This is a genomic window from Caulobacter sp. SRI_014 (assembly GCF_057586315.1).
Genome location: NZ_JBYCZQ010000001.1, coordinates 322,912 through 1,039,180, shown reverse-complemented (window position 1 = coordinate 1,039,180; position 716,269 = coordinate 322,912). Strand labels below are relative to the sequence as shown.

The 716,269-nt window shown below is 68.2% G+C and carries 716 protein-coding genes, 4 tRNA genes, 2 other RNA genes, 9 pseudogenes and 2 riboswitches (1 of these 733 cut by a window edge); of the genes and pseudogenes, 366 read left to right on the top strand and 365 right to left on the bottom strand.

Features of this window, described 5'->3' with window-relative positions; all coding sequences use genetic code 11:
• The 6 genes from AC2YG9_RS05420 to AC2YG9_RS05395 all read right to left on the bottom strand — a co-directional run.
• On the bottom strand, positions 1-341 hold a 341-nt coding region (locus AC2YG9_RS05420; RefSeq protein ID WP_487296898.1), incomplete at its 3' end, for an IF-2-associated domain-containing protein.
• A gap of 95 nt (positions 342-436) precedes the next feature.
• Positions 437-1,084 carry an RNA-binding protein gene (locus tag AC2YG9_RS05415; protein WP_487296897.1) on the bottom strand — a complete coding sequence of 216 codons (648 nt, stop codon included), beginning with the start codon at positions 1,082-1,084 and terminating at the stop codon, positions 437-439.
• An 89-nt stretch (positions 1,085-1,173) separates the two neighbouring features.
• Positions 1,174-2,877: a transcription termination factor NusA gene (gene nusA / locus AC2YG9_RS05410; RefSeq protein ID WP_487296896.1), complete on the bottom strand. Its 1,704-nt coding sequence runs from the start codon at positions 2,875-2,877 to the stop codon at positions 1,174-1,176.
• Positions 2,878-2,903: 26 nt separating this feature from the next.
• Positions 2,904-3,458: a ribosome maturation factor RimP gene (gene rimP / locus AC2YG9_RS05405; RefSeq protein WP_487296895.1), complete on the bottom strand. Its 555-nt coding sequence runs from the start codon at positions 3,456-3,458 to the stop codon at positions 2,904-2,906.
• A gap of 140 nt (positions 3,459-3,598) precedes the next feature.
• Positions 3,599-4,129: a hypothetical protein gene (locus AC2YG9_RS05400; RefSeq protein ID WP_487296894.1), complete on the bottom strand. Its 531-nt coding sequence runs from the start codon at positions 4,127-4,129 to the stop codon at positions 3,599-3,601.
• A 146-nt stretch (positions 4,130-4,275) separates the two neighbouring features.
• Positions 4,276-6,072: an acyclic terpene utilization AtuA family protein gene (locus tag AC2YG9_RS05395; protein WP_487296893.1), complete on the bottom strand. Its 1,797-nt coding sequence runs from the start codon at positions 6,070-6,072 to the stop codon at positions 4,276-4,278.
• A gap of 263 nt (positions 6,073-6,335) precedes the next feature.
• On the opposite strand from AC2YG9_RS05395, the gene AC2YG9_RS05390 reads away from it, so the two are divergent.
• Together AC2YG9_RS05390 and AC2YG9_RS05385 are read left to right on the top strand one after the other, a co-directional pair.
• A complete protein-coding gene (locus AC2YG9_RS05390; protein ID WP_487296892.1) occupies positions 6,336-7,382 on the top strand; it encodes a phosphotransferase family protein in 1,047 nt (348 codons plus the stop codon).
• Entirely contained in the window at positions 7,379-8,416 is a 1,038-nt protein-coding gene (locus AC2YG9_RS05385; protein ID WP_487296891.1) for an alcohol dehydrogenase family protein, read from the top strand. Before AC2YG9_RS05390 ends, AC2YG9_RS05385 begins: the two co-directional genes overlap by 4 nt.
• On the opposite strand, the gene trmB is transcribed toward AC2YG9_RS05385, so the two are convergent.
• From trmB to AC2YG9_RS05295, 18 genes are all read right to left on the bottom strand, one after another.
• The gene (gene trmB, locus AC2YG9_RS05380; RefSeq protein ID WP_487296890.1) at positions 8,413-9,096 is read right to left on the bottom strand and encodes a tRNA (guanosine(46)-N7)-methyltransferase TrmB; all 684 of its coding nucleotides are present in this window, start codon (positions 9,094-9,096) and stop codon (positions 8,413-8,415) included. The two genes, AC2YG9_RS05385 and trmB, sit on opposite strands and share 4 nt — an antisense overlap.
• A gap of 210 nt (positions 9,097-9,306) precedes the next feature.
• Complete coding sequence (gene metK, locus AC2YG9_RS05375) at positions 9,307-10,527, bottom strand: methionine adenosyltransferase (RefSeq protein ID WP_487296889.1); 1,221 nt, start codon at positions 10,525-10,527, stop codon at positions 9,307-9,309.
• A gap of 69 nt (positions 10,528-10,596) precedes the next feature.
• Positions 10,597-11,025: a helix-turn-helix domain-containing protein gene (locus AC2YG9_RS05370; protein WP_487296888.1), complete on the bottom strand. Its 429-nt coding sequence runs from the start codon at positions 11,023-11,025 to the stop codon at positions 10,597-10,599.
• A 36-nt stretch (positions 11,026-11,061) separates the two neighbouring features.
• Entirely contained in the window at positions 11,062-12,672 is a 1,611-nt protein-coding gene (lnt, locus tag AC2YG9_RS05365) for an apolipoprotein N-acyltransferase (RefSeq protein ID WP_487296887.1), read from the bottom strand.
• Positions 12,669-13,472, bottom strand: coding sequence for a hemolysin family protein (locus AC2YG9_RS05360; RefSeq protein ID WP_487296886.1), 804 nt, complete (start codon positions 13,470-13,472; stop codon positions 12,669-12,671). The genes lnt and AC2YG9_RS05360 overlap by 4 nt, the downstream gene beginning before the upstream one ends.
• Before the next feature lie 69 nt (positions 13,473-13,541).
• Positions 13,542-13,877, bottom strand: a complete 336-nt coding sequence (ybeY, locus tag AC2YG9_RS05355) for an rRNA maturation RNase YbeY (protein ID WP_487296885.1) — start codon at positions 13,875-13,877, stop codon at positions 13,542-13,544.
• Between the two features lie 281 nt (positions 13,878-14,158).
• The gene (locus AC2YG9_RS05350; RefSeq protein ID WP_487296884.1) at positions 14,159-15,100 is read right to left on the bottom strand and encodes a PhoH family protein; all 942 of its coding nucleotides are present in this window, start codon (positions 15,098-15,100) and stop codon (positions 14,159-14,161) included.
• Positions 15,097-16,446, bottom strand: coding sequence for a tRNA (N6-isopentenyl adenosine(37)-C2)-methylthiotransferase MiaB (gene miaB, locus AC2YG9_RS05345; RefSeq protein WP_487296883.1), 1,350 nt, complete (start codon positions 16,444-16,446; stop codon positions 15,097-15,099). The genes AC2YG9_RS05350 and miaB overlap by 4 nt, the downstream gene beginning before the upstream one ends.
• A 70-nt stretch (positions 16,447-16,516) precedes the next feature.
• On the bottom strand, positions 16,517-16,942 hold the full coding sequence (locus tag AC2YG9_RS05340) for a Fur family transcriptional regulator (protein ID WP_487296882.1): 426 nt from the start codon (positions 16,940-16,942) through the stop codon (positions 16,517-16,519).
• Between the two features lie 41 nt (positions 16,943-16,983).
• A complete protein-coding gene (locus AC2YG9_RS05335) occupies positions 16,984-17,400 on the bottom strand; it encodes a GNAT family N-acetyltransferase (RefSeq protein ID WP_487296881.1) in 417 nt (138 codons plus the stop codon).
• Complete coding sequence (gene tsaB / locus AC2YG9_RS05330; RefSeq protein WP_487296880.1) at positions 17,393-18,040, bottom strand: tRNA (adenosine(37)-N6)-threonylcarbamoyltransferase complex dimerization subunit type 1 TsaB; 648 nt, start codon at positions 18,038-18,040, stop codon at positions 17,393-17,395. Before tsaB ends, AC2YG9_RS05335 begins: the two co-directional genes overlap by 8 nt.
• Before the next feature lie 39 nt (positions 18,041-18,079).
• The gene (locus tag AC2YG9_RS05325) at positions 18,080-18,691 is read right to left on the bottom strand and encodes a DUF1131 family protein (RefSeq protein WP_487296879.1); all 612 of its coding nucleotides are present in this window, start codon (positions 18,689-18,691) and stop codon (positions 18,080-18,082) included.
• 38 nt (positions 18,692-18,729) lie between these two features.
• Positions 18,730-18,927: a hypothetical protein gene (locus AC2YG9_RS05320; RefSeq protein ID WP_487296878.1), complete on the bottom strand. Its 198-nt coding sequence runs from the start codon at positions 18,925-18,927 to the stop codon at positions 18,730-18,732.
• Positions 18,927-19,106 (bottom strand): hypothetical protein, encoded by a 180-nt coding sequence (locus AC2YG9_RS05315; RefSeq protein ID WP_487296877.1) that lies wholly within the window; start codon positions 19,104-19,106, stop codon positions 18,927-18,929. The genes AC2YG9_RS05320 and AC2YG9_RS05315 overlap by 1 nt, the downstream gene beginning before the upstream one ends.
• Positions 19,103-19,318, bottom strand: a complete 216-nt coding sequence (locus AC2YG9_RS05310) for a hypothetical protein (protein ID WP_487296876.1) — start codon at positions 19,316-19,318, stop codon at positions 19,103-19,105. Before AC2YG9_RS05310 ends, AC2YG9_RS05315 begins: the two co-directional genes overlap by 4 nt.
• The gene (locus AC2YG9_RS05305) at positions 19,315-19,443 is read right to left on the bottom strand and encodes a hypothetical protein (RefSeq protein WP_487296875.1); all 129 of its coding nucleotides are present in this window, start codon (positions 19,441-19,443) and stop codon (positions 19,315-19,317) included. The genes AC2YG9_RS05310 and AC2YG9_RS05305 overlap by 4 nt, the downstream gene beginning before the upstream one ends.
• 87 nt (positions 19,444-19,530) lie before the next feature.
• Positions 19,531-20,283, bottom strand: coding sequence for a HesA/MoeB/ThiF family protein (locus tag AC2YG9_RS05300; RefSeq protein ID WP_487296874.1), 753 nt, complete (start codon positions 20,281-20,283; stop codon positions 19,531-19,533).
• Complete coding sequence (locus AC2YG9_RS05295; protein ID WP_487296873.1) at positions 20,280-20,732, bottom strand: hypothetical protein; 453 nt, start codon at positions 20,730-20,732, stop codon at positions 20,280-20,282. The genes AC2YG9_RS05300 and AC2YG9_RS05295 overlap by 4 nt, the downstream gene beginning before the upstream one ends.
• A 65-nt stretch (positions 20,733-20,797) precedes the next feature.
• Between AC2YG9_RS05295 and hslV the strand changes: the two genes are divergently transcribed.
• Both hslV and AC2YG9_RS05285 read left to right on the top strand, forming a co-directional pair.
• Positions 20,798-21,346: an ATP-dependent protease subunit HslV gene (hslV, locus tag AC2YG9_RS05290; protein WP_487296872.1), complete on the top strand. Its 549-nt coding sequence runs from the start codon at positions 20,798-20,800 to the stop codon at positions 21,344-21,346.
• A gap of 6 nt (positions 21,347-21,352) precedes the next feature.
• Positions 21,353-21,835 carry a GNAT family N-acetyltransferase gene (locus tag AC2YG9_RS05285; RefSeq protein WP_487296871.1) on the top strand — a complete coding sequence of 161 codons (483 nt, stop codon included), beginning with the start codon at positions 21,353-21,355 and terminating at the stop codon, positions 21,833-21,835.
• On the opposite strand, the gene AC2YG9_RS05280 is transcribed toward AC2YG9_RS05285, so the two are convergent.
• The 5 genes from AC2YG9_RS05280 to AC2YG9_RS05260 all read right to left on the bottom strand — a co-directional run bounded on the left by AC2YG9_RS05280 (position 21,832) and on the right by AC2YG9_RS05260 (position 26,064).
• On the bottom strand, positions 21,832-23,259 hold the full coding sequence (locus AC2YG9_RS05280; RefSeq protein WP_487296870.1) for an MFS transporter: 1,428 nt from the start codon (positions 23,257-23,259) through the stop codon (positions 21,832-21,834). The two genes, AC2YG9_RS05285 and AC2YG9_RS05280, sit on opposite strands and share 4 nt — an antisense overlap.
• An 80-nt stretch (positions 23,260-23,339) precedes the next feature.
• Entirely contained in the window at positions 23,340-23,732 is a 393-nt protein-coding gene (locus tag AC2YG9_RS05275; RefSeq protein ID WP_487296869.1) for a DoxX family protein, read from the bottom strand.
• Positions 23,729-24,265, bottom strand: a complete 537-nt coding sequence (gene thpR / locus AC2YG9_RS05270; RefSeq protein ID WP_487296868.1) for an RNA 2',3'-cyclic phosphodiesterase — start codon at positions 24,263-24,265, stop codon at positions 23,729-23,731. The genes AC2YG9_RS05275 and thpR overlap by 4 nt, the downstream gene beginning before the upstream one ends.
• Before the next feature lie 32 nt (positions 24,266-24,297).
• Positions 24,298-25,338: an aldo/keto reductase gene (locus AC2YG9_RS05265; protein ID WP_487296867.1), complete on the bottom strand. Its 1,041-nt coding sequence runs from the start codon at positions 25,336-25,338 to the stop codon at positions 24,298-24,300.
• 87 nt (positions 25,339-25,425) lie between these two features.
• A complete protein-coding gene (locus AC2YG9_RS05260; RefSeq protein WP_487296866.1) occupies positions 25,426-26,064 on the bottom strand; it encodes an arylesterase in 639 nt (212 codons plus the stop codon).
• 74 nt (positions 26,065-26,138) lie between these two features.
• Between AC2YG9_RS05260 and AC2YG9_RS05255 the strand changes: the two genes are divergently transcribed.
• The 3 genes from AC2YG9_RS05255 (at position 26,139) to AC2YG9_RS05245 (ending at position 30,265) form a co-directional block, all read left to right on the top strand.
• Positions 26,139-26,825 (top strand): ABC transporter ATP-binding protein, encoded by a 687-nt coding sequence (locus tag AC2YG9_RS05255; RefSeq protein ID WP_487296865.1) that lies wholly within the window; start codon positions 26,139-26,141, stop codon positions 26,823-26,825.
• Entirely contained in the window at positions 26,822-29,401 is a 2,580-nt protein-coding gene (locus AC2YG9_RS05250; protein WP_487296864.1) for an ABC transporter permease, read from the top strand. Before AC2YG9_RS05255 ends, AC2YG9_RS05250 begins: the two co-directional genes overlap by 4 nt.
• A 111-nt stretch (positions 29,402-29,512) precedes the next feature.
• The gene (locus tag AC2YG9_RS05245) at positions 29,513-30,265 is read left to right on the top strand and encodes a Bax inhibitor-1/YccA family protein (RefSeq protein ID WP_487296863.1); all 753 of its coding nucleotides are present in this window, start codon (positions 29,513-29,515) and stop codon (positions 30,263-30,265) included.
• 56 nt (positions 30,266-30,321) lie between these two features.
• Here AC2YG9_RS05245 and AC2YG9_RS05240 read toward each other — a convergent pair whose 3' ends face one another.
• Positions 30,322-30,657 (bottom strand): DUF2794 domain-containing protein, encoded by a 336-nt coding sequence (locus AC2YG9_RS05240; protein ID WP_487296862.1) that lies wholly within the window; start codon positions 30,655-30,657, stop codon positions 30,322-30,324.
• 331 nt (positions 30,658-30,988) lie between these two features.
• Between AC2YG9_RS05240 and AC2YG9_RS05235 the strand changes: the two genes are divergently transcribed.
• Entirely contained in the window at positions 30,989-31,738 is a 750-nt protein-coding gene (locus AC2YG9_RS05235) for an SDR family NAD(P)-dependent oxidoreductase (protein ID WP_487296861.1), read from the top strand.
• Here the strand turns inward: AC2YG9_RS05235 and AC2YG9_RS05230 are convergent.
• From AC2YG9_RS05230 to acnA, 3 genes are all read right to left on the bottom strand, one after another.
• Positions 31,735-32,040 (bottom strand): hypothetical protein, encoded by a 306-nt coding sequence (locus tag AC2YG9_RS05230; protein WP_487296860.1) that lies wholly within the window; start codon positions 32,038-32,040, stop codon positions 31,735-31,737. The two genes, AC2YG9_RS05235 and AC2YG9_RS05230, sit on opposite strands and share 4 nt — an antisense overlap.
• Positions 32,041-32,096: 56 nt before the next feature.
• Positions 32,097-32,756, bottom strand: a complete 660-nt coding sequence (locus tag AC2YG9_RS05225) for a DUF1223 domain-containing protein (protein WP_487296859.1) — start codon at positions 32,754-32,756, stop codon at positions 32,097-32,099.
• A 179-nt stretch (positions 32,757-32,935) separates the two neighbouring features.
• The gene (gene acnA / locus AC2YG9_RS05220) at positions 32,936-35,632 is read right to left on the bottom strand and encodes an aconitate hydratase AcnA (RefSeq protein WP_487296858.1); all 2,697 of its coding nucleotides are present in this window, start codon (positions 35,630-35,632) and stop codon (positions 32,936-32,938) included.
• Positions 35,633-35,831: 199 nt separating this feature from the next.
• Here acnA and ccmA point away from each other — a divergent pair, with 199 nt between their 5' ends.
• The 7 genes from ccmA to AC2YG9_RS05185 all read left to right on the top strand — a co-directional run bounded on the left by ccmA (position 35,832) and on the right by AC2YG9_RS05185 (position 39,667).
• The gene (gene ccmA / locus AC2YG9_RS05215) at positions 35,832-36,437 is read left to right on the top strand and encodes a heme ABC exporter ATP-binding protein CcmA (protein ID WP_487296857.1); all 606 of its coding nucleotides are present in this window, start codon (positions 35,832-35,834) and stop codon (positions 36,435-36,437) included.
• Positions 36,434-37,099: a heme exporter protein CcmB gene (gene ccmB, locus AC2YG9_RS05210; RefSeq protein WP_487296856.1), complete on the top strand. Its 666-nt coding sequence runs from the start codon at positions 36,434-36,436 to the stop codon at positions 37,097-37,099. Before ccmA ends, ccmB begins: the two co-directional genes overlap by 4 nt.
• A gap of 97 nt (positions 37,100-37,196) precedes the next feature.
• Positions 37,197-37,919, top strand: a complete 723-nt coding sequence (locus AC2YG9_RS05205) for a Spy/CpxP family protein refolding chaperone (protein ID WP_487296855.1) — start codon at positions 37,197-37,199, stop codon at positions 37,917-37,919.
• 49 nt (positions 37,920-37,968) lie between these two features.
• Entirely contained in the window at positions 37,969-38,691 is a 723-nt protein-coding gene (gene ccmC / locus AC2YG9_RS05200) for a heme ABC transporter permease CcmC (RefSeq protein ID WP_487296854.1), read from the top strand.
• 3 nt (positions 38,692-38,694) lie between these two features.
• Complete coding sequence (gene ccmD, locus AC2YG9_RS05195; protein WP_487296853.1) at positions 38,695-38,853, top strand: heme exporter protein CcmD; 159 nt, start codon at positions 38,695-38,697, stop codon at positions 38,851-38,853.
• Positions 38,850-39,377 carry a DsbE family thiol:disulfide interchange protein gene (locus AC2YG9_RS05190; protein WP_487296852.1) on the top strand — a complete coding sequence of 176 codons (528 nt, stop codon included), beginning with the start codon at positions 38,850-38,852 and terminating at the stop codon, positions 39,375-39,377. Before ccmD ends, AC2YG9_RS05190 begins: the two co-directional genes overlap by 4 nt.
• Positions 39,378-39,412: 35 nt before the next feature.
• Positions 39,413-39,667, top strand: a complete 255-nt coding sequence (locus tag AC2YG9_RS05185) for a hypothetical protein (RefSeq protein ID WP_487296851.1) — start codon at positions 39,413-39,415, stop codon at positions 39,665-39,667.
• Between the two features lie 11 nt (positions 39,668-39,678).
• On the opposite strand, the gene AC2YG9_RS05180 is transcribed toward AC2YG9_RS05185, so the two are convergent.
• The 5 genes from AC2YG9_RS05180 to chvI form a co-directional block, all read right to left on the bottom strand.
• A complete protein-coding gene (locus AC2YG9_RS05180) occupies positions 39,679-39,951 on the bottom strand; it encodes an HPr family phosphocarrier protein (RefSeq protein WP_487296850.1) in 273 nt (90 codons plus the stop codon).
• Positions 39,948-40,352 carry a PTS sugar transporter subunit IIA gene (locus AC2YG9_RS05175; RefSeq protein WP_487296849.1) on the bottom strand — a complete coding sequence of 135 codons (405 nt, stop codon included), beginning with the start codon at positions 40,350-40,352 and terminating at the stop codon, positions 39,948-39,950. Before AC2YG9_RS05175 ends, AC2YG9_RS05180 begins: the two co-directional genes overlap by 4 nt.
• Before the next feature lie 74 nt (positions 40,353-40,426).
• On the bottom strand, positions 40,427-40,858 hold the full coding sequence (locus AC2YG9_RS05170) for an HPr kinase/phosphorylase (protein WP_487296848.1): 432 nt from the start codon (positions 40,856-40,858) through the stop codon (positions 40,427-40,429).
• Positions 40,858-42,498: a two-component sensor histidine kinase ChvG gene (gene chvG / locus AC2YG9_RS05165; RefSeq protein WP_487296847.1), complete on the bottom strand. Its 1,641-nt coding sequence runs from the start codon at positions 42,496-42,498 to the stop codon at positions 40,858-40,860. The genes AC2YG9_RS05170 and chvG overlap by 1 nt, the downstream gene beginning before the upstream one ends.
• Positions 42,467-43,177: a two-component response regulator ChvI gene (gene chvI / locus AC2YG9_RS05160; protein WP_487296846.1), complete on the bottom strand. Its 711-nt coding sequence runs from the start codon at positions 43,175-43,177 to the stop codon at positions 42,467-42,469. Before chvI ends, chvG begins: the two co-directional genes overlap by 32 nt.
• Before the next feature lie 204 nt (positions 43,178-43,381).
• Between chvI and AC2YG9_RS05155 the strand changes: the two genes are divergently transcribed.
• Entirely contained in the window at positions 43,382-45,094 is a 1,713-nt protein-coding gene (locus AC2YG9_RS05155) for a hypothetical protein (RefSeq protein WP_487296845.1), read from the top strand.
• A gap of 118 nt (positions 45,095-45,212) precedes the next feature.
• Here AC2YG9_RS05155 and AC2YG9_RS05150 read toward each other — a convergent pair whose 3' ends face one another.
• Both AC2YG9_RS05150 and AC2YG9_RS05145 read right to left on the bottom strand, forming a co-directional pair.
• Positions 45,213-46,415: an OmpA family protein gene (locus AC2YG9_RS05150; protein WP_487296844.1), complete on the bottom strand. Its 1,203-nt coding sequence runs from the start codon at positions 46,413-46,415 to the stop codon at positions 45,213-45,215.
• A 273-nt stretch (positions 46,416-46,688) separates the two neighbouring features.
• Entirely contained in the window at positions 46,689-47,786 is a 1,098-nt protein-coding gene (locus AC2YG9_RS05145) for an NAD(+) synthase (protein ID WP_487296922.1), read from the bottom strand.
• Between the two features lie 127 nt (positions 47,787-47,913).
• Between AC2YG9_RS05145 and AC2YG9_RS05140 the strand changes: the two genes are divergently transcribed.
• Positions 47,914-47,996 (top strand) — tRNA-Glu (locus AC2YG9_RS05140).
• Between the two features lie 78 nt (positions 47,997-48,074).
• Here AC2YG9_RS05140 and AC2YG9_RS05135 read toward each other — a convergent pair.
• From AC2YG9_RS05135 to AC2YG9_RS05125, 3 genes and pseudogenes are all read right to left on the bottom strand, one after another.
• Positions 48,075-48,758: pseudogene (locus tag AC2YG9_RS05135) on the bottom strand (nitrilase-related carbon-nitrogen hydrolase); the annotation flags it as partial.
• A 66-nt stretch (positions 48,759-48,824) separates the two neighbouring features.
• Complete coding sequence (locus AC2YG9_RS05130) at positions 48,825-49,745, bottom strand: division plane positioning ATPase MipZ (protein ID WP_487296843.1); 921 nt, start codon at positions 49,743-49,745, stop codon at positions 48,825-48,827.
• A gap of 140 nt (positions 49,746-49,885) precedes the next feature.
• Complete coding sequence (locus AC2YG9_RS05125; protein ID WP_487296842.1) at positions 49,886-50,017, bottom strand: hypothetical protein; 132 nt, start codon at positions 50,015-50,017, stop codon at positions 49,886-49,888.
• A 231-nt stretch (positions 50,018-50,248) separates the two neighbouring features.
• Between AC2YG9_RS05125 and AC2YG9_RS05120 the strand changes: the two genes are divergently transcribed.
• Positions 50,249-52,075, top strand: a complete 1,827-nt coding sequence (locus tag AC2YG9_RS05120) for an ABC transporter ATP-binding protein (protein ID WP_487296841.1) — start codon at positions 50,249-50,251, stop codon at positions 52,073-52,075.
• 21 nt (positions 52,076-52,096) lie between these two features.
• On the top strand, positions 52,097-54,046 hold the full coding sequence (locus AC2YG9_RS05115) for a S9 family peptidase (protein WP_487296840.1): 1,950 nt from the start codon (positions 52,097-52,099) through the stop codon (positions 54,044-54,046).
• A gap of 3 nt (positions 54,047-54,049) precedes the next feature.
• Here AC2YG9_RS05115 and AC2YG9_RS05110 read toward each other — a convergent pair whose 3' ends face one another.
• The 5 genes from AC2YG9_RS05110 to AC2YG9_RS05090 form a co-directional block, all read right to left on the bottom strand.
• On the bottom strand, positions 54,050-54,829 hold the full coding sequence (locus AC2YG9_RS05110; RefSeq protein WP_487296839.1) for a sulfotransferase family 2 domain-containing protein: 780 nt from the start codon (positions 54,827-54,829) through the stop codon (positions 54,050-54,052).
• A gap of 35 nt (positions 54,830-54,864) precedes the next feature.
• Complete coding sequence (locus tag AC2YG9_RS05105; protein WP_487296838.1) at positions 54,865-55,695, bottom strand: CheR family methyltransferase; 831 nt, start codon at positions 55,693-55,695, stop codon at positions 54,865-54,867.
• Positions 55,692-56,057, bottom strand: a complete 366-nt coding sequence (locus tag AC2YG9_RS05100) for a response regulator (protein ID WP_487296837.1) — start codon at positions 56,055-56,057, stop codon at positions 55,692-55,694. Before AC2YG9_RS05100 ends, AC2YG9_RS05105 begins: the two co-directional genes overlap by 4 nt.
• Before the next feature lie 76 nt (positions 56,058-56,133).
• On the bottom strand, positions 56,134-56,808 hold the full coding sequence (chpT, locus tag AC2YG9_RS05095) for a histidine phosphotransferase ChpT (RefSeq protein WP_487296836.1): 675 nt from the start codon (positions 56,806-56,808) through the stop codon (positions 56,134-56,136).
• A gap of 76 nt (positions 56,809-56,884) precedes the next feature.
• The gene (locus tag AC2YG9_RS05090) at positions 56,885-57,862 is read right to left on the bottom strand and encodes an NAD(P)H-binding protein (protein WP_487296835.1); all 978 of its coding nucleotides are present in this window, start codon (positions 57,860-57,862) and stop codon (positions 56,885-56,887) included.
• Between the two features lie 85 nt (positions 57,863-57,947).
• On the opposite strand from AC2YG9_RS05090, the gene AC2YG9_RS05085 reads away from it, so the two are divergent.
• The 4 genes from AC2YG9_RS05085 to AC2YG9_RS05070 all read left to right on the top strand — a co-directional run bounded on the left by AC2YG9_RS05085 (position 57,948) and on the right by AC2YG9_RS05070 (position 60,495).
• Positions 57,948-58,844, top strand: coding sequence for a LysR family transcriptional regulator (locus AC2YG9_RS05085; RefSeq protein ID WP_487296834.1), 897 nt, complete (start codon positions 57,948-57,950; stop codon positions 58,842-58,844).
• Positions 58,845-58,878: 34 nt separating this feature from the next.
• Positions 58,879-59,070: a DUF3553 domain-containing protein gene (locus AC2YG9_RS05080; RefSeq protein ID WP_487296833.1), complete on the top strand. Its 192-nt coding sequence runs from the start codon at positions 58,879-58,881 to the stop codon at positions 59,068-59,070.
• Entirely contained in the window at positions 59,067-59,837 is a 771-nt protein-coding gene (gene cysQ / locus AC2YG9_RS05075) for a 3'(2'),5'-bisphosphate nucleotidase CysQ (RefSeq protein WP_487296832.1), read from the top strand. Before AC2YG9_RS05080 ends, cysQ begins: the two co-directional genes overlap by 4 nt.
• Positions 59,838-59,928: 91 nt before the next feature.
• Complete coding sequence (locus tag AC2YG9_RS05070) at positions 59,929-60,495, top strand: DUF998 domain-containing protein (protein WP_487296831.1); 567 nt, start codon at positions 59,929-59,931, stop codon at positions 60,493-60,495.
• On the opposite strand, the gene AC2YG9_RS05065 is transcribed toward AC2YG9_RS05070, so the two are convergent.
• The 3 genes from AC2YG9_RS05065 to AC2YG9_RS05055 all read right to left on the bottom strand — a co-directional run bounded on the left by AC2YG9_RS05065 (position 60,482) and on the right by AC2YG9_RS05055 (position 63,090).
• Positions 60,482-60,931: a YciI family protein gene (locus AC2YG9_RS05065; protein ID WP_487296830.1), complete on the bottom strand. Its 450-nt coding sequence runs from the start codon at positions 60,929-60,931 to the stop codon at positions 60,482-60,484. The two genes, AC2YG9_RS05070 and AC2YG9_RS05065, sit on opposite strands and share 14 nt — an antisense overlap.
• A gap of 104 nt (positions 60,932-61,035) precedes the next feature.
• Positions 61,036-61,647, bottom strand: coding sequence for a peptidylprolyl isomerase (locus tag AC2YG9_RS05060; protein WP_487296829.1), 612 nt, complete (start codon positions 61,645-61,647; stop codon positions 61,036-61,038).
• A gap of 48 nt (positions 61,648-61,695) precedes the next feature.
• The gene (locus tag AC2YG9_RS05055) at positions 61,696-63,090 is read right to left on the bottom strand and encodes an aminotransferase class V-fold PLP-dependent enzyme (protein ID WP_487296828.1); all 1,395 of its coding nucleotides are present in this window, start codon (positions 63,088-63,090) and stop codon (positions 61,696-61,698) included.
• A gap of 184 nt (positions 63,091-63,274) precedes the next feature.
• On the opposite strand from AC2YG9_RS05055, the gene AC2YG9_RS05050 reads away from it, so the two are divergent.
• Complete coding sequence (locus tag AC2YG9_RS05050) at positions 63,275-64,558, top strand: cytochrome P450 (protein WP_487296827.1); 1,284 nt, start codon at positions 63,275-63,277, stop codon at positions 64,556-64,558.
• A 59-nt stretch (positions 64,559-64,617) separates the two neighbouring features.
• On the opposite strand, the gene AC2YG9_RS05045 is transcribed toward AC2YG9_RS05050, so the two are convergent.
• Both AC2YG9_RS05045 and AC2YG9_RS05040 read right to left on the bottom strand, forming a co-directional pair.
• Positions 64,618-64,773, bottom strand: coding sequence for an entericidin A/B family lipoprotein (locus tag AC2YG9_RS05045; protein WP_487296826.1), 156 nt, complete (start codon positions 64,771-64,773; stop codon positions 64,618-64,620).
• 88 nt (positions 64,774-64,861) lie between these two features.
• Positions 64,862-65,485 (bottom strand): TetR/AcrR family transcriptional regulator, encoded by a 624-nt coding sequence (locus AC2YG9_RS05040; RefSeq protein WP_487296825.1) that lies wholly within the window; start codon positions 65,483-65,485, stop codon positions 64,862-64,864.
• Positions 65,486-65,562: 77 nt separating this feature from the next.
• Here AC2YG9_RS05040 and AC2YG9_RS05035 point away from each other — a divergent pair, with 77 nt between their 5' ends.
• On the top strand, positions 65,563-66,003 hold the full coding sequence (locus tag AC2YG9_RS05035; RefSeq protein ID WP_487296824.1) for a DUF4345 family protein: 441 nt from the start codon (positions 65,563-65,565) through the stop codon (positions 66,001-66,003).
• Here the strand turns inward: AC2YG9_RS05035 and AC2YG9_RS05030 are convergent.
• From AC2YG9_RS05030 to nepR, 3 genes are read right to left on the bottom strand one after another with little or no spacing between them, the layout of a single operon-like run.
• Positions 66,000-67,772, bottom strand: a complete 1,773-nt coding sequence (locus AC2YG9_RS05030) for a sensor histidine kinase (protein WP_487296823.1) — start codon at positions 67,770-67,772, stop codon at positions 66,000-66,002. The two genes, AC2YG9_RS05035 and AC2YG9_RS05030, sit on opposite strands and share 4 nt — an antisense overlap.
• Entirely contained in the window at positions 67,769-68,377 is a 609-nt protein-coding gene (locus AC2YG9_RS05025) for a sigma-70 family RNA polymerase sigma factor (protein WP_487296822.1), read from the bottom strand. The genes AC2YG9_RS05030 and AC2YG9_RS05025 overlap by 4 nt, the downstream gene beginning before the upstream one ends.
• A gap of 1 nt (position 68,378) precedes the next feature.
• Positions 68,379-68,573 (bottom strand): anti-sigma T factor NepR, encoded by a 195-nt coding sequence (nepR, locus tag AC2YG9_RS05020; protein WP_487296821.1) that lies wholly within the window; start codon positions 68,571-68,573, stop codon positions 68,379-68,381.
• 250 nt (positions 68,574-68,823) lie between these two features.
• Here nepR and phyR point away from each other — a divergent pair, with 250 nt between their 5' ends.
• Positions 68,824-69,621 (top strand): anti-anti sigma factor/receiver protein PhyR, encoded by a 798-nt coding sequence (gene phyR / locus AC2YG9_RS05015; protein ID WP_487296820.1) that lies wholly within the window; start codon positions 68,824-68,826, stop codon positions 69,619-69,621.
• Between the two features lie 138 nt (positions 69,622-69,759).
• Here the strand turns inward: phyR and AC2YG9_RS05010 are convergent, their stop codons facing one another.
• The 3 genes from AC2YG9_RS05010 to AC2YG9_RS05000 form a co-directional block, all read right to left on the bottom strand.
• Positions 69,760-70,029: a hypothetical protein gene (locus AC2YG9_RS05010; RefSeq protein WP_487296819.1), complete on the bottom strand. Its 270-nt coding sequence runs from the start codon at positions 70,027-70,029 to the stop codon at positions 69,760-69,762.
• A 324-nt stretch (positions 70,030-70,353) separates the two neighbouring features.
• A complete protein-coding gene (locus tag AC2YG9_RS05005; protein WP_487296818.1) occupies positions 70,354-70,791 on the bottom strand; it encodes an OmpA family protein in 438 nt (145 codons plus the stop codon).
• A 30-nt stretch (positions 70,792-70,821) separates the two neighbouring features.
• Positions 70,822-71,052 (bottom strand): hypothetical protein, encoded by a 231-nt coding sequence (locus tag AC2YG9_RS05000; RefSeq protein ID WP_487296817.1) that lies wholly within the window; start codon positions 71,050-71,052, stop codon positions 70,822-70,824.
• Positions 71,053-71,211: 159 nt separating this feature from the next.
• Here AC2YG9_RS05000 and AC2YG9_RS04995 point away from each other — a divergent pair, with 159 nt between their 5' ends.
• The 3 genes from AC2YG9_RS04995 to AC2YG9_RS04985 are packed head-to-tail and all read left to right on the top strand — an operon-like array spanning position 71,212 to position 73,442.
• Complete coding sequence (locus AC2YG9_RS04995; RefSeq protein ID WP_487296816.1) at positions 71,212-71,589, top strand: hypothetical protein; 378 nt, start codon at positions 71,212-71,214, stop codon at positions 71,587-71,589.
• Positions 71,590-71,592: 3 nt separating this feature from the next.
• Positions 71,593-72,609: a diacylglycerol/lipid kinase family protein gene (locus AC2YG9_RS04990; RefSeq protein ID WP_487296815.1), complete on the top strand. Its 1,017-nt coding sequence runs from the start codon at positions 71,593-71,595 to the stop codon at positions 72,607-72,609.
• On the top strand, positions 72,606-73,442 hold the full coding sequence (locus AC2YG9_RS04985; protein WP_487296814.1) for a metallophosphoesterase family protein: 837 nt from the start codon (positions 72,606-72,608) through the stop codon (positions 73,440-73,442). Before AC2YG9_RS04990 ends, AC2YG9_RS04985 begins: the two co-directional genes overlap by 4 nt.
• On the opposite strand, the gene AC2YG9_RS04980 is transcribed toward AC2YG9_RS04985, so the two are convergent.
• From AC2YG9_RS04980 to dapB, 3 genes are read right to left on the bottom strand one after another with little or no spacing between them, the layout of a single operon-like run.
• Complete coding sequence (locus AC2YG9_RS04980) at positions 73,386-73,985, bottom strand: FMN-binding negative transcriptional regulator (RefSeq protein ID WP_487296813.1); 600 nt, start codon at positions 73,983-73,985, stop codon at positions 73,386-73,388. The genes AC2YG9_RS04985 and AC2YG9_RS04980 overlap by 57 nt on opposite strands.
• Positions 73,982-76,024 (bottom strand): prolyl oligopeptidase family serine peptidase, encoded by a 2,043-nt coding sequence (locus AC2YG9_RS04975; protein ID WP_487296812.1) that lies wholly within the window; start codon positions 76,022-76,024, stop codon positions 73,982-73,984. Before AC2YG9_RS04975 ends, AC2YG9_RS04980 begins: the two co-directional genes overlap by 4 nt.
• 4 nt (positions 76,025-76,028) lie before the next feature.
• Positions 76,029-76,814: a 4-hydroxy-tetrahydrodipicolinate reductase gene (dapB, locus tag AC2YG9_RS04970; protein WP_487296811.1), complete on the bottom strand. Its 786-nt coding sequence runs from the start codon at positions 76,812-76,814 to the stop codon at positions 76,029-76,031.
• A 161-nt stretch (positions 76,815-76,975) separates the two neighbouring features.
• Between dapB and AC2YG9_RS04965 the strand changes: the two genes are divergently transcribed.
• The 5 genes from AC2YG9_RS04965 (at position 76,976) to AC2YG9_RS04945 (ending at position 83,168) form a co-directional block, all read left to right on the top strand.
• Entirely contained in the window at positions 76,976-77,869 is an 894-nt protein-coding gene (locus AC2YG9_RS04965; RefSeq protein WP_487296810.1) for an alpha/beta fold hydrolase, read from the top strand.
• Positions 77,866-78,075, top strand: coding sequence for a hypothetical protein (locus AC2YG9_RS04960; RefSeq protein WP_487296809.1), 210 nt, complete (start codon positions 77,866-77,868; stop codon positions 78,073-78,075). Before AC2YG9_RS04965 ends, AC2YG9_RS04960 begins: the two co-directional genes overlap by 4 nt.
• A gap of 103 nt (positions 78,076-78,178) precedes the next feature.
• Complete coding sequence (locus tag AC2YG9_RS04955; protein WP_487296808.1) at positions 78,179-80,464, top strand: NADP-dependent malic enzyme; 2,286 nt, start codon at positions 78,179-78,181, stop codon at positions 80,462-80,464.
• A gap of 154 nt (positions 80,465-80,618) precedes the next feature.
• Positions 80,619-81,926 carry an Hsp70 family protein gene (locus AC2YG9_RS04950; RefSeq protein ID WP_487296807.1) on the top strand — a complete coding sequence of 436 codons (1,308 nt, stop codon included), beginning with the start codon at positions 80,619-80,621 and terminating at the stop codon, positions 81,924-81,926.
• 63 nt (positions 81,927-81,989) lie between these two features.
• Positions 81,990-83,168, top strand: coding sequence for a low temperature requirement protein A (locus AC2YG9_RS04945; RefSeq protein ID WP_487296806.1), 1,179 nt, complete (start codon positions 81,990-81,992; stop codon positions 83,166-83,168).
• Here the strand turns inward: AC2YG9_RS04945 and AC2YG9_RS04940 are convergent.
• Positions 83,165-84,265, bottom strand: a complete 1,101-nt coding sequence (locus AC2YG9_RS04940; protein ID WP_487296805.1) for a Rieske 2Fe-2S domain-containing protein — start codon at positions 84,263-84,265, stop codon at positions 83,165-83,167. The two genes, AC2YG9_RS04945 and AC2YG9_RS04940, sit on opposite strands and share 4 nt — an antisense overlap.
• Before the next feature lie 133 nt (positions 84,266-84,398).
• Here AC2YG9_RS04940 and AC2YG9_RS04935 point away from each other — a divergent pair, with 133 nt between their 5' ends.
• From AC2YG9_RS04935 to AC2YG9_RS04925, 3 genes are read left to right on the top strand one after another with little or no spacing between them, the layout of a single operon-like run.
• Positions 84,399-85,022, top strand: coding sequence for a LemA family protein (locus tag AC2YG9_RS04935; protein ID WP_487296804.1), 624 nt, complete (start codon positions 84,399-84,401; stop codon positions 85,020-85,022).
• A gap of 6 nt (positions 85,023-85,028) precedes the next feature.
• Positions 85,029-85,829, top strand: coding sequence for a TPM domain-containing protein (locus tag AC2YG9_RS04930; RefSeq protein WP_487296803.1), 801 nt, complete (start codon positions 85,029-85,031; stop codon positions 85,827-85,829).
• A 1-nt stretch (position 85,830) separates the two neighbouring features.
• Positions 85,831-86,529 carry a TPM domain-containing protein gene (locus AC2YG9_RS04925; protein WP_487296802.1) on the top strand — a complete coding sequence of 233 codons (699 nt, stop codon included), beginning with the start codon at positions 85,831-85,833 and terminating at the stop codon, positions 86,527-86,529.
• Here AC2YG9_RS04925 and AC2YG9_RS04920 read toward each other — a convergent pair.
• Positions 86,526-87,242, bottom strand: a complete 717-nt coding sequence (locus AC2YG9_RS04920) for a GGDEF domain-containing protein (RefSeq protein WP_487296801.1) — start codon at positions 87,240-87,242, stop codon at positions 86,526-86,528. The genes AC2YG9_RS04925 and AC2YG9_RS04920 overlap by 4 nt on opposite strands.
• A gap of 99 nt (positions 87,243-87,341) precedes the next feature.
• Between AC2YG9_RS04920 and purE the strand changes: the two genes are divergently transcribed.
• Complete coding sequence (gene purE / locus AC2YG9_RS04915) at positions 87,342-87,827, top strand: 5-(carboxyamino)imidazole ribonucleotide mutase (protein WP_487296800.1); 486 nt, start codon at positions 87,342-87,344, stop codon at positions 87,825-87,827.
• The gene (locus tag AC2YG9_RS04910) at positions 87,824-88,906 is read left to right on the top strand and encodes a 5-(carboxyamino)imidazole ribonucleotide synthase (RefSeq protein WP_487296921.1); all 1,083 of its coding nucleotides are present in this window, start codon (positions 87,824-87,826) and stop codon (positions 88,904-88,906) included. The genes purE and AC2YG9_RS04910 overlap by 4 nt, the downstream gene beginning before the upstream one ends.
• Before the next feature lie 245 nt (positions 88,907-89,151).
• On the opposite strand, the gene AC2YG9_RS04905 is transcribed toward AC2YG9_RS04910, so the two are convergent.
• Both AC2YG9_RS04905 and AC2YG9_RS04900 read right to left on the bottom strand, forming a co-directional pair.
• Positions 89,152-89,655, bottom strand: coding sequence for a GNAT family N-acetyltransferase (locus tag AC2YG9_RS04905; RefSeq protein ID WP_487296799.1), 504 nt, complete (start codon positions 89,653-89,655; stop codon positions 89,152-89,154).
• Positions 89,652-90,311, bottom strand: a complete 660-nt coding sequence (locus AC2YG9_RS04900) for a COQ9 family protein (protein WP_487296798.1) — start codon at positions 90,309-90,311, stop codon at positions 89,652-89,654. The genes AC2YG9_RS04905 and AC2YG9_RS04900 overlap by 4 nt, the downstream gene beginning before the upstream one ends.
• A 210-nt stretch (positions 90,312-90,521) precedes the next feature.
• Here AC2YG9_RS04900 and rpsU point away from each other — a divergent pair, with 210 nt between their 5' ends.
• Positions 90,522-90,755 (top strand): 30S ribosomal protein S21, encoded by a 234-nt coding sequence (rpsU, locus tag AC2YG9_RS04895; RefSeq protein ID WP_091735317.1) that lies wholly within the window; start codon positions 90,522-90,524, stop codon positions 90,753-90,755.
• 63 nt (positions 90,756-90,818) lie between these two features.
• Here the strand turns inward: rpsU and pbpC are convergent, their stop codons facing one another.
• Together pbpC and AC2YG9_RS04885 are read right to left on the bottom strand one after the other, a co-directional pair.
• Positions 90,819-92,831, bottom strand: coding sequence for a penicillin-binding protein 1C (pbpC, locus tag AC2YG9_RS04890; RefSeq protein WP_487296797.1), 2,013 nt, complete (start codon positions 92,829-92,831; stop codon positions 90,819-90,821).
• Positions 92,832-93,052: 221 nt separating this feature from the next.
• Positions 93,053-98,062: an alpha-2-macroglobulin family protein gene (locus AC2YG9_RS04885; RefSeq protein ID WP_487296920.1), complete on the bottom strand. Its 5,010-nt coding sequence runs from the start codon at positions 98,060-98,062 to the stop codon at positions 93,053-93,055.
• Between the two features lie 390 nt (positions 98,063-98,452).
• On the opposite strand from AC2YG9_RS04885, the gene AC2YG9_RS04880 reads away from it, so the two are divergent.
• The 3 genes from AC2YG9_RS04880 (at position 98,453) to AC2YG9_RS04870 (ending at position 102,140) form a co-directional block, all read left to right on the top strand.
• Entirely contained in the window at positions 98,453-99,682 is a 1,230-nt protein-coding gene (locus tag AC2YG9_RS04880) for a hypothetical protein (protein ID WP_487296796.1), read from the top strand.
• A gap of 1 nt (position 99,683) precedes the next feature.
• Entirely contained in the window at positions 99,684-100,760 is a 1,077-nt protein-coding gene (locus AC2YG9_RS04875) for a hypothetical protein (protein ID WP_487296795.1), read from the top strand.
• Between the two features lie 327 nt (positions 100,761-101,087).
• Positions 101,088-102,140: a hypothetical protein gene (locus tag AC2YG9_RS04870; RefSeq protein WP_487296794.1), complete on the top strand. Its 1,053-nt coding sequence runs from the start codon at positions 101,088-101,090 to the stop codon at positions 102,138-102,140.
• Between the two features lie 1,335 nt (positions 102,141-103,475).
• On the opposite strand, the gene AC2YG9_RS04865 is transcribed toward AC2YG9_RS04870, so the two are convergent.
• Positions 103,476-104,105, bottom strand: a complete 630-nt coding sequence (locus AC2YG9_RS04865) for a glutathione S-transferase family protein (protein WP_487296919.1) — start codon at positions 104,103-104,105, stop codon at positions 103,476-103,478.
• Positions 104,106-104,649: 544 nt separating this feature from the next.
• On the opposite strand from AC2YG9_RS04865, the gene AC2YG9_RS04860 reads away from it, so the two are divergent.
• Both AC2YG9_RS04860 and ald read left to right on the top strand, forming a co-directional pair.
• Complete coding sequence (locus tag AC2YG9_RS04860) at positions 104,650-105,069, top strand: hypothetical protein (protein ID WP_487296793.1); 420 nt, start codon at positions 104,650-104,652, stop codon at positions 105,067-105,069.
• A gap of 75 nt (positions 105,070-105,144) precedes the next feature.
• On the top strand, positions 105,145-106,257 hold the full coding sequence (gene ald, locus AC2YG9_RS04855; protein ID WP_487296792.1) for an alanine dehydrogenase: 1,113 nt from the start codon (positions 105,145-105,147) through the stop codon (positions 106,255-106,257).
• Positions 106,258-106,260: 3 nt separating this feature from the next.
• Here ald and AC2YG9_RS04850 read toward each other — a convergent pair whose 3' ends face one another.
• The 3 genes from AC2YG9_RS04850 to AC2YG9_RS04840 all read right to left on the bottom strand — a co-directional run bounded on the left by AC2YG9_RS04850 (position 106,261) and on the right by AC2YG9_RS04840 (position 108,080).
• Positions 106,261-106,803, bottom strand: a complete 543-nt coding sequence (locus tag AC2YG9_RS04850; RefSeq protein WP_487296791.1) for a GNAT family N-acetyltransferase — start codon at positions 106,801-106,803, stop codon at positions 106,261-106,263.
• 390 nt (positions 106,804-107,193) lie between these two features.
• Positions 107,194-107,613, bottom strand: coding sequence for a PaaI family thioesterase (locus tag AC2YG9_RS04845; protein WP_487296790.1), 420 nt, complete (start codon positions 107,611-107,613; stop codon positions 107,194-107,196).
• A complete protein-coding gene (locus AC2YG9_RS04840; protein WP_487296789.1) occupies positions 107,610-108,080 on the bottom strand; it encodes a PaaI family thioesterase in 471 nt (156 codons plus the stop codon). The genes AC2YG9_RS04845 and AC2YG9_RS04840 overlap by 4 nt, the downstream gene beginning before the upstream one ends.
• Before the next feature lie 77 nt (positions 108,081-108,157).
• Between AC2YG9_RS04840 and AC2YG9_RS04835 the strand changes: the two genes are divergently transcribed.
• Complete coding sequence (locus tag AC2YG9_RS04835) at positions 108,158-109,168, top strand: ligase-associated DNA damage response exonuclease (protein WP_487296788.1); 1,011 nt, start codon at positions 108,158-108,160, stop codon at positions 109,166-109,168.
• Positions 109,169-109,242: 74 nt separating this feature from the next.
• Positions 109,243-109,974 (top strand): hypothetical protein, encoded by a 732-nt coding sequence (locus tag AC2YG9_RS04830; protein WP_487296787.1) that lies wholly within the window; start codon positions 109,243-109,245, stop codon positions 109,972-109,974.
• Here the strand turns inward: AC2YG9_RS04830 and AC2YG9_RS04825 are convergent, their stop codons facing one another.
• Together AC2YG9_RS04825 and AC2YG9_RS04820 are read right to left on the bottom strand one after the other, a co-directional pair.
• Positions 109,975-111,069, bottom strand: coding sequence for a glycosyltransferase family 4 protein (locus AC2YG9_RS04825; protein WP_487296786.1), 1,095 nt, complete (start codon positions 111,067-111,069; stop codon positions 109,975-109,977).
• On the bottom strand, positions 111,069-111,878 hold the full coding sequence (locus AC2YG9_RS04820; RefSeq protein WP_487296785.1) for a UDP-2,3-diacylglucosamine diphosphatase: 810 nt from the start codon (positions 111,876-111,878) through the stop codon (positions 111,069-111,071). The genes AC2YG9_RS04825 and AC2YG9_RS04820 overlap by 1 nt, the downstream gene beginning before the upstream one ends.
• Positions 111,879-112,005: 127 nt before the next feature.
• Between AC2YG9_RS04820 and AC2YG9_RS04815 the strand changes: the two genes are divergently transcribed.
• Entirely contained in the window at positions 112,006-112,635 is a 630-nt protein-coding gene (locus tag AC2YG9_RS04815; protein WP_487296784.1) for a TetR family transcriptional regulator, read from the top strand.
• Positions 112,636-112,675: 40 nt separating this feature from the next.
• Here the strand turns inward: AC2YG9_RS04815 and AC2YG9_RS04810 are convergent, their stop codons facing one another.
• Genes AC2YG9_RS04810 through AC2YG9_RS04800 form a run of 3 tightly spaced genes read right to left on the bottom strand, consistent with a single transcriptional unit; the run spans position 112,676 to position 115,187 of the window.
• Positions 112,676-114,022: an ATP-binding protein gene (locus AC2YG9_RS04810; protein WP_487296783.1), complete on the bottom strand. Its 1,347-nt coding sequence runs from the start codon at positions 114,020-114,022 to the stop codon at positions 112,676-112,678.
• Complete coding sequence (locus AC2YG9_RS04805) at positions 114,022-114,708, bottom strand: response regulator (RefSeq protein ID WP_487296782.1); 687 nt, start codon at positions 114,706-114,708, stop codon at positions 114,022-114,024. Before AC2YG9_RS04805 ends, AC2YG9_RS04810 begins: the two co-directional genes overlap by 1 nt.
• The gene (locus AC2YG9_RS04800; protein ID WP_487296781.1) at positions 114,705-115,187 is read right to left on the bottom strand and encodes a MarR family winged helix-turn-helix transcriptional regulator; all 483 of its coding nucleotides are present in this window, start codon (positions 115,185-115,187) and stop codon (positions 114,705-114,707) included. Before AC2YG9_RS04800 ends, AC2YG9_RS04805 begins: the two co-directional genes overlap by 4 nt.
• Positions 115,188-115,264: 77 nt before the next feature.
• Between AC2YG9_RS04800 and AC2YG9_RS04795 the strand changes: the two genes are divergently transcribed.
• The gene (locus AC2YG9_RS04795; RefSeq protein WP_487296780.1) at positions 115,265-116,161 is read left to right on the top strand and encodes a branched-chain amino acid aminotransferase; all 897 of its coding nucleotides are present in this window, start codon (positions 115,265-115,267) and stop codon (positions 116,159-116,161) included.
• Positions 116,162-116,168: 7 nt separating this feature from the next.
• On the opposite strand, the gene AC2YG9_RS04790 is transcribed toward AC2YG9_RS04795, so the two are convergent.
• From AC2YG9_RS04790 to AC2YG9_RS04770, 5 genes are all read right to left on the bottom strand, one after another.
• The gene (locus AC2YG9_RS04790) at positions 116,169-117,227 is read right to left on the bottom strand and encodes a tetratricopeptide repeat protein (protein WP_487296779.1); all 1,059 of its coding nucleotides are present in this window, start codon (positions 117,225-117,227) and stop codon (positions 116,169-116,171) included.
• A 135-nt stretch (positions 117,228-117,362) separates the two neighbouring features.
• Positions 117,363-117,776: a hypothetical protein gene (locus AC2YG9_RS04785; RefSeq protein WP_487296778.1), complete on the bottom strand. Its 414-nt coding sequence runs from the start codon at positions 117,774-117,776 to the stop codon at positions 117,363-117,365.
• An 86-nt stretch (positions 117,777-117,862) separates the two neighbouring features.
• Positions 117,863-118,378, bottom strand: coding sequence for a hypothetical protein (locus AC2YG9_RS04780; RefSeq protein WP_487296777.1), 516 nt, complete (start codon positions 118,376-118,378; stop codon positions 117,863-117,865).
• 26 nt (positions 118,379-118,404) lie between these two features.
• A complete protein-coding gene (folB, locus tag AC2YG9_RS04775) occupies positions 118,405-118,818 on the bottom strand; it encodes a dihydroneopterin aldolase (RefSeq protein WP_487296776.1) in 414 nt (137 codons plus the stop codon).
• 10 nt (positions 118,819-118,828) lie between these two features.
• Positions 118,829-119,575 (bottom strand): SDR family oxidoreductase, encoded by a 747-nt coding sequence (locus AC2YG9_RS04770; RefSeq protein WP_487296775.1) that lies wholly within the window; start codon positions 119,573-119,575, stop codon positions 118,829-118,831.
• Positions 119,576-119,771: 196 nt separating this feature from the next.
• On the opposite strand from AC2YG9_RS04770, the gene AC2YG9_RS04765 reads away from it, so the two are divergent.
• From AC2YG9_RS04765 to AC2YG9_RS04745, 5 genes are all read left to right on the top strand, one after another.
• The gene (locus tag AC2YG9_RS04765) at positions 119,772-120,242 is read left to right on the top strand and encodes an NUDIX domain-containing protein (protein WP_487296774.1); all 471 of its coding nucleotides are present in this window, start codon (positions 119,772-119,774) and stop codon (positions 120,240-120,242) included.
• A 66-nt stretch (positions 120,243-120,308) separates the two neighbouring features.
• Entirely contained in the window at positions 120,309-121,256 is a 948-nt protein-coding gene (locus AC2YG9_RS04760; RefSeq protein WP_487296773.1) for an SMP-30/gluconolactonase/LRE family protein, read from the top strand.
• Positions 121,257-121,303: 47 nt separating this feature from the next.
• Positions 121,304-121,660, top strand: a complete 357-nt coding sequence (locus AC2YG9_RS04755) for a hypothetical protein (RefSeq protein WP_487296772.1) — start codon at positions 121,304-121,306, stop codon at positions 121,658-121,660.
• Between the two features lie 120 nt (positions 121,661-121,780).
• Positions 121,781-122,467 (top strand): M23 family metallopeptidase, encoded by a 687-nt coding sequence (locus AC2YG9_RS04750; RefSeq protein WP_487296771.1) that lies wholly within the window; start codon positions 121,781-121,783, stop codon positions 122,465-122,467.
• A gap of 36 nt (positions 122,468-122,503) precedes the next feature.
• On the top strand, positions 122,504-124,054 hold the full coding sequence (locus tag AC2YG9_RS04745; RefSeq protein WP_487296770.1) for an MATE family efflux transporter: 1,551 nt from the start codon (positions 122,504-122,506) through the stop codon (positions 124,052-124,054).
• Here AC2YG9_RS04745 and AC2YG9_RS04740 read toward each other — a convergent pair.
• Genes AC2YG9_RS04740 through AC2YG9_RS04730 form a run of 3 tightly spaced genes read right to left on the bottom strand, consistent with a single transcriptional unit; the run spans position 123,984 to position 126,718 of the window.
• Positions 123,984-124,988 (bottom strand): sensor histidine kinase, encoded by a 1,005-nt coding sequence (locus tag AC2YG9_RS04740; RefSeq protein WP_487296769.1) that lies wholly within the window; start codon positions 124,986-124,988, stop codon positions 123,984-123,986. The two genes, AC2YG9_RS04745 and AC2YG9_RS04740, sit on opposite strands and share 71 nt — an antisense overlap.
• Before the next feature lie 30 nt (positions 124,989-125,018).
• A complete protein-coding gene (locus AC2YG9_RS04735) occupies positions 125,019-125,780 on the bottom strand; it encodes an ABC transporter permease (RefSeq protein ID WP_487296768.1) in 762 nt (253 codons plus the stop codon).
• On the bottom strand, positions 125,777-126,718 hold the full coding sequence (locus AC2YG9_RS04730; RefSeq protein WP_487296767.1) for an ABC transporter ATP-binding protein: 942 nt from the start codon (positions 126,716-126,718) through the stop codon (positions 125,777-125,779). Before AC2YG9_RS04730 ends, AC2YG9_RS04735 begins: the two co-directional genes overlap by 4 nt.
• Positions 126,719-126,951: 233 nt before the next feature.
• Here AC2YG9_RS04730 and AC2YG9_RS04725 point away from each other — a divergent pair, with 233 nt between their 5' ends.
• The 8 genes from AC2YG9_RS04725 to AC2YG9_RS04690 all read left to right on the top strand — a co-directional run bounded on the left by AC2YG9_RS04725 (position 126,952) and on the right by AC2YG9_RS04690 (position 138,105).
• Positions 126,952-128,391: an aldehyde dehydrogenase family protein gene (locus tag AC2YG9_RS04725; protein ID WP_487296766.1), complete on the top strand. Its 1,440-nt coding sequence runs from the start codon at positions 126,952-126,954 to the stop codon at positions 128,389-128,391.
• A gap of 296 nt (positions 128,392-128,687) precedes the next feature.
• On the top strand, positions 128,688-130,250 hold the full coding sequence (locus tag AC2YG9_RS04720) for a long-chain-fatty-acid--CoA ligase (RefSeq protein WP_487296765.1): 1,563 nt from the start codon (positions 128,688-128,690) through the stop codon (positions 130,248-130,250).
• A gap of 63 nt (positions 130,251-130,313) precedes the next feature.
• Positions 130,314-131,279, top strand: a complete 966-nt coding sequence (locus AC2YG9_RS04715) for an alpha/beta fold hydrolase (RefSeq protein WP_487296764.1) — start codon at positions 130,314-130,316, stop codon at positions 131,277-131,279.
• Positions 131,280-131,338: 59 nt separating this feature from the next.
• Positions 131,339-133,351 carry a beta-propeller domain-containing protein gene (locus AC2YG9_RS04710; protein WP_487296763.1) on the top strand — a complete coding sequence of 671 codons (2,013 nt, stop codon included), beginning with the start codon at positions 131,339-131,341 and terminating at the stop codon, positions 133,349-133,351.
• 97 nt (positions 133,352-133,448) lie between these two features.
• Entirely contained in the window at positions 133,449-135,311 is a 1,863-nt protein-coding gene (locus AC2YG9_RS04705; RefSeq protein WP_487296762.1) for an AMP-binding protein, read from the top strand.
• Between the two features lie 9 nt (positions 135,312-135,320).
• Positions 135,321-136,253 (top strand): alpha/beta hydrolase, encoded by a 933-nt coding sequence (locus AC2YG9_RS04700; RefSeq protein ID WP_487296761.1) that lies wholly within the window; start codon positions 135,321-135,323, stop codon positions 136,251-136,253.
• A 108-nt stretch (positions 136,254-136,361) separates the two neighbouring features.
• Positions 136,362-136,778, top strand: coding sequence for a DUF2141 domain-containing protein (locus AC2YG9_RS04695; protein ID WP_487296760.1), 417 nt, complete (start codon positions 136,362-136,364; stop codon positions 136,776-136,778).
• Positions 136,779-136,797: 19 nt separating this feature from the next.
• Positions 136,798-138,105 carry an amidohydrolase family protein gene (locus AC2YG9_RS04690; RefSeq protein ID WP_487296759.1) on the top strand — a complete coding sequence of 436 codons (1,308 nt, stop codon included), beginning with the start codon at positions 136,798-136,800 and terminating at the stop codon, positions 138,103-138,105.
• 163 nt (positions 138,106-138,268) lie between these two features.
• Here the strand turns inward: AC2YG9_RS04690 and ggt (AC2YG9_RS04685) are convergent, their stop codons facing one another.
• The gene (gene ggt, locus AC2YG9_RS04685) at positions 138,269-139,972 is read right to left on the bottom strand and encodes a gamma-glutamyltransferase (protein WP_487296758.1); all 1,704 of its coding nucleotides are present in this window, start codon (positions 139,970-139,972) and stop codon (positions 138,269-138,271) included.
• Between the two features lie 94 nt (positions 139,973-140,066).
• Between ggt (AC2YG9_RS04685) and AC2YG9_RS04680 the strand changes: the two genes are divergently transcribed.
• From AC2YG9_RS04680 to AC2YG9_RS04660, 5 genes are all read left to right on the top strand, one after another.
• Entirely contained in the window at positions 140,067-141,089 is a 1,023-nt protein-coding gene (locus AC2YG9_RS04680; RefSeq protein ID WP_487296757.1) for a P1 family peptidase, read from the top strand.
• Positions 141,090-141,178: 89 nt separating this feature from the next.
• Positions 141,179-141,255: transfer RNA gene (locus tag AC2YG9_RS04675), tRNA-Arg, on the top strand.
• Positions 141,256-141,487: 232 nt separating this feature from the next.
• Positions 141,488-143,035 carry a hypothetical protein gene (locus AC2YG9_RS04670; RefSeq protein ID WP_487296756.1) on the top strand — a complete coding sequence of 516 codons (1,548 nt, stop codon included), beginning with the start codon at positions 141,488-141,490 and terminating at the stop codon, positions 143,033-143,035.
• A gap of 2 nt (positions 143,036-143,037) precedes the next feature.
• A complete protein-coding gene (locus AC2YG9_RS04665) occupies positions 143,038-143,862 on the top strand; it encodes a hypothetical protein (protein WP_487296755.1) in 825 nt (274 codons plus the stop codon).
• A gap of 1 nt (position 143,863) precedes the next feature.
• The gene (locus AC2YG9_RS04660) at positions 143,864-144,196 is read left to right on the top strand and encodes a hypothetical protein (protein ID WP_487296754.1); all 333 of its coding nucleotides are present in this window, start codon (positions 143,864-143,866) and stop codon (positions 144,194-144,196) included.
• Positions 144,197-144,202: 6 nt separating this feature from the next.
• Here the strand turns inward: AC2YG9_RS04660 and AC2YG9_RS04655 are convergent, their stop codons facing one another.
• The 5 genes from AC2YG9_RS04655 to AC2YG9_RS04635 all read right to left on the bottom strand — a co-directional run bounded on the left by AC2YG9_RS04655 (position 144,203) and on the right by AC2YG9_RS04635 (position 151,366).
• Positions 144,203-145,207 (bottom strand): Ppx/GppA phosphatase family protein, encoded by a 1,005-nt coding sequence (locus tag AC2YG9_RS04655; protein WP_487296753.1) that lies wholly within the window; start codon positions 145,205-145,207, stop codon positions 144,203-144,205.
• The gene (locus AC2YG9_RS04650) at positions 145,204-148,389 is read right to left on the bottom strand and encodes a hypothetical protein (RefSeq protein WP_487296752.1); all 3,186 of its coding nucleotides are present in this window, start codon (positions 148,387-148,389) and stop codon (positions 145,204-145,206) included. The genes AC2YG9_RS04655 and AC2YG9_RS04650 overlap by 4 nt, the downstream gene beginning before the upstream one ends.
• Positions 148,380-148,943 carry a hypothetical protein gene (locus AC2YG9_RS04645; protein ID WP_487296751.1) on the bottom strand — a complete coding sequence of 188 codons (564 nt, stop codon included), beginning with the start codon at positions 148,941-148,943 and terminating at the stop codon, positions 148,380-148,382. Before AC2YG9_RS04645 ends, AC2YG9_RS04650 begins: the two co-directional genes overlap by 10 nt.
• A 1-nt stretch (position 148,944) precedes the next feature.
• Positions 148,945-149,523, bottom strand: a complete 579-nt coding sequence (locus AC2YG9_RS04640) for an RNA polymerase sigma factor (RefSeq protein ID WP_487296750.1) — start codon at positions 149,521-149,523, stop codon at positions 148,945-148,947.
• Positions 149,524-149,947: 424 nt separating this feature from the next.
• Positions 149,948-151,366 (bottom strand): helix-turn-helix domain-containing protein, encoded by a 1,419-nt coding sequence (locus AC2YG9_RS04635; protein WP_487296749.1) that lies wholly within the window; start codon positions 151,364-151,366, stop codon positions 149,948-149,950.
• A 137-nt stretch (positions 151,367-151,503) separates the two neighbouring features.
• On the opposite strand from AC2YG9_RS04635, the gene AC2YG9_RS04630 reads away from it, so the two are divergent.
• From AC2YG9_RS04630 to aceB, 3 genes are all read left to right on the top strand, one after another.
• Complete coding sequence (locus AC2YG9_RS04630; RefSeq protein ID WP_487296748.1) at positions 151,504-153,120, top strand: isocitrate lyase; 1,617 nt, start codon at positions 151,504-151,506, stop codon at positions 153,118-153,120.
• 24 nt (positions 153,121-153,144) lie between these two features.
• Positions 153,145-153,378 (top strand): hypothetical protein, encoded by a 234-nt coding sequence (locus AC2YG9_RS04625; protein WP_487296747.1) that lies wholly within the window; start codon positions 153,145-153,147, stop codon positions 153,376-153,378.
• Positions 153,379-153,477: 99 nt separating this feature from the next.
• On the top strand, positions 153,478-155,058 hold the full coding sequence (gene aceB / locus AC2YG9_RS04620; RefSeq protein WP_487296746.1) for a malate synthase A: 1,581 nt from the start codon (positions 153,478-153,480) through the stop codon (positions 155,056-155,058).
• A gap of 160 nt (positions 155,059-155,218) precedes the next feature.
• Here aceB and AC2YG9_RS04615 read toward each other — a convergent pair whose 3' ends face one another.
• Genes AC2YG9_RS04615 through AC2YG9_RS04595 form a run of 5 tightly spaced genes read right to left on the bottom strand, consistent with a single transcriptional unit; the run spans position 155,219 to position 156,980 of the window.
• Positions 155,219-155,605 (bottom strand): DUF1801 domain-containing protein, encoded by a 387-nt coding sequence (locus AC2YG9_RS04615; RefSeq protein ID WP_487296745.1) that lies wholly within the window; start codon positions 155,603-155,605, stop codon positions 155,219-155,221.
• A gap of 8 nt (positions 155,606-155,613) precedes the next feature.
• The gene (locus AC2YG9_RS04610) at positions 155,614-156,018 is read right to left on the bottom strand and encodes a DUF1801 domain-containing protein (protein WP_487296744.1); all 405 of its coding nucleotides are present in this window, start codon (positions 156,016-156,018) and stop codon (positions 155,614-155,616) included.
• A complete protein-coding gene (locus tag AC2YG9_RS04605; protein ID WP_487296743.1) occupies positions 156,015-156,221 on the bottom strand; it encodes a hypothetical protein in 207 nt (68 codons plus the stop codon). Before AC2YG9_RS04605 ends, AC2YG9_RS04610 begins: the two co-directional genes overlap by 4 nt.
• 13 nt (positions 156,222-156,234) lie before the next feature.
• Complete coding sequence (locus AC2YG9_RS04600; protein ID WP_487296742.1) at positions 156,235-156,660, bottom strand: SRPBCC family protein; 426 nt, start codon at positions 156,658-156,660, stop codon at positions 156,235-156,237.
• Positions 156,657-156,980: an ArsR/SmtB family transcription factor gene (locus tag AC2YG9_RS04595; protein ID WP_487296741.1), complete on the bottom strand. Its 324-nt coding sequence runs from the start codon at positions 156,978-156,980 to the stop codon at positions 156,657-156,659. The genes AC2YG9_RS04600 and AC2YG9_RS04595 overlap by 4 nt, the downstream gene beginning before the upstream one ends.
• Before the next feature lie 81 nt (positions 156,981-157,061).
• Between AC2YG9_RS04595 and AC2YG9_RS04590 the strand changes: the two genes are divergently transcribed.
• The 6 genes from AC2YG9_RS04590 to AC2YG9_RS04565 all read left to right on the top strand — a co-directional run bounded on the left by AC2YG9_RS04590 (position 157,062) and on the right by AC2YG9_RS04565 (position 161,189).
• On the top strand, positions 157,062-157,484 hold the full coding sequence (locus AC2YG9_RS04590) for a helix-turn-helix transcriptional regulator (RefSeq protein WP_487296740.1): 423 nt from the start codon (positions 157,062-157,064) through the stop codon (positions 157,482-157,484).
• Positions 157,485-157,587: 103 nt separating this feature from the next.
• Positions 157,588-158,130 (top strand): DUF4199 domain-containing protein, encoded by a 543-nt coding sequence (locus AC2YG9_RS04585; protein ID WP_487296739.1) that lies wholly within the window; start codon positions 157,588-157,590, stop codon positions 158,128-158,130.
• Between the two features lie 60 nt (positions 158,131-158,190).
• Positions 158,191-158,784: a peptide-methionine (S)-S-oxide reductase MsrA gene (gene msrA, locus AC2YG9_RS04580; protein WP_487296738.1), complete on the top strand. Its 594-nt coding sequence runs from the start codon at positions 158,191-158,193 to the stop codon at positions 158,782-158,784.
• Between the two features lie 313 nt (positions 158,785-159,097).
• Positions 159,098-159,451, top strand: coding sequence for a hypothetical protein (locus AC2YG9_RS04575; protein ID WP_487296737.1), 354 nt, complete (start codon positions 159,098-159,100; stop codon positions 159,449-159,451).
• Complete coding sequence (locus AC2YG9_RS04570; RefSeq protein WP_487296736.1) at positions 159,441-159,749, top strand: hypothetical protein; 309 nt, start codon at positions 159,441-159,443, stop codon at positions 159,747-159,749. The genes AC2YG9_RS04575 and AC2YG9_RS04570 overlap by 11 nt, the downstream gene beginning before the upstream one ends.
• Positions 159,750-159,758: 9 nt before the next feature.
• The gene (locus AC2YG9_RS04565) at positions 159,759-161,189 is read left to right on the top strand and encodes an MATE family efflux transporter (RefSeq protein ID WP_487296735.1); all 1,431 of its coding nucleotides are present in this window, start codon (positions 159,759-159,761) and stop codon (positions 161,187-161,189) included.
• Here the strand turns inward: AC2YG9_RS04565 and AC2YG9_RS04560 are convergent.
• Genes AC2YG9_RS04560 through AC2YG9_RS04545 form a run of 4 tightly spaced genes read right to left on the bottom strand, consistent with a single transcriptional unit; the run spans position 161,162 to position 166,290 of the window.
• Positions 161,162-161,545, bottom strand: coding sequence for a YybH family protein (locus tag AC2YG9_RS04560; protein ID WP_487296734.1), 384 nt, complete (start codon positions 161,543-161,545; stop codon positions 161,162-161,164). The genes AC2YG9_RS04565 and AC2YG9_RS04560 overlap by 28 nt on opposite strands.
• Before the next feature lie 24 nt (positions 161,546-161,569).
• Positions 161,570-162,349, bottom strand: a complete 780-nt coding sequence (locus AC2YG9_RS04555) for a WecB/TagA/CpsF family glycosyltransferase (protein ID WP_487296733.1) — start codon at positions 162,347-162,349, stop codon at positions 161,570-161,572.
• Positions 162,350-162,409: 60 nt separating this feature from the next.
• Positions 162,410-162,670 carry a SemiSWEET family sugar transporter gene (locus AC2YG9_RS04550; RefSeq protein WP_487296732.1) on the bottom strand — a complete coding sequence of 87 codons (261 nt, stop codon included), beginning with the start codon at positions 162,668-162,670 and terminating at the stop codon, positions 162,410-162,412.
• A gap of 41 nt (positions 162,671-162,711) precedes the next feature.
• Positions 162,712-166,290, bottom strand: a complete 3,579-nt coding sequence (locus tag AC2YG9_RS04545; protein ID WP_487296731.1) for an autotransporter domain-containing protein — start codon at positions 166,288-166,290, stop codon at positions 162,712-162,714.
• 177 nt (positions 166,291-166,467) lie between these two features.
• On the opposite strand from AC2YG9_RS04545, the gene AC2YG9_RS04540 reads away from it, so the two are divergent.
• Both AC2YG9_RS04540 and AC2YG9_RS04535 read left to right on the top strand, forming a co-directional pair.
• A complete protein-coding gene (locus AC2YG9_RS04540; protein ID WP_487296730.1) occupies positions 166,468-167,712 on the top strand; it encodes an ATP-binding protein in 1,245 nt (414 codons plus the stop codon).
• Positions 167,709-168,797, top strand: a complete 1,089-nt coding sequence (locus AC2YG9_RS04535; protein ID WP_487296729.1) for a glycerophosphodiester phosphodiesterase — start codon at positions 167,709-167,711, stop codon at positions 168,795-168,797. Before AC2YG9_RS04540 ends, AC2YG9_RS04535 begins: the two co-directional genes overlap by 4 nt.
• A gap of 1 nt (position 168,798) precedes the next feature.
• Here AC2YG9_RS04535 and AC2YG9_RS04530 read toward each other — a convergent pair whose 3' ends face one another.
• From AC2YG9_RS04530 to AC2YG9_RS04495, 8 genes are all read right to left on the bottom strand, one after another.
• Complete coding sequence (locus AC2YG9_RS04530) at positions 168,799-169,059, bottom strand: hypothetical protein (RefSeq protein WP_487296728.1); 261 nt, start codon at positions 169,057-169,059, stop codon at positions 168,799-168,801.
• A gap of 347 nt (positions 169,060-169,406) precedes the next feature.
• Positions 169,407-170,099 carry a phosphate regulon transcriptional regulator PhoB gene (gene phoB / locus AC2YG9_RS04525; RefSeq protein ID WP_487296727.1) on the bottom strand — a complete coding sequence of 231 codons (693 nt, stop codon included), beginning with the start codon at positions 170,097-170,099 and terminating at the stop codon, positions 169,407-169,409.
• Entirely contained in the window at positions 170,096-170,785 is a 690-nt protein-coding gene (phoU, locus tag AC2YG9_RS04520; RefSeq protein WP_487296726.1) for a phosphate signaling complex protein PhoU, read from the bottom strand. Before phoU ends, phoB begins: the two co-directional genes overlap by 4 nt.
• Before the next feature lie 5 nt (positions 170,786-170,790).
• A complete protein-coding gene (gene pstB / locus AC2YG9_RS04515; protein WP_487296725.1) occupies positions 170,791-171,609 on the bottom strand; it encodes a phosphate ABC transporter ATP-binding protein PstB in 819 nt (272 codons plus the stop codon).
• Positions 171,610-171,633: 24 nt separating this feature from the next.
• Positions 171,634-172,908 (bottom strand): phosphate ABC transporter permease PstA, encoded by a 1,275-nt coding sequence (gene pstA / locus AC2YG9_RS04510; RefSeq protein ID WP_487296724.1) that lies wholly within the window; start codon positions 172,906-172,908, stop codon positions 171,634-171,636.
• Positions 172,901-174,337 carry a phosphate ABC transporter permease subunit PstC gene (gene pstC / locus AC2YG9_RS04505; protein ID WP_487296723.1) on the bottom strand — a complete coding sequence of 479 codons (1,437 nt, stop codon included), beginning with the start codon at positions 174,335-174,337 and terminating at the stop codon, positions 172,901-172,903. The genes pstA and pstC overlap by 8 nt, the downstream gene beginning before the upstream one ends.
• Positions 174,338-174,451: 114 nt before the next feature.
• The gene (locus AC2YG9_RS04500; RefSeq protein ID WP_487296722.1) at positions 174,452-175,030 is read right to left on the bottom strand and encodes a Fic/DOC family protein; all 579 of its coding nucleotides are present in this window, start codon (positions 175,028-175,030) and stop codon (positions 174,452-174,454) included.
• Between the two features lie 2 nt (positions 175,031-175,032).
• Entirely contained in the window at positions 175,033-175,380 is a 348-nt protein-coding gene (locus tag AC2YG9_RS04495; protein ID WP_487296721.1) for a DUF2188 domain-containing protein, read from the bottom strand.
• A gap of 52 nt (positions 175,381-175,432) precedes the next feature.
• Between AC2YG9_RS04495 and AC2YG9_RS04490 the strand changes: the two genes are divergently transcribed.
• From AC2YG9_RS04490 to AC2YG9_RS04480, 3 genes are all read left to right on the top strand, one after another.
• Positions 175,433-175,561 carry a hypothetical protein gene (locus AC2YG9_RS04490; protein ID WP_487296720.1) on the top strand — a complete coding sequence of 43 codons (129 nt, stop codon included), beginning with the start codon at positions 175,433-175,435 and terminating at the stop codon, positions 175,559-175,561.
• A 34-nt stretch (positions 175,562-175,595) separates the two neighbouring features.
• Positions 175,596-176,861, top strand: a complete 1,266-nt coding sequence (purD, locus tag AC2YG9_RS04485; RefSeq protein WP_487296719.1) for a phosphoribosylamine--glycine ligase — start codon at positions 175,596-175,598, stop codon at positions 176,859-176,861.
• 354 nt (positions 176,862-177,215) lie between these two features.
• The gene (locus AC2YG9_RS04480; protein ID WP_487296718.1) at positions 177,216-178,841 is read left to right on the top strand and encodes a phospholipase D-like domain-containing protein; all 1,626 of its coding nucleotides are present in this window, start codon (positions 177,216-177,218) and stop codon (positions 178,839-178,841) included.
• On the opposite strand, the gene AC2YG9_RS04475 is transcribed toward AC2YG9_RS04480, so the two are convergent.
• The 3 genes from AC2YG9_RS04475 to metX all read right to left on the bottom strand — a co-directional run bounded on the left by AC2YG9_RS04475 (position 178,747) and on the right by metX (position 181,530).
• A complete protein-coding gene (locus AC2YG9_RS04475) occupies positions 178,747-179,472 on the bottom strand; it encodes an endonuclease/exonuclease/phosphatase family protein (protein ID WP_487296717.1) in 726 nt (241 codons plus the stop codon). The genes AC2YG9_RS04480 and AC2YG9_RS04475 overlap by 95 nt on opposite strands.
• A gap of 11 nt (positions 179,473-179,483) precedes the next feature.
• Positions 179,484-180,137, bottom strand: a complete 654-nt coding sequence (gene metW / locus AC2YG9_RS04470; protein ID WP_487296716.1) for a methionine biosynthesis protein MetW — start codon at positions 180,135-180,137, stop codon at positions 179,484-179,486.
• 244 nt (positions 180,138-180,381) lie between these two features.
• Positions 180,382-181,530, bottom strand: a complete 1,149-nt coding sequence (metX, locus tag AC2YG9_RS04465) for a homoserine O-acetyltransferase MetX (protein WP_487296715.1) — start codon at positions 181,528-181,530, stop codon at positions 180,382-180,384.
• 63 nt (positions 181,531-181,593) lie between these two features.
• Between metX and AC2YG9_RS04460 the strand changes: the two genes are divergently transcribed.
• The 4 genes from AC2YG9_RS04460 to AC2YG9_RS04445 all read left to right on the top strand — a co-directional run bounded on the left by AC2YG9_RS04460 (position 181,594) and on the right by AC2YG9_RS04445 (position 185,021).
• Positions 181,594-182,103 carry a SixA phosphatase family protein gene (locus tag AC2YG9_RS04460; protein ID WP_487296714.1) on the top strand — a complete coding sequence of 170 codons (510 nt, stop codon included), beginning with the start codon at positions 181,594-181,596 and terminating at the stop codon, positions 182,101-182,103.
• On the top strand, positions 182,100-182,441 hold the full coding sequence (locus AC2YG9_RS04455; protein ID WP_487296713.1) for a DUF952 domain-containing protein: 342 nt from the start codon (positions 182,100-182,102) through the stop codon (positions 182,439-182,441). The genes AC2YG9_RS04460 and AC2YG9_RS04455 overlap by 4 nt, the downstream gene beginning before the upstream one ends.
• Positions 182,438-183,481, top strand: a complete 1,044-nt coding sequence (locus AC2YG9_RS04450; RefSeq protein ID WP_487296918.1) for a quinone-dependent dihydroorotate dehydrogenase — start codon at positions 182,438-182,440, stop codon at positions 183,479-183,481. Before AC2YG9_RS04455 ends, AC2YG9_RS04450 begins: the two co-directional genes overlap by 4 nt.
• 67 nt (positions 183,482-183,548) lie before the next feature.
• Complete coding sequence (locus AC2YG9_RS04445; RefSeq protein WP_487296712.1) at positions 183,549-185,021, top strand: sensor histidine kinase; 1,473 nt, start codon at positions 183,549-183,551, stop codon at positions 185,019-185,021.
• Here the strand turns inward: AC2YG9_RS04445 and AC2YG9_RS04440 are convergent.
• Positions 185,018-186,430: a protein adenylyltransferase SelO gene (locus AC2YG9_RS04440; protein WP_487296711.1), complete on the bottom strand. Its 1,413-nt coding sequence runs from the start codon at positions 186,428-186,430 to the stop codon at positions 185,018-185,020. The genes AC2YG9_RS04445 and AC2YG9_RS04440 overlap by 4 nt on opposite strands.
• Positions 186,431-186,842: 412 nt before the next feature.
• Here AC2YG9_RS04440 and AC2YG9_RS04435 point away from each other — a divergent pair, with 412 nt between their 5' ends.
• Positions 186,843-189,401, top strand: coding sequence for a TonB-dependent receptor (locus tag AC2YG9_RS04435; protein ID WP_487296710.1), 2,559 nt, complete (start codon positions 186,843-186,845; stop codon positions 189,399-189,401).
• 57 nt (positions 189,402-189,458) lie between these two features.
• Here AC2YG9_RS04435 and AC2YG9_RS04430 read toward each other — a convergent pair whose 3' ends face one another.
• From AC2YG9_RS04430 to AC2YG9_RS04420, 3 genes are read right to left on the bottom strand one after another with little or no spacing between them, the layout of a single operon-like run.
• Entirely contained in the window at positions 189,459-190,277 is an 819-nt protein-coding gene (locus AC2YG9_RS04430) for an alpha/beta hydrolase (RefSeq protein WP_487296709.1), read from the bottom strand.
• Positions 190,278-190,282: 5 nt separating this feature from the next.
• On the bottom strand, positions 190,283-190,681 hold the full coding sequence (locus AC2YG9_RS04425) for a DUF4345 family protein (protein WP_487296708.1): 399 nt from the start codon (positions 190,679-190,681) through the stop codon (positions 190,283-190,285).
• A 22-nt stretch (positions 190,682-190,703) separates the two neighbouring features.
• Complete coding sequence (locus AC2YG9_RS04420; RefSeq protein WP_487296707.1) at positions 190,704-191,117, bottom strand: VOC family protein; 414 nt, start codon at positions 191,115-191,117, stop codon at positions 190,704-190,706.
• Between the two features lie 286 nt (positions 191,118-191,403).
• Here AC2YG9_RS04420 and AC2YG9_RS04415 point away from each other — a divergent pair, with 286 nt between their 5' ends.
• Positions 191,404-196,740 carry a Calx-beta domain-containing protein gene (locus AC2YG9_RS04415; RefSeq protein WP_487296706.1) on the top strand — a complete coding sequence of 1,779 codons (5,337 nt, stop codon included), beginning with the start codon at positions 191,404-191,406 and terminating at the stop codon, positions 196,738-196,740.
• A 3-nt stretch (positions 196,741-196,743) separates the two neighbouring features.
• Here the strand turns inward: AC2YG9_RS04415 and AC2YG9_RS04410 are convergent, their stop codons facing one another.
• Both AC2YG9_RS04410 and flgK read right to left on the bottom strand, forming a co-directional pair.
• The gene (locus AC2YG9_RS04410) at positions 196,744-197,670 is read right to left on the bottom strand and encodes a flagellin (RefSeq protein ID WP_487296705.1); all 927 of its coding nucleotides are present in this window, start codon (positions 197,668-197,670) and stop codon (positions 196,744-196,746) included.
• 2 nt (positions 197,671-197,672) lie between these two features.
• Positions 197,673-199,790, bottom strand: coding sequence for a flagellar hook-associated protein FlgK (gene flgK / locus AC2YG9_RS04405; RefSeq protein WP_487296704.1), 2,118 nt, complete (start codon positions 199,788-199,790; stop codon positions 197,673-197,675).
• Between the two features lie 393 nt (positions 199,791-200,183).
• On the opposite strand from flgK, the gene AC2YG9_RS04400 reads away from it, so the two are divergent.
• From AC2YG9_RS04400 to flhA, 10 genes are all read left to right on the top strand, one after another.
• Positions 200,184-201,551 carry a flagellar hook-length control protein FliK gene (locus tag AC2YG9_RS04400; protein WP_487296703.1) on the top strand — a complete coding sequence of 456 codons (1,368 nt, stop codon included), beginning with the start codon at positions 200,184-200,186 and terminating at the stop codon, positions 201,549-201,551.
• A gap of 10 nt (positions 201,552-201,561) precedes the next feature.
• On the top strand, positions 201,562-202,221 hold the full coding sequence (locus AC2YG9_RS04395; protein ID WP_487296702.1) for a flagellar hook assembly protein FlgD: 660 nt from the start codon (positions 201,562-201,564) through the stop codon (positions 202,219-202,221).
• A 107-nt stretch (positions 202,222-202,328) separates the two neighbouring features.
• A complete protein-coding gene (locus AC2YG9_RS04390) occupies positions 202,329-203,732 on the top strand; it encodes a flagellar hook-basal body complex protein (protein WP_487296701.1) in 1,404 nt (467 codons plus the stop codon).
• A 169-nt stretch (positions 203,733-203,901) separates the two neighbouring features.
• Complete coding sequence (sciP, locus tag AC2YG9_RS04385) at positions 203,902-204,189, top strand: CtrA inhibitor SciP (protein ID WP_487296700.1); 288 nt, start codon at positions 203,902-203,904, stop codon at positions 204,187-204,189.
• A 498-nt stretch (positions 204,190-204,687) separates the two neighbouring features.
• Positions 204,688-206,349, top strand: coding sequence for a flagellar basal-body MS-ring/collar protein FliF (fliF, locus tag AC2YG9_RS04380; protein ID WP_487296699.1), 1,662 nt, complete (start codon positions 204,688-204,690; stop codon positions 206,347-206,349).
• Positions 206,346-207,377: a flagellar motor switch protein FliG gene (gene fliG / locus AC2YG9_RS04375; RefSeq protein WP_487296698.1), complete on the top strand. Its 1,032-nt coding sequence runs from the start codon at positions 206,346-206,348 to the stop codon at positions 207,375-207,377. The genes fliF and fliG overlap by 4 nt, the downstream gene beginning before the upstream one ends.
• A complete protein-coding gene (locus AC2YG9_RS04370) occupies positions 207,377-208,045 on the top strand; it encodes a FliH/SctL family protein (protein WP_487296697.1) in 669 nt (222 codons plus the stop codon). Before fliG ends, AC2YG9_RS04370 begins: the two co-directional genes overlap by 1 nt.
• Positions 208,038-208,376 carry a flagellar motor switch protein FliN gene (fliN, locus tag AC2YG9_RS04365; protein ID WP_487296696.1) on the top strand — a complete coding sequence of 113 codons (339 nt, stop codon included), beginning with the start codon at positions 208,038-208,040 and terminating at the stop codon, positions 208,374-208,376. Before AC2YG9_RS04370 ends, fliN begins: the two co-directional genes overlap by 8 nt.
• 28 nt (positions 208,377-208,404) lie before the next feature.
• The gene (gene flbD / locus AC2YG9_RS04360; protein ID WP_487296695.1) at positions 208,405-209,775 is read left to right on the top strand and encodes a sigma-54-dependent transcriptional regulator FlbD; all 1,371 of its coding nucleotides are present in this window, start codon (positions 208,405-208,407) and stop codon (positions 209,773-209,775) included.
• Positions 209,776-209,789: 14 nt separating this feature from the next.
• Complete coding sequence (flhA, locus tag AC2YG9_RS04355) at positions 209,790-211,886, top strand: flagellar biosynthesis protein FlhA (protein WP_487296694.1); 2,097 nt, start codon at positions 209,790-209,792, stop codon at positions 211,884-211,886.
• Here flhA and AC2YG9_RS04350 read toward each other — a convergent pair.
• Together AC2YG9_RS04350 and AC2YG9_RS04345 are read right to left on the bottom strand one after the other, a co-directional pair.
• Positions 211,883-212,683: a protein kinase family protein gene (locus AC2YG9_RS04350; RefSeq protein ID WP_487296693.1), complete on the bottom strand. Its 801-nt coding sequence runs from the start codon at positions 212,681-212,683 to the stop codon at positions 211,883-211,885. The two genes, flhA and AC2YG9_RS04350, sit on opposite strands and share 4 nt — an antisense overlap.
• Positions 212,680-213,765 carry a hypothetical protein gene (locus AC2YG9_RS04345; protein ID WP_487296692.1) on the bottom strand — a complete coding sequence of 362 codons (1,086 nt, stop codon included), beginning with the start codon at positions 213,763-213,765 and terminating at the stop codon, positions 212,680-212,682. Before AC2YG9_RS04345 ends, AC2YG9_RS04350 begins: the two co-directional genes overlap by 4 nt.
• Before the next feature lie 141 nt (positions 213,766-213,906).
• Between AC2YG9_RS04345 and AC2YG9_RS04340 the strand changes: the two genes are divergently transcribed.
• The 4 genes from AC2YG9_RS04340 to AC2YG9_RS04325 all read left to right on the top strand — a co-directional run bounded on the left by AC2YG9_RS04340 (position 213,907) and on the right by AC2YG9_RS04325 (position 216,321).
• Positions 213,907-214,536 carry a hypothetical protein gene (locus AC2YG9_RS04340; protein WP_487296691.1) on the top strand — a complete coding sequence of 210 codons (630 nt, stop codon included), beginning with the start codon at positions 213,907-213,909 and terminating at the stop codon, positions 214,534-214,536.
• A 120-nt stretch (positions 214,537-214,656) separates the two neighbouring features.
• Positions 214,657-215,298 carry a TetR/AcrR family transcriptional regulator gene (locus AC2YG9_RS04335; RefSeq protein ID WP_487296690.1) on the top strand — a complete coding sequence of 214 codons (642 nt, stop codon included), beginning with the start codon at positions 214,657-214,659 and terminating at the stop codon, positions 215,296-215,298.
• Entirely contained in the window at positions 215,295-215,945 is a 651-nt protein-coding gene (locus tag AC2YG9_RS04330; protein WP_487296689.1) for an SRPBCC family protein, read from the top strand. Before AC2YG9_RS04335 ends, AC2YG9_RS04330 begins: the two co-directional genes overlap by 4 nt.
• A 19-nt stretch (positions 215,946-215,964) precedes the next feature.
• Positions 215,965-216,321 (top strand): hypothetical protein, encoded by a 357-nt coding sequence (locus AC2YG9_RS04325; protein ID WP_487296688.1) that lies wholly within the window; start codon positions 215,965-215,967, stop codon positions 216,319-216,321.
• A gap of 3 nt (positions 216,322-216,324) precedes the next feature.
• On the opposite strand, the gene AC2YG9_RS04320 is transcribed toward AC2YG9_RS04325, so the two are convergent.
• Both AC2YG9_RS04320 and trhA read right to left on the bottom strand, forming a co-directional pair.
• Positions 216,325-217,611, bottom strand: a complete 1,287-nt coding sequence (locus tag AC2YG9_RS04320; RefSeq protein ID WP_487296687.1) for an adenylosuccinate synthase — start codon at positions 217,609-217,611, stop codon at positions 216,325-216,327.
• Between the two features lie 113 nt (positions 217,612-217,724).
• Positions 217,725-218,393, bottom strand: coding sequence for a PAQR family membrane homeostasis protein TrhA (trhA, locus tag AC2YG9_RS04315; protein WP_487296686.1), 669 nt, complete (start codon positions 218,391-218,393; stop codon positions 217,725-217,727).
• Positions 218,394-218,524: 131 nt separating this feature from the next.
• Between trhA and AC2YG9_RS04310 the strand changes: the two genes are divergently transcribed.
• Positions 218,525-219,382, top strand: a complete 858-nt coding sequence (locus AC2YG9_RS04310; protein WP_487296685.1) for a hypothetical protein — start codon at positions 218,525-218,527, stop codon at positions 219,380-219,382.
• Here the strand turns inward: AC2YG9_RS04310 and AC2YG9_RS04305 are convergent.
• The 3 genes from AC2YG9_RS04305 to AC2YG9_RS04295 are packed head-to-tail and all read right to left on the bottom strand — an operon-like array spanning position 219,379 to position 221,411.
• Positions 219,379-219,666, bottom strand: a complete 288-nt coding sequence (locus tag AC2YG9_RS04305; RefSeq protein WP_487296684.1) for an EscU/YscU/HrcU family type III secretion system export apparatus switch protein — start codon at positions 219,664-219,666, stop codon at positions 219,379-219,381. The two genes, AC2YG9_RS04310 and AC2YG9_RS04305, sit on opposite strands and share 4 nt — an antisense overlap.
• Positions 219,663-220,685, bottom strand: coding sequence for a flagellar hook-length control protein FliK (fliK, locus tag AC2YG9_RS04300; protein WP_487296683.1), 1,023 nt, complete (start codon positions 220,683-220,685; stop codon positions 219,663-219,665). The genes AC2YG9_RS04305 and fliK overlap by 4 nt, the downstream gene beginning before the upstream one ends.
• Before the next feature lie 57 nt (positions 220,686-220,742).
• Positions 220,743-221,411, bottom strand: coding sequence for a glutathione S-transferase family protein (locus AC2YG9_RS04295; RefSeq protein WP_487296682.1), 669 nt, complete (start codon positions 221,409-221,411; stop codon positions 220,743-220,745).
• A gap of 135 nt (positions 221,412-221,546) precedes the next feature.
• Between AC2YG9_RS04295 and AC2YG9_RS04290 the strand changes: the two genes are divergently transcribed.
• Positions 221,547-222,590 (top strand): ribonucleotide-diphosphate reductase subunit beta, encoded by a 1,044-nt coding sequence (locus AC2YG9_RS04290; RefSeq protein WP_487296681.1) that lies wholly within the window; start codon positions 221,547-221,549, stop codon positions 222,588-222,590.
• An 11-nt stretch (positions 222,591-222,601) separates the two neighbouring features.
• Here AC2YG9_RS04290 and AC2YG9_RS04285 read toward each other — a convergent pair.
• Positions 222,602-222,735: pseudogene (locus AC2YG9_RS04285) on the bottom strand (hypothetical protein); the annotation flags it as partial.
• Positions 222,736-222,758: 23 nt separating this feature from the next.
• Here AC2YG9_RS04285 and AC2YG9_RS04280 point away from each other — a divergent pair.
• The 3 genes from AC2YG9_RS04280 (at position 222,759) to AC2YG9_RS04270 (ending at position 226,582) form a co-directional block, all read left to right on the top strand.
• Entirely contained in the window at positions 222,759-223,547 is a 789-nt protein-coding gene (locus tag AC2YG9_RS04280; RefSeq protein WP_487296680.1) for an enoyl-CoA hydratase-related protein, read from the top strand.
• A gap of 108 nt (positions 223,548-223,655) precedes the next feature.
• Positions 223,656-225,041 (top strand): calcium-binding protein, encoded by a 1,386-nt coding sequence (locus AC2YG9_RS04275; protein ID WP_487296679.1) that lies wholly within the window; start codon positions 223,656-223,658, stop codon positions 225,039-225,041.
• Positions 225,042-225,190: 149 nt separating this feature from the next.
• Positions 225,191-226,582, top strand: coding sequence for a calcium-binding protein (locus AC2YG9_RS04270; protein ID WP_487296678.1), 1,392 nt, complete (start codon positions 225,191-225,193; stop codon positions 226,580-226,582).
• 75 nt (positions 226,583-226,657) lie between these two features.
• Here the strand turns inward: AC2YG9_RS04270 and AC2YG9_RS04265 are convergent, their stop codons facing one another.
• The 7 genes from AC2YG9_RS04265 to putA form a co-directional block, all read right to left on the bottom strand.
• Positions 226,658-229,207 carry an FG-GAP-like repeat-containing protein gene (locus AC2YG9_RS04265; protein WP_487296677.1) on the bottom strand — a complete coding sequence of 850 codons (2,550 nt, stop codon included), beginning with the start codon at positions 229,205-229,207 and terminating at the stop codon, positions 226,658-226,660.
• A gap of 121 nt (positions 229,208-229,328) precedes the next feature.
• Positions 229,329-229,955 carry a TetR/AcrR family transcriptional regulator gene (locus AC2YG9_RS04260; protein WP_487296676.1) on the bottom strand — a complete coding sequence of 209 codons (627 nt, stop codon included), beginning with the start codon at positions 229,953-229,955 and terminating at the stop codon, positions 229,329-229,331.
• A gap of 37 nt (positions 229,956-229,992) precedes the next feature.
• A complete protein-coding gene (locus AC2YG9_RS04255) occupies positions 229,993-231,363 on the bottom strand; it encodes an HlyD family type I secretion periplasmic adaptor subunit (protein ID WP_487296675.1) in 1,371 nt (456 codons plus the stop codon).
• A gap of 2 nt (positions 231,364-231,365) precedes the next feature.
• The gene (locus tag AC2YG9_RS04250) at positions 231,366-233,114 is read right to left on the bottom strand and encodes a type I secretion system permease/ATPase (RefSeq protein WP_487296674.1); all 1,749 of its coding nucleotides are present in this window, start codon (positions 233,112-233,114) and stop codon (positions 231,366-231,368) included.
• A gap of 134 nt (positions 233,115-233,248) precedes the next feature.
• Positions 233,249-234,079, bottom strand: a complete 831-nt coding sequence (locus tag AC2YG9_RS04245; protein WP_487296673.1) for a TauD/TfdA dioxygenase family protein — start codon at positions 234,077-234,079, stop codon at positions 233,249-233,251.
• Between the two features lie 2 nt (positions 234,080-234,081).
• Entirely contained in the window at positions 234,082-235,107 is a 1,026-nt protein-coding gene (locus tag AC2YG9_RS04240; protein WP_487296672.1) for a 2OG-Fe(II) oxygenase, read from the bottom strand.
• Between the two features lie 142 nt (positions 235,108-235,249).
• Complete coding sequence (gene putA / locus AC2YG9_RS04235; protein ID WP_487296917.1) at positions 235,250-238,300, bottom strand: bifunctional proline dehydrogenase/L-glutamate gamma-semialdehyde dehydrogenase PutA; 3,051 nt, start codon at positions 238,298-238,300, stop codon at positions 235,250-235,252.
• A gap of 151 nt (positions 238,301-238,451) precedes the next feature.
• Between putA and AC2YG9_RS04230 the strand changes: the two genes are divergently transcribed.
• From AC2YG9_RS04230 to AC2YG9_RS04200, 7 genes are all read left to right on the top strand, one after another.
• Entirely contained in the window at positions 238,452-239,564 is a 1,113-nt protein-coding gene (locus AC2YG9_RS04230) for a hypothetical protein (protein ID WP_487296671.1), read from the top strand.
• A 10-nt stretch (positions 239,565-239,574) separates the two neighbouring features.
• Entirely contained in the window at positions 239,575-240,801 is a 1,227-nt protein-coding gene (locus tag AC2YG9_RS04225; RefSeq protein ID WP_487296670.1) for a glucuronyl esterase domain-containing protein, read from the top strand.
• The gene (locus AC2YG9_RS04220; RefSeq protein ID WP_487296669.1) at positions 240,798-241,583 is read left to right on the top strand and encodes an LOG family protein; all 786 of its coding nucleotides are present in this window, start codon (positions 240,798-240,800) and stop codon (positions 241,581-241,583) included. Before AC2YG9_RS04225 ends, AC2YG9_RS04220 begins: the two co-directional genes overlap by 4 nt.
• A 50-nt stretch (positions 241,584-241,633) precedes the next feature.
• Positions 241,634-244,039 carry an ATP-binding protein gene (locus tag AC2YG9_RS04215; protein WP_487296668.1) on the top strand — a complete coding sequence of 802 codons (2,406 nt, stop codon included), beginning with the start codon at positions 241,634-241,636 and terminating at the stop codon, positions 244,037-244,039.
• A gap of 281 nt (positions 244,040-244,320) precedes the next feature.
• Positions 244,321-246,330 (top strand): tetratricopeptide repeat-containing sulfotransferase family protein, encoded by a 2,010-nt coding sequence (locus AC2YG9_RS04210; protein WP_487296667.1) that lies wholly within the window; start codon positions 244,321-244,323, stop codon positions 246,328-246,330.
• 125 nt (positions 246,331-246,455) lie between these two features.
• Positions 246,456-248,795: a TonB-dependent receptor gene (locus tag AC2YG9_RS04205; protein ID WP_487296666.1), complete on the top strand. Its 2,340-nt coding sequence runs from the start codon at positions 246,456-246,458 to the stop codon at positions 248,793-248,795.
• A gap of 68 nt (positions 248,796-248,863) precedes the next feature.
• Complete coding sequence (locus AC2YG9_RS04200) at positions 248,864-249,367, top strand: hypothetical protein (protein WP_487296665.1); 504 nt, start codon at positions 248,864-248,866, stop codon at positions 249,365-249,367.
• Positions 249,368-249,376: 9 nt separating this feature from the next.
• On the opposite strand, the gene AC2YG9_RS04195 is transcribed toward AC2YG9_RS04200, so the two are convergent.
• From AC2YG9_RS04195 to AC2YG9_RS04180, 4 genes are read right to left on the bottom strand one after another with little or no spacing between them, the layout of a single operon-like run.
• Positions 249,377-250,813, bottom strand: a complete 1,437-nt coding sequence (locus AC2YG9_RS04195) for an aldehyde dehydrogenase family protein (RefSeq protein WP_487296664.1) — start codon at positions 250,811-250,813, stop codon at positions 249,377-249,379.
• Positions 250,814-250,825: 12 nt separating this feature from the next.
• The gene (locus AC2YG9_RS04190; RefSeq protein WP_487296663.1) at positions 250,826-251,464 is read right to left on the bottom strand and encodes a GNAT family N-acetyltransferase; all 639 of its coding nucleotides are present in this window, start codon (positions 251,462-251,464) and stop codon (positions 250,826-250,828) included.
• 1 nt (position 251,465) lies between these two features.
• The gene (locus AC2YG9_RS04185) at positions 251,466-252,782 is read right to left on the bottom strand and encodes an MFS transporter (RefSeq protein ID WP_487296662.1); all 1,317 of its coding nucleotides are present in this window, start codon (positions 252,780-252,782) and stop codon (positions 251,466-251,468) included.
• Positions 252,779-254,365, bottom strand: a complete 1,587-nt coding sequence (locus AC2YG9_RS04180) for an AMP-binding protein (protein WP_487296661.1) — start codon at positions 254,363-254,365, stop codon at positions 252,779-252,781. The genes AC2YG9_RS04185 and AC2YG9_RS04180 overlap by 4 nt, the downstream gene beginning before the upstream one ends.
• 150 nt (positions 254,366-254,515) lie before the next feature.
• Between AC2YG9_RS04180 and queC the strand changes: the two genes are divergently transcribed.
• A complete protein-coding gene (queC, locus tag AC2YG9_RS04175; RefSeq protein ID WP_487296660.1) occupies positions 254,516-255,208 on the top strand; it encodes a 7-cyano-7-deazaguanine synthase QueC in 693 nt (230 codons plus the stop codon).
• A gap of 135 nt (positions 255,209-255,343) precedes the next feature.
• Here the strand turns inward: queC and AC2YG9_RS04170 are convergent, their stop codons facing one another.
• Complete coding sequence (locus AC2YG9_RS04170) at positions 255,344-256,057, bottom strand: dienelactone hydrolase family protein (protein WP_487296659.1); 714 nt, start codon at positions 256,055-256,057, stop codon at positions 255,344-255,346.
• 113 nt (positions 256,058-256,170) lie between these two features.
• Between AC2YG9_RS04170 and AC2YG9_RS04165 the strand changes: the two genes are divergently transcribed.
• Entirely contained in the window at positions 256,171-257,223 is a 1,053-nt protein-coding gene (locus AC2YG9_RS04165) for an NAD(P)-dependent alcohol dehydrogenase (protein WP_487296658.1), read from the top strand.
• Here AC2YG9_RS04165 and AC2YG9_RS04160 read toward each other — a convergent pair.
• Positions 257,220-257,391, bottom strand: a pseudogene (locus AC2YG9_RS04160) (hypothetical protein). The gene AC2YG9_RS04165 and the pseudogene AC2YG9_RS04160 overlap by 4 nt on opposite strands.
• 3 nt (positions 257,392-257,394) lie before the next feature.
• The gene (locus AC2YG9_RS04155; protein WP_487296657.1) at positions 257,395-258,186 is read right to left on the bottom strand and encodes an enoyl-CoA hydratase/isomerase family protein; all 792 of its coding nucleotides are present in this window, start codon (positions 258,184-258,186) and stop codon (positions 257,395-257,397) included.
• 90 nt (positions 258,187-258,276) lie between these two features.
• Between AC2YG9_RS04155 and AC2YG9_RS04150 the strand changes: the two genes are divergently transcribed.
• From AC2YG9_RS04150 to AC2YG9_RS04120, 7 genes are all read left to right on the top strand, one after another.
• Positions 258,277-259,332 (top strand): phosphotransferase, encoded by a 1,056-nt coding sequence (locus AC2YG9_RS04150; protein WP_487296656.1) that lies wholly within the window; start codon positions 258,277-258,279, stop codon positions 259,330-259,332.
• Between the two features lie 48 nt (positions 259,333-259,380).
• Positions 259,381-259,674 (top strand): hypothetical protein, encoded by a 294-nt coding sequence (locus AC2YG9_RS04145; RefSeq protein WP_487296655.1) that lies wholly within the window; start codon positions 259,381-259,383, stop codon positions 259,672-259,674.
• Positions 259,675-259,772: 98 nt separating this feature from the next.
• Positions 259,773-260,087 (top strand): hypothetical protein, encoded by a 315-nt coding sequence (locus AC2YG9_RS04140; protein WP_487296654.1) that lies wholly within the window; start codon positions 259,773-259,775, stop codon positions 260,085-260,087.
• A 293-nt stretch (positions 260,088-260,380) separates the two neighbouring features.
• Positions 260,381-263,950 carry an autotransporter outer membrane beta-barrel domain-containing protein gene (locus AC2YG9_RS04135; RefSeq protein WP_487296653.1) on the top strand — a complete coding sequence of 1,190 codons (3,570 nt, stop codon included), beginning with the start codon at positions 260,381-260,383 and terminating at the stop codon, positions 263,948-263,950.
• A gap of 368 nt (positions 263,951-264,318) precedes the next feature.
• Positions 264,319-265,005: an EF-hand domain-containing protein gene (locus tag AC2YG9_RS04130; RefSeq protein ID WP_487296652.1), complete on the top strand. Its 687-nt coding sequence runs from the start codon at positions 264,319-264,321 to the stop codon at positions 265,003-265,005.
• A gap of 307 nt (positions 265,006-265,312) precedes the next feature.
• Positions 265,313-266,041, top strand: coding sequence for a response regulator (locus AC2YG9_RS04125; protein ID WP_487296651.1), 729 nt, complete (start codon positions 265,313-265,315; stop codon positions 266,039-266,041).
• Complete coding sequence (locus AC2YG9_RS04120) at positions 266,038-267,507, top strand: HAMP domain-containing sensor histidine kinase (protein WP_487296650.1); 1,470 nt, start codon at positions 266,038-266,040, stop codon at positions 267,505-267,507. Before AC2YG9_RS04125 ends, AC2YG9_RS04120 begins: the two co-directional genes overlap by 4 nt.
• On the opposite strand, the gene gcvA is transcribed toward AC2YG9_RS04120, so the two are convergent.
• The gene (gcvA, locus tag AC2YG9_RS04115; RefSeq protein WP_487296649.1) at positions 267,504-268,406 is read right to left on the bottom strand and encodes a transcriptional regulator GcvA; all 903 of its coding nucleotides are present in this window, start codon (positions 268,404-268,406) and stop codon (positions 267,504-267,506) included. The genes AC2YG9_RS04120 and gcvA overlap by 4 nt on opposite strands.
• A gap of 95 nt (positions 268,407-268,501) precedes the next feature.
• Here gcvA and AC2YG9_RS04110 point away from each other — a divergent pair, with 95 nt between their 5' ends.
• From AC2YG9_RS04110 to AC2YG9_RS04100, 3 genes are all read left to right on the top strand, one after another.
• On the top strand, positions 268,502-268,633 hold the full coding sequence (locus AC2YG9_RS04110) for a hypothetical protein (protein ID WP_487296648.1): 132 nt from the start codon (positions 268,502-268,504) through the stop codon (positions 268,631-268,633).
• A 71-nt stretch (positions 268,634-268,704) separates the two neighbouring features.
• Positions 268,705-269,931, top strand: coding sequence for an acyl-CoA dehydrogenase family protein (locus AC2YG9_RS04105; RefSeq protein ID WP_487296647.1), 1,227 nt, complete (start codon positions 268,705-268,707; stop codon positions 269,929-269,931).
• The gene (locus tag AC2YG9_RS04100; RefSeq protein ID WP_487296646.1) at positions 269,928-270,800 is read left to right on the top strand and encodes an alpha/beta fold hydrolase; all 873 of its coding nucleotides are present in this window, start codon (positions 269,928-269,930) and stop codon (positions 270,798-270,800) included. Before AC2YG9_RS04105 ends, AC2YG9_RS04100 begins: the two co-directional genes overlap by 4 nt.
• Here the strand turns inward: AC2YG9_RS04100 and AC2YG9_RS04095 are convergent.
• Both AC2YG9_RS04095 and AC2YG9_RS04090 read right to left on the bottom strand, forming a co-directional pair.
• Positions 270,769-271,224, bottom strand: a complete 456-nt coding sequence (locus tag AC2YG9_RS04095; protein ID WP_487296645.1) for a tRNA (cytidine(34)-2'-O)-methyltransferase — start codon at positions 271,222-271,224, stop codon at positions 270,769-270,771. The genes AC2YG9_RS04100 and AC2YG9_RS04095 overlap by 32 nt on opposite strands.
• A gap of 135 nt (positions 271,225-271,359) precedes the next feature.
• A complete protein-coding gene (locus AC2YG9_RS04090) occupies positions 271,360-271,923 on the bottom strand; it encodes a TetR/AcrR family transcriptional regulator (protein WP_487296644.1) in 564 nt (187 codons plus the stop codon).
• Between the two features lie 81 nt (positions 271,924-272,004).
• On the opposite strand from AC2YG9_RS04090, the gene AC2YG9_RS04085 reads away from it, so the two are divergent.
• From AC2YG9_RS04085 to AC2YG9_RS04070, 4 genes are read left to right on the top strand one after another with little or no spacing between them, the layout of a single operon-like run.
• On the top strand, positions 272,005-272,871 hold the full coding sequence (locus AC2YG9_RS04085; RefSeq protein WP_487296643.1) for an alpha/beta fold hydrolase: 867 nt from the start codon (positions 272,005-272,007) through the stop codon (positions 272,869-272,871).
• 31 nt (positions 272,872-272,902) lie between these two features.
• On the top strand, positions 272,903-273,331 hold the full coding sequence (locus AC2YG9_RS04080) for a tautomerase family protein (RefSeq protein ID WP_487296642.1): 429 nt from the start codon (positions 272,903-272,905) through the stop codon (positions 273,329-273,331).
• 14 nt (positions 273,332-273,345) lie between these two features.
• Positions 273,346-274,140 carry an SDR family NAD(P)-dependent oxidoreductase gene (locus AC2YG9_RS04075; protein ID WP_487296641.1) on the top strand — a complete coding sequence of 265 codons (795 nt, stop codon included), beginning with the start codon at positions 273,346-273,348 and terminating at the stop codon, positions 274,138-274,140.
• A gap of 19 nt (positions 274,141-274,159) precedes the next feature.
• The gene (locus AC2YG9_RS04070) at positions 274,160-274,513 is read left to right on the top strand and encodes a nuclear transport factor 2 family protein (RefSeq protein ID WP_487296640.1); all 354 of its coding nucleotides are present in this window, start codon (positions 274,160-274,162) and stop codon (positions 274,511-274,513) included.
• Here the strand turns inward: AC2YG9_RS04070 and AC2YG9_RS04065 are convergent.
• A complete protein-coding gene (locus tag AC2YG9_RS04065; protein WP_487296639.1) occupies positions 274,510-276,996 on the bottom strand; it encodes a hypothetical protein in 2,487 nt (828 codons plus the stop codon). The genes AC2YG9_RS04070 and AC2YG9_RS04065 overlap by 4 nt on opposite strands.
• 195 nt (positions 276,997-277,191) lie before the next feature.
• Here AC2YG9_RS04065 and epsC point away from each other — a divergent pair, with 195 nt between their 5' ends.
• The 3 genes from epsC to AC2YG9_RS04050 are packed head-to-tail and all read left to right on the top strand — an operon-like array spanning position 277,192 to position 279,014.
• Positions 277,192-277,971 carry a serine O-acetyltransferase EpsC gene (gene epsC, locus AC2YG9_RS04060; RefSeq protein WP_487296638.1) on the top strand — a complete coding sequence of 260 codons (780 nt, stop codon included), beginning with the start codon at positions 277,192-277,194 and terminating at the stop codon, positions 277,969-277,971.
• The gene (locus AC2YG9_RS04055) at positions 277,968-278,249 is read left to right on the top strand and encodes an antibiotic biosynthesis monooxygenase (protein WP_487296637.1); all 282 of its coding nucleotides are present in this window, start codon (positions 277,968-277,970) and stop codon (positions 278,247-278,249) included. Before epsC ends, AC2YG9_RS04055 begins: the two co-directional genes overlap by 4 nt.
• Positions 278,250-278,252: 3 nt before the next feature.
• Positions 278,253-279,014, top strand: coding sequence for a sulfite exporter TauE/SafE family protein (locus tag AC2YG9_RS04050; protein ID WP_487296636.1), 762 nt, complete (start codon positions 278,253-278,255; stop codon positions 279,012-279,014).
• Here the strand turns inward: AC2YG9_RS04050 and AC2YG9_RS04045 are convergent.
• The 3 genes from AC2YG9_RS04045 to AC2YG9_RS04035 form a co-directional block, all read right to left on the bottom strand.
• On the bottom strand, positions 279,007-279,459 hold the full coding sequence (locus tag AC2YG9_RS04045) for a hypothetical protein (RefSeq protein WP_487296635.1): 453 nt from the start codon (positions 279,457-279,459) through the stop codon (positions 279,007-279,009). The two genes, AC2YG9_RS04050 and AC2YG9_RS04045, sit on opposite strands and share 8 nt — an antisense overlap.
• A 117-nt stretch (positions 279,460-279,576) precedes the next feature.
• The gene (locus AC2YG9_RS04040) at positions 279,577-279,948 is read right to left on the bottom strand and encodes a cupin domain-containing protein (protein WP_487296634.1); all 372 of its coding nucleotides are present in this window, start codon (positions 279,946-279,948) and stop codon (positions 279,577-279,579) included.
• 14 nt (positions 279,949-279,962) lie between these two features.
• Complete coding sequence (locus AC2YG9_RS04035; RefSeq protein WP_487296633.1) at positions 279,963-280,817, bottom strand: PhzF family phenazine biosynthesis protein; 855 nt, start codon at positions 280,815-280,817, stop codon at positions 279,963-279,965.
• A gap of 187 nt (positions 280,818-281,004) precedes the next feature.
• On the opposite strand from AC2YG9_RS04035, the gene AC2YG9_RS04030 reads away from it, so the two are divergent.
• The 3 genes from AC2YG9_RS04030 to AC2YG9_RS04020 are packed head-to-tail and all read left to right on the top strand — an operon-like array spanning position 281,005 to position 283,686.
• Complete coding sequence (locus tag AC2YG9_RS04030) at positions 281,005-281,820, top strand: dienelactone hydrolase family protein (RefSeq protein ID WP_487296632.1); 816 nt, start codon at positions 281,005-281,007, stop codon at positions 281,818-281,820.
• Positions 281,821-281,830: 10 nt separating this feature from the next.
• The gene (locus tag AC2YG9_RS04025) at positions 281,831-282,451 is read left to right on the top strand and encodes a glutathione S-transferase family protein (RefSeq protein WP_487296631.1); all 621 of its coding nucleotides are present in this window, start codon (positions 281,831-281,833) and stop codon (positions 282,449-282,451) included.
• Positions 282,448-283,686, top strand: a complete 1,239-nt coding sequence (locus AC2YG9_RS04020; RefSeq protein ID WP_487296630.1) for an MFS transporter — start codon at positions 282,448-282,450, stop codon at positions 283,684-283,686. Before AC2YG9_RS04025 ends, AC2YG9_RS04020 begins: the two co-directional genes overlap by 4 nt.
• On the opposite strand, the gene AC2YG9_RS04015 is transcribed toward AC2YG9_RS04020, so the two are convergent.
• On the bottom strand, positions 283,683-284,645 hold the full coding sequence (locus tag AC2YG9_RS04015) for a GlxA family transcriptional regulator (protein WP_487296629.1): 963 nt from the start codon (positions 284,643-284,645) through the stop codon (positions 283,683-283,685). The genes AC2YG9_RS04020 and AC2YG9_RS04015 overlap by 4 nt on opposite strands.
• A 129-nt stretch (positions 284,646-284,774) precedes the next feature.
• On the opposite strand from AC2YG9_RS04015, the gene AC2YG9_RS04010 reads away from it, so the two are divergent.
• The 7 genes from AC2YG9_RS04010 (at position 284,775) to AC2YG9_RS03980 (ending at position 290,843) form a co-directional block, all read left to right on the top strand.
• Positions 284,775-285,644 carry a LysR family transcriptional regulator gene (locus AC2YG9_RS04010; RefSeq protein ID WP_487296628.1) on the top strand — a complete coding sequence of 290 codons (870 nt, stop codon included), beginning with the start codon at positions 284,775-284,777 and terminating at the stop codon, positions 285,642-285,644.
• A 109-nt stretch (positions 285,645-285,753) separates the two neighbouring features.
• On the top strand, positions 285,754-286,542 hold the full coding sequence (locus tag AC2YG9_RS04005) for an enoyl-CoA hydratase/isomerase family protein (protein WP_487296627.1): 789 nt from the start codon (positions 285,754-285,756) through the stop codon (positions 286,540-286,542).
• Between the two features lie 10 nt (positions 286,543-286,552).
• Positions 286,553-287,191 (top strand): glutathione S-transferase family protein, encoded by a 639-nt coding sequence (locus AC2YG9_RS04000; RefSeq protein WP_487296626.1) that lies wholly within the window; start codon positions 286,553-286,555, stop codon positions 287,189-287,191.
• A complete protein-coding gene (locus tag AC2YG9_RS03995) occupies positions 287,188-288,078 on the top strand; it encodes a PhzF family phenazine biosynthesis protein (RefSeq protein ID WP_487296625.1) in 891 nt (296 codons plus the stop codon). Before AC2YG9_RS04000 ends, AC2YG9_RS03995 begins: the two co-directional genes overlap by 4 nt.
• On the top strand, positions 288,078-289,913 hold the full coding sequence (locus AC2YG9_RS03990) for a CocE/NonD family hydrolase (RefSeq protein ID WP_487296624.1): 1,836 nt from the start codon (positions 288,078-288,080) through the stop codon (positions 289,911-289,913). Before AC2YG9_RS03995 ends, AC2YG9_RS03990 begins: the two co-directional genes overlap by 1 nt.
• A 7-nt stretch (positions 289,914-289,920) precedes the next feature.
• Positions 289,921-290,322, top strand: a complete 402-nt coding sequence (locus AC2YG9_RS03985) for a VOC family protein (RefSeq protein WP_487296623.1) — start codon at positions 289,921-289,923, stop codon at positions 290,320-290,322.
• Positions 290,319-290,843: a DinB family protein gene (locus AC2YG9_RS03980; RefSeq protein WP_487296622.1), complete on the top strand. Its 525-nt coding sequence runs from the start codon at positions 290,319-290,321 to the stop codon at positions 290,841-290,843. The genes AC2YG9_RS03985 and AC2YG9_RS03980 overlap by 4 nt, the downstream gene beginning before the upstream one ends.
• 53 nt (positions 290,844-290,896) lie before the next feature.
• Here AC2YG9_RS03980 and AC2YG9_RS03975 read toward each other — a convergent pair.
• Positions 290,897-290,986, bottom strand: a tRNA-Ser gene (locus AC2YG9_RS03975).
• A gap of 148 nt (positions 290,987-291,134) precedes the next feature.
• Here AC2YG9_RS03975 and AC2YG9_RS03970 point away from each other — a divergent pair.
• The gene (locus AC2YG9_RS03970) at positions 291,135-292,127 is read left to right on the top strand and encodes a serine hydrolase domain-containing protein (protein WP_487296621.1); all 993 of its coding nucleotides are present in this window, start codon (positions 291,135-291,137) and stop codon (positions 292,125-292,127) included.
• On the opposite strand, the gene AC2YG9_RS03965 is transcribed toward AC2YG9_RS03970, so the two are convergent.
• From AC2YG9_RS03965 to AC2YG9_RS03955, 3 genes are all read right to left on the bottom strand, one after another.
• Positions 292,124-292,567 carry a PaaI family thioesterase gene (locus tag AC2YG9_RS03965; RefSeq protein WP_487296620.1) on the bottom strand — a complete coding sequence of 148 codons (444 nt, stop codon included), beginning with the start codon at positions 292,565-292,567 and terminating at the stop codon, positions 292,124-292,126. The genes AC2YG9_RS03970 and AC2YG9_RS03965 overlap by 4 nt on opposite strands.
• Positions 292,568-293,332, bottom strand: coding sequence for a crotonase/enoyl-CoA hydratase family protein (locus AC2YG9_RS03960; RefSeq protein ID WP_487296619.1), 765 nt, complete (start codon positions 293,330-293,332; stop codon positions 292,568-292,570).
• Between the two features lie 61 nt (positions 293,333-293,393).
• The gene (locus AC2YG9_RS03955; RefSeq protein WP_487296618.1) at positions 293,394-294,665 is read right to left on the bottom strand and encodes a dicarboxylate/amino acid:cation symporter; all 1,272 of its coding nucleotides are present in this window, start codon (positions 294,663-294,665) and stop codon (positions 293,394-293,396) included.
• A 107-nt stretch (positions 294,666-294,772) separates the two neighbouring features.
• Between AC2YG9_RS03955 and AC2YG9_RS03950 the strand changes: the two genes are divergently transcribed.
• The gene (locus tag AC2YG9_RS03950; protein WP_487296617.1) at positions 294,773-295,123 is read left to right on the top strand and encodes a hypothetical protein; all 351 of its coding nucleotides are present in this window, start codon (positions 294,773-294,775) and stop codon (positions 295,121-295,123) included.
• Between the two features lie 283 nt (positions 295,124-295,406).
• On the opposite strand, the gene AC2YG9_RS03945 is transcribed toward AC2YG9_RS03950, so the two are convergent.
• The 6 genes from AC2YG9_RS03945 to AC2YG9_RS03920 are packed head-to-tail and all read right to left on the bottom strand — an operon-like array spanning position 295,407 to position 300,941.
• Positions 295,407-296,720, bottom strand: coding sequence for an acetyl-CoA hydrolase/transferase family protein (locus AC2YG9_RS03945; RefSeq protein WP_487296616.1), 1,314 nt, complete (start codon positions 296,718-296,720; stop codon positions 295,407-295,409).
• Entirely contained in the window at positions 296,717-297,028 is a 312-nt protein-coding gene (locus AC2YG9_RS03940; protein ID WP_487296615.1) for a hypothetical protein, read from the bottom strand. Before AC2YG9_RS03940 ends, AC2YG9_RS03945 begins: the two co-directional genes overlap by 4 nt.
• Positions 297,028-298,005 (bottom strand): D-2-hydroxyacid dehydrogenase, encoded by a 978-nt coding sequence (locus AC2YG9_RS03935; RefSeq protein ID WP_487296614.1) that lies wholly within the window; start codon positions 298,003-298,005, stop codon positions 297,028-297,030. Before AC2YG9_RS03935 ends, AC2YG9_RS03940 begins: the two co-directional genes overlap by 1 nt.
• A gap of 27 nt (positions 298,006-298,032) precedes the next feature.
• Entirely contained in the window at positions 298,033-298,761 is a 729-nt protein-coding gene (locus AC2YG9_RS03930; RefSeq protein WP_487296613.1) for an SDR family NAD(P)-dependent oxidoreductase, read from the bottom strand.
• A 27-nt stretch (positions 298,762-298,788) separates the two neighbouring features.
• Positions 298,789-299,964, bottom strand: coding sequence for a DSD1 family PLP-dependent enzyme (locus AC2YG9_RS03925; RefSeq protein WP_487296612.1), 1,176 nt, complete (start codon positions 299,962-299,964; stop codon positions 298,789-298,791).
• On the bottom strand, positions 299,964-300,941 hold the full coding sequence (locus tag AC2YG9_RS03920; RefSeq protein ID WP_487296611.1) for a threonine ammonia-lyase: 978 nt from the start codon (positions 300,939-300,941) through the stop codon (positions 299,964-299,966). Before AC2YG9_RS03920 ends, AC2YG9_RS03925 begins: the two co-directional genes overlap by 1 nt.
• 103 nt (positions 300,942-301,044) lie before the next feature.
• On the opposite strand from AC2YG9_RS03920, the gene AC2YG9_RS03915 reads away from it, so the two are divergent.
• Positions 301,045-301,584: an acyloxyacyl hydrolase gene (locus tag AC2YG9_RS03915; protein WP_487296610.1), complete on the top strand. Its 540-nt coding sequence runs from the start codon at positions 301,045-301,047 to the stop codon at positions 301,582-301,584.
• Here the strand turns inward: AC2YG9_RS03915 and AC2YG9_RS03910 are convergent.
• Positions 301,581-301,970, bottom strand: coding sequence for an endonuclease domain-containing protein (locus AC2YG9_RS03910; RefSeq protein WP_487296609.1), 390 nt, complete (start codon positions 301,968-301,970; stop codon positions 301,581-301,583). The genes AC2YG9_RS03915 and AC2YG9_RS03910 overlap by 4 nt on opposite strands.
• Positions 301,971-302,178: 208 nt before the next feature.
• Here AC2YG9_RS03910 and AC2YG9_RS03905 point away from each other — a divergent pair, with 208 nt between their 5' ends.
• Positions 302,179-303,399, top strand: coding sequence for a M20 metallopeptidase family protein (locus tag AC2YG9_RS03905; RefSeq protein WP_487296608.1), 1,221 nt, complete (start codon positions 302,179-302,181; stop codon positions 303,397-303,399).
• Positions 303,400-303,415: 16 nt separating this feature from the next.
• Here the strand turns inward: AC2YG9_RS03905 and AC2YG9_RS03900 are convergent, their stop codons facing one another.
• Positions 303,416-304,660: a calcium-binding protein gene (locus AC2YG9_RS03900; RefSeq protein ID WP_487296607.1), complete on the bottom strand. Its 1,245-nt coding sequence runs from the start codon at positions 304,658-304,660 to the stop codon at positions 303,416-303,418.
• A 160-nt stretch (positions 304,661-304,820) separates the two neighbouring features.
• On the opposite strand from AC2YG9_RS03900, the gene AC2YG9_RS03895 reads away from it, so the two are divergent.
• The 3 genes from AC2YG9_RS03895 (at position 304,821) to AC2YG9_RS03885 (ending at position 307,323) form a co-directional block, all read left to right on the top strand.
• On the top strand, positions 304,821-305,390 hold the full coding sequence (locus AC2YG9_RS03895) for a carboxymuconolactone decarboxylase family protein (protein WP_487296606.1): 570 nt from the start codon (positions 304,821-304,823) through the stop codon (positions 305,388-305,390).
• Positions 305,391-305,465: 75 nt separating this feature from the next.
• A complete protein-coding gene (locus AC2YG9_RS03890; RefSeq protein ID WP_487296605.1) occupies positions 305,466-306,560 on the top strand; it encodes a S1C family serine protease in 1,095 nt (364 codons plus the stop codon).
• 100 nt (positions 306,561-306,660) lie between these two features.
• A complete protein-coding gene (locus AC2YG9_RS03885; RefSeq protein ID WP_487296604.1) occupies positions 306,661-307,323 on the top strand; it encodes a peroxiredoxin in 663 nt (220 codons plus the stop codon).
• Positions 307,324-307,326: 3 nt separating this feature from the next.
• Here AC2YG9_RS03885 and AC2YG9_RS03880 read toward each other — a convergent pair whose 3' ends face one another.
• Both AC2YG9_RS03880 and AC2YG9_RS03875 read right to left on the bottom strand, forming a co-directional pair.
• Positions 307,327-308,883 (bottom strand): ATP-binding protein, encoded by a 1,557-nt coding sequence (locus AC2YG9_RS03880; RefSeq protein ID WP_487296603.1) that lies wholly within the window; start codon positions 308,881-308,883, stop codon positions 307,327-307,329.
• Positions 308,884-308,945: 62 nt separating this feature from the next.
• Complete coding sequence (locus AC2YG9_RS03875) at positions 308,946-309,497, bottom strand: TetR/AcrR family transcriptional regulator (RefSeq protein ID WP_487296602.1); 552 nt, start codon at positions 309,495-309,497, stop codon at positions 308,946-308,948.
• 103 nt (positions 309,498-309,600) lie between these two features.
• Here AC2YG9_RS03875 and AC2YG9_RS03870 point away from each other — a divergent pair, with 103 nt between their 5' ends.
• Entirely contained in the window at positions 309,601-310,251 is a 651-nt protein-coding gene (locus tag AC2YG9_RS03870) for a hypothetical protein (RefSeq protein WP_487296601.1), read from the top strand.
• 31 nt (positions 310,252-310,282) lie between these two features.
• Positions 310,283-310,870, top strand: coding sequence for a TetR/AcrR family transcriptional regulator (locus AC2YG9_RS03865; protein WP_487296600.1), 588 nt, complete (start codon positions 310,283-310,285; stop codon positions 310,868-310,870).
• On the opposite strand, the gene AC2YG9_RS03860 is transcribed toward AC2YG9_RS03865, so the two are convergent.
• Positions 310,867-312,126: a cytochrome P450 gene (locus AC2YG9_RS03860; protein ID WP_487296599.1), complete on the bottom strand. Its 1,260-nt coding sequence runs from the start codon at positions 312,124-312,126 to the stop codon at positions 310,867-310,869. The two genes, AC2YG9_RS03865 and AC2YG9_RS03860, sit on opposite strands and share 4 nt — an antisense overlap.
• A gap of 99 nt (positions 312,127-312,225) precedes the next feature.
• Between AC2YG9_RS03860 and AC2YG9_RS03855 the strand changes: the two genes are divergently transcribed.
• The gene (locus tag AC2YG9_RS03855; RefSeq protein WP_487296598.1) at positions 312,226-312,765 is read left to right on the top strand and encodes a VOC family protein; all 540 of its coding nucleotides are present in this window, start codon (positions 312,226-312,228) and stop codon (positions 312,763-312,765) included.
• 95 nt (positions 312,766-312,860) lie between these two features.
• Positions 312,861-314,537 carry a serine hydrolase domain-containing protein gene (locus tag AC2YG9_RS03850; RefSeq protein ID WP_487296597.1) on the top strand — a complete coding sequence of 559 codons (1,677 nt, stop codon included), beginning with the start codon at positions 312,861-312,863 and terminating at the stop codon, positions 314,535-314,537.
• A gap of 110 nt (positions 314,538-314,647) precedes the next feature.
• Here AC2YG9_RS03850 and cytX read toward each other — a convergent pair whose 3' ends face one another.
• On the bottom strand, positions 314,648-315,925 hold the full coding sequence (cytX, locus tag AC2YG9_RS03845; RefSeq protein WP_487296596.1) for a putative hydroxymethylpyrimidine transporter CytX: 1,278 nt from the start codon (positions 315,923-315,925) through the stop codon (positions 314,648-314,650).
• A 102-nt stretch (positions 315,926-316,027) separates the two neighbouring features.
• Here cytX and solA point away from each other — a divergent pair, with 102 nt between their 5' ends.
• From solA to AC2YG9_RS03825, 4 genes are all read left to right on the top strand, one after another.
• Complete coding sequence (solA, locus tag AC2YG9_RS03840; RefSeq protein ID WP_487296595.1) at positions 316,028-317,182, top strand: N-methyl-L-tryptophan oxidase; 1,155 nt, start codon at positions 316,028-316,030, stop codon at positions 317,180-317,182.
• 52 nt (positions 317,183-317,234) lie between these two features.
• Positions 317,235-318,230, top strand: coding sequence for a GlxA family transcriptional regulator (locus AC2YG9_RS03835; protein WP_487296594.1), 996 nt, complete (start codon positions 317,235-317,237; stop codon positions 318,228-318,230).
• 84 nt (positions 318,231-318,314) lie between these two features.
• Positions 318,315-318,446: a hypothetical protein gene (locus tag AC2YG9_RS03830; RefSeq protein ID WP_487296593.1), complete on the top strand. Its 132-nt coding sequence runs from the start codon at positions 318,315-318,317 to the stop codon at positions 318,444-318,446.
• A gap of 79 nt (positions 318,447-318,525) precedes the next feature.
• Positions 318,526-318,924 carry a hypothetical protein gene (locus AC2YG9_RS03825; RefSeq protein ID WP_487296592.1) on the top strand — a complete coding sequence of 133 codons (399 nt, stop codon included), beginning with the start codon at positions 318,526-318,528 and terminating at the stop codon, positions 318,922-318,924.
• A gap of 240 nt (positions 318,925-319,164) precedes the next feature.
• On the opposite strand, the gene AC2YG9_RS03820 is transcribed toward AC2YG9_RS03825, so the two are convergent.
• Both AC2YG9_RS03820 and AC2YG9_RS03815 read right to left on the bottom strand, forming a co-directional pair.
• The gene (locus AC2YG9_RS03820; protein ID WP_487296591.1) at positions 319,165-319,440 is read right to left on the bottom strand and encodes a hypothetical protein; all 276 of its coding nucleotides are present in this window, start codon (positions 319,438-319,440) and stop codon (positions 319,165-319,167) included.
• 108 nt (positions 319,441-319,548) lie between these two features.
• On the bottom strand, positions 319,549-320,844 hold the full coding sequence (locus AC2YG9_RS03815) for a hypothetical protein (protein WP_487296590.1): 1,296 nt from the start codon (positions 320,842-320,844) through the stop codon (positions 319,549-319,551).
• A gap of 289 nt (positions 320,845-321,133) precedes the next feature.
• Here AC2YG9_RS03815 and AC2YG9_RS03810 point away from each other — a divergent pair, with 289 nt between their 5' ends.
• A complete protein-coding gene (locus tag AC2YG9_RS03810; protein WP_487296589.1) occupies positions 321,134-321,373 on the top strand; it encodes a hypothetical protein in 240 nt (79 codons plus the stop codon).
• Positions 321,374-321,483: 110 nt separating this feature from the next.
• Here AC2YG9_RS03810 and AC2YG9_RS03805 read toward each other — a convergent pair whose 3' ends face one another.
• Positions 321,484-322,413 (bottom strand): alpha/beta hydrolase family protein, encoded by a 930-nt coding sequence (locus AC2YG9_RS03805; RefSeq protein ID WP_487296588.1) that lies wholly within the window; start codon positions 322,411-322,413, stop codon positions 321,484-321,486.
• A gap of 151 nt (positions 322,414-322,564) precedes the next feature.
• Here AC2YG9_RS03805 and AC2YG9_RS03800 point away from each other — a divergent pair, with 151 nt between their 5' ends.
• On the top strand, positions 322,565-323,326 hold the full coding sequence (locus tag AC2YG9_RS03800) for a LytTR family DNA-binding domain-containing protein (protein ID WP_487296587.1): 762 nt from the start codon (positions 322,565-322,567) through the stop codon (positions 323,324-323,326).
• Positions 323,327-323,356: 30 nt separating this feature from the next.
• On the opposite strand, the gene AC2YG9_RS03795 is transcribed toward AC2YG9_RS03800, so the two are convergent.
• The 3 genes from AC2YG9_RS03795 to tipF all read right to left on the bottom strand — a co-directional run bounded on the left by AC2YG9_RS03795 (position 323,357) and on the right by tipF (position 327,975).
• Entirely contained in the window at positions 323,357-325,567 is a 2,211-nt protein-coding gene (locus AC2YG9_RS03795) for a TonB-dependent receptor domain-containing protein (protein WP_487296586.1), read from the bottom strand.
• A 171-nt stretch (positions 325,568-325,738) separates the two neighbouring features.
• On the bottom strand, positions 325,739-326,710 hold the full coding sequence (locus AC2YG9_RS03790) for an MBL fold metallo-hydrolase (RefSeq protein ID WP_487296585.1): 972 nt from the start codon (positions 326,708-326,710) through the stop codon (positions 325,739-325,741).
• On the bottom strand, positions 326,710-327,975 hold the full coding sequence (gene tipF, locus AC2YG9_RS03785) for a flagella assembly cyclic-di-GMP phosphodiesterase TipF (RefSeq protein WP_487296584.1): 1,266 nt from the start codon (positions 327,973-327,975) through the stop codon (positions 326,710-326,712). The genes AC2YG9_RS03790 and tipF overlap by 1 nt, the downstream gene beginning before the upstream one ends.
• Positions 327,976-328,140: 165 nt before the next feature.
• On the opposite strand from tipF, the gene AC2YG9_RS03780 reads away from it, so the two are divergent.
• From AC2YG9_RS03780 to AC2YG9_RS03760, 5 genes are all read left to right on the top strand, one after another.
• Positions 328,141-328,446 (top strand): FeoA family protein, encoded by a 306-nt coding sequence (locus tag AC2YG9_RS03780; RefSeq protein ID WP_487296583.1) that lies wholly within the window; start codon positions 328,141-328,143, stop codon positions 328,444-328,446.
• Positions 328,439-330,313, top strand: coding sequence for a ferrous iron transporter B (gene feoB, locus AC2YG9_RS03775; protein WP_487296582.1), 1,875 nt, complete (start codon positions 328,439-328,441; stop codon positions 330,311-330,313). The genes AC2YG9_RS03780 and feoB overlap by 8 nt, the downstream gene beginning before the upstream one ends.
• A gap of 89 nt (positions 330,314-330,402) precedes the next feature.
• Positions 330,403-331,362 carry a thioredoxin domain-containing protein gene (locus AC2YG9_RS03770; protein ID WP_487296581.1) on the top strand — a complete coding sequence of 320 codons (960 nt, stop codon included), beginning with the start codon at positions 330,403-330,405 and terminating at the stop codon, positions 331,360-331,362.
• A 49-nt stretch (positions 331,363-331,411) separates the two neighbouring features.
• Positions 331,412-331,681, top strand: a complete 270-nt coding sequence (locus AC2YG9_RS03765) for a type II toxin-antitoxin system Phd/YefM family antitoxin (protein ID WP_487296580.1) — start codon at positions 331,412-331,414, stop codon at positions 331,679-331,681.
• Positions 331,678-332,058 (top strand): type II toxin-antitoxin system VapC family toxin, encoded by a 381-nt coding sequence (locus AC2YG9_RS03760; RefSeq protein WP_487296579.1) that lies wholly within the window; start codon positions 331,678-331,680, stop codon positions 332,056-332,058. The genes AC2YG9_RS03765 and AC2YG9_RS03760 overlap by 4 nt, the downstream gene beginning before the upstream one ends.
• 3 nt (positions 332,059-332,061) lie before the next feature.
• Here the strand turns inward: AC2YG9_RS03760 and AC2YG9_RS03755 are convergent, their stop codons facing one another.
• The gene (locus AC2YG9_RS03755) at positions 332,062-332,940 is read right to left on the bottom strand and encodes a 3-hydroxybutyryl-CoA dehydrogenase (RefSeq protein ID WP_487296578.1); all 879 of its coding nucleotides are present in this window, start codon (positions 332,938-332,940) and stop codon (positions 332,062-332,064) included.
• A 276-nt stretch (positions 332,941-333,216) separates the two neighbouring features.
• Between AC2YG9_RS03755 and AC2YG9_RS03750 the strand changes: the two genes are divergently transcribed.
• Entirely contained in the window at positions 333,217-333,552 is a 336-nt protein-coding gene (locus tag AC2YG9_RS03750) for a TonB C-terminal domain-containing protein (RefSeq protein ID WP_487296577.1), read from the top strand.
• A 97-nt stretch (positions 333,553-333,649) separates the two neighbouring features.
• Here the strand turns inward: AC2YG9_RS03750 and AC2YG9_RS03745 are convergent, their stop codons facing one another.
• A complete protein-coding gene (locus AC2YG9_RS03745; protein ID WP_487296576.1) occupies positions 333,650-334,531 on the bottom strand; it encodes a LysR substrate-binding domain-containing protein in 882 nt (293 codons plus the stop codon).
• A gap of 123 nt (positions 334,532-334,654) precedes the next feature.
• Between AC2YG9_RS03745 and AC2YG9_RS03740 the strand changes: the two genes are divergently transcribed.
• From AC2YG9_RS03740 to AC2YG9_RS03730, 3 genes are all read left to right on the top strand, one after another.
• Positions 334,655-335,029 carry a TonB family protein gene (locus AC2YG9_RS03740; RefSeq protein ID WP_487296575.1) on the top strand — a complete coding sequence of 125 codons (375 nt, stop codon included), beginning with the start codon at positions 334,655-334,657 and terminating at the stop codon, positions 335,027-335,029.
• A gap of 237 nt (positions 335,030-335,266) precedes the next feature.
• On the top strand, positions 335,267-335,791 hold the full coding sequence (locus tag AC2YG9_RS03735; protein ID WP_487296574.1) for a GbsR/MarR family transcriptional regulator: 525 nt from the start codon (positions 335,267-335,269) through the stop codon (positions 335,789-335,791).
• A 14-nt stretch (positions 335,792-335,805) separates the two neighbouring features.
• Complete coding sequence (locus tag AC2YG9_RS03730; protein ID WP_487296573.1) at positions 335,806-336,459, top strand: DUF4166 domain-containing protein; 654 nt, start codon at positions 335,806-335,808, stop codon at positions 336,457-336,459.
• Here AC2YG9_RS03730 and AC2YG9_RS03725 read toward each other — a convergent pair.
• Together AC2YG9_RS03725 and AC2YG9_RS03720 are read right to left on the bottom strand one after the other, a co-directional pair.
• The gene (locus tag AC2YG9_RS03725) at positions 336,453-337,694 is read right to left on the bottom strand and encodes a pilus assembly protein TadG-related protein (protein WP_487296572.1); all 1,242 of its coding nucleotides are present in this window, start codon (positions 337,692-337,694) and stop codon (positions 336,453-336,455) included. The genes AC2YG9_RS03730 and AC2YG9_RS03725 overlap by 7 nt on opposite strands.
• Positions 337,694-338,311 carry a response regulator gene (locus tag AC2YG9_RS03720; RefSeq protein WP_487296571.1) on the bottom strand — a complete coding sequence of 206 codons (618 nt, stop codon included), beginning with the start codon at positions 338,309-338,311 and terminating at the stop codon, positions 337,694-337,696. The genes AC2YG9_RS03725 and AC2YG9_RS03720 overlap by 1 nt, the downstream gene beginning before the upstream one ends.
• Positions 338,312-338,415: 104 nt before the next feature.
• Between AC2YG9_RS03720 and AC2YG9_RS03715 the strand changes: the two genes are divergently transcribed.
• Positions 338,416-341,898: an EAL domain-containing protein gene (locus AC2YG9_RS03715; protein WP_487296570.1), complete on the top strand. Its 3,483-nt coding sequence runs from the start codon at positions 338,416-338,418 to the stop codon at positions 341,896-341,898.
• A 70-nt stretch (positions 341,899-341,968) separates the two neighbouring features.
• Complete coding sequence (locus AC2YG9_RS03710; RefSeq protein ID WP_487296569.1) at positions 341,969-342,766, top strand: ion transporter; 798 nt, start codon at positions 341,969-341,971, stop codon at positions 342,764-342,766.
• Here the strand turns inward: AC2YG9_RS03710 and AC2YG9_RS03705 are convergent.
• From AC2YG9_RS03705 to AC2YG9_RS03665, 9 genes are all read right to left on the bottom strand, one after another.
• Positions 342,763-343,368, bottom strand: a complete 606-nt coding sequence (locus AC2YG9_RS03705) for an SRPBCC domain-containing protein (protein WP_487296568.1) — start codon at positions 343,366-343,368, stop codon at positions 342,763-342,765. The two genes, AC2YG9_RS03710 and AC2YG9_RS03705, sit on opposite strands and share 4 nt — an antisense overlap.
• Positions 343,365-343,802 carry a GFA family protein gene (locus AC2YG9_RS03700; RefSeq protein ID WP_487296567.1) on the bottom strand — a complete coding sequence of 146 codons (438 nt, stop codon included), beginning with the start codon at positions 343,800-343,802 and terminating at the stop codon, positions 343,365-343,367. The genes AC2YG9_RS03705 and AC2YG9_RS03700 overlap by 4 nt, the downstream gene beginning before the upstream one ends.
• A gap of 2 nt (positions 343,803-343,804) precedes the next feature.
• The gene (locus AC2YG9_RS03695; protein WP_487296566.1) at positions 343,805-344,500 is read right to left on the bottom strand and encodes a response regulator; all 696 of its coding nucleotides are present in this window, start codon (positions 344,498-344,500) and stop codon (positions 343,805-343,807) included.
• Entirely contained in the window at positions 344,497-347,178 is a 2,682-nt protein-coding gene (locus AC2YG9_RS03690) for a DUF4118 domain-containing protein (protein WP_487296565.1), read from the bottom strand. The genes AC2YG9_RS03695 and AC2YG9_RS03690 overlap by 4 nt, the downstream gene beginning before the upstream one ends.
• Positions 347,175-347,759 carry a potassium-transporting ATPase subunit KdpC gene (kdpC, locus tag AC2YG9_RS03685; RefSeq protein WP_487296564.1) on the bottom strand — a complete coding sequence of 195 codons (585 nt, stop codon included), beginning with the start codon at positions 347,757-347,759 and terminating at the stop codon, positions 347,175-347,177. Before kdpC ends, AC2YG9_RS03690 begins: the two co-directional genes overlap by 4 nt.
• Positions 347,760-347,780: 21 nt before the next feature.
• On the bottom strand, positions 347,781-349,835 hold the full coding sequence (gene kdpB / locus AC2YG9_RS03680; RefSeq protein ID WP_487296563.1) for a potassium-transporting ATPase subunit KdpB: 2,055 nt from the start codon (positions 349,833-349,835) through the stop codon (positions 347,781-347,783).
• A 22-nt stretch (positions 349,836-349,857) separates the two neighbouring features.
• Complete coding sequence (kdpA, locus tag AC2YG9_RS03675) at positions 349,858-351,564, bottom strand: potassium-transporting ATPase subunit KdpA (RefSeq protein ID WP_487296562.1); 1,707 nt, start codon at positions 351,562-351,564, stop codon at positions 349,858-349,860.
• A 14-nt stretch (positions 351,565-351,578) separates the two neighbouring features.
• On the bottom strand, positions 351,579-351,665 hold the full coding sequence (kdpF, locus tag AC2YG9_RS03670) for a K(+)-transporting ATPase subunit F (RefSeq protein ID WP_487296916.1): 87 nt from the start codon (positions 351,663-351,665) through the stop codon (positions 351,579-351,581).
• 187 nt (positions 351,666-351,852) lie between these two features.
• Positions 351,853-353,697, bottom strand: coding sequence for a hypothetical protein (locus AC2YG9_RS03665; protein ID WP_487296561.1), 1,845 nt, complete (start codon positions 353,695-353,697; stop codon positions 351,853-351,855).
• Positions 353,698-353,828: 131 nt separating this feature from the next.
• On the opposite strand from AC2YG9_RS03665, the gene AC2YG9_RS03660 reads away from it, so the two are divergent.
• On the top strand, positions 353,829-354,926 hold the full coding sequence (locus AC2YG9_RS03660; RefSeq protein WP_487296560.1) for a helix-turn-helix transcriptional regulator: 1,098 nt from the start codon (positions 353,829-353,831) through the stop codon (positions 354,924-354,926).
• Here the strand turns inward: AC2YG9_RS03660 and AC2YG9_RS03655 are convergent.
• Entirely contained in the window at positions 354,923-355,681 is a 759-nt protein-coding gene (locus AC2YG9_RS03655) for a LytTR family DNA-binding domain-containing protein (protein WP_487296559.1), read from the bottom strand. The genes AC2YG9_RS03660 and AC2YG9_RS03655 overlap by 4 nt on opposite strands.
• Positions 355,682-355,788: 107 nt before the next feature.
• Between AC2YG9_RS03655 and AC2YG9_RS03650 the strand changes: the two genes are divergently transcribed.
• Positions 355,789-356,406 carry a DUF2306 domain-containing protein gene (locus AC2YG9_RS03650; RefSeq protein WP_487296558.1) on the top strand — a complete coding sequence of 206 codons (618 nt, stop codon included), beginning with the start codon at positions 355,789-355,791 and terminating at the stop codon, positions 356,404-356,406.
• Here the strand turns inward: AC2YG9_RS03650 and AC2YG9_RS03645 are convergent.
• From AC2YG9_RS03645 to AC2YG9_RS03625, 5 genes are all read right to left on the bottom strand, one after another.
• On the bottom strand, positions 356,403-358,586 hold the full coding sequence (locus AC2YG9_RS03645) for a histidine kinase dimerization/phosphoacceptor domain -containing protein (protein WP_487296557.1): 2,184 nt from the start codon (positions 358,584-358,586) through the stop codon (positions 356,403-356,405). The genes AC2YG9_RS03650 and AC2YG9_RS03645 overlap by 4 nt on opposite strands.
• The gene (locus AC2YG9_RS03640) at positions 358,583-359,158 is read right to left on the bottom strand and encodes a biliverdin-producing heme oxygenase (RefSeq protein ID WP_487296556.1); all 576 of its coding nucleotides are present in this window, start codon (positions 359,156-359,158) and stop codon (positions 358,583-358,585) included. The genes AC2YG9_RS03645 and AC2YG9_RS03640 overlap by 4 nt, the downstream gene beginning before the upstream one ends.
• 150 nt (positions 359,159-359,308) lie before the next feature.
• Positions 359,309-360,124, bottom strand: a complete 816-nt coding sequence (locus tag AC2YG9_RS03635; RefSeq protein ID WP_487296555.1) for a thioesterase family protein — start codon at positions 360,122-360,124, stop codon at positions 359,309-359,311.
• A gap of 48 nt (positions 360,125-360,172) precedes the next feature.
• Positions 360,173-361,264: an NADH:flavin oxidoreductase gene (locus AC2YG9_RS03630; RefSeq protein WP_487296554.1), complete on the bottom strand. Its 1,092-nt coding sequence runs from the start codon at positions 361,262-361,264 to the stop codon at positions 360,173-360,175.
• Between the two features lie 57 nt (positions 361,265-361,321).
• Positions 361,322-361,876, bottom strand: coding sequence for a DUF1003 domain-containing protein (locus AC2YG9_RS03625; protein WP_487296553.1), 555 nt, complete (start codon positions 361,874-361,876; stop codon positions 361,322-361,324).
• Between the two features lie 404 nt (positions 361,877-362,280).
• Here AC2YG9_RS03625 and AC2YG9_RS03620 point away from each other — a divergent pair, with 404 nt between their 5' ends.
• Both AC2YG9_RS03620 and AC2YG9_RS03615 read left to right on the top strand, forming a co-directional pair.
• Positions 362,281-363,237, top strand: coding sequence for an isopenicillin N synthase family dioxygenase (locus tag AC2YG9_RS03620; RefSeq protein WP_487296552.1), 957 nt, complete (start codon positions 362,281-362,283; stop codon positions 363,235-363,237).
• 81 nt (positions 363,238-363,318) lie between these two features.
• On the top strand, positions 363,319-365,727 hold the full coding sequence (locus AC2YG9_RS03615) for an ATP-binding protein (RefSeq protein WP_487296551.1): 2,409 nt from the start codon (positions 363,319-363,321) through the stop codon (positions 365,725-365,727).
• 197 nt (positions 365,728-365,924) lie between these two features.
• Here AC2YG9_RS03615 and AC2YG9_RS03610 read toward each other — a convergent pair whose 3' ends face one another.
• The 5 genes from AC2YG9_RS03610 to mtgA all read right to left on the bottom strand — a co-directional run bounded on the left by AC2YG9_RS03610 (position 365,925) and on the right by mtgA (position 374,127).
• Positions 365,925-367,475: a TadE/TadG family type IV pilus assembly protein gene (locus AC2YG9_RS03610; protein ID WP_487296550.1), complete on the bottom strand. Its 1,551-nt coding sequence runs from the start codon at positions 367,473-367,475 to the stop codon at positions 365,925-365,927.
• Positions 367,476-367,524: 49 nt separating this feature from the next.
• Complete coding sequence (locus tag AC2YG9_RS03605) at positions 367,525-369,393, bottom strand: pilus assembly protein TadG-related protein (RefSeq protein ID WP_487296549.1); 1,869 nt, start codon at positions 369,391-369,393, stop codon at positions 367,525-367,527.
• Between the two features lie 77 nt (positions 369,394-369,470).
• Complete coding sequence (locus AC2YG9_RS03600; protein WP_487296548.1) at positions 369,471-370,997, bottom strand: TadE/TadG family type IV pilus assembly protein; 1,527 nt, start codon at positions 370,995-370,997, stop codon at positions 369,471-369,473.
• A 262-nt stretch (positions 370,998-371,259) separates the two neighbouring features.
• A complete protein-coding gene (locus tag AC2YG9_RS03595; protein ID WP_487296547.1) occupies positions 371,260-373,101 on the bottom strand; it encodes a M2 family metallopeptidase in 1,842 nt (613 codons plus the stop codon).
• Positions 373,102-373,404: 303 nt separating this feature from the next.
• On the bottom strand, positions 373,405-374,127 hold the full coding sequence (gene mtgA / locus AC2YG9_RS03590) for a monofunctional biosynthetic peptidoglycan transglycosylase (protein WP_487296915.1): 723 nt from the start codon (positions 374,125-374,127) through the stop codon (positions 373,405-373,407).
• A gap of 382 nt (positions 374,128-374,509) precedes the next feature.
• On the opposite strand from mtgA, the gene AC2YG9_RS03585 reads away from it, so the two are divergent.
• Complete coding sequence (locus AC2YG9_RS03585; RefSeq protein WP_487296546.1) at positions 374,510-375,172, top strand: nitroreductase; 663 nt, start codon at positions 374,510-374,512, stop codon at positions 375,170-375,172.
• Here AC2YG9_RS03585 and AC2YG9_RS03580 read toward each other — a convergent pair.
• Complete coding sequence (locus tag AC2YG9_RS03580) at positions 375,169-376,161, bottom strand: WD40 repeat domain-containing protein (protein WP_487296545.1); 993 nt, start codon at positions 376,159-376,161, stop codon at positions 375,169-375,171. The genes AC2YG9_RS03585 and AC2YG9_RS03580 overlap by 4 nt on opposite strands.
• Before the next feature lie 156 nt (positions 376,162-376,317).
• Between AC2YG9_RS03580 and AC2YG9_RS03575 the strand changes: the two genes are divergently transcribed.
• Positions 376,318-376,770, top strand: coding sequence for a biopolymer transporter ExbD (locus tag AC2YG9_RS03575; protein WP_487296544.1), 453 nt, complete (start codon positions 376,318-376,320; stop codon positions 376,768-376,770).
• Between the two features lie 111 nt (positions 376,771-376,881).
• Here AC2YG9_RS03575 and AC2YG9_RS03570 read toward each other — a convergent pair whose 3' ends face one another.
• Both AC2YG9_RS03570 and AC2YG9_RS03565 read right to left on the bottom strand, forming a co-directional pair.
• Positions 376,882-377,952, bottom strand: a complete 1,071-nt coding sequence (locus AC2YG9_RS03570) for a CobW family GTP-binding protein (RefSeq protein ID WP_487296543.1) — start codon at positions 377,950-377,952, stop codon at positions 376,882-376,884.
• A 37-nt stretch (positions 377,953-377,989) separates the two neighbouring features.
• Entirely contained in the window at positions 377,990-378,610 is a 621-nt protein-coding gene (locus AC2YG9_RS03565; protein WP_487296542.1) for a hypothetical protein, read from the bottom strand.
• 131 nt (positions 378,611-378,741) lie between these two features.
• Here AC2YG9_RS03565 and AC2YG9_RS03560 point away from each other — a divergent pair, with 131 nt between their 5' ends.
• Entirely contained in the window at positions 378,742-379,101 is a 360-nt protein-coding gene (locus AC2YG9_RS03560) for a hypothetical protein (protein WP_487296541.1), read from the top strand.
• On the opposite strand, the gene AC2YG9_RS03555 is transcribed toward AC2YG9_RS03560, so the two are convergent.
• The gene (locus AC2YG9_RS03555; RefSeq protein ID WP_487296540.1) at positions 379,098-379,862 is read right to left on the bottom strand and encodes an N-formylglutamate amidohydrolase; all 765 of its coding nucleotides are present in this window, start codon (positions 379,860-379,862) and stop codon (positions 379,098-379,100) included. The genes AC2YG9_RS03560 and AC2YG9_RS03555 overlap by 4 nt on opposite strands.
• A gap of 29 nt (positions 379,863-379,891) precedes the next feature.
• Between AC2YG9_RS03555 and AC2YG9_RS03550 the strand changes: the two genes are divergently transcribed.
• From AC2YG9_RS03550 to AC2YG9_RS03525, 6 genes and pseudogenes are all read left to right on the top strand, one after another.
• Complete coding sequence (locus tag AC2YG9_RS03550; protein ID WP_487296539.1) at positions 379,892-380,824, top strand: transglutaminase family protein; 933 nt, start codon at positions 379,892-379,894, stop codon at positions 380,822-380,824.
• A 37-nt stretch (positions 380,825-380,861) separates the two neighbouring features.
• Positions 380,862-381,665: a transglutaminase-like domain-containing protein gene (locus AC2YG9_RS03545; protein WP_487296538.1), complete on the top strand. Its 804-nt coding sequence runs from the start codon at positions 380,862-380,864 to the stop codon at positions 381,663-381,665.
• A gap of 126 nt (positions 381,666-381,791) precedes the next feature.
• Positions 381,792-382,259: pseudogene (gene rplU / locus AC2YG9_RS03540) on the top strand (50S ribosomal protein L21); the annotation flags it as partial.
• Positions 382,260-382,446: 187 nt separating this feature from the next.
• Entirely contained in the window at positions 382,447-382,719 is a 273-nt protein-coding gene (gene rpmA / locus AC2YG9_RS03535; protein WP_487296537.1) for a 50S ribosomal protein L27, read from the top strand.
• A gap of 131 nt (positions 382,720-382,850) precedes the next feature.
• Positions 382,851-383,384 (top strand): GNAT family N-acetyltransferase, encoded by a 534-nt coding sequence (locus AC2YG9_RS03530; protein WP_487296536.1) that lies wholly within the window; start codon positions 382,851-382,853, stop codon positions 383,382-383,384.
• A gap of 202 nt (positions 383,385-383,586) precedes the next feature.
• Positions 383,587-385,137, top strand: a complete 1,551-nt coding sequence (locus tag AC2YG9_RS03525; RefSeq protein WP_487296535.1) for an alpha-amylase family glycosyl hydrolase — start codon at positions 383,587-383,589, stop codon at positions 385,135-385,137.
• A gap of 10 nt (positions 385,138-385,147) precedes the next feature.
• Here AC2YG9_RS03525 and AC2YG9_RS03520 read toward each other — a convergent pair whose 3' ends face one another.
• Positions 385,148-386,725: an ArnT family glycosyltransferase gene (locus AC2YG9_RS03520; RefSeq protein WP_487296534.1), complete on the bottom strand. Its 1,578-nt coding sequence runs from the start codon at positions 386,723-386,725 to the stop codon at positions 385,148-385,150.
• A gap of 300 nt (positions 386,726-387,025) precedes the next feature.
• Here AC2YG9_RS03520 and AC2YG9_RS03515 point away from each other — a divergent pair, with 300 nt between their 5' ends.
• The 5 genes from AC2YG9_RS03515 to AC2YG9_RS03495 all read left to right on the top strand — a co-directional run bounded on the left by AC2YG9_RS03515 (position 387,026) and on the right by AC2YG9_RS03495 (position 392,613).
• Positions 387,026-389,539, top strand: coding sequence for a TonB-dependent receptor (locus AC2YG9_RS03515; protein ID WP_487296533.1), 2,514 nt, complete (start codon positions 387,026-387,028; stop codon positions 389,537-389,539).
• 113 nt (positions 389,540-389,652) lie between these two features.
• Positions 389,653-390,657, top strand: coding sequence for an agmatine deiminase family protein (locus AC2YG9_RS03510; protein ID WP_487296532.1), 1,005 nt, complete (start codon positions 389,653-389,655; stop codon positions 390,655-390,657).
• Complete coding sequence (gene aguB / locus AC2YG9_RS03505; protein ID WP_487296531.1) at positions 390,657-391,547, top strand: N-carbamoylputrescine amidase; 891 nt, start codon at positions 390,657-390,659, stop codon at positions 391,545-391,547. The genes AC2YG9_RS03510 and aguB overlap by 1 nt, the downstream gene beginning before the upstream one ends.
• A 20-nt stretch (positions 391,548-391,567) precedes the next feature.
• The gene (locus tag AC2YG9_RS03500; RefSeq protein WP_487296530.1) at positions 391,568-392,134 is read left to right on the top strand and encodes a GNAT family N-acetyltransferase; all 567 of its coding nucleotides are present in this window, start codon (positions 391,568-391,570) and stop codon (positions 392,132-392,134) included.
• Positions 392,135-392,160: 26 nt separating this feature from the next.
• A complete protein-coding gene (locus tag AC2YG9_RS03495; RefSeq protein WP_487296529.1) occupies positions 392,161-392,613 on the top strand; it encodes a surface-adhesin E family protein in 453 nt (150 codons plus the stop codon).
• Positions 392,614-392,634: 21 nt separating this feature from the next.
• Here AC2YG9_RS03495 and AC2YG9_RS03490 read toward each other — a convergent pair whose 3' ends face one another.
• A complete protein-coding gene (locus tag AC2YG9_RS03490) occupies positions 392,635-393,423 on the bottom strand; it encodes an acid phosphatase (RefSeq protein ID WP_487296528.1) in 789 nt (262 codons plus the stop codon).
• Between the two features lie 118 nt (positions 393,424-393,541).
• Between AC2YG9_RS03490 and AC2YG9_RS03485 the strand changes: the two genes are divergently transcribed.
• The gene (locus tag AC2YG9_RS03485; protein WP_487296527.1) at positions 393,542-395,638 is read left to right on the top strand and encodes a TonB-dependent receptor; all 2,097 of its coding nucleotides are present in this window, start codon (positions 393,542-393,544) and stop codon (positions 395,636-395,638) included.
• Here the strand turns inward: AC2YG9_RS03485 and AC2YG9_RS03480 are convergent.
• Positions 395,635-396,483, bottom strand: coding sequence for a MaoC/PaaZ C-terminal domain-containing protein (locus AC2YG9_RS03480; protein WP_487296526.1), 849 nt, complete (start codon positions 396,481-396,483; stop codon positions 395,635-395,637). The two genes, AC2YG9_RS03485 and AC2YG9_RS03480, sit on opposite strands and share 4 nt — an antisense overlap.
• Positions 396,484-396,656: 173 nt before the next feature.
• Between AC2YG9_RS03480 and AC2YG9_RS03475 the strand changes: the two genes are divergently transcribed.
• Positions 396,657-397,454 carry a SapC family protein gene (locus tag AC2YG9_RS03475; protein ID WP_487296525.1) on the top strand — a complete coding sequence of 266 codons (798 nt, stop codon included), beginning with the start codon at positions 396,657-396,659 and terminating at the stop codon, positions 397,452-397,454.
• 52 nt (positions 397,455-397,506) lie between these two features.
• Here AC2YG9_RS03475 and AC2YG9_RS03470 read toward each other — a convergent pair whose 3' ends face one another.
• The 3 genes from AC2YG9_RS03470 to AC2YG9_RS03460 are packed head-to-tail and all read right to left on the bottom strand — an operon-like array spanning position 397,507 to position 399,130.
• The gene (locus AC2YG9_RS03470) at positions 397,507-397,707 is read right to left on the bottom strand and encodes a DUF4287 domain-containing protein (RefSeq protein WP_487296524.1); all 201 of its coding nucleotides are present in this window, start codon (positions 397,705-397,707) and stop codon (positions 397,507-397,509) included.
• An 8-nt stretch (positions 397,708-397,715) separates the two neighbouring features.
• Positions 397,716-398,108, bottom strand: coding sequence for a hotdog family protein (locus AC2YG9_RS03465; protein ID WP_487296523.1), 393 nt, complete (start codon positions 398,106-398,108; stop codon positions 397,716-397,718).
• Positions 398,109-398,116: 8 nt separating this feature from the next.
• Complete coding sequence (locus tag AC2YG9_RS03460; RefSeq protein ID WP_487296522.1) at positions 398,117-399,130, bottom strand: NADP-dependent oxidoreductase; 1,014 nt, start codon at positions 399,128-399,130, stop codon at positions 398,117-398,119.
• 93 nt (positions 399,131-399,223) lie between these two features.
• Between AC2YG9_RS03460 and AC2YG9_RS03455 the strand changes: the two genes are divergently transcribed.
• Positions 399,224-401,326 (top strand): protein-disulfide reductase DsbD family protein, encoded by a 2,103-nt coding sequence (locus AC2YG9_RS03455; protein WP_487296521.1) that lies wholly within the window; start codon positions 399,224-399,226, stop codon positions 401,324-401,326.
• Between the two features lie 5 nt (positions 401,327-401,331).
• Positions 401,332-401,937 carry a redoxin domain-containing protein gene (locus tag AC2YG9_RS03450; RefSeq protein WP_487296520.1) on the top strand — a complete coding sequence of 202 codons (606 nt, stop codon included), beginning with the start codon at positions 401,332-401,334 and terminating at the stop codon, positions 401,935-401,937.
• Here the strand turns inward: AC2YG9_RS03450 and AC2YG9_RS03445 are convergent.
• Together AC2YG9_RS03445 and AC2YG9_RS03440 are read right to left on the bottom strand one after the other, a co-directional pair.
• Positions 401,934-402,209, bottom strand: a complete 276-nt coding sequence (locus AC2YG9_RS03445) for a hypothetical protein (protein WP_487296519.1) — start codon at positions 402,207-402,209, stop codon at positions 401,934-401,936. The genes AC2YG9_RS03450 and AC2YG9_RS03445 overlap by 4 nt on opposite strands.
• Positions 402,210-402,215: 6 nt before the next feature.
• On the bottom strand, positions 402,216-402,680 hold the full coding sequence (locus AC2YG9_RS03440; protein WP_487296518.1) for a hypothetical protein: 465 nt from the start codon (positions 402,678-402,680) through the stop codon (positions 402,216-402,218).
• Between the two features lie 88 nt (positions 402,681-402,768).
• Between AC2YG9_RS03440 and pgi the strand changes: the two genes are divergently transcribed.
• The 5 genes from pgi (at position 402,769) to hisG (ending at position 408,994) form a co-directional block, all read left to right on the top strand.
• Positions 402,769-404,331 carry a glucose-6-phosphate isomerase gene (gene pgi, locus AC2YG9_RS03435; RefSeq protein WP_487296517.1) on the top strand — a complete coding sequence of 521 codons (1,563 nt, stop codon included), beginning with the start codon at positions 402,769-402,771 and terminating at the stop codon, positions 404,329-404,331.
• Between the two features lie 367 nt (positions 404,332-404,698).
• Entirely contained in the window at positions 404,699-405,241 is a 543-nt protein-coding gene (locus tag AC2YG9_RS03430) for a hypothetical protein (protein ID WP_487296516.1), read from the top strand.
• A 173-nt stretch (positions 405,242-405,414) separates the two neighbouring features.
• Positions 405,415-406,938: a histidine--tRNA ligase gene (gene hisS / locus AC2YG9_RS03425; RefSeq protein WP_487296515.1), complete on the top strand. Its 1,524-nt coding sequence runs from the start codon at positions 405,415-405,417 to the stop codon at positions 406,936-406,938.
• Positions 406,935-408,047: an ATP phosphoribosyltransferase regulatory subunit gene (locus AC2YG9_RS03420; RefSeq protein ID WP_487296514.1), complete on the top strand. Its 1,113-nt coding sequence runs from the start codon at positions 406,935-406,937 to the stop codon at positions 408,045-408,047. The genes hisS and AC2YG9_RS03420 overlap by 4 nt, the downstream gene beginning before the upstream one ends.
• Positions 408,044-408,994 carry an ATP phosphoribosyltransferase gene (hisG, locus tag AC2YG9_RS03415; protein WP_487296513.1) on the top strand — a complete coding sequence of 317 codons (951 nt, stop codon included), beginning with the start codon at positions 408,044-408,046 and terminating at the stop codon, positions 408,992-408,994. Before AC2YG9_RS03420 ends, hisG begins: the two co-directional genes overlap by 4 nt.
• Positions 408,995-409,585: 591 nt before the next feature.
• On the opposite strand, the gene AC2YG9_RS03410 is transcribed toward hisG, so the two are convergent.
• Together AC2YG9_RS03410 and AC2YG9_RS03405 are read right to left on the bottom strand one after the other, a co-directional pair.
• Entirely contained in the window at positions 409,586-411,703 is a 2,118-nt protein-coding gene (locus AC2YG9_RS03410) for a M13 family metallopeptidase (protein WP_487296512.1), read from the bottom strand.
• A gap of 63 nt (positions 411,704-411,766) precedes the next feature.
• Positions 411,767-412,189 carry a MerR family transcriptional regulator gene (locus AC2YG9_RS03405; protein ID WP_487296511.1) on the bottom strand — a complete coding sequence of 141 codons (423 nt, stop codon included), beginning with the start codon at positions 412,187-412,189 and terminating at the stop codon, positions 411,767-411,769.
• Between the two features lie 71 nt (positions 412,190-412,260).
• On the opposite strand from AC2YG9_RS03405, the gene AC2YG9_RS03400 reads away from it, so the two are divergent.
• Positions 412,261-413,004, top strand: a complete 744-nt coding sequence (locus tag AC2YG9_RS03400) for a MauE/DoxX family redox-associated membrane protein (RefSeq protein WP_487296510.1) — start codon at positions 412,261-412,263, stop codon at positions 413,002-413,004.
• A gap of 58 nt (positions 413,005-413,062) precedes the next feature.
• Here AC2YG9_RS03400 and AC2YG9_RS03395 read toward each other — a convergent pair whose 3' ends face one another.
• Positions 413,063-415,132, bottom strand: a complete 2,070-nt coding sequence (locus tag AC2YG9_RS03395; RefSeq protein ID WP_487296509.1) for a M13 family metallopeptidase — start codon at positions 415,130-415,132, stop codon at positions 413,063-413,065.
• A gap of 168 nt (positions 415,133-415,300) precedes the next feature.
• On the opposite strand from AC2YG9_RS03395, the gene AC2YG9_RS03390 reads away from it, so the two are divergent.
• Positions 415,301-415,669 carry a hypothetical protein gene (locus AC2YG9_RS03390; RefSeq protein ID WP_487296508.1) on the top strand — a complete coding sequence of 123 codons (369 nt, stop codon included), beginning with the start codon at positions 415,301-415,303 and terminating at the stop codon, positions 415,667-415,669.
• Positions 415,670-415,801: 132 nt separating this feature from the next.
• On the top strand, positions 415,802-417,166 hold the full coding sequence (locus tag AC2YG9_RS03385) for a flavin-containing monooxygenase (protein WP_487296507.1): 1,365 nt from the start codon (positions 415,802-415,804) through the stop codon (positions 417,164-417,166).
• Here the strand turns inward: AC2YG9_RS03385 and AC2YG9_RS03380 are convergent.
• On the bottom strand, positions 417,163-417,810 hold the full coding sequence (locus tag AC2YG9_RS03380) for a TetR/AcrR family transcriptional regulator (protein WP_487296506.1): 648 nt from the start codon (positions 417,808-417,810) through the stop codon (positions 417,163-417,165). The two genes, AC2YG9_RS03385 and AC2YG9_RS03380, sit on opposite strands and share 4 nt — an antisense overlap.
• Positions 417,811-417,949: 139 nt before the next feature.
• Between AC2YG9_RS03380 and AC2YG9_RS03375 the strand changes: the two genes are divergently transcribed.
• From AC2YG9_RS03375 to AC2YG9_RS03335, 9 genes are all read left to right on the top strand, one after another.
• Entirely contained in the window at positions 417,950-418,576 is a 627-nt protein-coding gene (locus tag AC2YG9_RS03375) for a TetR/AcrR family transcriptional regulator (protein ID WP_487296505.1), read from the top strand.
• Positions 418,577-418,587: 11 nt separating this feature from the next.
• Positions 418,588-419,634, top strand: a complete 1,047-nt coding sequence (locus tag AC2YG9_RS03370) for an alpha/beta hydrolase (RefSeq protein WP_487296504.1) — start codon at positions 418,588-418,590, stop codon at positions 419,632-419,634.
• Positions 419,635-419,768: 134 nt separating this feature from the next.
• Positions 419,769-421,037 carry a hypothetical protein gene (locus AC2YG9_RS03365; RefSeq protein WP_487296503.1) on the top strand — a complete coding sequence of 423 codons (1,269 nt, stop codon included), beginning with the start codon at positions 419,769-419,771 and terminating at the stop codon, positions 421,035-421,037.
• 42 nt (positions 421,038-421,079) lie between these two features.
• Entirely contained in the window at positions 421,080-422,060 is a 981-nt protein-coding gene (locus AC2YG9_RS03360; RefSeq protein WP_487296502.1) for an NADPH:quinone oxidoreductase family protein, read from the top strand.
• Between the two features lie 97 nt (positions 422,061-422,157).
• Complete coding sequence (gene rpmH, locus AC2YG9_RS03355) at positions 422,158-422,292, top strand: 50S ribosomal protein L34 (protein WP_271067590.1); 135 nt, start codon at positions 422,158-422,160, stop codon at positions 422,290-422,292.
• 61 nt (positions 422,293-422,353) lie between these two features.
• The gene (gene rnpA, locus AC2YG9_RS03350) at positions 422,354-422,737 is read left to right on the top strand and encodes a ribonuclease P protein component (protein WP_487296914.1); all 384 of its coding nucleotides are present in this window, start codon (positions 422,354-422,356) and stop codon (positions 422,735-422,737) included.
• Between the two features lie 9 nt (positions 422,738-422,746).
• A complete protein-coding gene (gene yidC / locus AC2YG9_RS03345) occupies positions 422,747-424,603 on the top strand; it encodes a membrane protein insertase YidC (protein WP_487296501.1) in 1,857 nt (618 codons plus the stop codon).
• Positions 424,600-425,244 carry a ribosome biogenesis GTP-binding protein YihA/YsxC gene (gene yihA / locus AC2YG9_RS03340; protein ID WP_487296500.1) on the top strand — a complete coding sequence of 215 codons (645 nt, stop codon included), beginning with the start codon at positions 424,600-424,602 and terminating at the stop codon, positions 425,242-425,244. The genes yidC and yihA overlap by 4 nt, the downstream gene beginning before the upstream one ends.
• 64 nt (positions 425,245-425,308) lie before the next feature.
• Positions 425,309-426,145, top strand: coding sequence for a hypothetical protein (locus tag AC2YG9_RS03335; RefSeq protein ID WP_487296499.1), 837 nt, complete (start codon positions 425,309-425,311; stop codon positions 426,143-426,145).
• Here the strand turns inward: AC2YG9_RS03335 and AC2YG9_RS03330 are convergent.
• Positions 426,142-427,413: a Xaa-Pro dipeptidase gene (locus AC2YG9_RS03330; RefSeq protein WP_487296498.1), complete on the bottom strand. Its 1,272-nt coding sequence runs from the start codon at positions 427,411-427,413 to the stop codon at positions 426,142-426,144. The two genes, AC2YG9_RS03335 and AC2YG9_RS03330, sit on opposite strands and share 4 nt — an antisense overlap.
• Before the next feature lie 101 nt (positions 427,414-427,514).
• Here AC2YG9_RS03330 and AC2YG9_RS03325 point away from each other — a divergent pair, with 101 nt between their 5' ends.
• Entirely contained in the window at positions 427,515-428,258 is a 744-nt protein-coding gene (locus AC2YG9_RS03325; protein ID WP_487296497.1) for an alpha/beta fold hydrolase, read from the top strand.
• A gap of 1 nt (position 428,259) precedes the next feature.
• Here the strand turns inward: AC2YG9_RS03325 and AC2YG9_RS03320 are convergent, their stop codons facing one another.
• Positions 428,260-429,705, bottom strand: coding sequence for an AMP nucleosidase (locus tag AC2YG9_RS03320; protein ID WP_487296496.1), 1,446 nt, complete (start codon positions 429,703-429,705; stop codon positions 428,260-428,262).
• A 175-nt stretch (positions 429,706-429,880) separates the two neighbouring features.
• Here AC2YG9_RS03320 and htpX point away from each other — a divergent pair, with 175 nt between their 5' ends.
• Both htpX and AC2YG9_RS03310 read left to right on the top strand, forming a co-directional pair.
• A complete protein-coding gene (htpX, locus tag AC2YG9_RS03315; RefSeq protein ID WP_487296495.1) occupies positions 429,881-430,810 on the top strand; it encodes a zinc metalloprotease HtpX in 930 nt (309 codons plus the stop codon).
• 25 nt (positions 430,811-430,835) lie between these two features.
• A riboswitch (yybP-ykoY riboswitch) is annotated at positions 430,836-430,973 on the top strand.
• A gap of 48 nt (positions 430,974-431,021) precedes the next feature.
• Positions 431,022-431,585, top strand: coding sequence for a TMEM165/GDT1 family protein (locus tag AC2YG9_RS03310; protein WP_487296494.1), 564 nt, complete (start codon positions 431,022-431,024; stop codon positions 431,583-431,585).
• A gap of 292 nt (positions 431,586-431,877) precedes the next feature.
• Here AC2YG9_RS03310 and AC2YG9_RS03305 read toward each other — a convergent pair whose 3' ends face one another.
• Positions 431,878-432,942 (bottom strand): OmpA family protein, encoded by a 1,065-nt coding sequence (locus AC2YG9_RS03305; RefSeq protein ID WP_487296493.1) that lies wholly within the window; start codon positions 432,940-432,942, stop codon positions 431,878-431,880.
• 164 nt (positions 432,943-433,106) lie between these two features.
• Complete coding sequence (locus AC2YG9_RS03300) at positions 433,107-434,882, bottom strand: cation:proton antiporter domain-containing protein (RefSeq protein WP_487296492.1); 1,776 nt, start codon at positions 434,880-434,882, stop codon at positions 433,107-433,109.
• Positions 434,883-435,025: 143 nt separating this feature from the next.
• Here AC2YG9_RS03300 and AC2YG9_RS03295 point away from each other — a divergent pair, with 143 nt between their 5' ends.
• The 3 genes from AC2YG9_RS03295 to AC2YG9_RS03285 are packed head-to-tail and all read left to right on the top strand — an operon-like array spanning position 435,026 to position 436,462.
• A complete protein-coding gene (locus AC2YG9_RS03295; protein WP_487296491.1) occupies positions 435,026-435,487 on the top strand; it encodes a copper chaperone PCu(A)C in 462 nt (153 codons plus the stop codon).
• Between the two features lie 41 nt (positions 435,488-435,528).
• A complete protein-coding gene (locus AC2YG9_RS03290) occupies positions 435,529-435,966 on the top strand; it encodes a MarR family winged helix-turn-helix transcriptional regulator (RefSeq protein WP_487296490.1) in 438 nt (145 codons plus the stop codon).
• A gap of 1 nt (position 435,967) precedes the next feature.
• A complete protein-coding gene (locus AC2YG9_RS03285; protein ID WP_487296489.1) occupies positions 435,968-436,462 on the top strand; it encodes an SRPBCC family protein in 495 nt (164 codons plus the stop codon).
• Here AC2YG9_RS03285 and AC2YG9_RS03280 read toward each other — a convergent pair.
• Entirely contained in the window at positions 436,459-436,839 is a 381-nt protein-coding gene (locus AC2YG9_RS03280; protein ID WP_487296488.1) for a RidA family protein, read from the bottom strand. The two genes, AC2YG9_RS03285 and AC2YG9_RS03280, sit on opposite strands and share 4 nt — an antisense overlap.
• A gap of 128 nt (positions 436,840-436,967) precedes the next feature.
• Here AC2YG9_RS03280 and AC2YG9_RS03275 point away from each other — a divergent pair, with 128 nt between their 5' ends.
• Positions 436,968-438,614 carry an AMP-binding protein gene (locus tag AC2YG9_RS03275; protein WP_487296487.1) on the top strand — a complete coding sequence of 549 codons (1,647 nt, stop codon included), beginning with the start codon at positions 436,968-436,970 and terminating at the stop codon, positions 438,612-438,614.
• Here AC2YG9_RS03275 and AC2YG9_RS03270 read toward each other — a convergent pair whose 3' ends face one another.
• The 5 genes from AC2YG9_RS03270 to AC2YG9_RS03250 form a co-directional block, all read right to left on the bottom strand.
• The gene (locus AC2YG9_RS03270) at positions 438,615-439,148 is read right to left on the bottom strand and encodes an NUDIX hydrolase (protein WP_487296486.1); all 534 of its coding nucleotides are present in this window, start codon (positions 439,146-439,148) and stop codon (positions 438,615-438,617) included.
• Positions 439,082-439,984 carry an SDR family oxidoreductase gene (locus AC2YG9_RS03265; protein ID WP_487296485.1) on the bottom strand — a complete coding sequence of 301 codons (903 nt, stop codon included), beginning with the start codon at positions 439,982-439,984 and terminating at the stop codon, positions 439,082-439,084. The genes AC2YG9_RS03270 and AC2YG9_RS03265 overlap by 67 nt, the downstream gene beginning before the upstream one ends.
• 71 nt (positions 439,985-440,055) lie before the next feature.
• A complete protein-coding gene (locus AC2YG9_RS03260; protein WP_487296484.1) occupies positions 440,056-440,646 on the bottom strand; it encodes a DUF1190 domain-containing protein in 591 nt (196 codons plus the stop codon).
• A gap of 15 nt (positions 440,647-440,661) precedes the next feature.
• Complete coding sequence (locus AC2YG9_RS03255; protein ID WP_487296483.1) at positions 440,662-441,078, bottom strand: DUF350 domain-containing protein; 417 nt, start codon at positions 441,076-441,078, stop codon at positions 440,662-440,664.
• A 35-nt stretch (positions 441,079-441,113) separates the two neighbouring features.
• A complete protein-coding gene (locus tag AC2YG9_RS03250; RefSeq protein ID WP_487296482.1) occupies positions 441,114-441,779 on the bottom strand; it encodes a DUF2491 family protein in 666 nt (221 codons plus the stop codon).
• A gap of 379 nt (positions 441,780-442,158) precedes the next feature.
• On the opposite strand from AC2YG9_RS03250, the gene AC2YG9_RS03245 reads away from it, so the two are divergent.
• The 3 genes from AC2YG9_RS03245 to AC2YG9_RS03235 are packed head-to-tail and all read left to right on the top strand — an operon-like array spanning position 442,159 to position 444,547.
• The gene (locus AC2YG9_RS03245; protein ID WP_487296481.1) at positions 442,159-442,605 is read left to right on the top strand and encodes a YjfI family protein; all 447 of its coding nucleotides are present in this window, start codon (positions 442,159-442,161) and stop codon (positions 442,603-442,605) included.
• A 12-nt stretch (positions 442,606-442,617) separates the two neighbouring features.
• On the top strand, positions 442,618-443,382 hold the full coding sequence (locus AC2YG9_RS03240; RefSeq protein ID WP_487296480.1) for a PspA/IM30 family protein: 765 nt from the start codon (positions 442,618-442,620) through the stop codon (positions 443,380-443,382).
• 1 nt (position 443,383) lies between these two features.
• Positions 443,384-444,547 (top strand): glutathionylspermidine synthase family protein, encoded by a 1,164-nt coding sequence (locus AC2YG9_RS03235; RefSeq protein WP_487296479.1) that lies wholly within the window; start codon positions 443,384-443,386, stop codon positions 444,545-444,547.
• On the opposite strand, the gene AC2YG9_RS03230 is transcribed toward AC2YG9_RS03235, so the two are convergent.
• The 7 genes from AC2YG9_RS03230 to AC2YG9_RS03200 all read right to left on the bottom strand — a co-directional run bounded on the left by AC2YG9_RS03230 (position 444,544) and on the right by AC2YG9_RS03200 (position 449,152).
• Positions 444,544-445,290 (bottom strand): tetratricopeptide repeat protein, encoded by a 747-nt coding sequence (locus tag AC2YG9_RS03230; protein ID WP_487296478.1) that lies wholly within the window; start codon positions 445,288-445,290, stop codon positions 444,544-444,546. The genes AC2YG9_RS03235 and AC2YG9_RS03230 overlap by 4 nt on opposite strands.
• Before the next feature lie 55 nt (positions 445,291-445,345).
• Positions 445,346-445,720, bottom strand: a complete 375-nt coding sequence (locus tag AC2YG9_RS03225) for a VOC family protein (protein ID WP_487296477.1) — start codon at positions 445,718-445,720, stop codon at positions 445,346-445,348.
• Between the two features lie 4 nt (positions 445,721-445,724).
• A complete protein-coding gene (locus AC2YG9_RS03220; RefSeq protein ID WP_487296476.1) occupies positions 445,725-446,327 on the bottom strand; it encodes a DsbA family protein in 603 nt (200 codons plus the stop codon).
• Positions 446,328-447,062, bottom strand: coding sequence for an SDR family NAD(P)-dependent oxidoreductase (locus tag AC2YG9_RS03215; RefSeq protein WP_487296475.1), 735 nt, complete (start codon positions 447,060-447,062; stop codon positions 446,328-446,330).
• Between the two features lie 61 nt (positions 447,063-447,123).
• A complete protein-coding gene (locus AC2YG9_RS03210; RefSeq protein WP_487296474.1) occupies positions 447,124-447,534 on the bottom strand; it encodes a hypothetical protein in 411 nt (136 codons plus the stop codon).
• Complete coding sequence (locus AC2YG9_RS03205; protein WP_487296473.1) at positions 447,534-448,397, bottom strand: TIGR02587 family membrane protein; 864 nt, start codon at positions 448,395-448,397, stop codon at positions 447,534-447,536. The genes AC2YG9_RS03210 and AC2YG9_RS03205 overlap by 1 nt, the downstream gene beginning before the upstream one ends.
• A 26-nt stretch (positions 448,398-448,423) precedes the next feature.
• Positions 448,424-449,152: a helix-turn-helix transcriptional regulator gene (locus AC2YG9_RS03200; protein ID WP_487296472.1), complete on the bottom strand. Its 729-nt coding sequence runs from the start codon at positions 449,150-449,152 to the stop codon at positions 448,424-448,426.
• 79 nt (positions 449,153-449,231) lie between these two features.
• Between AC2YG9_RS03200 and AC2YG9_RS03195 the strand changes: the two genes are divergently transcribed.
• Positions 449,232-449,948: a glutathione S-transferase family protein gene (locus AC2YG9_RS03195; RefSeq protein ID WP_487296471.1), complete on the top strand. Its 717-nt coding sequence runs from the start codon at positions 449,232-449,234 to the stop codon at positions 449,946-449,948.
• Between the two features lie 239 nt (positions 449,949-450,187).
• On the opposite strand, the gene AC2YG9_RS03190 is transcribed toward AC2YG9_RS03195, so the two are convergent.
• A complete protein-coding gene (locus AC2YG9_RS03190) occupies positions 450,188-450,490 on the bottom strand; it encodes a DUF6665 family protein (protein WP_487296470.1) in 303 nt (100 codons plus the stop codon).
• A gap of 43 nt (positions 450,491-450,533) precedes the next feature.
• Here AC2YG9_RS03190 and AC2YG9_RS03185 point away from each other — a divergent pair, with 43 nt between their 5' ends.
• The 4 genes from AC2YG9_RS03185 (at position 450,534) to AC2YG9_RS03170 (ending at position 453,314) form a co-directional block, all read left to right on the top strand.
• Positions 450,534-451,439 (top strand): class I SAM-dependent methyltransferase, encoded by a 906-nt coding sequence (locus tag AC2YG9_RS03185; RefSeq protein ID WP_487296469.1) that lies wholly within the window; start codon positions 450,534-450,536, stop codon positions 451,437-451,439.
• On the top strand, positions 451,436-452,164 hold the full coding sequence (locus AC2YG9_RS03180; protein ID WP_487296468.1) for a pseudouridine synthase: 729 nt from the start codon (positions 451,436-451,438) through the stop codon (positions 452,162-452,164). The genes AC2YG9_RS03185 and AC2YG9_RS03180 overlap by 4 nt, the downstream gene beginning before the upstream one ends.
• 67 nt (positions 452,165-452,231) lie before the next feature.
• The gene (locus tag AC2YG9_RS03175; RefSeq protein WP_487296467.1) at positions 452,232-452,669 is read left to right on the top strand and encodes a DUF1036 domain-containing protein; all 438 of its coding nucleotides are present in this window, start codon (positions 452,232-452,234) and stop codon (positions 452,667-452,669) included.
• 216 nt (positions 452,670-452,885) lie between these two features.
• Positions 452,886-453,314, top strand: a complete 429-nt coding sequence (locus AC2YG9_RS03170) for a hypothetical protein (RefSeq protein ID WP_487296466.1) — start codon at positions 452,886-452,888, stop codon at positions 453,312-453,314.
• Here AC2YG9_RS03170 and AC2YG9_RS03165 read toward each other — a convergent pair.
• The 6 genes from AC2YG9_RS03165 to AC2YG9_RS03140 all read right to left on the bottom strand — a co-directional run bounded on the left by AC2YG9_RS03165 (position 453,311) and on the right by AC2YG9_RS03140 (position 459,405).
• Positions 453,311-453,721 carry a hypothetical protein gene (locus tag AC2YG9_RS03165; protein ID WP_487296465.1) on the bottom strand — a complete coding sequence of 137 codons (411 nt, stop codon included), beginning with the start codon at positions 453,719-453,721 and terminating at the stop codon, positions 453,311-453,313. The two genes, AC2YG9_RS03170 and AC2YG9_RS03165, sit on opposite strands and share 4 nt — an antisense overlap.
• Positions 453,722-453,792: 71 nt before the next feature.
• On the bottom strand, positions 453,793-454,590 hold the full coding sequence (locus tag AC2YG9_RS03160) for a DUF72 domain-containing protein (RefSeq protein WP_487296464.1): 798 nt from the start codon (positions 454,588-454,590) through the stop codon (positions 453,793-453,795).
• A gap of 151 nt (positions 454,591-454,741) precedes the next feature.
• Complete coding sequence (locus tag AC2YG9_RS03155; RefSeq protein WP_487296463.1) at positions 454,742-455,383, bottom strand: DUF1275 family protein; 642 nt, start codon at positions 455,381-455,383, stop codon at positions 454,742-454,744.
• Positions 455,384-455,502: 119 nt separating this feature from the next.
• On the bottom strand, positions 455,503-456,564 hold the full coding sequence (locus AC2YG9_RS03150) for a glycine zipper 2TM domain-containing protein (RefSeq protein ID WP_487296462.1): 1,062 nt from the start codon (positions 456,562-456,564) through the stop codon (positions 455,503-455,505).
• A 316-nt stretch (positions 456,565-456,880) separates the two neighbouring features.
• Positions 456,881-457,600, bottom strand: coding sequence for a lysophospholipid acyltransferase family protein (locus tag AC2YG9_RS03145; protein WP_487296461.1), 720 nt, complete (start codon positions 457,598-457,600; stop codon positions 456,881-456,883).
• Positions 457,597-459,405: an ABC transporter ATP-binding protein gene (locus AC2YG9_RS03140; RefSeq protein ID WP_487296460.1), complete on the bottom strand. Its 1,809-nt coding sequence runs from the start codon at positions 459,403-459,405 to the stop codon at positions 457,597-457,599. The genes AC2YG9_RS03145 and AC2YG9_RS03140 overlap by 4 nt, the downstream gene beginning before the upstream one ends.
• 34 nt (positions 459,406-459,439) lie before the next feature.
• On the opposite strand from AC2YG9_RS03140, the gene AC2YG9_RS03135 reads away from it, so the two are divergent.
• Positions 459,440-460,117, top strand: a complete 678-nt coding sequence (locus tag AC2YG9_RS03135; RefSeq protein ID WP_487296459.1) for a fused DSP-PTPase phosphatase/NAD kinase-like protein — start codon at positions 459,440-459,442, stop codon at positions 460,115-460,117.
• Between the two features lie 183 nt (positions 460,118-460,300).
• Here the strand turns inward: AC2YG9_RS03135 and AC2YG9_RS03130 are convergent, their stop codons facing one another.
• The 9 genes from AC2YG9_RS03130 to AC2YG9_RS03090 all read right to left on the bottom strand — a co-directional run bounded on the left by AC2YG9_RS03130 (position 460,301) and on the right by AC2YG9_RS03090 (position 468,123).
• Positions 460,301-460,702 (bottom strand): GFA family protein, encoded by a 402-nt coding sequence (locus AC2YG9_RS03130; protein WP_487296458.1) that lies wholly within the window; start codon positions 460,700-460,702, stop codon positions 460,301-460,303.
• A 208-nt stretch (positions 460,703-460,910) separates the two neighbouring features.
• Entirely contained in the window at positions 460,911-461,150 is a 240-nt protein-coding gene (locus AC2YG9_RS03125; RefSeq protein ID WP_487296457.1) for a DUF4170 domain-containing protein, read from the bottom strand.
• Positions 461,151-461,184: 34 nt separating this feature from the next.
• Positions 461,185-461,970, bottom strand: coding sequence for a 3'(2'),5'-bisphosphate nucleotidase CysQ (locus tag AC2YG9_RS03120; protein WP_487296456.1), 786 nt, complete (start codon positions 461,968-461,970; stop codon positions 461,185-461,187).
• Positions 461,967-463,298, bottom strand: coding sequence for a TldD/PmbA family protein (locus tag AC2YG9_RS03115; protein ID WP_487296455.1), 1,332 nt, complete (start codon positions 463,296-463,298; stop codon positions 461,967-461,969). Before AC2YG9_RS03115 ends, AC2YG9_RS03120 begins: the two co-directional genes overlap by 4 nt.
• A gap of 38 nt (positions 463,299-463,336) precedes the next feature.
• A complete protein-coding gene (locus tag AC2YG9_RS03110) occupies positions 463,337-463,741 on the bottom strand; it encodes an MAPEG family protein (RefSeq protein WP_487296454.1) in 405 nt (134 codons plus the stop codon).
• 91 nt (positions 463,742-463,832) lie between these two features.
• Positions 463,833-465,665 carry a M14 family metallopeptidase gene (locus AC2YG9_RS03105; RefSeq protein ID WP_487296913.1) on the bottom strand — a complete coding sequence of 611 codons (1,833 nt, stop codon included), beginning with the start codon at positions 465,663-465,665 and terminating at the stop codon, positions 463,833-463,835.
• Positions 465,666-465,696: 31 nt separating this feature from the next.
• On the bottom strand, positions 465,697-466,311 hold the full coding sequence (locus tag AC2YG9_RS03100; RefSeq protein ID WP_487296453.1) for a hypothetical protein: 615 nt from the start codon (positions 466,309-466,311) through the stop codon (positions 465,697-465,699).
• Positions 466,312-466,330: 19 nt separating this feature from the next.
• Positions 466,331-466,597, bottom strand: a complete 267-nt coding sequence (locus tag AC2YG9_RS03095; RefSeq protein WP_487296452.1) for a hypothetical protein — start codon at positions 466,595-466,597, stop codon at positions 466,331-466,333.
• Positions 466,597-468,123, bottom strand: coding sequence for a UbiD family decarboxylase (locus AC2YG9_RS03090; RefSeq protein WP_487296451.1), 1,527 nt, complete (start codon positions 468,121-468,123; stop codon positions 466,597-466,599). Before AC2YG9_RS03090 ends, AC2YG9_RS03095 begins: the two co-directional genes overlap by 1 nt.
• 182 nt (positions 468,124-468,305) lie before the next feature.
• On the opposite strand from AC2YG9_RS03090, the gene AC2YG9_RS03085 reads away from it, so the two are divergent.
• From AC2YG9_RS03085 to AC2YG9_RS03075, 3 genes are read left to right on the top strand one after another with little or no spacing between them, the layout of a single operon-like run.
• Entirely contained in the window at positions 468,306-470,459 is a 2,154-nt protein-coding gene (locus AC2YG9_RS03085; protein WP_487296450.1) for a TonB-dependent receptor, read from the top strand.
• A 5-nt stretch (positions 470,460-470,464) separates the two neighbouring features.
• Positions 470,465-471,583 carry a PepSY-associated TM helix domain-containing protein gene (locus AC2YG9_RS03080; RefSeq protein ID WP_487296449.1) on the top strand — a complete coding sequence of 373 codons (1,119 nt, stop codon included), beginning with the start codon at positions 470,465-470,467 and terminating at the stop codon, positions 471,581-471,583.
• Positions 471,580-471,750, top strand: a complete 171-nt coding sequence (locus AC2YG9_RS03075; protein ID WP_487296448.1) for a hypothetical protein — start codon at positions 471,580-471,582, stop codon at positions 471,748-471,750. The genes AC2YG9_RS03080 and AC2YG9_RS03075 overlap by 4 nt, the downstream gene beginning before the upstream one ends.
• On the opposite strand, the gene AC2YG9_RS03070 is transcribed toward AC2YG9_RS03075, so the two are convergent.
• Genes AC2YG9_RS03070 through AC2YG9_RS03050 form a run of 5 tightly spaced genes read right to left on the bottom strand, consistent with a single transcriptional unit; the run spans position 471,747 to position 476,607 of the window.
• On the bottom strand, positions 471,747-473,339 hold the full coding sequence (locus AC2YG9_RS03070) for an esterase/lipase family protein (protein WP_487296447.1): 1,593 nt from the start codon (positions 473,337-473,339) through the stop codon (positions 471,747-471,749). The genes AC2YG9_RS03075 and AC2YG9_RS03070 overlap by 4 nt on opposite strands.
• Before the next feature lie 56 nt (positions 473,340-473,395).
• A complete protein-coding gene (locus AC2YG9_RS03065) occupies positions 473,396-473,740 on the bottom strand; it encodes an MmcQ/YjbR family DNA-binding protein (protein ID WP_487296446.1) in 345 nt (114 codons plus the stop codon).
• Positions 473,741-473,749: 9 nt separating this feature from the next.
• A complete protein-coding gene (gene ggt, locus AC2YG9_RS03060) occupies positions 473,750-475,525 on the bottom strand; it encodes a gamma-glutamyltransferase (RefSeq protein ID WP_487296445.1) in 1,776 nt (591 codons plus the stop codon).
• 42 nt (positions 475,526-475,567) lie between these two features.
• Positions 475,568-475,903 (bottom strand): VOC family protein, encoded by a 336-nt coding sequence (locus AC2YG9_RS03055; protein ID WP_487296444.1) that lies wholly within the window; start codon positions 475,901-475,903, stop codon positions 475,568-475,570.
• Between the two features lie 56 nt (positions 475,904-475,959).
• Positions 475,960-476,607, bottom strand: coding sequence for a class I SAM-dependent methyltransferase (locus AC2YG9_RS03050; protein WP_487296443.1), 648 nt, complete (start codon positions 476,605-476,607; stop codon positions 475,960-475,962).
• A gap of 108 nt (positions 476,608-476,715) precedes the next feature.
• Here AC2YG9_RS03050 and AC2YG9_RS03045 point away from each other — a divergent pair, with 108 nt between their 5' ends.
• Positions 476,716-477,096, top strand: a complete 381-nt coding sequence (locus AC2YG9_RS03045; protein ID WP_487296442.1) for a hypothetical protein — start codon at positions 476,716-476,718, stop codon at positions 477,094-477,096.
• A gap of 67 nt (positions 477,097-477,163) precedes the next feature.
• Here AC2YG9_RS03045 and AC2YG9_RS03040 read toward each other — a convergent pair whose 3' ends face one another.
• Positions 477,164-477,718 carry a 2OG-Fe(II) oxygenase gene (locus AC2YG9_RS03040; RefSeq protein ID WP_487296441.1) on the bottom strand — a complete coding sequence of 185 codons (555 nt, stop codon included), beginning with the start codon at positions 477,716-477,718 and terminating at the stop codon, positions 477,164-477,166.
• A gap of 82 nt (positions 477,719-477,800) precedes the next feature.
• Between AC2YG9_RS03040 and AC2YG9_RS03035 the strand changes: the two genes are divergently transcribed.
• From AC2YG9_RS03035 to AC2YG9_RS03025, 3 genes are read left to right on the top strand one after another with little or no spacing between them, the layout of a single operon-like run.
• Positions 477,801-478,724, top strand: coding sequence for a phytanoyl-CoA dioxygenase family protein (locus AC2YG9_RS03035; RefSeq protein WP_487296440.1), 924 nt, complete (start codon positions 477,801-477,803; stop codon positions 478,722-478,724).
• Complete coding sequence (locus AC2YG9_RS03030) at positions 478,724-479,506, top strand: phytanoyl-CoA dioxygenase family protein (RefSeq protein ID WP_487296439.1); 783 nt, start codon at positions 478,724-478,726, stop codon at positions 479,504-479,506. The genes AC2YG9_RS03035 and AC2YG9_RS03030 overlap by 1 nt, the downstream gene beginning before the upstream one ends.
• Positions 479,503-480,234, top strand: a complete 732-nt coding sequence (locus tag AC2YG9_RS03025) for a TylF/MycF/NovP-related O-methyltransferase (protein ID WP_487296438.1) — start codon at positions 479,503-479,505, stop codon at positions 480,232-480,234. Before AC2YG9_RS03030 ends, AC2YG9_RS03025 begins: the two co-directional genes overlap by 4 nt.
• Here AC2YG9_RS03025 and AC2YG9_RS03020 read toward each other — a convergent pair.
• From AC2YG9_RS03020 to AC2YG9_RS03000, 5 genes are all read right to left on the bottom strand, one after another.
• Positions 480,231-480,650 carry a hypothetical protein gene (locus AC2YG9_RS03020; protein ID WP_487296437.1) on the bottom strand — a complete coding sequence of 140 codons (420 nt, stop codon included), beginning with the start codon at positions 480,648-480,650 and terminating at the stop codon, positions 480,231-480,233. The two genes, AC2YG9_RS03025 and AC2YG9_RS03020, sit on opposite strands and share 4 nt — an antisense overlap.
• A gap of 12 nt (positions 480,651-480,662) precedes the next feature.
• Positions 480,663-481,082 (bottom strand): MotA/TolQ/ExbB proton channel family protein, encoded by a 420-nt coding sequence (locus tag AC2YG9_RS03015; RefSeq protein ID WP_487296436.1) that lies wholly within the window; start codon positions 481,080-481,082, stop codon positions 480,663-480,665.
• Between the two features lie 208 nt (positions 481,083-481,290).
• The gene (locus AC2YG9_RS03010; protein ID WP_487296435.1) at positions 481,291-482,775 is read right to left on the bottom strand and encodes a flavin-containing monooxygenase; all 1,485 of its coding nucleotides are present in this window, start codon (positions 482,773-482,775) and stop codon (positions 481,291-481,293) included.
• Positions 482,776-482,941: 166 nt separating this feature from the next.
• The gene (gene ubiA / locus AC2YG9_RS03005; protein WP_487296434.1) at positions 482,942-483,922 is read right to left on the bottom strand and encodes a 4-hydroxybenzoate octaprenyltransferase; all 981 of its coding nucleotides are present in this window, start codon (positions 483,920-483,922) and stop codon (positions 482,942-482,944) included.
• Between the two features lie 304 nt (positions 483,923-484,226).
• The gene (locus AC2YG9_RS03000) at positions 484,227-484,784 is read right to left on the bottom strand and encodes a TetR/AcrR family transcriptional regulator (protein ID WP_487296433.1); all 558 of its coding nucleotides are present in this window, start codon (positions 484,782-484,784) and stop codon (positions 484,227-484,229) included.
• A gap of 114 nt (positions 484,785-484,898) precedes the next feature.
• Between AC2YG9_RS03000 and AC2YG9_RS02995 the strand changes: the two genes are divergently transcribed.
• Both AC2YG9_RS02995 and AC2YG9_RS02990 read left to right on the top strand, forming a co-directional pair.
• On the top strand, positions 484,899-485,855 hold the full coding sequence (locus AC2YG9_RS02995) for an SDR family NAD(P)-dependent oxidoreductase (protein ID WP_487296432.1): 957 nt from the start codon (positions 484,899-484,901) through the stop codon (positions 485,853-485,855).
• Positions 485,856-486,157: 302 nt separating this feature from the next.
• The gene (locus AC2YG9_RS02990; RefSeq protein WP_487296431.1) at positions 486,158-487,945 is read left to right on the top strand and encodes an ABC transporter ATP-binding protein; all 1,788 of its coding nucleotides are present in this window, start codon (positions 486,158-486,160) and stop codon (positions 487,943-487,945) included.
• Positions 487,946-487,976: 31 nt separating this feature from the next.
• Here the strand turns inward: AC2YG9_RS02990 and AC2YG9_RS02985 are convergent, their stop codons facing one another.
• Positions 487,977-489,176: a winged helix-turn-helix domain-containing protein gene (locus tag AC2YG9_RS02985; protein ID WP_487296430.1), complete on the bottom strand. Its 1,200-nt coding sequence runs from the start codon at positions 489,174-489,176 to the stop codon at positions 487,977-487,979.
• 197 nt (positions 489,177-489,373) lie between these two features.
• Positions 489,374-490,354, bottom strand: coding sequence for an aldo/keto reductase (locus AC2YG9_RS02980; protein ID WP_487296429.1), 981 nt, complete (start codon positions 490,352-490,354; stop codon positions 489,374-489,376).
• Between the two features lie 42 nt (positions 490,355-490,396).
• On the opposite strand from AC2YG9_RS02980, the gene AC2YG9_RS02975 reads away from it, so the two are divergent.
• Entirely contained in the window at positions 490,397-491,215 is an 819-nt protein-coding gene (locus tag AC2YG9_RS02975) for a sulfotransferase domain-containing protein (protein ID WP_487296428.1), read from the top strand.
• On the opposite strand, the gene ppk2 is transcribed toward AC2YG9_RS02975, so the two are convergent.
• A complete protein-coding gene (ppk2, locus tag AC2YG9_RS02970) occupies positions 491,212-491,976 on the bottom strand; it encodes a polyphosphate kinase 2 (protein WP_487296427.1) in 765 nt (254 codons plus the stop codon). The genes AC2YG9_RS02975 and ppk2 overlap by 4 nt on opposite strands.
• A 45-nt stretch (positions 491,977-492,021) precedes the next feature.
• Here ppk2 and AC2YG9_RS02965 point away from each other — a divergent pair, with 45 nt between their 5' ends.
• A complete protein-coding gene (locus tag AC2YG9_RS02965; protein WP_487296426.1) occupies positions 492,022-492,735 on the top strand; it encodes a 16S rRNA (uracil(1498)-N(3))-methyltransferase in 714 nt (237 codons plus the stop codon).
• On the opposite strand, the gene AC2YG9_RS02960 is transcribed toward AC2YG9_RS02965, so the two are convergent.
• Positions 492,732-493,268 (bottom strand): hypothetical protein, encoded by a 537-nt coding sequence (locus AC2YG9_RS02960; protein ID WP_487296425.1) that lies wholly within the window; start codon positions 493,266-493,268, stop codon positions 492,732-492,734. The two genes, AC2YG9_RS02965 and AC2YG9_RS02960, sit on opposite strands and share 4 nt — an antisense overlap.
• A gap of 173 nt (positions 493,269-493,441) precedes the next feature.
• Here AC2YG9_RS02960 and AC2YG9_RS02955 point away from each other — a divergent pair, with 173 nt between their 5' ends.
• Positions 493,442-494,815, top strand: coding sequence for a glutamate--cysteine ligase (locus AC2YG9_RS02955; RefSeq protein WP_487296424.1), 1,374 nt, complete (start codon positions 493,442-493,444; stop codon positions 494,813-494,815).
• Here AC2YG9_RS02955 and AC2YG9_RS02950 read toward each other — a convergent pair.
• On the bottom strand, positions 494,812-495,228 hold the full coding sequence (locus AC2YG9_RS02950; protein ID WP_487296423.1) for a DUF427 domain-containing protein: 417 nt from the start codon (positions 495,226-495,228) through the stop codon (positions 494,812-494,814). The two genes, AC2YG9_RS02955 and AC2YG9_RS02950, sit on opposite strands and share 4 nt — an antisense overlap.
• 197 nt (positions 495,229-495,425) lie before the next feature.
• On the opposite strand from AC2YG9_RS02950, the gene AC2YG9_RS02945 reads away from it, so the two are divergent.
• Positions 495,426-497,357, top strand: a complete 1,932-nt coding sequence (locus tag AC2YG9_RS02945) for a peptide MFS transporter (protein WP_487296422.1) — start codon at positions 495,426-495,428, stop codon at positions 497,355-497,357.
• A 247-nt stretch (positions 497,358-497,604) separates the two neighbouring features.
• Here the strand turns inward: AC2YG9_RS02945 and AC2YG9_RS02940 are convergent, their stop codons facing one another.
• From AC2YG9_RS02940 to AC2YG9_RS02920, 5 genes are all read right to left on the bottom strand, one after another.
• Positions 497,605-499,710, bottom strand: coding sequence for a TonB-dependent receptor plug domain-containing protein (locus AC2YG9_RS02940; protein WP_487296421.1), 2,106 nt, complete (start codon positions 499,708-499,710; stop codon positions 497,605-497,607).
• A gap of 974 nt (positions 499,711-500,684) precedes the next feature.
• Positions 500,685-502,115 carry a metalloprotease TldD gene (gene tldD, locus AC2YG9_RS02935; RefSeq protein ID WP_487296420.1) on the bottom strand — a complete coding sequence of 477 codons (1,431 nt, stop codon included), beginning with the start codon at positions 502,113-502,115 and terminating at the stop codon, positions 500,685-500,687.
• Positions 502,116-502,185: 70 nt separating this feature from the next.
• Positions 502,186-502,968: a GIN domain-containing protein gene (locus tag AC2YG9_RS02930; RefSeq protein ID WP_487296419.1), complete on the bottom strand. Its 783-nt coding sequence runs from the start codon at positions 502,966-502,968 to the stop codon at positions 502,186-502,188.
• A 14-nt stretch (positions 502,969-502,982) separates the two neighbouring features.
• Complete coding sequence (locus AC2YG9_RS02925) at positions 502,983-503,546, bottom strand: DUF1700 domain-containing protein (protein WP_487296418.1); 564 nt, start codon at positions 503,544-503,546, stop codon at positions 502,983-502,985.
• Positions 503,543-503,872, bottom strand: a complete 330-nt coding sequence (locus AC2YG9_RS02920) for a PadR family transcriptional regulator (protein ID WP_487296417.1) — start codon at positions 503,870-503,872, stop codon at positions 503,543-503,545. The genes AC2YG9_RS02925 and AC2YG9_RS02920 overlap by 4 nt, the downstream gene beginning before the upstream one ends.
• A gap of 319 nt (positions 503,873-504,191) precedes the next feature.
• Here AC2YG9_RS02920 and coxB point away from each other — a divergent pair, with 319 nt between their 5' ends.
• The 7 genes from coxB (at position 504,192) to AC2YG9_RS02885 (ending at position 509,935) form a co-directional block, all read left to right on the top strand.
• A complete protein-coding gene (coxB, locus tag AC2YG9_RS02915; RefSeq protein WP_487296416.1) occupies positions 504,192-505,112 on the top strand; it encodes a cytochrome c oxidase subunit II in 921 nt (306 codons plus the stop codon).
• A 17-nt stretch (positions 505,113-505,129) separates the two neighbouring features.
• Positions 505,130-506,779 carry a cytochrome c oxidase subunit I gene (gene ctaD / locus AC2YG9_RS02910; RefSeq protein ID WP_487296415.1) on the top strand — a complete coding sequence of 550 codons (1,650 nt, stop codon included), beginning with the start codon at positions 505,130-505,132 and terminating at the stop codon, positions 506,777-506,779.
• Positions 506,780-506,876: 97 nt separating this feature from the next.
• Positions 506,877-507,845: a heme o synthase gene (gene cyoE / locus AC2YG9_RS02905; protein WP_487296414.1), complete on the top strand. Its 969-nt coding sequence runs from the start codon at positions 506,877-506,879 to the stop codon at positions 507,843-507,845.
• The gene (locus AC2YG9_RS02900; RefSeq protein ID WP_487296413.1) at positions 507,842-508,027 is read left to right on the top strand and encodes a hypothetical protein; all 186 of its coding nucleotides are present in this window, start codon (positions 507,842-507,844) and stop codon (positions 508,025-508,027) included. Before cyoE ends, AC2YG9_RS02900 begins: the two co-directional genes overlap by 4 nt.
• A complete protein-coding gene (locus AC2YG9_RS02895; RefSeq protein WP_487296412.1) occupies positions 508,008-508,628 on the top strand; it encodes a cytochrome c oxidase assembly protein in 621 nt (206 codons plus the stop codon). The genes AC2YG9_RS02900 and AC2YG9_RS02895 overlap by 20 nt, the downstream gene beginning before the upstream one ends.
• 66 nt (positions 508,629-508,694) lie before the next feature.
• Positions 508,695-509,573 carry a cytochrome c oxidase subunit 3 gene (locus AC2YG9_RS02890; RefSeq protein ID WP_487296411.1) on the top strand — a complete coding sequence of 293 codons (879 nt, stop codon included), beginning with the start codon at positions 508,695-508,697 and terminating at the stop codon, positions 509,571-509,573.
• On the top strand, positions 509,573-509,935 hold the full coding sequence (locus AC2YG9_RS02885) for a DUF983 domain-containing protein (protein WP_487296410.1): 363 nt from the start codon (positions 509,573-509,575) through the stop codon (positions 509,933-509,935). The genes AC2YG9_RS02890 and AC2YG9_RS02885 overlap by 1 nt, the downstream gene beginning before the upstream one ends.
• A 20-nt stretch (positions 509,936-509,955) precedes the next feature.
• On the opposite strand, the pseudogene AC2YG9_RS02880 reads toward AC2YG9_RS02885, so the two are convergent.
• Positions 509,956-510,053, bottom strand: a pseudogene (locus AC2YG9_RS02880) (hypothetical protein); the annotation flags it as partial.
• Between the two features lie 23 nt (positions 510,054-510,076).
• Here AC2YG9_RS02880 and AC2YG9_RS02875 point away from each other — a divergent pair.
• The 5 genes from AC2YG9_RS02875 to AC2YG9_RS02855 all read left to right on the top strand — a co-directional run bounded on the left by AC2YG9_RS02875 (position 510,077) and on the right by AC2YG9_RS02855 (position 516,285).
• The gene (locus AC2YG9_RS02875) at positions 510,077-510,805 is read left to right on the top strand and encodes an SURF1 family protein (protein ID WP_487296409.1); all 729 of its coding nucleotides are present in this window, start codon (positions 510,077-510,079) and stop codon (positions 510,803-510,805) included.
• 7 nt (positions 510,806-510,812) lie between these two features.
• Positions 510,813-512,219 carry a threonine synthase gene (gene thrC / locus AC2YG9_RS02870; protein ID WP_487296408.1) on the top strand — a complete coding sequence of 469 codons (1,407 nt, stop codon included), beginning with the start codon at positions 510,813-510,815 and terminating at the stop codon, positions 512,217-512,219.
• Positions 512,220-512,421: 202 nt separating this feature from the next.
• Positions 512,422-513,636 (top strand): M16 family metallopeptidase, encoded by a 1,215-nt coding sequence (locus AC2YG9_RS02865; protein ID WP_487296912.1) that lies wholly within the window; start codon positions 512,422-512,424, stop codon positions 513,634-513,636.
• A gap of 285 nt (positions 513,637-513,921) precedes the next feature.
• Complete coding sequence (locus AC2YG9_RS02860; RefSeq protein ID WP_487296407.1) at positions 513,922-514,518, top strand: GNAT family N-acetyltransferase; 597 nt, start codon at positions 513,922-513,924, stop codon at positions 514,516-514,518.
• A gap of 105 nt (positions 514,519-514,623) precedes the next feature.
• Positions 514,624-516,285 (top strand): putative bifunctional diguanylate cyclase/phosphodiesterase, encoded by a 1,662-nt coding sequence (locus AC2YG9_RS02855; RefSeq protein ID WP_487296406.1) that lies wholly within the window; start codon positions 514,624-514,626, stop codon positions 516,283-516,285.
• A gap of 177 nt (positions 516,286-516,462) precedes the next feature.
• Here the strand turns inward: AC2YG9_RS02855 and AC2YG9_RS02850 are convergent, their stop codons facing one another.
• A complete protein-coding gene (locus AC2YG9_RS02850; RefSeq protein ID WP_487296405.1) occupies positions 516,463-517,059 on the bottom strand; it encodes a YqgE/AlgH family protein in 597 nt (198 codons plus the stop codon).
• 92 nt (positions 517,060-517,151) lie between these two features.
• On the opposite strand from AC2YG9_RS02850, the gene AC2YG9_RS02845 reads away from it, so the two are divergent.
• The gene (locus AC2YG9_RS02845; RefSeq protein ID WP_487296404.1) at positions 517,152-517,637 is read left to right on the top strand and encodes a redoxin family protein; all 486 of its coding nucleotides are present in this window, start codon (positions 517,152-517,154) and stop codon (positions 517,635-517,637) included.
• Positions 517,638-517,669: 32 nt separating this feature from the next.
• Here the strand turns inward: AC2YG9_RS02845 and AC2YG9_RS02840 are convergent, their stop codons facing one another.
• A complete protein-coding gene (locus AC2YG9_RS02840; RefSeq protein ID WP_487296403.1) occupies positions 517,670-519,358 on the bottom strand; it encodes an acyl-CoA dehydrogenase family protein in 1,689 nt (562 codons plus the stop codon).
• Positions 519,359-519,491: 133 nt separating this feature from the next.
• Between AC2YG9_RS02840 and AC2YG9_RS02835 the strand changes: the two genes are divergently transcribed.
• The 16 genes from AC2YG9_RS02835 to AC2YG9_RS02760 all read left to right on the top strand — a co-directional run bounded on the left by AC2YG9_RS02835 (position 519,492) and on the right by AC2YG9_RS02760 (position 530,784).
• Positions 519,492-520,082, top strand: a complete 591-nt coding sequence (locus tag AC2YG9_RS02835; RefSeq protein WP_487296402.1) for a YceI family protein — start codon at positions 519,492-519,494, stop codon at positions 520,080-520,082.
• On the top strand, positions 520,079-520,675 hold the full coding sequence (locus AC2YG9_RS02830; protein ID WP_487296401.1) for a cytochrome b: 597 nt from the start codon (positions 520,079-520,081) through the stop codon (positions 520,673-520,675). Before AC2YG9_RS02835 ends, AC2YG9_RS02830 begins: the two co-directional genes overlap by 4 nt.
• The gene (locus AC2YG9_RS02825; RefSeq protein WP_487296400.1) at positions 520,675-521,235 is read left to right on the top strand and encodes a YceI family protein; all 561 of its coding nucleotides are present in this window, start codon (positions 520,675-520,677) and stop codon (positions 521,233-521,235) included. The genes AC2YG9_RS02830 and AC2YG9_RS02825 overlap by 1 nt, the downstream gene beginning before the upstream one ends.
• Positions 521,169-522,134, top strand: a complete 966-nt coding sequence (locus AC2YG9_RS02820) for an L-threonylcarbamoyladenylate synthase (RefSeq protein ID WP_487296399.1) — start codon at positions 521,169-521,171, stop codon at positions 522,132-522,134. Before AC2YG9_RS02825 ends, AC2YG9_RS02820 begins: the two co-directional genes overlap by 67 nt.
• A 33-nt stretch (positions 522,135-522,167) precedes the next feature.
• A complete protein-coding gene (locus tag AC2YG9_RS02815; protein WP_487296398.1) occupies positions 522,168-523,577 on the top strand; it encodes an FAD-binding oxidoreductase in 1,410 nt (469 codons plus the stop codon).
• Positions 523,578-523,616: 39 nt separating this feature from the next.
• Positions 523,617-524,441: a peroxide stress protein YaaA gene (gene yaaA, locus AC2YG9_RS02810; RefSeq protein ID WP_487296397.1), complete on the top strand. Its 825-nt coding sequence runs from the start codon at positions 523,617-523,619 to the stop codon at positions 524,439-524,441.
• A gap of 66 nt (positions 524,442-524,507) precedes the next feature.
• Positions 524,508-525,299, top strand: coding sequence for a 3-hydroxybutyrate dehydrogenase (locus tag AC2YG9_RS02805; RefSeq protein ID WP_487296396.1), 792 nt, complete (start codon positions 524,508-524,510; stop codon positions 525,297-525,299).
• A gap of 10 nt (positions 525,300-525,309) precedes the next feature.
• Positions 525,310-525,738, top strand: coding sequence for an NUDIX hydrolase (locus AC2YG9_RS02800; protein ID WP_487296395.1), 429 nt, complete (start codon positions 525,310-525,312; stop codon positions 525,736-525,738).
• Positions 525,739-525,807: 69 nt separating this feature from the next.
• A complete protein-coding gene (locus AC2YG9_RS02795) occupies positions 525,808-526,791 on the top strand; it encodes an NAD(P)H-dependent flavin oxidoreductase (RefSeq protein WP_487296394.1) in 984 nt (327 codons plus the stop codon).
• 147 nt (positions 526,792-526,938) lie between these two features.
• Positions 526,939-527,301, top strand: a complete 363-nt coding sequence (locus tag AC2YG9_RS02790; RefSeq protein WP_487296393.1) for an AtpZ/AtpI family protein — start codon at positions 526,939-526,941, stop codon at positions 527,299-527,301.
• Positions 527,302-527,315: 14 nt separating this feature from the next.
• The gene (locus tag AC2YG9_RS02785) at positions 527,316-528,107 is read left to right on the top strand and encodes a F0F1 ATP synthase subunit A (protein WP_487296392.1); all 792 of its coding nucleotides are present in this window, start codon (positions 527,316-527,318) and stop codon (positions 528,105-528,107) included.
• Between the two features lie 57 nt (positions 528,108-528,164).
• Positions 528,165-528,389, top strand: coding sequence for a F0F1 ATP synthase subunit C (locus AC2YG9_RS02780; RefSeq protein WP_487296391.1), 225 nt, complete (start codon positions 528,165-528,167; stop codon positions 528,387-528,389).
• Positions 528,390-528,456: 67 nt separating this feature from the next.
• Positions 528,457-529,041 (top strand): F0F1 ATP synthase subunit B family protein, encoded by a 585-nt coding sequence (locus tag AC2YG9_RS02775; RefSeq protein WP_487296390.1) that lies wholly within the window; start codon positions 528,457-528,459, stop codon positions 529,039-529,041.
• Positions 529,041-529,547 carry a F0F1 ATP synthase subunit B family protein gene (locus AC2YG9_RS02770; RefSeq protein WP_487296389.1) on the top strand — a complete coding sequence of 169 codons (507 nt, stop codon included), beginning with the start codon at positions 529,041-529,043 and terminating at the stop codon, positions 529,545-529,547. Before AC2YG9_RS02775 ends, AC2YG9_RS02770 begins: the two co-directional genes overlap by 1 nt.
• A 75-nt stretch (positions 529,548-529,622) precedes the next feature.
• Positions 529,623-530,132: a hypothetical protein gene (locus AC2YG9_RS02765; RefSeq protein ID WP_487296388.1), complete on the top strand. Its 510-nt coding sequence runs from the start codon at positions 529,623-529,625 to the stop codon at positions 530,130-530,132.
• Between the two features lie 70 nt (positions 530,133-530,202).
• Positions 530,203-530,784 (top strand): hypothetical protein, encoded by a 582-nt coding sequence (locus AC2YG9_RS02760; RefSeq protein WP_487296387.1) that lies wholly within the window; start codon positions 530,203-530,205, stop codon positions 530,782-530,784.
• Here the strand turns inward: AC2YG9_RS02760 and AC2YG9_RS02755 are convergent.
• The 6 genes from AC2YG9_RS02755 to gcvT form a co-directional block, all read right to left on the bottom strand.
• Complete coding sequence (locus AC2YG9_RS02755; protein WP_487296386.1) at positions 530,781-531,179, bottom strand: hypothetical protein; 399 nt, start codon at positions 531,177-531,179, stop codon at positions 530,781-530,783. The two genes, AC2YG9_RS02760 and AC2YG9_RS02755, sit on opposite strands and share 4 nt — an antisense overlap.
• A 306-nt stretch (positions 531,180-531,485) precedes the next feature.
• Positions 531,486-533,057 (bottom strand): aminomethyl-transferring glycine dehydrogenase subunit GcvPB, encoded by a 1,572-nt coding sequence (gene gcvPB / locus AC2YG9_RS02750; protein WP_487296385.1) that lies wholly within the window; start codon positions 533,055-533,057, stop codon positions 531,486-531,488.
• A complete protein-coding gene (gene gcvPA / locus AC2YG9_RS02745) occupies positions 533,054-534,397 on the bottom strand; it encodes an aminomethyl-transferring glycine dehydrogenase subunit GcvPA (protein WP_487296384.1) in 1,344 nt (447 codons plus the stop codon). The genes gcvPB and gcvPA overlap by 4 nt, the downstream gene beginning before the upstream one ends.
• A gap of 3 nt (positions 534,398-534,400) precedes the next feature.
• Entirely contained in the window at positions 534,401-534,967 is a 567-nt protein-coding gene (locus tag AC2YG9_RS02740) for a hypothetical protein (RefSeq protein WP_487296383.1), read from the bottom strand.
• 3 nt (positions 534,968-534,970) lie between these two features.
• Positions 534,971-535,336, bottom strand: coding sequence for a glycine cleavage system protein GcvH (gene gcvH / locus AC2YG9_RS02735; RefSeq protein ID WP_487296382.1), 366 nt, complete (start codon positions 535,334-535,336; stop codon positions 534,971-534,973).
• 13 nt (positions 535,337-535,349) lie between these two features.
• Positions 535,350-536,465 carry a glycine cleavage system aminomethyltransferase GcvT gene (gcvT, locus tag AC2YG9_RS02730; RefSeq protein ID WP_487296381.1) on the bottom strand — a complete coding sequence of 372 codons (1,116 nt, stop codon included), beginning with the start codon at positions 536,463-536,465 and terminating at the stop codon, positions 535,350-535,352.
• Positions 536,466-536,618: 153 nt separating this feature from the next.
• Positions 536,619-536,714, bottom strand: a riboswitch (glycine riboswitch).
• 120 nt (positions 536,715-536,834) lie between these two features.
• On the opposite strand from gcvT, the gene AC2YG9_RS02725 reads away from it, so the two are divergent.
• The 3 genes from AC2YG9_RS02725 to AC2YG9_RS02715 all read left to right on the top strand — a co-directional run bounded on the left by AC2YG9_RS02725 (position 536,835) and on the right by AC2YG9_RS02715 (position 539,105).
• Positions 536,835-538,307: a M20 family peptidase gene (locus AC2YG9_RS02725; RefSeq protein ID WP_487296380.1), complete on the top strand. Its 1,473-nt coding sequence runs from the start codon at positions 536,835-536,837 to the stop codon at positions 538,305-538,307.
• 76 nt (positions 538,308-538,383) lie between these two features.
• Positions 538,384-538,815, top strand: a complete 432-nt coding sequence (locus AC2YG9_RS02720) for a VOC family protein (protein ID WP_487296379.1) — start codon at positions 538,384-538,386, stop codon at positions 538,813-538,815.
• Positions 538,815-539,105 (top strand): DUF6958 family protein, encoded by a 291-nt coding sequence (locus tag AC2YG9_RS02715; protein WP_487296378.1) that lies wholly within the window; start codon positions 538,815-538,817, stop codon positions 539,103-539,105. Before AC2YG9_RS02720 ends, AC2YG9_RS02715 begins: the two co-directional genes overlap by 1 nt.
• A 3-nt stretch (positions 539,106-539,108) precedes the next feature.
• Here AC2YG9_RS02715 and AC2YG9_RS02710 read toward each other — a convergent pair whose 3' ends face one another.
• Positions 539,109-539,783, bottom strand: coding sequence for a Crp/Fnr family transcriptional regulator (locus AC2YG9_RS02710; RefSeq protein ID WP_487296377.1), 675 nt, complete (start codon positions 539,781-539,783; stop codon positions 539,109-539,111).
• A 177-nt stretch (positions 539,784-539,960) separates the two neighbouring features.
• On the opposite strand from AC2YG9_RS02710, the gene AC2YG9_RS02705 reads away from it, so the two are divergent.
• The 4 genes from AC2YG9_RS02705 to AC2YG9_RS02690 all read left to right on the top strand — a co-directional run bounded on the left by AC2YG9_RS02705 (position 539,961) and on the right by AC2YG9_RS02690 (position 545,250).
• On the top strand, positions 539,961-542,162 hold the full coding sequence (locus AC2YG9_RS02705; protein ID WP_487296376.1) for a TonB-dependent receptor: 2,202 nt from the start codon (positions 539,961-539,963) through the stop codon (positions 542,160-542,162).
• 69 nt (positions 542,163-542,231) lie between these two features.
• The gene (locus AC2YG9_RS02700; RefSeq protein WP_487296375.1) at positions 542,232-543,617 is read left to right on the top strand and encodes an acyclic terpene utilization AtuA family protein; all 1,386 of its coding nucleotides are present in this window, start codon (positions 542,232-542,234) and stop codon (positions 543,615-543,617) included.
• Complete coding sequence (locus tag AC2YG9_RS02695; RefSeq protein WP_487296374.1) at positions 543,604-543,909, top strand: DUF4387 domain-containing protein; 306 nt, start codon at positions 543,604-543,606, stop codon at positions 543,907-543,909. The genes AC2YG9_RS02700 and AC2YG9_RS02695 overlap by 14 nt, the downstream gene beginning before the upstream one ends.
• A 12-nt stretch (positions 543,910-543,921) precedes the next feature.
• Entirely contained in the window at positions 543,922-545,250 is a 1,329-nt protein-coding gene (locus AC2YG9_RS02690) for a CitMHS family transporter (protein WP_487296373.1), read from the top strand.
• Positions 545,251-545,332: 82 nt separating this feature from the next.
• On the opposite strand, the gene AC2YG9_RS02685 is transcribed toward AC2YG9_RS02690, so the two are convergent.
• Positions 545,333-545,572, bottom strand: coding sequence for a DUF2188 domain-containing protein (locus tag AC2YG9_RS02685; RefSeq protein ID WP_487296372.1), 240 nt, complete (start codon positions 545,570-545,572; stop codon positions 545,333-545,335).
• Positions 545,573-545,676: 104 nt separating this feature from the next.
• Between AC2YG9_RS02685 and AC2YG9_RS02680 the strand changes: the two genes are divergently transcribed.
• The 3 genes from AC2YG9_RS02680 to AC2YG9_RS02670 are packed head-to-tail and all read left to right on the top strand — an operon-like array spanning position 545,677 to position 547,901.
• Positions 545,677-546,537 (top strand): TIGR01459 family HAD-type hydrolase, encoded by an 861-nt coding sequence (locus tag AC2YG9_RS02680; RefSeq protein ID WP_487296371.1) that lies wholly within the window; start codon positions 545,677-545,679, stop codon positions 546,535-546,537.
• Between the two features lie 12 nt (positions 546,538-546,549).
• Positions 546,550-546,969 carry a MaoC family dehydratase gene (locus AC2YG9_RS02675; protein ID WP_487296370.1) on the top strand — a complete coding sequence of 140 codons (420 nt, stop codon included), beginning with the start codon at positions 546,550-546,552 and terminating at the stop codon, positions 546,967-546,969.
• Positions 546,966-547,901, top strand: coding sequence for a bifunctional riboflavin kinase/FAD synthetase (locus tag AC2YG9_RS02670; RefSeq protein ID WP_487296369.1), 936 nt, complete (start codon positions 546,966-546,968; stop codon positions 547,899-547,901). Before AC2YG9_RS02675 ends, AC2YG9_RS02670 begins: the two co-directional genes overlap by 4 nt.
• A gap of 69 nt (positions 547,902-547,970) precedes the next feature.
• Here the strand turns inward: AC2YG9_RS02670 and AC2YG9_RS02665 are convergent, their stop codons facing one another.
• Complete coding sequence (locus AC2YG9_RS02665) at positions 547,971-548,903, bottom strand: electron transfer flavoprotein subunit alpha/FixB family protein (protein WP_487296368.1); 933 nt, start codon at positions 548,901-548,903, stop codon at positions 547,971-547,973.
• On the bottom strand, positions 548,903-549,652 hold the full coding sequence (locus AC2YG9_RS02660; RefSeq protein WP_487296367.1) for an electron transfer flavoprotein subunit beta/FixA family protein: 750 nt from the start codon (positions 549,650-549,652) through the stop codon (positions 548,903-548,905). The genes AC2YG9_RS02665 and AC2YG9_RS02660 overlap by 1 nt, the downstream gene beginning before the upstream one ends.
• Before the next feature lie 277 nt (positions 549,653-549,929).
• Here AC2YG9_RS02660 and AC2YG9_RS02655 point away from each other — a divergent pair, with 277 nt between their 5' ends.
• Complete coding sequence (locus AC2YG9_RS02655) at positions 549,930-550,283, top strand: hypothetical protein (RefSeq protein ID WP_487296366.1); 354 nt, start codon at positions 549,930-549,932, stop codon at positions 550,281-550,283.
• Here AC2YG9_RS02655 and AC2YG9_RS02650 read toward each other — a convergent pair whose 3' ends face one another.
• On the bottom strand, positions 550,284-550,862 hold the full coding sequence (locus AC2YG9_RS02650) for a cob(I)yrinic acid a,c-diamide adenosyltransferase (protein WP_487296911.1): 579 nt from the start codon (positions 550,860-550,862) through the stop codon (positions 550,284-550,286).
• Positions 550,862-551,062, bottom strand: coding sequence for a twin transmembrane helix small protein (locus AC2YG9_RS02645; RefSeq protein WP_487296365.1), 201 nt, complete (start codon positions 551,060-551,062; stop codon positions 550,862-550,864). The genes AC2YG9_RS02650 and AC2YG9_RS02645 overlap by 1 nt, the downstream gene beginning before the upstream one ends.
• Before the next feature lie 333 nt (positions 551,063-551,395).
• Between AC2YG9_RS02645 and AC2YG9_RS02640 the strand changes: the two genes are divergently transcribed.
• From AC2YG9_RS02640 to AC2YG9_RS02630, 3 genes are all read left to right on the top strand, one after another.
• On the top strand, positions 551,396-551,620 hold the full coding sequence (locus AC2YG9_RS02640) for a hypothetical protein (RefSeq protein ID WP_487296364.1): 225 nt from the start codon (positions 551,396-551,398) through the stop codon (positions 551,618-551,620).
• Positions 551,617-552,267 carry a TetR/AcrR family transcriptional regulator gene (locus AC2YG9_RS02635; RefSeq protein WP_487296363.1) on the top strand — a complete coding sequence of 217 codons (651 nt, stop codon included), beginning with the start codon at positions 551,617-551,619 and terminating at the stop codon, positions 552,265-552,267. Before AC2YG9_RS02640 ends, AC2YG9_RS02635 begins: the two co-directional genes overlap by 4 nt.
• Positions 552,268-552,339: 72 nt before the next feature.
• On the top strand, positions 552,340-552,963 hold the full coding sequence (locus AC2YG9_RS02630) for a TetR/AcrR family transcriptional regulator (protein WP_487296362.1): 624 nt from the start codon (positions 552,340-552,342) through the stop codon (positions 552,961-552,963).
• Here the strand turns inward: AC2YG9_RS02630 and AC2YG9_RS02625 are convergent.
• Positions 552,960-554,648 (bottom strand): acyl-CoA dehydrogenase family protein, encoded by a 1,689-nt coding sequence (locus tag AC2YG9_RS02625; RefSeq protein WP_487296361.1) that lies wholly within the window; start codon positions 554,646-554,648, stop codon positions 552,960-552,962. The two genes, AC2YG9_RS02630 and AC2YG9_RS02625, sit on opposite strands and share 4 nt — an antisense overlap.
• Positions 554,649-554,782: 134 nt before the next feature.
• Between AC2YG9_RS02625 and AC2YG9_RS02620 the strand changes: the two genes are divergently transcribed.
• Complete coding sequence (locus AC2YG9_RS02620) at positions 554,783-555,409, top strand: glutathione S-transferase family protein (RefSeq protein WP_487296360.1); 627 nt, start codon at positions 554,783-554,785, stop codon at positions 555,407-555,409.
• Here the strand turns inward: AC2YG9_RS02620 and AC2YG9_RS02615 are convergent.
• The 4 genes from AC2YG9_RS02615 to folP all read right to left on the bottom strand — a co-directional run bounded on the left by AC2YG9_RS02615 (position 555,391) and on the right by folP (position 557,760).
• Positions 555,391-555,726 carry a hypothetical protein gene (locus tag AC2YG9_RS02615; protein ID WP_487296359.1) on the bottom strand — a complete coding sequence of 112 codons (336 nt, stop codon included), beginning with the start codon at positions 555,724-555,726 and terminating at the stop codon, positions 555,391-555,393. The genes AC2YG9_RS02620 and AC2YG9_RS02615 overlap by 19 nt on opposite strands.
• On the bottom strand, positions 555,723-556,499 hold the full coding sequence (locus tag AC2YG9_RS02610) for an alpha/beta fold hydrolase (RefSeq protein WP_487296358.1): 777 nt from the start codon (positions 556,497-556,499) through the stop codon (positions 555,723-555,725). Before AC2YG9_RS02610 ends, AC2YG9_RS02615 begins: the two co-directional genes overlap by 4 nt.
• A complete protein-coding gene (locus tag AC2YG9_RS02605; protein WP_487296357.1) occupies positions 556,499-556,873 on the bottom strand; it encodes a VOC family protein in 375 nt (124 codons plus the stop codon). Before AC2YG9_RS02605 ends, AC2YG9_RS02610 begins: the two co-directional genes overlap by 1 nt.
• Positions 556,874-556,956: 83 nt before the next feature.
• The gene (gene folP, locus AC2YG9_RS02600) at positions 556,957-557,760 is read right to left on the bottom strand and encodes a dihydropteroate synthase (RefSeq protein ID WP_487296356.1); all 804 of its coding nucleotides are present in this window, start codon (positions 557,758-557,760) and stop codon (positions 556,957-556,959) included.
• Between the two features lie 101 nt (positions 557,761-557,861).
• Between folP and AC2YG9_RS02595 the strand changes: the two genes are divergently transcribed.
• Positions 557,862-558,734 (top strand): DUF4344 domain-containing metallopeptidase, encoded by an 873-nt coding sequence (locus tag AC2YG9_RS02595; RefSeq protein WP_487296355.1) that lies wholly within the window; start codon positions 557,862-557,864, stop codon positions 558,732-558,734.
• Between the two features lie 35 nt (positions 558,735-558,769).
• On the opposite strand, the gene ftsH is transcribed toward AC2YG9_RS02595, so the two are convergent.
• From ftsH to AC2YG9_RS02515, 16 genes are all read right to left on the bottom strand, one after another.
• A complete protein-coding gene (ftsH, locus tag AC2YG9_RS02590) occupies positions 558,770-560,686 on the bottom strand; it encodes an ATP-dependent zinc metalloprotease FtsH (protein WP_487296354.1) in 1,917 nt (638 codons plus the stop codon).
• A 37-nt stretch (positions 560,687-560,723) separates the two neighbouring features.
• Positions 560,724-562,001, bottom strand: a complete 1,278-nt coding sequence (tilS, locus tag AC2YG9_RS02585) for a tRNA lysidine(34) synthetase TilS (protein WP_487296353.1) — start codon at positions 561,999-562,001, stop codon at positions 560,724-560,726.
• Positions 561,989-562,852 carry a tol-pal system protein YbgF gene (gene ybgF, locus AC2YG9_RS02580; protein ID WP_487296352.1) on the bottom strand — a complete coding sequence of 288 codons (864 nt, stop codon included), beginning with the start codon at positions 562,850-562,852 and terminating at the stop codon, positions 561,989-561,991. Before ybgF ends, tilS begins: the two co-directional genes overlap by 13 nt.
• Positions 562,853-562,952: 100 nt before the next feature.
• Entirely contained in the window at positions 562,953-563,504 is a 552-nt protein-coding gene (pal, locus tag AC2YG9_RS02575; RefSeq protein WP_487296351.1) for a peptidoglycan-associated lipoprotein Pal, read from the bottom strand.
• A gap of 149 nt (positions 563,505-563,653) precedes the next feature.
• Positions 563,654-564,952: a Tol-Pal system beta propeller repeat protein TolB gene (gene tolB / locus AC2YG9_RS02570; protein ID WP_487296350.1), complete on the bottom strand. Its 1,299-nt coding sequence runs from the start codon at positions 564,950-564,952 to the stop codon at positions 563,654-563,656.
• Between the two features lie 67 nt (positions 564,953-565,019).
• Positions 565,020-565,802, bottom strand: a complete 783-nt coding sequence (locus AC2YG9_RS02565; RefSeq protein WP_487296349.1) for a TonB C-terminal domain-containing protein — start codon at positions 565,800-565,802, stop codon at positions 565,020-565,022.
• Positions 565,803-565,825: 23 nt separating this feature from the next.
• Positions 565,826-566,314 carry an ExbD/TolR family protein gene (locus tag AC2YG9_RS02560; protein WP_487296348.1) on the bottom strand — a complete coding sequence of 163 codons (489 nt, stop codon included), beginning with the start codon at positions 566,312-566,314 and terminating at the stop codon, positions 565,826-565,828.
• Positions 566,315-566,318: 4 nt separating this feature from the next.
• A complete protein-coding gene (tolQ, locus tag AC2YG9_RS02555) occupies positions 566,319-567,017 on the bottom strand; it encodes a protein TolQ (RefSeq protein ID WP_487296347.1) in 699 nt (232 codons plus the stop codon).
• Between the two features lie 401 nt (positions 567,018-567,418).
• On the bottom strand, positions 567,419-567,883 hold the full coding sequence (ybgC, locus tag AC2YG9_RS02550; protein WP_487296346.1) for a tol-pal system-associated acyl-CoA thioesterase: 465 nt from the start codon (positions 567,881-567,883) through the stop codon (positions 567,419-567,421).
• A 10-nt stretch (positions 567,884-567,893) separates the two neighbouring features.
• Positions 567,894-568,358 (bottom strand): hypothetical protein, encoded by a 465-nt coding sequence (locus tag AC2YG9_RS02545; RefSeq protein ID WP_487296345.1) that lies wholly within the window; start codon positions 568,356-568,358, stop codon positions 567,894-567,896.
• A gap of 141 nt (positions 568,359-568,499) precedes the next feature.
• Positions 568,500-569,000, bottom strand: coding sequence for a hypothetical protein (locus tag AC2YG9_RS02540; RefSeq protein WP_487296344.1), 501 nt, complete (start codon positions 568,998-569,000; stop codon positions 568,500-568,502).
• Positions 569,001-569,002: 2 nt separating this feature from the next.
• Entirely contained in the window at positions 569,003-570,046 is a 1,044-nt protein-coding gene (gene ruvB / locus AC2YG9_RS02535) for a Holliday junction branch migration DNA helicase RuvB (protein WP_487296343.1), read from the bottom strand.
• A 184-nt stretch (positions 570,047-570,230) separates the two neighbouring features.
• Positions 570,231-570,842, bottom strand: a complete 612-nt coding sequence (gene ruvA, locus AC2YG9_RS02530; protein ID WP_487296342.1) for a Holliday junction branch migration protein RuvA — start codon at positions 570,840-570,842, stop codon at positions 570,231-570,233.
• Positions 570,839-571,378, bottom strand: coding sequence for a crossover junction endodeoxyribonuclease RuvC (gene ruvC / locus AC2YG9_RS02525; RefSeq protein ID WP_487296341.1), 540 nt, complete (start codon positions 571,376-571,378; stop codon positions 570,839-570,841). Before ruvC ends, ruvA begins: the two co-directional genes overlap by 4 nt.
• A gap of 220 nt (positions 571,379-571,598) precedes the next feature.
• A complete protein-coding gene (locus tag AC2YG9_RS02520) occupies positions 571,599-572,309 on the bottom strand; it encodes an MgtC/SapB family protein (RefSeq protein ID WP_487296340.1) in 711 nt (236 codons plus the stop codon).
• Positions 572,310-572,389: 80 nt separating this feature from the next.
• Positions 572,390-573,133: a YebC/PmpR family DNA-binding transcriptional regulator gene (locus AC2YG9_RS02515; RefSeq protein WP_487296339.1), complete on the bottom strand. Its 744-nt coding sequence runs from the start codon at positions 573,131-573,133 to the stop codon at positions 572,390-572,392.
• A 115-nt stretch (positions 573,134-573,248) separates the two neighbouring features.
• On the opposite strand from AC2YG9_RS02515, the gene AC2YG9_RS02510 reads away from it, so the two are divergent.
• On the top strand, positions 573,249-574,889 hold the full coding sequence (locus AC2YG9_RS02510; RefSeq protein WP_487296338.1) for an MFS transporter: 1,641 nt from the start codon (positions 573,249-573,251) through the stop codon (positions 574,887-574,889).
• Between the two features lie 156 nt (positions 574,890-575,045).
• Here AC2YG9_RS02510 and AC2YG9_RS02505 read toward each other — a convergent pair whose 3' ends face one another.
• The 7 genes from AC2YG9_RS02505 to AC2YG9_RS02475 all read right to left on the bottom strand — a co-directional run bounded on the left by AC2YG9_RS02505 (position 575,046) and on the right by AC2YG9_RS02475 (position 580,214).
• Positions 575,046-575,792, bottom strand: a complete 747-nt coding sequence (locus AC2YG9_RS02505; protein WP_487296337.1) for a DUF4198 domain-containing protein — start codon at positions 575,790-575,792, stop codon at positions 575,046-575,048.
• 97 nt (positions 575,793-575,889) lie between these two features.
• On the bottom strand, positions 575,890-576,072 hold the full coding sequence (locus tag AC2YG9_RS02500) for a hypothetical protein (protein ID WP_487296336.1): 183 nt from the start codon (positions 576,070-576,072) through the stop codon (positions 575,890-575,892).
• A 168-nt stretch (positions 576,073-576,240) separates the two neighbouring features.
• Positions 576,241-576,870, bottom strand: coding sequence for a hypothetical protein (locus AC2YG9_RS02495; protein ID WP_487296335.1), 630 nt, complete (start codon positions 576,868-576,870; stop codon positions 576,241-576,243).
• Positions 576,871-576,911: 41 nt separating this feature from the next.
• The gene (gene fba / locus AC2YG9_RS02490) at positions 576,912-577,994 is read right to left on the bottom strand and encodes a class II fructose-bisphosphate aldolase (protein ID WP_487296334.1); all 1,083 of its coding nucleotides are present in this window, start codon (positions 577,992-577,994) and stop codon (positions 576,912-576,914) included.
• A gap of 92 nt (positions 577,995-578,086) precedes the next feature.
• Positions 578,087-578,479, bottom strand: a complete 393-nt coding sequence (locus tag AC2YG9_RS02485) for a GFA family protein (RefSeq protein WP_487296333.1) — start codon at positions 578,477-578,479, stop codon at positions 578,087-578,089.
• Between the two features lie 54 nt (positions 578,480-578,533).
• Positions 578,534-578,908: a VOC family protein gene (locus tag AC2YG9_RS02480; protein WP_487296332.1), complete on the bottom strand. Its 375-nt coding sequence runs from the start codon at positions 578,906-578,908 to the stop codon at positions 578,534-578,536.
• 115 nt (positions 578,909-579,023) lie between these two features.
• Positions 579,024-580,214: a phosphoglycerate kinase gene (locus AC2YG9_RS02475; RefSeq protein ID WP_487296331.1), complete on the bottom strand. Its 1,191-nt coding sequence runs from the start codon at positions 580,212-580,214 to the stop codon at positions 579,024-579,026.
• Positions 580,215-580,246: 32 nt separating this feature from the next.
• On the opposite strand from AC2YG9_RS02475, the pseudogene AC2YG9_RS02470 reads away from it, so the two are divergent.
• Positions 580,247-580,363: pseudogene (locus AC2YG9_RS02470) on the top strand (hypothetical protein); the annotation flags it as partial.
• Between the two features lie 3 nt (positions 580,364-580,366).
• Here AC2YG9_RS02470 and gap read toward each other — a convergent pair.
• The 5 genes from gap to tkt all read right to left on the bottom strand — a co-directional run bounded on the left by gap (position 580,367) and on the right by tkt (position 586,860).
• Positions 580,367-581,374 (bottom strand): type I glyceraldehyde-3-phosphate dehydrogenase, encoded by a 1,008-nt coding sequence (gap, locus tag AC2YG9_RS02465; protein ID WP_487296330.1) that lies wholly within the window; start codon positions 581,372-581,374, stop codon positions 580,367-580,369.
• 129 nt (positions 581,375-581,503) lie between these two features.
• Positions 581,504-582,787: a S41 family peptidase gene (locus AC2YG9_RS02460; RefSeq protein ID WP_487296329.1), complete on the bottom strand. Its 1,284-nt coding sequence runs from the start codon at positions 582,785-582,787 to the stop codon at positions 581,504-581,506.
• Positions 582,788-582,889: 102 nt separating this feature from the next.
• Complete coding sequence (gene purT / locus AC2YG9_RS02455; RefSeq protein WP_487296328.1) at positions 582,890-584,089, bottom strand: formate-dependent phosphoribosylglycinamide formyltransferase; 1,200 nt, start codon at positions 584,087-584,089, stop codon at positions 582,890-582,892.
• On the bottom strand, positions 584,086-584,817 hold the full coding sequence (locus AC2YG9_RS02450; RefSeq protein ID WP_487296327.1) for a hypothetical protein: 732 nt from the start codon (positions 584,815-584,817) through the stop codon (positions 584,086-584,088). Before AC2YG9_RS02450 ends, purT begins: the two co-directional genes overlap by 4 nt.
• A 72-nt stretch (positions 584,818-584,889) precedes the next feature.
• Entirely contained in the window at positions 584,890-586,860 is a 1,971-nt protein-coding gene (tkt, locus tag AC2YG9_RS02445; protein WP_487296326.1) for a transketolase, read from the bottom strand.
• Positions 586,861-586,982: 122 nt separating this feature from the next.
• Between tkt and AC2YG9_RS02440 the strand changes: the two genes are divergently transcribed.
• From AC2YG9_RS02440 to AC2YG9_RS02415, 6 genes are all read left to right on the top strand, one after another.
• Complete coding sequence (locus tag AC2YG9_RS02440; RefSeq protein ID WP_487296325.1) at positions 586,983-587,252, top strand: DUF4164 family protein; 270 nt, start codon at positions 586,983-586,985, stop codon at positions 587,250-587,252.
• A complete protein-coding gene (locus tag AC2YG9_RS02435; RefSeq protein ID WP_487296324.1) occupies positions 587,253-587,582 on the top strand; it encodes a cell division protein ZapA in 330 nt (109 codons plus the stop codon). It abuts the gene before it with no gap.
• Positions 587,583-587,789: 207 nt separating this feature from the next.
• Positions 587,790-587,951, top strand: a non-coding RNA gene (gene ssrS / locus AC2YG9_RS02430) — 6S RNA.
• 12 nt (positions 587,952-587,963) lie between these two features.
• On the top strand, positions 587,964-588,566 hold the full coding sequence (locus tag AC2YG9_RS02425) for a 5-formyltetrahydrofolate cyclo-ligase (protein ID WP_487296323.1): 603 nt from the start codon (positions 587,964-587,966) through the stop codon (positions 588,564-588,566).
• Positions 588,566-589,402 (top strand): TIGR00282 family metallophosphoesterase, encoded by an 837-nt coding sequence (locus AC2YG9_RS02420; protein WP_487296322.1) that lies wholly within the window; start codon positions 588,566-588,568, stop codon positions 589,400-589,402. Before AC2YG9_RS02425 ends, AC2YG9_RS02420 begins: the two co-directional genes overlap by 1 nt.
• Before the next feature lie 92 nt (positions 589,403-589,494).
• Positions 589,495-592,749 carry an acetyl-CoA carboxylase family protein gene (locus AC2YG9_RS02415; protein WP_487296321.1) on the top strand — a complete coding sequence of 1,085 codons (3,255 nt, stop codon included), beginning with the start codon at positions 589,495-589,497 and terminating at the stop codon, positions 592,747-592,749.
• Positions 592,750-592,756: 7 nt separating this feature from the next.
• Here the strand turns inward: AC2YG9_RS02415 and AC2YG9_RS02410 are convergent, their stop codons facing one another.
• From AC2YG9_RS02410 to AC2YG9_RS02400, 3 genes are read right to left on the bottom strand one after another with little or no spacing between them, the layout of a single operon-like run.
• Positions 592,757-592,984, bottom strand: a complete 228-nt coding sequence (locus tag AC2YG9_RS02410; protein ID WP_271067777.1) for a YdcH family protein — start codon at positions 592,982-592,984, stop codon at positions 592,757-592,759.
• Between the two features lie 52 nt (positions 592,985-593,036).
• The gene (locus AC2YG9_RS02405) at positions 593,037-593,474 is read right to left on the bottom strand and encodes a TIGR02444 family protein (protein WP_487296320.1); all 438 of its coding nucleotides are present in this window, start codon (positions 593,472-593,474) and stop codon (positions 593,037-593,039) included.
• Positions 593,471-594,064 (bottom strand): UbiX family flavin prenyltransferase, encoded by a 594-nt coding sequence (locus AC2YG9_RS02400; RefSeq protein ID WP_487296319.1) that lies wholly within the window; start codon positions 594,062-594,064, stop codon positions 593,471-593,473. The genes AC2YG9_RS02405 and AC2YG9_RS02400 overlap by 4 nt, the downstream gene beginning before the upstream one ends.
• A gap of 93 nt (positions 594,065-594,157) precedes the next feature.
• On the opposite strand from AC2YG9_RS02400, the gene AC2YG9_RS02395 reads away from it, so the two are divergent.
• Positions 594,158-594,331: a YdcH family protein gene (locus tag AC2YG9_RS02395; RefSeq protein WP_487296318.1), complete on the top strand. Its 174-nt coding sequence runs from the start codon at positions 594,158-594,160 to the stop codon at positions 594,329-594,331.
• Between the two features lie 76 nt (positions 594,332-594,407).
• Here AC2YG9_RS02395 and AC2YG9_RS02390 read toward each other — a convergent pair whose 3' ends face one another.
• Both AC2YG9_RS02390 and AC2YG9_RS02385 read right to left on the bottom strand, forming a co-directional pair.
• The gene (locus tag AC2YG9_RS02390; protein WP_487296317.1) at positions 594,408-595,121 is read right to left on the bottom strand and encodes a DUF1013 domain-containing protein; all 714 of its coding nucleotides are present in this window, start codon (positions 595,119-595,121) and stop codon (positions 594,408-594,410) included.
• Positions 595,122-595,249: 128 nt separating this feature from the next.
• The gene (locus AC2YG9_RS02385; protein WP_487296316.1) at positions 595,250-595,405 is read right to left on the bottom strand and encodes a DUF3309 family protein; all 156 of its coding nucleotides are present in this window, start codon (positions 595,403-595,405) and stop codon (positions 595,250-595,252) included.
• A 40-nt stretch (positions 595,406-595,445) separates the two neighbouring features.
• Between AC2YG9_RS02385 and AC2YG9_RS02380 the strand changes: the two genes are divergently transcribed.
• The gene (locus AC2YG9_RS02380) at positions 595,446-595,814 is read left to right on the top strand and encodes an antibiotic biosynthesis monooxygenase family protein (RefSeq protein ID WP_487296315.1); all 369 of its coding nucleotides are present in this window, start codon (positions 595,446-595,448) and stop codon (positions 595,812-595,814) included.
• Here the strand turns inward: AC2YG9_RS02380 and AC2YG9_RS02375 are convergent.
• From AC2YG9_RS02375 to AC2YG9_RS02360, 4 genes are all read right to left on the bottom strand, one after another.
• Complete coding sequence (locus tag AC2YG9_RS02375; protein ID WP_487296314.1) at positions 595,811-596,188, bottom strand: DUF983 domain-containing protein; 378 nt, start codon at positions 596,186-596,188, stop codon at positions 595,811-595,813. The two genes, AC2YG9_RS02380 and AC2YG9_RS02375, sit on opposite strands and share 4 nt — an antisense overlap.
• A gap of 70 nt (positions 596,189-596,258) precedes the next feature.
• Positions 596,259-597,272, bottom strand: a complete 1,014-nt coding sequence (locus tag AC2YG9_RS02370) for a threonine aldolase family protein (RefSeq protein WP_487296313.1) — start codon at positions 597,270-597,272, stop codon at positions 596,259-596,261.
• A 25-nt stretch (positions 597,273-597,297) separates the two neighbouring features.
• Positions 597,298-598,032, bottom strand: a complete 735-nt coding sequence (locus AC2YG9_RS02365) for an SRPBCC family protein (protein WP_487296312.1) — start codon at positions 598,030-598,032, stop codon at positions 597,298-597,300.
• Positions 598,033-598,650 (bottom strand): helix-turn-helix domain-containing protein, encoded by a 618-nt coding sequence (locus AC2YG9_RS02360; RefSeq protein WP_487296311.1) that lies wholly within the window; start codon positions 598,648-598,650, stop codon positions 598,033-598,035.
• Positions 598,651-598,913: 263 nt separating this feature from the next.
• Here AC2YG9_RS02360 and AC2YG9_RS02355 point away from each other — a divergent pair, with 263 nt between their 5' ends.
• Entirely contained in the window at positions 598,914-599,333 is a 420-nt protein-coding gene (locus AC2YG9_RS02355; protein ID WP_487296310.1) for a hypothetical protein, read from the top strand.
• 479 nt (positions 599,334-599,812) lie between these two features.
• Here AC2YG9_RS02355 and AC2YG9_RS02350 read toward each other — a convergent pair whose 3' ends face one another.
• Positions 599,813-601,507, bottom strand: a complete 1,695-nt coding sequence (locus tag AC2YG9_RS02350; protein WP_487296309.1) for an acyl-CoA dehydrogenase family protein — start codon at positions 601,505-601,507, stop codon at positions 599,813-599,815.
• A 68-nt stretch (positions 601,508-601,575) separates the two neighbouring features.
• Positions 601,576-602,178 carry a TetR/AcrR family transcriptional regulator gene (locus AC2YG9_RS02345; RefSeq protein WP_487296308.1) on the bottom strand — a complete coding sequence of 201 codons (603 nt, stop codon included), beginning with the start codon at positions 602,176-602,178 and terminating at the stop codon, positions 601,576-601,578.
• Between the two features lie 365 nt (positions 602,179-602,543).
• On the opposite strand from AC2YG9_RS02345, the pseudogene AC2YG9_RS02340 reads away from it, so the two are divergent.
• Positions 602,544-603,105: pseudogene (locus AC2YG9_RS02340) on the top strand (tyrosine-type recombinase/integrase).
• Between the two features lie 60 nt (positions 603,106-603,165).
• Here AC2YG9_RS02340 and AC2YG9_RS02335 read toward each other — a convergent pair.
• The 4 genes and pseudogenes from AC2YG9_RS02335 to AC2YG9_RS02320 form a co-directional block, all read right to left on the bottom strand.
• Positions 603,166-604,311, bottom strand: coding sequence for an epoxide hydrolase family protein (locus AC2YG9_RS02335; RefSeq protein ID WP_487296307.1), 1,146 nt, complete (start codon positions 604,309-604,311; stop codon positions 603,166-603,168).
• 283 nt (positions 604,312-604,594) lie between these two features.
• Positions 604,595-605,557 carry a quinone oxidoreductase family protein gene (locus tag AC2YG9_RS02330; protein WP_487296306.1) on the bottom strand — a complete coding sequence of 321 codons (963 nt, stop codon included), beginning with the start codon at positions 605,555-605,557 and terminating at the stop codon, positions 604,595-604,597.
• Positions 605,554-605,737: pseudogene (locus tag AC2YG9_RS02325) on the bottom strand (hypothetical protein); the annotation flags it as partial. The gene AC2YG9_RS02330 and the pseudogene AC2YG9_RS02325, both read right to left, overlap by 4 nt.
• Before the next feature lie 6 nt (positions 605,738-605,743).
• Positions 605,744-606,685, bottom strand: a complete 942-nt coding sequence (locus AC2YG9_RS02320; protein WP_487296305.1) for a hypothetical protein — start codon at positions 606,683-606,685, stop codon at positions 605,744-605,746.
• A 178-nt stretch (positions 606,686-606,863) separates the two neighbouring features.
• Here AC2YG9_RS02320 and prfA point away from each other — a divergent pair, with 178 nt between their 5' ends.
• On the top strand, positions 606,864-607,934 hold the full coding sequence (gene prfA / locus AC2YG9_RS02315) for a peptide chain release factor 1 (protein WP_487296304.1): 1,071 nt from the start codon (positions 606,864-606,866) through the stop codon (positions 607,932-607,934).
• A gap of 32 nt (positions 607,935-607,966) precedes the next feature.
• On the opposite strand, the gene AC2YG9_RS02310 is transcribed toward prfA, so the two are convergent.
• On the bottom strand, positions 607,967-609,253 hold the full coding sequence (locus AC2YG9_RS02310) for a YihY/virulence factor BrkB family protein (protein WP_487296303.1): 1,287 nt from the start codon (positions 609,251-609,253) through the stop codon (positions 607,967-607,969).
• A gap of 121 nt (positions 609,254-609,374) precedes the next feature.
• Here AC2YG9_RS02310 and AC2YG9_RS02305 point away from each other — a divergent pair, with 121 nt between their 5' ends.
• From AC2YG9_RS02305 to AC2YG9_RS02290, 4 genes are all read left to right on the top strand, one after another.
• Positions 609,375-610,169, top strand: coding sequence for an MOSC domain-containing protein (locus tag AC2YG9_RS02305; RefSeq protein WP_487296302.1), 795 nt, complete (start codon positions 609,375-609,377; stop codon positions 610,167-610,169).
• The gene (gene prmC / locus AC2YG9_RS02300) at positions 610,166-611,032 is read left to right on the top strand and encodes a peptide chain release factor N(5)-glutamine methyltransferase (protein WP_487296301.1); all 867 of its coding nucleotides are present in this window, start codon (positions 610,166-610,168) and stop codon (positions 611,030-611,032) included. The genes AC2YG9_RS02305 and prmC overlap by 4 nt, the downstream gene beginning before the upstream one ends.
• Positions 611,033-611,238: 206 nt before the next feature.
• On the top strand, positions 611,239-612,348 hold the full coding sequence (locus AC2YG9_RS02295) for a DUF4167 domain-containing protein (RefSeq protein ID WP_487296300.1): 1,110 nt from the start codon (positions 611,239-611,241) through the stop codon (positions 612,346-612,348).
• Positions 612,349-612,434: 86 nt separating this feature from the next.
• Positions 612,435-612,968: a hypothetical protein gene (locus AC2YG9_RS02290; protein WP_487296299.1), complete on the top strand. Its 534-nt coding sequence runs from the start codon at positions 612,435-612,437 to the stop codon at positions 612,966-612,968.
• Positions 612,969-612,987: 19 nt separating this feature from the next.
• On the opposite strand, the gene AC2YG9_RS02285 is transcribed toward AC2YG9_RS02290, so the two are convergent.
• From AC2YG9_RS02285 to AC2YG9_RS02270, 4 genes are read right to left on the bottom strand one after another with little or no spacing between them, the layout of a single operon-like run.
• The gene (locus AC2YG9_RS02285) at positions 612,988-614,418 is read right to left on the bottom strand and encodes an amidase (RefSeq protein WP_487296298.1); all 1,431 of its coding nucleotides are present in this window, start codon (positions 614,416-614,418) and stop codon (positions 612,988-612,990) included.
• Between the two features lie 40 nt (positions 614,419-614,458).
• Entirely contained in the window at positions 614,459-615,724 is a 1,266-nt protein-coding gene (locus AC2YG9_RS02280; protein ID WP_487296297.1) for an aminotransferase class III-fold pyridoxal phosphate-dependent enzyme, read from the bottom strand.
• Between the two features lie 52 nt (positions 615,725-615,776).
• Positions 615,777-616,199, bottom strand: a complete 423-nt coding sequence (locus AC2YG9_RS02275) for a type III secretion system chaperone family protein (RefSeq protein ID WP_487296296.1) — start codon at positions 616,197-616,199, stop codon at positions 615,777-615,779.
• 47 nt (positions 616,200-616,246) lie between these two features.
• A complete protein-coding gene (locus AC2YG9_RS02270) occupies positions 616,247-616,501 on the bottom strand; it encodes a GNAT family N-acetyltransferase (protein ID WP_487296295.1) in 255 nt (84 codons plus the stop codon).
• Between the two features lie 77 nt (positions 616,502-616,578).
• On the opposite strand from AC2YG9_RS02270, the gene AC2YG9_RS02265 reads away from it, so the two are divergent.
• Positions 616,579-617,157 (top strand): DUF3617 domain-containing protein, encoded by a 579-nt coding sequence (locus AC2YG9_RS02265; RefSeq protein ID WP_487296294.1) that lies wholly within the window; start codon positions 616,579-616,581, stop codon positions 617,155-617,157.
• A gap of 16 nt (positions 617,158-617,173) precedes the next feature.
• On the opposite strand, the gene AC2YG9_RS02260 is transcribed toward AC2YG9_RS02265, so the two are convergent.
• Positions 617,174-618,358: an acetyl-CoA C-acyltransferase gene (locus AC2YG9_RS02260; protein ID WP_487296293.1), complete on the bottom strand. Its 1,185-nt coding sequence runs from the start codon at positions 618,356-618,358 to the stop codon at positions 617,174-617,176.
• A 136-nt stretch (positions 618,359-618,494) separates the two neighbouring features.
• On the opposite strand from AC2YG9_RS02260, the gene AC2YG9_RS02255 reads away from it, so the two are divergent.
• From AC2YG9_RS02255 to AC2YG9_RS02245, 3 genes are all read left to right on the top strand, one after another.
• A complete protein-coding gene (locus tag AC2YG9_RS02255) occupies positions 618,495-619,802 on the top strand; it encodes a hypothetical protein (RefSeq protein WP_487296292.1) in 1,308 nt (435 codons plus the stop codon).
• Positions 619,803-619,902: 100 nt separating this feature from the next.
• Positions 619,903-620,388 (top strand): winged helix-turn-helix transcriptional regulator, encoded by a 486-nt coding sequence (locus tag AC2YG9_RS02250; protein WP_487296291.1) that lies wholly within the window; start codon positions 619,903-619,905, stop codon positions 620,386-620,388.
• A 95-nt stretch (positions 620,389-620,483) separates the two neighbouring features.
• Complete coding sequence (locus AC2YG9_RS02245) at positions 620,484-621,167, top strand: hypothetical protein (protein ID WP_487296290.1); 684 nt, start codon at positions 620,484-620,486, stop codon at positions 621,165-621,167.
• Here the strand turns inward: AC2YG9_RS02245 and AC2YG9_RS02240 are convergent.
• Positions 621,164-623,650, bottom strand: a complete 2,487-nt coding sequence (locus tag AC2YG9_RS02240) for a hybrid sensor histidine kinase/response regulator (RefSeq protein WP_487296289.1) — start codon at positions 623,648-623,650, stop codon at positions 621,164-621,166. The genes AC2YG9_RS02245 and AC2YG9_RS02240 overlap by 4 nt on opposite strands.
• A 138-nt stretch (positions 623,651-623,788) precedes the next feature.
• Between AC2YG9_RS02240 and uxaC the strand changes: the two genes are divergently transcribed.
• The 3 genes from uxaC to AC2YG9_RS02225 are packed head-to-tail and all read left to right on the top strand — an operon-like array spanning position 623,789 to position 628,175.
• Complete coding sequence (gene uxaC / locus AC2YG9_RS02235; RefSeq protein ID WP_487296288.1) at positions 623,789-625,204, top strand: glucuronate isomerase; 1,416 nt, start codon at positions 623,789-623,791, stop codon at positions 625,202-625,204.
• The gene (locus AC2YG9_RS02230) at positions 625,201-626,679 is read left to right on the top strand and encodes a mannitol dehydrogenase family protein (protein WP_487296287.1); all 1,479 of its coding nucleotides are present in this window, start codon (positions 625,201-625,203) and stop codon (positions 626,677-626,679) included. Before uxaC ends, AC2YG9_RS02230 begins: the two co-directional genes overlap by 4 nt.
• Positions 626,676-628,175, top strand: coding sequence for a UxaA family hydrolase (locus AC2YG9_RS02225; protein ID WP_487296286.1), 1,500 nt, complete (start codon positions 626,676-626,678; stop codon positions 628,173-628,175). Before AC2YG9_RS02230 ends, AC2YG9_RS02225 begins: the two co-directional genes overlap by 4 nt.
• 58 nt (positions 628,176-628,233) lie before the next feature.
• On the opposite strand, the gene AC2YG9_RS02220 is transcribed toward AC2YG9_RS02225, so the two are convergent.
• The 3 genes from AC2YG9_RS02220 to petA are packed head-to-tail and all read right to left on the bottom strand — an operon-like array spanning position 628,234 to position 630,929.
• A complete protein-coding gene (locus AC2YG9_RS02220; protein WP_487296285.1) occupies positions 628,234-629,082 on the bottom strand; it encodes a cytochrome c1 in 849 nt (282 codons plus the stop codon).
• 6 nt (positions 629,083-629,088) lie between these two features.
• A complete protein-coding gene (locus AC2YG9_RS02215) occupies positions 629,089-630,384 on the bottom strand; it encodes a cytochrome b (RefSeq protein ID WP_487296284.1) in 1,296 nt (431 codons plus the stop codon).
• Positions 630,385-630,386: 2 nt separating this feature from the next.
• Positions 630,387-630,929 carry a ubiquinol-cytochrome c reductase iron-sulfur subunit gene (gene petA, locus AC2YG9_RS02210; protein ID WP_487296283.1) on the bottom strand — a complete coding sequence of 181 codons (543 nt, stop codon included), beginning with the start codon at positions 630,927-630,929 and terminating at the stop codon, positions 630,387-630,389.
• A gap of 240 nt (positions 630,930-631,169) precedes the next feature.
• Here petA and hemF point away from each other — a divergent pair, with 240 nt between their 5' ends.
• The gene (gene hemF / locus AC2YG9_RS02205) at positions 631,170-632,042 is read left to right on the top strand and encodes an oxygen-dependent coproporphyrinogen oxidase (protein WP_487296282.1); all 873 of its coding nucleotides are present in this window, start codon (positions 631,170-631,172) and stop codon (positions 632,040-632,042) included.
• Positions 632,043-632,203: 161 nt separating this feature from the next.
• Here hemF and AC2YG9_RS02200 read toward each other — a convergent pair whose 3' ends face one another.
• The 9 genes from AC2YG9_RS02200 to AC2YG9_RS02160 form a co-directional block, all read right to left on the bottom strand.
• Positions 632,204-632,866 carry an Isoquinoline 1-oxidoreductase subunit gene (locus AC2YG9_RS02200; RefSeq protein ID WP_487296281.1) on the bottom strand — a complete coding sequence of 221 codons (663 nt, stop codon included), beginning with the start codon at positions 632,864-632,866 and terminating at the stop codon, positions 632,204-632,206.
• Between the two features lie 37 nt (positions 632,867-632,903).
• Complete coding sequence (locus tag AC2YG9_RS02195; protein ID WP_487296280.1) at positions 632,904-634,163, bottom strand: CCA tRNA nucleotidyltransferase; 1,260 nt, start codon at positions 634,161-634,163, stop codon at positions 632,904-632,906.
• Positions 634,164-634,406: 243 nt separating this feature from the next.
• On the bottom strand, positions 634,407-634,586 hold the full coding sequence (locus AC2YG9_RS02190; protein WP_487296279.1) for a hypothetical protein: 180 nt from the start codon (positions 634,584-634,586) through the stop codon (positions 634,407-634,409).
• Between the two features lie 42 nt (positions 634,587-634,628).
• Positions 634,629-635,261, bottom strand: coding sequence for a CoA pyrophosphatase (locus AC2YG9_RS02185; RefSeq protein WP_487296278.1), 633 nt, complete (start codon positions 635,259-635,261; stop codon positions 634,629-634,631).
• On the bottom strand, positions 635,258-635,824 hold the full coding sequence (locus AC2YG9_RS02180) for a DUF1285 domain-containing protein (RefSeq protein ID WP_487296277.1): 567 nt from the start codon (positions 635,822-635,824) through the stop codon (positions 635,258-635,260). Before AC2YG9_RS02180 ends, AC2YG9_RS02185 begins: the two co-directional genes overlap by 4 nt.
• A gap of 45 nt (positions 635,825-635,869) precedes the next feature.
• Positions 635,870-636,154: a putative quinol monooxygenase gene (locus tag AC2YG9_RS02175; RefSeq protein WP_487296276.1), complete on the bottom strand. Its 285-nt coding sequence runs from the start codon at positions 636,152-636,154 to the stop codon at positions 635,870-635,872.
• 24 nt (positions 636,155-636,178) lie between these two features.
• Positions 636,179-636,472, bottom strand: a complete 294-nt coding sequence (locus AC2YG9_RS02170) for a putative quinol monooxygenase (RefSeq protein ID WP_487296275.1) — start codon at positions 636,470-636,472, stop codon at positions 636,179-636,181.
• Positions 636,472-638,037: a class I adenylate-forming enzyme family protein gene (locus AC2YG9_RS02165; protein WP_487296910.1), complete on the bottom strand. Its 1,566-nt coding sequence runs from the start codon at positions 638,035-638,037 to the stop codon at positions 636,472-636,474. The genes AC2YG9_RS02170 and AC2YG9_RS02165 overlap by 1 nt, the downstream gene beginning before the upstream one ends.
• Positions 638,038-638,227: 190 nt before the next feature.
• Positions 638,228-640,294 carry a 3-hydroxyacyl-CoA dehydrogenase NAD-binding domain-containing protein gene (locus AC2YG9_RS02160; RefSeq protein WP_487296274.1) on the bottom strand — a complete coding sequence of 689 codons (2,067 nt, stop codon included), beginning with the start codon at positions 640,292-640,294 and terminating at the stop codon, positions 638,228-638,230.
• A gap of 95 nt (positions 640,295-640,389) precedes the next feature.
• Between AC2YG9_RS02160 and AC2YG9_RS02155 the strand changes: the two genes are divergently transcribed.
• The 11 genes and pseudogenes from AC2YG9_RS02155 (at position 640,390) to AC2YG9_RS02105 (ending at position 649,055) form a co-directional block, all read left to right on the top strand.
• Positions 640,390-641,601: an acyl-CoA dehydrogenase family protein gene (locus tag AC2YG9_RS02155; RefSeq protein WP_487296273.1), complete on the top strand. Its 1,212-nt coding sequence runs from the start codon at positions 640,390-640,392 to the stop codon at positions 641,599-641,601.
• Between the two features lie 100 nt (positions 641,602-641,701).
• A pseudogene (locus AC2YG9_RS02150) lies at positions 641,702-641,890 on the top strand (response regulator transcription factor); the annotation flags it as partial.
• Between the two features lie 133 nt (positions 641,891-642,023).
• Positions 642,024-642,272 (top strand): hypothetical protein, encoded by a 249-nt coding sequence (locus AC2YG9_RS02145; protein WP_487296924.1) that lies wholly within the window; start codon positions 642,024-642,026, stop codon positions 642,270-642,272.
• Positions 642,273-642,490: 218 nt separating this feature from the next.
• Positions 642,491-642,865: a hypothetical protein gene (locus AC2YG9_RS02140; RefSeq protein ID WP_487296272.1), complete on the top strand. Its 375-nt coding sequence runs from the start codon at positions 642,491-642,493 to the stop codon at positions 642,863-642,865.
• A gap of 80 nt (positions 642,866-642,945) precedes the next feature.
• A complete protein-coding gene (locus tag AC2YG9_RS02135) occupies positions 642,946-643,353 on the top strand; it encodes a hypothetical protein (protein WP_487296271.1) in 408 nt (135 codons plus the stop codon).
• A gap of 63 nt (positions 643,354-643,416) precedes the next feature.
• Positions 643,417-643,812 (top strand): helix-turn-helix domain-containing protein, encoded by a 396-nt coding sequence (locus tag AC2YG9_RS02130; protein WP_487296270.1) that lies wholly within the window; start codon positions 643,417-643,419, stop codon positions 643,810-643,812.
• Positions 643,813-643,925: 113 nt separating this feature from the next.
• Positions 643,926-644,963, top strand: a complete 1,038-nt coding sequence (locus tag AC2YG9_RS02125; protein WP_487296269.1) for an NADP-dependent oxidoreductase — start codon at positions 643,926-643,928, stop codon at positions 644,961-644,963.
• Positions 644,960-645,760 (top strand): enoyl-CoA hydratase/isomerase family protein, encoded by an 801-nt coding sequence (locus AC2YG9_RS02120; protein ID WP_487296268.1) that lies wholly within the window; start codon positions 644,960-644,962, stop codon positions 645,758-645,760. The genes AC2YG9_RS02125 and AC2YG9_RS02120 overlap by 4 nt, the downstream gene beginning before the upstream one ends.
• Entirely contained in the window at positions 645,757-646,911 is a 1,155-nt protein-coding gene (locus AC2YG9_RS02115) for an acyl-CoA dehydrogenase family protein (protein ID WP_487296267.1), read from the top strand. Before AC2YG9_RS02120 ends, AC2YG9_RS02115 begins: the two co-directional genes overlap by 4 nt.
• 2 nt (positions 646,912-646,913) lie before the next feature.
• Complete coding sequence (locus tag AC2YG9_RS02110) at positions 646,914-648,059, top strand: acyl-CoA dehydrogenase family protein (RefSeq protein WP_487296266.1); 1,146 nt, start codon at positions 646,914-646,916, stop codon at positions 648,057-648,059.
• Positions 648,060-648,218: 159 nt separating this feature from the next.
• The gene (locus tag AC2YG9_RS02105) at positions 648,219-649,055 is read left to right on the top strand and encodes a glycine zipper 2TM domain-containing protein (protein ID WP_487296265.1); all 837 of its coding nucleotides are present in this window, start codon (positions 648,219-648,221) and stop codon (positions 649,053-649,055) included.
• A gap of 51 nt (positions 649,056-649,106) precedes the next feature.
• Here the strand turns inward: AC2YG9_RS02105 and AC2YG9_RS02100 are convergent, their stop codons facing one another.
• Positions 649,107-650,135 (bottom strand): adenosine deaminase, encoded by a 1,029-nt coding sequence (locus AC2YG9_RS02100; RefSeq protein WP_487296909.1) that lies wholly within the window; start codon positions 650,133-650,135, stop codon positions 649,107-649,109.
• 251 nt (positions 650,136-650,386) lie between these two features.
• On the opposite strand from AC2YG9_RS02100, the gene AC2YG9_RS02095 reads away from it, so the two are divergent.
• The 4 genes from AC2YG9_RS02095 to upp all read left to right on the top strand — a co-directional run bounded on the left by AC2YG9_RS02095 (position 650,387) and on the right by upp (position 653,982).
• Entirely contained in the window at positions 650,387-650,530 is a 144-nt protein-coding gene (locus AC2YG9_RS02095) for a hypothetical protein (RefSeq protein WP_487296264.1), read from the top strand.
• Positions 650,531-650,668: 138 nt separating this feature from the next.
• Positions 650,669-651,925 carry a GTP cyclohydrolase II gene (locus tag AC2YG9_RS02090; protein WP_487296263.1) on the top strand — a complete coding sequence of 419 codons (1,257 nt, stop codon included), beginning with the start codon at positions 650,669-650,671 and terminating at the stop codon, positions 651,923-651,925.
• Positions 651,926-652,119: 194 nt separating this feature from the next.
• Positions 652,120-653,343, top strand: a complete 1,224-nt coding sequence (locus tag AC2YG9_RS02085; RefSeq protein WP_487296262.1) for a DUF1688 family protein — start codon at positions 652,120-652,122, stop codon at positions 653,341-653,343.
• 9 nt (positions 653,344-653,352) lie between these two features.
• Positions 653,353-653,982 carry a uracil phosphoribosyltransferase gene (gene upp / locus AC2YG9_RS02080; protein ID WP_487296261.1) on the top strand — a complete coding sequence of 210 codons (630 nt, stop codon included), beginning with the start codon at positions 653,353-653,355 and terminating at the stop codon, positions 653,980-653,982.
• On the opposite strand, the gene AC2YG9_RS02075 is transcribed toward upp, so the two are convergent.
• On the bottom strand, positions 653,979-655,067 hold the full coding sequence (locus AC2YG9_RS02075; protein WP_487296260.1) for a hypothetical protein: 1,089 nt from the start codon (positions 655,065-655,067) through the stop codon (positions 653,979-653,981). The genes upp and AC2YG9_RS02075 overlap by 4 nt on opposite strands.
• Before the next feature lie 148 nt (positions 655,068-655,215).
• On the opposite strand from AC2YG9_RS02075, the gene AC2YG9_RS02070 reads away from it, so the two are divergent.
• From AC2YG9_RS02070 to AC2YG9_RS02045, 6 genes are all read left to right on the top strand, one after another.
• Positions 655,216-656,646, top strand: a complete 1,431-nt coding sequence (locus tag AC2YG9_RS02070) for a L,D-transpeptidase family protein (RefSeq protein ID WP_487296259.1) — start codon at positions 655,216-655,218, stop codon at positions 656,644-656,646.
• A 20-nt stretch (positions 656,647-656,666) separates the two neighbouring features.
• Positions 656,667-657,302 (top strand): peptidoglycan L,D-endopeptidase MepK, encoded by a 636-nt coding sequence (locus tag AC2YG9_RS02065; RefSeq protein ID WP_487296258.1) that lies wholly within the window; start codon positions 656,667-656,669, stop codon positions 657,300-657,302.
• 2 nt (positions 657,303-657,304) lie between these two features.
• Positions 657,305-657,637: a hypothetical protein gene (locus tag AC2YG9_RS02060; protein WP_487296257.1), complete on the top strand. Its 333-nt coding sequence runs from the start codon at positions 657,305-657,307 to the stop codon at positions 657,635-657,637.
• A 221-nt stretch (positions 657,638-657,858) separates the two neighbouring features.
• The gene (locus tag AC2YG9_RS02055; protein WP_487296908.1) at positions 657,859-659,592 is read left to right on the top strand and encodes an FAD-dependent oxidoreductase; all 1,734 of its coding nucleotides are present in this window, start codon (positions 657,859-657,861) and stop codon (positions 659,590-659,592) included.
• Positions 659,592-661,421 carry a 2-oxoacid:acceptor oxidoreductase subunit alpha gene (locus AC2YG9_RS02050; protein ID WP_487296256.1) on the top strand — a complete coding sequence of 610 codons (1,830 nt, stop codon included), beginning with the start codon at positions 659,592-659,594 and terminating at the stop codon, positions 661,419-661,421. The genes AC2YG9_RS02055 and AC2YG9_RS02050 overlap by 1 nt, the downstream gene beginning before the upstream one ends.
• Positions 661,418-662,473 (top strand): 2-oxoacid:ferredoxin oxidoreductase subunit beta, encoded by a 1,056-nt coding sequence (locus tag AC2YG9_RS02045; protein ID WP_487296255.1) that lies wholly within the window; start codon positions 661,418-661,420, stop codon positions 662,471-662,473. Before AC2YG9_RS02050 ends, AC2YG9_RS02045 begins: the two co-directional genes overlap by 4 nt.
• Before the next feature lie 185 nt (positions 662,474-662,658).
• Here the strand turns inward: AC2YG9_RS02045 and AC2YG9_RS02040 are convergent, their stop codons facing one another.
• Positions 662,659-663,198, bottom strand: coding sequence for a DUF1697 domain-containing protein (locus AC2YG9_RS02040; protein ID WP_487296254.1), 540 nt, complete (start codon positions 663,196-663,198; stop codon positions 662,659-662,661).
• A gap of 129 nt (positions 663,199-663,327) precedes the next feature.
• On the opposite strand from AC2YG9_RS02040, the gene AC2YG9_RS02035 reads away from it, so the two are divergent.
• The gene (locus tag AC2YG9_RS02035) at positions 663,328-665,244 is read left to right on the top strand and encodes a flavin-containing monooxygenase (protein ID WP_487296253.1); all 1,917 of its coding nucleotides are present in this window, start codon (positions 663,328-663,330) and stop codon (positions 665,242-665,244) included.
• Between the two features lie 221 nt (positions 665,245-665,465).
• A complete protein-coding gene (locus AC2YG9_RS02030; protein ID WP_487296252.1) occupies positions 665,466-665,909 on the top strand; it encodes an MAPEG family protein in 444 nt (147 codons plus the stop codon).
• Between the two features lie 12 nt (positions 665,910-665,921).
• Here AC2YG9_RS02030 and nudC read toward each other — a convergent pair whose 3' ends face one another.
• Entirely contained in the window at positions 665,922-666,848 is a 927-nt protein-coding gene (nudC, locus tag AC2YG9_RS02025; RefSeq protein ID WP_487296251.1) for an NAD(+) diphosphatase, read from the bottom strand.
• Positions 666,849-666,996: 148 nt separating this feature from the next.
• Here nudC and AC2YG9_RS02020 point away from each other — a divergent pair, with 148 nt between their 5' ends.
• The 6 genes from AC2YG9_RS02020 to recR all read left to right on the top strand — a co-directional run bounded on the left by AC2YG9_RS02020 (position 666,997) and on the right by recR (position 671,346).
• Positions 666,997-667,275 carry a hypothetical protein gene (locus AC2YG9_RS02020; RefSeq protein WP_487296250.1) on the top strand — a complete coding sequence of 93 codons (279 nt, stop codon included), beginning with the start codon at positions 666,997-666,999 and terminating at the stop codon, positions 667,273-667,275.
• Between the two features lie 56 nt (positions 667,276-667,331).
• Positions 667,332-667,430, top strand: an RNA gene (gene ffs, locus AC2YG9_RS02015) — signal recognition particle sRNA small type.
• Between the two features lie 116 nt (positions 667,431-667,546).
• The gene (locus AC2YG9_RS02010) at positions 667,547-669,382 is read left to right on the top strand and encodes a DNA polymerase III subunit gamma/tau (protein ID WP_487296249.1); all 1,836 of its coding nucleotides are present in this window, start codon (positions 667,547-667,549) and stop codon (positions 669,380-669,382) included.
• A 26-nt stretch (positions 669,383-669,408) separates the two neighbouring features.
• Positions 669,409-670,212 carry an SDR family oxidoreductase gene (locus AC2YG9_RS02005; RefSeq protein ID WP_487296248.1) on the top strand — a complete coding sequence of 268 codons (804 nt, stop codon included), beginning with the start codon at positions 669,409-669,411 and terminating at the stop codon, positions 670,210-670,212.
• Positions 670,209-670,532, top strand: coding sequence for a YbaB/EbfC family nucleoid-associated protein (locus tag AC2YG9_RS02000; protein ID WP_487296247.1), 324 nt, complete (start codon positions 670,209-670,211; stop codon positions 670,530-670,532). The genes AC2YG9_RS02005 and AC2YG9_RS02000 overlap by 4 nt, the downstream gene beginning before the upstream one ends.
• 211 nt (positions 670,533-670,743) lie before the next feature.
• Positions 670,744-671,346, top strand: coding sequence for a recombination mediator RecR (gene recR / locus AC2YG9_RS01995; RefSeq protein ID WP_487296246.1), 603 nt, complete (start codon positions 670,744-670,746; stop codon positions 671,344-671,346).
• On the opposite strand, the gene AC2YG9_RS01990 is transcribed toward recR, so the two are convergent.
• Positions 671,343-671,624, bottom strand: a complete 282-nt coding sequence (locus AC2YG9_RS01990) for a hypothetical protein (protein WP_487296245.1) — start codon at positions 671,622-671,624, stop codon at positions 671,343-671,345. The two genes, recR and AC2YG9_RS01990, sit on opposite strands and share 4 nt — an antisense overlap.
• Before the next feature lie 88 nt (positions 671,625-671,712).
• On the opposite strand from AC2YG9_RS01990, the gene rmuC reads away from it, so the two are divergent.
• The 7 genes from rmuC to msrQ all read left to right on the top strand — a co-directional run bounded on the left by rmuC (position 671,713) and on the right by msrQ (position 677,111).
• The gene (gene rmuC / locus AC2YG9_RS01985; protein WP_487296244.1) at positions 671,713-672,984 is read left to right on the top strand and encodes a DNA recombination protein RmuC; all 1,272 of its coding nucleotides are present in this window, start codon (positions 671,713-671,715) and stop codon (positions 672,982-672,984) included.
• Between the two features lie 53 nt (positions 672,985-673,037).
• On the top strand, positions 673,038-673,559 hold the full coding sequence (gene def, locus AC2YG9_RS01980) for a peptide deformylase (protein WP_487296243.1): 522 nt from the start codon (positions 673,038-673,040) through the stop codon (positions 673,557-673,559).
• A 265-nt stretch (positions 673,560-673,824) separates the two neighbouring features.
• Positions 673,825-674,172: an ArsR/SmtB family transcription factor gene (locus tag AC2YG9_RS01975; protein ID WP_487296242.1), complete on the top strand. Its 348-nt coding sequence runs from the start codon at positions 673,825-673,827 to the stop codon at positions 674,170-674,172.
• 12 nt (positions 674,173-674,184) lie between these two features.
• Positions 674,185-674,682: an SRPBCC family protein gene (locus AC2YG9_RS01970; RefSeq protein WP_487296241.1), complete on the top strand. Its 498-nt coding sequence runs from the start codon at positions 674,185-674,187 to the stop codon at positions 674,680-674,682.
• The gene (locus AC2YG9_RS01965) at positions 674,679-675,284 is read left to right on the top strand and encodes a glutathione S-transferase family protein (RefSeq protein WP_487296240.1); all 606 of its coding nucleotides are present in this window, start codon (positions 674,679-674,681) and stop codon (positions 675,282-675,284) included. The genes AC2YG9_RS01970 and AC2YG9_RS01965 overlap by 4 nt, the downstream gene beginning before the upstream one ends.
• A gap of 271 nt (positions 675,285-675,555) precedes the next feature.
• The gene (gene msrP, locus AC2YG9_RS01960) at positions 675,556-676,488 is read left to right on the top strand and encodes a protein-methionine-sulfoxide reductase catalytic subunit MsrP (protein WP_487296239.1); all 933 of its coding nucleotides are present in this window, start codon (positions 675,556-675,558) and stop codon (positions 676,486-676,488) included.
• Positions 676,488-677,111, top strand: a complete 624-nt coding sequence (gene msrQ / locus AC2YG9_RS01955; protein WP_487296238.1) for a protein-methionine-sulfoxide reductase heme-binding subunit MsrQ — start codon at positions 676,488-676,490, stop codon at positions 677,109-677,111. Before msrP ends, msrQ begins: the two co-directional genes overlap by 1 nt.
• A 104-nt stretch (positions 677,112-677,215) precedes the next feature.
• Here msrQ and AC2YG9_RS01950 read toward each other — a convergent pair whose 3' ends face one another.
• Positions 677,216-677,515, bottom strand: a complete 300-nt coding sequence (locus AC2YG9_RS01950) for a cell surface protein (protein WP_487296237.1) — start codon at positions 677,513-677,515, stop codon at positions 677,216-677,218.
• Between the two features lie 92 nt (positions 677,516-677,607).
• Between AC2YG9_RS01950 and fmt the strand changes: the two genes are divergently transcribed.
• Positions 677,608-678,534: a methionyl-tRNA formyltransferase gene (gene fmt / locus AC2YG9_RS01945; protein WP_487296907.1), complete on the top strand. Its 927-nt coding sequence runs from the start codon at positions 677,608-677,610 to the stop codon at positions 678,532-678,534.
• Complete coding sequence (gene truA, locus AC2YG9_RS01940) at positions 678,534-679,271, top strand: tRNA pseudouridine(38-40) synthase TruA (RefSeq protein ID WP_487296236.1); 738 nt, start codon at positions 678,534-678,536, stop codon at positions 679,269-679,271. Before fmt ends, truA begins: the two co-directional genes overlap by 1 nt.
• Here the strand turns inward: truA and AC2YG9_RS01935 are convergent.
• From AC2YG9_RS01935 to argB, 7 genes are all read right to left on the bottom strand, one after another.
• Complete coding sequence (locus AC2YG9_RS01935; RefSeq protein WP_487296235.1) at positions 679,265-679,594, bottom strand: hypothetical protein; 330 nt, start codon at positions 679,592-679,594, stop codon at positions 679,265-679,267. The genes truA and AC2YG9_RS01935 overlap by 7 nt on opposite strands.
• Positions 679,595-679,631: 37 nt before the next feature.
• Positions 679,632-680,009: a DUF3597 domain-containing protein gene (locus AC2YG9_RS01930; RefSeq protein WP_487296234.1), complete on the bottom strand. Its 378-nt coding sequence runs from the start codon at positions 680,007-680,009 to the stop codon at positions 679,632-679,634.
• 306 nt (positions 680,010-680,315) lie between these two features.
• Positions 680,316-680,753 carry an EamA family transporter gene (locus tag AC2YG9_RS01925; protein WP_487296233.1) on the bottom strand — a complete coding sequence of 146 codons (438 nt, stop codon included), beginning with the start codon at positions 680,751-680,753 and terminating at the stop codon, positions 680,316-680,318.
• The gene (gene dapE / locus AC2YG9_RS01920) at positions 680,750-681,907 is read right to left on the bottom strand and encodes a succinyl-diaminopimelate desuccinylase (RefSeq protein ID WP_487296232.1); all 1,158 of its coding nucleotides are present in this window, start codon (positions 681,905-681,907) and stop codon (positions 680,750-680,752) included. Before dapE ends, AC2YG9_RS01925 begins: the two co-directional genes overlap by 4 nt.
• A gap of 98 nt (positions 681,908-682,005) precedes the next feature.
• Complete coding sequence (dapD, locus tag AC2YG9_RS01915; protein ID WP_487296231.1) at positions 682,006-682,854, bottom strand: 2,3,4,5-tetrahydropyridine-2,6-dicarboxylate N-succinyltransferase; 849 nt, start codon at positions 682,852-682,854, stop codon at positions 682,006-682,008.
• Positions 682,851-683,516, bottom strand: a complete 666-nt coding sequence (locus AC2YG9_RS01910) for a pyrimidine 5'-nucleotidase (protein ID WP_487296230.1) — start codon at positions 683,514-683,516, stop codon at positions 682,851-682,853. The genes dapD and AC2YG9_RS01910 overlap by 4 nt, the downstream gene beginning before the upstream one ends.
• Positions 683,513-684,427 (bottom strand): acetylglutamate kinase, encoded by a 915-nt coding sequence (argB, locus tag AC2YG9_RS01905; RefSeq protein WP_487296229.1) that lies wholly within the window; start codon positions 684,425-684,427, stop codon positions 683,513-683,515. Before argB ends, AC2YG9_RS01910 begins: the two co-directional genes overlap by 4 nt.
• 408 nt (positions 684,428-684,835) lie before the next feature.
• Between argB and AC2YG9_RS01900 the strand changes: the two genes are divergently transcribed.
• The 6 genes from AC2YG9_RS01900 (at position 684,836) to rplA (ending at position 688,073) form a co-directional block, all read left to right on the top strand.
• A tRNA-Trp gene (locus AC2YG9_RS01900) sits at positions 684,836-684,911 on the top strand.
• Positions 684,912-684,975: 64 nt separating this feature from the next.
• Positions 684,976-685,287 carry a preprotein translocase subunit SecE gene (secE, locus tag AC2YG9_RS01895; protein ID WP_487296228.1) on the top strand — a complete coding sequence of 104 codons (312 nt, stop codon included), beginning with the start codon at positions 684,976-684,978 and terminating at the stop codon, positions 685,285-685,287.
• On the top strand, positions 685,284-685,850 hold the full coding sequence (gene nusG, locus AC2YG9_RS01890) for a transcription termination/antitermination protein NusG (protein ID WP_487296227.1): 567 nt from the start codon (positions 685,284-685,286) through the stop codon (positions 685,848-685,850). Before secE ends, nusG begins: the two co-directional genes overlap by 4 nt.
• Before the next feature lie 297 nt (positions 685,851-686,147).
• A complete protein-coding gene (locus tag AC2YG9_RS01885; protein WP_487296226.1) occupies positions 686,148-686,789 on the top strand; it encodes a glutathione S-transferase family protein in 642 nt (213 codons plus the stop codon).
• A gap of 158 nt (positions 686,790-686,947) precedes the next feature.
• Positions 686,948-687,379 carry a 50S ribosomal protein L11 gene (gene rplK / locus AC2YG9_RS01880; RefSeq protein WP_487296225.1) on the top strand — a complete coding sequence of 144 codons (432 nt, stop codon included), beginning with the start codon at positions 686,948-686,950 and terminating at the stop codon, positions 687,377-687,379.
• 4 nt (positions 687,380-687,383) lie between these two features.
• A complete protein-coding gene (gene rplA / locus AC2YG9_RS01875; RefSeq protein WP_487296224.1) occupies positions 687,384-688,073 on the top strand; it encodes a 50S ribosomal protein L1 in 690 nt (229 codons plus the stop codon).
• 73 nt (positions 688,074-688,146) lie between these two features.
• On the opposite strand, the gene AC2YG9_RS01870 is transcribed toward rplA, so the two are convergent.
• Positions 688,147-688,419, bottom strand: a complete 273-nt coding sequence (locus tag AC2YG9_RS01870; RefSeq protein WP_487296223.1) for a hypothetical protein — start codon at positions 688,417-688,419, stop codon at positions 688,147-688,149.
• Between the two features lie 195 nt (positions 688,420-688,614).
• Positions 688,615-689,529 (bottom strand): oxygenase MpaB family protein, encoded by a 915-nt coding sequence (locus AC2YG9_RS01865; RefSeq protein WP_487296906.1) that lies wholly within the window; start codon positions 689,527-689,529, stop codon positions 688,615-688,617.
• A 100-nt stretch (positions 689,530-689,629) separates the two neighbouring features.
• On the opposite strand from AC2YG9_RS01865, the gene AC2YG9_RS01860 reads away from it, so the two are divergent.
• The 3 genes from AC2YG9_RS01860 (at position 689,630) to rplL (ending at position 691,590) form a co-directional block, all read left to right on the top strand.
• Positions 689,630-690,298 carry a CerR family C-terminal domain-containing protein gene (locus tag AC2YG9_RS01860; protein WP_487296222.1) on the top strand — a complete coding sequence of 223 codons (669 nt, stop codon included), beginning with the start codon at positions 689,630-689,632 and terminating at the stop codon, positions 690,296-690,298.
• Positions 690,299-690,628: 330 nt separating this feature from the next.
• On the top strand, positions 690,629-691,144 hold the full coding sequence (gene rplJ / locus AC2YG9_RS01855; RefSeq protein ID WP_487296221.1) for a 50S ribosomal protein L10: 516 nt from the start codon (positions 690,629-690,631) through the stop codon (positions 691,142-691,144).
• Between the two features lie 62 nt (positions 691,145-691,206).
• The gene (gene rplL, locus AC2YG9_RS01850; protein ID WP_487296220.1) at positions 691,207-691,590 is read left to right on the top strand and encodes a 50S ribosomal protein L7/L12; all 384 of its coding nucleotides are present in this window, start codon (positions 691,207-691,209) and stop codon (positions 691,588-691,590) included.
• Between the two features lie 65 nt (positions 691,591-691,655).
• Here rplL and AC2YG9_RS01845 read toward each other — a convergent pair whose 3' ends face one another.
• Positions 691,656-693,575 carry a M61 family metallopeptidase gene (locus AC2YG9_RS01845; RefSeq protein WP_487296219.1) on the bottom strand — a complete coding sequence of 640 codons (1,920 nt, stop codon included), beginning with the start codon at positions 693,573-693,575 and terminating at the stop codon, positions 691,656-691,658.
• 167 nt (positions 693,576-693,742) lie between these two features.
• Between AC2YG9_RS01845 and AC2YG9_RS01840 the strand changes: the two genes are divergently transcribed.
• Entirely contained in the window at positions 693,743-694,783 is a 1,041-nt protein-coding gene (locus tag AC2YG9_RS01840) for a hypothetical protein (protein ID WP_487296218.1), read from the top strand.
• 6 nt (positions 694,784-694,789) lie between these two features.
• On the opposite strand, the gene AC2YG9_RS01835 is transcribed toward AC2YG9_RS01840, so the two are convergent.
• The 3 genes from AC2YG9_RS01835 to AC2YG9_RS01825 are packed head-to-tail and all read right to left on the bottom strand — an operon-like array spanning position 694,790 to position 697,907.
• Entirely contained in the window at positions 694,790-695,773 is a 984-nt protein-coding gene (locus AC2YG9_RS01835; RefSeq protein WP_487296217.1) for a hypothetical protein, read from the bottom strand.
• Positions 695,767-696,858, bottom strand: coding sequence for a hypothetical protein (locus AC2YG9_RS01830; RefSeq protein ID WP_487296216.1), 1,092 nt, complete (start codon positions 696,856-696,858; stop codon positions 695,767-695,769). Before AC2YG9_RS01830 ends, AC2YG9_RS01835 begins: the two co-directional genes overlap by 7 nt.
• Positions 696,855-697,907 (bottom strand): hypothetical protein, encoded by a 1,053-nt coding sequence (locus tag AC2YG9_RS01825; protein WP_487296215.1) that lies wholly within the window; start codon positions 697,905-697,907, stop codon positions 696,855-696,857. The genes AC2YG9_RS01830 and AC2YG9_RS01825 overlap by 4 nt, the downstream gene beginning before the upstream one ends.
• Positions 697,908-698,252: 345 nt before the next feature.
• On the opposite strand from AC2YG9_RS01825, the gene rpoB reads away from it, so the two are divergent.
• From rpoB to AC2YG9_RS01810, 3 genes are all read left to right on the top strand, one after another.
• Positions 698,253-702,332 carry a DNA-directed RNA polymerase subunit beta gene (gene rpoB / locus AC2YG9_RS01820; protein ID WP_487296214.1) on the top strand — a complete coding sequence of 1,360 codons (4,080 nt, stop codon included), beginning with the start codon at positions 698,253-698,255 and terminating at the stop codon, positions 702,330-702,332.
• An 88-nt stretch (positions 702,333-702,420) separates the two neighbouring features.
• Positions 702,421-706,599: a DNA-directed RNA polymerase subunit beta' gene (gene rpoC / locus AC2YG9_RS01815; protein ID WP_487296213.1), complete on the top strand. Its 4,179-nt coding sequence runs from the start codon at positions 702,421-702,423 to the stop codon at positions 706,597-706,599.
• A 164-nt stretch (positions 706,600-706,763) separates the two neighbouring features.
• Positions 706,764-707,168, top strand: coding sequence for a hypothetical protein (locus AC2YG9_RS01810; protein WP_487296212.1), 405 nt, complete (start codon positions 706,764-706,766; stop codon positions 707,166-707,168).
• On the opposite strand, the gene AC2YG9_RS01805 is transcribed toward AC2YG9_RS01810, so the two are convergent.
• Positions 707,165-707,827, bottom strand: a complete 663-nt coding sequence (locus AC2YG9_RS01805) for a hypothetical protein (RefSeq protein ID WP_487296211.1) — start codon at positions 707,825-707,827, stop codon at positions 707,165-707,167. The genes AC2YG9_RS01810 and AC2YG9_RS01805 overlap by 4 nt on opposite strands.
• Before the next feature lie 160 nt (positions 707,828-707,987).
• On the opposite strand from AC2YG9_RS01805, the gene AC2YG9_RS01800 reads away from it, so the two are divergent.
• The 7 genes from AC2YG9_RS01800 to tuf all read left to right on the top strand — a co-directional run.
• Positions 707,988-708,320 carry a TFIIB-type zinc ribbon-containing protein gene (locus AC2YG9_RS01800; protein WP_487296210.1) on the top strand — a complete coding sequence of 111 codons (333 nt, stop codon included), beginning with the start codon at positions 707,988-707,990 and terminating at the stop codon, positions 708,318-708,320.
• 89 nt (positions 708,321-708,409) lie between these two features.
• Positions 708,410-710,401, top strand: a complete 1,992-nt coding sequence (locus AC2YG9_RS01795) for an alpha/beta hydrolase family protein (RefSeq protein ID WP_487296209.1) — start codon at positions 708,410-708,412, stop codon at positions 710,399-710,401.
• A 9-nt stretch (positions 710,402-710,410) separates the two neighbouring features.
• Positions 710,411-712,417 (top strand): alpha/beta hydrolase family protein, encoded by a 2,007-nt coding sequence (locus tag AC2YG9_RS01790; protein ID WP_487296208.1) that lies wholly within the window; start codon positions 710,411-710,413, stop codon positions 712,415-712,417.
• A 250-nt stretch (positions 712,418-712,667) separates the two neighbouring features.
• Entirely contained in the window at positions 712,668-713,039 is a 372-nt protein-coding gene (gene rpsL, locus AC2YG9_RS01785; protein ID WP_166573533.1) for a 30S ribosomal protein S12, read from the top strand.
• 12 nt (positions 713,040-713,051) lie between these two features.
• Positions 713,052-713,525 (top strand): 30S ribosomal protein S7, encoded by a 474-nt coding sequence (gene rpsG / locus AC2YG9_RS01780; RefSeq protein WP_271067894.1) that lies wholly within the window; start codon positions 713,052-713,054, stop codon positions 713,523-713,525.
• Between the two features lie 85 nt (positions 713,526-713,610).
• Complete coding sequence (gene fusA, locus AC2YG9_RS01775; RefSeq protein ID WP_487296207.1) at positions 713,611-715,689, top strand: elongation factor G; 2,079 nt, start codon at positions 713,611-713,613, stop codon at positions 715,687-715,689.
• A 50-nt stretch (positions 715,690-715,739) separates the two neighbouring features.
• Positions 715,740-716,269: the 5' portion of an elongation factor Tu gene (gene tuf, locus AC2YG9_RS01770; RefSeq protein WP_487296206.1), read on the top strand. It continues 661 nt past the right edge of the window; only the first 530 of its 1,191 coding nucleotides appear in the window; its start codon is at positions 715,740-715,742; the stop codon falls past the right edge of the window.

Sequence of the window (716,269 nt, the reverse complement as noted above, 5' to 3'; positions counted from 1 at the left end):
TCGGCGCGGGCGGCGGCCTGGATCTGCGCCTGACGCTGGGCGCTTTCGATCGCGGCCTGGCGGGCGCGCATCTCGTCGGCGCTGAGGCCGCCGGCGCCCTGCGGCGAGGCGGGACGCGGCTGCGGAGCTCCACCCGGGGCCGGGCGGCGCTCGGCGTTCGAAGGACCGGCGAGATTCGCCGGCGGCGCGCTGTGGGTGCGCTGCCGCTTGGTTTCCACCACCACCGTCTTGGTCCGACCGTGGCTGAAGCTCTGCTTCACCACCCCGGCGCTGACGGACCCCGTGCGGGGCTTCAGCGTCATGGGCGGGCGGCCCGGGCGGTTGTCGTTCTCGTCGCTCATGCGTCTCGCTTAACTCACGGCCGGAGGTTCCGACCGCATTCCCATCAATCCAAACTCATAAAGGGCCCGGTCGCGGTTTCCCGCGGGCCCTTCTCTCACCGTTCCTCGCGCCAGTCCTCCGGGAGAAGCGGGCGAAATCCAGCCAGACGTTCGACGTCCTGCGTCCAACTCTTGACCGACCGTCCGCCGAGGAAGGCGGTGTGTATCACATTCTCGGCCCCCAAGGCCAAACCCAATTCGGCGGAATCGAAAACGCCGATAACCCGAGGCTGCGGGGTCATATGCCGGGCCAGGTTGAGAATCTTCGAACGGCCGTCGGCCGCGCCGTCGCTGGCCTCGATCAGCCAGGCGGCCTTGCCGCTACGGACCGCCGCCATGACTTTTTCGAAGCCGGAAATAAGGTCTCCCGACCGCCGCGCAAGGCCCAGGGCGTCCAGCACCCGTTTGGTCAGCAGTTTCTCGACCGTGTCGGCGAGGTCGGCGGGGGCCGAAAGCCTGGTCTTGGCCGAGCGGGAGAAGGCGTTCTTCTTGACCGCCGCCTCGATGCTGGCCCGGTCGGCCGCGACCCACATGCCCCGGCCCGGCAGCTTGCGCGCCACGTCCGGGAAGACCACGCCATCGGGCCCGGCGACGAAGCGGACGAGCTTCTCCTCCGCCATCACCTCTCCCGAGACGATGTCGCGCCGTTCCCTGGCGGCGGCCGCCAGGGTCTTGTGAGCGGCAATGTCGGTCTCAGCCTGCATGGGCTGGTCGCGTTCCTTGTCCACGACCGGCCCGGGCTGGGCCGATCAGTTCATCGAAGACGGAAGTCCGAGGGTTTGGCCGAGGACGCTCACGCGTCCCGAGCCTCGCCTTCGGCCTCGGCCAGGGCGACCTCTTCCGAGGCTTCCGGCTGCTCGCCTTCCACTTCGGCTTCGGCGTACTCGCCCTCTTCCTCGTAGTACTCTTCTTCGTATTCCGGTTCCGGCGGGGCCTCGACCCAGCCCATCACCACGCGGGCGCGCATGATCAGGGTCTCGGCGTCTTCCGGGGTCAGGTTGAAGGCTTCCAGGGCGCCGGCTTCGCGCACGCGCTCGCCGTCCTTGGTCTCGTACCAGCCGCGCAGGTCGTCGGGGACCAGGCCGGCCAGGTCTTCAACCGTCTTCACATCGCCTTCGCCAAGCGCGACGGCCATCGGCAGGGTGATGCCTTCGATCTCCAGAACGCCGTCCTCGACGCCCAGTTCGGTGCGCTTGGCGTCCAGCTCGGCGGCGGCCTTGTCGAGGAATTCGCGGGCCCGGGCCTGCAGTTCCTCGGCGGTGTCCTCGTCGAAGCCTTCGATCTCGGCGATCTCATGCGGCTCGACGAAGGCGACGTCCTCGACGGACACGAAGCCTTCGGTGGCCAGCAGCTGGGCGATGACCTCGTCGACGTCCAGGGCGTCCTGGAACAGCTGGGTGGTCTCGGCGAACTGCTTCTGGCGGCGCTCCGACTCCTGGGACTCGGTCAGGATGTCGATCTGCCAGCCGGTCAGCTGGCTGGCCAGGCGCACGTTCTGGCCGCGGCGGCCGATGGCCAGGCTCAGTTGTTCGTCGGGGACCACGACTTCGACGCGCTCGTCGTCCTCGTCCATGACCACCTTGGAGACTTCGGCGGGGGCAAGGGCGTTGACGATGAAGGTCGCCTCGTCCGGGCTCCACTGAATGATGTCGATCTTTTCGCCCTGCAGCTCGGCGACCACCGCCTGGACGCGCGAACCGCGCATACCGACGCAGGCGCCGACCGGGTCGATGCTGGAATCGTTGGAGACAACGCCCATCTTGGCGCGGCTGCCGGGATCCCGGGCCACGGCGCGGATCTCGATGACGCCGTCGTAGACTTCCGGCACTTCCTGCGCGAACAGCTTGGCCATGAAGCCGCCGTGGGCGCGGGACAGCATGATCTGCGGGCCCTTGGTCTCGCTGCGGACGTCGTAGATGTAGCAGCGGATGCGGTCGCCGAGGTTGAAGTTCTCGCGCGGGATCGACTGGTCGCGGCGCATGACGCCTTCGCCACGGCCCAGATCGACGATGACGTTGCCGTACTCGACGCGCTTGACCACGCCGTTGACGATCTCGCCGACGCGATCCTTGTATTCTTCGAACTGACGCTCGCGCTCGGCCTCGCGGACCTTGCCGAACACGACCTGGCGGGCCATCTGGGTCTGCACCCGGCCGAATTCGAACGGCGGCAGCTCTTCGTCGAAGACCTGGCTGACTTCGGTGTCCTTGCCGTAGAAGGCTTTCGCATCCGCCAGGCGCATCTTGCCGACGTCGCCTTCCTCGAACTCGACGTCGTCTTCCACCACGGTCACGTAGCGCTTGATCGAGGTCTCGCCGGTCTTGGCGTCAATGGCCACGCGGATGTCGTGCTCGGCGCCGTAGCGGCTGCGGGCGGCCTTCTGGATCGCTTCCTCGATGGAGGCGATGACGATCTCCTTGTCGATCCCCTTTTCACGGGCGACCGCGTCGGCGATCTGGAGCAGTTCGAGGCGGTTGGCGGAAATGCCGGTGGCCATGGTCGTGTCCTTAAATCTCTAAGGTGTCAGTCGTTGTCGTTGCCGACGGAGTTGATGTCGTCCTGGGCGATGCGGGCGGCGCGCTGTTCGGCGCCGACCTTCATCAGCTGGTCGTTGAGGACCAGCTTGGCCTCGAGGATCCAGTCGAACGGGATGTAGAGGGTGGTCTCAGAGTCGCCTTCGACGTTGATCCCGACCTGGCCATCTTCCACGCCCGCCAGCTCGCCCTTGAACCGCTTGCGGCCCTCGGCGATGCGGTCGAGTTCGATGCGGGCCTCGTAACCTTCCCAGGTCTCGAAGTCCTTCAGGCGGGTCAGCGGCCGGTCGATGCCGGGCGACGAAACTTCCAGGGTATATTCGCCGGTGATCGGGTCGGCGGCGTCCATGATCTCGGAAATGGCGCGGCTCAGCCGGGCGCAGTCCTCGACCACCATGTCGCCGGCCGGGGTCTCGGCCATGATCTGCAGGCGCCGGGTCTGTCCGCCCATCAGGCGCAGCCGCACGATCTCATACCCGGCCGCTTCCGCGACGGGGTCGAGCAGTTCGAGCAGACTGCGATCCTCACTGGTGCGTGCGCGCAAGCGCTATCTCCGGTCAAAACAAAAGCGGCGCCCCGGAGGACGCCGCTCGAATGCGCTATCCAGCGCGTTCAAACGATGTGGAGGCTCATATAGACCCTCCCTCGCTGGTTGTCAGCCCCCCAACAACGCGGGGGCCGGGGCTAGCCGAAATTGACCGGCGGCAGGCGGCCCTTGCGCCGCGCCGCCTTGGCCGCCCCGGCTACGGCGTCGTAGACCCCGCCACCGATGGCGCCGGCGATCAGCGGCGTCAGGGTATGCACGGCCAACCAGGCGTAGACAGCCCCGTCGGCCTTGGCGATGTCCATCAGCTGGGCCCAGTAGGCCTCGATGGGGAACAGGCCGAAGAGGGTGGCGACCAGCGGTGAGCCGCCGCCGAACTTCCAGGCCAGGCCGCTGGCCAGCAGGAACAGCAGGCCGCCGAAGCCGCCCGCGCCCACCGGCGCCGTGCCGCGGCCCATCAGGCCGAACAGCAGCAGGCCAAGCCCAAGGAACAGCAGGGCTCCGGGCGCCGCCGCGGGCACGCCGGTCAGGCCCACCTGGCCCATGTCGATCAGATTGGCGACGCTTAGATCGGCGCGGCCTTCCCAGACCACCAGCACCAGCGAAAGCACCAAAGCCCAGACGAGCGCGCCGAGGACCCACCCCAGCGCCATCCGAATACCCCGAACCATGTCCACCCTCCTTCGCCCACGTCGCGGGGCGATTTCGTTCACCATGACCCGGTTTTCGGCACGGTCAATGCACAGACACGCGCAGGGCGAGGCGCTCGCCTCACGGGGGTTTGTTGATCATCGCGCGGAATTGAGCGGCCGAACCGTCAGATCAGCGAGGCCGGAACCTTGATCGGCATGTCGAGCAGCTGCTGGGCCTTGCCCTTGGCCAGGGCGTCGAGGCGCAAGCTGGCGAACTGGCCGCCGCCCAGGGCCTGGATGCAGTGCAGGTTGATGGCGTCCATGCCCGGCAGGTCGTAGCGGATGACCTGCGGCGCGGCGGCGCCCTCGAACTCATGGGCGAACCAGGCCTTCACCGCTGTCTCCGACAGGCCGGCGCGGATCCACGGCAGGTAGGCCGGCTTGCGGGCGATGACCCCGACGTTGAAGGCGTCGCCCTTGTCTCCCGAGCGGGCCCAGGCCAGGTCGATCAGCGGGACTTCGATCAGGTCGCCAGACGCCGGCGGCTCAGGCAGCGGGACGGGCCGCGTGACCATCTCCGGCGAAAAGGGGGTGGCCGGCGGCGGGGCCTCGACGGTGATCACTTCGCCACCCAGATCAACCTTGGCCGGAACCTGCCGGCGCGGGACCAGAACCGAGAACACGCGCGACACCGGGCTGATGCTCGGCGCCCCGCCGAACCAGCCGGTGGTGCCGACGCTCATCGAGGTGGTCGGCGACTGCCATTCGCGGGTCAGCAGGCGCAGGGCCCGCTCGTCCTCATGCTCGGCCCCGACCCGGCTGACCACCTCACGCACGGCCTGCGCCGCCGCGCTGGCGTTTGCGCCGTAGCTGGCTTCGGCCCCGAGGATTTCGATACGGGTCTCGCGGAAGGGGGCGAGGTTCCTGTCGCGCAGCATGTCGCCGACCCGTTCCAGCACCGCCTCGGCCTGGCGTCTGGCTTTCGCGGCGGCTTCGCGCCCGACGATCGGCATGGCCCCGATGAACCGCCAGCCGTCGGCCCAGGTGACGCAGACCTTGTACGACCCCGAGGCCGGATAGCCCTTCGCCCCGGTGACCTTCACCCGGTGCTCGCCGACCTGCTCGACTTTCACCTGGGTAAAATCGCAGACCACGTCGGGGAGGGCGTACCCTTGTGGATCGCCGACCTCATAGAGGATCTGTTCGGCTACGGCGGCGGGCGAGACGAGGCCGCCCGTGCCCTCCGGCTTGGTGACGATGAACGATCCGTCGGCGTGGCACTCGATGATCGGGTAGCCGATGTGGCCCCAGTCCGGGACATCCCGCCAGTCGGTGAAGAGGCCGCCCGTCGCCTGCGCCCCGCACTCGATGACATGGCCGGCCAGCGACCCGGCCGACAGCCTGTCGTGGTCTTCGTCGCTCCAGCCGAACTCATGCATCAGGGGGCCGAGCGCCAGGGCGCTGTCGACCACCCGGCCGGTGATGACCATGTCGGCCCCCGCCGCCAGCGCCGCGGCGATGGGACGGCCGCCGAAGTAGGCGTTGGCGGTGAACAGCTTCTCCGTCGGCGGGAACGGCGCCCCGGTGTAGAGCTCGGTCATGCCGGCCAGGGCGTCGATGCTGTCCATCAGGTCGTCGCCCTCGACGATGGCGATCTTGAAGCTCAGTCCGGCGGCGGCGGCCAGCTCCTCCATCCGCGCCCGGCAGGCGTGGGGGTTGAGGCCGCCGGCGTTGGTGATGACCTTCACCCCCTGGGCCTTGAATTCGGCGAGGTTGTCCTTCCAGACCCATTCGGTGAAGTCGCGCGCGAAGCCCTCGCCCGGCCGCTCGCGCTTGATCTGGCCCAAAATCGACATCGTCGCCTCGGCCAGATAGTCGAGGATCATGTAGTCGAGGTTGCCGCCCTTCAGCAGCTGCGGCGCGGCCACCGAACTGTCGCCCAGGAACCCGCCGGCTCCACCGATCCGAATGACCTTGGCCATGACTACGCTCCTCTGAATGAACAGTATTCTGAGCCCTTGCCCCAGCGTCCGCCCACCCCCTCAATCCGCTCATCCCGACGAAAGTCGGGACCCAGTGTCCACCGCCCTTAAGGGGTTCGCTCTGATCAGCGCCGGCCTGTCCTCTGGTTTGCCAGCTGGGCCCCGACTTTCGTCGGGGTGAGCGGATGAGGGGGTTTGCCTGCCCTCAGGACAACCGCGTAGCTTTGCCTTCAAGGGCCGCGAAACGACGGCCGGGAGGAGCGATGCCCAGCGACAACACCGTCCCCGAAGGCGTCGATCTCGCCGTCCTGACGGCCTTCATGGACGCGAAGGGCCTGGGCGCCGGCCCGCTTGAAGGGCTCACCGTCCTGACCGGCGGCACCCAGAACATCCTGCTGAAGTTCACCCGCGCGGGCCGGGACTACGTCCTGCGCCGGCCGCCGCCGAAGCGCCGGGCCAACTCCAACGAGACCATGCGCCGCGAGGCGCGGGTTCTGGCCGCCCTGGCCGGGTCGGACGTGCCGCATCCGGGCCTGATCGCCGCCAGCCCGGATGAGACCATGGACGGGGCCGCATTCTACCTGATGGAGCCCATCGACGGCTTCAACCCCACCGAGGGCCTGAAGCCCCTGCACGCGGGCGATGCGGCGGTGCGCAACCGCATGGGCTTTGCCCTGGCCGACGGCATCATCGCCCTTGGCCGCATCGACATCGCCAGGGTCGGGCTGGAGACCCTGGGCAAGACCGAGGGCTGGCTGGAGCGGCAGGTTCCGCGCTGGCGAGCCCAGTTTGAGAGCTACCGCGAGTTCCCGACCTGGACCGACGAGATCCCCGGCGTCGATACGGTCGGCGCCTGGCTCGACGCCCACCGGCCGCCGAGCTTCCGCCCCGGCCTGATCCACGGCGACTACCACCTGGCCAATGTCATGTACCGCCATGACAGCGGCGAGCTGGCCGCCATCGTCGACTGGGAGCTGGCCAGCACCGGCGATCCCCTGCTCGATCTCGGCTGGCTGATGGCCATGTGGCCCGAGCCGGGCCAGGCGGCGCTGACACCCGTCACCCCTTGGGACGGTTTCCCGACCATCGGCGAGGTCATCGACCACTACGGCCGCAACAGCGACCGGGACCTCAGCCACATCCGCTGGTACGGCGTCCTGGCCTGCTACAAGCTCGGCATCATCCTCGAGGGCAGCCATGCCCGGGCCGGCGCGGGCCTGGCGCCCAAGGCCATCGGCGACCGCCTGCACGCCTCGACCATCAACCTCTTCCAGCGCGCCCTGCGCTGGATCGACGGAGCCGCCCCATGAAGGCCCTGCGTTTCCACGGAACCCGCGACATCCGCTACGAGAGCATGGACGACCCCGTGCCGCAGGACGACCGCGACATCATCGTCCGGGTTACCGGCTGTTCGATCTGCGGCAGCGACCTGCACATCTATCACGGCGAGGGATTCAGCGAGGACCTCGGCTTCTGCGTCGGCCATGAGGCGGTCGGCGAGGTGGTCGAGATCGGCCGGGGCGTGCGGCGGCTGAAGAGCGGCGACAAGGTGATGATCTCCGGCGCCGTCGGCTGCGGCGCCTGCCCCAGCTGCCTGCGCGGCGATGTCATCCGCTGCGAGACCGGCCAGGGCAGCTGTTATGGCCTGTCGTCGAAACTGCAGGGCTCGCAGGCCGAGGCCGTCCGCGTCCCGGCCGGCGACTTCAACGCCGCGAAAATCCCCGACGGGGTCAGCGAGGACCAGGCCCTGTTGATGACAGACGGCATGGCCACCGCCTGGTACGGCGCCCGCAACGCCGAGATCAGTTCGGGCAAGACCGCCGCCGTGGTCGGTCTTGGCCCCATCGGGCTGATGGCCGTCGAACAGGCCTTCGTGCTGGGCGCCGCGCGGGTTTTCGCGATCGATCCGGTGGCCGAGCGCCGCGCCATCGCCGAAGGGCTGGGGGCCATCGCCCTGCATCCCGACGATGCCGTCGAGACGATGCGCGAACTCACCAAAGGCCGCATGGCCGACAGCATCGTCGAGGCGGTCGGCCATGCCCGGACTATCGAACTGGCGCTGAACCTCGCCGCGCGCCGGGGCGTGGTGTCGGTGATCGGGGTCAACCAGGACCGCAGGTTCGATTTCCCCATGGCCCGGGCCTTCATGATGGGCCTGACCTTCCGGATCGGAACCTGCAGTGTTCAGGAAACCTGGCCCGAGCTGATCCCCCTGGTCCAGGCGGGCCGGCTGAAGCCCGAACGGGTCATCAGCCATCGCCTGCCGCTCAGCCAGGGCGAGGAGGCCTACCGCATGTTCGACGCCCGCCAGGACGGGGCCCTGAAGATGGTTCTGACGCCCTAGGCGCGCACGAAGTCCAGCCACACCGGCGGGATGTCGCCCAGCTTCTTTTCTTCGTAGCGGGTGGTCAGGTGGTCTTCCGGCGGCACGCGCCAGTCGTCGGCCTTGTCGGCGGGCCAGGTGAACAGGCCGCTGCTCAGAACGCGCTCAAGCGTCCAGTCGGCATAGTCGGCCCAGTCGGTGGCGAAGCGGAAGCGGCCGCCGGGTTTCAGCAGCCGATGCGCCTGGCTGAGAAACTCGGGGTTCACCAGCCGGCGCTTGTTGTGCCGCGCCTTCTGCCAGGGGTCGGGGAAGAGGACGAACAATCGGTCGACGCTGCCGCCCGGCAGGTTGGCCAGGACTTCGCGTCCGTCGCCCGGATGGATGCGGGCGTTGGTCGCCCCGGCTTCTTCCAGATGCCGCAGCGCGCTGGCCACCCCGTTCTGGAATGGCTCGGCCCCGATGATCAGCACGTCGGGGTTCTTCGCCGCCTGCCCGGCCAGATGCTCGCCGCCGCCAAAGCCGATCTCCACCCAGACCGCTTTCGCGTCGGGTTTCAGGCTCAACGGATCGAACGGCGTCTCCGGCACGGCGATGGACGGCAACAGGCTGTCGAACAGCGCCGCCTGCCGCGCCTTGATCGGGCGCGACTTGATGCGCCCGAAAGAGCGCAGGGGACCGTGGGGTTGCTGAGGGTTGGGCATGGGAGGCCCTATACGGTCCGGCGCGCGGACAAGAAAGGTCGGCTGCGGAAGTTCCTCCCCCTCTCGGGGGAGGTGGCAGCGGCGCAGCCGCTGACGGAGGGGGTCACCGCTGGCGTTTGCCGCCGCGATGACCCGACCGACGGTGGGGACCCCCTCCACCATTTGCTGCGCAAATGGTCCCCCTCCCCCGATGGGGGAGGAACTTGGGTTCTAGAACGCCTTCTGCAGGTCGGCGACCAGGTCGGTCTTTTCCCAGCTGAAGCCGCCCTCGTTGTCCGGCTGGCGGCCAAAGTGGCCGTAGGCCGTGGTGCGGGCGTAGATCGGCTTGTTGAGCTGCAGGGTCTTGCGGATACCGGCCGGGGTGCCGCCGCCGATGAAGTCGGGCAGCAGTTTTTCCAGCTGGGCCGGATCGACCTCACCGGTGCCGTGGGTGTCGACGTAGAAGCTCAGCGGCCGGGCGACGCCGATCGCGTAGCTGATCTGGATGGTGCACTTCTTGGCCAGGCCGGCGGCCACGACATTCTTGGCGAGGTAGCGGCAGGCGTAGGCGGCCGAACGGTCAACCTTGGTCGGATCCTTGCCGGAGAAGGCGCCGCCGCCGTGCGGGGCCGCGCCGCCGTAGGTGTCGACGATGATCTTGCGCCCGGTCAGGCCGCAGTCGCCGTCCGGCCCGCCGATCAGGAACTTGCCGGTCGGGTTGATGTGCCACTTGGTCTTCTTGGTGATCAGGCCATCGGCGAACAGGGGCAGGATGTAGGGCCGCAGGGCGCCCAGCAGGCGCTTGGAGGTCGGGGCCCCGCCGTCCATCTTCTTGCCGTGCTGGTGGGAGACGACGATCTCCTCGACATGCACCGGCCGGTCGTTCTCGTAGCGCAGGGTGACCTGGCTCTTGGCGTCCGGCTCCAGGAAGGGCAGCTCGCCCGAATGGCGCAGCTCGGCCAGGCGGCGCAGGATGTTGTGGCTGTACTGCAGGGTGGCCGGCATGAACTCCGGCGTATCGTCGGTGGCGTAACCGAACATGATGCCCTGGTCGCCGGCCCCCTCGTCCTTGTTCTCGCCGGCGTCGACGCCTTGCGCGATGTGGTCGGACTGGGCGTGCAGGAAGCACTGGTACTTGGCTTTTTCCCAGTGGAAGCCCTTCTGGGCGTAGCCGATGTCCTTCACCGCCGCGCGGACCTTGGGCTCAAGCGAGGCGATGATCGCCTTGTTGCGCTCCTTGTTCTCGGCCTTGGAGGCGCCCGGCTTGGCGGCGCGGATCTCGCCGGCCAGCACGATGCGGTTGGTGGTCACCAGGGTCTCGCAGGCCACCCGGGCTTCGGGCTCCTCGGCCAGGAAGGCGTCGACGACAGTGTCGCTGATGCGGTCGGCGACCTTGTCAGGGTGTCCCTCGGACACGCTTTCACTGGTGAAGATGTAGTTCTGACGGCTCACGGAGGACTCCCGGCTTCAACGCCGGGGGACCATATAAAGATATCTTTATACCCGCAAGTGCGGAGGGCGCTACGCTTCCTCGTCGGTGTCCTCGACCATGCTGCGGACCAGTTCGACGATCCGCTTGCGCAGGCGCGGGCTCTTCAGCTGCGAGAACAGCTCGGCCAGCTCCAGACCTTCGGCGCTCATCAGGAAGGCGTTGACGAACTTTTCCGAGGCCGGCTCGGCCTCGCCGCCGCCGGTCTTCAGCTGGGAGGGGTCGGCCAGGCCCTCGAAGAAGTATTCGGTGCCGGTCTGCAGGGCGACGGCGATCTCATAGAGCTTGGAGGCCGACACCCGGTTGGCGCCCCGCTCGTACTTCTGCACCTGCTGGAAGGTCAGGCCCAGGTCGTCGGCCAGGCGCTCCTGCGTCACCCCCATGGCCTTGCGCCGCTGGCGGACCCTCCGGCCGACGTGGACGTCGATCGGATTGGGCGAACGGCTCGCGTCGTCAGTCATTCAGAAACCGCCCCGATAAGAAACACACACCCGCGCCTAATCGGCGCGAGGCATTCTGAGGCGGTTTTTCAGACGTCGCCAGTGAAAGACCGATGTTACGGTCAGGCCTGCAATTAGGAATATTAAAAACGGCAGGTCACCCAACCTGCGGTAGGGGGTTTCGACGACTCTGGGTGGCAGGACGACATCTACTACAGCTTCTAATCTTTGTTCGATGCGGCTGGAGGGAATCACCCGACCGTAAGCGTCAACCATCGCCGACACGCCGGTCGGGGTGGCGCGGGCCATCGGCACGCCCTCCTCGATAGCCCGATAGCTGGCCAGATTGAGGTGCTGCAGCGGCCCGCTGGTGGCGCCGAACCAGGCGTCGTTGGAGACGTTGACGATCAGGTCCGGCGCCTTGCCCGACGACCGCGCGCCCTCCCGGGTGAAGCCGGGGTAGAGGCTCTCGTAGCAGATCAGCGGCTGGATGACCGGCAGGCCTGCAATGGCCAGCGGGGCCGGCCGTTTGCCGGGCGTGAAGCCGTCGCCGATCTTCACCAGGTTCTTGATCCCGAGCGGCGACAGCAGGCCATCGAGCGGCAGGTACTCGCCGAACGGCACCAGTCTGAACTTGTCGTAGCGGCCCAGCTGGACGAGGTCGCTTTCCGTGCGGCGCAGGACCAGCAGGCTATTGAAATAGCGCGGGCCCTCCGGAGTCTGCTCGGCCCGGGCAACGCCGACCAGCAGGGTCTGGCCCGGTTTCAGGGCGTCGATGATCGCCGCCCGCGTCCAGGTCCCCTGGGCCAGGTAGTCGTCGGCCAGGGCGGGAATGGCGCCCTCCGGCCAGATGACGATGTCGGGGGCTCGAACCTCCTGGTTCGGCTCGCGGGTCAGCCGCAGGTACTGGGCGAAGATGCGGTTGAAGGACTCCGGATCGTACTTGGCCTCCTGCGGCACGTTGGGCTGGACGATACGCACCACGGGCGTCGACGGCGGGTCAGCGACCGGCGTGCCTGGGAACGGCAGCCGCAACAGGCCAAACAGCATCATCGCCACCAGCAGCGCCGTGGCCGCGCCACAGGCGATGACGGCCGGTCGGCGCGGGGCCTTCCAGAACAGGGCCGGCGCCGCGGCCATGCAGATGGTCAGCACCGTCATGCCGTAGGCCCCGACCAGGGCAGCGTTCTGCGAAACCAGCGAGCCTGCTCGCCAGGTTTCGCCCGGCAGGTTCCAGGGAAAGCCGGTCAGGACATGGCCGCGCATCCATTCCGCCAGCCCGAAGGCGGCCGCGAAGACGATCACCCGCCAGGGCCCGCTGACCCGCGCCAGCCGGTAGAGCACCGCCGCCAGCCCCCAGAACAGGGCGATGCCGCCGGCCATGAAAGTCACCGCGAAGGGGGCCATCCAGCCGTGGGCGGCGATATCGACGAGAAAGGCTTCGGCCACCCACCAGGTGCCGATGGCGAAATAGGCGACGCCCGCCAGCCAGCCGCGCAGGAAGGCCGAGCGCAGCGGCCGGGCCGCATCGGCCGTATCGACCAGCAGCATGATGACGCCGTAGCCGAACAGCCCGAACAGCAGGCCGAACGGCGGATGGGCCAGCGCCGCTCCCGCTCCCGCGATCAGGGCGACCAGCCGCGCCTTCCAGGCGGCGGAAATCTTCACACCGCTTCCTGGCGCCGTTCGGCGCGGCGCACCCGCACCCGCTTCACCCGGCGGATGTCGGCGTCGACGATGTCGAAGCACCAGCCGTCCGGATGGTGGATGGTCTCGCCGGGCTCGGGCACCCGGCCGGCCAGGGCGGTGACCAGGCCGGCGACCGTGTCGATGTCTTCTTCCAGCTCCTCGGGGGCCAGCCGGCCGACCTCCAGGGCCGCCTCCAGGTCCTCGAGGTCAGCGCGGGCGTCGACGTCGTAGACGCCGCCGGGCTTGGCGACGATGCCGCTGACCTGGGCCTCGTCATGCTCGTCGTCGATCTCGCCGACCACGGCTTCCAGCAGGTCCTCGAGGGTGGCCAGGCCGCTGACCCCGCCATGCTCGTCAACGACCAGGGCCAGGTGCACGCGCTGGGCCTGCATCTTTTCCAGAAGGGTGGTGGCCGGCATGGCCTCGGGGACGTACAGCACCTCGCGCTTGAGCTTGCGCAGCAGCGCCCCGGTCTTGGCCTTTCGGCCGTCGGCCAGCAGGCGGAAGATGTCCTTGATGTGGATGACGCCGACCGGATCGTCGAGCGTCTCGCGATAGACCGGCAGGCGGCTGTGCTCGGTCTCGATGAAGCGGGCCACCACCTCATCGAACGGGGTGTCGATCTCGATGGCCTGGATGTCGGCCCGGGGGGTCATGACGTCGCCGACATCGAGCTGGGCGAACTCGCGGGCGTGCTGGGCCAGCTCGTTGGCGCCGGGCGCGTCGGGCGAGCCGGGTTCGTCGCTCTCGCCAAAGGCCTTCAGAATCTGGCGCAGCATGCCTCCAAGCCCCCCGCGACTTCGCTGGGGAGGTTCGGCCGGAGGCGGGTCTTGATCGCTGTCTGTCATCTAGGTCCGGTCGGCGGCGTAGGGGTCGGAAACGCCCAGAGAGGCCAGCACGCGCCGCTCCAGATCCTCCATCGCTTCCGCCTCATCATCGGTCTGGTGGTCGTATCCCGCAAGATGCAGCACGCCATGCACCGTCAGGTGGCTCAGATGATCGGCCAGGGACTTGCCCTGCTCTGCCGCTTCCCGGGCGCACACGCCATAGGCCAGGGCGAGGTCGCCCAGCAGGTTCTCGGGGTTTTCCGGGGCCGGAAAGGACAGGACGTTGGTCGGCCCGGCCTTGTGGCGGAACTGTTCGTTCAGGTCGGCGACCGCTCCATCCGAGGCCAGCAGGACCACAACAGCCCTCCCCCTCGAGGGGGGAGGGTTGGGAGGGGGTGTATGCGCCGCTGTGTCGGGCTGATCGAAAGAGGGCGCCGGCGCCCCATCGCGCCCGTCCGGACGCCCGGTGGACACACCCCCAACCCCGACCCTTCCCCCCTCGAGGGGGAAGGGAGGCTGAGACTCATCGTCCAGCACCGCGAAGGCCGCCAGCGCCGCGCGCGTCACGACCGCCTCGACGTCCGGAACCGCGTTCCACGCCGGGTCTTCGACCTCGATCTCTATCTCGGGATCGCTCATCAGCCGCGCTTGGCCGCGTCTTCGTCGTAGGCCTTGACGATGCGGGCCACCATCGGGTGGCGGACCACGTCAGCGGCGGTGAAGCGGGTCACGGCCACACCCTCGATGCCCTCGAGGATCGCCACGGCATGGCCCAGGCCGGAGTCGCGCGGGTTGACCAGGTCGATCTGGCTGGGGTCGCCGGTCACCGCCATGCGGCTGCCTTCGCCCATCCGGGTCAGGACCATCTTCATCTGCAGGCGCGAGGTGTTCTGGGCCTCGTCGACGATGATGAAGGCATGCGCCAGGGTGCGGCCGCGCATGAAGGCGATGGGGGCGACCTCGATCTCACCCTTCTCGCGGCGCTTGCGCAGCTGTTCGGCCCCCATGATCTGGATCAGGCTTTCCCAGACCGGGGCCATGTAGGGATCGACCTTCTCGGTCAGGTCGCCGGGCAGGTAGCCGAGCTTCTCGCCGGCCTCGACGGCGGGCCGGGTGACGATCAGCCGGTCGATCTCGCCGCGCATCAGCATGCCGGCGCCATGGGCCACGGCCAGGAAGGTCTTGCCGGTGCCGGCGGGACCGAGGCCGAAGACCACGTCGTGGCGGCCCAGCATGTCCATGTACTGCGCCTGGGTCGCCGTCTTGGGCGACACCGGACCGCGCCGGGCGCCGCCGGGGGCGACCGGGCCGGACTCGCCCGAGCGGGCATGGCCGACGGCCACGCGCACGTCGGCCTCGGTGACCACGGCCCCGGAATCGGCCTGGGCGGCCAGGGATGCGATGGCCTTCTTGGCGAGGCCGCGCGCGCGGGCGTCACCGTCCACCGAGACACCACCGCCGGGGGTCTCGACGAGCACCTTGAAGGCGTCCTCGATCAGGGCGGCATGGCGGCTGCCGGGACCGGCGACCGCGCGGGAGGCGGCGTCGGACAGGGGCAGGAATTCAGGCGGTCTACTCAAGCGGGTTCCATGGCCGTGACGAGCTCACCCGTCAGGCTTCCTTTGTGGCCGGTGACGATCCTCACCGGAACGATCTGGCCGACCAACTGGTTCGGGCCATCCAGGTGGACCGGCTGCAGATAGGGGCTGCGACCGCCCAGCTGGCCTTCCTTGCGGCCCGGCTTCTCGATCAGCACGGGCAGGACCTTGCCGGCCTGGCTCTCGTTGAAGGCCTGCTGTTGCTGTCCCAGCAGAGCGTTCAACCGCTGCAGCCGCTCGTCCATCACCTCTTCGGCGATTTGGCCGGGCATGGCCGAGGCCGGGGTGCCGGGGCGGCGGCTGTATTTGAAGGAGAAGGCGCTGGCGTAGTTCACCTCGGTCACCAGATCGAGGGTCGCCTGAAAGTCCTTCTCCCGCTCGCCGGGGAAGCCGACGATGAAGTCACAGCTCATGGCGATGTCCGGCCGCGCGGCGCGGATGCGCTCGACCAGGCGGATGTAGCTCTCGGCCGTGTGGTCGCGGTTCATGGCCTTGAGGATCTTGTCCGATCCGGCCTGCACCGGCAGGTGCAGATAGGGCATCAGCTCGGGTAGATCGCCATGGGCGGCGATCAGGGCCTCGTCCATGTCGCGCGGGTGGCTGGTGGTGTAACGGATGCGGTCGAGGCCATCGACCTTCGCCAGCTGGCGGACCAGCGCCGCCAGGCCGCCTTCAGCGCCGTCATAGGCGTTGACGTTCTGGCCCAGCAGGGTGACCTCGCGCACCCCCTTCTCGGCCAGGCCGCGGGCCTCGGCCAGGATGGCCTCGGCCGGGCGCGACCATTCGGCGCCGCGCGTATATGGCACCACGCAGAAGGTGCAGAACTTGTCGCAACCTTCCTGAACGGTGAGGAAGGCGGTGACGCCGCTGACGTGCCGCGTGTCCGGCAGGGCGTCGAACTTTTCCTCCGGGGAAAACTCGGCCGCCAGACCTTCGCCCTTCGCTCTATGGGCGCGGGCGATCAGTTCGGGCATCTGATGATAGGCCTGCGGACCGACGACCAGATCGACCGCCGGCTGGCGGCGCATGATTTCGGCGCCTTCGGCCTGGGCGACACAGCCGGCCACGGCGATGGTCATCTGACCGCCGCTCTCGGCCTTGCGGGCCTTCATCCGCTTGATCTGGCCCAGCTCCGAATAGACCTTCTCGGTGGCTTTCTCGCGGATGTGGCAGGTGTTCAGCACCACCAGGTCGGCGCCTTCCGGATCGTCGGTCATGCCATAGCCCAGCGGGCGCAGGACATCGGCCATGCGCTCGCTGTCATAGACATTCATCTGACAGCCGTAGGTCTTGATGTAGAGGCGCTTTACCGGCGCGGAACTCGTCATGGCCGGGGTTATGGGGTTCAGGCCCCCGAGGCGCAAGTTTACCGGCGCCACACCCCCGTGATGAACCGCCCTACTGGGTGGTCTTTTCCGACTCTTCCAGCGGCATTCCGTAGAGTTCCAGCCGGTGATCGACCAGGCGATAGCCCAGCTTGCGGGCGATGGCCTGCTGCAGCCGCTCGATCTCCTCATCGACGAACTCGACGACCTGGCCGGTCTTCATGTCGATCAGGTGGTCGTGGTGGTGGTCGGGGGCCTCTTCGTAGCGAGAGCGGCCGTCGCGGAAGTCGTGGCGCTCGATGATGCCGGCCTCTTCGAACAGCCGCACCGTGCGATAGACGGTGGCGATCGAGATGTGCGGGTCGACGTCATGGGCGCGGCGGTACAGCTCTTCGACGTCCGGATGGTCCTGGGCGCCCGACAGCACGCGGGCGATGACCCGGCGCTGGTCCGTCATGCGCATGCCTTTTTCGATGCAGAGCTTTTCAAGACGGTCCATGGGGCCTCCAGCGAGTCAGCGGCAAGATAGTCACCCGCGCGCTAGCTGTTAAGGGCGAGCCGCATCACGAGGGCGTCGACCGGCGGATCGCCGTTTCCACGGGCATAGTAGCCCCGCCGCCGGCCCACCACTTCGAAGCCCAGGCGGCGATAGAGGGCCAGGGCCGGCACGTTGTCGTCGGCCACCTCGAGGAACAGGCTTTCGGCCCCCAGGGCCAGGGCCCGGACCACCGCCGCCTCGACCAGCCGCCGGGCCATCCCCCGCCGCCGCGCCGCCGGGGCGACGGCCAGGGTGATGATCTCCGCCTCCCCGGCGATGGCGCGGGCGAGGATGAAGCCCTGCGCCTCGGCGACCACGAAGGTCCCCGGCGTCTCAAGCAGGGAGGTGATTTCGGCGACGCTCCAGCCGTGATCGAAAGCCTGGGCGTGCAGGTCCGAGAGGACTTGGGGATCAGGCATAGGGATCGATGCCGCCCGGCAGCTTGGCGTCCGGGGTGCGTAGGTAGAGCGGCCGCGCGGTCGGGATCGGCTCACGCACCGCCGCCGCCAGCCGCGCCACCCAGGCCGGGTCCGGCCCGCCGGGCGTCTCGATGGTTGCTCCGGGGATCAGCCCGGCCAGCAGGGGCGCGCCCGAGCCGACCAGGGTCACCGGTCCGTCGCCGGCCAGCTCGGCCAGCCGGGCGCTTGCCGTTTCGACCGCCAGGGCGTCGGGGGCCATCAGCGGGGCCCCGTCGCGGAAGGCCTGGAGATAAATCTGGCTCCTGCGCGCATCGACGGCCGCGCAGACGAAGCCGCTCCGCCCCGCCGCCAGCGCCGGCAGCGACCCGACCCCGACCAGCGGGACCGACAGCGCGGAGCTCAAACCCTTGGCGAAGGCGAGGCCCACCCGCAGGCCCGTGAAGCTGCCCGGCCCCACGGTCGAAGCGATGCGGTCCAGCCCTGCAAACCCGAACGGCGCCATCATCTCGCGCACCATCGGGGCCAGCCGTTCCTGATGCCCCCGGCTCATCGGCTCGGAAGCGGCGGCCAGCACCTCGTCCCCGTCCAGCAGGGCGGCGGAACAGGCATCCAGGCAGGTGTCGACGGCGAGCAGGCGCATGATGGGCCGTTCCTAGCCGCAGACGGGGAGCGGGGGAACCTAGGGCCGATTCCAGACCAGGCCAGTGATGACGCCGTTGATCTTGAGGAAGCCGTCCGACGGCACGTCGTTGTCGGACTTTCCCGCCTCCAGGGCATTGCCGGTCTCATAGACATAGGCCACGCCCGGCTGGCCGGGCCGGCGACAGAAGAGCTTGCCGGTTTCATTCTCATAGCCCGGTTTGCAGTCGGTGGTTTTGAAACCGCCCTTGCTCCAGCTGTCGCCGATGCGTTCGCCGCGCGGGCCGGCCACCGGGCCGCCGCGCGCCCATACGCTCAGGACCTTGCCCTTCTCGCCGGTGGTCCGCAGGTCGAGGCCGTCATCGCCCTTCACATCGAGGACCGGATACTCCTCGTCTTCCCAGTTGTCCGTCGCGGGTTCGACCCGCGCCTCCGGGAACAGCTTCGCCAGGGCGGCGAGGTCCCAGGGCGTGCTCGCGTTGATTGGTCCGAACCCGGCCTCCGAGACCGTGTAGGCCGGCTGGGCCGCGACGGCGTCGACGGGAATATTGGCCTCGGTGGCGGCGGCGACCGGCGCGGTCGGCGTCGGCTCGGCGGGCTTGCCGCAGGCGGCCAGGGCAAGGAAGGACAGGAGGGCGAGGTGGCGCATCATGCCGCCACCCTACGCGCTTCCGGGACGCCGTAAACGGCTCAGTCGCCGGTGTTTTCCGGGGCGGTCAGCAGGGCCTCGCCCTCGCTGGTGATCTCCCAGCCCTCGCGGCTGCGGATTGCCAGGCCGAGCTCGGTCAGGGCCCGGGCGTCGGCGATGTTGATGAAGTCGACCGGTTTGCCGGAACGCTTGAGGGACAGGTTACGCAGGGCGGTCATCTGCCCTTCGGACAGGGGCATCACTGGCCTCCGGAAAGCGGGTCGGGACGGGCGGCGGCGCGGCGGGCCATGGTGGTGTCGAGGATCTGCCGCAGCCGGGTGACCTCGGCGCCGAGGTCGGTGACATCGCCCTCCAGCTGGGCGATGCGCGCCTTCAGATAGCTGTTCTCACGCTGCAGCCGGGGAAGCTCGTCGCTCACCCCCGGGCCGCCAGCGCCAGCTGGTTCTTGACCACCGCCTTCAACAGGGCCGTGCGGTGCGGGCTGTGACCGCCGGCCGCCAGCTCGGCGCGGGCCCCTTCCAGCACCTCGCCGCGGTGCCGTCCGCCCAGCGCCCAGGCTTCGGCCCGGATCTCGGCCGTGCCGACGGCGCCTTCACCGACCGAGTTGAGATAGCTCCAGAAGCCGCTCATTTGGGCGATCGCGTCGAGCGCGGATCGCTGAGGCCCGAGCCGTTCATCGGTTTGGGAACCCGCACGGCGCCGCTCGAGCGGCTGTCGGTCAGGAAGTGGCGGGTCTTGGGGGGATTGCCGGACATAACGTCCTTTCGCGCCGAAGGATTGGCGCGGCGCGCCGCAACCCTCAACCCTTTCGATATAGGGCTTCGGGCCGGACAAAGCTTGTTTTATCGCGCGCAGACCGGACAGGCGGGGTCCGGCCCGACCCGGACCGTCCGGCTGTCCGCGTTGAGGCCGTCGTAGATCAGGAGGCGGCCGCCCAGCGCCTCGCCGGCCCCGGTGATCAGTTTCACCGCCTCCAGCGCCATCATCGAACCGATCACCCCGGCCAGGGCCCCGACCACGCCGACCGCGACACAGGTCTCCGCATCCGGCGGAACCTCCGGCACCAGGCAGCGGTAGCAGGGCTGGCCCGCGAACACCCCGACCTGGCCGGTCCAGCGCCCGATGGCCCCACTGACCAGCGGCACGCCCGCCGCCACGCAGGCGTCGCCGACCAGCAGCCGGGTCTCGAAATTGTCCGTGCCGTCCAGCACCAGGTCGTGGCCTGCGACCAGCCCGGCGACATTGGCCGCCGTCACCGCCGGCGCCCCGGCCACCTCGGCATGCGGATTGAGCGCCGCCAGCCGTTCCGCCCCCGCCGCCGTCTTGGCCCGCCCGACATCCGCCGTCGCGAACAGCACCTGCCGCTGCAGGTTCGACAGCGAAACCACGTCATCGTCGCTCAGGGTGATCGCACCCACGCCCGCCGCCGCCAGGTACAGCGCCGCCGGCGCGCCCAGCCCGCCGGCCCCGACGATCAGCACCCTGGTGGCCTTCAGCTTCTGCTGCCCCGGCCCGCCGACCTCGCGCAGCACCAGATGGCGGGCGTACCGTTCGACTTCCTGTGGCCCGAACGGCGCGGATTGAGGCTTGATCATAGCCAGCCTTGCGCCAGCTGGATCACGCACAACACGGTCCAGCCGGTCCAGAAGAAGCTCACGACATACATGAGGAGGACCATCAGCCGTGGAATCGGGGTTCTCCGGACGCCGCCGACATTCTGATGCAGGGTCTTGAAGCCGAGCCGTTTTGACAGCTCGTCCTTTCGGTCGACACCGACCAGCCGGTCCTGGTGGATGTTGCTCATATGCCCCCACAACAGCCAGAGTGTGACGCAGACAAAGGCCTGGATGACGACCTTCGTGATCGAGCTGCTGTCGGAGGACAGGTAGTTGGCGAGGAGCCCTATCCCGGCCATCGAAATGCTAAACTCCTGAATCATCAAGACATCTCGATAGCGAACCTCGTGGCCAACCTCCCGATATTCCTCGAGCAGCAGCTTCTTCTCGTCCTCGGACAGCGGTGTCGGCTCTGTGCTGTTGCCCATGGGTCCCCCGTTTAGGCCGCCGCATCATTCTTGACGCGCACCAGGCTGATGGCCACATCGAAGCCATGCAAAACAGCAACAGCTTCCCCGACTGGCACGGCACCACCATCCTCGCCGTCAGCAAGGACGGCAAGACCGTCATCGCCGGTGACGGTCAGGTGTCGATGGGCGCGACCGTGGTCAAGGGTTCGGCGAAGAAGGTGAGAAGGTTGGCCGGCGGCAAGGTCATCGCCGGCTTCGCGGGCGCGACCGCCGACGCCTTCACCCTGCTCGAACGCCTCGAGGCCAAGCTCGAGCAGTATCCCGACCAGCTGGCCCGGGCCTGCGTCGACCTGGCCAAGGACTGGCGCACCGACCGCTACCTGCGGCGGCTGGAAGCCATGCTGCTCGTCGCCGACAAGACCAGCATCTACACCGTGACCGGCGTCGGCGATGTGCTGGAGCCGGATTTTGGCGTCGCCGCCATCGGCTCGGGCGGATCCTATGCGCTGGCCGCCGCCCGCGCCCTGATCGACACCGACCAGGACGCCGAAGCCATCGCCCGCAAGGCCATGGCCATCGCCGCCGACATCTGTGTCTACACCAACGGCTCGCTGACGGTCGAAACGGTCTAGGCGGGCATGGCCTACGACTTCGCCCCGGTCACGAAGGACGATCTGCCGCTGCTCACCCGCTGGCTGGAATCGCCGCACGTGCGCGAATGGTGGGACGACGACGACGGTCCCGAGGAGGCGGAGGAGGCCCTGCACGACGCCCATACCTGGAGCTTCATCGTCCATCTGGACGGCCGACGCATCGGCTACATCCAGGCCTATGACCCCCACGCCTGGCCCGGCCACCATTTCGAGCACCAGCCTCCGGGTACGCGCGGCATCGACCAGTACATCGGCGAAGCCGACCTGTTGAACCAGGGCCATGGCCCGGCCTTCGTCCGTCAGTTCTGCGACCAGCTGATCGCCGCCGGCGCTCCAGTGGTCGTCACCGACCCCCACCCGGAAAACGCCCGCGCCATCCGCGCCTATGAGAAGGCCGGCTTCAGCCTTTACGGCGGGCCGATCGACAGCAACTGGGGCCGCTGCCTGCTGATGGCTCGCCGGGCCTAGCGGCCGCGCAGTTTCAGCGAAATCTGGTCATGGACCTGGCGGGTGATGCCGTAGGGCCAGATCATCGTCACCCCGATACAGCTGATCACCGCGGCCAGCGGCCCATGCACCAGGACCAGGCGGATCAGGGCGTCCGGATCGACCGCCACCAGCGGATCGGCCTTCTCCGGCATGCCCATCAGGTCCAGGCCGATGCCGGCCAACAGCACCCCGACCCCGCTGGCCGCCTTGGCCGCGAAGGTGATGCCCGAGAAGTACAGCCCCTCGCGCCGATGGCCGAAGTTCAGCTCATGCTCGTCGGCGGCGTCGGCCATCATCGCCGGGAAGGCGACCAGCACCAGGCCGATGCCGATTCCGGCCGAGACCATCATCGCCATCAGCGGCGGGATCGCCGCCTCGCCCGAGGGTCGGTAGAGGCCGGCGACCCACAGCAGCGGAACGATCAGCCAAACCAGGTTCAGCATGGTCACCCCGATCATCACCACCGACCGTTTCTCGAACCAGCGGGCCAGGGCCGAGGCCGAGGCCACCCCGATCACCGTTCCGACCAGCAGCACGAAGGTCAGGGTCTGGATCTGCCTGGTGTCGATCTTCCAGACGTAGGTGTTGTGGTGCGCCCCCGTCGTGCCGTTGACGCCGATGGCCACCATGATCAGCAGGCAGGAGAAGAACAGGATGCGGAAGGACTTGTTGGAGAAGATTTCCGCCACCTCGCCGGGCAGCCGACTGATCATTGACCGCTCGGTGGTCTGCGGCTGCGGCAGGCCGATGGCGTAACGGCCGACCCCGGCGCAGCAGAGGATCATGCAGACCGTCAGCAGTCCCGCCACGGACCAGCCGAGGACCGGATAGGCGGCCAGCTTGAACAGCCCCGCCGGTGGCGTCAGGAAGACGCTGTAGGTCAGATAGATGACGACCAGGGCCGACAGCAGACCGATCATCGTCCGCCAGACGACGATCCGCGCGCGCTCCAGATAGCCGTCCGACAGCTCGGCCCCCAGCGCGATGAAGGGCACGTTGAACAGCGAGGTGGCGCCGCGCGCGACCAGCGAGGCCCCCAGCAGCCAGGCGAACAGCAGGCCCTCGCTCAGGCCCTTGGGCGGGGCGAAGATCAACCCGAAACCCAGCGCCACCAGCGGGATGCTGAGCAGCATCAAGGGCAGCCGCCGCCCCAGCTTGGATTTGATGTTGTCAGAGATCGACCCGACCAGGGGGTCGAGGATGGCGTCGGCGCACAGGCTGAGGCCCACCGCGACGCCGGTCAGGATGCCGGAAAGCCCCAGCACCTGGGTGTAGTAGAAGAAGGTCAGCGGCAGGGCGACATCGAAGCCTCCGCTCTGAACGGACTGGCCGAGACCGTAGGCGAATTTCACATGCCAGGGCGGCCTGAACGCCGGGACGACAACAGCTTCCGCAGAGCTCACGCGCTTCCCCTCGACCCGCCATTTGTCGTTGTGGCCAAGGGTGCGCCGCTATCGAGGCCGGGCGCAAGGATCACCCGACGTCAAGACTTGCTCGGATTTGCCGGCAGCCAGCCGCCGGCCCACAGGGCCAGGGCCACCAGCACCGGCTGCATCGCCAGCCGGGGCCCGTGGTACCACCAGCTGTCGGGCAGGCCCGGCACATGCACCCCGTCAAAGGCGTGGTGCAGATTGGCCGGGAACACCGCCACGGCGTAGAGGGCCAGCCCCAGGCCCGCCCACCGGCGAAGGCGCGGGATGAGCAGGCCGAGGCCTCCGGCGATCTCCGCCAGGCCGGTCAGCTGTACGACCAGGGCGGGATAGGGGACCCAACCGGGCATGATCGGCAGGAAGCTGTTCACGGCCATCAGATGCAGAACCCCGAACGCCGCGTAGAGGGGCCCCAGGATCCAGCAGGCGATCAACCGGCCCTTCATCGCAGGGGGTAGTCCCCCTCCAGCCGATAGGCCGAGCCGTCTCGGGTGTTGTGGCTGGAGTAGAGGCCGAACCGCTTCACGGTGAAGACGGGGCTGTGCAGCAGGTTGTTGGCCGCCTCCCAGTCCATCACCGCCCCCGGATCGGGCCGCTTGAGATAGGCAAGCGTGACATGGGGCCTGTAGGCCCGGGTATCGGCCTCCAGCCCGGCCCGCCGGGCGGCGCTCTCGCAACGTTTTTGCAGCCGGATGAGGGCCGGGTTCTCGGCCACCCCGGCCCAGATGGCGTGGATGTCCGCCACCTCGCCAAAATGGCCGACCCCGGCCAGCTCCAGGTCGAAGGGCTCCTGGGCGATGGCCGCCAGCTCGGCGTCTAGGTCGTCGGCCTTTGGTTCAGCCGTATTGCCGATGAACCTGAGCGTGATGTGCAGCTGCTCGGCCGTGCGCCAGTGAGCGCCGTTCAGGCCTGTCTGGTGCTCAGCCAGGCCCTGGGCGATGTCCCAGGGCACGGCGATGGCGGCGAAGAGTCGAAGCATGGGTGTTGCCGGTCTGTCCGGCTGACGCGCCCTCAAGGGCAGGGATTGGGACGCTCCACGTGCAGCGCATCGACCGCCTTGTCCAGTTCCGCGGTCCATTCGTAGTCGAAGGCGTCGATGTCCGTCGTCAGCTGCGCCATCGAGGTCGCGCCGATGATGGTCGAGGTGACGAACGGCCGGGTGTCGCAGAACTTCAGGGCCAGGGTGGCCGGATCGATGCCGTACTGGGCGGCCAGGGCGACATAGGACCGGATGGCCTCCTGTGAGCCCGGGCCATCGTAGCGCTGCATGCGGTTGTACAGGGTCTTGCGGGCCCCGGCCGGCAGGGCGCCGTCCAGGTATTTGCCGGTCAGCGCCCCCTGGGCCAGCGGCGAATAGGGCAGCAGCCCGACGTCTTCCTGCACCCCGATCTCGGCCAGGCCGTACTCATAGACCCGGTTGACCAGGCTGTAGGCGTTCTGGATCGAGGCGATGCGCGGCAGTCCCAGCCGGTCGGCGGCCTCGAGAAACTTCATCACCCCGTATGGCGTCTCGTTGCTGACCCCGATGGCCCGGATGCGTCCGGCTTTCACATGGGCGTCGAGGGCGGTGAGGATGGCCTCGAACCCTTCATGCTCGGGCCCGTAGGCCTGGAAGGTCATGCCGCCGAAGATGCGCACGGCCCGGTCCGGCCAGTGCAACTGGTAGAGGTCGATGTAGTCGGTCTGCAGACGCTTCAGCGAGGCCTCGACCGCTTCATCGATCTGGGCCCTGGTCTGGGTTGTCGGCGAGCCGTCGGCCCGCAGCCAGGTCATCGGCGAGCGCCCGGCTACCTTGCTGGCCAGCACCACCTTGTCGCGCCTTCCCGACTTGGCGAACCAGCTCCCGATGTGCCGCTCGGTGGAGCCTTGCGTCTCCGGGGTCGGCGGCGAGGCGTACATCTCGGCCGTGTCCCAGAAGTTCACCCCGCGCTCGAGCGCGTAGTCCATCTGCTCATGGGCCTCGGCTTCGCTGTTCTGCGAGCCCCAGGTCATGGTGCCGAGGCAGCAGCGCGACACCGAAATGCCCGTGCGGCCAAGTTGTGAGTACTGCATCTGCCCCTCTATCCCCTGTTTTTCAGACCATGGCCGGACTGCCCTGAGGGAAGTCAGGGCCCAGGCCTTGGAATATTTGAAAAGTCTCTAGCCCAGAGCCCGCGCCACCACCGGCGCCAGGCCCTTGACGATGATCCGCACGCCCTCGGCGGTCGGGTGGATGCCATCCCGCTGGTTCAGCCGCGGCACACCGCCGACCCCGGCCAGCAGGTTGGGATAGATGGCGATCCCGTGTTTCTTCGCGAGGGTCGGAAAGATGGCCGCGAAATCGCGCGCATAGCTGCGGCCCAGCGCCGGCGGCGGGGCCATGCCGGCCAGCACAACCTTGATGCGCCGCGCCTTCAGCCTGGTGATGATCCGGTCGAGGTTGGCGCTGGTCTTCTTCGGGTCCAGCCCCTGCAAGAGGTCGTTGCCGCCGAAGGCCACGACACAGAGGCTGGTGTCGCTCTGGACGCTGAAGTCGACCCGCGCCAGCCCGGCCGCCGAGGTGTCGCCCGACACCCCGGCGCCCCGCACCTTCACGGTCTTGCCGAGCTTCTTCAGTTCGGTCTCCAGCACGGCCGGCAGAGCCAGGTTTCGCGACAGGCCAAGACCGGCCGTGATGCTGTCGCCCAGCACCGTGACAATGCGGGGTCTGGCTTGCGCCAGCGCCGGCGCGGCCGGCAGCAGGGCCAGACCCGCGAGCGCTGCTCGCCGCGTGAAAGATCGTTCAGGTGTGTTCGCCATCTCAGCGCCCTATGTAGGTGAGGTCTTCGCTTTGCAAAACGCTTCCTCCCCGTTTCGACAGGCCAATCCGCCCAATGTTTGACGCCCAGACGACGACCTCGCCGCTGTCGCTTTCAGCGGTCACCCTGACCCTGCCCTCGGCGGCCGGGCCGGTGGAAATTCTCAAGGGCGTCGATCTCGACGTCAGCCCGGGCGAGCGGGTGGCCGTGGTCGGCCCCTCGGGCTCGGGCAAGTCGAGCCTGATCGCCGTGGCGGCGGGGCTGGAGCGGCCGACCAGCGGATCGGTCGCCTTGTTCGGACAGGACATGGGCAAGTTGTCCGAGGACGGCCGGGCGAAACTGCGGCGGGCGCAGGTCAGCCTGGTGTTCCAGAGCTTCCACCTGCTGCCCAACATGACCGCGCTGGAAAACGTCGCCGCCCCGCTGGAGATCGCCGGCCGCAAGGGGGCTGACCAGACGGCCCGCGACTGGCTGGCCCGCGTCGGACTGGCTGAACGCCTGACCCATTATCCGCACCAGCTCAGCGGCGGCGAGCAACAGCGCGTCGCCCTGGCCCGCGCCCTGGCCGTCGAACCCAAGCTGCTGTTCGCCGATGAGCCGACCGGCAACCTCGACGGAGTCAACGCCCACACGGTGGCCGACATGATGTTCGACCTGGTGGCCCAGACCGGCGCCGCCCTGGTCCTGGTCACCCACGACGCCGAGCTGGCGGCCCGCGCCGACCGCACCGTCACCATGGGCGATGGACGGATCGTCGGGTGAGCCTGCCGCTTTCATTCCGCTTCGCCGCCCGTGAACTGCGCTCCGGCGTTGCCGGATTCCGCATCTTCCTGGCCTGTCTGGCGCTCGGCGTCGCCGCCATCGCCGCTGCCGGCTCCACGGCCGAGGCCTTCCGCCAGGGCCTGGCCACCCAGGGCCGCGAGATCCTCGGGGGCGACCTGCGGGTCAGTGTCGAGAATCGCCGCTTCACGGGCGCGGAGCGCGCCAGGTTCCAGGCCATGGGCCAGACGGTGTTCGCCGCCGGCCAGGCCGCCATGGCCGAATCCCCCAACGGCGAACGCCGCCTCGTTGAACTGCGCGGCGTCTCCCCGGGCTATCCCCTGGTCGGCAAGGTCGAGCTGACCGGCGCCCCCAATCTGGACGCCGCCTTCGCCCCCGACGGCGACGCCACCGGCGCCGCCATCGAACAGGCCCTGTTCGACCGGCTGGGCCTCAAGCTCGGCGATCACTTCCTGATCGGCGAGGCGAAGTTCGTCGCCCGCGCCGTGCTCGTCTCCGAACCCGACCGCCTGGGCCGGGGTTTCGCCATGGCTCCCCGCGTCCTGACCAGCCTGAAGGCCGTCGAGGACGGCGGCTTCCTGGCCGAGGGCCTGCCCGACCGGGGCGAGACCGCCCGCATCGCCCTGCCCCGGAACGCAGACGCCAATGCCGCCGCCCGCCTTCTCGACCCGCAACGGCCCAGGGAGGGGCTGGGCCAACGCCGCCGCGGCGAGCGACAGGCCAGGCCGCCCGGCCAGGGCGGCGACCTGCAGGTCCGCACCCGCGATGAGGCCGCCAACGGCGTCAAACGGCTGATCGACCAGCTGGAATACTTCCTCGGCTTCATCGGCCTGGCCTCTCTCGTGGCCGGAGGGCTCGGCGTCGCCGGCGCGGTCGGCGCTTATCTCGAGGCCCGCAAGCCCTCCATCGCCACCCTCAAGGCCCTCGGCGCCGAAGGGGTCCTGATCCGCAACCTCTATCTCATCCAGGTCGCCGTTCTCGCCCTGCTCGGCGTCGGCATCGGTCTGGCCATCGGGGCCAGCGCCCCGCTGATCCTTGGTGAACTGGCCAGGGACAAGCTGCCGATCCCGGCTCTGTTCGCCGTCTACCCGATGCCGCTGCTCAAGGCCGCCGCCTTTGGCCTGCTGGCCGCCGCCGCCTTCAGCCTCGTGCCCCTGGCCCGCGCCCGCACGACGCCGCCGTCCGCCCTGTTCCGCCGCGACCTGGTCGGCCGGATCGGCTGGGGCCTGGAGCTATGGGTGACGGTCCTGGCCGGGCTCGGCCTCGCGGGCCTCGCCGTCATCACAGCCCCGACGCCGTTGTCGGCCATCGTCATGATCGTCGGGGTCGCCGTCGCCTTCGGCCTGCTGGCCCTGCTTGGTCGCGCCGCCGCCTGGCTGGCCGGGCGGCTGCGCCGCTTCGCCAGCGGGCCCTGGCGCATTGGCCTGGCCAACCTGTCGGGGCCCCGCTCGGCTGCCCGCACGGCCTCGCCGGCCATTGGCCTGGGCGTCGCCCTGCTGGCCTCGGTGGTGCTTATCCAGTCCAGCCTGCTGGCCCAGGTCAGCGAGGTGGCCCCCAAAACCGCCCCCTCGATGGTCTTCCTCGACGTTCCCGGCGAGCGTATCGACGCCTTCGACGCTACCGTCGAGAAAGCCTTCGGCGCCCCCCTGACCAAGAAGAGCTTCCTGCAATTTCCCTTCGTCACAGGCCGCATCGTCGGGGTGAAGGGCCAGCCGGTCGACCTTTCCAAGGTCAAGGACAGTGAACGCTGGGCCTATGACAACGACCTGCAGATGAGCGCCATGGCCACCCAGCCCGACGACGCCGGCGTTCAGGAGGGCCAATGGTGGAAGGCCGATGAGGCCACCCCCCAGGTCGCCATGGAGATCGACGCCGCCAAGGGTGCGGGCCTGAAGGTCGGGGACAGCATCACCGTCAATGTTCTGGGCCGCGATATCGAGGCCCGCGTGGCCGTGCTGCGCAAGGTCGAGTGGGGCGGCTTCAACCCGGCCTTCACCGTCATCATCAACCCCCAGGCGCTCGAAGGGGCCGGCATGCGCTGGATCGCCATCGCCAAGGCCACCGCCGCCCAGGAACAGGCCGCGACCCGGGCGCTGGGGGCAGAGTTCGCCGAGGTCAATGTCATCAGCGTCCGCGAGGGCCTGGCCCAGGCCGTCGAGATGTTCGACCGCCTCAGCCTGGCGGTGCGCGGCGCGGCGGCCGTCGCCGCCCTGGCCGGTCTGCTGGTGCTGGCCGGCGCCATTGCCGCAGGCGCCAGAGCCCGGGCCCGCGAGGCCGCGACGCTGAAGGTGCTGGGCGGCTCGCGCGGCCAGATCCTGCTGGCCTACGGGGTCGAGTACGGCGCCGTCGGCCTGATCGCCGGGGTGTTCGGGGTGGCCCTCGGCTACGCCGCCGCCTGGCCGGTGGTGGTTCTCATCTTTGAAGCGACCTGGAGCGTCGACTGGAACGGCGTGGCCGCCCTGGTTGGCGGGGCGGCGGCTCTGGCGGGGGTCGGGGGCCTGTTGGCGGCGGCGCAGGCGCTGTCGCGCCGGCCGGCCCCGGTTTTACGTACAGAGTAAGAAAAACCCTGAAATGACAACTGGTTCAAAGGGGGCCTTGCGTCAAACCGCCACAGCCCCGATATTTCCGTGAACGGCTCCATTCCGGAGCCCGTGTAAAGGGTAGTTTTCATGAGCGACTTCGAACGCACTACGGCGCGCTCGATCCCGCACACCGCCGACATGTCGGTGGACGCCGGTCTTCGCGCCTTCATGCTGGGCGTCTACAACAAGATGGCCCTGGGCCTGGTTGTTTCGGCCGCCTTGGCCTTCGGCGTGGCCAATTTCGCGCCCGTCCGGAACCTTCTCTATACGGTCAACGCCAACGGCGCCCTGTCGGGCTACACCATCCTGGGCGTCGTCCTGGCCTTCGCGCCTCTGGTGCTGGTCATCGGCGCCGGCTTCATGATGCGCAATCCGACGGCCAAGAGCTCCGGCGCCCTGTACTGGACCATCGTCTCGGTGATCGGCGCCTCCGGCGCGGTCTGGGTGCTGCGCTACACCGGCGCCTCCATCGCCACGACCTTCCTGATCACGGCCACGGCTTTCGGGGCCCTCAGCCTCTTCGGCTACACGACCAAGAAGGACCTGTCGGGCTTCGGCACCTTCCTGATCATGGGCGTCTGGGGCCTGATCATCGCTTCGGCTGTGAACTGGTTCCTGGGCAGCAGCGTGATGCAGCTGATCATCAGCGTCGTCGGCGTGCTGATCTTCGCGGGCCTCACCGCCTACGACACCCAGCGCCTGAAGATGACCTACTACCAGCTCGGCGGTGACCAGCAGTCGCTGGCCGTGGCCACCAACTTCGGGGCGCTGAGCCTGTACCTGGACTTCATCAACATGTTCCAGTTCCTGCTCGCCCTGTTCGGCGGCCGTCGCGAATAGCGGCTCAAGGCAGCTGAAAGCGATCAAGGCCCTGGTGGAAACGCCGGGGCCTTTTTCTATTCCACCACCTGGAACTTGCGGCTGTCGAACAGCCGCAGCACCTGGGCCAGTTCATGCCCGCGCCGCAGGGTCATGCCGCCCTGGCCGATCACGGACCAGGCCCCCTGTTTGCGGGCCAGCTCGGGATGTTTCTCGATTCGGTATAGCGGCTGCTCCGACGCCCGGCGGAAGACGCAGAAGACGGCGCGGTCGGAGAGGCCGGCGATGGCGTAGTCGCGCCACTCGCCGGCGGCCACCATCCGCCCGTACAGGCGCATGATGAGGTCCAGTTCCCGGCGCTCGAAGAAGACCTGGGCGCCGGGCGGGGACTGGTATGTCGGATCAAGGCTCATCGACCCCGTCAGCCTACCCCCTTTTTGCCGTTTGGCGAGAGGCGTTAGGGATTGTGCGATCGGTGAAATATGGGGCCGCGTAATGACCTCATTTGCGACCAACCCCCGCCCGCTTCCGGATCGATAAAGTCAGTGTCGGCTGATCGAAGCGCCCACGGCTTCGGTACCTGAACAGCCCCCCCAGCCCCCACCGGGGTCGTGATCGCCAAACGCGGTCAGCCGACAACTAGAATAGAGAGCCCGCGTCGCACCCCTCCCCCCTGGCGACGCGGGCTTTTTCTTTGCCTGCCGCTAGGGCGACCTGCTTCTCTTGCGGAAAAGGGAGAGAACCATGGCCAATTTTGATGGGGGCAGACTCGCGGGCCGCCGCGCCATCGTCACCGGGGCCGCCAGCGGCATCGGCCGCGCCGCCGCCGAACTCTTCGCCGCCGAGGGGGCGCAGGTCCTGGCCGTTGACCGGCCGGACGCCAACCTCGCCTTCGACCACGCCGCCATCGTCCCGCTGGGCCAGGACATCGGGACCGACGACGCCCCCGAGACCATCGTCGGCAGGGCCGTCGCCGAATTCGGTGGCCTCGACATCCTCTACAGCAACGCCGGCATCAGCCACGGGGCGCCGGTCACCGAGACCACCGACGAGGCCTTCGACCGCCAGATCGCCATAAACCTGCGGGCCGGCTTCCGCCTGTCGCGCGCCGCCGCGCCGCATCTGGTCACCAGCGGTCACGGCCGGCTGATCTACACCGCCTCGATCATGGCCCGGCACACCGACAACGGCTTGGTCGCCTATTCCGCGGCCAAGGCCGGGGTGGTGGGCATGATGCGGACCTTCGCCCTTGAGCTCGGCCGCCACGCGGTCACCGCCAACGCCATCCTGCCCGGCGCCATCGCCACCGGCATGACCGCCGCCAGCTTCCAGCGCGAGGACATCGCGGCGATCTGGGCTAAAAAGGCCGCCCTCAAGCGGCTGGGCCAACCGATCGACATCGCCCGCGCCGCACTGTTCCTGGCCAGCGACGACGGCGGGTTCGTAACGGGTCAGGCGCTGGGGGTCGACGGCGGGCTGATGCTGCGGGTCTAGGCCGGCGGCCGGCACTCCAGCGTTTCGACCAACGCTATCGGCGAATCCTTGTCGGTACGGTCACTGATGAGAGCGACGACCACTTGGCCCGAAGGCCGGATCCGGTAGGTCACCTTGCAGACCGATCCGGGTGTGGGCACGGGTTTGCCGTGGTATTGGCCGCCCGAGGCGCACGACAGGACCAGGTCCATCTTGATCAGACCGTTCTTGTCGCCAACGCGCACCGCCCGGCCAAAGTGAAATATGCCGCACTCGCCGATCGCGTCGTCGCCGTAGAACTGGACGACGACCTCGTCGGTCATCAGCGGACCGGGGTCCATGGGCGAGGCCGCAAGCGCTACCGCAAGAAGCGCCGCGATCAGGACGCCTTCTCCGTCAGCACGCCGAGGATGCGACCACCCTTGGCCGCCTGGACGATGACCACGGTCTTCAGGCCATCCTCGGTCGGCTTCGGCGGCCGGAAGGAGGTCGGCCGGCCGTACCAGGTCCCCAGGCGGGCGACCTGGCGGACGACGTTCTTGTGGACCATGGCCTCGCCGCGATTGTCGCCCTTCTTCGGCGTGATCTCGACGGCGCGCGGGTCGTAGCGGATCAGCCAGACGTCGGCCCCGCCGCGCGGGACGGGCCCCGAGCCGACGGCCACACGACCGTTCAGCATGAACAGCATGTCGGGCGGATTGTGCGGACTCTTGGCGGCCTGGGCGACCAGGGCGTCGACCTTGTCGGCGCGCACGCCGCCGGTCTGGTAGCGGCCGTCGATGACCACCTGCGGGGTGTAGACCTCGCGCACCGCCAGCTTGCGGGCATAGGCCTTCTGGCGCTCGGCGAAGGCCGGTTGGGCGAAGGTGTCGCGCCAGCCGAGGTAGTCCCAGTAGTCGACCGCGAAGGTCAGGGCGAGCACGCCGGGATCATCGGCCAGATCGGCCAGATGGGTGTTGGCGGCGCGGCAGGACGAACAGCCCTGAGCCGTGAACAGCTCGACCACCACGGGCGGCTTCGGCGCGGCCATGGCTGACATGGGGACGAGCGCCAGCAATGCCCAGACGGGGGCGAGAAGGGGGAGGAAACGCCTCATAGCTTCCACTTAACCGGAAGCATGGCGGAATTGGGTTTCACGAGGCCGTGAGACTCTCTCGCAAACAAAAACCCTCCCCGTTTCCGGGAAGGGTTTGAGCAGAACTGACCTGAATTGGTCGCTTACGCCGCCGGCTTGGCCAGGTTGCGCAGGACGTAGTTCAGGACGCCGCCGTTCTTGAAGTAGTCGAGCTCGGTCGGGGTATCGATGCGGCAACGGACCGGGAAGCGGGCGATGCGGCCGTCCGACGGACGGTACAGCTCGACGATCAGCTGCTTGCGGGGCGCGAGGTCCTGCAGGCCGCGGATCGAGACGATCTCCTCGCCGGTCAGGCCGAGGCGCTGCCAGCCGTCGTTGAGGAACTGCAGCGGCAGCACGCCCATGCCGACCAGGTTCGAGCGGTGGATCCGCTCGAAGGTCTCGGCGATGACGGCGCGGACGCCGAGCAGCTTGGCGCCCTTGGCCGCCCAATCGCGGCTGGAGCCGGTGCCGTATTCCTTGCCGGCGAAGACGACCGCCGGACGGCCTTCTTCCTGGTAGCGCATGGCCGCGTCGTAGATCGGCATGACCTGGCCGGACGGGAAGTGCTTGGTCACACCGCCTTCGATGTCCGGGGTGATCTTGTTGCGGATGCGGATGTTGGCGAAGGTGCCGCGCATCATCACCTCGTGGTTGCCCCGACGGCTGCCATAGCCGTTGAAGTCCTCGAAGCGGACCTGGTGGTTCAGGAGGTACTCACCGGCCGGGCTGGCCTTCTTGATCGAACCGGCCGGGCTGATGTGGTCGGTGGTGATGCTGTCGCCGAACACGCCCAGGATCCGGGCCTCGACGATGTCGGTGACCGGGGTCGGCTGCATTTCCATGCCGGTGAAGTAGGGCGGGTTCTGCACGTAGGTCGAACCCATGTCCCAGGCGTAGGTCTGGCCGCCGGTGACCTTGATGGCCTGCCAGTTCTTGTCGCCGGTGAAGACGTCGCCATAGCGTTCGGCGAACATCTTGCTGGTCACCGACTTCTTCTGCAGGGCGGCGATGTCGGCGTTGGTCGGCCAGATGTCCTTCAGGAAGACGTCCTTGCCCTTCTTGTCCTGGCCGATCGGCTGGGTCAGCAGGTCGATGTTCATCGAGCCGGCCAGGGCGTAGGCGACGACCAGCGGCGGGCTGGCCAGGTAGTTGGCGCGAACGTCGGGGTTCACCCGGCCTTCGAAGTTGCGGTTGCCCGACAGCACGCTGGCGGCGACCAGGTCACCCTCGGCAATGGCGGCCGAGACCGCTTCCGGCAGCGGACCGGAGTTGCCGATGCAGGTGGTGCAACCGTAGCCGACCAGGTTGAAGCCCAGGGCGTCGAGGTGCTTCTGCAGGCCGGCCTTGGCCAGGTAGTCGGTGACCACCTGCGAGCCGGGGGCCAGCGAGGTCTTCACCCAGGGCTTCACCGACAGGCCCTTGGCGATCGCGTTCTTGGCCAGCAGGCCGGCGGCGATCAGCACCGAGGGGTTGGAGGTGTTAGTGCAGCTGGTGATGGCGGCGATGACCACGTCGCCGTGGCCGACGTCAAACTTCTCGCCCTTCACCGGAACGCGCACATCGGCGCCTTCCTTTTTGCCGAACTCACCGGCCAGAGCTTCGGCGAAGGCCGAGGCGGCGTTGGAGAGCAGCACCTTGTCCTGCGGACGCTTGGGACCGGCCAGCGACGGCAGCACGTCGTCCAGGGCCAGTTCGAGGATGTCGGTGAATTCGGGCTCCGGGGCTTCCGGATCGAACCACATGCCCTGCGCCTTGGCGTAGGCCTCGACCAGGTTGACGCGGGCCGGATCGCGGCCGGTGGCCTTCAGGTAGTCGACGGTGGCTTGCGACACCGGGAAGAAGCCGCAGGTGGCGCCGTATTCGGGGGCCATGTTGGCGATGGTCGCCTGGTCCTCGATGGTGAGGTTGGCGAGGCCGTTGCCGAAGAACTCGACGAACTTGCCGACCACGCCCTTCTTGCGCAGCATCTGGGTGACGGTCAGCACCAGGTCGGTGGCCGTCGCGCCTTCCGGCAGGGCGCCGGTCAGGCGGAAGCCGATCACTTCCGGGATCAGCATCGGGATGGCCTGGCCGAGCATGGCCGCCTCGGCCTCGATGCCGCCGACGCCCCAGCCCAGAACGGCCAGGCCGTTGACCATGGTGGTGTGGCTGTCGGTGCCGACGACGGTGTCGGGGTAGGCCACTTCATCGTCGTGGCCGGCGTCCTTGGCGGTCCAGACGGTCTGAGCCAGGTATTCCAGGTTCACCTGGTGGCAGATGCCGGTGCCGGGGGGCACGACGCGGAAGTTGTTGAAGGCCGAGCTGCCCCAGCGCAGGAAGTTGTAGCGCTCGAGGTTGCGTTGGTACTCGATGGCGACGTTGTCGCCGAAGGCCTTGGCGTTGCCGAAGTGGTCGACCATCACCGAGTGGTCGATGACCAGGTCGACGGGGATCAGCGGGTTGATCTTGGTCGGGTCGCCGCCCAGGGCGGTCATGGCGTCGCGCATGGCGGCCAGGTCGACGACGGCGGGCACGCCGGTGAAGTCCTGCATCAGCACCCGGGCCGGGCGGAAGGCGATCTCGTGCTGCACGGCGCCCTTGTTCTGGACCCAGGCGGCCATGGCCTGGAAGTCGGCGCCGTCGGTCTCGATACCGTCTTCGTTACGCAGCAGGTTCTCGAGGAGCACCTTCATCGAGACGGGCAGACGCGAAATGCCGGAAAGACCAGCCTCTTCCGCAACGGGCAGGCTGTAGTAGACGTAGGTCTTGCCGCCGACGCTGAGCGTACGGCGGACTTGCAGGCTGTCGATGGACGCCATTGGTGGGAGTACCTTTCCTGTTCAGGACCGCCCGAAAACCGCTTCCGGGATCGCGCGCACCTCGTAGGGGACGCACAGGGTCCCAAACGGCGCCGCGTACACCCCCGCGTGCGCGCGGGGGGTCGGTCGGGGGCTGTCTACTCCCGGTTTTCGCAAACGTCCATGCCGGCGCCATGGTCTTGTTGTGGCGACGGGCCGCATGATCTCCGCCCTGTCCGTCAAAGGCCTGTCTGTACAGCGCGGCGAGCGAATTCTGTTCCGCGATCTGGCCTTCGATCTTGCGGCCGGAGAGGCCATCGCCCTGACCGGCGCCAACGGCTCGGGCAAGACCAGCCTGCTCCGCGCCATCGCCGGCCTGCTGCGCCCTGCGGCGGGGGAAATCGTCTTCCAGGGCGCGGCCGAGGCCGACATCGCGCGGCATGAGGCGGTGCACCTGCTCGGCCATGCCGATGGCCTCAAGGGCGGCCGCACGGCGCTGGAAGAACTGTCGTTTCAATCCAACTGGCTGGGCGGCGATGACGAGGGGGTGGCCCGGGCCATCGACCAGCTGTCCCTGACGCCCCTGCTTGATCTCGAGGTCCGCCGGCTGTCGGCCGGACAGCGCCGGCGCCTGGCCCTGGCCCGGCTGATTGCCGCGCCGCGGCCGCTGTGGCTGCTCGACGAGCCGATGGCGCCGCTCGACGCCGCCCGACGCGCTTTGCTGGCGAGGATGATGGAGGCGCATCTGGCCGGTGGCGGGCTGATCCTGGCGGCGGTGCATGACCCCCTGCCGATTCCCGCCCGGGTGCTGGAGATCGGTGCATGAGACCGCTCGTCACCCTGCTGAGCCGTGAGCTGGCGCTCGGCTGGGGCCGTGGCGGCGGACCGTTGCCGGCGCTCGCCTTCTACGCCGCCATCACCGTGCTGCTGCCGCTGGCGGCGGGACCGGACACCAGCCGACTGGCCCCCGTCGCCACGGGGGTGGCCTGGATGGCCTTGGCGCTGGCCAGCCTGCTGTCGCTGGAACGCCTGTTCGAGCGCGATTTCGAGGACGGCGGACTCGATCTCCTGATGACCGGGCCGATGGCCCTGGAGCTGGTCTGCGCCGTCAAATGCCTGGCCCAGTGGATCACCACCGCCGGACCCCTGGCCCTGGCCGCCCCCGTGGCGGCGGTCATGCTGGGAGCGCCGCTCAGCGCCGCCCCGATGATCCTCGCCTGCGCCCTGGCCGGAGGCCTCGCCTTCGTCTTCGTCGGCGGCATCGGCGCCGCCCTGGCGCTCGGCGCCCGGCGTGGCGGCCTGCTGGTGGCGGCGATCGTCCTGCCGCTGTTCAGCCCGCCGGTGATCTTCGGCGGCGCGGCCCTCTACGCCGATCAGCTGGGCTCGGGGGCGGGCGGCGGCCTGTTATTGCTGCTCGGCTGGACGGCCGGCGCGGTGGCGCTGTCGCCCCTGGCCATGGCGGCGGCTTGCCGAAACGCTGTTCAGTGAAAGCTACAAGCCGGCAACAAATCTGATCAAACCAGACATTCGCCTGCCACATCGTCCATTCAACCTTGCGCTCATCGACATCGGGGAGACCTTCCAAATGAAACAGATTCTTCGTCACGCCGGCCTGCTGGCCAGCGCCGCCTTCGTCCTGACCGCCGGGGGCTCGGCCCTTGCCGGCGAGCCCGCCAGGAAGGACGGCGAGGCCAAGGTCGAGCGCAAGGTCGTCGTCATCAAGGACGGCCAGGTCATCTCCGGCGACCACGCCGGCGGGCCGATGCGGATGCACAGGGACCCGGCGGCCCACGCCGACCATCTGCGCACCCTCCTGCAGCTGCGCCCCGAACAGGAGCCGGCCCTCCAGGCCTTCCTGGCGGCGACCAAGCCGATGATTCACAAGGTCGAGATGAAGCACGACAAGGACGGCAAGCCGCCTGAACATAAGATGCTGACCACCCCCGAGCGCCTCGACATGCAGGCCAAGCGGATGGCCGAGCATCAGGCCGCCTTCCAGAAGCGCGCCGCCGCCACCCGCGCCTTCTACGGCCAGCTCAGCCCCAGCCAGCAGAAGGTGTTCGACACCCTGCACGCCCGCCACGGCGGCGGCCGCCATATGAAGATGATCCGCCGCGGCGGTCATGGCGGTCCGGGCGGTGATCACCGCATCATCATGCGCGGCGGTCCCGAACACGGCGCCCCGATGCCCGGCGGCATGGCCTGGAGCAGCGAGGACGGCGAGGACTTCGCCCTGCTCGAAGGCGGCGACATGGACGTCCAGGTCTTCATCGACGGCGAAGAGATCGACGGCGGCGACGAAGACTAGGTAGTTGCCGAACCTTGCCCGCCGTCTCACACCTCTTTAGACGGCGGGTATGGTCTCTTTCCTGACCAATCCCAGGTCGTTCATGGCCTTTTCGCGGATCGCCGCGCCCGTGCTGGGCGTGGCGACCGCCTGCGCCTTCGCGCTCGGCCTCTACCGCACCTTCACGGTCCCTGAGGACGCCCTGCACGGCGACACTGTGCGGATGATGTTCATCCATGTGCCGGCCGCCTGGCTGGCCATGTTCGCCTATGCCTGCCTGGGCGTCGCCAGCCTGCTGAACCTGGTGTTCAAACAGGCCCTGGCCGATCTCGCCGCCCGCAGCTGCGCCCCGCTGGGCGCCGCCTTCACGGCCCTCGCCCTCGTCACTGGCTCCCTGTGGGGCCGGCCGACCTGGGGCACCTACTGGGAATGGGACGGGCGGATGACCTCGGTGCTGGTCCTGTTCCTGCTGTGGCTGGCCTATATCGCCCTGCGCGCCGCCATCGATGACGAGGCCCGCGCCGCCCGGGCCGGGGCCATCCTGGCCCTGGTCGGGGTCATCAACCTGCCGATCATCCACTTCTCGGTCTACTGGTGGAACAGCCTGCACCAGGGCAGCTCGACCCTCGGCGCCGACAAGGGCGACGCCCTGCCGCCGGTCTATGGCGCCACCCTGGGCATCATGGGCCTGGCCTACCTCGGCCTGTTCGGGGCTCTGTGGCTGACCCGGATCCGCACCGAGGTGCGCCTGCGGCGCCTGCGCGCCGCCGCCCTGCGCGCGGCGGAGGACTAGAGCATGTTCGATTTCACTTTCGGGTCCTACGCGCCCTACATCTGGAGCGCGTTCGGCATTACCGCCGTGGTGCTGATCTGGATGGTTGCCGACAGCCTGCTGGCCGCCCGCCGCGCCGCCGCGCAAGCTCGCGCCAAGGGGCTGGAGGACGATTGGGCGTGAAGCGTCTCGCTGCCCTGCTGCCGCTCGCCGTTCTCGTGATCCTGGCGGCGGTGTTCGCCTTCAAGTCGTTGGGCCGCGATCCGCAGGTGACGACCCAGGCGATGGTCGGCAAGCCGGCCCCCGCGCTCAAGTTGGAGATGCTCTTCGACCGGGCCGTCGGCGGCTACGTCTACCCGAAGGGCCAGGAGCCGAAGCCGGAACCCTACCTCGTCAACTTCTACGCCAGCTGGTGCGCGCCCTGCATCGTCGAAGCGCCGATGCTGATGAAGCTGAAGGGCGAAGGCGTGCGCATCGTCGGCGTCGCCTACAAGGACGATCGGGCCAGGACCATCGCGTTCCTCGCCCGGCATGGCGACCCCTTCGATTATGTCCTGCTGGACCCCGACGGCCGCGCGGGGATGGAGTACGGGGTCACCGGGCCGCCCGAGACCTATCTGGTCGGATCGGACGGCCTGATCATCGCAAAACATGTCGGCGCCCTCGACGAGAAGGCCGCTCGAACCCTGCTCAGCCAGGCGCGTTAAGGTTTCGCTAACCATAACCGCCGAAGCCTGTTCCCATGGCCGATATCCGTCCGACCAACTGGCAGCCCGCCGCCCAAGGAAGCAGTGGGACCACCGCGCCCGCCCGCACGGCGGCCCAGCGCGCCTTCTTCGACGCCGCCATGGGCCGCGCCAACGCCCCGGCTGCGCCGGTCGCGGCGCCCGAGCCTGTGGCGGCCCCGATCCAGCGGCCGTTGCAGGCATCCACCCTGTCGGAAGAGCCGCCGAAGAAAATTCTTCGGCCGGGCTCGCTGGTCGATATCCGCGTCTAGCCCCCTGGGGCTTACCGCTCTTCGTCGAATTTGTTGGCGACCAGTTCGCACAGGGCGTCGAGCGCCGCTGTCGCCTCTGGCCCCTCGGCGCTGATCTCGACGCTCGAGCCGATTCCCGCCGCCAGCATCATCAGCCCCATGATCGAGCGGGCGTCGACGCTCTGACCCTCGCGGGCAACCTGGATCTCGGCGTCGAAGGTCCCGGCCAGCTTGACGAACTTGGCCGAGGCGCGCGCGTGCAGCCCCCGCTCATTCACAATTTCGACCGTGCGGGATTCGTTCACTTATCGGTCGCCAGCATGTAGGAGGCCACGGCGATGTATTTTCGACCGGCGTCCTGGGCGTGATGCACGCAGGCCTCCAGGCTTTCGCGGGTGCGCAGGGACGCCAGCTTGATCAGCATCGGCAGGTTGAGGCCGGCGATGACCTCGGCGCGGGTCTGTTCCATGACGCTGATGGCCAGGTTGGACGGCGTGCCGCCGAACATGTCGGTCAGCAGGATGACGCCTTCACCGGTGTCCACGCGGCCGCAGGCCGCCAGGATGTCCTTGCGGCGCTTTTCCATGTCGTCTTCGGGTCCGATGCAGATGGGCACGACCTGCTCCTGCGGGCCGACCACATGCTCCATGGCGAAGACAAACTCTTCGGCCAGCCGTCCGTGGGTGACAATCACCAGGCCGATCATACCTGCAGTCTCACAGAACCTTCCCCTTGCCCGGGCTCATCAAGGCCGCGCGGGAGGCCTTGATACGCCCGTCGTCAGCGAAACCCAACCCGTTCAAGCGCGGCGATCAGTTTCAGCGGCGCGGCGGGTTCGAATGGCCACAGGCGACGCAAGGGAAGTACGACCCCGAGCCGCTCCGCCGTCTCCGGTTCGGGCATGCGTTCGACCGCTCCAGGGTCCGTTTCGCAAGCGATGATGAGGTCGATGCCGGCATAGGGCAGGGCTTCGACCGGGGCGATGCCGAGGCCGCGCATCTCCAGCAGACCCGACAGGGTTTCGGGCGCACGGCCGAACAGCCGGCCCTCGCTGGTCCAGGCCAGCACCCGGTCGTCGGCCACCAACCGTCCGCCGAGGCTGAGCGTGCGCAAGGCCAGGTCGCTCTTGCCCGCCCCCGACGGCCCCTCGATCAGCACACCCCGCCAGAGGCCCGCCAGGCGCAGGGCGACGAGGCCGGCGTGCAGGATCATCAGCGGGCCGCGCTGGTCAGCGGCAGGCTGACCTCGAACCGCGCCCCGACCACCTTGCCGGCCGCGTCGGTCCGGTTGTGGGCATGGACCGCCCCGCCATGGGCCAGGGTGATCTGGCGGGCGATGCTGAGGCCGAGCCCCGAGTTCCCGCCAAAGGCGGCGCCCTTTGGGCGGCTGGTGTAGAAGCGCTCGAAGACGGTCTCGAGGTTGTCGGGCGGGATGCCCGGCCCGTCGTCCTCGACCTCGATCAGCACCCGGCCTTTTTCGGCAATGACGCTGACCCGCACCTCGCCGTCCTTCGGGCTGAAGGAGCGGGCGTTGTCGATCAGATTGCGGAACACCTGGCCGAGCGGGCCTTCCTGGCCGGCAATGATGGTTTCGCCCTCGGGGGCGGTCAGGGTGACGCGCGCCTCGCCCGGTTTGCGGGCGGCGTCATAGATCGACAGGATGTCGGTCAGGAGCCGGGTGACATCGAAGCGGCGGAAAGATTCCCGGCTCAGCTCGGCGTCCAGCCGCGAGGCGTTGGAGATGTCGCCGATCAGCCGGTCGAGCCGGCCGACGTCCTGCTTGAGGATGCCCAGCAGCTTTGCCCGGCCCGGGCCATCTGGCACGATCTCAAGGGTTTCGACAGCCGAGCGAATGGACGTCAGCGGATTGCGGATTTCGTGCGCAACATCGGCGGCGAAGCGTTCAATGGCGTCCATGCGGCTCGACAGGGTGTCGGTCATCTCTTCCAGCGAGCGCGAGAGGTCGCCGATCTCATCCTGGCGGCGGGCGAGATCGGGAAGGCTGATGGCCCGCGAGCGGTTCAGCCGCACCCGGTCAGCGGCCTCGGCCAGGCGCAGCATGGGCCGCGCGACCAGAGCGTAGAGCAGCACCGAGCTCAACAGGGTGACGGCGATGGCGATCAGAGCGAAGGGGATCAGGGCCCGGCGCTCGGCGGCGATGATCTCGTCGACGTCGCTGGCCTCGATGGTCAGAACGCCGAGCACCGCCTTCACCCGCTGGATGGGGATGGAGATGCTGACCACGGTGTCGCCGTTCTCGGCGATGCGGGTGTTGCGCACCCGCTCGCCCAGCATGGCCTGGCGCCATTCGTCGGCCAGGGCCCGGCGGGCCTTGTCGACGACCTTGGGATCGGCGTCGGCGTCCTGCAGCCGGAAGCTGGGGCCGTTTTCGCCGCGCTTGCGGGCCGGGGGCAGCACCCGCCACTCGACCCGGTCGTCGACGACATAGCTGTCGGCCAACAGCCGGCCCTGGGTGTCGTAGAGGCGCACCCGTTGCGACCGCGACAGCTGGAGCAACTGCAACAGCTGGGCGGCGCGGTCGGCCTGCAGGTAGGGGACCGGTTCGCCTTGGGTGGCGGCCTCGGCCATGATCTGGCCGATCAGGTCGCCTTCCAGGCTGAGGCTGTCGAGGCGGGCCTCGACCAGGCCGCGGCGGATCTCGTTGAGCACCAGCGAGCCCGAAATCAGCACCGCCAGGCCGATCAGGTTCAGGCCGACGATCAGCCGGCCGAGCTTTGATCCACGCGACCAGAAGCGCCAGCGCGAGACGCGCCTGACCGCTTCAGGCGCACCCGCTGCGGGACCCTCAGGATCCTGGGGATCAGGACTCGCGGTAGCGGTAGCCGACGCCATACAGGGTCTCGATCGCGTCGAACTCGTTGTCCACCTGGCGGAACTTCTTGCGCATCCGCTTGATGTGGCTGTCGATGGTGCGGTCGTCGACATAGACCTGATCGTCGTAGGCGGCGTCCATCAGGTTGTCGCGGCTCTTCACGAAGCCGGGGCGCTGGGCCAGCGACTGCAGCAGCAGGAACTCGGTGACGGTCAGCCGCACCGGCTTGCCTTCCCACAGGCTCTCGTGGCGCTCGGGATCGAGGGTCAGCTTGCCCCGGCGCATCATCTTGGCGCTGGCGGCCTCCTTGGCCTCGGCCGAAACGCCGCTGTCCTCGGGCGCGGCGCGGCGCAGCACGGCCTTGACCCGCTCCAGCAGCAGCCGCTGGCTGAACGGCTTGTGCATATAGTCGTCGGCGCCGAGGTTGAAGCCGAGGATCTCGTCGATCTCGTCGTCCTTGCTGGTCAGCATGATGACCGGCAGCTCCGAGGTCTGGCGCAGGCGGCGCAGCAGCTCCATGCCGTCCATGCGCGGCATCTTCACATCGAGGATGGCCAGATCCGGCGGATCGTTCTGCAGGGCTTCCAAGCCCGACGCGCCGTCGTAATAGGCCTTTACGCTATGGCCGTGGCTTTCCAGCGCCAGGGAGACGGAAGCAACGATGTTCTCGTCGTCGTCCACGAGGGTGATGTTCGCCATGGTGTCCTTTTCGCCTTTGCCGGGCGGGAGTGAATATCTGAGGAAACTAACGCCCGTGCCGCCCAATACAACGCATGGCTTGCGTTCATGGCGCCATTCGGCGCCACAATTGGGCGAGGGCGCGGCGGCGCGTTGCCGTTCGGTGAACCTAAACCCGGCTTTAAGGCGTTGGAATTAAGGTAAATCCCCAAACGGGGACCCCGCATGGACCGCGGCCAGATTCACTACGAGCTCTTCGTCCGCCGGAACCCGGGTTCCGGCTGGGTGCTCGATCTCGCCACCGAAGACCGCTCCCGCGCCGTCGAAACCGCCGAAGCCCTGCTCGAAGCTGGCCACGTGGCCGCCGTGCGGGTCAGCAAGGAAGTGCTCGACCCGGAGACCCGCGAGTTCCGGTCGGTCACCATTCTCAACAAGGGCGCCCCTGAGCGCGGCAAGCAGAAGAAGCCGGTCGAGAACCGCGAACCCCTCTGCGTCAGCCCCCAGGACCTCTACACCATCCACGCCCGCGAGCGGATCGGCCGGCTGCTCGACAACTGGCTGCTCCGCCAGCGGGCGACGCCGTTCGAGCTGCTGCACCGCGCCGACCTGGTCGAGAAGCTCGACGCCTCGGGCGTCGAGCTGCAGCACGCGGTGCAGAAGGTGGCGGTGCCCGAGGCCCAGGCGCGCGGCGTCGGGGTGCATGAAATCATCCGCACCTTCCAGACCCTGATCGAACGGGCCATCGCGCGGCTGATCAAGGACCAGCGCCGCGGCGCCTTCCCCGATTTCAACAAGGAATCCTTCGCCTCGGCCATTGAGCGTCTGTGGAACGAGCCCGAGCGCGGCTACCTGATCGGGGCCGGGGTCGCCAGCTACCTGGCCGGCTCGAAGACCTGGGACGAGAAGATCAGCCGCCTGCTGGACCTGGCCGAAAAGGCGCCGATGGAAAACGGCGGCCGCGTCGTCGCCATGGCCGCCCTCGAGCAACCCCTGGCCGAAATCGTCGGCGGCAAGGCGGGCCTGGGCGAACTGCTCGGCGCCGATCTTGATCTTGGCGATACGCTGGCCGCCATCACCCGCCTGGCCGGGGCCCGGGCCGTCGAGGCTCTGATCCAGATGGAGCCGACGGTCGCAAGGGTCATGCCCCAGCTGTCGCCGGCCGCGGCCCGCCTCGCCACCTGGCTGGACGGCGGACAATTCGACAGCGTCCGGGCGGCGCTGGCCCAGCGCGTGCTGCGCGAACTGGTCGGACCACGGCGCCTCAAGCCCGGCGATCCGGAGGCCGAGATCGCCTGTCTCCGTGCGCTGGCCATGGCCCTGACCGCCGCCGATGGCCGCATCCTGCAGCTGGAAGACGTTCACACCGCCTTCTCGACCCGTTCGGCGACACTCGTGGCCAGCGACTTCGTCGAGGCCCTGCTCGGCAAGGACCGCAGCGCCCGTGAGGAGGTCGAGATCCTCGCCCGGCTGGCCGAGAACGTCACCGGCGCGTCCAACAAGCGCCAGGCGGCGCGTTGGCTGGGAGCCAACATCTCGGCCCTGAAGTTCGAGAAGGAAATGCGCTACGGCCCCGACACCCCGCCGGCCAAGCTGGCGGCCCTGGCCGGCCTGCAGCGCGGGCTCGACCGCCTGGGCCTGCCGGACGAGGACCGCGATGTCCTCAAAGGGCGGCTCGGCGAGATCGGCGGCCATGTCGAGGCGGACGCCAGGCTGGTCACCCTGCTGACCCGGGCCGAGGCGCCGGTGGTCCACAAGCTGAACCTGCTGCTGCGCCTGGCGATCGGGGAGGCGGCCCCGCTCGGGCCGGCGGCCGACCGGGCCCGACACGAGGCTCTGAAACTGACCCGGGCGCCCGAGCTGCGCCAGGAGATCGCGCGCAGCCCGCAGGCGGCCGACAAGGTGCGCGACCTGCTGCGCACGGCGGGGTTGGCGGCTTAGGCGGTGCTGCGCCCTTCCTCCCCATAAGGGGGAGGGATGAGCGCGCTCCAACCTCGCCCCCATAGCAAAAGGGCCCGGAGTTTCCTCCGGGCCCTTCGCTTTAGTGCTTCCGCTCAGATCAGAAGTTGATCTGGATCGTCGAGCGGCGGTTCAGGGGTTCCTTCACCCCGTCGCCGGTGGCGACGGCGGGCTCGGATTCACCCTTCCAGTCCACGGCCAGCTTGCCGCTGTCGACGCCGAGGCCGACGAGGGCGTCAGCGACGGCCTTCGAACGACGCTGCGACAGACCGACGTTGTACTTCGCCGAACCGGACGTGTCGGCGTGACCGACGACGACGATCTGGGTGGCGTTACCCGACTGGGCGTACTGGGCGGCTTCCGAGACCACGGCCTGGGCTTCCGGCGTCAGGATCGATTGATCGAACGGGAAGTAGACGATGAACTCCTTGGCGACCGGCGCCGGAGCTTCCGGAGGCGGCGGCGGCGGGGGTTCAGGCGGCGGCGGGGGCGGCGGCGGGGCCGGCGGCTCCGGCGGAGGCGGCGGCGGCGGGGCGGCTTGCGCGAAGCTGTAGCGCAGACCGAAGGTCAGCGACTGGTCTTCGTACTGGCCCTCGATGTCGCCCACGGTCGGGATGATCAGCGGGTTCAGCACCGACTGCTTCGTGGAGAAGCGCAGGTCGTTGCCGTCCAGGTAACGGTAGGTGATGTCGCCGGTCAGACGGTCGGTGATGTCGAAGGCGAGACCACCGAGGAACTGCCAGGCGAAAGCCGTGTCGTTGTCGTCAACGGCCAGCGACCCGTAGAGCGGGTCGTCGTTGAAGCGACCGACCCAATCCATCTCCACCCAGTTGACGCCGATACCGGCGCCGATGAACGGGCGGAAGCTGGAGTTCGGGAAGAAGTCGTAGATCACGTTCGCCATGGCGGTGACCGACTTCACGTTGCCGTCCGGACGGTCGCAGGGGACCAGCGGCAGGGTGACCGAGCAGATCTGGTCGGGGACCAGGGTGCGGCCCGGATCCTGGCGGATGCTGTCCACGTCGCCCTTGCGGGCGCCGAGTTCGAACTCGACGCGCCAGTTCGGCGCCACCTGGTAACCGAGGCGGGCGAAGCCAGCCAGGTCGTCTTCCTGCTGGATTTCGTATTGGTAGCGGGCGCCGTCGGCGGCCACGCCTTCCGATGACGTGTCGATCGATTCCGGCGAGTGATAGCCGAGGTCGAACGCCCCGTACCAACCGCGCTCTTGAGCCATGGCCTGGGGAGCCAGCGCCAAGGCGGCGATCGCACCCACACCGCTCAGCAACAGTGTTTTCGTCTTCAAGGTGAGCCCCTCGCTCTATCGTTATGCCAACGCGCCATCGCTCGGCAGGATCAATAACGCACGGTTTCGGCTGGACCCCGTTCCCTGCCCGCTTCCGGACACGAAAAAGACCCCTCCTGACCGCGATCGACTGCTCAACACCCTCGGGAGCCTAAGGTTCCCAAAAAAATGTCGGGTCGCCGACCTGCTGCGCAGACCATGCGCGATGCCCGCGACCTTACGCCACGGGTTTTGGAATTTCCAGCCTTCCGTTGCGGTGCAACCAGCCGCCGCTCAGGCCTCGTTCGGGGTGTTGGCGTCCAGTTCGGCGATCCAGGCGTCGACCCGGGCGTCGGACGGCATCCGCCAGTCGCCGCGCGGCGACAGCGCCCCGCCCGAGGAAATCTTCGGGCCATTAGGGATAGCCGAGCGCTTGAACTGATTGGCGAAAAACCGGGTCAGGAACAGGCGCAGCCAGCTCTTGATGGCTCGTAGATCATGGGTTTTTCGATCTTTTTGCGGGATTTCCGCTGGCCAGGCGCGTGTGCTGTGCGGGCCCCAGGCCTCGAAGGACAGATAGGCGATCCGCGACGGCGGGAAACCATAACGGGCCAGGTAGTGGAGGTTGAAATCCTGCAGCGCGTAGGGGCCCACGGAGGCCTCCGTGGACTGGGTTTCCCCGCTGTGGCTTGCCGGTATCAGTTCGGGAGAAATTTCCGAAGCGAGCACGTCGCGCAGCACGTCGGCGGTCTTCTGGTCGACCTCGCCCGAGCCGGCGACGAAACGGATCAAGTGCTGGATGAGCGTCTTGGAGACCGATCCGTTGGGGTTGTAGTGGCTCATATGGTCGCCGACGCCATAGGTGCACCAGCCGAGCGCCAGCTCCGACAGGTCGCCGGTGCCGACCACCAGCCCGCCATTCTGGTTGGCCAGCCGGAACAGATAGTCGGTGCGCAGGCCGGCCTGGACGTTCTCGAAGGTGATGTCGTGGACCGGCTCGCCACGGGCAAACGGGTGGCCCATGGCCTCGAGCATGGTCATGGCGGTCGGGCGGATGTCGAGCTCGGCGGCGGTGACGCCAAGCGCATTCATCAGCCGCCAGGCATTGGCCTTGGTGCCCTCGGAGGTGGCGAACCCAGGCAGGGTCCAGGCCATGACGTTGGTGCGTGGCAGGCCCAGAGCATCCATCACCTTGGCGGCGACCAGCAGGGCCTGGGTGGAATCGAGCCCGCCGGAGACACCGATGATCAGCTTCTTCAGGCCGGTCGATTTGAGACGTTGGGCCAGCCCCTGGACCTGGATGTTGTAGGCCTCGTGGCATTCCTCGGCCAGGCGGGCGCTGTCGCTCGGCACGAAGGGAAAGCGCTCCAGCGGCCGGGCCAGGTCGAGCACGCCGTCGGGAGGGGCGATTTCGACGCCGATGCGGCGGAAGGGCGTGCGCGGCCGGCTGACGGCCGCGTCGCCGAAGGTGACGGTGCGCCGCCGCTCCTGGCGCAGGCGCAGGACGTCGACATCCGCGACGGCCAGGGTCGAGGCGGTCGGGAACCGCTGGCTCTCGACCAGCTGGGCGCCCAGTTCGAACACCGCCGCCTGGCCGTCCCAGGCGTTGTCGGTCGTCGATTCTCCCGGCCCGGCCGCGGAATAGACATAGGCGGCCTGGCAACGCAGCGACTGACTTGCACAGAGAAGTTGGCGCTCGCGGGCCTTGCCGATGACGATGTTGCTGGCCGACAGGTTGAGCAGGATCTCGGCCCCGGCCACGGCGGCGCTGGTCGAGGGCGGCTCGGGCGTCCAGACATCCTCGCAGATCTCCACCGCGAAGGTCGCCGCCGCCTTGCCCAGCATCTCGATATCGAACAGCAGGTCGGTCCCGAACGGCGCGGCGTGGCCGGCGACCTTCAGGGTGCGCCCGACGACGCCGAGCCCCGAGGCGAACCAGCGCCGCTCATAGTATTCGCGGTAGTTGGGCAGGTAGGTCTTGGGCACGACGCCGAGGATGGTCCCGCCCTGGATGACCACGGCGCAGTTGTAGAGCCGGCTCTCGCCCCGCAGAGGCGCCCCGACCACGAAGGCCGGACGAAGTCTCTTGCTGGCCTCGACCAGGGTGGCAAGCCCGGCCTCGACCGCGTCGAGCAGGGCCTCCTGATGAAACAGGTCGTCGATCGAATAGGCCGATAGCCCCAGTTCCGGGAAGGTCATCAGCGCCACGCCCTCGGCATGGCCCCGCTCGAGCAGCGCGATCGTCTCGGCGGCGTTGCGCGCAGGGTCGGCGACGGCGGTCAGCGGCACGCAGCCGGCGACGCGGACAAAGCCGTGCCTGTAGGGCGAGCGGAAGGGCAGGTCGGTCGGCGAGCGCTTGGCCATGAGGGTTATATAGCGACCCAAATGGTGACTGTCCCCCGGCGCCGCCGGATGACGGACGCCACAGGGTCAGCCCATGTGGTGCAGCACCGCCCCGCGGTCGTCGCGGGACGTATGGTCGGCCTCGCCCGGCGCGGCCTCGCGGATCAGGCGCAGGGAGACCAGCAGGTCGCGCAGCTCTTCGCGGGCCGCAAGTCGGGGCGAGCTGACGCCCCCCGGCCGCACCCCGGGGGCGAGGTCGGCGATGGTCAGGCCGAAGGGGAACATCTCGCGATAGGCCACCCGCTCGCGCAGGGACGGGCCCATGCGGAATCCGACTTCATCGGCCAGGGCCTCCAGGCCATGGGTCAGGCGCTCGCGGTTGCGGCCGTCGTTGGCCCCCATGCGGTTGCGCAGCACCACCCAGTCGAGGCGGCGGTTGTGATAGGCGCGGGCCTCGCGGGCCTCCAGCACCACCTGGGTGTAGAGGCTGGGGCGCAGCAGCTTGAGGGTCAGGGGATCGAGCTGGCCCAGCACGTCGAAGTCGACAAAGCTGTCGTTCATCGGAGTGACCACCAGATCGGCCTGCAGATGGGCGCAGCGGGAGACGGCGGTGTCGGCCCCGGGGGTGTCGATGACGACCAGGTCGGAGTCGGCCATCGCCATGCTGACGGCGCTCTCGAAGCGGGCCACGGCCTCTTCCGGATCGGCTTGGGCCAGGCGGCTGGGATCGTCGTGCAGCTTGTATTCCAGCGGCACCGGGGCTTCGACGCCGGCGGCGGGCAGCCAGCTGCGGCGGTTGGCCAGGAAGCGGCTGAGGCTCTGCTGGCGCAGGTCGGCGTCGATCACCGCCACGCGGCTGCCGCGATAGAGCATCGAGGTGGCGATCAGTGCGGCCAGGGTCGATTTGCCGGCCCCGCCCTTCTCGTTGCCGACGACGATCACGCGCGCGCCCGGCCCGCGATAATGATCATTGCGGGCCTCGCCCCGCCACCAGATCGGCTTGTCCATGCCCCAGTCCCCGTCCCCGTTCGATACGCCTGGCGCGTACCAAGCCGGAGGCCTGCAACCCGCAGGCCAGGGGCTTTTACCATGATGTACTCAGTTTGAGCGAATCATGGTCGGTGAAACCTTGATGGCGGCAGGTCTGCCTAGCGAACCAGCAGGGCGACGGCGACCACGGCCACCAGGGCCCAGGGGGCGGCGGCGATGGCCAGCTGAGCGGGCGACGCCGGCTCGCCCGCGGCCAGAGGAGACAGACGGAACAGATTGAACAGCCGCATGGCCGTGACATCCCCGAACAACGCCGAACTTACGCTGCAAAACTTACGCCTGTCTTTCTGTCCTACGAATGCGGCATGCGCGCGCTGTGGAAACTTGTCGCATGCCCAATGCGAGGTCGTTCGCGCCTCGCGGGAACAAGGGTTACGCGCCGTTCATTTGCGCGTCAGGCGCTGATCGCTATCGTGCCGCCCGACAGGCTCGCACACCGGCGGGCCATGGAGTTTTCCCGCTTGTCCAGTTTGCGCAAACCCGTCCTCTCCATCCGTGACCTGAAGGTTCGCTTCGACACCCCCGACGGCGTCGTCGAGGCGGTGCGCGGCGTCTCCCTCGACGTCGGCCAGGGCGAATGCCTCGGCGTGGTCGGCGAAAGCGGCTCAGGGAAAAGCCAGACCTTCATGACCGTCATGGGCCTGCTGGCCCAGAACGGTACGGCCACCGGCTCGGCGACTTTCGAGGGCCAGGAGCTGCTGGGCCTCAAGACCCGCGAACTGAACCGCATCCGTGGCTCGAAGATGACCATGATCTTCCAGGACCCGCTGACGGCCCTGACGCCACATGTGAAGATCGGCGAACAGATCGCCGAACCCCTGCGGCTGCATCTGGGCGTCTCCGACAAGGAGGCGAAAGCCAGGGCCCGCCAGTGGCTGGACCATGTGCGCATCCCCGAGGCCGCCCGGCGTATGAACCAGTATCCGCACGAGCTTTCCGGCGGCATGCGCCAGCGGGTGATGATCGCCGGGGCCATGGCCTGCGATCCGGCCCTGCTGATCGCCGACGAGCCGACCACGGCGCTGGATGTCACCGTGCAGGCCGAAATCCTCGACCTGATGGCCGAACTGCAGCGGGAAACCCGCACCGCCCTGGTGCTGATCACCCACGACATGGGCGTCATCGCTCGCCTGGCCGACCGCGTCTGCGTGATGAAGGACGGCGCCTATGTCGAGGAGGGCACGGCTGCCGACCTCTTCTCCAACCCCCAGACGGCCTATACCCGCAGCTTGTTGGAGGCCATTCCGCGCCTCGACCGCGAGGACCGCGGCGGCCGCCCGACCCTCGATCCGGTGAAACCCGACGCCCCGATCATCGTCCAGGGCGACGATGTGAAGGTCTGGTTCCCGGTCCGTCAGGGCATTCTCGGCAAGAAACTCATGCTGCGCGCCGTCGACGGCGTCGACTTCTCCATCCGCCAGGGCGAAACCCTCGGCGTGGTCGGCGAAAGTGGTTGCGGCAAGTCGACCCTCAGCCGGGCTGTGTTGCGTCTCCTGCCCAAGGGCAGCGGCGAGCTGGACGGCGCCATCACCGTCATGGGCCGCGACATCACACGGGCCGACGAAGAGACCATGCGCAAGGCCCGCAAGGACCTGCAGATCGTCTTCCAGGACCCGCTGGCCAGCCTCGACCCGCGCTCGACGGTCGGCGATTCCATCGCCGAGCCGCTGCGCGTCTTCCGTCCCGGGCTCAACCGCCGTGAGCGCGAGTTCGAGGCCGCCGCCATGATGGAGCGGGCGGGCCTGTCGCCGACCCTGATCAACCGCTATCCGCACGAGCTCAGCGGCGGCCAGAATCAGCGGGTCGGCATCGCCCGGGCTATGATCCTGAAACCCAAACTGGTCATCTGCGACGAGGCGGTCAGCGCGCTCGACGTCTCGATCCGGGCCCAGATCATCGACCTGTTGATCAATCTCCAGAAGGAGATGGGCATGGCGATGATGTTCATCAGCCACGACCTGGCGGTGGTCCGCGAGATCAGCCACCGGGTGATGGTGCTCTACCTCGGCCGGGTCATGGAACTGGCGACGCGCGAGCGCATCTACGCCCATCCCCAGCACCCCTATACGAAGGCGCTTCTATCGGCCGCGCCAATCCCCGATCCAGCCATCGAGCGGTCCCGCAAGCGCGTCCGGCTGACCGGCGAGCCGCCCTCGCCGCTCGATCCGCGCTCGGCCTTGCGTTTCCTGCCCTCGCGCCTCACCGTCGATCCGACCGCCCCGGTCTACATTCCGCAGTTGAAAGAGGTGGAACCGGGGCACCTGGTCAGCGAATACGATCCGGCCTGACTTTTCGTCTGGGGGCTTAAGATGATGATCCGCCGTGGTTTCCTGCTGTCGGGGGCGGCGCTCGCCCTGCTGACGCCTCTGGCCGGCGCCTTCGCCGCCACCGTCCAGCCGGTGGAGAAGCGCCAGGTCGGGACCCTGACCCTGGAGAACGTCCCCCAGACGCCGCCGGCCGTGCGCGAGGCCCTGCGCCGCTACCAGAACGCCCGCTCGGCCAGCTTCGCCAGTTGGCTGGACGATGGCTCGATGCTGATCGCCACCCGCTTTGGCCAGACGGCCCAGCTGCACCGTGTCGCCCGCCCGGGCGGCGACCGCACCCAGCTGACCTTCTTCGACGAGCCGGTCGGCGGGGCCGAGGGCGTGCCTGGATCGAAGGACCGGTTCATCTTCACCAAGGACACCGGCGGCGACGAGTATTTCCAGGGCTATATGATGGGCCTGGAGGGGCCTGAGGTTCAGTTCACCGAGCCCGGCTCCCGCAACCAGTCGATGACCTTCAGCAAGGACGGCAAGACCCTGGTCTGGGCCCGGGTCGGCAAGGGCGATCCCGACTACGACATCGTCACCATGACCGTCGGCGATCCTTCGAGCCGCAAGAAGGTCTTCGACGCCACCGGCGCCACGGCCCCTCTGGCCATCTCGCCGGACGGGAGCAGCGTCCTCCTCGGTCGCTACGTTTCGGCGGTGTCGAGCAAGCTATACCTGCTGGACCTGGCCAGCGGGAAGGTGACCGAACTCAATCCCTCCAAGACCGACATCGCCTACGACAATGGCGTCTTCGCCCCGGACGGCAAGTCGGTGCTGGTGCTCAGCGACGAGGGCAGTGAGTTCAAGCGGCTGGTCAGCATGGATCTGGCCACTGGCAAGTCGGTCCCGATCTCGCCGCCCGACCTGAAGTGGGACATCGAGGAGTTCGACCTCTCGGCAGACGGCCGCCTGCTGGCCTACAGCGTCAACGAAGGCGGCCGCAGCCGCGTCGTCGTCCAGGGCTTCCGCACCAAACAGGCCGTGCCGCAGCCCAACCTGCCGGTCGGGGTGCTGGGGTCCCTGAAGTTCTCGCCCGACAGCAAGAGCCTGGCCATCGGCCTCAACGCCGCCACCTCGCCGGCCGACGTCTATGTCTTCGATCCCGGCAACGGTGTGCTGCAGCGCTGGACGTACAGCGAGGCCGGCGGCCTCGACCTGACGGCCCTGCGCGAGCCCGAACTGGTCAGCTTCAAGTCCTTCGACGGCCTGACCGTCCCGGCCTGGGTCTACAAGCCGGCGAAGATCAGCGGCAAGGCCCCGGTGATCATCGACATCCACGGCGGTCCCGAAGGCCAGGACCGGCCGGGCTTCAGCACCCGGCGCCAGTACTGGGCGGCCGAACTCGGCGCGGTGACCATCGCCCCCAACGTTCGCGGCTCCGACGGCTACGGCAAGCGCTACATCCAGCTCGACAACGGCCCCCTGCGCCAGAACAGCGTCAAGGACATCGGCGCCTTGCTCGACTGGATCGCCACCCAGCCGGACCTCGATAAGGACCGGGTCGTGGTCTACGGCGGCTCCTACGGCGGCTTCATGGTGCTGGCCTCGCTGGCCGCCTATTCGGACCGCCTGGCCGGGGCCATCGACATCGTCGGCATCTCCAACTTCAAGACCTTCCTGGCCAACACCGAAGGTTACCGCCGGGATCTCCGCCGCGCCGAATACGGCGATGAGCGCGATCCGAAGATGGCTGCAGTCTTCGACCAGATCTCGCCGCTGAACCTGACCTCGCGGATGACCAAGCCGCTGTTCGTCATCCAGGGCCGCAACGACCCGCGCGTCCCCTGGACCGAGGCCGAACAGATGGTCGCCGCCCTGCGCGGCCAGGGCGGCGATGTCTGGTACATGCTGGCCGGCGACGAAGGCCACGGCTTCCGCAAGAAGCAGAACATCGACGCCCAGCGCGAGGCCGAGACCCTGTTCCTCGGCAAGGTCTTCGCCAAGTAGGGCTCAGGCCGGGCGATTGTCCGCCCGGCAGCGTTCATAGAGTTCGTAGTCGCGGGGACAGAGCCGTTCGATCTTGCGCCTGTCCTCAGTGGCGACCTTCGCCCGGCCGACCGCTTCCGACTGGTTGTGACGGCCGAACAGGGCCGGTCGGTTCAGGCGTTCGGCGATGCGCGCCGCCAGCTTCTCCGCCGTCTCCAGCGTGGCCCAGTCCCAGAGGTTCTCGGCCAGGAAGGCGTCCAGCGGCCCCTCCCGCCAGCCGAGGAACGCCGCGGCCGGGTTGGCGAACACCGCCTCATGCTCCAGCTGGAAATCGAGGAAGCCGGTGAAGCCCCGCGTGCCCGCGACCTGGGCCAGCAGATGGGCGTCGAACCGCTGCCAGAGCTTCTTCTTCAGATAGCCTGCCCTGGCGTAGTGATAGTCGCTGACCGCCCGCTCGACCGGGTCGCGCAGCAGGGTGACGAAGCGCACCGGGCGGCTCAGCCGTGAGCGGACAAAGGCCTGATCGCTATGGCCGCCGGCGATCAGGTCGCCCGGCCGCCCCTCGGCCTCGATCTTCGCGAAGGCGGCCGCCAGGCTGACCGTGCCCAGCTTCTCCATCAGGTTCTGCCGCTGCGAGCGCCACAGCCGAACCCGCTGCCAACGCGACAGGGCCGTCTCCGGCCGCAGGGTGTCGGGCAGGTAGAAGACCCTACGCCCCGCAAAGGCCTCGCCCAGCATCAGCAGCAGGCTCTTGGACCCGCTCTTGGGCACCCGAACGCAGTGGATGAGGGCGTCGTCGGTCACCCCGCTCCGCTACCAGACATACCCTTGATTGGAAATCAGGCGGCGGCGGCCCGGTAGGCGGGATTGCGCACGAACAGGCCCGGACGGCCGGTCACGGGACGGAAGGCTTCGGTGGCGCCTTCGGTGCTCTCGCCCTCGCCCAGGATCAGCAGGCCGTCGACCGGCAGCAGGGACGCCAGGCTTTCGAGGACACGACGACGATAGGGCCCGTCCATCATGCTCAGCACGTTGCGGCAGAAGATGACGTCGAACCGGCCCATGACGGTCAGGTCGGCGATCAGGTTGACCCGCCGCCAGCGCACCCGCTGGCGGATGCGCGGGGTCAGACGCCAATTGTCCTCGACCTTCTCGAAATGCTGCAGCAGCTTTCGGATCGGCAGGCCGCGCTGGACTTCGAACTGGGTGTAGAGGCCCGACTGGGCCTTCTCGAGCGAGCGTTCCGACAGGTCGGAACCATAGATCTCGACTTTGGTCCCGGGCGGCAGGCTCTCGGCCTCTTCGGCGATCATCGCCAGGCTGTAGGCTTCCTGACCCGAGCCGCAGGCACAGCTCCACACCCGGACCGGCTCATTGCCGCGCAGGCGGGCCAGGGTTGGCAGGAGTTCCTTGGAGAAGGCGGCGTAGGGCGCGCGATCGCGGAAGAAGCCGGTCTCTCCCTGGGCCAGGGCCTCGACCACGGCCCAGATCAGCTTTTCCTCCCGCAAGGACCGCAGGGCGGCGGCCATCTCCGGAATGCCGGGGAAGTTCTCGCGCCGGGCCAGGGGACCCAGGCGGCTCTCGATCAGGTAGGTCTTGGCCGGATCGATCTTCAGGCCGGCGCGGGCGCGGGCCAGGGCAACGAACAGCTCGATATCCTGCGGGCTCATACCAGGCCCGCCTCGGCGAACTTCGCCTCGATGATGTCGCCGTCGAAGGGCTTCATGATGTATTCGGCGGCGCCGGCCTCCAGCGCCTCACGGATGCGTTCCGGCTCGGTCTCGACACTGCAGAAGACGACCTTGGGGGCCGCCCCACCGGGCTCCTGGCGCAGCAGACGCAGGAAGTCGATGCCGTTCATCACCGGCATGTTCCAGTCCAGCAGGATGGCGTCGGGCATGGCCGCGCGGCACCAGGCGAGCGCCTCCATCCCGTCGGCGGCCTCGGCGATCTCAAAGCCAAGGTCCTCCAGGATGCGGCGGGCCACCTTGCGGATCACCCGGCTGTCATCGACGACGAGACAGGTCTTCACGGCTGTCGGAACGCTCCTCTTGAACGCTCTGTTGTGGGCCGCGTCGGTTAAGAGAGGGTGGAGGCCGTTAAGAATTCTAGGCCGGAACCCAGGCCGCCAGGGTCAGCTTCTCTTCGCCCGCTTCCACCGCCACCTGGCCGCCGGCCTGGGTGACCAGGCTGTGGACGTAGAAGGCCTGGATCCAGGCGCCGCCCATGGCCTCGCCCTTGGGCTTGCCGAGCAGGCCGCCGGCGACCTCGGGCTTCAGGCGGATGCGCGGGCCGGTTCCCTCGACGCTCAGGGCGATGCGTCCGCCGGCCTCGACCACCCGGGCGGTGACCGCGCCGCCGGTCGGCAGGGCTGTGCCGGCGATCTGGCAGAGGTTCAACAGTGTGCGGGCGGCCGGCTTGTTGAGGCTGGCGGGGGCGACGTCCCAGGCCAGGGTCGCCTTCATATGGCCGAAGACGTTCTGGGCCAGGGTCTCCAGGTCGCGGGCGTCGAACACCTCGACCGTCGAGGCCGAGCCGAAGGCGGCGCGGCAGAAGGCCAGCAGGTCGGCCAGCTTGCGCGCGCTCTGCGCAATGAGCGCCATGGCGTCCTCGCGCATGTCCTGGGCGGTCGGGTCGTCCAGCAGGTCGAGGCCCGAGACGATGGCGCTGGCCGGGCTGATGAAGTCGTGACAGAGCCGCGCGGCCAGCTGGGCGGCCAGGTCGACCGGATCGGCGATCAGGGCGGCGTCATCGTCGGGCAGGATTTCGGCGGCGTCGGTCATGCCGCGGAGTCTAGCGGTGATTTGGCCGCCGAGCCAACGGCCCAACCCTCCACAAGAATGCGGCCCCATCCGGGGATCAGGCCGCCTTGCTTGTGGACGCTTGCGGCAGGCATTCCAGCCCGATCAGGGTTTCCCGCACCGCCGTCTCGAGCGGGGTGTGCGGCTCGGCGCCCAGGAAGTGGCTCAGGCGGGCGTTGTCCAGCCGCACCGGGGCGGTCCAGAAGCCGCGCATCTCGACCAGTTCGCGCATCGTCTCGTTGAACGGCGCGGCCAGCGGCAGCACCGACCAGGGCAGGGTGCGGACCGGGATGGCCGGGTTGCCGACGACGCGGCGGATGGCGTCGGTGACCTCCGTCCCCGTCGCGTCCCAGTGGCCGGCGAAATGGAAGCGGGCGAAGGGGCCAAGCTCGCCTTCACGGTCCGCCAGCCGGGCGAAGGTCTCGGCCACATCCGGCAGATAGGCCCAGGCGTGGCCGACGCCGGCCTGGCCCGGGGTCATGATGGCGGTCACCGGCTTGCCGGGCGTCACCAGACCCTGATTGAACCAGCCGTTGCCCGGTCGAGGTCCGAAATAGTCGCCGGCCCGCAGGATCAGAGATCGCACCCCGTCCAGCGCCGCCGCCTCCAGCCGCGCCTCCATGGCCTTGCGGATCGCGCCCTTGCGGGTGGCGGGGTTCTGCGGCGCTTCTTCATGCAGCACAGGGAAGGCGTCCGGGCCGTAGTTATAGATGGTCCCCGGCAGCAGCAGCCGGGCGCCGCTGGCGCGTGCGGCGGCGATGCTGCTTTCCAGCATCGGCAGGACCAGCCGCTTCCAGCCTTTGTAGCCGGGCGGGTTGACCGCATGGACGATCACGTCGACGCCGCGCGCCGCCTCGCCGACGGCCTTGGCGTCGAGGGCGTCGCCGCGCCGCCAGTCGAACTCGGGCCGGCCGGCGGCCCCGGCGGCGGGGTTGCGGGCCAGGGCCCGGATGGTCCAGCCGTGGCGGGCCAGGGCGTCGGCGGTCTCGCCGCCGATCCCACCGGTGGCGCCGAGGATGAGGGCTGTTCTGGTCATGTACGGTCTCCTTGTCCGCCCAACATGCCGGCTCTCCGCCCTGAAAAGAATTGTCCAAGACTGACGATCAGCTAGTCTGAAATGTATGAGCCCGATTGACCCTGACTGGGAAGGTCAGCGCGCCTTCCTGGCCGTGCTGGAGACCGGCAGCCTGTCGGCCGCCGCCCGGCGTCTCGGTCTCGCCCAGCCCACCGTGCGCCGTCGCATCGAGGCGCTGGAGGCCCAGGTCGGGGCCGCCCTCTTCACCCGCACCCCGGCGGGGCTGGCCCCCACAACCGCCGCCGGGCCGCTGGGCGAGCACGCCCGGGCCATGGCCGCCGCCGCCGAGGCCTTCACCCGCACCGCCAGCGCCGACGCCCAGGCCGAGGCCGGCACGGTGCGCATCACCGCCAGCGAGATCGTCGCCGTCGAGGTCCTGCCCGCCATCCTCGCCGATCTGCAGGCGCGTCACCCGCGACTGGAGATCGAGCTGGGGGCCAGCAACCGCAACGAGGACCTGCTTCGCCGAGAGGCCGACATCGCCGTGCGCATGTCGCCGCCGAGGCAGGAAACGCTGCTGGTCCGCCGCATCGGCGAGATCCCGCTCGGCCTCTTCGCCCACCAGCGGCTGATCCAGCGCCACGGCCTGCCGCGCAGCCTGGCCGACCTCAAGGCGATGCCCTTTGTCGGCTTCGAGCATCCGCCGCCCTATCTTGAACGTATGGTCGAGGGCGGCTTCCAGATCGGCATGGTCGATTTCGCCTTCCGCTCGGACAACGACCTGGCCCAGCTGGCCGCCATCCGGGCCGGTCTCGGGGCCGGCGCCTGCCAGATCCAGCTCGGCCGCCGCTGCCCCGATCTCGTCCCCATGCTGGTCGAGGGCTTCCGTTATCCGCTCGAGACCTGGGTGGTGATGCACGAGGACCTGCGCGGCCTGCGCCGCATGCGGCTGGTCTTCGACGCCCTGGTCGAAGGCATGACCGCCTACTGCCGCGAAGCCTGACAAACCGCACGCGACCCGCTAAGGCCTTCTCCCCATGGCGCTCAGCGACCCCTTTCTCGAGCCCGGCGCGCTGGTGCGAAACCCGGCCCGCCCGGACTGGGGCCTGGGCCAGGTGCAGTCCTGCATCGGCCATCGGGTGACGGTGGATTTCGAGAATGCCGGCAAGCAGGCCCTCGATACCCGGGCCGTGCGGCTGGACGTGATGGATGATGGAGAGACCGAGTGAGCAGTGATCCGGACAACATCGGGGCCGTCCTCGCCGACATCGTCGAGGAAGCCGGCCGGCTGATCCTGCCCCTGTGGCGCACGGCGCTGACCGTCGACGCCAAGGCCGACGACAGCCCGGTCACCGAGGCCGACCGCCAGGGCGAGATCCTGATCACCCGCCTGCTCAAGGAACACTTCCCGGACATCCCGGTGATCGGCGAGGAGCATGCCTCGGAGTACGGCACCCCGGACGAGATCGGCCCGCGCTTCTTCCTCGTCGACCCGGTCGACGGCACCAAGGCCTTCGTGCGCGGCGACCCCAGCTGGACGGTCAACATCGGCCTGATCCAGGACCGCCACCCCGTCGCCGGCGCGGTCTGCAGCCCGCCCAGCGGCGAGACCTGGTACACCTCGGCCTCGGGCGCTCTGAAGCGCGTCAACGGCGCTCCGGCCCAGGCCTGCCGCGTCCGCCCCTGGCCCCAGGGCCAGGCCGTGGCCCTGATCAGCCACACCATGAAGGAAGAGACCACCCGCAAGCTGGCCGACACCTACCGGTTCGACACCACGCTGGCGATGGACAGCTCGGTGAAGCTCTGCCGCATCGCCGAGGGCACGGCGGACATCTACCCCCGCCACGGCCCGACCAGCGAATGGGACATCGCCGCCGCGCAAGCCGTGCTGGAGGCCTCAGGCGGCACGGTGCTGACGCCCGACGGCGAACCCTTCCTATATGGCAAGGCCGACGAGCAGTTCCGCAACGGCTGGTTCGTGGCGCGAGGGGGGTAGGTCCTCCTCCCTCCCCATTCGGGGGGAGCTTGCGCCCTTCTACCGCCCCAAAGACCAGTCCACCCTGAGCCTCTGTCGGGGAGGACGGATCATGATCCAGCGGATGCTGCTGTGGTACGGCGTCGCCATGCCGGTGGTTTATTTCGCCGGCATCTTCGGGACGGCCCTGGCCTGGCCGGGGTTCGACCACGCCACGCAAATGCCCAGCGAACTGGGGATGGCCACCGCGCCCATGGCCGGCGTGTTCAATACCGGACTGCTGCTCAGCGGCGCGCTCGGCCTGGCCGGCGCCGTGGGGCTGCAACGGGCCTGGCGAACCCTGGCCGCAACCCTGTTGGCCAGCGCCGTCGCCCTGCCGGCCCTGTCCCTGGTCGTGGCGGCGCTGTTCCCGCTGCCCAGCCCGCACCACCTGGCCTTCAACATCGTGGTGGCCGGACTGCTGATCCCGCCGTTGGCCGGCTGGACGCTGTGGCGCGGCGACCGGCGTTGGGCGCGCATCCTGGCGGCAGTCACCCTGATCGAGGTCGCCGCCATCGCCGCGGGACTGGGCGGCGGCCTGATGACCGCCGCCAACGCCGGATGGTGGATCAGAGCGCTCGGCCTGATCCTGTTCGGATCGGCGGCGCTCGCCTGCTGGCGGAGCCTCAGGAAGGCTTAGGCGCCTTGGCCAGCTGGTCCTCGCGCCAGCCCTTCTCCTGCTCGATCAGCTCTTCGGAGGCGATGCCGGCGAAGTCTTCCGGCTCGAAAAAGCGGCGCAGCTCGATCGAGCATTCGACATCGCCGTCCCGGAAGTCGGGGCGCGGAACCTTGCTGAGCCACATCAGGGCTTCGTCCCAGTCCTTGACGTTGAGCACCCAGTAGCCGGCGATCAGCTCCTTGGTTTCGGTGAAGGGCCCGTCGGTGATCACCCGCTTGCCGTTCTTGAAGCCCAGCCGCGCGCCCTTGCTGGACGGATGCAGGCCGGCCCCATCGACCATCACCCCGGCGGCGATCAGTTCATTGTTGAAAACGCCCATCTCCTCGACCTGCTCGGTCGTGGGCATGATGCCGGCTTCACTGTCGGCGTTGGCCTTGACGATCATCAGAACACGCATGGTCACATCTCCCGTTGAGGCTGCCGCGCAGCCGTTCGCCCCTCAGGACGAACACCGCCCGCCGCAGCCGACATTTTTCTTCTGAAGTTTTTTGGCGACGTTTTTCAGGCTCGTTTGACCGACAGGATCTTGATGTAGGTCTCCAACATCTGGCCGACCATGGCCGGGTTGTCGGCCTTTTGCGACTTGGGCATGACCAGGATGCGTTTGACGATGTCCATGCCCTCGACCACCCGGCCGAAGGCGGCGAAGCCCGCCTTGTCGCCGGTCGCCGCCGGATTGGCGTCCAGATAGCCGGCGTCGCCGACACAGATGAAGAAGTCGCTGGTCCCCGTACCCGGCGCGTAGCGGGCCAGGCTGACCGTGCCGTCGACATGTTTCAGGCCCGTCTGGGTGGTCGGCTCATGCGGCACCGGCGGGATCGGCTTGCCCGGTTTGGCGCCGCCCTGGACCAGGCCCATCAGCGGATTGGAGGACACGGCCATCCCGCGATAGATCTCGCCGCCATTGTAGCGGCCGGCGTCGACGTACTTCAGGAAGTTGGCCACCGTCAGCGGGGCTTTCTCGGCATTGAGCTCCAGCACCAGCGGACCCTCGCCCGTGGTCATGGTCAGGCGCACGACGCCCGGCGTGGGAGTCGGGGCGGGCGCCGTCTGGGCAAGAACCGGCGTAGCGGAGGCGGCGGCGAGGCCGGTCAGGACGGTGCGGCGGTGCATGGCGGGTCTCCTCGGGGTCCGAACCTAGCCCGAGGTTCGCCCGCCTGACTACTTCCGGATGTTGGCCAGAATTTGCGCCGCGAAATCGACGTCGGCCTCGGTATTGCGGAAGCTGGGGGTCAGCCGCACATGCCGCGTCGAATAGGGCGCCGCCGAGCCGATGACCTTTGAGCCGCGCAGCCGCCGCACCACCGCATCGGCCGACAGGCCCGGCAGGTCGAAGCTGACGATGCCGGCGCTCAAGGCCGGGTCCATCGGCGTGCGCACCACCACATGCGGCATCTGGCTGAGCGCCAGTTTCAGCCGGCTGGCCAGATTGTGGGTCCGGGCCTGGATCGCCGCCTTGCCGACCATGCCGTGGAAGGCGAAGGCCTCGTTCAGGGCCCAGACATGCTCGAAGGCCTTGAACCCGCCCGGCGTCATTCGTGCGCCCGTCGTGGCCCCGGGATCATAGCCGCCCAGCCAGGCCCCGTAGGCGTTGGGGGCCAGGAAGCTGGGGATGGTCGGCTCGAAGCGATGCAGGCTGTCGGGCCGGAAGAAGACCACGCCGGTGCCGCGCGGACCGAACAGCCACTTGTGACAGCCGGCCGCCAGCACGTCGGCGCCCAGCTGGTCGAAGGTGACGTTCTCGACCCCGAAGCCATGCACGCCATCGACGATCAGCAGCACCTTGCGGGTTGCATCGCGTCCGGCGTTGACGGCCTTCAGGGCCTGGGCGATCTCGGGGATCGGCATCTTCAGCCCGGTCGAACTGTGCACCCAGGTCAGGGCCAGGGCCCGCGTCCGATCCGTGATCGCCCCCATCAGCCGGCCGACGATCTGGGCCTTGCTGGCGGTCCGCGCCTGGTCGAACAGGCTGATCTTGCGGATCGTGGCCCCGCTGCGCCGCGCGGCCAGCCGCAGGCTCTCGTGGGTGACATAGTAGTCGTGGGTGGTGGTCAGGATCTCCTCGCCATAGCCGACGAGCAGGCCGTTGTAGACCAGGCCGATGCCGCTGGTGGTGCTCTCGGTCAGGGCGATGGCCTCGGGGTTGGCCCCGAAATAGAGGCCGGCGGCCCGGCGGGCGGCGTTTTGCAGGGGCCGGTTGTTGGCCTCCAGATAGGTCACCGGATTGGCGTCCAGGGCGTCACGATGACGGGCGATGGCGTTGCGCACGATCCGGGGGTTGGAGGCGAACAGCATCGCTGACAGGTTCACCCAGCTCCAGTCCAGCGCCCACTGGCCCCGCACCCAGTTCCAGTCGACGGTGCTCGGCGCCGGCTCCATGGGCGGGGGCGTGTCGTGATGCTCGGGTCCGCCGAAGTCGGGATCGCTGTCCGGTGGCGGCTCATTCGGATCAGACGCGGTGAGCGGCGCTTCCTGGGCGTGAGCGATCGCCCCGGCGGCCAGCGCCAGTCCGGTCCCGGCCAACAGCCCTCGCCGGCTCAGATTGTCCTGCCCCATACCGTCCCCTCAATTTCCCCGACAAGACTGTGTCAGGCCCCGCAACCCTTTTCGAGCCTAGACATGTGTCGCGAGAGTCCGCGTGATCCTGCTCACGCATCGCCGCTCTTCCCTTCCCCGGCGTCAGAGAGTCATCCTGCCCCAAAAGAGGTTGCTGGAAGGCGGCCAGACTAGGGAGAGCACAGTGACCGACGCGCTTCGCATACCGGACGAGGTTGCCTTCAAGGCCATCGATCCCAAGGCCTACGCCGACGGATCGGTGCACGACGCCTTCCGCTGGCTGCGCGCCAACCAGCCGCTCGGCCGGGCCGAGCTGGAGGGGGTCGAGCCCTTCTGGCTGGTGACCCGCCACGCCGACATTCTTGAGATCAGCCGCCAGAACGACCTGTTCCACAGCGGCGACCGCCCGACCACCTTCACCACCAAGGAGGCCGAGGCCGCCGTGCGCCAGATGACCGGCGGCAGCCCGCATTTGGTCCGCACCCTGGTGCAGATGGACGCCCCCGATCACCCCAAATACCGGGTGATGACCCAGTCCTGGTTCCTGCCGCAGAACATCCGCAAGCTGGAAGACCGCATCCGCCAGATCGCCCGCGAGCACGTCGACCACATGGCGTCTCTGGGTGGCGAATGCGACTTCGTCAACGAGATCGCCCTGTTCTATCCGCTGAGGGTGATCATGGAGATCCTCGGCGTGCCGCCGGAAGACGAGCCGCGCATGCTGAAGCTGACCCAGGAGCTGTTCGGGGCCCAGGACCCGGAGCTGAACCGCGAGCGCAAGGAGACCCTCGACGTCGCGGGCGCCATGGAGATGATGCAGGGCGTCATCGCCGACTTCTTCATGTACTTCAAAGGCATCACCGACGACCGGAAAGCCGAGCCGAAGGGCGATGTGGCCAGCGTTATCGCCAACGCCCAGATCGACGGCGTGCCGATCAACGACTTCGAGGCGATGAGCTATTATGTGATCGTCGCCACCGCCGGCCACGACACCACCTCCTCCTCGACCGCCGCCGCCATCTGGGGCCTGGCGGCGAACCCGGAGGAATTCGCCAAGGTCAAGGCCGACCCCTCGCTGATCCCCGGCCTGGTCGACGAGTCGATCCGCTGGATGACCCCGGTTAAGCACTTCATGCGCTCGGCCACCGACGACGCCGAGATCGGCGGCCAGAAGATCGCCAAGGGCGACTGGCTGTGGCTGGCCTATCCGTCCGGCAACCGCGACGAGGCCGTGTTCAGCGACGCCGACGCCTTCAAGGTAGACCGCAAGGAAGGCAAGCACCTGGCCTTCGGCTACGGCGCCCACCTGTGCCTGGGCCAGCATCTGGCGAAGATGGAAATGCGCATCCTGTTCGAAGAGATGCTGCCGCGTCTGAAGAGCCTGTCGCTCAACGGCGAACCCAGGCTGGCCCAGGCCAACTTCGTCGGCGGGCCAAAGACTCTGCCGATCAAGTACGAGATGACCTGAGATACGAAAAACGGCCCCGGATCGCTCCGGGGCCGTCTTCATTCAGGTTTTCAGCCTGCTCAGTTCGGCTTCGCCTTCTCGGCGGTGTCGGACACGGCGTCACCGGCGGCCGAGACGTCTTCGCCGGCGCCCTTGACGGTGTTGCAGGCGGTGGTGGTCATGGCGGTGGCAGCCATCGCCGCGGTCATCGCGGCCAGAACGATCAGCTTACGCATTACGGACATCTCCTTTTGAAGCGCCCGGAATGCGGGCGCGGAACTAGCCCGTGAACAACGCCAAGTCGCGACCGGGGTTCCCGGCCGGTCAGCCCACCCCGGGTGATGGCGCCAATGCCGACGCCAGCAGCTCGGCCAGCCGCTCCCCCCGCACCCAGTTATAGCCCTGTACGGTCACCAGATTGTGGGCGATGCCCTGCAGGCCACAGACCAAGGTCTCGAACAGCGCCTTGCGCGCCGCCTCGTCAGTCTCGAACGGCGCCAGTGCGACGTCGAACAGCCGGAACTGGTCGAGGATCCCGCCCGACACGAAGCGCTCGACTTCGCCTGGCGTCACCCCCTCGGCCATGAAGGCGATCCGGTAGCGGTCCGGATGGTCCAGCCAGTAGCGGACATAGCCCCGGGAGATTTCCAACAGTCGGGCGCGGGGCTCCGCTATCCCCGCCGCCCGGGCCGCGAGGTCGTCAAACAGCTCGTCGAAGAAGCCGCTCCAGAGTCGCTGCAGGATGGCCGGCTTGCCGTCGAAGTAGGCGTACAGGGTCATCGGCGCACATCCGGCCGCCTGGGCCAGGCGCCGCATGGAGACCCCGGCCACCCCTTCACGACGGAAAAGATCCTCGGCCACCTGGGCGATGCGGTCGCGGCCGGCCGCCAGGTCGGCCGCGCTCAGGGTCGGGCGGCCACGGCCACGGGGGGAATCGGAAGCGGGCATGGGGGCAGCTAAGGCGGCTTGACGCGGCGAGGCAAGTTAAATAAATAGTACGCGTGCTAAACAAAAGGAGCAAGGCGATGATTCAGGTGACGGCCGGCGGCCGACCGACGATCAGTGGCTTGGCGTTGCGTGGGGTGTTGTTGCTGGCCGGGGCGCTGATCGCGCTGACCGGGGTCAATGTCGGGTTGGGGGGCATCGAGACGCTGGGCCTGCAGGGCGCCCACGGCTTCTTCACTGTCACCGATCAGGCGATGTTCCAGGCCCAGGACAGCCATGTTCGGTTCCTCGGCGGCCTGTGGCTGGGCGTGGCGCTGGTGTTCGTGGCCGCCGCTGTCCGGCTGAAGCGGTTTCGCGGGGCGTTGCTGGCCTGTATCGGCCTGATCGTGGTCGGCGGGCTGGCCCGGTTCAGCGTCTTCGATCCGGCCGTGGTCTTCGGCCCGACGGTGGTCGGCTCCCTGGCAGCCGAGCTGATAGTCATGCCGCTGCTGGCGCTGTGGGTCTGGAAGGCTCGCGCCTAGTCCACCGATTCCGGGGTCGGGAAGACCAGGGTGACGGTCAGGCCGCCGGCCGGGTTTATCGCCATTTCGGTGCGGCCGCGCAGCTGGCGCGAGAAGGCGGTCATCAGGGTGCGGCCGACCCCCTTGGCCTCCAGCGTGTCGAGCGGCGGGCGCAGGCCGCCGCCATCGTCGGCGATGCTCAGGGTGGCGTCCGGCCCATCGACCTTGAAGTCGACGGTCAGCACGCCGCCGTGGTCGGCCAGGCCGTGCTTCTGGGCATTGGTGATGGCCTCGACCGCGAACAGGGCGATCGGCGCCAGCTTGTCGGGATCGATGATCAAGGTATCGGCCCGCACCTCCAGCCGCACCGTGCCGTTGGCGGTCTCGCTCATCATCAGCTGGGCGGTCAGCTCTTCCAGGAAGGGCCGCAGGTCCGCATGGCGCAGGTCGGCGCCCTGGTAGAGGGCGCGGTAGATCAGGGCCAGGGCGGTAATCCGCTGGCGGGTGTCATTGATCGCCTGGCGGGCGCCCGGGTCGGTCAGGGCCCGCTCCTGCATCGACAGCAGGGAAGAGATGACCTGCAGGTTGTTCTTCACCCGGTGATGGATTTCCCGCAGCAGGTCGTCCTTCTGGGTAAGATTCTCCTGCAGTGTGGTGTCCCGCGCGACGATGGCGGCGGCCATTTCATCGAGGGTCTCGGCCAGCTGGCGGATTTCCGGCGGCGCGCCCTGCGCCTGCAGGGGCCGGACGGTGAAGCGGCCGCGGGCGTAGATGTCGGCGATCCGCTGCAGATAGACGATCCAGCGCACCACCGACTGATCGGCGGCCCAGAACACCGCCAGCAGCGCCACGCTGAAGGCCAGCAACGGGAAGACCAGCCCCGACAGCGGGTCCAGCCAGGAACTGGAAAGGATACCCTTTGACGGCGCCGACAGCACCACGAACAGATCGCCGTACAGCGGGGCGATGGAATAGACCCGCTCGCCGTCGGCGGCCCCGCCGGCGGTGATCAGGGCCCCGTCCGGATTGCGCGCCCGATCGATCCAGGCCTTGGGAATACTGGGGAAGGCCTTGGCCTGGGATGCCGACAGGATGATCCCCCGGGCATCGACAACGGCCACTTCCGACCTTGGCGGCAGAGCGCGGCCCTCGGTCTCGGGTCTCAGGCTGCTCAGGGGGATGACCGCGGTCAGCACGCCGACCGGCCTTCCGTCGCCGCCCCGCGCCCCGGCCGGCACCGAGGCCAGCAGCACCGGCTCCCGGGCCAAGGTCCGGCTGGTATCGACGACGGTGGTGGCGGTGGCCTTGCCGCTGACGAGGTCGGCGAACCAGGGCTTGTAGCGCCGCTGCGGATCGGCCGGTACGCCGGCGGCGGAACAGGATACCCGCCCGGTCGCCTCAAAGCCGATCAGGTTGGCGTAGCCGCCCAGCCGCTCGGTGATGTCATGCAGCCGGTTGGCGCAATCGAGGCCGATCACGGCCGGAGCGAGGGTCTCCAGAAGGACGCGGCTCGCCTCCATGCGCGACGTGGCGCTGGCGACGCTGCGCTGGGCGGCTCCCTGCAGTTCGCGCCGCTGCTCGGCGGCCTCACGACGAAAGGAGAGGGCGGACTGAACCGCCCCCAGCAGCAGCACGGGAATCAGGGCCAGGGCCAGGGCGCCGGCCAGCCGCGCGCGGATGGTCCGCGCATCGCCAGATGGCGCTTGAGCGGAGGGCGCCGGAACGGCAGCGGAGGCGACCGCCTCCTCGGGCCCCTCTGGCCCGGAGCCGCCGCGCAGGAACCGCCTCACCGAGAGGCGGCGCTCAGGCGTTCGGCTTCACCCAGAATGGAACCCATGGCTTCACCGGCCGCGCGCCCATCGCGGCCATAGGCGCCGGCTTCGAGAATGCCCTGCACGGCCTTGCGGGCCCGGCTGACCCGGCTCTTCACCGTGCCGACCGCGCAGCCGCAGATCTCGGCCGCCTCTTCGTAGGCAAAGCCGCCGGCCCCGACGAGGATCAGCGCTTCGCGCTGTTCGGGCGGCAGGATGTTCATCGCCTGGCGCAGCTCATCCAGGGCGACGGGCGATTCCGGATCGTCCACCGCCATCAGGGTGCGCTCGGCCGCTTCCTGGTCCAGCTGCGTCGAACGCCAGGACCGGCGCTTGTCGCTGTAGAACTGGTTGCGCAGGATCATGAAGGTCCAGGCCTTCATATTGGTGCCCAGCTGGAAGGACGCACGGGCGTCCCAGGCCTTGATAAGGGCGTCCTGGGCCAGGTCGTCGGCCTGGGTCGCGTCCCCGGTCAGGGTGCGGGCAAAGGCGCGCAGATGGGGGATCAATGCCACCAGACCTTTCTGGAAGACATTGTCGCGGGCGGCCCCGGTCAGGCCGCTGACGTCATCGACGGCGGTCAATTCAACGATCCCCCGACTGGGAGCCGCTGTCGGCGCGCCGCAGAATTTCGAGGAATTCGTCGGGCACCGGTTCGTTGACCACTTCATCGAACATCTGGCGCAGTTTCACGCCGATTGCGCGCTGACGCAGGCGGGCCTCATCAAGGCCCTCGGAGGCAGCCCGGCGACCGGGCGGGTTCTGTTGCTGATCGATCATGCCGTCGGCGTCCGAAGACGCAGCTTCCCCGTACTTGCTGGTTCTGTCCCGCTTCAACGCAGTCCGCCCCCTCGGGTTCCATCAATCGGCTTCGAGAAGTTTCCGAAGGGTATGATGAACCAAAGTTCCAGGTCGTGGAACCATCGTTGCGTTCTGTCCGTTGAGAGCCCAGGTTCATTGCGTACGCGTCTTGGCGCGTCCTGCTTTGCGCCTACGTTTTTGTCGAAGACCAATATGAGACGGAGGGGTCATGAGTCTTCTCGCCCGACTGGCGCCGCATCTTCCCTATGTTCGCCGCTACGCCCGCGCCCTTACCGGCAGCCAGCAGACCGGCGACCAGTACGTGCGGGTCGCGCTTGAGGCGCTCGCCGCCGGCGAGCAGACGCTGCCCGAGCAGCTGTCGCCGCGCGTCGCCCTCTATCATGTGTTCCATGCCATCTGGGGCACCTCCGGGGCCCAGCTGGAGGACCGCAATCCCGACCAGGAGACCGGCGGCGCCCCCGCCGACCGCCTGATGCGGATCGCGCCGCGCTCGCGCCAGGCCTTCCTGCTGACGGCCCTGGAGGGCTTCACCCCCAGTGAGGCGGCCCAGATTCTCGATACCGGCTATCCGGAAGTCGAGCGCCTGATCGCCCAGGCCCAGGCCGACATCGACGCCGAACTGGCCACCGACGTGCTGATCATCGAGGACGAACCGGTCATCGCCGCCGACATCGAGGCGCTGGTGCGCGAGCTTGGCCACAACGTGGTCGACATCGCCGCTACCCGCACCGAGGCCCTGGAAGCCATCGCCAAGAAGCAGCCGGGCCTGGTCTTGGCCGACATCCAGCTGGCCGACGGGAGCTCGGGCATCGACGCGGTCAAGGACATCCTCGGCCAGTTCAACGTGCCGGTGATCTTCATCACCGCCTTCCCCGAGCGCCTGCTGACCGGCGAGCGCCCGGAACCGACCTTCCTGATCACCAAGCCCTTCCAGCCGGAAACGGTGAAGGCGGCGATCGGCCAGGCGCTGTTCTTCCATCCGGGGCGCCAGAAGATCGCCGCCTAGGCGATCTTCAGTCGTCAGAGTGCAGATCGCCGCCTAGGCGATCTTCAATCGTCGGAATTCAGATCGCCGCCTGAAGGCGGCAACAGACATGAAGTAGGGGCCGCCCTCGCGGGCGGCCCCTTTTTCATGCGTTCGCCCTTACGACGCCGGAATGCTCGACGGGCCCGGGTCGGCGGCCGGCGGGGTCGCCTGGCCCTGGATGTTTTCACGGGTCGGCGGCACCTGGGTCTTCTGCGCTTCGGCCAGATCGCCCGAGCGCATGCCCCATGCGGCGAACAGCGCGATGGCCGCCAGCAGGGTCGAGGCCAGCAGCACCCAGAGCACATGCCGGCCCCAGCGGCCCTGACGGACCTCGGTGACGGGGATATGGACGTGATCGCCCTCGGCGTCGTGGATCACTTCGGCCATGCTCGGCTCCTTTTCGCGGGAAATTCGCGCCGGCCTGACGGCGCCTTCACCGGAGAAAACGCCTGCAAAACAACGACGTTCCGCCGAGCCACAGGCTCCGTCGGGCCGCCGACAAAAAAACTTCGAAAAAATGCGCCTGGGACGGGAACGCAGTTTCGGGTTTTGTGTTTCCTCTTTGCGGAGGCGGCGACGCCCCCCCCGACTTGAGGCTCACCACAGTGAGCCAGCCGTCTCCGCACCCCAATTCTCGATGATGCAAAACTTGAAAAGGGCGGATCCAGAAACGGATCCGCCCTTTTTTCATGCCGCGCCGGGCGGGACCTTTCAGGTCCCCGGCGTCGACAGACGAAGAATGACCTCCGCCCTGCGGCGCAGCGGCGCCGCTGCGCCGGTCGGGGTCAGGGCGCCGACGTCTCCGCCGGCGGTAACGCGGACATCCTTCATCCCATAGCCCATCAGCGTCTTGGTCACCGCCGTGGCCCGCTTTTCGGCCAGCTTCATGTTGGCTTCCGGAGAGCCGACCGCGTCGGCCAGGCCGTTCACATCGACCCGGTCAACGGCGCAGCCCTTGGCCTGGGTGGCGGCCCCGCGCAGCACCGCCTTGCCCTCCTTGCCGATCACCGCCGAGGCGGGCTCGAAATAGATGGCGACATTGACGTCCTCACAGGGCGTGAAGCGGGCGACCTCGGTCTTCGGTGTCGTCTTGCAGGCGGTCAGCGCCAGGGCGGCGACGCCCAGGATCAACAGGTTGCGATGCATCATCTACCCCTCCATGCCCCTGGGGGCGGTTGCTCAAGAACGCGGCTGGCCGTTTTCCCAGAAATAGGCTCCGCGCTTCTGGTCGAAATAATAGTACCGGCCGCGCTTCTCATCGAAGTACTGGCGCCGGTTGACGCCGCCGGCCGGTCGGGCCGGCGCGGCCATCCGTTCACCCGCGGGCGGCGGGGGCGGAGCCGGCACACTGGCGCAGGCGGCCAGGCCCAGAAGGCTGACGCTGACGACCAGAATAGAGGACAGGCGCAAGAAAACCTCTCGGGCAAGCGCCGGGGATCGCCCCATGGCGCACCGCGTTTGTCATCCAACGCCGTTACGGGGGCAAGGGTTCCATCGCCGGAACCCATCGGAACTTCCCACCTCCGGCTTCCGTTCTGCTCCGGAAACCCCCATCGTGCGGAGAACGCCATGACCCTGTTCAAAAGCAAGACCGCCCCGGCCCATGACGCGGCCCCCAACCATGCCCACGCCCAGGGTCACAGCGACGCCGAGCTGCGCGCCGCCTATGAGCGCGGCCGCAAGGAGGAACGCGCCCGTCACCGCCGCTCGCCCTTCCTGGTGCTGGGCCTCGTCGCCGCGGCCCTGGTGGGCGCCGCCTCTCTGGGCCTGGCCGTTGTGAACGGCTCGTTCCGCGAGGGTGGCGCGGTGATGGACGCCGGCATGACCACCGCCGCCCGCGAAGCCGTGCCGACGATCAAGAAGGGCGCCGCCGCCGTCCAGGACACCCTGTCGAGTGACGCCAAGGCCGGCGACGCGCAGACCACCAGCAACAAGCCGGCGGGCTGACGGGTGGCGGGGGGCAAGACGCCGGTCCGGCGCAAACCAGCAGCGAAAAAGCCAGGGGCCCAGACGTCCGAGGCCCAGACCTCCGAGGCCCAGACCTCCGAGGCTCAGACAGCCGACGTCCAGCCGCCGGCCAAACGCCCGGCGATCGACGGCGTCCGCAAGGTCGAGGTGATCGCAAATCCGCTGTCGGGCAGCGTCGGTCCCAACGCCTGCGAGGAGGCCGCCGCCCTGCTGGAGGCCTGGGACCTCGAGGTCAACGTCCAGCGTTGCGAGGCGGGCAAGCTCGGTGAGATCATCGCCAACGCCCTGGCCGCCAAGCCGGACCTGATCATCGTCATCGCCGGCGACGGCACCGCCCGCGCGGTCGCCGAAGCCGCCGGCCCCAACGGCCCGCTGGTCGCCCCGTTGCCGGGCGGGACCATGAACATGCTGCCCTTCGCCATCTACGGCCAGACGACCTGGCCCGAGGCGCTGGAGGCCATCCTGACCAGCGGCGTCGAGAAGCGCATCTCCGGCGGTACGGTCGAGAAGCACAGCTTCTACGTCGCCGCCATCCTCGGCTCCCCCGCCCTCTGGGCCCGGGCGCGCGAGGCGGCCCGCCACGGCAAGGTCTGGCTGGCCATCCAGCGCGCCCGCCGGGCCGCCGAACAGGCCTTCAGCGGCCGCCTGCGCTTCACCCTCGACGGCGCCGCCCGCCAGAAGTCCGAAGCCCTGACCTTCATGTGCCCGCTGGTCTCAAAGGCCCTCGACAACGACGCCAACGGCCTGGAGGCCGCCGCCCTCGACCCGACCGGGGCCCTGGATGTCTTCCGCCTGGCCGTGGCGGCCGCCGCCGGCCAGTGGCGGGCCGATCCGGCCGTTCAGGTGACGCTGGCCAAGCAGGCCTACGCCTGGGCCGGCGGTCCGATCCCGGCCATCCTCGACGGCGAGTCCGTGCGGCTGGGCCGCACCGCCCTGGTCCGCTTCAAGCCCAATGCCTTCCGCGCCCTTGTCCCGCGGGGTCAGGGGGCCGACGCGTGAGTCCCCTGCGCCTATTCCACGCCTCCGACATCCACTTCGGCGGCGAGAACCAGGCCGCCGTGGCCGGCGCCGCGCAATGGATCGCCGATCATCCGGTAGACCTGGCCATCCTGTCGGGCGACCTGACCCGCGAAGGTCAGCCGAAGGAGTTCGAGGCGGCCCGCGCCTGGATCGACGCCCTGGCCTGTAGGGTGGTGGTCACCGCGGGCAACCACGACGTCCCCTATTTCAACATCCCCTACCGGGCCTTGATGCCCTGGAAGCGCTTCGACCGCTGGATGGGCGACCTGAAGGCGCCTCCGCCCATCGAGGGCCTCTCCTACGCTGGCGTCAACACCGCCCGCGGCGTCCAGCCCAGGGCCAACTGGTCCAAGGGCCAGATCAGCATGGCCCAGGTCCGAAAGGCCATCGGCCGGGTGCGGTCCGGCGCCGCCGGCGCCTTGAAGTTGGTAACCTGCCATCACCCCCTGATGGAGGTGGTCGGCGGCCCGATGACCGGCAATGTCTGGGGCGGCCGGACGGCGGCCGAGGCCTTCACCGCCTCGGGGGTGGATATCGTCCTGACGGGCCACATCCACACCCCCTTCGTGAACCCCTACCCCTTCGGCGACGGCCACACCTACGCGGTCGGGGCCGGCACCCTGTCGATCCGCGAACGCGGCGTGGCGCCCAGCTTCAACTGCCTGGAGGTCGAGGCCGAGGGTGTCACCATCACCGCCATGGCCTGGCAGGGGACGCGGTTCGAGCCGTTCCGCACCTGGCGGGTGGACCGGCGGTCAGAGGCCGCGCATCAACCCGCTGATCTCGTGCTCCCCGAGGTCCTCAAGGGCTGAGGCCACGGCCACCCGCGCTTCGGGCCGCTTGTTCTGGCCAAGCTTGGTGATGCCCTCGAAGCGTTCGACCGTCACCTCGTAGGCGACGATCATCCGCAACAGGCTGTCGAACCGCCCCGGGCTCATCTTGTCCCGCTTCCACATCGGCTTGGGCAGCAGGTCGCGTTCGAAGCGGTCGGAGAGGTCATCCAGCAGGGCTGCCGCCTCGTCCGGCCCCAGCACCCGCGCCGGACCTTCCATCTGGGCCGACAGATAGTTCCAGGTGCCGACCTGATCGTCCTGACCGTACCAGTCGGGGCTGATGTAGGCGTGTGGCCCGGTCACGACCGCCAGAACCCGGTCGCCAGCGCCAAGGCGCCGGGCGATCGGGTTGTTGGCCGACAGGTGGAAGCGCAGCCGTCGACCTTCCAGCAGAACCGGCGCATGGACCGCGAGGGGACCCTCGTCGCCGCTGATGCAGATGACGGCGAAGGGCGCGGCGTTGACCCGCGCCTCCAGCACCGTCTCGTCTGTTTCGTGGTAGATCGGGGGCGGATAGGTCATTTCACCCGGTACTTCTCGAACCAGGCGATGATCGCCCCGGCCTTGGCCCCCGATTGCGAGGGCCGGGCGGCGATGCCGCCATGGCTGGCGCCCGGCACGATGACAAAGGCGGATGGCACCTTCCGCAGCTGCAGGGCCTGGTAGTACTGGGCCGCTTCGGAGGCCGGGGTGCGGTGGTCATTCTCGCCGACCACGACCAGGGTCGGGGTCTTCACATTGCCAACCAGGCTGAGCGGCGAGCGCTCCCAGTAAGACTTCTGGTCCTCCCACGGCATCTTGGCGAACCAGTACCCGGCGGTGACCAGGGGGATGTCGCTGGTCAGCGCCTCTGTCGTCCAGTTGATCACCGGCTTCTGGGTCGCCGCCGCCCTGAAGCGGTCGGTCTTGCCGATGATCCAGGCGGTCAGCACCCCGCCGCCCGAGCCGCCGGTGACGAACAGGTTGCGGTCATCGACATTGCCCTTGGCGATGGCGGCGTCGACGGCGCTGATCAGGTCGTCGTAGTCGGGACCCGGGTACTTCTTGTCGATCAGGTTGGCGAACTCTTCCCCGTAGGAGGTCGAGCCGCGCGGATTGGTGTAGAGCACGATGTAGCCGGCCGCCGCGTATAGCTGCATGTCGGTGGCGAAGTAGGGGCCGTAGCTGGTGTTGGGCCCGCCGTGGATCTCGAGGATCAGCGGGTACTTTTTGGCCGGGTCATAGTTGGGCGGGTAGACCAGCCAGGCGCCCACGGGCTTGCCGTCGATGCTCGATTTCACATCCAGCGCCTCGACCTTGCCCAGCGTCTTGGCCCCCAGCAGGTCCTCGTTCAACCGCGTCGCCTGCACCGTCTTGCCGGCCGCCTGGATGACCAGGTCGGCCGGCCGGTCGACGGTCGAGCGGGTGTAGGCGATGACGCCCGAATTCATGTCGAAGCCACCGCCGCTGTAGGGGCGGTCCAGCCCGCCGCCGCCGAGGGTCGCGGCGATCGGCGCGACCTTGTCGGCCAGGTCGACCCGCGCCAGCCGGGTGACGGCCTGATCGACGTACTGGAAGGTGATGCTCTTGCCGTCGGGCGCCCAGCGGAAGTCGTCCACCGACCGGTCCAGCCCACTGGCCAGCCGGCGCGGATTGCTGCCGTCGGCGTTGGCCACATAGAGGTGGGTGTCGTGATAGGCGGTCTTCCTGTCGTCAAAGCCGAGGTAGGCGATCAGCTTGCCGTCCGGCGACAGGGCCGGGGCAAAGTCCGGTCCGACGCGGGTGGTCAGCCGCTTCACCGCCCCGGTGGCGACGGTCAGCTCATAGAGGTCCTGCAGGGCGGGGTCGTGTTCCCAGCCCGGCTCGCGGGCGCTGGAGAACAGGATTTTTGACCCATCGCGGCTCCAGGTCAGCGGGCCCTGGTTGTCGGAGGCGCCGCTGGTCAGCTGGCGCGGGGCGCCGCCGTCGGCCGAGACGACATAGACCTGCCCGGCGCCGGGCCGCAGGAAGCCCTCGGCGTCGGTCTTGTAGCGCAGGCCCTCGATGATCCGCAGCGGCTCGGCCCAGGTTGCGCCCTCGGGCTTCTTCGGCGCCGCGCCGCTGCTCAGGGACAGGCCGTTGCCGCCGGTGAACATCAGGAAGGCGATGGACCTGCCGTCCGGCGACCAGGCGATGCTGTCGGGCCCTTCCGGCAGGGTGGCGATCTTCGCCGTCGCCCCGGTGTCCATCCAGCGCACATAGAGCTGGGCCGAGCCCTCGGAGGTCGAGATGTAGGCCAGCCGCTTGCCGTCCGGCGACCAGCGCGGGGCCATATTGCTGCCGGTCCCGGCGACCAGGGGCTGCTGCGCCCCGGTATCAACGTCGACGATCCAGATCGAACGCTTGGTGCGGTCGGAATTGATGTCGTTGCTGGCCCGGACATAGGCCACCTGCTTGCCGCCCGGCCGCACCTGCGGGTCGGTGGCCTGTTCCAGGCTGAACAGGTCCTGGGCGGTAAAGGTGCGCGAGCCCGGGATCTGGGCCGACACAGGCATGGCGATCAGGCAGGCCGAGGCGGCCAGCAGCAAGGTCAGTTTCTTCAACGGTTCACTCCCCAGCAGGGCTCTTCAAGCCCAACACGTCCTGCATGTCGTAAAGTCCGGGCGGCTGGCGGGCGACCCAGGTCGCCGCCGCGATGGCCCCGCGGGCGAACAGGCCCCGGTCGCTGGCGCTGTGGGAGAGGGTCAGCACCTCCTCCTCGCCGGCGAAGATGACGCTGTGATCGCCGATGATGCCGCCGCCGCGCACGACGGAAAAGCCGATGCCGCCCGCCTTGCGCGGACCCGTGATGCCGTCATGCGGCGGCAGTCGCGCCTCACTCAGGGCCACCCCACGCCCTTTGGCGGCGGCTTCGCCCAGCATCAGGGCGGTGCCCGAGGGGGCGTCGACCTTGCGCCGGTGGTGGGCTTCGAAGACCTCGATGTCGAAGTCGTCCGGCAGCGCCCTCGCCGCCTGGGCCACCAGCCCCAGCAGCATGTTGACCCCGAGGCTGTAGTTGCCCGAGCGAACGATGGGGATGCGCCTGGCCGCCTCATCGATACGGCGGATCTGGTCCGGCGACAGGCCAGTCGAGCCGATGACCAGGGCCACCCCGCCCCGGCCGGCCGCCGCCTCGGCGAGGGCGACGCTGGCCTCCGGCACGGTAAAGTCGATGACGACGTCGGCCTGCGCCAGGGCCAGGGCCTGGCTGACCAGGCCTTCGCGCTCCGTCCCCGGACGATCAAAGCGGGCGCTCACCGCCACGTCCTCGCGGCCCTGCGCGGTGCGCTCCACGGCCTGCCCCATACGGCCCAGCGCCCCGGCGATGGCGAGACGGACGGGGGGTGCGGTCACGGGCGGCTCCTTGAAACGGGATGGGAACAAAGCACAGGCGGGCGGGAAATCAATGCAAACCCCGACCAGGACCGGGGAAATCGCACCCGCGGCGGTGGACAGAATTGACGGCGGCGTACCCGGCATTCGAAACTGGCGGCAACGAGATCACGAGGAAACCCATGGCCCAGCTTTCCGCCAACGGCATCACCATCGAGTACGACGAGCGCGGCGCGGGCGAGCCCCTGCTGCTGATCATGGGCCTGGGCGCCCAGATGACCCGCTGGCCAGAGGGCTTCTGCGACGCCCTGGCGGCCAAGGGCTTCCGGGTTATCCGCTTCGACAACCGCGACATCGGCCTGTCCAGCAAGATGGACGAGGCCGGCCTGCCCGACATGGCCGCCGTCTTCACCGCCTTCGCCAGCGGCCAGACCCCGCCGGTCGCCTACACCCTCAGGGAAATGAGCGAGGACGCCGTCGGCGTCCTCGACGCCCTTGGGATCAAGAAGGCCCACATCGTCGGCGCCTCGATGGGCGGCATGATCGCCCAGCTGGTCGCCGCCGACTTCCCGGGCCACACCCTCAGCCTGACCTCGATCATGTCGACCACCGGCAACCGCGAGCTGCCGACCGGCACGCCCGAGGCCATGGCCGCCTTGAGCACTCCAGCTCCGAACCCCAACGACGATCTGGAAGGCTTCCTCGCCGCCGGGGTGAAGACCGCCCGCATCATCGGCTCGCCCGACCACATCGACGAGGCCGCCCTGCGCGAGCGGATGGCCGCCGACGCCCAGCGCAGCTACTACCCGGCCGGCTTCATGCGCCAGTACGCCGCCGTCCTCGCCTCGCCCGACCGCCGGCCCAAGCTGAAGGGGATCACCGCCCCGACCATGGTCATCCACGGCGAGGCCGACGCCCTGGTCAATGTCGCCGGGGCCCACGACACCGTCGCCAACATCCCCGGCGCCGAGCTGCTGGTCATCCCGGGCATGGGCCACGACGTGCCGCCGGTCTTCTGGGACCAGATCGTCGACGCCATCGCCGGCGTGGCCGCCAGGGCCAAGGCGGAGGCGTGATCCTCCGCCCGACCCGCAACGTCGGCCTGCTGGCCTTGGTCGCCCTGCTGCTGATCCTCGTCGGCGCGGCGGTCTGGCTGCGCGCCGGGGTGCCGGACGCCAGGAGCTGCGTCGGCAAGGCGATCGAAGACGTCCGCCAGACCGGCAAGGTGGACAAGCTCATTCCGAGCGACTGCAAGCGGGCGGGGAACCACGGCAACCGCTGACGTTTCGTCAGCGGTTGTTCCGAAGGGCCTCGGTCGTTAGGTTGCGCGCCTTTCCACTTGACGAGGCGCCCAGCCGCGCGCGCCCGCGACCCGCAAGGCGATCATGAACGAGTCCGAGAAGAAGACCTTCACCGACGAGGAAGCGCTGGCCTTCCACCAGTTCCCGACGCCGGGGAAGATCGCCATCGCCGCGACCAAACCGATGGCCACCCAGCGGGACCTGTCGCTCGCCTATTCGCCCGGCGTCGCCGTGCCGGTGCTGGCCATCGCCGAGAACCCGGAGCTGGCCTACGACTACACCTCCAAGGGCAACCTGGTGGCGGTGATCTCCAACGGCACGGCCATCCTCGGCCTCGGCAACCTCGGCGCCCTGGCGTCCAAGCCGGTGATGGAAGGCAAGGGCGTCCTCTTCAAACGCTTCGCCGACGTCGACGCCATCGACATCGAGGTCTCCACCGAGGACCCCGACGAGATCATCACCGTCGTCAAGAACATCGGCGTCACCTTCGGCGGCATCAATCTGGAGGACATCAAGTCCCCCGAATGCTTCCGCATCGAGACCGAGCTGCAGGAGCTGCTCGACATCCCGGTCTTCCACGATGACCAGCACGGCACGGCCATCATCACCTGCGCCGGCCTGATCAACGCCTGCGAGATCAGCGGCCGCCAGCTGAAGGACGTCAAGGTCGTCCTCAACGGTCCCGGCGCCGCCGGCATCGCGACGCTCGAACTGATGAAGGCGATGGGGGTCACCCCGTCCAATGTCATCGCCGTCGATCGCAAGGGCGTCCTCTACCGGGGCCGCACGGAGGACATGAACCAGTGGAAGAGCGCCCACGCCACCGACACGCCGCACCGCACGCTGGCTGAGGCCATGGTCGGCGCTGATGTCTTCATCGGCCTTTCCGCCAAGGGCGCGGTGACCAAGGAGATGGTCGCCTCGATGGCGCCCAACCCGCTGATCTTCGCCATGGCCAACCCCGACCCGGAGATCACCCCGGAAGAGGTGGCGCAGGTCCGCGGCGACGCCATCGTCGGCACCGGCCGGAGTGACTACGCCAACCAGGTCAACAACGTCCTGGGCTTCCCCTACATCTTCCGCGGCGCCCTCGATGTGCGCGCCCGGCGGGTGAACATGGAAATGAAGATCGCCTGCGCCAACGCGCTGGCGATGCTGGCCCGCGAGGACGTGCCGGACGAGGTCGCCGCCGCCTATCACGGTCGCCACCTGCGTTTCGGCCCCGACTACATCATTCCGACGCCGTTCGATCCGCGCCTGATCTGGTACATCCCGCCCTTCGTCGCCCAGGCGGCGATGGACACCGGGGTCGCCCGCAAGCCGATCGACGACATGGACGCCTACCGCGCCCGCCTGGCCCGCCGCCTCGACCCCACCGCCGGCTTCCTGCAGAAGGTCTCGGGCGGGGTGCAGTCGCAGACCCCCAAGCGCATCGTCTTCGCCGAAGGCGAGGAGCCGAGCGTCATCCGCGCCGCCTACGCCTTCGAGCAGCAGGGTCTGGGCAAGGCCATCCTCTGCGGCCGCGAAGAACTGGTCCGCGAGAATATGGTCCTGGCCGGTCTCGACCCGGCCGAGGTCAACATCGAGATCGTCAACGCCCGCCTGTCGGACCGCAATCCCGACTACGTCGACTACCTCTATGCCCGGCTGCAGCGCGACGGCTACCTCAAGCGCGACGTCCAGCGCCTGATCAACCAGGACCGCAACAGCTTTGCCGCCTCGATGCTGGCGGCCGGCGACGCCGACGGCATGGTCACCGGCGTCACCCGCAGCTTCGACCAGGTGCTGGAAGAGGTGACCCGGGTCATCGACCCCGCGCCCGGCGGCCGGGTGATGGGCATGTCGATCCTGCTGGCCAAGGGCTCGCCCATCTTCATCGCCGACACCAACGTCACCGAGATGCCCGACGCCGAGGACCTGGTGGAAATCGCCGTCGAGGCCGCCTCGGCGGTCAAGCGGCTGGGCTACGTCCCGCGCGTCGCCTTCATGAGCTACTCGGCCTTCGGCAATCCGATGGGTGAGCGGAGCGAAAAGGTGCGCGACGCCGTCGCCATGCTCGACCACATGGACGGCATCGACTTCGAGTACGAGGGGGAGATGCCGCCCGAGCTGGCGCTCGACCCCGAGCTGCGCGGCAACTACCCCTTCATGCGCCTGACCGGCCCGGCCAACATCCTGGTCATGCCGGCTATCCACTCGGCCTCGATCTCGACCAAGCTGGTCCAGAGCCTGGGCGGCGCAACGGTGATCGGCCCGGTGCTGCTGGGCCTCTCCAGATCCGTGCAGATCTGTCCGCTGTCGGCCTCGGTCTCGCGCATCCTCAACATGGCGATGATGGCGGCCTACGAGCAGCCCGCGCAGGAAGGATGAGGGTTATGGTTTCATGATCATGGACACCTTGCGCCAGGCCTGAAGCCGCGACTCGCGTCGCGGCCCAACGCCCGTGACGCGCACCGCAACCCCGAAACCTAGACATGACCCCCGTGCCTGACCGGCCGGGGGCGCATCTGCGTTGGAAAACACCATGACCACTCCGCACGAGCCCGTTCTCGGCATCGACTTCGGAACGACCAACACCGTCGTCTCGATTACCACCCCGGGCGGGGACGCCCGCCTGATCCACTTCCCCAGGGACGACGCCGATATCGTCGCCTTCCGGTCGGCCCTGAGCTTCCACGCGCCCAATCACGATCCCAATGGCCGTGAGGTCGAGGCCGGCCCCTGGGCCATCGACACCTATCTGGAAGAGCCGCTGGAAACCCGCTTCATCCAGTCGTTCAAGTCCTATGCCGCCAGCCCCCTGTTCACCGACACCGAAATCCTGCGCAAACGCTTCGCCTTCCAGGACCTGCTCAGCGCCTTCCTCGGCAAGGTCCGCGATCACGCCGGGGCCGAACTCGCCGAGCTCCCGAAACGGGTCATCGTCGGCCGTCCGGTCAACTTCGCCGGCCTGCGTCCCGACCCCCAGCTGGCCCTGACCCGCTATCAGGACGCCTTCCGCTGGATGGGCTTCGAGGACATCCGCTACGCCTACGAACCGGTCGCCGCCGCCTTCTTTTTCGCCCGGCAGCTTAAACAGGACGCCACTGTCCTGGTCGCCGACTTCGGCGGCGGCACCAGCGACTTCTCCCTCGTCCGCTTCGAGCGCCAGGGCGGGACCATCCGCTCCCAGGGCCTGGCCAACAGCGGGGTCGGGGTGGCCGGCGACGCCTTCGACTACCGGATCATCGACCACCTGGTCTCGCCGCGCCTCGGCAAGGGCAGCAGCTACCGCGCCTTCGACAACATCCTGCCTATCCCCAACCGCTACTTCTCCGCCTTCGCCCGCTGGGAACAGCTGGCCATCCTGCGGGCCAGCCGCGACATGCGCGACATCCGGGGCCTGGTCCGCTCCGCCCTGGAGCCGGAGAAGATCGAACGCCTGGTCGAGATGCTCGACGACAACCACGGCTACCGCCTCTACCAGTCGGTCTCGCGGCTCAAGGAGGCCCTGTCGGTCCAGGAGGAGGCCGAGTTCCTGTTCGAGGAAGGCTCGATCCGCATGCAGCAGACGGTCCAGCGCAGCGACTTCGACGCCTGGATCGCCCCTGAACTGAAGGCCATCGAAGGCGCCGTCGACGAGGCCCTGGCCCGCGCCGGCCTCGACGAGACCGGCGTCGACCGCGTCTTCCTCACCGGCGGTTCCAGCTTCGTCCCCGCTGTGCGGGGCATCTTCGCCCGCCGCTTCGGCTCCGAAAAGCTGGAGTCCGGCGCCGAACTCGTCTCCATTGCCACCGGCCTCGCCCTCATCGGCGCCGAACCCGACGCCGACCTGTGGAGCCAGCGGGCCTGACCTCCCTCACCGAATGGGGAGGGACGACGTTGACGCCGCCACCCCCCGCGTTAGCCTCCCCCCATGCCCGACAACCACGCAAACCACGCCCTGCTGCGCACCCGCACCGGCAAGCACGCCCCCGTCGGAAACGTCGAACTCTTCTTCGACCTGATCTTCGTCTTCGCCGTCACCCAGCTCAGCCACAGCCTGATCGCGCACCCGACGCCCGAGGGCCTGCTCCACACCGCCATTCTGCTCGGCGCCGTCTGGTGGGGCTGGATCGACACCGCCTGGGCGACCAACTGGCTGGACGTCGACAAGCCCCTCGTCCGCGGCCTGCTGTTTACGATGATGGGCGCCGGCGTGGTGATGTCCGCCGCCCTGCCGGAGGCGTTCGGCAAGCATGGCGCGGCCTTCGGGGTCGCCTTCGCCTTCTTCCAGATCCTGCGCACCGGCTTCGTCCTCTGGGCCGTGCGCGGCGACAAGGTGCTGCACGAAAACTTCCAGCGGATTCTCGTCTGGCACGGCGGCGCGGCCCTGCTCTGGGCCGCCGGCGGCTTCGCGTCTGAAGAGGCCCGCCTGTGGTTCTGGCTGGCGGCGCTCGGCGTCGACAGCATCGGCCCGGCCCTCAGCTTCGTGGTTCCGGGCCTTGGCCGCTCCCACACCGGCGACTGGACGGTCGAGGGCCATCACCTGTCCGAACGGCTCGGCCTGTTCACGATCATCGCGCTCGGCGAATCCATCCTGGTCATGGGGGCCACGGCCGCCGGACTCGACTGGACCTGGGAGAACGCCGTCGCCCTGGGTGTCTCCTTCCTCGGCAGCGTCGCCATGTGGTGGATCTACTTCTCGGCCGCCGCCGGCGCCGCCACCGAGACCATCGCCAGATCCAGCGATCCTGGCCGCATCGCCCGGCTGGCCTACACCTATGTCCACGTCGTCCCCATCGCCGGCATCATCGTCACGGCGGTCGGCGATGAGTGGGTGCTGCACCATCCCCTCGGCCACACCGAGCCGAAGATCGCGCTCGCTGTCCTCGGCGGCCCGGCCCTCTACCTACTCGGCGTCGGCCTGTTCAAACTGGCGGTGTTCGGCAAGGTCTCGCCCAGCCGCCTGACCGGCATCGCCCTGCTGGCCGCCGTCGCCCCCTTCAGCCTGATGCTGCCGCCCCTGGCCCTCGGGGCCATCGCCACCGGGGTGCTGATCTTCGTCGGCGCCTGGGAGACCATCGCCCTCAAGCGCGGCGCGGCGTCAGCCTAACTCCGCCACTTCAGCGTCACGGCCTTGACCGGGTTCTCGAAGGCCCGATCGGCGGCCCGCGAGGCCGTCCATTCCTTCTTCAGCTGCTGGTACCACTTGGCCTGGGTGTCGGCGTCGTCGACCCACAGCAGGGAGGGATCGTACTTCAGCCCCTCGTTCTGCAGGTTCACCATGGCCGCGTCCTGGCGCAGGAAGGCCCGCGCCCCGGCCGCCACGAACGGCTTGAGGAAGAAGAAGGCCGGGTGGTCCGACCACAGGATCTGGGTGATCCGCGTGGCTGTGTCATGGATCGGCGTCAGGCAGGTCAGCGACAGCACCTGCTTACGCCCGATGGTGATGTGCTCCCAGCGCAGCCCCGGCAGCCGGAAGGTGATCTCGGTCAGCGGCTCGCCGCCGAGGATGGCGTAGGCGCGCGAATTCTTCGACGGCTCGTGGCGGATCATCGAGAACCCGGCCTCGCGCGGCTCGAATTTCTTGGCCTTGTCGTGCTGGCTGCCTTTCGACCGCCACCACCACTGCTGGTGTACGTAAGGCCCGTGGGCCGGGTCCATCAGCCCGACCACCGCATGGTCGATATGGCTGTCGAAAACCATACGGTCGATGATCTTCGGCCCGCCCCCGACCACGCCCGGAAACTGCGCCGGCGGCTCGGCCGGGTCGCCATCGAAGCGGGGATCGGACGCCATCCACACCCAGACCATCCCCTGGCTCTCGGCCACCGGATAGCGCTTCACCCGGATGCGGCTGACATCCATCGGCTGGTCGGCGGTCAGCGACGGCACCGCCTTGCACTCGCCCGACCGCCCGAACCGCCAGCCGTGATAGGGGCATTCGACGGACGTCTGGCCATCGGCCTCGCTGGTGATCCGCCCGGCCGACAGCGGCGCCGCCCGGTGGGGACAAACATCGCGCAAGGCAAACAGCGCACCCTTGCGGTCGCGCCCGATCAGCACCGGCTCGCCCAGCATCTCGTGCCGCGCCATGGCCCCGGCCTTCACGTCGCCGCTCAGGGCCGCGAAGTACCAGATGTCGCGCAGGAAGCCGGTCCCGAACCGCGTCGCGGGGGTTTTTGCTTTGGGGGTTTCGCCGTCGGCCATGGGTCGCTTCATACCGCCTGCAAAGCGTGACGTCCAAGTCCGCACATTGATGCAGCGCAAGCGGGCGGCGTGCGTTGGTGCTAGGCTGCGATCCGCGCCGGCGATGCCGCGTTCCATGGGAGGCTCTTTCGCGATGACCCGTACGACCTCGATCTTCCGCGTCCTGCCCGCCCTGCTGCTGGCGGCCGCCCTGGCCGGTTGCGGCATCAACACCATCCCGACGAAGGATGAGGCCGTGAAGGCCGCCTGGGGCAACGTCCAAAATCAGTACCAGCGTCGCGCCGACCTGATTCCGAATCTCGTGGCCACGGTGAAGGGCTACGCCGCCCAGGAAAAGGACGTGCTGGTCGCGGTGACAGAGGCGCGGGCCAGCGCCACCCAGGTCAAGGTCGACGCCTCGACCATCACCGATCCGCAGAAGTTCGCCGAATACCAGGCCGCGCAGGACAACCTGACCGGCGTCCTTGGCCGCTTGATGGTCATCCAGGAGCAGTATCCGGACCTCAAGTCCAACGCCAACTTCCTGGCCCTGCAGAGCCAGCTGGAAGGCACCGAGAATCGCATCGGCGTCGCCCGCACCGACTACAATGAGGCCGTCCAAAGCTACAACACGTCGCTGCGTACGCTCCCGACCTCGATCTGGGCCGCCACCTTCTACCGCAGCCAGAAGCCGGCCCTGCCGTTCCAGGCCGCCGCCGCCGCCCAGACCGCGCCGAACGTTTCCTTCGACACCCCGCCGCCGCCGAAGGTCCAGTAGCCGCCGATGGTTCGCGTCTTCAGAGGTTGGCTGATCGGCCTGGCGCTGCTGCTGATCGCAGCGCCTGCTCTCGCCGCGCCGCCGACCTTCCCGCCCCTGACCGGACGGGTGGTCGACAACGCCAACCTGCTCGACGCTGCCGCCGAGGCCGATCTGACGCGCAAGCTGGAGAGCCTGGAAACGACCACCGGCCGCCAGCTGGTCGTGGTCACCCTGCCGGACCTCGGCGGGTTGGAGATCGAGGACTACGGCTACCGCCTCGGGCGAACCTGGGGCCTCGGCGAAGCCAAGGCCGACAACGGCGCCCTGCTGATCGTCGCCCCCAACCAGCGGGCGGTGCGCATCGAGGTCGGCTACGACCTCGAACCTTTCCTGACCGACGCCCTGTCCAGCGTCATCATCCAGAGCGTCATCCTGCCGAAGTTCAAGGCCGGCGACATGCAGGGCGGCATCGTCGCCGGGACCAACAGCCTGATCGACCAGCTGACCCTGCCGGTCGGCGAAGCCCGCGCCAACGTCAAGGCGGCCGAAGCCCCGGCCCGCGAGCGCGGCGGCGGCTTTCCGCTCATCCTGATCCCGATCATCTTTTTCGTCGTCATCATCCTGCTCAGCCGCCTCGGCGGTCGGGGACGGCGCCGCTCCGGCCTCGGCGCGGCCCTGCCCTGGATCCTGCTCAACGCCGCCAGCAGCAGCGGCGGCTGGAGCAGCCGGGGCGGTGGCGGCGGCTGGTCGAGCGGCGGCGGCGGGGGCGGCTTTTCCGGCGGCGGCGGTTCGTTCGGGGGCGGCGGCGCCTCGGGAAACTGGTGACATGCAACTGACCTCCGCCGACCAGATCCGCATCGCCGCCGCCGTGGCCGCCGCCGAAACCCGCACGGCCGGCGAGATCTATTGCGTCGTCGCCCCCCGCGCCTCGGCCTACCGAGAGGTCCCTGTCGTCTGGGCTGCGTTGCTGGCCCTGGCGCTGCCACCGGTGGCCCTGCTGGCCGGTCTGCGGCCCCGGGCGCTTGAGACCCTGCTGGGCGGCTGGACGGTCGGTCACGAGCTGTCGGTCGGCCACACGGTGCTGGCCTCCCTGGCCGCCTACATCGGTCTGCAGCTGGCGGTATTCCTGTTGGTGCTGGCGGCCATGATGATCCCGGCGGTCCGCCGTTTCGCCACCCCCGGCCCCCTGAAGACCGATCGCGTCCGTCGCGCCACCCTCGACCAGTTCCTCAGCCACGGCCTGCACCTGACCAAGGACCGCACCGGCGTCCTGATCTTCGCCGCGCTGGAGGAGCGTCGCGCCGAGGTCATCGCAGACGAAACCATCTATCTCGCCGCCCCGCCCGCCGTCTGGGAAGAGGTCGTCGCCCTGCTGGTCGCCGGCCTGCGCTCGGGCGACCTCGCGGGGGGCTACATCGCCGCTATCGAAAAGTCGGGCGACATCCTGGCCGCCCATGTCCCACCGCGCGCCGACAATCCCAACGAACTGTCGAACCGCATCGTGATCCTGGACGAGCGGGCCTAGTCCGCCGGCCGGTCGCGCTTGCGCACGTACATGGTGGCGTCAGCCTCGGCCAAGGCGGTTTCCGGATCGGCGCCGGGCTCGATCTGGCGCACCCCGGCGGTGATGTGCAGCGGCGCCGACCAGTCGCCGAAGGTCACCGGCGCACCCTCGATCACCTTGACCAGGCTTTCGGCCTTGGCCTTTGCTGTCGCCAGATCGGCCTGCACAAGAATGACCGCGAACTCGTCGCCGCCGAGGCGTCCGACGATGTCACTGTCCCGGACATTGGCCACCAGCCGTTCGGCCACGGCCTTGAGCGCCGCATCACCGGCCGCATGGCCGAACCGGTCGTTGACGCTCTTGAAGCCGTCGAGGTCGAAATAGACCAGGGACGCGTCGGCCCCGTAGCGCTGGGCAAATGTCGAAATCCGCCCCAGTTCCCGCATGAAGGCCCGCCGGTTCAACACCGGGGTCAGCACATCGCGGTCGGCCAGGCCTTCCATTTCGGACAGCTGGCCCTTCAGCCGCGAAACCTCGCCGCGCAGGTCGTCGATCTCGCCCAGCAGCGTCTTCAGCGCGCCCTGCACGCTGGGGGTCAGCTCGGCTTCGGTCAGGCCCAGGAACCCGGCCTTGTCGGCCTCCGACGCCTGGCCGGTGACCTGCGCCCCGGCTGCGGTGAGGGCACGCCGACGGATGGCCGAAAAGGCTTCCGCTCTCGCACCGCCGATCTTCATCGCAGAATCATCCTTCGCCCGCCCTCGATGATTCTGTTCCATCGGTTGCGGCGCAACAAGGCCTGCTATACAGCGCCCCTTTCCTTCTGAGGATGTGACATGAGCGCAGCGCCGGTGGCGATCATCATGGGCAGCCGGTCCGACTGGCCGACCATGAAGCATGCGGCCGACAGCCTCGACGCGCTCGGCGTGGCCTATGAGGCCAAGGTCGTCTCCGCCCACCGCACCCCAGACAGGCTCTACGCCTTCGCCAAGGGCGCCAAGGCCGCGGGCGTCAAGGTGATCATCGCCGGGGCCGGCGGCGCCGCCCACCTGCCGGGCATGACCGCCTCGATGACCGACCTGCCGGTGCTCGGCGTGCCGGTCGAGAGCAAGCTGCAGAATGGTTTGGATAGCTTGCTGTCCATCGTCCAGATGCCCGGCGGCATCCCGGTCGCGACCCTGGCCGTCGGGGTGGCGGGGGCCAAGAACGCCGGCCTGCTGGCCGCCCAGATCCTCGCCCTCTCCGATGAGGCGCTCAGTGGCCGCCTGGCCGACTTCCGCGCCCGCCAGACTGAGGCGGTCGCCGAAACGGTCGAAGACTGATGAGCTTTCCCCTCGCCCCCGGATCCACCATCGGCGTCCTCGGCGGGGGACAGCTGGGCCGCATGTTGGCCCTGGCCGCCGCCCGGCTTGGCCTCGACGTGGTCATCTATACCCCTGACGAGGACAGCCCGGCCTCCCGCGTGGTGCGCGAGACGATCGTCGCCCCCTATGACGAGCCGGTCAGTCTCGCCGCCTTCGCCCGCCTCTGCGATGTCATCACCTATGAGTTCGAGAACGTCCCGGCCGCCACGGTCGACGCCCTGATCGATCTGGGGGCCCGTGTCGCGCCTGGACCGATGGCCCTTGCCGTCGCCCAGGACCGGGTCAGCGAAAAGACCTACCTCAACGCGGTCGGCGCCCCGACCGTCGCCTTCGCCGCCATCGACGGCCCGGCCGACATCCCGGCCGCCGCCCAGGCGCTGGGTCACCCCTGCCTCTTGAAGACCCGCCGCGAGGGCTATGACGGCAAGGGGCAGACCTGGATCGAAAAGCTGGCCGACGAGGCCGCCGCCTTTGACCTGATCGGCGGCAAGCCCGCCATCCTCGAAGCCCGCGCCGATTTCGTGCGCGAGCTGTCGGTCATCGCCGCCCGGGGCCGCGACGGCGAGACCGCCGTCTATCCGCTCGGCGAAAATCACCACGAGGGCGGCGTCCTGCGCCGCACGGTGGCGCCGGCCGCCGCCGACCAGGCCCTGCTCGACCAGGCCGAACGCATCGCCCTGCAGATCATGGACGGCCTCGACTACGTCGGGGTCATGGGCGTCGAGCTGTTCCAACTCGCCGACGGCCAGCTGCTGGTCAACGAGATCGCCCCGCGCGTCCACAACACCGGCCACTGGACCCAGGACGGCTGCGCCGTCGACCAGTTCGAACAGCACATCCGCGCCGTCGCCGGCTGGCCGCTGGGCTCGACGGCGGCGTTGGCCCGCGTCGAGATGCTCAACCTCCTCGGCGATGAGGTCGACACCTGGCCCAAACTCGCCGCCGACCCCGACGCGAGGGTCCACCTCTACGGCAAACGCGAAACCGTCCCTGGCAGGAAGATGGCCCACGTGAACCGCATGCGGGGGCCGCTGTAGAGCGACGGCCAATGAGTTCTCGCTCTCCGCCCTTGGGGCGGAGGACCGTTTTGGAGCGCGAGCGACAAAACAGGAGACGGGACTTCCACCGGCGGTCGTGCGCTGCCAACACCGACGCCGGCGCGTAACGGAACAGCGCGAAATCCCCACCGCCGGTGGGCCCGCCTCCTGCTTTCTCGCTCGAGGCTCGAAAGCGGTCCTCCCCCCACTTCGCGGGGGGAGAGCTTGGGAGGGCGCTGCCTCCGCTAGATCCGAAAGCTCCAGATCGGCCCCGTCCAGTGAACGCCGTCGCCCTCGTGCTGCGCCACATCCCGCCCGCCGCAACTGCGGAGCGCCTGCGCCCAGAACCCCTTCGCCGCCGCATTGCGCTCGACCACAGCCACTTCCCACACCCCGGGATGCAGCCCGAACACCTGCCGCAGCGCCTCTGTCCCCACCCCGCCCTTGCGGAATTTCCGGGCCACGAAGAACTCGCCCATGTGCCGGTCGTTGACCGCCCCGCGATGGCTCTGCTGGTTGACCAGGGCGAAACCCGCCGCCTTGCCGTCAACCTCGATCACAAGCGGCCAGTACCCCTCGTCCCGCCAATAGGGGTCGAGCGGATAGGCCTCGAACCGCCCGTCCGCATCGACATCGAACCGGTCCGACCCCTTCGGCTCCAGCTCTGAAAAGTCATAGACGTAGAACTGCATCAGGCCTTCGATCAGCGCCCGGTCCGCCGGCGCCGCCGGCCGCACGACAACGCTCACGGCCGCCCGTAGCGGATCGAAGCCAACGCCCCGGCGACCTCGCGGGCGAGATCAGCGGGGTTCAGTCCCGCCTTCCACTTCTCGAAGTCCATGACGTTCTGGATTCGGGCGTCGAGGTAGCTCAGCGCCGCCTCCCGCCCCGACGCCAGGTCGATCGCCGTGGTCGACACCAGGATGGCCGAGAGAATCGCCCGCTTCGAATAGTGGTTCTCGTCGGTCGCCGTATCCCCGGCCCAGCGCCACAGCCCATCGGCGCTCTCCCACACCAGCCGCAGGGCCAGCGGCAGGTTGAGCGGCAGGCTCAGATACCCCGCCCAGCGCCGCAACGCCTCGCGGTCGCCGCTGGCGGCTTCCAGCCGCGCCTCGACGGCGGCCCGGATGCGCTGGCGAATCTTCAGGCCCGCCGGATCGGGCAGGGCGGTCAGGGCCATCGCGTCATGGCGGCGCGAGAGCAGGGCGGCCAGGTCGCGCGGCCCATGCGGCAACAACAGATCGGTCTCGCCGGCGGTCAGCCCCGCCTTGCGTCCGGCGGCCAGGGTCATCGGCCGGGTCCAGCCCATGTGGACGCACAGCGGCAGGGCCTCGTCGAGGATGCGGCCCTCGGTTTCGGAAGCCCAGTCCTGGCCCTTGACGGTCGTTTCAGCAGCGGCGGTCATGGCGTCCATTCTATACGCGGCTGTGGCGGCGTGGCGACAAGCCGTTGATCCGACTCATTGATTGGCGCCGCACCGTGGACAAGGCCGCCTGCCTCTGCTATCCCGCGCGCCTTGCTCCGACAGGGACTTTCTCTGTGGGGGTCCGCAGATATTTGTTTTCGACCGCCCTGCCGCTCAGGCGTGCGGCGGGCAGCCGAAGGAGAGATACCCCTGGTTCAGATTTTCGTCCGCGACAACAATGTCGACCAGGCGCTTAAGGCCCTGAAGAAGAAGATGCAGCGCGAAGGCTCGTTCCGCGAGATGAAGCGCCACGTCCATTACGAAAAGCCGTCGGAAAAGCGCGCCCGTCAAAAGGCCGAAGCCGTCCGTCGCGCCCGCAAGCTGGCCCGCAAGCGCGCCCAGCGTGAAGGCCTGATCGCGGCCCCGAAGAAGCCCGCCCGGTAGGCGACGCTTCTGCTTGAAGTTCGAAAGGGCCGTCGGGAAACCGGCGGCCCTTTTGCTTGAGCCCTATCCCCCCTTGATCCGCACCCGCGCCTTGGCCTCGCGCCCGGCGCTGTCGATCACCTTCACGGCATAGAATCCCGGCGCCGCCGGCCGCCAGATCGGCTTGCCGCTGATCGGCTCCACGGGAATCGGCGCCCCGTCGATGTACCAGCTCAGGCCCTCGCCGCCGGCCGCCAGCGCCAGGCCGCGTGATCCAGGGCCGAAGCTGTCGACCTGCACCGTCGCCCGGTCCGGCGGGAAGATCAGGCGCGGGCCGGCATCGGCCTTCTCCAGGCGCTGCAGGGCTTGTGGCGCCGCCTTGGGTGCAATCGGCGGCGGGGCGCTTCTCTGGCCCCCGACCAGATCCGCCACATCGAACAGCAGCGGCAGCGACGCCTCGCGCCCCGTCAAACCCCCGCGCGCGCCGCCGTCGGCGCGCCCGGTCCAGACGATGATCACATAGCCGCCGGCCACCCCCGCCGCCACGGCGTCGCGGAAGCCGTAGGAGGTGCCGGTCTTGAAGGCCAGGCCCGGGCCGCCCCGCGTCAGCGCGCTGGGGATCCGCCCCTTGGGCCCCGGCGCGTCGCGCAGGATGTCGAGCACCTGGTCCGCAGCCTTGGCGCCGACCAGCCTCCGTCCGCCGGACCGCCCGTTCCGCCGCGCGTCCTCCTCGGTGAAGGCCAGCGGCTTGGCCAGCCCCTCGTCGCCGAGCGCGCAATAGAGCACCGCCAGGTCGCGCAGGGTGATGCCCTCGCCGCCCAGCGCAATCGCCAGCCCCGGGTCCGGCCGGCCGGTGTCGGGGCGCTTGAGCTCGACGCCGACATTCTCCAGCCGCCCCAGGAAACTGCGCGGCCCGATCTTCTCCATCATCGCCACGGCCGGGACGTTCAGCGAATGGGCCAGGGCCTCCGACGCCGTCACCTCACCCCGGAACACCCGGTCGAAGTTCTCCGGTTGATAGTCCTTGAACCGCGTGGCCACGTCCTGGATGCGGGTGTCCGGCGCCGCCTTGCCGTCATCGAAGGCCATCGCATAGATGAAGGGCTTCAGCGCCGAGCCCGGCGAGCGCACCGCCCGGGTCATGTCGATCCAGCCGCCCGGCCGGTCCAGCCCTGCCGACCCGACCACGGCCCGCACCGCCCGCCCCTCGATCTCGACCACCAGGATGGCCGCCGTCGCCTCCGGCCCCTGCGCCCGCGCGTAACTGGCCGCCAGCGGCTCCAGCCGCGCCTGCAGGCCTGCATCGATGGTCGAATGCACGCTCGGCGTCCGCCAGTCCGCCGCCCGCGCCAGCTGTCCGGAGATGTGCCAGGCGTTGGACGGGAAGGCCGCGCGCCGGGGCAGGGCTTCCGTCTCCGCCTCATGCCCGGCGGCCTCGCTGATCATCCCCGAGCGGATCATCCGGCTCAGCACCGTGTCCCGCGCCCGCCGCGCGGCGTCGGGGAAGCGGTCCGGCCGCCGGCCCTCCGGCGCCTGGGGCAGGGCGATCAGCAGGGCCTGTTCGCCGTTGGTCAGGCTCTCGGGCTCATGGCCGAAATAGCTGAGCGAGGCGGCCCGCACCCCCTCCAGATTGCCGCCGTAGGGCGCCAGGGTCAGGTAGAGGGCGAGGATCTCCTTCTTCGACATCCGCGCCTCGAGCTGCAGCGCCCGCACCATCTCGATCAGCTTGGACCCGACGTTGCGCGGCCGGGGTTCGAGCAGCCGCGCCGTCTGCATGGTCAGGGTCGAGGCCCCGCTGGTCACCCGGCCCCGGATCGCCGCGCTGCCGACGGCCCGGACCAGGGAGAGGGGATCGACCCCTGGATGAACCCAGAACCGCTGGTCCTCGATGCGGATCACCCGCCGCTGGAAGGTCTTGTCGGTGCGGGAAAGGTCGGCCCGGATGCGCCAGCGGCCGTTTTCGACGGGCAGGGCGCGCAGCCAGGCGCCGTTGCGGTCAAGCGCGACGGGGGAGGACCGCTCCGCCCGGCCCATGTCCGGTGGGAAGGCGAGGTCGAGGGCGATGAGGACGGTCTGGACGGCGACGAGGAGGATCAACAGCCGGACGATCAGGGGAATGAAGCGCTCAGGCGGCGGCCAAGCCCTCCCCCTCGAGGGGGGAGGGTTGGGAGGGGGTGTGTCCCCGCTGATGACGGAGGGGCTCACCTGGGCGCCGGCGCCTTGGCGAGCGCTCCCACATGGACCGGTGCGAACACCCCATCCCCGACCCTTCCCCCTCGAGGGGAAGGGAGACGCTCAAACTCACGCACGACGTTTGCTCACCGCCCGACGATCACCACCCGGCTCGCTCCACCGCGCCCGTTCACCGCCGGACGGTACATGTCCTGCGCCTGCGGGCCCGGGTAGAAGAAGTCGCCGGGGGTCACCGCCCTTGCCACATAGGCCAGGGCGAACGGCTTGTTCCCCTCCAGGTCCAATGCCGCGATGTAGCGGTCATCCCGCGACTCCTGGACATCCGCCCCGGTCAGTTCGCCGAGGAACTTGAACGGACCGTCCTTGGCGTCTTCCGGCGACAGCACGGTCTCGATCTCGAACCCGGCCGGCAGCGGATCGTCGACGACCAGGGCAATCGTGCGTCCCTGGCTCGACCGTCCGGTCAGCAGCACGATGATCCGGTCGCCCTGGGTCACGCCGCCGAGGTTCACGCCGCCGCCCTGCATGGTGAAGAGCTGCTTGCCGACGCTGACCCCGCTGGCTCCGGCGCCGGGCGCCACCAGGGGCGTCCCCCGCACCGTCACCGTCCGCCACAACGTCCCGCCCTTGTTGGTGAACCGCGCGTCCTGCAGCTTGCCGACCGCCCAGCGCGGCACGCCGCCGGCCGGTTCCAGGGCCGTGGCGCCGACCGCCTCGATGTTGATCGGCCCGCTGGCCTTCATCATCGCCGCGGCCGCCTGCAGCAGGCGCGCCTGCTCCTGCGTATTCAGCGAGTCCGGATCGCGCACCACGCCGTCCAGCCGGTCGACCAGCGGCCGCACGATGGCGGGCTCGCCGGCCTCATAGCCGTAGGCGATGACGGCGGCGATGTCGCGCAGGGGGCTCTGGTACCAGTCCTGCTCGTCACGGTAGCCCAGCTTGGCCACCGCCCCCTTCAGCGCCGACCGCGCCCGGGCCTTGTCGCCCATCAGGGCCAGGCCGGCGGCGACCTGCGCCCGGGCCACCGGGTTGTCGTCCTTCTTCATCTGCACATCGTGCCACCAGCGCAGCCGCGCCAGATCGCCCTGACCCCCCTTGGCCAGCACATAGAGGGCGTAGGCCGAGGCTCTGCTCCGCATCCGTTCGGTGGCCAGCTTGGACTCCGCCTCGCTGCGCGCCCACCAGGCCGGATACTCGGTGCGGTAACCGACCGAGACCCAGCCGTCCGGCCGGCTGATGGCCCGCATCGCCGACATGGCCCGCTGCAGGGCGCTGTCCGGAACCGGCGCGCCGCGCGACTTGGCCTCGACCAGGAAGTCGGTCGCATAGGCGCCCAGCCAGGCGTCCGCCTCGCCGTCGCCCACCCGCCAGAGCCCGAAGGCCCCGTCCAGCGTCTGCCGGTCGAGCAGCTTGCCGACCGCCTCGTTCAAGGCCGCGCTCGACTTGCGGTCCTTCGGATCGGGCGCCACCTGCCGCGCATAGAGCAGCGGATAGGCCACCGACACCGTCTGTTCCGTGCACCCGTACGGGTACCGCGACAGGGCCGCCGCGATCGCCGCCGGGTCGAAGCCCTTGAACGGCGAGTAGCTGACCTGCAGCGTCACATCGCCCGCCGCCATGCCCGACAGCAGGGCCGCGTCCGGCGTCCAGGTCGCGCCGCCCGCCTGTTGCTCGGTGGTGGCGCGGGTCACCGCGCCCCAGCCCAGCCGGCTCTGGATCGGATAGCTCTTGGCGGTCGAGAAGTCAGGCCCGGCCACCTTGAAGCTGACCTCGCCGATGCCGATCCGGTCCGGCGCCAGGAAGGGGATCTTCTCGGCGATCCGCTGGCCCAGGATCAGCCGCACCACCTTCTTGAACTGCATGACGATGCCATTGGTGGCGCTGGTCTCGACCGTGTAGTCGCCGGCCTTGCCCTCGACATTGTGCAGCTCCAGCGTCGCTGTCGGCTTGTCGCCGGGGCTGAGGAACCGGGGCAGGTTCAGGTCCGCCACCACCGGCTCGCGCACCGTCATCGGCTTCGCAGCCGAGCCGACCGCCTCATCCGTCCAGGCCACGGCCATGACCCGCAGCTCGCCGTTGAAGTCGGCCGCCGGCAGCCTGACCGTCGCCTTGCCGAACATGTCGGTCTCGACGATGCCGCTCCACAGCGCCACCGACTTGATCGGCGTCACCGTCAGCCCCTCGCCGCCCAGCTGGTCGCCGCCGAAGTTGACGTTCGCCGGCGCCCCGAGGTTGGCGTCCAGCAGCCGCCCGTAGTCGTCCATGTAGTCGATGGTCAGGGCTCGCTTGCCGAAATACCACTTGGCCGGATCGGGACTGGCGAACTTGGTCAGCCTGAGGATCCCCTCGTCCACCGCCGCGACGGTGACCTTGGCCCGCTGGCCGACGCCCAGACCCTTGACCGTCACAGGCACGACCACATCGGCCTTGGCGCCCAGCTTCTCAGGGGTGCCCAGCTCGACGGTCAGCTTCCGCCCCTTCGGGTCCAGCGGCACATAGATCAGCCCCAGCGCCCGGCGCGGCTTCGGCGTCGCCACCGGATCGCGCGGCTGCACCACGCTGACCAGGACATAGGCCCCGCCGCCCCAGGCCGCGCTGGTCTTCAGCTTCAGCGTCGTGCCCCCCGCCGGCACGGCGAAGGTCTTGAACTCGATCACCCGGTCGGTGGCCACCGCCACCTGGGCCTCGCCGGCGTACGGCGACTTGATGGTCAGGTCGATGGTGTCGCCCTGGCCCGGGTTCTTGCTGGTCAGGCCGATGCGCACGAAGTCGGGCGCCTCTCCGTCCTGGGCCGCGCTGCCCCAGCCCGAGGAGAAGCGGATCAGGGTCTTGGCCCCGTTCGGCCCCTCGATCTCCAGCCGGTAGTCGCCCCATTCCAGACGCCGCCCGATCTTGGCCGGCGCCCCGGCGCCGACGGTGATCGTCTGCTTGGTGATCACCGCGTCACGGCTGGTCCGCCGCCATTGCCAGCGCCCGTCCTGCTGGAACCAGTCATAGTCCCAGTTCTCGCTGATCAGGGTGTAGGTCGTCCCCGGCGCCGCAACCCGCGCCCCCGCCGCATTGACGGCAATGACGTCGATGCCGACCGTCGGGTTCGACCCGCCGCCCTCACCCTCGTCGATCTTGACGCCGAAGTAGAGCGGCTTGGTCCGAACCTTCAGGAACAGGCTCTCGCGCACCGGCCGACCGCCCGGCTCGAACACGCTAGCCGTGACCGACACCTTCAGCGGAACCGCCGTCTCGCCGGCCTCGCCGCTATCGATGGCCAGGATGGCCTTGCCCTCGCCGTCGGTGACCGAGCTGCCCAGCTCCAGGAACTTCTCCTGGAAACTGTCCTTCTCGTCGCCCCAGCGGAAATCCTTATAGGCCGGGAAGGGGTTCGGATCGGCGCTCAACCGCGCCTCGCCCTGGGTCTGCAGTCCCGCGCCCACCGCCCCGTAGAGGAACCGCGCCGTGACCGCGACATTGCGCGTCTCGCCGGCGGTGACCGGAACCTTGGCGTTGCCCTCGGTATCGACGGCCAGCCGCTGCGGCGCGAAATCCTCGACCGAGAACGACAGACTGCCCGCCTCGCCCTCCAGCCCCTCGATGGTCAGGGTCGCCGTCCATCGCCCGCGCGGCGCGCTCTTGGGCAGGGCGACGTCATAGCTGACCGCCCCCTTGGGCGCCCCGTCAAAGGCGAACTTCTTGAACTCGACCCCCGAAGGCCGCTTCACCGTGATCACGCCCTTGCGGTTCTTCACCGCCCTGGACTGCAGATCGCGGATCATGGCGGTCAGGTGCACTGTCTCGCCCGGCCGATAGATGCCCCGGTCGCCATACAGGAACCCATCGACATCGGCCCCGGCGATCCGCCCGCCCGTCTCGTCTTCATCGGGCGCCGGCCCACTCCGACCGCCTACGCCCTGTTTCGACAGATCGACCGGCGACCGGTCCAGGTCCAGCACCGCCAGATCGCCCTGCGGCCCATAGGCCATGACCATCTTGGGCTTCAGCCCATTCTCGCCCTTCAGCAGCGGCCGCAGGAACCGCACCCGCCCGCTGCCGTCGCTCTTGGCCTCGGCCAGGTCCTCGCCATTGCGCGCCACCAGGGCGACCCGCACCCCGGCCATGGTCTTCGCCGACTTCAGCGACCGCACCACCACGTCCAGGCTCTCGGCCCCGTCGTACCCGGCCAGCGCCATGTCGGTGAACATGATCCAGCGCCGCGCCTGGGCCGGATTGGTGCCCTCGCCCTCGCCGTCCTGCTTGACCCCGGCCGAGGCGTCCCGCGCCTTGATCACATAGCCGCCGGCCTTCATCTCCTTCAGCACCGCGCCCAGCGGGAAGACGGTGGTCACCCGCTCGCCCTGGCCGCCGCGCACCGCCACGTCGCCCTTCCAGACCACCCGGCCCTCGTCGTCGGGGCTGTCGTCGCCATAGTCCCCGGCCCAGTCGCCCTCGCCGGTCGGATCGGGCGAACTGATCGACTTGCGCACCAGGTTGCGGTCCGACACCCGCCAGACCTCGATGGCCAGCCGCGAGACATTGACCGTCTCGATCCCCACCCCGTCGCTGTCCTCGCGCGGCAGGATCACCCCGTTGCCGGCGAAGCCGACGTAGGGCGGCTTCTCGCCAAAGGTGAAGTCGACGTCGGCATTGGCCGACAGCTTGTCATTGCCCTTGCCGGGCAGCCCTTTCAGCAGCGTCACCCGCCGGTCATCGAACCCCATGCCGGCGATGCACAGCTCGGTCTTCTTCTTCGGATTGACGCTGACCGCCGGCGTCCCGCCCAGGTCCGGCGAAACCAGCACATAGTCCCCATAGGCCTTGGCCTCATCCAGCTCCCGGGACATCTCGACACAGGCCTTCGGCTCGGCCGCGCTGGTATCCAGCCGCGTGCGCCAAACCGCGAACCCATCGGGCTTCGGAATCCCCCGCCGAGGCGCGTTCGCCCCCCGAGGCTTGCCGAACAGATTCCAGGCCAGCGCCCCGGGCGACCGCCCGTTCTTCTCCACTGTCGCCACCGACCCGCCGGGCCCGCCCTGCCCGCCGGTGAACACCCCGGTCGTGGCCGCCACATACCCCCCGCCAAACCCCAGCGCCAACATCGCCGCCGCCACCACCGCGACGGTGGGCGACAGGCCCCTGGGCATGCTGAAATTCCCCCCGCCGAAGCGGGATTTCCGGGCGGGCTCGCTGGCCGGCTCGGCGCCGTGATCGCCGGTGTTGTCGTCGCTCGGCGCCATGGCCGCATCCCCTGAGAAAGGCGTGTTTTCCGGAGGATGAGGCCAAGGTCGAACGCCGGTCAATGAGCCGGTTCAAACTTCGTGCGGGAGGGGAAAATTGGGGGTAGCGGGGCGGGCCAGCCGGTACCTGAAACAGGCAGGTTTCCAGCGCGACCCTAGGAGTAACCCTCCCTAATCGCTCTTTCCCAACGCCGTTCCCCCTTCGCTTTCCGTCGGCACGAAGACCGCTTCGATTCCAGTTGGAGATCCCAATGGCAATACGTCGGCGAGAGAAGAGTCGGCCTTCCTGCATCCAATTTGATCGGCTACCGTCCGGACGAAGAGGACCAAGTGGCAGATACTCCGCAAACAGCAAAGCTCCGCGACTATCGCGTCGACTGCTGGTCAGTCATGACCGGCATGACCGTCAACGACTACCTTGCGTTGGTCGAGGGCGCGTACCGCAAGCGCGGGGGCCTGAAGGGTCAACGCGAACCGCTCAAGACAACAACCGGGCGCCGCATCCGGGGGCGGATGGTTGAGGACATCAAGCGGGGGGCCATTCTTCCCCCGGTGGTAATCGGCGTCGTTATTGCCGACGATCTAGATTCCATCGAAGCGATGAGCCCGGATGAGGTCATTGCACGGGTGACCAAGGAGTGGATTGAGTCGATCTCGATCATCGATGGCATGCAGCGCACCACGGCCCTTCTCGATGCCGTCGAATCCGACCCGAAAGTTGGTGAGCAGACTGTCCGAGTTGAATGCTGGCTAGCTCAGAGCACCGACAGCCTAATCTACCGCATGCTTGTGCTGAACACGGGCCAAGTGCCGTGGAACATCAAGCGCCAGTTGCTGGTGATCTACGCGCCTTTGGTCGAGCAGATGAAGGCTAAGATTCACTTCGAGCGGCTCCTCAGCCTCGAAAAGGCAGAGCGAAGGTACAAGGGCGGCGAGTTCAGTGCCGACAGCATGGTGGAAGCCTATCTAGCGTTTGGCATTCGTCGGACTGAGATCGACACTCAGGAGACTTTGGCCGACGAGTTCTCGCGCCTCGATATCGCCGAGGCAATCGCGTCCAAGAAGTACGACCACTATTTTTATCCGATTATCCAAATTCTTGTGGACGTGGACAAAGCGTTCTCCAGGCTTGAAGCTGCCGATACCGAGGGTGCGGATGAGACAGTCAGTTCGAAGTTCACTATCGGTCGCAATATCTTCGACAGCCAGCCGGCGCGCATTGGTTTCATCGTCGCTTGCGCCTTGGCGGTCCTCGGGCGTTTGGGGATGGACCGGGCCGACGCCGATAGCCAAGCGGCGTTAGACTCGCTTCAAGGTGCCGCATCCGGCCTCGTGCAAAAGCTGGCGCAGATGTCGCCGGAGGACTTGACTGCCTTTCTGTCGCTCGACGTGCTGCGTGAAAAGCTCGGGGGGCAAAAGCGGTCCGCCGTGGGCCGCCACGAACGGGCGTTCTTTGAGACGGCCTTCAAGGTTCTGATCGAGGAGAGTTTCGCCGTCCCGTCCATGGGGGTGTGCTGGAGAGCCTGATGTGGCCCGCAAGCGCATTGACATGAGCAACGCCCTCTTCGGTCGCCTCGTAGATTTTGCTGCCCAACTGGATGATCCGGTCGTCAACCCGGAGGCTGGACGGTGGATCAAGAACGGCGACCCGGCGGACTTGGCGCTGATGTCCAAGGCCGAGGTCGATGTACGCATCGTGACGCGCCAGATTCGCTTCGCGCGCGTCGAACACGATGGCGTATTATACTTCTGCACGTTCGGGTTGCCCGAAGCCGATGAGGTTCCTCCAGACCTTGAAGCGGTTGATCCCACCCCCGGACTTTTTGCATTGGCGGTGTTGGAAGCTCAGGTTCGGCCGCCAGCAAGAGTTACGGCGGCCTCAGTTAAACAGGTTCTGGACGAACAATTCGTCGGCAATGGTGCCGGCTACGACGGCCATGACCTCATGGAAATCGAACCGTTGTTCCCTTCGCTTCGTGTATATCGGGCGACGGCAGCGGCGGACTACCACGCACTGACGGACAGGGTGCTCGGATCGGTTCTCGTTCGCACTTATTTTGACGGGCCGATCTCTCTGGAACCGGAGACGGTGAAAATCCTGGCACGGGTGTTCGAGGCGGACTCTCCGCTCATCCCATTCCGCAATCTGGTCCAAGGCGTGCTTTCGATCTCTTGGGAAAACTTATTCCTTGAGACTTACCGCTGCATAGAACAGCTCTACGGCATGAAGCGGTTCGGGGTGCTGAAGGCGCAGCTCAAGTTTGCCGCTTCACCTCGCGAATTGGCTAAGGTCATCGAAGACCACCTGTCCTGGCGGCCGAAGGAATCTGAAGCCTTCGTGGGGCTAGCCTCTCTGTGCGGTGAAGCATTGATCTCGACAGTTTGCGCCGGTCTTGCCGTGCAGGCGGACACGCATGACAAGCGATACACGCGCATGGCTGAAGAACTTTACGGCCTTAGAAACATGATCGTGCACTACCGCCCAGCGCACGAAGCGGTCCAAAAGAGTGACGCTGACTGGAACATCATAGTGCGCGGGATGCTGGATATCGTGGCGCACCTCTACAACAATCACGCCGTCGAGTTTTTCGGTCAGCCCAACTGACGAGCGCGAGAATATGAAATCGGGGTCATAGGTGCTCCGGTCACCTTGGTCCGGTCCGTCTGTATTCTGCTTGGTGCAGCGCCGCCAACTCAGAAGTAGACATCTGTACAGGTGAATCGTCCACCGAAGGCCGTCGGACTCATAGGCGGCGTGAAAGAAGCGTAGGAACACACGCCGCTTCCGGTGACGACGCGTCGGTAGTGAAGAGCGGCGTGCCCCACTCATGAACGCGCCCATGCCGGAGCAATAAATCAAAACTTACCTGACATTGACGAAAACTCGCGCGCAAGTTAGGCAGCTTCTCCAAAACTTACTTAGAGGCGATGCGTGGCGGAGAAGGCGGGGCCGACAGGCGCAATCAACCGAGCCAATTTTCTCAACAAGCTCTGTTTTGTTAGATTTGGGTTGGGGCTGGGCGATCGACAGGACCAGCTTCGAGTTGAGCTCATAGCTCACTTGGAGTCTCTATCTGATCGCCCAATTTCGAAGCAGTCGATCATAAATTGGTTTGACCGCTCAAGCGCGCCTGCGCGATCGACTGCCTTCGTCTTCTTGCAAAGTTATATAGATGGCAGAATTGAATACTCATCATTGGATGATGCGAGGAAGCAGGTATTCGCCCAGATCGGTCGGTATGTGAAGAAATCTTCGCCCGTTGGAGAGCGGGAGAGGGTCCACCTCTCTGTCAATGGTAGCATCGTCATTGAAACAGACGGCCACTTTGATCGCCTGCCGCTTCTCTCGGCCGCGATGGAGGGGGTCTATGAATGTTACAAGATGCGATTCTCTGAGGAGCGCTCGAAGCCGATCGCGAGAGAAATTCTGAGGATATACAGAAAGCAGCGTGAGCTTAGGTTCGAGCAATGGTTCCTTCGCCAAGGCGGCTCGATCGACAAGTTCGATGGCGTTGTTGTCTCGTTGAACAACCTGATCTGGTTGATTGGGTCGGCGAGGTCGGAACCTGATAGATTGAGAATCACCTGCTTCCGAAAAATGGAAGAACTCGATTCCAACGCCGAACAATATCGCTGGGGCATCGCCGTCAGCGAAATCCCCTACTCTGCGTCCAAGGAGCCTTCGGCCGCTAGAGTGGTCATGCTGCCGATACAAAGTCCGCTAGAGATTGCAAAATTCGCCCAGGAGCATGTTGCCCACCTAGCTATCGATGGCGTGGAATCTTCCGTGCGTTCAGTAGTGGCGCGGCTGATTGACAACCATCTGTCGGCCTTTTCTACGCCTGGCAGCATCGAGCCGGCAGTGGGGGGCGACGGCCTGCCAATCCGAGATTTGGTTCTGAAAGTGGATCAGAGAACGATGGACGCCGCGATCAGTGTTCTCACCAACCTCCAAGACGACTCGGAATCAAGCGCCGCCCTTTGAGCGGGCGTCGGATCGACCGGTTACGCCGATCCGGGAAGACAAAGATATCGGTCAAGGACGAGACGTACGCCTGCTCTAGTTGGGGATGTGACGTCGGCACTCTGTTTGCGTAGTTCCTGAATCGCGGCCTCCATGCCATCGAGAACGCTCAGCGCCGCGCTAGGTCCAGCACGTTCTCCCTCCGAATAGAACCTTGAAACCAGCAACAAGAGCGCCGAGGGCACTCCGAGAGCTCGGGCGTAAGCCTCCAGATAGGCGTAGTGAAAGGGGGCCTTGCCGGCCTCCGCAGCATCAAAGATTGATCGGGTGAAAGCAGATTTTCCGAGCCGGCCTTCCGGCCAAGCGGCATTGACTAGATCTTGGAAGGCGGACTGGTTCAAGCCGCCCGAACCATCGTGAGTCTCGCGTGCGGCCGCCAAAACGAAGCGGAGTGTGTCGGGACAAAACTTCTCGCGGTCAGATCGCCGAACGAACCGATATCCAGTCCTAACACCGTGACGGCGCCCTTTGTCTGCGCGCTCTTTCCTCGGCACGTTAAAGTCCCCAATCAAATTCCGTGCCAAGATCGCATCTGCACTCGACAAACGTTGAAATGTGGCGCAGCGTTGCCGTGCCGCTAGGCTGGGCTTTCAAAAAAGGCCGCCCCTCGGGGCGGCCTTTTCCTGTGAATCGGTGCTCGTAACACCGACCGCAGAGGCGAGCTGAGTCGTTAGCGTGAACCCTTGGGAGGTAAACCCCATGACGACTCTGGTCGCCGTGGCGGTTGCCGGATGGTTCTGCGTGATGTTCACGCAGGCCCTGTCCGGCAGAAACCGCTGATACGGCTGTAATACCCATCGGCCCATAGCTGCCGAGGTCGAATTTAACTGCCCGCAAGCCCAACGAAAGTTTGTGCTTGCGGGCAAATTTTTATTTGCGTGGGCAACTTAGACTTAGTTTTTTCGGCTGTCTAGCCACCTCTTGACTCGAATCAGCATGCCGAGAATGCGCCATAATTGCGTATTCGCAACCTATATGTGGTGCGAAACCCGGTGAGAAAGCCCACATTTAGGTTCTCTTGCCTCCTCTAAGGCGGGAGCTTTATCCACAGGCTCCGGAAAACTTGGGGGCAAATTCTGCACAGTCCCCCCAACTTGCAGCGTGAAACTCATAATTTGCTCGCTCATGGCGACGAGGCCTTGGATCGGCCGAGGGGGCTCAAAACCCCGGGGAACGGGCTCTGCGCCATTCTGTCATCTGGGCTTTGATCCAGCTGTCGCGGACAGACAAGTCAATACGAAGCCTGGAAATTCGGGGACACTATATAGATTTCTCCCAAGAAACCGGCCGGCCCCGTCAGCCTCCCCGCTCCGGCAGTCCCGGCGCGCTCCCCACCATCGACGGCCGCGCCGCGGCCCGCCCCCACCACCCGGACAAACGCGGAAACTCCGCCAGCAGGGCGCCGCCCTCCGGGGCCGGGGCGAAATAGGCCATCATCGGGGCCAGGTGGATATCGGCCAGGGTCAGCTGTCCGCCCAGCAGCCAGGGGCGGTCGCTTAGCAGATCTTCGAGGGCCCGCAGGACGGTGGCCGAGGCCTGCAAGCCCCGGCGCACCGCGTCTTCATCGGCCGCCTGGCCCAGACGCGGCCTGAACACCCGGTGCGAGAAGACCTGGCGCACCATGGGCCAGTAGCCATAGCTGTCGATGATGCCGACGATCTGCTGCATCCGCGCCCGCGAGGCCGCCGTCACCGGCTGCAGCGCCGGCCCGTCGAAGGCCTCGTCGATGTAGCGGGTGATGGCGGCGGTCTCGTAGAGGACGAACTCGCCGTGGACCAGCGTCGGCACGCGCCGGAACGGGTTCATGGCCAGGTAGGCCCCGGGCGCGGCCCCCGCGAACGGATCGACCTCGACATGGCGGTGCGTCCGCTGATGCTTTCGGACGACGAGGTCGAGGCGCCGCCGCCGCCGCGCTGGGTGTGGCAGCGGGCGGACGGGTCGCCCGGGCGGACATCGAGAGCGGAATAATATTCCAATAAAATCAACAGGTTAAAGAATATGTCTAGACATATTCACCGCAAAATTCGCCTGCGGCGCCCGGTTCACCGCTCAACGCCGGCCGCCGTAGGCGCCGGGCGCCTCTCCGACACCTACAATCACAGCGTCCCTGAGACGCCCATGCCTACGCTTTCACCCACATTCCCCGCGCCCCTGCCCACAGGAAAGCCACGCCGGCGGGCGTTTTGGCCTCCGACAGCGGAATCGCGCCTTGTCATGTTGCTGCGCGGCGGCGTGGTATAATGCTCAGCCGCTTCGACAGCGGTCCCTGGCCTCCGGCTCCGCCGGCCCTGGGGGTTATTCCAGCCTTGCGGTCTGGGACCCGGCCAAACCCTGCTATACTGGCCGAACGCCTCGACGTGGGTTCTGCTCCGTGGTGGGACGCCCCCCCTTTAAAGGGGCGCGGCGGGGCGCCAAAAAGACGTTTAGTGCGGCCAGATCATCGGATTGGGCCCTTTCGATTGGGAAACTGATGATCAAGGCGAAGATGGCGGTTCTGGCCGCCGTGGGGATCGCGCTGGCGGGGCTGGGCGGATCGGTGATCAGCCCGGCTCCCGCCTCGGCCGCCTCCAAGCTCGAGAAGCTGACCGCCAAGCGGCTGGGGCAGTGCATGAAGGTGCTCGAACCGGCCACCGAACACGCCGAGGCGGCCCTCGCCGCCGGCCAGGGGATGGATCTGCCCGGGGCCGACTACAAGGCCTTTTGCGCGGCCATGACCACCCATGACGCCATCCTGCAGGACGACGGGCGCAACCTGGCGGTCTGTGAAGGCATTCCTCTGGAGGGTCAGGACGAAGCCACCGTGCTCGGCCTGCTCAGCGAACTGAAATACGACCGCGAGGCCATCGCCGAGTCCCGCCAGGTGGTCTGTCAGGCCGCGAATCCGGGCTGAAGCGAAAGACTGTCCTTGACCTTGCGGCAATGAGGGGCCAAACGCCCCGCAAAGAGGCCCCAAGGAGGAAAGCCCATGCGCGTAGGCGTGCCCAAGGAGATCAAACCTGGCGAACATCGCGTGGGCCTGCCGCCCACGGCGGTCCGCGAATACGTCGCGCGGGGCCATCAGGTTCTGATCGAGACCTCCGCGGGCGCCGGCGCCGGCTATGCCGACGAGGCCTACGTCAAGGCGGGCGCGACCATCGCCCCCGACGCCGCCAGCGTCTTCGCCGGCAGCGACATGATCGTGAAGGTCAAGGAACCCCAGAAGGTCGAGTGGGAGCGCCTCGAGCCGCGCCACATCCTGTTCACCTACCTGCACCTGGCCCCCGATCCGGCCCAGACCGAAGGCCTGATCGCCTCGGGCTGCGCCGCCATCGCCTATGAGACCGTCACCGACGCCAAGGGCGGCCTGCCGTTGCTGGCCCCGATGAGCGAAGTGGCCGGCCGCATCGCCGTCTTCTCGGCGGCCGAGACCCTGCTCAAGCACAACGGCGGCATGGGCCTGCTGCTCTGCGGCGTCCCCGGCGTGCCCCCGGCCCGCGTGGCCGTGCTCGGCGGCGGCGTGGTCGGCATGAACGCCGCCCGCATGGCCATGGGCCTCAACGCCGAAGTGGTGGTGCTGGAACGCTCCATCCCCCGGATGCGCGAGCTGGACGACATCTTCATGGGCCGCGTGCTGACCCGCTACTCGACCCTCGACGCCATCGAGGAAGAGATCCTGAAAGCCGACGTCGTCATCGGCGCCGTGCTGACCGCCGGGGCCGCCGCGCCCAAGCTGATCAAGCGCGCCGACCTGGTGCGGATGAAGCCCGGCAGCGTGCTGGTCGACGTCTCCATCGACCAGGGCGGCTGTTTCGAAACCAGCCACCCGACCACCCACGCCGAGCCGACCTATACCGTCGATGGCGTCGTCCACTACTGCGTCGCCAACATGCCCGGCGCCGCCCCGCGCACCAGTTCCGAAGCGCTGGTCCACGCGACCCTGCCCTTCGGCCTGGCCCTGGCCGACCATGGCCTGGACGCGCTGAAGCGGGACAAGCACCTGGCCAAGGGCCTCAACGTCCTGGGCGGCCAGCTGACCCACCCGGCGGTTGCCGAGGCGCTCGGCAAGCCGTTCGTCGATCCCTACGGGGCCTGGGCCTAGGCTCTAGCGGACCCGCGCGCGCCACTGCTCGCGGGTCTGCCCCCAGGCGTCGACCGGCTTGTCCTCGAAGGGCGGCGGCAGCCTGCTCGGCCCCCAGTTGGTTGAGCCCAGCCGTTTGGCCACCACCTGGCTGGCGGTGTTGGCGGGGTCGATGGTGTGGATGACCTCGGTCCAGCCCAGCGTGTCGAAGGCCCAGTCGATGGTCGCCTCGGCCGCCTCGACCGAATAGCCCTTGCCCCAGGCCTTCTTCAGCAGGGCCCAGCCCACTTCCGTCCCCGGCCAGCCCTCCGGAACCCAGGGTCCGATCCGCCCCAGCCACTCACCCGTTTCCTTGTCGAGCACGCTGAACATCGCATAGCCCTCCAGCGCCCAGGCGCCGGCCATGCTCATCATCCCGCGCCAGGCGGCCGGGCGTTCCTGCGGCCCGCCGATGAAGCCGCTGTTCTCCTCGTCGGCCATCAGTTCGGCCCAGCCGTCGAAGTCCTCACGCGCCGTCGGGCGCAGGATCAGGCGGGCGGTGGTCAGGGTGGGGCCGGGTGCGATCATGGCCTTACGGTACAACGAAAAAGGCGCCCGTGAAGGGCGCCTTTGTCTTCCGCTGATGGGGGCTCCACCGGGTCTGAGCAGGGGGGAGGTGTCAGACCCGGTGGAGGTCGGCGCGGCGGCGCATCAAGCGCCGAAGGCCCGCGCGGCGGCTTCCATCTGGGCGATGCCCACGATGGCGATGACGGGGATCGAAGCCAGGATCAGGCTGGCGAGATTGGAGATGCGAACGGTCATTTCAAGTAGTCCCTCTGTTTCGTTTGAGCAGCGCGTCCCTGCGCCGCCGGTGATTGGAGGTATACTGAAGGGACCCTGAAAAGGCTTGTTAAGCTTGCGTCATGACGTCGATGTAAGAGAATGACGGCGCTGTAAGTAATTACAGGGCTGTAATCCTCAGTCTTCCGGCTGCACCAGCAGGAAGTGGGCCCGCAGCGCCGCGATGGGTTGGGCCCGCTGTTCCTGCCAGGCCTCGACGTGGACGTTGGCGATGCGGCGGCCGACCTTCTTGATCTCGGCCCGGGCAAAAGTGGTCAGGGGGCGGCCAGAACGCAGGTACTCGATCGACACGTCGATGACCCGCGGCTGTTTCTCCTGGCCTTCCTTGACCTGCAGCTGGGCCAGGGCGGTCATTTCCATGAAGCTGCCCAGCACCCCGCCGTGGATGGCCGGCAGCATGGGGTTGCCGACGATGTGGTTGCCGAACGGCAGGATCATCGTCATTTCGTCCCCGGCCAGATCGGCCCGCACGCCCAGGAACCGGGCGTAGGGGATGCGTTCGAGCATGGCGCTCAGGCGGTCGGCGGCGTCGCTCACGACGTCACCGCCTTGCCCGCGCGGGGGTGGCGGCCCTTGCTGCTGTCGAGCATGAAGGCGGCGGATGCCGCGGCGACCGGATCGTCCGGCGACTCGTCGTAGGCCACCGCCCGGACAAAGGCGACCGAGCGGGTCACCTTGTAGCATTCGGCCTTGGCGAAGATCGGCTTGTGGGGCTTGGCGGCCCGCATGTAGTCGATGCGCAGATCGAGGGTGGCGATGATCTTGAACTCCTTCATCGCCAGATGCACCGCCGAGCCGCAGGCGTGGTCCAGCAACCCGGTGACCACCCCGCCGGCGATGACGCCGGTGTCGGGGTCGCCGACCATGATGTCCTTGTACTCGGCCTTCATGATGGCCGCGCCATTGTCCATGCTGACGAGCTCGAAGCCCATCTCGCGGGCATAGGGGCTGCCCTGGCTCATGCCCTGGGCCATGTTGTGCCGGATGGCTTCCTGATCGCTCATCCTACGGGTTTAGGACGAGCGGCGCCCTATATCCAGTGTTGGCGGAGCCTTCCGCCGTGCGGAGCGTATGTCTGCCTATGCTGAAGCCCGAACAGCTGCTCTGCCCGACGCCGAAGGGCCTCTACTGCCCGCCCGGCGACTTCTACGTCGATCCGGTGGTCCCGGTGGCGCGGGCGGTGGTCACTCACGGCCACGCCGACCACGCCCGCTCGGGCCACGACAGTGTGCTGGCAACCCCCGCCACGCTCGACATCATGGCCACCCGCTACGGTGAGGATTTCGCCGTGACCCGGCACCTTTCGCCCTACGGCCAGACGACCGAGCACGATGGCGTCGAGATAACCCTTGTCCCGGCCGGCCATGTGCTGGGCTCGGCCCAGGCGGTGGTGCGCCACAAGGGCCTGACCATGGTGGTCAGCGGCGACTACAAGCGCCGCCGCGATCCAACCTGCGAGGCCTTCGAGCCGGTCCCCTGCGACGTCTTCATCACCGAGGCCACCTTCGGCCTGCCGGTGTTCAAGCACCCCGACGACGCCGGCGAGGTCGGCAAGGTGATCGCCAGCGTCGGCCAGTTCCCGGGCCGGGCCCATCTGTTGGGGGCCTATGCGCTGGGCAAGGCGCAGCGGGTGATCAAGCTGCTGCGCGAGGGCGGCTGGGACCGGACCATCTATGTCCACGGGGCCATGGAGCGGCTCAACCGTCTCTACGAGGACCATGGCGTCGATCTCGGCCCGCTCGAACCGGCTACCGAGGAAAAGGGCCGCGACTTCGCCGGCGAGATCATCGTCTGCCCGCCCTCGGCCATGGCCGACCGCTGGAGCCGCCGGTTCGCCGACCCGGTCAGCGCCTTCTGCTCGGGCTGGATGAGCGTCCGCGCCCGGGCCCGCCAGCGGGCGGTCGAACTGCCGTTGATCATCAGCGACCACGCCGACTGGGACGAACTGACCGCCACGATTGCCGAGCTGTCGCCGGGCGAGGTGTGGATCACCCACGGCCGCGAAGAGGGTCTGCTGCGCTGGTGCGAACTGCGTGGCCAGCCGGCCCGGGCCCTGGCCCTGGTGGGCTATGAGGACGAGGAGGAGACCTGAGCGCCTGCTGCGCGATTCCCCTTGTCACACCGGGGCGGCAGGGATCAGGCTCAGGTCAACGTCGAGGGGGACCAATGACCAAGGGAGCGGCCCAGAGCTATCGCCGGCTTGACGGCGAGATGGTCGCGGCGACGGCGGTAAAGCTGGCCGACCGGGTGGCCGAGCGCTTTCCGGCCTCCGGCCTGGCCGGGGTCGCCGACGAACTGGCCCAAAGCGCCCGTCTGGCCGGCAGGCAGGCGCGCGGCCTGACCCGGCCCTACTACGGCCTGCGGACCCTGGTGGTGCTGATCGTGGGCGGGGGTCTTGCGGCACTCGTCTGGGGCGGGCTGTTCCTCGTCGACTGGAGCAATGTCACGGGGGCCGGGGACCTGGTGGTTCTGACCCCGGTGATGGAGTCGGCGGTCAACCTGATCCTCATCGTCGGGGCCGGCGCCTGGTTCCTGCTGACCCTCGAGGAGCGGTTGCGGCGCTCGCGGGTGCAGGCCTGGCTGCACAGGCTGCGAGCCTTCGCCCATGTCGTCGACATGCACCAGCTGACCAAGGACCCGACGGTGGTGCTCAACCCCGGCCCGCGCACGCCGTCCTCGCCGGACCGGGCCATGACAAGGTTCGAACTGGCCCGCTATCTGGAATACTGCGCCGAGATGCTGGCCCTGACGGGCAAGCTGGCGGCGGTGATGGCCGGCGAGAGCAGCGACCACGTGATCATCGCCGGGGCCAGCGACGTGGAAAACCTCTGCACCGACCTGGGCCGCAAGGTCTGGCAGAAGATCATGATCCTCGGGGAGTTGGACGAGCGGCGGTAGTCAGGCCGCCGGCTTTTCCTTGCGCCGCAGCCGGGCCAGGCGCCGCAGACGCCGCCAGAAGCGGGTCTTTTCCGGTTCCGGGTAGGGCTGCAGGTTCTTGAGGAACTCTTCGGCGCAGGAGCGCCAGCTGAACTTCTCGGCGAAGGTGCGCACCACTGTCCGGTCGAGATCGAGGCAGGCGAGGCAGGCTTCCTTCAGCCCTTCGGTCTTGCCGGGGGCCAGGGCGCCGGCGTTGCTGCCGGGGATGATGTCGATGGGTCCGGGCGCGCTGAAGGCGGCGACCGGGGTGCCGGCGGCCATGGCTTCGAGGATGACCAGGCCGAAGGTGTCGGTCAGCGAGGGGAAGACGAAGACGTCGGCGCAGGCGAAGTAGGCGGCCAGCTCGTCGCCGAACTTGGCACCGGCGAAGACCACTTCCGGGTATTTCTGGGCCAGCTCGTCGCGCTGCGGCCCGTCGCCGACCACCACCTTTGTTCCCGGCAGGTCGAGGCAGGCGAAGGCCTCGATGTTCTTCTCGACGGCCACCCGGCCAACGTTGAGGAAGATCGGCCGCTTCAGGTCCTTGAAGATGTCCGGCTCGCGCTTGTCCGGATGGAAGGTGTCGGTATCGACGCCGCGCGACCAGGGCGAGATGTTGCGGAAGCCATGGGCCTCCAGCTCGTCGCGCATGGTCGGGGTGGCCACCATCAGCCGGCCCGACGGCTTGTGGAACCACTTCATGTAGGCGTAGCCGGCCGCCAGCGGCAGCGGCAGGCGGGCGCTGACGTATTCCGGGAAGCGCGTGTGGTAGCTGGTCGTGAACGGCAGCTTCCATTCCAGGCACACCCGCCGGGCGGCGAGGCCCAGGGTGCCCTCGGTGGCGATATGGATGGCTTCGGGCTCGAAGGCCTTGAAGCGTTCGCGCACCGCCTCGTCGGCGCCGATGGCCAGGCGGATTTCCGAATAGGTCGGCAGCGGAATGGTCTTGAACTGGTCGGGGCTGATGACCTCGACCTCGTGGCCCATGGCCCGCAGTTCACTGATCACCCGGGTCAGGGTGCGGACAACGCCGTTGACCTGGGGCTCCCAGGCGTCGGTGGCCAAAAGAATACGCATCAGGCGACGGCGGGCTCTGCTGAATCGGAAGTCGAGCGCGCAATCATGGACCAGGAACGCTCCTTCGCCCAATCGATGATTTTCAGCGAACCGTCGAAATCCTCGGCGACGGCGGTGCAGCTTTCCACCCAGTCGCCGTCGTTGATGTAGAGAATCCCCTGGATGTCGCGCATTTCCGCCTTGTGGATATGGCCGCAGATCACCCCGTCGGCGCCGCGCCGGCGGGCCTCCTCGGCGAGAGCGTCCTCGAACTTCTCGATGAACTGCAAAGCGTTCTTCACCTTGACCTTCAGAAAAGCCGAGAGGCTCCAGTAGCCCAGACCCATCCGGCGCCGGGCGCGGTTGAGCAGGGTGTTCAGCATCAGGAGCGTCCTATAGGACCAATCGCCGAGGAAGGCGAGCCAGCGGGCGTGCTGGACGACGCCATCGAACTCGTCGCCATGTGTCACCAGGAAGCGGCGACCGTCGGCGGTTTCGTGCAGGCAGTCGCGGGCCACCACCACCCCGCCGAAGTGGATGCCGCAGAAATCCCGCGCGAACTCGTCGTGATTGCCCGGGACATAGGTCACCACCGTGCCCTTGCGGGCCATGCGGAGGATCTTCTGGACCACGTCGTTGTGGGCCTGGGGCCAGAACCAGCCGCCTTTCAGTTTCCAGCCGTCGACGATGTCGCCGACCAGATAGAGCTGGTCGCATTCCACATGACGGATGAAGTCGAGCAGCAGCTCGGCCTGGCAGCCGGCGGTGCCCAGGTGGATGTCGGAAATGAAGATGCTGCGGTAGCGCTGAACCGCGTCCGGACTGCTCATTTTTAGGTCGCCGCAATGCCCCTGAAATGCCCGGGCGCTAGGCTGATTTCATGTCACTGCAATGAAACCGATGGCAGATCAGAATTTGTGCATTGCGAGATGATCAACGGTTACCTAGATCGAGCCTATGGAAGTGCAGCGTAAGGAACGGGACACGCCCAAGTCGCGTCGGACCCGGGCCCGAATCCTCGATGAAGCCGTCAAGGTGATCGCGACGAACGGCTATGCCGCGGCGACCAACGCCGCCGTGGCCGAGGCGGCGGGCATCACCCGCGGGGCCATGCTCTACCATTTCCCGACCCGCGAGGACCTGCTGGAGGGGGTGATCGGCTACCTGCAGCTGGAGCGGGCCGAGCTGTTCCGTCTGGCCGCCGAAGACCTGCCGCCCGGCGCCGACGTCACCGAACACGCCATCGACAGCTACTGGGACCTGCTGCGCCACCCGGCCTTCACTGCCTTCATGGAGCTGGAGATGGCGGCGAGGACCGACCCGGTGGTGGCTGCGCTGATCGCCCCGGCCCGGGCTGAATTCGACCGCGCCCAGATCGGCGACCACTTCCTGAAGATGCTCCACGCCGGCGCCGGACCGCGTTTCCAGGCCAGTCGGGATCTGGCGCGGTTCATGCTCGAAGGCCTGGCGCGGGCGGACCTCAGCTACGACGAGGAAGCCCGGGTCGAGCGCCTTCTGACGGTGATCAAGCGCGCGACCCACATGCTCAACCGCAAGGGTGGCGTGACGGAGCTGTGGCCGGAGTGAGTTCGCTCCTTCCTCCCCCGTAAGCGGGGGAGGATGTGGACTACCCCGGCAGCCGGATGGTTGCCTTCAGGCCGCCAAGCGCCGACTTCGCCAACGTCACGTCCCCGCCATGGCTGCGGGCCACGTCGCGGGCGATGGCCAGGCCCAGCCCCACCCCCTTGCGGTTCTGGTTGCGGCTCTCGTCCAGTCGGCTGAACGGCTTGAAGGCTTCCTCGTAGCGGTCCTCGGGAATGCCCGGGCCGTCGTCCTCGACGACGATCTCGACCCCGCCGGTGGCCGTGGCCTCGGCGGTGACCTGCACGGTCTTGCCGTGGCTGACGGCGTTGGACACCAGGTTGTCCAGCGCCCGCTTCAGGGCGTTGGGCCGCACCAGCGCCGTCAGCCCGGCCGGGGCCAGCAGCGCCACGCTCGCCCCGGTCCGCCGGGCGTCGTCGCAATACTGGGTCAACAGGGCCCCAAGGTCGGTGGTCTCGACGGCCTCGGCCCCTTCGCCACGGGCGAAGTCGAGGTACTCGTCGATCATGTGCTCCATCTCGGAGAGGTCGCGCTTCATGGCCTCACCGGAGGCCGAGGGCTCGGCCAGGGCCAGTTCCAGCTTCAGCCGGGTGAGGGGCGTGCGCAGGTCGTGGCTGACCGATGCCAGCAGCACGGTGCGCTGTTCCAGATGCCGCTGGATGCGGGCCTTCATCGACAGGAAGGCCTGGGCCGCCTGGCGCACCTCGCGGGCCCCGTAGGGCTTGAAGGGTTCGGGCCCCTCGACGCCCTTGCCGAACGCCTCGGCCGCCTCGGCCAGCCGCTCGATGGCGCGCACCTGGTTGCGGATGAACAGGATGGCGATGGCGGTCAGCAGCAGGGTGGCGCTGGCCATCCACAGAATGAAGATCCAGCCCGAGGCGGCGAAGGCCCGCTCGCGCGGAGCGTAGATGCGCAGCACCCCGCCATCCACCGGCACCTCGATGCCGACCCAGCTGTTGTAGCTGCGGTTGTTGAACCAGAAGGGCCGGTCCAGCTTGCGCTCCAGCGCCGCCTCGAGGGCCCGGTCCTCAGGCGCGAAATAGGCCTGCTTGCGGCCGCTGGGCAGGGTGTCGCCGGGCTTGAAGGCCACCGACAGGGACAGGGTCCGCTCGGCCCGCTCGGCGAGGCTGGGCAGGTTGGAGGGGGCGGCCTCGTAGGTCTCGGTGATCCAGACCACATCGCCGGCCAGGCTGTCGGTGAGGCCGGAACTGACCGCCTGCCAGTGCAGGTCGAAGAACAGATAGGTGATCAGCCCCTGCATGATCGCCACCGGCAGGACGATGATCAGCAGGGTGCGCGCGAACAGGCTCTGCGGCAGCCATCGCTTGATAGCGCGCGGAATGAAAATGCGAAGGGCCCGGATCTTGACCATCAGTCGGGGGCGAGGAGGTAACCCACCCCCCGCACCGTCTGCAGGTAGCGCGGGGTCTTGGGGTCGTCCTCGATCTTTCGGCGAAGGCGGGTGACCTGGACGTCCACGGCCCTGCCTGCGGCGTCGGCGTCGTCGCGGGCCAGGGTGTAGCGGTCGATCGGGGCGTGGGGCGCCTTGGCCAGGGTGCGGAGGAGGTCGATCTCGGCCTCGGTCAGCCGCACCAGGGTCCCGTCGCGGGTCAGCTCGCCGCGCACCGGATCGAACTGGCAGCGGCCGAGCGACACCGGCTGGTCATCGCTCGGGCGCGGTCCGGCCCGGCGCAGGATGGCCTCGATGCGCAGCAAGAGTTCCTGCGGCTCGAACGGTTTGGCCAGATAGTCATCGACCCCGGCGGTCAGGCCCTCGATGCGGTCGGCAGTCTCGGAGCGGGCGGTCAGCATCAGGATCGGCGCCTTGGAGGCCGGCCCCGGTGTGGAGCGCAGTCGCTTGGCGAAGCTCATGCCATCCTCGCCCGGCATCATGACGTCGAGAATCACCAGATCGAAGTCCAAGGTGTCGAGCAGACGGCCCGCCGCACCGGCCTCGGCCGCCACGGTGACCCGGAAGCCTGCGCGGGTCAGGAACTGGCGCAGCAGGTCGCGGATGCGGTCGTCGTCATCCACCACCAGCAGGTGTCTGTCGCTCATGGTTCCTCCCGACGGGCGGTGAGGCGGGGACCCGCCAGGGAGGCGAGAATGCGCCGCCCCGCCGCCACTCCGTCAAGGCCCCCGTCGCGATAGGCCATGGCGATCAGGCCGCGAAGTTTCTCGCCCACACGCGCCTCGAAGGCCAGACCCGCCACCGTCAGCCGGGCGGGACGGCGCCGCGCATCCAGCTCTCCGGGGACTTTTTCGGCCAGGCCATGGGCCTCCAGGTCCGACAGGGTGCGGCTGGCGGCCTGTTTGGTCAGGGCGGTCAGCCGGGCGATCTCCTTCACACCGACACCGGGTCTCCTTCGAATGAGGAAGGCCGCGCGCCAGTGGCTGCGGCCCAGGCCCGTCGGCTCGGCCTCCATGGCGGCGTCAACGGCGTTCCAGATTGCCGTTTCGGCGAGCAGAACCAGCTCCAGACCCAGGTCCAGCTCCGATTCGCTGAGGATCAGGCGGGGATCGGCAAAGGTATTCATGCTATGCCGCACACCGCTTTGGCTTGGACCTGTGGGCAGGGTCTGGCATAATTGCCTGCGTAGGAGAAATTATCCCGATGTCCCTGGTTCCTTTCGACGATCGTGACGGCTGGATTTGGCTGGATGGGCAATTTGTGCCCTGGCGCGACGCGAAAGTGCACGTACTGACCCATGGGCTCCATTACGCCTCCTCGGTGTTCGAGGGTGAGCGGATGTACAACGGCGAGATTTTCGAACTGCGCGCCCACACCGAGCGGCTGTTCAAATCGGCCGAGATCCTGGACTTCAAGATCCCCTTCACGGTGGAGGAGATCGACGAGGCCTGCAAGCAGACCTGCGCCAGGAATGGCCTGACCGACTGCTACATCCGTCCGATCGCCTGGCGCGGCAGCGAGATGATCGGCGTCTCGGCCCAGCAGACGAAGATCCATGTGGCCATCGCGGTCTGGGACTGGCCCAGTTACTTCGACCCCGAAGAGAAGAAGAAGGGCATCCGCCTGGCGCACGCCCTCTATCGCCGCCCGGACCCGGCGACGGCGCCGACGGATGCGAAGGCCGCCGGCCTCTACATGATCTGCACCATCTCCAAGCATGCGGCCGAGCGCGACGGCTACGCCGACGCCCTGATGCAGGACTACCGCGGCTACATCGCCGAGGCGACGGGTGCGAACGCATTCTTCGTGCGCGACGGCGTCATCCACACCCCGACCCCCGACGCCTTCCTGAACGGCATCACCCGCCAGACGGTGATGAAGCTGGCCAAGGCCCGCGGCTACCAGATCATCGAGCGCCACATCCCGTTCGAGGAACTGGGCACGTTCAGCGAGCTGTTCATCACCGGCACCGCCGCCGAGGTGACGCCGGTGGCCTCGGTCGGTGAGACGATCTTCACGCCCGGGACCATCTCGCTCACCCTGATGGACGACTACGCCAGGCTGGTGCGCGGCGAAGCCCTGGCGACGGTGGCGGCGTAGTTCGCGGCTAGACCGAGAGGCGCGCTTCCAGCTCGGCCAGCCGGTTCCGCGAGCCCTGCAGTTCCGCTCCGTAGCGTTGCGGGTCCTCGGCGGCGAGGGCGCCGGCCAGTTCGACGCTCTCGCGGTAGAGGTCCAGGGCCCGCACGCGATGGCCGCGGTCCTCGCGGGCGTCGGCCAGCCGTTCCAGGGCGATGCTCAGGGCCCGGCGGTCGAGGCGGCGGGCGCCGTGGTTGGCGATCAGCTTGCGGCGCAGGGCGACCGCGTCCTCATAGGCCCCCAGGGCGGCGTCGAGGCGGCCCTCGTCGGTGGCCATATCGCCGACATTGATCAGCGCCCCGGCCAGGTCGGAGGCGGCGACCGGGTCGGCCGGCTCGATCTCATGCAGCAGCCGGGCGTAGGACAGGGCGTGGCCATAGGCCTCGGCGGCGTCGTCGACACGGCCTTGGCCGCGGGCGAAGTCACCCAGGTCCTGGGCGGCGACCATGCGGTCGTGATGGGTAAGAGCCAGGCTCGGCAGGCGCTTGAGCATCTCCGCCGCCTCGCCCCATTTTTCCTCGCGCACCTTGATCTTCATCGCCGCGCGGAGCTGGCCGAAGGTTTCCTGCGGCGGGCCGCTGGGGTCGGGGCCGGGGGCGACCGGAGGCAGGTCGCGGCGCACCGGCTGGGCCAGGACGGCGACATCGACCGGCCTGGCCCGCACCGGCTCGGGGGCCGGCGGCGGCGCGGCGGTCGGCGCCATCGGGGCAAGGTTCAGCTTCAGGTCCGGGATTGGTTCCGGGTTGCGCACGGCCACACCGACCGGCGGGTCGTCGGAAAAGGTGATCGGCCGCTCCATGCCCGACGGCAGCGGACGGCGCCGCTTGCGGGCAGGCCACAGGTTGACGATCACGGCCAGACCGCCAAGGCCCAGCGCGCCCCAGCCGATCAGGGGCCTCAGGGATTCGAAATCGGCAAGCTCCAGCCCCGGCACGGCCGGTCCGAGGTTTCCGACCAGCGGCCGAACCAGCATCCAGCCGGCGGCGGCGATCAGCAGCCCCAGCACAAGTCCGATGAGCCTTGCGGCCATGGTCGACACTCCCCGTCCCCTAAAGAGACGGGAAATGGGGTCTGCAATCAAGGCGGCGTCAAAACCCCACAACTGAGCGGGGAAATTCGTGAACGGCCGCGACCGCCCGGCGGGCGCCGGGCGGTCAAACTGCCTCTAAAACAGCCAGCTCATGGGTCGGGGGTAGGCTTCGTCCCGCGCCAGATAGCTCGCGCCCAGCACCAGCCGGATGTACTTCCAGACCAGCAGGACAGGGCCGGCGACGCCCAGGATGAGCAGACCCAGCGCCAGCGGCGCGATGCCGACCAGCACCGGCAGCAGGATGATCCCGACCACCACCAGGCCCACCGCCACCAGGGTCCAGCCGATGGCCAGCCAGAAGGTGCGGATCAGCATGGTGTAGTGGGTTTCCATACGGGGCCCCGCTCCGCCGCGCTGGGCATAGGCGATGATCAGCCCGATGAAGGTGGCCAGAAAGGCGGTGAACGGCCCGATGAAATACAGGCCGTAGATCACCAGGGGGATGACGCGGTCTTCGTGCGGTCGGGCAACGCTGACAGTGTCAGTCATCGTGGGGTTTCGTGCTCCATCGCGCCGGAGGTGGCGCATGGCCTTAATGTTGGGACCCCAAGCCCGTTCCGCAAATTAATACGGTGTCACCCGAGCAGGCCCGGGGGAATGGCCAGAGGATCGAACCGTCCCGCCTGCCGGTCCAGCCAGGGGACCAGGGCCAGGGCCAGGATGGCCACGAAGGCCATGCGCGAGCCCAGGGCCAGGCCGATGTCCAGCTGTCCGGCCATGGCCGCGAACAGGCCGATGGCCAGGGCGCCGCCGCCCAGCAGGATGGCCGCCCCGATCACCGTGCCCATCGTGGCCATGGCCGGAACCGTGAAGCGGGCGGTCGGGCTGGCCTGGGCCACCGCCCTGGCCAGCGCCGCCACAAAGGGAGCGAAGGTCTCGGGGGCCGGGGCGGCCTTGAGCGACAGGGCCTGGCCGGAATAGACGCCCAGCTGGCCGCGCGGCAGGGCCAGGATGGCCCCCGCCGCCAGCCGTCCCCGCGCGGGGGTCAGGTGCAGGCGGCGCACGGTGTTCAAGGCGATCCGCCGCTCGCGCTTGCCGCGCTGTTCGATCAGGACGCCGTCTTCCAGCCGCCAGGTGGTCAGCGGCTGCATCGGACCAAGCCTGGCCGAATGGGCGATCAGGCCCGCACCACGGTGATCTCGACCCCGGCGCCGGCGGCGCGGGGGGCCAGGGCCTCGGGCTTGTCGACGCGGATGCGGGCGCGGGTGACGCGCGGGTCTTCCAGGCAACGGCCGGCCAGATGCTCGGCGAAGATCTCGACCAGTTCGATATGGCCCTCGTCGGCCACGGCCTGGGCGGCGGCGACGATGGTCTCGTAGTTGACCGTGTCGGCCAGCCGGTCGGCGCCGGCCCAGGCGACGTCCAGCTCGACGTCGACCAGCAGCGGCTGGGTGCGGCCCCGCTCATGCGGATAGACCCCGACCTCGGCCTCGATACGGATGCCGTGGACAAAGATCTTGCTGACCACGACCTTGTTGTTGAGGACCAGCGGCGTGTCGGAATTCGAATAAGTGGCGGGCGTTACGGCCATTACGGCCCCTCTAGCCGGAGACAATGTCGGGCGTGCGCCAGCCCAGGTGCTGACCGGCGTCCACGGCGATCATCTGGCCGGTCACTGACGGGGCGTCAATCAGATAGCGCAGGGCGGCGGCGATCTCTTCCGGATCGATGGCCCTGCCCAGCGGGGTGCCGGCCGCCTCGGCCTCGAACTCGCCGGGCACCTGGTGCACCGACGCCAGGGTCGGGCCCGGCCCGATGCCGTTGACCCGCACATGCGGCGCCAGGGCCTGGGCCATGGTTTTGGTCGCGGCCCAGAGGGCGGCCTTGCTCAGGGAATAGGTGAAGAACTGCGGATTGGGCCGCAGCACCCGCTGGTCGAGGATGTTGACGATCAGGCCGCCGACTCCGGCCGGCAGGCGCTTGGCGAAGGCTTGGCTGAGCAGCACCGGGGCTGTCAGGTTGACCGCCAGATGGGCCTGCAGATTGTCGGCGTCGAAACTGCCGAAGCTGTCGTCCTCGAACAGCGAGGCGTTGTTGACCAGCAGGGTGACCGGCCCCAGCCGGCCGGCCGCGTCGAGCAGGCTGGCCGGCGTCTCGGGCGCCGTCAGGTCTCCGGTCAGGGTCAGGCAGTTGGCGCCCAGGACAGCCGCTTCCTGCGCCAGGCTGTCGGCGTCATCGGGATGACTGCGGTGATGGATGGCCAGGTCATAGCCGGCGCCCGCCGCGGCGAGCGCGAGGCTGCGGCCGATGCGCCGCGCGGCGCCGGTAACGAGGGCGACGCCCCGCACGGCCGGACGCTTAGTCGAAACGGCCGAACTCGTAGAGGTTCAGGGCGCCGAGGGCGGCGACGAACAGGACGATGACGCCGATGGCGATGTAGCCGGTCATGGTTTGACTCCGAAACTTCGTTGCGGCGGTCCTAGCGCCGCCGTGGCGGACGGGCAAGCGATTGCGCAGCCTCGCGGCCTGGCCCAAGCTGGCGTCATGCTCTGGCGCCGCGCCGTCGAACCCTTCGCCCGCCCCTTCGTCTTCGCCTGGTTCAAGCTGGCGCGCGGCCTGACCCTGGGGGTGCGGGGCATCGTGCTCGACGCCGACGGCCGGGTTCTGCTGATCGAGCACACCTATGTCGACGGCTGGCACCTGCCCGGCGGCGGGGTGGAAAAGGCCGAGACGGCCGAGACGGCGTTGGAGCGAGAGCTGGTCGAGGAAGCCGGGGTGCGGCTGACCGGCCCGCCGAAGCTGGTGTCGATCCATTCGAACCACGCGCACCACCCGAACGATCACGTACTGACCTTTCTGTGTCCGGACTGGGAGCCTTGCCGCGCCACCTCCCATGGCGAGATCGTCCAGATCGGCTGGTTCCATCCCGAGGCGCTGCCGGAAGGCTTGCGCCCCGGACACCGGCGCCGGATCGAGGAGGCTTTGCTCGGAGCCCAACCCTCTGCCCTCTGGTAGGGAAGGGCGGTTGGGGGAATAGTCACACACCGCTCACCAGAAGCGGGCCAGCAAGGGAGTAACGCCATGTCCTGGATCGCAACCTCGGCCTTTTCCAAGATCGCGGTCGGCATCGACCGGCCCGAGGACGTGGTGGTCGGCAAGGACGGGCGCATCTTCGCCTCCGACCACCAGTGCGCGGTGGCGGAGATTAACGCCGACGGCAGCTTCACCCGCATGGGCCCGGCCGGCGGCGCGCCGAACGGCATCAATATGGACCCCCAGGGCCGCATCCTGATCGCCAACTTCGGCATCTACGACCGCGTCGAAGGTCCTCTGCAACGCTTCGACCCGGCCACCGGAACCCACGAAACTCTGTTGGCCGAGGTGGGCGGCAAGCGGCTGACCAGCGCCAACTATCCGGTCATGGACCGGGCCGGGAACATCTGGTGCGCCAACTCCACCCACGCCGAGACCTGGCCCCAGGCGCTCGACGGCCGCACCGACGGCTTCATCTTCGTGCTTAGGCCGGACGGCAGTTCCGACATCGTCGCCGAAGGGCTGAAGTTTCCCAACGGCATGGCGCTCAGCGCCGACGACGGCGTCCTCTACTGCGCGCAGACCAGCGGAGCCGACGTCATGGCGTTCGATATCCAGCCAGGCGGCAAGCTGGGACCAGGCCGCCGCTATGGCCCGATCCTCGGCCGCCTGATGGGCCCCAATGACGATGTGGTGGCCGCCGCGGCCGCCGCCCAGCACCACGACGATCTGGGCTACACCGACGGCGTCGGCCTCGACGCCGAGGGCAACCTCTGGGTCTGTTTGCCGGCCGCCAACAAGGTGGTGGCCATCAGCCCCTCCGGCCATGTCGAGACCGTCTGCCACGATCCGTCGGGCGCCCTGATCAACCACCCGACCAATGTCACCTTCGGCGGCCCCGACCTGCGCGACCTCTATATCGGCTCGATCCGCGCCGACTATGTGCTCAAGGCCCGCTCGCCGGTGCCAGGCCTGGCGATGATCCACCAACGGTGAGGGCGCCTCTGTTCCTGGCATTGCTTCTGGCGGGTTGCTCGGAGGCGATGCCCTGCGAAAACACCGAAGTGGCGCGGATGACCTCGCCGGACGGGCGCCATGACGCCGTTCTGTTCGAGCGCAGCTGCGGGGCGACCACGGACTTCAGCAGCCAGGTTTCCATCGTCGCGCGGGGCGCGAAGGCCGAGGGCGGCGGCAATGTCCTGATCGCAGACAGCGATCACGGCAAGGCGCCGACAGGGTCCTGGGGCGGGCCCGATATCGATATGGGCTGGACCAGCGCCGACCAGCTGGTCGTCCGCCATCACCCCTCGGCCCGACTGTTCCAGGCCCACGCCCAGGTGGCCGGCGTCGCGGTCATGCACGTCGGCGACCTTGAGGACCGTTCCTCGAGGGACGACTAACCCTCTGACAACATTCAAAAAGCGTCGATACGCCGCAACAATGTGGCCCGGCGGGCGCCTCATTTTGAGGTTATAACCCGCCTCGCATCATCCTCCCCTCCCCAGAGAATTGGTCAAACAGTGCAGCGTAAAACTTTGAAGGGCTGGCGCTCGGCGCTCGCCCAGACGGTCGGTCTCGTGCTCGTGTTCACCCCGGTCGCCGCCCTTGCCGTGGCCGGCAAGAATCCCCAGGGCCCCGGCGCCCACAGCCCGATGGCCCGCCTGATCAAGGCGGTGAACCCCAGGGCCAACCTGCCCGCGCCGATGGTCAGCAAGATCGTCTGGAACGGCCTCGACATCGATGGTGACGGAGCCGGCGACTTCGTCAACCCGACCGGCCAGGCTCCGCGCCTGCACGACGCCTTCGGCAATGGCGAGTTCGGCGCCTCGCGCGACGGCGGTTCGCGCCACCATGAGGGCGTCGACTACACGGCCGACGCCGACCAGACGGTGGCGGCCCCAATCAGCGGCCTGATCACCAAGATCGGCTACGCCTACGGCGGCGACAATTCCCTGCGCTTCGTCGAGATCACCAACCCGGCCCTCGGCTATGTCGCGCGCACCTTCTACGTCGACCCCGACGTGGCCGTCGGCCAGATGGTCCGGCTGGGCGAAAGCATCGGCACCGTGGCCAGCCTGCAGTCCCACTACCCGGGCATCACCGACCATGTGCACCTGGAAGTCATGAAGGCCGGCGAGCGGCTGAACGCCGAGACGCTGATCGTGGCGAAGACGATCAAGGTGAAGGCGACCTCGGCGAACGGCTAGCATACCAATCCTTCGACGATGCGTTAGGCTGGGACCATGGAAGAGTCCCCGCCCTCCTCAGGCCCGGGCCAGGGCCGCACGCGGGACCTGACCCAGGGGCCGATCGCCGGCACCCTGGCGTCCTTCGCCCTGCCGGTGCTCGGCACCAGCGTGCTGCAGTCGCTGAACGCCTCGATAAATTCGGTCTGGGTCGGCCGCTTCCTCGGCGAGGCGGCGCTGGCCGCGACCTCCAACGCCAACCTTGTTCTATTCCTGCTGATCGGCACGGTCTTCGGGGTCGGGATGGCGGCGACCATCGTCGTCGGCCAGTCGATGGGCCGCAAGGATCTGGACACCGCCAAGCGGGCCGTGGGGACCTCGGTCGCCTTCTTCAGCCTGATGTCGGTGGTCTTCGCCATCGGCGGCTGGCTCGGGACCGACGCCATCCTGCAGGCGCTGGGCACGCCGCCTGACGCCCTGCCGTTGGCCGGCGCCTATCTGCGGGTCATCTTCCTGGCCCTGCCGCTGATGAACTTCTCGACCCTGGTCATGACCCTGCTACGCGGGGCGGGCGACAGCCGCACGCCGTTCCAGTTCAGCCTGCTGGCCGTCACCCTCGACATGGCCTTCAACCCGGTGCTGATCCTCGGCCTTGGCCCCTTCCCGAAGATGGGGATCGCCGGCGCCGCCATGGCCACCCTGATCAGCCAGGGGATCAGCCTGGTCGCCCTGATCGTGCTGATCTACGCCCGGAAGCACCCGCTGCGCCTGGTCGGGCCTGACCTCGCCTACCTGAAGTTCGACGGCGCCCTGATCCGTACTCTGGTGGCCAAGGGCCTGCCGATGGGTCTGCAGATGATCGTCATCTCGGCCTCGGCCCTGATCGTCATGAGCCTGGTCAACAGCTTCGGCTCGCGCACCGCGGCCGCCTACGGGGTCGCCGCCCAGCTGTGGACCTATGTCCAGATGCCGGCCCTGTCGATCGGGGCGGCGGTGTCGTCGATGGCCGCCCAGAACGTCGGCGCCGGGCTGTGGGACCGGGTGGCCCGGGTGACCCGGGCCGGCATCGCCTTCAACATCATCCTGACCGGGGCGATGGTGGCGGTGCTCTATGTCGCTGCCCCGCTGGTGCTGGGCCTGTTCCTGCCGACCGACCATGCCGCCGTCGATATCGCCATCCACATCAACCAGCTGGTGGTCTGGACCTTCATCCCCTTCGGCGTGACCATCGTGCTGTTCGCCACCGTGCGGGCGACGGGCGATGTCTGGCCGCCGCTGATCATTCTGACCCTGTCCATCGTCCTGGTCCGCATCCCCTTCGCCTATCTGCTGGAGCCGGTCTGGGGCCCGGACGCCGTCTGGTGGAGCTTCGCCTTCGGGTCGGGCGTCGCCCTGGCCCTGTCGGGCGCCTACTACAGGGCCGGCCGCTGGAAGAAGGCCCATATGCTGGACGACCACCGCCCGGCCATGGGCGAGCCGCCGGACACCGGCCACGGATTGCCGCGCGAGCGGGCCCAGATTCCCGTGGGGGAGCCCGTCAGCCTTTCGGAGCCGGGATCGCCAGATGCACCACCAGCCCCGAAGCCTCCCAGGTCTGAGACAGTCTAGCCGCCATCTGCCGCGACAGCTGGGTCATCAGCCGTGAGCCGAAGCCGGGTTTGCTCGGCGCCGTGACCGCCGGCCCGCCGCTTTCGCGCCAGGTCAGGTCAATGCTTCCCTGCTCGCAGAGGGTCCAGGCGATGGCCACCCGGCCCTTCGGCGTCGACAGCCCGCCGTACTTGCTGGCGTTGGTGGCCAGCTCATGGATCAGCATGCTGACCGGCTGGGTCTGTTCGGGGCTGAGCCGGACAGCCGGGCCCTCCAGGCTGTAGCGGTCCGGGGTCGCCAGGGCGGTCATCGCCTCATCGACCAGTTCCTGCAGCGGCGCCCCTTCCCAGCGACGGTCCGCCAGCGCCCCCTGGGCCCGCGCCAACGCATTGACCCGCCCGAACACCGCCTCCTTGTAGGTCTCCAGGTCCGGCCCCTCGGTCAGCCGCACGATGGCCTGGACCACGGCCAGGGCGTTGCGGCTGCGGTGATCGACCTCCCGGGCCAGCAGCTCACGCGCCTGCTCGGCCTTTCGCCGCTCGGTGATGTCGTGCAGCGAGACGCCGATGCCCCCGTCGATCATCGGGGTTATACGGATCTCGACCCAGCGGTCCGGCCGCCAGCGGGACGGGCTCTCAAAGGCTGCGCCCTTGCGCCCGTCCATGGCCCGTTTGCAGACGGTTTCGAACGGGGTGCCGATGCCTTGCGGGAAAACTTCCCACATGTTCTTGCCCAGCACCTGGTCTCGGGTGACGCCGAAGTACTGCTCGGCGGCGCCGTTGAAGATGACGTAGGTCCATTCCGGCGAGACGGCATAGAAGGCGTCGGAGATCGACTCCAGCACGGCCTCGAGACGCGGGTCTGGCGGGGGAATGGACAGGGGTACGCTCCGGACTTGCTGGACCCTACCGAGAATGCGCAGAGGCGTCACCGGTTTGCTGAGGCGGATCAGCAAGTTCCCCTCCCCCCATCGGGGAAGGAACGGTCATGCCCGGAGGCGATACCCAGTCTTGAAGATCCACCAGATGGCCGCGAGACACACCGCCATGAAGCCCAGCGTCGCGGCGACGCTGATCCCGACCCCGACGTCCGACACGCCGTAGAAGCTCCAGCGGAAGCCGCTGACCAGGTAGACCACCGGGTTGAACAGGGTGATCTTCTGCCAGATCGGGGGGAGCATGCTGATCGAATAGAAGCTGCCCCCCAGGAAGGTCAGAGGGGTCACGACCAGCATGGGAATGATCTGCAGCTTCTCGAAGCCGTCGGCCCAGACGCCGATGACGAAGCCGAACAGGCTGAAGGTGAAGGCGGTCAGCACCAGGAAGGCGAACATGAAGACCGGGTGCTCGATCTCGTAGGGCACGAAGAACCGGGCCGTGATCAGGATGATCAGCCCCAGCAGGATCGACTTGCTGGCCGCCGCCCCGACATAGCCGCAGACCACCTCGAACCAGCTGATCGGGGCCGACAGCACCTCATAGATCGTGCCGCTCCACTTGGGCATGTAGATGCCGAAGCTGGCGTTGGAGATGCTCTCGGTCAGCAGGCTGAGCATCAACAGGCCCGGGATGATGTAGGCGCCGTAGGGCACCCCGTCGATCTGGCCCATGCGCCCGCCGATCGCCGAGCCGAAGACCACGAAATAGAGGCTGGTCGACAGAACCGGGCTGGCTATCGACTGCATCAGCGTCCGGAAGGTCCGGTGCATCTCGAAGAGATAGATCGAGCGGATGGCGTGGATGTTCATTGCGCCGTCTCCTTCTTGTCGCTGTGGACGAGGGAGACGAAGATTTCCTCGAGGCTCGACTGATGGGTCTTGAGGTCCTTGAAGTCGATGCCGAGTCCGCTCAGCCGCCGGATCAAGGCCGCGATGCCGGTTTCGTCGGCCTGGGCGTCGAAGGTGTAGATGATGTCCTGGCCGTCCTCGCTGAGCTCCAGCGGCTCGCCGGCCAGCTCGGCCGGCAGGGCCTTGAGCGGCGCCTGCAGATGCAGGGTCAGCTGCTTCTTGCCGAGCTTGCGCATCAGGGTGGTCTTGTCTTCGACCAGAACGATGCGGCCCTTGCTGATCACCCCGACCCGGTCGGCCATCTCCTCGGCCTCCTCGATGTAGTGGGTGGTGAGGATGATGGTCACGCCGGTCGCCCGCAGGCCCCGGACCATCTCCCACATGTCGCGGCGCAGCTCGACATCGACCCCGGCGGTCGGCTCGTCGAGGAACAGGATGCGCGGTTCGTGGCTCAGGGCCTTGGCGATCATCACCCGGCGCTTCATGCCGCCGCTGAGGGTCATGATCTTGTCGTTGCGCTTGTCCCACAGGGAGAGGTCGCGAAGGATCTTCTCGATGTAGGCCGGGTTCGGCGGCTTGCCGAACAGGCCGCGGCTGAACTTCACCGTGTCGATCACCGCCTCGAAGGCGTCGGTGCTGATCTCCTGCGGGACCAGGCCGATCTTGGTGCGGGCGGCGCGATAGTCTTTCGCGATGTCGTGGCCGTCGGCGACGATGGTCCCCTCGGTCGGCCGGGCGATGCCGCAGATCAGGCTGATCAGGGTGGTCTTGCCGGCCCCGTTCGGACCCAGCAGGGCGAACAGCTCGCCCGGCCGGATGTCGAGGTTCACATCGCTCAGCGCCTCATGCCCGGTGGCATAGCGCTTGGTCAGGCCCTTGATGGATATGATCGGTTGCAAACAGCTTCCCCGGCGCGGCGTCGGTCACAGGTAAGGAGCCGGGCGCGACTTGGCTAGCGGCGCGTCCAACTGATTGCCACTCTAGCCGATGGCGGTCCCAGGACTGGCAGCAGGATTCGCGCCTTCGTCGGAAGGACTCGGGTTGTCTGGGTGAACCCCGATAACTAAACTATCGTTTGAACGCGGCCCGACAGAGTGGCCGCACGCCTTTCAAAAGGTCCAGGGAGCGAGCCATGCGCGACTATCTGAAATTTTACATCGACGGCAAATGGGTGGACCCGGTTACGCCCAAGACCCTGGATGTCATCAACCCGGCCAACGAAGAGGTCGCCGGCCGGATTTCGATGGGCTCCGAAGCTGATGTCGACGCCGCGGTGAAGGCTGCGCAGAAGGCCTTCGAGACCTTCAGCCTGACGACCCGCGAAGAGCGCATCGAGCTGCTCGAGCGCATCATTGTCGAGTACCAGAAGCGCTACGAGGACATGGCCAAGGCCATCACCGAGGAAATGGGCGCCCCCAGCTGGCTGTCGCAACGCGCCCAGGCCGCCATGGGCATCGGCCACGTCCAGACGGCCGTGGAAGTGCTCAAGACCTACAAGTTCGAGGAAGACCGCGGCACCACCCGCCTAGTGAAGGAGCCGATCGGCGTCTGCGGTTTCATCACCCCCTGGAACTGGCCGGTCAACCAGATCGCCTGCAAGGTGGCCCCGGCCATCGCCACCGGCTGCACCATGGTGCTGAAGCCGTCGGAAGTGGCGCCGTTCAGCGGCTACATCTGGACCGAGATCCTGCATGCCGCCGGCGTTCCGGCTGGTGTCTACAACATGGTCAACGGTGACGGTCCGACCGTCGGCGCCGCCATCTCCAGCCATCCGGGCGTCGACATGGTCAGCTTCACCGGCTCGACCCGCGCCGGCATCGAGGTGGCCAAGAACGCCGCCCCGACCGTCAAGCGCGTGCACCAGGAACTGGGCGGCAAGTCGCCGAACATCATCCTTGAGGACGCTGACTTCGCGAAGGCCGTGGCCGGCGGCGTCGGCTCGGTGATGATGAACTCGGGCCAGAGCTGCAACGCCCCCACCCGCATGCTGGTCCCGGCCAAGAAGATGGACGAGGTCATCGCCATCGCCAAGGCCACCGCCGAAGCCCACACCGTCGGCGACCCCAACGGCAATTCCAAGATGGGCCCGGTCGTCTCCGAGGTGCAGTGGAAGAAGATCCAGACCCTGATCCAGAAGGGCATCGACGAAGGCGCGACCCTGGTGTCGGGCGGCGTCGGCCTGCCGGACGGCCTGGAGAAGGGCTACTATGTGAAGCCCACCGTCTTCGCCAACGTCACCAACGAGATGTCGATCGCCAAGGAAGAGATCTTCGGCCCGGTCGTGTCGATCCTCGGCTACGACACGGTCGATGAGGCGGTCCGCGTCGGCAACGACACCGAGTATGGCCTCGCCGCCTACATCAGCGGCACCGACCCGGAAGCGATCAAGGCCGTGGCCAGGAAGCTCCGCGCCGGCCAGGTCAACATCAACAGCGCCGCCCCCGACATGATGGCCCCCTTCGGCGGCTACAAGATGAGCGGCAACGGCCGCGAATGGGGCGACCACGCGTTTGGTGAGTTCCTCGAGACGAAGGCCGTGCTGGGCTACTCGGCGCCGCAAGCGGCGGAGTAGGGCTCAGGCCTTGAAGTGATTGAGGGCCGTCCGGAGCAATCCGGGCGGCCCTTTTCTTGTTCCTCCCCCATCGGGGGTGAGGCGTATACGCCGAACGACCATCGCGCAGCGATGGTGGAGGGGGTCACCGTCCTAGCCTGCGGGTACACCTGTTCGAAGGTGAACCGCCGATGGGGACCCCTCCACCACGCGCGTTCCCCCTCCCCCGATGGGGGAGGAACTAGAGCCTCGACTCCAGCCGCCCCACTTGCTGAATTGTGCGCAACACGCCCGCCAGAGGCATCCCGAGGAAACCCATGACGACCCTGACCAACGTCGCCGACATCCCGCGCATCCAGGCCGCCGAACGTCCGGACGCCGTCGCCCTCTGGTTCGAAGGCCGCGAGACCACCTTCGCCCTGCTCAACGAGATGTCGAACCGCTGCGCCCAGGCCCTGCTGGCCCAGGGGCTCAAACCCGGTGACCGGGTCGGCGTTCTGGCCAAGAACAACGACGACTTCTTCGCCCTCTGGCTGGGCTGCATCAAGGCGCGGGTCTGCCTGGCGCCGGTCAACTGGCGCCTGGCCCCGCCGGAGATCGGCTTCATCCTCAAGGACGCCGGAGCCAAGCTGCTGATCGTCGGCGAGGACTTCGGCGGCGTCGTCGACATGATCATCTCCGACATCCCCAGCGTGAAGGGGTTAGTGCAGTTCGAGCCCGGCCACCCCCGCTGGCCGGCCTTCCGCGACTGGATCGGCGGCCACTATCCGGACGACCCGAAGCTGACCGCCCGCGACGACGACGACGTCATCCAGCTCTACACCAGCGGCACCACCGGCCTGCCCAAGGGGGTGCAGCTGACCCAGGCCAACTTCCTGGCCCTGTTCGCCCTGGCGCTCGAGGCCGGCTGGGCCCGCTATGACGCCGGCAAGACCAATCTCGTCCTGATGCCGCTGTTCCACGTGGCCGGCACCAACTGTGGCCTGCTCGGCCTGCTGCAGGGGGTGCGCGAGATCATCCTGCGCGAGGTCAACCCGGCCGAGATCGTCCGCATCATCCCCGAGCAGAGCGTCGCCTACGCCTTCCTCGCCCCGACCATCATCAACATGGTGCTGCAGACTCCGGGCGTCGAAGAAGCCGACTTCTCGAAGCTGGAGCGCATCTTCTACGGCGCCTCGCCGATCTCCGAGGCGGTGCTGCGCCGGGCCCAGGCGGTGTTCGGCTGCGATTTCACCCAGCTCTACGGCCTGACCGAGACCATCGGGGGGGCTACCTACCTGCCGCCCGAGGACCATGCCGAACACCGCGACAAGCTGCGCAGCTGCGGCAAGCCCTGGCCCGGGTTTGAGGTGAGGGTGAAGAAGCCGGACGGATCCATCGGCGCCGCCCGGGACGTCGGCGAGGTCCAGATCCGCGCCAAGGGGGTGATGAAGGGCTACTGGAACCGCCCTGACGCCACGAAGGACGCGGTCTGTCCGCAGGGCTGGTTCAGCTCCGGCGACGCCGGTTATTTCGATGAGGAGGGCTACCTCTACATCTATGACCGGGTGAAGGACATGATCGTCTCCGGCGGCGAGAACGTCTATCCGGCCGAGGTCGAGAACGCCCTGTTCAGCCACCCGGCCGTCGCCGACGCCGCCGTCGTCGGGGTGCCGGACGAGCGCTGGGGCGAGGCGGTGAAGGGCATCGTCGTCTTCCGGCCCGGCCAGTCGGCCACCGAGGCAGAGCTGATCGCCCACTGCAAGGGCCTGATCGCCGGCTACAAATGCCCCAAGTCGGTCGACGTCATCGACATCCTGCCGCGCAATCCGTCGGGCAAGGTCCTGCGCCGCGAACTGCGCGCCCCCTTCTGGGAAGGCCGCGAGCGGATGGTGGGCTAGGCGGCCCCCTCTAGGCAGACTTAGGGGAAGCTGTGCTGGCCTGCGGAAAACAAGGAAACACCCATGCCTGACTTCCGCATCATCGAGACCAACGGCATCAAGCTGCGGGCCGCCGTCCAGGGGGCCGGTCCGCTGGTGGTCATGGTCCACGGCTTTCCGGAGAGCTGGTACAGCTGGCGCCATCAGATCGGCCCCATCGCCGACGCCGGCTTCACCGCCTGCGCCATCGACGTGCGCGGCTACGGCGGCTCGGACAAGCCCAGGGAGGTCGCCGACTATTCCCTGGAGAAAATCACCGCCGACGTCGCCGGCGTCATCGAGGCCCTCTCAGACGACGGCACGGGCGTCCTGATCGGTCACGACTGGGGCGCGCCCATCGTCTGGAACACGGCCTTGACCCGGCCCGACCGTGTTTCCGCCGTCGCCGGCCTGTCTGTGCCCTACACCGGCGTGCCGGCCGCCAACTTCCTCGACATCGTCAAGGCGGTGTTCACCGACAAGGGCCGCTTTTTCTACCAGGTCTATTTCCAGGACGTCGGCGTCGCTGAGGCCGAGCTGGAGGCCGATCCCGCCGCCACCATCCGCCAGTTCTACTACGCCATCAGCGGCGACGCGCCCGACGGGACCTGGCCCGTCGACAAGGTCCACGGCGACAGCCTGCTGCATCGCCTGCCCGACCCCAAGCCCTTCCCGGCCTGGCTGACCGACGAGGACATCGCCTACTACGCCGCCGAATTCGCCCAGTCCGGCTTCTTCGGACCGCTGAGCCGCTACCGCAACCACGGCCGCGACTTCGAATGGCTTCAGGGCTTCAAGGACCGCAGGATCGAGCAGCCCAGCCTGTTCATCGGCGGCTCCCGCGACCTGGTGCTGAAGATGATCCCGGGCGTGAACCCGGTGGATATCATGAAGCCGCACCTGCCCGGCCTGCGCGGCGCCCATGTGCTGGAGGGCTGCGGCCACTGGACCCAGCAGGAGCAGCCTGAAGCGGTGACTAAGCTGTTGGTCGACTGGCTGAAGGGCCTCTGATCCGCCCTTGATTTTTACAATTGTACACGCACTATGGGCCGGCAACGGAGTGCGCGGCTATGGACGGCGTGTCGAAACGGACCCTGGCGGTCCTGCTCAGCCTGGCGGCGACCTTCGGCGTCATCGCCGCCATCGGCCTCCTGACCCCGCGCCAGGTCCAGGCCGGGGCGACCATGACCGCCTTCGGGTCCGACGCTGCCCTGACCCGCTTCTTCGCCGAGCGGCGCAAGGCCGAAGAGGCCCTCTACGCCGACGAGAAATACGACTCGCTGACCCTGTCGCAGACCACCTCCGCTTCGGGAAGCGACGTCGCCACCGAGGCGGCGGCCGCCCCCGCGGCCGACGCTGCCGCCGCGCCTGTGCTTGAAAGTCCCCCTGCCCCCGGCAAGGCGATCTCCGCCCGGCAGGCCGGCGACAAGATCACCAACACCCAGGAAGCCGACATCGACGAGGGCGGGATCGTCAAGGCCAAGGGCGATCTGTTGATCATCCTGCGCCGGGGGCGGCTGTTCACCGTTTCGACGGCCGGCGGCGGCATGCGCCCGGTTGGCCGTATCGACGCCTTCCCGCCGGGCGCGACAGGCGACGCCTGGTATGACGAGATGCTGGTGGCCGGGGACCGGGTGGCCGTGGTCGGCTACAGCTACGCGCGCGGCGGGACCGAGATCAACCGCTTCCGCCTGTCGCCCGAAGGACAGCTCAGCTTCATCGACTCCCACGCCCTGCGCTCGAGCGACTACTATTCGAGCCGCAACTACGCCTCGCGCCTCGTCGGCGACAAGCTGATCTTCTACACGGCCTCGCCGGTCGGCTTCCGGGGCGATGTGCTGGCCGACCTGCCGGCCCTGCGTAGATGGACTCCAGGGGGGACCCCGGATGACAAGCAGGCCGAGTTCCGCCGCATCACCTCCGCCCGCCGGGTCTATGCTCCGCCACAGATGCGGGCCAGCGTCGAGGCGGCGAGCACGATCCACAGCGTCACGACCTGCGACCTGGCCGCCGAGGCTTTCGACTGCCAGGCCACGGCGATGCTCGGGCCGCCGGCCCGGACCTTCTACGTCGCCAGGGGCGGGGTCTATCTGTGGGTCCACGACGAGACCTGGTCGCGGCGCAAGGCGACGCCCGACATGCTCTACCGCCTGCCGCTCGACGGCGGCCCGCCCTCGGCCATCCAGGTCAAGGGGGCGCCCGTCGATCAGTTCTCGTTCCGCGAGGACCCGGACGGCGGGCGGCTGCATGTCCTGGTCGCCAGCGATGGCGAAGGCGACGCCATGTGGAGCGCCGAGCGGGAGAGGTCCCGGTCGGTCGCCCTTCTGACGCTGCTGCTGGACCGGTTCGACGACGGCCATGCAGTGGCCCCGGTGACAAACTACCGATCGCTGCCAGCGCCCGGCTTCGGCGCCGGCTGGGCGCTGCATAACCGCTTCGTCGGCGATCATCTGCTCTATGGCCTCGGCGCCGACTGGGACGAGCGCGACGACGGCAAGGGCCTGCTGCTGGCCGCGCCGCTCGACGGCGGACCGGTGGCCAGGGTCAACCTGCCCCACGGCGTCGACCGCATCGAGGTCATGGGCCCCGACGCCGTTGTCGTCGGCAGCGGCGCCGACGCCGTCTGGTTTTCGACCATATTGCTGCGCGGCGGCGTCCAGGCCGGCGACCGCTATCGCCTCGGCGGCGCCTCGGAGGCCGAGAGCCGCAGCCACGGCTTCTTCTACCGCGCCGACAATGACGAGGGCACGGAGGGCGTGCTCGGCCTGCCCATCGCCCAGGCGGCCCGGCCCGCCTTCCACCAGCTGTTCGAGACCTCGGCCGCCATGCTGTTCCTGCGCCGGGCCGAGATGCGGTTCCAGCCGCTGGGCCAGTTGGCGGCCCGCGACACCGGCATCGCCGACGACGGCTGCCAGGCGTCTTGCGTCGACTGGTACGGCAATGCCCGGCCTATCTTCCTGCGCGGCCGGGTGTTCGCCCTCCTGGGCTATGAGTTGGTCGAGGGCGATGTCAGCGGCCCGGCGATCCGCGAGGTTCGGCGGGTCAGTTTCGCGCCGCCCCCTGGTCCGTCGCGCCCCTGGTAGAAGAGCCCCCTACGGCTCTGAACGGCCGTTTGACTCCCCTTGCGGCAAGCATAGTCTTTCGGCGGACAACGATAACAAGCACCCGAGGAAACCGCCCATGACCCCCGCCGATGGCGTGGCGGCTCCGGCCGTTCTGTCTGACGTTCCGTTCGCGGACCTGCCCATGAAGGGGCCGGACGTGTCGGTCGAGCGCCGGGCCGACGGCTCGATCCTCATCCGCTCGAACCACACCCCGGGCGAAGGTCCCCGCTCCATTGCCCACCTCCTCAAGGAGAAGGCGGAGAAGCATCCCGACCGTCCGTGGATGAAGCAGCGCGAGCCCGGCCATGGCCCCTGGCGGACGCTGACCTACGGCGAGGCCCTGCGCAAAGCCGAGGGCATCGCCCAGTGGCTGCTCGACGCCGGCCTCACCGCCGAGGACTCGGTGATGGTGCTGTCTTCCAACAGCCTCGAGCACGCCCTGATCAAGGTCGGCTGCTACACCGCCGGCGTGCCGGTCTCGCCGATCAGTCCGGCCTACAGCCTGATCTCCAGCGACCACGCCAAGCTCAAGCATTGCGTCAGCGTCGTGAAGCCCAAGGTCATCTTCGCCCAGTCCGGCGAGATGTACGCCCGCGCCTTCGAGACGCTCAAAGGCCTCGGCCTGACCTTCGTCACCGCTGACGGCACGGGGGAGGGCGCCGTGCCGCTCTCGACCCTGACCGACACGAAAGTCGGTCCCGCTGTCGAGGCCGCCCGCGAGACCCTGACCCACGACACCGTCGCCAAATACCTCTTCACCTCAGGCTCCACCGGCATGCCAAAGGCGGCGCCGCAGACCTTCGGCATGATGGCCGGGGTCATCGCCGGCCAGGACGGCCTGCGGTCCGAGGAGCCCGATCCGGATCAGGTGTCCGAGAGCCTCGAATGGATGCCCTGGAGCCATATCAGCGCCGGCAATATCAGCTTCAACGGCGTCCTCTGGGCCGGCGGCACGGTCTATCTCGATGAGGGCAAACCGCTGCCCGGCATGTTCGAGACGACGATTCTGAACCTCTATGAGGTCTCGCCGGTCGTGTTCGGCTCCGCCCCCATCGCCTTCGGCATGCTGGCCGACGCCATGGAAAAGGACCCAGTGCTCCGCAAGTCGTTCTTCAAGAACATGCGCTACATGGGCTATGGCGGAGCCACGCTCAGCAACGACGTCAATGAGCGGCTGCAGGCCCTGGCCATCGCCGAGACCGGCAAGCGCATGCCGCTGACCACCATGTACGGCGCCACCGAGACGCAAGGCATCACCGTCACCCACTGGGCCACCGAACAGGTCGGGCTGGTCGGGCTGCCGCTGCCCGGCATCACGCTGAAGCTGGTGCCGAACGGCACGAAGCTGGAGGTGCGGGTCAAGGGTCCGACGGTGACCCGTGGATACGTCGGCGACGCCGAGAAGACCGCCGCCGCCTTCGATGAGGAAGGTTTCTACAAGCTGGGCGACGCCGCCAAATTCATCGACGACAACGATCCGGCCAAGGGCCTGATGTTCGACGGACGGGTGACCGAGGACTTCAAGCTCGACAGCGGCACCTGGGTCTCGGTCGGCACCCTGCGGCCCGAGATCGTCGGGGCCTGCAGCCCGTGGATCCTCGACGCGGTGATCGCCGGCCAGGACAAGCCGTTCATCGGCGCTCTTGTGTGGCCGTCGATGGCCGGGATGCAGACGCTGATGGCCGACGAAGGCCCCGGCACGCCGATCGAGAAGCTGACCGCCATCCTCACCGACAAGCTGGCCGCCTTCAACGCCACCGCCGGTGGGCTTTCCCGCCGGGTGGGCCGCTTCATCATCATGACCGAGCCGCCGTCCATCGACGCCGGCGAGATCACCGACAAGGGCTATGTGAACCAGCGCGCGACGCTGGAGCGCCGCGCCGACCTCGTCAAAGCCCTGTATGGCGACGGCTCCGCGCCGGGCGTCGTCTCCCTCTAAGGAAAAGCCATGAGCCTCGATCCCCACTTCCGCGCCATGCTCGACGCCGCCGCGGCCATCGAGATGCCGCCGCTGGCCACCCTGCCGCCCGAGATGATCCGCATGGGCTATGTCGCCCAGCGGGCCGGTCTCGACGCCGGGGCGCCCAAGGACCTCACGGTCAGCGACATCCAGGTCGCCGGCGGCGACGGCCCGCTGAAGGCCCGGCTATATGTCCCCAAGGACGCCCCGGCGACGACCGGCGGCCTCGTCTACTTCCACGGGGGCGGGTTCGTGATCGGGGATCTGGAGACCCACGACGACTTCATGCGCCGGCTGTGCGCCGCCTCGGGCGTGCGGGTGATCGCCGTCGACTACCGCCTGGCCCCGGAGCATCCCTTCCCGGCCGCCCACGACGACGCCCTGGCCGCCACGCGCTGGGTCATCGACAACGCCGCCAGCCTGGGCATCGACCCGGCCCGCGTCGCCGTCGGCGGCTGCAGCGCCGGAGGCAACCTGGCCGCCTGCATGGCGCTGGAATTCCGCGACGATCCTGCGCGCAAGCTGGCCTTCCAGCTGCTGCTGTACCCGGCCACGGCCATGGAGCAGGACACCCAGTCCCGCAAGGATCTGGCCACCGGCTATGTCCTGACCGCGGAGGTGATGACCTGGTTCGCCGGCCACTTTGCCGCCATCGGCCATCCCGACGCCCGCCGCGCCGAACCGGCCCATGTCTCCGACCTGTCGGGCCTGCCGCCCGCCCTGACCGTCACCGCCGGCTTCGATCCGCTGAAGGACGAGGGCAAGCTCTACGCCGAACGCATGGCGGCGGCCGGGGTGAAGTCCGAGCACATCGAGTACCCGAGCTTCGTCCATGACTTCTACATCATGGCCAGCGTCTCCCCGCCCGTCGTGGACGCCATCAACGATACGGCGGCGAAGCTGAAGGCGGCGCTGGCCTGACCCATCGAAGATGACAGGAGATTCACAAATCCCCTCTTGACGGCAATGCACTCTATAATGCAAAGTACATTGCATAAGGCGGGTTGGTCCCGCCACGGGAGCGAACCAATGACCTTCAAGACCCTGATGACCGTCGGCGCCCTGAGCGTCTCTCTCTTTGCCGGTTCGGCCTTCGCGGCCGACGTCGCCGTCACCCTGACCGGGGTCAAGGCCGAGGGCGGCACGATGCTGGTGTCCCTGCAGAACAAGGACCAGTTCATGAAGCCCATGGGCGCTGCCGGCGCCATGGGCCCGGCCACGGCAGGCGCCATGACCCTGACCGTCGAGGACGTCCCTCCCGGCGAGTACGCCGTCATGGTCATGCACGACGCCGACAGCAACTGGAACCTGACCATGAAGGACGGCAAGCCGGCCGAGGGGCTGGGCCATTCGGGCGCCGCCGGCGCCAGGACCTTCGAGGCCATGAAGATCACCGTGCCGGACGCCGGGACCTCGATCACCGTCCCCCTCGACTATCCGCAGTAGGCGTCAGGAGCGCAGGGGCATGAAACGGGCAGTGTGGACGGCGATGGCCGTCGTGGCGGGACTGGCGCTTGTCGGCCCGGCCACCGCCAAGGGCGAGGAAACCCTGCGCTTCACCGGCGCGATGTGGTGGACGCCGGACGGCTTTGTCGGCGGCGACCACTATGTGCGCGGCGGCGTCTTCGTGAAGCCGACGGCGAAAGCCCGGGCGGTCGAGCTGAACGGCGCCTACGTCGTCCCGGCCTTCGGCGAGGCCCACAACCACAACATCGATGCGCCCCAGATGGCGAGGATGGTCAGCGACCAGTACCTGGCCAACGGCGTCTTCTATGTGAAGAACCCCAACAGCCGCGCCGCCTACACGGCCGAGACCCGCGCCCTGATGAACCGCCAGGACACGGTCGACGCCAGGTTCTCCATGGGCGGACTGACAGCGGAGGGCGGGCACCCGATCCGGCTCTACGGCTTCCTGTCGCGCTTCACCGGCAAGGAACAGCCCGGCGAGGCCTTCGAGGGCGACGCCTTCCACACGGTCCGCACCGCCGCCGACATCGAGCCGGCGCTGGCTAGGCTCCAGGCGCAGGGCTCGGAGTTCATCAAGACCTACCTGCTGCACTCGGAGGCCTACGAGGCGCGCAAGGCCGACAAGGCCCACTACGGCCTGCGCGGCCTCGATCCGAAGCTCTATCCGCTGATCGTCAAGGCAGCCCACCGGCGCGGCCTGAAGGTCAGCGTCCATATCGAGACCGCCGCCGACTTCCGTCTGGCCGTGGCCAGCGGCGTCGACGAGATCAACCACCTGCCCGGCTACATGTGGGAGGCCGGCGAGAGCGGCGACGCCTACCGCCTGACCGCCACCGACGCCCGCGAGGCGGCCCGGCGCGGCGTGGTGGTGGTGACCACCACCGTCGTGACCAACGGCCTCAATATGCCCCGCGCCCGCAAGGCCCAGGTCAAGGCCGTGCAGGTCGCCAACCTGCGTCTGTTGAAGGCGGCCGGGGTCAAGCTGGCCATCGGCTCGGACAACTACATGCAAACCTCGCGGTCGGAGATCGAGAACCTCGACGCCATGAAGGTGTTCGACGCCCCGACCCTGCTGCGGCTGTGGATCGAGACGCCGAAGGTCTCGATCTTCCCGGGCCGGCGCCTGTCGTGCCTGAATGTCGGCTGCGAGGCCGATTTCCTGGCCCTGGCCGCCGATCCCAATCAGGACCTGGCCGCCACCAAGGCCATCACCGCCGCCTGGAAGGACGGCCGGCCTCTTTCCCTGGCGCCGATCAAGAGTTCGGTGATGCCGGGCAGCCCGACCGGCGGCGGCCACCTGGACTGAAGTTCCTCCCCCATCGGGGGAGGGGGACCGCGGCCGCAGGCCGTGGTGGAGGGGGTCCCCACCGGCCGTTCAGCGGCGCCAGGGGTACCCGCCAACGTATGCGTTGACCCCCTCCGTCAGCGGCTGCGCCGCTGCCACCTCCCCTGAGAGGGGGGAGGAACCTCTAAAGCCCCCTGGCCACGCCCTCGCGGCGCGGGTCGGCCCCGCCTTCGAGGCGGCCGCCCTCGCGGACGATGACGCCGTGCAGGCCGCTGTTCTCGCCGCCGTTGGACTTGATGATCAGGCCCTTCTCGGCCAGGGCGGCGACGACGCCCGGCGCAAAGCGGTCGGCCTCGCCGCTGACGCTGGACCCCCGGGCGATGACATTGGGCAGGTCGATGGCCTGCTGCATGGTCAGTCCCCAATCCAGGACCCCGACCAGGGCCTTGAGGTTGTAGGACAGGATGGCGGTGCCGCCCGGACTGCCCAGGGCGGCGACGAAGCGGCCGTCCTTGTCGAGCACGATGACCGGCGACATCGACGAGCGCGGCCGCTTGCCGGGGGCCACGGCGTTGGCGGCCGGGACGCCTTCCGCGTCGACCGGCGCGAAGTTGAAGTCGGTCATCTGGTTGTTGAGGAAGAAGCCGCCCACCATCCGGCCCGAGCCGAAGATGCTCTCGACCGTGGTGGTCATCGAGACCACATCGCCCCGGGCGTCGACGATGACCATGTGGCTGGTGCCGCCCGGCTCGTTGGTCCTGTCCTCGCCGCGCCTGGGCGCGCCCGGCGGAACCCCGAACGACGGCGGCGGACCCCAGGTCTCGCCGATCAGCCTGGCCCGCTCATCGGCGTACCCGCCATTCAACAGGCCCTTCACCGGCACCGAGGTGAAGTCGGGATCGCCGACATAGCGGTCGCGGTCGGCGTACATCAGCCGCTCCGCCTGGGCGATCTGCATCCAGGCCACCGGGTCGGTCGGACCGCGCCTGTCGATGTCGGTGCGCTCGAGCAGCTCCAGGGCTTCAAGCAGCACCACGCCGCTCGAGGCCGGCTGGGCGGTGCAGATCTGGTAGACGCGGTAGGTGGTGCACAGCGCCTTCTTCTTGAGCGGCTTGTAGCCGGCCAGGTCGGCGGTGGTCAGGGTTCCCGGGACCGGCCCCTCGGCCACCTTGGCGACGATGGCCTGACCCACCGGCCCCTTCAGCAGTCCGTCCGGACCCTCCGCGGCGATGCGGCGCAGGCTCTCGGCGTAGGCCGGGTTCTTCAAGGTGTCGCCGGCGACATAACGCTTGCCATCGGGTTTGGTGAAATAGGCCGTGGCGTCCGGCGTCTTCGACTGCGGATAGATGGAGGTGATCATCCCGGCCAGGCGCGGGCTGACCGTGAAGCCCTCGGACGCCAGCCGCTCGGCGTCGCCGAACAGGCTGTTCCAGGGCAGGGTCCCGTGTTCCTTGTGGGCGTAGTGCAGCATGGCGACGGCCCCGGGCGAACCGGTCGAGCGGCCGCTGAGCACCGCCTGGATGAAGCTCATCGGCTTGCCGTCTTCGCCCAGGAACATCTTCGCGTCGGCCCCGGCCGGCGCCATCTCGCGGCCGTCGTAGGCGGTGACCTGTTTGGTCTCGGCGTCGTAGTGGACCAGGAAGGCGCCGCCGCCCAGGCCGCTCGACTGCGGCTCGACCAGGCCCAGCACCGCCTGCACCGCCACCGCCGCATCAACGGCGCTGCCGCCGCGCCGCAGAACGTTGAGCCCGGCCTCGACTGCCAGCGGATTGGCGGCGGCGACCATCACCGGACCGTTCGTGGTCGGGGCTTCAGGCTTCGCCGCGAAGGTCGAACAGCCCGACAGCATCAGGGACAGGGCCGTAATGGCGGCGATCAGGGGACGCATGACTTCTCCAGCAACGGATGCTCACCATAACGGCGCCGCCATGGACAACAACGGTCCGGCAGGCGATTAAACCGCTCCAGCTTCCGGAGTTCCGATGCCCGCTCGTCCCGGTCCGCGCAACAGCCTCACCGATGTTCCCGGCCTCAAGGTCGGCCAGGCGCAGGACGAGCGCGTCCGCACCGGCGTCACCGTCGTCCTGCCCGACGAGCGCTGTGTCTGCGCCGTCGACGTGCGCGGCGGCGGACCCGGCACGCGGGAGACAGACGCCCTCGATCCGGAGAACCTGATCGGCGCCAGCATCGACGCCGTGGTCCTCTCCGGCGGATCGATGTACGGCCTCGCAGCCGGCGATGGCGTCGCCGCCTGGCTGGGCGCCAATGGCCGGGGCTATCCGGTCTCCCAGAACCCGGAGGTTCCGCGCGCTCCCATCGTGCCGGCCGCCATCCTGTTCGACATGGCCAACGGCGGCGACAAGGCATGGGGCCTGGAGCCGCCCTACCGTCGCCTCGGCATCGAGGCGGTCAGCAACGCCGGCCTGGACATCGCGCTCGGCACCGCCGGCTGCGCCTACGGCGCCAAGGCGGGCGGCTGGCGCGGCGGCACGGGCAGCGCCAGCATCGTCACCGACGACGGCCTGGTGGTCGGGGCCATCGCCGGGGTCAATTCCTACGGCTCGGTCACGGCCGGCGACGACCGCACCTTCTGGGCCGCCCCCTTCGAGCTGGACGGCGAGTTCGGCGGCCTGGGCTCAGCGGGCCTGACCAGCGCGCCCGACCACTGGAACCGCGCCAAGGCCAACCCCGGCCTGCGCCAGAACACCACCATCGCCGTGATCGCCACCAACGTTTCCCTGTCGCCGGGCGAGGCCAAGCGCGTCGCCATCATGGCCCAGGATGGCCTGGCCCGCGCCGTTCGCCCCGCCCACGCCCCCTTCGACGGCGACATCGTCTTCGCCCTGTCGACGGCCCAGCGCCCGCTCGATGAGCCCTCCGCCATGTGCGTGGCCCGCATCGGCGCCCTGGCCGCCGACGTTCTGGCGCGGGCGATTGCGCGCGGTGTTTACGAGGCTGTGGGCTGGCCCGGGGCCGACGTTCCGACCTGGAAAAACGGCCTATGAAAAAAGCGCTCTGACCCGCTTGCCTTTCCATTCTCCCGCGACTAGGTTCCGCGCCCTCGCCGGACCCTTAAGAGGGCCCAGCGAAGTGCGCGCCCGTAGCTCAGCTGGATAGAGCATCAGACTACGAATCTGAGGGTCGGACGTTCGAATCGTTCCGGGCGCGCCATTTTCTTCCTGACATCGCCATCGCCTCAGTGCTGAACGGGATCGACCGTCAGATCCTCCGCCAGCTTGGCCGGTCCGTCCGCTCCCTTGGGAATGGTCGTCTCGCCGTCCTTGGCCAGGCCGAGGGCGGCCCGCTTTGCCCTGGCAGCCGATGGCCTGTCCGAGAATACCGTTCCGCCGAGCCTAGCGGGTATGGGCCGTCGTTGTGAGGGCCCGCAACAAGAGGCTCCAAAATGCCCAAGCACCCCAACATCCCCCTCAATCCCTTCAGCGCCTCGCCGACTGAACGAAATCGCTGGCTGCCGGTGATGTCTGACCAGCTGCGTCCGTCATTCGAACGTCTGGCCCGGCAGCTCCGCCTGGAAGACCGGGCCCGCAGCGAGGGCGCGGAGAACCGCCCGGCGGCATCGGACGGCGACATGGACGAACCCCAACGCCAGGTGGTGAGTGAAATCGCCGCCGGCGCCAATCTGCTCAAGCAGTTCCTGGCCAACCAGCTCAACGACGCCCAGCAGAAGATCGCCAATCTGCGGATGGGTCCGCTGGACCCCACCCTGGCGCTCGCCGAGGCGCGGGCCGCGGTTTCCCAGGCCAAGGTGAAACTTCGCGAGGACCTCCAGGAAACCCGCCTCGCCGAACGGCGGCGCTACCGCACGCTGCGCAAGTTCCGCCGCGACCACCGCCTCACGCGGAAGGCCGACTATGCGGAAGAGTGGTTTCTGCCGAGCGCGATCATTGCCGGCCTGGTCTCCGTCGAGGGTGTCGGCAACGCCTTCCTGTTCCAGGGCGCCGTCGACGGCGGTCTGATCGCCGGCTGGGGCCTGGCGGCGATGTTCAGCGCCGTGAACGTGGCGATCGGCTTCGCGGGCGGCTTCTTCGGCCTGCGTCTGCTCGGCCACGTCAAGGCGCCGTTCAAGGCGCTCGGCGCGGTGACGCTGGCGCTCTCGATGGCGGCCGGGGTCTTCTGGAACATCAGGATCGCCAACTTCCGCGAGGCCCTGGAGCAGGGCTCGGGCGACAACGCCTTCTTCACCGGCGCGCCGGGCCAGAATGGGCTGGCCTTCTCGTCGGCCGAGGCGCTTGCCTTGCTGATCCTCGGCCTGGTCGTCTTCCTGGTTGCACTTCTCAAGGGCCGGGGTGGTCGCGGCGGCTATGTCGATCCCTACTGGAGCTACCGGCCGGTCGACCTGGCGCATCGGGAAGCCGAGGCCATTTACCGGACGGGCAAGGACGACTATCGCCAGCAGGTGGACGCGGCCTACCAATCGGTGCTCGGCCAGCTTCGCGGCCGTTACGCCGACGAGGCCCGGAAGGTCGCCACCGCCTGCGAGATCGCGGACCAGGCGGAGGAGAGGGCGGCCGAGGTTCGCGACAGCATCGGCGAGTGGGTCGCCACCGGCGGGGCGCTGCTGCGCCGGTATCGTGAGGAAAACCTGGCGGTTCGAACGGACACGCCCCCGGCCTACTTCACGGTCTATCCGACCTTCGACGCTGTGCAGCAGGGCCTGGCCGACGCGAGCGCGCTCCGTGCCCAGGTGGATCGCGCCATCGCTCAGCACGAGGCCAACGGCCCGGTGCTGACCGATCTGGAGCGCACCCTCGCGCACCTGCGCCAGGAGGAGTCCGAGGGCTTCCTCGCCGATATCGGCGATATCGAACTGGCCGCGGACCGGCGTCTCCAGCGCGACTGGAGCGATGAGGGGGCTGACACCGCCGACCAGACCAGCGGTCGGACCCCGGCGCGCCTGCCCGCCTTTGTCGCCGCTGAAGTGGAGGCCTGATCATGGTCACGCTTCCGCGGATCCTCAGCCCGGCGGCCGCCCGCCGCCGGGCGTTCCTTCTCTTTGGCGCGGTGGGGGTGCTGGCCGTGGCCGCCGGCGTCGGGGCGATCGCTTCACGCCCGCCCCCGCTGGACGACCGGCATTGCCGCACCGACCGGCCGCTCGCCGCCAGCACACTGGTCGTGGTCGACACCAGCGATCCGTTGAACCTGATCCAGCAGGAAACCCTGCTGGCGGCGATCAGCGAGGCGCGTCAAAGCACACCCAAGTACGGCAAGTTCACCCTGTTGCTGATGGACTCCGGCAAGCCCTTCGAGCCCACCGTGCTGGTGTCGCTCTGCAATCCGGGCTCCGCGGGCCAGGCCAACGCCCTGGTCGAAACCGTGGACCGGGTCGGGAAGCGCTGGCGCGACGGATTCGGCCGTCCGGTCGATGAAGCGGCGATGGCGGCGGCGCGACGCGCCGGCGCGACCGCCAGTCCGATCATGCAGGCCATCACCGCGGCGTCCTGGCGCGAGGACTTCGGTCCCCGTGTCGGTCGCCGGACCCTGGTGGTGGTCTCGGACCTCCTGCAGCAGGAACCCGGCGGCTTCACCACCTACCGCCAGGGCGACCTGTGGGGCCGCTACGAGCGCAGCCTGGCGAGCAGGGTTCCGGCGCAGCTTTCCGATGTCTCGGTCAAGGTTCGCCTGCTTCGTCGGTCCGAAGCCACGGCTCTGCAGACCCCCAAACTGACCGGCTTCTGGGGTCACTGGTTCGCCGACCGCGGGGCCACGGACGTCGACTTCGGCGGCGCCGCGCCGCCGGTGGCCAGGAAGGGAGGTTGAGATGGCCATGGTGCTGCAGACCATCGCGGTCCTGCTGATCGCGGCGGGAGGGCTGGCGGTCATGCTCCGGCAGCCCTGGGCCGGGCGCCTCCTGATCCTCGGCGTCGGCCTTGCCGTTCTGGCAGGCTTTGCCTCGAGCCGGCCGGACCTGGCGGGGGCGGCGCTGGGAATTGCCCTGCTGTTGCTGCTGCTGGCCACGGTGGTGCTGGCGGGCGTGCTGGGCCTCATCCAGAAGCTGGTGAGAGCGATGTTCGGCGAGGCGGCCGCCGGCCATGTGGCCGGCGTCTATGTGGTCCGCTTTCTCGACGCGCTGTTTGGACGCCGCCGCCGCTAGGGTCCGTCAGCCGGGTGAGCCGGATGACCCGCCGGGTTGCGCCAGACTCCATGCCAGACCGTGGCGGGGCCCCAAACAACTGACGCGGAAGCGACGCAGACCGAATGTGCCCAGGAGCTGGACGAGAGCTGCCGCGCCGGTGACGACGCGCTCCATCTCATCGCCGTCCGGGTTCAGCGGATCGAAGGTCGGCCGCAGGCTGTCCCATCCGGCGTGCGGCGCCTTGCCGACCAGGGTCAGCATGGCCTCCAGGCCGCGAACCTCCATCTCGACGCCGTGAACCCGGCGGGGGTCGTAGCGACCGTTGGCCCCCCGGGTGTTGACCGAAATCCAGGCGCACTTGGTGGCGACGCTGCCGTGCACGATGACGTGGTCGATCTCGCCGACCACAAAGGGCGCGGTCGGCAGCGCGGCGGTCAGATCCGCCCGGAAGGCCGCCAGGTTTGATCCGCTGCCGGCGAACCGGTTCAGCAGAATGTTGGCGCCCAGGTCCAGGCTGGCTGAGGCGAGGATATTCACCGCCCCGTTCATGCGCACGGCCGACACCTCGATGCTGCCGCCGCCCTGATCGACAACCAGCACCTTGCCGGCCAGGCTGGAGCCCCCTCCCGAACCGTGAGCCGAGGCCAGGACGGCGTAGTAGGCCTCCTCGTCGGCGGTCAGCAAACGGACCTGCCTCAGGCTGGCCGGCAAGCTGTCGGGATGGTTCGCCGATATCCGGCGCATGGCCTCGGTGCCCACCATCGCCAGCTGACCGGCGTCATTCTCCCGGGCAAGCTGCTGGAAGTCCGCCACCGCCCTGGCGGCGTCGGCGAGCGCCGGCGCCAAGGCGGAAGGACCGGCCGCGAGCGCCGCCATCAGGGGACAGAGAACCGATCGGGTCGCGACCGGGTGGACCCCGTCCGCATCGATGTCGGCGACCAGCATCCGGACGGCGCGGCTGCCGATCTCCAGGACCGCCACGCGGCCAGGTCGGCCGTCTACGGCCGGGGTCGGGGGCTGACGGCTCATGCGGCGGGCCGTGGCGTTCGGCGGGCGGCCGAAGGGCGGGCCTTCGGCGGCGCGCGGTGAATTTCAAGGAACTGGTTGCGACCGATTCGCCAGCGTTCGTGAACGAAGCGGAGGCGCTGATCAGTGAAGCCGACAAGGCCGCTTGGCGGTGCGGCGTCATGTCGGTGGATGTATTTCCGCATTCCCGACGGCTGCGGCTCTTGCAGTCGAGCCAGGACGGCGGGGTCCGGCTCGATCCGGGCCAGGTTACAGGCCCCCAGATACTTCGTCAGACCACCGCCACCGCCGGAATGCTCCGCGCCCTTGAGCGCCTGATTCCAGAAGCCTTGCCGATAGAGCGCGGCGGCCCGGCGGTGGTCCGGCTCGGCATCGCCCATGTACTCGAACCATTCCGGATCGAGAACGTCCTGGGCCTTCGAGAGCCGTCCCAGAGCCTCATCGTTGTCCTCCCTGGCCCGGGCCAACCCGATTTCGTTGCCCGACAGCTGCATTTTCTGGGCAGCGCGGGTCGTCGCCACCACGAAGCGACAGGCTTCCTGCTCGGCCTTGGTCGGCCGGGAGTCGCAGGCCGACCAGGCGTAGGCGAGCATCTTGCGACGAAAGTCCTCATCCCCCTTGCCGTCTCGCTGGAGCTTGAACGACAGCTTTGCGGCCCAGACCAGTTCGACCGGATGGACGGTCTCGTTGCGTTTCCGCTTCTGGGCGAGATGTTCCTTTACGGCGCCGAGCATGTCGGTGTCCCGCTCGTGGGAGAAGGTCGCCGCCCACCGCACGGCGGACCAGCCGAACGGCTCGCCAACGCGCGAAAGCCGCTCTCGCTCCTGGGGCGAAGCGTTGGTGTCCCGGCGGTTCTGCCAGGCCGCCGAGAGGTGGTGTTGCGCTTCGTGAAGCCACACCGGCGAGAGGGCCTGTTCGAAATCGAAACGCGCCGCATCCGGGGACGGCTCGAGGAAGCCGACAATGGCGTTGGCGGCGTCGAAATGGAGCGTCGCCAGCTCCTCCCGGTCCGTCGGCAGCGCCGCTTTCTCTGTCAGATAGTACTCGTAGGCCGCATCCGGCGGGAACTCCCTGGGATTTGACACGCCGTAGGACAGCCAGGGTGTTCCGTTGGCGCGAGGAGACTGCAGCGCCTGGAGGGTCTGGAGACAGGAGGCTTCGTCCAGTCCAAGCATCCGTCGCGCGATATGGAAGGTGAACCCGTGGCGGAAAATACTGAGGCGGCGCATGGCGCGCTGCAGTTCGGGGGGGACGGCCCCGATGGGCATTTCGTCGGTGTCGGCCCAGTCCCTGGGCACCAGGATGATCCGGGTCTGTTTGATGAACTTCCTCAAAGAGTCGATCGGCGAGGGCCTGAGGGTGGCGGCCGCCGCCCTCGTGATCGTGTCGATCTGAAGCCGGGCGAATGGACCGGTCGGCATGCTGGTATCCGCCATCAGCCGGTCGCTGCCGACAATCACCAGGATGTCGGGTGCGCGCCGGCTCTGAACAGCGTCGGGAAGGAAGCGGTTCAGTTCGTCGGCCAGCAATTGACCGGGCCGGTCCCGCGAGACCAGGTGGCAGAAGGGTTCGAACTTGGCGGGATCGGCGCCGAGCGCCTCCCAAACAACCTGCCAGAAGCGCTCGTTGATCTCCCGATCCACCGTCCTGATGACCGTGTAGGAGCCCTGCCGCTCCCATATTCGGCTTCCGCGTTCCAACTCCGGCAGTTTGGCGGTCAGGTCGTTGAGGCGTTTCAGCGCCCTCGCAACCCCCATGGCGCTGATCGACTCGTCGAGGGTGACCACCTTCTGGTTTTCCAGCTCCAGGATCCGCAGGATGAGGGAGATCTCGCTTTCTTCCTCCTCGCTGAGATCCTTGTCCTTGAATCCGGCGGCGAGGTCGGGACAGCGAACCCAGCGGTGCCTGCGCCACTCGTCCCCGAAGACGTGATCGGCGTAGTGGGACAGCAACCTGCCTTCGGAAATCTTGAGGCGCCGGGAAGGGTTCTCCGGCGTCTGGCCGGACGGCACGATCAGCTGGTCGAAGAAGAAGCTGTCCGCGACGCAGCGGGTTTTCAGATCGACGCCGCCGACCCGCCCGATAAAGCGGTCGCTGCCACGGTCTTGCCGATCCTTGCCGTAGCCGTTGCGCTTGACCCGCGCCAGCGTGCCCGTGGCGCAGATGGTTTCCATCGCCCGGCTGTTCAGAAAGCCGCCCAGTATGACCAGGGCGAGATAGACCTCGAGGCTGTCTCCGTCGAATGCGAACTGGCCCCAGTTCCGGTAGGGCGCCACCACGGCCTCGGCGACCCGCAGGTCGATCGTCACCGACGCATTCTCGATCATGCGCAGGAATCTGGGGTCACAGCCGGGATGCTTGTAGGCCCACAGATCCTTGGCGGCGAGCAACGCCTTGCGGATCGGGACTTCCCAGGCGCTTGCCTCGATGATGTGGGTTTCGCCGTCGGCCGGTTCGAACTGCCGCAGGGCCACCTCTTCGCGGGGCGGCAACGGGTCGGCATTCAGCCGGACATCGACGATCACCGGCAGCGTGCAGTAGGTGGATTCGCCGCTTGCGGGCGTGAGGACCAGCAGGGGCCAGGCGAAGCTCTGCTGCAGGATGGCATTCTCGACCATCCGCCATCGCGACAGTCGGGTCCGACTTGGAAAGCGGGTCAGGGCGTCAATGCGCTGGCCCGCCAGTCGCGCGCCCTGAAGGTCCTGCATGATCCGCCGCAGGCCGGTCCGGACCTCGGGCGTTTCCTCCCAATCGGCTCTCATTTCGAGCTTGGCGAGCCGCGGAAACTGCGCCGGCTTGAGGGCCCCGTGGGTCAGTCGGTTGGCGATCAGTTTCGCGCCGGCGATGGGCGAACGCCGGGAGGACTCATGCCATTTCGCGGTCCGCAGCGCCTCCCCCCACAGCGGTGTGTAGTCGCTCCACAGATCGCACTGCTTGGCCGTCAGCGTCGCCAGGCCCTCCAGCGCGGCCGGCGGCAGCTGGCGCATGGTTTCGACAAGCGCCAGGGTGCTGCCCTCGATCTTGCGCTTCGGCCAGGCGGGCCTGAAGACGGCCTCCTGTGTGTCGCTCCATGCGTCGGGGTCGGTGCGCAACAGAGCCGTTCCGAGCGCCAGCCGCTGACCCTTGACCCAGTCCAGGAGGGGAGCGGGGAAATCCTCTCCCGCCGGGTGGTTTCCTAGGTCCATGACACCCTCCACAGCCCCGGATCGAGACCTTGGGCGTCAACGAAATCTGCGAAAGTGGGTCTATCCAGGCCCTCGATGCGGAATTTGCTCATGGCCTCGACCCACGTCAGCCGCAGGCGATGATCGCCCAGCTGCAGAAGGCTCGCGCCTGCCGCCTCGGCCGGCAGCTCGACATAGAATTCCTGTAGTCCCTCGTAGAGGCGAACAGGGTCACGACCGGTGGGAATCTCGTACCGCAGCACAATCTTCCTGATCGAGGGTTCAACCGCGGCGTCCGGATCCGCCTCCAGCGGCCGGGCCGCCATGCGGAACCAGGCTTGCGTCGGCGCTCCGTCGCTTTCGCCAGCATCGGGAGCCGCCGGTAAAGGACGGTGTGCGGCCAGGTCGACGACCTTCGCCGACGCAGCCTCCTCGGCTTCCAGCCGGGCGAGCAACGCCTGAACCTCCGTGGCGATCTCGTCGGGATCCAGCCCATCGTCGATGGTCATCTGGATCAGCTCTTCTTCCGACATTGCGAGGATCATCTCCTCAAGCGGATCGGTCTGATGGGTCATGTCATTCATCCACCTTGACGAGCATCTTCGCGCGGTCGATCGCGCGCTGGATGGTGTCTAATTCGGTTTTGCTCAGCCCGAGCGCCTCCTGGATCTTCTTCGCTTGGACGTCCTGCTGTTGCAGCATCAGCACCTCGCGGTGCCGTCCGCCCGGCGGGACATTCCTGAGGATGGCCTCAAGCGCATGGCGGACCCGTTGGGTGCGGAGCATCCTGGCCTCGGGTCCGGGTTCGTCATTTGCGGTCGTGCCCAGGACACCGATGCCCTCGGCCTCGTCGCTTGGCCCCCCGCCGCTGGCGGGCTCGCGCTCACGGATGAGATGGTCTCTCCAGGCCAGCGAGCGGATGATCGAGATCATGTTCTGGGTCACAGTCAGGTCCCGTCGCCAGGCGCGCGAACCATCCCACGACCGGACGTAGGCCTCCTGAAACAGGTCGTCGCCATACTCGCTCAGACCGAGGGCCCAGGCCCGACGTCTCGCATAGCTCCTGAGGGCCAGGCGCAAACTGTTGGTACGCGCGATCTCGCGGATCGCGGCCCTGACCTCCTCGAGGGCGTAGTGATCGTGACCACCGTCCATCGGCCTCCCTTCCGCGCTAGTGGCCGTCATCCGTCGGCCTCCCGGGGAGAGATGAGGGCCCGAAGGCCTTCGATCCCGCCCTGTCCTGATTGCATCCTGGACTCCGTACGCATCCGCTGGCCTCCTTCTTTCGCGTGAGCCCGCGGGCGGCGACCGATACGCGTCGCCGCCCGCGGGGACGGTACTGTGGGCACTGTCGGGCGGCGGGGTGGCTCCTTTCCGCAGCGCTCGTTGCGCCGCCCGATACCTGTAGGGCTCGGCAGGCGCGGAAACTCCGACAGGACGCGAAAGAAAAAACTGAAAGCCTGCCCAGCGGCATAGCGAGCCGCTCTTCAGGGCGGTCGCGCGGGGTCACCAACTCGCTCAAGTCTGGCGCTGGCCAGACTGATATGCAACCCGGAGAAGTAAAGTGGGGCCGGCGTGTCTAGGCCTGGAACGGGAAGGACGAGACGCTCTTCACCGACTCTTCCACCAGCGGCGTCCGGTTGATCGGCGCCGCCGCCCGTTGCGGGCATTGGCGGCGCTCGCAGATGCGGCAGGCGGGGCCAACCTCGACGACCGCCGGGGCGGCCATGTCCAGGCCCCTGGCGTAGACCAGCTTGGCCGCGTGCTTGAGCTCGCAGCCGAGGCCAATGGCCAGCTCGTCCTCCAGCCCGCCCAGCAGGCCGGCCACCCGTCGCACGGTGCGCGACAGGGTGAAATAGCGCTCGCCGTCGGGTGTCTCGATGACCTGGGTGACGATGCGGCCCGGGGTCTTGAAGCTGTCGTGGACGTTCCAGCGTGGGCAGGTGCCGCCGAACCGCGAGAAGGGGAAGGGGCCGCTGGCGTAGCGTTTGGAGATGTTGCCGGCGGCATCGACCCTGAGCATGAAGAAGGGAATGCCGCGCGCGCCGGAGCGGGCCAGGGTGGTCATCCTTTGGGCGGCCTGTTCGAAGCTGACGCCGAACCGCGAGCGGACCCGCTCGATGTCGTAGCCGGTCTCCTCCAGGGCGGCGAGGAACTTGGCGTAGGGCATCATCATCGCCCCGGCCACATAGTTGCCGAGGAAGACCTTCAACTGCTGGCGTGTGGCGCGGTCTGGCGGTGAGAACCGGTCGGCGATCTCGCTGATCGCCTCGCCGCAGCTGAGCAGGCCCAGCTGGTAGGCCATGGCGAAGGTGCGGCTGGCCGGCGCAAGGGTCTCGGCGATCAGCAGCTGTTTGCGGTGCTGGTCGTAGCGGCGCAGGGTCCCGCTCATCACCTCCGCCGGCATCACTCGCACCTTGACGCCGAACTGATGGAGCAGCGCCTCGCGCACCGACGGGTTCAGATCGCGCTGATCGGCCTTGATGCTGGCCAGCAGGTCCTCGGCCAGCGTCTCGAGGTCGGCGAAATGGTTACGCTGGACACTGACCAGGTCACGGACCCAGTCGGTCGGGGTGGTGTGGGGCGCGGCCGGCAGGTCGTCGCGGCCCTCGAAGGCCGACAGGTCGATCAGGTTGCCGCGATCAAGGTAGGCCCGGTACAGGCGCACGAAGGCCTCGGCCAGGCTGGGCGACAGCTCGGCCACCTCGGCGGTCTCATGACGGTTGATGGCCAGGTCCGCGAACAGCCGGTCGGCCAGCACCTCGTCCAGCCCCTCGCCACCGCCCGGCTCGTCGGCCGACAGGGTGCGCAGATCCAGATCATAGGCCTCGGCCAGGCGCAGCAGCACCTGGGCGGTGACCGGCCGCTGGTTGCGTTCCAGCAGGTTCAGATAGCTGGGCGAGACCTTCAGCTGTTCGGCCATGGCCGCCTGGGTGGCGCCGAGATCGCGCCTCAGCCGCTTGAGGCGGCCGCCGAGGAAGAGCTTCTTGTCTGACATGGCGGTGTCACGTTGTCATAAATTTACAGACGCGACAATGTCACTTTACGACAAATCGTCTTCAATCCGTTGGGCCGATTTCCGGGTGTGGCGTTAGCTGATCGCAACGAGCCACCTTTCAGTTCCCGGACCAGACCATGACCCGCAAGACCTACGCCGAACACCGCGAAGCCCTTCTCCGCCGCTATCCGACGGGCGAGACCAACGGCGGCGTGGCCATCGACGACATCATCCAGTTGAAGATGCAGAACACCTTCAACACCCACCTGGACATCGCCCGCGACATGGCCGGGGTCATGCGCGCCGACATGGCGGCCTATGACCTGGACAGCAGCAAGTTCACCCAGTCGCTCGGCTGCTGGTCGGGCTTCCACGCGCAACAGATGATCAAGTCGGTCAAGCGCCTGCGCGGCACCACCAAGGGCGCCTATGTCTACCTGTCGGGCTGGATGGTCGCCGGCCTGCGCAACCGCTGGGGCCACCTGCCGGACCAGTCGATGCATGAGAAGACCGCCGTCGTCGAGCTGATCGAGGAGATCTACGTCTCCCTGCGTCAGGCCGACGAGGTGGCGATCAACGACCTGTTCAAGGTGCTGCGCGACGCCCGCAAGGCCGGCGACGCCGCCGCCGAAAAGGCCGCCATCAGCGCCATCGATGGCTTCGAGACCCACGTCGTTCCGATCATCGCCGACATCGACGCCGGCTTCGGCAACGAGAACGCCACCTATCTGCTGGCCAAGGAGATGATCAAGGCCGGCGCCTGCTGCCTGCAGATCGAGAACCAGGTCTCCGACGCCAAGCAGTGCGGCCACCAGGACGGCAAGGTCACCGTGCCGCGCGAGGACTTCATCGAGAAGCTGCGCGCCTGCCGCCTGGCCTTCGAGGAGCTGGGCGTCGACGAGGGCGTCATCGTCGCCCGCACCGACAGCCTGGGCGCCGGCCTGACCCAGAAGGTGCCGGTCAGCCGCGAGCCCGGCGACCTCGCCAGCGACTACATCAAGTGGCTGAAGACCGAGGTCATCACCCAGGACAACCCGATCCAGGAGGGCGAGCTGGCCCTCTATCAGGGCGGCGAGTTCGTGAAGCCCGTCCGTATGCCCAACGGCCTGTTCGCCTTCCAGGACAACACCGGCCGCCAGCGCGTCATCGAGGACTGCATCGCCTCCCTGACCCAGGGCGGCGCCGACCTCCTCTGGATCGAGACCGACACGCCGAACGTCGACGAGATCGCCTCGATGGTGGCCGAGGTCCGCAAGGTCGTGCCCAACGCCAAGCTGACCTACAACAACAGCCCGTCGTTCAACTGGACCCTCAACCTGCGCGGCCAGGTCCGCAAGGAGTGGATCGCCAGCGGCAAGATCACCGAGGACGCCTATCCCGAAGGCATCAAGCTGATGTCGGCCGACCTCGACACGTCCGAACTGGGCCTCGAGACCGACCGCCGCCTGGCCAGCTTCCAGGCCGATATCTCGGCCCGGGCCGGGGTGTTCCACAACCTGATCACCCTGCCGACCTTCCACCTGACGGCCAAGTCGATGGACGAACTGTCGCGCGGTTACTTCGGCGACGACCGCATGAAGGCCTACGTCAACACCGTGCAGCGCGAGGAAATCCGCCGCGGGGTGTCGGCCGTGAAGCACCAGCATGAGGTCGGCTCCGACCTCGGCGACACCTTCAAGGAAATGGTCGCCGGCGAGCGGGCCCTGAAGGCCGGCGGCCACGCCAACACCATGAACCAGTTCGCAGCGGCCTGAGGGCCTTCAGAGAGGGAGACGACGATGACCAAGCAACCGAGCTTCACCCCGGCCGCCATGCCGGACTCGTCCAACCGCGAACGCGCCATCGAGCGCATCGCCGAAGCCTCGCACCGTCTCAACGAAGCCGTGCGCCGGGCCCTCGACGCCGGCTATTCGGTCGAACTGGTCCGCGCCTCGCGCTGCCACGACGGCTCCGGCAACTGGGGCGACCAGATCGTCCCGACCATCCGGGAAAAGGAAGCGGCTTCGGCCTGAGTATTCGCTGAACACCACACTGCAGCGCCCCGCCCATGCCGCCAAGCATGGGCGGGTGATCTTTGACGCCCGCCCCCAAGAAACTGGCAAGGACACCCCATGCCCCTCGACACCGCCGCCAACATCCAGATCACCGGCCCCGTCGATGGGCGCGCCAACGAAATCCTCACCGCCGAGGCTCTGGCCTTCGTCGCCGACCTGCACCGCACCTTCGACGGCCGCCGGCGCGAACTGCTCCAGGCCCGCAAGGTGCGGCAGGCCGAGTTCGACGCCGGCATGCTGCCCGACTTCCTCACCGAAACGGCGGCCATCCGCGCCGCCGACTGGACCGTCGCCCCGATCCCCGCCGATCTGCAGGACCGCCGGGTGGAGATTACCGGCCCGGTCGACCGCAAGATGATCATCAACGCCCTCAACAGCGGGGCCAGGGTGTTCATGGCCGACTTCGAGGACGCCACCGCCCCGACCTGGGCCAACCTCATCGAGGGCCAGGTCAACCTGAAGGACCGCTGGGCCGGCCAGCTGACCCACACCGACGCCAGGTCCGGCAAGTCCTACGCCCTCGGTCCCAACCCGGCGGTGCTGATCATCCGCCCGCGCGGCTGGCACCTGCCCGAACGCCATCTGCAGATCGACGGAGAGACGGTCAGTGGATCGCTGTTCGACTTCGGCCTCTACCTCTTCCACAACGCCCACGCGGCCCTGGCCCAGGGCTCGGGCCCCTACTTCTACCTGCCCAAGCTGGAGAGCCATCTGGAAGCCCGGCTGTGGAACGACGTCTTCGTCCGCGCCCAGGCAATGCTCGGCCTGCCCAACGGCACGATCAAGGCCACCGTTCTGATCGAGACGATTCCCGCCGCCTTCGAGATGGACGAGATCCTCTACGAGCTGCGCGACCACATGGCCGGCCTCAATTGCGGCCGCTGGGACTACATCTTCTCGGTCATCAAGCGGCTGGGCCGCAACCCGGCCTTCCTGACGCCGAACCGCTCGGCCATGGTCATGGGCCAGGCCTTCCTCGGCGCCTATTCGCTGAAGCTGATCCAGACCTGCCACCGGCGCGGCGCCTTCGCCATGGGCGGCATGGCGGCGCAGATCCCGGTCAAGGGCGATCCGGCCGCCAACGACGCCGCCTTCGCCCGCGTCCGCGCCGACAAGGAACGCGAGGCCGGCGCCGGCCATGACGGCACCTGGGTGGCCCACCCCGACCTGGTGCCGGTGGCCATGGAGGTCTTCGACCGCCTGATGCCGACCGCCAACCAGCTGGACCGCAAGCTGGCCGACCTGAGCATCGGCCAGGCCGACATGCTGGAGCTGCACAAGGGCGGCCGCACCGAGGACGGTGTGCGCGAGAACATCCGCGTCGGCATCCGCTACACCCAGGCCTGGATCGAGGGCCGAGGCGCCGTGCCGCTCTACAACCTGATGGAGGACGCCGCGACGGCCGAGATCTGCCGGACCCAGCTGTGGCAGTGGGTGCGGCTGGAGGCGGCCCTCGACGATGGCCGTGACCTGACCTCGCAGCTGTTCGTCAGCCTGCTGACCGACGAGATGGCCGGCCTTCGCCGCGACTTCCCCTCGCCCAGGCTTGAGGAGGCGGCCCAGCTGTTCGTCCAGATGGTCCTGAGCGATACGCTGGAGGAGTTCCTTACCCTGCCCGCCTATCAGCTGATCGACTGACAGTTCCTCCCCCTCTGGGGGGAGGTGGCAGCGGCGAAGCCGCTGACGGAGGGGGTCACAGCCCAAGCGGGCGGGTAAACCTGTTCGCGGCCGATCCGCCGGTGGGGACCCCCTCCACCATCGCTACGCGATGGTCCCCCTCCCCCGATGGGGGAGGAACTTATTTCCGTTTCTTGCTCAAATTCAGCTCCACCGCCGCCCGGACCAGCGCCTTGAACGCCGCCTCGTCGATTTCCGCGCCCTGCGGGATGTCGATGGCGCGGCGGGCGTTGCCCTCGAGACTGGAGTTGAACAGCCCCTTGGGGTCCGGCAGCGACGCCCCCTTGGCGAAGGTCAGCTTGACCACAGCTTTGTAGACCTCGCCGGTGGTGATGATGCCGCCGTGTTCGAACACCGGCACCCCGCGCCACTTCCAGGTCTCCTCGACCTCGGGATCGGCCTCATGGATCAGCCGCCGCATGCGGGCCAGCATCTCGCCGCGCCAGTCGGGCAGGGATTCGATCTTCAGGTCGATCAACTGCGAAGGGGTGGGGCCATCAGTGCTCATCGTCGCTCTCACATCTTCTCGCCGGGCAGGCCGGCCGCCTGTTTCGCCCAACTGCTGAACTTCGCCTCGTCCAGCTGGCCCTCGCGGATGTCGAGGTAGCGGACGTTTTTCACCTTCGACTTGCCCGGTGGCATCGGATCCATCGCCTCGCCCTGAAAGAAGGTCACCTTCACGTAGGCGTTGAAGCAGTGGAAGCTGAGGAACCAGACACCCTCCTCGACGCCGTAGAAGGGCGAGTTCCACTTCACGGCCTTCTTCACGCCGGGGACAGCCGCCTCGATCAAGGCGTCGAGCCGCTCACCCAGCGGCCGCTTCCAGTCCGGCATGGCGGCGATGTAGGCCTGCACCGGTCCGTCGCCGTAGCCCTTGGCGATCTGCGGATTGCCGCCGGAGAGGAGTTTCGGCCCGCTCACGCCTTCCTCCGGGCCTTCAGCACATAGGGCAGGGCAAAGAGATAGAGGCCGCTGACCAGCAGCAGGATGAGGGGCACGAGCGCGAACAGGCCCATCCACCACGGCGGCTGGCCGCCGCCCGACATGGCGACGATGTAGGCGATGACGCCAAGGGTGAAGGCGATGGAGATCCAGCGGTGGCTGGTGCGGACAAGGCTGCTCATCAAAGTCCTCCCGTCAGTCCAGGCCGCCCAGGACCTGTTCGAGTTTGTCGAAGAAGTTCGGCCATCCCTGGAGGGCGCCGCCGAAGGCCTGGCGTTGGTTCGGCCGGAAGCCGGCCTGCTCGACCCGCAGATGCGTGCCGCGCCCGCTAGGCGTCAGGGTGAAGGTCACCACGCTGTCGAGGTCGAAGGCCGGGTCCTCGTGCTTGTGGTTCCAGCTGTAGGCGAGGCTGTGGCCGGGCTCGACCTCCAGAACTTCGCAGTCCAGCACCCCGCCCCATTCGCCGCGCAGGGTGAAGCGGTGGCCGACGCTCGGCACGAAGTCGTTCTTCATCAGCCATTCCTCGATCAGGTGCGGCTGGGTGAGCGCCCGCCACAGCTTCTCCGGAGGGTGGGCGATGTCGCGTTCAATGACGACCGAACGGGTTTGCGCGTCACTCATTGGTCCATCCTGTTCAGCAGGTCCTCGAGGCCGTCGAGCTTGCGATGCCAAAAGCGGCGCATCTCGTCGGTCCAGTCGTTGAGGGCCGAGAGCATCTCGGGTTTGGCGCTGTAGTGGGTCAGCCGACCGTCGGGCCGGTCGCTGACCAGGCCCGCCGATTTCAGCACGCCCAGATGCTTGGACACGGCCGGCTGTGACACGCCGGCCCGGCCGGTGATGATCCCCACCGTCTGCTCGCCCTCGCGGCACAGGCCTTCGAAGATCGCCCGGCGGGTCGGATCGGCGAGGGTGCGGAACAGCTGGTCGGTGACGACGGACATTGATAACTCACGGGCTATGAATTACTCATAACTCTACAGCTATGGGTCGTCAAGCGCGGAATCTTCTCCTACAGTCGGGGCATGGTTCGGGACTGGAAGCGGCTGTTGGCCTATGGGGCCGTGTTGGGCCTGGGCGCCCTGGCCTTGCAGTGGATGGATTACAACCGCCTGGCCCGCATACATTCGGCCGACTTCTACATCCTGCTCACCGCCGTCGGTTTTCTGGTGCTTGGCGTCTGGGTCGGCACGCGGCTGCTCGGCGCCCCCAGGCCCGCCGCCTTCGATGGCAACCCCAGGGCCCAGGCGGCCCTGGGCATCAGCGCCCGGGAAATGGCCGTGCTGACGGAGCTGGCCGCCGGCCATTCCAACAAGGAGATCGCCCAGCGCCTGCACGTCTCGCCCAACACGGTGAAGACCCACGTCGCCCGGCTGTTCGAAAAGCTGGAGGCCAAACGGCGCACCGACGCCATCGCCCGGGCCCGCGAACTGGGCCTGCTGCCCTGAAGTATTTCGGGCTAGCCCGCGAAAATCACCCTTTCGGGCGATTGGCGAGCGCGGTTTCCACACGCCTTCTGCGGGCCTAACCTAAACGACAGGGGAGGCTCACATGCTTCGTAAAATTCTCATCTTCGGCGTCATCGGCGGCGTGATCGCCGGTACGCCCATGCTCGCCTTGACCGCCACCTCCGGCAGCAAGACGCTGTACGAGGGCGGCCATCTGCTCGGCTACGCCACCATGCTGGTGGCGCTCAGCACGATCTTCATCGCCATCAAGCGCCAGCGCGACGTCGATGGCGGGGGCGTGATCCGGTTCTGGCCCGCCGTCGGCCTGGGGCTGGCGATCAGCCTGGTTGCCAGCCTGTTCTATGCGGCGGCCTGGGAGCTGACCATGATGCTCGCCAAGGACGATTTCATGGCCATCTACAGCGCCGCCCAGCTTGCGGATCTCAAGGCCAAGGGCGCCTCGCCCGAGAAGATCGCCGCTACCGCCGCCGAGATGGCCAAATGGGCGGACATCTACAAGAACCCCTTCATACGCTTCCCGATCACGATGACCGAGATCCTGCCGGTGGGCGTTCTGGTGACCGGGGTCTCGGCCGCACTGCTGCGCAACAGCCGATTCCTGCCGGCCCGCACCGCCGCCGCCTGACGGTCAACCATTCGCCGGGTTTGCGCGTATCTTTAAGGGCAGCCCTTCAAGGATACGCGCATGCTCCGACGCCTCTGGCTGGCCGCTCTGCTGGCCTTTCTGATCCCGACCGCCGTCGCGGCCAAACCCCTGCCCAGGACCGAGACGGCGGTGTTCGCCGGCGGCTGCTTCTGGTGCATGGAAAACGACATGCGGGGCATCCCCGGGGTCATCAAGGTCGAGTCCGGCTACACCGGCGGCCATCTGAAGAACCCGACCTACAGGGACGTCACCGGCGAGAAGTCCGGCCACTACGAGGCCGTGCGGGTGACCTACGATCCCGCCCGGCTGCAGTACGACTATCTGCTCTACCGCTACTGGAAACTGGTCGATCCGACCGACACCGGCGGACAGTTCTGCGACCGCGGTCCCTCCTATCGCCCGGCCGTGTTCGTCGCCAATCCGGCCCAGAGAAAGACCGCCGAAGCCTCGCGGGCGACGGCGGCCAAACGCCTCAAGCGCGGCAAGATGGCCACCCCGATCCTCGACCTCGGCCCCTTCTGGCCGGCCGAGGCCTACCACCGCGACTACGCCAAGCGGAACGCCCTGGACTACAAGCTCTACCGCGCCGCCTGCGGCCGCGACGCCCGCCTCCGGGCGGTCTGGGGGAAGTAGCCGGCATGCGCCCTGACCAGAGGCGAGGTTGTCGCCGGCCGCGGGCTTTGCTACAGCGCCCCTGCGTATCCACCCAAGAGCCGACATGACCTCTGGTCTGACCGCCGCCAGCCACGCCGCCCGCACGATGCGCGGATGCGTCGCCCTGCGCGCCATGACCATTATGATGTCGATTAAAACCCCCATGCCAGGGACGGGACGGCGCGCGCCTTAAGACCAGCACGCCGACGGATCGCAAGATCACACCCCGCTCCCTTCACAGGCAGCGGGGTTTTTTATTGCGCGCCGTCGGTCAACCCAGAGGACCGATGAGATGACCCAGGACCCAGTACCCGCCCTTTCGGATTCCGCCCGATCCGACCCCGACCGTCCCGCCCGGCTGGCCGGCCAGCGGTTCGCCCAGGCCCTCGCCTGGACCGAGCTGATCGCCGTCACCGCCCGGGTGGAGGCGACCCTGCACGCCGCCGGCAGCCTGGAGGACCTGTTCGCCCTGGAGGCGGGCCTGGGCGCCGGCTTCCGGGACCGGCCGCCGGTCTGCGAACTGATGTGGGCCGGCGAGGCGGCCGACATCGAGCCGAGCGGCCTGCGTCTGGCCGCCTTCGACGACGCCGGCCGGGTGCTGTTGCGCCGAAGCTATCTGGTCGGCGAGGCCAACCATGCCGGATGACGCCAAACCGCTCAAACGGCCCTGTGAGGACCGGCTGCACACCTTCGTCGTCGATGTGCATGAAGAGGCCGACACCCTGATCCGGGTCCTGGGGCCCTTCGCCGTGCAGGAGGCGCGGATCACCGGCATCCGGCTGGATCCTGGTCCCGCCGGCCTGTCGATCGCCATCGAGGCCAGCGGGGTCACCGCCGAACGGGCCGAGCTGATCGCTCGCCGGCTGGACGGGCTTGCGGCCGTGCGTCGCGTCGGGCTCGGCTGGCGCAACGCCCCCTATGCGTTGCCAAAAGAAACGGGTTAGTCTGCCGACATGGACAAGCCGGTACTCGATGTCGCCCTCGCCGCCACGCCGGTGTTCAACCCCGGCGACGTTGCGCCGCCGCCGGTTCCGGCCAACCCCCTGCTGACCGCGCCGGTCGCCGCGACCCTGGTCAAGCTCGCGGCGCCGAACCTGCTGGGCATGATTGCCACGACAGCCGTCTCGATCGCCGAGACGGCCTACCTGGGTCACCTGGGCGCCGAGCCACTGGCGGCGGCGGCGCTTGTGCTGCCCTTCATCATGCTGATGGGGATGATGAGCGCCGGGGCCATGGGCGGCGGGGTCTCCTCGGCCATCAGCCGGGCGCTGGGCGGCGGTAACATGCAGAGGGCCCGTGACCTGGCGCGGCACGCCATGGTCATCGGCCTGGCCATGGGGCTCGGCTTCACCATCGTCCTCAGCCTGCTGGCGGGCCCGCTGTTCCACCTGTTGGGTGGCCGGGGCGAAACGCTGCGGCTGTCGGTCGCCTATGGCGGCGTCGTCTTCCTGTCGGTCTGGCTGATCTGGCTGAGCAACATGTTCGCCTCGGTGCTGCGTGGCTCGGGCGACATGGTCAGGCCGTCTGTCGCCCTGATGGCCATGGCCGCCCTGCAGGTGGTGCTCGGGGGCAGTCTGTGCTTCGGCTGGGGTCCCGCCCCGCGGCTCGGCATCGTCGGCGTGGGTCTCGGCCAGGCCATCGCCGGCGCGCTCGGGGCCGGGGTGATGTTTCTGATGCTGCGCTCGAAAGGGGCCAAGGTGCCGCTGACCGTGCGCGGCCCTCTGAGCCGGGAGATGTTCGCCGACATCCTCCGGGTCGGCGGCCCGGGCATGCTGTCGCCGATCCAGACGGTCGGGGCCATCCTGGTCATCACCGCCATCGCCGCCCGCTTCGGGGTCGAGACCCTGGCCGGCTATGGCATCGGCTCGCGGCTGGAATTCCTGCTGGTGCCCATCGCCTTCTCGGTCGGAGTGGCGTCCCTGCCGATGGTCGGCCTGGCCATCGGGGCTGGCGACGTGGCCCGGGCCCGCAAGGTGGCCTGGACGGCCGGCGCCATCGCCTCGGTGGGCCTGGGGTCGCTTGGCATCCTGCTGGCCGTCTTCCCGCAGCTGTGGGTCGGCATCTTCACCCGCGACCCCGGCGTGCAGGCGGCCTCGGCCCTCTATCTGCGCTTCGCCGGTCCGGCCTTCATCTTCTTCGGCCTCAGCCTGGCGCTCTACTTCTCCAGCCAGGGGGCGGGAAAGGTCTGGGGCCCTCTGTTGGCCGGCACCGCGCGTCTGCTGCTGATCGCCATCGGCGGCTGGGTGCTGATCCAGATCGAGGCGCCCAGCTGGGCCCTGTTCGCCCTGGTGGCGGCCGGGATGGTGACCATGGGCGTGCTGACGGCGGCCTCGATCGCCCTGACGCCCTGGGGACCTCAGCCCTCGCGCCGCAAGGTCACATAGAGCTCCTGCTCGATCACCCATTGGCCGGTGACCTTGCGCCAGACGGCCAGATAATCGCCGGCCAGAGTCTGGTCCTTCCAGCGCCCGATCCAGCTTCCGCGCTCGGCGGCGCGGCCCTCGTCCATGTCCGGCGTCACCTCCAACGGCGTGCGTTCATAGGCAATGAAGCTCGGGTCGGCGAACTGGGCCGCGAAGGCCTCGACGATGCCGCGGGCTCCCGTGATCAGCCCGCCCTCGCCGCCGATCAGGTTGGCGTCCGGGGCGAAGAAGGGCGCCAGTCGCTGCGCCTCATGGGCGGCGATGAATTTGTTGGTCAGGCGGCGGCGGGCGCGGATGGCGTTGTCAGCAGAGGGCATGCCCCAGACTAGAGCGACGCGGCACTAGCGGCGAGTAGCGGCGGCCTTGAGGTCGGCGAGCATGGCCGGGGTCAGGACCCAGGGCTCGATCAGATAGCGATAGGCCAGCCGGGCCGGCTGCGAGGCCAGGCGGAACAGCCACTCCAGGCCCAGCCGCCCCATCCAGCGCGGGGCCGCGACCTGCACCCCGGCCTCGTAGTCGAAGGCGGCGCCGACCGGGAAGAAGACCCCGCGGCCGATGCGGCGGCGGTTGGCCGCGATCCAGGCCTCCTGTCGCGGCATGCCCATGCCGACCAGGATGATGTCCGGCCCGAAGTCGGCGATGGCCCGCAGGACCGCGTGGTTCTCCAGCCCCTGGACGTTGAAATAGCCGTGGTGTTCGCCCAGCTGCACGCCCGGATGCCGCTCAAGGATGGCCTGCCGCGCCTTCTGGCCGACGCCCGGCGCCCCGCCCACGTGGAACACCCGCCAGCCGCACTCGGCGGCCCGGGCCCAGAAATCCTCACGCCAGTCGAGATAGGTCGAGCGGTGCTCGCGGCTGACGTCCAGCCCGACGAGGCGGGCCCAGGCGATCATGGGCACGGAGTCGATCTGCACCAGGTCGGCGTCGTCGAAGAAGTCGCGCAGCTCCGGCCGCGTCGCCATCAAGGCGAGACTGTGCAGGTTGTGGTTGGCGATCACCGCCGTCCCGCCGCCGGCCACGAAGGCCTCGGTCGCCGCCAGCATGCCGGCGGGCGTCAGGGCGTCGACCTCTCCGCCCAGCAGGGGCAGGCGGTGGCTCAGATGGGGCAGGGTGTGTTCCATGGCCCACCGGTATAGAGCCGCCCGCTTTCGGGCTGGTTAGGAGGCGTGGTTAAGCGGGCGTCACCGGAACTTCAGCTTGAGCCCCAGGATCACCGCCGACAGCACCAGGCATACGGCATTGGAAAGGACGATCGGCCAGCTGCCCGACAGCGCGCCGTAGGTCGTCCACAGGACAAACCCCGTCACCGTCAGGGCGAACATGTTGAGGGACACCGACGAGGCGTCCTTCTCCTTCCAGATCTTGAAAATCTGCGGCGTGAAGCTGGTCATCGAACACAGCGCCGCGCCCACGCCCACGGCGTTTATCCAGACCTTGTCCATGCCAGCCGGAACGCGGGGTCGCCCCCGCTGTTCCGCTGGATCTAGAACATCATCCGGCCGGCCAGGCGCAGGTTGTAGCGGTCCTCGCCCTCGGCGGTTTCCAGGTCGCCTTCGACGGCGACGTAGGACATCGGGGTGCCGGCCTTCAGCGAGAAGCCGACCACCAGCGCGCCTTCGCCCGGCTCGGTGGCCACCAGGGTGAAGGGCGAGCCGCTGTCGAACCGGGCGACGGTGTCGCCGATCTCGCCGGCCAGATGCTGGCGGTAGCCGAGGCGGATTTCCGGACGCCACCAGTTGTCACGACCGAAGGTGGCCCCGAAGGCCAGTTCGGCGGCGGCCGACAGGCGGCTGCTGGTGCGGTCGTCGACGGTCAGGCCGAGGCCGATGTCGCCGTCCTCCTCGCGCGAACCTTCGGCGAAATACAGGTAGTCCAGGCTGACCTGCGGGCGGACGTAGAAGCGGCCGAAGCGGGCTTCGTAGGCGACCATGGCGTTGGCCGAACCGGTGAAGCCGCCCCAGTTGGCGCTGCTCTCGCGAATGATGCCGGCGCTGGACGAGGTGGCCGGATCGATGAACCGGCGCTCGCCTTCGAACCAGCCGTAGCCGGCCGCGCCGCGGGCGGCGAACAGCCAGCCGCCGACGTTGCGGCGCCAGTAGACGCCGGCTTCCAGCAGCGAGACGTTGGTCTGCTCGCCGATCTGGGCGATGTCGTCCTTCTCTTCGGCGTTCATGTAGGCCAGCGTCGCGCCCAGCGCGCCGCCGTCATCGCCCATGCTTTCGTAGCCGGCGATGAAGCCGAAGGCCTTGGTTTCCGAGCCGATCGTGACGCCCGTCTCGCGCAGCACGCCGACGTTGATCTCCTGCACCCAGACGCTGTCGGGTCCGTAGCGCTGGGTCATGTCCGGCCGGGTGGCGGTCAGGCGGAACAGGGCCTGGCTGGCGTTGTCGATGGCCGAGAACAGGCCCTCGCCCTGGTCGGGCAGCAGCTGGTCGTAGAGCCGCAGGAAGTCCTTCTGGTTGGTCGCGCCCAGGAAGGAACCGGCCAGCTCGTCGTCGGCGAACAGCGCCTGATAGACGGCGTCGAGGGCGGCGCCCTGGTTCTCGTTCAGGCCCATTTCCGCGGCGTTGCGGCGGGAGATGGTCAGGTAGACCTCACCCAGGCCCGTGTTGGCCGAGGCGGTGATGTTGTAGAAGAAGGGCCGGTTCTCGGCCAGGGCGTTGGTGTTGACGTTGCCGAACGTCAGGGCCCCGGCCTTGACGATGGTGAACTGGCTGCCGACCCCGATGTCGCTGTCGATCAGGCCGGTCAGCTCGAAGCCGATGGTCGAGCCGTTGGCGAAGGTGGCGGTGTCCATCTCGAACACCGTGTTCCTGCGGCCGGCGGCGCCCTCCGGATCGATGGTGACGAACAGTTCGCCGTTGGCGGCCACGGTCAGGGCGTCGCCGCGCACGACGCTGGTGTTCACCGCCGTCAGGCGACCGTCGTTGACCGCGATGGTCAGCTGGTCGTCGAGGTTGGCGTCGGTATAGCGGTCGTTGCCGGTGGTCTCGTTGATGGCCTTGAGGTTCAGGACATCGCCCTTGGCCTGGGCCCCGCCGCTGATCGTCAGGCTGTCGGCGCCGAGACCGAAGGACATGGTGCCCAGCATGACGCCGTTGGTCAGGGTCAGGGTGTCGTTGCCCGTGCCCATCAGAACGTCGCCGATGATCAGCGGCTCGTCCGCGTCGTCGATGCCGTCGTCGTCGCTGTCGGCGTCATCGATGCCGTCGGCGCCGTCGTCGCCGTCCGAGCCCTTGTCGGCCAGTGTGATGGTCGTGCCGCTGGTGTTGTTGCGCAGGTCGATGGCGATCGCCCGCCCGTTGATGGTCTCGTTGTTGGGGTCGAGATCGTCGTCGTCGGTGTCGGCCTCGTCGTCGTTGCGGACGATGGTGGCGACCAGCGAGCCGGTGACGTTGACGGTCTGCAGGGTGCCGGAGGCGTCGCGGACGGCGATGGCGCTGGCGTTCTCGCCGGCGCCCGTTGCCGAGACGAAGCCGCCGATGTTGAGCAGCGGCACGGTGGAGTCGGCGCTGATCTCGATAGCGACCGCTTCGATCGCGTCTTCCCGCGTGCCCGGGTCCGGGCCGACCAACGGAGCCGAGGTCGTCGAGGCGATGGCGATCAGGGCGCCGCCGATGTTGATCTCGTCGGCGTCAACGTCGCCGCGCAGCCACAGGGCGTGGGCGTTGTTGTTGTAGCTGCGGGCGGTGACGGTGCCGTCGATGCGCACGCCGCCGTTCATCTCGACATGCTGACCCGCCAGCTCGCCGGCGTCGAGGAAGTCGCCGTCGCTGTTGAAGTCGACCGGCGCGCCGATCTGGATGGCCGTCGAGGAAATGTCGTCAAAGAGGCCGTCGGAGTTGATCGAGCCGCTGATGATCAGGCCGAAATCCGTATTGCCCGCGAGGTTGGTCCCCACGTTGCCGATCGTCACCGTCTCGGTGTTCGAGGCGATCAACAAGGCCGGCGCGGCGCCGAACACCGTGACGTTGCCGACGCCCTCGCTGCCGTCCGGGATACCGTCGTTGTCGTAGTCGTTGTCGTCGGTGTCGAGAATGCCGTCGTTGTCGTCGTCGGTGTCGGCGGTATCGAGCTGGCCGTCACCATCGTCGTCGTCGTCGGTGAAGTTGCCCTTGCCGTCGCCGTCGAGGTCGTAGGTGGACGAGTTGAACGGCAGAGCGACCTGGATGCCGCCGGTGACGTTGCCGCTGATCCGGACGGCCGGGCCGCCCTGCAGCAGATCGTCGGCGTCGAGGTTGGCGCGGACTTCCTCGCTGAAGGGGCGGTTGGTGTAGCGATAGCCGGTGGCCGTCACCGTGCCGCTGATCACCAGGCCGGCCGGGTTGACGCCGGTGCCGATGTCGCCCGAGACGTCGAGGGCGACCGCGTTCTCGCCCGTCGCCACCACGGCGCCGGCGACAAACACGCCGTTGGCGCGCTGCTGGGCGGTGGTCCCGCCGCCCACGTTGCCGGCGATGCGGATGCCGACGGCGTTGTCGCCGGTGACATTGATCGAGCCGTAGTTGCGGATCGAGCCGGAGACGTTGCTCTCGACGCTGATGCCGAAGGAGTCGTTGCCTTCGACAATGATGCTGCCGGAGTTCTGGATATTGCCGGTCAGGCCGCCGGCCCCGGTGACGCGGATGCCGTACCGGCCCGTGCCCTTGGCAAAGTCACCGTCCTCATCGCCGTCCTTCTTGCCGGTGGTCGCGTCGGCGATGTCCTCGGGCGTGTAGTCGTCGCTGTGGCTGATGGAGCCGGAATTGGTCAGGTTGCCGGTGATGCCGGCCGCCCCGGTGTCGACCAGGATGCCGACGGCGTTGTCGACGGCCTTGGTGGTGATGCCACCGGCGTTGTCGACGTTGTTGTTGCTGTTCTGGGTGATCGCCGGGCCGCCGGTGGTCAGCTCGAACTTGCCGCCGTTGGTCACCTTGATGTCATCGGGCGCACCGTTGTTGACGGTGGCCGTGGAAACCCCTGTGGTGCGGGTATTGCTGATCGTCGTCTCGGCGAAGGCCGAGCCGGCGAACAACAGGAGCGGAGCGACCGCCACCGTGGCGATCAGACGCTTACGAACCATGGGTATTTCCCCGCAACCAGACCAGACACTTCCGTCACTCCCCGATGCGGCGAAAATGCGTCAAGCTTCAACGCACTGTCCCCTTTGGAGAGCCAAACCCGTCTATCGCATGGTTCAACAGGGCGCCACACGAACGTGCAACATTGGCGCAATCGAACCGCCGAATCGAGGTCGTTGATGTCGATCCTGAAGGCCCTGTGGCCGCTCCGCACCGCAGAGGCTCCGCCATCGGCCGCGCCTGTCGCGGACGAGGCGCCGCCCGTCGCCCAGGCCCCGGCCGGCGATGGCGCGCGGGGACCGTTCCGGACCCTGGTCGAGAGTCTCCCCGATCCGGTGCTGGTCATCGAGGGCGATCCGGACGAGCCGGCCTCCCGTCGCATCATCTTCGCCAACGCCGCCGCCCGTGACCTGCTGCCCGGGCGTCTGGAGGGCATGCGGCTGGTGACGGCCCTGCGGAACCCTGAACTGCTCGAGGCCGTCGACGAGGCCCTGCTGGGGGCTCCGGGCTCGGCCCAGATGGAGGCCGGCGGGGCGCAGGAGCGCATATGGGCCGTGCAGACGCGGCCTTTGGGCCAGGGCGAGTTCGGCCGGCTGGCCCTCCTGACCCTGCGCGACGAGACCGACGTGCGCCGGGCCGAACGCATGCGCGTCGACTTCCTGGCCAACGCCAGCCACGAGCTGCGCACGCCCCTGGCCTCGCTGTCGGGCTTCATCGAAACCCTGCGCGGCCACGCCAAGGACGACGAGGCGGCCCGCGAAACCTTCCTCGGCATCATGCAGGCCCAGGCCGAGCGCATGCGCCGGCTGATCGACGATCTGATGAGCCTGTCGCGCATCGAGCTGAACGAACACATCGCCCCGGAAGGCCGTCTCGACCTGTCCTTGGCGGTCACCGATGTGCTCGACGCCCTGGTGCCGCTGGTGCGCGAGAAGTCGCTTTCAATCTGCAACAATGCGCCGGACCGGGGTGTCGCCGAGATCGAAGGCGACCGCGACCAGATCCTCCAGGTGATCCAGAACCTGGTTGAAAACGCCGTGAAATACTCGAGCAACGAAGGGACGCTGGAAATCAGCGTCGTCGCTCCGGCGTCCGACGATTCCGCCACCCCGCCGCGCGATCCGGCCGCCGCCCGCATGACCCTGCTGGCCCCCGACCGGCCGCAGGGCCGCCGATTCGCCCTGTTGCGGGTCACCGACCATGGTCCCGGCATCCCGCGCGACCGCCTGCCCCGGCTGACCGAGCGCTTCTACCGCGTCGAGGGCCAGAAGAGCGGCGGCCTGCGGCCCGGCACGGGCCTGGGGCTGGCCATCGTCAAACACATCGTCAACCGGCACCGGGGCGGCATGGCCGTCGAGAGCGCCGAGGGCCGGGGGGCCAGTTTCAGCGTCTGGCTGCCGCTGGCGGACAGGGACACCCTATGATCGACCGTCGGACATTCGGATTTGCGGCGGCTGCGGCTATGGCGGCAGGGGGGCAGGCCATGGCGACCATGATGCACGTAGGGCCCATCGTCATCGCCCATCGCGGCGCCAGTGGCGAGCGGCCCGAACACACCCCCATGGCCTATCGGCTGGCCATCGAGCAGGGCGCCAACTTCATCGAGCCGGACCTTGTGCTCAGCAAGGACGGCCACTTCGTCTGCCGCCATGAGAACGAGATCGGCGGCACGACCGATGTTGCGGCCCGCCCGGAGTTCGCCGGCCGCCGGACCACCAAGGTCATAGACGGCGAGACCCTGACGGGCTGGTTTACCGAGGACTTCACCCTCGCCGAGCTGAAGACCCTGCGTTGCCGCGAGCGCCTGCCCCAGCTGCGCCCGGGCAACACTGCCTTCGATGGCCAGGAGGCCATGCCGACCTTCACCGAAGTGGTCGCCCTGGCCCGGGAGGAGGGCCGCCGGCACGGCCGCGAGATCGGCGTCTATCCGGAACTCAAGCATCCCAAACATTTCGCCGGCCTGGACCTGGCCATGGAGTCCCGGCTGGCGGCGACGCTCAAGGCGCTGGGGTTCGACCACGGCGGCGCGCCGGTCTTCGTCCAGTGTTTCGAGGTTGGGCCGCTGAAGACCTTGCGCGGTCTGATCAGGACCCCGCTCGTCCAGCTGGTCAGCCAGGACGGCGGCCCCGCCGACCTTCCGGGCGTGACCTACGCCAGTATGACCGGGGCCGCCGGGCTCAAGGCCATCGCGTCCTACGCCGACGGGGTCGGGCCGCAGACGACCCTGGTCATTCCCACCGACGGCAAGATCCTGCTGCCGGCCACAACCTTTGTCGCTGACGCCCATGCGGCGGGCCTGAAGGTGCACCCCTGGACCGTGCGGCGTGAAAACTACTTCCTGCCGACATCCCTGCGCGGCCCCGGCGAAGGCCCCGAGGCGATGCGCGCGTCGGGCGACGTTCAGGCCTTGTTGGCGGCGCTGTTCAAGGCGGGCGTCGATGGCGTCTTCAGCGACTTCCCTGCCGAGGCGGTTACAGCCCGCAATCGCTTCATCGGCGGGAATGCTTAGGTCAGGCCTTGGTGCATTGATCAGAAGCTATCAAGAGCGCTTTGCCCAGGGCTACGGCATGCTCTTCAGCTTCTCGTTCCTCAGCCCTACATGCTGCCTCGGCCATCTTCCGCGAAAGCGCCTTCGCGCGAACTGCATCAGTTGACTTCAAGCCTTGTTCCTTGATCCAGTCATTGGTCGTTTTTCCGTGCGCACGGAAAAACGCGCCCTGTAGATCGCGGCGTCGGAGCGCCTTCATCAGCTGCGCTGGGGTCGTCTTCATGGCTCGTCCAGACAAAAAGGGGACGCGAGCCGACAGTGACCGCGTCCCCCATTACAGGGTCTCTTTGCTCGCAGAGCGTCTCGTCTGCGGCTAGGGGTTCCGCCCATCCCGGCCCCTCCCGCGGTTGAAGGGGTTACACTTCCACAGCATCTGCTCCTTTGCCCTGCCATTGGCCCGGGGAGCCTGTGGTTATCCCGCCGCTACGGGTTTCCGGATTGGCTCGTGAGAAGCCAGCTGAACAGCTTCATAACGAACCTCCTTCTGTCGCCGTTGGTCACAATGACTGGCAACAAAAGGGAGATGGGCTCGACCGGCAGCATCCGCAAGGATGGGAAGCGCGGGTCCTGTTACGCCCCCATATCCAGCGAATACCCCGCAGACCTGACCGTCCGGATCGGGTCCACGTCCTTGCCGCTGTTCAGCGCCTTGCGCAGCCGGCCGATGTGGACGTCCACCGTCCGCGCCTCGACGTAGACGTCCGAGCCCCAGACCGCGTCGAGCAGCTGTTCGCGGCTGAACACCCGGCCCGGATGCTGGATCAGATGGTCGAGCAGGCGAAACTCCGTCGGCCCCAGATGCACCTCGCGGCCGTCGCGCCTCACCCGGTGGGCCACCCGGTCGACGATGATGTCGCCATGGCTCAGCCGGTCATCGGCCAGACCCGGCCGGATCCGCCGCAGCACGGCGCGGATCCGCGCCAGCAGCTCGGTCATCGAGAACGGCTTGACCACATAGTCGTCGGCCCCGGTGTCGAGGCCCCGGATGCGGTCCGTCTCCTCGCCCCGCGCCGTCAGCATCAGGATCGGCAGGTTGCGGCTCTCCTGCTTCTGGCGCAGGCGGCGGCAGACCTCGATCCCCGAGACCTTGGGCAGCATCCAGTCGAGCAGCAGCAGGTCGGGCTTCGACTCGTCGATGACGATCAGGGCCTCCTCGCCGTCGCCGGCCAGCAGGACGCGATAGCCTTCCTTCTCGAGATTGTACTGCAGCAGGGTCGCCAGGGCGTCCTCGTCCTCGGCGACGACGATGGTCGGCGTGCTCATTGGTGGCTCTCACCCTTGGGGCGCTGGTCGGTCAGTTCCTCGCCGGTGATCTCGTAATGGACGATCTCGGCGATGTTGGTGGCGTGGTCGCCGATCCGCTCCAGGTTCTTGGCGACGAACAGCAGGTGCGCCCCCGGCGTGATCGTGCGCGGATCGCCCATCATGTAGGTCAGGAGCTCGCGGAACAGGCTCTCGTAATGCTCGTCGACCTCGTCGTCGCGCGACCAGACGGCGGTGGCCCCGGCCAGCTCGCTGGCGGTGTAGGCGTCCAGCACGTCCTTCAGCCGCCCGGCCACCAGCTTGCCCATCCGCTCGATGCTGCGGGTCACGGGACCGGCGGTGTCGCTCTCGGCCAGGATCAGGGATCGCTTGGCGATATTCTTGGCCAGATCCCCGCAGCGCTCGAGGTTGGAGGCGATCTTCATCGCCGCCACGGTGCGGCGCAGGTCCACCGCCATCGGCTGGCGCAGCGCGATCAGCCGGATGGCCGCCCGCTCGATCTCGCCTTCCAAGGCGTCCAGCCGGGTGTCGCGCTCGACGATCTGGGCGGCCAGGGTGACGTCCCGGCGGGCGAAGGCGTTGATGCTGTCGGCCACCTGGGCCTCGGCCAGGCCTCCCATGCGGGCGACCTCGGCGGTCAGGTGGTTCAGCTCTTCCTCGTAGGAGGTGACGATATGGCTTTGCATTTTACCTACCCGAACCGGCCGGTGATGTAGTCCTGGGTCCGCGTCTCGCGCGGGTTGGTGAAGATCTCGCCGGTGGCGCCCTCCTCGACCAGGACGCCCATGTGGAAGAAGGCGGTGCGTTGCGAAACCCGCGCCGCCTGGGCCATCGAGTGGGTGACGATGACGATGCAGTACTGGCGGCGCAGCTCGTCGATCAGCTCCTCGATCCGCGCTGTGGCGATGGGGTCCAGAGCCGAGCAGGGTTCGTCCATCAGGATGACGCGCGGCTGCACGGCGATGGCCCGGGCGATGACCAGGCGCTGCTGCTGACCGCCCGACAGGCCGGTGCCCGGCGAATGCAGCCGGTCGGCGACCTCGGCCCACAGGCCGGCCTTCTTCAGCGAGGCCTCGACGATGCCCTCGATGTCGGCCTTGCTGCTGGCCAGGCCGTGGATGCGCGGGCCGTAGGCGACGTTCTCGAAGATCGATTTGGGGAAGGGATTGGGCTTCTGGAACACCATGCCCACCCGGCTGCGCAGCACGACGGGATCGACGTCGCGGCCATTGACGTCCTGGCCGTCGATCTCGATGCGCCCGGTCACCTTGGCGCCGGGAATCGTGTCGTTCATCCGGTTGATGCAGCGCAGGAAGGTCGACTTGCCGCAACCCGACGGCCCGATGAAGGCGGTCACCGCCCGGTCGGGGATGTCGATGCTGATGTCATGCAGGGCCTGCTTGGTCCCGTAGAAGGCGTTGACCTTGTCACAGCGGATTTTCACCCCGGCCGCGGGGCCGGGCGTGTGGGTGGCGACGACCGGCGGCCGCAGCTGGGTGTCATGGGGCATGGAGCTGTCCTCGGCGGCCATCGGCTACCACCTCTTCTCGAAGCGGCGGCGCAGGATCACGGCCGCCGAGTTCATCACGATCATGAACACCAGCAGGACCATGATGGCTCCTGCCGTGCGTTCGTGGAAGGCGGCCTCGGCGGCGTTCTCCCACAGGAAGACCTGCACCGGCAGCACGCTGGCGGCGGACGCCAGGCTCTCGGGCAGGCCGGGGGTGAAGGCGACCATACCGATCATCAAGAGCGGCGCGGTCTCGCCCAGGGCGTGGGCCAGGCTGAGGATGACACCGGTCATCACGCCGGGCATGGCCTGGGGCAGCACATGGTGGAACACCGTCTGGGTGCGGCTGGCGCCCATGCCCAGCGCGGCTTCGCGGATCGAGGGCGGCACGGCCTTCAGCGCCGCGCGGGTGGCGATGATGATGGTCGGCAAGCTCATCAGGGCCAGCACCATGCCGCCGGTCAGCGGCGCCGAGCGCGGGAAGCCCAGCCAGTTGATGAACAGCACCAGGCCCAGCAGGCCGTAGACGATCGAGGGCACGGCGGCGAGGTTGTTGATGTTGACCTCGATGAAGCCGCTCAAACGGCCCTTCGGCGAGAACTCTTCCAGCCACACCGCCGCCAGCACCCCGACCGGCACCGCGATCAGGGCGGCGACCAGCAGCATCAGGGCCGAGCCGACCACGGCGCCCAGGACGCCCGCCTGTTCCGGCTCGGTCGAGTCCGACCGGGTGAAGAAGTCGCTGTTGAAGTGACTCTTGATCACGCCCTCGCCCTTCAGCCGGTCCAGCCAGTCCATCTGGCGGTCGGTCAGCTTGCGGTCGGCGGCGGGGGTCGAGCGCTCGATCTCGCCCTTGAAATAGAGGTCGGCGTTGGCCTTGACCGGCACGGTGAAGGTCAGGGTCTTGCCGATCGCCGAGGGGTCGGCCTTGATCGTGTCGAGGATACGGTAGCCGAGGTCGCGGGAGACCAGGTCCATGGCTTCGCCGGACGCCAGGCCAAGCGCGTCGTCCTGAATCTTCAGCCGCTTCAACAGGTCGCCGGCGGCGATGTAGTCGAAATTGTTGCCCTCGATATCGGACCGATCGATCCGCGCCGGGTCGAGATAGACGCTGGCCGTGATCGAATGGGTCCAGAAGGCGGTGTAGCCCTGCTGGATCACGCGGCCCAGCAACAGAACCAGGAAGCCGAGCGCAATGGCGATGGCGATGCGGCCATACCAGCGGAACCGGCGCTCGGCGGCGTGGCGCTTCTTGAGACGGGCGTCCTGGGCCCGGGACTCGTGTGCGGCGTCAGTCATAGGCCTGCCGATATTTCTGGACGATGCGCAGGGCGATCACATTGAGCGCCAGGGTGACGGCGAACAGGGTCAGGCCCAGACCGAACGCGGCGAGCGTGCGGGGGCTGTCGAACTCCTGGTCGCCGGTCAGGATCTCGACCATCTGGCGGGTGACGGTGGTCACCGAGTCCAGCGGATTGGCGGTGATCCGGGCCTGCGACCCGGCGGCCATGGTGACGATCATCGTCTCGCCGACGGCCCGCGAAATGGCCAGCAGCATGGCGCCCATGACGCCCGGCAGGGCGGCCGGCAGGATCACCCGCTTGACCGTCTCCGACTTGGTCGCGCCCATCGCATAGCTGCCGTCGCGCAGGGTCTGGGGCACGGCGTTGATGATGTCGTCCGACAGGGACGAGATGTAGGGGATCAGCATGATGCCCATCACCACCCCGGCGGTCAGGGCCATCTCGTTCTGCACACCCATCAGGTATTGGCCGAGCGGATCGAGCGGCCCCTCGGCCAGCCAGCTGCCGATATAGTTGAAGAAGCCCCGGAACAGCGGCCCGACGGTCAGGGCCGCGAAGAAGCCGTAGACCACCGTCGGCACCCCGGCGAGAATCTCCAGCAAGGGCTTGATCACCCCCCGGGTGGTCGGCCCGGCGTACTCCGACAGATAGATGGCGCAGAACAGCCCGACGGGCGCGGCCACGCACATGGCGATGATCATCACCAGGAAGGTGCCGGCGAACAGCGGCACGGCCCCGAAGGCGCCCTTGGCCGCCACCTGATCCTCGCGCATGGCGATCTGCGGCTGCCACTGCAGGCCGAACAGGAAGTCGAGCGGCGAGACCGAGGCGAAGAACCGCAGGGCCTCGTAGAGCAGGCTGGCGACGATGCCGACCGTGGTCAGGACGGCGATGGCCGAACAGGCGATCAGGGCGATGTTGATCCAGCCCTCGACCTGGTTGCGGGCCCGCAAGGTGGGCTTGATCCGCGGCCAGGCCAGCAGGAAGCCGCCCAGCGCCAGCACGGCGGCCAGGGCGATGGCCGCGAAGGCCGAGAAGGTGTTGAAGCTCTTCGCCTGGCCGACCTTGGCCTCGAGCGCGGTCTTCTGCTCGGGCGTCCACTGGATGTTGCTGGGCGTCTGGCCCGTGGCGATGGCCTGGGCGTCGCTCCAGAAGGCCTGGGCGGTTTCCGACGGCATCTGGGCGACGGCGGCCGGCGGATCGGCGCTGAGCAGCGCCTCGCCCAGCCGCGGCCCGGCGGTCAGGAACAGAATCAGGATCAGCGCGGCCGGAACCCCGGTCCAAAGCGCCACCCAGGTCCCGTAGTAGCCGGGAAGACTGTGCAGCGCTTCCCTGGGCCCCAGGGCGACGGCGCGGCGACGGCCCAGCACATAGACTCCGGCCGAGAAGGCCAGGAGGACAGCGAGCGCGAGGGTGAAAGACATTCTGTGCCCGGACGAGTCTCAGGGGAGACGTTGGCCTCCCAATGCCCCGCCTATGCTGGCCCTATGCGACAGTTGAATGACAGTTCGATGACAACGGACTGATCTCGCCCGGTCCTATTCGATCAGTCGCCCAATTTCCGTCTCCAGTGGAGCCAGGTCGCCGTGAAAACTGCGGATCATGGCCTGCAGAAAGGCGGCTGGAACGAGCCGTGAAAAGTCGACGGGGTGGCCGGCTTCGGCGGCAAGCATGGCGAAGAAAGCATTCTGCGTCCGGCCGTTGCCCTCCCGGAACGGATGAATGGCGTTCAGTTCGGACAGGAACCGGGCGCCGGCATGGGAAAATTCCGGCGCCGTCAGGCGCACCAGATACCGGTTGTTCCTGAGCCAGCCGAAAAGTCGGTCCAGCTGACCGGCGATATTCTCGGGGTAGCAGAACTCGTTGCCGTCCTTGGCTATCCGCACGGTGCGCAGCCGACCGGCCCAGGCATAGACGTCCTGAAAAAGATGGCGATGGACGGCCAGGTAGTGGGTCTTGCTCAGTCGCCCGGCGGGAAGGGGCTCCTCGGACCGCTGGGTGACGGAGATCGTTTCGAACTCCGCCAGCATCGAGGCGTCCAGAATGCCCAGCCGGTTGATGAGAACGTCCGATCCGGCGACGAGATAGGGATCATCGCCGGGGTCGTAGCCGTGCACGGTCAGCGCTTGGCCTTGCTGTAAGGGGAAGCCAGCTCGCTTCGCCTTTGCTCGGAGCCGACGGACTCCCGGTCGAACCGGACGAAGGCCTCGCTGACGCCGGACGGCAGGGTCAGGCCCTCCACGGCGTTCAGTTTTTCCATCGCCTCGCGGCCCAGGGTGAAGCTCTTGGCGATCCGCCCGTTGGGTTTGTGAACCATGACCTCTCCGCCTTGATGGCGGACCGCGTCCCGCGCCGCGTCGATGGCCTGGGCCTGGGTGGCGAACACCTGCGTCGAGCCGGCCCCGCGAAGCGCCCAACCCCCGCTCGCCTCGGGCGCGACAGAAATCTTCGAGGGCCGGCGCGTCATGGAGGTCAGTCTAGCATCGGGGCGGCGGGTTTGTCTGTGCTATCCTCCACCCGTGCGCCTCGACCACCTCGTCGACCCGCACGGCAACTGCCTGGAGATCACGGCCCCGCCGACCGTGACTAACTCCGGTCCGGCCGACCCCCACGCCCTGGCCCGCGCGAAAGCCTGGATCGCGGCTTGACCCGCCCCGCCGCCTTGCGCCAAACCGCCCGTCCATGAACGTCCTCCTCATCGGATCCGGCGGGCGCGAACACGCCCTGGCCTGGAAGATCGCCGCCTCGCCCATGCTGACCCGGCTGGTCGCGGCTCCGGGCAACCCCGGCATCGCCGAGCTCTGCGACTGCCGCGACCTGAAAGCCGATGACGTTCAGGGCCTCGTCGCCCTGGCCAGGGAGATCGCCGCCGACCTCGTCGTCATCGGCCCCGAGGTCGCCCTCGAGGCCGGTGTGTCCGACGCTGTCCGCGCCGCCGGCATTCCCTGTTTCGGGGCCAGCCAGTCGGCGGCCCGGCTGGAGACCTCCAAGGCCTTCACCAAGGACTTCTGCGCCCGCCACAACATGCCGACCGCCGCCTACGGCGTGTTTGAAACCGCCGAAACAGCCGGCGCCTTCCTCGACACCCTCACCGCTCCCTTCGTGATCAAGGCCGACGGCCTGGCCGCCGGCAAGGGCGTGGTCATCGCCGAGACCCGGGCCGAGGCCGACGCCGCCATCCTCGACATGCTCGGCGGCCGCTTTGGCACGGCCGGCGCCAGGGTGGTGATCGAGGAGTTCATGGTCGGCGAGGAGGTCTCCCTCTTCGCCCTTTGCGACGGCGTCTCCGCCGTGCTGTTCGGCCAGGCGCAGGACCACAAGCGCGCCTACGACGGCGACAAGGGCCCCAATACCGGCGGCATGGGCACCTACAGCCCCGCCCCGGTCCTGACCGACGCCCTCCTGGAACAGGCCTTCGACGCACTGATCGCCCCCACCGTCCGCGGCATGGCCGCCGAGGGCAACCCCTACGTCGGTGTCCTCTATGCCGGGCTGATGCTGACCGCGACCGGGCCGAAACTGGTCGAATACAACGCCCGCTTCGGCGACCCCGAATGCCAGGTCCTGATGCTGCGCCTGGCCGACGACCTCCTGCCCTGGCTCCACGCCACCGCCACCGGCGGCCTCTCCCGCCTCAGCGGCCCGACCTTCCGGGCCGAGTCGGCCGTCTGCGTGGTGATGGCCGCCGAGGGCTACCCCGACGCCCCCGTGCCCGGCGCCGCCATCACCGGAACCGACAGCGACTTCGGCGGCGAAGCCGTGGTCTTCCACGCCGGCACCAGACGCGACGCCGACGGAACCCTGCGCGCCTCCGGCGGCCGGGTGCTCAACGTCTGCGCCCTGGGCGCCACCCTGCACGAAGCCCGCGACGTCGCCTATGCGGCGGTCGGGACCATCGACCTGCCGGGCGGTTTCCATCGCTCCGACATCGGCTGGCGGGCCCTGTAGGAAAACGGGGACACATTGCTTCGCTTGCGGCCCGGCCCCGGAGCCTCCGATGAATATGTCTAGACATATTCATCGCCGTTTTCCGGCCTAACCGCCCCCGCGCCGCCTGCACCGATCCCTGGTGCGTCGTTCAGGGAGGTTTTCGGGTGGCTGTATGTGGCCTCTGGAGAGGCGGAATGTGCTGCTCAGGGCGGCTTTGAGTTGGTCTTAAGCCGTTGAAATATAGGCCATTATTTCGACTACACGGCGGCTTCTCCCTGCTATAATGGTCAAGCTTCGATAAGCCCGCCGCACCACCGTTGCAGCTTCTGTGCGTCCCCCGCGTTAGACTGCCGATCCCACCAGAGAGCCCGTATGAGCCGCGCCGATTCCCTGCTGAAACCGGGCGACACCTGCTGGCGCATCGATCGGGCCGACCGCGTCTCCTTCCTCGTCGACGGCGCCGACTACTTCACCGCTGTGAAGTCGGCCATGCTGTCGGCCAAACAGTCGATCTGGCTGCTGGCCTGGGTGTTCGATCCCCTGACCCGCTTCGAGCCCGACCGGGTGGAGCGCAGCCGCGATCCCCAGAACCCCGACCGCCTCGGCCAGCTGCTGCGCCGGCTGTCGGCGCTCAATCCGGCGCTCGACGTGCGCATCCTGGCCTGGGACATGCCGCCGCTGATCGCCATGACCCAGCGCTTCCCCGGCCAGCGGGCGAAAAAGTACTTCGAAGGCTCGGCGGTCAAGTTCCGCCTCGACAACAGCCTGCCGATGAGCGCCTGCCACCACCAGAAGGTGCTGGTCATCGATGGCCGGCTTTGTTTCATCAGCGGCGGTGACCTGGGCGCCGACCGCTGGGACACCTGCGACCACCTCGACCACGATCCCAACCGCCGCCTGCCCTGGGGCGACCGCTATCCGGCCCGGCACGATGTGGCGATGATGGCCGAAGGCCCGGTGGCGCAGAGCTGCGCCGAGCTGTTCGTCGAGCGCTGGGCCAACAGCGGCGGCGGTGACCTGCCGATGCCGGAGATGGCCGAGAAATCGCCCTGGCCGGAGGACTTCGCCGAGGACCTGATCGACATCGAGGTTTCCCTGACGCGCACCCAGCCGCGCTGGAAGAACCTGCCCGAGACCCAGGAAGGCTACCGCCTCCACCTCGAATGCATCGCCGCGGCCCGGCGGACCATCTTCCTGGAAAACCAGTACCTGGCCTCGCCGATGATCGTCGCCGCCCTCTGCCGCAGGCTGGAGGAACCGGACGGGCCCGAGGTCATCACCATCGGCCCCAGCGCCAGCCCCAGCTTCTTCGATCGCATGACCATGGACAGCGTCCGCTCCCGCGCCATCAACCGGCTGGAGCAGTCGGATCTGCATCACCGGTTCCGGGCCTTCACCGCCCGCACCGCGCATGACGAGCCGATCATCGTCCATTCCAAGGTCTCGATCTTCGACGACCGGCTGCTTCGCATCGGCTCGGCCAACCTCAACAACCGCTCAGGCGGCCTCGACACCGAGGTCGACGCGGTCATCGAGGCGGCCGACGGCGCCGAGGGGGCGGAGACGCGACGGACCATCGCCGCCTTCCGCACCATGCTGATCGGCCACTATTTCGGCCGCGGCCTGGTCGAGACCCAGGAGGCGATCCGCGACGCCGGCTCCGTCGCCGGAGCCATCGACGCCCTCGACGGCCATCCGCGGCGGCTGCTGCCGATCGACCAGAAGAAGCTCGATCCCTTCAGCGTCTTCGTGGCCAGCTGGAGTCTCGGCGATCCGCTGTCGGCGTCGGACGCCTGGCGGCCCTGGATCCGCCGCGACCGAATCCGCCAGGCGATGGCCTGCATGCCGTTGCCGGTGCGCGGCACGCACGGCTCGGACGAGAGCGACGCGGAAACGAAGGCGATCAGGGCCGGGGGGGAATCTCGATCTCGATCACCAGGGGCAGGTGGTCCGAAGCCTTCCGCGCCTCCGGATCAAAAGGCGACTCCACCCTGGTGACCTTGATGCCCGGCGAGACGAAGACGTGGTCGATGCGCATGAACGGAAAGCCGCTCGGGTAGGTCGACATCGGCGCCCCCGGCCACTGCAGCTGGGCGTCGGCGATGGCGGTGGCGATGATCCGGTAGGGCTGCTGGAAGGGCGTGGCGTTGAAGTCGCCCATCAGGATGCCGGGCGCGGTGAATTTCTCGTCGGCCAGCCAGTCGGCGACCAGGGCGGTGGCCTGTTTCTTCTGCTCCTGCGGCACCAGGCCCAGATGGGTGTTGATGACCTGCAGTTCCTGACCGTCGGGCAGGGTGACGGCGATCCACACCGCCCCGCGCGGCTCCAGCGCCTTGATCTTCGGATAGCCGGGCAGGGGGCCGGCCCGCACCAGCCGCTCGGGCAGGGTGGTCAGCAGGGCGTCGCCGTAACGCTCTTCCTCGATATGCATGGCGGCGTTGAAATGGCTGCGCATGGAGAGGAGTTCGCCCAGCCGGTGGGCCTGATCGACGTGGCCGGTGCGCTTGCGGCCGACGTCCAGCTCCTGCAGGCCGACGATGTCCGGTTTGGCGGCCGCGATCACCCGGGCGCAGCGTTCCACGTCCAGCCGTTTGTCGACGCCCACGCAGCGGTGGACATTCCAGGTCATCAGGCGAAGCTTCATGCCTCGAAGAGATCGCGCGGGGTGTCGGTTGGTTCCGGTTCAGGGTCGGCTTGCCGACGGCTGAGCAGGAAGAGGGCGTTCTCGGCCCGCCAGTTCTCGATGCCCTTTGACGGATCGATCGGCCGCGCCGCCTGACCGCGCGCCAGCGCCGCGCAATGTTCGGTGCGCAGGTCCAGGTCTTCGGTCAGGGCGTTGAAATCGGCCAGGCTGCAGAGGTGGATGTTGGGCGTCGACCACCAGGGCTCGGGCAGGGCCCGGGTCTCGGGCATCCGGCCCCGCGACAGCAGGCTCCAGCGCACCCGCCAGTGGCCGAAGTTGGGAAAGCTGACGATGGCCCGGTCGGCGATGCGCAACAGCTCGGAGAGCACATGCCTCGGATTGTGCGTCGCCTGCAGGGTCTGGCTGAGGATGGCGTAGTCGAAGGCCCGGGTCGGGAAGGCGTCGAGGTCGCGGTCGGCGTCGCCCTGCACCACGGCCAGCCCGCGCGCCAGGCAGGCCGAGACGCCGGAGGCTTCCAGCTCCAGCCCCCGTCCCTGGGCCTGCTTCTCGCGGACCAGAAGTTCCAGGAGGTCGCCCTCGCCGCAGCCGACGTCGATAACCCGCGCGCCCGGCCGCACCAGCCGCAGGATTTCGCGGAAGTCCTCACGCATCAGAAAATCCTCCTTCGGCGCGAAGCGACGGGGGAGGGGGACCGCCCGCGCAGCGGGTGGTGGAGGGGGCGGCGCCGGCTGATGAGGTTGGCCGCGTTCTGGCACGGGCGGCGATGACAGCGTTCAGGATCAACCCGCCCCGCCGGCGCTGCCCCCTCCACCGCCGCCGCTAAGTCGCGGCGGCGGTCCCCCTCCCCCGTCAGGCCTTCGGCCTGCCGAAGGAGGATTTGGAGCGCGAATGCCCTCACCACCGAGACCTCACCGAATCCAGAAATCCTCTGAGGGCGCCGTCCATCACCGGCTCGTCGAGCAGGAAGGCGTCATGACCCTTGTCGCTCTCGATCTCCAGGAAGCTGGCCTGCGCGCCCGCCGCATTGAGCGCCCGCACGATGTGACGGCTCTCGACCGTTGGATACAGCCAGTCGGAGGTGAAGCTGAGCACGCAGAACTTGACGTCCCGCGCCCCCCGGAACGCTTGGGCCAGCACCCCGCCGTGCGGCGCGGCTAGGTCGAAATAGTCCATGGCCCGGGTGATGTAGAGATAGCTGTTGGCGTCGAACCGATTGACGAAGCTGCCGCCCTGGTGACGCAGGTAGCTCTCGACCTGGAAGTCGGCGTCGAAGCCGAACGACAGGCCGTCGTTCTGCAGCTCGCGGCCGAACTTCCGCTGCAGGGCCGCCTCCGACAGATAGGTGATGTGGGCCGCCATGCGGGCGACGGCCAGGCCCTTTTCCGGGCGCACGCCGGCGGCGGCATAGGCCCCGCCGCGCCAGTCGGGATCGGCCATCACCGCCTGGCGGCCGACCTCGTGGAAGGCGATGTTCTGGGCCGAATGGCGGGCTGCGCTGGCCACGCAGACCACCGCTTCCAGCCGCTCGGGATAGTCGGCGGCCCACTGCAGCACCTGCATGCCGCCCATCGAGCCGCCGACCACGGCGGCCAGCTTCTGGATGCCCATGGCCTCGACCAGCATGGCCTGGGCCCGGACCATGTCGCCGATGGTGATGACCGGGAAGGTCAGGCCGTAGGGCTGTCCGGTGGCCGGATCGGTGGAGCCGGGACCGGAGGAGCCGTTGCAGCCGCCGATGACGTTCGAGCACAGGATGAACCAGTCGGCCGGATCGAGCGGCCGGCCCGGACCGACAAGGCGGGTCCACCATCCCTCCTTGCCCGACACCGGATGCTTGCCGGCGACATGCTGGTCCAGGGTCAGGGCATGGCAGATCAGGACGGCATTGGATTTGTCGGCGTTGAGTTTGCCGAAGCTGCGCCAGGCGATCTCCAGATTCTCGAGTTTCGAGCCGGAATCGAGCGCCAGCGGCTGGCTCGGCCCAAAGGCCCAAACCCCGCTGTCCTGCACTGTAATGTCCGCCGATCCGTCCCTAAAGCTCATGGGGCTCCGATGACCGCGCCCGACAGGGATTGTCAACCGGGCAGGCGGGGTTAGACAGGCCCCATGCACCGCCTGATCCTCATGCGCCACGGCAAGGCCGAACGCACCGCCCCCGGCGGCGACATCGCCCGGCGCCTGACCGACCGGGGCCGCAGCGACGCCGCCCTGATGGGCCGGGTGCTGGCCGAGCGAGACCTGATCCCCGACCTGGCCCTGGTCAGCGCCGCCGCCCGCACCCAGGAAACCTGGGCGGCGCTCCTGCCCTCCTTTCCCGCCGCGCGGTCGGAAGTGACACGGGACCTCTACCTGGCGCACGAGGGCGTGATCCTGGCGCACGTCGAGGACCGGGCCGACAGCGTCGGCGCCCTCATGGTCGTCGGCCACAACCCCGGCCTCCACATGCTGACCCTGCACCTGCTGCGCCAGGGCGGGGCCGGAGCCGCCATCCTCGCCCGCGCCGAAGCCAAGTTCGCGACCAGCAGCGTCGCCGCCTTCACCTTCGACGAGGCCGGCCGCCCCGCCTACGACGGCCTGTTCCACGCCAGCGACTTCGGCGGCGGGGGCGGCGAATGACGCGCATCTACAAGCTGGTCTCCCGCGCCGAATGGGACGCGGCCAAGGCGGCCGGCGCCTTCCAGGGCGCCGCCGTCGATCTGGCCGACGGCTACATCCACTTCTCCACCGGCGCTCAGGCGGTCGAGACGGCCCGCAAGTATTTCGCCGGCCTCAGCGACATCCTCATCGTCGGCTTCGAGGCCGAAGCCCTTGGCCCGAACCTGAAGTGGGAGCCGTCGCGCGGCGGCGACCTGTTCCCGCACCTGTATGAGCCGCTCGATCCCAGGCTGGCTGTCGAAGAGCGCGCCGCGCCCCTGGGGGATGACGGCCACATCCAGCTCGGCGCCCTCGTCTGATGTTCCACGACCTCGCCGCCCGCGCCCTCCACGTCCTCGATCCCGAGGACGCCCACGGCCTGACCATCGCCGGCCTTGAAGCGGGCCTCGGCCCCGTCGACCGCTCGCGGCCCGATCCGATCCTCAAGACCAGACTCGCCGGTCTGACCCTGCCCAGCCCCATCGGCCTGGCCGCCGGTTTCGACAAGAACGCCCAGGCCCCCGACGCCATGCTGGAGGCCGGCTTCGGCTTTACCGAATGCGGCACGGTCACCCCGCTGCCCCAGGCCGGCAACCCGCGTCCGCGCCTGTTCCGCCTGACCCCCGACAAGGCGGTGATCAACCGCATGGGCTTCAACAACGAGGGCCTGGAGGCCTTCGCCGCCCGCCTGGCCAGGCGGCCGCGCAAGGGCGTGGTCGGGGCCAACATCGGGGCCAACAAGGACGCCGCCGACCGCACCCAGGATTACGTCACAGGCCTGATCCGCCTGTGGGGCCTGGCCGACTATTTCACGGTCAACATCTCCTCGCCCAACACCCCCGGCCTGCGCGCCCTGCAGACGAAGGAAGCGCTGGACGACCTGCTCGGCCGCCTGGCCGAGGCCCGCAAGCCGCTCCCCGGCGAGGCCCCCGTCTTCCTGAAGGTCGCGCCTGATCTCGAGGACGACGAGATCGAGGCCATCGTGGCGACCACCGCCGCCCACGGCCTGGCCGGCATCATCGTCTCCAACACCACCATCGGCCGACCGGTCACCCTGATGAGCCGCACCGCCAGCGAGGCCGGCGGCCTGTCCGGCGCCCCGCTGATGGGCCCCTCGACCTTTATCCTCGGCCGCTTCCACGCCGCCAACGACAAGGGCCTGATCCTGATCGGGGCCGGCGGCATCGCCTCGGGCGCCGACGCCTATGCCAAGATCCGCGCCGGGGCCCAGGCGGTGCAACTCTACTCAGCCATGGTCTACGAAGGCCCCGGCCTGGTGGTCCGCATCAAGCGCGATCTGGCGGCTCGTCTGAGGGCGGACGGCTTCCGCTCGGTGGCCGAAGCCGTCGGCGCGCGATGAAATTCCCCCACCGCACGAACTTGCGCCGCGTTGCGCCCCTCATCCGCCTGACCTACACCTGACAGCCATGGCCGAGGCCGCGCCGCCGCCCGCGACGAAGACCGCTCCTCCGACTCGCCGATGGCTGTGGCCCGGCGGGCTGTCGGCGCGCCTGCTGGTGCTCACCAGCCTGTTCGTCACCCTGGCCGCCCTGTTCATCCTGCCCGCCGCCCTGGCCAGCTTCGAGGAGCAGTGGCTGCTCGACCGCGTCCGCTCGGCGGAACTGGCCAAGCTGGCCACCGATGTCGCCCCCGACGGCCAGATCACCCAGGACCTGTCGCGCCAGCTGCTCGACGGGGCCGGCGTCGTCTCGGTGGCCATCCAGACCGACGGCATGCGCCGCCTGGTGCTGGCCGCGCCGCGCACCCTGCCGACGCCCTATCTGGTCGACCTGCGCCAGCAGAACCCGCTCGGTTGGGCCAGCGCCCCGTTCCAGACCCTGTTTGGCGGCAAGGGCCGGATGATCCGCGTCGTCGCCGAGCCGCGCTACCTCAAGGACTCTGAGTTCATCGACATCGTCGTCCCCGACGACAGCCTGCGGGCCGAACTGATCAGCTACCTGTGGCAGGCGCTGTTCGTCACCGTCTTCGCGGCCATCGTCGTCGGCGGCCTGGTTTATCTGTCGCTCAACGCCTTCCTGGTGCAGCCTATGCAGCGGATCACCCGCTCCATCGAACGCTTCCGCGCCAATCCCGAAGACCCGGCCGCCCGCATCCAGCCCAGCGGCCGCCGCGACGAGATCGGTCGCGCCGAGTCGGAACTGGCCCTGATGCAGGAGGAGCTGGTCGCCGCCCTCAACAGCCGGGCCCGGCTGGCGGCGCTGGGTGAGGCGGTGGCCAAGATCAATCACGACCTGCGCAACATGCTGACCAGCGCCCAGATCGCCTCGGACCGGCTGGCGGCGATCGGCGATCCCAAGGTCGCCCAGGCCATGCCGCGCCTCGAACGGGCCCTCGACCGGGCCGTGACCCTGGCGACAAACGTGCTCGCCTACGGCCGCACCGGCGAGGCGGAGCCGGACCTCAAGTCCGTACCCCTGAAGACGGCGCTCGAAGCGGCGGCCGAGGACGCGGCGCTGGAAAAGGACGATGTCGCCCTGAAGATCGAGGCCCCGGCCCGGGCCACGGTGACGGCCGATCCCGACCAACTGCACCGCATCCTGATGAACCTGATGCGCAACGCCCGCCAGGCCATGGCGACCATGGCCCGTGACGAGCAGGGCCAGATCACCGTCTCGCTGGTCAAGGAGCCGGGCTTCAGCATCCTGCGCATCGCCGACAACGGCCCGGGCCTGCCCGAGCGCGCCCTGGCCCACCTGTTCCAGCCCTTTGCCGGTTCAGCCCGGCATGGCGGCACGGGCCTGGGCTTGGCCATCTCCCGCGAGCTGGCCCAGGCGCACGGCGGCGACCTGGCCATGGCGGCGACCGGGCCGACCGGCACGGTGTTCGAACTGCGCCTGCCGGAACCGGAGAAGCCGAAGAAGGCGAAGGCGGAGGGCTAGAGCCCCCAGCCGACGCGCGCCGCCTCGATGGCGTCCAGCTTGGCGTACAGCGGCGCCCAGTCGTCGGCCTCCGCGATCGGCGCCCAGAGCGCCTCAACCTCGTCGATCAGCATCTCGACCGGCTCAGGCGCCGCAAACATCGGATGGGTGAGACGCTCGGGCCGCTCGGCCTCGAACCCGGCCAGCAGGCGACGGAACTCCGTGAAGGCCTCGCCGCCATAGACACCCGCCCGCACACCGCCCATCGCCCGGCCTTCGTCGCCGCAGAACCAGTCGAAGAAGAAGGGCTCCCAGCGCAGGGCCTCGCCGCCTTCGGCCAGCGCCTTGAAGGCCGCGTTGACCAGATCGATGTCGGCCTCCGGACCCACGGATTTGACGCCAAGCCGGCCGATCATCGCCGCCATCAGGGCGTCGCGATAGGCCGGCGCAAAGCCGTTCAGGGCCGCGACCAGCGGATCGCTGTCGGTGACCTGAACCAGGCATCCGGCCAGCTGCTGCAGGTTCCAGAAGCCCGCCTCCGGCTGGCGGCCGAAGCTGTAGAGGCCGGTCTCGTCGAAATAGGCGGCGGTGAAGTTGGGATCATTGCGCGGCAGGAAACGCCAGGGGCCGTAATCGAAGCTCTCGCCGGTGACGACCATGTTGTCGGTGTTGAGCACCCCGTGCACGAAGCCGGCCGACATCCAGCGGGCGACCATCCGGGCCGTGCGCGCCACCGCCTCCTCGAGCAGGGCGACCGCGCGGTCGGGCGCGTCGGCGCGGTGCGGGAAGTAGGTTTCGACCGCGTGGTCGACGAGGACGCGCAGGTTGTCGGCGTTTTCGTGAAAGGCCTGGCGCTGGAAAGTCCCAAAGCGGATGTGGCTGTGCGACAGCCGGGTCAGAACGGCAGAGCGGGTCGGGCTGGGCTCATCGTTGCGCTGCAGGTCCTCGCCGGTCTCGATCAGGGAAAAGGCCCGGCTGGTCGGCACGCCGAGCGCCTCCAGCAGGCTGGCCGCGAGGATCTCCCGCACCCCGCCCTTCAGGGTCAGCCGCCCGTCGCCCCGCCGCGACCAGGGCGTCTGACCCGAGCCCTTGGTGGCCAGGTCGAGCAGCCGATCAGTCCCGGCCTCGCGCAGCTGGGCGAACAGGAAGCCGCGGCCGTCGCCGAGCTCGGGGTTGTAGGAGCGGAACTGGTGGCCGTGATAGCGCATGGCCAGCGGGCCCGGCTGGTTGTCCGGCAGGGCCTGGAAGCGGCCGAAGTGGGCGATCCATTCGTCCGTCGTCAGAGTGTCGAGCCCCACCGTGGCCGCCGCCCGGTCATGCCGCCAGCGGAGGGTCGTCTCGGGAAAGTCCGCCGGCCGGACCGGGTCGGAAAACTCCGGACCCAGAGTCATGAAGCGCGGATCGGGACGGTAGGTGGGCGAGACGGGCATCCCTTGCTGATGCGGCCGAAAGCCATCCGCCGCAAGGCCGGCCTTACGGCCAGCCGCCGCCGCCAGAGACGCCCGGCCCTCGGCTCGGCCACGGCGTGGTCGCCGTTCGGCGACATCGACGGCGCACTGCCGCCTAATGTGGCAGGCGCATGCGCGCGCGGCCCGGCGCCCAACAAAGCGGCGCTTTTGAACCCTGCGTCAGAATAACGCAGTTTTTTGACACCTCTGCTGTCACATCGCTGACACGAGATGGTCGTTTTCCGTTGTGTTACAAGGGATTAATCTTGCCTGAGCATGTTCAGCGACTCTAGGGCACAGGGGTCAAGTTGATAGGGCTTCCTCGGTCCCATCTTCCTCCCCAAAACCCGCGCGGCTGACACCCGCGTGCAAAAAACCTTGCCCAGGACATGACATGAAAATGCGTCATCTGCTGCGCGCGTCGGCTTCGGCCTTCGTGCTTTCCGCCCTGTTGTCGACCGCCGCCTTTGCTCAGGACGAGCCGCCGGCCGAAGACGACGTCAACACCGTCGACACCATCGTCGTCACCGTCAACAAGCGCGAACAGAACCTCCAGGACGTTCCCGCCACCGTCACCGCCCTGTCGGGCGAGCTGATGCAGGACGCCGGCGTCAAGGACATCAAGGATCTGCAGATCCTGACCCCCGGCCTGACCGTCACCTCGACCTCGAACGAAACCGTCACCACCGCCCGTATCCGCGGCGTCGGCACCGTCGGCGATAACCCCGGTCTGGAAAGCTCGGTCGGCATCGTCATCGACGGCGTCTACCGCCCGCGTAACGGCGTCTCGTTCGGCGATCTGGGCGAACTGGAACGCATCGAAGTCCTGAAGGGCCCGCAAGGCACCCTGTTCGGCAAGAACACCTCGGCCGGCGTCATCAACATCCTGACCGCCGAGCCCGAGTTCGAATTCGGCGGCAACGCCGAACTGACCTTCGGCGAATACGGCACCAAGGGCGGTTCGGCCTCGGTCACCGGCCCGATCTTCGGCGACAACGTCGCCGGCCGCATCTTCTTCGCCCGCCGCGAGCGTGACGGCTTCCTCGACGTCGAGACCGGCGACGGCCCGCGCACCAGCGACGAAGACGTCAACCAGGACTTCTGGACCGTCCGCGGCCAGATCCTGGCCACCCCGAACGACGACCTGAGCGTCCGTTTCATCGCCGACTACACCAAGCGCGATGAAATGTGCTGCCTGGCCACCCAGCTGCAGGTCGGTAACGCCGCCAACAGCCGCGCCAACCTGGTCAACCAGGTCCAGCCGGGCGGCATCAACAACAACACCAACGAGAACGTCTTCAGCCGTCAGGCCTACGGCAACCGGTCGACCAAGCAGTTCATCCAGGACAAGGGCTACTCGCTCGAAGTGAACTGGGACGTGCTGGACGGCATCGCCCTGACCTCGATCACCGCCGGCCGTAACTGGAAGGCCGAGACCGGCCAGGACAGCGACTTCACCGCCGCCGACCTGGTCTACCGTCCGGACGACGGCACCAACTTCGTCGAGTTCAGCCAGTTCAGCCAGGAATTCCGCGCCAACGGCGAAATGGGTCCGGTCAACTGGCTGGTCGGCACCTTCTACGCCAAGGAAGACCTCGATACCCGTTCGCGCCTGCAGTACGGCACGGACTACTACGCCTACTTCGCCCAGCGCGTGCTCGGCAACGTTCCGGCCCTCATCGGCCTGACCAGCGCCAACACCTTCCTGCCGGGCCAAGGCGCCGACGACCGCTACGCCCAGACCGACGAAACCTTCGCGATCTTCACGGACAACACCTGGTCGATCAACGACGCCCTCAAGCTGACCGTCGGCCTGCGCTACACCTGGTCGGACAAGTCGGTGACCACCGACTACACGACCACGGGCGCGACCTGCGACCAGGGTGAAGCGGCGTTCTCGGCCCTGGCGGCCAACCCGGGCCTCGGCGTCGCCGGCGCCACCTCGATCGTCGGCGGCCTGTGCCTCAACGCCCAGAACGACGACTTCGACGCGCTCGGCGTCTTCACCCAGGCGCAGTCGGAAGAAGAGCTGACCGGCACCATCAAGCTGGCCTACGACATCTCCGAAGACGTCATGGTCTACGGTTCGTACGCCCGTGGCTACAAGTCGGGCGGCTTCAACCTCGACCGGGTCAACATCGCCTGCCCGTTCGGCGGCCGCACCACCACCACCGCCGCCGGCCTGGCCTGCGTCAACAACACCAAGCCGATCGACTTCCAGCCCAACCCGGACACCAGCTTCGGCGGCGAGAAGGCCGACAGCCTGGAACTGGGCATCAAGACCAAGTGGTTCGGCAACAGCCTGATGCTGAACGCCACGGCCTTCTACCAGGAGTACACCGACTTCCAACTCAACACCTTCGTCGGCACGGCCTTCATCGTCGAGTCGATCCCCGAGCTGACCTCGATGGGCATCGACGCCGACTTCCTGTGGTTCACGCCGGTTGAAGGCCTGAGCTTCCAGGGCGGCGTGACCTGGGCCGAGACCGTCTTCGGCGACTTCGACTCGCTGGACCTGACCGACCCGTCGAAGATCAATGGCATCTTCCGCCTGCCCGGCGCGACCGCTCCGTTCGCGCCGCGCTGGTCCGCCTCGCTGGCCACCAGCTACGAGAAGGACATCGGTGAATCGCTGGTCTTCAAGGGCAACGTCTCGATGAAGTACACCAGCGACTACAACACCGGTTCGGACCTGCATCCGTCCAAGGAACAGGAAGCCTTCACCCTGGTGAACGCGCGCCTGGGCCTGGGCAGCCAGGACGGTCTGTGGACGGTCGAACTGTTCGCCAACAACCTGTTCGACAAGGACTACATCCAGGTGGCCTTCAACGGCCCCTTCCAGGTCGACACCAGCAACCCCTACAGCAAGGCCGCTGACGACAACATCTCGACCTACGACGCCTTCCTGGGCGCTCCGCGGGTCGTGGGCGTGACCCTGCGCAGCAAGTTCTAGTCCTCTAGACCTTGCGATGAGATCGGGCGGTCCGGGGTAACCCGGGCCGCCCTTTTTCTATGGGGGAAAGGCCGCATTCAGGGCGGCGATGGTGCGGTCGGTCTGCTGGCGCGCCGGGGCGGAGACGCCGGCCAGGTTGAGAAAGCCGTGGCCGGCCAGGGGTTCGTGGTGCTCGGTGATGTTCAGCCCCGGCGCTTCCCGCCGCAGTCGCTTGACCTCTTGGCGGGTCGGGTCGCGGCCGCCCGTGGCAATCAGCATCGGCGGGGCCCAGGGATCGGCGCGCAGCGGATCGAGGTCGACGGGATCGCCGGCATGGCCCTCGGGCAGGTACTGGCGCCGAATCCAGGCCTTGCTGGCCCTCAAGGGCGCCGGATCGTCCGGGCGGGGCATCAGGCTGAGCAGGGGATAGAACAGGGCCAGCCCGTCGACGGGCCGCCGGCCGGCTCTGGCCTGACGCTGGGCGGCGGCGACCGCCAGCAGGGCGCCGGCCGAGTCGCCGCCGAGATAGAGCCGGCGCGAGCGCGGGGCGTGGTCGAGGCCCTGGCCCATGGCGGCGACCGCCGCCTCGGCGTCGTCGTGCGCGGCGGGCCAGCGGGCCTCCGGCGCGCGCCGATAGTCGATCGCCAGGACATTCAGCCCCCAGCCCGCCCTCAGCCTCCGGCAAACCCCGTCGTGGGTGTCCAGCGAGCTGCTGACCAGGCCGCCGCCGTGAAAGTAGATCAGCAGCCGGTCGTCGTCGGCGGGATAGTAGCGGCTGGGTGTCATCTGCCCCGGACCAGGCACGAGCATGTCCAGCGGCGGCAGCCCGGGCAGCAGGCCCGGATCGGGCTTCGCCAGGAAGGGATCGAGCAGGCCCCGGATCAGGCCGACAAGCATGGAGTTCAGACCTCGACCGCGCCGCCAAAGCTGGCGGCGCCGAGGCCCAGCCAGGGCAGGGCCAGCGCCAGGGCCATCAGCAGTTCGAGGATCAGGGCCTGGCGCAGCATCGGGTCCTTCTGCTTGTCCATGACCAGCGAGGCGATCCGGCCGACCGCCGCACCCAGCCAGCCAAGCGCCACCGCCGCCGCCATCATCCGGCCGAGGCTGGGCGCATAGCCCAGGCCCATCGCCGCCCCGGCGTGGGCCAGGATCAACATGCCGCCGAAGGCCCGTTCCTCGGCCCGGCCGCGCGCTTTCACCGCCTTGGGCCGGGCGATGCGCTGGCCGCCCATCACCCCGCCGATGCAGCAGGCGAGGACGGAAATCATGATGGCGAGGTTGAGCGTGCCGAAAACGGTCATGCCCCGGACTTAGCGCGCGGTCCTAGCCGGGCCAAGTGTGGTGAACCGCTTCGACGTTGCGGCCCTCGGTATCGAGGATGAAGGCGCCGTAGTAGCCGGGGTGGTACTGCGGACGCAGACCCGGCGCGCCGTTGTCGGTCCCGCCGGCGGCCAGGCCGGCGGCGTGGAAGGCGTCGACCGCCGCCCGGTCCTGGGCCAGGAAACAGATATGGGCCGGGCCGGTGGGGCCGCCGCCATTGCCGATCCAGAAGCTCGGCTTGCCGGCCTGGATGTCGCGCCGGTCCGAGGTATTGCCATAGCCGCAGTGGCTGGAGCCGCCGGTCTGCTCGGGTCCAACCTGCATCACCACCGCGATGCCCAAAGGCGCCAGGACGGCGTCATAGAAGGCCCTGGCCGCGGCAAAATCGGTGACGGTGATGCCCAGGTGGTCGATCATTTGGCGCTCCTTCGCGTGGAACGCGAAGATTAAGCCTGTTTCGGCGGCGCTTGCCAAAACATCGGTGGATGAGTCGTCGCAGGCTGCTGAATCGATTCGACTCTTTCGTCGTCTCGCTGTCATGTGCCGTCCTTAAGGGGTTGTTAAGTTCTGGCATTTGCGTGGGGGCGTACCGTTACATGACGATTGCGATCGCGCCGCCCGCCTGCGCCGGCCCTGACCTGCCCTTCTTCCATACCCAGAACCGCATCGGCTCGAAGCCGGCGGCGTGCCGTGGAGCGTCCCAATGACCCTGATCTTCACCGAGACCTTCGACGGTTACGCCGGCACGGGCCTGGCCCCGGCGGCCACCCAGACCACCCAGTCGACGGGCACGCTGAACTCCAACGTCTGGCTGATCACCGGCATGAGCGACGCCCAGCCGGGCTTCGGGGGCACGATCGGCACGAGCGACTACGGCCGTGGCGTCTTGCCGGCGGCCACCAACACCACAACGGGCGGGACCTGGGCCGCACCGGTCGGCGCCGGTCGAGGACTGGCTTTCCAGCCGTCGGGAACGGACTGGACCGAGGGCGCGAACTCCTACGTCACCCTGCGCCTCGCCAACACCTCCGGGGCTTCCTGGACTGACATTACCGTCGACTTCAACTGGATCTACCGGAACAACGATTCCCGTTCCGACACTCTGAACTTCTCCTGGTCGACCGACGGGACGAACTTCACCACCATCTCAGCCCTGCAGCTGGTGACCCCCACCACGGCCGACAGCACCTCCTTCACCAGCGTCACCAACAGCGCCGTCGCCCTGACCGGCGGTTCGGTCGCCAACGGCGGTTTCCTCTACCTGCGCTGGGCCCACACCGCTTCGAGCGGCAGCGGCGGCCGTGACGAAGTCGGCATCGACAATGTTTCGGTCAACGTCGCCGACACCGGCGCTTCCTCTGTCAGCATCAATGATGTCAGCATTACCGAAGGCGACAACGGGACCAGCCTGCTGACCTTCACGGTCACCCGCACCAGCAATGAGGGCGCCTTCACCATTGATTGGGCGACGGCCCCGGACACAGCGACGTCCCCCTCCGACTTCGGCGTCGCCACCGACACCCTGACGTTCACCCAGGGCGGCGCCCTGACCCAGACGGTCAGCATCACCATCAACGGCGATCTCGACATCGAGAACACCGAGCAGTTCTTCGTCAACCTGTCTAACGTCGTGAACACCGTCGGCGTGGCCACGGTCACCGACGCCCAGGGTATCGGCACGATCACCAACGACGACTTCCCGCCGACCGTCTCGATCGGCGACGTCAGCGTCCTGGAAGGCGACGCCGGCACGACGACGATGACCTTCACGGTCACCCGCACCGACGAGAACACCGAGTTCACCCTCGACTTCAATACGGTTGTCGGCGGCTCGGCCACGGACGGCGATGACTATCAGGCCGTCAGCGGCGGCACGGTCACCTTCACCAACGGCGGCCCGCTGACCCAGACGGTCACCGTCACCGTCAACGGCGACCTGACCATCGAAGGGGACGAGACGGTCAACGTTGAGATCAGCAACATCAACAACACCGTCGGGGCGACCACCATCGCCGACGGCGCGGCGGTCGGCACGATCCTCAACGACGACACCCTGAAGATCTACGAGATCCAGGGCGCCGGCCACACCTCGAGCTACAACGGCCAGCAGGTCACCACCATCGGCGTCGTCACCGCCATCGACAAGGACGGCAACGGCTACTGGATCCAGGACCCCAACGGCGACGGAAACCGCAACACCTCGGACGGCATCTACGTCTTTACCAGCACGCCGGTCGGACCCGAGATCGTCGTCGGCAACCTGATCCGCGTCTCGGCCACGGTCAGCGAATTCCTGCCCGGCGGCGCCGCTAATCTGGCCCTGACCGAACTGGTCACGGTCACCAGCACCGTCGTCCTGGCCACCGGCCAGGCCCTGCCGACCGCCATTATCATCGGCGACACCGCCAACGGCGCCGACTACACCCCTCCGACCGTCCAGCTGGGCTCGACGACCAATGCCTTCGACCCGACCGTCGACGGCATCGACTTCTGGGAAAGCCTGGAAGGCATGCGGGTCACCCTGCAGGACTTCCGCACCACCACGCCGTTCAAGTCCCAGTTCGGCGAGGTGGTCGGGACCATGGACGTCGGCGACAACGCCAGCGCCAACAGCCGTGGTGGTCTGACGATCAGCGACGAGAGCCCCAACGGCACCCTGCCGGCCGACAAGATCTTCGACTTCAACCCCGAGCGTATCCAGCTTGATGACGAGGCGCTGGGCGGCTCCATCGGCGCCATCACCAGCGTCGGCCAGACCGTGGTCGGCGACGACGTCACCGGCATCGTCAGCTACGGCCAGGGCTTCTACGACGTCAACGTCACCCAGGCGGTGACCTTCGACGCCTCGACCCTGGTCAAGGAAACCACGACCATCGAGGCCAACCTCGACCGTCTGACCATCGCCACCTTCAACGTCCGCAACCTGGCCCCGCTGACCTTCAATGGCGGCGACGGGGTGACCACTCAGACCACCCTGAACAACCTGTCGGACGCCATCCAGTTCAACCTCAAGCTCCCCGACATCATCGGCCTTCAGGAGCTGCAGGACTTCAACGGCACCAGCTCCACGGGAGGGTCGGACGCGACCCTGACCCTGACCCAGCTGATCGACACCATCTTCACGAGGACCGGCGTCCAGTATCACGGCATCCTGTCCGATCCCTACGACGACCAGGAAGGCGGCGTCGGCGGCGGCAACATCCAGGTGGCCTTCCTGTACCGCGCCGATGCGGTGACGCCCTCGGCCGGTAACGGCCTGGTCGCCACCTCCAACCCGATGATCATGAAGCTGCCGACCGAGGACCGCATCGGCGATCCCCGCATCACCGACGGCGAATTCGACAACACCCGCGCCTCGGTGCCGATCGAGTTCCTGCCGGCCGGCTACACCGAGACGCAAGGCGGCAGCTTCTGGGTGATCAACAACCACTTCTCGTCCAAGGGCGGGTCGGCGGTGCTGGTCGGCTCCAACCTCGACAACGAGTACTACGGCGAGCCGCTGAACTCCGACGCGGTCAAGCGCGAAGCCCAGGCCATGGCGGTCAAGGTCTTCATCGACGGCATCCTGGCCGACGGCAATCCGCTGAACGACAAGATCATCGCGCTGGGAGACTTCAACGACTTCCAGATTTTCCCGGTCATCGAGCTGATCACCGGCGAGATCGAGCGGCTGGCGGCCGGTACGGCCAGCACCCCCAGCACCTTCGTCACCGGCGAGCAGGTGCTGAAGGCGCTCATCGAACTGCTGCCGCCGGAAGAGCGCTACAGCTACAGCTTCGACGGCAACGCCCAGGCCCTGGACAACGTCATCGCCAGCCTCGACCTGCTGGTCGGCGCCCAGTACGACATCATCCACATCAACAGCGAATTCGCCACCCAGCTGTCGGACCACGACCCGGGCCTGGCCTCGCTGCTGTTCGTGCGCTCGGCGGCCATCGCCACGGAAGGCAATGACGTCTTCACCGCCGCCAGCTACCTGGCGGTTTTCGGGGCGACGCGCGGCAGCCTGACCGGTGACGACACCGTTCTGGCCTTGGGCGGCGACGACACCATCGAGGGCAGCCTCGGCAGCGACGTCCTGAACGGCGGCGGCGGCTTCGACACCGTCGACTACACCGGCTCCAACGCCGCGGTGACCGTCAACCTGACGCTCAGCACCAACAGCCCCTCGGGCGGCTGGGCGGCCGGCGACACCCTGATCTCGATCGAGAACGTCATCGGTTCGATCTACAACGACTTCCTGACCGGCAGCGCGACGCTGAACATCCTCAACGGCGGCCTCGGCGCCGACACCATGGCCGGCGGCGCCAACAACGACACCTACTATGTCGATGACATCGGCGATGTGGTGACCGAGCTGGCCGGCCAGGGCACGGACACGGTGATCAGCTCGATCACACACACCCTGCTGACCAACTTCGAGAACCTGACTCTCGACGGCTCCGGCGACATCGACGGCACGGGTAACACCGTCAACAACAGGCTGATCGGCAACGACGGGGCCAACACTCTCAGCGGTCTGGCCGGCGCCGACAACATCTCCGGCGGCGGCGGCGTCGACAATCTGCTGGGCGGCGAGGGCAATGATATTCTCGACGGCGGCGCCGGCGACGACACGATGGAGGGCGGCAACGGCACGGACACCTACTGGGCGGACAGCGCCGGCGACATCATCGTCGAGACCTCCACCGGCGGGTTCGACACGGTCCGCTCAACGGCGGCCAGCTACACGCTCAGCGCCTGGATCGAGAACCTCAACCTGGTCGCCGCCATGGCCCAGGACGGCACGGGCAACGCCCAGGCCAACACCATCAACGGCAACAATTTCGTCAACTACCTGATCGGCGGGGCCGGCAACGACGTCCTCAACGGCATGCTCGGAGACGACACGCTGGAAGGTGGCGACGACAACGACAAGCTCTATGGCGGGGCCGGCGCGGATGACCTGGTCGGCGGCGCCGGGGCCGACACGCTGGACGGCGGCGCCAATGCCGACGACATGGCCGGCGGCGCGGGCAATGACATCTACTACGTCGACAACGCCGGCGACACGGTCACCGAACTGACGGGAGAGGGGATCGCGGACAAGCTCTTCCTCAGCGCCGCCAGCTTCGCCCTGAGCGCCGATGCCGAAGTCGAGACCATTCAGGTCGACTATGTTTCCGGCGCCACCGTCACCGGCTCCAGCAGCGCCAACAAGATCTACGGCAACGCCGGCGCCGACACCTTTAACGGCCTGGGCGGCAATGACTTCCTGCAGGGCGGCCTTGGCGCCGACACGCTGAACGGCGGTGACGGCAACGACATCATGGATGGCGGAGCCGGCGACGACACCATGGCCGGCGGCCTCGGCGTCGACACCTATTATGTCGACAGCTTTACCGACAGCGTCACTGAACTGGCCGACGAAGGCATCGATACCGTCCGCACCACGCTGGACGGCTATGTGCTGGGCGACAACCTCGAGAACCTGATCCTCGCGGGCGTCGGCAACCAGGACGGCACGGGCAACGCGCTCAACAACACCCTGACCGGCACCGACGATAGCAACAGCCTCGACGGCAGCGACGGCAACGACCGCCTGGTCGGCAATGGCGGGGCCGACGACCTCTACGGCGGCGCCGGCCTCGACACCCTGCTGGGCGGCGACGGCGACGACCTGCTGTTTGGTGGTTCGGGCAACGACAAGCTGACCGGGGGCTCGGGCCGTGACTACTTCGTGGCGGGCGGTCAGTTCACGATCGGCGCGTCCGGCGTGGCCATCGAGACCGACAGCATCCTCGATCTGGAGGCGGGCGAGGTCATCGGCCTGGCCACCAGCGAGCTGCACTTCCAGTCGGTGTTCAACGGCACGGCGGGCCAGGCCAAGCTGGTCTACTCGGCAGGCACCAACAGCACGCTGTTCCAGCTGGACATCAATGGCGACAACCGCGTCGACTACCAGCTGCGCATCAACGGCGACCAGACGGCCAACATCAACATCGCCAACGATGATAACGATGTGAACGGCGGCTGGTACCTGTTCGGCGCCGCCCCGTAGGGATCAGGTCCTCAGAAGCTCCAGGAGTGAGCTGCCCCTCAGGGTGGCGAACACCTGGGCCGAGGCCTGCAGGGCCGTCTGGGCCTGCTCCAGGCGGCTGATGGCCTCGGCCATGTCGACCTCGGCGATGTCGCTGATCTCGCCCTTCAGCAGGGTGGCGCGGTCGTCGTGCTGCGCCAGGCTGTTCTCGACCCGTACCTGGTTGGCGCCGTTCAGCGCGGCGCTGTCGGTCAGCGCCTTGTTGGCGGCGTCGAACTTGGGAAGCATGCCCTCGATAAAGGTCTTCTGGGCCGTGGTCAGGGGCGAGGTGAAGGCGCCGTTGGCCTCGACATAGGCCTGGACCTCCTTGAAGGCCTCGAACAGGTCGGTCCCCTCGTCGCTGGCCAGGAAGCCGCTCTGGATGGTGATGTTGTCGTCCAGCCGGCTGACCGGTTTCAGCTGATCATTGAGGAACAGGTCGTCGACGGCGGCGGCGGCGGTCAGATCGCTCAAGCGGCTGGCGTTCACCGGCCGGGTGTTCACCTGGGCGCCGGCGAACAGGTAACGGCCGCCCTGCTGGGTATTCAAGGACTCGGCGGCGGTCAGGAAATGGCCCTGCAACTCGCCCATGATGGCGTCGCCGCGATCGGACGCCAGCGCCTCGGCCAGCGTCGTGCGGGCGGCGTCGGCGGAGTCGGCGGTCTCGCGCAGGGCCAGGTCCTGGGCCTCCAGGCGCGATGTGATCAGCTTGCCCTGTTCGAGATAGCCTTCGACCCGGGCCTTGACCGAGTTGGCGGCGATCAGCTGTTCGACCTTCGGGGCGAAGGCGCGCAGGCTGTCGCCGGCCCGGCCGCTGGACACCTGACCCTGGGCCGTTTCCTGGCTGTTGGTCGCCCGCATCAGGTCGCGCAGGACGACGGAGTAGCTGTGGCTGGTGGAGACGCGGCTCATGATCAGTTCACCATGGCGAGGAGGGTGTCGTAGAGGTCTTTGCTGGCCTGGACGATCCGGGCCGAGGCGTTGAAGGCCTGCTGGTAGGTGGTCATGTTGATCAGCTCCTCATCGAGGTTGACCCCTTCGACCGAGGCCCGGCGGGCGGAAGCTTCTTCCGAGACCGCCTGGGCGCTTTCCTGCCGCGAGGCGGCCGCATCGGCCCGGCGGCCGATTGAGCCGGCCAGTTCGGCGCCATAGCGGGTGACGCTCATAGAGACGCCGCTGAGGGTGCCGACCGCATCGAAGCGGCTGTTGACCCCGCCCGACTGGGCCAGCAGCAGGGCGCCGCGGCCATCGCCGGCCGACAGCACCGGATAGCCGCTCGCCGCTTGGTTCAGGTCCAGGGTGGCCAGGGCCAGCTTGGAGGAGTTGGCGGCGATGTCCTTGCGCAGGGAATAGCGCTCGGCCCGGCCGCCGCGCTGGGTCTCCCCGACGCCGAACAGTTCGGTGATCGAGGGGCCGCCGGCGCCGCGTTCTGTGTTGTCGCTGACCACGGTCATGCCGTAGCCGGCCGCGCCGGGCGTGAAGCTCATCTGACCGTTGGCGTCGAGGCCGAACTGGCCATAGATGCCGACGCCCGTCGTGCTGTCGTTCAGGCTGTTCAGCAGGTCCTGCATCGTCCCGCCGGCCGGCACGGCGACGGTGACGTCGCGGATGCGGGCCCCGTCGGCGGCGGCGATGCGCAGGGTGATTTCGTCGCCGGGGGTGAAGCCGTGGGCGTCGGTGGTCCGCAGGCCGGTCTCGTAGTTGGCGAAGCCGGTCGAGGTGACCAGGTCGTTGAGCCCGAAGAAGTGGGAGAAGGTCTTTCCGGTCTTGGCCGACGGTGTTGTCGCGTCCTCGGCGAAGGCCAGGCCGTTGGTCCCCGTGGCGCTGAGGCTCAGGGCGCCGTTGCTGAAGCTGGCCGTGCCGAACGCGCCCATGGCGGTGTTCAGGCTGGTCAGGAAGTTGGCCGGGGTGAAGGCGCTGGCCGCCCCGCCGTCGACGCTGATGGTGCCGGCGGTGAAGTCGATGTCGATCTGGCGCTGCAGGGTTCCGGTCGCCGACACGATGGCCAGCGAGGTCTCGCCGGTGAAGCCGCCGAGCGCGGTTGGCAGGTCCAGGCCCGTGTTGCGGCCGGTCATGGTGGTCGGCGGCGGCATGCTGGCGGCAGCGTTGTGGGCCCGGTTCAGTTCATCCACCGCGCGCGAGACGAACTCGCCCAACTCGGCGCTGATGTTGGGCAGGTCGGTGTCGCGCAGCTGCAGCAGGCCGGCAATCTCACCACCCGTGAGGCGCGCGCGCATGGAGGTCGGCCCGGCGGCGCCGGCCATGGTGACATTGATCTCGCCCGCCGCACCCGGGGTGCGCACGAAGTTGAGCGTGGCCGCCCCGCCCTGTCCGGCCAGGGCCAGACCGTCCGAGGCCCGGACCACGACCCCGCCCTGGGCCCGGGTCTGGACATTGATGTCGATCAGCGAGCTCAGCTCGTTGATGCGCTGGATCTGCAGGTTCTCCGATCCGGTGGCGTCGCCGTTGATCACCGTGCTGCGGGTAATGTCGGCGTTGAGGCCGTCGATCTCGGCCAGCAGCTGGTTGACCCGTTCGACCTTGGCCTGGATGCGGCTGTCGACCTCGTCCTGCAGGCTCTTGATCTGGGTCGAGATGCGACCGCTTTCGGTGAGGAAGTCGGTGATCTGGTTGACGGCCGTGCCCCGGCGCACCGTGGAGTTGGGATCGTCGACGGCAGCGGAGAAGGCGGCGTAGATGTTGTCCAGCCGGGTGAAGAAGCTGGACCCGGTCGAGGGATCGCCGAACTCGGCCTGGGTGCGGTCCAGCAGGTCGGCGATGACGCCCGACGAACCGGCGCTGGCCGCGGCCTTGAGGGCGGCGCTCTGCAGGAACTTGTCGCTGGCCAGGACCACCTTGGCGACGTCGACCCCGACCCCCAGGCCGGCGCTGATCAGCGGTTGCTGGTTGACCAGCTTGCGGACGTAGCCGGCGGTGTTGACGTTGGCGATGTTGTCCGAGACGGCCCGCAGGCCGGTCTGGGCCGCCATCAGGCCGGTGGTGGCCGAGGACATGATGCTGTTGAGGGACATGGCCCTTCGCAACTCCTGCCGGGCAAGACCTGACGCAAACCGGCGGTTTCTGCCGGGCGGGACCGGGCCCGCGCGTATAGGGTCTGAACCAAGCACTTGATTTTGTTGGGCTTCTTTCTGAAGCGCCGCGGATGCTCGAAAGGGGTTGCGCAAGGACGGCGCCAACTGCCCCGCAGCGTCCGCACCCGGTCCATTTCGACCGGGCGAGCCCGGCAAGATTCGCCACAACGACAATCGGGGCTGTTTTGGCGGCCCAAGCAATAAGCGAGCAAATTCAGAGGCTTGAGCATGCCAAACACAGTTGGCCCGGCGGTTGCTTGGGGAGGGCCGAATGAGCCGGGCGCAGCAGGCGCCGCCAAACCTCCTCTGACCCGCAAGGTTCGCCGCAGCGTCATGACCGCGCCCGCCGCCATCGTCGCCTCCTTCGTCCAGCCGGCCGCCAGGCTGGCCATGGGCGATGCCGTGGGCGGCGCCATGGGCGGCTTCGAGGCGATGCTGGCCATGCTGACCCAGTCCCTGGAGGGCGGGGCCGAAGGTCAGGCGACGCAGACGGCTCCCCAGACCGGCACCGACACCGAGACCCCGGCCGAGACCGGCGACCTTGCGGCCCTGCTGGGGAACCTTGGCCAGACCGCCTGGCTGGCCCACACGATGAGCCGGACCACCCCCGAAGCCGAAGACACCGCCACGCCGGTGACCTGCGACGCCCCGCAGACCAAGGCCCCGCTGGTCGATGCGGCGACCCGCCCGGACCTGACCGAGTTGACCCCGGCGACCACGACCGACCAGGCCGAAACGCCGGCGAGCCCGACCGCCCTCGAGACCCTGCTGAGCGGCCAGGCGTCGGAGCCGGTCGACCCGGCCCTGCTTGAGCGCCTCACGACCGCGCCGCGTCCCACCCAACACTCGTGGAACTGGGCGCCTGCCGCCCCGACCCCGGCCGCGCCGGTCGCCGAGGCTGTCGCCACTGTTCAGGCCGCCGTGCTGCCGACCCCCGAAAGCCAGACCCAGGTCGCCGCCGAGACTGTCGCCGCCCCGGCCGTCATCGCCCCGCCGGTTGAAGCCAAGGCCCAGCCCGCGCCGCGCAGGGCCGCGACCACTGACAGCAAGGTGAGCAAGGTCGAGACCGCCAACGCCGCGCCCGCGCCGGTCAAGGTCGCGCAGGCCGGCGACGAAGTGGACGCCCTGGCCGACGACCTCGCCCCGGTCGAGGTCGCCGCCCACGAGGCCGAGACCCCCGACGCCCCGGCCCACACCCTCGACACCGCCGTCCAGACCCTGACCGCCCGGCTGGAAACTCTCGCCGCCGGGGCCAGCGCCTTCGCCGCCCAGGTGCGCGGCGCGCCGGAGACGGTGGCCAAGCTGGCGGCCGGCATCCTCGACAAGCTCGACGGCAAGACGACGAAGTTCGACCTGCAGCTCGACCCGTACGGCCTGGGCGCCGTCGATGTCAGCGTCGAGATCGGCTCGGACGGCAAGCTGACCGCCCAACTCGGCTTCGACAGCCAGCTTGGCCTCAGCGAACTGCGCGGTCGGGCCCAGGAACTGCGCACGGCGCTCGAACAGGCCGGCTTCAGCCTGGCCGACAACGCCCTGTCCTTCGATTTCACCGGCGAGCGGCGCCAGCAACAGACCGCTGACGAGCAGCCGAACCGCAACGCCGGCGCCGCCTTCGCCCGCGCCATGGGCGCGCTCGACGAAGACCTGGCCGCCGCCCCCACCCGCTACCAGGCCCGTCGGGGCCTGGACCTGCTGATCTAGGACGCCTCCCATGGTTGACGCCGTTTCCTCTGGCACGAGTGTTCTCGACAAGATCAGCGACAGCCGCGGGCGGCTGGCCGACAGCACCGAGACCTTCCTCAGCCTGCTGACCACCCAGCTGAAGAACCAGGATCCGCTGTCGCCGATGGATTCGAGCCAGTTCACCCAGCAGATCGTCCAGATGACCGGCGTCGAGCAGCAGCTGCTGACCAACGACCTGCTGGCCGCCCTGGTCGGCATGAGCGACGGCGGCCTGGCCGATTCCGTCAACCTGATCGGCAAGTCGGTGACCGCCACCACCGGCGCCTCCTACCTGCAGGACGGCAAGGCGACCTGGACCTACAACCTGCCGCGCGCGGCGGGCAGCGTTCAGCTCGACGTGCTCGACACCAAGGGCAACGTGGTCGCCAGCAAGGTGCTGACCGCCACCGCCGCCGGCAACCAGACCTTCGAGTGGGACGGCAAGAACAACCTCGGGACCCAGCTCGCCGATGGCGACTACGGCCTGCGGATCACGCCGACCGACACCTCGGGCACCAAGTTCTCCGCCATCCAGACTCTGACCGGCGTGGCCACGGCCGTGCAGTCGGTGGACGGCACCAACATCGTCACGATCGGCAAGACCAAGGTGCCGATCAGCGCCGTCACCGCCGTGGCCAACACGATCTGACGACGTCTCTCCCATACCGGGAGCCCGAATGGCTCCGACGCGGAACCTCCGCAATCGCAAGAAGCGCCAAGTGAAACCCATTCCGCTTAGGCAAGGATAAGAAACCAATGAGCATCAACAGCGCCATGCTCGCCGGGGTGTCTGGTCTGGTCGCGAACTCGTCGGCTCTGGCCGCGATCTCCGACAACATCGCGAACGTCAACACGGTCGGCTACAAGCGCAGCCAGGCCAACTTCGGGACCCTGGTCTCTGGCAACAACCGCACCGCCTCCTACGCGGCCGGCGGCGTCCAGGCCCACACCCGCGCCTATGTGACCCAACAGGGCCTGCCGCAGTCGACGTCCAACTCCACGGACCTGGCGATCAGCGGCGCCGGCTTCTTCATCGTCACCGAAAAGCCCGAGGACCTGCAGTCGAGCGACGCCCGCAGCTTCACCCGCGCCGGCTCCTTCCAGCTGGACAACCTCGGCTACCTGAAGAACGAGGCCGGCCTCTACCTGCAGGGCTGGCTGGTCGACGACCAGGGCGTCATCACCACCGACCCGTCGGACCTGTCGCGCCTCAGCTCGATCAACGTTTCGAACGTCGGCGGCGCTGCCGAACCGACCACCCGGGTGGCGGTCAGCGCCAACCTGAAGTCCAGCCAGGCGGTTTCGGCCGAGCTGGCGAGCTACAACGCCGCCACCAACTCGATGGCGATGTACGATCCGGAACTGGGCGTCGGGATCAAGCCGGACTTCTCGATCCAGGTTCCGGCCTCGGACTCCAAGGGCGGCAAACGCACCCTGCAGATCGACCTTCTGAAGAGCACCGTGCCCAACCAGTGGATTGCGGAAATCCGCGCGGTCCCGGCCGGCGACGTCGTCACCGGCGCCGGCCTGACCAACGGCCAGCTGAAGACCGGCATCGTCGCCTTCACCCCGGACGGCCGTCTGGACACCACCAACACCACCATCCTCGACATGGACAACCCGGTCATCACCTTCGGCGCCTCCAGCGATGCCGCGCCGGGCGCCGGGGAGGCCAACTGGGCTGCGGGCCTCGGCATCGACGACCAGGAAATCCGCATCGACCTCGCCGGCGGCGCCGGCGGCCTGACCCAGTACGACAGCCAGTCGATCGTCCAGGCCGTCAACACCAACGGCACGGCCTTCGGCAACCTGACCAATGTCGAGATCGACGAGGACGGCTTTGTCACCGCCATCTTCGACAACGGCATCAGCCGCCAGATCGCCCAGGTGGCCATCGCCACCTTCGCCAACCCGGACGGGCTGCGCAGCTCCAACGGCAACAGCTACCGCGTCACCCTGGACAGCGGCACCTACAGCCTGAAGGCCGCCGGCACCGGCGGGGCCGGGGCCATCGCGCCCTCGACCCTGGAAGCCTCGACCGTCGATCTCTCGAGCGAGTTCACCGGCCTGATCATCACCCAGCGGGCCTATTCGGCCAGCTCGAAGATCATTTCGACGGCCGATCAGATGCTGGAAGAGCTTCTGAGCATCAAGAGATAATTAACCAAGAGGTGAACGTCGGTTAACGCCGATGTCCCACAATAAAACAACGCGTTAAGACGGGGGCAATCCGTGGTTACTTGCATCTTTACTAGACCGATTCACGGCATGTTATCGCGTGGTCGCTATGGTCTCCCTCAACAGTGATGTCCAAGAGAGGCGTAGAACCATGCTTCAGCAGCAGCAGCAGCGGGTCAACAGCAAGGGTGAGAAGTACGTGATCGGTCCGACCGGCGCGCCCCTGACGCTGTCCGACCTGCCGCCGGCCAACACCGAGCGGTGGGTGATCCGCCGCAAGGCTGAGGTTGTGGCGGCCGTTCGTGGTGGGCTTCTCACCCTCGACGATGCCTGTGACCGTTACCGGCTGACCAACGAGGAGTTCCTCAACTGGCAGCAGTCGATCGACCGGCACGGCCTGGCGGGCCTGCGCACCACCCGCCTGCAGCAGTATCGCTGAGCCGCTCCGCCCCCCCCTTAAGGCTCAGCGAATAGAGCGCGGCCGCGGTTCCGAAGGGAGCCGCGGCCGTTGCCGTTTCTGGACTCCAGTTCCTCCTCCGGCGCGCAGCGACGGGGGAGGGGGACCGCCGCCGCGACCTAGCGGCGGTGGTGGAGGGGGCAGCGCCGGCTTGTCAGGACAAAGAGCGTTCTGGCGCGGGCGGCGGCTACAGCGTCTATGATCAACCCGATCCGCCGGCGCTGCCCCCTCCACCACCGGCCCTGAGTCGGGCCGGCGGTCCCCCTCCCCCGCCACTTCGTGTCGGAGGAGGAATTATAGTGAACCGGTCTCGCCGCCCGGTCGTCCGCAAACCCAGCAAAACCTGCCGATCGCCTGCGACCGCAAGGCGCGGTTCCTTACCAAGTCTCTTAAAGCCCCGTTTACCAACCACCCGGTAAATCCTGCCTAGCGAACCCGGCAGAAGCGGGCGTTGGTATCGTTTCGGGGACGGGAACCCAGGTGGATCGGTTTCTAAGCGCGTTAAGAGGTGCGGGGCTCGTCCGGCTGCTGGTCATGGCCGGCGTCGGGGTCGGCCTGCTGGCGGCGATCATCGCCCTGACCAGCGGCTTCATGACCCAGCCCAAGGCGCTGCTCTATTCCAACCTCGACCTGAAAGAAGCCTCGGAAGTCACCGCCGCGCTCGACCAGGCGGGCATCAAGTACGAGGCCAAGGGCGATGGCTCGACCATCATGGTCGACCGCGACAAGGTCGCCTCCACCCGCCTGCTAGTGGCCGGCAAGGGCCTCGTGACCTCCGGCTCGGTCGGCTACGAAATCTTCGACCAGACCTCGGCGCTGGGCCAGACCGACTTCGTCCAGCAGGTCAACAACAAGCGCGCCCTCGAGGGCGAGCTGCAGCGGACGATCAAGGGTCTGCACGGCGTCACCGACGTTCGCGTCCTGCTCACCATTCCCAAGCGCCAGCTGTTCGAGGATGAGGCGGGCGATCCGAAGGCGTCCGTCTCCATCGCCATGTCTGGCCGCAAGCCGAGCCAGGATCAGGTGCAGGCGATCCAGAGTCTGGTGGCCGGCGCCGTCGAGGGCCTCAAGCCGGAAAACGTCAGCGTCGTCGACATGAAGGACGGCAAGGCGCTGGCGGTGATTGGCCAGGGCGGCGGCCTCGGCGCCGTGGCCGACGACCGCAAGGCCCAGATCGAACGCGACATGGCTGAACGCATCCGCCAGCAGGTCGAGGGCGTGGTCGGCACCGGCAAGGCCCGGGTCGAGGTCACCGCCGACATCGACATGGCCCAGGTCAGCGAGACCAAGAAGACCTATGATCCCGACGGCCAGGTCATCCGTTCCGAACAGACCAACGAGCAATCGAGCGAGGAAGGGTCCTCCTCGAACAACGACGCCGTCTCGGCCTCCGGCAACATCCCCGGCGATGCGGCCAACCCGGCCTTCCTGCCGACCGACAAGAACACCACCAAGGGCGCCACCACGGTCACCAATTACGAAATCTCGGAAACCACCCGCACCGAGATCCTGGCCCCGGGAACCGTGCAGAAGCTCAGCGTCGCCGTCGCCGTCGACGGCATCACCGCCCCGGGCGCCAATGGCAAGCCCGGCGCCTACACCGCCCGCAGCCCGGCCGAGATGGCCAAGCTGGACGAACTGGTGAAGGCCGCCGTCGGCTTCAATCCCGGCCGCGGCGACGTGGTCAAGGTGATCAACGTCGCCTTCGCCCGCGACCCCGCCCTGGAAGGCGAGGGCAAGGCCGGCATGTTCGACTTCAACAAGAACGATCTGATGCGCTTCGCCGAGCTAGGCCTCGGCGCCATCGTCGTCATGCTGCTGCTGTTCTTCGGCCTGCGCCCGCTGCTCAAGAGCCTGGGCCAGCCTGGCGGCGCCGGCGGGCCGATGCCGATGCTGGCCGGGGCGGCAGGCGGCGGCATGGCCGGCCTGACTCCCGGCCAGGCCCAGCAGATCCAGATGCAGGTCGATCCCAACACCGGCGAGATGCTGGCCCTGCCGAGCGAGATGGACCAGCGCATCGACATCGCCCGCATCGAGGGCCAGGTGAAGGCCAGCAGCGTCAAACGGGTCAGCGAGTTCGTCGACACCCACCCGGAAGAATCGGTCTCGATCCTCCGCAGCTGGCTGCATGAAACCGCATGAGCAGGGGGCCCAAATCCAAGGCGATTACTGACACCGCCCGGCTGAACGGTCCGGAAAAGGCGGCTGTGGTCATGCTCGCTCTCGGCGAAGATCACACCCATATCTGGGAACAGCTGGACGAGGAGGAGATCAAGGAGATCTCCCAGGCCATGGCCAGCCTCGGCACGGTGGCGGCCACCGTCGTCGAGGAGCTGCTGGTCGAGTTCGTCTCGGGGATGAGCGCATCCGGCGCCATCATGGGCAGCTTCGAACAGACCCAGCGCCTGCTGGCGTCGTTCATGCCGCCCGAGAAGGTCGACAACCTCATGGAGGAGATCCGCGGTCCGGCGGGCCGCACCATGTGGGACAAGCTGGGCAACGTGAACGAGGCGGTGCTCGCCAACTATCTGAAGAACGAATACCCGCAGACCGTCGCGGTGGTGCTGTCGAAGATCAAGAGCGACCACGCCGCCCGGGTCCTCACCTGCCTGCCCGAGGACTTCGCCCTGGAATGCGTCCAGCGGATGCTGCGCATGGAGCCGGTGCAGCGCGACATCCTCGACAAGATCGAACAGACCCTGCGCGTCGAGTTCATGTCCAACCTGGCGCGCACCTCCAAGCGCGACAGCCATGAACTGATGGCCGACATCTTCAACAATTTCGACCGCCAGACCGAGGGCCGCTTCATCGCCGCCCTGGAAGAGCGCAACCGTGAGAGCGCCGAGCGCATCCGGGCGCTGATGTTCGTCTTCGAGGACCTTTCCAAGCTGGATCCGGGCGGGGTGCAGACCCTGCTGCGGGCTGTCGAGAAGGACCAGCTGGGTCTGGCCCTCAAGGGCGCCTCCGACGCCCTGCGCGAGATGTTTTTCTCCAACATGTCCGAGCGCGCCGCCAAGATCATGCGCGAGGACATGGAGGGCATGGGCCCCGTGCGCCTGAAGGACGTCGACCAGGCCCAGATGGCCATGGTCCAGGTGGCCAAGGACCTGGCCGCCAAGGGCGAGATCATGCTGGCCGGCGCCGGCGGCGACGATGAGCTGATCTACTGATGACCAGCGAACCCATCACCTCGCCCATGAGGCCCTTCACCTTCGACACCGAATTCGACGACCTCGGCGCGGTCGCCTACCAGCCGCCGCGCGCCAAGCGCAGCTTCACGCCCGAAGAGGTCGAGGAGATCCGCGCCGCGTCATACGCCGAGGGCGAGCGTTCGGCCGTGGCCCAGGCCGAGATGGCCCTGGCCCGGGCCCTGGACCAGATCGCCGACGCCGCCCGCCAGGGTCTCGGCGCCCTGGCCGAGGTCGCTCATTCGCACCGCTCCTCGACCGCCCAGCTCAGCATGGCCGCCGCCCGCAAGATCGCCGACAGCGCCTTGGCCAAATTCCCCGAGGCCCCTGTCACCGCCGCCCTCGAAGCCCTGGCCCGTGAAGTCGAGGCCAGCCCGCGCCTGTTGGTCAAGGTCGCGCCGGAGGCCCAGGAGCGGGTCCAGGCCGCGCTCGACGGCATGGCCGCCGGCCTTGGCCATGCCGGACGTATCGAGGCTCGCGCCGAGCCCGGCATGACCCTGGCCGCCTTCATCCTCGACTGGGGTGATGGCCGCGCCAGCTTCGATCCTGTCGATGCCGCCCAGCGCATCCAGACCGCCCTTGACCAGGCGTTGGCCGCCGAAGGCCTGCACGCCGAACCCCTGATCGCCCCGGAGCCGACCCATGGCTGAAGACAACCTGACCCTCGAGGAATTCTCGTCGGACCTGCAGCTCGCCAGTGAGGCGCCGGTCGACTACGACGAGAAGACGGCCACCGACCTGGCCCCCGTCTTCGACGTGCCGGTCAACATCTCGGCCGTGCTCGGCCGGGCCAACATGAGCGTCGCCCAGCTGCTGCAGCTGGGCCAGGGCAGTGTTCTGGAGCTGGACCGCAAGGTCGGCGAGGCGATCGACATCTACGTCAACAACCGCCTGGTGGCGCGCGGCGAGGTCGTCGTCGTCGATGACCGGCTCGGTGTCACCATGACGGAAATCATCAAGGACGGCGACAACCAGGCCTGAAGCCTGAGCTGTCGGTAGGAGAGTAGTTATGCGGCTTCTGGTCGTCGGAAAATTGAACGGGCAACTGTCCCTCGCCGTGAAAATGGCGATGAACACCGGGGCCAAGGTGGCGCATGTCGAGACCACCTCGGCGGCGACCCAGGCCCTGCGCGCGGGCCAGGGCGCGGACCTCCTGATGGTCGACTATGAGCTCGACATCGCCGGGCTGATCGCCGCCAACGAGGCCGAGCGCATCCGCGTGCCGGTCGTCGCCTGCGGGGTCGGGGCCGATGCGCAGCGGGCCGGCGACGCCATCCGGGCCGGGGCGGTCGAGTTCATCCCCCTGCCGCCGGACGCCGAACTGATCGCCGCCGTGCTGTCGGCGGTCAGCGACGACAACCGCCCGATGGTCGCCCGCGACCCGATCATGGAACAGGTCATCAAGCTGGCCGACCAGGTCGCGCCGTCGGAAGCCTCCATCCTGATCACCGGCGAGAGCGGTGTCGGTAAGGAGGTGATGGCCCGTTACGTCCACACCAAGTCCAAGCGCGCGGCCAAGCCGTTCATCAGCGTCAACTGCGCCGCCATCCCCGAGAACCTGCTGGAATCGGAACTGTTCGGCCACGAGAAGGGCGCCTTCACCGGCGCCGTCGCCCGCCGCGTGGGCAAGTTCGAAGAGGCCGACGGCGGCACGCTTCTTCTGGACGAAATCAGCGAGATGGACGCCCGCCTGCAGGCCAAGCTGCTGCGCGCCATCCAGGAGCGCGAGATCGACCGGGTCGGCGGCGCCAAGCCGGTCAAGGTCAACATCCGCATCCTGGCCACCTCGAACCGCGACCTCGCGGCCGCGGTGAAGGACGGCACCTTCCGCGAAGACCTGCTCTATCGGCTCAATGTCGTGAACCTGCGCCTGCCGCCGCTGCGCGAACGGCCGGGCGACATCGCCGCCCTGTGCGACCACTTCCTCAAGAAGTACGCCAAGGCCAACGGCATGCCGGAACGCCCGCTGTCGGCCGAGGCCCGCAAGCGCCTGGTCGCCCACCGCTGGCCGGGCAACGTGCGCGAGCTCGAAAACGCCATGCACCGCGCCGTCCTGCTGTCGACCGGCGCCGAGATCGAGGAATTCGCCATCCGCCTGCCGGACGGCCAGCCCCTCAGCCCCGCCCCCGACGTGGCCGTCGCCCGGGGCGCCTCGATGGCGGCCGAGGCGGTGACCCGCACCCTGGTCGGCCAGACGGTGGCCGAGGTCGAGCAACAGCTGATTCTCGACACCCTGACCCATTGCTCGGGCAATCGGACGCATGCCGCCAACATCCTCGGCATCTCGATCCGCACCCTGCGCAACAAGCTGAAGGAATACGGCGACGCCGGCGTCTCCGTGCCGCCGCCGCAAGCCGGTCTCGGGTCCAACGCCGCCTAGCCAGAGTATCCTAGATGAGTGACGCCCACCCCATTTCCGCGTCCAACCCCGTGACCGCCAGGCAGGTCTGGGGCTGGGTGGCGCGTGGCGACGTGGGCCTGGCCATCGGCATCGTCGGCGTCATCGTCCTGCTGATCCTGCCGATCCCGCCGTTCCTGCTCGACTTCCTGCTGGCCCTGTCGGTGACCAGCAGCATCCTGATCCTGATGACGGCGCTGCTGATCAAGCGGCCGCTGGAATTCACCGCCTTCCCGACCGTGCTGCTGGTCACGACCCTGTTCCGGCTGGGGCTGAACCTGGCCTCGACCCGCCTGATCCTCAGCCACGGGCATGAGGGCACGGAAGGCGCCGGCAAGGTCATCGAGGCCTTCGGCCAGATGATGATGAGCGGCAACTTCATCATCGGGGTGATCGTCTTCGCCATCCTGATCCTGGTGAACTTCGTGGTCGTCACCAAGGGTTCGGGCCGCATCGCCGAAGTCGCCGCCCGCTTCACCCTCGACGCCATGCCCGGCAAGCAGATGGCCATCGACGCCGACCTGTCCTCGGGCCTGATCGACCAGGACCAGGCCAAGCTGCGCCGCAAGGAACTGGAGCAGGAATCGACCTTCTTCGGGGCGATGGACGGCGCCAGCAAGTTCGTGCGTGGCGACGCCGTGGCCGCCCTGGTCATCACCGCCATCAACATCATCGGCGGCATCCTGATCGGGGTGATCCAGCACAAGATCCCGGCCGGCGAAGCCTTCAACACCTACACCATCATGACCATCGGCGACGGCCTGGTCAGCCAGGTGCCGGCCCTGATCATCTCCATCGCCGCCGGCCTGCTGGTCTCCAAGGCCGGCGTCGATGGCGCGGCCGACAAGGCGCTGGTCACCCAGCTGGCGATGAATCCGGTGGGCCTCGGCATGGTTTCGGCCGCCGCCGGGGTCATGGCCCTGGTGCCGGGGATGCCGAAGATCCCCTTCATCGCCATCGCCATCGCCACCGGCTACCTGGCCTGGCGAAGGGCCCAGAACGCCAAGCTGCCGCCGCCGGTCGATGTCTCCGACCTGCCGGTCGCCTCCGAGGCCGAGGAAGAGCCCATCGGCCAGTCGCTGGCCATCGACGACATCAAGATCGAGCTGGGCTACGGCCTGCTGACCCTGATCAACGACCTGGACGGCCGCAAGCTGACCGACCAGATCCGCGCCCTGCGCAAGACCCTGGCCGGCGAGTACGGCTTCGTCATGCCCAGCGTGCGCATCCTCGACAACATGCGCCTGCCGACCCAGGGCTACGCCATCCGTATCAAGGAGATGGAGAGCGGGGCCGGCGAGGTTCGGATCGGCAGCCTGATGGCCATGGACCCGCGCGGCGGCCAGGTCGACATCCCGGGCGAACATGTGCGCGAGCCGGCGTTTGGCCTGCCGGCCACCTGGATCGACGATGCGCTGAAGGAAGAGGCGACTTTCCGGGGCTACACCCTGGTCGACCCGGCCACGGTGCTGACGACCCACCTGACCGAGATCCTCAAGGACAACATGGCCGACTTGCTGTCCTACGCCGAGGTCCAGAAGCTGCTGAAGGAACTGGGCCCCGAGCAGAAGAAGCTGGCCGACGAACTGATCCCCTCGGTGATCACTGCCTCGACCCTGCAGCGTGTGCTGCAGGCCTTGTTGCGCGAGCGGGTGTCGATCCGCGACCTGGGCACCATCCTCGAAGGCATCGCCGAGGCCGCGCCGCACACCGCCAGCCTGACGGCCCTGACCGAGGCCGTCCGCGTTCGCCTCGGCCGCCAGCTGTGCTGGGCCAACCGCGGCGAGGACGGCGCCTTGCCGATCGTCACCCTGTCACCGGACTGGGAGGCCGCCTTCGCCGACAGCCTGATCGGCAATGGCGAGGAAAAGCAGCTGGCCATGGCGCCGTCCAAGCTGCAGGACTTCATCAAGAACGTCCGTGAGGCGTTTGAGCGGGCGGCGCTTGCGGGTGATGCGGCGGTGCTGCTGACCAGCCCGATGGTCCGGCCCTATGTCCGCTCGATCATCGAACGCTTCCGGGGCCAGACCGTGGTGATGAGCCAGAGCGAGGTCCACCCCAAGGCCAAGCTGCGCACGGTCGGGATGATCTAGCCGAGGTTGGGCAGGATCCTGCGCGCGGCCTCGCGGTAGGCCTCGACCCCGAGCACATGGTTCAACGCCGGCAGGATCCGCTCCAGCGGCGCGGCCCGCATCTCGTCATCGATGTAGCCGCCGAACTGTTCGAACCAGGCGGCGTGGTCGCCCTTAAGCCGGTCGGGGATGAACTTGCCGGTCGCCTGGAGCAGGCGCAGGTGGTCGTAGATCTTCTGTTCGGGGAAGGTTACCCCGGCCACCGGCGTGTATTCGAAGTCGACCAGGGCGAAGGTCTTGTGGCCGCCGTCCGCCAGCACATTGCTCAGCGAGGCGTCCATGTGCGCCATGCCGACCTCGCGGTGCAGGCGGTCCAACGCGGCGCTGGCCTGCGACAGGCATTCCCACACCCGGTCCGGCTGGGCCTGGGCCGTCGAGGTCAGGGTGTGGAACGGCAGGTAGGCGCAGAGGATGGCGTCCTCGGCCCGCCACAGCGGGGCGGGCGCCAGGCCGATCTGGGAGGCGCGGATCAGAGCCAGGTATTCGTGGTCCAGCCGGGCCGCCGGCGCCTCGATCTGGAACGGCATGCCGGGTGGCGGGGTCGGGCGCTGCTTGAACGGATTGACCAGGCGCAGGACGGCCACCCGCTTGCCGCCGGCGAAGACGTCGTAGTTGCTGTCGTGGCCGAGATTGCCGCGCTCCTTCAGACGCACCGGTGAGCCCAGCACGGTCTCGACCTGCGCCTTCACCGTCTCGCGCCGGTCCTTCAGGGCCGCTTCCGCCCGCCTCGACCGCCACCAGCGCTTGAGTTTTCTCACGTCATCTCCGCCCGGATGGCTTCCAGCCGCTGGTACAGGGACTCACGCTCTTCGGGGGTGAAGTACAGGTTCAGGTGCCCCAGGGCCTCGGCCTCGTTGTCGGTCGAGTGCAGGGGATTATGCTTGGTATGCAGACCGGTGATCTGTGAGAATTCGTCGCGGAGGCGCTTTTTCATGAACTGGCGTCCGTTGAACACAAACGGATGCGGCGTCGCCTCGTCGCCGGTCGCCGGCAGGGGGTTGCGGTCGAAGACGATGACCGCATGCACCGGCGGCCCGCCGCGCTTCCACTTGCCACCTCGGATCTTGCTGTTGGTCTTCAGCCGGGTCAGCCAGGGGATCTCCTTGTCGACAAGGATCTCGTACTCCTTGCCGAGGGCGTCGATCAGCCTCTGTGCCTGGCCCTTGCCGGCGGCGACGCTGCGGATGACGAAGAGGTTCATCTCGCCGGGCGGCTCGTTGCCGACCTCGGCCAGGAAGCGGCTCTTCACATGGCGGGTGAAGTCGTTGACCAGGATGGCGGCCAGCTGGCGGTAGGGCACGGCCATGCCGGCGGCCTTCAGCCGCTCATGGAAGGCGGTGAGGGTCAGGGGGAAGTCCTCTCCCGTCTTCGCCATCAGGTCGCGCAGTTCCGGGACGTACTTTGAGTCCTCGGAGGCGGCCGGATCGAGCCGGTCGATCTTCGAGCGCTCGGCCTTGTGGTAGGCGATGTGGAAGATCAGGCCGAGCAGGTAGGGCAGGGGTTTGGGGACCCAGAAGCCGCCCTCGTGCCGCTCGCGTTCGTCGAGCAGCAGGTTGGCCAGGGCCGGCGGATAGTAGGGCAGACCCTGATAGGCCCCTGCCGGGCTGCCGGAGACGTCGTAGAGGTCGCATTTGACCCCGCGGGTCTTGCTGTAGCGGCCGTATCTGGCGCCGATGCGGTCCAGGGCGCCGTCGTCGACCAGGAGGTCGACATCATCCTTGCCGCCGCGCACGGGCCACCCCTTCACGAAGGCCGGGGCGTTGCGCAGCACCGCATAGCGGATGCCCTCGCTGTCCATCCAGCCGAGGAATTCGTCCATGTCGGGGGCGTAGAGTCTCATGCGCAAAGCCGTCTCTACAGAGATTGATCGGGCGCGGGAAGGTCGTCCGGCCCTGACCGGGGAGACGATTTTCTTTGGAACGGTTGCGGCTCCACGGGGTTGCTAAGGCCGATGGGGGGCCGCTCAACGGAGTATGCCCGCATGAAAACCTTGCCCCTGCTTCTTTCGACCGCCGCCGCCTTGGCCCTGTCGACCGCCGCGTTCGCCCAGGCGCCCGCCCCGACGCCCGGCGCCACCCCGCCCATCGTCGCCCCGCCGCCGGGCGATGGTCCCAACAAGCCCGGCCAGGCTCCCAAGGGTCAGCAGCCGCCCGTGATGGACCCGGCCGAGGTGCCGCCGACCCAGGGTGACACCGTCGCCCCGCCGGCCACGACGCCGCCCGCCGTCGATCCGTCGGCCCCGGCCCAGCCCGCGACACCTCCGGCCACTCCGCCGGTCGCCAAGGCCCCGGTGACCCCCGCCACGCCCGCGACGCCGGCCAGCCCCGGCGTGAAGCCGGCCACGCCCGCCACCCCGGCCAGCCCCGCCACCGGCGGCACGACCCTGGTCAACGGTGCGGCCGTGAAGGACGCGCAGGGCAACGCCATCGGCACGATCGAGAAGGTCGGGACCGGTTCCAATGCCGGCCAGGTGACCCTCAAGGTCGACGGCAAGAGCGTGACCATCGCCCAGTCCGTGCTCAGCGAGACCGGCGGCGCCGTTGTCAGCGCCCAGACCAAGGCGGAGCTGCTGGCTCAGGCTGACACCAAGGGCAAGCCCAAGAAGAACTAGCGTCGCCCTTCCCAGGAAGCGAAAGCCCCCGTCGTCCGGCGGGGGCTCTTGTCTGCGCTTGCCAACCGCCGGTCTTCGTGCTGATCTCTTGATTGAGTATTCAACTAAGGGTGTCTGAGCATGGTCGGCGGGGCCGAACCCACACGGGAGCGCATCCTTTTCGCGGCAATGAAGCTGTTCTCGGAGAAGGGCTTCAACACCACCTCGGTGGCCGACATCCTCAAGGAGGCCGGCGCCAATTCCGGCAGCTTGTACCACTTCTATCCGACCAAGCAGGACGTGCTGCTGGCGGTGCTGGAGATGTACCGCGACGGCATCTACCCGATGCTGCTGGCCCCGGCCTGGGAGGGCGTTGAGGATCCCATCGACCGGGTCTTCGCCCTGCTGGCCGCCTATCGCCGCATGCTGGCCGACACCGACTGCCTGTACGGCTGTCCCATCGGCTCCATCGCCCTGGAACTGCACGAGCCCGACCCTCCGGTGCGCGAGATGCTGTCGGTCAACTTCGACGGCTGGGCCAGGCACGTGAAGGGCTGCCTGGACCAGGCCAGGGACCGCCTGCCGCCCGGCACGGACACCAAACGCCTGGCCATCTTCGTCCTGACCACCATGGAGGGCGGAGTGATGCAGTCGCGCACCCACCGCACGCTCGAGGCCTTCGACGCCTCCATCGCCGCCCTTCGCGACTATTTCGACCGGCTGGCCGTCGCTGCCGTCCCAGAAGCCATTGGCGCCGAAACCCAACGGGAGACCGGAACATGAAGACCCTGCTCGCCGGCGCCCTGGCCGCCCTGCTGCTGACCACCGCCGCTGCCGCCGCCGACAAGGCGCCGCCCAAGTGGAGCGACTTCAAGGGGGTGGAGAACACCAGCTTCGTCGAGCCCAACGGTCAGCGCGTGCTGCAGCTCTCCATCCTGGTCCCGGCCAGCCCCGACAAGGTCTGGGAGGCGATCAGCACCGAGGCCGGCTGGAAGACCTGGGCCGCGCCCGTGGTCCATATAGACCTGCGGGTCGGCGGCACGATCGAGACCAACTATGTGGCCGGCAAGGCCAAGGGCGATCCCTCCAACATCATCAACCGGATCGAGGCCTATGTGCCCGGCCGGCTGCTGGCCATCCGCAACGTCCAGGCCCCCAAGGGCGCCTTCGACACCGAGGCCTTCGGCCAGACGGCGACCATTCTCGAGCTGGTCCCGGCCGGAGAAGGGAAGACGAAGGTCATCCTTTCCAATGTCGGGTACGGCCAGGGGGCCGGCTTCGACAGCGTCTACAAACACTTCGAATGGGGCGACGCCTACACCCTGGCCGAGCTCGCCAAGCGCTTCGAGAAAGGGCCCGCCAACTGGAAGGCGCCGGCCCAGAAGGAGAAAACGGCGCAGGCCGTCGAAACGATGAAAGACCCAAAATAGGAAAAGGGGAGACTGACCCATGAACCGTAGTGCGCTCATCCGCGCCGTCTTCTTCGGTACGGTGCTTCAACTGGCCATGGTGCTGGCCGGCCATTTCGTGCCGTTCGTGAAGGACAATGTCTTCATGTGGGGCGGCATGGGCATCTCGCTCATCGCCGGGCTGGTCTACGCCTGGGCGGCAAAGGGCAGCCTCGGCGACAGCCTGATCGGCGGGGCCATCGCTGGCGCCGTCTGCGCCCTGCTCGGGATCGTTGTCAGCGTCGCCCTGGGTGATACCGAGACGCTGATCCTGGCGGTCGGCACGCTCAGCTCGGCCGTCACCGGCCTGATCGGCGGCGGTATCGGCCGGGTGCTGAACACGGCAAAGCCGGCCTAGCTTCTAATCCTGGAACGGGTCCCGCAGCAGGATGGTGTCATCCCGCTCGGGGCTGGTGGACAGCAGGGCCACCGGGGCGCCGATCAGTTCCTGGATACGGCCGACGTACTTCACGGCGTTGGCCGGCAGGTCCTTGAAACTGCGGGCCCCGGCGGTGCTTTCGCTCCAGCCGGGCAGCTCCTCATAGATCGGCTCCACCGCCGCCTGGTCGCGCAGGCCGGCCGGCAGGTAGTCGATCTCCTTGCCATGCAGCCGGTAGCCGACGCAGACCTTCAGCGTCTCCAGCCCGTCGAGCACGTCGAGCTTGGTCAGGGCGATGCCGTTGATGCCGTTGATGGCCACGCTTTGGCGCACCAGCACAGAGTCGAACCAGCCGCAGCGCCGACCCCGGCCGGTGTTGGTCCCGACCTCGCGCCCGACCGTGGCCAGGTGCTGGCCGACCGCGTCGTTGAGCTCGCAGGCGAACGGGCCTTCGCCCACGCGGGTGGTGTAGGCCTTGACGATGCCCAGCACATAGCCCGGCCCCTGCGGTCCCATGCCCGAACCGGCCGCCGCCTGGCCGGCCACGGTGTTGGACGAGGTGACGAAGGGATAGGTGCCGTGGTCGACGTCGAGCAGCGCCCCCTGCGCTCCCTCGAACAGGATCCGCTTTCCGGCCCGCCGCATCTCGTCGAGCAGCTTCCAGGCCGGACGGGCATAGGGCAGCAGCCTGGGCGCCAGGGCCAGCAGCTCGTCGAACATCGCCACCGGATCGGCCTCCGGCAGACCCAGGCCCCGCCGCAGCGGCCCGTGGTGGCTCAGCAGCCGCTCGATCTTGGGCTTCAGGGATTCGGGATCGGCGAGATCCGCCACCCGGATCGCGCGCCGACCGACCTTGTCCTCATAGGCCGGGCCGATGCCGCGCCCGGTGGTGCCGATCTTCTGGGTCGAGGCCGACTCCCGCGCCTGGTCGAGGTCGCGGTGCAGGGGCAGGATCAGACAGGCGTTGTCGGCCAGGACCAGCACCTCGGGGGTGATCGTCACCCCCTGTTTGGCGATGCCGTCGATCTCGCCCAGCAGATGCCAGGGATCGACGACCACGCCGTTGCCGATGACCGACAGCTTGCCCTGGACCACGCCGCTCGGCAGCAGGGCCAGCTTGTAGACCTTGCCGTCGATGACCAGGGTATGGCCGGCGTTGTGGCCGCCTTGGAAGCGGACGACGACTTCTGCGCGGTCGCACAGCCAGTCGACGATCTTGCCCTTGCCCTCGTCACCCCACTGGGCGCCGACAACGGTCACATTGGCCATGGGTACGATCCTCCACCCGCCAAGAGACTTCAGCCGGCCCTTCGACGGGACTCGGCGGGCTGAAGGGGATCGCGATAGGCGCCTCCGGAGAGGCGCGGGCGCTCTGTAGCGGCTCAGGCGCGGTTGAACAAGACCACGCCGGTCATGATCGCCGCATACTGCACCCCGGCCCCGGCCAGGACGAAGCCGTGCCAGACCGCGCGGCGGTAGTGCATGCTCTTGCGGACGTAGAAGATCACCCCGACCGAATAGACCAGGCCCCCGATGGCCAGCAGGATCATCCCGGCCAGCGACACCGCCGCCACCATCGGTCCAATGGCGATGATCACGATCCAGCCCAGGGCCAGATACAGCGCCACCCAATAGCCCTTGCCCAGGCTTGGCAGGAACATCTTCCCGGCCACCCCGGCCAGCGCCAGCCCCCAGACCGCCACCGTCATGCCGATCGACCAGGCCCCGGTCAGGCTCTGGGTCGTGAACGGGGTGTAGCTGCCGGCGATCATCAGGAAGATGCCGGCATGATCGAGCCGCCGCAGGAAGGGCCGGTTCTCCGGCTTGGCCATGTTGTAGGCGATGGAGAAGCTGAGCATCAGCGCCAGGCAGATGGCATAGACCGCCACCGCGAACACCTGCCCGACGGTGCCGAACCCGATCGACAGGCCCAACAGCGCCCCGCCACCCGACACGGCCAGAATCAGCCCGACGATATGCACCCACTTGTCGGCCGCCCGCGCGCTGGCGCTGGGGTAGTGGTCGGCGTCATGGAAGGGCTCGGCGGTCATCGGCCGAAGGAAGCGAAATCCGCCAACCGGGTCAATCTGTTCCTCACGTCCTTGCCGAGAGCGGAAGGCGACCGTCTTGCCCACCCGGCGAGAAGGTGGTTGCCTGCCCGCACAGAGTGTGGGGGCGTTGTATGCGCGTTTTGATCCTGGCCACGGCCTTTCTGCTGGCGGCGGCCGCTCCGTCCCTCGCGGCAAAGCCGCCGACCTATCGCGAGGTTTCCGAGTCGATGGGCGAGCTGGCGACGCTCAACGGCCGACCGGTCCGCTTCGTCGATATCGAGGCGGAGTGGACGCTGCCGGAGTTCATGCGGCCGCGAAATTTGAACACCACCAAACCCCTGATCCGCGAGCGGGCCATCAACGGTCTGCGCAAGATCGCCCTGGACGAGCTTGCGCCCGTGCTGATGCCGGACTGCCCGGTTGAACCGACGGCCGCCGAGCTTGAGGCCTACTACCCCTATTGGCGGGCAGCGGTCGCCCAGGAGATCGTCCGGCGGGACAAGGCCGGCATCAAGGAAGGCCAGGGCGACGAGCTGTTCGCCAAGGCCGGCATGAAGGTCCCGCCGTCCGTTCCGCTGGCCGAGATGGCCAAGGTCGACTCCGGCACGCCCGGCGCCGACGCCCGGGCCCGGGCGGCGATCCGTGGCTGGAAACTGGACCATTGCCTGCAGAAGACCTTTGGCGGCGACCGCTTCTTCGGAGCCTCGATCATTCCGACTTACCCGTGGACGGCGGAAGGGCAGATGATCTTCATGGTCGACGGCGACCAGCGGTCATTGCTGGTTCCCAGCCAGGGTCTGGAAGCGCTGACCGCGCGTGGGCGGTTTTTTCGCCTGGCCGAGTCCAGGGGTCTGATCAGCTTCCGGCAGCCCAAGGATGCGGCGTATTTCTTCGAGCGCTACGAGGGCGGGCTCTACGACAACGTCAAGGAGGATGCGGTGGCGATGAGCTTCCTGAGCACCGCGCCCTGGGCGTCGACGCCGCCCTAGCCCTCCAGGGTCGCCGCGCGCCTGGGCGTCTCGTTCGCGGCGTTCATGATGAAGCCTATGATCACGGCCACCGCCTCGTAGAGCTCGACCGGGATCTCGCTGTCGATGTCGATGGTCGACAGGGCTTCGGCCAGCATGGGGTTGGTTTCCAGCGGCACGCCGTGCTCGCGGGCGGTGTCGATGATCTTCTGGCCGACCTCGCCGCGCCCAACGGCGACCACCCGGGGCGCGCTCGGCGCCTCGTAGGTCAGGGCCACGGCCAGGGGGCGGCGCACCCCGCTCACAGCGAGCGATCCATAAGGCCGCCAGCGGGCGCCGTCGGGCGCTGCGGCGCTCCGGCCTGGACGATGACGTCGGCCGCCAGCTGGCCGGCCAGGGCGTCGGCGCCCTCGCGCAGGCGTTCCAGCGCTTCCTCGCGCTCGGCCCAGAAGACCACCATCGGCCGTTCGGCCCCGGCGCCCAGCTGCACATGCACCGGCCCCAACGGTTCGATGTCGAGCGAGAAGCGTACCCGCCAGGTCTGCTGGCCGCCCGCGCCGCCGCTGCTTCCGCCGGCGTCATGGTCGATCTCGAACTGGGCGATGGCCGTGCCCTGCGGCGTCGCCAGGGGCAGTTCGAAAACCCGCGCGCTCGACCCGGCCTCGGGCAAGGAGGCCAACTGGTGCAGGACCTGGCGGGCGATGGCCTGTTCGGCGTCGCCGCCCAGCCGCTGGGCGATGGCGGCGAAATCGGCGTCGCGGGGCAGGGTGGCCGCGACCGGGGTCTGACCGGCCAGGCCCGACTCCCGCCCGGGCGGCGGACTGCGGGCCGGCCGGGTCTTGAGGGGCGTGTCGGGCAGGGCCTGGACCAACAGTTGGCGCAGGATCAGCAGGGCCGACTTCAGGTCGGGGGCGGGTGGGGCGCCCGCTGCGAGATGAGGTGTGGCGGCCAGATTGGCCTCCAGGAACAGGCCCGATTGCGCCACGGCCGTCCGCACCGTCTCGCCGCTCAGTGCGCCGGTCGGCAGCCGCATCGACAGCAGTTGGGATATGGCGGCGCGGACGGGTTGGGGCAGGGCCAGCGAGCCCATCGCCCGCTCCAGATCGGCGAACATCGGGGCGGCGCCCGCCTGCCGCCCGGCGGCTTCCGAGCGGGCGGCGGCCACCGCCTGTTGCAGCGGGTCGGGCAGGGGCTGTTTCTGGGTGGTTTGCGGCGTCTCGGCGTCCGGGGCCTTGCCGATGACGGTGACGAGCTGGGCCTCCGCCGCGCCGACGATCTGGGCCCGCAGGGCGGCGGCGGCCGAAGAGATCGGCGTGATGCTCATGGGATGAGGCTTGGCCCGGTCATGGGCGGAGTCTCCGCGAGGGGGATGAAGCGGCGCTTAAAGCTCCGAAGCCTCATCCCAGCCCTCGTCGAAGGGGTAGCGCTCTTCCCAGAAGGTGGTCAGGCGCGGGTCGGCGTCGACCCGCTTCACCACCTCGGCCAGCTTGGGGGCCACAGCGTAGAACCGCTGGCGCCGCGGCCGGAAACGGCTGACCACGGTCACATAGAGGTCGAGCACCGTCAGAGTATCGCCGAGGATGTAGCGGCCCGGTTCGACCTGGGCGTCCATCATCGCCCAGCAGTCGGCGATCCGCTGGGTCGAGCGGCGCAGGAGGTAGTCCTGGGCCTCGGGCGTCTTCGCCAGCCGCGAGGGATCGTCGCGCAGCCAGTAGTGGGAATAGATCGAGGCCGAGACGAAGCTCATCCAGCGCAGGAATGCGGGCCGCTTCGGATCGTCGATCGCCGGGGCCAGGCCGCTGCCCGGATGGCTGTCGGCCAGCCAGGTGAGGATGGCGGCGCTCTCGGTCACGATTTCGCCGGACGCCAGCACCAGGGCCGGGATCTGGCGCATCGGATTGACGCGGCCAATGGTCGCCTGCACCGTCGCATCCTGTTCCCAGGCGGGCGCCTCGACGACCTCGAACGGCAATCCCAGCAGGGTCAGCGCCGCTTCCACGGGCACGCTGCCTGATCCGGCGGCGCCGAAGACGGTGAAGGATTTATCCACAGCGGTAACTCTATCTTGTGAATTGCGACGTTCGATCACACCAGATGTAGTAGCCAACGCCAACCGGCATCCGTATCGTTAAAGAGCCTAACGCACGCCCGCCGATTCCTGTCCGCGCCTCCCGGAGTTTTCTAGATGGCCAAGCTGATTACCCCGCAAACGCCCGGCCTTCTGACGCCTTCCGGCGCCTACAAGCCGTTCCGCTATCCGTGGGCCTACGACTTCTGGAAGAAGCAGCAGCAGGTCCACTGGATGCCGGAAGAGGTGCCGCTGGGCGAGGACTGCAAGGACTGGGCGGCCAACCTCAACGACAAGGAGCGCAATCTGCTGACGCAGATCTTCCGCTTCTTCACCCAGTCGGACATCGAGGTCGCCGACAACTACATGGAAAAATACGGCCGGGTGTTCAAACCGACCGAAGTGAAGATGATGCTCTCCAGCTTCGCCAACATGGAGACCATCCACATCGCCGCCTACGCCCTGCTGCTGGAAACCATCGGCATGCCGGAGAGCGAGTTCGGCGCCTTCATGGAATACGAGGCCATGCGCGCCAAGCATGACTTCATGCAGCAGTTCGGCGTCGAGACCAACGCCGACATCGCCCGCACGCTGGCCATGTTCGGCGGCTTCACCGAGGGCCTGCAGCTGTTCGCCAGCTTCGCTATGCTGATGAACTTCCCGCGCTTCAACAAGATGAAGGGCATGGGGCAGATCGTGTCCTGGTCGGTGCGCGACGAGAGCCTGCACTGCGAGGGCATCATCAAGCTCTACCACGCCTTCAACGCCGAAACGGGCGCGGTGACCAAGGCCGTGGCCGACGACATCGTCGACTGCTGCAAGACCGTGGTGGGCCTCGAAGACCGCTTCATCGACCTGGCCTTCGAGGCCGGCGAGATCCAGGGCATGACCCCGGAGGACATCAAGGCCTACATCCGCTTTATCGCCGACTGGCGCCTGCGCCAGCTGAAGCTGCCGGAAGTGTACGGCATCAAGGAAAACCCGCTGCCCTGGCTGCAGTCGATGCTCAGCGGCGTCGAACACGCCAACTTCTTCGAGGCCCGCTCGACGGAATACTCGAAGGCGGCGACCAAGGGGCAGTGGCATGGGTCGGAAGGCGTCTGGGGCCAGTTCGACAGCCTGATGGCCAAGCGCAACGAGAACCTGCTGCCTGTCGACTGACATCTAAATCCGTCATCCCGGACCGCCCGCAGGGCCGATCCGGGACCCAGGGGCCGCCGTCAGAGATGTCGGCGGCCCCTTTGTTTGAGCACGGCACACCCGGGTCCCGGCTCTCCGCTGCGCTACGGCCGGGATGACGGATCAGGTGAGACCGCTATGGTGTCGAAGATGACCTACGAAACCCTGCTCCTCGACACCCCGGCTCCCCACATCCTGCGGGTGACGTTCAACCGGCCCGAGGTGCGCAACGCCCTCAATACCCAGATGGCGCGAGACGTCCTCAGCCTGTTCCAGTCTCTGGTCCTCGATCCCGCCGATCACCGCTGCATCATTCTCACCGGAGCCGGCGAGGCGGCCTTCTGCGCCGGCGGTGACCTGAAGGAGCGCAACGGCATGACCGACACGGCCTGGACGGCGCAGCATGTGCTGTTCGAACAGGCCTTCTATGCCCTGATGGACTGCCCCATCCCGGTCATCGCCGCGGTCAATGGCTCGGCCTTCGGCGGCGGGGCGGAGTTCGCGCTGGCCTGTGACTTCATCCACGCGGCCGAGACCGCCCGCTTCGCGCTGACCGAGACGCGGCTGGGCATCATTCCCGGCTGCGGCGGCACCCAGAACCTGCCGCGCGCCGTGGGGTCACGCCGGGCCAAGGAACTGATCCTCACCGGTCGCGTGTTCAGCGCCGCCGAGGCCCATGACTGGGGCATGGTCAACACCGTCTGGCCGGCGGCCAGGCTGATGGAGGGCGTCCTCGCCGTCGCCGCCGCCATCGCCGCCGGCGGTCCGATCGCCGTGCGCCAGGCCAAGCGGGCCATGACCCTGGGCATCGAAACCGACCTCAAGACCGGTCTGGCCATCGAGGTCGAGGCCTACAACCGCACCATCCCGACCAGCGACCGGCGCGAGGGCGTCGCCGCCTTCAACGAAAAGCGGCCGGCCCGCTTTACGGGCGGCTGACAAAAAACCCGTTCCGGGCGTCGAACGGCGTTCACATTTGGTTAACACCCCGCTCATTTTCGGGTTAGGGTTCCATTGCACGGCCAAGGTGCGAGGGGAGCTTTCGAGATGGGCGCGATCATCGGCAACGGCAGCGACGAGCTGCTGGAAGGCACGGCGGGCGACGACAAGATCTACGGCAACGGCGGGGCCGACGAGATCTACGGCGACGACGGCAACGATTACATCGTCGGCGGCGACGGCGACGACTATCTCGAGGGCGAGGGCGGCGACGACACCCTGCTGGGCGGCGCCGGCAATGACATCCTGGTCTCCTGCGGCTGCGGCTTCGACAAGCTTGACGGCGGCGACGGCGACGACTTCGTCGTCCTGTTCGACGGCGCCCCGGTCCTGCTCAAGGGCGGATCGGGCACCGACACCCTGGTCATCGAGGCCGGCGTCGTCGAGTTGAACAGCTTCGGGGCCGGCAACGGCTTCGAGCGCATCTCGTCTGTAGGCATCATCTACGGCACGGCCGGGAACAACACCCTCGATTTCAGCGTCGTGGTTCCCTACCAGACCTTCAATTTCGGGGTCTATGTCGACGGGGACGACGGCAACGACCGCATCACCGGCACCATCCAGGATGACTTCCTGCTCGGCGGCGCCGGCGACGACCTCGTCTACGGCGGGGCCGGCCAGGACCTCCTCTTCGGCGATGACGGCATCGACCTGATCCGCGGCGGTGACGGGGTCGACAGCATCAACGGCGGCGACGGCGCCGACAAGCTGTACGGCGACGCCGGCAATGACGAAATCGACGGCGACCTCGGCAACGATACGGTCGACGGCGGCGACGGCGCCGACACCCTTTATGGCTTTGACGGGGCGGACACGCTGATCGGCGGTCTGGGTAACGACAAGCTCTACGGCGAAGAGGGGAACGACATCCTCATCGGCGGCGGCGGCGCCGACCTGCTCGATGGCGGGGCGGGCGATGACTACATCACCGCCACCGACGAGAACGACAGCATCTACGGCGGCGACGGCAATGACCGCATCGACGGCGCGGCCGGCAATGACACGGTCAAGGGTGGCATCGGCAACGACTTCGTCTACGGCCGGGCCGGCAATGACGTGATCCAGGGCGAGGCCGGCGATGACCAGCTGGTCGGCGGGGCCGGCAAGGACACTCTGACCGGCGGCAACGGCGCCGACTACTTCGTCTTCTATGCCGGCGACCTGGTGGCCGACGTCAACAACACCGATGTGGTCACCGACTTCAAGGCGACCCAGGGCGACCGGCTCGACTGGTCGAACATCGACGCCAACACCACGGTGGCCGGCGATCAGGCGTTCAACGTCGTCGGCGCCTTCACCGAGGGTGGCCAGGTGATCCGCACCTTCGACGGCGGTCTGAACCGCACGGTCTTCCGGTTCCACACCGACAACGACGGCGTCGTCGATTTCGCGCTTGTGGTGAACGGCAATGTGACCACCGGTTGGATTCTGTAGGATTGCGCGTAGCCTGTTTGCACTAGCAACGCGGGGCCAAATCAGGCCACGAAACACCAAGGGGGGACTGCGTTGCCGGCGCCAGTCCTCGAGATTGGGCCGGCGCGTTGAGCGACGTCGAGGGACGCGCTCTTGGGGTTGAACAGACCATGGCGAATTTCTTCGGGACGACTTCCGGCGATACCCTGACCGGCGGCGCGGGCGACGACAAAATCCTCGGCTACGAGGGTGACGACATCCTCGACGGGGCCGGCGGCGCCGACATCATCCAGGGCGGTGACGGCAACGACGTCATCACCGGCGGCGCCGGGGCCAACCGCCTGTCGGGCGGCGCGGGGGCCGACACCATCAACAGTTCGGGCGCCGACGACATCGACGGCGGCGACGGCAACGACTACGTCAACCTCGCCGCGGCGAGCGGCGAACTGCTGGTTCGCCTGGCGGGCGGGGCCGGCACGGACACCCTGAACATCACCGGCAACGTCAGCATCGACTTCTTCGCCGGCGGCGGGTTCGAAATCCTCACCTCCGGCGGCGGCGGCGTCGTCAACGGCACCGGCGGCAACAACAAGCTGGACTTCAGCAGCCTGACGGTCAGCGGCACCAGCAACGGCGGCATCACCATCAACGGCCTTGGCGGCGATGACACCATCACCGGCACCAGCCGCGACGACACCCTGTCGGGCGGCCTGGGCCTCGACCGCATCCAGGGCGGCGCCGGCGCCGACACCCTGAACGGCGGTGACGACAACGACTACCTCTACGGCGGCGACAGCACCGACACCCTGAACGGCGACGCCGGCGCCGACATCCTCTACGGCGATGCCGGCAACGACTTCCTCTACGGCGGCACGGGTGTCGACACCCTGACCGGCGGCGACGGCAGCGACATGCTGTACGGCGGGGACGAAAGCGACAGCCTGCAGGGCGGCCTCGGCAACGACAAGCTCTACGGCGAAGCCGGCGACGACGTGCTGGTCGGCGGCGGCGGGGCGGACACCCTCGATGGCGGCGACGGCAACGACTACATCGTCGCCAGCGACGAGAACGACAGCATCTTCGGCGGTGACGGCAACGACACCATCGACGGCGCCAACGGCGCCGACACCGTCAAGGGCGGGGGCGGCAACGACTTCGTCTACGGCCGCGCCGGCAACGACGTCATTCAGGGCGAAGCCGGCAACGACCAACTGGTCGGCGGCGCCGGCAAGGACACCCTGACCGGCGGCGCCGGGGCCGACTTCTTCGTGTTCTACAACGGCGACCTGGTTGCTGACGTCAACAACACCGACGTGATCACCGACTTCAAGACCACCCAGGGCGACGTGCTGGACTTTTCCAACATCGACGCCAACACCGGTCTGGCGGGCAACCAGGCCTTCACTCTGGTCGGCGCCTTCACCAGCGTCGCGGGCCAAATGACCCGCACCTATGACGGCGGCGTCAACAAGACCATCTTCCGCTTCGACACCGACGGAAACGGCACGCACGACATGGCCCTGGTCTGCAACGGCCAGGTCTCCAGCGGCTGGCTGCTCTAGGGCGGAGCACATCTCCCAACGTCAAAGGGCGGGACCTCGCGGTCCCGCCCTTTTTCGTCGCCCCCGCGCAGCCGGCTACAGTAACCAGTCACCGGCCGCGCCGGTGACATCGCCGTTGATCTTGATCTGGTAGTCGATCCTGGCGTCGCCGTTGACGTCGAGCCGAACCGTGGTGATCCCGCCGGCGAAGGTCAGGGTCATCTGGCCGGTCAGCTCGGGCTGGGCCGCGTCATATTTGCTGAAGGCGCCGACCAGCCGGAAGGCCTGGTCGCCATCGAGCCGGCTGTTGGCGTCGATAAAGGACAGGTCGAGGACATCGCCCTCGGCGGCGCTGAAGTCGTAGATCTGGTCGGTTTCGAGCACCGGGGTTCCAACGCTCTCCTGGAAGATCACGAACCGGTCGGCGCCCAGGCCACCGCGCAGCAGATCGTTGCCGGTTCCCCCGGCGATAACGTCATTACCGTCATTGCCGTTGATGGTGTCGACACCGGCCTGGCCGCTGAGGATGTTGGCGCCCGCATTGCCCTGCAGATTGTTGGCCCCGGCATTGCCGTCGGCGTTGAGGTCGGCCGAGCCCTGCAGCTGCACCGCCTCGACGTTGTCGACCAGGACGGCGATGCTGACCGTGCTTCGGACGATGTCATAGCCGGCGTCGACCTGCTCGGTCACCGCGTCGCCCACGGAGTCGACGACATAGACATCGTTGCCGGTCCCGCCGGCCAGGAAGTCGTTGCCGGCGCCGCCGTCGAGGTAGTCGTTGTCGTCACCGCCGTTGAGGTAATCGACGCCCGCCTCGCCGTAGAGATAGCCCGCGCCCGTATCGCTGAAGAGGGTATCGACGCCATCGCCGCCCCACAGCTTGTCGGCTCCGGCGCCGCCGTACAGGGAGTCGTCGCCGTCCCCGCCGTAGAGGGTGTCGTTGCCGTCCTGGCCGAACAGGTTGTCGATGCCATCCAGCCCATAGACCACATCGTTGCCGACGCCGGCCTGGATGGTGTCGAAGCCGATGGTCCCGGTGAGCACATCCTTGTCGTCCACGCCGTTGACGGTCAGCGTCGCCGAGCCGGTCTCGCCGCCGAACAGGGTGTAGGTCAGGACGTACTGCGCGCTGGTGTTGCTGGCCCCCGACCCGGCGGCGCCCAGGTCGCGGGCGTCGCGGCCCAGCGCGAGGGTATAGCTGCCGTCACTGTTGAGGGTCAGCACCGTGCCGTCGGCGAAGATGGTCGGGGTATCGATATTGACCGACTGGCCGTTGACCTCGGCGTCCGAGATGAACAGCGGGGTGTCAGGGTCGCTGTCGTTGCTCAAGAGGTTGCCGCTGACCGGGCCGCTGGCGTCCACGGTCTGGTCGTCATCTGTCACCGTGGCCGCATCGTCTACGCCGTCGACGTACACATCGATCCCGGGCGAGGCGGGTCCCAGCAGGCTGACGCTGACCAGGCCCTGGGCGGTCGCCGTGACGAGGTCGAAGTCACCATCGGCGTCGATGTCGACCAGCACCGGTTGGGTCCCCAGCTGGAAGCCCCGGGTGTAGGGCGTGCCGGCATTGAGGGTGAAGACCGGGGCGCTGGCCGTGCCGGTGTTCTCGAACAGGACGACGGGTCCCTCGCCCGCCCCGCGCAGCAGGTCGAAGTCTCCGTCGCCATCGACGTCGGCGAAGCTGACGGTGTTGCCCCCGCCATAGTTCATGAAGGCGCCGAGCGGATTGTCGCCGCCGGTCTTCTCGGTGAAGCCGCCGGCGCCGCCCTCGAAATAGTAGAAGCGGCCGTTCTGGCCGCCGGTGACCAGATCGAGGAAGCCGTCGCCGTTCAGGTCGGCCAGCCCCGGCGAGGCCGAGGAATAGTGGTCGATGCCGTCGAACGGATTGGCCGCGCCGGCCAGCTCGGTGAAGGCGAAGGCCCCATCGCCGGCGAAGGCGTTGAGCGTGCCGTTGTAGCGGCCGATCACCAGATCGAGGAAGCCGTCACCGTCGATATCGGCCAGGGCGACGCCAGCGGCATTGCCCAGGGTCCCGGTGATATCCAGCGCCGCGTCGTCCTGAACGAAGTCGGCGGCCGAGGCCGTGCCGACGTTGCGGAACAGGTGGTAGCCGTTGTCATAGGCCTGGACGATGGCGTCGAGGTCGCCGTCCTGATCGATGTCGCCCAGGGCGATGTGAGCCGTGCTGCTGAAGCTGGCGCCGTGAAAGGGGTCAGCGGGGCCGGTCTGGTCGAACAGGGCCGCGCCGACGCTGGCTGCATTGCCTGCCGCATCGACCAGTTCGAAGGTCAGGTTGCGGAAATAGGTCGGATCATCGCCGGTGGTCTCGATCTGCAGCGACTCGATCACCGCCTCCACGCCGGCGTTGGTGGCGTTGGCGTTGAACTCGACGATGAACTGGCCGTCGAGACCGATGCGCCAGGTTCCGATCACCAGGCCGCCAAACTGGATATCGCTGACATCAAGGGTGATCTGGCCGCCGCTGAGCAGGCTGACGATGTCGTCATCGGCGATCCCCGAAATGCTCAGGTAGCCGCCGTCCCAGTCCTGTTCGGCGTCGCTGACATCGACATCGCCGTCGATCAGCGTCGCAGGATCTCCCTCGGTGAGGATCAATTCGGCTTCGAGATTGGCCAGGACCGGCATGCATTATTCCCAGATACGGACGAAGGGAGGCCCGGCTGGCCTCCCCGTATTGGGTATGGTGATTTCCATGTGCGGCGCCCTGCCGCAAGCAAACGGCAGAGAAATGGCGGCTCCAATTTTCTTATGGACGCGCCGGGATCCCCGGCCGGTGCGCGGCCAGGAAGGCGCGAACGACCTCCGGCACATAGGTCTCCGGCGGGTGTAGCGGCGGGGCCTGGTCGCCCTGCAGCATGGAGATGGTCAGGGTGACGTGCTCGATCATGCCTTCGAACATCCGCGCCGCCACGGCGATGTCGGCGATGCCGAGCAGGCCCTCGTCGGCATAGCGTCGCAGCATCCTCTGCAGCACCCCGCCCAGCAGTCCGTGAGCGCTGCGGTAGAGCATCATGCCGAGCTCGGGTTTGTGGACGGTCTCGGCGCTGACGGTGCGGTAGACGCCACGCACGGTCGGGTCGGCCATGAAGCGGAAATAGACGCGGCCATAGGCGATCAGGGCCTTCTGGACATCCTCGCCCGCCGTCCGCTCGACGGAGTCGAACAGGCCATTGTAGCTGGCCAGCGCCTCGGCCACGACCGCCTCGAACAGCAGCTCCTTGGTGTCGAAGTAGGCGTAGACGGTGGCGTTGGCGACGCGGGCGCCGCGGGCCACCTCCTCCATGCGGGTGCGGGTGAAACCCTTGGCGACGAAGGCTGCGTGCGCCGACCGCAGAATCTTGTCACGGCGCTGGTCGTGGAGTTCGGGACGCATGAACTGAACTGAACGCGTACTGGAGAAAAAGGGACCCTTAGTGCTCCCGGCCCGACTTCCAGATGGTCTGGTAGAGCGGCTCGGTCAGGTACTGCAGGGCGGTGCGCTTGCGCAGGGGCACGACGACCTCGACAGGGATGCCGGGTCCGATGCCGGTGCGGGGCCCGCGAACCTTGCGGATCTTGACCATTTCGTCTTCCGGCACCGCGATTTCGGCGCGGAAGAAACTCTGGCCGCTCTTCTCGTCGGTGAAGCTGTCGGCCGAGATCTTGGTCAGCTTTCCGCGCAGGATCGGCAGACTGCGGTCATGCAGGGCTGTGAACCGGATCTGGGTGGTCTGACCGATTTTCAGATCGTCGGCGTCGTTGGGATTGATCATGGCCTGGATGACCAGGGCCTTGTCGCCCGGGACGACTTCCATCAGCACCTGGCCGGGCGATACGACGCCGCCGACGGTGAAGGTGGTCAGGCCGACGACCTTGCCGCTGGCCGGGGCGCGGACGGTGGCGCGGGCCAGCTGGTCACGGATGGCCACCAGCTTGGGCTGCAGTTCATCGAGCTGGACCTGGACGTCGCGCAGCTGGCCGGACACTTCCTCGACCACCTGACGGTCGAGCGAGATCATCTGCAGCCGGGCCTCGCCGATGGCCTCGCGCGAGCGGGCGATCTGGGCGACCAGGCTGCCTTCCTCGCCGACCAGCTGGGCCTGGTTGCGTTCCAGGGCGCGGACCCGGTTGACCGGGGCATAGCCCTGGTCGGCCAGGGACTTCATGCCGGCGGTTTCCTCGCCGATCAGCCGCTGCTGCTCGCGGTTGGCGACCAGCTGGCGTTCGGAACCGGCGATCTGTTCGCCCAGCTGCAGGACCCGCTGCTCGAGCACGCCTTTCTGGGTCAGGATGGAGTCGCGCCGGGCCTGGAACTGCAGCTGCTGCAGGTTCATCACGTCGAGCGCAATGATCCGATCTTCCGGCGACAGGTTCACGAACTCGGGCGGATAGACGATGGAGGCCTTGCCGTCGCGTTCGGCCACGAGCCGGGCGCGCTGGGCCAGCAGGGTCAGCACCTGGCCGGCGATGCCCCGCTCGTTGGCGCGGATCTCCCCCGCCCCGATCTCGACCAGCATCTGGCCCTTGGTCACCGACGCGCCTTCGACCACATAGACGGCGGTGACGGTGCCGCCGTCGCGGTGCTGCACGGCCTGGCGGTTGCCCGACACGGCGACCACGCCGGTGGCATAGGCGCCGGCGTCGAGCGGCGTCAGGGCGGCCCATCCGAGGAAGCCGATGAAGAAGGCGGCGGCGACGCCGGCTCCGATCATGATCTCGCGACGGGGGTTGTCGTTGACCTTCACGGCCGCGACGGTTTCGGTCTGGGGCTGGCCTTGGCCAGGAGCAACGTCGAGCGCCATGTTCAGGCCTGGCCCTTCATGTCGATAACGTTGGGCTGGGGTTGCGGCGAGGGCTTGCCGGCCAGCTTGGCCAGGACTTCCTCGCGCGGGCCGAGCCGCTCGATGGCGCCGTCGCGCATGACCAGCAGGCGATCGACGCCGGCAAGGATGCCCGTGCGGTGGGCGACGATCAGGACCGTGGCGCCGCGCGCCTTGGCGCCCTGAATGGAGCGCAGCAGGCTGGCCTCGCCCTCGGCGTCGAGGGCCGAGTTGGGCTCATCGAGGATCAGCAGGGTTGGGTTGCCGTACAGGGCTCGGGCCAGGGCCACGCGCTGGGCCTGACCAGCCGACAGGCCGCGCCCGCCGGGGGCCAGGGGCGTGTCATAGCCCTTGGGCAGCTTGAGGATCAGGTCGTGGACCCCGGCCTTGGTGGCGGCGTCGATGGCCAGCTGGTCGATCTTCTCGACCGGCACGCCGCGCCAGGCGGCGAAGCGGCTGATGTTGTCCTTGACCGTGCCGCTCATCAGCGACGGGTCCTGCGGCAGGTAGCCGACGTGCTCGGCCAGGGTGTCGGCGTCCCAGTCGGTGTAGTTGGCGCCGTCCATGCGGACGATGCCCTGATCGGGAGCCAGGGCCCCGGCGATGACCCGGGCCAGGGTGGTCTTGCCCGCGCCGCTGGCCCCGACGATGCCCAGGCTCTCGCCGGGCGAAATCTTCAGGCTGACAGCCTTCAACACCAGTTCCTCGCGGCCCGGCGCCCGGACCACCACCTTGTCCAGTTCGACCGCGCCCATCGGCGTCGGCAGCTGGGTGCGGTCGATGTCGATCGGCTTGGTCTTGTCGAACAGCTCGCTGAGGGTGTTGAGCGCGCCGCGGGCCTGGATGACCTGGGTCCAGCCGCCGACCAGCTGTTCGACCGGCTGCAGGGCGCGGCTCAGCAGGATCGAGGCGGCGATGATCGAGCCGGCCGAGATCTGGCCCTTGATGGCCAGATAGGCGCCCAGGCCCAGCGCCGCCGACTGCAGGAACAGGCGGAAGAACTTGGTGACGCTGCTGATGCTGCCGCCCTTGAACTGGGCCTCGGCCTGCAGGCTCTGGCCGATGTTGCGCTCTTCAAGGTGGCGGGCGATGACCGAGCGGCGCATGCCCAGGGCGCGGACAACCTCGCCGTTCTGGGCGGCGCCCTCCTGGCTGGCGTAGGCGGCGGCGTTGGCCTGCTGCGCCTTCAGCAGCGCCGGCTTGGTGGCGCGCTCGTTCCAGACGGCCAGGCCGAACAGGATGACCCCGGCGACGAGGGTCAAGGCGCCCAGCGACCAATGGATCATGAAGGCGACGATGACGTAGATGATCGTCCAGGGGGCGTCCATGAAGGCGGTGGCCGCCGGTCCGGCCAGCGCCGCGCGCAGGCCATCGAACTCGCGCATCGCCTGGGCGGTGTTCATCGGCCGCGACTGGGCCATCAGCCGCCCAAGGATGTCGCCCGACAGCAGCCGGTCCAACCGCATGCCCGCCAGCACCAGCAGGCGGGAGCGAATCTGCTCCAGCTTCGACAGCACCCACAGGGCGAAGGCGATGATGCCGGTCAGATAGATCAGGGTCAGCACGCCCTGGGTCGGCACCACGCGGTCGTAGACCTGCAGCATGTAGAGCGACGGCGCCAGGTAGAGGATGTTGACGAGCGCGCTGAAGAAGGCGGCCGACAGGATGTGCCGCCGACACTGCTTCCACGCCGCTTCCATAGGCGCGGCGACGTTTGAACCCAGAAACTTCACGCGTGTCTCAATCCGGCCGGAACCCCGGAGACCCCTAGCCCCCGGTCCCCACTTAACTGTCTTTTACGCTAAAGCTTTGACGCCGTCGCGCGTGATGTTGGCGGCGTGGTTAACGCCGCCCGGGAGGGGCCGTTTCAGGCCGGATCGACGGTCACCCGTCGCATGTGGCGGCGCTGGCCGGGGTAGTCGTTGAGGGCGTAGTGCCAGACCTGGCGGTTGTCCCAGAAGGCCACCGAGCCGTCGCGCCAGGAAAACCGGCAGGTGAAGGCCTCCTGCCGGCTATGCTCGAACAGATAGTCGAGCAGGGCCTTCGATTCCTTCCGCGACCAGCCGTCGAACCGCATCGTGAAGGCCGGATTGACGTACAGCGCCTTGCGGCCGGTCTCGGGATGCACCTTGACCACCGGATGGATGAACTCGCCGGCCAGGCCTTCGGCCTCGGCCACCTGCATCGAGGCCCGCTTCTGGGCCGAGGCCCCCTTGGCGCTGTATTCCTGGCCGGCCGAATGGACGGCGCGCAGCCCTTCCAGAGTCGCCTTCAGGCCTTCGGACAGGGCGTCGTAGGCCGCCGCCTGGCTGGCGAACAGGGTGTCCCCGCCGAACGCGGGGGTCTCGACGGCATAGAGGATCGAGCCGATGGAGGGGGTCTCCAGAAAACTCATGTCGCTGTGCCAGCCGCCGCCGAAGTTCAACTTGTCGGACGGCTCCTTGATGATTTCCATCACCTCCGGATGGTCGGCCATGCCGCTGACGTAGGGATGGATGTTCAGCGGTCCGAACCGCCGCCCGAAGGCCAGTTGCTGGTCGGGAGTCAGGGTCTGGTCGCGGAAGAAGATGACCTGGTGCTGGTTCAGGGCCGCGCGGATGGCGGCGATGGTCCGGTCGTCCAGGGCGGCGGCGAGATCGATGCCGGACAGTTCCGCGCCCAGGGCGCCCGCGACTTTCCTGATCGTCAGCTCGCTCATGATCAGCCCGCCTTCTGGTCCGGCAGGTCGACGAACTTGAGATTCTGCTCGCGCACCTTCGCCCCCGCCTCGTCGTAGAGGAAGGGCAGGAAGGCAAAGCGCTCGCCCTTGGTCACGGGCCGCGCCTCGTGCATCAACGAGCAGGAGAAGACCACCGCCCCGCCGGTCGGCGGCTTGTAGAGCCGGTTGCCGAACTCGGGGAAGCGCAGCTCGCCGCCCTCGTAGTCCTCGGCGTTCAGGTTGATGGTGACGGCGAACTTGCGGTGGGCCGTACCCTTGGTGGTGTTGTCGCGGTGCGGGCGGAACCAGCCGGCGCCGGCCACGTAGGAAGCGACCAGATAGCGCTCGATGCGGGTGGCCTGGAACTGGAAGGCCTTGCGGATTTCCGGGATCAGGCGGCGGTTGATCTTCTCGCGGACCACGGCCTGCATGCCCTCGTCCTCGAGCAGCACGTCCTTGCGCTGCTTGTGGCGCGGGTCGGTCAGCAATTTGGTCTTGCCATCCACCTCGCGCATGAAGCCCGACTCCGTGCCGCCGACATGGCGGTAGAAGGCGATCAACTCCTTGCAGTACTCAGGCTCGAAGACGCGCGGCAGGATCAGCACCGGCGCGGTGACCTCGACCTGGGCGTGGGTGGTCGGATGGGGCATCTCGGCCAGCCGCCGGACCAGGGCCCCGACGTCCTCGATCTGGCCCCGGTCATAGACGCGCAGCTGCGGATCGAGGATCAGCCAGCCCGAACCCTGAACCCCGTAGATCTTGGCCAGGCCGCCCGAGGGATCGAAGAACCAGCGCGGGCCGAGCTGCGCGTGACCCAGGTGGGTATTGGCGACCCCGAAGATGCAGGCGGTGGTCTCGTCGAGGTCTTTCTGCAGGTTGATCACCCGCGCCAGCCCTTCGGCCGTCGGACCATCCGGCGCAAACACCAGCCCCACCCAGCGCCCCGCCAGGGTGGCGAAGTTGAACTGCGGGTTCTCCTCGGTCGGCGCCATGAACCAAGGCGCGGGATCACCGATGGTGAGGGACATGGGTAAGCCAGCTCTTGTGCAAAGGTCAGGGCGCCATTGTCACAAACGGGCGAGGGGACTGCAACGGGAGTCAGAACTGTCGCGGCACGGGCGAACAAGTCTTGGGGTGACGGTGGGTGTGGGAAGGGTGAGCGGCTAGCCGCTACAAATTCAACAGCGCCGGGTCTCCGCCCTGGGCCGTGATGTTCACGCTTACCGCTCGCTCGACGCCATATCTCGACAGCGCCTCCGGCCCACCCGCCTTCGGTCCCGTCCCCGACAGGCCCTGGCCGCCGAACGGCTGCACCCCGACCACAGCGCCGATGATCGAGCGGTTGACGTAGACGTTGCCGGCCGGGACCCGGGCCTTGACCTCTTCGGCGAAGGCCTCGATCCGCGAGTGGACGCCGAGGGTCAGGCCGTAGCCGCGGTCGGCCAGGCTGGCGGCGACGGCGGCGAGGTTCTCGGGGTCGTAGCGGACGATGTGCAGGACCGGGCCGAACACCTCGCGCTCGAGGAAGTCGGCCGACGGAATCTCGGCCAGGACCGGGGCGAAGAAGGTGCCGCTGTCCGGCGCCGAGAGCACCTTCAGCACCTTGGCCTCGCGCTTCAGGCGCTCGAGGTGGTCGGTGAGGGTCTGTTTGGCGTCGGCGTCGATCACCGGGCCGATGTCGGTCCTGGGATCAGCCGGATCGGCGACGACCAGGGCGTCCATCGCCCCCATCAGGCCTTCGATCAGATGGTCGGCGGTGTCCTTGGGCAGGAACAGCAGGCGCAGGGCGCTGCAGCGTTGGCCGGCCGAACCAAAGGCCGAGAGGATGACGTCGTCGATGACCTGTTCGCGCTGGGCGGTGGTGTCGACGAACATGCCGTTCAGCCCCCCGGTCTCGGCGATGAAGGGCACGATGGGCCCGCGCCGGGCGGCCAGGGTCTGGTTGATCCGCCAGGCGGTGTCGGTGCCCCCGGTGAAGGCGACGCCGTCGCAGCCCGGATGGGCCACCAGGGCCGCGCCGACCGTCTCGCCGCGACCGGGGGTCAGGGCCAGCAGGGCCGGGTCCAGGCCCGCAGCGTGATAGAGGCGCACGGCCTCGGCGGCGATCAGCGGCGTCTGCTCGGCCGGCTTGGCGATGACGGCGTTGCCGGCGGCCAGGGCGGCGGCGATCTGGCCGGTGAAGATGGCCAGCGGGAAGTTCCACGGGCTGATGCAGACGAAGACGCCGCGGCCGCGCAGTTCCAGGGTGTTGGTCTCGCCGACCGGGCCCTTCAGCACCTCGGGCGCCCCGAACTTCGTCTCGGCCAGCCGTGCGTAGTAGCGGCAGAAGTCGGCGGCCTCGCGGACCTCGGCGATGCCGTCGTTCAGCGTCTTGCCGGCCTCGCGGGTGCAGATGGCGATCAGCCGGTCGCGGTTCTGCTCCAGGGCGTCGCCCATGGCCCGCAGGACCTTGGCGCGCGCGATGCCGCCGGCCTCATCCCAGCCGCGCTGGGCTTTGCGTGCGGCGGCGAAGGCGGCGTCGATCTGGGCGGTGGTGGCCTCGGCGACAGTGCCGATCTGGCTGTGGTCGGTCGGGTTGAGGATGGCCTCTCCCTTCCCCGCGTCGATGGGCTTGAGGCTCTCGATGGCCTTGACGACGCGGACCCGTTCGTTCGTCACCGACAGGTCGATGCCGGCGCTGTTCAGCCGGTCGCCGTAGATCTGGGCCGGCAGCGGGATCTTGCGGTGCGGGCCGGGGCCGGCGGCCTCGACGTCGGCGATGGGATCGACCACCACCGTCTCCGGCGGCACCCGCTCGTCGAGCAGGGCGTGGACGAAGCTGGTGTTGGCGCCGTTCTCCAGCAGGCGGCGGACCAGGTAGGGCAGCAGGTCCTCATGGCCCCCGACGGGCGCATAGGCCCGCACCAGGATGCCGTCGTAGAGATCGTCGGCGGCCTTGTAGAGCGCCTCGCCCATACCGTGCAGACGCTGGAACTCGATCTTCACTCCGGCGCCGCGGGCCATGCGGCGCACGGCGGCCAGGCTATGGGCGTTGTGGGTGGCGAACTGGGCATAGAGGTGCGGCGCCGCGTCGATCAGGGCCCTGGCGCAGACCAAGTAGCTGAGGTCGGTGGCGCTCTTGGTCGTGTAGACTGGATAGCCCGGCCGGCCGTTGACCTGGGCCCGCTTGATCTCGCTGTCCCAATAGGCGCCTTTCACCAGGCGGACCATCAGCCGGCGGCCGGTCTTCTCGGCCAGGGCGGCGACGCCCTTGATCACCTGCGGGCAGCGCTTCTGGTAGGCCTGAACGGCGAGGCCCAGACCCTTCCAGTCGGCCCGCAGATCCGCATCGGCGGCCAGCCGCTCGAGCAGCTTCAGGGAGATGACCAGCCGGTCAGCCTCCTCGGCGTCCAGGGTGAAGTTGAGGTCGTGCTTCGCCGCGATCAGGGCCAGACGTTTTACCCGGGGATAAAGCTCGGACCAGACGCGGTCTTCCTGCGTCGCCTCATAGCGCGGCGACAGGGCCGACAGCTTGACCGAGATGCCGTGGCCCGCTTCCGGCCCCTGGCCCCCGGACAGGCGCCCGACGGTCGCGATGGCGTCGGCATAGGACTTCTCGTAGCGTTCCGCGTCGGCGGCGGTGCGGGCGCCTTCGCCCAGCATGTCGAAGCTGCAGATGTCGCCGTCGCCCTTGGCCCGGGCGATGGCCGCCTCGATGGTGCGGCCCAGCACGAACTGCTCGCCCATGATGCGGATGGCCTGGCCGACGGCGGCGCGGATCACCGGCTCGCCGACGCGCCCGGCGACGCGCTTGAGGAAGCCGGGAAGATCGCTCTTCGCCTCATCATCGACCTCGACCAGCTTGCCGGTCAGCATCAGGCCCCAGGTCGAGGCGTTGACGAACAGGCTGCCCGACTTGCCCAGGTGGCTGGCCCAGTCGGCGCTGCCGATCTTCTCGGCGATCAGCCGGTCCTTGGTCTCCTCGTCGGGCGTGCGCAGCAGCGCTTCGGCCAGGCACATCAGGGCCAGCCCTTCGCGGGTCGACAGCGAAAACTCCTGCAGGAAGTTCTCGACCACCCCCTGGCGGCGGACCGACCGCCGCGCCCCGCGCACCAATGCCTCGGCCTCGGCCCGCACGGCGGCGCGGTCTTCGGCGTTGAGGGGAGCGGCGGCCAACAGGTCGCGGACCGTCTCGGTCTCGTCGCGATACTTGCCGGCGTCGAGCGCGTCCCAGTCCACGATAGAGGGGGCGATGAGAGAGCGCTTGGGTTCAAGGGCGGGGGTCGTCATGGGGCGCCGTCTACGCCTTCGCGCGACGCTAGGGAAGGGGAGCAAGCCGGCCAATGGCGTCCCCCCAATGGCGTTAATCGGGGTTGGCGGTATGGTGCGCTCAATGTCCCAGTCCTTGCATGCCCTCCGCGCCGCGCTTCTGTCCTACCCGGCGGCGCTTTCCGCCCTCTGGGCCATCCCCGACCGGGCCGCCTTTGCCGACAAGGTGGCGGAGATGGGCCGCGGGGCCGGGGTCGACATGCCGGTGGCCGACATCCTCGCCGCCATGACCCCGCGCGGACCATCGACCCCCGCCATGCCCGTGCAGGCGGCGACCCTGTCGCCCAGCTGGCTGCCGTCCTGGCTGAGCATCACCGCCCAGGGCATGAGGCTCGACTGGGTCTACGCCGGCGGCGAGTCCTTCACCGCCCCCTTCGCCGACCAGGACTTCGCCCGTCTGTCCGCCCATCCGCTCAACCAGCTGCTGCCGGCGATCAGCGATCCGACCGAGCTTGGCAGGATGCCGGGACCTGAGACGCCGATCGACGGGATGATTTTCCACATTTCCCGCTGCGGCTCGACCCTGGCCTCGCGCATGCTGGCCCAGGTTCCCGACATCCTGGTGCTGTCCGAGCCCCAGGCCATCGCCGGCGTGCTCAGCGCCCACACCCTGATCCGCATCGATCCCAAGGTGCAGCAATCCTGGCTGGCCGGAATTCTCGGCGCCTATCGCCGGGCGGCGGGGACGCGGCGCCTGGTCATCAAGCTCGATGTCGACAGCCTGTTCGACCACGCCCGGCTCAAGGCCATCACGCCCCGGACACCATCGGTGGTCCTGCACCGCGACCCGCTGGAAGTGCTGGTCGCCCAGACAGGCGCGGGATTGGCGGGCGGCAGCGAACCCAAACCCGGCCTGCCACCGCCCGAGGAGGTCGCCCGCTGGCTGGCCGCCCTCTGCATCACCGGCTCGAAGGCGGTGGCGGCCGGGGCGCGGCCTGTCGCCTACAAGGACCTGCCCGAGGCGCTGCTCGACGCCGACCGGCCGTTCCTGGACCTGAAGATCGGCGAGGCCGACCGGGCCCGGATGGCCGCCGTGGCCAGGCTGGACGCGAAGCAACCGGGCAAGACCTTCACGCCGGACAGCCTGGCCCGCCAGGCCGCCGCCGACGAGCGGCTGAAGATGCTGGCCCGGCAGGTGATCACGCCGGTCTGGGAGCCGCTGGCAAGACTGCGATAGGGGAGGACAGATGATCTTTCGGGGGATGATCGTTGCCGTCGCGGCCCTGATTCTGGCCGCCTGCGCCTCGCCGCCCAACCTGCGCAAGCAGCCCGACGCCACACCCTCGGTGCTGGGCGCCTTCCGGGGCGACCGGCCGGTGGTCACCGCCGCCGACTGGAGCCGCCGGGCGCCGCTGCTGCGCGCGGCCCTGCTCGACGCCGTCTACGGCCATCCGCCGCCGCTGGGCGAGGCCACCGTCGAGGCTCGCGAGACGCTCACCCTGCCGGACACCGACGGCATGGACATGGAGCAGTGGACCGTAAAGCTCGGCGATGGGAGCAACCGCCGCCGGTTCCACATGCTGGTCGCCTCGCCCAAGGGAGCGGCGCACGCCCCGCTGATCGTCATGGAGCTGTTCTGCTCGACCCGGAACGCCGTGAAGGGCCGGCCCGACTCGGTCTTCGAAGACGTCGCCGCCCTGCCGGGCCCCTGCCGCAGCCACGATCTGGACCCGGTGCTGACCGTCGTCCTCGGCAAGCGGATCAGCGGTCCTGACTGGAAGCAGCTGGCCAGGCGGGGCTACGCCGTCGCCCTCTTTTATCCGGGTGAAGTCGTGCCCGATGACGATGTGCTGGGTCCTCAGGCCCTTGCCGCCCTGACCCCGGACACGCCCGCCGACAAACGGCCCGGCGCTCTCGTCGTCTGGGCCGATCTGTTCTCGAAGGCCTATGACGTCCTCAGCCTCGATCCCCGCTTCGATACGAGGAAGATCGTCGCCTGGGGCCATTCGCGGCACGGCAAGGCCGCCTTGCTGGCCGGCGCCCTCGATCCCCGCTTCGCCGCCGTCATCGCCCACCAGTCGGGCCGGGGCGGGGCCAGCCTGACCCGTTCGATCGCCGGCGAGAGCCTCAGCCAGATCACCACCGCCTACGGCTTCTGGTTCACCCCGGGATACGCCAAAGGCGTGCCGGACGACGTCGACCAGCACCAGCTGATCGCCCTCAACGCCCCCCGGCCGGTGATGCTGGGTACGGGCCGGGGCGACACCTGGTCCGACCCGGCCGGCGCCTTCAAGGCGTCGCAAGGCGCCGATCCGGCCTACCGGCTGTTCGGCGCCCCCGGCTTCAACGCCAAGGGCCTGAATGACTATCGGCCGGAAGACAGCGTCGTCTGGTGGAGCCGGCCGCTTGGCCATGGGATCACCACCGCCGACTGGCGCGCCTTCCTCGAATTCCTAGACATCCACCTGAAATGACCGACCAACCGTCAAACGCCCCGCAGTTGGCGTCCCCGTCTTATCGGCTGGCCGCCCTCGACCAGGACTTCCTGCTCGGCGACGCCATGCGCGGCGTCCGCTTCCAGCTGGAATACGCCCATGCCGAAGAAGCCCTGCGGGCCTGGGGCGTGCGCTCGACCATCGTGGTCTTCGGCAGCGCCCGCACCGGCGAGGCCGGGTCGCCCGACCACAGGCGCTGGTACGACGCCGCCCGCGCCTTCGGCCGCCTGGCCTCCGAACGGGGCGGGGCTCTGCTGGACGGCCAGCCCTTCCGTGACAACGTCATCGCCACCGGCGGTGGGCCCGGCATCATGGAGGCGGCCAACCGTGGAGCGCTCGACGCCGGCGCCCCGTCGATCGGCTTCAACATCACCCTGCCGTTCGAGCAGTTTCCCAACCCGTACACGACCCCGGAGCTGACCTTCCGCTTCCACTACTTCGCCATGCGCAAGATGCACCTGGCCATGCGGGCCAATGCGCTGGTGGTGTTCCCCGGCGGCTTCGGCACCTTTGACGAGCTGTTCGAGATCCTCACCCTGCGCCAGACGCAGAAGGCCCCGCCGATCCCGGTGGTGCTGTTCGACGAAGCCTTCTGGCGTTCGGTCATCGGCTTTGAGACTTTGGCCGAGCGCGGGTTGATCGCGCCCCACGACCTGTCCCTCTTCTCCTTCGCCGAGGACGCCGAGGGCGTCTGGTCCTGCCTGCTGAAGGGCGGCCTTCGGCCGCATGAGTCGATAGAAGCCCCCATAACCCAGGGTTAACCTTGAAGCCCCACTTTTGGCGGCAACGACTAAAGGGGGAAATCGACACCGTGCCAGGCCGCGACAACCGCGAGCGGATGACCGCGCCGTTTGGCCTGGACCTCAGTCTGGCCGTCTTCGACCGCGCCACCCGGTTCGCCAAGGGACTGTTCGAGGACGCGGACAGCACCATCGTGCTGGTCAAGGACGGCGTCGCCTGGCGCAGCCGCTTCGCCGACGGAACCTTCCCGGGCCGCGACCGGACGGCCGAGCGGGTCATCGCCTCGGGTGAGCTGCTCTGGGTCGCGAATGCGGAGACGGACGACCATTTCGCCAACCATTTCATGGTCGTCGGACCACCCTATATCCGCGCCTTCATCGGCGTGCCCATCCAGCTGAAGGACGGGACGACGCCAGGCCTGTTGGCGGTCTACAGCACCCGGCCCCAGCCTTATGACGCGGACACTGCTCAGCGCCTCGCCGACCTTACCGACTTCGTGGCCGACGAGTGGGTGCGGGCCAATGCGGCCCAGGCCCTGCGCGCCACCCAGACGACGCTGGAGGCGCTGGTCGCCACCATGCCGACCTCGCTTGTAATGACCGACAAGGATTTGAAGGTCATCGCCGCCAGCAGCCTCTGGGCCCGCAGCCTCGGCGTGCGCCGGGCCGAGGCCATGGGCCGCTCGCTGTTCGACATCGCACCGGGGGTCTACGAGCCGAGCCGTGAGGCCTTCGCCGCCGCCCTCCAGGGCGCGCCCGGCGCCCTGGCCCGCAACCACGTCACCCTGCCCATTGGCCTGTCTGTCTGGCTGCAGACCGACCTGAAATCCTGGAAGACGCCGGACGGCGAGATCGGCGGCATCGTCCTGACCGCTTCCGACGTCTCCGAACTCGTCGAGGCTCTCGAACAGTCCGAGCGCTCCGAACAGCGCATGCAGATGGCGCTGGAGATCAGCGACGTCCACGTCTGGGAGATGGACTACAAGGCCCGCACCCTGATCAAGGTCGGGGCCGAGGACACCTTCTTCGAAGCCCCCAAGACCTACGAAGACCTCTGGCGCGACATCTACGAAGGGGTCGATCCCCGCGACCGCGCCATGGTCGAGGACGCCTGGGCCCGGCACCTGGCCACCGGCGAGCGCTACGATCCGATCTATCGCGTGCGCCGGAATGACGATCAGGAGATCTGGGTCCAGGGCGCCGCCAAGATGTTCGCCGACGAGCGTGGCCGGCCATTACGCCTCGTTGGGGCCTTGCAGAACATGACCGGCCGCAAGGCCGCCGAGGCCGAGCTGATCCAGGCCAAGAACGACGCCGAGGCCGCCAACACCGCCAAGTCGACCTTCCTGGCGACCATGAGTCACGAGATCCGCACCCCGCTGAACGGCGTGCTCGGCATGGCCCAGGCCATGGCGGCCGACGAGCTGACCGGCGTGCAGCGCGAGCGGCTGGAAGTCATCCGCCAGTCGGGCGAGAGCCTGCTGGCCGTGCTCAACGATGTCCTCGACCTCTCCAAGATCGAGGCCGGCAAGCTGGAGCTGGACGAGGCCGACTTCGACCTCAAGGACCTGGCGCGCGGGGCCCATGCCGCCTTCACCGCCATCGCCAACAAACAGGGGCTCAGCTTCGACCTGAAGATCGAGCGCTCCGCCAACGGGGTCTATCGCGGCGATCCGACCCGGGTGCGGCAGATCCTCTACAACCTGATTTCCAACGCCCTGAAATTCACCGAGGCGGGCGAGATTCGGGTGCTGGTCGCCCGCCAGGGCAAGACCCTGAAATTCCAGGTCTCCGACACCGGCATCGGCATCGCCCCGGAACCGCTGGCCAAGCTGTTCGGCCGTTTCGAACAGGCCGACGCCTCGACCTCGCGGCGCTATGGCGGCACGGGCCTGGGGTTGGCCATCTGCCGTCAGCTGACCGAGCTGATGGGCGGCGAGATCGGCGTCGAGAGCGAGCTGGGAAAGGGCGCCACCTTCACCTTCACCCTGCCGCTGGAGCGGGTGGCCGACAGCCGCGCCGAGGCCCTGCCGACCCTGCCCCCGACCCCGGCCGACGCCGAGCTGACCGGCCAGACGCTGAAGGTGCTCGCGGCCGAGGATAACGAGGTCAACCAGCTGGTCCTCAAGACCCTGATGCACCAGGTCGGCATCGACCCGGTAATTGTCCCCGACGGGGCCCAGGCCATCGCCGCCTGGGAGGCCGAGACCTGGGACGTCATCCTGATGGATGTCCAGATGCCCGAGGTCGACGGCCCCACCGCCACCCGCGCCATCCGGGAACGCGAAGCGGTCACCGGCCGGGCCCGCACCCCGATCATCGCCCTGACCGCCAACGCCATGTCCCACCAGGTCGCCGAATACCGCGACGCCGGCATGGACGGCTTCGTCGCCAAACCCATCGAGGTCGGGCGGCTGTTCGCGGCGCTTGAGGCGGCGCTCAATCCGCCGGCGCTGGACGAGGCGGCGAACGCTTAGGCTTCGGTGATTTCGAAGACTGCTTCCATCGCCTCGGGTCTCCCTTCTCCCCTTGTGGGAGAAGGTGGCGCGAAGCGCCGGATGAGGGGTCGATAGGTCTTCAAGCTGCAATGCGGTGGTTAGGTCGGGCTGTCTCGGAGGCCGGTGTGACCCCTCACCCGACCCCTTCGGGGCCACCCTCTCCCGCAAGGGGAGAGGGGAGACCAGAGGTGAAATCATCCATGGTCAGCTCGCTCCCAGCCATCGACAATTCGCTCGAACTTATGCACCGCTAGACCCGCATGACTGACGACACGGCCACCACCGGAACCCTCTCGACCGCCCTGACCCACGGCCGCCGCCTGCTGGGCTCAGATCCCGCTCTGGCCGAAGCTCAGGCCCGTGAAATCCTCAGCGCCATGCCGGGCCATCCCGAAGCCGTCCTGCTGCTGGCCGCCGCCCTGCGCCGCCAGGGTCGGGCCGAGGCCGGGCTGGAGCAGCTGGAGCCGGTGATCCGGGCCCATCCAGGCTGGCCGCTGGTGCATCTGGAGGCGGGCCTCGCCTTCGCCGACCTGCAGATCGGCCGGGCCGCCATCGCGGCGCTGAGCAAGGCGGTGACCCTCGACGGGCGCCTCTCCATGGCCTGGGACGCCCTGACCGACCAGCTGGCCCTGGCCGGCGATGAGGCCGGGGCGGCGCGGGCCCGGGCCGAGCAGATCAAGGCTTCGGTCTCCGACCCCGAGTTGATGCAGGCGGCCACGGCTCTGATCGCCAATGATCTGCCGGTCGCCGAGCGCATCCTCAAACCTTACCTGAGCCGCCATCCGACCCACGTCGCCGCCATCCGCATGCTGGCCGAGGTCGCCGCGCGGCTGGGGCGTAACGAGGATGCAGAGGCCCTGCTGGCCCGCTGCCTGGAGCTGGCCCCCGGGTTCGCCGAAGCCCGCTACAACCACGCCACCGTCCTCTACCGCCTGACCCGGGCCGAAGAGGCGCTGGCGGCGCTGGACCCGTTGATCGCGGCCAATCCGCGCCATGCCGGCTATCGCAACCTCAAGGCTGCGGTCCTCGGCCGGCTCGGCGACTACGACGGCGCCATCGGCCTCTATGAAGGGGTGCTGGCCGAACACCCCAACCAGCCCAAGGGCTGGATGAGCCTCGGCCACAGCTACAAGACCGTCGGCCGCCAGGCCGACAGCGTCGCCGCCTACCGCAAGACCCTGGAGATGGCGCCGCAGTTCGGCGAGGCCTGGTGGAGTCTGGCCAACCTCAAGACCGTCAAGTTCACGCCTGAAGACGTCGCCGCCATGCGCGCCCAGCTGGCCCGCAGCGACATCTCCGACGAGGACCGCTTCCACCTCGACTATGCGCTGGGCAAGGCGCTCGAGGACGCCGGCGAGGCGGCCGAATCCTTCGAGCATTACACCGCCGGCGCCGCCCTGCGCCGGGCTGGCATCGACTATGAGGCCGAGCACACCACCGCCCATGCCCGCCGCTCGATGGCGGTGTTCACGGACACCTTCTACGCCGCGCGCCGGGGCTGGGGCTGCCCCGCCCCGGACCCGATCTTCGTCGTCGGCCTGCCCCGCGCAGGCTCGACCCTGATCGAACAGATCCTGGCCACCCACTCCGAAGTCGAAGGCACCATGGAGCTGCCCGACATCATCGCCATGGCCCGGCGCCTCGGCGGCCGCCACCGCCGCGAGAGCGACGGCTCCTATCCCGAAAGCCTGACCGACCTGACCGCCGACGACGCCCGCGCGCTGGGCGAGGAGTACCTTGAGCGCACCCGGGTGCAGCGGAAGACCGACCGACCCTTCTTCATCGACAAGATGCCCAACAACTTCGCCCACACCGGCCTGATCCGCCTGATCCTGCCGAACGCGAAGATCATCGACGCCCGCCGCCATCCGCTCGGCTGCTGTTTCTCGGCCTTCAAGCAGCATTTCGCCCGGGGGCAGGGCTTCAGCTACGATCTCACGGACCTCGGCCGCTACTACGCCGACTACGTCGCCCTGATGGCCCACTTCGATGCGGTCCAGCCGGGCGCGGTCCACCTCACGATCTACGAGCGGATGATCGCCGACCCGGAGGTTGAGGTCCGCGCCCTGCTCGACTACTGCGGCCTCGCCTTTGAGCCCGGGGTGATGAAGTTCCACGAGAACGACCGCGCCGTCCGCACGGCCAGCTCCGAACAGGTGCGCCGGCCGATCTTCACCGAGGGGCTGGACCAGTGGCGGGCATACGAGCCCTGGCTGGAGCCGCTCAAGGCCGCGCTCGGTCCGGTGCTGCAAACCTGGGACAGGGGCTGAGGTTCCGCCGCCACAGTTTTCGGCAACCGACGCAATCACGGCCCGTTTTGGGGAGGCCATCCTTGACAGGGCGTGCGGCGCATTATGACCCTCTCATGACGACGTTATGTCGGTTGGGGAACACTATGCGCATGAAGAATCGGACGGCGATCCTGACCTCGGTCCTGCTCGGGACCACAATGTTGACAGGGATCGCCCACGCCCAGGACGCGACGGGCGGCGCCACGGTCGATGAGGTGATCATCACCGCCCAGAAGCGCGAGGAAAACCTGCAGGACGTGCCGGTCTCGATCCAGGCGCTCGGCGGCCAGAAGCTTGAAGAGCTGCAGGTCAGCGACTTCGGCGACTTCGTGAAGTTCCTGCCCAGTGTTTCGACCCAGCCGAGCGGCCCGGGCTTCGGCAGCGTCTACATGCGCGGCGTCGCCAGCGGCGGCGACGGCAACCACTCCGGCTCCCTGCCCAGCGTCGGCATCTATCTCGACGAACAGCCGATCACGACGATTCAGGGCGCGCTCGACGTCCACGTCTACGACATCGCCCGGGTCGAATCCCTGGCCGGCCCGCAAGGCACCCTCTACGGGGCCAGCAGCCAGGCCGGCACCATCCGCATCATCACCAACAAGCCCGAGATCGGCGTCTTCGAAGGCGCCTTCGACGCCGAGGTCAACACCGTCAGCGGCGGTGACCAGGGCTATTCGGCCGAGGGCTACGTCAACATCCCGATGGGCGACAACATCGCCGCCCGCCTGGTCGGCTGGTACGTCCACGACGCCGGCTACATCGACAACGTCCGGGCCACCCGCACCTATCCGACCTGGGGCGGCACCATCAACAACGACGACTTCGCCGAGGAAAACTACAACGACGTCGACACCATCGGGGCCCGCGCCTCGCTGAAGATCGACCTCGGCGAGAACTGGACCATCACCCCCCAACTGATGGCCCAGCGGCAGGAATCCAACGGCAACTTCTCGTTCAACGAGGCCATCGGCGACCTGGCCCAGGCCCGCTACCGCCCCGAATTCGGCAATGACGAATGGTACCAGGCGGCGCTGACCGTCGAGGGCAAGATCGGCATGTTCGATGTCGTCTACGCCGGCAGCTACCTGAACCGCGACGTCGAGACGGCCAGCGACTACAGCGACTACAGCTTTTTCTACGACACCCTGTTCGGCTACGGCGCCTACTGGACCGACAACCTCGGCAACCCGATCGAACCGACCCAGTACATCAACGCCACCGACCACTATAAGCGCGAGACCCACGAAGTCCGGGTCTCCTCGCCCGGCGATCAGCCGGTCCGTTTCGTCGCCGGCCTGTTCTATCAGGACCAGACCCACGACATCTTCCAGAACTACAAGATCGACGGCCTGGGCTCGACCATCTCGGTCAGCGGCCTGCCCGGCACCATCTGGCTGACCAGCCAGCAGCGGGACGACACCGACAAGGCCGTGTTCGGCGAGGTCAGCTGGGACATCACCCCGGCCCTGACCCTGACCGGCGGTCTGCGCTTCTTCGAGGCCGAGAACGGCCTGCGCGGCTTCTTCGGCTTCGGGGCCGGCTACAGCGGCTCGACCGGCGAGGCGGCCTGCTTCCAGGGCCCGATCACGCCCCAGGCGCCCTGCACCAACGTCATCAAGTCGACCAAGGAAGACGGCAACACCCACCGCCTGAACCTGACCTGGAAGATCACCGAAGATCACATGATCTACGGCACCTGGTCGACGGGCTACCGGCCGGGCGGCATCAACCGCCGGGCCACCCTGCCGCCCTACAAGTCGGACTTCCTGACCAACTATGAGTTCGGCTGGAAGACCACCTGGCTGGACGGCGCCCTGCGCTGGAACGGCGCGGCCTTCTACCAGCAGTGGGAAGACTTCCAGTTCTCCATCCTCGGGGCCAGCGGCCTGACCGAGATCAAGAACGCCGCCCAGGCCGAGATCTACGGCCTCGAAACGGACGTCGTCTGGCGCCTGGGCGACGACTGGACCCTGTCGGGCGGCGGCGCCTGGACCCAGGCCGAGCTGTCGGACAACTACTGCGGCTTCACCGACGCCAGCGGCAACCCGGTGACCAATTGCGCCAGCCCCCTGTCGCCGTCGGGCACCCGCCTGCCGGTGACGCCCAAGCTCAAGGGCAACCTGACCCTGCGCTATGACTTCGTGCTGGCCGACATGGACGGCTTCATGCAGGGGTCCTGGGCCGGACAGACGGACAGCTGGGCGGACCTGCGCCTGGTCGAGCGCGGCATCCTCGGCAAACAGGACAGCTGGCAGACCTTCGACTTTGTGGTCGGCCTCAAGCCCGGCGACTGGAACCTGCAGGTCTACTTCAACAACCTGTTCGACGAGCGGGCCAGCCTGTTCCGGTCGGCCCAGTGCGCCGAAGCGGTCTGCGGCGGCGCGGTCTACACCGTGCCGAACCAGCCCCGCACCATCGGCATCAAGGTCGGGCGCAAGTTCTAGCCCCCGATTTTAGGGACGACAGCGTCGGCGCGCAGGCGGAGGTTCCAGGCCCAACCTGGAGGTCCGCCATGCGCGCCGCTGTCTTCGCCAGTCTCGCTACTGTTTTCCTGACTGCTCCAGCCCTTGCCGCCGAGCCGCCGGGGCCGGCCGCCGTGGTCGAGGCGCTCGACCAGGCCTGCTCACTTTACGTCAAGAACGACGACTACGACGGCTACAGGGCCAAGGCCGAAGAGCTCGGCATCAAGGATTTCTTCGGGACCCTCGTGCGCCGCGCGCCGGGCGTCGACATCTTCGCCATCGGGGCGACGGCGGACGCCCCCTTCGCCCGCAGCTGCTCCATCGCGCTGGACGGCCCCGCCGCTCTGGCCGACCCGACGCCTGCGGCGGTAACCGCCTGGGCCAGGGCCCATGGCTTCAAGCCGGCCGGGGTGAAGACCAAGACCAACTCCGATGGCCGGCCCTATACCGAGACGATCTGGAAGGCCCCCAAGGCCCAACTCCAGCTCAACGCCTTCGGCCCCGGCCCCAACGGCCGGTCGAACGTCGTGGTGATCTGGAGCGTCGCGAACTAGACGGTCGTCCTACGCGGCGGGTTGGGCCTGCTTCTTCTTCACGAACACCGTCTGGGCATTGGTGTATTCCAGCAAGCCTTCCAGCGCCCCCTCGACCCCGACGCCCGACTGCTTGTGGCCGCCGAAGGCCGCCAACGGCGAGAGGTGCTGGCTCTCGTTGATCCAGACGGTGCCGGTGGCCAGGCGGCTGGCGATCTCCAGCGCCTTGTCCTCGTCCGCGGACCAGACCGAACCGCCGAGGCCATAGTCGCTGGCGTTGGCGCGGCCGATGACCTCGTCCAGATCGTCGAACTTGAGCAGCGGCAGCACCGGGCCGAACTGCTCTTCCTGAACGATGCGGCTGTCTTCCGGCGGGTTGTCGATGATGGTCACCGGCACGAAGTAGCCGGGGGCGGTGCTGGTCTCGCCGCCGACCAGGAACTTGTAGCCCTTGGCCTTGGCGTCGGCGATCAGGTCGAGCACGCGGGCGTACTGCAGCTTGTTCTGGATCGGGCCCATCTGGGTGCCCTGTTCCGCCCCGTCGCCCATCTTCACCGTGGCGGCGTAGGCGACCAGCGCCTCCTTCAGCGGCTCATAGATGTCCTTGTGGACGTACATCCGCTTGGTGGCGATGCAGATCTGGCCGGTGTTGCGGAAGGCGGCCCAGAACAGCTGCTCGGCCACGGCGGCGACGTCGACGTCGGGCATGACGATGGCGGCGTCGTTGCCGCCCAGTTCCAGGGTCACCCGCTTGAGGGTCGAGGCGGCGCTCTCCATGACCTTGCGGCCGGTCTGGGTCGAGCCGGTGAAGCTGACCTTGTCGATGCCCGGGTGGCTGGTCATCCAGGGGCCCAGTGCGTCGCCCCCGGTGACGATGTTGAGCACGCCGGGCGGCAGAACCTCGCGCAGCAGCTCGCCGATCTTCAGCGTCGTCAGCGGCGTGAACGGCGAGGGCTTGAGCACCACGGTGTTGCCGGCCAGCAGAGCCGGGGCCAGCTTGAACATGGCCAGGATGACCGGGAAGTTCCACGGGGCGATGGCGCCCACGACGCCGATGGGGATGTGGCGGGTTTCGCCCCGGCGCTCGGCCGTGTCCTCGACGATGGTGACCGGCAGGTCGAGGCTGGCCGTGGCCTGCAGCCAGTAGGCGCCGCCCATGACATCGCCGAAGGCGTCGCCGTGCGGCTTGCCCTGTTCGCTGGTCAGCAGGCGTTTCAGTTCCTCGCCGTTGGCGGCGATGACGCCGGCCATGGCCAGCAGCAGCTCCTTGCGCTTGGCGATGGGGGTGGCGGCCCAGGCCGGGAAGGCCTTGCGGGCGGCGGCGACGGCCTCGTCCAGCTGCTCGCGGCTGGCGTCGGGGGCCTGGCCGATGACCTGCTCGTTGGCCGGGTTGAGCACGTCGAAGCTGGAAGCGCCGGCGACGCCCTTGCCGCCGATGGTCATGGAGTAGTCGCCGTCGAACCGCATGGGGCTCTCCCTTCAGGTCTTGTCGTCTTCAACAGTGAACAGGCGCCGCTGCGTTAGCCAATCCTCGCGGGTCATTTCCCAATAGAGTGATCGCCGCGAGCCGCCGTCCGGCAGCCGGCTCAGCCGCTCGCCCATCGGTTTGAACCCCGCCGCCTCGATGACCCTTGCCGAGCGCACATTGTCGAGCGCGGCCGTCAGCCCGACCAGCCGCACCCCCAGCACCTCGAACATGAAGCCGAACGACCGCGCCGCGCCGGCTGTGCCCTGGCCACTGTTCTGGCGATCGGCCCGCTGGGCTCCTGCCAGCTCGGCTGAGGAATGCTGTGGCCAAACGGTGATGCGGCTGTAGGCGGCGATCCGGCCTTTGTCGTCGGGGGTAACGGTCAGCAGGGCCTCGCCGGCCTCGCGCAGCCGCAGGGATCTGGCCACCCAGGCGCCGATGCGGGCCGGGTCGATTGGGCGAGGAATGTCGTAGATCGGTCCGGAGACCAGCGGATCGCTGAGCAGGTCGACGAGGCCGGCGATGTCGCGGGCCGTCGCCACTCTCGCCGTCGGGGTGATCAGGGACGGGTCGGCCGTTCGCACCGCCTGGCGGATGGCGGCCTCCTCCTCCGGTGTCGCGGTCAGCACGGTCACCGGGGGAGCACTCATGTCAGCTGGCCTTTCGGCGCGGGTCGTGAACAGCGATGACCATGGTCAGAAGTGCGGCGCCCAGGAGGCCGAGCGAGGCGCCGAAGACGACGCTATAGCCCATCAGGTCGGCGACCGCGCCGCCAATCAGCGGACCGATGGTGGCGGTCACCCCCTCGGCCGTCGCCGAGATGCCGATCCGCATCGGCAGATCGTCGCGATGACCGAACTCGAGGATCATGGTCTGGCTGGCCATCATGTAGCCGGCCTGGGCCGCGCCGAGGCCGAAGAAGGCGAAGAACACCGCCACCGGACTGGCCAGGGTCATCAGCGCTACCGTGGCGGCGATCCAGCCGCCGATGGCCAGCAGCAGCACGATGCGGAAGCCCGATCGGTCGCCGAGATAACCCCAGACGAGGTTGCTGATCGTGTCGGCCCCGAGGAAGGCAAGGGACAGCAGGCCAAGCGTCGCCCCGTCCAGATGCATCGTCTGGCCGACATGCAGGATGTAGAAGGGCGTGGCGATCCGGGCCGAGGTGGCCAGCATCTGCACCACCAGGAACCAGCGATAGGCCGGGTCGGCGGCGATCAGGCCGGGGATGTCCCTCATCCGGTCGCGCAGCCGCGCGGCGGTGCGGATGGTCGGCGGGACCGGCTCGCGAAGTTGGTGCTGTAGAACCCAAAGCCCGGCGCTGGTCAGCAGGAAGGCCAGGACGAAAGTGGTCGAATAGCCGTTGTTCAGGACATTGGCCTCGATCAGGTACTTCCCCGAGGCATAGGCCAGAACCGCCGCGATCAGCCCGCCCACCGCATTGCGCCAGGCCTGCAGACGGCCGCGCAGATGCAGCGGAATGACCTTCGACATCAGCAGGGTGAAGGCCACGCGCTGGGCCCCCATGAACACCCCGAACAGGAAGAGGAACATCAGGAGGGTGACGATCTGGGCGTTGCCGGTCAGGAACCAGCCCGCCAGGGCCATGCCGAGGATGGCCAGCCGCCCCAGACTGCCCAGCACGATCGCCGACGGCATGATCCTGGGCCGGTGCTCCATCTTCGCCCCGGCCACCAGCGGCGAGATGATGCCACCGACCTGCTGCAGGGCCAGCCCCAGGCCGACGATGGTGTTCGATCCGCTGATCAGGTGCAGATAGGCCGGCATGAAGGTCGGGGCGTTGATCAGGCGAAAGCCCGTCATCCCCAGCATGCCGTGCACGAAGTTGCCGATGTAGTTGCGGCGCAGGTTGGCGTTCACGAAGGCGGCGTATTCGGCCTCGCGCTGTTCCAGGCCGTCCTGTGCAGTGGCGTCCGGCTCTACATCGCCGTCGAGGGGTTGGGTCATATCTGCCTTGCCCGGCCTTCCCAGTAGGGGGCGCGGACCTTGCCCCGCTGGATCTTGCCGGCCTCCGAGCGCGGCAGATCGGAAACGAAGTCGAGGCTCCTGGGCACCTTGAAGCCCGGCAGGTTGGCGCGGGCGAAGGCGAGGATTTCGTCGGCCAGTTCCGGGCTCGGCTGATGGCCGGGCTTCAGCAGGATGACCGCCTTCACCTGCTCGCCCCATTCGTCGTGCGGGGCGCCGATGGTGGCGCTGTCGGCGACGGCTTCGTGCTTGACCAGCTCGTTGTCGATCTCCTGGGGATAGATGTTCACCCCGCCGGAGATGATGGTCTCGGCGTTGCGCCCCGTGAGGAACAGGTAGTCGTCCTCGTCGAAATAGCCGACGTCGCCCATGGTGAAGAAGTCGCCGACCCGTGAGCCGGAGGTCTTGGCCTCGTCCTTGAAATAGGTGAAACCGCCGCCCGGCGGCATCTGCTGGTAGATGGCCCCGGCCTGGCCGTTGGGCAGGTCGTTGCCCGCCTCATCAAGGATGCGGACCTGCAGCAGGGCCGGCCGCTTGCCGACACTGCCCGGTTTGCTGAGCCACTCATGGCTGTCGATGAGGAAGCCCGCCCCGCCCTCGGAGCCGGCGTAGTATTCGGTCAGCACCGGCCCGAACCAGTCGATCATCGCCCGCTTGACCTCGGGCGGGCAGGGCGCGGCCCCGTGGATGATGAACTGCACATGGTCGACGGGGTGCTTCGCCTTCACCTCGGCGGGCAGCGCCAGCAGGCGCTGGAACATGATCGGCACCAGGTGGAAATGCGTGACCCTCCGTTCACTGATGGTCCGCAGCACCTGCTCGGAATCCCACTTGTCGATGAAGACCAGCGCCGCGCCGCCGGCCATGGCGGCCCGCAGATCGAAGGCCAGCGGGGCGGCGTGATAGGCCGGCCCGGCGCACATCTGCACCGACTGGCCGGGGACATAGCCGCGCATGGTGTAGGTGACATAGGGCGTCACCACGGGCGTGGGCCGGTGCACCCCCTTGGGCCGGCCGGTGGTGCCTGAGGTGTACATCATGCCGTTGCCGAGCACGGGGTCCTCGATATCGGCCCCGTCGAACGGGGCGATGGCGGCGGCGAAGGACTCGAACCCGGCGATGGGTCCGCCGACCGCCAGCTTCACCTCGACGCCCCCGCAGTCGGCCATGGCCTCGGGCAGGACAGCGACCCGGGCCTCGCCGATCACCGCCTTGGCCTCGCAATCCTTGATGATGTAGGCGATCTCGTCGGCCGACAGGTGCCAGTTGACCGGCGTCAGCCTAAGCCCGCTGCGCAGGGTGGCGGCCAGCACCTCGATGAACTCCACCCGGTTGGAACAGACCAGGGCGACACTGTCGCCGGCCTCCAGCCCCCGCGCCCGCAACAGCCGCACCAGCCGGTTGGCCCTGGCGTTGACCTGGGCCCAGCTATGCTCGGTCCCGTCCGGATCGACCACACAGACCGCGTCCGGCTGCACATCGGCCCAGACCGCCAGCTGCATGCCCTGCAGGGCGGCCGCATCGATGCGTTCCATCAGCCCGGTGTCGATGTCGCTTACAGCCATCCGCCTCTTCCCACCCTTTGCGAGGGTTTTGGACAGCCCGCTGTGCCGCGAGTCCGCCCTCGCCCAAGTCTGGGCCATTCGAACGCCGTTTCGCAATCAACTTCAAACGACTGTTTCGCCAGCCCGGCCCAATGCGGCTATAGAGGGCCCATGTCCGCCCTCGTCCTCTTCTCCGGCGGCCAGGACAGCGCCGTCTGCCTGGCCTGGGCCCTGGCCCGATTCGACCGCGTCGAGACCATCGGCTTCGACTACGGCCAGCGCCACAGGGTCGAGCTGGAGGTCCGCCAGACCTTCCTGCGCAAACTGGCCGAGGCCTACGAGCCGGCCGTCACCCGCCTCGGCCGCGACCACCTGCTGGATCTGTCGGTCCTCGGCGCGATCAGCGACACGGCGATGACGGCCGAGACCGAGATCGCCTTCAACGCGTCAGGCCTCCCCAACACCTTCGTGCCCGGCCGCAACCTGCTGTTCCTGACCTTCGCCGCCGCCGTGGCCTATCGCCGGGGCATCAAGCACCTGGTCACCGGCGTCTGCGAGACTGACTACTCCGGCTATCCCGACTGCCGCGACGACACCATCAAGGCCCTGCAGGTGGCGGTGAATCTCGGCACCGAGAGCCGCTTCGTCATCGACACCCCCCTGATGTGGATCGACAAGGCCGCGACCTGGGCCATGGCCAACGACCTGGGCGGCAACCCCCTGGTGGACCTGATCGTCGAGGACACCCACACCTGCTACCTCGGCGACCGCAGCCAGCGTCACCCCTGGGGCTACGGCTGCGGAACCTGCCCGGCCTGCGAGCTGCGCAGCGCCGGCTACGCCAAGTGGGTCGAGGGCAAATAACCCCGTCATCCCGGCCGGAGCGTAGCGGAGAGCCGGGACCCAGGGGCCACATTCACTATCGTTGGCGGCGGCGCGACCGGCGCTTCGCCACTCCCTGGGTCCCGGGTCGGCCTGCGGCCGCCCGGGATGACGGACCTAGGAGAACACCTCGTCGAACAGGTCATCCAGCGCCCGCCAAGCCCGTTCGTTGTTGGCCGCGTGATAGCTGAACCCCGGCATGCCCCAGCCATCCGCTTCCGGGTTGGTGAAGCTGTGGCCCGTGCCGCCGTACAGGTTCAGGCGCCAGTCGACGCCGCCGGTCCGCATCTCGGCCTCGAAGGCGGTGCGCTGGTCGGCCGGCACGACCGGGTCGTCGGCTCCAATGCAGGCCAAAACCTTGCCCTTGATATTGGCGGCATCCTCCGGCCGTACGGTGGTCAGCCCGGAATGGAAGCCGACGACGCACTTCAGGTCCGCCCCGCTCCGCGCCAGCTCCAGCGCCGCCGTCCCGCCGTAGCAGAAGCCGATGGCCGCCACCCGGCCGCTGTCCGCCCTCGGATGGGCCAGCAGAGCCGCCAGCGCCGCCCCCATCCGCGCCCGGATGAAGCTGGGATCGCTCATGAACCGGCCAAACCGCCGCATCATCTCCTCGCGGTCGGTGACCACCTGGCCGCCGCCCTGATAATCGACCGCCAGCGCCAGGCAGCCGCGCGCCGCCAGCCGCCGCGCCGCATCCAGCGTGTGTCCGGTGATCCCCGGCGACTCATGGGCGACCAGCACGGCCGGGGCCGGGCCCTCGCCGGCCGGCACGAACAGCCGTCCGATCATCGCCGCGCCGTCGGCCTCATAGGGTGTCGCAATCCCGTCCATCGCCCGTCCCTCCGTTCTGCTGAAGCTTAGGCGGCGGTCGCGTCCCCTGTCACCGCTCTTGCCGATCGTTGCGGCAGCTTGCGAGGATGGCGGCGCCAACGAGGAAACGCCCCATGCCCAACGCCATCGGCTACGCCGCGCAAGGTCCCGCCACCCCGCTCGGGCCGTTCCACTTCGAGCGCCGGGCCTTGCGGCCCGAGGATGTGCGGATCGACATCCTCTATTGCGGCGTCTGCCATTCGGACCTGCACCAGGCTCGCAACGACTGGGGCGGCACCCTCTATCCCTGCTGTCCGGGCCACGAGATCGTCGGCCGGGTCAGCGCCGTCGGCCCCGCTGTTCGCAAGTTCCAGGAAGGCGACCTCGCCGCCGTCGGCTGCCTGGTCGACAGCTGCCTGGCCTGCGACCAGTGCCTGAAGGGCGAGGAACAGCTGTGCCGCAAACGGGCCACGGGCACCTACAACGGCAAGGACCGCATCACCGGCGAGGTCACCCTCGGCGGCTACAGCGACCACATCGTCGTGCGCGAGGAGTTCGTGCTGAAGATCCCGCCGGGCCTCGACGTCGCCCGCGCCGCGCCCCTGCTCTGCGCCGGCATCACCACCTACAGCCCCTTGCGCACCTGGAAGGCCGGCAAGGGCACGCGGCTGGGTGTCGCCGGTCTCGGCGGCCTCGGCCACATGGCGGTGAAGTTCGGCGTGGCGTTGGGCTGCGAGGTGACGGTCATCACCACCTCCGAGAACAAGCGGGCCGACGCCCTGGCGCTCGGCGCCCACAGGGTGCTGATCTCCTCGGACCGCGACGCCATGAAGGCCGCCGCCAACAGCTTCGACCTGATCATCGACACCATCCCGGTGGCGCATGAGCTGCAGCCCTACCTGCCGCTGCTCGACATCGATGGCTCGCTGGTCATCGTCGGGGCCATCGACAAGCTGCCGCCCTTCCACAGTGGCCTCCTGCTGGGCGGCCGTCGCCGGGTCAGCGGCTCGCCGATCGGCGGCATCGCCGAGACCCAGGAGATGCTCGACTTCTGCGCCACCCACGGCGTCCTGCCCGAGTGCGAACAGATCGCCATCCAGGACATCAACCACGCCTATGAGCGGATGGAGCGCTCCGACGTGAAGTACCGCTTCGTGATTGATATGGGGACTTTGAGGGCGGCTTAGCTTTCAGGTTCTGCCCAACCCGTTCCGTCATCCCGGACGGCCCGTAGGGACGATCCGGGACCCAGGGGCGGCCGTGCTCGATGCCGGCGGCGGCGCGGCTAGCGCTCCGTCACCCCCTGGGTCCCGGCTCTCCGCTGCGCTGCGGCCGGGATGACGGTGAGGGGATATGGCCTAAGTCCCCTTGAACACCGGCGGCCGCTTCTCGAGGAAGCTGGCCACGCCCTCCTTGTGGTCGTCGGTCTTCATCAGCGCCCGGATGGTCTCGATGGCCCAGCCGCCGAGGTCGCGCGGATCGCCGTAGGTCCCACGCCGCAGCCCCTCCTTCATGTAGCGCAGGGCCAGCGGCGGATTGACCGCGATGCGGGCCGCCAGGGCCCGGGCCCGGACCATCAGCTGCTCGTGCGGCGTCACCTCGCTGACCAGGCCGATACGCAGCGCCTCGCCCGCGTCGATGACATCGCCGGTGAACAGTAACTCCGCCGCCTTGGCCGGTCCCACGATGGACGGCAGCCGATAGAAGCCGCCGACGTCGCAGACCAGCCCCCGCTTGATGAACAGCTCGGCGAACTTCGCCTTCTCCGAACAGATCCGGATGTCGGCATACAGCGCAAGTTCCATGCCCCAGCCGACCGCCGCCCCGTTGACCGCCGCGATCAGCGGCTTGTCGCATTCCAGCGCCGCCATCGCCGCCGGCGTCGGCCGGTGGCGCACGACAGGCGTCGTATCCGCCGACACCGCCTTGGGCCCGGCCATGATCTCGCGCACGTCGTCGCCGCTGCAGAAGGCCGGGTCGGCCCCGGTGACGATCACGCAGCGCGCTTCGACGTCGGTCACCGCCTTGCGCAGATACTGCTCCAGCTTCGCATAGGCGTCCCAGTTGAGGGCGTTCCGCTGCTCGGGCCGGTTCAGGGTGATGATCGCGACCTGGTCCTCGACCACGTAGGTGACGGTTTCCTCGGCCATCTTCGGGCTCCTCCCATTTTGCTTGGGAAAGACAATCCTTGAGGCGCCCATGGGGAAAGCGAGCATCTTGTTGGCGCAAGAGGAATCGTCATGACCGCCACCGCCCCGCCTGTCCGCGAAGTCGTCGCCGCCCACTGGTTCGATCCGGCCCCGCTGGAGGCCTGGCTGACCCGCGAGGTCGAGGATTTCGGGACCGGCATGAGGGTTCAGCAGTTCCAGGGCGGCGCCTCCAACCCGACCTTCCTGCTGACCACCCAGACCTCGAAGGGCGGGCGCCTCTACGTCCTGCGCAAGAAGCCGCCGGGCGTGCTGCTGGCCAGCGCCCACCAGGTCGACCGCGAATACCGGGTGATGAAGGCGCTCGATGGCCTCATCCCCGTGCCGAAGATGCGGGCCCTGTGCACCGACGAGAGTGTCATCGGCACCAGCTTCTACGTCATGGACTATCTGGAGGGCCGCATCTTCCGCGACGCCACCCTGCCGGACCTGACACCCGCCGACCGCGCCGCCGTCTATGACGAGCTGAACGCCACCCTCGCCAAACTGCACCAGGTCGACTACGTCGCCGCCGGCCTCGAGGACTACGGCCGCGCCGGCGGCTATTTCGAACGCCAGGTGTCGCGCTGGACCAAACAGTACCGCGGCGCCGAGACCGAGCTGATCCCCGAGATGGAGGCCCTGATCGAGAAGCTGCCGGCCCGCATCCCGGCCGACGACAGCGTCTCCATCGCCCACGGCGACTACCGGCTGGAAAACGTCATGTTCCACCCCACCGAGCCCCGGCTGATCGCCGTGCTCGACTGGGAGCTCTCGACCATCGGCCACCCGATCGCCGACATCGCCTACAACGGCTTCCTCTGGCGCTCGACCTCGCAGAGCTGGGGCAGCCTGGTCGGGGTCGATTTCGCCGCCAGCGGCATCCCGACCGAGGCCGAGTACGTCGCCGCCTACTGTCGCCGAACGGGCCGCGACGCCATTGCCGACTGGCCCTTCTACATGGCCTTTGGCATCTTCCGCCTGGCCTCGATCAGCCAGGGCGTCTACCGCCGCGTCCTCTCCGGCCAGGCGGCCAGCGAGCGGGCCGCCGAGAACGGCACGCCGGTGCTGGCGGCCCAGGCCCTGGCCATCCTCGAAGGACGGGATTGATCGAACGGCGATCCCGGGTTCTACTCCTGTCATCCGGGGAGATCGATCATGCGCGCACCTATCGGCATTGCCCTTCTTTCGGCCGCGCTGGCGGTTGGAGCCGCCTCAACCGCCCTGGCCGCCCAGGCGCCGGCGGAGGCCGAAGGCGCCTCGGCCGACGACAGCTATATTGTCCTCTACCACCCGCGCCGGGCCCAGCCGCCGATGTCGCCGGGGCTGAACGAGGAGGTCGATATCGCCAGTCTGCGCCTGCCGACCCTCGGTGACCTCTCCAAGGAGCGCTGGAACGACGTTCATCGCCGCTACCCGGGCCGCCGGGGCCAGCCGATCCGGCGCCGCTGACGCCGCAATTTCATTTGGCAGCCTGCGCGCCATAAAGCACTGTGCCCGCCGCGCGGCCGCAAGAGCCGTCGCCTGCATCACCATTGGGGATACTTGAAATGAAGTCGCTCGCCCTCGCGCTCGCCCTGCTCGCGACCGCCGCTCCCGCCGTCATGCTCGCGCCGGCCGCCGCCGCCGAGGAAAAGGCCGCCTACTCGACCGCCACCACCCCGCTCGGCGAACTGCTGACCAACCCGGAAACCAAGGCCGTGCTCGAAAAGCATATGCCGGGCATCAGCACCAATCCGGAAATCGAGCAGGTCAAGGGCCTCAGCCTGAAGGCCATCCAGCCCTACGCCCCGGACCGCCTGCCCGACGCCCTGCTGGCCGCCATCGACGTCGACCTGGCCAAGATCGCCAAGCCCGCCAGCTGATCGACCAGGCCGGACGCAACAAGCTCTCCCCCCGCTTTTGCGGGGGGAGGACCGCTCTGGAGCCTTCAAGCGACAGAGCAGGAGGGGGGCGCGTCTGTGTCAGGAGGAACCTCCCTGCCGCCGGCGGGGCCCGCCTCCTGATTTCTCGCCAAGGCTCGAAATCTGTCCTCCCCCACTTCGCGGGGGAGAGCTTCTAATTCGCCTTCCGTTTCGGACTGAAACCGGACCGGCGCAAATCCGCCCCGCGCCGACGGCACGGATCGAGGACCAGTTCTCGATCCTTAAGGCCGTCCATGATCCGCCATCGCCTTCTCGCCGGCGCCGCCGCAGCCCCGTTGTTGCTGCTCGGTCCCCAGGCCCTGGCCGAAACCACCATCAGCACCGAACGCACCACCCCGGTGGCCACCTCGACGGCGAGCAGCGCCGGCGCGGCTGATGACGTCCTGATCGACGAGGACGGCTCCATCGTCCTGACCACGGCCGGGCCGGCCATCACCGTCGACAGCAACAACACCGCGACCAACGAAGGCCAGATCGAGATCGAGGCCGTCGACGGGGCCATCGGCATCCAGGTCAATGGCGGGGTCACGACGACGGTCGAGAACGCGGGTTCCATCTCCCTGCTGGACGACCTCGACGAGACCGAAGAGGACCTCGACGCCGACGATGACGGCGACCTCGACGGCGACTTCGCCACCGGCACGGGCCGCTACGGCATCCGGGTCAGCGGGCCGGGCACGGTCACCGGCGACATCATCAGCAGCGGCTCGATCATCGTTCAGGGCAACGACAGCTACGGCATCAGCCTGGAAACGGCCCTGAACGGCTCCTTGACCGCCAATGGGTTGACCAACGTGCTGGGCGACAACGCCGTCGGCGTGAACGTCGCCGCGCAGGTCAGCGGCCGGGTCGAGGTCGGCGGATCCGTCACTGTTCAGGGCGAGAACGCGGTCGGCGTCGATGTCGCCGCCGACATCGGCAGCCTGCATCTGCAAGGCGCCATCACCTCGACCGGCTATCGCTACACCACCAGCGGCACCGAGGAGGAGAACGAGACCCTGGACGAGGATGACCTGCTGCAAGGCGGATCGGCGGTGCGGATCTCGGCCAATGTCGCCGGCGGCATCCTGCTCGACACCTCGCCGTCGTCCGGCAGCGATTTCGACAGCGACGGCATCCAGGACAGCTATGACGAGGATGACGACAACGATGGCGTCCTCGATGACGACGACGAGGACAACAACAACGACGGCATCACCGACGACGATTACGACGACGACGGCAAGACCAACTCCGACGACGATGACGACGACAACGACGGCGTCGACGACGATGACGATGATGACGACAACGCCGACGGCATCCTCGACGCCGACCTCGACCAGGACGGCCGGACCGACGCGAGCGAGGGCTCGGCCTCGCTGTCCAGCTACGGCTCGGCGCCCGCCCTGGCCATCGGCTCCGACAGCCAGGCGGTGACCATCGGCAAGGTCGGCACGGGCGACGAGGCCTACGGCCTGGTGATCCGCGGCGGCCTCTACGGCGACGGGGTCTACGACGGCGTCACCGCCACGGCCCTCAAGATCGGCGGCGACACCGGCCTCGCCACCGTGATCGAGGGCGGCGTGCTCCAGGACGGCTCGATCACGGCCTACAGCTACGCCGCCGACGCCCAGGGGGTGCATCTGACCGCCGGCGCGTCGCTCGACACCTTCCTCAACAACGGCGCGGTCTACGCCGGACAGGTCTCGGCCTCCTCGGCCCTGGCCGACGAGTTGTCGTTCAATGCCATCGCCGTACGCATCGACCCCGGCGCCTCGCTGCCGACGTTCTCCAATACAGGCAGCCTGTTTGCTTATGTGGCCGGCGAGAACAGCAACGCCACCGCCCTGCTCGACGGCTCGGGCACGCTGACCAGCCTGACCAACAGCGGCTCGATCTCCGCCTATATCGTCGCCAACGACGACGAGAACGACACCGACGACGACAACGAGGACACCGACGACGAGACCATCCTTGGCCGGGCGGTCGCCATCGACCTTCGCGCCAACACCAGCGGCGTCACCATCCTGCAGCTGGCCGAGGCCCGCGACCGGGACGGCGATGGCTTCGCCGACGCCGTCGATGCCGATGACGACGGCGATGGCGTCATCGACGCCGAGGATGACGACAACGACAACGACGAAACGGTCGATTCAGAGGACGACGACGACGCCTACGACAGCGATGGCGACGGCCTGGTCGACAGTCAGGAGCCCCTGATCAGCGGCGATATCCTGCTCGGCTCCGGCGACGATTCCCTGACCGTTCTCGACGGGGCCGTGGTCGGGGAGATCAGTTTCGGGGCCGGGGCCGACAGCCTGACCGTCGGCTCGGTCGGCGGAAAGGCCCAGGTCGTCGCCGACCTCGACGACGCCGACGGCCGGCTGGACATCGCCCTGGTCAACGGCGACCTGACGGTGACCAATGCCGAGGCCATCGCCGCCACCAGCCTGTCGGTCAGCGCAAACGGCGTGCTGACGGTCACCGCCGATCCCGACTCGGACTCCGTCACCCGCTTCAACGTCACGACCGCCACCCTGGAACAGGGCGCCCAGCTGGGACTGCAGCTGGACAGTCTGGTCGGCGAGGGCGAGCGCTACACCATTATCCAGACGGCGCCGGGCGGCCTGACCGCCGGCGGGCTGATCACCAGCCTGGATGGGGTCTCGCCCTATCTCTATGTGGTCAACGCCTCGGCCGACGAGAGCGCGGGCTCGGTCTATCTGGACGTACACCGCCGCACCGCCGGCGAGATCGGGCTGACCGCCAACCAGACCCTGGCTTTCGACGCCATCTACGCGGCCCTGGCCCAGGACGAGGACATCGAGGAGGTCTTCCTGGCGGCCCAGGAGAAGGACGACTTCCTGCACCTCTACGAACAGATGCTGCCCGACCAGGGCGAGGGCCTGTTCTCGACCCTGGACCTGCTCAGCCGCACCACCTCGCGCCTGACCGCGACCCGGCCGACGACCGGCGGCGACATCTATGGCCCCGACAGCGTCTGGGTGCAGGAGATCAACAGCGGCGTGGTCCGCGAGGCGGGCAACACCGCCGGCTCGGAGACCAAGGCCTTCGGCTTCATCGCCGGCTACGAGAGCCTCGAGACCGACGGCGGGGCGCTGGGCGCCACCCTGGCCTTCGTCGCCGCCGAGGAGAAGGACGACATCGCCCAGATCGGCGAGGAAACCAGCGTCTCCCTGATCGAGGCCGGGGTCTACTGGCGCCGTCAGACGGGCGGGCTGTCGTTCAACCTGCGCGGTTCGGTCGGCTACGCCTGGCTGGACGGCGACCGGGTGTTCATCGATCCGGACACCTCGCTGATCGTCACCGCCGATTCCGAATGGGGCGGCTACACCGCCGCCGCCAGCGCCGGCGTCAACTACGAGGCGCGCTTCGGCCGCTACTACCTGCGTCCGTCGGCCAGCCTCGACTACCTGGCCTTCAACGAGGCTGAGCGGGTCGAGGGCGGCGGCAGCGACGCCTTCGACCAGACCGTCCAGGAACGCCGCTCCAGCCGCCTGTCGGCCGGCGCCGACCTGACCTTCGGGGCCACCTATGGCCGCACCGTCTGGTGGCGGCCGGAGTTGCGGGTCGGCTACCGCCAGACCCTGGCCGGCTCGGTCGGCGACACCGTCTTCCGCTTCAGCGGCGGCGAGTGGGTGACCCTGCCGGCCTCCGAGGCGGGCGAAGGGGCGGCGGTCATCGGCTTCTCGATCAAGACCGGCTCGCCGACCTCCTACATCGCCGTCGAGGCCGAGTACGAGGCGGCCGAGGACGAGGACCGCTACAACCTGATGCTGGCCGGCCGGGTGATTTTCTGACCGACATACCCGGGATTGGAATCTCGCCGCGGGCCCGGTCAGCCGCCCCGCCGGCGATCCCGCGGCCTTGGCCATCGCCTGATGGAATCCGGGTGGTCCAGGCGTGGTCGATCTGCCCCTTCAGGCGGACCTCTGGTGGGCTTCCGATGGGCGTCAATGCCCTGAAAACATGGACAAAAGTGCGCTATATCGGCCTCCGCCGCCTGCTATAATGGACAGGCTTCGACAAGCGGCCCCGGACCACCCTCCAGCCGCCCGATCCGCCCCCCGTTTCAGCCTGAAACATGGTCCGCTTCTGGCAGCGGAAGCTTGTATCCGGGCAATTCCGGTGCGGCGCCGCAAGGCGTCCCCTCAAGAAGGAGACATCCATGTCCCTTTCGATCTCGGGAAGCTCCGGCTTCCTGCAGGCCCAGCAGGCGATGTTCGCCAAACTGGACCTCAATACCGACGGCTCGCTGTCGGCCGACGAGTTCTCGGCTATCGGGCAAAATATGCCGTCGCAAGGCGGCGCCCGGCAGTTGAAGGGTGGCTGCGGCAGTCAGGGTTTCAGCCCTGAAACACTGAGCGCCCTCATCGGCGTGCAGCAGATGAGCCACGACGAGCGGGCAGCGGAGATCTTCTCCGGGGCCGACGCCGATGGCGACGGCAGCCTCACCGCCGAGGAGTTGTCGGCCGACATGGCTGCCCATGCCCCGCCCGGCATGGACGGGACCGACAGCGCCTCCCGCGCCGCCGACCTGGTCGCCGCCGGGGACACCGACGGCGACGGGTCTCTGTCGGCCGAGGAGTTCACGGCCCTCAAACCACAGGGTGGTCCGCCGCCGGGTGGTCCGCCGCCGACAGGCGGTTCGGGTGAGACCGGGGAGGAAGCCACCTACGACGCCGCCGACACCAACAAGGACGGCACGGTGTCGATGAGCGAACTGCTGGCCTCATTGACCTCGAGCAACGATGTCGCCGCCGGCTTCTCCAGCGAGGTCTCCGACCTGATGGCCAGGCTGCTCGAAAAGCTGCAGGCCGAGGTGTCGTCCTCCACCGAGGCCGTGACGGCCTGATCCCATGCCGGGCAGAAGCCCGGCTCGACCTGAAAAAGACGCCGTCCTCCCGGGGTGGGCCGGGAGGACGGCGGCCAGGATCTTCGCTTGGCGGGACCTGGTGAGGCGCATCCGGCGGCGCGGCTGGGGGAGGGAAGCGTCACCCCGCCGGTGCTGAGGCAAACTCGCCGCCGGGCGCGGCGCAGTTGAGGCCGGGACGTGACCGGCCCGTTTCAAAAACGGCCGGCCGGCGGCTTTTTGGTCGCCATTTCGACATTGTGGCGAGGCTGAATTTCGATGGACACAGTTCGCTGTCAGGGAGCCTTGAATGCACGCCCTTGCCCAAGTTCCGGACCGCCGGATCCTCGTCGTCGACGACGACACCGAACTTCGCGACCAGATCATCGGATACCTGCGCGAGCACGGCTACGAGGCTCGCGGCGCCAGGGACGGGATCGAGATGCAGCGCCTCCTCGACGCGGGGGTGGCCGAACTGGTGGTCCTCGACGTGATGATGCCGGGCGAGGATGGCCTGTCGCTGTGCAAGCGGCTGTCGGCCGAGGGACGGCGCGGCATCATCATGCTCAGCGCCATGGGCGAGGAGGTCGACCGGGTGCTGGGCCTCGAGCTCGGGGCCGACGACTATCTGGCCAAGCCCTGCAGCCCGCGCGAGCTGCTGGCCCGGGTGCGGGCGGTGTTCCGCCGCCTGGAAGAGACGGCGGCCGTCCCCAAGCCGCGCGGCGCGGTCTATCGCTTCGCGGAGTTTCAGCTCGACACCGGCCGTCGGCGGCTGCGCTCGCCGACCGGGACCACCATCCTGCTGACCTCGGGCGAGTACGCCCTGCTGCAGGCCTTCCTGGAGCGGCCCCAGGCCATCCTGTCGCGTGACCGCCTGCTGGACGTGGCGCGGGGCGACCACAGCGATGTCTTCGACCGCGCCGTCGACGTGCAGATCTGCCGCCTGCGCCGCAAGCTGACCACCTTTGCCGAGGGCGAACTGATCAAGACCATCCGGGGCGTCGGCTATGTGCTCGACGTGCCCGTTTCCCGCACGTGAAGCGCCTTGCCAGGATTCCGATCGGGGTGCAGCTGGTCGCCCTGCTGGTCGCCGGCCTGCTGGTCGCCCAGGCCATCAACATCCTGGTGCTGTTCGCCCTGCCGCCGCCCCAGCCCGTGCTCTACCGCCTGTCGGAAGTGGCGGCGGCCCTGAAGGGCGGATCGCTGGAAGCCCGCGACGGCCGGCCGATGATCCGCTCCACCGCAGCCGCTCCGCCGATCGCGAAATCCAGGCCGGACGGAATGTTCATCCGTACACAGACGATGTTGGCTGAAACCCTCGGCAGGCCGGTCGCCGACGTCCGTCTCTACCCCCTGAACGGCAGACCCTTCTTCGGGATGATGAACCGCCGCAGCTTCGGAGTCGCGCGCGGCGATGGCCCGCCTGGAGACGGGTCAGGCGACGGCCCGCGCTACAGCATGCGCGGCGGCCAGGGCTTTGGTCCCGTCGGCCCGCCGCCGGGCGAACCGAGGCCGGCGCGGGGCGTCTTCACCGGCCCAAGGCCCCGTCCTGGAGACCTGGCCGTGTTCGGTGACTTCACCGCCGCCGTGCGCAACGCCAGGGGCGGCTGGACCGTCGTCGCCTCGACCCCCGAGCCCTTCCCCAACGACTGGCAGCGACGGGCCATGATCTGGCTGTTCGGCTGCTTCCTGCTGGTCGCTCCGGCCGGCTATCTGTTCGCCCGCCGCATCACCGCCCCGTTGAAACGCTTCGGAGAGGCCGCCGACCGCCTTGGCCGCGATCCGCTCGGCCCGGAGATGTCCTTGCGCGGGCCCGCCGAACTGGGCAGCGCCGCCGAGGCCCTCAACCAGATGCAGTCGCGCCTGCGCCGCTTCATCACCGACCGAACGGCCATGGTCGGCGCCATCAGCCACGACCTGCGCACCCCCCTGGCTCGCATCCGCTTCAAGCTGGAGGCGGCCACGCCGGAGCTGAAGCGCTCGATCCTCTCCGACATCGGCCAGATGGAACAGATGATCGATGGCGTCCTGGCCTTCATCCGCGACGAGACCCTCCCCCGGCGCCGCGAACGCCTCGACCTCCTGTCCCTGGTCGAGTGCGTGGTCGACGACACCGCCCTGGTCGGCGCCGATGTCGAGCTGGCCGAGGACAGCGAAGCGATCACCATCGAGGGCGATCCGTCCGGCCTCACCCGCCTGTTCAGCAACCTCGTCGACAACGCCATAAAGTACGGCGGCACGGCCCGGGTGCGCGTCGGCCGCGAGGGCGACATGGCCGTGGTCCAGATCGACGACACCGGCCCCGGCCTGCGCGGAGAGGACCTGCTGCGGGCTTTCGATCCCTTCTACCGCGCCGACAGCTCGCGAAATCTCGACCAGGGCGGGGTGGGTCTCGGCCTGCCCATCGCCCGCGCCACGGCGAGGGGTCATGGCGGCGAGGTCGTGCTGCGGCCGCAGGCCGTCGGGCTGCGAGCCATCGTCACCCTGCCGATCGCCCCCGACTAGGCCGCCAGCCCCGCCTGGGTCAGGGCCACCTCGGCGTCCAGCCATTCGCGGAACCGGCGGATCTTAGGCGAGCGGCGGCGGTGCTCGGGATAGACCAGCCAGAAGCCCTGGCCGAGGGTCGCGGTCTGCGGGAACAGGCGGGTCAGACGCCCGTCGGCCATGTCCTGGCGCCACAGGAACGGCGTCAGGATGGCGATGCCCTGGCCGGCCATGGCCGCGTGGCCCTCGTTGGCCTGGGTGTCCAGGTGGACGCCGGACAGCGGCCCGACCACGGCCGGCGATAGGCCGACCCCGTGCAGCCACTGGGTCCAGGCCGGCTCGGCCGGGCTGATCAGCGGCAGGCGCGGCAGGTCGTCCAGGGCAATGGCGCCGCCGTGTTGGGCGAGGAAGCCCGGGCTGCACATGGGGGTGAAGTCGACGGTGATCAGCCTGTGGCTGGCCAGCCCCGGCCAGTCGCCGTCGCCCAGGCGGATGGCGACATCGACATTTCCCGCCGCGAAGTCGGTGAGGTTGTTGTCGGCGCTCAATCGCACGGCGATGTCGGGATGGCTGACCTGGAACCGACCCAGCCGCCAGGCCAGCCAGGTGTTGGCGAAGGTCACCGTGGTCGAGATGGTCATGGCCCCGTCGTCCTCGGCCCGCAGTTCGCTGAAGGCCGCCTCGATCTCGTCCAGCCCGCGCCCGGCCCGCAGGGCGGCGCGGCGGCCGGCCTCGGTCAGGATCACCCGCTGGCGTTCGCGGCGGAACAGCTTCTGGCCCAGGCGGTCTTCGAGCACCCGGATCTGATGGCTGACGGCGGCCTGGGTCATGCCCAGCTCGCCGGCGGCGAGGGTGAAATTCTCATGCCGGGCGGCGGCTTCGAAGACCCGCACGGCGCTCAGGGGCGGCAGTCGTCTCATGAGAGATAATTAGGTCAGCTTATGAAATCTGTCGATCCATTGGTTGGCGGAATGGCGTGGAAAGGCGCATCTCCTCCGGACGAAAGGAGCTACCTATGACCAAGAAAACGCAACAAACCAAACGCCCCAACCTCTTCACCAAGGTCCGGGACGCCCTCCGCGCCACGGCCGAAGCCTCCGTGAGGATCGCTTATGACAAGCCCTGGCTGCGCGACAGCCACTGCTGAGCTAAAACATCCTCTGGCCTTCCGTGACGCCAAGCTGTGCATGCTGGGCGCAAACGGCCGGAGGACCGCCTGTGAACATCGACTGGAGCGCCGAGGACCTCGCCTTTCGGGATGAGGTCCGGGCCTTTCTCGAGGCCGAACTGACCCCGGACCTTCGCCGGGCCGGCAACAGCCTGACCAGTGTCTACGCCGACTACGAGGTCGGCATGGGCTGGCAGAAGATTCTCCACCGACGCGGTTGGGCCGCCCCGGCCTGGCCGGTCGAATTCGGCGGCTGCGGCTGGTCGGTCAGCCAGCGCTACATCTTCGCCACCGAAATGGCCGCCGCCGGCGCCCCGCCGGTTTCGCCGATGGGCATCGGCATGTGCGGCCCCGTCCTGATCGGCCACGGGACGCCCGAGCAGCAGGCGCATTTCCTGCCGCGCATGCTCAACGGCGACGACTTCTGGTGCCAGGGCTACTCCGAACCCCAATCGGGCTCGGACCTCGCCACCCTGCAGATGAGCGCCATCGAGGACGGTGACGACTTCATCTGCTCCGGCCACAAGCTGTGGACGACCCACGCCCACGAGGCCAACTGGATCTTCTGCCTGGTGCGGACCGCCAGGGAGGAGATCCCGCAGAAGGGTATCACCTTCCTGCTGATCGACATGACCACCCCCGGCGTCGAGGTCACCCCCATCGTCTCCCTGTCCGGCGAGCACATCCAGAACCATGTCTTCTTCACCGACGTCCGCGTGCCCAAGGCCAACGCCGTCGGCCCCATCGGCCAGGGCTGGACGGTGGCCAAATACCTGATGCAGTTCGAGCGCGGCGGCGGCGTCGCCAGCCCCGGCATGCGGGCCCGTATCGCCAAGGCGGCGAAGATCATCGAAGCCCAGTTCCCGGACCGCGGCGATCCCGAAGGCATCGCCCTGCGCCGCCAGCTGGCCGACGCCGCCGTGCAGGTCGACGCCCTGGCCGCCATCGAGCTGCGTGTCATGTCGGCCCTGTCAGTCGGCGGGGCCCCGGGACCGGAGTCCTCCATCCTCAAGACGGTCGGCACGGAACTAAGCCAGCGGCTGACCGAGATCGCCCTGGCGGCGGCCGGCGCCTACGCCGGGGCCTACCAGCCGCACATGGTCTCGCCAGGCGGACCGACGCCGGGCTTTGTCCCGCCGCCGCAGAAGGACGGCGTCGGCCCCGACTACAGCTGGACGGTGGCGGCCAAGTATCTCAACGACCGGGCCGGCTCGATCTACGCCGGCACCAACGAGATCCAGCGCAACATCATGGCCAAGGCGGTGCTGGGCCTGTGAGCAACCATCGCTTCATCGGCCAGGGCGGCCTGCCGCTGGCCATCGACCGCTTCGGCGAGCCGGGTGCCGCGCCGGTCCTGCTGCTGCACGGCGGCGGCCAGACCCGCCACGCCTGGGGCGCGACCGCCCGCATGCTGGCGGCGCGCGGCTACCAGGCCTTCGCCATGGACCTGCGCGGCCATGGCGACAGCGGCTGGGCGGCGGACGGCGACTACGAGCTGGCGGCCTTCGCCGCCGACGTCTCCGCTGTCATGGCCCACATCGACCGGCCCATCGTCCTGGTCGGGGCCTCGCTGGGGGGCATGGCCGGCCTGCTGGCCACGGCCGCCGCCGCGCCTGGAGCCGTCCGCGCCCTGGTCCTGGTCGACATCACCCCCAAGCCCGCGCCGCAGGGGGCCAACAACATCCTGGCGTTCATGGCCTCGGCGCCGGACGGGTTCGCCGATCTCGAGGAAGCTGTCGCCGCCGTCGCCGCCTATCTGCCGCACCGCCCGCGCCCGACCAATCCGGAGGGGCTGATGAAGAACCTGCGCCGGCGCGAGGGCCGGCTCTACTGGCACTGGGATCCGGCCTTCATCGCCGCCACGGCGCGCGACCGCGAGGCTGCCGACCGCAACCTGGCCGTCGCCGCCCGCGCCATCACCCTGCCGACCCTGCTGGTTCGCGGCGAGCACAGCGAGATCGTCGGACCGGTCGAACAGGCGGCCTATGAGACGCTGATGCCCCACGGCCGCACCATCCTGGTCCCCGGCGCGCGCCACATGGTGGCCGGCGACCAGAACACGGACTTCGGCGCGGCGCTGCTGGACTACCTGGCCGAAGTGGCTCCGCCCGCCGTCACTTCGGCGTCAGACCGCCCGTCTGCCTGAGGGCTTCGAACAGGCCGATCCCGGCGCTGACCGAGAGGTTCATCGACCGCGCCCCGGGCCGGATCGGGATCACCACCCGGGCGTCGGCGGCCGCATGGACATGGTCCGGAGCCCCGGCCGTCTCGCTGCCGAACAGCAGGGTGTCGCCGGGCTCGAAGGCGAAGGCGTCCAGCGGGCTCGCCCCCTTGGTCGTGAACAGCACCAGGCGTCCCGGGCCCCGCACCGCCTGAAACGCCTCCCAGTCGGCGTGGCGGGTCATGTGACTCAAGGGACCGTAGTCCAGGGCGGCCCGCTTCATCGACCGGTCACTGAAGTCAAACCCGACCGGCTCGATGACATGCAGCTCCGTATCGAAACAGGCCGACAGCCGGATACAGGCCCCGACATTCTGCGGGATTTGCGGATTGAAAAGGGCCAGGCGCATGGCGCCCCTTATGCGGTCTTGAACCGCTCCCGCAAGACGTTCTTGGCGATCTTGCCGACCGCCGACATCGGCAGGGGCGTGGTCCAGAACGCCATGCTGCGCGGTCCTGCTCAGCAAACCCTGGCGCGAGGTCCGCTAGCCGCCGACAAGTCCTTCACGGACGGCGTCGAGGATTTCCTTGGACAGCTGCGGGTCATCCGAGGTGCGGGCCAGGAGGACGGCGCCGACCATCTGCGCGAGGGTCGCCAGGGCCTCGGCGCGGCTGTCCGCCGTGCGGGCGTCAACGGTCTGGTCCAGCCGGTCGGCGTAGGCGCGGATCGCCCGGGTGAAGACGGCCCTGATCGCCTGCGGCTCACGCCGCGCCTCGGCCCCCAGGGCCGGCAACAGGCAGCCCTCGCCGACGCTGTCGCGATGCCGGTCCGAGAGATAGCCCCGGATGAAGCGGTCGCGCGGCGCGTCAGCCCCTTCGACGTAGGAATCCCAGAAGGCCATGGTGTCGGTCAGCGCCCGGACGCAGGCCTCCTCGACCAGCTCCGCCTTGGACCCGAACTGCTTGTAGAAGCCGCCATGCGTCAGGCCGGCCTCGCTCATCAGATCGCTGATGCCGACGCCATCGACGCCCTTCTCGCGAAACAGCACGCTGGAACTGGCGACCACCCGCTCCCGGTTCTGCCGCGCCTGGTCCCGACTGACCCGCATGTCTCAAGCCTCAAAAAAGATGTTGACCAACATCTATTCCAAAAATAGATGATCAACAACATCTAACGAGAGAGACTTTCGATGTCCGCACCCGATACGCTGACCCTGATCGAACAGGCGGTCGAGCATCGCTACCCGCGAAATGGCCCGACCCGCATCCATGTGGCGACGGCCGGGACCGGTCGGCTGGTGCTGTTCATCCACGGCTTCCCCGATCATTGGCTGACCTGGCACGCGGTGATGGCCCCCTTCCTGAACACCCATCGCGTCGCCGCCATGGACCTTCGCGGCTTCAATCTCTCCGACCAGCCACTGAGCCCCGGCGCCTATGACCTGGCCTCCCTGGTCGGCGATGTGGCGGCGGCCATCGAGGCCTGCGGCGCGAAGAGCGCCGTGCTGGTCGGCCATGACTGGGGCGGCTGGTTGGCCTGGCAGGTGGCGATGACGCGGCCGGATCTGGTCGAGGGCCTGGTGGTCATGGACATGCCCCACCCCTGGGCCATCGCCCGCGAGCTGGCCATCAACCCCAGGCAGGAAGCGGCCAGCGCCTATGTCCGCGCCTTCCAGCAGCCCGGCGCCGAGCGCGGTGTGCCGCTGGAACGCCTGGGCGCCTGGATCACCGATCAGGCCTACCGCACCCGGCATGACGAGGCCTACGCCCGCACCGACCTCGGCGCGCCGATGAACTACTACCGGGTGCATTTCCCCGCCCCGCCCTACCGGGTGTGGGAGTCCGAGCCGCCGCCGGTCAAGGCGCCGACCCTGATCATCCATGGCCTGGCCGACGCCTATGCCCTGCCCGAAGGCCTGAACGGGGTCTGGGACTGGGTCGAGGCGCCGCTGACCCTTCATGCCTGGCCGGGCGTCGGCCACTTCGTGCAGCAGGACCAGCCTGACCGGGTGGTGTCAGCCCTCGCCGACTTCCTGCTGGTCCACGGCCTCAACTGAAAACCCAACCCTCCGGAACCGGGAGCAACCCATGCCTCTGTGGAAAATCTATCACCCCGTCGGCGCCTATTCGGCGGAGGACAAGAAGGCCATCTCGCAGGCCCTGTCCGACATCTATGCGCGCGGCATGCCCCGGTTCTACGTCGGCGTCGTCTTCCAGGAGGTGGCGGCCGACAACTTCTACATCGGCGGCGAACCGCGCGGCGACTTCGTGCGCATCTGGGTCGATCACATCGCCCGCACCTTCCCTTCCGACGAGGTCAAGGTCCGGTTCTTTGAGCGGATGAACAAGATCTTCGCGCCCTTCATCGAGGACCGTGGCTACAGCTGGGAACTGCATGTCGACGAGACGCCGTTCGATCTGTGGACCATCCAGGGCTACTTCCCGCCCCATGAGGGCACCGAGGATGAGAAGCGCTGGATCGCTGAGAACCGCGCCTCGCCGCGCACCCACGCCTGAACCGGAGGACCACGATGTCCAGCTATCCCAAGACCGGCCGGGTGATGGTCACCGGCGCCTCGTCCGGCATCGGCGCCGCCTATGCCCGCCGCCTGGCCGAGCTCGGCTACAGCCTGACCCTGGTGGCGCGGCGCAAGGATCGGCTCGATGAGTTGGCCGATGGACTGCGGTTCGAACTGCACGCCGACGTCGAGGTCGAGGTTGCTGACCTGGAGAACCCGGACGACCTTCAGCGGCTGGAAGCCCGGCTGGAGCGCGACGATTTCGCCGGCCTGATCAACAACGCCGGGGCCGGCGGGCTGGGCCCGATCGGCGCCGCGCCCGCGGAGGCGCTGGAGCGCAATATCCGGCTCAACGTGGTCGCCCTGGCGCGGCTGTCGCGCGCCGCCCTGGCCGGGTTCAAGGGGCGGGGAGACGGCTTCCTGGTCAACATCGGCTCGATCCTGGCCTATGCGCCTTCGCCGGCGGCGGCGGCCTACAGCGGCTCCAAGGCCTTCGTGCTGAACTTCACCCGCTCACTGCAGCTGGAGTTCGCCGCGAGCGACATCCGCATCCAGCTGCTCCTGCCGGGCCCGGTCCGCACCGAGTTCTTCAGCTCCCAGGGCATGGACGGTTCGGTGTTCCCCGCCACCAGCTACCTGACCGCCGAGCAGCTCGTCGGCGCGGCCATGGCCGGCCTGCGGGATGGCGAGCTGGTGACCTTCCCCTCCGCCGCCGACCTCTCCGGCTGGGAGCAGATGGAAACCCTGCGCAAGGCGCTGGTCGCCTCCACCCTGTCCGGCGCGGTGGCCGATCGCTATCTGGGCTGAGACCACTGGGGAGAGCGGCATGGACAGAGAGGCGGCCCGGGTTTTCGCTGACCACTGGCTCGCGGGCTGGAACGCCCATGACCTGCCCGCGATCCTGGCCCACTACGACGAGGCCATCGTCCTGCATTCGCCGATGATCGCCCGGGTGACGGGCGAGGATCGCGCCTGGGTCGCCGGTCTGGCGGCGCTGGAGTCCTACTGGTCGCGCGCCTTGTCGCTGGCGCCGGACCTGCGGTTCGAACTGCTGGACGTCTTCGTCGGCGCCGAAGCCCTGACCATCCACTACGCCAACCAGACAGGCCGCCGGGCCGCCGAGACCTTCCTGTTCACCGCCGAGGGGAAGGTCTCGCTGTCGATCGCGACGTACGGCTAGAGCAGCCAGTCGGTCCAGTCGGCGGTGACGTCGCCGTTGATCTTGACCTGATAGTCGACCTTGCCGTCGCCGGTGATGTCGAGCCGCACGGTGGTGACCCCGCCGGCGAAGGTCAGGGTCATCTCCCCGGCATGCCTGGTGAAGGCAGCGACCTTGCTCAGCGTGCCGCTGTAGGCCCCCGAGAAGTCCATGATGTCGTTCTCGGCGCTGCTGAAGTCGTAGATCTGGTCGGTCTCCAGCACCGGGCCGAAGGCGTGGACGACGCGGAATATGTCGGCCCCGGCGCCGCCGCGCAGCAGGTCGTTGCCCTCGCCGCCGACGATGACGTCGTCGCCGTCGGCGCCGTTGATCGTGTCGACCCCGACCAGGCCAGAGAGGATGTTGGTCCCGCTGTTGCCCTGCAGGTTGTTGGCCTCGGCATTGCCGGTCCCCGAGGCGTCGGCCGAGCCCTGCAGCTCCAGCCCTTCGAGGTTCGCGCCCAGGGTCCAACTGAGGCCGGCGCGGACGATGTCGTAGCCTTCGTCGGCCAGTTCGAGGGTCTGATCGCTGGTGTCATCGACGATGTAGACGTCGTTGGCCAGCCCGCCGCGCAGGATGTCGGCCCCGGTCCCGCCGTCGAGATAGTCGTTGCCGTCATTGCCGTTCAGGGTGTCGACGCCCGTGCCGCCGTCGAAACGGTCATTGCCGGTCCCACCGGTCAGCAGATCGGTCCCCACCCCGCCGAACAGCTTGTCGGAGCCGTCGCCGCCGTTCAGGTCATCATTGCCCTCGTCGCCGTAGAGGATGTCGCCGCCCGCGCCGCCGACCAGGTCGTCCGCGCCGTCGCCGCCGTAGAGGACATCGTTGTCCGCGCCACCGTCGAGGATGTCGTCGCCGTTCATGCCGCGCAGGGTGTCCTTGCCGCCAAGGCCGGCAAGCGTGTCGGCGCCCGAACCGGCCGTGTAGGCCTGGTCCGTGCCGTCGCCGACGAAGGCGGCGGGCTGGCCGAAGACGATGTAGCCGGCGCCGGAGGAGGCGCCATGCGGATCGGCGTAGTCGGCGCCGATCAGGAGGTCGCCCAGCCCGTCGCCGTTGAAGTCGCCGATCGCGATGTCGGACCCGAAATGGTCGCCAGCGGCCTCGGCCTCGATGCGCAGGCCGGTGGCTCCGTTGAGCGAGGCCACGCTGACCGACGCCCCGAAGGTCTGGCGGCCATAGACGATGTAGACCCGGCCCGAATAGCCATTGGGGAAGTAGGAGCCGACCACCAGGTCATCCAGACCGTCGCCGTTGATATCGCCCGCCCCGCCGACCGAGCGGCCGAGGTTCTCGCCCGCCAGCCCGTCGATGCGGAAGCCATTGGCGCCGTTGAGGCCGGCCAGATCGAAGTTTGCCGCGAAGGCGCCGGCCGTCGCCGTGTCCTTGCCGAAGACGACGTAGGCCCCGCCGCTGTTGGTCCCGCCGCCATCGGCGTAGTAGGCGCCGATGACCATGTCGTCGATGCCGTCGCCGTTGACATCGCCGGCCGAGGCCAGGCTGTAGCTGACCCGCTCGCCGGCGCCGGCGGTCAATCGGAAGCCGTTGGCGCCGTTCAGTCCGCTGACCTCGACGTTGGCGGTGAAGTTCCCGGCCACCGAGGTCTTCTTGCCATAGAGGACGTAGGCCGCGCCGGAATAGCCGCTGACTCCCAAGGCTCCGATCAGAAGGTCGTCGACGCCGTCGTGGTTGAAGTCTCCGCCGTCGACGCTCCAGCCGAGCAGGCTGTTGCTGACGGCGCCGTTGATCTGGAAGCCGTTGGAGCCGTCCAGGGTGCTGAGCTCCAGATTGACCGGAAAGCCACCGGCGTGGCCGAAGACCACATAGGCGGCGCCTGACAGGGTCCCGTTGGGCGCGGCGCGATAGGCGGTGACCACGACATCGTCGAACCCATCGCCGTTGATGTCGCCAACGCCCGCGACCGTCGCGCCGCCCTGGTTGCCGACCGCCTCGCCGTTCATCTGGAAGCCGGTCGTTCCGTTCAGCCCACTGAGCGCCACGCTGGCGGCGAAATTGCCCGCGACGGCGGTGTTCTTTCCAAACAGCACCCAGGCGGCGCCCGATGATCCGCCATTGGGCGCCGCCGCTTGAGCGCCGATGACGAGGTCATCGACCCCGTCGCCGTTGATATCGCCCGCCGCCGCGACAGCGTTGCGCGTCACACCGGCCGTCGCGAACGTGCTCACCTCGCCATCGATGCGGAAGCCGTTGGCTCCGTTCAATGTCGAGAGGTCAAGGTTTGCTGGAAAGCCGGAGCTCTGGCCAAAGACGACATAGGCGCCGCCCGCGTTCGTCCCCCCGTTCTCGATACCGGAGGCGCTGACGATGAAGTCCTCGATGCCGTCGCCGTTGATGTCGCCCGCCGAGGAGACCGCCTTGGCGACCTGGTCGCCGGCGTTGGCGCCGCTGACCTGGAATCCGTTGGAACCGTTCAGGGCGGACAGGTCGACGACGGCGGGCAGGGGCATGGCGATCTTTTCGGAAGCAGCGTGCGATGGCGCCCATTGCAGTCGATGCGCCCCGCGGACGACAGGTTCGGTTGCGACAGTTTTCGCGGCGGCGGCGACATTGATTTGTCGTATCAGACCCCGCTCGGCGTCCGACGCGACCACGGGACAGGCGTGCCAGGGTGACCTAGATTGGCAGGAGGTCAGGAACGAGAGATGGCGACGCCGAGCCCACAGATCACAACGACCACCGTTTGGTCCGCGCTTTGCGACGAGGCGCGGCAGGCGTCTGTCCGGGAACGGCCGCTGGCCGGTCTGCTGGCGGACGCGATCCTGCGTCACGCCTCACTCGGCGAGGCGCTGGGCGCCCAGCTTGCCCGGAAGCTGGAAGGCCCGGAGATGCCAGCGCTCACCCTGCGCGCCGTACTCGTTGAGGCCTATGGGACCGATCCGGGCCTCGTCCGGGCGGCGGCCGATGACCTGCGCGCCGTATTGGACCGAGACCCCGCCTGCGCCGGTTTCGTGAAGCCATTCCTGTTCTACAAGGGCTTCCTGGCTCTGCAGACCCATCGGGCGGCCGCCTGCTTCTGGCGCCAAGGGCGCGAAACGCTCGCCCGCTATCTGCAGAGCCGCTGCAGTGAGCTGTTCCACGTCGACATCCACCCGGCCGCCCTGATCGGTCGTGGCGCCTTCATCGACCACGGCACGGGCGTGGTGATCGGCGAGACGGCGGTGATCGGCGACGAGGTCACCATCCTTCAGCACGTGACTCTCGGTGGCACGGGCATCGGGTCCGGCGAGCGCCACCCCCGGATCGGTCGGGGCGTCCTGCTGTCGGCCGGCGCGCGACTGCTGGGCCCCCTCACGGTCGGCGATCACGCCAGGATCGCCGCCAACGCCCTGGTCCTGATCGATGTGCCCGCCGGCTGCACCGCCGTCGGCAGCCCGGCCCGGCTGGTCAACTGTCCCGACGATCTTGACGCCGCATCCGCATGAGCTTTGTCCTGATCGTTCACCAGGTCGACGACTATCCGGCCTGGAAGGCCGTGTTCGACGCCGCCGCCGGCATCCGCAAGGCGGCCGGCGAGATCAGCTTCCAGGTCCTGACCGCCGACACCGACCCCAACCAGGTCATCCATTTCTCGCGCTGGCGGAGCCTCGACGGCGCCCGGCGCTTCTTCGAGTCCGAAGAGCTGGTCGAGATCCGCCGCAAGGCGGGCGTGCACGCGCCGGTCTTCACCTATCTCGAAGAACGCGATCGCGGCGACCTCTAGAGCATGACCATCGAGAGCATCGGCCTGCTGCTGGCGGCGGGCTTCCTGGCCGGGGCGATGAACGCCGTGGCCGGCGGTGGCACCTTCGTCGCCCTGCCTGCCCTGGCCCTGATGGGTTTGCCGCCGACCATCGCCAACGCCTCGACGACGGTGGCGCTGTTTCCCGGCTCTCTGGCCAGCGCCTGGAGCTATCGAAAAGACATCCGTCCGCTTGAGGCGACCTCGACCTTGACCCTGCTGGGACTCAGCCTGTCGGGCGGCCTGATCGGCGCCCTGCTGCTGCTGTTCACCGCCGAGCGGGTGTTCAGCGCCCTCATCCCCTGGCTGCTGCTGCTGGCCCTGGCCGCCCTGGCGGCGGGACCGCGCCTGAGCGACTGGCTTCGCCGGCTGGGTCTGCATGCCGGTCCGCGTTTCCTGCTGGTCATGCAGTTCGCGCTGGGCGTCTACGGCGGCTATTTCGGCGGCGCCGTGGGGCTGATGATGCTGGCCGCCTGGAGCCTGACCACCAGCGCCGACCTGCGCAGCCTCAACCCGATCCGCACCCTGATGGTGGCCGCCGCCAACGGCATGGCCGTGATCTGTTTCGCCGTGACCGGGACGGTCAGCTGGCGCGAGACCTTGCTGGTCATGGCGGGCGGCATCGTTGGCGGTTACCTCGGCGCCCAGCTTGGCCGACGCTTGCCGCTCGCAGTACTCAGGGCCATCATCCTGACGGTCGCGGCGGTGACGACCGTCAGCTTCTTCGTGAAGGCCTATTTCAGCTGAGCGCCCGCAAGCGGTCGACGATCTCCTGTCCGGACTCGGCGCAGAGGTCGGTCATCAGCATGATCTCGCGGCGGCCGGTCTTGATCAGCACATGCAGCCGCCGGCCGAAGCCCCGGCGGCGGTGAACGATCGCGACCTCGTCGATAGCTCCGATCTCGACCCGTCCGGTCATCGGGCTGAAGTGGACAAGAGCGCCGTTCTCCTCCCGCAGCAGAGCCCTTCGCGAGCTCAACAGTGCGCCGACCAGGAAGATCTGTTCAAGGACACCTCGGGCGACCAGCACAGCCACCAGGCCCGCGACGCCCAGCCAGATCAGCTGGCCTTCGCCCCGGGCAAGGTCACCGACGGCCAGCACGACCGAGGCGGTCAGCACCGCAAAATAGAGCGCCGTCGCGGCGAGGATACGCACGGTCGGGGCGGGGGAGAGGGAGGCGATCGTGGTCATGTCGCGGGACTCGAAGGTTGCCAGGACGCCGACCATTCGCACTGGCTGCGCCGCCGACGAGGGGCGCGTTGGTCAATGATCGCGGGTTATCCGCCAATTCGTCCTGCCCCCCTGCTTTCAGGGCAGGTCGTGGAACGAGACCAGGTAGTGCTTCACCGCCCGGTCGCTGAGGATGTCCCAGGTGATCGGCTCGCCCTTGGCGATCACCCAGCTGTCGCCGGGACCGTAGAGCACTGTCTGGCCGGTGGCCTCGCTGGTCAGGGCCAGCCGTCCCTCGACCAGGGTGGCGTGCTCGTGGAAGGGATAGACCAGCCGATAGCGGCCCCTGCTGGCGGCGAACCAGCCGGCCGACAGCTCGCTGCGACCGTCGCCCAGGATTGGCTGGCCGAAAATGCGGACATCGCCCGACAGGGTGACGCCGCGCAGGCTTTCGGGCGTGCCCCAGGGCTTCAGCTCGGGGACGGCGGTGTTCAGGAGCAGCGGTATCATCGGTGAGCCTCCGGCTACCAGTTGAGCAGGGCCGACGGGCGGCGCGGGGCGCCGGTAAGGCCGGTGTCGAAGCGCAGGGTGGATTCGGCGATGGTCACCGCCGAACCCTCGATGACCACCTGGTCGCCGGCCATCCGGGCTGACATCCGGGCGCCGCGACCGGGATAGGCCTGGTGAAAGCTGAGCCGGTCGACGGATAGCCGATGCGCCAGGATCGGCATCAGCAGGGCGTGGAACGAGCCGGTCGCCGGGTCCTCCGGCAGGCCGTAGCCGGGGGCGAAGAAGCGATCGATGACATCGACCTCGCCCCCCGCCAGAGCCGCCACTCCGACGTTTCCCTGGCCACCCAGCGGCCGGGAGATGGTCTCCAGCCGGGCATGGTCGGGGGTCAGGCCGCGCACGGTCTCGGCGCAGTCCAGCAGGGCGACCAGATAGTTGCCGATCCACACGGCCAGGGGCTCGGCCCCCAGCGCCTCGGCCAGGCCGTGCGGGGTCGGGATGGCCTCGAAGGCGAGGGCGGGCAGGGTCATGGCCAGACCGCCTGACGTCCGCCTGACCGCCAGATCAGCGGTCTGGCTCTCGAAGCAAAGCCGGCCCGTGTCATGGCCCAGCTCCTCGAACAGAAGGTGGGCGGCGGCCAGGGTGGCGTGACCGCAGAGCGGCACCTCGGTCGAGGGCGTGAACCAGCGGATGCCGAACCTGGCCGGGTCTCGCGTGCGGCGCAGGAAGGCGGTGGCGCCGACGTTGTTCTCCGCCGCCAGGGTCTGCATCCAGGCCTCGGAGGGCCAATCGGGCAGGGGCTCGAGCACGACGGCCTGGTTGCCGCCGAACGGGCGGTTGGTGAAGGCGTCGATCGTCCACTGGCGCATGGCGCGGGCTCCTGAAAACTGGCCTCGTGACCTTGGCGAGGCAGCCCATCGGGGGAAGGTGTGAACGGGACAACCTTCGCGGCGCCCCGGACAGCTGGCGTGAACACCGCGATCTCTGTCCAGTCCGCCGCTTGGCCCTGCGCCCGGGGCCAATGCACCTTCCGGCCTCCCGACCGGAGACCTCTCGATGAGCCTGCCCCAGCACGACAGCCTGGCTGACTTTATGCCCCGCCAGATCGCCCTGCAGGGGGCGACCAAGACCGTCTACGTTGGCGGTGCGGGACCGGCCGTCATCGTCATGACCGAGATGCCGGGCATCAGCCCGCATGTGGCCCGTTTCGCCCGCTGGGTGCGGGACGCCGGCTTCACCGTCTACATGCCCTCGCTGTTCGGCAAGGACGGCGCCACGCCCAGCGAGGACGAGGGCGCCGCCGTCTTCCGCCATGCCTGCGTCAGCGCCGAATTCCGCGCCTTCGGGGCCGGCGCGTCCAGCCCGGTGACCCAGTGGCTGCGGGCCCTCGCGCGGCTGGCGCATGAGGAAAGCGGTGGTCCCGGCGTCGGGGCCATCGGCATGTGCTTCACCGGCAACTTCGCCCTGACCATGATGCTGGAGCCGTCGGTCCTGGCCCCGGTAGTCTCGCAGCCCTCGCTGCCGCTCGACGATCCGGGCGGGCTGGAAATCTCGGCGGACGAGCTGTCGGTCATCGCCGAGCGGCTGGAGCGCGAGGACCTGACGGTCATGGCCTACCGCTTCCAGGGCGACTCCTACTGCCGGGCCGAACGGTTCGCCGCCTACAGCAAGGCGCTGGGCCCGCGCTTCGTGGGCCGGGTGCTGCCGGACTCGGCGGCCAACGGCGAACCCAAGCCGCCCTTCTTCGAGAAGTTCGTCACCACGCCGCACAGCGTGGTGACCGTCCACCTGATCGACGAGGCCGGCCAGCCGACCATCGCCGCCCGCGACGAGATTCTCGGCTTCTTCGCCAAACGGCTCGGGACCGCCTGACGACCATGCCATGCTGACCCTGCATTTCGCGCCCGACACCTGCGCCCTGGCCACCTTGATCGTGCTGGAGGAGCTGGGGCTGGACTACCGGCTGGAGCCGGTCGATTTCGCGGCGGAGCAGCAGCGTTCACCGGCTTTCCTGGCGCTCAATCCCAAGGGCCGGGCGCCGGTGCTGGTCACCCCGCAAGGAACCCTGACCGAGACGCCGGCCCTGCTCGACTATCTGGCCCGGCTGGCTGGCGCGCTGGCGCCGGACGATCCGTTCGAGCAGGCGCGGCTGCTGGCCTTCAACAGCTATCTCTGCGCCACGGTCCATGTCGCCCATGCGCACCGGATGCGCGGCTCTCGCTGGGCCGACGATCCGGCCGCCTGGCGGGCCATGCAAGCGCGGGTTCCGGCCTCGGTCACCGAGGCCTTCCTGGTCATCGAGGACGATCTGGCGGCCGGCCCCTGGGTGATGGGCGAGACCTACAGCATCGCCGATCCCTACCTCTTCACCCTGGCCCAGTGGCTGGAGGCTGACGGCGTCGATCCCGACCGGTTGCCCCGGGTGATCAACCACCGCGCCCGCCTCGCCGCCCGGCCCGCGGTTCAGCGGGCCCTGGCCCGGGAAGCGCAGCTACGCCGATGAACCGTCTCCACTACGCCTACATCGTCCTGGCGGTGACCTTCCTGGCCCTGCTGGCGGCGGCCGGCCTGCGCTCGGCCCCGGGCGTGCTGCTGACGCCGTTGCAGCTGTCGTTCGGCTGGGACCGGGCGACGGTGTCGACCGGGGTGGCGCTGGGCATCTTCACCAATGGCCTGGTCGGTCCCTTCGCCGCCGCCCTGATGCAGACCTGGGGCCTGCGCCGGGTGCTAATCGGCGGCCTGACCCTGATGGCCGCCGCCACCTTCGCCAGCCTGGTGATGCAAGAACCCTGGCAGTACCTGCTGACCTGGGGCCTGGTCAGCGGGGTGGGCAGTGGCGCCGTGGCCGGGGTGCTGGCGGCGGCCGTGGTCAATCGCTGGTTCGCCCGCCGCCAGGGCCTGATGATGGGGGTGATGACGGCCAGCACCTCGATGGGCTCGCTGGTCTTCCTGCCGCTCATGGCGGCGCTGTCGCAGACGGGCGACTGGCGGCCGGTGGTCTGGCTGGTGTCGCTGACCCTGGCCCTGCTGATCCCGATCTCCGCCCTGTTGATGCGCGATTCCCCGGCCGAGATGGGCCTGCGCCGCGAGGGCGAGGCGATCGACGCACCGGACCTGCCACCGGCTCCGCCCGGCCGCGCCCTCCTGGCGCTGTCGGTGCTGTCGCGGGCGGTCAAGGTTCCGACTTTCTGGCTCCTGTTCGCCGGCTTCTTCATCTGCGGCTTCACCACCAATGGCCTGATCGGGTCGCACCTGATCGCCTACTGCGGCGACCAGGGCATGGCGCCGGTGCAGGCGGCGGGACTACTGTCGCTGATGGGGGTGTTCGACCTGATCGGCGGCACCGGCTCAGGCTGGCTGACCGACCGCTACAACGCCCGGCGGCTGTTGTTCTTCTGGTTTGGCCTGCGGGGGCTGTCGCTGATCGTGCTGCCCTTCCTGTCGTTCGACACCGTCAGCCTGCTGCCCTTCGCCGTCCTGTTCGGCCTCAACTGGATCGCCACCGTGCCGCCGACCCTGAAGCTGACCAACGCCCGTTTTGGCCAGGTCGAGGGGCCGATCGTCTACGGCTGGATCTTCACCGGCCACCAGGCCGGCGCGGCGGCGGCGGCGGTCGGGGCCGGGGTCATCCGCCAGCTGTCCGGCGGCTATGCCCCCGCCGTCTGGCTGGGCGCCGGGATGGCGCTCGCCATGGCTCTGGCCTTCATGATGTGGCGACAGCGACCGGCGATGGCCTAGACGGCCAGGGCGCCGCCGCGGATCTCACGGGCTCCGGCGGCGCCCTCGCGACGGAACAGCCGGCGCAGGGTCGAGGGTTCGGAATAGCCGACCCGGCGGGCGATTTCGTCGAAGGGCAGGCGGGTGGTCTTGAGCAGGTCCACGGCCCGCCGCACCCGCAACTGCTGCACGAAGCGCACCGGCGACAGGCCGGTCGCCCGGTTGAGCCGGCGGGCGAAGGTGCGGGCGGTCAGGCCGGCGGCGTCGGCCAGGTCGTCGACCGCGAAGCTCTCTTCCAGCCGCTGCAGCGCCCAGCGTTCCGCCGCCGCCACCCGGTCGTCGGCGGCGGCCAGGAAGCCCTGGGCCATGAACCGGGCCGAGGAGGGACGGTCGCTGGTCAACAGCCGCCGCGAGCAGCGCTCGGCCAGATCGGCGCCGCCATGACGGGCGACCAGCGACAGCATCAGGTCCAGCTGGGCCAGGGGCGCGCCGGCCGTGGCCACGGCGCCGTCGACGACCATGCCGGCGTCGGTCTGCAGGGACACATGGGGAAAGGCCTCGCGAAAGGCCGGGGCCAGCCACCAGGCAGTTGTCGCCCGGCGTCCGTTCAGCACCCCCGCCGCCGCCAGCAGGAAGACCCCGCTGCTGGAACTGGCCAGCTGGGCGCCGCCGGCGACGCCCCGCGCCAGCCGCTCGCAGGCCTCCAGGGCGTCGTCCTGCGCAAAGCGGCTCACCGAGGTCGCCTCGGGCCGCATACTCGGGGCGACCATCAGTTCAGGCGCACGGTCATGGCGCTCGGGATAGTCGAGGCCGAGAAAGTCACCGGCGGCCCTTGCGCCTGAGCCGCTGATGGCGATCTCGAAAGCCGGTGGCTCGCCGGCGTCGCGGCGCAGCTGGTTGGCCGTCTCCAGCACCTCTACTGTCAGTGACAGGCTGGAGGCCGAGGCCCCCTTCAGGGCGATGACGTCGATGGCGGTCAAGGCAGGGCGGATCCGTTGGCTCAGGGCCGATACCTGCGCCCCCGGGAGCTGGTGGTCGAACGCGGATACCGCATTGGCGATTGAGAAAATCTCAGCTATCGCCGGTTCCGCCGGAGGATAGGAACCATCATGGCCCGCCCCTCGATCCCGCTGAACGCCCTGCGCGCCTTCGAGGCGGCCGCCCGTCACCAGAGCGTCAAGCAGGCGGGGCTGGAGTTAAACGTCAGCGCGTCGGCCGTGAGCCACCAGATCCGCCAGCTCGAGAGCCAGCTCGGCGTCGCCCTGTTCACCCGCGACGGCCGGGGCGTCACCCTGACCGCCGAGGGCGCGGTCCTGGCCCCGCGCCTGATCGAGGGGTTCGCGCTGATCGAGGCGGCGCTGGACGACCATCACACTCAGCGTACTGCCGGGCCGCTGCGGCTCAGTGTGCTGGAGATTTTCGCCCACTGGTGGCTGCTGCCGCGCCTCAGCAGCTATCCCCTGGCCCGGCGCGGTTTCGAGCTGGAGATCGAGGCCTCGCAGCAGGTCGTCTCCTTCGACACCGAAAACATCAACGCCGCCGTCCGCATTGGCAAGGGCGACTGGCCGGGCGTCGTCTGCGATCACCTGTTCGACGAGCGGATGGGGGTCTACGGCCTGCCCGGTCTGGACCTCGAGCGGTCGCCGATCTTCATCTCCCGCCTGCGCCAGCAGGAGTGGCGCGACTGGTGCGCCTGCGACCCGCCGCCGGTCGGAGCCGCCGCGCCGATCGTGCTGGTCGAGACCGTGTCCCTGGCCCTGAAGGCGGCGCTGGACGGGGCGGGTCTGTGCATGGCTGGCGACCGCTTCGCCGAGCGCGACGTGCTGACCGGCCGGCTGCGGCGATTCAGCGAGGCCGACACCGTCAGCCCGCGAGGCGGCTACTGGCTGGTCTATCCGCCGCGCGGGCGGCGCGACCCGCGCCTGCGCAATTTCCGCACCTGGCTGCTGGCCCAGATCGCCACCGAGCGGGTGGACTGAGGCCTTCGCTGGCCGGTCCACCCCCAATCCTGTCGTGTCTGGCCCTCCCGTGCGGGCTCGCCAGCGGGAAGAGTCCGACTCCGGTCTGCCGGGCCGAAGGAGGAGTTCCATGGCCGATCTGATCAAACAGCACCGCGACGGAGCCGTCGGCCATATCGTCCTGGCCCGGCCCGAAGCCAACAACGCCGTTAGCCTGGCCTTCTGCCGCGCTTTCGGAGCGGCCGTCGAGGCCTGCGCGACCGATCCGGCGGTGCGGGCCGTGCTGGTCCGGGCGGAGGGCGCGAACTTCTGCGTCGGCGGCGACCTTGGCGAGTTTCGGGCTCAGGGCGATGCGCGGCCGGAGCATCTGTCCGCCCTGGCCCCGATCTTCCACGCCACCCAGGCGCGGCTGATGACCATGGCGGCGCCGGTCGTGGTCGCTGTCCAGGGTGCGGCCGCCGGGGCCGGCCTTGGTCTTGCCCTTTGCGGCGATCTGGTGATCGCCGGCGCCTCGGCGCATTTTACCTTGGCCTATACCGCCATCGGCCTGTCGCCGGATGGTGGGTCCACCCATCTTCTCCCACGCCTGATCGGGCTTCGGCGGAGCCAGGAATTGATGCTGACCAATCGCCGGGTTCCGGCGGCCGAGGCCCAAGGGCTGGGGATGATCACCCAGGTGGTCCCGGACGCCGAACTTCAGGCCCATGCGCTGGACCTGGCGACGCGGCTGGCCGCCGGTCCGACCCAGGCCCACGGGGTCGTCAAGCATCTGCTGTCGCGGACCTACGATCGTGGCTTCGCCGAACAGACCGACGATGAGGGCCGCCAGATCGCTATCCTGTCCGGCGGCTTGGATGCAGCGGAGGGTATCGAGGCCTTCTTCGCCCGCCGCCCGGCCAACTTCCGTGGGCAAGCGTAAGGCTAGACCGATGTCCCTGACCCATCCCCGCCTGTTCGGCCGTAGCGGCTCGCATTTCACCCGTCTGGTCCGGATGGTGGCCATCGAGGCGGGGGTCGAGCTCGACTTCCGCGTCATCGAAAACATCAAGAGCCTGGCAACGGAGGACTACGGCGGCCATCCGGCGCTGAAGCTGCCGACCCTGGTCAGCGACGAGGGCGAGGTGTTCGGCGCCCTGACCATCTGCCGGCGGATCGTCGAGGCCTCGCCCACCGGCTTCACCCTGACCTGGCCCGAGGCGATGAGCCCGGAGCTGCAGGTCGCCTGGGAATTGCTGCATCAGGCCATGCTCAGCCAGGTCCAGCTGGCCTTCGGCATCACCATCGCCGGCCTGCCCGCCGACCATCTGTTCTTCGTCAAGGCCGCCAAGGGTCTGGACGGCGCCATGACCTGGCTGGACGAGCGCTTGCCGACGCTTCGGCGGCAACTTCCGGATGGGCCCAACCTGTTTGAACTGGCCCTGTTCTGCCAGCTCGAACACATGGCCTTCCGGCCGACCGTGCCGACCGAGGGCTGGGAGACACTGGAGGCCTTCCGGGCCGGCATCGCCGCGCGACCCTCCGCCATCGCCACTCCGGTGGTGTTCGATGCGCCCGGTGGCCGGTCATGAGCGAGCGGCGCTATAGCTTCGAGACCTTCGACGTCTTCACCCGCACGCGCTTCGGCGGCAATCCGCTGGCCGTGGTCCATGACGCCGAGGGCCTGACCGACACCGAGATGCAGACCCTGGCCGCCGAGTTCAATCTCAGCGAGACCATCTTCCTCAAGGCGCCGGCCGACCCGGCCAACACCGCCGCCGTCCGCATCTTCAACCGCAGTCACGAGATGCCGTTCGCCGGCCATCCCACCGTCGGGGCCGCGGTCGCCCTGGCCCGGCGTGGCGCGGCCGGCGAGACCGTGCGCCTGGAGGCGCCGGCCGGGCTGGTCGTGGCCCGCATCACCCGCGACGAGGCCGGGGCGGCGGTCGCCGCCGCCGTGTGCGCGCCACAGCCGCTGACCCTCGGCCCGGAGGTCTCGCCAGAGGAGATCGCGCGTTGCCTGGGGCTCGCGGCGAAGGACGTCGTCACCGCCAACCATCACCCGTGTCAGGCCTCGATGGGCGTGACCTTCGTGCTGGCGGAACTCAAGCCCAGGGCCCTGTCCCGCTGCATCCCCGATCTCGCCGCCTATCGCCAGGTCGTCGCCCGCTATCCGGACTTCGCCGGCCGCCTGTCGATTCACGCCTATACGCGGAGCACCGGCGCCCTCTGGGCCCGGATGTTCGCGCCCCTGGCCGGCACCTGGGAGGACGCCGCCACCGGCAGCGCCAATGGTCCGCTCGGCGGCCTGCTGCTGTTCCTGTCGGGCGCCGAAAGCGACACCTTCCAGATCGGCCAGGGTGTCGAGATGGGCCGGCCCAGCCACCTCACCGTCCGCGCCTGGCGCGAGGCCGGCGCCATCCATGCCGAGATCGGCGGCGGCGTCGTGCCGGTCATGCAGGGAGAAGTCCGCCTGTGATGCTTCGAATCCTGGCCCTGCTGCTGGTCCTGATGTGTCCGACTCTGGCCAGCGCCGCCGAGCCGCCGGCCCGCGACTTCACCGTGCGGGAGGTCATGGTCCCGATGCGCGACGGGACCAGGCTCTACACCCTGATCGTCACACCGAACGCGGTGAAAGACGCCCCCATCCTGCTGACCCGTACGCCGTTTTTCGCCGAGGCGCGCCAGGTCAATCGCGACGCGGTCCATGTCGGCGACTTCCTGCCGGCGCCCGACCGGCCGTTCGTCGAGGACGGCTACATCCGGGTCTATCAGGATGTCCGGGGCCGGGCCCGCTCCGAGGGCGACTACTGGGTGGCCCGGCCGCCGCGCGGGCCGGTCAACCGCACAGGCATCGACCACGCCACCGACGCCGCCGACACCATCGACTGGCTGCTGAAACACCTGCCGCAGGCCAACGGCCGGGTCGGCATGATCGGGTCGTCCTATGAGGGCCTGACGGTGGTCATGGCGCTGCTGGACCCGCATCCGGCGCTGAAGGCTGCCGTGCCGCTGAACCCGATGATCGACGGCTGGATGGGGGACGACTGGTTCCATCACGGCGCCTTCCGCCTCCCGACCCTGGACTTCATCGGCTTCGCCCAGGGCAGCGAGACCGCCGACGCCATCCTGCATCCCGATCCGGGCGACGACTACGATGCCTTCCTGGGGGCGGGGTCCGCCTCGGGCATGGCCGCCGCCGCCGGCCTCGACAAGCACGCCTTCTGGCGGGCGGTGTCGGACCATCCCGCCTACGACGCCAGCTGGCGCGGCCAGGCGCTCGACCGCCTGCTGGCCGCTCGCCGGCCCAGTGTGCCCACCCTCTGGGCCGCCGCCCTTTGGGACCAGGAGGACAGCTACGGCGCCGTCCACGGCTATCTGGCGATGGAGGCCGCCGACCGCGCCAACGACCGCAACTTCCTGGTGCTCGGGCCGTGGCGTCACGGCGGCATGCTGGGGGACGGCTCGCGCCTGGGCGCCCTGGAGTTCGGCGAGAACACCGCCGCCCATTTCCGCGACCGGGTGCTCAAGCCCTTCCTCGATGCCCGGCTGAAGTCCGGCGCCGCCCCGGCCGACACCCCGCCCGTCCTCGCCTTCCAGACCGGCGCCAACCGTTGGGTCCCCGCCGACCGCTGGCCGGCCAGGGGGACGGAGCGCCGCTTCTACCTTGGCCCGTCCGGGACGTTGCAGGATCACGCCCCGACCGCACCCGGCGCCGACAGCTATCGGTCCGATCCGGCCAGCCCGGTCCTCTACGCCGCGCGTCCGATCCAGGGCAACAATCCGGACGCCTGGCGCACCTGGCTGGTCGCCGACCAGCGCTTTACGGCCGGCCGCACCGACCAGCTGGGCTATCTCGGCGCGCCGGTAACCGCGCCCTTGATCCTCGCCGGCCTGCCGCGCGTCGACCTCTACGCCGCCACCACCGGAACGGACGCCGACTGGGTGGTCAAGCTGATCGACGTCTATCCGGATACGCCCGACATTCCGCCGGCCCTGCGCGGCCACCAGCTGATCCTCAGCGCTGACATCTTCCGGGGGCGCTATGCGAAGGGTTTCGACAAGGCCCGGCCCCTGCCGGCCGGCAAGACGGTCCACTATGGCTTCACCCTGCCGGCGGTGAACCATGTGCTGCAACCGGGCCACCGGCTGATGGTCCAGATCCAGTCGTCCTGGTTCCCGCTGTACGACCGCAATCCCCAGACCTTTGTCGACAACATCTTCTTCGCCAAACCTGAGGACTACCGCGCCGCGACCCAGACCATCGTCCGCTCGCCGGCCCAGCCGACCTCCATCACCCTGCTGGCGGAGTAGCGGCGCGGTGTTCAGCCACATCACTGTCGGGGCCGGCGACCTGGACCGGGCCGGGAGGTTCTACGACGCCGTCTTGACCCCGCTCGGCCTGACCCGGCGACCGGTCCTCGCCGATGGCGGTCCCCGATCCCTCTGCTGGCATCGCGAGGGCGCCGGCCTGCCGCGCTTCTATGTCTACCAGCCGTTCGACGGCCGCAGGGCCTCGGCCGGCAATGGGACCATGGTCGCCTTCCGCGCCGCCTCGCCTGAAGCGGTTGCGCAGAGCTACGCGGCAGGGCTGGCCGCGGGCGGCTCGGACGAGGGGGCGCCCGGCCCGCGCCCGCACTACGCCCCCGGCTACTTCGGCGCCTACCTGCGCGACCCGGAGGGCAACAAGATCCACATCGCTTTCCGGCCAGACGTTCCGTGAGCGCCCTGGCCACCGTGCGGATGCTGACCCGCTACAAGGCCTGGGCCAACCGCATCACCTACGGGACCGTCATGGCCCTGCCGGAGGGCGAGGCGCTGCGCCAGCGGCCCACGCGCTTCGGCAACATGGTTCACACCCTCAACCACAGCTTCGTCATCGACGACATCTTCCGCGCTCATCTGGAGGGCCGGCCTCACGGCTACAACGCCCGCAACACCGACTACCCGCCGCCATTGGCCGATCTCTGGGCCGCCGTGCAGGCGATGGACCGCTGGTACATAGCCCACGCCGACGTCCTGACGGACGAGACGCTGGGTGAGACGATCCGGTTCGAATTCGTCGGCGGCGGTCAGGGGGCCATGACCCGCGAGGCCATCCTGCTGCACATCGTCAACCACGGGACCTATCACCGGGGCTTCGTCGGCGACATGCTGTACCAGGTGCCAGCCGCCTCGCCGTCCAACGATCTGCCGGTCTACCTGCGTGAGGTCGAGGGCGCGAACCAGTCCGCGCCGGGCTAGCCTCGACGACGCGGAAGGCGTCGCAACGATCTCAGACTCTTAATTTCAGGGATTGGCGGAGAGGGTGGGATTCGAACCCACGGTACCCTTCCAGGCACGCCGCATTTCGAGTGCGGTACATTCGACCACTCTGCCACCTCTCCATATCGGTGTTGAAGGCCGTTTGGGGCCCCCAGAGCGAAGGCGCGGAACCTAGCGATGTGAATCCGGATACGCAAGGGGGGTTTGGCAGGGCGACGGATGCGACATGATGGTGCGTGAAACCTCCTGCATTCGAGGGGAGAGGCGAGCATGCGTTCGGTCTTGTTGGTCGGCCTGATCGGCCTGTTTTGCGGGCTCGCCGCCCCGGCGCTGGCAGGGCCGTGCGAAGAGGCGGGCGCCTATTCCGAGCTGCGGGCCGGCGTGTCGGTCCTGGTGCTCAAGGACGGCCAGGCGGTCTGCGAGCGCTACGCCTCCGGCGGCGGACCCCGGCAGGGCTGGGAGCTGTGGTCGGGGACCAAGAGCTTCAGCGGGCTGATCGCGGCGGCGGCGGTCCAGGACGGGCTATTGGCGCTCGACGAGACGGTCTCGGCGACCCTGCCCGAATGGCGGGAGGATCCGCGCAAGGCGGGCGTGACCATCCGCCAGCTGCTCAACCTGACCAGCGGGCTGTCGACCACCATCGGCCGCCCGCCTGCCTATGCCGGGGCCATCGCCACGCCGTTTACCGCCGAGCCCGGTACGCGCTTCCAGTACGGGGCCGAGCCCTTCCAGGTGTTCGGGGCGGTGATGAACCGCAAGCTTGCGGCGGCGAAGACGGGTGACGCCGACGTCCTGGCCTACCTTCAGCGAAGAGTTCTCGATCCCGTCGGGGCCAGGCCGTTCGGCTGGCGGCGCACGACGGCGGGGGAGCCGCTGATGCCGCAGGGGGCCAGCTTCACGGCCCGCGAATGGGCCAAGGTCGGGGAGTTCGTCCGGGCCGGTGGTCCGGGTCTCGATCCGGCCGCCTTCCGCGCGCAGTTCGTGGGGTCGAAGGTCAACCCGGCCTATGGCGTCAGCTGGTGGCTGCCGGGTGTCGGCGGCTATGGCCCGCGCGGGACGACGAGTGACTTTTCGACCCACGCCGCCGAGCTGCCCAGGGACCTGGTCATCGCCGCCGGGGCCGGATTCCAGCGGCTCTATGTCATTCCCTCATGCGGCCTGACCATCGTGCGCCAGGCGCCGCTGTTGAGGGCGCGGCAGGCCGGGACGCCGGACTGGAGCGACTTCGCCTTCCTGACGCCCATCCTCAAGGGTTGGTGCTAGGCCCCCTCCTTGGGTTTTGGCGGGTAGAGGACCATCTGGGTGCAGCGGAACAGGGCCATGGTCTTGCCGCTCTCCTCGCTTTTCACGACGGCGTCCCAGACCTGGCTGGTGCGACCGCCGTGGACCAGCGCGGCCTCGACGATGACATCACCCTTGAGGGCCGTGCCCAGGAAGTTGGACTTCAGCTCCAGGGTGGTGAAGCCGCTGGCGCCGGGCGGCAGGCTCATGACGCAGCCGTAGCCGGCGGCGGTGTCGGCCAGGGTGACGACGCTGCCGGCGTGCAGGTAGCCGTTGGCCGCCATGTGCTTGCCGGCCACGGTGAAGCGGCCACGGGCCAGGCCGTGGCGCACCGTTTCCCAGGTTATATCGAGCGCGTCGGGCAGAGTGCCCTTCTGGCGCTCGTTGAAGAGGCTCGCGCCTTCGTCAGCTGTGTCGGTCACTTAGAACTGTCCTCCCCGGCCTTGGCCGCTCTTGAAACGGGTGGCGCCGTCGACGGCCGAGCCGGTGCGCAGGGTCTCCATCCCGACCTCGATCTCGAAGGCGGTGGCGGCGTCCCAACCCAGGCTCCATTGCTCGAGGGCCGAGCGGCGGTCGTTACGCAGGCACATCTGCGGGAAGCCTGCGATCTGGCGGGCCAGAGTCCTGGCCGCCTCCAGCGACTGGCCGTCGGGGACGACGCGGTTGGCCAGGCCCATGGAGAGGGCCTCCTCGGCGCCGACCGGGCGGCCGGTGAGGATCAGGTCCATGGCCCGCGACTGGCCGATCAGCCGGGGCAGGCGCACGGTGCCCAGGTCGATCAGCGGCACCCCGAACCGACGGCAGAAGACGCCGAAGGTTGCCCCTTCGGCGGCAACGCGCAGGTCGCACCACAGGGCCAGCTCCAGACCCCCGGCCACCGCATAGCCCTCGACGGCGGCGATCACCGGCTTGGACAGCGCAAGGCGGGTCGGACCCATGGGGCCGAGGTCGCCGTCGCGGTGGACCGGGTTGCCGGCTCCGGAGGCGACGCCCTTGAGGTCGGCCCCGGCGCAGAAGTTTCCGGCCGCGCCGGTGAGAATGGCGACGCTCAAGCCCTCGTCGGCGTCGAAGCGTTTGAAGGCCTCGTAGAGGGCGTGGGCCGTGACGCCGTCGACGGCGTTGCGGGCCTGGGGCCGGTCAATGGTGACGACGCAGATGTCGCCGTCGGTCTCGTAGTGGACGGTCATGGCAGGCGCCTCCGTTGGTGGAGGCATCCTGCCCTGACTGACGCTCAGGGAAGCAAGCCCCCTATCCGGCCAGCGGATCGGGCGTTTCCACCGGCTCCTTCTGGCCGCGCTTGCCTTCCCAGCGGCTGACGACGGCCGAGGCCACCGAGTTGCCGACCACGTTGGTGGCCGAGCGGCCCATGTCGAGCAGGTGGTCGACGGCCAGCACCAGGGCGATCCAGGCCTCGTCCATGCCGAAGTAGGTCAGGGTGGCCATGATGACGACGAGGCTGGCGCGCGGAACGCCGGCCATGCCCTTGGAGGTGACCATCAGCAGCAGCAGCATGGAGATCTGCTGGGCGACTGTCAGTTCGATGCCGTGGGCCTTGGCGATGAACAGCACCGCGAAGGTGCAGTACATCATCGAGCCGTCGAGGTTGAAGCTGTAGCCCAGCGGCAGCACGAAGCTGACCACCCGGCGCGGCAGGCCGAACTTTTCCAGGGCTTCCAGGGTGCGCGGATAGGCGGCCTCGGAGCTGGCGGTCGAGAAGGCCAGCAGGGTCGGCGGGGTGATGGCGCGGAACAGGCCCACGGCGCGGCCACCGAGGGTGACGACGGCGGCGAGGAACAGCAGGCCCCAGAGCACGCCCAGCGAGATGTAGAAGCCGCCGATGAACTCGGCGTAGGTGCCGATGATGCCCAGACCCTGCTTGGCGATGGCGGCGGCCAGGGCGGCGAAGATGGCGATCGGCGCCAGGGCCATCACATAGCCGGTGACCTTGAGCATGATGTTCATGCCCTGCTCGACCAGGGCCATGACGGCCGGGGCGCGGTCATCGAGCGCCGAGACGGCGGTGCCGACGAAGACGGCGAAGACGACGATCTGCAGGATCTGGTTGGTCGCCAGGGCGTCGAAGATCGAGGTCGGGATCAGGTGGGTGATGAACTCCTTCAGGGTGAAGGAGGAGGTGTCGACGGTGGCGGCCTTGCCGGCCACCTCGCTGGTCATGTTGAGGTTGCCGCCCAGGTCCCAGAAGTGGCTGAGCAGGTGGAACATGCCCAGGCCCACGCTGAGGCTGATCAGAGAGGCGAAGATGAACCAGGCGATGGCCTTGAAGCCGACCCCGCGAATGGCGGCGGCGTCCTCCATATGGGCGATGCCGACCACCAGGGTGGTGAAGACCAGCGGCGCGATGATCATCTTGATCAGCCGCAGGAACAGGGTGGTGATCAGGTTGAAGACGTCGATGGCGGTGGTCAGCTGGTCGCCGCTGAGGGTCTGGTTGACGGCGAGGCCCGCCAGCACGCCCAGCACCATGGAGGCGACGATGAAGATGGTGAAACGGCGATTCATGCGGCCCCCAAGGCGACAGGATGGGTCGAAGATTTGCGCCATGTTTGGCGGGGAAGCGCGGCGGCGTCCACCTTTGCTTCGAGCGCGTGGTTTGGCAGGGTGGGCGGATGAGCGATTTTGCTGCGATCAAGAATGAGTTGATCAGGCGCCTGAGGCGGGCGGCGCCCGATATGCGGGTGACCCGCGAGGGGCCGGGTGGCATCGAGCTGACCAGCGATTGGATTCATCCGCTGAAACCGGGTCAGCCCGTGTGGTTCGGGGGCGTGCGACAGGGCAAGGCCTATGTCAGCTACCACCTTATGCCGGTCTACACGCACCCCGAGCTGGCGGCGAAGATCAGCCCGGCGCTGAAGAAGCGGATGCAGGGCAAGAGCTGCTTCAACTTCAAGGCCGTCGACGAGGCCCTGTTCGACGAGCTGGAGGCGCTGACCCGGGAGGGGGCGGCGCTGTACGGGTAGGCTGTTCGAAGCGGACCCATTATAGCATGGCCGGGCGGGCGGTGTGAATTATTTTATTCGCTATTTCAACGCCTTATGACCAACCGGGCGTCCGCCCGATGGCTGCATTCAACCCACTTCCGGACCGCGGGTGACCCCCTTGGGACCACCCGCGAAGAAAGGGGAAGAGGGGACACATTGAATTGCCGCGCGCCGTCAGGGCGATCGTCGGCGCCGGCGATGGCGGCAAGTCAATGTGTTCCCGGTAGCGCCAGATGAATATGTCTAGACATATTCGGAGGGCCTAGATCAGCCCCGCCGCTTTCGCCTCTGCGCTGAGGCCATCGCGGAATTTCGGGTCGGCGAGGCTGATCATCGCCTTGGCCCTTTCCTGGATGCTGAGGCCCTTGAGATTGCGGCGGCCGTGTTCGGTGACCACCCACTGGACATCGTTGCGCGGTGTGGTGACCGGGCCGTCGAGGCGGCTGACGATGCGGGAGACCGCGCCGTCCTTGGCGGTCGAATGGCAGGCGATGATCGACTTGCCGCCCTTGCTGCCATAGGCGCCGCGCACGAAGTCCAGCTGGCCGCCGGCGGCGCTGTACTGGCGCCCGGCCATGTGCTCGCTGTTGCAGGCGCCGGAGAGGTCGATCTGCAGGGTGGCGTTGACCGAGACCACCTTGTCGTTACGGGCGATGACCGCCGGGTCGTTGACGTAGTCGACGGGGCGGCTCTCGACGGCGGCGTTGTCGTCGATGAAGGCGTAGAGGGCCTTGTCGCCGAGCGCGAAGGTGAAGATCGAGCGGCCGGTGTTGGTCGCCTTGCGGGCGTTGGTGACGGCGCCGCACTGCATCAGCTTCATCAGGCCCGGCGCGAAGAGTTCGGTGTGGATGCCCAGGTCGCGATGGTCGCTCAAGGCCCCGCAGACGGCTTCGGGCAGGGCGCCGATGCCCATCTGCAGGCAGGCGCCGTCCTCGACCAGTTCGGCGACCAGCCGGGCGATGACGGCGTCTTCCGGGGCGCCGTCGCGCGTCGGGTTTTCGAACAGCGGGGTGTCCTGCTCGACGATGGCGTCGACCTCGCTGACGTGGATCATGCCGCCGCGCACCCGGGGGGTGTGGCGGTTGACCTCGACGACCACGCGGCGGGCCGAGCGGACCAGGGAGAGGCCGTAGTCGTTGCTGGGACCGAGGCTGAAGAAGCCATGGGCGTCCATCGGCGAGACGCAGGTCATGAAGGTGTCGATGGGCTCGGACTCGCACATCAGCCGGGGCGCCTGGCTGAAGGCGCCGGGGACGAACCAGACGGTCTGACGGCCGTCCTTCTCGCCCTGGGCCAGCAGCATCCGCTCGACGGGGCCGAGGAAGAAGCAGTGGGGGCGGATGCGGTCCATGAGCTCGTAGCGCAGGACCGTGGCGGCGGCGTGCGGCGTCGAGTGGAAGTAGTAGAGGCGGACCTCGTCGACATCCTGGGCCTCGGCGCGGGCGGCGAGGGCGGTGAGCAGGCCTGGCGGTTCGGCCAGGGCCATGCCCATGGCGACGCGGTCGCCCGAGGCGATCTCGCCGACGGCGGCGGCGGCGGTGGTCAGCTTCGAGGCGTAGAGGTCTTTAGGGGTCATCGGGCGATCCTGCAGCCGTAGCCCTCTTCGTACACCGCTTCGCCGCGGAACATGGCCAGGGAGGTGGAGACGCGAGCGGTCCTGGGCAGGCCGCTGCGGTCGATGCGGACGGTGAAGCGGTTCACGTAGTCGCCGAAATCGGTGCGGCAGCTGGCTTCGGTGCGGCCGGTCAGGAAGAGGCAGGAGCAAAGTTGCTTGGCGACGAAGGTGGCGCCGGTGCGGGGCCAGGGCGCCGCTTGCGTCCAGGCCAGGGCCAGAACGGCGATCAGCGCCACGGCGCCGGCGATGAGCCAGCGGCGGCGGGTCATCAGAGGCCGACCTCGCTGGGGTGAGCTTCATTCAGCAGCGCTTCACCGGCGCGGTAGCGGCGCAGGTTTTCGAGGAAGAGGTCGTCGCCGCGCCGGACCACGCCGTCGCCGGCGGCGGCGCAGTGGGCCGTGACCTGGACGCGGGGGTGATCCCAGAGCCAGCTCTCGGCCGGCAGGGGCTCGGTCTCGAAGACGTCGAGCACGGCCATGGCCGGCTGGCCGCGGCCGAGGCCCTCGCTGAGGGCGGCCTCGTCGACCAGGCCGCCGCGGCCGATGTTGACCAGGATGGCGCCGGGCTTGAGGGCGGCGAAGAAGGCGGTGTCGGCGAGGCCCCGGGTGGCGTCGTTCAGGGCGCAGGCCAGGACCACGACATCGGCGTCGGGCAGCAGCCTGTGGAGGTCGCTGGTCGGGTGGACGGCGTCGACCAGCGGGTCGGGGCGCAGGTCCCGCCGGGCGACGGTCAGGTGGGCGCCGAAGGGTTTCAGCCGGGCGGCGATCTCTCGGCCGATGGCGCCGAAGCCGACCATCAGCCAGCGGGTCGAACCGATCTCGCGGAAGTTCACCCGGCGCCAGTCGTGCTCGCGCTGCGCCTCGCTCGCCTCCGCGATGGGATGGATCAGGGCGAAGGCGCGGGCGATGACGTACTCGGCGATCGCCGGGCCCTGGGCGCTCGACTTGGTCAGGCGGATGCCCTTGGCCATGATGGCGTTGAACACCGGGCTGTCGAGGCCGGCGTTGAAGGTCTGGGCCCAGCGGACGTTGGGGGCGGCCATCATCCGGCGGAAGAAGCCGGGCAGGCGGCCGCCGGTGAACAGGTCGAGGCTGATCCAGAAAACCTCCGGATCGACCTCGCCGTCGGCGACCGGCCGGCCGCGCCGGCGGACCACGCCCTCGGCGTCGAGGGTCAGGATGTCCAGATCGCCGGGAAGCTCGGCGGCCACCCGGGCGTGGGCGACATCGGACATCATGATCTGCATGGCGGGCCCCCGGAGATTCGTCTGAGCCTACAGGGTCAGGCCGCCATCGACGATCAGGGTCTGGCCGGTGATGTAGGCGGCGAGTGGCGAGGCCAGGAAGAGGACGGCGCCGGCCATGTCTTCGGGGGTGCCCAGGCGGTTCAGCGGGATGCCGCGCAGGGAGGCGGCCAGGCGGTCGGGGTTCTCGGTGGTGACCTTCGTCAGCTTGGTGTCGACCAGGCCCGGGGCGACGCCGTTGACGCGCACCCCGTCGGTCGCCCAGGCTTGGCCCAGGGTGCGGGTCAGGGCCACGGCCCCGGCCTTGGAGGCGTTGTAGGCCGGGTTGCCGCGGGTGGCGTGGAAGGCGGCGGTCGAGCTGATGGTTACGATGTTGCCGCCGCTCGACTTGAGGTCGTCGAGGAAGCGCATGGAGCAGGCCATGAGGGAGTCGAGGTTGACCCCCACCACCTTGCGGAAGCCGTCCATGGCGAACTCGCCCTTGCGGTAGAGGACGGTGCCCTGGGCCAGGACGAGGACGTCGAGGCCGTCGAAGGGGCTGGGGGCATTGGCCACCGCTTCGGAGTCGGAGGCGTCGATCTGGTGGAAGGTCAGGCCGGTGAGGTCGGAGCCGTCCTCGACCCTGTAGTCGTCCTTGGGCCGCGTGCCCCAGACGGCGACCTGGGCGCCGCGCGTGCGGAAGCCATGGGCGATGCCGTTGCCGATGCCGCTGGTTCCGCCGACGACGAGGACCCGCTTGCCGGTGAAATCGAGATCCATGGCTTTAGCTCCGCACCTGTTGTTGTGTCAGGCCGTGATGCGTCGCGCGTCCACGGCCCAACGTTCCCATGACCCGTCTTCCGCCACGACAATCAAGGCGTCATGCAGGTTGATGGTCGGATCGCAGTGGCCGGGCTGCAGCCAGACGGTGTCGCCCAGGCGCGGGGCGTCGTTGCGCCAGGGTTGGGCCTCGTCGGCGTCGAGGGCCTCGACGGCGGTGACGAAATCGCCGCCCTTGAGGAGGGGGATGGCCGAGGGGTGAAGCACCATGCCGTGCTCGTCGCCCATCGGCCGCCACAGCGCCCCGGCGGCGGCGCCCCAGGCGACCTTGGCCGGCGGGCCGTCGCTGCTCAGGGCCTTGAAGCCGGCGTCGACGGTGACGTGGCTCTTGTGGTTGGCGGAGACGACGGTGGAGGCGAGGAACATCGCCTGTTTGAACGACCAGCCTTCGCCGGAGGGGGATTCACAGACCTCGTATTCGGCGTCCATGACCGCGTAGCTGCCGGCCTGGAGTTCGGTGAAGACGCCGCTCTTCAGGTCGAAGGCGTGGGTGCCGGTGCCGCCGCCGGTGATGACGGGCGGCGGCAGGCCGGCGGCGATCAGGGCGTCGCGAACCTTTCGGGTGCGTTCGATGACGGCGTCGTAGGCGGCCTGTCGATCGGCGGCGGAGCCGATGTGCTGGATATGGCCGGCATAGGCCTGGATGCCGGCGAAGCGCAGGCCCTCGGTGTCGGCGGCGAGGCGGGCGAGGGCGACGACCTGATCCGGATGGGCGCCGGTGCGGTGGGTGCCGGGATCGACGTCGACCACGAGGTCGATGACGCCCCCTCTTTCTTTGGCGGCGGCGCCCAGCCAGGCGATCTGCTCGGCATGGTCGGCGACGGCGCCGATGGTCGCGCCGCGTCCGGTCAGGGCGGCGATGCGCGGGGCGGCCCAGGCGGGGGCCGGGGCGGTGATCAGGACGTCCTTGATGCCGCCGGCGATGAAGGCCTCGGCCTCGCCGATGGTCTGGGCGCAGAGGCCGGCGGCGCCGTGTTCCATCTGGAGCCGGGCGAGCGCCGTGCATTTGTGCGTCTTGCCGTGGGCGCGCAGGCGAAGGCCGGCGGCGTCGCACAGGGCCTGCATGGTCCTGAGGTTCGCATCGAGCGCGGCGAGGTCGATGACCAGGGCGGGGGTCTGGAAGGGGGTGAAGGTGGTGAACATCAGATCTCGCCTGCCAGAACCTTGGAGAACAGCTCGGGGTCAACATTGCCGCCCGACAGCACCACCCCGGCGGTGCGGCCGTGCATTGGCAGCTTGCCGGCCAGCAGGGCGGCCAGGGCGACGCAGCCGCCGGGCTCGACCACCAGCTTGAGCCAGGTGAAGGCGAAGCGCATGGCCTCGGCGACCTCGGCGTCGGTGACGGTCAGGACGCCGGCCAGGTTGTGCTGGAGGATCGGGAAGGTGATGCGGCCCGGCATCGGCGACAGCAGGGCGTCGCACATCGAACGGGCGTCCCTGGCGATGCCGACCCGCTCGCCGGCCGCCAGCGAGCGGGCGGTGTCGTTGAAGGCGGCCGGCTCGACGCCGTAGACCTGGGCGTCCGGCAGGATGTGGCTGATGGCCGTGGAAACGCCCGAGGCCAGGCCGCCGCCGCCGACCGGGGTCAGCACCAGGTCCAGGAAGCCGGCCGTGGCCGCCGCCTGGCGCTCCATCTCCAGCCCGACCGTGCCCTGGCCGGCGATGACGTCCTCGTCGTCGAAGGGCCAGACGATGGTCATGCCGCGATCCTTCGAGATGGCCTCGGTGATCGCCTCGCGGTCCTCTGTGTAGCGGTCGTAGAGCACCACCTCGGCGCCGTAGTCGCGGGTGTTGGCCACCTTCATGGCAGGGGCGTCGGCGGGCATGACGATGACCGCCGGGGCCTGCAGCATCCGCGCCGCCAGGGCCACGCCCTGGGCGTGGTTGCCGCTGGAGCAGGCGACGACGCCGCGCGCCCGCTCATCGGCGGTCAGCTTCGACAGCTTGTTCATCGCGCCGCGGAACTTGAAGGCGCCGCCGCGCTGCATGGTCTCGGCCTTGAGGAGGACCCGGCCGCCGAGGCGGTCGTTGAGGTGGGGGCTTTCGATCAGGGGGGTGACGACGGCGAGGTCTTCCAGACGGTCGGCGGCCGCTTCGATGTCGGCGAAGGTGACGGTCATGGAAGGCTCCCCGAAACTCTGCGTTTGGGTCGCCTGACTATCTCCTTTGCGCCGAGTCCCAAAGCCCGTAAGACCGGACGATCATCCTGATTGGGGACAGGCCATGCGTGCAGTGTTCGGTGGGGCGGTTTTCGCTCTGGGCTTGGGACTGGCGGGCGTCGCCAACGCCGGCGAGCTCGGCGTCGGTGTGGGGGCCCACGACGTCGATCTGTGGAAACAGGAGTGCTGTTTCGAGAGCGGCCAGAACCTGGAACTTCACTATCGGTCCGATCCGCTGGACGTGGATCGCGGGTTGGGCGTCTGGCGGCTTTGGGCCACGGGCTCGGTGAACAGCGACGGCGGGACCAACTTCGTTGCCGGCGGCATCCAGCGGCGGTTCTGGGGGGACAAGAAGGTCTACGCCCAGCTGAGCGTGGGCCTGGGTGTGCATGACGGCCCTGACGGCGACCGTCCGGTGGCGAATCCGGACCGCATCTACTTCGGCAGCCCGGTGCTGATCGCCTCCGAGGCGGCGGCGGGGGTCAACCTGAACGACGACTGGTCGGGCGAGGTGGCCTATTTCCACATGAGCCACGCGGGCCTGGCCGGGGATGAAAACCCCGGACTGGACGTGATCTCCGTACGGCTGATCCGGAAGTTCTAGTTGGCGCGCGGACGGAGCGGCCCAGTTCCTCCCCCATCGGGGGAGGGGGACCGCGCGCGGATACGCGCGTGGTGGAGGGGGTCCCCACTGTCGGCGGCAGCGGCGAGGATGGTGTCCGCCGCCACCGACATTTCCTTGAGAACCACCGCAGCCGATAGACGCAGGGTTCGAATGCCATAGCGGGCGCAGTAGGCGTCACGCTCCGCGTCGTATTCCGGCCTGCCTTCCTCGTAGTGGAAGGCGCCGTCGACCTCGACGGCCAGCTTTGCCTCGGCACAGTAGAAGTCGAGGATGTAGGGGCCGAAGGCGTGCTGCCTTCGGAATTTCAGGCCTTCGAGCTGGCAGCCGCGCAGGACCTGCCAGAGAACGACCTCAGGAAGGGTCATCTGTCGGCGGAGCTTTCTGGCGAAAGCGCGGGTGCGGTCTGGCGCTTGCATTCATGTATCATTGTTCATCTTTTGTTCTGGAGCAAGCAGGCGCCGTTGCTTCGACGGTGGGGACCCCCTCCACCACGCGCGTGCCGCGCGCGGTCCCCCTCCCCCGATGGGGGAGGAACTGTGCTAGCGTGACTCGCAACACCGTTCGGAGCCTCCCATGGACACCCTCGCCATCGACGCTGACGCCTGGACCGCCGCGGGCGATGCGGGGCTGCATGACGCCATCGAGCTGCGCCGCGCCATCCACCGCGAGCCGGAGCTGGGGCTGCACCTGCCCCGGACGACCGAGAAGGTGCTGAAGGCGCTCGAAGGGCTGCCGCTGGAAATCCGCCAGGGGCCGTCGACGACCGGGGTGCTGGCCATCCTGCGGGGCGGGGGCAACGGGCGCACGGTGCTGCTGCGCGGCGACATGGACGCCCTGCCGCTGACCGAGGACACCGGGCTCGACTTCTCCAGCGGGATTGCGGGCGCGATGCACGCCTGTGGCCACGACACCCATGTGGCCATGCTGGCCGGGGCGGCGAAGGCCCTCTGCGCCAGGCGGGACAAGCTGCCGGGGACGGTGATGTTCATGTTCCAGCCGGGCGAGGAAGGTCACCACGGGGCCCGCTTCATGCTCGACGACGGGCTGATCGATCCGCTGCCGGACGCGGCCTTCGCCCTGCATATCTCGCCCAACATGCCGACCGGGACATTCGCCAGCCGGTCGGGGGCCTTGCTGGCCAGTTCGGATTCCATCCGCATCAAGGTCTGGGGGGCGGGCGGCCACGCCTCCATGCCGCAGGACGCGACCGATCCGATTCCGGTCGCCTGCGAGATCGTCACGGCGCTGCAGAGCTTCATCACCCGGCGGGTGTCGGTGTTCGATCCGGCGGTGCTGACCATCGCCCACATCGACGCCGGCACGACCTACAACATCATCCCCGAATACGCCCTGATGCGCGGCACCTTCCGCACCCTGTCGGAGCGCTCGCGCGAGCTGGTGCGGTCCGGCGTGCGGCAGGTGGCCGAGCATGTCGCCGCCGCCCACGGCTGCCGGGCCGAGGTCGAGATCGAGCTGGGCTTCCCGGTGACGGTCAATTCCAGCGCGGCGGTGAAACTGGCCGAGCGGACGGCCAAGACCCTGTATGGCGACAGCGCCTGGCACACGATGGAAAACCCGATGATGGGGGCGGAGGACTTCTCCTACGTCCTGCAGAAGGCGCCCGGCGCCATGGCCTTCCTGGGGGCGGCGCCGGTCGGGGTCGGCGGCGACTACCGCGCCTGCTGCGCGCTGCATTCGAACCGGATGACGCTCGATGAGCAGGTGATGGCGCGCGGCATCGCGATGCACTGCGGCTTTGCCGAGGCGGTGCTGACCGGCGGGCTCGAAAGCTAGCCCACCGGTCGCCCGGCTAGAGCAGGAATCCGCTGTCAGTGCGGTCGTACTCGCCGGTCAGCAGCAGGCGGAAGTCGGCCACCCGGTCGCCGTTCTGGTCGAGCAGCAGGGTCGAGGTGTTGCTGGCCAGGTCATAGGTCAACACCGCCTGGCCGCGCACCCCGGTTAAGCTGTCGGCCCAGGTGAAGGCCTGGTTGCCGGACAGGGCAGTGTTGGCGTCGATGGCCGTCAGGTCGATCAGGTCCTCGAGGGTGTTGAAGTCGGTGATGCGGTCGGAAGCCGTCACGGTGCTTTCGCTCAGGGACTGGAAGACGAAGCGGTCGGCGCCGGTCCCGCCGGTCATCGCATCGGCCCCGAGACCGCCGTACAGCCGGTCGGCGCCGGCCCCGCCGTTGATCGTGTCATTGCCCGCCAGCCCCTTGAGCAGGTTGCCGCCGGCGTTGCCGAGGATGACGTTGGCCAGGGCGTTGCCCGTGCCGCTGGCATTGGCGGCGCCGGTCAGGGTGAGGTTTTCGACATTGGCGTCGAGGGTACGGGTCACGCCGGTCTCGATACGGTCGATGCCTTCGCCGGCCAGTTCGAACACCCAGTCGGTGGCCGCCTCGACGATGTAGACATCGTCGCCCAGACCGCCAACGAGATCGTCATATCCCGCGCCGCCGGTCATGCGGTCGTTGCCGACGCCGCCCAGCAGGATGTCGTCGCCGCCGCCGCCGTTGAGGATGTCGTTGAAGCGGCTGCCGAACAGGGTGTCGGCGTAGGCCGTGCCGGTCTCGGTCTTGGCGGCGGCGTTGGAGAAGACTAAGTCGGCGGCGATCAGGTCTTCGGGATGGACGCCGTCGAGGGTCAGGTAGTGGTCGTAGCCGTTGTAGAAGGCGTTCAGGTAGGCGCTGTTCTCGTTGTCGATGAACAGCAGGGCCTGGATCTGTGACAGGTCGCTGATCCCCCAGGCCGAGACGTCGACTCGGTCGATGTCGAAGGTGAAGTCCCAGATCAGGTCGTCGCTCAGCCCGACGCCGCGCGTGCTCAGGACAAAGGTGTCAGCGCCTGAGCCCCCGTAGAGGTCATTGAAGCCCGTGCCGCCGATCAGACGGTCGTCGCCGGCCTGGCCGAACAGGGTGTCGTCACCCGTGCCACCGTCGATGAGGTCATTGCCATCGCCGCCGTAGATGTCGTCATGGCCGCCCAGGCCATTGATGACGTCGGCGGTCGCCGTACCGGTGATGACGTCGCGATTGTTGGTGCCGGTGAAGGTCGCCATGGCTGTTGCTCCGGGGGGTAAGCTTACGATGGAGCGGGACGCTGGGACCGTCAGTCTGAACCTCGGCTGAACGGCGAAGGTCGACGGCCCGACAAACCGGCGGGTCGCGCCGGGGCCGGGCGCGCGCTATCGTCCCTGAAACGAGAGAAGAGGAACCCCCATGCGCCTGACCGCCCCCCGCATCGCGCCGCTGCCCGACGCCGAGCTCAATGACGACCAGCGGGCGGTGCTGGCGCCGATGATCGGCAGCGGGCGGCCGGTGATCAACATCTTCCGCACCCTGGCGCGGGCGCCGGCGGCGCTCAAAGGCTTCCTCGGCTGGGGCGAGTATGTGCTGTCGAAGAAGAACGATCTGCCGGCCCGCGAGCGGGAGATCGTCATCCTGCGCATCGGCTATCTGTGCAAGGCGGGCTACGAATGGACCCAGCATGTGCCGATCGGCGAGCGGGCCGGGCTGACCGGCGACGAGATCGCGCGGATCAAGAAGGGGGCCGACGCCGGCTGGAGCGACGCCGACGCGGCGCTGATCCGGGCCAGCGACGAACTGCACCACAACTACTTCATCAGCGACGCCACCTGGGCGGCCCTGAAGCGGCACTTCAGCGACAAGCAGTGCATGGATGTGGTGTTCAGCGCCGGCCAGTACACCCAGGTCTGCATGATGCTGAACAGCTTCGGTGTGCAGCTGGACGAGGGCCAGACGCTGGACCCGGACCTGAAGGGGTTCTAGCGCGGAAGGCGAGCGGGCCTTGGCCGTCGGCGACGCCTGTGCTTCACTCCCGTTAACCATTTGGGGGTGGTGTCGATGATGAAGGGCCGCAAGTATCAGTCGTTCCACCGGGCGCGCAGCCCCGTGCGCCGGCTGCCGGCCTTTTCCTTCCCGCCGGAAGCCGATTTCGTGTTCGACGTCGGCGACCGCGCCTTCGAGGCCGGGCCCTCCAGCCCGGTGACGCCGCTGGCCAACGCCGACCTGCTGGACGCCTATTCCAACGCCGTGGTCCGCGCCGTCGAACATGTGGGCCCCGCCGTGGTGCGGGTCCAGCCGCTGACGTCCGACCGCAGCTTCGCGGGCGAGGGCTCGGGCTTCGTGGTCAGCCCCGAGGGGCTGATCCTGACCAACAGCCATGTGGTTCAGGGCTTCGGCCGGTTCGCCATCATCACCGCCGAGGGCCGGGCCCTGACCGCGCGCTGCGTCGGCGATGATCCGGACACCGACATCGCGCTCCTGAAGGTCGAGCAGAACGTGCGGCTGCCGCATGCCCGGCTGGGGGATTCCAAGCAACTTAGGCGCGGCCAGCTGGTCATCGCCATCGGAGCCCCGCTGGGCTTCGAGGCGACGGTGACCACCGGGGTGGTGTCGGCGCTCGGCCGGTCCCTGCGTGGCGAGCGTGGGCGGCTGATCGAGGATCTGATCCAGACCGACGCTGCGCTCAACTACGGCAACAGCGGCGGGCCCCTGGTCAACAGCGCCGGCGAGGTGGTGGGGATCGCCACGGCGGTGATCTCCGGGGCGCAGGGGCTGTGTTTCGCGGTGGCCGCCAACACGGCCAGCTTCGTGATGGCCGAGCTGCTGGCCCACGGCCATGTGCGGCGCGGCTCCATCGGCGTGGTCGCCCAGCAGACGCCGGTGCCGCCGGCCATGGCGAGGGCGGCCGGGGTCACCCAGTCCTATGCGGTGTGGGTGGCGGCGGTCGAACCGCACGGGCCGGCCGCCAAGGCGGGCCTGGCCGAGGGCGACCTCCTGATCGCCGCCGATGGCAAGCCGTTGACGGGTCTTGACGATCTGCTGCGGGTGCTCGGGCCCGGGAGCATCGACCAGTCGATCAGCTTCGACCTGATCCGGGCCGGCAAGCGGATGAACGTCAAGATCACGCCCAAGGCCCGCAAGAAGGGCGGCTAAAGCCCCAAACTCTAAAAGGGGGGCTAAATATTCTGGCGCGGGTCCCGCGGATGAGCGGGACTAGAAGCTTGGTCTGCCCTGCCCCGAGGAGACCGAGCCGATGACCCTGCGGATCAATTCCGAAGCCCCCAATTTCACCGCCAGGACCACCGAGGGCGAGATCACCTTCCACGACTGGATCGGCGACAGCTGGGCCATCCTGTTTTCGCACCCCAAGGACTTCACGCCGGTCTGCACGACCGAACTGGGCTTCATGGCCAGGCTCAAGCCGGAGTTCGACAGGCGCAACACCAAGGTAATCGGGCTCAGCGTCGATCCGGTCGAGAACCACGGCAAGTGGGCCGCCGACATCGAGGAGACGCAAGGCCACGCGGTCAACTTCCCGATGATCGGCGACACTGAGCTGACGGTCGCGACCCTCTACGACATGCTGCCGGAAGGGGCGGGCACGACCTCGGAGGGCCGCACGGCGGCCGACAACGCCACGGTGCGGGCGGTGTTCATCATCGGGCCGGACAAGAAGATCAAGGCGATGCTGATCTATCCGATGGTCGTCGGGCGCAACTTCGACGAGGTGCTGCGGCTGCTCGACGCCCTGCAGCTCAATGCCAGGCACACGGTGGCGACGCCGGTGAACTGGCGGCCGGGCGACGACGTCATCATCCCGCCGGCCGTTACCGACGAGCAGGCCGCGGCGAAGTATCCGAACGGCTGGAAGACGCTGAAGCCCTATCTGCGGGTCATTCCGCAGCCGCGGGACTGACGGTCAGACCGGGACGCGGCGGGCCGACACCTCGGCCAGGGCCCGGGTGAGATCGGCCTGGCTGTAGGGCTTGGCCAGGCGGGTCAAGGCGACATCGACGCCCGGCGGCAGTTCGGCGTAGCCGCTGGCCATGATCACCGGCAGGTCCGGCCAGCGGACGGCGATGTCGCGGCTGAGCTCCAGGCCGGAGCGGCGAGGCATGGCGAAGTCGGTTATCACCGCATCGAAGGTCTGTTGATCGAGCGCCCGCATGGCCTCGGCGGCCGAGCTGGCGGCGACGACGCTGTGGCCGAGGTCTTCCAGCATGGCGGCGGTGTTGAGCAGCACCAGGGCGTCGTCGTCGACGGCCAGCACCCGCAGGGGGCCGCCGCAGGGCGGCTGGTGGGCGAAGCCGGAACCCTTGGGCCGGACCGCCTCCTGGCTGCGCGGCAGCAGGATGTCGACGCGCGTCCCCTCGCCGGGTCTGCTGGCCAGCTCCAGACGCCCCCCCGACTGTTCGGCCAGGCCATGGACCATTGAGAGGCCAAGGCCAGTGCCCTTGCCGACGCCCTTGGTGGTGTAGAAGGGCTCCAGGGCTCGGGACAGGGTGCCCGGGTCCATGCCCTCGCCCTCGTCGGCGACGCGCAGGCGCAGGTAGTCGCCGGGGGGCAGCGCCCCATCCAGTCCCATGCCCGGGCCGACGGTCTGGCGGCTGGCCTCGATGATGATCTCGCCGCCCTGGGGCATGGCGTCCCGGGCGTTGACGACCAGGTTGAGCAGGGCCGTCTCCAGCTGGTTGGGGTCGGTCGTCACCGGCGGCAGGTCCTCGCCGAAACGCAGGGACAGCTGGATCATCGGCCCGACCGAGCGCTGCAGCAGGTCGGCCATGCCACGCACCAGGATCGGCACATCGACCGGCTCCAGGGCCAGTTCCTGTTTGCGGGCGAAGGATAGCATACGCTGGGTCAGAGCCGCCCCGCGCTCGGCGCCCTGGACAGCGTTTTCCAGCAGGGCGCGGCCGCGGGGATCGTCCGGCAGGCGTTTGCGCAGCAGTTCCAGGCTGCCGAGGATGGCCATCAGGAGGTTGTTGAAGTCATGGGCGATGCCGCCGGTCAGCTGGCCGATGGCGTCCAGCTTCTGGGATTGCATCAGGCTCTCGCGGGCCTCGGTCAGAGCCTTCTGGGCGGCGACGCGTTCGCTGATGTCGCGGGTGATCTTGGCGAAGCCGATGACCTGGCCGTCGCGGTCCCTGATGGCGTCGATGACCACATGGGCCGGGAAGCAGCTGCCGTCCTTGCGGACCCGCTGGCCCTCGGCCTCGAACCGGCCTTCGCTACGGGCCTGCCCCAGGGCGCGGGCGGGGAGGTCCTGGGCGCGGTCCTCGTCGGTGTAGAAGCGCGAGAAATGCTCGCCGACGATCTCGTGGGCCTCGTAGCCCTTGAACCGCTCGGCGCCGGGGTTCCAGCTGACCACATGGCCGTCGGCGTCGAGCATGTAGATGGCGTAGTCGGTTATGCTGTCGATCAGCAGCCGATAGGGATCGAGCCCCGATGTCCTGTGGCCGCCGACGGTGATGATCAAGCCCCCCTGCAAGCGCAGTTTACCAGAAAGACGATACGCCCGCTTTGGGGAAAGGTTCCCCGTCAGAGGCGGGCCGCGTCCGCCATGGCGCGGGTGGTGCGGGTAAGCGACAGGGCGATCTGCGCCGGTGTGGCTTCGGCCTCGCCGAGGATCCAGGCGCGCAGCAGGCCCAGCTGCGCCTCGGCGATCTGCGCGGCCAGCAGCCGGACGGGCCAGGCAAGCGGCTCGCCGGCCAGCTGCTGTTCGATGGCGTCGGCCAGGCGCCGAACGCCGCGCGGTGAGGCCAGCGGGGCGCGGGGGCCGCTGATCATCCGCCGACCCAAGGCGCGGTTCTCCCAGATGTGGGCGGTCAGGAAGGGCATCGGATGGCCTTGGCCGCCATCACCGCAGGCCGAGGCCAGGGTTGCGAAGAACCAGCCCATGCTGTCGAACAGCAGTTCGTCCTTGTCCTTGTAGTGGGCGTAGAACGTCGAGCGGCCGACGTCGGCTGTTTGCGCGATCTCGGCAACCTGGATGTCGTCATAGCGACGGCGGGTGACCATGCCGACAAAGGCGCTGAGCAGGGCCCCGCGCGTCTTGCGCTCGCGCCGGTCAGCAACGGCAGTACTGGACATCTGACCCCCTGTGTCCGGTTTCGGACGGCGACAGCCTGGCGTCCGACGCGCCCGCCCGTCTTGCCGCTAACCATGCGCCTGCAACGCCAGAGGAGACAAGTGCATGACCGACGCCGCCAAACGAGACCGCGTGAGCGCCCTGATCATCGGCGGCGGGTCGCTGTTGATGGGGTTGGCCATGGCCCACCATCCGACCGGGCACGGCGCAACCCTGCCTGAAGCGATGCAGAACCTGGCGCGGGTCAGCGTCCTCAACGCCCTGGTGCACGGCTCGCTGCTGGCCATCATCGGACTGCTGGCGGTCGGGTACGCGGGGTTCTCGGACGGGCTGGCCTTCCCGCGCCTGGCGAGGGCGGGACGGATGGCCTACTTCGCCGGAGGCCTGGCCATGGCCGTGGCCGGACTGATCAACGGCTTTGTGGCCCCCACCGTGGCGCGCAAGCTGGCGGCGACCCAGGATCTGGCCGGCGCCGGGGCGGTGTCCCGCGCCCTGTGGGAGCTCAATCAGGCCTTCGCCGCCGCCGGGGTGGTGGCCACCGGCGTGGCGGTGGTGCTGTGGTCGATCGCCCTGGTCCGCCAGGGTGGCCTCGGCCGCTGGATCGGCGCGGCGGGTATCGTCGCCAATGTCGCCCTGCTGGTCGCTCTTATCGGCGGATGGCTGACCCTGGATGTCCACGGGTTTGGCCTGTTCGTACTGGTCCAGGCGGTCTGGGGGCTGATGGTGGCCGCCAACATGTTGTGGGGCCGGCGTTGATGCGGAGCGGTCATCGGCGCTAGATGCGCGGGTGAGCGCCAGACCCAAAACCTCCCTGCAGGACGCCGCCGGCATTCGCGGCAAGGCCCTCGACGCGGCCGCCGCCATCCTGGCCGAGCAGGGCGTCGAGGCGCTGAACCTGCGGGCCATCGCCGAGATGGCCGGGATCGGGCTGGCCTCGATCTACCACTACTTCGAGAACAAGGAGGCGCTGCTGGTCAGCCTGGCCCTGATGGGGCTGGAGGACCTGCGGCGCGACATCCTGGAGTATCAGGAGCGGCCGGAGTTCCTGTCGCCGATGCGGGGCGGGGCGCGGGCCTTCTTCCACTTTGTCGAGACGCGGCCGGAGCTGTTCTCGCTGATGCTGGGGGAGAGGCTGTTGTCGCGCCATTCGGAGCTGCGCGAGGCCGAGTACCGGATGTTCGAGGCCTACAAGGCCGCCGTCCTGCGCGACGACCGCATCCCGGAGCATCGCCGCGAGAACGCCGCCCACGCTCTGTGGGCGCTGGGCCGGGGCATGGCGGCCATCATCGCCTCCTACCCGGCCGGCCAGCGTCCGACCGATGTGATGGCAAAGCTGTCAGCCGGGGCCGCCTGGCTGATCGACCGGCCGGACTAGGTCCGGGTCGGAATGATCACCGGCATGGTTTCGTAGCCGCGCACGAAGGTCGAGTAGCTGCGCTTGGGCTCAGCCACCAGCTTCACTTCCGGGAAGCGCTTGAGGATCTCTTCCCAGATGATGGTCAACTGCAGCTCGGCCAGGCGGTTGCCGACGCAGCGATGGATGCCGAAGCCGAACGAGATGTGCTGGCGCGGGCGCTCGCGGTCGATGATGTAGGCGTTGGGGTTGGCGATGACGCTGTCGTCGCGGTTGCCCGACAGGTACCACATGACCACCTTGTCGCCCACGCGGATCAGCTTGCCGCCGACTTCGGTGTCGGCGACGCAGGTGCGCCGCATGTGGGCGAGCGGCGTCTGCCAGCGGATGGTTTCGGAGACCATGCTGGGGATCAACTCGGGGTGGGCCCGCAGCTTGGCGTACTGGTCGGGGTTCTGGTTCAGCGCCAGGATCGAGCCGGAGATGGTGTTGCGGGTGGTGTCGTTGCCGCCGACGGTCAGCAGCACGACGTTGCCGAAGAACTCGCGCGGGGCCATGTCCCGCGTCGCCGGGTGGTGGGCCAGCATGGAGATCATGTCGGGGGCCGGCGGGGCGTTGACCTTCTGGTTCCACAGGTTGGCGAAATAGGCTTGGTACTCGACGAAGACCTCGAGCTTCTGTTCCAGGGTCTCGACCAGCCCGCCCGGCGTCGGGATGGCGGTGACCACGTCGGACCAGTGGGTCAGCTTGCGGCGGTCCTCCTGCGGCGCGTCGAACAGGGTGGCCAGGGTCATGGCCGTCAGTTCCTTGGACACCAGATCGACCCAGTCGAACTCTTCGCCGATGGGCAGGCCATCGAGGATGGCGGCGGCGCGCTCGCGGATGACCGGGGCCATCGCCTGCAGGTTGGAGGGCGACACCGCCGGGCTGACGGCCTTGCGCTGCACGTCGTGGCGCGGCGGGTCCATGGCGATGAACATCGGCAGCGGCTCGATGTTGGCGCTGCCGCCGGCGATGGTGATGCCGCCCTTCATGAAGTCGGAGCTGAAGGCCTGGTGGTTGGTGTCGACGGCCATGATGTCGTCGTACTTGGTGATCGACCAGTAGGGGCCGTGCTCGCTCTCGGCGCACCAGTGGACCGGGTCCTCGGCGCGCAGGCGTTCGAAGATCGGCAGGACGTCATCGGCCTGGAACAGGGCCGGCTGGGCCGGGTCGAGCTTTTCCAGCGGGATATCGTAGACCGGATGCGGTTTGGCGGTGATCGATCCGTCGGCCATGGCGAGCTCCCTTTGTCAGTTGGCCGACATCGAAGGGCTTCGAACAGCGTTTCACAAGACCTCGAAAAGGGGGTCTTCTGCGATTGGTGGAGGACAGCGATGAGTCGGATCTTCGGGGCGGTCTGTCAGAACGGCTATGTGGTGCGTGACATCCATGCGGCCATGGACCACTGGGTGAAGGTGATGGGGGTCGGGCCCTGGTTCTTCATCGAGGAGGTGAAGACCGACTGGTTCCGGCATCGCGGCCAGGACTCGGACGTGAAGATGAGCATTGCCCTGGCCAACAGCGGCGACCTGCAGATCGAACTGATCCAGCAGCTCAACGACGCGCCTTCGATGTACAGGGAGTTCCTCGACGCCGGCCACGAGGGCTTGCAGCACATGAGCTACTGGTCGCGCGACTATCAGGCGCTCTACGACCGGGCCCGGGCCCTGGGCTACCGCGTCGGCCACGAGGGGCAGATCGGCGGCGAGCAGGGGCGGTTCGCCTATTTCGATACCGACCGGCTGCCCGGCGGCCATCCGGGCACCGTCATCGAGATCAGCGACATCAGCGGCGGCAAGGGCAGGTTCTTCGAACATATCCGCCAGAAGGCGGCCGAGTGGGACGGGACCCGGCCGATCAGGACCGTCACCTGAGCCTTTCCCGACATTGCCGATTTGAAACGAGGCAGACGCGCGGTTTTGCGGCAAGGTCGCGGTCGCTGTTCAGTTTGGCCTACGGGGACCCCCTCATGTTCAAGACCAACGCCATCGCGCTGGCCCTTCTCCTTGTCGCCGCGCCGATGGCGCCTGCCGCCCTGGCCCAGACGCCGCCGGCCGCGGCGCGGACCGACGTGGCCGCCTACGCCAGGGATCTGCTCGAGAGCAGCTATGGCGCCCAGGGGCCGGGCGCGGCCGTGCTGGTCGCGCGGGGCGATACGGTCCTGTTCCGGGGCGCGCGGGGCGAGTCCGACATCGAGGCCCACACCGCCCTGGCGCCGGGCCAACTGTTCCGCATCGGCTCGGTGACCAAGCAGTTCGCCGCCGCCGGCGTGCTGAAGCTGGTCGAGGAGGGCAAGGTCAAGCTGGACGACCCGCTGTCTAAGTTCGTCCCGGGCTATCCGGGCGGCGACAAGATCACCGTCCTGATGCTGCTGAACCATACCTCCGGCATCAAGAGCTACACCGGCATGCCCGGCTACATGGTCGACAAGATCAAGCGGGACCTGACCACCGCCCAGATGATCGAGGTCTTCAAGGACCAGCCGGTCGAGTTCGCCCCGGGTGAGAAGTGGAACTACAACAACAGCGGCTATGTGCTGGTCGGCGCCGTCATCGAGGCGGCCAGCGGCATGGCCTGGTACGACTATCTGGACAAGGTGTTCTTCAAGCCGCTGGGCATGGCTGACACCGGCTATGGCGCTGACCCGAAGTTCGTCGCCCGTCAGGCCGGAGGCTACACCCGGGACGGCGGCAAGGTGGCGCCGATGCGCATTCTCAGCATGACCCAGCCGCATGCGGCCGGGGCGTTGGTGTCGACGGTCGATGACCTGTTCAAGTGGAACCGGGCCCTGCACGAGGGCAGGGTCCTGAAGTCCGAAATCTACCAGCAGATGATCACGCCCCAGGGCGCCGCGGTCGAGGCCAGGTACGGCTTCGGCATCGGGCCGGGCAAGGTGCGCGACGCCGGGACCCTGGAGCACAGCGGCGGCATCTTCGGCTTCACTTCCCAGCTGACCTACCTGCCCGGGCCGGACATCACCGTGGTGGTGCTGCAGAACAGCGACGCGGACGGCGATGCCTCGGGCCTGGCGCGCAAGCTGGCGGCGGCGGCGCTGGATGCGCCCTATCCGTCGGCCAAGGCCGTGCCGGTGACGGCCGAGGCGCTCAAGGCCGCCGAGGGCGTCTACCGGTTCGACGAGAAGACCTCGCGGGTGCTCCGCGTCGTCGACGGCAAGCTGACCGCTCAACGCATCGGCGGCCAGCGCGCCGTCCTCACCCCGATCGGCAAGGACGACTTCCTGTACGCCGACGGCTTCAACCGGCTGAAGCTGGAGCGCGACGCCAAGGGCGCGATCAGCGGCATGCGCTTTTTCCAGATGGGCGACGGCCCGGGCGTGGTCGGCGCCCGCACGGCCGATCCGCTGCCTGAACCGCCGAAGGCCGTGGCTGTGCCCCGGGCCGCGCTCGAACGGGTGACCGGCGTCTATGTGCTGGAGGAGACCGAGATGAAGGTCTTTCTCGACGGTGAGACGCTGAAGGCCCAGCTGACCGGCCAGGAGCCGGTGACCATGCGGGCCAGCTCGCCCCTGACCTTCGACATCGTCGAGGTGAGCGCCGTCCTGACCTTCCCGGCCGACGGCGCGGCCGCCAGCCAGGTCACCCTGCGCCAGAATGGTCGCGAGATCGTGTTTGCGCGGAAGCCCTAGAGCATGTCAGGGCGAAGTGTATGCGGTTCGCCCGCCCGGACATGCTCTAAATGTTTGATTCTAGACCCTTTTGATCAGGTTTTGATGCGTACATCAAAACCTGAAAGGGTCTAGCCGCCCTTGGCCGGCCGCATGGCCGGCAGCCGCAGGGCCGCATAGGCCACGGCGGCGGTGATGAAGGCCGGCAGGGTGGCGCCGACCTCGGGGAACTGGCGGCTGAACAGCTGGTAGGCGCCAATGCCGATGGCCCAGGCCGCCAGGCCGGCCAGGTTGAGCCCGGGCGGGGCGGCGTTGGGGTTGGCGCGCCAGGGCCGCAGGACGAAGTGGTCGGTCAGCAGCACGCCGAACAGCGGCGCGAACACCGAGCCGATCAGCAGCAGGAAGTGCTCGTACCGGGCCAGGGGCGCGATCAGGGCGATGGCCGTGCACAGGACGCCAAAGCCGATGGCCAGCCGGGCCGGCCGGGCCCGGATCAGGGTGGCGGTCGAGACCGAGGCCGAATGGATGTCGGCGAAGGTGTTGTCGGTCTCGTCAATGATGATCAGCAGCAGGGCGATGCCGCCGCCGCTGGCCGCCAGGGCCGACAGCAGCATGCCCTCGGCCCCGCCGGCGGCCAGGGCGTAGGCGGCGCCCAGGCCCATGAACCAGATGTTGGCCAGCAGGTAGCCGAGGCCGCTGCCTCGGAACATGGCCCCGGGCGAGCGGCCGAAACGGGTGTAGTCGGCGATCAGCGGCAGCCAGGACAGCGGCATGGCGACCACCAGGTCGACCCCGGCCGCGAAGCTTAGGCTCCCGGTGCCGGCCCGGGCGAACAGGGCGGCCAGGTCATAGTCGGCCAGCAACCGCCAGCTCAGCCAGGCCGCGCCGGCCAGCAGCAGCCACAGGCCCCAGGCCCGCAGGAACCGGCGCACGAACGACACCGGCCCGAGGATCGCCAGCCCGGTCGCCAGAGCCCCGAACAGCAGGGTCCAGGCAAGGGCGTTGGAGACGCCGAAGGCCTGCTTCGACAGGGCGTCGGCGGCCTCGCGCATGGCGATGATCTCGAAGGCGCCCCAACCGACCAACTGGACGACATTGAGCACGGTCGGGATGGCCGCGCCCTTCGCGCCCAACGCCGGCCGCAGCGAGCCCATGGCCGACATCCCGGTCTCGGCCCCGACCAGCCCGGCGGCAGCCAGCAGCAGGACGCCCAGGACCGTGCCGACGACGATGGCGCCCAGCGCCGCCCCGAGGCTGAGGCCTGGCACGAGGAAGGCGCCGGCCTGCAGGACCAGGAGGCCGATGCCGAGGCTGAACCACAGGGAAAAGGCGTCCAGCGCCCCGAACACCCGACGGGCCTGGGGGACGGGGATCAGCGGATCGTATGAGTCGTGTTGGGTGTCAGCCATGGTTAAGGTTTAGCAGGTCGTCACGTCAGGTGAACTTCGAGTTTGCGGGCGGTTTGATTTGTCGCGTGCCGGTGTTCTTTCAACGGGTCGGAGACTTGAAGCGTGCTCCAGTGTGAGGTCGCGGTGATCGGACAGGGGCTGGCGGGGGCCGCCGCCCTCGACGCCCTGCTGCGCCGGGGCGTCGACGCCGTCGGATTCGACCCCCTGGGGACGGGGGCGATGCGGGGCTCGTCGCACGGCTCCTGCCGGGTGTTCCGCCGCTTCAACTTCGAGAGCCCGCACTACACGGCCCTGGCTGACGAGGCGCTGGCGGGGTGGGCGCGGCTGGAGCAGGAGGGCGGGCGGCGGATTCTCATTCCCTGTCCTGTGCTGGAGGCGGGGCCGAAGGGTTCGGCGACGGTGCGCAACTCGCGCCAGGCCGCCCTCGACAACGGCGTGGCGACGCCTTTGCTGACGGGCGCGCAGGTCAACGCCCTGTACCCGGCCTTCAACCTGCCGCAGGACTGGGACGCCGTGGTCCAGGACGGCGGCGCCATCCTGCTGGCCCAGATCGCCCTGGAGGCGCTGCGGGCCGGCGGCGAGTCGGCGGGACGTATTCACGCCCAGGCGGTCGTCCGCCTGGAGCCTGAGGCCGATCATGTCGTCGTCCGGACGGCGGACCAGACCTGGCGGGCGGACCGGGTCATCCTCGCCGCCGGTCCCTGGATCAGCCGGCTTCTCCCCGAACTGGCCCCGCTGCTGCGGGTCACCCGCCAGACCGTCGGCTGGTTCGCCCCCGCCCGGCCCGAGAGCGTCGGCCTGGACGCCTTCCCGATCTTCATCATCGAACGCAGCGCCGAAGACACCGTCTACGGCTTCCCGGACTTCGAAGGCCGGGGCGTCAAGGCCGCCCCGCACAACCACGGACCCCGGGTCGACGCCGACGCCTGGGACCCGCCGGCAACCGACGCCGAGCTGTCGCAGGCCGCCGCCTTCCTGGCCGAACTGATCCCCGGCGCCGCCGGCCCGATCACCGACCGCGACGTCTGCCTCTACACCAACACCGCCCCGGCCGACCGCCGCCCGGACGCCGGCGAGGAGTTCATCCTCGACCGCTGGCCGAACTCGCGGCTAATCGTCGGATCGGCCTGCTCGGGCCACGGCGCCAAGTTCGCCCCGGCCATCGGCGAGCGGCTGGCGCAGCTGGCGGTGGACGAGGCGTATAGGTCCGAACCGTGGCTGCGGCTGTCGCGGTATCGCGCCTTCGCCGACGACTAGACCAGCGCCACGTGGGGCTTGCGAAAATGGCGGGCGAGCCGCACTTTTCGCCATGCCGACCCCGCAAGCCCACGCTCGAAAAGTCGCCCTGGTGGGCTACCACGGCGCCCAGTCGCTGGACATCACCGGGCCCTTCGAAGTCTTCGCCATGGCCAACCGGTTCGGCGGCGCCCGTCTGTACGAGCCGGTTCTCTGTTCGCCCGAAGGGGGTTCGATCCTTTGCAATTCGGGTCTCACCTTGGCCGAATCCGTCGCCTTCGCCGACCTGCCGGATGATTTCGACACCATTCTGGTGGCGGGGGGCGACGAGGCGGGGCTCTTCGCCATGCGCGACACCGGGGTGCTGGAATGGCTGACCGCCCGGGCCGCGACGACCCGGCGGATCGGCAGCGTTTGCTCGGGGGCCTTCATCCTGGCGGCAGCCGGGATGCTGGATGGCCGGCGGGCGACGACCCATTGGGAGGCCTGCGATGAAATGCGGGCGTTTCGTCCGGCCGTGCGGCTCGAACCCGACGCCATCTTTGTCGCCGATCCTCCCTTCTACACCTCGGCCGGGGTGACGGCCGGGATCGATCTCTGCCTGTCGCTGGTCGAGGCCGACCACGGGCCTGACCTGGCGCTGGCGGTGGCGCGCAATCTGGTCCTGTTCATGCGCCGGGCCGGCGGGCAGACCCAGTACAGCACCGGGCTGAATGTGCAGGTCGCCGCCACGCCCAGGCTGCGCAACCTGGTGTCCGACATCAGCGCCGATCCGACCGGTGACCGCAGTCTGCCGCGCCTGGCCGAGCTGGTCGGGATGACCGAACGCACCTTCAGCCGGGTCTTCCTGAAGGAGACTGGCGTGACGCCCGCCGCCTTCGTCGAAATGGCCCGCGTCGACCGCGCCAAGGCGCTGCTGGAAACCTCCGACTGGCCGCTGGCCCGGGTTGCCGAACGGGCGGGGTTCGGCAGTTCCGACGCCCTGCACCGGGCCTTCCAGAAGCGGGTCGGCGCAACGCCCGGCGACTATCGCGAACGGTTCGGCCACAAGAGTCCTGATTTGGCGTAATTTGCGGTTCATCTGACATTTCTGCCAGACAAGAGCCGGCCTAGGGTCACCTCATTCGAATAGTCGAATGAAGGAGAGACCCCGATGACCAACGAATGTCCCTGTAACCCCTGCGCCTGCGAGGCCTGCAACTGCGGCTGCGGCTGCGGTCCCGACTGCCAGTGCGGCGAAAGCTGCGCCTGCGCCGCTCCGGCGCCGACCGGGTCGGAAGACTGACCCGGCCGCCTGATCCGGACCCTCCCACGAGGGTCCGGTTCGGGATCCCCTCACACACCTTGCGCCCGGGAGGCGGACCATGGAACTTCTCGTCGGTGTTCTGCTGGCGCTCGGCGTCGGACTGTTCGGAACCCTTGTCGGCCTCGATCGCGAGCGCGGCTTCTACCCGGTCATGCTGATCGTCATCGCCGCCTACTACGCCCTGTTCGCCATCATGGGTGGCGGGACCGCCCTGGCCGTCGAGCTGGCGATCATGGCGCCGTTCGTCATCGCCGCCGCGGTCGGCTTTCGCCGGAACCTGTGGCTGGTGGTCGCCGCCCTGATCGGGCACGGCCTGATGGACCTGGTCCATCCCCGGTTCGTCGACAACCCCGGCGCGCCCGGCTGGTGGCCGATGTTCTGCCTGTCGTTCGATGTTGCAGCCGGCCTGTTCCTGGCCATGCGGCTTCTGCGGGCCAGCCCCGCCCAGGCCGCCTGAACCCGCGTTTTCGCCAACCCCGGCCTCTGCCCGCCAAGGGACGGACGCCAGCAGCAGAGAGGTCCTGTCCGATGCGCAAGTCCGTTCTCTATGTCGTCCTCGCCATCGTCCTGGGGTTCGCCCAGGTCGGGCTTCCGGTCATGGTGGCCCATTCCACTTCCCTGACGACCACCTCGCCGACGTCCACTGCCCCGACGCACACCGGGCGCGGGGGTATCGACCCGCCGACGCGCGGGGCCGCTAGCGAACGGTCTCTTTTTCCTTCGGCGCCGAGGCGCGCCGGGTTTTTTCGCGCGCTTTGGGCTTGGGCAGGAGCCTGAAGCGGGACTGGCACCAGGCAAAGTCGATGCCGACGTCGAGCAGGGCGTCCGACCGCCCGCAGGGGCAGGCGAACTCCATGACCTCGAAGACGCGATAGGTCTCACCGGCGACCAAAGGCACCGGATATCCTGTCACATGGTTCGGGGCGGCGTTGACGCACAGAACCAGATCGCCACGGCCAACGGCGTCACTCATGGTTTCCATCCAATCCAACGGGCCAAGGATAGCCCCTTGGGCTGGGGCGGCAAGTCCTGGCTGATCCGGGGCAGCGCCCGCTGACATCGAACGCGTGTTCCAACCCAGCTAAACCCGCTCCTCTCCAGGGCCCGCGGTGGGCGGGCTCTTCGACGTCGCTGGCGCCGACGGCGATGCCGGGTTGTCTGGGGGCGTCTCGGTTACTGGTTTTGGTGTCCCAGAAGTCTGCTGTAAGCCGGCAGCAGCTTCAGGCTCCGGGCGGTCGACCAATGCTTTGAGACTTTCATGAACGATATCTCGCACCGATGCTCCGGTTCTCTGCATTCGCTCGACCAGGCGCACGACCAGGGCATCGAAGTCATCGAGCTCAGCCTCGTCGTGGGCAACATCGAAGGCCTTGGTGTTCAGGTAGCCATGAAGGGTGGTCGACGTGGTGTTGGCAATGAAGTTCCAGACGCAGAATTGACCGGCGTCGCTGACCCCCGACGTAATGGCATCAAGGGTTTGGTCGCCGATGATCTCTTCCAGGAGAGGGTAGTCATTCTTGCTAAGGAAGAGCTTGTCGATCTCCACCAGCGTATTGGCCGCTTCCCAGTCCTTTTTCGTGAGCCTTTCAGCAAAGCGGCGCTCCTTCATCAGCTCACCATAGGCGCCAGTCGGAGGAGCCAGGTCATGCTTGTCGACCGGAATGGCAACGAAACGCGCTGCAATCGGTCCGAGCTTGTCCCGTGAAATGACAACCCCGTGGAGGATTTTCGTCCCGCGCCACCGCTCAAGGCACAGCATTCGATAGCCGCGATGATCTGCCGGGTTGTCTTGATCGGTTGCCATGCCGATCAGGTACAGGGATGGCGCCTGGATCAGTCCGCCACCAGAACAGAACCACCGGACGCCATCCCGGTCGTAGATATTCTTGAAGGTCAGCTCATTGGTACGGGACAGCTCGATGCTCAGCGAGAAGCGAACGATCTCTCCCTTCCGGGAACTGACCCGGTAGCCGATGTAGTCGCCCAGAAAAGGGCGGGCATCCTCCGCCAGAAGCACACGGGCACCCATGAAGTGTAGTGGCGACTGGTCCTTCTGCTTGGTTTCGTATTCATCCATGACCATGTCGATCAGCTGAGCGTGGCGTGCGCTCGTTTGATCGGCATGGCCGCGGAGTTGAGCCCGGTATTCAGTTGTGAGGTAGTCGAAGACCGCGATGCGCTCGCGGAGATCCAGGCCGCCGCCCGTCTCCCAAAGTCGCGTGAACTTATAGGGGGGAATGGCCGGCAGTTTGTGGGTCCGCATGAAATGGGTGATGTTCCCCACAAAGTGGCGGAGCGAGCCTTCCTTTTCCAAGTCGTTGCCAATGGTCCGGATCAGCGTAAGCTGGGTATCGCTTGGAAGCAGATCGCTCAGCATTTGGCTCTACCTTCCCTTGCGGAAGGGAGAATTGCCCTTCCAAGAGCAAGGTTGCAGAATGCAATATTGGTGGCAACGCCCCCATTTCGGGTTGCATTTGCGTTAGCCAAAGTCGCTCCCAGTCTTGTTGCAGGGAGAGACTTCAGTGCCAGACGAATTCCCCCCGAACTTCCGTGGCCGGTTCCTCGACGGTCCTTACTTGGGCTCTTGGGTTCAAGAGGGGTCCGCCGCTCCGTTGCCGCCGGCTGGGAATGTGCCACCCAAGCGATCTGCCGGCGGTGCATCGACCGTGCTTGCCGCCGTGCACCTTCCGACCTCCCTTTGGGTGGTCGGCGAGACGCTTTCCCCTGTCACGCATGTCGAGATTTCTCACATCGAGGTTGCGGGCGTCGCGATCCTGGCGGTTTCGGCGACAGTGGCCTTTGTCGAACTGGTCCGCCAAGGCGTGATCAGCTACCGCGAGTTCCTTCAGGCGTTTGGTCCGGGACGGTCGAAGGCGCCGCCCGCGAAGCGGGACAGGGAGCCCTAGTCAGGGCTCCCTGCGGGTTGAAGGGGCTTCTCCCTCGGACAGCGGGGCCGAGAAGTCGAACTGCGGGTCGCGTTCGCGTTTGGGGATGGCCCCAGTGGTCGGACGAAATCTCAGATCGTCTCCCGGAAGAAGCGCACGACCTCGCCGTTGAAGTCCTGGTGAAACGCCCCGCGATCGAAGCCGGGCTGCGACTGGCATAGCTGGGGCAGGGCGGCGGCGAGGTCGGCCGAACAGGGGGGCAGGAAGTCGAAATGTCCGGCGCCGGCAACCCGATGATACTCCGGCCGGCGGCCCAGGCGGTCGCGGATGACTTCGGCGTTGAAGGCGGCGGGCACCACTTCGTCCGCGTCGCCTGACCACAGCTGGATGGGTGTGGTGATGGCCTCGAGGCTCTCGTCCGTGAAGGCGAAGCCGAGGCCAGGCGCGGCGATCACCGCCGCCTTGATGCGCGCGTCGGCGCCGACCGGCCGCCAGCCGGCGGTGTCGATGGGGCTTTGGGCCAGCAGGCGGCAGACGAAGGTCCGGGGCTGGGCCTGGCAATGGCTGGCGATGCGCTGGGGGTCGCTGACGCCGCCGAGCAGGGCGGTGACCGTGTAGCCGCCGGCCGAGAAGCCGAAGGCCCCGACGCGGGCGGCGTCGATGGTCACCGGGCCGGACCAGCGCCGGGTCATGTGATCGATCAGCCAGCTGACCTGCCGGGGGCGGTCGGACAGCTGGGTCTGGCGGCTGTCGTCGCGCCAGTTGTCGCCCGGATGGGTCAGGGCGGCGACGACGAAGCCGGCCCCTGCCAGGGCTTCGGCGGTGTCGTGGTGGCCGCTGAAGGCGCCGCCGTTGCCATGCGAGATGACCACCAGCGGGCGCGGGCCCGGGAAGGCGGCGGCGTCGGGCAGCCAGACGCCGGCTTCGATCTGTTCGCCCGTCGGGGCGGCGAAGCGGAAGACCTGATCGGCTTCGCGCGCCGAGGCGGGGGCGGCGAGGCTCCAGACGGCGGCGACCATCAGCGCGAAGACAAGGGCGGGCAGGTTTCGATGCAGCGGCATGGGGGCGGTCCTTCAGGCAGCGGGATGCCGTCTGGTCGGGCAGGATCGGCCGCCGCGCCAGCGCCGCTTCGCCAATGGGCGAACGGGTTCGCCGCCCGGCGAATGGTTACGCCGGCCGCCCCGGTGGCTATAGTTGCGCCGGGGGAGCGTCATGGACTGGACCGCGAGCACGATCAGGAGCTGGGCCATCGAGCTGACGGCCTGCGTGGCGGTCGGCGTCCTGTTGGGGATGTTCGGGCCGTTCGGCAGCTTCATGAACGACGGGCCGACGATCCGCATCGCCTACTGGGTGATCGTCATCCTGGCCTGCGGCCTGGCGTACGGCGCGGCCATCAGGCTTCTGGCGGGTCGGGCGCGCCGCAGGCATGTCCCGATGTGGGCCTGGATCCCGGCGATGATCATCGGGGTCAGCCTGCCGCTGACGGGGATCACCCGTCTGGTCGCCTCGGTCTTCTGGCCGGCGATCACCAAGTCGGTCGGGCTGGTCGAATGGTACGGCCAGGTCATTCTGGTCAGCCTGGCCTATGTCGGCCTTCGCGCCCTGCTGTTTCGGGGTCTGGCGATCGAGAAGGCTCCGGCGCCCTCGACCGCCGGAACGCCGGAAATCCTTCGCCATCTGCCGCCGCGCCTGGGGCGGGACCTGCTGTGTCTGTCGATGGAGGACCACTATGTCCGGCTGCACACCGAGCAGGGCTCGGTGCTGGTCCTGATGTCGCTGGGCCAGGCGATGGAACAGCTTGGCGACCTCGACGGCCTGCAGGTCCACCGTTCGTGGTGGGTTGCCCGCCGGGCCGTCGACCGGGTGATCGAGGACGGCCGCAGCGTGCGGGTGCTGTTGAAGGGCGGCATCGAGGCGCCGGTGTCCCGGGCGAACGTGGCCAGGCTACGGTCCGCCGGATGGCTCAGCGCCTGAGCCATCCGGGCTTGTTCCCTGTCCGGGAGATCACCCCCCCGTCGGCGGGGCCGAGAAGTCGAACTGCGGGTCGCGTTCGCGTTTGGGCGTGGCGCCCAGGGTCCAGGTCAGGCCGATGAAGATGGCGCGGCCGCCGAACTGGCGTTCGCTGCGGTCGCGGAAGTTGACCGTTTCGGCCGTGGTGGTGTCGCCGAAGTTGTCCAGCAGGTCGCGGCCGGTCAGCTGGAAGGCCAGCTTCTCGGTCAGCTTGCGGCGGTAGCCGAGGTTCAGCATGCCGCCGGCCTCGCGCTTGCCCTGGGCGGTCAGGCCGTCGCCCTGGTAGAAGCCCGACAGCTGGACGAAGTCCTCGGCCGTCGGCTGCCAGCTGAGGCTGGCGCGGCCGCTGTAGACGAAGCCCTCGCGGTCGGCGGTGCCCGGCAGGCCGGAGGCGTCGATCTCCTGTTGGTAGAGATTGACGCTGGCGTTGTACTTCAGGGTCTTGGTGATCGGGCCGTTGGCGACCAGCTCGACGCCGTAGTCGCGGCGCGTGCCGATGTTCTCGGGCCGGGTCAGGAAGACGCCGCCTCCGATGTCGCTGGTGACGTCGGTGAAGGCCTTGTCGGTGTCCCGGAAATAGGCGGTGACCTGGTAGAAGGTCTGGCCGGCGCGCAGCTGCCACATCAGCTCGAAGGCGTCGGTTTCCTGGGGCTTCAGGTCGGGGTTGCCCGACCGCAGGTTCAGCGGATCCTGGTAGTTGACGAAGGGGTTGAGCAGGAAGGGCTGCGGACGCTGGATACGGCGGCTGTAGCTGGCCTTGATCTGCTGCTTGTCGGTGATCTGGTAGCCGACATGCAGGGTCGGGTAGGCGCGCAGGTAGTCCTGGTGGGTCTCGACGCCGGTGGTGACCAGGTTGAGGTCGATCTCGGCGTATTCGACGCGCAGGCCGGCCTGGGCCGACCACTTGCCGAACGGCCGCTCATAGGTGGTGTAGAGGGCGTGGACCGCCTGGTTGACGTCCAGCTCGTTGCTCAGGAAGGGGTCGAGGACCAGGGCGTTCGGGGCCGGGCCGCGGGCTGTGCCGTTGACGAAGCCGACGTCGCGGTACTCCAGCTCGTAGCCGGCGCGCAGCTTGGCGTCGTTCTCCATCGGCCGGACATAGCCGCTGGTGATGCCCAGGACGTTGAGCAGGAAGCGGTTGTCCGACTGTTCGTACAGGTCGGGGGCGCCGGGGACGTCGAAGTCGTAGCGGGCGCCGAAGGAGGGGTGGCCCTTGTTGTGGTCGTAGCGGATCTCGTTAGTCCACTCGTGGCCGGCGCCCTCGAAGCTTTTGACCGCGCGCAGGGTGGCGCCGAGGTTGTCGCCGGTGAAGGCGAAGTCGGTCTCGCGGCTGTAGCGGCTGGTGGTCACGCCGCCGGCGTTGACCGTCTCGTAGGTTTCCGTGCCGTCGCCCTCGTTGTCGATCAGGTTGCCACGGATTTCGGCGGTCAGGGCCAGCTTGGGGGTCAGGCGGTAGTCGAGGGTGGCGCGGCCGAACCAGACGCCAGCCGGGCCCTCGACATCCTGGATGGCGCGGGTGGTGGACAGGACGTCGCCGGTCAGCGGGTTGAGCTGCTCACGGGTGCGGTCGAAGTGCATCTCGCCGATGTCGTAGCGATAGCCGAGATCGCCCGAGAGGGTCAGCTTGTCCTTCTGGTAGTTGCCGCTGACCCCGAGGTTCCAGCGCTCGTCCTCGCCGACGTTGAGGCGCACAGAGCCGGTGAAGCTCTGGCCCTGTTTGGGGGCCGTGGGCTTGGTGATCAGGTTGATGACGCCGCCGGAGCCTTCCGGGCTGTAGGCGGCGCTGGGGTTGGTCATCACCTCGATGCGGCTGTACTGGTCCGCCGGCATCGACAGGATGGCCTGGGCGCGGCCGTCGCCGCTGAACACGCCGGACGGGCGGCCGTCGACGAGGATGGTGACGTTGCTATCGCCGCGCAGGGAGACGTTGCCTTGCGGGTCGACGTCGACGCTCGGGACGTTGCGCAGGGCGTCGGCGAGCGTGCCGGTCTTGGCCTGCAGGTCGTTGGCCAGGGAGTAGCTGGTCGAGTCGATCGAGGTGCGGACCTCGCTCGGCGCGGCCTTGATCTCGACGCCTTCGACGGTCGAGTCCTTGTCCTTCTCGGCCGGCTTGGCGGGGGCCGCGGCGGGCGCTTGGGCAAACGCGCCGCCGGCAAGAAGCGCGATGGCGCTGCCGAGCAGCAGGCTGGACCGGAACGACGACATAGGTAACCCCCAACAGGCAGGGGCGCGCGGCCCCGAAACTGGGCATTTCGCTATAGAAGCGGTGAGGGTGGGGGTAGTTACTTATTGGTCATGAAGCGTTTGGGCGCCGGACCTGTGCGAATTCTGCACTATTACTGCTCTGTCATCTTGTGGCGACTTTGTGGCGGCCGCTTAAGCTTCGGGGTCGTTCAGCCCGCAGTTGGGGCTGGTCCCGTCGTTCCGGCGCAGCATATCGACGTAGTAGGTCGACATCTGGGTCGAGCGGGTGATGGCGTCCTCGCTTTTGGGCAGCAGGGGCCTGACGCCGCCGGTCCAGGCGCTGGCGCAGACGGTGGCTTCCGTCTCGCCGGCGGCGCAATCCAGCAGGCGTTCGAAGGCCGTCCGCCAGAGGGTGAAGGCGGCGCGGTCCATCTTCGGGCCGTGGCCGGGGATCAGGGTGGTGAAGGGCGTGGCCTCGATCTCGGCCAGAGCCTTCTTCCAGCCCTCGGGACAGGCGGTGTCGAGGAAGGGGGCGGGCAGGGTGACGAGATCGCCGACGATCACCGTGCGGCTGGCCGGATCCCACAGCCAGAGGTCGGCGTCGGTGGCGGCGTTGGCGGCGATGCGGACGTTCAGTTGGCCGCGGCCGATGGTGAGTTGTCCCGGACCCTTGAGCACCACGTCGGGCCGGATCCAGTGGGGGTTGTCGATGGTGTTGACGTCGGCGGCGACGTCCCTGGCCAGGTCGCCCTGGAGGTCCCCGTTTTCCAGGGCGATGCGGCCACGCCGGCCGCTGTCGATCAGGAAGTCGCCGAACGCCCGCTCCATGGCGTTGGTGCTCCAGACCCTGGCCTTGGGAAAGGCGGCCTTGATGCGCGGATTGCCGCTGACGTGGTCGAGGTGCCAGTGGGTGTTGATGATGCCGACGATGGGCCGGCCCAGCGTCTTGGCTTTCGCGAGCACCGCATCGCTGTGGAAGGCGTGGCGGCCGGTGTCGACCAGCACCAGGCCGTCGGGCACGCCGATCAGCACGCTGTTGCCGTCCGGCTGACGGCCGGGAAGCAGGGAGCCTTCGACATAGTGGAAGCTGTCGGGCGCGGCGGCCGGCCTGGGTGCGCAGGCGGTCAGGGCGAGGACGGCGACGAGCGCCGGCAGAAAACGCATCAGCGGGCGCCGGCGCGGCGCAGGATGGCTTGCTGCATCAGGTCGACCGGCATGTCGGCCTCCGCCAGGATGGCGTCGCGGATCGCCCGCGGTTCGCCGAACAGGTGGCCCTGGCCGAAGGCCATGTCGAGGTCGAGGATGTCGACGATCTGGCGCTCGCTCTCGACCTTCTCGACGATGGTCTCGACGCCGTAGCGGCGGGTCAGGCGGGCGAAGTCGTTGGCGGCCAGATCGGGCAGGCTGCGGATGATCAGCCGGCCCTCGGTCTCTTCCAGCTGGTCGAGCAGCATCTGGGCGCCGACCTTGATGAACTTGATGTCGGCCCGGGCCAGGTCGTTGAAGTCGAGATCGAGGTCGACGACCTTGTCGAGGCTGAAGCGGAAGCCGAGGTCGGCCAGGCGGGCCATGTGGCGGGCCTCGACCGGGCCGCGCTGGTCGAAGGCGGCCTGGCCCAGTTCGAAAATCAGGGCCCCGGCCAGGTCCTTGTTGGCCGACAGGAACTCGAGGAACTGGGGGAAGAAGCTCTCGTCCGACAGGCTGCCCAGGCTGATGTTGCAGAAGATGCCGACCTTGCGGTCCTGGCGGGCCAGGCGGCGGACGATCTGCACGCAGCGGAACAGCAGCAGGTTGTCGATGGCGGCGACCAGGCCCATCGGTTCGGCCACCGACAGGTATTCGGCCGGCATCATGACGCGGCCGGTCTCGTCGCGCAGGCGGCTGAAGCTCTCGTAGAAGACGGTGCGGCGCTGGGGCAGGCTGACGATCGGCTGCAGGTAGAGGTCGACGCGGTTGTCGGCCAGGGCGTCGCGGACGGTGTCGAGCAGGGCGGCCGACTGCGGGGTGCGGCCTCTGGTGTGGCTGCGGGCGGCGCTGACCTGGTTGGTCAGCTGGTCTTCCAGCCGGTCGCTCATGCGCTGGACCAGGTCTTCGAGCTGGTGGACCTCGCTGGTCAGTTCCTCGGAGCGCTGCTTCGCCTCGACGGCGACGGTCTCGACGATCTCGCCGAGCTTGGCATCGACCTTTTCCAGCTGGTCGGCGAGGATCAGGTTGGCTTCGCGCACGGCGCCGATCTCGTCGCTGAGCCGGGCGTTTTCCAGAGCCATGGCGATCAGGCTGTGGAAGGCGAAGCAGAGCCCCAGGGCGCCGATGAAGGTCGCCAGGCCGATGGCCAGGCCCGCCTCGCTGCCACGGCCGACCAGCACCGCCACCACGAGGGCAACGGTGATGTAGGATGCGGTGAGGAGCCCCAGTCTAAGCTTGCGCATTGGTCCACGCTGGCGAATCGCCGGTTCAGTATCGGCGAGCGGACATCATGGTGTCCAAGGTCTTAACGACGCATTGGGGATTGCTGAGAAGAATCTGTGCGACTCAATCGCATCGACACCGCGTCTTGCGCCTGATAACGGTTCGCAACTTTTGTCGGGATGGCGATGTCGAACGATTTCTCAGAGGCTCACGGCGGGAATGTCGAGTTGGCGGGCGTGCCCCTGGGCGCCGCGCCGGCCGGGCGGCCGGGCGTGATCGTGCGCGTGGACGGGACCCTGGCCGACGCCGGGGTGCTGGGGCCCGAGGAGCTGGAGCGGCGGCTGCTGGAGCTGGGCTTCGTCGAGGGGGCGCGGGTCGAGATCGTCGAGCAGGGCCTGTTCGGGCGCGATCCGATCGCCGTGAAGCTGGATGACATGCGGGTGGCGCTGCGCCGGCGCGAGGCGCGGGCGATCGAGGTGAAGTTTGACTGACGCAGTTCTGAATCCGGCCCGGCTCGCCCTGGTCGGCAATCCCAATTCCGGCAAGACCGCCCTGTTCAACGCCCTGACCGGCAGCCGCCAGAAGGTGGCCAACTACGCCGGCGTCACCGTCGAGCGGAAGGAAGGCCACCTGACCTCCGCCGCCGGGCGGAAGGTCAGCGTGCTCGACCTGCCGGGCACCTATAGCCTGCGCGCGCGCAGCCCGGACGAGGAGGTGACCCGCGACGCCGTGCTCGGCCGCCTGGCCGGGGAGCAGGAGCCGGACGTGCTGATCGCCGTGGCCGATGCGACGAACCTGCGGCTGGTGCTGCGGCTGATCCTCGAACTGAAACAGGTCGGCCGGCCGTTCGTGCTGGCGCTCAACATGTACGACATCGCCCAGAAGCAGGGCCTGCGGATCGATGTCGAGGGGCTGTCGAAGGAACTGGGCGTGCCGGTGATCACCACGGTGGCGACCCGCAAGCGCGGCATCGACGACCTGATCGCCGCCGCCGAGGCGCTGTACGAACAGCACGCCAACAACCCCAACGTCTGGCGCGAGCCGAGCGCCGCCGAGATCCGCGCCGCCCATGGCGAGGCCCAGCGCATCATGCGCACCTATGTGAAGCCGGCCGAGCGGCCGGACACCTTCACGGGCAAGGTCGACGGGGTGCTGCTGCATCCGGTGATCGGGCTGGCGGTGCTGTTCGCCCTGTTGTTCGTCATGTTCCAGGCGGTGTTCACCTGGGCCGGGCCCCTGGCCGACCTGCTGGAGGCGGCGGTGCTCGGATTCGGCGGGCTGGTTGCGAGGGTCATGCCGGACGGCCTGGCCCAGAGCCTGATCGTCGATGGCCTGATCGTCGGGGTCGGCAGCGTGGTCGTCTTCCTGCCGCAGATCCTGATCCTCTTCCTGTTCATCATCATCCTCGAGGACACCGGCTACATGGCCCGGGCCGCCTTCCTGATGGACAAGCTGATGGGCGCCGCCGGCCTGCACGGGCGAACCTTCCTGCCCCTGTTGTCGTCCCTCGCCTGCGCCATTCCCGGCATCATGGCGACGCGGGTCATCGACCAGAAGCGTGACCGGCTGACCACCATCCTGGTGGCTCCGTTGATGACCTGTTCGGCCCGGATTCCGGTCTATGCCCTGATCATCGCCGCCCTCATTCCCAATACGAAGGTCTGGGGCTGGGTCAGTCTGCAGGGGCTGGTGATGTTCGGCCTCTATGCCATCGGCATCATCTCGACGCTGGTCGTCAGCTTCGTCATCCAGCGGCTGTTCTGGCGCACGCGCAGCGAGCCCTTCATGATGGAGATGCCGGCCTACAAGACGCCGGACGCCGCCTTGGTGCTGCGCCAGCTGTGGCAGCGGGCCTGGATCTTCATCGAGCGGGCCGGCCGGATCATCCTGCCGTTGATGGTGCTGGTCTGGATCCTGTCGACCTTCCCCTATCCGCCTGAGGGCGCGACGGGGCCGGCCATCGACTACAGCTTCGCCGGCATGATCGGCCACGCCATCCAGCCCCTCCTGGCGCCGATCGGCTTCAACTGGGAAATGTCGGTGGCCCTGATCCCCGGCATGGCGGCGCGCGAGGTCGCGGTGGCGACCCTGGGCACCATCTATGCGGTGGGCGATGTCGAGGGCGCCGGTCTGTCGGTGCTGGAGGGTATTGTGCGGACCCGTTGGTCGCTGGCCACGGGCCTGTCGTTCCTGGCCTGGTACATCTTCGCGCCGCAGTGCGTGGCGACCCTGGGGGTGGTCAAGCGCGAGACCAACAGCTGGACCTGGCCGGCGGTGATGTTCGTCTACATGCTGGCCCTGGCCTACCTGGCCTCGTTCCTGACCTACAACGCCGCCGTGGCGCTGGGCTGGGGTTAACGCGGTCGGGGCTGACCGCAAAAAGGCCTTGGATTGGCGGTTCAGACGCGGCAGATCGCATATCCGACCGCGTCTGAAGGACCCTCGCGTTGAAGCTGACCAACCTGCCCGCCCTCGCGGCCATCCTGATCGCCGCCCTGTTCGGCGCCCTGCCCGCCGCCGCCGCGACCAGGGTCCCGGTCTTTGCCGAAGGCATGGCGCTGGGCGATCCCAAGGCGCCGGTGACGCTGCAGGCCTATCTGTCGTTCGGCTGCTCGCACTGCATCGACTGGTACGACCAGACCTTTCCCGCGCTGAAGCGCAAATACATCGACACCGGCAAGGTCAGATTGGTGGTGGTCGAGATGCGGGCAGGCCACGCCAACCTGGCGCAGGCCGGCGCCATCGCCGCCCGCTGCGCGCCGAAGGACCAGTATTTCGCCGTCGCCGAGGCCCTGTTCCAGACCCGGCCCCGGCTGCTCAAGGGGCGGAACGACAAGGACGACTACGACCAGCCACTGCTCAACACCGAGGCCTGGGCCGAGGAAGCGGTGACCAGGGCCGGCATCGACCTGAAGGCCTGGAAGGCCTGCAACCGGGACGCCCAGCTGACGGCCTTCGAGGCCCGCATGGAAAAGGCCATCAAGCAGTTCCCCGGCTACGAGGGCGGCACGCCGATGTTCCTGTTCAACGGCGTCGAGGGCGAGGCGGCGACGCTGGACTGGGCCGAGTATTCGATCAGCAAGGCCAGCAAGGCGGCCGGCAAGCCGCTGACCACGGCCGACAGCTATGACCTGTTCTGCGCCGGCGGCCTGACCCGCCCCGGCGGCGGCGAGCCCGAGGCCTTCGAACAGCGCTGGAGCCGTCAGGGGACGCTGTGGCGGCTGACGCGCGGCGGACCCGAGGACAAGGGCGCGGCGGCGGTGATGGAAGCGGGCGCCCAGGTGCTGAGCGACGGCAAGCGCAGCTATCTGCTCGACGCCAAGGGCGATCTGAAGTTGAAGGATGGCGGCGGCGACACGCTGGACGCGGCCTGCGTTCAGATCGTGCCGACGCCTTTTCCGGGGTAGTTGGTCCAACTGGTTGGACCAACTTGCGGGCTTGTGCTAGGATCGCCTCATGACGATCCAGATGAACATTGCCGAGGCCAAGGGGAAGCTCTCCGAACTCGTCACCCGCGCGGAAGCGGGCGAAGAGGTCGTGTTGGCGCGCAACGGCAAGGTGGTGGCAAGGATTGTCCCCACGACCGTGACTCCGAAGGGCCCTCGCAAGCTAGGGGTCTGGGCCCATCTGGGGCCGCTTGAAGATCCCGATCTCTTCCTGCGTCCCGATCCGGAAATGGAAGCTTGGCTCGAGGCGTGGGAAAAAGCGCCGCTCTGCCCAGAATGAAGCTGCTACTCGACACCCACGTGCTGATCTGGGCGGCGAGGGCTCCGGATTTGCTCAGCGAGTTGGTCCAGAATCTCCTGATAGACCGCGACAACGAGTTGCTCGTCAGCGTGGTGGCGGCCTACGAAATCGAACTCAAACGGGATCGCGATCCGGACATTGCCGTCTTGCCTGCGCAGCTGACGCCGATGCTGCAGCAACTGGATATGGACTGGCTGCCCCTGACCGACCGCCACGCCGCCTTGGCCGGCATGCTGCCGCGCATTCACGGCGACCCGTTTGATCGCTTCATGATCGCGCAGGCGAGGATTGAGGAAGCGACACTGGTGACCAAGGATCGAATGATCCCGACCTACGGCATTCCGACGCTCTGGTAGCGCTTAACGCGTCGGGACCGGCGTTTCGCCGCGGTAGTCGTAGAAGCCGCGGTTGGACTTGCGGCCCAGCCAGCCGGCCTCGACGTACTTCACCAGCAGCGGGCAGGGGCGGTACTTGGAGTCCGCCAGCCCTTCGTGCAGCACGTTCATGATGCTCAGCACGGTGTCCAGGCCGATGAAGTCGCCCAGCTCCAGCGGGCCCATCGGGTGGTTGGCGCCCAGCTTCATGGCGGTGTCGATGCTCTCCACCGTGCCCACGCCCTCGTATAGGGTGTAGATGGCCTCGTTGATCATCGGCACCAGCACGCGGTTGACGATGAAGGCCGGGAAGTCTTCGGCGTTGGTGGTGGTCTTGCCCAGGCTGCGGGCGAAATTGACCGCCGTCTCATAGGTATCGACGTCGGTGGCGATGCCGCGGATGACCTCGACCAGCTTCATCAGCGGCACGGGGTTCATGAAGTGCAGGCCGATGAACCGCTCGGGCCGGTCGGTCGTCGAGGCCAGGCGGGTGATCGAGATCGAGGAGGTGTTGGAGGCCAGCAGGGTGTGTTCGCCCAGGTGCGGCGCCAAGTTGCGGAAGATCGCCTTCTTGACGTCCTCGTCCTCGGTGGCCGCCTCGATGGCCAGGTCAGCGGCGCCGATCAGGGCGACATCGTCGGTGTGCTTGATGTTGGCCATGGCCGGGGCCACGGCGGCGGCGTCGATGATGCCGCGGGCCGCCTGGCGGCTCATGTTGCGCTCGATGTTCTCCAACGCCGCAACGATGCGGGCCGGGTCGAGATCGTGCAGACGCACCTCGTAACCCGCCAGGGCGCAGACATGGGCGATGCCTGAGCCCATCTGGCCGGCGCCGATCACACCCACCGACTTGATTTGCGTCATCGACGACACTTTCAACACGGGCCCATCGAGAGGGCCGCTCATTCCGGGTCGGACCTTCTAGCACACCCTGCGGCGGGTTCGCCAAGTCCTTTGCTGCAATGCAGCGAAAGCCCAGGATAATTAAGGGTTTGTCATGTCACGGGGGCGTGTCCGACGTTACCAAGACTTAATCCCCCCGTCCGCATCCGTTCGCATATCCCGTGTCCTCTACCCCTGTGTAGACGGCGCGAAAGCGTCGGAAATTTCCTCCCCCGGAAGCAAACGAAGGACCTTGTCATGAACCGCATCATCCCCCTCGCCGGCGCCCTTTTGATCGCCGTGGCCGGCGCCTCCGCCGCAAACGCCTCCGCCGGCTCGGACGCCTGGGTCGCCAAGACCAAGGCCGCCCTGCAGGCCAAGGTCGAGGCCGCCGGCCTGGCCGACGACGGCAAGACCGTGAAGATCCGCCTGCGTCTTGGCTCGAGCGGCGCCGACAGCGTCACCATCGCTGAAACCAGCGGCTCGACCGACTTCGACACCGCCGTGAAGAGCGCCGCCAAGGACACGGACGTCGCCCGTCCGCCGTCCGACCTGGTCGGCCGCACCGTGACCTTCACGCTCGGCCAGCCGTAATCGGCGACTGAACAAACGTCGGCCGACGGCCAAGGCCTCAGGCCAAGGCCGGCGTTTCTACGGGGAGGGGGTCTGGGGCCCCCTCCCCGTTTCGTTTTCAGGGCGTACTGTCGCGCCCGGCCTCGGACAGCAGCCAGTCCCGCAGGGCCAGGATGCGCGGCAGTTTGGGCGAGTCCGCCCGCCAGACGAAGTGGTAGTCGGCGTTGGCCCGCACCTTCCCCTCAAGCGGCCGCACAAGCCTGCCTTCGGTCAGTGCCTGCTGGGCCAGGAATTCGCGGGCCAGTGCGACGCCCAGCCCCTGCATCGCCGCATCGACCAGGACGGCGGAATCATCGAAGGCCAGGCCGGCGCGCGGCGGCGGCGTTTCCAGCCCCTGGGCCGAGAACCACAGGTTCCAGGCATATTCGGTATGGGTCAGCAGCGGCACCCTGGCCAGGTCCTCGGGGCCGTTGATCGGATGGCGCGCGAGGAAGTCCGGGCTGCAGACCGGGAACCAGTGCTCGGTCATCAGATGGACCTGCTCGACGCCCGGCCAGGGGCCGCGCCCGTGGCGGATGGCGCAATCCACCCCGTCTGTCGTGAAGTCCGCCAGACGTTCGGCCATCTGAAGTTCGAGACCGCCGACCGCTTCGGGCATCCGGTGCAGGCGCGGGGCCAGCCAGCGGCCGGTCATGGCGTGGACGGCGCTGAGCACCAGGGGCGTGGCGCGGCCTTGCGCCTCGGCCTCGGCGACGCCGTCGCTGAGGATGCCGATCGCCTTGCGCACCCGGGAGGCCAGCTGTTTGGCGACGACCGTCGGCTCCATGGCGTTGCCGCGCCGGTGGAACAGGGTCAGGCCGAGCTCTGCCTCCAGGCGGCGGATCTGCTGGCTGACCGCGCCATGGGTGACGAACAGCTCCACGGCGGCGCGGCTGTAGCTTTTGTGGCGGGCGGCGGCTTCCAGGGTGCGCAGGGCGATGAAGGCGGGCAGGCGGGCCATGGCCAGTTGTTAGCGCAGCTCACATGTCAGTGCAAAACCTATCGTTCGCGGAACGGGGGTTGAGAGCGCATATCCGTTTCCGCGGCGCCGCTCTCCCCCAACCGCAATTGAAAGCTCGATCCGATGAAAAAACACCAACTCCTCGCCTTCGTGGGCGCAACCGTCCTGTCGGCCGCCTCCATGACCCTCGCTCACGCCGGCAGCGCCTCCGACGCCTGGATCGCCCAGACGCGCGCCGCCCTCGCGGACCGCATCGCCGCCGCCGGCCTGCACGACGACGGCAAGGCGGTCTCCGTCCGCCTGAACATCTCCGGCAGCCCCGGCGGCGACAGCCTGCGCATCGTCCGCTCCAGCGGCTCGGGCGACTTCGACGCCGCCGCCAAGGCGGCCGCCAGGGAGGTCGATCTCAAGCGGCCGCCGCGCGAACTGATCGGTCGCACTGTGACCTTCACCCTCGGCGACCCGGCTGCCGGCCCCTCCGACGTCGGCGCCCGCTAGGGCTGAAGCGCCGGCGGGACGGAATCGGGCCCGTCCCGCCGGCACACCGGTTTGCCCGAATTGACGAGCCCTTCCCGGAAGCGGGGAGGGTTTCGTTTGTTCAAGGGGTCGCCTCGGGGCCACCTTCTCCCGCGAGGGGAGAAGGGACACTCACGGCGGCTTTGCTCGCATGCCAAACCCCTTGCATCTCAAAATCATTTCGCCTATTTCTGTCATAACAGAAATGGGCGAAATGCCATGCAGATCACCCCCGCCATGCGCCGCTACGTCCTCCACTGGGGCGAGATGGGTCAGCGTTGGGGGGTGAACCGCACCGTCGCCCAGATCCACGCCCTGCTTTACCTGGCCGAAGAGCCGCAGAACGCCGAGCAGATCGTCGAGGCGCTGGGCGTCGCGCGGTCGAACGTCTCGACCAGCCTCAAGGAATTGATGGGCTGGGACCTGATCAAGCTGGTCCATCTGGAGGGCGACCGCCGCGACCATTTCGCGGCCCGCACCGACCCCTGGGACATGCTCGAACTCATCGTCGAGGGCCGCAAGCGCCGCGAGATCGACCCGACCCTGGAAATGCTCAACGCCTGCGTGGCCGAGGCCGAGGGTGACAAGGCGACGCCTCCTTACGCCCGCGAGCGGCTGAAGACCATGCAGGGCTTCCTGGTCCAGCTCGACGGCTGGCACCGGCAGATGCGGGATGTGCCCAGGCCCACCCTGATCAAGCTGATCGCGCTGGGCGGGCGTATCGCCAAACTCATCGGACGTTAGAGGAGGAGGGTGTCATGGGGACGCTGGCGGGCTGGGTTGGACGACATCGGGTCCGGCCGGCGGCGCCGTCGATCCCGCGAGCCCTCGACTTCCGCCGCCTGGTCGGCGAGGCCGCCTGGAGCCGCCTGCCGCTGGCGGTGCGCGAACGCTTCGGCGTCCACCGGATCGGCGAGGAGATCGTCTACCCCGGCGAGATGGTGGTCCGCGCCAGCCGCTTTGGCCGCGCCCTCGCCCAACTCTGCCGCCTGATCGGCACACCCCTGGCCCCTTGGACCGGCGAGGCGGTGCCCATGCGGGTGGTTGTGCGGATGGAAGAGCGCGGGGTGGTCTGGGACCGATGGTACGGCTTCGCCGGCCGGCCGGAGGTTCTCGTGACATCGCGCAAGCAGTTGGGCCGTGCGGGTGAGTTGCTGGAGGTGGCGCGCGGCGGTCTCGGCATGCGGTCGGAGGTTACCGTCGAGGGCGGCGCCCTGCATTTTCGCGGCAAGGGCTATGTCTGGGTGCTTGGGCCGCTGGTGATCCCGCTGCCCACCGTGCTGACCCCCGGCGCGGCCCATGTCGTGCACGAGGATCTGGGCGGCGGGCGGTTCCGCTTCGCCATGCGCTTTGTCCACCCCTGGCTGGGCGAGACGATCTTTCAGGAAGGGATCTTCGGCGACCCCTACTGAGCCAGCCGCACCACACCGCTGCTGGCCTTGTTGCCCACCCCGCCCGGCACCGGCACCGAGGAGCCGGCGTAGTTCTTGTTGATCACCAGGTCGGGGTTCTGTTCCAGCTTGATCGAGCGGCTGACGATGACGGTCCAGGCGGACTGGTCGGCGATGCGGTTCTGGCCCCTGATCTTCAATTCGGCGTTGGGGATGTAGACCGTTCCAAGCAGTTCCCGGGCTGAGCTGGAAGAGATCTCGAAGGTATTGGTGTTGTCACGGGTGGTGGCAATGACAAAGCCCGCGTAGCTACCCTGACGGCGGCCGCGCAGATTGATCTTCGAATTGTCCTTGAACTGGAACTGGGCGTCCTTGCCGAACACCAGCACGATATTGTCGCCAACCAGGGTCGAGTCTTCCTTCAGTTCCAGCTTGCCCCGTTGGAAATAGTGCTCGCCGGGCAGCAGGGTGATTATCGACGACTTCACGGCCCTGATGTTGCCGCAGTGGACACCCGGAAGCAGGACGATCGGCGCCAGTTCGGCGACCAGGTCCAGCGGCGAACAGAGGGCGCCCGGCGGGTTGATGGCCATGGTCGAGAACGGATCGTCGATGACCGGCGCGTCGGTTTGGGGAGCCGGCGTGATGGCTCCGGTCGCCAGGCCTGAAGCCTGGACGACGCCGGCCGACAGGGTGGCCGAGTTCTGCAGTTTCACGTCGGAATTGGAATGCACCAGACAGCCTGGCGCCAGGACGGCGGAGGAGTCCCGCATCTCGATCAGGTCGCCCTTGTCCTCGCCGAAGCTCAGCACGCACAGGGGCGTGGTTCCCATGTTCTGGGCGTTGGCCGTGATGGTGAAGTTCCAGCCGCCGGGCGGCAGCATGTTGGCGAAGAAGCTGTTGCGGTTGACGACCAGCTGGACCTGGACGACGCCCTCGTCGGTATCCGGCGTAACGGCGGCGGTGTAGGTCAGCCGACCGGCAAGGTCGCTCAGCTGTTCGGCCATCGTCGTCTTGGTGCGTTCGGCCAGGCCGTTGTTGTCAGCCATGCCCAGCTGTTTGGCGGCCATCAGGGCGGCGCCGTCGGCGACATCCTGCATCTTCTGCTTGTCGGCGCTGACACTCGCCAGGTCGATGCCGCCTAGAGCCAGGATTGCAATGACCGGGACGGCTAGCGCGAAGGTTGTGATGACGTTCCCGCGTCGGTCGTCCTTCAGGCGGCGCACCAGATCGAGAAGGCGACGCCAGGCAGCCATCAGGTCGTGTCCTGCTGGTGGGCGGCGGCCTCGACGGCGGCGGCGAAGTCGGCGGCGTATTCCCGCAGTTCAGGATCGGCCCGCAGGGCCACGGCGAGGAAGCGCGAGCCCTGCTGGGCGACCGCCTTCAGGGCTGCGTCGGCGCGGCTCCGGTCGTGGCCGACCCGGTTACGCTCTTCCAGCAGGAAGGCCTCGTTGGCGCAGGTGCGGTGCACGTAGCGGACCTGGTAGTTCAGCAGCCGCCAGTTGATCGGCTTGGCGATGAAGCTGGTGGCGCCGGCGTCGAAGGCGCGGTCGATGGCGGCGGTGTCCTCGCGCCCGGTGACGACGATGACGGGCAGATGCTCCGTGTCCGGATCGGCCCGCAGCGACCGCAGGACCTCGAACCCGTCGACATTTGGCATGTCCAGATCGAGCAGGACTAGGTCGGGCTTGCCGGCGGCGATGGCGGCCAGGCCTTCGGCCCCGTCGGCGGCGGTTTCGAGCCGCATGTGCTCGGAGGCCAGATGCACGGAGGCGAACTCGCGCAGGATGGGATCATCGTCCACGAACAGCAGACGAAGATCGGCCTGTGCCGAGTAGTAGAAGGCCCGCCGAAGCTGGACCCGCGCCTCCATCTTTCCTCCCCCAAAATAGGTCTAACGCCCCACATTAAGCACGAGGTCATTAATGCCGGGTAACGTCGGTTTTCGCTTAAGTCTTGGACAGAACGGAAGTTTTCGTGGTCGGTAAGTCGGGGGTCCGGCACAGAAGCTCGATACGCACCCGGCTGGCCCTTCTGGTGCTGGCCTCGGTGAGCGTCGCCGTGGCCGTCATGACCCTGGTCAGCGCCGTGCGCGACGGCCGCCGCGAGGCCGCCCTGCAGCTGGAACAGTTCCGCGCCGCGGCCGCCGTCCTGGCCTCGACCAGCGCCGAGGCGACGGCGGAGAACAGCACCGCCAGCGCCTATCGTTCGCTGCGAGCCATCAATCTGCTGCCGGGTGTTACCTACGCCCGCATCGAGACGATGGACGGCCGGACCCTGGCCGAAACCGGCTCCGGCGCTCGGCTGAGCCGCGATGTGCAGGTGGCCGGCAAGGGCGAGGCCTCGACCGCCTCCCTCCTGCGCTCGGGCACCGTCGAGGTGCGCGCGCCCGTGGTCCATGGCCGCAAGCGCGTGGGCGAGGTCGTCCTGCTGGGCCAGACCAGCGGCATCATGGGCCGGCTTGGCGGGGCGCTGGTGGTCAGTCTGCTGGCCGGGATGGTGGCGGCGTTGTTCGGTCTGCTGGTTGCCTGGCGGCTGCAGCGGCGGATCACCGCGCCGATCCTGTCGCTGAAGGACAGCATGGCCGCGGTGCGGGCCACCCACGACTACGACAAGCCGACGCAGGCGCATGACCGGGCGGACGCCGAGATCGCCGAACTGGTTGAAGGCTTCAACGCCATGCTGGCCGAGGTGCGGACCCGCGACCGTGAGATCGCCGGCCATGTGGAGGGCCTGGAGCGGACGGTCGGTGAACGCACCGCCGACCTGCGCATCGCCAAGGATGCGGCCGAGAGCGCCAACGCCGCCAAGAGCGACTTCCTGGCGACGATGAGCCATGAAATCCGCACGCCGATGAACGGCATCATGGTCATGGCCGAGATGCTGGCGGCCGGTGAGCTTCCGGCCCGGCAACGCCGCTTCGCCGAGGTCATCGCCAAGTCGGGGTCGAGCCTGCTGGCGATCATCAACGACATCCTCGATTTCTCGAAGATCGAGGCCGGCAAGATGGACCTTGAGGCGGCGCCGGTCGACCCGGCCGAGATCGTCGAGGACGTCGCCAGCCTGTTCTGGGAACGGGCCCGTTCCAAGGGGCTGGACATTGCCGCTTATGTCGATCCGGCTACGCCCGCCAAGGTGCTGGGCGATCCGACGCGCCTGCGCCAGGTGGTCGGCAACCTGGTCAACAACGCCATCAAGTTCACCGAGACCGGCGGGGTGATGATCACCGTCGAGCCCGCCATCCTTGCTGGGGGGGAGGGCGGCCTGCGCGTCCGGGTGCGAGACAGCGGCATCGGCATCGCGCCCGACAAGATCGGCAGCCTCTTCGGGGCCTTCACCCAGGCCGACCAGTCCATCACCCGGCGGTTCGGCGGCACCGGCTTGGGCCTGGCCATCTGCAAGCGGCTGGTCGAGGCCATGGGCGGCGAGGTCGAGGTGGCCAGCCAGGTCGGCAAGGGATCGGTGTTCGGCTTCTCGGTTCCGCTAGACACCCTGGAGGCGGCTCCGGCCTGGCCGCAGCTGACCGCGCCGGTCGGCCTGTCTCTGGCCGGGCCCTGCACCCGGGCGGTCGCCACCCGCTACCTGACCGCCGCCGGCTTGACGCCGCAGGGCCTGGACGAGGCCGGGGCGGCCCTGGTCATCGCCGACCCGTCGGCCCTCGAAGCGGGGGCGAGGCCGGATGCACCGACCCTGGTGCTCGGCGAATACGGCGATCCGAAACCCGCCGCCCTGACCAAGGCCGGCAAGGCCGACGCCGCCCTGATTCAGCCACTTCGCCGAGGCGATCTGATGCGGGCGTTGAGCCAGATCGCCGCCGGCCAGCCTTTGACCGATCCGGCCGAGACGGAAGCCGCCCAGACCGCCGGGGGAGGGTTGCCGAGCTTCGTTGGCCGCCGGGTGCTGGTCGTCGACGACAGCGCCGTCAACCGCGAGGTGGCCATGGAGGCCCTGTCGCGGCTGGGCGCCGCCTGCGACACCGCCGAGGACGGCCGCCAGGGCGTCGAGGCGACCGTGACCGGCGCCTACGACCTGGTGCTGATGGACGGCTCGATGCCGGAGATGGACGGCTATGAGGCGACCCGCGAGATCCGCAGCCGTGAGCAGGATCGCCGCACCCCCATCGTCGCCCTGACCGCCCATGTGGTCGGCAGCGCCGCCGACCAGTGGCGCGAGGCCGGCATGGATGATGTGCTGCACAAGCCCTTCACCCTGGCGGGCCTCGCCGGCGTCATGGCCCGCTTCGTCGAGCCATCGGCCGAGTCCGCTCCGGCCGAGGCGCCCGCTCCGGCGGCGGCCGCGCCCACCCCGAGCGGTACGGTCAGCGACCTGCTCGATCCGGAAGTGACCACCGAACTGGCCCGCATGGCCGCCTCGGGCAAGGGTGACTTCGTCGAGCGCGTCCGCCGCCTGTACCGCGAGAACGCCCCGCCGGCCGTCGAGGCCTATCTGGAGGCCGCCCAGTCGGGCGACATCGACGGCGCCGCCCGCGCCGCCCATGCCCTCAAGTCGATGAGCCTCAACATCGGGGCCCGGGCCGTGGCCGAGACCTGCGCCCAGCTGGAAAGCCAGGCCCGCGACGAGGCCGTGGTCGATGCTGCCGCCGGCCTGGCGCTGCAGGGCCAGTTGGCCGCCACCCTGGCCGTGCTCGACGCCCATATGCCGGCCACCAAGGTCGTCCCGGCCCTGTCGTCGGAAGACGCCGCCCTGACCCTGGCCCTGGCGAAGGCCGCCGAGCGCGGCCAGTTCAGCCTGGCCTACCAGCCGCAGTTCAGCCGCGACGGCCAGTCGGTGACCGGCTGCGAGGCCCTGATCCGCTGGACCCACCCAACACAGGGCCCGATCGGCCCCAACCGCTTCATTCCGCTGGCCGAGAAGGCGGGGCTGATGGGGCCGATCACCCGCTGGGTGATGCATCAGGCCATGGTCGATACGGTCAACCTGCAGGGGCTGCCGGTCAGCATCAACGCCAGCGCCCTGGATGTGGCCGATCCCAGCTTCGTCGACGACCTGTCGGCGATGATGCTGAAACACGCCTTCCCGCCCGGCCGGCTGGAGGTGGAACTGACCGAAACCGCCGTCCTGGCCGACGAGAACGAGGCCAAGATCGCCATCGACCGGCTGCAGGCGCTGGGCGTCTCTGTGGCGCTGGACGATTTCGGCATGGGCTACACCAGCCTCAACCAGCTGCGGCTCTATCCGTTCAACAAGCTGAAGATCGACCGCTGCTTCATCATCGGCTGTCCGGGCGACACCACCAGCGCCACCCTGGTCCATGCGGTGATCAGCGTCGGTCGGGCCCTGGGCATGAAGGTCGTCGCCGAGGGTGTGGAGACCGAGGAGCAGCGCAAGTTCCTGGCCGTGGCCGGCGTTCACGCCTTCCAGGGCTATCTGTTCGCCAAACCGATGCCGATCGAGCATCTTGCCGCCATCTGGGAACGGCGGCTGGTGCGCGCCGGGTAAAGCCTGCCAGGCCGAAGTGTGTCCGGTTCGGCCGCCCGGGCAGGCCGGCAATGTTTGGAGGGGACCTTTGATGCCGGATCGTGATCCGCCGGACGGAAGCTTTCGCGACCGGCTCTATCGCCAGCTTGATCCGGAGGCCCGGCGCAGCGGCCTGTCGCCGACCAACTGGGCGCTGGCGCTGTTCATCGTCTTCGCGTCGCTGATCGCCATCGTCGCCACCGAGCCGACGATCCATGATCGCTACGCCCGCCTGTTCTGGATGTCCGAATGGGCGTTCGGCGGGGTGTTCGTGGTCGAGTACCTGGCCCGGCTGTGGGTGGCGCCCGAGCGACCGGACGCCAAGGGGCCATGGTCCGCGCGGCTGCGGTTCGTGACCTCGTTCAGTGGCCTGATCGACCTTCTGACCATCATCGCCACCCTGACCCCCGGGGCGCCGGCCGGGCCGCTTCTGCGTGCCTTCCGCCTGCTGCGGGTGCTGCGGCTGGCCAAGCTTGGCCGGATGAGTTCGGCCTGGGGGCATATCGGCGAGGCCATCTCCTCACGCCGGGCCGAGCTGTTCCTCAGCCTGTTCGCCGGCGTCGGGCTGATGGTGTTCTCGGCGACCCTGCTCTACCTGGCCGAGGGTGACGCCCAGCCGGACAAGTTCGGATCCATCCCCCGCGCCCTGTGGTGGGCGGTGGCGACCCTGACCACCATCGGCTACGGCGACATCTATCCGGTGACGCCGCTGGGCAAGCTCCTGGCCTCGGTGACGGCTGTGACCAGCATCGGCCTGATCGCCTTGCCAACCGGGATTCTCGCGGCCGCCTTCAGCGACGCCATGGCGCGGCACCGCGAGCGGGTGGCGGCCGGCGAGGTCGACGACTAACCGGTGTAGAAGGCGACCGTGCGGTCTCCGGCCTCGCGGGCGGCGTCGGCGTCCGCGCTGTCGGCCAAGGAGGCTCGCACCCAGGCGTCGCTGCTGGCCTGGCAGAAGGCGATGCCCTCGTCGGTGCGGGTCCAGCCGGACAGCTGATCGGCGTTGACGCCGTTGCCGGTCGCCAGGAACAGGCGCAGGCCGCGGAGGGCGAGGTCCCAGCCGACGCCGGTGGCGCCGGGGCCGTAAGTCCCCCAGGTCTCGTCGGTGACGGTCATCAGATGTTCGAGGGAAAAGCGGGTTCCCGCGCCGGCCGGATCGAGGCCGAGGGTCACCCAGCTGAGCATGCCGCCGTAGCGCCAGGTGACGGCCAATCGGCGGGCCGGGTCGCAGTCCAGGATCTCGCCCTCGGCGTTCTGGCGCAGGCGGTAGTGGCCGCCCTGCTGAAGCTTGCCCTGGCAGCGGAAGAACCAGACCCCGAGCTGCCGGGGGTCGGCGATGGCGGCCCAGACGGCCTCCGGCGGGTGATCGAAGACATCGCTCAGGCCCACGACGCGGGCCGGTTCGCTGTCCTGGGTCTGACGCGCGGTCCAGCGGGCGACGGTGTGGGTCATGGCCGCGCGGCGTACTCGGCGATCAGGGCCCGATAGGCCTCCATCGGCGGGAACTCGCCGTAGCTGTACGGGGCGCCGGTCCTGGCCCAGGGGAAGGCGGCCGAGGCGTAGGTTTCAATGAAGGGCTCGAGGCCCGACGGGTCGTCCAGCATCGGGGTGCGGACGTTGACGAAGGGCGCGCCCTGCGGCCGGGTGAACATCCAGCTCAGGCAATGGGGGCAGTGGAAGTGGATCGGCGGCGCGCCGACGCCGCCGATGACGGGCTCGCCTTGAGTGACCGCGAAGCCGTCGGGCGACACCGCGACGCTGAGGCTGTAGGGCCCGCCGGTCATCCGCTGGCAGCCCTTGCAATGGCAGGCCATGGTCAGCAGGGGCGGGGCGGTGATCGCAAAGCGCACCTGGCCGCAGCGGCAGCCGCCGGTTCTGGATGTCATGGTCAGTCTCCCTGGCCGAAACGGTAGCCGACGCCCGGCTCGGTGAGAATGACCTGGGGGTTCGACGGGTTGGCCTCCAGCTTCTGGCGCAGCTGGCCGATGAAGACGCGCAGGTACTGGATGTCCTGCTCGTGGGCGGGACCCCAGACGGCGGTGAGAATCTGGCGGTGGGTCAGGACGCGGCCCGCGCCGCCGGCCAGGCTGGCCAGGAGGTCGAATTCCTTGGGCGACAGGCGGACCGATGCGCCGGCCCGGCTGACCCTGCGATTGACCAGGTCGATCTCGACATCGCCGGAGCGCATCACCTCTTCCGCGCCCTCGCGGCGCAGGCGGTGGCGCATGGCCACCCGCAAACGGGCCAGCAGTTCGCCGACCCCGAACGGCTTTTCGACGTAGTCGTCGGCCCCGGCGTCGAGAGCGTCGATCTTCTCGGTCTCGCGGTCGCGGGCCGACAGGATCAGCACCGGCCCGTCGTAGAAGGCCCGCGCCTTCACCAGGGCCTCCTTTCCGTCCATGTCGGGCAGGCCGAGGTCGAGGACGACGGCGTCCGGGGCCTTGCGGGCGATCTCGCGCAGGCCGCTGGTCGCATCGTCGGCGCGCACCGGCTCGTAGCCCGCCGCCTCCAGGGCGGGGCCCAGGAAGCGATGGATCTGTGGCTCGTCGTCGATGACGAGGATGCGCGGACGAAAGGCGGTCAAAGCAGATGGTCCGGGGTCACGACTTCCTTGCGCAGGCTGATCAGAATGCGGGTGCCGCGTCCATCCTGGATGGGACTGGCGGCGGCGATGCGGCCGCCCATGGCCTCGACGAAACCCTTGGAGATGGCCAGGCCCAGGCCCGCGCCCTTGCCCCGGTCGGAGGCTTCTTCCATGCGGCGAAAGCGCTCAAACACCCGCTCGAGCTCGGCGGTGGGGATGCCACGGCCCTCATCCTCGATGGAGATGACGACGTTGCCGCGATCCTCGTAGGCGGCGGTCTCGATGGTCGAGCCGTCGGGGCTGTAGGCGATGGCGTTCTCGAGGATGTTGACCAGGGCCTGTTCCAGCAGGCTGGGGTCGATCTTGACCATGCTGAGCTGGGCCGGGAAATCGCGCTCCAGGGTGCGGGCTTCCAGCCGGCGTTCGACCCGGCCGATGGCGGCGCCGAGGACGTCACGGATGTCGGTCCATTCGCGGCGGGTCTTGAGCGCTCCACCCTCGATGCGGGTCATGTCGAGCAGGTCGCCGACATAGCGGTTGAGGCGCTCGGCCTCCTCGCGGATCGACAGCATCAGGTCATCGCGGACGGCGGGCTTCATCGACTTGCCGAAGTCGATGAGGGTGGTGACGGCGCCGAGCACGGTCGACAGCGGCGTGCGCAGGTCGTGGCTGACCGAGTTGAGCAGGGCCGAGCGCAGTTTGTCGGACCGGCGCAGGGCGTCGGCGTCGGCGGCCTCGGCGGCGAATTCGGCGCGCTCCAGGGCGATGGCGCCCTGGTCGAGCAGGGCCAGGGCGAAGCGTTCGTCCTCCTCGGCGGCCAGGGCCTCGGGTTCCAGGCCGACGACGCCGGCCCGGGCCTTGACCCCCTGCAGCGGGCGGAAGGTCCATGCGACATTGGGCAGGGTGCCGGTGCGGGCCCCGGCCGGCTCGCCCTTCTCCCAGGTCCAGCGGGCGGCGGCGAGGTCGGCGGGCGAAAGGGGTTCGAGGTCCGGGGCGCCGGCCGTGGCGACGATGTCGTCACCGCCGGGCAGAAGGACGACGGCCTTGCCGCCGGTGGCGGCGGCCAGCTGTTCGGCCAGGGCGGTGGCGGCGTCCTCCTTGCGGGCGGCGCCCGACAGGCGGCGGCTGGAGGCCAGCAGGGCGGAAACGGCGGAGGCCCGGCGGGCGGTGGCTCTCGCCTGGTCGCGGACCCGGCCGGTCAGGTAGCCGGTCGTCAGGGCGGCGGCGAAGAAGACGAAAAAGGTCAGGACGTCGGCCGGATGGCCGATCAGCATGGTCAGCCGTGGTTCGAGGAAGAAGAAATTGTAGATCAATGCCGAGACCGCCGCCGCCGTCACCGCCGGCCACAGGCCGAAGGCCAGGCCCGAACCCAGCACGCTGAGCATGAAGATCATCGCCAGGTTGGCGTTCTCGACCTTGCTGTCGATCGTCCAGGCGATGGCCACGGCGATGGCGACCAGGCTGAGGGCGCCGACCTGGCCACGCCATTGGAAACGACCCCTGACGGGCCGCGCCGGCGGGACAGGCCGGTCGTCGGCGGCGGCGTCGGTAATGATGTGCAGGGCCGCGCCGGCCGCCTCCTCCAGCAGGGCGGGGGCCAGAGAGCGGCCGAACAGACCTCTCCATTTCGAGCGGCGCGACTTGCCGACGACGATCTGGGTGATGTTGTTGCGGCGGGCATGGTCGAGGACGGCCTGGACCAGATCGTCGCCGGTCAGCACGACGGTGGAGCCGCCCAGCTGTTCGGCCAGTTTCAGGGCTTCGTTGAGGCGCACGCCGCCGGCCGGGTCGCCGGCCCCGCGGTTGGGCCGCTCGATGTGGGCCACCGTCCAGGGGGCGTCCATCATCATGTCGCTGAGGCGCCGGCCGGCCCGGACCAGGGCCCCGGCCATGCCGTCGGGGCCGATCAGGACGAGGATGCGCTCGCCCGCCGCCCAGGGGCCCTCGACACCGGCCCGTTTCATGGCCTGGGTCAGCTGGTCATCGACCGTCTGGGCGGCGCGGCGCAGGGCCAGTTCGCGCAGGGCGGTGAGATTCTCCGGCTTGAAGAAACGGTCAGCGGCGAGACGGGCGGTCTCCGGGACATAGACCTTGCCGGCCGCCATCCGCTCGCGCAGCTCGGTCGGGGTGATGTCGATGACCTCGATGTCGTCGGCTCTGGAGAGGGCGCTGTCGGGCACCGTCTCGCGCTGGCGCACGCCGGTGATCTTCCAGACCACCTCGACCAGGCTTTCCAGGTGCTGGACGTTGAGGGTGGTCCAGACGTCGATGCCGGCGGCCAGCAGTTCCTCGACGTCCTGCCAGCGCTTGGGATGGCGGGAGCCTGGGGCGTTGGAGTGAGCGTATTCGTCGACCAGAAGGACGCCCGGCTTGCGGGCCAGGGCGGCGTCCAGATCGAATTCGAGAAGGGCGCGATCGCGGTATTCGATCGGCTTGCGTGGCAGGACTTCGAGGCCCTCAAGCAGGGCCTCGGTCTCGCGTCGGCCGTGGGTCTCGACCACCCCGACCAGCACGTCGCCGCCGGACGCCTTGAGGCGGCCGGCGGCGCTCAGCATTTCGAACGTCTTGCCGACCCCGGGAGCCATGCCGAGGAAGACCTTGAGCCGTCCCCGTCCGGCGGATCTGGCGTCCGCCAGCAGGGCGTCGGGATCGGGGCGGCGCGGCTCGTCTGGCGTCATCGTGGCGGACGTTGCTCCGTTCGCGACGCGGCGTCGAGGGCCAGATTGACCTTCAGCACGTTGACGCGCGGCTGGCCCAGGAAGCCGAGGGCCGGCTGCTCGGTCGCCGCGGCGATGATCGACCGCACCCTGGTCGGCGCCATGCCGCGAGCGGCGGCGATACGCGCCACCTGGCGCTCGGCATTGGCCGGTGAGACGTCGGGGTCGAGGCCGGAGCCGGAGGCGGTGACGGCGTCGACCGGGATCGGGGCGGTGTTGCCAGTGCGCAGGGCGTCGGCGTCCGTCTTCACGCGGGCGGCGTAGTCGGCGTTGAGTGGGCCGTAGTTGCTGCCCGATGAGCCGGCGGCGTCATAGCCCTTGCCGGCGGCCGAGGGGCGGGGGTGGAGATACCCCGGCCGGGTGAAGGCCTGGGCGATCAGCGAGGAGCCGACCACCTTGCCATTGTCGACGACAACCGAGCCGTCGGCCTGAGCCGGCAAGGCGGCCTGGGCGATGCCGGTGATGGCCAGGGGATAGCCCAGGCCCAGCACGCCGGTGAACAGGACCATCGAGACGAGGGCGGGGCGGAGATGGGAAAGCATGTCTGTTGTCCTTGAAGGGGCTCAGGCCCAGCCGAGGCCTGCGACGACCAGGTCGATCAGCTTGATGCCGATGAACGGCGCGACGAGGCCGCCCAGGCCGTAGATCGACAGGTTGCGGCTGAGCAGTTTGCTGGCTCCGATGGCGCGGTACTTCACGCCGCGCAGGGCCAGCGGGATCAGGGCGACGATGACCAGGGCGTTGAAGATCACCGCCGACAGGATGGCGCTCTGCGGGCTGTGCAGCTCCATGATGTTCATCCCGCCGAGGGCCGGCAGGCTGGCCACGAACAGGGCCGGGATGATGGCGAAGTATTTGGCCACGTCGTTGGCGATGGAGAAGGTCGTCAGGGCGCCGCGGGTGATCAGCAGCTGCTTGCCGACCTCGACGATGTTGAGGACCTTGGTCGGGTCGCTGTCGAGGTCGACCATGTTGCCGGCTTCGCGGGCCGCCTGGGCGCCGGTCTGCATGGCCACCCCGACATCGGCTTGAGCCAGGGCCGGGGCGTCGTTGGCCCCGTCGCCGCACATGGCGACCAGCCGGCCCTTGGCCTGTTCGGCACGGATCATGCGCAGCTTGTCCTCCGGGGTGGCCTCGGCGAGGAAGTCGTCGACCCCGGCCTCGCTGGCGATGGCGGCGGCGGTGACCGGGTTGTCGCCGGTGATCATCACCGTGCGGACACCCATGCGGCGGAGATCCGCGAAGCGCTCCTTCACCCCCGGCTTGACCACGTCTTTCAGGTGGATGACGCCGACCAGGGCGCCGTTCTCGCTGCAGGCCAGCGGCGTGCCGCCCGAGCGGGCGATGCGGTCGACGGCCTGGCGGAATTCGGCCGGGGCGTCTTCGGGGCCAAGGCCGATGGTCTTCAGGACGGCATCGACCGCGCCCTTGCGCCAGCTATGGCTTCCGGCGTCGAGGCCCGACTGGCGGGTGACGGCGGAGAAGGCGATGAAGGTCGCGCCCTCCGGGGTTTGGGCGGACAGGCCCTGTTCGCGGGCCAGATCGACGATGGAGCGGCCTTCCGGCGTCTCGTCGGCCAGAGACGCCATCAGGGCGGCGCGCAGGGCGGCTTCGGGGCGGACGCCGGGGGCCGGGACAACCTCGGTGGCCAAGCGGTTGCCGAAGGTGATGGTGCCGGTCTTGTCGAGCAGCAGGGTATCGACGTCGCCCGCCGCCTCCACAGCACGGCCGCTGGTGGCCAGGACGTTGACCTTGAGCAGGCGGTCCATGCCGGCGATGCCGACGGCGCTGAGCAGGCCGCCGATCGTCGTCGGGATGAGGGTTACGAACAGGGCGCCGAGGATCATCGGGTCGAGCTTGACCCCGCTGTAGGCGCCCAGGCCCACCAGGGTCACCACCGCCACCAGGAAGACCAGGGTCAGGCCGGCCAGCAGCACGGCCAGGGCCAGTTCGTTGGGCGTCTTGCGGCGGTCGGCGCCCTCGACCATGGCGATCATGCGGTCGAGGAAGGTCGAGCCCGCCTCGCTGGTGATGCGCACCTTGATCCAGTCGGAGACGACGGTGGTGCCGCCGGTGACGGCGCTGCGGTCGCCGCCGCTTTCGCGGATGACCGGGGCGCTTTCGCCGGTGATGGCGGCCTCGTTGACGGAGGCGACCCCCTCGATGATCTCGCCGTCGGAAGGGATGACGTCGCCGGCCTCGACCAGCACCACCTCGCCGACGCCCAGCTTGTGGGCCGGGGTGGGGATCCAGGTTCCGGTGTTGGGATCGACCAGCAGCTTGGCCTTGGTGGTGACCCGGGTGGCGCGCAGGGCGTCGGCGGCGGCCTTGCCCCGGCCCTCGGCGACGCTCTCGGCCAGGTTGGCGAAGAGGACGGTGGCCCAGAGCCAGAGCGCGATCTGGACCTCGAAGCCTGCCGGCTGGCCGGAGGCGATGGCGACCACGGCCGAGACGGTGGCCAGGGCGGCCACGACTTCGGTGGCGAGGATGACAGGGTTGCCGGTCAGCTTGCGCGGGTCGAGCTTGAGGAAGGCCGACTTCAGCGCGTCGAGGACGACGGCGCGGGAGAGGGTGGCGGAGCCGATGGAGCGTTTGGCGCCGGTGGCGATATCGGACATTGGAATGCGTCCTTGAAGGGGATCAGCGGGCCGCCGCCAGCACCTGGAAGTGCTCGACGATCGGGCCAAGGGCGAGGGCCGGGAAGAACTGCAGGCCGCCGAGGATCAGGATGATCCCGATCAGCAGCCCGACGAACAGCGGCCCCGAGGAGGACAGGGTGCCGGCGGTGGGAGCCAGCTTGGGCTTGGCGGCGATGGAGCCGGCGATGGCCAACACCGGCACGATGTAGGCGAAGCGGCCCAGCAGCATGGCGATGCCCAGGGTGGTGTTCCACCAGGGGGCGTTGGCGGTCAGGCCGGCAAAGGCCGAGCCGTTGTTCCCCGCCGCCGAGGTGTAGGCGTAGAGCATCTCCGACAGGCCGTGAGGACCGCTGTTGAGCAGGCCCTTGAGAGCCTCCGGCAGCACCGCCGCCACGGCCGTGAAGCCGAGGATGGTGATGGGCAGGATCAACACCGCCAGCATGGCGAACTTGATCTCGCGGGCATCGACCTTTTTGCCGAGATACTCCGGCGTGCGGCCGACCATCAGTCCGGCGACGAACACGGCCAGCAGGGCCATGACCACCATGCCGTACAGGCCTGAGCCCACGCCGCCGGGCAGGATCTCGCCCAGCTGGATCATGAACATGGCGATGCCGCCGCCCAGGGGGGTGAAGCTGCCGTGCATGCCGTTGACTGCGCCGTCGCTGGCGCCGGTGGTGTAGGCCGAGAAGATGGCGGTCGAGGCGGCGCCGAAGCGGACTTCCTTGCCCTCCATCGAGGGGCCGTGGGGAACCGACGCGGCCTGCAGAGCCGGTTGGGGCGTCAGGGTCTCGCTGGCGTAGATGCCGCCGGCGGCGGCGCCGACCAGGATGACCATGACGGCTGCCAGGGCGCGAGCTTCCTTCGTCGCGACGACCATGCGGCCGAAGGCGAACACCGCCGCCAGGCTGAGCACGTTCATGGCAACGATCTCGATCAGGTTGGTCCAGGCGTTCGGGTTCTCGAACGGATGGGCCGAGTTGGCGTTGAAGACGCCGCCGCCGTTGGTGCCGAACTGCTTGATGATTTCCTGGCTGGCGACCGGGAACAGGGCCAGGGTTTGCTGGCCGCCCTCGAGGGTGGTCGCTGTCGTGGAAGCCGCCAGCGATTGCGGGACGCCCAGCGCCACCAGCACAAGGGCGCCGACGAGGCTGACCGGCAGCAGGACATAGAGGACGATCCGAACCAGGTCGGTCCAGAAGTTCCCGAGACCCTCGGCCCGGTCGGCGGCGAAGGCGCGGGCGACAGCGGCGGCGATGGCCAGACCGGCGGCGGCGCTGACGAAGTTCTGCACCGTCAGGCCGGCCATCTGGCTGAAGGTCGAGAGCGTCTGTTCCGGCGAGTAGGACTGCCAGTTGGTGTTGGTGACGAAGCTGACCGCAGTGTTGAAGGCCAGGTGCGACGACATGCCGTCAAACCCTTGAGGGTTGAACGGCAGCAGGCCCTGCAGGCGCAGGATGGCGTAGAGGAACAGGAAGCCGGCGGCGCTGAAGGCCAGCACGGAGGCGGCGTAGGTCAGCCAGGTCTGCTGGCTGTCACGCTTGACGCCGAGCAGGGCCAGGGTCCCGTTCTGAACGGGTTTGAGGACCGGATCGAGCCAGGTGCTCTCGCCGGTCCAGACGCGTTTGAGGTATGCGCCGAGCGGCCAGCTCAGCGCCAGTGTGAGGCCGATCGTGAAGACGATCTCGGCCCAGCCCCGCCAGTCCATGCGAGGTCTCCTTCCTAGAATTTGTCGGGTCGGATGAGGGCCGCGACCATGTAGATCGCGAGGCCGACGGCGGCGGCGCCATAGAGAAGGGTCACGAGCATGGCTCAGACCTTGCGCAGCAACGCGGCGTAGAGGCCGAAGAGCGCGAACGCTCCCAGCCCCAGGGCGAGGAAGAGGATATCGGCCAAGGCGGCTCTCCTGATTGGGAGCCGGAAGATGCCGCCAGGGCGCGTCAGGGTTCGAGCCGGAAGGACGCGCCCGCAGATAAGGATCGCATAAAGACCGGGCCTAGAACCGGAACTTGATCCCGGCCCGCACGCCCCAGGTCAACAGGCTGTCGCTGGTCAGGGCCGTGTGCTTGCCGTCGAGGAACAGGTCGTCGCCGCTGCTGGGATTGTACACTGCCCCGACCTCGTCGATGTAGCTGGCGTCGACGCCGACGCCGATGGAGACCTTCTCGCCCAGCGGGATTTCGCCGAACAGGCCCATCGCCACGGCCCAGGTCAGGCCGTCGTCATCATCATCGATATCCAGGGTGAAGTCGGCGTCCGCTCCGCTGCACAGGCCGCAGACGTTCCGCTCCCGGCTGTCGAGCTCGCTCCTGCGCCAGAAGCCGCCGGCCGAGGCCCAGCCGCCGATGTTGAGCCAGGGCGTGACCGGAGCCCCGAACTGCACCCCGCTGCCGACGCCGATCAGGGTGTCGGTGACCTCCTGGCTGCGGCTCTGGGTGAGGTCGAAGGTCATGCCGGGGAAGACCACCTGCCCCCGTGCCCAGCCGTCGTAGTCGCGGTTGATGTGCAGGGCGTCGGCATAGAGGAACCAGGTGGCCGGACCGTCCGAGCGCCGGGTCAGCTTGGCCTCGACGTTGACCGATGAGACATCGACGCCGGTTCGCCAGTCGAGGCGGCGGTTGCCGATGTTGAGCCCCGTCGATCCGCCCGGCGAGAAGTCGCCGTAGACGAAGCCGGTGGTCAGGCCCGGCTCGTCCTCGAAGCCCTCGTCCTCCTCGTCGCCCCAGGCGTACTGCATGGCCGTGGTCAGCACCCAGTCCTCGCCGATGTCGCCGAAGAAGATCAGGGCGAAGGCCATGAGCTCCAGGTCGTCGGGCTTGCGGCTGGCAAAGGTTTCGTCGCCGCCCGAGGGCCGCTTGAAGCCGACGCCGGCGGAGGTCGGCAGATCGCTGTAATTGTAGCCGATGGTCAGGGCGCCGGTGATGTTCAGCCCCTGCACCCCAAAGCCGGGCACGTGGTAGGACAGCGGGGTTCCGGGACCCACGCCGCGGCCGCCGCGGTCGAGTTCCGCCTTGCGTCTGGCGGCCTCGGCCGGATCGGACAGACGGACCGAGTTGTTCAGCCGCTCGCGGGCCTCCTCCTCCGCCAGGGCGCGGTCGCCGGCGGCGTCGGTGTCGCGGGTGAAGACGGCGCTCTGCTTGCCGGGGCCGAGGTTCTGGCGCTGGCGCTCGCGGGCGATCTTCTCGTAAAGCTGGCGGCGTCGCTCGGCCAGTTGCCGCAGCCGGGCCTGGGCGCGGATCTCGTCGTTCAGCTGTTTGGTGAGGTAGCCGTACATGTCCAGCAGCTGGCTCTGCTGCAGCCGGCCCTGGGCGATCAGGGCGTTCATGTCGCTGACGTTCAGGCTCTTGATGTACTTCTTGCCGCCGTACTCGACGACGTCGCCGATCAGCATGGCCACGCCGATGGCGCGCTGGGCGATGACCGAGAGGCCCCGGGTGGCCAGGCTCTCCACCCCCTCCTCGACGATTTCCTCGCCGACCTCTTTTGGCCCGAGCACCGTCTCGTTCTTGAAGCGGTCGCGGGCGGCGGTCAGGTCCTGCACTGTGCCGCCCTGGCGCTTGATCGCCTCCTCCAGCCGCTCCATGTCGACCCGCGTCTGGCCCTGGCGGTTTGTCGAGAAGCGGATGCTCTCGTCGATGGTCCGGCCCGTGCCCAGCTGGGCCGCTTCCTGCATCACCGCGTCATACTCCGCCTCCATCCCCGCCAGCCTCTGGGCGGGCGTCTGGGTGACAGGGTCCTCGGCCAGGGCCGGGGCGGCGATCCAGGGCGAGGCGACGGCGCCGAACAACAGGGCGGCCTTCAGGGCCGAAACGAGCAGGGGGCGATTGCGGAGCGGTCCCATTCCATCCTCCAGACTGTTCGGGAAGACACTGGGCCTGTGGCGTGGGGTCCGCGTCATCGGTTCTGGTGACGGCCTGACCGAACGCTGGTATCATCATAATGGGTTTGGTTCGGGTTCCGGAGGCATGACGCTTGGGCCGGGGCGAGGCGCTGTTCACGGCCATCGAGGCCATCCATTCGGCGGGGCTGGAACCGGCCCGCTGGACCCAGGCGCTCGGCGCCGTGACGACCGCGACGGGCTCGGCCGCCGCCACCCTGGAAACCTATGACCTGCGGGACTGCCGTCACCGCTTCTGGCAGGGCGTGGGGGTCGATCCGCTGCTGCAGGCCGAATATCTGACCCTGTTCTCGGGCCAGCTGGTCGGGGCGGGCAAGCGGCCCCGCAAGTTCCCGCCTGGCCAGGTGCTGGACCGTTCGGGCCAGGCCCGCGAGCCCTTCTACAATCACTATCTCAACGGCGCCGACATGCGCCCCTTCGCCGCCGCCATGCTGTCCTCGCCGGGTGATCGGCTGGAGACGGTTTTCACCCTTCGGGCCGGTGACGACCAGGTCAGCGGCGAATACCTGCGGGCGGTCGAGGCCCTCAGCGGGCACCTGAAACTGTCGTTGGCGGTTGGTGAGCGGCTGGCCCGGGCCCGGCGACTGGTCGAGGGCTTGCTCGAGAGTCTGGAGCTGGTCGACGCCGGCGCGGCGGTGCTGGCCGCCGATGGACGGGTGCTGCACGTCAACGGCGCCTTGCAGGCCCTGGCCCGGACCGGCGACGGTCTCGACATCGGTGCGGGCGGGGTGAGGCTGGCGTCAGCCGACGGACGGCGGCGCCTGGATCTGGCGTTGGCGGGGCTGGGCGAGCTCAAAGGCAGGCGGCGACTGGCCGCGCCACGGGCCTTTGAGGCGGCCCGGCCGTCCGGCGCCCCGGCCCTGCGCCTGACCCTCAAGCCCCTTTCGGCGCAGGATCTGGAACAGGCCGGCGGTGAGGCGGCGGCGATCCTGCTGGTCCGCGACCCGGTCGCCGACGCGGGACGGCAAGCGCGGGCGGTGCAGGACCGCTTCGATCTGACGGCGGCCGAGACGCGGCTGGCCCAGGCCCTGATGGCCGGGGTCTCGCCGGTCGAGTTCGCGCGGGCGGGCGGGGTCAGCGTCAACACCGTCTACACCCACCTGGCGCGCCTCAAGGAAAAGGTCGGGGCCCATCGCCTGCCCGAGTTGATCGGCCGTCTCAACGGCGTCTAGCGCCAGCCCGCCTCGCGCAGGGTCCCGGCCATCGACCGGCTGACCGGGACCGTCAGGTTCCCCGCCAGGGTCGCCTCGCCCGCGCCGCGCCGCCAGCGCACCGCTTGGATCGCGTCGGCGGCCACCCACCAGGAGCGATGGACGCGATAGCCGTGGGCCCTGTCGAGCTCGGTCATGGCGTCGGCGAAGCGCAGGGTGACGAGTTCGGCGCCGGCGTCGGTATGGACCCGCAGATAGTGGTCATGGGCTTCGACGGCGATCAGTCGGGCGGTGCGCCGCCTGGCCGAGAGGCGGCGGCGGAAGGCGGCCTCGGCATCCGGGAGCGGGGGCTCGATGACCCTGCGGGTCTCGATCCTGACCGGACGGCGGAGCAGGGCGCGGACGGCCATGATCGGCAGGGAGATGGCGAACACCTGCCAGGTGAGGTGCAGCAGGAAGGAGGGATGGGTCACCTGGCCCAGCATCAGGAAGGCGACGATGACGACCAGCAGGGTGACCGGCGGCGTCATCAGCACCGTGGCGGCCAGCACCCTGGGAACCGGCCTCAGGCGGCGGGCCAGGACCTCGTCGATGGCGATCCCGATCAGGCCGCCGCCGATGATCACCGCCAGCCAGTAGGGATAGCGAACGGGCGCGGGCATCGCGTCCGCGCCGAACGGACCGACCACGCCGGCGGTCAGTCCGGCGGCGATCAGCAGCACGGCCTCGGGGCCGAAGCGGCGGCTCCAGTCGGCCAGGGCGCGCGGCAGATCCAAGCAGTGTCCCCCTTCACGCAGATGCGGCGCCATTCGCGAAGTCAGGCGTAGCGGGCGTCCCGCGAGCCCGCAAGGAGGAGGGCGACGCACGAACGATGGAGGATGCGATGACGATGGTTGCGGCGAAGCCCGCCCCGGTGCGCTGGCCCGGACGGCTGTGGTGGGGACTGACGGGACTGCTCAGCCTGGCGGTGGCGGCCTTCTCCTACCGCTATGTGGTGGGGGGCGGGATGCTGGCGCCCAACGTCATGGCCAATCCTTTCTCCAACCCGTGGCTGCTGGTGCATGTGGCGGGCGCGGCGACGGCGCTGCTGATCGGTTCGGTGCAGTTTGTCGGGCCGCTGCGCCGGCGCCTGCCCTTCGTCCATCGCTGGACCGGGCGGCTCTATGCGGTCGCCTGCCTGGCCGGCGGAGCCGGCGGCTTCATGCTGGCCCTGGGCTCGACGGCGGGGCCGGTGGCGGCCAGCGGCTTCGCGCTGCTGGCGGTCCTGTGGCTGATGACCACCACCCTGGGCTGGCGCAGGGCGATGGCGCGCGACTTCATTGCCCACCGCCGCTGGATGATCCGCTCCTGGGCCCTGACCCTCGCGGCGGTCACCCTGCGCCTCTACATGGTCGCCATCCCGCTCGTTCCGGCCGACCCGGTCCAGGCCTATGCGGTCATCGCCTGGCTGTGCTGGGTCCCGAACCTGCTGATCGCCGAGCTTTACCTGCGGCGCGCCTAGACCACCGGGGCAAGCGGCGCGGTCAGGATGCTGCGCAGGCCCGGCAGGTTGTCGCTGTGGTCGATCTGGCCCTGAAGCTGGCTGACCATGGCGCCCATCATGCGGCTGCCGAAGCCGCCGGTGTCGTGCCCCTTGCCGGTCTTCTTGCCCTTGCCCCGGTCGGCGACGACCAGGCGGAAGCTGCCGCGATGCTGTTCGAGGGCAATCTCGATCGGCCCCGGCCGGCCGTCATAGGCGTACTTGTTGGCGTTGATGACCAACTCGGTCAGCACCAGGCCGATGGTCACCGCCCGGTCGGTGGCGACGGTGATGGGGCTGAGGCTGGTGGTGATCTCGGCGGCCCATTCGGCGCCCATGCTGGAGGACATGTCGGCGATCAGCTCTTCCAGGTAGCGGGCCAGATCGATGGTCTCGACCTGGTCGGCGCGGTAGAGGCGGCGGTGGACCAGGGCGACGGCCTGCAGGCGGCGCTGGGCCTCCTCCAGGCTGGCCTTGACCTCGTCGCTCTGGCTGGCGCGGCCCTGCAGGCCAAGGAAGCTGGAGACCAGCTGCAGGCTGTTCTGGATGCGGTGGTTGACCTCGCGGATCAGGAAATCCTTCTGCGCCAGCAGGCCCTCGCGGTCGGCCAGGGTCTCGCTGAGGCGGCCGTTGAGGTCGCGCAGGCGACGGTTGTGGCGGATCTCCTGCAGGCTGACACGCAGCCGTCCGGCGGTCTCGATCTCCGCCGCCGTCCAGGACCGGGCCCGACCGATGACAGTTTCGGCCCAGGCGTCGAAGCTGGCCCGAGGGGTCAGGATACCGGCTTCGCCGGCCGCCTGTTTGTGCGGATTGCCGGCCCATCTCACCACCTGAAGAAACTCGGCCCGGAACCAGATGAGCACGAAGGGTTCGTCCGCCGACAGGGTCAGGGCCATCACGCCGCTGGCCAGGCTTTGATAGGGGAGGGCGCGGGGATCGACCTCGCCCCAGCGGTCGCTGTGGAAGGGTTCGACCACGGCCTGGTCGACCAGCCAGCCGACCATCTCCCGCACCGCGCTTTCGGCGGGGCATTCGCCATCGAGGATCAGGCGGCCGCCGCGGAAGATGGCGGCGCCGTCGGCGTCCATCATCCGGCGCAATCGGGGGGCGGCCTCGGCCAGGGTCTCTTCCAGGGAGGCGTCGGGCGACAGGCCGCGCAGGATCTCGTCCTCGAAGCCTCGCAGGCGGATGCGCTCGCGGTAGGCCTCGGCCTCCTCCTTGGCCTTGATCTGGCGGGCCAGGCCCCCGGCCAGGGCCCGGCAGGCGGACCGCACGTCGTAGCCCAGCTGGCGCGGCCCCGAATGGTGGCAGGCGACCAGGCCCCACAGCAGCCCGTCCTTGACGATCGAGATCGAGGCGCTGGCCCCGACGCCCATGTTGCGCAGGTACTGCATATGCACCGGCGAGACGCTGCGCAGGGCGCAGTCGCTCATGTCGAGGGGATCGGCCTCGGCCCAGTCGGGGCGCAGGGGCGCGGGGGCGTAGGCCACGTCAGGGATGACCCGCACCAGGTTGCGGACATAGAGGGCGCGGGCCTGTTTCGGGATGTCGCTGCTGGGGAAATGGTGGTGCAGGAAGGCGTCCATGCCCTCTGTCACATGCTCGGCCACCACCACCCCGGCGTCATCGTCGAGGAAGCGGTAGATCATCACCCGGTCGTAGCCGGTGATGCGGGCGAACTCCTCGGCCGCCCGCTCGCAGAGGCCGCGCAGGGTGCTGGCCCGTTCGAAAGCGCGGCCGGCGGCCTCCAGCGAGCTGAGCACGACGGCGGCCGGCGGGGCCTCGGCGGCGCAGGGTTCCAGCTCGACCAGCAGGTCGTCGGCGACCGGGTGGGCGGCGACGTCCCAGCAGCGGCCGTCGGGGCCGGTCCAGGGGCCGATGTAGGCGCCGACCGCCGTCGAGTCGGCCAGGCGGGCGATGCGGCCGGCCAGGTTGTCGTCCAGCACCGCGCCGAGGCTGGCGCCCCGCCAGTCGTCGCGTCCCAGGATCGTTTCGGCCGACCCGGCGACATAGGCCAGGCTGAGGCTGTTGCGTTCGACGACCAGCAGCAGGCCGTGCGGCTGGATGGAACCGGGAAGGTGGATCGGCTCGCGGTCGCAGGCGGTGAGGTCGGGCGCGCTGTGGTCGAAGGGCAGGTGGGTGGTTTCGTCGAGGGGCTTCATGCGAAGGCGTCCTGACCGGCGCAGAGCCAGTCGCGGGCGGCGGTAAAGCCGGCGATCCCGCCGCGCGCCGCCGCCTTGCCCGCTTCGGGACGATCGGCCGGACATTCACGGTCGAGGACGGCGAGGAAGCTCTTCCAGCGGGGACCGGTGTCGGTCCCGTAGGGGTCGAGGAAGGAGACGCCGTCCAGGGTCTGGCCCCCGGCCAGCAGCCGCTTGCGGATCACCTGGCCGCCGAGGGTCGAGCCTTCGAGGACATAGAACAGCCCAAGCGCCTCGGCCCGGCTGTCCGGCCGGGTGAGGGGGCAGGGCGGGGGCGCGGCCTCGCCGAAGTGGGCGAGGTCGCGGTCCAGCACGGGGCGACGACGGCGCGCCTCATAGTCGAGCCCGGGGACGGTCGCCAGCCAGGGAGTCAGCACGGTCTCGGCCCCCGCATGGAGACCGTGGAACCGGCGGGTCAGACGACGCCGGCCGGCGTCGCTGGCAAGATGATGGAAGATGTCGAGGTCGGCCTCGAGGGCCTCGTGGGCGGTGCGGGTTTCAGCTCTCAGTCGAGCGAGAACGTCCGTAGGCATTCCGTCGTCGTTCTCCCGTGGCCAGCGCGCTCTGCCCTGGCCATCGTCTCAAGCGTCCCGGTATCCACAATATGGGTCGCTTGACGCCTGCGTTGTCGGCTATTCGACAAACGCGGACTGGAAAACGGACTTCGCGTTCGAAAAGTTCAATCAGGCGAAGACGGCGATGTTCTGCCGGCCGATGACCAGGGGACGGCCGGCCTCGTCCCACAGGGCCATCGACTGGCTGGAGTAGCCGTTGCGGGTGACTTCGGCGGTGCTCTTGAGCAGGCGCCAGCCGCGGTCGTTCTCCAGCGGCGGCGGCGACAGGATGTCGACCATCCAGGTCATGGTGCTGATCGGAGCCGAGACCGGCATCAGCCGCACGGCGGCCGGCGGCGGGGTGTCGGCGAGCGCGATCAGGGCGGCGGCGCCCATGCCGGCCTTCTCGTCGCGGTGACGGCACCACAGCAGAAGATCGGGCCGATTCTTCGTCGTCCGCGCTTCGGCGCTGAAGATGGTCTTGCCGTTGGCCGGGCGGATCTGGAAGTTGGCCACGAAGCCGGGGCCCTTGCCCTCGGGATGCAGCGGCGGGCAGGTCTCCGGATCGAGCACGCCCTCGGGGGCCTTGAGGTCCTCGTCGTCGATGGCGCTGGCGCGGCCGGCCCCGAAGGTCAGGATGGCGCGGGTGGCCAGGCCCGCCTCGCCGTGCAGGTCGGCCTGGACGAAGATGGTCGACTTGCCGCGCCGCAGGATTTCCGTCGACAGCCGCAGAGGGCCGGACGCCGGGCCGATGAAGGCGAACTGGCCGGACCGCAGGGGCGGGGCGTCCTCGCCGATAACCCGCTCGGCCGAGGCCACGCAAAGGGCGGCCGAAATGCCGCCGAACAGGGTGCGGCCCTGGCCCCAGTCGGGGGTGACGGTCAGGGAAGAGCCGTCGGGCTGGTCGGCCAGCTGGGCCATGAGGGTCGTGAAGGGCGTGGTCATGAGCCGTGCGTAGTCAAAAGAAATGGACGGGGCAAGCGTGACGGAAGGTCAGGCGGCTTCCTCGGCGACGAAGCCCTTCCAGGCGGCCATATAGTCCTGGAAGGCCGGGCTGAGCCCCTCATTCGCCAGATAGGCGCGGGTGACCGGCAGGCTGACCGGCTTGAAGCCGTCTTCACGGGCGGCCCGCAGCGGCCAGTCATGGTGCAGGATGGCGGCGCGGCCGAGCAGGACGAAGTCGACCTTGTCCAGCAGGGAGGCGGCATAGGCCGGCTCCATGATCTTGCCGGCGACGCCCAGGCGGCAGTCGCCGCGCGGCAGCTCGGCGAACCAGTCGATCAGGCTCTTGTCGGCGAACTCTTCCTCGATTGGCAGCTTGCCGACATCCCACAGGCTCATGTCGAGGTAGTCGATCAGGCCGCTGGTCATCAGCATGCCGGCCACCCGGCGGATCTCGGCCATCTTCAGCCCGAAGCGCTCGGGCGACAGGCGCAGGCCGATCTGGAAGTCGGGGCGGCAGGCGGCCCGGGCCTCGACGAGGATCTCGTGGATCAGGCGCACGCGGTTGTCGAGCGATCCGCCCCACTCATCGTCGCGGGTGTTGATCTCGGCCGACAGGAACTGACAGAGGATGTAGCCGTGGGCGCCGTGGAACTCGACGCCGTCGAAGCCGGCCTTCTCGGCGCGCACGGCGGCGGCCACGAAGTCGGCCTTGAGCTGCAGCACCTCGTCGCCGGTCAGGGCGCGGGCCTTGAACTCCTCGTTGTCCGACGGGCAGACCGGCGCCTCGCCGATCAGATCGGCCGGGCTGCGCATGCCGGCGTGGTGCAGCTGGACCACGGCGACGCTGTCGTTGGCCTTGATGGCGGCGGCCAGCCGGGTCAGGCCCGGCAGGTGGTCGTCCGACCAGATGCCCAGCTGGCCGGGAAAGCCCTGGCCGATGCGCTGGACGTGCGCGGCGCAGGTCATGGTCAGGCCAAAGCCGCCCTCGGCCCGCTTGACCAGCCAGTGAAACTCCTCGTCCGACAGCACGCCGTCGGCATGGCTCTGGGTGTTGGTCAGGGGCGCCAGCATCAGACGGTTCTTCATGGCCGGGCCATGGGCGAAGGTCAGCGGGGCGAACAGGGCGGCAAGGTCGGTCATGGAAGGCTCCGAAGGTCGGGGTCTGATAGCGGCCGGACGCGGGGGAATGGAACCCAGTTATTCTGACGGCCTGGGGCTGATCCGCTGCAGCAGCTCGATCTGCTGTTTGAGCAGTTCGGCCAGGTCGTGGTCGCGCATGGCGTCGAGCTTCTCGTGCAGGGCCATGATCTCCAGCTCGGCCTTGAGGTTGACCTCGTAGTCGTGGCGGGCGGCCTCGCGGTCTTTGATGGCCTGGCGGTTCTGACTCATCATGATGACCGGGGCCTGCAGGGCGGCCAGCATCGACAGCATCAGGTTGAGGAAGATGAAGGGGTAGGGATCGAAGGGCTTCAGGCCCGCCATGGCCAGGGCCCAGACGTTCAGCGCGATCCAGCCGACCAGGATCACCCCGAAGGCGATGATGAAGCCCCAGCTGCCGCCCACCGCCGCCACCCGGTCGGCGAGCCACTGGCCGAAGGTCATGTCGTCGCTGTCGGCCGACAGGTCGCGCGAGATGGCCCCGCGCGCGATGATCCGCTCGATGACCGCCCGCTCCAGCGCCGACAGCTCGTCGGCCGGGCGGCCAAGCAGCTTCTTCGACGCTTCGTCACAGGTCAGGGGGATGGGCTTCACGGGCGGTCTCCAGGGCGGGCCAAGGCTATCACCGTCATCGGCCGGGTGGACAGCGGCGGTCAGGCTATCGAAGCGGCGCCATTATAGCATTTGTGGGACGGACGGGGCGCCCGGGGCGAGGAAAAGATCAAAGAATTCAGTGACAAAGGAGCCCATCAGTGACCGCTCTCAGGCCCGCCTCCAGGGTCGTTTCGACCCGTGACGGACCACCCCAGGCACGGCCGGAGACCACCCTGAAACGCATCGGACTCCGGGTCAGCGCCCCCGAGGGACCGGTCATCGAGCTTTCCGCGTCCATACGGCGGATGAATATGTCTAGACATATTGCGCAAGGGCCCGGCGCAGTGGTTTTTCATCCCGGCCGCCTTGGTGTAGAAGCTCTGTCCCAACAGCAGAGCGCTACCATGACCGATACCGCCCACCTCGCCCCCTCCGCCATCGCCCCCGTTTCGTTCAGGCAGTACGAGAGCGACTTCGCCGGTTTCGCCAAGGCGCTGGGTGACAGCTTCCGGCGCTACGGCTTCGCGGTGATCAGCGACCACGGCATGGGTCAGGAGAAAATCGACAGCGCCATCGAGCGGGCCAAGGAATTCTTCGCCCTGCCCGAGGAGACCAAGAAGAGGTTCTTCGTCGAGGGCGGCAAGGGCCAGCGCGGCTACACCCCGTTCGGCGTCGAGACCGCCAAGGGCGCCCAGCATTTCGACCTGAAGGAATTCTGGCACGTCGGCCGCGACCTGCCGGCCGGCCACAAGTACGCCGCCTCGATGCCCGACAACCTGTGGGTCGATGAGGTCAAGGGCTTCAAGGAAGAGCTGACCTGGCTGTTCAACGCCCTCGACACCATGGGCGGCAAGGTGCTGCAGGCCATCGCCACCTACCTTGGCCTCGAGCGCCACACCTTTGACACCCAGGTCAAGGACGGCAACTCCATCCTGCGCCTGCTGCACTATCCGCCGGCCGGTTTCGACGGGCCGAACGAACGGGCCGGGGCGCATGAGGACATCAACGCCATCACCCTGCTGCTGGGCGCGGAAGAGGGCGGGCTGGAGGTGCTCGACCGCGACGGCCGCTGGCTGCCGATCAACCCACCCGCCGGTTCGCTGGTGGTCAATATCGGCGACATGCTGTCCCGGGCGACCAACGACTACCTGCCCTCGACGACCCACCGGGTGGTCAACCCGCCGCCGGAGCGGCGCAATGTTCCGAGGTACTCGACGCCCTTCTTCCTGCATTACGCGCCCGATCACCTGATCGAGACGCTGCCGGGCCGGGCCGACGCGGCGACGCCGAACAAGTACCCGACCCCGATCACCGCCGACGACTTCCTCAAGCAGCGCCTGGCCGAGATCAAGCTGGGCTGATTCCGTAAGGCGGGTTGTCGAACCCACTCAATCTTAACCCGCGACTGCGACAGTCCCTCAACTTGCGAGGGGGGAATGTTCATGGCGCAAAAGGCGCCCGAGCCGATCGACGCCGAAGGCCTGCGCGAGGTCCGATCTCTCGACCTCGCCGCCCTGCGCCCGACCATCGAGCGGGTCTCCAATATGGCTGTCGCCCTCAGCGGCGCCGCGTTCGCCTATGTGGTGCTCAACGAGGACGGCCGAATCTGGCATTCAGCCTTCGCCGATTTCGAAGAAAGCCTCGTCGATGCGACCAACTCGACGAGCGTGCAGAACGAGAATGGCATCTGGGTCGAGGACGCCCTGGCCGCCAATCCCAACCATCCCTGGACCGCCGGGGCGCCTCATGCGCGCTTCTATTGCGCGACGCCGCTTCGCCTGAGCAGCGGTCTGCGCATCGGCGCCCTTTGCGTGCTGTCATCCGAACCCAAGGCCTACGATGCTGTCGTCGAGGCCCGTCTGGCCGATTGTGCGGCCCTGCTGTCCGAGGCGGTCGAGCGCTTGCGCGCCGAACGGGCCAGCGCGGAGGCCGCCCGCGAGACCCGGGCCGCCATCGCGCTGAAGGACGCGGTCATGCGCTCGGCGCCCGTGGCCCTGGCCATGGTCGACCGCGACATGCGCTACGTCTATGTCAACGCCCGCTGGTGCAAGGACACCGGCGTCAGGCGCGACAGGGCCATCGGGGCCCATGTCGGCGAGCTGTTTCCGGAATCCTTCGCCGAGCTGAAAGAGACCTACGAGCGCTGCCTGACCGGGGCGGTCGCCTGGTCGGACCGGGTGAAGATTCCCAATCCGCGCGGCCCCGACCGCTGGCTGCGCGCCGAAGTCGGTCCTTGGCGCGACGGTGACGGCGAGGTCGCCGGCCTGATCGCCATGAGCCACGACATCACCGATGTCATCAGCTCGCTGGACCGGGCCGAGCGCTCCGAACAACGGCTGAAACTGGCGCTCGAGATCGCCGACGTGCTGGTCTACGAGCTCGACTACGACAAGCAGGCGCTGAAGATCGACGGCGCCGTCGAGACCTTCGGCAACGAGGCCCCGATCACCTACGAGATGGTCGCGGGTGACCCCTGGGTGCTGGTGCATCCCGAGGACCGCGACGCCGCCGTCGCCGCCTGGGACCGCAGCGTCGCCGAGGGCACGCCCTTCCGCACCGAGTACCGCATGCTCGGTCCGGCCGGGCGGGAGGCCTGGGCCTTCTCCGGGGCGGAGATGTCGTATGGCAAGAACGGCCTGCCCAAGCGGCTGCTGGGCGTTCTGAAGAACATCACCGACCGCAAGCGGTCGGAGGACCAGCTGGCCCGGGCCCGCGACGTCGCCGAGGCGGCCAGCCGGGCCAAGAGCGAATTCCTCGCCAATATGAGCCACGAGATCCGCACCCCGCTGAACGGGGTGATGGGGGTGGCCGCGGCCCTGTCGCGCACGGCGCTGAGCGCTGACCAGGAAGAGATGGTCGGACTGATCCGCAGCTCGGGCCAGACGCTGGAAGCCATCCTGTCCGACCTGCTGGATCTGGCCCGGATCGAAAGCGGCAAGCTGGACCTCAAGGCCGAGGCCTTTTCGCTCAACACGTCGCTGCGGGCGATGGGCGATCTGTTCCGGCCGCTGGCGGCCGAGAAGGGCCTGGCCTTCGACATCGACATCGACCGGTCGGCCGAGGGCTGGTTCGAGGGCGACCCCGTGCGGCTGCGCCAGATCATGGGCAACCTGCTGTCCAACGCCATCAAGTTCACGACGCGGGGGTCGGTCTCGCTGCGGGCCTTTGTCGACGACGGGGTGCTGGCCCTGGCGGTGCGCGACACCGGCATCGGCTTTGACGCCGAGTTCAAGGCGCGGATGTTCGAGCGCTTCGAACAGGCCGACGGCTCGATCACCCGCCGGTTCGGCGGCACGGGCCTGGGCCTGGCCATCTCCAGCCAGCTGGCCGGCATCATGGGCGGCGATCTGACCGCCGAGTCCCAGCCCGGCGAGGGCGCGACCTTCATCCTGACCTTGCCGATGCCGCCGGTGGCCGCGCCTGACGCGGTAACCGCCGCCGCTCCGACCGTGGACGACGAGGCCCGGGCGCCCCGGGTGCTGCTGGCCGAGGACCATCCGGTCAATCGCCGGGTGATCCAGCTGTTGATGGAGCCGGCCGGCGTCGAACTGACCTGTGTCGAGAACGGCGCCGAGGCGGTCGAGGCGGCCCTGGCCCAGAGCTTTGACCTGATCCTGATGGACATGCAGATGCCGGTGATGGACGGGCTGACCGCCATCCGCGAGATCCGCAAGGGCGAGACTCATCGCAACGCCATCTGGGCCCTGTCGGCCAACGCCCTGCCCGAACATGTGCGGGCCTCGATCGACGCCGGGGCGGATGGGCATCTGACCAAGCCGGTCAGCGCCGAGGCGCTGTTCGAGGTGCTGATGGCGGCCTGCGGGGCGGCCGAGGACGCGGCGGCGGCGTGAAGGCGTCCTTCTCCCGCTTGCCGGGAGAAGGTGGCGGCCGCAGGCCGACGGATGAGGGCAGCGCCAGCCCATCCGGATTGAGCGGGTTCTGGCGCGGTCGTTTCTACAGCGGTTGAGGAGCCCTGGCCCGAGCCGGTGCTGCCCTCATCCGACCCCCTTCGGGGGCCACCTTCTCCCGGCAAGCGGGAGAAGGATTCTTATTTGGAAATCCGCAGGCTGGAGATTTCGCCGGCGATGCGCTGGAAGACGTTGTTGAGGTCGTCGGCGTCCTGGACGTCGTAGTAGCGGTCGGCGCTGGTGGCGCACTTCTTGAGCAGAGCGCTGGCGCCCGACCTGACCTCGACGCGCACCGTGTAGACCACGATGCCCTTGGCTTTCATGTTCTCGCACAGCAGGGCCAGGCGCTTGTCCATGGCCGCCGTGCGGGCGCCCTCGCCGCCGCCGTTGATGCCCAGTCGGTTCTGCCAGAGGTAGCCGAGGGCGTTGTAGTTGCTCTGGTTGTCGTTCCAGGCGTTGCTCATGACGTTGTCGCCGTCGGTCATGATGATGGCGATCTTGCTGAGCTTGGCCGTGCCGTAGGCCGAGCCGTCGGCGAACGGACCGGTTGGCGATAGCAGGTTCCAGCCCCAGGCCGTCCCGATCGGGATGTTGGTGTTGCCGGTGGCGACCATGCCGTCGACCAGGCTCTTGAGGCCCGACCAGTTGGTGGTCAGCCGCATGATCGGCTGCAGGTCGCAGCCGCGATTGGGTCCGCCGCCGCCGCTGGGCGACTGGTCGTACTTGCCGACATAGCCCTGCGGGATCTTCCAGTTGGAGCCGCTGTAGACCTCGTCGGGCAGGTAGTTGTTGCTGAAGTTGCCGAAGTCGCCGTTGTCGGAATCGTCCTCGTCGTCCGGTTCGTCCGGCGCGAAGTAGGGGGTGTACAGCGTGGCGGGCGTGCCGACCGCCGGGGCGGTGTCCTGCACGTCGTAGGGCTGGGCCCGGGTCTCGACGCAGCCGCCCCAGGTCTGGCCCATGTTGCTGAGCAGGGTGAAGCGGTTGGCGTTGACCGTGGTCGCGGTCGCCTTGTCGTAGAAGATCTCGCGGTTGATCGGCGCGGCGCCCGTCTGGTCGATCCAGGTCTGGGTCTTGTAGGTCGCCCCGACCTTCACCGTCTGGCTGAAGGGGACGATGCCGATCTTCACCGGGTTGGGCTCGCTGCTGCGCGCGGCGCTGGCGGCCAGGGTGTCGATCAGGTTCTTGGCGGCGATCTTGAGGTTGGTCAGCTTGGAGCCGGCCATCGAGCCGGTGTTGTCCAGCACCAGGGCCAGCTCGATGCGGCTCATCGAGCGCAGGACCTCGGAGTTGGCCCCGACCAGCATGTCGCGCTGCAGCCAGAGGTTCGAGACGAACGGCTTGACGCTGGCCTGGGCGGTGGCGGCGACCGCGCCGTTCTTGGCCAGCTTGAAGCTGGAACTGACCAGCTTGGCGTCGACCAGCGCGCCCAGCTGGGCCACCAGGGCCTTTTCGCCGACCTTCTGCAGGTCGGCGTCGGTGACGGCGGTCGAGCGGGCGGCGATCAGGGCGGCGGCGTCGAGGGCGTCCTGCAGCTCACGTTTCTGGGTGCTGGCCCGGTTGATGTCGAGCAGGGCGAAGCTGATCAGCGCCAGTACGGGAACGGCGATGGCCGCGATGATGGCGACGTTGCCGCCATCGGCCCGGCGGAAACCCGCCAGCCTGTTTCGCGCCTTTGTCCAGAACCGTTTCATGGCCTACCCCGATGCGGGAGCAGGATAGCGGTCAGGCGTAAACGAACCGCTATCTGGATATTCGCAGGGACGCGATGTCGGCTCCGATGGCCTCGAAGGCGTCCTGCAGGGCGGTGCCGGTGCTGGGCGTGTAGACGTGGGCGGCGTCGGTCGCGCAGCCGTTGACCAGGGTCGCCGCGCTGGAGGGGCTGGGGACCTGGAAGCCGACTGTGTAGATGATCACGCCCTGCGCCTTCATCGCCGTACACAGGGCCTGTGCCTGGTCATAGGTGTTGCCATTGGGGGCGTTGCAATTGATGTGGTCGCTGGAGGCGCCCGAGCCGCTGGTCGAGTCCTGCGAGATGACGCCGTTGCAGTAGGCGCTGTTGTACTCGCCGTCGGTCATCAGGATCAGCACCTTCTTGATGTGCGGCGCCGTGTAGGACGCCGGCGTGCTGGTCCCGGTGAAGATCGAGCTGAAGTTGGGCGAGATCGAGTACCAGCCCCAGGCCACGCCGATGTGGCCGCCGGACGAGCTGGTCGCCGACAGGCCGCTGATGGCGGTGGTGAGGGTCGACTTGGTGCTGGTCAGCGGGGTGATGGTGTTGCTCAGGCAAGGGTTGCCGCTGGCCGGGTAGTTGGTTCCCAGCAGGGTCGTCGAGGGCGACACATCGGTGTAGGCGTTGGTCGTCCGCTCGCTGACGCAGTTGCTGATCTGGTGGATCCGGACGCCGCCGCTGGGGTTGGTGAAGCGCTGGTACTGGCAGCCGTTGACCGTGCAGTAGGCCGATCCGTTGCTGCTGAAGGCGCTGTAGCTGGGGCCGAAGCTGTCATCCAGCCAGAAGGTGTTGGTCGCGCTGTTGGTGACCTGCCAGGCGGTGTTGTTGATGCTGGTCATGCCACCGACGCCGGTGATGTAGACATAGGCGTTGTTGGCGAAGCCGTGGCCGTTGGAGGTCACCACGACCTCGCAGTTGGTGGCCTGGCACTTGGTCACACGCGGGGAGCCACTGGTCGAGAAGCTGTTCCAGCTGCTCGAGTTGACGCCGCTCAGCTGGAAGGTGTTCGTGGTCCTGCCGGCGACCGTGTAGACGTTCCCGTTCAGGTTCGTCATGCCGGTGCCGCCGCTGACGCCGCTGATGTAGACGCGGTCGCCGTTGCTGAATCCATGGCCGTTCGCGGTCACCACGGCCGGGTTGGCGCGGGTGATGCCGGTGATGGTCTTGGCCGTGCCGCTGGCCCAGCTGGCGCCGGTGATGGTCTTGGCGGCCGGGACCGCGCCCCGCGCGGTGGCGGCATAGGTGCTGCCGACGTTGACCGCATTGGCATAGGGGACGATCGACATCTTCGAGTAGTAGGGTGTCTGGCTATCCTTGACGACCAGGCCGACCAGGGACGTCGCCGCGGACTTGAGATCCGTGAGCTTGGTGCCGGTCATCGAAGTGGTGACGTCGAGGACCAGGGCCACCTCCAGGTCGTAGCTGGCGCGCAGCACCTCGGAATGGGCCCCGATGGTCATGTTGCCCTGCAGCCAGAGATTGGCCACCACCGGCGTCACCGACATCGAGGCGTCGGCCAGCACTGTGGTGTTGTTGGTGCCACCGAGGGTGAAGGTCGAGGACACCAGGGCGCCGTCGTTGCTGTTCAGCGAGGCCAGCTGGGCGGCCAGGGCCGTGTCGCCGATGGCGTCGGCCTGGGCGTTGGTCGAGGCGCTGGACTTGGCGACGATCAGGGCGGCGGCGTCGAGCGCATCCTGCAGGGAGCGCTTGGACATGCTGGCCTGGTTGACGTCGATCAGGCCCAGCGACAGCACTGCCAGCGGCAGCACGATGGCCGCGAACTGCACCGCCACCGCACCGCGGCGGGCGCGTGCGAACCGGCGCAGAAAGCCGCGCAGCCCCGCCCGAAGTCCGTCTCTGGCTCGCATATGGTTCGTCATGGCCCAATCCTGATCGGCTTACTTACGCGGGCCCTGGTTAAGGGAAGGCCCAACGAAGAAGGTGAATCCGGCGTTACTCACTTGAGGATGCGCAGGTTCTCGATCGAGCCGGCGATGGCGTTGAAGACGGCGGTCAGCTGGCTCGCGTTCTGGACGTCGTAGAACTTGTCGTTGGAGCTGGCGCAGCCGCGCAGGACGCTGGAGTCGCCGCTCGAGACCTCGACCCGCACCGTGTAGATGACGATGTTCTGGGCCTTCATGTTGGTGCAGAGCTGGGTCAGCCTGGCGTCCATCGCCGCCTTGCGCTGGCTGGTCGAGCCGGAGGTGATGCCCAGGCGGTTCTGCCAGATGTAGCCCAGCGAATTGTACAGCGAGGCGTTGTTGTTGCCGGTCGAGCCCATGGTGTTCTCGCCGTCGGTCATCAGCACCACGACCTTGGTCGACTTGGGCGTGTTGTAGGCCCGGCCGTCGGCGAACGGCGCGTTGGGCGACAGCAAGTGCCAGCCCCACATGAGGCCGAGCGGGATGTTGGTGTCGCCGACCGCGACCATGTCGTCGACGGCGTCCTTGAGGTCGCCCCAGTCATCGGTCAGCCGGGTGATCGGCGACAGCTGGCAGCCGCTGTTGGGGCCGTAGGTGTAGCCGGTGCTGGAGTTGGTCCCCGTCGTGGTGGGCGCGCGGTTGTACTTGGCCACATAGCCCTGGCGGGTCTGCCAGTTGGAGCTGTTGGTCACGTCCGGCAGGTAGCTGTTGTAGTAGGTCCCGCCGCTGCTCGGCTCGTCCGGCGCGAAGTAGGGGGTGAAGAGGGTGGCCGGGGTACTGGTGCTCGGCCCGGTGTCCTGCACGTCGTAGGGCGCGGCCCGGCTCTCGACACAGCCGCCCCAACTGACGCCCATGTTGCTGAGCAAGGTGAAGCGGTTGGCGGCGGTGGAGAAGATCTGGTTGTTGATCGGCGCGGCGCCGTTCTGGTCGACCCAGGCGCTGTTGCGATAGGCGGTCCCGACCTTCACGGTCATCGAGAAGGGGGCGATGGCGATCTTGACCGGGTCGGCCTCGACGCTGCGGTCGGCGGCCTCCGACAGGGTGTCGATCAGGTTCTTGGACGCGGTCTTCAGATTGGCGAGCTTGGAGCCCCTCATCGAGCCGGTGGTGTCGAGCACCAGGGCCAGTTCGATCTTGTTGACCGAGCGGGTGACCTCGGCCTTGGCCCCGACCACCATGTCGCCCTGCATCCAGATGCCGGCGACCATCGGCGTGACCTTGGCCTGGGCGCTGGCGACCACCTTGTTTCCCTCGCCCTTGAAGGAGGAGGAGCTGACCTTGGCCTGGGAGCCGGTCATGTTGGCGGTCAGGGCCTGCGAGCCGACCGACTGCAGGCCGGTGTCGGTGAACTGGCTGGAGCGGGCGGCGCTCAGGGTGGCGGCGTCCAGCGCGTCCTGCAGCCGGGTCTTGGCGGCCGAGGCGTTGGCGATGTCCACCGCCCCCATGGTCAGCACGACCAGCGGCGTGCCGATGAAGGCGGCCTGGACGGCGATGGCGCCCCTCTGATGATCCCGGAAAGTCTTCAGCCACCCGATGGCGGCCCGCGCCCTGCGCCCCAGCATGTCCCTCAAGCCCCGACAGCGGCGGGCAAGCCCGCCCGTCGAAACCAGAGGATGCCCATTCGAGGTAAATCGACCTTCCTATAAGCGTGATGAAAATTTGAGCAACCCTAAGGCGTTTTTACCATGAGTAGATTAACGTAGAAATTTCAATGGGTTGGTGTGGCTCCAGCGTCTCCGTCGGCGCTTGTGGGCATGAAAAAACCCCCGCGCCCGAAGGCGCGAGGGTCGATTTCGATCTGCCGATCAGGGGGTAAAGGTCAGCCTACCAGCCGCACTTCTGGCCCTTGTTCTGCTTGATCAGCCAGGTGTTCAGCGGCTTGAAGTACTCGGTCACCGCGCTGGCGTCGGTCTGGCGCTCGCCGGTGAAGGCTTCCAGCTCGTCCGGCCAGGGCTTGGACTGGCCCATCTCCATCATCTTGTTGAACCGGGCCCCGACTTCCTTGTTGCCGTACACCGAGCAACGATGCAGCGGGCCCTTCCAGCCGGCCTGCTTGCAGGCGGCCCGGTGGAACTGGAACTGGTAGACGTGGGCCAGGAAGTAGCGGGTGTAGGGCACGTTGCCCGGCACATGGTACTTGGCGCCCGGGTCGAAGGCGTTCTCGGGACGCGGTCCGGGCGGGGCGACGCCCTGGTACTTCATCTTCAGCGCCCACCAGGCCTTGTTGTAGTCGGCGGGCTTGACCGAGCCGTCGTAGACCTGCCAGCGCCAACGGTCGACCAGCAGGCCGAAGGGCATGAAGGCGATCTTGTCGAGCGCCATCTTCAGCAGGAAGGGGGTGTCGCCCTCCGTGCCCGGAACCTTGTCGAGGATTCCGACCTGGTTGAGGTAGGTCGGGGTCAGGGCCGAGAGGCCGACGAAGTCGCCGATGGCCTCATGGAAGCCGTCGTTGGCGCCGCCCTTGAAGATGTAGGACTGATCCTTGTAGGCGCGCTGGTAGTAGTTGTGACCCAGCTCGTGGTGGACGGTGTAAAAGTCCTCGGCGTTGACCTTGGTGCACATCTTGATGCGGATGTCGTCGCGGTCGTCGAGGTTCCAGGCCGAGGCGTGGCAGACCACCTCGCGGCCTTCCGGCCGGGTGATCTGGCTGCGGGTCCAGAAGGTTTCCGGCAAGGGGGCCAGGCCCAGCGACGAGTAGAAGTTCTCGCCGGTCTTGACCATTTTCAGCGGGTCGTAGCCCTTCTCGACCAGCAGGTTGTCGAGGCTGTAGCCGGCGGTGTCGTCCGCAGGCTTCACGATCTCATAGATGTTGCCCCATTGCTGGGCCCACATGTTGCCCAGGAGGTCGGCGCGGATCGGGCCGGACTTGGGTTGCACGGCATCGCCGTACTTCAGGTTCAGCTCCTTGCGCACATAGCAGTGCAGGTTCTTGTAGAAGGGCTCGACCTGCTTCCACAGGCGGTCGGTCTCGGCCGCGAATTCGTCGGGGCCCATGTCGTAGCCCGAGCGCCAGAGAGCGCCGGTGTCGGCATAGCCGAGCGACTTGCTGCCCTCGTTGGCCAGATCGACCAGTTGGGCGTAGTCGGCGGTCATCACCGGCGAGATCGAGTGCCAGCCTTCCCAGGCCGCCTTCAGCTCTTCGGGGTCATTGCTCCTGGCGAGAATGTCCTCGGCGTCGTTGAGGGTGATCTGCTTGCCTTTGAAGTTGAACTTGCCGGTCGAGTAGATGCTGTCCAGCCGGCCGGCGATGGTCGCCATCTGTTCGGCGGCGCCGGGGCGCTGCGGCGCGGGCAGGACCAGGGCGCGCTTGAGGATGTCCAGCTTGCGGCGGGTGACCGGGTCGGCGGCGGTCTTGTCGTACTTCGCCGCCTCGACGGCGAGGTTGGTGGCCAGGGTGGTGGCTTCGGCGCCGGCCTTGGCCTCGAGGAACATGGTGTCCTCGGTGATGTAGGTGGCGCGCACCCAGCTGGCCTTGTTGACGTACTCGCTGAGTTTGGCGAGGTCGGCCTCGGCCTTGTCGATGAAGGCCTTGGCCTCTTCGGGGCTGGGAACCGGCGCCGGGGCGGCGGCGGGGGCGGGAGCAGGGGTCTGCCGGGCCGCGACGGTGGTCAGACCGCCGGTCAGAGCCAGGACGGCCGCAGCCGTCAGCAGGGTCGTCTTCTTCATGGGACGCTTCCTCGGAATTTGGGGTGCGGCAAGGGAGCGCGTGCGGTTAACCGCGTCAAGCCAATCCTCCTTCGGCAGGCCGAAGGCCTGACGGGGGAGGGGGACCGCCGCCGCGACTTAGCGGCGGTGGTGGAGGGGGCAGCGCCGGCTTGTCAGGATAGGGAGCGTTCTGGCGCGGGCGGCGACGACAGCGTTCATGATCAACCCGACCCGCCGGCGCTGCCCCCTCCACCACCGGGCCTAAGTCGGCCCGGCGGTCCCCCCTCCCCCGTCGCTTCGCGCCGAAGGAGGATTTGGTCGTGCCTATTTCACGCAGGCCGCCAGCCCTTCGCGCCGCACCGTCCCGCTCGCCGCGCCGATCCGCTTCGAGCGCTTGCGCACGTAAGGCCCCGGCGTCGCCGCCTTCCACTTCAGGGGGCTCGGCAGGATGGCGGCCAGGCGGGAGGCCTGGGCGGCGGTGAGCTTGTCGGCGCCGACGCCGAAATAGCGGCGGGCGGCCGCGTCGGCGCCGTAGACGCCCGGGCCCCATTCGACGCTGTTGAGGTAAACCTCCATGATCCGCTTCTTGCCCCACAGGGTCTCGATCAGGACGGTGAAATAGGCCTCCAGGCCCTTGCGCACATAGGAGCGCTGCGGCCAGAGGAAGACGTTCTTGGCCGTCTGCTGGCTGATGGTCGAGCCGCCGCGGATCTTGCCCGGCCGCCGCTGGTTGTGGGCCATGGCCTTTTCCATGGCCTTGAAGTCGAAGCCCCAGTGGCCGCAGAAGCCGGCGTCCTCGGCGGCGATGACGGCGTTGGGCAGGGCCGGGCTCATCTTCGACAGGGACATCCAGCGCCGGTCCAGACCCTTGCCCTCGAACACCCGCTGAACCATCAGAATGGTCACCGGCGGCGGCACGAACTTGAACAGCAGGGTCGAGGCCACCGGAGCCACCACCCCGACGATCAGCAGCAGCATGACGAGCCGGCGGACAACCTTGCCGAGGAAGCTGGTCTTTTTGACCGCCGCCGCCGGGCGGGCCGGCAACGGCCGCCGGGGCGAGGGGGCCGGCGTCGGCAAGATAGCCGGCGGGGGGGCGGGCTCCAGCTGACCTTCGGTGTCGGCCGGCGTGGCGTCTTCGGCCGGTGCGTTTTCGGCATCATCCGTCAGAGCATGGCTTTCGGCGGCGTCATCGGGCGGTGTCGCCTCGATGGCGTCCCCGGGAATCGCCTCGGACAGGACTTCAGGCGGCGCGGCATCCGGCGCTTGCGCTGCCGGGGGCGCCTCGGCGGGCGTCTCCGCCGCCGGCTCGACCGTCTCGTCCTCGTCTCTGCCCGGTGTCTCGTCCGACACGCGCATCGCCCCTTGCCATGACCTTGGGGCCACATGCTAACCGGCTCGGCGTAACTTGTCGCGAGAGAGCGCAGCCATGAACGTTTCCGACGCCGTCGCCGCCCGCGTTTCGGTCCGCGCCTTCAAGCCCGACCCGGTCCCCGCCGCCCTGCTGCGCGAACTGCTGGAAAAGGCCCACCGGGCGCCGAGCGGCGGCAACCTGCAGCCCTGGCGGGTCCACGCCATCGCCGGCGCGCCGCTGGAAGAGCTCAAGGCCAAGGTCGGCGCCAACCTCGGCGGCGAGCAGCCGGAGTACGACGTGTACCCTGAGAACCTCTGGGACCCCTTCCGCACCCGGCGGTTCGAGTGCGGCGAGGACCTCTACGCCACCATCGGCATTCCGCGCGACGACAAGCCCGCCCGCCTGCGCCAGCTGTTCAAGAACACCCAGTTCTTCGGCGCCCCGGTCGGCGTCTTCTTCAGCCTCGACCGCAAGCTGGGACCGCCACAGTGGTCGGACGTCGGCATGTACATGCAGACCCTGATGCTGCTGGCCGTCGAGGCGGGCCTGGCCACCTGCGCCCAGGAGTTCTGGGCGCGGTATCCGAAGACGGTGGGGGATTTCCTCGGGCTGCCCGAGGACCACATGCTGTTTTCCGGCATGGCGCTGGGCTACGCCGACGAAAGCGCGCCGATCAATGCCCTGCGCACCCGGCGCGATCCGTTCGATGTGTGGGCGGAGATGCGCGGGTTCGACTAGAGCGGAACCGCCGCCACGCCCGCGCCGCCGTCCTCGTCGCCCCAGGCGACCGAGCGGCCGTCGGGGGTCATCGCCAGAGCCGAGATGGCCGCGCCCTTCTCGGCCTTGATCATCTCGCGCCGGCCGCTCTTGAGGTCACAGATCCATACCCGGCCGTCGTCGAGACCGCCGGCCAGCAGGTGGCCGCCCGGCGTCGCCGCCACCCGCACGACCAGGGCGTCCTGGTCGTAGGCGATCTCGGCCGCTTCCTTGCCCATCGGGCCGTTGGCCCCCTGGAAAGGCCAGACCACGGCGCCGTTGGCCCCCGAGGTCGCCAGCATCAGTCCGCCGGACAGGAAGGCCAGGCTTTTGACCTTGGCCGGATAGCCGCCCATCCGCATGTCCTTGGAATCGGCCAGGCGCCAGCCGTGCAGGCTGTTCTCCTGCATGGCGCTCATCAGGAACTTGCCGTCCGGGCTCCACAGGACCATCGCATGGCTGCCGGCCCACTTGAGGAACTGCGGGACCTGCTTCTCGATCCGCGCATACCAGAGGGCTGCTCCGCCGTAGGTGGCGGTGGCGATGCGCCGACCCTTGGGATCGAAGGCGATGTCGGCCACCGATTTGTCGTGGGTGAAGACGCGGCTGAAGTCTGCGTCCTTCGAATCGCGGACATGCAGGTCACGGCCGGCGGAGAAGGCGATCAGGCCGGATTCGGCGCTGGCGGCGACCGCGTCGAGCCATTTTCCCTTCACGCTGGCGATTTCGCTGGCGACCAGGTCGTCGCCCTCCAGGCGGCTCCAGACCAGGCGTCCATCGTCGCCGGCGGTGAGGATGCCGTCGCCCGAGGGATGGACGCAGGCGGCCAGAACCGCGCCGTCGTGAGCCTGGACGGTGACGAATCCTTCAAGCGTTACAAGGCGCGCCGTGCCGTCGCCCAAAGCGAACATCGGTATGGCTTTGGCGTCGAAAAGCGCGGCGGTCACATAGGCGTCGAATTCGAGGATCATGCTTTTCCGCTTAGACCGGATGGACCCCGCACCGCCATAGCGGCGTTCAGATTCCCGCACGGCGAGAGACGGGCTTTACAGGTCGCCGCTCCTGCGCCATGGGAGAAGCGAATAACAGACGGGCCCGCAGAGTGGCTCGCCACGAGGAGTGTTCGAATGGGTGCCTCACTGGCCGGCGGCGGCAAGAAGTCGAAGTTCGATCTCGGGCAGAATTCCGAGATCAACGTCACGCCGTTCGTCGACGTCATGCTCGTGCTGCTGATCATCTTCATGGTCGCGGCGCCTCTGGCCACGGTGTCGATCGCGATCGACCTGCCGCCTGCCATCCCGCCGCCCCCGAACGCCAAGAAGCCGCCGGATCCGACGATCATCTTCATCCAGAAGTCGGGCGCGCTGTTCATCGACGGTCAGCAGACCCGTCTGGAAAACCTGCCGGCCGACGTTCCGGCCGACATGGTCAAGAAGGGCGTCACCGCCGTTCCGCAGACCGAGCGGGTGTTCCTGCAGGCCGACCCGGACGTGCTGTACGAAGACTTCATGGCCGTGCTGAACGTTCTCCAGGAGAACGGCTACTTCAAGGTCGGCATCATCAACGAAGACATCGAGTAGGATTTAGGTCCTGCGAGAAATTGAAAGGGCCCGAGGGAAACCTCGGGCCCTTTTTCTATTTTCTATTCCTCCTTCGGCAGGCCGAAGGCCTGACGGGGGAGGAACTGGAGCCTAAGCGATACAGCCCTCGAAGCCGGCCTTCAGCGCCGCTTCGTCGAGGTCGCGGCCGATGAACACCATGCGGCTGTAGCGCTGGTCCTTGTCGGTCCAGGGCCGCTGGTAGTCGCCTTCCAGGATCATGTGCACGGCCTGGAAGACCAGCCGGCGCTCATCGCCCTTGATGTCGATGATGCCCTTGGCCCGCAGAATATCGACGCCCTTCTCGGCCAGCAGCTGGTTCAGCCAATTGGTCACCCGGATGCCGTCCAGCGGCTTGTCAGCCGTCAGGCTGATGCCCTTGATCCCCGCCTCGGCGGCGTGGTCGTGGACATGGCCGTGATCATGCCCGTGGTCATGATGGTGATGGTCGTGCCCGTGATCATGCTCACAGTGCTCGTCATGCACATGCCCCTCTTCGCCGTGGGCGGGGTTGAGGAATTCCGGTTCCAGGTCGGTGATCCGCTCCAGGTCGAAGCTGCCGCGGCCGAGGATGGCGTCGAGCGGCACCTGGCTTCTGGTCGTGCGGTGGATCGGGGCAAGCGGATTGATCCGCCGGATCGAGGCTTCGACGGCCAGCAGCTCGGCCTCGGTCACCAGGTCGGTCTTGTTGAGCACGATCTGGTCGGCGAAGGCGATCTGTTCGACCGCTTCCCTGCTGTCGGCCAGGCGCAGGGGCAGGTGTTTGGCGTCGACGACGGTGGTCACCGAATCCAGTTGGGTGCGGGCCCGCACGTCGTCGTCGACGAAGAAGGTCTGGGCCACCGGGCCCGGATCGGCCAGGCCCGTGGTCTCGACGATAATGGCGTCGAAGCCACCCTTGCGCTTCATCAGCCCCGACAGCACCCGGATCAGATCGCCGCGCACCGTGCAGCAGACGCAGCCGTTGTTCATCTCGAACACTTCCTCGTCGGCCCCGACCACCAGGTCGTTGTCGATGCCCACCTCGCCGAACTCGTTGACGATGACGGCGTAGCGCTTGCCGTGGTCCTCGGTGAGGATGCGGTTGAGCAGGGTGGTCTTGCCGGCGCCGAGGTAGCCGGTGAGGACGGTGACGGGGGTCTTGCCAACAGTCTGGGAAGTCATGGCGCCTATCTAGGGTCTTGCGAGCCCAAACGGAACCTCAGGACTCGAAGATCACCACGGCCACGGCCATCAGGATCAGGGCGATGCCGAGAATGGTCGATTCCCGCGCCTGCAGGGCGTCCAGCTTCACGAACCGGGTCCCGGCCAGCATCAGACCGGTGAACAGCATCATAGCCGTCGCCGTGGCGGCCAGCAGCACCAGGCTGAGCAGACCAAACCCGACCCATCCGTGCTGGATGGCGGTCATGTATACGCCGATGAAGGCTTCACACGGAGAAAGGGTCAGCAGCAGCACCAGGCCGGCGATCGCTGCCCGGTCCGACAGGTAGCGGCGCGGCTTGTCGGGATGCTGGTGCGCCTCGCGGGTCAGGTAGAAGACGCCCAGGGCGACCAGCACCGCGGCCACGATCCATTTGAACCAGCTTTCCAGGGCCGGGGCGGCGACCAGGCCGACCGCCACCACCACCGCGCCGATCGCCACCGTGAAGGCCACATGGCCCAGGCCGGCCAGGGCGGTGACGCCCAGCGTCTTGCCGGCCGACCACCGCTGCTCCCGTCCGACCAGGACGAAAGGCAGCCAGTGGGTCGGCAGGATCGCGTGCATGAAGGCGACGACGAAGCCGGCGGCGGCAATGGAGGTGAAAACAGCGAGGTTCACGGCAGGGGCTATAGAATGTTATATTGTAACGGTCCAGCGACTCCTTCACGCCGCGCCGCTCTGGCCTCTCCGGCGGCGCGCTCCTACAACAGGCAAGGCTCCGGGTGGTTCGGGTGTCAGGGGGAATTTGCATGTTTGCCTGGTGGACCAATCGCGGGTTTCTGACCCTGCTGACCCTGATCGGCGTCTGGGGCCTGTTCGGCGCCTTGATGACCTTTGCCTTCGGGTCTGATGTCCTGGACCGCCTGCCGCCGCTTTGGGGCGTCGGCCTGGTGCTGGCCGCTGCGGTCAACTGGTGGGTCGGCAGCCGCCTCAACCACCGCCCGCCCAGGATCGACACCCGTTTCTGGAAGAAGCGGCTCTACTACCCCGCCTGGAACCGCTTCTGCGGCCTGCCGATGGAGACCTGGTCAGTCCCGGCGCTGATCCTCGGCCTGTTCATCATCATCGCCGGCATCCTGCGCTTCTTCCTGGTGGTCCCGAACCTCTAGAGGCCCACGTCCGCCAGCGCCGCCCGCAGCAGAGGGGCGATCTGGGCCGCCACGGCGGCCTCGCCGTCCGCGTCGGCCATCAGGTCCTGGCGCACTTCCAGCTCCAGGTAATCCAGCCCCCGGCCGATGGCGTGGCGGGGGATGGAGTAGTCGATGGTGTCCATGCTGTAGGGCTGGTTGTCGCCCACCACATCGTGCCCAAAGGCCGCGCGGAGCCGGGCCAGCATGGCGTCCGAGAAAGCCGAGTCCGGCAGGTGCAGCACGCCGTACTTCCAGGGACGCGGATGGCCGGCCAGGGCGGGGGTGAAGCTGTGCAGGGCCACCACCACGGTCGGACGGTCGCCCCTCGCGTCCAGCTCGGCGGCGATGGCGGCGTGATAGGGGGTGAAGATCTCGTCGATCCGCGCCTGCCGCTCTTCCGGCGTCAGGTGGAGGTTGGCCGGGATCACCGTCCCGTCGCTGACCTCGCAGATGGCGTCCAGCCGCGAGGGGTCACGATTGCAGTCGATGACCAGCCGCGAATAGCGCTGGGCGATCAGGCAGGCCCCTAGATCATCGCTGAGAATCGTCCCCATTCCTGAAACACCGATGTCCAGGGCGATATGTCGCCGTCTTTCTGAATGAGACAGTTGGAGATTGTTAAGGTTGAGGGGGATTTCCTGACCGGCATGGTCCGCGATCAGAAAAAACGGCGAATCGGCGCCTCTATTTCGAGCAATCACAGGCGATCCCTCGCCTGCGACAAGCAGTCCACTGGCCATGCCGTTCAAATCGAGCCCCTGTTCTGACAATGGCCGTTGTTTCCATCCGCCACCTGACGACCTACCGCTACCGCAAGCCGGTGGCCTTCGGCGAGCATCGGATGATGTTCCGGCCGTTGCAGGCCTTCGACCAGCAGCTCATCTCTTCGTCGGTAACGGTTTCGCCTGATCCTGAGTTGCTGCGCCACATCCAGGACGTCAGCGGCGCCTGCGTCGGCGTCGCCCGGTTCGACCGCCCGTCCGACCGACTGGTGTTCGACAGCCGGGCGCGGGTCGAGCATACGGTCCACACCTCTTTCGAGTTCGAGATCCGCGACGCGCGAGTGGGCGTCGATTCGCTCTACGACGCCGGCGACCACACCGAACTGGCGATCTCCCTGAACCGGGCGCATGCCGACGCCGGCGAGGTTGCCCAATGGGCTCGCCGCTTCGTTCCGGCCAACGGCGATGTTGCGGTCTCCGCCGTGTTGACCGACATGACCCACGCCATCCGGGCCGATTTCGCCTACGCCCTGCGCCTGCGGGGCGGGCCGCAGAGCCCGGCCGAGACCCTGGCGCTGCGCAGCGGCAGTTGCCGGGACTTCGCCGTCCTGATGATGGACGCGGCCCGCTCGCTGGGCATCGCCGCCCGCTTCGTCTCCGGCTACATCTATTCGAGCTCGGCCAAGTCCGGGTCCAAGTCCGGCGGCCGCACCGGTGGCGGCCACACCCACGCCTGGATGCGCGCCTATGTGCCCGGCTGCGGCTGGGTGGATTTCGATCCGACCAACGGCATTGTCGGCAATCTGGACCTCATCCGCGTAGCCGTCGTCGCCGATCCGCGCCTGGCCCTGCCGCTGTGGGGTTCGTACGACGGTGATGCCGAAGATTACGTCGGAATGGACGTCGAGGTGGATTTGTCTGTAGAGGATGCCGCAGCGGCGCAACCGCCTTTCCCGCTGAGAGTTGCGCAAGCGGGCTGAGTCTGGCCCGGGCTTTCAACGGGCGGGACACCACCAGATGCGCATTCGGGCCGGCTACAAGATCACCTACGACTGCCCGGTCGAGACTCCCATGCTGATGATGGTCAACCTGCGCCCCGAGCGGGCCGGTGACCTCGAATCCCCCGACACCGTGCTGACCGAGCCCTTTGTGCCGGTCCGCCAGTACATCGACACCTTCGGCAACATCTGCAGCCGCGTGGTCGCCCCGCCCGGCCGCTTCACCATCCACAGCGATTTCATCGTCAAGGACAGCGGCATCCCCGACCCGATCGTGCCGGACGCCATCCAGCACCCGGTCGAGGATCTGCCCGACCATGCGATCGAATACCTGCTGCCGTCCCGCTACTGCGACACCGAGCTGTTGCGGGATCTGGCCTGGAAGCTGTTCGCCGACACGCCGCCGGGCTGGGCCCGGGTCCAGGCGATCGTCGAGTACGCCCACAAGCGGGTGACCTTCGGCTACGAGCACGCCCGCTCGACCAAGACAGCCTTCGAGGCCCATGAGGAACAGCAGGGCGTCTGCCGCGACTATGCCCACCTGGCCATCACCCTGTGCCGCTGCATGAACATTCCGGCCCGCTATGTGACCGGCTACATGGGCGACATCGGCATTCCGGTGCATGGAGTCATGGATTTCAGCGCCTGGTTCCAGGTCTGGCTGGGCGGCGAGTGGCGGACCTTCGACGCCCGCCACAACATGCCCCGCATCGGCCGCCTGTTGATGGCCGTCGGCCGCGACGCCACCGACGTCGCCATCGTCACCACCTTCGGCGCGGCCCAGCTCGTCGAGTTCACCGTCATCACCGAAGAGCTGAAGTAGACGGGTTTTGACGGGCTCCCTGCGTTGACTCAGGCGAGTCCGTCTGTATAAGACGCCTCCCTTCGCTCCCGGGCCTTCGCCTGCGGGGCGCTATCGTTTTTGCTATCTCACGTTCAGGACGGACCGATGTACGCGGTGATCAAAACCGGCGGCAAGCAATACCGGGTTTCCCCCGGTGACCTGCTGGTTGTCGAAAAGCTGGCTGGTGAACCCGGCGCTGAAGTTTCCTTCGACCAAGTCCTGATGCTGGGCGATGGCGACACGGTCACCGTGGGCGCCCCCACCGTCGCCGGCGCGGCCGTCACGGCCACCCTGGTCGAGACCCGCAAGGGTGAGAAGGTGAAGATCTTCAAGAAGATCCGCCGCCAGGGCTACCGCCGTACCCGCGGTCACCGCCAGACCGAAACCGTCCTGCGCGTCACCGCCATCGGCGATGCCAAGTGGGACGGCAAGGTGGACCTGACCACCAAGGCCGAGCTGAACGCCCGCTCGCGGAACCTGAAGCTGGCCCAGTTCGCCACTCCGGTTGAAGCCGCCCCGGCCCCGGCCAAGAAGGCCGCCGCTCCGAAGGCCGCCCCGAAGGCTGACGTCGCCGCCGAAGCCGCTCCGGCTCCGGAAGCCAAGGCCGCCGCGCCGAAGAAGGCCGCTGCTCCCAAGGCCGCCCCCAAGGCTGCCAAGGCTGACGACGCCGCCCCCGCCAAGAAGGCCGCCCCGAAAAAGGCCGCCAAGAAGGACACCGACGAAGCCTGAGGGCCTCGTCGATAGAGGATAGGAGAGCACTATGGCTCACAAGAAATCTGGCGGTTCCTCGCGCAACGGGCGCGACTCGGCTGGCCGCCGTCTCGGCGTGAAGAAGTTCGGCGGCGAAGCTGTGCTCGCCGGCAACATCATCGTGCGTCAACGCGGCACCAAGTTCTGGCCGGGTGAAAACGTCGGCATCGGCAAGGACCACACCCTCTTTGCCCTCGAAACCGGCAACGTAAAGTTTGTCACCAAGCGCAACGACCGCACCTACGCGACGGTTGTTCCGAAGATGGCCGAGGCCGCCGAGTAAGGCGACTTCAGAGACCTTCTCTCCGGAGCGCCGACAAAGCGATCCGGACACGAAACTCCAGAAGGGAGTCCGGATCGCCGGACTCCCTTCTTTCGTTTCAGGGCCCCGCCAGAGGGCCGGGAGGCAAGACAATGTGTCTGATCGAACAGACCCCGAGAATTGAAACGCGCCGCCTGACCCTGCGGGCTCCGGCGCCGGGCGACGAGGCGCGCCTGGCCGCCCTGATGGCCGACTACGACATCGCAAAAATGACCAGCCGCGTGCCGCACCCCTATGGCCTGGGCGACGCCGTGGACTTCATCACCCGCGCCCAGTCGAGGGACCCGCGCACGGACCATAACTTCCTGCTCGAGCATGAGGACGACGGCGTCATCGGGGGGCTGGGCTTCTTCACCCCCCCGGGCGAGCCGCTTGAGGTTGGATATTGGGTCGGGCGGAACTGGTGGGGCCGGGGCTTTGCCTCGGAAGCCCTGCAGGGGGCGCTGGCCTGGTCCAAGCACGAGTGGAAGAAGCGGTTCGTCGTCGCCGGCCACTTCAGCGACAACCCGGCCTCGGGGACCGTGCTGTGCAAGGCCGGCTTCCTCTACACGGGCGAGGTGCAGCACAAGCACAGCCTGGCCCGCGGCGAGGAGGCGGCGACCCGGATGATGGTCTGGCTGGCTTAGCGAAGCCGAAGTCTCAAGCTCTCCCCCCGCGAAGTGGGGGGAGGACCGCTTTGGAGCGCGAGCGACAAAGCAGGAGGGGGGACCCCTGCCTGAAGATTATCCCTATCGCCGGTGGGGCCCGCCTCCTGATTTCTCGCTTGAAGCTCGAAATCTGTCCTCCCCCCACTTCGCGGGGGGAGAGCTTACGCGCTACGCTCCCCGCATGATCCAGACACACCCCTGGTGGCGCGGCGCGACCGTCTATCACATCTACGTCCGCAGCTTTTTCGACAGCGATGGCGACGGCCATGGCGACCTGCCCGGGGTGCTGGCCAAGCTCGACTACATCCAGAGTCTCGGCGTCGACGCCATCTGGCTGTCCCCCGTCCACCCCTCGCCCAACCGCGACTGGGGCTACGACGTCTCCGACTACCACGGGGTCCATCCTGACTACGGCTCGATGGACGACCTGCAGGCGGTCATCGACGGGGCCCATGCGCGCGGCATGAAGCTGCTGCTCGACGAGGTCCTGGCCCACACCAGCGATGAGCACGCCTGGTTCCACGACAGCCTCAAGGGCATCAAGGAGGACTGGTACGTCTGGGCCCCGCTGAAGGACGACGGCACGGCCCCCAACAACTGGCTGAGCTGCTTCGGCGGCCCGGCCTGGGCCTACCAGCCGCTGCGCCGCAAGGCCTATCACCACAAATTCCTGCGCCAGCAGCCCAAGCTCAACTGGAGAAACCCGCACGCCCGCCAGGCCGCCCTCGACGTCCTCGACTTCTGGCTCAGCAAGGGCGTCGACGGCTTCCGGCTCGACGTCGCCAACGCCTACCTCCACGATGAGACCCTGACCGACAACCCGGTCGATGACAGCGACACGCCCTTGCGCTGGTCGGCCGCCGCCAACTTCCAGCGCCACTTCAACGATTCCAACCTCGTCGAGAACATCGAGGCCCTGAACGACGTCCGCCTGACCGTCGACCGCCACCCGGACCGTTTCGTGTTCGGTGAGTTCTCCGAAGAGGCCGACCGCTGTGGTGGCTTCGCGGCGCCGGACGAGGGCCTGCACGCCGGCTACAGCTTCCCGCTGCTGCTGGCCCGCCGCATGGGCCCCGACTTCATCCGCCAGCACATGGAGATGCTGGAGGACCACCCGCGCCATTGGCCCTGTATCACCTTCTCCAACCACGACGTGCCGCGCACGCCCAGTCGCTTCGGCGACGGCTCGCCGCCGGTCGCCAAGGTCATGCTGGCCCTGCTGCTGACCCTGCGAGGCTCAATCCTGATGTACCAGGGCGAGGAGCTGGGCTTGCCCGAGGCCGACCTGACCCGCGAGCAGCTGCGCGATCCGGTCGGCGACCTCTACTGGCCGGCCCACAAGGGCCGCGACGGTTGCCGCACCCCGATGCCCTGGAGCCCGGCGGCCAACCTCGGCTTCACCACCGGCAGCCCCTGGCTGCCCGCCGCGCCCGAGCACGCGGGCCTTACGGTCGTCGCCCAGGACGCTGATCCGGACTCGGCCCTGGCCCTCAGCCGCGCCCTCATCGCCCTGCGCCGCGCCCATCCGGCGCTGCGCCTGGGCGACATCGCCTTCCGCGACGCCCCCGCCCCGATGGCGGTGTTCGAGCGGAGCGGGGAGGGCGAGCGCCTGCTCTGCGCCTTCAACCTGGGTGACGGACCCGCGCCGGCCGATCCGGCCTGGACGGAGGGCGAGACCCTGCTGTCGGGCGACGGGCGCGGACCCTTCGCCTTCCGGATCGCCCAGATCTAGAGAGGAGGCTCTAGGGCTTGGGTTTGGGGCGGTAGTCCTCGCCGACCACGAAGGCGGCCCGGCGCACCCGCTTGCGGTCGAGACCGGCGCGGAACGAGCCGACCTGTTGGCTGCGGGCAAAGTCGCCTTCGATCAGCGCCACGCGCGGGGCCATTTTCGCCACCCCGTCGGCGTCGCGCCGCACCTCGTCCTCGGCCACAACCAGCACCCGGTCGCCCAGGGCCGGGGTCAGGGGATGGCGGGCCTCGGCCTGGTTGCCGGCCTTGTCGCGGCGCAGCCAGATGGTCAGCGGCGGGGCGCCCGGCTTTCCGAAGTAGTCGCGGCCGTAATAGGCCATGGCGTTGAACAGGAAGCGGCTATCAACGGCGACGGCGCTGAGGCCCTTGTCGGCCTGCTCGACCTGGGCCCGCTGGACGGTGGCCTCGGCCACGTCCTTCCAGCCGCGCATCCGCTTGATGGCGTTGGATTGGCCAAGCCTGTCAGCCAGGGCCGGGCTGGCGATGCAGAGGATCAGGATCCCGACCAGCAGGCCCTGCACGACCAGGGCGGCGCCCGTCCCGATCTTTGTCCACAGGCTGGGCCACCAGCGCACCACCAGGCCGGCGACCAGCACGGCGGCGGGGATGTAGGCGGCGGCGGTCCAGTTGGCGTTGGCCCGGGTCAGGATGGCCTGGACCCCGACCACGACCAGCGGCGGGATGGTCCAGCAGATCAGCAGGACATCCTCGTCGGTCAGGCGCTTGCGGACCGCCAGGACGTAGGCCGCCAGCAGCACCAGGAAGCCCAGGCCGAAGACGCCGATCTGCTCGACCATCAGCCGCAGGAACTCGACGACATGGAAGCCGATGCCCGACCCCAGATCGGCGTTGGCGGCGGTGTGCTGCACGGTCTCAAAGCCGTTCAGGGCGTTCCAGATCAGATTGGGAGCGATGACCGCCGCGAACACCCCGGCCGCGACCAGGGCGGTGGACGGCCGCCACACGCTCCGGGCCCGGCCCGAGACGATCAGATGCAGGACAATGCCGATCACCGCATAGAGGGCGGCATATTTCGACAGCATGGCCAGGCCCAGCGCCGCACCCAGCCCCGCCGCCGTGAACAGCGGTCGCTTGGCCGCCGGCAGGTCGACATAGGCCAGGAGCGCGATGCTCAGGAAGCAGAGCAGCGGCGTGTCGGTGGTCATGGTGACGTTGGCGACCGCGACCCCCGGCATCAACTGATAGATCAGCAAGGCCAGCAGGCCGGCCCAGGGCCCGTACAGCCGCCGGCCGACGGCGAACAGCACCAGGCCCGTCACCGCATGGAACAGCGGGGCGGCAATGCGCACGAAGGGCTCGGAATTCCCCCCGATGGCCGTGGTCAGATGAATGACCCAGGCGATCATCGGCGGCTTGGAGAAATAGCCCAGATCCAGGGTTCGCGACCACAGCCAGTACTGGGCTTCGTCCGGGTACAGCTCGAGCGGGGTGGCGAACAGGGCGAAGAGCCGCAGGCCGGTCAGCAGCACCGTCGCCGCCAGGGCGAAACGCCAGGGCCGACTCGCCTCGAGATAGGCCTGGCGGGCCTGTTCCTGGTGTGTGGCGGTCAAGCTTCGCTCCCCGGCGATTCGTAGTTTGCCCCCCACGCTGCGCGCAATGGGGGCGGATTTCGCCCCCTATAGGGCATGCGGAGGATGGGAGTGTCGCAAAGTTGCGACAAGGCGTCTCAATTCGGTCCCAAAGTCTTAACGCCCGCTTGTGCCGGAAAAGTCTGCGGTTACAAGGTGCTTCCGTGGTGATGGGGCTTGTCCACGGTCACCAAAGCTTTGCAATCGGGCGCTATTGCGGCGGCCAAATCCGCCATCGGGGGCTCAAGTCGGGCGCCTCGTCGGGATGACAGGGGATACCTAATGAGAAACTACAAGCTCGCCATCGTGGCGACGACTGCTCTGGTCGGCAGCCTGTTTGCCACCGGCGCCTTTGCGCAATCCACCGGCACCAACGAAGTTGAAGAAGTCGAAATCGTCGCGACCGCGGGTCTGCCGACCATCGACGGCGTGATCACGGCGGAAACCGCCCCGAAGGCCAAGGCCTCGATCGATCAGGAGTTTATCTCCACCCAGGCCTCGGGCCAGACGATCATCCAGAGCCTGAACCTGACGCCCGGCCTGAACTTCACCAACAGCGACCCCTACGGTTCGTCGGGTGGCAACCTGCGTATCCGCGGCTTCGACGGCAACCGCATCTCGCTGACCTTCGACGGCATTCCGCTGAACGACACCGGCAACTACGCCATCTACACCAACCAGCAGCTGGACCCGGAACTGGTCTCGCGCGCCAGCGTCAACATGGGCACGACCGACGTCGACAGCCCGACCGCGTCGGCCACCGGCGGCACCATCAACTACATCTCGCTGAAGCCCTCGTCGGAATTCGGCGGCCGCATCGTCGGTTCGGTTGGTGAGTTCGGTTACAGCCGTCTGTTCGGCATCGTCGAAACCGGCGAAATCCCCGGCATCGGCACCAGCGCCTGGTTCGCTGCTTCGACCCAGAAGTACGACAAGTTCAAGGGTCCGGGCGAACTGGAAAAGTGGCAGGTCAACGCCAAGATCTACCAGCCGATCGGTGACAACGGCGACTTCGTCTCGGTGGCCGCCCACTACAACGAAAACCGCAACGCCTTCTACCGGACGGCCACCATGGCCACCTTCCGCACGAACGGCATGGATTTCGACAACAACGCCACCTACACGCCCAACACCCCCGACGCCGGCATCGCCGACGTCGACCTGGCCGACAACACCAACTTCTACGGCCTGCGTATCAACCCGTCGAACACCGGCAACATCCGCGCTCAGTCGAAGTTCACCTTCATCCCCGACACTCTGACCTTCACCCTGGACAGCGCCGTGCAGTACACGCTGGCCAACGGCGGTGGTTCGACCACCCTGTCGGAAACCTCGGCCCTGGTGCGCGGTGACGAAACCGCCAAGCCGGCGGGTCTCGACCTGAACGGTGACGGCGACATCCTCGACACCGTTCGCGTCTACGCGCCGAACACCACCAACACCCGCCGCTACACGACGCTGGCGTCGCTGATCTGGAACGTCAACGACAACAACACCCTGCGTCTGTCGTACACCTCCGACTACGGTAATCACCGTCAGACCGGCCACTACGGCTACATCAACCAGATCACCGGCAAGCCGCAGAACGTGTTCGGCGGCAAGGACGGCAATGGCCGCAAGGTCCTGAACGCCGACGGTTACGCCATGCGCACCCGCGATCGTCAGTCCTTCGCCATCCTCAGCCAGATCTCGCTCGAGTATCGCGGCAAGTTCTTCGATGACGCCCTGCAGGTGAACATCGGCCTGCGCGCCCCGACCTTCGACCGCGAGCTGAACCAGTTCTGCCTGACGCAACGCGGCTCGCAGACCTTCCTCTGCACCACTCAGGCGACCTACCCGGGCGACCTCGACACCGTCACTCCGGGCGTCCAGTCGAACCCGGCCGTGGTCTCGCTGGTTCCGGCCGGCACCGGCACCCTCTACATCGTGCCCTACGAGCGTGACGTCAGCTACGACGCCGTGTTGCCGAACGTGGGTGTCTCCTGGCGCTTCGCCGAGGGCCACACGCTGTTCGCCAGCTACGCCGAAGGCCTCTCGGCCCCGCGGACCGACAACCTCTACACCGTCGGCTTCGACACCGTGACCTCCACGGTGACCGCCACCGACGTCGAACCGGAAACCAGCACCGCCTGGGACTTCGGCTACCGCTACAAGTCGGCTGGCGTGATCTTCTCGTCGGCCCTGTGGTTCAACCAGTTCGAGAACCGCATCGTTTCGGCCTTCGACCCGGACCTCGGCTTCAGCGTCGACCGCAACGTCGGTGAAGTGAAGCTGTGGGGTATCGACGCTCAGGCCGGCTGGACTCCCAACGAGACGATCAGCCTGTACGGCTCGGTGACCTACACCAACAGCGAACTGCAGGATAACCTCTCGCTGGGCACCAACCTGGAACTGCCGACCAAGGGCAAGGCTCTGGTTGAAACGCCCGAGTGGATGGTCTCCTTCCGCGCTCAGTACAACATCACCGAGAACCTGAGCGTCTCGCTGCAAGGCAAGCACGTCGGCAACCGCTACACCACCGACGTCAATGACGAAGAGACCCCGGCCTACAACGTCGTCGACATGGACATGCGTTACGACCTGCCCTGGTTCAACGACAAGGGCGCCTACATCCAGCTGAACGTGACGAACCTCTTCGACGAAGAGTACTTCGCCAACATCAGCTCGGGCACCAACAACAAGATCATCCCGGACGTGAACACCACGGCCGCGGTGACCGCGCGTGCTCCGAACACGGCCTTCGTGTCGGTCGGCGCCCCGCGCACCGTCCAGGTGACCTTCAGCGCCCGCTTCTAAGCGAACGCTTCGGGTTAAAGAGTACAGGCAAGGGCGGTCCTCACGGGCCGCCCTTTTCCTTTTGCCCATCAAGGTCTTGACGTGAACGGCGTCGAAGGCCACTTGCCCGGCCCATGACCGGTCCCGCCCTCATCCCCGCCGAATGGTCCCCCCACCGCGCCATGTGGCTGGGCTTTCCCAGCCATGGCGAGCTCTGGCAGGAAGACCTCGAAGCCGCCCGCGAGGAGGTCGCCGCCCTGGCCCGCGCCTTGGCGGGCCCCGGGGCCGAACGGGTTCGCCTGATGGTCTGCGGCGACGAGGCCGAGGCCGACGCCAAGGCGCGCCTGGCCGATACCAGCGGCATCGAGATCGTCCGCGGCCTGTTCGGTGACATCTGGCTGCGCGACACCGGCCCGATCTTCTCGGAGGACGGCCGGGCGCTGGGCTTCAAGTTCAACGGCTGGGGCGGAAAGTACCAGCTGGAGGGCGATGACCAGGTCGCCGCGCAGATCGCCGCCGCCTCCGGCGCGCCACTGGTCGAAAACGACTTCATCCTCGAGGGCGGCGCCCTCGACCACGACGGCTACGGCACGGTGCTGACCACCCGCCAGTGCCTGACCAACCCCAACCGCAACCCGGGCTGGGACGAGGCCGCCGCCGAGGCCGCCCTGTCCTCGGCCCTGGGCGCGAAGAAGGTGCTGTGGCTGGGTGAGGGGCTCAACCGCGACCATACCGACGGCCATGTCGACAACCTGGCCCGTTTCGTCGCGCCGGGGGTCATCGCCTGCCCGATCGCCTGGGGCCGCCGCGACCCCAACGCCGAGGTCTATGACGAGACCGCCAGGATGCTCGGCGCCATGACCGACGCCCGGGGCCAGCGCATCCAGGTCATGCGCATCCCCTCGCCCGGCTGGACCACCGACGCCGACGGCGAGATGGTCCCGGCCAGCCACATGAACTTCATCATCGCCAACAAGGCGGTGATCTGCCCGACCTACGCCGACGAGAAGGCCGGCGCCTTCGCCCTCGACGCCCTGGCCAGCCTGTTCCCCGAGCGCAAGGTCATCGGCCTGCCCTCGACCGCCATCCTCACCGGCGGCGGCAGCTTCCACTGCATCACCCAGCAGGAGCCGGCGTAATGGCCCAGAACCCAGGCAAGACGCTCACCCTCGCCGCGCTCCAGACCCACTACGGGATGGACCTCGAGGACAACATCGCCCGCACCGTCGATCTGGTCCGCCAGGCCGCCGCCGCCGGAGCCCAGGTCATCCTGCCGTCCGAGCTGTTCCAGGGGCCCTACTTTTGCGTGGCTCAGGAAGAGCGCTGGTTCGCCGAAGCCAGGCCCTGGCGCGAGCATCCCTGTGTGAAGGCCCTTGCGCCGTTGGCCGGCGAGCTGGGCGTCGTCCTGCCGATCTCGATCTTCGAGCGCGAGGGGCCGCACTACTTCAATAGCCTGGTGATGGCCGACGCCGACGGCAGCCTCATGGGCGTCTACCGCAAGAGCCACATCCCCGACGGTCCCGGCTATCAGGAGAAGTACTATTTCCGGCCCGGCGACACCGGCTTCAAGGTCTGGGACACCCGCCACGGCCGGATCGGCGTCGGCATCTGCTGGGACCAGTGGTATCCCGAATGCGCCCGCGCCATGGCCCTGATGGGGGCCCAGGCGCTGCTCTACCCGACCGCCATCGGCACCGAGCCGCATGACCCGACCCTCGACACCGCCCTGCCCTGGCGGCGCGCCATGCAGGGCCACGCGGTCAGCAACGTCATCCCGGTGGTCGGCGCCAACCGCATCGGCTTCGAGCCTTGGGAGGGCTACCCGAACGGCGGCCAGCGCTTCTACGGCTCCAGCTTCATCGCCGACCATCGCGGCGACCTGATCGGCGACATGGGGCATGACGAGGAGGGTTTCACGGTCGCGACCGTCGATCTCGACTTCCTCGACACCCACCGCGCCGCCTGGGGCTTCTTCCGCGACCGCCGGCCGGAGCTGTACGGCGCGTTGAGCACCGGTCGGCCGACCTAGGGCTGGCCAGACCGGGGCGGGTGCGGCAGGCTGAGGCCATGCTGGAAACCGACCGTCTCCTCCTGCGCCAGTGGCGTGAAGACGACCTCGATCCCTGGGCGGCGCTCAATGCCGATCCGGAGGTCATGCGCTTCTTTCCCTCGACGCTCAGCCGCGAGCAGGCGCAGGCCCAGATGAGCCGCGCCCTCGGCCACATCGATGATCACGGCTTCGGGCCCTGGGTCGTCGAGCGCAAGTCGGACGGCCTGTTCCTCGGCTTCACCGGCCTGACCACATTGAACCCCGAGAACCCGCTGCATCCCGGCGTCGAGGCAGGCTGGCGTCTGAGCCGTGGGGCCTGGGGGCAGGGCTATGCCTCCGAGGCCGCTGCCGCTGCGCTCAAGGACGGGTTCGAACGGGTCGGGTTGAAAAGCATTGTCGCCTTCACGGCCGTGCCCAACCTGCCGTCCCAGGCGGTGATGACGCGGATCGGCATGACCCGCCGCGAGGACCTCGACTTCGACCACCCGGCCCTGCCCAGGGGGCATGTGCTGGAGCGGCATGTGGTCTGGGAGGCGACGGCTGGACAGGCTCCATCCGATCGGTAAGCCTGTCGGGCGAAGTGGGGGAAACCATGAGACGACTATTGGCCGGGCTGGTGTTCGGCGCCGGGCTGGCCCTTGCGGGCAACGCCTTCGCCGCCGACTTCTATGTTGTCGGCCTGAGCGAGAAGAACATCACCATCCTTGAGCTCGACACGGTCAGCCGGTCCGGTGACATCGTCACGGCCTGGTATGTCATGGCCCCGCCCAAGCCCATGACCGGTGAGATCGAGCTCGACTACTTCGTCAACAAGGCGGAGTTCGACTGCGCCGGTTTTCGGCTCCGCAACCTGACGATGACCGTCTATCGCCCGGATGGCAGTGTCGTGACCCCGTCGGCCGACGACGCCTGGAAGGACGTTCCCCGCGAGACCAACTACGGCGGCCTGGTCGAGGCCGGCTGTGACCCCAAGACCCGCGATCCGGAGAATGTCTGGACCGGCAGCAGGCTCGAGCTGATCGCCCTCTATCGGGCCCGGCAATAGGCGCCAGGCCTGGTCCCGCGATCAGCCGCCGCAGCCCTCGGCGGCCGGGGCCTTGTCCAGCTCGGCCTTGGCCAGCGCCATATCGGCGGTGAAGGCCGGCTCGGCGTGCAGGCGTGAGACCGTGGCGGCGGCCATGATCTGGCCGGCCGTGACATCGCTCGGGAAGTGGACGCCGCAGATCCAGCGGCTGTCGCCGAACTCGCGGCCGCGGGTAACCGCCTGGGTGGCCCGGTCCGGCGCCAGCTCGGCGAGCACCAGGCCCCAGGCCATGCCGGCGGCGGCGTGGCCGCTGGGGTAGGAGCCGTTGGTCTTCATCCACTCTTCGCGCTTGACGCAGATCTTCGCCTCGTCATGGCCGATCATCGGCCGGTCACGCTTGTACTTTTGCTTGGCGGCATTGGTGCTGCCGCCGGCGTCGAGCACGACGCGGTCAAGCAGCTTCGACAGCACCGGGGTCCTGGCGACGCTGATTTCCTTGCCGATGGCGCAGGAGAAGGAGCGGTGGGCCTTGTCGCCGAACAGTTCGACATCCGCGATCGCCTGCTGCCAGCGCGGGCTGCCTTCCAGGGCGCGGCTGGCGTCGAAGGCGGCGCGGTCGGCCTTGGCCTGGTCGGAGCCCAGGGCCGGCGGCGGGCCGACAATGGCCAGGCTGTCGGGCAGAAGGGCGGGAGGGATGTAGCCGCCCGCCGGCCTGGCCGCCGGCGCGGGGGCCGGAGCCGCCGTCCTGGTGTCTTGCGCCACCGCTCCGCAGCCCAGCATCGCCACCCCGGCAACCACCAGAACGCCGTGTCCCAACGCCTTCAACGACATCGCCAACCTCCCGAATTTTGTTCATCCGAAAGACCGCGCGTCGCCGTCGGCGTCAAGCCGCTTGACGAGACGATATGTTATTTCATAACACTTCCATAGTTCTCCCGGAGCCTCCTCCATGCGCCGACCCCAGTTCTTCCTTGGCGCCAGCCTGCTGGCCCTGGCCCTGACGGCCCCCGCCTTCGCCCAGCCGGCGCCCGAGCCGGCCGAGCCGGTGGATGAGGGCGACGTCTCCGCCGTCGTCGTCACCGGCGCCCCCTTTGCGGTGTCGCTGGATACGGTGACGACCAGCGTCACTATCGTCGGCCGCGACCAGCTCGATGTCGCCGCCCCGTCGGGCCTCGGCGACCTCCTGGCCGGCCAGCCCGGCCTGCGCTCGACCTTCTTCGGCCCCGGGGCCAGCCGCCCGGTGATCCGTGGCCTGTCGGGTCCCCGCGTCCTGGTGCTGCAGAACGGCGTCGGCCTGGTCGACGCCAGCGCCCTCTCGCCTGACCACGCGGTGGCCTCCGACCCCGGCGAGGCCTCGCGTATCGAGGTGCTGCGCGGCCCCTCGACCCTGGCCTATGGCGGCAGCGGCATCGGCGGGGTGGTCAATATCATCGACGACCACATTCCCGATCATCTGCCCGACGGCGGCATCGACGGCCGCATCTCCGCCTCCGTCGCCAGCGTCGATGACAGCCGCTCGCTGTCCTTTGGTTTGCACGCGGCCAGCGGCCCGGTGGTCTTCTCCATCGACGGCGTCTCGCGCCGCTCGGAGGACTATGACGTCCCCACGGTCCCGGTCAGCCGTCGCCTGGCCGTCGCCGAGGGTCTGACGGTCGATCCGGCCAAAACGGTGCGCAACACCGACCTCAAGCTCGACGCCTATGGCCTGGGCCTGTCCTTCGTCACCGACAGCGGTTTCGTCGGCCTGGCGCTCAAGCAGACCGAGACCACCTACGGCGTGCCCTATCCGCAGATCACCGCCCCCATCGACCCGGATGACGAGGGCCCGGTGGCCATCGATCTGCACCAGACCCGCTTCGACTTCCGCTCCGAGGCGCCGTTCCCCCTCGGCCCGTTCCAGACGATGCGAAGCTCGATTGGCTACGCCGACTACGAACATGCCGAGGTGCTGCGCGCCACCGGCGAGACCGGCACCCGCTTCCTGTCGACGGGCGTCGAGGGCCGGGTGGAGTTCGTCCAGCGCGAGATCGGCCCGCTGAAGGGCGCCGTCGGCGTCCAGGGCCTGGTCCGCCACTTCGATTCCGTCGGCGACGAGGCCTCGGTGCCGAAGACCGACATCGAGGAGCTGGGCATCTTCACCCTGCAGCGCTTCGACTTCGAGACGTGGGGCGTCGACACCGGCCTGCGGCTCGACCGCCGCGACCTCGACGCCAGCCTGGCCGGCCGCGTGGCCAGCGCCCCGGCGGCCTCCTATGGCCTGAGCTGGATCGGCGCTGACAATGCGGCGAGCTTCACCAATGTCTCCGGCTCGATCGGGGTCTTCATCAAGCCGGACGACAACCAGTTCTACGCCCTGACCGTGGCCCGCAACGCCCGCGCCCCGACCGAGGGCGAGCTCTATTCCGACGGGCCGCATCCCGGCACCGGAGCCTTCGAGATCGGCGATCCGACCCTGGAGTCCGAGGCGGTGATCAGCGTCGAGGCCACCGGCCGTTGGACCTTCAACCGCTTCCGGGCCGAGGGCCACCTCTGGTACGCGGCCTATGACGGCTACATCGACCAGATCCCGACCGGCGACGTCGAGGACGGTCTGCCAGTGTTCCGCTACGTCCAGTCGAATGCCGACTTCCACGGCTTCGAGCTCGAGGGGAGCTACGACCTGTGGACCGACGGCGGCCGCACCGTCTCGGCCAGTCTCGGCGCCGACTATGTGCGCGGCGAGACCGACGCCGGTCCGCCGGCCCGCATCCCGCCGTGGTCGACGACCGGCAAGCTGATCTGGGAAAGCGACATGTTCGACGCCAATCTCGAGGTCCGCTACGTCGCCGGCCAGGATCGCGTCGCCGCCTACGAACTGCCGACCGACAGCTACACCATGGTCAACCTCTACGGGGCGGTGAAGCCGTTCCGGAACCCCGACCTGCGGCTCTTCGCCGAGCTGCGCAACGCCACCGACGAGGCGGCGCGCGAGCATGTCAGCTTCCTGAAGGACATTGCCCCGCTCCCCGGCCGGTCGTTCCGCACCGGGGTGGCGTTCCGGTTCTAGCCCAGCACCGACTTGCCGTTGCGGATGACGGTGACGCCGCGCTCCTTCACCCGGGCCTCGAAGGAAACGACGTCGCCGTCCTTCCACAGGTCGACCGCGATGGTCTCGCCCGGGAACACCGGCGAGGAGAAGCGGACCTGGTGGCTCTTGATCTTCGAAGGATCGAAGTCGGCGTACTCCTGCAGCACGGCGCGGCAGGTGATGCCGTAGGTGCACAGGCCATGCAGGATGGGCCGGGGGAAGCCGGCCATCCTGGCGATCTTCGGGTCGCTGTGCAGCGGGTTGCGGTCGCCCGACAGGCGGTAGATCAGCGCCTGGTCGGGGCTGGTGGCGATCTCGACAGTCTTGTCGGGGGCGCGAGTCGGGACCTCATGCGGCTCCGGCGCGCCGTCCGACGGCCCGCCGAAGTTGCCGTCGCCCCGGGCGAAGGTCGAACCGGTCAGGGTGGCGATCTTCTCGCCGGTCTTGGCGTTCTTCAGCACCGTCTCGTTGTAGATGACCGCGCCCTTGTCGCCCTTGTCATAGGCGCCGATGACCCGGCCCTCGGCGGTGATCTCGGCCTCGGTGGGGAAGGGGATGTGGAACTCGCACTTCTGCTCGCCGTGCACGACCATCAGGAAGTTGATCATCGAGCCGATCGGCGGCCCCGCGCCCCAGGCGACGACGGTGGCCATGGTCGGCACGGCCTTGAGCCCGCTCTCGTAGACGAAGGGCAGCTCGGTCTCGTTCATCGGGTCCGAGCCCAGGCCGATGCCCAGCGCATAGAGCATGGTTTCGCGGTCGCCCCATTTGTACGGGGCGGGCTCGCTCGTCATCGACAGGATCTCGGGATACTGGATCGGCATGGGTCTCTCCCTTTTCGGCGCGATCAAAGCGCGTTGACGCAGGGGTGGGCAAGAGGCCGCAGGGCGAGAAGATCGCCTCTGGGGCGGGCGCGATTGCCCGGTTCGGCTCAATCGGATAGAAGCGCCGCTCCTATCCTTCGCGGCGACAAGCCGCCCGCCAGTCAGAGCCCCTTATGGAAACGTCCACTGTCTCGTCTGTCAGCCCGGTCGCCGGCAACGTCCTGTTCTACAATTCGCCCGAGCCGCTGAGCAAAGAGATGCACGGCAAGATGGGCGTGAAGCAGCTGCCCGGCCCGTTCGCCTTCGCCGCCCAGGGCCATGTGGTGCCGCTGACCGTCGCCGAATTCCAGTTCGCCGCCCTCTGCTTCCCGATCATCTTCGCCGGTGAACAGCGCCAGCCGCTGGCCGTCCTGGGCATCAACCCGGGCGACAACCTGTTCGTCGACGAAGCCGGCCTGTTCAGCAACGGCGTCTACGTCCCGGCCTATATCCGCCGCTACCCCTTCGTCCTGGCCCAGGACGAGGCGCAAGGCCGGATGATCGTCTGCATCGAGCGCGGCGCCGAAATGTTCGCCGAAACCGGCTACGATGTGCCGCTGTTCGACGAATCCGGTGAGCCCAGCAGCTACACCACCAACGCCATCAAGTTCTGCGAGGACTTCGAGGGCGAGCGTCGCCGCACCGAGAACTTCGTCAACCTGATCAAGGAGCTGGACCTGCTGGAAACCAAGCAGGCCACCTTCACCCCGACCAACCCGGACGGCACGCAAGGCGCCACCGTGGTGATCGCCGAGTACTTCGCCGTCTCGGAAGAAAAGATCCGCGGCCTGTCGCCGGAAAAGCTGGTCGAGCTGCGCGACAACGGCGCGCTCGAGCGCATCTACAACCACATGACCAGCCTGGCTGGCTGGGACCGTCTGGTGGCCATCGCCTCCGAGAAGGCCCAGAAGACCGCCGCCGGCAACGCCTGATCGGTCTGAGGTTTCAAGCTACGGGAAGGGCCGGTCGCGAGACCGGCCCTTTTCATTTCAGCCCGTCCTTGGCCAGCGTGTAGGCGACCACCGCATTGGCGTGGCCGTGGCCCATGCCGTGTTGCTCCTTGAGCAGGGTCACAAGTTCCATGTGTTTGGCCGGATAGCCGGCGCGGACGATGGCCTGCCAGTGGGCGATCGGGTGGCCGTACTTCTTCTCGATGGACGGGAAGTAGGAGGCTGGGCCCTTCACCGGCTCCGTCATCGCGCGAACACACTCCGCGTCAGGCAACTGAACACCAGCCGGCCCGCCTCATCGAGCAGGTCGTGCTGGGCGATGATGATGCCCTTGCCCTCGCCGACCGCGTCCTTGCCCATCACCGTCATCCGGCCGCGCAGCAGCTCACCGGCCGGAGGGTTTCGGCTCCAGCGCATGGCGTCGACCCCCAGCCGCTTGGTCTGGGCCCAGCGGTCGCCGGCCTCCAGCTCCAGCCGTGACCAGATGGCATAGACCATCGCGTCCGGCGCCCCGTTGGCCTTGTCCCAGCCGGGCGCGAAGGCGGCGATGAAATGGTCGATGGCCTCGGCGTTCACGGCCGTGACGCCGAGGTTGTGAACCTGTCCGATTTCGAAGTCGTCGAAGGAGGCGGGCATCAGTCCTCTTAGGGTTCGGGGGAAATCTGGACGAGCAGCTTGCCATCGTGGTCGCCGGTGAACAGCCGCTTCACGGCGTCGGCGGCATTTTCCAGCCCGTCGACGACATGCGCCTTCCATTTGAGCTGGCCAGAGGCGACCCAGGGGATCAGCTCGGCCATCGCCTCGCCGGCCCGGGGCAGGTAGTCGATGACGATGAAGCCCTTGATCAGGATGCGCCGCATCAGGACGCGGGCAAAGTCGCGGGGGCCGGGGACCTCGCCCTGCGCGTTGTAGGTGCTGATCATGCCGCACAGGGGCATGCGGCTGAAGTTGTTCATCCGGGCGATGACGGCGTCCATGATCTCGCCCCCGACGTTCTCGTAGTTGACGTCGACGCCGTCCGGGCAAAGCCGGTCGAGCGCCTCGCCGACATCCTCGTTGCGGTAGTCGATAGCCCCGTCGAAGCCGATCTCCTTGAGCCAGGCGCATTTGGCCGGGCCGCCGGCGATGCCGACGACGCGGGCGCCCTTCAGCTTGGCGATCTGGCCGACGATGGAGCCGACCGCGCCGGCGGCGGCGGAGACGACGACGGTTTCACCCTCCTTGGGCTTGCCGATGTCCATAAGGCCGAACCAGGCGGTCAGGCCGGTGGCCCCCAGCACGCTCATCCAGGCGGTCAGCGGCACGCCGGGAATCTGCGGCACCGGGGTGACCATGCCGCCGTGGGCGATGGAGTAGAGCTGCCAGCCCGACAGGCCGGCGTTGACGATGTCGCCGACCTGGTGGCGGTCCGACCGGCTTTCCTCGATGACGCCGATTGTGCCGCCCCGCATGACGTCGCCGATCTCGACCGGCGGCAGGTACTGGTCCATGTCGCTCATCCAGATGCGGTTGGTCGGATCGAGCGACAGGTAGATGTTGCGGATCAGGACCTCGCCGTCCTCCAGCGGACGGGTCGGGGTTTCCACGAAGTCCAGGTCGCCGGCGGCGATGTCGCCCGTCGGCCTGCGCTTGAGAATCCACTGACGATTCGTCGGCATGTCCGTCCTCCCGTTTGCGCCACAGTGAGGGGTTGGCGGTGGGGAAGTCGAGGGGCATTTGCCGCACCCCCCTGCTCGGTCCATATAGTCGCCATGCGCCTGCTGCTCGCCGTCCTCGCCCTGTTGTTCGCGGCTCCCGCCTTTGCCGCGGAGGTCAACACAGGCCACCTGAAGATCGAGCTGATCGCCCAGGACGCCACGGTCGCTCCGGGAACGACGGCCTATGTCGCCCTGCGCCAGGACATCGACAAGGGCTGGCACACCTACTGGCGCAATCCCGGCGACAGTGGCGAGCCGCCGAAGCTGACCTGGACCCTGCCGGCCGGCTGGAAGGCCGGGGAGTTCGTCTGGGCGACCCCGAAGACCCTGCCGTTCGGGCCGCTGACCAACTACGGCTATTCGGACGAGGTCATCCTGCCGGTTCCGGTCGAGGTTCCGGCCAATGCGAAGCCGGGCCCGGTGACGCTGGAGGCGGTGGTCGATGTGCTGGTCTGCGAGAAGATCTGCATTCCAGAGACCGGCAAGGTCGCCATCACCCTGCAGGTCGCCGACGGGGCGCCCAGGCCCGATGCCCGCTGGGGCGCGACCGTGGCCGGCGCCCTGGCCGCCGCGCCCAAGCCGGCGGGGCTGACCGCGACGTTCCAGAACGACAAGGCCCTGACCCTGACCGTGGCCGGCGCGCCGCTGAAGGGCGCCGACCTGAGCGGGGCCTGGTTCTTTCCCTTCCAGGGGACCTGGCTCGACCATGCCAGGCCGCAGACCGCCGAGCGCGGCAGCGACGGCCTGACCCTGACCCTGCCGCCGGGCTACGCCTTCGAGGCGGGCCAGGCGCCGACGGCGATGGACGGGGTGCTGGTCGTCGGCGGCAAGGCCTATGAAATCGCCGCCACCGCCGGGCCGGCGCCGGCCGGGGTGGCGGGCCTGGGCGCGGTCCCGGCCGCCGGGGCCAAGGCCGCGACGACGACGGCGGCGAGCGGGGGCGGCCTGCTGTTCGCGGCCTTCGCCGCCTTCCTCGGGGGCCTGATCCTCAACCTGATGCCCTGCGTCTTTCCGGTGCTGTCGATGAAGGCCGCCTCGCTGGCCGGCCATGCGCACGATGCGCGGGCCACGCGGCTGCAGGGTCTGGCCTACGGGGCCGGCGTCGTCGCCACCTTCCTGATCCTGGCGGGCGTCCTGATCGGCCTGCAGCTGGCCGGGCAACAGGTCGGCTGGGGCTTCCAGCTGCAGTCGCCGCCGGTGGTGGGGGTGCTGGGCCTGCTGATGCTGGCGGTGGCTTTGAACATGTCCGGCGTCTTCGAGATCGGGACCAGCGTCCAGGGCGTCGGTTCCGGACTGGCCGCCAAGGGCGGTCTCGGCGGGGCCTTCTTTACCGGCGTGCTGGCCGTGGTCGTCGCCAGCCCCTGCACCGCGCCGTTCATGGCCTCGGCGTTGGGCTTCACCCTGGGCCAGCCGCCGGCCATCGTGCTGGCGGTGTTCCTGGCGCTGAGCCTGGGCTTCGCGGCGCCCTTTGTCGCCCTGGCCTTCGCGCCGCCCCTGCTGCGGCTGCTGCCGCGTCCGGGGGCCTGGATGGACACCCTGCGCAAGGTGCTGGCCTTCCCGATGTACGGCGCGGCGGCCTGGCTGGTCTGGGTGCTGTCCCAGCAGACCGATGCGCCGGGTCTGGCCCTGGCCCTGGTGGGCCTGCTGCTCGGCGCCTTTGGCCTGTGGCTGTGGGGCCTCGGACCGAAGCTGTGGCGGCAGATCCTGGCGGCGCTGCTGGTGATCGGGGCGGTCGCCCTGATGCTGCAGCCGGCCCCGGCGGCGCGCGCGACCGCGGGCGAGACCGCTTCCGCCGCTGACCTGCCGTCGGAGCCCTGGTCGGCCGAGCGGGTCGCGGCCCTGCGCGCCGAGGGCAAGGTGGTGTTCGTCAACTTCACCGCCGCCTGGTGCGTCAGCTGTCAGGTCAATGACAAGGTCGCCCTGTCCACCTCGGAAGTGGCGGACGCCCTGAAGGCCACCGGCGGCGTCTACCTCAAGGCCGACTGGACCAACCGCAACGCCGAGATCGCCGCCGCCCTGGCCGAGCATGGCCGGGCCGGGGTGCCGCTCTATCTGGTCTACGGTCCCGGCGCCGAAAAGCCGCAAATCCTGCCTCAACTGCTGACGCCCGGCATGGTCGCCGAGGCGCTCAAGAAAGCCGCCAAGCAAGGGAGCTGATCGCCATGAACCTGACCCGCCGCTCGACCATCGCCGCCGCCCTGGCGCTGCCGGCCCTCGGCCTGCCGACGCTTGCCCTGGCCAAGCCGGCGCCCGCCTTCTCGGTGAAAGACATCGACGGCAAGGTCCGCAGCCTGTCCGAGTTCAAGGGCAAGGTCGTCGTCCTCGAATGGGTCAACGAGGGCTGCCCCTATGTGAAGAAGCACTACAGCGGCAACATGCAGGGCCTGCAGGTCTCGGCCACCCGCGACGGCGCGGTCTGGCTGACCGTTTGCTCCTCGGCCAAGGGCGAGCAGGGCCATTGGAAAGACGCCGCCGACGCCAGGGCCTGGATGAAGGCCAAGAGCTGGGCCGGCACCGCCGTGCTGGTCGACGAGGACGGCGTGGTCGGTCGGGCCTACGGCGCCAAGACGACGCCGCACATGTACGTCATCGATAAGGCCGGCAACCTCGCCTACCAGGGCGGCATCGACGACGTGCCGACCAACAAGGTCGAGGACATCAAGCGGGCCAAGAACCTGGTGGCGGCGGCTCTGGCCGACGTCAACGCCGGCCGCCCGGTGGCGACCCCGTTCAGCGCCCCCTACGGCTGTGCGGTGAAGTACGCCTAGGCCGGCAGCACGGCGCCGAGGATCGGGAACAGCAGCAGCAGGCCCATGAAGGCCCAGGTCGCCAAGGGCTTGCCGCGGCGGACACTGATCCACAGGCCGGGTAGACCGACCAGCGTCCCAAGCAGGTTGCCGACGGCCAGGCTGAACATCAGTGGCGGTAAGGTGAAGTCCGTCGCCACCAGGCCGAAGAACCGGAACACGGCCTCGCTCACCGCGATGGCCGAGACCAGGATGGCGAGGAACAGGAACAGGAAGCGGTTGAGGCCCTTCATGCTGCCCTAGACCGGCGGAGCCGGCGGGGCGGTAATGACCTCGACGTTGTCGTTCAGCAGGTAGGCCAGATCGGTCAGGGCGGCGTCGCGGGCGCTGGGGTTGGCGGCCTCCTCGACGGCTTTCAGCTTCAGCGGCAGGTCTTCGCTGATGCCGCGCAGGATGCATTTCAGGTCGCCGTCGGTCCCGCGCTCCTTGAGGACGACGTGGCCCTTCATGTCGAGGGCGGCAAGTTCGCTGACCTGGCCCTTGAAGGCGGCGAACTCAGGCCCGGGCAGGGGCTTGCCTTTCCAGTCCAGCACGTTGGCCTTCAGCTTGCCGGCCCGGGCGATGATGTCGGCGAACAGGGGCTCGCTGGCCAGGGTCGAGGCCGGCGCGACAGCGGCGGCCGGTTCGGGCGCGGCGACGTCTCCACCTCCGCCCCAGGAGGCGAGCCAGAGCATGGAGGCGGCGGCGACGGCTTCGCAGGACATGGCGGTCCCTCGTTGGGGGCGTTACTAGGGTGACGCGAACCATGCCCGCGGCATGGTAAATGCGCCGTTTACATTTGCCGGAACCCCGATGGCCGAGACCCCCGCCTGGACTGCCCTGAAAGCCGCCGCCCAGGCTGACGGCGCGCGCCGCATCCGCGACCTGTTCGACGCCGAACCGGACCGGCTGCAGGGCCTGACCTTCGAGGCGGCCGGCCTGACCCTGGACCTCTCCAAACAGCCCTGGAGCCGCGAGGGGGCGACGGCGGCGGTCGAGCTGGCCGTGGCTGCCGGCGTCGAAGCGGCGCGGGCCCGGCTGTTCGACGGCGAGATCGTCAACCTGACCGAAGGCCGGCCTGCGATGCATATGGCCCTGCGCGCGGCGGCGGGGGCGGATTTCAAGGCCGCCGGCAAACCGGTCTCCGAAGAGGTCGAGGATGTCCGCGACGCGATGCAGGACTTCGTCGCGGCGGTGCGGTCGGGCATGGCCGGCGGGGCGACCGGCAAGCCGTTCAAGGCCGTTCTCCATATCGGCATCGGCGGTTCGGACCTGGGGCCCCGGCTGATCTGGGAGGCCCTGCGGCCGCTGGTTCCGGAGATCAGCCTGCGCTTCGCCGCCAACATCGACGGCGCTGAGTTCGCCGCCGCCACGGCGGGGCTGGATCCGGAGGAGACGCTGGTCGTTGTCGTTTCCAAGACCTTCACCACCCAGGAGACGCTGGCCAATGCGCGGGCCGCCAAGGCCTGGCTGGAAGCCAAGCTCGGCGCCGGCAAGGCCGACAGCCATCTGGCGGCGGTCAGCGCAAACCCGGCCGAGGCCGGGCGGTTCGGGATTGCCGAGGACCGGGTGTTCGCCTTCCGCGACTGGGTCGGCGGCCGCTATTCGGTGTGGTCGGCGGTGGGGCTCTCCTGTGCGATCGGTCTCGGCTGGCCGGCGTTCGAGGGTTTGCTGGCCGGGGCGGCGGCGATGGACGAGCATTTCGAGACTGCAGCCCTGGACGCCAACATGCCGGTGATGCTGGCCCTGGCCCATGTGTTCAACCGCAATGGCCTGGACCGGCCGTTGCGGGCGGTCGTGCCCTATGCCCGGCGTCTGGCGCTGTTTCCGGCCTATCTCCAGCAGCTGGAGATGGAGTCGAACGGCAAGCGGGTCACCCAGGGCGGCCTGCCGGTCAGCCAGGCCACGGCGGCCAGCGTGTTCGGCGACGCCGGCACCAACGGCCAGCACGCCTTCTTCCAGCTGCTGCACCAGGGGACCGACATCATCCCCGTCGACTTCATCGCCCTGGCCGAGGACCACGAGGGCCCGCGCGAACACCGCAACATGCTGCTGGCCAACGCCATCGCCCAGGCCGAGGCGCTGATGATCGGCCAGGAGAATTTGAACGAACCCCATCGCCACTTCCCGGGTGACCGGCCGTCGAGCTTCATCCTGCTGGAGCGGCTGACCGCCGAGACGCTGGGGGCGCTGATTGCGCTGTACGAGCACAAGACCTTCGTCGAGGGGGTGTTGTGGGACATCGACAGTTTCGACCAGTGGGGGGTGGAGCTTGGGAAGGTGCTGGCGGGGCGGGTGCTTCGGGAACTGGACGGCGGCGACGGGCCGGAACACGACCCCTCGACGGCGGCGTTGATCGCCCGGCTGGCGCGGTAGGTTATCGAAGCGGCGAGACCATTATACCGCGCCGGCCTGAGCTACATCAGAAGCGGGATTCCGGACCCGGATGGCGAAACGCCCGGTTCTGTTGGCCATTCGGTGGGCAGGGCGGCCGGGAATGTAGGGATGGGCGTAGGCGCCGCGTTGGCGCCGGCGCGGGGAATGTAGGCAGGCTTGTGAGGCGTTCAGCCTACGGATTGGGACCCATGATGCGCGGCCCAATTTTGTGCGAAATGGATATGTCTAGACATATTCATCTCCCCGACAGGCGCCCCGCTGAGCCCGTGACAGCATACCACAAATGGGGCCTGACAGGCCTCGGCGCCCCCGCCTAGGCTGAACCTCCACAGCAAGGGAGTTCGCCATGTCACGCGTGCTTGCCAGTGCCTTGATTGCCGGTCTCGTCGCCCTGACCGCCGCCCCCAGCCAGGCCCAGGACACCGCCCGCCAGCGGGTCGCCATGATGCTGCGGGAGAAGGGGCTGAACGAGTATCAGATGTCCCAGCTTCAATGGCGGGAGGATTCCAGGCCGATCGACGACCGTTTCAGCGGGCTGGAGGTGTCGCTGGCCATCGTCGGTGGCGAGGGGGTGTCGATGGGCGCCTTCATGCTGCGGAACAAGACCTCCAAGCCCTACTGCGTCGTGCCGATCCTGCAGTACAGCGGGGCGGCCGAACTGACCTTCCTGTTGAAGGACTCCGGTATCATGGAGCCCGGCCAGACCGCCGCCCTGGCCGTGACGCGCGGCCGGATGGACGGCGGCATGATGGAGCTGCGCTGGTCCTTCGCCTACTGGCCGGCCCGGACGGACGTCTCCACCGGCCGCTGCTGGAGCATCGCCCCGCCCGGGGTCAAGGAATGGCAGGCGGCCGGCCAGCTGGTCCGCTTCCAGGGCAGCTATCAATAGTCACCGAACCCGTCGTCATCGGGGAGGTTGGCGCCTCGCCCGTCGTCGGCTATAGGCCGTCCCCGATGACCGCCCTGTCGCACCATCACGCGCACCACCACACCTTCCCTCGCGGGACGGGTCGGGTTCGCGCGGCTTAAAGCCAAGCCCCTACACCGCCCCGCCCGATGCGGATGGGGCGAGCGCTCCATCCGGTTGCAGACACCGACCGATGGACCGCCCCAATGACTGACGAAACCTTCCGCCCCGAAGCCCGCGCCCCTCGCGGATTCGCCGACAAGCGCGCGGCCCAGCTGCGGGCCGAGCGGCGGATCGTCGAGCAGGTGTCGGCGGTCTATGAGCGCTGGGGGTTCGAGCCGCTGGATACGGGGGCGCTCGAATATGCCGATGCGCTCGGCAAGTTCCTGCCGGACAGCGACCGGCCGAACGAGGGCGTCTTCGCCCTGCAGGACGATGACGAGCAGTGGATGGCGCTGCGCTATGACCTCACCGCGCCGCTGGCCCGGTTCGCGGCCCAGAACTGGGAGACCCTGCCCAAGCCCTACCGGCGCTACGCCTTCGGGCCGGTGTGGCGCAACGAGAAGCCGGGGCCGGGGCGGTTCCGCGAGTTCATCCAGTGTGACGCCGACACGGTCGGGTCCGCGCGGCCGGAAGCCGACGCCGAGATCATCGCCATGGCGGCCGAGGGGCTGGAGGCGGCCGGGCTGCCGCGCGGCACGGCGGTGCTGCGCATCAACAATCGCAAGCTGCTGAACGGGCTGCTGACGGCGGCCGGGGTCGAGAGCGCCGGCCAGAAGCTGGGCGTGCTGCGGGCGGTCGACAAGCTGGACCGGCTGGGGCCGGACGGGGTGAAGCTCCTGCTCGGCGAGGGGCGGCTCGACGAGAGCGGCGCCTTCACCAAGGGCGCGGGCCTCAGCGGCGCGGCGGTGGATCAGGTGCTGGCCTTCCTGAGCGCCGGCGCGGGCGACAACGGCAAGACGCTGGATGCGCTGTCGGGGATCGTCGGTGGTTCGGCCGAGGGGGCGGAAGGGATCGAGGAGCTTGGCAAGATCGCGGCGGCGTTGAAGTCGCTGGGCATCGACGAGAGCCGGGCCAGCATCGAGCCCAGCATCGTGCGCGGGCTGGAGTACTACACCGGGGCGGTGTTCGAAGCCGAACTGCTGCTCGAGACGGTCGACGAGAAGGGCGCCGCCGTGCGCTTCGGCTCCATCGGCGGCGGCGGGCGGTACGACGACCTGGTGGCGCGGTTCACCGGGCAGGCGACGCCGGCCACGGGCTTCAGCTTCGGGGTGTCGCGCCTGGCGGCGGCCCTGAAGGCGGCGGGCCGGGAAGAGGCGTCGGCGGCGCGGGGGCCGGTGGTGGTCATCGCCTTCGATGCGGACGCCATGGGCGAGTACTTCAAGCTCGCGGGTGAGCTCAGGGCCGCCGGCATCGCTGCCGAGGTCTATCTCGGGTCGTCGGGCATGAAGGCGCAGATGAAGTACGCCGACCGCCGGGGCGCGCCGGCGGCGCTGATGCTGGGCGGCGACGAGATCGCGGCCGGCACTGTGACGATCAAGGATCTGGACCTTGGCCGGGCCCTGGCCGCCAACATCGAGGGACATGACGCCTACAAGGCCGAGCGGCCGGGGCAGCAGACCGTGCCGCGCGGTGAACTGGTGGCGGCGGTGCGCGCGATCGTGGACGCGGGCCGATGAGGCTGGAGCGGACCGTTCCACCGGCCGCCCTGGCCGCCATCCGCGCACCCTTCGAAGGGGCCGGGGTGGCGCTGGAGACGCCGGTGCTGCAGCCCCTGGCGCTGTTGCTCGACCTGGCCGGCGAAGCGATGCGGCCGCGCCTGTTCGTGGTTCAGGCCGAGGGCGGCGAGGAGGCGGCGCTGCGGCCCGACTTCACCATCCCGATCGCGCGGGCGCACATCGCTTCAGGCGCGGCGGCGGGGCGCTATGTCTATGAGGGCAAGGCCTTTCGGGCGGCGGGCGGCTCGGCCCGGGCGGAGGAGTTTCTCCAGCTTGGCCTGGAGGTTTACGGCGGCGCCGATGCGGCGGCCACCGACGCGGAAATTCTTCAGCTGGCCTGGAAGGCGGCCGCGGCCGGCGGGAGGGACGACCTTGCCCTGATGCTGGGCGATGTCAGCCTGTTCTCGGCCCTGGTCGAGGACATGGATCTGGAGCCGGCGCTGGCGGCGCGGCTGAAGCGGGCCTTCAACCGGCCCCGGCTGCTCAGCGCCGAGCTGAACCCCGTGGCGGGCCCCGAAGAGGCGCCCCAGAGCCGGCTGGCCGGGTTGCTCGGCGGCCTTGGCGAAGACGAGGCGGTGGCCCTGCTGGAAGAGGTCTGGAATCTCGCGGGCGTGTCGCCGGTCGGCGGTCGTCCGACCGCGGAGATCGCCCGGCGGCTGGCGGCCCGGGGCGGCGAGGGCGCGCGGGCGCGCTTGAGCGAAGACCAGATCGGCCGGGTGCGGGCCTTCCTGTCGGTCGAGGATACGCCGGTCATTGCGCTGTCGGCCCTGGCCGGTCTTGGCGGGGCGCGGCTGGACGTGCGGCTGGGCGACTGGCGCCGGCGGCTGGAGCTGCTGGCCGAGGCTGGGGTTCCGCTGGACGGGGCCCGGTTCGGAGCCGGGTTCGGGCGGGCCTTCGGCTACTACGACGGGGCGTTGTTCGAGGTGCGCAGCGCCGCCCTGGGGGCCGACCGGCCGCTGGCGGCGGGTGGACGTTACGACGGGCTGGTCACGCGGCTGGGCGGCGCTGGGGGCGGGGCGGCGGGCTGCATGGTCCGGCCTGCCCGCGCTTTTGTCGGGGGTGGGGAATGAGCGTCATCCTGGGTATCCCGTCCAAGGGGCGGTTGAAGGAACAGGTCGAGGCCTGGCTGGCCGATGCGGGCTTGAAGATCGAGGCCGATGGCGGCGAGCGTGGCTATCGCGCCAGGATCGTCGGGCTGGAGGGCATCGAGGTCCGGCTGATCTCGGCCGGCGAGATCGCCCGGGCGCTGAACAGCGGCGAGGTCCACTTAGGGATCACCGGCGAGGACCTGCTGCGCGAACAGGGGGATGATTTCGAAGCCCGGCTGTTGCTGCTGCGGGCGCTGGGCTTCGGGCGGGCCGACCTGGTGGTGGCGACGCCGCAGAGCTGGCTCGACGTCGAGAGCATGGCCGACCTCGAGGAGGTGGCGCACGATCATCTGGCGCGTACCGGCCGGCGCCTGCGGGTGGCGACCAAGTACGTCGCCCAGACGCGGGCCTTCTTCGCCAGGCACGGGGTGGGGGACTACCGCATCGTCGAATCGGCCGGGGCGACCGAAGGGGCGCCGGCGGCCGGGGCGGCCGAGATCGTCGTCGACATCACCACCACCGGCGCGACCTTGGCGGCTAACCATCTTGCGGTTCTGCGCGACGGGGTGATCCTCAAGAGCCAGGCGCAGCTGGCGGCGTCCCTGACCGCCGACTGGCGCGCCGAGCGGCTGGGTGTCGCCCGCCGCCTGTTGTCGCTGATCGAGGCGCGGGCGCGGGCCAAGCGGACCCTGACCCTTGTCTGGCCGGCCGATCAGGATGCGGTCGCCAGGACGGCGACGGCGGGCTTCGCGTCGGGGCAGGCGCGGGCTTCGGGCCTGCTGATCCCGCGCGGCGATCTGGCGGCGGTCGGGGCGGCGCTGGAATCAGCCGGTGTCGGTCCTGTGACCGCCGCGGCGCCCGAGTACGTGTTCTCGCCGGAATGCCCGCCTTACGAGCAGCTGGCGGCGTCAGTTGCGAACCCCTCTTAGTCAAAATTGACTCTGACGTCAGAAATGGCGGTTTCAGGCGGTTGTTTTGACGGCCACGTCCAAAGATCAACCCTTTTTGAGCCGTTTTGCCGCAGATTCTTGCGCAGGACGGGCCCTGAAAGCGTTGACACGGACAGGGATTTGCCGTCTTTTTGACTGGCGAAACAGGGCGGCCGACAAGAGCATCCCGTTTCCGGCGTTTCGGGGAGGAAACGCCCGCTTGGATCGAGTGATCGAGGAATGTTGGGCCCGTTGCGATTATCCCCCGCAACGGGCCCTTCGCCTTTTTGGGCAGCCCTCTCCGAAATCTGACGCATACGTCAAAAAATGAATTGAGCGCTATCAAGCTCTCCCCCCGCGAGCGGGGGGAGGACCGCTTTGGAGCGGATGTGACAAAGCAGGAGGGGGGAACCGCTGTGTCAGGAGGAACCTCCCTACCGCCGGCGGGGCCCGCCTCCTGATTTCTCGCTAAGGCTCGAAATCTGTCCTCCCCCCACTTCGCTGGGGGAGAGCTTGGGTCTGCATCTCGCTCGAAAAGAAAAAAGGGCGGCCCTTGCAGGCCGCCCTTTCCGTTTCATGCTGTCGCCAGACCTACCAGATGCGGACCCGGTCTTCCGGCTTCACGTACAGCTTGTCGCCTTCCTTGATGCCGAAGGCTTCGTACCAGGCGTCGAGGTTCCGGATGGTGCCGTTGACGCGGTAGTAGGCCGGGCTGTGGGGGTCGCCGACGAGGCGTTGCATCAGGGCCTGGTCGCGGATCTTGGCGCGCCAGACCTGGGCCCAGCCGTAGAACACCCGCTGGTCGCCGGTGATGCCGTCCAGCACCGGCGCCGGCTTGCCGCGCAGCGAGATGTGGTAGGCGTCCAGAGCCAGGCTGAGGCCGCCCATGTCGCCGATGTTCTCGCCCATGGTCAGCTTGCCGTTGACCTTGTGGCCCGGCAGCGGTTCGAACAGGTCGTACTGGGCGCCAAGGCGGTCGGCCTGGGCGGTGAACTTGGCGGCGTCCTCGGCCGTCCACCAGTCGGTCAGCACGCCGTCGCCGTTGGACTTGCGGCCCTGGTCGTCGAAGCCGTGGCTGATCTCGTGGCCGATCACCCCGCCGATGCCGCCGTAGTTGATGGCCGGGTCGGCGTCGGGGTGGAAGAAGGGCGCCTGCAGGATGGCGGCCGGGAAGACGATCTCGTTCTTCACCGAGTTGTAGTAGGCGTTGACCGTCTGCGGGGTCATCGACCATTCGGTCTTGTCGACCGGGCCGTTGAGGCGGGCGACGCGGCGGCGCCAGTCCCAGGCCCCGGCCCGCGTGGCGTTGCCGTAGAGGTCGCCCTCGACGATCTGCAGCTTGCTGTAGTCCTTCCAGACGGTCGGGTAGCCGATCTTGACGCCGAACTTGGCCAGCTTGTCGAGGGCCTTGGCCTTGGTCTCCGGACCCATCCACTCGAGCTTTTCGATGCGCAGCTTCATGGCCGTGCGGATGTCGGCGACCAGGGTTTCCATCTTGGCCTTGGACTCGGCGGGGAAGTAGCGGCCGACGTAGATGCGGCCGACGCTTTCGCCGACCATGCCGTTGACGTAGGCGACGCCGCGCTTCCAGCGCGGCTGCATCTCCGGCTGGCCGCCCATGGTCTTGCCGCGGAAGGCGAACTGGGCGTCGACGAAACGCTTCGACAGCAGCGGGGCTGCGTCATCGGCGACGTTGAACGCCTGCCAAGCCTTGATCGTGGCGATGGGGGTCTCGGTGTAGACCTTGGCGAACTTGGGGAAGGAGGTGTCGGTGGTGACGATCACCGTCTGCAGCTTCGGCAGTTCGGTCTGGGCCAGATAGAGGTTCCAGTCGAAGCCGGGGGTCAGGGCCTGAAGCTCGGCCATGGTCTTGAGATTGTAGGTCTTGTCGCGGTTGCGCATCTCGGCGCGGGTCCAGCTGGCTTCGGCCAGGCGGGTTTCGAACGCGACGATGTCCTTGGCCGACTGGGCCGGGTTGTCCCAGCCGATGAGGGTCAGCATCTGGGCGATGTAGGCCTCGTAGGCGGCCTTCTTGTCCGCGAACTTGGCGTCCAGGTAGTAGTCGCGGTCGAGGCCGAGGCCGCCCGAGCCGGCGTAGACGGCGTAGCGGCTGGGGTTCTTGGCGTCGTCGCCGATGCTGACGCCCAGGATGGTGCTGAAGCCGCTGGTCTGGCCCTTGCCCATCAGGGTGGTCATCTGGTCGTGGGTCTTGACGGCCTTGATCTGGCTCAGTTCGCCCTGGATCGGCTTGGCGTCCAGTTTCTCGGCGTTGGCCTCATCCATGAAGGTGCGCCAGGCCATGCCGATCTTGGCGGCGTCCTTGTCCTGGATCTTGCCGGCGCCGGCGTCCTCGATGATGGCCCGGACACGCGCTTCCGACAGGATAGCCAGGGCGTCGAAATTGCCGAACCGGGTGCGGTCCGAGGGGATCACCGTGCGGTCATCCCAGGCGCCGTTGGCGAAGCGGTAGAAGTCGTCGCCCGGCTTGGCCGACAGGTCCCGGCCCGTCAGGTCCAGGCCCCAGGTCCCGTAGCGCGGGCTCTCCAGCGACGTCGGCGCGGCGCCCTGCGACGGGGCGTCTGCGAAGCTGAACAGCGACTGCACCACGCAATCGTCGGTCAGGCAGAAATGATCCTCACCCGCCTGCGCGCTGAACGCGGCGAGGGACAGGGCGGCCGCCGCGGCGGCGCTCAGCAGAACTTTTTTCATGGAATTCAGAGGCCTCAGGTGGAATTGCGGCGGACAATGCACCCGTTGACGGGCGGGGAAACCTTAAACTTTGTTCATGCCGGAACCGGCGATTTTCGGCGGATCGAAAGCGCTCAGGATGGGGCAAGGACCGCCCTTTTCGGCCGCGCAGTCATGGTACAGCCGGTCGAGGGCGTCGCGGGCGGCCTGAAGTTCGGAGATCCGGATGTCGAGGGCGGCGACCCGGGCCTGGGCCAGTTCCCGGGCCCGGGCGCGGTCCTCACCGGCATCGAGCGCGATCAGTTCGGCGATCTGATCGAGCGTGAAGCCGGCGGCCTGGGCCGAGCGGATGAACTTCAGGCGGCCAAGGTCGCTTTCGTCATAGCGGCGTACGGCGCCCCCGGACGGACGAGGGGTCTCCAGCAGGCCGCGACGCTGGTAGTAGCGGATGGTTTCGACGCCGACGCCGCCGGCTTTCGCAAGACCCGAGATGGTCGCCGATTTCATCTGTTGACTCCGTACCATGGTACGGAAGGTAGATGGGAACGATCCAAGGTCGGACAAGAAGGAGAAGACCGATGACAGGATCGAAAAAGGCGGTGATCTACCGCATGGTGATGCCCGAGCACGTCTGTCCCTGGGGGCGCAAGGCCGTGCATCTGCTCAGGAGCCGCGGCTATCAGGTCGAGGACAACTGGCTGAGGACCCGGGCCGAGACGGACGCCTTCAAGGAGGCGCATACGGTGAAGACAACGCCGCAGACCTTCATCGACGGGGTGCGGATCGGCGGGTACGACGACCTACGCCGGCATTTCGGACTCAAGGTGCGGGACCCCAAGGCGACGACCTATGCCCCGGTCATCGCCATCTTCGCGGGCGCCGCGGGCATGGCCCTGGCGGCCAGCCAGGCGTCGATGGGGACGCCCTTCACGGTCCATGCCCTGGAGTGGTTCATCGCCTTCGCCATGGTGGCCCTGGCGACGACCAAGCTGCGCGACCTGGAGAGCTTTTCAGGCATGTTCCTGAACTATGACCTGCTGGCCCAGCGCTGGGTTCCTTACGCCTATCTCTATCCGTTCCTGGAATTCGGGGCCGGGGTGCTGATGGCGGCGGGGGTGCTGACCTGGCTGTCGGCGCCGGTGGCGCTGGTCATCGGCGGCATCGGGGCGGTCAGCGTGTTCAAGGCCGTCTACATCGACAAGCGCGAGCTGAAATGCGCCTGCGTCGGCGGCGACAGCAATGTGCCGCTGGGCTTCGTCTCGCTGACCGAGAACGTGATGATGGTGGCGATGGCGGTGTGGATGCTGGTCGCGCCGATGTAACCGAAAACGGCCGGGCCCTTTCGGACCCGGCCGCTGCCGTTGGCTCTAAGGCCAGAGCCTACCAGATGCGGACGCGGTTCTCGGGGGCCACGTACATCTTGTCGCCCGGCTTGACGTCGAAGGCGGCGTACCAGGCGTCGACGTTCCGCAGGGTGCCGACGACGCGGTAGTAGGCCGGGCTGTGCGGGTCCGACGCGATCTGCTGGCGCAGGGCGTCGTCGCGCAGCTTCGAACGCCAAGCCTGGCCGAAGGCCAGGAAGAAGCGCTGGTCGCCGGTCAGGCCGTCGATGATCGGGGCCTCCTTGCCGCCCAGGCTGGCGCGGTAGGCGTCGTAGGCGATCAGGATGCCGCCCAGGTCGCCGATGTTCTCGCCCATGGTCAGGTCGCCGTTGACGCGGGCGCCGGGCAGGGGCTCGAAGCTGGAGTAGAGGGCGCCGAGGTTGACGGTCTGGGCCTTGAACTTCTCGGCGTCGACCGGCTGCCACCAGTTGGTCAGCGACCCGTCGGCGGCGAACTGGCTGCCCTGGTCGTCGAAGCCGTGGCTGATCTCGTGGCCGATGACCGCGCCGATGGCGCCGTAGTTGACCGCCGGATCGGCCTGCGGATCGAAGAAGGGCGGCTGCAGGATGGCGGCCGGGAAGACGATCTCGTTGAGCTGGGGGTTGTAGTAGGCGTTCACGGTCTGGGGGAACATGCCCCATTCCTTCTTGTCGACCGGCTTGTGCAGGCGGGCGACCTGGTAATCCCAGTTGAAGGCGCCGGCGCGCTCGATGTTGCCGTAGAGGTCGTCGGCCTTGATCACCAGCTTGGAGTAGTCGCGCCATTCGTCGGGGTAGCCGACCTTGACGGTGAAGCTGTTGGCTTTCGCGAGCGCCTTGGCCTTTGTCTCGGCGCTCATCCAGGTCAGGTTGTTGATCCGGGCCTTCATGGCCACCAGCAGATTGGCGACCAGCTCTTCCATCTGCTTCTTCGACTCGGCCGGGAAATAGGCCTCGACGTAGAGCTTGCCGACCGCTTCACCCAGGGTGTTGCCGGTCAGGCCGACGCCGCGCTTCCAGCGGGCGCGCTGTTCGGGCTGGCCCGACAGGGTCTTGGCGCGGAACTCGAAGTTGGCGTCGGCGAAGGCCTTGCTGAGGTAGGGGCTGGCCTGGTCGGCGATGTGGAAGGCTTCCCACGCCTGCAGGGTCTCGATCGGGGTGGCCTTGTAGATGGCGGCGATCTTCGGGAAGGCGCTCTTTTCGCCGACGATGACGTTCTTCTCGGCGCTTAAGCCGGCGGCCTTGAAGTAGCCGGTCCAGTTGAACTCGGGGGCCAGCTTCTGGAGATCGGCGACGGTCATCGGGTTGACCGAGGCGACCGGGTCGCGCTGCTGGACCTTGGTCCAGCTGACTTCGGCGATCCTGGTCTCGAAGGCGACGATGGCGTCGGCGCTGGCCTTGGGGTTGGCCCAGCCGGCGAGGGTCAGCAACTGTTCGACGTAGTTGCGGTAGGCGGTCTTCTTGGCCGCGAACTGCTCGGTCAGGTAGTAGTCGCGGTCGGGCAGGCCCAGGCCCGCCTGGCCGACGTAGACGGCGTACTTGGTCGGGTCGGCGGCTTCGGGGCCGATGCCGACGCCGAAGATGGTGTTGCCGAACTTGCCGTTGCCGCCGCCCATCAGGACCGCGAGGGCGTCATGGGTCTTGGCGCCTTTCACGGCGGCGAAGTCGGCGGCCAGCGGCTTGGCGCCGAGGGTCTCGAGCCGGGCCTCGTCCATGAAGCTGTTGTAGAGGCCGCCGATCTGCTGGGCCTCGCCCTTGGCGTTCGGGGTCTTGGCGGCGGTTTCGATGATGGCGCGGCTACGGGCGTCGCTGAGCTCGCGCAGCTTGCCGGAGACGCCGTAGGACGACCGGTCGGCCGGAATGACCATCTGGTCGACGTAGGTCCCGTTGGCATAGCGGAAGAAGTCGTCACCGGGCTTGGTGGTCAGGTCGCGGCCCGACAGGTCGAAGCCCCAGGTCCCCATGCGCGGGGCCTTGGCCAGTTCGGCGGCGGACGCCTGCGCCGAAGCGTCGGCGGCGATGACGGCGGTGCTGACACCGGCGATCGAGAGGGTCGCAACAGCGGCGGCCGCGAGCAGAAGACGTTTCATGGGACGATGGGGTCCTGCGGTTTTGAAGGTGGCGGACCATGCTCCCGCGCGGACGGGCGCGTCCCTTAAACTTTCGTCATGAAGCGCGGCGGATGGGGCGGACCGCACCGGCGCGCGGGGAAAATCATGGTTAACCGCGCCTTAACGCCACAGCCCCAGCATGGGGTCATGCGCCGCCTCGCCGTCCTTGCCCTTGTTCTGCTGTTGGCCACCCCGGCCGGCGCCCAGAGCAGCAAGCTGCGCTTCGTCGAGCCGCCGACCGCCGCCAAGGCCGGACTGAAAGGCGCCCAGGAGACGAAGGCGGAGGAGGTCGAGACGCCGCCTTACGACTTCGCCGTGTCGGCCCAGGCCTCCGCCCTGCCGCCGAGCCTGGCCTTCACCCGGCCGCTGCCCGGCACGGACAGCGGCTCGGCCGGCAGCCGCACCGCCGCCCAGTGCCGCACCGCCTGCGCCCAGAGCCGCTACTTCTGCCTGGCCGAGGCCGACGACGAGACCTGCAGCCCGCACTGGTCCAGATGCGTCGCGGGATGTAGTTGATTCTTGCGGCCTGTCCGGGCGGCGAACCGGTATCCACTTCGCCTGACAGGCCTGGCTGCCGCCACGTCACGGTTGACCCGCACGTCATCCGCTATAGCGTCACCTGAACAATGATAAGTCAGGGAGTCCGGTATGAGCGGCGCATTGCCCAAGGCCTGCATCATCGGCGCGGGCTGCTCGGGGTTCACCACGGCCAAGCGGCTGAAGGACGCCGGCATCCCCTACGACTGCTTCGAGATGTCCGACGAGGTCGGCGGCAACTGGTACTACAAGAACCCGAACGGCATGTCGGCCTGCTACGAGAGCCTGCACATCGACACCTCCAAGTGGCGGCTGGCTTTCGAGGACTATCCGGTTCCCGCCGACTGGCCGGACTTCCCGCACCACGCCCAGCTCTTCCAGTACTTCAAGGACTACGTCGACCACTTCGGCCTGCGCGAGACCATCACCTTCAACACCGCCGTGGAGAAGGCGTCCCGGCGCGAGGACGGGACCTGGGAGGTCAAGCTGTCGACCGGCGAGACGCGCCTCTATGACGTGCTGTTCGTCTGCAACGGCCACCACTGGAGCCCGCGCACGCCGGAGTATCCCGGCGAGTTCGAGGGCGCGGCCTTCCACGCCCACGCCTATTGCGATCCGTTCGATCCCTTCGACATGCGCGGCAAGAATGTCGTGGTCGTCGGCATGGGCAACTCGGCGATGGATATCGCCAGCGAGCTCAGCCAACGGCCGATCGCCAAAAACCTGTGGGTCTCGGCCCGGCGCGGGGTCTGGGTGCTTCCCAAGTACATGAACGGCAAGCCGGCCGACAAAAGCGCCATGCCCGCCTGGATGCCGCGCTCCATCGGCCAGGCCCTGGCCCGCAACGTCATCAAGAAGACTCTGGGCAGGATGGAAGACTACGGCCTGCCCAAGCCCGACCATGAGCCGCTGGAAGCCCACCCGTCCGTCAGCGGCGAGTTCCTGACCCGGGCCGGCTGCGGCGACATCAAGTTCAAGCCGGCGATCAAGGCGCTGGAAGGCAAGAACGTGCGGTTCGCCGACGACAGTGTCGAGCAGGTGGACGCCATCGTCTTCGCCACCGGCTACGACATGAAGTTCCCCTTCTTCGACGATCCGGACCTGCTGCCGGACGCCGAGCACCGTTTCCCGCTCTACAAGCGGATGATGAAGCCGGGGATCGACAACCTGTTCTTCATGGGGCTGGCCCAGCCGCTGCCGACCCTGGTCAACTTCGCCGAACAGCAGAGCAAGCTGGTGGCCGCCTATCTGACCGGCCGCTATCGCCCGCCGGGCAAGGCCGAGATGGAAGCGGTGACGGCCAGGGACGAGGCCTTCTACCTGGGCGGCTACTACAAGGCCGCCCGCCACACGATCCAGGTCGACTTCAACCACTACATCGCCGACCTGAAGAAGGAGATCGCGAAGGGCGAGGGGCGGGCGCGTTCGGCGGGCTATGCGCTGCCCGTGGCGGCGAAGGCGCGGGAGACGGTCTAACCTTCCGGCCCGAACGCCCGCAGGAAGGCGTCGATGTGGAACTTCACGTACTCGCGGTAGGCGGCGGGGCCTTCCATCGGCACGCCGAAGCCGCCGCGGACCAGGGCGATCTGCATGAAGGGTGCGAAGAACAGCCGCACCAGCATGGTGGGGTCCTCGACCTTGCGCAGCTCGCCCGTCGCCATCGAGCGGGCGAACGCCTGGGCGACCCGGAGAACGCTGACGCCCAGCACATTCTCGCGGATCAGGCCGGCGACGTCGGGCCGGCTCTGGGCCTCGTCCATGGCGAGCGCCATGTAGCCGCGCGACAGGCCGTTCTCCTGGATCGCCAGGGTGCCCTCGGCGAAGATTTCCAGGAGACCCCGGATCGGCCCCTCATAGGCGTCGATCTTCGCGACCAGGGCCTGGGTCGGGACCACCAGGTCCTCTTCAAGCATGGCGCGGATCAAGGTGTCCTTGCCCGGGAAGTAGCGGTAGACGGCCGGCTTGGTGACGCCGACGGCGGCTGCCACCTCGTCCATGCGACAGCCGAAGCCTTTTTCGGAGACCAGTTTACGCGCGGCGTCGAGGATCTGGCGGCGGCGCTGGTCGGCGCGCGCGCTGCGATACTCCCGGACCTCGCTGCCCTCGGCGGCGATTGTCATGCTTCCCCTGCCCCTGTCCGGCTGTACTCGCCGGTAGTACGTGAATCAGATTAGCGCCGCTTTGCATCATTCGGGAGTCCAGTTTCCGAGAACGGAAACCTTTTCTCCAAAGGGCGAAGGCCTGCTAGCCTCGCAGGCAATGAGTCAGATCACTGTCCTTATCCCCGGCAAGCGCGAACAGACCAAACAGGCGAACCGCCAGGCCATCCTCGACGCCGCGCGCGAGGTGTTTGCCGAGATGGGTTACGAGACCGCGACCGTGCGCGACATCATCCGCCGCACGGACCTGTCGGTCGGCGCCTTCTACAACTACTTCCGCTCGCGCGAGGAGGTGTTCGAGGCCCTGGCCGACGACGGCGCCCGGCGTTTCCGGCCGATCCTGCGGGCCTGCTGGGAAGAGGCGAAGGACTTCGAGGGCTATCTGCGCGCCGCCATCCAAGCCTACTACGACTTCGTGGTCGATGAGCACCAGAACTGGGAAGCCCGCCGGCCGCCCGGCGAGCGCCATCCGCACATCAGCATCGAGACCCCGGAGATGGAGCGGGTCTTCGAGGAGGTGCGCGACACCTTCGCCGCCGCCATCGAGAAGGGCGGGGCCCCGCCGGTCGACGCCGAATACCTGGCTGCCGCCTGCATCGCCATCGCCCGCGAGGTCGGTGACCGGATGATGGCCCGCCGGCCGATCGACACCCATGCCGCCTGCGACTTCGCGGTGAGGCTGATCCTCGGCGGGGTGCCGGCCCTGCCACGACTGCGCGAAAGCTGAAGAGACGAGAGATGGCGGATCCGGGCGTCCAGAAGGTCATTCTCAAGGCCCTGCTGTCGCTGCCGCCGCCGATCCTGCGGCTGCTGTCGGGCGGGTCGGCCGTCTATCAGGGCGGACGCACGCTCGATCCTCGCTTCCAGTTCCTCGCCGCCGGGGCGCGCAGCATGCCCGCCATGTCGTCCCTGAGCGCCGTCGAGGCCCGGGCCGCCAGCGCCGCGGGCCTGTCGATGATGAGCGGCAAGCCCGAGCCCGAGGTGCGGATCGAGAGCCTGACCGTGCCCGGGGCCGAGGGTGACATCCCGGCCCGCGCCTATCGGCCGGGCGACCAGGACCCGGACGCGCCGCTGCTGGTCTTCGCCCACTTCGGGGGCGGGGTGATCGGCGATCTCGACACCTGCCACGCCTTCTGCAGCATCCTGGCCAAACACGCACGCTGCGCCGTGCTGTCGGTGGACTACAGGCTGGCGCCGGAGCATCGCTTCCCGGCGGGCCTGGACGACATGCTGGCCGCCTGGCGCTGGGCGCGGGATAACACCGCCCGCTTCGGAGCGCCGGACGGGCGTCTGGCCATCGGCGGCGATTCCATGGGCGGCAACTTCGCCGCCATCCTAGCTCAGGAGATGAAGAAGAGCGGCGAGCCGCAGCCGGTGCTGCAGCTGCTGATCTATCCGGCCGTCGACGTGGCGTCCGAGACGCCGTCGATGACCACCTACGCCGACGCCTATCCGCTGTCGCGGGACATCATGACCTGGTTCATGGGCCATTACATGGGCCCCGATGATGACCCGGCAGACCCGCGCCTGTCGCCGATCCGGTCGGCGGATCTCAGTGGCCTGGCCTCCGCCATCGTTGTCACCGCCGGCTTCGATCCCCTGGTCGACCAGGGCGAAGCCTATGCCCGCCTGCTCAAGGCGGCCGGCGTACCGGTGGTCTATCGCTGCTACGACGCCCTGGCCCACGGCTTCACCGCGTTCACCGGCGCCATCCCGGCGGCGGACGTGGCCTGCCGCGAGATCGCGGGGCTGGTGCGGCAGGGGCTTGAAGGGCGGATTGCCTGACCAATCCGTAACATACTGAATCAATTGTAATTTTCTGACGAAGGTTTAACGGCTCACGACGATTTTGCTGGTTGAGTGACCGCCGATATGTGACTAGTTCGCTTCCCTCGCTGTTCAAACCGATGGGGCCAACCATGATCGCAAACACCCTCAAAGCCGCCCTGATGGGCTCGGCCGTCCTTCTGATCGCCGCCGGTCCGGCGCCGGCTCCCAAGCAGACCGTGACCGGTCCCGTGGCCGTCTACTGGCTGAGCGCCTCGACGGCGACCGGGCCGATGGCCGGCATGAGCATGGGTGGGCCCGGCGGAGCGCCGCAACGGCCGAGCTTCGGCCAGATGATGCGCGGCGGTTACGGCGGCGGCGGTCCGGTCAAGACGCTCAAGCTGCAGCTGGGTTCCAGCCGCAAGGCGCCGTCCCCGGCCGCCGACCACTTCTGGAGCCCCGGTATGGACATGGGGACCTCGGTCCCGCTGCTGTCGCCCCGGCCCGCCGACCCGACGCCGCGCGGCGCCCCGGGCCGCACGGACGGACAGTATGAACAGCCCAGGGGAAAGCTGCTGATCTACTGGGGCTGCGGCGCCAAGGCCGGGCCCGGCCAGCCGGTCGTGGTCGACTTCTCCAAGGTTGCCCAGAACCCGCAGGCGCTCGCCGGGATGATGACCGGGCTGGACATCACCCCGATGAAGGAGCCGTCGGCCGACCGCTTCGCCACCTATGGCGAGTGGCCCAACAGCCGCAATTCCGACCCCGTGCCGGGCGGCGCCTCGCTGGTCGGGGAGCATCTGGTCAAGGGCAACTACAGCCCCGACATCAAGCTGAACCTGACCGCCGGCCAGGACTTCCTCGAGCCGATCCGACTGCGCCAGACGCCGGAGGCCGGCGGCGCGGTGGCCCTGACCTGGCAGCCGATGGCCCGCTCGCGCGGCTTCCACGCCACCGTCATCGGGGCCCAGGAGCAGAAGCGCGGGGCCGACCCGGTGATGGTCATGTGGACCTCCAGCGCCGCCCAGGTCGGCGCCTTCGCCACCCCCGACTACATCAGCGATGAGGACCTCGCCCGGCTTGTCACCAGGAAGGCCCTGCTGCCCGGCACGGCGACGGCCTGCACCGTGCCATCCGAGGTGATCAAGGCGGCCCCCAGCGGCCTGCTGAACCTGACCGCCTGGGGTGGCGAGGCCGACTTCGCCTTCCCGGCCCGGCCGGCCGACCCGAAGGTGGCCTGGAACATCCAGTGGACCGCCAAGGTCCGCTACCGCTCGACCGTCGGGACGATCCTCGGGATGCACGAGGCGGACTTCGGCGGCGACGACGAGGCCGAGGAGTCGCCGCGCGACAAGCCGAAGGAAGAAAAGGGCGGCAAGACCCGCAAGATCCTGCGGGGCCTGGGCATCCCCGGGACCTGAGGGCTCTGGACTTCCGTGGCGTCGGGGGCGGATGGTTGGGCCATGCGCGCCCTGATCGTCGACCATCTCGCCCCTGACTATGCCGGTGTTTCGCTGCGGGATGTTCCCGTGCCGACGCCCGGGCCGGGCGAGGTGCTGGTCAAGGTGCGGGCCGCCGGGGTCAACTTCCCCGACCTCCTGATGACGCGCGGCGAGTATCAGCTGAAACCGCCGCTGCCGTTCGGCCTGGGCATGGAGCTCAGCGGCGAGGTCGAGGCGCTCGGCCCTGGTGTCGAGGGTCTATCCATCGGCCAGGCCGTGGTCGGCGGGGCCAAGCTGGGCGGGTTCGCCGAATACGCCCTGCTGCCGGCGGCGGCCGTGCGGGCCAAGCCGGCGGCGCTGTCCTTCGCCCAGGCGGCCGGGTATGGGGCGGCCTATCTGACCGCCTATGTCGCCTTCGTGCGGCGGGCCAATCTTCAGCCGGGCGAGTGGGTGCTGGTGCACGGCGCCGCCGGCGGCGTCGGGCTGGCGGCCGTGGACCTGGCCAAGACAATGGGGGCGAAGGTGATCGCCACCTCGGCATCGGACGACAAGCTGGCCGTGCTGGAGCGGGAGTATGCCCCCGACGCCGTGCTCAACGTGACGAAGGGCTTCCGCGAGCAGGTGAAGGCGATCACCGGCGGCGGCGCCGACGTCATCTACGATCCCGTCGGGGGCGATGTGTTCGACGAGAGCGTGCGCTGCATCGGCTTCGACGGCCGGCTGCTGGTCATCGGCTTCACGTCCGGGCGGATTCCGGAAATCTCGGTCAACATGCCGCTGATCAAGGGCTTCTCGGTGGTCGGCGTCCGGGCCGGCGAATACGGCCGCCGGTTCCCCGAGCGCGGCCGCGAGAATCAGGCGGCCATCTGGAAACTGGCCGAGGAGGGCCGGGTGAAGCCCCGCGTCCACGCCGAGATACCACTGGCCGACTGGCGCGAGGCCTTCGAGCTGCTGGCCGGACGCAAGGTGATCGGCAAGGCGGTGATCAGGCCGGACCTCTGAACGGTTGACTCCCAAGACCTCATCCCGTATCCACCCCCGCTCAATCGCGACGGGCCTTCCCGCCGCGCTATAGCTAGTTATTTCTCGGAGCAGACCTGTGAAGCGCACCTTTCAGCCTTCGCGTCTTGTGCGCGCTCGCCGTCACGGCTACCGCGCTCGCATGGCCACCAAGAACGGTCAGAAGATCGTTGCGCGTCGCCGCGCCAAGGGCCGCAAGAAGCTGACGGCCTAAGCCCGTCACCTTCTCTGCATCGGGGGGCCTGTCCCTGCCCGAGCTTTTGAACATCGAACGCATGACGAGGCGGCCCCAGTTTCTGGCGGCCGCCAAAGGCGCTTATCGCGCCCATGGCGCCGTGGTGGTGCAGGTTCGCCATCGTGATGACGGCGATGAAACCGTCCATATCGGCTTTACCGCGACCAAGAAGATTGGCGGCGCCGTCGTGCGCAACCGCGCCAAAAGACGACTGCGGGAAGCGGCGCGGTCTCTGTTGCCCTCTTTCGGACGGCCCGGATGTGACTATGTCTTTGTCGCCCGCGACGGAACGCCCGGGCGCGATTGGGGGCGTTTGCTTGACGATGTGAAAAGCGCGCTGATAAGGCTCGCCGCCGACTTACCCGCCGCGTCCCCCTCCGTGTCCGGGGATGACGCGCCCTCTTCTCCTTCAGCGTTGGTCTGAACCCGCTCCATGCAAAAAGAAAACCGCAACACGGTCGCCTTCTTCGTCATCGCGATCATCCTGCTGTTCGGCTACCAGCTGTTCGTCCTCGAGCCGCAGGCCAAGGCCAAGCGGGCGGAGGCCGCCGCCAAGGCCGCCGTCGAGAAGAAGGTCCCGACGCCCGGCAAGCCGGTCACGCCGACCGCGCGGGCGGGCAACCTTTCCCGGGTCGCCGCCATCGCCGAGTCGCCGCGGGTCCCGATCGCGACCCGTAATGATGGCAAGCCGGTGTTGACCGGTTCGGTCAACCTGACCGGCGGCCTGGTCGATGACCTGTTCCTGCAGCAGTACGGCCAGACCCTCGAAAAGACCTCGCCGCGCGTCGACCTGCTGCGGCCGGAAGCCACCGCCAACGCCTTCTATTCGGTGTTCAGCTGGAAGGCCGACAACGTCCCCGGCCTGCCCGACCGCAACACTGCCTGGACCGTGAAGAGCGGCCAGGTGCTGACCGAGAAGACGCCGGTCGTGCTGACCTACACCTCGCCCCAGGGGCTGGTGTTCGACCGGACCATCGCCGTCGACGACCACTACATGTTCACCGTCACCGACCGGGTGACCAACACCGGCGCCGGCGCTGTCACCCTGCGCCCGGTCGCCGAAGTGCGCCGCGCCGGCCTGCCGCCGGAAGCCGGCAAGGGCCAGAACGTGCACGAGGGCGCCGTCGGCTGGCTCGACAAGTCGCTGCGGCTGCGGAAGTACCCGGCGTGGAAGAAGGAATCGGCCAAGGACAACCAGCGCTGGACCACGACCGGCGGCTGGCTGGGCATTACCGACAAATACTGGCTGACGGCGCTGATCCCGAACCAGGGCGAGGCCATCAAGGCCAGCTATCAACAGTTCACCGTCGAAGGCCGCGACTACTATATCACTGAAGCCGTCGGTGCGGACCGCACCCTCGCGCCGGGCGCCTCGGCCACTGAAACCACCCGCCTGTTCGCCGGCGCCAAGCGCGCCGAGGTGCTGAAGGACTATCAGCAGGGCATCGAGGGTCATGCCACCGCCCAGCCCGTTCCGGAACTGACCCGCGCCATTGACTGGGGCGTGCTGTGGTTCCTGACCCGACCCTTCTTCGCGGCCCTGGAATTCTTCTACGGCTTCGTCGGCAACTTCGGCGTCGCCATCCTGGCGGTCACCCTCTGCGTGCGCATCCTGCTCTTCCCGCTGGCCAACAAGTCCTACGAGTCGATGAGCCGGATGAAGAAGCTCACCGAGCCGATGAACGCGCTGAAGGAAAAGTACAAGGACGACCCGGCCAAGCTGCAGGCCGAGACGATGGAGCTGTACAAGCGCGAGAAGGTCAATCCGGTCGCCGGCTGCCTGCCGCTGTTCCTGCAAATTCCTGTCTTCCTCGCCTTCTACAAGGTGCTGTCGGTGACCATCGAGATGCGCCACGCCCCCTTCATCGGCTTCGTGAAGGACCTGTCGGCGCGCGATCCGACCAACATCTGGAACCTGTTCGGCCTGATCCCCTACGACCCGGGGACGCTGCCGCTGGTCGGTGGTCTGCTGACCACTCACCCCACCGCCCTCGGCTTCGGCGCCGGGGCCCTGGGCCTTGGCATCTGCGTGCTGATCTACGGCTTCACCATGTGGCTGACGACGGCGATGAACCCGCCGGCGCCGGACCCCATGCAACAGCGCATCTTCCAGCTGATGCCGATCCTGTTCACCTTCATCATGGCCCCCTTCGCGGTCGGCCTGATCATCTACTGGACGTTCTCGAACATCCTTTCGATCTTCCAGCAGTACATCATCATGCACCGGCTGAAGGTCGATAACCCGATCGACGACTTCTTCGGCCGGTTCAGCGCCAAGGCGGTCGGATGACGACCGACCCCCTGTTTTCGGACGAGGAACTGGAGGCGGCGCGGGTGCTGTTCGCCGGCCAGGCCACGTTCATGATGGGGGCGGTGAAGATGGACGGCCTGCCGGAGCCGGACCTGCCCGAGGTCTGTTTCGCCGGCCGCTCCAACGTCGGCAAGTCCAGCCTGATCAACGGCCTGGTCGGCCACAAGAAGCTGGCCCGGGCCTCCAACGAGCCGGGCCGGACGCGGGAGATCAACTTCTTCGTCCTGGCCGACAAGATCCGTCTCGTCGACCTGCCGGGCTACGGCTTCGCGCGGGTGTCGCGCTCGACGGCCAACAAGTTCCAGGACTTGGGCCGCCAGTACCTGCGCGGCCGGCCCAACCTGAAGCGGGTCTATCTGCTGATCGACGCCCGCCATGGCCTGAAAGAGGTCGACAAGGAGGCGCTCGACGCGCTCGACCTGTCGGCGGTCAGCTACCAGATCGTGCTGACCAAGGCCGACAAGATCAAGCCGGCCGAGGCGGCGGCCCTGGTTACCAAGACCCAGGGCCAGATCGCCAAGCGCCCGGCCGCCTTCCCGCGGGTGATCGCCACCTCGTCCGAAAAGGGCACGGGCCTTCCCGAGCTGCGGGCCGAGATCAAGGCTGTCTGCGAGGCCTGAAATTCGGTCTGGACGACAATTGTAATCTGATGCAGGCTGGGCCTCCAAATCAAGGAGCGTCCAGATGCGTGTCGCCGGTCTTGTTCTCGCCTCTCTGCTGCTTTCGGCCCCCGCCGCCATGGCCGGCACGCCGTTTCCGGTGAAGATGAAATGCGCGGTCGGCGGCGAGTCCTTCACCCACACCGAAACCGCCAGCTACAGCACCTGGGGCGCCCGGCCTGACGGCAAACCCTATGGCAGCTGGATCTTCCCCATGCCGCTGCCGGTCTGTCCGGGCAATGGCCTGGTCATGTACCGCGAGTTCGACAAGGCCGAGCTCGAGAGCCTGAAGGCGCTGGTCGTCTCCGCCGAGTACAGGGCGCTGGTGGCCGACAAGGAAACCCCCTACTTCCGCGCCGCCTGGCTGGAGGGCCGGCTGAAGCCCGGTTCGGAGGATCAGCCGTGGATCCTGCTGCGGGCGACCTGGGAGACCGATGACGATCCGCCCCGCCAGGCCCGGTATGACAAGGCCTTCGTCGCCGCCGTCGATGCGACGCCGGCCAAGCAGGGTGATCTGGTCTGGGCCGTGCTGCAGGCCCGCGCCGCCAACGCCGAACGCCAGCTGGGCCTGTACGGGGAGGCGGCAAAGCGGCTGGCCGGCGTCGACAAGGCGGTGTTTGCTCCGCGCGCCGGGTCCCAGCCCGATCCGGAAGCCGAGAACCGTCCGGGCTGGGCGAAGTTCTACGAGGAACTGGGGGTCGCCATCGCCCGGGGCGATCCGGCGCGCGAGCCGCTCGACATGATCGACGAGGATACGGCGGCGTGGAAATGCAAGGCCATGGCCGACCGGAGCAAGGCGCTGCCTGCCGGCTTTTGCCAAACCCCGGAGATGACCACGAAGATCGAGGCTCTGAAGGACTAGGGGCCCTTCACCACCTCGCCGCCCTTCATCACGAACTTTACGCTCTCCAGCACCCGCACATTGGCCAGCGGGTCGCCCTCGACGCCGATCAGGTCGCCCCAGGCGCCGGCCTTGATCTCACCGACCTCGCCGGTCTGTCCCAGGGCCTCGGCGGCGGTGATGGTGGCGCTCTGGATGGCCAGCAGCGGGGTGGCGCAATAACGGACCATGACGGCGAACTGTTTGGCATTGTCGCCATGCGGGAAGATACCGGCGTCTGTGGCGTAGACCTGCTTCACCCCGGCCTTCACAGCCTTGCAGAAGTTCTGCCGCTGGGCTTCTGCGATGTCGCGGTCCTTCTTCAGCTCGCTCTCGCGCACCCCGTTCTTGGGCCCTTCGGCCTGGGTGTATTCGGTGTTGTAGATGTCCATGCCGAAGTAGGCGCCGTGCTTGAGGGCGGCCTTGATGCCGGCGTCGTCGACGAGGGATGCGTGCTCGATGGTGTCCACGCCGCCCTCGATGGCGGCCAGGATGCCCTCCGGCCCATGGGCGTGGGCGGCGACCTTCATCTCGGCCATGTGGGCCTCGGAGGTGACCGCCTTGATCTCTTCCAGCGTCATCTGCTGGACGCCGACCGCGTCGTTGGAGAAGACCCCGCCGGTGGCGCAGATCTTGATCACCTTGGCCCCGTACTTCTTCAGCCAGCGGACCTTGGCGCGGGCCGCGTCCGGGCCGTCGGCGACGCCGGGGGCGGTCTGGTTGGCGCTGGGCGGGAAGTAGGTCGAATCGCAGTGGCCGCCGGTGGCGCTCATCGCATAGCCGGCCGGCACGATGCGCGGGCCCTTGGCGAAGCCTTCCTCGATGGCCTCCTTGACCGCCACATCGTTGAAGCGGTCGGCGCCGACGTTGCGCACGGTGGTGAAGCCGGCGTTGAGCGTCGCCTCGGCGTTCTTCACGGCGACCACGGTCCAGAAGGCGTCGGTGAAGCGCAGGCCGCCGTAACCGCCATACAGCGGCGAACTGTCGAGATGGACATGCATGTCGATCAGGCCGGGCAGCAGGGTCAGGCCGGGCAGATCGACCTTCGTGGCGTCAGCGGGGACGGTCATGCTGGCCTGGCTGCCGACAGCGGTGATCTTGCCGTCAGTGATCACCACCAGGGGCTTTTCGATATACTTGCCGGTGCGCACGTCGAGCAGGCGCCCGGCGGTAACCACGACGGTGGCGGCGCTGGCCGCGCCGGCGATGAGGCTGAGGGCGGCGGCGCCGATCAGGGCCAGTTTACGCATGGTGTAGGCTCCCCTTGGAAGCCGCCGACGCTAGAAGCATTCGGCGGCGAAGGAAACGGCGGGGTTGCGCCTGGCCGGCCCCTTGCGCCACCCTCGTCGGCATGACCGAGCATTTCGACAGTTTCGACGGCCAGAAGATCGCCTTCCAGCGGGTTGGTTCCGGCCGCCCGGTGGTGCTGCTGCACGGCTTCATCGCCAACGCCACGCTCAACTGGTTCGAGCCGGGAATCGCTCCGGCCCTGGCCGAGGCGGGGTTCGAGGTGATCGCGCCGGACCTTCGCGGACACGGAGCCTCGGCCGCGCCTCATGAGGCATCGGCCTGGCCCGGCGATGTGCTGGCCAGGGATCAGGCGGCGCTGGTCAAGCATCTGGGCCTGACTGACTACGACCTGGTCGGCTACAGCCTGGGGGCGCGGACGGCGGTGCGGTTCATGGTCGGCGGGGCGCGGCCCCGGCGCTGCGCGCTCGGCGGCATGGGCGATACCGGCATCATGGAGGCCGGCGCCCGGGCCGCGATGTTCGAGGACAGCATCCGTAACGGCGAGAACGCGAAGGATCCGCGGGCCGGCAGGTACATCCAGGCGCGGATCAAGGCCATCGGCCTAGATCCGCAGGCGCTGCTGGGCGTGCTCTCCAGCTTCGTGCCCACGACGGCCGAGGACCTGGCAACGCTGGACGTGCCGACCCTGATCGTCTGCGGCCAGGACGACGCCGACAACGGCAACCCGGAAAAGCTGGCCATGGCCATGCCCAATGCCAAGGCCGTGCGGGTCCCCGGCGACCACCTGACGGCGGTCGGCGAGCCGGCCCTGTGCAGGGTGATCGTGGACTTCCTGTCCGCCTAGATCAGCGGAACGGCGGCTCGTCGAAGGCGCGCAGCTTGCGGCTGTGCAGGCGCGGGCCTTCGGCGCGCAGCAGGTCCACCGTGGCGATGCCGATCTGCAGGTGCTGACCGATGGCGCGCTCGTAGAAGGCGTTGGCCTGGCCCGGCAGTTTGATCTCGCCGTGCAGCGGCTTGTCCGACACGCAGAGCAGCGTCCCGTAGGGCACCCGGAAGCGGAAGCCCTGGGCGGCGATGGTGGCGCTTTCCATGTCGATGCCGACGGCCCGGCTCTGGTTGAAGCGCAGGGCGCTGGAGGTGTAGCGCAGCTCCCAGTTCCGGTCGTCCGTGGTGACCACGGTGCCGGTGCGCAGGCGGCGCTTGAGGGCCTCGCCGCTCTCGCCGCTGATCAGCTTGGCGGCGTCGTAGAGGGCCCGCTGCACCTCGGCGATGGAGGGTATGGGAATATCCGGCGACAGCACCGCGTCCAGCACATGGTCCTCGCGCAGATAGGCGTGGGCCAGGACATAGTCGCCGATCCGCTGGCTGCCGCGCAGCCCGCCGCAGTGGCCGATCATCAGCCAGGCCTGCGGGCGAAGAACCGCCAGGTGGTCGGTGATGGTCTTGGCGTTGGACGGGCCAACGCCGATGTTCACGAGCGTGATGCCCTGACCGTTCGGGGCGATCAGGTGGTAGGCCGGCATCTGGTGACGCCGCCAGGCGCCGTTGGCGACGGCCAGCTCGGGGTCAGGGGTGTCCTTGGTGACATAGACCCCGCCCGAACAGCTGAGCGCCTCGTAGTGGCCCTCCTTGAGCTGCTCGCAGCCCCAGCGCACGAACTCATCGACATAGCGGTGGTAGTTGGTGAACAGGATGTACTGCTGGACATGCTCGGCCGGGGCGCCGGTGTAGTGCTTGAGGCGGGCGAGCGAGAAGTCGGTGCGCAGGCCGTCGAACAGGGCGAGCGGCCGGTCCTCGGCCATCAGCGGGTCCCACAGGCCGTCGGCCACCTCGTCGCCGATGTAGGCCAGCTCGGTGGCCGGGAAGAAGCGGGCGATCTCGCTGGCCTGGGCGTCGGCCAGGGAAAGGTCGCCGCCATCCAGCACGTAGGGGAAGGGGATTTCCTGGGTCGAGCGGCCGACATCGACATCGACATCGAAGTCTTCCATCAGGTGCGCCAGCTGTTCGACCAGATAGTCGCGGAACATGGCCGGGCGGGTGACGGTGGTGGCGTAATGGCCGGGGTCCGATAGCCGCGCATAGGCGCGGGTGATCACCGGATAGCCGCTCTCGCCCGACCAGCTGAGCCGCAGTTCGGGATAGGCGTAGGCGCCGTTTTCGCGCAGGGAGGGGTCCGGCCGCCGGCCTTCTTCGAGGAAGGCCTTGAGGTTCTCACGCAGGCAGGAGACGGATCGGTCGTATTCTTGTTCAAGTCGCTCGACGATGGCGACGGCTTCTTTTTGCTTTTTCATGGCGCCTTATAACGGCGACTTGTGAAAAATGGGAGACGCCTGACCCTGCGTCACAAACAACTCTTGGGTCTGATCATTACAAGGGGCGTTCCTTGGGACCGTTCCTTGGGGCCGTTCCTTGGGGCGTCCCCAAGCCCATGCTTGAACCGGCGGCGACGGCCACCACATCAGGTCCATGAACAACACCCTGCGCACCTTCATGCTGCTGGCGGCGTTGACCGCCATCTTCCTCGTCGCCGGCTACGTCATCGGCGGGGCCACCGGCGCCCTGATTGCCCTGGTTCTCGCCGGCGGCATGAACCTGTTCAGCTACTGGAACGCCGACAAGATCGTGCTGCGCATGTACGGCGCGGTGGAGGTGGACGAGAGCCACCCGGAGCCCTTGATCCGCACCTATGTCGGCGATGTCGTGGAGATGGCCGACCGGGCCGGTCTGCCGCGCCCCAAGGTCTACGTCATCGAGGGCGAGCAGCCGAACGCGTTCGCCACCGGGCGCAATCCTCAGAACGCCGCTGTGGCCGCCACGGTCGGCCTGCTCAGGATGCTCGACCGGCGGGAAATTCGCGGGGTCATGGCCCATGAACTGGCCCATGTGCGCCACCGCGACACCCTGACCATGACCATCACCGCGACCATCGCCGGGGCGGTCTCGGCTCTGGCCAACATCGGCCTGTTCTTCGGCGGCGACCGCGACCGGCCGGCGGGGCTGATCGGGACCATTGCGCTGGCCATTCTGGCGCCGCTGGCGGCGGCCGTGGTGCAGATGGCGATCTCGCGCGGCCGCGAGTACGAGGCCGACAAGGGCGGGGCCGAGATCAGCGGCGATCCGGACGCTCTGGCGAGTGCGTTGGCCAAGATCGACGGCTGGGCTCACCGCGAGCCCAATTTCACCGCCGAGCGCAATCCCGCCACGGCCCAGATGTTCATCATCAACCCGCTGTCGGGCCACGGGGCGGACAACCTGTTCTCGACCCATCCCAACACCCGCAACCGCATCGAGGCGCTGCGCAGGCTGACCGGCCGCGCGGGACCGATCGTCGAAGGGCCGCGTACGACGGCGGTGCCGACGACGAAGGATACAAGGAAGACCGGGCCCTGGGCTTGATCCGGCAGGGTCTGACCGCTATCTGACCCCTGTCACTGGGGAGTAGCCGACCGCGCATCCAGCGGGGACGCCGTCAACAAACTTGAGACCCTCGGGCTCATGGCGGCGTCGGCCTTTTAAGCCTGGCGAGACCTTTGGCGAACGTCGTGGCTCTTGCGGGGCTAAGCGACGTCACGCCAATGGTCCGTCTTCGGCCCCGCCAGGATATCCAATGGAAGCCTTCCTCGTCTCCACCGGGCTCGTGGCCATCGCCGAGATCGGCGACAAGACCATGCTGCTCGCCATCCTCCTGGCGGCCAGGTTCCGCCGGCCCGTTCCCATCCTGCTGGGCATTCTCGTCGCCACCCTGCTGAACCATGCGCTGGCGGCATTCGTCGGCCAGCTGGCGGCGGGCCTGCTGAACGGCCCGTGGATGAAGTGGGTGCTGGGCATCGCCTTCCTGGCGTTCGCCGGATGGGCCCTGATCCCCGACAAGCTCGAAGAGGATGAGGCGCCGCCGGCGCTGAAGGCCGGCTCGATCTTCCTGACTACGGCGGTGGCCTTCTTCCTGGTGGAAATGGGCGACAAGACGCAGGTGGCGACGGTGGCGCTCGGGGCGCAGTTCCACAATGTGGCGGTGGTCGCGGCCGGGACGACCCTCGGCATGATGCTCGCCAATACGCCGGCGGTGTTCCTCGGCGAAGTTGCGGCGACGAAGATCCCGCTGAAGGTGATCCGCTGGGTCGCGGCAGCGGGGTTCGCCGCGGTCGGGGTGTGGGTGTTGGTCGCGGGGTAGGACTTCAGGGAAGGCGCGAGACTCAAGCTCTCCGCCCTCTGGGCGGAGGACCGCTTTCGAGCCTTCAAGCGAGAAAGCAGGAGGCGGGCCCACAGGCAGTGGGTGATTAGCGCGTTCCCTTACACGCCGGCGCCCTCGGACACAGCGCACATCCGCCGGTGGAAGTCCCGCCTCCTGCTCTGTCGCTCGCGCTCCAGAGCTGTCCTCCGCCCCAAGGGCGGAGAGCGCATAGCAAAAGGGCCCGAGGTTTCCCTCGGGCCCTTCGCTTAAGCGTTGTCGCTTGAGATCAGGATCAGAAGTTGATCGAGATCGTCGAGCGGCGGTTCAGGGGTTCCTTCACCCCGTCGCCGGTGGCGACGGCGGGCTCGGATTCACCCTTCCAGTCCACGGCCAGCTTGCCGGTGTCGACGCCGAGGCCGACGAGGGCGTCAGCGACGGCCTTCGAACGGCGCTGCGACAGGCCGACGTTGTACTTGGCCGAACCGGAGGTGTCGGCGTGACCGACAACCACGATGCGGGTGGCGTTACCGGCCGAAGCGTACTGGGCGGCTTCCGAAACCACGGTCTGGGCTTCCGGCGTCAGGATCGATTGATCGAACGGGAAGTAGACGATGAATTCGCGCGCTTCGTACACCGGGGCCGGCGGAGGCGGCGGCGGTTCCGGCGGGGGCGGCGGGGGCGGGGGCGGCGGGGGCTCGACCACCGGCGGCGGCGGGGGCGGCGGCGGGCCAGCGAAGCTGTACCGGATGCCGACCGTCACCGACTGGTCGTTGAACTTGCCTTCCAGCGGGCCAGCCGTGCCCGGGTTCTCGAAGTTGAAGTCGTCGGTCTGGAAGAAGCGGTAGGTCAGATCGACGTTGATACGGTCGGTCGCCTTGGCGGTGACGCCGGCGATGGCCTGCCAGGCCCAAACAGCGTCGCTGTCGTCGACGATCAGGAACGGGGCGTTGACACCGTCCATCTGGGCGCCCGCGATACCCGCGCCGACCCCGACGAACGGGCTCAGGTCGCCGTCCGGGATCAGGTCAACGATGACGTTGCCCATCAGCGACCAGACTTCGAAGTCGCCGCCGTCCGGGAAAACGCCGCCCATGGGGGCCGGAATTTCACCCGGGCGATAAGCGCCTTCGAGTTCCACGCGCCAATGCGGCGACAGGCGGTAGCCCAGGCGAGCCGCGCCGATCCAGGAGTCGTCCGGATCAACGTTCAGGTCGCCCAGAGCGGAGTCGTAGTTGGTGTCGTCCGACCAGTGATAGCCGAGGTCGATAGCGCCGTACCAACCGGAATCCTGCGCCGAGGCGCCGGACGCCACGAGCGTCGCAGCAAGAGCCGCACCCGCCAGAAGCTTGAGTTTCATAGAAAGAGCCCTCTCTTGCCCACGATGCGACACGAGGTCGCTTCAGTCCCAGTTATAGCAACGCCTAGCGCCACGCAAAGTGCCCGCGAAGCCACACCGGAGTTCATTTTTCTGCCACGATCCCCTTTCGGGCGAATTAATCGGGCTGCGGTTGCAGTTTCGGGCTAGCGGACGTCGCGTAGCCGACGCCGCCCGCCCAAGGATTCCGGGCGGTTGAGCTCCTTTCGGAACTCATCCCGCCGTTCGTGGATCGAGGCGATGACCAGACCCATCGGAATGCCGATTTCCACCAGAGCGGCTTCGGAAAGCTGCAATGAGGCCTCGATCGTCTCCGGCACGGCGTCGGTGGCCCCCAGTTCGTAGAGCCGCTTGGCGTGGCGGGCGTCGCGGGCGCGGGCGACGATGGTCAGATCAGGGCGCATTTCCCGGACCGTGGCGACCACCGCTTCGGCCCCTTCCGGGCTGTCCATGGTGATGATCAGGGCCCGGGCGCTGTCGAGGCCGCAGTGTTTGAGGAAGTCGGCGCGGGAGGCGTCGCCGAAGAATATGCGGGCTCCGGCCCGCCGGCCCGATTCGACCAGACGGGGATCGCGCTCGACCCCGACCCAGGGGATGTCGTGACGCCCCAGCATGTCGCCGACCAGGCGGCCGACCCGGCCATAGCCGATGACCAGCACGCCCGAATCGACGGGCCCCTCGGCGTCGGGCTCAACGGCCACCCCTTGGGGGTTGGCGCCGGGCCGACCGCCCAGCCGGGCGCCGAAGCCGGCCAGGAAGGGGATGCAGATCATCGACAGGGTCGAGGCGACCAGGATGGTCTGACCGGCGGACTCGGCGACGACGCCGGCGTTCATGGCGCTGTCCAGGATGACAAAGGCGAACTCGCCGCCGGCGGCCAGCAGCAGAGCGGTCTCCAGGGCGACCCGGCTTTTGAGGCCGAACAGCCTGGCCAGGCCGAAGACCACGGCCCCGGTCAGCAGCATCAGGCCAATGGCCATACCGAGAATCGGCAGCGGGTCGGCGATCAGCTTGGACAGGTCCAGGCCAATGCCGATGGAGACGAAGAACAGGCCAAGCAACAGGCCCTTGAACGGCTCGATGGTCCGTTCGACCTCGTGGCGGTACTCGGTCTCGGCCAGCAGCAGGCCGGCGACGAAGGCGCCCAGCGCCATCGACAGGCCGGTCAGGGCGGCCAGCAGCCCGGCGCCAATGACCACCAGCAGGCTGGCGGCCATGAACAGCTCCTCGCTCTTGGCCTTGGCCACCGATCGCAGCATGGGCCGCAGCAGGAGCCGACCGATGACGAACAGGGCCAGCAGGCCGAGCACTGCCGGGGCGAAGGCCAGCAGGTCCTTGAGGACGAAGGCGCTGTCTCCCTGGCGTCCGAGAACGGCGAGGGTGATCAGGATCGGCGCCACGGCCAGGTCCTGGAACAGCAAAATGGCGAAGGTGGCGCGGCCGGCCTGGCTGTGCTGGCGCTTGCGTTCGGCCAGCAGCGGCATGACCACGGCGGTCGAACTGAGCGCCAGGGCGGCGCCGATGGCGGCCGCCGCGATCGGCGGCTGGCCCAGCAGCATTGCGGCGCCGGCGATGGCGGCCCCGGACAGGGCGACCTGCAGCCCGCCCATGCCGAAGACGTAGCGACGCATCAGGCGCAATCGCTCCCAGGAGAGCTCCAGGCCGATCATGAAGAGGAGGAAGACGACCCCGAACTCGGCGAGCTGGGCTATATCCTTCGGGTTCTCGACGGTAACCGCCGACAGCCATGGAAACTGGTCGCTGAAGGCGCCGAGGCCGAACGGCCCCAGCACAATGCCCGCGCCAAGGAAGCCGAGGATCGGGCTGATGTTCCAGCGGCGGAACAGCGGCACCACGATCCCGGCCGTGGCCAGGAACAACACAACATCCTTGTACTCGCCCGGAGAAACTTCCGTCGCCATTCCACCTCCTTGTTCGTGTGCGCCCAGTATGACCCACGCGGCGGTTGTTGCGGAACCCCTCCGGGTCGGTTTATGGCCGCGCCACTCAGAATTCCGCCCGGGGCGCCATACCCGGGTCACAAGCGCCCAGGACAACCCCACCCATGATCCGACGCACCCTGATCCTCGCCGCCACTGCCACCCTGCTGGCCACGGCGGCCTACGCCGCCAAGGCCGGCGCCATCGACATCTCCGGCGCCTGGTCGCGACCCGCGCCGCAAGGCGGCAACGGGGTCGGCTATGTCGTGCTGGCCAACGGCGGCAAGGCCGACCGCCTGGTTTCCGCCTCGACCCCCGTCGCCGGGCGGGTCGAGATGCACGAGAGCATGGTGATGGGCGGCAAGGCGATGATGCATCCACGCCCGCGCGGCATCGAACTGCCGGCCGGCAAGACCGTGGCCCTGAAGCCCGAGAGTTTCCACCTGATGCTGATCGGGCTGAAGAAACCGCTGAAGGTCGGTGAGACCGTGCCGGTGACCCTGAAGTTCGAGAAGGCCGGTTCGGTCACCGTCTCGTTCGCCGTACGGGCGGCCGGACCGGCTCCGGCGGCTGCCGCTCACCACTAGTTCGTTTTGACGAACGATTTCGCCGGGTCCAGCTTCACCGCATGGACCCGGACGTCTTCGCCATTCTGCGCGCCTATCCGCAGATCTACTTCGCCTGCCACGAGGAGCATCGCACCCGTGAGCGCTCGGCCCGTGGCCTGACCGGCCGCGAGGCCGGTGTACTGACCCACATCGATGTCGCGGAAGGCATCGGGGCCGGCGAACTGGCCCGCCATCTGGGGGTGGCCGCCTCGTCGCTGTCGGCGACGCTCAAGCGGCTGGCGGGCCTGGGCCTGATCGAGGACGCGCCGTCCGAGGATGCGCGGCGGCGACGGGTGCGGCTGACGAATGGCGGCCGGGCGGCGCTGGCCGAGGATTCGGTGCTCGACGCCGGCCGGGTGGCCGGGGTGCTGGGCCTGCTCGAACCGGCGGATCGTCAGCGGGCCGTCGAGGGCCTGGCGCTGCTGGCCCAGGCGGCGCGACGATATCGGGAGGGGTGAGATGGTTCTGAAGATCGCTCTGGGCCTGGTAGGGCTGTTGGTCGTGCTGGTCGGCGGCGTCCTGATCACCGGCGCCGTGCTGCCGCGCCAGCATGTCGCCACCGGCGAGGCCCTGATCGCCCAGGCGCCCGATGTCGTCGCCGCCCGCATCGTCGATCCGGCCGGCTATCCGGCCTGGCGCAAGGGGGTGATCACCGACCAGGTCCGGCGCGAGGGCGAGCGGGTGCTGTGGCGGGAAATCAGCCAGGGCGACAAGGTCGACTACGCCCTCGACGTCGAGGAGCCGGGGCGGCGCTGGCGCACGACCATCCTGACCAAGGGCATGGCCTACGGCGGATACTGGCTGATCGAACTGACCCCGGAAGGGACGGGAAGCCGCGTTCGGGTCAGCGAACACGGCTTCGTCGACAACCTGGCCTTCCGGGCGCTGGGCCGGTTCGTGTTCGGCTTCGACAGCACGCTCAAGACCTGGCTGAAAGAACTGGCCGCCGCCTAGCGTTCGGCCACCGCCTCGATCTCGATCAACAGGCGCGGATCCGCCAGGCCCTTGACGATCAGCAGGGTGGTCGCCGCCGGCGGCTGGCTGAGCAGGGCGGCGGCGGGCTGCGCAAAGCCGCCGAGACTGGCCTCGTCGGTCATGTAGATGGTCAGTTTGACCAGGTCCTCGACGCCCATCCCGCCGCTGGCCAGAACGCGCTTGAGGTTCTCCACCGCGATGGCGGTCTGCTCGCCGATCTCGCCGCCGACAGAGCCGTCGGGCCGCTGGCCGACCTGGCCGGAAATGTAGAGCCAGCGGTCGGGCGATCTGACCTCGACGGCGTGGCTGTAGAAGGGGGGCGCGGGAACGCCTTCGGGGTTGAACTTGCGCAGCATGGTTGTGTCCTCCTGTGTTGGCGGGACCATGCGCCACCCCTGCTGCCAACTGTCTGTCAGCATGCGTTGACACGACCCAGCGGAAGCCCGCTAACTCTCGCAAAACAAGTGTTTGAGGGAGTGACGAGATGGCCGGCTGGACCTTCGCGGACGTGTGGGAAGCGGTCGCTGCGGCGACGCCGGAGCGTCCGGCCCAGATCCAGGGCGATCGGGTGGTCAGCTGGCGTGACTTCGACCGGCGGGCCAACGCCCTGGCGGCGTATTTCGTGGCCAGGGGCCTGGGCCATCAGGCCAAGATGGCCGCCTTCCTCTACAACGCGCCTGAGTATCTCGAGAGCTACTACGCGGCCTTCAAGGCGGGGCTGGCGCCGGTCAACACCAACTACCGGTACGAGCCTGAAGAGCTGTTCTATCTGTTCGACAACGCCGACACCGAGGCGGTGGTCTTCCACGCCGGGTTCGCCGACAAGCTCGAAGCGATCAAGGACCGGCTGCCGGGGGTGAAGGCCTGGGTGGCGGTGGCCGAGCCGGGCGCGGCGATTCCCGCCTGGGCGGACGAGTATGAAGGCATCGTCGGGGCCGGCGCCGACCGGTTCGTGGCCCCCTGGGGTCGCTCGGGCGACGACCTGCTGCTGCTCTACACCGGCGGCACCACCGGCATGCCCAAGGGGGTGATGTGGCGCCAGGATGATCTCTTCCAGGTGCTGGGCGCGGGCGGCAATGTTGCGGCCGGCATCCCGCCGTTGGAGACCCCGGCCGAGGCTGCCGTGCGGGTGACGACCGGCAAGGCCGGCGATATCGTCCTGCCGCCGCCGTCCGTGGTGGTGGTGGCCTGTCCGCTGATGCACGGCACGGCGCAGTTCGGCAGTTTCGGGGCCCTGACCGGCGGGGGCTGCATCGTCAGCCTGCCCTCGCGCCGGTTCGACCCCATCGAACTGTGGAACGAGGTCGAGCGGACCGGGGCCAACAGCGTCTCCATCGTCGGCATGGCCTTCGCGGCGCCGATGCTCGACGCGCTCAATGCGACGCCGGGGCGGTGGAATCTGTCGAAGGTCCAGCGGCTGGGATCGTCCGGGACGGTCTGGTCCTATGAGAACAAGCAAGGCCTGCTGGCGCATCTGCCCGAGGGCTGCGTGATCTTCGATTCGCTGGGCTCGTCGGAGGCGGTGGGCCTCGGCGGCTCGCAGTCGGTGAAGGGGGCGGAGGCCGGAACGGCGCAGTTCCTGGTCGGGCCCAACGCGGCGGTGTTCAAGGAGGACGGCTCGCGGGTCGAGCCGGGGTCGGGCGAGCGCGGGCTGGTGGCGGTCGGCGGCTTTATCCCGGTCGGCTATTACAAGGACCCGGAGAAGTCGGCGAAGACCTTCAAGGAGTACGAGGGTCGGCGCTGGTCGCTGCCGGGCGACTTTGCCGAGGTCAACGCCGACGGGACGATGAAGCTGCTCGGACGCGGCTCGCAAGTGGTCAACACCGGCGGCGAGAAGGTCTTTCCCGAGGAAGTCGAAGAGGCGCTGAAACTGCATCCGGATGTGAAGGACGCGGTGGTGGTGGGGATCCCCGACGCGCGGTTCGGCGAGAAGGTCTGCGCGGTGGTCGATGTGCGGGAGGGGGTGTCGCTGGAGCTCGCCGACTTCACGGCCCACCTGAAGGGCAAACTGGCCGACTACAAGGCGCCAAGGGCCCTGGTGCTGGCCCCGGTGGTTCGCGCCCCGAACGGCAAGGTCGACTACAAGGGCGTCAGGGCCCAGGCGCTTGAGGCGCTGGGGGTCAAGGCCTGACTACTCGCCGATCTGTAGCGGCTGGTCCGGAATATCACCGGCGAGCAGCCTGCGCAGATGCCCGGCCAGTCCGCCCGGAAAGATGGGCTCCTCGCTGGCCTCGATCTCCTCGACCGGCCACCAGCGCATGGCCTTCACGACCTGGCGTTCGAGGTCCGTCCATCCGTGTTCGGACAGCCGCTCGTGCCCGACCCGGGCGATGAAATAATGCTCGACCAGCCGGCGCGGTTCGCCCTCGACCAGCATGTCGTGCTGACGCCGCCACACGACCGGACCGAAGTCGGCCTCCGCATGCCCCGTCTCTTCCAGCAACTCGCGCCTGGCCGCGCCGATCAGGCTCTCGCCGTCATCGACGCCGCCGCCGACCGTGCACCAGCCGGCGTAGCGTCCGTCATCGAAGTTCAGCAACAACAGCCGGTCGGCCGGCGACAACAGCACCAGCCGGACCGTCAGCCGCTCGCGCGGCGTCAGACCGTGCGCTTGGCCCGGTCCTTCTCGTTGGTCGCCCGGATCGCGGCCGTCGCCTGGGCCCATTGTTCGTCACCCCATTCGGTCATGCGCGCGAAGTTGCCGCCCGAGGCATTGTAGGCGGCGCCGTCGATGGCGATGGTCTGGCCGTTCACATAGGTCGACAGCGGGTGCAACAGATAGACGGCCAGGTTGGCCAGTTCGCGCATCTCGCCGACCCGGCCCATGGGGTTGCCGCGCATGTCGCCATAGGCGCTCTCGCCGGGGTTCAGCCGGGCGCTCATGCCCTCGGTCGGGAAGGGGCCCGGCGCGATGGCGTTGAAGCGGATGCCCTTGGGGCCCCATTCGACGGCCAGCGACTGGGTCATGACGTTGAGGCCCGCCTTGGACATGGCGCTGGGCACCGTGAACGGACCGCCGTTCCACACCCAGGTGGTCAGGATGGAGATCACCGAGGCGCTGAGGCCTTCCTTGATCCACCGTTTGCCGCAGGCCTGGGTGACGAAGAAGCTGCCCCGGAAGACGATGTTGGAAATGGCGTCGAAGCCGCGGGGCGACAGGTCTTCCGTGCGGCTGATGAAATTGCCGGCGGCGTTGTTGACCAGGCCGGTCAGGGGGCCGTCGGCCCAGATGGTCTCGACCATCTCCTCGATGGCCTCGGGCACGCGAATGTCGCAGGCGATACCGGTGACCTTGCCGCCGTCCGGATGGGCGGCCATCAGTTCGTTGGCGGTCTCTTCGAGAATGCCGCCGCGCCGACCGCAGATGTAGACGTCGGCGCCCAGCATCATGCAGCCCTCGGCCATGACTTTGCCTAGGCCCGTGCCGCCCCCGGTGATCAGGATGCGTTGGCCCTTCATCAGGCCCGGGCGGTACATCAGGTCGTCGGCGGCGAAGGTCATGGCGTGTCTCCCTTTTGCAGGGAGAGGGGAGGGGCTGACCTTGGGTCGGTCAAGCCCCCTTTACGCAAACGTCAGCCCCCGTAAGACCGCCCGCCGCCGCCGAAGCCGCCGCGCGACACCACCGTGCTGCGGGTCTGCACCCGCTGTGGCGCCTGGCGAACCGAGGCCGGGGGATCGATCCCCTGTCGGCCCACGGAGGTGCGTCCGGTGGCGTAGTCGTGGTTCACCCGGCCGCCCCAGCCGGTGTAATAGTCGCCGCCGCGCCGATAGAGGCCGGTGCCGCGGTAACCGCCGCCGTCCAGCATGCGGCCGATGATGAAGCCGGTCAGCAGCGGGGTGAAGAAGCTGCCCCCGCCATTGGCCTGGCTGCGCGGCACGCACTGGCCCTGGCCGTGGATTTCTTCGCAGCTCTTCTGTTCGGCGTACCTGGGCGCGTTGGCGTCGTCCTTGAGCGCGGCGGCATAGCCCTTGTCGCACTCTTCGTCGCTGACCTTGTTTTCGGCCTTGCACTGGTCGAGGCTGGCGTAGGCGAAGGCCTCGACCGGGTCCTTGTTGAGCTGGGCCTCGGCCCTGGAGATGTCCGGGGTGTTGTCGCAGGCCCCGATGGTCAGAGAGGCGCCGCACATCAGGCTGGTCAGGGTCAGGGATTTGGATCGCATCATGGCGGTCAGGGCCCCTTACGATGTCATGCAGGCGGCGTTGATCAGGCCGACCGCGATGGAAACGCTGCCCAGGTAGACACCCGTGGCGATCTCGCCCGCCTCGATGCGCGCCTTGACGTCCTTCAGGAAGAGGACGCGGACGATGGTGAAGGCGACGATCTGGATGACGCCGGCCAGCACGCCCCAGGCCAGCAGTTCGGGCAGGCTGGTGGTGTGGGCCAGGGCCGAAGCCAGGGCCAGGACATAGCCGACCAGGGCCCCGCCGAGCGCGATGGCCGCGGCGACGTTCCCCTGCTTGATCAGGTCGGTTTCCTTGTAGGGGGTCATCCACTGGTAGATGACCTTGAAGGCGATGGCGAGCACGCCCGAGGCCAGGAAGGCGATCAGGAAGTACAGGGCCTGTGTCTTGAAGATTATGAAGTCGAAGCTCATTCGGGTTCCCTCCCGTTGGACTCGGTTGCGGCCGTTCAGGCCGAGAATTCACCAATGGCCAGCGGCACGCCGACCATGATCTCGTGGGTCAGCTCGCCGCCCTTTTCCGGCTCCATGGCGATGGCCAGCAGCAGTTCGCGCCCCTCGCCGCCGAGGTCGCGGGCGTAGAGCATGCAGGTCTGGAAGATGCGGGCGTAGGGCGCGGCCGCGGCGCGGTCGTCCCAGATGTCCTCCCAGAAGCTGACCGGCGGTTGGCGGCCCTCGTCCTCGCTGAACCAGTATCGCTGGAAGGGCGGCAGGTCGTCCTCCAGCCACACCGGATCCTGCAGCCGGTCGTTCCACAGCCGCTTCTCCTGGCCGCTGGCCGGATATGCGCTGCGCCAGGGCATGAACAGGGTGAAGTCGTTGGCGTCGCTGCCGTCCTTCTCGTCGCTGACCGCCTGAAACAGCAGGTGATCGTCGGTGTAGAAGCGGTGCACATAGCCGCCGGCGTCGAGCCTGATCAGGCCCTGGGCGGTGATCTCCAGGGTGTCGCGGTCCATCTTGAAGCTGGCGTCCACGCCCAGCCGGCGCCAGGCCAGCGGATCGAGCATGATGGTCCGACCGACCGTGATGTTGCGCACCACCGCCAGATGATCGGCTGGGCCTGCCTCGTCCTTGCGCCCGAACAGCTTGCCGAACATCAGGGGGCCCTCACGCACACGTCTACGTTACGGAGTCTGGCCCGCGACGCGCGGCAACGCAATGTTTGCGATGATGCGCAAAACCGTCGTGACGGTTCGATATCCACCGGGCGGCGCCTCCTTGCGCCATTGGCCGATACGACGCCCTTCTTTCCCCCTTGTCAAGCGTTCATGGTACGCATACCTTGAACGCATGCCCAAGGCTCCCACCCGAGCGGACAAAGCCGTGACCCGGACCCGCGAATGGCGCGAGGCCCGCAAGCGCGCGGGGTTCGTAAAGCTGGAAGTGTGGGCGCCGGCGGCATGCAAGGCGGACATTCAGAACGCCGTGCGCGCCATCGTGATAGACTCCAGCAGAGCGCCCGGTTGGACCGGCGCACCGAAAGGCAGCAGGCCCATGGATCAGGTGATCGACACGGCGTGGACCATCCACGCGCTCAAGCGGGAGCTGGATTACAGCAGCCTGGTTCGCGAGGGCGAGCTCAAGGCCCAGGTGATCGAGGGCGCTGATCCGGTGCTGCTGGTCACCATGTGCGAGTACGGCGACCTGCCTATCTACGTCAGCGCCGGCCCCGAGCAGATTGTCGTCTCGGTCGTGCTGTGGCCCGTCGACGAGCAGGAGGACCAGAACGAGTTCAACGTCTTCCTCCTGAAGGCCCAGAAGCTGGTGCCGCTGTCCAACTTCGGCATCACCACCATCGACGGCCGCGACTACTACGAGCTGTTCGGCGAAATCGCCGCCAAGACCAGCCTGCAGACCATCCTCATCGAACTGCGCACCCTGGCCGAGAACGCGATCGACGCGGCCAGCGACCTGCGTGAATCCTTCAAGTCCGCGAAATAGGGAGAAGACACCATGTCCATCTGGAGCAAGTTTTCCGCCCTCTTCCGCGGCACCGCCCATGAGGGCGCGCAGAAGGTGATCGACGCCAACGCCCTGCGCATCCTCGATCAGGAAATCCGCGACGCCGACACCGCCCAGGCCAAGGCCCGGGACGACATGGCCGGCCTCGTCGCCCGCCGCCGCATGCTGGAAACCGAGGGCAAGCAGTTCGCCCAGCAGGCCCAGAAGTACGAAGCCTCGGCCCGGGCGGCCATGGCCAAGGGCGACGAGGCCCTGGCCCTGGAAGTGGCCCAGCGCATCGCCGACCTTGAGCGCGACGCCACCCAGAAGGCCGAGCAGGTCCTCCAGCTGCGCCAGGCCGAGGACAAGCTGCGCGTCATCATCGCCCAGACCGACACCAAGATCGAAGCCCTGCGCCGCGAGATCGAGGTGGTGAAGGTCAACGACAGCGTCCAGCGCGCCCAGTCGGCTATCGTCGCCCGCAGCGGCAGCGCCAGCTCGACGGTCGGCTCGGCCGCCGACAGCCTGAAACGCATCAAGGAGCGCCAGGCGATCAACGAGGAAAAGTTCCGGGCGGCCGGCGAACTGGAAGACCGCCGCACCGGCGCCGACCTCGACGCCAAGCTGCGCAACGCAGGCATCCTGGCGGGCGAGACCAACGCCCATGAGGTGCTGGAGCGGCTGATGGCCCCCAAGGGCGAGTCGATGAAGCTGGAGGCCCCGCGCCTGCAGATCGAGGCTCCCGAGAAGGTCCCCGTGAAGAAGGACGAGCAATAGCTTGATCCGTCATTCCATCCAGCCGCGGTGGGACTGGAAGGCCGAGGCCGAGCGCGTCGGCTTCACCTTCCACCACATGGACGGCCAGCAGTACTGGGACGAAACCGCCTGGTACGGCTTTACCCTGGCCCAGGCCGAGGAGATCGAGACGGCGGCGGAATCCCTGCACGCCCTGTGTCTCGATTTCGTCGGCGAGGCGGTGAAGTCCGAACGGATCATGGAACGCCTCGCCATCCCCGAGGCCCACCGTGACTACGTGGCCGACAGCTGGCTGCGGGGCGATCCCAGCCTCTATGGGCGGTTCGATTTCGCCTACGACGGCAAGGGTCCGCCCAAGCTGTACGAGTACAACGCCGACACCCCGACCAGCATCTTCGAGACGGCGGTGTTCCAGTGGCTGTGGCTGGAGGCGCGGATCAAGGACGGTTCGCTGCCGGCCGATGCCGATCAGTTCAACAGCCTGTTCGAGAAGCTGCGCGACCGCTTCGGCGCTATCTTTCCGAACGGCGGCTATGTGCATTTCTCCAGCGATCCCGACCATGTCGAGGATCGCCAGACGGTCAAGTTCCTCGAGGACCTGGCTGTCCAGGCCGGCCTGACCCCCAAGTTCGTGTCAATCCACGACATCGGGCTGGACGGCGACGGCCGCTTCGTCGACGAGCAGAGCGACATCATCCAGGCGATCTTCAAGCTCTATCCCTGGGAGATGATGCTGCGCGAGGACTACGCCACAAACGTCGCCGCCTCGAAGACCCAGTTCCTGGAGCCGGCCTGGAAGAGCCTGCTCAGCAACAAGGGTCTGTTGCCGATGCTGTGGGAGCGCCATGCCGGCCATCCCAACCTGCTCGAGGCCTGGTTCGAGGACGATCCGGGGGCCGCGGCGCTGGGCGAGAACTATGTGCGCAAGCCTTTGTTCTCCCGCGAGGGGGCCAACATCGAGCTGGTCGAGGCGGGCGTCGCCGAACCGGTGCTCGACCAGGGCTACGGGGCCGAGGGCTGGATTCGCCAGGCCCTGCACAAACCGCCGAAGATCGACGGAAACTATCCCGTCATCGGCGCCTGGATCGTCGGGACCGAAGCGGCCGGGATGGGCATTCGGGAAGACAACGGCCCCGTCACCAAGAACATGAGCCGCTATCTGCCGCACGCCATCGTCGTCGACTAGGGCTTGATCCCGTAGGCGTCGAAGGCGGCTTCGATGCCATCCCAGGAGGCCTTGCCGGCGGCGATGTCGGCCTTGCCACCCTTGCGGTCACCCTTGCGGATCCTGGCGATGCCGCGGCCGTAAAGCGACCAGGGCTGTTTGGGCGCGCCTTCCAGGGCGCCGGTGTAATCGGCGATGGCGTCGTCCCAGCGGCCGGCGCGCAGATGGACCAGGCCCCGGCTGTCGAGGAAGGCCGGGCTGTTGGGGATGATCTTCAGCGCGGCGTTGCAGTCATCCAGGGCCTTGTCGAGCTCGCGGTTGAGTTCGGCCCGGGTCCAGCAGCGGCCGTTCAGGGCCTCGGACGACCGGGGGCGAATGGCCAGCACCTTGTCGAGATCGGCCAGTTGGTCGTCGTGCCGCTTGAGGGCGCTGTAGACCTGGGCGCGGACCAGCAGCGCCTCGGTATCGGTCGGACGCAGCGCCAGGGCCGCGTCCAGATCGGTCAGGGCCCCGGCGTAGTCCTCGCCCTGGGCCTTGGCCAGACCGCGCAGGGATCGGGCCAGGCCGAGGTTCTCGCCCTCCCAGATTCCGGCGTCGATGACCTGGGTGCAGCCGGCGATGCGGTCGGCGGCGGGGACCTTGTTGTCCTTGACGCAGAGTTCCCAGCCATCGCCCCCCTCGGTCATGGCGGCGCGTGCGGCCTGGCCGGCGCCAAGCGCGGCGAGCGCCGCCAGGCTGACGACGATGGTTCTGATGGCCGGCATGATGATCCCCCTGTTCGGAGAGAGGCTAGCGCGCCCGCCGCCGCCTGTGCAGCCACTACCCGCCGGCAAAGAGGATCAGATTGCCGTCCGGGTCGGCGATGATGAAGGTGCGGGCGCCCCAGGGCTCGGTGCGCAGCGGTTGGTGGAAGGCGACACCGGCGGCCTGGTATTCGAGGAACAGCGGCTCGGCGATATCAAGGGTGAGGGTCGCGCTGAGAGCGTCGCCCTCCTCGGCCATAAAGGCGTCGGAGAAGGGGCGCCGGTCGGCGTGGCGCAGGTTCAGCCGGGCGCCGTCGCGGACGACCTGGGCCCAGAAGGGCGGCTCGCCGTGGCTGATGGTCACCTTGAAGCCGAGCTTGCCCGTATAGAAGTCGAGCGCCGCCGCCATGTCGGTGGCGTACAGCTGAGGCTCGGCGGCGAGGATGGTCATGGCCTCAGCCTGCCAGTTCTTCCTCAACCTGTCCCAGCCGTTCCTTGCCGAAGAAGATCTCGTCGCCGACGAAGAAGGTCGGGATGCCGAAGGCGCCGCGGTCGGCGGCGGCGGCCGTGTTGCTGACCAGGATGGCCTTGGCCTCGTCGGTCTGGCCCCGGGCCATCAGGGCGGCGGCGTCGAGGCCGGCGTCGTTCAGGACCTTGGCGACCACCTCGGGATCGCCCATGTTCTGGCCGTCTTCCCACATGGCCTTCAGCACCACCTCCATGTAGCGCTCGCCGACGCCTTCCAGCCCGGCCGCGCAGAAGGTGCGCATGATCAGCAGGGTGTTGATCGGGAAGTGCGGGTTCATGCGGAACCGGGTCAGGCCATGTTTGGCCACGAAGCGCCGGCTCTCCAGCATCTCGTAGTCCATCTTGCCCTTGATGCCGCCGAAGGCGGTGAAGGGGGCCTGGTTGCCGGTCGCCTTGAACAGGCCGCCGAGCAGGCAGGGGATGATGTTCAGGGTGGCGCCCGTCCGCTCCAGAATGCCGGGCAGGACCATCGATGCCATGTAGGCGTTGGGGCTGGCGAAATCGAAGATGAAGTCGAGTTGCTTTGTCATTCACCAGGTCTCCGTCCAGGGGCGCAGGTCGATTTCGAAGGTCCAGGCCGAGCGGCCCTGGTTGTGCAGCCACACATAGTTGCGGGCGATTTCGTCGGGGTCGAGGATCTCGCCGCGCGCCAGGCGGGCGTCGGCGTCGGGCATGCGCTCGCGGGTGAAGACCCCGTCGATGCTGCCGTCGCAGATGATGTGGGCGATGTGGATGCCCTGGGGGCCCAGCTCACGGGCCATGCTCTGGGCCAGGGCGCGCAGGGCGTGCTTGGCGCCGGCGAAGGCGGAGAAGCCGTCGCGGCCCCGGACACTGGCCGTGGCGCCGGTGAACAGGATGCTGCCGCGACCCCGCGGGACCATGACCCGGGCGGCTTCGCGCCCGGTCAGGAAGCCGGCCAGGGCGGCCATTTCCCAGACCTTGGTGTAGACCCGCGTCGTGGTCTCGCGGATGTTGAAGTGGACGTTGGCCCCGATGTTGAAGACCACCACCTCCAGCGGGCCGATGTCCTTTTCGATGCGATCGAAGAGGGCGGTCATCTCGGCCTCGTCGCGGGCGTCGACGCCCATGGCGTGGGCCTCGCCGCCGTTGGCGCGGATCTCTGCGGCGAGGGTTTCCAGCTGGTCGAGATTGCGCGGCCGGCGGGTCATGACCACGGCCATGCCCTCGGCCGCGAAGGCCTTGGCGATGGAGCCGCCGACACCGATGCCGGCGCCGACGACGAGACAGACTTTGCGGTCGGACATGGTGGCTCCCGGGTTTGACGAGTAAGTACAGAATAAAAACTTACGCTGTCAATCACCGGTCTCAGGGTTCGGTGAAGCCCTTGGCGCGCAGGGTCAGCTGCCCGACGGCCGGATGGTGACTGAAGAACAGCCCGCCGCGCCGCCGGGAGTGATCAGGCACATAGTCGAAGGTCGCCTCGGCGGTTTCCGGGGCCTGACCGATCGGCGTCAGCTCGCCCTCGATAACCACGGCGGCGGCCGGGGAGCCGCCTTCGTTGATCACCTCGACCTCGAGCAGCCAGCCGCCCTTGACGGCGAACGCCTGGCGCGCCTCGACGGTGATCGACGGCGGCGAAGGGTCGCCGAACAGGGCCTCGTGGCCGATGACGCCGAGGGTCAGCAGCACGAGCGTCAGGCCGACGGCGCCGGCGACCCATTCCAGCAGGGGCGTGCCGTGGGCGCCCGGCGAGGGCTTGGCGGGTTTGCGGGCCATCAGATCACCAGCCGGGCGGTGGCGGCCCCGAGGCCGGCGGGAAAGGCGAGGACGACGGTCATCTGGGCGATCTCATGAAGGCTCGTGCCCTGCAGCCGCCCGAAGGCCCACAGGCAATACAGGCTGATCAGAAGGGCGATGGCGTAGCCGGGCAGGGTGAAGGTCAGCAGGGTGCGGAGGATGCTGTGATCGCCGCGCCGGTTGTCCTGGCCGGGAAAGCCCAGGCCATAGACGAAGCCGTGCAGCAGCAGGAGGGTCGCCGCCGCCAGCAAGAGCCCATGCCAGGGGCTCATCACGTAGGCGATGAGGATCATCTCCTCGGTCGGGGCGACGCTGAAGGCCAGGAAGATGGCCCCGACCGACATCAGGAACAGGCGACCGAGATAGCCGATATGTTCCTTCTGCCGTTGCCCGCCATCGCCCTTTCGGCCCCCGAACTGCTTGCCGGCGACCAGGGCGCCGATGCTGGCCGGAATGGCGCAGACGGCCAGCTTGCCGACCACCTCGCTGGCCGTCATCCCGGGCCCGATCTGGCCCAGCAGCGACAGGGAGATCAGGGAAACGAGCATGCCGACGGCGAAGGCGGCCAAGGCGTCCAGAACCTCGTCCAGCAGGCGGAAGGTCGGCTCGAAGCCGGCGAAATAGGACAGGCCCAGCAGCATCGGGATGGACGAGGCGACGAAGACCAGCAACCGCCAGCGCTCCATAGAATGACCCAGCCACCACATCTCCATGGTCATCAGCAGGGGGAAGGCGAACAGCAGCGCCCCGCCGGCCGCCCGCAGCAGGCTGGTCAGATAGTCGAGATTGGCCGGCGGCGAGAGCAGCGCGCTTCCCCGTCCGGCCTTTGCTTGCCCAGCCATCGGCTCTCCGTTCGGCTGCTCAGCGGTCAGACGGGCGAAGGGTTCCCGGGCGGCGGCCCGCGCCAGTTGCGGCGTATCTCCTCCATGGCCCGGCGCCAGCGGGCCCGCAGGATCAGCGGCCGTTCGGGGAAGCGCTCCTCCAGGAAATCGGCGGCGACCACGCGGTCGGTGCGGAAGTTGCGGAAATCGGTGCGCATCTCGCACCAGGCCACCAGGTTGCGGGTGGTGTCGCGGTAGCCGATGGCGATCGGCCAAACGACGCGCTGGCTCTCGCGGCCCTGTTCGTCGGCATAGGTCAGCCGCACCTTCTCGCCGGCATGGATGGCGGCCCGCAGCCGGGCCATGTCCAGGCCGTCTGCGGCGTTGGCGAAGTTGGGCGGCGTGCGCGTGGCCGGGTCCAGCATCATGGGGCGCAGGTGGTCGGGCACGGTGGCGGCGATCTTGGCCACCAGGTCCTGGGCCGCCCGGGCCAGGGCCGGATCGCCCCGGCTGGCCACCCACTGGGCGCCCAGGACAGCGGCCTCGACTTCGTCGGCGGTCAGCATCAGGGGCGGCATGTCGAAGCCGGCGTCGAGAACATAACCGACCCCGGCCTCGCCCCGGATTGGGGCCCGCTGGGCCATCAGGGCGGCGATGTCGCGATAGACGCTGCGCTTGGAGGTCTCCAACTCGGCGGCCATGGCGTTGGCGGTCACCGGGCCAGAGGCGCGGCGGAGAATCTGGATGATCTGGAACAGGCGGTCGGCGCGGCGCATGGGGTGAACCTTCGCATGCTGACAGCAGGCTGTCAGCAGGGTGGCGGTATGTCTTTGGGCATCCAAGGAGGACGCCCCGATGATCACACTTTACGTTGCCGGCCAGGGCTTCGGCCTGCCCGAAGTCAGCCCCTACGCCATGAAGACCGAGATCCAGCTGCAGCTGGCTGATCTGCCCTACGAGAAGCGCCCCGGCCGGCGCGAGGACTCGCCCAAGGGCCAGATCCCCTGGATTGTTGACGGCGACGATGTCCTGTCGGACTCGACCTTCATCCGGGCCCATATCGAAGGCAAATACGGGGTCGACCTCGACGCCGGCCTGACGCCCGAGCAACGGGCCCAGGCCTGGGCCTTCGAGCGGATGGTCGAGAACCAGCTGGGCTGGGTCGGCGCCCATTCGCGCTTCCTCGATCCCGAGAATTTCGCCAAGGGCCCGGCCCACTGGTTCGACCAGGCGCCGGAGGCCATGCGCGACACCCTGCGGGCCGGACTGATCGAGGCGGTCAACGCCAACCTGATGGCCGTCGGCGTCGGCCGCCACAGTGAAGCGGAAGTGGCCTGGCTGGGCGAGCGGTCACTGAACGCCATCTCCATCGTGCTCGGCGACAAGCCCTTCCTGTACGGCGACCAGCCGGTGGGGTCCGAAGCGGTGGTCTTTTCCATCCTGGCCACAACCCTGAACCCCTGGTTCAACTGCCCGCTGCGTGAGCGGTACGAGGCGCTGCCGAACCTGGGGGCCTATGTCGGGCGGATGATGGACCGGTTCTATCCCGAGCATGCGGCGCTGGCGGCGTGAGGCCTCGGTCCGGGCGGCTTGTCGAAGCGTTTGCCATTATAGCAGATTCCAGCCCGCCGCCCGGAAATATTTCACCTATAAATCAACACCTTAATGACCGTCCAAAGCTGCTATCCCGCCGCCCCCGGACCCACCGCAACACCATCCGAGATCCACCCGGAACCACGCTGTTGAAGCGCGGGCGAGGCAAGGCGACCACGACAGTCCTGCGGGCGCCGGGAATTTACCCTGGGTGAAATTCAGGCGGCGCCGAGGCGCTTCAGCACCCGCTGGGGGATGGCGTAGTCGCGGATGGCGGGGCGGTGGTCGCGCAGGCCCATGACCTCGCGCTGGACGAAGTAACGCCAGACGGCGTCGGCGGCGGCCTTCAGCAGGGCCGCATCGTCCGGGGCCGCTTGCAGCTCCGCCAGGCTGCGCTCGACGGCCTTGCCAAGACGGCCCAGAGCATTGGCGCCTTCACCGGCCAGCTCGGCTTCCAGGGCCGAATGCAGGCGGCTGCGGACGTCGGGGCCGGTCAGGCTCTGGGGCAGGCGAAGGGACACGCGCCATTGTAACGCGGCGATGGTCCGCGCTACAGCCCCCGCCATGTCGACCACCGCCGTCTTCGGCCATCCCCCGCTCGCCCTCGCCGATGTTCCGGCCGGCGCCGTCCAGACCTCGCCGCTGGTTCCCGGATCGCAGGCGCTCGAAGCGCTTGAGCCCGGCAGCCAGGCCGAGATCGTCATGCTGGCCCCGCCGGCCACGGTCGAGCGGCGCGGCGCCCTGGCCGCCGCCCTCAAGGCCCTCAAGGAAGACGGCCGGCTGATCGCCATGGCGCCCAAGGACAAGGGCGGCTCGCGCCTGGCCGGCGACCTCACCGCCCTGGGCGCGGCGTTCAATGAAAGCGCCAAGCGCCATCACCGCATCTGCCATGTGCGCCGCCCCGCCGACCTGGCCGCTGTCGAGGCGGCCATCGCCGACGCCGCGCCGCGCGAGGTCGAGGGTCTCGGCCGCACCCAGCCGGGCGTCTTCAGCTGGGACCGCATCGACGCCGGCACCGCCCTGTTGCTCAGCAGGTTGCCGGCCTTCAAGGGGCCGGGCGCCGACTTCGGCTGCGGCATCGGCCTTCTGGCCAACAAGGTGCTCGAAAGCGCCGCCGTCACCAGCCTGGCGCTGGTCGACATCGACCGCCGGGCCATCGAGGCGGCGAAGGCCAACGTCAGCGACCCCCGCGCCGCCTTCCACTGGGCCGACCTGCGCGGGACCGAGCCGGCGCTGGCCGATCTGGAGTTCGTGGTCATGAACCCCCCGTTCCACGACGCCGGGGCCGAGGACCGGGCCCTGGGCCAGGTCTTCATCCGCCGCGCCGCCGGGGCGCTTAAGAAGGGCGGGACCTGCTGGCTGGTCGCCAACCGCCACCTGCCCTACGAGGCAGTGCTGGGCGAACACTTCAAGGCCGTGGACCTGAAAGGCGAGGCCGGCGGCTACAAGGTCTATGAGGCCCGCAAGTGATTTCGGTCCGACTGGACCGTCTGCTGGCCAACATGGGCTACGGCAGCCGCAAGGAGATCGCCGCCCTGGCCGCCGCCGGCCAGGTGGTGCTCGACGGCCAGGCGATCCGCAAGGGCGACACGAAGGTCCAGGTGGCCCGCGACCTGCCCGCGCGGATGACGGTGCGCGGCGCCCCGCTCGACCCGCCGCCGGGTCTGGCGCTGATGCTGCACAAGCCGCTGGGGGTGACCTGTTCGCACAAGGAGGTCGGGGCGCTGGTCTATGACCTGCTGCCCCAGCGGTGGAAGGCGCGGGAGCCGGCCATTTCGACGGTCGGACGGCTCGACAAGGAGACCAGTGGCCTGCTGCTGCTGACCGACGACGGCGACCTGCTGCACCGGATCATTTCGCCCAGGGCCAAGGTGGCCAAGCGCTATCTGGTGACCCTGGCCCGGCCGATGGACGGGACGGAAGGCGCGGCCTTCGCGGCCGGGACATTGGTGCTCGAGGGCGAGGACAAGCCCTTGCTGCCCGCCGAGCTGGAGGTTCATGCGCCGACCAGCGCCCACCTGACCATCCACGAGGGCCGCTATCATCAGGTCCGCCGGATGTTCGCCGCCGTGGGCAATCATGTGGAGGCCCTGCACCGGGACCAGGTCGGGGGCCTGAGCCTGCCGGCGGATCTGGAGCCCGGCCGCTGGCGCCTGATGAGCGACGAAGACATCGCGAGGGTATTCGCCGGATAGGGGCGTGGGTTGGGCGCCCGCGTCGCCCCGTGGTATATGGAACGCGGATATATGGGGGCATGTATCGATGATGATCAGAACTTCGATGATGGTTGCCGCGGTGCTGGGCGGCCTGGCCGTATCGCAACCGACCCCGGCGCGGGCCGCCGGTTTGCTGACCCTGGAGGTCTGCAACAAGAGCGGCCGCAACGCGACGGTGGCGGCCTCCTTCATGGAGCCCGGCGACCAGCGCTGGGTCACCCGGGGCTGGTTCGCGGTCAACAACGGCGCCTGCATCACGGTCGGCACGACCGACAACGCCAACTTCTACATGTACGCCGAGACGCTGAATGACGGCGACTACGTCTGGAAGGGCGACCACACCCTGTGCGTCCAGTACCCTGGACCCTTCACCCGGTACGAGACCGGCTCGGGGCGGACCTGCGACACCTATGAAGAGCTGCGCGGCTTCACCAAGATGCATGCCGAGCAGGCCGGCAAATGGACCTGGACGCTGGATCCCTAGACCCTTTCAGGTTTTGATGTACGCATCAAAACCTGATCAAAAGGGTCTAGATTCAAACGTTTAGAGCATGTCCGGGCGGCCGAACCGCGTACACTTCGGCCTGACATGCTCTAGGGTCTGATCCGTTCGGCATACGACGCCGCATCTGGCTGGAAGAGGCGGGAACAATCCGGAGACCCGCGCGCTTCCTGATCAGAGCAGTCCGGCGTCGATTTCATGTCCCATCTGGCCAAGACCGTTATCGCCTTTACCGCCCTGGCCGCGGCCGGCTTCATGCTGGGCGCCAACAAGGCTCAGGCGGCGACCGGCAGTGTCTGCACGGCCCAGGCCCCGGCCAGCGGCGAGCTGCGCGGCCCCGTGCTGCAGGTCGAGGACGGCGCCACCCTGTGCGTGGCCCTGGGCGCGACGCCCGACCGATGGGTGCGTCTGACCCTGGCTGACGCCCCGGCCGCCAATCCCGTGCAACGGGCGTCCAACACCGACGAGAATCCGCGCGGCACGCTGATGGCGGTCGCGTTCAGCCAGATGGTCGATTGCCGGCAGCAGACCGACGGCCGCGCCGTCTGCCTGCTGCAGGACGGCCGCTCGGTCGGCAACCTCCTCAAGACCCGCGCCGCCTGGGCGGCCGGCAAGGAATGGCGTTAGTCGCGGTAGCGGACGAAGACGCAGGCCTTCCAGTTTGGCGAGCCCCTGATGATCAGGCTGGCGACCGCCCGAACGGCGTAACAGGACCTCACCGGCGCGGTCGAAGTCTGCTCGCCGCCGCCAGCGAAACGGACGAAATAGGCGCCCTGCTCGTTGGTGATGTTGCACATATAGACATCGAAGACCCCGCCGTTGCGCGGCTGCAGGTCGAGCCCGGATCCGCCGACCAGATCGTACATCACGTCATAGCGGGATGAGACCGGCCAGGCCGTCCCCGAATTCGGCGACGCAACCATGGTCACGCTACGGCAGGTCTGACTGGTATCCTGCGCCGCGACCGCGCCGGCGAACGCAGCCGCCGTCAGCATGCTGACCGCCCCGGCGACCCATTTTCTCAGCTTCAACATGTCGTCCTCCCCGGAAGAATGCTTCCGAAGACAACGCTATGCCGACTGGCCAGCAGAGGCCGTGACCGGCGTCACGCCACCCGCTGCTGCAGCGCCTGCGCCCCGTGCGGGGCCCGGACCTTGCCCTCGTGGATGATGAAGGCGAAGACGTCGCGTGGTTTTGAATCCGGGGTATGGGCCGGGTCGACCACCGGCAGATCGGCCGGAACGCCGCCGACCGCGAAGGTCTTCAGGCGGTCGGCCCACTGGTCGAGTTCGGCCGGCGGGTAGGCGGTCTCGCAGTCGTCGCTGCCGGTCTGCAGCCGGGCGTAGACGAAGTCGGCGGTGACGTCGGCGATCTCCGGATATTTCTCATGTTTGGCGTAGACGCAGGCGACGCCGTATTTGCGGATCAGGGCCGGGAAGTCCGGACTGCAGAAGCTGTCGTGGCGCACCTCGACGGCGTGGCGCAGGGGCCGGCCCTCAAGGGATCGGGGCAGCAGCTTGAGGAAGCCCTCGAAGTCCTCGGGATCGAACTTCTTGGTGTGGGCGAACTGCCAGAACATCGGACCCAGCTTGTCGCCCAGCTCGATCAGGCCCTGGTTCAGGAACCGCTCCAGCGACTCGCCGGCCTCGGCCAGCACCTTGCGGTTGGTGGTGAAGCGGCTGCCCTTGACCGTGAAGACGAAGTCGTCGGGCGTCTCGTCGCGCCACTTCTTCCAGCTGTCGGGCTTGAAGGTCGAATAGTAGGTGCCGTTGATTTCGATGCTGCGCAACTGGCGGCTCATGTAGCTGAGCTCATCCTTCTGCTTGACCGTCGGCGGGAAGAAGACGCCGCGCCAGGGCTCGAAGGTCCAGCCGCCACAGCCGGTGCGGATCGTGCCTGCCATCTCGCCTTTTCCCTTGCGCCTCTTGGTCCCGGACCTTCGGAACCTACAAGATGTTGGGGGTGAACAAAACGCGAAATCAGCACTTTCGCCGATTCGATCATGCTCTGTTTCCACGCTGTTCAGCGAGGGGTTAACAGGCGGCGGCCTGGCGTTAACCCGACCGGGCTCTCCGCACGAGCGTCGTCACTGTCAGGAGGGCCATGGCGGCGGCGGCGATCCACAGAGCCGCGCCGCCGACCCAGGCGAAGGCGAGGGCGCCGAGAAGGGCGCCGGTCAGCAGGCCCAGCCACAGCAGCAGCATCGGGATCCAGGCCCAGGGGTCGCCGCCGAACGGAATCAGGGCCAGGCGCTTGCCAAGCTTGACCAGGGCGCCGGTCATGTAGGTGACCCCGACGGGCGCTTCGGCCTCGTCGGTCAGGACGGTGTTCTCGGCCCCCATCGACAGGGCCAGCAGGCCGATCGCGACAGCTGTGGCGCCGAGCGCATGGCAGAGGGCGGCGACGGCAAGCCCGGCGGTGACCAGCGCAAGCAGGATTGACCTGTGACGCGCGCCGGTAAGGCGCCCGATCACCGTGCCGAGGCAGACGCCGCCAACGAACAGGCCGATCAACGCCGCCGCCACCAGGGCCGCCTGCGCCGCCTGGGCCAGGCCGACCGCCATGCGTGTGGTGTTGCCGCTCATGAACGAGATGAAGAAGCCACCGGTCAGCAGGAAGCCGACCGCGTCGACGAACCCGGCCACCGCCGAGAGGGCGGCGGCCAGAAGGCGGGTGCGCAGGTCGGCGGTCTGCATCGACTGGAGAGGCCCTTCAGGGTGACGGGTTCGCGCGCCGAGCACCCTAGAGGCAAGCAAACGCGCCGGAAACCGCTGAGGTCTCCGGCGCGCGCCTTACGCTTTACTGACGTGGCCGACTAGTTGCGGCGGTAGGTGGCCGGGTAGCGGTCGTCACGGATATCCATGCGGACCGTGCGGGCCAGGCTGTCGAGGCGGGCGTTGATGGCGCTCATGCCGCGCGGGCCGAGACGGCCGCCGTTGCGGCGGCGCATCTGCTCATCCGAGCGGCTGATGTCCGCCAGGGTGGTCAGGGCGTTGCGCGACTCGCGGCGGGTCAGTTGACCGTCGTTGCGAGCCTCACGGATGAACTCGCCGAGCAGGCTGGCCCGCTGACGGGTATCGGCCGAGGACCAGGCCTGACCGCCGCGATCGCGGCGGTCGCCACGATCATAACCACGGGTTTCGGTCTGGACGTAGGTCGTGCCGCCGACCCGCATCCAGCGGCCCTGGTTGTCGTAGTAGCCGCGGGTTTCGCCCACGACCCAGCGGCCATTCTCATAGTAGCCCGGCTGGGCGTCGGCGACCCAGACGCCGTTGCTGTCGCGACGGCCGGGGGCCTCGCCACGCATCCAACGACCGTTGCGGTCGTAGTAGCCCTGGGCCGGGCCGGAAACCCAGCGGCCGTTTTCGTAGTAGCCGCTCGACATGCCGGCGACCCACTGGCCGCGGCTGTCGTAGTAGCCGTTGGCGGCGGCGGGCACCCAGCGGCCGTCGCGGTCGGTATAGCCGCCGGCGCCGCGCGCCTCGACCCAGCGGCCGTTGTCGTAGTAGCCGTTCGGCTGGCCGTCGACGAAGCGGCCGTCGCGGTCGAAGTAGCCGCTGGCGCGGCCGACGTTGCGGTCGTTGGCGTGCCACAGGCCGTTGCGGTCGTAGTAGCCGTAGGCGCGGTCGCAATCGGCGCTGGAGCGGGCGATGGCGTTGCCGGCCACGGCCCCGACGATGCCGCCGACGACGGCGCCCTCGGTCCGGTTCTTGTCGGCCGCGACATTGCTGCCGACCACGGCGCCGACCAGGCCGCCGATGACGGTCCCGGCGGTGGTGCGGTTGTCACGCTGTTGTTCGCAGCGGTCCTGGGCGAAGGCCATGGACGGCAGCAGGGTAGCGACGGCGATGCCGGCGACCCAGATTGATTTTTTCAAGGGGAAGCTCCTCGGAGCGCATATGCGCGATCCGTTGGAGGGCTAACGGGCGGTTGGGGTGGAGGTTCCGGTTGGGGGTTGAAGGGGCGGGCAATTCCTCCTTCGGCAGGCCGCAGGCCTGACGGGGGAGGGGGACCGCCGGCGAAGCCGGTGGTGGAGGGGGCAGCGCGGTCGGGCAGGGTTTGCCATGAACGCCGCTGTTGCGACCGCGCCAGAACGCCCTTCATCCTGACAAGCCGGCGCTGCCCCCTCCACCCCCGCCGCTAAGTCGCGGCGGCGGTCCCCCTCCCCCGTCGCTGCGCGCCGGAGGAGGAATTTAGGGAGCGAGCAGTTCTTCGGCCCGGCGGGTCACCGCGGACAGGCGTGGCCCCCACTCCCGCGCCAAAGCCCCCGGATCATCCCCCTTGCCGGCGAACAGCGGGGCGTCCCAGACCATGGCGGCGCGGCCGAAGGGCACGGGGATCATGGCGTTGTCCCAGCTGCCCAGGCGCAGGGCCGGCTTGCAGGCCAGGCCGACGAGGAGGACCGGGGCGCCGGTGATGCGGGCCAGGGCGGGGGCGCCCGACTGCATCACCTCGTTGGGGCCGCGCGGGCCGTCGGGGGTGACGGCGATGCCGCCGCCCTGGCTGACCCAGCGGATCATCTCGCGGAAGGCCTGTTCGCCGTTCTTGTTCTTGGCGGGATCGGACTTCTTCTTGGAGGAGCCGCGGATGGCTGGAAAGCCGATGGCCTGCATGACCGTGGCGATGAACTGGCCGTCTGAGCTGCGGCTGATCAGGGCCCGCATGTCGTGGCGTTGTCCCGGCGCCTGGGGCCAGCTGGCCGGGGAGAGCGGGATGCGGCCATGCCACATGCAGAGGATGGCGCCCTTGCCGGCGTAGCCCGGCTGCCCGTCCCGCCAGGCGGCCCAGACGCTCTCGGCGCTGTCCTGGCCCTCGCGGGTCCAGCGCAGGGTCGCGAAGCACAGGCGCAGCCAGGCGGAGAAGATCAGGGCGAGGGCGTTCTGCACGCCCTCGGAGCGCAGCCACTTCTTCATGACGTCAGATCCGAGAGGGGCTCCGAGGCGTCGAGGTTCTGGGCCTGGGCGAGGCGGGCGTAGAGGCCCTTCTTGCGGACCAGGGCCGCGTGGGTTCCGGTCTCGACGACCTTGCCCTTGTCGATGACGTAGATGCGGTCGGCGTTCTTCACGGTCGACAGGCGGTGGGCGATGAGGATGGTCGTGCGGCCGGCCATCAGCCGTTCGAGGGCGGCCTGGACCTGGGCCTCGCTCTCGGTGTCGAGGGCGGAGGTCGCCTCGTCGAGGAGGAGGATGGGGGCGTCCTTGAGGAAGGCGCGGGCGATGGCGATGCGCTGGCGCTGGCCGCCGGACAGCCGGGCGGCGCCCTCGCCGACGACGGTGTCGTAGCCGGCCGGCTGTTCGAGGATGAAGTCGTGGGCGGCGGCGAGGCGGGCGGCCTGTTCGACCTCGTCCTGGGTGGCGTCCGGACGCGCGTAGGCGATGTTGTTGCGGATGGTGTCGTCGAACAGGAAGGGCTCCTGGGTGACCAGCGCGATCAGGCTGCGCAGGGACGGCGTGGTCAGGCCCCGCACGTCCTGGCCGTCGATGGTCACGGCGCCGGCCGTGACGTCGTAGAAGCGCGGCAGCAGGGAGAGGATGGTGCTCTTGCCGCCGCCGGAGGGGCCGACCAGGGCGATGGTCTCGCCGCGGCTGGCCTCGAGGGTGACGCCGTCGAGGGCCGGCACACCGTTGCCGTAGTGGAAGGTGACGTTGTCCAGGCGGATCGCGCCGTCCGAGGCGGTCAGCGGCCTGGCGTCGGGGTTCTCGGCCACTTCCGGCTGGACATCGAGGGCGTTGAACAGTCGGCGGGCGGCGGTCAGGCCTTCGGCGAAGACGGTCTGGGTGTTGGCGATCTGGCGCAGGGCGTTGGCGGCGGCGACCAGGGCTGCGGCGAAGCCCAGGAAGGCGCCGATGGTCATCTGGCCCTGGGAACTGCGCCAGCCGGCGTAGACGAAGACGGCGGCGAGGATCAGGTAGCCGATCAGCTCGGTGGTCGGAGCCGACTGGGCGCGGGCGTTGGCGCCCTTGATGATGTGTTTCTGGCGCTCGGCGACGGCGGCGGCGACACGGGCTTCCTCACGGGCCTCGCTGTTCTCCATCTTGACGACGCGGACGCCGTCCAGGCCCTCCATCAGCAGGCTGGACAGGGTGCCCGTGGCGGCCATGGCGCCCTTGGCCGCCTTCTTCGAGCGTCGCGAGAAGCGGTTCATCAGCTTGCTGGTGAACGGTGCGATGAGGAGGATAGCTAGGGTCAGCATCCAGTCGAAGCTGGCCATGACAATCAGCTGGCCCAGCACCATCATGATGCCCTGGGCGTAGTTGATGACCCCGGTGGTCGAGGCCTCGCGCATCAGGCCGGCGTCATACAGCACCTGGCTGACGAAGGAGCCGGAATGGGTGGCGCGCAGGCGGGCGAGGTCGGCGCGGACCATGCGGCCGAACAGCTGGACCTGCACATCGCCGACGATGCCGTGGCCGATGCTGTTGATCAGGTAGGACTGGACGATCTGGGCGATGGTCCGGGCCAGGGCCAGGCCGACGATGACGGCCGGGATGATCCAGACGGCCCCGGGCGAGCGCTCGACGAACAGGGCCTGCGAGCCGACGCCGAGGATGTAGCTGAAGCCACCGGCGCTGGCGGCGACCACAAGGGCGCAGAAGACGGCCACCGCCACGCCCTTCCAGCGGGGGGCGAGATAGCTCCTGGCGATGCGCGCGATCAATTGTCGGCTGCTAAGCTTGGGCGCGGCGTCGGCCAATGGAAGTCCTGAGAGGGTTTGCATCGCGGTGCGAGGCCACTACTTAGGACGCTCTGCGATGGAGCGCCACTTGTCTGGCTATGATCTGAGTACGCGTTGGGGCCGTTTCCGGGCCAACTGGGACTTCTTCTGGAAGGACCACGCCTTCCTGCGCCTGTCGTTCGCCAACGCCCACTGGATCGGTCCGGACATGGTCCGCGCCGCCCAGCCCTGGCCGTTCCAGCTGAAATACTGGAAGCGCGACGGGATCAGGACGGTGATCAACCTGCGCGGCGGGTTCGACGCCAGCTTCTATGTTCTGGAGCGCGAGGCCTGCGAGCGGCTGGGTCTGGACGCGGTCGATTTCACCATCACCTCGCGGGCGGTTCCGACCCGGGCCCAGGTTCTGGGCGCCAAGGAACTGTTCGAGACGATCAAGTACCCCGCCTTCATGCACTGCAAGTCGGGGGCGGACCGGGCCGGGATCATGTCGGTGCTGTACCGGCATTTTCACCTGGGCGATTCGATCCGCGATGCGATGAACGAGTTGGGCCTGCGCACCCTGCATGTGAAGCAGGGCAAGACCGGCGTGCTCGACTATGTGTTCGAGCGCTACCTCGAGGAAGCCGAGCCCAAGGGGATCAGCTTCCTCGACTGGGTGATGAGCGACGCCTACGACCCCAAGGCCATCAAGGGCGACTTCCAGGAAGCCTGGTGGGGAACGCTGCTGACGGATCGGTTGCTGAAGCGGGAGTAGGGCCCAACCTTCAGTCGCTCCCCCTCTGGGGGAGCTGGCGGCGCCGATAGGCGACGACTGAGGGGGCAGCGCCGGCACGGAATTGTCTTGGCGCAGATCACCTACGGCCGGTGCTGCCCCCACCACCACGCGCTTCGCGCGCGGTCCCCCTCCCCCAAAGGGGGAGGTACTGAATTCTTCCGCCTACCCCGGGAACCGGTCAAACACCGGGATGCCTTCGGGGATGCGGTGGAAGGCCTGTTTGTCCGCCGCCTGGATTACCATCGCCGGGCTGAAGACCGTCGGGTCGTCGAGGGTGCCGACCTTGAGGATCACCGCCGGCAGCATCTGCGGCCGGGTCGTGGTGTGGGTGCCGCAGTCGGCGCAGAATTCGCGGGTCGCGGCGCCGTCCAGGTCCTCGCGCATGAAGGTCTTGGGCGTCCCCTGGGTGTAGGTCACGGCGGGGATCGGGAAGGCCATGAAGACATTGGGCGAGCCGCCGGTGATGTACTGACACTCGCGGCAGTGGCACTGGCCCATCATCATCGGCTCGCCGTCGACGGCGTAGCGCAGCTTGCCGCAGTAGCAGCCACCTTCGAGCTTCATGTCGTCCTCCCGTTGCTGGCGGGAGGCTAGCACAGGCGACCGGTTTGATAACCCATCCGCCAACCTCACCACCGTCATCCCGGCCGCAGCGAAGCGGAGAGCCGGGACCCAGGTGTGCGTGAACTCGCTGTATCAACCGCCCGCGAGCACCGCCCCTGGGTCCCGGATAGCCCCTGCGGGGCTTCCGGGATGACGGAGGTGGGCGATCTCAGTGCTGGTGGTAGTCGTCGCTGCTCGGATCCAGCAGCTTGTGGGCGTGGATGATGAAGTAGCGGGCGTGGGCGTTGTCGACGGTGGCCTGGGCCTTGGCCTTCCAGGCCTTGTGGGCCTCGGCGTGGTTGGCGTAGGCGCCGACGAATTCGACCTTCGACAGGTCTTCGAACTGGATGTCGGTGACGTCTTTCAGTTCGCCGCCGATGACCAGGTGGAGCAGTTGCTTGTCCGGCATGTGGTTCCCGATTTTCAAGGTGACTTTGGGGAAATCAGTTTGGCAGGTCGATATGCGCAACGCGGTCCAGGATCAACGGGTGCACGCCCGGCGCGGCGCAGATCAGGCTGGGCATCAGAGGGACGGGCTTGTTGTAGCTGAAGGTCCGGCCCTTGTGGTCGGTCAGCACGGCGCCGGCCTCGCGCTGGATCAGATCGGCGGCCGCCAGGTCCCATTCGCTCTTGGCCGAGAGGGCCAGCGCCGCGTCGAAACGGCCGTCAGCCACGAGGCACAGGCGGTAGGCGATGGAGTTGCGGGTCTCGATCCGCATGTCGGGCCACGGGGTGCGCCAGGCCGGATGGCCGAACATCTTGGCGTCGCCGAGCATGCCCATGCCCTCGACGGCGCTGACGGCGGCGTTGGCCCGGATCGGCTGGCCGTTGAGGAAGGCGCCCTTGCCGGCCTGCGCCGTATAGGTCTCACCCATCTCAGGCGCGTGCACCACCGCGGCGATGGGCTGGCCGTCCTCGACGACGGCGATGCTGACCGACCAGTAGGGCTTGTAGTTCATGAAGGCGACGGTGCCGTCGATGGGGTCGACGACGAACAGGCGCTTGCGCTGCAGGCGGGCGGGGTCGTCGGCGGTTTCCTCCGACAGCCAGCCGTATTCGGGCTTGGCCTGGAGGAGCATGGCCTTCAGCAGGCTGTCGACCTCGATGTCGGCGTTGGTGACCGGGGTCTTGTTCTCCTTGCCCCAGATGCGCAGCCCCTCGGACTGCAGCCGCAGCGCCGTCTCGCCGACGGCGACCGCCGCCTCGCAGATGAGGTCGAGGTCGCTCACGAGCCGGCGATGGCCAGGCCATCGACGAGCAGCGACGGGGAATCGTGGCTGCCGCGGATGACCAGGTCGTTGCCCGGAACCAGGCGGGCGTAGATGTCGATCAGGTTGCCGGCGACGGTGATCTCGTTGACGGGATAGGCCAGCTCGCCGCCCTCGAACCAGAAGCCCGAGCAGCCGATCGACCAGTCGCCGGTGTTGCCGTTGAGCGAGGGGCCGAACATCGAGGTGACCAGCAGGCCCGCTTTCGCATCGCCCATCAGGCCGGCGAGGTCCTTCTCGCCGCCGGTGACGATGACATTGCTGGTGCCGACGCCGGGCGGGCCGGCGAGGCCGCGGCTGGCGTGGCCGGTGGTTTCGAGGCCCAGCTGCCGGGCCGAGGCGGTGTTGAGCAGCCAGGTGGTCAGTTCGCCCTCGTCGATCAGGGCCATCGGCTCGGTGGTCACGCCCTCGTCGTCGAAGGGCCCGGAGCCGAGGCCGCGCACCCGGTAGGGGTCGTCGAGGATGGAGACGTTCCTGGCGAACACCTGGCTGTTCAGCTTGTCCTTCAGGAAGCTGACGCCGCGGGCGATGCTGGGACCGCCGATGGCGCCGATGAAGGGACCGAGCACGCTCATGGCGATGCGGTTCTCGAAGATTACCGGGGCGGACTGCGAGGCGATCTTGCGGGCCCCGAGGCGACGGACCGCGTGGCGGCCGGCTTCCGAGCCGATCCAGGCGGCGTCCGGCAGGTCTTCATTGTGGCGGGTCGAGCGGCCTTCGCCGCCGCGTTCCATGCCCGAGCCCTCACCGGCGATGGCGCTGGCGCTGACCGAGAAGCCGCTGGCCCTGTGGCCGCCGTTGAAGCCGTGGCTGGTGGCCAGCATCCAGCGGCTGGTCGACCAGCCGGCGCTGCCGCCGTCGGAGTTGGTCACGCCCGGGGTGGCGCGGGCGGCGTCCTCGGCCTCGCGGGCGCGGGCTTCGAGAGCCTCGGCGCTGGGCTCGTAGTCGTCGTAGAGGTCGAGGTCGGGGTAGGGCCCGGCGGCGAGACGGGCCCGGTCGGCGAGACCGGCGTAGGGGTCTTCGGGGGCCAGGCGGGCCATGGCGACGACGCGCTCGACCAGCTTGGCCCGGCCGCTCTCGGAGATGTCGCTGCCCGAGACAGTGGCCTGGCGGGCCCCGACGAAGACGCGAAGGCCCAAGTCGCGGGCCTCCTCGCGCTCGACCTCTTCCAGGTCGCCCAGCCGGACCGAGACCGACAGGGATTGGCGTTCGGCATAGGCGGCTTCAGCCGCATCAGCGCCCGCCGCGATGGCGGCGCCGACAAGCTCGTTCAACAGGGTTTCGTCCATCAGGGGCTTATGGGCGCCCGGAAGACCTGCCGCAAGGGCTACTGGACCGCCTGGAACAGGCAGCTGGCGATGATGAAGATGTAGGCCAGCCAGGTCAGGACCACCCCGGCGGTGCGCAGCATGGAGACGCCGCCGCTGTTGCTGAGGCCGATGGCGTGCAGCACCCGGCCGACGAACATGACGAGGCCGCCGACATGGACCAGCAGCGGCGGGGCGCCGGTCAGCTCCAGCACCACCAGGCCGACCAGGCCGGCGGGGATGTATTCGACGGCGTTGGCCTGGGCGCGGATGGCCTGCAGCAACTCCGGGATGCCTTCGTCGCCGAGCGCGACCTTGTGCTTCTGGCGCTGGCGGACGACCAGCAGCGCCAGGATCAGCAGCAGCAACAGGTGAAGCCCGACCCAGAGGGCGGCGGCGTGGCCAACAGATTCCAGCGACGGCATGCGGGTTCCCCGGTCTTGAGGCCGGCGATTAGCCGCTCATTCGGTCAACGGATCAATAACGTTAAGGGCGAGCCGCGCCCGCCCTCGCGCATCAGAGCTCGCGGCCGATCGGATAGAGGCGGTAGTGCGTGTCGTAGAAGGGGGTGCGCTCGTAGAACCAGCTGAGGCGGGCGTCGGGATCGGCGGCGAACTTGGGGTCGGCCGCCAGCTTGGCCTCGAACTCAGCCTTGAGGGCCGGGTCGGCGGCCAGCATGCGGTCGGCCAGGGGGGCGACGGCGTAGCCCTCGATGTATTCGACCCGGTTCAGCACCTCGGGAATCATGCCCCAGGCGAAGAAGCTCTCGGACGATTGCGGCTCGAGCAACAGGACCACGATATCGCCGAGCGGCTGGTCGGTGGAGATGCGCACCGAACCGGCCGGATAGACCCAGTCGCGGGTCGCCGCGGTGACCTTGGTGACGGTGATCGGCACATGGCCCTCGTTGGTCGAGGCGGCGACCTTCGGGTCTTCGAGACGAAGCATCTCGACCTTGACGGTCTTCGGCTCGGTGAGGGTCTCCATGGCGACGCCGTGGATTTTCAGCCGCTCGATCAGGTCGGTGCGATAGCCCGGGACCCAGTAGGCCTTGGGACGGCTCAGCTGCAGGGTCGGGCGGCTGCCGTAGAAGGGCATCTGCCAGAGCTCCGGGTCGGGCTTGCCGAGCCAGCGCAGTTCCTTTCCGCCCGAGGCGGCGCTGTCGTAGGTCTCGTAGAGAATGCCCTTGAAGGGGCGGGTCGAGATCGGTTTGTCGGTCGGGGCGAAGTTGGCGGCGATCTTCGCCGGGCGCTCGGCGCGGTCCTTGTCGGTGGCGGCCCGCAGGTCGCCGCCCTTCTGGCTAAGCAGGAGCAGGGCTTCTTCGATGAAGACATAGGTGCCGAGGACGCGCTGTTCGTGCGGCTTGAGGCTGTGGTTCTCGATCAGGATGGTCGGGACGTGGGCGGCGGCGCCCCAGCCGTTGGAGAAGCGCTCGCCAAGGCCGCCGTCGCTGAGGCCCAGTTTGGGATTGCGGTCGTCGATGGCGAAGACCAGTTCGCCGGGGATGTGGCCCTGCTCTTCGAGGGCCTTGTACATGGCCGGCTTGAAGACGCTGTCGAGCCACTTGCTGCTCGCCGGCGAGCGGGTAAAGGCGCCGTCTTCGCCGTTGAAGCCGAAGGTGACGTCGTACTGGTAGTCGATGCCGTCGGTGACATGGACGTCGATATAGAGGTCCGGACGGTACTTGTTGGCCAGGGTCCGGACCGCGCGCATCTCGGGCTGGTCGAGCTTCATGTAGTCGCGGTTGAGGTTCTGGTTGGTGGCGGTGTTGCGCCAGCCCTGGATGCGCGGACCCCGCTGGTTGGGGCGGCTGTAGGCGCCGGACCGCTCGTGGCCGTCGACCGACAGGATGGGGATGAGGATCAGGTTGACCTTATCGACCAGGCTGTCCTTGCCGTAGAAGGCGATGTCGCGCAGCAGCATCATGCCGGCGTCCTTGCCGTCGATCTCGCCCGGATGGATCCCGGCCTGAACGAGGAGCACCGGCTTTTTCGGATCGAAGGTCGGGCCGTCCTTGCTGACCATCACCGCATAGATCGGCCGGCCCTGCGGCGAGACACCGAACTGTTCGATGCGGATCAGATCGCTGGCGGCGTCGAGCCTGTCGAACCAGGCGCGGGTGTCGGCGTAGTTGGGCGAGAAGTCGTGCTCGGGGTCCTGCTCGAAGGCGCTGGCCCAAGGGTCGCTCGCCGGCCGCAGCAGGGCCTTGGACTTGCCGTCCCATTCGGGCGCCGGGGGCAGGAAGGGCTGGTCCCAGGGTTTGGCGTTGGGGAGCGAGGACGGGGACTGGGACATGGCGGGACTCGACAACAGGAACAGGGCCGTCAGGGCCAGGGAGAGCTTGCGCATGGGTGGGGTGTAGGCCGTTTCGGAGAAGGTGTCAGGACGCGCCGCCACGCACGCTCCAGGGCGGGCCGGTAAGCAGGGTGGTCCCGTCGACCACCACGCCGAACAGTTGATAGCCGACCAGCAGCAGCATCAAGGCCAGGACGATCCGGCGCTGGGGCAGCAGGGCGGCCGCCAGGGTGACGAGCATGAAGAAGCTGGTGCGGGCGATGGTGATGGGCGGCAGGAGGAGCGCCAACTCGCCCGAGCGGCCGGCGATGACGACGAACACCCCGACCATGAACATGTTGGCGGACAGGACGCCCAGCAGCACCCAGCGACGATGCTCCCAGAAGTGCTGGTCCAGGTTGGTCCGGGCGCCGATCTGGCGGGGGAAGACCATGCTGGCCGCGATGTAGAAGACACTGGCCACGACCAGACCGACGAACAGCAGGGCATAGTTGAAGGGCGCGTTGCGGAAGGCGACCCAGGCCTGGACCCAGAAGGTCGAGATGTCGGTGGCGACGAACAGGCCAAGCAACGGGGTCAGCAGGCCGAAGTGGACCTGCTTGCGCTCATGGACGACGCGCGCAAAGCCGCCGACCAGCTCGGCGACCGAGAAGCCGAGCAGCAGGCCGTAGAAGGTAAAGAAGAACTCGAACGCGCTCATGTCGCCCCCCGGCGATGGTTCAGACGTGTGTCGGCGGTTCTGTGCTGTGGATGCGCAGATGGTTGCCGATGCGGCTGTTGCGGCCGGTCACCAGCTTGTCGATCAGGCCGAGCGGCCGCCAGGCCCAGTAGAGCGCCTTGCCCGGCAGGTTGACCGGATAGATGACGTACTTCTGCTGGTCGCGGATCCAGGTGCGGGTCTGGGTCTCGCGGAACCAGACATAGCCGCCGACGTAGGTCACGAGCGCGACGAGGATCAGGGCCAGGGTCCGGCGGGGCAGGCGCATCACCAGATCGGCTTTCCTTCGCCGGGCAGGCCCAGCCGGCCCCACATCTCGCTGACCTTGTCGACCACCTCAGGGTTCATCGCGATCTTCACGCCCCATTCGCGGTGCGTCTCCGGCGGCAGCTTGTCGGTGGCGTCGAGCCCGATCTTGCTGCCCAGGCCGCTCTCGGGGCTGGCGAAGTCCAGGTAGTCGATCGGGGTGTTCTCGATGACGGTGATGTCGCGGGCCGGGTCCATGCGGGTGCTGAGCGCCCACATGACGTCCTTCCAGTCGCGGGCGTTGATGTCGTCGTCCACGACGATGACCCACTTGGTGTACATGAACTGGCGCAGGTAGCTCCAGACGCCGAGCATGATGCGCTTGGCGTGGCCGGGGTAGGCCTTCTTCATCGACACCACGGCGATGCGGTAGCTGCAGCCCTCGGGCGGCAGCCAGAAGTCGACGATCTCGGGGAACTGCTGGCGGATCAGCGGGATGAACACCTCGTTGAGCGCCTCGCCGAGGATCGAGGGCTCGTCCGGCGGCCGGCCGGTGAAGGTGGTGTGATAGATGGCGTCCTTGCGGTGGGTGATGGCCGAGACCTGGAAGACCGGGAATTTCTCGACGCTGTTGTAGTAGCCGGTGTGGTCGCCGTAGGGCCCTTCATCCTCGAACTCGTCCAGCAGGACATGGCCCTCGATGACGATCTCGGCTTGGGCGGGGACCATCAGGGGCACGGTCTTGGCCGGCACCAGGTCGAGCTTGGCGCCGCGGAGGATGCCGGCGAACTGGTATTCGGAGAGGGTGTCGGGCACCGGCGTCACGGCGGCCAGGATGGTCCCCGGATCAGCTCCGATGACGGCGCAGGCGGGCAGAGGCTCGCGTTTGCCCGCCTTTTTGTGGCGGCCGTAGTGCTGGGCCCCGCCGCGGTGGGCCAGCCAGCGCATGATCGCCCGGTCCTTGCCCAGAACCTGCATGCGGTAGATGCCGAGGTTGTAGTCGTCTTCCTTGCTGTCCGACGGCCCCTTGGTGACGACCAGCGGCCAGGTGATCAGCGGCGCCGGCTCGCCCGGCCAGCAGCCCTGGACGGGGAGCTTGTTCAGGTCGATGGCGTCGCCCTTGAGGACCACCTGCTGCACGGGTGCGGTCTTCACCGTGCGCGGACGCATCGACAGCACCGTGCCGGCCAGCGGCAGCAGGTCGAAGGCGTCCTTCAGGCCGCGCGGCGGGTCCGGCTGGCGCAGGAAGGCCAGCAGTTCGCCGACCTCGCGCAGTTCCTCGCCCGTGGTGCGCGGCTTGCCGCCGAGGGTGACGCCCATGGCCACGCGTTTGACCGTGCCGAACAGGTTGGCGAGGCAGGGCATGTCCGACTTCGTGCCGTCGGCCTTGATGACGTTCTCGAACAGCACCGCCGGGCCGCCGCTTGCCAGCAGCCGGGTGCAGATCTCGGTCATCTCCAGCTCGGTGGAGACGGGCTCGCTGACCCGCACCAGCTCACCGGTCTTTTCCAGGTGGGCGATGAAGTCGCGGAGCGAGCGGTAGGCCATGGAAGGTTCCTTGTCTGGCGTTCGATCTAGCGCTCTTCGCGCACAGGGGAAACGGAGCAGTTCGCATGAGGCTTTCGGGGCACGCCGACGCCGGCATTCCGGCGGCGGCCAATTTCGTGATTGCGATGCATTCTCAGGACGGCTATCTGCGACCCCTTCTCAATTGATGGGGGTGTTCCTCGATGCGCTTCGTTCTGCTGGCTCCGGCCGCCATGGGTCTGGTTCTGACGGCGGGCGCCGCATCGGCCCAGGAGACGGCTGAGGGCGACGTCGACGCCGTGGTTATCACCGGCTCTCAGGTCGAACTGCCCGGCGAATACGAAGGCGGCCAGGTGGCGCGCGGCGGCCGGGTCGGCCTGTTCGGCGCCCTGGACAACATGGACACGCCCTTCTCGGTCACCGCCTACACCGAGAAGCTGGCCCGCGACCAGCTGGCCGACGGGGTCGGCGACATCCTGCAGAACGATCCGGTCGTCCGGGTCGCCAAGGGCTTCGGCAACTTCCAGGAGCTGTACGTCATCCGCGGCTTCCCCGTGTACAGCGACGACATGACCTACAACGGCGTCTACGGCATCCTGCCGCGTCAGTTCGTGGCCGCCGAGTTCCTGGAACGGGTCGAGGTTTTCCACGGCGCCACCGCCTTCCTGAACGGCGCGGCCCCGGGCGGCAGCGGCGTCGGCGGGGCCTTCAACCTGGTGCCCAAGCGCGCGCCGGACGAGGCCCTCAATCGCGTCACCGCCGGCATCGAGACCGGCGGCGCCCTCTACGGGGCCTTCGACGGGGCCCGGCGCTTTGGGCCGGAAGGCGACTTCGGCGTGCGCTTCAACCTGGCTGGCCGCGACGGTGAGACGTCGGTCGAGAACCAGGAGCGCAGCCTGCTGGTCGGCGCGCTCGGCGTCGACTACCGCGGCGACCGCTTCCGCTTCTCGGCCGACGTCGGCCTGCAGGACAACCGCATCGACGCCCCCCGCCCGAGCGTGACGCCCAACAGCACGATCCCGCGCGCGCCGTCCGCCGACGGCAACTTCGCCCAGCCCTGGACCTATACCGACGAGCGCCAGCTGTTCGGCGTCGCCCGCGCCGAGTTCGACGCTACCGACGATCTGTCGCTGTGGGTCGCCGTCGGCGGCCGCAACGGCCGTGAGCGCAACGTCCTGGCCAATCCCAACGCCAATCCGGACGGCAGCCTGACCGCCTACCGTTTCGACAACGCTCGCGAGGACAACATTCTGTCCGCCGACGCCGGCCTGCGCTGGGAGATCGAGACCGGCCCGGTCGGCCACCGTCTGGTCGCCTCGGTGTCGTCGGTGAACCTGGAATCGGCCAACGCCTACGCCTTCTCCAGCTTCTTCACCCCGTTCGCCACCGACCTCTACAACCCGGTCGATGTGCCGGCCCCGGCCGCCACCTTCTTTACCGGTGGCGTGCTGAAGAACCCCAAGGTCACCGAGCGTGTCGAGAACCGCAGCTTCGCCGTGGCCGACATGCTGTCGCTGATGGATGACCGGCTGCTGATCACCGTCGGCGCCCGCTGGCAGGAGATCGACACCACCACCTATGACTACAATACGGGCGCCAGCTTCGGCGGCTACAAGGGCGACACCATCACCCCGGCCGTCGCCGTGCTGTTCAAGCCCTCCGACAAGGTCTCGCTCTACGCCAACTACGCCGAGGCCCTGATCCCCGGCCAGATCGCTCCGGCCACCAGCGGCGGCGTGCCGGTGACCAACGCCGGCGCGGTGCTCGACCCCTTCAAGGGCAAGCAGATCGAGGCCGGCGTGAAGTATGACTCAGGGTCGTTCGGCGGCACGGCCAGCGTCTTCTCCATCACCCTGCCCAGCGCCTTCGTGCAGAACAACCGCTTCGCTGCCAACGGCGAGCAGCGCAACCAGGGCGTCGAACTGACCGTCTTCGGCGAGCCGGCCGAGGGCTTCCGCATTCTCGGCGGCGCCACCTGGATCGACGCCGAGCTGACCAGGACGTCCGGCGGCGCCCTCAACGGCAAGCGCCCGATCGGCGTGCCCGAATGGCAGGTCAACGCCAACCTCGAATACGACCTGCCGATCGAGGGCCTGACCGTTGACGGCCGCGTCGTCTACACCGGCGAGCAGCCGGCCAATGCGACCAACACCGTCAGCCTCGACAGCTGGACCCGCCTCGACCTCGGCGCCCGCTACAGGGTCGCCCTCGGCGGCAAGGACGTCACGTTCCGGGCCCGCATCGAGAACGTCACCGACGAAGCCTACTGGGCCTCCAGCGGCGGCTATCCGGGCGCCAACTACCTGGTGCTGGGCGGGCCGCGCACGGTCAGCCTGTCGGCCTCGGTGGACTTCTAGTCTTGATGAAGCCGGCAACGATCAGGGTCTGGTCACTGGTCCACAAATGGACCAGCCTGATCTGCACCCTGTTCCTGCTGATGCTCTGCCTGACCGGCCTGCCGTTGATCTTCCACCATGAGATCGACGACCTGCTCGGCCATGACCAGTGGAAGCCGGCCAATCCGTCCGGCCCGCTGATGGACTATGACGCGGTCCTCAAGACCGCGCTGGAGCGGCAGCCCGGCCATGTGCCGCTGTTCATGAGCTTTGACGACGACCGGCCGGTGGTGAACGTCACCTCCGGCCCCCGTCCCGACGCCAAGGAGGGTGAAATGGTCTTCGCCCCTATCGACCAGACCAGCGGTGACCTGGTCCCGCCGGTCCCGGGCGGCGGGGTGATGGACTTCATCCTGCAGCTTCACACCGACCTGTTTCTGGGCCTCGGCGGCATGCTGTTCCTGGGGGCCATGGGGGTGCTGTTCACCGCCTCCGTCGTCTCGGGGGTCGTGGTCTATGCGCCCTTCATGCGGCGGCTGGATTTCGGAACGGTACGGGCCAGCCGCTCGCCCAAGATCAGATGGCTCGACTATCACAATGTGCTGGGCATGGTGACGGTGGCCTGGGTGCTGGTCGTCGGCCTGACCGGGGTGATCAACACCTTGGCCACCCCCATCTTCGACACCTGGAAGACGACCCAGCTGGCCGCCTTGACCGCCCCCTACAAGGGCCAGGCGGCGCCGGTGAAGATCGCCTCGGTGCAGCAGGCGGTGAACACCGCCCGAAAGGCCATGCCGGGCATGACGGTGCAGTACGTGGCCTTCCCGGGCGGCGGCTTTTCGACCGACCACCACATGGCGGTCTTCCTGCACGGCAATACGCCGCTGACCAAACACATCACCACCCCGGCCCTGATCGACGCCCGCACCGGCCAGCTGACCGCGGTCAAGGACATGCCGTGGTATGTGAAGACCCTGGCCCTCTCCAAGCCGCTGCATTTCGGCGACTACGGCGGCCTGCCGCTGAAGATCCTCTGGGCTCTGCTCGACCTGATCACCCTCGTGGTGCTGGGCAGCGGCCTTTACCTCTGGCGGGCCTCGGGCCGTCGGCGGGTGGCGGTCGATCCGGCCGAGGCGCGGGCATGAGGCGCGTCCTGAAGATCTTCGGCTGGCCGGTGCTACTGGCCCTGATCACCCTGGTGGGCCTGCTCGGCGCCCTGGTCGGCGATGGGCCCTGGGACTGGCTGTCCTGGCTGTGCCTGGTGGCCCCGATGGGGGTGCTGGCCTGGGTCCTCACGACCCGGCGCGGCTAGCGTTTGGTCGCGGTCAGAATGATCCGCCCGCGCGCTGCTCCCGATTTCAGCGTTTCACCGACCGGCGGACCGATCGGCAGCTCGCCGGTGAACCCGGTCGCATTGTCGGTGATTGCCAGGGTCTCGGGGAAGGTCTGGCCGTCGCGCGAGGCATAGCCGTACGTCACCAGCTTGGCGACGTTGGCCGGGTCGATGCGGAACAGCACCGTATCCAGCAGCACCTTGAAGTCGGGCAGCGTCTTGTCGTCGAAGAAGCCGCCGCCCTTCTTCTGGAAGCGCGGCGCCTCCAGACCCAGCTGGAGGGTGAAGACCATCGGGCCATCGACGTCCTTCTTGGTCTCGGCGCTGAGATCGGCGCGCAGGAACAGCGAGGCGACGACGCTGCGGTTGTCCTTGTCGTCGACGACTTTCACCGAGTTGGGTTTGTCGCGCTGGAACTTGTGGAAGAAGGTGACGGCGGACTCGGTCAGCACCAACCGTTCCTGCAACGGCGCGATGGCGCCGCGTACGCCGCCGACCACGTCCATCAGATAGCTGCCTTCGATGGTGTCGCCGGGCTTCTTGAGTTCCGCGACGATGTCGTCCGGTGGCCGGATGTCGTCGAGCACCACCTCAACGTCGATACGCCAGTCGCCGAACAGGAAGCGGCGCAGGTTCTGGTAGCCCTCCTCGCAATTGACGATGCCGTAGGGGCCGCCATGGGCCCGGCGAACGAAGGCGCGGGGTGAGCCGCGGGTGTAGGCGTTGCGGCACAGCACCAGGCCGTCGCCAGGGCCGCCGGTCGCCCATTTGGAGACGTCGATGTTGTAGTCGCGATAGGCCGTGCCGATCAGGCAGAAGGTGTCGTCGGGCGGGAAGGCGCCGTCCAGGTCGTTCGCCTCCTTTGCCTTGCTGGCGAAGTACTCGCGCATGGCCGAGCGGTTGAAGAAGCCGGTCTGCAACGGATCGAAGTTACCGAAGCTGGGCACGTTCATGCCGCCGACCTCGATGCCGTTGTGCGGCGTCGCATAGGTGAAGAAACGCGAGACGTAGGTTTCGTTCTTGCCGGCCTTCAGCTCGTCGCCCGCCTTGAATTTCTTCCTGTCGGCCTCGCTGGGACGACAGATGCGCTGCAGGTATGTGCGGGCCACCAGCCCGCCCATGGAGTGGGCGACCAGATGGACCTTGAAGGCGGCGCGCGCCTCGGCGCTGTCGCCGCAGAGTTTGTCGCGAATCTTCAGGATCGTACGGCGCAGGCCCAGGGCGTATTCGAACATCGGCAGGCGCTTGCCGCCGCCGAAGGTGGTGTCGACCTCGTCGTAGTAGCGGTGGACCCACAGCGACTTCGCACCGAGCGGCCGGGGCGACTCGAAGCCGTAGAGATTGTCGTTGAAGCTGTCCTCGTAGCCATGGTCCTTGATCAGCCGCATGACCGGCGACTGGAAGAAGATCGGTCGGCGCTGATACTCGCCCCCTGCCTCCCGCGCCCGGGTCGAGCCGGCTTCGAAGCCCTGGTAGACCTGGTTGGCGGCCTCGCGGATGTCGCTGTCGCTCATCGCGAAGCCGCGGATGAAGACGATGGGATAGTAGGGCGCCTTGAACTCGACCATCGCTGACCTCCCGTCCGGTGAGAACGGCGGTATCTGGCGCTCAGGACCCGCTCAGGTCAACTGTGGGCGGCATCGTAGGCTTTGACATCCTCACGTTTCGCCATCTTGCGCCAGCGGCGTTCGAGAAAGCCGCGGGCCTGATCCGGATCGAGGCTGGCCAGCCGGGCCAGGACGATGGGATAGCCGCGATAATGGTCGGTGAAGTGAAAGGTCTCCGGGTCGGCTTCGATCAGCATCTCCCGCTCGTCGAACGGCACCTCCTGCAGCACCACACTGTCGTCCTCCGACCGGATGCGGGTGAAGAACTTGCCGCGCACCTTGAAGCTGGGGACGCCATAGCTGGTCCCGGCCTCGCAGGTGGGGAAGGCGAGCGCAATGGCGGCGAACTCCTCTCGGGTCATGGCGGGTTCCTAGTAGGCGAGCGCGATGCCGTCCTTGCGCATCTCGGTGGCGGCGGCGTAGCGGCCGGGCCAGCGCTGGATGGCCTGGTAACCGCCGAAGCCGCCGTCGCTGGCGCCGATCTTCCAGCCGATCTTCTCGAGGCCGGCGCGGGTGGCGGCGGGGACGCCGCTCTCCAGCCGCAGGATGCCCTGGACGCCCAGCTGCTCGCCGGTCGGCTCCATGCCGCCCTCATGGTGCCAGCGCGGCGAGTCGCCGGCGGCGGTGATGTCGAGGCCGAAGTCGACCATGTTGGAAATGATCTGGGCCTGGCCCTGGGGCTGCATGTCGCCGCCCATGACCCCGAAGCTGAGCCAGGGCTGCCCGTCCTTGACCGCGAAGCCGGGGATGATGGTCTGGAATGGCCGCTTGCCGGGGGCGTAGACGTTGGGGTGGCCGTCGGTCAGGGCGAACAGCTCGCCCCGGTCCTGGAGCATGAAGCCGAGGCCGTCGGGCGACAGGCCGGACCCCATGCCCCGGTAGTTGGACTGGATGATCGAGACCATCATCCCGTCCTTGTCGGCGGTGGTGAAATAGGTGGTGTCGCCCTTGCTCGGCGCCTGGCCCGGATAGATGGGGTCGAGGATGCGGTCGGGGCGGATCAGGGCGGCGCGCTCCTTCGCATAGGCCTTGGAGTTCAGCCATTCGAGCGGGGCCGGCGAGAAGGCCGGGTCGGCGAAAAAGCGGGCGCGGTCCTCATAGGCCAGGCGCTTGGCCTCGACCGCGTGGTGGATGGCGGCGGTGGACTGGAAGCCCATGGCCTTGATGTCGAAGTTCTCCATGATGCTGAGCATCTGCAGGGTGGAGAGGCCCTGGCTGTTGGGGGCGAGCCCGTAGACGTCGATACCGCGATAGCCCGTCATCAACGGCGTGGTCCATTCGGTCTTGTGGGCGGCGAGGTCGGCCTTGGTCATCCAGCCGCCGATGCGCTTGAAGTAGCGCTCGATGCGGTCAGCGATCTCGCCCTCGTAGAAGCTGCGGGCGCCGCCTTTGGCGATCATGTCGTAGGTGTCGGCCAGGGCCGGGTTCCTGAACACCTGGCCTTCGACCGGGGTCTTGCCGTCGATGGTCCAGACCTTGAGGAAGTTCTCGACCTCTTCGATCTTCGAGTCCGGGTTGGTGAAGCGGCGCTGGCTGGCTGCCAGGTAGAAGGCGACGTTCTGGGTGACGGGCGTGCCCTCGCGGGCCATGTGGATGGCCGGGTCGAACAGGTCTTTCCAGGCCAGCTTGCCATAGCGGGCGTGCAGGTCGCCCCAGGCCGCCACCGTGCCGGGCACGCTGACCGAGACGGCGCCGAACGAGGGGATGGTCCCCTTGGCGCCCGCCCGTTCGCGCACCGTGGCCAGCGACAGGCCCCTGGGCGAGCGGCCCGAACCGTTCATCCCGACGACCTTTTTCGTCTTCGGATCCCAGAGCAGCACGAAGCAGTCACCGCCGATGCCACAGGCAATGGGCTCGAGCAGCCCCAGGCAGGCGTTGGCGGCGATGGCCGCGTCGACCGCCGAGCCGCCCTTCCTCAGGATATCGATGGCCGCCAGGGTCGCCAGGGGATGGGCTGTCGCCGCCGCCCCGTTGACCCCCCAGGCCGTCGACCGGCTGGCCCAGGTGGCGCCGGCCACCCGGTCGCCGCCGCGCAGGTCGGTGCGGCCGATCTCCGGGTTGCCGTCCTTGGGCCGGGGAATCTGCGCCAGCGCCGGCCCGGCGGCGAGCGTGGCGGGCAGGGCGGCGAGGAAGGTGCGGCGGCGCATAAGGTCACTCCCGGACAGCTGGGAGTGGGACTATAGGGCGGATCAGCCTTCCGACCAGACCGCCAGTTCGTTGCCGGCCGGGTCGGTGAAATGGAAGCGGCGGCCGCCCGGGAAGCTGAAGATCGGTTTGACGATGGTCCCGCCGGCGGCCGTCACCTTGTCGGCCATCGCCTCCAGGTCGTGGGCGAAGAGCACCGGCAGGGGCTTCTGCGTCTCGGTGTCGGCGTCGAAGCCGCCGTCCAGCCCCTCGTTGAAGGCCGCGTAAGACGGGCCGTAGTCGATGAACTGCCAGCCGAAGGCGTCGGCATAGAAGCTCTTGGTCGCCGGCAGGGCGCCGCCGGGCAGTTCCAGATAATCGAGTTTGCCGTCTTCACGCATGGTCGGGTCTCCAATGTTCCTTATTTGTTCTCAGCCGGCGCAGAGAGTCAACGGCTTCATGGGAACGCCCAGACGCTGGTCCGCTTGACCTCGAAGTCCTCCAGCTCCCGCGTCGTCGGCACCTGGTACTCGGCCAGATGGATCAGGCCCTCGCGCGGGAAGTAGGTGCGCATGGGATCGCCGATCAGCACGGTCTTGCCCTCGGCCCGGGCGGCGGTCAGCCACGCCAGGACCCGGCCCGCCAGCGGCTGCTCGTAGCAGATGTCGCCGGCCAGGATGACGTCGGCGTCCGGCGCGGGGCCGTCCAGCAGGTCGGCGTCGGTGTAGGCGACTTCCACCCCGTTGACGGCCGCGTTGAGGGCCACGGCGGGTCCGCAGAAGCTGTCGACATCGCTGCCCAGGACGCTCAGCGCGCCGGCCCTCATGGCGGCGATGGCGACCAGGCCCGAGCCGGTCGCGAAGTCGATGACACGCTTGCCGGCGACGACGTGCGGATGGTCGAGGACATAGCGGGCGACCGCCTGGCCGCCGGCCCAGGCAAAGGCCCAGAAGGGCGGCGGCAGGCCGATCTCGCTGAGCGCCTCCTCGGTCATCCGCCAGATGGGGGTGATCTCGTCGGCCAGGTGCAGCTGGATCTCCGGGCAATGCGGCGGCGTCTGCAGCCGGGTGTTGCCGAGGATGAAGGCCGTGCGGTCGAGGATCATGGCGGCCCCATAGCAGGCGCCGGCCGGAAATAGGTCCTGATTTGTGCAGCCCCGCCGACCCCGAAATGGGGCTAGGGTCCTTCATCCAACGGATGTGAGGGCAGACACATGGGAACGGACGGTCCAGGGATCTGGAGCATCACGGTCGAGATCTTCAACGCCAGCGGCCAGGACCTGGTGCTCACCCCCGCCAACACCACCCCGCCGATGAGCTGGATCGGCGATCCGCCGGAATGGGGCTCGACCCTCTACGAGAACACCAGCGTCACCATCGGCGCGGTGGTCGACACGCCCGAGCCGGGCGTCACCCTCTATCTTGGCTATCGGAACGGCAATCAGGTCCCGGTGGGAGTTGCGGCCGGGGTCGGGCCGGACACGCAGAACGGCTGTTCGGTCATTCAAGGGTCCGGGGTCGGCGGTCAGGTCACGCAACTGGAGCCAGGCGACCCACAGCACCTGACTTTCGCGGTCCGGTTGGTTGCTGTCTGAGGCCGCCGCGGCCGCTCCGGCGGAAGCGGCGGCCGCCGCCCCGGCGACGCCTTCGGCCGAGTAGGCGTCAGGCGCCCGCCGCGCGGAACCAGGCCGCCACGCTGAACCGTTCGCCCGTTTCGAGGGGCGTCACCTCATGGGTGGTTTCAGCGCGGAAGGCGATGGCTCCCCCGGCGGCGACCTCGGCGACCTGACGACTGGGCCCGTGGAAGACCAGCCGGCCGCCGGTCCAGTCGCCCAGTGCGCTGAGCAGCAGGCTGAGCGAGACGCGGCGGTGGCGGGTGTCGTCATGGATCAGCGGGGTGTTGCCGTCCTGGTGAGCGACGAAATAGTCGCCGGGGGCGTAGCGTAGAACCTGCAGGGGTTCGAGTTCGCCGAGCGGACGGTCGAACATGGCCTCGAGCCGGGGGCGCACCGCCAGCAACCGCTCGCGCAGCAGGGCGTCGATATCGGCCGCGACGGTCAGCCGCGCCGAACGCCGGGCCAGGTTGACCACCGGCCGTTCGGCGATCCCCGACACGGTCGAGGCCTCCGCTTTCGCCCCGGCCAGGCCCCGGCGGACGGTGGCGAGGTCATCAGGGCCAAGGAGACCCGGCAGCAGCTGGAAGAGGGCGTCGGTCATGCATGGTCGCCATAGCCGCTTCATGGCAAATTAACCATGCGGACCGAGAGCATGGCGTATCCATGGAGACGGAACCACCGGCATGACCCTGGCTCAGCCTGTCCCGGCCGGGACGACCCTGGTCGATGACTTCGCCACGGCCGGCGTCCACCTGTTCGGCGACGTGCTCGATCCCGCCGCCTGCGCGACCCTGCTGGCCGAACTGAAGGCCGGGCGGGACTGGGGCGAGGGCCTGTTCCTGACCGAAGAGGAATTCGACGCCGATCCGCAGTACCGGGGCGTCAACCCCCGGCCGGGCCGCAACCTGCTGGAAGGCTATGAGGCGCGGCTGAAGCTGGTCGAGGCCAATCCGGCCATCGTCGCCGGCCTGACCGCCCTTCTTGGCGAGGACTATCGGCTGATGGACCGCAAGGTGGTCTGCGGCGTGCCGGCTAGCGTCATCCCGGCCTGGCTGAAGCGGCGGATCGCCGGCAACCCGGTCAACAACCTGGGGGCCTTCGTGAAGCCCCGGTATCGGGACGTCACCTACTTCTACGGCATCGACTTCCACCAGGACCTGATCGACTACAAGGATCGCGAAGCCGACTTCGTCACCCTCTACATCTATCTGGCGCCGGTCACCCGGGCCGACGCGCCACTGTTCCTGCTGGAAGGCAGTCACCGGCTGGGCGCCTCGGTGTTTCCCCATGATCTGGTCCAGCAGGGCGAGACCTGGCGCTACCGGAACGAGGGCGGCGAGACCCTGTGCCAGCAGCGGGTTCTGACCGGCGGGACCGGCTATGCCGCCATGTGGCACGCCTGCACCTTGCATGGCACCCAGCCGGACGAGGCCGACCACGAGCGGATCTCGCTGCGGTACCTGCTGACGCGCGGGCCGGCGGCGGAAGCGGGGATCGACCGGGTCAACGCCGCGCTCGAGGGGCCGTTGGCCCTCGACGCCACCCGCATCGATCTGGACGCCGCCGGCGCGGCGCGGATCAAGGCCAACAGCGTCAACCAGGCCTGATGGAGCCGCTGCGGGTCCATCGCGGCCTGATGCCGCCGGCCCTCATCGCCGAGGCCGTCGGCACCCTGCGCGACATGCTGTGCCCCGAAGGGCCGGGGGCGGCGGACCTCGACGCCCTGGTCGACCGGGTGCGGGCCGAGGACCGGGCCCGACTGGGGGCGGTCTATGACGCCTTCCGCGAGACCCTGATCTTCCAGCAACTGATCGCCGCCCCGCCGCTGGTCGAGGCGGCCCGGGCGATGGTCGGGGCGGCGCGGGTGCATGCGCCGTTCCAGCATGCGGTGTTCCGCATGGACCTGGCCGGCGAGGCCTGGCGCGGTTTCCAGTGGCACCAGGACGCGCCCTACAACGTCTTGTCCGACGCTTACGTCACCGCATGGCTGCCGCTGACCGACAGCGGCAGGGCCAATGGCTCCATCGAGGCGGCGGCGGCGATGTCGCACCGGCTGTGGCCGGTGGACATCCGCTACAAACGCGATGGCGAGGGCCGGCGCCTGGCCACCCGCGACGCCTTCATCGCCGAAGACCTGCAGCCGGGCTTCGAAGCGGCGGCCGAGACGCTGGAGCTGGCCGCCGGCGATGTCGCCCTGTTCCACAACCGGCTGGTCCACCGGTCCGGTTTCAACCCCGGCCCGCGCCACCGCTATTCCGTCCAGGTCCGCTTCGGCGACCTGCTGGCCCCCGAGATGCTGGCCCGAGGCTGGCGCAACCGGCGGGTCGACGGCTTCGAGACCTTCAAGACCCTGCACCCCGACCTGATCGCTTCCGAGGAAACGCCATGACCACCGCCCCCAAGATTCAGGCCGACGAGACCCTGCGGTCCCTGCTCAAGGGCCACCTCGACGATCACGACCTGATCGCCAACCTGGGCAGCTTCGCCCGGCGCATGCACTTCATGAAGGCCTTCGCCCACTATGAGGTGTTCAAGCTGATCCAGGACCTGCCGGGCGATATCGTCGAGTGCGGCGTCTACAAGGGCAGTTCCCTGCTCAGCTTCGCCCGGTTCCTGGAGACCTTCTGTCCCGGCGACCGCACCCGCAAGGTGCTGGGCTTTGACCACTTCCGGGGCCTGGCCGACCGCACCGAGAAGGACGGCCTGGACGACCGGGTGGGCAATACCGCCGAGGGCTGGAACCCCGGCGCCTTCCGCGACACCCTGTTTGCCCTGGTCGACGCCTTCAACGCCGACGCCTTCGTGCAGGTGCGGCCGCGGATCGAGCTGGTCGACGGGGATGTCTGCCAGACGGCCGGTCAGTATGTGGCCGAGAACCCGGGCACGCGCATCAGCCTGCTGCACCTGGACATGGACCTCTACGAGCCGACCCTGGCGGCGCTGAAGGCCTTCTGGCCGCGCATCCTTACCGGTGGGGTGGTGCTGTTCGACGAGTTCGCCATCCGCGAATGGCCGGGCGAGACCGAGGCGGTCGAGGAGTTCTTCGACGGCAAGCCGCCGCGCATCGTCAAATTCCCCTGGGCGTCGGCCCCCGGGGGGTACTTCGTGAAGGCCTAGGCTGGACGCCGGCCGGCCCGCGCCGTCGCCACCGTCGCCGCCAGCAGGCCGAAGGCGAGGGGCAGCAGGTTCTGGGCGTAGTCGGGCGCGAGCATCTTGATCAGCTTGGATATGGGTGCGTTGGAGTTGATCATCTGCGGGCTGACGAAGGCGATGACCGTGGCCAGCAGGCCAAGCCCGGCCACCAGCATCGCCATGCTGTGCAACTGGCGGGTAGCGTTCTCCGGGCGTCTGAAGGGCAGAACCGACCGGACGGTCACGGCCAGCGACAGCAGGATGACGACCTTATCGATCACGTCGGAGTAGATGAACAGCCAGGGCACGTCCCAGCCGAGCTCGCCGTAGGCTGCGAGGCCGATGACGGCGGCGAAGGCCACCAGCGTCGCGGCGCCGAGCGCCAGAGGAAGACGCCTCATGGACGGGCGGGCCTAGGCTTCGGCGGGCCGCTTGCCGGCCCGCACCGCCGCGATGGTCAGCGTCAGCAACCCGAGCGTCACGGGCAGCAGGCCCTCGGCCAGGCCCGGGGCGATGACCCGCAGGTTGGTGGTCCCGGTCATCTGGATGGCCCGCATGATCATGGAGGCATTGAACAGGGTCCCGAGCAGGCCGAGCCCGAGGGCCAGCCACCCGACGATCATCAGCAGCTCACCTCGGCGGCCTTTCGGCAGGAAGAGGGCTCCGGCCAGCATCAGCATCACCAACATGTCGACCATCTTGGTGATGAGCTCGGCGTCGACGAACACATAGAGCAAGGTTGTGATCGGCATGGTGGAGTAGAGCCAAAGGCCGATGATGGCGGCGAAGCCGGTCAGGGTCAGGACGCCGAGCGCCAGAGGAAGTGGTTTCATGTCGGCCCCCCGCCGTTATGCGACGGGTTGACCATAGCGGGTAGTGGTCAACTGGCAATCACCGCGTGTGATCCGCCGACAGGTCAGCGGCGTAAGGACCTGTCCTGACCCCTCACTTCCGGAAGTTCGCCGTGCGCCGCGCCCTGATCGTTTCCTGTTTCAGCCTGTTCATCGGGACCGGCATCCTGCTGTGGATGCCGCCCCGGGTTCAGGCGGCCGACCTTTTGGCCCTGGCCCCGCTGTAGCGGAACTCCGGCGCGTCGAGGTCGATTTTCGGCAGGTCGTCCTTCTCCCGCCAGTAGTCCTGGGTGTGGCGCCATTCCGGCCGGTCGCCGGCCTTGGGCAGCAAATGCATGCCGCGCATCAGATAGCCGGGGTTGAAGTTCTCCGGGTCGATCCAGGGCAGCAGCTTCATCCCCTCGTCCTCTGGGCGAAGAACCGGCTCGACGCGGCTGACGCCCTTGGCCTTCATGTGGTTCAGAAGGCGGGTGACGAAGTCGCCCAGCAGGTCGGCCCTCAGGGTCCAGCTGGCGCGGAAATAGCCCATGACCCAGACCATGTTCGGCACGCCGGTGAACATCATCCCGCGATAGGTCACCGTCTCGGCGAAATCGACCGGCTTGCCGTCGACCCAGAAGGCGATGTCGCCCATGACGTTGAGGTCGAAGCCGGTGGCGGTGATGATCACATCGGCCTCCAGCGTCTCGCCGGATTTCAGCAGAATGCCCTTCTCGACGAAGCGGTCGATATGGTCGGTGACGACGCTGGCCTTGCCCTTGTTGACCGCCTGGAAGATGTCGCCATCGGGGACGAAGGCGATGCGCTGGCGCCAGGGGCGGTAGCTGGGCGTGAAGTGCTTTTCGACCACGTCCGGCGGCAGGAACATCGACACTCCGGCCAGCAGTTCGGCCTTCACCGTTTCCGGCTCGGCGATCGCGCGCTGGGTGAAGGCGTCCTGGTCGAACAGGCGCTTGCGGCGGACGAGTTCATGGGTCCAGTCGTCGGGCGCCTGGATCTGGCGCAGGATGTCGGCCAGGTCGTCGGCGTTGCGCCCCGGGATGAAGTAGGTCGGCGAGCGCTGCAGCAGCGTCACATGCTCCACCTCGTCGGCGATGTTGGGCACCAGGGTGGCGGCCGTGGCGCCGCTGCCGATGACCACGACCTTCTTGCCCTTGAGGTCGATATCGTCGGTCCAGGTCTGGGGATGGACGATGCGGCCCTTGAAGTCGGCCATGCCGGGCCATTCAGGGGTGTAGCCCTTCGAATGGCGATAGTAGCCCTGGCACATCCAGAGGAAGTTGGCGGTCAGCTTGACGCGCTTGCCGTCGGCGACGGCCTCGATGGTCCAGACATTGTCCTCGCTGGACCAGTCGGCGCGCTCGATGCGGTGCCCAAAGCGGATATGGCGGGCCAGATCGTTCTCTTCGATCACCTCGCCCATGTAGGTCAGGATCTCTTCGGCCGTGGCGATCGGCGGGCCGACCCAGGGCTTGAAGCGGTAGCCGAAGGTGAAGAGGTCGCTGTCCGAGCGGATGCCCGGATATTTGTGGGTCAGCCAGGTGCCGCCGAAGCTTTCCAGAGTCTCCAGGATGACAAAGCTGCGGTCCGGCGCCTGCTGCTGCATGTGGTAGCCGGCGCCGATGCCGGAAATGCCGGCGCCGACGATCAGGACGTCGAAATGCTGGGTGGTCATGCACAGCTCCCTGCTGACCGTCGTAGCGGCCTTGGCGCGACTGTAGGTCCGGTCCGCGCGTCCCGCATTTGATCAGGATCAAGCCAGGTGAACAACGATCAGGAATATTTTTTGCGACGGCCGGCGCGGATCGTCAGGCCGTTGTGCCTGGCCGCAAGAAGCCGTTCTAGAAGCCGGCGGGTCTCCACAGACCCGCGGCCAGTCCGACCACCACCACGGCGCCGGCCCAGACATTGGACTTGAACAGGGCCAGCGCGCCCTGGGGGTCGTCGAGCCGCAGGGCCGCCGCCTGGCGTGACAGCATCAGGCCGAAGACCGCCAGGGCCGGCAGCATCAGGGGGCCGAGCCCGCCCAGCCAGCCCGCCGCCAGGATCAGGGTGAAGCTGAGGGCGTAGAAGATGACGACCCCGCGCGTGGTGTGCTCGCCCAGGGCGCGGGCCGAGGATTTGACGCCGGCCAGGGCGTCGTCCTCGAGGTCCTGGACGGCGTAGATGGTGTCGTAGCCAAGGGTCCAGAAGATCAGGCCGACGTAGAGGACGACCGCAGGCCAGGCCTCGAGGGGACGGGGCTCCGGCTCCCCGGCCAGGCCGATGAGGCTGAGCAGGGTCGGGCCGCCGAGGGCGGCGGCGAAGCCGAGCGGGGCGCCCCAGTTGAAGGTCAGGCCCAGCCAGGCCTGCGGCCACCAGGTGATCCGCTTCATGAAGGGATAGGCGGCGACCAGGCCGAGCGAAGCGACGCCGAGGCCCACCGCCCAGAGGTTCATGGTCAGCAGGATGAGAAGGCTGACCAGGCTGCAGCCGATCAGGAAGGCCCAGGCCTGCCTCACCGTGATCTGGCCGGCCGGGATCGGCCGCATGGCGGTGCGGGCGACCTGGGCGTCGAAGTCGCGGTCGACGATGTCGTTGAAGGCGCAGCCGGCGGCCCGCATCAGGGCCGCGCCGATGAAGAACTGGATCAGCAGAACGGGGTCGGGCCAGCGCAGCTGCATGGCGCCGGCCAGGGCGATGCCCATCCAGCCGGGCAGCATGAGGAGCCAGATGCCGGCCGGCCGATCGAAGCGGCCGAGCTTGAGCCACGGGCGAAGCCTAGGCGGCGCGTGGCGGTCGACCCAGTTGGTCGGGACGGCGTCTGGCAGGACGTGAGTCATCGGGGGGTTATCGCCGGTTCGAGGCCGCTGTCCAACGGTTGGCGACAAACGGCCTGTCTGTCGAAGCGGACCCATTATATCAGGAAGCCCGGCTGGGGGTGAAAAAGTTACGTAAGAATTTCAAGGCCATAGGTCCAATCGAAGACCCATCCGCTGTCCGCCAGGGGGTGGCTTTCGACCCCTCGGGGCGCCGCCCTGGACCCTCCGGAAACCACCCTCGGACGGCGGGGTGGGCCAGGGGCGGGAGCGATCCGGCATTCGCCCGCCAGACCGGATTTGAATTTGGGGTACGGCGCGGGTCGGCCTACCGCTTCAGCCCATCCATCAGCACATCGACAAGCCGCCGGGCGCTGTCGGCCCAGCCGGGTTCGCCGGCGCCGAAGCTGAAGCCGCTGAGCAGGCGCTTGATGTCGGCGGGCTGGATGTCGGGGCGGATGTCGCCGGCGTCGCGGGCGGCGGCGACCAGCTGGTCGAGGGCGGTGACGATCAGCTGGCCGGAGACGGCGTAGAGGTCGTCCTTGGGGCCCGACAGTGCGGCGACGATCAGCTTCTTGGCCGCCATGTAATCGACCAGCAGATGCATCCACTGGCGCAGGGCCTCGCCGGGCCGATGCTGCGCCAGCAGGGCGGGGACGGTCCCGGCCAGGGCCTCGACCTCGCGCCGGTAAACGGCGCCGACCAGGGCGTCGCGGGTCGGGAAGTGGCGGTAGAGGGTGCCGATGCCGACCTCGGCCCGGCGGGCGATCTCGTCGAGGCTGACGTCCGGCCCGGTCTCGCCGAAGCCGGCGCGGGCGGCCTCCAGCAAGCGCTCGCGGTTACGCTGGCTGTCGGCGCGCGGTTTGCGGGCGGATTGAACGGACACGAAAAGCAGGCCTTGATAAACGGAGGATGCCTCCGTATATGAAGCGGAGACTTCCTCCGTTTTAACGGCGCGGCCATCGGTTGGCAATGCGCGGAGGGGTCGGGAGAGCAGATCATGAGCAAGACCTTTGGAGCGACCTCCACCACCGATGAGGTGCTGGACGGCGTTGATCTTTCCGGCAAGCGCATCCTGGTGACCGGCGTCTCGGCCGGTCTGGGCGTCGAGACCGCCCGCGCCCTGGCCGCCCGCGGCGCCGCCGTGGTCGGCGCGGCGCGCGATCTGAAGAAGGCTGAAGGCGCCACCCAGGTGGTCCGCGAGCAGGCCGCCAACGGCGGCTCGCTGGAGCTGATCGAACTGGACCTGGCTTCGCTGAAGAGCGTGCGCGCCGCCGCAGACAGGCTGCTGGCTGACGGGCGTCAGTTCGACGTGGTGATCAACAACGCCGGGGTCATGGCCTGTCCCAAGAGCACCACCGCCGACGGCTTCGAAACCCAGTTCGGCACCAACCACCTGGGCCACTTCGTGTTCGCCAACCGCATCGCCTCGCTGATCAAGCCGGGCGGCCGTCTGGTCAGCCTGGCTTCGTCGGGTCACCGGTTCTCGGACGTCGATCTCGAGGACCCGAACTTCGAGACAACCGAGTACACCCCGTTCGGCGCCTATGGCCGCAGCAAGACGGCCAATGTCCTGTTCGCCGTCGAGTTCGACCGCCGCCACAAGGACCGCGGGGTGCGCGCCATCGCCGTGCACCCAGGCGGCATCATGACCGAGCTCGGCCGCCACATGACCGACGAGATGCGGGCCGCGATGCTGGCCCAGGTCAACGCCAACCAACCGGCCGGCCAGAGCTTCCAGTGGAAGAGCATCCCGCAGGGCGCGGCGACGTCGGTCTGGGCCGGCATCGTCGCCGATGTGAACGAGGTCGGCGGCCTCTACTGCGAGGACTGCCACCTGGCCCACAACGAAGAGAGCCCGACTGCGCGGAGCGGGGTGCGGGCGTATGCCATCGACCCCGCCAACGCCAAGGCGCTGTGGGAGATGAGCGAGGAGATGGTCGGGGAGACCTTCTAGAGGCGCAGAGGCGGAAGAGTCAGCTCTCCCCCCGCGAAGTGGGGGGAGGACAGATTTCGAGCCTTGGCGAGAAATCAGGAGGCGGGCCCCACCGGCGGTGGGGAGGTTCCTCCTGAAGCGGGGTTGCCCCCCTCCTGCTTTGTCGCATCCGCTCCAAAGCGGTCCTCCCCCCGCTCGCGGGGGGAGAGCTTGATTGGTGGCGCCGCTCCGCATCTGAGGCCTGTCGCCTTCATGCCGCGTGGCCACTATTTCGCCCCTCGCCCCTCCCGCCGAACGCCGGTCTGGCCTATGTCGGGCCTCCTATGACCGAGCACTACGAAGACGAGGACGCCAGCCGGGGACGGACGCTGTCCAACGGCCAGGTCCTGGCCTTCATCGCCCGCCTCTGGCTGCGGCGGCCCTGGCTGCTGACCGGGGCGGTGGGGCTGATGCTGGTGGCGGTAATCTTCGACCTGATGCTGCCGAGCGCCGCCAAGGCGCTGATCGATGCGGTGTCCTCGCCGGTGAAGGATGCGGACCGGGCCTGGGGGGCCTGGGGGCTGTTCGTCGGGGTCTATGTGGCGTTCGTGGTGACGCGGAACATCGGCTTCCGCTTCTGGAACCCGCTGGCGGCGCGCAACATGCGCGAGCTGACCGACGAGGCGTTCCAGAAGGTCCAGAGCTTCAGCTCGGACTGGCATGCTGACAACTTCGCGGGCGCGACGGTGCGCAAGGTCAGCCGGGCGATGTGGGGATACGACTCGGTATCGGACGCGGTGATCCTGTGGCTGGGGCCGGCGCTGCTGGTGCTGGCCGGGCTGTGCATCCAGATGGCGTTCCGCTGGCCGCTCGTGGGTCTGCTGGCCGGGGTGGTGGTGGCCGGGTTCATCTGGGCCAACCTGTGGCTGGTGAAGGTCTATGTGCGGCCGACCAACCTCAAGTCCATCGCCCTGGACAGCCGGATCGGCGGGGCGCTGGCCGACGCCATCGGCTCCAACCCGACGGTGAAGACCTTCGGCGCCGAACGGCGCGAGGAGGCCAGGTTCGGCGAGCTGACCAACACCTGGCACATCGCGGTCCAGAAGACCTGGGGCCGGTTCATGGACGTCTGGGTGGTCCAGAACATCCTGACGGTGATGCTGCAGGCCGGCAGCACCGGCATCCTTGTGCACATGTGGCTGCAGGGGCGGGCGACGGCCGGGGACCTTGGGTTCGCCATCACCGCCTTCATGTTGATGAGCGGCTATCTGCGCAACATCGGCGAGAACGTGCGGATGCTGCAGAAGGGCCTCGACGACGCCGAGGACGTGGCCGCCTATTACCGGATGCCGCCGCAGGTGGCTGACCGGGACGGCGCGCCGGACTTTGTCCCGGGGGCGGGCGAGATCGTCTTCGAGGGCGCGACCTTCCAGTACAAGAGCGCCGAGGCGCCGCTGTATGACGGATTCTCGGTGCGGATCGCGCCGGGAGAAAAGGTGGCCCTGGTCGGACCGACGGGAGCCGGCAAGTCGACCTTCGTCAAGCTGGTGCAGCGGCTGTACGACCTGCAGGGCGGGCGGATCCTGATCGACGGCCAGGACGTGGCGGCGGTGACCCAGGGCTCGCTGCGCCGGGCGATCGCCCTGGTGCCGCAGGACCCGGCCCTGTTCCATCGGACCATCGCCGAGAACATCGGCTATGCCCGCCCCGGCGCGACGGCGGAGGAGATCCGGCTGGCGGCGACGCGGGCGCGGGCTCACGACTTCATCGAGCGGTTGCCGAACGGGTATCAGACCCTGGTCGGGGAGCGGGGGGTGAAGCTGTCGGGCGGCGAGCGTCAGCGGGTGGCGATTGCGCGGGCGTTTCTCGCCGATGCGCCGATCCTGGTGTTCGACGAGGCGACCTCCAGCCTCGACGTCGAAACCGAGCGCGAGGTGCAGGCGGCGATGGAAGAGCTGATGGCCGGGCGGACGACGATCGTGATCGCGCACCGGCTGAGCACCATCCGTGGGGCGGATCGGATTCTGGTGTTCGAGAACGGGCGGGTGGTCGAAGAAGGCACGCACGGGACGCTGAAGGCGAAGAAGGGGATGTATGCGCGGTTGGCGGCCTTGGCCGAGGGGACGGCGTAGGTCTCCTTCCCTCCCCATTCGGGGAGGGAGGTTAGAGGGCGTCTTCGAGCGCCGGCGCCAAATCGCCCTTGCCGACGACTTCGACCCGCTCCAGGCCCAGCCATCCCGCCATCAGCTTCAGCTCCGTCGCCAGCGCCGCCGCCGTCTCGCCCGTCGCGTCAGCCTCGCGCCAGGCCGCCTGGACCAGCAGCGTCCCGGCCTTGCGGTCGCTCTTCAGGTCGACCCTTGCGGTGATCGCCTCACCCTCCAGGAACGGAAGCACGTAGTAGCCGTGCTCGCGCTTGTGGGCCGGGGTGTAGATCTCCAGCCGGATGCGGACGCCGAAGATGCACTCGGTGCGCTCGCGGAACCAGATCAGGTTGTCGAACGGCGAGAGCAGGGCGCGGGCGTGGATACGGCGGGGTATCTTGGTCTCGGGCCAGAGCCAGGCCGGTTTGCCCCAGCCCTTCACCGTCGCCGGGATCAGTTCGCCGGCCTCGACCAGTTCGGCGATGCGCTGCCTGGTGTCGGCCACCCCCAGCCGGAAGTAGTCGCGCAGGTCGGTCTCGGTGGCGACGCCCATGGCCCGGGCGCTGATCCGGATCAGTTCGCGCTGGGCGTCCTCTTCGCTGGGTGTCGGGGCAGCGACCACGGCGCGGGGCAGGGTGCGTTCGGTGAGGTCGTAAACGCGTTCGAAGCTGCGCCGGGTCTTCGTCGTGATCTGGCCGGTCCAGAACAGCCATTCCAGCGCCCGCTTGCCCTCGGACCACGACCACCAGCCGGGGGCGCCGCGCGGGCCGGTGGCGAAGTCGCCGCCGGTGACGGGGCCTCGGCGTTCGATCTCTTCGAGGATGCCGTCGATGTAGTCGCGGCGCTCGCGGGCGAAGCGGGCGATGCCCTTCCAGATGCCGTCGCCGGCCTCGGCCCGGGCCATGCGCCAGCGGAACAGGGGCTGGTTGGCGACCGGCATCAGCGAGGCCTCGTGGCCCCAGTATTCAAACAGGCTGGGCTTCTTGCCCCAGGCCTCGGTTTCCAGCGTGTCGCGGGCGTAGTCGCCGAGGCGGGAGAACTTGGGCAGGTAGTGGGTGCGGGTGACGACGTTGACGCTGTCGATCTGCACGACGCCCAGGCGGTTCACCGTCTTGATGAAGTGGCGGCGCGAGGGCTGCTCCGGGCGCGGCTCGGCGAAGCCCTGCGCGGCCAGGGCGATGCGCCGGGCCTGAGCGGCCGTGAGGGTGACGCCGGTGTTCATGAAATGTTTCGTGCCATGATTCTCTGGGGATGGGCATTGACCACATTCCGTCATCCCGGAAAGCGCGCAGCGCTTATCCGGGACCCAGGGGCTGCAGCGCACCGGCCGAACAGCTGCGTTTGATAGCGAGATCGCGCACCGCCTGGGTCCCGGATAGCCCGCTTCGCGGTCTTCCGGGATGACGGGAGGGGGGTATGTCAGGCGTGATCGAGCACGGGTTTGGGTTGGTAGGGCTTTTCGAGCGCCTTGATCTCATCCGCCGTCAGGGTGAGATCGAGCGCCGCCAACGCCTCCGACAGGTGATGCAGCTTGCTGGCGCCGACGATGGGGGCGGTGATGGCGTCGTTGCGCAGGACCCAGGCCAGGGCGACCTGGGTGTTGGAGACGCCGCGGGCCCTGGCGATCTCCTCGACCGCAGCCACGACGGCGTGGTCGGCGTCGCGGTAGTAGAGGCGGGGGCTGAATTCGTCGGTGCGGGCCCGCTCGGTATTGCCCTCGCCGACCTTGCCGCGGCCACCGGCCAGGAAGCCGCGCGCCAGCGGCGACCAGGGGATGACGCCGACGCCTTCCGCCTTGCAGAGGGGCAGCATCTCGCGCTCCTCCTCGCGGTAGACCAGGTTGTACTGCGGCTGCATGGAGACGAACTTCGTCCAGCCGTGCTTTTCGCTCGTGGCCAGCATCTTGCCGAACTGCCAGGCGAACATCGAGCTGGCCCCGATGTAGCGGGCCTTGCCGGCCTTCACCACGTCATGCAGCGCCTCGAGGGTTTCCTCGATCGGGGTGGCCGGGTCGAAGCGGTGGATCTGGTAGAGGTCGATGTAGTCGGTGCCGAGGTTCTTCAGGGAGCGGTCGACCGCCTCGAAGATGTGCTTGCGCGACAGGCCGCCGGCGTTGGGGCCGGGGCCGTGTGGGAAGAAGACCTTGGTCGCGATCACCGTGTCGCTGCGGCGGGAGAATTCGCGCAGCCATTTGCCGGTGATCTGTTCGCTGACGCCGTTCGAGTACATGTCGGCGGTGTCGAAGAAGTTGATGCCGCCCTCGATGGCGGCCTTGAAGAAGGGTTCGGCGGCGGCCTCGTCCAGCACCCATGGACGCCAATCGGGCGAACCGTACGTCATACAGCCGAGACAAAGCCGTGAGACCTTGAGTCCGGTGTTTCCGAGGCGGACGTAGTCCATGGCGTTCCCTCCTGGCTGACACCTCCTAACTGGAGGGGCGAGATGAGTTTGGCAACGGACAGCGTGGCGCTGGCGGGTCGTGACCTGGAGAATGACCTGCAGGCGTTTCATCTGGTCCGCTATGCCGGGGCCGTCGACGGGTTTCTGGCCACGGCCAAGAACAGCGGCACCCACTGGCTGCGGTTCATGGCCAGCCACGCCATCGCCCATCGCCTGAACCTGGCCCCGCCCGAAACCTCCAGCGGGCCGGGCAGCGACGCCTTTATCGGCCATCCCAAGCATGATCGGGTCCACGCGAGGGCGCCGCGTATCGGCAGCTCGCACAACATTCCCTCGCGGCTGATCACCGTGGCGGCGGAGGCGGGGATGCTCGACCTGCCGCCGACGGTGGTTCTGGTCCGCGATCCGCGCGATGCCCTGGCCAGCTACTATGTGAAGTGGGCGGAGGCCTATGATCTCGGGACCTTCTCGCAGTTCCTGCGCCGCCCGGCGCCGGGCCGGAAGAAGGTCGATGATGTCTGGTGGTTCGTGCGGTTCTTCAACCGTTGGGGCGCCCTGGCGGCGGCCCTGCCGGACCGGGTGCTGGTGTTGAAGCACGAGGAGCTGAAGGCCGATCCCGGCGCCGGGGTGCGGCGGCTGTGGGCCCATTTCGGCGTGCGGCTGGACAGCGCCGACGTGGCCGCCGCCGTGGCGGTGTCGAGCAAACAGGCCATCGCCGAAAAGCTGGACCCGGCTTATGGCGAGGCCATCGTGCCGAGCGAGGCGAGACGGGCGGTGGTCTGGACCGACGAGGACCGGGCCTGGCTGTCAGGACTGCTGCGCGGGCATCTGCGCCACGGCTTCGGCTACCTGGATCACTAGCGCTCCAGCCGCCCGTCCGTCAGGGCCTTGGCTGTGAACCTGAACAGGACGTCCTTGTCAGGCCTGGCCACCCCCTTGCGCAGTTCGGGCGGGGCCAGCTCGTGCAGCAGGTGGCGCATGATCGCCAGCCGGGCCGGCTTCTTCCTGTCGCCGCGCACGATGGTCCAGGGGGCGTGCTTGCTGTGGGTTTTGCTCAGCATCAGGTCGCGGGCGCCGGAATAGGCGTCCCAGCGCACTTGCGCCTCGGCGTCCAGCGGGCTGGTCTTGAGCAGCTTCAGGGGATCGGTGCGGCGTTCCTCGAGCCGCTCGGCCTGCTCGGTCTTGGAGATGTCGAGCCAGAACTTGATCAGCTTCACCCCGCTGTCGGTGAGCATGTCCTCGAAGGGCACGACCTCGCGCAGGAATTCGTCGCGCTGCTTCTCGGTGCAGAAGCCCATCACCGGCTCGACCCCGCCGCGGTTGTACCAGGAGCGGTTGAACAGCACGAGGTCGCCGGCCGCCGGCAGGTGGGGGGTGTAGCGCTGGAAGTACCACTGCGACTTTTCGCGGTCGGACGGCTTGGGCAGGGCGACGACCGGGGTGGTGCGCGGCGGCAGGTATTCGACAATGCGGCGGATGGAGCCGTCCTTGCCGGCGGCGTCGCGGCCTTCGAAGATGACCAGCACCTTCTCTTCGGACTCCAGCGACCATTTGCGCCAGCCGACGATGGCTGTCTGCAGGGCGATCAGGTCTTCGTCGTAGGTATCGGCGTCTTTTCCCATGCCACAGGCTAAACACGGACGGGTTCTGCGCGCTAGAAGGCGGGCATGATCCGTCTGTTCGTATCCGCCGACCTGAAGGCCGGGGCCGCCGTCGCCCCGGGCATGGAAGCGTCCCGCTATCTGATCGCCGTGATGCGCCTGACCATCGGGTCGGAGGTGCTGCTGTTCAACGGCCGCGATGGAGAGTGGCGGGCCACGGTTGTTGATCCGGACAAGCGGCGGTGCCGGCTGACCGTCGGCTCGCGGGTGCGGGCGCAGGAGACGGGTCCGGACCTGACCCTGATCATGGCGCTGGTGAAGCGCGGGCCGCTGGAGACGGTGATCGAGAAGGCGGCGGAGCTGGGGGCGGCGCGGGTGCAGCTGGTCCAGACGCGGCGGACCAACGCCGACAAGGCCAATATCGACCGCCTGCAGGCCATCGCCGTCGAGGCGGCCGAGCAGACGGGGCGGCTGGACGTGCCGGAGATCCTGCCGCCGGTGAAGCTGTCGAAGCTGCTCGACGGCTGGGACGGCCGGCGGCTGATGTTCTGCGACGAGACCGGCGGGGCGCCGGTGCTGGAGGCGCTAAAGGGCGCGGAAGCCGGGCCGTGGGCCATCCTGATCGGGCCGGAGGGCGGCTTCGATCCGGAGGAGGCCGAGCGCCTGCGGGCCATGGACGGCGCCAGCGTGGTGTCCCTGGGCCCGCGCATCCTGAGGGCGGACACCGCCGCCATCAGCGCCATGACCCTGTGGCAGGCGGCGCTGGGGGACTGGTCCTAGGGCTTGGCGGCGATGTCCGCGTCGGCGGCCTTGACGGCATAGGCCAGCAGACGTTCGAACTGCTCCCGGCTCAGCCGCATGTTGGAGGGCGCGTTGCCGCCGCCAAGCAGTTGGCCTGCCCGCGCGCCCGTCAGGTAGCGCCCGCCGCCGGGCAGGCAGCGGACGGCCGCGTTCAGATCGAAATAGTCATCGGTGGTGAAGGTGTCGGCCGCCTCACCCGGCTGGGCGCCGTAGCGCTCCATCAGGGACTGAATGGCGCCGAACTGGGGATGGCTGGGCTTGATGTCCTTGTAGGCCGACACGCTGGTCGTCTGGGAGGGGCCGTCGAGATCGCAGTGGCCCGGCGCGAACAGCACCGCCATTAGCCGATCCTGGCGGGCCGGATCGGAGCCGTGCCGATCGGCCAGGCCGTCGAAGGCGTCGTTGATCTTGGCAACCGCCTCTCCGCGCCGGATCAGCGCCGGGTTGCGGGGCGGCGGCGCGGAAGGCTGCGCGGCCAGGAGAAGCGACGTCAGGGTGAGGGCGATGATCATGCCGGCGAGGCTAGGGCGCCCGGCGGGAATTGGGCAACAAGCGGTTTGCAACAGCTCGGCGTGATCTTGCGAACGACGTGATTGTCTCCCACCTCCTGAACAGCGTAAAGATCGCCGCCGGTTGGGGAAGGGCCTCCCCCGCCATCGGATTTGAATAGCCTGGGGAGGCATACATGGCGGATGCAGCGACGGACGATCGTCCGCTGACGCTCGAAGACCTGACGGGCTATTTCGCGAACGGTTCGAAGCCGAAGAGCGAATGGCGCGTGGGCGCCGAGCACGAGAAGTTCGGCTTCAACCTCGCCGATAACTCGACCGTGCCCTACTACGGCGAGCGCGGCATCGAGGCCCTGCTGAAGGGCTTGATGCGGTTCGGCTGGACGCCGGTGCTGGAAGACCGCGCCGACGGCGGCCAGACCATCATCGGCCTGGAGCGCAACGGGGCCAACGTCAGCCTGGAGCCGGGCGGCCAGTTCGAGCTCTCCGGCGCGCCGCTGAAGACGATGCACGACATCTGTTCGGAGACCGGCCAGCACCTGGAAGAGGTGAAGACCGTCGCCGACGAACTGGGCCTGGGGTTCCTGGGGCTGGGCTTCCATCCGACCATCCGCCGCGACCAGGCGGAGATCATGCCCAAGGGCCGCTATGTGATCATGCGGCGCTACATGCCGCTGGTCGGCAACCTCGGCCTCGACATGATGCTGCGCACCTGCACGGTGCAGGCCAACCTCGATTTTTCGAGCGAGGCCGACATGGTGGCGAAGTTCCGCACCTCGCTGGCCCTGCAGCCGATTGCCACGGCCCTGTTCGCAAACAGCCCGTTCACGGAGGGCAGGCCGAACGGGTTCCTGTCGTCGCGGGCCAACGTCTGGACCGACACCGATCCGGACCGCACGGGCCTCTTGAACTTCGTCTTCGAGGACGGGTTCGGGTTCGAGACCTACGCCCGTTATGCGCTGAAGGTCCCGATGTACTTTGCCAAGCGCAAGGGTCTGTACATCGACCTGGCCGGGCAATCGTTCGAGAAATTCATCGACGGCAAGCTGGACGACATGCCCGGCCAGCGGGCGACGATGAAGGACTGGGCCGACCACACCACCACCATCTTCCCGGAGGTGCGGCTCAAGTCCTATCTGGAGATGCGCGGCGCCGACGCCGGGCCGTGGAGCCGGCTTTGTGCGTTGCCGGCCCTGTGGACGGGCATCTTCTACGACGACGCGGCGCTCGCCGCCGCCTGGGACCTCTGCAAGGACTGGACGGCCGAAGACCGCGAGGGCCTGCGCCGGGATGTGCCGCGGCTTGGCCTCAAGGCCCAGGTGGCCGGGCGCTCGGCGCGGGACGTGGCGGTCGACATGGTCGCCATCGCCCGTCAGGGGCTGAAGAACCGCGCCGAGCTCGATGGCGGGTTCATCGACGAGACGACCTACCTCGGCGAACTGGAAGCCATCGCCGACAGCGGCCTGACCCCCGCTGACCGCCTGCTGGAGCAGTTCCACGGCGAATGGAAGGGCGACATCAACCGCGTCTTCTCGGACTGCGCCTACTAACTGAGTGGATCGATGTCCGCGTAAGGCGGATCGTGCGGCGGCACCTTCAGCGGAGGTTGCGTCCCGGCGGCGTCCATCTCGATGTCCACATGCTGCGGATAGAAGGCGATGTGGTCCTTGATGACGCCGGCGCCGTCGATCGGGTCTTCATAGGACCAGGCGGCGTTGTCGATCACCTTGGCGTCCCGATAGATGGTGAAGTAGCTGGCGTCGCCCTTGTGGGGACAGTGGGTCGAATGATCGGTGCGGCGCAGGGCCAGCATCTCGACATCCTCGCGCGGGAAATAGACGACCGGCGCATAGGCGCCCTCGTTGAGCACCAGGGCATTGGCCGAATCGGCGATCTCGTGGCCCTCGAACAGGGCGCGGACCCTCCCCCCGGCGGCGGCGATCTTCAGGTAGGGCTCGGTCATCGGGACGGCTCCTTGTGGCTACGGCAGGGTGAACGCTTCAGATGGGAAGCCGGCTCCCCGGACGCCATCCCGTCGAACGCCGTACGGTAAACCGTTGCTTGTGAAACAATCGCCCGCGTGATTTTCTCCCGGCAAATCGGGGAGGTTGGGGTGGAATCCGTTTCCGGGCCTCCCTCGAAGCCACACAGGGTCATTGAATGAACAGTATCGTCATCATGCTGGGGATCCTCGTGACCCTGGCGACCGGCATTCCGGTCTTTCTCCAGCTGCGAAAACACCCCAAGGGGCTGTTCATCCTGTTTTTCGCGGAGATGTGGGAGCGCTTCTCCTACTACGGGATGCGCGCCATCCTGATCTTCTACCTGACCCAGCACTTCCTGTTCGAGCGCAAGTTCTCGACGGGGCTGTATGGCTCCTACACCAGCCTGGTTTACCTGCTGCCGCTGATCGGCGGCATGCTGGCCGACCGCTACCTCGGCACCCGCAAGGCCGTCGCTTTCGGCGCCCTGCTGCTGGTCGCCGGTCACGGCATGATGGCCGTGGAAGGCAAGCCCGCTCAGGAATTGCTGGTCTATCAGGGGGCCAAGTACGAGTTCGTTGTCGATGGCCGCGGCGATGACCGCGACGTTCGACTGCAGGTTGGCGACAACAAGTACGAGTTTGGTCCCGCCGCCGACGGCGGCCTGGCCATCGAGGGCCTGCCGGCCGACGCGCCGCTGCCGGCCACCCTGACCAAGGGCAGCTTCACCAAGGAAGTCATCAACCGCGACTCCACCTATGTGAACATCTTCTACCTGGCGCTTTCGCTGATCATCATGGGGGTCGGCTTCCTCAAGCCGAACATCTCGACCATCGTCGGTCAGCTGTATCCGCAGGGCGATCCCCGGCGCGATCCAGGCTTCACCCTCTACTACTACGGGATCAACCTCGGCGCCTTCTGGGCGGCCATCCTCTGCGGCTACCTCGGCGCCAACTACGGCTGGGGCTGGGGCTTCGGCCTGGCGGGGATCGGCATGCTGGCGGGCTACATCGCCTTCGTGCTCGGCAAGCCCTGGCTGGAAGGCAAGGGCGAGCCGCCGGTTCCCGAGCGTCTGACCCGGTCCATCCTCGGTCCGTTGAACGTCGAGGGGCTGATCTACCTGGGCGGCATCCTCGGTGTCGGCGTGGTCTGGTTCATGGTCCAGCGCAACGCCCTGGTCGGCACGGTCCTGCTGATCAGCACCATCCTGTCGCTGCTCTACATCGCCTTCTTCATGGTCACCCAGTGCAACGGCACGGAGCGCAAGCGGATGGGCATGGCCCTGGTGCTGATCTTCGGGGCGGTGGTGTTCTTCACCCTGTTCGAACAGGCCGGCACCTCGCTGGCGCTGTTCGCCGAGAGCAACGTCGACCTGTCGCTGATCTCCAGCCCGGTCACCTTCGAGCTGCTGGGCAAGACCGTCTTCATGGGCACCCGCGAGATGGTCATGGCCCCCGGCGTTCCGGCGGACGTGGTCTGGATCGACATGGGGCTGAACGCGTCGCAGACGGCCTCCTTCAACTCCGGCTTCATCCTGATCTTCGCGCCGGTGTTCGCGGCCATGTGGCTGTGGCTGGGCAAGCATAACCGCGACCCCAACCCGGTCATGAAGTTCGGCCTCGGGATCATCCAGGTGGGCCTCGGCTTCCTGGTCGTGGTCTGGGCCGGCGGCATGGTGGATGCGGCCTTCCGCATGCCGCTGATCATGCTCGGCCTGCTCTATCTGCTGCACACCACCGGCGAGCTCTTCCTGTCGCCGGTCGGTCTGTCGGAGATCACCAAGCTTTCTGTGGCCAAGGTCGTCAGCTTCATGATGGCCGTCTGGTTCCTGTCCAGCTCGATCGCGCAGCTGGTCGGCGGCTGGATCGCCGGTCTCATCGAGACCGACACCGCGGGCGGCAAGGTGCTGGACCCCAAGGCGGCGCTCGACGCCTCCCTGGAAGTCTTCGACAAGCTGGGCTGGGGCGGCGTCATCATCGGCGTCCTGTTCATCGTCATCAGCTTCTTCATCAAGCATTGGGGGGCGGGCGTGAACGACGCGTCCGGCCACCATCCCGAACAGGCGCTCGACGCTGATCGCCAGGCGGGCCCGGATCGCAACCCGGCCTAAGGCCGGAGCGACCCACGACGGACAAGGGCCCCGGAGAAATCCGGGGCCCTTTTTCCATGGTTGGCTACCAACTGGCCGGGTTCGCTGAGGGGAAGGAGAAGGGGGAGCGGCGCCCTGTCCAGCGGGACTGAAGGCTCTTGGTCTGGCGGGGGACTACCGCCTGGGCGCGACCGGCCTTCGAAGGACAGGGCGCCGCTCCCCTAGTCGCCGGCGTCACCGGGGCTTGGTGACGCCTGGCGCAGTTGGCTCAGAACGTCTTGCGGATCCGCATGTAGAAGAACGACGGGTAGTCCAGCGGACGCACCTCGCTGTAGCGGACAGCGCCGGTGTCGCGCGGGGCGTCGTAGAGCTGGCGGCTGAACTTCAGGTCGCGGCCGGCCAGGTTGTGGGCCTCGAAGCGGATGGCCAGGTCCGGATAGGGCTTGTACTCGGCGTACAGGGTGACCCAGGTCTCCAGCTCCAGCTGGTCGGTGCGGTCGAAGCGGTAGTAGCGCTCCTCGAAGGCGCCGAAGACGTCGACTCCCCACTGGGTCTTGTACTTGGCCAGATCCTGCGAGAAGCGGATCTCCCATTCGAAGGGCGCCTGGCCGCTGATGCGGCGCTTCTCGCCGGTGGTCGGATCGGTGACCTCCGACTTGCTCCATTCGAGATTGGCGCGCAGCAGGCCGCCGGGGACGCCCAGCTTGCCGAGCGGCAGGGTCAGGGCGATTTCCAGCTCGTCGTTGGTGCCGTCGCCGATGTTGCCGGGGGCGTCGAAGTTGCAGCTGAGGTCACTGGTGTCGGGCACACCGGCGACCAGCGGGCAGGCGGTGATGTCGGTGACCCGGATTCGGTCGGTGGCGTCGGTGATTTCCTCGTGGGTCAGCTTCACCGTGACCGCGCCGTCCTTCCAGAACTTGCGCTCATAGGCGGCCTCGAAGACCGTGGTCTTGCTGGGCTCCAGATCGGCTCCGCCGGCGGTGACCGTGCCGCCGGTCGACAGCGAGATCGAGCTGGCGAAGTCGCGGAAGTTCAGCTGGCCGACTTCGCGCTCGATGCGCACGCGCACCTGATCACTGGCGGTCGGCGACCAGGTCGCGATCAGCCGGGGCTTGTAGTAGGTGAACTCCTTCGAGAGGGTCGTCGCCCCCGACTGGCTGATCGTCGAGGCCTCGACCTTCAGCCCGCCCTCGACGGCGAACTTGGGGTTCCAGCGCCAGTTGGCGGTCAGGAAGGCCTCGCCGCGCTCCTCTTCCACCCGCACATTGGCCTGCGGCAGGACGACCGGCAGGCCGTTCTCCTCATAGGCGGTCGAGGTGTCGAGGAAGTTGAAGGCCCCCTCGGCGCCGCCCTCGACGATGAGGTTGGGCGAGAAGGTGTAGCGCAGGGCGCCGCGCACGATGCTCTCGCCTCGCTCGGCCTCTTCGCTGAACAGGGCGCTGTCGGTCCCGTCGTCGAAGCGCGAGGAGAACTCGACCTCGCTGCCGGTCTGCAGGGCGGTGACCTCGAAGCGGGCCTTGCCGAAGTCGCCCTCCCAGCTGCCGCCGAACTCGGCGTCGACACGCTCGTTGCGGTCCTTGACCACGAACAGGCGGCTGGTGCGCGGGTTGTCGAAGGCGTTGAGCGACCAGTTGTAGGTGTCGGGGTGGTAGCGGGCGTTGACGGCGACGCGGCCGCCGAACAGCGGGCTCTTCCAGCCGGCCTTCAGGTCATAGCCATGGCCGGTGCCGGTTTCGTCCCAGGCGGTGCGGGTGACCAGGCCGGCCGAATCGACACTGCGCTGGACGCCTTCGCCGGCCCCGTCGTCGATGCCGACGTAGACCAGGTTGGACCAGTTGAAGGTGCCCGGGCCGACCGGAGCGCTGCCCTCGAAGCGGAAGGCCGGCTGGGTGCGGCCGTCCTGGTGGATGGCGTTGGCCACGGCCAGCAGCCAGCTGCCGCCACGGTTCTTCTTCAGAATGACGTTGGCGATGACGGTCTTGCCCTGCATGTCGATGCCGGGGGCGCCGCCGCGGATGATGTCGATGCGCTCGACGTCCTTGGCCTGGATGCGGCGCAGGGAGTCTTCTAGGCCCTCGGACTTCGACGCGTTGCGCTGGCCGTCGACCAGCACGTTGCCGGCCGCGCCGCCGTAACCGCGCACCTGGTCGCCGCCGTCGAAGGCGAAGCCGGGGATGCGGACGATCATGTCCATGGCCGAGTTGGGCGAGGCTTCGGCGAAGAAGCTGGCCGGGTAGGGGGTGACACCCTGGTTGGCGACAGGGGTGGCGGCGGCCGGCGCCGCTTCCTGGGACAGCATGATCGCCGGCGCCGGGGCAGCCGTGGCGATGACTTCAGGTGACGCGGCCGCCAGCAAGGCGATAAACGGGCTCATACAGGTTCTCCCCCTTCAGAGCCCCCCGGCCCGTCAGGTGGCGGCAACCTGCCTGCGCCCCGTGGCGGGGGCACGTTACAAGCCTGAAATGTAGATTAAATCTGTGAAATGTTGCCGGTGATCAGGTGGGGAAGGGCAGCGCCGCGCACTGACGATGCGTCAAAGGCGCCGGTCGATCTATTCCACTATCTCGCCAAGTCCCAGTCGGCGAAGGCTCAGCTGTTCTCTAGGAACAATTTCGACGCTCCCATCGAAGGCGATTTTTCCAGGCGCCTCTCCCTTCGTAATGACATAAGCGGCGTTTGTTCTGCGAACTTCATTTGAAGCCCCGGTTTGATAGTGAACGCAGACGAGAAGCATGAGGCTGAATTCCGGTCCGTGCCTCTTTATGGACTGTATGTCGTCCCAGCTCGCGAGTGGGAGTTGCTCCATCAGCCGCACGGTTTCGCCGGGAAAGACTGCTTGTCCGCGGTGCGCCTCTGGCGGGTCGACATCACACTCGGCTGGCACAGAACCTGCGGGCCGAGTTCTTTTTCCCTGTGGGCCCATAAGAATTGGGTAAAGGTGCGACTTGACCCACGCAGCACGAACCGGAAGGTTACCGACGTTCGTCACCTGAATTTCAAAGACACCCTGTGCGCCTCTGTTTGGAATGACCCCGAAGTCTATTATTGGAGTAGTCTCGACACGAAGCCACCCGCGTTGTTGAGCAACGGCATTATCGAGTTGTTCTCGCGTCATTGCGGTTTGATAGGCCGTTATGGCCATGGAGGCGCAGACCACGAATGCGCCGATGATCGTAGCTACAAGAGTGATCCAATCAAACGCATCACGGCGGCTTGGCTCACGGTCGGCATCGCCGCAGCTTGCTCGCCCCGCCCGAAAGTGGCCAGGCCTAAATGGCTTCCGGCTTGGCCTATTCACCCGCACCCCCGTCAAGGCTGCTGGAAGGTGCCAGCACAACCCCGCCGGGATTATACAGCCGTCCCGCCGACCGTCAGCCCCGTGATCTTCAGGCTGGGCTGACCCACACCCACCGGCACGCCCTGGCCCGCCTTGCCGCAGACGCCGATGCCGGGATCCAGCGAGAAGTCGTTGCCGATCATGGTCACCCGCGTGAGCGCGCTCGGACCGTCGCCGATCAGGGTGGCGCCCTTGACCGGGTGGGTGATGCGGCCGTCTTCGATGAGGTAGGCCTCGGTGCACTGGAAGACGAACTTGCCGTTGGTGATGTCGACCTGGCCGCCGCCGAGCGAGGCGCAGTAAAGGCCGCGCTTGGTCGAGGCGATCATCTCTTCCAGCGTGTGCGACCCACCCAGCATGACGGTGTTGGTCATCCGGGGCATGGGCATGTGGGCGTAGGACTGGCGCCGGGCGTTGCCGGTCGGGGTCAGGTCCATCAGCCGGGCCGACTGGCGGTCGTGCATGTAGCCGGTGAGGATGCCGTCCTCGATCAGCACGGTGCGCTCGGTCGGGGTGCCCTCGTCATCGACGGTCAGACTGCCGCGGCGGCCGGGCAGGGTGCCGTCATCGACGACGGTGACGCCCGGCGCGGCGACGCGCTCGCCGACGCGGCCGGAGAAGGCGCTGATGCCCTTGCGGTTGAAGTCGCCTTCCAGGCCGTGGCCGACCGCCTCGTGCAGAAGCACGCCGTTCCAGCCCGGGCCAAGGACCACGTCCATCTCGCCGGCCGGGCAGTCGATGGCTTCCAGATTGACCAGGGCCTGGCGCAGGGCCTCGTCGACCTGGCCCTGCCAGCTCTCCGGAGTGATCCAGGTCTCGAAGCCGGCGCGGCCGCCGGCCCCCGAGGTGCCGGTCTCGCGGCGGCCGTCCTTCTCGACGACGATCTGGACGTTGACGCGGCTCAGCGGCCGCACGTCGCGCACGAGGCGGCCATCGGCCCGCAGGATCTCGACGACGCGGCGCTCGCCGGCCATCGAGGCGGTGACCTGGACGATGCGCGAATCGCGGGCCCGGGCGAAGGCGTCGATCTCCTGGAGCAGGGCGACCTTCTCCGAGAAGCCGGGGGAAGCGACCGGGTTGTCCTCGCCGTAGAGGCGGATGTTGGTGCTGCGCGGGCCCTCGGCGGCGACGCCGCTGTAGCCGCGCTTGGCCAGCTTGGCCGAATCGGCGGCGCGGCCGAAGGCGGCCTCGCTGATCTCGCTGGCGTGGGCGTAGCCGGCCGTCTCGCCGGCCACGACCCGCAGGCCGAAGCCTTCGCCCGAATCGTACGACGCGGTCTTCAGCCGGCCGTCGTCGAACAGGAAGGCCTCGCTCTCGCTGTGCTCGAGGAACAGCTCGCCATCGTCGGCGTCATGCAGCGCGTCGGCGAGGATGGAACGGGCGCGATCGGTCTCGACACCGGCGGCGTCAAGAAGGGAGGGGGCAAGGGCGGGGAGGCTCATCCCCTGAACGTAAGGAGGGACGGGGCGTTCGTCACCCCGTCCCTCCAAACTGTGTGACGAATGGTGGCGATCATTGCCCGTCTTCGTCCTCGCCCGGCGTCACGGTGCGCCCGCCGACATAGACATCGCCGCTGCCGGCCACATCCTGTTCGAGCTTCACCGGGGTGCGGCTCAGGGTGACGTCGCCGCTGCCCGAGACCTTGATGACCGCCGCGTCGGTGGCGTCGGCGTTGATGTCGCCGCTGCCGGCGATGGTCAGCGAGGCGGTCCTGGCCTGCAGATAGCGCAGGTCGACGTCGCCGGAGCCGCGGACATCGACGGTCAGCTGGTCGGTGGCGCCGCGTCCATCCACGTCACCGCTGCCGGCGATGTTGATGGCCAGAGCCGGCTGCTTGTAGTCCTTCAGGGTCACGTCGCCCGAGCCGTTGATGGTGACCTTGCTGACCTTCGGCGCGGTGACGACGATCTTCAGGCCCCGGTCGTCGTGCCAGACGATGTGACGTTCACGCCGGGCCCCGTCCTGCCAGAAGATGCGGCCGCCTTCGACGCGGACCCTGTCGACGTCGCGCTGCAGGCCGGTGACGACCACGCCGGGCTTGTCGCCTTCGACCAGGGTGACATCGGCCGCCAGATCGACGGTCAGTTCATCGGTCCCCGTCCATTCGAAGGTCTTGTCGACCTTCGGGGTGTCGGGGCCGACGTAGTCGTCGCCCTGTTCGATGCGTTCGAGAACGGCCGGGATGACGAACCCGTCGCGGACGATTTCCGGACCGCCCAGGGCGATGACCGAGGTGAGGCAGACAACGAAGGTCAGGAACCCCGCGCCGGCGATGATGGCAAGTGTGCGGATCATGGCTGTTGCTCCCCTTAGGCCTGATCGATGGCCGGCTTCAGCAGCCGGAAGTGCAGCCTGGCGTACCAGACCAGGAAGTTCACCAGGCCGACGCCGGCCATGATGGTCAGGGCGCCGATGCAGGTGGAGGCGCCGACGAGGCCGAGGCCGGCCAGGAAGGCGATGCCCGCGCCGCCGGCGTAGCCGACGATCGGCCCGCCGATCATCACGACCCCGCCCATGATGAAGGCCATGATCACGACCATGGCGATCGAGAAGAAGACGCTGATGATGCTGAACAGGATCGGCGCGAGGATGAGAATGTCGATGGCGCCGAGGCCGAGAAGGGCGAGGATCGCCCCGGTCGCATTGCGCGGGCTCTTCTTGTCTTCCCAGGCCTTCAGCCCGTACTCGGCGCGCAGTTCGCGGGCCAGGCGGTCGGGATCGCCGAGCGCGGCGGCCGCTTCCTCTTCACTGCGGCCCGCCGCCGCGGCGTCGGTGAAGTGGGCCTCGTAGTCGGCGGTGATCTCTGTCTGCGCGTTCAGGCTGAGCGCGCTCAGGCCGCGTCGCAGCCTGGCCATGAATTCAGCTCTGGTCATTGCCCCTCTCCCAGAATGATGTTGTTCACCGCCGTGGAGAAGGACGACCAGTCGGCCTTCTGCTGGGTGAAGCTGGCGCGGCCGGCTTCGGTCAGGCGGTAGTATTTGCGCGGCGGACCGGCCGGTGATTCCACCAGGTAGGTCTCCACCAGGCCGTCGCCCTGCAGCCGGCGCATCAGGGGGTAGATGGTGCCTTCCCCCATATCGATGGCCGAGGCCAGGCGGCTGGCGATGTCATAGGCGTAGCCGTCCGCCTTGCTGAGCAATGCCAGCACGCAGAGGGCCAGGACGCCCTTCTTCAGTTGTGGTTCGATGATGTCTGGCACGGCGTTCCCCGTCCTTGTTGATGGCTCCCTTGTATCGACCAGTAGTGTGCGTGGCAAGGTACCTATTATTACATCTTAGTAAGGTGGATTTGAGGGATGATTGCGAGCGTCTCGCAACTAGGCTCGAACCTCCCCCGAACGCTTGCCGAAAGCCGTGGCAACGCCTATGCACCGGCCCGATAATTGGCGAATGGGCGGGTGCTTTAGGCTGGCGTGCGGGATGCAGGCCGGGCTATGCGCTTTCCCAGTCAGAAAAGACGGTCGATGGATTCTGTCGGCCCCAACGGACGTGAGGCTTATGAAGGCGAAGGTTAAGGGGATGCGTTGGCTCGCGACGGCCCTCGGGGCCGGGCTGACCAGCGTTTTGATGGCGGCGCCCGCTCTGGCCGTGGATTTGATGGGGCAACCCACCGACGGGGCTCTGGGCCTGCAGCCGGCGGCTTCGCCGCTGAAGCACCACGCCCATTTCTTCCACGACGTGATCCTGTTGCCAGTGATCATCGCGATCAGCCTGTTCGTGCTGGGCCTGCTGCTGTGGATCGCCGTCCGCTACAACGCCAAGGCCAACCCGGTCCCGGCCAAGTTCAGCCACAACACCCTGCTCGAGATCGTCTGGACCCTGGTGCCGGTGCTGATCCTGATGGTCATCGCCATCTTCAGCTTCCGCCTGCTGTTCGAGTACCACGACACCCCGAAGGTCGACCTCACGGTCAAGGCCACCGGCTACCAGTGGTACTGGGGCTATGAGTACCCCGACCAGGAGATCGGTGAGATCACCTCGACCATGATGGCCGAGGAAGACGTCGCCAAGGCCGGCCTGCCGGCCAGCCTGTACCGCCTGAAGGCCTCGGAGCCGCTGGTCGTGCCGGTGAACAAGGTCGTCCGCGTCCAGGTCACCGCCGTCGATGTCATCCACGCCTTCGCCCTGCCGGCCTTTGGTCTGAAGACCGACGCCGTCCCGGGTCGCCTGAACGAAACCTGGTTCAAGGCCGAGAAGGAAGGCACCTACTACGGCCAGTGCTCGGAGCTGTGCGGCGTTGATCACGCCTTCATGCCCATCGAGATCAAGGTCGTGTCTCAGGCTGACTTCGACGCCTGGGTTGCTTCCAAGAAGGCTCCGCCGGCGCCCGCGGCCACTCCGGCCGCCGGTGCGCCCGCCGCCGGCGCGGCTCCTGCCGCGACCCCCACCGCTACTCCGGCTGCCGCCGCGCCCGCTCCGGCGCCGGCTGCCAAGCTCTGATCGCAGGTACCGATACGATGGCTCACGCTGCCGCCGCACATGACGACGCCGAACACATCCCGGGTTTCTTCACCCGCTGGTTCCTGTCGACCAACCACAAGGACATCGGCACCCTCTACATCCTGTTCGCCATCATGGCGGGCCTGGTGGGTGGCGCCCTCTCCGGCCTGATCCGCTGGGAACTGGCCGAGCCGGGCATCCAGATCTTCAAGGAAGGCTCGTCGGTCCATCTGCTCGGCCTGATCGAGCAGTCCAAGCACGGCTATAACGCCGTGGTCACCGCCCACGCCCTGATCATGATCTTCTTCATGGTCATGCCGGCGATGATCGGGGGCTTCGGCAACTGGTTCGTGCCGATCATGATCGGCGCGCCGGACATGGCCTTCCCGCGGATGAACAACATCTCGTTCTGGCTGCTGATCGCCGCCTGGATCCTGCTGGTCATGTCGATGTTCAGCGACGGCGGGCCCGGCAAGGGCTTCGGCGGCGGCTGGACCATCTATCCGCCGCTCTCGACCTCGGGCCATACCGGTCCGGCCATGGACCTGGCGATCTTCTCGCTCCACCTGGCCGGCGCCAGCTCGATCCTCGGCGCCATCAACTTCATCACCACCATCTTCAACATGCGCGCGCCGGGCATGACCCTGCACCGCATGCCGCTGTTCGTGTGGTCGATCCTGATCACCGTCTTCCTGCTGCTGCTGGCCCTGCCGGTTCTGGCCGGCGCCATCACCATGCTGCTGACCGACCGCAACTTCGGGACCCACTTCTTCGACCCCGCCAACGGCGGCGATCCCGTCATGTTCCAGCACCTGTTCTGGTTCTTCGGGCACCCGGAAGTGTACATCCTGATCCTGCCCGGGTTCGGCATGATCAGCCACATCGTCTCGACCTTCTCGAAGAAGCCCGTCTTCGGCTACCTCGCCATGGCCTACGCCATGGTCGCCATCGGCTTCGTCGGCTTCATCGTCTGGGCCCACCACATGTACACCGTGGGCATGGGCATCAACCTGCGGGCCTACTTCGTGGCCGCGACGATGGTCATCGCCGTGCCGACCGGGGTGAAGATCTTCAGCTGGATCGCCACCATGTGGGGCGGTTCGATCAGCTTCAAGACGCCCATGCTGTGGGCGATCGGCTTCATCTTCCTGTTCACCGTCGGCGGCGTCACCGGCGTCGTTCTGGCCAACGCCGGCATCGACTACAGCCTGCACGACACCTACTACGTCGTGGCCCACTTCCACTACGTGCTCAGCCTCGGGGCCGTGTTCGCGATCTTCGCCGGCTTCTACTACTGGTTCGAGAAGATGTGGGGCGTGAAGTACAACGAGTTCCTCGGCGCGGCCCACTTCTGGATCATGTTCGTCGGCGTCAACGTCGTGTTCTTCCCGCAGCACTTCCTGGGCCTCCAGGGCATGCCGCGCCGCTACGTGGACTACCCGACCGGCTTCTCCTACTGGAACGAGGTCTCCTCGATCGGCTACGTGATCACCCTGGTCGGCGTCGGCGTCTTCCTGCTGGTGCTCATCGAGGCCATGGTCCGCCGCCGCAAGGCCGAGGCCAACCCCTGGGGCGAAGGCGCCACGACGCTGGAGTGGACCCTGTCCTCGCCGCCGCCGTTCCACCAGTTCAACGAACCCCCGGTGATCGAAGCCGATCACCACTAGTGACCAGACCCGCCGCGTCCTGCCCCAGGCATAAGGGGAGGGGCGCGGCGGTGTCGCCTTAGAAGGAAGACCGCCGCCTCCGCGCGGCGTTCACCGTATGCCCAAGCAGACCACCATCGAGGACGTTGCGACCACCGACCGGACCCCCGGCCAGTGGAGCGACTATGTCCAGCTGATGAAGCCCCGGGTGATGAGCCTGGTGGTGTTCACCGCCTTCGTCGGCCTGATCTGTTCGGGCGCGCCGATCAATCCGGTGCTGGCGGCGGTCGCCATCTTCTGCATCGCCGTCGGGGCCGGCGCCTCGGCCGCCTTCAACATGTGGTACGACGCCGACATCGACAGCATCATGCGCCGCACCCAGGGCCGCCCCGTTCCGGCGGGCAAGGTCCAGGGGGCCGACGCGCTGGGCCTCGGCGTTGTCCTGACCCTGCTGTCGGTCATGCTGCTCGGCATGACCACCAACTGGCTGGCGGCCGGCCTGCTGGCCTTCACCATCTTCTTCTACGCGGTGGTCTACACCATGTGGCTGAAGCGCTGGACGGCCCAGAACATCGTCATCGGTGGACTTGCCGGGGCGCTTCCGCCCGCGATCGGCTGGGCCGCGGCCTCCGGGACCGCCCCGGCGAACGCCTGGCTGCTGGTGCTGATCATCTTCATGTGGACCCCGCCCCACTTCTGGGCCCTGTCGCTCTACACCAGCCAGGACTACGCCAAGGCCGGCGTGCCGATGATGCCGGTGGTCAAGGGCGCCAAATCCACCCGCCTGCAGGTGATGATCTATTCGCTGCTGCTGATCCCGGTCTGCGTCGCGCCCTTCTTCACCGGACTCGGCGGCTACGCCTACCTGGCGGTTTCGGGCCTTGGCGGCCTGGTCTTCCTGCTGCTGGCCTGGCGCCTCTACCGCAGCCATGCCGGCGAAGGCGCCGACCCGCGCAACACCCCGGAGCTCTACGATGTGAAGGCCGGGGCGGCCGACGCCCGCAACCTGTTCGCCTTCTCCATCCTCTATCTGTTCGCGATGTTCGCCACCCTGGCGGCCGAGCGCCTTTTGGGGCTGACGCAATGACCGACCAGCCGAGCTTTCCCGCACCGCAGAAGCCCCTGACGCCCGCCGAGCAGGCCGCGGCCAAGGCCGCCCAGCGCAAGCGCAACATCGCCATCGCGCTCGGCCTCGTCGGCTTCATCATCCTGGTTTACGTCGTCACCGTGCTGAAGATGGGAGGGGCCATTGCAAACCGTCCCCTCTAAGGACCCCCAGGCCAGGGATCTGGCCAAGCGCAACGCGCGGATCGCCATCTACTGCGCGATCGGCCTGTTCGGCATGGTCGGCGCCGCCTATGCGTCGGTCCCGCTGTACCGCGCCTTTTGCCAGCTGACCGGCTTCGACGGCACCATCCGCAAGGCCGAGGCCGCGCCGGCCCAGGTGCTGGACCGCAAGCTCCTGATCCGCTTCGACGCCAACGTCCGCGACCTGCCCTGGGACTTCAAGCCCAGCCAGGTGACGCAGGAGGTCAAGATCGGGGCCACGGGCCTGGCCTTCTACAAGGTCACCAACCACGGCAAGACGCCGGTCACCGGCCGCGCCAGCTACAACGTCGTGCCGGAATCGGCCGGCGCCTATTTCCAGAAGCTCGAATGCTTCTGCTTCAACGACCAGACCATCCAGCCCGGCCAGACGGTCGAGTTTCCGGTGGTCTATTTCGTCGATCCGCAATTCGCCACCGACTTCGAGACGAAGGGCAAGCAGGAGGTCACCCTCAGCTACACCTTCTTCCCGGTCGAATCCCAACAAGCCAAGGCCTCTGAGCCCGCATCGCCTCTTGGCGGCGCGGCCAAGGCGGGGCTATAGGCAACCATCCGACGTCGCGGTGCGGCGCCGAGTCTGAAGAATTGAGAAGGGCAGGGCTCTAGAGACATGGCTCACGGCGCCGTCAAGCACGACTACCACCTGGTCAACCCCAGCATCTGGCCCCTGTACGGCTCGTTCGCCGCCACGGTCATGATGATCGGCGCGGTCATCGGCATGAAGGGCCTGTTCGGTCTGGAGAAGGGCAACTGGCTCGTCGCCGCGCTCGGCTTCGCCATGGTGCTGCACACCATGCTCGGCTGGTGGATGGACGTGACCAAGGAAGCCAACGCCGGCGACCACACCCCGGTCGTGGCCATCGGCCTGCGCTACGGCATGATCCTGTTCATCGCTTCGGAAGTGATGTTCTTCGTCGCCTGGTTCTGGATCTTCTTCGAAGGCGCGCTGTTCTGGGAACACCGCACTCTGACCCCGATGGTCGGCAACTTCGAAGGCGTCGCCGAGGCCTGGAAGCAGTGGCCGCCCAAGGGCGTCGAGCTGGTCCCGGCCATGCATCTGCCGCTGGTCAACACCCTGACCCTGCTGCTCTCGGGCACCACGGTCACCTGGGCGCACCACGCGCTGCAGCAGGGCGACCGCAAGGCGGCCCGCACCGGCCTGATCCTGACCGTCATCCTTGGGGTGCTGTTCACCGCCATCCAGGCCTACGAGTACCAGCACATCCTGCATGAGAAGCTGTTCTACTCGGAAGAAGCCGCCAACTCGGGCCTCTACGGCTCGGCCTTCTTCATGGCCACCGGCTTCCACGGCTTCCACGTGCTGGTCGGCACCATCTTCCTGTTCATCTGCCTGCTGCGCCTGATGGGCGGCGGCTTCAGCCCCAAGCAGCACTTCGGCTTCGAAGCCGCGGCCTGGTACTGGCACTTCGTGGACGTGGTGTGGCTGTTCCTGTTCGCCTTCATCTACGTGATCTTCGGAACGCTCTAGTGGCCAACCCTTACCTGGCAGGGGCGGCCGGTCGCTGCCCCCGCTGCGGCGAGGGGTTCCTGTTCGATGGTTTCCTGAAGGTGGCGCCGGCGTGTGATGCGTGCGGCGCCACTTTCGCGAAGGCCGACAGCGGGGACGGACCCGCCGTCTTCATCATCCTCATCGCCGGCTTCCTGATGGCCTTCGGGGCCATGTTCCACATGATCGCCTTCAACCCGCCGATCTGGGTTCTGCTGGTGGTGTGGTTGCCGCTGACCGTGCTGGTCGTGCTCGGCCTGCTGCGGCCGATGAAGGGCCTGATGATGGCGGCCCAGTTCGCGAACAAGGCCAGTGAAGCTGGACGTGACGATGTCCGGCGATAATCACTCCACCCCCCTTTCCGTCATCCCGGGCGCCCGCAGGGCGACCCGGGACCCAGGGGCGGCCGTGCGTTGTAGTGGCCCCTGGGTCCCGGCTCTCCGCTTCGCTACGGCCGGGATGACGGATGTGTTGGGACACGCGGCATGAAGCGCTTTCCCATCGGGCTGACCATCGCCGTGGCGATCAGCCTGGTCATCCTGATCGTGCTCGGGACCTGGCAGGTTCAGCGGCTGAACTGGAAGGCGAAACTCATCGCCGACATCGCGGCGGCCCAGACCGCGGCCCCGGTCCCCATCGACGACATCCTGCGCCTCAAGGCGGCCGGCAAGAGCGTCGAGTGGCGCAAGGTCCAGATGACCTGCCAGCCAGCCACCGCTGGCGCGCCGGCCATCCTCTACGGCCTGTTCGACGGCGAGATCGCCTGGAGGGTCGTCGCCCCCTGCCGCCTGGCGGGCCAGACCATCGCCCTGGAGCGCGGCGTCCTCCACGCCATGGACGGGGTCGTCGAGCCGACCGCCATCCCAGCCTTGCCCGCCCCGCAATCGGTGGTCGGCATCGTTCGCCTGGTCGCCCCGGCCTCCAGCCTCGCGCCTTCGGCGCCGGAGAAGATCACCGGCGGCTTCCGCGTCCGCGCCCGCGACACGGCCGCCATGGCCGCCGTCACCGGGCAAAGTCCGTCTTTGGGCGGCGCGTCCGACCTCTACGTTTCGGTGGTCTCGGAGACCCCGGCCGCCACCGATCTGGAACCGGCCCCGACGCCGCCCGACATCCCCAACCGCCATCTCGAGTACGCCCTGACCTGGTACGGCCTGGCCGGGGCGCTGCTCGCCATCTACGCCGCCATGCTCTGGCGCAGGTTCAAGGCCCCCTGAGATCCCTATGAAATACGTCTCGACGCGCGCCGGCGATTCGGCGGCCCAGCCCATAGGCTTCCTCGACGCGGTGCTTGCCGGCCTGGCGCCCGATGGCGGCCTCTATGTGCCCGAGACCTGGCCGACCTTCAGCCCTGAAGAAATCGCCGCCTTCGCCGGCCAGCCCTATGCAAAAGTGGCCGCCGCCGTGATCGGCAAGTTCGCCGACGGCGAGATCGCGCCCGCCGTGCTGGAAGAGATGTGCGCCGAGGCCTACGGGACCTTCGCCCACGCCGCCACCTGCCCGGTCACCCAGCTTGGCCCGGGCCTCTGGCTCGCCGAGCTGTTCCACGGCCCGACCCTGGCCTTCAAGGACGTCGCCATGCAGCTGCTCTCGCGGCTGTACGACCATATCCTGGGCGCCAAGGGCCGCACCCTGACCATCGTCTGCGCCACCAGCGGCGACACGGGCGGCGCCGCCGTCGAGGCTTTCCGCGGCCGCAACAATGTCCGCATCGTCGCCATGTTCCCGGAAGGCCGCATCAGCGAGGTGCAGCGCCGGTTCATGACGACCGTCGAGGACAAGAACGTCGCCAACCTGTCCCTGCAGGGCAGCTTCGACGACTGCCAGGCCATCCTCAAGGCCATGTTCGCCGATGGCCAGTTCGCGAAAGCCGTCGATCTCTCGGCCGTCAACTCGATCAACTTCGCCCGTATCGCCGCCCAGGCGGTCTACTACTTCACCACCGCCGTGGCGCTCGGCGCGCCGCATCGCAAGGTCGCCTTCGCCGTGCCGACCGGCAACTTCGGCGACGCCTTCGCCGCCTATGTGGCGGTGAAGATGGGCCTGCCGGTCGAGAAGATCCTCGTCGCCACCAACAGCAACGACATCATGGCCCGCGCCTTCGAGGACGGCCGCTATTCGCGCGGCAACGTCGCCGCCACCCAGAGCCCGGCCATGGACATCCAGGTCGCCTCCAACTTCGAGCGCCTCTATTTCGAGGCCGTCCGCCGCGACGGGCTGGAGACCGGCCGCGCCTTCCGCGCCTTCACCGAGACCGGCGTCATCGACATCCCCCCAGGAGCGCTGGGGACCATGCGCGAGCTGTTCGGCGGCGCCTCGACGGGCGAGGCCGATACCAGCCGCGCCATGCTGGCCACGCTGAACGAGACCGGCCGCCTGATCGACCCCCACACCGCCGTGGCCATCAGCGCCGCCAAGCGCACCACCCTGTCGAGCGACGCCGTCCCGCTGATCGTCCTCTCCACCGCCCACCCGGCCAAGTTCCCTGAAGCCGTCAGCGCCGCCACGGGCGTCACCCCGACCTTCCCGCGCGCCGACCGGGGCCTCGAGAGCAAGCCCGAACGCTTCGACCGCCTGCCCGCCGACGCCGCCGTGGTCATGGACTATGTCCGGAGTTTCGCGGGGAAATGATTCCGGCCCAAGACATACCTCCTTCCGTCATCCCGGGCGCCCGCAGGGCGACCCGGGACCCAGGGGCCACCAGCGCCGACGGCTGCCCCTGGGTCCCGGCTCTCCGCTTCGCTGCGGCCGGGATGACGGGGATTGGGAAAACCTGGTGACCACCCCCCGCATCCACACCCTCCCCAACGGCGTCCGCGTCATCTGTGACCCCATGCCGGGCCTCGAAACCCTGGCCCTCAGCGTCGTCGCCGGCCGCGGCGCCGCCAGCGAAGACCTGCACCGCTCCGGCTGGTCGCACCTGCTCGAACACATGGTCTTCAAGGGCGCCGGCTCGCGCACCGCCCGCGAGATCGTCGAGGTGGTCGAAAGCGCCGGCGGTCAGGTCAACGCCGCCACCGGCTATGAGCGGACCAGTTTCCAGATCCGCGCGCTCAAGGGCGGCGCAGCGCTCGGCATGGACATCCTGTCGGACCTCGTCCTGCGCCCGACCCTCGACGCCGGCGACCTGGCCAAGGAAAAGTCCGTCGTCGCCCAGGAGATTGCCGAGGCCGCCGACACCCCCGACGACCTGGTCTTCGAACTGGCTCAGCAAGGCGCCTATCCCGACCAGCCGCATGGCCGCCCGATCCTCGGCACGCCCAGAACACTGAAACCCGCCGATGTCTCCGCCATGGAGGCCTGGCGCGCCGCCCTCTACGCCCCCGACCGTCTGGTGATCAGCGCCGCCGGGGCCGTCGACGAGGACGAGCTGCTCCGCCTGGCCGAAACCGCCTTCGGCGCGCAGCCGGCGGGCCAGGGCGCGCCCACGCCGCCCGCACCGGTCTTCGCCCCCGGCCGCGCCGCCAAGCTGCGCCGCCTCGAACAGGCCCATCTCGTCCTGCTGCTCCCCGCCTTCGGCGCCAAGGACGACGACTACTTCGCCCTGCGCCTGTTCGTCGAGATGCTGGGCGGCGGCATGTCCTCGCGCCTGTTCCAGGAAGCCCGCGAGAACCGGGGCCTCGCCTACGCCATCGACGCCTGGAGCGACACCTACGCCGATGCCGGCATGCTCGGCATCTATGCCGGCTGCGCCGCCGGGAACGCCGAACCCCTGGCCCAGGTCGCCGCCCGTGAAACCGTCGCCCTGGCCTCGTCGGTCGGCGAGGCCGAACTGGCCCGCGCCAAGGCCCAGCTGAAGGCCCATCTGTTCATGGCCCGGGAACAGCCGCTGTCCCGCGCCGAGACCTCCGCCGGCCAGGCCCTGCTGTTCCAGCGCCTGTTCGCCGCCGGCGAAATCGCCGAAGCCATCGACGCCGTCACTGCCGCCGATATCGCCCGTGTCGGCGCTCGCTTCCTGGAGCCGGGCCTGGTGGCCGGTTCGGTGCTCGGTTCGAAGGCTTCGCTTGGGGCGGTGGATGCTTTCGCTGAAGCGCTGAAGGCGGCCTGAATTTACTCCGGGTAAAATTCAAACCCCCGGTTTCACGCCTTTCCCGGCCGACCGGTCGCCGTAGGCGCCATCGCCCTCAAACGCACCTACATTCCCCGCGCCCAGACCACGCCCGGGCCTACGCCCGGACCTACGTCCACAGCCTCCCGGCCAACCCGGAAGTCACACCCCTTCAACGCCTTCCGCCAAATTCGCCTCCTTGCGCCCCGATCGCGCGGTATAATCGTAGGCCGCTTCGGCAAGCCCGCCCTTGACGCCCCGTCTCCAGCCTTCACCCTGTCCCCCATGGCCCTCATCGACTGGACCGGTCTGGACTCCGCCTTCCGCCTCGACGGCGGGACCGTGCGGCTGCGCCCGCCCAAAGCCAGCGACTACGCCGAATGGGCCGCCGTCCGCGCCGCGTCCCGCGACTTCCTGCAGCCCTGGGAGCCGGTCTGGGCGCGCGACGACCTGACCCGCAGCGCCTACCGCAGGCGCCTCGACGCCTGGCGTCGGGACCTCGAGCAGGGGATCACCTATCCCTTCTTCGTCTTCTCCAACGAGACCGGCGCCCTGACCGGCGGCATTACCCTCAGCAACGTCCGGCGCGGCGTCGCCCAGGTTGGCACCATCGGCTACTGGAGCGGCGTCAACACCACCCGCCAGGGCCACACCCTGACCGCCGTACGCACCGTCAGCCGGTTTGCCTTCCGCACCCTTGGCCTCTCGCGCCTCGAGGCCGCTTGCCTGCCGAGTAATACCGGCAGCGCCGCCCTTCTCCTCAAGGCCGGCTTCGTCGAGGAGGGCTTTGCGCGGGCTTATCTGAAAATTAACGGCGAATGGCGAGACCATCGCCTGTTCGGGTTGATTTCGCGAGAGCGGGAGCAGTCCTGCCCGGACTAGGTTCAAGGCAAACGGACTGCACAGGAAACCGGTATTCCAAGCCGGGCCGAAGCACCGTATGCCTCAAAGTGGGCGCATCGCCCGCAGGCTTGAGGGGCGCGCCGCATGGCGCTGGGAAACGACCGCAAGGGGTGGGACACCGCGCTCACGCTCGAGGCGCTGAGCGCCGCGGGCGTCGCCCTGTGGACCTGGTCGCCGACCGAAGACCGTCTGAAATTTTCCGGCGCCTCGCGGACGCTGGGACTGGGGCCGCTGGCGCCTGAATGCAGTTCAGCCGCACTGCGGGCTCTGGTGTTTCCGCAGGACCGGCCGCTGGCCGAGGAGCTGCTGCGCGAACAGCCGCCGCACACCGAGATCAACCTTCGCCTGCGCATGCGCGGCGGTGAGGTGGGGGTCTGGCGCGGGGTCTGGCTGGAGGAGGGCAACCGGGCCGCCGGGGTTGTTGCGCCCGAGACCGCCTTCGCCGCCTCCGAGACCGATCCGCTGACCGGCCTGCTCGACCGGCGCAGCTTCGTCGCCCGAGCCCGTGAGCGGCTGCAGACCGATCAGGCCTTCACCCTGGTCGTCGCCGACCTCGACCGCCTGCGCCGATTGAACGAGGCGCTGGGTCACGAACGCGCCGACCTGGTGCTGGCGGCGCTGGGCGCCCGGCTGGCCGCCGCCTTCCCGCCGGAGTCGCTGATGGCCCGGGTCGGCGAGGACGAGTTCGCCGTGCTGGCCCCTGGCCTGATCCCGGCCGGCACGCGGCTGCGTGAGGCGCTGGAACGGCCCTTGCGGGTCGCCGGCTTCGATATTCACCCCACCCTCGCCGTCGGCGCGGTCGAGGCCCAGGGCGGGGACGAGGCGCCGGACGCGGCCGAACTGCTGCGCCGGGCCGAGTTGGCCGTCGAGGCCGCCAAGGCCGCCGGGCGCGGCGGCGGCGCGGCCTACGGCTCAGGCATGGAAAGCGATGGCCTGTCGCGGCTGGCGCTGGAAGGGGATCTGCGCGGCGCGGTCGGTCGTGGCGAGATCGGGCCCTTCTTCCAGCCCATCGTGCGGCTCGACACCGGCGAACTCTCGGGCTTCGAGGCTCTCTGCCGTTGGCGTCACCCGCGCCGGGGCCTGTTGCCGCCGGACGAATTCCTGCCCTTGGCCGAAGAGATGGGCCTGATGGAGGACATCGGTGAGCTGATGATCCGCGCCTCGGCCCGCCAGCTTTCCGAATGGCAGGCGCGGCATGCCCCGGCCTGGCAGCTGACCTGCAGCGTCAACCTGTCGACCGGCGAAATTCACCGCGCCGGCCTGGTCGAGGACGTCGGCGGGCTGATCGCCAAGTACCGGCTGCGCAAGGGCGCGCTGAAGCTGGAGATCACCGAGAGCGACATCATGCGCGACCCCGAAGGGGCGGCGGTGGTGCTGAAGGCCCTGCGCGAGGTCGGCGCCGGCCTGGCGCTCGACGACTTCGGGACGGGGTTCTCTTCCCTCAGCTACCTGACGCGGCTGCCCTTCGACACCCTGAAGATCGACCGCTACTTCGTGCGGACGATGGGCGCCAACCCGGGCTCGGCCAAGATCGTCCAGTCGGTGGTCAAGCTCGGCCAGGACCTCAACCTCGAGGTCGTCGCCGAGGGGGTGGAGAACGCCCTGATGGCCAATCGGCTGCTGGAGCTGGGCTGCGACTACGGTCAGGGCTTCGGCTACGCCCCGCCGCTGTCGCCGCAGGAGGCCGAGGTCTACCTCAACGAAAGCTACGTCGACGGGGTCGCCCCCGTCCGCCGCCAGGGGTGATTTCCCCAGTACCTCCCCCTTTGGGGGAGGGGGACCGCGCGCGCAGCGCGGGGTGGTGGGGGCAGCACCGGCTCCGGGTAGGTTCGCTCCAGGACAATTCAGGCAGCGGCGCTGCCCCCTCAGTCGTCGCCTATCGGCGCCGCCAGCTCCCCCAGAGGGGGAGCGACTGGATGATGATCAGGCTCTGCCCGCCTCACTCGACAGGTGATCGGCGCTGATGCCCAGCTTGGCCAGGGCCGCCGACCATTTGTGCTCGTGGTCGTCGCCGAAGATCAGGGTGCTGTCCGGGTCGCCGACCAGCCAGACGTTCTGGCGCATCTCCTGCTCCAGCTGTCCCGCGCCCCAGCCGGCATAGCCGAGCGCCAGGACAGCCTTGCGCGGCGGGCCGTCGGCGGCGAGGGCGGCAAGGACCTCGCGGCTGGTGGTCAGGGCCACGCCCTCGGCCACCGGCAGGGTGCCGGCCGGGCTCCGGTAGTCGTCGGTGTGGAGCACGAAGCCGCGCTCGCGCTCGACCGGTCCGCCCATCAGGACGATGTCCTCGCGATGGTTCTCGGTCACGGTGACGCCGAGCTTGGTCAGCAGGTCGGGCATCTTCAGCCCGTCGACGGGGCGGTTGAGGGTGATGCCCATGGCGTGCTGGTCGTCGTGGGCGCAGACATAGATGACCGCCCGCTCGAAGCGTTCGTCGTCGATGCCCGGCATGGCGATCAGCAGCCGGCCGGAGAGAAATTCGGGGTCTTGATCCTGGGCCATGGACGCAACATCGGCGCGCATCACGACCGTTTCAAGTCACACCGCTTGGCGAGCGGGCGCTGCGGCTCTATTTGCCTTGGTCGAAGCCCGAAGGCGGGCAAGGGAGAGACAAGATGACGATCCAAGTGGGCGACAAGGTGCCGGACGGCATGTTCATGACCAGCGGCGCCGAAGGCCCGCGCCCGATCAGCACCGATGAGCTGTTCGCCGGCAAGACCGTCGCCTTCTTCGCCGTCCCCGGGGCCTTCACCCCGACCTGCTCGGCCAAGCATGTGCCCGGGTTCAAGGAGCACGCCGCCGAGTTCCGCGCCAAGGGCGTCGACACCATCGCCTGCGTCTCGGTCAACGACGTCTTCGTCATGAAGGCCTGGGGCGCCGATCAGGGCGTCGGCGACGACATCATCATGCTGGCCGACGGCAACGGCGACTTCACCAAGGCCCTCGGCCTGGAGATGGACGGCAGCAAGTTCGGCATGGGCACCCGCAGCCAGCGCTACTCGATGCTGGTCAAGGACGGCGTCGTCCAGACGCTGAACATCGAGCAGGGCGGCGAGTTCAAGGTCAGCGCCGCTGACTACATGCTGCCCCAGCTGGGCTAGGCAGCAAGGGCGCCCCCGCCTTCGGGCGGGGGTCAGCCTTCGAACGCCTCCAGCGGCTCGGACCCCTGGGTCACCGCCGCCAGTTGGCCGGGCACGCCACTCAGCACCTGGCCGGCGAAGAGGGTGGCCAACGGAGCCATGCGGGCGTCCAGATGGGCCTGTTTGGCCAGCATCCAGCCGCCGACCGTCTCACCGCACAGTTTCAGATAGGCCGTGGCCCCGGCCAAGGCGTCGGGCGTGCCCTTGCGCTCACTCAGCCAGTCGGCCCCGGCCGCCATGGCGTCGACCGCGGCGCCCAGCCGGTCGCCGACGCCGCCCAGGTCGCCCTTGAGGGCCCGGGCCGTCTCGCGGATGTCGGAGACCAGCGAGGCCATGGCCGCGCCGCCTTCGAGGGACAGTTTGCGGCCGACCAGGTCGATGGCCTGGATGCCGTTGGTGCCCTCGTAGATCGGCAGGATGCGGCAGTCGCGGTAGTGCTGGGCCGCTCCGGTCTCTTCGACGAAGCCCATGCCGCCGTGGACCTGCAGCGCCTCGGACGCCGCCCAGACGCCGACGTCGGTCGACCAGCCCTTGGCGATCGGGGTCAGCAGTTCCTCGCGCAGCTTCGCCGCCGCATCGCCGTGATGGGCCAGGTCGGCGGCCACGGCGGTGGCCAGGCAGATGCCGCGAGCGGCGGCGGTCCTGGCCTTGATTAGCATCAGGGTGCGGCGAACGTCGGGCAGATCCCACAGCGGGGCCGGGTTCTCGCCGGTCCAGGCCGACCGGCTCTGCCTGCGCTCACGGGCGAAGGCGAGGGCCTGTTGATAGGCGCGCTCGGCGATAGCCACCCCTTGGGTCCCGACCTGCAGGCGGGCGGCGTTCATCATGGTGAACATATGGGCCAGGCCCTGGCCCTCGACCCCGACCAGTTCGGCGCGGGCGCCTTCGAAGGCCATGACGCAGGTCGGCGAGGCGTGGATGCCCAGCTTGTGCTCGATGCCGGCGGGCCGCAGGTCGTTCGGCGCTCCGGCCTTGCCGTCGGCGGTGAGCATGCGCTTGGGGGCGACGAACAGGCTGATGCCCTTGACCCCTGCCGGAGCGTTCGGCGTGCGGGCCAGGACCAGGTGGACGATGTTGTCGGCGGCGTCGTGGTCGCCCCAGGTGATGAAGATCTTCTGGCCGGTCAGCAGCCAGTTTCCGTTCCCGTCCGGCTCGGCCCGGGTGGTCAGGGCGGCAAGGTCCGAGCCGGCCTGCGGCTCGGTCAGGTTCATGGTGCCGGTCCATTCGCCGCTGACCAGGCGGGGCAGGTACCTGGCCTTCTGATCGGTGGTGCCGTGGGCGGCGAGGGCCTCGATGGCCCCCTGGGTGAGGATCGGGCACAGGCCGAAGGCCAGGCTGGCCGAGTTGAACATTTCGAAGACGGCGATCTCCAGCGCCTTGGGCAGGCCCTGGCCGCCGTAGCGCGGCTCGGCCGACAGGCTGTTCCAGCCGCCCTCGGCGAATTCCCGCAGGGCCGCCGCATAGCCCGGCGCGGCGGTGACCTTGCCGTTGGCGTACGAAGCGTGGGCCAGGTCGCCAGGCCGGTTCAGCGGCGCGATGATGTCGGCGGCGAACGCACCGGCCCCGTCCAGCACGGCCTCGACCGTGGCGATGTCGGCTTCCGGGAAGTCGTCGGACAGCCGATCGAAGCCGGCGGCCCGCATGGCCAGGGCGATATCGCGGAGCGGCGGGGTGTAGGTCATGAAATGGTCCCAAGGCTGTCGGCGACTACCTAGACCGGACGTCCACTGGAACAAAGGCCTGGATGGGTCTTTCATCGCCCGGCGGGAGGCCTATGTTCCGTAACGCGTACAGCTACAGTTGGAGCGCCGCCTTATGATCCGTTCGCTTGCCGCCGTGCTGATGGCGGCCTGTCTGATCTCCGGACCGGCGCTGGCCGCCCCGGCCACCGATCCGGCCAAGATGCCGGCCGGGACCTACAGCCTGGAAAAGAGCCACGCCTCCCTGCTGGCCCGGGTGCGGCATATGGGGCTGACCAGCTACACGATGCGGTTCAACCGCTTTGACGCCTCCTACGACTGGGATCCGCAAAGGCCCGAGGCGGCCAGGCTGTCGGTGAGCATCGACATGACCTCGCTGGACGTCGGCGACCCGAAGACCAGCAAGGACTTCGCCGAGGACTTCCTCGACGCCAGGAAGAACCCCAAGGCGACCTTCGTCTCCACCGCCATCGTGCGGGACGGCGACAAGGGCAGGGTGACCGGCGACCTGACCTTCCACGGCGTCACAAAGCCGGTAACCCTCGATGTCGTTTTTCGGGGCTATGAATCGGGCCTGCTGGGGGCCCGGGCGGGCTTTTCTGCGACCGGGTCGTTCAAGCGGTCCGACTTCGGCTCGGACAACATGAGCATGTTCGCAGGCGATGACATCGAACTGATCATCGAGGTGGAGTTCCTTCGGAAATGAGCACAGACCTGTCCGCCGGGCGCAGCCGCTACTCCGCGGTCGCCATGACCTTCCACTGGCTCATCGCCGCCCTGATCATCGGCAATGTCGCCCTTGCCTGGATCTCCGACGAGGTTCCCCGGTCGACCGCCGCCGGCCTGATGGCCTGGCACAAGACGCTTGGCATAACCATCCTGATCCTCAGTCTCGCCCGGCTGGCCTGGCGCCTGACTCACAAGGCCCCGCCGCTCGGGGCCCACCTCAAGACCTGGGAGCGCTGGCTGGCCCACATCGTCCACTGGGGCTTCTACGTGCTGATGATCGGCCTGCCGTTGACCGGTTGGGCCCTGGTCTCGGCCAGCCCGCTGATCAAGGTCTATCCGATCGACATGTTCGGTCTGTTCGACTGGCCGGCCATCGGCCCGCTGGCCAACCTGCCGCCGGCCGAGATGAAGGCGGCGCACGAAACTTGGGAAGAGGTCCATCATCTGATGGCCAAGGTGATCATCTATGGGCTGATCCCGCTGCACATCCTGGGCGCGCTGAAGCATCAGTTCCTCGACAAGGACAATGAGCTCGGTCGCATGATCCCGTTCCTGAAGGCTCCGAACTGATGCGCCGCTTCCTAGCCGCCCTGGCTCTGTTCCTGTTCGCGGCGCTCCCGGCCGCAGCCGCGCCGGCCCCGGCCTGGACGGTCGACAAGGCGGCCTCGAAGATCGCCTTCGCCTCGACCTTCGGCGGTCAGGGCTTCAACGGCGGCTTCGCCCGCTGGGACGCCCAGATCCGCTTCGATCCGAACAACCTGGCCGGCTCCAGCGCCGTGGTCAGCATCGACACGGCCAGCGCCTGGTCGGGCGACAAGGACCGCGATGCGGCGATGAAGGAGCCGAACTGGTTCTCCGCCCAGGCCTTTCCAAAAGCCACCTACAGGACCACCGGCTTCAAGGCGCTGGGCGGCGGCAAGTACCAGGCCACCGGGACCCTGACCCTGCGCGGACAGACGAAACCGTTGACCCTGCCCTTCACCCTCGTCATCACCGGCAACCAGGCGAAGATGACCGCGCGCGTGACGGTCAATCGCCTCGCCTTCGGGGTTGGACAGAACGAGTGGAAGAAGACGGACGTCATTCCCGATCCGGTGACGGTGACCATCGCGGTGACGGCGAAGCGATAGAGGCCGCCGTCAGGGCTTTGGAGGCCGGGCAGCTCGTCACCTTCCCGACCGAGACCGTCTACGGCCTGGCCGCCGACGCCGCCGATCCGCTGGCCGTGGCCAAGGTGTTCGAGGCCAAGGGTCGGCCGCGCTTCAATCCGCTGATCTCGCACGTCGCCGATCTTGAGGCTGCCCGCCGCATCGCCGTGCTCGATGAGCGGGCCCTGAAACTGGCCGAGGCCTTTTGGCCCGGGCCACTGACCCTGGTCGCCCCGTTGGCCGACGCCGGGGCCGTCTGCGACCTCGCCCGCGCCGGTCTCGACACGGTGGCCGTACGCGTCCCTGGCCACCCCCTGGCCCGCGCCCTGCTGGCCCGCTTCGGCCGGCCGGTCGTGGCGCCGAGCGCCAATCGCTCAGGCCGACCCAGCCCGACAACCTATGCCGACGCCCGCGAAGAGACAGGCGAGCAGACCGCCGCCGGTCTCGATGGCGGGCCCTGCACCGTCGGTCTGGAATCGACGGTGGTCTCGGTGCTCGACGGTCAGGCGCGGCTGCTGCGCCCTGGCAGCGTCACACGCGCCCAGATCGAAGCCCTGATCGGCCCGCTGGCCGAGGCAGAGGCCGACGCCAAGCGTTCGCCGGGGCGGATGGCCCTGCACTACGCGCCCGACGCGCCGGTGCGGATCAACGCGGTTGCCCCGGATGCGGGGGAGGCCTTCCTCGCCTTTGGACCGTCGGACAGCCCGTTCAACCTCAGCCCGACCGGGGACCTGGCCGAGGCGGCCGCCAACCTGTTCGCCATGCTCCGGGCCGCCGACCGAACGCGGCCGAGCGCAATCGCCGTCGCGCCGATCCCGGACGAAGGCCTCGGCGAAGCGATCAACGACCGACTCAAGCGCGCTGCCGGCTTCGTCGGCTGACAGCCGCCGGGTGAGGGCGTATCCTCTCGCGCCATGACCATCCCCGTTCCCGCCGATGTCGTTTCCCGCCTGAAAGCCGTGCTCGGCGAGGGCGGCTGGAGCACCGATCCCGACCGCATCGCGCCCAAGCTGGTCGAATGGCGGGGCCGCTGGGAAGGCACGACGCCGCTGCTGGTCTTGCCGCGCTCGACCGCCGAGGTCTCGGCCGTGGTCGGGCTGTGCGCCGAAGCCGGGGTCGCCATCACGCCCCAGGGAGGCAACACCGGCCTGGTCTCCGGCCAGATTCCGCAGGGCGAGATTCTCCTCTCGACCGAGCGGCTGAACGCCGTCCGCGACATTGACGCTTTCGACGATGTCATCGTCGCCGAGGCCGGGGTCACCCTGGCGGCGGTGCATGAGGCGGCGGCGAAGCTGAACCGCCGCTTCCCGCTGGGCCTGGCCTCGGAGGGCTCGGCCACGGTCGGCGGCGTGGTCTCGACAAACGCCGGCGGCACCCAGGTGCTGCGCTTCGGCACGACCCGCAGCCTGGTGCTGGGGCTGGAGGCGGTTCTGCCCAACGGAGAGGTCTGGAACGGCCTAAAGCGCCTGCGCAAGGACAACACCGGCTACGACCTCAAGCAGCTGTTGATCGGGGCCGAGGGCACGTTGGGGGTGGTGACCGCCGCCAGCCTGAAACTGTTCCCCCGGCCGGTCGGGGTCGCCACGGCCATCTGCGGCCTGAACAGCGCCCGCGACGCCATCACCCTGCTGGCCCGAGCGAAGGAAGAGACCGGCGGCGCCGTCGAAGCTTTCGAGCTGATGGGCCGGGCCGGGGTCGGCTACGCCATCAAGAACATCCCCGGCCTGCGCGAGCCGCTGGAGGGTGTGCATCCCTGGTACGTGCTGGTCGAGACCACCAGCGGTGAGCCCGGCGTCGCCGAGGCCGCACTGGAACGTCTGCTGGCCCACGCCCTGGAAGACGGCCTCATCGCCGACGCGGCGGTGGCGCAGACCGAGACGCAACAGAAGGCCTTCTGGGCGGTGCGCGAGAACCAGTCCGGTGGCCAGAAGGCGGAGGGCGCCGCCTGGAAGCACGACGTCTCGGTGCCGGTCTCGAAGATGGCCGAGTTCATCGAGCGGGCGACGACCCTGGTCGAGACCTTCCGCCCCGGCGTCCGCGTCGTCGCTTTCGGCCACGTCGGTGACGGCAACGTCCACTATGACGTCCTGCGGCGCGAGGGGGAGACGGACGAGGACCACAACGCCCTGCGCGACGAAGGCTCACGTCGGGTTCACGACCTGGTCATGGAACTGGACGGTTCGATCAGCGCCGAACACGGCCTGGGCGCCGCCAAGACCGCCGACGCCCTGCGCTACAAGAGCCCGATCGAAGTCGAGGCCCTGCGCGCTATCCGGGCGGCGCTCGACCCCAAGCGGATCATGAACCCGCGAGTCCTCTTCTAGCTCTGGTCTTCGGCGCGGCCCCGGCCTATCAGCCGCGCCATGCTGATGGTCATCTCTCCCGCCAAGTCCCTGGACTTCACGGCGCCGCCAAAGCCGCTGCCCCTGACCGAGCCGCGCCTCAAGGCCGATACGGTCGAGCTGGCCAAGGTCGCCAAGGGCCAGAGCGCCCGGCAGCTGAAGCGGCTGATGCATCTGTCTGACGCCCTGGCCAGTCTCAACCATGCCCGCTTCCAGGCCCTCGATCCGCTGGCCGAGGACGGGCTGCAGGCGGCCGTGGCCTTCAATGGCGATGTCTACACGGGCCTCAAGGCCCGCGCCCTCGACAAGGCGGCGTTCGCCTGGGCCCAGGAGCACCTGCGCATCCTGTCGGGTCTCTATGGCCTGCTGCGGCCGGCCGACGCCATTCAGCCGCACCGGTTGGAGATGGGCACGCGGCTGAAGACCAGGCGCGGGTCGAACCTCTACGACTTCTGGGGCGACAAGGTCGCGCGGCAGCTCAACGCCGACGCCGAGGGGCACGCCGACCCGACCCTGATCAACCTGGCCAGCCAGGAGTATTTCGGGGCCGTCGACGCCGCCGCCCTCAAGCTGCCGGTCGTCACCTGTGTTTTCCTCGAGGAGAAGGACGGCGAGACCCGCCAGCTCAGCTTCTTCGCCAAACAGGCGCGGGGTCTGATGGCCCGCTTCGCCATCGACCAGCGGATCGAGAACGCGGGCGATCTGAAGGCCTTTGACACCGCCGGCTACACCTTCAAGGCCCATCTCTCCAGCGAGGTGGAATGGGTCTTCGCCCGGCCGCAGCCGCCGCCCGTGGCGCAACAGCGCGCCGCGGCCTCTCGTAATTCATCAGGGGATGAATTATAGGCGCTCGTATGATGCGGCGCGAAGGGCTATGTTGCGCCGCACAATAAGAAGACGTCGGAGCGCACTATGGACTACGGGCTGAAGGGGCAGGCGGCGATCGTCACCGGCTCGACCAGCGGCATCGGCCACGCGATCGCCGAAGCCCTCGCCAAGGCGGGCGTCGATGTGGTGCTCAACGGCCTGGGGGACCCGGCCGCCATCGAGAAGACCCGCGCCGAGCTTGAAAGCCAGACGGGCGTCCGCGTCCGTTGCCACGGCGCCGACATGACCAACGGTGATCAGATCGCCGACATGGTCGCCTTCGCGCAGACGGAATTTGGCCGGCTCGACATCCTGGTCAACAACGCCGGCATCCAGTTCGTCTCGCCGATCGATCAGTTCCCGACCGACAAGTGGGACAAGATCATCGCCATCAACCTGACCTCCAACTTCCACGCCATCCGCGCCGCCCTGCCGATCATGAAGGCTGCCAAGCACGGCCGGATCATCAACATCGCCTCGGCCCACGGCCTGGTCGCCAGCCCCTTCAAGGGCGCCTATGTCGCCGCCAAGCACGGGGTTCTGGGCCTGACCAAGACGGTGGCGCTGGAGATCGCGGAACAGGGCATCACCTGCAACGCCATCTGCCCGGGCTATGTCCACACGCCTCTGGTCGACGGCCAGATCAAGGACACCGCCAAGGCGCGGGGTCTCAGCGAAGAGCAGGTGGTGCGGGACGTCATCCTCGCCGCACAGCCCAGCAAACAGTTCATCAGCTTCGACCAGCTCAATGGCATGGTGCTGTACCTGGCCAGCGCCGCCGGCGGCGGGGTCAACGGGGCGCATCTTTCCATCGACGGCGGCTGGACGGCGGGCTAGTCCCGCCTCCATGAGCCAGCCACCCCTCGAAGAGACCGCCTCGCCGCGCCCGGTGCCGACCGTCGGCGTCGTCTGTCTGCGCGGGAACGAGGTGCTGCTGATCAAGCGTGGCAATCCTCCGCGCAAGGGTCAGTGGAGCCTGCCCGGCGGTCGGCTGGAGTGGGGCGAAACCCTCAAGGATGGCGCCCTGCGCGAACTGCGCGAGGAGACCGGCGTCGAGGCGGAGATCCTCGGCCTGATCGACGTTGTCGACGGGGTGATGACCACCCGCCACTACATCATGATCGACTACGCCGCCCGCTGGACGGCCGGCGAGCCGGTGGCCGGTGACGACGCGGCCGACGCCCGCTTCTTCCCGCTGGCCGAGGCGCTGGCGGTGGTCGAGTGGGAGGAAACCCGCCGGGTCATCCGCGAGGCAGTGGAGCGCTTCGGCGCTTGACGCCCGCCGCGTAACCCGCCCTTTCATGCCTCCACGACGGGCGGTGAACGGCCCGCGGGGAGAATCACCATGACCCTTCACACCCCCCTCTGCGACCTCCTGGGCGTCGAGCATCCGATCATGCTGGCCGGCATGGGCGGGGTTTCCTACGCTGAGCTGGTGGCTGCCGTGACCAACGCCGGCGGCTACGGGACCCTGGGCATGGCCGGACGTGGTCCCGACTTTATCCGCGAGCAGATGCGTGCGGTGCGCAAGCTGACCGACGGACCGTTCGGGGTCGATCTGCTGGCCGCCTCGCCGGAAAGCCTGACCGCCAGCGTTGAGGTCATCATCGAGGAGGGGGCGTCGGCCTTCGTCGCCGGTCTGGGCATTCCCATGCCGATCATGGAGCGGCTGAAGAAGGCCGGCCTCAAGGTCATGGTCGTCTGCGGCGCGGTCAAACATGCGGTGAAGGCCGAGCAGGCCGGCTGTGACGCGGTCATCTGCCAGGGTGGCGAGGGCGGTGGGCACACAGGGCTCGTCGGCACCCTGCCGCTGGTCGCCCAGGCAGTCGAGGCGGTAAAGATCCCGGTGGTGGCGGCCGGCGGCCTCTACGACGGCCGGGGCTTGGCCGCCTCGCTGGCGCTCGGCGCAACCGGGGTCTGGATGGGAACCCGCTTCATCGCTTCCACCGAAGCCCATGCGGGCGAACTCTACCGCCAGACCATCGTCGAATCGGCGGACGAGGACACTGTCCGCACCCGCTGCTACAGCGGCAAGCCGATGCGGGTGCGCAAGAACCCCTACGTCGATGACTGGGAATCGCGTCCGGGCGACATCCAGCCCTTCCCGGTCCAGGCCGGCATCTCGGTGCAGAACAACGCCATGGGCGGCATCGGCGGCCAGACCGAGAACCTCGACCCCGACAAGAGCTGCTTCGCCATGGGCCAGAGCGCGGGGGGCGTGCACGACGTCCTGCCTGCGGGCGAGATCGTCCAACGCATCATGGCCGAAGCCGAGGCCTCCATCGGCCGGGTGGCGGCGATCCGGAGCAGGGAACCGGCGACGGCCTGACGCAGCGTCGAAAAGGCTAACATTTTCAAGGCTTTAAATACTCTCTCACTAGCCTTGACGCACCGCAGCAGGGTCTATAGGTTCCGCGCCGATCAAGCCGGGCCCGGAGGGTGTTCTTCCAGGCCGTTTGTAGAGCTGACCGCTCCCATGCCGAGGGCCGACGAAAACCGCGAAGAGGCGCTGAAACGCCTCGACGAACGGGCCGCCGCACTCAAGGCGCGCACCGCCAAACCCGTGTCACACGTGGGCGGCGAGGCGGCGGTCAGCCAGGCATGGCGGATCATGGCCGAGCTGATCGGCGGTGTGCTCGTTGGCCTGGCGCTGGGAGCGATCGTCGACTGGCTGCTGCCGACCAGGCCCTGGGGCATGATCGGCGGGGTTCTCGGTGGTTTCGTGCTGGCGCTCTGGATGGCCAAGCACACCGCCGACCGGTTGATGGCGATGGCGAAGGCCGAGCAGGGCGATGCCCCGCTTCCGACCGTCGCCGACGACGATGAAGACGAAGATTAAGGAGCGATAGGCCCGTGGCCGATCCGTTGCACCAGTTCCAGATCGAGAAGATCCTCGACCTGCCCGACGTCACCCTGCCGGTCATCGGCACGGTGGATCTCGCCTTCACCAATTCGCATCTCGCGATGACGGTCGCCTTTGTCGTGATCATGGGCTTCATGGCCCTGGTCACCGGCGGCGCCAAGGTCGTTCCGGGCCGGGCCCAGGCGGTCGGCGAGCAGCTGTTCGGCATGATCGACAACCTGACCAGCTCGATCATCGGTCACGACGGCAAGAAGTACGCGCCGTTCGTGTTCACCATCTTCACCTTCGTGCTGGCGATGAACTTCATCGGCCTGGTCAACGTGCCGGGCGTGTTCCACATGTTCACCGCCACCTCGCAGCTGGCGGTCACCGCCACCTTCGCGGTCCTGACCATCGGCCTGGTGCTGATCGTCGGTTTCGCCAAGCACGGCCTCGGCTTCTTCAAGCTGTTCGTGCCGAGCGGCGTGCCGTGGGGGATCCTGCCGATCATCATCGTGATCGAGTTCATTTCCTTCCTGCTGCGTCCGGTCACCCTGCTGCTTCGTCTGTTCGGCAACATGATGGGCGGCCACGTCGCCCTGAAGGTGTTCGCTGGCTTCGTGGCTACCGCGGCCGCCGGCTCCGTCGGCTTCCTCGGTCTGCTGATCGGCCCGCTGGCCTTCGGCATGGTCACCGCCCTGACGGCCCTCGAGTTCCTCGTGGCCTTCCTGCAGGCTTTCGTCTTCGCCGTTCTGACCACCATCTATCTCAACGATGTGGTCAATCTCGGTCACGGGCACTAAAAGCGCCCCAAACCGACCAACCCTTGAACCTTATCACTTAGCTAGGACTAGACTCTCATGGATCCTCAAGCCGCCAAGTTCATCGGCGCGGGCCTCGCGACCCTGGGCATGATCGGCGCCGGTATCGGCGTGGGCACCATCTTCGGCAACTTCCTCGCCGGCGCTCTGCGTAACCCCTCGGCCGCCGCCAGCCAGATCGGCAACCTGTTCGTGGGCGCCGCCCTCGCCGAAGCCCTGGGCATCCTGGCCTTCGTGCTCGGCATGCTGATCCTCTTCGGCTAAATCCTTCTGACTAGGCTGGCGCGACCGTTCCGTTCACCGGGGCGGCGCGCCGCACTGGAACACCGGCATGGCCACTCCTGATCCGCACGCCGCCCCGTCTACGACCAAGGGGGCGGGCGAAACCCACGCGACCACCGAAGCCGAACACGGCAGCGGTGGTTTGCCGCAACTCCAGATGCAGCACTGGGCGGGTCAGATCGCCTGGCTGCTGATCCTGTTCGCCATCGGCTATGTGCTGATGTCGCGGGTCTTCATCCCGCGTCTGCGCCGGGTTCTGGACGAACGCGAAGGCACCATCGCCGGCGCGCTCGAACAGGCTCGCAAGGTGCAGGAAGAGGCCAACGCCCAGGCCGCCCAGGCCCAGACGGACCTGGCCGACGCCCGCGCCAAGGCTCACAAGCTGGCCTCCGACGCCCGCGCCAAGGCTGCCGCCGAAGCGCAATCGCGTCAGGCCGCCGAAGACGCCAAGCTGGCCGAGAAGATGGCCGAGGCAGAAACCCGCATCCGCGCCTCGCGTGACGCGGCCATGAGCCACGTTTCGACCATCGCCTCCGACACGGCCTCGGCCATTGTCGAGAAGCTGACCGGCGCCGCGCCGAAGGCCGCTGACCTCACCGCGGCCCTCACCGCCGCCAAGCAAGGGGTCGCCTGATGCCTGAAGCCGTCATCGCCTTCCTCGGCAGCGCCGAGAACTGGGTCGGCATCGCCACCTTCGTGTTCATCGGCATCGTGATCTACGTCGGTGGCTTCAAGAAGGTCGCCGCCGCCCTCGACGCCAAGTCTGCGACCATCCAGGCCGACCTCGACGAGGCCGCCCGCCTGCGGGCCGAAGCCGAAGCCCTGCTGGCCGAAATCCGCGGCCAGAAGGAAGACGCCGAAAAGCAGGCCGCCGGCATGCTGGCCGCCGCCGAAGCCGACGCAGCCCGCATGGCGGTCGACGCCCAGGCCAAGCTGGAAGAAACCATCGCCCGCCGCGCCGCCCTGGCCGAGCGCAAGATCGCTTCGGCCGAGGCGCAAGCCTCCGCCGAGGTGAAGGCCGCCGCCGCCGATCTGGCCACCCAGACCGCCGAGCGCCTGCTGACCGCCCGCATCGCGGCCGCCAAGTCCGACCCCAGCGTCGACGCGGCGATCGCCCAGCTGGCGGGCCGTCTGCAGTAGACCCCTTTTCGTGGGTGGCTTCCGCCGCCGCTGAAAGACAAGATGCCCTCCGATCCTGATCGGGGGGCATTTTCTTTGACGCTCGCATCTATCCTTGTCGCCCTGGCGCTGACCACGCCGGCCCTTTCGACGCCGTCCGATTGCCTGTGGGACGCTGTGGGCCCGAGCCAGCGGCAGACCATGCTTGGCCAGTACAGCAGCGATCCTGGCGCCCTGATGAAGACGACGCTGGCCGCCGACGTGACCGAGGGCCTGGCCGTCACTTGCAAGGTCCCGGCCGACAAGGTGCGCAACCTGCTTCTCGCCCGCACCATGGAGATCGCATCCGAGACCTGGTGGGATCGCGAGATGCAGCAGCCGGGCGCCCTGGCGCGCAGCTGGGCGGCGCTCAGCGAGGCCGAGCGTGTTCAGCTGCGGCGCTGGGCCGAGACGGCCATCGACGACGGCAATGGCGACGAGATGGAGATGGGCGGATTTGAGCCCTTCGCCAAAGGCGCGGGCCTCAAGGATTTCAACGGCCCCGCCGTAATGCATCTGATGGGCTACATGCTCGGCCGTGGCTATCGGGAGTTCGCCGGCGGTTGAGCCGGCCAAAGGCGGTGGCCAACCGACAACGGCCTGCTAGGCTGGGCGCCTGTCTTCTCCGGAGCTTGTTGTGATCCGTCTTCGTCTCATCGTCCCGACCGCTCTTGCCGTTGCGTTAGGCCTGCTGGCCGCGCCCGCCTTGGCCGCGCCGAAGGGCGATTGCCTCTGGAGCAAGACCTCGAAGGCGGTGCAGGACGACTACCTCGGCCAGTATCGGGTGCTCGGCGCGGACGCTCTCTCCAAGCTGAAGTTCGGCGATGAACTCGGAGAGTCCTTCAAGGCCTGCGGCGTCGCCGACAACTACGAGGCCAACTTTGAGGCCGGCGCCATCCTCGGGGCCCTGATCATGGAAAACGGGTCCGAACTGGTGCTGTCCGAGCAGGCCAGCATGCCGGTCGGAACCTTGCCCAACCTGTGGCGCGTATTGCCGGAGTCCGATCGTGAGAAACTGCGCGTCATGGCCCGCGGCATGATCAGCAAGGGCGATGACGAGGCTGCCAACGCGTCGGGTTTCGCGGTCCTCGAGCGCCTGCTCGACGGCGCCGGCTTGAGCGAGGCGATGGGCGTCCATCTCGCCATCTACTTCGTCGCCCGCGCCACGCGCGATGTGCTGGAGGCCGGCGGCATGCCGAAGCCGGCCGACCGCTCCTAGGCCGCCCGGCGACGCCTGAAGCCCCGCCGCCAGCCGGCCATGACGCCGTGGCCGTGGGTGACGAAGCGCTCGGCGCGCAACATCATCTGCCAGAAGATCGAGACGAACGGCGAATTGCGCCGCAGCAGGCGGCGGATCGGCGACAGGGCGCGCGGCCAGCGGCGGTAGGCCTTGATGAACAGCCGCTTGGCGCCGGTGCTGGCGCGCAGCACCAGGATCAGGCCGAGCGTGATGACCGGGACGCCACCGGGGCCCGGCAGCGGCGCGACCAGAACGCCCAGGACAATGACCAGGAAGCCGAGCGCCATGCCGGCCGCCTTGTTCAGGCGGCGCAGGAACGGAGACGCATCTGGGCGTCGGCGGCGTTCGGGCAAGGCGAAGGTCACGGAAGTCATCGGGGCGGTCTGTCTGGCCGTCCCGGGAGATCCGGTTCTTCAGCCGTGTCCCGACATATGGTGCTCGGCGGGGCGTTGGAAAGATGGCGCCCGGCGTTCTGACGAAGGTTTAATCTACAAGGTTACTTCGATTTTCTGTGCACGGACCGTGCAGGCGCCGCCAAAAGCTATACAGGACAAGGAATCCGCCTGTCGCGGCCGCGCGGGTATGGATAATGTGAATTCGAAGACAGAATTCGTTGTTACTGATTGTTGCGTGGGAAGTGATGGACGCGGGCCGGGTCAGCCCGCGTCCCGGCGCTCTGCCTACTCCGCCGCCAAGGCCGCCGGCGCTTCCGGCCGCCAGCGCAGCTTCGGCTTCCGTGCCGCCAAGGTCTCGTCCAGCCGGCGCAGGGGGGCCAGGTGCGGGGCGCCTTTGAAGCGGTCGGCGTCGCCAGCCTTGGCAGCCCCGGCCAGCGCCCGCAGCGCGGTGACGAACCGGTCGAGTTCCTGCTTGGATTCCGTTTCGGTCGGCTCGATCAGCATGGCCCCGTGGACGACCAGCGGGAAGTACATGGTCATCGGGTGGAAGCCCTCGTCGATCATCGCCTTGGCGAAGTCGAGGGTGGTGACGCCGGTCCCCTCCAGCCATGCGTCATCGAACAGCGCCTCGTGCATGCAGGGGCCGTCCGGGAAGGCAGGGGTCATCAGGTCGCTTAAGGTGGCCTTGATGTAGTTGGCGTTGAGGACGGCGTCCTCGGCCACCTGCTTGAGGCCATCGGAGCCGTGGCTGCGCATGTAGGCGTAGGCGCGGACGTACATGCCCATCTGGCCGTGGAAGGCGCTCATCCGGCCAAAGGCGCCGGCCGCCTCGCCGATGGCTTCCTCCTGCAGGCTGAGACCGTCCGGCCCGTGGACCAGCCAGGGGGTGGGGGCGTAGGGGGCCAGGGCCTCGCTGAGGACCACGGGACCGGCGCCCGGACCACCGCCGCCGTGCGGGGTGGAGAAGGTCTTGTGCAGGTTGATGTGCATGGCGTCGACGCCGAGGTCGCCCGGGCGTACCCGGCCGACGATGGCGTTGAAGTTGGCCCCGTCGCAGTAGAAATAGGCCCCCGCCGCATGGGTCAGCCGGGCGATCTCGACGATGTCGCGCTCGAACAGGCCGCAGGTGTTGGGGTTGGTGACCATGATGGCCGCCACGTCGGGGCCGAGCTTGGCCTCGAGGTCGGCCAGATCCACCCGGCCATCGTCGGTCTGGGCGATCTCGCGGACGCTGTAACCGACGAAGGCGGCGGTGGCGGGGTTGGTGCCGTGGGCGCTGGTCGGGACCAGCACCACCTTGCGGGCGTCGTCGCCACGCGCCTTGTGAGCCGCCTGGATGGCGAGGATGCCGCACAGCTCGCCATTGGCGCCCGCCTTGGGGGTCAGGGCGACAGCGGGCATGCCGGTCAGGGTCTTCAGCCAGTGGGCCAGGCGGTCCATCAGCTCCAGGGCCCCGGGGACCGTCGACTGCGGCTGCAGCGGGTGGATATCGGCGAAGCCCGCCAGCCGCGCCATCTTCTCGTTGAGGCGCGGGTTGTGCTTCATCGTGCAGCTGCCCAGCGGATAGAGGGCCAGGTCGATGGCGTGGTTCTTCTGGGACAGGCGCACGTAGTGGCGCATCGTTTCCGGCTCCGACAGGCCGGGCAGACCGATCGGCTCAACGCGCACCAGGTCGCCGAGCTCATCGGCGGAAATCGAGGCTTCCGGGATATCCACGCCAGTCTTCGACCAGCCGTCCATCTCGAAGATCAGGGCCTCATCCTGCAGCAGGCCGCGCCCGCCGGTCAGGGAGGCGAAGCCGCCGGTGGCGGTATCGGCTTGCGGCGTCGTGGGCCGTCCAACGCTGTTCATGCTCATGCCAGCACCTCGGCCAGTTCGGTCTTGAAGGTTTCGATGTCGCCGTCGGTGACGGTCTCGGTTGCGCAGACCAGCAGCACGTCGTCGAGGCCCGCGTGGGGGTCGAGACGGCTGTAGGGCACGCCGGCCAGCACGCCGCGTTTGGCGAGGGCTTCGACGACCTCCGCGGCCGGCTTGCTGAGCTTCACCGCGAACTCGTTGAAGAACCGCGGGGTGAGCACCTCGACGCCTTTGACGCCACTCAGCGCGATCTTCGTCTTCAGCGCCTGCTGGTGATTGAGCAGGGCCAGTTTCCTTAAGCCAACCTCGCCCAGCAGCGACATATGGATGGTGAAGGCCAGGGCGCAGAGGCCGCTGTTGGTGCAGATGTTGCTGGTCGCCTTGTCGCGGCGGATATGCTGCTCGCGCGTCGACAGGGTCAGCACGAAGCCGCGCCGCCCGTCAGCGTCCACCGTCTCGCCGCAGAGGCGGCCAGGGGCCTGGCGGACCAGCTTTTCCTTGCAGGCGAAGAGGCCGACGTAGGGGCCGCCGAAGTTCAGGGCGTTGCCGATCGACTGGCCCTCGGCGACCGCGATGTCGGCGCCCATCTCGCCGGGCGATTTCAGCAGGCCGAAGGAGACGGCCTCGGTGGTGACCACGATCATCAGGGCGCCGGCAGCTTGGGCCGCCGCGGCGATCTTCGTCACGTCGGTGGCTGTGCCGAAGACGTTGGGCGTCTGGACGACCACGCAGGCGGTGTCGGCGTCGATGGCGGCGATGACCGCATCCTCGGCGTCGATGGCCGCCTTCAGGCGCTCGGTGGCGACGCCGGCCGCGTGGGCCAGGGTCTCGACCGTCTGGACGTAGTGGGGATGCAGGCCGCCCGACAGGATGGCCTTGCTGCGCCGGGTGACGCGGCTGGCCATCATCACCGCCTCGCCGGCGGCGGTAGAGCCGTCGTAGAGGCTGGCGTTGGCGACATCCATGCCGGTCAGGGCCGCGACCTGGGTCTGGAACTCGAACAGCACCTGCAGGGTGCCCTGGGCGATTTCCGGCTGATAGGGCGTGTAGCTGGTCAGGAACTCCGACCGCTGGATGATGTGATCGACCGAGGCCGGCACATGGTGGCGATAGGCCCCCGCGCCGCAGAAGAAGGGCACGCTGCCCGCCGCCACGTTCAGGGCCGCCAGAGCGCCGAGCTCACGCTCGACCTCCAGCTCGCCGGCGAAGCCGGGCAGGTCGACCGGACCGTCGAGCACGGCCGATTTGGGCACATCGACGAACAGGTCGTCGACGCTGCCGGCGCCGATGGCGCCAAGCATCTGACGCCGGTCGTCAGGGGTCAGGGGAAGATAGCGCATCGATCAGAGAGCCTTGCCGAAAAGGGCGTCCGACAGACGCCGCAGAAGGGAGTGGGAGGGAGCGCTAACCAGGTCGGGCAGCGGCTTGCGGGCCTTGAGGGCGACGGAGCGGCGGTCGTTGACGGCCCTGGCGACAGCCTCCTTGCGCAGCACCTCGGTGGCTTCGCCGGCCTGCCAGTCCTCGAAGAGGTGGGCCAGCAGCGCTTCGAAATCCTGCGGATGCTGCACCGCCTGGGCGCCGGGAAAGCCCAGCGCCAGGCTGCTGGCGACCTGGCCGCCGGCCGGCAGGGCGAAGTAGCGGCCGCCGGCCTTGACCATCGAGGCGGTCTCCCCGGCCATCCGCCACAGGGCGGCGGCGACGGCGGGGGTCATGGTCTCGGTGGTCAGCATGGCGATGTCGTCATTGCCGTCGAGGAACAGGTGGACCTGGGTGCGGTCGCTGAGACGGACCGTTTCGGCCGCCGCCGAATGCTGTGCATCGATAGCGGCCAGGGCGCGGGAGACGCCTGCGTTGAAAGCCTTCGGACCTCCCGTCGCCGTGGTCGGATGCAGGAAGATCTCGAAGGCCATGGCTTACAGCGTCCCCAGGTAGTCTTCGTAGGCGCCGCGATCCATCAGGGCTTCGACTTCGGCCGGGTTGCTGAGCTTGACCTTGGCGAACCAGCCGCCCTGTTCCGGCACGGCGTTGACGGTCTCCGGCGCGTCACCGAGGCTGGCGTTGGACTCGACCACCTCGCCCGACACCGGGGCGTAGACATCGGAGGCGGCCTTGACGCTCTCGACGACGGCGAAGCTGTCGCCCTGGCTGACGGTCTTGCCGACTTCCGGGGTCTCGACGAACACCACATCGCCCAGCTGTTCGGCGGCATAGGCGGTGATGCCGACGGTGGCGACGCCATCCTCGACGACGACCCACTCGTGATCCTTGGTGAAGCGCATCGGGTCTCTCCTCCTAGAGCTTGCGAACGTAGCGTTTGGGCACGAACGGCATGGCCACGACCTCGGCCGCGCCCGCCCGTCCCCGGACAATGACATTGAGCTTGGTCCCGACCGCCGCATGGGCCGGCGGCACGAAGCCCATGGCGATGGGGTGGCCGAGGCTGGGGGCGAATCCGCCGCTGGTCACTTTGCCGATGACGGCTCCGGCGCCGTCGGCGATCTCGGCGCCTTCGCGGGCCGGGGCGCCTTCGAGGACTTTCAGGCCGACGCGCACGCGGCTTGGCCCCTCCGCCAGTTCCTTCGCGATCCGCGAGGCGCCCGGGAAGTCCTGGGCGTCACGGCGTTTCTTGCTGACGGCGAAAGCCAGGTCCGCCTCGATGGGGCTGGTGGTCTCGTCGATGTCGTGGCCGTAGAGCGGCAGGCCGGCTTCCAGTCGAAGCGAGTCCCGGGCGCCCAGGCCAATCGGCTTGACCCGCGGGTCGGCCAGCAGGGTGTCCCAGACCGCATGGGCGCTGTCGCCGGGGATGGAGATTTCGTAGCCGTCCTCGCCGGTATAGCCCGAGCGCGAGACGAAGGCCGGCAGACCGAAGGCGGTCATCGCCCGGGCCTCGGAGAAGACCAGGGTCAGGGCGTCCGGCGCATGCTGCGCCATGACGGCGGCGGCCTCGGGGCCCTGAAGGGCCAGCAGGGCGCGATCTTCCAGCCGCTCGATCTTCACCTGGGGCGCCAGCTCGTTGTCGATGACCTTGAAGTCGTTTTCCTTGCAGGCCCCGTTGACGATGACGAACAGGCCGTCGTCGTCGGGCCGCGAGGCCATCAGGTCGTCGATGATTCCGCCCTTCTTGTTGAGCAGCAGCGAATAGCGCTGCTTGCCCAGGGCCAGGCCGATGAAGTCCGACGGCGTGATCTCCTCGAACGCCGACAGCGGCGAGACCCCGCGCAGCCGCGCCTGGCCCATGTGGCTGACGTCGAACAGGCCGGCGTGCTCGCGCGTCCACAGATGCTCCTTCAGCACGCCGTCGGCGTACTGCACCGGCATCAGGTAGCCGGCGAACGGGACCATGCGGGCGCCAGCGGCGACATGGGCGTCGTAGAGCGGGGTTTTCTTGAGGTCGGCGGTGTCGGTCATGGCGGGCTCTTCAGGGTCGATGCGTCCACGCCCGGCTCATCACCGGTCGGATGGTCGCCCCCGCTGTCCCTTGCGCCTGAGAGATTTCAGCGGACCAACAGTCCCGCCTTGCTCCTTCGGCGAACCGCTTGCGGCGGTTCTTTCCAGCGTTTCTCGTGTCGCGCGGTCCGTTTGCCTGAGCGTTTCCGGGGCGGTTGCGCCTTCGGCCTCGGGACGAATGAGAATCCCGATGTCTCCCGCGAGACAGGGACGTTCCTGATCGACCGGTGAGGGCGAGTCAAGGCGGGCGCCATCACAAGCGCGGGGCCGGCGTGACTCGGTCGCCCTGGTTGCCTAGTCTGGACGCAAGAAAGCGCCGGGGAGGGCGTCATGAAGCTTATCGGGAAGATCGTCCTTGGGGCGGTCGCCATCTTCGCCGTGCTGGTCGCCGTCGTGGTCTTCCGGACCCTGACCTTCAAGCCGCCGGCTTCGGTCGACGTCACCAGCGTCAAGCTCGCCCCCGCCCCGGCCATCGACCAGGCCGCCGCCGCCCAGCACCTGTCGCAGGCGGTCCAGATCAAGACGATCTCCAACCAGAACAAGGCCGAAAACGACTGGGCCGAGTGGGACAAACTCCACGCCTGGCTCAGCCTCACCTATCCGGCGGCCCACGCGGCCATGACCCGCGAAATCCTGCCCAACAAGGCGCTGGTCTACACCTGGACCGGCAGCGATGCGTCGCTCAAGCCCATCGTCCTGATGGCCCACCAGGACGTGGTGCCGATCACGCCCGGCACCGAGAAGGACTGGAAGCACCAGCCGTTCGGCGGCGAGATCGCCGAGGGCGCGGTCTGGGGTCGCGGCTCCATCGACGACAAGGGCAGCCTGGTGGCCTTGTTCGAGGGCCTCGAGGCCCTGGCCAGGTCGGGCTTCAAGCCCAAACGCACCGTCATCGTCGTCAGCGGCCAGGACGAGGAAGCCGGCGGCACCGGCGCCCAGGCCGCCGCCGCTTTGCTCAAGAGCCGGGGCGTCCAGGCTGAATGGGTGCTCGACGAGGGTTCGGCGGCGATCAATGACCATCCGATCACGGGCAAGCCCGCCGCCGTCATCGGCATCGCCGAGAAGGGCTATGCGACCCTGGTCGTCACCGCTCCGGCCAAGGGCGGCCACAGCTCGGCGCCCCCAGCGGAGACTGGCGTCGGCACCCTGGCCCGGGCGATCACGGCCATTACCGACAAGCAGTTCCCGATGCGCCTCGATGGCCCCGGCGCCCAGATGATCTCGACCCTGTCGGCGGAGGGCTCCTTCGTCACCCGCATGGCCATCGCCAACCAGTGGCTGTTCGGCCCGATGCTGAAGAAGACGGTGGCCGAAACCCCGGCCGGGGCGGCCCTGCTGCACACCACCATCGCCCCGACCATGCTCAAGGGCAGCCCCAAGGAGAACGTCCTGCCGCAGGACGCCGCCGCCTGGATCAACTACCGCATCGCTCCCGGCAGCACGACGGACGACGTCATGAACGCCGCCAAGCGGGCGACCAAGGGGCTCGACGTGCAGCTGAAGTGGGCCGGCGCCGTGATCAACCCCTCGCCGGTCAGCTCGACCTCGTCGGAGGGCTGGAAGATGATCGCCGCCCTGGCCTCGGACGGCGGCAAGCTGCCGGTTGCGCCGGGCCTGGTCGGCGCCGGCACGGACAGCCGCTACATGACCCCCATCGCCAGCGACATCTACCGCTATCAGCCGATCCTCGCCGACCTGAACACCTTCGGCATGATCCACGGCACCAACGAGCATATGACGCTGGAGAACCTGGCCCGGATGACGACCTTCTACGCCCGGCTGGTGGCTTCGGCGGCGGGCTGACGAAAAAGTTCATCCGGTTTGTCGGGACTCAAAGATGTGCCCCGTCCTAGGGTCACATCAGAGAGGAACCGACCCGATGCGTATGATCTTCGTGAACCTGCCGGTGAAGGACGTGAAGGCGAGCCGCGCCTTCTTCGAGGCCCTCGGCTTTACGATCAACGAGCAGTTCTGCAGCGAGGACACCGCCTGTGTCGTCTTCGCCGACAACATCTTCGCCATGCTGCTGGAGCACAAGCGCTTCAAGGACTTCATCAAGGGCGACATCGCCGACAACTCGAAGAACAAGGAAGTCCTGACCTGTCTGTCCTGCGAGAGCCGGGCCGCGGTCGAGGAGATGAAGACGAAGGCGATGGCAGCCGGTGCGACCGAATGGATGCCGGCCCAGGACTACGGCTTCATGTACGGCGACAGCTTCTGCGACCTCGATGGCCACGTCTGGGAGTTCAACTGGATGGACATGGAAGCCGCCGCCCGTGGCGAGCACCTCGAGATCGAGACGGCCGGCTGATGGCCGAGAAGATCGAGGTCGAGAACGTCCTCCAGCCGGGCAAGACCTATCGCGTCGATGCGGCCAAGTACCAGGCCCTGCGGGCGGCCATGGAGGCCGCCCTGCCCACCAGCGCGCCCGGCCTCGACGCCAAGGCGCTGAAGGCGGCCATCCTTCCGTTGCTGCCGGACGACCTGTTCCCCGGCGGCGACACCGCCGGCTGGTGGATCAAGTGCGTGCAGCTGGACCTCGAGGCCAAGGGCCTGGTGGTCCGGGAGGGCAAACCGCTGCGGTTCCGGAGGGCGGCCTGAAGCTCAGGTGACCCGCGCCAGCTTGCCAAGGTCGCGGATGATCCACTTTCCCATGTGCTTGTCGAGGATGCCGGCGGTCTTCAGGGCGGTGACCTCGCGCTGGACGCTCTGGCGGGTGACGTCGAAATGGTCGCCGATGTCGCTCTGGGTGATTGGCAGGCTGATGACGCAGCTCTGACCCACCCGCTCCTCCCCGCACCGCTCCGCCAGACTTTCGAACAGCAGGGCGATACGCTTGCCCAGGCGGTGGTTGGCCCGCATGTCGCGGTTGGCCATCTGGCGCGAGATCGAGTTGGCGAACTTGCGGCACAGGGTCTCGGGAATCTCCGGATGGGCCCGGTAGAGGTCCCAGAAGTCGTCGGCGGCCAGCACTCGCACCCGGCAATCGGTCAGCGCCAGGGTGGTATGATGATAGGGCCTTTTCGCGATCACCGCCGTCTCGGAAAAGCAGTTGCCCGGCGAATAGATGGTGATGATCGACTGGCGCCCGTCCTCGAGCAGGCCGACCAGCTTCACATAGCCGCTATCCATCTGATGCATACGGCTGGGCTGCTCGCCGGCCTGCTTCAGCGGCGCGCCGGCGGCCACGTCGATGGTCGTCATGCGGGCGTGGATCGCCGCCGCCACGGCGGGCGGAAGTTCCGCGATCCAGTTCTCGTTGCTGGTGATTCCGTGCATGGCGGTGTTCCGGGCGCACTCCCTCAGGATAGGGTTTGAGCATACCGCGGCCCCCTCGGGGCGAAAATTTCGCAGAATGTAAAAAAGGTGTCACCGATTTCACCGGCGACCGCATCACACCTCCCGCCAACGAGACCAGACGGCGACCAGCGCCGCGGCATCGGGAGGAGGATAGACATGACCCAACGGACCCACCTGCGCGCCCTGCTGTGCGCCGCCACCGCCCTGACCGGTCTCACCATGGCGCTGCCGAGCTTTGCCCAGGACGCCTCGCCTGAAGAGAGCGCCGTCGAGGAGGTGATCATCACGGCCCGCAAGAAGGCCGAGTCGCTGCAGGACACCCCGGTGACCGTCACCGTCTTCTCCGGCGAGAAGCTGCAGGAAGAGGGCATCACCGACTTCCAGAAACTGGCCGACGCCACCCCCGGCGTGACCATCGACGCCTTCCCGCGCGCAGCGCCGCGTCCCTTCTTCCGGGGCATCGGCAGTTCCAACCAGAGCGCCGGCGGCGACCCCAGCTCGGTGGCCTTCCTCGACGGCGTCTATCTCGGCCGCGGGGCCATGCTGGCTGTCGACACCTTCGACCTTGAGCGGGTCGAGGTGCTCAAGGGCCCGCAAGGCACCCTGTGGGGCAAGAACGTCGTCGGCGGCGCCGTCAACTTCGTCACCGCCCGGCCAAAGCATGAGTTCTTCGGGCGCGGCGCGGTCACGGTCGCCGAGTTCGACCAGTTTAACGCCAACCTGATGCTCAACATTCCGCTCGGCGACACCGTCGCCTTCCGGGGCTCGATCGGGCGCCAGTACAACGAGGGCTTCCGCAAGAACAGCAACACCGGCAAGGGCCTGGATGACGACAACCGCTGGAGCGGTCGCGCCCATCTGCTGGTCGAGCTCGGCGAAGACTCCAGCCTGCTGTTCACCGCCGACGCCGTCAGCGACGACCTGGCCGGCGGCGCCCGCTACAACCTGCGTCCGTTCGGCGACCGCGACATCGACAAGCCGCGCAGCGCCAACCCTGACCGCCCCGGCTTCATCACCCGCGACACCGGGGGCCTGAAGGTCGAGTACAACACCGACGCGCTCGGCTGGGCCAGCCTGACCGGCATCGCCAGCTGGCGGACGCTGGAATACGACAGCTCCGAAGACCTCGACGGCACAAACGTCGCCGGCAACGCCGCCGCCGGCATGGGCGCGGTCACCGGCCTGCAAGTCCTCGCCAAGGAGGAGGCCGACAGCTACTCGACCGAATGGCGGCTGGCCTCGAAGGGCGACGGTCCGGTCAGCTGGACCGCCGGCCTCTTCTACCTGAAGGACGAGGTGCGGCGTGAACGCGAGACCGAGACGGCCGCCGTCGACCTGTCCGAAAACCGCTTCATCGGCGAGAACGTCACCAAGAGCTTCGCCGCATTCGGCGAGCTGGAATACGGCTTCGACTTCGGCCTGAATCTCTTCGCCGGCCTGCGCTACACCGACGAGGAAAAGGAATACGAGGTTACCCGCCTGACCGGACCTCAGGCCGCGCCGGTGGCCAACTTCACCACCAGGGGCAACCCGGGGATCAGCAGCGAGCAGATCTTTACCTGGCGGGTCGGCGGCGACTGGCGCTTCAATGACAACGTCTTCGCCTTCGCCAGCGTCGCCACTGGCTTCAAGTCTGGCGCCTTCCAGGAACAGCCCAACGTCGCCACCGCCCGGATCCCGACCGATCCGGAAGAGGTGATCAACTACGAGGGCGGGCTGAAGACCGACTGGTGGAACCGCCGGGTCCGCGCCAACGCCTCCATCTTCTACGCCGAGTACAGCAACCTGCAGACCATCCAGTCTGTGCCCGACGCCAGCGCCGGTCCGGGCGGCGCCTCCATCGTCGTCGACACCGGCGACGCCACCATCGCCGGCCTGGAAGCCGAGTTCCGCCTGGTCCCCGACGACCACTGGGAGGCGGGCCTCAGCTACACCTACCTCGACGCCACCTTCGACCGCCTGACCCAGACCTCGGCCATCCTCGCCGACGGCACGGCGGTGCGGAACGACCTGTCGGGCAACCGCCTCAGCCGCACGCCCGAACATGCCGTCAGCCTCGACGTGAGCTACACGACAGCTAAGTTCGCTTGGGGCTGGGTAAAGGTTGGGACCTCGGCCAACTACGAGAGCGAGGTGTTCGACGACAACGCCAACGACTTCGTCGAATACCGCAAGGCCCGCACCCTGTGGGACGCCAGCGCCACCTGGCACTTCAACGACAAGTACAGCCTGCAGGTCTGGGGCCGGAACCTTGGCGATGTCGAGTACCGCACCCACCAGGTCGAAACCGGCGGCGGCTTCTTTGTCCAGTACGGCCCGCCGCGCCAAGTCGGCGTCACCCTGACCGCCGAGTTCTAGAGATCCCTCCTTGCGCCATCCCGGCCCGGGCCGGGATGGCGGCTTTTCCGCCCCCTCCGGAGTCCATCGATGGCCAAGCCCGTCAAAGTCCTCGTCCCGACCGGCGCGCTCGGCGCCGGCTGTCCGGAGGACGCCTTCCAGCGCGGGGTGTCGCTCCGGCCGGACGTCCTGGCCGTCGACGCCGGCTCGACCGATTCCGGTCCCTACTATCTGGGCGCCGCCGTCTCGAAGATGACCGACGCGGCCACCAGGAACGATCTGCGCCAGCTGATGCTGGCCCGCGACAAACTCGGCGTCCCCCTAATCGTCGGCTCCTGCGGCACCAGCGGCACCAACGCCGGCGTCGACTGGATGGCCCGCCTCTGCGAGGAGATCGCCGTCGAGGAGGGCCTGACCGCCACCGTCGCCCTCGTATATTCCGAGCAGACCGCCGCCGGCCTTGCCCCCTATCTGGCGCGCGGCGCCGTTACCCCGCTGCCGCCGATGGGCGAGCTGACCCAGGACCGGCTGGAGGAGTGCGACCACATCGTCGGCCTGCTCGGCTACGAACCCCTGGCTGCCGCCATCGAGGCCGGCGCCGACATCGTCCTGGCTGGCCGCACCACAGACACCGCCGTCATCGCCGCCGTGCCCCTGATGCGCGGCCTGCCGGCCGGGGCCAGCTGGCATGCCGCCAAGACCGCCGAATGCGGCGGCCTCTGCACCGTCCAGACGCGCCGGGGCGGGGTGATCATGACCATCGATGACGCAGGGTTCGATGTCGAACCGCTGGCCGCAGACAACGCCTGCACGCCGTTCACGATCAGCAGCCATCTGCTCTACGAGAACGCCGACCCCTACCGTCTGACCGAGCCCGGCGTCGTGCTCGACGCCAAGGGCGCGACCTACGCCGCCGTCGACGACCGCACCGTCCGGGTCACCGGCTCCCGGGCCGAGATCAAGCCTTACACCATGAAGCTGGAGGGCAGCGGCGCGGCGGGCTTCCGAACCATGGTCTTCACCGCCGTCTCCGACCCCAAGATCATGGACCGCATCGGCGACTGGCTGGGTCGGCTGGAAGCCTTCCTGCGCGAGGGCATAGGCAAGGTGCTGAAAATCGACGCCGCCGAGTACCAGCTCGACCTGCGTCCCTATGGCTGGAATGCGCTTGACCCCCGCCGGGCGGCCACAGAGCGGCCGCCGCTGGAGGTTGGGCTGATGGTCCTGGCCACCGCCGCCACTCAAGGACGCGCCACCGAGATCGCCAAGTTCTGCAACCCCTACCTGCTGCATTTCCCGCTGAACCTGGACGATCCGCTGCCCAGCTTCGCCTTCCCCTTCTCGCCGGCCGAGGTGGCGCTCGGGGCGCAATACGAGTTCAAGCTGAACCATGTCGTCCATCTGAACGACCCCTGCGAGCTCGCTGTCACCCGCACCTTCATCGCCGGCCGGGGAGAGTTCCATGCGGCAGCTTAAGGACGTCGCCCGCTACGTCCGCTCCAAGAACGCCGGCCCCTTCTGGATCACCGTCGATGTCTTCTGCGGCGACCAGGGATCCTACGAGACCCTTTGCGCCGCCCCGGCCCTCGGGGCCGTGGCCATCGCCGAGCTCTACGGCGTCGGCTCCAACCACGTGCGGATCTTCCACGACGACAACCTGAAGGTCATCAAGATCTCCTTCCCCCGGCCGATCGCCCAGGGCTCGACCCTGGATGTCGATTCTCACGCGGGGCAGCAGTTCGTGCCTTTGCTGTCGGTCGCGGTCTAAGGTCGGGCAGCAATGACTCTCGCCCTGCTCGGTTTTGCGATGATCGCGGTGTTCATGGCCCTGGTCATGACCCGGCGGATGAGCGCCGTCGTCGCGCTGATCATCGTCCCCATCGTCTTCGCCTTGATCGCCGGAGCCGGGGCGGGGGCCGGGGCGATGATGCTCAAGGGCCTGACCCAGACGGCGCCGACGGCGATCATGCTGATGTTCGCAATCCTCTATTTCGGGGTGATGATCGACGCCGGACTGTTCCAGCCCCTGGTCCGGAGCATCGTCGCCTGGGCCGGCGACAACCCGGTCAAGCTGATGCTCGGCCATGTCGCCCTGGTGGCCATCGTCGGCCTCGACGGCGACGGCACGACCACGGTGCTGGTCGCCGTCTCGGCCCTGCTTCCGGTCTATCGCAGGCTCGGCATCGACATTCTGAAGTTCGCCGTGCTCGGCTCGATGACCTTCATCCTGATGAACATGAGCCCTTGGGGCGGACCCGCCGCCCGGGTCGCCGCCTCGCTGAAGATCGATCCGTCCGAGCTGTTCGTCCCCATGCTGCCGGTGGTCGGCGTCGGCTTGCTGTCGGTCTTCGCCCTGGCCTGGTGGTTCGGCTGCCAGGAGCGGACGCGCCTGGCCGCGCAGCCGGCGGTCGCCACGCTGGACGCAGTTCCCGACGTTTCCGATACCGCCCTGGCCGGCGCCTTCCAGTCGGACCCCGCTGCCCTGCGTCCGCGCCTGATCTGGGTGAACTTCGCCCTCACCGCCGTGCTGATGGTCGCCGTCGTCCTGCGCCTCGCGCCGCTGCCGGCCCTGTTCATGGCCGGCGTCGCCCTGGCCCTTGCCATCAACTATCCGCGCCTCGCCGACCAGCGCGACCGGCTGGTTTCCCACGCCGGCAACGTCCTCAGCGTCGGGGTGATGGTACTGGCCGCCGGCGCCTTCACCGGGGTGTTGAGCGAGACCGGGATGATCAAGGCCATGGCCGATTCCATCCTCACCGTCCTGCCGCCGGAGGTCGGGCCGTTCCTGGCGCCGATCACGGCCCTGATCAGCATCCCGGCCAATTTCCTGCTCTCGGCCGACGCCTGGTACTTCGGCATCCTGCCCGTGATCGCCGAGACCGCCGCCCCCTACGGCGTCACCCCCGAACAGATCGGCCGCGCCTCGCTGATGGGCGGACCGGTGCATTCGCTCAGCCCCCTGGTCGCCGCCGTCTATCTCAAATGCGCCCTGCTCAACATCGAGCTGGCCGACCTGCAGCGCTACGCGTGGAAGTACGCTCTGGGGCTCTGCTTCGTGCTGATCGCGGCGGGACTTCTGTTCGGTGTCATTCCGCTGGTCGCGGGCTGATCAACCGCCAGGCGGCCAGCCCCGGCAACACAGCGCACCCCGCCGCCGCCGCGGCTTTCGGCGTCGCCGTCAAGGCCGGCGGCTAGTCCTCGACCTGGGTGTCCGGCCGGTCGCCGCCTTCGGCGATCTCCTTGTGCCATTGGCCACGCTCGTCCTCGTAGAGGATGCCGGTCGTCTCGCCGCCCAGCCGCTGTTCGCCGGCCGCCCGCTTGGCGGCGGCCACGGCCTGGTCGCGGCTGTGGAAGGTCTCCGAGTAGGTGCCGTCCGCCCGGTAGGCCCAGCCTCCGTCATGTTCGACGATCTCATAGGTCACCGTGGTCATCGGCTGTCTCCTGCTGGCTGCCAATTCAGTAAGCGCCCAGAGCAGGGCTGGTTGCAACGGCCTCGGTGATTGACGCCCTTCGCCCCAGTCGTTAGCCCAGCCCCATGACCGACCTGCCCGCCGGCCTTTCCGCCCTCGCCGACCGCTACGATGTCCTGCTCTGCGACGTCTGGGGCGTCATCCACAATGGCCGCGAGAACTTCCCGGACGCCTGTGTCGCCCTGGCCCGCTGGCGGGCCGAGGTCGGGCCAGTGGTGCTGATCTCCAACTCGCCGCGCCCGGCCAGCGATGTCATCGCCCAGCTGGATGGCCTGAACGTTCCGCGCGAGGCCTGGAGCGCCTTCGTCACCAGTGGCGACGCCACCCGCGTGCTGCTGGCCGAGCGGGCGCCGGGGCCGATGTGGAAGATCGGCCCGGCCAAGGACCTCGTGCTCTACGAGGGACTGGGTCTCGATCTGGCAGAGGCCGACCGGGCCGCCTTCGTCTCGGTCACCGGCCCCGACAATGACGATGTCGAGACGCCTGAGGACTACCGCGAACGGCTGACGGCCGCCGCCGCCCGCAATCTGCCCCTGATCTGCGCCAACCCTGACCTGCTGGTCCAGAAGGGCGACAAGCTGATCTACTGCGGCGGGGCCCTCGCCGACCTCTACGCCAAGCTGGGCGGTGAGGTGCTGATGGCCGGCAAGCCGTTCACACCGATCTATGAGCTGGCGCTTGCCGAGGGCGAGGCCCTGCTCGGCAAGACCCTGGACCGCAAGCGGGTGCTCTGCATCGGCGACGGCGTCATCACCGATGTGAAGGGCGCGGCCGACCATGGCCTGGACTGCCTGTTCATCGCCCAGGGCATCCACGGGGTGAAGGCGCTCGGCGCCGACGGAAAACTGGACCCGGAAAAGGTCGCCGGACTGCTTGAAGAAGAGGGCCAGACCGCGGCCTACGCCATGGCCGATCTGGTCTGGTAGGGGAGATCAACGATGCAAGGCCTGTTTCTCGAAGACCTCACCGTCGGCCAGTCGGCCGAGATGACACGCACCGCCGACGAGCGCACGGTCCAGCTGTTCGCCGAGGTCAGCGGCGACAACAATCCGCTGCACCTCGACGAGGCCTATGCCGAGACCACACAGTTCAAGGGCCGTATCGCCCACGGCATGTTGTCGGCCGCCTATATCTCGGCGGTGATCGGCACCCAGCTGCCGGGGCCGGGCGCGGTCTACATGGGCCAGAGCCTCAGCTTCCGCCGGCCGGTGCGGATCGGCGACGAGGTGCGCACGCTCGTGACGATCAGGGAGATCGACGCCGACAAGGGCCGTGTGACCCTCGACACCGTCTGCTCGGTGAACGGCAAGGCGGTGCTGACCGGCGAGGCCCTGATCCTGGCGCCCAAGCGCGGATGAGCCTGAAGATCGTCCATGGCTGGAAGCACCTCGACCCCGCCGATCGCGGGGCCTCGGTGGCGCTCGGCAACTTCGACGGGGTGCATCTGGGCCACCAGGCGGTGATCGGCATGGCCGCCGATGCGGCCCGCGATAAGGGCTGTCCGCTGGGGGTGATCACGTTTGATCCGCACCCGCGCCGGCTGTTCCATCCGGACGAGCCCAGCTTCCGCCTGATGACCCTGGACCAGCAGGCCCGGGCGCTGGAGGCGCAGGGGGTTAGCCGGCTTTATGTGCTGAACTTCGACTTCGAGATGGCCAGCTTTTCGGACCGCGAGTTCGCCCAGTTCGTGCTGCACGAGGGGCTGGGCGTTCGCCACGTCGCCGTCGGTTTCGACATCAGCTTCGGAAAAGGCCGCACCGGCAGCCCGGCATTGATGAAGGCCTATGGGGAGGCCTTCGGCTTCGGCGTCTCGGTGGCGGACGCTGTGGGCGAGGGCGAGGGCAAGTTCAGCTCGACCGGCGTGCGCGATGCCTTGCGTGATGGCCATCCGGAGGCGGCGGCCGCCATCCTGGGGCGGCCCTTCGCCATCGAGGGCGTGGTGCGCCGGGGCCAGCAGCTGGGCCGCCAGCTGGGCTTTCCGACGGCCAATGTGTTCATGGCCGACTATGTGACGCCGCGTCTGGGCGTGTACGCGACGCGGACGAGGTTGCCGGACGGGCGGCTGCTGCCGGGCGTGGCCAACATCGGCAACAACCCGACGACAGGCGAGGTCGAGACGCGGCTGGAGGTCTGGATCTTTGACTTCGACGAGGACCTGTATGGCCAGGTCATCGAGACGGAGCTGCACGCGTTTCTACGGCCGGAAGAGAGGTTCGGGTCGATCGAACTCATGGTCGAACAGATCCACCGGGACGAAGCCGCCGCCCGCCAAATCCTCCTCCGTCCGTAGGGCGGGGGAGCGATGAAAAAGGGCCCGGCGTCGCCGCCGGGCCCTCAATCTTCAACGATGACGGGCTGACTAGCCCAGCGCCGCCATCAGTTCGGGAACGACCGTCTTGTAGTCGCCCACGATGCCGTAGTCGGCGACCTGGAAGATCGGCGCGTCGGCGTCCTTGTTGATGGCCACGATGACCTTGCTGTCCTTCATCCCGGCCAGGTGCTGGATAGCGCCCGAGATGCCGATGGCGATGTACAGCGCCGGCGCGACGACCTTGCCGGTCTGGCCGACCTGGTAGTCGTTGGGGGCGTAGCCCGCGTCGACCGCCGCGCGCGAGGCGCCGACGGCGGCGCCCAGCTTGTCGGCCAGGGGCTCGATGACGCCCTGGAACTCTTCAGCCGAGCCCATGGCGCGACCGCCCGAGACGATGATCTTGGCCGCCGTCAGTTCGGGACGGTCGGACTTGACCATCTCTTCGCTGACGAACTTGGCGCCGTTGTCATTGCCGCCGGCCGTGGCCGACTCAACGCTGGCCGAGCCGCCGTCAGCGGCCGCCTTGAAGGCGGTGGGGCGGACGGTGATGACCTTCTTGGCGTCCGAGGACTGCACGGTCTCCAGCGCGTTGCCGGCGTAGATCGGACGAACGAAGGTGTTCGCATCGACCACTTCGACGATCTCGCTGATCGGGGCGACGTCCAGGTGGGCGGCGATCCGGGGGGCGAAGTTCTTGCCGCCCGAGGTGGCCGGGATCAGGACGGCGTCATAGCCGCCCATCAGGCCCTCGACCGTGGCGGCCTGGACCTCGGCGACGCCGTGGCCCAGATCGGCGCTCTCGGCCAGCAGCACCTTGCGCACGCCGGCGATCTTGGCGGCGGCGTCGGCGACGGCCTTGGCGCCCTGACCCATGACCAGCACATCCACATCGCCCGAAAGCGCGAGGGCGGCGGTGACGGTCTTGTTGGTGGTGTCGCGCAGGTGCGCGTTGTCGTTATCGGCGACGACCAGGACGGCCATTAGAGCACCCCCGCTTCAGTCTTGAGTTTGGCGACGAGTTCGGCGGCGTTCTCGACCTTGATACCGGCCGAGCGCTTGGCCGGCTCGGTGACCTTGAGGACTTTCAGGCGCGGCGCGATATCGACCGCGTAGTCGCCGGTGGTCTTCAGGGCGATCTCTTTCTTCTTCGCCTTCATGATGTTCGGCAGCGAAGCGTAGCGCGGCTCGTTGAGACGCAGGTCGGCGGTGATGACCGCCGGAATGGCGACCTCGACCGTCTGCACGCCGCCGTCGACTTCGCGGGTCACTGTGGCCTTGCCGCCGGCGACTTCGAGCTTGGCGGCGAAGGTGGCCTGGGGCCAGCCGAGCAGGGCCGAGAGCATCTGGCCGACGGCGTTGTTGTCGCCGTCGATGGCCTGCTTGCCCATCAGGACCAGGTCGGCGGCTTCTTCCTGCGCAACGGCCTTGAGCAGCTTGGCGACGGCCAGGGGCTCAAGGTCGCCATCCGACTGGATCAGCACGCCGCGGTCACCGCCCATGGCCAGGGCCGTGCGGATGGTTTCCTGGGCCTGAGCCGGACCGATGGAGACGATGACCACCTCGGTGGCGACGCCTTTTTCCTTGAGACGCACGGCTTCCTCGACCGCGATCTCGCAGAAGGGGTTCATGCTCATCTTGACGTTGGCCAGGTCGACGCCGCTCTGATCGGCCTTGACCCGCGCCTTGACGTTATAATCGATAACCCGTTTGACCGGGACCAGCACCTTCATGGGTATTGTCCGCCCGTTTGTTGCGTTGCGAAAAATCTTGCGCGGACAGGCGGATACCACCTTCCCGGCGCATTGCAAGTTTCCCCACGGGCGCAATCGCCGAAGTGGATACCGGTTCGGCGGCAAATTGCGCCCGCGACTAAAAAGTGTTGAGCCTGTTTATCCCAACCCGATCCCAAGATCGGGTTGGGACAGGCTCAGCGGTCAGGATACGGCGAAAAATCGCCGCGAAGCCGCCGCTGGCGAGCGCTTTGTAATTCCGCTAGAGCGCTGGGCCATGAACAACGCCATTACCCGTCTCAAGTGGATCTTCCTCGGCGTCTTCGCCATCGGGGTCGTCGCCGTCTGGGCCTATCACATCATCTGGGCCTGGCCGGCCAAGAAGTGCGAGGGCGAGGGCCGCTGGTGGGAAGGGAAGACGCTGACCTGCGTGACGCCGGTCTACCTTCCCGACATCACTGGCCGGCCGGCCGGCGTCAGCCGCGAGGACTGGTCCAAGCAGCAGGCCGCCAGGAAGCTGCAGCGTGAGCGGCTGGGCGAGCGGGCCGTGGCCGGACAGCCTGATCCCGCGACTGCCCAGCCGGCTGAAAAGCCGGTGGCGAAACCGGCCGAAGCGCCGGCCAAGAAGTAGCTAGCGATTGGCCCCCGGCGTCCACAGGACGTCGCCGGCGCCCTTGCCGTTGGCCCAGCGGCTGGCCACGAACAGCAGGTCCGACAGGCGGTTGAGGAACTTCACCGCCTCGGGGCTGACGACCTCGTCCTCGAGGGCGGCCAGGGCGACCGCATCGCGCTCGGCCCGGCGGCAGACAGTGCGGGCCAGGTGCAGGGCCGCCGCCGCCGGCGTGCCGCCCGGCAGGACGAAGCTGGTCAGGTCCGACAGCTCGCTGTTGAGGAGGTCGATCTCCCGCTCCAGCCGCTCGACCTGGCTGGCAAGGATGCGCAGCGGCTCCCACGCCAGCTTCTGGCCGCGATCAGGCGTGGCCAGATCGGCGCCGAGATCGAAGAGGTCGTTCTGGGCCCGCATCAGAATTCCGTCGAGCACAGGATCGCCGGCGGTGTGCAGGCGGACCAGGCCCAGGCAGGCGTTGGTCTCGTCCACCGCGCCATAGGCGCCCACGCGCGGGTGGGTCTTGCTGACCGGCTCGCCGCTGGCCAGCCGGGTCGTGCCGCCGTCGCCCGTGCGGGTGTAGATCCTGTTGAGCGTCACCATCAGTGGGTCGTCCGCCACCAGTAGGCGCCGATCAGCACGATGACGGCGATGAACTGCATCAGCACCCGAAGCCGCATCAGCTTGTTCGACCGCGACCGACCGTAGTCCCCGCCCTTGAAAAGGGCATAGAGCCCGAAACACAGGGTGACGAGCACCGCGATGAGGGCGGCCGGGATCAGGATGTCGAATATGTCGCGCACGGAAACGCTCTTAGCGGGTTCCGCTTAACGCCGGAATCAGAATCGATGGGCAAAACTAAAACCGCAGTTGTGGAACCCTCGTTCGGCGCCATATGTTCAGTGACCGTGTTCGGTGAGTTCAATTGTCACATTCCACCCCAGAATGGGTCGTGATAGCGGTGACATCGGCGTTTTTGTTAAGTTTCCCTTGCGTGACAATTTGTCTTGATCTCGTCGTAATCAGCCGCTACACGCCCGCCCCCGGTCGTTGAAGCCGGTTCGTTGAACATGATCGACCCCTTACCGCGGATCGGTTCGACGCACGAAACAGCGGGAAGGCATGAGAGGCGCACTATGGCAGCCATGCCTGCGCCGGCGGAGCAATCGCCGGCCGATGAAATGAGTGACGCGTTGGCGGAAGTCCGTCAGCTGATCGTCGACCTGCGCGACGCCGCGCAGGACGGCCGTGAACTGGCCCGCCGTTATTCCGAGATTTTGCAGAACGTAGTCGATGAGTACTGCGTTGAGTTTGAGCAGCGCGCCGAGAGCGCCCTGACCCGTCTGGAGTCCATTCGATGAACCACATCCCGATGCGCGTGATCGCCTCCCCGGCCGTGCGTCCCGCCAAGCCGACCCGCCGGGCGCTCGCCAAGCAGCGCACCCGTGAGAAGGTTCTGGCCGCCGCCCGTCAACTGTTCACCGAGCGTGGCTACGAAGGCGCCACGATCCGTGACATCGCCAAGGCCGCCGGCATGTCGACCGGCGCCGTGTTCGCCAGCTTCGCCGACAAGAGCGAACTGTTCGACGAGATCCTGGCCCAGGACTACGCCCTGCTTGGCGAAGCCATGCAGGACGCCGCCAACAATGGCGAAACCGTCGACAAGGCCCTGACCGACCTGTTCAGCGTCGCCTACCGCTTCCACATGAGCCAGCTGCCGCTGCTCCAGGCCGGCATCTCCGCCAGCTGGACCCGCACCGAAGCCGGCGAAAAGCGCAACCGTGAAGCCCTGAAGCCGGTGATGACCATGGTCAGCGACACGCTGCGCCGTGGCGTCGAGCGCGGCGAACTGTCGCAGCGCGCCGACCTGCGCTTGATCGCGGGCGTTCTGTGGGACGTTTACCTTGCCGGCTACCGTCGCGCTGTCTTCGACGGCTGGACGGCGGACGACCTGACCTCGCGTCTGTCGGACCAGATCAATCTGATCCTGGCCGGCGCGCGTACGTAAGGCAGAACGGACAAGACGCCCCGACGGGACTCGGGGCGTCTTTTCTATCGGACTAACCCCGGGGGAGCTGGTTTGGGGGTAAGGGACACACAGAAGGCCGCGACGCGCGAGAAGGTGCTGTCGGCGGCCCGCGATCTCTTCCACGAGATCGGCTACGACGAGACGACGATCCGCGCCATCGCGGACCGCGCCGGCGTGTCCGTGGGCAGTGTGTTCACGACCTTCAGCTCCAAGGCCGACGTGCTCAGCCAGGTGATGGCCGACCGCGTCGAACCCCTGCAGGAGGAGCTCACCCGGGTTCTGCCCTATCTGCGCGGCTCGACCTGTGACCGGCTGTGCTCGATCTTCGCGATCCACTACGACTTCGAATGCCGGCGGGTGAAGCTGTTCCTGGCCCACATCGCGGCCAGCTATAATCCCTCGCTGGAAGAGACGACGACGCCGTTCGGCCGCAACGCCGGCTTTCAGGCCATGCTGCGCGAGACCCTGACCGAGGGCATCACCCGGGGCGACGTCAGTCCCGACGCCGACCTCGACGTGATCCTGCAGCTGCTGATCGCCGCCTACGCCTGGAACTACAGCCTGGCCGCCCAGCTGGGCGCCGACGCCGTGGCCTTGACCGCGCGGATGGACAGGCAGATCGAGCTGATCATGAACGGCGCCCGGCCGCAGGTGGGGGCCCTCGGCGCGGTCTAGTTCCCGTCTTCCAACAGGCGCCGCGCGATCACCTGGGCCTGAATTTCCCCGGCCCCTTCGAAGATGTTCAAGATTCGCGCGTCGGCCAGCACGCGGCTGACCTCGTATTCCATGGCAAAGCCGTTGCCGCCGTGGATCTGCAGGGCGTTGTCGGCGGCGGCCCAGGCGACGCGGGCGGCGATCAGCTTGGCCATGCCGGCTTCCAGGTCACAGCGCTTGCCCTCGTCCTTCTGGCGCGCGGCGTAGTAGGTCAGTTGGCGCACCCCCATCAGCTCGGCCGCCATCATCGCCAGCTTGTTAGCCACGCGCGGAAAGCCGAAGATCGGCCCGCCGAACTGCTTGCGGTCGAGGGCGTAGTTCAGCCCCAGTTCGAGCCCGCGCTGGGCCACGCCGACGGCGCGGGCCGCGGTCTGGATGCGGGCGCTCTCGAAGGTGGCCATCAGCTGCTTGAAGCCCTGGCCCGGCGTGCCGCCCAGAAGGTTGGCGGCCGGCACGGTGAAGCCGTCGAAGCCGATCTCGTATTCCTTCATGCCGCGATAGCCGATCACCCCGATCTCGCCGCCGCTCATGCCGGGCGTCGGGAACGGTCCGCTCTCGTCGCCGCGCAGCTTGGGGGCCAGCAGCATGGAGAGGCCGCGATAGTCAGTGGTGTCCGGCTCGGTGCGGACCAGCAGGGTCATGACGTCGGCCCGGGCCGCATGGGTGATCCAGGTCTTGGCGCCGGTGACGACGTACTGATCGCCTTCGAGCACGGCGCGGGTGCGCAGCGAGCCCAGGTCCGATCCCGTGTTGGGTTCGGTGAAGACCGCGGTCGGCAGAATTTCGGCGCTGGCGATCTTCGGCAGCCACTCGTCCTTCTGCGCCTCTGTGCCGCCGGTCAGGATCAATTCGGCGGCGATCTCCGAGCGGGTGGCCAGCGAGCCGACGCCGATCCAGGCGCGGCTCAGTTCCTCCGAGACGACGCACATGGCGGTCTTGCCCATGCCGGCGCCGCCGTATTCCTCCGGAATGGTCAGGCCGAAGACGCCCAGGTCACCCAGTTCCTTGACCAGCTCCAGCGGGATCAGTTCGTCGCTCAGGTGCCACTGGTGGGCGAAGGGGATGACCTTCTCCTCCGCGAAGCTGTGGAACTGGTCGCGGATCATCTCGAAGGTTTCGTCGAGGCCCGTGTCCTCCACCGTCGCCTTGCCGCGTGCGTCTGCGACCAGCCGGGCCACCCGGCTCTTCACCGCCTGGCCGCCGCCGGCGGTGAGGAAGCGGACCAGGGCCGGGGCGAACAGCCGGTTCATGGTCTCGCGGCTGTCGGTCAGGTCGGCCGGGCGGACGATCTCGCCCTGGTTCATCGGAATGCCGCCGACCAGCTGGGCGCTGTATTCCGCGAACAGCAGCTGGGCCAGGAGGGCGTCGGTCTCGCTGAACTTGCCGGCGGCTTCCAGGGCGCCGGCCCAGCCGGCCACCTGGGTCATCAGCTCGGCGTAGGAGGCATACCAGCCAAAGCCGTGCACGGCGTGCTGTTCGGCGTCGGCCAGCTTGCGGTCGATGCGGTCGCCGGCGGTTATCTTCGCCTTCACCGCGCCTTTGGCCTCGGCCACGAAAGCCTGGGCTTCGGCGGCGGCGTCGCGCAGCAGGCCGGTCAGACCATCCAGGATCAGGCTGTCTTCGGCAGCGGACGCGGCGACGGTCATGCAATGATCTCCCGGGATTCTTGTGCGGCGCACTCTATGTATCTCGCAAACGCACATTAGACAGCCGATGGGCGCATTATTTTACCGCGGCGTCGCCGGAGCGGCTAACCTCGCCGAAACACCAGGGAGGCCCAATGCTCACCGTCCACCACCTCAACGAAAGCCGCTCGCAGCGCATCCTCTGGCTGCTGGAGGAGCTGGGCCTGCCCTACGAGATCAAGTTCTACAGCCGCGACGCCACCACCCGCCTGGCCCCGCCGGAGCTGAAAGCCGTCCACCCGCTCGGCAAGAGCCCGGTGATCACCGACGGCGACATGACGGTCATCGAGAGCGGCGCCATCATCGACTACATCATCCGTCGGCACGCCAACGGCCGCATGGCGCCCGACGCCGCGACCCCGGCCTATGACCACTATCAGCAGTGGCTGCACTACGCCGAAGGCAGCGCCATGCTGCCCCTGATGCTCAACATGTATGTCAGCCGCCTCGGCGAAGGCGGCGCGCCGCTCAGCCCCCGCATCGAGAGCGAGATCGCCAACCATCTGTCCTATGTCGAACAGAGCCTGGCCGGCCGCGACTTCCTGCTCGGCGGTGAACCGACCGGCGCCGACGCCCAGATGAGCTTCATCCCCGAGGTCGCCAAGGCCATGGGCAAGTTGCCCAGCTATCCCAACATGGCCGCCTGGATCGAACGCATCCACGCCCGCCCGGCCTGGAAGCGCGGGCTGGAAAAGGGTGGCCCCTACGCGCTCGGCGCCTGACCGATCTCGTACAGGCGAGCGGGCCAGACTCCCGATCCGGCGGCCTCCAGCAGGTCGCCGATCGTCAGGCCGGCCGTCTGGAACAGGACCGGAGAGCCGCCCCTCGTCGCCAGCCGGTACGGCAGGGACATCCGGACCGCATCCGGGACCTTCACGTCAAAGGCGTCCTCGACATCGTCCAGCAGGTCGGGAATGAGCGTCGGGTGGATGCCGATGTCCGCCTCCAGGCGGGTTGTCGGCTGGAAGTCCCGCGACCCGTCTCCAGGGAGGTGATCGTCGATCGCCTGGATCAGCCTGGCCATCAGGGCATGGGTCACCCGAACGGATCGTCCAGATAGCCGTCGAGGAAGTCGAACACCGTCGCCTTGAGCAGGGCGTGCGGGATGGCGTTGAAGTGGTCGCAACCCTGGACGGTGACCGCCTTGGCGCCGCGGATGTGGTCGGCCAGCCCCTGCGGGTCGCCGGCCAGCGCGTCGCGGGCCCCGGCCACGACCAGGGTCGGCACGCCGATGGCGAAGAGGTCGTCGGGCGTGATCGTCAGGCTCTCGGCGCGGGAGGCGGCGGCCAGGGCCAGGCGGTCCTCGCCCTGTTCGTCGGCGAACTGGCGGAAGCTCTGCAGCATGGGTTCGGGAATCGTCGCGGGGTCGTCGGCCTCCATGGCCTTGCCCATGGCGTCGTCGCGCGGTGAGGGGGTGAACAGCCGCTCGCCAATGCCGCCGACCACCAGCTGGTCGATCCGGTCCGGCGCCGTCATGGCCAGTGACAGGGCCAGCCGCGCGCCCATCGAATAGCCGACGACATCGGCCCGCGCGACGCCCAGGTGATCGAGCAGCTCGGTGAGGTCGGCCAGCCGCCGCTCCGGCGCGTAAGAGGCCGGATCATGCGGTTTGTCGCTCCGGCCGTGGCCGCGCGTGTCGGGGGCGATGACCCGCTGGCCGCGCCGCTCGAAGGCGGCGTACCAGCCGGTGCGCTTCCAGCCCTCGTCGCGGTTGGAGGCGAAGCCGTGGATCAGCAGCACCGGCTTGCCGTCCGGAACACCGGCGTCGTCATAGGAAATGGTAACGCCATCACTGGCGGTGAACTCGGCCATCAGCCCCCCTTGCCCGGTTCGAAGAGTTCGACGGCATTGCCCGACGGATCTTCACACAGGGCCTGCGATCCCCCCGGACCGCTGACAATTGGACCTCGAAACGCTACCCCGCTTTGGGTCATGCGCGCCACCAGTCCCGCCAGGTCGTCGACGACCAGCACGATCCGGTTCCAGCCACCCGGCGCCGGTTGTGCGCCGCCCTCCAGCGTCTTGCCGGCCGAGGAGGTCGGTCCCGCCAGCCACAGGTCCTGATCGCCGCGTACGACGATGGCCATGGCCGGGCCAAACCGCTGGCGCACCTCGAAGCCGAGGGCCTCGGTGTAGAAGGCGACAGCCGCCGCCACGTCGTGAACCAGGTACCGCGCGGTCGCCATTCGGCGTTTCTCTCCCTGCGTGTAGAGTGACTGCCCGAAACGGGTCGGTCCAGTCCCCACAGTGAGTCGCGTTTTGCCGCGACCTACCGCGCGTTCGCCGAGGCGATGGCGGCCCGAACCGTCAGGGCCTGAACCGTCTCGCGCACGTCGTGCACGCGGATCATTTCGACGCCGGCAGCGGCGCCGGCCAGCGCCGCCGCCAGGGAGCCGCCGAGCCGGGCGTCCGCGTCCTTGCCCTGCGGGTCGAGGCTGGCGATGAACCGCTTGCGGCTGGCCCCCAGCAGGATCGGGTAACCAGTCGCCACGAAGCGGGGCAGGGCGGCCAGCAGGGCGAGGTTATGGGCCACGGTCTTGCCAAAGCCGATGCCGGGGTCGAGCCGGATGAATTCGCGCGCCACCCCGGCCGCGATGGCCGCCTCGGCGCGGGCCAGCAGGAAGGATTCCACCTCGGCCACGACATCGTCGTATCGGGGATCGTCCTGCATGGTGCGGGGCTCGCCCTGCATGTGCATCAGCACGACCTCGCAGCGCAGGTCAGCGGCGGTCTCCAGGGCGCCTGGGCCGGTGAGGGCGGCGACGTCGTTCCAGATGCTGGCGCCGGCGGCGATGGCGGCCCGGGCGACGGCGGGCTTCATAGTGTCGATGGAGATCGGGACCCCGGCGTCCGCCAGGCCTTCGATGACGGGCAGGACGCGGGTGATCTCTTCTTCCGCCGAGACCGCCGCTGCGCCGGGACGCGTCGACTCGCCGCCGATGTCGAGCAGGTCGGCGCCGTCGGCGATCAGCTTGCGGCCGTGAGCGATAGCCGCCGCCGTCGTGTCATAGCGCCCGCCGTCGGAGAAACTGTCCGGCGTGACGTTGACGATGCCCCAAATCTTGGGACCCATGACTTTGGGGCGCTCTGGGGGGCGCTCTGGGGTTTCCCACATTTTTGAGTGATGCGGCGCCGCCGCTCATCGCGCAAGGAAGAGGGGAAGGGGATTTTCAGATGAAACGCATGCTTCTAGCCGCGAGCCTGTCTCTGGGCCTGGCGACCTCGTCCGTCGCCCAGAGCCCGCCCGCGCCCTACCTGCCGCCGCTGCCGAGGCCCAAGGTCCATCTGGCCCCGCCGCAATCGCTCTCGCCCCTCGCCGTCAGCCTCGACCAGTTCACCCGGGGCACCCTGCGTTTCATCATCCTGCATGAGCTCGGCCACGGCCTGGTCAGCCTCTACGACCTGCCGGTGCTGGGCCGTGAGGAGGACGCCGCCGACCGTTTCGCCACCTTCTGGATGTCGCCCGACAGCCAGGGCGAGGACGGCACCGACGCCATCGCCGCCATGGAATGGTGGCTGGCCTCGGCCAGGCAGAGCGACGCCACCCGCGACCAGCTGCCCTGGTGGGACGAGCACGGCATGGACGAGCAGCGGGCCTACCAGATCGCCTGCCTGCTCTACGGCGCCTCGCCGGCCGACTTCGGGCCCCTGGCCGGGCGGATGGGCATCCCCGAGCGCAGCCGCCAGCGCTGCCTGAACGAGGCGATCCAGAACAACAACAGCTGGTCCCGCCTGCTCAAAGGCCAGGTCAGCCAGCTGCGCAATCTCGACGGCTACTTCACCAGCCTGACCTATGAGACGCCCGGCGAGGCGACGGCACAGGCGGCGGGGGTCGCCCAGCGCTACCAGATCCTCGAGGAGGCCCGGGGGATCATCCGCCAGTTCAAGTACACCGACGTCAACACCACGGTGAAGCTGGTGGCCCGTGACTGCGGCAGGTCCAACGCCTTCTGGGACGGCGAGGCGAAGGAACTGATCCTCTGCTACGAGCTGGTCGATGAGGTCGTCGCCACCGGCGTCGCGGCGGGCTTCAGGAACCGGTCATGAAAAACCCCCGGTCCTTGTGGGCCGGGGGTTGATCTCTAGTCCGCGGACCTGGCCGTGGCCGTTCCGGGCCTCGGCGACAGAGGCACCGAGACCGACGGGCCACCGGGGCGGCGCGGCTCGCTGTCCTCGCGGACGGGCTTGACGCCCTGCAGCAGGTTGGTGATTTCCTCGCCGCTGAGGGTCTCGTACTCCAGCAGACCCTGGGCGACGATCTCCAGATCGGCGGCCTTCTCGGTCAGGATGCGCTTGGCCTCGTTGTATCCGTCGTCGACCAGGCGCTTGACCTCGGCGTCGATCTTGCGGGCGGTTTCTTCGGAGACGTTCTGGGTCCGGGCCACGGAATGGCCGAGGAACACCTCTTCCTGGTTATCGCCGTAAGCCACGAAGCCCAGTTCGTCCGAATAGCCCCACTGGGTGACCATGGCGCGGGCCAGGTTGGTCGCCGCCTTGATGTCGCTGCTGGCGCCGGAGGTGATGTTCTCCTTGCCGAAGATCAGCTCCTCGGCGACCCGGCCGGCCATCATGATGGCGAGGCGCGAGGTCATCTGGACGTACTTCATCGAATAGCGGTCGCCCTCGGGCAGCTGCATGACCATGCCCAGAGCGCGGCCACGGGGCACGATGGTGGCCTTGTGCACCGGGTCGGCCGAGGGAACGTTCATGGCCACCAGGGCGTGGCCGCCCTCGTGGTAGGCGGTGTTGCGCTTTTCTTCCTCGCTCATGGCCATCGAGCGGCGCTCGGCGCCCATCATGACCTTGTCCTTGGCGTGCTCGAAGTCGTGCATGGTGACCATGCGGCGGTTCTTGCGGGCGGCGGCCAGGGCAGCTTCATTGACCAGGTTGGCCAGATCGGCGCCGGAGAAGCCGGGGGTGCCGCGGGCCAGGGTTTTCACATCAACATCGGCGGACAGCGGCACGTTGCGCATGTGGACGCGCAGGATCTTCTCACGGCCTGAAACGTCGGGGTTGGGCACCACGACCTGGCGGTCGAAGCGGCCCGGACGCAGCAGGGCCGGATCCAGAACGTCGGGACGGTTGGTGGCGGCGATCAGGATGATGCCTTCGTTGGCCTCGAAGCCGTCCATTTCGACCAGCAGCTGGTTGAGGGTCTGCTCGCGCTCGTCGTTGCCGCCGCCGAGCCCGGCGCCGCGATGGCGGCCGACGGCGTCGATTTCGTCGATGAAGATGATGCAGGGGGCGTTCTTCTTGGCCTGCTCGAACATGTCGCGCACGCGGCTGGCGCCGACGCCGACGAACATTTCCACGAAGTCGGAGCCCGAGATGGTGAAGAAGGGCACGCCCGCCTCACCCGCGACAGCGCGGGCGATCAGCGTCTTGCCGGTGCCGGGAGGGCCGACCAGCAGGGCGCCCTTGGGGATCTTGCCGCCCAGGCGCTGGAACTTGGCCGGGTCCTTCAGGAAATCGACGATCTCCTGCAGCTCTTCCTTGGCCTCATCGACGCCGGCGACGTCATCGAAGGTGATGCGGTTCTTGTTCTCGGTCAGCAGACGGGCCTTGGACTTGCCAAAGCCCATGGCGCCCCGGGCGCCGCCCTGCATCTGGCGCATGAAGAAGATCCACACCCCGATCAGCAGCAGGATCGGCAGGGCGCCGGACAGCAGGCTGAGCAGGTTGAACTTGTCGCCGCGCGGGAAGCTGACGTCGATGCCCTTGGCTTCCAGACGTTTCAGCAGGTCCTCGGTCGGCGGGGCGGTGGTGAAGTAGCTGACCTTGGGGTCGGCCGTGCTCAGGCGCACGCGGGTCGACGACTGCCAGTCGAGCTTGCGGATCTCGCCGGAGTCGACCTTGGTCAGCATGGTCGAATAGCTGATGTCGCCGCCCGGCTTGGCGCCGGCAGGGCTGAGCGTCTGGTTGTTGCCGCTCAGCACGCTGTAGATGCCGATCATGACGACGACGATGACGCCCCAGACCGCGAAATTCCGCAAATTCATGCTGTCTACTCAGGTCCGCAAAAAGGGTTGTGACACATCAATGTAGGACGCCGCCTTCGGGTTCGCCACGATCTGCGACCGAACGCGCATCCGCCTCCTTTGTGATCAGGCCCAACGCCGCTTCGAAACGGGGCCGGACCAGCGATCGGATACGGACAGACGGGCTAGCTGCAAGGATCGGGCAAGTCCACCCCCCGGCGCCGTCGCTGACCAGCGGCAGCCCGCCCCGGACGGCGGTTGGCAGGGCTTTCAGAGCCGATTGCTGGGATTTTGGCAGTTTGGCCGAGTGTCCCCAAAGTGGTTGTACCGTCAGGCCTGGCGCGGTGGCGGTCAGTTCGAAACGGCCGTCGAACACGGCTGGTTCGTTTTGGCACAACGGCAAGAGCGGCAAGGGGGCGCGCGACAATTCGCCGGCCTCCCGGTAGACGGTGATGTGGTCGCCGGCGGCTTCGATGCGGGCGCCGGCGAGGGTGGCGACACCGTCCGCCATGGCGAGGATCACATTCAGCTGTTCGGTGCGCGGCGGGGTGCTGGTTCCGGCGGCGCAGAGGCAGGCGGCGGCGAGTACCTGGGCGGGGGCGTCGCGCAAGAGCGTGATCTCGCCGCATTCGCCAACGCGAGCTTCAACGTTGGCGCGGGGGCCTCGGGGCAGTTCGGCAGGACGGGCGAGCGCGCCAGACAGACGGGCCCGAGCCCGGGCGAACCGCAGGTCGAGGTTGGCCGGGTCGTCGATCCAGCGGACGCCCTTGGCGGCCAACCAATCCTGAAGCTCGCCGCGCTTCAGTCCCAGCAGGGGCCGCAGCACGAAGACGTCCCGCCCCTCCGGCCAGACGGGCGATGGTCCCCACTCTCGCGCATCCGGCACTGACGACCCCTCCGCCCGCATGGCGGCGCTTTCGCCAAGGTCGCTGGCGGTGTGGCCCATCAACAGAACCCTCGCCCCGGCGTCGCGGGCGGCCCGGGCCAGAAGGGCGTGTCGGGCGGCGCGGGCGGCTGCGGGCAGGCCGGTCTTCGGTTTGTCGCCCTCCCACACCAGGGTCCGGTGGGCCCGGCCCCGTTCGGCGGCCAACGCGGCACAGCGCTCCGCCCAGGCGGCGCTGTCTCCCTGTAGCCGGTGATCAACGGTCAGGGCGATGACCGGTCGGCCGTTCATCCGGCCCCAGGCGCTGACCAGCAGGAACAGGGCGAGCGAATCCGAACCGCCGGACAGGGCCACGGCCAGGGGCGCGTCACTGTGGGTCTCGAGTCGCTCGTCGAGGACGGCGGCGACCCGCTCTGTGACCGGGTCGCGGACCTGGACGGTCAGCCCGCGCACTTGGCCTGCGCACGGACCGCCTGGGCCCGGGTGGTGACGCTGGCGGCGGCGTTGGGATAGCGGCGCGGCAGCTCGCCCAGCGCCTGGCAGGCGTCGCCGGGCAGCTTCTGGGCCACCAGGCTGCGGGCCAGTTCGACCACGGCGTCGGGGGCCCAGCTGGTCTTGGGCCAGCCGCGTACGGCGCCGAGATAGGCGCTGGCGGCCTTGGAGTTGTCGCCCCGGGCGCTCAGCGTCTTGCCCAGCCAGTAGCGGGCCTCGGGCGCCTTGGGGGTGTCGCCGAACTCGCCGACATAGCGGTCGAAGCTGACCTCGGCGGCCGAGTAGTCGCCGTCGGCCATCTGCTTGCGGCCGAGCGCGAACAGTTCGTCGGGATCGACCGGGGTGTCGGCGACCGCGGCCTGTTCCTCGGTCGGCGAGGCGGCGGCGGTCGCTTCCAGGGCGGCGATGCGGCCTTCCAAGGCGGCGAGGCGATCGGACAGACTCTTGTTGTTGGCTTCGGAGGTGGCCAGCGCCTGCTTGGTGCGGTCCAGGTCCATGCCGAGCTCTTCATTGCTCGCGTTGCTGCGGGTCAGGGTCTGTTCCAGATCGGCGACGCGGTCGGTCAGGGCGGCGACCATGCCGCCGGTCTCGGCGTCCTGCACGACGACGGGTTTGCCGCTGTCCCGGCCCTGGAAGACGATGGCGCGCAGCTCGCGGACCACCTTCTCCATCTTCTCCAGCCGCCTGACCGAGCGGTCGTCCAGCGGGTCGGGCATCGGGGTCTGGGCGACGGCGGCGAAGTGCACCGAGACGGCGATCAGCACCGCAAGGAACGGGGCGGCTTTCAGCGAGGAGGAGAGCGTCGGCTTCATGAGGGGCATCAAGTCCTGTGTCCGGCGTCAAATTTACGGCGAGCATACGAAAAAGGGGGCCGCGGATGCAGCCCCCTTTCCGCTGTTGCTGGGCCAGGGCCTAGTAGGCGCCGCTGGTGATGATGGTCTGGCCGTTGCGGTTCTGTTGGTAGGACTCTTCGTCCGTGCCCGGGTTGATCGGCCGTTCCTTGCCGTTCGACAGGGTCATGATCCGGCTGGGCGAGACGCCGCGCGAGACCAGGTAGTCCTTGACCGCGTTGGACCGGCGGCTGCCGAGGGCGAGGTTGTACTCGCGGGTGCCGCGTTCGTCGCAGTTGCCCTCGATGCGGATCGAGACGTTCGGGTAGCGGCGCAGCCAGGCGGCCTGGGCGTCGAGCACCGGCATGGCGTCGGCGCGGACGTCGTAGCTGTCGAGGTCGAAATAGACGAAGTCGCCGACGTTGATGATGAAGTCCTGGCTCGAGCCCGGGATCGGACGGGTATCGACGGGACCGGGACCCTTCGGCGGGGTGTAGGTCTGGCCGGAATCCCCCCTTGGCGGCGGATCGCCGGCGCCGGGGTTGGTCTTGGGCTTGGTCGCGCAGGCGGCCAGAGAGGCGGCGGCGACGGCCACCAGGGCCAGTCTCATGACGCTTTGGGTGTTGAAGCGCATGGCTTCCTCCTTCGGCTAGTTTTGTCGCGCCGATAGTGGCGCCGATCCTTGAACGCTTGCGACTTAAAACTCTGACCGGGCCTCACAATGCCGTGGGACTGCGACGCCCGGACAACAATTCTTCTGAGGATTGAACCCCCTGTTCCTGCCTAGTCCAGCAGAGGCGACCACGCCGGGTCGGACCCCGAGCCCCGATAGGGGGCCGGACGTAGAATGCGGCCGGTGATATCCACGTTCCACAGGCGCGGTTCGCCGCCCCGGCCCTCGCGGAAGAACATCAGCACCCGGCCGTTCGGGGCCCAGGTCGGACCCTCGTCGAGATAGCTTGTGGTCAGGATGCGTTCGTCCGAGCCATCGGGCTTCATGACCCCGATGTGGAACTGGCCGCCGGCCTGCTTGGTGAAGGCGATGAAGTCGCCCTTGGGGCTCCAGACCGGGGTGGTGTAGCGGCCGCCGCCCCTCGAGATCCGGCGCACGCCCGAGCCGTCGGAATTCATCACATAGAGCTGGGGCGAGCCGCCCCGGTCGGAGTTGAAGACGATCTGGCCGCCGTTGGGCGAGAAGCTGCCGGAGGTGTCGATGCCGGGATCGCTGGTCAGGCGCGTCTGGCCCCGGCTGCGCAGGTCCATCAGGTAGAGGTCGCTGTTGCCGTTCTTCTCGACGCTGAAGACGACGCGGTCGCCGCTCGGCGAAAAGCGCGGGGCGAAGACCATGCCGGGGAAGCGGCCGATGGTTTCCTGGCGGCCGGTCGAGATGTTGAACAGGTAGATCGACGACCCCGTCGGCCGCAGGGCCATGTAGGTGATCTCCTGGCTGTTGGCCGAGAAGCGCGGGGTCATGACGATGTAGCTGCCGTCGGTCAGGTAGCTGTTGTTGGCCCCGTCCTGGTCCATGATCGACAGGCGTTTGACGCGCTTTCCGCGCGGGCCGCTCTCGGCGATGAAGACGACGCGCGTGTCGAAATAGCCGCTCTCGCCGGTCAGGCGGGTGTAGATCTGGTCACTGATCTTGTGCGCCACGCGGCGCCAGTTTTCCGGCGTCGAGGTGAACTGCAGGCCGAGCAGCTGGGTCCCCGAGCCGATGTCCCACAGGCGGAAGTCGACGCGCAGGCGGCCGTCGCCCTCGGTGGTCACCTGGCCGTTGACCAGCACCTGGGTGTCGATGGTCTTCCAGCTCTCGAAATTGGGCTGGATGGCGATGTCGAGATTGCGCTCGGGGAAGGCGGCCGGATTGACCGGCGCGAACAGGCCCGACTGCTCGAGGTTGGCGCTGATGACGCTGGCGATGTCTCCGCCACGGCCGCCGCTGAAGGCGGGGATGGCGATCGGCACCGGCTTGAGGTTGCCCTGGTTGATGTCGACCTCGACCTGGGCGGTTGCGGCGCCTGGCAGGGCGGCCGTGCCGATAAACAGGGCGCAGAGCGCGAAGAGCAGGTGTCTGAAAGTCATAAGGGGCTCCTCAGGGCGCTTGGCTTCGCAGCCTTGCGGACATCGGGGACGGGATTGTGGCCGAGGCTCATAGGGCGCAGGCCTTCTGGGCGTCGAAATTGAGAACCAACGGCTCGCCGGCGAAGTCGGCGGGCACGTCCTTGAAAGGTTGGGCTCGGTTCAGGGCCAGGATGGCGCGGGTCTCGCCGGCCTCGACGAGCTTGGGGTCGGCGCCGGAGCTGCGGACGATCTCCGGCTTGCCGATCACGCGGCCCGACGGCGACAGGGTGACCTTGACCGACACCTTTACCGACCGGCCGCCTTCGACGAAGCAGTTGGGGTTCCAGTATTCGTAGAGCGCCGCCTGCAGGCCCTTGAGCCATTCGCCGGGCGGACCGCCGCCGGCCCCGCCCTTGGGGGTGAGCTTCGGCGAGGTCGGGGGGCGGGGTTGGCCCTTGTTTCCGCCGCCCTTGGGCTGGCCGCCGCCGGTATTCTGGAGGCGCTTTTCGAGGTCGTCGAAGTCGAGGTTGGCCTGCTTCTGCGGCTTGGGCGAGGGCTGCGGCCTGGACTTCTCCTGGGCCTTCTCGGGCACGGGCTTGGGGGTCGGGGTCGGCTCGGGGGCCGGTGGCGCCACCGGTTCAGGCGGCAGCTCGGGGATCGGCTCCTCGGTCAGGGCGTCGAGTTCCTCTGGGCCAGCTTGCGTCTTGCGCAGCTCGGCCGGGCCGTCGCTGACGATGGTCACTGGCACGGCGCCAAGTGTGATCGGCCTGGACTGATGGGGCCAGGCGAACAGAGCAAGCGCCGCCACGCCCAGGTGGACGACCACCGAGGCGATCAGAGCGGGGGCAATCTGTCTCCGCTCTCTGGCCATGGATCAGACGCGCCCGGTCAGGGTCATTCGGGCGCCGCCTCGGACTTGGGACCGCTGCTCGGACCGCCGGTGTCGGTGATCAGGTTGATCTTCGTGAAGCCGCCGGTGCTGAGCGCCGCCATCACCTGGGCCACAACCTCGAAGGAGGCCAGGCCGTCGGCCCGGACATAGATCGGCCGCTCGAAGTTCTCGTTCGACAGGGCGCCCAGCCGGGCCTTCAGAACGGCGAAGGGAATCTCCTCCTCGCCGACATAGAGCTTGCCGTCTTTGCGGACCGTCAGGGTCAGGGGCTCGGACTGGTCCTGCAACGAGCCGGCCTCGGTCTTGGGCAGCTCGATGGAGACGCCGCTGGTCAGCAGCGGGGCGGAGATCATGAAAATGATCAGCAGCACCAGCATGACATCGACCAGGGGGGTGACGTTGATCTCCGACAGCGCTCCGCGCCGCCCACGGCCCCGCCGCCGACGGCGACCGCCGCCCGCGCCGAAGGCGTCGTTGGAGGAAAGGGCCATCCCCCTAGACCTTCTCGGCCAGGCGACGCTGGATGGCGGTCGACAGGTCGTCCGCGAAGCCCTCCAGCCGGGCGGCGAACTTGCCGGCGTCGGTCGAGAACTTGTTGTAGGCGATATAGGCCGGGATGGCGGCGATCAGGCCGAGCGCCGTCGCGAAAAGGGCCTCGGCGATGGCCGGGGCGACGACGGGCAGGGAGGTGTTCTGCTCGAGCGCGATGTTCTTGAAGGCGTTCATGATGCCCCAGACCGTGCCGAACAGGCCGATGAAGGGGCTGGCGGTGGCGACGATGGCCAGTGTGCCCAGGCCCTCTTCGGCCTTCTGGCTCTCGCGGGCGATGTTGCTGTCCAGGACGCGGTCGATGCGCTGGATGAGGAGGGCGGTCTGGGTGTCGCCGATGGCGCCCTTGGCCCGGGTGTCGCGCCATTCGCGCAGGGCGGCGTTGAGCAGGCGCGGCAGGGGGTGCTTCGAATTGCCGGCCTCCTGGGCGATCTCTTCCAGGGGACGGCCCGAGCCGACCTTGTCCTCGAAGGCGTTGGCCTGGCGGTTGAGGCCGCCGAAGCGGACGAACTTGTCGATGATCACCGCCCAGCTGACCAGCGACAGCACGGCCAGGCCGACCATGACGCCCTTGATGACCCAGTCGGCCTTCAGGAACAGGGCGACGAAGGAGAAGCTTTCGGGCGAAACGGCTGACGGTTCCATGCGGCTTTGGGCTCCCCCGGGATCAGTGTCGTCTTACCCGCATCATCTGCGCGGCTTTGGTGACAATAAGGCGTCGAAAAGACATGTGCCCTAGTGGTTAACCAGCTGTGACCGGAATGCACGCCCGCTCGTCGGCTGCGTGTAAGGCCGGCCGGGCGGAGGGCTGTCGAAGCGGACCAGCCATTATACCGTGGCGCCGGGACGGCCAGAGGCGGAAATCGCGCAAGGCCTTGAAAGTGCTGCGTTCCGGGGTGGCGACAGGCGCGGGGAATGTAGGCGCCGGCGTAGGCATGACGTAGGCGCCGGGGCTGGGAATGTTGATGTGAATGTGAGGCCGGCGCCTACGCGGCGAGAAGCTGCGCCGAAATCCCCGAAATGGGCGAAAAACAATATGTCTAGACTTATTCATCCGCCGCAGCGGGCGCGAACCACGGGCTCAGTTTGGCGGCCATGCCGGGCGGGGGTTTGGCGGGGCGGCCATCGAGGCGGATGCAGGCGGCGTTGACCACCGCCTCGGCGATCAGGTCGTCGCCCCGGGTGATGCGCTGGGTGATGAACAGGCGGGGCCCCTTGACCCGGTCATAGGTGGTGCGGACGACCAGGGCGTCGTCGATGCGGGCCGGGCGCTTGAAGTCGAGTTCGATGCGGGTGACGACGAAGGCGATGGGGCTGTCGCCGTCCAGCAGGTCGCTGTGCGAGACCCCGGCCATCCGCAGGAAGTCGCTGCGGCCGCGCTCGAAATAGCGCAGGTAGTTGGCGTGGTAGACGACGCCGGAGAAGTCGGTGTCCTCGTAGTAGATGCGCACGGGCAGGCGGTGCTCGCGGCCGACAAACTGGCCGGCGGTGGGTTCGGGCAGATCGCTCATCGAGAGGCCTTCAGATCGGGGTCGCGTCCGTCATAAGGGCCAGCCGCTCGATGAGGAAGGCATGGTCTTTGGCCGGATCGCCCCGGCCGAGCAGAAAGGCCAGGACCACGCCGATCAGCAGGGCGGGGGCGATGATCAGAAACGGCCAATAGCGTTCGAACAGGCCGCCGGCCACGGCGAAGACGCTGATCAGGCCGACGGTGGCGACCAGCAGGCCGAACCAGCCGCCGGCCAGCAGGGCGGCCAGGGGGTGCAGGCCACGGCGGCAGATCAGGGTGGCGCCGTCGCCGCTGCCCACGATGCTGACGTCCAGGCAGACGCGGAACAGGCTGCGCCAGCGCACCCGGCGGCGCAGGCTGGCGTAGCGGGGGCTGACCTCGCCGATAATGGCCTTGCCGCCGAACACCCGCCACGGGCTGTCGACGCCGGCCCGCAGGCGGGCGACACAGGTCTGTTGATCCAGCGGGGAGTGCATACGCGTCTCCGGGATCAGGGCGGGGCGGAAGGGGGAAATGACACGAACTCAAGGCGACCTGATCCCGCTACAATCGGATAGAGCGTGCCGAGGTTCCCCTGCGGGCAAGGGTTGAATGGCCCGTATTGGGTTCTCGTGGGCCTAGCGGACGATGGTGTCGCGCGGCCGTTGCGGCGCGATCTTCCCGTTCGAGGCCTGGAGCATGACGTCGACCAGCACGCTATCGGTGTTGTCGGCGGGGTCTCGCTGGGCGAGCGAGTAGAGGGTGATGCCGCCGCTGACCAGCAGGCCAACCAGAAGGCCCAGCAGGGGCGGGATCGGCCTGGGCAGCAGGCCGCCGAGAAGGGCCGCGGTGGCGATCCCGGCGAAGACACCCGGGATGGCGATGCCGGCCAGGAACAGGGGCGGCCCGATGAGCAGCCAGATGCGGGATTGGCCATGGCGGGGGAGGATGACGAACAGGCTGGTTCGGGACGCCGTCGCCTGGGTTCGATAACTGTAGAGACCGGCCGGGCCGATGGTGGCGCCGGTCAGCACGGTGGGGCCGTCCGGGGTCACCTCGCGGAAATCGTTCTCCAGGGCGTTGACGACGGAGATCCAGTCGAGGTCGGTGTCGATCACCGTCAGGCGCCACATCGCCATGACTACTCGCCCTCAAACAGGCTTCCCTGCGCCTTGGGCGCCAGGCCGGGCGGGGTCGGCGGTTCCGCTAAGCCCAGGTGCAGATAGGCCTTGCCGCAGGCGACGCGGCCGCGCGGGGTGCGCTGGATGAAGCCCTGCTGCATCAGGTAGGGCTCGATGACGTCCTCGACGGCGTCGCGGGCCTCGGCGATGGCGTAGGCAAGGGTTTCGACGCCGGCCGGGCCGCCGTTGTAGTGCTCGATCAGGGCCCGCAGGTAGCGGCGGTCGAGGCTGTCGAGGCCGTGTTCGTCCACCTCGAGGCGGGCGAGAGCGCGGGCGGCGTGCTTCTGGTCGATGACCTCGGCCCCGTCGGCGGCGGCGAAGTCGCGGACCCGGCGCAGGAGGCGGCCGGCGACGCGGGGGGTGCCCCGCGAGCGGGCGGCGATCTCGGCGGCGCCGTCGTCGCTGACGGCGATGCCCATGCGGCGCGAGGCGTGGTCGATGACCAGCTTGAGTTCGGCCTGGGTGTAGAACTCCAGGCGGATCGGGATGCCGAAGCGGTCGCGCAACGGCGTCGCCAGAAGCCCGGCGCGGGTGGTGGCGGCGACCAGGGTGAAGGGGGCGAGATCAATGCGGATCGAGCGGGCCGAGGGGCCTTCGCCGATGACCAGGTCGAGGACCTGATCCTCCATGGCCGGGTAGAGGATTTCCTCGACGTTGCTGCTCAGGCGATGGATTTCGTCGATGAACAGGACGTCGTTGGGTTCGAGGTTGGTCAGGATGGCGGCCAGATCGCCGGCCTTGGCCAGGACGGGGCCGCTGGTGGCGCGGAAGTTGACCCCCAGTTCGCGGGCGACGATCTGGGCAAGCGTGGTCTTGCCCAGGCCCGGCGGGCCGAACAGCAGGACGTGGTCGAGCGGCTCGCCCCGGGCCCGGGCGGCGTCGATGAAGACCTTGAGGTTGGCCTTGGCCCCCTGCTGGCCGACGAACTCGGCCAGGGTCTGGGGCCGCATGGCCTTGTCGGGACCCTCGGTGGGGGCTTCGGAGGGGGAGACGATGCGGGTCATCTTCCGTCCCTCCCCGAATGGGGAGGGCAGGCGCGCGTTGCGCGCCGGGTGGGGCAGTGGGTCACTGGCCCGGGCCGGTGAGGCGTCTTCATGGTCCTGCAGAGGAGTCGGCTACCGACTTCCCCACCCGACGCGCGTAACCGCGCGTCTGCCCTCCCCATTCGGGGAGGGAGGTTTGCCGGGCTCATCGGCCCAGCTCCTGCAGGCCGGCCTTGATCAGGGCCGAGACCCCGGCGTCTTCACCCAGCCGGAGATGGGCCTGTTCGACCACGCGGCGGGCCATGGGTTCGGCGACGCCGAGGCCCATCAATGCAGACACCGCTTCACCGGTCGCGCTCGGCGCCGCCGCGCGGGGGGCGGCAGTGTTCGGCGCGAAAATCGCCGGGCCGTCGCTGATCGGCTTGTCCTTCAGTTCGGTGACGATGCGTTGGGCCAGCTTGGGACCGACGCCGTTGGCGCGGCCGATCAGGGCCTTGTCCTCGCGGGCGATGGCGCCGGCCAGTTCGGCCGGGGAGGCGACGTCGAGCACGGCCATGGCGGCCTTGGGCCCGACGCCCTGGATGGCGCGCAGCAGGACGAAGGCGCGGCGCTCGTCGCGGGCCAGGAAGCCGTAGAGCTGCGGGCCGATCTGCTCGCTCCAGGGGTTTTCGGTGTGCAGCACCGTCTCCTCGCCGACGGGCGGCAGGCGGCTGAGCGTGCGGGCCCCGCAGCGGACGACATAGCCGACGCCGCCGACATCGATCAGGCATTCGTCCTCGCCGATCTCGGCGACGATGCCGCGCAGCCGGCCGATCATGCGACTCTCCCGAGCGCCTTGCGCAGGCTGTGGTGGGTGACCTGGCCGATGGCGCGGGCCTTGCGGGCGTGGGCGTGGGCAATGGCGACGGCGAGGGCGTCGGCGGCGTCGGCGGTGGCGCCGCCGGCGGTCGGCAGGAGGCGGGCGATCATGTAGGCGACCTGGGTCTTGTCGGCCCCGCCGGTGCCGACCACCGACTTCTTGACCTCCTTGGCCGAGTATTCGGCGACGAGGAGACCCGCCTTGGCGGGGGCGATCATGGCGGCGGCGCGGGCGTGGCCGAGCTTCAGCGTCGACTGGGCGTTGGTGTTGAGGAAGGTCTCCTCGACCGCGGCCTCATGCGGCGCGTAGGTCTCGATGACGCCGGTGATGCCCTCGAACAGGCAGAGCAGGCGGTCGGAGAAGGGGGCCTTGTCGTCGGGCGAGATGACCCCGTGCGCGACCCAGCTCAGCCGGGCGCCCTCGACGTCGATGACGCCCCAGCCGGTCTTGCGAAGGCCCGGATCGAGCCCGAGGAGTCGGATCGTGTTCGCCATATGTTTCCCTACATTGGCGAGGATTCTGAAGAAAGTGCAAACGTGGGGTGGCGCAACACCGTCCTGCTCCCTTCCCCTCGAGGGGGAAGGGTCGGGGTTGGGGTGCTCGCGCCGGCTTTGAAGGGGAGGAATAGGAGGGCGCCGGCGCCTCTCGAGCCCTTCCGGACGCACCGAGCGAGCACCCCTCCCAACCCTCCCCCTCGAGGGGAGGGCTTTCAGTTCAGTGATTCCGGGGCGCGATCTCGAATTCCACCACGTTGCGGTTGTCGCGCAGCATGGCGGCCAGCTCGTCCATCTTGGCGCGGCTCCTGGCGCGGACGGTGGCGCCGTGCTCGATCAGGCTGCCCTTCTTCATCAGGCGGTGGCTGAAGGGGGCCGGGTCGAGGCCCAGTTCGAGGATCTGGCGGCGTAGCTCGGCGGTGTCGGGGGCCGAGTCGCGGGCGTAGCGGATGGTCACCTCGGCAAGGGCCTGTTGCGGCAGCCAGCGGTCGATGGCCCGGAAGGTGTTGAGGATGATCAGGGCCAGCACCGTGCCGCCGATGGCCACGCTCCAGAAGCCGACGCCGTAGAGGATGCCGAGCGCCGAGGTGATCCAGATCGAGGCCGCCGTGGTCAGGCCGTGGACGGTGAAGCCCTCGCGGAAGATGACGCCGCCGCCCAGGAAGCCGACCCCGGTCAGGATGCCGTGGCTCATGCGGACGGGATCGATACGGATGACGTCATGCGGCGTACTGCCGCCGGCCCAGGCGAACTGGTGGTTGGCCGCGACCATCAGCATGGCGCTGGTCAAACATAAGAGGGCGTGGGTGCGAAAGCCTGCCGGCTGGCCGCGATGGCCACGCTCGACGCCGATCAGGCTGCCGGCGACGAGCGCGCCGAGCAGAGGCAGAAAATACTCGGGATGAAAGACCCGAGCGTCGAGAAATTCCATGGATAACCCTCCGGGAGCGGATCATTGACCCGTTCGCCGGAATTGCAAATAGCCTTGTGAATCGAACGGCTTGCGGCCGATCAACCCAGCTTCGCCAGGTCCTCGTCGCTGATGTCGAAGTTGGCGTAGACGTTCTGGACGTCGTCCTCGTCGTCGAGGGTGTCGATCAGCTTCATGATGGTCGCCACCGCGTCGCCCTCGACCGGGACCAGCATCTTCGGCCGCCAGGTGATGGCGGTGGTCTTGGGATCGCCCAGCGTACCGGTCAGGGCGTCGATGACGGCGGTCATGTCCTCGAAGGCGGTCCAGATGACGTGGCTGTCCTCGTCGGACTCGACGTCCTCGGCGCCGGCCTCGATGGCGGCTTCCATGACAGCGTCTTCCGAACCGGCCGACGCCGGGTAGGTGATCTGGCCCATGCGGTCGAAATTGAAGCTGACCGAGCCTGTTTCGCCCAGCGCCCCGCCGTTCTTGGCGAAGATCGAGCGGACGTTGGCGGCGGCGCGGTTCTTGTTGTCGGTCAGGGCCTCGACGATGACGCCGACGCCGCCCGGGCCGAAGCCTTCGTAGCGGATCTCGTCATAGCTTTCGGCGTCGCCGCCCTGGCCCTTCTTGATGGCGCGTTCGATGACGTCCTTGGGCAGGCTCTCGGCCTTGGCGTTGTTGACCGCCAGGCGCAGGCGCGGGTTCATCGAGGGATCCGGCAGGCCGGTCTTGGCGGCGACGGTGATTTCGCGGGAGAGCTTGGAGAACAGCTTGGACCGGGCGGCGTCGGCGCGGCCCTTGCGGTGCATGATGTTCTTGAACTTTGAGTGGCCGGCCATGGTCGGTCTTCTGTCTGGACGTGAATTGAAGGACGGCGGTTCTAGCCGGACAAGGCGGCTCTGTCATCCGGGCGCGGATTCGGTCTAGCCTTGCGGGAAATACGGGGAGACGGGGATGAGTGACGCGAAGCGCGGCGGCAGCCATCTGACGGTGATCGGCGGGGCGTCGGCGGGCACCATCTTCGAATGGTACGACTTCTATCTGTACGGCTCGCTGGCCGGCTTCATCTCCAAACACTTCTTCAGCGGGGTCAACGAAACCACCGGCTACATCTTCGCCCTGCTGGCCTTCGCCGCCGGCTTCTTCGTGCGGCCGTTCGGGGCCGTGGTGTTCGGACGGCTGGGCGACCTGTGGGGGCGCAAGAACACCTTCCTGGTCACCATGCTGCTGATGGGTGGCTCGACCTTCGTGGTCGGGCTGTTGCCGGACTACAAGACCATCGGGGTGGCGGCGCCGATCCTGCTGGTGCTGATGCGACTGATCCAGGGGCTGGCGCTCGGCGGGGAGTACGGCGGGGCGGCGACCTATGTCGCCGAGCATGCGCCGCCCGGGAAGCGGGGGCTCTACACCAGCTTCATCCAGACGACGGCGACGCTGGGCCTGTTCCTGTCGCTGATCGTCATCCTGGGGGTGCGCGGCCAGACGGGCGAGGACGCCTTCGCCGACTGGGGCTGGCGGATACCGTTCCTGGCTTCGATCCTGCTGCTGGGCGTCAGTCTGTGGATCCGGCTGAAGCTGGGCGAGAGCCCGGTGTTCCAGAAGATGGTCGAGGAAGGGCGGGCGGCGAAGAAGCCGCTCAGCGAGGCCTTCGCCGACGGCAAGAATCTGAAGCTGGTCATCCTGGCGCTGGTGGGCCTCACCGCCGGTCAGGCGGTGGTCTGGTACACGGGCCAGTTCTACGCCCTGTTCTTCCTCGAGAAGACGCTGAAGGTCGACGGGCCGACGGCCAACACCCTGGTGGCGATTGCGCTGTTGATGGGGACGCCGTTCTTCATCGTCTTCGGCTGGCTGTCGGACCGGATCGGGCGCAAGCCCGTGATCCTGGTCGGCTGCCTGATCGCGGCGCTGAGTTTCTTCCCGCTGTTCAAGGCCCTGACCGTGGCGGCCAATCCGGCGCTGGCGGCGGCGACCGCCAGCGCGCCGGTCAAGGTGATCGCCGATCCGGCCGCCTGCAGCTTCCAGTTCGATCCGGTGGGCAAGACCGCCTTCACCAACAGCTGCGACGTGGCCAAGTCTGCCCTGGCCTCGGCGGGGGTGTCCTATGAAAATGTCGCCGCCCCGGCCGGGAGCGTGGCCGTGGTCGAGGTCGGTGGGGCTAAGGTGGCCTCCTTCGAAGGCGCGGGCATGGCGACCAAGGCCTTCACCGAAGCGCAGACCGCCTGGCGCAAGGAACTGGGCGCGGCGCTGAAGACCGCCGGCTATCCGGCCAAGGCCGACGCGGCGGCGATGAACAAGCCGTTGGTCGTGGCCATCCTGTTCGCCCTCGTGCTGCTGGTGACGATGGTCTACGGTCCGATCGCCGCCGCCCTGGTCGAGATGTTCCCGGCCCGCATCCGCTACACCTCGATGAGCCTGCCCTACCACGTCGGCAACGGCTGGTTCGGCGGCTTCCTGCCGACCACGGCCTTCGCCATGGTCGCCGCCACGGGCAACATCTACTACGGGCTCTGGTACCCCGTGGTGGTGGCTGCGGCGACGGCGGTGATCGGGTTCCTGTTCGTCAAGGAGATGAAGGGCGCCGACATCGACGCCTAAGTTCCTCCCCCATCGGGGGAGGGGGACCATCGCGCAGCGATGGTGGAGGGGGTCCCCACCGGCGGTTCAGCTTCGAGAAGTTTACCCGCCGACCTGGGCGGTGACCCCCTCCGTCAGCGGCTTCGCCGCTGCCACCTCCCCCGAGAGGGGGAGGAACTATGGACGCACCACGATCGACGCAAAGACGCTGTGGAACTTGCCGTCGGCGCCCGGCGGTTCGAGGAACACTGTCGACAGCATGACCTCCCCGGCGACGTCGACCGGCAGGGTGACGACGCCGGCCGCGTCGGTCTTGAGATTGCGGCCGGGCTTGCCGGGGGTGAACAGGCGCACCGTCTGACCGGGCAGGAACAGGGTGACGTCCTTGACCAGCTTGAAGCGGCGCGGCGCCGGGCCAGGGTCGAGGGCGACGAACTCGACGGGCTGGCCGACCGGGCGCATCGCCGTGCGGCTGTCGGCGCACGGGGCGACACAGGTCAGGGCCTTGGCGGCCTTGATGTAGACCTCGTTCCATTCGCCGCCGGCCTCGAGGGCCTTCCAGGCATCGCGCACGGCGGGGGTGGGGTCGGCCTCGTCGAAGTATTCGGCGACGTCGCTTGAGGCCATGGTGATCGGCTGCGGGCTCAGGGTGACGGCGGCCACGGCGACGCCTGGTCGGTCAGGGGTGAAGGCGAACAGCAGTTCGCCCTGGCCGGGACCGGTGATTTCCAGCGGGACGGTGTCGTCTTCCTGCAGGGTGATGGCCGACTGGACGCGCGTGGTTTTGGGGCCGGTGTCGGTGGCCGGGAAGGCCATGCCGCTGGTGAAGCCGACGGTGAACGGCTGGCCGACGTTGGCCGGGCCGGCGGAAGGGCGCAGCCAGGACTCATGGGCGGCAGCATCAAACGTGACGAAGGAGGCCACCGCGAGTAAGGCCAATAGCCGGGTTGCACGGTGTCGCTGGCCCATAGTGCCCATTACAATCGACGCTCTATTCACGATCTGTGGGAAGACGGGCAGCTCACGTCTTGTCGACAGGTCCGGGCTTGGGTTTCGGCTGTGCGACGACCTTTTTCTCGGCGAGCTTCATCTCGATTATTCTCGGAGCAAGATTACCAATGCCATTAACACTGGCTTGCTCGCCTGATTTTCCTAGGCGACCCAAGAAGTCGATGGAAGATCGCGGATCTCGGAAGCGGTTCATTTCATTTCTTCTGGGCTGATGTACCCGTGTTGGCCGGCGTAGTCGGCTGAGTGTTCGAACTCGGCTGAGTTGGTTGCTGTGAATTCGAGGGGCTGAGACGGCCGAGGCCACTCAGGCTCTTTTGCATCGGCGCTTCTATTCGAGTTCGCGGATCAGAGTTTGAGTCGGTCATTTCGGCTTGTCCTTCTTTGCATCGGGCTTCGGGGGGATCGGCGCAGGTTTGGGTGCCGGTGCCGGTGCCAGTCGCCCGATGCCCGCTAGACTATCTTGCCCAAGCTTGGGTGGCGGGCCCGCCTTATCTGGGGTCTTCAAAGACGCGATCTCCTGCCGATGAAGTTTTTCGATTAGCAGCTTCGCCTGCATCCCACCCGCAACGACGATGAGGACAATGGCGATAGCAAATATTACGCCCAAGGCGTTGTCGAGCCAATCCAAGCTGGACTGCTCGCTGCCGCTTATACAATTTTCAAGAATACGCCCATTGTGTTGGAATATGTAGACGGCGATGAGCGCGGACAGCGCAAACGCAGAACCACTTGCGCAATATAAATAGATGGCCGCCGAGTTTAGTGTTGTTGATTGAGCTAAGACTGCAAAAATAATTGCAATTCCCCCTGACGATATCGTCAGAATGGATTTGTCTTTTTCTAATCTTGTTTGAATCCACCCATTTACGCACGCTTCATAGAACGCCAACTCTCTTGCCGCCAAATCAGAGGAACCCACAGGCTGGGTCTCCGCGTTGGTCGGCGCAAGAAACGCGCGAATCGCATTTTGAAGGCGAAGTTCTAGGGTCATGCTCTTCCAAGGAGAGCATGACCCGAGTCGTGATTCGGCGGCTAGGCCGGTTGCAGGCTCTTGTCGATCTTGATGGTCAGTTCGCCGCTCTCGTAGCGCTTGGCCATCTTCGCCGTGCTCAGCGGCTTGATCTTGCCGGCCCAGCCCTCGGCCCCGAACTCCTCGAAGCGCTGCTGGCAGATCTTGCGCATGGCTTCCTTGGCGGGCTTCAGATAGGCGCGCGGGTCGAACTCTCCGGGCTTGAGGGCCATTACCTTGCGGATGGCGCCGGTCATGGCCATGCGGTTGTCGGTGTCGATGTTGATCTTGCGGACGCCGTGCTTGATGCCACGCTGGATCTCCTCGACCGGCACGCCCCAGGTCTCGGGCATCTCGCCGCCGTAGGCGTTGATGATCTCCTGCAAGTCCTTCGGAACGGACGAGGAGCCGTGCATCACCAGGTGGGTGTTGGGCAGGCGGTGGTGGATTTCCTCGATGACGTTCATGGCCAGCACTGCGCCGTCGGGCTGGCGGCTGAACTTGTAGGCGCCGTGGCTGGTGCCCATGGCGATGGCGAGGGCGTCGACCTGGGTGCGCTTGACGAAGTCGACGGCTTGGTCCGGATCGGTCAGCAGGGCCGAGTGGTCGAGCTTGCCCTCGAAGCCGTGGCCGTCCTCGGCCTCGCCCATGCCGGTCTCCAGGCTGCCGAGCACGCCCAGCTCGCCCTCGACGGAGACGCCGCAGCTGTGGGCCATCTCAACGACGCGGCGGGTGACCTCGACGTTGTACTCGTAGGAGGCGGGGGTCTTGGCGTCCTCTTCGAGGGAGCCATCCATCATCACGCTGGTGAAGCCGTACTGGATGGCGGTGGCGCAGGTGGCCGGGCCGTTGCCGTGGTCCTGGTGCATGCAGACGGGGATGTGAGGGTAGATCTCGACCAGGGCGTCGATCAGCCGGGCCAGCATGATGTCGTTGGCGTAGTTCCGCGCCCCGCGGCTGGCCTGGATGATGACCGGCGCGTCGACGGCGTCGGCCGCCTCCATGATGGCCAGGCCCTGTTCCATGTTGTTGATGTTGAAGGCGGGCAGGCCGTAGTCGTGCTCGGCGGCGTGGTCGAGCAGCTGGCGCAGGGTGATGCGGGCCACGGGGAACTCCTTGCGGGGCGTGTTTTGATTTTGTGGGGCGGGTTTAGCCGCGAGGGGCGCGAGAGTCACCCCCGGTTGTCACGGGCGCGTGATCACGATTGGGGCGGGGCCAACTCCTGCGGCAGGCCGTCGCCGATCTCGTAGTAGTCGCCCTTGCTGCCGACGAAGATGTGCTTGCTGAGCTTCAGGCCGGTCGGGCCGTCGAGCGCTCCCATGGCGAAGGCGATCTTCTTGCCGTGGACGGGGTCCCAGAACAGCTGGGAGCCGCAGGTTCCGCAGAAGCCGCGACGGACCTTGTCGGATGAGGCGTACCAGCGAAGGGCGTCCTGGCCCTCGATGGTCAGGTCTTCCTTGAGGACGTCGGCCGAGGCCCAGAAGTGGCCGGAGGCCTTGCGGCACATGCCACAGTGGCAGGCGTCGGAATGGTCGATGACGGCATCGGTCGAAAAGCGCACCGCGCCGCAGAGGCAGGAGCCCTTGTGCATCATGCACTCCGGAAGAAAGGGGCGCCGGCCGTCAGAGGCCGGCGCCGATAGGTCCTACAGGCGGTGCATCGCGCACAGCTTGTTGCCGTCGGGATCGCGCAGGTAGGCGAGGTACAGCTTGCCGACGCTGCCTTCGCGCACGCCGGGCGGGTCTTCGATGGAGGTCCCGCCGGCTTCGACGCCGGCGTCGTGCCAGGTCTTGACCTGCTCGGGCGAGTCGCAAGCGAAGCCGATGGTGCCGCCGTTGGCATGGCAGGCCGGCTGGCCGTCGATGGGCTCGGAGACGCAGAAGGCGCCCTTGGGGCTCATGTAGAACATGCGGTAGCCATCGACCATCGACGGGCCGACGCCGAGGGTGGCCATCAGCTTGTCGTAGAAGGCCTTGGATTTCTGAAGGTCGTTGGTGCCGACCATGACGTGCGAGAACATTGTGGTTTCTTCCCCTTTGATGACGGGCGTCGGCTGAGACAAACGCTCGTTCGAATCCGATCTTGAAGGGAAGTGGGGCGCCCGCGCAACCTTCCAGGACGCGCGCCCGAAGGCGCTAGACCTCCAGCGCCGTCACGCCGGGCAGTTCCTTGCCTTCCATCCATTCGAGGAAGGCGCCGCCGGCGGTGCTGACGAACGTCATCTCGCCCGCCACGCCGGCATGGTTCAGGGCCGCGACGGTGTCGCCGCCACCGGCGACGGCGACCAGCTGGCCGGCGGTGGTCAGCTGCGCCGCATGCCTGGCGGCCGCGACTGTGGCGGCGTCGAAGGGCGGGAGTTCGAAGACGCCGAGGGGGCCGTTCCAGATCAGGGTGCTGGAGGCGTCCATGGCGGCCAGCAGGCGTTTGGTGGTCTCGGGACCGGCGTCGAGGATGCGGTCGTCGGCGGCGAGGGCGTCGAGGCCTTGGATCTTGTGGGCGGCGCCGGCCTTGAACTCGGTGGCGGTGACGACGTCGACGGGGAGCAGGAGTTCGCAACCGGCGGTCTTGGCCGACTCCATGATTTCGCGGGCGGTGTCGCCCAGGTCGTGCTCGCAGAGGCTGGCGCCGACGTCGATGCCTTGCGCCGCCAGGAAGGTGTTGGCCATGCCGCCGCCGATGGCCAGGCGGTCGAGCTTGGTCACCAGGTTGTTGAGGAGGTCGAGCTTGGTCGAGACCTTGGAGCCGCCGACGATGCCGAGCACCGGGCGCTTGGGTTGGCCGAGGGCGGCGTCGAGAGCCTCCAGCTCACGCTGCATCGAGAGGCCCGGATAGGCCGGCAGCAGGCGGGCGATGCCGTCGGTCGAGGCGTGGGCGCGGTGGGCGGCGCTGAAGGCGTCGTTGACGTAGAGGTCGCCGAAGGCGGCCAGCTCGGTGACGAAGGCCGGGTCGTTGGCCTCTTCGCCCGGATGGAAGCGCAGGTTCTCGAACAGCGCGACGCCGCCGTCTTCGAGTTTGGTGACGACCTTGTAGGCGGGCTCGCCGATGCAGTCGTCGGCGAACAGCACCGGTTGTTCGAGCAGGGCCGACAGCGGCTCGGCGATGGGGGCCAGGCTCATGGCCGGCACGCGCTTGCCCTTGGGCCGGTCGAAGTGGGCCAGCAGGATGGTCTTGGCGCCCTTGGTCGACAGGTAGCGGATGGTCGGCAGCACGGCGCGCAGGCGGGTGTCGTCGGTGATCACGCCGTCGGCCATGGGGACGTTGAGATCGACCCTGACCAGGACGCGCTTGCCGGCGAGGTCGGCGGTTTCGAGGGAGCGGAAGGGCATTTTCAAACTCCGTCATCCCGGCCGCAGCGCGAAGCGCGAAGAGCCGGGACCCAGGGGCCACCAGTACAGGCGGCGGATACAGCGAGATCACGCACCCCCTGGGTCCCGGATCAGCCCTGCGGGCTGTCCGGGATGACGGGAGTGAGTAGGTCTTAGAGGAACTTCGCCATCACCAGGGCGGTGTCGCTCATCCGCGTCGCGAAGCCCCATTCGTTGTCGTACCAGGTCAGGACCCGGGCCAGCTTGCCGTCGACGACTTGCGTCTGGGGCAGGGCGGCGGTCGAGCTGGCGGCGACGTGGTTGAGGTCGATGGAGACCAGCGGGTCGTTGGTGGTGGCCAGGACGCCCGACATCGGGCCGTCGGCGGCTGCCTGCAGGGCGGCGTTGATCTCGGCGACCGTCACGTCGCGGCCGGCCACGACCTTGAGGTCGACGACCGAGACGTTGGGGGTGGGAACGCGGATCGAGCTGCCGTCCAGCTTGCCCTTCAGTTCCGGCAGCACCAGGCCCAGCGCCTTGGCGGCGCCGGTCGAGGTCGGGATCATGCTCAGGGCGGCGGCGCGGCCGCGGTAGAGGTCCTTGTGCATGGTGTCGAGCGTCGGCTGGTCGCCGGTGTAGCTGTGGATGGTGGTCATGTAGCCACGCTCGATGCCGAACAGGTCGTTGAGGACCTTGGCGACCGGGGCGAGGGCGTTGGTGGTGCAGCTGCCGTTGGAGACGACGATGTCGTCGGCGGTCAGGGTTTCGTGGTTGACCTTGTAGACGATGGTCTTGTCGGCGTTGTCGGCCGGGGCCGAGACGAGGACGCGCTTGGCGCCGGCGGTCAGGTGAGCGCTGGCCTTGTCCTTGGACGTGAAGATGCCGGTGCATTCGAAGGCGATGTCGACGCCAAGCGCCTTGTGCGGCAGGTTGGCCGGATCGCGCTCGGCGGTGACCTTGATCTTGCCCATGCCGACGTCGATCCAGTCTTCACCGGTCGTCACCGTGCCGGGGAAGCGGCCATGGACGCTGTCGTAGCGCAGCAGGTGGGCGTTGGTCTCGACGGGGCCGAGATCGTTGATGCCGACAACCTCGATGTCCGTGCGGCCATGTTCGGCGATCGAGCGGAGGACGAGACGGCCGATACGGCCAAAGCCGTTGATGGCGACGCGGATGGTCATGGGTGGAGGGCTCCCGGCGACGATTTCGTGAATGGCCGGGGGTTTTGCGTTTGGGGGGCGGGAAGTCAACCCTTGGGGCCGTCAACCCGCGTTACCGGATGTAATCCGCACCCCGCCTGCACGGAGCTTTCAGTCCCGCCGCAGCCGCTGGCCGCCCGGTTGCAGGCTGCCCACGATCTCGAAGGCGATGACCTTGCCGGCGGGGTCGCGTTCGAAGACGACGCGGCGGCCGGGGTCGACCTCGGCGTAGAAGACGTCCTTGGCCACCGGCTGGATGGCCCAGGCCGGGCGGCGGCCGCGCTTGACGACCAGCTTGCCGCCCTCTTCGGCGATGGCGACGTCGCCAAAGCTGCCGATGTAGTCGGCCTTGGCATAGGCGGGCGGGGCGGCGCGGGCCTTCAGGGCTTCGAGGGCCCAGTGGCTGTCGTTGGCGACGGGGCCTTTGGCGGTCTTGAGGATGGCTTCCAGAGCCAGGACCTGGGCGGTGTCGAGGGCCTCGGTGGCGGGGACCTTGACGTCGGGCTGGACGCCGGCCCCTTCCCAGTTGGCCTTGGTGATCGGGTTCACGGGGCTGCCGCGCGAGATGAAGATGGCGTAGCCGTCGCCGAGCGGAGCCGGGCCGCCGGGATTGGCCGCGCCGCCGGTGGCCTCGCCGACGATGGTGGCGCGCTTGGCCGCCTGAAGCGTGTAGGGCAGGGCCTCGGCGGCCGAGCCGGTGCGGCCGCTGGTCAGGATGTAGACTGGAACCTCGAGGCGGGGCCTGGCGTACCAGACCGGCGGGGTCTCGTCGTTGGTCCCCTGGCGGCTGTGGAAGACGTTGTAGATCGGGGCGTTCTTCGCGGTGAAGGCGCTGACCAGATAGCCAACCATGGCCGGCGAGCCGCCGCCGTTGTCGCGCAGGTCGATGATCAGGGCGTCGGCGTTGGCGACCAGGGCCAGGGCGGCGTCGGCGGCGGCCTTGGCCGGTTCGCCGTCGGCCTCGAAGTGGGCGAACTGGCTGATCTGGATGTAGCCGATGCCGCCGGGCAGCAGCTTCACTTCCTTGAAACCGTAGTTGGCTCGGCGGACGGCGGCCTCTTCGTCGGGGCTCGGCGGGCGCGGGCCGGGGCCGCCAGGGCGGGGACCCGGCGCGCCCGGCCGGTAGCTGACGTTGAAATGGTGATCGAGCGGGCGCAGGCGGGTGCTGAGCGCCGTGGCCAGGTCGCGCGGGTCGGTCAGGTTGTCGTACTGGCCGGCCGCCGCTTCCTTGCGCAGGTCGGCCGCGATCGCCGCGCCCTTGGCGGGGTCAAAATAGAGGTCCTCGATGGCCTTGGCCGTGCGGGTGACGACCTCGCGCGGCGGCGGAGCCTGCTGGGCCAGGGCGGTGGTGGGCAGCAGCAGGGCGAGCGCGGCGGCGGCGGCGCGAATGAGCATTGGGGGTCCCTCCGATATCGCCTTCAGTTGGACGATTGGCGAGGGGTTAGACCAGTGAATTTGCCGTAAGGTGTCGGCGGTGAAACAGAGGCGGGGGAGCGTCTAGGAACCGCGGACGACTTTCACCTTCGAAGCCGCCTCGGCGGCCCGGGTCCGCGCCTCGTCGGTGTCCGCCCCCCGCGCAATCGCCACGCCCATGCGGCGGCGTTCGAAGGCTTCGGGCTTGCCGAACAGGCGCACGTCTGCGCCCGGGACCGCCAGAGCGTCGGCCACGCCCTCAAACCCGACCCCGACCGCTTCCATGCCGCCGTAGATCACCGCGCTGGCGCCCGGGCGCTCGAGGGTGACATCGACCGGCAGGCCGAGGATGGCGCGGGCGTGCAGGGCGAACTCGCTGTAGGTCTGGGTGGCAAGCGTGACCAGGCCCGTGTCGTGCGGCCGGGGGCTGACCTCGCTGAACCAGACGTCGTCGCCCTTCACGAACAGCTCGACGCCGAACAGGCCACGCCCGCTGAGCGCGGCGGTGACCTTGCCGGCCATGTCGCGGGCGCGCTCGAGGGCCAGGGGGCTCATCTGCTGGGGCTGCCAGCTTTCGACGTAGTCGCCCTTGACCTGGCGGTGGCCGACCGGGGCGCAGAAGCTGGTCTGGATCTGGCCCGCCGCATCGAGCGAGCGGACGGTGAGCAGGGTGATCTCGTAGTCGAAGGCGATGCGGCCCTCGACGATGACCTTGGCCTCGGCGACGCGGCCGGCCGACAGGGCGTACTCCCAGGCGGCGGCGACGTCGGCGGGCGTCTCGACATAGGACTGGCCCTTGCCCGAGCTGCTCATCACCGGTTTGACGAAGCAGGGAAAGCCGACCTTGGCGGCGCCGGCTTCGAGTTCGGCTTGCGTGGTGGCGAAGGCATAGGGGCTGGTCGGAAGCCCAAGCTCCTCGGCGGCCAGGCGGCGGATGCCCTCGCGGTTCATGGTCAGCTGGGTGGCGCGGGCGGTGGGGATGACGGTGGCCAGGCCATCGGCCTCGATGCGGGCCAGCTCGTCGGTGGCGATGGCCTCGATCTCCGGCACGATCAGGTGCGGGCGTTCGGCCTCGACCAGGGCGCGCAGGGCGGCCGCATCGGTCATCTGGATGACGTGGCTGCGGTGGGCGACCTGCATGGCCGGCGCATTGGCGTAGCGATCAACGCCGATCACCTCGACGCCGAGCCGCTGCAGTTCGATGACCACTTCCTTGCCGAGCTCGCCGCAGCCGAGCAGCATCACCTTGACGGCGTTGGGGGCGAGGGGCGTTCCGAGTTTCATTGGTAGTTCTTGGCCTTCTTGGCGAAGTCGATGGCGTCAGTCAGGCCGGGCTTGGCGCCGCGCTTGCGCAGTTCGTCGGTCTTCATGACCACCGGGTCGTTGCAGGCCTGGACGACATGGGCGACCTCGGCCATCTGCATGGCCACGCCCTGTTTCTTGGCGTCGATCCACAGCACCAGGCTGGTGGCCTGGTCATAGACGTCGTCACAGTCGCGGTCCTGGCGCTGGGCCTTGGCGGCGGCGCGGTAGAAGTCGAGCAGGGCGGGGGCCTGGACGACGCCGATCTGGCTGCCGTCGCCACCATCGAGCAGGGCGTTGGGGGTGACGAGGTCGGCCGGCAGATATTCGGCCCAGTCGATGGGACGGCCGCTGTTCAGGTCGTAGGTCAGGGCCAGCTGGCTGATGTTGGGGTAGGGGCCGCCGCATTCGGCGTAGTCGCTGGCGTAGAGGCTGAGGAAGGGCTGGCCGGTCATCGGGGCGGTGATGGCCCGTTCGAAGGTGTTGGGCGCCTTGCCGCAATCCTTCATGGACTTCTTGGCGCGGGCGTCGGCACGGCCGAGGGCCTGGTTGATCTTTTCGATCTTGGGACCAGCCGGATTGACGATGCGCGGGAAGGCATCGGTTCGCTCGCCCAGCGGATTCTGGCCCTGCAGGCCGATGCCGCCCGCAGCGAGGGCGGGCAGGGCGAGGGCCGAGGCGGCGAGGACGGCGAGGGTCAGGCGGCGCATGTTTTCAGTCTCCCGAAGGGGCCCGGACGAGGGCGCGGCCACCTTCTCCCGACAAGCGGGAGAAGGGAAGACTCAGCTCAGCTTCGCCTTGGCCGCCTCGGCGACGGCTTCGGCGGTGATGCCGAATTCCTTGTAGAGGCGCTCGAACGGGGCCGAGGCCCCGAAGCCGTCCATGCCGATGAAGACGCCGTCCTCGCCGATGAACCGCTCCCAGCCGAACTTGACGGCGGCCTCGACCGCGACGCGGACCTTGGACTTGCCCAGCACCTGCTTGCGGTAGGCGGCGGGCTGTTGCTCGAACAGTTCCCAGCAGGGGGTGGAGACCACCCGTGTGCCAACGCCGGCCGCTTCCAGGATGCTGCGGGCCGACATGGCGACACCGACCTCGGTGCCCGAGGCGAAGATGGTGACCTGGGCCTCGCCGGTGGCGGGAGCGAGTTCGTAGGCGCCCTTGGCCGACATGTTCTCGGGCGCGAAGGTGCGGCCGACCGGGGTCTTCTGGCGCGACAGGGCCATGATCGAGGGGGTCGATTTCTGCTCCAGCGCCGACTTCCAGCATTCGGCGGCCTCGACCGCGTCGGCCGGGCGGAAGACCAGCAGGCCTGGCATGGCGCGCAGGGCGGCCAGGTGCTCGACCGGCTGGTGGGTCGGGCCGTCTTCGCCCAGACCGATGGAGTCGTGGGTCATGACGTGGACGACGCGGACACCCATCAAAGCCCCGAGACGAATGGCGGCGCGGCTGTAGTCGCTGAACACCATGAAGGTGCCGCTGAAGGGGATGACCCCGCCGTGCAGCGCCATGCCGTTCATGGCCGCGGCCATGCCGTGCTCGCGCACGCCGTAGTGGACGTAGGTCCCCTCGTAGCCGGGGGCGTCGAAGGGGATCATGCCCTTGACGTAGGTGTTGTTGGAGCCGGTCAGGTCGGCCGAGCCGCCGATCATTTCCGGGATGGCCGGGGTCAGCTTGCTGAGGGCCGAACCGCTGTGGACGCGGGTGGCGTTGGCGACCGGTTCGTTCAGCAGGCCGGCGATGTAGGCGTCCAGCGCCTTGAAGGCATCCTTGGGCAGGTCGCCCTTCATGGCGCGGGTGAAGTCGGCCCCCTTGTCGCTGGCCTTCAGCCGGGCTTCCCACTTGCGGCGGACGGAGGCGCCCTTGCGGCCCGCCTTCTTCCAGGCGTCGGCGATGTCGTCCGGAATTTCGAACGGCGGGAGCGGCCAGCCCATGGCCTGGCGGGCCAGGGTCGCTTCCTCGTCGAACAGGCTATAGCCGTGGCCGTGGACGTCGCCCTCCTTGGGGCCGGCGCCCTTCGAGATCTTGGTCTTGCAGGCGATCATCACCGGCTTGTCTTGTTTCGTCGCCCAGCGCATGGCCGCGGCGATCTTGCCGTGGTCGTGGCCGTCGACGGCCTTGACCGCCCAGCCGGCCGCCTTGAACCGGGCCTGCTGGTCGCCGGTCTCGGAGATGGTCGCTTCGCCGTCGATGGTGGTGTTGTTGTCGTCGAACAGGACGATCAGCTTGTTGAGCTTGAGCCGCCCGGCCAGGCTGATGGCTTCGTGCGACACGCCTTCCATCAGGCAGCCGTCGCCGGCGATCACCCAGGTGCGGTGGTCGACGAGGTCATCGCCGTAGCGGGCGTGCATCGAGCGCTCGGCCATGGCCAGGCCGACGGCGGTGGCGATGCCCTGGCCCAGCGGACCGGTGGTGACCTCGACCCCGGGGGTGTGGCCGTATTCGGGGTGGCCGGCGGTCTTCGAACCCCACTGACGGAAGTTGCGGATCTCATCCATCGTCACGGCCTTGGAGCCGGTCAGGTGCAACAGGCTGTAGATCAGCATCGACGCATGGCCGGCCGACAGCACGAACCGGTCGCGGTCGGCCCAGTCCGGCTTGGCGGCGTCGTACTTGAGGAATTTGGTGAACAGCACCGTGGCTACGTCGGCCAAGCCCATCGGGGCGCCCTGGTGCCCAGATTTGGCCGCATGGACCGCGTCCATGGAGAGCACGCGAATGGCGTCGGCCATCTTCACGGGACTGACGGACATGGGGGACTCGCTGTTGCTGCCGGTTTCCGGGCGGTTCGCACGGGAAAGCCTTTGGCGCAACCCGCCTTCCGGTCTTCGCCCGACGCAGTCTATAGAGATCGTGTGATCAAGGAGCGCGACGAATGAGCGGAGAGTCGGAGGGGAGCGCCCTCGACCTGGCCGCGCGCCGCCTGGAGCGGGCGCTGGGGGTTCTGGAACAGCGGATGGGCGAGCGCCTGCGCGAAGCCGGCGCCGAGGCCGGCGGCCTGTTCGACGCCGACCGCTCGCGCCTGGCCGCCGAGCTGGACGCATCGCGGGCCCGCGAGCGGCTTCTGGAAGAGGCCGGGGCGCAGGCGAGCGAAGCCCTGGGCCGCGCCATTGGTGAAATCCGCGCCGCGCTGGGAGAGGGCTAGATGGGCCAGCTCAATGTGACAGTGAACGGCAAGCCCTTCCTGGTCGGCTGCGAGGACGGTCAGGAGCGCCACCTGATGGACCTGGCCGCGGCGTTTGACCAGCAGGTGCGGCAGGTCGGCCAGGAAGTGGGCCAGCTGGGCGAGACCCGGCTGTTCCTGATGACGGCCCTGCTTCTGACCGACGAACTGTCGGACCTGAAGCTGCGCCTGACCCATATGCAGAACGAGCTGGCCAAGGTTCAGGCCGAGCAGGCTCGGGTCGAGATGAAGGCCGCCGCCGTCCTGGAGAACGCCGCCAAACGCATCGAGAAGCTGGGGTCGGGCGAGTAACCTCCCTCCCCGAATGGGGAGGGCAGGCGCGCGTTGCGCGCCGGGTGGGGAAGTGGGTAACCGGCCCCACCGGCTCGATTTCTCAGTGCGAACTCACAAAAGTCAGTGACCGACTTCCCCACCCGACGCGCGTAACCGCGCGTCTGCCCTCCCCATTCGGGGAGGGAGGTTGAGAACCGGCTTCGGAAGGCCTACCTTAGGCCTCGGCGGTTGCTGCGGTTCATGTCGGAAGCGAACTATCCTTCTGACCTTAATTCTCTCGAAGGGAGCTGTCCCTGTCCGTGGCCGTGGCTGCGGGTATATGGCGCCCACCTGGTTATCCGGGTCTGAGGGGATAAAACTGTCTTTCACGGTCCTCGCGGCGCCGCCACCCTAGGTTCGATGCAAAACGATCCCGTCCTCGACGCCCAGAAAGCCGCCCTGCGCATCGAGGCCCGGCGCCATCGAAAGGCGCTGCAGGTCCAGCATCCCGAAGCAGACTGGATGATCGCCGACCGGGTCCAGGAGCTTCTCGACATCTTCCGGCTCAAGCCCGGCGTCGCGGCCCTCTACAAGGCGCTGGGCGCCGAGATCGACCCGCGCCCGCTCGGCGAGGCTCTTATGCGCAAGGGATGGCGCCTTGCCCTGCCGGCCGTCATTGACCTCGAAGGCCCACTGGAGTTCCGCGCATGGCAGCCGCGTGACACCCTGGCCTACGACCTGGCCGGCCTGCCGGCGCCGCTCGACAGCGCCGCACCGGTGGCCCCCAGCCTGATCCTGGTGCCCCTGCTGGCCTTTGACGCCCGCGGTCATCGCCTGGGCCAGGGCGGCGGCTTCTATGACCGCACCTTCGCAGCCCTGCGCGGCTTTCCCAGCCCGCCGCCCTTCGTCGGCCTGGCCTTTGAGGGCCAGGAGCTCGACGGCATCCCGCACGGGCCGCACGACCAGCCGCTGGATGGGATTCTGACCGAGGCCGGCTATACTCCGGCCCGAAAGGATTTCTAATGCGTATCGCTTTTTTCGGGGACGTCGTCGGCCGGTCAGGCCGTGACGGCCTCTCCGACCACCTGCCGGACCTGCGCCGCCGCCTGGCGCTCGACTTCGTGATCGTCAACGCCGAGAACGCCGCCGCCGGCTTCGGCATCACCGAGAACACCGCCCGCGAACTGTTCGAGGCCGGGGCCGACTGCCTGACGCTCGGCAACCACAGCTGGGACCAGAAGGAGGCGCTGACCTACATTGTCCGCGAGCCGCGGATGATCCGGCCGGCCAACTACCCGATCCTGTCCGACGCCCCGGGCCGGGGCAGCAACCTGTTCGTTCTGGCCGACGGCCGCCGCATCCTGGTCGTCAACATCCTGGGCCGGGTCCACATGGACGCCATGGACGATCCCTTCGCCGCCGCCAACCGCGAGCTCGACACCGCCCCGCTGGGCATCGTCGCCGATGCGGTCGTCGTCGACATGCACTGCGAGGCCACCAGCGAGAAGATGGCCATGGGCCACTTCTGCGATGGCCGCGCCAGCCTGGTGGTCGGCACCCATACGCACGTGCCCACCGCCGACGCCCAGATCCTGCCCGGCGGCACCGCCTACCAGACCGACGCCGGGGCCTGCGCCGACTACAACAGCGTCATCGGCAACGACAAGGAAGAGCCCCTGCGCCGCTTCACCACCAAGATCAGCCAGGGCCGCTACAGGCCTGCCGAGGGCGAGGCGACGGTGTGCGGGGTCTATGTCGAGACCGACGACCGGACGGGCCTGGCCAAACGCATCGAGCCGATCCGCATCGGCGGCCGGCTAAAGGAAACCGTGCCGGACGTGGCGCTGGTCACCGCTTGAGGCGGCGCAATCCACATCTGATCGGTCGGTGAGGGGTACAACCGCGCCGCCCACCCGCTATGCTGACCCTCAAACGCTCGTTCGAGGACTTCATGGCTTTCAAGCGCCTGCTCATCGCCAACCGGGGCGAGATCGCCATCCGCATCGCCCGGGCGGCCGCCGGGCTTGGCCTGATTAGTGTGGCGCTGTACGCCCAGGACGACGCCAAGAGCCTGCACGTCCGCGCCGCTGACGAGGCTTTTCCTCTGAATGGGACGGGCCCGGCAGCCTACCTCGACATTCCCGCCGTCATCGCGGCGGCCCAGGCGGCGAAGTGCAACGTCATCCACCCGGGCTACGGCTTCCTCTCGGAGAACGCCGCCTTCGCCCGCGCCTGCGCGGCGGCGGGAATCGTCTTCATCGGCCCCTCGCCCGATGCGCTGGAAACCTTCGGCGACAAGGCCGCCGCCCGGGCCCTGGCGGCGCGGCTGAACGTTCCGCTGCTGGCCGGCACCGGGGCTATCGACGCGGCGGGCGCCGAGAAGTTCCTGGCCGAGCACGGGGCGATGATGCTCAAGGCCGTGGCCGGCGGCGGCGGTCGGGGCATGCGGATCGTGCGGCCCGGCGACGACGTAGCGGCCGCCCACGCCGCCTGTGCGCGGGAGGCCCAGGCGGCCTTTGGCGACGGCGCGGTCTATGCCGAATGGCTGGTCGACAACGCCCGCCATATCGAGGTGCAGGTGGCCGGCGACGCGGCGACCTGCGTGGCCGTCGGCGAACGCGACTGCTCGGTCCAGCGCCGGCACCAGAAGATCATCGAGATCGCCCCGGCCCCGGCGCTCGGCGAACGGCTGCGTGCCGCGCTGCACGAGGCGGCGGTCAAGCTGTGCAGCGCCAAGCACCTGAAGGGGCTGGCGACTGTCGAGTTCCTGGTCGACGCCGCGTCCGGCCGCTTCGCCTTCATCGAGACCAACGCCCGGCTGCAGGTCGAGCACACGGTGACCGAAGAGGTTACCGGTCTCGACCTGGTGCAGATCCAGATCAACCTGGCGGCCGGCGCCTCGCTCGCCAAGCTGGGCCTCAGCGAAACCCCGCCGTTCAAGGGCGCGGCCATTCAGGCGCGGGTCAATCTGGAGACCCTGGACGCCGATGGCACGGCCCAGCCGGCCGGCGGCCTGATCCGCGCCTACGAGCCGCCGACCGGGCCGGGCGTGCGCGTCGATGGCTTCGGCTACGGCGGCTACGTCACCAGTCCGTCGTATGACAGCCTGCTGGCCAAGGTCATCGTCCGCGCCGCAGACCACGCCACCGCCGCCGCCAAGACGGCGCGGGCGCTGAAGGAATTCCGGCTCGAGGGGGTCGACAGCAACATCCCGCTGCTGCGCGCCCTGCTGGCCGAGCCGGCGGTCGCTCAGGGCCGGGCGACGACGCGGTTCCTGGAAGACAACCTCGAACGCCTGCTTGCCGAGGCCGAGGCGCTGGCTCCGGTGGAGGCCCATGAGGTGGCCACGGCCGAGGCCGCCGTGGTCGAAGCCTTCGAGGAGCTGGCGGGCGCCCAGGCCGTGCCGGCCCCGCTGCAGGCCACGGTCGGCCAGGTCGAGGTGGCGGTCGGTGATTTGGTGCGGCCGGGCCAGACGGTCGCCATCCTCGAAGCGATGAAGATGGAGCATGTGGTCGTCGCCCCGGTCGGCGGCCGGGTCGAGCGAGTGGCGGCGATGCGCGGCCAGACCCTGCTCAAGGGCCAGCCGCTGCTGTTTATCGCGGCCGAGGAGGTCGAGGGCCTGGAAGCCGTCGAGGAGGAGGCGGGCGATCCCGACGCCATCCGCCCAGACCTGCAGGAAGTCATCGACCGCCACGCCTTCCTGTTCGACGCCAATCGCCCGGACGCGGTTGCCAAGCGCCGCCGCACCGGGCATCGCACGGCGCGGGAGAATATCGACGACCTCGTCGATCCGGGCAGCTTCATCGAGTACGGCGGCCTGGCCATCGCCGCCCAGCGCCGCCGACGCACGGTCGAGGACCTGATCGCCAACACCCCGGCCGACGGCATCATCACCGGTATCGGCACGGTCAACGGCGCCCTGTTCGCGCCGGAGAAGTCGCGGGTCGCGGCGCTGGCCTATGACTTCACCGTGCTGGCCGGCACCCAGGGTCACTTCAATCACAAGAAAACCGACCGGCTGCTGGGCATCGTCGATGAACAGAAGCTGCCGGTCATCTGGTACGCCGAGGGCGGCGGCGGCCGGCCGGGCGATACCGACGGCGCCGGGGTGGCGGGTCTGGACGTCACCACCTTCGGCAAGATGGCCGAGCTGGCCGGTGAGGTGCCCAAGATCGCCATCGTCGCCGGGCGCTGCTTCGCGGGGAATGCGGCGATCGCTGGTCTCTCCGAGGTGCTGATCGCCACCAAGGATTCCAACCTCGGCATGGGCGGCCCGGCGATGATCGAGGGCGGGGGCCTTGGCGTCTTCAAGCCAGAGGACATCGGCCCCGCGGCAACCCAGTGGGCCAACGGCGTCATCGACATCCTGGCCGACGACGAGGCCCATGCCACCCAGTTGGCCAAGCACGCCCTGTCGATGTTCCAGGGCGATCTCGCCGACTGGACCGCGCCCGACCAGCGGGACCTGCGCCGCGCCATCCCGGAGAACCGGCTGCGGGTCTATGACATCCGCGCCGTCATCGACGGGCTGGCCGACAGCGGATCGTTCCTGGAGCTGAGGCGGGGCTTCGCGGCCGGGATGGTGACGGGTTTCATCCGTATCGCGGGCAAGCCCTTCGGCCTGATCGCCAACGATCCCCGGCACCTGGGCGGCGCCATCGACTGCGACGGGGCCGAGAAGGCCGCGCGGTTCCTGCAGCTGTGTGACGCCTTCGACCTGCCGCTGCTCAGTCTGTGCGACACCCCCGGCTTCATGGTCGGGCCGGAGAGCGAGGACGCCGGGGCCGTGCGCCGTGTCTCGCGCCTGTTCGTGGCCGGGGCCAAGTTCGGGCCGCCGCTGTTCACCCTGGTGCTGCGTAAGGGCTATGGGCTCGGCGCCCAGGCCATGGCCGGCGGCGGCTTCCATTCGCCCAACTTCATCGCCAGCTGGCCGACCGGGGAGTTCGGCGGCATGGGCCTCGAAGGGGCGGTCAAGCTCGGCTACCGCAAGGAGCTGGAGGCCGAGACCGACCCGGTGAAGAACAAGGAGATGTTCGAGAAGCTGGTCGCCAACATGTACGCCCGGGGCAAGGCCACCAGCATGGCGGCGGCCTTGGAGATCGACGCCGTCATCGACCCGGCCGACTCGCGCCGCTGGGTGATCGCCGGACTCCAGAGCGCGAAGAAGCGCCGCAAGCCGGAGCGGCGTTGGGTCGATATGTGGTGACCGGCGCCTAGGCCAGCAGGTCCGGCGTCAGCATGTTTTCCAGCTTCACGATCTGGTCGCGCAGGACCAGCTTCTGCTTTTTCAGCCGGGCGATCTGCAGCTGGTCGGGGGTCGGCATCTGACCCAGGGCCTCGACGGCGGCGTCGAGATCCTGGTGCTTCTGGCGCAATTCCAGCAGCTGGGCGCGAATTTCCACGTTGGGCATGGGGATCATTTCCCCGTCGTTGTCGGCCATCAACGGTCCCCGGACGCAATTCTCGAACGCGGAGTCTAGCAGACCCGAAGCGTCAGGCCAGCGCCCTTGCGAGCCTCTCGAGCGCTTCGACGGGCGGCGGATCGCCCCAGGCCTCGCCGGCCCGGATCAGGGCCGGGAGGGCGGATCCCGCGGCGGGTTCGGAGAGACCGGCCAGGGATGTCATCAGCAACCTCTCGAGGTCGAGCTCGGCGGCCTTGATCGTCTCGCGGACGTCCAGGCGGGCCGCGTCATCGACGGGGGCGAGCGGAGTCTTCAACGCCCGCCGCGCCTGACGCACGGGGCCGAGGATGGTCGCTTCCCAGTGCCGGGCCAGCTCCGCGCCGTCGGCCAGGGCGGCGTCGGGCGGCGAGGCCCAGGCGGCCCACAGCAGGTAGGCGGTCTGCTGGCCATGGTCGTCCTGCAGGCTGAGGCAGGCTTCGGCAACGCCTGGCCGGTCGTAGGCGGCCAGCGCCCAATCCCAGAAACTCACGAGTCGCTCCGGATGGCGCTGAGGTCCTCGCCCCAGCGTTTGACCGGCGCCCAGTCGAGGCCGAAGGCGTCAAGGGCCCGGCCGACCGACTGGTCGACCATCTCCTCGATGGAGGCGGGCCTGGCATAGAAGGCCGGCATCGGCGGGGCGATGATCGCGCCCATCTCGGCCAGGGCCGTCATGGTCCGGAGGTGGCCCAGGTGCAGCGGCGTCTCGCGCACCATCAGCACCAGCTTCCGCTGCTCCTTGAGCACCACGTCGGCGGCCCGGGTCAGCAGGCTGGAGGTCACGCCGGTGGCGATCTCGCTCATGGTTCGCACAGAGCAGGGGGCGATGATCATGCCAAGCGTCCGGAAACTGCCGGAGGCAATGGACGCCCCGACGTCGCCGACCTTGTGAACGACGTCGGCCCGGGCGGCGACGTCGGCGGGGTTGAGATTCGCCTCCTGGGCGAGGGTCAGGACCGCCGATTTCGACATGACCAGGTGGCTTTCGACGCCTATTTCACGGCAGGCGTCGAGGGCCCGCAAACCCAGCAAAACCCCGCTGGCGCCAGAGATTCCGACGATCAACCGCCCTTTTTGCGCCATCTGATGGGTCCAGCCTCTCGTTCATGTGAACAGACTCTCCGGCGAGCCGGGTGTTCACTCAGTGTGCATAAATAGCCAAGGAGGCGAAGTACCATGGCCTTGGAAGCCCGTCTGCGGGAGCTCGATAGCCGGCACAGGAAACTGGACCGCACCATCGAGGAGGAACTGACGCACCCGGCGTCCGACGACATCAGAATCGCGGAACTGAAACGGCAAAAACTACGCCTCAAGGAAGAGATCGAAGGCCTGAAGGCTCGAACTCACTAGGATACGAAAAACCCCTCCGCCGAGATCCGGCGGAGGGGTTCTTCATTTCAGGCGCGGACGCGCTGACGCGCGAGGATCAATCCTCGTCTTCGTCATCGTAGTCCGTGGCCGGACCGCTGTTGGCGAAGACGTTCTTCAGATCGACGTCGCCGCCGCGCTCGTCTTCTTCCTCATAGACCGGTTCCGGCTCGACCTGGGCTTCGCTGGCCGGGCTGAGCGAGGGGCCGTCGCTGACGATGCCCTTCTTGAGGTCATCCTTGGCCTTCTTGTCGGCGGCCTTGCGGACCACGGCGTCCAGCTCGATCTGGCCGACCAGGCCCAGGGTCACCGGGTCGACGGGCTTGAGGTTGGCGCTGTTCCAGTGGGTGCGGTCGCGGACCGCCTCGATGGTCGACTTGGTGGTGCCGAGCAGCTTGCTGATCTGGGCGTCGGTCACTTCCGGGTGGTTGCGCACGAACCAGGCGATGGCGTCCGGACGGTCCTGGCGACGCGACACCGGGGTGTAGCGCGGGGCCTTTTTCTGCGGCTTCAGCAGCTCGGCGTGCCGGCTCTTCTGGACCTGCATGCGGTAGGCGGGATTGGCCGTGGCCTTGTCCAGTTCTTCGCGGTTCAACTGGCCGTTGGTGATCGGGTCGGCGCCGCGGATGTCGCGGGCGACTTCGCCGTCAGCGATGCCGCGCACTTCCAGCGGGTGCAGCCCACAGAAGTCGGCGATCTGCTCGAAGGTCAGGGAGGTGTTGTCCACCAGCCAGACGGCGGTGGCCTTCGGCATCAGGATGGGTTCGGCCATGGGCATGCTCCAGAAACAGCGGCGCCCGGCCTTTCGGCCGGGCGGGTCTTGGAAACTGCTATAGCGAGGTTCCCTCAAGAAGGGAACGGGGAAGGTTTCGGCCGCGGCCCCAAAGCCTTCCCCAGCCGTCAGATCTTGCCCATCAGCAGCAGGATGATGACGATGACCAGCACCAGGCCGAGACCACCGCTGGGGAAGTAGCCCCAGCTCTTGGAGTGGCCCCAGGTGGGCAGGGCGCCGATCAGGGCGAGGATCAGGATGATGATGAGGATGGTGCCAAGCATTGGTGCGGGTCCTTGAACAGCTTGAAGTCTTGCTCGTTCAATGACCATCGAGGCCGGTAAGTTCCGTCAGGTGGAGAACCCGATCATGTACGTCGCCGTCTATGCCTGGCGGGTGAAGCCGGGCCACGAGGACCGCTTCCGCGAGGCCTGGCGCCGGGGCACAGAGGCGATCACCCGGATCTACGGCTCGTTCGGTTCGCGGCTGCATCGGGCAGAGGACGGGCGGTTCATCGGCTATGCCGAATGGCCCGATGAGGCGACCTGGCGCGCGGCCTTCGAGGCCAAGATGATCTACGACGATCCCGAGGCGCGGGCGATGTTCGTCGAGGCGCTGGAAGAGGACAGCCGGCCTGGCGAGCTGATCGCCAATATGGAGGTCACCGATGACCTCCTGACGCGGCGGCTCTAGGCGACCTGGTCCTTGGTCACCCGGTTGGCCCATAGCAGGCCGATGAAGCCGCCCTTGATGCGCGGAAGCAGGGCCAGGACCACGCCGGTCAGCACGGCCAGGGCCAGCGGGACGCTGATCCAGGGGCTGGTTTCCCAGACGATGGGGAAGAAGAAGGCCGGGGCGACCACCAGGTGGCCGACCAGCAGGATGGTCAGATAGGCCGGGCCGTCGTCGGCGCGGTACTGCGACAGGTCGTGGCCGCAGGCGGGGCACTCGGGATTGACCTTGAGGTAGCGGGCAAACAGCTCGCCCTCGCCGCAGTTGGGGCAGTGATGCTTCAGCCCCCGCTTGATGCCAAGACCAACGGGGCGGCGGGGAGATGCGTTCGACATGGCGGGCATATGCGCCTTCGCACGGCGTTTCGATAGGGCGGCGGGCGGTTGCGGGGGCTCACTTTAGGTTTCAGCTTATGGCCTTCAGCGCCGCGCCCAGTTCGTCGACCATCTCCGGCGTCGTCGCCCAGCTGCACATGAAGCGGACCGTGCCGTCGAGGAAGCGGTAGACGAACCAGCCCTGGCCCTTCAGCCGGTCGAGCGCCGCCTCGTCCATCTCGACAAACAGGCCGTTGGCCTGGGCCGGATGGCGCAGGGGGAAGGGCATCAGGGCGGCCAGGCGCCGGGCCATGGTGTTGGCGTGGGCGGCGCGGGTCGACCAGGCGCCCGTCTCCAGCAGGCCGATCCAGGGGGCGGCCAGGTAGCGGCCCTTGGACACCAGCTGGCCGGCGTGCTTGAGGCGGGCGTCGAACCGGCGCCCCAGGCTCTTGTTGAGCAGGACCACGGCCTCGGTCGGGGTCGAGCCGGACTTGGTGCCGCCCATGACCAGGATATCGACGCCCGTCGTCGCGATGGACTTGAGGTCGAAGCCGGCGGCCACGGCGTTGGCCAGCCGGGCGCCGTCGAGGTGGACGCCGTAGCCCATGGCCTTCACCGGCTGGATCAGGGCCTCGAGGTCGGCCTGGGCGTAGACCGTGCCGTATTCCGTGGCCTGGGTCAGGGACAGGGCCGCGGCCGGCTGGCGGTAGCTGACGTCGGGCTGGCCGAGCGCCTCGGTCAGGGCCGAAAGCTCGATCTTGCCGGACGGTCCAGGCAGGCCGATCAGGCCGACGCCATGGCCGAAGAAGCCCGGTGCGCCGGTTTCGTCGGTGCAGACGTGGGCGTGCTCATGGGCCAGCACCGCCTCGTGCGGCTGGGCCAGCGCCGCCAGGGCCACGGCATTGGCCGCCGTGCCCGAGGCCGTGAAGCGGATGTCGGCGTCGGCGCCCAGCGCTTCGCGGATCAGGTCGGCGGCGCGGGCCGAGACATGGTCCGTGCCATAGCCGGAAGCGGTCCCGGCGTTGGCGGCGATCAGCGCCTCCATCACCTCGGGCATGGCCCCGGCGACGTTGTCGGAGGCGAAATCGTAGCGGGCGTCGGTCATGCAGGCTGTCTAGCCAACCTGACGGTCAGGCGGAATAGCGTTCCGCCCACCACGCCTTCCAACGCCCCTCCAGTTCGGCGAAGGCCGCATCATCGAGCCCGTAGGCAGTGATCATCACCATGCCGGGGCCGTGGCCGCCGCCGGCGGTCCAGCTGCCGGCGTCGTGGACGTTGAGCAGGCCGGCCCAGGCATCGACGGTGACCGCCACCTGATACTTCGAGGCGTGCCAGAGGTTGCCGCTGACCGTGTCGCCGGTCGGCAGGGACCGGCTGACCGCGTCGCCGACATGGCCGCCGGTGAGGTCGGCCAGTCCGAGGGCCGCCAGCGGGCGCATCCCCTCGCGCTCGCCCTTGGGCGGGGACAGCCAGAGGGTGCGGCGGGGGGCGAGGCTTTCCTTCTCCAGGCCGAACTTCAGCTGCTGGACGAACATGATCCAGCCCTCGGTCATGTCCTCGTAGACGTCGGTCCAGGCGGCGCCGTCGGCGGGCGCGGCGCGGACGACGCGCAGGCGGCTGCCGGACCCGTCGGCGGTCAGTTCGAAGCGGTCGCTGGTGCCGTTGAAGGCGATGACGCCGGTGGCCTCGTCAGCCGTGGCGTGCTCCACGAAGATGAAATCGACCTCGGCTGCCAGGCTGTCGGACTCCCAGCCGAACCAGCGGGCGACCTGGGCCGGGTCGCGCAGGGCGGCCCAGACGGTCTCGACCGGAGCGGCGATTGTCAGGTCGATGAGGACGCGGTCCCCGGCGTCGTTGGTGGTCATTCAGGCGGTCCTCGTTTTCGAACCCTTGGCGGGATGGGTAGCGGCGATCAGGCGGTAGGGCCGGCCGCCGGCGGTGTTGAACTCGGCGGCCAGGGCGGCGACGGCTTGGGTCAGCCGTTCGGCGAAACGCTCGATGTCGCCGGGGGCGGCGAAGGCGATCTCGGCGTCGATCGTGAAGGTCAACAGGCGGCGGCCCTCGGCGTCGGCGGCCCGGCGCATGCGGCCGACGTCGCGGACGGTCTCGGCGGCGGTGCGGATCAGGTGGTCGGCGGCGTAGCGGTCCTGGGTCAGGGCCTCGGGCGTCAAATCCCTGGAGGAAGGCCCGGCCAGCAGGTCCGGATCGATGACGTAGGCGTCGGCGCTGGCCGTGAACAGCCGCTCGGTGAAGCCCCGGCGTTGGCGCTGCTCGACCAGCTGGACGAGGCCGGCCTCCTCCAGCGCCTTGAGGTGATAGCCGACCTTCTGGCGCGGCATGCCCAGCGCCACCGCCAGGCTGGCGGCCGACCCCGGCGATTGAAGTTCAACCAGCAGACGGCGGCGGATCGGCGAGAGGGCGGTCCTCACGCGGTCGGCGTCGTCGAGCAGGGCCATGCCTGCGATGCCTGGGGGGGGCGTCATGGGGCGGCACCTAACAATAGAAAAATAAAACTGTCAAATGGCGGGTTTGACCGGTCCACGGATCGCCGGTATCTCGCCGCCATGGCCGTTTCGCCCGCCCGCGCTGTCCCGCAGGAACGCCAGTCGCACAGACTGGCGGCCGTTGCGGCTGGCCGGATCGGGACCTAACCCGGCGCACAGCCGGCCCGACCGCCCTTGCAACCCCGCCCACCGGCGGGGCTTTGCTTTTCGAGCGCTCCGCCCCCTTTCCAACGGAGCCTTCCATGACCCGCACGACCGACACCGACCTCGCCGCCATCACCGACGGCGTCATCGCCCGCACCCTTCCCAAGCCGGCCTGGACCCATGCGGCGCACTTCGCCTGCGCCGTCTGGATCGTCATGCGCCGGGACGACCTCGACGCCGAGCGCGACCTGCCCGGCCTGATCCGCGCCTACAATGAAAGCACCAACACGCCGAACACCGACACCGGCGGCTATCACGAGACCATCACCCAGGCCTCGCTGATCGCCGTCCGCGCCGCCGTGGCCGAGGGCGGCCCGCCGGCCGAGGTGCTGCGCCGCCTGCTGGACGGCCCCTGCGGGCGCAGCGACTGGCTGTTGAGGCACTGGACGCGGGAGCGGCTGTTCAGTGTCGAGGCGCGGCGGGGCTGGGCGGCCCCGGATCTGGAGCCGCTGCCCTAGCCCGGCCTGTCGAAGCGGCCAACGATTATACCGCTTTCCGGCCCGGACAAGGGGGCGAATCCCGGCAAGCGTTTGAACCGGCGTGATATTCCGGTTGCGGCAGGGGCTGTGGATGTTGGCGCCGGCGTTGACAGGGCGTAGGCGCCGAGGCGGGGAATGTTGACCTGAAGGGGAGACGGGGCGCCTACGCTGGCTCAAGCGCGGGGACGAGTGTGAACGCCGGGCCGTCGCGGGTTCAGGCGCCGCGACACGGGTGCGCGTGGGGTTCGGGCTCTGTATTGGTAACGAATATGAATATGTCTAGACATATGCGGTAGCTGCGCAGTTTCCTGGCTGACGGGGGGGGGGGGGCGCTTTCGACCCATCGCGGACGTTTTCGCTGATCCGGGTATACGGCAGACTTTGGCTCATCTGAGACGTTGGGAGGGTCCGCCCTGGGTGGGGGAACCCTCCCTCTCACTTTCCGCCTTGCCGTCCGACTAGAGGGGCCAGGCGCGAGCGAGGATCGGGCCGGTGGAGACCCCCGCGGGGAGGGCGCCGTAGGCGCCGTAGCGCTCGGGACCCAGGCGCGCGGCGCAGAAGGCGTCCGCGGCCTCAGGGATTGAGAAGCGGATCATCAGGCTCGCCTGCAGCGAGACGGCGAGTCGCTCGGCGACCCGGCGGGCCGCGGCCTCGTCGCCCCGGGACGCGGCGAGCGCCTGGGCCGTCGTGGCCTCCACGTAGCCGTCGTAAAGCGGGTGTCCCCCTCGCGCGGCCTCCAGTTCGTCTCGCACCGCGTCCAGCGCCTGCGGCTCCGTGCGCAGCGCCCGCAGCACGTCCAGGGCGATGAGGTTGCCCGAGCCCTCCCAAATCCCGTTGAGCGGCGCTTCGCGATAGAGCCGCGGCATCACGTGCTCTTCGACGAAGCCATTGCCGCCGTGGCATTCCAGGGCTTCGTGGACGACCCCCGTCGCGCGCTTGCAGATCCAGTATTTCGCGACCGGCGTGGCCAGCCGCTCGAACGCATGCGCGGCCGGGTCGCCGGCCAGGGCGGCGTCGCAGGCGCGCGCCAGCCTGAACGCCAAGAGCGTGCTGGCTTCCGACTCCAGAGCGAGATCGGCCAGCACCGCCGCCATCAAGGGTTGATCGAACAGCGGCTTCTGGAAGGCACGCCGATGGCGTGAGTGATGGATCGCTTGGCTGAGGGCGTGGCGCATCAGCCCAGCCGACCCGATCGCGAAATCGAGGCGCGTCAGATGAGCCATTTCCAGCGCGGTGCGAATCCCGCGGCCTTCGTCGCAAAGCGCCCAGGCGAAGGTGTCCTCGAACTCCACCTCGCTGGACGCGTTGGAGCGGTTTCCGCACTTTTCCTTTAGACGTTGGATGCGGAAGACATTGCTATTCCCGTCGGGCAGGACGCGGGGCACGAGGAAGCAGGTGGGGCCGTCCGGGGCGTAGGCGAGCACATAGAAGCCGTCGCTCATCGGCGCCGAGCAGAACCACTTGTGGCCGGTCAGCCGGTACTCGCCGCCCAGACCGCGAGTCCCGAGAGGCTCCGCGCGCATGGTGTTCGCCCGGAGGTCGGAGCCCCCTTGTTTCTCGGTGAGCGTCATCCCGATCGTCGCGCTGCGCTTCTGGGACACGGGCGCCAGTTGAGGCTCATAGCCCTGCGCGTTGATGCGTGACACCCAGAGCGCCCCGACCTGCGGCAAGCTCTCCAGCACAGGGATGGACGAGTAGGCCATGCCCGTTGGACAGGCCACGCCGTTGTCGGCCTGGTTCCAGAGGAAGGAGAGGGCGGCGCGGGCGACGTGGGCTCCGGCGCGCCCGCCGGCGTTCCATGCGTAGGCGTGGACGCCAGAGCCGAAGGCCAGCGACATGAGCGCGTGATACGCCGGGTGGAACTCGACGTGGTCGATGCGCCGTCCGGTCCGGTCGTGGGTCTTCAACTCCGGCAGATGCCGGTTGGCGAGACGAGCCCAGTCCTGGACCTCCGCGCTGCCGACCGCCTGCGCAAGCCGCCGGACATCCTCACGCGCCCAGCCGGCGCCCTCCCGGTCGAGGGCCTCCGACAGGGCTGCGTCGGCCGCCAGGGGATCGTAGTCGACCAGGTCCGGCGCCTGGTTGAAGACCTCATGGGTCGTCGCATGCTCCCCCGCCACGGGACGGGAGCGCGGAATGGCGGTCGGCAGCATGCGGCCTCCTGGAATGGACAATCCCATGAGATGAACGTGTATTCAATTCTTGAGTCAAGAGCGGGTGCTCAGGTTCCCGCAACGCCCCGGCGACAGAAGGCGACGATCCCCTGCAGCAGGCCCTCCCGGTCGTCCGGCCGCTCCGCCGCCATCGGACCCACCAGGCCTTCCATCAGGACGCCGACGATCGCCGCGGCAGCGATCTGGCTCTCCTGCGGCGGAAAGATCCCCGTGCCGACGCCATCGGAGACGATTGCAGCGAATGCATCGGCCAGGCGCCGGCGATGGAGGGTGCGGACGGCCTCGACCTCAGGATGGGAGGGTTCCACAATCAGGGCGTAGGCAAGGCGTCCGCTCCGCAGCGCGCGCTTCGCAAATAGCTCGACGGCCTCGATCAGTCGCGCCTCGGGGGGGCCGCCTCGACGGGCGATCGCCGCGACGAATTCGACTTCCTGCTCTGAAACCCGGCTGACGACTTCCGCCAGCAGCACCGACTTGGACTCGAAGTACCGGTAGACCGTGCCGGAAGCGACGCCGGCGGCATCCGCGACGGAAGCGATGCTGACCTGCGCAAACCCGCCCTTGGCCACGGCATGGCGCGCTGCGTCCAGGATGCGGACGCGCTTGTCCGCCATCTGCTCATGGACTTTCGCCGTCTTCCGATACGCCATGGCCATTGCATAAGCCGAGCCGGGGGCCTCGCAAACAAATGAATGAGTACTCAGTCTTTGCGCGGCGGTTTGGCGTAGATGGCAAGCCGAGACCTGAGCGCCGGAGTCGGCCGGAGCCAAACGCGCTCGGTCGGTGGCGATGGGGCCAGTCAGTCGGGGGTGTCTTCCGACAATGGACGTTAGGCGCGGTTCACGGGCGTCAACCTCAAGGTCTGACGCCATCACACTGTTCACCAAACTTCCAGACGGCTGCTCAACCAAGCTGTGCGACCTTGATCAGGTCGGGGGCGAGCTAGCCGAGAAGGTGAGCGAACTGTCTCAACCCGACTTTTCGCGGACCAAGATCTCCATGGAACCGGGGGCGACTGGTTGGCCCCAAGCCGCCGCTGAAGCCCAGGCAGATCTCGGCCATTCGCCAGCAGTTGAAGAATGGCAAGCGTGTCAGAGATCTGGCGCTTTTCAACTGCGCGATCGACGCGAAGTTGCGGGGATGCGACCTCGTCAAGCTGAGGGTCAGCGATATTGCTATGGGCTCCGCTGTCCGTTCACGTCGATTATCGTCCAGCAGAAAGCAGGACGACCAGTTCCGTTCGAAATTTCGGAGCCAACGGGGAAGCGTTGACGGCTTGGCTCTCCGGACGCGGTCGACGGGCTGATGACTGGCTGTTTCCGAGTCGCAGCCAGGTTGGTGGTCATATTGGAACACGTCAGTATGCGAGGCTTCTCGACGCTTGGGTCGCCATGATTGACTTGGAGCCGAGCGCCTATGGCACCCATAGCCTTCGCCGAACCAAGGTCGCGCTGATCTACAAGCGCACAGGCAATCTGCGCGCCTGTCAGCTGCTACTAGGACACGGGAAACTGGAAAGCACAGTCCGCTACCTCGGGATCGAGGTGGACGATGCCCTCGAGCCAAAAGCGACGTGAGCGAGCCTCAAGCCTGGAGTCCGCCTTCCCCCCTCGGCCACCCTTCGCAGCGTCCGCTTCCTAAACCTCCCGCCCCCAGGCCCGCACCTCAGCCACAAACAGCTCCGGCTCTTCCATTGCCGCGAAGTGGCCGCCTCTGGGCATGTCCTGCCAGCGGGTGATGTTGTAGGCGCGGCCGGCCCAGCTCTGCGGCGGGGCGGAGTACAGCGCCTCGCCGGGGAAGTTGGCGAAGGCGGTGGGGGTTTCGCAGCGGGTCCCTTCCGGCAGGACGATGCCGCCTTCCTCGATCAGGGCGCGGTAGTACCAGGCGCCGGTCGTGAAGCTGCCGGTCATGACGTAGATCATGATGTTGGTCAGCAGCTGGTCGAGGCTAAAGACGTCAGTGAAGGGCTTGGTCCGCAGGTCGGCCCAGTCGTGGAACCGCTCGACGATCCAGGCGGCCTGGCCGACCGGGTTGCCGGCGCCGAGCCAGGCGACCGACTGGGGCTTGGAAACCTGCAGGCGCAGGTAGGCGCCCATCATGTCGCCGGCGGCGCCGGTGCGGGTGATCCAGTCGATCTCATCCTGGCTCTGGGGTGATCCGGCCGGCCGCAGCCCGATCATGTTGAGGTGGATGGCGCGGGCGTTCGTACCGTGGTCGTGGCCGAGCCAGCTGGTGACCAGGGCGCCCCAGTCGCCGCCCTGGGCGAGGTAGGTCTGGTAGCCGAGGACCTGCGTCATCAGTTTGTTGAACAGGCGGGCGGTGCCGCGCTGGCCGAAGGGGCGCTGCGGTTTCGAGGAGAAGCCGAAGCCCGGCAGGGAGGGGATGACCAGGTCGAAGGCGTCGGCGGGATCGCCGCCGAAGCGGGAGGGGAAGGCCAGCCGTTCGGCGGCGCCCCAGAACTCGTAGTGGCTGCCCGGCCAGCCGTGGGTCAGCAGCAGGGGGCGTTTGCCGCCGGCCTCGCCGACCAGGTGGACGAAGTGGATGTCGAAGTCCTCGACCCGGGCGGTGAACTGCGGGAAGCGGTTGAGGTCGGCGACGGCGGCGCGCCAGTCGTAGCCGCTGGTCCAGTGGGCGCAGAGGTCGCGCAGGAACTGCGGGTCGGTCCCGCAACCCCAGCCGCCCTCGATGGGGGCGACGGGGAAGGGGTATTCGGCCACCCGGCGCAGGACGTCGGCGACGGCGGCGTCATCCCAGGAGACGGTGAACGGCGTCGGCGTTGTCATGGTGGGTTTCCCTGGTTTCCTGAAGCTAGCGCGACGTGACGTCGGGTCGGTCAAGTTCCTCCTCCGGCAGGCCGCAGGCCTGACGGGGGAGGGGGACCGCCGCCGAAGGCGGTGGTGGAGGGGGCAGCGCCGGCGGATCGGGTTTTCCATGAACGCGGCTGTTTCGACCGCGCCAGAACGCGCTCTGTTCTGACAAGCCGGCGCTGCCCCCTCCACCACCGGGCCTGAGTCGGCCCGGCGGTCCCCCTCCCCCGTCGCTGCGCGCCGGAGGAGGAATTTGGGACTACGGGACCATCACCACGCGGCCCACGGCCTGGCGGCTCTCGATGTAAGCATGCGCGCCCGCTGCGTCTGCCAGGGGGAAGACCTTGTCGATGACCACCTGCAGTTCGCCCCTGGCGCAGTCGTCGATCAGGGTCTGGATCATGTCGTGGGCGCGGTCGGTCATGATCTCGGCGCCGAGGAAGACGCCGCTCAGGGAGCGGTTGCCGCCCATCAGGCTGCTGACATCGACAACCATCGGCTCGCGGCCGGCGTTGCCGACCATCGACACCCGGCCGCGGTAGCCGAGGCTGGCCAGGGAGCCCTTGAGGGTGGCGCCGCCGACGCTGTCGACCACCAGGCCCACGCCCTTGTTGTCGGTCAGCCGCATGACGGCCTTGGCCACGTCCTCGGCCTGGTAATTGATGCCGTGGTCGAGGCCGTAGGCCTTGAGCTTTTCGAGGCGGGCATCGCTCGAGGCCGTGGCCAGGACGCGGGCGCCGGCGCGTTTGGCCAGCTGGATGGCGGCCAGGCCGACGCCGCTGGCGCCGGCCTGGACCAGCACCGTCTCGCCGGCCTTGAGGCGGCCGAACTCGAACAGGCAGTCGTGGGCGGTGCCGAAGGTGACCGGGATGGCGGAGGCCTGTTTGACGTCATAGCCATCCGGGATGACCCAGCAGTTGCGGGCCGGCACGGCGCGCAGTTCGGCGTGGCTGCCGAAGCCGTCGACGGTGGCGACCTTCTGGCCGAGGCGCAGATGGGTGACTTCCGAGCCGATCTCGACGATCTCGCCGGCGGCCTGGTAGCCGACGATATGGGGGTGGTTCACCAGGGGGCCGCCGAACCGGTTGAGGGTGTCGCCGCCCTCGATGCTGATCGCCTCGACCCGGATGACCACGCCCTTGGGATGGCAGACGGGGTCGGGGGCGTCCTCGTAACGGAGGACGGACGGCGGACCGTTCTCGTAATAGACGGCGGCTTTCATGGCGGGCTCCCTCTTGTGTTTGAGGGACCGTAGCGAACCGCAACCCACCCGTCATCCCGGACGGCGCGAAGCGACGATCCGGGACCCAGGGGGTGACGGAGCGCGAAGGCGCAGCTTCAAGGCTTGTGAAGAGGCCCCTGGGTCCCGGCTCTCCAGCCCTGCGGGCTTCCGGCCGGGATGACGGGGTTAGTGGTGCTGTTCCGGCGCCGCCAGATGCCCGCCGCCGGCGTGAGCCGCCTGCGGGGCCGGGGCGTGGTGAGCGTGCGAATCCGCCGGGCCGGGGACGGCTTTCGGGAACATGCCGTCCTGGCTCCAGCCGGGCTGTTCGAAGCCCTGGTCGGCCACCTGCCACAGCAACTGGACGTAGCGCTTGGCCATCTCGCCGGTCACCGCCGAGGCGTCGATCTTCTCGGTCAGGACCGCGGTCATGCCCGATTCCTTGGCCGCATAGACGGTGCTCTTCAGAAGGTAGCCCTTCTTCTGCAGCTTCTCGATGCGCTCGGCGAAGGTCGGCTTCTTCTCTTCCTTCTTGCCGCCGAACAGGCTCCAGCCGCCGCCGGACTTCGGCTTGTCGTCCTCTGACTTCTCGGCCTTGGCCTTGAGCTCCAGCTCCTTGAGCAGGACGTTCATCAGCTTGTTGCAGCCGGAGACCACGACATAGGCGGCCTGGTCGGCCTGGGCGGCGTCCCACAGCGGCTTGAAGCCGTCGCGGAAGACTTCCGGGGTGGCCTTGCTGAAGCGCGGCGCGGCCGGTGGGCCGTGGTGGTCGTGGGCCTTGTGGCTGGCCTGGTCGCCCAGCGGCTTGCCGCAGACGGGGCAGGGGCTGCCAGGCGCCGGCGGATTGTTGATCACGGTGATGCCGCCGAGCGGTACGCCGATCATCGGCTGCTGGACCATGACGGCGGGCGCGGTGACGCCGGTGAAGACATTGGCGCCCGTGCTGGTGACACTGGACATCGGGGCGGTGAAGACCTGGCCGGTCGCGCCCGGCAGGCCCACCGAGACGGCGTTCTGGCCGATATAGGGAACGGGCGGCGTCGGCGCGTGAGCGTGGGCGTCGTGGCTCTCATGGCCCGACCCTTCGCGCTCGTAGCGGCTGTCGAGGGAGCAGCGCGGTGCGTCGCTCACGACCCCAAACCCCCGCGTTTCATGGCCAGTACCCCACACATGCCCACTGATACCCCCGATAACTATGGTTAACGAACCTCACGGGGGCGATTTTGGCAAGAGGCGATAGCGCCGGAGTGGCGTGACGGGAGCGAGAAGAGTAGAGGATGCGGCCCTTCTGCTACGGAGTTTCTATCCCTTGCGTCTTCCCCAGGCCCGTCTCGATCAGGTGCTCGACCGTTTCCGCGAAGTGGAAGCGCGCATGGGCGCGGCCACCGATGGCCCCGAGATCGTCAAGCTGTCCAAGGAGCACGCCGAGCTGAAGCCTGTGGCCGACGCGGTCGCGGGGCTGGAAAAGGTGCGGGCCGAGATGCCCGAGCTGGAGGCCATGGCGGCCGATCCGGACCCGGATATTTCCGAACTGGCGCGGGATGAGCTGGAGCGGCTGCAGGCGCAGCTGCCGGAGATGGAGCATGCGCTGGCCCTGATGCTGGCGCCCAAGGACAAGGACGAGAACGCCAGCGCCATCCTCGAAATCCGCGCCGGCACCGGCGGCGACGAGGCGGCCCTGTTCGCCGGCGACCTGTTCCGGATGTATGCGCGCTATGCCCAGCTGCAGGGCTGGAAGGTCGAGGTCGACAGCGTCTCCGAGGGGGAGATGGGCGGCTACAAGGAAATCATCGCCTCGGTCACCGGCGACGGGGTGTTCGGCCGGCTGAAGTTCGAGAGCGGCGTCCACCGGGTGCAGCGCGTGCCGGCCACCGAGAGCCAGGGGCGGATCCACACCTCTGCGGCGACGGTGGCGGTGCTGCCCGAGGCCGAGGACGTCGAGATCGAGATCAACGACAGCGACCTGCGGATCGATACCTACCGGTCGTCGGGCGCGGGCGGGCAGCACGTCAACAAGACCGACTCGGCGGTGCGGATCACCCACCTGCCGACGGGCGTGGTGGTGACGAGCTCGGAGAAGAGCCAGCACGAGAACCGCCGCAAGGCGATGAAGAACCTGAAGGCGCGGCTCTACGATCTGCAGCGCACGGCGCTGGACGATGCGCGGTCGGAGGCCCGCAAGAGCCAGGTCGGGTCGGGGGACCGGTCCGAACGCATCCGCACCTACAACTTCCCGCAGGGCCGTGTGACCGACCACCGGATCAACCTGACCCTCTACAATCTTGAGCGGATCATGCCGGGCGACGCCCTGGACGACATCATCAAGCCCCTGATCGCCGAGGACCAGGCGGCGCGTCTGTCGGCGCTGGAAGACGCGTAAGCCTCATCCTCCCCCGTAAACGGGGGAGGGGGTCAGCGCTTGACCAGCCCTTTCCACGCCCCCTTCACCGCCCCCACGCCGCCAGCGATCTCCTCGCTGAGGTCGAGCGCCTCGCCGACGGTATCGGCCATGGCCGCGCCGCGCGCGCCCATCGGGGCCGGCGGGCCGGTGGTCGAGTCCTGGGCCGTCTGGTGTTCGATCTCGGCGTTGATCTCGGCGCCGATCAGGACGGTCAGGACCGAGAACCAGACCCACAGCATGAAGGCGATCACCGCCCCCAAAGGACCGTAGGTGGCGTCGAGGTTCGAGATCGAGCCGACGTACCAGCTGAACACCAGCGAGCCGCCGAGCCACAGGACCGAGGCCGCAACCGCCCCCCAGGTCAGCCATCGCCATTTGGCTTTCGCCCGCGCCGGGCCGATCCGGTAGAGCAGGGTGAAGGCGAAGGCAGCCAGCGCCAGCACGCACAGCCAGCGCAGCGGGATCCACAAGACCAGCAGGGCGTCCAGCCGCAGGGCCGTCATGACGGCCGGCAGAGCGACCAGCAAGCCGGCCACGCAGGCCAGGAACAGCATAGCCCCAAAGGTGCAGACGTAGCTCAGCGCCGTCTGGCGGAAGTAGGGTCGGTCCTCGGCCTCGTCGTAGGCGACGTTGAGACCCTCGAACATCGCCTTCATCCCGGCGTTGGCGCTCCACACCGAGACCAGCAGGCTGATGACCAGGGCGCCGGTGAGCTTGCCCTCATGCTGGCCGGCGATACGCAGCATCTGGTCGCCGACGATCTGGACCACGCTGGCCGGGAAGACGCCGCTCATCTGGTTCAACTGTTCGCGCACGGTCGCGACGTCCGCGAACAGGCCGTAGACCGACACGAAGGCGGCGATGGCCGGGAAGATGGCCAGCAGGGCGTAGAAGGTCACGCCGCCGGCGACGGACGGCAGCTTGTCCCGGCCGATCTCGCGGATCACCCGCCAGACCACATCGCGCCAGCCCATCACGGGGATGTGGCCCGGCCGATGGGCGGCGCGGCCGCGTCCAGGCTGGCTGGCTTCGAAGGCCCGCGCGCTCATCTGGCGGACGTCCGAGGCGCCGGGGACGACCTTGTCGCCGGACCCGCTTGCCGCCACCGCCGTGCCGCGCGGCCACAGGCCGATGGCCGCCACCAGGGCGATCCAGGGCAGCAGGCCGTAGGGCCGGCTGGCGGCATAGCCGGCCGCCCGGCCCGGCATGGCCCGCCAGTCGCGGCGCCTTGTCCAGCCGACGGCGCGGCCCGCGCCCTTGCCGACGGCGTAGGCCCCACGGCCCAGCGCACCCGCCATCTTCCTTGAGGGTTGTTTGCGACCCCCGCCCTTGAACCAGACCATCCAGCGCCTCCGAAGGGGCAAACACCGACAGGGGCGTGGGGGTTGCGGCGGGGCCGCGCCTTTGGCACTGAACGCCATGCGCGCCATCGTCGACAGCCTGTATCGCCACCCGGTCAAGGGGTTCACGCCCGAGCGGCTGGAGTGGGCCGAACTGGTGGCCGGCGCCTGTTTTCCCGATGACCGGCTGTTTGCGGTGGAGAACGGGCCGAGCGGATTCGATCCCGCCGCGCCGGGCCATATCTCGAAGTCGAAGTTCACTGTCCTGGCCCAGATCGCGCAGGTGGCGAAGGCCCGCACGGCCTACGACGCCGCCACCGGCCTGCTCAGCGCCACCGCCGAGGGGCAGCCGGATTTTGCCGGCGACCTCCATTCCGCCGAGGGGCGCGACGCCTTCGAGGCCTGGCTCGCTGCCCTGTTGGGGGATGAGGCGACCGGGCCGCTGAACGTCATCGAAGGCCCCGGCGCCCACCGGTTCATGGACCACCCCATGGGCCATGTGTCGATCATCAACCTGGCCAGTGTTCGCGACCTCGAGGCGAAGATCGGCCGGCCGGTTGATCCGCTGCGCTTCCGGGCCAATCTCTATGTCGAGGGCTGGGACGCCTGGGCCGAGAACGACTGGGCCGGGCGGTCCTTGAGCCTCGGCGAGGCCTCGGCCACCGTCTACAAGCCCATCGTCCGCTGCGCCGCCACGGCCGTCGACCCGACCACGGCGATCCGGGACATCGACATCCCGGCGGCCCTGTTCGAGCACTACGCCCACGTCCTGTGCGGCATCTATGTCAACGTCACGAAGGGCGGCGCCATCGCCCTCGGGGACACTCTTGAATTGCTTCCGGTCGCAGATGGCGACCGTGGGGAAGTCCGATGACCAACCTCGTTACCGCCTGGAAGACCGCCACCGCCACCCTGAAGGCGGTCGGCGTCGACCAGCCCTCGATCGACGCCAACCTGATGCTGCAGGCCGCCGCCGGCATCACCCGCGCCGACGTCCTGACCGACCCCTACCGCGAGCTGACCCCGGAACAGCAGGCGACGTTCGACGACTATGTCGAGCAGCGGTCGCGGCGCAGGCCGATCAGCCACATCCTGGGCCGCAAGGGCTTCTGGAAGATCATGCTGTCGGTGACGCCCGACGTGCTGACCCCGCGCCCGGACACCGAGAGCATCCTCGACGTGGTGCTGCCGGCCTTCCCGGAGGGTATGGCGTTTCAGATGCTGGATCTGGGCGTCGGCAGCGGGGCCATCCTGCTGGCCATCCTGGCCGAGCGGCCGGCGGCCAGGGGGCTGGGGATCGACACCTCGTCGGAAGCCCTGGCCGTGGCCAAGGAAAACGCGGCCAACCTCGACCTCAACAACCGCGCCGCCTTCCTGCGCGGCGACTGGACGGCGGGTCTGGGCGACGACCAGTTCGACCTGGTGGTCTCCAACCCGCCCTACATTCCGTCGGCCGACATCGACACGCTCGATCCGGAGGTGCGCGACCATGAGCCGCGGCTGGCGCTGGATGGCGGCCCCGATGGTCTGGACGCCTACCGCCTGCTGGCGCCCGAGATCCTGCGGGTCCTGAAGCCCGGCGGGCTGTTCGCCGTGGAGATCGGCCACGACCAGTCGGCGGCGGTCGAAGCCCTGTTCAAGGCGGCCGGCGCCGGCCAGATGCGGACCACCAAAGACCTCGGAACGCGGGACCGCGTGGTGACCGGTTTCAAAAACCCCTTGGAAACCGCCGGGTGAGGGGTTACATCCTGACTCGTTCCCTACCTTAAAAGCCGTACCGGGGTGACCTGAAGCGGCGGGCGCGCGAGCCACGAAGGGCTGCGAGCCGGGCGGGAACCCAAGGACCACTCCAACACAGGCAGTCACGGACCGGCACAGCGTCCGACACGTCACAAGGCAAGCTTCAAGGCCCGTGTATGCGGCGCCTGGGCGACAGGAACACCATGAGAGATTTCAAGGGCATGAAGCGGCAGCGCGGCCGCAACCGGAACGCCGGTAACAAGCCCCAGCAGCACAATGCCAATCGCGCCTACGACTCCAATGGTCCCGAGGGGATCAAGGTGCGCGGAGCCGCCCAGAGCGTCTTCGAAAAGTACCAGCAGCTGGCGCGCGACGCGACGACCGGCGGCGACCGGGTGCTGGCGGAAAACTATCTGCAGCACGCCGAGCACTATTTCCGCCTGATCCGCGCGATCCAGCCCAACCGGCCGGTCACCGACATCATCGGCCGCGACAACTACAGCTCGGGCATGGATATCGACTTCGAGGCCGAGCACGAGGAGCCGACCGAGGCCCAGATCGCCGAGGCGACCGAGAACAAGCCGGAAGGCGAAGAGGGCGAGGAACGCCCCCGCTTCGAGAACCGCCAGAACAACCAGAACCGCGACGACCGCCCCCGCGACCGCGAGTACGGCAACCGTCAGAACAACCAGAACCGTGACGACCGTCCCCGTGATCGGGACCGCTGGCGCGACCGCGACGATCGTCCGCGCGACGGGCAGCAGCAGCAGACTCGCGACGACCGCCCCCGCGACCGGGACGGCAACCGCGACGACCGTCCTCGTGACGATCGGCCCCGTGATGAACGTCCGCGTGATGATCGGCCGCGTGATGATCGGCCGCGCGAAGACCGCTTCCGCGACCGCGACGACCGCGACGACCGTCCCCGGGACCGGGACCGCGACCAGCCGCGCGATCAGCAGCCGCAGCCGCGCGACGAAGCGCCCCGCGACGAGCGCCCGCGCGAAGAGCGTGAGCCCCGCCGCAGCCGCTATGAGCGCGATCGGCCCCGTGAGGAGCGCGCCGAGGCCCGTGAGGCCCGCGACCCGTTGCAGGTGATCGAACCGCAGGCCGCCCCGCTGGCCGCCGAGCCCAAGCGTCCCTCGCCCCGCCTGCGCGGCCAGGACGGCGCGGTTTCCGAACTGCCCGGCTTCCTGTCGCGCTCGGCCCCCGCGCCGGTCGCCGCCGACGCCGAAGCCCCGGCCAAGCCCAAGCGCCGCCGCGCGCCCAAGAGCTTCGAGGACGGCGGCTCCAAGGACGGCGACGAAGGCTGACCAGGGGGGGGCAGATAGCCCCCTATTTGGGGCGTTACAGCGACCGCCAACGAGATAGGGTTCCGACAATGTCGGAGCCCTTTTTCATGCGCATTCTGCTGTCTATCGCCATCCTGCTGAGCGCCGGCCCGGCGCTGGCGCAATCCTCGCCCAACGCCTTCGGATACGACTTCCCCAAGGCGGAGCTGGCCTGCAAGGAGGCGTTGCTCTTCAAGCAGGATTTCGAGGCGATCCGGTCCCTGCCCATGGTCCAGGACGCGGCCCCCGACCGGCGCAAGTTCTGCGCCTTCTTCGGCGAGGCCGGCGAGGGCCCCTGGCGGCGCTATGCGGTCGCCCAGTTCGGCGAGGATCCCTACTGGTGCGGCTCGGCCGGCTGCCAGGTGGTCATCTTCCTCGAGGACAAGCAGGGCAAATGGCGCCCGGCCATGGACGGCGCCATGACCAACAACGGCTTCGCCAAGGAAGAGGGCGGGGTGACCATCGACATCACCCAGATGCGCGATGGCCTGCCCGGAATCGGCATCCCGGCCTATGGCTACAAGAACATCATCGAGTTCAAGCTGTGGGTCTACGATCCGAAGACCCAGGAATACACGATGAAGGACCCGCCCTCGGAGTAGGGCCTCAGGCCCAGGCCGCCTACCCGAAGATTGGCGGCTTCCGGTCCTTCCACGGCATTTCCTTCTCCAGCTGGCCGGCCAGGCGGTACAGCGTTCCCTCGTCGGCGTAGCGGGCCGTGAACATCATGGCGATGGGCAGGCCGTCGGCCGACTGATGCAGCGGCAGGCTGACCGACGGCTGGCCGGTGAAGTTGAAGGGCGGGGTGAAGGGGAAGGTCGCCGACTGGGCCTTGTCGAACGCCCGCAGGTCGTCGGTCAGGGTGTCGAGGAACTCGTGCTTGGGCGGCGTCGTGCCCAGCACCGGGGTCAGGTAGACGTCGAAGGTCTCGAAGTTCTGCAGGATCTGGCGGTTCATCAGCCGCAGCTGCTGCCAGGCCCACATGGCCTGGTCGCCGGTGATGCGCTTGCCGGCCTCGTAGCCGCGGCGGGCCAGGCCCTCGATCTCGCCCTCGCCCGGCTCGCGGCCCAGCTTTTCGACCCAGCGGCGGACGCCGGCCGAGAAATTGCTGGCCGAAACCAGCGCCTGCGACCGATAGAGGGTGCGGTAGTCGACGCCGAGGCCCTGTTCCACGACCTCATGGCCCAGCGCCTTCAGGGTGGCGGCGGTCTCGGCCAGTTTGGCGGTGACTTCCTCACTGATCGGCTTGCCGTTCGGGGTTTCCGGCGACCAGAAGATGCGAAGCTTGCCGGGCGAGCGGCTGACTTCCTCCAGGTAGGGCCGCTCCTTGGCCGGGTGGGCGTAGGGGGACGCCGGTTCCGGATAGCCGGTGGCGTCGAGCATGGCGGCGCTGTCGCGGACCGTGCGGCTGACGACGTGGTCGACCGAGAAGCCGATAGCACGGTCGTAGTCCTCGCCGCCGTTGGGATTGCGGTCGCGGGTGATCTTCATGCCGACCAGGCCGCAGCAGGCGGCCGGGATACGGATGGAGCCGAGGCCATCGCTGGCGTGGGCCAGGGGCACCATGCCCGACGCCGTGGCGCTGGCCGCGCCGCCTGAGGAACCGCCGCTGATCCGGGTCGGGTCCCAGGGATTGGAGCAGGGGCCGAGGCGCCGGCTGGTGGTGACGCCGGGGATGCCGAACTCGGGGGTGTTGGTCTTGCCGACCAGCACCACGCCGGCGGCGCGGTAGCGCTTGACCAGCTCGCTGTCGTCGGGGTCGGCGGCGACTTGCGCGAACATCGAGCCGGAGGTGCGGGGCCAACCCTTCACCTGGGCGCCGAGGTCCTTGATCAGGAAGGGCACACCCTTGAACGGGCCCTCGGGCAGGTCGCCGGCGGCGACCTTGCGGGCCTCGTCGTATTCCTTGTGGACCACGGCGTTGAGGACGCCGTTGTGGGCCTCGATGCGCTCGATGGCGGCCTCGAGAATCTCGCCCGGCGAGACCTTTTTGGCCTTCACCAGGGCCGCCAGCCCCAGTCCGTCGTGCTCGACGTAATCCGCGAAAGCCATGATCTCTCTCCCGATGTCTGTTCTGTTTTCTTGAAGCTTGTCAGCGCGCCGCCAGAAACGCCAGCTTCTCGACCGGGCCCAGGGATCCCGCATCGCGTTTGAGGTCGGCGAAGGCCCCCTCGGCGGCGGCGAGGGCCCCGTCGATGTCGGCCTCCGTCATCGCCGCGCAGAGGAACATGTTGTGCCAGGGGTGGACGTAGACGCCGCGCGCCAGCATGGCGCTGGACCAGGCGAAGCCGAGGCGCAGGTCGGGGTCGTCGTCGAACAGGAACAGCGGCATGGTCTCCGGCCCGGTCTGGCGCAGGCCGAAGCCCGCCGCCGAGGCGCGTTCGTGCAGGCCGTCGCGCAGGCGTAGCCCCAGGCTCTGCATGCGTTCCAGATAGCCGGTCTCGCGGACCAGCCGCAGGGTCTCCAGCCCCGCCGCCATGGCCGCCCCGGCGTACCAGAAGCTGCCGGTGACATAGATGGAGGCCGCCGCCTTGCGCGCCTTGTCATTGCCCAGCATCGCCGAGATCGGATGGCCGTTGGCGATGCACTTGCCCCAGGTCGACAGGTCGGGCTGCACGCCGAGGACGGACCAGCTGCAGTCGCGCGCCACCCGCAGGCCGGCCCGCACATCATCGACGACCAGCAGGGCGCCGTGCTGGTCGGCCAGCTCCCGGGCCCGGCGGGCATAGGCGGGGTCCGGCGGGGCCTGGTCGATGAAGGCGTCATGTCGGAAGGGAGCGGCGAAGATGGCGGCCAGGTCGTCGCCGGCCTCGGCGACGGCGGCCTCCAGGCTGGCGATGTCGTTGTAGGCGCAGAAGTGCTGGTGGGCCTTGTCGCTAGGGACCACGCCTCCGGGGCGGGGCGTGCACCAGGGGGCGGCGCCGTGATAGGCGCCCCTGGCCAGCACGAGGCCCTTGGCGCCGGTGTGGGCGCGGGCCGTCATCATGGCCATGGTGGTGGCGTCGGTGCCGTTCTTGCAGAACATGGCCCAGTCGGCGTGGGTGACCATGGCGGTCATGGCCTCGGCCAGTTCGACCATCAGGGCCGATGGGCCGGTCAGGGCGTCGCCGATCTCCAACTGACGGACGTAGGCCGCGTTGATCCCGGGATGGCCGTAGCCGAACAGGTTCGGCCCATAGGCGCACATCAGGTCGAGGTAGCGCCTGCCGTCGGCGTCGGTGATGTGGGCGCCGTCGCCGCCGCTGAAAAACTGCGGATAGTCGTCGGGCAGCAGGCCGACCGACTGGTGACCGTACATGCCGCCGGGGATCACCGCCTCGGCGCGCGCCCGCAGGGCCTTGTCGACCGGACCGCTCATGCCTCGCTCCCTTGTTTTGGAGAACGATACGCGACCCGCGCCCGGCGGCAACTCACATCAGGCCGCGCGCCTGTTCGACCACGGCCAGGAACAGTTCAACATTGGCCCGCAGGTTGTCCCGGTGGATGCCGCCATCAAGCATCACATAGCGATTGAGGGTCAGCACCTTCGGCTCGTCGGCCCGCACCTGCACGGCGGCGAAGTCCAGCCGCTTGAGCGCCTCCTGCGCCTTGGCCGGCGTGTCGTAGGTGACGAAGGCGGTGAGGATCGCGCCCCGGCAGCGAACCTTGTCGCAGGCCGCGCCCTGGATGACGAAGGCCGTCCCGGTTGTCGCGCGCACGGCCAGGGCCGGATCGCCGTTGTCCAGCCGCGCCTCCTGGGTGACGGTCAGGCCCATGCCCTGGGCCAGCGCCTTCATCTCCGCCGGCGTCCAGCTGGCGATCAGGGCGGGCGGCGGAGCGGGTTTGGCCGCCATCGCCGGCGTCCCTGCGAGCAGCCCGATCAGAAGCGCCCCTGCCAGCCTCATCCGGGGTGACGTCTCAGCCAGGTGGCGGCATAGCCGCAGATCGGCACGATGTCCTCGCCCTTCTCCTTCGCGTCAGCCTGGATGCCGCGCATCAGTCGGTCGCTGGTTCCCTGGCCGCGCAGGGGTACTGGGGAGAAGACGTAGTCGATGTACAGCCGGCCGGCCTCACGGCGGTAGTCGGCGTAGGCAGTCTGGCCCTGCTCGATCAACTCGAAGCGGCCGGCGGCGGTGTTGTCGGTGACGTTAGCCATGTTGAACAATATAGCGCCTCGCGCGCCCGTCCGATCCCCGTTATCGTCGGCCAAAATCACCTCTCGGGGAAAAATACATGCGCGCAGCTCTCGCCGGTGTTTCGCTGATCGGGCTTCTGGCCCTGACCGCCTGTGACAAGGGGGCCGACAAGGCCGATGTGGCGGGCGACGACGCCAAGCCCGCTGCGGCGACCGCCCAGCAACCCCCCGAGGGCCCGCCCAAGCAGATGGCCGGCCAGTGGGAATACAAGAACACCATCGCCGGCCAGCAGATGACCATGAAAACCTGTGTCGACGCCAAGTCGCAGGAGCAGGTGTCCTGGGTCAATCCGGGGGCGGTCACCGAGGATTGCTCCAAGCGCGAATACAAGAAAGAGGCCGACGGCACCTGGACCTTCTACACGGTCTGCCGGACCGCCCAGGGCGGCGAGACGACGACCTCGGGCGCCGCCAAGGGTGACTTCACGCGCAACTTCACGGTGTTGGTCACCGTCAAGACCGAGGGCGCCGCCAACGCCCGGGCAAACGGGGTGCTCGATATGAAGATCGACGCCAGCTACGTCGGCCCCTGTCCGGCCGGCCAGCGTGGCGGCGACGTCGTGCTGCCGGGCGGCCAGATCCGCAACATCCTCGATGAGAACCAGAAGGCCCGCTAGCGCGGGCCTACGGCCTTCAGACCAGTTCGACCGCCATGGCCGTGGCTTCGCCGCCGCCGATGCACAGGCTGGCGACGCCCTTCTTGCCGCCCCGCGCCTGAAGCGCGCCGAGCAGGGTGGCCAGAATGCGCGCGCCCGAGGCGCCGATGGGATGGCCGAGCGCGGTGGCCCCGCCATTGACGTTCAGCTTGTCGCGCGGGATGCCAAGCTCACGCTGGGCGATCATGGCGACGACGGCGAAGGCTTCGTTGACCTCGAACAGGTCGACGTCCTCGACGCTCCACCCGGCCTTCTTCAGCACCTTCTGCATGGCCGGCACCGGGGCGGTGGTGAACAGGCCCGGCTCGTGGGCGTGGGCTGCATGGGCCACGACGCGGGCGATGATGGGCATCCCCAGCTTCTCGGCCACCGACTGACGGGTCAGGACCAGGGCGGCGGCGCCGTCGCTGATCGAAGAGGCGTTGGCGGCGGTGATGGTCCCGTCGGCGGCGAAGGCGGGTTTCAGGGTCGGGATCCTGGACGCATCGCCCTTGGGCGGTTGCTCGTCCTGGCTCACCGTCTCGACGCCCTTGCGGGTCTTGACCTCGACGGGGACGATCTCGGCCTCGAAGGCGCCCGACGCAATGGCCTTCTGGGCCCGGCTCAGGCTCTCGATGGCGTAGTTGTCCTGGTCTTCGCGGGTGAACTGGTAGCTGCGGGCTGAGTCCTCGGCGAAGGCGCCCATCAGCTTGCCGGGGGTGTAGGCGTCTTCCAGGCCGTCGAGGTACATGCTGTCCTTGATGGCGTCGTGGCCGATGCGGGCCCCGCCGCGATGCTTGGTCAGGAGGTAGGGCGCGCCCGACATGCTCTCCATGCCGCCGGCGATGATGATGTCGGCGCTGCCCGCGGCCAGGGCGTCATGGGCCATGATGGCCGCCTGCATGCCGCTGCCGCACATCTTGTTGACCGTGGTCGCCTCGACGCCCAGCGACAGGCCGCCGCCCAGACCGGCCTGACGGGCCGGCGCCTGCCCGAGGCCGGCGGGCAGCACGCAGCCCATGATGATCTGCTCGACTTGGTCGCCGCTGATCCCGGCCCGCTCCAGCGCCGCTTTCACGGCGACAGCGCCGAGGTCAGTCGCTTTGACTGTGGACAGCGCGCCCTGGAAGCCGCCCATCGGCGTGCGGGCGAAGGAGGTGATGACGACAGGGTCGGCTGACATGGGGGTGTCCTTCGAATTCAGGCGAGGTTCAGGCGCGGGCTGTCACATGATGCATCAAGAGGCCCTCGGCAAGTGTGTCGGGAGCCGAGTGGGTCTGCTGCACGTTCAGTCTGGCCCCCTGCACAGGAGTTACACGATGCTCAGGCCCGTCCTGCTGGTTTCCGCCGCCCTCTCGGCCCTGACTCTGGCCGCCTGCGACCAGCAATCCGCTCCCAAGGCCGAGATCCCCAAGACCGAAGGCGTCGTCATCGCCGAGGCCGACGACATCGCCCCCTCGGTCGAGGCCCTGCCTGACGCCGCCCCCGCGCCGCTGGCCCCCGCCGCCGCCCCTGCCGCCAAGCGCGACTACTGGTCGGACGTGCAGACGGTCGATCGCGGCTACGGCGATGAGGCCCCGGACTATTCGTACGACTACGGAGATTCCGAGCCCGCCTACTGGGAAGAGGAAGACGGCAGCTACCGTTACCTCGAGCGCCTCTCGGGCGGCGGCGAGCGCTGGTACTATTACCGCCAGGGCGAGGACTATCCCTATTTCGTGCGCGATCCCGACTACGGCTACGCCTACGACCGTGGCCAGCTGGTCATCCTCTACGACTCGGGCGGCCGCCGCCTCGACCGCGACGCCGCCTATGGCCGCCGCGAATACGCCGGCCGCTATCTGGCCCGGGCCCGTGACCTGCGCCGCGCCCAGGCCCAGGCCGAACGCCGCAAGGTGGAAGAGAACGAATGGCGTCGCCGTGAACGGCTCGCCGAGGCGGCCCGCCGCCAGGCCGAGGCCCGCCAGGACCGCGTCGATGATCGCCGCGACGACCGCCGCGATGACCGGCGGGACCGGGTCGAGGACCGCCAGGACGGCGGTGTTCCGCCGCCCGTGATCGTGCCGCCCCGCGGTGACGACCGAGGTGACCGCGGCGACCGTGGCGACCGCGGCGATCGCGGCGATCGTGGCGATCGTGGCGATCGCGGCAACCGGGGTGACCGGGGCGATCGCGGTGACCGCACCCCGCCCGTGGTGACGCCGCCCGTCGTCAGGCCGCCGGTGGCCCAGCCTCCGGCCAAGCCGGCGGTGGATCCGCGCGCCGCCGCTGAAGCCCGCAACGCCGAGGCCCGCAAGGCGGCGGAAGCCCGCAATGCGGCGACCCGTCAGGCGGCGATCGCCAAGCAGGCGGAGGCCAAGGCGGCCCGTGACGCCGCCACCGCCGAGCAGCGCAAGCAGGCGGCTGAAGCCCGCAACGCCGAAGCCCGCAAGGCGGCCGAGGCCCGCAATGTCGCCACCCGCGAGGCGGCCCTGGCCAAACAGGCCGAGGCCAAGGCCCAGCGGGACGCCGCCCAGGCCGAGGCGCGCGCCAAGGCGGCCGAGCAAAAGGCCGCCGCCGCCAAGGCCAAGGCCAAGGAGAAGGCCGTGCCCAAGGCCGAGGACAGGCCCGGCGCCGCCCAGCAGTAACCCCCTCCAAAGCCCACGCCGGGTCACACCGGCGTGGGTGAGGGAGTATTCAAAAGAAACCCCCTTGTCTTCCTCGGCGGGAAGGCACAATTTGACGGTCATGGGCCGAACCGCCGATTATTCACGACAAAGCTGCCCGATCGCCGCCACCCTGGAGGTCGTCGGCGATCCCTGGACCCTGCTGATCCTGCGCGACGCCTTCAACGGCGTGCGGCGGTTCGAACAGTGGCAGGAGCGCCTGGGCGTCGCCCGCAATGTCCTGGCCTCGCGCCTCAAGGCCCTGGTCGCCCATGGGGTGCTGGAGCCGCGCCAGTATTCCGAACGGCCGCCGCGCCAGGAGTATCTGTTGACCGCCAAGGGCCGCGAGCTGCGCCCGGTGCTGCTGACCCTCTATGACTGGGGCGAGCGGCACGTGTACGGCGAGGGCCTCGCGCCCAACAAGATGACCCATAACGGCCACGCCTTCCGGCCCAAGCTGGTCTGTGCGACCTGCGACGAGGTGGTCGGCGACCGCGAAATCCGCCGTGTCGAACAGCCGTCGGAGCATCCTACCGTCGGCGAGGCCCTGTCCCGGGCGGTCGCCTGAACCGCCGGCGCACAGCCCTGATCCTGGCTGCCTTCGCGGCCTACCTTTCCAGTTCCCCCGTCCTTGCCGCCGACTGCTGGTTCGAGAACGGGGCCGTGGTCGCCCCGGCCAGCGTGGCCGGAATCGCCGGCGACTACCTGATCGACCCCAGCGCGCCGAAGACGCTGATCCACGAGACCCGGGCCCAGACCGAGGGCATCGCCGTCACCGAACTGACCGCGCCGGTGCGGGTCGCCGGCCTGAGCCTGAAGGCGCTGCCCGTGCGGGTGGTCGACCTCGACTTCAGGGCTCCCGGGTTCGATACGCCCATCGCCGGGATCATCGGCGCCGACGCCCTGGCCGGCCAAGTGGTCGACCTCGACTTCGCCCCCTGCCGCGTGCGGATTCACGCGCCCAGCCGCCGGAAGGTGCGCGGGCGGGCCATTCCCCTGACCCTGGTCGGCGGCGTGCCGACCCTGCGGGCGGCGGTGTCGGACGACGATCACGCGCTGGCCGGTCAGTTCGCGGTCGACTGGAGTTCGGCCGGCATGGTGCGGCTGAGCGATCAGATCGCCGCCTTCCGCCCGACGCGCGAGGGTTATGACCCACTGGCCCGCAACCAGGCGCGCGGGCGTCTGCGGGCCTTCTCCTTCCTTGGGGACCTGAGCGAGGAGGCGCCGTCCGGCCTGGTCGCCGGGCTCGATCCGGCGGTGGCCGGGACCATCGGCACCGATGTCTGGTCACGCTGGACGTTGCGGCTGGATATGTCGCGGCGGGTGCTGACGCTGTCAGCGAACTAGGCCGCGCTGGCCTTCCCGGGGGCATCACCCTCCGCCGCGTCCGCCGCCCAGGCCAAGGCCTCGTACAGGGCCATGGCCTGGATGGGTTTGGAGACGTGGGTGTCCATGCCGGCCGCCAGGTACTGGCTGACATGGTGGGCCATGGCGTTGGCGGTCAGGGCGACGATGGGCGTCCGCCGGCGGCCGGCGGCGGCTTCGGCTTCCCGGATGGCGCGGGTGGCGGCGACGCCGTCGAGGACGGGCATCTGCACATCCATCAGGATGACGTCCCACTCGGCCTCGTGCCAGGCGTCGACGGCGGCCTGGCCGTCATCGACGATCGTCGGGGTCACGCCGACCTGGCTCAAGAGGGTGGTCAGGACGATCTGGTTGACCTTGTTGTCCTCGGCGGCCAGCACCCGAAGTGTCAGCGGGGCGGTATCGGCCTCTTCGGCCGCATGCTGGGCGGCGCTGTCCTCGTCGCCAAGCCGCTCGAGCGGCAGACGCAGGGTGAAGGTCGAGCCGACGCCGGAGAAACTGGTGACGGCGATCTCGCCGCCCATCAACTGGGCCAGCTCATGGCAGATGCTGAGGCCCAGGCCCGTGCCGCCGAAGCGGCGGGTGGTCGAACTGTCCAGCTGATCGAACTTGCCGAACAGTTTGCCCAGGTTGTCCGGGCTGATGCCGACGCCCGTGTCGGTGACGCGGATTTCCAGGGTCCCGTCGTCGTAGCCGGCCTCGATCCGCACCTGGCCGTCCTCGGTGAACTTCACGGCGTTGGAGACGAGGTTGTAGAGGATCTGCCGCACCCGGGTCGGATCGCCGAGGTAGCGGCCGGCTGCGGGGCCGAGGTCCAGCGCCAGGGTCACGCCCTTGCTGCGGGCCAGGTCGGCGAAAGCCGAACAGGCCGTGCCGGCGACGCTGCTCAGCTGGAAGGGGATCTGTTCGATCTCCAGCTTGCCGGCTTCGATCTTCGACAGGTCGAGCACGTCGTTGAGGATGGCCAGCAGGGCTTCGCCTGACTGTTGGATGATGCCCAGCCGCTCGCGCTGGTCGGCTTCGAGGTTGTCCGACGCCATGGCCTGGGCCATGCCCAGCACGCCGTTCAGGGGGGTGCGGATCTCGTGGCTCATGGTCGCCAGGAAGGCGCTCTTGGCGGTGCTGGCGGCGTCGGCCTGGCTGCGGGCAGCCTTCAGGCGGCGGCCGCCCCGGAACAGCAGGATGGCCGCGAGGCTGGCCCCGAGGGTCAGGAGAACGCCCAGGGCGATAACCCAGCCCTGGGCGCGGACGGCCGCGGCCTTCAGCTCGGTCTCCTTGCGGGCGCCGTTCAGTTGGGCCTCCAGAAAGCCGGTGATCTGGCGCACCCCGCCGTAGATGTCCTGCGAGGTCTGGAAGCGCTGGTCGCGTTCGTACTGCCGAAACTTCTCGAAGGCGGCGGCGCCGTCGCCCCGGGCCAGCAGCAGCTCGGCCTCGATCTGCGGCAGGCGCTTGAAGGCGACGGGGTCGAAGCGGTTGGAGGCCTTGAGGGTGCGCAGGGTTTCCAGGTCCCGGGCGGTCAGGGCCGGCTTGCCGGAGCGGGCGTTGGCGATGGCGCGCATCGGCAAGAGGCGCGGGGCGAGCAGGCCGGTGTCCTCGATCCGCTGGGGCAGGTCGCCGGTGCAGGCCAGCACCTCGGCCGGGCCGCCGAAGGCCTCGGCGTACATGCCACAGAGATAGGCGTCCCAGGGGCGGAGATTTTCCAGCCCCGACTTGAGGGTCAGCTCGTGGTGCACGGCGACCAGCTTGCGGGCCTGCGCCTGGTCGCCCAAGCGGATGGCCAGGTCGCCAAGATTGTAGACGGCGTCAAAATCGGGCCGGGGCCAGCTTTTGTCGGCGAACTCGAACTGCGAACGCTGGAAGGCGCGGGCGCTGCCGTCCAGGTCGTTGAGGCCCATCAGGGCGATGCCGATGGTTTCCCAGATTTCCGATGCCGCGGCCTTGGCGTCGGCGTCCTTCTGGTCGATCAGCAGTTCGGTTTCATAGAGCAGCTTGAGGGCCGCGCCGGTCTGCTGGCGGTTGATCAGCACCGTGGCCCACAGGGTCTGGGCATGGGTGCGGACGTACCAGTCGTCGCTGGCGGTCTGGCGACCCTCGAGATCGCCGACCGCCGAGGGGTCGCCCTGACTCATCCGGGCGGCGACGCGGTTGAGGTCGGCGATGGTCAGGTAGCGATCGTCGCCCTGCAACCGGGCCTGGTCGGCCAGGGCGTCGTTGTAGCGGGTGAAGAGGTCGAATTCCGACTGGTTGCGGAACACCGTGGCCACGTAGTTGAGCCGCCGCAGGGACTCGCGGTCCTTGCCCTGCATGGCCGCGTCGCCGAACCGGCGCAGATCGGCGAAGCTGGACGAGACCGCCCGCCCCTCGATGGCCGAAGCCAGCTGGGCAGGCGTCATGGCCTGCTTGGCCACAACCGGAGTTGCGACCAACACAAGCGCCGCAACGATGCCGTAGATGATGGACCGCATGGGTTCCCTCGGGATCGACTGGCTATCTGACAGGGAAGGGATTGAGATTCCGTGATCCTCGGATTGGGTCGGCGGCGCGCGTTTGCCAAGCGATGCCACCGGTGTCATATGCCGGAGAGACCCTATAGAGCCGTGATCATGAGCCAGCCGCTTCGCCTCAATCCGGACCGCCTGTTCCCGGTCGACGCCGACACCCGGGCCGTGGCCCGGCGGCTGTATGCGGAGATCAAGGGGCTGCCGATCATCAGTCCGCATGGCCATACCGACCCGGAATGGTTCGCGACCGACGCGCCGTTCGCCAATCCGGCGGAGCTGCTCATCACGCCGGATCACTATGTGTTCCGCATGCTGTTCAGCCAGGGCCTGTCGATGGAGAGCCTGGGGGCGCCGCGCGCTGATGGCGGGCCGGTGGAGACCGACCCGCGCGCCATCTGGCGGCGGTTCGCGGAGAATTACCACCTGTTCCGGGGCACCCCTTCCCGGATGTGGCACGACTGGGTCTATGCTGAGGTGTTCGGTATCGATGTGCTCCTGGGCGCCGAGACGGCGGACCACTATTTCGATGTCATCGACGCGGCGCTGAAGACCGACGCCTTTCGACCCCGCGCCCTGTTCGAGCGGGCCAATATCGAGGTGCTGACCACGACCGAGTCGCCGATCGACGACCTGCGCCATCATCGGGCGATCCAGGCGTCGGGCTGGAAGGGGCGGGTGCTGACCGCCTTTCGGCCGGACCCGGTGCTGGATCCGGACTACGAGGGTTTTCTCGACAATCTGGCCATCCTCGCCGGGCAGACCGGTCGCGATACGACGGCCTGGTCCGGCTACCTCGACGCCTTGCGCGATCGGCGGGCCTATTTCGCGGCGATGGGCGCGACCTCGACCGACCACGGTCATCCGACCGCCTTCACCGCCGATCTGTCGAAGGCCGAGGCTGAGGCCCTGTTCGCCCGGGTCTCCAGGGGACCGGCCAGCGCCGCCGACGCCGAGCTGTTCCGCGGCCAGATGCTGACCGAGATGGCGGCGATGAGCGTCGAGGATGGGCTGGTCATGCAGCTGCACCCCGGCTCGTTCCGCAACCACAACGCCCGGGTCTTCGAGCGCTTCGGCCGCGACAAGGGGGCCGATATCCCGACCCGGACGGACTATGTGCGGGCGTTGAAGCCGCTGCTCGACCGGTTCGGGTCTGACCCGCGCCTGACCCTGATCCTCTTCACCCTGGACGAGACCAGTTACTCCAGAGAACTGGCCCCGCTGGCCGGCCACTACCCGGCCTTGAAACTGGGCCCCAGCTGGTGGTTCCACGACAGCCCGGAAGGCATGCGCCGGTTCCGCGAGCAGGTCACCGAGACGGCCGGCTTCTACAACACCGTCGGCTTCAACGACGACACCCGCGCCTTCCTGTCGATCCCGGCCCGACATGACGTCGCCCGGCGCATGGACTGCGGCTTCCTGGCCCGGCTGGTGGTCGAGCATCGGATCGAGGAGGACGAGGCGCATGAGGTGGCCCGCGCCCTGACCTACGACCTGGTCAAGTCGGCATACAGGCTGTGACCCGACTGAGCGCCTCTTCGCTGGCCGACCTGCCGGCGGACGTGGCGCGCCCGTCGTACGACCGCACGAAGGTGCGGACCGGCGTTGTCCATCTCGGCATCGGCGCCTTTCATCGCGCCCACCAGGCGGTGGTCTTCGACGATGCTCTCAGCACTGGCGATCTGCGCTGGGGCGTGCTGGGCGCATCGCTGCGCTCGCCGTCCGTGGCGGCCCAGCTGAACCCTCAGGACGGCCTCTACACCCTCGTCGTCCGCGACGGCGCGGAGGAGCGGTTGCGGGTCATCGGAGCAGGGCGGGGGGTGCTGGTCGCGCCTGACGAGCCCGCCGCGCTGGTCGCGGCCATGGCCGACCCCGAGGTGCACATCGTCACCCTGACGGTGACCGAGAAGGGTTACCGCCTTGACCCTGCCACTGGCGCCCTGCAGCTGGACGATCCCGGGGTCGCCGCTGATCTCGCCGACCTGTCGGCGCCGCGCACCGCGCCCGGCTTCATCGTCGCGGCGCTGGCCGCGCGGCGGGCGGCAGGGTTGAGCCCCTTCACCGTCATCAGCTGTGACAACCTCCCCCACAACGGCGCGCGCATCCGCGAGGCGGTGCTGGCCATGGCCAGGCGCATCGACGTCGATCTCGCCGACTGGATCGACGCCCACGGCGCCTTCCCCCAGACGATGATCGACCGCATCGTCCCGGCCACGACACCGGACGACATCGCCCGCCTGTCCCTCCGGCTGGGCGTGGAGGACCGGGGCATGGTCAAGGCCGAGCCCTTCATCCAGTGGGTTATCGAGAACCGCTTCGCCGGCGAGCGGCCGGACTTCGCCGCCCTCGGCGTGCAGCTGACCGACGCCGTCGCCCCATGGGAGGACGCCAAGCTGCGGCTGCTCAACGGCGCCCATTCGGCCATCGCCTATCTCGGCGCCCTGTCGGGCCATGAGCATGTGCATGAGGCTCTCGCCGTCCCCGCATTCGCGGCTTTCGTGGAGGCGCTCTGGGACGAGGCCCAGACGACCCTCGATCCCCCGGTCGGCCTCGACATCACGGCCTACCGCCGCGACCTCAGGGCCCGCTTCCGCAATCCCGCCCTGATGCACCGCACCCGCCAGATCGCCATGGATGGCTCCCAGAAGCTGCCCCAGCGGTTGCTGGCCGGGGCGGCGGACCGGCTGGCCAAGGGCCAGGGCATCGCTGCCCTGGCGCTCGGCATCGCCGCATGGATGCGCTGGCAGTCGGGCGTGACGGAAAGCGGGGAGACCTTTGCCGTCGATGACCCGTTGGCCGCCCGTACGGCCGAACGTCTGGCCGGCGCCGTGACGGATCAGGCCAGGGTCGCGGCCCTGCTGACCCTGGGGGCCGTCTTCCCGCCCCCGTTGGCGACCGACGCCCGGTTTGTCGCGGCGGTCACCGACGCCTATCTTGCCCTGGGCCGGCAGGGCGCCGTGGACGCGGCCCGCCGCCTGGCGGAGTCTGCCCGATGAGCCGTGTCCTGATCCTCAACCCGGCCGATGACGTGGCCATCGCGCTCGACGACATCGCGGCCGGCGAGACCCCCGAGGGTCTGGACGCCGCCGCCCGCGCAGACATCGCCGCCGGCCACAAGATCGCCCGCCGCGCCGTGCCGGCTGGGGAAGTGGTTCGCCGCTACGGCCAGGTCATCGGTCGGGCCTCTGGCGCCATCGCTCCCGGCGACCACGTTCACACCCATAACCTGGCCATGACCGAAGACGGCCGCGCCGCCGAAGTCGGGGTGGATGCCCAGGCGCCCGTTCCGCAGACCGGCGCCACCTTCCAGGGCATTGTCCGTCCCGACGGCCGGGTCGGCACCCGCAACTACATCGGCGTCCTGACCAGCGTGAACTGTTCGGCCACCGTCGCCCGGCGCATTGCTGACGCCTTCCCGGACAACGCCTTGCCAACGGGCGTCGACGGCGTCGTCGCCTTCACCCACCAGGGCGGCTGCGGCGGCTCCTCGCTGAGCACCGACACCCTGGTGCTGCAGAGGACGCTGGCCGGCTACGCCAACCATCCCAACTTCGCCGCCATCCTGATGGTCGGCCTCGGCTGCGAGGCCAACCAGATCCCCGCCTGGCTGGAGAACGAAGGCCTAAAAGCCGGACCCACCCTGCGCACCCTGACCATCCAGGAGGCCGGCGGCACGGCCCGGGCCATCGAGGCCGGTGTCGCCATCGTCCGCGAGCTGGTCGAGGACGCGGCCGCGATTCGGCGCCAGCCGGTCCCGGCCTCGCACCTGACGGTCGGCCTGCAGTGCGGCGGCTCCGATGGCTGGTCCGGCGTCACCGCCAATCCGGCGCTCGGCGTCGCGGTCGATCTGCTGGTCGCCCAGGGCGGCAGCGCCATGCTGTCGGAGACGCCGGAAATCTGGGGGGCCGAACATTTGCTTCTGCGCCGCGCCGCCTCCCAGGATGTGGCCGACCGGCTCAACGCCCGCCTGGCCTGGTGGCGCGAGTACGCCGATCGGCACGGCATGGAACTCAACAACAATCCCTCGCCGGGCAACCTGAAGGGCGGTCTGACCACCATCCTGGAAAAGTCGCTCGGCGCCGTCGCCAAATCCGGATCGACGCCGCTCAACGACGTCATCGGTTACGCCGAGCCCCTGACCACAAGGGGCCTGAGCTTCATGGACAGCCCCGGCTACGATCCCTGTTCGGCCACCGGGCAGATTGCCTCCGGCGCCAACCTCATCGTCTTCACGACGGGTCGCGGCTCGGTGTTCGGCGCCAAGCCGGCCCCGTCGATCAAGGTCGCCTCCAACGCCAGACTGGCAAGCTGGATGGACGAGGACATGGACGTCGACGCCTCGCCGGTGCTGACGGGGACGACGATGGAAGCGGTTGGCCGCCTGATCTTCGAGCGCATGCTGGCGGTGGCCTCGGGCGAACCCTCGAAGTCGGAGGCGCTGGGCATCGGCGACCACGAGTTCGTGCCCTGGCAGGTCGGCGGGTATCTCTGACAAGGAAAAAGGGCCCGGATCGCTCCGGGCCCTTCGTCATTTTGGTTGGCCGAAGAGCCTAGTGGCTCTCGTTCCTCCAGACCCTGCGGTAGCTGGCATAGAGCAGGCCGCTGAACAGCAGCAGGTAGATCATCACCGACAGGCCCATCTGGTTGCGCTCTTCCAGCTTGGGCTCGGCGGCCCACATCAGGAAGGCGGCCACATCGACGGCCTGTTGATGGGCGGTCGACTTGGTGCCGTCGTCGAAGGTCACCTTGCCGTCGGCCAGCTGCGGCGGCATGGCTACGAAGCCGCCACCCGGGGTGTGTTCCTTGTCGCCGCTCCATCCGGCCGAGACATCGCCCGGGAAGTAGGCGTTGTAGTGCTGGCCGGTCGGAACCGTCAGGCCCTTGGGCGGAGCCTCGAAGCCGGTCAGGAAGGCCGCCAGGTATTCCGGTCCGCCTTCGCGACCCTTGGCGATCACCGACAGGTCCGGCGGCAGGGCGCCGCCGTTGCCGGCGCGGGCCGCGTAGTCGTTCTTGTAGGGGCTCGGGAAGCGGTCGGCCGGGACGGCGGGACGGGTGATCTCGTCGCCGGTCTCGGTGTCGATGTCCGGCACCTGGATCTCGGTGGCCAGTTGCTTGACCACCGGGTTGTCGTTCGGGTTGCCGTACTTCTTGTCATAGAAGGGGCCGCCCTTGTCGCCGAGGTTGCGGAACGACAGCAGCTTCATCGAGTGGCAGGCGGCGCAGACCTCGCGATAGACCTTGTAGCCGCGTTGCAGCTGGGCCTGGTCGAACTTGCCGAAGGGGCCTTCGAAGCTGAAGGCGATGTCGTGCGGGTGCTTGGCCTTGCCGGACGCCAGGGCGGGAGCCGCCACCAGCGTCGTGGCGATGGCCGCCGCGATAAGGGTGAGTTTGCGCAGCATGGAGGCTCAGCCCTTCTTTTCGGCGTCAGCGGGGTGGGACAACGCCGGCGAGGCGATGGTTTCCGGCGTCGGCAGCGGGGTCTCGATGAGGCCCAGAAGCGGCATGATCACCAGGAAGTAGGCGAAGTAGTAGGCGGTCGCCAGACGCGAGAGCCAGACCCAGCTGTTGAGATCGCTCTCGAGGATCTTGATGGTCTCGAGGCCCGGGATCACCGCGTCGTCCGGCAGCTTGGCGCCGCAGAAGCCGAGGATGATACAGACCACCACCAGGATGATGAAGTACAGCTTGGCCATCGGGCGGTAGCGCATCGAGCGCACCTTCGACGTATCGAGCCAGGGCAGGGCAAACAGCACGCCGATGGCGCCGAACATGGCCACAACGCCCATCACCTTGTCCGGCACGGCGCGCAGGATGGCGTAGAAGGGCAGGAAGTACCATTCGGGCACGATGTGCGCCGGGGTCACCAGCGGGTTGGCCTCGATGTAGTTGTCGGCATGGCCAAGCGCGTTGGGCATGTAGAAGACGAACACCGCGAAGAGGATCAGGAAGACGCTCATGGCGAAGCCGTCCTTCACCGTCGCGTACGGGGTGAAGGGCAGGGTGTCGTGCTTCGACTTGGGGTCGACGCCCGTCGGGTTGTTCTGGCCGACCACATGCAGGGCCCAGACGTGCAGGATCACCACGCCGGCGATCATGAAGGGCAGCAGGTAGTGCAGCGAGAAGAAGCGGTTCAGCGTGGCGTTGTCGACGGCGAAACCGCCTTGCAGCCAGGTCAGGATCGGGCCGCCGATCACCGGGATGGCCCCGATGATGTTGGTGATCACGACCGCGCCGTGGAAGCTCATCTGACCCCAGGGCAGGACGTAGCCCATGAAGGCGGTGGCCATCATCAGGAGGTAGATGACGCAGCCGAGGATCCAGAGGATCTCACGCGGCGGCTTGTAGCTCCCGTAGTAGAGCCCGCGGAACATGTGCAGGTAGACCGCGATGAAGAACATCGAGGCCCCGTTGGCGTGGGTGTAGCGCAGCAGCCAGCCGTAGTTCACGTCGCGCATGATGTGCTCGACGGAGGCGAAGGCGCCCGACGCGCTCGGCGTGTAGTGCATGGCCAGCACGATGCCGGTGACGATCTGGACCGCCAGGCAGAGGCTGAGGATGCCGCCGAAGGTCCACCAGTAGTTCAGGTTCCGCGGCGTCGGATAGTCGACGAAGCTGTCCCAGACCAGGCGGGTGACGGGAAGGCGCTGGTCGAGCCAGCGGGTGATGCCGGATTTCGGCTCGTAAGTGGAATGTCCGCTCATCGTCAGCCGATCTTGACCTTGGTGTCGGAAAGGAAGGCGTAGTCCGGAACCACGAGGTTCGTGGGCGCGGGGCCCTTACGGATGCGGCCGGAGGTGTCGTAGGTCGACCCGTGGCAGGGGCAGAACCAGCCGCCGTAGTCGCCGCCGCCGACCGTCGGCACGCAGCCGAGGTGGGTGCAGCTGCCGACCAGGATCAGCCACTGGGCCTTGCCTTCCTTGTGGCGCTGGGCGTCGGCCTGCGGGTCCTTGAGGACCGCCGAGTCGTCGCGCACGGCGGCGTCGATCTGGGCCTGGGTGCGGTTACGGATGAACAGGGGCTTGCCGCGCCAGTTGATCGTCACCTGCTGACCCTGCTCAACCTTGGTCAGGTCGTATTCGACACTGGCCAGGGCGCGGGTATCCGCCGAGGGGTTCATCTGGCTGACCAGCGGCCAGGCCACCGCGCCAACGGCGCCGGCGGCGCCGGCGATGGCCGCGATGTGGATGAAATCGCGCCGGGACGGATCGTCCCCGGCTTCCGTGGAATGAACGGCGCTGTCGGCCACCTGCAGGTCACCCTTCGCAATCGCCGGCCCAAGGAGGGGTCGGCCTAAGGAAAATCCCGGGCTCTGCCGAGACCGCCGCAAAGCGTACGCCCAAGCGCACGCGATTCGACGGGCCGCCCCAGCAAGGCCCCGTGGCCGGATCGCTTAGAACCTACCCGGCCCTTTTTCAACCGGCCTTGGCGCGAAAAGGACATAGAGGACCTCATGGACGACCACGCCGATGCGTATAAAAGGCCCCGCATGACCGACATCGACCCTCTCGAAAGCCGCAAGACCCGCGCCCAGGCCTGGTTCGAAACCCTGCGCGATCGCATCCTGACGCGCTTCGAGGCGCTGGAAGATTCGGCGCCCGCCGACCTCTATCCGGGTCAGCCCGGCCGGTTCGAGCGCAAGCCCTGGGTCCGCGCCGCCGGCGGCGGGGGGGTGATGTCGATGATGCACGGCCGCTTCTTCGAGAAGGTCGGGGTGCACACCTCCGTGGTCCACGGGACATTCACCCCGGAAATGGCCAAGACCATGCCGGGCGCCGAGGAAGACCCGCGATTTTTCGCCACCGGCGTGTCGCTGATCGCCCATATGCACAGCCCGCGCGTGCCGGCCGTCCATATGAACACCCGCTTCATCTGCACCACCAGGGGCTGGTTCGGCGGCGGGGCCGACCTGACGCCGCTGCTGGGCTACCAGCGCCAGCAGGACTTCCCCGACGCCATCGCCTTCCACGCCGCCTTCAAGGACGCCTGCGACCGCTTCGATCCGGACTGGCACGCCAAGTACAAGGCCTGGTGCGACGAGTACTTCTTCCTGCCGCACCGCAACGAGCCGCGCGGCATCGGCGGCATCTTCTATGACCACCACGACAGTGGCGACTGGGACCGCGATTTCGCCTTTACCCAGGCGGTGGGGGAAGCGTTCCTGGGGACCTACCCGGCCATCGCCGAGGGCCGCATGGCTGAGCCCTGGACGGCCGAAGAGCGCGAGCAGCAGCTGGTCCAGCGCGGGCGGTATGTGGAGTTCAACCTGCTCTACGACCGGGGCACGATGTTCGGGCTGAAGACGGGCGGAAACATCGAGTCGATCCTCAGCTCCATGCCGCCGACAGTGAAGTGGCCTTGAGCGTCATTATAGCGCAAACCGGCTCACGGGTCGACTGGAATAACTGTTTAAATACAATCCATTAAGGTGGATGAAGGGGCCTACGCGAGACCACGCACAGGGCGGTTTTGGGGGCCATTTCCACCCTCCGCGCACCACCCTGAAGCCGCCGCGGGCGCGCTTCAGGCCGGGCAGGCCGCGCCGGTGTCGATCCAGGCGCGGATCAGCTCGCCGAAGGATTTTTGAGTTCCGGGTACGGCGGCGCGGCCCTTGCCGGGGGCCCAGCCCCAGCCGACCAGTTCGTCCTCGGCCATGTGGTGATAGAGGGCCTCGAGGTCCTTGCCGCCGTTGCGGGACGGGTCCTTGATCTGGCGGCAGATGTCGCCGGCCGACTTGCCCTGCCAGGCCATCTTCGACGGGGCCAGAGCCCATTTGGGATTGCCCGGGATCGACTGGATGTAGTCGCCGCCGGTCGCCTCGAAGTTCTTCAGGCCGTGGCAGGTTCCGCACTTCTGGCCGTTCGGGCCAAAGCCGTCGGCGGCGCCGGTCATCGGCGGGCTGTGGATCCTGGCCATCGCCCCCTGGCGCGGGATGTTGTCGGCCGGGTGGCAGTTCATGCAGCGCGGGTGGGTGATGACTTTCGCCGCCTCGCCGTAGAGGGCCAGGGAACGGGCGTTGCGGTCGGCAATGCCGTTGAAGCTGACGGCGGACTTCAGCGGCGGCTGCTTGGCGAGGGCGGCTTCGGCGGCCGGCAAGGGCCGGGGCGTCTCGGCCCAGGCCGGCATTAGGCCGATGGTGACGATCGTGGCGAAGGTCGCCAGGCAGATGAAGAAGAAGGCGCGCATATCCGCAGAACGGCGCGCGCCGAGCTTGGTTGCGGTGCTAGTAGCACATCCCCTGGGTCACGGCCTTGAGCCGCTCAACGGCCGCCAGCTTGTCGTCCATGAAGTCCTGGTCGATCCACCAGTCCTCGACCTCGCGCATGACCTCGCCGACCATGGGGCCCTTGGGCACCCCGGCGGCCAGGATCTCGTCGCCGGTCAGGGGGAAGGCCGGCGGGGTCCAGGTCTCGGCCAGGGCCAGCAGGCCGCGCCACTGCGAGGTGGTCGAGGGCCGGGTCGAGGCGGCCCAGGCCAGCTTGATGCGGTCGGAGAAGGCGCGCAGGCCGATCTTGTAGACGGCGCGGCGGGCTTCGCGGGGGCTCATCCAGCTGACGATGCGCGGCTCCTTGCCGGCGGCCTCGATCAGACGGTCTTTCAGGGCGTTGCTCAGGCGCAGGCGCTCGGCCGTGTCGCGGGCGACCACGGCGTCGTCGGGCAGCAGGGCGGCCAGACGGATCTCGGCGTCGTTTTCGAACAGCTGCTCGGTCTGGATGCCGACCAGGGCTTCGAAGCGGGTGAGGGCCTTGACCTGCGGCAGGACGGCGCTGAGCACGCTGGTCGCCGCCATCAGCCGCAGGGCCGCGCGCGGGTCTTCGGCGGCCAGCAGCTTCAGCAGTTCCTTCTGGGTCCGCTCGGCGGCGCGGCCGGACAGCATGCCCTTCAGCGCCTTGCAGGCGGTCAGGGCGGCCTGGTCGGGGTCGCCCTTGCCGTACCAGGCGTGGAAGCGGAACCAGCGCAGGATGCGCAGATAGTCCTCGCGAATGCGGGTCATCGGATCGCCGACGAAGACGATGCGCCCGGCCAGGCAGTCGGCGATGCCCTCGCCCGTGGGGTCGAACAGCCGGCCATCGGCGTCGGCGTAGAGGGCGTTCAGCCTGAAATCGCGGCGCTGGGCGTCCTCGGCCCAGTTCTTGGTGAAGGAGACGACGGCGCGGCGGCCGTCGGTGGCGACGTCCTTGCGCAGGGTGGTGATCTCGTAGGGGCGGCCCTGGCTGACGGCGGTGATGGTGCCGTGGTCGACGCCGGTCGGCACGGCCTTGAGGCCCGCCTGCTCGAGCGCCTCGGTGACCTGGTCGGGGGTCAGGGTGGTGGCGATGTCGACGTCGTCGATCTCGGTCTTCAGAAGCGTGTTGCGCACGCAGCCGCCGACGAACCGCGCGCATCCGGCGAAGCCCTTGGCCTCAAGCGCTTCGATCACCGCCACGGTGGCGGGCAGGGTCATCCAGGCGGGCTGGCCGATACTGTCGGGGAGGGTGGACATGGCTGTTGGCTTATCGTGGGGGACGGTCGCTGAGAAGGGGCGATGTTTCGGGTTTCCCATGGCGCTGCCTGTCTCGCATCCTTCGCTGTCATCCTCCGGCCGCGCAGCGGACCGGGGGACCCAACTTTCGGCGTGTAGATCGTGAAAGAGTCGCCGCGAACTCACGGCTGTTCGTCGCTTGCCGACATGGGTCCCCCGGTCCGCTGGGCGGCCGGAGGATGAAAGTATTGGAGTTAGGTGGACCTAGGCGCTCGGCTCGACCGATTGCGGTTCATCCGCACTTGAAGACGCTTGCCGGACCGTGATCACGTCGCCAACGCGGGTGATCACCACGTCCGTTCCTTCGCCGAACCCACAGTCGTCCGGCAGCAGGACGTAAGGGCCCTCGGCGTCTTCAAGAATGCGGCTCGTTGTTACGGTCATTCGGACGGACCTCCCGAAGATATCATACGATTTTCCGGGCGCTCAGGCCACCGCCGCCCCGTACAGCCGGTCGTACAGGGCCCGCAGCATGCCCGCCGTGGCGCCCCAGATCAGCTCGTCCTCCCAGGTCATGGCGTAGAACCGCCGACGGCCGCCGTCGGGCAGGTCGTAGTGGCGTTCCTCGTAGTTGGCCGGGTCCATCAGGAAGCCGAAGGGGGTCTCGAAGATGTGGGCCACCTCCGCCTCGCTGGGGACCAGGGGCAGGTCGGGGGGCAGGAAGCCGACCACGGGGGTCACCAGGTAGCCTGTGCCGGTCCTGTAGGGGGTCGAGAGGCCTGCGAGGGTGACATGGGCCCGGTCGAGGGCGATCTCCTCCTCGGCCTCGCGCAGGGCCGCCTCGACGGCGGTCTCGCCGGGGTCCATGCGGCCGCCGGGAAAGGCTACCTGGCCGGAATGACGGCGGAGGGTCGAGGAGCGGCGGGTCAGCAGCACCGACAGGCCTTCGGGACGCTCGATCAGCGGCACCAGCACGGCGGCGGGGGTGACGGCGATGTCGCCCGGATCCATGTCCGGGTTCATGTCGAAGTCGGACTGGTAGGGGCGGCCGACGCCGCTGTCGCCTATCGGGTCGAGGTGGTGGCTGATCCACTCCCGCAGGTCGGAGCCGGGCTTCACGTCAGATGCGCCCCGACAGGGCCGACCGGGAAGACCGCGCCGTCGCTGTCCACCGCCAGCACCGGGCCGTCCGGGGTGTCGTGTTCGGTGGCCATCTCGACCAGCTCGTAGAAGACCGGCCGGGCGATGCGCGCCTCCAGCCCCCGGCGTACATGGACGTAGGGGCGGGGCTCGCCGCTGTCGGCGTCGACCTCGACGCGGATGGGGTTGTCCGGCCCGGCGATGACCTCGTCGCCGACGTTGGTGAGGAATTTGAGGGTCTCGCCCTCGCGGTCGACGCGGACGGCGATGAAGGGGGCGTCCTCGACGGTGATCCGCATCTTCTCGACCGGGGTGACCAGGTGGAAGCCGTCCGGATCCTTGCGCAGCACGGTCGAGAACAGCCGCACCAGCGCCTCGCGGCCGATGGGCGTGCCTTCGTGGAACCACAAGCCGTCCTTGCGGATGACGATGTCGATGTCGCCGCAATGGGCCGGATGCCACAGATGCACCGGCGGCAGGCCTCGCGGCCCGGCTGTTTTGGCGGCGGCGACAACGCTTTCAAGGCCGGGGGGCGAACTCATGGGACCGATGTAGGGCGCTTACGTGCGGGCATTCAAGGCCGCCGCTCACGCGGACCCGGCATCCTCCGCCGTGTAGCGACGGACCGAGGCGCCGGCGATCATGGCGATCTGGGCGTCGTCCATCCCCGAGCCGCGAAAGCCCTCCAGGGCCTCCACCGACTGCCAGCGTTCGAAGATGTTGACCCGGTCGGATTCTGCCGTGTCGGCCGAGACCGCGAAGTCGAGACAGCCGTCCGCCGCCCGCGCCTGTTCGATGGCGTCGCGCGCCAGGTCGAGGAAGGCCTGCCGTTGGCCGGGTTTCAGACGGATTTCTCCGGCGACGATGATCATGGCCTGTGCTCCTGTTGCCGGCGCTCAGTCGCGCGGCGCGACCGGCAGGATTTTCATCCTGGTCTGGCTGGCCGCCAGCGTCCGCATCGCCGTCATGAAAGCCAGCGATTCCAGAACCTGGAAATGGGCGTCGAGGGCGGCGCGGTCCTCCCACTCTTCGTAGAAGACCAGCGTCAGCGGGTCCTCGGCGTCGATGCTGACGCCGTGCTTCAGGCAGCCGGGCTCGGTGCGCGAACGGCGGACGTGGTCCAGAGCGGCGGCCAGCATGGCGTCGAAACTCTCGGGCCGCGCCGTGACCGTGCCGGTGACGACCAGCATCAGCTCTTGGCCGGGCCGTCGTAGGCGTCGCGCAGTTCGCGTTTCAGGACCTTGCCGATGTGGCTGCGGGGCAGGGCGTCGACCAGGACGACGTCGGCCACCCGCTGGGTCTTGCCGACCTTGCTGTTGGTGAACTCGCGGATGTCCTGCGGGGTGGCGGTGACGCCCTCCTTGAGGGCCACGAAGGCCACCGGGGTCTCGCCCCAGTCCTTCGACGGCACGCCGACGACGGCGGCCTCGACGACGGCGGGGTGTTCCACCATTACCGCCTCCATGTCGCTGGGGTAGATGTTGAAGCCGCCGGAGATGATCATGTCCTTGCGGCGGTCCATCAGCTGCAGGAAGCCCTCGGCGTCGAGGCGGCCGACGTCGCCGGTGCGGATGTAGATGTCGCCGGTCTCGGGGTGGACCCACTGGGCCTCGGCGGTCTTGCCGGGTTGGTTGTGGTAGCCGTTCATGGTGGCGGGGCTGTAGCCGACGATCTCGCCGATCTCGCCGGTGGGAACCTCGTTCCCCTCCTCGTCGACCAGGCGGATGATGCAGCCGGGGGCCGGCTGGCCGACGGTGTGCAGTTTGTCGGGATGCTCGTGGGCGGCCAGCATGAAGCTGCCGCCGCCTTCGGTCATGCCGTAGTACTCGATCAGGCCGCCGGGCCAGCGCTTGAGAATCTCGGCCTTCAGCTCGGCGGAGAAGGGGGCGCTGGTGCAGAACTTCATCTGGAAGCTCGACAGGTCGTAATTGTCGAAGCCGGGGAACTCCATCAGGCGGCGGTATTGCACCGGCACCAGCATGGCGTGGGTGATCTTCTGGGCCTCGGCGATCTTGAGGAATTTCTCGGTGTCGAACTTGCCCATCATGTGGACCGTGCCGCCGCCCGACAGGGTCGGGAAGAAGCAGACCAGGGTGGTGTTCGAATACAGGGGCGTGGAGATCAGGCTGCGGGCGTCCGGGCCGTAGCCGGCGCCGTCGGGGCGGACCGACAGGTGGCGCCAGCGCATGCCGTGGCTCTGGACGATGCCTTTGGGAATGCCGGTCGTGCCCGAGCTGTAGATGATGTTGAAGGGGTCCTTCTTGCCGATGGTCACCGGCGCGGGCATGGCGCCGACTGGCGGAAGCCAGGCGGCGAAGCTGTCGCCGGCGTCGGATTCGTCGAGGGCGATGCGGCGGGCGGTGACCTGGCCCATGACGTCGGCCATCAGCGTGGCGACGCCCTGGTCGAGGAAGAACAGGCTGGCGCCGGAGTCGGCGATCATGCCGACCAGCTGCTCGGCTGTGGATGAGGGGGCCAGCGGGGCGGCGGCGATGCCGGCGCGCAGGCAGCCGAGGAAGAGCACGGCGTAGTTGATCGAGGTGGTCGCGCAGATGGCCACGGCCTGGCGCTGGGCGACGCCGTCGCGCTGCAGTCCGGCGGCGACGCGGTCCATCAGGGCGTCGAGCTGGCCCCAGGTAATGGACTGGCCGTCCTGCCAGAGGGCCGGGTGGTCCGGTCGATTGGCGGCATGCTCGCGCATGATGTCGGGCAGGTTGCCGAAGTCGTCGGCGCGGAACTGGTCGAGGATGGTCATCGTCGGACTCACACGGGTTCCTTCTCCCGCTCGCCGGGAGAAGGTGTCGGCGTAGCCGACGGATGAGGGCAGCGCCAGCGGGAGACGGATGAGCGCGTTCTGGAGCAGGCTTTCACAGGCCGGCGCTGCCCTCATCCGACCCCTTCGGGGCCACCTTCTCCCGGCAAGCGGGAGAAGGGCGGCTTCGCCGCTACTTCAGGCCGGCGAAGGTCCCGCCTTCGGCGGCCAGCTTTTCCAGCAGGGCCGACGGCTTGAAGAAGTCGCCGTGCTTGTCCTGGTAGTGCTTCAGCCGCTCGACCACGGTCTTGAGGCCGACGCTGTCGCCGTAGTGCATCGGGCCGCCGCGGTAGACGGGCCAGCCGTAGCCGTTGACCCAGACCGTATCGATGTCCGACGCCCGGATGGCCTTGCCTTCCTCGAGGATCTTGGCCCCCTCGTTGATCATCGTGAAGATGGTCCGCTCGAGGATCTCGTCGTCGCCGACGTCACGGGCGTTGGTCCCGGCCTTGGCGGCGAAGTCCTTGATGATCTTCTCGGTGATCGGGCTGGGCTTGGCGTTGCGGTTCTCGTCGTAATCGTAATAGCCCGCGCCGGTCTTCTGGCCTCGGCGGTCCATCTCGCAGAGCACCTCGCGGATGGTCGAGGACGAGCTCTTCTCGGCGTTCCAGCCGATGTCGAGGCCGGCCAGGTCGCTCATCGCGAACGGGCCCATCGGGAAGCCGAAGTCGTAGAGCACGCGATCGACGTCCCAGGGCATGGCGCCCTCGGCGACGACGGCCTGGGCCTGGCCCTGGCGGCTGGAGAGCATGCGGTTGCCGACGAAGCCCGGGCAGACGCCGACCAGGACGCCGACCTTGCCGATGGTCTTGGCCAGCTTCATCGAGGTGGCGATCACCGGCTTGGAGGTCGCATCGCCGCGCACGATTTCCAGCAGGCGCATGACGTTGGCCGGCGAGAAGAAGTGCAGGCCGATGACGCTTTCGGGACGGCCGGTGGCCGAGGCGATCTCGTCGACGTTAAGGTAGCTGGTGTTGGTGGCGAGGATGGCGCCCGGCTTGGCGATCTTGTCCAGCTTGCCGAAGATGTCCTTCTTGATGTCCATGTTCTCGAACACGGCCTCGATGATCAGGTCGCAGTCGGCCAGATCGGACAGCTCCAGCGAGCCGGTCAGGGCGGCCATGCGCTTTTCGACGTCGTCCTGGGTCAGGCGGCCCTTCTTGGCGGTGTTCTCGTAGTTCTTGCGGATGACCCCGAGGCCGCGATCCAGGGCCTCCTGCTTCATCTCGACGATCTTCACCGGGATGCCGGCGTTGAGGAAGTTCATCGAGATGCCGCCGCCCATGGTGCCGGCCCCGATGACGCCGACGGTCTTGATCGGCAGGACTTCGACATCGTCACCGACGTCGGGGATCTTGTTGGCGGCGCGCTCGGCGAAGAAGACATAGCGCTGGGCGGCCGACTGCGGGCCGGTCATCAGCTCCATGAACAGCTTGCGCTCGACCTTCAGGCCTTCCTCGAAGGGCAGGTTCACCGCCGCCTCGATGCACTGGATGTTCGATTCGGGAGCCTTGAAGCCGCGGAACTTGCGGGCGTTGGCCTTGCGGAAGTCGGCGAACACCTGCGGGTCGGCCTTGACCTCGCGGTCGCGGACCTTCTTCAGCGGCCAGTTCTCGGCGACGACCTTTTTCGCAAAGGCGATGGCGCCCTCGCGCAGCTTGCCCTCTTCGGCCATCTCGTCGACCAGGCCCATGGCGTTGGCGGCCTTGGCCGGCACGTGGCTGCCGCTGGTCATCATCTCCAGGGCCTTTTCGGCGCCGACGATGCGGGGCAGGCGCTGGGTGCCGCCGGCGCCGGGCAGCAGGCCGAGGTTCACTTCCGGCAGGCCGACCTTGGCCGAGGGCACGGCCACCCGGTAGTGGGCGGTCAGGGCCACTTCCAGGCCGCCGCCGAGCGCCGTGCCGTGGATGGCGGCGACGACGGGCTTGGGCGAATTTTCCATGATGTTCTGGACGTCGAACAGGCTGGCGCCCTTGGCGGCCCCGCCGAACTCGCTGATGTCGGCGCCGGCGATGAAGGTGCGGCCGTCGCAGATCAGGACGATGGATTTCACCGTGTCGTCGGCGATGGCGGCCTTGAAGCCTTCGAACAGGCCGTCGCGCACGCCGGACGACAGCGCGTTCACCGGCGGCGAGTTGAGGGTGATGACGGCGACATCGCCTTCGTTGGAGAGGTCGGTGACGGAATTGATTGCGGCCATGGCGTTGCGCCCCTATCGTCGTTGAAACACTTGTTTGAGCGCAAACTGCCGAGGCGGACCGCGAGAGTCCAGCCCGACCTAGAGGGAGCCTGTAGATGGATCTGGATTTCCTGCCTGAGCACGCCGAGTTCCGTAAGGAAGTCCGCGACTGGATCGAACAGAACTTCCCCAAGGCCATCCGCGACAAGCAGGCCACCGGCGAGCACCTGAACAAGGAAGAGATCCTGTCCTGGCACAAGATCCTCTACAAGAAGGGCTGGCTGACCCCGTCGTGGCCGACGCAGTACGGCGGCACCGGCTGGGACGCCGTGCGCAAGTACATCTTCAGCGAGGAGCTGGCCCGGGCCAACACCACGGGGCCGTCGTTCGGCCTGGGGATGATCGGGCCGGTGCTCTACACCTTCGGCTCGGACGAGCAGAAAGAGAACCTGCTGAAGCCGACGCTCGCCGGCGACATCTGGTGGTGCCAGGGCTATTCGGAACCCGGCGCCGGGTCCGACCTGGCCGGCCTGGCCACCAAGGCCGTGCGCTTCACCGGCGAGGACGGCAAGGAGTACTACAAGGTCAACGGCCAGAAGACCTGGACCACCCAGGGCCATTTCGCCGACTGGGGCTTCTTCCTGGTCCGCACCGATCCCGACGCCAAGAAGCAGGAGGGCATCACCTTCCTGCTGATCGACATGAAGACCCCGGGCATCAGCGTGCGCCCGATCATCACCATCGACGGCGGCCACGAGGTCAACGACACCTTCCTGGAAGACGTCATCGTGCCGGTGGAGAATCGCATCGGCGAGGAGAACAAGGGCTGGACGGTCGCCAAGTACCTGCTCGGCCATGAGCGCACCGGCATCGCCGGCGTCGCCCGCTCCAAGCGCGGCATCGAACGCCTGCGCGAAGTGGCCGCCGGCCAGCTGGCCGACGACGGCAAGCCGCTGATCAACGACCCCGATTTCCGCCGCAAGATCGCCGAGCTGGAAGTCGATCTGCAGGCCCTGGAATACACCGAGCTGCGCACGCTGGCCGGCGAGAGCAGCGGCAAGGGTCCCGGCCCGGAAGCCAGCCTGCTGAAAGTGAAGGGCACCGAGGTCGGCCAGCGCCTGACCGAACTGACCCTGGAAGCCGCCGACCACTACGGCGCCCCCTACTTCCGCGGCTTCCCGAAGGAGGGCGGCAACGCCCTGCCGATCGGTCCCGACTTCGCCTTCAAGGCCGGGCCGACCTACTTCAACATGCGCAAGACCTCGATCTTCGGCGGCTCCAACGAGATCCAGCGGAACATCATGGCCAAGGCGGTGCTGGGGCTTTAGCGGCCCCGGCGAACGTCTAAATCCCGAGTGGTGTGCGGCCGACAGACACAGTCAGGTTGACTCCGCTGGCATTGCCCCCAGCTTGTGCCAGTCTCCACCTATGGGGGTGATTTCCGCAGAGACCCGGACAGGGTTCGAGGCTCTGACACCGCGTGAGCGCGAGTGTCTGCGTCTGGTCGCGCGGCATCACCAGTCCAAGGAAATCGCCCGGCTCCTGAACATCTCCAAGAGCACGGTCGACAAACATATCGACAGCGCCAAGGCCCGCATCGGCGCCGCCGACCGCCGGGCCGCCGCCCTGGCCCTGGTCGCGCACGAATCCGACCTGGGTATCGAATACCCATCCGATCCAGGCCCCATACCCAAGAGCCCCGCCGACCGGTCAGTTGAGCCCCAGTTCAACGCCGATCCAGGGGCTTTCAGTGACCGCATCAACGATCAATCCGCCGACCTCCAGCCCAGTGTTTCTGGTCAGCTGGGCGGCTCTGGAATCGGGGCTGAGCCTGCTGGCCAGTCCGGACCGGGCGGGTCAGATCTCGACCATCGTTTCGGCCCTGCGCCGGCTGCAGCCGTCTCTGCCGCCGGAAAAGCTGCTGGTGCAGATTCTAAGCGCCACGGCCTGGCTGACCTCGGACGAAGCCTTCTTGGCCGAGGAGGCGTCCATGACCTGACGCCACTAAGCCTGCTGACCCGGATCGCGATCATCGCGATTCTCGGCAGCCTCCTGCTGGGGGGCGTTCTGATGGGGGCCCATGAGGTCGCTCTGCTCGTCCAGCGCATCGTCGACGGGGCCGTGCCGCCCCGCGGCTAGAAGACCCGAACTTTCCAACAACCTGACGCCAAAACCCGCGCCGGCCCTTGCCGCCCGCGCGCATCGGAGACTCATGCCATGAAACGCAAGATCGTCGCCTACAAGGTGGCCGACCAGCTGTTCGCCGCCGAACTCGCCATCGACCGGGCGCTCAGCGAAACCGCCCGCCTGACCAGCATGCTCAGCGACGCCCGGGTCGAGGCCGGGCTGTCCGCCGTGGTCGGCCAGTCGGTGATGGACCGCACCTGCGCTTCCATCGTGATGCTGGCCAACGGCCGTCGCGAGCTGGTTGAGGCCCACGGCCACCTGGCCGACGTCAAGGACCAGATCGGCCTGCGCACCGTCGCCATCGGCGGCATGGACAAGCCTGAAGAGAACGCCCCGCCGCCCACCGGCGAACTGGACCTGACGCCGGCGGAACGCCGCGCGACCCGCCTGCGCCGGGTGGTCTGACCCAAAAGCCGGGCCTGTGTTCTTGTGCGCAGGCCCGATTGGCGGACACTGGCGGGGATTCGACAGCTCGGACCCCCGCCATGCCCACGCTTTCCGCCATGATCGGCTTCGTCGTCATGGCCGCCGTCTGCCTCTACGCCCTGCTCAAGGGCGGTCGGCCCGAGAAGATCGCCGCGGTCGTCATCGCCGTCGCCTGGTCCGCCAGCAGCCTCCTGCAGGACCGCATCAACATCCTGTCGCCGCAATGGACCGTCGCCTGGCTGGATGTGGTGCTGTTCGTCGTGTTCGTGATCATGGCCCTGCGCTGGCGGCGCGGCTGGCTGATCTTCGCCAGCGCCACCCAGCTGCTCACCGCCGCCACCCACTTCACGGCCGTGCTCGACCCGCGACTTTTCGCTCTGGCCATCATCACCGCCTACTACATCTGGAGTTATGCTACTCTGGGCGCCTTGGCGTGGGGGACGCACCTCGCCGCACGTCGGCAATAAACGCGAAACCTGTGTCGTCTATCCGACTGAAACACTGATTTCAGTCGAGTTGGAGAAGTGACCATGCCCCCCGATGGTCCCGCCGAAGTTGACCTGCACGTCGGCCGCCGCATCCGTCAGCGGCGCAAGGCGCTGGGGGTCACCCAGGAACAGCTGGCCGACAGCCTCGGCCTGACCTTCCAGCAGGTGCAGAAGTACGAGCGGGGGGCCAACCGCGTCTCGGCCTCCAAGCTCTACCAGATCGCCGCCACCCTGCAGACGCCGGTGGCCTACTTCTTCGACGGCCTGAGCGACCCGACCGACCAGCTGGTGGTCGGCGAGACCGGCTTCGACCGGACCATCAACGAGTTCCTGATGAGTCCCGAGGGCCTGGAGATCGCCTCGCTGTTCGTGCGCATCGACAAGCCGGGCCTGCGCCGCCAGATGGTTCACCTGATGCGGGCCATCGTCGAGGAATAGCCTGACCCATCCTCCCCCGTAGACGGGTGAGGATGAGTGCTTCCCCTTTCCCTGCCTGTCCCCCTAATCTGCCGCCCAACGCCGGCCGCCATCGAGCCGGGATGGGAGGCCTGGTGACTGTAACGACCCGCCGATGGGTGCTGGCGCGCCATGTGCGCGGCGCCCCCGCGCCTGACGACTTCCGGCTGGAGACCGCCGAGCTTCCCGATCTGGCCGAGGGCCAGTTCCGGGCCCGCACCATCCTGGCCTCGGTCGACCCGGGCATGCGCTCGCGACTGTCGGGCGGCGACAGCTACGCCGGGGCGATGAAGGTCGGCGAGGGCATCGACGGCTTTGCGGTGGCGCAGGTCGAGGAGAGCAACAATCCCGCCTTCGCGCCGGGCGACGTCATCGCCGCCGGCGGCGGGTGGCGAGACCATCTGGTCTCCGACGGCCGGGGCGTCATCCAGAAAATTCCAGCTGAATGGAAGCCCAGGGGCGTGCCGCTGGGCGCCTGGATCGGGGTGCTGGGCGTGCCCGGCATGACCGCCTGGTTCGGCATGCATCGCCTGGGTCAGGCGAAGGAGGGCGAGACCCTGCTGGTCACCTCGGCGGCCGGACCCGTCGGCGCGACAGCCGGCCAGATCGGCAAGAAGCTCGGCCTGCGCGTCGTCGGCGTGGCGGGCGGTCCGAAGAAATGCGCCTGGCTGAAGGACGAGGCCGGGTTCGATGAGGTGATCGACTACAAGGCGACGCCCGATCTGACCGCAGCCATCGCGGCGGCCTGTCCCAAGGGGGTCGACATCCTGTTCGACAACGTCGGCAACGAAAGCATCGACCGCGTCCTGCCGATGATGCGGCTGCGCGGCCGGGTCGTCGTGTCGGGCCAGGTCGCCGACTACAATGTTGAGGCGGCCGACCGTGTGGGCATCAAGAACACCAGCGTCTTCATCACCCACAGGGTGCGCATGGAGGGCCTGGTGGTGTTCGACGACCTGCGCCAGTTCCCGGAGGCCCAGGCGACCCTGGCCGGCTGGATCGCCGACGGCTCGCTGAAGATCGCCATCGAGGAGTTCGAGGGGCTGGAACGCCTGCCGGAGGCCTTCTGCGGCCTGTTTCGGGGCGAGAACTTCGGCCGCCGCCTCGCCCGCCTGAGCCCGGATCCCCAATGACCCACCAGCTTCTCCAGAACTACAGCCGCTTCCGGTTCGACCGCGATGGCCGGGTGCTGACGGTGACCATCACCGGCAATGCGGTGAACGCCGTCGATGCGGCGATGCACGACGAACTGGCGCGCCTGTTCATCGAGCTGCAGGCCGACGAGGACAGCGACCTGATCATCCTGACCGGCCAAGGCCGCGCCTTCTGCGCCGGCGGCGACTTCGACTGGTTCGACGAACAGATCGCCAGGCCCGCCGCCTTCCGCGCCATCGCCCATGACGCCAAGCGCATCGTCGGCACGCTGCTGGACCTGGAAAAGCCGATCATCGCCCGCCTCAACGGGGCGGCGGCGGGCCTCGGAGCCACCATCGCCCTGCTGTGCGACGTCATCATCGCCGACGAGACGGCCAAGATCGGCGATCCTCATGTGAAGGTCGGCCTCGTGGCCGGCGACGGCGGGGCGGTCATCTGGCCCCAGCTGATCGGCTTTGCCCGCGCCAAGGAACTGCTGATGACCGGCGACCTGTTGCCGGCGTCGGAGGCGGTGCAGCTGGGTCTGATCAACTACGCCGTCCCCGCCGACCAGCTCGACGCCAAGGTCGCCGAGATTGCCGGCAAGATCCTCGCAAACCCCCGCTGGGCCGTGCGCTGGACCAAGACCATCGCCAACATCGCCCTGAAGCAGATCGCCGTCAGCACCAGCGACGCCGCCGTCGCCTATGAGATGCTGTCCAACATGACCGCCGACCGGGCCGAGGCGGTCAACGCCTTCCGCGAGCGCCGCAAACCGAACCTGACCGGCGAATGAGCGAGCCCGACCACGTCACCCAGCTGCGCCGTCAGCTCCAGCGCTTCGTCGCCGAGAAGGCGCCGCGCGAGAAGCGCCGCGAGTGGGACCGCACCCATACCTTCCCGCGCGATCTCTACGCCGAGCTGGCCGCCATGGGCCTCTGCGGCCTGACGGTGCCCGAGGAATACGGCGGCTCCGGACCCGACATCCTGGCCGCCGTCGCGGCCATCGAGGAGCTGTGCCGCGCGGGCTCATTCCTGGCCGGCCCCTTCATCCAGTGCGCCTTCTACGGCGGCATGAACATCCTCGAGAACGGCTCGGAAGAGCAGAAGGCGGAGTTGCTCCCTCGCCTGGCGAAAGGCGAGCTGATCTTCGCCTACGGCCTCTCGGAACCCGACGTCGGCGGCGATCTGTCGGGAGTCACCACCCGCGCCCGCCGCGAGGGCGACGAAATCGTCATCGACGGGGCCAAGCGCTGGTGCACCGGCGCCGACTTTTCCGACTACATCTACTGCCTGGTCCGCTCGGACCCCGAGGCGCCGGCCCGGCAAGGGCTGAGTTTCGTGCTGATCCCCACGAACGCGCCGGGCGTGGTCATCACCCCTATTGATCATGTGAACCTGCGCTACACCCTCTCCAGCGACGTCCATTTCGACGGCGTCCGCCTGCCGGCCTCGGCCATCGTCGGCGGTGAGGAGAAGTGGAACCGGGGCTGGGGAATGCTGGCCGGCCGGGCCCTGGACATCGAGAAGCTGGAGATCAGCGCCTGCGCCTTCGGCCTGGCTCAGGCGGCGATGGAGGAAGCCTGGGCCTACGCCCAGGAGCGCGAGCAGTTCGGCAAGCCGATCAGCGGCCACCAGGCCGTACGCCACGCCCTTGTCGACGCCAGGACCAAGCTGGAGGCCTGCCGGCTGATGCTCTACCACGCGGCCAACCTGGCCAATGCGGGCCAGCCCTGCGCGGCCGAAACCAGCATGGCCAAGCTGTTCATCGGTGAGACCGGCGTCGAGATCGCCCTGGCCTGCCAGAAGGTGATGGGCGCCTATGCCCTGAGCGCCGACTACGACATCGAGCGCAATGTCCGCGACCTGCTGTCGATGCCCATTGTCGGCGGCAGTTCCAACATGCAGCGCAACAACCTGGCCGCCCTCTGGCGGCTGAAGGGGTGACCATGGACGCTATCGCCGTCGCCGCCGGTCTGCGGGACCAGGTCCGTCCCCGGGCCGAGGAGATCGAACAGGCTCGCCGCTTCCCGACCGACCTGGCCCAGGCCATGGTCGCTTCGGGCCTGCTGCGGATGCTGGTTCCGGCCGAGCTCGGCGGCCATGAAACCGATCCCGCCACGGTCGCCCGGGCCATCGAGACCCTGTCGGAGGGCGACGCCTCGTCCGGCTGGTGCCTGATGATCGCCGCCACCACGGCGATGATGTCTGCCCGCCTCAGCCCCGAACACGCCCGTGAGGTGTTCGGCGACCCCAGTACCCTGGCCGCCGGCGTCTTCGCCCCCATGGGCCGCGCCATCGACGCCGGCGACCACTGGCGGGTCACCGGCCGCTGGAAGTGGGGCAGCGGCTCGCAGAACGCCCAGTGGGTGGCCGGCGGGGCGGTGCTGATGGGCGAGGGCGGTCCGCTGCTCGACGAGGCCGGCGAGCCGCTTCATCGAATGATGCTGTTCCCGGCCGACAGGGTCGAGTTCATCGACACCTGGCGAACGTCGGGCCTGTGCGGCAGCGGCAGTCTCGACTTCGCGGTCAAGGATCTGCTGGTTCCCAAGGGCCGCTCGGTCGCCCTGCACGCCGATCCGCCCCTCGCTTCGGCCGACGTCTTCCGCTTCCCGGCCTTCTGCATGCTGGCCATGGGCATTGCCGCCGTGGCCCTCGGCAACGCCCGCGGCGCCCTGGCCGATTTCGCCGCCATCGCCGCCACCAGCACCAGCCAGGGTTCGCGCCGCAGCCTGGCCGAGCGCAATGTCGTGCAGTCGGAGTTCGCCCAGGCCGCCGGCGTCGTCGAGGCCGCCCGGGCCCGCTTCCATGCCGCTATCGACACCCTTTGGCGCGCTGTTCAGGCCGGCAGCATCCCCATCGAGGATCGCGCCAACCTTCGCCTGGCCTGCGCCCACGCCGCCCAGGCCTGCGCCGAGGCCACCCGCCGGGTCTACGATCTGGGCGGCGGGGCGGCGGTGTTCCTCGACAGCCCGCTGCAGCGGCGCTTCCGTGACGCCCATGTGATCACCCACCACATCATGGTGGCTCCCTCGGTGTTCGAACTGGCCGGGCGGGTGCTGCTGGGCCTGCCGACCCGCGACACCCTGCTGTAGCCCTCCATCCAGTTGCCTCGGGGCCACGCCTTCCCGCCCAATTCGGGGCGGGGGCAACCCCTTGTCCTCCAGGGCGTTCCACAGCCCATCGGACCCCGGGACGGGGTGGTCCGCAGGGGGCGGCTTGAGGCCGCCTGGGAACCGACCGGAGAAAGACCCATGAAGTCCAACAAGACCATCACCATTGCGCTGGCCAGCATCCTTGTGGCCAGCACGGCCATCCCGGCCACCGCCCTGGCGCAGTATCGCCGTGGTACGCCGGCCCCGGCGCCCGCCCCGGCCCAGACCTATGAGCAGTGGCTGGACCAGCAGGAAGACTATCGCCGCGAGCAGCAGGAATATGAGGCCGCCCGCCGAGAGTGGCAGCAGCGCGAAGCCGCCTACCAGCAGCGTCAGGCCAGCTACCAGCAACGCCGCGCCGACTATGAACAGCGCCGCGCCCAGTGGGAACGCGACCGCGCCGCCTATGACCGCCGCAACGGCTACGGCGCCTATGTTCGTCGCTACGGCGACTGGCGTTACGATCCGGACGGCCGTTACGTCGACAACCGCGATGGCTATGACCGTGGTGGCCGTGACTACTACGCCGACTGGCGCGACGAGCGCTGCGAACGCCGTGAGGACCGCAGCAAGGTGGTCGGCGGCCTGATCGGCGCCTTGGCCGGCGCCGCCATCGGCAACAATGTCGCCGCCACCAACAGCCAGACCGAAGGCACCGTGCTCGGCGCCCTGGTCGGCGGAGCCATCGGCGCCAACATCGGCGAGAAGGCCGCCGATTGCGATGACGACGGCTACTACTACACCTACGCCCAGACCTATGAGTACCGCGAGCCGCGCTACACCCGCGGCGAACGCAGCGGCCGCTATGACCGCAGCTGGTACATCAACAACCGCTGCCGGCTGGCCATCGCGCCGACCGAGTACGGCGGCCGCAGCGACTACCGCTACGTCCGGGTCTGCCCTGACCGTCGTGGCCGCTACCGCATCACCGGCTAAGGTTGGCTGACTGTGTGAAGGGAAGGGCCGTCCGTTTGGGCGGCCCTTTTCTTATTGGGCGGCGTACCGGTCGATGGCCTGCAGGTGCAGCGCCACCCGTTCCTCATCGAGGAAGCTGCCGGTGAAGCTGTTTTTCGCCAGCAGGACCAGATCTTCCTTCGTCAGCCCCAGCGACGCTGTCACCGCCCGGTAGTTGTCGCCGACATAACCGCCGAAATAGGCCGGGTCGTCGCTGTTGACCGTGGCGTGCAGACCGAGGTCCAGCATCCGCTTCAGCGGGTGTTTGGTCATGTCGTCGACCACGCACAGCTTGTGGTTCGACAGCGGGCAGACCGTCAGGGTCATGTCCATCGCCGCCAGCCGGGCGGTCAGGGCGGCGTCCTCGAGGCTGCGGTTGCCGTGGTCGATGCGGTCGACCTTCAACAGGTCCAGGGCTTCCCAGACGTATTCCGGCGGGCCCTCTTCACCGGCGTGGGCGACCTTCAACAGGCCCCGCTCGCCGGCCGCCTTGAACACCTTGGCGAACTTGCTGGGCGGGTGGCCGACCTCCGAACTGTCTAGGCCGACCCCGGCGATGCGGTCCAGATAGGGTTCGGCGGCCTTCAGGGTGTCGAACGCGGCGTCCTCGTCCAGGTGGCGCAGGAAGCAGAGAATCAGCCTCGAACTGATCCCGTGCCGCGCCTCCGCCGTACGCATGCCGGCCAGCAGGCCGTCGGCGGCGATACTGAACGGCAGGCCCCGGTCGGTGTGGGTCTGGGGGTCGAAGAAGATTTCGGCATGGACCCCGCCATCGGCCGCCAGCCGGTCAAAATAGGCCACGGCCAGGTCGTGGAAGTCCTCTTCCGTCTGCAGGACGCCGGCCCCTTGGTAGTAGATGTCCAGGAAGTCCTGCAGGTTGGAAAACTCATAGGCCGCCCGCACGTCCTCGACGCTGTTGAACGGCATGTCGACGCGGTTGCGCCGGCCGAACTCGAACATCTGCTCGGGCTCCAGACTGCCTTCGATATGTAGGTGCAGTTCGGCCTTGGGCAGGCCGGCGATGAAGGCGTCGAGGTCGGACATCAGGGAAACTCCAGTCAGGACAAGGATTTCGCCCGCGGCGGCCGGTCAGGTCAAGTCGCTGAAATGTCGTCTATCCGACAGTATAGATGCGGTATCCAAAGTGTGAATATTCGCTGTTAGGCAAAACCGGCCGACTGTACTAGACTGTCTCTATCGGCGGCATAGTCTGCAGCTGTCGCCTGAGAGACCACCGCGGTCCCGCCATTTCCCATTCCGGGGAGCTACCGTTGCGTATATTTTCGTTTTACATCCATGATAGCCGGTACAGCGTGCCGACTCTTCAACTCGTCGATGCCATCGACGAGGATCGCGCCCGTGAAATGGCCCAGGCCCGCCTGGACGAGTCCATGGCCCACCTTGCCATCGAGGTGAGGGAAGACGACAACCGCTTGTTCGAGCTGACCCGCGGCTAGAGGCCCGGTATTCGGGGCCGATCACGCCCCTCTTGCCAAGCAAACGGTTCCGCACCACTATCTCCGCTCAAAGGCCCCCTGCCGGCGAAAACCGGCGGGGGCTTTTTCGTTTCTGGAGAGCCCACGGGCCAACTAAGCATGTCCCTTAATCGTCAAGGTCACATTCGTCTGACGTCCCACCCGGGCGTCGGCGGCGCGAGCCGTTTCCCCCTGACCTGGGGAGCCCCCACGCCCGCGGAGCGCGGTCCGGTCGTCGCCACCGTCAACGCCGGCGTTGACCGTAACGCCGTCGGCGCCCACGGCGGCGCCTATTCCGTGTACAGAGCGCTGGCCATTTCCTCGGGCGCCATGAACCCGCTCGTCCGCCCCGACCTGACCGACACCTCGCCGGTCGTCGAGATCGGCCCGCACGATCAGTGGCTGAACGCCGAAAAGATCGTCAGCCTCGACCCCTGGGGCCACCGGGTGGCCCAGGACTTCGGCCATCTGATCGCCGAGGGCGTCGATATCCGCCCGACCATCGCCATCACCAAGGCGCGGCTGAACCTTCCGGAGATCACCGAGGCGATCAATGCCGGCCGGCTGAAGATCGACGGCGACATCGTCCACGAAAGCCACGACGTGGCCGTCACCAAGGCGGCCATCGACCCGGTCTGGTATCTGCCCGGCATCGCCGAGCGGTTCGATGTCGAGGAAACCCAGCTGCGCCGCACGCTGTTCGAACAGACCGGCGGCATGTACCCCGAGCTGGTCACCCGGCCTGACCTCAAGGTCTTCCTGCCCCCGATCGGCGGCATCACCCTCTACATCTTCGGCGACCCGGCCTTTATCGGCCGCGGCGACAAGCGCCTGACCTGCCGTGTCCACGATGAGTGCAATGGGTCGGACGTATTCGGGTCGGACATCTGCACCTGCCGTCCGTACCTGACGCACGGGATCGAGGAGTGCGTGCGGGAGGCCCAGAACGGCGGCTCCGGCCTGATCGTCTATAACCGCAAGGAAGGCCGGGCGCTGGGCGAGGTGACCAAGTTCCTGGTCTACAACGCCCGCAAGCGCCAGCCCGGCGGCGATCAGGCGGCGACCTACTTCGAGCGCACCGAATGCGTCGCCGGGGTGCAGGACGCCCGCTTCCAGCAGCTGATGCCCGACATTATCCACTGGCTGGGCATCAGGAAGATCGACCGCTTCGTCTCGATGTCGAACATGAAGTACGACGCGCTCGCTCACGGCGGCATCGAGATCGGCGAACGGGTGCCGATCCCGGACTACCTGGTGCCGGACGACGCCAGCGTCGAGATGGAGGCCAAGAAGGCCGCCGGCTACTACACCCCCGAAGGCGCGCCCTCGGCCGAAGAGCTGAGCAAGGTCGTCGGACGGGGACTGGACAAGTTCTAGGCGTCGCGCAGCGGCGCCCCTTCTCCCGCTCGCCGGGAGAAGGTGGCCCGCGAAGCGGGTCGGATGAGGGCGGCGCCGGCTCATCCGGAAACACCCGTTCTGGCGCTGCTCGTCCAACGTCCGCTCTGCCCTCATCCGTCAGCCTTCGGCTGACACCTTCTCCCGGCAAGCGGGAGAAGGAGCCGTGAAATGAAATGACCGAAACCGAAGCCGCCCAGTCGCTACTCACCCCCGCCGCCGTCCGCACGCGGGCCCATGAGATGCTGTCCCTCGCCCTCGACGGCGACCTGACCGACTGGCGCGTCGACCTCACCCGCCTCGACCCGGTCGCCGACCGAGTCGCCGCCGTCATCCGCAGCCAGTACCCCTCGCTCCAGGTGCCGTTCCACGCCCGTTGGCGCCACTTCGTCGTCCAGGGCCGCGATCTCTGGGCAGAGCTCTCGCGCCGCAACGACTGGGTCGACAAGGCCCATCGCGCCCGCGCCGCTTTCGACCTGGCCATCACCAGCGTCCTGCTGGACGCTGGCGCCGGCCCGGCCTGGTCCTTTGAAGACCGCGCCACCGGCACGATCACCACCCGCTCCGAGGGCCTGGCCGTCGCCAGCCTGCGCCTGTTTGAATCCGGCGCCTTCTCCACCGGCCCCGACCCGTTGCGCGCCGACAACCTCGCAGGCCTGACCACCAAAGCCCTGGCCAAGGGTTTCCAGGTCACCGACGCCAATCCGCTGCTCGGCCTCGACGGCCGCGCCGACCTGCTGCGCCGCCTCGGCGACCAGGCCACGGCCCGGCCCGACCTGTTCGGCATGAAGGATAGCCCCCGTCCCGGCGGCCTGTTCGACGCCATCGCCGCCCGCGCCACGGACGGGCGGCTGCCCGCTCCGATCATCCTCGAAGTCCTGCTGGAGGCCCTCGGCCCGATCTGGCGCCACCGCCTGACCCTCGGGGGGCTGCCGCTCGGCGACACCTGGCGTCACCCGGCCATCGTCCGCGATGACGCGACCAACAACCTCGTGCCGATCCACAAGCTCAGCCAGTGGCTGGCCTATAGCCTGATCGAGCCGCTCGAAGAGGCGGGGATCACCGTCCATGACATCGACGGCCTCACCGGTCTGGCCGAGTACCGCAACGGCGGCCTGTTCATGGACGGCGGCGTGCTGGTCCTGAGGGATCCCGCCCAGCAGCACCTCAGCCAGGACGTCTCCCGCCCGCTGATCATCGGCTGGCGCAGCCTGACAGTGGCCCTGCTCGACCGCATCGCCCCGATGGTCCGCGAGCGCCTGGGCGTGGCGGAGGCCGACTTCCCCCTGGCCCGCGTGCTGGAAGGCGGCACCTGGGCCACCGGCCGGATCCTGGCCAAGGAACTGCGCGCCGACGGCGGCCCGCCGCTCAACATCGTCAGCGATGGCACCGTCTTTTAGGAGCACCCCATGAAGGGCGTCACTGTCGTCGATCACCCGCTGGTGCAGCACAAGCTGACCCGCCTGCGGGACAAGGACACCTCGACCAAGACCTTCCGCGAGATCATGCGCGAGGTCTCGATCCTGCTCTGCTACGAGGCCACCCGAGACCTGGCCCTCGAGAACCGCGCGGTCGAGACCCCGTTCGAAACCACCCAATCGCCCCAGATCGCCGGCAAGAAGCTGGTCTTCGCCCCGATCCTGCGGGCCGGGGAGGGGATGCTGGAGGGCATGCTCAGCCTGGTGCCCAGCGCCCGCGTCGCCCACATCGGCCTCTACCGCGACCCGACGACCATGGTCGCCGTCGAGTATTACCTGAAGACCCCCGAGACGATGTCCGAGCGCCAGGTCATCGTCATCAACCCCCTGCTGGCCACCGGCGGCACGGCCAGCGCCGCGGTCGAGCGGTTGAAGGAGCAGGGCGCTTCTGACCTCAGCTTTGTCTGCATCCTGGCCTGCCCCGAAGGCATCGCCCGGCTGCAGGGCGACCACCCCGGCGTCCACATCTGGTGCGCCGGCGTCGATCGCGAGCTGGACCCGCAGGGCTTCATCCGGCCGGGCATCGGCGATGCTGGCGACCGGCTCTACGGCACGCGCTAGAACCGCCAGACGTTTACGCACGCTCCCGCCGTGACCGCCAGATGCACCCGTCCGTCCAGGGTCGCCAGGCTGGCGGTCCGCTTGCCGCCAGCCTTGCCGCCATCGCAGCTCGGCGCCGGCAGATCGATGTCCTTCGCCTTGCCGGCTGCATCGATCCGCGTCAGCCGCACGCCATTGTCCTGGGCGACATAGAGGTCGCCGGTCGAGGGGTCATAGGCCGTCGAGGCCACCTCGCCGGCCGGCAGTTCGGCCATGGGCTTGGCCTTCAGTCCGCTCGCGGTGACGTCGATCCGCGCCAGCCGGTGCGACCCGGCCGATTTGCCGCTGACGAACCAGACCGGCCCCTTCGGGGTGCTGACCCCGGCTAGCACCTCGGAGGTGAAGGCCGTGTAGGCCGCCGGCAGGCATAGCTTCTCGCCTTCCGACACCTTGAGATCGGCGGAGATGGCCAGCACCGCCACCCCGGCGCTGCGGCCGCAGGCTTCCTCGCCCAGTTTGGTCAGCAGCCGCCAGCCGCCCTGGCCGTCGGCCATCAGCTGGCCCTGGCCGATATCGCGCCAGGCCTCGGGCCACTCCGCCACCTTTGCCGGGGCCGTCGGCGACCAGAGGACCAGCCTGTAGCCGGGCTCGGTAACGAAGGGCGGGGCCTTGGCCCACAGCACCATCAGCAGACTGCCGTCCGGCCCGTCGGCCGCCGCATAGGGCCAGGCCGCCATGTGCAGATAGAGCGGCTTGACCTCCGGAAAGGTCGTCGCCGCGTCGAGGTCGCCCAGCCGCATCGGCCCGCGTTTCTGCGGCTCCATGAAGCCGCCGGTGCGGGGCTTCTCAACGCCGAGGATCCAGCGGCTGCCCGGCTCGACCGGCGTGATCATGTCCTTGGGCCAGCGCATGGCCGGCCGACCGCCTTCCAGCGGGGTGAGTCCCTCCGGCGCCAGAAGGGCCAGGCCCTGAGTCGTGCGGATGAGTCGCCCGCCGCCCTCGCCGCCGGCCGGCAGGGTTGCACTCAACAGCTTCTCAGGCTCGGCGGCCATTGCCGATCCCGCCACCAGAGCCGCCGCCAGCCCGATCAGAATGCGTTTCCGCATGCCTTGCCCCTTGAAGTAACCGTTGCCGGAACGTCGCATATCACCAAATCATCGAACGGCGCGCTCGCGTAACAGGAGTCACCATGGCGCCTTCCGCGAGAACGTGCGTTAACGTTTGAGCGAAGGCTATTTCATGGGGACTAACTCGGTGTCGACGGGGCGTAGGGTCGGGGCAGTCGCAAGTATATTCCTGGGGCTGGCGGCGCTGACGGCGCTGGGTCCGGCGACGGCGCAGCCGTTGCGCGGACCGGCCCAGCCGGGACCGATCAATCCCAGCCCCGAGCAGGCCGCCCAGCTGCGCCGCGCCCTCGAAAACGCGCCCGCCCATGGCTTCCCCGCCGGCGCCTTCACGCCGCGCGGGACCGACAACGCCGCCCTCGTCGCCGCCACCCTGCGCTATGCCAAGGCCGTCCATTCCGGCCGCCTGCCGGCCTCCGGTTTCCGCGATGACTGGGACCTGCGGCCCGAGCCCTTCGATCCGGCGCCGGGCCTCGCCGCCGCCGTGGCCAACAACCGCGTCCAGGCCTGGCTGAACAGCCTGCCGCCGCCCTACACCGGCTATCAGGCGCTGCAGAAGGGCCTGATCCAGTACCGCGAGATCCAGACGGCGGGCGGCTTCACCCCGCTGCCCGAGATGGACCTCAAGCCGGGCTCGGTCGGGCCGATGGTCGAACTGCTCCGCGCCCGCCTGGCGCAAGAGGACAAGGCCGCCCCGCTGTCGGTGGCCATGGTCCCCGCCGGCGCCCCGGTCGGGTCGCCCGCCACGCCGGTCTACAACCAGGAACTGGCCGCGGCCGTCGAGCGCGCCCAGCGCCGCTTCGGCCAAAACCCGACCGGCGTCTTCAGCGCCGGCCTGCGCACTCAACTCAACGTGCCGGTCGAGCGCCGCATCGACCAGATCCTGGCCAATATGGAGCGCTGGCGCTGGCTGCCCCAGTCGCTGCCCGAGCACCGCATCCAGGTGAACATCGCCGCCGCCGTGCTGACGGTGTTCGTGGGCGACGAGCCGACCATGTCGATGCGGGCGGTGACCGGAAAGCCGGGGTCGGAGACCCCGATGCTACGGTCGAGCATCCACTCCATCGTGCTCAATCCGCCATGGAACGTTCCGGCCGGAATCGCCAAGAACGAGCTCTACCCGAAGGGCCGCGGCTACCTGGCCAGCGCCGGCTTCCGCATCCTGCCGGGCGGCGGCCTGCAGCAGGCGCCAGGACCGGGCAGCGCGCTGGGCCTGATCAAGTTCGACTTCAACAACCGCTTTGCCGTCTACCTGCACGACACCCCCAGCAAGGGGAAGTTCGCCAGTTATAGCCGCCTGGCCAGCCACGGCTGCGTGAGGCTCGAAAAGCCGCTGGCCCTGGCCCGGCACGTTCTGGCCAATGACCCCTACTGGACGCCCGAACAGATCGACGCGACCATCGCCGGCGGCAAGACCACCCGCGCCCAGGTGCAGCGGCCGGTCGAGGTCTTCCTGCTCTACTGGACCGCCTATGTGACGCCGGATGGCGGGGTCAATTTCCGCTCCGACCCCTACGGCTGGGACGCCCTGCTGATGCAGCGGATCGGGGCGCAGGCTTAGATCGCGATGGGGAAGGGCAGATGACCGACCGTCGGACCCTGCTGAAGGCCGGACCCGGCCTTCTGGCCGCCGCTTCCGTCGGTCTGCTGAGCCGCGCCGCTTCGGCGCAGGAGGAACCGCCGGCCGACCCGGTCAGCGCCGAGGACCTCAACCTCGCCCCGACCCCGATCCGGCCGCCGCCGGAGGGCGCCCGGCGCCTGGCCTTCCGCCACCTGCACACCAACGAAGAGCTCGACGTCGTCTACTGGAAGGACGGCGGCTACGTCTGGGACAGCCTGATGAGCATCAAGAAGCTGCTCCGGGATTTCCGTTCGACCGAGGAACACCCCATCGACGTGCGGTTGCTCGACATCCTCTTCACCCTGCAGACCCAGTTCGGCTCGACCGAGCCCTACCGCATCATCTCCGCCTTCCGCTCGCCGGTGACCAACGCCGCCCTGCAGGACCGCAGCGCCCAGGCGAACGGCAAGAGCGAGGTGGCGACCAAATCGATGCATATGGAAGGCAAGGCCATGGACGTGCGTCTCAACGACGTCGCGCTAACCGCCTTCAGAGACGCAGCCCTGGCCTTGAAAGGCGGCGGCGTCGGCTATTATCCGGACACCGGATTCGTTCACGTGGACATTGGCCGGGTGCGCACCTGGCAGGGGACCTGAAGATGGCTGATAAGCGTGGTGGCGGTGGTTTCTTCTGGGGTGTGGTCGGCTTCCTGGTCGGGGTGGCCATGACCCTGGCCGTGATCGCCTTCATGAGCCGTGAGACGCTGGGCGACGTCGATCCGCGCACGGCCGCCGACGAGGCCGCCGAAAGCGCCCAGGACGCCCTGCCCGAAGCGCCCGCCCTGCCGGCGCCCAAGCCCAAGGAAGAAGAAGCCAGGCGCACAATCCCGCGCGACACGTCTCCTGGCATCGATCCTGAAACCGACGACCAGATCGCCGACGACGCCGCCTCCTCGGGCATGACGTCGCGCGCGCCGCCGCCGGAAGAGTGAGCCCTTCCCCCCTGCGGCGATAAGCGTTCCCGCAAGGTCCTTTCCCCCTTGTCCCGACATGACTCGCGGGTCTAACGTCCGTTTAAGTGCATCTTGTGCGGGCGTAGGGCGTGGTCGCCCGGTTGCGGCTTCGTCACTTCTCTCAGACACGGGAGCGGGGGAAGAGGAGCGTTCCGGAGTTGGAACCGACGAATATCGAGTCGCCTGATTACTTTCACAAAGTGGTCGATTGCCAGTGGGCCTGTCCGGCCCATACCCCGGTCCCCGAATACATCCGGATGATCGCCCAGGGTCGGTACGCCGACGCCTATATGGTCAACTGGAAGTCCAACGTCTTCCCGGGGATTCTGGGCCGCACCTGCGACCGCCCTTGCGAGCCGGCCTGCCGCCGGGGCCGGGTGGAAGAAGAGCCGGTCGCCATCTGCCGCCTCAAGCGCGCCGCCGCCGACAACAAGGGCGAGCTGAACGGCCGCATGCCGACGCCCAATGAGGTCTGGAACGGCAAGACGGTGGCCTGCGTCGGCGCCGGCCCGGCCAGCCTGACGGTCGCCCGCGACCTCGCCCCGCTCGGCTACAAGGTCGTCATCTACGACCGCGAGCACAAAGGCGGCGGCATGATCCGCAGCCAGATCCCGCGCTTCCGCCTGCCCGAAGAGGTGATCGACGAAGAGGTCGGCTACATCACCGCGCTCGGCCCCCAGCTGGTGCTGAACCAGGAAGTCACCAGCCTCAAGGCCATGCTGGCCGAGCCCTACGACGCCATCTTCGTCGGCACCGGCGCCCCGCGCGGCCGCGACCTCGACGTCCCGGGCCGTCAGGAAGCGGCGGCGAACATCCACGTTGGCATCGACTGGCTGTCATCCGTCTCCTTCGGCCACATCGAGAAGATCGGCAAACGGGTCATCGTCCTGGGCGGCGGCAACACCGCCATGGACTGCTGCCGCACCTCGCGCCGGCTGGGCGGCGAGGACGTGAAGGTCATCGTCCGCTCCGGCTTCGACGAGATGAAGGCCAGCCCCTGGGAAAAAGAGGACGCGATGCATGAGGGCATCCCGATCTTCAACTTCCTGGTCCCCAAGAGCGTCACCCACGAGGCCGGCAAGCTGACCGGCGTCTGGTTCGAGAAGGTCGGTTGGCAGACCGGCGAGGATGGCCGCCGCGCCCTCAAGCCGACTGGCGAACCTGACCAGCATTTCGAATGCGACGACGTCCTGGTCGCCATCGGCCAGGAGAACAGCTTCCCCTGGATCGAGCGCGACACCCTCGACTTCGACAAATGGGGCATGCCGGTGGTCGGCGAGACCACTTTCCAGTCGTCCAACCCCAAGGTCTTCTTCGGCGGCGATAGCGCCTTTGGCCCGAAGAACATCATCTGGGCCGTGGCGCATGGCCATGAGGCGGCGGTCTCCATCGACCTCCACTGCCGGGGCCAGGATGTTAGCCTGCGTCCGCCGCCGGGCGTCACCCTGGCGTCCCAGAAGATGGGCATCCACGAGTGGTCTTACGATAACGACATCTCCCTCGACGAGCGCCGCAAGGTGCCGCTGATGGAAACCACCCTGGCCCTGAGCTCGATCAAGAACGAGGTCGAACTGGGCTTCGACGAGCATCTGGCCTACGCCGAGACCCAGCGCTGCCTCAACTGCGATGTGCAGACAGTGTTCAGCGCCCCGGCCTGTATCGAGTGCGACGCCTGCGTCGACATCTGCCCCACCGACTGCATCACGTTCACCCCCAACGGCGATGAGCCGGACCTGCGGGAGCGGCTCAAGGCCCCGGCCCTGAACCTGACCCAGGACCTCTACGTCTCCGGCGCCCTGCCGACCGGGCGGGTGATGGTCAAGGACGAGGACGTCTGCCTGCACTGTGGGCTCTGCGCCGAACGCTGTCCGACCGGCGCCTGGGACATGCAGAAGTTCCTGCTCAACACCACGCAAGCGGGGGGATGCCGCTGATGCCCATCGCCGCCGTGAATGATTTCGTGGTGAAGTTCGCCAACGTCAACGGCTCCGGCTCGGCCAGCGCCAACGGCCTGTTCGTCAAGTCGATCCTGCGCTCGGGGGTGCCCGTCGCCGCCCGCAACATCTTCCCCTCCAACATCCAGGGCCTGCCGACCTGGTACGAGGTTCGCGTCAGCGGCGAGGGCTGGATGGGCCGGCGGGGCGGGGTCGACCTGATGGTCGCCATGAACCCCCAGACCTGGGACAAGGACGTCGCCGAGATCGAACCCGGCGGCTATCTCTTCTACGACAGCACCCGGCCGATGCCGGCCGACAAGTTCCGCGCCGACATCACCGTCATCGGCGCCCCGCTGCAGCGCATCTGCAACACCGCCTACAGCGACCCGCGCCAGCGCCAGCTGTTCAAGAACATCATCTACATCGGCGTTTTGGCCTATCTGCTGGGCATCGAAAACGCCGTCATCGAGACCCTTCTGGCCGAGCAGTTCGCGTCCAAGCCCAAGCTGATCCCGGCCAACATCGAGGCCTTCCACATGGGCGTCGATTACGCCCGCGAGAACCTCAAGCCGCTCGGCCTGCAGGTGCGCACCGCCGACGCGGTCGGCGACCGCATCTTCATCGAAGGCAACGACGCCGCCGGCCTGGGCGCCGTCTACGGCGGGGCCACCGTCTGCGCCTGGTATCCGATCACCCCCTCGACCAGCCTGGCCGAGAGCTTCACCAACTGGTGCCAGAAGCTGCGGGTCGACAAGCAAACGGGCGAAGCGAAGTACGCCATCGTCCAGGCCGAGGACGAGATCGCCTCGATCGGCATGGTCGTCGGCGCCGGCTGGAACGGGGCCCGCGCCTTCACCTGCACCTCGGGGCCGGGCATCAGCCTGATGCAGGAGTTCATCGGCCTCAGCTACTTCGCCGAAATCCCCGCCGTGATCTTCGACGTCCAGCGCGGCGGGCCCTCGACCGGCATGCCGACCCGCACGCAGCAGTCGGATATCCTGTCGGCTGCCTATGCCAGCCACGGCGACACCAAGCACGTCCTGCTGCTGCCGCGCGATCCGGGCGAGTGCTTCGAGTTCGGGGCTCTGGCCTTCGATCTGGCCGACCGTCTGCAGACCACCATCTTCGTCATGCTTGACCTCGACATGGGCATGAACGAGTGGCTGACCGAGCCCTTCACCTGGGACGACGCCAAGCAGCTCGACCGGGGCAAGGTGATGACCGCCCAGATGCTCGAGGACGGCGTCAACTTCGGCCGATACCTCGATGTCGACGGTGATGGCGTGCCCTACCGCACCTATCCCGGGACCCACGCCAGCAAGGGCGCCTACTTCACCCGGGGCACCAGCCGCGACCGTTACGCCCGCTACAGCGAGGAGGGCGCCGTCTACGTCGACAACATGGAGCGGCTGCTCAAGAAGTTCGAGACGGCCAAGAGCCTCGTGCCGCAACCCATCGAGGTGAAGGCCAGCAAGCCCACCCGTTTCGGCGTCATCCACTACGGCTCGACCGGTCCGGCGATGGACGAGGCCATGGCCGCGCTGGAGGCCCAGGGCCTCTACGTCGACGCCCTGCGTGTCCGCGCCTTCCCGTTCCCGGGCGAGGTGTTCGATTTCATCGACCGCCACGACCTGGTCTTCGTCATCGAACAGAACCGTGACGCCCAGCTGCGCACCCTGCTGATGGCCGAGGGGGGCGTCGATCCGGCCCGGATGGTCAAGATCCTGCACTACGAGGGGGCGCCGATCACCGCCCGCTTCATCACCAGGGAAATCTCCGCCCACATGGGCGCGCCGGTTTCGCCGAGCTCGGAGATGGCCAAATGACCTATATCGCCAAGCCGAAGTTCGCCCACCCGTCCCTGGTCCCCAACGCCGTCGGCTACACCCGCCGCGACTACGAGGGCCGGGTCTCCACCCTCTGCGCAGGTTGCGGCCACGACAGCATCAGCGCCGCCATCGTCCAGGCCTGTTTTGAGCTCGACCTCGAACCCCACCGCCTGGCCAAGCTCAGCGGCATCGGCTGTTCGTCCAAGACGCCTGACTATTTCCTCGGCGCCAGCCACGGCTTCAACACCGTCCACGGCCGCATGCCCAGCGTGCTCACCGGCGCCAACCTCGCCAACCGCAGCCTCGTCTACCTGGGCGTCAGCGGCGACGGCGACAGCGCTTCTATTGGTCTTGGCCAATTCGCCCACTCGATCCGGCGCGGGGTCAACATGACCTACATCGTCGAGAACAACGGCGTGTACGGCCTGACCAAAGGCCAGTTCAGCGCCACCTCCGACAAGGGCAGCAAGTCCAAGAAGGGCGTCGTCAACCACGACAGCGCCATCGACATGGTCAGCCTGGCCCTGCAGCTGGGCGCCACCTTCGTCGCCCGCAGCTTCTCGGGCGACAAGACCCAGCTGGTCCCCCTGATCAAGGCCGCGCTGCGCCACAAGGGCGCCGCCTTCATCGACACCATCAGCCCCTGCATCGCCTTCAACAACCACGCCGGCAGCACCAAGAGCTTCGACTGGGTCCGCGAGCACAATGAGGCGGTCAACCGGCTCGACGTGATGATTGGCCGGAGCCCGATCACGGCCGAATACTCGGAAGGCTCCACCGTCCAGGTCGAGCAGCACGACGGCACGGTCCTGACCCTGCGCAAACTGGCCGCCGACTACGATCCCACTGATCGGGTCCGCGCCATGGGCTTCCTGCAGGAACGAGCGGCGGCCGGCGAGGTGGTCACCGGCCTCCTCTACGTCGACCCGGAAGCCGAAGACCTGCACGATGCGCTGGGGACCACCTCCACGCCGCTCAATGCGCTGAACACCGCTGAGCTGACCCCCGGCTCTGCGGCCCTGTCCGACATCAACGCCAGCCTGCGGTGACCGCCACATCCTCCCCCGTTCACGGGGGAGGGGGACCACGAAGTGGTGGAGGGGGCGAGGGCCGTGCGTCGGCCCTTCCAGCAGAATCTCGGATCAGAATCGGCCACGTCCGCGCACGGCCCTCGCCCCTTCCACCACGCTTCGCGCGGTCCCCCTTCCCCGTAAACGGGGAAGGATGAGGCGCTTCACACCCCGGCCATCTCGCCCATTTTCACCATCGTGTTCCAGTTCCGGCTGGTGCCCGGCGACTTCAGCGGCCTCCACGCCGCCGCGCTGCCCAGCTTCGACTTGCCCGCGCCCTCCGGAAACGTCACGAACAGCTCGCGCCCGACCAGCTCCATGGTCTCGCCGAACACGGCCTTGGCCAGCACCGCCTCGAGACCCTTCGGATCGGGCATGGTCTTGAACACCGTCACCAGCAGCTTGCTCGGGCTTTCCTTCGCGAACTCCGGATAGGGGTTGGCGGCCAGGATCGCCTTCCACTCGGCCGCCGTGCGGCACATCCATTCGGTGGTCAGGCCCAGCTGTTTGGTCGCCTCGGTCTCGAACAGCGCCTCCAGATCGGCGCAACTGCGCCCGTCACCGTCGAACGCGAGGTTGCCGCTGGCGATGTAGCTTTGCACCCCGCCGAACCCCAGGTCCGACACCATGGTCCGCAGTTCGGCGATGTTGACCTTGATGCCGCCGACGTTGATGGCGCGCAGCAGCGCGATGATCTTTCCCATGGCCGCCCCTTAGCAGATCAAACCTGCGCGCGGCGCCCCGACGTCAATCTTCCCACCGCCGACGAGAGGCCTACAGTGGTCCAAACGAGCGCCCGCAGAGGCGCCGCGAGGACACATCAGGAGCTTCCCATGGACGGCGACACCCATGTCAAACCGGCCGGCGCGCTGACCGGCGTCGATCTCGACCTGGCGCTGGCCGAGGCCCACATCCCCAGCCTGATGGTCGCCCTGGTCCACCTGACCGGCAACACCGACCACCTGACCGAGGCCCGCCGGCCGGTCTATGAGGTGCTCGGCGACGGCCAGGGCGGCCTCTCCGACGCCGATACCCAGGCCATCCGCGACCTGGCCCGCCAGGCCCTGACCGACTTCGCGGGCGGCAAGCCCCTGCCGCCGCCGCCGACGGCAAGCCAGGTCCGCTTCATGATGGACTTCGTGGCCGGGGCCGAGATCCCCGAGCGTTACGGCCCCATGCTGATGGAGCAGCTCAGCCTCGAGGGCGTCGACGCCGACCGCCCGACCTGGACGCCTGACGAGAAGAAGGCCGCCGCCGACCTCAAGGTGATCATCATCGGCGCGGGCATGTCGGGCCTCTTGACCGCCATCCGCCTGAGCCAGGCCGGCATCGGCTTCACCATCCTCGACAAGAACCCCGACGTCGGCGGCACCTGGCTGGAGAACAGCTATCCCGGCTGCCGGGTCGACACCCCCAACCACCTCTATTCGCTGAGCTTCGAGCCCAACCACGACTGGCCCCAGCGCTATTCCACCCAGGATGTCCTGCTGCGCTACTTCCAGCGCCTGGCCGATAAATACGGCCTGCGCGACCACATCCAGTTCGGGGCCGAGGTCGCCGAGGCCCGCTATGACGAAGCCGCTTCGTCCTGGACCGTCTCGACCAAGGATGGCCGCAGCTTCACGGGCAATGCGGTGATCAGCGCCGTCGGCCAGCTGAACCAGCCCAACTTCCCCGACATCCCGGGCCGCGAGCTGTTCAGGGGCCCCAACTTCCACTCCGCCCGCTGGGACCATTCGGTCGACCTGAAGGGCAAGTCCGTCGCTGTCATCGGCACCGGGGCCAGCGCCTTCCAGTTCGTGCCGAAGATCGCGCCCGAGGCCGGCCAGGTTACCGTCTTCCAGCGAAGCCCGCCCTGGCTGGCGCCGACCGAGGACTATCACGAGACGGTCGGGGAGGGGAAAAAGGCCCTGCTCGAACATGTGCCCTTCTACGACAAATGGTACCGCTTCTACCTGTTCTGGACGATGACCGACGGGGTCTATGAGGCGGTGAAAGCCGACCCCGCCTGGAACGGTCCCGAAGGCACCATCAGCGAGGCGAGCGCGGGCTTGCGCGAACTGCTGGTCATGAAGATCGGCGAACAGACCGGCGGCGACGACAAGCTGTTCGCCGCCGTCACGCCGCAATACCCGTTCGGCGGCAAGCGGGCCCTGCGCGACAACGGCGTCTGGATCGAGGCCCTGCGGAGGCCAAACGTCAACCTGGTCACCCAGCCGGTCACCGCCGTCACCGAAGGCGGCGTCGTCACGGCCGACGGAGCCGAACACACAGCCGACGTCCTGATCTACGGCACCGGCTTCAAGGCCAGTTCCTTCCTCACCCCCATGACGGTGGTCGGCAAGGGCGGCGTGGCCCTGCACGACGCCTGGGACGGCGACGCCCGGGCCTATCTCGGCATGACCGCGCCGGGCTTCCCCAACTTCTTCATGCTGTACGGCCCCAACACCAACATCGTCGTCAACGGCTCGATCATCTTCTTCTCGGAAGCCTCGGTCCGCTACGTCGTCGAGGCCCTGCGCCTGATGATCGACAAGGGCGCGAAAGCCATCGAGGTCAAGGCCGACGTCCACGACGCCTTCAACGCCAGGGTCGACGCCGCCAACGCCCAGATGGCCTGGGGCGTCGAAGGGGTCTCGAGCTGGTACAAGAACGCCAAGGGCCGCGTCAGCCAGAACTGGCCTTTCCCGCTGGTCGACTACTGGGAAGCGACGCGCAGTCCGAACGTTTCGGACTTCACCCTCACCTAACACCCGTCATCCCGGAAGCCCCGTAGGGGCTATCCGGGACCCAGGGGGTGACTGAGCGCGAGCTGGCAGCTTCGAACACTGGTGGCCACACCCCTGGGTCCCGGCTCTTCGCTGCGCTACGGCCGGGATGACGAGGATGGGTGGGTTCACGCCACGGCCCCCTTCCAAAGACCGTCGTTTTCGCTAGCCTCCCCCACAACAACCGCCGGGGAGGGCGACATATGACGTTCCAGGGACAGTCCGCGTTCGAGTCCGTTTTGGCGCCGGCCTTGGTGCTGGTGATCTGGTCGCTGCTGATCTGGGTGTGGATGTACGCCACCCGGCTGCCGGCCATCGGCAAGGCAGGGCTGAAGCCTCAGGACGCCCGCTTCCCGGGCAGCCTCGATGTGCTGCCCGACGGCGCCCGCCAGGTGGCCAACAACTACAACCACCTGATGGAACAGCCGACGATCTTCTATGCGCTGGCCTTCGTCACCTACCTGGCCGGGGCCCAGGCGCCGTTCACCGCCATGCTGGCCTGGATCTACGTCGGCCTGCGGATCCTCCACAGCCTGATCCAGAACACCGTCAACCTGGTGCCCCTGCGGTTCCTGGTGTTCAGCCTCTCGACCATCACCCTGATGGTCTGGGCCGGCTGCGTGGCGCTCGGGACCTTCTCGGGGTAGGGAAGGGGGCGGCTAGTCCGCCTCGTTCGCCCAGCTCTTCAACAGCTGATGCGCGATCGCCAGGGGCGGGGGGCAGAACAGGCCCTCCAGCTTCCCGGCCAGCAGGTCCCGGGCCTCGGCCCGGGTGAACCAGCGCACGGCTTCCAGCTCGGTCTGATCCGGTGTCGCTTCATCCGAATCGACCTCGGCGATCAGGCCGATCATCAGCGATGACGGATAGGGCCAGGGCTGGGTCGAGTGATAGCGCACGCGCGTCGCGTTGAGCCCCGCCTCTTCCTTCAGCTCGCGGGCACAGCATTCCTCGATGCTCTCGCCCGGTTCCAGGAACCCGGCCAGGGCCGAGAACATGCCCTTGGGCCAGATCGCCTGGCGGCCCATCAGGCAGCGGCCGTTGTGGGTGGCCAGCATGATCGACACCGGGTCGGTGCGCGGGAAGTGCTCGGCCTTGCAGGACGGGCAGGCCCGCTTCCAGCCGCCCTCGGCCGGAACGCTGGGCTCGCCGCAGTTGGCGCAGTGGCGATGCTTGCGCCGCCATTCGAACATGCCCTTGGCCGTCGCGGCGATGGCCGCCTCCGTGCCCGGCAGCACCATGGCCATGGCCCGCAGGTCCTGGAACCTGCCCATCCCCTGCAGCGGCCCCTCGGCCGGATCGTTTCCGCCCTCCAGGTCGAGGGCGAACACGGCCGTGTCCTTCCACAACCCCATGAACAGCAGCCGCTCCCAGCCGTTCGACAGCTCATGGGCCATGGCGGCGGGCAGGTAGGAAAGCTGGGTCTTGCCGTCCGTCGTCTCGGTCAGCGGCGCCCCGTTCCACAACGCCACCGCCAGCGAGGCCGGATCATGGAGCTTCTCCTCCAGCCAGGCGGCGTCGGGCCGTCGCTCGCTGGCGCGGTCCAGGGGGTTGCCGGTGAAGACGTTGGCGATTTCGGAGAGAGGCATGGCGCAAACCTAGCCGGGGCCCGTAGGCCGCGCCAAGCAGCTTCGCCGTTCCGGGCGCATAATCCCGTCGCCGAACGTTTTTCGATGAACGGTGGTTGCAATCATTGGTTGCTGTTGGCAGACTTCACACCTCAATTCGGGGGGTGAAATGAGCGAACAGATCTTCGAGCGGCGGGGGTCGGCCATGGCGACCGCCTCGCTGGTGCTGGGCATTCTTGGCCTGATGGTGGTGTGGATCCCGGTCGTTGGCCTGATCGCCTGGATCTTGTCGCCGCTGGGCCTGATGTTCGGCCTGTTCGCCGTGGCCAGACCGGCCGGCCGGGGAACCGCCATCGCCGGCATCATCTGCTCGGCGGTGGGCCTTGTCGGCTGCTTCGCCTGGGCGGCGCTGTTCGGCGTCAGCGTTCACGCCGGCGGCGTGTTCTAGCGCCCCTGCGGCCAAACGGCTCTTGCGTCCGGCCCCTTCCATCGCGATATAGGCCTCGGAGATCGGCGATGGGCGGAGTCCTCGCCAACCTGGTCAGGGCCGGAAGGCAGCAGCCACAACGAGATTTGCTCCGGGTCGTCGTCCGGTCTCCACCTCTTCCCTCATCGTGATCGCTAACGCATCGCCCGCCCTTTCGGCGCGCGCCCGCGATGACGTAGAGTGGCCGCTCAAGAAGATTCCCCGGCCCACCGCCGGGCCGCCGAAGGCCTCGATGTCCGACACCGCACCGCCCTGGGATGAAGACGAGCCCGCCGCAGAGGCCGAGGAACGCGACACCCTGACCGTCGACATCTTCGGCGAGCCAGATCCCGAGCCCCAGGCCCCTGTTCCGCCGCCGGCCGCGCCGGGTCCGGCCCTGGCCGAGATGCCGGCCTACACCGTGCTGGCCCGCAAGTACCGGCCGCGCAACTTCGACGACCTGATCGGCCAGGAGGCGATGGTTCGCACCCTGACCAACGCCTTCGCCACCGGCCGGATCGCCCACGCCTTCATGCTCACCGGCGTGCGCGGGGTCGGCAAGACCACCACCGCCCGCCTGCTGGCCCGCGCCCTCAACTATGAGAGCGAGACGGTGCATCAGCCGTCGATGGACCTCAACGTCGAGGGCCGCCACTGCGCCGCCATCGTCGAGGGCCGTCACATGGACGTGCTGGAACTCGACGCCGCCAGCCGAACCAAGGTCGACGAGATGCGCGAGCTGCTCGACGGGGTGCGCTATTCGCCGGTCGAGGCCCGCTACAAGGTCTACGTCATCGACGAAGTGCACATGCTGTCGACGGCGGCGTTCAACGCCCTGCTGAAGACGCTGGAAGAGCCGCCGCCGCACGCCAAGTTCATCTTCGCCACCACCGAAATCCGCAAGGTGCCGGTGACCATCCTCAGCCGCTGCCAGCGTTTCGACCTGCGCCGCGTCGAGCCCGACGTGCTGGCCAAGCACTTCGAGCGCATCTGCGAGAAGGAAGGCGCCAAGGTCGAGGCCGAAGGCCTGGCCCTGATCTCTAGAGCCGCCGAGGGCTCGGTGCGCGACGGCCTCTCCCTGCTCGACCAGGCCATCGTCCAGACCGAGCCTGGCCAGATCGTGCCGACGAAAGTTATCCAGGACATGCTCGGCCTGGCCGACCGGTCCCAGACCATCGAGCTCTTCGAACAGATCATGCGCGGCGAGACCGGCGCCGCCATCCACACCTTCCGCACCCTCTGGGGCTTCGGCGCCGACCCGGTGCAGGTGGTCCTCGACCTGCTCGAACACAGCCACCAGGCGTCCGTCTCCAAGGCCCTCGGGCCCGACGCCCTCAGCCTTCCCAAGGAACAGGCCCAGCGTCTCGCCGCCGTTGGCGCGCTCGCCTCCGCCGGCTCCCTCTCGCGCCTCTGGCAGATGCTGCTCAAGGCCCATGACGAGGTCCGCCGGGCGCCCGACCCGTCGGCCGCCGTCGAGATGGCCCTGATCCGCCTGACCTACGCCGCCGACCTTCCCGGTCCCGAAGAGGCGCTGAAGGCCCTGCGCGACGGCGAACCGCTCGGCGGCGGTCCCAGCGGCGGTGGCGGCGGCGGCCAATCTTCTGGCGGCGGCGCGGTCGCCCAGGCCCGTTTCGCCCAGCCGGTGGCCCAGACGGCCCCGCAGACCGAGACCGTCGCCCTGGCCACCTTCGACGACGTCCTCAAGCTGATCGAGGCCAAGCGCGACATCGGCCTCAAGCTCGACGTCGACCGCTACCTGCGGCTGGTCAGCTACCGCCCCGGCGCCATCGTCTACGAACCGGCCCAGGGCACGCCGGCCAACTTCGCCGGCCGCCTGGTCTCGCGCCTCAAGGAATGGACCGGCCAGCCCTGGCTGGTCGCGGCCGAGGGCGGCGGCGGGGCCGAAACCGCCTGGGAAAAGCAGAAGCGCGAGCAGAAGGAAGCCCGTCTCGAAATCGAGGCCGACCCCTTCGTCCGCTCGGTGATGGAAGCCTTCCCCGGCGCCGAGATCCTCGGTGTGAAGCAGCTTGCCATTCCGCAGGGGGAAGCGGCTAGCGATCCTCCTGTGGAACCAGAGGACGACGACTGATCCTCGGGCCAACGGGAGAGACGTCCATGACCGCAGCCAACGGCCGCAAATCCATCTTCATCACCGGCGGCGCCTCCGGCATGGGCCTGGAGACCGCCCGCCTGTTCGCGGAACAGGGCTGGTTCGTCGGCGCCTGTGACGTCAACGCCGCCGGCCTCGACGCCCTCAAGGCCGAGCTTGGCGACGCCGTCCTGACCCAGGTCCTCGATGTCACCGACCGCGCCGCCTATGCCGCCGCCCTTGATGTCTTCTCGGCGGCCACCGGCGGCAAGCTCGACCTCCTCTACAACAACGCCGGCATCGGCCGCGGCGGTCCGTTCATTGACCAGCCGTGGGAAGACGTCATGGACGTGGTCAACATCAACTTCGTCGCCGTGCTGTCGGGCATCCACCTCGCCGCCCCGCTGCTGAAAGCCACCCCCAACAGCCTCTGCTTCACCACCTCATCCTCGTCGGCGATCTTCGGCATCCCCAACATCGCCGTCTATTCGGCCACCAAGCACGCGGTGAAGGGCCTGACCGAAGCCCTGTCGGTCGAGCTGCGCGCCCACGGCGTGCGCGCCGCCGACACCCTGCCCGGCATGATCGACACCCCCATCCTGCCCGACGAAGCCAAGGCCAACGCCCCGACCGAGGGCATGTGGCGGCTCACACCTCCGCGAGAAGTGGCTCAGGCGGTCTGGGACGCCTACCATTCGGACAAGATCCACTGGTATGTCCCCTCCGAACTCGAGGCCTACGACGCCATGCAGACGCAGAATCCGGAAGCCATCCGCGACCAGATGCTGACCATGGGCGGCCTCTTCAGCGAAGGAAGCGAGACGACATGAAAGACCTCCAGGGGCTGATGAAGCAGGCCCAGCAGATGCAGGCCAAGCTGGCCGAAGCCCAGGAAAAGGCCGCCGCCATCGTCGTCGAGGGCACGTCTGGCGGCGGCATGGTCAAGGTGACGCTCCGGGGCGCCGGCGAACTGGCCGGCGTCGAACTGGACGAGAGCCTGCTGGCCCCCGGCGAAGGCGAGGTCATCGCCGACCTCCTGGTCGCCGCCCACGCCGACGCCCGCCGCAAACTGGAAGCCCAGACCGCCGAGCTGATGCAGGCGGCGGCCGGCCCGCTGGCCGGGATGAAGATCCCGGGGATGCCGTTCTAACCCCGTCATCCTAGGCCTTGTGCCTAGGACCCACGGTTCAGCCGCCGCGAACCTCTGCCCTAGAGGCGCAGCCGCGCCTCCACCCCACCGCTAGAGCAAGCGGACGCGTGGGTCCTAGGCACAAGGCCTAGGATGACGACCGGGGAGGGGTGAACAGCGGAGAATCACCCCCTATGTTCACAGCCGGGCGTACCGCTCACCGGACACTTCAATGGCCTCCGTCGCCGGACCCGAGATCGAACGTCTGATCAGCCTGCTGGCCAAGTTGCCGGGGCTCGGCCCCCGCTCGGCCCGCCGCGCGGCCCTGACCCTGCTCAAGCGCCGCGACCAGCTGCTCGGGCCGCTGGCCAGCGCCCTCGCTGACGCCCAGGCCAATGTGAAAACCTGCAGTGTCTGCGGCAGCCTCGACACCTGCGACCCGTGCAGCCTCTGCGCCGACGGCATGCGCGACCGCACCCTGATCTGCGTCGTCGAAGAGGTGGGGTCCGTCTGGGCCATGGAGCGGGCAGGGGCCTTCCGCGGCCGCTACCATGTGCTCGGCGGCCTCTTATCGGCCCTCGATGGCGTCGGCCCCGACAACCTGCGCATCAACGAACTGACCGCCCGGGTCACCGAAGGCGACATCCGCGAGGTGGTCCTGGCCCTGCCCGCCACCGTCGACGGCCAGACCACCGCCCACTACATCGCCGAACGGCTCTCCAACCTCGACGTGGCGGTGACCATGCTGGCCCGAGGCGTCCCCGTCGGCGGCGACCTCGACTGGCTCGACGACGGCACGATTGCCCAGGCCATGCGGGCACGTCGGCCGGCCTAGGGCTGGCCCTTTTCGGCCCTGCTTTGGAAATAGCTGGCCAGGGCCAGGGCGGCGAGGGCGACAACGACAGCGCCGATCAAGACGGCCAGCTCACCGGTCCGGACATAGACCTCCGGCCCATGGGCGACGATCGGGTGGATGTAACCCAGCGCCGGATCGGGAACCGTCGGCCGGGCGCCGATCAGGTAGAAATCGTAGATTACGGCGAAGGCCAAAGCCAGCCAGCCGGGGATGGCGAAGGCGTACAGCAGCCGTTTGGACCGGTCTTTCGGGATCATCTGCGGCTCGGAGCAATGCAATCTTCGAGATCATACACCAGCTCCAATTCAAAGTGACCCGACTGTCGAACCACGCTAAGAACCAACCATGAACGCTGCCACGCTTGCCCTCATCGTCGCTGCCGCCTTCGCATTGCTGGCCGTCGTCGCCCTCGCCTGGGCCCTGATGGAGCGCCGGCGGGCCGCCGTCGCCGAGGCCAAGGCCTGGGACCTGCAGGCGCAGTTCACCACCGCCGACGCCCGCGCCCGCATGCTGGAGGACCAGTCCGGGGCCACTGCCGAACTCCTGAAAGCCCAGGCCACGCAACAGGCCGGCGCCGTCGCCGAGGAACTGCTCAAGCGTACCGAGGAAAGCTTCCGCAACCGCGAACAGCTGGCCGAGGCCCGCCTGGCCGCCCAGCTGAAACCCGTCGCCGAAACCCTGCAGAAGTTCGAGGCCCAGGTCACCGCCGTCGAGAAGGCCCGGGCCGAAGAGCAGGGCGGCCTGAAATCCCAGATCGCCGCCCTGATGGACGCCTCGGTCGCCACCCAGGCCGAGGCCCGCAAGCTGTCCGCCGCCCTGCGCCGGGGCGCCGGCGTCCAGGGCCGCTGGGGCGAACAGACCCTGCGCAATGTCCTGGAGGCCGCTGGCCTCGCCAACCAGTACGACTTCGTCGAACAGTTCAGCCTCGACACCGAGGAGGGCCGCCGCCGCCCGGACGTCAAGGTCCGCATGCCGGCGGGCGCCGTCTTCGCCATCGACGCCAAATGCTCGCTCAACGCCTTCATGGACGCCCAGGAAACCGCCGACGAGGCCCTGCGCGAGGCCGCCATGGTGCGCCACGCCGCCAGCGTGCGTGGCCACATGCAGTCCCTCTCCGCGAAAGCCTACTGGGACCAGTTCGCCTCCGAACGCTCCCCCGACTTCGTGGCCATGTTCGTGCCCGGCGACGGCTTCCTGGCCGCCGCGCTGGAGCGCCTGCCCGACCTGATGACCGAGGCCATGGACAAGCGGGTCCTGATCGTCACCCCCACCACCCTGTTCGCCCTCTGCAAGGCCGTCGCCTACGGCTGGCGGGTCGAGGAACAGGCCGCCAACGCCGACCACATCGCCAAGCTCGGCCGCGACCTCTACGCCCGGCTGTCGGTGATGGGCGGTCACGTCGCCGCCATGGGCAAGGCGCTGGAAACCGCCACCGGCCGCTACAACCAGTTCGTCGCCAGCCTTGAGACCCAGGTCCTGACCCAGGCCCGCCGCTTCGAGGACCTCAAGGTGGACCACGAGGGCAAGGAACTGCCCGAGCTCGGCCCCATCGAGGGCGGCGTGCGGCCGCTTGCCAAACTCGCCGCTGACACGCCCGCCCTGTCCGACAAGCACTGACTGCGACCAAGGCCCAGCTTGACGGTCAGGTATCGAGCTCTTACCTCCCCGCCATGGCCATCCGTCGCATCCTCACCGTCGACAACGCCGCCGACCTGGCGGTGCTGAAGAAGAAGTCCGTTCCCGTGGAGGCCGTCACCGACGCCCACCGCGCCCTGATGGACGACATGCTGGAGACCATGTACGCCGCCCCCGGCATCGGCCTGGCCGCCGTGCAGGTCGGCGAGCCGCTGCGCATCATCGTCATGGATCTCGCCCGCGACGGTGAGGAGCCGGCCCCGCGTTTCTTCGTGAACCCCGAGATCGTCGACAAGAACGACAGCCTCGCCCCCTACGAGGAAGGCTGCCTGTCGGTGCCCGACATCTACGAGACCGTCGAACGCCCCGACCAGGTCCTGATCCGCTACCTCGACTACAACGGCAAGGCCGTCGAGGAACCGGCCGACGGCCTCTACGCCGTCTGCATCCAGCACGAGATGGATCACCTCGAAGGCGTTCTGTTCATCGACCACCTGAGCCGTCTCAAGCGCGACCGGGCGATCACCAAGGTCAAGAAGGCCGCGCGCGCGGCGTAAGGCCGACAAAGCAGCTGATTCAAGCTCTCCCCCCGTGAAGCGGGGGGAGGACCGCTCTGGAGCGCTCAGCGACAGAGCAGGAGGGGGGAACCCCCGTGTCAGGAGGAACCTCCCCACCGCCGGTGGGCCCGCCTCCTGTTTTCTCGCTTAGGCTCGAAAACGGTCCTCCCCCCACTTCGCGGGGGGAGAGCTCGAATCTCCGCGCTTGACTCCACCCCCTGAATATAACCATATAGTTCTATAACTACATGGTTCGATACATCGCATGACCCCCACCGCCCGTCTCGACGCCACCTTCCAGGCCCTCGCCGACCCCACGCGCCGCGCCATTCTCGCGCGCCTGGCCAGCGGGGAGGCTTCGGTCAACGACCTGGCCGAACCGTTCGCCATGTCCCAGCCGGCCATCTCCAAACACATCAAGGTCCTCGAACGCGCCGGCCTGGTCACCCGCGGCCGCGACGCCCAGCGCCGCCCGGTCCGCATCGAGGCCGCCCCCCTGGCCGAGGCCAACGCCTGGATCGAGGACTATCGCCGCCTCTGGGAAGCCAACTTCGCCCGCCTCGACAGCCTGCTGGAAGACCTCCAGGCCGCCATCCCGAAGAACAGGAACTAGGAGACGCCGCCCATGACCGCCAGGACTCCCTTCGCGACCCACGTCACCACCCCGTCCGACCGCGAGATCACCGTCACCCGCCAGGTCCGCGCCCCGCGCGAGCTGGTCTGGCGGGCTTACACCGACCCGGACCTGATCCCCCGCTGGCTGCTGGGACCGCCCGGCTGGACCATGCCGGTCTGCGAGATGGACGCCCGGGTCGGCGGCGCCTACCGCTATCTCTGGGTCTCGGAGGCCGATCCGGCCGTCAAGATGGGCCTGGCCGGCGTCCACCGTGAGGTCGATCCGCCCGCCCGCCTCGTCGCCACCCAGACCTTCGAGCCCGACATGATGGGCGGCGAGAGCCTGGTCACCACCACCTTCGAGGAGGCCGCCGGCCTGACCACCATCGTCACCAACATCCTCTACGCCAGCAAGGACATCCGCGACGCCGCCGCCTCGACCGGCATGGCCGACGGCATGGAAGCTGGCTACCAGCGCCTCGAAGGCCTGCTGGAGGCCGTCCAATGATCACCATCCACAACTTCCCGCGTGGCGCTCGCGGCCTGCGGGTCATGTGGCTGCTCGAGGAACTGGGCGTCCAGTACCAGTTCTCCCCGGTTACCTTCCCGCCCAGCGAGGCCTATCTGGCCCTCAACCCGCTCGGCAACGTCCCCTTCCTCGAGGATGAGGGCGTGGCCATCAACGAGAGCATCGCCATGCTGCTCTACGTCGCCGAACGTTACGGCCCGACGCCCTTCCTGCCGGCGAAGGACGACCCCGACCTCGCCAGGGTCCTGCAACTGACCATCATGTCCGAGACCGCCATCGGCATGTCGATGAACCCCCTGATGGCGGCCAAATTCGGCGCCCCCGTCGAGCACAGGCAAAACTGGTCCGTCGGCGTCCTGGAGCATGTTCTCGAGGGCTCGGTCGGCTTCATCGAGGCCCAGCTGACCGGCGACTACCTGGTCGGCAACCGCCTCACCCTCGCCGACATGGCCTTCGCCACCGCGCTCGGCATCTGGCGCGGCGCCCTCGGCGGCGTCCTCAACGACAAACTCGCCGCCTACCACGCGGGCCTCGCTGCCCGCCCGGCCTACCAGCGCGCCATGGCGGCAATGGGCGCCTGACAGCGGCCGCCCCTCCCAAGCTCTCCCCCCGTGAAGCGGGGGGAGGACCGCTTTGGAGTGAAACGACAAAGCAGGAGGGGGGAACCCCCTGCCTGACGACTATCCCTTACCGCCGGTGGGCCCGCCTCCTGCTTTCTCGCTTGAAGGCTCGAAAGCGGTCCTCCGCCCTAAGGGCGGAGAGCTTGCGTCGCTGATCACGCCGCCTTCCGATCATTTGACTCGCCTGTGATCGGCTCCACATTCCACAAGGGGCCGAACCGGAGAGACGTTCATGCTGATCCGCCACGCCGGCGACCTGACCGAGAACGACGTCACGCCGCACGGCCTCTATCTGCGGCGCCGCGAGTTCATGACCGGCGCTATCGCGCTGGGCGCCGGCGGCCTCGCCGCCTGCGCGCCGGAGGACGTCGCCGCCGCCCCGCTGAAGGCCGCCAAGACCCGCTACACCACCACCGAAAAGCTGACCCCCTTCAAGGACGTCACGACCTACAACAACTTCTACGAATTCGGCGTCGACAAGTCAGACCCGGCCCGCAATTCCGGCCGCCTCAAAACCCGCCCCTGGACCGTCAAGGTCGACGGCGCCTGCGCCAAACCCGGAACCTACAACATCGAGGACGTCCTCAAGATCGCCCCCCTGCAGGAGCGCATCTATCGCCTGCGCTGCGTCGAGGGCTGGTCGATGGTCATCCCCTGGATCGGCATCCCCCTGGCCGACATCCTCAAACGCTACCAGCCGACCTCGAAGGCCAAATACGTCGCCTTCGAAACCCTGCTGCGCCCCTCCGAAATGCCGGGCCAGCGCCGCGCCGTCCTGCAGTGGCCCTACCGCGAGGGCCTGCGCATGGACGAGGCCATGCACCCGCTGGCCTTCATGGCCGTCGGCCTCTACGGCCAGACCCTGCTGAACCAGAACGGCGCCCCCATGCGCCTGGTCGTGCCCTGGAAGTACGGCTTCAAGTCGATCAAGAGCATCACCCGCATCAGCTTCACCGAGACCCAGCCGAAGACGGCCTGGCAGATGTCGGCGCCGCAGGAGTACGGCTTCTACTCCAACGTCAATCCGGCCGTGGATCACCCCCGCTGGAGCCAGGCATCCGAGCGCCGCATCGGCGAGTTCATCCGCCGCAAGACCCTGCCCTTCAACGGCTACGGCGAGGTCGCCGGCCTTTACGCCGGCATGGACCTGCGGAAGTTCTTCTGATGGCTTCGAAGACCCGGGACCGGCTCGTCTACGGGCTGGTCTGGCTGGCCTGTTTCGCCCCGATCCCCTGGCTCGTGTGGCGCTTGTTTGGTGGCGAGCTCGGCGCCAACCCCATCGAGGCCCTGATCCGCCAGCTCGGCGTCTGGGGTCTGCGTTTCGTGCTGATCAGCCTGGCCATCACCCCGGCCGCCCGCCTGCTGCGTCAGCCGCGCCTGATCCGCTTCCGTCGTACGGTCGGCCTGTTCGCCTTCGCCTATGTGCTGCTGCACTGGTGCACATACGTCGGCGTCGACCAGTTCTTCGACTGGGCCGCCATCCTCAAGGACATCTACAAACGCCCCTTCATCACCATCGGCATGACGGCCTTCGTGCTGCTGATCCCCCTGGCCGTAACCAGCACCAACGCCGCCATCCGCCGGCTCGGCCCGATCCGCTGGAAACGCCTCCACCGCCTGATCTACGTCATCGCCCCGCTGGGGGTGCTGCACTACTACATGCTGGTGAAGGCCGACCACCGCCCGCCGCTGATCTACGCGGCGATCCTGGCGGTGCTGCTGGGGTACAGGCTGATCGAAGCCGTGCGAAATCGCGCCAAGAAGCGGCGGACCGCGACGCCATCATAAGCTCTCCCCCCGCGTTGCGGGGGGAGGACCGCTTTCGAGCCTTCAAGCGAGAAAGCGGTCCTCCGCCCCAAGGGCGGAAAGCTTCCGTTCCAGCCTTCTCAGCCCTACTGCCCCGACGTCTTCTCCTGCGCCGCCTCGGCCTTGTCTTCCTGCGAGCTCCTGGCCAGGTCCTCCTGCGCGTTCGCCGCCGTGTCCTTCACCGCGTCGGCCGCCTCGGCCCCCGCTTCCTTGATCGCCGCGCCGGCTTCCTTGACGTCCGGGTCGTTGGCGATGTCCGAGGCCGCTTCCTTGACTTCGGCCCCGGCCGCGGCGGCGCCTTCCTTCAGTTCGGCGCGGTCCTGCTGGTCGCAGGCGGCGAGGGTCAGGCCGAGGGCGGCCAGGGCGACGAGGGCGAGTGAGCGCATGAGGTGTCTCCGACAAATGTTCCATCGCATCAACGAACCGTGATCGCCCGGGTTCCCTTCCTACATAGCCAGCAAACCGCTACATGCCCGCCATGCGTCTCGCCTTCCTCGGCACCCCCGATTTCGCCGTCGTCAGCCTGGCCGCCCTCCTCGAGGCCGGCCACGACATCGCCTGCGTCTACAGCCAGCCCCCGGCCCCGCGCGGCCGTGGCCAGGATCTCAAGCCCTCGCCGGTCCACCAGTTTGCCGAGGGTCACGGGCTCACCGTCCGCACACCGAAATCCATGAAGACCGAGGAAGAGATCGCCGCCTTCCAGGCCCTGAACCTCGACGCCGCCGTCGTCGTCGCCTTCGGCCAGATCCTCAAACCCGCCATCCTCGAGGCCCCGCGCCTCGGCTGTTTCAACCTGCACGGCTCGATCCTGCCCCGCTGGCGCGGCGCCGCCCCGATCCAGCGCGCCGTCATGGCCGGCGACGAGATCACCGGCGTCCAGGTCATGCGCATGAGCGAGGGCCTCGACGAGGGCGCGGTGATCGCCACCGCCACCACCCGCATCGGCCGCTACGACACCGCCGGCACAATCCACGACCGCCTGGCCGACCTCGGCGCCCGCCTCCTCGTCGACACCCTGCCGGCGATCGAAGCGGGCACAGCTGTCGAAACCCCACAAGCCGAGGACGGCACTAGTTACGCCCGCAAGATCACCCCGGCCGAAGCCCGCCTTGACTGGACCCGTCCCGCCGAAGAGATCGACCGCCAGATCCGTGGCCTCTCCCCCTTCCCGGGCGCCTGGTTCGAGGCCCCGTCCTCGCGCGGACCCGCCCGCGTCAAGGCCCTGATGTCCCACGTCGAGGACGCCTCGGGCGCCCCCGGCACGGCCCTTGACGACAACCTGCTGATCGCCTGCGGCGACGGCGCCGTCCGCCTCCTTGAACTGCAGCGCGAGGGCAAGGGCCGCCAACCGGCCGATGTCTTCCTGCGCGGCTTCCCGCTCGCGGCCGGCACGGCCTTAAGCTGATGCCCCGCTACCGCCTCACCGTCGAATACGACGGCCGCCCCTATCGCGGCTTCCAGGCCCAGGCCGACCTGCCGTCGGTCCAGGGCTCCATCGAACGGGCGGTGAAGGCCTTCTGCGGCGAGGACATCCGCCTCCAGGCCGCCGGCCGCACCGACACCGGGGTCCACGCCACCGGCCAGGTCGTCCATGTCGATCTCGAAAAGGACTGGCCGGCCCAGACCGTGCTGCGGGCCATCAACGCCCACCTGGTCCCCGAGCCCATCGCCATCCTCGATGCGTCCGTCGGCGAGGGCGACTGGCACGCCCGCTTCAGCGCCACCGAGCGCCGCTACCTTTACCGCATCCTCAACCGCGAGGCCGGCCCGGCCCTCGACCAGGGCCGCGTCTGGCATGTGAAGAAGCCCATCGATGCGGCGGCGATGCACGCGGCCGCCCAGGCCCTGGTCGGCCACCATGACTTTACGACGTTCCGCGACATGCAGTGCCAGGCCAAGTCGCCGATGAAGACCCTCGACCTCGCCGCCGTCCGCCGCGAGGGCGACTATGTCCTGCTCGATTTCGCCAGCCGCAGTTTCCTGCACCGCCAGGTCCGCTCGATGACCGGCACCCTGGCCGAGGTCGGCGTCGGCCGCTGGAAGGCGGAGGATGTGGCCAGGGCGCTGGCGGCGAGGGACCGCACCGCCTGCGGCCCGGTCGCGCCGGCCGACGGACTGTATCTGACCGGCGTCAGCTACTGATCTTCACCGCCCAGGATGCGCGCCCGACGCGCCCGGTCCCGCCCTTCCTCGTCGGACCGCGTCGCGCGCAGGTTCCAGTCGGCCCGCTTCCACTGCGCCGTCCAGTAGGCCGGCAATGCCAGGACCGCGCCGAGGCCCAGCAGGATGGGGGCCCAGTCTCCCGCTATCCGTTTGGGCAGGATCGCCAGCACCATCATCGATCCGAACAGGCAAAGGCCGCCGACACCCGCCGCGATCCACTCCCACTGCAGAGCGGTGGACTTCAGGTTGTCATCCGAGTCCGTTCTGGGCCTGGATCGGGATAGGTCGCGCTGTCCGAACACGGGCGGAGTATCGCTCCGCCCGGCCGGTCCGCCAACCCTAGTCCATCAAGCTGGCCGGCACCTTGCCGCCATTCTCGGCCAGCTTCTTGAGCACCGCCTTGTGCAGCCAGATGTTCATCGCCGCGCTGTCCGACTTGTCGCCGGTGTAGCCCAGCTCGTCGGCCAGCTCCTTGCGCTCCTGCAGGCTGCTCTCCATCCCGACCAGCTTCATCAGGTCGACGATCGAGGTCCGCCAGTTCAGCTTCTGGGGATTGTTCGCCGCCATGTCCTCCAGCACCGCCTCGATATCCACCGGGGCGGGCGCCTGGGCCTGCGGGGGCGGCGCCGGCTGGGCCTGAGGCGTCGGGGCAGGGGCGGGGGCCGCCTTGGGCTTGTGGCCGAAAATCTTGCCGAGAATGTTGCTGAAAATGCCCATGGCCGTGCCTCACGCTGTCGCGGCCAATGCGGCCGCCTGAGCAGAATGAAGTCTCGAAACCCCGCTTCGTTGCCTGCCAAAACATATGTCTAGACATATTCATCGACCGTTCGGCCCCGAACGACGACGCCGGCCTCCGCCCGCCGGTGGGCGGGTGGTCCCGGGGTGGTGGCCCGGTTGGCGATGCAGCGGTGTATCCGGCCCCTCAGGCGGACGCCAGTTTGGTATTATGATGTTGAAAATGCACGAAAAATGCCGGCTGTACCCATCCGGTCCGTGCTATAATGGGACCGCTTCGATAGGGACCTACCGGATCGCCACCAGCACCGCCCCGATGGCGATCAGCGCCACCCCCAGCCAGTTCCTCCAGCTCAGATGCTCGCCCAGGAAGGCCACCCCCATGATCGCCACCAGCACCACCGACAACTTGTCCAGCGGCGCCACCCGGGCGGCCTCGCCCAGCTTCAGGGCCCGGAAGTAGCAGAGCCAGCTGGCCCCCGTGGCCAGGCCCGACAGGGTCAGGAACATCAGGGTGCGGGGGTTAAGCTCGCCGACCGCCCGCCACTGACCACTGACCGCCACGATCAGTCCGGCGAAGGCCACCACCACCAGGGTCCGCACCAGGGTGGCCAGGTCGGACGGGGTGTCCCGTACCCCGACCTTGGCCAGGATCGCCGTCGCCGCCGCGAACACCGCCGCCAGCAGGGCCCAGAACAGCCAGCCGCCGGCCAGGGACCGGATCACCCGATGCGCTCGAAGTAGAGATCGATGATCCGCTCGTAGACCCTCTGCAGGCCGTAGATCTCGGCCACCGGGGCCCGCTCGTCGACCATATGCATGGTCGTCCCGACGAGGCCGAACTCGACCACCGGGCAGAGGCTGCGGATGAAGCGGGCGTCGCTGGTGCCGCCGGTGGTGGAGAGGTCCGGCTCCCGGCCCGTGGTCTCGCGCACGGCGTCGGCGACCACGGCGGTGAACGGGCCCTGCTCGGTCAGGAAGGCCTCGCCGCTGATCACCGGCCGGACGCTGACCGTCCCGTCGAAGCCCTCGTTGGCCAGCCGGCATTCCTCCTCGAACCAGGCGGCCAGGTCGGCGCCCCTGTGGCCGGGGTTGAAGCGGATATTGACCCGCGCCGTCGCCCTGGCCGGGATGACGTTGGTCCCCGGGTTATCGACATCGACCGTGGTGACTTCGAGGTTCGAGGGCTGGAACTCCGGATAGCCCTCGTCCAGCACCCGGTCCTGCAACCGGCCCAGGAGCCGCACCAGCACCGGAATCGGATTGGCCGCCCGCTGCGGATAGGCCACATGGCCCTGGCGGCCCTCGACGGTGAACCAGGCGTTGATGCTGCCGCGCCGGCCGATCTTGACCATGTCGCCCAGGGCCACGCTGCTGCTGGGCTCGCCGACGATGCAGTGGTCGATGGCCTCGCCCTCGGCCAGCAGCGCCTCGACCACCTTCTTCGTCCCGTCCAGCGCCGGGCCCTCCTCGTCGCCCGTAATCAGGAAGGACAGGCTGCCCTTCGGCTCGCCCCGGGACAGCACGGCGGCGACGGCGGCGGTGAAGGCGGCGATGGCGCTCTTCATGTCCACGGCCCCGCGCCCGAACAGCACCCCGTCCTTGACCTCGCCGGCAAAGGGGTCCTGCGTCCAGGCCCCGGCGTCGCCGACCGGCACCACATCGGTATGGCCGGCGAAACAGAGGTTGGGCCGCGCCGTCCCGCGCCGCGCATATAGGTTCTCGATCTCGCCGAACTTCATCCGCCGACAGCCGAAGCCCAGCGCCTCCAGCTCCCGCTGGAGAATATCCATCGCCCCCTCATCGGCCGGGGTGACCGAAGGGCGGCGGATCAGGGCTTGGGCGAGGGCGAGGGCGTCAATCGTCATTGCCTCACCCATAGCGCGGGCTGGCGCCCACGCAAACGCCGACGGCGCAGCCACTCAAGCTCTCCGCCCAGAGGGCGGAGAGCTTGAACAGCGGCGCTCGAGCTTGGGCGTCAGTCGCGCAGCAGGTCGTTGATGCTCGTCTTCGACCGCGTCTGGGCGTCGACCGTCTTGACGATGACCGCGCAGTAGAGGCTGGGGCCATTGCCGTGCGGGTCGGGCAGGCTGCCCGGCACCACCACGCTGTAGGGCGGCACGTAACCCCGGAAGGTCTCGCCGGTCTTGCGGTCGACGATCTTGGTCGAGGCCGACAGGAAGACGCCCATGGAGAGCACGCTGCCCTGGCCGACGACCACGCCCTCCACAACCTCGGAGCGGGCGCCGATGAAGCAGTCGTCCTCGATGATGGTCGGGTTGGCCTGCAGGGGCTCCAGCACCCCGCCGATGCCGACGCCGCCGCTGAGGTGAACGCGCTTGCCGATCTGGGCGCAGGACCCGACCGTGACCCAGGTATCGACCATGGTGCTCTCATCGACATAGGCGCCGATGTTCACGAAGGATGGCATCAGGATGACGTTCCTGGCCACATAGGACCCGCGCCGCACGATGGCGCCGGGCACGGCCCGGAAGCCGCCTTCCTCGAACTGCGGCGCGTCCCAGCCGTCGAACTTGTTGGGCACCTTGTCCCACCAGGGTCCGACGCCGCCGCCCATGGCGCCGGCCCGCATGACGGTGTTGGGGTTGAGGCGGAAACTCAGCAGCACCGCCTTCTTCAGCCACTGGTGGGTGAACCAGCCGTCCTCGGTCTTCTCGGCCACGCGCAGCTTGCCGCTGTCCAGCAGGCTCAGGGCCTCCTCGACAGCCGTGCGGACGGGGCCTTTGGTGTCGGCGCCGATGCCGTCGCGGGCTTCCCAGGCGGCTTCGATTTCCAGGGCCAGGTCGGCGGCGGTCAGCTCGGTCATGCGGCGGTCTCCCGAACCTTGGCGGCGCTCAGGAAGCCGGCCAGGTCGTCGGTGCGGTGGTGGACGAAGGGGGCGGTGCTGGCCGGGGCCGTCGGCCCGACCAGGATGGTGGTCATGCCCAGCTCGGCGGCGGGCGCCAAGTTCTTCTCCGAGTCCTCGAAGAAGGCCGCCCCATGCGGTTCGACCTTGAGGTCGCGGCACATCTTCTGGAACGTCGAGAGGGCGGGCTTGGGCAGGTAGTCGGCGGAAGTGATGTGGAAGACGTCTTCCATCAGATGAGCGATGCCCAGCTTCTCCAGCACCCGCTCCGCATGCGGCCCCGAGCCGTTGGTGAAGATCAGCCGCCGGCCGGGCAGCCGCTCGATGGCCGCGATCATCTTCGGGTCGGGGGTTAACAGGTCGAGGGAAACGTCATGCACCTCGTCGAGGAAGTCCTCGGGATCGACCTCATGGTGCGCCATCAGCCCGGCAAGCGTGGTGCCCAGCTCGGTCCAGTACTTCTTCTGCAGGGCCCGGGCCTCGTCGCGGGGCAGGCCGGTGCGGCGCTCGACGAAGTCGGTCATCCGCACCTCGATCAGCTTCATGAAGCCGGTCTCGACGGGGTAGAGGGTGTTGTCGAGATCGAACAGCCAGGTCTCGATATGCTTGAGATCAGCCGTCACTTCTTCACCAGCGTCCCGGCGCCGTGCTCGCTGAACAGCTCGACCAGCATGGCGTGCGGCCGGCGGCCGTCGAGGATGACCACGGCCTCGACCCCGGCGTCGACGGCGGCGATGGCCGTCTCCAGCTTGGGGATCATGCCGCCGGTGGCGGTGCCGTCCCGGATGGCCTCGAAGGCCTGGGCCACCGTCATCTGGCGGATCAGCTCGCCGTTCTTGTCGAGCACGCCCTTCACGTCGGTCAGGAGCAGCATGCGCTTGGCCTTGAGGGCCCCGGCCATCGCGCCGGCCACGGTGTCGGCATTGACGTTGTAGGTCTGGCCGTCCTTGGCGACCCCGATCGGGGCGACCACGGGGATGTAGTCATGCTCGGCGTGGATCAGGGCGCTGATCAGCTGGGGGTCGACCTTCTGAGGTTCGCCGACGAAGCCCAGGTCCACCACCTCTTCCAGATTGCTGCCCGGGTCCTTCTTGGTCCGCCGGGCCTTGGTGACGGTGATCAGCCGGGCGTCCTTGCCCGACAGCCCGACGCCGCGCACGTCGGCCTCGGCGCCGGCCAGGGTGATCCAGTTGGCGATTTCCTTGTTGATGGCCCCCGACAGCACCATCTCGGCCACTTCCATGGTCGGGGCGTCGGTGACGCGCAGGCCATCGACGAAGGTCGACTTGACCCCGGCCCGGTCCAGCATGGCGCTGATCTGCGGCCCGCCGCCGTGGACGACCACCGGGTGCAGACCGAGCAGCTTGAGCAGCACCGTGTCGGCCGCGAACAGCTTGGCGACCTGTTCCTCGCCCATGGCGTGGCCGCCGTACTTGATGACCACGATCTCGCGGTCATAGCGCTGGATGTAGGGCAGCGCCTCGGCCAGGGTCCTGGCGGTGGCCCAACCAGCTTCTTCGACGCTGTCGCTCAAGGCTGAAAGCCTCCCGTGGCAAGTTCGCGGGTGCGATAGCGGACGGGGGGGCGGATGTCACGTAGGCAGGGGGCTATTGCTCCCCCGACCCCGGGTCTGTCTCCGTCTCCCCCGAATCGGAACTGCCCTCCGACCCCTTCGGCTCGGTCGCCGGGCGCGGCGGTTTACCGTCCCCGGCCGTGCGCTGGTTTTCGTGCTCGACTTCGGGGTTCGAGGGGCGGCGATCGTCGGTCATGCGGGGACTCCGGGAGGTGTTGCATCAAACGCACTGGCGCCGTTGACGCTCCCTACCCATCTCGTCCCTGTCGGATGCTTGCTCACCGGTTGCGAGCCTGCTAAACGGCCCGGCTCCGATAAGGGGTCGCGCGCCGTTGGGTTTCGCCTTGCGATGTGCTGGCTGTCTGTCGAACGAGTGTAGCTCAGCTGGTAGAGCGTCGGTCTCCAAAACCGAAAGTCGCAGGTTCGAGTCCTGCCACTCGTGCCATCCTTACAGACGGTCCCGGCCTTCGGGCCGTCTCAACTAGAAGATTCGAGTTTCAAGACCGTCCATGGCCAAGAAACCTGGCAACCTCGCCGCGATGAAGTCCCGCGCCGCCAAGAGCGCCGCGGTCGTCGCCGCGCCCGCCGGCACGGTTCCCGCTGAACCCAAGAAGCCGAAAGTCAGCATTCCGGAATTCTTCCGCCAGGTCCGCGCCGAAATGCGCAAGATCACCTGGACGACCTGGAAGGAAACCTGGATCACCTCGGCCATGGTGTTCGTCATGGTGATCATGGCGTCGCTGTTCTTCCTGCTGGTGGACTGGTTCTTGTCCAACGGCGTGCGCATGGTGCTTGAACTCGTGAGCGGAACCGCCCGATGACCGATACGACCTCCGAGCGCCCGGTGAACCCGCGCCACAAGTGGTACATCGTCCACGCCTACTCGAACTTCGAGAAGAAGGTGAAGGAATCGATCCTCGACCAGGCCAAGGCCCAGGGGCTGGACGAGTACTTCAGCGACATCCTGGTTCCGACCGAGGACGTCGTCGAGATCCGCCGCGGCCGCAAGGTCAACGCCGAGCGCAAGTTCTTCCCCGGCTATGTGCTGGTGAAGATGGAAATGACCGACGAGGCCTATCACCTCATCAAAAACACCCCGAAGGTCACCGGCTTCCTGGGCAGCGGCTCCAAGCCGATGCCGGTCTCCGAAAAGGAAGTCGAGCGCATCATCGGCGTCGCCGCCGAGGGCGCCGAGCGTCCCAAGCCCACCATCTCCTTCGAGATCGGCGAGCAGGTCCGCGTCACCGACGGCCCCTTCGCCAGCTTCAATGGCGCCGTGGAACAGGTCGACGAGGAACGCGCCCGCCTGCACGTGGCCGTCTCGATCTTCGGCCGCGCTACCCCGGTCGAGCTGGAATACAGCCAGGTCGAGAAGGTCTCGTAAGGCTTCACAGCCTGCGGAATTCAAAGGGCGGCCCCGAACTTCGGCGCCGCCCTTTTCGTTCTCCCCCGCTCGCCGTCATCCCAAGACTTGTTCTTGGGATCCACGGTTCAACCACCGCTAGCGGTTGTCGTGGAGGCGCGGCCGCGCCTCCAATGCTCCGTTTGTCGATACACCCACCGTGGGCCCCAAGAACAAGTCTTGGGGTGACGGAGTGTGGGGGTTGGGGCAGTGAACAGACTTCCGCTCGCGAGGGCTCCAGCCATAGACTGTTCGGGGATCGACGAGAGGGCCGCTTACATGATCACCGTCTGGGGCGAGGGCAGGGGCTTTCGTGTCGTCTGGTTGCTGGAGGAGATGGGTCTTCCCTACCGCCTGCGTGACGTGGACCTGCTGAAGGGCGCCGAGAGCGATCCGGAGTTCATGGCGATCAACCCTGGCGGCTTCATCCCGGCGCTGCAGGACGGCGATCAGGTCATCGTCGAGTCCGTGGCCATCCTGCAGTACCTGCTGGGCCGCTACGGTCCATCGCCGCTGTCGGTCGAGCCGGCCGATTCCGCCTTTGGCGCCTGGCTGCAGTTCCTGCACCTGGGCGAGGCCGGCCTGATGGGCCCGGCCTTCTTCGCCTGGGCCGGCGGCGGCTTCGGCCCCCAAGGCGCCTGCGACGACTGGACCGGCAAGCTGGGCCTCGAAATCCTCAACAGCCGCCGCCGGCTGGTCGCCCGTCAACTCGAGCAGGCGTCCTACATGGCCGGCGAGACCTTCACCGCCGCTGATATCTCGGTGGCCTATGCCCTGCTCTGGGCGAGACGGCAGGGGGTGACGGTGCTCACGCCGCCGGAGCTGGCCTACATCCAGCGCGTCACCGACCGCGACGGCTTCCGCGGCGCGATGAAGACCTGCCATGCCATTGGCAGCTGGGATCCGCCCTCGGACCGCTGAGCGCGGTTTGCATCCCCGGCCCCATCCTGCTACAGAGCCGGCCCCCGCGCTCTAACCAGCGCGGCTTTCGCCTTTACGGGTGAATTCAAATCCGTGGGAGGGACGCCAAGCCCGCACCACGGCTCACAACCGCCGGCAACGCCGGCAATGGAGAAACCATGGCCAAGAAGATTCTGGGCTACATCAAGCTGCAGGTGCCCGCGGGCTCCGCTACCCCCTCCCCGCCCATCGGGCCGGCGTTGGGTCAACGCGGCGTCAACATCATGGGCTTCTGCAAGGAGTTCAACGCCCGCACCGAGAACGTCGCCAAGGGCACGCCCCTGCCGACCGTGATCACCGTCTACCAGGACAAGAGCTTCACCTTCGTCACCAAGACCCCGCCGGCGACCTTCTTCATCAAGGAAGCCCTCGGTCTGAAGTCCGGCTCCAACAAGCCGGGCCGCGAAGTGGCCGGCAAGATCTCGCAAGCCCAGCTGCGCGAGATCGCCGAAAAGAAGATGAAGGACCTGAACGCGAACGACCTGGACGCGGCCACCAAGATCATCGCCGGCTCCGCCCGCGCGATGGGTCTCACCGTTGAGGAGGCCTGATCACATGGCTAAGCAAATCAAACGCGCCAAGGCCTGGACCGGCGACCGTGACGCCACCCACGCCGTCGAAGCCGCCATCAGCCTGGTGAAGGCCAACGCCACCGCCAAGTTCGACGAAAGCATCGAGATCGCCGTCAACCTGGGCGTCGACCCGCGTCACGCCGACCAACAGGTCCGTGGCGTTGTCTCGCTTCCCTCGGGCACCGGCCGCGACGTCCGCGTCGCCGTCATCGCCAAGGACGCCAAGGCTGATGAAGCCCGCGCCGCCGGCGCCGAAGTCGTCGGCGCCGAAGACCTGGTCGAGCGGATCCAGGGCGGCTTCATGGAATTTGACCGCGTCATCGCGACGCCGGACATGATGGCCCTCGTCGGCCGTCTGGGTAAGGTGCTGGGCCCGCGCGGCCTGATGCCCAACCCGCGTGTCGGCACCGTGACCCCGAACGTCGGTCAGGCCGTGAAGGACGCCAAGGGCGGCGCCATCGAGTTCCGCGTCGAGAAGGCGGGCATCGTCCACGCCGGCATCGGCAAGGCTTCGTTCACCGAGGACGCCCTGCTGGCCAACGTCCGCGCCCTCGTGGACGCGCTGAACAAGGCCAAGCCGTCGGGCGCCAAGGGCGTCTACGTGAAGCGCATCTCGCTCTCCTCGACCATGGGCCCCGGCTTCAAGGTCGATACCGGCAGCATCAACGCCTGAGGCGCTGACTGAAGGTTGAGTATCGGACGGGCGGCTCCTTTCAGGGGCCGCCCGTTTGCGTTTGGCCGGATGGTCAGCCAGGAAGGCCCACGAACCCATCGGCCACCCGCCAGTCGCGAGCGCGGCCGAGCGCGGACGGGGCAACCGCCTTCCAGTAGTCGGCGTCTTCGGGGCGCTGGTCGAGCATCCGCTCCACGGCGCGCAGGCGGCGCGCGGCGGCAATGGCCAACAGGCGGGCGTGTTCGCCGCGCGCGGTTGGTTGGGCTTCGGGGCGGAACTTGCGCAGGCGCCTGGCGTCGAAGGCGCGCCAGACAGCAGCTTCAAGGGTGCGGGTATCGTGGAACATCGAGGTGGCTCGCAAACCCGTGGCCAGCGCTTTTGCGAGGTCACAGCCTGGAGAAGCGATCGACTTCCGCGATCACTGGCAAGAATGTCTTCGGGGAGGAAGACGTTCCTTAGGCTGTGGATAAAATGTGGGGGAATTAAGGACTTACAAGGTTAAGGGGCGAAATTTTCGGCCTTTTTTCCGCCATCGCACAGATCAGGCGGCTTTCGCCACCGGCTGTTCGGCCAGCCCCGCTTCCTCCAGCAGCCGCTGCTGCACCGCCGGCTTGCGGTAGAGGAAGTCGGCCGGCAGGCCGAGACGCAGACAGGCGTCGGTGTGCGGCGCGTTGGGCGGAACAACCTTGTCGGCCAGCTTGCCGGCCAGCTTCAGGGCGATGATGTCGGCGGGGCTGAGGTCCCATTCCTTGCCCAACTTGAGCGCCTTGCGCACGACCGGCGGCAGCAGGGAGACCGAGGCGCGGGCCAGGGCCCTGTGCAGGAACTTCGGAACCGACGGGGCCGCCTGGCCCGACGTGATAATGCCGAGGAACTCATCGACGATGGGGTGAGCCTCGAAGCGGGGCGACAGCTTTTCCATCATGGCCATGAAGTCGGCAGTCGAGGCGATCGGGTTCTGCACGCCGTACAGGGCGGCGATCGGCGCGCCCTCCTGGTAGAAGCGGGTCTTGTCGGCCTCCGACACCGGGGCGACGAAACGGTCGTAGGCGTTGAGAAAGCCGTAGGCCGCCGTCGCCGACACCCAGTCGAGCAGTTCGGGATCGAGCGCCTCGTAGGCCTCGCCCGTCGGCGTCTCGCCGGTCACCCGGCTGTGCATGTTGGTGACGCCCTGGATCACCCGCCGCGCGGCGCTGGCCGGGCCATAGCAGCCGACCATGGCGGCGACGCCGGTGCGCTTGGAGCGACCGATGGGGTCGGCCTTGTAGGTCGAGTGGTCCCAGACGCCCGAGCGGATGCGGGCGTCGGCGAACTCCAGCAGCACGGCGGCCACCCCGCCGATGGCGAGCGCAATGGGGTTCTTGTACACGCGCCACTGCACCGAGCTTGGATACGCCAGAGCCATCTCGCCGGCCGGGCTTTTGAAATCGATCTTCCAGCCCAGGTAGGAGGTCATGTCGAGCAAGGCGCGGTTCCATCCAAAAATGTATCGAATGATATAAATCATCTTGTATCGCCGGATAGCCATGACCGCAAGCGGATGGCATACCGAAGAGATGTCGAGGATCGAGGGACGGGCGAGGGAGGTTTCGGGCTACGCCAAGGGCGAGGCCGCGCGTCTGCGCATTCTCGATGCGGCCCTCGCCGCCTTCGGTGAGGGCGGTTTCAAGGGCGCGACCACCCGCCAGATCGCCGAGGCCGCCGGGGTCAACCTGCCGGCCCTGAAGTACTATTTCGGCGGCAAGGAGGGCCTGTACCTGGCCTGCGCCGAGGAGATCGTCGAACGCTATCGCGGCCGCATGGTCGCCCCGGTGCTGCAGGCCCAGGTCATGCTGGAGGCCCGCCACACGCCGGACGAGGCCCGCGCCGCCCTGAAGCTGGTCGTGCGCGCCCTGGCCGACCAGATGATGGAGGCCCGCGAGGCCGAGGCCTGGGCCGGTTTCGTCCTGCGCGAAATGTCCGAGCCCGGACCTGCCTTCGCCATCCTCTATGATCAGGTCTGGGCCCCGGGCATCAATGTCGTCGGCTACATGATCAGCTTGGCTGGCGACCTCAAGCCGCGGGCCGCCCAGATCGAGGCGCTGCTGCTGATCTCCAGCCTGTCGGCCTTCGGCACGGCGCGGCCGGTCTCCCTGCAGTCGCTCGGCTGGGAGGATGTCGGCGGCGAGCGGTTCGAGAAGGTCATGGCCAACCTCGACCGGCGGATCGACGAACTGGGGCGCTGACCGGGACGGTTCTGTCCGTCAGCGGTTGCCAACCTCGCCTCATTCCCCTATACGCGCCGGCTTCCGTCGATGGACTCGTCCATGGGCGGTACCTGTCCGTGAACAGCGGGGCGGTGGGGTCACCACAGCCTTTATCCAGGAAGAGCCCTTCCTGACCGTTCGGAGACGGGGATGACAGTCGAGATTTCGCGCCGGCCTCACCTGAGTGCCGCAGCGGGTCCGCTGCTTCCTTCGGACAGTTTTAGACGGTTGAGAGCCTGGGCTTGCCCATGCCGACAACCTTGACCGGCGACCCGGGCAACCGGGACGTCATCCGAGTAGGAGACCGCAATGGACCGCGCTCAAAAGCAGGCGACGATCGATACGCTCAAGGGCGTTTTCGCCGACGCCGGCGCCGTGGTCGTGACCCACAACCTGGGTCTGACCGTTGCGGAAATGACTGCACTGCGTGGCCGCCTTCGTGAAGAAGGCGCCAAGTTTCAGGTGGTGAAGAACACCCTGGCCATCAAGGCTCTGGTCGGTTCGGAATCGGAAGCGGGCTCCAGCCTGTTCACCGGCCCGTCCGCCGTCGCCTATGCGCCGGATCCGGTGTCCGCCGCCAAGGTCATCACCCAGTTCGCCAAGGAAAACGACAAGCTCGTCGTCGTTGGCGGCATGATGGGTGCGACCGTGCTGGACGAGAGCGGCGTCAAGTCGCTGGCTTCGCTGCCCTCGCTCGACCAGCTGCGTGGCAAGATCATCGGGCTCATCCAGGCTCCCGCGACCAAGGTCGCCGGCGTCCTGCAGGCTCCGGCTGGTCAGCTGGCGCGGGTGTTCAACGCCTACGCCACCAAAGACGCCGCGTAAAAACGCAGATCATCTCCGCAAGAACCTCTCATCCCCGCAAGGGCACACACTAGGAACTGAAAATGTCGAAGCTTGAAAAGATCGCTGACGAACTGTCGGCCCTGACCGTCCTGGAAGCCGCTGAGCTGTCCAAGCTGCTGGAAGAAAAGTGGGGCGTCAGCGCCGCTGCTCCGGTCGCCATGGCCGCCGCCGGCCCGGCCGCCGCTGCTCCGGCTGAAGCCGCTGAAGAGCAAACCGAGTTCACCGTTGTTCTGACCGCCGGTGGCGACAAGAAGATCAACGTGATCAAGGAAGTCCGCGGCGTCCGTCCGGACCTCGGCCTGAAGGAAGCCAAGGACCTGGTCGAAGGCGCTCCGCAGAACGTCGTCGAGAACGTTTCGAAGGCCACCGCCGACGAAATCGCCAAGAAGCTGACCGAAGCCGGCGCCACCGTCCAGGTGAAGTAAGCTTCGCAGCAGCCTCGGCTGTTCGAAATAGGAAGGGCCCGCGGAGCAATCCGCGGGCCCTTTTTCTATTTGGCGCTGAGCAGGTCGCCCAAGCGGTCGGGCGTGCCCTCGATGCGCTCCAGCTTCGGATAGCGCAGGCCGCCGTGCCAGGCGATGTCGACGATGCGGAAGCGATCGCCGTCCTTGACGATCAGCTGGATCGGCGTCTTGCCGCCCTTGGCCCGGGTGATCGCCGATTTCATGCGGGTTTCGCTGTAGGCCTCGCCATCGACGGCGACGACCGTCGAGCCGACCACCAGCCGCTGTTTGAAGGCCGGGCCGTCCCATTGCACGCCCTGGATTTCGCCGCTGGGTTTGAGGTTCAGGCCGATCGAATAGGTGAAGTCGTGGCGCCTGGCCGCCGTGTCGGCCGCCTTCTGATAGGCCGAGGGGGTCTCGGCATAGACCAGCTTCCAGCCGCCGCGCTTGAAACCGTCAAGCGGGGCCGGCCGGCCGCGACCCTCGATGCGGTCCTTGAGGAAGGTCGCCCAGTCGTAGGGGGTGACGGCGTTGAGCGTCGCCACCACGTCCTCGAAGACATAGGTCCTGGGCGTCCAGGAGCCTTCCTCGACGCCGAAGAAGGCCCGGGCGAAATCGTCCAGCGACTTCTTCCCGTCGGTGCGCTCGCGGATCAGGCTGTCGGCGTCAAGCCAGACCAGCAGACCGTCGGTGTAGTAGTCCTCATTGCGCTGCCAGCTGAGCCAGCCCTTGGGCTTGCGGGCGCTGATGATCGGATCGTTGGTGGTGTCGGCAATGTCGCGCCACTGGCGGCCGACGCGGGCGTCGTAGGCCGCCGCCGTCATCGCCATGTCGTCGAGCGCCTGCTCACGGGTGACGAGCCCCGAGCGGGCCGTGAGGATGACGCCCCAGAACTGGGTCTGGCCCTCGTAGACCCACATCAGGCTGTCGCGCATCGGGGTGGCGTAGTCGGGGGTCCACAGATCGGCGCCCCGCCGGAACTTGCCGTTCCAGCTGTGGGTGTACTCGTGCGGCAGCAGGCCCCTGCCGGAGACATTCTTGTCCCAGCTGGTGAAGTATTCCGGGTCGCGGCCGTTTTCGCTGGAGCGGTGATGCTCCAGGCCGATGCCGCCCATGCGGTCGGTCAGGGCCAGCAGGAAGTCGTAGCGGTCGTACTGACGCGTGCCGAACAGCCGGTCGGCCTGGACGATCAGGTTGCGGTGCAGCCTGATCTGCTCCTCGCTGGCCTCCAGCAGTTCGGGGCGGTCGGCGACGACGTTCAGTTTCACCGGGCTGCGGCCGCCCGGGTCGAGGTCGAACTGGCGATAGTAGCGGCCGGCGAACATCGGCGAGTCGACCAGGGTCTCGAAGCTGACGGTCTTGAAGGTGTGGGTATCGCCCTTGCTCGACGCCTTATCGAGAGCGACGCCGTAGCCCCAGCCCTCGGGCAGGATGGCGGTGGCCTCGACCGGGATCTGACGGGTGTACCAGCCGGCCGGGTAGAATGCCGTGGAGTTCCATTGCAGGTTCAGCATCTCGCGGGTCATCACCACCCGGCCCTGATCGGTGGCGGTGGCCGACAGGAACTGGAACTCCAGCTCGACCTGTTTGGCGCCGGCCGGCACGTCGATGTGCAGGGCAAAGACCTCGACCGGGTCGCGCCGCCAGATCAGGGTCTTGCCGCCGGCGGTGATTTTCAGGCCAGCGACTTTTTCAAGTTCGCCGCGCGGGGCGTGCTTGCCGGGCAGCCATTCGGGATAGAGCAGCACCATCGGGCCGGGCCCGGCGACGGGAATGGTCTGCTTCACCGTCATGATCCGGCGGTCCAGATCGGTGGCGTCGACGACCAGCTTCATGGTCCCGGGGTAGGGGATGTCCTTCGCCGTCGGGATGGTGCTCTCGAAGGGCGCCGGCTGAGGCTGGGCGAGGGCGGCGCCGGCGGTCAGCGGCAGGGCCAGGAGCGTGGCGGCGAGGAGGGGACGGATCACGGCGAACTCTACGAAATCAGCTCGAAACGGGCGGGCATAAGACCCTCCGTGGGCGGCCGGGGCAAGCGCCGGAGAATTCTTTGCAATCGGGGTGGCCGGCCCCCTTGCGGCGCAACGACCGGCGTGGAACACATGTAGAACATCGCTCCTCCAGTCATCGTGCCCCCATGGCCGCCCTCATCCGTTTCCTCCCCGTCCTTCTGGCGCGGCCGGCGCCGATGCTTGTCTGGATCGCCGTCGGCATCCTGGGATTGGCGGCGATGGGGCGACTGACTCCGAAGCCTGTAGAATGGCGTCTCAAGCCCGTGACGACGGCGGACAATGCGCGGCATGGTCCGCCGCGGGTGCAGCCCTTCTTGGGGCCCCCGATAGCGCCTGCGGAGTCGCCGCCGCCGCCAGAACCTCGGCCGCAGCCGCCGGTCCAGGTGAAGCTCGGCGCGTTCCACTTCTGGTCCCGCGCGAATGGCAATCCCCAGACCTTTCTGGTCGGCAAGGTGCGGCTGACGATCACGGCCGAGCCGGAGGTGAGCAACACCCGTATTCGGATCGAAGCGCCTGGCCTGAGGACCCGGACGTTCGAGTACGACGCCGCGCTGGGACTGTCGTTCGCCGTCGGTCGGTTGGACATGGCCCGGCCAGGGCCACAGGTGGTTGTCGTCCGCCGCAACAGCGGGTTCAGCTGCTGCGTCGCGCTGGACCTGGCGACGCCGACCGGCGGCGGCTGGCGCAGCCGGGAGCTGGGCCGGTGGTCGGATGTCGGCGTTGGTGATCGCCTGACGGATCATGACGGCGATGGCTCACCGGAATTCGCCGCGACCGACATGGACTACTATCAGCAGTTCCATGCCTATGGCCGGTGGTCCTCGCCCGAAAAGATTCTGCTGATCCGGAACGGGAAGCTCGTCGACATCTCGAACCGCAAGGCCTTCGCGGCCAGGTTCAGCCGTCGGATGGAGCAGGCGCGCAAGGGCTGCGTCGCGGATCACGACAACTCAAGTTGCGCGGCGTTTGTGGCTCTCGCGGCGCGACAGGGGCGGTTCGACTGGGCCTGGAAGATCATGCTCAAGAACTACGACCGGGAGCAGCCCTGGTCGGCGCGATGCGTCAAGCACCGCGGCAAGGAGCGATGCAGCGACGATCCCTCGGACTGGCGGAGCGACTTCCCTGCCGCCCTGCGCGAGGGGCTGGAACACACAGGCTATCTCTAGGACAGCTCAGCGCGGGATGTAGCCGTAGTCCTTCAGGAAGCCGCGCAGGGCGTCCGGGTAGTTGCTGTAAGTGATCTCCTGGCCCTTGGGGCATTCGTACTCGACGGGGGCCACCTTGCAGCCGGTCGGCAGGGTCCAGTCGTCGTCGCGGTCGTAACTGTCCAACATCACCTGCCAGGCGCGCTCGAAGTCGTCGGCCCGGGCGGCGGCGGCCACGAAGCCGGCGCAGGCCCCGTTGTCGTGCTTGCGGCAGTCGACCTCGGCGTCCTTCGCATAGGCGCGATGTAGCCGGGCAAAGCCCTTGTCGGCGCTGACATCGACCACCTTGCCGTCCTCGATCTGCCAGAAAGCGTAAGGCGCCCAGCTGCCGGCATAGGAGGCGAAGGCGTAGTTGAAACGGTCGTCGCCGATCAGCATCTCGGGCTTTCCGTCACCGTTCAGGTCGCCGGGCCAGTCGTTCATCGACTTGTCGACCATGCCAAGGTCGGTCTGGGTCCAGGTCTTGCCGTTCGGGGTCAGCAGGACGTAGCGGGTGCAGCAGTGTGCGCCGCCGGTGAAGATGCCGAGCAGGATCTGCGGACCGGGCCGGGTCATGTCGATCCGCCCGACACCGAAGCTGGTAAGCGCCATCGTGCCGTCGTCGTTCAGCCGGAAGGGCTCCATTCCGGGCGCCTCGACAAGAACCGCGATGCCGGACTTGCGCGTGCCGTAGCTGTCCGTCTCGGTCATCAGCGCGCGGAAGGTCAGGGTGACCTCGCCGACGCGGTAGGTCTTCGGATCGCCCTGATCGTCCGCGCTCCAGGATTCCCAGTAGTTGGTGCGAACCTTCGTCGCCTGGCCGGCGACCAGCGGTTTGGCCGCCACCGATTCAGGCGTGGGAGGCGTCTCGGCCTTGGCCGCCGCCGCCCTGGGGGCCGCTGACGGCTTCTCGCAGCCGCCGAACGTCAGCAGGGCCATCAGCGGGATGGCCGCCAGATACGCCTTCACCATGGTCTTCCCCCTCGATCAGGATCGATCTTCGCCGACCCTGATCTGTTGCCATACCCTTCGTGCTTCAGGAAGGCGAACAGGGCGTCGGGAAACCGCTCGTAAGTTTCCAGCTTGTCCTTCGGGCATTCGGCCTCGCCGGGGTCGATGCGGCACCAGCGGGGCAGGGGCCAGTCGTCCTTGGGGTCGTAGTGGGCCAGCATGATCTTCCAGGCCCGCTCCCTGCGCCCCAGCCGCGAGGCCACCGCCACCATCGAGGCGCAGGCGGAGTTTTCGTGGTCCTTGCAGCGCCGGGTCAGTTCCGGCAGCGCCTTCTCGAAGATCTCGCGGAAGGCGCGGCGGTTGCTGACGTCGACGACCCCGCCGTTCTCGACCTGGTAGACGATGGGCGGCGGCAGGCTGCAGACATAGGGGCAGAACCGGTAGAGGAAGGCGTCGTCGGTGGCGACGATCTCCGGAAGGCCGTCGCCGTCCCTGTCCTTCAGCCAGTCCTCCGACAGGTCGCCGTCCAGCGCGATCAGCCTTTCGAAACGCCATTCTCCCCTGCGCGGGCTGGCCAGGATCAGGTTGTGGCAGCAATGGAAGCCGCCGCTGTAGGCGATGATCAGCACCTGCGGCTCAGGACGCCCTGGGTCCAGTCGCCCGACCCGGAAGGCAGCGCGCGGCCTCGCGTCAGGCGACTGCAGCACCTCCGGCTTCACCCCCGGGGCGCGCAGGGTGACCCGCAGACCCTCGTCCTTCGCCAGTTCTTCGGGCGTATCGCCATCGCTGGAGAAGGTCAGCTTGACCGCGCCCACCTGATAGCTGCGCGGATTGCCGGCGTCGTAGGTGGTCCACTCGTGCAGGGCGCGGCCCTTGAGCCAGGTCACAGACGCCAGCTTCGAAGGCTTGGGGTCGGGTATGGCGGCGGGCGGCTTGCTGACCGACACGGGGGCAGGCCTTGGCGGCGGGGGCCGGGTGGCCGCGACGTTGAGCCTTAGAGGCCTGGGCGGATCCGGCCGCCAGCCCGAGGCGCCCAGCAGACCCAGCGCCAAGAAGCCCAAAGCGATCCAGGCTGGCAGGGGCGCCGGCGACAGCATCCGGCTCATCGCCAGGCCTCCCCGCCGTCGGAGCGATAACGCCGCATGTCGTCGGGAAAGTCCGCGCCGCGCGGACCATCGCGGTCGTAGTTGGCCAGCAAGATCCGCCAGGCGCGGTCCTCTCCGCCCAGCTTGCCGGCCATCAACACCAGGGTGGCGCAGCCTTCGTTCCTGTGCTGTCGGCAGTAGGCCTCAGCCTCGTCCATCCGGGCGCGCAGTTGCGGTCTCAGGCTGGGCCGGTCGGTGACGTCGGTGATCCTGCCATCCCGAACCTGCCGATAGATCGGCGGCGGCCAGACCTCGCTCAGGTAGTTGTACCAGCTCTGCTGAAAGCGCAGTTCGGGAGCGCCGTCGCCGTCGTGATCGACCGGCCAGCCGTCGAACAGGCCCTCGTCCCCGGCCTCCAGATCGTTGATCAGGGTCTCGCGCCATTGGCCGTCCCGCGGGGTCAGCAGGACATACTGGACGCAGCATCGCCGCCCGCCGGAATCGATGCCGATCAGGATCTGCGGGCCCGGCCGGGCCGGATCGATGCGGCCGACCCCGAACTCGACCCTGGTCCGGGTGTCGGTCAGCCGAGTGCGCCAGGGAGTCATGCCGGGCGCCTCGACCATGACGACGGCGCCGCTCAGACCCGGCTCGGCCACGCCTTCGGTCACGGTCTGCTGGGCGGCGCCGATCGTGATGCGCAGGTTGTCGATGGCATAGGTCTGAGGATCGCCCGTCTCGCCCTCGGCCGCCGGAAACGACGGAAACCACTCGTGGAGATGGTTGGCCTTGCGCGGCAGGGCGGGTGTCTGGACCAGATCGAAACGGTCGATGACGAGCGGCAATGGCGGCAGCGGCGGCGACTGCTCCGGCAAGGGCCAGCCGATCAGCGGCTCCACCCGCTGCCAGACGAAGGGCTCGCGCGTTCGGTCGGGAGGCTGTTCAGGCGCGGCCAGGGCGAGGGCCGCCAGGCCAGCGAACCCTGCCGCGATCGCCAGCATCAACCCCGGGGGCCGCCGCACGGATGCAAGCCAGGCCAGACCACGACCGGAAACCGCGGATCGCCCCATCGGGAGCCCCAAAGACGTAAAGGGAGAATGTTCTCCTATTGTTCCAATGAAATTCGCCGCTTCGCAAGCGGGCTTCTCCGCGATGACGGAAATGTCAAATTAAACCGGGGCGCCCCCTTCCATTCGCTGTGGATTTCCCTTATTTCCCCCGTCTCGCGAAATTTCCGTCTTCTTTAGAGATGCGATCTCGCGCGCGTGTATGCCCGATGGCCGGTCCGCCCACCCTGCGGACTGTTGCGAAGGGCGGCCCCGACGGACAGGGGCCTGTCAGCGTCCGGCGCAAGCCGAGGGTGGACGCGAAGGCATTCTACGCGCGGGAACCCTCCCGCGCCGCTAAGGAAAAACATGGCGCACTCCTTCACCGGCAAGAAGCGGATCCGCAAGTCGTTCGGCCGCATCCCCGAGGCCGTGCAGATGCCGAACCTCATCGAGGTTCAGCGGTCTTCGTACGAGCAGTTCCTCCAGCGCGAAGTCCGCCACGCGGACCGCCGCGACCAGGGCGTCGAGGCCGTCTTCAAGTCGGTCTTCCCGATCAAGGATTTCAACGAGCGCGCCGTGCTCGAGTACGTCTCCTACGAGTTCGAGGAGCCCAAGTACGACGTTGAAGAGTGCATTCAGCGCGACATGACCTTCGCCGCGCCGCTGAAGGTCAAGCTGCGCCTGATCGTGTTCGAGATGGAAGAAGAGACCGGCGCCAAGTCGGTCAAGGACATCAAGGAACAAGACGTCTACATGGGCGACATCCCGCTCATGACGGACAAGGGCACGTTCATCGTCAACGGCACCGAGCGGGTCATCGTCTCGCAGATGCACCGTTCGCCCGGCGTCTTCTTCGACCACGACAAGGGCAAGACCCACTCTTCGGGCAAGCTGCTGTTCGCCGCCCGGGTGATCCCGTACCGCGGTTCGTGGCTCGACTTCGAATTCGACGCCAAGGACATCGTCTACGTCCGTATCGACCGCCGCCGCAAACTGCCCGCCTCCACCTTCCTGATGGCGCTGGGCATGGATGGGGAAGAGATCCTCACCACCTTCTACGACGTCGTCCCCTTCGAGAAGCGCACCGGCGCCGCCGAAGGCTGGGCCACCCCGTACAAGGCCGAGCGCTGGCGCGGTGTGAAGCCGGAATTCCCGCTGATCGACGCCGACACCGGCGAGGAAGTGGCTCCGGCCGGCACCAAGATCTCCGCCCGTAACGCCAAGAAGCTGGCCGACGGCGGTCTGAAGACCCTGCTGCTCGGTCCGGAGGCCCTGACCGGCCGTTACCTGGCCCGCGACGCCGTCAACTACGAAACCGGCGAGATCTACGCCGAGGCCGGCGACGAGCTGGACCCGACCGTGATCGAGGTCCTGGAAGCCCAGGGCCTGGCCACCATCGACGTGCTCGACATCGACCACGTCACGGTCGGCGCCTACATGCGCAACACCGTCCGCGTGGACAAGAACGTCACCCGCGAAGACGCCCTGTTCGACATCTACCGGGTCATGCGCCCGGGCGAGCCGCCGACGGTGGAAGCCGCCGAAGCCATGTTCAAGTCGCTGTTCTTCGACTCTGAGCGCTACGACCTGAGCTCGGTCGGCCGCGTGAAGATGAACATGCGCCTGGAGCAACAGACCGACGACGACCTGCGCGTCCTGCGCAAGGAAGACGTGCTGGAAGTGCTGAAGGTCCTGGTCGGCCTGCGCGACGGCCGCGGCGAAATCGACGACATCGACAACCTCGGCAACCGCCGGGTCCGTTCGGTCGGCGAGTTGCTGGAAAACCAGTACCGCGTCGGTCTGCTGCGCATGGAGCGCGCCATCAAGGAACGTATGTCGAGCGTCGACATCGACACCGTGATGCCGCACGACCTGATCAACGCCAAGCCGGCCGCCGCTGCCGTTCGTGAATTCTTCGGCTCCTCGCAGCTGTCGCAGTTCATGGACCAGACCAACCCGCTGTCGGAAATCACCCACAAGCGCCGTCTCTCGGCGCTTGGCCCGGGTGGTCTGACGCGCGAGCGCGCGGGCTTCGAAGTCCGCGACGTTCACCCGACCCACTACGGCCGCATCTGCCCGATTGAAACGCCGGAAGGCCCGAACATCGGTCTGATCAACAGCCTCGCGACCCATGCGCGGATCAACAAGTACGGCTTCATCGAAAGCCCCTACCGCCGCGTGCTCGACGGCCGGCCTCAGGAAGAGGTCGTCTACATGTCGGCCATGGAAGAGGCCAAGCACGTCATCGCCCAGGCCAACATCTCCATCACCGATGGCGGCATCACCGATGATCTGGTCCCCGGCCGGACCAACGGCGAACCGGGCCTGCTGCAACGCGCCGACGTCGACCTGATGGACGTCAGCCCCAAGCAGGTCGTGTCGGTCGCCGCCGCCCTGATCCCGTTCCTGGAAAACGATGACGCCAACCGCGCCCTGATGGGTTCGAACATGCAGCGTCAGGCCGTGCCGCTCGTCCAGTCGGACGCGCCGCTGGTCGGCACCGGCATGGAAGACGTCGTGGCCCGGGACTCCGGCGCTGTCGTGATCGCCCGCCGCACCGGCGTGGTCGAGCAGATCGACGGCACCCGTATCGTTATCCGCGCCACCGCGGAAACCGATCCGACCAAGCCGGGCGTCGACATCTACCGCCTGTCGAAGTTCCAGCGGTCCAACCAGAACACCTGCATCAACCAGCGTCCGCTGGTGCGGGTGGGCGACAAGATCAACGCCGGCGACATCATCGCCGACGGCCCGTCCACCGATCTCGGTGAACTGGCTCTGGGCCGCAACGCCCTCGTCGCCTTCATGCCCTGGAACGGCTACAACTTCGAAGACTCGATCCTGATCTCCGAGCGCATCGTGCGCGATGACGTCTTCACCTCGATCCACATCGAGGAGTTCGAAGTCATGGCCCGCGACACCAAGCTGGGCCCGGAAGAAATCACCCGCGACATCCCCAACGTCGGCGAAGAAGCCCTTCGCAACATGGACGAGGCGGGCATCGTGGCGATCGGCGCCGAGGTCATGCCGGGCGACATCCTGGTCGGCAAGGTCACGCCCAAGGGCGAGAGCCCGATGACGCCGGAAGAAAAGCTCCTCCGCGCCATCTTCGGCGAGAAGGCCTCGGACGTCCGCGACACCAGCCTGCGCCTGCCCCCGGGCGTCGCCGGCACCGTCGTCGAAGTGCGGGTGTTCAACCGGCACGGCGTCGACAAGGACGAACGCGCCCTGGCCATCGAACGGTCGGAAATCGACCGTCTGGGCAAGGACCGCGACGACGAGTTCGCCATCCTGAACCGCAACATGACCGCGCGTTTGCGCGAGCTGATCACCGGCAAGGTCGCCGTCTCGGGTCCCAAGGGCCTGGGCCGCGGCGAAGTCACCGCCGACAAGCTGGGCGAAATCGCTCCGGGCCTGTGGTGGCAGATCGCTCTGGACGACGAAAAGGCCATGGGCGAGCTGGAGGCCCTGCGCCGCCAGTTTGACGAGGCCCGCAAGCGTCTCGACCGTCGCTTCGAGGACAAGGTCGACAAGCTGCAGCGCGGCGACGAACTGCCCCCCGGCGTGATGAAGATGGTCAAGGTCTTCGTGGCCGTGAAGCGCAAGCTTCAGCCCGGCGACAAGATGGCCGGCCGTCACGGCAACAAGGGGGTCATCTCCAAGATCCTGCCGATCGAGGACATGCCCCACCTGGCCGACGGCACCGCCGTCGACGTGGTTCTGAACCCGCTGGGCGTGCCGTCGCGCATGAACGTCGGTCAGATCTTCGAAACCCACCTCGGCTGGGCCGCCGCCGGTCTCGGCAAGCAGATCGCCGCCCTTCTGGAAGCCTGGCAACATGGCGGACAGAAGAAGGCCCTGCAGGACCGTCTCGGCGAGATCTACGGCCCTGACGTGCCGCTGCCCGAGGAAGAGGAAGAGCTGGTCGAACTGGCCCGCAACCTCTCCAAGGGCGTGCCGTTCGCCACCCCGGTCTTCGACGGCGCCCACATCGGCGATATCGAGGATCTGCTGGAATCGGCGGGCCTGGCCCGTTCGGGTCAGTCGATCCTGTTCGACGGCCAGACCGGCGAGCAGTTCAAGCGTCCGGTCACGGTCGGCTACATCTACATGCTGAAGCTGCACCACCTGGTCGACGACAAGATCCACGCCCGCTCGATCGGCCCCTACAGCCTGGTCACCCAGCAGCCGCTGGGCGGCAAGGCCCAGTTCGGCGGTCAGCGCTTCGGGGAAATGGAAGTGTGGGCGCTCGAAGCCTACGGCGCCGCCTACACCCTGCAGGAAATGCTGACGGTGAAGTCGGACGACGTGGCCGGACGGACCAAGGTTTACGAAAGCATCGTCCGCGGGGACGACACCTTCGAGGCCGGCATTCCGGAAAGCTTCAACGTGCTGGTCAAGGAAATGCGGTCGCTCGGCCTCAACGTCGAGCTGGAGAACGGGTGATCGAAATCTCTCGGGCGGCGTGATCGCCGCCCGGACCCTTCGATCCTCCTTCAAATTTTTCGCGGGTTCGCCCCGCAATGAGGCAATGATGAACCAGGAAGTCCTGAACATCTTCAATCCGGTCCAGGCCGCTCCGACCTTCGACCAGATCCGTATCGCGCTCGCCAGCCCGGAGAAGATCCGCAGCTGGTCGTTCGGCGAGATCAAGAAGCCGGAAACCATCAACTACCGCACGTTCAAGCCCGAGCGTGACGGCCTGTTCTGCGCACGTATCTTTGGCCCGACCAAGGACTACGAATGCCTGTGCGGCAAGTACAAGCGCATGAAGTACAAGGGCATCATCTGCGAAAAGTGCGGCGTCGAGGTCACCCTGGCCCGCGTTCGTCGCGAGCGGATGGGCCACATCGAACTGGCCAGCCCGGTCGCCCACATCTGGTTCCTCAAGTCGCTGCCCAGCCGCATCGCCATGATGCTGGACATGCCGCTGAAGGACATCGAGCGGGTCCTCTACTTCGAGCACTACATCATCACCGAGCCGGGCCTCACCCCGCTGAAGCAGCACCAGCTGCTCAGCGAAGATGAGTTCATGCGCTTCCAGGACGAGTTCGGCGACGACAGCTTCAGCGCCGAGATCGGCGCCGAGGCCATCTTCGGCCTGCTCAAGGGCATCGACCTGCCCAAGGAAGCCGAGCGTCTGCGCGAGGAGCTGGCCGTGGCCACCTCCGAGATCAAGCAGAAGAAGGCCTCCAAGCGCCTGAAGATCATCGAGGCCTTCATCGAGTCCGGCAACAAGCCGGAGTGGATGATCCTGACGGTCGTGCCGGTCATTCCGCCGGAACTGCGCCCGCTGGTGCCGCTGGACGGCGGTCGTTTCGCGACCTCCGACCTGAACGATCTCTATCGCCGGGTCATCAACCGTAACAACCGCCTGAAGCGCCTCATCGAGCTGCGCGCGCCCGACATCATCATCCGCAACGAAAAGCGGATGCTGCAGGAGTCGGTCGACGCCCTGTTCGACAACGGCCGCCGCGGCCGGGTCATCACCGGCGCCAACAAGCGCCCGCTGAAGTCCCTCGCCGATATGCTGAAGGGCAAGCAGGGCCGGTTCCGCCAGAACCTGCTCGGCAAGCGCGTCGACTACTCGGGCCGTTCGGTCATCGTGGTTGGTCCCGACCTCAAGCTGCACGAGTGCGGTCTTCCCAAGAAGATGGCGCTCGAGCTGTTCAAGCCCTTCATCTACTCGCGTCTGGACGCCAAGGGCCTGTCGGGCACCGTCAAGCAGTCCAAGCGCATGGTCGAGCGCGAGCAGCCGCAGGTCTGGGACATCCTGGAAGAAGTGATCCGTGAGCACCCGGTTCTGCTGAACCGCGCGCCGACGCTTCACCGTCTGGGCATCCAGGCGTTCGAGCCCAAGCTGATCGAAGGCAAGGCCATCCAGCTGCACCCGCTGGTCTGCGCCGCCTTCAACGCCGACTTCGACGGCGACCAGATGGCCGTGCACGTCCCGCTGAGCCTCGAGGCCCAGCTGGAAGCGCGCGTGCTGATGATGTCGACCAACAACATCCTCAGCCCCGCCAACGGCCGCCCGATCATCGTGCCGTCGCAGGACATCGTCCTCGGCCTCTACTACCTCTCGCAATCGCGGGAAGGGGAGCCGGGCGAAGGCAAGATCTTCGCTGACCTCGGCGAGATCGAAGCCGCCCTCGGCGCCGGCGTCGTCACCCTGCACTCCAAGATCAAGGCCCGCTTCAGCGAATCCAACGCTGACGGCCAGGTCGTCCGCAGCCTGATCGAAACCACCCCGGGCCGGATGAAGATCGCCGCCCTGCTGCCGCATCACCCGGCCATCGGCCACCGGCTCATCGCGAAAGCGCTGACCAAGAAGGAGATCGGCAACCTGATCGACGTGGTCTATCGCCACTGCGGCCAGAAGGCGACGGTCATCTTCGCCGACCAGATGATGGGCCTGGGCTTCAAGGAAGCGGCCAAGGCCGGCATCTCCTTCGGCAAGGACGACATCATCATCCCGGCCTCCAAGGAGACCATCGTCGCGGACACCCGCAAGCTCGTCGAGGAATACGAGCAGCAGTACGCCGACGGCCTGATCACCAAGGGCGAGAAGTACAACAAGGTCGTCGACGCCTGGGCCAAGTCCACGGACCTGGTCGCCGACGCCATGATGGGCGAGATCTCGACCCCCAAGAAGGGTCCGGACGGCCGCGAGCTGGAGATCAACTCCATCTACATGATGGCCCACTCCGGCGCCCGTGGTTCGCAAGCCCAGATGAAGCAGCTCGGCGGGATGCGCGGCCTGATGGCCAAGCCGTCCGGCGAGATCATCGAGACGCCGATCATCTCGAACTTCAAGGAAGGCCTGACCGTTCAGGAGTACTTCAACTCCACCCACGGCGCCCGTAAGGGTCTGGCCGACACCGCCCTGAAGACGGCGAACTCGGGTTACCTGACCCGCCGTCTGGTCGACGTCGCCCAGGACAGCATCATCACCGAGGAAGATTGCGGCACCACCCGGGGCATCACCCTGCGGGCCGTGGTCGATGGCGGCGACGTGCTGGTCTCGCTGGGTCTGCGCGTTCTGGGCCGCTTCACGGCCGAAGACGTCAAGGATCCGAACACCGGCGAGATCGTGCTGCCGGCCGACACCTACATCACTGAAGACCAGTCCGATCTCATCGAGAAGGCCGGGGTGCAGTCGATCAAGGTGCGTTCGGCCCTGACCTGTGAAGCCAAGATCGGCGCCTGCGGCGCCTGCTACGGCCGTGACTTGGCGCGCGGGACCCCGGTCAACATCGGTGAAGCGGTCGGCGTCATCGCCGCCCAGTCGATCGGTGAGCCCGGCACCCAGCTGACGATGCGGACCTTCCACATCGGCGGCACCGCCCAGGTGGCCGAGCAGTCCTTCTTCGAAGCCGGCACCGACGGCGTGATCAAGGTCGCCGGCCCGACCGTCAAGGCTTCGGACGGCGAACTGGTCGTGATGAGCCGCAACGTGGCTCTGACCGTGCTGGTCGACGGCAAGGACCGCGAGTCCTACAAGCCGCCGTACGGCGCCCGCCTGAAGGTCAAGGACGGCGACAAGATCAAGCGCGGCCAGCGCATCGCCGAATGGGACCCCTACACCACCCCGATCATCACCGAAGTCGGCGGCAAGATCCGCGCCGAAGACCTCGTTGAAGGCTTCTCGGTCCGCGAGGAAACCGACGAAGCGACGGGTATCGCCCAGCGCGTGGTCAGCGATTGGCGCACCGGCTCCAAGGGCACGGACCTGCGTCCGGCGCTCGCGGTGCTCGGCGAAGACGGCGCCTACAAGCGCCTCGCCGCTGGCGGTGAGTCCCGCTACCTCCTCTCGGTCGGCGCCATTCTGTCGGTGGCTGACGGCGACGAAGTGAAGCCCGGCGAAATCATCGCCCGTATCCCCACGGAAGGCGCCAAGACGCGCGACATCACCGGCGGTCTGCCGCGCGTTGCCGAGCTGTTCGAAGCCCGCCGTCCGAAGGATTGCGCGGTCATCGCCGAGATGGACGGCCGGGTCGAGTTCGGGCGCGACTACAAGAACAAGCGCCGGATCAAGATCACCCCGGAGGATGGTGGCGAACCCGTCGAGTTCCTGATCCCCAAGGGCAAGCACATCGCGGTGCACGACGGCGATATCGTCCGCAAGGGCGAGTACATCATCGACGGCAACCCGGATCCGCACGACATCCTGCGCATCCTGGGCATCGAGGAGCTGGCCAACTTCCTGGTCAACGAAATCCAGGAAGTCTACCGCCTCCAGGGCGTGCCGATTAACGACAAGCACATCGAGGTGATCGTTCGCCAGATGCTGCAGAAGGTGGAAATCCTCGAGCCCGGCGACACCGGCCTCATCAAGGGCGACCACCTCGACAAGTCGGAATTCGACATCGAGAACGCCAAGACCGAAGCCCGCGGCGGCCGCCCGGCGATCACCCAGCCGGTTCTGCTGGGCATCACCAAGGCCTCGCTGCAGACCCGTTCGTTCATCTCGGCCGCCTCCTTCCAGGAGACGACCCGGGTGCTCACGGACGCTTCGGTCCACGGCAAGATCGACACCCTCGAAGGCCTCAAGGAAAACGTCATCGTCGGCCGCCTCATCCCGGCCGGCACGGGTTCCTACCTGCGCGGCCTGCAGCGCATCGCCACCAAGCGTGACGAGCAGCTGGCGGCCAGCCGTGAAGCGGCCATGGAGCCGCTGCCGGTGGAAATCGCTGACGAGATCCCGGCCGAGTAATCGGACGGACAAGCGTAACGAGGCGGCCCGGGAGCAATCCCGGGCCGTTTTCGTTTGACCCTGCTGTTGTCGCTCTATCTCTCAACCGGATGGGACCGGGTGTTACGCGATCACTGACCGCCAACGAGCGTGAGGCGCTGTCTCACGGCCTGTGGGAGGCCCTGATGGCCGCCGGGGCCTTTCCGCGCGTCGTGGCCGCCCCGTCACCGCTCGCCCGCCTGGCCTGGCTCTGGCGCGGCCACACGCCCGTGCTCACCCTCGGCGACCGCATCTACTGGGGCCGCGCGCCTGACGACTGTTCGCGCCAACCGGCCGCCATGGCGCTCCTGCAGCATGAACTGCAGCATGTCCTCGATTACGCCACCGGCCGGATGAGCTGGCTGTCCTACGCCCTGCACCCGCACGACTGGACCTACAGCGTCGCCGACGCCGGCTGGGACTGGAACAGGCTCGGCGCCGAGCAACGCGCCGTCCTCGCCGAACGTCTATGGCGGGCCGAACGCCTGGGCGCGACCGAGGAGGTCGCTCGCCTTCGCGCCGTCCTGCCCTGGGGCGATTTGAGGGGCTAGAACGGCAGCCGCAGGTCCGTCACCTCACCCTTGACGCCCGGCACCGGCGGCGCCTCGCGGTACTCGCGGTCACGTTCCTGTTTCGCCGCCGCCTGGTCGAAGCGTTTGCGCTTGGCGCCGGCCATCGGCGCGGCAATCGGCGAAACCTCCCGGTTCCATTTGCCGCCGCGGTCGTCGCAGGCCTCGCGTTCGCGCCGGTTCAGTCCGGCCGCGTCGGGATAGGCGCAGCCATAGCTGCCGCGCAGGGCCTTGCGGGTGTCCTGCCCAGGTGAGGGAAAGATCGTCGGCCCTCGCCCGGACCCGCCCTTCTTGTCGCCGCCGGCGCTGGCCCCGGCCGGAGCGGGTGCGGGCAGGGGAGAGGGCGCCACCTGCGACGGCGGCTCGACGGCCGGCACGTGCAGCAGGGGGGCGGTGGTGTCCCGCCGGGGGATTCCGTTGGCCGGATTGCCGCCGGCCTCGGCCGGCGAGGGGCGGCTGGGCAGGACCCGGGGCGGCAGGATGCTGATGTCGATGATCTCGTCGGGCAGGGGAGGGCGCTGCCGCACGCCCGGCGTATTCAGCCCGATCAATGCGAAGACGCCGACGTGAATCATGACGGACAGGCCGGTGACCACGGCCATGCGCCGCTGGTCTCGCCGCTTGTTGCGCGTCTGCGCCACGCCGCCTCCCGTCCTCGTCCAGCCTGAACGCTGATCGCCGGGCGCGGCCAAAACGTGTCCCTGCGCGGACCCTTTGCGGGCGATACGATTTCGGGATGGGTTGCGACACCCCGCCGCACCCCTATCTACAGAGCAACCCCATGGCCGTGAGGAGTTATCCGTGCCCCTGCTGATGTGCCCCAACGACGACAGCTCGATGCAGAAGGTCGTTCGAGACGGCGTCGAGATCGATATGTGCCCGACCTGCCGGGGCGTCTGGCTGGATCGCGGCGAACTGGAGAAGATCCTGAGCGGCGGCCGCGAACAGCAGCAGGCGGTCAGTCAGGACCGCGAGCGCTTCAGCCGCGAGGTTGATACCTTCCACCGCGACCCGGAAGCCTGGCGCCGCAGCCACCCCTACGACGACCGCGAGAAGCGCTACAAATACGACGACGACTACAACTATCGGAAAAAGAAGAAGGATCGCTTCGACATCTTCGATATCTTCGACTGAAGACCGCTCGACAGCGGGGCAGTCAGCCCCCTAGTCTGCAACGGGCGCGGCTGTGGCCGCGCCTGTTCGCGTTTCCGGGGGGATTTTCAATGTTTCGCGCCGTCCTGGGCCTCTGCGCCCTGTCTCTGGCCGCCGCCGCGCCGCTCGCCGTTCAGGCCCAGGCGCCGACCCGGCCCGCCGCCACCGCCTTCGCCCGCCTGCCGGCGGTGACCCAAGCCGAAATCTCCCCCAATGGCCAGAAGATCGCCATCCTCGGCGGCGCGCCCGAGAACCGGACCATCACCATCAATCCCATCGACGGGGCTGTCGCGGTGACCATTCCGCTGGGCAACGTCGACGTCAAAGGCATCCGCTGGGCGGGCGACGGCTTTCTGATCGCCACCGTGCGGGCCTACGACTCCCGCAAGAATTTCGAAGACGGGCGCATCTACAGCTACAACATCCAGCGCGACCTGGTCTTCGACATGCAGGGCAAGATCGTCGGCATGCTGCTGGACGGCGCCAGCTGGGCCGGCTTCGCCACCGTGCGGCCGATCCTCGGCGACATCGAGGGCGACAAGCCCGCCGTGGTCATGATGGCCGCCGACATGCTGGGCCAGAGCGGCTACGGCGACACCCGCATGAAGCAGAAGGGCGGCGGCCTGGTGGCCGCCCTCTACAAGGTCGATGTCGCCAGCGGCTCCGGCAAGCTGATCGAGCGCGGCAAGGACGGCACCCTGTGGTGGGCCGTCGACCGCAAGGGCGAGCCCCGCGTGCGCCTGGACAGCGACCTCGGCTTCACCATCCTCAGCGCCCGCCGCAAGGGCGCGGCGACCTGGACGGTGATCGACCGCTCGCCCAACATGGCGCGTAATGTCCTCTTCCTCGGCTATTCGGACCCCGAGGACGCCATCTACCTCTACCAGGACACGACGGGTGGCGCGCAGATCCTGCGCCATTCCCTGACCGACGGCTCGCGCACCGTGGTCGGCCCGATCAAGGCCTCGCCCGACGCGTCCCTGGTCAGCGACCCGGTCACTGGTCAGGCCGTGGCCATCATCACGGGCGTCGAGAAGCCGGAATACCAGTGGCTCGACACCCAGCTGGGCGCCATTCACGCCAAGCTGTCGCGTGGTTTCAAGGGGCGCACGGTCCACTTCACCGGCTGGTCGCGTGACCGCAGCCGCATCGTGCTGCGGGTCGACGCGCCCAGCTCCGCCCCGGTCTGGTACCTGTTCGAGCCGGCCACCAACCAGGCCTCGCCGCTCGGCGAGGAGTACCCCGAGCTGGCCGGGGCCGCGTTCGGCAAGACCACCTGGATCAGCTACCAGGCCAAGGACGGCACGCCGCTCAACGCCTACCTGACCGTGCCGACCAACCTAACGGCGGGTGTGAAGGCGCCAGTCATCGTCATGCCGCATGGCGGTCCGGCTGCCCGCGACGAGTTCACCTTCGACTGGTGGGAGCAGTTCCTGGTCTCCCGCGGCTATGCCGTCCTCAAGCCCCAGTTCCGCGGCTCGACGGGCTTCGGCGAGGCCTTCACCCGGGCCGGCGACAACGAGTGGGGCGGCAAGATGCAGAGCGACATCGCCGAGGCCATCGACGCCGTCACCGATCCCGCCGTCGACACCAGCCGCGCCTGCATCGTCGGGGCCAGCTTCGGCGGCTATTCGGCCCTGCACGGCGCCACGGCCCGCCCGGACCGCTACAAGTGCGCGGTTTCGGTCAACGGGGTTTCCGACCTGACCAGCATGATCGGCCACGCCAAGATCTATGGCGGCAACGACTCCGTCACCATCCGCTACTGGCGCGAGGTGATCGGCGATCCGCGCAATACGCCGGACGCCCTCAACGCCGCCTCGCCCTTCCATCGGGTCGGCGCACGCACCGCCCCGATCCTGCTGATCTACGCCGCCAACGACACCACCGTGCCCAACAGCCAGTCCAAGCTGATGGAAAGCGCTCTAGGCCGGGTGGGCTCGCCCTACCAGGTCGTGGTCCTCGATGGCGATGACCACTACTTCTCCAGCACCAAGAGCCGCCTGCAGACCCTGGAGGCGACCGAGGCCTTCCTGGCCAAATACCTGCCGGTCGGGAAGTAGGGGGCGGCCATGATCCGCTTCGTCGCCGCCATCGCCGCCGCCGTCCTGCTCGCAGCCCCCGGGGTTCAGGCCCAGACGGCCGCCCAGCCTGCAGGCAAGCTGCCGCTGGCCGCCTTCGCCCGCCTGCCCGCCATCCAGCAGGCGGCAATCTCGCCCGACGGGACCCGCCTGGCCTACATCGGAGGCACGGCGGACGAGCGCGTCACCTTCATCACCCCGATCGGTGGCGGAGCGCCGGTGACGATCCGGGCCGGGAACGCCAACGTCAAGTCCATCCGCTGGGCCGGCAGCAAGCACCTGCTGATCCGGGTGGCGATGTATGACGCGGACACGGAGTTCTCCGGCGGCAAGCCGGCCCCCTACACCTACGAACGCGATCTGATCATCAACGCCGCCAACGGCGACGTCATCGGCCAGGTGCTGGGCGAGCGGAACTGGAACGCCCTGGCGCTCGGCTTTCCCATCCTGGCCATCATTGACGGGCCCGAGCCCTACCTGGTCGTCCAGGGGCTGGACGCGACCGCCGACAGCGGCACCGGCCTCGACTACATCCAGCGCAAGGGCAGCAGCATCGTCCCGGCCCTTTGGAAGGTCGATCTGGCCACCGGCAAGGCCAGGCTGCTGGAACGGTCGGGCCGTCTGACCCAGTCGCTGATCACCGACCTGAAGGGCGATCCGAGAGCCCGCTGGGACTATGACGACGCCCGCAACGTCGAGACGCTGCAGGCCCGCAAGAAGGGCGGGGCGGTCTGGAAGCCGGTCGAAAGCTGGAAGCTCAGCGAACAGACCGCCGACTATCTTGGCTACTCCGATCCGGACGACGCCCTGATCGTCCGCCGCTGGGACCGCACCGGCTCCTGGGTCGCCAAACGGCCGCTGGACGGCTCGCCCGAGATCCGGCTCGGCGACGGCCAGGTTGCGCCGCATCTGGACGTGATGTGGGACGAGGCCCGCGCTACGCCGGTGGCCATTGTCGGCGGCGACGAGCGCCCGACCTATCAATGGCTCGATCCCGAACTCGGCGCCGTCCATGCACGCCTGAGCAAGGCGCTCGGCGGCAAGCATGTCGATCTCGCGAGCTGGAGTCGCGACCGGGGCCGCTTCATCATCCGCGCCGACGCCCCCGACAGCCCGCCGGTCTGGTACCTCTATGATGCGAAGACCAAACAGGCGTCCCTGATCGGCGAGGCCTATCCCGAACTGGCCGGCGCCGCGCTCAGCAAGAGCCAGTGGATCAGCTACACGGCCCGCGACGGCCTGAAGATTCCCGCCTATCTGACCCTGCCCGCGCCCCGCGCGAACGGCGCCAAGCCGCCGCTGATCGTCCTGCCGCATGGCGGGCCGGCCTTGCGTGACGACTGGGGCTTCGACTGGATCGTCCAGTTCCTGGCCTCGCGCGGCTATGCCGTGCTGCAGCCGCAGTACCGGGGCTCCGCCGGCTTCGGCGTTCCCTTCGAGGTTGCCGGCTACGGCGAGTGGGGCGGCAAGATGCACACCGACCTGCTCGACGGCGTGGCCGCCGCCGGCGGCTATGGAATCGATTCCAGCCGGGCCTGTATCGTGGGCCTCAGCTATGGCGGCTACGCGGCCATGTCGGGCGCCGTGTTCAATCCGGAAACCTTCCGCTGCGCCGTGTCGGTCGGCGGGGTTTCGGACCTGCCCCTCTGGGTCGGCTCCAGCCGCCGTCGCTGGGGCGAGGAATCGTCCAGCGTAGCCTACTGGCGCACGGCCATCGGCGATCCCCGCACCTCCGGCGGCGCCATGGCCAAGGCCTCGCCGCTGCAACGGCTGGGGGCCCGCGCCAGCCCGATTCTGCTGATGCACGGGGAGATCGACACCACCGTTCCGATCGAACAGGCCAGGGTCATGGAGAACGGCCTCAAGAACGTCGGAACCTCCCCGCCCTTCGTCCTGCTGGCCGGCGACGACCACGATCTGTCGCTGTCGCGCAGCCGGGTTAAATTCCTTAGCGAGACCGAGGCCTTCCTGGGCAAGCACCTGCCGGTCGCGCCCTGATTCCGGGTGGCGGTTTGCGACACAGCCTAAGAGTCCGCAAACCCTTGACCTTTCGGGGTCTCGCGAGTATCTAGCCCGCTCTTTCGAGGCAGGGTCTTAACAGGTCCTGACCCGAGGAACTCAGGGACCCGCCGGCCGCCACAACGCAGCCGGTGAGTTTGCGCGTTCAACGGCCTCGAATTGACGAACCCTATAGGACCCTGAAGCGCTTCGGCCGAAAGGCACACGCTTCCACGAGCACAGAGATTAGATGCCTACAGTCAACCAGCTGATCCGTAAGCCGCGGCAACCCAAGCCCGTGCGCAACAAGGTTCCCGCCCTCAAGGGCTGCCCCCAGCGCCGTGGTGTTTGCACCCGCGTTTACACGACCACCCCGAAGAAGCCGAACTCGGCTCTGCGGAAGGTGGCCAAGGTCCGCCTGACCACCGGCGTCGAAGCCGTGTGCTACATCCCCGGTGAAGGTCACAACCTTCAGGAGCACAGCGTTGTGCTCATCCGCGGCGGCCGCGTGAAGGACCTTCCCGGCGTTCGCTACCACATCCTGCGTGGCGTCCTCGATACCCAAGGGGTCAAGGACCGTAAGCAGCGCCGTTCGCACTACGGCGCCAAGCGCCCGAAGTAAGGAAGAGATCCCATGTCCCGTCGTCGTCGCGCAGAGAAGCGCCAGGTGCTGCCGGATCCCAAGTTCGGGGATCTCGTTGTCACCAAATTCATGAACTACGTCATGTACGAAGGCAAAAAAGCCGTCGCCGAAAACATCATCTACGGCGCCTTCGACATCCTGGAAGCCAAGCGCAAGGACCAGGGTCCCCTGGAAACCTTCCACGGCGCCCTGGACAACGTCGCCCCGGCGATCGAAGTCCGCTCGCGCCGCGTCGGCGGCGCCACCTACCAGGTGCCGGTCGAGGTCCGTCCGGACCGTCGCCGTGCGCTCGCCATCCGCTGGCTGGTCACCGCCGCGCGCAAGCGTGGTGAGAACACCATGACCGAAAAGCTGGCCGGCGAACTGCTGGACGCTTCGAACAACCGCGGCACCGCGGTCAAGAAGCGTGAAGACACGCACAAGATGGCCGAAGCTAACCGAGCATTCTCGCACTACCGCTGGTAACCCACCAGCCGTCAGGTCTTACAGGGACGGGCGGTTTGAAATCTCAAACCGCCCGTTCCGCTCATTCCAACACCAGGCATATCCCATGGCCCGCGCCAGCAAGATTGAAGACTACCGCAACTTCGGAATCATGGCCCACATCGATGCGGGCAAGACGACGACGACCGAGCGGATCCTGTTCTACACCGGCAAGAACCACAAGATCGGTGAAGTCCACGATGGCGCGGCCACGATGGACTGGATGGACCAGGAGCAGGAGCGTGGCATCACGATCACCTCCGCCGCCACGACCGCGTTCTGGAACGATCACCGTCTGAACATCATCGACACCCCCGGGCACGTCGACTTCACCATCGAAGTGGAGCGCAGCCTGCGCGTCCTCGACGGCGCGGTCACCGTTCTCGACGGCAACGCCGGCGTTGAGCCGCAGACCGAAACCGTCTGGCGCCAGGCCGACAAGTACCGCGTGCCGCGCATCGTGTTCGTCAACAAGATGGACAAGCTGGGCGCCGACTTCAACAAGTCGGTCGAGAGCATCCGCGACCGTCTGGGCGCCAAGGCCGTTCCGATCCAGCTGCCGATCGGTTCGGAATCGAACCTCAAGGGCCTGGTCGACCTGGTCCGCATGAAGGCCGTGGTCTGGGACGCCGACACCATCGGCGCCACCTTCCATGACGAAGAAATCCCGGCCGACATGAAGGAAGAGGCGGAAGCCGCCCGTCACTACATGATCGAGAACGCCGTCGAACTCGACGACGAGGCCATGGAAGCCTACCTCGGCGGTGAAGAGCCCTCGATCGACATCATCAAGAAGTGCATCCGCAAGGCCGTGCTGACCGGCGCCTTCTACCCGATCCTCTGCGGCTCGGCCTTCAAGAACAAGGGCGTCCAGCCCCTGCTCGACGCCGTCGTCGACTACCTGCCCTCGCCGGTGGACATCCCGCCGACCAAGGGCATCGACTTCCGCACCGAGGAAGAAATCGTCCGCAAGGCTTCGGACGATGAGCCGCTGGCCGTGCTCGCCTTCAAGATCATGGACGACCCCTTCGTCGGTTCGCTGACCTTCTGCCGCATCTACTCGGGCAAGCTGGAAACCGGCATGGGCCTGCTGAACTCGACCCGCGACCGCAAGGAACGCGTCGGGCGCATGCTGCTCATGCACTCCAACAACCGGGAAGACATCAAGGAAGCCTTCGCCGGCGACATCGTCGCCCTGGCCGGCCTGAAGGACACCCGCACCGGGGACACCCTGTGCGATCCCAACAAGTCGCCGGTCATCCTCGAGCGCATGGAATTCCCGGCCCCGGTCATCGAGATCGCGGTTGAGCCGAAGTCCAAGGCCGACCAGGAAAAGCTGGGCGTCGCCCTGGCCAAGCTGGCCTCGGAGGATCCGTCCTTCACCGTCTCGACCGACCATGAGTCGGGCCAGACGATCCTGAAGGGCATGGGCGAGCTGCACCTCGACATCAAGATCGACATCCTGAAGCGGACCTACAAGGTCGAAGCCAACATCGGCGCGCCGCAGGTTGCCTATCGTGAGAGCCTGGGTCGCAAGGCCGACATCGACTACACCCACAAGAAGCAGACCGGCGGTACGGGCCAGTTCGCCCGCATCAAGCTGACCTTCGAACCGGGCGAGCCCGGCTCGGGCTTCGTCTTCGAAAGCGCCATCGTCGGCGGCAACGTGCCGAAGGAATACATCCCCGGCGTGGTGAAGGGCCTCGAGTCGGCCAAGGAAAACGGCCTGCTGGCCGGCTTCCCGCTGATCGACTTCAAGGCCACCCTGACCGACGGCGCCTACCACGACGTCGACTCCTCGGTCCTGGCCTTCGAAATCGCCGCCCGCGCCGCCTTTAAGGAGCTCCGTGAAAAGGGCGCCCCGAAGCTGCTCGAGCCGATCATGGCCGTCGAAGTCGTCACCCCGGAAGACTACCTGGGCTCGGTCATCGGCGATCTGAACGGTCGTCGGGGCATGATCCAGGGCCAGGACACGCGCGGCAACGCGATCGTCGTCAACGCCTTCGTGCCGCTGGCCAACATGTTCGGCTATGTGAACACCCTTCGCGGGATGTCGCAGGGCCGCGCCGCCTTCACCATGCAGTACGACCACTACGACCCGGTGCCGCAACACGTCGCCGACGAAGTGATCAAGAAGTACGCCTAAACCACCCCAACCCTAGTTAGAGGACAGGCCCAACAGGGCTGGAGCTTGAAATGGCTAAAGAAAAGTTCGAACGTAACAAGCCGCACTGCAACATCGGCACCATCGGTCACGTTGACCATGGCAAGACGACGCTGACCGCGGCCATCACCATGGTGCTGGCCAAGTCGGGCGGCGCGACCGCCAAGTCCTACGCCGACATCGACGCGGCGCCGGAAGAAAAGGCCCGCGGCATCACCATCAACACCGCGCACGTGGAATACGAGACGGCCAACCGTCACTACGCCCACGTCGACTGCCCCGGCCACGCCGACTATGTGAAGAACATGATCACCGGCGCCGCCCAGATGGACGGCGCGATCCTGGTCGTGTCGGCCGCCGACGGCCCGATGCCCCAGACCCGCGAGCACATCCTGCTGGCCCGTCAGGTCGGCGTGCCGGCTCTGGTCGTGTTCATGAACAAGGTCGACATGGTCGATGACGAGGAGCTGCTCGAGCTCGTCGAGATGGAAGTTCGTGAGCTTCTGTCGTCCTACCAGTTCCCGGGCGACGACATCCCGATCACCAAGGGTTCGGCCCTGGC

What these genes read in the sequence shown, in the direction of transcription:
- AC2YG9_RS02375 (WP_487296314.1), bottom strand. Translation starts at nt 596,188, where the DNA reads ATGTCGAACGCATCTCCCCGCCGCCCCGTTGGTCTTGGCATCAAGCGG.
- AC2YG9_RS05185 (WP_487296851.1), top strand. Translation starts at nt 39,413, where the DNA reads ATGGCCGATATCCGTCCGACCAACTGGCAGCCCGCCGCCCAAGGAAGC.
- AC2YG9_RS03580 (WP_487296545.1), bottom strand. Translation starts at nt 376,161, where the DNA reads ATGATCCTCGAATTCGACGCCTATGTGACCGCCGCGCTTTTCGACGCC.
- AC2YG9_RS03275 (WP_487296487.1), top strand. Translation starts at nt 436,968, where the DNA reads ATGGCCGGCTGGACCTTCGCGGACGTGTGGGAAGCGGTCGCTGCGGCG.
- AC2YG9_RS03800 (WP_487296587.1), top strand. Translation starts at nt 322,565, where the DNA reads ATGGACTGGACCGCGAGCACGATCAGGAGCTGGGCCATCGAGCTGACG.
- AC2YG9_RS02795 (WP_487296394.1), top strand. Translation starts at nt 525,808, where the DNA reads ATGACCCTTCACACCCCCCTCTGCGACCTCCTGGGCGTCGAGCATCCG.
- AC2YG9_RS04410 (WP_487296705.1), bottom strand. Translation starts at nt 197,670, where the DNA reads ATGAGCCGCGTCTCCACCAGCCACAGCTACTCCGTCGTCCTGCGCGAC.
- AC2YG9_RS02065 (WP_487296258.1), top strand. Translation starts at nt 656,667, where the DNA reads ATGACCGACCGTCGGACCCTGCTGAAGGCCGGACCCGGCCTTCTGGCC.
- AC2YG9_RS03095 (WP_487296452.1), bottom strand. Translation starts at nt 466,597, where the DNA reads ATGCGCCTGCCCCGCCGGACCCTGGCCCTGATCCTCGTCGCGCTCGTG.
- AC2YG9_RS03605 (WP_487296549.1), bottom strand. Translation starts at nt 369,393, where the DNA reads ATGACGAACCATATGCGAGCCAGAGACGGACTTCGGGCGGGGCTGCGC.
- msrQ (WP_487296238.1), top strand. Translation starts at nt 676,488, where the DNA reads ATGGCTTCGAAGACCCGGGACCGGCTCGTCTACGGGCTGGTCTGGCTG.
- AC2YG9_RS03010 (WP_487296435.1), bottom strand. Translation starts at nt 482,775, where the DNA reads ATGACCACCCAGCATTTCGACGTCCTGATCGTCGGCGCCGGCATTTCC.
- AC2YG9_RS03955 (WP_487296618.1), bottom strand. Translation starts at nt 294,665, where the DNA reads ATGAATCGCCGTTTCACCATCTTCATCGTCGCCTCCATGGTGCTGGGC.
- AC2YG9_RS03075 (WP_487296448.1), top strand. Translation starts at nt 471,580, where the DNA reads ATGAGGCGCGTCCTGAAGATCTTCGGCTGGCCGGTGCTACTGGCCCTG.
- AC2YG9_RS04220 (WP_487296669.1), top strand. Translation starts at nt 240,798, where the DNA reads ATGACCGACCAACCGTCAAACGCCCCGCAGTTGGCGTCCCCGTCTTAT.
- AC2YG9_RS05400 (WP_487296894.1), bottom strand. Translation starts at nt 4,129, where the DNA reads ATGGTTCGGGGTATTCGGATGGCGCTGGGGTGGGTCCTCGGCGCGCTC.
- AC2YG9_RS04040 (WP_487296634.1), bottom strand. Translation starts at nt 279,948, where the DNA reads ATGATACCGCTGCTCCTGAACACCGCCGTCCCCGAGCTGAAGCCCTGG.
- ccmB (WP_487296856.1), top strand. Translation starts at nt 36,434, where the DNA reads ATGAGACCGCTCGTCACCCTGCTGAGCCGTGAGCTGGCGCTCGGCTGG.
- AC2YG9_RS04575 (WP_487296737.1), top strand. Translation starts at nt 159,098, where the DNA reads ATGACCCAGGACCCAGTACCCGCCCTTTCGGATTCCGCCCGATCCGAC.
- AC2YG9_RS03805 (WP_487296588.1), bottom strand. Translation starts at nt 322,413, where the DNA reads ATGCCGCTGCATCGAAACCTGCCCGCCCTTGTCTTCGCGCTGATGGTC.
- AC2YG9_RS03920 (WP_487296611.1), bottom strand. Translation starts at nt 300,941, where the DNA reads ATGACCGTCACCTTCGCCGACATCGAAGCGGCCGCCGACCGTCTGGAA.
- msrA (WP_487296738.1), top strand. Translation starts at nt 158,191, where the DNA reads ATGCTCCGACGCCTCTGGCTGGCCGCTCTGCTGGCCTTTCTGATCCCG.
- AC2YG9_RS02565 (WP_487296349.1), bottom strand. Translation starts at nt 565,802, where the DNA reads ATGGCCAGAGAGCGGAGACAGATTGCCCCCGCTCTGATCGCCTCGGTG.
- AC2YG9_RS04320 (WP_487296687.1), bottom strand. Translation starts at nt 217,611, where the DNA reads ATGGCCAATGTGACCGTTGTCGGCGCCCAGTGGGGTGACGAGGGCAAG.
- AC2YG9_RS05060 (WP_487296829.1), bottom strand. Translation starts at nt 61,647, where the DNA reads ATGCACCGCCGCACCGTCCTGACCGGCCTCGCCGCCGCCTCCGCTACG.
- AC2YG9_RS03910 (WP_487296609.1), bottom strand. Translation starts at nt 301,970, where the DNA reads ATGACCCTTCCTGAGGTCGTTCTCTGGCAGGTCCTGCGCGGCTGCCAG.
- AC2YG9_RS03730 (WP_487296573.1), top strand. Translation starts at nt 335,806, where the DNA reads ATGGGGACGCTGGCGGGCTGGGTTGGACGACATCGGGTCCGGCCGGCG.
- ccmC (WP_487296854.1), top strand. Translation starts at nt 37,969, where the DNA reads ATGGTCTCTTTCCTGACCAATCCCAGGTCGTTCATGGCCTTTTCGCGG.
- AC2YG9_RS02770 (WP_487296389.1), top strand. Translation starts at nt 529,041, where the DNA reads ATGCCTGAAGCCGTCATCGCCTTCCTCGGCAGCGCCGAGAACTGGGTC.
- AC2YG9_RS02115 (WP_487296267.1), top strand. Translation starts at nt 645,757, where the DNA reads ATGAGCGAGCCCGACCACGTCACCCAGCTGCGCCGTCAGCTCCAGCGC.
- AC2YG9_RS03455 (WP_487296521.1), top strand. Translation starts at nt 399,224, where the DNA reads ATGCGCCTGCTGCTCGCCGTCCTCGCCCTGTTGTTCGCGGCTCCCGCC.
- phoU (WP_487296726.1), bottom strand. Translation starts at nt 170,785, where the DNA reads ATGCAAAGCCATATCGTCACCTCCTACGAGGAAGAGCTGAACCACCTG.
- fliK (WP_487296683.1), bottom strand. Translation starts at nt 220,685, where the DNA reads ATGAGCATCACGCCGATCTCTTCGGCCGCCGCCGCCCTGCGGGCCCAG.
- AC2YG9_RS05390 (WP_487296892.1), top strand. Translation starts at nt 6,336, where the DNA reads ATGCCCAGCGACAACACCGTCCCCGAAGGCGTCGATCTCGCCGTCCTG.
- AC2YG9_RS02075 (WP_487296260.1), bottom strand. Translation starts at nt 655,067, where the DNA reads ATGCGGAAACGCATTCTGATCGGGCTGGCGGCGGCTCTGGTGGCGGGA.
- AC2YG9_RS03640 (WP_487296556.1), bottom strand. Translation starts at nt 359,158, where the DNA reads ATGCCTACGGACGTTCTCGCTCGACTGAGAGCTGAAACCCGCACCGCC.
- rplL (WP_487296220.1), top strand. Translation starts at nt 691,207, where the DNA reads ATGTCGAAGCTTGAAAAGATCGCTGACGAACTGTCGGCCCTGACCGTC.
- AC2YG9_RS04690 (WP_487296759.1), top strand. Translation starts at nt 136,798, where the DNA reads ATGAAACGGGCAGTGTGGACGGCGATGGCCGTCGTGGCGGGACTGGCG.
- AC2YG9_RS04530 (WP_487296728.1), bottom strand. Translation starts at nt 169,059, where the DNA reads ATGAAGACGACCCCAGCGCAGCTGATGAAGGCGCTCCGACGCCGCGAT.
- AC2YG9_RS02000 (WP_487296247.1), top strand. Translation starts at nt 670,209, where the DNA reads ATGAAAGACCTCCAGGGGCTGATGAAGCAGGCCCAGCAGATGCAGGCC.
- AC2YG9_RS03440 (WP_487296518.1), bottom strand. Translation starts at nt 402,680, where the DNA reads ATGTCCTGCGAAGCCGTCGCCGCCGCCTCCATGCTCTGGCTCGCCTCC.
- AC2YG9_RS03070 (WP_487296447.1), bottom strand. Translation starts at nt 473,339, where the DNA reads ATGGTCGAGTTCAAGGCGCCCTACTATCCCATCGTCTTCATCCGCGGC.
- AC2YG9_RS04275 (WP_487296679.1), top strand. Translation starts at nt 223,656, where the DNA reads ATGGGCGCGATCATCGGCAACGGCAGCGACGAGCTGCTGGAAGGCACG.
- AC2YG9_RS04055 (WP_487296637.1), top strand. Translation starts at nt 277,968, where the DNA reads ATGAGCTTTGTCCTGATCGTTCACCAGGTCGACGACTATCCGGCCTGG.
- AC2YG9_RS01885 (WP_487296226.1), top strand. Translation starts at nt 686,148, where the DNA reads ATGATCACCGTCTGGGGCGAGGGCAGGGGCTTTCGTGTCGTCTGGTTG.
- AC2YG9_RS03700 (WP_487296567.1), bottom strand. Translation starts at nt 343,802, where the DNA reads ATGACATCCAGAACCGGCGGCTGCCGCTGCGGCCAGGTGCGCTTTGCG.
- AC2YG9_RS02690 (WP_487296373.1), top strand. Translation starts at nt 543,922, where the DNA reads ATGACTCTCGCCCTGCTCGGTTTTGCGATGATCGCGGTGTTCATGGCC.
- AC2YG9_RS02180 (WP_487296277.1), bottom strand. Translation starts at nt 635,824, where the DNA reads ATGAGTTCGCCCCCCGGCCTTGAAAGCGTTGTCGCCGCCGCCAAAACA.
- hisG (WP_487296513.1), top strand. Translation starts at nt 408,044, where the DNA reads ATGAGCGTCATCCTGGGTATCCCGTCCAAGGGGCGGTTGAAGGAACAG.
- purT (WP_487296328.1), bottom strand. Translation starts at nt 584,089, where the DNA reads ATGAAACTCGGAACGCCCCTCGCCCCCAACGCCGTCAAGGTGATGCTG.
- AC2YG9_RS03240 (WP_487296480.1), top strand. Translation starts at nt 442,618, where the DNA reads ATGTCCATCTGGAGCAAGTTTTCCGCCCTCTTCCGCGGCACCGCCCAT.
- AC2YG9_RS03395 (WP_487296509.1), bottom strand. Translation starts at nt 415,132, where the DNA reads ATGAAACGTCTTCTGCTCGCGGCCGCCGCTGTTGCGACCCTCTCGATC.
- AC2YG9_RS03725 (WP_487296572.1), bottom strand. Translation starts at nt 337,694, where the DNA reads ATGGCTGCCTGGCGTCGCCTTCTCGATCTGGTGCGCCGCCTGAAGGAC.
- ybgC (WP_487296346.1), bottom strand. Translation starts at nt 567,883, where the DNA reads ATGAGCGATCTGCCCGAACCCACCGCCGGCCAGTTTGTCGGCCGCGAG.
- AC2YG9_RS03160 (WP_487296464.1), bottom strand. Translation starts at nt 454,590, where the DNA reads ATGGCAGGCACGATCCGCACCGGCTGTGGCGGCTGGACCTTCGAGCCC.
- ruvA (WP_487296342.1), bottom strand. Translation starts at nt 570,842, where the DNA reads ATGATCGGCCGGCTGCGCGGCATCGTCGCCGAGATCGGCGAGGACGAA.
- AC2YG9_RS02960 (WP_487296425.1), bottom strand. Translation starts at nt 493,268, where the DNA reads ATGATCATCGCCCTCACCCTGACGTCGCTTCTCCTGGCCGCGCAGCCT.
- AC2YG9_RS02900 (WP_487296413.1), top strand. Translation starts at nt 507,842, where the DNA reads ATGACCGACCAGCCGAGCTTTCCCGCACCGCAGAAGCCCCTGACGCCC.
- fliG (WP_487296698.1), top strand. Translation starts at nt 206,346, where the DNA reads ATGAGCAGGGGGCCCAAATCCAAGGCGATTACTGACACCGCCCGGCTG.
- AC2YG9_RS04745 (WP_487296770.1), top strand. Translation starts at nt 122,504, where the DNA reads ATGGAAGAGTCCCCGCCCTCCTCAGGCCCGGGCCAGGGCCGCACGCGG.
- rpsL (WP_166573533.1), top strand. Translation starts at nt 712,668, where the DNA reads ATGCCTACAGTCAACCAGCTGATCCGTAAGCCGCGGCAACCCAAGCCC.
- nusG (WP_487296227.1), top strand. Translation starts at nt 685,284, where the DNA reads ATGACCGATACGACCTCCGAGCGCCCGGTGAACCCGCGCCACAAGTGG.
- AC2YG9_RS05300 (WP_487296874.1), bottom strand. Translation starts at nt 20,283, where the DNA reads ATGATCAAGCCTCAATCCGCGCCGTTCGGGCCACAGGAAGTCGAACGG.
- purE (WP_487296800.1), top strand. Translation starts at nt 87,342, where the DNA reads ATGAGCGCAGCGCCGGTGGCGATCATCATGGGCAGCCGGTCCGACTGG.
- AC2YG9_RS02335 (WP_487296307.1), bottom strand. Translation starts at nt 604,311, where the DNA reads ATGACAACGCCGACGCCGTTCACCGTCTCCTGGGATGACGCCGCCGTC.
- AC2YG9_RS02890 (WP_487296411.1), top strand. Translation starts at nt 508,695, where the DNA reads ATGGCTCACGGCGCCGTCAAGCACGACTACCACCTGGTCAACCCCAGC.
- tsaB (WP_487296880.1), bottom strand. Translation starts at nt 18,040, where the DNA reads ATGCGCCTGCTCGCCGTCGACACCTGCCTGGATGCCTGTTCCGCCGCC.
- AC2YG9_RS02355 (WP_487296310.1), top strand. Translation starts at nt 598,914, where the DNA reads ATGACCCGCACGACCGACACCGACCTCGCCGCCATCACCGACGGCGTC.
- aceB (WP_487296746.1), top strand. Translation starts at nt 153,478, where the DNA reads ATGCCCCTCGACACCGCCGCCAACATCCAGATCACCGGCCCCGTCGAT.
- AC2YG9_RS04265 (WP_487296677.1), bottom strand. Translation starts at nt 229,207, where the DNA reads ATGCCGGTCCTGGCCAATCTCGAAGCCGAATTGATCCTCACCGAGGGA.
- AC2YG9_RS03925 (WP_487296612.1), bottom strand. Translation starts at nt 299,964, where the DNA reads ATGTTCACCACCTTCACCCCCTTCCAGACCCCCGCCCTGGTCATCGAC.
- AC2YG9_RS04005 (WP_487296627.1), top strand. Translation starts at nt 285,754, where the DNA reads ATGGCCGATCTGATCAAACAGCACCGCGACGGAGCCGTCGGCCATATC.
- AC2YG9_RS05125 (WP_487296842.1), bottom strand. Translation starts at nt 50,017, where the DNA reads ATGCGGCTGTTCAATCTGTTCCGTCTGTCTCCTCTGGCCGCGGGCGAG.
- yaaA (WP_487296397.1), top strand. Translation starts at nt 523,617, where the DNA reads ATGCTGATGGTCATCTCTCCCGCCAAGTCCCTGGACTTCACGGCGCCG.
- AC2YG9_RS02155 (WP_487296273.1), top strand. Translation starts at nt 640,390, where the DNA reads ATGGATCTGGATTTCCTGCCTGAGCACGCCGAGTTCCGTAAGGAAGTC.
- AC2YG9_RS03045 (WP_487296442.1), top strand. Translation starts at nt 476,716, where the DNA reads ATGGGAACGGACGGTCCAGGGATCTGGAGCATCACGGTCGAGATCTTC.
- AC2YG9_RS03335 (WP_487296499.1), top strand. Translation starts at nt 425,309, where the DNA reads ATGCGTGTCGCCGGTCTTGTTCTCGCCTCTCTGCTGCTTTCGGCCCCC.
- AC2YG9_RS02595 (WP_487296355.1), top strand. Translation starts at nt 557,862, where the DNA reads ATGAAACGCATGCTTCTAGCCGCGAGCCTGTCTCTGGGCCTGGCGACC.
- AC2YG9_RS04590 (WP_487296740.1), top strand. Translation starts at nt 157,062, where the DNA reads ATGGTTCGGGACTGGAAGCGGCTGTTGGCCTATGGGGCCGTGTTGGGC.
- AC2YG9_RS04205 (WP_487296666.1), top strand. Translation starts at nt 246,456, where the DNA reads ATGCGCATGAAGAATCGGACGGCGATCCTGACCTCGGTCCTGCTCGGG.
- AC2YG9_RS05275 (WP_487296869.1), bottom strand. Translation starts at nt 23,732, where the DNA reads ATGAAGGGCCGGTTGATCGCCTGCTGGATCCTGGGGCCCCTCTACGCG.
- pal (WP_487296351.1), bottom strand. Translation starts at nt 563,504, where the DNA reads ATGCGCTTCAACACCCAAAGCGTCATGAGACTGGCCCTGGTGGCCGTC.
- AC2YG9_RS03480 (WP_487296526.1), bottom strand. Translation starts at nt 396,483, where the DNA reads ATGCCGATCCAGTATCCCGAGATCCTGTCGATGACGAGCGAGCCCGCC.
- AC2YG9_RS02775 (WP_487296390.1), top strand. Translation starts at nt 528,457, where the DNA reads ATGGCCACTCCTGATCCGCACGCCGCCCCGTCTACGACCAAGGGGGCG.
- AC2YG9_RS05295 (WP_487296873.1), bottom strand. Translation starts at nt 20,732, where the DNA reads ATGGGCAACAGCACAGAGCCGACACCGCTGTCCGAGGACGAGAAGAAG.
- AC2YG9_RS04145 (WP_487296655.1), top strand. Translation starts at nt 259,381, where the DNA reads ATGCGCGCACCTATCGGCATTGCCCTTCTTTCGGCCGCGCTGGCGGTT.
- AC2YG9_RS02370 (WP_487296313.1), bottom strand. Translation starts at nt 597,272, where the DNA reads ATGACCGACGCCCGCTACGATTTCGCCTCCGACAACGTCGCCGGGGCC.
- AC2YG9_RS04325 (WP_487296688.1), top strand. Translation starts at nt 215,965, where the DNA reads ATGAACCGTAGTGCGCTCATCCGCGCCGTCTTCTTCGGTACGGTGCTT.
- AC2YG9_RS02660 (WP_487296367.1), bottom strand. Translation starts at nt 549,652, where the DNA reads ATGAAGGTGCTGGTCCCGGTCAAACGGGTTATCGATTATAACGTCAAG.
- AC2YG9_RS02725 (WP_487296380.1), top strand. Translation starts at nt 536,835, where the DNA reads ATGAAGCTTATCGGGAAGATCGTCCTTGGGGCGGTCGCCATCTTCGCC.
- AC2YG9_RS05090 (WP_487296835.1), bottom strand. Translation starts at nt 57,862, where the DNA reads ATGACCAGAACAGCCCTCATCCTCGGCGCCACCGGTGGGATCGGCGGC.
- cytX (WP_487296596.1), bottom strand. Translation starts at nt 315,925, where the DNA reads ATGGCTGACACCCAACACGACTCATACGATCCGCTGATCCCCGTCCCC.
- AC2YG9_RS03495 (WP_487296529.1), top strand. Translation starts at nt 392,161, where the DNA reads ATGAGACGACTATTGGCCGGGCTGGTGTTCGGCGCCGGGCTGGCCCTT.
- AC2YG9_RS02680 (WP_487296371.1), top strand. Translation starts at nt 545,677, where the DNA reads ATGACCGACCTGCCCGCCGGCCTTTCCGCCCTCGCCGACCGCTACGAT.
- AC2YG9_RS04785 (WP_487296778.1), bottom strand. Translation starts at nt 117,776, where the DNA reads ATGACTGACACTGTCAGCGTTGCCCGACCGCACGAAGACCGCGTCATC.
- AC2YG9_RS04155 (WP_487296657.1), bottom strand. Translation starts at nt 258,186, where the DNA reads ATGGCCGAGGAAACCGTCACCTACGTGGTCGAGGACCAGGTCGCGATC.
- AC2YG9_RS05305 (WP_487296875.1), bottom strand. Translation starts at nt 19,443, where the DNA reads ATGTCCGGCAATCCCCCCAAGACCCGCCACTTCCTGACCGACAGCCGC.
- AC2YG9_RS04570 (WP_487296736.1), top strand. Translation starts at nt 159,441, where the DNA reads ATGCCGGATGACGCCAAACCGCTCAAACGGCCCTGTGAGGACCGGCTG.
- AC2YG9_RS04920 (WP_487296801.1), bottom strand. Translation starts at nt 87,242, where the DNA reads ATGAAGATCGGCGGTGCGAGAGCGGAAGCCTTTTCGGCCATCCGTCGG.
- AC2YG9_RS01860 (WP_487296222.1), top strand. Translation starts at nt 689,630, where the DNA reads ATGTCGAGGATCGAGGGACGGGCGAGGGAGGTTTCGGGCTACGCCAAG.
- AC2YG9_RS02140 (WP_487296272.1), top strand. Translation starts at nt 642,491, where the DNA reads ATGAAACGCAAGATCGTCGCCTACAAGGTGGCCGACCAGCTGTTCGCC.
- AC2YG9_RS03995 (WP_487296625.1), top strand. Translation starts at nt 287,188, where the DNA reads ATGAGCGAGCGGCGCTATAGCTTCGAGACCTTCGACGTCTTCACCCGC.
- ccmD (WP_487296853.1), top strand. Translation starts at nt 38,695, where the DNA reads ATGTTCGATTTCACTTTCGGGTCCTACGCGCCCTACATCTGGAGCGCG.
- AC2YG9_RS03175 (WP_487296467.1), top strand. Translation starts at nt 452,232, where the DNA reads ATGATGATCAGAACTTCGATGATGGTTGCCGCGGTGCTGGGCGGCCTG.
- tolQ (WP_487296347.1), bottom strand. Translation starts at nt 567,017, where the DNA reads ATGGAACCGTCAGCCGTTTCGCCCGAAAGCTTCTCCTTCGTCGCCCTG.
- AC2YG9_RS02425 (WP_487296323.1), top strand. Translation starts at nt 587,964, where the DNA reads ATGCAAAACGATCCCGTCCTCGACGCCCAGAAAGCCGCCCTGCGCATC.
- AC2YG9_RS04600 (WP_487296742.1), bottom strand. Translation starts at nt 156,660, where the DNA reads ATGAGTGACGCGCAAACCCGTTCGGTCGTCATTGAACGCGACATCGCC.
- AC2YG9_RS02670 (WP_487296369.1), top strand. Translation starts at nt 546,966, where the DNA reads ATGAGCCTGAAGATCGTCCATGGCTGGAAGCACCTCGACCCCGCCGAT.
- AC2YG9_RS02410 (WP_271067777.1), bottom strand. Translation starts at nt 592,984, where the DNA reads ATGGCCGACAACGACGGGGAAATGATCCCCATGCCCAACGTGGAAATT.
- AC2YG9_RS03705 (WP_487296568.1), bottom strand. Translation starts at nt 343,368, where the DNA reads ATGACCCACACCGTCGCCCGCTGGACCGCGCGTCAGACCCAGGACAGC.
- AC2YG9_RS03515 (WP_487296533.1), top strand. Translation starts at nt 387,026, where the DNA reads ATGAGAAACTACAAGCTCGCCATCGTGGCGACGACTGCTCTGGTCGGC.
- AC2YG9_RS02980 (WP_487296429.1), bottom strand. Translation starts at nt 490,354, where the DNA reads ATGGACTACGTCCGCCTCGGAAACACCGGACTCAAGGTCTCACGGCTT.
- cyoE (WP_487296414.1), top strand. Translation starts at nt 506,877, where the DNA reads ATGCCCAAGCAGACCACCATCGAGGACGTTGCGACCACCGACCGGACC.
- AC2YG9_RS04790 (WP_487296779.1), bottom strand. Translation starts at nt 117,227, where the DNA reads ATGGCCGCAAGGCTCATCGGACTTGTGCTGGGGCTGCTGATCGCCGCC.
- AC2YG9_RS02625 (WP_487296361.1), bottom strand. Translation starts at nt 554,648, where the DNA reads ATGACCGTCGCCGCGTCCGCTGCCGAAGACAGCCTGATCCTGGATGGT.
- AC2YG9_RS02450 (WP_487296327.1), bottom strand. Translation starts at nt 584,817, where the DNA reads ATGCGCCGCCTGACCCTCGCCGTCCTCGCCGCCTCGGCCCTCGCCCTG.
- gcvPA (WP_487296384.1), bottom strand. Translation starts at nt 534,397, where the DNA reads ATGCGCTATCTTCCCCTGACCCCTGACGACCGGCGTCAGATGCTTGGC.
- rpsG (WP_271067894.1), top strand. Translation starts at nt 713,052, where the DNA reads ATGTCCCGTCGTCGTCGCGCAGAGAAGCGCCAGGTGCTGCCGGATCCC.
- queC (WP_487296660.1), top strand. Translation starts at nt 254,516, where the DNA reads ATGTCCGCCCTCGTCCTCTTCTCCGGCGGCCAGGACAGCGCCGTCTGC.
- AC2YG9_RS02675 (WP_487296370.1), top strand. Translation starts at nt 546,550, where the DNA reads ATGCAAGGCCTGTTTCTCGAAGACCTCACCGTCGGCCAGTCGGCCGAG.
- tolB (WP_487296350.1), bottom strand. Translation starts at nt 564,952, where the DNA reads ATGACTTTCAGACACCTGCTCTTCGCGCTCTGCGCCCTGTTTATCGGC.
- pgi (WP_487296517.1), top strand. Translation starts at nt 402,769, where the DNA reads ATGGCCGAGACCCCCGCCTGGACTGCCCTGAAAGCCGCCGCCCAGGCT.
- AC2YG9_RS05175 (WP_487296849.1), bottom strand. Translation starts at nt 40,352, where the DNA reads ATGATCGGCCTGGTGATTGTCACCCACGGACGGCTGGCCGAAGAGTTT.
- AC2YG9_RS03630 (WP_487296554.1), bottom strand. Translation starts at nt 361,264, where the DNA reads ATGACCGACCTTGCCGCCCTGTTCGCCCCGCTGACCTTCGCCCATGGC.
- AC2YG9_RS04165 (WP_487296658.1), top strand. Translation starts at nt 256,171, where the DNA reads ATGCCCAACGCCATCGGCTACGCCGCGCAAGGTCCCGCCACCCCGCTC.
- AC2YG9_RS03825 (WP_487296592.1), top strand. Translation starts at nt 318,526, where the DNA reads ATGGAACTTCTCGTCGGTGTTCTGCTGGCGCTCGGCGTCGGACTGTTC.
- AC2YG9_RS03265 (WP_487296485.1), bottom strand. Translation starts at nt 439,984, where the DNA reads ATGACCTTCGCCGCCGACGACCTGATGTACCGCCCGGGCCTGATGAAG.
- chvI (WP_487296846.1), bottom strand. Translation starts at nt 43,177, where the DNA reads ATGGCGAACATCACCCTCGTGGACGACGACGAGAACATCGTTGCTTCC.
- AC2YG9_RS03890 (WP_487296605.1), top strand. Translation starts at nt 305,466, where the DNA reads ATGATGAAGGGCCGCAAGTATCAGTCGTTCCACCGGGCGCGCAGCCCC.
- AC2YG9_RS03280 (WP_487296488.1), bottom strand. Translation starts at nt 436,839, where the DNA reads ATGCTGCGCAAGTTCAACCCCGAAGGCGTTCCCGCGCCCCCCTTCTAC.
- AC2YG9_RS03620 (WP_487296552.1), top strand. Translation starts at nt 362,281, where the DNA reads ATGACCGATACCGCCCACCTCGCCCCCTCCGCCATCGCCCCCGTTTCG.
- AC2YG9_RS03510 (WP_487296532.1), top strand. Translation starts at nt 389,653, where the DNA reads ATGACCGGTCCCGCCCTCATCCCCGCCGAATGGTCCCCCCACCGCGCC.
- AC2YG9_RS04420 (WP_487296707.1), bottom strand. Translation starts at nt 191,117, where the DNA reads ATGATCGACCACCTGGGCATCACCGTCACCGATTTTGCCGCGGCCAGG.
- AC2YG9_RS05415 (WP_487296897.1), bottom strand. Translation starts at nt 1,084, where the DNA reads ATGCAGGCTGAGACCGACATTGCCGCTCACAAGACCCTGGCGGCCGCC.
- AC2YG9_RS02240 (WP_487296289.1), bottom strand. Translation starts at nt 623,650, where the DNA reads ATGCGGTCCATCATCTACGGCATCGTTGCGGCGCTTGTGTTGGTCGCA.
- AC2YG9_RS04850 (WP_487296791.1), bottom strand. Translation starts at nt 106,803, where the DNA reads ATGATCGCACCCGGCCCCACCCTGACCACCGCCCGCCTGATCCTGCGC.
- gcvT (WP_487296381.1), bottom strand. Translation starts at nt 536,465, where the DNA reads ATGACCGACACCGCCGACCTCAAGAAAACCCCGCTCTACGACGCCCAT.
- tipF (WP_487296584.1), bottom strand. Translation starts at nt 327,975, where the DNA reads ATGCGCAAGCTTAGACTGGGGCTCCTCACCGCATCCTACATCACCGTT.
- AC2YG9_RS02175 (WP_487296276.1), bottom strand. Translation starts at nt 636,154, where the DNA reads ATGATCATCGTCGCCGGAGAAATCCGTCTGAAACCCGGCCAACGGCAG.
- AC2YG9_RS04240 (WP_487296672.1), bottom strand. Translation starts at nt 235,107, where the DNA reads ATGTCCCTCACCATCGGTGATCCCGCGCCTTGGTTCATGGCGCCGACC.
- AC2YG9_RS03115 (WP_487296455.1), bottom strand. Translation starts at nt 463,298, where the DNA reads ATGGACGAAACCCTGTTGAACGAGCTTGTCGGCGCCGCCATCGCGGCG.
- AC2YG9_RS01865 (WP_487296906.1), bottom strand. Translation starts at nt 689,529, where the DNA reads ATGACCTCCTACCTGGGCTGGAAGATCGATTTCAAAAGCCCGGCCGGC.
- AC2YG9_RS03485 (WP_487296527.1), top strand. Translation starts at nt 393,542, where the DNA reads ATGCGCCGACCCCAGTTCTTCCTTGGCGCCAGCCTGCTGGCCCTGGCC.
- AC2YG9_RS02480 (WP_487296332.1), bottom strand. Translation starts at nt 578,908, where the DNA reads ATGTTCTCGCACGTCATGGTCGGCACCAACGACCTTCAGAAATCCAAG.
- ruvB (WP_487296343.1), bottom strand. Translation starts at nt 570,046, where the DNA reads ATGACCCGCATCGTCTCCCCCTCCGAAGCCCCCACCGAGGGTCCCGAC.
- AC2YG9_RS03260 (WP_487296484.1), bottom strand. Translation starts at nt 440,646, where the DNA reads ATGATGCGATCCAAATCCCTGACCCTGACCAGCCTGATGTGCGGCGCC.
- AC2YG9_RS04130 (WP_487296652.1), top strand. Translation starts at nt 264,319, where the DNA reads ATGTCCCTTTCGATCTCGGGAAGCTCCGGCTTCCTGCAGGCCCAGCAG.
- AC2YG9_RS04075 (WP_487296641.1), top strand. Translation starts at nt 273,346, where the DNA reads ATGTCCAGCTATCCCAAGACCGGCCGGGTGATGGTCACCGGCGCCTCG.
- AC2YG9_RS03155 (WP_487296463.1), bottom strand. Translation starts at nt 455,383, where the DNA reads ATGCAGACCGCCGACCTGCGCACCCGCCTTCTGGCCGCCGCCCTCTCG.
- AC2YG9_RS05360 (WP_487296886.1), bottom strand. Translation starts at nt 13,472, where the DNA reads ATGCTGCGCCAGATTCTGAAGGCCTTTGGCGAGAGCGACGAACCCGGC.
- ggt (WP_487296445.1), bottom strand. Translation starts at nt 475,525, where the DNA reads ATGCGCCGCCGCACCTTCCTCGCCGCCCTGCCCGCCACGCTCGCCGCC.
- AC2YG9_RS03765 (WP_487296580.1), top strand. Translation starts at nt 331,412, where the DNA reads ATGACGATCCAGATGAACATTGCCGAGGCCAAGGGGAAGCTCTCCGAA.
- AC2YG9_RS01970 (WP_487296241.1), top strand. Translation starts at nt 674,185, where the DNA reads ATGACCGCCAGGACTCCCTTCGCGACCCACGTCACCACCCCGTCCGAC.
- phyR (WP_487296820.1), top strand. Translation starts at nt 68,824, where the DNA reads ATGAGTCTTCTCGCCCGACTGGCGCCGCATCTTCCCTATGTTCGCCGC.
- AC2YG9_RS02260 (WP_487296293.1), bottom strand. Translation starts at nt 618,358, where the DNA reads ATGTCAGCCGACCCTGTCGTCATCACCTCCTTCGCCCGCACGCCGATG.
- AC2YG9_RS04395 (WP_487296702.1), top strand. Translation starts at nt 201,562, where the DNA reads ATGGTTGACGCCGTTTCCTCTGGCACGAGTGTTCTCGACAAGATCAGC.
- secE (WP_487296228.1), top strand. Translation starts at nt 684,976, where the DNA reads ATGGCCAAGAAACCTGGCAACCTCGCCGCGATGAAGTCCCGCGCCGCC.
- AC2YG9_RS03490 (WP_487296528.1), bottom strand. Translation starts at nt 393,423, where the DNA reads ATGTCGTTGAAGGCGTTGGGACACGGCGTTCTGGTGGTTGCCGGGGTG.
- epsC (WP_487296638.1), top strand. Translation starts at nt 277,192, where the DNA reads ATGGCGACGCCGAGCCCACAGATCACAACGACCACCGTTTGGTCCGCG.
- AC2YG9_RS03475 (WP_487296525.1), top strand. Translation starts at nt 396,657, where the DNA reads ATGGAAACGTCCACTGTCTCGTCTGTCAGCCCGGTCGCCGGCAACGTC.
- AC2YG9_RS02540 (WP_487296344.1), bottom strand. Translation starts at nt 569,000, where the DNA reads ATGGCGATGTGGCGCCTGACGGTGATCGACACCGACCTCGACTGGATC.
- AC2YG9_RS01825 (WP_487296215.1), bottom strand. Translation starts at nt 697,907, where the DNA reads ATGGGGCGATCCGCGGTTTCCGGTCGTGGTCTGGCCTGGCTTGCATCC.
- AC2YG9_RS02020 (WP_487296250.1), top strand. Translation starts at nt 666,997, where the DNA reads ATGAGCGAACAGATCTTCGAGCGGCGGGGGTCGGCCATGGCGACCGCC.
- AC2YG9_RS02485 (WP_487296333.1), bottom strand. Translation starts at nt 578,479, where the DNA reads ATGCACAAGGGCTCCTGCCTCTGCGGCGCGGTGCGCTTTTCGACCGAT.
- AC2YG9_RS02940 (WP_487296421.1), bottom strand. Translation starts at nt 499,710, where the DNA reads ATGAGCCCGTTTATCGCCTTGCTGGCGGCCGCGTCACCTGAAGTCATC.
- AC2YG9_RS05370 (WP_487296888.1), bottom strand. Translation starts at nt 11,025, where the DNA reads ATGACTGACGACGCGAGCCGTTCGCCCAATCCGATCGACGTCCACGTC.
- AC2YG9_RS04715 (WP_487296764.1), top strand. Translation starts at nt 130,314, where the DNA reads ATGCCTGACTTCCGCATCATCGAGACCAACGGCATCAAGCTGCGGGCC.
- AC2YG9_RS03400 (WP_487296510.1), top strand. Translation starts at nt 412,261, where the DNA reads ATGACAGGATCGAAAAAGGCGGTGATCTACCGCATGGTGATGCCCGAG.
- AC2YG9_RS04755 (WP_487296772.1), top strand. Translation starts at nt 121,304, where the DNA reads ATGCCCTGCGAAAACACCGAAGTGGCGCGGATGACCTCGCCGGACGGG.
- AC2YG9_RS02815 (WP_487296398.1), top strand. Translation starts at nt 522,168, where the DNA reads ATGACCATCCCCGTTCCCGCCGATGTCGTTTCCCGCCTGAAAGCCGTG.
- rmuC (WP_487296244.1), top strand. Translation starts at nt 671,713, where the DNA reads ATGAACGCTGCCACGCTTGCCCTCATCGTCGCTGCCGCCTTCGCATTG.
- AC2YG9_RS05040 (WP_487296825.1), bottom strand. Translation starts at nt 65,485, where the DNA reads ATGCCCGCTTCCGATTCCCCCCGTGGCCGTGGCCGCCCGACCCTGAGC.
- rpoB (WP_487296214.1), top strand. Translation starts at nt 698,253, where the DNA reads ATGGCGCACTCCTTCACCGGCAAGAAGCGGATCCGCAAGTCGTTCGGC.
- ppk2 (WP_487296427.1), bottom strand. Translation starts at nt 491,976, where the DNA reads ATGGGAAAAGACGCCGATACCTACGACGAAGACCTGATCGCCCTGCAG.
- AC2YG9_RS03735 (WP_487296574.1), top strand. Translation starts at nt 335,267, where the DNA reads ATGCAGATCACCCCCGCCATGCGCCGCTACGTCCTCCACTGGGGCGAG.
- AC2YG9_RS03690 (WP_487296565.1), bottom strand. Translation starts at nt 347,178, where the DNA reads ATGACGCCAGACGAGCCGCGCCGCCCCGATCCCGACGCCCTGCTGGCG.
- pstB (WP_487296725.1), bottom strand. Translation starts at nt 171,609, where the DNA reads ATGCCCCATGACACCCAGCTGCGGCCGCCGGTCGTCGCCACCCACACG.
- AC2YG9_RS04955 (WP_487296808.1), top strand. Translation starts at nt 78,179, where the DNA reads ATGAACGAGTCCGAGAAGAAGACCTTCACCGACGAGGAAGCGCTGGCC.
- AC2YG9_RS04070 (WP_487296640.1), top strand. Translation starts at nt 274,160, where the DNA reads ATGGACAGAGAGGCGGCCCGGGTTTTCGCTGACCACTGGCTCGCGGGC.
- AC2YG9_RS05285 (WP_487296871.1), top strand. Translation starts at nt 21,353, where the DNA reads ATGGCCTACGACTTCGCCCCGGTCACGAAGGACGATCTGCCGCTGCTC.
- metW (WP_487296716.1), bottom strand. Translation starts at nt 180,137, where the DNA reads ATGCGTGAGGACTTCCGCGAAATCCTGCGGCTGGTGCGGCCGGGCGCG.
- AC2YG9_RS02110 (WP_487296266.1), top strand. Translation starts at nt 646,914, where the DNA reads ATGGACGCTATCGCCGTCGCCGCCGGTCTGCGGGACCAGGTCCGTCCC.
- AC2YG9_RS01950 (WP_487296237.1), bottom strand. Translation starts at nt 677,515, where the DNA reads ATGCGCTCACTCGCCCTCGTCGCCCTGGCCGCCCTCGGCCTGACCCTC.
- AC2YG9_RS02385 (WP_487296316.1), bottom strand. Translation starts at nt 595,405, where the DNA reads ATGCTTGGCACCATCCTCATCATCATCCTGATCCTCGCCCTGATCGGC.
- hslV (WP_487296872.1), top strand. Translation starts at nt 20,798, where the DNA reads ATGCAAAACAGCAACAGCTTCCCCGACTGGCACGGCACCACCATCCTC.
- AC2YG9_RS02925 (WP_487296418.1), bottom strand. Translation starts at nt 503,546, where the DNA reads ATGACCAGAGCTGAATTCATGGCCAGGCTGCGACGCGGCCTGAGCGCG.
- folB (WP_487296776.1), bottom strand. Translation starts at nt 118,818, where the DNA reads ATGGCCGTAACGCCCGCCACTTATTCGAATTCCGACACGCCGCTGGTC.
- AC2YG9_RS03205 (WP_487296473.1), bottom strand. Translation starts at nt 448,397, where the DNA reads ATGGCTGGGCAAGCAAAGGCCGGACGGGGAAGCGCGCTGCTCTCGCCG.
- trmB (WP_487296890.1), bottom strand. Translation starts at nt 9,096, where the DNA reads ATGCCCAACCCTCAGCAACCCCACGGTCCCCTGCGCTCTTTCGGGCGC.
- AC2YG9_RS02965 (WP_487296426.1), top strand. Translation starts at nt 492,022, where the DNA reads ATGATCCGTCTGTTCGTATCCGCCGACCTGAAGGCCGGGGCCGCCGTC.
- AC2YG9_RS02545 (WP_487296345.1), bottom strand. Translation starts at nt 568,358, where the DNA reads ATGCACTCCCCGCTGGATCAACAGACCTGTGTCGCCCGCCTGCGGGCC.
- AC2YG9_RS04025 (WP_487296631.1), top strand. Translation starts at nt 281,831, where the DNA reads ATGCTGACCCTGCATTTCGCGCCCGACACCTGCGCCCTGGCCACCTTG.
- AC2YG9_RS04035 (WP_487296633.1), bottom strand. Translation starts at nt 280,817, where the DNA reads ATGCGCCAGTGGACGATCGACGCCTTCACCAACCGCCCGTTCGGCGGC.
- AC2YG9_RS04435 (WP_487296710.1), top strand. Translation starts at nt 186,843, where the DNA reads ATGAAAATGCGTCATCTGCTGCGCGCGTCGGCTTCGGCCTTCGTGCTT.
- AC2YG9_RS04695 (WP_487296760.1), top strand. Translation starts at nt 136,362, where the DNA reads ATGACCTTCAAGACCCTGATGACCGTCGGCGCCCTGAGCGTCTCTCTC.
- AC2YG9_RS05310 (WP_487296876.1), bottom strand. Translation starts at nt 19,318, where the DNA reads ATGAGCGGCTTCTGGAGCTATCTCAACTCGGTCGGTGAAGGCGCCGTC.
- AC2YG9_RS02830 (WP_487296401.1), top strand. Translation starts at nt 520,079, where the DNA reads ATGAGCACAGACCTGTCCGCCGGGCGCAGCCGCTACTCCGCGGTCGCC.
- acnA (WP_487296858.1), bottom strand. Translation starts at nt 35,632, where the DNA reads ATGGCGTCCATCGACAGCCTGCAAGTCCGCCGTACGCTCAGCGTCGGC.
- AC2YG9_RS02995 (WP_487296432.1), top strand. Translation starts at nt 484,899, where the DNA reads ATGAGCAAGACCTTTGGAGCGACCTCCACCACCGATGAGGTGCTGGAC.
- AC2YG9_RS03050 (WP_487296443.1), bottom strand. Translation starts at nt 476,607, where the DNA reads ATGATCCTCGACCGCACGGCCTTCATCCTCGGCAACACCCGGCTGCAG.
- AC2YG9_RS03330 (WP_487296498.1), bottom strand. Translation starts at nt 427,413, where the DNA reads ATGCGTAAACTGGCCCTGATCGGCGCCGCCGCCCTCAGCCTCATCGCC.
- AC2YG9_RS02635 (WP_487296363.1), top strand. Translation starts at nt 551,617, where the DNA reads ATGAACCACATCCCGATGCGCGTGATCGCCTCCCCGGCCGTGCGTCCC.
- AC2YG9_RS03360 (WP_487296502.1), top strand. Translation starts at nt 421,080, where the DNA reads ATGCGCGCCCTGATCGTCGACCATCTCGCCCCTGACTATGCCGGTGTT.
- AC2YG9_RS02790 (WP_487296393.1), top strand. Translation starts at nt 526,939, where the DNA reads ATGCCGAGGGCCGACGAAAACCGCGAAGAGGCGCTGAAACGCCTCGAC.
- AC2YG9_RS03850 (WP_487296597.1), top strand. Translation starts at nt 312,861, where the DNA reads ATGTTCAAGACCAACGCCATCGCGCTGGCCCTTCTCCTTGTCGCCGCG.
- AC2YG9_RS03930 (WP_487296613.1), bottom strand. Translation starts at nt 298,761, where the DNA reads ATGGATCTCGATTTCACCGGCAAGCGGGTCCTCGTCGTCGGCGGAACC.
- AC2YG9_RS03610 (WP_487296550.1), bottom strand. Translation starts at nt 367,475, where the DNA reads ATGAAACGGTTCTGGACAAAGGCGCGAAACAGGCTGGCGGGTTTCCGC.
- AC2YG9_RS04585 (WP_487296739.1), top strand. Translation starts at nt 157,588, where the DNA reads ATGCTTCGTAAAATTCTCATCTTCGGCGTCATCGGCGGCGTGATCGCC.
- AC2YG9_RS04830 (WP_487296787.1), top strand. Translation starts at nt 109,243, where the DNA reads ATGACCAAGGGAGCGGCCCAGAGCTATCGCCGGCTTGACGGCGAGATG.
- AC2YG9_RS02130 (WP_487296270.1), top strand. Translation starts at nt 643,417, where the DNA reads ATGCCCCCCGATGGTCCCGCCGAAGTTGACCTGCACGTCGGCCGCCGC.
- AC2YG9_RS02390 (WP_487296317.1), bottom strand. Translation starts at nt 595,121, where the DNA reads ATGGCCGAACCCATCCTGATGCCGAAGGCCACCGCCGTCTGGCTGGTG.
- prmC (WP_487296301.1), top strand. Translation starts at nt 610,166, where the DNA reads ATGACCAACCTCGTTACCGCCTGGAAGACCGCCACCGCCACCCTGAAG.
- AC2YG9_RS04765 (WP_487296774.1), top strand. Translation starts at nt 119,772, where the DNA reads ATGCTCTGGCGCCGCGCCGTCGAACCCTTCGCCCGCCCCTTCGTCTTC.
- AC2YG9_RS04760 (WP_487296773.1), top strand. Translation starts at nt 120,309, where the DNA reads ATGTCCTGGATCGCAACCTCGGCCTTTTCCAAGATCGCGGTCGGCATC.
- yidC (WP_487296501.1), top strand. Translation starts at nt 422,747, where the DNA reads ATGCAAAAAGAAAACCGCAACACGGTCGCCTTCTTCGTCATCGCGATC.
- flbD (WP_487296695.1), top strand. Translation starts at nt 208,405, where the DNA reads ATGCGGCTTCTGGTCGTCGGAAAATTGAACGGGCAACTGTCCCTCGCC.
- AC2YG9_RS04185 (WP_487296662.1), bottom strand. Translation starts at nt 252,782, where the DNA reads ATGACCCAACCCCTCGACGGCGATGTAGAGCCGGACGCCACTGCACAG.
- AC2YG9_RS05205 (WP_487296855.1), top strand. Translation starts at nt 37,197, where the DNA reads ATGAAACAGATTCTTCGTCACGCCGGCCTGCTGGCCAGCGCCGCCTTC.
- AC2YG9_RS03085 (WP_487296450.1), top strand. Translation starts at nt 468,306, where the DNA reads ATGCGCTTCGTTCTGCTGGCTCCGGCCGCCATGGGTCTGGTTCTGACG.
- AC2YG9_RS05225 (WP_487296859.1), bottom strand. Translation starts at nt 32,756, where the DNA reads ATGTCAGCCATGGCCGCGCCGAAGCCGCCCGTGGTGGTCGAGCTGTTC.
- AC2YG9_RS02800 (WP_487296395.1), top strand. Translation starts at nt 525,310, where the DNA reads ATGAGCCAGCCACCCCTCGAAGAGACCGCCTCGCCGCGCCCGGTGCCG.
- AC2YG9_RS03035 (WP_487296440.1), top strand. Translation starts at nt 477,801, where the DNA reads ATGACCCTGGCTCAGCCTGTCCCGGCCGGGACGACCCTGGTCGATGAC.
- AC2YG9_RS02035 (WP_487296253.1), top strand. Translation starts at nt 663,328, where the DNA reads ATGGACGGCGACACCCATGTCAAACCGGCCGGCGCGCTGACCGGCGTC.
- folP (WP_487296356.1), bottom strand. Translation starts at nt 557,760, where the DNA reads ATGGGTCCCAAGATTTGGGGCATCGTCAACGTCACGCCGGACAGTTTC.
- AC2YG9_RS03750 (WP_487296577.1), top strand. Translation starts at nt 333,217, where the DNA reads ATGAACCGCATCATCCCCCTCGCCGGCGCCCTTTTGATCGCCGTGGCC.
- AC2YG9_RS04150 (WP_487296656.1), top strand. Translation starts at nt 258,277, where the DNA reads ATGACCGCCACCGCCCCGCCTGTCCGCGAAGTCGTCGCCGCCCACTGG.
- AC2YG9_RS01795 (WP_487296209.1), top strand. Translation starts at nt 708,410, where the DNA reads ATGTTTCGCGCCGTCCTGGGCCTCTGCGCCCTGTCTCTGGCCGCCGCC.
- AC2YG9_RS02060 (WP_487296257.1), top strand. Translation starts at nt 657,305, where the DNA reads ATGGCTGATAAGCGTGGTGGCGGTGGTTTCTTCTGGGGTGTGGTCGGC.
- phoB (WP_487296727.1), bottom strand. Translation starts at nt 170,099, where the DNA reads ATGAGCACGCCGACCATCGTCGTCGCCGAGGACGAGGACGCCCTGGCG.
- AC2YG9_RS03460 (WP_487296522.1), bottom strand. Translation starts at nt 399,130, where the DNA reads ATGCCGACGAATCGTCAGTGGATTCTCAAGCGCAGGCCGACGGGCGAC.
- AC2YG9_RS02400 (WP_487296319.1), bottom strand. Translation starts at nt 594,064, where the DNA reads ATGGCGCAAAAAGGGCGGTTGATCGTCGGAATCTCTGGCGCCAGCGGG.
- AC2YG9_RS04085 (WP_487296643.1), top strand. Translation starts at nt 272,005, where the DNA reads ATGTCCGCACCCGATACGCTGACCCTGATCGAACAGGCGGTCGAGCAT.
- AC2YG9_RS04190 (WP_487296663.1), bottom strand. Translation starts at nt 251,464, where the DNA reads ATGAGTGCTCCCCCGGTGACCGTGCTGACCGCGACACCGGAGGAGGAG.
- AC2YG9_RS04330 (WP_487296689.1), top strand. Translation starts at nt 215,295, where the DNA reads ATGAAGACCCTGCTCGCCGGCGCCCTGGCCGCCCTGCTGCTGACCACC.
- AC2YG9_RS03220 (WP_487296476.1), bottom strand. Translation starts at nt 446,327, where the DNA reads ATGACAAAGCAACTCGACTTCATCTTCGATTTCGCCAGCCCCAACGCC.
- AC2YG9_RS04565 (WP_487296735.1), top strand. Translation starts at nt 159,759, where the DNA reads ATGGACAAGCCGGTACTCGATGTCGCCCTCGCCGCCACGCCGGTGTTC.
- AC2YG9_RS03055 (WP_487296444.1), bottom strand. Translation starts at nt 475,903, where the DNA reads ATGCGTGAAGACGGCAAACTCGATTATCTGGAACTGCCCGGCGGCGCC.
- chpT (WP_487296836.1), bottom strand. Translation starts at nt 56,808, where the DNA reads ATGACCGACGCCGCCGAAATCCTGCCCGACGATGACGCCGCCCTGATC.
- AC2YG9_RS01975 (WP_487296242.1), top strand. Translation starts at nt 673,825, where the DNA reads ATGACCCCCACCGCCCGTCTCGACGCCACCTTCCAGGCCCTCGCCGAC.
- AC2YG9_RS04720 (WP_487296765.1), top strand. Translation starts at nt 128,688, where the DNA reads ATGACGACCCTGACCAACGTCGCCGACATCCCGCGCATCCAGGCCGCC.
- AC2YG9_RS05240 (WP_487296862.1), bottom strand. Translation starts at nt 30,657, where the DNA reads ATGAGCCTTGATCCGACATACCAGTCCCCGCCCGGCGCCCAGGTCTTC.
- AC2YG9_RS05395 (WP_487296893.1), bottom strand. Translation starts at nt 6,072, where the DNA reads ATGGCCAAGGTCATTCGGATCGGTGGAGCCGGCGGGTTCCTGGGCGAC.
- AC2YG9_RS05255 (WP_487296865.1), top strand. Translation starts at nt 26,139, where the DNA reads ATGTTTGACGCCCAGACGACGACCTCGCCGCTGTCGCTTTCAGCGGTC.
- AC2YG9_RS02650 (WP_487296911.1), bottom strand. Translation starts at nt 550,862, where the DNA reads ATGGTGACGCTCAACAGGATCTACACCCGCACGGGCGACGGCGGCACG.
- AC2YG9_RS02460 (WP_487296329.1), bottom strand. Translation starts at nt 582,787, where the DNA reads ATGCTCATTCGCGCCGCCGCCGCCGCGCTCGCCCTGCTGCTGCCCACC.
- AC2YG9_RS04455 (WP_487296713.1), top strand. Translation starts at nt 182,100, where the DNA reads ATGACGCGCATCTACAAGCTGGTCTCCCGCGCCGAATGGGACGCGGCC.
- aguB (WP_487296531.1), top strand. Translation starts at nt 390,657, where the DNA reads ATGGCCCAGAACCCAGGCAAGACGCTCACCCTCGCCGCGCTCCAGACC.
- AC2YG9_RS03130 (WP_487296458.1), bottom strand. Translation starts at nt 460,702, where the DNA reads ATGAAGCTCGAAGGTGGCTGCTACTGCGGCAAGCTGCGCTACGCCGTC.
- AC2YG9_RS02610 (WP_487296358.1), bottom strand. Translation starts at nt 556,499, where the DNA reads ATGGCCGAGTTCACCGCCAGTGATGGCGTTACCATTTCCTATGACGAC.
- AC2YG9_RS04625 (WP_487296747.1), top strand. Translation starts at nt 153,145, where the DNA reads ATGACCAAGCAACCGAGCTTCACCCCGGCCGCCATGCCGGACTCGTCC.
- AC2YG9_RS03405 (WP_487296511.1), bottom strand. Translation starts at nt 412,189, where the DNA reads ATGAAATCGGCGACCATCTCGGGTCTTGCGAAAGCCGGCGGCGTCGGC.
- AC2YG9_RS04080 (WP_487296642.1), top strand. Translation starts at nt 272,903, where the DNA reads ATGCCTCTGTGGAAAATCTATCACCCCGTCGGCGCCTATTCGGCGGAG.
- tldD (WP_487296420.1), bottom strand. Translation starts at nt 502,115, where the DNA reads ATGAGCCTCCCCGCCCTTGCCCCCTCCCTTCTTGACGCCGCCGGTGTC.
- AC2YG9_RS04550 (WP_487296732.1), bottom strand. Translation starts at nt 162,670, where the DNA reads ATGGACAAGGTCTGGATAAACGCCGTGGGCGTGGGCGCGGCGCTGTGT.
- coxB (WP_487296416.1), top strand. Translation starts at nt 504,192, where the DNA reads ATGCGTTGGCTCGCGACGGCCCTCGGGGCCGGGCTGACCAGCGTTTTG.
- AC2YG9_RS03200 (WP_487296472.1), bottom strand. Translation starts at nt 449,152, where the DNA reads ATGCGCCGCGCCGACCGCCTGTTCCAGATCATCCAGATTCTCCGCCGC.
- kdpB (WP_487296563.1), bottom strand. Translation starts at nt 349,835, where the DNA reads ATGTCCGATATCGCCACCGGCGCCAAACGCTCCATCGGCTCCGCCACC.
- AC2YG9_RS03145 (WP_487296461.1), bottom strand. Translation starts at nt 457,600, where the DNA reads ATGAAGAAGTGGCTGCGCTCCGAGGGCGTGCAGAACGCCCTCGCCCTG.
- AC2YG9_RS05385 (WP_487296891.1), top strand. Translation starts at nt 7,379, where the DNA reads ATGAAGGCCCTGCGTTTCCACGGAACCCGCGACATCCGCTACGAGAGC.
- AC2YG9_RS04125 (WP_487296651.1), top strand. Translation starts at nt 265,313, where the DNA reads ATGCACGCCCTTGCCCAAGTTCCGGACCGCCGGATCCTCGTCGTCGAC.
- AC2YG9_RS02350 (WP_487296309.1), bottom strand. Translation starts at nt 601,507, where the DNA reads ATGCTGCCGACCGCCATTCCGCGCTCCCGTCCCGTGGCGGGGGAGCAT.
- AC2YG9_RS02305 (WP_487296302.1), top strand. Translation starts at nt 609,375, where the DNA reads ATGCGCGCCATCGTCGACAGCCTGTATCGCCACCCGGTCAAGGGGTTC.
- AC2YG9_RS04820 (WP_487296785.1), bottom strand. Translation starts at nt 111,878, where the DNA reads ATGAGCAGTCCGGACGCGGTTCAGCGCTACCGCAGCATCTTCATTTCC.
- AC2YG9_RS04940 (WP_487296805.1), bottom strand. Translation starts at nt 84,265, where the DNA reads ATGGCCGACGGCGAAACCCCCAAAGCAAAAACCCCCGCGACGCGGTTC.
- AC2YG9_RS04995 (WP_487296816.1), top strand. Translation starts at nt 71,212, where the DNA reads ATGACCCTGTTCAAAAGCAAGACCGCCCCGGCCCATGACGCGGCCCCC.
- AC2YG9_RS03820 (WP_487296591.1), bottom strand. Translation starts at nt 319,440, where the DNA reads ATGAGTGACGCCGTTGGCCGTGGCGATCTGGTTCTGTGCGTCAACGCC.
- AC2YG9_RS03375 (WP_487296505.1), top strand. Translation starts at nt 417,950, where the DNA reads ATGAGTCAGATCACTGTCCTTATCCCCGGCAAGCGCGAACAGACCAAA.
- AC2YG9_RS03900 (WP_487296607.1), bottom strand. Translation starts at nt 304,660, where the DNA reads ATGGCGACCTTCACCGGCACCAACAATCGCGACGTCATCACCGGTACG.
- AC2YG9_RS03255 (WP_487296483.1), bottom strand. Translation starts at nt 441,078, where the DNA reads ATGAGCTTCGACTTCATAATCTTCAAGACACAGGCCCTGTACTTCCTG.
- AC2YG9_RS02215 (WP_487296284.1), bottom strand. Translation starts at nt 630,384, where the DNA reads ATGAGCGGACATTCCACTTACGAGCCGAAATCCGGCATCACCCGCTGG.
- AC2YG9_RS02360 (WP_487296311.1), bottom strand. Translation starts at nt 598,650, where the DNA reads ATGACGCCCCCCCCAGGCATCGCAGGCATGGCCCTGCTCGACGACGCC.
- AC2YG9_RS02515 (WP_487296339.1), bottom strand. Translation starts at nt 573,133, where the DNA reads ATGGCCGGCCACTCAAAGTTCAAGAACATCATGCACCGCAAGGGCCGC.
- AC2YG9_RS04430 (WP_487296709.1), bottom strand. Translation starts at nt 190,277, where the DNA reads ATGCTTGTCGGCCTGATCCGGGGCCTGCTCGATCCCTTCCTGGCGAAG.
- AC2YG9_RS02475 (WP_487296331.1), bottom strand. Translation starts at nt 580,214, where the DNA reads ATGCCCTTCCGCTCCCTCGAAACCGCCGACCTCGCCGGCAAGCGCGTC.
- AC2YG9_RS02135 (WP_487296271.1), top strand. Translation starts at nt 642,946, where the DNA reads ATGCCCACGCTTTCCGCCATGATCGGCTTCGTCGTCATGGCCGCCGTC.
- AC2YG9_RS02930 (WP_487296419.1), bottom strand. Translation starts at nt 502,968, where the DNA reads ATGATCCGCACACTTGCCATCATCGCCGGCGCGGGGTTCCTGACCTTC.
- AC2YG9_RS05010 (WP_487296819.1), bottom strand. Translation starts at nt 70,029, where the DNA reads ATGGCCGAAGTGATCCACGACGCCGAGGGCGATCACGTCCATATCCCC.
- AC2YG9_RS04705 (WP_487296762.1), top strand. Translation starts at nt 133,449, where the DNA reads ATGACCCCCGCCGATGGCGTGGCGGCTCCGGCCGTTCTGTCTGACGTT.
- AC2YG9_RS02710 (WP_487296377.1), bottom strand. Translation starts at nt 539,783, where the DNA reads ATGCACGGAATCACCAGCAACGAGAACTGGATCGCGGAACTTCCGCCC.
- AC2YG9_RS02045 (WP_487296255.1), top strand. Translation starts at nt 661,418, where the DNA reads ATGACCTATATCGCCAAGCCGAAGTTCGCCCACCCGTCCCTGGTCCCC.
- AC2YG9_RS02380 (WP_487296315.1), top strand. Translation starts at nt 595,446, where the DNA reads ATGACCATCGAGGCCGGTAAGTTCCGTCAGGTGGAGAACCCGATCATG.
- AC2YG9_RS03550 (WP_487296539.1), top strand. Translation starts at nt 379,892, where the DNA reads ATGGCCGTTGTTTCCATCCGCCACCTGACGACCTACCGCTACCGCAAG.
- AC2YG9_RS01965 (WP_487296240.1), top strand. Translation starts at nt 674,679, where the DNA reads ATGATCACCATCCACAACTTCCCGCGTGGCGCTCGCGGCCTGCGGGTC.
- AC2YG9_RS02090 (WP_487296263.1), top strand. Translation starts at nt 650,669, where the DNA reads ATGTCCCTTAATCGTCAAGGTCACATTCGTCTGACGTCCCACCCGGGC.
- AC2YG9_RS03215 (WP_487296475.1), bottom strand. Translation starts at nt 447,062, where the DNA reads ATGTCCGACCGCAAAGTCTGTCTCGTCGTCGGCGCCGGCATCGGTGTC.
- AC2YG9_RS05340 (WP_487296882.1), bottom strand. Translation starts at nt 16,942, where the DNA reads ATGGACCGTCTTGAAAAGCTCTGCATCGAAAAAGGCATGCGCATGACG.
- AC2YG9_RS04225 (WP_487296670.1), top strand. Translation starts at nt 239,575, where the DNA reads ATGATCTTTCGGGGGATGATCGTTGCCGTCGCGGCCCTGATTCTGGCC.
- AC2YG9_RS04930 (WP_487296803.1), top strand. Translation starts at nt 85,029, where the DNA reads ATGGTTCGCGTCTTCAGAGGTTGGCTGATCGGCCTGGCGCTGCTGCTG.
- AC2YG9_RS01990 (WP_487296245.1), bottom strand. Translation starts at nt 671,624, where the DNA reads ATGATCCCGAAAGACCGGTCCAAACGGCTGCTGTACGCCTTCGCCATC.
- AC2YG9_RS02705 (WP_487296376.1), top strand. Translation starts at nt 539,961, where the DNA reads ATGACCCAACGGACCCACCTGCGCGCCCTGCTGTGCGCCGCCACCGCC.
- AC2YG9_RS03720 (WP_487296571.1), bottom strand. Translation starts at nt 338,311, where the DNA reads ATGGAGGCGCGGGTCCAGCTTCGGCGGGCCTTCTACTACTCGGCACAG.
- pstA (WP_487296724.1), bottom strand. Translation starts at nt 172,908, where the DNA reads ATGACTGACGCCGCACACGAGTCCCGGGCCCAGGACGCCCGTCTCAAG.
- yihA (WP_487296500.1), top strand. Translation starts at nt 424,600, where the DNA reads ATGACGACCGACCCCCTGTTTTCGGACGAGGAACTGGAGGCGGCGCGG.
- ftsH (WP_487296354.1), bottom strand. Translation starts at nt 560,686, where the DNA reads ATGAATTTGCGGAATTTCGCGGTCTGGGGCGTCATCGTCGTCGTCATG.
- AC2YG9_RS03650 (WP_487296558.1), top strand. Translation starts at nt 355,789, where the DNA reads ATGACGATGGTTGCGGCGAAGCCCGCCCCGGTGCGCTGGCCCGGACGG.
- AC2YG9_RS02030 (WP_487296252.1), top strand. Translation starts at nt 665,466, where the DNA reads ATGACGTTCCAGGGACAGTCCGCGTTCGAGTCCGTTTTGGCGCCGGCC.
- AC2YG9_RS03885 (WP_487296604.1), top strand. Translation starts at nt 306,661, where the DNA reads ATGACCCTGCGGATCAATTCCGAAGCCCCCAATTTCACCGCCAGGACC.
- AC2YG9_RS03585 (WP_487296546.1), top strand. Translation starts at nt 374,510, where the DNA reads ATGAACGTTTCCGACGCCGTCGCCGCCCGCGTTTCGGTCCGCGCCTTC.
- pstC (WP_487296723.1), bottom strand. Translation starts at nt 174,337, where the DNA reads ATGTCTTTCACCCTCGCGCTCGCTGTCCTCCTGGCCTTCTCGGCCGGA.
- AC2YG9_RS02500 (WP_487296336.1), bottom strand. Translation starts at nt 576,072, where the DNA reads ATGAACCGCTTCCGAGATCCGCGATCTTCCATCGACTTCTTGGGTCGC.
- AC2YG9_RS02105 (WP_487296265.1), top strand. Translation starts at nt 648,219, where the DNA reads ATGAAGTCCAACAAGACCATCACCATTGCGCTGGCCAGCATCCTTGTG.
- AC2YG9_RS04270 (WP_487296678.1), top strand. Translation starts at nt 225,191, where the DNA reads ATGGCGAATTTCTTCGGGACGACTTCCGGCGATACCCTGACCGGCGGC.
- AC2YG9_RS03710 (WP_487296569.1), top strand. Translation starts at nt 341,969, where the DNA reads ATGCCGGATCGTGATCCGCCGGACGGAAGCTTTCGCGACCGGCTCTAT.
- AC2YG9_RS05005 (WP_487296818.1), bottom strand. Translation starts at nt 70,791, where the DNA reads ATGATGCATCGCAACCTGTTGATCCTGGGCGTCGCCGCCCTGGCGCTG.
- AC2YG9_RS04980 (WP_487296813.1), bottom strand. Translation starts at nt 73,985, where the DNA reads ATGACCTATCCGCCCCCGATCTACCACGAAACAGACGAGACGGTGCTG.
- AC2YG9_RS03300 (WP_487296492.1), bottom strand. Translation starts at nt 434,882, where the DNA reads ATGGCGACGGAAGTTTCTCCGGGCGAGTACAAGGATGTTGTGTTGTTC.
- AC2YG9_RS03410 (WP_487296512.1), bottom strand. Translation starts at nt 411,703, where the DNA reads ATGAAAAAAGTTCTGCTGAGCGCCGCCGCGGCGGCCGCCCTGTCCCTC.
- AC2YG9_RS02620 (WP_487296360.1), top strand. Translation starts at nt 554,783, where the DNA reads ATGCTCACCGTCCACCACCTCAACGAAAGCCGCTCGCAGCGCATCCTC.
- AC2YG9_RS02780 (WP_487296391.1), top strand. Translation starts at nt 528,165, where the DNA reads ATGGATCCTCAAGCCGCCAAGTTCATCGGCGCGGGCCTCGCGACCCTG.
- AC2YG9_RS04480 (WP_487296718.1), top strand. Translation starts at nt 177,216, where the DNA reads ATGAGCCGCGCCGATTCCCTGCTGAAACCGGGCGACACCTGCTGGCGC.
- AC2YG9_RS04460 (WP_487296714.1), top strand. Translation starts at nt 181,594, where the DNA reads ATGCACCGCCTGATCCTCATGCGCCACGGCAAGGCCGAACGCACCGCC.
- upp (WP_487296261.1), top strand. Translation starts at nt 653,353, where the DNA reads ATGAAGGGCGTCACTGTCGTCGATCACCCGCTGGTGCAGCACAAGCTG.
- AC2YG9_RS02440 (WP_487296325.1), top strand. Translation starts at nt 586,983, where the DNA reads ATGAGCGGAGAGTCGGAGGGGAGCGCCCTCGACCTGGCCGCGCGCCGC.
- AC2YG9_RS02290 (WP_487296299.1), top strand. Translation starts at nt 612,435, where the DNA reads ATGCGCATTCTGCTGTCTATCGCCATCCTGCTGAGCGCCGGCCCGGCG.
- AC2YG9_RS02085 (WP_487296262.1), top strand. Translation starts at nt 652,120, where the DNA reads ATGACCGAAACCGAAGCCGCCCAGTCGCTACTCACCCCCGCCGCCGTC.
- AC2YG9_RS04445 (WP_487296712.1), top strand. Translation starts at nt 183,549, where the DNA reads ATGGCCGAGGCCGCGCCGCCGCCCGCGACGAAGACCGCTCCTCCGACT.
- AC2YG9_RS02280 (WP_487296297.1), bottom strand. Translation starts at nt 615,724, where the DNA reads ATGAGCGGTCCGGTCGACAAGGCCCTGCGGGCGCGCGCCGAGGCGGTG.
- AC2YG9_RS03110 (WP_487296454.1), bottom strand. Translation starts at nt 463,741, where the DNA reads ATGCCGTCGCTGGAATCTGTTGGCCACGCCGCCGCCCTCTGGGTCGGG.
- AC2YG9_RS04335 (WP_487296690.1), top strand. Translation starts at nt 214,657, where the DNA reads ATGGTCGGCGGGGCCGAACCCACACGGGAGCGCATCCTTTTCGCGGCA.
- AC2YG9_RS01810 (WP_487296212.1), top strand. Translation starts at nt 706,764, where the DNA reads ATGGCCGCCGGGGCCTTTCCGCGCGTCGTGGCCGCCCCGTCACCGCTC.
- AC2YG9_RS03760 (WP_487296579.1), top strand. Translation starts at nt 331,678, where the DNA reads ATGAAGCTGCTACTCGACACCCACGTGCTGATCTGGGCGGCGAGGGCT.
- AC2YG9_RS02270 (WP_487296295.1), bottom strand. Translation starts at nt 616,501, where the DNA reads ATGGCTAACGTCACCGACAACACCGCCGCCGGCCGCTTCGAGTTGATC.
- AC2YG9_RS04780 (WP_487296777.1), bottom strand. Translation starts at nt 118,378, where the DNA reads ATGCAGCCGCTGACCACCTGGCGGCTGGAAGACGGCGTCCTGATCGAA.
- AC2YG9_RS04200 (WP_487296665.1), top strand. Translation starts at nt 248,864, where the DNA reads ATGCGCGCCGCTGTCTTCGCCAGTCTCGCTACTGTTTTCCTGACTGCT.
- AC2YG9_RS04090 (WP_487296644.1), bottom strand. Translation starts at nt 271,923, where the DNA reads ATGCGGGTCAGTCGGGACCAGGCGCGGCAGAACCGGGAGCGGGTGGTC.
- ybgF (WP_487296352.1), bottom strand. Translation starts at nt 562,852, where the DNA reads ATGAAGCCGACGCTCTCCTCCTCGCTGAAAGCCGCCCCGTTCCTTGCG.
- AC2YG9_RS04135 (WP_487296653.1), top strand. Translation starts at nt 260,381, where the DNA reads ATGATCCGCCATCGCCTTCTCGCCGGCGCCGCCGCAGCCCCGTTGTTG.
- nepR (WP_487296821.1), bottom strand. Translation starts at nt 68,573, where the DNA reads ATGATCGATCAGCAACAGAACCCGCCCGGTCGCCGGGCTGCCTCCGAG.
- AC2YG9_RS02170 (WP_487296275.1), bottom strand. Translation starts at nt 636,472, where the DNA reads ATGCTGGTCGTCACCGGCACGGTCACGGCGCGGCCCGAGAGTTTCGAC.
- AC2YG9_RS03815 (WP_487296590.1), bottom strand. Translation starts at nt 320,844, where the DNA reads ATGCTGAGCGATCTGCTTCCAAGCGATACCCAGCTTACGCTGATCCGG.
- AC2YG9_RS04345 (WP_487296692.1), bottom strand. Translation starts at nt 213,765, where the DNA reads ATGAGACTCTACGCCCCCGACATGGACGAATTCCTCGGCTGGATGGAC.
- htpX (WP_487296495.1), top strand. Translation starts at nt 429,881, where the DNA reads ATGAACAACACCCTGCGCACCTTCATGCTGCTGGCGGCGTTGACCGCC.
- AC2YG9_RS04965 (WP_487296810.1), top strand. Translation starts at nt 76,976, where the DNA reads ATGGCCCAGCTTTCCGCCAACGGCATCACCATCGAGTACGACGAGCGC.
- AC2YG9_RS05115 (WP_487296840.1), top strand. Translation starts at nt 52,097, where the DNA reads ATGATGATCCGCCGTGGTTTCCTGCTGTCGGGGGCGGCGCTCGCCCTG.
- AC2YG9_RS04180 (WP_487296661.1), bottom strand. Translation starts at nt 254,365, where the DNA reads ATGGCTGTAAGCGACATCGACACCGGGCTGATGGAACGCATCGATGCG.
- AC2YG9_RS03135 (WP_487296459.1), top strand. Translation starts at nt 459,440, where the DNA reads ATGGAGCGCCACTTGTCTGGCTATGATCTGAGTACGCGTTGGGGCCGT.
- AC2YG9_RS03830 (WP_487296593.1), top strand. Translation starts at nt 318,315, where the DNA reads ATGACCAACGAATGTCCCTGTAACCCCTGCGCCTGCGAGGCCTGCAAC.
- AC2YG9_RS04645 (WP_487296751.1), bottom strand. Translation starts at nt 148,943, where the DNA reads ATGACCCATCAGACCGATCCGCTTGAGGAGATGATCCTCGCAATGTCG.
- AC2YG9_RS03230 (WP_487296478.1), bottom strand. Translation starts at nt 445,290, where the DNA reads ATGCCGGCCATCAGAACCATCGTCGTCAGCCTGGCGGCGCTCGCCGCG.
- AC2YG9_RS02250 (WP_487296291.1), top strand. Translation starts at nt 619,903, where the DNA reads ATGGGCCGAACCGCCGATTATTCACGACAAAGCTGCCCGATCGCCGCC.
- AC2YG9_RS02700 (WP_487296375.1), top strand. Translation starts at nt 542,232, where the DNA reads ATGGCCAAGCCCGTCAAAGTCCTCGTCCCGACCGGCGCGCTCGGCGCC.
- AC2YG9_RS04635 (WP_487296749.1), bottom strand. Translation starts at nt 151,366, where the DNA reads ATGTCAGACAAGAAGCTCTTCCTCGGCGGCCGCCTCAAGCGGCTGAGG.
- gap (WP_487296330.1), bottom strand. Translation starts at nt 581,374, where the DNA reads ATGACCATCCGCGTCGCCATCAACGGCTTTGGCCGTATCGGCCGTCTC.
- AC2YG9_RS04650 (WP_487296752.1), bottom strand. Translation starts at nt 148,389, where the DNA reads ATGGACCTAGGAAACCACCCGGCGGGAGAGGATTTCCCCGCTCCCCTC.
- AC2YG9_RS04400 (WP_487296703.1), top strand. Translation starts at nt 200,184, where the DNA reads ATGACCGCGCCCGCCGCCATCGTCGCCTCCTTCGTCCAGCCGGCCGCC.
- rplA (WP_487296224.1), top strand. Translation starts at nt 687,384, where the DNA reads ATGGCTAAGCAAATCAAACGCGCCAAGGCCTGGACCGGCGACCGTGAC.
- AC2YG9_RS04655 (WP_487296753.1), bottom strand. Translation starts at nt 145,207, where the DNA reads ATGAGCCGTCAGCCCCCGACCCCGGCCGTAGACGGCCGACCTGGCCGC.
- AC2YG9_RS03600 (WP_487296548.1), bottom strand. Translation starts at nt 370,997, where the DNA reads ATGCTGGGGCGCAGGGCGCGGGCCGCCATCGGGTGGCTGAAGACTTTC.
- AC2YG9_RS05130 (WP_487296843.1), bottom strand. Translation starts at nt 49,745, where the DNA reads ATGGACAAGCCGATCTGGTGGCGGGGCGAGGCCCGCAATGATCATTAT.
- AC2YG9_RS03185 (WP_487296469.1), top strand. Translation starts at nt 450,534, where the DNA reads ATGTCGACCACCGCCGTCTTCGGCCATCCCCCGCTCGCCCTCGCCGAT.
- AC2YG9_RS03545 (WP_487296538.1), top strand. Translation starts at nt 380,862, where the DNA reads ATGCGCATTCGGGCCGGCTACAAGATCACCTACGACTGCCCGGTCGAG.
- AC2YG9_RS04310 (WP_487296685.1), top strand. Translation starts at nt 218,525, where the DNA reads ATGCGCGTTTTGATCCTGGCCACGGCCTTTCTGCTGGCGGCGGCCGCT.
- fusA (WP_487296207.1), top strand. Translation starts at nt 713,611, where the DNA reads ATGGCCCGCGCCAGCAAGATTGAAGACTACCGCAACTTCGGAATCATG.
- AC2YG9_RS02345 (WP_487296308.1), bottom strand. Translation starts at nt 602,178, where the DNA reads ATGGCGTATCGGAAGACGGCGAAAGTCCATGAGCAGATGGCGGACAAG.
- hemF (WP_487296282.1), top strand. Translation starts at nt 631,170, where the DNA reads ATGACCGACATCGACCCTCTCGAAAGCCGCAAGACCCGCGCCCAGGCC.
- ubiA (WP_487296434.1), bottom strand. Translation starts at nt 483,922, where the DNA reads ATGACTCACGTCCTGCCAGACGCCGTCCCGACCAACTGGGTCGACCGC.
- AC2YG9_RS01835 (WP_487296217.1), bottom strand. Translation starts at nt 695,773, where the DNA reads ATGGTGAAGGCGTATCTGGCGGCCATCCCGCTGATGGCCCTGCTGACG.
- AC2YG9_RS04255 (WP_487296675.1), bottom strand. Translation starts at nt 231,363, where the DNA reads ATGGCGCTCGACGTTGCTCCTGGCCAAGGCCAGCCCCAGACCGAAACC.
- AC2YG9_RS03465 (WP_487296523.1), bottom strand. Translation starts at nt 398,108, where the DNA reads ATGCCCGCCTCCTTCGACGACTTCGAAATCGGACAGGTTCACAACCTC.
- AC2YG9_RS03295 (WP_487296491.1), top strand. Translation starts at nt 435,026, where the DNA reads ATGATCCGACGCACCCTGATCCTCGCCGCCACTGCCACCCTGCTGGCC.
- AC2YG9_RS04540 (WP_487296730.1), top strand. Translation starts at nt 166,468, where the DNA reads ATGTCGATCCTGAAGGCCCTGTGGCCGCTCCGCACCGCAGAGGCTCCG.
- AC2YG9_RS02165 (WP_487296910.1), bottom strand. Translation starts at nt 638,037, where the DNA reads ATGACCATCCTCGACCAGTTCCGCGCCGACGACTTCGGCAACCTGCCC.
- AC2YG9_RS03525 (WP_487296535.1), top strand. Translation starts at nt 383,587, where the DNA reads ATGATCCAGACACACCCCTGGTGGCGCGGCGCGACCGTCTATCACATC.
- AC2YG9_RS03380 (WP_487296506.1), bottom strand. Translation starts at nt 417,810, where the DNA reads ATGACAATCGCCGCCGAGGGCAGCGAGGTCCGGGAGTATCGCAGCGCG.
- AC2YG9_RS04425 (WP_487296708.1), bottom strand. Translation starts at nt 190,681, where the DNA reads ATGACCGTTTTCGGCACGCTCAACCTCGCCATCATGATTTCCGTCCTC.
- AC2YG9_RS03225 (WP_487296477.1), bottom strand. Translation starts at nt 445,720, where the DNA reads ATGACCATCCTCGCCGCCGAGCCTCAGCTGTACGCCACCGACATGGCG.
- AC2YG9_RS02875 (WP_487296409.1), top strand. Translation starts at nt 510,077, where the DNA reads ATGAAGCGCTTTCCCATCGGGCTGACCATCGCCGTGGCGATCAGCCTG.
- AC2YG9_RS03555 (WP_487296540.1), bottom strand. Translation starts at nt 379,862, where the DNA reads ATGGCCAGTGGACTGCTTGTCGCAGGCGAGGGATCGCCTGTGATTGCT.
- AC2YG9_RS04290 (WP_487296681.1), top strand. Translation starts at nt 221,547, where the DNA reads ATGGCCAAGCTGATTACCCCGCAAACGCCCGGCCTTCTGACGCCTTCC.
- AC2YG9_RS02010 (WP_487296249.1), top strand. Translation starts at nt 667,547, where the DNA reads ATGTCCGACACCGCACCGCCCTGGGATGAAGACGAGCCCGCCGCAGAG.
- def (WP_487296243.1), top strand. Translation starts at nt 673,038, where the DNA reads ATGGCCATCCGTCGCATCCTCACCGTCGACAACGCCGCCGACCTGGCG.
- AC2YG9_RS04935 (WP_487296804.1), top strand. Translation starts at nt 84,399, where the DNA reads ATGACCCGTACGACCTCGATCTTCCGCGTCCTGCCCGCCCTGCTGCTG.
- AC2YG9_RS04000 (WP_487296626.1), top strand. Translation starts at nt 286,553, where the DNA reads ATGTCCCTGACCCATCCCCGCCTGTTCGGCCGTAGCGGCTCGCATTTC.
- dapE (WP_487296232.1), bottom strand. Translation starts at nt 681,907, where the DNA reads ATGGGTGAGGCAATGACGATTGACGCCCTCGCCCTCGCCCAAGCCCTG.
- AC2YG9_RS05235 (WP_487296861.1), top strand. Translation starts at nt 30,989, where the DNA reads ATGGCCAATTTTGATGGGGGCAGACTCGCGGGCCGCCGCGCCATCGTC.
- AC2YG9_RS04950 (WP_487296807.1), top strand. Translation starts at nt 80,619, where the DNA reads ATGACCACTCCGCACGAGCCCGTTCTCGGCATCGACTTCGGAACGACC.
- ccmA (WP_487296857.1), top strand. Translation starts at nt 35,832, where the DNA reads ATGATCTCCGCCCTGTCCGTCAAAGGCCTGTCTGTACAGCGCGGCGAG.
- AC2YG9_RS03755 (WP_487296578.1), bottom strand. Translation starts at nt 332,940, where the DNA reads ATGACGCAAATCAAGTCGGTGGGTGTGATCGGCGCCGGCCAGATGGGC.
- AC2YG9_RS03445 (WP_487296519.1), bottom strand. Translation starts at nt 402,209, where the DNA reads ATGAAGGGCCTCAACCGCTTCCTGTTCCTGTTCCTCGCCATCCTGGTC.
- AC2YG9_RS03090 (WP_487296451.1), bottom strand. Translation starts at nt 468,123, where the DNA reads ATGGCCTACCGCTCGCTCCGCGACTTCATCGCCCACCTGGAAAAGACC.
- AC2YG9_RS03285 (WP_487296489.1), top strand. Translation starts at nt 435,968, where the DNA reads ATGGTTCTGAAGATCGCTCTGGGCCTGGTAGGGCTGTTGGTCGTGCTG.
- AC2YG9_RS05085 (WP_487296834.1), top strand. Translation starts at nt 57,948, where the DNA reads ATGAGCCCGATTGACCCTGACTGGGAAGGTCAGCGCGCCTTCCTGGCC.
- AC2YG9_RS02755 (WP_487296386.1), bottom strand. Translation starts at nt 531,179, where the DNA reads ATGACTTCCGTGACCTTCGCCTTGCCCGAACGCCGCCGACGCCCAGAT.
- chvG (WP_487296847.1), bottom strand. Translation starts at nt 42,498, where the DNA reads ATGGCGTCGGCTACCGCTACCGCGAGTCCTGATCCCCAGGATCCTGAG.
- AC2YG9_RS04615 (WP_487296745.1), bottom strand. Translation starts at nt 155,605, where the DNA reads ATGAGCACTGATGGCCCCACCCCTTCGCAGTTGATCGACCTGAAGATC.
- AC2YG9_RS02560 (WP_487296348.1), bottom strand. Translation starts at nt 566,314, where the DNA reads ATGGCCCTTTCCTCCAACGACGCCTTCGGCGCGGGCGGCGGTCGCCGT.
- AC2YG9_RS04710 (WP_487296763.1), top strand. Translation starts at nt 131,339, where the DNA reads ATGGACGGCGTGTCGAAACGGACCCTGGCGGTCCTGCTCAGCCTGGCG.
- AC2YG9_RS04810 (WP_487296783.1), bottom strand. Translation starts at nt 114,022, where the DNA reads ATGGTCAAGATCCGGGCCCTTCGCATTTTCATTCCGCGCGCTATCAAG.
- AC2YG9_RS04545 (WP_487296731.1), bottom strand. Translation starts at nt 166,290, where the DNA reads ATGGTTCGTAAGCGTCTGATCGCCACGGTGGCGGTCGCTCCGCTCCTG.
- AC2YG9_RS02860 (WP_487296407.1), top strand. Translation starts at nt 513,922, where the DNA reads ATGGCCCTCATCGACTGGACCGGTCTGGACTCCGCCTTCCGCCTCGAC.
- AC2YG9_RS05335 (WP_487296881.1), bottom strand. Translation starts at nt 17,400, where the DNA reads ATGCCTGATCCCCAAGTCCTCTCGGACCTGCACGCCCAGGCTTTCGAT.
- AC2YG9_RS02495 (WP_487296335.1), bottom strand. Translation starts at nt 576,870, where the DNA reads ATGACCCTAGAACTTCGCCTTCAAAATGCGATTCGCGCGTTTCTTGCG.
- AC2YG9_RS03860 (WP_487296599.1), bottom strand. Translation starts at nt 312,126, where the DNA reads ATGGCCGACGGATCGATCACCGCCAAACCGCATCCGGTCTACGATATC.
- AC2YG9_RS04195 (WP_487296664.1), bottom strand. Translation starts at nt 250,813, where the DNA reads ATGCGGTTCGACGGCGACTACTCCATGACCATCGGCGGCAAGGGCGTC.
- AC2YG9_RS05260 (WP_487296866.1), bottom strand. Translation starts at nt 26,064, where the DNA reads ATGGCGAACACACCTGAACGATCTTTCACGCGGCGAGCAGCGCTCGCG.
- AC2YG9_RS03320 (WP_487296496.1), bottom strand. Translation starts at nt 429,705, where the DNA reads ATGAAAAAGCAAAAAGAAGCCGTCGCCATCGTCGAGCGACTTGAACAA.
- gcvPB (WP_487296385.1), bottom strand. Translation starts at nt 533,057, where the DNA reads ATGAGCATGAACAGCGTTGGACGGCCCACGACGCCGCAAGCCGATACC.
- AC2YG9_RS01930 (WP_487296234.1), bottom strand. Translation starts at nt 680,009, where the DNA reads ATGGGCATTTTCAGCAACATTCTCGGCAAGATTTTCGGCCACAAGCCC.
- AC2YG9_RS04210 (WP_487296667.1), top strand. Translation starts at nt 244,321, where the DNA reads ATGACTGACGACACGGCCACCACCGGAACCCTCTCGACCGCCCTGACC.
- kdpC (WP_487296564.1), bottom strand. Translation starts at nt 347,759, where the DNA reads ATGCTTTCCCATCTCCGCCCCGCCCTCGTCTCGATGGTCCTGTTCACC.
- AC2YG9_RS03870 (WP_487296601.1), top strand. Translation starts at nt 309,601, where the DNA reads ATGACCGACGCCGCCAAACGAGACCGCGTGAGCGCCCTGATCATCGGC.
- AC2YG9_RS03615 (WP_487296551.1), top strand. Translation starts at nt 363,319, where the DNA reads ATGGCGCAAAAGGCGCCCGAGCCGATCGACGCCGAAGGCCTGCGCGAG.
- AC2YG9_RS04535 (WP_487296729.1), top strand. Translation starts at nt 167,709, where the DNA reads ATGATCGACCGTCGGACATTCGGATTTGCGGCGGCTGCGGCTATGGCG.
- recR (WP_487296246.1), top strand. Translation starts at nt 670,744, where the DNA reads ATGGCCTCCGTCGCCGGACCCGAGATCGAACGTCTGATCAGCCTGCTG.
- AC2YG9_RS03025 (WP_487296438.1), top strand. Translation starts at nt 479,503, where the DNA reads ATGACCACCGCCCCCAAGATTCAGGCCGACGAGACCCTGCGGTCCCTG.
- AC2YG9_RS03665 (WP_487296561.1), bottom strand. Translation starts at nt 353,697, where the DNA reads ATGGGACCGCTCCGCAATCGCCCCCTGCTCGTTTCGGCCCTGAAGGCC.
- AC2YG9_RS02985 (WP_487296430.1), bottom strand. Translation starts at nt 489,176, where the DNA reads ATGAACACCGGCGTCACCCTCACGGCCGCTCAGGCCCGGCGCATCGCC.
- AC2YG9_RS03875 (WP_487296602.1), bottom strand. Translation starts at nt 309,497, where the DNA reads ATGTCCAGTACTGCCGTTGCTGACCGGCGCGAGCGCAAGACGCGCGGG.
- AC2YG9_RS03325 (WP_487296497.1), top strand. Translation starts at nt 427,515, where the DNA reads ATGACCGAGCATTTCGACAGTTTCGACGGCCAGAAGATCGCCTTCCAG.
- AC2YG9_RS04495 (WP_487296721.1), bottom strand. Translation starts at nt 175,380, where the DNA reads ATGACGCGCCGGCCCTCGAAGATTTCTGTCGCGCCCGAGGCGAGCGGG.
- AC2YG9_RS03305 (WP_487296493.1), bottom strand. Translation starts at nt 432,942, where the DNA reads ATGAAACTCAAGCTTCTGGCGGGTGCGGCTCTTGCTGCGACGCTCGTG.
- AC2YG9_RS05155 (WP_487296845.1), top strand. Translation starts at nt 43,382, where the DNA reads ATGGACCGCGGCCAGATTCACTACGAGCTCTTCGTCCGCCGGAACCCG.
- AC2YG9_RS05170 (WP_487296848.1), bottom strand. Translation starts at nt 40,858, where the DNA reads ATGATCCTGCACGCCGGCCTCGTCGCCCTGCGCCTGGCGGGCCTCTGG.
- AC2YG9_RS03915 (WP_487296610.1), top strand. Translation starts at nt 301,045, where the DNA reads ATGCGTGCAGTGTTCGGTGGGGCGGTTTTCGCTCTGGGCTTGGGACTG.
- AC2YG9_RS02865 (WP_487296912.1), top strand. Translation starts at nt 512,422, where the DNA reads ATGCCGGGCCTCGAAACCCTGGCCCTCAGCGTCGTCGCCGGCCGCGGC.
- trhA (WP_487296686.1), bottom strand. Translation starts at nt 218,393, where the DNA reads ATGACCGCCGAGCCCTTCCATGACGCCGACCACTACCCCAGCGCCAGC.
- AC2YG9_RS02845 (WP_487296404.1), top strand. Translation starts at nt 517,152, where the DNA reads ATGACGATCCAAGTGGGCGACAAGGTGCCGGACGGCATGTTCATGACC.
- AC2YG9_RS02435 (WP_487296324.1), top strand. Translation starts at nt 587,253, where the DNA reads ATGGGCCAGCTCAATGTGACAGTGAACGGCAAGCCCTTCCTGGTCGGC.
- AC2YG9_RS03780 (WP_487296583.1), top strand. Translation starts at nt 328,141, where the DNA reads ATGTCGAACGATTTCTCAGAGGCTCACGGCGGGAATGTCGAGTTGGCG.
- AC2YG9_RS03970 (WP_487296621.1), top strand. Translation starts at nt 291,135, where the DNA reads ATGCGTTCGGTCTTGTTGGTCGGCCTGATCGGCCTGTTTTGCGGGCTC.
- AC2YG9_RS05055 (WP_487296828.1), bottom strand. Translation starts at nt 63,090, where the DNA reads ATGGGGCAGGACAATCTGAGCCGGCGAGGGCTGTTGGCCGGGACCGGA.
- AC2YG9_RS02835 (WP_487296402.1), top strand. Translation starts at nt 519,492, where the DNA reads ATGATCCGTTCGCTTGCCGCCGTGCTGATGGCGGCCTGTCTGATCTCC.
- AC2YG9_RS01870 (WP_487296223.1), bottom strand. Translation starts at nt 688,419, where the DNA reads ATGTTCCACGATACCCGCACCCTTGAAGCTGCTGTCTGGCGCGCCTTC.
- AC2YG9_RS04815 (WP_487296784.1), top strand. Translation starts at nt 112,006, where the DNA reads ATGGAAGTGCAGCGTAAGGAACGGGACACGCCCAAGTCGCGTCGGACC.
- AC2YG9_RS02040 (WP_487296254.1), bottom strand. Translation starts at nt 663,198, where the DNA reads ATGGGAAAGATCATCGCGCTGCTGCGCGCCATCAACGTCGGCGGCATC.
- AC2YG9_RS04260 (WP_487296676.1), bottom strand. Translation starts at nt 229,955, where the DNA reads ATGCGTCCCGAACTCCACGACCAGCGCCGTGACAAGATTCTGCGGTCG.
- AC2YG9_RS03430 (WP_487296516.1), top strand. Translation starts at nt 404,699, where the DNA reads ATGTCACGCGTGCTTGCCAGTGCCTTGATTGCCGGTCTCGTCGCCCTG.
- AC2YG9_RS05035 (WP_487296824.1), top strand. Translation starts at nt 65,563, where the DNA reads ATGATTCAGGTGACGGCCGGCGGCCGACCGACGATCAGTGGCTTGGCG.
- AC2YG9_RS04860 (WP_487296793.1), top strand. Translation starts at nt 104,650, where the DNA reads ATGATCAAGGCGAAGATGGCGGTTCTGGCCGCCGTGGGGATCGCGCTG.
- AC2YG9_RS04795 (WP_487296780.1), top strand. Translation starts at nt 115,265, where the DNA reads ATGTCCCTGGTTCCTTTCGACGATCGTGACGGCTGGATTTGGCTGGAT.
- truA (WP_487296236.1), top strand. Translation starts at nt 678,534, where the DNA reads ATGCCCCGCTACCGCCTCACCGTCGAATACGACGGCCGCCCCTATCGC.
- AC2YG9_RS02950 (WP_487296423.1), bottom strand. Translation starts at nt 495,228, where the DNA reads ATGACCGAGCCCTACCTGAAGATCGCCGCCGCCGGGGGGAGGGTCCGC.
- AC2YG9_RS04370 (WP_487296697.1), top strand. Translation starts at nt 207,377, where the DNA reads ATGACCAGCGAACCCATCACCTCGCCCATGAGGCCCTTCACCTTCGAC.
- AC2YG9_RS02200 (WP_487296281.1), bottom strand. Translation starts at nt 632,866, where the DNA reads ATGCGCGCCTTCTTCTTCATCTGCCTGGCGACCTTCGCCACGATCGTC.
- AC2YG9_RS04475 (WP_487296717.1), bottom strand. Translation starts at nt 179,472, where the DNA reads ATGACCTGGAATGTCCACCGCTGCGTGGGCGTCGACAAACGGCTGGAC.
- AC2YG9_RS02330 (WP_487296306.1), bottom strand. Translation starts at nt 605,557, where the DNA reads ATGAAAGCCGCCGTCTATTACGAGAACGGTCCGCCGTCCGTCCTCCGT.
- AC2YG9_RS04665 (WP_487296755.1), top strand. Translation starts at nt 143,038, where the DNA reads ATGGTCACGCTTCCGCGGATCCTCAGCCCGGCGGCCGCCCGCCGCCGG.
- AC2YG9_RS04725 (WP_487296766.1), top strand. Translation starts at nt 126,952, where the DNA reads ATGCGCGACTATCTGAAATTTTACATCGACGGCAAATGGGTGGACCCG.
- nusA (WP_487296896.1), bottom strand. Translation starts at nt 2,877, where the DNA reads ATGGCCACCGGCATTTCCGCCAACCGCCTCGAACTGCTCCAGATCGCC.
- ggt (WP_487296758.1), bottom strand. Translation starts at nt 139,972, where the DNA reads ATGCGTCCCCTGATCGCCGCCATTACGGCCCTGTCCCTGATGCTGTCG.
- msrP (WP_487296239.1), top strand. Translation starts at nt 675,556, where the DNA reads ATGCTGATCCGCCACGCCGGCGACCTGACCGAGAACGACGTCACGCCG.
- ruvC (WP_487296341.1), bottom strand. Translation starts at nt 571,378, where the DNA reads ATGGCGAACACGATCCGACTCCTCGGGCTCGATCCGGGCCTTCGCAAG.
- gcvH (WP_487296382.1), bottom strand. Translation starts at nt 535,336, where the DNA reads ATGCGCTTCACCAAGGATCACGAGTGGGTCGTCGTCGAGGATGGCGTC.
- AC2YG9_RS03895 (WP_487296606.1), top strand. Translation starts at nt 304,821, where the DNA reads ATGCGCCTGACCGCCCCCCGCATCGCGCCGCTGCCCGACGCCGAGCTC.
- AC2YG9_RS03170 (WP_487296466.1), top strand. Translation starts at nt 452,886, where the DNA reads ATGTCCCATCTGGCCAAGACCGTTATCGCCTTTACCGCCCTGGCCGCG.
- AC2YG9_RS03595 (WP_487296547.1), bottom strand. Translation starts at nt 373,101, where the DNA reads ATGAAGAAGACGACCCTGCTGACGGCTGCGGCCGTCCTGGCTCTGACC.
- AC2YG9_RS02255 (WP_487296292.1), top strand. Translation starts at nt 618,495, where the DNA reads ATGCTCAGGCCCGTCCTGCTGGTTTCCGCCGCCCTCTCGGCCCTGACT.
- AC2YG9_RS03745 (WP_487296576.1), bottom strand. Translation starts at nt 334,531, where the DNA reads ATGGCCCGCCTGCCCGCCTTCATCGCCCTGCGCACCCTGGAAGCCGCC.
- AC2YG9_RS04900 (WP_487296798.1), bottom strand. Translation starts at nt 90,311, where the DNA reads ATGACCGCCGCTGCTGAAACGACCGTCAAGGGCCAGGACTGGGCTTCC.
- AC2YG9_RS03165 (WP_487296465.1), bottom strand. Translation starts at nt 453,721, where the DNA reads ATGTTGAAGCTGAGAAAATGGGTCGCCGGGGCGGTCAGCATGCTGACG.
- AC2YG9_RS03855 (WP_487296598.1), top strand. Translation starts at nt 312,226, where the DNA reads ATGAGTCGGATCTTCGGGGCGGTCTGTCAGAACGGCTATGTGGTGCGT.
- AC2YG9_RS02640 (WP_487296364.1), top strand. Translation starts at nt 551,396, where the DNA reads ATGGCAGCCATGCCTGCGCCGGCGGAGCAATCGCCGGCCGATGAAATG.
- AC2YG9_RS02120 (WP_487296268.1), top strand. Translation starts at nt 644,960, where the DNA reads ATGACCCACCAGCTTCTCCAGAACTACAGCCGCTTCCGGTTCGACCGC.
- ald (WP_487296792.1), top strand. Translation starts at nt 105,145, where the DNA reads ATGCGCGTAGGCGTGCCCAAGGAGATCAAACCTGGCGAACATCGCGTG.
- AC2YG9_RS04630 (WP_487296748.1), top strand. Translation starts at nt 151,504, where the DNA reads ATGACCCGCAAGACCTACGCCGAACACCGCGAAGCCCTTCTCCGCCGC.
- AC2YG9_RS04010 (WP_487296628.1), top strand. Translation starts at nt 284,775, where the DNA reads ATGGCCCGCCCCTCGATCCCGCTGAACGCCCTGCGCGCCTTCGAGGCG.
- AC2YG9_RS02975 (WP_487296428.1), top strand. Translation starts at nt 490,397, where the DNA reads ATGAGTTTGGCAACGGACAGCGTGGCGCTGGCGGGTCGTGACCTGGAG.
- AC2YG9_RS04555 (WP_487296733.1), bottom strand. Translation starts at nt 162,349, where the DNA reads ATGGAACACACCCTGCCCCATCTGAGCCACCGCCTGCCCCTGCTGGGC.
- AC2YG9_RS03310 (WP_487296494.1), top strand. Translation starts at nt 431,022, where the DNA reads ATGGAAGCCTTCCTCGTCTCCACCGGGCTCGTGGCCATCGCCGAGATC.
- AC2YG9_RS02365 (WP_487296312.1), bottom strand. Translation starts at nt 598,032, where the DNA reads ATGACCACCAACGACGCCGGGGACCGCGTCCTCATCGACCTGACAATC.
- AC2YG9_RS02715 (WP_487296378.1), top strand. Translation starts at nt 538,815, where the DNA reads ATGGCCGAGAAGATCGAGGTCGAGAACGTCCTCCAGCCGGGCAAGACC.
- AC2YG9_RS04050 (WP_487296636.1), top strand. Translation starts at nt 278,253, where the DNA reads ATGACCATCGAGAGCATCGGCCTGCTGCTGGCGGCGGGCTTCCTGGCC.
- AC2YG9_RS02520 (WP_487296340.1), bottom strand. Translation starts at nt 572,309, where the DNA reads ATGGAATTTCTCGACGCTCGGGTCTTTCATCCCGAGTATTTTCTGCCT.
- AC2YG9_RS03990 (WP_487296624.1), top strand. Translation starts at nt 288,078, where the DNA reads ATGCTTCGAATCCTGGCCCTGCTGCTGGTCCTGATGTGTCCGACTCTG.
- AC2YG9_RS04640 (WP_487296750.1), bottom strand. Translation starts at nt 149,523, where the DNA reads ATGGACGGTGGTCACGATCACTACGCCCTCGAGGAGGTCAGGGCCGCG.
- AC2YG9_RS04800 (WP_487296781.1), bottom strand. Translation starts at nt 115,187, where the DNA reads ATGAATACCTTTGCCGATCCCCGCCTGATCCTCAGCGAATCGGAGCTG.
- fmt (WP_487296907.1), top strand. Translation starts at nt 677,608, where the DNA reads ATGCGTCTCGCCTTCCTCGGCACCCCCGATTTCGCCGTCGTCAGCCTG.
- AC2YG9_RS04415 (WP_487296706.1), top strand. Translation starts at nt 191,404, where the DNA reads ATGACCCTGATCTTCACCGAGACCTTCGACGGTTACGCCGGCACGGGC.
- AC2YG9_RS05325 (WP_487296879.1), bottom strand. Translation starts at nt 18,691, where the DNA reads ATGATGCGCCACCTCGCCCTCCTGTCCTTCCTTGCCCTGGCCGCCTGC.
- AC2YG9_RS04805 (WP_487296782.1), bottom strand. Translation starts at nt 114,708, where the DNA reads ATGAGCGACAGACACCTGCTGGTGGTGGATGACGACGACCGCATCCGC.
- AC2YG9_RS04835 (WP_487296788.1), top strand. Translation starts at nt 108,158, where the DNA reads ATGCTGAAGCCCGAACAGCTGCTCTGCCCGACGCCGAAGGGCCTCTAC.
- AC2YG9_RS04045 (WP_487296635.1), bottom strand. Translation starts at nt 279,459, where the DNA reads ATGACCACGATCGCCTCCCTCTCCCCCGCCCCGACCGTGCGTATCCTC.
- flhA (WP_487296694.1), top strand. Translation starts at nt 209,790, where the DNA reads ATGAGTGACGCCCACCCCATTTCCGCGTCCAACCCCGTGACCGCCAGG.
- AC2YG9_RS02275 (WP_487296296.1), bottom strand. Translation starts at nt 616,199, where the DNA reads ATGGCGGCCAAACCCGCTCCGCCGCCCGCCCTGATCGCCAGCTGGACG.
- AC2YG9_RS02220 (WP_487296285.1), bottom strand. Translation starts at nt 629,082, where the DNA reads ATGCTGCGCAAACTCACCCTTATCGCGGCGGCCATCGCCACGACGCTG.
- flgK (WP_487296704.1), bottom strand. Translation starts at nt 199,790, where the DNA reads ATGTCCCTCAACAGCATCATGTCCTCGGCCACCACCGGCCTGATGGCG.
- AC2YG9_RS03740 (WP_487296575.1), top strand. Translation starts at nt 334,655, where the DNA reads ATGAAAAAACACCAACTCCTCGCCTTCGTGGGCGCAACCGTCCTGTCG.
- AC2YG9_RS03450 (WP_487296520.1), top strand. Translation starts at nt 401,332, where the DNA reads ATGAACCTGACCCGCCGCTCGACCATCGCCGCCGCCCTGGCGCTGCCG.
- AC2YG9_RS05045 (WP_487296826.1), bottom strand. Translation starts at nt 64,773, where the DNA reads ATGCGTAAGCTGATCGTTCTGGCCGCGATGACCGCGGCGATGGCTGCC.
- AC2YG9_RS03140 (WP_487296460.1), bottom strand. Translation starts at nt 459,405, where the DNA reads ATGCAAACCCTCTCAGGACTTCCATTGGCCGACGCCGCGCCCAAGCTT.
- rnpA (WP_487296914.1), top strand. Translation starts at nt 422,354, where the DNA reads ATGACGAGGCGGCCCCAGTTTCTGGCGGCCGCCAAAGGCGCTTATCGC.
- AC2YG9_RS03290 (WP_487296490.1), top strand. Translation starts at nt 435,529, where the DNA reads ATGGACCCGGACGTCTTCGCCATTCTGCGCGCCTATCCGCAGATCTAC.
- AC2YG9_RS03530 (WP_487296536.1), top strand. Translation starts at nt 382,851, where the DNA reads ATGTGTCTGATCGAACAGACCCCGAGAATTGAAACGCGCCGCCTGACC.
- AC2YG9_RS05105 (WP_487296838.1), bottom strand. Translation starts at nt 55,695, where the DNA reads ATGAGCCCGCAGGATATCGAGCTGTTCGTTGCCCTGGCCCGCGCCCGC.
- AC2YG9_RS03645 (WP_487296557.1), bottom strand. Translation starts at nt 358,586, where the DNA reads ATGAAGCCCCTCGACGAAACCACCCACCTGCCCTTCGACCACAGCGCG.
- AC2YG9_RS03270 (WP_487296486.1), bottom strand. Translation starts at nt 439,148, where the DNA reads ATGGGCCCAGGCGACGGCCGCGATCCGGGCGACCAACGAGAAGGACCG.
- AC2YG9_RS05230 (WP_487296860.1), bottom strand. Translation starts at nt 32,040, where the DNA reads ATGACCGACGAGGTCGTCGTCCAGTTCTACGGCGACGACGCGATCGGC.
- AC2YG9_RS02310 (WP_487296303.1), bottom strand. Translation starts at nt 609,253, where the DNA reads ATGGCGGGTGCGCTGGGCCGTGGGGCCTACGCCGTCGGCAAGGGCGCG.
- AC2YG9_RS03080 (WP_487296449.1), top strand. Translation starts at nt 470,465, where the DNA reads ATGAAGCCGGCAACGATCAGGGTCTGGTCACTGGTCCACAAATGGACC.
- AC2YG9_RS02285 (WP_487296298.1), bottom strand. Translation starts at nt 614,418, where the DNA reads ATGGCTTTCGCGGATTACGTCGAGCACGACGGACTGGGGCTGGCGGCC.
- AC2YG9_RS02990 (WP_487296431.1), top strand. Translation starts at nt 486,158, where the DNA reads ATGACCGAGCACTACGAAGACGAGGACGCCAGCCGGGGACGGACGCTG.
- nudC (WP_487296251.1), bottom strand. Translation starts at nt 666,848, where the DNA reads ATGCCTCTCTCCGAAATCGCCAACGTCTTCACCGGCAACCCCCTGGAC.
- AC2YG9_RS03015 (WP_487296436.1), bottom strand. Translation starts at nt 481,082, where the DNA reads ATGAAACCACTTCCTCTGGCGCTCGGCGTCCTGACCCTGACCGGCTTC.
- AC2YG9_RS05065 (WP_487296830.1), bottom strand. Translation starts at nt 60,931, where the DNA reads ATGCGTGTTCTGATGATCGTCAAGGCCAACGCCGACAGTGAAGCCGGC.
- AC2YG9_RS02415 (WP_487296321.1), top strand. Translation starts at nt 589,495, where the DNA reads ATGGCTTTCAAGCGCCTGCTCATCGCCAACCGGGGCGAGATCGCCATC.
- AC2YG9_RS04925 (WP_487296802.1), top strand. Translation starts at nt 85,831, where the DNA reads ATGCAACTGACCTCCGCCGACCAGATCCGCATCGCCGCCGCCGTGGCC.
- AC2YG9_RS02195 (WP_487296280.1), bottom strand. Translation starts at nt 634,163, where the DNA reads ATGTCCACCCTCCCCGACAGTATCGGCCAGCCCGCCTGGATGACCCTG.
- AC2YG9_RS04700 (WP_487296761.1), top strand. Translation starts at nt 135,321, where the DNA reads ATGAGCCTCGATCCCCACTTCCGCGCCATGCTCGACGCCGCCGCGGCC.
- miaB (WP_487296883.1), bottom strand. Translation starts at nt 16,446, where the DNA reads ATGACGAGTTCCGCGCCGGTAAAGCGCCTCTACATCAAGACCTACGGC.
- AC2YG9_RS03835 (WP_487296594.1), top strand. Translation starts at nt 317,235, where the DNA reads ATGCCGACCCCGCAAGCCCACGCTCGAAAAGTCGCCCTGGTGGGCTAC.
- AC2YG9_RS04945 (WP_487296806.1), top strand. Translation starts at nt 81,990, where the DNA reads ATGCCCGACAACCACGCAAACCACGCCCTGCTGCGCACCCGCACCGGC.
- AC2YG9_RS01830 (WP_487296216.1), bottom strand. Translation starts at nt 696,858, where the DNA reads ATGAGCCGGATGCTGTCGCCGGCGCCCCTGCCAGCCTGGATCGCTTTG.
- purD (WP_487296719.1), top strand. Translation starts at nt 175,596, where the DNA reads ATGAACGTCCTCCTCATCGGATCCGGCGGGCGCGAACACGCCCTGGCC.
- AC2YG9_RS03635 (WP_487296555.1), bottom strand. Translation starts at nt 360,124, where the DNA reads ATGACCACGCCCTTCACGACCCTCATGGCCCAGCTGGCCGACCAGCCC.
- AC2YG9_RS03420 (WP_487296514.1), top strand. Translation starts at nt 406,935, where the DNA reads ATGAGGCTGGAGCGGACCGTTCCACCGGCCGCCCTGGCCGCCATCCGC.
- AC2YG9_RS04390 (WP_487296701.1), top strand. Translation starts at nt 202,329, where the DNA reads ATGAGCATCAACAGCGCCATGCTCGCCGGGGTGTCTGGTCTGGTCGCG.
- AC2YG9_RS02720 (WP_487296379.1), top strand. Translation starts at nt 538,384, where the DNA reads ATGCGTATGATCTTCGTGAACCTGCCGGTGAAGGACGTGAAGGCGAGC.
- gcvA (WP_487296649.1), bottom strand. Translation starts at nt 268,406, where the DNA reads ATGAGACGACTGCCGCCCCTGAGCGCCGTGCGGGTCTTCGAAGCCGCC.
- AC2YG9_RS02840 (WP_487296403.1), bottom strand. Translation starts at nt 519,358, where the DNA reads ATGACCTACACCCCGCCGCTCCGCGATATCGCCCTGGCCATGCGGGCC.
- AC2YG9_RS04670 (WP_487296756.1), top strand. Translation starts at nt 141,488, where the DNA reads ATGCCCAAGCACCCCAACATCCCCCTCAATCCCTTCAGCGCCTCGCCG.
- AC2YG9_RS03105 (WP_487296913.1), bottom strand. Translation starts at nt 465,665, where the DNA reads ATGCGCAAGCTCTCCCTGGCCCTGACGGCCCTGTTCCTGTTGTCGAGT.
- sciP (WP_487296700.1), top strand. Translation starts at nt 203,902, where the DNA reads ATGCTTCAGCAGCAGCAGCAGCGGGTCAACAGCAAGGGTGAGAAGTAC.
- thpR (WP_487296868.1), bottom strand. Translation starts at nt 24,265, where the DNA reads ATGCTTCGACTCTTCGCCGCCATCGCCGTGCCCTGGGACATCGCCCAG.
- AC2YG9_RS03570 (WP_487296543.1), bottom strand. Translation starts at nt 377,952, where the DNA reads ATGACTTCCCAGACTGTTGGCAAGACCCCCGTCACCGTCCTCACCGGC.
- AC2YG9_RS03125 (WP_487296457.1), bottom strand. Translation starts at nt 461,150, where the DNA reads ATGCCGGACAAGCAACTGCTCCACCTGGTCATCGGCGGCGAACTGAAA.
- AC2YG9_RS02805 (WP_487296396.1), top strand. Translation starts at nt 524,508, where the DNA reads ATGGACTACGGGCTGAAGGGGCAGGCGGCGATCGTCACCGGCTCGACC.
- AC2YG9_RS02420 (WP_487296322.1), top strand. Translation starts at nt 588,566, where the DNA reads ATGCGTATCGCTTTTTTCGGGGACGTCGTCGGCCGGTCAGGCCGTGAC.
- AC2YG9_RS04440 (WP_487296711.1), bottom strand. Translation starts at nt 186,430, where the DNA reads ATGCCCGTCTCGCCCACCTACCGTCCCGATCCGCGCTTCATGACTCTG.
- AC2YG9_RS04560 (WP_487296734.1), bottom strand. Translation starts at nt 161,545, where the DNA reads ATGCCCTCTGCTGACAACGCCATCCGCGCCCGCCGCCGCCTGACCAAC.
- AC2YG9_RS04110 (WP_487296648.1), top strand. Translation starts at nt 268,502, where the DNA reads ATGACCAAGAAAACGCAACAAACCAAACGCCCCAACCTCTTCACCAAG.
- AC2YG9_RS05265 (WP_487296867.1), bottom strand. Translation starts at nt 25,338, where the DNA reads ATGCAGTACTCACAACTTGGCCGCACGGGCATTTCGGTGTCGCGCTGC.
- AC2YG9_RS04140 (WP_487296654.1), top strand. Translation starts at nt 259,773, where the DNA reads ATGAAGTCGCTCGCCCTCGCGCTCGCCCTGCTCGCGACCGCCGCTCCC.
- AC2YG9_RS03390 (WP_487296508.1), top strand. Translation starts at nt 415,301, where the DNA reads ATGCGCCGCCTCGCCGTCCTTGCCCTTGTTCTGCTGTTGGCCACCCCG.
- AC2YG9_RS03960 (WP_487296619.1), bottom strand. Translation starts at nt 293,332, where the DNA reads ATGACCGTCCACTACGAGACCGACGGCGACATCTGCGTCGTCACCATT.
- AC2YG9_RS04030 (WP_487296632.1), top strand. Translation starts at nt 281,005, where the DNA reads ATGAGCCTGCCCCAGCACGACAGCCTGGCTGACTTTATGCCCCGCCAG.
- AC2YG9_RS03195 (WP_487296471.1), top strand. Translation starts at nt 449,232, where the DNA reads ATGATCACACTTTACGTTGCCGGCCAGGGCTTCGGCCTGCCCGAAGTC.
- AC2YG9_RS02945 (WP_487296422.1), top strand. Translation starts at nt 495,426, where the DNA reads ATGAACAGTATCGTCATCATGCTGGGGATCCTCGTGACCCTGGCGACC.
- AC2YG9_RS05320 (WP_487296878.1), bottom strand. Translation starts at nt 18,927, where the DNA reads ATGCCCCTGTCCGAAGGGCAGATGACCGCCCTGCGTAACCTGTCCCTC.
- AC2YG9_RS02295 (WP_487296300.1), top strand. Translation starts at nt 611,239, where the DNA reads ATGAGAGATTTCAAGGGCATGAAGCGGCAGCGCGGCCGCAACCGGAAC.
- AC2YG9_RS03905 (WP_487296608.1), top strand. Translation starts at nt 302,179, where the DNA reads ATGGACACCCTCGCCATCGACGCTGACGCCTGGACCGCCGCGGGCGAT.
- AC2YG9_RS03020 (WP_487296437.1), bottom strand. Translation starts at nt 480,650, where the DNA reads ATGAGGCGTCTTCCTCTGGCGCTCGGCGCCGCGACGCTGGTGGCCTTC.
- AC2YG9_RS04825 (WP_487296786.1), bottom strand. Translation starts at nt 111,069, where the DNA reads ATGCGTATTCTTTTGGCCACCGACGCCTGGGAGCCCCAGGTCAACGGC.
- AC2YG9_RS02825 (WP_487296400.1), top strand. Translation starts at nt 520,675, where the DNA reads ATGCGCCGCTTCCTAGCCGCCCTGGCTCTGTTCCTGTTCGCGGCGCTC.
- AC2YG9_RS04020 (WP_487296630.1), top strand. Translation starts at nt 282,448, where the DNA reads ATGAACCGTCTCCACTACGCCTACATCGTCCTGGCGGTGACCTTCCTG.
- tkt (WP_487296326.1), bottom strand. Translation starts at nt 586,860, where the DNA reads ATGTCCGTCAGTCCCGTGAAGATGGCCGACGCCATTCGCGTGCTCTCC.
- AC2YG9_RS02265 (WP_487296294.1), top strand. Translation starts at nt 616,579, where the DNA reads ATGCGCGCAGCTCTCGCCGGTGTTTCGCTGATCGGGCTTCTGGCCCTG.
- AC2YG9_RS03945 (WP_487296616.1), bottom strand. Translation starts at nt 296,720, where the DNA reads ATGACCCCTAAAGACCTCTACGCCTCGAAGCTGACCACCGCCGCCGCC.
- hisS (WP_487296515.1), top strand. Translation starts at nt 405,415, where the DNA reads ATGGGGCGAGCGCTCCATCCGGTTGCAGACACCGACCGATGGACCGCC.
- AC2YG9_RS02225 (WP_487296286.1), top strand. Translation starts at nt 626,676, where the DNA reads ATGAGCCGTGTCCTGATCCTCAACCCGGCCGATGACGTGGCCATCGCG.
- AC2YG9_RS02850 (WP_487296405.1), bottom strand. Translation starts at nt 517,059, where the DNA reads ATGCGCGCCGATGTTGCGTCCATGGCCCAGGATCAAGACCCCGAATTT.
- AC2YG9_RS04095 (WP_487296645.1), bottom strand. Translation starts at nt 271,224, where the DNA reads ATGCGCCTGGCCCTTTTCAATCCGCAAATCCCGCAGAATGTCGGGGCC.
- AC2YG9_RS03065 (WP_487296446.1), bottom strand. Translation starts at nt 473,740, where the DNA reads ATGACCCGAGAGGAGTTCGCCGCCATTGCGCTCGCCTTCCCCACCTGC.
- rpmA (WP_487296537.1), top strand. Translation starts at nt 382,447, where the DNA reads ATGGCTCACAAGAAATCTGGCGGTTCCTCGCGCAACGGGCGCGACTCG.
- AC2YG9_RS03950 (WP_487296617.1), top strand. Translation starts at nt 294,773, where the DNA reads ATGAGCGATTTTGCTGCGATCAAGAATGAGTTGATCAGGCGCCTGAGG.
- AC2YG9_RS02955 (WP_487296424.1), top strand. Translation starts at nt 493,442, where the DNA reads ATGGCGGATGCAGCGACGGACGATCGTCCGCTGACGCTCGAAGACCTG.
- AC2YG9_RS05070 (WP_487296831.1), top strand. Translation starts at nt 59,929, where the DNA reads ATGATCCAGCGGATGCTGCTGTGGTACGGCGTCGCCATGCCGGTGGTT.
- rplJ (WP_487296221.1), top strand. Translation starts at nt 690,629, where the DNA reads ATGGACCGCGCTCAAAAGCAGGCGACGATCGATACGCTCAAGGGCGTT.
- AC2YG9_RS02740 (WP_487296383.1), bottom strand. Translation starts at nt 534,967, where the DNA reads ATGGCCTTCGAGATCTTCCTGCATCCGACCACGGCGACGGGAGGTCCG.
- AC2YG9_RS04840 (WP_487296789.1), bottom strand. Translation starts at nt 108,080, where the DNA reads ATGAGCGATCAGGAAGCCATCCGGCACAACATGGCCCAGGGCATGAGC.
- kdpA (WP_487296562.1), bottom strand. Translation starts at nt 351,564, where the DNA reads ATGGACTGGCGGGGCTGGGCCGAGATCGTCTTCACGATCGGCCTCACA.
- AC2YG9_RS02160 (WP_487296274.1), bottom strand. Translation starts at nt 640,294, where the DNA reads ATGGCCGCAATCAATTCCGTCACCGACCTCTCCAACGAAGGCGATGTC.
- AC2YG9_RS04230 (WP_487296671.1), top strand. Translation starts at nt 238,452, where the DNA reads ATGTCCCAGTCCTTGCATGCCCTCCGCGCCGCGCTTCTGTCCTACCCG.
- AC2YG9_RS04660 (WP_487296754.1), top strand. Translation starts at nt 143,864, where the DNA reads ATGGCCATGGTGCTGCAGACCATCGCGGTCCTGCTGATCGCGGCGGGA.
- AC2YG9_RS03575 (WP_487296544.1), top strand. Translation starts at nt 376,318, where the DNA reads ATGGGTGCCTCACTGGCCGGCGGCGGCAAGAAGTCGAAGTTCGATCTC.
- AC2YG9_RS03385 (WP_487296507.1), top strand. Translation starts at nt 415,802, where the DNA reads ATGAGCGGCGCATTGCCCAAGGCCTGCATCATCGGCGCGGGCTGCTCG.
- AC2YG9_RS04170 (WP_487296659.1), bottom strand. Translation starts at nt 256,057, where the DNA reads ATGGACGGGATTGCGACACCCTATGAGGCCGACGGCGCGGCGATGATC.
- AC2YG9_RS03245 (WP_487296481.1), top strand. Translation starts at nt 442,159, where the DNA reads ATGGATCAGGTGATCGACACGGCGTGGACCATCCACGCGCTCAAGCGG.
- AC2YG9_RS02605 (WP_487296357.1), bottom strand. Translation starts at nt 556,873, where the DNA reads ATGGCGACCGCGCGGTACCTGGTTCACGACGTGGCGGCGGCTGTCGCC.
- AC2YG9_RS03795 (WP_487296586.1), bottom strand. Translation starts at nt 325,567, where the DNA reads ATGTCGTCGTTCCGGTCCAGCCTGCTGCTCGGCAGCGCCATCGCGCTT.
- thrC (WP_487296408.1), top strand. Translation starts at nt 510,813, where the DNA reads ATGAAATACGTCTCGACGCGCGCCGGCGATTCGGCGGCCCAGCCCATA.
- AC2YG9_RS01840 (WP_487296218.1), top strand. Translation starts at nt 693,743, where the DNA reads ATGGCCGCCCTCATCCGTTTCCTCCCCGTCCTTCTGGCGCGGCCGGCG.
- dapD (WP_487296231.1), bottom strand. Translation starts at nt 682,854, where the DNA reads ATGACCGAGCTGACCGCCGCCGACCTGGCCCTGGAAATCGAAGCCGCC.
- AC2YG9_RS05080 (WP_487296833.1), top strand. Translation starts at nt 58,879, where the DNA reads ATGGCGCTCAGCGACCCCTTTCTCGAGCCCGGCGCGCTGGTGCGAAAC.
- metX (WP_487296715.1), bottom strand. Translation starts at nt 181,530, where the DNA reads ATGAGCTTTAGGGACGGATCGGCGGACATTACAGTGCAGGACAGCGGG.
- AC2YG9_RS03100 (WP_487296453.1), bottom strand. Translation starts at nt 466,311, where the DNA reads ATGAGCGCGTTCGAGTTCTTCTTTACCTTCTACGGCCTGCTGCTCGGC.
- AC2YG9_RS02695 (WP_487296374.1), top strand. Translation starts at nt 543,604, where the DNA reads ATGCGGCAGCTTAAGGACGTCGCCCGCTACGTCCGCTCCAAGAACGCC.
- AC2YG9_RS02050 (WP_487296256.1), top strand. Translation starts at nt 659,592, where the DNA reads ATGCCCATCGCCGCCGTGAATGATTTCGTGGTGAAGTTCGCCAACGTC.
- AC2YG9_RS04595 (WP_487296741.1), bottom strand. Translation starts at nt 156,980, where the DNA reads ATGTCCGTCGTCACCGACCAGCTGTTCCGCACCCTCGCCGATCCGACC.
- AC2YG9_RS02665 (WP_487296368.1), bottom strand. Translation starts at nt 548,903, where the DNA reads ATGGCCGTCCTGGTCGTCGCCGATAACGACAACGCGCACCTGCGCGAC.
- AC2YG9_RS03040 (WP_487296441.1), bottom strand. Translation starts at nt 477,718, where the DNA reads ATGACCGACGCCCTCTTCCAGCTGCTGCCGGGTCTCCTTGGCCCTGAT.
- AC2YG9_RS01790 (WP_487296208.1), top strand. Translation starts at nt 710,411, where the DNA reads ATGATCCGCTTCGTCGCCGCCATCGCCGCCGCCGTCCTGCTCGCAGCC.
- rpoC (WP_487296213.1), top strand. Translation starts at nt 702,421, where the DNA reads ATGAACCAGGAAGTCCTGAACATCTTCAATCCGGTCCAGGCCGCTCCG.
- AC2YG9_RS04885 (WP_487296920.1), bottom strand. Translation starts at nt 98,062, where the DNA reads ATGCCCAGGGGCCTGTCGCCCACCGTCGCGGTGGTGGCGGCGGCGATG.
- fliN (WP_487296696.1), top strand. Translation starts at nt 208,038, where the DNA reads ATGGCTGAAGACAACCTGACCCTCGAGGAATTCTCGTCGGACCTGCAG.
- AC2YG9_RS03560 (WP_487296541.1), top strand. Translation starts at nt 378,742, where the DNA reads ATGTTTGCCTGGTGGACCAATCGCGGGTTTCTGACCCTGCTGACCCTG.
- AC2YG9_RS03790 (WP_487296585.1), bottom strand. Translation starts at nt 326,710, where the DNA reads ATGCGTTTTCTGCCGGCGCTCGTCGCCGTCCTCGCCCTGACCGCCTGC.
- AC2YG9_RS04605 (WP_487296743.1), bottom strand. Translation starts at nt 156,221, where the DNA reads ATGAGCAGCCTTGTCCGCACCAGCCACCGCTGGATCTCCATCGCCTTC.
- AC2YG9_RS04340 (WP_487296691.1), top strand. Translation starts at nt 213,907, where the DNA reads ATGAAAACCTTGCCCCTGCTTCTTTCGACCGCCGCCGCCTTGGCCCTG.
- AC2YG9_RS03940 (WP_487296615.1), bottom strand. Translation starts at nt 297,028, where the DNA reads ATGACCCGCCGCCGCTGGCTCATCGCCGGCGCCGTGGCGCTGATCGCC.
- AC2YG9_RS04735 (WP_487296768.1), bottom strand. Translation starts at nt 125,780, where the DNA reads ATGAACATCCACGCCATCCGCTCGATCTATCTCTTCGAGATGCACCGG.
- AC2YG9_RS05245 (WP_487296863.1), top strand. Translation starts at nt 29,513, where the DNA reads ATGAGCGACTTCGAACGCACTACGGCGCGCTCGATCCCGCACACCGCC.
- ctaD (WP_487296415.1), top strand. Translation starts at nt 505,130, where the DNA reads ATGGCTCACGCTGCCGCCGCACATGACGACGCCGAACACATCCCGGGT.
- AC2YG9_RS02005 (WP_487296248.1), top strand. Translation starts at nt 669,409, where the DNA reads ATGACCGCAGCCAACGGCCGCAAATCCATCTTCATCACCGGCGGCGCC.
- AC2YG9_RS03030 (WP_487296439.1), top strand. Translation starts at nt 478,724, where the DNA reads ATGGAGCCGCTGCGGGTCCATCGCGGCCTGATGCCGCCGGCCCTCATC.
- uxaC (WP_487296288.1), top strand. Translation starts at nt 623,789, where the DNA reads ATGAGCCAGCCGCTTCGCCTCAATCCGGACCGCCTGTTCCCGGTCGAC.
- AC2YG9_RS02395 (WP_487296318.1), top strand. Translation starts at nt 594,158, where the DNA reads ATGGCCTTGGAAGCCCGTCTGCGGGAGCTCGATAGCCGGCACAGGAAA.
- AC2YG9_RS04680 (WP_487296757.1), top strand. Translation starts at nt 140,067, where the DNA reads ATGCCCGCTCGTCCCGGTCCGCGCAACAGCCTCACCGATGTTCCCGGC.
- AC2YG9_RS04245 (WP_487296673.1), bottom strand. Translation starts at nt 234,079, where the DNA reads ATGAGCGAGCTGACGATCAGGAAAGTCGCGGGCGCCCTGGGCGCGGAA.
- rplK (WP_487296225.1), top strand. Translation starts at nt 686,948, where the DNA reads ATGGCCAAGAAGATTCTGGGCTACATCAAGCTGCAGGTGCCCGCGGGC.
- AC2YG9_RS02685 (WP_487296372.1), bottom strand. Translation starts at nt 545,572, where the DNA reads ATGACCACGGTGACCTATGAGATCGTCGAACATGACGGAGGCTGGGCC.
- AC2YG9_RS03365 (WP_487296503.1), top strand. Translation starts at nt 419,769, where the DNA reads ATGATCGCAAACACCCTCAAAGCCGCCCTGATGGGCTCGGCCGTCCTT.
- AC2YG9_RS02655 (WP_487296366.1), top strand. Translation starts at nt 549,930, where the DNA reads ATGAACAACGCCATTACCCGTCTCAAGTGGATCTTCCTCGGCGTCTTC.
- AC2YG9_RS04065 (WP_487296639.1), bottom strand. Translation starts at nt 276,996, where the DNA reads ATGCCCCTGCCCGCCGTCGTCGACCTGTCCGCCCTGAACGGTTCCAAC.
- AC2YG9_RS03935 (WP_487296614.1), bottom strand. Translation starts at nt 298,005, where the DNA reads ATGCAGATCATGATGTCCGATGTCGCCCACGCCCGGGTGGCCGCCGAG.
- kdpF (WP_487296916.1), bottom strand. Translation starts at nt 351,665, where the DNA reads ATGCTCGTGACCCTTCTCTATGGCGCCGCCGCCGTCGGCCTCGCGATC.
- AC2YG9_RS03370 (WP_487296504.1), top strand. Translation starts at nt 418,588, where the DNA reads ATGGCGGATCCGGGCGTCCAGAAGGTCATTCTCAAGGCCCTGCTGTCG.
- AC2YG9_RS03210 (WP_487296474.1), bottom strand. Translation starts at nt 447,534, where the DNA reads ATGGCCCGCAAACCCGCCAAGCCCTCGCCGGGCGCCCACGGCACGCCC.
- AC2YG9_RS04280 (WP_487296680.1), top strand. Translation starts at nt 222,759, where the DNA reads ATGACCTACGAAACCCTGCTCCTCGACACCCCGGCTCCCCACATCCTG.
- AC2YG9_RS02855 (WP_487296406.1), top strand. Translation starts at nt 514,624, where the DNA reads ATGGCGCTGGGAAACGACCGCAAGGGGTGGGACACCGCGCTCACGCTC.
- AC2YG9_RS02190 (WP_487296279.1), bottom strand. Translation starts at nt 634,586, where the DNA reads ATGACCGTAACAACGAGCCGCATTCTTGAAGACGCCGAGGGCCCTTAC.
- AC2YG9_RS02510 (WP_487296338.1), top strand. Translation starts at nt 573,249, where the DNA reads ATGAGTGACGCGAAGCGCGGCGGCAGCCATCTGACGGTGATCGGCGGG.